The 922,746-nt window shown below is 50.6% G+C and carries 733 protein-coding genes, 12 tRNA genes, 3 rRNA genes, 1 other RNA gene, 10 pseudogenes, 2 riboswitches and 2 other annotated features (2 of these 763 only partly in view); of the genes and pseudogenes, 576 read left to right on the top strand and 183 right to left on the bottom strand.

Annotated elements, in window-relative coordinates; all coding sequences use genetic code 11:
* A protein-coding gene (locus MKX70_RS12200; RefSeq protein WP_340841649.1) for an arginine--tRNA ligase crosses the window boundary here: on the bottom strand, window positions 1–1,030 show its 5' portion. The gene continues 977 nt to the left of window position 1, outside the view; the window shows 1,030 of its 2,007 coding nt (coding positions 1–1,030); its start codon is at window positions 1,028–1,030; its stop codon lies beyond the left edge, outside the window.
* Between the two features lie 115 nt (window positions 1,031–1,145).
* Window positions 1,146–1,366: a binding site (T-box leader), on the bottom strand.
* A gap of 194 nt (window positions 1,367–1,560) precedes the next feature.
* On the opposite strand from MKX70_RS12200, the gene MKX70_RS12205 reads away from it, so the two are divergent.
* Window positions 1,561–2,283: a hypothetical protein gene (locus MKX70_RS12205; RefSeq protein WP_340840083.1), complete on the top strand. Its 723-nt coding sequence runs from the start codon at window positions 1,561–1,563 to the stop codon at window positions 2,281–2,283.
* A 512-nt stretch (window positions 2,284–2,795) separates the two neighbouring features.
* Here MKX70_RS12205 and MKX70_RS12210 read toward each other — a convergent pair.
* Complete coding sequence (locus MKX70_RS12210; RefSeq protein ID WP_042239034.1) at window positions 2,796–3,101, bottom strand: hypothetical protein; 306 nt, start codon at window positions 3,099–3,101, stop codon at window positions 2,796–2,798.
* 220 nt (window positions 3,102–3,321) lie between these two features.
* Between MKX70_RS12210 and MKX70_RS12215 the strand changes: the two genes are divergently transcribed.
* Window positions 3,322–3,456, top strand: a complete 135-nt coding sequence (locus MKX70_RS12215; protein ID WP_269322081.1) for a hypothetical protein — start codon at window positions 3,322–3,324, stop codon at window positions 3,454–3,456.
* 316 nt (window positions 3,457–3,772) lie between these two features.
* On the opposite strand, the pseudogene MKX70_RS12220 reads toward MKX70_RS12215, so the two are convergent.
* The 4 genes and pseudogenes from MKX70_RS12220 to MKX70_RS12235 all read right to left on the bottom strand — a co-directional run bounded on the left by MKX70_RS12220 (window position 3,773) and on the right by MKX70_RS12235 (window position 9,820).
* Window positions 3,773–7,109, bottom strand: a pseudogene (locus MKX70_RS12220) (DEAD/DEAH box helicase).
* A 198-nt stretch (window positions 7,110–7,307) separates the two neighbouring features.
* The gene (locus MKX70_RS12225) at window positions 7,308–7,988 is read right to left on the bottom strand and encodes a TetR/AcrR family transcriptional regulator (RefSeq protein ID WP_042239030.1); all 681 of its coding nucleotides are present in this window, start codon (window positions 7,986–7,988) and stop codon (window positions 7,308–7,310) included.
* 66 nt (window positions 7,989–8,054) lie between these two features.
* Complete coding sequence (locus MKX70_RS12230; RefSeq protein WP_340840085.1) at window positions 8,055–9,092, bottom strand: ABC transporter permease; 1,038 nt, start codon at window positions 9,090–9,092, stop codon at window positions 8,055–8,057.
* Complete coding sequence (locus MKX70_RS12235) at window positions 9,089–9,820, bottom strand: ABC transporter ATP-binding protein (RefSeq protein WP_340840086.1); 732 nt, start codon at window positions 9,818–9,820, stop codon at window positions 9,089–9,091. Before MKX70_RS12235 ends, MKX70_RS12230 begins: the two co-directional genes overlap by 4 nt.
* A 422-nt stretch (window positions 9,821–10,242) precedes the next feature.
* Between MKX70_RS12235 and MKX70_RS12240 the strand changes: the two genes are divergently transcribed.
* The 9 genes and pseudogenes from MKX70_RS12240 to MKX70_RS12280 all read left to right on the top strand — a co-directional run bounded on the left by MKX70_RS12240 (window position 10,243) and on the right by MKX70_RS12280 (window position 19,800).
* Window positions 10,243–10,689 (top strand): hypothetical protein, encoded by a 447-nt coding sequence (locus MKX70_RS12240; RefSeq protein ID WP_042239022.1) that lies wholly within the window; start codon window positions 10,243–10,245, stop codon window positions 10,687–10,689.
* Window positions 10,690–11,107: 418 nt separating this feature from the next.
* On the top strand, window positions 11,108–12,526 hold the full coding sequence (locus tag MKX70_RS12245; RefSeq protein ID WP_340840087.1) for a stalk domain-containing protein: 1,419 nt from the start codon (window positions 11,108–11,110) through the stop codon (window positions 12,524–12,526).
* Between the two features lie 71 nt (window positions 12,527–12,597).
* Window positions 12,598–13,461 (top strand): phosphate ABC transporter substrate-binding protein, encoded by an 864-nt coding sequence (locus MKX70_RS12250; protein WP_340783027.1) that lies wholly within the window; start codon window positions 12,598–12,600, stop codon window positions 13,459–13,461.
* Between the two features lie 91 nt (window positions 13,462–13,552).
* Complete coding sequence (pstC, locus tag MKX70_RS12255; protein ID WP_340783031.1) at window positions 13,553–14,497, top strand: phosphate ABC transporter permease subunit PstC; 945 nt, start codon at window positions 13,553–13,555, stop codon at window positions 14,495–14,497.
* On the top strand, window positions 14,497–15,378 hold the full coding sequence (pstA, locus tag MKX70_RS12260) for a phosphate ABC transporter permease PstA (RefSeq protein WP_340783034.1): 882 nt from the start codon (window positions 14,497–14,499) through the stop codon (window positions 15,376–15,378). The genes pstC and pstA overlap by 1 nt, the downstream gene beginning before the upstream one ends.
* Before the next feature lie 206 nt (window positions 15,379–15,584).
* Window positions 15,585–17,468 (top strand): FapA family protein, encoded by a 1,884-nt coding sequence (locus MKX70_RS12265; RefSeq protein ID WP_340783036.1) that lies wholly within the window; start codon window positions 15,585–15,587, stop codon window positions 17,466–17,468.
* A gap of 530 nt (window positions 17,469–17,998) precedes the next feature.
* Window positions 17,999–18,391 (top strand): annotated as a pseudogene (locus tag MKX70_RS12270) (RQC-minor-1 family DNA-binding protein); the annotation flags it as partial.
* Window positions 18,384–18,506, top strand: coding sequence for a hypothetical protein (locus MKX70_RS12275; RefSeq protein WP_269322080.1), 123 nt, complete (start codon window positions 18,384–18,386; stop codon window positions 18,504–18,506). The pseudogene MKX70_RS12270 and the gene MKX70_RS12275, both read left to right, overlap by 8 nt.
* 67 nt (window positions 18,507–18,573) lie before the next feature.
* Window positions 18,574–19,800: an SEC-C metal-binding domain-containing protein gene (locus MKX70_RS12280; RefSeq protein ID WP_340840088.1), complete on the top strand. Its 1,227-nt coding sequence runs from the start codon at window positions 18,574–18,576 to the stop codon at window positions 19,798–19,800.
* A gap of 499 nt (window positions 19,801–20,299) precedes the next feature.
* Here the strand turns inward: MKX70_RS12280 and MKX70_RS12285 are convergent.
* Window positions 20,300–20,373, bottom strand: a tRNA-Arg gene (locus MKX70_RS12285).
* A 150-nt stretch (window positions 20,374–20,523) separates the two neighbouring features.
* Between MKX70_RS12285 and MKX70_RS12290 the strand changes: the two genes are divergently transcribed.
* From MKX70_RS12290 to ispG, 5 genes are all read left to right on the top strand, one after another.
* Complete coding sequence (locus MKX70_RS12290) at window positions 20,524–21,453, top strand: hypothetical protein (RefSeq protein ID WP_042239009.1); 930 nt, start codon at window positions 20,524–20,526, stop codon at window positions 21,451–21,453.
* Window positions 21,454–21,549: 96 nt separating this feature from the next.
* Window positions 21,550–22,905, top strand: a complete 1,356-nt coding sequence (gene tig / locus MKX70_RS12295; RefSeq protein WP_340840089.1) for a trigger factor — start codon at window positions 21,550–21,552, stop codon at window positions 22,903–22,905.
* Between the two features lie 303 nt (window positions 22,906–23,208).
* Window positions 23,209–23,799 carry an ATP-dependent Clp endopeptidase proteolytic subunit ClpP gene (clpP, locus tag MKX70_RS12300; RefSeq protein WP_042139667.1) on the top strand — a complete coding sequence of 197 codons (591 nt, stop codon included), beginning with the start codon at window positions 23,209–23,211 and terminating at the stop codon, window positions 23,797–23,799.
* Window positions 23,800–23,811: 12 nt separating this feature from the next.
* The gene (gene clpX, locus MKX70_RS12305; protein WP_042217131.1) at window positions 23,812–25,068 is read left to right on the top strand and encodes an ATP-dependent protease ATP-binding subunit ClpX; all 1,257 of its coding nucleotides are present in this window, start codon (window positions 23,812–23,814) and stop codon (window positions 25,066–25,068) included.
* 128 nt (window positions 25,069–25,196) lie between these two features.
* On the top strand, window positions 25,197–26,342 hold the full coding sequence (ispG, locus tag MKX70_RS12310) for a flavodoxin-dependent (E)-4-hydroxy-3-methylbut-2-enyl-diphosphate synthase (RefSeq protein ID WP_042243347.1): 1,146 nt from the start codon (window positions 25,197–25,199) through the stop codon (window positions 26,340–26,342).
* Window positions 26,343–26,449: 107 nt separating this feature from the next.
* Here ispG and MKX70_RS12315 read toward each other — a convergent pair whose 3' ends face one another.
* From MKX70_RS12315 to MKX70_RS12330, 4 genes are read right to left on the bottom strand one after another with little or no spacing between them, the layout of a single operon-like run.
* Window positions 26,450–27,547, bottom strand: a complete 1,098-nt coding sequence (locus tag MKX70_RS12315; RefSeq protein ID WP_340840090.1) for a GerAB/ArcD/ProY family transporter — start codon at window positions 27,545–27,547, stop codon at window positions 26,450–26,452.
* A 32-nt stretch (window positions 27,548–27,579) separates the two neighbouring features.
* The gene (locus tag MKX70_RS12320; RefSeq protein ID WP_042239004.1) at window positions 27,580–27,789 is read right to left on the bottom strand and encodes a hypothetical protein; all 210 of its coding nucleotides are present in this window, start codon (window positions 27,787–27,789) and stop codon (window positions 27,580–27,582) included.
* Entirely contained in the window at window positions 27,786–28,994 is a 1,209-nt protein-coding gene (locus MKX70_RS12325) for a Ger(x)C family spore germination protein (RefSeq protein ID WP_340840091.1), read from the bottom strand. The genes MKX70_RS12320 and MKX70_RS12325 overlap by 4 nt, the downstream gene beginning before the upstream one ends.
* Before the next feature lie 42 nt (window positions 28,995–29,036).
* Window positions 29,037–30,500 carry a spore germination protein gene (locus MKX70_RS12330; RefSeq protein WP_340840092.1) on the bottom strand — a complete coding sequence of 488 codons (1,464 nt, stop codon included), beginning with the start codon at window positions 30,498–30,500 and terminating at the stop codon, window positions 29,037–29,039.
* Between the two features lie 174 nt (window positions 30,501–30,674).
* Here MKX70_RS12330 and lonB point away from each other — a divergent pair, with 174 nt between their 5' ends.
* From lonB to MKX70_RS12495, 33 genes are all read left to right on the top strand, one after another.
* Window positions 30,675–32,384, top strand: coding sequence for an ATP-dependent protease LonB (gene lonB, locus MKX70_RS12335; RefSeq protein WP_340783062.1), 1,710 nt, complete (start codon window positions 30,675–30,677; stop codon window positions 32,382–32,384).
* Between the two features lie 595 nt (window positions 32,385–32,979).
* Window positions 32,980–34,101 carry an IS200/IS605 family element RNA-guided endonuclease TnpB gene (tnpB, locus tag MKX70_RS12340; protein WP_340784307.1) on the top strand — a complete coding sequence of 374 codons (1,122 nt, stop codon included), beginning with the start codon at window positions 32,980–32,982 and terminating at the stop codon, window positions 34,099–34,101.
* A 169-nt stretch (window positions 34,102–34,270) separates the two neighbouring features.
* A complete protein-coding gene (locus MKX70_RS12345) occupies window positions 34,271–34,411 on the top strand; it encodes a hypothetical protein (protein ID WP_340783068.1) in 141 nt (46 codons plus the stop codon).
* 251 nt (window positions 34,412–34,662) lie between these two features.
* Window positions 34,663–37,056: an endopeptidase La gene (gene lon / locus MKX70_RS12350; protein ID WP_042238996.1), complete on the top strand. Its 2,394-nt coding sequence runs from the start codon at window positions 34,663–34,665 to the stop codon at window positions 37,054–37,056.
* A gap of 12 nt (window positions 37,057–37,068) precedes the next feature.
* On the top strand, window positions 37,069–37,734 hold the full coding sequence (gene yihA / locus MKX70_RS12355; protein ID WP_039296666.1) for a ribosome biogenesis GTP-binding protein YihA/YsxC: 666 nt from the start codon (window positions 37,069–37,071) through the stop codon (window positions 37,732–37,734).
* A 28-nt stretch (window positions 37,735–37,762) separates the two neighbouring features.
* Window positions 37,763–38,350 (top strand): hypothetical protein, encoded by a 588-nt coding sequence (locus tag MKX70_RS12360; protein WP_042238991.1) that lies wholly within the window; start codon window positions 37,763–37,765, stop codon window positions 38,348–38,350.
* Window positions 38,351–38,450: 100 nt separating this feature from the next.
* A complete protein-coding gene (locus MKX70_RS12365) occupies window positions 38,451–39,233 on the top strand; it encodes a tyrosine-protein phosphatase (RefSeq protein ID WP_340840093.1) in 783 nt (260 codons plus the stop codon).
* An 86-nt stretch (window positions 39,234–39,319) separates the two neighbouring features.
* Entirely contained in the window at window positions 39,320–41,320 is a 2,001-nt protein-coding gene (locus MKX70_RS12370; protein WP_340783079.1) for an S-layer homology domain-containing protein, read from the top strand.
* Window positions 41,321–41,420: 100 nt separating this feature from the next.
* Window positions 41,421–42,197 carry a YveK family protein gene (locus MKX70_RS12375; RefSeq protein WP_340840094.1) on the top strand — a complete coding sequence of 259 codons (777 nt, stop codon included), beginning with the start codon at window positions 41,421–41,423 and terminating at the stop codon, window positions 42,195–42,197.
* Window positions 42,178–42,864, top strand: coding sequence for a CpsD/CapB family tyrosine-protein kinase (locus MKX70_RS12380; RefSeq protein ID WP_340840095.1), 687 nt, complete (start codon window positions 42,178–42,180; stop codon window positions 42,862–42,864). Before MKX70_RS12375 ends, MKX70_RS12380 begins: the two co-directional genes overlap by 20 nt.
* Window positions 42,865–42,906: 42 nt before the next feature.
* A complete protein-coding gene (locus tag MKX70_RS12385; RefSeq protein ID WP_340840096.1) occupies window positions 42,907–44,739 on the top strand; it encodes a polysaccharide biosynthesis protein in 1,833 nt (610 codons plus the stop codon).
* 22 nt (window positions 44,740–44,761) lie between these two features.
* Window positions 44,762–45,469, top strand: coding sequence for a hypothetical protein (locus MKX70_RS12390; RefSeq protein WP_340783086.1), 708 nt, complete (start codon window positions 44,762–44,764; stop codon window positions 45,467–45,469).
* A 2-nt stretch (window positions 45,470–45,471) separates the two neighbouring features.
* A complete protein-coding gene (locus MKX70_RS12395) occupies window positions 45,472–46,470 on the top strand; it encodes a copper amine oxidase N-terminal domain-containing protein (protein WP_340783088.1) in 999 nt (332 codons plus the stop codon).
* A 41-nt stretch (window positions 46,471–46,511) separates the two neighbouring features.
* Window positions 46,512–47,132, top strand: coding sequence for a sugar transferase (locus tag MKX70_RS12400; RefSeq protein WP_340840097.1), 621 nt, complete (start codon window positions 46,512–46,514; stop codon window positions 47,130–47,132).
* 30 nt (window positions 47,133–47,162) lie between these two features.
* On the top strand, window positions 47,163–48,464 hold the full coding sequence (locus MKX70_RS12405) for a 3-hydroxyacyl-CoA dehydrogenase family protein (protein WP_340840098.1): 1,302 nt from the start codon (window positions 47,163–47,165) through the stop codon (window positions 48,462–48,464).
* Window positions 48,465–48,484: 20 nt separating this feature from the next.
* A complete protein-coding gene (locus MKX70_RS12410; protein WP_340840099.1) occupies window positions 48,485–49,750 on the top strand; it encodes an acetyl-CoA acetyltransferase in 1,266 nt (421 codons plus the stop codon).
* Window positions 49,751–49,764: 14 nt separating this feature from the next.
* Window positions 49,765–50,409, top strand: coding sequence for an acetyltransferase (locus tag MKX70_RS12415; RefSeq protein WP_340840100.1), 645 nt, complete (start codon window positions 49,765–49,767; stop codon window positions 50,407–50,409).
* A gap of 19 nt (window positions 50,410–50,428) precedes the next feature.
* The gene (locus MKX70_RS12420) at window positions 50,429–51,565 is read left to right on the top strand and encodes a DegT/DnrJ/EryC1/StrS family aminotransferase (RefSeq protein ID WP_340840101.1); all 1,137 of its coding nucleotides are present in this window, start codon (window positions 50,429–50,431) and stop codon (window positions 51,563–51,565) included.
* A gap of 106 nt (window positions 51,566–51,671) precedes the next feature.
* Window positions 51,672–52,811, top strand: a complete 1,140-nt coding sequence (locus MKX70_RS12425; protein WP_340840102.1) for a glycosyltransferase family 4 protein — start codon at window positions 51,672–51,674, stop codon at window positions 52,809–52,811.
* A 60-nt stretch (window positions 52,812–52,871) separates the two neighbouring features.
* Entirely contained in the window at window positions 52,872–53,975 is a 1,104-nt protein-coding gene (locus MKX70_RS12430; RefSeq protein ID WP_340840104.1) for a glycosyltransferase family 1 protein, read from the top strand.
* Window positions 53,976–53,999: 24 nt separating this feature from the next.
* Complete coding sequence (locus MKX70_RS12435) at window positions 54,000–54,944, top strand: hypothetical protein (RefSeq protein WP_340840105.1); 945 nt, start codon at window positions 54,000–54,002, stop codon at window positions 54,942–54,944.
* Between the two features lie 6 nt (window positions 54,945–54,950).
* Window positions 54,951–56,258, top strand: coding sequence for an O-antigen polymerase (locus MKX70_RS12440; protein ID WP_340840106.1), 1,308 nt, complete (start codon window positions 54,951–54,953; stop codon window positions 56,256–56,258).
* Window positions 56,259–56,332: 74 nt separating this feature from the next.
* A complete protein-coding gene (locus tag MKX70_RS12445; protein ID WP_340840107.1) occupies window positions 56,333–57,787 on the top strand; it encodes a hypothetical protein in 1,455 nt (484 codons plus the stop codon).
* A gap of 206 nt (window positions 57,788–57,993) precedes the next feature.
* Complete coding sequence (gene rfbA / locus MKX70_RS12450) at window positions 57,994–58,872, top strand: glucose-1-phosphate thymidylyltransferase RfbA (RefSeq protein ID WP_340840108.1); 879 nt, start codon at window positions 57,994–57,996, stop codon at window positions 58,870–58,872.
* Between the two features lie 20 nt (window positions 58,873–58,892).
* Window positions 58,893–59,453, top strand: coding sequence for a dTDP-4-dehydrorhamnose 3,5-epimerase (rfbC, locus tag MKX70_RS12455; RefSeq protein WP_340840109.1), 561 nt, complete (start codon window positions 58,893–58,895; stop codon window positions 59,451–59,453).
* Window positions 59,454–59,495: 42 nt separating this feature from the next.
* Window positions 59,496–60,491 carry a dTDP-glucose 4,6-dehydratase gene (gene rfbB, locus MKX70_RS12460; protein ID WP_340840110.1) on the top strand — a complete coding sequence of 332 codons (996 nt, stop codon included), beginning with the start codon at window positions 59,496–59,498 and terminating at the stop codon, window positions 60,489–60,491.
* A gap of 3 nt (window positions 60,492–60,494) precedes the next feature.
* Window positions 60,495–61,142, top strand: coding sequence for a YdcF family protein (locus MKX70_RS12465; protein ID WP_340840111.1), 648 nt, complete (start codon window positions 60,495–60,497; stop codon window positions 61,140–61,142).
* Window positions 61,143–61,263: 121 nt separating this feature from the next.
* The gene (locus MKX70_RS12470) at window positions 61,264–61,428 is read left to right on the top strand and encodes a hypothetical protein (protein WP_340840112.1); all 165 of its coding nucleotides are present in this window, start codon (window positions 61,264–61,266) and stop codon (window positions 61,426–61,428) included.
* 199 nt (window positions 61,429–61,627) lie between these two features.
* Complete coding sequence (locus MKX70_RS12475) at window positions 61,628–63,028, top strand: helix-turn-helix domain-containing protein (protein WP_340840113.1); 1,401 nt, start codon at window positions 61,628–61,630, stop codon at window positions 63,026–63,028.
* 536 nt (window positions 63,029–63,564) lie between these two features.
* A complete protein-coding gene (locus MKX70_RS12480; RefSeq protein ID WP_340840114.1) occupies window positions 63,565–63,924 on the top strand; it encodes a hypothetical protein in 360 nt (119 codons plus the stop codon).
* 8 nt (window positions 63,925–63,932) lie between these two features.
* A complete protein-coding gene (locus tag MKX70_RS12485; protein WP_340840116.1) occupies window positions 63,933–64,493 on the top strand; it encodes a hypothetical protein in 561 nt (186 codons plus the stop codon).
* A gap of 296 nt (window positions 64,494–64,789) precedes the next feature.
* Complete coding sequence (locus tag MKX70_RS12490) at window positions 64,790–70,072, top strand: S-layer homology domain-containing protein (RefSeq protein ID WP_340840117.1); 5,283 nt, start codon at window positions 64,790–64,792, stop codon at window positions 70,070–70,072.
* Window positions 70,073–70,381: 309 nt separating this feature from the next.
* The gene (locus MKX70_RS12495) at window positions 70,382–70,936 is read left to right on the top strand and encodes a hypothetical protein (RefSeq protein ID WP_340840118.1); all 555 of its coding nucleotides are present in this window, start codon (window positions 70,382–70,384) and stop codon (window positions 70,934–70,936) included.
* A gap of 92 nt (window positions 70,937–71,028) precedes the next feature.
* On the opposite strand, the gene MKX70_RS12500 is transcribed toward MKX70_RS12495, so the two are convergent.
* The gene (locus MKX70_RS12500) at window positions 71,029–72,147 is read right to left on the bottom strand and encodes an acyltransferase family protein (RefSeq protein WP_340840119.1); all 1,119 of its coding nucleotides are present in this window, start codon (window positions 72,145–72,147) and stop codon (window positions 71,029–71,031) included.
* Between the two features lie 299 nt (window positions 72,148–72,446).
* Here MKX70_RS12500 and MKX70_RS12505 point away from each other — a divergent pair, with 299 nt between their 5' ends.
* A complete protein-coding gene (locus MKX70_RS12505) occupies window positions 72,447–73,727 on the top strand; it encodes a J domain-containing protein (RefSeq protein ID WP_340840120.1) in 1,281 nt (426 codons plus the stop codon).
* A gap of 64 nt (window positions 73,728–73,791) precedes the next feature.
* Here MKX70_RS12505 and MKX70_RS12510 read toward each other — a convergent pair whose 3' ends face one another.
* Genes MKX70_RS12510 through MKX70_RS12520 form a run of 3 tightly spaced genes read right to left on the bottom strand, consistent with a single transcriptional unit; the run spans window position 73,792 to window position 78,945 of the window.
* Entirely contained in the window at window positions 73,792–77,016 is a 3,225-nt protein-coding gene (locus MKX70_RS12510; protein ID WP_340840121.1) for an ATP-binding protein, read from the bottom strand.
* A gap of 40 nt (window positions 77,017–77,056) precedes the next feature.
* The gene (locus tag MKX70_RS12515; protein WP_042238937.1) at window positions 77,057–77,950 is read right to left on the bottom strand and encodes a DMT family transporter; all 894 of its coding nucleotides are present in this window, start codon (window positions 77,948–77,950) and stop codon (window positions 77,057–77,059) included.
* A 26-nt stretch (window positions 77,951–77,976) separates the two neighbouring features.
* Window positions 77,977–78,945: a metallophosphoesterase family protein gene (locus tag MKX70_RS12520; RefSeq protein ID WP_340840122.1), complete on the bottom strand. Its 969-nt coding sequence runs from the start codon at window positions 78,943–78,945 to the stop codon at window positions 77,977–77,979.
* Between the two features lie 918 nt (window positions 78,946–79,863).
* Here MKX70_RS12520 and MKX70_RS12525 point away from each other — a divergent pair.
* Window positions 79,864–80,634: a DeoR/GlpR family DNA-binding transcription regulator gene (locus MKX70_RS12525; RefSeq protein ID WP_340840123.1), complete on the top strand. Its 771-nt coding sequence runs from the start codon at window positions 79,864–79,866 to the stop codon at window positions 80,632–80,634.
* Window positions 80,635–80,845: 211 nt separating this feature from the next.
* Here the strand turns inward: MKX70_RS12525 and bglX are convergent, their stop codons facing one another.
* Window positions 80,846–83,011 carry a beta-glucosidase BglX gene (gene bglX, locus MKX70_RS12530; RefSeq protein ID WP_340840124.1) on the bottom strand — a complete coding sequence of 722 codons (2,166 nt, stop codon included), beginning with the start codon at window positions 83,009–83,011 and terminating at the stop codon, window positions 80,846–80,848.
* 46 nt (window positions 83,012–83,057) lie between these two features.
* A complete protein-coding gene (locus MKX70_RS12535) occupies window positions 83,058–86,408 on the bottom strand; it encodes a GH36-type glycosyl hydrolase domain-containing protein (RefSeq protein ID WP_340840125.1) in 3,351 nt (1,116 codons plus the stop codon).
* Between the two features lie 429 nt (window positions 86,409–86,837).
* Between MKX70_RS12535 and MKX70_RS12540 the strand changes: the two genes are divergently transcribed.
* The 16 genes from MKX70_RS12540 to MKX70_RS12615 all read left to right on the top strand — a co-directional run bounded on the left by MKX70_RS12540 (window position 86,838) and on the right by MKX70_RS12615 (window position 109,929).
* Window positions 86,838–87,773: an ABC transporter permease gene (locus tag MKX70_RS12540; protein WP_231637716.1), complete on the top strand. Its 936-nt coding sequence runs from the start codon at window positions 86,838–86,840 to the stop codon at window positions 87,771–87,773.
* Window positions 87,774–87,816: 43 nt separating this feature from the next.
* The gene (locus tag MKX70_RS12545; protein WP_042243324.1) at window positions 87,817–88,704 is read left to right on the top strand and encodes a carbohydrate ABC transporter permease; all 888 of its coding nucleotides are present in this window, start codon (window positions 87,817–87,819) and stop codon (window positions 88,702–88,704) included.
* A gap of 79 nt (window positions 88,705–88,783) precedes the next feature.
* Window positions 88,784–90,358: a DUF3502 domain-containing protein gene (locus MKX70_RS12550; protein WP_340783139.1), complete on the top strand. Its 1,575-nt coding sequence runs from the start codon at window positions 88,784–88,786 to the stop codon at window positions 90,356–90,358.
* A 64-nt stretch (window positions 90,359–90,422) separates the two neighbouring features.
* On the top strand, window positions 90,423–91,445 hold the full coding sequence (locus MKX70_RS12555) for a LacI family DNA-binding transcriptional regulator (protein ID WP_042238927.1): 1,023 nt from the start codon (window positions 90,423–90,425) through the stop codon (window positions 91,443–91,445).
* 43 nt (window positions 91,446–91,488) lie between these two features.
* Window positions 91,489–92,379, top strand: a complete 891-nt coding sequence (locus MKX70_RS12560; RefSeq protein WP_340840126.1) for a sugar phosphate isomerase/epimerase family protein — start codon at window positions 91,489–91,491, stop codon at window positions 92,377–92,379.
* Between the two features lie 821 nt (window positions 92,380–93,200).
* Window positions 93,201–94,391, top strand: coding sequence for a hypothetical protein (locus tag MKX70_RS12565; protein WP_340783145.1), 1,191 nt, complete (start codon window positions 93,201–93,203; stop codon window positions 94,389–94,391).
* 195 nt (window positions 94,392–94,586) lie between these two features.
* Window positions 94,587–95,366, top strand: a complete 780-nt coding sequence (locus MKX70_RS12570) for a tetratricopeptide repeat protein (RefSeq protein ID WP_340783146.1) — start codon at window positions 94,587–94,589, stop codon at window positions 95,364–95,366.
* 188 nt (window positions 95,367–95,554) lie between these two features.
* Window positions 95,555–96,334: an SDR family NAD(P)-dependent oxidoreductase gene (locus tag MKX70_RS12575; RefSeq protein ID WP_340783148.1), complete on the top strand. Its 780-nt coding sequence runs from the start codon at window positions 95,555–95,557 to the stop codon at window positions 96,332–96,334.
* Between the two features lie 95 nt (window positions 96,335–96,429).
* Window positions 96,430–96,813: a DUF3139 domain-containing protein gene (locus tag MKX70_RS12580; RefSeq protein ID WP_081956659.1), complete on the top strand. Its 384-nt coding sequence runs from the start codon at window positions 96,430–96,432 to the stop codon at window positions 96,811–96,813.
* Between the two features lie 139 nt (window positions 96,814–96,952).
* Window positions 96,953–97,219, top strand: coding sequence for a hypothetical protein (locus MKX70_RS12585; protein ID WP_042238919.1), 267 nt, complete (start codon window positions 96,953–96,955; stop codon window positions 97,217–97,219).
* Between the two features lie 322 nt (window positions 97,220–97,541).
* Entirely contained in the window at window positions 97,542–101,975 is a 4,434-nt protein-coding gene (locus MKX70_RS12590) for a beta-galactosidase (protein ID WP_340840127.1), read from the top strand.
* Window positions 101,976–102,236: 261 nt separating this feature from the next.
* The gene (locus MKX70_RS12595; RefSeq protein WP_231637715.1) at window positions 102,237–103,208 is read left to right on the top strand and encodes an ABC transporter permease; all 972 of its coding nucleotides are present in this window, start codon (window positions 102,237–102,239) and stop codon (window positions 103,206–103,208) included.
* 37 nt (window positions 103,209–103,245) lie between these two features.
* Window positions 103,246–104,124 (top strand): carbohydrate ABC transporter permease, encoded by an 879-nt coding sequence (locus tag MKX70_RS12600; RefSeq protein WP_042238915.1) that lies wholly within the window; start codon window positions 103,246–103,248, stop codon window positions 104,122–104,124.
* 60 nt (window positions 104,125–104,184) lie between these two features.
* A complete protein-coding gene (locus MKX70_RS12605; protein ID WP_340840128.1) occupies window positions 104,185–105,786 on the top strand; it encodes an extracellular solute-binding protein in 1,602 nt (533 codons plus the stop codon).
* A gap of 37 nt (window positions 105,787–105,823) precedes the next feature.
* Complete coding sequence (locus MKX70_RS12610; RefSeq protein WP_042238914.1) at window positions 105,824–108,130, top strand: helix-turn-helix domain-containing protein; 2,307 nt, start codon at window positions 105,824–105,826, stop codon at window positions 108,128–108,130.
* Window positions 108,131–108,192: 62 nt separating this feature from the next.
* Window positions 108,193–109,929, top strand: a complete 1,737-nt coding sequence (locus MKX70_RS12615) for a hypothetical protein (protein WP_340840129.1) — start codon at window positions 108,193–108,195, stop codon at window positions 109,927–109,929.
* A 158-nt stretch (window positions 109,930–110,087) separates the two neighbouring features.
* Here MKX70_RS12615 and MKX70_RS12620 read toward each other — a convergent pair whose 3' ends face one another.
* A complete protein-coding gene (locus MKX70_RS12620; protein WP_340840130.1) occupies window positions 110,088–111,134 on the bottom strand; it encodes a glycoside hydrolase family 88/105 protein in 1,047 nt (348 codons plus the stop codon).
* A gap of 139 nt (window positions 111,135–111,273) precedes the next feature.
* Here MKX70_RS12620 and MKX70_RS12625 point away from each other — a divergent pair, with 139 nt between their 5' ends.
* A complete protein-coding gene (locus MKX70_RS12625; RefSeq protein WP_042238907.1) occupies window positions 111,274–112,212 on the top strand; it encodes a helix-turn-helix transcriptional regulator in 939 nt (312 codons plus the stop codon).
* A gap of 4 nt (window positions 112,213–112,216) precedes the next feature.
* On the opposite strand, the gene MKX70_RS12630 is transcribed toward MKX70_RS12625, so the two are convergent.
* Window positions 112,217–113,542, bottom strand: coding sequence for an FAD-dependent oxidoreductase (locus tag MKX70_RS12630; RefSeq protein WP_340840131.1), 1,326 nt, complete (start codon window positions 113,540–113,542; stop codon window positions 112,217–112,219).
* 150 nt (window positions 113,543–113,692) lie between these two features.
* Here MKX70_RS12630 and MKX70_RS12635 point away from each other — a divergent pair, with 150 nt between their 5' ends.
* Complete coding sequence (locus MKX70_RS12635; RefSeq protein ID WP_340783164.1) at window positions 113,693–114,727, top strand: LacI family DNA-binding transcriptional regulator; 1,035 nt, start codon at window positions 113,693–113,695, stop codon at window positions 114,725–114,727.
* A gap of 57 nt (window positions 114,728–114,784) precedes the next feature.
* Here the strand turns inward: MKX70_RS12635 and hpt are convergent, their stop codons facing one another.
* Genes hpt through MKX70_RS12650 form a run of 3 tightly spaced genes read right to left on the bottom strand, consistent with a single transcriptional unit; the run spans window position 114,785 to window position 117,475 of the window.
* Entirely contained in the window at window positions 114,785–115,312 is a 528-nt protein-coding gene (hpt, locus tag MKX70_RS12640) for a hypoxanthine phosphoribosyltransferase (RefSeq protein WP_340840132.1), read from the bottom strand.
* A gap of 30 nt (window positions 115,313–115,342) precedes the next feature.
* On the bottom strand, window positions 115,343–116,857 hold the full coding sequence (locus MKX70_RS12645) for an IMP dehydrogenase (protein WP_340840133.1): 1,515 nt from the start codon (window positions 116,855–116,857) through the stop codon (window positions 115,343–115,345).
* Window positions 116,858–116,914: 57 nt separating this feature from the next.
* A complete protein-coding gene (locus MKX70_RS12650) occupies window positions 116,915–117,475 on the bottom strand; it encodes a phosphoribosyltransferase (RefSeq protein WP_042238901.1) in 561 nt (186 codons plus the stop codon).
* A 131-nt stretch (window positions 117,476–117,606) separates the two neighbouring features.
* A riboswitch (purine riboswitch) is annotated at window positions 117,607–117,709 on the bottom strand.
* A gap of 412 nt (window positions 117,710–118,121) precedes the next feature.
* Between MKX70_RS12650 and hemA the strand changes: the two genes are divergently transcribed.
* The 12 genes and pseudogenes from hemA to ypfJ all read left to right on the top strand — a co-directional run bounded on the left by hemA (window position 118,122) and on the right by ypfJ (window position 131,469).
* Window positions 118,122–119,513 (top strand): glutamyl-tRNA reductase, encoded by a 1,392-nt coding sequence (gene hemA / locus MKX70_RS12655; RefSeq protein ID WP_340783172.1) that lies wholly within the window; start codon window positions 118,122–118,124, stop codon window positions 119,511–119,513.
* A gap of 5 nt (window positions 119,514–119,518) precedes the next feature.
* Entirely contained in the window at window positions 119,519–120,343 is an 825-nt protein-coding gene (gene ccsA, locus MKX70_RS12660) for a cytochrome c biogenesis protein CcsA (RefSeq protein ID WP_340783174.1), read from the top strand.
* A gap of 663 nt (window positions 120,344–121,006) precedes the next feature.
* Window positions 121,007–121,654 (top strand): precorrin-2 dehydrogenase/sirohydrochlorin ferrochelatase family protein, encoded by a 648-nt coding sequence (locus tag MKX70_RS12665; protein ID WP_042238897.1) that lies wholly within the window; start codon window positions 121,007–121,009, stop codon window positions 121,652–121,654.
* Window positions 121,655–122,284: 630 nt separating this feature from the next.
* Window positions 122,285–122,605 carry a hypothetical protein gene (locus MKX70_RS12670; protein WP_340840134.1) on the top strand — a complete coding sequence of 107 codons (321 nt, stop codon included), beginning with the start codon at window positions 122,285–122,287 and terminating at the stop codon, window positions 122,603–122,605.
* Window positions 122,560–123,567 carry a hydroxymethylbilane synthase gene (gene hemC, locus MKX70_RS12675; protein ID WP_042238893.1) on the top strand — a complete coding sequence of 336 codons (1,008 nt, stop codon included), beginning with the start codon at window positions 122,560–122,562 and terminating at the stop codon, window positions 123,565–123,567. The genes MKX70_RS12670 and hemC overlap by 46 nt, the downstream gene beginning before the upstream one ends.
* 21 nt (window positions 123,568–123,588) lie before the next feature.
* On the top strand, window positions 123,589–125,136 hold the full coding sequence (gene cobA, locus MKX70_RS12680; protein ID WP_340841651.1) for a uroporphyrinogen-III C-methyltransferase: 1,548 nt from the start codon (window positions 123,589–123,591) through the stop codon (window positions 125,134–125,136).
* 151 nt (window positions 125,137–125,287) lie between these two features.
* On the top strand, window positions 125,288–126,286 hold the full coding sequence (gene hemB / locus MKX70_RS12685) for a porphobilinogen synthase (RefSeq protein ID WP_340840135.1): 999 nt from the start codon (window positions 125,288–125,290) through the stop codon (window positions 126,284–126,286).
* A gap of 45 nt (window positions 126,287–126,331) precedes the next feature.
* Entirely contained in the window at window positions 126,332–127,633 is a 1,302-nt protein-coding gene (gene hemL, locus MKX70_RS12690) for a glutamate-1-semialdehyde 2,1-aminomutase (RefSeq protein ID WP_042238888.1), read from the top strand.
* An 86-nt stretch (window positions 127,634–127,719) separates the two neighbouring features.
* Window positions 127,720–128,481 (top strand): annotated as a pseudogene (locus tag MKX70_RS12695) (RluA family pseudouridine synthase); the annotation flags it as partial.
* Window positions 128,482–129,251: 770 nt separating this feature from the next.
* A complete protein-coding gene (locus tag MKX70_RS12700; RefSeq protein WP_340783189.1) occupies window positions 129,252–129,689 on the top strand; it encodes a hypothetical protein in 438 nt (145 codons plus the stop codon).
* Between the two features lie 195 nt (window positions 129,690–129,884).
* On the top strand, window positions 129,885–130,439 hold the full coding sequence (locus tag MKX70_RS12705) for a hypothetical protein (protein WP_042238882.1): 555 nt from the start codon (window positions 129,885–129,887) through the stop codon (window positions 130,437–130,439).
* Window positions 130,440–130,611: 172 nt separating this feature from the next.
* On the top strand, window positions 130,612–131,469 hold the full coding sequence (ypfJ, locus tag MKX70_RS12710) for a KPN_02809 family neutral zinc metallopeptidase (RefSeq protein ID WP_042238879.1): 858 nt from the start codon (window positions 130,612–130,614) through the stop codon (window positions 131,467–131,469).
* Between the two features lie 187 nt (window positions 131,470–131,656).
* Here the strand turns inward: ypfJ and MKX70_RS12715 are convergent, their stop codons facing one another.
* On the bottom strand, window positions 131,657–132,898 hold the full coding sequence (locus tag MKX70_RS12715) for a GGDEF domain-containing protein (RefSeq protein WP_340783194.1): 1,242 nt from the start codon (window positions 132,896–132,898) through the stop codon (window positions 131,657–131,659).
* Window positions 132,899–133,095: 197 nt separating this feature from the next.
* On the opposite strand from MKX70_RS12715, the gene MKX70_RS12720 reads away from it, so the two are divergent.
* The 47 genes from MKX70_RS12720 (at window position 133,096) to MKX70_RS12950 (ending at window position 178,758) form a co-directional block, all read left to right on the top strand.
* The gene (locus tag MKX70_RS12720; RefSeq protein WP_340783196.1) at window positions 133,096–134,517 is read left to right on the top strand and encodes a glycosyltransferase family 4 protein; all 1,422 of its coding nucleotides are present in this window, start codon (window positions 133,096–133,098) and stop codon (window positions 134,515–134,517) included.
* Window positions 134,518–134,655: 138 nt separating this feature from the next.
* Complete coding sequence (locus MKX70_RS12725; RefSeq protein ID WP_042238871.1) at window positions 134,656–136,056, top strand: LysM peptidoglycan-binding domain-containing protein; 1,401 nt, start codon at window positions 134,656–134,658, stop codon at window positions 136,054–136,056.
* A 906-nt stretch (window positions 136,057–136,962) separates the two neighbouring features.
* On the top strand, window positions 136,963–139,599 hold the full coding sequence (locus MKX70_RS12730; protein WP_042243305.1) for a valine--tRNA ligase: 2,637 nt from the start codon (window positions 136,963–136,965) through the stop codon (window positions 139,597–139,599).
* Between the two features lie 5 nt (window positions 139,600–139,604).
* Window positions 139,605–140,981: a bifunctional folylpolyglutamate synthase/dihydrofolate synthase gene (locus tag MKX70_RS12735; RefSeq protein ID WP_042238870.1), complete on the top strand. Its 1,377-nt coding sequence runs from the start codon at window positions 139,605–139,607 to the stop codon at window positions 140,979–140,981.
* Between the two features lie 7 nt (window positions 140,982–140,988).
* Window positions 140,989–142,365 (top strand): UDP-N-acetylmuramate--L-alanine ligase, encoded by a 1,377-nt coding sequence (gene murC, locus MKX70_RS12740; RefSeq protein ID WP_042238869.1) that lies wholly within the window; start codon window positions 140,989–140,991, stop codon window positions 142,363–142,365.
* Between the two features lie 204 nt (window positions 142,366–142,569).
* On the top strand, window positions 142,570–143,727 hold the full coding sequence (locus MKX70_RS12745) for a GGDEF domain-containing protein (protein ID WP_042238867.1): 1,158 nt from the start codon (window positions 142,570–142,572) through the stop codon (window positions 143,725–143,727).
* Window positions 143,728–143,785: 58 nt separating this feature from the next.
* Window positions 143,786–144,973 (top strand): GGDEF domain-containing protein, encoded by a 1,188-nt coding sequence (locus MKX70_RS12750; RefSeq protein WP_052416698.1) that lies wholly within the window; start codon window positions 143,786–143,788, stop codon window positions 144,971–144,973.
* A 283-nt stretch (window positions 144,974–145,256) separates the two neighbouring features.
* A complete protein-coding gene (locus MKX70_RS12755) occupies window positions 145,257–146,429 on the top strand; it encodes a glycosyltransferase family 4 protein (RefSeq protein ID WP_340783205.1) in 1,173 nt (390 codons plus the stop codon).
* A gap of 177 nt (window positions 146,430–146,606) precedes the next feature.
* Window positions 146,607–147,794, top strand: coding sequence for a glycosyltransferase (locus MKX70_RS12760; protein WP_340783207.1), 1,188 nt, complete (start codon window positions 146,607–146,609; stop codon window positions 147,792–147,794).
* 76 nt (window positions 147,795–147,870) lie between these two features.
* Window positions 147,871–149,193 (top strand): hypothetical protein, encoded by a 1,323-nt coding sequence (locus MKX70_RS12765; protein ID WP_197072983.1) that lies wholly within the window; start codon window positions 147,871–147,873, stop codon window positions 149,191–149,193.
* Window positions 149,194–149,477: 284 nt separating this feature from the next.
* Window positions 149,478–149,723 carry a DUF4321 domain-containing protein gene (locus MKX70_RS12770; protein WP_042238860.1) on the top strand — a complete coding sequence of 82 codons (246 nt, stop codon included), beginning with the start codon at window positions 149,478–149,480 and terminating at the stop codon, window positions 149,721–149,723.
* A 37-nt stretch (window positions 149,724–149,760) separates the two neighbouring features.
* The gene (locus MKX70_RS12775; RefSeq protein ID WP_340783210.1) at window positions 149,761–150,369 is read left to right on the top strand and encodes a Maf family protein; all 609 of its coding nucleotides are present in this window, start codon (window positions 149,761–149,763) and stop codon (window positions 150,367–150,369) included.
* Between the two features lie 20 nt (window positions 150,370–150,389).
* On the top strand, window positions 150,390–151,079 hold the full coding sequence (radC, locus tag MKX70_RS12780; protein WP_042238855.1) for a RadC family protein: 690 nt from the start codon (window positions 150,390–150,392) through the stop codon (window positions 151,077–151,079).
* A gap of 39 nt (window positions 151,080–151,118) precedes the next feature.
* A complete protein-coding gene (locus tag MKX70_RS12785) occupies window positions 151,119–152,153 on the top strand; it encodes a rod shape-determining protein (RefSeq protein WP_039300524.1) in 1,035 nt (344 codons plus the stop codon).
* A gap of 58 nt (window positions 152,154–152,211) precedes the next feature.
* On the top strand, window positions 152,212–153,090 hold the full coding sequence (mreC, locus tag MKX70_RS12790) for a rod shape-determining protein MreC (protein WP_042238852.1): 879 nt from the start codon (window positions 152,212–152,214) through the stop codon (window positions 153,088–153,090).
* Window positions 153,090–153,620 carry a rod shape-determining protein MreD gene (gene mreD / locus MKX70_RS12795; protein WP_081956655.1) on the top strand — a complete coding sequence of 177 codons (531 nt, stop codon included), beginning with the start codon at window positions 153,090–153,092 and terminating at the stop codon, window positions 153,618–153,620. Before mreC ends, mreD begins: the two co-directional genes overlap by 1 nt.
* 81 nt (window positions 153,621–153,701) lie before the next feature.
* Window positions 153,702–154,361: a septum site-determining protein MinC gene (minC, locus tag MKX70_RS12800; protein WP_039300519.1), complete on the top strand. Its 660-nt coding sequence runs from the start codon at window positions 153,702–153,704 to the stop codon at window positions 154,359–154,361.
* Window positions 154,362–154,366: 5 nt separating this feature from the next.
* Complete coding sequence (minD, locus tag MKX70_RS12805) at window positions 154,367–155,161, top strand: septum site-determining protein MinD (RefSeq protein WP_042139584.1); 795 nt, start codon at window positions 154,367–154,369, stop codon at window positions 155,159–155,161.
* A 204-nt stretch (window positions 155,162–155,365) separates the two neighbouring features.
* Entirely contained in the window at window positions 155,366–156,220 is an 855-nt protein-coding gene (locus MKX70_RS12810; protein WP_340840136.1) for a M23 family metallopeptidase, read from the top strand.
* Window positions 156,213–157,055 (top strand): M50 family metallopeptidase, encoded by an 843-nt coding sequence (locus MKX70_RS12815; protein WP_042238848.1) that lies wholly within the window; start codon window positions 156,213–156,215, stop codon window positions 157,053–157,055. The genes MKX70_RS12810 and MKX70_RS12815 overlap by 8 nt, the downstream gene beginning before the upstream one ends.
* 31 nt (window positions 157,056–157,086) lie before the next feature.
* A complete protein-coding gene (locus tag MKX70_RS12820) occupies window positions 157,087–158,328 on the top strand; it encodes an Rne/Rng family ribonuclease (protein ID WP_340783224.1) in 1,242 nt (413 codons plus the stop codon).
* 121 nt (window positions 158,329–158,449) lie between these two features.
* Window positions 158,450–158,535, top strand: a sequence feature (ribosomal protein L21 leader region).
* Between the two features lie 14 nt (window positions 158,536–158,549).
* On the top strand, window positions 158,550–158,861 hold the full coding sequence (gene rplU, locus MKX70_RS12825) for a 50S ribosomal protein L21 (RefSeq protein WP_036698983.1): 312 nt from the start codon (window positions 158,550–158,552) through the stop codon (window positions 158,859–158,861).
* Between the two features lie 12 nt (window positions 158,862–158,873).
* Window positions 158,874–159,209 (top strand): ribosomal-processing cysteine protease Prp, encoded by a 336-nt coding sequence (locus tag MKX70_RS12830; RefSeq protein ID WP_042139581.1) that lies wholly within the window; start codon window positions 158,874–158,876, stop codon window positions 159,207–159,209.
* Window positions 159,210–159,226: 17 nt separating this feature from the next.
* The gene (gene rpmA / locus MKX70_RS12835; protein WP_020429282.1) at window positions 159,227–159,538 is read left to right on the top strand and encodes a 50S ribosomal protein L27; all 312 of its coding nucleotides are present in this window, start codon (window positions 159,227–159,229) and stop codon (window positions 159,536–159,538) included.
* Window positions 159,539–159,754: 216 nt separating this feature from the next.
* Window positions 159,755–160,495 (top strand): Spo0B domain-containing protein, encoded by a 741-nt coding sequence (locus MKX70_RS12840; RefSeq protein WP_042238843.1) that lies wholly within the window; start codon window positions 159,755–159,757, stop codon window positions 160,493–160,495.
* Window positions 160,496–160,510: 15 nt separating this feature from the next.
* Window positions 160,511–161,821: a GTPase ObgE gene (obgE, locus tag MKX70_RS12845; RefSeq protein WP_042139579.1), complete on the top strand. Its 1,311-nt coding sequence runs from the start codon at window positions 160,511–160,513 to the stop codon at window positions 161,819–161,821.
* A 232-nt stretch (window positions 161,822–162,053) separates the two neighbouring features.
* Entirely contained in the window at window positions 162,054–163,226 is a 1,173-nt protein-coding gene (locus tag MKX70_RS12850; protein ID WP_340840137.1) for an SPFH domain-containing protein, read from the top strand.
* 5 nt (window positions 163,227–163,231) lie between these two features.
* Window positions 163,232–163,777 carry a hypothetical protein gene (locus MKX70_RS12855; RefSeq protein WP_340840138.1) on the top strand — a complete coding sequence of 182 codons (546 nt, stop codon included), beginning with the start codon at window positions 163,232–163,234 and terminating at the stop codon, window positions 163,775–163,777.
* A 42-nt stretch (window positions 163,778–163,819) separates the two neighbouring features.
* Window positions 163,820–163,978 carry a hypothetical protein gene (locus tag MKX70_RS12860; protein WP_340840139.1) on the top strand — a complete coding sequence of 53 codons (159 nt, stop codon included), beginning with the start codon at window positions 163,820–163,822 and terminating at the stop codon, window positions 163,976–163,978.
* 15 nt (window positions 163,979–163,993) lie between these two features.
* Entirely contained in the window at window positions 163,994–164,749 is a 756-nt protein-coding gene (locus MKX70_RS12865) for a hypothetical protein (protein WP_042238837.1), read from the top strand.
* A 153-nt stretch (window positions 164,750–164,902) separates the two neighbouring features.
* A complete protein-coding gene (locus MKX70_RS12870; protein WP_039300484.1) occupies window positions 164,903–165,340 on the top strand; it encodes an ACT domain-containing protein in 438 nt (145 codons plus the stop codon).
* A gap of 97 nt (window positions 165,341–165,437) precedes the next feature.
* On the top strand, window positions 165,438–166,724 hold the full coding sequence (locus MKX70_RS12875) for a homoserine dehydrogenase (protein WP_042238834.1): 1,287 nt from the start codon (window positions 165,438–165,440) through the stop codon (window positions 166,722–166,724).
* Between the two features lie 60 nt (window positions 166,725–166,784).
* Window positions 166,785–167,765, top strand: a complete 981-nt coding sequence (gene thrB / locus MKX70_RS12880) for a homoserine kinase (protein WP_042238832.1) — start codon at window positions 166,785–166,787, stop codon at window positions 167,763–167,765.
* Window positions 167,762–168,649, top strand: a complete 888-nt coding sequence (gene pheA, locus MKX70_RS12885; RefSeq protein WP_042139574.1) for a prephenate dehydratase — start codon at window positions 167,762–167,764, stop codon at window positions 168,647–168,649. The genes thrB and pheA overlap by 4 nt, the downstream gene beginning before the upstream one ends.
* Window positions 168,650–168,653: 4 nt before the next feature.
* Window positions 168,654–169,535 (top strand): branched-chain-amino-acid transaminase, encoded by an 882-nt coding sequence (gene ilvE / locus MKX70_RS12890; protein WP_340783242.1) that lies wholly within the window; start codon window positions 168,654–168,656, stop codon window positions 169,533–169,535.
* A 223-nt stretch (window positions 169,536–169,758) separates the two neighbouring features.
* Complete coding sequence (locus MKX70_RS12895; RefSeq protein WP_340840140.1) at window positions 169,759–171,294, top strand: LysM peptidoglycan-binding domain-containing protein; 1,536 nt, start codon at window positions 169,759–169,761, stop codon at window positions 171,292–171,294.
* 453 nt (window positions 171,295–171,747) lie between these two features.
* A 16S ribosomal RNA gene (locus MKX70_RS12900) occupies window positions 171,748–173,305 on the top strand.
* A gap of 386 nt (window positions 173,306–173,691) precedes the next feature.
* Window positions 173,692–176,620: ribosomal RNA gene (locus tag MKX70_RS12905) — 23S ribosomal RNA — on the top strand.
* 148 nt (window positions 176,621–176,768) lie between these two features.
* Window positions 176,769–176,885, top strand: a 5S ribosomal RNA gene (gene rrf, locus MKX70_RS12910).
* The 16S, 23S and 5S rRNA genes sit together here, the layout of an rRNA operon.
* Window positions 176,886–177,334: 449 nt before the next feature.
* On the top strand, window positions 177,335–177,853 hold the full coding sequence (locus tag MKX70_RS12915; protein WP_340840141.1) for an AAA family ATPase: 519 nt from the start codon (window positions 177,335–177,337) through the stop codon (window positions 177,851–177,853).
* Window positions 177,854–177,995: 142 nt separating this feature from the next.
* Window positions 177,996–178,070: transfer RNA gene (locus MKX70_RS12920), tRNA-Glu, on the top strand.
* A gap of 87 nt (window positions 178,071–178,157) precedes the next feature.
* Window positions 178,158–178,233, top strand: a tRNA-Val gene (locus MKX70_RS12925).
* A 40-nt stretch (window positions 178,234–178,273) separates the two neighbouring features.
* A tRNA-Met gene (locus MKX70_RS12930) sits at window positions 178,274–178,347 on the top strand.
* Window positions 178,348–178,354: 7 nt separating this feature from the next.
* A tRNA-Asp gene (locus MKX70_RS12935) sits at window positions 178,355–178,432 on the top strand.
* A 36-nt stretch (window positions 178,433–178,468) separates the two neighbouring features.
* A tRNA-Gly gene (locus MKX70_RS12940) sits at window positions 178,469–178,543 on the top strand.
* Window positions 178,544–178,549: 6 nt separating this feature from the next.
* Window positions 178,550–178,626, top strand: a tRNA-Arg gene (locus tag MKX70_RS12945).
* 53 nt (window positions 178,627–178,679) lie between these two features.
* Window positions 178,680–178,758 (top strand) — tRNA-Leu (locus MKX70_RS12950).
* 553 nt (window positions 178,759–179,311) lie between these two features.
* Here the strand turns inward: MKX70_RS12950 and MKX70_RS12955 are convergent.
* Window positions 179,312–181,300, bottom strand: coding sequence for an alpha-amylase family protein (locus MKX70_RS12955; protein ID WP_340840142.1), 1,989 nt, complete (start codon window positions 181,298–181,300; stop codon window positions 179,312–179,314).
* Window positions 181,301–181,432: 132 nt separating this feature from the next.
* Between MKX70_RS12955 and MKX70_RS12960 the strand changes: the two genes are divergently transcribed.
* The 7 genes from MKX70_RS12960 to MKX70_RS12990 all read left to right on the top strand — a co-directional run bounded on the left by MKX70_RS12960 (window position 181,433) and on the right by MKX70_RS12990 (window position 193,358).
* Window positions 181,433–182,341 carry an AraC family transcriptional regulator gene (locus tag MKX70_RS12960; RefSeq protein ID WP_340840143.1) on the top strand — a complete coding sequence of 303 codons (909 nt, stop codon included), beginning with the start codon at window positions 181,433–181,435 and terminating at the stop codon, window positions 182,339–182,341.
* Window positions 182,342–182,574: 233 nt separating this feature from the next.
* A complete protein-coding gene (locus MKX70_RS12965) occupies window positions 182,575–183,351 on the top strand; it encodes an SGNH/GDSL hydrolase family protein (RefSeq protein WP_340840144.1) in 777 nt (258 codons plus the stop codon).
* A 58-nt stretch (window positions 183,352–183,409) separates the two neighbouring features.
* Complete coding sequence (locus MKX70_RS12970) at window positions 183,410–185,719, top strand: AraC family transcriptional regulator (protein ID WP_340840145.1); 2,310 nt, start codon at window positions 183,410–183,412, stop codon at window positions 185,717–185,719.
* A 259-nt stretch (window positions 185,720–185,978) separates the two neighbouring features.
* Window positions 185,979–186,965, top strand: coding sequence for an ABC transporter permease (locus MKX70_RS12975; protein ID WP_340840146.1), 987 nt, complete (start codon window positions 185,979–185,981; stop codon window positions 186,963–186,965).
* A 15-nt stretch (window positions 186,966–186,980) separates the two neighbouring features.
* The gene (locus MKX70_RS12980; RefSeq protein WP_042238760.1) at window positions 186,981–187,865 is read left to right on the top strand and encodes a carbohydrate ABC transporter permease; all 885 of its coding nucleotides are present in this window, start codon (window positions 186,981–186,983) and stop codon (window positions 187,863–187,865) included.
* Between the two features lie 38 nt (window positions 187,866–187,903).
* Window positions 187,904–189,457, top strand: a complete 1,554-nt coding sequence (locus MKX70_RS12985; RefSeq protein WP_340840147.1) for an ABC transporter substrate-binding protein — start codon at window positions 187,904–187,906, stop codon at window positions 189,455–189,457.
* 127 nt (window positions 189,458–189,584) lie between these two features.
* Window positions 189,585–193,358 carry an Ig-like domain-containing protein gene (locus tag MKX70_RS12990; protein WP_340840148.1) on the top strand — a complete coding sequence of 1,258 codons (3,774 nt, stop codon included), beginning with the start codon at window positions 189,585–189,587 and terminating at the stop codon, window positions 193,356–193,358.
* Between the two features lie 146 nt (window positions 193,359–193,504).
* Here the strand turns inward: MKX70_RS12990 and yidC are convergent, their stop codons facing one another.
* The 3 genes from yidC to MKX70_RS13005 form a co-directional block, all read right to left on the bottom strand.
* Window positions 193,505–194,350, bottom strand: a complete 846-nt coding sequence (gene yidC / locus MKX70_RS12995) for a membrane protein insertase YidC (protein ID WP_042238754.1) — start codon at window positions 194,348–194,350, stop codon at window positions 193,505–193,507.
* 412 nt (window positions 194,351–194,762) lie between these two features.
* The gene (locus MKX70_RS13000) at window positions 194,763–195,629 is read right to left on the bottom strand and encodes an AraC family transcriptional regulator (RefSeq protein ID WP_340840149.1); all 867 of its coding nucleotides are present in this window, start codon (window positions 195,627–195,629) and stop codon (window positions 194,763–194,765) included.
* A 525-nt stretch (window positions 195,630–196,154) separates the two neighbouring features.
* A complete protein-coding gene (locus tag MKX70_RS13005; RefSeq protein ID WP_445323664.1) occupies window positions 196,155–197,288 on the bottom strand; it encodes a glycoside hydrolase family 88 protein in 1,134 nt (377 codons plus the stop codon).
* Window positions 197,289–197,584: 296 nt separating this feature from the next.
* Between MKX70_RS13005 and MKX70_RS13010 the strand changes: the two genes are divergently transcribed.
* Window positions 197,585–198,343: an SDR family oxidoreductase gene (locus MKX70_RS13010; RefSeq protein WP_340840150.1), complete on the top strand. Its 759-nt coding sequence runs from the start codon at window positions 197,585–197,587 to the stop codon at window positions 198,341–198,343.
* 120 nt (window positions 198,344–198,463) lie between these two features.
* Here MKX70_RS13010 and MKX70_RS13015 read toward each other — a convergent pair whose 3' ends face one another.
* The 4 genes from MKX70_RS13015 to fabV all read right to left on the bottom strand — a co-directional run bounded on the left by MKX70_RS13015 (window position 198,464) and on the right by fabV (window position 201,685).
* Window positions 198,464–198,922, bottom strand: coding sequence for a hypothetical protein (locus tag MKX70_RS13015; RefSeq protein ID WP_340840151.1), 459 nt, complete (start codon window positions 198,920–198,922; stop codon window positions 198,464–198,466).
* Window positions 198,923–198,936: 14 nt separating this feature from the next.
* Window positions 198,937–199,713, bottom strand: a complete 777-nt coding sequence (locus MKX70_RS13020; protein ID WP_340840152.1) for an EFR1 family ferrodoxin — start codon at window positions 199,711–199,713, stop codon at window positions 198,937–198,939.
* Window positions 199,706–200,296 (bottom strand): PadR family transcriptional regulator, encoded by a 591-nt coding sequence (locus MKX70_RS13025; RefSeq protein ID WP_042238746.1) that lies wholly within the window; start codon window positions 200,294–200,296, stop codon window positions 199,706–199,708. The genes MKX70_RS13020 and MKX70_RS13025 overlap by 8 nt, the downstream gene beginning before the upstream one ends.
* A 198-nt stretch (window positions 200,297–200,494) precedes the next feature.
* On the bottom strand, window positions 200,495–201,685 hold the full coding sequence (fabV, locus tag MKX70_RS13030) for an enoyl-ACP reductase FabV (RefSeq protein WP_042238745.1): 1,191 nt from the start codon (window positions 201,683–201,685) through the stop codon (window positions 200,495–200,497).
* 150 nt (window positions 201,686–201,835) lie between these two features.
* Here fabV and MKX70_RS13035 point away from each other — a divergent pair, with 150 nt between their 5' ends.
* From MKX70_RS13035 to yajC, 12 genes are all read left to right on the top strand, one after another.
* Window positions 201,836–202,804 (top strand): ornithine cyclodeaminase family protein, encoded by a 969-nt coding sequence (locus MKX70_RS13035; RefSeq protein WP_340841657.1) that lies wholly within the window; start codon window positions 201,836–201,838, stop codon window positions 202,802–202,804.
* A 647-nt stretch (window positions 202,805–203,451) separates the two neighbouring features.
* Window positions 203,452–204,618: a dipeptidase gene (locus tag MKX70_RS13040; protein WP_340783284.1), complete on the top strand. Its 1,167-nt coding sequence runs from the start codon at window positions 203,452–203,454 to the stop codon at window positions 204,616–204,618.
* A gap of 13 nt (window positions 204,619–204,631) precedes the next feature.
* Entirely contained in the window at window positions 204,632–206,761 is a 2,130-nt protein-coding gene (locus MKX70_RS13045) for a CocE/NonD family hydrolase (protein ID WP_340783286.1), read from the top strand.
* Window positions 206,762–206,784: 23 nt separating this feature from the next.
* Window positions 206,785–206,928 carry a serpin family protein gene (locus tag MKX70_RS13050; RefSeq protein WP_340783289.1) on the top strand — a complete coding sequence of 48 codons (144 nt, stop codon included), beginning with the start codon at window positions 206,785–206,787 and terminating at the stop codon, window positions 206,926–206,928.
* 102 nt (window positions 206,929–207,030) lie between these two features.
* Window positions 207,031–207,777: a BofC C-terminal domain-containing protein gene (locus tag MKX70_RS13055; RefSeq protein WP_197072978.1), complete on the top strand. Its 747-nt coding sequence runs from the start codon at window positions 207,031–207,033 to the stop codon at window positions 207,775–207,777.
* 224 nt (window positions 207,778–208,001) lie between these two features.
* Window positions 208,002–208,505 carry a crossover junction endodeoxyribonuclease RuvC gene (gene ruvC / locus MKX70_RS13060; RefSeq protein ID WP_039294456.1) on the top strand — a complete coding sequence of 168 codons (504 nt, stop codon included), beginning with the start codon at window positions 208,002–208,004 and terminating at the stop codon, window positions 208,503–208,505.
* Window positions 208,502–209,125 (top strand): Holliday junction branch migration protein RuvA, encoded by a 624-nt coding sequence (gene ruvA, locus MKX70_RS13065; protein WP_340840153.1) that lies wholly within the window; start codon window positions 208,502–208,504, stop codon window positions 209,123–209,125. Before ruvC ends, ruvA begins: the two co-directional genes overlap by 4 nt.
* Window positions 209,126–209,151: 26 nt before the next feature.
* A complete protein-coding gene (gene ruvB, locus MKX70_RS13070; RefSeq protein WP_039294462.1) occupies window positions 209,152–210,159 on the top strand; it encodes a Holliday junction branch migration DNA helicase RuvB in 1,008 nt (335 codons plus the stop codon).
* 378 nt (window positions 210,160–210,537) lie between these two features.
* The gene (locus MKX70_RS13075; protein WP_042238735.1) at window positions 210,538–212,640 is read left to right on the top strand and encodes a SpoIID/LytB domain-containing protein; all 2,103 of its coding nucleotides are present in this window, start codon (window positions 210,538–210,540) and stop codon (window positions 212,638–212,640) included.
* Between the two features lie 10 nt (window positions 212,641–212,650).
* On the top strand, window positions 212,651–213,679 hold the full coding sequence (queA, locus tag MKX70_RS13080; RefSeq protein WP_042238733.1) for a tRNA preQ1(34) S-adenosylmethionine ribosyltransferase-isomerase QueA: 1,029 nt from the start codon (window positions 212,651–212,653) through the stop codon (window positions 213,677–213,679).
* 21 nt (window positions 213,680–213,700) lie between these two features.
* Window positions 213,701–214,837 (top strand): tRNA guanosine(34) transglycosylase Tgt, encoded by a 1,137-nt coding sequence (gene tgt / locus MKX70_RS13085; protein WP_042139546.1) that lies wholly within the window; start codon window positions 213,701–213,703, stop codon window positions 214,835–214,837.
* A gap of 45 nt (window positions 214,838–214,882) precedes the next feature.
* Window positions 214,883–215,197 carry a preprotein translocase subunit YajC gene (yajC, locus tag MKX70_RS13090; protein ID WP_042238731.1) on the top strand — a complete coding sequence of 105 codons (315 nt, stop codon included), beginning with the start codon at window positions 214,883–214,885 and terminating at the stop codon, window positions 215,195–215,197.
* Window positions 215,198–215,283: 86 nt separating this feature from the next.
* On the opposite strand, the gene MKX70_RS13095 is transcribed toward yajC, so the two are convergent.
* Window positions 215,284–216,132, bottom strand: coding sequence for a phosphatase PAP2 family protein (locus MKX70_RS13095; protein WP_340840154.1), 849 nt, complete (start codon window positions 216,130–216,132; stop codon window positions 215,284–215,286).
* A 91-nt stretch (window positions 216,133–216,223) separates the two neighbouring features.
* A complete protein-coding gene (locus MKX70_RS13100; protein ID WP_340840155.1) occupies window positions 216,224–216,616 on the bottom strand; it encodes a TIGR04086 family membrane protein in 393 nt (130 codons plus the stop codon).
* Between the two features lie 317 nt (window positions 216,617–216,933).
* On the opposite strand from MKX70_RS13100, the gene MKX70_RS13105 reads away from it, so the two are divergent.
* Window positions 216,934–217,725, top strand: coding sequence for a DUF421 domain-containing protein (locus MKX70_RS13105; protein WP_042238725.1), 792 nt, complete (start codon window positions 216,934–216,936; stop codon window positions 217,723–217,725).
* A gap of 11 nt (window positions 217,726–217,736) precedes the next feature.
* Here MKX70_RS13105 and spoVB read toward each other — a convergent pair whose 3' ends face one another.
* Entirely contained in the window at window positions 217,737–219,338 is a 1,602-nt protein-coding gene (gene spoVB / locus MKX70_RS13110; protein WP_042238723.1) for a stage V sporulation protein B, read from the bottom strand.
* Between the two features lie 211 nt (window positions 219,339–219,549).
* Here spoVB and MKX70_RS13115 point away from each other — a divergent pair, with 211 nt between their 5' ends.
* The 6 genes from MKX70_RS13115 (at window position 219,550) to MKX70_RS13140 (ending at window position 226,301) form a co-directional block, all read left to right on the top strand.
* Window positions 219,550–219,801 carry a post-transcriptional regulator gene (locus MKX70_RS13115; RefSeq protein WP_042238721.1) on the top strand — a complete coding sequence of 84 codons (252 nt, stop codon included), beginning with the start codon at window positions 219,550–219,552 and terminating at the stop codon, window positions 219,799–219,801.
* Window positions 219,802–220,033: 232 nt separating this feature from the next.
* Complete coding sequence (gene secD / locus MKX70_RS13120; protein ID WP_340840156.1) at window positions 220,034–221,287, top strand: protein translocase subunit SecD; 1,254 nt, start codon at window positions 220,034–220,036, stop codon at window positions 221,285–221,287.
* The gene (secF, locus tag MKX70_RS13125; protein ID WP_340783319.1) at window positions 221,277–222,179 is read left to right on the top strand and encodes a protein translocase subunit SecF; all 903 of its coding nucleotides are present in this window, start codon (window positions 221,277–221,279) and stop codon (window positions 222,177–222,179) included. The genes secD and secF overlap by 11 nt, the downstream gene beginning before the upstream one ends.
* A 120-nt stretch (window positions 222,180–222,299) precedes the next feature.
* Window positions 222,300–223,262, top strand: a complete 963-nt coding sequence (locus MKX70_RS13130) for a cation diffusion facilitator family transporter (protein ID WP_340783321.1) — start codon at window positions 222,300–222,302, stop codon at window positions 223,260–223,262.
* A gap of 29 nt (window positions 223,263–223,291) precedes the next feature.
* Window positions 223,292–225,694: a single-stranded-DNA-specific exonuclease RecJ gene (gene recJ, locus MKX70_RS13135; protein ID WP_340840157.1), complete on the top strand. Its 2,403-nt coding sequence runs from the start codon at window positions 223,292–223,294 to the stop codon at window positions 225,692–225,694.
* A gap of 88 nt (window positions 225,695–225,782) precedes the next feature.
* Complete coding sequence (locus MKX70_RS13140) at window positions 225,783–226,301, top strand: adenine phosphoribosyltransferase (protein WP_039294499.1); 519 nt, start codon at window positions 225,783–225,785, stop codon at window positions 226,299–226,301.
* Between the two features lie 163 nt (window positions 226,302–226,464).
* Here MKX70_RS13140 and uraA read toward each other — a convergent pair whose 3' ends face one another.
* Window positions 226,465–227,775 (bottom strand): uracil permease, encoded by a 1,311-nt coding sequence (gene uraA / locus MKX70_RS13145; RefSeq protein ID WP_042238712.1) that lies wholly within the window; start codon window positions 227,773–227,775, stop codon window positions 226,465–226,467.
* A gap of 308 nt (window positions 227,776–228,083) precedes the next feature.
* Here uraA and MKX70_RS13150 point away from each other — a divergent pair, with 308 nt between their 5' ends.
* The 10 genes from MKX70_RS13150 to MKX70_RS13195 all read left to right on the top strand — a co-directional run bounded on the left by MKX70_RS13150 (window position 228,084) and on the right by MKX70_RS13195 (window position 241,085).
* Window positions 228,084–230,264 carry a RelA/SpoT family protein gene (locus MKX70_RS13150; RefSeq protein ID WP_039294505.1) on the top strand — a complete coding sequence of 727 codons (2,181 nt, stop codon included), beginning with the start codon at window positions 228,084–228,086 and terminating at the stop codon, window positions 230,262–230,264.
* 43 nt (window positions 230,265–230,307) lie between these two features.
* Window positions 230,308–230,751 (top strand): D-aminoacyl-tRNA deacylase, encoded by a 444-nt coding sequence (gene dtd, locus MKX70_RS13155; RefSeq protein ID WP_042238708.1) that lies wholly within the window; start codon window positions 230,308–230,310, stop codon window positions 230,749–230,751.
* Between the two features lie 169 nt (window positions 230,752–230,920).
* Window positions 230,921–231,076 carry a hypothetical protein gene (locus MKX70_RS13160; RefSeq protein ID WP_340840158.1) on the top strand — a complete coding sequence of 52 codons (156 nt, stop codon included), beginning with the start codon at window positions 230,921–230,923 and terminating at the stop codon, window positions 231,074–231,076.
* Window positions 231,077–231,238: 162 nt separating this feature from the next.
* Entirely contained in the window at window positions 231,239–231,745 is a 507-nt protein-coding gene (locus tag MKX70_RS13165; RefSeq protein ID WP_042238705.1) for a type 1 glutamine amidotransferase domain-containing protein, read from the top strand.
* 33 nt (window positions 231,746–231,778) lie between these two features.
* The gene (locus MKX70_RS13170) at window positions 231,779–232,225 is read left to right on the top strand and encodes a hypothetical protein (RefSeq protein WP_042238703.1); all 447 of its coding nucleotides are present in this window, start codon (window positions 231,779–231,781) and stop codon (window positions 232,223–232,225) included.
* Window positions 232,226–233,265: 1,040 nt separating this feature from the next.
* Window positions 233,266–234,519, top strand: a complete 1,254-nt coding sequence (hisS, locus tag MKX70_RS13175; RefSeq protein WP_042238702.1) for a histidine--tRNA ligase — start codon at window positions 233,266–233,268, stop codon at window positions 234,517–234,519.
* 78 nt (window positions 234,520–234,597) lie between these two features.
* Window positions 234,598–236,376 (top strand): aspartate--tRNA ligase, encoded by a 1,779-nt coding sequence (aspS, locus tag MKX70_RS13180; protein ID WP_042238700.1) that lies wholly within the window; start codon window positions 234,598–234,600, stop codon window positions 236,374–236,376.
* 76 nt (window positions 236,377–236,452) lie between these two features.
* Window positions 236,453–237,211, top strand: a complete 759-nt coding sequence (locus MKX70_RS13185; RefSeq protein ID WP_042238698.1) for a tRNA threonylcarbamoyladenosine dehydratase — start codon at window positions 236,453–236,455, stop codon at window positions 237,209–237,211.
* Window positions 237,212–237,465: 254 nt separating this feature from the next.
* Window positions 237,466–238,767 carry an NCS2 family permease gene (locus tag MKX70_RS13190; RefSeq protein ID WP_340840159.1) on the top strand — a complete coding sequence of 434 codons (1,302 nt, stop codon included), beginning with the start codon at window positions 237,466–237,468 and terminating at the stop codon, window positions 238,765–238,767.
* 116 nt (window positions 238,768–238,883) lie between these two features.
* Window positions 238,884–241,085, top strand: coding sequence for a HelD family protein (locus tag MKX70_RS13195; RefSeq protein WP_340840160.1), 2,202 nt, complete (start codon window positions 238,884–238,886; stop codon window positions 241,083–241,085).
* Window positions 241,086–242,099: 1,014 nt separating this feature from the next.
* On the opposite strand, the gene MKX70_RS13200 is transcribed toward MKX70_RS13195, so the two are convergent.
* The gene (locus MKX70_RS13200) at window positions 242,100–244,115 is read right to left on the bottom strand and encodes a methyl-accepting chemotaxis protein (protein ID WP_340840161.1); all 2,016 of its coding nucleotides are present in this window, start codon (window positions 244,113–244,115) and stop codon (window positions 242,100–242,102) included.
* Between the two features lie 601 nt (window positions 244,116–244,716).
* Here MKX70_RS13200 and MKX70_RS13205 point away from each other — a divergent pair.
* From MKX70_RS13205 to MKX70_RS13220, 4 genes are all read left to right on the top strand, one after another.
* Window positions 244,717–244,998, top strand: a complete 282-nt coding sequence (locus MKX70_RS13205; RefSeq protein WP_039294537.1) for a CD3324 family protein — start codon at window positions 244,717–244,719, stop codon at window positions 244,996–244,998.
* Window positions 244,999–245,185: 187 nt separating this feature from the next.
* Window positions 245,186–246,496 carry a replication-associated recombination protein A gene (locus MKX70_RS13210; protein WP_042238687.1) on the top strand — a complete coding sequence of 437 codons (1,311 nt, stop codon included), beginning with the start codon at window positions 245,186–245,188 and terminating at the stop codon, window positions 246,494–246,496.
* 455 nt (window positions 246,497–246,951) lie between these two features.
* Window positions 246,952–249,642, top strand: coding sequence for a glycoside hydrolase family 9 protein (locus tag MKX70_RS13215; protein WP_340841659.1), 2,691 nt, complete (start codon window positions 246,952–246,954; stop codon window positions 249,640–249,642).
* Between the two features lie 30 nt (window positions 249,643–249,672).
* On the top strand, window positions 249,673–252,666 hold the full coding sequence (locus MKX70_RS13220; RefSeq protein ID WP_340841660.1) for a glycoside hydrolase family 48 protein: 2,994 nt from the start codon (window positions 249,673–249,675) through the stop codon (window positions 252,664–252,666).
* 147 nt (window positions 252,667–252,813) lie between these two features.
* Here the strand turns inward: MKX70_RS13220 and mnmA are convergent, their stop codons facing one another.
* Complete coding sequence (gene mnmA, locus MKX70_RS13225; RefSeq protein ID WP_042238684.1) at window positions 252,814–253,935, bottom strand: tRNA 2-thiouridine(34) synthase MnmA; 1,122 nt, start codon at window positions 253,933–253,935, stop codon at window positions 252,814–252,816.
* 319 nt (window positions 253,936–254,254) lie between these two features.
* Between mnmA and cymR the strand changes: the two genes are divergently transcribed.
* On the top strand, window positions 254,255–254,674 hold the full coding sequence (gene cymR / locus MKX70_RS13230; RefSeq protein ID WP_042238682.1) for a cysteine metabolism transcriptional regulator CymR: 420 nt from the start codon (window positions 254,255–254,257) through the stop codon (window positions 254,672–254,674).
* Between the two features lie 492 nt (window positions 254,675–255,166).
* Here cymR and MKX70_RS13235 read toward each other — a convergent pair whose 3' ends face one another.
* Entirely contained in the window at window positions 255,167–256,168 is a 1,002-nt protein-coding gene (locus MKX70_RS13235) for a VanZ family protein (RefSeq protein WP_340840162.1), read from the bottom strand.
* A 335-nt stretch (window positions 256,169–256,503) separates the two neighbouring features.
* Here MKX70_RS13235 and MKX70_RS13240 point away from each other — a divergent pair, with 335 nt between their 5' ends.
* From MKX70_RS13240 to MKX70_RS13320, 18 genes and pseudogenes are all read left to right on the top strand, one after another.
* Window positions 256,504–256,701, top strand: coding sequence for a hypothetical protein (locus tag MKX70_RS13240; protein ID WP_340840163.1), 198 nt, complete (start codon window positions 256,504–256,506; stop codon window positions 256,699–256,701).
* A complete protein-coding gene (locus tag MKX70_RS13245) occupies window positions 256,694–257,953 on the top strand; it encodes a DNA polymerase IV (RefSeq protein ID WP_340783356.1) in 1,260 nt (419 codons plus the stop codon). Before MKX70_RS13240 ends, MKX70_RS13245 begins: the two co-directional genes overlap by 8 nt.
* Window positions 257,950–258,426, top strand: a complete 477-nt coding sequence (locus tag MKX70_RS13250) for a hypothetical protein (RefSeq protein ID WP_340783357.1) — start codon at window positions 257,950–257,952, stop codon at window positions 258,424–258,426. The genes MKX70_RS13245 and MKX70_RS13250 overlap by 4 nt, the downstream gene beginning before the upstream one ends.
* A 445-nt stretch (window positions 258,427–258,871) precedes the next feature.
* The gene (locus MKX70_RS13255; protein ID WP_340783361.1) at window positions 258,872–260,332 is read left to right on the top strand and encodes a glycoside hydrolase family 32 protein; all 1,461 of its coding nucleotides are present in this window, start codon (window positions 258,872–258,874) and stop codon (window positions 260,330–260,332) included.
* Window positions 260,333–260,347: 15 nt separating this feature from the next.
* Window positions 260,348–261,697, top strand: coding sequence for an ABC transporter substrate-binding protein (locus tag MKX70_RS13260; RefSeq protein WP_042139513.1), 1,350 nt, complete (start codon window positions 260,348–260,350; stop codon window positions 261,695–261,697).
* An 85-nt stretch (window positions 261,698–261,782) separates the two neighbouring features.
* Window positions 261,783–262,664 carry a carbohydrate ABC transporter permease gene (locus MKX70_RS13265; protein WP_042238672.1) on the top strand — a complete coding sequence of 294 codons (882 nt, stop codon included), beginning with the start codon at window positions 261,783–261,785 and terminating at the stop codon, window positions 262,662–262,664.
* Window positions 262,664–263,500 carry a carbohydrate ABC transporter permease gene (locus tag MKX70_RS13270; RefSeq protein WP_081956643.1) on the top strand — a complete coding sequence of 279 codons (837 nt, stop codon included), beginning with the start codon at window positions 262,664–262,666 and terminating at the stop codon, window positions 263,498–263,500. The genes MKX70_RS13265 and MKX70_RS13270 overlap by 1 nt, the downstream gene beginning before the upstream one ends.
* Window positions 263,501–263,572: 72 nt before the next feature.
* Window positions 263,573–265,312, top strand: a complete 1,740-nt coding sequence (locus MKX70_RS13275) for a cache domain-containing sensor histidine kinase (RefSeq protein ID WP_340840164.1) — start codon at window positions 263,573–263,575, stop codon at window positions 265,310–265,312.
* 30 nt (window positions 265,313–265,342) lie between these two features.
* The gene (locus MKX70_RS13280) at window positions 265,343–266,911 is read left to right on the top strand and encodes a response regulator (protein ID WP_340840166.1); all 1,569 of its coding nucleotides are present in this window, start codon (window positions 265,343–265,345) and stop codon (window positions 266,909–266,911) included.
* Between the two features lie 269 nt (window positions 266,912–267,180).
* On the top strand, window positions 267,181–268,509 hold the full coding sequence (locus MKX70_RS13285) for an ABC transporter substrate-binding protein (RefSeq protein WP_042238665.1): 1,329 nt from the start codon (window positions 267,181–267,183) through the stop codon (window positions 268,507–268,509).
* Window positions 268,510–268,668: 159 nt separating this feature from the next.
* Window positions 268,669–270,450: a cache domain-containing sensor histidine kinase gene (locus MKX70_RS13290; RefSeq protein ID WP_340840167.1), complete on the top strand. Its 1,782-nt coding sequence runs from the start codon at window positions 268,669–268,671 to the stop codon at window positions 270,448–270,450.
* A 5-nt stretch (window positions 270,451–270,455) separates the two neighbouring features.
* On the top strand, window positions 270,456–272,075 hold the full coding sequence (locus MKX70_RS13295) for a response regulator transcription factor (protein ID WP_340840168.1): 1,620 nt from the start codon (window positions 270,456–270,458) through the stop codon (window positions 272,073–272,075).
* A 95-nt stretch (window positions 272,076–272,170) separates the two neighbouring features.
* On the top strand, window positions 272,171–274,084 hold the full coding sequence (locus tag MKX70_RS13300) for a glycoside hydrolase family 32 protein (protein ID WP_340840169.1): 1,914 nt from the start codon (window positions 272,171–272,173) through the stop codon (window positions 274,082–274,084).
* A gap of 17 nt (window positions 274,085–274,101) precedes the next feature.
* Window positions 274,102–275,037 (top strand): carbohydrate ABC transporter permease, encoded by a 936-nt coding sequence (locus MKX70_RS13305; protein WP_081956642.1) that lies wholly within the window; start codon window positions 274,102–274,104, stop codon window positions 275,035–275,037.
* Between the two features lie 81 nt (window positions 275,038–275,118).
* A complete protein-coding gene (locus MKX70_RS13310; protein WP_042238663.1) occupies window positions 275,119–275,958 on the top strand; it encodes a carbohydrate ABC transporter permease in 840 nt (279 codons plus the stop codon).
* Window positions 275,959–276,158: 200 nt separating this feature from the next.
* A pseudogene (locus MKX70_RS33415) lies at window positions 276,159–276,254 on the top strand (hypothetical protein); the annotation flags it as partial.
* 121 nt (window positions 276,255–276,375) lie between these two features.
* The gene (locus MKX70_RS13315; protein ID WP_042238662.1) at window positions 276,376–276,555 is read left to right on the top strand and encodes a hypothetical protein; all 180 of its coding nucleotides are present in this window, start codon (window positions 276,376–276,378) and stop codon (window positions 276,553–276,555) included.
* 309 nt (window positions 276,556–276,864) lie between these two features.
* Window positions 276,865–277,140 (top strand): GNAT family N-acetyltransferase, encoded by a 276-nt coding sequence (locus MKX70_RS13320; protein WP_052416679.1) that lies wholly within the window; start codon window positions 276,865–276,867, stop codon window positions 277,138–277,140.
* Between the two features lie 488 nt (window positions 277,141–277,628).
* Here MKX70_RS13320 and MKX70_RS13325 read toward each other — a convergent pair whose 3' ends face one another.
* Complete coding sequence (locus MKX70_RS13325) at window positions 277,629–279,455, bottom strand: alpha-glycosidase (RefSeq protein ID WP_081956640.1); 1,827 nt, start codon at window positions 279,453–279,455, stop codon at window positions 277,629–277,631.
* A gap of 551 nt (window positions 279,456–280,006) precedes the next feature.
* Between MKX70_RS13325 and MKX70_RS13330 the strand changes: the two genes are divergently transcribed.
* A complete protein-coding gene (locus tag MKX70_RS13330) occupies window positions 280,007–280,876 on the top strand; it encodes a hypothetical protein (protein WP_042238659.1) in 870 nt (289 codons plus the stop codon).
* A gap of 7 nt (window positions 280,877–280,883) precedes the next feature.
* Here MKX70_RS13330 and MKX70_RS13335 read toward each other — a convergent pair whose 3' ends face one another.
* A complete protein-coding gene (locus tag MKX70_RS13335) occupies window positions 280,884–281,567 on the bottom strand; it encodes an SOS response-associated peptidase (RefSeq protein WP_042238657.1) in 684 nt (227 codons plus the stop codon).
* Window positions 281,568–281,715: 148 nt separating this feature from the next.
* Here MKX70_RS13335 and MKX70_RS13340 point away from each other — a divergent pair, with 148 nt between their 5' ends.
* The gene (locus MKX70_RS13340; protein WP_042238656.1) at window positions 281,716–282,195 is read left to right on the top strand and encodes a DUF523 domain-containing protein; all 480 of its coding nucleotides are present in this window, start codon (window positions 281,716–281,718) and stop codon (window positions 282,193–282,195) included.
* 104 nt (window positions 282,196–282,299) lie between these two features.
* Here MKX70_RS13340 and MKX70_RS13345 read toward each other — a convergent pair whose 3' ends face one another.
* Window positions 282,300–283,157 (bottom strand): hypothetical protein, encoded by an 858-nt coding sequence (locus MKX70_RS13345; protein WP_340840170.1) that lies wholly within the window; start codon window positions 283,155–283,157, stop codon window positions 282,300–282,302.
* Between the two features lie 239 nt (window positions 283,158–283,396).
* On the opposite strand from MKX70_RS13345, the gene MKX70_RS13350 reads away from it, so the two are divergent.
* The 8 genes from MKX70_RS13350 (at window position 283,397) to MKX70_RS13385 (ending at window position 296,747) form a co-directional block, all read left to right on the top strand.
* A complete protein-coding gene (locus tag MKX70_RS13350) occupies window positions 283,397–284,548 on the top strand; it encodes a cysteine desulfurase family protein (RefSeq protein WP_042238654.1) in 1,152 nt (383 codons plus the stop codon).
* Between the two features lie 88 nt (window positions 284,549–284,636).
* Entirely contained in the window at window positions 284,637–285,158 is a 522-nt protein-coding gene (locus tag MKX70_RS13355; RefSeq protein ID WP_042238653.1) for a PRC-barrel domain-containing protein, read from the top strand.
* Between the two features lie 14 nt (window positions 285,159–285,172).
* The gene (locus MKX70_RS13360) at window positions 285,173–285,382 is read left to right on the top strand and encodes a hypothetical protein (RefSeq protein WP_039300906.1); all 210 of its coding nucleotides are present in this window, start codon (window positions 285,173–285,175) and stop codon (window positions 285,380–285,382) included.
* Between the two features lie 385 nt (window positions 285,383–285,767).
* Window positions 285,768–290,306, top strand: a complete 4,539-nt coding sequence (locus MKX70_RS13365; protein ID WP_052416678.1) for a carbohydrate binding domain-containing protein — start codon at window positions 285,768–285,770, stop codon at window positions 290,304–290,306.
* Window positions 290,307–290,438: 132 nt separating this feature from the next.
* A complete protein-coding gene (locus MKX70_RS13370; protein ID WP_052416677.1) occupies window positions 290,439–291,836 on the top strand; it encodes a sugar ABC transporter substrate-binding protein in 1,398 nt (465 codons plus the stop codon).
* A 74-nt stretch (window positions 291,837–291,910) separates the two neighbouring features.
* Window positions 291,911–292,891, top strand: a complete 981-nt coding sequence (locus MKX70_RS13375; RefSeq protein ID WP_081956639.1) for a carbohydrate ABC transporter permease — start codon at window positions 291,911–291,913, stop codon at window positions 292,889–292,891.
* Window positions 292,888–293,745 carry a carbohydrate ABC transporter permease gene (locus MKX70_RS13380; RefSeq protein WP_042238649.1) on the top strand — a complete coding sequence of 286 codons (858 nt, stop codon included), beginning with the start codon at window positions 292,888–292,890 and terminating at the stop codon, window positions 293,743–293,745. The genes MKX70_RS13375 and MKX70_RS13380 overlap by 4 nt, the downstream gene beginning before the upstream one ends.
* A 32-nt stretch (window positions 293,746–293,777) precedes the next feature.
* Window positions 293,778–296,747 (top strand): GH36-type glycosyl hydrolase domain-containing protein, encoded by a 2,970-nt coding sequence (locus MKX70_RS13385; protein WP_340783395.1) that lies wholly within the window; start codon window positions 293,778–293,780, stop codon window positions 296,745–296,747.
* Between the two features lie 5 nt (window positions 296,748–296,752).
* Here the strand turns inward: MKX70_RS13385 and MKX70_RS13390 are convergent, their stop codons facing one another.
* Entirely contained in the window at window positions 296,753–298,360 is a 1,608-nt protein-coding gene (locus MKX70_RS13390) for a response regulator (protein ID WP_340783397.1), read from the bottom strand.
* The gene (locus MKX70_RS13395; RefSeq protein WP_052416676.1) at window positions 298,338–300,083 is read right to left on the bottom strand and encodes a sensor histidine kinase; all 1,746 of its coding nucleotides are present in this window, start codon (window positions 300,081–300,083) and stop codon (window positions 298,338–298,340) included. The genes MKX70_RS13390 and MKX70_RS13395 overlap by 23 nt, the downstream gene beginning before the upstream one ends.
* Before the next feature lie 125 nt (window positions 300,084–300,208).
* Between MKX70_RS13395 and MKX70_RS13400 the strand changes: the two genes are divergently transcribed.
* Window positions 300,209–301,789, top strand: a complete 1,581-nt coding sequence (locus MKX70_RS13400) for an extracellular solute-binding protein (RefSeq protein ID WP_042238646.1) — start codon at window positions 300,209–300,211, stop codon at window positions 301,787–301,789.
* A 64-nt stretch (window positions 301,790–301,853) separates the two neighbouring features.
* On the opposite strand, the gene bglS (MKX70_RS13405) is transcribed toward MKX70_RS13400, so the two are convergent.
* Window positions 301,854–302,582 (bottom strand): beta-glucanase, encoded by a 729-nt coding sequence (gene bglS, locus MKX70_RS13405; protein ID WP_042243232.1) that lies wholly within the window; start codon window positions 302,580–302,582, stop codon window positions 301,854–301,856.
* A gap of 191 nt (window positions 302,583–302,773) precedes the next feature.
* Window positions 302,774–303,463: a beta-glucanase gene (gene bglS / locus MKX70_RS13410; RefSeq protein WP_156123496.1), complete on the bottom strand. Its 690-nt coding sequence runs from the start codon at window positions 303,461–303,463 to the stop codon at window positions 302,774–302,776.
* A gap of 229 nt (window positions 303,464–303,692) precedes the next feature.
* Here bglS (MKX70_RS13410) and MKX70_RS13415 point away from each other — a divergent pair, with 229 nt between their 5' ends.
* Both MKX70_RS13415 and leuS read left to right on the top strand, forming a co-directional pair.
* Complete coding sequence (locus MKX70_RS13415) at window positions 303,693–304,760, top strand: AI-2E family transporter (protein WP_042238644.1); 1,068 nt, start codon at window positions 303,693–303,695, stop codon at window positions 304,758–304,760.
* An 802-nt stretch (window positions 304,761–305,562) separates the two neighbouring features.
* A complete protein-coding gene (leuS, locus tag MKX70_RS13420; RefSeq protein ID WP_340840171.1) occupies window positions 305,563–308,010 on the top strand; it encodes a leucine--tRNA ligase in 2,448 nt (815 codons plus the stop codon).
* A 209-nt stretch (window positions 308,011–308,219) separates the two neighbouring features.
* Here leuS and comER read toward each other — a convergent pair whose 3' ends face one another.
* Window positions 308,220–309,071 (bottom strand): late competence protein ComER, encoded by an 852-nt coding sequence (gene comER, locus MKX70_RS13425; protein ID WP_340840172.1) that lies wholly within the window; start codon window positions 309,069–309,071, stop codon window positions 308,220–308,222.
* Window positions 309,072–309,218: 147 nt separating this feature from the next.
* On the opposite strand from comER, the gene MKX70_RS13430 reads away from it, so the two are divergent.
* From MKX70_RS13430 to MKX70_RS13440, 3 genes are all read left to right on the top strand, one after another.
* The gene (locus tag MKX70_RS13430) at window positions 309,219–309,926 is read left to right on the top strand and encodes a helix-hairpin-helix domain-containing protein (RefSeq protein ID WP_340840173.1); all 708 of its coding nucleotides are present in this window, start codon (window positions 309,219–309,221) and stop codon (window positions 309,924–309,926) included.
* A 573-nt stretch (window positions 309,927–310,499) separates the two neighbouring features.
* Window positions 310,500–311,018, top strand: coding sequence for a deoxycytidylate deaminase (locus MKX70_RS13435; protein ID WP_039300969.1), 519 nt, complete (start codon window positions 310,500–310,502; stop codon window positions 311,016–311,018).
* Between the two features lie 175 nt (window positions 311,019–311,193).
* On the top strand, window positions 311,194–314,028 hold the full coding sequence (locus tag MKX70_RS13440; RefSeq protein WP_340840174.1) for a ComEC/Rec2 family competence protein: 2,835 nt from the start codon (window positions 311,194–311,196) through the stop codon (window positions 314,026–314,028).
* Between the two features lie 28 nt (window positions 314,029–314,056).
* Here the strand turns inward: MKX70_RS13440 and MKX70_RS13445 are convergent, their stop codons facing one another.
* The 7 genes from MKX70_RS13445 to MKX70_RS13475 form a co-directional block, all read right to left on the bottom strand.
* On the bottom strand, window positions 314,057–314,836 hold the full coding sequence (locus MKX70_RS13445) for an alpha/beta fold hydrolase (protein WP_340783410.1): 780 nt from the start codon (window positions 314,834–314,836) through the stop codon (window positions 314,057–314,059).
* 366 nt (window positions 314,837–315,202) lie between these two features.
* Complete coding sequence (nrdF, locus tag MKX70_RS13450; protein WP_340840175.1) at window positions 315,203–316,162, bottom strand: class 1b ribonucleoside-diphosphate reductase subunit beta; 960 nt, start codon at window positions 316,160–316,162, stop codon at window positions 315,203–315,205.
* 35 nt (window positions 316,163–316,197) lie between these two features.
* Window positions 316,198–318,282 carry a class 1b ribonucleoside-diphosphate reductase subunit alpha gene (gene nrdE, locus MKX70_RS13455; protein ID WP_042238635.1) on the bottom strand — a complete coding sequence of 695 codons (2,085 nt, stop codon included), beginning with the start codon at window positions 318,280–318,282 and terminating at the stop codon, window positions 316,198–316,200.
* Window positions 318,269–318,628 carry a class Ib ribonucleoside-diphosphate reductase assembly flavoprotein NrdI gene (gene nrdI, locus MKX70_RS13460; RefSeq protein WP_039309577.1) on the bottom strand — a complete coding sequence of 120 codons (360 nt, stop codon included), beginning with the start codon at window positions 318,626–318,628 and terminating at the stop codon, window positions 318,269–318,271. Before nrdI ends, nrdE begins: the two co-directional genes overlap by 14 nt.
* Window positions 318,629–319,290: 662 nt before the next feature.
* Window positions 319,291–321,093 (bottom strand): ABC transporter ATP-binding protein, encoded by a 1,803-nt coding sequence (locus tag MKX70_RS13465; RefSeq protein ID WP_340840176.1) that lies wholly within the window; start codon window positions 321,091–321,093, stop codon window positions 319,291–319,293.
* Window positions 321,050–322,786 (bottom strand): ABC transporter ATP-binding protein, encoded by a 1,737-nt coding sequence (locus tag MKX70_RS13470; protein WP_340840177.1) that lies wholly within the window; start codon window positions 322,784–322,786, stop codon window positions 321,050–321,052. Before MKX70_RS13470 ends, MKX70_RS13465 begins: the two co-directional genes overlap by 44 nt.
* Before the next feature lie 72 nt (window positions 322,787–322,858).
* A complete protein-coding gene (locus tag MKX70_RS13475; RefSeq protein WP_340840178.1) occupies window positions 322,859–323,848 on the bottom strand; it encodes a LacI family DNA-binding transcriptional regulator in 990 nt (329 codons plus the stop codon).
* A gap of 249 nt (window positions 323,849–324,097) precedes the next feature.
* Here MKX70_RS13475 and MKX70_RS13480 point away from each other — a divergent pair, with 249 nt between their 5' ends.
* From MKX70_RS13480 to MKX70_RS13495, 4 genes are all read left to right on the top strand, one after another.
* A complete protein-coding gene (locus MKX70_RS13480) occupies window positions 324,098–324,637 on the top strand; it encodes an RNA polymerase sigma factor (protein ID WP_340840179.1) in 540 nt (179 codons plus the stop codon).
* On the top strand, window positions 324,634–325,749 hold the full coding sequence (locus MKX70_RS13485; protein WP_042238630.1) for a hypothetical protein: 1,116 nt from the start codon (window positions 324,634–324,636) through the stop codon (window positions 325,747–325,749). Before MKX70_RS13480 ends, MKX70_RS13485 begins: the two co-directional genes overlap by 4 nt.
* Before the next feature lie 907 nt (window positions 325,750–326,656).
* Entirely contained in the window at window positions 326,657–327,682 is a 1,026-nt protein-coding gene (locus MKX70_RS13490) for a LacI family DNA-binding transcriptional regulator (RefSeq protein ID WP_340783440.1), read from the top strand.
* 348 nt (window positions 327,683–328,030) lie between these two features.
* Window positions 328,031–328,552, top strand: coding sequence for a phosphotransferase-like protein (locus MKX70_RS13495; protein ID WP_042238627.1), 522 nt, complete (start codon window positions 328,031–328,033; stop codon window positions 328,550–328,552).
* A 655-nt stretch (window positions 328,553–329,207) separates the two neighbouring features.
* Here the strand turns inward: MKX70_RS13495 and MKX70_RS13500 are convergent.
* The 5 genes from MKX70_RS13500 to MKX70_RS13520 all read right to left on the bottom strand — a co-directional run bounded on the left by MKX70_RS13500 (window position 329,208) and on the right by MKX70_RS13520 (window position 332,676).
* The gene (locus MKX70_RS13500; protein WP_340840180.1) at window positions 329,208–330,479 is read right to left on the bottom strand and encodes an IS110 family transposase; all 1,272 of its coding nucleotides are present in this window, start codon (window positions 330,477–330,479) and stop codon (window positions 329,208–329,210) included.
* A gap of 128 nt (window positions 330,480–330,607) precedes the next feature.
* Entirely contained in the window at window positions 330,608–330,832 is a 225-nt protein-coding gene (locus tag MKX70_RS13505) for a hypothetical protein (protein ID WP_156123315.1), read from the bottom strand.
* Between the two features lie 127 nt (window positions 330,833–330,959).
* Complete coding sequence (locus MKX70_RS13510; RefSeq protein WP_340840181.1) at window positions 330,960–331,388, bottom strand: hypothetical protein; 429 nt, start codon at window positions 331,386–331,388, stop codon at window positions 330,960–330,962.
* 109 nt (window positions 331,389–331,497) lie between these two features.
* The gene (locus tag MKX70_RS13515; RefSeq protein WP_269322077.1) at window positions 331,498–331,620 is read right to left on the bottom strand and encodes a hypothetical protein; all 123 of its coding nucleotides are present in this window, start codon (window positions 331,618–331,620) and stop codon (window positions 331,498–331,500) included.
* Between the two features lie 102 nt (window positions 331,621–331,722).
* Window positions 331,723–332,676 carry a sugar kinase gene (locus MKX70_RS13520; protein ID WP_042238622.1) on the bottom strand — a complete coding sequence of 318 codons (954 nt, stop codon included), beginning with the start codon at window positions 332,674–332,676 and terminating at the stop codon, window positions 331,723–331,725.
* Window positions 332,677–333,018: 342 nt separating this feature from the next.
* Here MKX70_RS13520 and MKX70_RS13525 point away from each other — a divergent pair, with 342 nt between their 5' ends.
* From MKX70_RS13525 to holA, 5 genes are all read left to right on the top strand, one after another.
* Window positions 333,019–333,660 carry a bifunctional 2-keto-4-hydroxyglutarate aldolase/2-keto-3-deoxy-6-phosphogluconate aldolase gene (locus MKX70_RS13525; RefSeq protein WP_042238620.1) on the top strand — a complete coding sequence of 214 codons (642 nt, stop codon included), beginning with the start codon at window positions 333,019–333,021 and terminating at the stop codon, window positions 333,658–333,660.
* A 200-nt stretch (window positions 333,661–333,860) separates the two neighbouring features.
* On the top strand, window positions 333,861–334,103 hold the full coding sequence (locus MKX70_RS13530) for a hypothetical protein (RefSeq protein ID WP_042238617.1): 243 nt from the start codon (window positions 333,861–333,863) through the stop codon (window positions 334,101–334,103).
* Window positions 334,104–334,381: 278 nt separating this feature from the next.
* Complete coding sequence (locus tag MKX70_RS13535; protein ID WP_039309588.1) at window positions 334,382–334,933, top strand: RNA polymerase sigma factor; 552 nt, start codon at window positions 334,382–334,384, stop codon at window positions 334,931–334,933.
* Window positions 334,930–336,189 carry a zf-HC2 domain-containing protein gene (locus MKX70_RS13540; RefSeq protein ID WP_340840183.1) on the top strand — a complete coding sequence of 420 codons (1,260 nt, stop codon included), beginning with the start codon at window positions 334,930–334,932 and terminating at the stop codon, window positions 336,187–336,189. The genes MKX70_RS13535 and MKX70_RS13540 overlap by 4 nt, the downstream gene beginning before the upstream one ends.
* 287 nt (window positions 336,190–336,476) lie before the next feature.
* Window positions 336,477–337,496, top strand: a complete 1,020-nt coding sequence (gene holA, locus MKX70_RS13545) for a DNA polymerase III subunit delta (RefSeq protein WP_340783456.1) — start codon at window positions 336,477–336,479, stop codon at window positions 337,494–337,496.
* Window positions 337,497–337,662: 166 nt separating this feature from the next.
* Here the strand turns inward: holA and rpsT are convergent, their stop codons facing one another.
* Complete coding sequence (gene rpsT, locus MKX70_RS13550; protein ID WP_039309591.1) at window positions 337,663–337,935, bottom strand: 30S ribosomal protein S20; 273 nt, start codon at window positions 337,933–337,935, stop codon at window positions 337,663–337,665.
* 180 nt (window positions 337,936–338,115) lie between these two features.
* Here rpsT and gpr point away from each other — a divergent pair, with 180 nt between their 5' ends.
* From gpr to MKX70_RS13580, 6 genes are all read left to right on the top strand, one after another.
* Window positions 338,116–339,126 carry a GPR endopeptidase gene (gpr, locus tag MKX70_RS13555; protein ID WP_340783460.1) on the top strand — a complete coding sequence of 337 codons (1,011 nt, stop codon included), beginning with the start codon at window positions 338,116–338,118 and terminating at the stop codon, window positions 339,124–339,126.
* A 159-nt stretch (window positions 339,127–339,285) separates the two neighbouring features.
* The gene (locus MKX70_RS13560) at window positions 339,286–340,698 is read left to right on the top strand and encodes a stage II sporulation protein P (RefSeq protein WP_340783462.1); all 1,413 of its coding nucleotides are present in this window, start codon (window positions 339,286–339,288) and stop codon (window positions 340,696–340,698) included.
* A gap of 30 nt (window positions 340,699–340,728) precedes the next feature.
* Window positions 340,729–341,247 (top strand): hypothetical protein, encoded by a 519-nt coding sequence (locus MKX70_RS13565; protein ID WP_340783464.1) that lies wholly within the window; start codon window positions 340,729–340,731, stop codon window positions 341,245–341,247.
* Between the two features lie 222 nt (window positions 341,248–341,469).
* Window positions 341,470–343,281, top strand: coding sequence for a translation elongation factor 4 (gene lepA / locus MKX70_RS13570; RefSeq protein ID WP_340783466.1), 1,812 nt, complete (start codon window positions 341,470–341,472; stop codon window positions 343,279–343,281).
* Between the two features lie 239 nt (window positions 343,282–343,520).
* Window positions 343,521–344,693, top strand: coding sequence for a radical SAM family heme chaperone HemW (hemW, locus tag MKX70_RS13575; RefSeq protein ID WP_340783468.1), 1,173 nt, complete (start codon window positions 343,521–343,523; stop codon window positions 344,691–344,693).
* Window positions 344,694–344,767: 74 nt separating this feature from the next.
* Window positions 344,768–345,277 carry an N-acetyltransferase gene (locus MKX70_RS13580; RefSeq protein ID WP_340840184.1) on the top strand — a complete coding sequence of 170 codons (510 nt, stop codon included), beginning with the start codon at window positions 344,768–344,770 and terminating at the stop codon, window positions 345,275–345,277.
* A 378-nt stretch (window positions 345,278–345,655) separates the two neighbouring features.
* On the opposite strand, the gene MKX70_RS13585 is transcribed toward MKX70_RS13580, so the two are convergent.
* Complete coding sequence (locus MKX70_RS13585; protein ID WP_340840185.1) at window positions 345,656–346,369, bottom strand: hypothetical protein; 714 nt, start codon at window positions 346,367–346,369, stop codon at window positions 345,656–345,658.
* A gap of 224 nt (window positions 346,370–346,593) precedes the next feature.
* Here MKX70_RS13585 and hrcA point away from each other — a divergent pair, with 224 nt between their 5' ends.
* The 4 genes from hrcA to dnaJ all read left to right on the top strand — a co-directional run bounded on the left by hrcA (window position 346,594) and on the right by dnaJ (window position 351,567).
* On the top strand, window positions 346,594–347,625 hold the full coding sequence (hrcA, locus tag MKX70_RS13590) for a heat-inducible transcriptional repressor HrcA (protein ID WP_039309603.1): 1,032 nt from the start codon (window positions 346,594–346,596) through the stop codon (window positions 347,623–347,625).
* A gap of 49 nt (window positions 347,626–347,674) precedes the next feature.
* On the top strand, window positions 347,675–348,265 hold the full coding sequence (grpE, locus tag MKX70_RS13595; protein WP_042238606.1) for a nucleotide exchange factor GrpE: 591 nt from the start codon (window positions 347,675–347,677) through the stop codon (window positions 348,263–348,265).
* 111 nt (window positions 348,266–348,376) lie between these two features.
* Window positions 348,377–350,224: a molecular chaperone DnaK gene (dnaK, locus tag MKX70_RS13600; RefSeq protein WP_042238604.1), complete on the top strand. Its 1,848-nt coding sequence runs from the start codon at window positions 348,377–348,379 to the stop codon at window positions 350,222–350,224.
* 218 nt (window positions 350,225–350,442) lie between these two features.
* A complete protein-coding gene (dnaJ, locus tag MKX70_RS13605) occupies window positions 350,443–351,567 on the top strand; it encodes a molecular chaperone DnaJ (RefSeq protein ID WP_340840186.1) in 1,125 nt (374 codons plus the stop codon).
* Window positions 351,568–351,662: 95 nt separating this feature from the next.
* Here dnaJ and MKX70_RS13610 read toward each other — a convergent pair whose 3' ends face one another.
* On the bottom strand, window positions 351,663–352,142 hold the full coding sequence (locus MKX70_RS13610; RefSeq protein WP_081956636.1) for a GNAT family N-acetyltransferase: 480 nt from the start codon (window positions 352,140–352,142) through the stop codon (window positions 351,663–351,665).
* Window positions 352,143–352,480: 338 nt separating this feature from the next.
* The gene (locus MKX70_RS13615; protein WP_340783479.1) at window positions 352,481–357,019 is read right to left on the bottom strand and encodes a S8 family serine peptidase; all 4,539 of its coding nucleotides are present in this window, start codon (window positions 357,017–357,019) and stop codon (window positions 352,481–352,483) included.
* A gap of 302 nt (window positions 357,020–357,321) precedes the next feature.
* On the opposite strand from MKX70_RS13615, the gene MKX70_RS13620 reads away from it, so the two are divergent.
* The 16 genes from MKX70_RS13620 (at window position 357,322) to MKX70_RS13695 (ending at window position 376,324) form a co-directional block, all read left to right on the top strand.
* Entirely contained in the window at window positions 357,322–357,678 is a 357-nt protein-coding gene (locus MKX70_RS13620; RefSeq protein ID WP_042238600.1) for a hypothetical protein, read from the top strand.
* 35 nt (window positions 357,679–357,713) lie between these two features.
* On the top strand, window positions 357,714–357,893 hold the full coding sequence (locus MKX70_RS13625; RefSeq protein ID WP_042238599.1) for a YfhD family protein: 180 nt from the start codon (window positions 357,714–357,716) through the stop codon (window positions 357,891–357,893).
* Between the two features lie 175 nt (window positions 357,894–358,068).
* Entirely contained in the window at window positions 358,069–358,443 is a 375-nt protein-coding gene (locus tag MKX70_RS13630) for a hypothetical protein (protein WP_042238598.1), read from the top strand.
* Window positions 358,444–358,747: 304 nt separating this feature from the next.
* Window positions 358,748–359,659, top strand: coding sequence for a methyl-accepting chemotaxis protein (locus MKX70_RS13635; RefSeq protein WP_042238597.1), 912 nt, complete (start codon window positions 358,748–358,750; stop codon window positions 359,657–359,659).
* A 169-nt stretch (window positions 359,660–359,828) separates the two neighbouring features.
* Window positions 359,829–360,011, top strand: a complete 183-nt coding sequence (locus MKX70_RS13640) for a hypothetical protein (RefSeq protein WP_156123311.1) — start codon at window positions 359,829–359,831, stop codon at window positions 360,009–360,011.
* A gap of 19 nt (window positions 360,012–360,030) precedes the next feature.
* Entirely contained in the window at window positions 360,031–360,417 is a 387-nt protein-coding gene (locus tag MKX70_RS13645; RefSeq protein ID WP_042238593.1) for a hypothetical protein, read from the top strand.
* A 213-nt stretch (window positions 360,418–360,630) separates the two neighbouring features.
* Window positions 360,631–365,169 carry an S-layer homology domain-containing protein gene (locus MKX70_RS13650; protein ID WP_340840187.1) on the top strand — a complete coding sequence of 1,513 codons (4,539 nt, stop codon included), beginning with the start codon at window positions 360,631–360,633 and terminating at the stop codon, window positions 365,167–365,169.
* A 408-nt stretch (window positions 365,170–365,577) separates the two neighbouring features.
* Window positions 365,578–366,141: a DNA-3-methyladenine glycosylase I gene (locus MKX70_RS13655; RefSeq protein WP_442950532.1), complete on the top strand. Its 564-nt coding sequence runs from the start codon at window positions 365,578–365,580 to the stop codon at window positions 366,139–366,141.
* 215 nt (window positions 366,142–366,356) lie between these two features.
* Window positions 366,357–367,433, top strand: coding sequence for a 50S ribosomal protein L11 methyltransferase (gene prmA, locus MKX70_RS13660; protein ID WP_042238590.1), 1,077 nt, complete (start codon window positions 366,357–366,359; stop codon window positions 367,431–367,433).
* 2 nt (window positions 367,434–367,435) lie between these two features.
* Window positions 367,436–368,119 (top strand): site-2 protease family protein, encoded by a 684-nt coding sequence (locus MKX70_RS13665; RefSeq protein WP_042139450.1) that lies wholly within the window; start codon window positions 367,436–367,438, stop codon window positions 368,117–368,119.
* Window positions 368,120–368,276: 157 nt separating this feature from the next.
* The gene (locus MKX70_RS13670) at window positions 368,277–369,041 is read left to right on the top strand and encodes an RsmE family RNA methyltransferase (protein WP_042238589.1); all 765 of its coding nucleotides are present in this window, start codon (window positions 368,277–368,279) and stop codon (window positions 369,039–369,041) included.
* 3 nt (window positions 369,042–369,044) lie between these two features.
* Window positions 369,045–370,388: a tRNA (N(6)-L-threonylcarbamoyladenosine(37)-C(2))-methylthiotransferase MtaB gene (gene mtaB / locus MKX70_RS13675; protein WP_042238588.1), complete on the top strand. Its 1,344-nt coding sequence runs from the start codon at window positions 369,045–369,047 to the stop codon at window positions 370,386–370,388.
* Between the two features lie 311 nt (window positions 370,389–370,699).
* Window positions 370,700–372,952 carry an Ig-like domain-containing protein gene (locus MKX70_RS13680; RefSeq protein WP_042238586.1) on the top strand — a complete coding sequence of 751 codons (2,253 nt, stop codon included), beginning with the start codon at window positions 370,700–370,702 and terminating at the stop codon, window positions 372,950–372,952.
* 183 nt (window positions 372,953–373,135) lie between these two features.
* Window positions 373,136–373,696: an ECF-type riboflavin transporter substrate-binding protein gene (locus MKX70_RS13685; protein WP_042238584.1), complete on the top strand. Its 561-nt coding sequence runs from the start codon at window positions 373,136–373,138 to the stop codon at window positions 373,694–373,696.
* Window positions 373,697–373,793: 97 nt separating this feature from the next.
* On the top strand, window positions 373,794–375,500 hold the full coding sequence (locus MKX70_RS13690; RefSeq protein WP_340840188.1) for an ABC transporter ATP-binding protein: 1,707 nt from the start codon (window positions 373,794–373,796) through the stop codon (window positions 375,498–375,500).
* Entirely contained in the window at window positions 375,497–376,324 is an 828-nt protein-coding gene (locus MKX70_RS13695) for an energy-coupling factor transporter transmembrane component T family protein (protein WP_042238580.1), read from the top strand. Before MKX70_RS13690 ends, MKX70_RS13695 begins: the two co-directional genes overlap by 4 nt.
* A gap of 88 nt (window positions 376,325–376,412) precedes the next feature.
* Here MKX70_RS13695 and MKX70_RS13700 read toward each other — a convergent pair whose 3' ends face one another.
* A complete protein-coding gene (locus tag MKX70_RS13700) occupies window positions 376,413–377,402 on the bottom strand; it encodes a Na/Pi cotransporter family protein (protein WP_340840189.1) in 990 nt (329 codons plus the stop codon).
* Window positions 377,403–377,504: 102 nt separating this feature from the next.
* Here MKX70_RS13700 and MKX70_RS13705 point away from each other — a divergent pair, with 102 nt between their 5' ends.
* From MKX70_RS13705 to rnpB, 30 genes are all read left to right on the top strand, one after another.
* Entirely contained in the window at window positions 377,505–378,905 is a 1,401-nt protein-coding gene (locus MKX70_RS13705) for a class I SAM-dependent rRNA methyltransferase (protein WP_042238578.1), read from the top strand.
* A gap of 745 nt (window positions 378,906–379,650) precedes the next feature.
* Window positions 379,651–383,187 carry a helicase-exonuclease AddAB subunit AddB gene (addB, locus tag MKX70_RS13710; RefSeq protein WP_340840190.1) on the top strand — a complete coding sequence of 1,179 codons (3,537 nt, stop codon included), beginning with the start codon at window positions 379,651–379,653 and terminating at the stop codon, window positions 383,185–383,187.
* The gene (locus MKX70_RS13715) at window positions 383,184–387,374 is read left to right on the top strand and encodes a UvrD-helicase domain-containing protein (protein WP_042238575.1); all 4,191 of its coding nucleotides are present in this window, start codon (window positions 383,184–383,186) and stop codon (window positions 387,372–387,374) included. Before addB ends, MKX70_RS13715 begins: the two co-directional genes overlap by 4 nt.
* Before the next feature lie 734 nt (window positions 387,375–388,108).
* Window positions 388,109–389,296, top strand: a complete 1,188-nt coding sequence (locus MKX70_RS13720; RefSeq protein ID WP_042238573.1) for an exonuclease SbcCD subunit D — start codon at window positions 388,109–388,111, stop codon at window positions 389,294–389,296.
* The gene (locus MKX70_RS13725) at window positions 389,293–392,802 is read left to right on the top strand and encodes an AAA family ATPase (protein ID WP_042238572.1); all 3,510 of its coding nucleotides are present in this window, start codon (window positions 389,293–389,295) and stop codon (window positions 392,800–392,802) included. Before MKX70_RS13720 ends, MKX70_RS13725 begins: the two co-directional genes overlap by 4 nt.
* Before the next feature lie 607 nt (window positions 392,803–393,409).
* Complete coding sequence (locus tag MKX70_RS13730) at window positions 393,410–393,769, top strand: histidine triad nucleotide-binding protein (protein ID WP_042139435.1); 360 nt, start codon at window positions 393,410–393,412, stop codon at window positions 393,767–393,769.
* Between the two features lie 138 nt (window positions 393,770–393,907).
* Entirely contained in the window at window positions 393,908–394,081 is a 174-nt protein-coding gene (gene rpsU, locus MKX70_RS13735; protein ID WP_005547957.1) for a 30S ribosomal protein S21, read from the top strand.
* Window positions 394,082–394,096: 15 nt separating this feature from the next.
* Window positions 394,097–394,540, top strand: coding sequence for a GatB/YqeY domain-containing protein (locus tag MKX70_RS13740; protein ID WP_039310385.1), 444 nt, complete (start codon window positions 394,097–394,099; stop codon window positions 394,538–394,540).
* A gap of 374 nt (window positions 394,541–394,914) precedes the next feature.
* Entirely contained in the window at window positions 394,915–396,255 is a 1,341-nt protein-coding gene (locus MKX70_RS13745) for an NfeD family protein (protein WP_063840119.1), read from the top strand.
* An 85-nt stretch (window positions 396,256–396,340) separates the two neighbouring features.
* Entirely contained in the window at window positions 396,341–397,342 is a 1,002-nt protein-coding gene (gene floA, locus MKX70_RS13750; protein ID WP_042238570.1) for a flotillin-like protein FloA, read from the top strand.
* A gap of 16 nt (window positions 397,343–397,358) precedes the next feature.
* Entirely contained in the window at window positions 397,359–397,973 is a 615-nt protein-coding gene (locus MKX70_RS13755; RefSeq protein ID WP_340840193.1) for a hypothetical protein, read from the top strand.
* A gap of 262 nt (window positions 397,974–398,235) precedes the next feature.
* Window positions 398,236–398,529 (top strand): sporulation protein YqfC, encoded by a 294-nt coding sequence (gene yqfC, locus MKX70_RS13760; RefSeq protein ID WP_039304110.1) that lies wholly within the window; start codon window positions 398,236–398,238, stop codon window positions 398,527–398,529.
* Window positions 398,526–399,707 (top strand): sporulation protein YqfD, encoded by a 1,182-nt coding sequence (gene yqfD, locus MKX70_RS13765; protein WP_340840195.1) that lies wholly within the window; start codon window positions 398,526–398,528, stop codon window positions 399,705–399,707. Before yqfC ends, yqfD begins: the two co-directional genes overlap by 4 nt.
* Window positions 399,708–399,722: 15 nt before the next feature.
* Entirely contained in the window at window positions 399,723–400,694 is a 972-nt protein-coding gene (locus MKX70_RS13770; protein ID WP_042216800.1) for a PhoH family protein, read from the top strand.
* Window positions 400,695–400,711: 17 nt separating this feature from the next.
* Complete coding sequence (locus tag MKX70_RS13775) at window positions 400,712–402,991, top strand: HD family phosphohydrolase (protein ID WP_340840196.1); 2,280 nt, start codon at window positions 400,712–400,714, stop codon at window positions 402,989–402,991.
* The gene (gene ybeY / locus MKX70_RS13780) at window positions 402,963–403,466 is read left to right on the top strand and encodes an rRNA maturation RNase YbeY (RefSeq protein WP_042238565.1); all 504 of its coding nucleotides are present in this window, start codon (window positions 402,963–402,965) and stop codon (window positions 403,464–403,466) included. The genes MKX70_RS13775 and ybeY overlap by 29 nt, the downstream gene beginning before the upstream one ends.
* Window positions 403,466–403,861 carry a diacylglycerol kinase family protein gene (locus MKX70_RS13785; RefSeq protein ID WP_042238564.1) on the top strand — a complete coding sequence of 132 codons (396 nt, stop codon included), beginning with the start codon at window positions 403,466–403,468 and terminating at the stop codon, window positions 403,859–403,861. Before ybeY ends, MKX70_RS13785 begins: the two co-directional genes overlap by 1 nt.
* Before the next feature lie 331 nt (window positions 403,862–404,192).
* Complete coding sequence (locus MKX70_RS13790; protein ID WP_039304130.1) at window positions 404,193–404,612, top strand: cytidine deaminase; 420 nt, start codon at window positions 404,193–404,195, stop codon at window positions 404,610–404,612.
* Window positions 404,613–405,003: 391 nt separating this feature from the next.
* Complete coding sequence (era, locus tag MKX70_RS13795; RefSeq protein ID WP_039304132.1) at window positions 405,004–405,897, top strand: GTPase Era; 894 nt, start codon at window positions 405,004–405,006, stop codon at window positions 405,895–405,897.
* Window positions 405,898–406,102: 205 nt separating this feature from the next.
* Window positions 406,103–406,246 carry a YqzL family protein gene (locus MKX70_RS13800; protein ID WP_076244089.1) on the top strand — a complete coding sequence of 48 codons (144 nt, stop codon included), beginning with the start codon at window positions 406,103–406,105 and terminating at the stop codon, window positions 406,244–406,246.
* Window positions 406,247–406,282: 36 nt separating this feature from the next.
* Window positions 406,283–407,038, top strand: coding sequence for a DNA repair protein RecO (recO, locus tag MKX70_RS13805; protein ID WP_042238563.1), 756 nt, complete (start codon window positions 406,283–406,285; stop codon window positions 407,036–407,038).
* 458 nt (window positions 407,039–407,496) lie between these two features.
* Window positions 407,497–408,384, top strand: coding sequence for a glycine--tRNA ligase subunit alpha (glyQ, locus tag MKX70_RS13810; protein WP_042238562.1), 888 nt, complete (start codon window positions 407,497–407,499; stop codon window positions 408,382–408,384).
* Entirely contained in the window at window positions 408,377–410,458 is a 2,082-nt protein-coding gene (glyS, locus tag MKX70_RS13815) for a glycine--tRNA ligase subunit beta (protein ID WP_042238561.1), read from the top strand. The genes glyQ and glyS overlap by 8 nt, the downstream gene beginning before the upstream one ends.
* Window positions 410,459–410,636: 178 nt before the next feature.
* Complete coding sequence (locus MKX70_RS13820; RefSeq protein WP_039304144.1) at window positions 410,637–411,110, top strand: YaiI/YqxD family protein; 474 nt, start codon at window positions 410,637–410,639, stop codon at window positions 411,108–411,110.
* A gap of 24 nt (window positions 411,111–411,134) precedes the next feature.
* Entirely contained in the window at window positions 411,135–412,970 is a 1,836-nt protein-coding gene (dnaG, locus tag MKX70_RS13825; protein ID WP_231637709.1) for a DNA primase, read from the top strand.
* A gap of 40 nt (window positions 412,971–413,010) precedes the next feature.
* Window positions 413,011–414,144, top strand: a complete 1,134-nt coding sequence (rpoD, locus tag MKX70_RS13830; protein WP_039304147.1) for an RNA polymerase sigma factor RpoD — start codon at window positions 413,011–413,013, stop codon at window positions 414,142–414,144.
* Window positions 414,145–414,303: 159 nt separating this feature from the next.
* The gene (locus MKX70_RS13835; protein ID WP_042238560.1) at window positions 414,304–415,128 is read left to right on the top strand and encodes a hypothetical protein; all 825 of its coding nucleotides are present in this window, start codon (window positions 414,304–414,306) and stop codon (window positions 415,126–415,128) included.
* 5 nt (window positions 415,129–415,133) lie between these two features.
* On the top strand, window positions 415,134–415,904 hold the full coding sequence (locus MKX70_RS13840) for a tRNA (adenine(22)-N(1))-methyltransferase (RefSeq protein ID WP_042243205.1): 771 nt from the start codon (window positions 415,134–415,136) through the stop codon (window positions 415,902–415,904).
* Window positions 415,880–416,995, top strand: coding sequence for a Nif3-like dinuclear metal center hexameric protein (locus MKX70_RS13845; RefSeq protein WP_042238559.1), 1,116 nt, complete (start codon window positions 415,880–415,882; stop codon window positions 416,993–416,995). The genes MKX70_RS13840 and MKX70_RS13845 overlap by 25 nt, the downstream gene beginning before the upstream one ends.
* Window positions 416,996–417,067: 72 nt before the next feature.
* Window positions 417,068–417,484, top strand: an RNA gene (gene rnpB / locus MKX70_RS13850) — RNase P RNA component class A.
* Window positions 417,485–417,599: 115 nt separating this feature from the next.
* On the opposite strand, the gene MKX70_RS13855 is transcribed toward rnpB, so the two are convergent.
* Window positions 417,600–418,814, bottom strand: coding sequence for an aminotransferase-like domain-containing protein (locus MKX70_RS13855; protein ID WP_042238558.1), 1,215 nt, complete (start codon window positions 418,812–418,814; stop codon window positions 417,600–417,602).
* Window positions 418,815–418,910: 96 nt separating this feature from the next.
* Here MKX70_RS13855 and pdxR point away from each other — a divergent pair, with 96 nt between their 5' ends.
* Window positions 418,911–420,353, top strand: a complete 1,443-nt coding sequence (gene pdxR, locus MKX70_RS13860) for a MocR-like pyridoxine biosynthesis transcription factor PdxR (RefSeq protein WP_042238557.1) — start codon at window positions 418,911–418,913, stop codon at window positions 420,351–420,353.
* A 36-nt stretch (window positions 420,354–420,389) separates the two neighbouring features.
* On the opposite strand, the gene MKX70_RS13865 is transcribed toward pdxR, so the two are convergent.
* Entirely contained in the window at window positions 420,390–422,267 is a 1,878-nt protein-coding gene (locus MKX70_RS13865; RefSeq protein WP_340783560.1) for a S8 family peptidase, read from the bottom strand.
* 281 nt (window positions 422,268–422,548) lie between these two features.
* On the opposite strand from MKX70_RS13865, the gene MKX70_RS13870 reads away from it, so the two are divergent.
* The 6 genes from MKX70_RS13870 to thiI all read left to right on the top strand — a co-directional run bounded on the left by MKX70_RS13870 (window position 422,549) and on the right by thiI (window position 427,421).
* Window positions 422,549–423,046: a YpuI family protein gene (locus MKX70_RS13870; RefSeq protein ID WP_042238555.1), complete on the top strand. Its 498-nt coding sequence runs from the start codon at window positions 422,549–422,551 to the stop codon at window positions 423,044–423,046.
* Between the two features lie 180 nt (window positions 423,047–423,226).
* Window positions 423,227–423,448: a DUF1540 domain-containing protein gene (locus MKX70_RS13875; protein ID WP_042216770.1), complete on the top strand. Its 222-nt coding sequence runs from the start codon at window positions 423,227–423,229 to the stop codon at window positions 423,446–423,448.
* Window positions 423,449–423,459: 11 nt separating this feature from the next.
* Entirely contained in the window at window positions 423,460–423,861 is a 402-nt protein-coding gene (locus MKX70_RS13880; RefSeq protein WP_042238554.1) for a hypothetical protein, read from the top strand.
* A 191-nt stretch (window positions 423,862–424,052) separates the two neighbouring features.
* On the top strand, window positions 424,053–424,766 hold the full coding sequence (locus MKX70_RS13885) for a lytic transglycosylase domain-containing protein (protein ID WP_042238553.1): 714 nt from the start codon (window positions 424,053–424,055) through the stop codon (window positions 424,764–424,766).
* 204 nt (window positions 424,767–424,970) lie between these two features.
* Window positions 424,971–426,122: a cysteine desulfurase family protein gene (locus MKX70_RS13890; protein WP_340783568.1), complete on the top strand. Its 1,152-nt coding sequence runs from the start codon at window positions 424,971–424,973 to the stop codon at window positions 426,120–426,122.
* A gap of 72 nt (window positions 426,123–426,194) precedes the next feature.
* Entirely contained in the window at window positions 426,195–427,421 is a 1,227-nt protein-coding gene (thiI, locus tag MKX70_RS13895; RefSeq protein WP_445323704.1) for a tRNA uracil 4-sulfurtransferase ThiI, read from the top strand.
* Window positions 427,422–427,507: 86 nt separating this feature from the next.
* Here the strand turns inward: thiI and MKX70_RS13900 are convergent, their stop codons facing one another.
* Window positions 427,508–428,209, bottom strand: coding sequence for a TerC family protein (locus MKX70_RS13900; RefSeq protein WP_039304177.1), 702 nt, complete (start codon window positions 428,207–428,209; stop codon window positions 427,508–427,510).
* Between the two features lie 189 nt (window positions 428,210–428,398).
* Between MKX70_RS13900 and MKX70_RS13905 the strand changes: the two genes are divergently transcribed.
* From MKX70_RS13905 to MKX70_RS13930, 6 genes are all read left to right on the top strand, one after another.
* The gene (locus tag MKX70_RS13905) at window positions 428,399–429,058 is read left to right on the top strand and encodes a TerC family protein (protein ID WP_042238550.1); all 660 of its coding nucleotides are present in this window, start codon (window positions 428,399–428,401) and stop codon (window positions 429,056–429,058) included.
* A gap of 171 nt (window positions 429,059–429,229) precedes the next feature.
* A complete protein-coding gene (locus MKX70_RS13910; RefSeq protein ID WP_340840197.1) occupies window positions 429,230–429,742 on the top strand; it encodes a hypothetical protein in 513 nt (170 codons plus the stop codon).
* A gap of 255 nt (window positions 429,743–429,997) precedes the next feature.
* On the top strand, window positions 429,998–431,842 hold the full coding sequence (typA, locus tag MKX70_RS13915; RefSeq protein ID WP_039304185.1) for a translational GTPase TypA: 1,845 nt from the start codon (window positions 429,998–430,000) through the stop codon (window positions 431,840–431,842).
* Between the two features lie 160 nt (window positions 431,843–432,002).
* Window positions 432,003–432,299 carry a YlaH-like family protein gene (locus tag MKX70_RS13920; protein WP_042139406.1) on the top strand — a complete coding sequence of 99 codons (297 nt, stop codon included), beginning with the start codon at window positions 432,003–432,005 and terminating at the stop codon, window positions 432,297–432,299.
* An 82-nt stretch (window positions 432,300–432,381) separates the two neighbouring features.
* On the top strand, window positions 432,382–433,503 hold the full coding sequence (locus tag MKX70_RS13925; RefSeq protein WP_042238547.1) for an LCP family protein: 1,122 nt from the start codon (window positions 432,382–432,384) through the stop codon (window positions 433,501–433,503).
* Between the two features lie 100 nt (window positions 433,504–433,603).
* On the top strand, window positions 433,604–434,056 hold the full coding sequence (locus MKX70_RS13930; protein ID WP_042139404.1) for a pyridoxamine 5'-phosphate oxidase family protein: 453 nt from the start codon (window positions 433,604–433,606) through the stop codon (window positions 434,054–434,056).
* Window positions 434,057–434,117: 61 nt separating this feature from the next.
* Here the strand turns inward: MKX70_RS13930 and MKX70_RS13935 are convergent, their stop codons facing one another.
* Window positions 434,118–434,690, bottom strand: coding sequence for a YhcN/YlaJ family sporulation lipoprotein (locus tag MKX70_RS13935; RefSeq protein ID WP_042238546.1), 573 nt, complete (start codon window positions 434,688–434,690; stop codon window positions 434,118–434,120).
* A 105-nt stretch (window positions 434,691–434,795) separates the two neighbouring features.
* On the opposite strand from MKX70_RS13935, the gene MKX70_RS13940 reads away from it, so the two are divergent.
* Both MKX70_RS13940 and MKX70_RS13945 read left to right on the top strand, forming a co-directional pair.
* Window positions 434,796–436,127, top strand: coding sequence for a PhoH family protein (locus tag MKX70_RS13940; RefSeq protein ID WP_039304201.1), 1,332 nt, complete (start codon window positions 434,796–434,798; stop codon window positions 436,125–436,127).
* Between the two features lie 477 nt (window positions 436,128–436,604).
* Window positions 436,605–437,837 carry an extracellular solute-binding protein gene (locus tag MKX70_RS13945; protein ID WP_042238544.1) on the top strand — a complete coding sequence of 411 codons (1,233 nt, stop codon included), beginning with the start codon at window positions 436,605–436,607 and terminating at the stop codon, window positions 437,835–437,837.
* On the opposite strand, the gene MKX70_RS13950 is transcribed toward MKX70_RS13945, so the two are convergent.
* Window positions 437,829–438,959, bottom strand: a complete 1,131-nt coding sequence (locus tag MKX70_RS13950) for a coiled-coil domain-containing protein (protein ID WP_052416666.1) — start codon at window positions 438,957–438,959, stop codon at window positions 437,829–437,831. The genes MKX70_RS13945 and MKX70_RS13950 overlap by 9 nt on opposite strands.
* Before the next feature lie 247 nt (window positions 438,960–439,206).
* Window positions 439,207–439,443 carry a DUF2626 domain-containing protein gene (locus MKX70_RS13955; RefSeq protein WP_042238543.1) on the bottom strand — a complete coding sequence of 79 codons (237 nt, stop codon included), beginning with the start codon at window positions 439,441–439,443 and terminating at the stop codon, window positions 439,207–439,209.
* A 345-nt stretch (window positions 439,444–439,788) separates the two neighbouring features.
* Here MKX70_RS13955 and MKX70_RS13960 point away from each other — a divergent pair, with 345 nt between their 5' ends.
* The 36 genes from MKX70_RS13960 to MKX70_RS14135 all read left to right on the top strand — a co-directional run bounded on the left by MKX70_RS13960 (window position 439,789) and on the right by MKX70_RS14135 (window position 478,175).
* On the top strand, window positions 439,789–440,436 hold the full coding sequence (locus MKX70_RS13960; RefSeq protein WP_039304213.1) for an RsfA family transcriptional regulator: 648 nt from the start codon (window positions 439,789–439,791) through the stop codon (window positions 440,434–440,436).
* Between the two features lie 131 nt (window positions 440,437–440,567).
* Window positions 440,568–441,548 (top strand): ketopantoate reductase family protein, encoded by a 981-nt coding sequence (locus MKX70_RS13965; RefSeq protein WP_042238542.1) that lies wholly within the window; start codon window positions 440,568–440,570, stop codon window positions 441,546–441,548.
* Between the two features lie 15 nt (window positions 441,549–441,563).
* Window positions 441,564–441,941, top strand: a complete 378-nt coding sequence (locus MKX70_RS13970) for a DUF3397 domain-containing protein (RefSeq protein ID WP_339843014.1) — start codon at window positions 441,564–441,566, stop codon at window positions 441,939–441,941.
* Between the two features lie 150 nt (window positions 441,942–442,091).
* Window positions 442,092–443,816, top strand: coding sequence for a peptide ABC transporter substrate-binding protein (locus tag MKX70_RS13975; protein WP_042238540.1), 1,725 nt, complete (start codon window positions 442,092–442,094; stop codon window positions 443,814–443,816).
* Between the two features lie 228 nt (window positions 443,817–444,044).
* The gene (locus MKX70_RS13980) at window positions 444,045–444,977 is read left to right on the top strand and encodes an ABC transporter permease (RefSeq protein WP_039304450.1); all 933 of its coding nucleotides are present in this window, start codon (window positions 444,045–444,047) and stop codon (window positions 444,975–444,977) included.
* 2 nt (window positions 444,978–444,979) lie between these two features.
* Window positions 444,980–445,927 carry an ABC transporter permease gene (locus MKX70_RS13985; RefSeq protein WP_039304225.1) on the top strand — a complete coding sequence of 316 codons (948 nt, stop codon included), beginning with the start codon at window positions 444,980–444,982 and terminating at the stop codon, window positions 445,925–445,927.
* 13 nt (window positions 445,928–445,940) lie between these two features.
* Entirely contained in the window at window positions 445,941–446,936 is a 996-nt protein-coding gene (locus tag MKX70_RS13990; RefSeq protein ID WP_042243196.1) for an ABC transporter ATP-binding protein, read from the top strand.
* Window positions 446,933–447,853, top strand: a complete 921-nt coding sequence (locus MKX70_RS13995) for an ABC transporter ATP-binding protein (protein WP_042238539.1) — start codon at window positions 446,933–446,935, stop codon at window positions 447,851–447,853. Before MKX70_RS13990 ends, MKX70_RS13995 begins: the two co-directional genes overlap by 4 nt.
* A gap of 187 nt (window positions 447,854–448,040) precedes the next feature.
* Window positions 448,041–449,672 (top strand): bacillithiol biosynthesis cysteine-adding enzyme BshC, encoded by a 1,632-nt coding sequence (gene bshC, locus MKX70_RS14000; protein WP_042238538.1) that lies wholly within the window; start codon window positions 448,041–448,043, stop codon window positions 449,670–449,672.
* Between the two features lie 24 nt (window positions 449,673–449,696).
* The gene (locus tag MKX70_RS14005) at window positions 449,697–450,968 is read left to right on the top strand and encodes an adenosylhomocysteinase (RefSeq protein ID WP_042238537.1); all 1,272 of its coding nucleotides are present in this window, start codon (window positions 449,697–449,699) and stop codon (window positions 450,966–450,968) included.
* 203 nt (window positions 450,969–451,171) lie between these two features.
* On the top strand, window positions 451,172–451,609 hold the full coding sequence (gene mraZ, locus MKX70_RS14010) for a division/cell wall cluster transcriptional repressor MraZ (protein ID WP_039304237.1): 438 nt from the start codon (window positions 451,172–451,174) through the stop codon (window positions 451,607–451,609).
* Between the two features lie 38 nt (window positions 451,610–451,647).
* Window positions 451,648–452,601 carry a 16S rRNA (cytosine(1402)-N(4))-methyltransferase RsmH gene (gene rsmH, locus MKX70_RS14015; protein ID WP_042238536.1) on the top strand — a complete coding sequence of 318 codons (954 nt, stop codon included), beginning with the start codon at window positions 451,648–451,650 and terminating at the stop codon, window positions 452,599–452,601.
* A 23-nt stretch (window positions 452,602–452,624) separates the two neighbouring features.
* Window positions 452,625–453,020 (top strand): hypothetical protein, encoded by a 396-nt coding sequence (locus MKX70_RS14020; RefSeq protein WP_042238535.1) that lies wholly within the window; start codon window positions 452,625–452,627, stop codon window positions 453,018–453,020.
* A 142-nt stretch (window positions 453,021–453,162) separates the two neighbouring features.
* Window positions 453,163–455,307, top strand: coding sequence for a PASTA domain-containing penicillin-binding protein (locus MKX70_RS14025; protein ID WP_231637708.1), 2,145 nt, complete (start codon window positions 453,163–453,165; stop codon window positions 455,305–455,307).
* A gap of 92 nt (window positions 455,308–455,399) precedes the next feature.
* Window positions 455,400–457,325: a stage V sporulation protein D gene (locus MKX70_RS14030; RefSeq protein WP_039304248.1), complete on the top strand. Its 1,926-nt coding sequence runs from the start codon at window positions 455,400–455,402 to the stop codon at window positions 457,323–457,325.
* Window positions 457,326–457,361: 36 nt separating this feature from the next.
* Window positions 457,362–458,849, top strand: a complete 1,488-nt coding sequence (locus tag MKX70_RS14035) for a UDP-N-acetylmuramoyl-L-alanyl-D-glutamate--2,6-diaminopimelate ligase (protein WP_042238533.1) — start codon at window positions 457,362–457,364, stop codon at window positions 458,847–458,849.
* Entirely contained in the window at window positions 458,846–460,258 is a 1,413-nt protein-coding gene (locus MKX70_RS14040) for a UDP-N-acetylmuramoyl-tripeptide--D-alanyl-D-alanine ligase (protein WP_340783605.1), read from the top strand. Before MKX70_RS14035 ends, MKX70_RS14040 begins: the two co-directional genes overlap by 4 nt.
* Window positions 460,259–460,274: 16 nt before the next feature.
* Window positions 460,275–461,240 (top strand): phospho-N-acetylmuramoyl-pentapeptide-transferase, encoded by a 966-nt coding sequence (gene mraY, locus MKX70_RS14045; protein ID WP_039304257.1) that lies wholly within the window; start codon window positions 460,275–460,277, stop codon window positions 461,238–461,240.
* A 3-nt stretch (window positions 461,241–461,243) separates the two neighbouring features.
* Window positions 461,244–462,665, top strand: coding sequence for a UDP-N-acetylmuramoyl-L-alanine--D-glutamate ligase (gene murD, locus MKX70_RS14050; protein WP_340783610.1), 1,422 nt, complete (start codon window positions 461,244–461,246; stop codon window positions 462,663–462,665).
* Between the two features lie 49 nt (window positions 462,666–462,714).
* Window positions 462,715–463,812 (top strand): stage V sporulation protein E, encoded by a 1,098-nt coding sequence (gene spoVE, locus MKX70_RS14055; RefSeq protein ID WP_042238529.1) that lies wholly within the window; start codon window positions 462,715–462,717, stop codon window positions 463,810–463,812.
* Window positions 463,813–463,817: 5 nt separating this feature from the next.
* Entirely contained in the window at window positions 463,818–464,933 is a 1,116-nt protein-coding gene (gene murG / locus MKX70_RS14060) for an undecaprenyldiphospho-muramoylpentapeptide beta-N-acetylglucosaminyltransferase (RefSeq protein WP_340783614.1), read from the top strand.
* A gap of 184 nt (window positions 464,934–465,117) precedes the next feature.
* Window positions 465,118–466,401 (top strand): UDP-N-acetylglucosamine 1-carboxyvinyltransferase, encoded by a 1,284-nt coding sequence (murA, locus tag MKX70_RS14065; protein ID WP_042238527.1) that lies wholly within the window; start codon window positions 465,118–465,120, stop codon window positions 466,399–466,401.
* Between the two features lie 66 nt (window positions 466,402–466,467).
* Window positions 466,468–467,232, top strand: coding sequence for a cell division protein FtsQ/DivIB (locus MKX70_RS14070; protein WP_042238526.1), 765 nt, complete (start codon window positions 466,468–466,470; stop codon window positions 467,230–467,232).
* 340 nt (window positions 467,233–467,572) lie between these two features.
* The gene (ftsA, locus tag MKX70_RS14075) at window positions 467,573–468,835 is read left to right on the top strand and encodes a cell division protein FtsA (protein WP_042238525.1); all 1,263 of its coding nucleotides are present in this window, start codon (window positions 467,573–467,575) and stop codon (window positions 468,833–468,835) included.
* Between the two features lie 64 nt (window positions 468,836–468,899).
* Window positions 468,900–470,015 carry a cell division protein FtsZ gene (ftsZ, locus tag MKX70_RS14080; protein ID WP_042139382.1) on the top strand — a complete coding sequence of 372 codons (1,116 nt, stop codon included), beginning with the start codon at window positions 468,900–468,902 and terminating at the stop codon, window positions 470,013–470,015.
* A 127-nt stretch (window positions 470,016–470,142) separates the two neighbouring features.
* Window positions 470,143–471,027, top strand: a complete 885-nt coding sequence (locus MKX70_RS14085) for an Rpn family recombination-promoting nuclease/putative transposase (protein ID WP_340840198.1) — start codon at window positions 470,143–470,145, stop codon at window positions 471,025–471,027.
* Between the two features lie 210 nt (window positions 471,028–471,237).
* Window positions 471,238–472,203 (top strand): sigma-E processing peptidase SpoIIGA, encoded by a 966-nt coding sequence (gene spoIIGA / locus MKX70_RS14090; protein WP_197072976.1) that lies wholly within the window; start codon window positions 471,238–471,240, stop codon window positions 472,201–472,203.
* 23 nt (window positions 472,204–472,226) lie between these two features.
* Entirely contained in the window at window positions 472,227–472,946 is a 720-nt protein-coding gene (gene sigE / locus MKX70_RS14095) for an RNA polymerase sporulation sigma factor SigE (protein ID WP_039304286.1), read from the top strand.
* A gap of 78 nt (window positions 472,947–473,024) precedes the next feature.
* A complete protein-coding gene (sigG, locus tag MKX70_RS14100) occupies window positions 473,025–473,807 on the top strand; it encodes an RNA polymerase sporulation sigma factor SigG (RefSeq protein ID WP_039304289.1) in 783 nt (260 codons plus the stop codon).
* Window positions 473,808–473,972: 165 nt separating this feature from the next.
* Window positions 473,973–474,317 (top strand): YlmC/YmxH family sporulation protein, encoded by a 345-nt coding sequence (locus MKX70_RS14105; RefSeq protein ID WP_039304293.1) that lies wholly within the window; start codon window positions 473,973–473,975, stop codon window positions 474,315–474,317.
* A 145-nt stretch (window positions 474,318–474,462) separates the two neighbouring features.
* Window positions 474,463–475,320, top strand: a complete 858-nt coding sequence (gene pgeF / locus MKX70_RS14110; protein WP_042238523.1) for a peptidoglycan editing factor PgeF — start codon at window positions 474,463–474,465, stop codon at window positions 475,318–475,320.
* Window positions 475,321–476,007: a YggS family pyridoxal phosphate-dependent enzyme gene (locus tag MKX70_RS14115; protein ID WP_042238522.1), complete on the top strand. Its 687-nt coding sequence runs from the start codon at window positions 475,321–475,323 to the stop codon at window positions 476,005–476,007. It begins immediately after the preceding gene.
* A gap of 11 nt (window positions 476,008–476,018) precedes the next feature.
* Window positions 476,019–476,462, top strand: coding sequence for a cell division protein SepF (locus MKX70_RS14120; RefSeq protein ID WP_039304302.1), 444 nt, complete (start codon window positions 476,019–476,021; stop codon window positions 476,460–476,462).
* A gap of 34 nt (window positions 476,463–476,496) precedes the next feature.
* Window positions 476,497–476,739, top strand: coding sequence for a YggT family protein (locus tag MKX70_RS14125; protein WP_042243191.1), 243 nt, complete (start codon window positions 476,497–476,499; stop codon window positions 476,737–476,739).
* A 4-nt stretch (window positions 476,740–476,743) separates the two neighbouring features.
* Window positions 476,744–477,526: a YlmH family RNA-binding protein gene (locus MKX70_RS14130; RefSeq protein WP_042238520.1), complete on the top strand. Its 783-nt coding sequence runs from the start codon at window positions 476,744–476,746 to the stop codon at window positions 477,524–477,526.
* A gap of 163 nt (window positions 477,527–477,689) precedes the next feature.
* Window positions 477,690–478,175, top strand: a complete 486-nt coding sequence (locus MKX70_RS14135) for a DivIVA domain-containing protein (RefSeq protein WP_039304308.1) — start codon at window positions 477,690–477,692, stop codon at window positions 478,173–478,175.
* A gap of 136 nt (window positions 478,176–478,311) precedes the next feature.
* On the opposite strand, the gene MKX70_RS14140 is transcribed toward MKX70_RS14135, so the two are convergent.
* Window positions 478,312–478,749: a hypothetical protein gene (locus MKX70_RS14140; protein WP_042238517.1), complete on the bottom strand. Its 438-nt coding sequence runs from the start codon at window positions 478,747–478,749 to the stop codon at window positions 478,312–478,314.
* Between the two features lie 112 nt (window positions 478,750–478,861).
* Here MKX70_RS14140 and MKX70_RS14145 point away from each other — a divergent pair, with 112 nt between their 5' ends.
* Window positions 478,862–479,833, top strand: a complete 972-nt coding sequence (locus MKX70_RS14145) for a CgeB family protein (protein ID WP_340783631.1) — start codon at window positions 478,862–478,864, stop codon at window positions 479,831–479,833.
* A gap of 234 nt (window positions 479,834–480,067) precedes the next feature.
* Here the strand turns inward: MKX70_RS14145 and MKX70_RS14150 are convergent, their stop codons facing one another.
* Entirely contained in the window at window positions 480,068–480,367 is a 300-nt protein-coding gene (locus MKX70_RS14150; RefSeq protein ID WP_445323705.1) for a transposase, read from the bottom strand.
* Window positions 480,368–480,645: 278 nt separating this feature from the next.
* Between MKX70_RS14150 and MKX70_RS14155 the strand changes: the two genes are divergently transcribed.
* The 3 genes from MKX70_RS14155 (at window position 480,646) to MKX70_RS14165 (ending at window position 485,557) form a co-directional block, all read left to right on the top strand.
* The gene (locus MKX70_RS14155; protein WP_340783633.1) at window positions 480,646–481,986 is read left to right on the top strand and encodes a nucleotide sugar dehydrogenase; all 1,341 of its coding nucleotides are present in this window, start codon (window positions 480,646–480,648) and stop codon (window positions 481,984–481,986) included.
* A gap of 103 nt (window positions 481,987–482,089) precedes the next feature.
* Window positions 482,090–482,833 carry a glycosyltransferase domain-containing protein gene (locus tag MKX70_RS14160; RefSeq protein WP_340783635.1) on the top strand — a complete coding sequence of 248 codons (744 nt, stop codon included), beginning with the start codon at window positions 482,090–482,092 and terminating at the stop codon, window positions 482,831–482,833.
* A 171-nt stretch (window positions 482,834–483,004) separates the two neighbouring features.
* The gene (locus tag MKX70_RS14165) at window positions 483,005–485,557 is read left to right on the top strand and encodes a glycosyltransferase (protein ID WP_340783640.1); all 2,553 of its coding nucleotides are present in this window, start codon (window positions 483,005–483,007) and stop codon (window positions 485,555–485,557) included.
* Window positions 485,558–485,580: 23 nt separating this feature from the next.
* Here MKX70_RS14165 and MKX70_RS14170 read toward each other — a convergent pair whose 3' ends face one another.
* The 10 genes from MKX70_RS14170 to MKX70_RS14215 form a co-directional block, all read right to left on the bottom strand.
* Window positions 485,581–486,594: a GDP-mannose 4,6-dehydratase gene (locus MKX70_RS14170; protein WP_042238511.1), complete on the bottom strand. Its 1,014-nt coding sequence runs from the start codon at window positions 486,592–486,594 to the stop codon at window positions 485,581–485,583.
* Window position 486,595: 1 nt separating this feature from the next.
* Window positions 486,596–487,918 carry a UDP-glucose dehydrogenase family protein gene (locus MKX70_RS14175; RefSeq protein WP_340783658.1) on the bottom strand — a complete coding sequence of 441 codons (1,323 nt, stop codon included), beginning with the start codon at window positions 487,916–487,918 and terminating at the stop codon, window positions 486,596–486,598.
* Between the two features lie 12 nt (window positions 487,919–487,930).
* Window positions 487,931–488,878 (bottom strand): glycosyltransferase, encoded by a 948-nt coding sequence (locus tag MKX70_RS14180; RefSeq protein ID WP_042238507.1) that lies wholly within the window; start codon window positions 488,876–488,878, stop codon window positions 487,931–487,933.
* A 121-nt stretch (window positions 488,879–488,999) separates the two neighbouring features.
* Window positions 489,000–489,662 (bottom strand): glycosyltransferase domain-containing protein, encoded by a 663-nt coding sequence (locus MKX70_RS14185; RefSeq protein WP_042238505.1) that lies wholly within the window; start codon window positions 489,660–489,662, stop codon window positions 489,000–489,002.
* A gap of 206 nt (window positions 489,663–489,868) precedes the next feature.
* Window positions 489,869–490,963, bottom strand: a complete 1,095-nt coding sequence (locus tag MKX70_RS14190) for a DegT/DnrJ/EryC1/StrS family aminotransferase (protein ID WP_042238502.1) — start codon at window positions 490,961–490,963, stop codon at window positions 489,869–489,871.
* The gene (locus tag MKX70_RS14195) at window positions 490,960–491,937 is read right to left on the bottom strand and encodes an NAD-dependent epimerase/dehydratase family protein (RefSeq protein WP_042238500.1); all 978 of its coding nucleotides are present in this window, start codon (window positions 491,935–491,937) and stop codon (window positions 490,960–490,962) included. Before MKX70_RS14195 ends, MKX70_RS14190 begins: the two co-directional genes overlap by 4 nt.
* 16 nt (window positions 491,938–491,953) lie before the next feature.
* On the bottom strand, window positions 491,954–492,910 hold the full coding sequence (locus MKX70_RS14200; RefSeq protein ID WP_042238498.1) for a Gfo/Idh/MocA family protein: 957 nt from the start codon (window positions 492,908–492,910) through the stop codon (window positions 491,954–491,956).
* Complete coding sequence (locus MKX70_RS14205; protein WP_042238496.1) at window positions 492,897–494,009, bottom strand: DegT/DnrJ/EryC1/StrS family aminotransferase; 1,113 nt, start codon at window positions 494,007–494,009, stop codon at window positions 492,897–492,899. The genes MKX70_RS14200 and MKX70_RS14205 overlap by 14 nt, the downstream gene beginning before the upstream one ends.
* Before the next feature lie 14 nt (window positions 494,010–494,023).
* Window positions 494,024–494,719 (bottom strand): acyltransferase, encoded by a 696-nt coding sequence (locus tag MKX70_RS14210; protein ID WP_042238493.1) that lies wholly within the window; start codon window positions 494,717–494,719, stop codon window positions 494,024–494,026.
* Window positions 494,720–494,773: 54 nt separating this feature from the next.
* Window positions 494,774–495,703 (bottom strand): glycosyltransferase family protein, encoded by a 930-nt coding sequence (locus MKX70_RS14215; RefSeq protein ID WP_340840199.1) that lies wholly within the window; start codon window positions 495,701–495,703, stop codon window positions 494,774–494,776.
* 182 nt (window positions 495,704–495,885) lie between these two features.
* On the opposite strand from MKX70_RS14215, the gene MKX70_RS14220 reads away from it, so the two are divergent.
* The 7 genes from MKX70_RS14220 (at window position 495,886) to MKX70_RS14255 (ending at window position 506,513) form a co-directional block, all read left to right on the top strand.
* Window positions 495,886–496,545, top strand: coding sequence for an acetyltransferase (locus MKX70_RS14220; protein WP_042238490.1), 660 nt, complete (start codon window positions 495,886–495,888; stop codon window positions 496,543–496,545).
* 165 nt (window positions 496,546–496,710) lie between these two features.
* Window positions 496,711–498,261 (top strand): glycosyltransferase, encoded by a 1,551-nt coding sequence (locus tag MKX70_RS14225; protein ID WP_340840200.1) that lies wholly within the window; start codon window positions 496,711–496,713, stop codon window positions 498,259–498,261.
* A gap of 40 nt (window positions 498,262–498,301) precedes the next feature.
* Window positions 498,302–499,516 (top strand): glycosyltransferase family 2 protein, encoded by a 1,215-nt coding sequence (locus MKX70_RS14230; RefSeq protein ID WP_340840201.1) that lies wholly within the window; start codon window positions 498,302–498,304, stop codon window positions 499,514–499,516.
* A gap of 358 nt (window positions 499,517–499,874) precedes the next feature.
* Entirely contained in the window at window positions 499,875–500,888 is a 1,014-nt protein-coding gene (locus tag MKX70_RS14235; protein ID WP_042238486.1) for a sugar phosphate nucleotidyltransferase, read from the top strand.
* 344 nt (window positions 500,889–501,232) lie between these two features.
* Window positions 501,233–501,556, top strand: a complete 324-nt coding sequence (locus MKX70_RS14240) for a glycosyltransferase (protein ID WP_340840202.1) — start codon at window positions 501,233–501,235, stop codon at window positions 501,554–501,556.
* A 1,168-nt stretch (window positions 501,557–502,724) separates the two neighbouring features.
* Window positions 502,725–505,817, top strand: a complete 3,093-nt coding sequence (ileS, locus tag MKX70_RS14250) for an isoleucine--tRNA ligase (protein ID WP_340840203.1) — start codon at window positions 502,725–502,727, stop codon at window positions 505,815–505,817.
* A gap of 393 nt (window positions 505,818–506,210) precedes the next feature.
* On the top strand, window positions 506,211–506,513 hold the full coding sequence (locus MKX70_RS14255) for a DUF5665 domain-containing protein (protein WP_156123494.1): 303 nt from the start codon (window positions 506,211–506,213) through the stop codon (window positions 506,511–506,513).
* A gap of 33 nt (window positions 506,514–506,546) precedes the next feature.
* On the opposite strand, the gene MKX70_RS14260 is transcribed toward MKX70_RS14255, so the two are convergent.
* Window positions 506,547–507,275 carry a TraR/DksA C4-type zinc finger protein gene (locus tag MKX70_RS14260; protein ID WP_042238479.1) on the bottom strand — a complete coding sequence of 243 codons (729 nt, stop codon included), beginning with the start codon at window positions 507,273–507,275 and terminating at the stop codon, window positions 506,547–506,549.
* A 256-nt stretch (window positions 507,276–507,531) separates the two neighbouring features.
* Here MKX70_RS14260 and lspA point away from each other — a divergent pair, with 256 nt between their 5' ends.
* The 3 genes from lspA (at window position 507,532) to MKX70_RS14275 (ending at window position 510,357) form a co-directional block, all read left to right on the top strand.
* Window positions 507,532–508,035 carry a signal peptidase II gene (gene lspA, locus MKX70_RS14265; protein ID WP_042243176.1) on the top strand — a complete coding sequence of 168 codons (504 nt, stop codon included), beginning with the start codon at window positions 507,532–507,534 and terminating at the stop codon, window positions 508,033–508,035.
* Window positions 508,032–509,003 (top strand): RluA family pseudouridine synthase, encoded by a 972-nt coding sequence (locus tag MKX70_RS14270; RefSeq protein ID WP_340840204.1) that lies wholly within the window; start codon window positions 508,032–508,034, stop codon window positions 509,001–509,003. Before lspA ends, MKX70_RS14270 begins: the two co-directional genes overlap by 4 nt.
* 100 nt (window positions 509,004–509,103) lie before the next feature.
* On the top strand, window positions 509,104–510,357 hold the full coding sequence (locus MKX70_RS14275; RefSeq protein WP_042238477.1) for an LL-diaminopimelate aminotransferase: 1,254 nt from the start codon (window positions 509,104–509,106) through the stop codon (window positions 510,355–510,357).
* Between the two features lie 397 nt (window positions 510,358–510,754).
* Here MKX70_RS14275 and MKX70_RS14280 read toward each other — a convergent pair whose 3' ends face one another.
* The gene (locus MKX70_RS14280) at window positions 510,755–511,318 is read right to left on the bottom strand and encodes a GNAT family N-acetyltransferase (protein WP_340840205.1); all 564 of its coding nucleotides are present in this window, start codon (window positions 511,316–511,318) and stop codon (window positions 510,755–510,757) included.
* 280 nt (window positions 511,319–511,598) lie between these two features.
* Between MKX70_RS14280 and MKX70_RS14285 the strand changes: the two genes are divergently transcribed.
* Complete coding sequence (locus MKX70_RS14285; RefSeq protein WP_340841662.1) at window positions 511,599–512,411, top strand: inositol monophosphatase family protein; 813 nt, start codon at window positions 511,599–511,601, stop codon at window positions 512,409–512,411.
* Between the two features lie 173 nt (window positions 512,412–512,584).
* Here MKX70_RS14285 and MKX70_RS14290 read toward each other — a convergent pair whose 3' ends face one another.
* Window positions 512,585–512,728, bottom strand: a complete 144-nt coding sequence (locus MKX70_RS14290) for a hypothetical protein (protein ID WP_340840206.1) — start codon at window positions 512,726–512,728, stop codon at window positions 512,585–512,587.
* Between the two features lie 236 nt (window positions 512,729–512,964).
* Between MKX70_RS14290 and pyrR the strand changes: the two genes are divergently transcribed.
* The 9 genes from pyrR (at window position 512,965) to MKX70_RS14335 (ending at window position 524,031) form a co-directional block, all read left to right on the top strand.
* The gene (gene pyrR / locus MKX70_RS14295; RefSeq protein WP_042243170.1) at window positions 512,965–513,543 is read left to right on the top strand and encodes a bifunctional pyr operon transcriptional regulator/uracil phosphoribosyltransferase PyrR; all 579 of its coding nucleotides are present in this window, start codon (window positions 512,965–512,967) and stop codon (window positions 513,541–513,543) included.
* Between the two features lie 2 nt (window positions 513,544–513,545).
* On the top strand, window positions 513,546–514,454 hold the full coding sequence (locus tag MKX70_RS14300; protein ID WP_340840207.1) for an aspartate carbamoyltransferase catalytic subunit: 909 nt from the start codon (window positions 513,546–513,548) through the stop codon (window positions 514,452–514,454).
* A 116-nt stretch (window positions 514,455–514,570) separates the two neighbouring features.
* Entirely contained in the window at window positions 514,571–515,851 is a 1,281-nt protein-coding gene (locus MKX70_RS14305; RefSeq protein WP_042238474.1) for a dihydroorotase, read from the top strand.
* A gap of 76 nt (window positions 515,852–515,927) precedes the next feature.
* Window positions 515,928–517,106 (top strand): glutamine-hydrolyzing carbamoyl-phosphate synthase small subunit, encoded by a 1,179-nt coding sequence (gene carA, locus MKX70_RS14310; RefSeq protein WP_042139367.1) that lies wholly within the window; start codon window positions 515,928–515,930, stop codon window positions 517,104–517,106.
* A 1-nt stretch (window position 517,107) separates the two neighbouring features.
* The gene (carB, locus tag MKX70_RS14315) at window positions 517,108–520,329 is read left to right on the top strand and encodes a carbamoyl-phosphate synthase large subunit (protein ID WP_042238473.1); all 3,222 of its coding nucleotides are present in this window, start codon (window positions 517,108–517,110) and stop codon (window positions 520,327–520,329) included.
* A gap of 194 nt (window positions 520,330–520,523) precedes the next feature.
* Window positions 520,524–521,240, top strand: a complete 717-nt coding sequence (gene pyrF / locus MKX70_RS14320) for an orotidine-5'-phosphate decarboxylase (RefSeq protein ID WP_042243167.1) — start codon at window positions 520,524–520,526, stop codon at window positions 521,238–521,240.
* Window positions 521,237–521,878 (top strand): orotate phosphoribosyltransferase, encoded by a 642-nt coding sequence (gene pyrE, locus MKX70_RS14325; RefSeq protein WP_042238472.1) that lies wholly within the window; start codon window positions 521,237–521,239, stop codon window positions 521,876–521,878. Before pyrF ends, pyrE begins: the two co-directional genes overlap by 4 nt.
* Window positions 521,879–522,047: 169 nt before the next feature.
* Complete coding sequence (locus MKX70_RS14330) at window positions 522,048–522,173, top strand: hypothetical protein (RefSeq protein WP_269322075.1); 126 nt, start codon at window positions 522,048–522,050, stop codon at window positions 522,171–522,173.
* A gap of 289 nt (window positions 522,174–522,462) precedes the next feature.
* Window positions 522,463–524,031, top strand: a complete 1,569-nt coding sequence (locus tag MKX70_RS14335; RefSeq protein WP_052416660.1) for an extracellular solute-binding protein — start codon at window positions 522,463–522,465, stop codon at window positions 524,029–524,031.
* 207 nt (window positions 524,032–524,238) lie between these two features.
* Here the strand turns inward: MKX70_RS14335 and MKX70_RS14340 are convergent, their stop codons facing one another.
* Together MKX70_RS14340 and MKX70_RS14345 are read right to left on the bottom strand one after the other, a co-directional pair.
* Complete coding sequence (locus tag MKX70_RS14340; protein WP_052416376.1) at window positions 524,239–525,138, bottom strand: IS3 family transposase; 900 nt, start codon at window positions 525,136–525,138, stop codon at window positions 524,239–524,241.
* Window positions 525,139–525,173: 35 nt separating this feature from the next.
* Entirely contained in the window at window positions 525,174–525,497 is a 324-nt protein-coding gene (locus MKX70_RS14345; protein WP_042236251.1) for a transposase, read from the bottom strand.
* A gap of 296 nt (window positions 525,498–525,793) precedes the next feature.
* On the opposite strand from MKX70_RS14345, the gene MKX70_RS14350 reads away from it, so the two are divergent.
* The 4 genes from MKX70_RS14350 to MKX70_RS14365 all read left to right on the top strand — a co-directional run bounded on the left by MKX70_RS14350 (window position 525,794) and on the right by MKX70_RS14365 (window position 527,557).
* A complete protein-coding gene (locus tag MKX70_RS14350) occupies window positions 525,794–526,924 on the top strand; it encodes an IS4 family transposase (protein WP_340840208.1) in 1,131 nt (376 codons plus the stop codon).
* Between the two features lie 187 nt (window positions 526,925–527,111).
* Entirely contained in the window at window positions 527,112–527,276 is a 165-nt protein-coding gene (locus tag MKX70_RS14355) for a hypothetical protein (protein ID WP_019909365.1), read from the top strand.
* Window positions 527,277–527,359: 83 nt separating this feature from the next.
* Window positions 527,360–527,436 (top strand) — tRNA-Met (locus tag MKX70_RS14360).
* 47 nt (window positions 527,437–527,483) lie between these two features.
* Window positions 527,484–527,557: transfer RNA gene (locus MKX70_RS14365), tRNA-Ile, on the top strand.
* Between the two features lie 379 nt (window positions 527,558–527,936).
* Here MKX70_RS14365 and MKX70_RS14370 read toward each other — a convergent pair.
* Window positions 527,937–528,290: a hypothetical protein gene (locus tag MKX70_RS14370; RefSeq protein WP_042238470.1), complete on the bottom strand. Its 354-nt coding sequence runs from the start codon at window positions 528,288–528,290 to the stop codon at window positions 527,937–527,939.
* Between the two features lie 537 nt (window positions 528,291–528,827).
* Here MKX70_RS14370 and MKX70_RS14375 point away from each other — a divergent pair.
* The 11 genes and pseudogenes from MKX70_RS14375 (at window position 528,828) to MKX70_RS14420 (ending at window position 541,786) form a co-directional block, all read left to right on the top strand.
* Entirely contained in the window at window positions 528,828–529,427 is a 600-nt protein-coding gene (locus MKX70_RS14375; protein ID WP_340840209.1) for a ketopantoate reductase family protein, read from the top strand.
* 396 nt (window positions 529,428–529,823) lie between these two features.
* Window positions 529,824–530,321: pseudogene (locus MKX70_RS33420) on the top strand (transposase); the annotation flags it as partial.
* A 149-nt stretch (window positions 530,322–530,470) separates the two neighbouring features.
* A complete protein-coding gene (locus MKX70_RS14385; protein WP_340783729.1) occupies window positions 530,471–533,104 on the top strand; it encodes a sensor histidine kinase KdpD in 2,634 nt (877 codons plus the stop codon).
* A 312-nt stretch (window positions 533,105–533,416) separates the two neighbouring features.
* Window positions 533,417–533,815 (top strand): hypothetical protein, encoded by a 399-nt coding sequence (locus MKX70_RS14390; RefSeq protein ID WP_042238468.1) that lies wholly within the window; start codon window positions 533,417–533,419, stop codon window positions 533,813–533,815.
* Window positions 533,816–533,947: 132 nt separating this feature from the next.
* The gene (gene kdpF / locus MKX70_RS33425) at window positions 533,948–534,025 is read left to right on the top strand and encodes a K(+)-transporting ATPase subunit F (RefSeq protein ID WP_445253833.1); all 78 of its coding nucleotides are present in this window, start codon (window positions 533,948–533,950) and stop codon (window positions 534,023–534,025) included.
* Window positions 534,026–534,055: 30 nt separating this feature from the next.
* On the top strand, window positions 534,056–535,723 hold the full coding sequence (kdpA, locus tag MKX70_RS14395) for a potassium-transporting ATPase subunit KdpA (RefSeq protein WP_340790162.1): 1,668 nt from the start codon (window positions 534,056–534,058) through the stop codon (window positions 535,721–535,723).
* Between the two features lie 25 nt (window positions 535,724–535,748).
* The gene (kdpB, locus tag MKX70_RS14400; protein ID WP_042243157.1) at window positions 535,749–537,776 is read left to right on the top strand and encodes a potassium-transporting ATPase subunit KdpB; all 2,028 of its coding nucleotides are present in this window, start codon (window positions 535,749–535,751) and stop codon (window positions 537,774–537,776) included.
* A 15-nt stretch (window positions 537,777–537,791) separates the two neighbouring features.
* Entirely contained in the window at window positions 537,792–538,364 is a 573-nt protein-coding gene (gene kdpC / locus MKX70_RS14405) for a potassium-transporting ATPase subunit KdpC (RefSeq protein WP_042238467.1), read from the top strand.
* A gap of 90 nt (window positions 538,365–538,454) precedes the next feature.
* On the top strand, window positions 538,455–540,803 hold the full coding sequence (locus tag MKX70_RS14410; RefSeq protein WP_340840211.1) for a histidine kinase: 2,349 nt from the start codon (window positions 538,455–538,457) through the stop codon (window positions 540,801–540,803).
* Window positions 540,804–541,088: 285 nt separating this feature from the next.
* On the top strand, window positions 541,089–541,340 hold the full coding sequence (locus tag MKX70_RS14415) for an undecaprenyl-diphosphate phosphatase (protein WP_340840212.1): 252 nt from the start codon (window positions 541,089–541,091) through the stop codon (window positions 541,338–541,340).
* A gap of 56 nt (window positions 541,341–541,396) precedes the next feature.
* The gene (locus tag MKX70_RS14420; protein ID WP_340840213.1) at window positions 541,397–541,786 is read left to right on the top strand and encodes a hypothetical protein; all 390 of its coding nucleotides are present in this window, start codon (window positions 541,397–541,399) and stop codon (window positions 541,784–541,786) included.
* Between the two features lie 50 nt (window positions 541,787–541,836).
* Here the strand turns inward: MKX70_RS14420 and MKX70_RS14425 are convergent, their stop codons facing one another.
* Window positions 541,837–542,100: a hypothetical protein gene (locus MKX70_RS14425; RefSeq protein WP_340840214.1), complete on the bottom strand. Its 264-nt coding sequence runs from the start codon at window positions 542,098–542,100 to the stop codon at window positions 541,837–541,839.
* Window positions 542,101–542,150: 50 nt separating this feature from the next.
* On the opposite strand from MKX70_RS14425, the gene MKX70_RS14430 reads away from it, so the two are divergent.
* On the top strand, window positions 542,151–542,420 hold the full coding sequence (locus MKX70_RS14430) for a hypothetical protein (protein ID WP_340840215.1): 270 nt from the start codon (window positions 542,151–542,153) through the stop codon (window positions 542,418–542,420).
* 11 nt (window positions 542,421–542,431) lie between these two features.
* Here the strand turns inward: MKX70_RS14430 and MKX70_RS14435 are convergent, their stop codons facing one another.
* Complete coding sequence (locus MKX70_RS14435) at window positions 542,432–543,124, bottom strand: WD40/YVTN/BNR-like repeat-containing protein (protein WP_340840217.1); 693 nt, start codon at window positions 543,122–543,124, stop codon at window positions 542,432–542,434.
* Window positions 543,125–543,306: 182 nt separating this feature from the next.
* Between MKX70_RS14435 and MKX70_RS14440 the strand changes: the two genes are divergently transcribed.
* Complete coding sequence (locus tag MKX70_RS14440) at window positions 543,307–543,504, top strand: hypothetical protein (RefSeq protein ID WP_340840218.1); 198 nt, start codon at window positions 543,307–543,309, stop codon at window positions 543,502–543,504.
* 496 nt (window positions 543,505–544,000) lie between these two features.
* On the opposite strand, the gene MKX70_RS14445 is transcribed toward MKX70_RS14440, so the two are convergent.
* The 3 genes from MKX70_RS14445 to MKX70_RS14455 form a co-directional block, all read right to left on the bottom strand.
* Window positions 544,001–544,165 carry a hypothetical protein gene (locus tag MKX70_RS14445; protein ID WP_156123296.1) on the bottom strand — a complete coding sequence of 55 codons (165 nt, stop codon included), beginning with the start codon at window positions 544,163–544,165 and terminating at the stop codon, window positions 544,001–544,003.
* 87 nt (window positions 544,166–544,252) lie between these two features.
* On the bottom strand, window positions 544,253–544,795 hold the full coding sequence (locus tag MKX70_RS14450; protein WP_340783748.1) for an ImmA/IrrE family metallo-endopeptidase: 543 nt from the start codon (window positions 544,793–544,795) through the stop codon (window positions 544,253–544,255).
* Between the two features lie 143 nt (window positions 544,796–544,938).
* A complete protein-coding gene (locus MKX70_RS14455; RefSeq protein WP_076243860.1) occupies window positions 544,939–545,115 on the bottom strand; it encodes a YjfB family protein in 177 nt (58 codons plus the stop codon).
* Between the two features lie 169 nt (window positions 545,116–545,284).
* On the opposite strand from MKX70_RS14455, the gene MKX70_RS33430 reads away from it, so the two are divergent.
* On the top strand, window positions 545,285–545,440 hold the full coding sequence (locus MKX70_RS33430) for a hypothetical protein (RefSeq protein ID WP_155991357.1): 156 nt from the start codon (window positions 545,285–545,287) through the stop codon (window positions 545,438–545,440).
* Between the two features lie 48 nt (window positions 545,441–545,488).
* On the opposite strand, the gene MKX70_RS14460 is transcribed toward MKX70_RS33430, so the two are convergent.
* Together MKX70_RS14460 and MKX70_RS14465 are read right to left on the bottom strand one after the other, a co-directional pair.
* Window positions 545,489–545,626 (bottom strand): hypothetical protein, encoded by a 138-nt coding sequence (locus tag MKX70_RS14460; protein WP_156118708.1) that lies wholly within the window; start codon window positions 545,624–545,626, stop codon window positions 545,489–545,491.
* 242 nt (window positions 545,627–545,868) lie between these two features.
* Entirely contained in the window at window positions 545,869–546,309 is a 441-nt protein-coding gene (locus MKX70_RS14465) for a NucA/NucB deoxyribonuclease domain-containing protein (RefSeq protein ID WP_340783753.1), read from the bottom strand.
* A gap of 185 nt (window positions 546,310–546,494) precedes the next feature.
* Between MKX70_RS14465 and MKX70_RS14470 the strand changes: the two genes are divergently transcribed.
* Window positions 546,495–547,982, top strand: a complete 1,488-nt coding sequence (locus MKX70_RS14470; RefSeq protein ID WP_340840219.1) for a glycosyl hydrolase — start codon at window positions 546,495–546,497, stop codon at window positions 547,980–547,982.
* Between the two features lie 17 nt (window positions 547,983–547,999).
* Here MKX70_RS14470 and MKX70_RS14475 read toward each other — a convergent pair whose 3' ends face one another.
* Window positions 548,000–548,497 (bottom strand): zinc ribbon domain-containing protein, encoded by a 498-nt coding sequence (locus MKX70_RS14475; protein WP_340840220.1) that lies wholly within the window; start codon window positions 548,495–548,497, stop codon window positions 548,000–548,002.
* Between the two features lie 199 nt (window positions 548,498–548,696).
* Here MKX70_RS14475 and MKX70_RS14480 point away from each other — a divergent pair, with 199 nt between their 5' ends.
* Together MKX70_RS14480 and MKX70_RS14485 are read left to right on the top strand one after the other, a co-directional pair.
* Window positions 548,697–549,317: a hypothetical protein gene (locus MKX70_RS14480; RefSeq protein ID WP_042238454.1), complete on the top strand. Its 621-nt coding sequence runs from the start codon at window positions 548,697–548,699 to the stop codon at window positions 549,315–549,317.
* A gap of 245 nt (window positions 549,318–549,562) precedes the next feature.
* Window positions 549,563–549,898 carry a YolD-like family protein gene (locus tag MKX70_RS14485; RefSeq protein ID WP_042238452.1) on the top strand — a complete coding sequence of 112 codons (336 nt, stop codon included), beginning with the start codon at window positions 549,563–549,565 and terminating at the stop codon, window positions 549,896–549,898.
* A 36-nt stretch (window positions 549,899–549,934) separates the two neighbouring features.
* On the opposite strand, the gene MKX70_RS14490 is transcribed toward MKX70_RS14485, so the two are convergent.
* Window positions 549,935–550,096 (bottom strand): hypothetical protein, encoded by a 162-nt coding sequence (locus tag MKX70_RS14490; protein ID WP_197072972.1) that lies wholly within the window; start codon window positions 550,094–550,096, stop codon window positions 549,935–549,937.
* A 252-nt stretch (window positions 550,097–550,348) separates the two neighbouring features.
* Here MKX70_RS14490 and MKX70_RS14495 point away from each other — a divergent pair, with 252 nt between their 5' ends.
* The 11 genes from MKX70_RS14495 to MKX70_RS14550 all read left to right on the top strand — a co-directional run bounded on the left by MKX70_RS14495 (window position 550,349) and on the right by MKX70_RS14550 (window position 563,552).
* Window positions 550,349–551,035, top strand: coding sequence for a M15 family metallopeptidase (locus MKX70_RS14495; protein ID WP_042238451.1), 687 nt, complete (start codon window positions 550,349–550,351; stop codon window positions 551,033–551,035).
* A 76-nt stretch (window positions 551,036–551,111) separates the two neighbouring features.
* Window positions 551,112–551,570 carry a WGxxGxxG family protein gene (locus MKX70_RS14500; RefSeq protein ID WP_340783759.1) on the top strand — a complete coding sequence of 153 codons (459 nt, stop codon included), beginning with the start codon at window positions 551,112–551,114 and terminating at the stop codon, window positions 551,568–551,570.
* 149 nt (window positions 551,571–551,719) lie between these two features.
* Window positions 551,720–551,805 (top strand) — tRNA-Leu (locus MKX70_RS14505).
* A gap of 108 nt (window positions 551,806–551,913) precedes the next feature.
* Window positions 551,914–552,738, top strand: a complete 825-nt coding sequence (locus tag MKX70_RS14510; protein ID WP_231637917.1) for a DEAD/DEAH box helicase family protein — start codon at window positions 551,914–551,916, stop codon at window positions 552,736–552,738.
* Window positions 552,710–554,092 carry a type I restriction endonuclease subunit R, EcoR124 family gene (locus MKX70_RS14515; RefSeq protein ID WP_340840221.1) on the top strand — a complete coding sequence of 461 codons (1,383 nt, stop codon included), beginning with the start codon at window positions 552,710–552,712 and terminating at the stop codon, window positions 554,090–554,092. The genes MKX70_RS14510 and MKX70_RS14515 overlap by 29 nt, the downstream gene beginning before the upstream one ends.
* A gap of 148 nt (window positions 554,093–554,240) precedes the next feature.
* Window positions 554,241–554,351, top strand: a complete 111-nt coding sequence (locus MKX70_RS14520) for a hypothetical protein (protein WP_339843021.1) — start codon at window positions 554,241–554,243, stop codon at window positions 554,349–554,351.
* A gap of 477 nt (window positions 554,352–554,828) precedes the next feature.
* The gene (locus tag MKX70_RS14525) at window positions 554,829–556,580 is read left to right on the top strand and encodes a GTPase (protein WP_042238450.1); all 1,752 of its coding nucleotides are present in this window, start codon (window positions 554,829–554,831) and stop codon (window positions 556,578–556,580) included.
* 409 nt (window positions 556,581–556,989) lie between these two features.
* Window positions 556,990–557,787 carry a hypothetical protein gene (locus tag MKX70_RS14530; protein WP_340840223.1) on the top strand — a complete coding sequence of 266 codons (798 nt, stop codon included), beginning with the start codon at window positions 556,990–556,992 and terminating at the stop codon, window positions 557,785–557,787.
* Window positions 557,788–557,944: 157 nt separating this feature from the next.
* Window positions 557,945–558,018, top strand: a tRNA-Lys gene (locus MKX70_RS14535).
* Between the two features lie 1,423 nt (window positions 558,019–559,441).
* Window positions 559,442–562,654, top strand: a complete 3,213-nt coding sequence (locus tag MKX70_RS14545; protein WP_197072971.1) for a reverse transcriptase domain-containing protein — start codon at window positions 559,442–559,444, stop codon at window positions 562,652–562,654.
* Window positions 562,655–562,658: 4 nt separating this feature from the next.
* A complete protein-coding gene (locus MKX70_RS14550; protein ID WP_042238448.1) occupies window positions 562,659–563,552 on the top strand; it encodes a hypothetical protein in 894 nt (297 codons plus the stop codon).
* A 462-nt stretch (window positions 563,553–564,014) separates the two neighbouring features.
* On the opposite strand, the gene MKX70_RS14555 is transcribed toward MKX70_RS14550, so the two are convergent.
* A complete protein-coding gene (locus tag MKX70_RS14555) occupies window positions 564,015–565,052 on the bottom strand; it encodes a LacI family DNA-binding transcriptional regulator (RefSeq protein WP_042238447.1) in 1,038 nt (345 codons plus the stop codon).
* 466 nt (window positions 565,053–565,518) lie between these two features.
* Here MKX70_RS14555 and MKX70_RS14560 point away from each other — a divergent pair, with 466 nt between their 5' ends.
* The 3 genes from MKX70_RS14560 (at window position 565,519) to MKX70_RS14570 (ending at window position 569,149) form a co-directional block, all read left to right on the top strand.
* The gene (locus MKX70_RS14560) at window positions 565,519–567,069 is read left to right on the top strand and encodes a glycoside hydrolase family 32 protein (RefSeq protein ID WP_340840224.1); all 1,551 of its coding nucleotides are present in this window, start codon (window positions 565,519–565,521) and stop codon (window positions 567,067–567,069) included.
* On the top strand, window positions 567,050–567,955 hold the full coding sequence (locus MKX70_RS14565) for an ROK family protein (RefSeq protein WP_340840225.1): 906 nt from the start codon (window positions 567,050–567,052) through the stop codon (window positions 567,953–567,955). Before MKX70_RS14560 ends, MKX70_RS14565 begins: the two co-directional genes overlap by 20 nt.
* Window positions 567,956–568,303: 348 nt before the next feature.
* On the top strand, window positions 568,304–569,149 hold the full coding sequence (locus MKX70_RS14570) for a glycoside hydrolase family 130 protein (protein WP_340840226.1): 846 nt from the start codon (window positions 568,304–568,306) through the stop codon (window positions 569,147–569,149).
* Window positions 569,150–569,531: 382 nt separating this feature from the next.
* On the opposite strand, the gene MKX70_RS14575 is transcribed toward MKX70_RS14570, so the two are convergent.
* Window positions 569,532–570,788 (bottom strand): MFS transporter, encoded by a 1,257-nt coding sequence (locus MKX70_RS14575; protein WP_042238442.1) that lies wholly within the window; start codon window positions 570,786–570,788, stop codon window positions 569,532–569,534.
* A 229-nt stretch (window positions 570,789–571,017) separates the two neighbouring features.
* On the opposite strand from MKX70_RS14575, the gene MKX70_RS14580 reads away from it, so the two are divergent.
* A complete protein-coding gene (locus MKX70_RS14580; protein WP_042238440.1) occupies window positions 571,018–571,557 on the top strand; it encodes a PadR family transcriptional regulator in 540 nt (179 codons plus the stop codon).
* 63 nt (window positions 571,558–571,620) lie between these two features.
* Here MKX70_RS14580 and MKX70_RS14585 read toward each other — a convergent pair whose 3' ends face one another.
* A complete protein-coding gene (locus tag MKX70_RS14585) occupies window positions 571,621–572,403 on the bottom strand; it encodes an AraC family transcriptional regulator (RefSeq protein ID WP_042238439.1) in 783 nt (260 codons plus the stop codon).
* Window positions 572,404–572,591: 188 nt separating this feature from the next.
* Between MKX70_RS14585 and MKX70_RS14590 the strand changes: the two genes are divergently transcribed.
* The 34 genes from MKX70_RS14590 to MKX70_RS14755 all read left to right on the top strand — a co-directional run bounded on the left by MKX70_RS14590 (window position 572,592) and on the right by MKX70_RS14755 (window position 621,825).
* A complete protein-coding gene (locus MKX70_RS14590; RefSeq protein WP_340840227.1) occupies window positions 572,592–573,605 on the top strand; it encodes a glycoside hydrolase family 5 protein in 1,014 nt (337 codons plus the stop codon).
* Window positions 573,606–573,653: 48 nt separating this feature from the next.
* Complete coding sequence (locus tag MKX70_RS14595; protein ID WP_340840228.1) at window positions 573,654–575,597, top strand: alpha-L-arabinofuranosidase C-terminal domain-containing protein; 1,944 nt, start codon at window positions 573,654–573,656, stop codon at window positions 575,595–575,597.
* A gap of 181 nt (window positions 575,598–575,778) precedes the next feature.
* Complete coding sequence (locus tag MKX70_RS14600; protein ID WP_042238437.1) at window positions 575,779–576,351, top strand: TetR/AcrR family transcriptional regulator; 573 nt, start codon at window positions 575,779–575,781, stop codon at window positions 576,349–576,351.
* A gap of 22 nt (window positions 576,352–576,373) precedes the next feature.
* The gene (locus tag MKX70_RS14605; RefSeq protein WP_042238435.1) at window positions 576,374–576,985 is read left to right on the top strand and encodes a GNAT family N-acetyltransferase; all 612 of its coding nucleotides are present in this window, start codon (window positions 576,374–576,376) and stop codon (window positions 576,983–576,985) included.
* 336 nt (window positions 576,986–577,321) lie between these two features.
* Window positions 577,322–578,515, top strand: coding sequence for an ROK family transcriptional regulator (locus tag MKX70_RS14610; RefSeq protein ID WP_042238434.1), 1,194 nt, complete (start codon window positions 577,322–577,324; stop codon window positions 578,513–578,515).
* A gap of 27 nt (window positions 578,516–578,542) precedes the next feature.
* Window positions 578,543–579,526 carry an ROK family protein gene (locus MKX70_RS14615; protein ID WP_340840229.1) on the top strand — a complete coding sequence of 328 codons (984 nt, stop codon included), beginning with the start codon at window positions 578,543–578,545 and terminating at the stop codon, window positions 579,524–579,526.
* Window positions 579,527–579,729: 203 nt separating this feature from the next.
* A complete protein-coding gene (locus tag MKX70_RS14620) occupies window positions 579,730–580,224 on the top strand; it encodes an MFS transporter (RefSeq protein WP_340840230.1) in 495 nt (164 codons plus the stop codon).
* Window positions 580,225–580,253: 29 nt separating this feature from the next.
* Window positions 580,254–582,506 carry a helix-turn-helix domain-containing protein gene (locus tag MKX70_RS14625; protein WP_340840231.1) on the top strand — a complete coding sequence of 751 codons (2,253 nt, stop codon included), beginning with the start codon at window positions 580,254–580,256 and terminating at the stop codon, window positions 582,504–582,506.
* 322 nt (window positions 582,507–582,828) lie between these two features.
* A complete protein-coding gene (locus tag MKX70_RS14630) occupies window positions 582,829–584,418 on the top strand; it encodes an extracellular solute-binding protein (RefSeq protein WP_042238431.1) in 1,590 nt (529 codons plus the stop codon).
* A gap of 123 nt (window positions 584,419–584,541) precedes the next feature.
* Window positions 584,542–585,408, top strand: coding sequence for an ABC transporter permease (locus tag MKX70_RS14635; protein ID WP_445323706.1), 867 nt, complete (start codon window positions 584,542–584,544; stop codon window positions 585,406–585,408).
* Between the two features lie 27 nt (window positions 585,409–585,435).
* Entirely contained in the window at window positions 585,436–586,308 is an 873-nt protein-coding gene (locus MKX70_RS14640) for a carbohydrate ABC transporter permease (protein ID WP_340783791.1), read from the top strand.
* A gap of 70 nt (window positions 586,309–586,378) precedes the next feature.
* Window positions 586,379–588,112 carry a hypothetical protein gene (locus tag MKX70_RS14645; protein WP_340840234.1) on the top strand — a complete coding sequence of 578 codons (1,734 nt, stop codon included), beginning with the start codon at window positions 586,379–586,381 and terminating at the stop codon, window positions 588,110–588,112.
* A gap of 83 nt (window positions 588,113–588,195) precedes the next feature.
* The gene (locus MKX70_RS14650; protein ID WP_340840235.1) at window positions 588,196–590,586 is read left to right on the top strand and encodes a glycoside hydrolase family 95 protein; all 2,391 of its coding nucleotides are present in this window, start codon (window positions 588,196–588,198) and stop codon (window positions 590,584–590,586) included.
* Between the two features lie 830 nt (window positions 590,587–591,416).
* Window positions 591,417–595,745 (top strand): endo-1,4-beta-xylanase, encoded by a 4,329-nt coding sequence (locus tag MKX70_RS14655; protein ID WP_340840236.1) that lies wholly within the window; start codon window positions 591,417–591,419, stop codon window positions 595,743–595,745.
* 760 nt (window positions 595,746–596,505) lie between these two features.
* Entirely contained in the window at window positions 596,506–597,474 is a 969-nt protein-coding gene (locus MKX70_RS14660) for an ABC transporter permease subunit (protein ID WP_081956627.1), read from the top strand.
* Between the two features lie 18 nt (window positions 597,475–597,492).
* A complete protein-coding gene (locus tag MKX70_RS14665; protein WP_042238424.1) occupies window positions 597,493–598,371 on the top strand; it encodes a carbohydrate ABC transporter permease in 879 nt (292 codons plus the stop codon).
* 93 nt (window positions 598,372–598,464) lie between these two features.
* The gene (locus MKX70_RS14670; protein WP_340840237.1) at window positions 598,465–600,171 is read left to right on the top strand and encodes an extracellular solute-binding protein; all 1,707 of its coding nucleotides are present in this window, start codon (window positions 598,465–598,467) and stop codon (window positions 600,169–600,171) included.
* Window positions 600,172–600,227: 56 nt separating this feature from the next.
* Window positions 600,228–601,940, top strand: a complete 1,713-nt coding sequence (locus MKX70_RS14675; RefSeq protein WP_197072969.1) for a sensor histidine kinase — start codon at window positions 600,228–600,230, stop codon at window positions 601,938–601,940.
* Entirely contained in the window at window positions 601,894–603,522 is a 1,629-nt protein-coding gene (locus MKX70_RS14680; protein ID WP_052416653.1) for a response regulator, read from the top strand. The genes MKX70_RS14675 and MKX70_RS14680 overlap by 47 nt, the downstream gene beginning before the upstream one ends.
* A gap of 397 nt (window positions 603,523–603,919) precedes the next feature.
* Window positions 603,920–605,278 carry an ABC transporter substrate-binding protein gene (locus MKX70_RS14685; protein ID WP_231637703.1) on the top strand — a complete coding sequence of 453 codons (1,359 nt, stop codon included), beginning with the start codon at window positions 603,920–603,922 and terminating at the stop codon, window positions 605,276–605,278.
* Between the two features lie 85 nt (window positions 605,279–605,363).
* Complete coding sequence (locus MKX70_RS14690) at window positions 605,364–606,245, top strand: carbohydrate ABC transporter permease (RefSeq protein ID WP_042238420.1); 882 nt, start codon at window positions 605,364–605,366, stop codon at window positions 606,243–606,245.
* Entirely contained in the window at window positions 606,245–607,072 is an 828-nt protein-coding gene (locus tag MKX70_RS14695) for a carbohydrate ABC transporter permease (RefSeq protein WP_340783809.1), read from the top strand. Before MKX70_RS14690 ends, MKX70_RS14695 begins: the two co-directional genes overlap by 1 nt.
* A gap of 71 nt (window positions 607,073–607,143) precedes the next feature.
* Entirely contained in the window at window positions 607,144–608,133 is a 990-nt protein-coding gene (locus tag MKX70_RS14700) for a LacI family DNA-binding transcriptional regulator (RefSeq protein ID WP_340783811.1), read from the top strand.
* 140 nt (window positions 608,134–608,273) lie between these two features.
* The gene (locus MKX70_RS14705) at window positions 608,274–609,248 is read left to right on the top strand and encodes a LacI family DNA-binding transcriptional regulator (protein ID WP_042238417.1); all 975 of its coding nucleotides are present in this window, start codon (window positions 608,274–608,276) and stop codon (window positions 609,246–609,248) included.
* 53 nt (window positions 609,249–609,301) lie between these two features.
* Complete coding sequence (locus tag MKX70_RS14710; RefSeq protein ID WP_340840238.1) at window positions 609,302–610,240, top strand: alpha/beta hydrolase; 939 nt, start codon at window positions 609,302–609,304, stop codon at window positions 610,238–610,240.
* 176 nt (window positions 610,241–610,416) lie between these two features.
* The gene (locus tag MKX70_RS14715) at window positions 610,417–611,373 is read left to right on the top strand and encodes a carbohydrate kinase family protein (protein ID WP_042238413.1); all 957 of its coding nucleotides are present in this window, start codon (window positions 610,417–610,419) and stop codon (window positions 611,371–611,373) included.
* A 10-nt stretch (window positions 611,374–611,383) separates the two neighbouring features.
* The gene (gtfA, locus tag MKX70_RS14720; RefSeq protein WP_042238411.1) at window positions 611,384–612,850 is read left to right on the top strand and encodes a sucrose phosphorylase; all 1,467 of its coding nucleotides are present in this window, start codon (window positions 611,384–611,386) and stop codon (window positions 612,848–612,850) included.
* 27 nt (window positions 612,851–612,877) lie between these two features.
* Entirely contained in the window at window positions 612,878–613,669 is a 792-nt protein-coding gene (locus tag MKX70_RS14725; protein WP_340840239.1) for an alpha/beta hydrolase, read from the top strand.
* 209 nt (window positions 613,670–613,878) lie between these two features.
* On the top strand, window positions 613,879–615,591 hold the full coding sequence (locus MKX70_RS14730; RefSeq protein WP_042238408.1) for a sensor histidine kinase: 1,713 nt from the start codon (window positions 613,879–613,881) through the stop codon (window positions 615,589–615,591).
* A gap of 2 nt (window positions 615,592–615,593) precedes the next feature.
* Window positions 615,594–617,189 carry a helix-turn-helix domain-containing protein gene (locus tag MKX70_RS14735; protein ID WP_042238405.1) on the top strand — a complete coding sequence of 532 codons (1,596 nt, stop codon included), beginning with the start codon at window positions 615,594–615,596 and terminating at the stop codon, window positions 617,187–617,189.
* 357 nt (window positions 617,190–617,546) lie between these two features.
* Window positions 617,547–619,091 carry an ABC transporter substrate-binding protein gene (locus MKX70_RS14740; RefSeq protein WP_042238403.1) on the top strand — a complete coding sequence of 515 codons (1,545 nt, stop codon included), beginning with the start codon at window positions 617,547–617,549 and terminating at the stop codon, window positions 619,089–619,091.
* A 70-nt stretch (window positions 619,092–619,161) separates the two neighbouring features.
* Window positions 619,162–620,085, top strand: a complete 924-nt coding sequence (locus tag MKX70_RS14745; RefSeq protein WP_042238401.1) for an ABC transporter permease — start codon at window positions 619,162–619,164, stop codon at window positions 620,083–620,085.
* A gap of 12 nt (window positions 620,086–620,097) precedes the next feature.
* Window positions 620,098–620,991, top strand: a complete 894-nt coding sequence (locus tag MKX70_RS14750) for a carbohydrate ABC transporter permease (RefSeq protein ID WP_340840240.1) — start codon at window positions 620,098–620,100, stop codon at window positions 620,989–620,991.
* Between the two features lie 27 nt (window positions 620,992–621,018).
* Window positions 621,019–621,825, top strand: a complete 807-nt coding sequence (locus MKX70_RS14755; protein WP_042238397.1) for a Nif3-like dinuclear metal center hexameric protein — start codon at window positions 621,019–621,021, stop codon at window positions 621,823–621,825.
* A gap of 82 nt (window positions 621,826–621,907) precedes the next feature.
* On the opposite strand, the gene MKX70_RS14760 is transcribed toward MKX70_RS14755, so the two are convergent.
* Window positions 621,908–622,102 carry a hypothetical protein gene (locus tag MKX70_RS14760; RefSeq protein WP_042238395.1) on the bottom strand — a complete coding sequence of 65 codons (195 nt, stop codon included), beginning with the start codon at window positions 622,100–622,102 and terminating at the stop codon, window positions 621,908–621,910.
* Between the two features lie 642 nt (window positions 622,103–622,744).
* On the opposite strand from MKX70_RS14760, the gene MKX70_RS14765 reads away from it, so the two are divergent.
* The 4 genes from MKX70_RS14765 (at window position 622,745) to MKX70_RS14780 (ending at window position 628,145) form a co-directional block, all read left to right on the top strand.
* Entirely contained in the window at window positions 622,745–624,331 is a 1,587-nt protein-coding gene (locus MKX70_RS14765; RefSeq protein ID WP_042238393.1) for an acyl CoA:acetate/3-ketoacid CoA transferase, read from the top strand.
* Between the two features lie 40 nt (window positions 624,332–624,371).
* A complete protein-coding gene (locus MKX70_RS14770) occupies window positions 624,372–625,610 on the top strand; it encodes an L-lactate MFS transporter (protein WP_042238392.1) in 1,239 nt (412 codons plus the stop codon).
* 66 nt (window positions 625,611–625,676) lie between these two features.
* The gene (locus tag MKX70_RS14775) at window positions 625,677–626,636 is read left to right on the top strand and encodes a DUF561 domain-containing protein (protein ID WP_042139058.1); all 960 of its coding nucleotides are present in this window, start codon (window positions 625,677–625,679) and stop codon (window positions 626,634–626,636) included.
* 156 nt (window positions 626,637–626,792) lie between these two features.
* Complete coding sequence (locus MKX70_RS14780; RefSeq protein WP_042243123.1) at window positions 626,793–628,145, top strand: sigma-54 interaction domain-containing protein; 1,353 nt, start codon at window positions 626,793–626,795, stop codon at window positions 628,143–628,145.
* Here MKX70_RS14780 and MKX70_RS14785 read toward each other — a convergent pair.
* Window positions 628,126–629,391, bottom strand: a complete 1,266-nt coding sequence (locus MKX70_RS14785; protein WP_042238391.1) for an MFS transporter — start codon at window positions 629,389–629,391, stop codon at window positions 628,126–628,128. The genes MKX70_RS14780 and MKX70_RS14785 overlap by 20 nt on opposite strands.
* A 47-nt stretch (window positions 629,392–629,438) precedes the next feature.
* Window positions 629,439–630,350, bottom strand: a complete 912-nt coding sequence (locus MKX70_RS14790) for a LacI family DNA-binding transcriptional regulator (protein ID WP_340840241.1) — start codon at window positions 630,348–630,350, stop codon at window positions 629,439–629,441.
* A gap of 199 nt (window positions 630,351–630,549) precedes the next feature.
* On the opposite strand from MKX70_RS14790, the gene MKX70_RS14795 reads away from it, so the two are divergent.
* The 8 genes from MKX70_RS14795 to MKX70_RS14830 all read left to right on the top strand — a co-directional run bounded on the left by MKX70_RS14795 (window position 630,550) and on the right by MKX70_RS14830 (window position 641,323).
* On the top strand, window positions 630,550–631,692 hold the full coding sequence (locus MKX70_RS14795) for a DUF1611 domain-containing protein (protein WP_340783844.1): 1,143 nt from the start codon (window positions 630,550–630,552) through the stop codon (window positions 631,690–631,692).
* Window positions 631,693–631,712: 20 nt separating this feature from the next.
* Complete coding sequence (locus tag MKX70_RS14800) at window positions 631,713–632,852, top strand: DUF1611 domain-containing protein (protein ID WP_340783847.1); 1,140 nt, start codon at window positions 631,713–631,715, stop codon at window positions 632,850–632,852.
* 2 nt (window positions 632,853–632,854) lie between these two features.
* On the top strand, window positions 632,855–634,915 hold the full coding sequence (locus tag MKX70_RS14805; protein ID WP_340840242.1) for an alpha-amylase family glycosyl hydrolase: 2,061 nt from the start codon (window positions 632,855–632,857) through the stop codon (window positions 634,913–634,915).
* Window positions 634,908–635,342 carry a hypothetical protein gene (locus MKX70_RS14810; RefSeq protein ID WP_042238382.1) on the top strand — a complete coding sequence of 145 codons (435 nt, stop codon included), beginning with the start codon at window positions 634,908–634,910 and terminating at the stop codon, window positions 635,340–635,342. The genes MKX70_RS14805 and MKX70_RS14810 overlap by 8 nt, the downstream gene beginning before the upstream one ends.
* A 21-nt stretch (window positions 635,343–635,363) precedes the next feature.
* Complete coding sequence (locus MKX70_RS14815) at window positions 635,364–636,542, top strand: glycosyltransferase family 4 protein (protein ID WP_340840243.1); 1,179 nt, start codon at window positions 635,364–635,366, stop codon at window positions 636,540–636,542.
* A gap of 18 nt (window positions 636,543–636,560) precedes the next feature.
* Window positions 636,561–637,799, top strand: a complete 1,239-nt coding sequence (locus MKX70_RS14820; protein ID WP_042238379.1) for a Coenzyme F420 hydrogenase/dehydrogenase, beta subunit C-terminal domain — start codon at window positions 636,561–636,563, stop codon at window positions 637,797–637,799.
* Entirely contained in the window at window positions 637,756–639,126 is a 1,371-nt protein-coding gene (gene aroA, locus MKX70_RS14825; RefSeq protein WP_081956625.1) for a 3-phosphoshikimate 1-carboxyvinyltransferase, read from the top strand. The genes MKX70_RS14820 and aroA overlap by 44 nt, the downstream gene beginning before the upstream one ends.
* A gap of 79 nt (window positions 639,127–639,205) precedes the next feature.
* A complete protein-coding gene (locus tag MKX70_RS14830) occupies window positions 639,206–641,323 on the top strand; it encodes a serine hydrolase (protein WP_340783858.1) in 2,118 nt (705 codons plus the stop codon).
* 78 nt (window positions 641,324–641,401) lie between these two features.
* Here MKX70_RS14830 and MKX70_RS14835 read toward each other — a convergent pair whose 3' ends face one another.
* The gene (locus MKX70_RS14835; protein ID WP_445323665.1) at window positions 641,402–641,935 is read right to left on the bottom strand and encodes a cupin domain-containing protein; all 534 of its coding nucleotides are present in this window, start codon (window positions 641,933–641,935) and stop codon (window positions 641,402–641,404) included.
* 194 nt (window positions 641,936–642,129) lie between these two features.
* Between MKX70_RS14835 and MKX70_RS14840 the strand changes: the two genes are divergently transcribed.
* Window positions 642,130–643,320 carry a hypothetical protein gene (locus MKX70_RS14840; RefSeq protein ID WP_340840244.1) on the top strand — a complete coding sequence of 397 codons (1,191 nt, stop codon included), beginning with the start codon at window positions 642,130–642,132 and terminating at the stop codon, window positions 643,318–643,320.
* A gap of 78 nt (window positions 643,321–643,398) precedes the next feature.
* Here MKX70_RS14840 and MKX70_RS14845 read toward each other — a convergent pair whose 3' ends face one another.
* From MKX70_RS14845 to MKX70_RS14855, 3 genes are all read right to left on the bottom strand, one after another.
* A complete protein-coding gene (locus MKX70_RS14845; protein ID WP_340840245.1) occupies window positions 643,399–645,438 on the bottom strand; it encodes a serine hydrolase domain-containing protein in 2,040 nt (679 codons plus the stop codon).
* 123 nt (window positions 645,439–645,561) lie between these two features.
* Window positions 645,562–646,860 (bottom strand): ATP-binding protein, encoded by a 1,299-nt coding sequence (locus tag MKX70_RS14850; RefSeq protein ID WP_042238372.1) that lies wholly within the window; start codon window positions 646,858–646,860, stop codon window positions 645,562–645,564.
* Window positions 646,847–647,602: a LytR/AlgR family response regulator transcription factor gene (locus MKX70_RS14855; protein WP_340840247.1), complete on the bottom strand. Its 756-nt coding sequence runs from the start codon at window positions 647,600–647,602 to the stop codon at window positions 646,847–646,849. Before MKX70_RS14855 ends, MKX70_RS14850 begins: the two co-directional genes overlap by 14 nt.
* Before the next feature lie 193 nt (window positions 647,603–647,795).
* Between MKX70_RS14855 and MKX70_RS14860 the strand changes: the two genes are divergently transcribed.
* Complete coding sequence (locus MKX70_RS14860) at window positions 647,796–648,479, top strand: hypothetical protein (protein WP_340840248.1); 684 nt, start codon at window positions 647,796–647,798, stop codon at window positions 648,477–648,479.
* 269 nt (window positions 648,480–648,748) lie between these two features.
* Here MKX70_RS14860 and MKX70_RS14865 read toward each other — a convergent pair whose 3' ends face one another.
* The 4 genes from MKX70_RS14865 to MKX70_RS14880 all read right to left on the bottom strand — a co-directional run bounded on the left by MKX70_RS14865 (window position 648,749) and on the right by MKX70_RS14880 (window position 651,842).
* Window positions 648,749–648,985 carry an aldo/keto reductase gene (locus MKX70_RS14865; protein ID WP_081956624.1) on the bottom strand — a complete coding sequence of 79 codons (237 nt, stop codon included), beginning with the start codon at window positions 648,983–648,985 and terminating at the stop codon, window positions 648,749–648,751.
* 124 nt (window positions 648,986–649,109) lie between these two features.
* Window positions 649,110–650,060, bottom strand: a complete 951-nt coding sequence (locus MKX70_RS14870) for a hypothetical protein (protein ID WP_340840249.1) — start codon at window positions 650,058–650,060, stop codon at window positions 649,110–649,112.
* Window positions 650,061–650,354: 294 nt separating this feature from the next.
* Window positions 650,355–650,834 carry a cupin domain-containing protein gene (locus MKX70_RS14875; protein WP_042238363.1) on the bottom strand — a complete coding sequence of 160 codons (480 nt, stop codon included), beginning with the start codon at window positions 650,832–650,834 and terminating at the stop codon, window positions 650,355–650,357.
* 138 nt (window positions 650,835–650,972) lie between these two features.
* Entirely contained in the window at window positions 650,973–651,842 is an 870-nt protein-coding gene (locus MKX70_RS14880; protein ID WP_445323707.1) for an alpha/beta fold hydrolase, read from the bottom strand.
* A 498-nt stretch (window positions 651,843–652,340) separates the two neighbouring features.
* Here MKX70_RS14880 and MKX70_RS14885 point away from each other — a divergent pair, with 498 nt between their 5' ends.
* From MKX70_RS14885 to MKX70_RS14925, 9 genes are all read left to right on the top strand, one after another.
* Window positions 652,341–652,973, top strand: a complete 633-nt coding sequence (locus tag MKX70_RS14885) for a universal stress protein (RefSeq protein ID WP_340783875.1) — start codon at window positions 652,341–652,343, stop codon at window positions 652,971–652,973.
* A gap of 45 nt (window positions 652,974–653,018) precedes the next feature.
* The gene (locus tag MKX70_RS14890) at window positions 653,019–655,871 is read left to right on the top strand and encodes a Na+/H+ antiporter subunit A (protein ID WP_042243101.1); all 2,853 of its coding nucleotides are present in this window, start codon (window positions 653,019–653,021) and stop codon (window positions 655,869–655,871) included.
* On the top strand, window positions 655,859–656,191 hold the full coding sequence (locus MKX70_RS14895) for a Na(+)/H(+) antiporter subunit C (protein ID WP_042238359.1): 333 nt from the start codon (window positions 655,859–655,861) through the stop codon (window positions 656,189–656,191). Before MKX70_RS14890 ends, MKX70_RS14895 begins: the two co-directional genes overlap by 13 nt.
* Window positions 656,188–657,663, top strand: coding sequence for a Na+/H+ antiporter subunit D (locus MKX70_RS14900; RefSeq protein ID WP_042238356.1), 1,476 nt, complete (start codon window positions 656,188–656,190; stop codon window positions 657,661–657,663). Before MKX70_RS14895 ends, MKX70_RS14900 begins: the two co-directional genes overlap by 4 nt.
* Before the next feature lie 5 nt (window positions 657,664–657,668).
* Window positions 657,669–658,151, top strand: a complete 483-nt coding sequence (locus MKX70_RS14905) for a Na+/H+ antiporter subunit E (RefSeq protein WP_042238352.1) — start codon at window positions 657,669–657,671, stop codon at window positions 658,149–658,151.
* On the top strand, window positions 658,151–658,444 hold the full coding sequence (locus MKX70_RS14910) for a Na(+)/H(+) antiporter subunit F1 (protein WP_042238350.1): 294 nt from the start codon (window positions 658,151–658,153) through the stop codon (window positions 658,442–658,444). Before MKX70_RS14905 ends, MKX70_RS14910 begins: the two co-directional genes overlap by 1 nt.
* Window positions 658,434–658,793, top strand: coding sequence for a monovalent cation/H(+) antiporter subunit G (gene mnhG, locus MKX70_RS14915; protein ID WP_081956623.1), 360 nt, complete (start codon window positions 658,434–658,436; stop codon window positions 658,791–658,793). The genes MKX70_RS14910 and mnhG overlap by 11 nt, the downstream gene beginning before the upstream one ends.
* Window positions 658,792–658,925: riboswitch (cyclic di-AMP (ydaO/yuaA leader) on the top strand. Its footprint overlaps the gene before it by 2 nt.
* A 7-nt stretch (window positions 658,926–658,932) precedes the next feature.
* Complete coding sequence (locus MKX70_RS14920; protein ID WP_052416650.1) at window positions 658,933–659,748, top strand: alpha/beta fold hydrolase; 816 nt, start codon at window positions 658,933–658,935, stop codon at window positions 659,746–659,748.
* A gap of 108 nt (window positions 659,749–659,856) precedes the next feature.
* Window positions 659,857–661,089 (top strand): cation:proton antiporter, encoded by a 1,233-nt coding sequence (locus MKX70_RS14925; protein ID WP_042238345.1) that lies wholly within the window; start codon window positions 659,857–659,859, stop codon window positions 661,087–661,089.
* Between the two features lie 78 nt (window positions 661,090–661,167).
* On the opposite strand, the gene MKX70_RS14930 is transcribed toward MKX70_RS14925, so the two are convergent.
* From MKX70_RS14930 to MKX70_RS14940, 3 genes are read right to left on the bottom strand one after another with little or no spacing between them, the layout of a single operon-like run.
* Complete coding sequence (locus MKX70_RS14930; protein WP_340790165.1) at window positions 661,168–661,662, bottom strand: arsinothricin resistance N-acetyltransferase ArsN1 family A; 495 nt, start codon at window positions 661,660–661,662, stop codon at window positions 661,168–661,170.
* 22 nt (window positions 661,663–661,684) lie between these two features.
* The gene (locus tag MKX70_RS14935) at window positions 661,685–662,491 is read right to left on the bottom strand and encodes an arsenite methyltransferase (RefSeq protein WP_340783890.1); all 807 of its coding nucleotides are present in this window, start codon (window positions 662,489–662,491) and stop codon (window positions 661,685–661,687) included.
* A 60-nt stretch (window positions 662,492–662,551) separates the two neighbouring features.
* Window positions 662,552–663,001 carry a MarR family winged helix-turn-helix transcriptional regulator gene (locus tag MKX70_RS14940; protein WP_042238337.1) on the bottom strand — a complete coding sequence of 150 codons (450 nt, stop codon included), beginning with the start codon at window positions 662,999–663,001 and terminating at the stop codon, window positions 662,552–662,554.
* 157 nt (window positions 663,002–663,158) lie between these two features.
* On the opposite strand from MKX70_RS14940, the gene MKX70_RS14945 reads away from it, so the two are divergent.
* The 8 genes from MKX70_RS14945 to MKX70_RS14980 all read left to right on the top strand — a co-directional run bounded on the left by MKX70_RS14945 (window position 663,159) and on the right by MKX70_RS14980 (window position 668,873).
* A complete protein-coding gene (locus MKX70_RS14945) occupies window positions 663,159–663,584 on the top strand; it encodes an arsenate reductase ArsC (RefSeq protein WP_042238335.1) in 426 nt (141 codons plus the stop codon).
* A gap of 112 nt (window positions 663,585–663,696) precedes the next feature.
* The gene (locus MKX70_RS14950; protein ID WP_445323666.1) at window positions 663,697–664,020 is read left to right on the top strand and encodes an ArsR/SmtB family transcription factor; all 324 of its coding nucleotides are present in this window, start codon (window positions 663,697–663,699) and stop codon (window positions 664,018–664,020) included.
* 83 nt (window positions 664,021–664,103) lie between these two features.
* A complete protein-coding gene (locus MKX70_RS14955; protein WP_042238330.1) occupies window positions 664,104–664,448 on the top strand; it encodes an ArsR/SmtB family transcription factor in 345 nt (114 codons plus the stop codon).
* Complete coding sequence (locus tag MKX70_RS14960) at window positions 664,449–665,759, top strand: arsenical efflux pump membrane protein ArsB (protein WP_042238328.1); 1,311 nt, start codon at window positions 664,449–664,451, stop codon at window positions 665,757–665,759. It begins immediately after the preceding gene.
* A 21-nt stretch (window positions 665,760–665,780) separates the two neighbouring features.
* Entirely contained in the window at window positions 665,781–666,200 is a 420-nt protein-coding gene (arsC, locus tag MKX70_RS14965; protein WP_042238326.1) for an arsenate reductase (thioredoxin), read from the top strand.
* 55 nt (window positions 666,201–666,255) lie between these two features.
* Window positions 666,256–666,615, top strand: a complete 360-nt coding sequence (gene arsD, locus MKX70_RS14970) for an arsenite efflux transporter metallochaperone ArsD (protein ID WP_042238324.1) — start codon at window positions 666,256–666,258, stop codon at window positions 666,613–666,615.
* Window positions 666,616–666,635: 20 nt separating this feature from the next.
* Window positions 666,636–668,423, top strand: coding sequence for an arsenical pump-driving ATPase (gene arsA, locus MKX70_RS14975; RefSeq protein ID WP_042238322.1), 1,788 nt, complete (start codon window positions 666,636–666,638; stop codon window positions 668,421–668,423).
* Window positions 668,424–668,441: 18 nt separating this feature from the next.
* Entirely contained in the window at window positions 668,442–668,873 is a 432-nt protein-coding gene (locus tag MKX70_RS14980) for a protein-tyrosine phosphatase family protein (protein ID WP_042238320.1), read from the top strand.
* A gap of 74 nt (window positions 668,874–668,947) precedes the next feature.
* Here the strand turns inward: MKX70_RS14980 and MKX70_RS14985 are convergent, their stop codons facing one another.
* Window positions 668,948–669,175 (bottom strand): thioredoxin family protein, encoded by a 228-nt coding sequence (locus MKX70_RS14985; RefSeq protein ID WP_042238317.1) that lies wholly within the window; start codon window positions 669,173–669,175, stop codon window positions 668,948–668,950.
* A 55-nt stretch (window positions 669,176–669,230) separates the two neighbouring features.
* Window positions 669,231–669,572 (bottom strand): permease, encoded by a 342-nt coding sequence (locus MKX70_RS14990; RefSeq protein ID WP_042238315.1) that lies wholly within the window; start codon window positions 669,570–669,572, stop codon window positions 669,231–669,233.
* A 122-nt stretch (window positions 669,573–669,694) separates the two neighbouring features.
* Between MKX70_RS14990 and MKX70_RS14995 the strand changes: the two genes are divergently transcribed.
* From MKX70_RS14995 to MKX70_RS15065, 15 genes are all read left to right on the top strand, one after another.
* Window positions 669,695–670,963 (top strand): anaerobic sulfatase maturase, encoded by a 1,269-nt coding sequence (locus MKX70_RS14995; protein ID WP_340840251.1) that lies wholly within the window; start codon window positions 669,695–669,697, stop codon window positions 670,961–670,963.
* A 186-nt stretch (window positions 670,964–671,149) separates the two neighbouring features.
* Entirely contained in the window at window positions 671,150–671,395 is a 246-nt protein-coding gene (locus tag MKX70_RS15000) for an acyl carrier protein (RefSeq protein WP_042238312.1), read from the top strand.
* A 13-nt stretch (window positions 671,396–671,408) separates the two neighbouring features.
* Window positions 671,409–672,737, top strand: a complete 1,329-nt coding sequence (locus tag MKX70_RS15005) for a hypothetical protein (RefSeq protein ID WP_052416649.1) — start codon at window positions 671,409–671,411, stop codon at window positions 672,735–672,737.
* A 33-nt stretch (window positions 672,738–672,770) separates the two neighbouring features.
* The gene (locus MKX70_RS15010; RefSeq protein WP_042238311.1) at window positions 672,771–673,880 is read left to right on the top strand and encodes a hypothetical protein; all 1,110 of its coding nucleotides are present in this window, start codon (window positions 672,771–672,773) and stop codon (window positions 673,878–673,880) included.
* Entirely contained in the window at window positions 673,834–675,012 is a 1,179-nt protein-coding gene (locus MKX70_RS15015) for a radical SAM protein (RefSeq protein ID WP_042238309.1), read from the top strand. Before MKX70_RS15010 ends, MKX70_RS15015 begins: the two co-directional genes overlap by 47 nt.
* Window positions 675,013–675,014: 2 nt before the next feature.
* Window positions 675,015–675,902, top strand: a complete 888-nt coding sequence (locus MKX70_RS15020; RefSeq protein WP_340840252.1) for a hypothetical protein — start codon at window positions 675,015–675,017, stop codon at window positions 675,900–675,902.
* On the top strand, window positions 675,899–676,813 hold the full coding sequence (locus MKX70_RS15025) for an FkbM family methyltransferase (RefSeq protein ID WP_081956621.1): 915 nt from the start codon (window positions 675,899–675,901) through the stop codon (window positions 676,811–676,813). The genes MKX70_RS15020 and MKX70_RS15025 overlap by 4 nt, the downstream gene beginning before the upstream one ends.
* 10 nt (window positions 676,814–676,823) lie before the next feature.
* Window positions 676,824–677,807: an ABC transporter ATP-binding protein gene (locus MKX70_RS15030; protein WP_042238304.1), complete on the top strand. Its 984-nt coding sequence runs from the start codon at window positions 676,824–676,826 to the stop codon at window positions 677,805–677,807.
* Window positions 677,804–678,607 carry an ABC transporter permease gene (locus MKX70_RS15035; protein ID WP_340840253.1) on the top strand — a complete coding sequence of 268 codons (804 nt, stop codon included), beginning with the start codon at window positions 677,804–677,806 and terminating at the stop codon, window positions 678,605–678,607. The genes MKX70_RS15030 and MKX70_RS15035 overlap by 4 nt, the downstream gene beginning before the upstream one ends.
* A 9-nt stretch (window positions 678,608–678,616) precedes the next feature.
* Complete coding sequence (locus MKX70_RS15040; protein ID WP_340783929.1) at window positions 678,617–679,420, top strand: ABC transporter permease; 804 nt, start codon at window positions 678,617–678,619, stop codon at window positions 679,418–679,420.
* 27 nt (window positions 679,421–679,447) lie between these two features.
* On the top strand, window positions 679,448–680,506 hold the full coding sequence (locus tag MKX70_RS15045; RefSeq protein ID WP_340840254.1) for a Gfo/Idh/MocA family protein: 1,059 nt from the start codon (window positions 679,448–679,450) through the stop codon (window positions 680,504–680,506).
* The gene (locus tag MKX70_RS15050; RefSeq protein ID WP_042238301.1) at window positions 680,499–680,750 is read left to right on the top strand and encodes an acyl carrier protein; all 252 of its coding nucleotides are present in this window, start codon (window positions 680,499–680,501) and stop codon (window positions 680,748–680,750) included. Before MKX70_RS15045 ends, MKX70_RS15050 begins: the two co-directional genes overlap by 8 nt.
* Window positions 680,744–682,261 carry a discoidin domain-containing protein gene (locus MKX70_RS15055; RefSeq protein WP_340840255.1) on the top strand — a complete coding sequence of 506 codons (1,518 nt, stop codon included), beginning with the start codon at window positions 680,744–680,746 and terminating at the stop codon, window positions 682,259–682,261. The genes MKX70_RS15050 and MKX70_RS15055 overlap by 7 nt, the downstream gene beginning before the upstream one ends.
* Before the next feature lie 95 nt (window positions 682,262–682,356).
* Window positions 682,357–684,801, top strand: a complete 2,445-nt coding sequence (locus MKX70_RS15060) for a glycoside hydrolase family 38 N-terminal domain-containing protein (protein ID WP_042238299.1) — start codon at window positions 682,357–682,359, stop codon at window positions 684,799–684,801.
* A 327-nt stretch (window positions 684,802–685,128) separates the two neighbouring features.
* Window positions 685,129–686,682, top strand: a complete 1,554-nt coding sequence (locus MKX70_RS15065; protein WP_340783933.1) for a response regulator transcription factor — start codon at window positions 685,129–685,131, stop codon at window positions 686,680–686,682.
* A 363-nt stretch (window positions 686,683–687,045) separates the two neighbouring features.
* On the opposite strand, the gene MKX70_RS15070 is transcribed toward MKX70_RS15065, so the two are convergent.
* The 3 genes from MKX70_RS15070 to MKX70_RS15080 all read right to left on the bottom strand — a co-directional run bounded on the left by MKX70_RS15070 (window position 687,046) and on the right by MKX70_RS15080 (window position 690,808).
* Window positions 687,046–687,984 carry an ROK family protein gene (locus MKX70_RS15070; protein WP_340840256.1) on the bottom strand — a complete coding sequence of 313 codons (939 nt, stop codon included), beginning with the start codon at window positions 687,982–687,984 and terminating at the stop codon, window positions 687,046–687,048.
* Complete coding sequence (locus tag MKX70_RS15075; RefSeq protein ID WP_042238297.1) at window positions 687,974–689,800, bottom strand: class I mannose-6-phosphate isomerase; 1,827 nt, start codon at window positions 689,798–689,800, stop codon at window positions 687,974–687,976. Before MKX70_RS15075 ends, MKX70_RS15070 begins: the two co-directional genes overlap by 11 nt.
* Before the next feature lie 111 nt (window positions 689,801–689,911).
* Window positions 689,912–690,808, bottom strand: coding sequence for an AraC family transcriptional regulator (locus tag MKX70_RS15080; RefSeq protein WP_042238296.1), 897 nt, complete (start codon window positions 690,806–690,808; stop codon window positions 689,912–689,914).
* A gap of 82 nt (window positions 690,809–690,890) precedes the next feature.
* On the opposite strand from MKX70_RS15080, the gene MKX70_RS15085 reads away from it, so the two are divergent.
* The 19 genes from MKX70_RS15085 (at window position 690,891) to MKX70_RS15175 (ending at window position 713,787) form a co-directional block, all read left to right on the top strand.
* A complete protein-coding gene (locus MKX70_RS15085; RefSeq protein ID WP_042238294.1) occupies window positions 690,891–692,423 on the top strand; it encodes a response regulator transcription factor in 1,533 nt (510 codons plus the stop codon).
* Between the two features lie 211 nt (window positions 692,424–692,634).
* Window positions 692,635–694,332: an extracellular solute-binding protein gene (locus tag MKX70_RS15090; RefSeq protein ID WP_340840257.1), complete on the top strand. Its 1,698-nt coding sequence runs from the start codon at window positions 692,635–692,637 to the stop codon at window positions 694,330–694,332.
* Entirely contained in the window at window positions 694,329–695,219 is an 891-nt protein-coding gene (locus MKX70_RS15095) for an ABC transporter permease (protein WP_042238291.1), read from the top strand. Before MKX70_RS15090 ends, MKX70_RS15095 begins: the two co-directional genes overlap by 4 nt.
* A 15-nt stretch (window positions 695,220–695,234) precedes the next feature.
* Window positions 695,235–696,116, top strand: coding sequence for a carbohydrate ABC transporter permease (locus tag MKX70_RS15100; protein ID WP_042238289.1), 882 nt, complete (start codon window positions 695,235–695,237; stop codon window positions 696,114–696,116).
* A gap of 149 nt (window positions 696,117–696,265) precedes the next feature.
* Entirely contained in the window at window positions 696,266–697,936 is a 1,671-nt protein-coding gene (locus MKX70_RS15105) for a sensor histidine kinase (protein WP_340840258.1), read from the top strand.
* A gap of 241 nt (window positions 697,937–698,177) precedes the next feature.
* Entirely contained in the window at window positions 698,178–699,044 is an 867-nt protein-coding gene (locus MKX70_RS15110) for a carbohydrate ABC transporter permease (protein WP_340840260.1), read from the top strand.
* Window positions 699,045–699,099: 55 nt separating this feature from the next.
* A complete protein-coding gene (locus tag MKX70_RS15115) occupies window positions 699,100–699,933 on the top strand; it encodes a carbohydrate ABC transporter permease (RefSeq protein ID WP_042243084.1) in 834 nt (277 codons plus the stop codon).
* A 47-nt stretch (window positions 699,934–699,980) separates the two neighbouring features.
* Window positions 699,981–701,141: an efflux RND transporter periplasmic adaptor subunit gene (locus tag MKX70_RS15120; protein WP_340840261.1), complete on the top strand. Its 1,161-nt coding sequence runs from the start codon at window positions 699,981–699,983 to the stop codon at window positions 701,139–701,141.
* 50 nt (window positions 701,142–701,191) lie between these two features.
* Complete coding sequence (locus tag MKX70_RS15125; RefSeq protein WP_340840262.1) at window positions 701,192–702,511, top strand: ABC transporter substrate-binding protein; 1,320 nt, start codon at window positions 701,192–701,194, stop codon at window positions 702,509–702,511.
* 24 nt (window positions 702,512–702,535) lie between these two features.
* Window positions 702,536–703,234 carry a response regulator transcription factor gene (locus MKX70_RS15130; RefSeq protein ID WP_340840263.1) on the top strand — a complete coding sequence of 233 codons (699 nt, stop codon included), beginning with the start codon at window positions 702,536–702,538 and terminating at the stop codon, window positions 703,232–703,234.
* The gene (locus MKX70_RS15135) at window positions 703,227–704,315 is read left to right on the top strand and encodes a sensor histidine kinase (RefSeq protein WP_042238280.1); all 1,089 of its coding nucleotides are present in this window, start codon (window positions 703,227–703,229) and stop codon (window positions 704,313–704,315) included. The genes MKX70_RS15130 and MKX70_RS15135 overlap by 8 nt, the downstream gene beginning before the upstream one ends.
* A 24-nt stretch (window positions 704,316–704,339) precedes the next feature.
* A complete protein-coding gene (locus MKX70_RS15140; RefSeq protein WP_340840264.1) occupies window positions 704,340–706,871 on the top strand; it encodes a hypothetical protein in 2,532 nt (843 codons plus the stop codon).
* Window positions 706,872–707,111: 240 nt separating this feature from the next.
* Complete coding sequence (gene nikB, locus MKX70_RS15145; RefSeq protein ID WP_231637699.1) at window positions 707,112–708,050, top strand: nickel ABC transporter permease; 939 nt, start codon at window positions 707,112–707,114, stop codon at window positions 708,048–708,050.
* A gap of 17 nt (window positions 708,051–708,067) precedes the next feature.
* Window positions 708,068–708,919, top strand: coding sequence for a nickel transporter permease (nikC, locus tag MKX70_RS15150; RefSeq protein WP_340840265.1), 852 nt, complete (start codon window positions 708,068–708,070; stop codon window positions 708,917–708,919).
* The gene (locus MKX70_RS15155) at window positions 708,916–709,701 is read left to right on the top strand and encodes an ABC transporter ATP-binding protein (protein WP_340840266.1); all 786 of its coding nucleotides are present in this window, start codon (window positions 708,916–708,918) and stop codon (window positions 709,699–709,701) included. Before nikC ends, MKX70_RS15155 begins: the two co-directional genes overlap by 4 nt.
* Before the next feature lie 57 nt (window positions 709,702–709,758).
* Window positions 709,759–710,589 carry an ATP-binding cassette domain-containing protein gene (locus MKX70_RS15160; RefSeq protein WP_340841665.1) on the top strand — a complete coding sequence of 277 codons (831 nt, stop codon included), beginning with the start codon at window positions 709,759–709,761 and terminating at the stop codon, window positions 710,587–710,589.
* Window positions 710,590–710,607: 18 nt separating this feature from the next.
* Window positions 710,608–712,278 (top strand): nickel ABC transporter substrate-binding protein, encoded by a 1,671-nt coding sequence (locus MKX70_RS15165; protein ID WP_340840267.1) that lies wholly within the window; start codon window positions 710,608–710,610, stop codon window positions 712,276–712,278.
* Window positions 712,275–713,030, top strand: coding sequence for a class I SAM-dependent methyltransferase (locus MKX70_RS15170; protein WP_340840268.1), 756 nt, complete (start codon window positions 712,275–712,277; stop codon window positions 713,028–713,030). The genes MKX70_RS15165 and MKX70_RS15170 overlap by 4 nt, the downstream gene beginning before the upstream one ends.
* Before the next feature lie 7 nt (window positions 713,031–713,037).
* Window positions 713,038–713,787: a class I SAM-dependent methyltransferase gene (locus MKX70_RS15175; RefSeq protein ID WP_042238269.1), complete on the top strand. Its 750-nt coding sequence runs from the start codon at window positions 713,038–713,040 to the stop codon at window positions 713,785–713,787.
* A gap of 515 nt (window positions 713,788–714,302) precedes the next feature.
* Here MKX70_RS15175 and MKX70_RS15180 read toward each other — a convergent pair.
* The 7 genes from MKX70_RS15180 to MKX70_RS15210 all read right to left on the bottom strand — a co-directional run bounded on the left by MKX70_RS15180 (window position 714,303) and on the right by MKX70_RS15210 (window position 720,591).
* A complete protein-coding gene (locus MKX70_RS15180; protein ID WP_042243072.1) occupies window positions 714,303–714,932 on the bottom strand; it encodes a LysE family transporter in 630 nt (209 codons plus the stop codon).
* A gap of 241 nt (window positions 714,933–715,173) precedes the next feature.
* Window positions 715,174–716,835, bottom strand: a complete 1,662-nt coding sequence (locus MKX70_RS15185; RefSeq protein WP_231637698.1) for a ribonuclease J — start codon at window positions 716,833–716,835, stop codon at window positions 715,174–715,176.
* A gap of 134 nt (window positions 716,836–716,969) precedes the next feature.
* The gene (locus MKX70_RS15190; RefSeq protein ID WP_340840270.1) at window positions 716,970–718,859 is read right to left on the bottom strand and encodes a PAS domain S-box protein; all 1,890 of its coding nucleotides are present in this window, start codon (window positions 718,857–718,859) and stop codon (window positions 716,970–716,972) included.
* A gap of 188 nt (window positions 718,860–719,047) precedes the next feature.
* Window positions 719,048–719,557, bottom strand: coding sequence for a response regulator (locus MKX70_RS15195; RefSeq protein WP_042238263.1), 510 nt, complete (start codon window positions 719,555–719,557; stop codon window positions 719,048–719,050).
* A gap of 1 nt (window position 719,558) precedes the next feature.
* Entirely contained in the window at window positions 719,559–719,729 is a 171-nt protein-coding gene (locus MKX70_RS15200) for a hypothetical protein (protein WP_156123281.1), read from the bottom strand.
* The gene (locus tag MKX70_RS15205; RefSeq protein WP_340783977.1) at window positions 719,726–720,163 is read right to left on the bottom strand and encodes a hypothetical protein; all 438 of its coding nucleotides are present in this window, start codon (window positions 720,161–720,163) and stop codon (window positions 719,726–719,728) included. Before MKX70_RS15205 ends, MKX70_RS15200 begins: the two co-directional genes overlap by 4 nt.
* A 32-nt stretch (window positions 720,164–720,195) precedes the next feature.
* Entirely contained in the window at window positions 720,196–720,591 is a 396-nt protein-coding gene (locus MKX70_RS15210; RefSeq protein ID WP_197072967.1) for a cache domain-containing protein, read from the bottom strand.
* Window positions 720,592–720,637: 46 nt separating this feature from the next.
* Here MKX70_RS15210 and MKX70_RS15215 point away from each other — a divergent pair, with 46 nt between their 5' ends.
* From MKX70_RS15215 to MKX70_RS15230, 4 genes and pseudogenes are all read left to right on the top strand, one after another.
* Window positions 720,638–721,000, top strand: coding sequence for a carbohydrate ABC transporter permease (locus MKX70_RS15215; RefSeq protein ID WP_231637939.1), 363 nt, complete (start codon window positions 720,638–720,640; stop codon window positions 720,998–721,000).
* Window positions 720,901–721,347, top strand: a pseudogene (locus tag MKX70_RS15220) (carbohydrate ABC transporter permease); the annotation flags it as partial. The gene MKX70_RS15215 and the pseudogene MKX70_RS15220, both read left to right, overlap by 100 nt.
* A gap of 165 nt (window positions 721,348–721,512) precedes the next feature.
* Entirely contained in the window at window positions 721,513–721,659 is a 147-nt protein-coding gene (locus MKX70_RS15225) for a lmo0937 family membrane protein (RefSeq protein WP_144026097.1), read from the top strand.
* Window positions 721,660–721,868: 209 nt separating this feature from the next.
* Complete coding sequence (locus tag MKX70_RS15230) at window positions 721,869–722,432, top strand: 5' nucleotidase, NT5C type (protein WP_042238258.1); 564 nt, start codon at window positions 721,869–721,871, stop codon at window positions 722,430–722,432.
* A gap of 142 nt (window positions 722,433–722,574) precedes the next feature.
* On the opposite strand, the gene MKX70_RS15235 is transcribed toward MKX70_RS15230, so the two are convergent.
* Both MKX70_RS15235 and MKX70_RS15240 read right to left on the bottom strand, forming a co-directional pair.
* Window positions 722,575–724,341 (bottom strand): ABC transporter ATP-binding protein, encoded by a 1,767-nt coding sequence (locus MKX70_RS15235; RefSeq protein WP_197072966.1) that lies wholly within the window; start codon window positions 724,339–724,341, stop codon window positions 722,575–722,577.
* Window positions 724,341–726,098 (bottom strand): ABC transporter ATP-binding protein, encoded by a 1,758-nt coding sequence (locus MKX70_RS15240; RefSeq protein WP_340840271.1) that lies wholly within the window; start codon window positions 726,096–726,098, stop codon window positions 724,341–724,343. The genes MKX70_RS15235 and MKX70_RS15240 overlap by 1 nt, the downstream gene beginning before the upstream one ends.
* Before the next feature lie 540 nt (window positions 726,099–726,638).
* On the opposite strand from MKX70_RS15240, the gene MKX70_RS15245 reads away from it, so the two are divergent.
* On the top strand, window positions 726,639–727,652 hold the full coding sequence (locus MKX70_RS15245; protein WP_340841667.1) for a suppressor of fused domain protein: 1,014 nt from the start codon (window positions 726,639–726,641) through the stop codon (window positions 727,650–727,652).
* A gap of 73 nt (window positions 727,653–727,725) precedes the next feature.
* On the opposite strand, the gene MKX70_RS15250 is transcribed toward MKX70_RS15245, so the two are convergent.
* Window positions 727,726–728,796 carry a sensor histidine kinase gene (locus tag MKX70_RS15250; RefSeq protein WP_340840272.1) on the bottom strand — a complete coding sequence of 357 codons (1,071 nt, stop codon included), beginning with the start codon at window positions 728,794–728,796 and terminating at the stop codon, window positions 727,726–727,728.
* On the bottom strand, window positions 728,793–729,464 hold the full coding sequence (locus MKX70_RS15255; RefSeq protein WP_042238251.1) for a response regulator transcription factor: 672 nt from the start codon (window positions 729,462–729,464) through the stop codon (window positions 728,793–728,795). The genes MKX70_RS15250 and MKX70_RS15255 overlap by 4 nt, the downstream gene beginning before the upstream one ends.
* A gap of 177 nt (window positions 729,465–729,641) precedes the next feature.
* Between MKX70_RS15255 and MKX70_RS15260 the strand changes: the two genes are divergently transcribed.
* A complete protein-coding gene (locus tag MKX70_RS15260) occupies window positions 729,642–730,748 on the top strand; it encodes an AI-2E family transporter (RefSeq protein ID WP_340783992.1) in 1,107 nt (368 codons plus the stop codon).
* Between the two features lie 1,154 nt (window positions 730,749–731,902).
* On the opposite strand, the gene MKX70_RS15265 is transcribed toward MKX70_RS15260, so the two are convergent.
* From MKX70_RS15265 to MKX70_RS15275, 3 genes are read right to left on the bottom strand one after another with little or no spacing between them, the layout of a single operon-like run.
* Window positions 731,903–732,646, bottom strand: coding sequence for an amino acid ABC transporter ATP-binding protein (locus MKX70_RS15265; RefSeq protein ID WP_340783998.1), 744 nt, complete (start codon window positions 732,644–732,646; stop codon window positions 731,903–731,905).
* 15 nt (window positions 732,647–732,661) lie between these two features.
* Window positions 732,662–733,321, bottom strand: coding sequence for an amino acid ABC transporter permease (locus MKX70_RS15270; protein ID WP_042138968.1), 660 nt, complete (start codon window positions 733,319–733,321; stop codon window positions 732,662–732,664).
* Window positions 733,322–733,350: 29 nt separating this feature from the next.
* Window positions 733,351–734,121 (bottom strand): amino acid ABC transporter substrate-binding protein, encoded by a 771-nt coding sequence (locus MKX70_RS15275; protein ID WP_340840273.1) that lies wholly within the window; start codon window positions 734,119–734,121, stop codon window positions 733,351–733,353.
* A gap of 367 nt (window positions 734,122–734,488) precedes the next feature.
* Here MKX70_RS15275 and MKX70_RS15280 point away from each other — a divergent pair, with 367 nt between their 5' ends.
* Complete coding sequence (locus MKX70_RS15280) at window positions 734,489–734,728, top strand: hypothetical protein (protein WP_340784005.1); 240 nt, start codon at window positions 734,489–734,491, stop codon at window positions 734,726–734,728.
* Between the two features lie 25 nt (window positions 734,729–734,753).
* Here the strand turns inward: MKX70_RS15280 and MKX70_RS15285 are convergent, their stop codons facing one another.
* The gene (locus MKX70_RS15285) at window positions 734,754–736,376 is read right to left on the bottom strand and encodes a response regulator (protein WP_042238238.1); all 1,623 of its coding nucleotides are present in this window, start codon (window positions 736,374–736,376) and stop codon (window positions 734,754–734,756) included.
* On the bottom strand, window positions 736,369–738,201 hold the full coding sequence (locus MKX70_RS15290; RefSeq protein WP_081956616.1) for a sensor histidine kinase: 1,833 nt from the start codon (window positions 738,199–738,201) through the stop codon (window positions 736,369–736,371). The genes MKX70_RS15285 and MKX70_RS15290 overlap by 8 nt, the downstream gene beginning before the upstream one ends.
* 315 nt (window positions 738,202–738,516) lie before the next feature.
* Here MKX70_RS15290 and MKX70_RS15295 point away from each other — a divergent pair, with 315 nt between their 5' ends.
* Genes MKX70_RS15295 through MKX70_RS15320 form a run of 6 tightly spaced genes read left to right on the top strand, consistent with a single transcriptional unit; the run spans window position 738,517 to window position 745,796 of the window.
* Window positions 738,517–739,866: an ABC transporter substrate-binding protein gene (locus MKX70_RS15295; protein ID WP_340784008.1), complete on the top strand. Its 1,350-nt coding sequence runs from the start codon at window positions 738,517–738,519 to the stop codon at window positions 739,864–739,866.
* 38 nt (window positions 739,867–739,904) lie between these two features.
* Entirely contained in the window at window positions 739,905–740,780 is an 876-nt protein-coding gene (locus tag MKX70_RS15300; protein WP_340784010.1) for a carbohydrate ABC transporter permease, read from the top strand.
* Window positions 740,781–740,800: 20 nt separating this feature from the next.
* A complete protein-coding gene (locus MKX70_RS15305; protein ID WP_039308352.1) occupies window positions 740,801–741,625 on the top strand; it encodes a carbohydrate ABC transporter permease in 825 nt (274 codons plus the stop codon).
* A 52-nt stretch (window positions 741,626–741,677) separates the two neighbouring features.
* Window positions 741,678–743,936: a glycoside hydrolase family 65 protein gene (locus MKX70_RS15310; protein ID WP_340840274.1), complete on the top strand. Its 2,259-nt coding sequence runs from the start codon at window positions 741,678–741,680 to the stop codon at window positions 743,934–743,936.
* Window positions 743,914–744,618, top strand: a complete 705-nt coding sequence (pgmB, locus tag MKX70_RS15315; RefSeq protein ID WP_340840275.1) for a beta-phosphoglucomutase — start codon at window positions 743,914–743,916, stop codon at window positions 744,616–744,618. Before MKX70_RS15310 ends, pgmB begins: the two co-directional genes overlap by 23 nt.
* A complete protein-coding gene (locus MKX70_RS15320) occupies window positions 744,615–745,796 on the top strand; it encodes a DUF4432 family protein (RefSeq protein WP_340840276.1) in 1,182 nt (393 codons plus the stop codon). Before pgmB ends, MKX70_RS15320 begins: the two co-directional genes overlap by 4 nt.
* Before the next feature lie 423 nt (window positions 745,797–746,219).
* Here the strand turns inward: MKX70_RS15320 and MKX70_RS15325 are convergent, their stop codons facing one another.
* The gene (locus MKX70_RS15325) at window positions 746,220–747,245 is read right to left on the bottom strand and encodes a hypothetical protein (RefSeq protein ID WP_340840277.1); all 1,026 of its coding nucleotides are present in this window, start codon (window positions 747,243–747,245) and stop codon (window positions 746,220–746,222) included.
* A 600-nt stretch (window positions 747,246–747,845) separates the two neighbouring features.
* Entirely contained in the window at window positions 747,846–753,332 is a 5,487-nt protein-coding gene (locus tag MKX70_RS15330; RefSeq protein ID WP_340840278.1) for a CBM35 domain-containing protein, read from the bottom strand.
* A gap of 272 nt (window positions 753,333–753,604) precedes the next feature.
* Here MKX70_RS15330 and MKX70_RS33435 point away from each other — a divergent pair, with 272 nt between their 5' ends.
* Together MKX70_RS33435 and MKX70_RS15335 are read left to right on the top strand one after the other, a co-directional pair.
* A complete protein-coding gene (locus MKX70_RS33435) occupies window positions 753,605–753,733 on the top strand; it encodes a DUF6442 family protein (protein ID WP_445253834.1) in 129 nt (42 codons plus the stop codon).
* A gap of 81 nt (window positions 753,734–753,814) precedes the next feature.
* Window positions 753,815–754,591, top strand: coding sequence for an NAD-dependent epimerase/dehydratase family protein (locus tag MKX70_RS15335; RefSeq protein ID WP_042238232.1), 777 nt, complete (start codon window positions 753,815–753,817; stop codon window positions 754,589–754,591).
* 235 nt (window positions 754,592–754,826) lie between these two features.
* Here MKX70_RS15335 and MKX70_RS15340 read toward each other — a convergent pair whose 3' ends face one another.
* Window positions 754,827–755,498 (bottom strand): SOS response-associated peptidase, encoded by a 672-nt coding sequence (locus tag MKX70_RS15340; protein WP_340840279.1) that lies wholly within the window; start codon window positions 755,496–755,498, stop codon window positions 754,827–754,829.
* A gap of 102 nt (window positions 755,499–755,600) precedes the next feature.
* On the bottom strand, window positions 755,601–756,242 hold the full coding sequence (locus MKX70_RS15345; protein ID WP_179093533.1) for a pectate lyase: 642 nt from the start codon (window positions 756,240–756,242) through the stop codon (window positions 755,601–755,603).
* Window positions 756,243–756,507: 265 nt separating this feature from the next.
* Between MKX70_RS15345 and MKX70_RS15350 the strand changes: the two genes are divergently transcribed.
* Window positions 756,508–757,191: a GDSL-type esterase/lipase family protein gene (locus tag MKX70_RS15350; protein WP_042238227.1), complete on the top strand. Its 684-nt coding sequence runs from the start codon at window positions 756,508–756,510 to the stop codon at window positions 757,189–757,191.
* Between the two features lie 69 nt (window positions 757,192–757,260).
* Here the strand turns inward: MKX70_RS15350 and MKX70_RS15355 are convergent, their stop codons facing one another.
* The 3 genes from MKX70_RS15355 to MKX70_RS15365 form a co-directional block, all read right to left on the bottom strand.
* The gene (locus tag MKX70_RS15355; protein WP_042243046.1) at window positions 757,261–758,460 is read right to left on the bottom strand and encodes an MFS transporter; all 1,200 of its coding nucleotides are present in this window, start codon (window positions 758,458–758,460) and stop codon (window positions 757,261–757,263) included.
* Window positions 758,461–758,549: 89 nt separating this feature from the next.
* Window positions 758,550–759,581 carry an ROK family protein gene (locus MKX70_RS15360; RefSeq protein WP_042238225.1) on the bottom strand — a complete coding sequence of 344 codons (1,032 nt, stop codon included), beginning with the start codon at window positions 759,579–759,581 and terminating at the stop codon, window positions 758,550–758,552.
* A 123-nt stretch (window positions 759,582–759,704) separates the two neighbouring features.
* Entirely contained in the window at window positions 759,705–760,538 is an 834-nt protein-coding gene (locus MKX70_RS15365; RefSeq protein WP_042238224.1) for a helix-turn-helix transcriptional regulator, read from the bottom strand.
* A gap of 176 nt (window positions 760,539–760,714) precedes the next feature.
* On the opposite strand from MKX70_RS15365, the gene MKX70_RS15370 reads away from it, so the two are divergent.
* Entirely contained in the window at window positions 760,715–761,374 is a 660-nt protein-coding gene (locus MKX70_RS15370; protein WP_042238223.1) for a ThuA domain-containing protein, read from the top strand.
* A 23-nt stretch (window positions 761,375–761,397) separates the two neighbouring features.
* Entirely contained in the window at window positions 761,398–762,501 is a 1,104-nt protein-coding gene (locus tag MKX70_RS15375) for a Gfo/Idh/MocA family protein (protein WP_197072961.1), read from the top strand.
* Between the two features lie 72 nt (window positions 762,502–762,573).
* On the opposite strand, the gene MKX70_RS15380 is transcribed toward MKX70_RS15375, so the two are convergent.
* The gene (locus tag MKX70_RS15380; protein ID WP_042238222.1) at window positions 762,574–762,768 is read right to left on the bottom strand and encodes a hypothetical protein; all 195 of its coding nucleotides are present in this window, start codon (window positions 762,766–762,768) and stop codon (window positions 762,574–762,576) included.
* Window positions 762,769–762,906: 138 nt separating this feature from the next.
* On the opposite strand from MKX70_RS15380, the gene MKX70_RS15385 reads away from it, so the two are divergent.
* From MKX70_RS15385 to treR, 6 genes are all read left to right on the top strand, one after another.
* Window positions 762,907–763,230 carry a transposase gene (locus MKX70_RS15385; RefSeq protein WP_042236251.1) on the top strand — a complete coding sequence of 108 codons (324 nt, stop codon included), beginning with the start codon at window positions 762,907–762,909 and terminating at the stop codon, window positions 763,228–763,230.
* A gap of 35 nt (window positions 763,231–763,265) precedes the next feature.
* Entirely contained in the window at window positions 763,266–764,165 is a 900-nt protein-coding gene (locus tag MKX70_RS15390; RefSeq protein ID WP_052416376.1) for an IS3 family transposase, read from the top strand.
* Between the two features lie 207 nt (window positions 764,166–764,372).
* A protein-coding gene (locus tag MKX70_RS15395; RefSeq protein ID WP_269322090.1) for an IS630 family transposase occupies window positions 764,373–765,409 on the top strand; the annotation gives its coding sequence in 2 pieces (ribosomal slippage) (window positions 764,373–764,870 and window positions 764,873–765,409; 1,035 coding nt in all).
* A gap of 616 nt (window positions 765,410–766,025) precedes the next feature.
* Window positions 766,026–767,738, top strand: a complete 1,713-nt coding sequence (treC, locus tag MKX70_RS15400; RefSeq protein ID WP_445323667.1) for an alpha,alpha-phosphotrehalase — start codon at window positions 766,026–766,028, stop codon at window positions 767,736–767,738.
* An 11-nt stretch (window positions 767,739–767,749) separates the two neighbouring features.
* Window positions 767,750–769,738: a PTS system trehalose-specific EIIBC component gene (gene treP, locus MKX70_RS15405; protein WP_340840281.1), complete on the top strand. Its 1,989-nt coding sequence runs from the start codon at window positions 767,750–767,752 to the stop codon at window positions 769,736–769,738.
* Window positions 769,739–769,810: 72 nt separating this feature from the next.
* Window positions 769,811–770,530, top strand: a complete 720-nt coding sequence (gene treR / locus MKX70_RS15410; protein ID WP_039302521.1) for a trehalose operon repressor — start codon at window positions 769,811–769,813, stop codon at window positions 770,528–770,530.
* A gap of 2 nt (window positions 770,531–770,532) precedes the next feature.
* Here the strand turns inward: treR and MKX70_RS15415 are convergent, their stop codons facing one another.
* From MKX70_RS15415 to MKX70_RS15430, 4 genes are all read right to left on the bottom strand, one after another.
* The gene (locus tag MKX70_RS15415; protein ID WP_042238217.1) at window positions 770,533–771,600 is read right to left on the bottom strand and encodes a sensor histidine kinase; all 1,068 of its coding nucleotides are present in this window, start codon (window positions 771,598–771,600) and stop codon (window positions 770,533–770,535) included.
* Window positions 771,601–771,602: 2 nt separating this feature from the next.
* Window positions 771,603–772,301: a response regulator transcription factor gene (locus MKX70_RS15420; protein WP_340840282.1), complete on the bottom strand. Its 699-nt coding sequence runs from the start codon at window positions 772,299–772,301 to the stop codon at window positions 771,603–771,605.
* A gap of 190 nt (window positions 772,302–772,491) precedes the next feature.
* Window positions 772,492–773,247 (bottom strand): ABC transporter permease, encoded by a 756-nt coding sequence (locus tag MKX70_RS15425; RefSeq protein ID WP_340840283.1) that lies wholly within the window; start codon window positions 773,245–773,247, stop codon window positions 772,492–772,494.
* Window positions 773,225–774,163, bottom strand: coding sequence for an ATP-binding cassette domain-containing protein (locus MKX70_RS15430; RefSeq protein ID WP_042238214.1), 939 nt, complete (start codon window positions 774,161–774,163; stop codon window positions 773,225–773,227). The genes MKX70_RS15425 and MKX70_RS15430 overlap by 23 nt, the downstream gene beginning before the upstream one ends.
* Window positions 774,164–774,495: 332 nt before the next feature.
* On the opposite strand from MKX70_RS15430, the gene MKX70_RS15435 reads away from it, so the two are divergent.
* The 15 genes from MKX70_RS15435 (at window position 774,496) to MKX70_RS15505 (ending at window position 803,063) form a co-directional block, all read left to right on the top strand.
* Window positions 774,496–776,016, top strand: coding sequence for a glycoside hydrolase family 43 protein (locus MKX70_RS15435; protein WP_340784057.1), 1,521 nt, complete (start codon window positions 774,496–774,498; stop codon window positions 776,014–776,016).
* The gene (locus tag MKX70_RS15440) at window positions 776,013–777,014 is read left to right on the top strand and encodes a glycoside hydrolase family 43 protein (protein ID WP_340840284.1); all 1,002 of its coding nucleotides are present in this window, start codon (window positions 776,013–776,015) and stop codon (window positions 777,012–777,014) included. The genes MKX70_RS15435 and MKX70_RS15440 overlap by 4 nt, the downstream gene beginning before the upstream one ends.
* Before the next feature lie 354 nt (window positions 777,015–777,368).
* A complete protein-coding gene (locus MKX70_RS15445; RefSeq protein WP_340840285.1) occupies window positions 777,369–782,408 on the top strand; it encodes an endo-beta-N-acetylglucosaminidase in 5,040 nt (1,679 codons plus the stop codon).
* Between the two features lie 137 nt (window positions 782,409–782,545).
* The gene (locus MKX70_RS15450; RefSeq protein WP_340840286.1) at window positions 782,546–784,372 is read left to right on the top strand and encodes a sensor histidine kinase; all 1,827 of its coding nucleotides are present in this window, start codon (window positions 782,546–782,548) and stop codon (window positions 784,370–784,372) included.
* On the top strand, window positions 784,365–785,882 hold the full coding sequence (locus MKX70_RS15455; RefSeq protein WP_042238207.1) for a response regulator transcription factor: 1,518 nt from the start codon (window positions 784,365–784,367) through the stop codon (window positions 785,880–785,882). Before MKX70_RS15450 ends, MKX70_RS15455 begins: the two co-directional genes overlap by 8 nt.
* A 195-nt stretch (window positions 785,883–786,077) precedes the next feature.
* Window positions 786,078–787,583 (top strand): ABC transporter substrate-binding protein, encoded by a 1,506-nt coding sequence (locus MKX70_RS15460; protein WP_042238205.1) that lies wholly within the window; start codon window positions 786,078–786,080, stop codon window positions 787,581–787,583.
* 91 nt (window positions 787,584–787,674) lie between these two features.
* Window positions 787,675–788,601: an ABC transporter permease gene (locus MKX70_RS15465; protein WP_042238204.1), complete on the top strand. Its 927-nt coding sequence runs from the start codon at window positions 787,675–787,677 to the stop codon at window positions 788,599–788,601.
* A 29-nt stretch (window positions 788,602–788,630) separates the two neighbouring features.
* Window positions 788,631–789,548 carry a carbohydrate ABC transporter permease gene (locus MKX70_RS15470; protein ID WP_042238202.1) on the top strand — a complete coding sequence of 306 codons (918 nt, stop codon included), beginning with the start codon at window positions 788,631–788,633 and terminating at the stop codon, window positions 789,546–789,548.
* A gap of 43 nt (window positions 789,549–789,591) precedes the next feature.
* On the top strand, window positions 789,592–791,886 hold the full coding sequence (locus tag MKX70_RS15475) for a glycoside hydrolase family 3 N-terminal domain-containing protein (RefSeq protein WP_340790171.1): 2,295 nt from the start codon (window positions 789,592–789,594) through the stop codon (window positions 791,884–791,886).
* A gap of 2 nt (window positions 791,887–791,888) precedes the next feature.
* Window positions 791,889–795,212 carry an alpha-mannosidase gene (locus MKX70_RS15480; RefSeq protein ID WP_340840287.1) on the top strand — a complete coding sequence of 1,108 codons (3,324 nt, stop codon included), beginning with the start codon at window positions 791,889–791,891 and terminating at the stop codon, window positions 795,210–795,212.
* A gap of 234 nt (window positions 795,213–795,446) precedes the next feature.
* A complete protein-coding gene (locus tag MKX70_RS15485) occupies window positions 795,447–796,766 on the top strand; it encodes a glycoside hydrolase family 125 protein (RefSeq protein ID WP_340784073.1) in 1,320 nt (439 codons plus the stop codon).
* An 82-nt stretch (window positions 796,767–796,848) separates the two neighbouring features.
* Complete coding sequence (locus MKX70_RS15490; RefSeq protein ID WP_340840288.1) at window positions 796,849–797,847, top strand: glycoside hydrolase family 130 protein; 999 nt, start codon at window positions 796,849–796,851, stop codon at window positions 797,845–797,847.
* 6 nt (window positions 797,848–797,853) lie between these two features.
* A complete protein-coding gene (locus MKX70_RS15495) occupies window positions 797,854–800,625 on the top strand; it encodes an alpha-mannosidase (protein ID WP_340784075.1) in 2,772 nt (923 codons plus the stop codon).
* Between the two features lie 55 nt (window positions 800,626–800,680).
* The gene (locus MKX70_RS15500) at window positions 800,681–802,180 is read left to right on the top strand and encodes a beta-N-acetylhexosaminidase (RefSeq protein ID WP_340784078.1); all 1,500 of its coding nucleotides are present in this window, start codon (window positions 800,681–800,683) and stop codon (window positions 802,178–802,180) included.
* A gap of 487 nt (window positions 802,181–802,667) precedes the next feature.
* Window positions 802,668–803,063: a hypothetical protein gene (locus tag MKX70_RS15505; RefSeq protein WP_042238189.1), complete on the top strand. Its 396-nt coding sequence runs from the start codon at window positions 802,668–802,670 to the stop codon at window positions 803,061–803,063.
* 105 nt (window positions 803,064–803,168) lie between these two features.
* On the opposite strand, the gene MKX70_RS15510 is transcribed toward MKX70_RS15505, so the two are convergent.
* Window positions 803,169–803,765, bottom strand: coding sequence for an NAD(P)H oxidoreductase (locus tag MKX70_RS15510; RefSeq protein ID WP_042238187.1), 597 nt, complete (start codon window positions 803,763–803,765; stop codon window positions 803,169–803,171).
* A gap of 202 nt (window positions 803,766–803,967) precedes the next feature.
* On the opposite strand from MKX70_RS15510, the gene MKX70_RS15515 reads away from it, so the two are divergent.
* The 4 genes from MKX70_RS15515 to MKX70_RS15530 all read left to right on the top strand — a co-directional run bounded on the left by MKX70_RS15515 (window position 803,968) and on the right by MKX70_RS15530 (window position 806,500).
* Entirely contained in the window at window positions 803,968–804,366 is a 399-nt protein-coding gene (locus tag MKX70_RS15515; RefSeq protein ID WP_340784082.1) for a winged helix-turn-helix transcriptional regulator, read from the top strand.
* 35 nt (window positions 804,367–804,401) lie between these two features.
* The gene (gene cls / locus MKX70_RS15520) at window positions 804,402–805,844 is read left to right on the top strand and encodes a cardiolipin synthase (RefSeq protein WP_340784084.1); all 1,443 of its coding nucleotides are present in this window, start codon (window positions 804,402–804,404) and stop codon (window positions 805,842–805,844) included.
* Between the two features lie 48 nt (window positions 805,845–805,892).
* Window positions 805,893–806,030 carry a hypothetical protein gene (locus MKX70_RS15525; RefSeq protein WP_156123271.1) on the top strand — a complete coding sequence of 46 codons (138 nt, stop codon included), beginning with the start codon at window positions 805,893–805,895 and terminating at the stop codon, window positions 806,028–806,030.
* Between the two features lie 260 nt (window positions 806,031–806,290).
* Entirely contained in the window at window positions 806,291–806,500 is a 210-nt protein-coding gene (locus MKX70_RS15530) for a hypothetical protein (protein ID WP_042238181.1), read from the top strand.
* 206 nt (window positions 806,501–806,706) lie between these two features.
* On the opposite strand, the gene MKX70_RS15535 is transcribed toward MKX70_RS15530, so the two are convergent.
* The 6 genes from MKX70_RS15535 to MKX70_RS15560 form a co-directional block, all read right to left on the bottom strand.
* Window positions 806,707–809,073, bottom strand: a complete 2,367-nt coding sequence (locus MKX70_RS15535; RefSeq protein ID WP_042238179.1) for an MMPL family transporter — start codon at window positions 809,071–809,073, stop codon at window positions 806,707–806,709.
* A gap of 33 nt (window positions 809,074–809,106) precedes the next feature.
* Window positions 809,107–809,724, bottom strand: coding sequence for a TetR/AcrR family transcriptional regulator (locus tag MKX70_RS15540; RefSeq protein ID WP_042238177.1), 618 nt, complete (start codon window positions 809,722–809,724; stop codon window positions 809,107–809,109).
* A gap of 333 nt (window positions 809,725–810,057) precedes the next feature.
* Window positions 810,058–812,358, bottom strand: a complete 2,301-nt coding sequence (locus MKX70_RS15545) for an alpha-galactosidase (protein WP_042238175.1) — start codon at window positions 812,356–812,358, stop codon at window positions 810,058–810,060.
* A 109-nt stretch (window positions 812,359–812,467) separates the two neighbouring features.
* Window positions 812,468–813,457 carry a LacI family DNA-binding transcriptional regulator gene (locus MKX70_RS15550; protein WP_042238172.1) on the bottom strand — a complete coding sequence of 330 codons (990 nt, stop codon included), beginning with the start codon at window positions 813,455–813,457 and terminating at the stop codon, window positions 812,468–812,470.
* Between the two features lie 433 nt (window positions 813,458–813,890).
* On the bottom strand, window positions 813,891–815,522 hold the full coding sequence (locus MKX70_RS15555) for a helix-turn-helix domain-containing protein (protein WP_042238169.1): 1,632 nt from the start codon (window positions 815,520–815,522) through the stop codon (window positions 813,891–813,893).
* A gap of 473 nt (window positions 815,523–815,995) precedes the next feature.
* Window positions 815,996–817,723: a sensor histidine kinase gene (locus MKX70_RS15560; RefSeq protein WP_340784094.1), complete on the bottom strand. Its 1,728-nt coding sequence runs from the start codon at window positions 817,721–817,723 to the stop codon at window positions 815,996–815,998.
* 325 nt (window positions 817,724–818,048) lie between these two features.
* On the opposite strand from MKX70_RS15560, the gene MKX70_RS15565 reads away from it, so the two are divergent.
* From MKX70_RS15565 to tnpB (MKX70_RS15585), 5 genes are all read left to right on the top strand, one after another.
* Window positions 818,049–819,392: an ABC transporter substrate-binding protein gene (locus MKX70_RS15565; RefSeq protein WP_042238165.1), complete on the top strand. Its 1,344-nt coding sequence runs from the start codon at window positions 818,049–818,051 to the stop codon at window positions 819,390–819,392.
* A gap of 201 nt (window positions 819,393–819,593) precedes the next feature.
* The gene (locus tag MKX70_RS15570) at window positions 819,594–820,484 is read left to right on the top strand and encodes a carbohydrate ABC transporter permease (protein ID WP_231637695.1); all 891 of its coding nucleotides are present in this window, start codon (window positions 819,594–819,596) and stop codon (window positions 820,482–820,484) included.
* Window positions 820,485–820,499: 15 nt separating this feature from the next.
* Window positions 820,500–821,339 carry a carbohydrate ABC transporter permease gene (locus tag MKX70_RS15575; RefSeq protein WP_340784098.1) on the top strand — a complete coding sequence of 280 codons (840 nt, stop codon included), beginning with the start codon at window positions 820,500–820,502 and terminating at the stop codon, window positions 821,337–821,339.
* A 150-nt stretch (window positions 821,340–821,489) separates the two neighbouring features.
* On the top strand, window positions 821,490–828,167 hold the full coding sequence (locus MKX70_RS15580) for an S-layer homology domain-containing protein (protein ID WP_340840289.1): 6,678 nt from the start codon (window positions 821,490–821,492) through the stop codon (window positions 828,165–828,167).
* 207 nt (window positions 828,168–828,374) lie between these two features.
* On the top strand, window positions 828,375–829,496 hold the full coding sequence (gene tnpB / locus MKX70_RS15585) for an IS200/IS605 family element RNA-guided endonuclease TnpB (RefSeq protein WP_340784104.1): 1,122 nt from the start codon (window positions 828,375–828,377) through the stop codon (window positions 829,494–829,496).
* A gap of 469 nt (window positions 829,497–829,965) precedes the next feature.
* Here tnpB (MKX70_RS15585) and MKX70_RS15590 read toward each other — a convergent pair whose 3' ends face one another.
* From MKX70_RS15590 to MKX70_RS15600, 3 genes are all read right to left on the bottom strand, one after another.
* Entirely contained in the window at window positions 829,966–830,796 is an 831-nt protein-coding gene (locus tag MKX70_RS15590; RefSeq protein WP_042238158.1) for a carbohydrate ABC transporter permease, read from the bottom strand.
* Complete coding sequence (locus tag MKX70_RS15595; protein ID WP_340784107.1) at window positions 830,796–831,668, bottom strand: carbohydrate ABC transporter permease; 873 nt, start codon at window positions 831,666–831,668, stop codon at window positions 830,796–830,798. The genes MKX70_RS15590 and MKX70_RS15595 overlap by 1 nt, the downstream gene beginning before the upstream one ends.
* Before the next feature lie 85 nt (window positions 831,669–831,753).
* The gene (locus tag MKX70_RS15600; protein ID WP_042238155.1) at window positions 831,754–833,097 is read right to left on the bottom strand and encodes an ABC transporter substrate-binding protein; all 1,344 of its coding nucleotides are present in this window, start codon (window positions 833,095–833,097) and stop codon (window positions 831,754–831,756) included.
* A 194-nt stretch (window positions 833,098–833,291) separates the two neighbouring features.
* Here MKX70_RS15600 and MKX70_RS15605 point away from each other — a divergent pair, with 194 nt between their 5' ends.
* The gene (locus MKX70_RS15605) at window positions 833,292–835,076 is read left to right on the top strand and encodes a cache domain-containing sensor histidine kinase (RefSeq protein ID WP_340840290.1); all 1,785 of its coding nucleotides are present in this window, start codon (window positions 833,292–833,294) and stop codon (window positions 835,074–835,076) included.
* 16 nt (window positions 835,077–835,092) lie between these two features.
* Window positions 835,093–836,607: a response regulator transcription factor gene (locus MKX70_RS15610; RefSeq protein ID WP_340784112.1), complete on the top strand. Its 1,515-nt coding sequence runs from the start codon at window positions 835,093–835,095 to the stop codon at window positions 836,605–836,607.
* A gap of 92 nt (window positions 836,608–836,699) precedes the next feature.
* Here MKX70_RS15610 and MKX70_RS15615 read toward each other — a convergent pair whose 3' ends face one another.
* Window positions 836,700–837,530 carry a helix-turn-helix domain-containing protein gene (locus tag MKX70_RS15615; RefSeq protein WP_052416642.1) on the bottom strand — a complete coding sequence of 277 codons (831 nt, stop codon included), beginning with the start codon at window positions 837,528–837,530 and terminating at the stop codon, window positions 836,700–836,702.
* Between the two features lie 121 nt (window positions 837,531–837,651).
* Here MKX70_RS15615 and MKX70_RS15620 point away from each other — a divergent pair, with 121 nt between their 5' ends.
* The 4 genes from MKX70_RS15620 (at window position 837,652) to MKX70_RS15635 (ending at window position 844,296) form a co-directional block, all read left to right on the top strand.
* Window positions 837,652–838,794: a DUF2264 domain-containing protein gene (locus tag MKX70_RS15620; protein ID WP_042238149.1), complete on the top strand. Its 1,143-nt coding sequence runs from the start codon at window positions 837,652–837,654 to the stop codon at window positions 838,792–838,794.
* 86 nt (window positions 838,795–838,880) lie between these two features.
* Window positions 838,881–840,695, top strand: coding sequence for a heparinase II/III family protein (locus tag MKX70_RS15625; protein WP_042238147.1), 1,815 nt, complete (start codon window positions 838,881–838,883; stop codon window positions 840,693–840,695).
* 558 nt (window positions 840,696–841,253) lie between these two features.
* Window positions 841,254–842,390, top strand: coding sequence for a glycoside hydrolase family 88 protein (locus MKX70_RS15630; RefSeq protein WP_042238145.1), 1,137 nt, complete (start codon window positions 841,254–841,256; stop codon window positions 842,388–842,390).
* Between the two features lie 7 nt (window positions 842,391–842,397).
* Window positions 842,398–844,296 carry a DUF2264 domain-containing protein gene (locus MKX70_RS15635; protein WP_231637694.1) on the top strand — a complete coding sequence of 633 codons (1,899 nt, stop codon included), beginning with the start codon at window positions 842,398–842,400 and terminating at the stop codon, window positions 844,294–844,296.
* A gap of 68 nt (window positions 844,297–844,364) precedes the next feature.
* Here the strand turns inward: MKX70_RS15635 and MKX70_RS15640 are convergent, their stop codons facing one another.
* A complete protein-coding gene (locus MKX70_RS15640) occupies window positions 844,365–844,787 on the bottom strand; it encodes a VOC family protein (RefSeq protein ID WP_042238143.1) in 423 nt (140 codons plus the stop codon).
* A 165-nt stretch (window positions 844,788–844,952) separates the two neighbouring features.
* The gene (locus MKX70_RS15645) at window positions 844,953–845,834 is read right to left on the bottom strand and encodes an SDR family NAD(P)-dependent oxidoreductase (RefSeq protein WP_042238141.1); all 882 of its coding nucleotides are present in this window, start codon (window positions 845,832–845,834) and stop codon (window positions 844,953–844,955) included.
* A gap of 116 nt (window positions 845,835–845,950) precedes the next feature.
* Here MKX70_RS15645 and MKX70_RS15650 point away from each other — a divergent pair, with 116 nt between their 5' ends.
* Both MKX70_RS15650 and MKX70_RS15655 read left to right on the top strand, forming a co-directional pair.
* Window positions 845,951–846,448 (top strand): MarR family transcriptional regulator, encoded by a 498-nt coding sequence (locus tag MKX70_RS15650; protein ID WP_042238138.1) that lies wholly within the window; start codon window positions 845,951–845,953, stop codon window positions 846,446–846,448.
* A 252-nt stretch (window positions 846,449–846,700) separates the two neighbouring features.
* Window positions 846,701–847,447: pseudogene (locus MKX70_RS15655) on the top strand (glycoside hydrolase family 30 protein); the annotation flags it as partial.
* Window positions 847,448–847,531: 84 nt separating this feature from the next.
* Here the strand turns inward: MKX70_RS15655 and MKX70_RS15660 are convergent.
* A complete protein-coding gene (locus tag MKX70_RS15660; RefSeq protein WP_340840291.1) occupies window positions 847,532–847,753 on the bottom strand; it encodes a helix-turn-helix domain-containing protein in 222 nt (73 codons plus the stop codon).
* Between the two features lie 236 nt (window positions 847,754–847,989).
* On the opposite strand from MKX70_RS15660, the gene MKX70_RS15665 reads away from it, so the two are divergent.
* Window positions 847,990–848,637, top strand: a complete 648-nt coding sequence (locus MKX70_RS15665; RefSeq protein ID WP_340840292.1) for a FusB/FusC family EF-G-binding protein — start codon at window positions 847,990–847,992, stop codon at window positions 848,635–848,637.
* An 83-nt stretch (window positions 848,638–848,720) separates the two neighbouring features.
* Here the strand turns inward: MKX70_RS15665 and MKX70_RS15670 are convergent, their stop codons facing one another.
* The 3 genes from MKX70_RS15670 to MKX70_RS15680 all read right to left on the bottom strand — a co-directional run bounded on the left by MKX70_RS15670 (window position 848,721) and on the right by MKX70_RS15680 (window position 851,218).
* Window positions 848,721–849,143: a DUF4362 domain-containing protein gene (locus tag MKX70_RS15670; protein WP_340784130.1), complete on the bottom strand. Its 423-nt coding sequence runs from the start codon at window positions 849,141–849,143 to the stop codon at window positions 848,721–848,723.
* Between the two features lie 92 nt (window positions 849,144–849,235).
* Window positions 849,236–849,643 carry a hypothetical protein gene (locus MKX70_RS15675; RefSeq protein WP_340840294.1) on the bottom strand — a complete coding sequence of 136 codons (408 nt, stop codon included), beginning with the start codon at window positions 849,641–849,643 and terminating at the stop codon, window positions 849,236–849,238.
* Window positions 849,644–849,871: 228 nt separating this feature from the next.
* A complete protein-coding gene (locus MKX70_RS15680; protein ID WP_340840295.1) occupies window positions 849,872–851,218 on the bottom strand; it encodes an MFS transporter in 1,347 nt (448 codons plus the stop codon).
* Window positions 851,219–851,395: 177 nt separating this feature from the next.
* On the opposite strand from MKX70_RS15680, the gene MKX70_RS15685 reads away from it, so the two are divergent.
* Window positions 851,396–852,610, top strand: a complete 1,215-nt coding sequence (locus tag MKX70_RS15685; RefSeq protein ID WP_340840296.1) for a helix-turn-helix domain-containing protein — start codon at window positions 851,396–851,398, stop codon at window positions 852,608–852,610.
* Window positions 852,611–852,952: 342 nt separating this feature from the next.
* Here MKX70_RS15685 and MKX70_RS15690 read toward each other — a convergent pair whose 3' ends face one another.
* The 6 genes from MKX70_RS15690 to MKX70_RS15715 all read right to left on the bottom strand — a co-directional run bounded on the left by MKX70_RS15690 (window position 852,953) and on the right by MKX70_RS15715 (window position 860,120).
* On the bottom strand, window positions 852,953–854,704 hold the full coding sequence (locus MKX70_RS15690) for an ABC transporter substrate-binding protein (protein WP_340840297.1): 1,752 nt from the start codon (window positions 854,702–854,704) through the stop codon (window positions 852,953–852,955).
* A gap of 75 nt (window positions 854,705–854,779) precedes the next feature.
* The gene (locus MKX70_RS15695) at window positions 854,780–855,682 is read right to left on the bottom strand and encodes a carbohydrate ABC transporter permease (protein WP_340840298.1); all 903 of its coding nucleotides are present in this window, start codon (window positions 855,680–855,682) and stop codon (window positions 854,780–854,782) included.
* 9 nt (window positions 855,683–855,691) lie between these two features.
* Window positions 855,692–856,648 (bottom strand): ABC transporter permease, encoded by a 957-nt coding sequence (locus MKX70_RS15700; RefSeq protein ID WP_340784141.1) that lies wholly within the window; start codon window positions 856,646–856,648, stop codon window positions 855,692–855,694.
* Window positions 856,649–856,735: 87 nt separating this feature from the next.
* The gene (locus MKX70_RS15705; RefSeq protein WP_340840299.1) at window positions 856,736–858,337 is read right to left on the bottom strand and encodes a response regulator transcription factor; all 1,602 of its coding nucleotides are present in this window, start codon (window positions 858,335–858,337) and stop codon (window positions 856,736–856,738) included.
* Window positions 858,330–859,553 carry a sensor histidine kinase gene (locus tag MKX70_RS15710; protein WP_340840300.1) on the bottom strand — a complete coding sequence of 408 codons (1,224 nt, stop codon included), beginning with the start codon at window positions 859,551–859,553 and terminating at the stop codon, window positions 858,330–858,332. The genes MKX70_RS15705 and MKX70_RS15710 overlap by 8 nt, the downstream gene beginning before the upstream one ends.
* Before the next feature lie 153 nt (window positions 859,554–859,706).
* Entirely contained in the window at window positions 859,707–860,120 is a 414-nt protein-coding gene (locus tag MKX70_RS15715) for a hypothetical protein (protein WP_340840301.1), read from the bottom strand.
* A gap of 369 nt (window positions 860,121–860,489) precedes the next feature.
* On the opposite strand from MKX70_RS15715, the gene MKX70_RS15720 reads away from it, so the two are divergent.
* The 14 genes and pseudogenes from MKX70_RS15720 to MKX70_RS15785 all read left to right on the top strand — a co-directional run bounded on the left by MKX70_RS15720 (window position 860,490) and on the right by MKX70_RS15785 (window position 873,798).
* On the top strand, window positions 860,490–860,828 hold the full coding sequence (locus MKX70_RS15720; RefSeq protein WP_340840302.1) for a hypothetical protein: 339 nt from the start codon (window positions 860,490–860,492) through the stop codon (window positions 860,826–860,828).
* A gap of 208 nt (window positions 860,829–861,036) precedes the next feature.
* A complete protein-coding gene (locus MKX70_RS15725; RefSeq protein WP_340840303.1) occupies window positions 861,037–862,947 on the top strand; it encodes a sensor histidine kinase in 1,911 nt (636 codons plus the stop codon).
* Complete coding sequence (locus MKX70_RS15730; protein ID WP_340840304.1) at window positions 862,944–864,521, top strand: response regulator transcription factor; 1,578 nt, start codon at window positions 862,944–862,946, stop codon at window positions 864,519–864,521. The genes MKX70_RS15725 and MKX70_RS15730 overlap by 4 nt, the downstream gene beginning before the upstream one ends.
* Before the next feature lie 174 nt (window positions 864,522–864,695).
* Window positions 864,696–865,838 (top strand): IS200/IS605 family element RNA-guided endonuclease TnpB, encoded by a 1,143-nt coding sequence (tnpB, locus tag MKX70_RS15735; RefSeq protein WP_340840305.1) that lies wholly within the window; start codon window positions 864,696–864,698, stop codon window positions 865,836–865,838.
* A 208-nt stretch (window positions 865,839–866,046) separates the two neighbouring features.
* Window positions 866,047–866,898 carry a hypothetical protein gene (locus MKX70_RS15740; RefSeq protein WP_340840306.1) on the top strand — a complete coding sequence of 284 codons (852 nt, stop codon included), beginning with the start codon at window positions 866,047–866,049 and terminating at the stop codon, window positions 866,896–866,898.
* A complete protein-coding gene (locus MKX70_RS15745; RefSeq protein ID WP_340840308.1) occupies window positions 866,895–868,148 on the top strand; it encodes a DNA/RNA non-specific endonuclease in 1,254 nt (417 codons plus the stop codon). The genes MKX70_RS15740 and MKX70_RS15745 overlap by 4 nt, the downstream gene beginning before the upstream one ends.
* A gap of 15 nt (window positions 868,149–868,163) precedes the next feature.
* A complete protein-coding gene (locus MKX70_RS15750) occupies window positions 868,164–868,640 on the top strand; it encodes a hypothetical protein (protein WP_042238127.1) in 477 nt (158 codons plus the stop codon).
* A 340-nt stretch (window positions 868,641–868,980) separates the two neighbouring features.
* A pseudogene (locus MKX70_RS33440) lies at window positions 868,981–869,187 on the top strand (DUF6985 domain-containing protein); the annotation flags it as partial.
* A 29-nt stretch (window positions 869,188–869,216) separates the two neighbouring features.
* A pseudogene (locus MKX70_RS15760) lies at window positions 869,217–869,365 on the top strand (HNH endonuclease); the annotation flags it as partial.
* Window positions 869,362–869,502 carry a DUF6985 domain-containing protein gene (locus MKX70_RS15765; protein ID WP_445323708.1) on the top strand — a complete coding sequence of 47 codons (141 nt, stop codon included), beginning with the start codon at window positions 869,362–869,364 and terminating at the stop codon, window positions 869,500–869,502. The pseudogene MKX70_RS15760 and the gene MKX70_RS15765, both read left to right, overlap by 4 nt.
* Before the next feature lie 104 nt (window positions 869,503–869,606).
* Window positions 869,607–870,035, top strand: a complete 429-nt coding sequence (locus MKX70_RS15770) for a MarR family winged helix-turn-helix transcriptional regulator (RefSeq protein ID WP_042238125.1) — start codon at window positions 869,607–869,609, stop codon at window positions 870,033–870,035.
* Between the two features lie 124 nt (window positions 870,036–870,159).
* Entirely contained in the window at window positions 870,160–871,638 is a 1,479-nt protein-coding gene (locus MKX70_RS15775) for an MDR family MFS transporter (protein ID WP_340840309.1), read from the top strand.
* 187 nt (window positions 871,639–871,825) lie between these two features.
* Window positions 871,826–872,628: pseudogene (locus tag MKX70_RS15780) on the top strand (GntT/GntP/DsdX family permease).
* A 27-nt stretch (window positions 872,629–872,655) separates the two neighbouring features.
* A complete protein-coding gene (locus MKX70_RS15785) occupies window positions 872,656–873,798 on the top strand; it encodes a glycerate kinase family protein (protein ID WP_042238123.1) in 1,143 nt (380 codons plus the stop codon).
* A gap of 529 nt (window positions 873,799–874,327) precedes the next feature.
* On the opposite strand, the gene MKX70_RS15790 is transcribed toward MKX70_RS15785, so the two are convergent.
* From MKX70_RS15790 to MKX70_RS15805, 4 genes are all read right to left on the bottom strand, one after another.
* Window positions 874,328–874,537, bottom strand: a complete 210-nt coding sequence (locus tag MKX70_RS15790) for a hypothetical protein (RefSeq protein WP_052416635.1) — start codon at window positions 874,535–874,537, stop codon at window positions 874,328–874,330.
* A 69-nt stretch (window positions 874,538–874,606) separates the two neighbouring features.
* On the bottom strand, window positions 874,607–874,810 hold the full coding sequence (locus MKX70_RS15795; protein ID WP_340784159.1) for a sugar diacid recognition domain-containing protein: 204 nt from the start codon (window positions 874,808–874,810) through the stop codon (window positions 874,607–874,609).
* Entirely contained in the window at window positions 874,807–875,016 is a 210-nt protein-coding gene (locus MKX70_RS15800) for a sugar diacid recognition domain-containing protein (RefSeq protein WP_340784162.1), read from the bottom strand. The genes MKX70_RS15795 and MKX70_RS15800 overlap by 4 nt, the downstream gene beginning before the upstream one ends.
* A 235-nt stretch (window positions 875,017–875,251) precedes the next feature.
* A complete protein-coding gene (locus tag MKX70_RS15805; RefSeq protein ID WP_340840310.1) occupies window positions 875,252–876,187 on the bottom strand; it encodes a dihydrodipicolinate synthase family protein in 936 nt (311 codons plus the stop codon).
* 95 nt (window positions 876,188–876,282) lie between these two features.
* On the opposite strand from MKX70_RS15805, the gene MKX70_RS15810 reads away from it, so the two are divergent.
* The 6 genes from MKX70_RS15810 (at window position 876,283) to MKX70_RS15835 (ending at window position 883,295) form a co-directional block, all read left to right on the top strand.
* On the top strand, window positions 876,283–877,041 hold the full coding sequence (locus tag MKX70_RS15810; RefSeq protein ID WP_042238121.1) for an IclR family transcriptional regulator: 759 nt from the start codon (window positions 876,283–876,285) through the stop codon (window positions 877,039–877,041).
* Window positions 877,042–877,106: 65 nt separating this feature from the next.
* Window positions 877,107–879,074: a YjhG/YagF family D-xylonate dehydratase gene (locus MKX70_RS15815; protein WP_042243002.1), complete on the top strand. Its 1,968-nt coding sequence runs from the start codon at window positions 877,107–877,109 to the stop codon at window positions 879,072–879,074.
* Window positions 879,071–880,657, top strand: a complete 1,587-nt coding sequence (locus tag MKX70_RS15820) for a glycoside hydrolase family 43 protein (RefSeq protein WP_340840312.1) — start codon at window positions 879,071–879,073, stop codon at window positions 880,655–880,657. Before MKX70_RS15815 ends, MKX70_RS15820 begins: the two co-directional genes overlap by 4 nt.
* A gap of 175 nt (window positions 880,658–880,832) precedes the next feature.
* Window positions 880,833–881,630 carry a MerR family transcriptional regulator gene (locus MKX70_RS15825; protein WP_331281879.1) on the top strand — a complete coding sequence of 266 codons (798 nt, stop codon included), beginning with the start codon at window positions 880,833–880,835 and terminating at the stop codon, window positions 881,628–881,630.
* Window positions 881,627–882,310 carry a GNAT family N-acetyltransferase gene (locus MKX70_RS15830; RefSeq protein ID WP_042238118.1) on the top strand — a complete coding sequence of 228 codons (684 nt, stop codon included), beginning with the start codon at window positions 881,627–881,629 and terminating at the stop codon, window positions 882,308–882,310. The genes MKX70_RS15825 and MKX70_RS15830 overlap by 4 nt, the downstream gene beginning before the upstream one ends.
* A complete protein-coding gene (locus MKX70_RS15835; RefSeq protein WP_340784173.1) occupies window positions 882,288–883,295 on the top strand; it encodes an alpha/beta hydrolase family protein in 1,008 nt (335 codons plus the stop codon). The genes MKX70_RS15830 and MKX70_RS15835 overlap by 23 nt, the downstream gene beginning before the upstream one ends.
* A gap of 96 nt (window positions 883,296–883,391) precedes the next feature.
* On the opposite strand, the gene MKX70_RS15840 is transcribed toward MKX70_RS15835, so the two are convergent.
* Both MKX70_RS15840 and uxuA read right to left on the bottom strand, forming a co-directional pair.
* Complete coding sequence (locus MKX70_RS15840) at window positions 883,392–885,008, bottom strand: mannitol dehydrogenase family protein (protein WP_340840314.1); 1,617 nt, start codon at window positions 885,006–885,008, stop codon at window positions 883,392–883,394.
* Window positions 885,009–886,085, bottom strand: coding sequence for a mannonate dehydratase (uxuA, locus tag MKX70_RS15845; RefSeq protein WP_042238111.1), 1,077 nt, complete (start codon window positions 886,083–886,085; stop codon window positions 885,009–885,011).
* Between the two features lie 244 nt (window positions 886,086–886,329).
* Between uxuA and MKX70_RS15850 the strand changes: the two genes are divergently transcribed.
* Window positions 886,330–886,962, top strand: coding sequence for a GntR family transcriptional regulator (locus tag MKX70_RS15850; protein WP_340784179.1), 633 nt, complete (start codon window positions 886,330–886,332; stop codon window positions 886,960–886,962).
* A gap of 82 nt (window positions 886,963–887,044) precedes the next feature.
* Here MKX70_RS15850 and MKX70_RS15855 read toward each other — a convergent pair whose 3' ends face one another.
* A complete protein-coding gene (locus MKX70_RS15855; protein WP_042238106.1) occupies window positions 887,045–887,950 on the bottom strand; it encodes an AraC family transcriptional regulator in 906 nt (301 codons plus the stop codon).
* Window positions 887,951–888,241: 291 nt separating this feature from the next.
* On the opposite strand from MKX70_RS15855, the gene MKX70_RS15860 reads away from it, so the two are divergent.
* The 7 genes from MKX70_RS15860 to MKX70_RS15890 all read left to right on the top strand — a co-directional run bounded on the left by MKX70_RS15860 (window position 888,242) and on the right by MKX70_RS15890 (window position 901,291).
* On the top strand, window positions 888,242–890,326 hold the full coding sequence (locus MKX70_RS15860) for an alpha-glucuronidase family glycosyl hydrolase (protein ID WP_042238104.1): 2,085 nt from the start codon (window positions 888,242–888,244) through the stop codon (window positions 890,324–890,326).
* A gap of 34 nt (window positions 890,327–890,360) precedes the next feature.
* The gene (locus tag MKX70_RS15865) at window positions 890,361–891,155 is read left to right on the top strand and encodes a Nif3-like dinuclear metal center hexameric protein (RefSeq protein ID WP_340784182.1); all 795 of its coding nucleotides are present in this window, start codon (window positions 890,361–890,363) and stop codon (window positions 891,153–891,155) included.
* Window positions 891,156–891,549: 394 nt separating this feature from the next.
* The gene (locus tag MKX70_RS15870; RefSeq protein WP_340840315.1) at window positions 891,550–893,838 is read left to right on the top strand and encodes an AraC family transcriptional regulator; all 2,289 of its coding nucleotides are present in this window, start codon (window positions 891,550–891,552) and stop codon (window positions 893,836–893,838) included.
* 174 nt (window positions 893,839–894,012) lie between these two features.
* Entirely contained in the window at window positions 894,013–895,623 is a 1,611-nt protein-coding gene (locus MKX70_RS15875) for an extracellular solute-binding protein (RefSeq protein WP_340840316.1), read from the top strand.
* Window positions 895,624–895,707: 84 nt separating this feature from the next.
* Entirely contained in the window at window positions 895,708–896,616 is a 909-nt protein-coding gene (locus tag MKX70_RS15880; protein WP_042238096.1) for an ABC transporter permease, read from the top strand.
* Window positions 896,617–896,629: 13 nt separating this feature from the next.
* Window positions 896,630–897,508: a carbohydrate ABC transporter permease gene (locus tag MKX70_RS15885; RefSeq protein WP_042238094.1), complete on the top strand. Its 879-nt coding sequence runs from the start codon at window positions 896,630–896,632 to the stop codon at window positions 897,506–897,508.
* A 297-nt stretch (window positions 897,509–897,805) separates the two neighbouring features.
* The gene (locus MKX70_RS15890; RefSeq protein WP_340840317.1) at window positions 897,806–901,291 is read left to right on the top strand and encodes a glycoside hydrolase family 2 TIM barrel-domain containing protein; all 3,486 of its coding nucleotides are present in this window, start codon (window positions 897,806–897,808) and stop codon (window positions 901,289–901,291) included.
* A 96-nt stretch (window positions 901,292–901,387) separates the two neighbouring features.
* Here the strand turns inward: MKX70_RS15890 and MKX70_RS15895 are convergent, their stop codons facing one another.
* A complete protein-coding gene (locus MKX70_RS15895) occupies window positions 901,388–902,713 on the bottom strand; it encodes a sugar phosphate nucleotidyltransferase (RefSeq protein WP_052416624.1) in 1,326 nt (441 codons plus the stop codon).
* A gap of 14 nt (window positions 902,714–902,727) precedes the next feature.
* Window positions 902,728–903,543, bottom strand: coding sequence for a DUF6492 family protein (locus MKX70_RS15900; protein WP_340840318.1), 816 nt, complete (start codon window positions 903,541–903,543; stop codon window positions 902,728–902,730).
* A 212-nt stretch (window positions 903,544–903,755) separates the two neighbouring features.
* On the opposite strand from MKX70_RS15900, the gene MKX70_RS15905 reads away from it, so the two are divergent.
* The 3 genes from MKX70_RS15905 to MKX70_RS15915 all read left to right on the top strand — a co-directional run bounded on the left by MKX70_RS15905 (window position 903,756) and on the right by MKX70_RS15915 (window position 906,679).
* Window positions 903,756–904,511, top strand: a complete 756-nt coding sequence (locus MKX70_RS15905; protein ID WP_340840319.1) for a YheC/YheD family protein — start codon at window positions 903,756–903,758, stop codon at window positions 904,509–904,511.
* Between the two features lie 303 nt (window positions 904,512–904,814).
* On the top strand, window positions 904,815–905,246 hold the full coding sequence (locus MKX70_RS15910) for a MarR family winged helix-turn-helix transcriptional regulator (protein WP_197072959.1): 432 nt from the start codon (window positions 904,815–904,817) through the stop codon (window positions 905,244–905,246).
* A 44-nt stretch (window positions 905,247–905,290) separates the two neighbouring features.
* On the top strand, window positions 905,291–906,679 hold the full coding sequence (locus MKX70_RS15915) for an MATE family efflux transporter (protein WP_340840320.1): 1,389 nt from the start codon (window positions 905,291–905,293) through the stop codon (window positions 906,677–906,679).
* A 1,036-nt stretch (window positions 906,680–907,715) separates the two neighbouring features.
* Here the strand turns inward: MKX70_RS15915 and MKX70_RS15920 are convergent.
* Together MKX70_RS15920 and MKX70_RS15925 are read right to left on the bottom strand one after the other, a co-directional pair.
* Window positions 907,716–908,162, bottom strand: coding sequence for a hypothetical protein (locus MKX70_RS15920; RefSeq protein WP_340840321.1), 447 nt, complete (start codon window positions 908,160–908,162; stop codon window positions 907,716–907,718).
* Window positions 908,163–908,241: 79 nt separating this feature from the next.
* Window positions 908,242–908,418, bottom strand: coding sequence for a hypothetical protein (locus MKX70_RS15925; protein ID WP_340840322.1), 177 nt, complete (start codon window positions 908,416–908,418; stop codon window positions 908,242–908,244).
* Between the two features lie 14 nt (window positions 908,419–908,432).
* Here MKX70_RS15925 and fabZ point away from each other — a divergent pair, with 14 nt between their 5' ends.
* The 7 genes from fabZ (at window position 908,433) to MKX70_RS15960 (ending at window position 916,315) form a co-directional block, all read left to right on the top strand.
* Complete coding sequence (gene fabZ, locus MKX70_RS15930) at window positions 908,433–908,861, top strand: 3-hydroxyacyl-ACP dehydratase FabZ (protein ID WP_340840323.1); 429 nt, start codon at window positions 908,433–908,435, stop codon at window positions 908,859–908,861.
* 111 nt (window positions 908,862–908,972) lie between these two features.
* Entirely contained in the window at window positions 908,973–909,992 is a 1,020-nt protein-coding gene (locus MKX70_RS15935; protein WP_340784191.1) for a LacI family DNA-binding transcriptional regulator, read from the top strand.
* A gap of 183 nt (window positions 909,993–910,175) precedes the next feature.
* Window positions 910,176–911,156, top strand: coding sequence for an ABC transporter permease (locus MKX70_RS15940; protein WP_340840324.1), 981 nt, complete (start codon window positions 910,176–910,178; stop codon window positions 911,154–911,156).
* A 15-nt stretch (window positions 911,157–911,171) separates the two neighbouring features.
* The gene (locus MKX70_RS15945; RefSeq protein WP_340784194.1) at window positions 911,172–912,059 is read left to right on the top strand and encodes a carbohydrate ABC transporter permease; all 888 of its coding nucleotides are present in this window, start codon (window positions 911,172–911,174) and stop codon (window positions 912,057–912,059) included.
* Between the two features lie 66 nt (window positions 912,060–912,125).
* Window positions 912,126–913,766: a sugar ABC transporter substrate-binding protein gene (locus MKX70_RS15950; RefSeq protein ID WP_340840325.1), complete on the top strand. Its 1,641-nt coding sequence runs from the start codon at window positions 912,126–912,128 to the stop codon at window positions 913,764–913,766.
* 61 nt (window positions 913,767–913,827) lie between these two features.
* Window positions 913,828–915,183: a glycoside hydrolase family 30 protein gene (locus tag MKX70_RS15955; protein ID WP_340840326.1), complete on the top strand. Its 1,356-nt coding sequence runs from the start codon at window positions 913,828–913,830 to the stop codon at window positions 915,181–915,183.
* Between the two features lie 139 nt (window positions 915,184–915,322).
* Window positions 915,323–916,315 carry a Gfo/Idh/MocA family protein gene (locus tag MKX70_RS15960; protein WP_340840327.1) on the top strand — a complete coding sequence of 331 codons (993 nt, stop codon included), beginning with the start codon at window positions 915,323–915,325 and terminating at the stop codon, window positions 916,313–916,315.
* Between the two features lie 126 nt (window positions 916,316–916,441).
* On the opposite strand, the gene MKX70_RS15965 is transcribed toward MKX70_RS15960, so the two are convergent.
* From MKX70_RS15965 to MKX70_RS15975, 3 genes are all read right to left on the bottom strand, one after another.
* Entirely contained in the window at window positions 916,442–917,458 is a 1,017-nt protein-coding gene (locus tag MKX70_RS15965) for an ABC transporter substrate-binding protein (protein WP_340840328.1), read from the bottom strand.
* A 553-nt stretch (window positions 917,459–918,011) separates the two neighbouring features.
* Window positions 918,012–919,622 carry a helix-turn-helix domain-containing protein gene (locus MKX70_RS15970; protein ID WP_340840329.1) on the bottom strand — a complete coding sequence of 537 codons (1,611 nt, stop codon included), beginning with the start codon at window positions 919,620–919,622 and terminating at the stop codon, window positions 918,012–918,014.
* A complete protein-coding gene (locus tag MKX70_RS15975) occupies window positions 919,619–921,358 on the bottom strand; it encodes a sensor histidine kinase (RefSeq protein ID WP_340840330.1) in 1,740 nt (579 codons plus the stop codon). The genes MKX70_RS15970 and MKX70_RS15975 overlap by 4 nt, the downstream gene beginning before the upstream one ends.
* A 318-nt stretch (window positions 921,359–921,676) precedes the next feature.
* Here MKX70_RS15975 and MKX70_RS15980 point away from each other — a divergent pair, with 318 nt between their 5' ends.
* Window positions 921,677–922,746: the 5' portion of an extracellular solute-binding protein gene (locus MKX70_RS15980; RefSeq protein ID WP_042238065.1), read on the top strand. Its footprint extends 538 nt past the window's final position; 1,070 of the gene's 1,608 nt are visible here — the first part of the coding sequence; the start codon lies at window positions 921,677–921,679; its stop codon lies beyond the right edge, outside the window.

Genomic DNA, 922,746 nt, shown 5'->3' on the forward strand with positions numbered 1-922,746 from the left:
AGAGGCCGAATTTCCACAGATGATAAGCGATATCCTTGGCCGTATAGGTCAAAATCCCGTTCGAGCGCACCAGCACCTTATCCTTCTGATGCTCCTCTTCTGTCTCCGGTGTCTCCAGTGCATCCTGTGCGCCAGTGCCAGCGGATTGCTTCAGAATCCAGCACCCGGCCAGCTTGCCTTCACTCTCCTGAACGAACACATCTGTCTGCGACAAAAGACCGAAGGCGGAAGACCAAAAGCCTCCTTTCAGAATACTGCTCTCCCAGACCAGCAGGTCATAGTTAATCCCGAAGTTGCGCATTTCCTCCACATGCTCTTTCACAATTTGACCGGCGACAAGGTTGCCGATCCATGCGGTGTTGCCGTCACCTTGTTCCAGCGCGTGAAGTATTTCAGTCCGCTTATGTACAGACTCCGGATGCTCCGCGTACTCCTTGTTGATCTCAGCGTAAATATCCCAGCAGTAATCTCCGAAACGGACATGCTCTCCGGCCAGCGGGACATTCAAGAGGCCGACTACAGTATCTGCAAGCTGATTGCCCAGATCATCCACGTAGTTATGTACCTCGACCGTGTAGCCGGTTTTTCTCAGAATTCTAACCAGCGCATCCCCGATACAGGAGTTTCTCAGGTGCCCGATATGCATGGATTTGTTCGGGTTCACCGAAGTATGCTCCACAATAACCTTCTCGCCAGCCGCCAGTGGCGGCTTGAACTCAGTCGTGGCCCATACCTGCCAATCGATGTACATATTAATGAACCCCGGTGCGGCAACCTCGATTCTCTGCAGCAGGCCGTTTACAGAACCAGACTGTTTAAGCTCAGCGATAATTAGTTCAGCGATAGCAATCGGGGCTTTGCGCAGAGTACGGGCCAACTGCATGGCAATATTGCTGGAATAATCACCATGCTCCGCATTGGCCGGCTGCTCCAGAGCCGCCTTTACCGGAGTGCTGCCGGGAACTCCCAGGTCTTCAGATACTTTGTGAATACATTGTTCCAGACTATTCTTGATAAGCTGGCTTAGCATTAACATGAGTAAATACCTCCTATAGTTGTGAAAAGTGTAAGCGGCGGCTAAAGCCCGTAGGTTAGTGCAGAATTCTAATGAACAAAGAATAGACGACAAAAAAAGCCTTCGTCTCAAAAGAGACGAGGCTTATGCGCTCGCGGTACCACTCTCGTTGCCGAACCTGCAGTTCAGCCACCTTACAGGTTAACGGTCCTTGGCCGGGGCTTCCTACTCTTAGTTCAGAAGTCCATCTCACGGGTGCGCTTCATAATCCTGATCTGTACCGGCTTACACTCTCCCGGCTCGCTGGGGACTAGGGTTCAGGGCCATTACTCTCCCGGTCATTGATTCAATATGATTTTTATCAGTATAGCGAATTTCTGGAAGAAAGCAATAGCGGAATGTCAAGCTGAACCTTGTTTCCGTAAAATGCTACCCATAACATCCGGTATTTGCAATAGATATCCGGCTTTGTCCACACCTCCAGTGATGGCTCGAATATAGTAAGTTGTTGTCACAATTAAAATATTCGGAGAGGAGAACTCAAGATGAGCTTTTTATCTACAGGACCGATTGAAAATAATGCGGTAGGCGGGCTTAGACCTACCCAGCAGGTCACGGTCAAAATCGATAACCGAAGTGATACCATGTCTTCCTTGGTGACGGTAGAGGGTTACTATCTGGATGGAACCCGCACGCTATATGTCAGTGAAACGTTGAATGTACTGCCCAATCAGGTAGTGACAACCACGTATTATGCGGATTTGGATGCATTTGAGTTTATTTTTGTCACTTCGGGAACCATTGATGAACAGGTGCAAGTCTCAGTCTGGGGAAAAAATAGCTCAGGCGGCTTAGTAACGCCACACCGACTGGTTTCTGCTGAACTTCTGGGAACTACCACAGGCGAAGGAGGCGCGACTGGGGTTACGGGAGCGACGGGAGCGACAGGGACCAGTCCGGCTGGTCTTTCCGAGTATGCGTATATTTATAATTCGGCTGCCCAAACGGTTCCTTTGGAGGCCGATGTTACTTTTAGTAATAATGCTCCTATAATTGGGGCAATTACATACACGGCAGGAAGTTCTGTGATTCCTATAGGTACTGCTGGAGATTATGCAGTTTGGTTCAACGCAACGGGAGTTGAGCCCAATCAATTTTCACTTTTTCAAAATGGTACTTCTGTTGCAGGCGGCATATATGGTTCTTGCGCCGGAACTCAGGCCAATCCCGGAATGGTGATTGTTGTAGCGGCGCGGGAGATTCCCTGACTCTGCGCAATCATTCCAGTTCAGCGGCAATTTCGCTGCAGACGCTGTCAGGCGGAACACAAGTCAATGCCAATGCCTCAATCCTGATTCAAAAAATAAACTAAGCTTGGCAGAGTAGAATTCAGATAAATTCGGATTCCAGTGAAGCTAAATAGCCCGTCACCGATGGATTTTCGGTGACGGGCTGCTTAAACTTGCCAGGCATTTTGATCCCTGCCTCACAAACAGGGTGCTGTCCCCAGTATAGTTAGGGCAGCTTTATTTATCATAAGTAATCACATAGATGCCGCCTGGCAATGGACTACAAAGCCAGCTCGGCAAGCAGACCTCTTCAGAATCTCTGACAGAGGAAATGCCTAGTCCGCAGTAGGCGCACCGGTCAGATTCTTGATGTCCGTAGAACCATAAATCAGCAGGGCAATTACAATTACCAGCAGCAGACCGCCAGCGAAACCCTCTCCGTCAAAACTGTCCATATCCCCGCGCCTCACTTTCACTTTCTAATTAGGTGGTCAGGAGTTTTCAGCTTTCTTTTTCAAAGCGGTCATAATCTCGTTCAGGGTGAGACTGCTGTTGTCATCAAGGAAGCTGACCAGCTTATCGACGTTGTCGTTGCTAAGATCACTTAAGGTTTTATATTTGCCTACCAGACTGACGAACATCGATGCGTCCGTGTACATCTGGATGGAGTCTACTTTCAGCTTGCCGGTCAAAAGAAGAGCAGCTACCGCGAACTCAAGCCCTTTTGGAGTTTGTGTTTTGGAGCTGGCCGGTGGTTTTTTGGCGGCAGGTCTTTTTCCTCTTCCAGGAGGGGGCATAGGACTCCCTTCTTCCGTTGGGCATTCTTCGGGAAAGCGGCAGCAAGTGCGGTCTCTCCTTAATAAAAAGATATGCGTCCCAACAGATATTGGTGAATGGAACCTGTCTTATGTACACACTGACTAGAGGACGCACGAATATTATTATATTGTGCGATTAATGATCAACCGTCGCTAGTAACTGAGTTTCACGCCGTAAATGCTAGATATGGAAGGAGGAATGAGACGGGATGCCGATTTTATCAACAGGACCTATCGAGGTCTGCTGCTGGTCTTCTCGGCAACGGTATCAGCCGGAATTGATGTAGCGACAACGGTTGACCGTTATGCCAGCGGCGGAATTACAATTGTCTAAACCCAGCACTGCAAGCCAATAGAAATAAATAAAACAGGGACCTCCCAAGCCTATAGGCTCAGGAGCATCCCTGTTTTATTTATGGCGTAGAGGATAGGATCTTCAGCATATTTTCACTGAAAACCACCAGTTTCACTGAATTCTGCTGTATCAAGTGCAATTAGAACGGAGGCTCTAAGAACGTAGACGCTTGGCATACCTTGCTCGCAGCTTGCCCGCAGTTTAAAACGCCTAACCCGTACCTGCCCGCGGCAAAACGTCCTACCCCGCAGTCAGCCTCCGCTCCATTCGCCCACAACTCACGCTTCGCCTCCGGTCATATCGCAAGTATCTCGCGGATATCCTGCTCGCTCAGGCTGGACAGGGCTTCCTGTCCCGGCTGTATCACTTCATCAATCAGATTCTTCTTCTTCTGCTGCAGCTCGTACATCTTGTCTTCTACGGTTCCCTGCGCAACCAGGCGGATGACCTGCACGACCTTCTTCTGTCCGATCCGGTGGCACGGTCGGCGCCTGCTGCTCGACAGCCGGATTCCACCACAGATCATAGAGAATGACCGTGTCGGCACCGGTCAGATTAAGACCGGTGCCGCCCGCCTTCAGCGAGATCAGAAAAAGATCGCGTTCCCCTTCATTGAAACGGGTGCATAGCTGAGTACGCTGGGAAGCCGGTGTTTGTCCGTCCAGATAGAAGTGCGGGATACCCAGCAGGGCCAATTCGCGCCCGATCATCCCCAACATTTGCGTGAACTGTGAGAAGATCAGCATCCGTTTGCCGGAGCTGCGGCATTCATCGATAATCTCCAGCAGCTGCTCGAATTTGCCCGATCCACCAGTGTACCCTTCCACGAACAGGGAAGGGTGGCAGCACAGCTGGCGCAGCCGGGTGAGACCGGCGAGGACTTTGATCCGGCCGTTGCCGAAGCTGTCGCTGTCCAGATGCTTGAGCGCTTCCTTGCGCAGTCTGGCCAAATAAGCGACGTAGAGCCTTTTCTGCTCCGGCAGCAGCTCAGAGGCCTGCAGTGATTCGATTTTGTCCGGCAGTTCCTTCAGGACATCGCTTTTGAGGCGGCGCAGCAGGAAGGGGCGGGTACGCTTGGCCACAGTCTCCCGGGGAAGGTCATGGAAGGCCTTCTTGCCGGGGAACAGCCCGGGAAATACCACGCCGAAGATTGACCACAGGTCCTCCAGCGCGTTCTCCACCGGCGTTCCCGTAAGCGCGAAGCGGTACCGGGCTTGCAGGAGCTTAACGGCCTGGGCAGTCTGCGTCTCATGGTTCTTAATCATCTGCGCTTCATCCAGGATGAGGGTATGGAAAGACCGCTTGGCGTATTCCACGGCATCTCTGCGCAGCAGCGGATAAGAGGTAATGATGACATCATGGCCGGCTGAATTCCGCAGCGTCCGGTTGCGTTCGTCCGCACTGCCGTCGGCAATGGCTGCCTTGATATCCGGCGCGAAACGCTTCAGCTCATTATGCCAGTTGTAGAGCAGCGAAGCCGGGCTGACAATGAGCGCAGGGACTCCGCCCTGACGGATATCCGCAAGCTCGGAGAGCAGGAAGGTGATACTCTGCAGCGTTTTGCCGAGACCCATGTCATCGGCCAGAATGCCGCCGAAGCGGTAGTGGGCCAGCGTCTTCATCCATTGGAAGCCGTACTGCTGATAGTCGCGGAGTACAGGGGCCAGACTCTCCGGCACAGGGAAGTCCAGGTTCTCGGGACTTGCCAGATTGGCCAGCAGCCGCCGGAACGACCGGCCGATCTGGACGGAATCGCCTTTGCCGGTATCCGCATGCAGGCGAAGACCCCGGACCAGCGGCAGGGAGAACTCTGCGTGATTGAACTCTCCGTTCTGAACGCCAAGCTCATTCATCAGGGCGATAATTTCCAGGAATTCTGCAGTTTCCAGCGGCAGCAGCGCACCATCCGGCAGCCGGTAATATTTACGCTTTTCCTGCAGGGATTTCAGCACCAGCACAATATCCTTCTCCGGAATACCATCCATGCTGAACTTGAAGTCCAGCCAGTCGGTCTTCTCATTCCAGCTCAGGCTGACCTTGGGCATGGCATGCTCCGTAAGCACTCTTTCCTTGACGGCAGTAGTGGCATAGACCTGAAGCAGCGGCTCCAGCAGCGGAATGGTATGGTGGAGGAAATCGAATTCCCCGTCCTCATCCCGCATGATATATCCGCTCTCCGTCCGCGCGAATGACTCATGGGCCATCAGGTCGAGAATCCGCCGTTCGGCCTCCCCGTCCCGCATCAGAATCACCTCATTGCTCCGCTCATGCGCCTTCTCCTCCAGCGGATTGATGACAATCCCGCCATATTGGAATTCAAGTCCGGCGAGCAGCCGGTCTCTGACCCGGTCGAGATAGAGTCTGGCGTGAAGCTGGGCCTGAACGATTCTGTCCGCGATGGCATCGGCAATAAACACCTGGCCCAATTTTTTGAGTCCGGGAATGACGCCCTCCATGAATGGCTCCATCTGCTCCGGGGCAATGGCAATTCCATCCTGCCGCGAGGGGTTCAGCAGCTTTTTCAGCTCAGCGAGACGCCCGCATTCCTGCACCGGCAGCTTCAGTAGCTTGCCTTCTGACAATACCAGCCCGTAATCTTCCAGAATCGTAAGCTGCTGAAGCCCCTGGACATCCAGCCGGTACCCCTCTCCTTGCGCCTGATCGAACTGGAAGCTCAGCGGAAGAGCCTCGGCGGAGAGAGACAAGCGTTCGTGCAGGATCTGGCCGTGCTGCAGACGGGCTGCAGGGGCGGCCGTGAGTGCTGGCAGCAGGCCCTCCCAGAAGAAGGGGGGAATAGCCAGAAGCCGCTCATTTCCCGAAGTGCCGGTATGCGGAGTGTAAGGGCTGATGCTGCTGCGGTATATTTTTTCATTCAGCATGATTTCAATCAGCTTCATGAGCACCTCATTATCTTCCTTCGAGAAGCTGTGCAGGGCGGGATCATAACTGAAATGTCTGGAGAATTCAAAAGGTTCACCCCGGTGAACACGTTCCAGAAACCCCCGGATTTTGGGCACGATATAGAGGCGCTTAGGACCAACCTTCAGTTCTATGCCCAGCATTGTGCTGCCGAAGCTGTAAGAGAAAGGTTTGCAGATGAACTCTACCTGAAGCGGTGTCCGCAGATCCATATAAGTTCCGGCTCCACTCGGCCGCTGCCGCACTCCGGTGAACATCCCGAGCATGCTGCTCACCAACTGCCGGTCACCGCTGCGTCCGGTGTATCCGTCTCCGGCAGAGCCGGAATGGCGGGGCGTAAGTATACCGGTCTCTCCCGTGAACGCCTCCGGCACTTGCCCATCCGAATCGGGAGTCTGGTCCATGTCCCTATCTTTGCCGAGATAAAGGACACTAACCAGTGCAGCTGCAATATGTTTGCAGAAAGGTCCGCCGCGGTAGTAAGCCGGGCAGGTACACTCCCCGTTAATATCACCGTCACTATCTATGGTTAGCACTACTTCATGGCTCTCCAGTCCATGAACCGCAGCGCGGTATTTCGAATATTCCCCGTCATCGTTGTGCTCAGAATAGATAAGATCAACCTTATGAGCGTGATAATAAGCTACCCCCTGATCAAAAGCGGCTCTGCCGCACAGCAGCTTGATTACCCGTTCCGGTACCTGGAAACCCAATGTAATCCTCACTTCCTTCTATTCCTGATGGCTAACTTGCTCTCAAGCTAAGACCTGGTTTGTCCCGTTGGACAATCGTTATAGTACCCATAATAACAGAACAGGCGTACGCCTTCAAAAGGGGAATGGGTAAAAAACAAAGCAAAAACCCGGCGGGGATTGTATATTGCCCCGCCGGGTTACATATGGCCTGCGCTTTTACCTTGCCCCGCCAATTCCGTGCATGATGAAGCTGACGGTCTGCTCAATCTCTTCCTCGTCATTCCAGTCATGGTCCGGCATCAGCAGCAGGCGGGCCAGCAGATAGCCGATGACCGAGGAAATGGTGAAGCGGATGATCGCAGGAGTGGGAGCATCCGTAAGCTGGCCCTGCTCCTTGAAATGATCCGTGATTACAGTGACACGCTCCAGCACCTGGCTCAGAATATTCTCGACTAGCTGTTCTCTGAGCGCGGGCTGGAAGGGGATCTCCTGGATAAGGATTCTGATAATTTTGAGATTCTTACGGGCGAAATCGAGCCGGTTCACCATGAATGCCTTAAGGAAGGCATCATAGCTCTCAAAGGGTACATCCAGCACACCGCTGAAATTACGCATCACAAACGGAGCGATCATCCGGCTCATGGTGGGGACTACGATGGCCAGCAGCAGATCTTTTTTGGTTTTGTAGTAGCGGAAGATCGTTCCTTCAGCCACACCCGCCTTCTGGGCGATCTCACTGGTGGCGGCTGCTGAGAACCCCTTCTCCGAGAATGTATCAATGGCCGCCTGCAGAATGGACCTCTGCTTGGGGGTCATTTGTTCCTTTTCACTGAGGGCCAGCAGCTCTTGAATCCACTGCTCCTGCCCCTGCTGCTCTGCAGCCTTGTCTTTCTCCATAATGGACCCTCCAACTCTCTTGCTCTTACCTTCAAGTGTACCACAGCCCATACTGCGAATTCGAAGTTACATTCTGCGGTGCTTACGCAAGGCCAGCACATTCAGCAGCATGAACAGCAGGGAGAAGCCGATCAGCACGAATACATCAAGAGCGATATCATTCCATCCCTTGCCGCGGATCATGATATCCATCAGTGCCTGGGCGCCGTAGTAGATGGGGGTTGCCAATCCTACGCGCTGCAGCCAGAGCGGAAGGGTATCCATCGGAAATAATCCGCTCAGGAAAATCTGCGGCACAATGACCAGGGGAATGAACTGGATCATCTGGAGCTCATTAGCGGCAAATGCCGAGAGCAGGGTGCCGAGTGTCAGTGCCGACATCGAGAGCAGCAAGGTTATCAGCAGAACGTAGCCGAAGCTTCCGGCCATCATAATGCCAAGCACCTGGATCGAGAACCAGGAGATCAGCAGCGCCTGAAAGACGGTGAAGATACCGAAGCCGCAGACATATCCTAGCACGATTTCCCAGCGTTTCAGCGGAGTGGAGAGCAGGCGTTCCAGTGTTCCTGTGGTCCGCTCGCGCAGGAAGGAGACGCCCGCGATCAGGAAGACGAAAAAGAATACAAATACCCCGATCATAATCGGGCCGAAACGGTCGATCGTCTTCATATCCTCGGCGCCGTACAGATAGCTGATCTGCGGCTGATGCTGTACGCTGCCTGCCGCTGACGGCTGCAGACTCTGCATAGCTTCCTGCAGGGCCATCATGACGGCGCGGTTAGCGGTCGGGTCACTGCCTTCCAGCATGATCTCAGGAGTGGTTCCCTTCATTGTAATATAAGCATCAATGTCCCCGGACTGAAGGGTGGCGTTGCCGGATTCATCATTATCATAGCTGGTAACTTCAGCCTTCTGGGCTTCCAGCGCGGTACTGAACACTGCAGCACCGGAGGCTACGCCAATCTTCGGCTTATAAACGTCGCTGTTAAAGACTAGGCTCATCAAGCTGAGCACCAGCAGGGGGGCGATGAACATCAGCGCCATGGTTCTTTTATCATGGATGAATTGCTGCAGAATTCTCAGGGTAATCGCACGGATTCTCATGAGCGCACACCTCCATAGTACAGGAAGGCTTCTTCAATGGTAGCGGAGCCGGTTGCCTGCAGCAGTCCGGCGGGCGTGTCTACAGCGAGCAGAACGCCATCCCGGATCATAGCCAGCCGGCCGCATTTCTCCGCTTCATCCATAACATGTGTGGTGAGTACAATCGTGGTGCCTTTACGGTTCAACGCCTTAAGTTCCTTCCAGATCGACTGGCGCAGCACTGGATCAATCCCGACTGTGGGTTCATCCAGCAGCAGCAGCGGCGGCTCATGCAGCAGCGCGATAGCCAGGGACAGCCGGCGTTTCATGCCTCCGGAGTATTGGTCTACTCTTTTGCGCAAATGCTCCTGCAGGTTCACCAGCTCCATTACATCTCTGATCCGCCGTGTCCGGTTGCCGCCCTTCAGACCGTAGAGGGAAGCGAAGAACTCCAGATTCTCCTTGGCGCTCAGTTCAGTGTATAGTGCATCGGACTGGGCCATATAGCCGATCTGCTGCAGCATGGCAAGCTTCGGCATCCGTACCCCAAGGACGTTAATCTCGCCGGAGGTAACTTCGTCTATGCCCGTGAGCAGCTTGACCAGCGTGGTTTTGCCGGAGCCGGACGGGCCCAGAATTCCGAAGGTTTCCGCCTGCTCCACCTGCAGCGTAATATCCTTCAATACCTTCTTGCTGCCGAAAGCCCGGTCAACATGGGTTACTGTAATCACTGGGAGGGCTTGCTTCATTGTGATCTCCTCAATTCTTAGCATTATGAGTGAGTACTCACTCATTATCATAATGATTCTCTTGGTAAAAGTAAATCTCTTTTCCAAGTACACAAAAATATAAATCTGAAGTGCGAATGATATCCTCTATTGCGGACAAGACTGCGGTTAGCCTGGGAATCTGATGTTGTGCCCGCAATAGCTGATTGTCAGTCCGCCTGACCGGCGGACAGATTATGAAAAAGCTGTGTCAGGCTCCCGCAGGGCACATGCACCACATGCACAATGTCTTAAGGACGCGGACCCGTCTCCGCCTGCCGCCGCATAAATCATATTAAATTTTAGGTATTCCCCGTTTCCACCTGCCGGTTATCAGGGTAATAAGGAGAATACTGGAGATTACCGGCAACTTGAACCCATTCCATTAGAAGGTGGTGCGAATCATGGCAGGACATAAGCTGCTCCTTACTCTGGGAGTGCTTCTCGCAGCGGCCGGACTTAGCGGCTGCAGCAGTTCAGACGGTGCAGAAGCGGACAGCGGAGCTTTTCATACCCTGGCGGAAGAGAATGCGGACGCGCAGCAGTATTTGCCTGACGATCTGCCAATACCGGAAGGCGCGGGCATCACTTTTACTCAAGGTGAGGTGGCAGAAGGGAAGAAATCCTCTATGCTGATCTACGAGACAGAGGAAAGTATGACCGCTCTTGGAAGTACATATCAGAAATATGTAAGGGACAAGGATCTGGAACGCGGAACAGAGATTGTCGACAGCAACAACATTCTAATTAATGGCAAGGTAAGCGGTTCTTATTCATATTCTATTATTGGCAGCAGCTCGGACTCTAAGTCCGGCGGTAATGAGATTATCGTGACGTGGATACTGAATTAACATAACTTTTACAAACGGCGGGTCCTGGAGTTATTCCGGGGTCCGCCGTTGTATTTTCCTCCCCATAAACATTTTTGCTTTTTTTAATAGATTGGATGGACAAGTTGAGAAAGAAAAGGAGTGACGGAGGGGAATTTTGGAACTGTAGGAGCGGGAGCGACCGCCTTTGTCCCCGGATTTCCACCGCGTATAGCGGTAACAATCAAGAAATCAGGGGACAACAGCGGCTGGAAGTCCAAATATTCACCGCAGTGGCGACTGGTTTTTTCTCGAAAAGGTTAAAGTTCAATCCATTTAGGAGAGCGAAAATGTGATTACTTTTACAATTAATATTTCCATAACATTCCTCTGCAACAGAATTGACATTCGTAGATGAAAATAACATTAGCAGTTACCTATAGGAAAAGGGTGAATCTAATTGACAAACAGTAAATGGATCGGTGCAGCATTGGCTTCAGCACTTCTCGTAACAGGGGGATCAGTAAGTGTTTTGGCTACAAGCAGCAGTGTGAGCGCCGCCGCCGTCAAGACAGCCGCAGTTCAAGAGGGAAGTACTACATGGAGTATCAATGGTACGCCGGTTGCGCTCAGCACAATCAACAGCGGTGGATATAAACTCTATTCGTTAAGCCAGGTGGCAGGGGAGCTTGGAGCAGGACTTGTGCTCGGCAGCAGTGGATTTCTATTAAATGACAGCAAGGGCCTACATAATGTACAGATTCAGGCGGGTGTAAAAAGCTATCAGGTTGATGGTCAAGCACAGGAATTTACAGTAGCACCTGTCGTTCATAACAACAAAACCTATGTAGAACTCACGAAGCTGGTTACCGCACTTGGCGGTGAGCTGCAGGCGGATACCAGCAGCATCCTGAGCTTCGCCCGGCCGACAGGTCAATTTGACACCCTTCATTGGAATGCCGACGGCGCACTGATCGCGAACCAAGGCGATGCTGAATCGACAATGATCTACAAATTTAGCCTGGTGCCAGGCAATTATGACTTGTTCTCTTCCAACAGCAGTGTAATGGATTATGCAGTTTCTCCTGATCAGAAGTGGGGCGCGTTCAGCAATGAGACAGGCATTATGCAACTGATCAACCTGTCCAGCGGAGTGATCACTACCCTTGGCAAAGACACCAGCGTGAAGACGGACCTCGTATGGTCCAGCGACGGCAAGACGATCTATTTCATTCAAGGCGACAAGCAGGAGAAGCTGGCGCAGATTTCTGTAGAGACCGGAGAGGTCAAAGCGCTGCTTGAGGATAAAGTGGAGAATAAATCGGAGCTTCGCGTATCGGCGGACGGCAAAACTGCTGTGTACATTGTCAATGTAACAGGCACAGCCAAGAATGATGCCGACAGTACTGAAGATTCACTGACTGTAGACTTCAGCAAAGCCGGAGAACAGCTGTACAAGCTGGATCTGGCCACCAAAGGCGCGAAGCCGGCAGCCCTGACTACAGCGCTCGACAACAAGCTGTATCCGGAGATTCTTGCGGGCGGCAGCGTAGTGTACCTGAGTGCAGATCCGGAGGGCACTGCCGCCAATACCCTGAAGTCGATTACAGCAGACGGTACCAGCACAGATATCACCTTGAGTGCTGAAGCCAACTGGGCTGCTGGAGTGAGTACAGGCTTGGTGGTTGCAGGCTTGGCAGCGGACGGCAGCACAGTAATCTACTCTATTGCGGGCGGAGCGGCTCCGGTTGAAGTATTCCGTACGGCAGAGGATGTGTCCGAGGTGTCTGTATCGAATGACGGCAGCAAAGTGGCAATTGTGAGCGACGGCAAAATCCTTGTCATTCAGAACGGCAAAGCAGTACAGCTGTCCAACTAATAACTAATACTGAGTAACAATGATTCATAACAACATTTATCGGCGCTGGCCGCCGGGAGGAGATTTTAGACATGAAGGTTTTCAGAAAATTAACAGTAACAGCGCTCACCGCGGTTATCGCGGTTACCGCAGCTTTTGCAGGGGTTGCCGCTGCTGCGGACAGTCTCAAGGGTAAAATCACCGTTAACGGTTCGACCGCACTGCTTCCATTGACGCTGCAAGCCGCCAAAGAATTCCAGAAGCTTCACCCTAAAGTGAAAATCGCAGCTTCAGGCAAAGGCTCCGTAACCGGCCCCCAAGCCGTGAAGAAAGGCATTGCGGACATCGGCGCCTGCGACTGGGATGCCAGTATGGATGTTCCGGGCTTCAAAGCCTTTGAAGGACAGGTAGCGAACAAGGTGGCGGTCATTCCTTTTGCAACCATCGTGAACAAAAACGTAGGTGTAGACAACTTGACTACAGAACAGCTTAAAGGAATCTACTCCGGCAAAATCACGAACTGGAAGGAAGTCGGCGGTGAAGATGCCAATATCGTGGTTATCACCCGTGCCTTCGGTTCCGGTACCCGGGTCAACTATCAGGCGAAGGCACTTGCCGGCGGAGATATTGTGAAGAAAGAGAAGAATTACAAGGAAGCCGGCTCCAGTGGCGATATGAAAACAGCTGTGGGCACTACTCCGAACGCTATCGGATACATCGACCTTGTCTACGTGACCGGCAGTGACATCAAAGCCGTGAAGTTCAACGGAGTGGAAGCGACTACGGACAATGTTATCAACGGTTCGTACAAGATTTGGGCTTACGGCTACTACATGACCAAAGGCCAGCCTACCGGCGCTACTAAAGAATTCATCGAGTACGTGCAGAGCAAGAAGTTCCAGCAGGGTTCACTTAAAAAGCTTAAATTCATTCCGATTGCCGCCATGCAATCCTAGGATCAATCCTAGTACAAGGTAACAGACTGATAGGTAACAGCGGCCAGCTCCGGAGCTTCATGCGGGGTTGGCCTCTTACAGGAGGGAAAGTATGGGGGCACCGGTTCATAGACTGACAGCACAGACACAGAAGAGCCTTGAGGAAGTTAAAGTAAATACCAGAAGACATAAGAGACATCTGCTAGGCAATACGATATCCCGTTATTATTTCTTATTCAGTATCCTTGCGCTGTGTCTGGTGCTTGGACTAGTTATTGTATTCATCGGCAAAACGGCACTGCTGCTCTTCGGGAGCATCTCGCCGCTCGATTTCTTCTTCTCGTTCAACTGGACACCGGAAGAGGAGGCCTTCGGCGCCGCTGCCTTTATTGTAAATACATTATCGCTGACGGCACTGACCCTGGTCATTGCTGTACCGATCTCGGTAGGCATGGCCGTGCTTTGTGCGGAGATCGCCCCCAAATGGATGACAAGCTTCATCCGTCCGGTACTGGATCTGCTGGTCGGCATACCTTCTATTGTATACGGCTATCTGGGCTTGACCGTACTGCTTCCCTTCCTGCGTAGAGTGAGCGGAGAAGGGCTGGGGGACGGACTGCTCGCTTCAGCCCTCGTGCTGGCGCTGATGGTCCTGCCGACCATTTGCCGGATCAGCGATGATGCGATTGTGTCCGTTCCGCGCAAATACCGTGACGCCGCGTATGCGCTGGGCTCGACCCGTCTTCAGGTCATTATGCGTGTTGTGCTGCCGGCAGCGAGCCGGGGGATTATCTCGGCTGTTATTCTCGGTATGACCCGTGCGATCGGCGAGACCATGGCGGTGGTTATGGTGATCGGCAATACGCCGCAGCTGGCGAAGACCCTGTTCACGCCGACCTCTGTGCTGACCAGCAACATCGTAATGCAGATCTCCAATGTTGAGTTTGAGTCTACCTGGAACTACTCCCTGCATATGATGGCCTTCCTGCTGCTGCTGATTTCCTTTGTGCTGATACTAATTATCCGCGTGCTGGGCCGCAAACGGAGGGATGCCTGATGAACGGATTTACCCGTACCCGCCATTCGGCAAGGTCGCAACGCAATAACAAGATAGCTACTATCGCTTTCTATACGCTGGGAGTTCTGGTGATGCTGCTGATTTTCTGGCTGCTGTTCACCATTCTTGGCAAGGGACTGCCCGCGCTGCGGCCGGAGTTCCTGATCAAGCAGCCGGAAGAGATGGATGCCGGCGGGGGGATTGGCCCCGTGCTCTTCAACTCCTTCTATATTCTGATCATCTCGCTGCTGATCTCCGTTCCGATCGGGATCGGGGCAGGCATCTATATGGCGGAATATGCGCCGGATAATGCCTTCACAGGCGCATTGCGCATCTGTGTAGAATCCCTGGCCTCCGTTCCGTCCATCGTGTTCGGCCTCCTGGGCCTGGCGATCTTCGCCGAGTACTTCGGTGTCGGCCTGACGATTCTCGGCGGAGGCGTCAGCCTGGCGCTGCTGAATCTTCCGACACTGGCCCGCGTTACCGAAGAGTCCATCCGTGCGGTACCCGGCGAGATCCGTGAAGCCGGCTATGCCCTCGGCATGACGAAGTTCCATGTCATCCGCAAGGTCGTCCTGCCGGTAGCCCTTCCGGCAATTGTTACCGGCGTCTGCCTTGTGGCCGGACGCGCCTTCGGGGAATCGGCGGTTATTATCCTGACCGCCGGACTCAGCACCTCCGGTGAGATGTGGGATTTCAATCTGTTCTCGCCGGGTGAGACGCTGGCGGTACATCTGTGGTACGTGCAGTCCGAGGCGATTGTCGAGGATGCGCAGCAGATCGCGGACAAATCCGCTGCGGTGCTGGTGTTCATAGTCCTGCTAATTAACTTTATTTTCCGCTTTCCGCTGTGGCTGGGGAACCGCCGCCGGGGGCGCTGAGACTTAGACTTGAAGCCTGAATATCTGAATAACAGGCTGCCTTGCTGTGGAGGGTCCACGGCAGGGCAGTTTGTTTGACGTGACAAGCAGCGGAGAGAATCGCAGCCGCCGGGGGCTTTTTTCACGGCGGAGCCTATCTATTTCCATTGCTTAAAATTATAATAATACTAGAATGAAAGCGGTTATAGGAACAGGGGGTATGCCGAATGCCTGACCGTATGTCCGAGCAGGAACTGAATAAGCTGATTAATATGCTGGAGCTGTCACAAGGTGACGGTGATATAGAGTTTGATATTTCATTTATGGTATCCGATGACCCGGATCATGACCACGGGGGGCGGTTGCTGGTCCGGGCTGACAAAATCTTCGTACAGGACCCGCTGCCCGGCGGTTCGCCCGCAGTGATTATGGGAGTTCTTCCGGTTAAACTATATATCAACGGCGAGCCGCTTTCCGGCCCGGCCGAGGTGACTTCGGAGGATACTATAGAGTGGGAAATCTCGGAGCCGCCGCTGTACTCGATTACCGTGTCGGAGGATCGTCTGCTGGCTTTTTTCACCCTTCATTCCACGAAGAAATTCTCCTGGAAGCTGAATGATCATTACTCCGCCGGCATGGTGGAAGTAGACGCCGTGATGAATACGGAGAATGTTGTCGGAATTCTGGGCCTGAACCAGATTATTTCCGACTTTGAGCGTCGGGGAATCATTCAGAACCTGAATATCTCCGGAATTCATGCTGAACTGCAGAATCCGACTTATCAGCCAATTCCCGCTGCCCGGGGCAGAGCGGCTGTGCCGGGGGAGAATGCGCATCTGGAACTGTTTTTCTCCGAGACGATTGAGAATGAATTCAGCGAGATTGAAGGCCAGGTGGATTACCGCAGCCATCTGCGTATTCCTTCCGCGATCCGCGGTGAAGTGCTGGCGCGCAAAATTCCGGTTATCGAGGGGATTCCCGGCTATGACGTGTATGGAGAGATTCTATATCCGCCGCCACCTGCAGACCTTTCGATTCTCGCCAAAAATAATACAGTCCTGCTGATCGGCAATGAAATCCGCGCCCTGCGTGAAGGCCGGCCCCGGGTGACCGGTGACCGGATCAAATATTTCGACATCTGCACGTCCTACATTGTTCCCGGCAATGTGAACATTAAATCCGGCAATATTGTATTCTCGGGCGATGTCATTATACGGGGCGATGTCGAGGACAATATGATCATTGAATCGCTGGGCAATGTCTATATTGCCGGCAGCATCTATAACTCCACCATCACAGCCACCGGCGGCATTCTAGTCAAAGGCAATGTGGTCAACAGCAATCTGTACTCGGGGTATTTCGGCGTGATGTATAACCGGATCTACAACTGCTCCAAGCTTCTAATTGAAGAGACCAAGATCCTCCAGACAGCGGTCCGGATGCTGGTCCAGGCCGTTCAAGGCCGGAAGCAGAGCGTGAAGTACGGACAGGCTGTGCTGCTGCTGCTGGAGAGCAAGTTCCAGAAGATCCCGCAGCTGATCAAAGAGCTGCTCTCGGTGCTGGCAACCGTTCAGGCCTCTTACCATCAGGATCTGGAACAGACGCTGCATTTCCTGAATCTGTTCCTGAAGCCGGCCCAGCTGGTGGATTATATGAGTGAAGCATCGCTCAGCGGAGTGATCAGTATGCTGGAAGAGCTGCATAGGGGGGTGGCCCGGATGCAGGAGACCAAGGTCGAGGTTAACATTGGCAAATGCCAGAACAGCACGCTGAAATCCAACGGCGACATCATCATCCACCGGGACGGGATCGTGCAGAGTGAGCTGTTCTCTTCGGGCAATATTACGTTTCTCCAAACATTCTCCGTCTGCCGCGGCTCCAAGCTTGAGGCCGGGGGCAGCATTGCTGCCTTTTATGTCGGCGGGGAGAGCGGCGCACAATCCTACCTCAAGGCCAAACAAAGTATCTCTGTGCGCAAAATGTACCTGGGTAAAGTCACCATTGACCGCTATACCGCAGACATCACCGAGCCGGTGGAGAACCTGGTCTTCGACGCCGAGAGCCTGCGTAGCATGAAGCTGTCGGCGGAGTCCGGGAGAGGGTTAGTATAATAAAGGGAGCGTCCCGTATGCCTTGTGGCTGCGTGGGCGCTCTTTGTTGTGGAGCAGTGTGCGCAAGGTGCCACGTGAAGGAGAACGTCAGAGTGCGGGGATGCGGGTGCGGGTGGCAGGGATGAAGGTAAGTGAGGGGATGTGGCGGGAAGTGAGGGTAAGCGGCAGGATGATAGATATAGGTTGCAGGGAGTAACAGGCAAGATAGAAGAAGCGGTGAGGGGGTGAGGTGGAAGCAGTGAGGAGTGAGCGAGAGGAATGAGGAGGGGACTGATAGCAATGAGAAGTGCTCTGTGATAGAACAGAGGGTTCCGCGGACCTATGCGGACTCAGGAGCGCTTATATTGTCTTTTGGAGCTCAAAATGCGGGGGAACGGGTTACTTAACGGAATCTGAGTCCGCATGACCTGCGAAATGGCGTGATCCGCCCCACATAAGGGCCTTCCAGTTCGCAAGGAGGCATCCGGATCGTGACGATTCACTTGTCTGGATATGCTATAATCTTATGTGAAAATTGATTTTACCGTGATAGCACGCATGAGCAGATTGTGGAGAAAGTAGATGAACTGATTGCTGCCGATTATCTGCGAACCGAGTACTCCGGCAAGTTCCCGATGATCGTGTTCACTCCGCGCGGGTGGGCGGTTGAGCGGGAACGGCGGGCGGAAGAATTTCTGCGGGAATGGGATCAATGGCTAGATAACGGGATTACGCCGGTCAGCATGGAATATTTGAAGGAACGAAACCGTGGCATGATCTTCATACTCTTGTTTAAAATTTTATGTTCAGGTGATAAGAAGTACATACCGTATTTGCAGCAGTGGGAACCCATTGACTTCAACGCTGTTACAAGGAGGATGGGCTTCATTTTCCGGAGAAATGTTCTTATTGCAGGCAGGAGGAGAGGGAATCGGTGTGAATAGGCTAGAGCTGCGCAAGAAAGTACACGGAATAGTCAATGGTCTCATTTCGGAGAAGGGCGTTGTCAGTCCGCTGGATGTATTCTTAAGGCTCGGGTTCCGGGGATTACAATATTGAAACAAGCTACGCTACCCATTATGTGCTGAAGAAGCCGGAAGAATCATAATAAGAGAGGGACATGCTGATGTTTACAACTGAACAAGTAAAAGGTTTCATCCTCCATCCGGAGCCAATTGTAAGTAATACTGCCCTGCAATACTTTGCTGACAGCTTTTTATATGAGAACGATACTACTCTAATGCCGCTTGTGCTAGAAAGGATGAAGCAATCCGGGGATGCCGGGACGGTTCACCTGCCCCATACCTATAAATTCCCGCTAACTGAAGAAGTGATCCGCGAGCTGCTGGCTTTATACCAGTCGCCTACTATCGATAAGAATACGAAATTTCATTTGCAGATCATCTTGCGTCATTGCAGTCCTGAGCAGTCCATCCCCTTTATGGAGTTAGTCGAGCAAGATCCGAGCTGGCAAAAGCTGCTGGTTCAAAAGAGTAATCTTGCGAACCTGGATGACCAGGAACTGTTGGATGTCTTCAAAGTGTTTATTGAACAAAGCACAGGGAAAAGTTGGGGTGAGTTTGATACGGCTTACGGGGACGAAATCGTAAATGAGCTGTCCCGCCGCAGATGTATGGATACCGAAGCTGTGCTGCAGAGGCTGCGCGACAATGATCCTCACGACCCAAGCTATGAAGTGCCTTATCTTATCCAGCTGGCAGGCCTAATGAAGCTGGAGGCGGCTATTCTTGTGCTGTGCGGTTTTTTCGGTTCTCAGGATGACTTGCTTCTGGAGAATGCCAAAGAGGCGCTCGTTCGTATCGGGACAGCCGGGGTGGTTACGACGCTCACTGAGCAATATTCTATTGCTGAAGGGGAGAGCTACCGGCTGTATGCCTCTGGTGTGTTCGGTAAAATCAAGCTGCCCGATTCAGAAGAGGCAGTGCTCAGATTGTTGCCGGGAGAACGAGATCTCACCAACGCGACTATATTGGCTGAAGGTCTTTGTGAACTTGGTTCAAATAAGGGGCTTCCTATAGTCCAGGCTATGCTGGAAGGAGACTACGACCGCGGATTATTGAATCTCACGGAGTCGATATATGCTTACTGCGTAATCTCAGACACACTACATCCTTCATTACAGGATTGGAAGAAGCAGCTTGATCAGGAGGAGGCTAGGCTGGCCAAGCGTAAGGCAGAAGCGGACCGGATGTTTAGAACTAAAGCCCCCATAGGAACTTATAACAGATTAAACGGAACTGAAAAAACATATATAAGCCCGGAAAAAGTAGGCCGCAACGATCCTTGTCCTTGCGGAAGCGGGAAGAAGCATAAGAAATGCTGCGGTGCTTAGTGGGAACATAATCGTGCCGGGAGCGGGAAATATTATTGTGAGTTCCACGGTGGGATACGAGTAGTGAGAGTTTGTTAGGATCTGCGCGGAGTATTGCTGTGAGTGATATAGAAGCAGGGTGGGAGAAGTGGGGGGAGGCGGCAGAACTATGCGGACACAGATGACCTTATTTGGCGAAAAAGGCTGCTTATCTGTCCGATGCGGACTCAGGAGCGCTTATATTGTAATTTGGAGCTCATAATGAGGTGGAATTGGTTACTTAACGGAATCTGAGTCCGCATGGCCTGCGGAATGGCGTGATCCGCCCAAATAAGGGCCCTCCAGTCCGCAAGGGTTACGCTATGTGCTGGCACAGACGTCCCCGAAGGGATACAGCCCATTCGGGCTGATTGCGGAGCAGGTGCTAACGAAGTGTATGCTCCAACGACCCCGGCTGTCGCCAAGGGTTCTCATCCCCCGGACGCACAAACAGCCTCCCCGAAGGGAGGCTGTTCTATGACGTCCCGGAAGGGATTCGAACCCCCGACCGTGCGCTTAGAAGGCGCATGCTCTATCCGGCTGAGCTACCGGGACATGGTGCCTGACTGAAAAGCAAGCAAAAATTATGTTATCATACATAGAATATTTTTTCAACTTGTTTTTTTGAAACCGTACGGGGATATGCTATAATCTACAATTGATTAGGGTTCGGATGAAGAGGAACGGAGAAAAGGAGGTGCCCTCATGAATCAATTCAATTCCCCTGCCAAAGAGAATATCGTGCTGTTCCCGAAGACGCTGGATTATTACCAGATCCAGCTTACGGTAATGCTGGAAAGTGAACGTTACGGGGAAGCGATGGAACTGCTGCGTTTTCTGCTGCAGTGCCAAGGACAGGAAGAGCGGCACTACGAGGAGTGGCAGTCGCTGCTGGATTGGCTGGAAGCGGCTTTTCCCTACGCCGCACAGGGCGGGGATGCGGATGGTGCCCCCTCTGCAGAAGAGAAGGATCTGAAGGAAGAGGATATGGCCCGGATTCTGGCCAAATCCAAGCTGGAGGAGGATGCGGATTATCCCGATAAGCTGCTGAAGCGGATCATGAATGAGCCGCTGTCCGAAGCGACCGTGCTAGCGCTGGAGCAGCTCTCCTACCTGGAGGGAAGCCATGTAGATGAAGCGCTGACCGGCTGGCTGCAGCAGGCTGAGGTGCATCCGCTGCTGCAGTTTCGCACGCTGCAGACGCTCCGCCGCCGTGGGGCCCAGGGGGCGGTCAGGCTGAGCCGCGGCTACGAAGCTGCAGAGGTGGAGATCGAGGCAGTGCCGCTGCACAATGACGAGTTCCCGCCGCAGGTAAGCCAGGTGCTGGAGCGGGTGGCGGAGCAGGCCGAGGTGCATGAGCCGACGCTGTACTATTTTGCCCAGGAGCTATGGGGGCAGTTCATCATGTCGATTTATGGAACGAAGGAATACCGCGAGCTGCTGGACGGAGAGTATTCGCTGCTGGATATTTGGGCCGGAGCCTTGCACCAGATGGTGTCGGAGAGCCTGAACGGAAACCGGAATGAAGAGGAAACACGGAGTATGTACGGGATCACGGACAGCATGCGCTTTCAATTCGAAGGGGCCTACCGTTCGCTCAAAGGATTTGTAAAGAGTTCTCTACTTGATAAATAAAGTAATGTTGTATATAATATAATGGTTATTCTGTGCGTGAATTGTATGACTTTTTTTAAGTAAACATGTAATCAATTTTGGAGGGAAAAGTATATTATGAAAGCAACCTGGGAAAAAATAGAGAAGAACCTTGGAGTTCTTGAAGTCGAAGTAGAAGCAGACCGTGTAGCTGCAGCACTCGACAAAGCTTTTAATAAAGTGGTTAAGAAAGCAAACGTACCTGGATTCCGTAAAGGTAAAGTGCCGCGGCCGATTTTCGAATCCCGTTTTGGCGTGGAAAGCCTGTACCAGGATGCCATCGACATTCTTCTTCCTGAAGCTTATGGCGAAGCCGTTGAACAAACCGACATCTTCCCTGTAGACCGTCCTGAAGTAGACATCGAGCAATTCGCCAAAGGCCAGCCGTTCATCTTCAAAGCGAAGATCACTGTTAAACCAGAAGTGAAGCTGGGCGAGTACAAAGGTCTGGAAGTTCCTGTACAGAAGGCTGAAGTAACTGATGAAGAGCTGGACGCTGAACTGACACGTCTGCAAGAGCGTCATGCTGAGCTTGTTGTTGTTGAAGATGAAGCAGCAGTTAACGGCGACATCACTGTAATTGATTTCGACGGTTCCGTTGACGGCGTTCCTTTTGAAGGCGGACAGGCTGAGCGTCATTCCCTTGAACTGGGAAGCAACTCCTTCATTCCAGGCTTCGAAGAGCAAGTAGTTGGCATGTCCACCGGAGACTTCAAAGATGTTGAAGTTACTTTCCCTGAGGCTTACCATGCTGCTGAGCTTGCCGGCAAAGTAGCTGTATTCAAAGTGAAGCTGCACGAAATCAAACGCAAACAGCTTCCTGCACTGGATGATGAATTCGCTAAGGATGTAAGTGAATTCGACACTCTGGAAGAATACAAGGCAGATCTGAAGGCACAGCTGGAGTCCCGCAAGCAGGAAGAACTCAAAGGCGTTCGCGAAACTGCAGTAGTTGATGCAGCTGCTGCTAATGCTGAAGTTGAAATTCCTCAAGCTATGATCGCCAGTGAAGTAGAGAACATGGTTCGTGATTTCGACACCCGTCTTCGCCAGCAGGGCATGAACATGGATATGTTCCTCAGCTTCTCCGGCCAGACACGTGAAGACCTGCAGGAACAAATGAAGGGCGATGCCGAGAAGCGCGTTCGCAACAACCTTGTTCTGGAAGTCATCGCTAAGGAAGAGAAGATCGAAGTTTCCGAAGAGGAAGTTACGCAAGAGCTTGCTACTATGGCAGAAGCTTACAAACGTACTCCTGATGAAATCCGCAGCATTCTGGCGGCCAATGGTTCCCTGAGCAGCCTGAATGACGAAATTTCACTGCGCAAGACTATTGATTTCCTCGTTAGCAATAGCGTAGAAGTTGATGCTCCGGCTCCTGCTGTAGAAGCACCTCTTGAAGAAGCGGCTGCAGAAGAAGCAAGCGCTGAGTAGTTTTCTGCTGAGTAGTCTTCTTTAGAAATTTTACCTAGTACGGCCATTTCCAATAGGCCTCCATAAGAGCAGATAAGGCACGTAAGTTTTTGTTACGTGCCTTATTTTTATCGGGGCGGACGTTATGTGAGTACATACCACGAATCAGGAATTGGCATTGCCCGCGGAATTGCGATATAATGGCATGCACATGAGCAGTGCGGCTGTGAGAGCAGCAGTGAATAAATGACATCCCGCTTTGAACGTGTTAAAATATTTCTGAAACGGAAAGACTAATCTGTATAGAGAAAAGAGGTTGGTGGCATGAGTCTGGTACCAATGGTTGTGGAAACGACAAGTCGGGGAGAACGCTCATACGATATCTATTCCAGATTGCTCAAGGATCGCATCATCTTCCTAAGCAGTGCGATTGACGATGATGTCGCCAATCTGGTTATTGCACAGTTGTTGTTCCTGGCAGCAGATGACCCCGAAAAAGACATTCACTTGTACCTCAACTCGCCCGGTGGTTCTGTCACAGCCGGCATGGGTATATATGATACGATGCAATATATCAAACCGGATGTTTCAACGATTTGTGTAGGGATGGCTGCCAGTATGGGATCATTGCTCCTTACAGCTGGAGCGCCTGGCAAGAGATTTGCGCTGACCAACAGCGAAGTTATGATTCATCAACCGCTTGGCGGCGTTCAGGGGCAGGCATCCGATATCTGGATCCATACCGACTGGATTCTGAAGACGAAGGCGAAGCTGAATCAGATTTATGTAGAGCGCACAGGTCAGCCCCTTGACAAAATCGAACGGGATACGGACCGCGATAACTTCATGAGCGCGGAAGAAGCGAAGGAATACGGGCTCATTGACCAGGTACTCTCTTCACCGATCATATCTTAAAGGGGTGGTAAGATGTTTAAATTTAATGATGAAAAAGGGCAATTGAAATGTTCTTTTTGCGGCAAATCGCAAGAGCAGGTTCGTAAGCTGGTAGCGGGACCTGGCGTTTATATATGTGACGAATGCATCGAGCTGTGCACTGAAATCGTGGAAGAGGAGCTCGGTCACGAAGAAGAATTGGATATGAAGGATATTCCGAAACCGAAGGAAATCCGCGATATTCTGGATCAATACGTAATCGGCCAGGAGCAAGCGAAGAAATCGCTCTCCGTTGCCGTATACAATCACTACAAGCGTGTGAACAGCCAGAGCAAGATTGAAGATGTGGAGCTGACGAAGAGCAACATTCTGCTGCTCGGACCTACAGGCTCCGGTAAGACCCTCTTGGCGCAGACGATGGCGAAGATCATCAACGTGCCTTTTGCCATTGCAGATGCCACTTCCCTTACGGAAGCAGGTTATGTCGGTGAAGACGTTGAGAACATCCTCCTGAAGCTGATTCAAGCGGCTGATTATGATGTGGAGAAGGCCGAACGCGGCATTATCTATATAGACGAAATTGACAAGGTAGCACGTAAATCCGAGAACCCGTCCATTACACGCGACGTTTCCGGTGAAGGTGTACAGCAGGCTCTGCTGAAGATCCTGGAAGGTACAGTGGCTTCTGTTCCACCGCAAGGCGGACGTAAGCATCCTCATCAGGAATTCATCCAGATCGATACTACGAACATTCTGTTCATCGTAGGCGGTGCTTTTGACGGCCTGGAGCAAATGATCAAACGCCGTATCGGCAAAAAAGTCATCGGCTTCAACGCAGCGGTTGAAGGCCAGAAGGATCTCAAAGCCGGCGAATACCTCTCCATGGTATTGCCTGAGGATCTGCTCAAGTTTGGCCTCATTCCTGAGTTTGTCGGCCGTCTGCCGGTCATCTCGACCTTGGAGCCGCTTGATGAGAACACCCTGGTACGTATCCTCTCCGAGCCGAAGAACGCGCTCGTGAAGCAGTACGTTAAGTTGCTCGAGATGGATAATGTGGCGCTGAAGTTTGAACCGCTTGCCCTGGAAGCTATTGCCAAGGAAGCGATCAAACGGAACACCGGTGCCCGCGGACTGCGTGCAATCATCGAGAGCATTATGCTCGACGTGATGTATGAGGTGCCTTCGCGTGATGACATCAAGGATTGTGTCATTACCGAGAAGGTAGTCCAGGAGAAGTCCCTGCCGGAGCTTAGTCTCAAGAAAGACAAGAAAAAAGAAGAAAGTGCCTAAGCAATGAGTAATCATCTGCTCAGTGCAGCTTAACAATACAATTCAGGGTCTCCACTTTCTCCCGCACACCCCGCAGTACCTGCGGGAGCGGAGAGGGTGGAGCTTTGATCGTTATGGGGGAGAAAACCATGTTCTTGAGACACCAGACCCGTCCCGTCAATGTCGGCGGGGTTATTATTGGGGGAAACAACGAGGTTGCTATCCAAAGCATGTGCACGACCAAAACCGCCGATGTGGAAGCGACCGTAGCCGAAATTCTGCGGCTGGAGGAAGCGGGATGCCAGCTCGTGCGCGTGACGGTCAATAATGAAGAAGCGGCGGCGGCAATTAAGGAGATCAAGGCGCGGATTCATATCCCGCTGGTAGCGGATATTCATTTCAACTATAAGCTGGCCCTGCTGGCGATTGAGAACGGCATCGACAAGGTGCGGATCAATCCCGGCAATATTGGACGCCGCGATAAGGTGGAAGCAGTAGTTAAGGCCTGCAAGGACAAAGGGATTCCAATCCGTATCGGAGTCAACGCCGGTTCCCTGGAGACGCATTTGCTGGAGAAATACGGCTATCCTACACCGGAAGCTATGGTCGAGAGTGCCCTGTACCATATCGGCATTCTGGAGGAGCTGGACTTCCACGATATCATCGTGTCGCTGAAGGCTTCGGATGTGCCGATGGCTATTGAGGCTTACCGTAAGGCGGCGGAGGTTATTCCTTACCCGCTGCATCTGGGCATCACCGAATCCGGCACGCTGTTCGCCGGAACAGTGAAGAGCTCGGCCGGGATCGGCGCGCTGCTCTCTATGGGGATTGGCAGCACGGTACGTATCTCCCTGAGTGCTGATCCGGTAGAAGAGGTGAAGGTGGCACGTGAGCTGCTCAAGACCTTCGGTCTGATCTCGAACGCCCCTACGCTGATCTCCTGCCCGACCTGCGGACGCCTGGACATTGATCTCTTCTCTATTGCCAATGAAGTAGAAGAGTACATCTCCAAGCTGAAGGTGCCGATTAAGGTATCTGTACTGGGCTGCGCAGTGAACGGACCGGGTGAAGCCAGGGAAGCCGATATCGGCATCGCCGGCGCACGCGGGGAAGGTCTGCTGTTCCGTTACGGTAAGATGATCCGTAAGGTTCCTGAGGCGGAGCTGGTCTCCGAGCTGAAGAAGGAAATTGACATCATTGTAGCCCATTTTGAAGAAACGGGCGAGATTCCCGGCCGCAAGCATGCGGGACTGGCTCCTGCGGTAGTTGTTGGTAATCCTGAGGGTAGCAAGTAACTGAACTGATTCTATCGTATCCTATTCAATTAGCAACAATGTTTATATACATGAAGCGCCCCGCTGCAGCGGTCTGTTCAATCAGACATTCTGCAGCGGGGCGCTTTTTAAGTGCGTCCCTGGCGGAGAGCCCTTTTCAGCAGGGTTATCGAAAAGATCAGGAACGGAATCAATACCTGGAAGATAAAGGAGAATTTCCCCCATACCTTGGCAATAATCTCGTTGACATAGACGGTGTTGATATATGTATTCCAGGCGATGAGAATGAACAATACGGCCAGCGGATAGATCAGGTAATTCGGTGCTTTGAGCTTGAAGACGATTTGGATACCTCTCAGGATGGAAAGGTAGAGCAGTGAGATTTTGATGAAAAAGGTTAATATCCAGAGGGTGATCAGTATTCCCTCGACGCGCTGCAGAGTGTTCCCGATATTAATCGTTTTGGCCAGTGCGTATGCCGGGAAGGTATTGTTCTCCGTCTGTTCAATGCCCAGGACAAGGATGCTGAGCAGCACGATAAGAGAAAGCACGATACCGCCTGTGACCGCTCCCCACAGTAATGCTTTTTCCCCGCCTTTTCGCTTGCCCACCAAGGGCAGGAAGGTCATGAGTACAATGAGCTCCTGGTACATGGCGGAATGAAGGCCGGCTCGAAGGACAGGACCGAAGCCGTCCTCCAGTATAGGCTTGATATGATTCCATTCAATTTGCGGGCTCAGCGTCAGAACCAGAAGCAGAAACAGGAACAGCACCCAGGGAAACATCAGCTCCCCCACTCTCGCGAGTGCGATAATTCCCATACTGGCACTCATGACGGCGGCAATCAGGAATATAATCTGGATCGCCTCAATCGGCGTTTCCGGCATGATCTCACTGGACATGAAGAAACCAAGGTCACCCAGCAAAGTACCAGTGAGAATCATGAAGTAGAACAGATACAGCAGCGAGATTATTTTACCCGGCCATTTGCCGCAGGCAGCTTCATGAATCTCGAAGATATTCTTGCCGGGATGAAGCCGGGCGATGAAGATATACAGCAACGCCATAACCAGATTGACCGACAGGCTGAATAACGAGGCAATCCAGGCATCCTCCCTGGCTGTACTCGCAAGTCCGCTCGGGATGACCAGAATCGAGGTTCCGATGGTTAAACCAAATGTCATAATATAGAACTGCCTTGGAGCAATGCCAGTGCGGCTCTTCACCTTTGTCTCACTTCCTTTCCCGGGTAAAATGTTCAGGACATCAGCTCCATAACGCTGCGCACCCAGTCTAGCGGCCTAAGCTGAGGCCAATCTGCCCAATCCGCGAGAGTAACCATGACGGATAGCGTCCAGGTTCCATAGAATGCAGCGGCATCGCGCACAGAGTGCAGCTTAAGAATGCCGGGTGTCTTCAGGAATAGTACAAACAGCAGGAAGAAGAGTAACAGCAGATTCCAGTTCATTTCTCATCAAGCTCCCCTTTGAGTGGCTGTATGATAGAGCCGATACGCTGGACTGTAACCTTGGAGTGAACATCGATTTTGACGGTTTTGAAGCTGTCCTCCCAATGCCTGCGGTATTCCTTCCAGAGATGGGGATACTGCCGGTGCAGCGCTTCCCCGAAGCCGAAGATATCCGTATTATATTGCTGCTGGATTGTCCGGATATCACTGGACATCTTTATGTTATATTTGTTCACCAGAGCCTCCTCGATGGCCTGGATACTGGACGGCTTATTGAGATCAAGCGTACCCTCCACCGTTGTCAGATCGGCTTCGATTTTGAGCTTAATGAGGAATTCAGGTCTGCCCTGATCATCAAGCCTGATGTCCACTGAGCTATCTGCCCGTGACACGGTGAAGCCTACGGTACCTCCGCCGGGGATGGTTACACTTCCGGCGGTTGTATTCACGTCAGCCAGCACATAATTTACACTCTTGCTAAGCGTTTCATCCAGCCACCCGACAAGCTTGTCCTTTTTGAACATGGCGATCCCGGCATGCTGAATCAAGGTCTTCGGACGGATGCCCTGCACATTCCCTGGCGTACCCCCATCCTTCACATCTCCTAGCAGCTGGACCCCTGACATTATGGGATTCGATCCGCCGCGCTCAAGCTCGGTAATGAATTGCTGGAGTGTGACTTTTCCGGTAGCTGCCCAGTTCTTATGGGAGACCAGAATTGAAGAATACAAGGAATTCGCCGGAATATGCTCGAAGGGTGTGATGATCTCCAGGATATCCGAAGCTTTCATATTCTTGGCTACCAGCAGATAGAAATCGTTGCGCAGCTGATGATCCCGTGAGATGAAGTCCAGTGCATCGCTGACCCCTTCACGGGCCAGCGCTTCCCCGAACACAAGTATGCGAATATGGGCCAGATACGGCATACGGGGAGTCATGCTCAGCATCCGCTGCAGCGCGTCGGGGATCGTTCGGCCCACCGATTTGTAGGTGACGACGGGAAGACTTCCGGAGGAGGCACCCTTCTGGGTGCCAGTCTCGCTGGGATTCATAATCTGGACAGATACCTCATACCCTTCCGGGTGCAGATCAACGCCGAGCGCCATGACGAGCGCCAGATCATTTAACTCTTTGCGGCTCCAGCATCCGGTAAGAGAGGTAAGACATAGAATTAGGAGGAGGGTTAAGGCGCGTCTTCCCCGCATCAGGCAGCATTCCTTTCGTTATAGATTCACGGGCGGCAAATCCTAGTTTCGTCCGAAATACTTCTTCATGCTGCGCCGCGAGAAGCGGATGAAGGTATCCTTCTGGCTCTGCCAGCGGAAAGGCGCAAACGAGGTCATGTAAGGAACGCCCATAGATTCCAGGCTGCATAAATGCAGCCCCAGGATAATCAACGCAATAATCATCCCGTATAAGCCGAAGGAAGCGGCGATTGCCATCAGCACAAACCGCAGCATCCGTACAGAGATTCCGACATTGAAGGCAGGCAGTGCGAAATTGGCAATCGCTGTTATGGACACTACAATAACCATGGCAGCCGAGACCAGTCCGGCATCAACCGCAGCTTGACCGATAACCAGGGTTCCGACGATGGATACGGACTGGCCGATGGATTTGGGCAGCCGGATGCCGGCCTCGCGCAGAATCTCGAAGGTAATCTCCATAATGAACGCTTCAAGGAATGCCGGAAAAGGAATCCCCTCACGCTGGCCGATCAGACTGATCAGAAGTGTAGTAGGGATCATCTCCTGATGAAAAGTAGTGATGGCGATGTAGAAGGAAGGGGTCAGCAGAGCAATAGCGAAACAACAGAACCGGAGCAGCCGCACCAGACTGGCGAAGTCGCTCCGCTGATAATAATCTTCGCTGGACTGGAAGAATTGCACCAGCAGCGCGGGAACCACGAGCACGAACGGGGTCCCTTCCACCAGAATGGCGATCCGCCCTTCCAGCAGTGCCGATGCGGTGACATCCGGACGCTCTGTATTATAGACGGTAGGGAAAGGACTATACCGCTTGTCTTGAATTATCTCCTCGATGTAATTGCTCTCCAGTACGCTATCCAGCTTGGCATCATCCAGCCGTTTGCGCAGCTCCTGCAGCACTACGGGGTCAGCATTGCCTTCAATGTACATTACTGCGACATTCGTCTGAGTCTGCTTCCCCAGCTTACGTGATTCGATCCGCAGCTTCGGGTTCTGAATGCGCCTGCGGACCAGAGCGGTATTGTCCCGTAAGGATTCGGTGAATCCTTCTCGGGGCCCGCGGACTACCGACTGGGAGACCGCATCCTCCACCGCACGCTGCTTGAGGGCCTCTGTACCGGCAGACAGCGCCGTAACGCTGCCTTCAATGAAGAGAATCGTGTTGCCCGCCAGAATTTCCGTTTCAACCTCTGTATAGTTGCTGATCTCTCCAACCTTGCTCAAGGTAAGCGTCCGTTCCTGTAGCAGCTTGAGGCATGTCAACGGCGTAAACTCCTTCAATTCATGGAACAGGCTGGCATCCTCGTGAATCCCTTGGATGAGATTCTGCGGATCAGCCATTCCTTCAATATATACAAGCACAGCAGACAAAGGTCCGAGCGTGATGAACCGGTAGATGATATCTGTACTTTTGCCCAGGCGGACTTGTAACCCTTCCTGGAAGAGAGACAACGATTCCGGCAGCTTCTCCTGTGGTGCTCCTGCATGCTCCAGCTGTGTCATATGGGCCAGCCTCCTTTCATCCGGTATAGTGTTTCCCTTAATGGAAATCGTATGCAATCTGCGGACCTCTTCTGTTTTTTTGGCACAGGCGTTTACGAATGATTGAAACGGCTATACTACCTAGTAGTAGTTAAATACTGGACAGGCAGACGGAAGGAAATAGGAGGGTGTGCTATGCAACTAAGTATATTGCTGATGATCGTGCAGCTCTTTTTCGCGCTGGTCATCGGCGTTTATTTTTGGAATCTGCTGCGGGGACAGAAGACCAACAAGACGGCGGTAGACCGGGAATCACGCAAGGAGCTGGATAAGCTGCGCAAGATGCGGATGATCTCACTGACCAAGCCGCTCTCAGAAAAAACACGTCCGGCCTCCATCGATGATATCGTCGGACAGAAGGACGGGCTGCGCGCGCTCAAGGCCGCGCTCTGCAGTGCCAATCCGCAGCATGTCATTATCTACGGCCCGCCCGGTGTGGGCAAGACAGCCGCTGCGCGTGTGGTTATGGAGGAAGCGAAGAAGAACGCGCTGTCCCCGTTCAAGCGTGAGGCCAAATTCACCGAGATCGATGCCACTACCGCACGCTTCGATGAGCGCGGAATTGCCGATCCGCTCATCGGCTCGGTGCATGATCCAATCTATCAGGGTGCGGGGGCCATGGGGGTGGCCGGAGTTCCGCAGCCTAAGCCCGGAGCGGTAACCAAGGCGCATGGCGGGATTCTGTTCCTGGATGAGATCGGAGAGCTGCATCCGATTCAGATGAACAAGCTGCTGAAGGTGCTGGAGGACCGCAAGGTGCTGCTGGAGAGTGCCTACTATAATTCAGAGGACAGCAACACGCCTGCGTATATCCATGATATCTTCCAGAATGGCCTGCCCGCCGATTTCCGGCTGGTGGGCGCAACGACACGTTCGCCGGACGAAATCTCGCCTGCGCTGCGTTCGCGCTGTATGGAGATCTATTTCCGGCCCCTGCTGCCGGAGGAGATAGCGGTGATCGGAAGGGATGCCGTCCAGAAGATCGGGCTGAAGCCGAGTCCCGAAGCTGTAGAAGTAGTGCAGCAATACGCCACGAACGGCCGTGAGGCCGTGAATATGATCCAGCTGGCCGCCGGACTGGCCTTGACGGAAGGGCGGGATACCCTCAGCGCAGCAGAGGTCGAATGGGTAGCCAGCAGCAGCCAGCTGCCGCTGCGGACGGAGCGGAAGATTCCAACGTCTCCGCAGATCGGGCTGGTTAACGGCCTTGCCGTCTACGGGCCGGGCATGGGTACGCTGCTGGAGATCGAGGTCTCCGCTGCCCCTGCTGCCCATGGACAAGGCAGACTGAATATAACCGGTGTGGTTGATGAAGAGGAGCTGCGCGGCGGCTCACGGACAACCCGGCGCAAGAGTATGGCCAGAGGCTCCATCGAGAATGTGCTGACCGTACTGCGTACGATGAAGCTGGAGCCGGACCACTACGACCTGCACATTAACTTCCCCGGCGGCACGCCGATTGACGGCCCGTCCGCCGGAGTGGCCATGGCGGTCGCTATCGTCTCCGCCATCCGGCAGCTGCCGGTGGATAACACGGTAGCGATTACCGGGGAGATCGGCATCCATGGCCGTGTGAAGCCGGTTGGCGGCGTGGTCGCCAAGGTCGAGGCCGCGTTCCAGGCCGGGGCAACCACCGTGCTGATTCCTAAGGAGAACTGGCAGTCGCTGTTCGCCGACCTCGGCCCCCTGCGGGTCATCCCGATGGACACCGTCGAAGAAGTCTTCCGCCACCTGTTCGGTGCGGAGACGGCAGACGTGCGAATGCCTGCCGTGTCGGGCGAGACCTTCTCTTCGGCGCCTTCGCTGCTGAAGGCGGATGCTTCGGGGGAGAGTATGCCGGGATAGCAGCATTCTATTATGAAGGAGGTCCCTCAGATCATATACTGGGGGACCTTTTTTTGCGAAACTTGCTGGAACGGTGCCGTCCTTTGGAGAATGGCGGAGCTGTTTCAGCTTGTTCGTTATGTATTACGGAAATAGATGGATTTTCTACACTTGCTAAGGAACGAATGAACCCGGCGAGAACAGCAGTTGGATAAACAGCACTTAAATCATCGCATTTCACCCAAGTAGCAGAAATCATCCGAATTAAATGTTGTTTTTCCACTTGCTTGCTCCCGATCCGCCGAAATCAACAAATTAAGATACCTTTATCCACTTGCTTGTGGCATCAGCTGGTATCCCTGCGGCATCTCCCCTTTTGTCCGCAGAATGTAGCTCTTGGGGGCCCCCCCGTAAAGTACTTGATTCACCGTCCAAGCAAAGATCCTTCCATTCATGTGGCCGACGGATTTAATGCCAGGGTTCTCCTGAATATTTTATCTAAAAAAGCTGAGAATACTCCACCCTCGATAGGGTGGGGATGAATCAGTAGTTTTCGATTTCAAGACGAACGTATGTGCTATAATATGGATGAGATCACTAAAAGGAGGTGTTGCACATGCTCGTGTCTGCGCAGGAGGTTTCTTCGAAACACCTGGTTCATCAAGCCTATAAATATCGGATCTACCCCAATACAGAGCAACAGCAACTCATTCGTCGAATGTTTGGCTGCTGCCGTTTTGTGTTCAATTACTTCTTGGGAGCTTGGAATCAAAGCTATGCGGAAACGGGAAAAGGCTTGTCTTATCACGCTTGTGCAACACAACTCCCCGGTTTAAAAGCACAATACGACTGGCTGAAAGAAGTCGATAGCATCGCTTTGCAGTCGGCTGCCCGTCATGTGGCGGATAGCTTTGATCGTTTTTTCAAGAAGCAAAATCAAGCGCCACGCTTCAAGAGCCGAAAGCATCCGATTCAAAGTTACACGACCAAATTCACCAACGGGAATATCGCCATGGAGGGCAGTCGCTTGAAGCTCCCCAAACTCGGCTGGATACGTTTTGCAAACTCCCGGAAGCTGGAAGGCCGGATATTGTCCGCTACCGTTCGTAAAAACGCCAGCGGGAAATTTTTCGTCTCGCTCGTTTGCGAAGTTCAAAAGAACCCTCTGCCCCAAGTGGATACACCTATTGGCATCGACTTAGGCTTGAAAGAATATGCAGTATGCTCAAACGGCGAACATATCGCCAATCCTCGCTTTTACCGTCAATACGAGAACAAGCTGGCGCTTTGGCAGCGGCGGATGGCTCGGCGTACTCCGGGCGGCTCCAACTGGAAGAAAGCAAGGCAGCATATCGCTCGTATTCACGAACGCATTGCCAATAAACGAAATGACTTCCTCCACAAGCTGACCACGAGACTGATTCGTGAAAACCAAACGATTAGTATCGAACATCTGCGTGTGGCGAATATGATTCAGAACCCCAAGCTTTCAAAATCCATTGCTGATGCGTCTTGGGGCGAGTGGGTGCGACAGCTGACGTATAAAGCGAAATGGTATGGACGAAATCTTCGGATCGCCGACACGTTTGAGCCGACCAGTCAGCGTTGCCATGTGTGCGGCACAATCCACCCCGAGGTGAAGAACCTGTCCATTCGGGAATGGACGTGTACGGCCTGCGGGACGATCCATGACCGTGACGAAAACGCCGCTCACAATATTGAACAAGTAGCGGTTTAACCCCCACCTAACCAAACGATAGAATTCAAGATTTCACTAGCGTCAAAAATGTAAAACTGCGGGAACGCAGGGATCGCTTGCTCCATAAGAAGAGGGTACTCTTCTGTTCGCAAGAATCCGCCACTTCAAGCGTTAGCTAAGTGGGGGAGAATTCAATGAATGCTACCGTATGATCGGTTTCACTGTCGGTTATTGGATAGCCTTCTGGATTGAACAGCTGATTGCGCAGCCGATCGCAAGATTGGCAATGAAGACATTGAAGACATTGCATGCAAGGCAGGACCGTAAGGCACAAAGTGTAAATGCGTAATTAGGGCTAATCGTGCAAAATAACAATACATTCGGGGAACGTCCATGCCGGGCGTTCTTTTCTTTTCTTTTAATTAACCAGGCACCCTTTAAGTAAGGGCAACGGCATAGTACACTTAAGTTTAGCGAATACTAAAAGACGACTGCGCCACAGCATTTGCCGCGGCACAAGGCTTGTTGGTGTTTTCATGCCGCTTTTGTTAGAATGAATGCATATGACACTACTTATGAACCATGGGAGGTGCGAAAGCGATGATACAAAGCAAATCCAAAGGTCGTCGTTTTCCTTTATTACCGCTCCGAGGTCTTCTTGTATATCCCAGCATGGTTCTGCATTTAGATGTAGGCCGCGAGAAGTCCGTCCGGGCACTGGAAAAAGCTATGGTTGAAGATAACCTGATTCTTCTCTGCTCCCAGTCGGAAGTGAATATAGAGGAGCCGGGTCGGGAAGATATTTACCGGGTGGGTACAGTTGCGAATGTACGGCAGATGCTGAAGCTTCCCAACGGCACGATCCGTGTGCTGGTCGAAGGCGTGGAGCGGGCAGAGATTATTCATTATACAGACAACGAGGAGTACTACGAGGTGATGGCGCGTGAGCTGCCGGAGCAGGAGGATGTCGATCAAGAGAGCGATGCTCTGATGCGTTCCGTGCTGAGCCAGTTCGAGCATTATATCACCTTGTCCAAAAAGGTGACCCCCGAGACGCTGGCCGCTGTCTCCGATATTGAGGAGCCGGGCCGGCTGGCCGATGTGATCACCAGTCATTTGGCGCTTAAGATTAAGGAGAAGCAGGAGATTCTGGAGACCATTGACGTCAGCAAACGTCTGGAGAAGCTGCTCGATATCCTCAATAATGAGCGTGAAGTACTGGAGCTGGAACGCAAGATCAGCCAGCGCGTGAAGAAGCAGATGGAGAAGACCCAGAAGGAGTATTACCTCCGCGAACAGATGAAAGCGATCCAGAAGGAGCTTGGCGAGAAGGAAGGCCGGGCAGGCGAAGCAGATGAGCTGCGCGCCCAGATGGAAGAGAAGAAGCTGCCGGAGCGTGTGCAGGAGAAGATCGAGAAAGAAATCGACCGCCTGGAGAAGATGCCGGCAAGCTCGGCTGAAGGCAGCGTCATCCGCAACTATGTGGATTGGCTGCTGGGTCTGCCGTGGAGCGAATCGACCGAAGACGATCTGGATATCAAGAAGGCGGAGCAGGTGCTGGATGCAGACCACTACGGTCTGGAGAAGCCGAAGGAACGCGTACTGGAATACCTGGCTGTACAGAAGCTGGTCAAGAGTCTGAAGGGGCCGATTCTGTGTCTGGTAGGTCCTCCGGGCGTTGGTAAAACATCGCTCGCCCGCTCCATCGCCCGCTCGCTGAACCGTAAGTTCGTCCGTATCTCGCTGGGCGGCGTTCGGGATGAAGCGGAGATCCGGGGTCACCGCCGTACCTATGTCGGGGCGATGCCGGGGCGCATTATCCAGGGGATGAAGACTGCGGGCAGCATCAACCCGGTCTTCCTGCTGGATGAGATCGACAAGATGGCAGCGGACTTCCGCGGCGATCCGTCGGCGGCTCTGCTGGAGGTGCTTGACCCTGAACAGAACAATACGTTCAGCGATCACTTCGTAGAGCTGCCGTTCGATCTCTCGAATGTCATGTTCGTAACGACAGCGAATGCCGTGCATAATATTCCGCGTCCATTGCTGGACCGGATGGAGATGCTGTTCATTCCGGGCTATACGGAGCTGGAGAAGCTGCAGATTGCCAGCCGCTATCTGCTGCCGAAGCAGCGCAAGAATCATGGGCTGGAAGAGGAACAGCTGTCCATTGAGGACGATACGCTGCTGAAGATTGTGCGCGAGTACACCCGGGAATCTGGGGTGCGGAACCTGGAACAGCAGATTGCTGCCCTATGCCGCAAAGCCGCTAAGCAGATTGTCTCGGAAGAGAAGGAACGCGTAAGCATTCTTCCGGAAGAGATCAAGGATTATCTGGGCGCCTCCAAGTATCGCTATGGAATGGCGGAGCTGGAGGATCAGATTGGTACCGTGACCGGGCTGGCCTGGACCGAGGTTGGCGGCGATACGCTGCTGATCGAAGTAACGGTTGTGCAAGGTACGGGCAAGCTGACGCTGACCGGACAGCTGGGCGATGTCATGAAGGAGTCGGCGCAGGCCGCCTTCAGCTATACCCGCTCTAAGGCGGAGGAGCTGGGACTGGCACCGGATTTCCATGAGAAGAACGATATTCATATCCATATTCCCGAAGGTGCGATCCCCAAAGACGGTCCGTCCGCAGGGATTACGATTGCAACAGCCCTGATCTCCGCCCTGACGAAACGTTATGTCTCGAAAACTGTGGCGATGACCGGCGAGATTACGCTGCGCGGGCGTGTGCTGCCGATCGGGGGCCTCAAGGAGAAGTCGCTGGCTGCCCACCGTGCAGGCTATAAGAAGATCCTCATCCCTAAGGACAACGAGCGTGACCTTAAGGATATTCCCGAGAGTGTCCTGAACGATGTGGAGTTTGTGCCGGTATCCCATATGGATCAGGTGCTGAAGCATGCACTTGTGGATCACGGCGCCGTCAGCGGCAGAGACACAGATAAGGATACAGAAATAAGTATTGAAGCGCCTAGTAGTGTGCATTAGAAAGGAAGTCCTATGAAAGTTAACAATGCCGAATTTGTGATCAGTGCCGTGGGCCCTGATCAGTACCCTGAGGATGCCTTGCCAGAGATTGCTCTGGCAGGGCGCTCCAATGTAGGGAAGTCCTCTCTGATTAACCGTATGATTAACCGCAAGAATCTCGCCCGCACCAGTTCTACACCGGGTAAGACGCAGCATATGAACTATTATCGTATTAATGAAAGTATGTATTTCGTCGACTTTCCGGGTTACGGCTACGCCAAGGTCTCCAAGACACAGCGCGCCTCCTGGGGCAAAATGGTTGAGAAATATATGTCCGAGCGCGAAACGCTGAAGATGGTCCTGCTCGTTGTAGACCTTCGTCATCCGCCAACCGGTAATGACAAGATGATGTTCGACTGGCTGAAGCATTATGATCTGCCGCTCTGTGTAGTGGCAACCAAGGCGGATAAGATTCCGAAGACCCGCTGGCCGAAGCATATCAAAGTGATGAAGCAGGAGCTTGGTGTGCTGCCGGGTGATAACTTCATTGCCTATTCTTCAGAGATTGGACTTGGCAAAGACGAACTATGGGAACTTATCGATAGACATACTCTTCCTACCGAAGAAGAACCTCCTGCAGAACCGGACGATCAGGATTCCGGGGATGAACCACAGCACGAAGACTCTTCTGAGACTTAAGGGTTTGTCATAGAATTGAGGGATGGTTATGGCTCAGCGTCTGGCTATGGAATATGTGAATGCAACAATGCAAATGACCGAATTTCAGCTGAACCAGTTTCTGCTTACTGCCGATACCAGCTATATCAGTCACCGCGTGAAGATCCTTGGCGCAGGTGAACAGGAGATTGTACTGGAAGAGGCCGGGGGCGAGGAGGTACATCTGTCTTTTGAACGCAAAGGCGGCATCTATATTGGTTCCTTGTCCTGCAGGGTAGTGAATCCTCATCTGATCAATGCGGTCCGCAAGCTCTTCTTCATGTATAAGGGCACGGGAACCGTGAACCGGATTTATAAGGAATTAACAATGATGTATTACTATGAGGGTGGCTCGGTGCGCCGGATCTCGGAAGTGAGACCCGGCGGCACCAAGCTGATCTATCAGCATAAATATTCATTGGTAGAGATGATGTCTATTTACAAGCTGCAGACGGTAGAGCAGGAGATAGAGCAGGAGCGCCGGAAGATTAATAGGTTGCTGGATCTCCGCAATACTTATCAGCAGGTAGCGGACATCCGTGAAGTAGATGAACAGCTTAAGAGGGCAACTTATCGGCTGTTTCAGTTAGAAGCTTAGTGATAACTAGTATTAAATTAGCAATCATTTCCTAGTGAAATGGTTGTATTTTTTTGCGAAAACTATACATATCCTTTACGAAAGGACCGATAAACTACATATGATAGATATCCATAGCCACATTCTACCCTTCATAGATGACGGAGCCGCTGATGTTGACGCCGCTCTCGCCATGGCGCAAGACGCCCATAACAATGGTATTACAACTGTAGTTGCTACGCCGCATCATGCGAACGGAGTCTATATGAATCCGGCTCCGGATATTGAAGCAGCCGTGCGGCTGCTGAACATGAAGCTCCAGGAGGCTGGCAATCCGCTTCAGGTACTGCCCGGACAGGAGATTCGTATCTACGGGGATCTGCTGGATGATCTCGAGAAGGGACAACTGCTGACGCTTGCCGGTTCCAGATACATTCTGCTGGAGATGCCCTCTTCGCGGGTGCCGCGTAATATGGAAGAGACCTGCCATGAGCTGATTATCCAAGGTTATGTACCGGTGATTGCCCATCCGGAGCGTAATGCCGAGGTTGCCGAGAATCCGTCCAAGCTGGAGCGGTTAACCGAACTGGGAGCACTGGGACAGCTGACGGCGCAGAGTCTTGCCGGGACCTTCGGGAGTAAGCTGCAGAAGCTGTCGCTAGACTTGTGCCGGCGGGGGACTATACATGTGATTGCATCAGATGCGCATGATTCTAGTAATCGTCCGTTTGGTTTAAGCGAGGCTTACGAAGTCGTGAAGAAACATTTGGGAAATGAGACATTCGACTTTTTTCTACAAAATGCGCGTAGAATTGTTGCTAATGAGGAGATCATTCGAGTTAATCCTGTTCAATCCAACAGCAAACTTCATAGATTGTTCGGATTTTTTTCTCGTAAGGGATGACCTTCCTAGTTTTTAATGGTAGAATGGGTATTACTGGATTAAAGCTATAAATTTTATAAAACTACATACAAAGAGGTGGATGACAAGTGACTTTGAAGAAAAAATTAGCAGTATCTACATTAGCAGTAAGCATGGCGGCGGCATCCGTTGCCGGATTCCCGTTCAGCAGTAAAGGCCTGGCCCAGCATCTGGGGATCGTAGGAACGGCTTCTGCGGCAGCGGTTACCCACGCAGACGCGAAGACAAAAGTGGAGAAGATTTATGCTCAACTCACTCCAGCAGACAAGCAAAAGCTTCTGGCTTATGAATTAGAAGCAGGAAATATTAGTCTTTCGACTTTCGGAGATATCTTTAAGCCAGTACTGGACAAGCTTGCTTTGAATGAAGCTGATGTTGCAACTGCCCATAAAGCATTCAAGAGCGTATCCAGTGTAGTTTATGATGTATATGCTAACGATTTTGCTGAGATCAAGGCTATCCGCTATGATGTAGACAATGTGGACCTGCTCAACAGAATCGCAGCCAAAGCTGGCGTGGCTGAGCTTACATTTGACGATCTGATTGAATTCCTGCTGGGTGACAATGGTGTGGAAGCAGAACTCCGCAAACTGGTCAGCAGCAAGACAAGTGCCCAATTGCTGGAGATTATCGCTAATTCTACAAGCCAGGACGCTTTGCTGGACGATGCTATTACAACTGTGCTTAACCACAGAACAGGTGCAGGAGCCCTTACAGTTAGCCAAGTAGTATACAATCTTAATATTACTCCTGCTGATGTGAAGCTCAGTCTGAAGAACCTGAATGCTACACTCCCAACAGCGAAGCCTGCAGTGAAAGCCCTTGCTACTGCTTATATCAAAGCTTACGGCTTCAGTGGCAGTGATGGTGGAAGCGGCGGGAGTGGTGGCGGTGGAACTGTAGTAACAACTCCGGTTACCAACCCTACAGCGACACCAGGCCTGTATGATGTATCCAAGCTGGTCACTATTGTTGGAGATAAAGCTACTTTGAAGCTGGCTGATGCAGATGTATTGAAGGCATTTGATGCCTTAGTTGCTGCTAATGCCGGTAAGACAGGTCTTACACTCACCCTGAACCTGGGTACAGTGAATGCTGCAACAGTGGAAGTTCCATTGTCCAAAGCAATCATCGAAGCTGCCAAGGCTAAAGGTATTGCTAATATCGCAATTACTTTCAACGGCTTGACCGTAACGATTCCAGTAGGTCAATTCAGTGAAGCTATTACACTTACAGCATCCACAATTGCTGATTCTACAGTGACTTCGATTTCCAGCCTGAAGCTGGCATCCAGCGTATATGAATTTGATCTGACGGTAGGCGGCGTTGCAACAACAACCTTCCAGCAGCCAATCACTATTAAGCTGCCACTGAAGAATGCAACTGGCCTTGACAAAGAATTGCTCTCCGTGGCTAAGGTTGTATACGGCGCGCTGCAGTTCCAGGGCGGTGTTGTAGACGGTGACTATATCGTAGAACCACGCGACACTTTCTCTTCCTACGCAGTAGTTGAGAACAAAGTAAGCTTCAAAGACATTGCAAGTGTACAGGCTTGGGCTGGACGACAAATTGCCGTTGTAGCTGCCAAGGGCGCAATCGAAGGTGTGGGTAACGGCAACTTTGCTCCGAAGAGCAATGTGACCCGTGCTGAATTCGCCAAGATGCTGATTCGTGCACTGAACCTGGAGAACAACTCCGCTAAGCAGAGCTTCGGCGATGTGAGCTCCACTTCCTGGTATGCTCCATACGTAGCTGTAGCTGCTGAGAAGGGGATCATTACCGGACGCAGCGCGGCTAAGTTCGATCCTAATGCAACGATTACCCGTGCAGAAATGGCGACTATGATCTCCCGTGCGATTAAGTCGGTTAACCCTGCTGCAACTACAAGCGCAAGTGCACTTAGCAAATTCTCTGATGCTGCTAAGATCAGTGCATCGCTGAGAGATGGAGTTGCCTTCGCTGCCAGCAACAACCTAGTTATCGGTAACGCCGGTAAGTTCAATCCTAACAACACTGCTACACGTGCAGAAGCAGCAGTTATTATCTACCGTACAATCAACTTCAAGTAAGTAAATAGTAAGTGTGGAGAGCCTCCTCTCGTCTATTAGAGAGGGGGCGCTTTTTTAAGTGGAACGAAATATTACAGAAACAGCTTGGAGGGAAATTCACTTGTCAGCACAAGAATTGGATCTGCGCGATTATTTCCAGATTGTCAGGAAGAGACTGTGGATGATTGTTAGTATTGTTATCGTGGCATGTGTACTTGCCGGGGTCTACAGCTTATACATCAAGAATCCGGTGTATGAGGCTTCAACGAAGATTATCGTTAATCAGACACCTACTCAATCTACAGTAGGGCAGCTGGATCTGAACCAGATTAATACGAATATTCAGCTGATTAATACGTACAAGGAAATTATTAAGACACCGGCAATCCTCGATGTTGTGGCCAAGGACTATCCGCAATTCGCTATTACTGCAGAGGAGATGCTGAAGAAAGTTAATGTGAGTTCCGTAAATAATACGCAGGTGATGACACTTGTCGTTCGAGATAATTCATACCAGAGAGCCGCAGAAATCGTGAATGCCATATCACTTGTGTTCAAGCAGGAGATTCCTTCCCTGTTCAATGTGCAGAATGTGTCCATCCTCAATGAAGCTAAGCTTAATCCCTCGGTTGCTCCAGGACCGGTAGAACCGAATGTGGTGATGAACCTCGCGATTGCCTTCATTGTATCCTTGATGATCGGTCTGGGAATTGCCTTCTTGCTGGAATACTTAGATGATACGCTGAAGACAGAAGATGACATTAAGAAATACCTTGGACTTCCAACGATCGCAATGATTACGCGGCTTGGACAAGAAGAAACGAAGACTACGGAACAGCAAGTACAGACGCAGACCAGAAAGGCGGGGGAACTCGAACATGTCACAGCAGCCAAATAAACAACGCCATCTGATTACCGTGACCAACCCGCGCTCACCTGTATCTGAAGCTTTCCGGGCACTGCGTACGAATATTGATTTCTCTTCGGTAGATGAACGGATACAGATCATTATGGTCACTTCCTCCGGGCCTGAGGAAGGAAAGTCTACAGTGACAGCTAACCTTGCCGCTGCCTATGCTCAAGCGGATAAGAAGGTGCTGCTCATTGACGGTGACTTGCGTAAGCCAACAGCACATAAGACTTTTTCGCTCAGTAACCGTTACGGATTGTCTTCACTATTATCCCAGCAGGCGGATTTGTCTGAAGTCATTCAAGAATCCGGTATAAATAACCTTTCGCTGATGACATCTGGGCCGATTCCTCCAAATCCGGCAGAGATGATGGCTTCCAACCGCATGAGTGCGGTTCTGCAGGAGCTGCGCCAGCTGTTCGATGTTATTCTAATTGACACACCGCCACTATTGGCAGTTACAGATGCGCAGATTGTGGCCTCCAAGAGCGATGGTGTGATTATGGTTGTGAGTTACGGCAAGGTGAAGCGGGATATTGCCGTTAAGGCGAAGGCAGGTCTGGACCGGGTTGGAGCAAGAATGCTAGGCGTAGTACTGAACAATGTTAAGCGTAAGGCTAGTGAAGGCTACTACTATTACTATTATGGCAATTAAGTTTCCTATTGAAGAAAATTGTTATTTTTGGAGGCACTAAAAATGACAGCGAAAACTAGAGTCTTAATGTTATTTATGATTGATATTGCGATAATTTGGTTCAGTGTAGTTACTTCCTACATGTTTCGTTTCTTCGATGGCATTCCTCATGAGTATGTTGTCCAAATGCTGCAGTTTGGATCGATTTCTACGGTTGCTATCGGAGGGACTTTAATTTATTTTGGGCTGTATCGCCGGATGTGGCAATATGCCAGTATCGGAGAAATAGTATCTATTCTTAAAGCTATTGTCTTTGGGGCTATCATTGCTTATGGTATATCTTTGATAATTCTACCGGCACGGGTACCTTTTGGAGTCGAAGTCCGGGTTATGGAGACAACACTGGTTCTTGTTGGCGGTATTCGTTTTCTCTGGAGATTTCTTCGTAAGGAACGAATGAATGATAAGCATACTGAGACCCACGCCGTAATTGTTGGGGCAGGGGATTGTGGAATGCTAATCGCCAAGGAAATGATGGGACCTTCGTTTGCGCATACGAAGTTAGTAGGCTTCATTGATGACAGCCCGAATAAACATCATATGTCTATCCTGGGCCTGCCTGTTCTAGGGAACAGATATGATCTGCCTCGTCTGGTGAAAGAGAAGGATATTCATGAGATTATTATTGCGATGCCTTCAGTCTCCAGAACTGAAATATCGGAGATAATCAACTTAGCTAAGACAACCGGTGCTAAGCTGAAGATTATCCCTGCCTTGAATGATCTGATCGCTGGCAAGATTTCTGTTAAGAAGCTCCGCGATGTTAGTGTGGAAGATTTACTAGGCCGTGAGCCGATAGTAGCTGATATGAACAGTATTCTGGGTTATGTTCATAATAAGACAGTACTCGTTACAGGAGCTGGTGGTTCAATCGGGTCAGAGCTATGCCGTCAGATTTCTCCATTTGCCCCTGATAAGCTGTTAATCCTCGGACATGGAGAGAATAGCATTTATACCATAGAGATGGAATTGCGTAAGAACTTCCCTTATCTGAACATTGTTACGATTATTGCTGATGTTCAGGATCGTATAAGATTGATGGACGTATTCCAGAGTTACAAACCGCATGTCGTCTTTCATGCGGCAGCGCATAAGCACGTTCCCTTAATGGAGCGTAATCCATCGGAAGCAATAAAAAATAATGTGTTCGGTACCCGGAATGTGGCGGATTGTGCTGACAAATATGGAACAGAACGCTTTGTAATGATATCTTCGGATAAAGCGGTTAACCCAACCAGTGTTATGGGAGCAACAAAACGGATAGCAGAAATGTATGTACAGAGTTTAAATGCATCAAGCCATACGAAGTTCTCGGCCGTTCGATTCGGTAACGTACTTGGTAGTCGCGGTAGTGTAATTCCGGCTTTTAAGAAGCAGATCGCAGCTGGAGGTCCAGTCACCGTTACACATCCCGAGATGGTCCGCTATTTCATGACAATACCGGAAGCAGTTCAGCTGGTAATTCAATCGGGTTCTTTTGCCAAGGGTGGCGAAGTGTTTGTACTGGATATGGGTGAACCGGTAAAAATATTGAATTTAGCAGAGGACTTGATTACTTTATCCGGTTATGAGCCTTATACAGATATTGATATTACCTTCTCAGGTATTCGTGAAGGTGAGAAACTGTACGAGGAGCTACTTACGGACGAAGAGAATCTTGGCTCCACTCAGCATGATCGTATATTCATTGGCAGACCTAACGTTATAAGTCAGAATCAATTGGAACTAGAATTCAAACGATTGGAACGAGTTCTGACTGAAGAGCCAAGTGCAATTCGCGAGGTAATTAATCAGATTGTTCCGATGCAGCCTGTTGCCCAAGCCGCCATTAGTTAACTAACATTAACGGAGGATAACGATGTTCAACAAGAGATGGAAGAAAGTGCTAGTGTGGTCTCTGTCCGTAGTTTTAGTAATAGTGATTGGTGGATTGTTCGCTGCAAACTATGCGGTTGATAAATTAATGACCTCAATGGCTGGTGGATTGGATTTAGAACAGGATAACACTTCCGATAGCGAGAGTGTAGTTATTGAACCTATTGTGGAACCTACTACTGAACCGGCAAATACAGCTACTATTGGGAAGAATGATATTGAAAAGATTGTACCCTCAGCATCATCGGTTACAAATGAGGAGAATATGCCTATAAGTTCTCCTAATACTTCAGGGGGGAGTGTGAAAACGGCTACTCCCGCTTCAACTACTCAACCTGCTAGTACTCCATCTTCTGAGAAAGTGACAGAAACCGGAGGATACTCTGCGCAGGTCTCAACTGATAAAGCTAAGCAGATTCAAGAAAATGTTACTGTGAAAGAAAAAGCGGATGTTGCTTCGATTGTAATGGGTCAATTAAGTGTATCGGATATCAAACGATTACAGGAATTGGCCTCTGGTGGATTAACCATTGAAGAGAAACGCGAAGCACGCAAGATCATTCTTGATAATGTCTCGGCGGATCAATATAATGAACTTTCGTCAATTGCAAAGAAGTACGGAGTGAGTGAAGGAAAGACACAAGAACAGGTTATAGCAGAAGAAAAAGCTGTGGAAGAAGGAAGTGAATAGCAATGAACAAAATTAAAATCCCGGCAACAGTTTTGCTGTTGCTTTTATTAATAGGGGCCGCTCCATTAACAGCATCAGCGCCTTTATCTGCCTCAGCTGCATCAGTAGCGGCAGTAACAACTCCATCTGTGAAAACTGACTTAATTAAAGTTCGAAATATGGATGTTAAGATGATATTTGATGGTGTAGGTATGGTTCCGCCGTCAGGACAATTAGTATTTATCCATAAGAATACAACCTATGTACCCGTAAGATTCATGTCTTACGCTCTTCAAAAGAGCGTAACATGGGATGCTAATAATCTTAAGGTCTCAGTAAACGAACCAAACAGTACGGAGTTAGTCATAATTAAAGAGTATTTAATGAATGCAGCGAATATCCAAAGAACTTTGGATACATCCAAGAGTGTTACATTATCTGAGGTGAAGGCTAGCTATGTTTTTAATGGAGCTGCCAAAACAATTCCTAACAGCCAGTCCAGTTATATAATAAATGGAACTCTATATGTGCCACTTCGATTCCTTTCAGAGTCGGCAGGGAATTCGATTAAGTGGGATCAGAAGGCAAAAGTCATTACGGCTACCTCTAAGGCATATCAAGCACAAATTGGAGAAGGTAATAAAGAAACAGTACCTTCAGCTACTTCCACGCCATCACAGACGGATACTTCAAAAGAAAAACCTGAGAAAGTTTCTTATGAATCTATAACCAGTGCAACAGAAGCCAGACTTAATACCCTGAAATCGCAAAGTGAGTCAACGTTATTTGGTACCGCTATGGAATATCTTGCTGCTCAGGACGATGCTAGTAAGCAGAACATTATTGCAAAAGGGAAGCAGCAATTGGCATCCTTCACAGCAAGTTTTAATAGTATCGTTGCAGATGCCGAAGTACAACTCAAAGCAAATGGATACAGTACAGATATAATTGCTCAATATAGAAGTGTTTTTGAGTCAGAGCTTCAGAATGGCTTACAGGCAGTTGCAGGTATGGCGGACTAATCTCCGCCTCTTATTCTTACATAGAAGAGGTTGAGGGTAAAATGAAGCCGTATTTAATTGTAAAAAGAATACTCGATTGTTTGTTTGCTTGCATACTACTCATCATTACTTCTCCTATTATGCTAATAGCGGCAATAGCTATTAAAGTCAGTTCTAATGGTCCTATTCTCTTTAGTCAAAAGCGTCCCGGAAAACATGCCAATATTTTTACGGTGCTAAAGTTTAGAACGATGTCATTAGAAAGAGATTTGCATGGTGATTTATTACCTGACATAGAGAGAATGACACGGATAGGATCTTTTTTGAGAAAAAGTAGTATTGACGAGTTGCCCCAATTAATAAATGTCATGAAGGGTGATATGAGTTTTATTGGACCAAGACCTCTCCTTGTTGAATATTTAGATTACTATTCTAAAGAAGAACTACGCAGACATGATGTAACTCCAGGGATATCGGGATGGGCCCAAGTAAATGGGCGGAATGCAATATCATGGGATGAAAAGTTTAAATTAGATCTTTGGTATGTTGATCATATTAGTTTATTTCTTGACTTGAAAATAGTTATCAAAACATTATTAAATGTTATTCGGAAGACAAACATTAATAGTTCAGAAGTCGTTACTATGTCTTCTTTATCCTCTTTAAGAAAGCACAACTTATAATTCTTTGAATATTCTCGTATGGAGGATTCTATGCTAAACATTAATATAGTGACAGTTATAGGGGCTAATGGTGCTATGGGAGCAGCGGTAGCTGGTATTTTTGCTTCTTTTGGAAATGTTAAAGTAAATATGGTAAGCAGAACGCTTAATAAGTCTCTGGAAGGAATTGAAAAAGCGGTTAAATCTGTTAGGGCAGATTCCATCAGGAGTAATTTGGTTGCCCGTACATATGAAGACCTAGCGGCATGTATCCATGAGTCCGATTGGGTATTTGAATCAGTAGCTGAAGATTATGAGATTAAAGATGAAATTAATACTGTTATTGCAAGATATAGAAAGCCAGGAACGATTGTTAGTACAGGTACATCAGGGCTTTCGATAGAAAAATTAAAGAATGTGTTTGATGAAGAGGCTAAATCTTTGTATTTTGTGACTCATTTTTTCAATCCTCCGTATAGTTTGCCATTATGTGAATTAATACCTAATGAGTCTGCCGATGCGGATACTATCGAATCACTTAAACTATATCTAGAGCAAGTTCTAATCAGAAAAGTAGTTGTACTGAAGGATGCTCCAGCCTTTCTAGCGAATCGTATAGGGTTCCAATTCATGAATGAAGCACTTCAATTTGCCGAACTCTATGAAGATAGAGGTGGTATTGATTATATCGATGCTATTTTAGGCCCTTTCACAGGCAGAGGAATGGCTCCATTAGTAACAGTTGATTTTATAGGTCTTGATGTTTATAAAGCAATTACAGATAATCTCTATCATAGTATTTCAGATTTATATAGTAACTCCTTTATCTTGCCTCGATTTGTAGATAGTCTTATTAACGAGGGTAAGCTGGGAAGGAAATGTGGACAGGGATTATATAAACTTGATAGAGACAGTACTGGTAAAAAGCATATATTCGTTTACGATATTAAATCTCAGACTTATCGAGCTAAGATTAAATATTCATTCTATTTCGTCGAGAAGATGGTTGCTGCAATTAAAGAGTCTAAATACGAGGAAGCTATTAGAATACTCCTTAATAATGACTCCGAAGAAGCGAAAATATCTACTTACTTCTTGATAAAATATGTTGTCTATTCTGTATTTGTCACAAAAGAAATTGCGGATAGTATTCATGATGCGGATACCGTAATGTCATATGGGTTCAACTGGGTTCCACCGCTTGGCCTACTTGAGTTGTTTGGTGGTAAAGAAGCAATAATTGAATCTATGAAAACGGATAATAGGCTACTCCCGTTCATATCAGCATTCAGTGAAACGGAAATTTATCCTTCAAAGCTAAATTACAGAAGGTACTTGAGGGCCAAATTCTAGATATATCATGGAGGATAAGAATGAGCAGAGTATACGTACTTGGTGGAGAACAAAGTGATTATGAAAGAAACTGGAGTAAGGAAGGCAAGTCTCTTACTGGGATGTTTAGAGAAATAATAGAAGATGGATTACGATCTACCAATATATCAGTAGAAGAGATAGGGAAATTAAATATTCAGAATAAAGTCGGCGCTTTTGTAGGGAATTTTGCAGCAGAAAACTACTTGTCGCAAGGCCATTTAGGTGCATTCTTGACTGAAGTTGATGATGTGTTTTATGGTCTTCCATCTGCCCGATACGAAGCAGCTTGTGCATCGGGTTCAGTTGCCATTGATGCTGCAGTAGCAAAAATTAAGAGTCAAGAATATGACTTGGCACTTGTTGTGGGTATCGAGATGATGAAAACGGTCGACAGTAAGCTTAGTGGAGCTTTTCTTGGGAGTGCATCATACTACGAGAAGGAAGCGCAGGGTATCGACTTTCCATTTCCTAATTTGTTTAGTAAGCTGGCCGATGCTACTATTGAAAAATATAAGCTTGAAACTGAGCGTTATATGAACAATTTGGCGGAAATTTCTTATATTAACTATTCTAATGCTAAAAGGAACCCTAAAGCTCAAACTAGAAACTGGTTTATGAGTAAAGCGCAGGCTAAAATGAGAAAGACAGAATCTAACCAACTTGTGGGCGGACGATTAGCTGTTAGTGATTGTTCTCAAACGACAGATGGGGCAGCAATGGTATTCCTTGCTTCAGAAGAGTATGCTCATAATTATTGTAAAAGGAATAACCTGCAAATTAGTGAGCTTCCATATATTAAAGGATGGGGACATAGAAATGCTCCACTAACTTTTGACTCGAAAATAAAGGAAAGTATAAACGATCCATATCTTCTTAAATGGACTCGGGTTGCAGTTAAAGATGCATATACAAAATCCGGTTTGACAGTTGAGGATATGGATTTATTTGAAGTGCATGACTGCTTTACATCTAGTGAATATGCTTCATTATCATGTCTGGGTCTAACGGAACCTGGAAAGGAATACGAAGCAATTGAATCTGGATTAATCACTTTTGAAGGTGATAAGCCAGTAAATCCAAGTGGGGGATTAATAGGAGGAGGTCATCCGGTCGGAGCCTCTGGTGTAAGGATGTTGTTGGACTTGTATAAACAACTTGCCAATAAAGCTGGAGATTATCAAGTTGAGAATGCCAAAAATGCGATGATGTTAAACATTGGGGGATCAGCAACTACAAACTATACATTTGTATTAGGTAAAGACTAGGAGGAAAAGTATCCATGCAGGACCTTGTACTTATAGGAGCAGGTGGATTCGGAAGAGAAGTTGCCTGGTTAGTGAGTAATATTAATCGAGTTAAGGAAACTTGGAACCTTATTGGATTTATAGATAACAATTCAGCCCTTAAAGGTGAAACTATCAATGGTATTCCGGTTTTGGGGGGCGTGGAATGGTTCGGTACAAGAGAAGCAAATATTTCAGTAGTTTCCACTATAGGCAATGCTAAGACCAGAAGGAAATCAATTTCTGAATTATCAAGATTCTCAAATATCAATTACGTGACATTAATAGATCCTTCTGTAGTAATGTCGGAATGGGTAGAAATTGGTGAAGGCAGTATTATATGTGCAGGCTCTATACTAACAGTAAATATCACACTAGGTACCCATGTTATTGTTAACTTAGATTGCACTATTGGACACGATGCTGTAATCGGCGATTATTCTACGTTGTATCCAAGTGTTAATCTCTCTGGAAATACTTTGGTTAACAATAATGTAGAATTAGGAACAGGCTCTCAAGTGATACAAGGTATAACCATCGAAGAAGGAACTATTGTTGGAGCTGGTGCTGTGGTAGTTAGAGATCTACCAGCGAATTGTACGGCGGTAGGTTCGCCAGCTAAACCTATAAAGTTTAATTAATATAAAAGGTGACGATAAAATGACTAGAGAACGTATATTCCTATCTCCTCCTCACATGAGCGGGAATGAAATGAAATATATCCAAGAAGCATTTGATACGAATTGGATAGCACCCTTAGGAACAAATGTAGACAAGTTTGAAGAGGAAATGTGTGAATATGTTGGGGTGGATCATGCATTAGCCCTTTCTTCAGGCACTGCTGGGATTCATCTGGCATTAAAATACTACGGAGTCGGCCCGGGGGATTATGTATTCTGCTCAGATTTAACTTTTGCAGGCAGTTGTAACCCGATCTTATACCAATATGCTAATCCAGTATTTATTGACTCTGAACCAGAAACATGGAATATGTCTCCGATTGCACTCGAAAAAGCTTTTGAGTGGGCAAAAACAGAAAATAAAATGCCTAAAGCTGTTATTATCGTAGATCTTTATGGACAAAGTGCTGATTATGATCAACTTCTTCCTATTTGCAAAAAATACGGTGTACCAGTAATTGAGGATGCTGCAGAAGCGTTAGGTGCAACCTATAAAGGGAAAAAGTGTGGCACGTTTGGTGATATTAGTATTTTCTCGTTTAATGGAAACAAAATCATTACTACCTCTGGTGGAGGGATGGTTGTATCCAATGACGAGCAGGCCATAAAGAAAATGCGTTTTTGGGCAACACAATCAAGAGAATCTGCAAAACACTATGAACATAAGGAAATAGGTTATAATTATAGAATGTCCAATATTTGTGCTGGAATTGGGAGAGGACAATTAGAGGCGTTAGATAGTTTCGTAAATAAACGAAAAGCCATTAATACTAAATATAAGTCGTTACTAAGTAAACTGCCTATTGAGTTTATGCCTGTTCATAGTAATGGTGAGTCGAACTATTGGTTGTCTGTGATTGTAGTGCCGAATAATGGAATTCAAGACCTTGTCTTGAAAGAACTTGAAAAAGAAAATATTGAGGCTCGACCAGTATGGAAGCCAATGCATATGCAGCCTCTTTTTGCGAAGTGTACATTTTTTAGCCATTATAATATATTATCAGAAACTTTGTTTGAAGAAGGTATCTGTCTTCCGTGCGGGACTGGAATGTCCACAAAGGATGTAGAGCGAGTAGTCTCAAACATACAAGAGTCTTTTAAAGCAGTAATGATTTAAATGTGAAAATTATACTTAGTGCATAATATATTTCGCAATTTTTATATGGAAATATATTTAAATATTATTATAAGGAAGAAAAGAGAATGAAGGGTTAGGTATTTAAATGAAAAAAGTATTAATGTTAGCTTCAGTGGCTTCAATGATTGAAAAATTTAATATGTCAAATATCCGAATACTTATGGATTTGGGTTATGAAGTGCATATTGCTGCGAATTTTGAGTATAGTAATACTAGTTCGGAGAATCGTATTATTGAGTTTAAAAAAGAGCTTGAGGGTTTGGGGATTCGACACTATCATATTGATTTCTCAAGAAAAGTAACTAGTATTTCTTCTCATATACTAGCTTACAGACAAATAGCTGAATTAATGTCCCAGAACCAATATGAGTTTGTTCACTGTCACTCTCCTATAGGAGGGGTTTGTGGGCGTATAGCTGCAAAAAGAACTCGTACTAAAGTGATTTATACTGCTCATGGATTTCATTTCTTTAAAGGAGCTCCATTGAAGAATTGGCTGTTATACTATCCAATCGAGAGAGCTTTGGCGAATTATACTGATGTATTAATTACTATAAATCATGAGGATTATAATAGGGCTTCAAAATCATTTAAGGCAAAAAAAGTAAAATATATACCGAGTGTAGGTTTAAACACCGAGGAGTTTAACAGTATAGTTGTAGATAAAGAAGCAAAGCGACGTGAAATAGCAGTTCCAGAAGATGCGATCATGTTCTTATCAGTAGGTGAATTAGATAGTAGGAAAAATCATGAAACTCCAATACGAGCACTAGCAAATATTAATAATAAAAATTTGTATTATGTCATATGTGGTACAGGGCATCTATTGGAATATCTTAAGAATTTGTGTAAGGAACTTGGGGTAGAGAAGAATGTTCTGCTACTGGGATATCGTACCGATATTGCGGAATTATGTAAATCATCAGATATTTATATATTCCCTTCTCAAAGGGAAGGTCTGGGTATGGCAGCTCTTGAGGGAATGTCTGTTGGTTTGCCCTTGATATCCTCTTATATTAATGGAATTAGAGATTATACTGAAGATGGTAAAACAGGATTCTGTTTACATCCTTTTGATATTAATGGCTTCGGAATAGCAATGGAACAGTTAGCTGGTGATGCAGATTTAAGAAGGAAAATGGGGATTTATAATCAGAGTGTTGTTGAAAATTTCGAGATTCAGAAAGTCAATAAAATAATGAGTGGGATCTATCAAGATAAATAATATGGTTCGACTATTATAATTAATTTCAAGGACATTGCTATTAAGGAGTAAGATTAAACAATGACGATTAGAGTACTGCATATTCTAAATTCTTTGGGCAATGGTGGGGCAGAATCTTTTATTTTTAATATGTATAGAAATATAAATAGGGATATTATTCAATTTGATTTTCTATTGAGGTCAAAAGACAATAATCCCTTTTTAATTGATGAAGTAAGTAGACTGGGGGGGGAGATTTATATAACACCAGAATTCCCCAGATATCCTCTTGCTAATTATAAAGCAACGGACCATTTTTTCGAACAACATCATGATAAATATAAAGTTATTCATGTTCATGCAAATGCTTTATTATATATAACTCCTTTTCTATTAGCAAAAAAGTATAAAATTCAAAGTAGAATATTACATAGCCACAACACAGCAACGGAAAAACATTTGTTGTATAAGGAAATTCATCGTTTTAATAGATTGTTTGTTAGTAAATTAGCTACACATTATTTCTCATGTGGTTATGAAGCTGGAGAATGGATGTTTAAAAAGAAGGAATTTGAAATAATTAATAATGCCATTGATACAAAAAAATATATTTTTAATGAAGAAATAAAGAAGAAAATTAGGCATGATATGAAGTTAGAAAATGGATTTGTTATTGGTCACGTGGGAAGATTTGTTGAACAAAAAAACCATGCCTTTCTAATCGATATTTTCAATGGGATTTATAATCAAAATCCCAAAGCATATCTGATATTAATTGGAGATGGCGAATTATTACCTTCTATAAAAGAGAAGGTAAATCAGCTGAACCTTAGTGAAAATGTCTTCTTTTTAGGACTGAGACAAGATGTTACAGATCTATTACAAGCATTTGATGTTTTTGTTTTTCCTTCCTTATTTGAAGGTCTACCAATCGCATTAATAGAAGCTCAGGCAGCTGGATTACCATGTTTTGTTTCAAATAATATTTCTAGTAAAGCTAAAATAACGGATTTAGTGAATTTTTTATCAATTGAGGAAACAAGTTCTCTTTGGGCTGATACCATTCTAAAAAAGTCAGCAGATTATTTAAGAACGGATATGACAAAGGAAATTGAATCTAATGATTTTGATATAGTTGAAAATGTGGAAAAGATACAACAAATATATATGAAGATGGCTAACTGAATATGTTTGATGGAAAGGTAGGACATGGTGAGAAAAATAATATCACAACATCAAAGTAACAATAGAATTCTGATGCTTTGTCCAGATCAAAATGATTCTTGGGCAACAGAAACAGCAAAACAAAATAAAGACATTGATATTTTAACATTATATAAGCCGTGTAATAAAATGTTTAGAATATTAAGACGACTGTTTGTGGAAATAAACGTGTCAATCCGTCCATTTTTATCTTCTTGGTATAAAAAAATGAATGATTATAGCGTTATCATTATTGATGCAAATATAATTAATAGTACATTACCACAATGGTTACGTAAAAAAAAATATAAAGGGCGAATTATATATTGGTATTGGAATCCAGTTAGTTCATGTGTGCATCCGAAAAAAATAAGAAATGATTTGTGTGAAATTTGGTCTTTTGACCCTTTAGACTGTGAAAACTATAAAATGCATTTTAATTCTCAATATTATTTTTCAACATTTAAGTTGGAAGAAGAAATAGATATTAAATACGATGTTTTCTTTATTGGAAGGGAAAAAGGCAGGCTCGATTATCTTAATGAGCTTGAAACCGTTATGAATTCAATGGGAATAACAACGTATTTTCATATAGTTAATGGTAATAAATTGCTTGAACAAAAGCATGAATATAAACCGCTGATTTCATATGACAAGGTATTAAGATTAATTGGAGAGAGTAGGGTGATTTTAGATATTGTTCAAGTGGGGCAAAGTGGACAAACATTGAGATCAATGGAAGCTTTATTCTTTTCAAAGAAAATGATTACCAATAACAAAAGTATAATTGATTGTGATTTCTACTGTAAGGAAAATATTTTTGTTTTAGATGTAGACGATATTACAAGACTGAAAGAATTTATTAACACTCCATTTAAGCTGATTGAGAAGAATATAATTGATAAATATGAATTTAGTGAATGGATTAAAAGGTTTCAAGATGAGGAGTAGTACATCATGTTATTTATATTGTTTGTTAGTTTATTAATATTGACTTGCATATTATTATACCTTAATGATGGTGATCCATTAGCTCCTAGTAGTTTGTCTAGTGAAATGTTTACATTGAGCACTTTGGTTGCTCTGTTAAATCAGAAAAAATGGGGTGTTGAATACTCTGCTTACACAATTATTGTCATATTAACTGGGTTAATTGCTTTTAGTATAGGTGCATTTTTTGTGAAAAATATAATAGGCAAAAAGAAGATTGTCCATCAATTTAAACAAGAAAATATTTATGCTTTAAATAAAAAACTAATTTACATAAAACCTAATGTTGTGATATTGATCTTGTTTTTTATGATTATTATTACCTTTTTTCATGTGAAAAAAACTTATGAAATTAGCTTAATCATGGGGAATACTGGTGGATTCATGACGATGCTACAGTATGCTAGAATCGCATATATATATACCGATATTTCTGTTGGAAATATTTTAGCTATTCTTGGATTTATGGTTGGTGGTTTAGGGTATATTTTTGTTTTCATCCTTATTTATAATTTCATATATTTTGGTAAAAAATCACTAAAAATGATATATTTCCTTCCAGTCATAGTATATATTATCCTTGCTACTATGGGAACAGGTCGAACAGTTTTCATAAGATTTATGGTAGCGATTTTGACAATAGCAGTACTATTATGGTTTGAAAAGAAAAACATAAAAAAATTGAAAATGTCCTATGTTATAAGAATATTAATGATAGCGATATTCGCAGTAATCGCCTTTTTTATAGCATTTCAATTATTAGGAACTTTAACTGGTAAAACAGGTGAAGCTTCGACATTAGATATGCTATCTATTTATTCAGGCAGCTCAATTCCAGCTTTAAATATATTTTTAGATAATAATAGTGTAAATGGAAATATATTTGGAAGTGAAAGTTTTCATAGTTTGTACTCAACCTTAAATAAATTGGGGTTAAATTTTCCAGACGATACAATTCATCTTAGTTTTGTTGATTTCATTAATGGATACAGAACGAATATATATACTGCATTAAGAACTTATATTTTTGACTTCGGATATACTGGAATGATCTTGATACAATTTATTATGGGTGTACTTTTTTCCCTTTACTATACGAATATAAAAAATGGTGGATTGAACTATATATTTATAATAATTTATGGTTATTTAAATTATGGCTTGGCTATACAAGCTATAGAAGATGAACTACTCAGATCATTTATGTCTGTTACTCAAATTTTTGAATTATTATTTATTGTTGTTTTTTATCGAATCTTAATTAAAAAAAATTGAATCTCTTACTTTATTAAGTGAATTGCTTTATTAATTTCTTTTAACTAACTGGTTAAGAATGTTGAGGTACAAAAATGAAGAGTTTTATTAAAAACTTCTCCTATACTTTAGTCTCTAACTTTGTATCTTTATTGGTATCGACTTTAGTGATACTAATAGTACCAAAATTAATCGGACTTGGAGAGTACGGTTATTGGCAGTTATTTATATTTTATTCTGCTTATGTGGGGTTTTTGCACTTTGGATGGAATGATGGAATTTATCTGAGATATGGCGGTAAAGAATATAAGGACCTTGACAAAAGAAAATTTTTCTCTCAGTTTTATATGTTAATAATTCTACAACTACTAATTGCTACAGTAGTACTTATTTTCACCAAGTACTTTATAAGTGATTCCAATAGGATATTTATAATATGTATGACTGTTTTATGCATGATAATTGTAAATGTTAGATATATGCTACTGTATATATTACAAAGTACAAATAGAATTAAGGAATATGCAAAAATAACGATAGCAGATCGTATCTTATACTCTATTCTGATCCTTTCTTTTTTATTAGTTGGAATCAGAGAATATCAGTTATTGGTGATAGCTGATCTAATTGGTAAAGGATTATCATTGGTATATGCTATGTATATTTGTAAAGATATTGTTTTTCGAAAAATATCCAGCTTTTATTTCGATTTTAAAGAAGTTCTGGAAAATACCAGTGTTGGAATAAAACTAATGTTCGCAAATATTGCAAGTATGTTAATTATTGGTATAATTAGAGTTGGGATAGAACGAACTTGGGACGTATCCACATTTGGAAAGATATCACTTACATTAAATGTATGTAACCTTATAATGATTTTTATAAATGCTGTGGGAATAATTATGTTTCCATTATTAAGAAGGACAGACGAAGAAAAGTTAGCGAATATATACATTACAATTAAGGATATCCTGATAATCGTATTGTGGGGGACGCTCATTGCGTATTATCCACTTAAATTCATACTCTCCGCTTGGCTACCAAAATATTCTGATAGTTTAGTTTATATGGCATTGGTTTTCCCTATGTGTGTTTACGAAGGGAAAATGGCATTGTTGATTAATACATTTTTAAAAACAATGAGAAAAGAAAAATTAATTCTGAAAATCAATTTAATATCATTTGGATTAAGTTTGATTTTCACATTAATAACTACTTCTATACTTAATAATTTGAACTTGGCTATATTATCTATTGTTATTATTTTGGCATTTAGATGTATATTGTCTGAAATATATATATCTAGGATTTTAATGGTACCTGTATATAAAGATGTCATCTTAGAATTAATAATGGTATCAGTATTCATGGTAGTAGGCTGGTTCATAAACTCTTTCTTTGGAGTACTAATATATTTAAGTGCCTACTTAATATATCTATTTATAAAGCGTAAAGATATCTTTGAAACTTTTAGAAATGTGAGATTAATAATTAGTTCAAAGGATATAACCCAAATGGAGAATGTTCGAATTACCAGATCGATTTTATAGAGTTGGATTATATGTGAATTAATATTGATTATTAAAGTGCCACTTTAGATTGGCTTTGTAAAGGAAACTTTAAAAATTTAAAATTACAAATAGTTTAAGGTCCTAACTCACAGAATAAAAGGATATGCTTTTTCGGTTTGAGGGATTTTGAACATCTTTTTAATTTCCACCAAATAATTCACATTATTTTGAAGGAGTGAATTTAATTGAAAGGCATTATCCTAGCCGGTGGCTCCGGAACCCGCCTCTACCCATTAACCATGGTAACCAGTAAACAACTTCTACCCGTTTACGACAAACCCATGATCTATTACCCATTATCTACCTTAATGCTTGCCGGAATTAATGAGATCCTTATCATCTCCACGCCAGAAGATACTCCGAGATTCCAAAGTCTATTTGGCGACGGGTCTCAGTTCGGTATTTCCCTACAATACATAGTTCAACCAAGTCCTGACGGTTTAGCTCAGGCTTTTATTTTGGGCGAATCGTTCATTGGAGATGACTCTGTGGCTATGATTCTTGGAGATAATATTTACTACGGGAATGGAATCCGTAAAATGCTCCAGCGTGCTTCGGACAAAGCACAAGGTGCGACTGTGTTCGGTTATCACGTACAAGATCCGGAGCGTTTCGGTGTGGTTGAATTCAACGAGGAAGGCAAAGTGTTAAGCGTGGAAGAAAAGCCGACACAGCCTAAGTCTAATTATGCGATCACGGGTCTCTACTTCTATGATAACCGTGTTGTGGAGATTGCCAAGAATGTACAGCCTTCCTCCAGAGGTGAACTTGAGATTACTTCGATTAATGAAGCCTATCTCAAAATGGGTGAGCTGGATGTTGAACTCCTGGGGCGTGGTTTCACTTGGCTGGATACCGGAACTCATCAGAGTCTTGTGGATGCTACGAACTTTGTCCGGACGATCGAAGACCATCAAGGGATTAAGATTGCCGCTCTTGAAGAGATTGCATATATTAATGGATGGATTACGAAAGAACACCTGTTAAGCTGCGGGCAGAAGCTAAGCAAGACGGGCTACGGCCAATATCTGATCAAGGTAGCTACCGGGAAGATTCAATATTAAGCAGTAAAGGTGTGGAGGATATGAAATTGACGGAAACGGCGCTCCCTGGCGTATTTATCGTGGAACCTGCGGTGTTTGGTGATCATCGGGGATGGTTTATGGAAACGTTCAGTGATGCGAAATTTAGAGAGCAGGGTATTGATATAGCTTTTGTGCAGGATAATCAATCGTACTCAGCTACCAAAGGAACCTTGCGTGGACTACATTATCAGCTGAATCCTAAAGCTCAGACGAAGCTTGTCCGTTGCACTCGTGGAGTCATATTCGATGTGGCGGTGGATATCAGACAAGGCAGTCCTACGTACAGCAAGTGGTTTGGAATTGAGCTGAGTGCCGAGAATAAGAAGCAGCTGCTGATCCCCAAAGGGTTCGCCCATGGGTTCATGACGCTGACCGAGGACGTTGAAGTTCAGTATAAATGTGATGAGCTGTATGCTCCGGAATGTGATGGCGGCATTCTGTGGAATGATCCTGCTATTGGGATAGAGTGGCCGTTACATGTTACTCCGGTTCTATCCGGCAAAGACGAGCAGGCTCCTGTGTTGAAAGATGCTGTTCTGAACTTTACCTATAATAACTGAAGCAGAGTAGATACTAAATCGAATAATTCTGAGGTGTAATTCATGAGTCGGAAGAAATTGCTGATTACCGGAGGTGCCGGTTTCATTGGCGGGAATTTTGTGCAATATATAGTGGATAAATACTCCGATTATGATGTCTATAATCTGGATCTGTTAACCTATGCCGGTGATCTAACCAAGCACAAGCAGATTGAAGATAGAGATAACTATCATTTCATCCGGGCGGATATTGCTGACCGTGATGCGATCATGTCGATTTTTGAACAAGAGCGCTTCGACTATGTGGTACATTTCGCCGCAGAGAGTCATGTGGACCGCTCGATTACAGATCCGGCTATATTTGTCCTCACGAATGTAATGGGAACCCAGGTGCTGCTGGATGCTTCACGGACTATTGGGGTGGCGAAATTTGTTCATGTGTCCACGGATGAAGTGTACGGCGAACTGGATTTCGATCCTACGGTATTCTTCACAGAGGAGACACCGCTGCAACCTAACAGCCCTTATAGTGCCAGCAAGGCATCGTCTGATTTGTTGGTTCGCGCGTACCATGAAACCTTTGGCCTGCCAATGAACATTACACGCTGCTCTAACAATTACGGCCCTTACCACTTCCCTGAGAAGCTGATCCCGCTTACGATCTCGAAGGTCTTGAATGAACAGAAGGTTCCTGTCTACGGGGATGGTGCTAACATCCGGGATTGGCTGCATGTCTGGGATCATTGTGCTGCCATTGATCTCGTATTGCACGAAGGGGTAAGTGGTGAAGTATACAATGTAGGCGGCCATAATGAACGTACGAATCTCGAAGTAGTGAAGACTATTATTCATACCTTAAGGAAATCTGAGGAATTGATCGAATTCGTTGCAGACCGGCTGGGGCATGATAAACGTTATGCTATTGATCCGACCAAGCTGGAGAAGCTAGGTTGGAAGCCCACCTATACTTTTGAGACCGGAATTGCTCAGACGATTCAGTGGTATACAGAGAATGCTGAGTGGTGGGAGCAAATTCTTAGCGGCGAGTACCGGAAGTAGCTTATGAGCAGAAAATTAACCAGTAAAAAGATGGGCAAGCGTAGAAAGAGAATCCTCTTTCTGTACTTGCCTGTTCTGTTAATAGTCATGTTATTCCTTTATGCGGGGCGCTTCCTTCCACTGTCTGAAGCTCCCAAGCAGACCGATGTTATTATCGTACTCAGCGGCGGTGGTGGGCGGGTTGAGCAAGCGGTCGAGCTTTTCAAGGAGGGCATCGCACCGTATATGCTGTTATCGGCAGTTTCAGAAAATGCTGGCCCCTCCGGCGACATGCACCAAACCGCCCTCGCCTTGGGCATCCCGGAAGAGGCCATTTTGACTGAAGACGCTGCTCAAAGCACCTATCAGAACGCCCAGTTCACGCTTCCTATTATGAAGCAGCACGGCTTCAAGTCTGCCATTGTTGTGTCCTCTGACTTCCATATGCGCCGGGTGAAATTTATCTTCGATCATGTCTATAAGAAGTCAGGGATTGAACTGACCTATATAGGTGCTGATTCAGGCTATAAGGCTAAGACATGGTGGAGTGACCGGAACAGCCGGGAGACTACTTTTAACGAATATACTAAGATGATTGGCAATGCCTTCGGCTATAATGGCCCGGAAGCGAAGAGTGCGCTTGAACAGATTAAACGCTGGTTTCGCCGGTGAGGGAAGTCCGACAAAACCCCTCATAATCTTCTAGCCTCTGCATCCATAAAATGACAAACAAATAGTGCATCCCGGTCTATACTTAGAAGCAAATCTATTTATAGTCTGGGAGAGATGGACCATGCCTAATTATCATTTTAGGGAAATATGGACACCTTTGCGATGGATACAGATCCGGTTCTACCGGGATGATGCGGATCGGCTGTGGGTGAAGCGGGGTAAGCAGCGGAGGCAACCGCTTCGCAAACGGGATATCGACACGACAGAGACCTTACGAGACCATTAGGGTCTCTATTTTTTTGCCATAACCGGGAATCGCAATCTATTCACAGTAAAACCAGTGAGAATGGCAAGTGGGTGGCCCGCAGTTCACGGATTCGACTAATCTGCAATATTCTAGACTATTGACCATTGGAATAATGTGACATATTATTACATCTATAAACAAATATATAATATTTGGATTCCAGTTAGGTGGTGTCTGCGTGGTCCCTACTAGAACTATGATTCGCGATGCACTAGCAATGTATCTGTCACAGAAGGGAATGTCCATTAATCAATTCTCCAGACAATCCGGAATTAATTCAGGAACGCTCAGCCGGATACTTAGTGGTCAGCAGCCCATTGCTATGGACCATCTGGAGCGAATTACCAAGGCGATGGATCTGCCGGAGGACTATTTCTACAGCTTATACGTGGATGAATGTTTCTATTACTCGTCACCAACCTGGCGGCGTCTGCGGCCCTTTCTTGTGCGGTCGGCTGCACTAGGCCGTCTGGATTGTATTGAACAGGTGGTTCAGAATCTGCTAGAGAATCTGGTCTATGCTCCCATGCTGTTCGAAGTAGCTGAAGGACTGTTTCAAGAGGGGCTGTGGCAAGCTGCCGAATTGTTGTATAAGAATGTGAGTGCCAGTGAGAAGTACCAGAATTCCGAGAGACTCGCGGTATGCCAATATCGTCTATTCCGAATCGCCATTGGTGACGACCAGACGCGGAATTTGCAGGCGGCACATCTCTTCGAATGTTACCTGGACCGGCTGAATGAAGCGGATCAATTGGATGGGTTGAAGCATCTCGCTCATGTATATGTTTCTATGCATAAGTGGCATAAGGTAGATGAGCTGGCGAAGGAGATGTTGCAATTAGCGACTCTTCGTTATAATCTCCAGCGTCAGTCGGACCGCAGAGAGGACAACGAGAGAAAAACTGAGAAACCCCTGTACTTCTACATCCTGTACGCACAGCTTATCCTTTCAAATGTGTGTGAGGAAATAGGAGACTACCCATCGGCATTAGATTGGGTGTCCCTCTATATGGATGGAAGCTGGATACAGGAGGACAATGAAGAAGTGAAGCGGACTGTGGCTCAGTTCCAGGATTGGGGTACGGCGAACAAACTGCTCTATCGGGTGATGGCAGGACAGTATGAGGCGCTCTCAGCATATGTCGAATATATCTCAGAGCGACCAGATGAGATATTCATTGCGTTATACAATATTATCTCATCGGCTAACCGCTATGATTGGAATGTTGATTCTATTCTGGAGCGGTTTGCTTCCTATATTCCTTACCGGACAAATCTTGCAGAGTATGGCATTCTTCATAACAAACAAGTCATAGCCAACCAATACGCCAGATTTCTTGCTGAAATGGCATTCTATTATTTACATGATAAGCGCAAAGAAGGAATTAGATTCATCCTGCAAAGTTTGGAATCATCTGCTAGAATCAATAACGAGAGCAATATCCTCAAATGTGTTGATCTATTCGAACAGCATCGGCAGCTGGCAGATGAAGAAGAGAAAGAGCAATACAAACTCCTAATTAGAGAGGTGCAGGACTCACATGAAAAGAAAATTGTTCAAGCTTCTAGCTTCCTGTAGTCTGGCTATTGTAATTATTATAGCTGTTGGTACTACTGAGCCCGTAGCAAACATCAGCACTCAAGCTCTGATTCAAACTATGGGACACGGTTTAGGTGATGGTTGATGCTTACCGGGCAGCAAAAATTAATCCGCAGACTAAGCAACGTTCCCGGAATACCGGGAACGTTGTTCTTTTATAGCGAACATAATATTCTAGCCTCACCATCCACAAACCGACAAACAAACTAGGTATCCCGGTCTATAATTAGAAGCAAATCTATTTATAGTCTGGGAGAGATGGACCATGCCTAATTATCATTTTAGGGAAATATGGACACCTTTGCGATGGATACAGATCCGGTTTTACCGCGATGATGCGAATCGGATGTGGATTAAACGGGGTAAACAGCGGAGGCAGCTGCTTCGCAAACGGGATATCGAAACGACAGAGACCTAACGAGACCTGAGGGGTCTCTATTTTTTTGGCTTCAAGTGCCCTTTCATTCTCTGTACCTTACACATATACGCAAAAATGTTATGGAAGGCTTGAACGGGTGTTCCAGATTGTTGCGGGTGTAGCCCCGGTCCTCTTCTTCGCGGTCTCAGGTGTGACTACTACGTTGCAGGTGAAGCGGCGCAGTTTCAGTTCCCTGCTCGGCTTCTATGTGCTGTTCGCGGTCATCGGGTTCGCCAACAATCTGATGTGGAGACCGGATGTACAGGCTTTTCGCATCATGGATGTTCCCCAGATCATCGCGCTTGGCGTCCTCAGTGTCTATTTGCTGGAAAAATATCTTAAGCCCCCGCTCTATCTGTATCTGCTGCTGTCGCTGGCTGTGTTTGCTTTACGTATTTTCCTTGGCTGTTTGCTTTCTTGGCGGGAGTCTTTGCGTACCGGGCCAGTAACCGGGTGAACCTCATCATGGCTTTGGTTGCCGCCGCACTGCTGGGGATTGTTAGTTACGGTGGCGTGAGTGAGGCGGATTACGTCAAATATAATATGTCCATGCCCTACCTGCTGTTGTCTATGACTGTGCTGTTCGGGGCGTTCTCTCTCTTCCGAAGCATCAAAAGCTATGCTCCCGCAAGTCCGCTATTGTATGTCGGCAGGCATTCGCTGCTGTTTCTGTTTATCCATCTGTTCCTAATCCTCGCGTTTGACCGGCTGGGTCTGGGCCGTCTGCACATTGTGCTGATATGGGGGCTGGTGCTGATCTGCACCTACGTTGGCATGCATATTCTGCTGTGGCTTAACCGCTTCATCGCGCCGTATTTGGAACACCTCCTGCCTTGGGGGATCATCGTCATTGGTGTGATTGCCATTCCGCTCGTGATCCCGAACAGGGACCTCATCATCCTGATGGAGGCGGCGCTGGGTATGCTGTTCGCCATGAATTATAAGCAGCTCTCCAGCCTGATGTCGGCAAGTACATCGGCGCGGCGGGAGTCAGCATTGAAGGAGGTTGTGCGGGAGCGGGCTTGATTGCTTTTTGCTAAGTTTAAGCGGAATTGCTCTGTTATAGTATAGAAACGATGGGGACTTGAGAGGTCTTCGTCGTTTTTTTGCGTACTCATGGTGTGAATTGCAGACAAAATGTGACAAAACCGTAGTAGTAAGGATGTTTTTCGACACCTTATTAAGGAATTAATAGACATATTCGTTAGAAAAATGTAACATCTTTGTTATGAAACTTTTTAATAGAATTACTTGGGAATGGAGGGATATTGTAGTTCCGATTAAAGGTTATGATGAATGAACTGGGGAGAAGGAGACAACGTATGATCTCGAAAAAATTAAGAACTACGGTTTCGCTGATGTTAGTACTATTGTTATCATTTATGAGTGTGCTTGAGGTATCTGCAGCCTCGTTTAAAGCGGGGGTAGTCTCAAATGAACGGTTGCCGGACGGCAAACAAAAGATTACGGTCAACAGTGTGGTAGACGTGACTTATAGCGATCTTAAGGTTCTAACGGGGGTTAAGTTCGTACTTAAGAAGGACGACATCGAGATAGCAAGTCTGGCGAAGGCGAGGAATGTAGCCCAGCTTACTGTGCTGGATTCAGTTTATACATCTATGACGTACAACAATCTTTCTTTTGAAGGTCTGGCAGCCGGTGAGGAATACTTCCTGCATGCAGAATATGCAGGCGAGAAAGGGACGATTGTGACACCATCCCAGAGCATCCGTGTACCTTCTGCTACAGGAATTGATATTTCGCTGGAACGAATGACCAAAGATTCTAATACATATGAAGGTTCCTCTACTTCGGAAATCCGCAGTGATGATAAGAATGTAAGACTTACCATCCTGAATAATGGTGTTCCGCTTGCGGGTGAATCTGTTGCAGTGTGGAGTAATTATAGTTCGTACTATTATACTACGGATGCGAGCGGGCAGATCCAGCTTAAGGATAATACGAAACTGGTGCTCAATAAATCGGTTATGTTTGTATTACTGAAGCAGGGAAGCGAGCAGTACGAAGCTAAGCCTATCTATATAACCGATCTTCAAAAAGCAGGTACTTATACTGTAGCTATTCGTTATCTTGATGCCAAGGGAAGATTGTTCCGCGATCAGAGCAGAAATATCTACGGGTTAAGCGGACTCGACGATCAGAGTGCTGTCCCGGGGTATGCTATGCTGGTACTCAGAACTGGAGAGGTATCAGGGAATTACAGCTCTTATGTACTTAATAATAATGAAACGTATTTGTTCCAGACACCTGTTTCTTCATTGTACTCGTCAGTAGACGGGGTTCATAAAGAAGTTATTGAGGATGCGAGCGAGTTCAGCCGTGTGAATCTCCAGTACACCTGGGATGATAAACCTGTGATTGTGGACTATTACTCCTTAATTGATAACAGTCTGTACAAACAGATTAATAGTACAAGTGGTGCTCCAACTTTCTATGGAAACACAGTCTACCTGAAGAAGAACAAAGAATATGAATTTACAACGCTTGGAAGAGTCGCCGGTGTGGAAGGTAAGATTGTGTTCCGGAACAAATTCAAGCCGGTGGAAGCCAGCCATGAGGTAGCGCTTGCTGCGAAATCCAGTGATTTCAGTAAGCTGAATATTCAAGCACCTGTTATGGATGGAACTCAGGCAAAAGTTCAAGTATCTTATCTGAATGGAAGATTCAACTACAACCAGATCAGTATGTATGCTCCTGCGGCTGGCAGCGATGTATACGTACCTAAAGGTGAACAAATTCACCGCCTGACCACAAACATTGCTTCGGGAAGTTCTTATGCCAGCGACACTAATACGAATGCCGTTGCACTGGATTCGTATTTCACTCCGACTGCTGATGCTTATGCCTTCCATGGCGGCAGCACTTATAAGACTCAGATTAGCTTCAGGGTGCAGGATACTAGTTATTATTACAGCGAAGCCGAAATGCGGAGTCAGATTGTCCTGGGCGAGAGTGTAGAAGCTTTGGTTAAAGTGACAGATGAGCATGGCAATAGTCTTGATGTGAGCAGTAATTATAGGCTGGTAATTACGGATGAGAGTGGCACTGTCATTTCGAACGAATACCTGAGCTGGACTAGTGAAGAACAGGAAGGTAATCTGCAGCGCATAAACAAGCGGGATTGGAAGCCTGCTAAATCGGGAACTTATAAGGTTCAATTATTCCCGTATGTATACAAAGATGGCGGATATGTATTTGGGGCGCTGTTGGGCGAGGCTGAACTGAAGGTTCTGCCGAAGAACGAGCTTGATATCGAAATTAGAGGCGCAGACGGCAAACTGGTTGACCTGGTAGACAAGCCATACCTGACCGTTGACCAGGCGCAGAAGGTAACGATTACAGTACGCCAGCATGATACTGGTGCACAGGGACAACCGGTGGCTGGAGTAAAGATCAGCCGTTATGATGAAGTGCTCGGTACCACCGATGAGCAGGGAACGTTCACGATTCCTGATGACAAGGCTTATTATATTGGTGAACTGTACTTCAACAAGATTGATTATTTAACTAAAAAGGTATATGTAGCGATCATTAATCCGGAATCTCAAGCTGTAATCCGTGTGCGGGGCTTGGATAAAGCTGAAGGTACTGGCTATGAGGGCGGGGTTCCACTGGATTATGCCAACATCCAGGCTACAGTTAGAAGAAGTGACGGATCTTATTCAGTTACATCTGATTACCTTAGCACTTCTGAATCACAGGGGTTTCTGGTGGTGGATTCTCCTTCAGTGGTAGGCGTTGACTTCATGCGCTACGACAGAAGCTATACCGGAGTAGAGGCCAAATATGGTTACTACATGTATGGTTCCATTAGCACAGAACCCGGCAAGGATTATTCGCTGGTGCTGGACGCAAGACAAGAACTTCAGGAAGTCAGCAAGGTTATTCTGGATAAGCCGACAGAAGAACTGTATGTGGTGCGGAGGGATTTAGCCGGGGCTAGTTATGTTCCCCATGTTATCGACAGCAACGCTGTAGATGAGAATTATTTCTACGCTACGCAAGGAACTTACAGTATGATGGCACAGACCCAATCGGGCACTTTTGTATACCGTGATAACGTTGTAATCAATGCAGGAGACAATAGCTTAACCATGGATGATTCTGCTTCCGGGCTGGCTTCCTTGGTGTCACCAGAATCCGGAACCATCTATGCTGTTGAATATACCACAGCCAACAAATCGAAACTTCAAGGCTATGCGTACAATGCCAATCAGGTACAAGTGACACCAGGAGATGTAACGGTGTATGTAGACCAAATCATGGGTGCTATAGAATACCAGTATAATATTCATTTCGCACCTGGAACTTTGCAGGCAGGTACGCTCACTCAGCTTGCACCACAAGCCTTGCAAGGAATAGATATTGTAGGACTGCAGAACGGCAAATTGATACGCCCGGCCGGTGCGACCTCGCTGGAGATTGGACTGGTCGATGCGGCAGGCAATCAGATTGCACAAATTAAGAAGCCGCAAATTCTGGTTGCCAATGGGGGCTGGAGCAGTGGCAGCAAGAGTCTGTATCCTGAACATGCTTCTTATGAACTCCAGAACGAAGCGGGGGAAGTGCTGTCCTCACAGATCTCACTAAGCTACCCGCTAACGGCAATTACTTATAATTATGCAGATGGCAGATATTTGACTGACGGTACGTACTTGATCAAAGCTTCCCTGACCATTGACGGACAAATCTATACACTGGACAAAAAAGTAACTCTGGAGACGGCTACAGGCACTGTGGTTGATCCAGGTCAGAATCCGCCGGGAACAGATATTGGAGGTGGTGGAAACGCCGGTACTACTCCAACGCCAACGCCAACGCCGACACCAGCTCCAGGGGGATCCGGGTCAGGAACTTCCGGTTCTGCTGCCACTCCGGCTGCTTCCTCTCCTGCAGCAACAGCAGGGGGTAATGGGAATGTACAGCAGCAGAATGACAAGCTGCAAGACCTGTTGAAGAATACTTCAGGTTCAGCAGCCGAGAAGGCTTCGGCAGCACAGAATGCGCTGTCGAGCATTGCGGAGTCACTCAAATCGGTTAACACTCCTGCACAAGCTGAACAGAACAGTAAGAGTCTGTCTCTGGCTATGGATACGGCAGCACAACTCCTGGAAACCATTCAGGATCCTGCAGAGAAACAGAAGATTGTAAGTTCTATTACAGAGTTGGTAGGCAGTGCTCCGTATTTACTGAACAAACTGGACAGCTCTGACAAGGCAGTTGAAGTCGCCCATGCACTTATTGAGAATGCGGCTGCAGTGCTGAATCATGCACAGGGCATCACGGCGGAAGAAGTTCAGAAGTTAAAAGACGCTGTCATTTCTTCCAGTCAGGCTGCACTTAACAAAGCTGGTGAGGTCACGATCGCCAAAGAAAATGTAACCGTGGAAGGGAACGCCGTCTCTTCACAGCTGGATTCGGGATTAATCAGTGCACAGATTGAAACGGCGAAGCTGGCGTTGGTCTCTGTCTCTGGAGATTTGACAAGCAAGCTTGGAGCCGGGACCGCTGCTGATCTGAAGCTGAGCCTAACGGTTAAAGTACCTCCGGTGAGTGAAGGGATTCATAAGCTGAATACCACACTTCCATCAGAGATTCTTACACTGGTGAAGGAGAATGATATTGCCGGATTGAAGATCCAAATGGACCAAACGGCATTCACCATCGAGCCTGATACCTTCGGTAAAATTGAGGCAGGCCAGAAGATTAATCTGGCAGCAGAAGTTGTAGAGAATGCTGTTATTAACAAACCTCGTCAGGCAGAACCGCTGGCAAACATCCCTGTGATGGAATTCAGTGCATCTGTTGGAGGTCAACCGGTTAAAAGTTTCGCCAAGCCGATAGACGTGACTTTTGATGTATCCTCTATTGATACTTCGAAATACTCAGAGGCTAATCTTGAGAATCTGACCGTGTATGTCCTTAATGAGGAGAGTCTTACTTGGGAAGCCGTTGGAGGTAAATATGATCCTGTTACTCAAACTGTAACTGCTCCGAGAGGACATTTCAGTAAGTACACAGTGATGCTCGGATCCGCTGCCTTCTCGGATGTTCCTGCTACTCACTGGGCAGTTAAAGAGATCAATTATTTGTTGACCAAGGGCGTCCTGGATGAGGGCGGAGTGTTTGCTCCATCCGACAAGATTACCCGCCAGCAGTTTGCGGCAATGATATCCAGAGCCTATGGATTGAATGGGGAAGGCGTAGCCTTGCCTTTCAAGGATATTAAGCCAACGAATCCATATGCGGATGAGATTGCGGCTGCTTATGCAGCGGGGATCATTAACGGCAAATCGGCGGTTGCTTTTGACCCTGAGGCAACCATCACGCGTGAAGAGATTGCAACGATGCTTGCACGGGCAATTACAACGAATAACGGTAAATCGGCTGTTGCCCAGCCGGCAGCAGTGAATGCAGCCTTTAAGGATGCAGCCAAGATATCGAAATGGGCTGCTTCAAGCGTGGCGTTGACTAAGAGCATTCATTTATTCGAAGGCTTCGAGGATCAGAGCTTCCGTCCTGCTCAAACCGCCAGCAAAGCAGAAGCCGCGGCCTTAATCTATCGTTTGTATCAGCTGAAATAGTAACTTGCAAGTCGAATTATAAGTAGAGCCCGAAGAAACTGACCGCCGTTGAGGTGAAGTCGGTTTCTTTGGGCTTATTGTCAAATCGAACGTTTGTTCTTTTTATCGTATACGAATCCAGTAAAATGGAATATAATCGCATGGAATAAGCTGGATTTCTCGAAACGGGAGGCGACAGAAATATCCATACCGCATGATGAAGCTTTTAAGAAGCTGCTGGAGCCGCAATCGTATAGAGACACACAGTTTCACGAACGGATGTTTATTTACTTCAGCCGTCTATTCGAGCGCTACCGGAAAGAGCATAAGTTGATTATTCCAATTGCGATTTTTACTTCAGACGAGATCAGGGAGGAGCAGGACATTTTGGAAATGAGTATTCCGGAGCACCAAATCCTGCGCTTCCAGTTTCTAAAGGTGGAGCTCCGTAAGCAGAACTGGCGCCAATTTATTAATTCGGATAATGCAGTGGCTGCTGCGTTGCTAGCCAAAATGGGTTATACTACAAGAGAAGCGAGAGAAGTACGCGGGGAGTTCCTGCGAATGTTCATGCAGCTAAAAGCACGATTGGATCAGGGACGGCTGGCGCTCATTATGTCCGTGGCAGATTTGTATTTCAAGCAGGATCGTGCACAGGATGAAGAGATTCTAAGAGAATTAATGAAACAATACCCGGAGGAGGGTGAAGCAATAATGGAGTTGATGCCACACTGGAAACGTTGGGGATACGAAGAAGGAAAAGCTGAAGGAAAAGAAGAAGCCCAAGCGGAGATTATCCGTAAATTGTTGCTTCATGGATTTACTCCGGAAGCTGTATCCAAAGCCGTTGAGTTACCACTGGATGAAATTAAGAAGCTGATGTAATTCTGGATATTTATATAACTAAAATAATCTAAAGAAGACCTTGGTGAGAGTACCCAAGGTCTTCTTTTCGTTGTATAGGAAAATCATTACTTTTATCCACCCGTTAGTGTAATAGCATTTCTGCCATCAGGCTCAGAGGATGATGGTCTACTACCCTTCTCCCTCCTCCCGCTAATCAGCAAGCTAAGCACCGGGACCTTCTGAATCACCAGGTTCAAGGCGAGCGACCCGGCTACCGCAATTATAGTGGTCGGCAACCAGCCCAGATAGGTCCCCAGAACATAATGTTCGAGGAAGTTCAGCAGCAGGATGAAGACGCCGTAATGGAAGATCAGGATGACCAGGGACTCTTGGCCGATGTAGGTCAGGAGGGCCGCGAATAATTTGGACTTGGACAGCAATTGGGTGCCTTTGATGGCCAGCAGGCTTCCGGCGATACCGGCGAGGTAGAAGAGGAGCAGGTTGCCGTACACCCGGTTGTTCATGTCGACATAGGAGTTGAAGTAAGCGGCAGCCAGGAAGATGAACAGCAGGATTAGGGTATTGAGGTTGAAAATGCGGATATTGCTCAGTACCTGATGCTGCTTCAGCTTATAGCCAATGAACACATAGAGCTGGGCCACTAGGGCCACATCGATGTTCCAGGGCAGGAAGATGACCCGTCCCAGGCCATAGCCGGTCAGGCTTAAGGTAAGCATGATCCCGAGCTGGAGCTGCCAGGAGCGTGTGTGTATGTAGCGCATGGTGATGCAGAAGACGATCTGTGTAACGAACAGGCAGGTCAGGAACCAGATGGGGATGTTCAGCAGCAGTCCGTTGGAATAGTTGCCGTAGAGGAGGGCGGCCAGCGGCTGGACCCATCCAATATCCGGACTATGGTCGCTGGCGAGCATCCGCAGGAGTGCCCAGAGGCAGTAAGTCAGCAGCCCGGCTGTGAAGTAGGGGAGGACGAGAGTCAGGAGCTTGGTCCGCAGTAATAGCTTAAGATTGTCAAAATACCTGGAGGCGCTGAATAAGTAACCGGAGACGATGAAGAATAGCGGAAGACGGAAGTCTCTGAACATATCGTTCAGTACAGCTGGAGTCAGGCCGGCATGTCCAACGACGACCAGCAGGATGGTGATGCCGCGGACCATATCGATAACCTTCAACCGTGTGGCCTTCGGCGTACTGCTATTTCCTGCGGATAATGATGGTTGTGATGCTTGCATGGGGTGACATCTGCCCCTTCCATAGGTGTGTTATAGCCTACGATATCGGATATGAGTGGCAGGGACAATGGTACAAAATAGTTATTTCAATATACTACTTCAGCTGGTTGTATATTCTTTATTGATGGATATCCGTCCTGCTCGGGGCAGTGAGGAACAGGATTTGCAGCCGTTGTCCCCCCTAAATAGCTCGAGCCCCCAGCCAATTTTGTATATAATAAAGTTAACATAGTGTTGGTGAGGTTCTGATTATAAGAATTCTATTATGGATTAATGCTGAACTATAGGGAGGCTGGAAGATGAAAGCAACAGCAAATCAGCAACCATCCGGTACCCGGACGAGCAGCAAGCCGGTTGTGGTTGAGACAGTGAATTACTACAAGCAGCTGGGTGTACGGGTGAATGCTACGCCGAAATCGATTGAAGCGGGTTATGAGGCCAAGATTAAGGAATTTCCTCAAGAGCAGTATCCGGAGGAGTTCCGTAAGATCCGCGAGGCTTATGATAACTTGAGTGATCCAATCCGGCGTGACGAATATGATTTCACCCGCAAGAACGGCAGCACACAGAAACTGGATACCCTCATTGATAAAGGCACGGATGCCTTCGCTGAAGGGGACTTCCGGCTGGCGGAGGAGCTGTACCGCAAGGTACTGGAACTCAAGCCGGATCACTCCGGGGCAAGCATTGCATTATCCTCAGTGTATCTTGCCGAGGATAAGCTGAGCATGTTCGATGAAGTATGGAAGAAGGTAGAGGCGCTCAGTCCCAGCACGCGGTCAAGTGTTATTGGTACGATGCTGCAAATCCGTGTTCTGCTGCAGTACGAGCGATATGAGAAGGCTCTAAGTGTTGCGCGTGCGCTGGATAAGAAGCACCGTGCCTGGCGGAGAGTCTATCTGACGGACTATACCGATGTGCTGATGATGAATCAGCTGGGAGATGAAGCCTGGGGAATATATGAAGAGATGGCTGGAGAACTGAAGGAGGGCCTGAATGAGGACCTGAATGAGAATAATGATGTTGAACTGAAGGGAGATACTTTACAGTTCTATTTTTATTGGATCAAAATCATGGTCTACACGAATAAAATGCAGTTCTGGCATAAGGTTAAGCAGGAAATAAGGGCTTATCTACGCTCCTTGCCTGAGGGGGCAGAGAGAGAATCAGCGGTGGAACGTCTGCTGGAAGAGAGCCGTGAGCTGGCAGAGAACAGAGCCTACAAAGAAGCGCTGCTCTTCGCCGAGCTTGCCCACTATATAGATCCCGGCAATCCGGCTGTGCAGCAGCAACGCACGCTGGCTCAAGGGGGAAATAAGCTGCTCCTGGAAACCGACCGGCTCATCAAAGACAAAAGCATGTATCCGGGCGTACAGGCCAAAGCCAATGATTTCTTCACCTCGGAAGGGTATAGGCATCCGGCAGAGAGGCTGGATCAGGCTCCTCCAGATGGGATGTGGCCGTCCGGCGGGGCAGAACACGGTGACTATTTCATGACTGAAGGCATCCGGATCATGAAGCGTAAGTACCCGCACGTGTATAAGTCTCATCAGGAGCTATGGGACAAGCTGATGTCCTAAAAGCATAAAAGGGCCGCGGATCAATGCTGATCCACGGCCCTTATACGTTCTGGTGAATTGAATTCTAAGAATTCAGATTCACCCGCTCCGGAATTACAAAAGAAACGGTGGTGCCGGCTCCAAGCTGGCTGCGAATGACCAGTCCCTGGCCATACAGCTGTGTCAGCCGCCAGTTGGTATTCAGCAGTCCGATGCCGCGGGAAGGCAAGCCGAGTCCGCTGTCGTCCAGCAGATGACGAACCTGCTCATCAGGCATCCCTTTGCCGTTATCCTCTACTTCAAACGATGTGTACCCCTGCCGGCGGTGAATGCGGATATGCAGCCTCCCACCGGCCTTCCGGCTCAGCAGGCCGTGTCTGACCGCATTCTCGACCAGCGGCTGGAGGGTAAGCGGCGGGAGGAGCAGCTCAATCCCTGGTTCGACCTCCCATTCGATCTGCAGGCGTTCGTCAAACCTGGCCTTCTCAATAAACAGATAGGACTCTACCAGCTCCAGCTCATGGGACAGTCCGACCCGCTGCTGTGAGTTCATATAGTCGAAGCTGATTCGCAGATAGGAGGAGAACGCCTCTCCGAGATCACGCATCTTCGGGAGGTCGAATTCACTTAAGGCCAGCAGTGCGTTCAGCGTGTTGAATAGAAAGTGCGGCTGAATTTGCGCCTGCAGGTAAGCGGCCTCCAGCCGCAGGCTCTGATTAATGGACTGCTTCAGTCCGGTCAGGGAGCGGACCCGGTATTTCAGCTCCAGGGCGTCCACAGGCTTCGCGACATAATCATTGGCTCCGGATAAGAATCCCGTATAGATATCCACCGGCTGATTGCGGGCAGTGAGCAGCAGGATCGGCAGCTCTGAGACAGAGAAGCGCTGACGGGCGATCCGCGTTAGCTCGTAGCCGGACATGTGGGGCATCATGACATCGGCGATCAGCAGGTCCCAGGGTTCGGTGCCCAGCAGATCCAGAGCTTCCTGGGCGCTGGTGACAGTGACCAGCTGATGCTGTTCATCCGAGAGTATGCTGGCGAGTACCTTGAGATTGACCGGATCATCATCCACGGCGAGAATTAGAGTCTTGGCCGTCATGGAGGTCTCCTGCAGCTGCATCTGAGGGAGAGAAGGGATCTTCTGTGATGCAGCTGCAGAGATACCGCTGGTATCAGGCTGCGGGAATAACAGTCCCCCCTGTTCAAGCAGCAGGTCTTCCATGTTCAGGCTGCTATTCATCCTTGCAGCAGCCGCCTCTTCCGGCATATGCCGGACCTCAGAAGCAGATGCAAGGGGGATTGTGAAGGTGAACACGGACCCCTTCCCGGGTTCGGATTCCACAGTAAGGTCTCCGCCGTGAAGCTCTGCCAGCTGCTTGCTGATGCTTAAGCCGAGCCCGATTCCGCCTCCGTCATTGATGCCCTTACTGCCTCGCTCATAAGGCGAGAAGATCCTCGCTTGTGTCTCCGTGTCGATCCCTATACCGGTATCGGACACGCTAATCCTTGCAGTCTTGCCGGTAATCCCGGCAGAGACGGTGACTGTTCCGGCCTGCGTGTATTTGATGGCATTGCGCAGCAGGTTATAGAGAATCTGCACAATCCGCTTCTCATCGCCCCAGACGGGCGGCAGGGAAGCGGGTAATTCGTTACGCAGCTGCAGCTGTTTGCTGTCTGTCATGAATTCAAACATATTCAGAATTCCGGTTACCAGCGGCCCGATGGCCAGCGGTTCACGCTGTAATACAATCCGCTTCTCCTGCAGACGGGTCACATCGAGCAGATCATTCAGCATATGGGACATCCGGCGGCTGATGGTAATGAGCAGCTCCAGATCCTGGTAGCTTTGATGATCCTGGAGGGATTTCTCCTTCGCTGTTACAGTTTGGGCGATGCTGATGATGCCATGCAGCGGCGTTCTGAGTTCATGTGCCGTATTCGCCAGGAACTGATCCTTCAGATGATCGCTTTCTTTCAGCTGCTGGTTAAGCAGCCGGTTCTCCTCTGCATTGCGGAAATACCGCTTGAACCAGTATGCGGAGAAACAGATGATGGCTGCGATGACATCTACCGGATAATACAGAATACTTGCTTGGCTTCTCGATTCGAAGGATCCGCCAATGACACTGGAGCCGATAGCTGAGGCAGCAAACAGCAGAAATACGGAGTCCTGCTCCTGCCGGACAACCATGCGGCCAATGGAGTATACGACGCCTGCGATCGGAAGCAGGTAGAGCACTGTGAAGAAGGGCCTTGCATACAGGGCGTACTGCGCAGGCATCACCAGGATATAGACGGTATAGAGGGACAGGAGAAGCAGGTACCCTCTGAGTAAGCGGACAGGCCGCTTCTGCGCGGAGAAGCTTCGGGTCAGCAGCAGCATGAACAGGGAGACCGCAAGATAAGCCAGCATTTTGAGCTTCAGCGCCCAGGTATAATTGATCGGCAGCCAGAGCAGCAGCAGGGTATCGTTATCGGTCACTACAGAAGCGGCTACCGCCAGCAGCAGCAGGCAGAACACCAGAAACGCTTTTTGGCGATTGAAAAAGAATAGAATTCCCGCATACATCGCATGCAGCAGCATGATCACAAAAGTGACCAGCTGGAAGCCGATAGAATACATCCTTTCCGTATCCACCGCTGCCTGGGAGCCGAAACGGATAGATCGGACAATCCCGCCTTCAATCGGGTGGTCGTAATTGGCCGCACGGACCAGCAGCGTGATCTCCTGCTGCCCTGAAGCATTATAGGCTGCTGTGTAGGAGACTGCCTTAGGTGTATAGTCCTGACGGTTTGCGGCCAGCTGCCCGAAGCTGCCTTCGGTCTGCCCGTTAACCTCAATGCTGGAGGCCGCCTGGATACGCTGAATCCAGAAGCCGTAAGGCTCCTGCAGCCCCGGGTCTACCAGTATACGTAGCCTGTAAGTACCGTAGCCGAAGGAGGAGTGCCCCTCCTCAGGGAAGCCGCTGCTCCAGTCGCCGGGAACCTGCACAACCTGCTGCGCAGCCGGGGGCTGCCCCGCGAAGCTCTCATAGGTGAGGAACTGGCCGGGATAGAATTCCCATTCACCATCCAGCCGCACAGACCGGGAGTTCTCGAAGTCCCAGCCCCTCATATCGAGGACGCCCTGCTTCGCTTCCTGATGCTCAGGCGCCTCATACGCGTTGAACCACAGATAACGTATGCTAATCAGGAGGGTCAGATATAACAGCAGCAACAGAGCGTGCTTGAGATTCAATATGCTTGTGGTATTGATCATGGTTTGCTTCGGTAAGTTAGTCTTCATCATACGTTCTCTATTCGACATGTTTCGATGTTATCCTGCCGGGAAATGGCGGGTTCCTGCTCTACCCCCATACCCCGACAAGCAGAATGCCTCCAAAGATGACTACAGAGCACAGAATCCGCCGCAAGCCCTGCTGTTCTTTGAGCAGGAGGATGCCCAGGAACGTAGCGAATATGGTCCCAATTTCCCGCAACGGGCTGATATGGGCGAGCGGCGCCTGCTGCAGTGCGAAGAGGAACAGCAGATACGAGCCCGGATTCAGCACACTTCCCAGCAGGATGGTGAACTTGTTGCTCTTCCACTCCTCCAGCAGCTTGCGCGATTTCAGAACCGCCGGAGTCAGACCGGCGACAAAACCGATATTGGTGACCTCAAGCAGCGCCAGCGGAGACATGTGCTGGAGATTCAGCTTATCGACGAATACATAGCAGGTTGTGCAGAGTCCCACGCAGAGCGCCATAAGAATCGGTGTATACCCGGACTTCCGGGAGGCGGTGGATGCGGAAGCAGATAGGGATGCAGATAGGGATGTGGTTGAGCTTCTGGAGCCCAGTCCGCTGAGCACTGCGAATCCGCCGAGCATGAAGGCAATACCGGCCCATCCATAGACAGACAGCGATTCGCCCAGAAAAAGAACACCGATCAGCGGGATAAGCAGCGTGCTCGTCCCCCGCATCACCGGATATATCTGTGATAAGTCACCCATCTCATAGGTTCTGGATAAAAGCCAGGAATATAAGGCCTGCAGCGCCACAGACAGCAACAGCAGGGCATAAGCTCCGGCTGCAAGCGGTTGAGTCCACAGCTCGGTTATTAGGATAGGGAGCAGCAGAATAGTAGAGATCATCATGATCGACCACAGGAAGATGCTTTTGTCCCGGCTTCTTTTGGTGAACATGCTCCACACCGCGTGACACATCCCGGAAGCCAGAACCAAAAGAATTGGCAGCAGCATTAAATTTCAACCCCTCAAGGAAATCATTAGTGTTCTGAATCAGCGGCAGGTACAGGGGGATGGGAGGGTTGTTCCAGCAGAGCCGAGCCATCCTCAAGCCGGAGCCAAGTCTCGAACTGCTTATCGCCCTCAGTCAGCCGGATGACACGCGCTCCCCGCATGAAGCCTTCCCGCCCGTATGTATTGTAGCCGGTGGCCCGGCCATAGCTGAGCCGGATGCCATGCAGGCTGCCGGTGAAGTCGTTCACATGATCATGTCCGCAAAAAGTACCTGCCACATCGCCCATTTCCACCATAGCTGTGAAGAGTCCCGAATTAAGCACCGGAGCACAGACCTGCTCGAATTTATGGCCGTAGCAGGTCTGCGTGGACCACATCTCGGCATATTCCGGCAACGGGATATGGAAGAATGCCAGCGCAGGCAGCTTGGCTTCACCTGCCAGGGGATTCAGCCGGGCCGATTGCTCTGTCAGCCAGCGGATCTGGCTCTGCCGGACCCAGTTATAGCCGGGAATCTGCGCAAGCCCGGAATAGGCACCAGTGTCCAGCATATAGAGAACGGCGCCCGCCCTGGTGCCGGTGCCCGCAATCTCAAGCGTATAATTACCAGAACCGGCCAGCTCTGCCGGACCTGCTTCAGCCAGGCAGTGGGGATGCTCCAGTGCAATGTCCATCAGCTCACTGTAGGAGACACCTTGCTCGGTATCATGATTGCCGAAGACGAAGGCCCAGGGAGTACCGCTCTTCTCTACAGCGGCCACGGCCTCCCGGAACGCCTGCTTGGGCTGCTCGCATGCCTGTTCTCCTTCCGGGACAGGTCCAGTATAGATCAGATCTCCTGTGAAAATAACGAGGTCCGGCTGCTCCGCTTCCATCACGCGTTCCATAAGCTCCCGCGTCCGCTGATCCTCAGCCCTTCCATCCATCCAGTGAAGATCGGTGAACTGTACGATGGTAAAGGTTCCATCCTGGCGGAATGATAAATTGTGCTTCATGTGAAAATCCCCTCTCTGCCTGAATAAAGTTATGAATGTAGTTCATTGGGTATTCAAGTGCATTCATGTTGTTTTATATTTCTTTATGTTGTTTCATGTTGATTTTAGGATCATAATCCGTTTCTGTCAATCTATAATTGGATGGATTGCACTTTCTGCAATAGAATTCGCTCAAAGCGGCATGAAATCTCATTCTGCTGTATTTCATACAACTGATTCCTCCAATTTCACCCTAAAAGACTCCTTTTACAAAATTCTAGTGTACAGAGTGCAATAGATTCTATTTTTCGGCGGATTTAGGGGTTATCTGCTGCAGAAAGTGCATTTGAACTATAATTGGAACTGCAACCGGTGCGAAACCTTACTCCTGCTTGAAGCAGAGTGTTTTCTCGCTCCGCAGGCTTTAACTGTATTTTGTACCACTAAAGTTGCCGGATACGGTGCGCCAGATCATTTTAACTGCACTCTATACAATTAAATAGACCGCCATTCCCTGAATGGTTGCTATACGCTATGTTTAGTTGTACAGAATACAGTTATCGCAATAAATTCACGCTTTAGCTAACGTTTAATTGTACGAAATACAACTATTCAATTATTCGCCAGCTTCGATACGCACGCAAACCGCAGGCATATGTGTGAACAGAAGATAATGATGCTAAGTACAAGGGAGCGGTGGTGGAGCAAGACAATTAAGGAATTAAGGAATTAAGGTTGTGGTACGTAAGCGTAAGGAGATACACTTGTCCACTAGAGCAATCTTTTGATAGAAACAGCTGCATTGACAAGTGGAATTCGGCTCCATATACTGAGGAAATCAACATCAATACACTCAAAACAACATTACATATACATAGACACCTGTATTAAATGATGCAATTTGCATTGACGAGCAGACTATAACTGGAGGAATCATACATGTCCCTGACCTATGAAGAACGCAGGCATACCATCCTCTCCCAGCTGGATCTGGAGGGGAAAGTGCAGGTGCATTTTTTGGCTGAGCGGTTCGCTGTAACCACAGAGACAATCCGGCGTGATCTCGACCGTCTGGAGAAGGAAGGGCGTCTGCGTAAGGTGTACGGCGGGGCCGTGCGGATTCGTTCCGGGAATAATGAACCCACCTTCATGAAGCGTTCCCAGATGAATCTGTTGGACAAGCAGGCCATTGGCAGGCTAGCGGCTTCGCTTATTCAGGATGGCGAGACGGTAATCCTCGACAACGGGACGACCACGCTTGAGATTATGCGGCAGCTCAAAGACCGCGCCCATGTGACGGTCATTACCAACGCAGTCCCGGTCCTGAACTGCGCGCTGGAACAGTTTCAGGGGAAGATTATTTTTGCCGGGGGCGAGGTGAATGCCGTTTATCAGGCGGCTGTAGGCATCACCGCTCATGAGCTGCTGGACCAGTTCAAGGTGAACAAGGCTTTTATCTCTGCCGGGGGTCTGTCACTCTCGGAAGGAATTACCGATTATCATCTTGAAGAAGTGCTCATCTCCCGTAAAATGATGGAACGGGCCGAGGAATCGATTCTGGTTGCGGACCATTCCAAATTCGGAGTGACCACCTTTGCCCAGATTGCTCCGCTGGAACATATCTCCATGGTCCTGACCGACAGCGGCTGCTCAAGTGAATGGAAGGATACCTTTGCCCGGCTGGATATAGAGCTGCTGACAGGGTCATAACATACAGGAGCATAACTTACAGAAGCCGCATAGAAAAATCAAAAAAGCGCCAATCCTCGTACACCCTAAGGTGAGGAAGATTGGCGCTTTCTGGTGTGCCGCTAGCTGGCTATAGGCAGCTGCCTGAAGCAGTGCTCACCTGTCTGAAGCATACGCATCTGATGCATCTAGACGCAACTCAATGCAGCTATACACAGCCCAAATCAGCACCTCAGCCGATCCAGATCCGCTGCGTAGCGTGATCGCCGGAGTTACGGCCGATCATTATATCGAACTCTCCAGGCTCGAACACAAGCTCATCGTTCTGGCCGTAGAATGTCAGCATCTCGCGGGTGATCTCGAAGGTTACAACCTGCTTCTCATGCGCGGCGAGGGTAACCTGCTTGAAGCCCTTCAGTTCCTTCACCGGACGGACCACACTTGCTGTAACATCGCGGATATAGAGCTGGACGGTCTCCTTGCCTGTAACCTCCGAAGTGTTCTCTACCTCAATGGAGGCGAGCACCGGGACATCAGCATCAGCTTCAACGTTGAAGCTGCTGTAAGCAAAGCTGGAGTAGCTCAGCCCATAGCCGAAGCAGAACAGCGGATCATTCGGGATATCCAGATACCGGGTTACGTAACGTACATTCGGATACTGGGGATCATAAGGGCGTCCCGTCTGATAAGCATTATAATACACAGGAATCTGTCCTACAGAGTAGGGGAAGCTCATGGACAGGCGTCCGGACGGATTATAATCGCCGAACAGTACATCTGCAATGGAATTCCCCGACTCGCTGCCCAGGAACCAGGCTTGTACAAGCGCGTCGCTGGCATCAAGTACAGGGGCAAGCTCCAGCGGACGGCCGCTGAATATGATAGTGATAACAGGCTTGCCGGTATCCTTCAGACGCCGGATCAGCTTCTCCTGGTTCGCGGACAGCCGCAGGCTGGCTTTGCTGCCGCCTTCCCCGGTATCCTGCTGATTCTCGCCGACAGCGGCAAGAATGACATCGCAATCCTTCAGCTGTTCGAAGGCTTCCTCAGCGTGGTCTTCCACATCGAAGACACCCTCCAGCATGCTTCCCAGCTCGCCGGTCATTGCAGTAATAATATCTGCTGCCGGGATTTTGCCGGTGATGCCGGTGTAGAGGGAGACTGCCGGATCTTTCTCAGTTCCGGCCCAGCCGCCCAGTACATGTATGGAGGTGGCGAAAGGACCGGCCAGACCGAGCTTCATTCCCCGCTTCAGCGGCAGCACTTCATTCTCGTTCTTCAGCAGTACTACCGAGCTTGCACCGAGTTCCCGTGCAGCCTGCAGATGCTCAGCGCTGGGCTTATCCGCTTCGTCTGCCACCGGATCGGCATCCTTGAACGGGTTGTCGAACAACCCGAGGGCATCCTTCAGCTCCAGTACCCGGGTGACCGCTTCGTCGATCAGACTGATATCGAGCAGCCCTTCTTCAACCAGTGCGGCCCCGTGGTTCAGATAGTGGGTGGACATCATCTCGATATCCAGGCCTGCGGCCAGGCTTTTGTGGGCTGCTTCGCGGCCATCCTGCGCAGCGCCATGGGGCACCAGCTCATTGACAGAGTTGAAGTCGGCGATGGTGACGCCGCCGAAGCCCCATTCCTCCCGCAGAATACCGCGGAGCAGCTTGCTGTTGCCGCTGGCCGGAATACGGTCAATGGTATTGAACGCGGCCATGACCATTGCGACACCGGCATCTACTGCAGCTTTATAAGCTGGCAGATAGAATTCGCGGAGTACACCGGTGGACATATCCACCGTGTTGTATTCACGGCCGCCTTCAGGCGCGCCGTAGCCGGCAAAATGCTTCACGCAGGCTGCGATCCGCCCCGGCTCCTTCAGGTCTGTCCCCTGATAGCCCCGGACCATGCTCTCGGTCACGCGGGCGTTCAGGTAAGGGTCCTCACCGGAGGTCTCCATCACCCGGCCCCAGCGCGGATCGCGCACGAGGTCAGTCATGGGGGAGAAGGTGACATGAATACCGGCAGCGGCGCTCTCTCTGGCTGCAATTTCAGCGAAGCGTTCGATGGCTTCAAGGTCGAAGCTGCTGCCCATCGCCAGCGGAATCGGCAGGATAGTCCGGTAGCCGTGAATGACATCCGCCATGAAGAGCAGGGGAATCTTCTGGCGGCTGGATTCCAGATGCCGGGTCTGCAGCTCAATAACATTCCGTGCGCCAATGCCGTTCAGAACGCTTCCGATGTTCTCCATTACCTGCGGCTTGATATTCAATTCTTTGAATGGACCCGTTAAATCCACGGTATCATCCAGACCCCAATAGTAAGGACCGAGCTGGGTTAGCTGGGCCATCTTTTCGTCTAGTGTCATATCGTTCACGAGATCTTGGATAAACGGTTTAGTCATAGCTAACTCCTTCGTTAAGCGTACTGAAAGTTATCGTCTGTATATATTATTGTGCCAAATAGATATGCAGTTCATTGCCGGGCAGCGTAAGCAGGTTGTTCTTGGCAATGCTTACGGCACCCGGGCGGTACGGATTGGACAGGACCTGGCCGGTAACCGCAACTCCTGCTGCATGCAGCTCCGGAGTACGGGCCGGGCCTGAGCCGATGTGATAGACAAAGGTTAACGGCCGGCCGAAGCACTCATAAGTGAAGCGCAGTCCGTCAAGGCTGGCGGGCAGCACCGGATCAATGATCAGCTCTTCATCGCTGAAGCGGATACCCAGAATAGCTGAGATGAGCTGATTGAGATAGATTCCGGGGCCGCTGGAATACAGCCGCCAGCCGCCTTTAACCTCTACGCTGCCATCGCGCAGCTGATCGAAGTTCTGCTGATAGCTGTAACGGTCAGGGAAATTCCCGTCCGAGCTGCTGAAGTACATATTGCTCTGGCGCAGCTGGGCATTCGGGACGCTCTGCCGGATGTTGATCGGATTGATCTGGAACAGGCCTTCCCAGGCGCGGTCAGCTTCGCCAAGCTTGGCGGAAGCTTCGAGATAGCGGATATGGGCATGCACATACTGCAGGCTGATCTCGCGGCCGACACTGGCGGCTTGCTCGGCACGGCGGAAGATCGTACTTACGCCGCCTTCATAGCGGGCGGGACGATCCATCAGACGGACGCCATCCGGGTGATTCAGATGCTCGTCAATCAGGCGGAAATTGGCAATCGCCTGTTCCGGGGTCACCAGCTCAGCAATAATGCTGCGTGTCATTGGCAGCAGGCGGTAATGGATGCCGGTCTGCTGATCCAGCGGGTGAAGCATATAATCAATGCTGCCGTCCTCCTGGAAGTAGGCGAAGCCGGCGATGACGCCATCCTTGATCAGCAGCGTCCGGAAGGATTCCTTCATCTCTTCGGCCATTACAGCAAGGCTGGCGGAGAATTCGGCATCGGCTGTAGTGACCTGCGACAGGTTGCGGATGACCTGGAAGGCCAAAGCGACGGTCCAGGCACTCACGAGCTTGGTCTTCAAGGCTTCATCAGCAGGCTGCAGGGTATCATCCCAGTCGCCCCCGGCATAATTGATCAGGGACGTGCCCGGTACGAAGCGTTCACGGATCGTCTCTACAGCAGCTTTGACATGCTCAAGCACGGTTTCAGTCCGCTGGCTTGGCAGAGCATCTGCCAGGTGATGATAGCCAACCTGTTCCTCAAGAATCGAATAGTCTCCGGTAGCCGTAATATAATCGCTGATGCATTTCAGCGGCCAGAGTACGACATCGCCATGCCATTCATGGGCTTGTACCGGATGCTGGTCGAACATGAACCATTGCGGCCATTCCTTGCTCTCCCACAGCTGATGGGAGTAGATCTTCAGCATTACATTTCTGGCCAGCTCATAATGCTGGGTCATCAGGAAATACTCCATCGGTCCCTGGCATACATCGCGTGTGCCCCATGCGGCTCCGCCCGGCTGTTCAAGGCCATGCGGCATAATGAAATGGGTCATCGCATTATGGGTGTACCACCATACCGTTTCGTTCAGAATATCAATCCGTGACTGCTCTTCTCCTTCAAGCTGGAGGTGGAAGCCCGAAGTAAATGCTTCATAGAAGCCTTTAAACAGCGCTTCCTCGGTTTCCGGAGTGTAAGGAGAGACCAGGGGAAGACTGTCGGCCTGTGTGAGCCGGCCTTGGATTACAAGCTGGAAGCTTGCCGACTGCGTGACGGAAATCGTCAGCAGCGTTCCGTTGCGCGGCTGTCTGTCCGTATAGAACATCCGGTCATCGCTGTACGTATAGGCAGTTCCCGGAAGCTGGATATCGAAATGCAGACCCGGATAAGGAAGCTGCTGCACGGACGCTTCGTCAGGAAGAACCTGCAGAATACCGTCCCTGGCTTCAACTCTCACCGGATGCTGGAATTCATGCTCACCCATAACAAGCTGGTTCGTGATCAGATAATCATAGGATTTGCCGAGCTTAGACTGAACCTGCAGGGCAACATCCGGCTGGGCTGCTGCCGCAAAGACGGTAACCGTGAGCAGATCATCATCAACCTGGTAATGCCATCTGGCAAAGTTAACGCCCATTTCGTAAGCTGCCGGCAGCGTAAGAATCCGGTAGACCCCATCCAGGCGGATATAGATCCGCTGTCCGCTGTTCCGCTGAATATTCAGCAGGCCGCGTGGTGTGGAGAGCAGTTTATGGAAAGAGGTATTGCCGACAACCGTCTGGCCGTTGAAGATTCCGTACATATAGTTAGTGGAAGAAATTAGGTTGTTATCGACTTGGCTTTTATCAAGCAGCGTAGTGATGATATGGCCGTGCGGACGCTCGACCAACAGCTCTTTGGGCTGCAGTACAACATGGACATGCTCATCCGTGAAGAAGGAGAGCAGTTCCCCGTTCTCGATTTCTTCAAGCTTCCGGTTAGGGTAAGCCGCATCAATCTCAGCCTGGGTCCACTGTGCAGAGACATAAGGTGCGCCAATATCAGTACTTAGCACAGGCACATCTCTGCTCGGCACAGCCTCACCCGCGCTCCAGTCGATTTCATCGTAAGCTGCCTGCAGCTCGGCTTGGAACTCAAGCTCTGTAACAGCAGCCGGATGAGTAGGGCGGAAGAGCCCGTAGAAGGCGAATTCAGCTGGAGCGGACAGCGTCATAAGCTCTGTCTGCAGCGCGGTATAGGCCAGCTCGTATTGATAATTGCTATTCTGCAGATTGCCGCTAAGCACCTCGGGCACATAGCTGCCTTTGTAGGACACGCCGAAGAACTGCATACCGTCAGTAGAATAGCCTACTGCACGGGTACCCACTACACCCTGCTGCAGATAAGGGAAGGCCATTCCCTGCGGCTGGTTCTGGCGGGAGCACACGGCGTAGCCGTTCGTGCCTTCCCAGATGCTGTGATCTAGATATTGGCTCATGTACAGCTCATTGGCCAGCACGCCGCCTTTGCCTGCGACACCGATATCCTGTCCGTAGACCACATCCACGGTCTCACCGCTGCCGGAGAGCTGAATATGCCAGAACCAGATTCCATCCCGGGCCGGCGCGAAGGTGACACGGTAGCTAATTGCTTCTATAGAACCTTCAAAAATCAGTTGGTCTTGACTATGGGACAGCTTGGAGCCCGAGCGGATTCCGAGTAAAGGATAGCTGCTGATTCCTTGCTCCGTATGCACGCGCAGATAGATATTATTAGCTGAACCATCTACAGGATTGCCTTGGAACTGATTAATGAGAGTAGACTCATGGGTGAACTCGAAGATGTCTCCTGTTGGCAGGAACGTATAACTAAGGTCATCCCGGGTTAAGGTAATCATGTTTGATTGTTGTTTGAAAATCATAATAACCCTCTCTTTCCAGTACGTGATTGGGACATGAATTAGGTTAGGGGGAATTCATCATTAGATGGTGACATGTCCGTGTAAAGAATAAATAGAAACGTTTCCATAAGTGATACATCTCGATATTAGTCTGAAGACGAAAAAAAGTCAATTATCTACGAAAAAACGACCTAATTATCATCTTTGCGATGAAGAATGTAATTTTTTTACTTGTAATTCGAAAATAAAAAATGTTTGACAGCGTATACAACTTGGGAGTATGCTCTGAGCAAGGGGAAACACAAAGAAATAATGGAAACGTTTCTATACTGTCCAATACGGTTAAATATTAAAGGTATGCACGCAGTTGTCATTCAGCTGCAGGGACAAGAAGTGAAACAAAGATATGCATGCGGTAAGAATGCATCGTTCAATTTGGAGGTGGGCTCATTGGCAAGATTTGTACATGCGGGCGGAAATATCGTCCGGGAACTATTTAAGAACAAAGTGCTGTATCTCATGCTGCTGCCTGTCATTGTGTATTTCGCGGTCTTTCACTATGCGGTAATGCCCGGCGCTTATGTTGCATTCGTGGATTACAAGCTCAACAAAGGCATCTTTGGAAGTGATTTCATCGGTCTGAAGAACTTTGAATTCCTGGTGCAGACCGGAGAACTCTGGAATATCACCAAGAATACGCTGCTCTACAATCTGGTATTCCTTGCTTTAGGCAATATTATTCAGATTGTGTTTGCCATCATGTTGTCGGAGATTACCGGAAAATGGTTCAAGAAGATCTCCCAGTCCGTTATTCTCCTGCCAAACTTCATTTCGATGGTTATCGTTGGTGTGTTTGCTTACAATCTCTTCAACTTCAACTCCGGATTCATCAATACGATGATCTCGGGGGCAGGGCTGGACCGTTATGAGTTCTATAATGATCCGGGCATCTGGAAATACATTATTGTGGCCTTCAAGATCTGGGCTGGTACCGGCTACGGTATGATTGTCTATCTGGCTGCGATCACAGGGATCAACCATGATCTGTACGAGGCTGCCTACATGGATGGTGCTACTACCTGGCAGCGGATCCGCTACATGACCCTACCTATTCTGAAGCCGACCTTTATACTGCTCCTGCTGTTCGGTATGGGCGGGATTCTCAAAGGCTCCTTCGACCTGTTCTACAATCTCATTGGCACAAACTCCGTGCTGTATCCGCAGACGGATATCATAGATACGTATGTCTTCCGCTCCCTGGTGGGACAATTTAACTTCTCGATGGGTGCTGCAGTAGGATTCTACCAATCCTTATTCGGCCTGGTCCTGGTGCTTGTGGTTAACTTTATTGTACGCAAGGTTGAACCGGACAGCGCGTTGTTCTAAGACATGACACGAAACAGGGGTGATGAAAATGGCAAGTACATCTATTAAAATCAAACAGGATTCCGGCAGTGTTTTCATAAAAGTGATCAGTTACATCTGCATCTCGATCTTTGCACTGTTCTGTGTGTTTCCTTTTGCGCTGATGATCTCCTCCTCCTTCATGAATGAGCAGGAGATTGTCCGCGAGGGATATAAGCTGATTCCGAATGAAGTTTCCTTCAAGGCCTACGAATTGTTGCTCAGTAACTCCTCCAAGCTGGTGGATGCTTATCAGGTTACGATTTTTATCACAGTCGTAGGTACGGTGCTCGGGCTGTTCATGATGTCCATGGCCGGATTTGTCCTGAACCGCAAGGATTTCAAATACCGTAACTTCTTCTCCTTCCTGATCTATTTCACAACCTTGTTCAGCGGAGGATTGATTCCGACTTATATTCTGATGGTCAAGCATCTGCATATGAAGGACAACCTGTTCGCCATGATTCTGCCGGCTGTGGTAGGGGCGTGGTCGATCTTCCTGATGCGTAACTTCATGAAGGCGATCCCGGATTCCCTGTATGAATCAGCCACGATTGACGGCGCGGGCGATTTCCGCATCTACTGGCGGATCTTCATGCCGCTGGCGGTTCCTTCACTGGCGACTATCGGGCTGTTCTCGGCGCTGGGCTTCTGGAATGAGTGGTACAACGGGATGCTGTACATGGACTCTCCGACCAAGTTCCCGCTCCAGTACTTCCTGCAGCGCATGATCAACCAGGCGAATATGGGCAGTCTCATCAACTCGGGAGCGGTCATTAATACAGCCGATCTGCCTACCCAATCCATTAAAATGGCTACAGCCGTACTGGCCACAGGCCCGATCATTCTCCTGTATCCATTCATTCAGCGTTACTTCGTAACCGGTCTTACCGTCGGTGCTGTTAAAGGTTAATGGACGCCTGCTTCAATAGAAGGGTGTTTGTTATAGATGCAATATCCATAATATAGAAAAGAAAAGGGAGGCTTACCGAATGAAAGGTAAAAAGATTGCTTCTTCTCTAGCTGCTGTCCTCATGCTTACTGGAGTGCTATCCGCTTGTTCGTCAAGCAATAATGCAAATGGAAATAATTCAGGTTCGTCGAACACTCCATCCACTTCCACCAATGCTGGAGGAGTAGACACCTCTAAGGAAGCAAAGCTGGTGTACTACCTGTGGGGCAGTGAAGGAGTTACCAATAAAGAAATTCTGGCTGAGATCAATAAGAAGCTTAAGGCTGATCTGAATACTACACTTGAAATCAAGTATATTGACTGGCCGGACGTAGCTACCAAGTATCCTCTGCTGTTCGCTTCCGGCGAATCGTTCGATCTGTCGCATGCTTCTCCGGGTGCCGCTGTGTCTTACTACACCCTGGCTACTGAAGGGGCGCTGACTGACATTACCGACATGCTGGACAAGGTGGCGCCTAAGCTGAAGGCGGAGATTCCTGAAGCCTCCTGGCAGAACACCAAGGTCAATGGCAAAATCTACGGCGTACCGAGTCTGTTCAGTGAATACACGCCTGCCGGTTATGCATACCGTACGGATCTGCTGAAGAAATACGGCATGACCGAAATTAAGACAATCGATGATATGGTTAAATACATGGATAATGTGGTTGCCAACGAATCCTTCCCGCCAATTAACGGTAAGGCTGAGGATGCACAGAACATGTACAGAATGCTCGTAGATACTACAGACATGTGGCTGAACGCACCTGGTATCTCGTTGAATGAATTGAATCTGGTCACCAAGAGCCCGGAGGATTACAAGACCGTATTGCATCCAGCCTTCACCCAGGAATTCGAGGATTGGGCTGTGAAAATGCGTGAGTGGGGCGACAAGGGCTATTGGGGCAAAGACGTTCTGTCCGCTTCCCTCGGCAGCAAGGACAACTTCAGAGCAGCGAACTCTGCGGGTTATCTGACTCATGCCCAGGACTGGATCGGGCAGTACGGCGGAGATATCAAGGCACTGCCTGACTCTCCTACAAGCTTCTATACTTTTGCTGAAGCGAATAAGAAAATCAAGCGTAAAATGGGTGTAGACAACTCGACAGTAATCAGCGCGAATTCCTCTAATCCGGAGCGCTCTCTGATGGTAATTGAGAAATTCATGACCGATGAAAGCTACTACAACCTGATGCAATACGGTATCGAAGGCAAGCACTACGTCATTGAAGATGGCGTGAAGAAGCAGCCGGAAGGCTTCAATGAAAAAACAGATGGCGGAGGCTTCTCGGCCTGGTCCCTCAGAAACGACAAGTTCGTGATTCCGAGTGATACTGAGAACCCGATCCGTAAAGACCTGTTTGCTGAATGGGATAAAGAAGCAATCGATGATCCTTACAACGGCTTCAGCTTCGATCCTTCGAATGTAACAACTGAAATTGCTTCGATCTCGAACGTCAATGCACAGCTCGGTATTCAGCTGATGCTGGGTAAAACAAGCAAAGATCCAAAAGCAGCCGTTGCAGAATACCGTGACCAGCTGACAAAAGCAGGAATTGACAAGGTCATTGCCGAAGTAGAGAAACAATTGGCAGAATTTGTACCCGTCAACTAAAGGAATGTAGAGGTACCTGGGAGCTATAGTCTATAGCTCCCTTACCTATAAATGGGGGAGTAGTGTGGACGTTAATATTAAGGATATCGCGCGGATATCCGGAGTCGGCATCTCGACTGTATCCAGGGTTATTAATAATAAGGGACTGGTGAGTGATGCGACCCGCGAGAAGGTTCTGAGTGTCGTGAAGGAATACAATTATATTCCGAATTCCAACGCACGGAATTTAAAAACCACGCAATCCAAGAACATTGCACTCATGGTCAAGGGAATTACCAATCCGTTCTTCGCCATCATGATCAAGGAAATTGAACGGCAGGTCAATCTGCGCGGCTATCCGTTTCTCATCCATCAGGTAGAGGATGGAACCGATGAGATCAATGCGGCGATTCAATTGGTGAAGGAGAAGAACTTAAGCGGGATTATTTTCATGGGCGGTACGTATAATCATTCCGAAGAGAAGTTTAAGCAGCTGACGGTTCCGTTTGTACTGACGACGATTACTACATCCCAGGAAGTGGACCCGGCCATATTCTCCAGCGTAACCATCAATGAATCGAAAGAGGCCTATAAGGCGACCAGTTATTTAATCTCACTTGGACACAAGAACATTGGCTTCCTGGCCAAATCACCTTTATTGGATGAAACTACGGGCAGCCGGCGGCTTCTGGGATATAAGCTGGCATTAGAAGAAAATAATCTGCCTTACAATGCCGGACTTGTAGAGGATTGTGAATACAGTCCGAGCTCGGGCTTCAACGCTGCACGCAGACTGCTTAACCGGGACAGAGCGGTGACCGCAATATTTGCTGCTTCCGATACCATTGCCATCGGTGCGGCCAAGGCTGTGCTTACCGCCGGCTTGTCCATCCCTGATGATATTTCGATTATCGGCTTTGACGGCATTGAGATGGCAGAATATTATCATCCTGCGCTGGATACGATCAGCCAGCCGGGTACGGAAATGGCTCTATCCAGTGTAGGGGTATTATTTGACCTTATTTCGAATCGCACGAACCATCAGCATATTGTCTATGATGCGGTATTGCTCAAACGGGGCTCTTGCAAAATGATCAAGAGCCGATAACAGCAGGGCGCTGACTATAAACGTATTGGAGTTGATATCCAGGATGCAAGAATCTTTGAGAATAGGCACTTTGGTCCGGGGCGGTGAAGCCGTCCAGGTCATTCCGCAGATGGTGAAGCATGGCTTCGAATCCTTCCAACTGAATTTCTGGCAGACGATTGGTGATACCGATCTGGCGGAGACAGCGGCCCGGATTCAGGAGCTGGCGCTTAAGCATCACTTCGTGATCTCTGCTGTCGGGATCTATGGTAATCCGCTTGGCGGCAACCCCGAGAGTGGGGATACCCTTGCCGGCTGGGAGCAGTTGATTGAACATGCCCACTTGTTCGGCACGGACATTATAGGCGGATTTACCGGGCGGCTGCCGGGCTCCTCGATTGACGAGTCTCTTCCTAGATTCGCAGAGGTATTCGGAGGATTGTCGAAGCGGGCCGCGGACAAGGGTCTGCGGATTGCTTTTGAGAACTGTGCGATGGGCGGCAGCTGGCAGAAGGGCGACTGGAATATCGCGCATAACCCTACAGCTTGGGAGAAGATGTTCAATGCAGTAAATGCGGACAATCTGGGACTGGAATGGGAGCCTGCCCACCAGTTGACCGCGCTGATTGATCCGGTTCCGCAGCTGCGCAAATGGGTGGATAAGGTATTCCATGTGCACGGCAAGGATGCCACAATTGCCTGGGATATCGTTAAGGAATACGGGATTCATGGTCCGAAGCCTTATGTATGGGACCGCACGCCAGGCTTCGGCGATACCAACTGGACGGATATTATCACTATTCTCCGCCAGGGCGGCTACAAGGGCACGATCGACATCGAAGGCTGGCATGATCCGGTCTACCGTGATGAGCTGGAGATGACCGGCCAGGTGCATGCCCTGAATTATTTGAAGAATTGCCGCGGAGGCAGCTTTGTGCCGAATCCGGTGATTTGACTTTGACGACAACAAGACCTCGTTATCCACGCATGTGGAGGATGGGGTCTTTGTTGTATTTGGAACTACTCCCCCTGTAGGGGAGTGAAAGCGGGCTGGCCGGGAGCAGGACACGCCAGCGCGGGAGTGAGGCGGGAATGACGAGGGAAGGAGGGGAGTATAGGTCACCGCCAGGAATCTTGCAGAAAATACAACAATACAGGACTTCAAGCTGCCCAACCGTCAGAAATTTCGGCGTACGGAGGGAACATGGACATCGGATTCGGCTCATAATGAGTCCGGCGCGGCAATCAGAAGCGTAAATACCCCTGATTCATCCGCCAAAACCAAAAGTGTGTCCGGCGAAGGAAACAGAGGCAGATCCTTTATTATGATGACAGTTCCCGGAAGCTGGTCCTTAAACGAAACGCTTGATTGTCCAGTAAGGAACAGTGAAGGTGCCTTTGTTCGTTGCGATGTGCAGTGCGTCTGATGAGTGATCTATTTTACATACTCCGGTGTAAGTTTCTCCGCTGATCAAGTGAACGCGTTGGCACAGATTGGAGAGGAGCGCATGTTGAATGTCCTTTTTTATCATACTCGTTCACTTCCCTTAGTTGCTACTAGTTGCTGTATGTTAGAAAGCTTCTGTACTTATTATTTAAACCATAGAGGAATAACGTAACAGTTCAATTGGTTACAGTTTTGTACCATTTATTATATTACATTGAATTGTCAGGAGTTCTACGCTTAATATACTCATAAAAGTGGCGGACAAGCAATTACATAGCGCGAAGTAGCAGTCCGCATACAGGGTATATATATTCTAGGAGGTGTCACCAATGAATGGGACAACCAGATTGCAGAAGATCACATTAACTCTCCTTACCGCTAGTCTAATTACTCTACTGGGCTGGGGGACCTCGGCTTCTCCGGTGCAGGCAGCGGCACCGGCACCAACCCCGGCTTCGTCCTGCGGCACGGGAGATCATGGACTGCTTCAGGAATTGCAGGCAGCACACAGCGGAGCAGATGCGATCCCGCTTAGCTTCTCTGATGTAGAGTTTCTGAGTGCTGATACAGGGCGGGCAGCCGGGAACGGATTCCTGATTGGAACCTCGGACAGCGGATGCCATTTCCAGAAGATTTATGAAGGGCAGTGGAGCTTTCAGCAGATCGACTTCCCTGATAATGTTCATGGCTGGGCGCTTGCCGCGGTCAATGACGGTCAGGCTAAATATCTGATCCGGACCACGGATGGAGGCTCTACCTGGACAAGGCTGTCGAATAAAGCCGTGACCTTTGAAAGGGTAGAGTTCCTGGACAGCAGCAAGGGATTCGGCTACAACCGTGCGTCCACCTATTATACGAATGACGGCGGAGAGAGCTGGAGCCTGATTAAGACACCAGCGAATACACGCGGAGCTTATTTCACCAGCCTGAGCAGCGGATGGGCCGTGGTCGTTGTACCGGGCAGCGGGTACCGGGTGATGCGGACGGCAGACGGCGGAACGAACTGGAAGCTGATGCTGAAATCTTCCTACGCAGAACCCTCATACGGACAAGTCTATGCGAACGGCAGTCAGGTGTATGCCGTACTGTACGGCGGTTACGGAATGTCGCAGACTTCGTATTCGCTCTACGGCAGCGCTAACTCCGGCGGCAGCTGGACCCGGGTGATTGCTCAAGAGACGGCCGGAGGCGGTCCGGCTCCGGGAAGCGGTGCGGCCAAGGTGAAGAAGGGGCCGGCTTCGGGCAGCCCCGGCAATCTGGTGGTGATCGGTACAACAACCGCTTTCCTGGTGGGATTCCAGCCTGCAGCGGAACAAGTGGGGATCGGGGTCACCAAGAATAACGGGCAGGCCTGGAGTAACCGGATGACGGTTCACGGTTTCGAAGGGACGATCTCCTTCACCGATCATAATCAAGGCTGGCTAGCGGTGAGAGACCTGAACAGCTCGGCACTTTATGTGACGAAGGATGCAGGTGCCACCTGGACGTCCAAGTTTTCCTTTGAGACTACGGGGCGGTAAGGTTTCTAATAAATGAAGGAACGGGTGTCGTCCTGGCGAGGGGCGGACCCGTTTTTTAACTGGAAACCGGCCAGCTGGGTGGGGTACATAGGGCCTTAATTATTATTGCTGCGTTGCTGTGGATCGCGGGCTATCTGTTCTTTATTGCACGGCTGGCTATATAGAGGGGCTGGATACAGGGGAGGGGGTATGGAAGTGGATAGTCTTTACGATCAGGGTGAAGAAGCGTATGCCAGCGGGGATTTCGTTCGCGCGCTTGCGCTGTTCACGGAGGAGTGGGAGTTAGGGCATTCCGGTGACTGTCTGAATTATATGGGTTGCTGCCACTTGTCACTGGGAGAGTATCGGGCGGCGGTTTCCTGTTTTGAACGTCTTCAGCAGAAGAGTCCGGAGTGGGAAAGACCTGTGTTTAATCTCGGCCGGGTGTATTTCAGACTGGGGGAGCTGGACAAAGCCTTCCGTTACTATGAGACAGCTCTGAGAATGAATCCGGCCAGTGAGGATGCTCTTTATTATATGGGTACCTATTATTATGAGATGGAGGACTATGCACAGGCGCGGCAATGTTATGAGCAATCCTTGAAGCTCAATGAAGCGCAGTCTGAAGCCCATCTGAACCTGGGAATGTGTTACGCAAGGGTGTCTGATTCTAAGTCAGCCCTCAAGGAGTTTGAGAGAGCCTATGAACTGGATCCGTCCTGTTATGATGCTGTGCGTAATAAAGGTCTTGTTCTTCTTGAAATGCGTGAATTTAAGGCGGCGCTGGATGCATTCGGGCTGGCGGCCAAAATTCAGCCGGATGAAACGGAGTGCATGACCAGCATCATCTATTGCCATGCTAAACTGAAAGACTACGAGACGGCATTAAGGATAGCCCGTAAACTGCGGGAGCTTGAACCCGGCAACAATCAGGCTTTGCGCTTTATTGAGAAGCTGGAAGTCTCAGTGGCCAGGCAAATTCATAGAGAGAGTTAACCAAGGGGAATTATTGAGAACGACCGGTAAAAATAATACTTTACCGTTCGTTCTCAATATGCTAAGATTGCAAATGTGAGACGGATAAATTTTTTTGATAATAATAGAACGTTCGGTCTCAAAACATCAGCCAGAAGCTTGATTACACAGTAACAACAAATAAACTTATAACTTAAGGAGTGTTCAGAATGGGAAAGCTTGAGGGTAAGGTTGCTTTGATTACAGGAGGGAATAGCGGAATCGGGTTGTCTGCCGCCAAACTGTTTGTTGCTGAAGGTGCCAAAGTCGTTATTACCGGCCGCAATCCGGGATCTTTGCAGGCGGCGGTAGAAGAACTGGGTGCGGAGCATGCCATTGCGGTTCAGGCGGATGCGACAGATCCGCAGAGCGCTGTGTCGGCTGTGAACGCAGCGATTGAGGCCTTCGGCAGATTGGATGTTGTCTATGCCAATGCAGGCATAGCGGCTTCAACACCGCTCGGCAGCACAGACTTGGCGACTTTCGAGGAAGTGCTCAAGATTAATGTGACCGGTGTCTTCTTCACTGTTCAGGCCGCACTGCCTCATCTGAAGGCCGGTGCATCAGTCATTCTGACCGGCTCCGTGCTGGCTAAGGCTGGCAGACCCGGCAACTCTGCATATGCCGCCAGTAAAGGGGCGGTCAGCAGCATGACCAAAGTGCTGGCTTCGGAGCTCTCCCCGCTGGGCATCCGGGTTAACAACATTGCCCCTGGCGTGACGCGCACACCTATCTGGGGACAATCCGCGATGGATAACTGGAGCCAGGTGGAGGCAGGCATGTCGCGTTCGATTCCGCTGGGCCGTGCGGGTGATCCGGAAGAGATTGCCAAGGTGGCGCTGTTCCTGGCCTCGGATGATTCCTCGTATATCCAAGGTGCCGATATCGCTGTAGACGGCGGAGCGGGCAGCTCTCCCCTGGGTGCACCGGTTTACCAGCAGAACGCATAAGCGCGTTGTAATGTGAGAAGCACCTTAACCGGTGCTTTTTTTTGATGTTAGCCTCACAAGAGCCATTATGCTAAAATGAAAGTGGATGTAAAAATATGTTATTCTATCGCATATTTGAAATTCCAGTGTGGAACGGAGGCTCTCCTTTGGGGTTTAAAAACAGGACTTCAATTATTGTGTTAGTGGTAATGACTATATTGGCCGGAGGGATATATATATCGCTTACCGGATTTCCTCATAAAAAAAGTCAGATGGCTAGTGAAGTGAAAAAATATCTGGTTCATACAAGATTGTACCCGGTTGCCAATATTCAGGAAATCCGGGGAGGTTACAGCTTCAAATCGGGCGACTATGATGCGGACGTACTGTTCAAAGATGAGCCAGATGTGAACTATACGTATGCCAAAGTAAATGGGGAATTCAGACTTGTCGGAACCTCCAGCCTGTACGGCAAACATATGGACGAAACATTCTATTGAACAACCTTTTTCGCTTTTCCAATAAGAGGGAATGGGTATACATTGTCGAATAAGACATACATATACAAAAGTATTCACTTTGTGTACGCGGCTGAAAGAAATGTAAACGCTCACAATAGACCCGGGAGGCGAATGGAAGATGGACGGAAGCAAGTCGTTGATCTATCAGATTCTCAAGACGATTGAAGAGGGCAAAGAACCGGTGCTGGAGAACCTGGAGGGAGTGACAATCGGGGGCTTTCACAGCGCATTGGAGCAGATCGCAGAGAACAAGCTGGCGAGTAATATCAGTTTCTCCCTCAGCGGTAAAGGCAAGAAGGCGGTCCGAGTCGCAAATATAAGCGGCTCTAAACTGACTGCGCAAGGCGTTAATTATATTCATGTTCAGGACAGCCGCAGCTACTAGCTATAAGCAAGATATACGATAACACCCGCAGAATGGAGATGCGATAGATCTCCTGCTGCGGGTGTTATTTTCTATGGATTAATGGGGCTCAGTTGAATAGTCATCCCGCATCTTTAGCATTAGATAGAGAGAAGCACAAAAATAGAAACCTCAAAATCACAAATAAAGCAGACCGTCACAAAAGGTGCAGATAACACAAAACGATGCCAGATGGTAGGTTATAGGTGCTTTAGACCCTGAAAGAAAGGAGGAGCATCCGGAGCTCCGGACGGAGAGCGAGAATAAGCGAAGCCAATAATAGCTACAAAGGAGGCATTCGATTTTGAGAACCCAAAGGTACTCCGCAAGAGTTGCTGCCGTACTGCTCAGTGTGCTGCTGATCGTGGGCAGCGGGATTAACATCCCTCCTGCATATGCCGCATCTGCGCCGATCGCCAATATTCCAGACTGGCCAACAAGCTACAATAACAATGGGGTGGACGGGGAAGTCTACATCGACCAAACCGTATTCAGTGCGGGTCAGGCCTCGTTAAAAATAGTCAACCGGACGCCCAAGGCCAGCAATGTGTTTCTGGCGATCCGGCAGCATGTTCCGGTGAAGCCCAATACCACCTATCAGGTGAGCCTGAAGGTCAAGGGGACTCAAGCCTCGTACTCAAGTATCGCACTAAATGCCGGCTGGTCGCTAAAAAAGGCTCTGCCGACGGGAACCTTCGATTGGCAGTCTATGGTGTTTAATATTACAACAGATGCCTCCGCCACCTCTTACCCGTTCACCGTTCTCTCCGAGGGCGTAACAGGGGCGCTTTGGCTTGATGATTTGACGATGGTGGAGGCAGGAACGGATACCAATCTGCTGCAGAACGGGGACTTTGAGACTGTGCCGCAAGCTGCGGCCGTCAGCGCCGATCCTCCTTCTGGACCCGTGGAATCAGGCACAACTGTCAGCTTGGCTACAGCAACCGTCTCTGCTGCCGTTTATTACACAACAGATAGCACGGACCCTGTTTTGTCTCCGACAAAGCAATGGTACACCGGGCCGGTCGCCATCGATCGTTCATTAGTTTTGAAAGCGTATGCAAAAAGCCTAGGATATGCAGACAGTTCTGTCTCAACCTTCAGCTATAGCGTAAACGGAGCCGGGGCATGCACGGTGATGGATGAACAGACTTTCCTTGGAAGTCTGGCGGAAGGAAAGGCGGTGCCTGTCTATTATGCGGACGGGATCATCCTGGACGGTGATTTAAGTGAATGGGACGAAGCCTCCTACATCGAATTGCCGCTGCCCGGAAGCGGCCAGGCCAATTTGGCCAGCTGGCAGGGACCAGACGATTTATTAGGCAGAGTATATTTTGCTTATAATCAGAATCACCTCTATTTTGCCGCGAAGGTGCGTGATGATGTGCAATCCGGTGTGGCCGGAGCAGCGATGTGGTCAGGGGACAGTATCCAGTTCGCTTCGGGAACAAGTGTGTTGTATGGTCCGGAGTATGGATTCGCCCAGGTGAACGGAGCGCCTGAGGTATGGACATGGAATCAGGGAGATACGCCCGCCGATAAGCAGCCTATCCGGTTGCAGACCAAACGGGTTGGCTCCGAAACCATCTATGAGGCTGAAATTCCCTGGAGTGCGCTCCATGCGGATGAACCGGGGGCATCCATGCCTTTCAATTTTGTGCTGAATGACAATGACGGAGCCGGACGGAAGAATTGGGTGGAATGGACGCCGGGCATAGGGAAACTGAAGGACCAGTACAGCTTCGGGAATCTGTTCTTCATCCCGCAAAACAGTACGTGGGCGGCATGGCTGGACCGTGATTATATACAGCCTGAAGAGAACCGCTACACAGCGGAGCAGAATGAGCCGCTGGACTTTCAGCTGAAGCTGGTGAATTCCACAGATCAGGCGAAGCAATTCCAGACAAAGATAGCTCAAGTGGACCCGGCATGGAGGAATATTACAGTACCTGCGCATTCCGTATTGCAGTATCCGATTACGGCCTCCTTTGCCGGAACCGGAGAGCAATCGCTCACGGCAGAGGTTAGGGAAACGGGAACGGGCGAGGAGAGGACACTGGAGTGGGAGCTCGACATTCTTCCTTCCGGCACTCAGATTGAACAGGATATAGAGCAGCTTGAAGAAAATATGGGTGAATTGAAAGCGCTGCTGGAGCAGGTGGAGGCGCAGGGGATCGCAGTGGATTATGAAAAGCTGGATATCGCGGTCATCGATAAATTTATTCCTTACGGCAAGGAAGATATTTCCCAAAATAAACTGGAACGGGCGCAATATGTCAGGGACCAGCTGTTGCTGTTGTACCAGCAGACCGAGGACCGCCTTGAGGCTTATTTGGCTGGGACACAGACCAGTTTCCCGGTTCCGCATTATGTTACCGGCAATGTGACTATCGACCAGCAATCTTTCATTGGCAACACGATCAATTCGCAGACAGGGGCAGAGGAGTCAAGACCGGTCTTCTTTACCGGTTACGGGCATTTTGCCCAGGTGAAAAAGGATATTCCTGTTCTGTCCCAGCTTGGGTCGAACATGATCCAGATGGAGACCGGGCCTAACCGTATCCTCCAATCGCCCAATACGATACTTGGGTGGAGCACGGAGCTCAGGGGGGGAGCCAAGGCGAGCTTTTCTTACGGGACAGAAGTGGTTCACGAAGGAAGCCGGGCCTTGAAGATAGTCAACCTTACGCCCAAGGCTGCAAATGTGTACGGAACGGTATGGCAGAAAATAGCCGTCAAGCCAAACACCAATTATGAATTCAGCATGTGGGTCAAAGGAGCCAATGTAAACAACGTCTGGTTCGGGACCTTCGCAACCCGGCTGGGTATCCCGGCAGGAACCTATGATTGGCAGAAAATTACCAAAACCTATCGCACGGGCAGTGCCGAGACCTCGCTCGATTTCCGCATCGTGTCCGAGAATATAACCGATTCTCTGCTGATCGACAGTATTGGCATTGTGGAAAGCGGGACCACCGCCAATCTGGCGGCGTATCCCGGATTTGAGGATGACGGTACTGTAGTGAAAGAGGATTATCTCATCTCTACGGCCACCATCCGCAATGATATCCAGCAGGCGCTGCAAAGTGCCGGTGAACATAATCAGGCGGTGAGCCTGCTGCTGTCACCGCATTATTTCCCGGAATTCCTGCTGCAAAAGTACCCTGAAATCCGTTCTACTAACAGCGGCTTCATCAAATTCAACTTTAATCATCCGAAAGCAAGGGAGGCGATTGAGGATTATCTGCGCACCCTGATTCCCATGGTCAAGGATTATCCTGCTCTCCAGAATATCGTATTGTCCAATGAGCCGGTGTTCATCTCTTATAAAGATCCTGCGCAAAAGCCCGCATGGCAGTTTTATCTGAAGCAGATGTATTCGGATATTGGACAGCTGAATGCCGTGTACAATACCGCCTATGAATCCTTTGAGCAGGTTGCGATGCCGCAGGCGGAGGAACGGACAGCACTTTATTATGACTGGATCAGCTTTAATGACCAGCTGTTTGCTGAGTGGCATGAATGGATGGCAGATATTATCCATGAAATGGCGCCGGATATTCCTGTAAGTGTAAAAATCATGGGTGGAGTGCTGGCCAAGTCCCAGTTGGCCAAGTCCCCGTTATCTTGGGGGATAGATCCGGAGCAGATATCCGGCCTCAGTGATCTGAATGGTCTGGATGCCTGGAATTATCTGCATGACGAGGGAGCGACGATTATAGAGAAGCTTAAATATTATGATCTGCTGTCCTCCTTTAAAACGGCACCTGTGTTCAATTCGGAAGACCACATCATTCCCGACCGCGACAGCCGCTATGTGCCTGAACAGGCGTCCCATGTGCGCAACGATATATGGCAGGGAGCTATCCATGGACGAAGCGCTTCCACCATTTGGGTATGGGAAAGAACCACTGATCCCGCCAGCGATTTCGAGGGCAGTGTATTGTACCGTCCGGATGTCGTTTCGGCTATCGGCACAACAGGCATGGACCTGAACCGTCTGGCCCGTGAGGTGACCTCCTTCCAGAACGCTCCCGCAGAAACGGCCGTTCTGTATTCTAAGGCGTCCAACCTGTACCGTCCGGCTTATCTGGAGGCGGTGGACCGGGCCTATTCCGCTCTGTCCCTCTCCGGGCAGAAGGTCGGCTTTGTCAGTGAGAAGCAGATCGGGGAAGGCAAGCTGTCTTCCGTCAAGCTGCTGATTATTCCGGATGCCCGGAATGTGGACGCAGAGACTATAGAAGCCGTCAAAGCCTATATTGAGCAAGGGGGCCAGGCGGTTGTGCTGGGCCAGGATTCCTTTATCCGGGATGTTCATAACCAGACGCATCCGGAAGCGGCCAGAAGCTACATTATGGCGCATGCTGCAGTTATTCCTGTAACAGGAACTGCAACCGCGTTAACTTCGCCGACTCTCCCGGCATTGCAAGCGCAGCTTGTTCCGTTGCTCAGACAGCAAAATTTGCTTCAGGTGGAATTGACGGATGCTCAAACCGGAGAAACAGTCTCCAATGTGGAGTGGAGAACCAGTGTATACGAAGGCAGACTGCTGCTGAATATCGCCAATTACAGCTGGCAGGCCAAACAGGTAAATATACTTCTCAATGGACAGGCGCCGGAAAGCATACAGGAATTGATCCAGGGCAAGAGTCTTGGAGCATCGGCCGTAACACTTGATGCCTTCTCACCGCTGCTGCTTGACTTGGGAACCGTAGAGGGCGGCGAATCTTTACAATGATTGCATGGGCGGCATTCCTTCGGGAATGCCGCTATTTGTGCTATATAAACTTCCAAAAAAGGAACCCAATGTACTGCCCGGCTTAAAAAATGAAGGTTGGAACAAATGATGAAGGGTGCCGGATCGGGAAATGGTGTAGAAAACGGGAAAGTGAAGGTTTCGAAAGCTCCTCCTTTCATGCTAATTTGAGGGCAGCCGTTCAGATAGGGGATGCGCTTACTGAGCGAGCCTTTAGCAAGAAACAAGAAAGGAGAGATTAACTTGTCACAATCCGCAGAGCCCTATATTCCACCGGCGATGCAGAAAGGCTCCGGAGCCGCAGTATCCAAAAGCCGATTCCGGAAACAGCTGAAGCGGGATAAATATTTGTATTTCATGCTTATTCCGGTTGCTGTATTTTTTGTGCTGTTCAAATACGCCCCATTATTCGGAGAAATTATTGCATTTAAAAATTACAGGCTGGCGGATGGAATATGGGGGAGCGAATGGGTAGGTCTGGAGCAGTTCAGGAAGCTGTTTGCCAGCCCGGAATTTTATACAGTACTGCGCAATACGCTGCTGCTTAATTTGTACAGTCTCGTATTTGCTTTCCCGGTGCCGATTATTCTGGCTATACTGCTCAACGAGGTGACCCGGAGCAGCTACAAGCGTGTGTTGCAAAATCTGCTGTACATCCCGCATTTCATCTCCTGGGTGGTTCTGGGGAGCATCGTCATCGCCATCCTGTCCCCATCCACCGGGATCGTGAATCAGCTGCTGCAAATGGTTGGTCTGGAGCCGATTTATTTCATGGCAGACACCTTCTGGTGGCCGGTATCCTTCATTGCTTCAAGCATATGGAAAGAGGCGGGATTCGGAACGATTCTGTATCTGGCGGCTATAAGCGGCATTGACCCTACCCTGTACGAGGCGGCCAAAATCGACGGAGCCAGTAAATTCAGACAAATCTGGCATGTCACCTTGCCGGGTATCCGCGGTACCGCCGCAATTCTGCTGATTCTCCGGGTAGGCCAAATGATGGACGTCGGCTTTGAGCAGGTCTACGCCATGAAGAACAGCGCCGTCAGCCAGGTTGCCGAGGTTATCAGCACTTATGTCTATACCCGCGGGATCGAAAATCTTCAATACAGCTATACAACGGCCCTGGGGCTGTTCCAGTCACTTATCGCCTTTATCTTGGTCATTTCGGTCAACCGGTTAATCAAGACTATGGGAGAGCGGGGCCTGTGGTAGGAGGAATCATGCTTACAGAAAGAGGTCGATTACATTTATGAAAGCCAAAGCCGAGTTCTCATCCGTATTTTTCCGGTGGCTGAATTATATCGCGCTTGCCTTGTTTGCCGCGGCGACAGTGTTTCCCTTTATCAATATTATCGCCACATCCTTCAGCGGCAGCCGGGCGATCAGCGGCGGGGAGGTTTTCCTCTGGCCGGTTGATTTTAATCTGGACGCCTACCGCAATCTGTTTGACGACGGGCAACTGGTAGTAGCCATGAAAAATACGGTGTTCATCACCGTTGCGGGGACTGCTTTTAACATGCTGTTCACCGTGCTGTGCGCCTATCCCTTGTCCAAAAGCAGGCTGCGGGGAAGAAACGCTATTCTGATGGCTGTATTGTTCACCATGCTGTTTGGCGGCGGGATGATTCCCCATTTTCTGTTAATTAACGCTCTGGGGCTGGTCAACACGTATTGGGCGCTCTGGCTGCCTGCATTAATCAGCGTCTATAACATGTTTGTCATGAAATCCTTTTTCGAGGGACTCCCGGAAGAGGTGGAAGAATCCGCCGCTATCGATGGAGCCAATGAGTTGACCATACTCTGGAGAATTATCCTTCCCTTGTCCATGCCGGTCATTGCGGCTCTGACCCTGTTCTATGCAGTGGGCTGGTGGAACTCTTATATGAATGTGCTGATTTATATCCAGAGCACCGACAAAATGTCCCTGATGGTCAGATTGTATCAGATGATCGAAATGGTCAGTCCCGAACTGCTGAAGAGCGGGGAAGGCGTAGGGCAGATTTCCATTACACCGGAGGGAATACGCGCGGCATCTATTGTTTTCTCAATCACGCCGATTCTCTGTGTCTACCCGTTCCTGCAAAAGCATTTTGTCAAAGGCGTTATGCTGGGTTCGGTCAAAGGCTGATATCACGAGCTTACCACAAGCTTGAAGATATGCTAGATTAATAAGGGAGGTTATTTAAAAATGAAAATGCACAAAACCAAATGGCTGTCCTCAGCGTTGACGCTGGGGATAGCGGCGGCCACGCTGCTGAGCGGGTGCGCGAACAACACGGACACGGCGAATACCAAGACAGATTCGCCGGCAACCACCAGCCCCGAGGCGACAAACAGCAAGCCCAAGGCTGTAAGCGTTTCAATGTTCGACCGCGGCGGCGTTTCCAGTGATGAGGGTACGTATGAGGACAACCGCTGGGTGAAATGGATCAAGGAGCAGAGCGGGATAGACGTGAAGATTATTCCGGTTCCCCGGGCACAGGCCCAGGATAAATTAAATGTGCTGATCGCTTCCAACCAGGCGCCGGACCTGATTTGGGAATATGACCGCAGTTATATCGGAAAGCTGGTTACTCAAGGGGCGATCCAGCCGATTGATGAATATATCGAGAAGTACAGCACCTCTTACAAAGCCTATCTGGAAGCGCATCCAGAACTTAAGCCGTACCTGACGTTCGACGGAAAAATGTATGCAGTCGCCACGGAGCGGACCATGAATTCTGTTGCCAATCACGGCGCCTGGATTCGCCAGGACTGGCTGGATAAGCTTGGACTGGCCATGCCGACCACCATTGACGAATTGCTTCAGGTCGCCCAGGCCTTCAAGGATGGAGACCCGGACGGCAACGGCGCCGCGGATACGACGCCGATCGTAGGCTCAACCACCTTTGACTTCTATTCGGCCATTTATGCGGATATGAACAACCAGTGGTATCTGGAAGACGGCAAGATGGCGTATGGTGCCCTGCTTGACCGGTTCGGCGATGTCATGTCCCTAGAGAAGCAGCTATACGAGCAGGGGCTGGTCGATAAGGAATATTTGACCGACAAGAACAATCAGCGGGCCATCCAGCTCTGGACCACCGGCAAGGCAGGCATCTATATCGCCAACTGGGGCGGCGGAACAATGGAATCTCAACTGAAGGATATGCTGGCCAATGTGCCGGATGCGCAGCCTGTGCCGCTGGAGCCGGTATCCACGAAATACGGGAAATTCGGCCTGTATCAGGAGACTTCCCCGTTCATTTATGTTGCCTTCAACAAGGATATGGCCGATCCCGAAGCGGCTGTGAATTATCTGGACTGGATGGTGGATGAAGGCTGGAAGGCACTTAACAACGGCATTGAGGGCGAGCACTACACCGATGTGAACGGAGTCGCCAAGGTGATCGACGCTGACAAATTCAAGAAAGAAGTAGGATACGCCGCAGAATACGCCATCCTGCGCAACAATACGTTCAAACCGGAAGATTTGCTGGTAAAGGCCGCTTCGGACGAAGTTTCCCAGCGCCTCGCCGCGCTCAGCCAGCAGGGGCTTGAGCTGGCGATGAAGAATGAATTCAGACGGGATATTCCATATCAGCCAAGCTTTGTGGAATTCAATGAAATCCAGACATCTATGACGCCTTATATCAATGAGATCCGCGCCAAGGTTACCACACAGGGAAGCAAGTATACCGGTGTCTGGGCGCTTGAGGAAATCCGCAAGGAATGGAAACGGCTCGGCGGAGAGCAGGTAGAGATCCAGGCGCAGGAATGGTACGAGCAGAACAAGGCCAGTTTTAAGTAACGGCTGAGATCAGTCGGGAACTAAAGGATGGGGAGCTTTGCAGAATAAATGGGCAAAAAAACTGATGGCGGGCTTGCTGATTCTTTTGTTCCTGATTGTGTGCATATCGGGGCTGTTGTTTTATTTCATCTTCACCGGCGATCTTAAGGACCGCCTGACGCGGACGAATATGGAGCTGCTTGAGCATATGAACCAGAAGCTGGAGCTGGTGCTGAAAAGTGTGGACAATGAGTCCGTGCAGCTCGTTCAGTATGATGAGGTCCGGAAGTTTTTTGATGAAAAGCTTCCCAGTGAGGAAGCGGCGGGCAATGATTTCCGGCTGGGCGGACAGATCGACAGGCTCATTCGCAGCGACGATTACATCTTCTCCATCGATATGTATTCTTACAGCCAGAGCAGGCTGGTTTCCGGAGATGTGCTGACTGAGGAGCGCAAGCTGGACGATTACGGCTGGATCAATACGTTCGAGACGTTCGATGGCTATTTTGAGTGGCTGCCGAGCCGCCAGCTGGTCATTAACCGGTCCACCTCGCCGATCTACAGAAATGTGGTCACGCTGGTCCGCACCTATCCGCTGCTTCATTCCGTGGGTGCCCGCAAAGGGGCGATGGCACTGAATCTGAAGACGGAAATGCTGCTTTCGCTGATTCACAATGAGGATGAGGATCTTGGGGAGACCTTTATTGTGGATGCGACAGGGCAGATCGTGCTTCATCCCGCCGAGAACAAGCTGGGGCAGAACATCGGCCAGTCCTCATACATTCATGAGGCGCTGAGCCGCAAGAGCAGAACGGGGAATTTTCACTCACAGGTGGATCAGAAGCCGTCGATGGTCTTCTATACGGACTCTCCCTACACCGGATGGACGCTGATCCGCACCGTTTCCGATCTTAAGCTCAACCAGCCGCTTATTGCACTCCGCAATACGTTGGCCGTGATTTCGGCGATGATCCTCATTGCCGCTGCCGCCATGGGCCTGGCGCTCGGCAAGTGGACCTTTAGACCGCTGAACCGGTTTTTGCACACACTCTCCGTCAAATTGAACGAATATTCTCCGCAGGTGAAGGAGACAGACCGGGCAGATGATCTGCAATTTCTGGAGTCCGCTTTTGAAGGGATTCTGGTCCAGAGCGACCAGCTGCACAAGCAGATGCAGGAGACCCGCCCCATGCTGAAGTGGCAGCTGCTGATGGAGCTGCTCTCCAACTATAAGATCAATATCTCCAACGTTGTGCAGTATATGGAAATGCTCGGAATCCAGTTTCATCCGAACCGTTTTGTCGTGCTAAATGCGGAGCTGGACCGGCGGGAGGAGATTGCCGCGATCCGGGATGTGCACCTGTACAATTATGCGCTCTGCAATTTGGCCGAGGAGCTGATTCTGGCTGAGGGAAAGGGCGCTGCCATTGAGCTGGAGAATGGCACCTGTGCGATCATCATCAGCTTTGCCGACGATGATGCCGATGCCGAGCTGCGGGCGGTGGCTGTGGCGGAACTGATCAAATCGTATGTGGAAGAGAATTTCCGGCGCACCATCTCCATTGGGGTGGGGGGGCTGGTGGAGTCCATGACAGAGCTTCACAAGTCCTTTAAGCAGTCCAAAGAGGCCTTGTCCTACCGCCTTGTCTTCGGCGCGAACTCGATCATTACCCGTGAGGATATTCACAGCGATCTTTCTCCCCGCTTCTACCGTTTGGTGGCGATGACGGAGGATATGATGGATTCGCTGAAGCTGCTGGACGGCACGAAGCTGCGCGAGCAGGTGGAACGATGGTTCGAAGCCTTCGCCGAATATGGCGTGCCGCCCCAGATCATCCGGCAGCTCAGCCTTCAATGCCTGATGAAGGCGGCGGAGATCGCCGAGGATGTTGGCATCGGCCACAAGAATATCCAAATGCCCCAGGAGCTGCAGGAGTCGCTGAATCTGCACAAAAGCCTGGAAGAGATCAAGGAATTTCTAATGAAGACCCTGCAGGGGCATATGGAAGCCATCAAAGAGAAACGGAGCAGCAGGGAGAAAAACGGCCTGATTCTTAAGGTGCTGGATTATATTCATGACAATTACAGCCGAACCGAACTGTCGCTGAACTTGCTGGCTGAGGAATTCCGGGTCAGCGTGTCCCATCTGAGCAAGCTGTTCAAGGAGCAGACCGAGGGCAACTTCATCGACTATCTGATGGCGCTGCGCATGGCTGAGGCCAAACGGCTGCTGGAGGAGACGGACGGCAAAATTATGGATATTGCCGAAGCGGTCGGCTACGGCAATGTCAACAGCTTCGTCCGCATTTTCAAAAAGTTCACCGCGCTGACGCCTTCCGAATACCGGGAGCAGCGGCGCAAGTAACAGGGAGCGGGAGGAGCTGGGCATTGACGGCTTCTCCTTCCTATATGAAGGGTAGGATCACAATGAACAATATGCTTGAAGAACAGGCTCTCCTGCGGTGGAGGCTTGAACAATTGGAGAATCAATTCAGCCCGTTGCATTCGATGATCAAAGAGAAATATACAACCAACGGCTATCACACCGCACTTCAGAATGTGGAACAGGTGCATTCCATACGTTCTTCCATTGAATATGCCCAAGGGCTTTTGGATACCGGGCTTACGGATGCTGAGGATAGGGCTTTTGCCGTGATCCGGCAAATCGTTTCACTTCAGGACCATGATCCGGCCAGCGTGACTTATGGCATCTGGTCGTATTATCTGGAAGAGCCCTTGTCCAGCATGAGGCCCCCGGATTGGAACTGGGCGGATTTTATCGGAAAAGCACTTCTAACAACAGTAATCCGGCATAAACACCGGATGCCTGCGGAGCTGCTGGAGAAGGTGCGGGAATCGGTATTTCACGCCTGCGAATCCATCATCCGGCGCAACATGGGTCCGCATTATACGAATATTTCCATTATGGGATCGTTTGTGACGCTGCTCGCGGGAGAAGTCTTTCAGAATCCGCGCTATCTGGATTATGGCTTGCAGAAATTCGAGGCCTTCCATCAATATGCCAGCCGAACCCGGACGTTTCAGGAATACAACAGTCCGACGTACACCAAGGTGGCGATTATTGAATTATCACGCATCCGCTCCGCGACCAAGGTTAGCCGGGCGCTGGAAATATGCGAGGATATGCTGAATTTGGCCTGGGAGGGGGTGGCACGGCATTTTCACGCATCCACAGGGCAATGGGCGGGACCACATAGCCGCTGTTATTCCACCTTGCTGCCAGATGCAGCCAGGGCGTTCCTGCAGCTGGCGCTGGAGGGAGAACTGGATTTTTGTGCTCCAGCGGATATGTTCTACGATCTGGAATGGTACAACCTTGGTATTTCCTGTCCCGAACCCTACCGCGCCTTGTTCAGGGAAGCCGCTGAAAGGGAAGTACGCGAGGTGTATTACCGCAGTAAAGACGGCTATGAAAAAACCGCTGTTACTTACATGACTACGCGCTATGCGCTTGGTTCGGCCAGCAAGGAAGTCATGTGGAATCAGCGGCGCAATCTGCTGGCCTATGTAGACGGTCCTGGCGGAACGGTCTATGCGGCGCTGCGGATGCTGCATGACGGCTATGATTTTTCCGCCCCCGTCTTTTCCGCCGAGCAGCGCAAGGGGAACGTGCTGTGCGGTCTTCAGCTCTCGCTGAACGGCGGGGATACGCATATCGGTCTGGACCGGATCGACGGCGGCATCCAGGCAGAGGATCTGCGCCTGCGACTGGAAATCGGCGGCAGTCTTGACGGTGTAACCGCCAATGCCGTGGACGGAGGGGCGGTGGTATCCATAGGCGGGGTGAAGCTTTCCCTTCGCGGTTTGTATACCCGGTTTGCCGGAGGGGCAACTTCGCTGGTCCAGAATCCGGAATGGGAAGTTGTCCACAGCGGCGATACCCTCTGCCTTGATCTGGTGCTGTACAGCGGTGAACGCCGGAGAATTGATTTTACGGCTCTGGACGAGGCAATGGTCGTCTTTACCTTGTCGGTACGCGAGGATGAGGGACGGGACAGCAGCCCGGACTCCTTCTGCGTAACCATGTCGGCCGCAGGCAACGGGGAAGAAGTTGCTGCAAGCTGGAGTACGGAGGATGGGGAACTGGTGCTTAACCTGCGGCTGAAGCCGGACATGGTGGAAGCACTCAGAGGACAGGACTAAGGGGTAGGCTCAAGGAGGCCCGGAGACTGATCTTCGGTATCTGAACATTTAGTGCTGCGGTATACAAGCCCGGCACAGACCAAAGGCACCGCAGGATTGCGGTGCCTTTGGTCTGGCTTCCCCCCGCATAGGCAGGGTCTTGTGAACGGAGTCAGCCTTCACTTCATGGCTTCGGCCAGAAGAATGAGCACCAGTCCTTGACCGTAGAGAGTGGGTATGCAGGAGATTTCATTATAGTCCTCCACAGTGGGCATCACCGGAGTGCCGCCGGAGACGCCGCTGACCTCTCCATCGGCCTTGATCGTGCCCAGCACCGCTTCAAGTGCAGCTCTGGCAGGTCCCATAGCTGCTTCGCCGAGCAGGCCCATCCGTACAGCCTTGAATATCCCGGCTGCGATGCCGGCGCTCCCGGAGGTTTCAAGATAGAAGTCTGTCCGGTCCATGACTGTATGCCAGAGTCCGGATGGACTCTGATAACCGATTAAGGCCGCCATCAAGCGGCGGTATCTCTCCGGAATGGAGGCAGGCACAGGCAGCAGGCCATCCACCTCCTGCAGAATCATGGGCGCTGCAAGGGCAATCCAGGCGTTGGCTCTTGTCCATCTGGCTGCAGACATATGGTCACCGGTGATACAGTTCCAGCCGTGAAACAGCACGCCGCTCTGTTTATCCTCAAGCAGTCTCAGGTGAAGCTCCAGCTGGCTGAGGGCTTCCCGGGCATACCCGGTTTCTCCGGTCAGCCGGGCCAGCCGGGCCAGGAACAGCACAGCCATAAACACGGTATCCGCCCAGACCTGCTCCGGAAAGCTTGCCTGTTCGGTCACCGTATGCTCGAAAGCGCCTTCCCGGGTTCTTGGCGCTTCATGCAGCATGTATTGACCGGTACGGACCGCGCTCTCCTTGAAGACAGGATTCCCTGTGACGCTGTACAGTGCGGGAAAGATGGCAAACGGAGCCATGGAGTTAATAACCTTTGCATGCCCGGATTGGTGCAAATGCGCAAGGGCCCATTCTGACAGCCGGCTTATAATCTCATCGCCGCCGTCCTGCTGATAATATTCCAGGATAGAGGCAGCACCTACGCCGGGAACCCAATCCCAATGCGCCATGTCCATTCCCCAATTGCCGGAATGTTCCAGGAGCATATATGAATATACCTTGCTTGCTGCATGCTCAAGTGTTTGTGATGAAGGTAAGGTTGTCATAATCTACTAGTCCTCCTGTGATCTAGAGTTGAACTTATATTAAGCAGTATAAGTGGCTTGCCTGTATGAATTCTTGGGTGATCCTGCCCAATGTATTGGAGGATTGTACACTTATACTGATGAGGAAAGGAAGCTTGGCATGTCTGGAATGAGATCTGTAAATGAGTTGAATTCTGCTTCTTCAGCGGGATTGAAGAAGCAGAATTCCTATATGATCGATGATATGACGAACAGGGCGCTTGTAGATTACCCGGTTCAATGTGTACAGCGCATTAATGGCATTCAGCAGGCGGAACTGCACTCGCATCACGGTTATGAATGGTACTTCTGCCTGGCAGGAAGCGGGGAATTCATTGCAGGCGATCAAGCCTACAGGATCTTCGCGGGCAGCCTGATTATTGTGAGGCCGTCCGTGCTGCATATGCCCAGACCGGCCAATGGCCAGCTGCTGCACCGGCAGATTCTTTCAGTAGACGAGAGATATCTGGACAGGCTTTGCGGCGTAGACCGTTTCACGGCGGAGCAGGTCTGCGAATGGCTGCCCGATGGAGCGTCTGCTTCTGTGCTCTGGCAGCTAAACACCGGACAGCTGGAGAGCGTCCGGGCTATTTTGCTCGAGCTGGAGAGCGAGCTTACAGGCAAGAGGGAAGCGTATACCCTAGAAGTGCAAAGCCTTCTGCTCCGGCTGTTCGCTGTGTTGACACGGGAGAAGGCTGGTCCGCCTTCCCGGCAAGCGGAGGAGCGCAGGAAGCTGCTCGCGGTGCAGATGACCGGCTACATTGCCGACCACTACAAGCTCCCCTTCCGGATAGAAGAGATGGTCCGTTATTTTCATTTCTCCCGCTCCTATTTGCACCGGATCTTTAAGCAGGAGACCGGCATTACGATTCTGGAATATTTAACACATTACCGGATCAACCGTGCCAAGGAGCTGCTGGAAGCTGAGAGTATACCGCTGATCGAGGTTGCGGTGACAGCCGGATTTCAAGATCTGTCTTATTTTTGCCGCAGCTTCAAACGCCTGACAGGTGTACCGCCGGGCCGTTACCGTAAGCTGCTCCGGCAGGGCGGTGGTTAAAGTCTTATAATTTCCCGGAACATTCAGGGGCAACCCGCTGGCCGTTGTTCCCGGCAGACAGCACAGTTCCATGAAACTGTACGCCCTGCTCAGCCAGCAGCTGATGCAGCCGCGGAATTGAAATATCCGCCATATGGACGGTGCCCTCTTCCTTGGCGACAGCTGCTGCGATTCCGGCCGCCTGACCCAGTGCATAGCAGGTAGCCTGCACGCGCATGGAGGACATGGCTACATGAGTTGCCGAAATGCTTCGTCCCGCTACCAATAGCCCCTGCACACCGGCAGGTACCATACAGCGGTACGGAATATCGTAGCTTCCCAGCTGGCGCTCCTCCGTCGTTCTTTGCCCGTCAGGGCTGTGAATATCGATTTCATAATTGGTCTGCGCCACGACATCCCCGAACCTGCGGGCTTCAAGCAAATCCTGTTCGGTCAAGGTGTACAGACCAACGATTTGCCCGGTTTCCCTCACACCGGTCTGGCCGGGAATATGGGCAATAATGTAATTCTCAAAGCCGTTGCGCTGTAAATAATGGGCCGTTGAGAAAACCTGGCGCAGAGCCTCGCGCTCCGCGAAGTTGACGTCTTCAATACGGGCACCGTTGCCCTTAACGCGGGTCATATTGACCAGAAGCGTGCCGTCATCATTTTTTTCCCAGTACAGGTGGCGTCCCTGCGGCAGATCGTCTACGGACTCATATATCTCACAGTCCTCAGGAAGATAAGGGACAACTGGCTTGCCGGTATTCTGCATGGTGAACATAAGGGTCATAGGCTGTGTTAATCCGTCCTTTTCCCGGCCGTAGCGCATAGGCACTCCGGCATCCCTGGCCACAGCGGCGTCCCCTGAGCAGTCCAGCACAATCCCGCCCATGAAGGCCTTCAGCCCTTCGCGGGTCCGGGCTAGTACTCCGCGTACCCGCTGCCCCTCCATGACGGGCTGGACATAGACGGTGTGGTAGAAGACCTTAACCTTCTCCCGGTGCAGTTTTCCGTTCAGATAATGGCGCACTGCAAAGGGGGAATACTGGTCCTTCCGGGAGTGCAGCGATATCAGGTGGGAGCCGGGAACGGCTTCGGGAGTTGTCTCTTCAAGCATTTCACGGTAGATGCCGGTCACGTTGCCGACACTCATATAGATGCTGACATTAGCCAGTGTTCCCATCCCTCCAAGCTGCCCTGATTGCTCCAGCAGTATTACCTTCTGTCCGCAGCGGGCGGCGGAGATCGCCGCCGCTGTCCCGGCCGGACCGCCCCCGATCACTATGACATCGGCCTCCTCATATATCTCTGCGGCCACCTGCAGATTTATCTGTTCTTTTTTCACCATATTCATCCTTTCTATATAGAGCTTACCTTTATAATAGATATATGGAACAAGGGATTATAGCTTGATTTTAGTTGTACTTAGGGGATTGTGGGGTTGCATTGCAGGAGAGCTATGGAAGAATGGAATGGCCAAGTAAAAGGGGGAAGTCGTGTGTCAAAGAGAAAAACGGTCACGCTGCGGGATCTGGCGGACCGCCTGGGGCTGAGCGTGTACACAGTATCCAAAGCGCTGCGCGGGCTGCCGGGCATGTCGGAACCGACCCGCAGGCTGGTATTCGCTACTGCCCGGGCAATGAATTATGCGACCAAAGCGCAGGAAGCGGGGCTTGCCGCTGAATCCATTGCCTATGCGGCGGGCAAGCCCCGCCGGTTCGTCATGCTGATGCCTGCAGACCACTCTCTTCTGAATCTGCAGTTCCATGGTCTGCATCAGCGCATGGATGAGCTGGGCCATCAGGTACAATCCGTATTGCTGCCGTTTGAGGGACACCAGCCGGACAAGCTGGCGGACTGGCTGGAGGAGAGCGGCATTCTATACTGCGACGGACTGTTTCTATCGCCGCTGCTGCCCGTCTGGGCGGAGACCATTCTGCTGCAGCTTGGTCTTCCGAAGGTAATGATCAATTTCCCGCCCGAAGGGGCCGAGGTGGACAGTGTAATCTGGGATGTCCAGCATGCGATCATTCTTGCGGTAAATGCGCTCTGCCGCAGCGGTCATCGCCGAATTCTGTACGTGGGTGAGCCGGACGGACAGAGGGGATTCCGCTTGCGCTATCAGAGCTTCAGGGCCGCCTGCGCAAGCCGGGGAATTTCCGCTGCTGAACAGATGTATCATGTGAACCCCGCTGATCCTCAATGGCTTGCTGACTTATCGGCCATTCTTCAGACAGGAAGCCCTACGGCTATTCTCTCGGCGAATCATGGACAAGCCTGGCCCATTCTGCGGAAGGTGCAGGAATGGGGACTTAATATTCCGGAGCAGATATCAATTGTTGCGATGGAGCATGGGGAACTGGAGGCTTGTCCCGGCTTGTCGCGCCCGGCGCTGCTGGTCCAGGAGGCAGGGGAGCGGGCGGCAGAGCTGATGCTGCGGCGGATTGCCAATCCGCTGGCACCTTATGAGCAAATCCGGCTGCTGGGACCGTTTCTGACAGGGGAGACAGTTGCGGAACCATCTCTCTGCTGAACAAAGAAACCGTCAATTCTCCAGCTATAGGAGAATTGACGGTTTCTTAATCCTAGTCTAATCGCCCGTCTCCACAATCCATACCTCAGGAAGATTGCGGAACTGCTCGGCGTAATCCAGACCATAGCCGACAACGAATTCATCGGGAATGTCAATGCCGCAGTATTCGACCGGAACTTCGACCAGGCGGCGGGAAGGTTTGCTTAGAATAGTACAGATACGGACGCTTGCAGCTTCGCGCAGGGCGAACAGCTGCCTCAGATGCTGCAGAGTCAGGCCGGTGTCGATCAGATCCTCGACGAGCAGGACATGCTTGCCGCGGATATCCATGTCGATATCCTTCTTGATCGTGATGACACCGGAGGAGGTGGAGCTTGCACCGTAGCTGGACACTGACATATAGTCGATGCCGACCGGGAAAGTGATTTCGCGCATCAGGTCGGACATGAATACAGCGCCGCCCTTGAGAATGCCGATAAGTACAAGCTCTTTGCCTTCATAGTCACGCGATATTTCAGCGCCCAGTTCTTGAACTCTTTGCTGCAGCTGGTGCTTGCTGACCAGAACTTTGGTAATTTGTGTCATGGTTGACGCTCCTTATGGATTAGGATGTGATCAGGAGGATGATCTGTCCTTTTCCTTCAGCATAACATCATGTGCGCCTCCTTCAAAGATGGTTGTGGAGGAAACCAGTGTTATCTTCGCCTGCTTCTGCAGTGCCGGGATGGTCAGCGAGCCGCAGTTGCACATGGTTGATTTGATTTTGCTGATACTGAGATCCAGATTATCCTTGAGCCGTCCGGCGTAAGGAATGAAGGAATCCACACCTTCCTCGAACTCAAGCTTGCTCTCTTTGTCAGCATTGCCGAAGTCATAACGCTGCCAGTTGCGGGCGCGGCTCGACCCCTCACCCCAATATTCCTTGACGAAGTTCCCGCCGACCAGCAGCTTGCGTCCGGGGCTTTCATCGAATCTGGCAAAATAGCGGCCCAGCATCACGAAGTCAGCTCCCATCGCCAGCGCCAGCACAATATGGTAATCATGGACAATCCCGCCATCGGAACAGATCGGGACATAGATGCCGGTCTGCTCGTAATATTCCTGGCGGGCGGCTGCGACTTCAATGACGGAGGAGGCCTGGCCGCGTCCGATCCCTTTTTGCTCCCGGGTAATACAGATGGAACCGCCGCCGATGCCGACTTTGACGAAATCCGCCCCGGCTTCCACGAGGTATAGGAAACCTTCCTTATCGACGACATTGCCCGCCCCGACCTTCACTTTCTCCCCGAAAGTATCCTTAATATAATGGATGGTTTCGGCCTGCCATTCGGAATAACCGTCAGAGGAATCAATGCACAGGACATCTGCTCCGGCTTCCACCAGCGCCGGTACGCGCTCTTTGTAATCCCGGGAGTTGATACCTGCGCCGACAATGAGCTGTTTGTTGTCATCATGCAGCTCCAGCGGGTACTCCTGATGGCTGTCATAATCCTTGCGGAACACAAGGTGAACGAGATGACCGCTGGCATTAACAATCGGCAGGCAGTTCAGCTTATGATCCCAGATCATATCGTTGGCTTCAGTTAAGGTGATGCCTTCTTCGGCATAGATTAGTGAAGATAACGGCGTCATAAATTCAGTAATCAGGCACTCCGGCGGCAGACGGTTCTCGCGGTAATCGCGGCTTGTGACAATGCCCATCAGCTTGCCTGTCGGTTCCCCGTTGTCCGTAATGGCAATGGTGGAGTGGCCGCTGCGCGCTTTCAGCGCCAGTACATCCTGCAGTGTATCCTCCGGCTTCAGATTGGAGTCGCTGAGGACGAAGCCGGCTTTGAACTTTTTGACCCGGCGGACCATCTCAACCTGCTGCTCGATAGACTGCGAGCCATAGATGAAGGAGATGCCGCCGCTTTTGGCCAGGGCAATCGCCATGTTATGGTCGGATACCGCCTGCATTACCGCAGAGGTAACAGGCAGATTCATCGTCAGCGCCGGAGTCTCACCCTTGCGGAATTTGGTTACTGGCGTCCGGAGATCGACATTCCCCGGGATGCATTCTTTGGTGGTCAGGCTGGGCACCAGCAGGAACTCACTGAAGGTTCTTGAAGGCTGCTCATAATAATAAGCCATGGCTTGTCACTCCCCTGTTATAATTTCATCAATTCTGCGATTGCAGTTCTATAGACTTCATACCTGGGATAGAAACCTTACCGGCACTCCAATGTCCGTTTCCAGCTGCTTGTAGTGTTCACCTTTAGCCAGAATCGCCTGCACACCTACAAGCTCAACGCCCATAACGGACATTTGCTCAGCGATGCAGCGGATGGTAGCGCCTGAACTAATGACATCATCCAGCAGCAGCACCCGGTCACCGGAAGAGAAGCCGTCAAAATAAATATAATTCTCATTATACGCCGTCTCGCGTTTGATGCTGACCTCGTAATTCTCATACAGCTCTGTACTGAGGCGCAGAATGTTCATCGGCTTCATCAGCTTGTAGGCCGCAAGCATGCCCCAGGTATGCCCGCCCGGTTCAGGCGATACGATGTAATCGAAATCCGGGAATTGTTCCGTAACGGCCTCTGCCAGACTATCGGTAATCTCACTGATCAGCTCAGGGGCAATGTAGGTTCCTCGTTCTCCGAAAGGGTACAGCTTAAAGTCATAGGCGGTATCTTTATTCTTGTAGATCCTCACATTCTTGGCTTGACTGATCGATTCACTTAACCGTGCGTAGGATGCACTCATTGCCCTCACTCCTTCTATTATAAATGCCAAATATAAATGCCAAAAACCCCAGGACCAAGAGGCGCAGGACAAGACAGGTACGTCAGGAGGAGAAGACCGGCTTAGCCGTGTTCCCTTCACTGGTTGCTCCAGTGTCTTATCTGGCCTCTTGTAGCCTGGGGCAATTTACGGTTGCCTGTAGATACGCTCATTCCAAATTAACGAGCTTATACAAGAGATGTTTAATTAGAGAATCTGACATATTAGTGACTCGGATGGTTTCTGAATGATTGTTTTCAATGTTTGTGTTATATAATATTACGCATGTGATTTGTTATATGCTATCATTCGCAATAATGTGTGTCAATATTTTGTTTAGATGTTATATAAGGTGACATTAAAGTGTTTGAGTTATACAGATAAACCAGCGGATTCATAAAAAAACTCTAAATAACCCATTCTAAAGCATGGTGCTTTGGCGGATTTTTATTTATAATAATTATTATCTGCAATTCATAAATAGTTCAAAGGTTTTGCAAAAAGCCGTATTTTGATGTGATATACTTAACACAGCGATTTGAGATCTTGTGAAATTGATACTAATACATGCTAATAAGCAGTAACAGTGCCTACACCAATGAATAGAGATTAGGATGGTGAACAAGCGATGCATATTGTCGTCGTTGGCCTGAATTACCGTACGGCTCCCGTAGAGGTGAGAGAACAGTTCGCTTTTGCCGAGAAGGATCTGCCTGCTGCGCTTCATCAGCTGATGCAGACGAAGAGCGTTCTGGAAGGGGTCGTAGTCGCCACCTGTAACCGGACGGAAATTTATGTGGTCGTGGACCGCCTTCATATGTGCGGATATTTCATCCGCAGCTACATGGAGCAGTGGTTCGGTGTAAAAAGTGATGTATTTGCGCAGCATATGTATATATATGAAGACGAGCAGGCGATTGCACACCTGCTTCGTGTAACCTGCGGCCTGGATTCCATGGTGATCGGCGAGACGCAGATCCTGGGACAGGTACGCAGTGCTTTTTTGACTGCCCAGGCGGAGGGCGTAACCGGAACGTGGTTCAACCGGCTGTTCAAACAGGCGGTGACGCTCGGCAAACGTGCGCATAGCGAGACTTCTATCGGTGAAAGCGCGGTTTCGGTCAGCTACGCGGCGGTGGAGCTTGGCAAGCGGATTTTTGGCATGTTTACCGGCAAAAGAGTGCTTATTCTCGGCGCCGGCAAAATGAGCGAGCTGACGGTCAAGCATCTGTACAGCAGCGGCGCGGCGGAAGTGATTGTCGCCAACCGTACGTTGTCACGGGCCGTAGAGCTGGCCGAGAAGTTCCTCGGCAAGCCAACCACGATTGAAGAGGCACTGAAGCGTCTGGATGAAGTGGATATAGTCATCAGCTCCACGGGAGCGGACGGTTATGTGCTGACGGCTGCCCAAGTAGCTGAGGGGATGAAGCGCCGCCCGTCCCGGCCGCTGTTCATGATCGACATTGCCGTGCCCCGCGATATTGATCCGGCTGCGGCAAGTGTGCCAGATGTCTTCCTCTATGATATAGATGATCTGGAAGGCATTGTGGAGAGTAATCTGGAAATGCGCCGCAGTGAAGCGGCCAAGATTGAAGTGATGATTAGTGAGGCAATGGATGAATTCCAGCTGTGGCTGAAGACGCTCGGTGTCAGACCGGTGATCCGTGCGCTGCAGGACAAGTCGAACGGGATATATGAAGAAACGATGGACAGCCTGTTCAACAAGCTGCCTGAACTGGATGAGCATCAGCGCAAGGTTATCCGCCGCTTGACCAAAAGTATTGTGAACCAGATGATGCATGATCCGATTAATGTCATTAAGGAGTTGTCCGGCGGGAAGCAGGGGAATGAAGCTCTGGAGTACTTCACCCAGATTTTTGCACTGCAGGAGCAGCTGGACCCGAGTCCGGATGACCGTAGTGCTGTACCGGTTGAGGAGGCGCCTGCTGAAGTATCCTCCGGCGGAAAGTTCGCGGTGCCGGGGAACGTGTTTGCTCCGGCCGGCCTGCTGGGCGGGTGAGCGACATGCAACTGCTGAACGGAATATATGATGCCGCTCTGCTGCTATATGCCCTGAGCCTGCTGTTTGTTTTCTCGGATTGCCTTCGGCGCAATCCGGGCGGAAAGCGGCTGGGCACAGGGCTTCTTGCTGTTGTGGGCCTGCTGCAGCTCACGGGGCTGGCGATCCGCTTCTCCCAGGAGGGCGGTCTGCCGATCTTCACACCGTATGACTTTCTGTTCTGGTTCTCCTTCAGTATGGTGGTGATCTCGCTTGCCGTTGCGTACACGCGGGGCGGCGAGTTTACGATTCTGCTGCTCAGCATGGCAGGGTTCAGCGTGTTTCTGCTGAACCGGGTATGGCTGACCGCAGAGGATCATGCCTTGCAGAGCTGGAGTGCGGTGCACGGCTGGCTGGCGATGCATGTGATTTTGGCCAATTTGAGCTTTGCCGCACTGACACTGGGGACCGTATTTGCGATAATGTATTTGTTTCTGCATACCAAGCTTAAGAATAAGAAGTGGGATGACCGTGTCCGCAGGTTCCCCAGTCTGGAGACAATGGACAAATATTCGTATACCGCTATCCTTGCCGGTGTGCCGCTGCTGCTGGCCTCGCTTATTCTGGCTGGCTTATCGATTATTGCAGAAGGGCGGACGCCGCTGTTTCAGGATCTGAAAGTGCTGACTACGCTTACCGGCCTCGGAGTCTACATACTCTATATAGTACTGAAGGTTTCCGGCCGCAGAAGCGGCACTGCGATGGCACGCTGGGCCATCACCGGCTATGGCTTTATTATTCTTAATTTCCTGCTGAATTCATGGTCTGAGTTCCATGGCTGGGGCGGGTAGTAAAGTTGGCGAGCCGGGTGCTGGAGTGCGGAGGCGCCCGGTGTGCTGAAGTGCGGAGACGGCTGGTGTGCTGACGTGCAGAGGCGGCTGGTGTGCTGACGTGCAGAGGCGGCTGGTGTGCTGGAGTGTAGAGGCGGCTGGTGTGCTGGAGTGTAGAGGCGGCTGGTGTGCTGGAGTGTAGAGGCGGCTGGTGTGCTGGAGTGTAGAGGCGGCTGGTGTACTGACGTGCAGAGGCGGCTGGTGTGCTGAAGTGCTGGAGGCGGCTGGTATGCTGGAGTGTAGAGGCGGCTGGTGTGCTGACGTGCAGAGGCGGCTGAATTGTGCTCGAGAGCACAGGTGGATGAGAAGCAAGAGGTTATGCTGGAATGTACAGGCAAGAAACGGGAAGTTATGCGGGCATGTTGTGGCGGCTAAGGAGCGCAGGCGATTGCATGGAGTACTATAGTGGCTATGGAGCCAGTGATTGAACTAAAGTGTTATGGTGGATAACGAAGCGAGCGACTGTACTGAAGTGATAATGGGCGGTTAATGAGTAAGTTAATCTAATGCGCGCCGGACTGCTGTCCTGCATTAGTGGCAACCTGGGACGGATTTCTTAGTTGAGCAAGCTGGATTATTGTGGTGTGGAGTATAGTTGATATTCAGATGCTGGAGTGAGGCGGGATGAGCAGATATTTGCCCATTATGCTGGATGTTCAGGGCAGAATGGTGGTAATGATCGGCGGCGGAGCTGTGGCTGAACGTAAAGCGGCTCCGCTGCTGGAGGCAGGAGCGGAGCTCGTGATTGTCAGTCCTGCGCTTAGCGGGACGTTGTCCGCAGCGGCTGCGGAGGGGCGGCTGCAATGGGTCAGCCGCCCCTATGCTCCCGGAGATCTCTCGGGAGCTGTCTTGGTCTATGCCGCCAGCAGCGACAGGGCGGTGAATGAAGCGGTGGCCGGGGAGGCCCGGGTGCTGGGCTTGCCGGTCAATGTGGCCAGCCACGCCGAGGCGGGCAGCTTCATCACGCCCGGTATCCTTCGGCGGGGGCGGTTGACGGTTGCGGTCTCGACCTCCGGGGCGGGACCGTCCGCTACTGCGCAGATCACGGCGCAGATCGCTGGACTGCTGGGCGAGGAATACGAGCCTTATCTGGATTTCCTGCACGAGCTGCGCACCGAAATCAAGCGGCTGGAGCCTGTAGCTGAGATTCGCGCCCGGCTGCTGCGGAGGCTGGGGAAGCTTGATGTGTTGGATGAGATGCGGCAGGGCACCTTTATACCATGGACAGCTGGAGAGGTCGAAGCCTGGATTGAGTGTAACCGGGAGAAGTAGGCGGAATGATCAGGTGGAGTCGGCCATTGGGAAGTGTAGATGGAGTGAGTGGGTGGAGCAGCTCATCGGGAGGCGTAGATGGAACGAGCGGATGGAGTAGGTAAACGGCGTAGATCAAACCAGCAGATGGAGCAGGCAACAAGTATAACTGCTGCGATTTCGGATTAGTTTGCATCTGCTCTGGCTGCTTTAAAACGAATTCGGCAATCATTAAGACTGCTTCAAACTAAGTCTGCAAAGACATAAGCAGCGGCAGAAATTGACTCAAGTTGTCGATTGAATCGTGCTACTGAAGTGTTCCCTAACGAAATGTCGATGCTGACAGCCCACATATCGAATCGACGATTGAATGGACGAACGGCCGAATGATAAAACTTATGGACGAATAAGTGGACTAATTGAATGTGTTTATAACGTTGAACAGGACGGATTCGCTGGAATGTGACTGGAATGGCAAAAGCCTACTGTTGTGCAGTGAATTAAAGGTATATATCCCTTTAATTCGGGCAAAATCGGCCGAAATGAACAAATTAGTGGTATAAATCCCTTTGATTCGGTCAAATCCGCCGAAATGAGCAAATTAATGGTATAAATCCCCTTGATTTCAGCAAAATTGGCGCGAATGAGCAAATGAAGGGCAAAAGTGCCCTTGATTTCAGCAATAGTGGCTCAGATGAGCAAATGAAGGGCAAAAGTGCCCTTGATTTCAGCAAAATTAGCGCGAATGAGCAAATGAAGGGCAAAAGTGCCCTTGATTCCAGAAAAATTGGCTCAGATGAGCAAATGAAGGGCAAAAGTGCCCTTGATTTCGGCAAAATTGGCGTGGATGAGCGAATGAGAGGTATGGTGCAGGAAACAGGGCGGGCAGGTGCAGATGCAGGTAACTTGAACAGGGGGAATGGTTCATGCGGAAGATTATTGTGGGCAGCAGACAGAGTGCGCTGGCGCTGACGCAGACAGGGCATGTAATTGCCGATCTGGAGCGGCTTAGCGGGGAGCATGGCTTTGATTTTACTTTTGAGGTGCATAAGATTGTTACCAAAGGCGACCGGATTCTTGATGTCACCCTGTCCAAGGTGGGCGGTAAGGGTCTTTTTGTGAAGGAAATTGAGCAGGCCATGCTGGTCAAAGAAATCGATATGGCAGTACATAGTATGAAGGATATGCCTTCCGAATTGCCGGAAGGCTTGATTAACGGTGCAGTGCCGAAGCGTGTCGATCCACGTGACTGCCTGATCTCAAGCAGCGGAGCCGGCCTTGAGGATCTGCCGCAGGGCGCACGGGTAGGCACAAGCAGCCTGCGGCGCTCCAGCCAGCTGGCGGCGCTCCGGCCGGATCTGGTTATTGAGCCGGTACGCGGCAATATTGACTCGCGGCTGAAGAAGCTGGAGAGCGGCGAATACGACGCGATTCTGCTGGCAGCGGCTGGCTTGTCGCGGATGGGCTGGCAGGACCGGGCAACGGCGTATCTGCCGCCGGAAATCTGTCTGCCCGCTGTGGGCCAGGGAGCTCTCGGCATCGAATGCCGTGAGGACGATGAGGAGCTGCGCAAGCTGCTCGCGCTCTACAATGATGAGCGCACCGCTCTTACGGTGACGGCGGAGCGCACATTCCTCGGCGCCCTGAACGGCGGCTGTCAGGTGCCGATCGGCGCCTACGCTGTGCTGGAGACGGAGAAGGCCGGGACAACGGGAACAATCGGGACTATTCATTCCGGCGGGACTTCTGAAGACCGCGGCCTGTTAATCACTTTAACCGGAATGGTGGGAACACCGGACGGGTCGGTAATCCTTAAAGAAACCTGTACCGGGAAGGATCCGGTGCAGCTCGGTGCGGAGGTTGCACGCAAGCTGATTGCCAGGGGCGCAGAGAAGATTTTGGCGGATGTAAAGGGACAGGATGTTCAGGGATAAGGGGATAAGGGGATGACGGAGATGGCGGGGAAGGTTTATCTTGTAGGTGCAGGTCCGGGGGATGCCAAGCTGATTACGGTCAAAGGTCTGGAGTGTATCCAGAAGGCAGATGTGGTGGTCTATGACCGGCTGGCGAGTCCAAGGCTGTTGAAGTGGATGAAGCCGGGCGGGGAGAAAATATACGTAGGCAAGCTGCCGGACCGCCATACGATGAAGCAGGAGGACATTAATCAGCTGCTGGTTGATCTCGCTCTGGAGGGCAAAACGGTAGTGCGTCTGAAGGGCGGGGACCCGGTGATTTTTGGCCGGGTAGGTGAAGAAGCGGAGCTGCTGCGCCGGCATGGCGTCTACTACGAGATTGTGCCGGGTATTACCTCGGCTATCAGCGTCCCGGCGTACGCCGGTATTCCGGTAACCCACCGGGAGGCTGCGTCTTCCCTGTCGATCATTACCGGACATGAGAGCCCGGATAAGCTGGATCATTCCATTCATTGGGATAAGGTGACGAACGCCACAGGAACCCTGGTGTTCCTGATGGGCGTCGCCAAAATCGGATATATCAGCGCCCAGCTGATGAAGCACGGGCGTCCGCCGGAAACGCCGGTGGCGCTGGTGCGCTGGGGGACACGTGCCGATCAGGAGACACTGACCGGCACGCTTGCCGACATTGAAGCGAAGGTCAAGGCGGCCGATTTCCAGCCGCCGGCCGTTATCGTTGTCGGCGATGTAGTGCTCCAGCGTGAGCATCTCATGTGGGTTGAAGCGATGCCGCTGTTCGGCAAGCGGATTGTAGTGACGCGGGCCCGCAGCCAGGCCAGCGAACTGGTAGACCGGATCGAGGAGCTTGGCGGCGAACCGTATGAGTTCCCTGTCATTGAGACGGTTATGCAGCGTGATGCGGACAAGCAGGCAGAGATTGCTTCAGCGCTTGGCCGGCTTCCAGAGTACGACTGGGTGTTCTTCACCAGTCCGAACGGCGTGGACTACTTCATGCGGCATCTGACGCAGCTGAAGACGGATCTGCGCGGTCTGCACCGCGCGCGGATCTGCGCGGTGGGACCGGCTACGGCTGAGGCGCTTGCCGCGCGCGGGCTGCTCGCCGAAGAGCTGCCTGGACGGTTCCAGGCAGAAGGGCTGATTGAAGCCTTCGGCGATCAGCTGCAGCCGGGGCAGAAGGTGCTGCTGCCGCGCGGCGATCTGGCGCGCGAGTGGCTGCCCGGCAAGCTGAGGGAGCTGGAGCTGGAAGTGACTGAAGTGGATACGTATGAGACTGTGGTCACTGGTGAAGATGATATGGAACTGGTGAAGCTGCTCGAAGAGAAACGGATTCATGCAGTCACCTTCACCAGCTCATCCACGGTGCGCAACTTCATCTCTATCCTGAAACGGATGGGTCTGGAAGATCCGCTGACGCTGCTGGCGGGGGTCAAAATCGCCTGCATAGGTCCGGTAACCGAACAGACTGCTGTGGAGGCCGGGTTGACTCCAGGATTGCTCCCGGACGAAGCGACGATCGAAGGGCTGGTGCAGGAGCTCTGCCGCTGGAATGAAACAACGAGGCTCAGATAACCTGCAGCCTGGTTTCCGCTATTCCGTTAATGCAATCTGAGCACTGCGATTGAGCGCATCATTTTAACGCTGCATTTTGTGACTTCATATTCGAATAATGCTTGAGACAGATAGATGTGTTTAAATACTTACTGTACAGGAGGAAACAGCAATGAGCTTTCCAATGACTAGACACCGCCGCTTGCGCGGTACAGCCGGAATCCGCGGAATGGTGCGGGAGACCGTCCTGAACGTGCTGGACTTTATCCAGCCGATATTTGTGACCTACGGTACCGGTGTGAAGAATGAGATTGGCTCCATGCCCGGCGTGTACCACTTCTCGCTGGATACTCTGAAGGCGGAAGTGGATGAGATTGTCTCCCTGGGAATTCCGGCCGTCTTGCTGTTCGGCATTCCCGAAACGAAGGACGCCATCGGCTCCTCCGGTTTCGCTGAGGATGGCATTGTGCAGGAGGCTACCCGGCTGATTAAGCAGTGGTACCCCGAGCTGCTGGTTGTCGCCGACACCTGTCTGTGTGAATTCACCGACCACGGCCACTGCGGTATGGTACATACCCATACAGTTGACGGCGTAGTACATGGCGATGTGATCAACGATGCTTCGCTGGAGCTGCTGACCCGCACGGCGGTATCCCAGGCCCGGGCCGGTGCGGATATTATCGCGCCTTCCAATATGATGGACGGGTTCGTGCAGGCGATCCGCAGCGGCCTTGACGAGAATGGATTTGAGCATGTGCCGATTATGTCCTATTCGGTAAAATACGCATCCGCCTTCTACGGCCCCTTCCGGGAAGCAGCGGATTCTGCGCCGCAGTTCGGTAACCGCAAGACATACCAGATGGACCCGGCCAATCTGCGTGAAGCGATCCGTGAGGCCGATTCAGATGTGCTGGAAGGCGCTGATATGCTGATGGTTAAGCCGGCGCTGGCTTATCTGGATGTCATCCGGACGATCCGCGACCAGTTCGATCTGCCGCTGGTGGCGTACAACGTGAGTGGTGAATATTCAATGGTAAAAGCGGCCGCACAGCAGGGCTGGATCGATGAGCAGGCAGTTGTCCTGGAAATGCTGACCGGCATGAAGCGCGCCGGAGCAGATATTATTATTACGTATTTCGCCAAGGATGCAGCGCGCTGGCTGCGCGGCTAGACTATATTCAGCTGTATAAATTCAGCAGAGCAGGAGTGAAGAAGTATGGGCAATGTGCCGCTTACACGCAGGGAAGAGGCTTCCCGCATAGCTTTTGAAGAAGCAAAACAGTATATCCCGGGAGGAGTGAACAGCCCGGTCCGGGCATTCAAATCCGTAGGATTGACCCCGGTTTATGTAGACAGAGGCGAAGGCTCACGCATCTACGATATCGACGGCAACAGCTTCATCGACTACGTCTGCTCGTGGGGACCGCTGATTATGGGCCATGCCCATCCGGAAGTGGTGAAGGCGCTGCAGGAGACTGCGGTTAAAGGGACAAGCTTCGGCGCACCCACACTGCTGGAGACGGAAATGGCCAAAACCGTGGTGGAACGTGTAGCATCGGTGGACATTGTGCGCATGGTGAACTCGGGAACGGAAGCTACGATGAGCGCCATCAGGCTGGCCCGCGGATATACAGGACGCAGCAAAATCCTCAAGTTCGAGGGCTCCTACCATGGCCACGCCGACAGCCTGCTGATCAAAGCCGGTTCCGGGGTAGCTACTTTGGGTCTGCCGGATAGCCCCGGTGTGCCGGAGGGCGTAGCCATTAACACCATTACGGTGCCATACAATGATCTGGAAGGGGTCAAAATCGCGTTCGAACGTTACGGCAATGAGATTGCCGCTGTGATTGTTGAGCCGATTGCCGGGAATATGGGTGTAGTGCCTCCGCTTCCGGGCTTTCTGGAGGGTCTGCGCAAGGTGACGACGGGGTACGGCGCGCTGCTGATTTTTGATGAAGTGATGACCGGTTTCCGGGTGGACCGCGGCTGTGCGCAAGGGCTCTTCGGGCTGGACCCTGATCTGACCTGCTTCGGCAAGGTTATCGGCGGCGGTCTCCCGGTGGGTGCTTATGGCGGTAAAAGAGAGATTATGGAGCAAATCGCCCCCTCTGGTCCGATCTACCAGGCAGGCACACTCAGCGGGAATCCGCTGGCCATGGCGGCGGGTTACAGCACGCTGAAGCTGCTGACACCTGAAGTGTATACCCGTCTGGAGGTGCTGGGTGCACGTCTGGAAGCCGGCCTTAAGCGTAACGCGCAGGAAACTGGCATCCCTCTCACCATTAACCGTGTGGGCTCTATGGTCTGCCCGTTCTTCACTGAAGGACCGGTGGTCAACTTCGAGACGGCCAAGACCAGCAACCTGGATCTGTTCAAGCGTTATTTCGGCAAAATGCTTGATCAGGGCATCAGCGTTCCGCCATCCCAGTTTGAAGGCATGTTCGTATCCGCTGTGCACAGCGAGCAGGATATTGATGATACGATTGAGGGCCATTATAATGCCCTGAAGTCGCTATGACAGGCGGGCCGGAGGAGTTGTCCGGCACAAATATCCCTGGTGGAGCGGCTGCAGGTACAGGGAATACTGGCGCGGTCATCAGGAACATCACCGGCGGCGGCAAATGGATCCGGCGCGGAGAGTGGCTTCAAGTCATGCCAGGCCGGGTGATTACGGCTGCGGCCGACAGGCAGGCAGCCATTGACGCCTGGCTGCTCGGCACGGCCGGGATGCCGGAGAAGCTGCATGCGCGGCTGCGCCGCGAAGGCGGCATCCAGTGGAAGGGCGACCGGCTGATGCTATCCCTGTTCCCTTACCGGGAAGCGGGTATTGAGCCGGTATGGCAGGAGCTTGTAGTACTGTACGAAGATGACTTCTGCCTCGTGGTCCATAAACCGGCGGGCATGGCGGTTCATCCGGATGGCAGCGGAGCAGGCGTAACGCTGGATCATATCGTCGCAGCGCATTATGCCGCTTCCGGTGGAGGGGTAGCCGTCCGCCATATTCACCGGCTGGATAAGGATACAACAGGACCTGTGCTCTATGCGAAGAACGAATACGCCCAGCTTGTACTGGACGAGGATATGCGCGACAAAACCGTATCCCGCCTTTACGCGGCGATTGTGGAAGGCAGTGTGCCGCCTGAGCTTACCGTGATTGATGCCCCGATCGGCCGTGACCGCCATCATGCGGCGCGCCGGCGGGTCTCGCCGGGAGGACAGGCGGCGGTCACGCGAATCATAGGGCGGGAAGCGCTGCCTGGCGGAACTGTGCTGAAGGTGCAGCTGGAGACGGGGCGCACGCACCAGATCCGTGTCCACCTCAGTCATGCGGGCCATCCGCTGTACGGGGATGACCTCTACGGCGGACCCGGCTGGCATACGGCCAGTGTCCGTGCGGGTGGCAGCAAGAACGATAAGCTGCCGCTGCGTACAGAGCCGGGTAAGGTGAAGTCGGCCATTACAGCCTGGTTCGAAGAGCAGGAGAAGGCGGGCATTACACCGGGACTGTTGGAGCCAGGTAAGCTGGCTGGTCCGGGCAGGCCGGAGGTTAAGCTTAAGGCTAAGGCGAAGCCGGAAGGTGCAGACCGGCAGGCGCTGCATGGCGAGAAGCTTATTTTTGCTCACCCCTGGACCCGGAGCAGGGTCGAAGTATCTGATCCGTGGCCGGAGGATATGCGGAAGCTTCGCGTGCAATTAGGCGGGGAGCCGCTGAACTAGTATAATGCCTAAGGTACGCAGTATGGCTTAATTGTACTTTGTACAACTAAATCGTCTGATTAGCAACTGGTTACCCTTTTTGTTGTATTTCGTGCAATTAAACTGCCGGTTATAGAAGGTTTCCGAGTTTCCATTTGAAATGGAATTTCATATAGCAGCTAATCTCCATCCGCGAAGCTATGTAAATTAAGCAAAGCAGCGATTCTCTCATAGGAGGGGCGCTGCTTTTTTTTGCTTTCTGCAGAACAGTTTGATAGAAGCGACAGAGATTGGCTGAATAAGGCCAACGCTGCTATTTCTTTTCAAGCTCTTGCTGTTCTGTTACCCAGGCCTATCCGGCTGTAAATATTCTTGCGGAGCGCAGGGCGGCTGATACATTTCCGCGATGCAGTTCGTCTTACTGTAAAGGAGATGAGTTTATGAGAAGCAATCGCAGAGTAGTCCTGGCAACAGCACTGGGTACAGCGGTTATTGCCGCCGTATTTATACTGGCCGCACAGGTGAACAGCAAATACGGCATTTTGAGTATGGCTGCCCAGTTCCAGAGCTTCAGGGTGACAGTAAACAATGAGTCCGATTTTGATCTGAGCATCCTTGAGACTGGTGTGGTTACGGGCGCAGCTGCCGGCGCTTCCACAGATGAACTCGGGAAAACGCTCAGCAGCGGAAAAACAATCAAAATTAGACCCCGGCTTAGCTTAAGCGGTGAAGGGGGCATTTATCTGAAATATACAGATCCCAGAGCGCCGGATGTCCTTCAGACCATAGGGGTATGCTCCTACACCGAATCTTTATCCGGATATTCCAAGGTTACGATAACAAATAATAAAGTGACTGTGAAAGAGAATTGCAGCTGACATTGTTGCTGATTTGATGGAGGGGAATTTGTCTTTTATTGCGTTTCACCTCCATTTATCCCTTCATTTCCCTGTTAAAAATACATATCCCAATTATTTGCAGTTAACTAGTAACATTTGTAATAGACGTGTATCCAATATATTGATAAATATAGTATGTAAGCGTATCTCATAACATTAACTGGGGGAATATTTGTGAAAAAAGTAACAAAACTAATGCTCGTAGCTGGCATCTCTTTGGCACTTGTAGGGGTAGGCAACAGCGGCGCCCTGAACAGTGTAACATCTGCAGCGAGCGCACCACTTAAGGTAGGCCGGGTGGAAGCGGCTGCCCATGGTACCAAATGCTTCACAGTAGCTGTTGCTGTAGTACAGAACGGCGTAATCGTTGCAGCTTCGCTGGATGATTATCAATTCCTGGGTACAGATGTAGCAACTGGCGTTCCTAACTCGGATAAAGAATTTGGTCTGAACGGCTACAAAGACCCTAACGTGGTTCTGGCTTCCAAGAAAGCTAACACTAAATACTACAGCGAGCATATGGCTGAAGCCGCAGGCTCCACAGTTTCTTATGACAAGAACCTGGCTGCCGTTGAGAAATTCGCTACAGGCAAAACTATCAAGTCTCTTGAAATGACTCTTACACACAAGACCGCTGAGCAAGTAGTTGATGCTGTAAGCGGTGCTACTCTGGTGGATACCCAAGGTTACCTGAAAGCCATTTTGGAAGCTGCTAAAGCTGCGAAATAGGCTGCCTTTTTAATAATCCGATTAGAAGACTTCTTCACGGCTGCGGCTGCGGAGGGGTCTTTTTTTTCAAGCAATTTATACCCCGGCGAGTGGGACCCCTGCGTTTATGGGTATAACAGTATTAAGATGAAATACATCCTGTAAACCGGAATTCATAACTGGGGGTTGGGCCATGAAATGGCAGGGCAGAAGAGGCAGCTCGAATGTAGAAGACCGCAGAGGAAGCAGAGGCGGAGGCGGCAAGCTGATTGGCGGCGGAATTAGCGGGATTATTATTGTGGTGATTGTTACGCTGCTGAGCGGCGGGAATATCGGTGACATTATGGGCAATCTGACTTCCACAGGCTCCAGTACCAGCTCTAATGTTCCTTACGAGCAGACCGCACAGGAGAAGGAGTTGTCGGAATTTGTCTCCGTAGTATTGGCCGATACCGAGGATGTCTGGTCTGAGGTCTTCCAGGAGCAGGGAAAAACGTACCAGGATCCTACGCTGGTACTCTATAGCGGCAGTGTGGACTCTGCCTGCGGAACCGCCAGTTCGGCAGTCGGGCCGTTCTATTGCCCCGGGGACGCCAAGCTGTATATCGATCTCAGCTTCTACGACGAGCTGCAGCAGCAATTCAATGCGCCGGGCGATTTCGCCATGGCTTATGTAATTGCCCATGAGGTGGGTCATCATGTGCAGACACTGCTGGGGGCTTCCGAGCAGCTAAATTCGCTGCGCCAGAGCCTGAGCGAGACCGAATTTAACAAATATCAGGTCCGATTTGAGCTGCAGGCCGATTATTATGCCGGGGTATGGGCGAAGCATGCCCAAGGAATGAACCTGCTGGAGGAAGGGGATCTGGAGGAAGCCTTAACCGCGGCGAGCGCGGTGGGTGACGACACGATCCAGAAGCGGGCACAAGGCTATGTGGTGCCCGACAGCTTCACTCACGGTACCTCCGAGCAGCGCAAACGCTGGTTCTACAAAGGGTTCAACTCCGGCACTATTGAAGGCGGAGATACCTTTAATGCCACTGAGCTGTAGAGGCAAGCGGTATCCGTCCCGATGTTGGTTTATACTGGCGAAGACAGGCCCTTTATCCTCTCAAAAGCTTTAAATGTCAATAAAGCAGCGATTCTCTTATTATTGGAGGATCGCTGCTTTGCGTTTTTGTTCTTTTGTTGCAATGCACAGCGCTCCCGTACCTGATCTTCACCGTTCTAAAGTCCGGCTACGGACGAAGGTCATTGCGGTACGAGAGCCGGTTCCGGCCGAGTTTTTTGGATTCAAGCAGAAGCTGATCGGCGTAGACATACCCTTTTTCCATAGAAGTCTTCTGGCCGGGGTCTGCCTTGTAATAATATAGTCCGAACGAGGCGGAATATGGCACGCGGATCATCTGTTCCTCGAATTCTGCGGTTACGCAGTGTCCGTGAAGGCTGTCCAGGATTGCCTGAATCTGTAACTGGCAATCCTCAAAGGTTCGGTTCCTGAGAAACACAGTGAATTCTTCCCCGCCGCTGCGGAACAGGATGTCTTCCTCCTGCAGAAATTGCTTCAGTGTATCGGCAAAATCAATAATGACGCGGTCACCGACGGCGTGGTTGAAGGAGTCATTGATTTTTTTGAAACGGTCGATATCCGCCACTACAATTCCGATATATTCCCCGCTCTGGTTCAGCTCCTTCATCATCTTATCCATGTGAGCCCGGTTATAAGTTCCTGTCAGGAAGTCACGGTAAGCCATCTGCTCGAACTTGTCGCGTTCATATTTGTGCTGGGCGCTCTGCGATTTGGAATAGAAGGAGAGGCTGACGATGTAATTGAGCAGGAAGAGGGCAATCAGCATTTCCCATTTCTCCATTTGCAGCAGGCGCAGGAGCAGTGCATTGGTCAGAGCTACCTTGCTGAAATCAAGCAGGTTACGGCTCCGGAACAGCAGGTGACGGGCTTCCTTACGTGTCTTGATGTCTCCTGAGAGCGCGAAGGTTATGATCAGGAAAGTGGAGGACAGCAATGTGGTGACACAGACGACCAGGAGAAACAGGAGCCAGTATCCGAGCGGAAATCTCTCCGCAAAAGGGTGAAGCACAGTGTACAGATAATACGCGGCCGAACCGCCCAGTGTAAAGGACCCAATGTTGTAGAACGTATCCAGAAATTCGCCCGGATCGGCGGTTTTTGTCAACTTTTTATAGAAAAATACAATGAAGCGGTATACGGTTTCGAACAGAAGGGTGCCTAGCGGTCCGGCAAAAATTCCGAACGAAGAGGTATAGCTTATAGCATAATCTATCGTAGAATTCCCGCTCCGGGTCACGATGCGCAGTTGAAAGTAGAAGCTGGAGAAGATCGTATAGAGCACCAGCGCCTTGATATATGTATCGTCCAGAACTATAGCATGTTTGGGAATGAAAGCTATAGCAACGGAAGCGGCAAACAGGGAAAGGTCAAATACCCGTGCTTTAGACATGACAGAAGTTTTCCTTTCAGGATGTATACCGATTATAACCGAAAAGACGTTTTTTGATTATAAAGTTATTTTGAAATTATTATAGATTGAACCATACACCCATGTCCTATATCCGGCAGCGCTCATATAATACTTTGTTAAAGTGGAGCCGTCTGCTCTCGTGCAGAAGTGAATCTATTAGTCGGGGAGAGGAAGTTATGAGAATATTGCTGGTTACCTACTGGGGCCTTACCAATATGGGCGGGATCTGGACGTATATGAGACAGCTTGCCGATAAGCTGAGCGAACAGGGACACTCCGTTACACTCATGGGAAGCCATGTGGAGAACAACACCTTGTACTTGCTGGGGCAGAATGCTTCTTTTGATAAAAAAGCCTTCTACACCCTGCTGCTCCCGCACCTCGATATTACTTTATTCCCGCATCTGCATCTGGAGCATGGCATATTCAGCTTTGAGCTGGGGCGTTATGTATTTGAGGGTGGAGCGGCGGTTCTGGGGCTGGAGAATTACGATGTCATTCATGCCCAGGACCCCATTGCCTCCTATGCGCTGCGGCGGATTATGCGCCGTCCGGTTCCGCTCGTCTCCAGTGTGCACGGGGCACTGTCCCGGGAGGCTTATTATGAATACAAAGGGCTTGTGCCTGGACTTACCCGCGAGGAATATGAGCAGCGGCCGATCTGGCGGTATTTCCGGCGGATGGAGGCGCTCGCGGCCCGGTCGGCCGACTTGATTATGGTCTCTTCGAATTGGATGGGTCAGCTGACCCAGGAGCTCGGTGTAAGCAGGGAACGGATTCATACTTTGCCGTATGGAGTGAATCTGGAGCAGTATGCGGCCAGGGCGGCGAAGCCTTCACCGCTTAAGATCGGAGGGGGAACCAAAGTAATCATGTATGCCGGACGCCTCGAATATATCAAAGGCGTGCATGTGCTGATCGAGGCTCTAGGAATGCTGCAGAAGCACCGTACAGACTGGACCTGTGTAGTGGCCGGCATAGGCAGCCTGCTGGAAGAACTCAGGGAACAGGCGCGCCAGCTTGGGATTCTGGAGCATATCCGCTTTGCCGGTAAGCTGGATAATATTCCGACAACCTTAAGCGAGGCTGATATTTATGTGCAGCCTTCGCTGCAGGATACACAGCCGTTCTCGGTCACCGAGGCTCAGCTTGCCGGCATTGCCCCAATTGTTGCCGGCACTTCAGGTATGCCGGAAATGGTCCGCCACGGGGAGACCGGCTGGATCGTTCCTCCCGGTGATGCCACCCTGCTGGCCCGGCTGCTGGAGCAGCTGCTGGATAATGAGGAGCTGAGAGTACGTACCGGCTTCCAGGCAAGGGAGTGGGCGCAGCGTAGCCGTTCACTGGATGTCATGGCGGCCGGAACGCTGAATGTATACCGTAAAGCCATAAGTATGCGTGAGAGCGTACAAAGCCCGGCTGTCCGTTCAATCTTGGGAGCAGAGCCGGCGGCCGGACCGGTTCCCGGAGCCTTCCATCCAGCCGATGTGCTGAATGCGATGTATCCCGGCATTCCGCTGGCAGCGAGCATGCGGGCTAGGCTCCCGCACGATTATTCCATTCCGGACCCTCTTACAGTACTCACCGATCCGAAATAATCTCCTGTCCGCCGAAGTAGGCGGCAAAGTTTGTCATGCCTTCCTGATTGAAGCATATACATGAGTGGAGTAACATTTTGGGCTTATGCTCTGGGCTTGTCTCAGGGATAGATTATGCCAAGAAGGAGGACATTTCCCGTGTTTGACCAGTCACACGGCTTGCGGTTTGATATTTATGAACGCATTCACCTTTCGGAAGAGCTTCCGGGAATAGCTGAACTGGAGGAAGTCGAGCTGATTCCCGACATCCAGGTAATCCAGCGGGAGGACCGGGCGGAATTGCACGGGCAACTGCTGCTCACCGGACTCTACCGGGGGGAAGATGATCGTACACAGCGTCTGGAGCACGCGATTCCTGTTGAAATTACAGTCCCGCTGACCCGGGTCAGCTCACTTGAAGACATAGGGGTTGAGATCGAGAATTTCGATATTGACCTGCTTACGATGCGAACCGTCAACATAACAGGGGTGCTCTCGCTGCGCGGAATCGGAAACGCGGATACCCAGCCGGCCTGGCAGCAGGAGGAGTATACAGTAGCCTATTCCCCTGAGGCTGAAGACCACAAGGCGGAAGAGGGTAACCGCGGGCCGGAGAATGATGCGCTATATGAAAATTCGCTCTGGACCTACGGGGAAGGTGTAGCGGAGGTTTCTGTGGAGGATCAGGAATATGCGGAATCCGTGGAAGCTGCAGGTAATCCGCTATTCCTGGAAGGCTCTTTGTACACTCAGCCTTCGGCCTCAGTATCCGCCCAGTTGAAGGACAAGGAAGCCAAGGTAAGGACGCATAGCCTGGATTCCTCGCCCGCAACCGCTCTATCCGGAATAGCGGATTCCGGGGAGAATCACAGCAAATCTGCGGCTGAACCGGTCTCCAGTCACTTTCTTCCTACCCGCGAGAAGACAGAAGAGCCTGCTGCGGTGAATGATTCGTTCAAGGCAGGTACGGAGGAGGCAGGGCTCCCGGCAGGGACAACCGCCTTGAATACCGTTGATCATTGGGGTACTGCCAATCTTCATGCAGCCAATCAGGCAGAGCCGGTATTCACATCCGCAGCCAGTGACGATGCTGCGGTGCTGGCCGAGAATGAAGAAGTGCCTGAAGAGGTTCAGGCTATAGACAATGAGAGCTTCGTGTCCGAGGAATTCTTACCTCCACAGGAGGAGAAGCAGGATCTCAAGATTGCGCTGGGCAGCAAAAAAGATCCGGCAATTGCCGAACAGGAGCCATTGACCTTCTCTTCGCTGCTCAGCTCCAGCCGCGCGCGCAAAGAGCAGGAGATTCTCCATTCCGAGGAGGTGGCCTCCAAAGCGGCGGTTATTCCTGAGGCAGGGAATGATACCGAATGGAAAAGCCGGTTCATCGGCGGCCTTGGCGGTACAGAGCTGTTCCGCAAAGTTCGGCTCTGTATCGTTCAGCGGGAAGAAACACTGGATACGATTGCCGAGAAATATCAGCTTAGTACCAGAGAGCTGTCCATGTACAACCGGCTCTCCGGACAGAATGTAGAAGAAGGCCAGGTTTTGTATATTCCCTAAGATGGACCGGGGGATGCTAGCAGGAAGTTGCGGGGGGCTGTCCCACAAGCCATGTACATGGCTGTTTGGGGCAGCCTTATTTTTACATAGGGTATTATCGATGCCAAGAAAGCACATTCTCCGTTAAGCTGGAAGCCTACAACTCCTTTAGACAGTTTTTTGAACCGGGTGGTATAAACTCTGCCCTTTGTGTGTATGCTGGTTGACTAGGATTAGGACTGAATGTATTATTGAAATAAGTAATAACTAGCATAAAGACTGGGAACGGGAAGAGTAGGCGGTCAGCCCTTCAGAGAGCGGAATTGTAGTTGCTGTGAATTTCCGCAGGATGCAGCCCCCGAAGTCGCCCCGGAGTCGCCCTTCTGAGCTTGCCTCCACATTTATGGAGACCAGGTTAGGATGTGGCCGGACGCAGCCGTTATCTGCATGAGTGTCGCGCTAAGCTTCCGGACCTGTAAAAGGGCCCTGAGGCAGGGGGTTATTTTTGAAATACAAGAAAGTATAGGTTTTACATTATACATTATCCTTGTATTTCCTCTGAAACGGATACCGTCCCATGAAGGACGGCGCAGCCGTTTACACCTGATTAGCGCGAAACAAAGGTGGTACCGCGAAAGAATGGCCTTTCGTCCTTTGAGACGAAGGGTCTTTTTGTATTTAAATATAAGGATTTGTATGTTTCACTCGATCAATCATCCTTATATTTCTCGCTGAAACGGTACCGTCTGTAGTAAGGACGGCAAAGCCGTTTCCTCTTGTCAGATCGTTACAGAATACAAAAAGCTTCTCATCATTTTCTCTAATGGAGGGTTCACAATGGCTGATAACAACAATACAGCAGCAGAGCTGACGAACCAGCTGGAAGCGGCAGAAGACACCGCTACTGCGCATCACAAGCAAAGCGATATGCCGACTACCTATGATCCGGGGTCAGCGGAGAAGAAATGGTATGCTTACTGGATGGAGAACGGCTTCTTCGAAGCAGGCAAACGTCCGGATGCGCAGCCTTACAGCATTGTTATTCCTCCGCCGAATGTAACAGGAATGCTGCATATCGGTCATGCGCTGGATTTCACACTGCAGGATGTTCTGATCCGTACCAAACGGATGCAGGGCTTTGACACGCTGTGGCTGCCGGGAACGGACCATGCGGGTATCGCCACGCAGACCAAGGTAGAGCAGAAGCTGCGCCAGCAGGGCATCTCCCGCCATGATCTGGGACGCGAGAAGTTCCTGGAGCAGGTATGGGCCTGGAAGGAGCAATATGCGGAGACGATTCACGGGCAATGGGCCAAGATGGGCTTGTCGCTGGACTACTCGCGTGAACGGTTCACCCTGGATGAGGGAATGTCCAGCGGCGTCCGCCAGGTATTCATTCAGCTGTATAAGAAAGGTTTGATCTACCGCGGCAAACGCATCATTAACTGGGATCCGGCTGCACGCACGGCTCTGTCGGACATCGAGGTTGAATATAAAGAAGTGAACGGTCATCTGTATCATCTGCGCTATCCGCTTAAGGACGGCAGCGGTTACCTTACGGTAGCTACAACCCGCCCGGAAACGATGCTGGGCGATACAGCGGTTGCAGTACATCCGGAGGATGACCGTTACAAGGATCTTATCGGCAAAACGCTGATCCTGCCGATTACCTTGCGGGAAATTCCGGTTATCGCTGATGACTATGTAGATAAGGACTTCGGCAGCGGCGCGGTGAAGATTACCCCGGCACATGATCCGAACGACTTTGAGATGGGCGTGCGCCATAATCTTCCGCAGATTAATGTGATGGATGAAGGCGGAATTATGAATGCGGAAGCAGGCAAATACCAGGGACTGGACCGCAGCGACTGCCGCAAGGCGATCATTGCTGACCTGAAAGAGCAGGGCGTACTTGTATCCATTGAGGACCACGTACATCAGGTTGGACACAGCGAGCGTTCGGGAGCCGTAGTTGAGCCTTACCTGTCCACCCAGTGGTTCGTAAAGATGCAGCCGCTGGCAGAAGCGGCCATCGCAGCGCAGAAGGATGGCAGCGGTGTTAACTTCGTACCGGACCGCTTTGAGAAGACTTACCTGAACTGGATCGAGAACGTACGCGACTGGTGTATTTCCCGCCAATTGTGGTGGGGCCACCGCATCCCGGCCTGGTACTCCGAATCTACCGGTGAGATCGTTGTTGCGAATGATGAAGAAGAAGCGCGCAGAATCAGCGGTCTAACGGACCTGAAGCAGGATGAGGATGTTCTGGATACCTGGTTCAGCTCGAACCTCTGGCCGTTCGCCACGCTGGGCTGGCCTGATGAGAGCAGCAGCGACTATCAGCGTTACTATCCGAACAATGTGCTGGTTACCGGCTACGATATCATCTACTTCTGGGTAGCCCGCATGATCTTCTCGGCGCTGGAATTCACCGGGGAGAAGCCATTCTCTGATGTGCTGATGCATGGTCTCGTACGCGATGCGGAAGGACGCAAAATGTCCAAATCGCTCGGCAACGGGATCGACCCGCTGGATGTTATTGAACAGTATGGTGCGGACGCCATGCGCTACATGATTTCTACAGGCAGCACGGCCGGCCAGGATCTGCGGTTCCGGATGGAAAAGGTAGAGCAGGCGCGCAATTTTGCCAACAAGATCTGGAATGCTTCACGGTTTGCACTGATGAATCTCGAAGGTGTTTCTTTTGAGGATATCGACATTACCGGTGAGCTCAGCACGGCAGATCACTGGATTCTACACCGCCTGAACGAAACTTCCCGCGATATTACGCGTCTAATTGACTCGTACGAGTTCGGCGAGACCGGCCGGCTGCTGTACAACTTCATCTGGGATGATCTGTGCGACTGGTATATCGAATTCGCCAAGCTCTCGCTGTACGGAGCGGATGCGGCTGCCAAGGCCAAGACACAATCGGTTCTGGCCTATGTACTGGACCGCACGCTGCGCCTGATTCATCCGTTCATGCCGTTCATTACGGAAGAGATCTGGCAGCATCTGCCGCATCAGGGCGACACAATCACGCTGGCCGAATGGCCGAAGTATGAACCTGCGCTTGAGAATCCGCAGGCAGTGGCAGAGATGAATCTCCTGATGGATGTTATCCGTGCCGTTCGTAATATCCGTGCGGAAGTGAACGTGCCAATGAGCAAGAAGGTAGAACTGATTATCAAAGCCGGGGGTCAAGAAACCCTGGACATTATTTCCCGCAACGACAATTACATCGGGCGCTTCTGCAACACCTCTTCCTTCGAAGCAGGCCTTGCGCCGCAGACACCGGATAAAGTGATGTCCGCTGTGGTTGCAGGAGCCGAGCTGCTTCTGCCGTTGTCAGGACTGATCGACATTGAACAGGAAATTGCCCGTCTGGAAAAAGAAGTCCAGACACTGAACAGCGAAGTTGAACGCGTGGAGAAAAAGCTCGGCAATCAGGGCTTTGTAGCCAAGGCGCCAGCGAAAGTCATCGAAGAGGAGCGGGCGAAGCAGGCGGACTATTCGGATAGACGCGAGAAAGTGCTCGCCCGTATCGCAGAGCTGAGAGGATAAGGGATATGGAAGAGATCACCCGGAGCGGCAGTACCGCTCCCTTAAGTTCTTATACAGAAGCGGTAGACTGGATCAACAGCCTGATTCCTTTCGGTATCCGGCCAGGGCTGGAGCGGATAGAGCTTCTGATGGAGAAGCTGGGTCATCCGCACCGCAAGCTCAAGTTCATTCACGTGGCGGGGACGAACGGCAAAGGCTCTACCTGTGCATTTCTGACCCGTGTACTGATTCAGAGCGGGTACACGGTGGGGACCTTTACGTCTCCTTATATCACGAAATTCACCAACCGTTTCCAGTACAACGGGATCGATATACCTGAAGAGACTTTGCTGGAACTCGTTAATAAACTTCGTCCGCTGGTTCAGGAGATCGCAGGCGGCGAACTGGGTTCGCCGACCATGTTCGAGGTGTCGACGGCACTGGCCATTCTCTATTATGGCGAAGTCTGTTATCCGGATGTAGTCGTATGGGAGACAGGTCTTGGGGGAAGGCTGGATGTAACGAATATTGTTACTCCGGTAGTGTCTGTAATCACGAATGTCGGACATGATCATACCGATGTACTCGGGGATACACTGGAGCTGATCGCCGGTGAGAAGGCCGGAATCATTAAGCCGGGCGTTCCTGCAGTCAGCTGCGTGAGCCAGCCGGAAGCCATTGCTGTATTGAAGGCTAAAGCGGCGTCTACCCGTTCTACTCTATATTTGGCTGGAGAAGATTTCAGCTATAGTGGCGTAGAGCTCAGGGACGGCCACCAGCATTTCACCTTCGTGGGTCCATTCCGCTCGCTTGAACTGGAAATCGCTATGAAAGGCGAACATCAGCTGGAGAATGCAGCGGGAGCTATGATGGTCCTTGAGGTGCTGCGGCAGTATATGGCCTTCATGCTGGAGGACGAGGATGTGCTGGAGGGATTCCGCGGTACATTCTGGGCCGGCAGGCTGGAGGAAGTAGGCACTTCGCCCAGAATTATTCTGGACGGAGCGCATAATCCGGAAGGTGCAGAGAGCCTGGCCAAGAGTCTTCCGCAGTTTGGGCCATACGGTAAATTAAATTTGCTCATGGGGATGCTGGCAAATAAGCATCACGAGTCGTATCTCAAGCATATACTGCCTATAGTGGATACGCTCATCCTGACCGAACCGGATTTCCGGAAGAAAATGGACGCGGAAGATCTGCAGGCCATCGCAGAAAGTCTGCGGAATAAATATGCCAAGGAAAACTTGGAAATCATAGTAGAACGTAATTGGGGCCAAGCGCTGCATCTGCTGCAGACGATCACAGCGGACGATGACCTTGCGGTCGTGTCCGGAACGCTGTATTTGATTTCTGATGTACGCAGTACGCTTTTACGGCAACCCGATTCTGAAAAAGGCTGGTGACGAACTGTTGGATACTACTGAACGTGTGCATTTTATAGGGATCGGCGGCTACGGTATGAGCGCGATTGCCCGGGTGATGCTGGAGATGGGATATACAGTTACGGGTTCTGACGTAGCTGCCCAAGAGTTAACGGAGAAATTGATTGCTAAGGGTGCCAAGGTCTACATCGGACATACGGCCGAACAGGTCAAAGGCGCGGATCTGGTCGTATATTCTACGGCGCTTGCGTCGGATAACGTAGAATGGGTAGAAGCGGAGCGTCTCAAAATACCGATTCTTCACCGTTCGCAGATGCTTGCCCGCCTGCTGAATGAGCGCAAGGGTGTAGCTGTTGCGGGTGCGCACGGCAAGACGACTACCTCGTCGATGATTGCTCTGGTTATGGAAGACTGTGGAGTGGACCCTACGTATATTATTGGCGGGGAGATCATGAACGTCGGTACGAATGCCAAGGCAGGACAAGGGGAATTCGTTGTAGCCGAAGCGGATGAGAGTGATGGCTCATTCCTGCAGTATCATCCTTGGCTGGGGATTGTAACGAATATTGAAGCCGACCATTTGGAGAACTACGGCGGTGATTTCGGCCAACTGAAGAAAGCTTATGTGCAGTTTATGAACCAGCTGCGTGAGGACGGAACGGCTATTGTGTGTGCGGATGATGAGAATGTGAAATCTCTGCTGCCTCAAGTAAAAGGTACGGTTATCACCTACGGAATTCATTCGGAGACTGCAGATTACACGGCGACCGACATCGTTCTGGGCGACCGCCAGGTGTCGTACACGATGAATCGCGGTACAGAGGTTTTGGGCCGTATTGAGCTTTCTATTCCGGGGCAGTACAATCTGTATAATTCAATGGCGGCGGTAATTTCCTGTCTGAAATCCGGCATTGCCTTTGAAGCGATCGCTGCAGCAATCGTGAAATTCCACGGTGCCAAGCGGCGCTTCCAGGTGCTGGGAGAGATCAACGAGATTCTCGTCATTGATGATTATGCGCATCATCCAACGGAGATTCAGGCTACCATTAGTGCTGCCAAGGCTACAGGCAAACGGATTATCGCCGTGTTCCAGCCGCAGCGCTACACGCGTACCTTCTTCCTGCTGGATGCGTTCAGCCGTGCGTTCAGCGAAGCGGATGAAGTGATTATTACCGATATCTACTCGCCTGCCGGAGAGAAACAGATCGAGGGAGTCACCTCTGCGAAGCTGGTAGAGCTGATTGTGCAGAACAGCAACGCCGGTGCACGGCATCTGCCGACGAAGGAAGCTGTGCTGGCTGACCTGCAGAACCGCATTGCTCCCGGTGATCTGGTGATTACAATGGGTGCGGGTGATATCTGGAAGGTCGGGTATGCTCTGGCGGATGATCTGAAGAATCGTTAATAGGATAGGTAGGTATTTTAACAGAAACGGTTTCCGTTCCTTGAATAAGGACAGCGAAGCCGTTTCTTCTTTTTATGTCTGGAGGCATCTGGCCCGTCTGGAAAATTAGAAGTGAAAATTAACCGCCATTTTGCCGATATAGCTTGTGAATGATATGTTCCTCCATAAAAGAGAAGGTATTCCCGTATATTTGGTGGTGTACTCATGAGCTTTCAGCTTGATATTAATACACTGTTGTACTTGTTCATCTTGGGAAACTTGTTTTCCGGTCTGCTGATTACCTTTTACCGCTACCATTTCGCCAAGGATACCGCCTCGGTCCTGTTTATTACTGCAAAGTGGCTTCAGGTCGTGTTCTGGGGCTCTATTCTGCTATGGGATTATATTCCCCATTGGATCGTCATACCTGTGAGCAATGCACTCATTCTGGCTGGAGGAGGTCTGGAAATTTCGGCCCTGCTGATGATGATGGGGATGATGGACCGTAAGGCGAAGCTCTATTATTGGGGGCTGGTTGTGGGCAGTGTTCTGAGCTTTTCTATCGTCGCGCTATTCTTCAACCATGCGAACCTGAGGGTGGCCACGACCTCGCTATGGGTAATGCTGTTTGTGATCTACCCTGGTTACCGTTTGACAGCGGGTAAAGAACGTTCTCCGCTCCAGCGAATAATGGGAAGCGTATTTTATACCATTGCTGCCGTGATGCTGTTGCGGTCCTTTGTCGCGCTGATTCTGGAGCCGGAGATGGGACCGCTGACAGGTAATCCGGCACAGTACTTGTATTACCTGGGGATGTTTTTGATGCTGATCGTGGGAATTGCAGCGTTCATCCTGCTCTCCAATGAGCATTCTTATGAGAAGCTGAAGCGCATAGCCGCTTATGACAGCCTTACCGGAATCCTTGGCCGCAGGGCTTTCCTGATAGAAGCTGAGCTGAAGCTGGCAATGGCAGCAAGAAAGCGTGAATACTGCTCAATGCTGCTGCTGGATCTGGACCATTTCAAAATAGTGAATGATACATATGGACATGACAAGGGCGATGTAGTACTCCAGGATTTCGCGCTTACCATTGAGAGCCAGCTGGGAATCGGTGACTTGTTCGGCCGGGTTGGCGGCGAAGAATTTGCCATTATGCTCTATGGGCAGGATGTGGAGAACAGCAGCCGCAAGGCGGAAGAACTGCGCCAAGCCGTCAAGGCAGCTTCGGGAGACAGTCTTGCCGGCGGGTATACCGTAAGCATCGGAATGATTACAATACTTCCTGAACAGCAGACCGCCTTGAATACTCTGTACAAGCTTAGTGACAGAGCCCTGTATCAGGCGAAGCAGGACGGACGGGACCGTGTGGTCAGAGCCGGGTAAAAGAATGGGATTATACACATCATACATATGACATCGATGAGCATGGGGGTGCGACGCTATGGTTGCCAGTTTGGATTTCAAGACACTGCTGGCGTGTCTCTTTTTTGGTAATTTCTTTACGGTTATGCTTACTCTGGCTTACCGGTCGCATTCTCCGAAAGATGGTACATCCCTGCTGTTCCTGACCGCCAAAATTCTGCAGCTGGTGATTATGATCCTTCTGTTGTTAAGGGAATATCGTGTATTTATGACTGTGCTCCCCTGCATTCTTCTCTTGAATCTGGCCGGAGGAACCGCAGAAATCTTCGCGCTGCTCAAGATGCTGGAGGACTATTCCGAACGGATAAAACGGATTTATTATACACTAACCGGATGTGCCGCGCTTGGTCTGCTTCTACAGTATCTGCTGTCTCCGGACGAGCCGCGGCTAATTGCGTCTGCCTCGCTTGCTGGGGCACTGCTGCTGAGTTATCCTGCGTATATACTATGCTGGAAAATGAAAAAAACACCGCTTCAGGAAATTATGGGCCTGCTATACGGAATTGTTATTCTCTCGATGCTCTGCTATGCAAGCAGACTGGTATATCTTCCGCCTGAGGGCTCACCCGTTGGTGAGTGGATTCAAGTCTTTTTCTATATTGGAATATACCTGCTGATGTTTCTCGGAACTGCCGGCTTCATGCTGCTCTCCAGGGAGCAGTCCTATGCGGAACTGGAGCGTGCAGCCACATACGATGAACTCACCGGCATCCTTAACCGCAGAGCATTCGTGCTGCGTGTCCGGCCTCTGATTGCTGCGGCTGCCAAGGAGATGGCGCCCTTCTCTTTCCTGCTGCTGGATGTGGACCATTTCAAACAGGTGAATGATACTTATGGCCATGATACAGGCGACAAGGTGCTGCGCGACTTTGCCCGCAGAATTGAGCGTCAGCTCGGCAACGGGGACCTGTTCGGACGGTTCGGCGGCGAAGAATTCGCTGTGCTGCTGCACCGGTCGGATGAGGAAGCCAGTGAGGAGGTGGCTGAGCGGCTGCGCCGGTCCGTGCTGGACGCCACCATTGATGGCATAACACTCTCTTATACCGTGAGCATCGGTCTGATTACGATTGTCTCGGGCGAGCGCGTCCCGCTCAATACTTTGTACAAGCTGAGCGATACCGCCCTGTACCAGGCGAAGCAGCGCGGACGCAATTGTGTGGTCCGTAGCCATGGCTATGCAGCGAGGGAGTTTGAAGCACATTCCTGAATGTGCAAGGGTTTCACGGGTTCAACCCGCTGTTACAACATTTTTGATTAGTTGTCATCTAAAATGCGTTTTATATAGAACAACATATCTAAGCAGCGCAGCGCTTCTCCTGTTATTGGAGCAGCGCTGTTTTGCGTCCGGGCTTCGTAAAATTACAGTTTTTTGAAATTATTTTTGCATTAGCCAAGAAACGACAAAACTTCTTAGAACTTTGGGGTAATATATGCTAGATACCTGGCATTGCCAGAGACAGATAGATAAATGGAGAGTAGGAGAAGAAGCCATGAGGGAAAAATTGCTGTTCATATCTGCAGAGAATCCATTTCCGCAGGATAGCGGTGGCAAGCTGAGAACGGGCAATATTCTGAATATTTTACTCGCCAAATACGATGTGGATCTCTTAACGTATTCAGGTTCCAAAGATACGGAGGCCATACCGTCCCTTACCGTGCATGAGGTGAAGCGCACAATGAATTACCGCAAGGCGATGCTTCGCTCCTTGTACAAATGGCGCAATTGCTCTTATATGAGCCATGTAGATGTGGATATGAAAGAGAAGATTACAGAGCTCTGCGGACAGCATGCATACAGCCATGTCTTTATTTCCCATAGTCTGCTCGGCTGCTGCATTGACATTGTGCGCCGTTCCCTGCCTGGCACAGTTATTATTACAGACGCGCATAACTTTGAGAGCGGATTATCTGCACAGCTTGCCCGCAGGAAGAGGGGGATCGCCAAACTCTTTTATTCCCTTAATGCGGTATGGACGCGCAGAGATGAGCTTAAGCTGATGGACAAGACCAATCTGCTGCTTACAACATCCGAACAGGATGGGCTGAGCTTTAAGGCACTTTCTTTTACAAATTCTATCAAGGTCCACGTAATCCCTAACTTCATCCGGATGGGCGATTATCGGACAAATACGCTTTTTCCGAAAGAGCCGTGGATTATCCTCCCGGGCAATATGAACTACTTCCCGAACATTAATGCAGCTACCTATTTCTACCGTCAGATCTATCCGCTCATCAAAGCCAAGATTCCGGGCATCAAATGGTATATCGTCGGCCGGGATGTGCATCCGGAAGTTGCTGCTCTGGCGGACCAGGACCCTTCCATCATCATCACCGGATATGTCGACAGTGTGGCGGACTATATACGGAAGGCGCAGGTTGTGATCGCCCCTCTGCAGGAGGGCAGCGGAACACGCCTGAAGATACTGGAGGCCTGGGCGCTCAAGACTCCTGTCGTTTCAACCACCAAAGGAGCAGAAGGGCTGCTGTATGAGCATTCCGCGAATATTATGATTGCCGATGATCCGGTTACGTTTGCCGAAAGCGTGACTCAATTACTTCAGGATCACGAAAAGGGAGTAGTGCTTGCGGACCGTGCCTACCAGACCCTGCTGGCTAACTATGAGGCGGAAAGTGTCCGGGAAAAGCTGCTAAGTCTTGTCTAATTGTAAGGGGAATACAAAAAAAAATTATTTCATCCCATAAATCGACAATCTTTTTCCGGGAACTGCGTTACTATTGATCTACATCTAAAGATTCATAAATGAAGGCTGGATGTAATCCGGCCTATTTTTCTTTGTATACAACAATAACCATTTACATAGAACCAAGGAGCTATAGCCATGAGAGAGAAAATGCTGTTCCTATCAGCCCAGAGTCGTTATCCCGAAGATTTAGAAGGAGAAATAAGAACAGAGAATTTTCTTGATATTCTGCTGGAGCGGTTTGATATTGATCTGCTCGAATATTGTCATTGCCGCCGTGAGCTGGCGGTAGAGCCTGGGCCTGCACTTACGGTGCACCAGGTGAAGAGGTCTTCTGCTTCACAGAGGTCACTGCTGCACCCGCTGAGCAAGCTGCGCTCACACTCTCCGCTGATCGGTAATGATAAGTCTTTGCGGTCTGAAATCACGGAGATGTGCCGCTTGAATACATACAGTCATGTGTTTATTTCCTATTATATGCTGAGTAATTGCCTGGATATTGTATCCTCATTGCTTCCGGAGGCAGTCATTATTACAGATGCCCACCGTTTCGGGAGCGGAATGCTGGAGAATAGGGCGGCCGGCAAACGCGGAATTAGCAAAAGCTATCATAAGCTGAATGCTGCACTGATCCGCCGGGAAGAGCGGAGATTAATGAACAAGACCAGTCTGCTGCTGACCGCTACAGAATGGGATGCCCTTTCCTTTAAGGCGTTATCCTTTGCGGATGCAGGCAAGGTTCATGTAATTCCGCCTTATATTGACCTGAAGGAGCCTGCTTATGCCTCCGGTGAGACAGTAAACAAAGAGAAATCCATTGTCCTTCATTGGAATATGAATACCAGCCAGGGCAAGAATGTGGCCTTATTGTTCTTAAAGAAGATATACCCTCTGGTCAAAGCCGAGGTGCCGGATTTCCGGTGTTATCTGATCAGTGAGGAAGTCCATCCGGAGGTTGCCGCCTTAGCCCTTAATGATGCTTCTATGGAAATTGTCAGGGAATATGAACATACAGCCGATTACATCCGGCGGGCCAGCGCTGTGGCAGCTTTTTTGCGCGAAGGCTGCGGGGGGCAGATTAAGATCCTGGAAGCCTGGGCGCTGCGGACGCCGGTCGTCTGCAGCCTGAGCGGTTCGGAGGAATTAATCTGTGAGACGGGACGGGATATTCTGCTCGCAGGCACGAGTGCAGTCTTTGCGGGCCAGCTGGTGAAGCTGCTGACAACGCCGGAGCTCGGCTACATTATTGCGGATCAGGCTTACCGGACACTGCTCAAGCACTACGCGGCGGAAGGGGTTAGGGAGAAAGTACTTAGTCTGGTATAAATATATTAATATAGCATATCTATCTCACCTCTATCATATGTTTCAGTATAGAACTGAAGATAGCGAGGTGTGAGCATTGAATAGCGGAAGAATGACATTCCGGTTTGATGAGGAGACGGCAGAACGTAAGGCAGAAATGGCAGACCGCCGTATAGTAAGAGAACCTGTTAGAACTCTGGAAGTTGAGGACAGGGAACAGCGTGAGGAGATCAGAGCGGCCCTCGATCTCCGTGCAGCTGAATACATCGTTGATCTGGAGCGGGTGGAAATCCCCCGTGCAGCTGAAGTATCTTATATGAAATCCTCTGGTCCGCGCCGCCGGAACTGGGATGATTCAGATGGAGAGTATGATACTGGACAGTATCCATATCTTCCAGACTCAAGAACACGCACAATTCCAGTTTATGCGGAGGTTTACAGGGACGATGATAATGCACCGCCAGGTGAGAACTACCCGCTGTTTGAGGATGAGCGGGGCGCTGAGCAGGAGCGGTTTGGGCAGTTCAGCACGCACGGGAATCTGTATGGAGGCTCCTACCATACCCGCCGCCCATCTTATTGGTGGAAGTTTGCTTTGTCAGTAGCGGGAGCATTAGGCACGGGAATCCTGCTCGGCTATGCAGCGCTGTCCTTCATCAGTGGCGGAGGGACGGGCACCGGGAATGGAAGCGGCAGTTCTGCTGTTCAGACGGGGGCCGTTCAGAGCCAGAATGATACTGGCGGTGGAGTGGAAGCAGATATCACCGGCGTGCCGGTTGAAGGAACCAGTGAGGCGGTCGCAGCGCATGTTCCGGTACAGATTGCGGCGCAAAGCTATTATCTGCTCCAATACGGCGTATTCAGCACACCGGCTGGTGCTGCGCAGGCTCAGCAGGAGCTGCTGGCCGCAGGGCTTGCCGCAGGTCTGGACCCGGCGGACGGCAACCGGGTGTACGCCGGGATGTCGCCTGAGCGTGAGCAGGCCAAGCTGCTCAGCAGCGGTCTGAAGAATCAGGGGATCGAGCTGTATGTAAGGGAAGTGGCCTTACCCGCTGTAGATCAGGTCAGCTTTAACGGAACGGCGGAAGTGGTGGACAGCTATTTTGCGGTCAGCAGCCAGTTGTTGAGTGAGCTGAGCGGCCTGTCTGCTTCGCTGCTGAGCGGTGCGGCCAGCAGTACCGACAGCTCAGCGGTAAGTGATCTTCATATGCAGTGGACCCAAGCCGTCAAGCAGCTGGAGTCGGGGCTGTCGACGGAAGGGAAGAATTTTGCCGCCGGGCTGGAGAAATCCATGAGCCGGGGAATATCCGCACTGAACGAGTACGGCAAGAATAAGGCAGAGGGCTTGCTCTGGGAAGTGCAGGAGGCTATGATGAGCTTTTTGACCGGCCAGAAAAGTCTGCTGTCTGCGATAAGCTGAACATCCACCCAATTGTATAAGGTGTTGCCCATCCCCCGTACCGGCTGTTTGCCGGACGGGGGATTGCTGTGTGGCTCGCCAGTATAGCTGCTTCATGATAAATCAGTTGCCTATTGTGCCGGAGTCGGATAATGTTAGTGGACCACACCCGGCGGAGACGGTGAAATCGGGCTTTATGCGGCAAGGCTGTGGTAAACATTCCCTGAACGGATTTTGCGTTTGTATTGAACTCCGTTTCACCGTATAATAATTAGGGTGTCAAAAAATGGCGAGGGAAGACCAAAATGAAGAAGAAAAATGTAGGAACACTGCTGTTATTTCTAATTCTGGGCTGGCTGGCCGGAGCCTGGATTGCCAAGCTGCTGGAACCTGTGCAAGCTCTGTCTTTTCTTACAACCTCGACTGTACTCAAGTGGTCGCCGCAAGCTGATTTGGACATCATAACCTATGACATCACTATCCATTTGAAATTGTGCCTGCTCAGTCTTGCCGGAATGATAACAGCTGTATGGCTGTACCGCAGACTGTAGCGTTCGCTGCCGGCATCTAGAAGGGACGTTTATTACAGTGGAGCATGACAACACGCGATACATTATTCTTGCTTCGGGTTCGCCGCGGCGGCGTGAACTGTTAGCCTCGCTTGGCCTGCCTTTCGAGGTTCTGGTCAGTGAAGCTGATGAGACTACGCCGCCGGAATGGACGCCTGAGACCATCGTGCGTAATCTGGCCGTGCGCAAAGCGGAGGCAGTAATCCCTGCAGCCGGAGACCGGGATGCTGTTATTGTCGGCAGCGACACGATTGTCGTGCTTGATGATAAGGTGCTCGGCAAGCCGGTGGACGAGCAGGACAGCGCTAAGATGCTGGCCATGCTGCAAGGAAGAACACATCAGGTATATACCGGGGTGGCCTGTATCGGTCTTGCAGAGGGTCGGACCCTGGTAGATCACAGGGTAACCTCTGTAACTATGAGAGCAATGAGCGAAGATGAAATCTGCGCCTACATCGCGACCGGGGAGCCTGCCGACAAAGCCGGCTCTTATGCAATACAAGGGCTTGGTGCCACCCTGGTGGACGAAATTGAAGGCTGTTATTTTAACGTGGTTGGTCTGCCGTTGTCGCTGCTAAGCGGCATGTTGTCCGGGTTCGGCATTTCTGTACTGAACCGGCAAGGATAGCGGAAGAAAGAGGGTTAGGGATGGAGTCGCAATCATTTATGCTGCGTGACCTCCCCCATGAAGAACGACCACGAGAGCGCATGATGCATTATGGGGCGGAATCATTAAGTCAGGCGGAGCTGCTGGCTATTCTGCTGCGCACAGGTGCGCAGAATGAATCGGCTATTCATATCGCCCAGCGGTTGCTGGGGATTACAGGCGGCCTCCGCGGGCTGGCGGACCTGAGCATTGAAGAACTGACAACAATCAAAGGCATTGGCCCTGCCAAGGCCGTGCAACTGAAAGCAGGCATAGAGCTGGGAAGACGCATGGCGAACTCCCGGCTTACAGAACCGGTTATCATCCGCAGTCCCCAGGACGCGGCGGAGATTCTGACCGAGCAGCTGCGTTATTTGCAGAAGGAGCATTTTATCTGCTTGTTTCTGAATACGAAGAATCATGTTATTGCGCAGGAAACATTGTCCATGGGCAGCCTTAACGCCTCCATTGTGCATCCCCGCGAGGTGTTCCGGGCAGCCATGAAATGCAGCAGCGCAGCTATTATATGCGCACATAATCATCCGAGCGGTGATCCGACACCGAGTCCTGAAGACATCTCCTTGACCTCAAGGCTGATGCAGGCAGGTGAAATCGTCGGCATCGACGTGCTGGATCACCTGGTTATTGGTGACAGCAGCTTTGTAAGTTTGAAAGAAAAAGGTTATATGTAATACAATTGTCTAGATCCACAAGGAAAAGGAGCATACAAGATGTTAGGTGGTTTTACGAAAGATTTAGGAATTGACTTGGGGACAGCGAATACGCTTGTCTACGTGCGCGGTAAAGGGATTGTTGTAAGAGAGCCTTCCGTGGTAGCCATTAACACTGATACTAAGACGATTGAAGCTGTAGGGGAGTCCGCCAAAAAAATGATCGGACGCACACCGGGCAACATTCGTGCCATTCGTCCGATGAAGGACGGGGTCATTGCCGATTTTGATACTACGGCAACAATGATTAAATATTTTATCCGCCAGGCACAGAAGCAGCGCTCGATGTTCCAGCGCCACCCGAATGTCATGGTCTGTGTACCATCCGGAATTACGGCTGTTGAACAACGCGCCGTTGAAGATGCAACGAAGCAGGCGGGAGCGCGTGAGGCCTATATCATTGAAGAGCCTTTTGCCGCTGCCATCGGAGCGGATCTCCCGGTATGGGAACCTACAGGAAGCATGGTTGTGGATATCGGCGGCGGAACTACCGAAGTGGCGGTCATCTCACTCGGCGGTATCGTAACAAGCCGTTCTGTCCGTGTAGCCGGCGATGAAGCGGATGAGTCCATCATCCAATATATCAAACGCCAGTATAATCTCATGATCGGGGAACGCACTTCGGAGCAGCTGAAGATGGATGTGGGTTCTGCTCTGCCGCTCGAGAAAGCCGAAACGATGGAAATCCGCGGCCGCGATCTGGTAACGGGACTTCCGAAGACGCTGACTATTACCTCTGATGAGATCTGTGAAGCGTTGTCGGATACAGTGAACGCTATTGTTGAAGCTGTAAAAGTAACGCTGGAGAAATGTCCGCCTGAGCTTGCTGCCGATATTATGGACCGCGGTATTGTGCTTACAGGCGGCGGTGCGCTTTTGCGTAACCTGGACAAGCTGCTGGCCCGTGAGACCGGAATGCCGGTTATCGTTGCCGAGAATCCGCTGGACTGTGTAGCTATTGGTACCGGCAAGGCACTCGAGAATATTCATTTGTTCAAGAGCCGCAGCAGTTCGAGTCTCCGTTCCAAACGCTAAGACAATTCTGACCTGTGAACGTCAACCCCTGATGTGGGAGAAATTCGGTTGTTAGAGGGTGTTGAAACTGTTTAAGCTGTTTAATAATAAACGTTTATTTATATTGCTGATTACACTGGTTATGTTTATCGTGGTGATGGGCTTCAGCCTGGGACAAAGGAAAAACTTGTCCTGGCCGGAGAACTTCCTCAGAGATACGACCGGTTTCGTGCAGAATTTGTTCTACAAGCCCGCTGGATACGTAGCGGGCTTGTTCCAAGATATCGGGAACCTGCATGATTTGGCTGAAGAGAATAAGCAGCTCAAAATTCTGGCAGCGCAATACGCCCGGGATAAGGCGCAGTATAATTTTATCAAGTCCGAGAATGAAGGCTATAAAAAAGATCTTGAATTTACTAAGGCACAAACGAATCTATATAACTATGAATATCATATCGCTAATGTAGTCAGTCTGACGACAGAGCCGGGTAACAACACGCTTGTTATTGATCTCGGAGCGAAGGATGGAATTAAGCTGAACATGTCTGTAACTTCTGTCGAAGGGCTCGTCGGGGTAATTAGTAATGTGAGTAATTTCACCTCTACCGTTAAGCTGATGACGATGATGGATATCAATGATCCCAACTCCCAGCCGCCGATTTCGGCTACTGCCTTCAATAAGGAAGGCGAGACCTTTGGGATGATAGAGAGTTACGACCAGCAGACCGGAATGCTCATGATGAATAAAATTCCCGCGGGTAATCCGATTGCCAAGGAAGATCTCATCATCTCGTCCGGCATTGGAGGACTGTATCCGCGTGGAATGACTATCGGTACGGTTGAAGAAGTGAAGACCGGGGAGTTTGGGTTGACTTCTACAGCGATCATCAAGCCGGCGGCAGGATTCCAGGACTGGAAGGAACTCTTCGTTGTCTTTACGGAGGAGCGTGGAGAATAGTGAATATGCGCAGATCCGTGCTTGTTTTATTGCTGCTACTCTTATTTATCCTTGAAGACACTATTCTCCCCTGGCTGATTCCGAATGCCTGGGAGATGCGGATTATCCCTGATCTCGTGTTCATCGTAATCCTGTTTGTGACGGTATACCATCACCGGCATACGGCACTTATTCTTGGTTTATCCTTCGGAATGCTGCATGATGTGGTGTTCTATGGCCGCATTCTTGGGGCACATTCTTTTGCAATGGGATTATCCGCATATCTGATTGGTCTGATATTCCAGATTCCGCGTGCACCGCTGCCGCTGATGATGACGGTGGTACTGCTGGGCAGTCTGCTGGAGGACAGCATGCTTTTTGCCATCTACAGCGTCTTTAATCTGAGTAAAGAACCCTATAACTGGGCGCTTCTGCACCATATGCTGCCTACTATGCTGTTTCATTTTGCTATCGGCTTGCTTCTCTACATCCCGCTCCGGCGCCAGCTGGAGCTGCTGAAGAAAGAGACCCGCAAAGAAGAAGCTGCTTAAGCCGCTGCTGCATTTTCTTATCCTATAAAGAAGGAATTTGCCCGGCCCGGCACGAATGAATGAGGATGGGGGGACAGGCATATGACAGTTAAATCCAAGCATGTAAGGATTAAGGGCATCAAGGATGGCCTGGTATTCCTGCTAGACGACAAGTGTCCCTTTGAAGATCTCTTAAGCGAGCTTCGCTATAAGCTGGAGCACAGCCATCAAAATATCCTGACCGGACCGATTGTGCATGTGGACATCAAGCTGGGCAACCGTCCTGTTACCGAAGAAGATAAAGAGGCAGTTCTGGAGATTCTCAAAAGCCAGGGGAACTTATTAATCCGTTCCGTTGAAGCCTTGGAGGACCCTGAAGAGAAGGATACGGAAGCGTTATTTATGATGAGCGGAATGCTCCGTTCCGGCCAGGTGCTGCATCATGAGGGCAATCTGCTGTTTCTCGGCGATGTGAATCCGGGAGGAACCATTACCTGCTCGGGGGATATCTATATTCTTGGAGCGCTTAAAGGGATGGCACACGCCGGAATCAACGGCAATCAGGAAGCGATTATTGCGGCTTCGCTGCTGGCTCCTACCCAGCTCCGGATTGCTGATATTATCAGCAGGCCGCCGGATGAATGGGGAACGCGGGAGAGCAGCATGGAATTTGCCTATTTATCAGGTGGTGCTATGCAAATCGACAAAATTCATAATATAGTCAAATTACGTCAGGATTTAAATGTGTTTAAAGGGGTGTAGCCTCCATGGGAGAAGCGATTGTCGTAACCTCGGGCAAAGGCGGAGTTGGCAAAACAACCACAACAGCCAACATTGGGACCGCACTTGCATTGCAGGGCAAAAAAGTATGTCTAGTAGATACTGACATTGGACTGCGGAATTTGGATGTAGTCATGGGGCTGGAGAACCGGATCATTTACGATCTTGTGGATGTGGCGGAAGGCCGCTGCCGTCTGAATCAGGCGCTGGTCAAAGACAAGCGTTTTGAAGAGCTGTATATGCTGCCTGCAGCCCAGACCAAAGACAAAACCTCAGTCACACCGGAGCAGGTCAAGGATATTATTCTTGAACTCAAGAAGGAATACGAATATATTCTGATCGATTGTCCGGCCGGGATTGAACACGGCTTCCGCAATGCCATTGCAGGGGCCGACAAAGCTATTGTGGTCACTACTCCGGAGCATGCTGCGGTGCGGGATGCGGACCGGATCATCGGTCTGCTGGAGCAGTCACATGTGGAATCACCGAAGCTGGTGGTCAACCGTATCCGTCCGGGAATGGTGAGATCCGGCGATATGCTGGATATCGAGGATATTCTGCAGGTGCTCAATATTGATCTGATCGGGATTGTACCTGATGATGAGCTGGTCATCAAGGCGGCGAACAGCGGTGAACCTACCGTGATGAATCCGAATTCTTCAGCAGCAATTGCTTACCGCAATATTGCCCGGCGTATTCTTGGCGATGCGGTGCCGCTCATGCAGCTGGACCAGAAACCGGGTGCTTTTAAGAAGTTCAAGAAATTTTTTGGAATGGGCTGAACCGTGGCCAGGCACTTATTTATAGCGATCTTTCGTTTTGACCCGCCTGCTGAGAAATGCTTGGCGGGTTTTTTTGTGCGAATATACGAAATAAGGCCGGTACACCACTTCTGCTTGATAGCTATCTCCCCACAGGGCTTGTTCTAAAGCACCTTCCGCTACTCATAAAATGGAAGTAAAACAAGCCCGCCCGGAGGGATCAATATGGAATACGAGAGAGATATCAAAAATCGCCGTAAGAAACGTATACAGAGCTTATTAGAGGATCAGACCGAAGCGGGATCAGCGCCAGCGCTTTTCACTCTGCCTGACAAAACTATTCCATTCAGGGAATGGGGGGCTAGTTCCCGAAATGAATTCACTGCTTCAACGGAACCTGACCCTGAGGTAATGTGGAAGAAGCAGCGCAGCAGCTGGGAGGACGAAGGCGGGGATGGGCCGCGCTTTGGCGCAGGCTTCATGCGGCGGACCGTAGCCAGCCTGCTTGTCTTTGGAGCGGTGTGGGGAATCTTCGCAGTGAGTGAGCCATGGGCAGTGAAGTCGCAGTATTTCATTACTGGCGCCCTTAGTAATGATATGGATTTCGCCGCAGTGCAGGTATGGTATGAGGAGCATTTCAATGGAGCCCCTTCGTTCATTCCGATCTTCGGAGATAAAGAGGTGCCGGCAGAGAAAGTGACAGCCGTTCATGAACTGAGCGCCCCCTTGGAGGGAAGCATTGCGCGTCCCTTTGCCGAATCCCTTAAGGGGGTAGAAATAATACCGGCAGATGATTCAGGCTCAAGTGTCACGGTGGATAGTGTAGATACGGGCCGGGTATTGTCCGTGTCCAAAGAAGCCCAGGGAGGCATCCGGATCACCGTCCGCCATACCGGAAATATAACGGCGGAATACGGTCATTTGAGCGGGACGCGGCTCGCGGTGGATGACTGGGTACAGAGCGGAGAGACGGTGGGCTGGATTCAGGGGACAGAGGATGCACAGATTCCGATGCTTTTTTTTGCGATTATGAAAGACAAGTCTTATATTGATCCTGCTGAAGTGGTATCGTTTGATTAGGATCTTCGGTGTTGAACTGTCACTGCATCCGCTCTTCGTGCTGATTCTTTTTCTCTCCGTGCTTACCGGACAGTTCCTTGAAATTATTACTCTGTTTTCGATTGTATTTATCCATGAACTCGGACATGTATGTGCGGCACTATTGACCGGGGTTACCGTCAAGTCCGTGCAACTGCTGCCGTTCGGGGGAGTTGCGGTCATTGAGGATCATGGGCGGCTGACAGCCGGACGTGAAATGGGGATTGCCTTGGCCGGACCGCTTCAGAACGGAATTATGATCCTGATGGCGCTGGCCCTCAAGCAAGCGGAGTATGGCAGCAGCGCTTATCTGGATTATTTCATCGGGGCCAATGCCATGATCGCGCTGTTCAATCTGCTGCCGGTGCTTCCGCTCGACGGAGGCAAAATCCTGCAGGCCGCTCTAAGCCTGCTGCTTCCGTATTATTACACCCTGCTGTGGATCGGCAGAGTCAGTATTGCAGCCAGTCTGCTTGTTGTGGTGTTCGCCCTGCTTCCGCTGGGAACCGGCGGCGGACTCCGTCTTAACCTGCTGATGATTGGTGCCTTTCTGCTCTATTCCAATATAACGGACCAGCGCAACCTGCCTTACCGGTTTGTTGCTTTTTTGATGAACAGGGAACAGATCTATGAGCGGTATCTGCATTCAGAGGGCGCTGCCCGGCCAATAGTTGCGTTCTCTGCGAAACCTTTGGATGATATATTGCGTCTATTTAAACGTAACCATTATCATTTTATCTATGTAATGAACGATGACAGGGATATAGTGGCTGTTCTCCCTGAGCAGCGTCTGATTTCTTCTTATTTCGGAATATAAAGCTAGAATGATTCAAACCAGAGGTGAAGCCATGAAACAAATGATCGTTCACTGCACACAACATATTACTCGTATGGCACTTCTGGAGAACGGGAGGCTGGTGGAATATGCGGCTGAACGCGATCAGCAGCAAGGTCTGGTCGGGAGTTATTATAAAGGTCGGGTTATGAATGTGCTGCCGGGTATGCAGGCGGCTTTTGTAGATATCGGACAGAAAAAGAATGCCTTTCTATATGTAGACGATGTACTGCATCCCCATCTGGAGAAGCAGCCGGAGGTGAAGCCCTCTATTGAGACGCTGCTGCAGCCCGGCCAGGAGATCGTTGTCCAGGTGAGAAAAGAGCCGCGTGGCGGCAAGGGAGCGCGGGTGACTACTCATTATACCTTGCCCGGACGCTGGATGGTGTATATGCCTTTTGCCGAGTATGTCGGGGTTTCCAAAAAAATTAGCCGCGAATCCGAGCGCAGCCGGCTTAAAGGAATCGGCGAACGGTTGCGTCAGGGTGAAGAAGGAATCATTATGCGTACAGTCTCCGAGGACGAGCCTGTGGAGGCTGTTGAAGGGGATCTGGCCTTTTTGCGGGCCCAGTGGGAAGTAATTACCCGGCGGGCCAAGGAACTGGAAGCGCCGGCGTTGCTGCATTGTGATCTGAGCATCGTTCAGCGGTTTATCCGGGATGCCTTCAACCCGCAGCGTGATGAGCTGATGATTGATTCGGGCAAGGCGGTTAAAGAGGCGGAAGCATTCCTTACAGATATGGCTCCCGAAGGGTACAAGCCTGTAGGATTCTACCGTGGACAAGAGTCCATCTTCTCGGCATATGGTGTAGGGGATCAGCTCCATAAGAGCTTCAGCCGCAAAATCATCCTTGAAGGCGGGGCTACGCTCATTTGGGATGAGACAGAGGCGCTCACCGTTATTGATGTGAATACGGCTCAGTACACCGGCGGGACAAACCTCGAGGATACGGTAACACGGACCAATCTGCTGGCGGCGGAAGAGATCGGGCGGCTTGTCCGTCTGCGGGATACGGGCGGCATTATTATCGTTGATTTCATTGACATGGAGCGGGAGGAACACCGGAAGCAGGTCATCGCGAAGCTGGAGAGCATCATCAGCCGTGACCGCACCAAGACGCATATTCTCGGCTGGACCCATCTGGGCCTGCTGGAAATGACCCGCAAGAAGGCAAGGCATGATTCGGCCGGATTTGCTCCGGTGATCTGTCAATGCTGCGGCGGGACTGGCAAAGTAGGGACATGGCTGGAGTAGGCCAGTTTTTCACGCTAAGAGGGTACCGTCTGTTAAAAGGATGATAAAGCCGCTTTCTACTTGACTTGGACTAATAAGTATGATAATATCTTCAAGTATGTGTTTGGTTATTATATTCCTGCACATGCTGTAACCGCTCCGATCGGGTATATCAAGTGTAATTCCTCCGGGGGTTGCCACCTAGACTAGGCGAGTCTGAGACATGAGGAGGTGCAAGTACAATGTATGCAATTATCGAAACTGGCGGTAAACAATACAAAGTCCAAGAGGGCGACGTGTTGTTCATTGAGAAGCTGGAAGCTGAAGACGGCGCAAGCGTAACGTTTGACCGTGTCTTGGCTGTTTCTAACGAAGGTGGTTTGACTGCAGGAACTCCGCTGGTAAGCGGCGCGTCTGTAACAGCCAAAGTCGAGAAACATGGTAAAGGTCATAAGGTTGTAGTTTACAAATACAAACCTAAGAAGAACTACCACAAGAAACAAGGCCATCGTCAACCGTACACCAAAGTAACTATCGAGAAGATTCAGGCGTAAGAAGGTGCGTTAATGATTAACGTGCGGATTACACGGGCTTCTGCTCAAGGTGTCATTGTCGGTTTTGCCGTCAAAGGGCATGCGGAATACGCAAGGAATGGTAAAGACATCGTCTGCGCGGGCGTTTCGACCGTTACGGTTGGAACAGTGAATGCGATTGAAAGCCTGACCGGTGTAGTCCTGGATACTTCGATGAAGGATGGATTTCTGAGTGGAACCCTGGTTCCCGTGAATGATCCTGAAGTCTCCGCCAAGGTGCAGCTTCTGCTGGAATCCATGGTGCTGATGCTCAAAGATATCGCTAAATCTTACAGAAAATTTGTTCAGATACAGGAAGTCATTATTTGAAGAAGGAGGTTGACAACATGTTGAAATTGGATCTTCAATTATTCGCATCGAAAAAAGGTGTAGGTTCCACAAAGAACGGACGTGATTCCCACTCTAAACGTCTTGGCGTGAAACGTGCTGACGGTCAAGCAGTAACCGGCGGCAACATCTTGGTTCGTCAACGCGGAACAAAAATCCACCCGGGCACTAACGTGGGCATCGGTAAGGATGATACACTGTTCGCACTTGTGGACGGCGTAGTGAAGTTCGAACGTTGGGGCCGCGATCGCAAAAAAGTGAGCGTGTACCCGGTTGATGTCGCTCCGGTAGCAGCGGCACTGGAAGCGTAAGCTTTCGGAACCTATTTAGATGAGAAGCCTCCGGCATGAGTGCCGGGGGCTTTTTTTGAAAATATTCGCACCTATAGAATTCAAGTCAAACGCCCGGCAGGAATGCTGGTGATTGCAGAGAAAGCCTGTGTTATACTGGAAAATGGAAAATATCGAGCAAGATGAGCAATAGCGACATTGGAATCAATTTTGCGAACCGAGGGACGGGGAGAAAGAATGAAATCCTGGAAAAGTATCGTCTGGGCTGTCATGTTATCCGCAGTGCTTCCTTTAGGTCTCGTGTATTGGCAACCCTCCCTTTTCACATGCCTGCTGCTCGGTGTATGGGTAGCGGCAGTGCTTGCATTCAGCTTTCTTTACAACCGGCGTCATTATGAAGAGGAACTGCGTATACAGGAGAAGACTCTGCAGCAGGCGGCAAACCGGACACTGAATCACCATCGTCATGATTGGATGAACGATCTGCAAGTACTTTACGGATATATCCAGCTGGGCAAGCCTGATAAATCCGTGTTATGTGTGGAAAGAATAAAGGAGCGTATCGCGCTGGACAGCCGTATCGCCAAGCTGGGGGTTCCTTCACTGGTATTCTACCTGCAATCCTTCCGTACCTACAGAAGCAGCCTGGAGCTGGAGATCGAAGTGGAGGAAGGGCTGCAGCTGGAGGACAAGCTGACTCCCGAAACAGGTGATGAGCTGACATCTGTGATTATGCAGACCATAAGGGCGTATCAGTACAGCGGACTTGTTCCGCAAGGAGAAGCGCGGAAGCTTCGGCTCGGATTTTCACAGGAGGGAAGAGACATTCTTATCTCTTTCGAAGGTGAGGGAGATCATGGCAATCCTGAACTGCTGCAGGGGCAAATTTATAATATAGTACAAGGAAAAATCATGAAGGCGGAGCAGTTTCAGCCGAGCACAAGCTCTGTAGAACTGCGTTTACCGCTGGAGATGTAAGGAAGGTGAACATTAATGTTCGTAGATAAAGCTAAGATTTATGTTAAGGGCGGCGACGGCGGAGATGGTCTCGTGGCGTTTCGCCGTGAGAAGTATGTGCCGGAGGGCGGTCCTGCCGGCGGCGATGGCGGCCGCGGCGGAGATGTGATTTTCCGGGTAGATGAAGGCTTGCGTACACTGATGGATTTCCGTTATCAGCGACATTTCAAGGCCGATAAGGGAATTAAGGGACGCAATAAGAGCCAGCACGGGGCTAACGCCGATCACATGATCGTGCGCATTCCTCCGGGAACTGTGCTGATCGATGATGATACCCAGGAGATCATTGCCGATATGACCCGTCATGGACAACAGGTCGTTGTGGCACGCGGCGGTCGTGGCGGCCGGGGGAATACCCGGTTTGCGACGGCAAACAACACTGCGCCAGAGCTAGCCGAGAACGGCGAAGAAGGCCAGGAGCGTTATATCGTAATGGAACTGAAGGTAATGGCAGACGTAGGTCTGGTAGGATTCCCGAGTGTGGGTAAATCTACATTGCTGTCGGTAGTATCTGCTGCCCAGCCGAAGATTGGTGCCTATCACTTCACAACAATTACACCAAACCTTGGTGTAGTTGACGTTGGGGATGGCCGCAGCTTTGTTATGGCGGATCTGCCGGGCCTGATTGAAGGTGCGAGTGAAGGTGTGGGGCTTGGACATGAGTTCCTGCGCCACGTTGAACGTACACGTATCATCATTCATGTCGTGGATATGTCCGGTTCTGAAGGCCGTGATCCCTTCGAGGATTGGGTGATGATTAATGACGAGCTGAGGCAATATAACGCTGCCCTGATTGACCGTCCGCAGATTGTTGCGGCGAACAAGATGGATATGCCTGATTCCGAAGAGAATCTTGCGGCCTTCCGTGAGCGTGTGGCGGAGCTTCGTCCGGATCTTGAAATCATGCCGATCTCCTCGCTTACCCGTCAGGGAGTGCAGGAACTGCTCTACCGGGCAACGGACGTACTGGATAGTATTCCTGTCGCACCGGTCGTTGAAGAAGTGGCTGAAACTACTGAGCGCAAGGTGTATAAGCTGGAAGCGGAAGAAGATAATTCCTTCACCATTACCCGCGACAATGAAGCATTTGTGGTCACCAGTCCGCGTATTGAGCGGATGCTGAAGCGGATGCAGCTCAGTACACATGATGCTATCCTCAAGCTGGCCCGTACCTTGCGTCACATGGGTGTGGATGCCGAACTGCGCAAGCGCGGTGCTGTAGAAGGCACCATTGTGCGCATTGCTGATTTTGAATTCGAGTTTGTTGAGAACAGCAGCTACTATTAAATATCTGCGCTTGCTGCTGAGCGTTGTCAAGCAGCTTCGAATATGCCGGCTGTGTTTCCCGTGAGGGGACACAGCCGGCTTTTTTAATAGACAGGGCATAAAAGAACGGCTTTGTATAAAGTCTGCTTTAAATATTTGGCTAAATTTACTACAATCATATGTGGGCACTAATTTCCAGCTGAACCAACCGATAATATAAATACATACCTGTCATGAAAGAGGGAATAGGCAGATGGCAATTATTGAAGTAGTCAAATATGACGGGCCTGCAGGCGTCTTCGCCTGGAAATATCCTAATCAGGAGCTGGGGACATGGACACAGCTGATTGTGAATGAATCCCAGGAGGCGATTCTGTTCAAAGGCGGTGAGGCACTCGATTCCTTCACAGCAGGACGTCATACGCTCAGCACGGCGAACATCCCGATTCTGTCGAATGTAGTGAATCTGCCGTTCGGCGGCAAATCACCGTTTACAGCGGAAGTATGGTTCGTGAACAAGATGAACTCTATGAACGTCAAGTGGGGGACAAGTTCGCCGCTGCAGCTACAGGATCCCAAATACCAAATCATGATCTCTGTCCGCGCCTTCGGCCAATTCGGAGTCAAGATTGAGGATCCCCGCAAATTCCTGCTGAAGCTGGTAGGGACGCTGCCGCTATTTGATCAGGACACTATGGTGAGTTATTTCCGCGGGCTGCTGATGTCAAATATTAATGAACTGATCTCTTCTTATCTGGTGCACAAAAAAATCAGCATTCTGGAGATCAATGCCTATGTCGTAGAAATTTCGAAGCATATCCAAGGCCGTCTGGCGTCGTCCTTCCTGGATAGCGGGATCGAGCTGAATAACTTCTTTATTGATTCCATTAACATACCTGATAATGATCCGGCCATACTCCGCTTGAAAGAGGCTTTAGCCAAAAAAGCAGAGATGGACATCATCGGCTTCACTTATCAGCAGGAACGCAGCTTCAATACCATGGAGGAAGCCGCAGGAAATCCGGGTAATTTAGGCGCCGGGATGATGAATACCGGCCTGGGGCTCGGTATGGGCTTTGGCCTTGCCGGACCTGCGACTGATATGATGAACAGGATGACACGCGGCATGTCACTGGACGGCGGTACGGCGGCAGCACCGGGAGCAAGTTCCAAATCCTGTGCAGGCTGTGGAACGCTTAACCCGGCAGATGCGCGGTTCTGTATCGGCTGTGGTCAGAGCCTGCAGCCGGTGCCGGCGGCAGCTAGCAGTACTTGCCACAGCTGCGGCAAGCCGGTAATTCCCGGCGCCAAATTCTGTCCGCATTGCGGGGGGAGTCTGATCATCAAATGCACGGGTTGCGGGCATGAACTGCAGCCCGGCCAGAAATTCTGCGCGGAATGCGGAACAAGGGCGGCTAATGGGTGAGCCGGATGAATAAACAGAGGTCTTACACAGGGCTTATCACTGTCATTTATGTTGCTGTTCTGGCGGTCACTGTTTTCTCCTTCTTCATGCTTGGATTCTCTGAGTCGCTGGTGCGTTTCATAGTGACCCTGCTTGCCGTATGCATTGCTGAGACTGCCGTATATGGCTATTGCGTATTTTGGCTGCGTTCCGCTCCTGATGTCAGCAGGACTTCACCGCTACTCCTGAGCGGGGCTTGGATTATTGCCCTATATGTATCTGTGGTAATTGCGTTAGCTGTGCTGCTTGACTGGATTCTGGAACTGAGCCCGCTCTGGTATGCGGGAGTGCAGCTAATCATGTTAGTTACTGCTGTGGCTGTTCTTGAAGCGATAAGGTTATATGGCCGGAATGCAGCGTCGCAGGAACAGAGGGATGCCGATGCCTCAAGGAATCTGCGGAGTTACCGGCAGGAGCTGCGTGAGATTAGAGCGCTTGCGGGGAGCTGGAAGCATCCGGAATCCATTCGTTTGACTGAACTGGTGGGTTCCCTGGAGGATAAGTTCCAGTAGTGTGATCCGGTTTCGAATCCGGAATTGGCAGCAACCGAGGATATGATAAGCCAGCAGATTTCTCTGCTTCATGATCATGTTGCCTTATTGCTTGTACTGAAGGAGCTGCCAGCCGGCTGGGAAGCGGAAACACAGGAATTGGCGGATAGTATTGCCGGCACGCTCCAGCGGCGTAACCGGGAGCTGGCGGCACTTAAATAGGAGGAAAATTACGGAATGGGTATCGTGAATGAGCTAGAGGGACTGCTGCCGGGCCGGGAAGGCCAGCCGTCTGACGGTCTGCCCAAATATGAGCGGACAACATTTGACTATGTAACTATCGGAGTGGGCTACCTTGTGATGCCGCTCGGGCTTGTGCTGGCTTTGATCCGCTTCTTTGGAACACATTACAAAAATTACCGCAAACCCGTCAACTACAGCCTGCTGTATCATGTTTTTGTAGGGGGATTTGTGCAGATGATGGGCTTTATCCTTTATTCGATATATAGTGACGACGGGATCGATGTCATGACGCTAATTATACTGTTAATCCTCTTTGCTGTTGTTCTGCTCCTGCCCGCGTCAGCTTTTGCCAAAAGGGCGGCCAAAGCCAGATTCCGTTTCTCCCAGCTCGCCAATCAATATGTGCAGCTAATCACTGCCGGCAGAGTGCGTTATATTGGAAATCTGGCTGACCGTACCGGGCAAAGTGAGGGGGATGTGACTAGGGATCTGATCTACCTCAAGAAGTATGGGGTGCTGGACTCCGGGCTGCTCTTCAGTGAGGGCGCGGATACTGAGCCTGATGCTCCGGTTAATCAAGCGGACTCATCGCCCTTTTCTTCCCCGGGCGGACAAACGGTGTATCAGCCGCCAAGACCGCAGCAGCAGCCGAAGGCCATACGCTGCCCTGGCTGTGGTGCGCAGAATACCGTCTCCCCTCTCCAGTCCAAGAGCTGTGACTACTGCGGTACGACCGTCTCTTACAGTTAAGATAAGGCTGTTCCTCCTGATTAACGGGCGGAATAGCCTTTTTTGAAAATTGAAGGTCACTTGCCTTCAGAGGAAAAAGTGTTGCAATTTAAGTCTTCAATCCCGTATAATGTCCACTATGTACATACAAAAGTCTTTGGGGTGAGGACGTTCGTGAAAGAACGCTATTATTTGGTCCGGGAGGACATATTGCCCGATGCTGTACTGAAGACCATGCAGGTCAAGCAGCTGCTGGAAGCAGGAGATGCCAAAACGGTACACGAGGGCGTGGAGCAGGTTGGGCTTAGCCGCAGCGCTTTTTATAAATACAAAGATGGAATTCATTTAATTCATCAGCTGGAACGTGAGCGTATAGTAACCATCTCGATAGATCTGGAGCACGAATCAGGTATGCTCTCTAAAGTGCTGGGTTCTGTAGCTGTCCACGGGGCCAACGTGCTGACGATTCACCAGAGTATTCCGCTGCAGGGGCGGGCCAACGTGGTCATCTCTGTCGAAATTTCTCATTTAAATGAAGAATTAGGCGATTTACTGGATAGTCTAAAGGCAATCTCGGGTGTGAAACGGGCGTTAATTATCGGACAGGGCTAGTATTGCTTCATAAAACTTAAGCCTATGCTTACGAAGTGAGTTTTGCTTGAAGTGAATATAAGGAGCAGACGCTCGCAAAACTTTTAGGAGGATGCAAATGAAGCCGGTTAAAGTGGGATTACTGGGTTTAGGTACAGTAGGTACGGGTGTAGTCCGTATCGTTGAAGGGAATCAGGAGGATTTGAGCAGCCAGGTAGGCTCGCCGATCCTGATTGAACGTATAGCCGTGAAGAATACGGAGAAGCCGCGGGAAATTGAAGTCGATCCATCCAAGATCACCGATGACCCTTGGGAGGTTATCCGCGACCCGGAAATTGATGTCATTGTTGAGGTCATGGGCGGTATTGCGGGAACGAAAGAGTACATTCTAGAGGCGCTGGAGCGCGGCAAACATATCGTTACAGCCAACAAGGACCTGATGGCCCTGCATGGCTCGGAGATTCTCGCCAAAGCTCAGGAGAAGCAGTGCGATGTGTTCTATGAGGCCAGCGTGGCGGGAGGCATTCCGATTATCCGTACACTGATTGAAGGATTCTCCTCCGACAAGATTATGAAGATTATGGGTATCGTTAACGGGACAACTAACTACATACTTAGCAAAATGAGCCAGGAAGGCGCGTCTTATCTGGATGTGCTGAAGGAAGCGCAGGAACTCGGGTATGCTGAATCGGATCCTACTTCAGACGTGGAGGGGCTGGATGCAGCACGTAAGATGGCTATCCTGGGTACCCTTGGCTTCCGGACCAACGTTGAACTGAGCGATGTCAGTGTGAGTGGCATTTCCGGCGTGAGCAAAGAAGATATTGCTTTTGCCAAACGGCTGGGATACGAGATGAAGCTGCTCGGCATTGCCGAACGGCAGGATGAAGAATTCAGCATCAGTGTGCAGCCTACGATGATCCGTGCGAGCCATCCGATTGCATCCGTGAACGGAGTGTATAATGCGGTATATGTGTATGGTCAAGCCGTAGGGGAAACGATGTTTTATGGTGCCGGAGCAGGCGCGATGCCTACCGCAACCTCGATTGTGGCAGATCTTGTAGCTGTGATCAAGAATCTGAAGCTGGGTGTGAACGGACTCAAGCAGATTGTCCCCTATAAGCAGAAGAAGCTGAAGAGCGATGAAGATATCTTCTACAAGAACTTCCTCCTCCTGCACGTAGATGACAAAGCGGGTGTGCTGGCGAAGATTACTCAAGTGTTTGCCGAATATGATGTCAGTCTGGATTCCGTTGTACAGCAGGCTAATGCCAATAACCCGGATGCAGAAATCATTATTGTAACGCACAATGCCAGCAAGGCGAGTATGAATAAAGTATTGCGGCATTTAGAGCAATTGAATGTCATTCACCGCATCAAAAGCCATTATCGTGTAGAAGGCTGAGTACCGCATTCCGAGATTCATCGGCTGCGCGCAAATATAACGAAGGAGATTTCCCACGCCATGAGTATTTACGGAAGGTCTAGAGTAAAAGTCCCTGCCAGCACCGCCAATCTCGGTCCGGGATTCGATACACTGGGCATGGCACTGTCACTGTATGCCTGGATTGAGATGGAAGAGGCGGCAGAAACGGTTTTTCACCTTTATGGTGATGAGATGAAGGGTATCGCCTGTGACAAAAGCAATCTGCTGTACAAGGTAGCCCAGATGGTGTTTGCAGAAGCCGGGGTTTCGGTCCCCGAACTATCCATCTCGATGTATTCAGAAATTCCGCTTACCCGGGGTCTCGGCAGCAGTGCTTCCGCGATTGTTGGCGCATTGGCCGCAGCGAATGCTATGATTGGTTCACCGCTTGGGTCTGCGAAGCTGTTTGATATGGCTACAGCGCTTGAGAAGCATCCAGATAATGTTGGAGCCTCCATCTTCGGAGGGATTATCACAGCAGCATGGGATGGGCAGCATGCCGATTATATCCGGATAGAGCCTCCACAGGCGCTGGAAGTGCTGGTGGTTATTCCTGAATTTGAGCTGGAGACAGTCAAAGCAAGGGGACTACTGCCTGCCGAAGTTACAATGGGCGATGCAGTCCATAATATCAGCCGTACCTCGCTGTTAACTGCAGCACTATCCGCCGGCCGGCTCGATATGATTGGCAGAGCGATGCAGGACCGCCTGCATCAGCCGTACCGTGCACCCATGGTGCCTGGGATGGAGAAGCTGCTTGCTGAGGCGCCCGGGCGTGGTGCTCTGGGGATTGCGCTAAGCGGCGCAGGCCCTACATTGTTATGTATGGTGGACCGTAGCAGCGATAAGAAGCAGGAGCTGGAGCATTTCCTGACAGAGACGATGCAGGAGAATGGGATTCCTTCCCGGACTGTATGGCTGTCGCCATGTACTTCAGGTGTTACTACGGAGCTGCTTGAAAGAAACGGGATGCAAAACGGATCATTTTTGGATATGATAAAAGGAGAATTACAGTCATGAAATCAATAGCGGTATTGCCGCAGGGCTCGGTGTCACATGAAGCGCTGCTGCATTTATTTGGGGGTAACCCGGTAAATATTGAGCATCATAAGCTGATATCCGATGTCTTTCTGTCTACGGCGAACGGAGTTACGGATTACAGTGTGATTCCGATTGAGAATACGATTGAAGGCTCGGTCAGCCTGCATATTGACTGGCTCATTAATGAGGTGAATCTGCCGATGCAGGCGGAGTGGATTTTTCCGTCGGTGCAGAACCTGATCGGTAATCCGCAGGAATTCACGGATGGGAGCGGGCATAAGGATTATACGAAGATTGTCAAAATCCTGTCCCATCCGGTTGCTATGGCACAATGTCTGCAGTTCATCCGCAAAGCCGCACCGTGGGCGGAGCTGGAATCGGTGGGCAGTACTTCCGAAGCTGTTGAAATTGTAAAGAATAATCCCGGCAAGGGCTGGGCCGCCATCGGTACGTCACTGGGGGCAGCAACGCACGGGCTGGAGATTGTGGAGCGGCAGGTTACAGACCATAACAACAATTACACGCGTTTTGTACTTGTTGGCCAGGAGAAGCTGGAGCTCCCGCTAGAGAGCAGTGGAGACAAGACGAGTATTCTTGTGACGCTGCCTGAGGATTTCCCTGGTGCGCTGCATCAGGTGCTGGCTGCATTTTCCTGGCGGAAGCTGAATCTGTCGCGGATTGAATCACGGCCGACCAAGAAGAAACTGGGTACTTATTATTTCTATATTGATGTGCTGGAACCGATAGAGTCGGTACTGCTCCCGGGGGCAATTGAAGAGATCAAGGCCTTGGGCTGTCAGGTACGGATTCTGGGGTCCTATCCCACATACACCTATGAGGAAGAGAAAGCGGAGGTGCAGTAAGTTCATGGCTGAACAATGGATCTATCTGGATGGACAACATGTAACGAAGGACAATGCTAAGGTATCGGTATTTGATCACGGCTTTTTATATGGAGACGGTATTTTCGAAGGAATCCGTATATATAACGGCAACATTTTCAAATGCAAAGAGCATCTGGACAGGCTGTATGATTCGGCCAAATCGATTATGCTGGAGATTCCGCTGACCTATGATGAGATGCTGGCGGCTATGGCTGAGACAATCCGTCTTAATGAAATGCGCAACGGGTATATCCGTCTGATCGTTTCGCGCGGTCCTGGTAACCTGGGGCTTGATCCGCGCCGCTGTCCCAAAGCGAGTGTCATTATTATTGTAGAGCAGCTGGCGATCTACCCGGAACAGGCTTATCTGAACGGACTCCGTGCCGTATCGGTATCCCAGCGCCGTAACATCCCGGATGCGCTGAATCCGAAGATCAAATCGCTGAACTATCTCAACAACATTCTGGTGAAGATCCAGTCTAATCTGGCGGAAGCCGATGAAGCGATTATGATGAATGCGCAAGGATATGTAACCGAAGGATCAGGCGACAACATCTTCATTATCAAAAGAGGAGTAGTCTACACACCTCCCTGCTATTTGGGCGCGCTTGAAGGAATTACCCGTCTGGCGATTATTGAGCTATGTGAGAAATTGGGCTTGCCGCTGAAGGAAGAGCCGTTCACAATGCATGATGTATATATTGCCGATGAAGTTTTCTTCACCGGTACTGCAGCCGAAGTTATTGCAGCCCGTGAAATCGACGGACGGATTATCGGTTCTGGTCATGCCGGTCCGATTACCCTGCAGCTGCTTGAAGAATTCCGCAATGTTGTGGATAAAGACGGTTATAAGGTGTGGGAATAGTTCCTTAATAGTTATTACGCAAACCAATGAATGAACATAGCAGCAATCCTCCCATGGAGTCATGGGAGGATTTTTTTTGTATTAGGGATGTCATTCGCCCATGGGCTGCATAAGATGTAGTAACGAAGGAGGCGGCTGTACCGCATATACCATGCTGGAGTGCAGTAATCCCTGAACTAGGGGCAACGTCGATAACAGATAATTATTAGGAGGTAAATGCTGCGTGAAAATACACATTGTTAAGCAAGGCGATTCGCTGTTTGCGTTATCGCAGAAGTATGGAGTGCCGCTGCAAAAAATAATCGAGGCCAATCCGCAAATCACGAATCCAGATGTGCTTGCTGTCGGAGATAAAGTCAAAATACCGGCAGCCCCGATACCTGTACCAGATAACAGTGAGGTCTACTACAAGCATACCGTCAAGCAAGGCGACACCTTGTGGAAGCTCTCCAAAGCATGGGGAATTACGCTGAAGGACATGATTGATGCCAACCCCCAGCTTAAGAATCCCAATGTTCTGATGACTGGGGAAGTTGTAAATATCCCTAAGAAAGCTAATGCTGCTTCTCCTATTCAGGCTCAGTCTGTCTCTCCGGCAAAAGCTAATACTACTCCCATTCAGGCACAATCTACAGCACCTGCAGTCGTAGACAAAACAGCTATTGGCGGAAAAACCTATACTGGGCCCATAGAAAAGCCGGCTCCTGTCGTGTCCCCTGCCGCAGAAGCAGTCCCGGTTCCCATTGCTGCTCATGTACCGGCACCTAATCCTGCACCCAATAAAGCCCCCGAAGTGATGCCGATTCAGGAAATCGTTCATGAGAAACAAAGCTTATATGTACAGATCTCAGTTCCGGCACAAGAAGCCATCACATATGAGATGCCCAAAGAAGCACATAAAACTGAGGTTCAGCCAGCGGCATGGAACGATGGTAAAGTCTCTCCCTGCGACCAGACCGAAGGTTATCCCGGTCTGAATGAGAACCCGTATTTCGTGAATTGTCCGCCAGTGTATCCTGTGTATGAGCCAATGGGGATGATGGATATAAACGCTGCACCTAACTACATTCAGCCTGCGGCTTTTATGCCGGATTGCCCGCCGTCCTATGCTTATCCTGCCAGTATCTATCCTGCGAATGAATATCCCGGAGGCTGGTACCCTAATGCTGCGCCAGACTATAATAACGCCGTTATGTCCGCAGTGAGTCCGGCCAGTGATAATGCCACTTTTGTTTCTCCGCAGTATAGCGGCCAGCCGGTCAATCTTCCTTGGCCTTCCTGCGGCTGCGGCGGAATGTCCATTCAGCCATATTCGTATGAACAGGCGATGCAGCCAATGTACAATATGTATCCGATGTATGGCATGCCGCAGCCGGGAATGATGGGTTCACCGTATTCAGCGGGAATGAATTCAATGCCTAATGCAGTGTCGCCGATGTACGATCAGCCGATGGTATCGAATATCCCACCTTATCCGTCCTACCCTGGTATGGAGAACTATGCCCATAATCGTGTGCCGGAAATCCAGGTGCCGGAGCTTGCAGGACAGGAAGCGGCAGAGGCTCCTGAAGCAGGACGCGCCGAAGCACAGTCGGTTAAGAATTCCAAGGGCGGAGCTTCCAAAGCGGCAGGGGGAAAAGTGAAAACTTCCAGCCAGACAACCACAGCCAAAGCTAAGACTTCTTCCAAAACAGGTTCAAGCTCAAATGAACGTTCAAGTACAGCCAAAAAGAAAAAGAATCCATGGATATCTAACTAAGTCTGAAACGATCGATTATGGAGTGCATGCAGGTCACGCATAGGATGCGGGCTTGCTGCACTTTTTTAGAGTTTTGCAGGTACAAAGACTCGTATAGTATAACTATGGAGTTCTATAGAACCATCATCAAAATGGTAAATATTGAGGGTTGTCTTTAGTAATGAATGCGTGGTATATTATAAATCCAGTCACAGGGCGAAAGCCTTTTCACAAGATTGGACATATTTCTCTCAAGAGTATGCAAACAGCTTCTGAAAAATAAGTGTTGCATCCAGATGATGAATATGATATATTATAAGAGTTGCTGGTGACGCGGTAGTCGTCGCTGACAACGAGCTTGATCTTTGAAAACTGAACAACGAGTGAGTGGGAGATCGCTTCGGCGAGATCCAAAAAAGAGAATGAAAATTCTCGTCAGATGTTTCAAAATGAGCAATCGCTCTTTCTAAAACCAATTTGGAGAGTTTGATCCTGGCTCAGGACGAACGCTGGCGGCATGCCTAATACATGCAAGTCGAGCGGAGTTCATTTGAAAGCTTGCTTTCAAATGAATTTAGCGGCGGACGGGTGAGTAACACGTAGGCAACCTGCCCTCAAGACTGGGATAACTACCGGAAACGGTAGCTAATACCGGATAATTTCTTTCCTCTCCTGAAGAGAGAATGAAAGGCGGAGCAATCTGCCACTTGGGGATGGGCCTGCGGCGCATTAGCTAGTTGGTGGGGTAATGGCTCACCAAGGCGACGATGCGTAGCCGACCTGAGAGGGTGAACGGCCACACTGGGACTGAGACACGGCCCAGACTCCTACGGGAGGCAGCAGTAGGGAATCTTCCGCAATGGGCGAAAGCCTGACGGAGCAATGCCGCGTGAGTGATGAAGGTTTTCGGATCGTAAAGCTCTGTTGCCAGGGAAGAACGTCCGGTAGAGTAACTGCTACCGGAGTGACGGTACCTGAGAAGAAAGCCCCGGCTAACTACGTGCCAGCAGCCGCGGTAATACGTAGGGGGCAAGCGTTGTCCGGAATTATTGGGCGTAAAGCGCGCGCAGGCGGTCATTTAAGTCTGGTGTTTAAACCTTGGGCTCAACCTGGGGTCGCACTGGAAACTGGGTGACTTGAGTACAGAAGAGGAAAGTGGAATTCCACGTGTAGCGGTGAAATGCGTAGATATGTGGAGGAACACCAGTGGCGAAGGCGACTTTCTGGGCTGTAACTGACGCTGAGGCGCGAAAGCGTGGGGAGCAAACAGGATTAGATACCCTGGTAGTCCACGCCGTAAACGATGAGTGCTAGGTGTTAGGGGTTTCGATACCCTTGGTGCCGAAGTTAACACAGTAAGCACTCCGCCTGGGGAGTACGGTCGCAAGACTGAAACTCAAAGGAATTGACGGGGACCCGCACAAGCAGTGGAGTATGTGGTTTAATTCGAAGCAACGCGAAGAACCTTACCAGGTCTTGACATCCCGATGAAAGCATTAGAGATAGTGCCCCTCTTCGGAGCATCGGAGACAGGTGGTGCATGGTTGTCGTCAGCTCGTGTCGTGAGATGTTGGGTTAAGTCCCGCAACGAGCGCAACCCTTGACTTTAGTTGCCAGCAGGTAAGGCTGGGCACTCTAGAGTGACTGCCGGTGACAAACCGGAGGAAGGTGGGGATGACGTCAAATCATCATGCCCCTTATGACCTGGGCTACACACGTACTACAATGGCCGGTACAACGGGAAGCGAAACCGCGAGGTGGAGCCAATCCCAGCAAAGCCGGTCTCAGTTCGGATTGCAGGCTGCAACTCGCCTGCATGAAGTCGGAATTGCTAGTAATCGCGGATCAGCATGCCGCGGTGAATACGTTCCCGGGTCTTGTACACACCGCCCGTCACACCACGAGAGTTTACAACACCCGAAGTCGGTGGGGTAACCCGCAAGGGAGCCAGCCGCCGAAGGTGGGGTAGATGATTGGGGTGAAGTCGTAACAAGGTAGCCGTATCGGAAGGTGCGGCTGGATCACCTCCTTTCTATGGAGAATCGTTTCCTGCAACGGAAACATTCAAATCGGAAGCTAAAGCTTCCACAATGAACCTTAGGGTTCAAACACTCACTCGTTGGTCAGTTTTGAGAGTTTAAGCTCTCATCTTTAAACTGTCTGAATTTTCGAACATCACAGTCGTGATTGTCCCGAAATTTCAGCACCTTGATCCTTGAAAACTGGATACCGAAACGAATTTGCGTTTTAGAACATCTTTTAGCTGAAACTTGTGTAAGCAAGTTGAAATAGTTATTAGTGCAGAACGAAGGTTTTCGATTGTGCAGCGACCTTTGGCTTTGAATGTGTTGGTGAATGGAGCAATCCATGAGCAGTATTCAAAACAAGATGAGCAAGCAAGCGAAACACCGGAGTGACGGTTAAGCTAATAAGAGCACACGGAGGATGCCTAGGCGCCAGGAGCCGACGAAGGACGTGGCGAACAACGAAACTGCCTCGGGGAGCTGTAAGCAAGCTTTGATCCGGGGGTGTCCGAATGGGGAAACCCAGCTGTGGTAATTCGCAGTTACTCGTATCTGAATACATAGGATACGCAGAGGCAGACCAGGGGAACTGAAACATCTAAGTACCCTGAGGAAGAGAAAACAATAGTGATTCCGTCAGTAGCGGCGAGCGAACGCGGAACAGCCTAAACCAAGGGGCTTGCCCCTTGGGGTTGTGGGACGTCTCACATGGAGTTACAAAGGAATATGGTAGGTGAAGAGGTCTGGAAAGGCCCGCGATAGAGGTAAAAGCCCTGTAGCCTAAACTGTGTTCTCTCCGAGACGGATCCCGAGTAGTGCGGGGCACGTGAAACCCCGTATGAATCCAGCAGGACCATCTGCTAAGGCTAAATACTACCTGGCGACCGATAGTGAAACAGTACCGTGAGGGAAAGGTGAAAAGCACCCCGGAAGGGGAGTGAAATAGAACCTGAAACCGTGTGCTTACAAAAAGTCAGAGCCCTATTACTGGGTGATGGCGTGCCTTTTGTAGAATGAACCGGCGAGTTACGTTTAACATGCAAGGTTAAGTCGAGAAGACGGAGCCGCAGCGAAAGCGAGTCTGAATAGGGCGAATGAGTATGTGGACGTAGACCCGAAACCGTGTGATCTACCCCTGTCCAGGGTGAAGGTGCGGTAACACGCACTGGAGGCCCGAACCCACGCATGTTGAAAAATGCGGGGATGAGGTGGGGGTAGCGGAGAAATTCCAATCGAACTCGGAGATAGCTGGTTCTCCCCGAAATAGCTTTAGGGCTAGCCTCGGTGAATGGAGTGGTGGAGGTAGAGCACTGATTGGGTGCGGGGCCCGCAAGGGTTACCAAGCTCAGTCAAACTCCGAATGCCATTAACTTCTTGCCGGGAGTCAGACAGTGAGTGCTAAGATCCATTGTCAAAAGGGAAACAGCCCAGACCATCAGCTAAGGTCCCCAAGTGTGTGTTAAGTGGGAAAGGATGTGGAGTTGCACAGACAACCAGGATGTTGGCTTAGAAGCAGCCACCATTGAAAGAGTGCGTAATAGCTCACTGGTCGAGTGACTCTGCGCCGAAAATGTAACGGGGCTAAACACACCACCGAAGCTATGGCTAGATACTTTGTATCTGGGGTAGGGGAGCGTTGTATGTGGGTTGAAGGTGTACCGTAAGGAGCGCTGGACAGCATACAAGTGAGAATGCCGGTATGAGTAACGAAAAGATCAGTGAGAATCTGATCCGCCGAAAGCCCAAGGTTTCCTGAGGAAGGCTCGTCCGCTCAGGGTAAGTCGGGACCTAAGGCGAGGCCGAAAGGCGTAGTCGAAGGACAACAGTTTGAAATTACTGTACCACCGTAATCCGCTATGAGCGATGGGGTGACGCAGGAGGGTAGTGACGCGGACTGATGGATGTGTCCGTCTAAGCAGTGAGGCTGATGTGTAGGCAAATCCGCACATCAATAAGGCTGGGCTGTGATGGGGAGCGAAAATTGTAGTAGCGAAGGTCATGATCTCACACTGCCAAGAAAAGCCTCTAGCCAGGAGAAGGTGCCCGTACCGCAAACCGACACAGGTAGGCGAGAAGAGAATTCTAAGGCGCGCGGAAGAACTCTCGTTAAGGAACTCGGCAAAATGACCTCGTAACTTCGGGAGAAGAGGTGCCTCGGTAGGGTGAATAGCCCGAGGGGGCCGCAGTGAAAAGGCCCAAGCGACTGTTTAGCAAAAACACAGGTCTGTGCGAAGCCGCAAGGCGAAGTATACGGGCTGACGCCTGCCCGGTGCTGGAAGGTTAAGGGGAGTGGTTAGGGGCAACCCGAAGCTGTGAACCGAAGCCCCAGTAAACGGCGGCCGTAACTATAACGGTCCTAAGGTAGCGAAATTCCTTGTCAGGTAAATTCTGACCCGCACGAATGGCGTAACGACTTGGGCGCTGTCTCAACGAGAGATCCGGTGAAATTTTAATACCTGTGAAGATGCAGGTTACCCGCGACAAGACGGAAAGACCCCATGGAGCTTTACTGCAGCTTGATATTGAATTTGGGTACGATCTGTACAGGATAGGTGGGAGCCGTTGAGGCAGGAGCGCAAGCTTCTGCGGAGGCGCCGTTGGGATACCACCCTGATCGTATCTAGGTTCTAACCTAGTACCCTAAGCGGGTACGGGGACCGTGTCAGGCGGGCAGTTTGACTGGGGCGGTCGCCTCCTAAAGAGTAACGGAGGCGTTCAAAGGTTCCCTCAGAATGGTTGGAAATCATTCGCAGAGTGCAAAGGCATAAGGGAGCTTGACTGCGAGACCTACAAGTCGAGCAGGGACGAAAGTCGGACTTAGTGATCCGGTGGTACCGCATGGAAGGGCCATCGCTCAACGGATAAAAGCTACCCTGGGGATAACAGGCTTATCTCCCCCAAGAGTCCACATCGACGGGGAGGTTTGGCACCTCGATGTCGGCTCATCGCATCCTGGGGCTGAAGTAGGTCCCAAGGGTTGGGCTGTTCGCCCATTAAAGCGGTACGCGAGCTGGGTTCAGAACGTCGTGAGACAGTTCGGTCCCTATCTGTCGTGGGCGCAGGAAATTTGAGAGGAGCTGTCCTTAGTACGAGAGGACCGGGATGGACGTACCGCTGGTGCATCAGTTGTTCCGCCAGGAGCATGGCTGAGTAGCTACGTACGGACGGGATAAGCGCTGAAAGCATCTAAGCGTGAAGCCCCCCTCAAGATGAGATTTCCCAACTAGTAAGACCCCTTGAAGACGACGAGGTAGATAGGTTGGAGGTGGAAGTGCAGCAATGCACGGAGCTGACCAATACTAATCGGTCGAGGGCTTATCCAAATTTCGAACAACGCAGATTCGTTTCGGATTCAGTTTTCAGGAATCAAATTGTAATTTATAGAGCTCAAGCAGTTCTATAGAGAAAATTTGTTTTCAGCATTTGGCGATGCTGATACCTGAATCATAGCATTTGTATATCAAATGCCCGTTTGGTGGCGATAGCGGAGGGGTTCCACACGTACCCATCCCGAACACGACCGTTAAGCCCTCCAGCGCCGATGGTACTTGGACCGAAGGGTCCTGGGAGAGTAGGACGCCGCCAAGCACTTAAGACCACTGTTGATTAGCAACGGTGGTTTTTTGTTTTAGATATGCCGAACAAAAAGATTCACATAAAACTTAACGTTCATCACGGTAAAGAGTGGACTTTTTTCTGTTGAGAATGCAAGAAGCTCACGATTTTAGCTTGCGTCTTAAGGTGAAAATCTGATTGCCTTTCAATAATCCTGCACATAATACAACATTCTCCTTATGATTTCAGCTATAATCCAAAATTGTTGTATGAAAAACAGCATATTCCCTCCTCTAAGCACCTTCAACGTAACAATTGTTGTATTTCATACAACAATCTGTACGATCTCCTATGAATCCAAGAAGTGAAGTTGTAATATGTACAACAGTTTAGCCTAAACAAAAACGAAACTTATGAGCTCAGGGTTATATAGTTTTTTGTGTATAGACTATAGTTGGGATATATAACAGGGAGGTATCTATGTGATTATCTGGCTGAATGGAGCCTTTGGTTCAGGAAAAACGCAAACGGCAATTGAGCTCCACCAGAGTATTCCACATTCGTATATTTTCGATCCGGAGAATGCAGGCTTTTATATCCGTGAGAACCTTCCAGCAGGCATGTCAAAAAACGATTTTCAGAGCCATCCGCTCTGGCGTGAGCTCACGTATTCAATGCTTAGATACATAGATTCAGAGTATAATGGAACGATTATTGTACCTATGACCCTAGTAGATCCAGACTACTTTATGCAGATTGTGGGCAGATTAAGAAACGAAGGGATAGTAGTTCGTCATTTCACGTTGACTGCTTCCCCTGAGGCCCTGCATAGCAGACTGAAGGGCCGTGGTGAAGGCAGGGAATCCTGGGCTGCTGTACAGATGGAGAGATGTCTTACAGGGCTGGAGAACAAGGTCTTTGAGTGTTATGTGGACACTGAGCAGATATCCATTCCAGGGGTAGCTGGAATTATTATGTCTCTGTTGGAGACCGGGGAATAGAAAAGGGGGATCTGCAATGGCGGTTCAGATTAGTGTTGAAGTGGAAGGATAATAGATTTTAATAATTATTGTGTTTTCTATTGCACTATACTAATATATTTGATATAATATTTTTTGTTGTCGAAAGATTGTTTGTTGATATGGCTCGTTGGTCAAGGGGTTAAGACACCTCCCTTTCACGGAGGTAACATGGGTTCGAATCCCATACGAGTCACCATATTCTTCTTCAATCTCTAAGGTTGAAATAAATAATGATTGTATATCTCATGAGAATGTGTTATGATCATTAAGTTGCTTCTTCGATGGAGGCTTAGCTCAGCTGGGAGAGCATCTGCCTTACAAGCAGAGGGTCGGGGGTTCGAACCCCTCAGCCTCCACCATGGAGACTTGCAAGATAGAAGAGAATACATTTATTACTGACGCGGGGTGGAGCAGCCCGGTAGCTCGTCGGGCTCATAACCCGAAGGCCGCAGGTTCAAATCCTGCCCCCGCAATTAATTTGGAACCGTGGTGTAGTTGGCCTAACATGCCTGCCTGTCACGCAGGAGATCGCGGGTTCGAATCCCGTCGGTTCCGCCATTATTACTTAAGTAACATATTGAATACATACCGTGTGCGGACGTGGCTCAGCGGTAGAGCATCGCCTTGCCAAGGCGAGGGTCGCGGGTTCGATTCCCGTCGTCCGCTCCATATTTTGCGCCCTTAGCTCAGCTGGATAGAGCGTTTGACTACGAATCAAAAGGTCGGGAGTTCGAATCTCTCAGGGCGCGCCATATTTACTTATTGAATAATCAAAGTGTCCGTAATGGATTTATACTTATAATTTGCCGGCGTGGCGGAATGGCAGACGCGCTCGACTCAAAATCGAGAGGGAAACCGTGGAGGTTCGAGTCCTCTCGCCGGTATCATCATAAATAGGCTTACAGATTTGCTTTCGGGCAAATTTGTAAGCCTATTTTTTCTTTAAGGTAATTGTACAGGTTGAACTATTATCAATAACCATTTAACTTGGCTCCAAATAAGCCAGTTATTCCAAGCGGTACAATCCTCGGATTCTTCCGGCATCCGCCGCCGGTTTTCTTCATTGTTATGACTACTCGGTTATGACGACCCTCAGTAACTAATAAGAGCCCGGTGACTGTGACTACTTATGCAACCCACGGAATTCCTTGCTGAAGCGGACTGGGAAGTCGTTATTTTGCCGAAAACTTGCCTCCTAAGGTGAAAGAGGACTGAGAATCCGCAATGTTGTTCATTTGGGCTTAAAATGTGGCATATCAGAACACTTAACGGAATCTCAGTCCGGATACTCCGCGATTTCGCCAGATCTGCTCAAGTAACGGAATCTCAGTCCGCATGATGAGCGGATAATTCATCTAGAGCCCGGTAAAATTCAGGGGAGGCGATACACACTCAATAAGTATGATCTGGATTCACCTGTAGGGTGAATTTTGTTTTTTAACGGGCCAGCTCTATCACTGCCATCTGGTGATTCTCCAAGTAAGGAATTGTGTATGAGATTTCACCCTCCGGACTTACCGTAAACGGCAATTCAGACATAGAAGGGGCCAGATAGACCCGCTGGACCAAGGCGGAAGACGGAAGATTCAGGCTGACAGAAATGTCCCGCAGCGGCACGATGTCCTCGATGACTTCGATACGGCCTTTCAGTGCAGGGGCGGTATAGAGCAGATGGTGCACATAGCGCTTCTCCGCCGGCTGGTACTGCAGGGTCGTTATTCCCCGGGCCGGCAGACAAGTGCGCAGGGTGGGACGCGGCAGCAGCCGGGACAGTGCATGCAGCACCATTTCTTTGAGGATAAGGTGGCCGCCTTCCGCATAGTCACTGAACACATCCCAGGCGATGTAGATTCCGCTACTGCTCTCAACCATGGCCGGTCCATTATCTTCTCTGGTACCTGGTGTATGCTGGTGCGAACAGAAAGTAAAGACATCGCGGTTGAAATACGGGTTCTCCAGGTGACCCAGCGATTGTCCTTCCTGCAATTCTACCAGCTGACCTTCACCATACATTACATAGGAAGCAGGCAGCAGGGCGCCTGGAGTGAAATACGGATTAAAGTAAGAAGGCCGGTAGGTATTGGTTCCCAGCCAGCTGATTCCCAGATTCAGCGCAAAAGCATCACCTGCCGTATTGAGTCCTGAACGGCCGGTGGCCAACAATTTGCCGCCTTCAGCGGTAAAGGCTTCGATAGCGGAAGCCAGTTCCGGCCATACGGGCACTTCATCCGGCAGAATCAGCACTTTGTACGCGGCGAAATCACTGAGCGTATCCACGATATCATACAGGTAGTGTCCTTCACTCAGTATACGCACTGCTCCTGCATCAGCCAGATTCCGCTGTCCCTTCAGCGCTTGTCCGTCAGGGCAGGCTTCACGGGCCGCCTCCAGGGACAGGACAGCGATGTCCGCAACGGACTCAACTCCGCTGCACCACTGCTCCTTCGCCTCTACCTCGGCGTAGGCAGCGCCGATTAGGGCATAGGTGGCTACATCCATGAAGCCCGAAGGGTGAAGCTGATCACCGATGGAGCATTTTGCACCGTGGGCAAGGCTGAGCGCGGCCTCATACCGCAGCGCGTTCGGATGCTTGTAGCCGCCGAATTCGCCCCAAGAGGTATGGAATTTGCCGGTCATGCCGAGAAATTCCATGTCCAGGGTCTGGGCGTACCGTGCTGACAGCGGGAAGTGATCATAGCCCCAGCCTCCGGTCGGAAGTGATTCCAGCTCGAGGTGGCTGTTAACCTGGACAAGATCACGGCGGCCCCGCTGCTGATGACCGTTGTTATGATAGACCGGAAGGCCTGGCTTTACCGCGTCAATCGTCTCCCGGACACGGCGTGCATAATTCAGGTAAGTCTGTTCACCGAGGGCCATGACGGCTGCTTCATCGCGGGGATCTTGGCCGGCTGCCCGCAGTGCTGAGACGCAATACTGGCAGCGGCATTTACGGACGCCGACGATATCGAGAAAGATACCGTCAGCATCATAACGGGAAACTACTTCATGGATTTGGGCCAGCAAAACGTCCAGATAAGGTGTATTCATGCAAAACTCATGATAACCCGGCGTCATGAAGTCCTTCACCCAGCGTGTGCGGTCCTCTGCATCACGGATCAGCCACTCGGGATGGCGGCGGGCCAGCTTCTCATCAAGGCCAGCGGACAGATACACCGGTGTCTTGACTCCAATTTCGTGAGCTGCACCCATCATCTCCCCCAGAAGGTCGAAGGAGAGATGCGGATGGATTTCATTGGCTTCACTGGGATGATAGGCCCAGCCGTGATGGCATTTGGAGAATACCGTAATAGAGTCAACATGACCGGCATGCAGCATGGATTGAAATTGGGATTTGGAGAAATCTTTGCCGATGCCGGGAATGAATTCAGAAGTATGGAAGTCCAGGTGAACCTGACGAAAACGCATGGATACACAGCCCCTTATACGATTTGGATGAAAAGCGGATTCCCAGTCAATGTAACTCTTTTATGCCGGGGCAGCCAGTGATATTATAGACTTTGAATAGCACAAAATCGACTTGGACAGGAGAGATAGCCAGTGCTGTGTCTGGAATTAGCGATTCCGCCGCTGCCGCAATTCGTCACGGTGGGACATGCCGTCTGGGCGCCGGGGGACCGGCATTTCGCCCGCACCTTCGGTGTGTATGATCTGTTGCTGGTGAAGCGCGGAACGCTCTATATGAGAGAAGAGGACCAGGAGTATGCGGTAGGTCCGGGTAAGCTGCTGGTGCTGGAGGCGGGACTGCCGCATGAAGGTTACCAGGTGTGTGAGGAGGATACAGAAATTTATTGGGTGCACTTTATCCATGAATCTAAGCCGGCGTATATCCGGCGGGAGGATATTCCCTGGTCATCCCTGCTGGACAAGGGAACGGTGGATGATGAGGAGCCTTCTGCACAGCAGCGTCTGTATATGCCCAAATACGCCACAGTTGATGTAGAAGCGTTGGAGCCGATTCTGCATGAGATGAACGAGATTCACAACCGGCTGAGTGCAGAAAATGCGCTGCGTCTCCATCTGCTGCTGGCCGGGCTGCTGGAGGCACTTCAGGCAGAATGCATACGGACTGCACAGCCGGAGCCGGCGGTCCGGCTGGCCCGGGCAGCGGCAGGCTACCTGGATGTCCACTGGAGACAGCCGTTCAATCTTGCAGGACTTGAAGAGGAGCTGCATTTCCAGGCGGATTATATTACGAGGTGCATGAAACAGCATATCGGCACCACGCCGCTGCAGTATGTACTCCGTCTGCGTCTGGAAGAAGCCAAAAAGCTGCTGGGCGGTACGGTGTTGGGTATTTCGGAAATTGCCGAACGGGTAGGCATTCAAGATCCTAACTATCTGACGCGCCTGTTCAGTTCGAGGTTTGGACTGACTCCCGGAGCGTACCGACGACGGTTGCGTCAGAGGCAAGATACGGCTGCCTCTACCGAAACGGAGGAAATCTAAGGGCCACTTCGGGTGCTGCCAAGAGCGCTGCATTTTATAGCGGTACTAGATTGGAGCAAATAGGCTCAAGTCGAATGCCTGCGTTATTATTAACACGGTCATGTCGATATCATGCTAAAGAAAGTCGGGATCGTTAAGGCAGAAATGGGCAGGTGGCGCTACCATTAGATAGAAGAAGAACCGCTTGGCATAGGCTAAGCCGGGGAAATAGCGCAATGATCAGGAGGGAAGATATGCTGCCTTTAAATATTAATACGATTATCGATAGCGTGACAAAAAAATCTGCGAATCTCAAGATTCTGTTCCTCGGGGACAGCATTACGGCGGATGGCCTGTATATCCGCTTAATCCGGGAATGGCTGAAGCAGCACCGTCCGGATCTGGCGGTGGAGCTCATCCCATGCGGTGTCCCCAGCGAGACGGCCTCGGGCCTGAGTGAAGCGGCGCATCCGTTTCCGCGTCCCTGCATCCATGAACGGCTGGCAAGAGAGCTTGCGGCAGCGTCACCGGGTGTGGTCGTAGCCTGCTACGGGATGAATGACGGGATTTATCATCCCTTGTCGGAAGAGCGTTTCGCAGCCTATCAGGCGGGGATGCAGCAGCTGAGCACACAAATCCGTGAAGCCGGCGCCGCAGTTGTGCTGATGACACCGCCGCCATTTGATGCCCCGTCAATGAACGGCCAGCTGCAGCCGGCGGATGCGGCTGATTTCAGCTATCTGGCTCCTTACCAGAATTACGATGATGTACTGGAACGTTATGCGTGCTGGCTTCTGTCCGGTGAATGTCCTGCGGTGGGCATCATCGATTTGCGCACACCGCTGCTGGAGCATATCCGGCAGGAGCGGTCACTCCATGCCTCGTATAGATATGGCGACGGAATCCATCCGGACGCAGCGGGACACGGGGTAATCGCACAGACACTTCTTCGGAATGTATTCGCAGCAGAGCTGGATACGCTGCTGGGTGCGGAGGAATTCGGGGAGGCGGCCCCCAGACAAGCGGATTGACAATCAAAATGGCGCGGGATTATATTAAGGTCACCCTATGAGCCGGGAGAGATCACCCATGAATGTATTGCAGACGATCCGCTCGCGGAAATATTTACAGCGGATTATACTCAGCTTTATGCTTGTTGTCGCCACGCTGGCTGTGGCTTCGCTATTTGTGAATTCGAATGCGCGCGGCAAGGTGCTCAGCCTGCAGAACGAAGCCGACCGCAAGCTGCTGACCCAAATCAATTACAATATAGAGAACATGAATGGTATCGTGAAGGATTTGGCCGTTTCCCTGTACAATGACGAAGAGCTGCTCGCGCTGAAGTCCGGTGCGGATTACAGGCAGAGCATTCTCAAGATTGAGCGCCTCAACCATACGGTGGCAGCTTCCCCGTATCTGCATGCTGCCGTTTTTTACAACGGGGCCCAGCATCGGTTCTTCTCGTCGCTCAATCATGAAATTAATAATAGTCTGCTTTACGATTCCCTTAAGGACTACATGGCCTCCCGGGCGGATCTGCCGAAGCTGCAGCTGATTCCGCTGGACCTTGACGGAAAGGATGAGGGGATAGATGTATTTGCGATCTTTATATATGACGGGGACACCCTCGGTTCTATTAATGGCAATGTGCTGATTCTGACAGTGAAGCCGGGATGGATGCTGGACAACATGAAAGCGCTTAATCATGTGGCGGAGCGGGAAGAGGATGTACTCTTCATTACGGACAGTGACGGTGAGGTGCTTATTTCAACCGACGGGCTGCTTCCTGCGGGTCTTAATATCAAGGCGGACCTGCTGCCGCGGATTGCTACTTCGTCTGCGCCGCTTAATTCTTTTAACGAAACGTTTGGAGACAGGAAATACAAGGTCACTTATCTGAGCAAAGCGCTGAATAACTGGCAGATTGTCAGCATGCAGGATTATGATGTTGTGCTGGGCAGCGTCCGGCAGATGAAATGGACGGAGATAGCGGTCACGCTGTCTGTTGCTTTGCTCGCTATCCTGCTATCCGTGTTCTTTGCCTTGCGGCTGTATAAGCCGGTGGGCCAGCTGCTGACGCTGGTGCCGCAGGATGTACGCGGTGCTCCGCAGGCGAAGGATGAGCTGTCGCTGATTGCGGCGAATGTAACCGAGATGATCAGCAAGCTGAAGGGGCTGGAGCTGGAACGGGCCTCGCAGTCCAATATTGCGAAGCTCTACCAGCTGCGCAGCCTGATCGGGTCAAGCCAGAGCCTCGATGAACAGGCATTCCTGCAGATCAGGGAGCAGCACGGAATAGACATCGCTTATCCGTCGCCGCTGCGGCTGGCGCTGGTGCAGATCGACAATCTGCAGGGGCTTGCGGCAGATCCGGGGCTGCCGATGGAATCCCTGCTGTACTTTGCCATTGCCAATATCGGCCAGGAGCAGCTGCGGCTGGAAGGCACTTGTGAAGCGGCAGATATGAAAAGCGGCCATCTGGTCTTCATCACCGGCAGCGGAGCCGGGACACTTGCGAAGCTGGAAGAGCGCTTCCGGGAGCTTCAGCAGACGATTTTTGACTACTACCATATTACCTTTACGGTTACACTGAGCGAAGTGTTCACGGATTACCGCTGTATCTCCCGGCATTACAATCTGGCCATGCGTCACTCGAACTACCGGATGGTCTTCGGCAAGGGAGCAGTGATTGAGCCTGAAATGCTGCGGGAGAATGAGCGGAATGAATCGCTGCGTATCCCGCAGGAGCTGGAACGGCAACTGACAGAAGGACTGAAGGGCGGGGATCTGGCAGAAACGGAGCAGACGATCCGCAAATGGAGGGAATTGCTCGGCAGCTTCAGCTACGAGAATATGTTCTCGGCGGTTCTTCATCTTGCGGTTACCTTAAGCAATACGCTTGGCGAGATGAATAACCGCAACGTCAACCCGGTATCGGTCAACCTGCAGGCCGTTAACCGGCGTATTCTGGAAAAAGAGACGCTGGATGAGATTGAGGCCGTACTTCTGGAGGTTGTACGCGAGGTGGCAGAGCAGCGGCGCAGCGGGCGGGAGGATAAGAACCGGCTGCTGGCCGAAACAGTGAAGGAAATTATTGATAAGCATTACGCCGATCCGGATCTGAATGTACAGCGGATTGCTGATATGCTCAAGATGAACCCGGTCTATCTGGGCCAGGTGTTCAAAGCGCAGGAAGGCACGACAGTGGTGGATCAGATCAACTCAGCCCGCCTGGCCTATGCCAAAGAGTACCTGGAGCAGAAGGAGCTGACCGTTACAGAGATTATGGAAAAGGTCGGCTTCGGCAACGAAAGCTATTTCTACCGTCTGTTCAAACGCCGCTACGGAACGACACCGAAGGAATACCGCCTGAAGTCTGCCATTGACCGCAGCAAATAAAAAAAGAAAATAAACAAGTTTTTTCAGCCTTAAGCCGGGCCCGCTAATGGACATTGTTCCTATAGCGGGCTTTTTGCTGCGCCACGTATGGCTTCGCCCGGCCGGAACAGGAAAATGGCAACTATACAGCCCCTCTTTACAGCAATCTTGCAATTGTACAGTAACGCCGAAGCCTGATTCTACGCTATGGTTAGTCATGCAAAGCCTGATACACAGGCAAACAGCTGCAGCTAAGGAAGGAAAGGAAGGGGCTTTGGTTATGTTGAATAAGGTTCCACTAGCGGAACAAAGAGCAAGTTCAAGTGCGCCGCCGGGAACGCGCAGAAGAACGTGGATTGGAAGAGAGCTTCACCATTTCCGGAACAACCGGGAGCTGTTTCTGCTCTCACTGCCGGGACTCTTGTACAAATTGATTTTTGCCTATATTCCAATGATCGGCCTGATTATCGCCTTCAAAAATTACCGGTACGATCTCGGCATCTTCGGCAGTAAGTGGGTGGGACTGGATAATTTCCGTTATTTATTCACTACGGATACGGCGTGGCGGATCACCCGTAATACGGTTCTATATAATACCGCCTACATTGTGGTAGGTACCTCGGCAGCGCTGCTGCTGGCGATTCTGATGAACGAAATCAAGGCCAAGTGGAGCAAGTTCTACCAGACAGCCTTGTTTCTGCCACACTTCCTTTCCTGGGTACTTGTAGGTTATGTGGCCTATGCCTTCTTGAACCATTCGGATGGTTTTATCAACCGCACCCTGGAATCCTTCGGGCTGAATCCGGTGAGCTGGTACCAGAATGCGGGGCCATGGCCGGTGATTCTTATTCTGGTTCAATTATGGAAGGTGGTGGGGTTCAACACGCTGATTTATTTTGCCGGCATTATTGGCATTAACAGCGACTATTACGAGGCAGCGCGGATCGACGGGGCGACCAAACGGCAGATGGCGTTCAAAATCACAATCCCCCTGATGGCCCCGATCATCATCATTATGCTGATCCTGTCTATCGGCAACATGTTCCGCGGCGACTTCGGCCTGCATTATTTTATCCCGAACAACTCAGGTTTTCTCTACGGCTCTACGGATATCATCGATACCTATGTGTACCGTGCGCTGCGTGAAGTCGGTAATGTAAGCATGTCTGCGGCTACAGGCTTTTACCAGTCGGTTGTGGGTCTGGTGCTGGTGCTGACGGCAAACGGAATCGTGCGCAAAATTGATTCTGATAATTCCCTGTGGTAAGGAGGTGCCCTGACAGTGGGCAAGAAATTCGAATTTTCCAAGCTGTTCATTAATCTGCTGTTTACGGTGCTGTCGATTGTGGTCGTCCTGCCGTTTCTGCTGGTCATCGCCGTGTCGCTGACAGATGAGAAGTCGCTGACCGAAAACGGGTATCAGTTTATCCCCAAAAATTTCAGTCTGGATGCCTACCGCTATCTGCTGGATGCTCCTGACATTCTGCTCCGCGCCTATGGAGTGACCTTCACGGTGACCATTATTGGTGCGCTGGCCGGCTTGCTGCTGACCGCGATGACTGCATACGTGATCTCTCGGCAGGATTACCGGTATAACCGGGCGACGACGTTCTATGTATTTTTCACCATGCTGTTCAGCGGGGGACTCGTTCCTTCCTACATTCTCATTACGCAATATCTGCATCTGAAAGACAGCCTGTTGGCGCTGATTCTGCCCATTCTGCTGTCGCCGTTCAACATCATGGTCATGAAAGGCTTCATGTCCAAAATTCCGCTGGAGATCATTGAATCGGCGAAAATTGACGGGGCGCGGGAATTCCGCATTTTCTTCAAGATTATCCTGCCGCTGTCGACGCCTGCGCTGGCTACTCTGGGTCTTCTGATTTCCTTTACGTATTGGAACGAATGGTTCAATGCGATGCTCTACATCGACGATCCGAACAAAGTGCCGCTGCAGCTGCTGCTGGTGCGTACGCTTAACAGCATCGAATTTCTAACTACGAACTCTGAATTTACCGGACAGCTGGGCATCGATCTATCGAGTTTCCCCAACAGCTCGGCGCGGATGGCGATTGCCGTACTGGCAGGCGGACCGATGCTGGTGATCTTCCCGTTTTTTCAGCGGTTTTTCGTCAAAGGGCTTACGGTTGGCTCCCTAAAGGGTTAACATACAATTACATGTACAAAGTACAGGAGGTCACTTACATGAAAAAGAAGCTGTTTGGAGTTCTGGCATCTGTATTGCTTGTTGGATCGGTGCTATCCGGCTGCGGAGGCAACAATAACGGCGGCAATAGTAATGCCGGGAAAGGTACCGAAGGAAGCGGCGGAGCGGAAAGCACGCAAAGCGCGGCTCCGGAATCAGGAAACGCAGGTGAGCTGAAGCCGGTCGAACTGACCTGGTATTATCCGCTGTCGCAACTGCAGGCCGATCAGGAGAAGGTGCAGGAGGAAGTCAACAAGCTTGTGAAGGCAAAGATTAATGCTACAGTGAAGCTGATGCCTGTTGCGATTGGGGATTATGTGCAGAAGATGAACACGGTGCTTGCGGCGGGCGAGAAGTTCGACATTCTCTGGACCGGCTACATGCTGAAGCCCGAAGAGCTGGTGCGCAAAGGAGCCATCCAGCCGATGGATGCCCTGCTGGATGAATACGCACCGGAGCTGAAGGCGGATGTGCCGCAGGTGATGTGGGACGGTCTGTCGGTCGACGGGGAAATTTACGGTATCCCGAACCAGCAGATTAACGGCTCCCGTTACGGATTTATTATCCAGAAACGTTTCGCTGACAAGTACAATCTTGATACCGCTTCCATCAAGAAGATAGCGGATATCGAACCGTTCCTGGCTCAAATCAAGCAAAATGAACCGGACATCATTCCGTTTGGCGTATTCGGCACTTCCTTCATCAATCCGCAGTCCCATGACGACAAATATTGGGTAGTTCCGGGGCTGGATGACCATTTCTATATCAAAACGGATGATCCTACGTATACGCTGCAGCGTTATCCGGAAGAAGAGCTGGACAATTTCCGGCTGGCCAGCAAATGGTATAAGGAAGGCTATATTTACAAGGATGCCGCTACCGAAAAAGCGAATGATTACCTGGCCAAAGGCCAAATTGCAGTCGATTTCAACGTTACTCTCAAGCCGGGTGTGGAGGCTGAGGTGAAGGCCAAAAACGGCGGCAACGATGTTATTACTGTACCGCTTAGCGACTGGTTCTCCAACGGCTATTCGGCTACGACTAACCAGTCGATCAGCCGTACGGCCCCTAATCCGGAACGTGCGATGATGTTCCTCAATCTGGTGAATACCGACAAAGAGCTGTACAATCTGCTCTGTAGTGGCATTGCCGGTGAACACTATGACACAACCAATGGGGATTACATCAAGGCAAAGGCGGATTCCCGTTATCTGCCGAATATGGACTGGGTTTTTGGCAGCGTATTCAACTCCTATCTGAAAGAAGGTCAGCCGGAGAATGTCTGGGAAGAGACCAAAAAGATCAATTCCAATTCAGAGGTCAATCCTGTAGGTGCCTTCAAGTTCAATTCCGAGCCGGTGAATACGGAGATCGCCAACCTGAATGCGGTCTGGGGTGAATATAAACGGGGACTGGTTACCGGAACACTTGACTTCGAAGAAACTTGGCCTGCATTATACGGCAAGCTGAAGGAAGCGGGCGAAGAGAAATATGTAGCAGAGGTAACCAAACAATTCGAGCAATTCCTTAAGGATAAAGGCCTGAAGAAATAAGCCTCATAGAGAATATACCTGCACCTTTGGAGGAGATCACAGGAACCTGCTGCTCATGGACGGCTTCGCCAAGATATAATACCGGCGGAGCCGTTATCATTCCAACCGGAAAGGAAGAGGAGCCTTGGTGAAAAAACGTTTGCTTGCCGCCCTTGCCGCCAGTATGTTGTTCACGATCAATCCTGCCCCGCCGATTGCGGGTACTGTATCGGCGGAGGGAGGGTCTCCGGGGGCGGTTATTTATGTCGCCACAAATGGAAGCGATTCCAATAGTGGGACGCAGAATGCCCCGTTTCTGACTTTGGAAAAAGCCCGTGATACCATCCGGACGCTGAAAGCGGAGGATGGCTTGCCGGAGGGCGGCGTCACTGTGTATTTGCGCGAAGGAAGGTATGAACGGACGTCCAGCTTCGAGCTGCGGCAGCAGGATTCAGGCGAAGCCGGCAAGCCGGTCACTTACACGGCTTATCCGGGTGAGTCCGTGACTTTGTCAGGGTCGGAGCAGCTGGCCAAGTCAGCGTTCGTCCCGGTTACGGACACGTCGGTGCTCAGCCGTATTATAAGTACAGAGGCTAGAACGAAAGTGCTGGAGGCGGATCTGGCAGCGCTCGGGATCACCGATTACGGTCAGCTCAGCCGTCATGGCTATTATCTGGCCAATGATCTGAGCGAGGTGCCGCCAATGGAGCTGTATGTGGCCGGACAGGGCATGACGCTGGCCCGCTGGCCCAATGAGAGCACCGTTCAGATGGATGAAATCCTTGATCCCGGTCCGACAAGGAAGGACCCGAACGGGGAGGTGCATACGCGCGGCGGCACCTTCACCTATACGTATGACCGGCCCCAGTACTGGACGCAGGCAGACGATATCTGGCTGGACGGGATCTTCGGCTACAGCTGGGAATGGTCGTATAACAAGATTGCTTCCATTGACACGGCTGCCCGAAGCATCACCCTCCGTTACGGGGAAATGAGCGGCATCTTCAAAAACTGGTACCCTGATTTCCATTTTGCGCAAAATCTGCTGGAGGAAATCGATATGCCGGGCGAATATTACATCGACCGCCAGGCGGGCAAGCTGTATTTCCTGCCGAACGCTGAGTTTGCAGCGGATAACCCGGATATTGAAGTGACGATGCTGAAGAGTCCGATGATTAACGCGCTCAATGCTTCGTACATTGACTTCTCCGAGCTTGTGCTTGAGAATGGCCGCGATTCTGCTGCAGTGTTCATGGGCGGCAGCCATATGCGTATTCTGAACAGCGAGATCCGCAATTTCACCAACAGCGGGGTGCTGGTTAACACACAGAGCCGGTTCTATTACAGCAACTTTGAAGGGGCACCGGGAACGGACCACGCCATCATCAGCACCCATATTCACCATATCGGCGGCACTGCCGTCACGTTGACAGGCGGCAACAAAACGACGCTTGCGCCAGGGAACAATGTGGTGGAGAATTCGCATATTCACGATTTTGCCTACTATCACAAAGCCTACAATCCCGGGGTGCTGCTGTCCGGCGTCGGCAACCGCATGTCGCACAATAAGCTGCATGATGCGCCCCATCCGGGCGTGCTGATCTTCGGCAATGATCATACCGTGGAGTATAACGAGATCTATGATGTATGCACCACCTTCTCGGATCTCGGCGCGATCTACATGAATGCCGGCGAGCAGCCCCATGAGCGCGGAACGTTCATCAGGCGCAATTACTTTCATAACATCGGCGAGAGCAAAGCCGGAGTGGAGGGCATATATCCCGACAATTTCACGATGGGATTGACTATCGACGAGAATATTTTTTACAAGATGGGCAATTCGGCCATTAAAAACAATGGCGGTGCACATATCCTGACCCGCAACAATATTTTTATCGACAGCAAAATTCCTTATGATTATGCGGATATGTTCCTGGGCGATGAGCCAGATGATCAGGTACCGCTGAACTACATGCCGAAGTGGCAGGCGCTGTTCACGGCGAACAATAATTTCACCGGAACCCCTTATCTGACGAAGTACCCCGAGCTGGCGGATTTCTTCACGGAGAACCGGTATTATCCCGACACGAATACGTTCCAGGGGAATGTGGTCTACAATCCGTCGGTTCCGCGCAGCGTAACGACCAATGTGTACGGGGCATACGACAAATTTGGGCTTGTGCAGTACGCCAATAACTGGGTGAGCGCAGCAGATCCCGGCTTCACCGACCTAGCGGGAGGCGATCTGTCGCTGCGGCCGGATGCGGATGTCTTCGATATCATTCCCGGGTTTCCTGACATCCCGTTTGCAGAGATCGGTATAGCAGGGAAAGCCGGTACAACGGCAGGAACAGACAGCTATCCTGTGCAGGGGGTAGCCGTCTATGACAGCGAAGTTACCGTGGACCGCTGGAAAACGCTGAAGCTGCGCACGGCGGTGCTTCCGTGGAATGCGGATCATCCCGTCCTGACCTTCACTTCAGCCGATCCCGGCATCGCGTCTGTGGATGTTGCTGGCGTAGTTACCGGTCAGGCGGTCGGCAGCACAGTCATTACGGTGGCTTCGGCGGAGAATCCGCTGCTGACTGCCACGGTTACGGTGAACGTGGAGGCAGGGGACGGCGTGATGGACTTCACGGATTTCGAATCCGGAGCGAACGGCTGGCTGCAGGATGCGAACCGCAGCATTGAGAAGATTGGGCCAAACCGCTGGTACAAGATTCTGAACGGAGCCTCAGCGCTCAGTCCCAAGACCTTCTCCGATTACGAGCTGAGCTTCAAGCTGAAGACACCGGAGGTTATAGGGGATAATGCGACCCTGTATATCTTCGACCGCCAGGCCGGCAGCGGCTCCAGCCGGATTGGCTACAAAACCCGGGCGGATGGAAGCTCCGCCTGGCTGCTGTACAATTCAGCCTGGACGGTGCTGAAGGAGGTGAAGCTGCCGGGACATGACCTGCAGCCGAATACGGAGTATGCAGTCAAAATGCTTGTTAAAGGCGGCGACATCAGCGTCTACCTGGATGGAGCCTTCCGCCTGAAGGGCAATGATCCGGGGCATAACACAGAGGGCAAGGTCGGCTTCTATGTCAGCAATGTCAGCCAGATGCATTTCGATGACATTCAGTTCAAGGCACTTACGACTACACTGGCCGGAATCATTCCGGCGGAGAGCAAGGTGCGTCTAGCCGCCGGGGAACAGCGGCAATTGCAGGTGGCCTTCGACCCTGCGGATACGCCGGATACAGGCGTATCCTGGCAGTCGGCCAACCCGGCGGTGGCTACGGTGGATAGCGCGGGAGTGGTCCACGCCGTATACGAAGGCGAGACCCTCATCTCTGCCGTGTCTACGGTAAATCCGCTCATTAAGGCGGACATTACAGTAATCGTCTCAAGTATCATGCATGAGACGGACTTCGAGAACGGGGGCAACGGCTGGCCGGTGGACCCTAACCGCAGCATCGCCGCTGATCCGGACGGCAACCGCCGCTATAAGCTGCTGAACGGTGCTACCGGCCTGCTCGACCGCAGCTTCACTTCTTATCAGCTGGAGTTCAAGCTGAAGACGCCATCCGTGATGCCCGATAACGGCATCCTGTACATCTTCGACCGCCAGGACAGCACTGGCTCCACCCGGATCGGCTACCGTACCCGGGCAGACGGATCTTCCGGCTGGATACTGTACGACACAGCCTGGCAGAAGCTGACCGAGACGGTCCTGCCTGGACATGACCTGCTGCCGGATACGGAGTATGACGTGAAGGTGACGGCCCGGGACGGAGATATTGCCGTATCTGTTGACGGCTCGCCAAGGCTCTCCGGCAGTGATCCGGGTCACCGCCCGTCCGGCAAGGTCGGCTTCTATACCAGCGGCTTCGCTTATATGCTGTTCGACGATATTATCTTCTCGGTATTGCCGTAAATGGTAAAAGGCGCTCTTCCTGCGGGAAGGGCGCTTTTACAGTTGAGCAGGCTGGGAATCTAAGAGGAGCGTTTATGTTAACGAGCCACCAAGGTAAAAAAGAGCATCTGAGGCTGCGCCTCAGATGCCTTGTATTTAGTATTGTTCTATGACTGGTCTTCTACACCGGAGGGTATGTTTTTACCCGCTACATTTGGCTTTGTGTACATTTTATTGAGTATGATCGTTTGCACGATAATGAATATACCGCCCACCACCCAATATAACGGCAATGCGGCGGGCATCTGAAATGAAAATACACCCATCATGACCGGTGATAACAACCCGATAAAAGCCATTTGGTTATTTTGATTGTTCTGAACCTGCGCTGAAACGGATTGAGATACGCGGAACTGAACGTAATACACCGCAGCGGCAATCAGCGGCAAAATCAGATCTGTTGTCCCCAAGTTAAACCACAGAAAATCATGAGCGGCAATCTCCGGGGTACGGCGAATGGCATAGTAAAATGCGAGGGTGATCGGCCATTGGAGAAGCATCGGTAAACAACCCATGTTTAAGGGATTGAATTGATGCTTCTGGTAGAGCTGCATCATCTCGGTTTGCTCTTGTTTTTTGGCATCCGCACCGACGTCGTTCTTATACTTCTCCTTAAGCGCAGTTAATTCCGGCTGGAGGACGGCCATCTTTTCTTTCATAACTATTTGTTTCTTGGTTTGATTCATCATGAGCGGCAGGATCGCAAGTCTGATGATGAAGGTCATGAGCACGATCGCTAACCCGTAGTCTCCATGAAAGGTATCCGCAAAGAATTTGATTAAGAGCGAAAATGGATAAATAAAAAAATGGTTAAATATCCCTGGTGAACCGGCATTAATCGGGTTGGATTGGGATGCTGCCGAACACCCGCTGAGCATAATGACCGGAATAACTCCAATCAAGATGACGAGAATGGGCTTGGCCCATTTTTGTAGCAACATAATCTTTTTCATCGTTGTCCTCCCTAATTGAAAGTATGGAATTCAATGTGGGGAAGGACTATGGTCTTCATCATCAGGTGCTTCTCTTCGTCTGACGGTACGAACTATCCACTTCTGAATGCTGTTCGGTTGAGACAGTCTGACAGCCACATACCAGGTTGAACCGGCTGCAGCAAGTGTTTCATGACCCCAGTGTACCTCTTGTAAAGAAAAATGGGCGAATGGAATTAACACTAAGGAAGAGATGAGAGCAATTGAGAAAGCCAATTGAACCAAGTCATAAAAATGCTCCAGTCAAGTTCACCTCCGTATGAGCCGTATTGGGAAAATTTGAATAATGGTTATACGATTCGAAGAACGGTGAGGTTTCATTAACCTGCCTGTTAGCTTAAAACCCCTTAAAGCGGTTCACCGCGTTATAGATTCAATGGATGCTGTTCCTGTATTTCTCCGGGGAGATTCCTTTATTCTTCTTGAACATCTGGCTGAAATAAGACGGGGACAGATTGCCTACTTCTACCGCAATTTCTCCGATGGATTGGCTGGTGTTGGCGAGCAGGATACAGGCTTCTCTGACACGCCGCTGCATCAGATATTCGGACAGTGTGATGCCGGCATATTGTTTGAATACATGCGAAATATGGTAGGGAGACAGATGCAGGCTGGCAGCCAGCGCCTCAAGGCTGAAGGGCTCCTTGTAATGTTCATCCAGCCATTCGGTAATCCGCTGGACATGTGAGCTGCCGCGTGAATGAAGGAGATTGTCTTCGGACAGGACACCAGGCAGCCGGGTCTGAAACAGCCGGATAAGCTGGAGGATGAGCAGTCCTGTGTTCTCTTCCTGTCCGGCAGCAGCGTGCTCGGTACACTGATGCAGCTCTTTCAGCACCTCGGGAATCCGGGTGTCATTCATGCCATAGAATACCGGCTGCCGCAGACTGCCCCTCCACAGGTTCCGGAAGAATTGCCCCAGGATAGGAAACGCGGAAAGATAATGGTCCATGAAACCAGGATCAAAGGTCAGATTGGTCCGGATATAGGAACGGCCTTCTGCCGGAGGAACCATTACACGGTGCAGCTGATAGGGCTGAAATAAGACCAGTGTATGATCCTCAATAGGGTAGGTCTGATTCTCCACCATGATCTCACCGCAGCCGCTATAAATGTACAGGATTTCAATTCCCCTATGCGCATGAAAATAGAGGGATTCGCCGTCAATATATTTATATTTGTACATAAACAATCCGGGTTCCATTCCCTGGGTCGGATGATTGTTCCTATTTCTGTCCATGCTCATGCGACGCTCCCTTATCAACCATAGTTCACTGCTATTAATTCCATTACTGCTAACTTCAGTATAAATAGAAGGCTGCTAAAAATAAAACTGCGACTTCGGCCACACTTATAAGACTACAATCGCCAACCAAGCAACGAACGAATACCAACGAACCAACCAAGCAACAAACCAACAACTAACGAACCAAGCAAGTATGCAACTAACTAAACAACGAACGAACCAACAAAGCAAACATCCAGCTGATCCGATCAATGGCTCTGACACCAGGGCAATTGTGGAAATCCCATCCTCTATTCCAAAATGTTGTAAGTAATACAGCTTTGCTTCCCAGATACCTGGGTGTTCGGGAGAATTGTTGTATGATGGGACGATTTGATGAGGAAAATGTTGTATTTCGTGCAGCAAAAACCGGCAGGACTCTGTAATAGAGCCTGCCGGTATAAAGGGTATCAACCGGGTGCCACAGTTGATGCTGTGCACCAGTAGATCAGAATCTAGTCAATGAAGATGCAGTACCTGCTATCCTCGTTCGTACCAATACCCCGGAACACCCTGCTGCAGACGCAGCAGCGCCTCCAGGAAGAAGTAATCCCCCCAGATCATGAAATCATCCGGAGATGAATTCCCTCTGACTGAATAGGAGCCATGGCGCAGAAAGCCTTCTTCCGACGGGCTGCCGGCGGTAAAGTAGCGGTTCAGCAGGGAATCCATCGACTTGTTGATGGATTCTTCAAACCATGCCCGGTCCGGATCTCCCTCGGGCAGGTGCTCCAGCAGCTCAAGAAGACCGCATACAACGATGGCGGAAGCTGAACTGTCGCGTGGAGTGGACTCCTCCTGCGGGGCATCGAAATCCCAATACGCGACATGGTCGGCGGGAAGATGCTCCAGGAAATAGCGGGCCATTCTTCGGGAGACTTCCAGATAATGAGGCTCTTTAAAATAGCGGTATGCTAAGGCAAAACCGTAGACCCCCCAAGCCTGTCCCCGCGTCCAGGTGGAGCCGTCCTGATAACCTTGTGCGGTTCCTCCGCGCAGGGCATTTCCCGTCTGCTGGTCAAAATAAAAAGTATGGTAGGAGGAGTCATCTCCCCTCACCAGGAAGCGGCGGCTTTTCTCGGCGTGAATCCGGGCATGCTCGGCGTAGCTGGGATCTCCGGTCTGTTCGGTGGCCCAGCAGAGCAGCGGAAGATTCATCAGGCAGTCGATAATAATCCGGCCCCCGTTGTCTGCATCACCTTCCGGTCCCCAGGCCTGAAAGAGCTGGGGGGCAGAGCGCCAGCGCTTCATCAGTACATCGGCTGCCTGCAAGGCCAGCAGACGCGAAGCCTCATCCTTATCGGTGATCCAGCGTGCTTTGGCAGACAGTGAATATAGGAAGCCGATATCATGATGATCGAGCTCTTTCCCGGCAATCATGCGATTGTTGAAGGACTCAACCGTCCGGATGGCTGCGGCGTGAATCTCAGGATCTTGGCTGTATTCATAGCTCAGCCACAGGATACCGGACCAGAAGCCTTCCGTCCAGCTGGTATGGTCCGTCAGATGATATTTGCCGTCGCCCAGGCTGACAATTGGAGAACTGTCACCAAAGCGCTTGATGTTAAGGCGGGTGGTTGAGAGCGTGTGCTCAATCGCATTTTTCCAGTTCATAATAACCTCCATAATATCGCTATATTGTTCTTATGTTCATTATAATCCTACTGATATGTTGGTTTGTTGCGCAAATTCATAGGTGAATTGCGGTTTAGAAAGAATGGGGTCCGGAGCCTGTTACGCGGGGAGAGTGGAGTTTGTCACAGAACTTCGTCCCAGTTTGTCTACAGGATGTACAGCAAAGAAAATAGGACGGAGGCAGAGCGCCCGTGGCAGGGCGGTTTGTGTCTGTTGCAAAGCGTTTACCAAATACCGGCCTATGGATATAGGCTATAAACCAGGAGGAAATAGACATGAAAATTGTAGTGGTTGGCGGGAGCGGACTTATTGGAAAGCAATTGGTGAGCCGGCTGCAGGGGCTGGGTCATGAGACTGTGGCCGCATCCCCTTCTCTGGGCATCAATGCTAGGACTGGTGAGGGTCTGGCAGAAGCGCTTAAAGGCGCTGATGCCGTTGTTGATGTAGCAAATTCACCTTCGTTCGCAGACGATGCTGTGCTGGAATTCTTCGCGACAACGACCCGCAATCTGTTAGCAGCTGAAATTGAGGCAGGAGTGAAGCATCATGTGGCATTATCTGTTGTGGGTACTGACGGCTTGCTGCAGAGCGGTTATTTCCGCGGAAAAATGGCTCAGGAGGAGCTGATCCAGGCTTCCCCCATTCCTTACACCATCGTGCGTGCGACTCAGTTCTTCGACTTCGCCGAGGGCATTGCCTATACCGCTACAGAAGGGGATGTCGTCCGCCTGCCTTCAGCCTGGGTACAGCCCATAGCCTCTGAGGATGTAGCAGCTGCGCTGGTTGATTATACCCTTGAAGCCCCAGTGAAAGGGATAGCCGAGCTGGCCGGACCGGATAAGCTGCCTCTGGATGCATTCGTCCGGCAAGCGCTGAAGGCTAAGGGGGATGTGCGTCAGGTGGTCGGCGATTCGGAGGCACGTTATTTCGGAACAGCCTTGCAGGATCACTCGCTTGTTCCGGCCGGAGACCATCCGCGAATTGCGCCGACACGGTTAACGGACTGGCTTGCAGCTTCTGTATCAGAAGCTTAATAGATCTACAAAGAAACCGCCATCCTCCGGGCAAGTTTGCAAAAACTTCAGCCTGATGGGAATGGCGGTTTTTTATGAAAGACAGGATCGATATGTTATGAGGCGGGTACCAGCGGGCTTCTAGCGGACCTGAGTATAAACATTCCAGCTGTTCACCAAATGACCCACGGCAAACAGGAATGCAGGGATCAGGAGCAGCCAGGACTCAAGCCAGAATCCAAGCATCATGAAATAGATTGCCGGAAAGACGGCCATAGGAATAGGAATTCCAAGCCAAGGCGTGAATAACACGGCAAATTCTCTCGCATTCCAGTAGAAGCGGGCCCAGCATACATAATAAATCAGCAGGCAGACAGCCATCAGCACAGCAGACGGGCCAATGGGTTGCTCTGCAAGCTTACGGCCCAGTAGAATAGGCATCATGAAGCATGTGATCTGGCCTGCCCGCTCTAACAGGGTGAAGATCAGCGGTGTAGAGGCCAAAGAATCAGGAGTATTCCGGGGCGGGAAGAAAATGAAGATCAGATTCGGCAGCAATACTAATAAGGGTATGATCAATCCTTTAATGTGCAGACCCATGTGAACTCTCCATCCTATAGTTCCAAAGTAGATTTATGCATCCTGGCATTGCGGAAGTGAAGCTTGTCTTTGCCTGATACTATGATTGCATTCCGCGGACAGTTCGCCGCACACTTCATACAGAAATCACATTTGTACCTATGGTATGGCAGATCATCGACCACTACTATATTACCAGTGGGACATTGCAGAACGCATAGTTCACAACTGATGCACTTGGAGGGGACCGTCCGCAATCTGAGCATCAGCCGCATCGACATCCAGGGCAGCACGGTTCTTCTGGAGAGAACGGAGACGGCCTTCGACCCGGGATACTCTGACTTCCAGGCGGATTCACCGGCAAGTGCCTGATGGACAAAAGTCTCAGCTTTCTGATAGGCTGCACTCAGCCGGGCCTGATCATCCTCCGGTCTTGCTTCGGCATCCAGCATATTATTAGGCATACTGATCTCGCAGGCGGAGACAGGGATGTAGCCCTTATTCTTCAGCAGGGTATAGAGCGGATCCAAAATATGGGCTGAGTTATTGAGCGTAGCGATCACATATACGTTGGTGCCTTGGCTCTTCGGGAGCCGCCGGAGGAATCTCCAGATGAACGGGGACACGGACTGCGAATTGACCGGGAAGGCCAACCACAGGTCATTAACCGGACTGCTTGGCATAGATCCGCTGCCGATCAGATTCAGGGATGTGCGGATGTTATGGGTCTTAAGGGTTCTAACCACAAAGTCTACAATCGCTTTCGTATTGCCCGTGCCTGAAAAGTAATACAAATCCACGGTCTTATTCATTCTGCGGAGTCCCCTGTTCTGAAACTTCCTGTTCCAGCAAAGCTATGGTCTGCCCGCACCAGTCTGCATAAGACTCCCACAGCTTCTGGCCAAAGGACAGGACCATCAGAATTCGGCTGTGATTACTATGGACATCCAGATTCTGCTTCAGCTGCGCCTCGAATTTGTCGAACAGCTGCTGCTGCCGCCGGTGGTTGATTTCAAACTCCCGGACATGCTCCAGCATGGTGGCGGAAGAGGAGGAATTGGAGAAGTACAGCTTGAGCAGCAGCTCGTAGCGTACGGTTTCTTTTTCCACCGGTGTCTTGAGCCATTCCTGTAATTCGTACCTACCGGATGCGGTTATCTGATACTTGATGCTTGGTTTGCTGTTCTTGCCCTCTGCAGAAACAGGTTCTTCACACACAGCGATCAAGCCCCCCACAGCCAGCCGCTTCAGTTCCGGATAGATCTGGCCAAAGCTCTCACTCCAAAAAAAGGAAAGCCGGGTATCTACAATCTTTTTGATCTCATACCCCGTTAAGTTCTCTTCGTTTAATAGTCCCAGTAACACATATCCTGTCTTGCTCCTGTTAGCAGCCATATGCACGCATCCAATCTGTAAGATATATCTTTTAGATATAAAATACTGCAAGGATCACATAAAGTCAAAGCTTATTTAATGAAATGAACTGTTGGGGGAGCTTATGCGCTTATGCCCGAATTGGAGCGATAACCTGGAATCTGCACGCCAAAAAGCCGCTCCCGGTGAGGGAACGGCTTCATGTATTAGACGGAACGCTTATACCATATTGGGAATAGCGACAGCAGGATCAGTCTCTGCTTCGTAATCCACGCCTTCGGTACGGAAGCCGAACAGATGGAAGAAGTCATCCTGGTAGCCCTTAAGGTCTGCAAGTTCAGGAACATTATCCGTTTCAAGCTCGTTCCAGCGTCTCATGACCTCGATCTGCACATCCTCGCGCATCTCCCAATCATCAATCCGGATCAGGTGGCTGCCATCTGCTGCCGCTTCGCCGCCGTTATACAGGTGGTCTGCGAACAGGCGGTACATCTGCTGAATGCAGTTCTCGTGCAGTTCTTTTTCCTTCATTACTCTATAGAGTGCGGAAATATACAGCGGCACCACAGGGATGGCGGAGCTGGACTGGGTAACCAGAGCCTTGTTCACGGATACGTAGGCCCGTCCGCCTGTAGCAGAGAGCTGCTCGTTCAGCGCGATCGCCGTCTGTTCCAGATGGTTCTTCGCCTGGCCGATGGTTCCGTCCCGGTAGATGGGGTGGGTGATCTTAGGTCCGATATAGGAATAGGCCACGGTTGTTGCACCAACTGCAAGCACGCCTGCTTCCAGCAGCTGATTGATCCACATGCCCCAATCTTCTCCACCCATAACAGCGATTGTCTGGCGGACTTCGTCATCCGTTGCCGGCTCAATAGTAACCGTGGATACTTCCCCGGTGTGGAAGTTCATCGTCTTGTTCGTATAAGCATCCCCCACTGGCTTAATAACCGAGGAGAAGACTTCTCCTGTAACGGGATGGGTGCGGCGCGGGGAAGCTACGCTGTACACAACCAGGTCAACGGTGCCGAGTTCAGCCTTGATCAAGTCGATGGTCTTAGTCTTAATGGCATCCGAGAAGGCATCGCCAACGATGCTGAACGATTTCAGCCCCTGCTTGGCCGCTTCCTGCTCAAAAGCAGCGGAATTGTACCAGCCTGCGGATGCTGTGCGGGCACCTTCAGCAGCTTTGTCGAAGAATACACCGATGGTATTGGCACCTGCGCCAAATGCAGCCGCAATTCGGGAAGCCAGTCCGTAGCCGGTAGAAGCGCCGATAACCAGCACGTTGGCCGGGCCGGTAAGTTTCTTTTGTGCCCGTACATAGTCAATCTGTTCCTGTATTTGTCCGGCACATCCCTCCGGGTGAGCAGTCGTGCAGATAAAGCCGCGTGTTTTTGGCTGAATAATCATCAAGGATATCCCCTTTGTTTTAGTTTTTAACTTTTTTCGCTAATATAGAGTATAGCAAATGATGGCATAGAAAGATAAGCTAGAATCTTTTTTTGAAAAGATAAGAATGTACATGCGTTATCAAGAATCTGGGAGGTTCTAAATGTGCTGATGATAAACGGGAAGGAAGTTGCGGAGATTCTAACCATGGAGTCCTGCATCGCTGTGATGGAGACCGTCCTCGCTGACCTGTCGGAGGGGGAGGCCGTGCAGAGTCTCCGCCAGGTCCTGCCGCTGGAGGAGCGGAATGTGCTGGGGCTGATGCCCGGGTATCTGCGGCGTGAAGGGGTCGCTGGTGCTAAGATCATCAGTGTATTCCCTGGCAATCACGGGAGCGGCCTGCCGTCGCATCAGGGGATGGTATCTTTGTTCGACGCCGCCAACGGCGTGCCGCTGGCCATGGTAGACGGCCAGTCGATTACAGCCATCCGCACGGCGGCGGTCAGTGCGGCAGCGACGAAGCTGCTCGCCAGGGAAGAGGCGGAGTCCCTGGCGGTTCTTGGCACCGGGGAGCAGGCCCGGAGCCATCTGGAGGCCATGCTGCAGGTGCGCGGGATCAAGCGCGCCAAAGTCTGGAGCCGAACGCCGGGCAAGGCCCAGGCGTTCGCCGATGCCATGAGCAGCCGGTGGAACGCGGAGATCACGGCAGCGCTGTCTGTAGCGGACGCGGTGGTGGACGCGGACATTATCTGTACGGCAACGGCTGCGGGGGAGCCGGTGCTGCACGGCGCCTGGGTGAAGCCAGGCGCGCATATCAATGCGATCGGCGCATGCAGGGCGCATGAACGGGAGCTGGACACGGCGCTTGTAGCCGGGGCGAGGCTCTATGTGGACCGGCTGGAGTCGGCGGTCCATGAAGCGGGGGATTATCTGATCCCGCTCAGCGAAGGGGCGATCACTGCGGACCATATCATTGGCGAAATTGGCGGTCTGCTGAAGGGGCATGTTCCGGGCAGGGGAAGCAGCAGTGAAATTACGCTTTTTAAGGGACTGGGGCTTGCCGTTCAGGATCTTGCCGCAGCCTTCTATATTTATAAACAGGCGGTTGCTCTGCATAAGGGTGTGGAAGTTGCATTGTAACCAGACCGAACCTGACGCTGACCGGCTCCGCAGAGCACGGCGTGTACAAGTCATATTAGGAGTAACGTTAAGAGTAACTAGTCCAGCATCAGAAATAAAGAAGTGAGTTGATTCAATAATGCAGCAAGTGGCAATGGATGTATTCAGCTCCAAGTGAAACTTCAGTGATAGTTGTAGAATGTACAATTAAAAACAGCGAAAAGGGCTGCTTGCCGCTTATAACTGTAGTCTGTACAACTAAATCTGCCCGAATGGGTGAGGAACCTTCTACAATAAGTCAGTTTAATTGCACGGAATACAACTAAACAAATAATCGGTTGAAAATCATACGGTTTAGTTGTACAAAGTGCAGTTAAGCTTACAGTAATCGGGTCACTGCGAACTTTCAGCAAGCGACAGCGTCCGACTTTGTCTGCGGATTTCCACCGCGAATAACGGTACAAATCAAGAAATCTGTAGACAACAGCGGCCGGAGGGCCAAACATTCTTTGGAGTTACGGCAATCCCAGAATAGAAAAAATACAAGTTCAATCTATCTAGTTTAAATCTGACAATATATTAACTATGGAATATATGAACATTGCAAAAACGATAACGGACAGATATCAAGTTGATATCTATTGTTAATAGAGGAGGGGCTGGATCAAGTGAGCTTACAGGAACGGGAAGGCTGGTATGAGTTCGGACTGAGTGCTGAACAGGAGGAGCGGGCGAAACGCCTGCATGAGGAGAATATCAATATTGATCTGCTGTTCCAGGGGCCGCTGTCCCCAAGCGCTATCCCGGAGAGCGTCTCGCTTAAGGTGAAGGAGTTGTGCGAGCCGTACAAGGATGAACCGATGGTCTACAGCGCCTTGCCGGCGCAGATCATTACCCGGCTGTCGGCCGGCGGTGAGATTGCGGAGTACAAAGAGGAATGGTACAAGTCAGGCATTACGGCGGGCAACCGCGAACTGCACCTGAATGATATAGAGAGTATGATTACCAGCATGGGCGAGGTTCAGCTGCAGTTCGATTCCGCGGACTGGCTGGTGAAGGCACTGACGGCAGAGGATATCCGCAGGGCTAAGCGTGAGGGCAGGAAGGCCGGTATTGTAACGGCACAGGAAACGGATGCGCTTGGGAAGAATCTGGAGCTGCTTGACGCGCTGCATGGCTTTGGTCTAAGGATTCTGCAGTTAACGTACAACAACCAGAATCTGATAGGTTCCGGCTGTGCGGAGCCGGGCAATGGCGGGCTGTCCAAATACGGTCTGCGGTTTGTGGAGCGGTTGAATGCGCTGGGAATTATCGTCGATACCGGACATTGCGGCAGACAGACCACCCTGGATGCCTGTGCAGCCTCGAAAGCACCGGTTATCGCCTCGCATACCGGTGTGGAAGCCCTCTACCCGCATATGCGCTGCAAAAGTGACGAGGAGATCCGTGCAATTGCTGCCACCGGCGGGGTGATTGGTATTTTTGCGATGCCGTGGTTTGTGCATGAAGATCCGGACCATACCACGATTGAGCATGTATTGGATCATATTGAATATGTGATCAGGCTGGTAGGCGTAGAGCATGTGGGCATCGGAACGGACTGGCCTATGAGTGACCTGGAGTGGTCACTGGTCTTTTTTAAGGAGCAGATTGCACCTAAGCTGGGGTTCGTCAAAGGGGATGGTCCCTCCACGGAAACCGTAGCAGGGCTTGAGAAATACAGTTATTTCAGCAATTTCACGCGGGGACTGGTGGCGCGCGGGTACAGCGATGAAGAGATCGCTAAGATTATGGGCGGCAACTGGCTGCGTGTGTTCGAACAAATTTGCGGATAGGGGACTCATATTGATGAATACGTACTTACAGCAGACAAGCTTCAACTTCTATTGCTCGGGAATATATAGCGGAACAATCCGTTTCACGGACAAGGAGGTTATGCATGCCAAGGTTGACACCCGCAGACGCACACAGATGCAGGAGAATGTGCTGGATGCTGGCGCGAAATATGTTCTTCCTCTGGCGCGGATCGCGGGGCAGCTTCATGTGTACACCGATGCGGAATGGGCCGGGGACGAGGTTATCCTGAGGAACGGGGACAAATATCAGAAGCATATTACCTATCAGGCGGAGATTGCCGGTATCATGCGGACCTCACAGGTATGGGCTTACCGCGGGGGCACGGCGCTGGATATTGTAACGCTGGACGGGGAGGTAGTCGCTTTTCTGACCCCTAACCGCTATGGCATTGAGCTGATCGTTAAGGCAGGATATGAGGAGCTGACCCCGCTCGCCCTCTATGCTGAACCGCTGCTGTCGCAGCCGGAATACGGGGTGAATGATCTGGGTACGTACCTAGTGCCGATGCGGGAGGGCGTGAAGCTGGCTACGGATGTGTTTCTTCCTGAAGGGCTTGAGCCGGGAACGAAGGTGCCGACTATTCTGGTACGAACCTGTTACGACCGGAATGGTAAAAAAGAAATCTTCATGCGCTGGGCGAACAAAGGCTACGCCGTGGTCTCCCAGGATGTACGCGGCCGTGCGGACTCGGAAGGGGAGCTGATTCCCTTCTATAATGAACGCGATGACGGCTACGATACCATTGACTGGATTATCGCCCAGGAATGGTCTGACGGCAAAGTTGGGATGTGGGGCGCCTCCTATCTCGGCTATGTCGTTGTAGCAGCAGCTACCAGCGGCCACCCGAACCTGCTGGCGGTTGTGGATGAGGTTAATGTAGGATCGCCGTTCGTGGACACCGCGCGCAAAGGCGGGACGCTCTGCTCCTGGCCGCTGCTGTCCTGGACGCTTGCGCAGTCGGTGGGGACGCGGACGGACTTTGATATTTTTGGCGGCATTACAGTGGACCCTGAAGCGGCGGTCGATGCCAGACCGATCAGGGATATTCCGCAGCAGATGATCGGCTGCACTTCCGGGCCGTGGGAGCTGTGGAGCCAGCATCCTGAGTATGATGATTTCTGGAGAAACTGCACCTTCACTGAGCGCGGGGATCAGGTCAAGGTTCCAATGTATGTGATCTCCGGCTGGTATGACGGTGACAGTCCAGGGGTATCGGAGACCTGGCGGATGCTGACGGAGCATGATGTAAAGAGCCGCAAAATCCGTCTCGGCGCCTGGGAGCACGGACCGAACCGGGCGCGGGATCTGCTTGGCGTATCCTTCGGCAATGATGCAGTGGTGTACGATTATGATATATCTGTGCTGCGCTGGTTCGACCGGTTCCTGAAGGATATTCCGAACGGCATCGACCAGGAGCCGCGGGCTTCCTATTATGTGGTGGGCGAGAACCGCTGGAGAACCTCGGAGGACTGGACACCGGCAGAAGCAAAGGTAACTCCGTTCTATCTGGGTGGAGACGGCCGGGCGAATTCATCCCTGGGCGATGGACGGCTGGTTATGGAGCCGGAGGAACATTCAGCAGCAGACACTTACATCTATAATCCGGCTGACCCGGTTGCCGACAGCGGAGAGCGGGAGCCGGAGAACATGCGGAAGCATGAGCTGCGCAGCGACATTGTCGTCTATACCAGTGAGCCGCTGGCAGAGCGGCTGACCATTGCCGGAGAGCTGTCTGCGGTCATCTATGCGGCAAGCTCGGGGCTGGATACGGACTGGGTCGTGACGCTGAGTGATGTGAATGAACAAGGCGATTCCATCCGCCTGTCCAATTACATCGTGCGGGCGAAATACCGGCATGGGCTGGAGCAGCCTCAGCTGCTGGTGCCAGGCCAGGTGGAGCGGTATGATATTTTCCTGCAGAACATTGCCCACTCGTTTGCCGCAGGACACCGGGTCCGCTTCACAGTCACTTCTTCCAGCAAATTCGTGGCCTTTCCTAACACAAACACCGGAAACAATCCGTATGAAGATACGGAAGCGGTCATTGTGCAGCAGACGATCTACCATAACCAGGAGTATCCGAGCCATATTAAGCTGCCGGTGATTCCTAATTTCTATTAGAGGGGACTTAATCAGCTGGTAATTTGCAACTTTTCCCAATTGGGGCTCCTGCTGATACGCCTTTTCAAATGACGGTCAACCGGGCGTTTTTGTTCATGATCAAGGAGGTGCAGACTCAGGTGGTCCTGTTCCTCGGAGCCATTGAGAATCCGCTGGACACAGATTAATTCCGCTTGGAATGAATTTCAAGCAAATACGCATAAATGCTCCCTTCACAGGTCACAATAGGGAAAAACCAGAATGAAGGGATTAACGTGAATGCTTTTCGCTTGAAAAAACAACTGTGGCGGCGGTGGAGACGTTGGAAAAAGGCTCCCTGGGTGGGGGCTGCATGCATTGCGCTTACGCTGTTGGCCTGGCGTGGCATGAAGGTTCCGGAAGAGATCAGTCTGCTGTTGGAGCATACGGCCTGGACATTGCCTGGAACATTAAGCGGAACAGAGGAGCAGAACCGGGAACCCGGCAGCAGTATTCCGGCTGTGGCAGCCGTTTATAACCATACAGGGATTGAAGCAGAAGATGAAGCTGCTGTGATGGACAGCAAAGAGCTGCTTGAAGCAGTCAGCCGGGATGCGGTCAGCAGAACGGTGCACCTGAAGATAATTTATGTAGCCGGTGAAGAGGTTCAGACATTGCCCGGCAAGCAGACACCGGCCCAGCTGAAGATGATGATCGGACAGCATTCCGATTGGAACGGCTGGCTCAGCAGGGAAGGCGACTTGTGGCTGGAGCAGAGAGTCAATGATCTGTCGCCGCTCACCAAAAAAGAGGCCTACTTCGGAGTGGATGAGCAGGGGAATCTGACGCTGTTCAAAGGACCGCCGACGTCGGAAAAGGTGATGAAGACCTTCTTTCAGCTGGATATGGGCTCAATGAAATCCTCTTTACCGGAGGGGATCTGGGAGCAGCTTCATCAGGGCATCCGGGTACAAGACATGGAGGAGTACAACAGTGTACTGTCTACCTTCAGCGACTATGCGCGGGACTCAGCGGAACAGGTGATGCATGCGGAATGAAGTGAAGGACATAACTGTTTGAAGACTCGTGGGCAGGAGGCTCACGGGTTTTTTTGTTTGAAATAGCCGCTTGATTTTAATTTCCCCTGGACAAAGATTTTGTCTCCCCGGGGATTTTTTTTTGCTATAATGGGTAGAAGGAATACATATGTTCGCTTTAGGGCGGATTCATGGATGAACCAGCAGGGGGTATTCTACCCTGGCATAGAGGAGAGAGAAGGATCTTGCGCATCTTAGGGATTGATCCGGGTCTGGCGATTGTCGGCTTTGGTTTTGTAGATAAGGTTGGAAACAAATTGACTCCGGTCCAGTACGGCTGCATCCAGACTGAGGCACATACTCCGGAAGAAGAACGTCTGCTGCATGTCTATGAAGGCATGGTGCAGCTGATTGACAAATATAAACCGGATGCGGTTGCGGTAGAGAAGCTATTCTTCAGCCGCAATGTGACAACGGCCCTGCCGGTGGCGCAGGCGCGCGGAGTGCTGATTCTGGCGGCCGTGCAGCGCGGGCTGCCGGTGGCGGAGTACACCCCTATGATGGTGAAGCAGGCAGTAGTAGGGTACGGCAAGGCGGAGAAGAAACAGGTTCAGGAGATGGTCAAGCTGCTTCTTAAGCTGTCGGCTGTACCGAAGCCCGATGATGTGGCGGATGCACTGGCGGTGGCGGTATGCCACGCCCATTCCGTGAGTCTTAATTCCAAATTAAATGAGGTATTGCGAAAATGATAGATTTCCTAAGAGGACCGGTTGTACATTTGGAGTCAGAATATGTAGTACTGGATGTTCAAGGCGTAGGATACCGGGTCTTCTGCCCGAATCCGTATGCTTTTGCCAAGGTGGAGGGTCCGGTGACCATCTTCATTCATTATCAGACCCGTGAGGATGCGACGCTGCTGTTCGGATTCCCGACCCGTGAGGAGCAGAAGCTGTTCCGCAAGCTGATCGAGGTGTCAGGCATCGGCCCGCGTGTGGCGCTGGGCATTCTGACCGGCGGAACGCCGGATCAGCTGATCTCGGCGATCTATCAGGAGAACATCACCTTCCTGACGAAGCTGCCGGGCATCGGCAAGAAGACGGCGCAGCGGATGATTCTGGATCTGAAGGACAAGCTGGACGGCTTCGGCGGAGCTGCCCTGCAGACAGGACTGTTCGCAGTGGCGGCTGAGGCCCAGGCTAAGGTGGAGGCCCTTCCATGGGAAGAAGCTCGTGACGGCCTGAAGGCACTGGGTTATACCGATGCAGAGCTGGACCGCGTGTGGCTGAAGATGAAGCAAGAGGGAACGGATACCGGACCGGTTGATGTGCTGATGAAGAAGGCGCTGGGGCTGCTTTTTATAGCCAAATAGGTCCCTGAAGAACGGAGTGAGGAATAATGGATGACCGGATTATATCAGCAAATCTGATGATGGACGAGCAGGCGGTTGAATTAAGTCTGCGGCCCCGTTATCTGGGTGAATATATCGGCCAGAACCAGGTGAAAGAAAACCTGAAAATATATATTGAAGCAGCCAAGATGCGCAGCGAAGCGCTGGATCATGTCTTGCTGTACGGGCCTCCGGGTCTCGGCAAAACAACGTTGGCGAATATTATTGCCAATGAGCTGGGTGTGAATCTGCGGACCACTTCCGGCCCGGCAATTGAGCGGCCGGGCGATCTGGCCGCGCTGCTGACCAACCTCCAGGAAGGCGATGTGCTGTTTATTGATGAGATCCACCGTCTGCACCGCACGGTGGAAGAGGTCATGTATCCGGCGATGGAGGATTTCGCGCTGGATATTATGATCGGCAAAGGCCCGAGTGCCCGTTCAGTGCGGCTGGACCTGCCGCCCTTCACGCTCATTGGAGCGACGACACGCGCGGGGCTGCTATCCGCTCCGCTGCGCGACCGCTTCGGCGTAGTCAGCCGGCTGGAGTACTACACGATCGATGAGCTGAGCTTCATAGTAGCCCGTAACGCCGAGCTGCTCAGCATCGAGATTCTGGGCGATGCTGCGGAAGAGATTGCCCTGCGGGCCCGTGGGACTCCGCGGATTGCCAACCGTCTCCTGAAGCGGGTGCGCGATTATGCGCAGGTCCGCGGCGACGGTATTATTACGCCGGAGATTGCCGCTGAATCGCTGAAGATGCTTCAGGTAGATCCGCGCGGACTGGACAGCATCGACCACAAGATGCTGCAGTCGATGATCAGCTCCTTCCGCGGCGGACCGGTCGGGCTCGATACCATCGCTGCTACGATAGGAGAAGAGAGCCAGACTATTGAGGACGTATACGAACCCTATCTGCTGCAGATCGGTTTCCTGCAGCGCACGCCGCGCGGGCGCATAGTGACCCCGGCCGCCTATCATCATCTGGGACTCCCGCTCCCTCCGCAGCAGAACTGATGCTGCCCATAATACAACATTTTTCGTATGTTCCCGGCTATATTCCCGAATTGTTGTATAAAAGGCAGCATTCCTTCTCCTCCAAGCGGTTTGGCGGGACAAATCTTGTATTTCATACAACAATCTGTCCCAACCGCCAGATATCTAGGGGATCAAGTTGCAATACGTACAACAATTAAGCCTATACAGGTGAGAAACTTAAGAATTTGAATGCTCTTTGCAATGGATTAGATGCGAGAAGTTGAATAAACCACTCGTCACATAAGTGCATTCTAAAGTTCGTTTTATATAACACAATTAAGAGTATGCTTCCCAAGCGGGTTTGGAACGAAGCCTAGTCAGGCAGCAGATACTCTCAAAATTTTTAGGAGGCCTACAATGAATCTTGCCAGGTGGAAAGAAACAGGGTTAGGGCTGCTGGGCCGCGGAGTATTGGCCGCATCACTGGTAGCAGGCAGCCTTCTGACCTTTGCGGGTACCACTCACGCCGATACCGGCGGGGCGATCCGGGTTGCACTGTATGCCGATATTGGCAGCAAATATAAATCTACCGTACCGCTGGTCACACTGCAGTCCGATTTGGGCTTCAGCCTGCTCTCGCAGGCCGGAACACCTCTGCTGTCGGTTCCTCCCCAGAACAAAGTACGTGTCAGTCTGGACGGCTACCGGGTGAAGGTGCTGGAAACGCCAACCTGGCAGGTGGCAGCGGATGCAGCCAAGAAGCTGCAGGCTACCTCCGATAAACCCCAGCTGTTTATGGCATCACGGGGCGGAGCCAAGGTGTATCAGCTCTACACTGGAAGCTATGCCAGTGTAGCTGCCGCCCAATCGGGGCTGACCTCCGTGATGAAAGCCGGAGTAAGCCTTCCGGAAGGACAGACACCGGCGGTTGCCGGGACCAAACATCTGTCCGCAGGTTCCTACGCGACGCTGGAGGAAGCGCAGGCGGTTGTCGGCAGCCTTACTGCTGCCGGGTTCGATGCCTGGCCGGTATTCGTGTCCGGAGAAGGCGGCAGTGCACGGACTGAAGTTTGGGTAGGCGAAGCGGCGAACGACAGCGATCTTGCAACAGTCTCTGCTGCGGCAGCTGGATTGCTCCCGCAGCTTGTTCTGTCGCCGGTGGCGGCAGGTACAGCGGGACTAATTATCCGGATGGACGCAGGACTTGATTTCAGCAGTGAAGTGCAGGCCTTTCATTATCTGTTATCCGGAAGCGACGCGAAGTTCACAGCCGCCGGCAATGAGAAGGGGATTCTTCTTACGGAGAGATCCAAGCGTACTTACCGCGGCAATCTGGAGCTGGGCAATCTGAACGGTTCATTGTCTGTAATCAACGTAGTGCCGCTGGAGCAATATCTGTATGCGGTTGTCGGCGGAGAAGTTTCATCCGGCTGGCCGCAAGAGGCGCTCAAAGCCCAGGCCGTTGCGGCGCGCAGCTATGCGCTGGCCCAGGGCAACCGCTTCGATGTAGCCAATGTTGTCGATACCACGCTGAGCCAGGTGTATAACGGCATAGGCGCTGAGGCTCCAGTCATTACCAAGGCAGTGGATGCTACCGCAGGCGAAGTGCTGATGAGCGGCGGCAAAATAGTAGAAGCCGTGTTCTCCTCCAACGGCGGCGGCGTTACCGCAGACCCGTCTGAGGTGTGGAACAACGGCGGCGATACCTTCGTCAGTGTAGTCAGCAGCGAGGATGCTGCGGCAGTTGCTTCATCTAAAAAGTGGTATTATGTGCTGCTGAACAGCGGTATTTCCGGATATGCCCGTGAAGACAATATCAAATTAACCGGGAACACAACGGCAGCCGGACTTCCGCTGGCTACGGCAACCACCAAGGATGTGAATATCCGGCCTTTGCCTATTATTGATAACAGTGCCAATCCGGCAGGCAAGCTGAATCCCGGCGATACCGCAGTAGTGCTGGGCCAGGTCTACGAATCCGGCAGCTACAGCTGGATCAAAGGGCCGTATACCTCGGCAGAGCTGCTCAAAAGCCTGTCCGGCAAAACAAGCAACGCTCTTCCGTCTTCCATAACCAGTCTCCAGGTGACTAAGCGCGGCCCTTCGGGGAGAGCGGTGGAAGTCAAGGCTAACGGCCAAATTCTGCAGGTGAAATACCCGGATCTGTTCCGTTCTTCCTTTGGCGGATTGCCCAGTACTTTGTTTGATATTGTCCCGGCAGGCAGTTATACTGTACTAGGCGCTGACGGCACTACAGCCACTATAGGCAGTGTGGCAAGCGCCGGAGTGCTCTCTGCAACCGGCAAAGTAACTGCAAATGGCAGCGGAACCGTAGTCATGGGTGCTGATCAATCTTCCAGAGTGGTCACCAGCAGTCCAGGATTCTATTTCATCGGCTGGGGCAACGGGCACGGCCTGGGCATGTCCCAATGGGGCGTAAAAGGCATGGCGGATAGCGGGTATGATTATCGTCAAATATTGCAACACTATTTTAATAACGTTACTATAGTTAAGGAATGAAGATCCCATCATGAATGTAGATAATTATGATTTTAATTTGCCGGAGGAACTGATTGCCCAGACTCCGCTTGCTGACCGCAGCTCTTCCAGACTGCTGCTCGTAAACAAGGAGAATGGTCAACTGGAACACGGGCATTTCACAGATATACTGCAGCAATTCCGTCCGGGAGATACATTGGTGTTGAATGATACGAGAGTTATTCCGGCCAGACTGTTCGGTGTCAAGGAAGATACCGGGGCGAAGGCAGAGGTTCTGCTGCTGAAGAATCTCGGTGAAGACCGCTGGGAAGCGCTGGTTAAGCCCGGCAAAAAGCTGAAGACCGGAGCGGTGATTATCTTCAGCGAAGAGCTTAGCGCCGTAATAGAGGACCAAGCGGATATGGGCGGCCGGACGCTGCGCTTTATCTATCAGGGAATCTTCCAGGAAATACTGGACAGGCTCGGATCGATGCCGCTTCCTCCGTACATTAAGGAAACTCTGGATGACCGCGAACGTTATCAGACCGTCTACGCGCGGCACGAAGGGTCGGCGGCTGCGCCGACGGCGGGGCTGCACTTCACCCAAGAGCTGCTGGAGCAGATTGCAGCGGCCGGCGTGAATATCGCTTATATTACCCTGCATGTAGGTCTTGGCACATTCCGTCCGATGTCGGTAGAAACCGTGGAAGAACATGTGATGCATGCCGAATATTACGAATTATCCCAAGAGACGGCAGAGATGCTGAACTCCGCGAGAGCCAGAGGCGGAAGAATTATAGCTGTCGGCACAACCTCCTGCCGGACCCTTGAGACGGCCGGGAGACAAGCGGCGGGCGGACCGCTGAAGGCATCAAGCGGCTGGACGGATATTTTCATCTATCCCGGCTACGAATTCACTGTCGTCAATGCATTGATTACCAATTTCCATCTGCCAAAGTCAACTTTGGTCATGCTGGTGAGCGCTTTGGCCGGTCGGGAGCATATTCTCGCCGCCTACGAAGAAGCGATTAAGCAGCAGTACCGGTTCTTCAGCTTTGGCGATGCAATGTTCATTTATTAAGCAAGAGGAAGGGTTAAACCTATGGCAGCAATCACTTATGAACACATTAAGACCTGCAAGCAGTCCGGAGCACGGCTTGGAAGAGTGCATACTCCACACGGAATTATTGAAACACCGACCTTCATGCCGGTAGGCACACAAGCCACCGTCAAAACAATGAGCCCCGAAGAGCTTAAGCAAATGAATGCGCAGATTATTCTGAGTAATACCTACCATTTGTTCCTTCGCCCGGGCCATGAGATCATCGGCGAAGCCGGCGGTCTGCACAAATTCATGAACTGGGACCGGCCCATCCTGACTGACAGCGGCGGCTTCCAGGTATTCTCTCTGAGCGACATGCGTAAGATTACCGAAGAAGGCGTTCATTTCCGCTCCCATTTAAACGGGGACAAGAAGTTTCTCTCGCCGGAAGTAGCGATGGAAGTTCAGAATGCACTCGGTTCCGATATTATGATGGCCTTCGATGAATGCCCGCCTTATCCGGCAGAATATGAATACGTCAAAAAGTCACTTGAACGCACCACCCGCTGGGCAGAAAGATGCCTCAAGAGCCATGCACGTCCTAATGATCAGGGGCTGTTCGCAATCGTACAGGGGGGCATGCATGAGGATCTGCGCCGTCAGAGCGCGGCAGATTTGACTTCCATGGATTTCCCGGGGTATGCTATTGGAGGGCTCAGCGTCGGAGAGTCCAAGCAGCTAATGTATGAAGTGCTGGATTATACAGTTCCACTGCTGCCGCAAGGGAAACCGCGCTATTTAATGGGCGTAGGTTCACCGGATGCGCTGCTGGAAGGGTCAATCCGCGGAATAGACATGTTCGATTGTGTTCTGCCTACCCGTATTGCCCGCAATGGAACGACGATGACCAGTCAGGGAAGACTCGTTGTACGCAACGCGCAGTATGCCCGTGATTTCGGGCCGCTTGATCCGGAGTGTGATTGCTACACCTGCCGGAATTATTCCCGCGCTTATTTGCGCCATCTGATCAAAGCCGACGAAACCTTCGGCTTGCGGTTAACGACATACCATAATTTACACTTCCTGCTGGAATTGATGCGTAAAGTGCGTGAAGCCATCATGGAAGATCGGCTGCTTGATTTTCGCGATGAGTTTTTTGCACAATACGGATTATATGATAATCTAAAAGGCTTCTAAAAGTACTGAGTGATATGTTAAATTTTTTGGAAAGGGGGGAATGATATGTCACATTTTCAACTGGCAGCAGCTTCAGGCGGCGGAGGCAATATTCTTGGCCTGGTAGGTCCATTTGTACTTATGTTTGTTGTCTTCTACTTCCTGCTGATTCGTCCGCAGCAGAAGAAAACCAAAGCACGTAACGGAATGCTCAAGTCTTTGAAAAAAGGCGATAAGGTAGTTACTATCGGCGGTCTTCACGGAACAATTATGGAGATTTCTGATGACATCGTTGTATTGCGGGTTAATGACGTGACCCGATTGACCTTTGACCGGGGTTCGATCAGTCACTCTGTCGTGGAAGTAGAAGACAAAGATTGATTTGTCTGCATTAAATTACATAAAAACCGGCGTCTCTCGTGAGAGAAACGCCGGTTTTTTTACATTATACAGTTCAAAGGTTGATATTATCGCACATCCGTTGCCCGGCTTCGTACTCTCAGCCGTTCTTCCCCGCTACGAAGGGTAAATTTGGCAAGCTGCACTGCGACAGTTGTGGACAGAACGGCTAGCAAAGTGCCGCCGAGCATATCGGTCAGCCAGTGGATACCGAGATAGAATATTCCGAAGACGATAGCAACGGCCGAGATTGTACTAATCACCATCCAGCGGCGGTTGCCGGAACGGTAGGCCAGCAGCGCCATGGATACGGAAATGGCAGTATGCAGGCTAGGGAAGCAGTTGTTAAGGCCCGATAGCGGCCGGTACTCCTCTTCAAACTTCGGAAAAACATCCAGCATGGTAAATCGCACCCCTGCGGGCAGATAGGACCACACTTCATTTACCGGGAAATACAGATAGAATGGAATAGCAACGGCATAGGTTATCATGATCGTGTAGCAGGTCGCATAGAGCATCACGCGGTTCTTAGCCAGCAGATAGATACCGAGCGAGGCGGCAAGCACTGCTTGCAGCATGAAGATATAGAAGAAGACGATAATTGGGGTCAGCCAAGGCGTATAGAACAGCTCTTGCACATGTCTGACAAAGTAGCCTTCAAGACCAAAGACAAAGGCAGTGTAATCCGAAGTCAGGTGCATCTTCTGCTCGATCTGCAGCTCATATTTATTCACAGCAAGCACGCTGAACATTCCTATAATAATCAGAGTGAATTTATAGGACCGCAGGAGCTCTCTACCGATTTCAACTAGGGCCATTAGCGGATTGCGCCGGGCGCCGATCCAAATCAAAACCACTACAATGGCAACGGTGTATACAACTACAAGATTCATGGACTGGTAAAGCAAAGCATTCAAAGCCTCCTTGATAAATCCCTCATATGAAGTCAGATGCATTTAGTGTAACATATTTTCAAGGATAGGTTTCAAATTTCGAAAATTATATTAATTAGGATTTTTGTAAATTAACCCCAAATATTCCCCCGAGTGCACCAATGCCTGCTGCAGCCAGTACCCAAAGGAAATCAAACCCTGCCGGTGCGCTGTCCAGAGCCAGGAATCCGATCAGCAGAACAATCAATCCATAGAATGCGCCGGTCAGTGCTCCTTGATACCAGCCTTTGCTTGTAGCTCTGCCGCCTGCGGTCAAGCCTCCGAAAGCGGCAGCTATGCCGTGTACAATATAGGTATACATGGTAAGATCCTGTTCCTGCAGTCCGCTGCCCCAGAGCAGCAGGGAGAGAACGAATGCGCCCAGCAGCATCCACAGGAACGACCGGCATAAACCCGACAATACAGGACTAGATATTTTCCATGAGAATAGACGCCTAATTAACGACATGGTAAAACCTCCTAAAAGTTTGTTTGCGTTACTTCCTGGACGGACTGCTTACAAACGGGCTTGGAAAGCATACGCTAAGTTTGTTTGCGATACTTTCGGGCTGGGCTTTGAAAAAGTGTCCCGCCTGAGCTGGTACTAATCATTGTATGGGAAGGCTTGCCCCAATAGTACAAGAATGGCAGACTGGACTTTTACCAGTAATTAATCAGCAGGCCTCCGAATGTTCCCTTGGCAGGCAGGTCAGAATAGGGGTACATTAATCCACCCGTTACGGCTCTCAGCTGCCGGGTGAGAAGCGGAAGGGGAGCGAAGAGAATATGTTCCAGCATATTACTACCCACATCTTTCTGACCGTGCTGATGTATATCTTCATTTTCCTAAGTATGCGGATCATGGGCAAACGGGAAATCGGTAAGCTGTCGGTTTTTGATCTCACGATTTCCATTATGATTGCCGAGATCGCTGTTTTTGTGATTGAAGATATCGAGCGTCCCATCTATGACGGGTTCGTGCCCATGGCGACCCTGGTGCTGATTCAGGTATTGGTTGCACAGCTCAGTCTGAAGAGCCGGAAGCTGCGCCTGCTGGTGGACGGCAAGCCGAGTATTCTAATCTCGGATGGTAAGCTGCACCGGGGCGAGATGCGTAAACAGAGATATAATATAGATGATCTTCTGCTGCAGCTCCGGGGGCAGAACATCGACAGTCCGGCAGATGTGGAGTTCGCCATTCTTGAAACCAGCGGGCAGCTTACTGTAATTGAGAAGAACAAAGGAGTATCCTCGTCCAACCAAACAGGCAACAGCAGCTCAAGCGCTGAGCAGAAAGAACAGAACAGCGGAGACCCGCAAAGCTCCCGCAGTTCAGATAAATCTGACAGCTCCAGTACGGTTAAGCTTCCTAAGCATAAAATCCGCTACGAAGGTCTCCCGATTCCGTTGATTATGGACGGAAAGGTGCAGGACGACAATTTGGAGATGATCGGCAAGAACCGCTTCTGGCTTAGAACCCAGATCCGCCAGAAGGGTGTCTCCGATTTCCGTGATGTCTTTCTATGCTCGATTGATCATAAAGGGCAGATTTATATTGACCCGATCAGCCCCCGATAAGGAAGTGAGGTCTAGTTCCGCCAGCGTCTGAAGAAGGGCACACGCTCCAGATCACGCCTGGAAATCAGGCCCGATAACAGGCAAATGCTAAAGTATACGCCCATCCCGCAGGCAGCGGCAGCCAGAAACTGTATCCACTGTGAGTAGGAGATTTGAACTGAGGTATAGACGTAAGACATTCCGGCAGCCATGATGATCGTAGCCGCTATAATTTTGACCGGATCCGACCATCTTAAGGACATGGCTGTCAGCCGGATAACACTGTATCCATGCAGTATAGTCACGAGGAGGCTATTGACAATAATGGCGATGATGGCTCCTTGAATCCCGTATTCCGGCCTGGAGGCGAGCAGCAGAATCAGCAAAATTTTGACGACCGCACCAATCAGTGTATTAATCAGTGCCTTGCCGGGGCGGTCCATTGCCTGAAGTGCAGCCTGCAGCGGGGCCTGGACATAGAGGAATAATGCGAACGGTGCCATCATCCTCAGCATAGGTGCCGTATCCGCTGCATTGCCGTACATCAGTGTACATAAAGGTACGGCAAGAACGTACATAACAGCAGCAAACGGAGCGCCTGTTACCATAGCCAGCCGCAGAGCCTGATGCATTCTTTTATGAATCGTGGGCAGGTCATTTCGGGCAGCTGCCTCGGATAAGGAAGGGACGAGGGAAACGGCCAGCGAGGAGCTGAGCACACCCGGCAGCAGCAGCAGCGGGATAACCATTCCCTGCAGAGAACCGTATTGTGCAGTTGCGGCTGCGGCGGCTATTCCGGCAAGCGCCAGGCTGCGCACGGTAATAATGGATTCCAGCAGATACGAGAAGGAGCCGATCAGGCGTCCGGCGGTTACAGGTACAGAGATGGCGACCAGCCGCTTAAACACACCCCCGGGTGGTCTCTGCGGTTCATCTCCGGACTCTGCAGAACTACCCGGAACAGCCGTGCCGGCAGGAGGCGGAGCCTCATTCTTGTCCTTTTTGACGATATAATAATATTGCAGCAGCAGGGCCAGCATTCCGCCTATTTCACCTACAGTAACGCCCAGCATCGCACCTGCCGCCGCAAAAGCAATTCCTTTTGGGAGCAGCAACCAGGAAAACCAAAGCATGAAGAAGATCCGGATGACTGATTCCAGCACAGAGGAGAACGCCGAGGGAAGCATATTCTGCCTGCCCTGGAAATATCCGCGGTAGATGGACGAAACGGCCACGATTGCAATCATTGGAGTCATGCTGACAAAGGTGTAATATACCCGCTGGTCGGTCAGAATAACGCTTGATACCCAAGAGGCGCTGAGCAGAGCTACAATGGTGAAAAAAATTCCTAGTGTCAGACTGATTGCCAGGCCCGTATGCAGGATTTTGCGGGACTGCTCCGGCCGGTTCTCTCCTTCTGCTTCAGCAACCATTTTGGCAATTGCCAGCGGCAGCCCGCCGGTAATGACGGTTACCAATACGATAAAGAACGGATATCCAAGCTGATATAGTCCTACTCCTTCGGCGCCGATGATTCGCGGCAAAGCAATCCGGGGAATAAAACCAAGCATCCGGTTAATGATGCCTGCAAATAACAGGATTAATGTTCCTTGTATAAAGGTCTGTTTCCTCAAAGGGCACTCCTTCTTCCCAAATTAGATGAAAACTTCCGGTGAATTTGTTCCTCTCCCAAGCAGGCTTGTATAAGGATATGCTGCTACAGGTCAACTCCATGACAAGCTTTCCATATGACAAGTTTTTGGCCGAAAGAAGGAAAGAGTGGCAGAGGGAGCGAATATTAATCTCTGAGCATACGTAACGGGGAATCTTTGGAGGTGTCAACACGTGGAATCGGAACAATGGAGATATGACGAGCTTAGTGAAGAAATCGAAGCCATGTGCATCAGCAAAGCGGAGGAATTCCGGCTCCTCGGCTATGAATATGTAACCGGTAAGGATATTTGGGATTGCGTCAGCCGTAATTATGTTAAGGAAGGAAGACCTCCTCTGCATAAACTGGTCAATGATATTTATTCGCTGAAATCGGGCAGTTACATGAATTATCTGACCATTGCAGCCTACCGGGGGTTGAACTGACGGCCTAATTTGCCCAAAAGGAACGATTTTCTTTTGCAAACGGCTACAGGAAGCAGTAAAGTAAGAGAAGAGTAATTCAACAGTTCCTATTCAAACGGATGGTTTGCGCCCAGAAGCAGAACCGGCCGTTTCTTTGTGTGGATCCGGCACCGTCATTCCTCTTGAATTGACGGTGATTTCGCACGTAGCTATAATAGGAATATTGAGTAATGAAAGGGGAACTAGCTAGAGCATGAAGAGAATGTTGAGCTTTATCATCACCGTGGTCGTTCTAACCGGCGTCATGGGATTTACAACTCCCGGGCTGCTGGACAAGGTCCGTCTAGGTCTTGACCTGAAGGGCGGATTTGAGATTCTGTACCACGCCGAGCCCATGGATACGGGAGGAACCCTGACCCGTGCTTCGCTGCAAAAAACAGCGGAGAGCCTGGAGAAACGGGCGAATGCACTCGGAACAAGCGAGCCTGAGGTTACAACCGAAGGTACGGACCGCATCCGTCTGAAGATTGCGGGCGTTACTGACGAAGCCGAGGTCCGCAAAAAAATGAAAGAACCTGCAGTTCTAACCTTCCGCAGTGTCGCTGATGGTGATGCACCCGGAGTCTTCAGCAAGATTGAACTGGTAGGCAGTGATTTTGTTGAAGGCGCGGCAGACGTGCAACGCGATAACCTCAACCGTCCGGAGATCAGCATCTCTATTAAGGACAAGGATAAATTTGCGGAAATTACCGAGCGTCTGCTGGGTAAGCAGCTCGCCATTTATCTGGATGAGACATTGTTGTCCGATCCTCCTTATGTTAGGGCAGTCCTGACCGATGGTAAAGCTTCTATTTCCGGAGGATATACACTAGATGAAGCCCGAGAGATTGCAGATACGATCAATCTCGGTGCATTGCCGCTGAAGCTAACGGAGAAATATTCCCAGAGCGTAGGGGCAACACTTGGTAAACAGTCTCTTGACCAAACGGTTAAAGCAGGTATTGTAGGTTCCCTGATCATTCTGGTCTTCATGATGTTCATGTATCGTCTTCCGGGTGTACTGGCCAGCTTCGCGCTGATTCTTCATACCTGGCTGCTGATTCTGGTGTTCGTTATAGCTGATTTCACCTTGACCCTTCCCGGTATTGCCGCGTTCATTCTCGGTATAGGGATGGCAGTCGATGCCAATATCATTACCAATGAACGGATTAGAGAAGAAATGCGCAGCGGTAAGAGTATTTTATCTTCCGTCAAAGCAGGTAACAAGACTTCATTCCGTACCGTTATGGACGCGAATGTCACTACGATCATTGTAGCGGCTGTCATGTTCGCCTTCGGTACAGGTGCCGTTAAAGGCTTCGCGCTGATTCTGATCGTGGAAATTGTACTTAGTATTGTAACAAACCTTTATTTTGCCCACTGGCTGCTGACAGTGCTGGTTAAAGCCGGCGCACTCAAAAAGCCGAAGCAATTTGGGGTAAAGGAGAGTGACATCAGTGCGCTTTAAGAAAGAGCTTGATTTCGTACATTTAAGCAAGTTTTTCTATATCTTCTCAATCGCCATTACAGTGGCGGGTCTGGTCTTTCTGGCAACCTTCGGCCTGAATTACAGCGTTGATTTCAAGGCCGGGTCCAACGTGGACGTTGCCCTCTCCAAGAGCATCACCCTGGCTCAGCTACAGCCTGTATTGGATGAAGCTGGGATTGGGCATGATCCGACAATTACCATCGGGGATCAGCGTGTCAACATCCGCTACGATGAAGAACTGGATGATGTACAAAGTGAAACCCTTAAGAAGTCAATCAACAAGATTGATGATAAGGCATCCTTTGAGATCAACACAGTAGATACAGAAATGGCTAAGGAACTGGCCCGCAATGCAATCTATTCAGTGCTTCTGGCCAGTATCGGGATTATTATTTATGTGAGTATCCGTTTTGAATGGCGGTTCGCAATGGCATCCATCGTGGCGCTGCTCCATGATGCATTTATGGTTGTAGCGATCTTCTCCATCTTCCGTCTGGAGGTAGACATAACCTTCATTGTCGCGGTGCTGACCATAATCGGTTATTCCATTAATGATACGATCGTTATCTTCGACCGGATCCGCGAGAACTTGCGGTTCGGTAAACAGAAGTCGTATGAGGATCTTAAGTCCCTGGTCAATAAGAGTGTGACCCAGACCCTTATGCGCTCCCTGTATACAGCCTTTACGGTATTTATTGCCGCATTCTTCCTGCTGATTATGGGCGGAGAGTCGATCAAAATGTTCTCGCTTGCCATGGTAATCGGCTTGCTCTTCGGAGCCTATTCCTCGATCTTTATTGCAAGTCCGCTCTGGCTGCTGCTCAAAAAACGCCAGAAGACGCCGGTAAAGAGCAATCCGGCCAAAGCCTAAAACTTAAGTTTCAGGAAAGCCGCGTCACAAGCGACGCGGCTTTTCGGAATCTTTGGATCAGCATCTTAAGCCGGTTTCATCATCATGAGATTACTTGCTAGTGGTAAGGAGGGCCTCGTTATGAATGACAAACAATTAGCTGCAAGAGACACCGTTGCCTGGACCGGAATACTCAGTGATATTATGCTGGCTCTGGCCAAAGGCGCCTTCGGCTATCTTTCAGGCAGCAAAGCATTGATGGGGGACGCCATCTATTCCGGAGCAGATGCCGCCGCCAAACTGGCAGGGGTTATTCCGTGGAATTCGAAGCAGAGTCACAAGTATGCAGGATCATCGGGCAGCCGGGCCGGTCAACGAAATAAAGAGCCGATGGCGGCCATTCTTTTTTCTGTGCTTATTCTTATGGGCGGGCTGCAGATTGCTTTCTCGGCCATTCGTGATTTAACCCGAGGACATTTATCGGCACCTGGGCAGTCGGCACTTGTAACCGTCTTGATTTGCATTGTGTTCAAAGAGGCTATCTTTCAATATCAATACCGTTATTATAAAAAAAAGAACGATGGCAGTCATGCCGCGTATGCGGATACCCACCGTTTCAGTCTATATACTTCCATAACCGTATTTATTGGTATTGCTCTGGCCATGACGGGCGGGTATTTCAATTGGCATCCAATGCTTTATATGGACCCGATTGCCGCACTGCTGACCGGATGTCTGGTTATCCGCAAAGGCTATTCTCTAATTACTTCCTCTGTCTACAGCAAAAAGATTCAGGAGCTTCCTTCCGAGGAAGCCGCCAGCTTCATTGAGACCGTCCAGCGTGTGCATGGAGTCATCCGGGTGGAGCAGCTTAAGGCAATGGAGGAAGGCAGTTATGTGAATCTTCATGTCACGATCAGCGTAAATCCGCGGATTAGCGTGCTGGAAGCTCAGGATATCTCGGAATGCGCCCGGAAGCTGCTGCAGCACCGGTTCGTTCATGTTGGCGAGGTTCAAATGGATGTTGTGCCGTATGACCCGGGTTATCCCTATAAAAGCAACCATGAGCTCGTGGATAATGATATTCCCACGCTGCTTCAGTAGTCTGCAAGGTGAGAGAAAGGTGAGCTGTATTGCTTCATTCAAAAACAAGATGGCAATCTCCGGCAGCCGATCCCGAGAAAAACCGGGAACTGGCCCGGAGCCTTTCTATTTCTCCGCTTCTGTCCTCACTGCTCGTGCAAAGAGGCATGGATACTGCCGATAAGGCGCTGGTATTCATGGATGGCGGAGTGGAGGATAGTCATGATCCATTCCTGCTCAAAGGAATGGCCGAGGCTGTGCCGCGGATTCGAAAGGCATTGCAAGATGAAGAACATATTCTGGTATATGGCGATTATGATGCAGACGGGGTGTCCAGTACTGCGCTGATGATCTTTCTTCTGCGTCATCTGGGTGCTTCTTTTGACATTTATATCCCGCATCGTTCCAATGAAGGCTACGGTCTGCATAATCATGCGCTCGATTGGGCGCTGCAGCAGGGAGTATCTCTCGTTATTACTGTGGATACTGGTATTAGTGCCTACCATCAGATTGCTTACGCTTCAGAGCTGGGCATTGATGTCATAGTCACGGATCATCATGAGCCGCCGGAGCTGTTGCCTGAGGCTTATGCACTCATTAATCCGAAACTGCCGGACTGCCCGTATCCTTTCAAGGGGCTGGCCGGAGTGGGTGTAGCTTACAAGCTGGCGGAGGCCCTTCTGGGCAGCGGAGTTCCTGAAGAATGGTGTGAGATTGCCGCTATCGGTACCGTTGCGGATCTGATGCCGCTGCTTGGGGAGAACCGGAGTCTAGTACGCCGGGGGCTAACCAGCATGCGGAATTCGCCGTTTCCGGGAATTCGGGCGCTGCTCTCCGTCAGCGGAATTACGATGAGTACGGTGAGTGCTGTTAATATTGCCTTCGGCATGGCTCCGCGCATTAATGCCAGCGGAAGGCTGGACCATGCCGGGCGGGCGGTTACACTGCTCACTACCGCAGATGCTGAAGAGGCAGAACAATTTGCCGGAGAGCTTGACCTCCTGAATAAGGAACGTCAACTGGTCGTCGAGAGAATTGTAGGGGAAGCTACGGAGAAGCTGGAGCAGAGAATCAGTCAAACCGGGCTTCCAGATATTATTGTGCTGGCTGAGCAGGGCTGGAATGTCGGCGTTGTTGGGATTGTGGCTTCTAAGCTGCTGGAAAAATATTATCGTCCGGTTATTATTCTGGACATTTACCCGGATACAGGGATGTGCAAAGGCTCTGCCCGCTCGATCCCCGGACTGGATATCTATGCGGCGTTATCCTCATGCGCCGGATTAATGGACCATTTCGGCGGGCATCCGGCTGCGGCCGGAATGAGCCTGCCGCAGGACAAGCTGGAAGATTTTGATGCAGCGCTTAATGCATATGCTGCATCTATCCTGACACCAGAGGACTTTGTAGCCGTGACGGCTGCAGACGGTGAGGTCTCGATTGCTGATTTGTCACTGCAGGCTGCGCTTGAACTGGAGCGGCTTGCCCCCTTCGGGATGGCTAACCCGCTGCCGAGATTCATTCTGCGCGGAGCTGCAGTGAAGGAGACCCGCAAGATGGGCCAGGACGGCAAGCATCTGAAGCTTGTCCTGCAGCAGGATAAGGTGACGATCGAAGCGGTGGCCTTCGGTAAGGGTTCCCTGGCTGATCTGCTGCCTGATGGTACAGTCATTGATGTACTGGCTGAGCTGTCGGTCAATGAATGGAACGGCTCACGCAAGCCTCAGCTGATGCTGCAGGATCTTGCAGTGCCTGCCGCGCAGTTGTTCGACCTGCGCGGTGCTGCTGACGCGGTTAAGCAGGCGGCGCATATTCAGGAGCTGCTCCGTTCGTACAGCGGCAGCAGCCCGGTTAAGACAGCAGCGGTCTTTCAGAACAGCCGCAGGTCTCCACTGCGCGAGCTGAAGGGCATGTCGCTGTGGGTCTACGATGAGGATGCCGGAATTTCACAGGTGCATCAGGGTGAGCCGGGGAATGACGAAGCAGAGATAACACTGCTCTGTCTGCTGGATATGCCGGAAACGCCGGAGCAGCTGGAAGCACTGTTCACTGCGTTTCCCCGCACAGAGAATATTGCCTTGCTGCATTCGATCCGCGACGGCCGTGACCGGCTGCAGGTTCCTACGCGGGATCATTTCAAGTCGTTATATAAATTGATCGCCTCGATCGCAATAACCGCAACCCCCGAGCATGAAGTGCTGCTGCGGCTCAGCCGCCAGTCTGCACTGGGTGTGCGTATGCTGGGCAGGATGCTGGATGTGTTCGCTGAGCTTGATTTCATTGAACGCAGCGGAGGAAGCATTACCTTTGTCAAGCAGCCTGCCGCCAAGAGCCTGACGGCGTCAGAGCACTTCGTCAGGCTGGGCAAGACTGCTGAAATGGAGCAGTATTTCATGGAAGGCAGCCGCGGCGAACTTCAGGAATTCATGCTGTCACGCCGGCTAGGCGCCTCGTAAAGGGTGTAGCGTGCTTTCGGAGTAAGAGCTTTTACAGAGAATTCAGGTGAGGATATCCTATCCTCATAACTTTTAGGAGATGATACTTTTGGATTTCAAAGACAGTATTCGTGTGATTCCGGATTTCCCGCAGCCGGGGATCAGCTTTAAGGATATTACTACCCTGCTTAAAGACGGCGCCAAGTACCGTGCGGCTATTGATGAGCTTAAGGCTCTCGTTGCCCATCTGGAGATTGATGTCATTGCCGGACCGGAAGCGCGCGGCTTTGTAGTAGGCGCACCGCTGGCGTATGCACTGGGTGTTGGCTTCGTGCCGATCCGCAAAAGCGGCAAGCTTCCTTACGAGACGATTGAAGTGGGATACGATTTGGAATACGGCAAAGATACCCTTGCTGTACACACGGATGCTATCCAGCCGGGACAGAAGGTTCTGATTGCGGATGATCTGCTCGCTACCGGCGGTACTATCGCTACTTCAGTAAGCCTCGTGGAACAGCTTGGCGGACAAGTTGTCGGCGCTGCCTTCCTGATTGAACTAACCGCTCTGGCCGGACGCAATAAGCTGTCGGATATTGAAGTGGTTACCCTGTTGACTTACGAGGATTAATTCACCCGGATAACTTTTCCCGGGAAATAAAAAGCGGACTGCTGTCGATTTAAGGACAGCAGTCCGCTTTTTAGATTAAATATGAGAAGCCATTTATATTGCATTTGCAGAGCTGCAAAAGTACTGTATAATCAAGTTTCTTCTATATATAAGTATTCAGGGCTTAATGAGCGGATTTATCTGCTTCCTGTTCATTGGACAAGCCGAGAACTTCAAACAGCTTGAAGAGCAGGGAGAGGAGCATACCGACGATAGTTGCCAATGCCATACCTTTCAGCTGTACACCGCCAACCGTTAATGTGATGCCGCTGATACCCACCACCAGTACCAGAGTAGCCAGAATCATGTTGGTGGCTTTGGAGAAATCGACCTTCTGCTCTACGAAAATACGCAGACCCGATGCGGCAATTACACCGAACAGCAGTAGGGATACACCGCCCATGACCGGCTGCGGGATATTGGCAATGACGGACGAGAACGTACCGGAGAACGAGAGCAGGATGGCAATCACTGCAGCGCCGCCGATTACATATACCGAGTACACCTTGGTCAGCGCCATAACGCCGATATTTTCACCATAAGTGGTATTCGGGGTGGACCCCAGGAATCCGGAGAGTACCGTGGAAATCCCGTTACCCATCAGTGAGCGGTCCAGTCCGGGATCTTTGGTCAGGTCTTTACCGACAATGTTGCTGGTAACCAGCAGGTGGCCGATATGCTCAACGATAACAACAAGCGATACAGGGATGATCGTCAAGATAACCTGCCAGTCGAAGGATGGGGTGATAATCGTTGGGTGGGACAGGAAATGGGCTTCAGAGATAGCACCAGTATTTACCTGACCCAGGATATAAGCGAGTACATAACCGGTAACGATACCGATGAGGATGTGAATGATTTTGGGGAAGCCGCGGAATAACACGGAGCCGAGTACGGTAACGCCAAGCGTGACCATTGACAAGGTAATAGCTTTGCCATCCGGAATCCAGTCTGTGACGGCCACACCTTCAGGAGCAATCAGTCCGGCCATGCGTGCTGCAACAGGAACGAGCTCCAGTCCGATGGTGGCTACGATAGCGCCCATAACTGCCGGAGGAAATACGACATTAATCCAGCCGGTGCCCGCATAACGCACGATCAAAGCGACTAGAATAAAAATAACACCGGTAACAATAAATGCGCCAAGTGCAAGCGAATATCCATGCTCATGATCGTCTGTGTGTTTAGCCAGGACCATAAGTACCGGCGAAATAAAAGCAAAGCTTGAGCCAAGATATGCGGGGATTTTGCCGCGGCAGATCCAAATGTAAAGCAATGTGCCGATACCATTCATCAGCAGGATCATGCCGGGATCTACCCCGAACAGGTTGGGAACAAGCACTGTGCTGCCGAACATGGCGAACAAATGCTGAAGACTCAGGAGGAAACCCGGGCCCCAAGGGAGTCTTTCGTTAACTTGAATTTCGCGTTGCAATGGAGTTCACTTCTCTTTCTGATCTAATTTGATGTAAGCCTGGCGCTAAAAAACCGCCTTTACTAGATTAAATAGATCGGCGCCTTTTTACAACAACATTTTTGCGCGCGCCACAAAATTGTCTTTTCTTGTCCCTTTCCCTTACAGGAATACCACGCTATGGCAAGTGTTGACGTAATCCTCCGTAAGCGTCATAATTATAGACAACTTTAATCTGTGCGTAGTGCAGTTTGGAACATATGGAACCTGCAAATTCTGCACGGCTTGCGGGTTCATTTTATTATAGAAGGGAAACGGATACGACGAGAATGGGCATAGAGCAATTAACCGAAAAGGCCGGCGCCTATATAAAAGAAAAAGATCTTCTCCGCATCCGGGAAGCTTATGAGTTTGCCGATCAGGCTCATCACGGGCAGGTTCGGAAATCGGGGGAGCCATACATTCTGCATCCGCTGGCGGTCGCAGATATTGTCGTCAATATGCAAATGGATGTTATATCTATTATTGCAGCGCTGTTACATGATGTTGTAGAAGATACGACGGTGTCACTGGACCAGATCCGCGCGAAATTTGGCGATACCTGCGCAATGCTGGTGGATGGTCTGACCAAGCTGGAACGCATCCGGTTCCGCTCCAAGGAAGAGCAGCAGAACGAGAATTACCGCAAAATGTTCATCGCTATGGCTCAGGATATCCGGGTCATTGTGATCAAGCTGGCGGACCGTCTGCATAATATGCGCACGCTCAAGTACCAGTCGGAAGAGAGCCAGCGCCGTATTTCCTATGAGACTCTGGAGATTTTTTGTCCCATTGCAGACCGCTTGGGGATCTCTGCGATTAAATGGGAGATGGAGGATATTGCCCTCCGTTATCTGAATCCGCAGCAGTACTACCGGATTGCCAATCTTGTACACAAGAAACGGGCAGAACGTGAGCAGTTTATCGACAGCGTTATCGGGCGAATCCGCGCCAAGCTGGATGAAATGGGCATCGAAGGCGATCTTTCGGGACGCCCGAAGCATATTTACAGTGTCTATAACAAGATGAGCACCAAGAACAAGCAGTTCAACGAAATCTATGATCTGCTGGCCATCCGCATTATCGTCGACAATATTAAGGATTGTTATGCTACGTTAGGAATTATCCATACTCTTTGGAAGCCGATGCCTGGCCGGTTCAAGGATTATATTGCCATGCCCAAGGCGAATATGTATCAGTCTTTGCATACAACGGTAGTGGGTCCGGGCGGGGAGCCTACAGAAGTGCAGATCCGCACCTGGGAGATGCACCGTACTGCTGAATTCGGGATTGCCGCGCATTGGGCGTATAAGGAAGGCAGCAGCAACAATGTGAATCCGGAGAACCGGATGCCATTCTTCCGCGAGATTCTGGAGCTGCAGCATGAAGCCAAGGATGCCGAAGAATTCGTGGAATCGCTCAAAATGGACTTTTTCTCCGACCTCGTCTTCGTGTTCACGCCTAAGGGTGAGGTTGTAGAGCTGCCTGCAGGCTCTGTGCCGCTTGATTTCGCGTTCCGTATCCATACAGAGGTCGGCAACCGGACGATCGGCTCCAAGGTCAACGGGCGCATCGTACCGCTTGACCATAAGCTGAAGACCGGGGATATCGTGGAGATTCTGACCTCGAAGAACTCGTACGGGCCGAGCCGGGACTGGCTGAAGATTGCCCAGTCTTCACATGCACGCAGCAAGATCAAGCAATGGTTCAAGAAGGAGAAGCGGGAAGAGAACGTTGAAAAAGGCCGCGAAGCGATCGAACGCGAGCTGAAGCGCCTCAACGTGGAGATCTCTGACTGGCTGACGGAAGATAAATTGTCAGAAGCGGCGAAGAAATTTGCCTTTAATGATGTAGAGGATATGCTGTCCGCAGTAGGTTTTGGCGGGATTACAGCCGCGCAGATTGCCTCCAAGCTGACCGAGAAGCTGCGTAAGGACCAGGAAGAAGCTGCCGGTCATCTGGAGCTTACTTCAGAGATGAAGGAGATCAAATCCAGCGGAGAGAAGCGCAATCAGCCGACCAACGGCGTGCGCGTTAAGGGGATAGATAATCTGCTTGTACGCTTCGCGCGATGTTGTAATCCCGTGCCGGGCGACGATATTATCGGTTATGTAACCCGCGGACGCGGTGTATCCGTACACCGTGAGGATTGTCCGAACATTCCGGGTGAAGGGGACGGGGAGGAATCAGCCCGCGTCATCGAAGTGGAGTGGGAAGGCAGCATGGAGGCTAACTATAGCGTCGATATTGAGATTACGGGTCATGACCGCAACGGACTGCTGAATGAAGTGCTGCAGGCCGTATCGGAGAGCAAGACCAATATCTCGGCGGTTACCGGACGCTCCGACAAGAACAAGATGGCAATGATTCATATGACGATTCTGATCCGCAACACCGATCATCTGCAGTCTGTGGTGGATAAGGTCAAGCGCGTGAAGGATGTATATACGGTTAACCGCATTATGCAATAAGGCTAAGGCATGAAGGTAACCAGGCAAGGAGCTGAAGGATGTTATGAGAGTGGTTGTGCAGCGCTGCAAGAATTCCAGTGTGACGGTAGACGGAACAGTGACCGGAGCGATTGGAGAGGGCCTGATGCTGCTGGTCGGCGTAACCCATGGAGATACGGAGAAGGATGCCAAGTATTTGGCTGACAAGGTAGCCGGACTGCGGATTTTTGAGGATGACGCCGGTAAAATGAACTTCAGCGTAACGGATGCCGGAGGCAGTGTCCTGTCCGTGTCCCAGTTCACCCTGTACGGGGACTGCCGCAAAGGCCGGCGGCCCAACTTCATGGCTGCGGCGGCTCCGGCGGAGGCAGAGCGGCTCTATGACTACTTCAACCAGGAGCTGCGCAGAGGCGGGCTTCAGGTGGAGACCGGTATTTTTGGAGCGATGATGGACGTCTCCCTGACGAACTGGGGACCGGTTACCCTGCTGCTGGACAGCCGGGGCTAGGCATTGAAAGAGGCGGCAGCAGAACGGACATGATATGCCGGTCTAATTTTACAGCTAGATGTGAGGACTCCACGTTGTGGGGTCTTTTTTGATATAGGATAACGGTCTCCCCTGCTGGATAAACTAGTGATGAACCAATAATATTCACAAGTTGCGGGGAGTCAGTAGCATGAGACAATCACAGAAAGCATGGATATGGAACAGTATACAGGGCCATACGGCGGGGTCGATGACGGAAGCTTCTGCAACGGCAAGAGGAGCCGGGGATCAGAGGGATCTGCCGGTGCTTAAGGGAACAAGCCGCAATCTTCTGCCGCGAACGTAATGAGTGCAGGGAAGGCGGCTTATTTATCTGTTTTTTGGAGCGTACAAATGGTGTTTAGCCGGCGGGAATTTGCGAAACCTGTGAGGGCTCGTTAGAAAGCCGGGGAATGCGGGTAATAGAATGACGAGAACAGAATAGCGTAGAGAGGAGAAATTAATCTCAATGAGTAAAGTAGCATTTCTGCTCGCTAATGGTTTTGAAGATTCCGAAATGAAGGTGCCTTATGAAGAAGTGCTGCAGGCAGGACATCAGGCAGAGATTATTGGTCTGAAGAAAAATGAGACTCTGCTCGGTAAAAAAGGCAGCGTGTCTTATGCCGCCGATAAAGCGGTCAGCGAGGTGAAAGCCGGAGATTATGATGCTGTAGTCATCCCGGGCGGATCTTCGCCGGAGAACCTTCGTCTTGACCAGGATATCCTGCAATTTGTAAAAGATGCGGACAATGCCGGCAAGCCTATAGCTGCTATCTGTCACGGGCCGCAGATTCTGATCAGTGCCGGTCTGGTACAAGGCCGTACGCTTACCTCCTACCCTCCGCTGAAGGATGATCTCATCAATGCTGGTGCGGAATTCAAGGATGAAGAGGTCGTCGTGGACGGCAATTATATTACTTCACGCACACCCAAGGATGAGCCCGCATTTGTGCGTGAGCTGCTTAAGGTGTTGTAATACATTTAAACAAACCACTGGGAGGGATTTACAATGACTAAAAGAATCCAAGCCTATTTCAGCACGGAAGATGCAGCGGAAGGTGCCAAGACTGCACTGATTCCATACGGTGTGGAAGGAATTGAAGTGTCGGCACTGACGGATCCTCTGGATACCGGCGGAAACAACCGCCGCAATATTCTGATGCCGCTGGCTCCCTATAATACTTCGGCTACAGCTGCCGGAGGGGTCTACGCAGCAGGGGGCGCGACAGGGCCGCTTACAGGAGCAGCCATTGTGCCTGGAGTTACTGTTGATGATGATCTGGGCCGGACAGATGATGAACGAACGGCGGGTGAGGTTCACAGGGACTCTGATTTGACAAACAGTGATCTGGAGAACCTGCATTACGTCATGGATCTCAAAGTGGCTGAGAATCATTACAATGAGGTTGTGGAGGTTCTGCGCGGCAAGCAGGCCTATGTGGAGATTTTTGATTAAGCAGAAGGCTCTGCTTAATCCGGGTAACCAATTCAGCTCCAGTCCTCCCCTAAGGAGGGGCTGGAGCTATTTATTTGCCCGCAGGGAAGCGGGAAGGGCATGAATTCTCTAGACAGGGAATAGGGTTGTAGTGTAACCTAATTTGTAGAGTTCAGGCACAGGCATGTACGACTCAATAAAACGCTTTCTTTTCTGTAATGCAACTGTAATATTACATTCATGATTCCTTAATATAGCGTGTTTATAATAGAAGCATGACCCCCTTTTTTATAATATATGATGATGGACCTGCAGCAATCGGCTGCAGGTCATTTTTTTTGAAATCTAAGAATTTACATGCTTCGCGCTATAAATAGCTCGAAATGAGGCATCTCTGGACGCATAACGGAATCTGAGTCCGCTTGCCCCGCGAATTCGCCGGATTTGTTCAAATAGCGGAATCTCATTCCTCCTGTCGGGCAGTAACCTGAGGAGCTGCGCCCAGTACTTGCGCAGGCCATGTGCGCTTGCGCTGCTCCAGCTGACTCACCCTGGCTGCGAGCCGGGATACAAACTGAACTCAATTCATTCCTTGACTTTAGCGCAGTGGTTCAGTAGAATCTAACAATATACGGTATGTTATATTGTTTTGATGACGGGACCAAGTAATCCGTAACCCACAACCCCAGAGAGGAATCCCGCTGATCCGGCGGCTGTCCAAGTGATGGACGGCAACACCTGATCCGCACGGCTGTAAGGATTCTGTTGATGAACGGATGAATGACCTCCCCGAGAACGCACGGCGAAAGCAGGCAGCAGCAGGTTGCCTAGAGTCAGTAGCCGATTGCGCGTAGGCGGGCGTTAACCGCTTAGAGCGGATTTGGAGCAGCATAGCTGCTTAAGTCCGGAATGTGGGTGGTACCACGGGTGAATTATTGGTTATGATAATCCCTCGTCCCTGTTTGTAATTAAACAGGGCGGGGGATTTTTTGTTGTTTTTAGAAGCAGAGACAATGGGTTCCATGAGGAACAAGAGGGGTTATTTTCAGGAGGGATAGGCTGTGGCTAAAGAAAGATTCGAGAAACCAACCGGTACGCAGGATGTGCTTCCGGGTGCAGTAGAGAAATGGCAGTACGTTGAGGGCAAAGCAAGAGATCTCTGCCGCCGCTTCAACTACCGGGAGATCCGCACACCGCTGTTCGAGCACACCGGGCTGTTTGAGCGTGGTGTAGGCGAGACAACGGATATTGTAGAAGGGGAAATGTATACCTTCAAGGACAAAGGCGACCGCGATCTGGCACTGCGTCCCGAAGGGACAGCAGGTGTCGTACGGGCGTACGTGCAGAACAAGCTCTATGGTGAGCCGGATGTCAGCAAGCTGTATTATATCGGCCCGATGTTCCGCTACGAACGTCCGCAGGCAGGCAGATACCGCCAGTTCCACCAATTCGGCATCGAAGCCTTCGGTGCAGTGGACCCGGCAATCGATGCGGAAGTGATTTCGCTCGGGTACCAGTTCTATCTTGATCTGGGGCTGAAGGATGTGAGAGTGGAGCTGAATTCCGTGGGCAACGCGCCTAGCCGCGCGGCGTACCGGGAGAAGCTGCTGGATTTCCTGAGACCGATGAGAGAGAGCCTGTGCAGCGACTGCCAGCGCCGGATGGAGCGTAATCCGCTGCGCGTGCTGGACTGCAAGGTCGATCAGGATAAATTCGGCGGTGCCCCGTCAATTCTGGACAGTCTGGATGAGGAGTGCACAGAGCATTTTGCCAAGGTGAAAGGCCATTTGGACGTGATGGGCGTGGAGTACAGCATTAACCCCCGTCTGGTACGCGGCCTGGATTATTACACGCATACAGCGTTTGAGTATAAAGCGGCAGGCATCGGCTCCATCGACACGGTGGGCGGCGGCGGCCGGTATAACGGCCTAGTGGAAGAGATCGGCGGACCGGATCAGCCGGGTATCGGTTTCGGGATCGGCCTTGAGCGTATTCTGCTGATTCTGGAGAATCAGGGGGTTGAGCTGGAAGCAGTGAAGCCGCTGGATGTGTACTTTGTCGCACTTGGTGAAGCCGCAGATCTGGAGATCACGAAGCAGCTGTTCCATCTGCGCAGCCTGGGCTTCTCCGCAGAACGCGATTATCTGGGGCGGAAGATGAAGGCACAGATGAAGTCGGCGGACCGCATGTCGGCCCGGTATACGGCGATTCTTGGCGAAGACGAGCTGAACAGCGGCGTGATCGCCCTGAAGTCGATGGAAACCGGCGAGCAGCGGACCGTCAAGCTGGAAGAGCTGGCGCAGGCGCTGAAATAGAATTTAAGTATGGATATATCCGCGAGCAAGCGGCAGTCAATTACATGTAATTTTAACCATGAAGGGGTAGGATAAAAGATGACCAGAAGCCATAACTGTGGACAATTAACAACGGCGAGCATCGGCGAGACAGTAACACTGAACGGTTGGGTGCAGACCCGCCGTGACCTTGGGGGCGTGCTGTTTATTGACCTGCGCGACCGCACAGGGATTGTACAGATTGTATTCAACCCCGACTATTCCGGAGAAGCGCTGCAGATTGCCGATAAGGTGCGCAGTGAATACGTGCTTGCCGTAACGGGTAAAGTGGTTAAACGGGATGATGAAACCATCAACCGCAACCTGCCGACCGGCGAGATTGAAGTGCAGATTACAGATATTGAAGTATTGAATGCTGCCAAGACGCCTCCGTTCTTCATCGAAGACGGTGTGGAAGTGGATGAATCGCTGCGGATGAAATACCGTTACCTGGATCTGCGCCGTCCGGAAATGCACAAGACGCTGCTGCTCCGTTCAAAAGCGGCCAAGATCTTCCGCGACTTCCTGGACAGCGAAGGCTTCATCGATGTGGAAACGCCGATTCTGACCAAAAGCTCACCGGAAGGCGCACGTGATTATCTCGTGCCAAGCCGTGTGCATGAAGGGGAATTCTTCGCGCTTCCGCAGTCTCCGCAGATCTATAAGCAGCTGCTGATGGTCGGCGGCATCGAGCGTTATTACCAGATGGCCCGCTGTTTCCGCGATGAGGATCTGCGCGCAGACCGCCAGCCTGAATTCACCCAGTTCGACATCGAGACCTCCTTCATGCCGCAGGATGAATTGCTGTCCATGATGGAAACCCTGATGCAGCGACTGCTGAAGGAAACCATTGGTGTCGAGGTTGCTACTCCGTTCCAGCGGCTGACCTATGCTGAAGCTATCGGCAAATACGGCTCGGACAAGCCTGACCTGCGGTTTGGCCTGGAACTGGTAGAGATGAACGATATCGTTGCTGCCAGCGGTGTGAAGGTGTTCGCTTCCGTGATCGAAAAAGGCGGAGAAGTGAAATGCCTTAACGCCAAGGGCTGCGGCACTTGGACCCGTAAGGAAATTGATGATCTCGGACCTTACGCTGCACGTTACGGCGCCAAAGGCCTGGCCTGGATTCAAGTGAAAGACGGCGAGTTCAAAGGACCGATTGTGAAGTTCTTCTCCGAAGAAGAAATTGCCGCCGTGAAGGAACGCACGGGTGCTGAAGAAGGCGACCTGCTGCTCTTCTCCGCCGACACTAAGAAGGTCGTTGCCGATGTACTCGGCGCACTCCGCCTGAAGATCGGCCGTCAGCTTGGCCTGATCGACGACAGTGTGTTCAAATTCGCCTGGGTTACAGAGTTCCCGCTGCTCAGCTATGACGAAGACCAGAAGCGCTACATGGCGGAGCATCATCCGTTCACACGCCCGATGGATGAAGACCTCCATCTCTTCGATACGGATCCGGGCGCGATCCGCGCACAGGCTTATGACATCGTGCTTAACGGCTACGAGGTGGGCGGCGGCTCCCAGCGTATCTACAAACGTGAGGTTCAGGAGAAAATGTTCGAAGCTCTCGGCTTCACACAGGAACTCGCGTATGAGAAATTCGGCTACCTCATGGATGCCTTCGAATACGGCACGCCTCCGCACGGCGGGATTGCCTTCGGCTTCGACCGTCTGATCATGCTGCTGGCCGGACGCACGAACCTGCGTGAAACCATTGCCTTCCCTAAGACCGCAAGTGCAACCGACCTGCTGATGGACGCTCCGTCCCCGGTAGATGCTATACAGCTCGAGCAGCTGCATATCAAATTGGCGCCAAAACCGGAAAAAGAAAAGAAATAAAACATAAATGGCTGACGGGGCATAGAGCGGACTTAAGCGACTATGCCCCGCAGGCTTGTTAAAGGAGGCTGACATCATGCTGAATCAGTTCTCGCGTACGGAACTGGCGATCGGACCGGAAGGTCTCGAGATCATGAAGAACAGCACAGTGGCTGTGCTGGGGATTGGCGGAGTGGGAGCGATGGCTGTAGAGGCCCTCGCCCGTACTGGTATCGGACGTATCATCCTGATTGATAAGGATTCGGTCGATATCACCAATATTAACCGCCAGATCCATGCGCTGACGACGACGATCGGCCAGAACAAAACCGATCTGATGGTGGACCGCGTCAAGCTGATCAACCCGGACTGCGAAGCGATTGCCCTAAACATGTTCTATACCGAAGAGACCTATGAGGAGCTGTTCAAATACAAGCTGGATTATGTCATTGATGCTTCGGATACGATTATCTACAAAATACATCTGATCAAGGAATGTCTGACCCGGAAGATCCCGTTGATCTCCAGCATGGGAGCGGCGAATAAGATGGACCCTACCCGTTTCCAGGTAGCCGATATTTCCAAGACGAGTATGGACCCGATTGCGCGGGTGATCCGCACAAAGCTGCGCAAGGAAGGGATCAAGAAAGGCGTTAAGGTTGTATTCTCGACCGAAAAGCCTGTGAAGCCGCGCGAGGATGTCACCGAGCAGATTGTTCCTGCCAATGCGCCGGACCGGCGCAAAGCGAAGCAGCCTCCGGCCAGTACGTCCTTCGTGCCTCCGGTAGTCGGTCTGATTATGGTTAGTGTTACGGTACGTGATTTGCTGGAAACCGGCGGTATCACGTTTGAATAAGGGTTTGACAGGATTCAAGGGCGTGCAGCTGATTCCCCGCTGCATGCCCTTTTATTGCTGCCTGGAGCAGCATACTCGTGAGATGGCTGATTACAGATCAGACAAACGGGGTAATAGCCAGCGGAACTTAACATCATAATATAAGAAAACTTAAGAATGGAGCAGTGGGGCTGCAATTAATACCTGATCTTAAGGCATTATTGAAGCATCTGTATAACATTCTTAAGTTCAGGTTCTATAGTGGAGGTTTTTAGATGAAATCGAATTTTTGGCGGAATAGCGTGGGACTTACGCCGGGCGACAACTGGAAACGGGAGTGGGCGGCAGGCATCCTATCGTATTTCGCTTCGGTATATATTGTTATGGTCAATGCGGCGATTCTGCATGATGCAGGCATGCCGCTGCGGGCGGGGATGGTGGCCACACTGCTGACAGCGATTACAGGCTGTCTGCTGATGGCTTTTGGCGGGAAAACGCCGATTGTCGTCGTCCCGGGCATGGGCATCAATGCCTTTTTCACCTATACATTGGTGCATTCCATGAAGCTGCATTGGCGTGAGGCGCTTGCCGTTGTTGTGGTGACGGGTGTGCTGTTCGCTATTGTAGCGTTCACTTCGCTCTACCGCATACTGAGTGATGCCATACCCCATAATCTGCAGCATGCGATAACTGTCGGAATCGGTCTGTTTCTGACGTTTATCGGCCTGCAAAAAAGCGGGATTGTCATTGCCCATGCCACGACATTTGTCGCCATCGGGCATTTCAGCGATCCTGCGGTCATTACCTCGGTGGTGACGCTGCTGCTCGCCCTGGTCCTGTTCATCCGCGGCACACGCGGCGGCCTGCTGATCAGCATGCTGGCGGGGACAGGCCTGGCCTACCTGCTGGGAGCGGCTCATGCGCCTGAGAATACCGAATCCGGACATGTGTTCAGCGGATATGGCGATGTGTTCGCCAGTATGCAATGGAGCGGATTCATCAGCCTGGTCTTCTGGATCGCCGTATTCCTGCTGCTGCTGATCGTTGTCTTCGAGAACATCGGCCTGATCTCCTCGCAGACGCTGATGATAGGCCGTCCGGAACGCTTCAAAAGCAGTCTGCGGGCGCTATCCATCGCTAACATCGCGGCAGGCCTGTTCGGCAGCAGTCCCGTAGTAGCCGCTGCCGAATCTACAGCCGGCATCGCTGCCGGCGGACGCACCGGCTTAACCTCGCTCGTCACCGGTCTCTTGTTCGGGGCGACATTCCTGTTCATTCCGCTGCTGGCTTATGTGCCGGACAGCGCAATTGCGCCGATTCTGATCGTGATCGGCGGACTTATGGTCCAGAGTGTGCGCGAGATGGATCTCAGCGACATGACGGAGCTGTTCCCCGCATTTCTGATTATGGTGATGATTCCATTCACCTACAGCATCGTGGACGGGATGGCGTTTGGGTTCATCACTTACCCGGTTGTGAAGCTGGCTACAGGCAAAGGCAAGGACGTCCCGCCGGCGCTGTACGGGATTGCCGGGCTGTTCGTAGCGAACTTTGTGCTCCATGCGCTGATGGGCTAAATGCGCCTCATATAGGGCAGGTGAGCCGTTCTATACGGCAGTTTGAAATATATGGCTTTCCCTGTCCTGTTGTGATATGATGTACTGCTCACATCACTTTTAGGAGGTAACTGAAATTGGAAGACAACTTTCAAAGTGCCTATCAAGAGGAAGAAGACAGGCTGAACCACGCGCTTATAGAGATTGACTCTACCCTTGAGCGGTTGCGCAGCACTCCGGTGTACACGGGACACGAGTATACGGAACAAGTGCTGGAGGACTCCAGGGAACAGAGGCGCAAAGATCTTGCCAAGCTTAGGCAGGAGCCTTATTTCGGACGGCTTGATTTTCAGGGCAATGACGAGGAAGAACGCAAGGCACTTTATATTGGTAAAATCGGCGTAGACCGTGAGCAGGTAAGCGACCGTCCGCTGGTCATTGACTGGCGGGCACCGGTGGCAAGCCTGTTCTATTCGTTTACAGGAGGGACAGAAGCGGCCTCCTATGAAGCACCGGAAGGGCTGATTGAAGGGCTCGTCTACCTCAAACGCAACGTGGTCATCCGCAAGCAGATTCTGGAGCGGGTTGCGGATACGTATAACCGCGACAGTGATGCGCCGGCGGTGTCGGATGAATTCCTGGTGTACCGGCTCGGTGAGAACAAGGACAACCGGCTGCGTGATATCGTCTCGACGATCCAGGAGGAGCAGGACAAGATTATCCGGGCAGCGAAGAACACGGCGCTGATTATTCAAGGGGTAGCGGGAAGCGGTAAAACCACCGTCGCGCTGCACCGGCTGGCTTTTTTATTGTACCAATACAAGGATCAGGTCTCGGCGGAGAAAATGATTATTTTCGCTCCGAACCGGATGTTCCTGGATTATATTTCAGATGTGCTGCCGGAGCTCGGTGTCGGCAATATTGCCCAGAGCACCTTCCCGGACTGGGCTGCGGATGTTCTGGGTGTGACCTTGCCGGAGCAGGATGCTTCGGAAACGATGAACCGCTGGTTTGAAACGGCTGGAGCGATGCCCGTTATTACAGAAGAGACCCCGGGACGCTTCAAAGGCTCCACGGTGCTGATGAGTGTCATTGAATCCAGCATTAAGCTGCTGGAGACCAGCGCCGTGCCTGAAGGGGATTTCAGCCCGTGGGACGGGGCTGTGCTGCGCCGCTCGATGATTCTGCGCTGGCATAATGAAGAATACGCTCCGTATCCGCCGGCCAAACGCAAGGAACGCGTGATGGCGCGGATTCACCGCTGGATCGAGATGGAGCTGAAGAAGAGCCCGTCGGCCGCTGCGCTGAAGGACCGTAAGAAAAAAGGCGCAGCCCGCGAGAAGGCTTACAGCGCCAAGTGGCCGAAATATGATCCGCTGGCTATCTACAAGCAGATATTCCGCGCGGCGAAGACTCCGGAGGACTGGCCGGCTGAGGCGCCGGAAGAAATTCCGCAGGCTGTATTGAAGGAAACGGTGAAAGAGCTGAAGAAAGGCATTTTGCGCGAAGAGGATCTTCCGCCGCTGCTCTATATCCATTATCTTTTGAACGGCAATGAGGGAACCGAACGCTTCGATCATATTGTTATTGACGAAGCGCAGGATTTCTCCCCGTTCCAGATTGCCGTGCTGGATTTGTATGTGAAGGGCCATTCCTTCACGATTCTGGGTGACTTGTCCCAGGGGATTCATGCCTATAAAGGGGTACATGAGTGGAAAGAAATGCAGACGCTGTTTGCCGAGGAGTATACCGCGTATCACGCGCTTACCCGCAGCTACCGTTCAACGATGGAGATTATTGAATTCGCCAACGGCATTCTGTCCGCTGGCGTCGGCAGCGAGCTGCTGGCCGTGCCGGTCTTCCGCAGCGGTAATCCTGTGCGGCTGATTTCCTATGAGGATGCGCAGCCGGAACCGGCTGCAGGCGGCAGCCAGCGGCTCAGCGCTGTCAGAAGCGCCCTGTCATCGCTCTCCGGGCGCGAATACCGCACTGTGGCTGTATTGACCCGTAGCCTGCGGGAAGCCGCTGAGCTGTACGCTGAGCTTGCCGGACAGTTCGAGGATATTCATCTCATTGACGGCAGCATCACCGAATACCGCGGCGGCTTGTCCATACTGCCTGTATATTTGTCCAAGGGACTGGAGTTCGATGCCGTCATCCTGGCGGACGCGGATAGCGCGCATTATGGAGGGGCGGCCTGGGACGCCAAGCTGATGTATGTAGGCTGTACACGTGCCCTGCATGAGCTGTGGCTGCTGCATAATGGCGGGCTTCCGGCTTACGTGCAGCTGCTTGGAGACGAGACGGTCTCCGGCTGGCCGGTACCCGAAGGGAATTAAGGTTTACATTATCTTGGGTAAGGGCAGCCCCTGTTTTGGAATGGGATAGAGGGTTGCGCTTGGTGAGAACACTCGGCAAACGGAACGTTATTCCAGTCGATCCCTGGTCCAGATTTTTTAAATTCCCTTAGCGGTGAAAATCCATACACAAGGCGACCGCTAACGCTTTTCCGAGGGTCGTCCTGTCCGATCCACTGTTTAAGCGGGAAACGTGTGCAATCTTAATAAACGCAAAAAAGAAACCTCTCTTTGGTGAAATGTGTTCAACCATTTCAAAGGAGAGGTTTTTTTGTACATATATAAGGATTTATTTGTTTCACTCCATCAATTATTCGGAAGCCGCCGGGAGTCGGCACACGGTAAGATCAAAGGGATCAATCCTTCTGATTTTGCCGAGTGTGGCTGAAGGAGAGTAATGAAGAGCATTAATGCCCCTGAATTCACTGGACGGGTGCCGAATGAGCAAATGAGGGGCATAAGTGCCCCTGAATTCACTGGACGGGTGCCAAATGAGCAAATGAGGAGCATTAGTGCCCCTGAATTCACTGGAAGCGGGCCGAATGAGCAAATGAGGGGCATAAGTGCCCCTGAATTCACTGGAAGCGGGCCAAATGAGCAAATGGGGGGCATAAGTGCCCCTGAAATCACTGGATGCGGGCAAAATGAGCAAATGAGGGGCATAAGTGCCCCTGAATTCACTGGACTGGTGCCAAATGAGCAAATGAGGAGCATTAGTGCCCCTGAATTCATTGGAAGCAGGCCAAATGAGCAAATGGGGGGCATAAGTGCCCCAGAAATCACTGGATGCGGGCAAAATGAGCAAATGAGGGGCATAAGTGCCCCAGAAATCACTGGATGCGGGCAAAATGAGCAAATGAGGGGCATAAGTGCCCCTGAATTCATTGGAAGCAGGCCAAATGAGCAAATGAGGAGCATTAGTGCCCCTGAATTCACTGGAAGCGGGCCGAATGAGCAAATGAGGGGCATAAGTGCTCCTCATTACGCCGTATGCCCTTAAGCCTTGCCCTTCGGCTCGAAGTGAAACCGTTCCACCTGTCCCTGCATATCCGATGCCATGGCGGAGAGCGCAGCGGAAGATGAAGTGATCTCCTCCATGGAAGCAAGCTGCTCTTCCGTCGCTGCTGTGACACTTTGGAAGGATTCGAGCGCCGCCTGGGCGATCTTGGCCATCTCCTGAACAGACGCTGCTACTTCTGCGCTGCTGGCTGACATTTGCTCGGTGATCGCGGATACTTCATGAATTTGCTCGCCTACATGCCGGGTGGACTGCTCGATCTGGCGGAAGGCCTCGCTGGCTTCCTGTGTAAGCTCCATTCCTTGCTCCACATCTCCAACCACTTTATGCCGCATCACATCATAGGCACTGGCAATCAGGTCCACCATCTCAGAGATCGTCTCATGGATTTGTCCTGCACTGACATTGGAAGCTTCGGACAGCTTGCGCACTTCACCGGCGACTACAGCGAAGCCTCTGCCGTGTTCTCCGGCCCGTGCAGCTTCAATGCCCGCATTCAGCGACAAGAGATTGGTCTGCTTGGCAATGGCAGAGATGGCCGTGCTGGTCTCCGCCACCTTGGCACTTAATCCGTTAAGCTCAGCAATCAGCGTACCGGACTGGTGTACGGATTCGCGGATCGTCTTCATTTGTTCTCCGACATGCTGCATCTTGGCACTGCCGGTGGAGACATCCTGTTCCGTCTGTACTGCGGCGCTGACAATCATCTCTGAGGCGGAGGCGATTTTTTGAATGCCGGTTGACATTTCATCCATCGTTATGGCCACCTCGGCGGAAGCATAAGCCTGGGTTTCCACACCACGGGTGGATTCCTCGACCAGCTCGGTCACGTATTCGACCGCTTTGCTGTTCTCGCCGGTGCTGGCTGTCAGCTGTTCACTGGCTGCCGCCAGGTGGCCAGACGTTTCAGCGACCTCCTGAACCATTTTGCGGAGCGAAGACACCATTTCATTATAATTGCCGGCCAGCTGACCGATCTCATCTTTGCGGTTTGTCTCCACAGACTCATCCAGATAACCTTCGCTTACCCGTTTGGCTGAACGGTTCAAGCGTTCCACAGCGCCGGTAATGCGGCGGATGATAAGGAACGTTACGATCGAAGCAAGCAGCAGAGAGACGACAAGGACGATACCTGATTTGTACAGAATCGGATATACAGCCTTGGTGTATTCATTCTCCGGCAGCACGCCGGCCATTTTGAATCCGGTCAGCTCGTTCGTAATGTAGAAGCCGTCCATTTGTGTATTGGCTGTATCGTCCTTGTAGGAGATTTTTCCTGCTGGGCCTTTGCCCATTTCAGCCAGCATCTGGCTTGTTGCTTCAGAGGCCACCTCCATGGTGGGGTGATAGATTACCTTGTTATTGCCGTCTAGAATATATACATAGCCGCTGTCACCCAGACTGACGTTCTTGGTCAGCTCCATGAGCTCGTTCATGCTGATGCTGATTGTAACGGCCCCCTTACCGTCCGGCAAAGCCCGGGAAACCGGCAGGATATAGCTGTTTGTCACTTTGGAGAAAATAGGGTCAATAACCGATGTGCTCTCCGGTGTCTTTAGTGCATCTATGTACCAGTCGCGCGTACGGGGATCATAATCCTCCGGCTGTGAATCCGGAGCGAACATGTATTTACCCTGGTCGTTGCCCAGAGCTATGATATCCACTTCCGGATGCTCCAGCTTGAATTTGTCGAGCAAACTGCGTGCTTTTGCAGGGTTGCCCGTGAGATCAGTGCTGCTAATCTGGTAGGCGAGCTCGTTGACGCCTGCACTCTCCAGCTGGATTAATTGCGAGAGGGTTTTATTGAGAATATGAATGCTTGAGTTTGTGGTTTCTTCCATTTTGGAGCGCAAGGCCGACTCTGAGGTTTCCGTGGATATGACAACCAGGGCAAGGGAGGGAAGCACAATAGCTATGATGATTAGCAGCATCAATTCAGTTCTCAGCTTGGTGATGTGAAATACACGCTTTAAGGGATTCCGTGGGGTTGTCATAGAAGGTTCCTCCTGAATTTCTGAATGGATGGGGTTAAATTAAGTTCCATATCTCGAAGTAAATAGATAATTTAATATATATTTCGACATTAATCGACTAAAAATTAGTTTTTCGTCAAAATTTTTTTGACTGAAATTAACGCTATGCCTTCCTCCTGAAAGTTATGATTAACGTGAGCTCAAGGTGGAGAACGATTATAACTATTCTTGAACTTGTAACCTGCGGATACCTGTGGCTTAATAATAAGTGTCCGGCCGGGCAAGATTACTTCTGGAAGGAGGCTGATGGCAATGTTTTCAGAATACGAGGTGGTTTCCGTCTAAGACGGAAGCCTGTTTAAGGGGAGGCCGCGAGGCCTCCTTATGTATAGATAGCGGCTATATATTTCAGGCTTAGCTAAAATATATAGAAGTACACTGACAAACCACTGATAGGGTACTGATAAACAATGAATGTAGACGCTAACCGCAGGGTTTAATATAATGAATTTAGGTTATTTACCAAATTTGAGGAGAAGAAAGGAGGCAGGTGGCATGATTATCAAGAACAGCGCAGTGATCGGACTTAACGGAACACACCTGTTGAAGGAGGAACCAGAACGTGAGTTACGTAAATGGAAAGGATGTGCTCCCCCCGGGATTGCTCGAAGAGCTACAGGGCTACATCCAGGGTGAATTGCTATACATCCCGAAGAAGACGGAAGAGCGGGTACGATGGGGCGAGAACAGCGGCTCCCGGCAAGAAATTGCGAACCGCAATGAAGAGATCTTCTGTAGTCACAGCAGTGGCTGCTCGGTGAACGAGCTGCAGAAGAGATATCATTTATCCGAAGAAAGCATCCGCAAAATCATTTCAAAAATGCGGCTGGCGCTGAACAGCTAGCCTGAATATTTGAAACAACCCCACAACATATAAGTTCTAAGAATAGAACAAAGAGCATGCTCCCGCCGGTGATGGCGAGGTCATGCTCTTTTTAATGAAAGCTGCGGGTATGGTATGATAGAAGGCAGCCAGTTATTTCTATCGAAGAAATAGCAAAATACCAGATTACTAGCAAGGAAGTGGAGTTATGGATTTATTCTCGCTGGGTGAAGATAACGGGAATGGGAGCGGAAGGCTGCTTGCAGACCGGATGCGGCCCGTGAATCTCGATGAATATATTGGACAGGAGCATATTGTAGGCCGCGGCAAGCTGCTGCGCAGAGCCATAGAGGCCGATCAGGTCTCTTCTATATTGCTGTATGGGCCTCCGGGCTGCGGCAAAACAACCTTGGCTCATATCATATCGCATCATACCCAAGGTGAATTTGTCCGGCTGAACGCGGTGGAAGCCTCGGTGAAGGATGTCCGCGAGGTTATTGAACGCGCCCAGAGCAACAAGGCGCTGTATGGATCGAAGACGATTCTGTTTCTGGACGAGGTACACCGTTTCAACAGCTCCCGGCAGGATGCGCTGCTGCCGGCGGTGGAGAAGGGAACGATTACCTTCATAGGCGCAACGACGGAGAATCCGTTCCATTATGTGAACGGGGCGCTTATGAGCCGCTCCACGCTGTTCCAGCTGGAGTCTCTGACCAGCGAGCACAGCCTGATTGCCATGAAGCGGGCGCTCGCCGATGAGCAGCGGGGCCTGGGGTTCATGGATCTGAAGGCGGATGAGGACGCGCTGCAGCATATTGCCACGATGGCTAACGGCGATATCCGGCGCGCCTTGAACGCGCTGGAGCTGGCAGCGATGACCACTGCCCCGGAGAGCAACGGCAGCGTGCATATCACACTGGAGGTGGCGGAGGAGTCCATCCGCCGGCCAATTGTCAAAGCGGACGAGTCTACGCAGTATGATGTGGTGTCCGCTTTTCACAAAAGCATCCGCGGCTCCAGCGACGCCGCCCTGTTCTGGTTCCTCTACGCGGTGGAGAAGCTCGGCATGGACCCGATGACCTTCATCCGCCGTCTGATCGCCGCGAGCAGCGAGGATATTGGCCTGGCTAACCCGCAGGCGATGGTCCAGGCCGTCAGTGCGCTGGATGCCTACCGCAATAACGGCTGGCCGGAGGCCAAGCTGAATATCGCCCAGGCGATCCTGTTTGCGGTGGAGAGCCCGAAATCAAACGGCGTGGTGATGGCAATCGCGAACGTCATGGATAGCCTGGAGGATCTGAAGTCGGCTGAGGTGCCGCTGCATTTGCGGGATACACATTATAAAGGCGCAGCCCAGCTGGGGCATGAGGGATACCAGTATCCCCATAATTTCCCCGGTCACTATGTGAAGCAGGACTATCTTCCGAAGGCGATCTCCCGGAGGGTGTTCTATCAGGCGACCGAGCAGGGCAACGAGGCGAAGATCCGCCATAACCAGCAGCTGCGGCGCGGGCAATAGTGCCTCACTCAGATGCATGGGAAGACCAATAAATGATGAGAAGTAAAGGGAGACCACCGCATTGCACTCCATGGCGGTGGTCTTTTATTTGCGTATCCGCTTGTGCATCTGAAATACATTAGCGTATTTTTCGGATGAGGGCACGGTAAATATGATAAAAATGGAAATTATTTGACAAAATGAGTTTGTTTTCGGTGAAATTAATTGTAAATATATAGAATTAAATTACTATATGTGGTATATGTGTAGATAGGAAGATTATTTCCTTAATTTGTAAGTGGGGGTGGGGGATGGAACGTACTGAATAGAATGTCTTATGAAATGTCTTCAATGGACGCTGGGGAGGTATCTGCGCGTGAGTCACCCGATCGGGCTGAAATGTAAAAATCGAAGGGAGATGAGTTAAGGTGAAGCAAACGAGACGGAAGACAGGCTGTATCGCAGCACTGAGCTTAATGCTAACCTGCACTGTTGCTTCAGGGACTGTTATTCATCCGCAAGTCAGCAAAGCCGCAACCGCCGGGATTAATTATGCAGAGGCACTGCAGAAATCTATTTATTTCTATGAGACCCAGCGGTCGGGTGATCTGCCGGCGAACAATCGTGTGGAATGGCGGGGAGATTCGGGGCTGCAGGACGGTGCGGATGTCGGCCACGATCTGACGGGAGGCTGGTATGACGCAGGGGATCATGTTAAATTCGGTTTTCCTATGGCGTACACCTCCACTATGCTGGCATGGTCGGTCTATGAATACAAGGATGGCTACGTGCAATCGGGGCAGCTGGATGAGATTCTGGACAATATCCGCTGGGCAACAGACTATTTTGTGAAAGCGCATACCGCTCCTAATGAGCTATGGGGACAGGTCGGCAACGGCACGGCGGATCATAACTGGTGGGGACCGGCGGAGGTCATGCAGATGGCACGTCCTTCCTATAAGATTGATGCCGCGCATCCAGGCTCTGATCTGGCTGCGGAGACCGCTGCCGCACTTGCCTCAGCTTCCATTATTTTCAGGGATTCGGATGCCGCATATGCGGACAAGCTGCTGCTCCATGCCAAGCAATTATACAATTTTGCCGATACGTACCGCGGAGCTTACTCCGATACAATCACTGACGCCAAGCAGTATTACAATTCGTGGAGCAGCTACGCCGATGAATTAAGCTGGGGCGGTATCTGGCTATACTTAGCGACCGACGAGCAGACCTATCTGGACAAGGCGATTGCCGCAAGTGATCTGTGGGGCACCAACCAAGCCGGAGACTGGGGTTACCAATGGACCCAATCCTGGGATGACAAGCATTACGGTGCGCAGCTCCTGCTGTCCCGCATTACGGGTGATCCCAAATTCATTCAATCCACTGAACGGAATATGCAGTTTTGGACTACCGGGGTGAACGGTACCTCTGACCGGGTAGCTTACACTCCCGGGGGGCTGGCCCATCTGGACCAATGGGGGGCGCTGCGGTATGCGGCCAACCAGGCATTTATGGCTTTTGTCTATGCGGACTGGGTTACTGACCCGGTGAAGAAGAGCACAGCCCAGACCTTTGCGGAGCGGCAGATTACCTATATGCTGGGTGATAATCCGCGCAATAGCAGCTATGTGATCGGCTTCGGCGCAAATTCGCCTGAGCATCCTCATCACCGCACCTCGCACGGCTCCTGGAGTGACAGCCAGACCACTCCTGCGAACCACCGGCATGTGCTGTACGGCGCACTGGTCGGAGGACCTTCCAAGACAGACAGCTACACCGATACGATCAGCGATTATGTCTCCAATGAGGTTGCGACTGATTACAATTCAGCCTTTACCGGCGCGTTGGCCAAAATGATGCTGCTCCACGGACAGGGCCAGCAGCCGCTTGCGAGCTTCCCTCCCGCCGAAACGCGTGAGGATGAAATGTTCACTGAGACTTCTGTGAACGCCAGCGGCAGCAATTTTGTGGAAATCCGGGCCATACTTAATAACCGCTCGGGATGGCCTGCCCGCTCCAGCAGTCAAATGTCCTTCAACTACTATATGGACATAAGTGAGGCTGTGGCTGCAGGGTATGGGCCAGCAGATATCACCGTCAAGGCGGGAGGCTACAACCAGGGTGCAACCGTCTCGCAGCTGCTGCCTTACGATGAAGCCAATCATATCTATTACACCAAAGTAGATTTCTCCGGCACACCGATTTATCCAGGCGGACAATCCGCTTACCGCAAGGAGGTCCAGTTCCGGATTGCCGGGCCGCTGAACACCACCTTCTGGGATAACAGCAACGACTTCTCGTTCAAGGGAGTGGCACCAGGTGCTTCCTCGGCGACAAAGAATCCGTATATACCTGTATTTGATGCGGGTGTCAAAGTATACGGGGAGCTGCCCACTGGCGGCGGAACACCCGGCGAACCCCAGGTTCCGGGCCGTCCGTCCGGCTTGCAGGCGGTACCCGGCAATGCCAGCGTGGCCTTGAGCTGGAATGCGGTCAGCGGCGCCTCACAATATACGATTAAGCGCTCTCTGGTGAGCGGCGGACCGTACACGGTGATTGGCACGGCAAACGGAGCAGTCTACAGCGACAGCGGGCTGACGAACGGAGTGGACTACTATTACGTGGTGACCGCATCGAACAGTGTGGGGGAGAGTATGGCGTCTGCACAGGCCACGGCCCGGCCGCGCGAGGCCACCACGCCGACGACAGGAGCCTTGCGTGTGCAGTATCGCACCAATGACACAAGTCCTGGCGATTCGCAGGTCCGCAGCCAGTTCCGGATTGTCAATACAGGAACCGAGAGCATTGCGCTCAGCGGTCTGAAGCTGCGCTATTATTACACCGTGGACGGGGACAAGCCGCAGGAATTCCACTGTGACTATGCTGCCATCGGCAGCGGGAACCTGAGCGGAAGCTTTGTGAAGCTGGACGCGCCGGTGTCCCTGGCTGATTCTTATGTTGAGATTTCCTTTGCCGCAGGAGCAGGAAGCCTGGCTCCGGGGGCGGATAGCGGGGAGATCCAGGTGCGGTTCAACAAGGCAGACTGGACGGCCTACAATGAGAGCAACGACTATTCCTATGGAGGAACCCAGCAGACCTTCGCGGATTGGGAGAAAGTTACACTTTACCGTGCAGGAACGCTCGTATGGGGCTTGGAACCCTAAATCATTCCAGAGAGGAAGTATGCCGAAATGATGAAGTTAAGTTCATTCAAGAAACCGGCCTCCATAGTTATGACGGCCATTCTGACCCTTTCCCTCACCAGCGGGATCTTCAATTTCAACCCCGGGACAGCCAAGGCGGCATCGGTGGAGAAGACAAGATTTCTGCAATTATATGACCAGCTGAAAAACCCGGCAAGCGGCTATTTCTCGGCTGAAGGTATCCCGTATCACGCGGTGGAGACCCTGCTTAGCGAGGCGCCCAACTATGGGCATATGACCACCTCCGAGGCCTACAGCTACTGGATGTGGCTTGAAGTGCTGTATGGCTATAATACCGGAGACTGGAGCAAGCTCGAAGCGGCCTGGGACAATATGGAGAAATACATCATCCCGGTTAATGAAGGCGACGGTGTGCAGGAGCAGCCGACAATGAGCAGCTACAACCCGAACAGTCCGGCAACCTACGCCTCGGAGCATGCCCAGCCGGATCTGTATCCAAGTGCGCTGAACGGCAAGTACACCCCGGGCAAGGACCCGCTGGATGCGGAGCTGAAGTCCACCTACGGCAATAACCAGACCTATCTGATGCACTGGCTGGTGGATGTGGACAACTGGTATGGCTTCGGTAATCTGCTGAATCCTGCGCATACCGCTGCCTATGTGAATACCTTCCAGCGCGGAGTGCAGGAATCCGTCTGGGAAGCGGTGGCGCATCCTTCACAGGATGACAAATCGTTCGGCAAGACGAATGAAGGCTTCATGAGCCTGTTCACCAAGGAAAATAGTACACCTTCCGCCCAGTGGCGTTATACGAATGCTACAGACGCGGATGCACGCGCTGTGCAAGCGATGTACTGGGCCAAGGACCTTGGATACACCAATACGGTCTATTTGAACAAAGCTAAGAAAATGGGCGACTTCCTGCGTTACGGCATGTACGATAAGTACTTCCAGAAGGTCGGCAGTGCTGCTGACGGCACACCTGAAGCGGGAACGGGCAAGGATTCCAGCCAGTATTTGCTGGCCTGGTATACGGCCTGGGGCGGCGGCCTGGGAACCGGAGGAGACTGGGCCTGGAGAATCGGCGCCAGCCATGCGCACCAGGGGTATCAGAATGTAGTTGCAGCCTATGCGCTGTCGACCGCAGCCGGAGGGCTGATTCCGTCTTCGGCAACAGCCGGAACGGACTGGGGCAAATCGCTGACCCGCCAGCTGGAATTCTACAACTGGCTGCAATCCTCTGAAGGGGCCATTGCGGGCGGAGCGACCAATAGCTATGGCGGCTCCTACAGCGCTTATCCAGCCGGCACAAGCACCTTCTACGGCATGGCCTACGACGAGGCTCCTGTCTATCATGACCCGCCATCCAACAACTGGTTCGGGATGCAGTCCTGGAGCATGGAACGGGTAGCAGAGCTGTATTATATCCTGGCTTCCAGCGGGGATACCACCTCGGCTAATTTCTCAATGGCCAAACGGGCCATTGAGAACTGGATTGACTGGTCTACAGATTATGCCTTCGTGGACAGCCGTCCGGTATCCGATGCCGCCGGTTATTATCTGGATCAGCAGGGAAACCGGATTCTGGGCGGAGATGATCCGCAGGTTGCCACCGTATCCGCACCCGGCGAGTTCTGGATTCCGGGCAATGTGGAGTGGCACGGACAACCCGATACCTGGAGCGGATTCAGCTCGTTTAACGGCAACAGCGGCCTGAAGGCAGTGACCAAAGATCCGGGACAGGATAGCGGCGTGCTGGGCAGTTACATTAAAGCGCTCACCTTCTTTGCCGCAGGGAATAAAGCGGAGCATGGCAGCAATACTGCGCTCGGCGGAACCGCTTCACAATTAGCCAAGTCCTTGCTGGATACGGCCTGGGGCTACAATGACGGAGTGGGCATTACCACACTGGAGAAGCGTGCAGATTATTTCCGGTTCTTCACCAAAGAGGTCTATTTCCCTGCGGGCTGGACGGGGACCTTCGGCCAAGGAAACACTATACCGGGCAGTGCGACAGTACCTTCTGATCCGGCCAAAGGCGGAAACGGAGTTTATGCGAGCTATACCGATGTGCTTCCCGATATTACAAATGATCCCAAGTGGAGTTACCTGGAAGGCAAGTACAATAGCTCGTACAACAAAACAACCAAAACATGGGATAATGGCGCACCTGAGTTCACCTACCACCGCTTCTGGTCACAGGTGGACATCGCTACAGCCTATGCGGAATACGACCGGCTAATCAATAACGGCAGCGGTCCAATACCGACAGCTACACCGACTACAACGCCAACGGCCACGCCAACAGCAACGCCAACGGCCACACCGGCAGCAACGCCAACGGCTACACCGACAGCTACACCAACGGTCACGCCGACAGTTGCACCAACGGCCACACCAACATCTACGCCGACGCCAACGGCTACGCCGACGACAATGCCAACGGCTACGCCGACGACTACGCCGACGACTACGCCGACGACTACGCCGACGACAATGCCAACGGCTACGCCGACGACAATGCCAACGGCTACACCGACGGTCACGCCAACGGCTACGCCTGCTGCGGCGGACCTGGTGGTTCAATACCGTACAACGGATACGAACGCCACTGATTCGCAGTTCCGCCCGCAGCTGCGGATTGTCAACAACGGGACGACAGCGGTAGATCTCAGCAAGGTCAAGCTCCGTTACTATTACACGATTGACGGAGAGAAACCTCAGCAGTTCAATGTCGATTATGCAACACTCGGCGGCAGCAATGTGCTCGGCAGCTTCGTGAAGCTCGATCCTGCGGCTACAGGAGCGGACTATTACGTGGAGATTGCCTTCAGTGCCGGCGCAGGCAGCCTGGCACCCGGCGCGAACACCGGTGAGATTCAGCTGCGCATCAACAAATCCGATTGGAGCAATTACAATGAGGCTGAAGATTATTCCTATGATTCAACCAAAACGGCTTATACAGACTGGAACCGGGTACCGCTGTACTTGAATGGCGTAAGGGTATGGGGGGTTCAGCCGTAATAAGCTGAAATCCGGTAAAGTTAAGGTAATTCTGTCTGAGCATTATTCCGTACAATAACGAACTAAAAGAACCTTCAGCTCCACGATCCAGTGGTGTTGAAGGTTCTTCTGTATGCATTAGGGGCTCGTCTCCGGCAGGTGATGCAGTTACGCCTGCGGCAGCGGCACGACCTTCTCGGCAGCCTCAATGGTTCCGCCGCCGAGACATGTTTCACCAAGGTAGAACACCACAGCCTGTCCCGGCGTGATCGCCTTTTGCTGAACATCAAAAGCAACATGCACGGTTCCATCTGCCTGCTTCGTCAGCGTAACGCCCTGATCCGGCTGGCGGTAACGGAACTTGGCGGTACACTTCAGCGGCGTATCACCAAGTGTAGCTGCATCGATCCAGTTCACGCCTGAAGCCGTGAGGCTGGTGGAGTACAGGCTGACATGCTTCTCGCCCTGCACAACATACAGGGTATTGCTTGCCAGATCCTTCTCGGCCACGAACCAGGGTTCGCCTGTGCCGGAGCCCCCGATACCAAGGCCCTGACGCTGGCCCAGCGTGTAATACATGAGTCCGTCGTGACGGCCCTTAACTTCGCCGGTGGCGATATCGACCATATTGCCAGGCAGTGCAGGCAGGTATTGGCTTAGGAATTCACGGAAATTGCGTTCTCCGATGAAGCAGACGCCAGTGCTGTCTTTTTTCTTGGCGGTGTAGAGTCCGGCTTCCTCGGCAATTCTCCGCACCTCCGGCTTCGGCAGATGCCCGATCGGGAACATGGCCTTGGAGAGCTGATACTGGTTCAGTGCGTTGAGGAAATAAGTCTGGTCTTTGTTGTTGTCCACACCGCGCAGCAGCTTGAACATGCCGTCCTCTTCTATGACCCGGGCGTAATGTCCGGTAGCCACGTAATCTGCGCCAAGCTGCAGCGCTTTGTTCAGGAATTCCCCGAACTTGATCTCGCGGTTGCACATCACATCCGGATTCGGTGTCCGGCCGGCCTTATATTCTTCGAGGAAATAGGAAAAGACTTTATCAAAGTATTCCTTCTCGAAATTAACGGTATAGTAAGGAATATCGATCTGCTCGCACACGCGGCGCACATCCTCGGCATCGGTCTCTGCCGTACATACGCCGAACTCGTCGGTATCATCCCAATTCTTCATGAAGATGCCGATGACGTCATAACCCTGCTGCTTCAGCAGAAGCGCTGTAACAGAGGAATCGACCCCACCCGACATACCGACGACGACACGGATATCCTGATTAGCTTTTGTCATCGTGATCACCATTTTCTATGCACAAAATACCGGCGTTCTGACTGAACACCCGGCTCATTGTGTATTATAACATACCTGTCTACCCCAAACAGGAGAAGGCTGTTATAAAATATAGCGAAAAACGGTTCAAAATTGACAATTTGTCCACCACTGGTGAACAAAATCGCGAATTATTCCCGTTGGGTGTTCCAAATGTGTCCAAAGATATGATAACATAAGCTGAGAGCAAACATCGGAATACGTTGATATGACATATCTCATGTCTAACCAGCGAAACAGGAACCACAGAACCAGCAACTAAACCGAAAGAGGTGCCCCTTTGAAAATATCAACCAAAGGACGTTACGGATTAACCATTATGATGGAGCTTGCCCTGAGATTTGGCGAAGGGCCAACATCACTTAAGAGCATTGCCGAGAAAAACGGACTCTCCGAGCATTACCTGGAGCAGCTGATCGCCCCGCTGCGTAATGCCGGACTTGTAAAAAGTATCCGCGGCGCATACGGCGGGTATATTCTGTCCCGCGAGACCAGCACCATTACTGCCGGAGACATTATCCGCGTACTCGAAGGCCCGATTTCTCCTGTGGACTTCACAGAAGAAGATGACCCGGCCAAGCGCGACCTGTGGCTGCGCATCCGCGACAGCATCGCCGATGTGCTGGACTCCACCACTTTATCCGACCTGATCAACTTCAAGGAAGAGAGTCAAGCGGATAATTATATGTTTTATATTTAACAGGGGCTTGCAACCTGTTGATTTCAAAGGGATTGTTGAAAAACTTAATCGCTCACTCAACTGGATAAAAGCTTCTGACAAGTCTTTTCAAGAAATTTGGAGAGACTTGTTTTTTATTGTTGGCGTGCCCAGAGGCACGCATTATCTAGTTGGTGAAAGTCCAACCAAAGGAGGGACCAAGCCACCTTTGTAGCTAGGAGGCTTGCGCATGGCGAAATCTGTGTGTAAAAGCGCATCGACAAGAAGGTGGATGGGTTCATTCATTATCCGAGGTAAAGTATATTGCCAGACAATATGGACTATAAACGCTATTGTAATCTGCATGCCCATGAATGACAGACATCGGAAAGCCGTATGAGGGAAAACCTCACGTACGGTTTGATGAGGAGGGGCTGGTTGAATCCAGCCCTTTACTCTAGTTTAGGAAATTATAGTTTTCGTCTGCTATGGATAAGGTGATTTTGTTCTTTTTTCGAACATGCTTGACATGCGTTATCTCCCGCCCAGCAACCGATGAAGCCGCGCTGCCAGCTTTTGGCCTGCATTGGCTTCCATGAGTGTAAGGTCCCACAATACCGCATGGGTTCGGGGGTCGGCAGCATCGGTGATGACTGCAATGGTCAGCTCCTGTCTGCCTTCAAGCGGCACCTGAAAAGACAGCGGCTGATTCTCGCCCGGTGCGATATTCACATTCAGGGAGTAAAGCTCTTCTCCGTCGGCACTGATAATGACGCTGCTGCCGCCGTTGCTCTTAGCAAATATAGCATCGTCAGGGACGCCGAAATTCCCGGCAAGCTCCTTATACTGTCCGTCAAGGCGCAGTGAGAATTCGTGGCGTTCCGGATTATCCGGGCTATACAGGTTGATCGCCGGTTCGATCTGCTCCTGCGCTACAGTGAAACTGTTTAGCTTCTTTTCCCACCGTACTTCACCACGCTCAAGGGAAAGCCGGTCCATTGCCCTGATCTCTCCGCGGCCATGATCCAGATAATAATTGAGACCGCTCACGGCGGAGTAGACGATCAACGTCAAGACCGCGCCGGAGGACAGGAGCTTGAGTAAACCTCTTGGCGTTGTCCGATCGCGGCGGATCAGCCGCTGGGCGCCGTAGCCGACAGTCGCACCGAGCGTATTAATGACGATATCGTTGATATCGAACGCACCCAAATGCGTTACCATCTGAATCAGCTCAACCCCGGTAATGGCAGCTAAGAAGACTAAGAGGAACGGCAGGAAGCGGCAGCGGATCAGTAGCGGAACCACCAGGCCGAACGGTACGAACGCCAGATAGTTACCCAGATTGAAGACCCAAAGATTCGAATAACCCCCGCCCGGAAATTGCAACGGAATCCCGTCAAAGACCAGGTGATACCGTAAGTCCGTCTTTGGCAGAGCCGAAGAACGGTTGAAACCGGCAAACAAGAAAAATAGGGTGAGGCCCGTGTACAGGCCCAAGCCGATCCAGGCGGCAGACCTTTTTTTGCCTTGAAGCATGATGGTTGACCTCTCTTTATCACACAGTTTAGTGTCCCTTGCAGGATAACATAGTATAAGCGATCCTCGCCGGTCCAGCAAGGCGGGCAGCGGCCGTGCAGGTCAACATACTTGTAATTCATCCATTAGCCGAGACTGGAATAGCTGCCGTTGCAAACAGGGTTGACCCTCTCCGGCTTTTTTTACCTCTAAATTCCCTTCCCGGTTCTACCGATTCCCCTTAGCTGCATATACTGTTCCAATAAGAACAAATGTTCTATTTTACCATTGCTTAAAAATCTCAATCCTGGTTATAATACAAACAAATGTTCTTATTCTACCGGAGGCGATCAGTCATGAAAATGAGCATCGGCCAAACGATTGAAATGATATACCTGGACAAAGCGGGCAAGATTACGCAGCGGAAGATTGAAGTGCACGGGATTCGTGACGGCCGCATACGGGCTACCTGTCTGAGCACCGGCCTGCCCCGTGTTTTCCTGACAGACAGCTTCTTGTCCTGGCACCCGGTACGGGGGCAGAAGTATGCCTAAAGACCGGATCATTCTGCTCTCGGATTGCCAATCCTTCTATGCAAGTGTCGAAAAGGCTGCGCATCCCGAGTATAAAGATAAGCCTGTCGCAGTCGGCGATCCCACGCGGATGAACGGTATTGTCCTGGCTGCCTGCCCCATCGCCAAATCTCATGGTGTAACCACCGCTTCACGCGTGGGTGAGGCCATGACCAAATGCCGGGATCTCATAGTGATCCGCCCGCGGATGAGTACGTATATCAAGATCTCGCTGATGATTTCAGAAATCTACAAGGGGTATACCGACCAGGTTGAGGCCTTTAGCATTGATGAGCAGTTTTTGGATGTGACCGGTTCCTTGAGTGTTTTTGGAGGAGATCTGCCAGATATGATTCACTCCATCCAGCATCATGTCCTGTTGTCAACGGGGGTGTGGACCCGGGTGGGAGTCGGACCGACCAAAATTCTGGCCAAGATGGCTAACAACTTTGCCAAGAAGAAGGAAGGAGGGGTCTTCAGGCTCGATTACAGCAATATAGACACAGAGCTCTGGCCGCTGCCGGTGCATGAAATGTTTATGGTGGCTGGACGGATGACCAAGAATTTTTACCGTATGGGGATTACTACGATTGGAGATATTGCGCGGATGGAGCTGGGGGAATTCAAGCGGAGAATGCGCACAACCATGGGTAAGCAGAGCGATATTCAAGCGGAATATTATTGGCAGACGGCGCGCGGGATCGATCCCAGCCCGGTTGTTACCGGGATTCGGCACCAGATCAAGTCGGTTGGACACGGGAAGGCGCTGCGCTGGAACCTCTATACCCGGCTGCCGGAGATTGAAGTTGTGTTGCTGGAACTGGTGATCGAGGTGTGTCAGCGGGCGCGGAAATACCGGTATATGGGGTCGGTGGTGTCTATCGTGGTGGCAGAGACGGACGGTAACAAATCTAACTCCTACAGCAGACAAATGACACTGCCGGAGCCGTCGTCTTTAACGCATGAGGTGGCAGCGGCTGCCTACCGCTTATTTGTGGATCATTGGACGGGGATGCCGTTAAGCCGGTTAGCGATCTCTATCTCCCAGCTGACCGATGACAGTGTCATACAGCTCACCTTATTCGATGACCGCATCCGCACATTGAGCAGAGAACGGGCAGTGGATCAGATCAAAACCAGATACGGCAGCCGGGCGCTTATCCGCGCATCCTCGTTGCTGGAATCCGGGGTTGCACTGGAACGGGCGCAGCAGATTGGGGGCCATTATAAATGAGCAAATTAAACGGAAATGAGCGGTGGAAAACTAAGATGTTGATGAGTGAGCATGTGGATCAGTTTGAGGAGAAGCAGGAGGATACGGTCAGAAAAATGATCACTGTCGAGGAGCGGACGATGGTGCGTGACCTCATTTTGCTCCCCTACATAGATACTATGGTCAGCCGGAGCCTGAAGGAGATCGAGCTGTCCGGCAGCATCCTTAAGCGCGCCTTTGTGATAGCGGGGCAAGCGATACAGCGCCGGATCATGCAGGATACCTACCAGCTGCAAAAAGAGCTGAAGCAGCGCAATATCAAAGTGCTGCCCGACGAGCAGGAGGAGTTCCTGGTGTATCACAAAATCTTTTGCCGGGGATATCAGGAACGGTTCGGACTTACGCGTGATGTGATGCGCACTGAGATCAGCTTACGGCTGACCAAATATACAGCGGAGCTCGGGGCAGCACTGAAGGATCATCAGAAATTATAACAGCAGCTTAGCCGGTGCTGTGGTGCTCCAACGTTTTTAGGTCCCAAGGAGTCAGAACAGTCTTTTTGCCACTTCATTGCATGTTGAAACTCTTGTATACTGAAGCCCTGCCTCCTTCGAGTATAGTAATCTCATGTTATATTACAGGTCTCTAAGGAGGCCTTTTTTTCTTGCCCATTAATTTTGTCGTCAGACCCTTTGAAGGCATCGTGGGCAATCTGGAGCAGCGCTTCCATGAGAACAGTATTGGTTGTCACACTATTTTCGTCTGAGGTAATACTTTAAAATAATAATTCAAAAGAACCTCCGGTTGCCACTTTGTGATGGCAGACGGAGGTTTTTTTTAAAACCAAAAATATTGAACACAGGATAAAGAACTTGGAATATAAAGCGCTTTCTTAATGTTATATACTCAAGGCACGTTAAAAGAAAGGGGTTGCAAACATTGTCGAATTTGTTTTACAGGCCGGCAGGAGCCTGGGTGGGAGATCTCATTCCCTACTATAAAGACGGTACATTCCGTTTGTTCTATCTTCATGACTGGAGGGAGAATAGGAGTATTCATGGGGAGGGAACTTCCTGGTTTGAGCTCCGCACAAGCGATTTTGTACACTATGAAGAAATGGGCGAAATGCTGAAGCATGGAAGTGTGAGCGAGCAGGATCTCAACTGTTACACCGGCTCGATCATCGAAGCCCAGGGAGAATATCATCTGTTCTACACCGGCCTCAATCCGAATCCGGAATTCGTAGAGAACGGGGTGCCGCTCCAATGCGTCATGCACGCCGTGAGCACAGATATGGAGCAGTGGCGGAAAATCCCCGAGGATACCTTCTATTCCGACGGAATTCAATATGAAAGGCATGACTGGCGCGATCCCTTTGTATTCTGGAACGAAGAGGCGGGGGAGTACTGGATGCTTCTCGCCGCAAGGAACAAAGAAGGTCCTTCCCGGCGCCGGGGAAGCATCGGGCTCTGTGCTTCGAAGGATCTGAGGCAATGGGAAATCCGCGAACCGTTCTGGAATCCGAAAATGTACGTGACGCACGAATGCCCGGACTTATTTCAAATCGGGGAATGGTGGTATCTGGTTTACTCCACGTTCTCGGAGCGGTTTGTCACCCATTACCGCATGAGTAAATCTTTAAGCGGTCCTTGGACGGCACCGAGAAACGATGCGTTTGACGCCAGGGCGTTCTATGCCGCCAAAACATGGAGTGACGGGAACAAGCGATATGCTTTTGGCTGGGACCCCAGCAAGGAAAACGAGGATGACTACGGTGATTGGCAATGGGCGGGGAATTTGGTCGTGCACGAACTTGTTCAGGAACAGGATGGAACATTAACGGTTCGTATCCCGGAGACAGTCTCCCATCATTTTTCAAATGAACAGGCTGCCGTGTGGGGCTCCCGGCTTGGGGATTGGAAGGAGTCAGAGGGAGGCATAGCGGCGGTGGCTGACGAGACCTTCTCTTGCGTATCTGCGGGTTCCATGCCGGAAATCTGCAAAATTTCGGCCCGGTTATCCTTCTCCGAAGGAACCAGAAGCTGCGGTATTATGCTTCGTGTTAGCGAGGACAACGACGATGCCTATTATGTTCGCCTTGAACCCATTCATAACCGCCTGGTGTTCGATATGTGGCCTCGCCGGATAGAGGGTGAGATGCAGTGGCATATCAAAGGAGACCACCCGCATGCGGTAGAGCTGGAAGTACCCATAGAGTTGCATGCCGATACGGATTATAATATCGAGATCGTTGTGGAGAATTCGGTTTGCGTCGTATACTTGGCCGACCAGGTCGCCTTGACTACACGTTTGTATAATTTAAAAACCGGCAACTGGGGCTGTTTTGTTCAGGAAGGCCGGGCGAATTTTGAACAGGCATCCATTTCGGTTCCCAACTAACAGGAGGTCTTATAAATGAAACGTTATGTCAAATGGCTGACTCTCTCGTTATCACTGGTTGTCCTGGCGGCGATGGTGAGCGCATGCGGAGGCAAAAATACTAATAACGGCGCTTCAGAAACCGGATCGGCGAATCCGCAGAAGGTGGACAAGAAAACATACAAGTGGTTCGTGGCCCGCGGCGTAGACAGCCCTCCGGCTGTTACTGTAAAGGAGATTGCAGATGAGTTCTCAAGGACGCATCCGGAATTCGAGCTGGTTCTGGAGGGCACGGGTGATCGCCCGTCCTATCTGCAGAAGCTGCGGACATTGATTGCGAGCAATGAGATGCCCGCCATGTTTGATACAGATCCGGATGCCTATGCTTCCAAGCTCGTGGAGCAAGGCAAACTGGTCGATATGAAAAAACTGCTGGAGGAGCTGGGGAAATATGAAGATTTCCGTCCGGTGGCCCTGCAATATCAGCAGTTCGCAGACGGCAGCATGTATACTTTCCCGCTAGAATATGGAATCGAGGTATTCTGGTACAACATCAAGATGTTCAAGGATCTTGGCCTGGAGCCGCCGAAGACGTTCGATGAGTTCATGGAGGTTGCCGAGAAGCTGAAGCAAAGCGGGGTTACGCCGATTGCCGTCGACGGCAAGGATAAATGGCCGGTTCTCCGGTACCTGGCGTACAAACCGTTCCGCATGACAGGCAATGATTTTATCGAAAATGTAAAGCAAGGCAAAGCATCCTTCAAGGACCCGGCCGGCATGGAAGGGATTAAGTTCGTTCACGATCTGGGCACCAAAGGGTACTTTCAGCAAGGATTCACTGCAACGGATTACACCGCAGCGCGCGATTTGTACCTGAGCGGCAAAGCCGGGATGTATTACATGGGTTCATGGGAAACTATGAACTTTGTAAATGATAAAGTAAGCGCAGAAATGAAGGACAATATCGGGTTTTTCCGGCTTCCCATGATGGAAGGTGCCACAACGGCTGACAATGATTATTTTATCAACTCGGGTATCGGCGTTGCCTTCAACCAGGAGACCTTCGATGATACGATGAAGGAATTCGTCAAATTCCTTCTGGAGCAATACCCGAAGGCCTATACGGAAAAAGGCCAATTCTCGCCTTTCAATTATTCACTGGATCAAGAGCAGGGGATGCCGGAGCTCTTCTATAAAATTCAGGACGAAATCGCGAAATCCGGCAACGTCTTTGCGGTCCCGTGGGATACGCGCCTTGATCCGGCCACGAATGAGCTGCTCGGCAATGAATTGAATGCCCTGGCTCTGGGAGCCCATACTCCGGAAGAGTTTGCCGAGCTAATGGATCAGGCGATTAAAGAAAACGCGCCGAAATACTTCAAATAGCGATTCTAAACATGGCGGCCAGCCGCAAGCCGGTTGGCTGCTGTAAGTACAATAAAAAAACTAAAATTAGGGAATGAGCAAGCATATGGATAAAGTCCTGCGCAACCGCAAAGCCGCTCTCGTCTTTCTGCTGCCTGCATTATTGGTGTATTTGCTCACCGTGCTGGCGCCTATCCTTTGGTCGATGTATTTCAGTTTCTTCTCCTGGGACGGAGTTTCAGATATGCTCTATATCGGCTTTGACAATTACACGAAGATGTTCGGCGGCGACAAGACATTCTGGAAGGCGTTCAGCAACAATCTGATCTATGTTTCCATTATTGTAGCCATGCAGGTGTTGCTCGGTTTGTTGGTTGCCATCTTGCTGACCAATATCACCAAAGGGAGAGAATTGTTCAAAACCTTATATTTTGCCCCTGCCATCATCACCTCAGTAGCGATAGCACAGTTGTTCCAAAATGTGTACTCGTTTGAGCCGGTCGGAATTCTGAACTTTTGTCTGCAGCAGATCGGTCTTGGAGACTGGAGCAAGCCTTGGCTGTCCGACCTGAATTGGGCTCTGAGTGCGGTATCGGTACCTGAAGGCTGGCGTTATATCGGTCTTTATATGATTATCCTGTATAGTGCGTTAATTTCCATTCCTGCCGATATCGAGGAGGCGGCCAGAATTGACGGAGCTTCTTCGTGGAATCTGTTTCGTTCGATCAAAATGCCGCTAATCAAGCCGGTTCTGATGGTGTCGATCATTATGGCTACTACGGGGGCGCTGAAAGGGTTCGACATCCCGTATATCATGACGAACGGGGGTCCTGGCCGCGTAACAGAATTGTTGCCAACCTATATGTATAAAACCGCATTCTCCAGTCTGGACTTCGGCTATGGCAGCGCGATGGCTGTATTTATCGTCATTGAAAGCCTCATTGCAGTTGCCTTTATCAGACGGATGATGGACAGTAAGGAGACCTGATGATGAAAATTTCTGGCTATTCCAAGGCGGTTCTTCTAGTTGTTTCCTTTGCTCTGCTTGTCATTCAAGTGTATCCGCTGGTCTGGGTGTTCATCTCCAGTTTTAAAGGGCCTAATGATTTTTCAGGGGATAATCCGCTCAGTCTGCCAAGCCAATACACTTTCGATAATTATTTCAATGTGTGGAGCAAAGGGAACCTGGGGACTTATTTTTCCAATAGTTTCATAGTCGCTGTGACGACCATCGTGCTTGTGATCTTATTCAGTGCCATGGCCGCTTTTGTGATCGAGAAGATGTCTTTTAAATGGAGCCAAAGTGTGTTGTTCTTATTTCTGTGCGGCATTATGATTCCGATTCAGGTCGTGCTCATCCCGCTGTTCATTCTTTATAACAAAATAGGAATTATCAATACGCTCGCTTCTCTTATTTTGCCACAAGTAGGTTTTGCCCTGCCGATCTCGATTTATCTGTTCGTAAGCTTCTATAAATACATTTCGAATGAGATCATGGAGGCCGCTGTAATGGATGGCTGCGGTGTGTACCAGGTGTTCTGGCGGATGATTTTCCCTCTATCCCGGAATACGATAGTTACAGTTGTCGTTATGAATCTGATATTCGTCTGGAATGAATTTATATTCGCCAATACGTTTATTCATGATCTGAAATCACGGACCATTCCAGTTGGCTTAATGGATTATATTGGACAGTACGGTTTGACGGATTGGGGAGCGACCTTTGCTGCCATCAGCATCACGACCATTCCGACGATGGTGGTCTATTTCATGTTCAACAAGAGCGTTATTTCCGGCATGACCGCAGGAGCAACGAAAGGTTGATCTCCCGCATCCCTTGGCCAGAGGGTATACTGAAAGTACCAGGCTGCAACTTTGCTGGGTCAGGGGGATCTCATGAAAATACACCGGCTGTTCCTGTCGATCAGCATCCGAAGCAAAATCATTATACTGTCCATCGCCTGTTCCTTGCTGCCGCTTGTCCTGATTGCTTCCTTAACCTTCGTCTATTTAAGCAAAGTGATCGAAAACAAGATGTCCGATACTACCTCCAATTTGCTGGGCTCCATCAATTGGAATATCCAGACGTTCGTGAATGATGTGGAGGCGATCTCGAAGCTGATGTTGTCCTCCCGTGACGTTCAGAATTTCCTTTCCTATACTAAAAATGATTTCAAGGAGATCTATGACCTTCAAAATGCGACCCGCAGTCTGATCGTCAATATTACCAACAACAAATCCTATATACGTTACGTTTACGTAGGCAGCGGGCAAAGGGAACTGATTACCACGAACCAATGGGACAGGTTAACGTACGACAATATCTACCAGGCGGTCTCACGGACGAAATGGTATCAACAGGTGGGAGGTATGGGCGGGCGGGGATTGTGGCTGAACAGCGATGAAGTCCGGCTGGTCAAGGACAGTCCGAACCTGCTGCTGTACGGTAAACAGTTAAACAACCTGGAGACGCTCGAACCGATCGGCATGTTAATTATTTCAATCGACAGGCGGGTCTTCGATGAAATGTTTCGAAATATTTCCAATGCGGAAAACGGGAATTTGATGATCCTGGAGCAAAATAAAGTCATTTATTATAATTCCCGCACTGCCGGCCTGAAACAGCTTCCTCCCAAAGAAATGAATCTGCTCTATGGCTTGCCTGAACGGGGCACCCGCATCGAAACGATGGGCGGAGAACGGTATGTCATCACCTTCGATACCAATCCGGTAACCCAGTGGAAAGTGGTCAGCATGATCCCTTATTCTAACATCAATTCGGAGATTGTCTGGATACGTAATGTTACGCTCACGCTGACAATGGTGGCTTTCCTGCTGGCCGCTTATGGTTCGTATTTGATCTCGAAGCGTATCACGAAGCAATTGACTTTACTGTCCTCCGTCGCCAGAAAAGCGGCCAAACGGGAGATGATCGAAGGAATCCTCTTTCAGGAGGAAGATGAAATTGGGAAAATAGGCAATCAGTTCTTGAGGACCTTCCGCACCAACTCCGAATTATCAGACAAATTAATAGAAGCCAGGCTGAAGGAGAGGGAAGCAGAGCTGCACGCGCTGCAAGGTCAAATCAACCCTCACTTCCTGTACAATACGCTGAATTCCATATATCTAATGGCTGAACGAATCGGTGCCAAAAACATTTCGAAAATGGTTATGTCGCTGTCTAACATGTTTAAGTTAAGCTTGAATAATGGGGACTATATTACCACTATCCGCAATGAGATCGACCAGGTGAAAAATTATTTGGAGATTCAAAATATCCGCTATAACGGAAAATTCGAGGTGACCATTGAGCTCGAACCGGAAATTGAACATATCCGCATGCTTAAGCTCCTGATACAGCCGCTGGTGGAGAATGCGATTTTTCATGGAATTGAGCTGAAGGAGAGCCAAGGGAATATTTACATTCGGGGACGAATCGAAGGAGATACGCTTGTATTCGAAGTCGAGGATGATGGAGTAGGCTTTGATCCTGCGGTTACGAAGCCTAAGGGCTATGCATTAAGGAATATCCAGGAAAGAATTCAATTGCATTATGGCCAGAACCACGGGCTGCGCATAGACAGCATTCCAGGCATCGGAACCAAAGTTACTCTAAGGATCGGAATAATGGATTAAGACCGGGCTATATGAAGGTGGGATTACATCATGTATAAACTTTTTATAGCGGATGATGAGCAGCTGGTGGTGGAGACATTGTCGGCCGTGATCGACTGGAATGCTTATGGGATAGGGATCGTGGGGACGGCAACTAACGGCAAGCAAGCCCTGGAACGGATTCTTCAGTCCGATCCGGACATTGTGCTGACAGATATTCGGATGCCCGGCCTGAATGGGCTGGAGCTGATCCGTGCCTTGAAGGAGAAAGGCCGTAAGGCGGAATGTATCATCATTAGCGGGTATTCCGAGTTCGAATACGCCAAAGAAGCCATTGAGCTGGAGGCGGTGGATTATCTGATCAAGCCGGCAGAGCTGGAGGAAGTAGCCAAGACTGTCTCGAGAGCGCTCAAGCGTCTGGAGCGTAAAGCGGATCCAACGGAGAATCGCCCTGAGCTTCGGAATGTGGCAGCCTTGGACCGGGCGGCGTTTACAGATCTAATCGTCCATGCCAAACGCCCATCGTTTGATCAGACCCCCTACGAACGATATAACCAGTTTGCGGTCCTCGTGATTGGAAGCACGGAGACGCTGTGGCTCGAACGAATGAAGAACAATGGCGCTACGGATGCTCTCCTTAGCTTTTTGACGAATCGCGGAATCGTTGTGGAGCTGCTGTACGAGCAGCAGAAAGTCATCTTATTATGCATGGCGGCCATGGAGGACAATGAGCCATTAACAGAAATTTTGCTGGCTGCAGCCGAAGCCTTCTCGAATGACAGCTCAGCGGACGATATTTCATTGTCGTTTGGACTGGGGCCGGTGGTAACAGGAATCATACAGGCAAACCTCTCTTTTGCGGCAGCCGATAAGGCATGTGAAATGGGGGTATTCTTTGGGGTTCCGGTTATGGAGGGGAGCGGCTTAGAGGAGATTACCCGCGTATCTGAGCAGTGGCTGACCCATTGGTCTGACTACATCCAATCCTTCATCCGTTACGAACAGAAAGAGTTCGAGGAGATGCTTGAACGTTGGACGGAATGGGGGACGGGACGGCTGATGGCTCCTGTTCTGCTGAAGAAGGCAGGCATAGAGTGGGGAAACCGGATGCTCGATCTGATCGAACAGGACTTTGGAATCAAGATTGAGAAAGTGATCGGAGCCCGCACGCAGCTGATGGACAGGATACTGGAAACGCCGGATTGGGCGTCTTTGCAGCAACAGTTGCAGGATTTAGCGAAGAGTGTGCAATTTTATTTGAGTGTAACCAAGACTACCATGAAGGAAAAAGTGGTTCAAGAAATCAAAGCGTACCTTGAATCCCATTACCATGAAAATATTGGGCTGGATCAATTGGCAGAACGATTCGGGCTCAATTCTTCCTATGTAAGCAACTTGTATTCCAAGTCGACTGGACAGACCATTCTGGAATATGTTACATTGCTGCGCATTCAGACAGCGAAAAAGATGCTGAGAGAAAGCAGCTTCAAAATCTTCAAAATATCCCAAAATGTCGGATATGATAACCAGCGGTATTTCTGCCAGGTGTTCAAGAAGGTTGTGGGCGTAAGTCCCGGCCAGTATAGAGAAGAACATATGATGAAAAGTGAAGAGTCGTAGCAAACCTTCATTGTTAAACGGTAAATCTCAGCAAAGCAGCGATTCTCCTGGTATTTAGAGGATCGCTGCTTTGCGTTTTTATAAATATTGTCCATTTCCCGTTTAAACAGCGATTGGAACAACGGTCCGTTCGCGCAGCGTCCACTCAGGTGCTAGAAATACCGAACATTTTGAAAGTTTAGTGCAGAGGATAATGAATTTTATCATCGGGCATGTCTGATAATATTCAGATGTAAGCGCAGACAGTAGATTGAAAGGGGAGGGCATTATTGAACAGTAAGAGTAAAGTGGTACTAAGCGCGATGTTGGCATGCGGACTGCTCGCCGGATGTGGAAGCAAAGGGGATAACGCGAAGCCGGAGGCGGGAGCTTCGTCAGCACCCAAAGAAGAGAAGGTGTCTCTGACGTTCTGGAGAAACTCGGGCAATGACACCGAAAATTCAGCCTATGACAAGCTGGTGGCCTCGTTTAATGAAGCGCATCCTAATATCAAGGTTGAGATGAGTCCGATTCCGTATGCCGATTACGACACCAAGCTGAGAACATCTATTGCTTCGGGCAATCCGCCTGATATTATGGCCATCGACGGCCCGAATATGGCTTCTTACGCCCAGGCGGGTGCCTTACAGCCGCTGACCACCTATTTCAAGAAGGACGGTAACCTGGAGGATATTCCGGAATCGACCATTGCCACGTACACCTATAATAATGAAATTTACATGGCTCCGCTCACCGAATCCTCCATTGCTCTTTTCTATAATAAAAAAATGTTTGAAGCGAAGGGAATTCCTCTTCCCTCCAAGAACCCGGAAGAGCCTTGGACTTGGGATCAGGTGCTGGATGCAGCTAAAAAGCTTAACGATCCGGCCAAAGGCGTGTACGGCATTGATCCGGCACAAGGCTTCGGTAATGCTGGAGCAACAGCATACTTTAAATATCCGATTATTTGGCAGTTTGGCGGCGATATCATGAGCCCGGATGGAACAACCTCCAAAGGCTACCTGGATAAGCCAGAGACCAAAAAGGCGCTGCAATTCTTCTCCGACCTGTATAATAAAGATAAAGTGTCCTCTCTGGAATACCCGCCAGATCCGTTCCCGAACAACCAGCTGGCGATGACGGTTGACGGCTCCTGGTCACTGGGCAATTATGCCGACAAGTTTCCTAATTTCAAATTAGGCGAAGATTATGATATCGCGCCACTTCCGAAGGAAACCCAGCAGGCTGTCGCGAATGGAAGCTGGTCGCTGGCCATTTCCTCGAAGAGTAAAAATGCCGAAGCTGCCTGGCAGTTTGTAAACTGGGTGACTGGTTCTGAAGGGGCTAAGACCTATTGCTCTATCACAAAAGATATTCCGGCCCGCTATTCAGTAGCCAAGGAGTTCCCTGAGCTAGGTCAATATCCGAAGAATATCTTTGTCGTACAGAATCAGAAATTCGGCAGACCGCGTCCAATTACACCGATCTTCCCGCAAATGTCCGAAGCGGTAAACAAGATGATTGAGGAAGTGACCATCGCCGGACGCAACGTGGATGCATCCGTTGCCGACGCCATCAAAAAGATTGACAAGGCGTATGCAGATCTACCGCAAAAATAATTTAAATTACCAAACATTGTAGAAACGGCAGCCGCCCTTTATAAAAAGGGCGGTAAAGCTGTTTCTTCTTTCAGCTTAAAGAAGCTTCAAGATTTAGCTCCACGTTGTGGGGTACTTTTGAATTTTTGGACCATAATGATAGCAAGGGGCGCGGTTGTCATGTTCTACTCGTTACGCAGCAGATTGATGCTGGCTTTTTCGATCCTGCTGATCCTTCCGATTACGGCGGTTGTCTTTATTCTCAGCAAGGAATCGGCGGAGCAGATCCGAAAGTCTACCCAGACTTCCACTCTGCAGACCATAGACCAATTTGCCTCCCATGTCAGCACGCTGCTGACGCAAATTGAGGATATGGGCAACCAGGTGCTGAGCAGCGGCATCACACAAGAATGGATAACCGCCGATCTGAACAATGAGAGCACTAAGGGTGAAAAGTATCTGGCCAAGCAAAAGCTGCGCGAGCTGTTATCCTCCTATGCGATCAATAATTCGAATGTGATTTCCATTTCCACCTTTGCGAAGGGAAAGGGCGGGTTATGGACACAGGACCTGAGCTATTTGAAGAGCAGCTGGTACAGTCAGTTTAAGGAGCAGGACGTGCGCTGGACACAGGCTCACCAGGACAGGGATCAGGCCGACGACAGCATGCGTTCGCGGGAGATCAATAGCCTTGTGCTCCCTTTGGTGCAGCTCCAGTCCCTTAAGGATGTCGGAGTGATCAAAATCAATTATCCTACGGAACTGCTGCGCCAGGATATGGATAAAATCAGCTTCGGCAAAAGCGGCAAAGCCTTTTTACTGACGGCTGAAGGCCTAAGTGTACTCCATCAGGATCTGACAGGAGCTGAGCAGGTGCTTAGCGGCGGACTTGCTGCTTTGCAGAAACATAGCGGAGGTGAGACCAGCGGCATTTTTCCGCTTCGCCAAGGGGGGACCGACTATCTGTTCTTTTACCGCAGGTTACCTGCACAGAACTGGCTGATCGTCGGCGAGGTGCCGGAGGCGGAGCTGTATGCCACCATCACCAAGCTCAAAGAAACGCTGCTCCTTGCCAGCTTTGTTCTACTGATCCTTGTGATTATTGTCGCGCTGTGGCTCTCCACCGACATAACGAAGCCACTAAGTGCCATGGCCCGGGCCATGCGGCATGTCAAAAACGGGCAGTTCGAGCTGGCGATGAAGGATATGCCAAAGGTTAGATCACGGCAGAGCGAAGTGGACTATGTGGCCGGTGTATTTGAGCAGATGACCCATCAGCTGAAGTATCTGATTGAGACAGAATTCGAGACCAATCTGCGCCGGAAAAATGCCGAATACAAAGCACTCCTGCTGCAGATCAATCCACATTTTTACAACAATACACTGGAGATCATAAGCGGTCTGGCGGCGATGAAACGAGAGGATCTGGTCATGGACGCCACGGAAGCACTGGGTAAAATGATGCGTTATTCGCTGAGTCTCGATACGGATCTGGTACAAGTCAGCGAGGAATTGGGCTACATCCGTGACTACCTGTTCCTCCTAAAGCTGCGGCATGAGGATCATCTGATGGTGACGGTCCGGCAGGATTCCGCCGCGGATCAGCTGCTGATCGCCAAGTTTATTCTGCAGCCGCTGGTAGAGAATGCGGTGAAGTACAGCCTGGAAAAGGGGGGGGTCGCCGAGGTGGCGATCACCTCCAGTGTGTGTGGAGAGCGCCTGCACCTGCAGATACAGGATAACGGTCCAGGAATGACACCGGAACTGATCGCCAGCATTCTTGCCGATACGGAGCTTAGGAACAGTGTGGGAATCTTAAATCATAAAGGGGACAGCATCGGATTGCGCAATGTGCTCTCCCGCTGCCGCCTGTATTACGGCGAGCAGTTTGAAGCAGTGCTTGATTCGAAGCTATATACAGGAACAACCATTACACTGAAGCTGCCGCTGATAGAGAGGTGATAATCATGTATGAGATTATGCTGGTGGATGACGAGAAGGGGGTCCGCAACAGTATCAAAGCCAAAATCGATTGGGAAGCCGCCGGCTTCCGGGTTGTCTCGGAGGCCTCAAGCGCCAATGAAGCGCTGCAGCTGCTGGAGCAGGGACCGTTGCCGCAGCTGGTCATCTCCGATATCCGTATGCCGCAGATGGACGGCATTGAATTTATCCGCATCTGCAAAAAGAAGTATCCGCTCCTGAGGACGGTTGTGCTGTCGGGATACTCCGACTTTGATTATCTGAAATCGGCCATACAGCTTGGCGTGAAGGATTATTTGCTGAAGCCGGTAGCCCGCGCAGAACTGAATGAGCTGCTTGGCAAGCTGGGTGAAGAAATTGAACAGGAGCAAAAAAACCTGCGGGCCTCACGGCAGGATCTGCTGCAGAAAAATGAGCAGCTGCGGCTGCTGCAGGAGAATTTTTTGCTGCAAATGGTCAAAGACGAGTGGTACAGCCTGGCGGCTATCAAGGAACGGCTGCAGCAGCTCCAGCTGACCCCGCTGACGGCGGATGATTTGAAGCTGCAGTTTGTCGCTGTGGAGATGAGAGTGCCGGCGGGGCGGATGGCGGACCGGCAGGAGCGCCGGGATCTGCTCAATTTGGCTTTTCAGATGTTATGCCGGGAGACGGCTGCTAAGCGGAAAGGAATCTATCCATTCAGCGATGTCACCAATTCAGCGATGATGTATTTTCTGGTTATTATGAAGTCGGGGCCGGAGCATGCGGGTCGAACGGACCGGTTCGTAGAAGAACTGAAACGGAACATCGCCAGTTACCTGAAGCTGGAATGTGTAACGGGGATTGGCGAGGAAGTGAAGGGACTCAAGCGGCTGAAGAACGGTTATGCTTCGTGCATGCTGTCCTGGAGCCAAAGCACCGTGTATAAAGATGGAGAGGGCGAACGGAGCCGGGTGATGGAGCTTACGCAGGCTTTTACCCCGGAGATGGAGCGGAAGCTGGTGCAGGCGATTGAAAATTTGGACATGAGCACCTTCCGCCAGCAGCTTGACACCATTTTCAGCAGCGAAAGAGATACGCCGATGTTTGCGTTCACCTTTCTGGCCCTGCGGATGCTGCTGATGTTCAGCTCCATCGCCAAAAAGTTCGAGCTCGGCGGCTCCGCCCTGCAGAAGTATTTGTGGAACTGTCAGATGACCATTGCCGATTACCAGTCGCGTGAAGGCGTACGGGGGCAGATCGATGAGCTGGCGCAGCTTGTCATGGATGAAGTGAAGAAGCTCCGCTTCTCCAGCGGACAGCATATGGTCGAAGCGGTCAGAAAATATGTGGAGGAGAATTTCTCCTACGAGTTGACGCTTTCTTCCCTCGCCGAAATGTTTCATCTGAATGAGACCTATTTATCCGGGCTGTTCAAGCAGCATGTGGGCATTACGTTCAGCGACTATGTCACCAGGCTGAGAATGGCCAAGGCGGAACTGCTTTTGCAAGAGAACGAACTGAAGCTGACCGATATCGCTATGCTTGTCGGCTATTCCAGCTCCAGCTATTTCAGCACCTCTTTCAAGAAAAACAGCGGCAAAAGTCCCAAAGATTACCGTGAATGGTATTTGAAGAATCACCCCTGAAAACATCACAACTTCTGAGCCGATCATATTGAAATGATTTCTCTAGCCGTTCAGCTACAATAGGGTCAACTAAACAAGGAATAGGAGTATGCAGTATGAATGTTTCTGGAGAGAAGCAAGCACATAAAGAGATCAAAACTACAAGCAAACTGGCAGGTGTGGCTGTTGTACTGCTGGTTATCGCTGGGTGCAATATTGGCGGCAACAGCAATCATACCAGCAATACTTCTGATTCTAAAACTCCGTCCAATGCTATCTCTAATACTGCACCTGCGGCCTTTCAGTTTTCTGCGATTCCCAATTACTACACGGAGCTATACCGTCCGCAGTATCATCTGTCGCCGGAAAGCGGGAATATGAGCGATCCGAATGGAATGGTTTATTTCGAAGGTGAATATCACCAGTTCTACCAGAACAGCGGCCAGTGGGGTCACGCCGTCAGCACGGATCTGATCCATTGGCAGCATCTGCCGGTAGCGCTCCTGCGCGATTCGCTCGGGGAGATTTGGTCGGGCAGTGCCGTGGTGGACTGGAAGGATACGAGCGGTTTTTTTGGCGGAAAAGCGGGAATGGTTGCGATCTTCACCCATTTCAAAGGAGGAATGCAGTCGCAGAGCCTGGCGTACAGTTCTGATAAAGGACGCACCTGGATCAAATATGAGGGCAATCCCGTGATTCCTAATTCAGGACTCAAGGATTTCAGAGATCCCAAGGTGTTCTGGCATGAGCCTTCACACGCTTGGGTGATGGTTGTCTCGGTGGACAACCGTGTGAGATTCTATACCTCTCCAGACCTGAAGACCTGGCAGCTGGCCAGCGAATTCGGCGCCGATCAGGGCTCACATGCCGCCGTCTGGGAATGTCCGGATCTATTTGAGCTTCCCGTGGAAGGCAGCAAGGAGACCCGGTGGGTGCTGGCGCTCAGCATCGGCAATAACAGCTCAACCCGTGGCTCGGCGGCGCAATATTTTATTGGTAGCTTTGACGGACAGACATTCAAGAACGAGAATGAGCCCTCCAAAGTGCTGTGGACCGATTACGGAAAAGACTTCTACGCCGCAGTGTCCTACTCTGATATTCCGCAGACGGACGGGCGCCGGATCTATGTCGGCTGGATGTCCAATTGGCGCTATCCGTTCTCTATGCCAAGCGCTCCGTGGAAAGGGAATATGTCGCTGCCACGGGAGCTGAAGCTGCGCGACATTCCCGGTGAGGGATTACGCCTCGTCCAGCAGCCGGTGCAAGAGCTGGGAGCTTTGCGTGGCCAAGCGGTCAAGGTGGGAACCCAGCGGCTCGAGCCAGGCAACAATCCCCTGGCCAGTCTGCACGGGACTTCCTATGAAATCGATACCGAGTTCACCGTGAAGGGAGAGGCGGAATTCGGATTCAAATTGAGAAAAGGCGGAGATCAGGCGACAATTATATCTTATAACAACGTTAATTCAACACTGACGGTGGATCGAACTAAGTCCGGCGACAGTTCATTTGAAGCCGGGTTTGCCGAAACGGTTCAGGCACCCTTAAGAGCGGTAAACGGTAAAATCAGGCTGCATATCTATGTAGATGAATCGACGCTGGAGGTGTTCGGCGCAGACGGCGAGACTGTGGTTTCCAGTATTCTTTTCCCGGGGGCTACCAGCAATGGATTGGAGCTGTATGTGAAAAAGGGGGACGTGACGCTGGACAAGGCCGTCTTTTATCCGATGGACAGTGTATGGCGGAATGAGGATCCGGATAGCTCGGAACCGCTTCGCGTCCTGCTTAGCCAATCTAGTGTGGATGTTCCGCTTGGCGGCACTATGGAAGCGGCAGCGGCGGTCGTTCCGCTAGCAGCTCCCCAGGATCTTACTTGGGTGTCGAGTGATGAGGCCGTTGCACAGGTGGAGAGCCGTTCCGGAACAACCGCGGTCGTAAAGGGGCTGAAGGAAGGCCAGACGGAGATTAAAGCTCTTGCCCCGGGTGGGCAAATATATGCCGTAATGAACGTGTACGTCTATAAACCGGATTGAAATGGAGTGAAAAGATCATGACAAGCGTTACAGCGGCAGCTAAGCCTGCCTCCAAAACTGCCCCATCAAGCAAAAAGCCCCGCCGGTTTCTGCGGGGAGAAGAAATAACCGCCTGGTGGTTCGTGCTGCCTTCTTTTGCTTTGCTGCTCATCTTTGTGTTCTATCCGATGCTGCAAGCCTTTGTGATCAGCTTTCAGAATTATAACCTGGTAGGATCGACCCGCAGCTTCATCGGGCTGGACAATTACAGGTCTCTGGTGACGGACAGGGATTTCCTGGCCAGTCTTAGGCATTCGTTTCATTTTGCCATCATTGTTATTCCGATTCAGACCGCGATTTCACTGGGCCTAGCACTGTTAATCCAGAAAAAGTTCAAGCTTACCGGTCTGTTCCGCACACTCTATTTCATTCCGGTTGTCATTTCTACGGCAGTGGCCGCAACGGTGTTCAAACTGATCTACAACAAGGAATTTGGGATTCTGAACAATGTGCTGAAGACGCTTCATCTGCCCACTACCAATTTCCTGTCCAACCCGGATACGGCGATGAACGGCGTGATCATGCTGGGAATATGGAAAGGCGTAGGCTTTTTCATGATTATCTTCCTGGCCGGACTGAACAACATTCCGCAAGACTTATACGAGGCGGCCCGGGTAGACGGTGCTACAAAAATACAGCAGTTCTTCCGCATTACGCTTCCTTTGCTGAATCGTACCACGGCCTTTGTTGTGATTATGACGACAATTGATGCCATTAAGCTGTCCGGCCTTGTGTTTGTATTGACCAGTGGAGGACCCAACGGGGCTACCGAAACCGCAGTCTATTATATTTATAAAATGGCCTTCCAGCAGATGCAGATGGGCTACGGCACCGCTGCCGCCTTTATTCTGTTCGCGATTGTTCTAGCCATCTCGCTCGTGCAAATGAGACTGTTCCGGAACGCAGAACATTAATGGAGACGCTTCTGTAGTCAATTTTGCTGCAGGGGAATTTTAAGGAAGCGGCTGTTCGTAAAACTACTAGGAGGAATCCACATGAACCGCTTTGCAAGCATTGCCAAGTATACGGTTATGACCGTCCTGGCTGTCATTTCAATTATCCCGATCCTCTGGATGATTTCGGGTTCACTACGCCCTTATGAGGAATTGTTCAAGTACTCCTCCAGCCTGAATATTCATTTGTTCGTTCCTGTCCAGCCGACGCTGGCTAACTTCAAAGAGGTTATCTTCAGTGAGGGCAACCCTTTTCTCCGCTATATCGCTAATACACTGTTTGTTGCTGGGATTGTAACCCTGCTGGTGCTGCTAGTGAATTCGATGTCGGCGTTTGCTTTTGCCAAGCTGCGTTTCCGTGGAAAAGCGGTTGTCTTCGCACTATTCATGTCGGCGATGATTATTCCCGGTGAAGTAACGCTGGTCCCAAACTATCTGCTGATGAATTATTTCGGCTGGCTTAACTCCTATAAGGCGCTGGTGATTCCTTCGATGCTGTCTGTGTTCGGAATCTTTCTGCTGCGGCAGTTCTTCGCGGAAATTCCAGATGAGATTCTGGAGGCGGCCAAAATCGACGGGGCCTCGATGTCCCGGACCTTTTCCAGTATTGTCTTGCCTGCGGCTGTCCCGCCGATGATCACCCTGGCGCTGATGACCTTTCTTGGCAACTGGGATTCATATCTGTGGCCTCTAATCGTTATCAATGACGAAAAGAAACAGATGATCCAGGTAGCCATTGCCACGTTCTCCTCGGTGGAAGGAACAGATTGGTCTAAGATTCTTGCCGCAAGTACCATTTCCACGGTTCCGATTCTGATCCTGTTTCTGTTCCTGCAGCGCTATTACATTCAGGGCATTACGATGTCCGGTGTGAAAGGGTAATGAAAGGAATGGGAATAACGATGAAATACGGTACAGTGGCGCTCGGTTAATGGGTTTGGTATTGCTCATATTTCAGCAGTCTCGGCCAAAGTTGGTCCATTAGTATATTGAACGTACAAAAGAAACCTCTCCTTTGAAATGGTTGTGGTCCCCAACTCCATTTTCCAAAGGACGGTTTCTTTTTGTGATTTTAGCCAGTTGAGTGCGTGAAACGCGTGAAACAAGAAACTGAAAGGGCGGCTTGTTTAAAGGCCGTCTTCGCGAATAGTTCTCTAAGAGGAGACGCACACTATTAGGGTGATTTGCCATCCAGCCTCATTGCAAGCAGTTACAGATAAGCTCCGGCTACCCGGAAACTCGGTGAGCGGCTTTGAATTGCACAATCATTAGAGAATAAGATGAGGAGGCCCTAAGTTAATGTCCAATAAAAAAAGCTACTATGCATTTGCGGATCCGCTTGGCACTACAATTGAATTTCAAGCTACAAGCTTACAACAAGCCATGGTGATTAAAAAGAAGAAGGCTCATGAATTGGGAATTCCTAAAGAGGCATTTGAACTCACAAGCATACGTAAGAAACCCACTCAGAGCACATAGCCTTTCTTCGGGTAGCTTCCTCATACCTTAGATTTAGCGTGCATAAAGCTATGACAATTTCATCGTAAAGATCAACCTGTAATTACAATTCACTAGGCATAAGCCGAAAATCAAAAGCCGCTTATTTGCGGCTTTTTCATTTAACAATATAGGACAAGAATATAGTTACCCGCAATTGAGGGGCTTGTGCTTGTATCTGCTGCATGCGGGAGAACGTCCCCGCCTGGAATCTCCAATTCGTTAAATTCGCCTATAGGAAAACGAAAGAAATGCTCCGCATCCCCCGGCATTGGCGGAAGGATGACAGTCATGGACGATCTTGGCGTATTTCCAATGGTTCAGATTAATCCGGGCGGTGGCGACAGCGTGCTCATTCTCCTCCGGCACCAAGGCTATGGCCGGAAGCTGATCGGGGCCGCCGAGCAATGGATCAGGAAGCTAGGCATTCAGCGGAGCGTAATTACCAGCCAAAAGCAGGTCGTAGGCTTCTATGAGAGCCTGGGTTATACCGCGAGACCGGAGATCAATAGCGCGGATGGGGTTTATATAAGTAGCGCTATCTGCGCCGGGGAAATAAGTGGATAAACGACATCTAAAGTTGGGGGATTTGCTGTTTGCGCAGGATTAGTTGGATAAACGACACTTATATTCACTGGCGCTGCCTAATAACAGGGAATGGGATGGAAATAAGTGGAATTAATCCACTTGTTACCCGTAAAGTGAGTTCCAAGAGATGAATAGATGCTGAAAATCCACTTATTTCGGGCAGTGTGGCAAAACTGGCGACCAACAAGTGTCTACGGTGCGTACGGCGAACTTGAGTCGCGAAACGGTATACGAAGTGCAAGGCGACTATATGATTGTCCAGGCAGTAAGGAGAATCGACAAAGTGAGCAACCGAATAGTGTGCGCGAGTAGGGAGACGAAGGCGTGAGCGGTCGGAAGGTCCCTGCGATTACAGTGCGGAGGCGTTCATAGCCGCATACTTACCTGTAATCACGCAAAGGAGGTGTCCCGGACAGCCAGTAATGGCTTCAGGAGCACCTCCTTTTTGGGCAGGCTGCCCAGATCAATTAATTCTCAGGCTTCGCACTGTCATCCGCAGCCTCAACCACGCTCTGCAGTATCCTGAACCCCAGCGGCTCCAGCGTAAGTCTGATTCCTTCACCATCCATCGCCACTGGTTCACCGCTGAAGGCATCCTGCCAGTTGCCCCCGGTGAATGACTGCTGAAGGGTTAACGGTTCGCTACAATTGTTCATCCAGACGGTAAAGCGGCTGTTGTCATTGAAACGTTCGTACACGAGGCCCCGGCTATCTGCATCACTCTGCAGGAAACGGAAGTGGCCGGTACGCAGTACCTCATGGTTCTTGCGCAGGGCAATCATGCGCTGATAGAAGCTGAATAGCTCACGGTCCTGACGCTCCTCCTCCCAGATCATACATTTACGGCAATCCGGGTCATCTTCTCCCGTAAGTCCGATTTCATCTCCATAGAAGATACACGGCGTTCCGGTAAAGGTAAGCAGGAAGGTGACTGTCAGTTTCAGTCTCCGGGTATCCCCGCCGAGCCGGGTAAGGACTCTGGGGGTATCGTGGCTGGCGAGAAGATTGAACAGTACTTCATTTGCCTGCCGCGGGTAACGCATCAGCAATCCGTAGATGTGGGAGGCGAAGGCCTCCGGCTCCATCTCATCTCCCTGGAAGAACTCCAGCAGCCGGTCAGAGAAAGGATAGTTCATTACGGAATCGAACTGATCCCCCTGGAGCCAGCTAAGGGAATCGCTCCATACCTCACCGATGATGAACGCCTCCGGGTTAATCTCTTTGACCGCCTGGCGGAATTCGCGCCAGAATACATGGTCTACCTCATTGGCCACATCCAGCCGCCAGCCGTCGATATGTACCTCACTGAGCCAGAAGCGGGTAATGTCCAGCAGATATTCTTTGGTTTCCGGGTTGGCCGTATTCAGCTTGGGCATCCCGCCGAAGAAGCCAAACGTATCATAATTGGGGGTGTTACCTTCCGCCTTAACCGGATAATCATAGATATGAAACCAATTGGCGTATTTGGAGTCTGCCCCATGTTCAATTACATCTTTGAATGGCGGGAACTCCGCGCTTGTATGGTTAAAGACGGCATCCAGCACTACCTTAAGCCCTTTGGAATGAGCCAGGCTGACCAGTTGCTTCAGCAGCTCCACATCTCCGAAGCTGGAGTCGATCGTTCCGTAGTCTACCGTATCGTATTTATGGTTGCTGGGTGCCTCAAAGATCGGAGTAAGATACAGCGCGGTCACTCCAAGCTCCAGAATATAATCCAGATGATCAATGATCCCCTGCAGATCCCCGCCAAAATAACTGTCGGTCGTCGGTGTGCCGCCCCATTCAAGCGTTCCTTCCGGATCGTTCCCCGGATCTCCGTTGGCGAACCGGTCCGGCATGATCTGATAGAATACAGCCGATTCAGCCCACCCGGGAACATGCAGCAGATCAACCTCATGGATATAAGGCATTTCATAATAGCCTCCGGGAGGTGCAGGCTGCTCTTTCGTATGGAAGCCGGATTCTACCATCCATACCGTTTCTTTCCCCGACTCGAACCTGAAGCCGTAAGAGAAACGTTTACGCTCAGGTACGATCTCAGCCTCCCAATAATCAAAATACGCATCTGTTGCCACCTTGAGCATTTCCAGCTCCTGATGATGATGCTCCCAGTCGTATTTGTCTCCCGTCAGCGCAAAAACCCGTTCCACATTGTTCTTTTTACTGCGGACTCTTAAATGGAAGATCTTCTCGCTATACGGATACGCCCATTTGCCCTGCGGAGAATGGTAGAGACACTCCAGCTCAATGGATGTGCCTGGTGTTGTGGTCAGTGCTTGTCTGCTAAGAGCCATGTCTATTCCTCCTGGGATTAATGTGGTGGATACTGAATTATGAACAAATGAATGAGCTTTAGTTAATACCCGGGGTACATAGGACTTAAACACCAGATGAACGGTTATAGAGACGGGGTTCAGGCTGGTGGGTGGATTACCCAGAAAAGGGATTCTAAACAGTGATGTAGAATATTTTACCAGCAGGGATCCCTTACTTCCTGCATACTGAGAAATTTGAGGTGGCTAGTTCTGAATACCAAGCTATGGAAACTTGCTTCATTATTCTTCTTAAGTTTGTTATTGGCGGCATGTTCTGCGGACAAGTTGATTCCAGCAGGAACTTCTGCAGGGGCGGAATCTTCCGTTGCTGCGGTCTCACCGGCTGCTCCGGAAGCGCCAGACTTAAGTGAATCTTCTGAACCGCCGGTGTCCGCGGCTTCTGGGCAGCCCGTGCTATCGCCGGCGCGAGCTCCCGCTCCCGGACAGACCGGGCAGCCAGCTTCCAGTCCGGCGGCTGCGTTCTTTCCAGCCCCTGGTTCCCAGGAAAAGCACAGCCGCTCCAGAAATACATGGATGCTGTTCATGGGGACATGAGGGGAGAGCTGCTGTTCTCCGCCAAACAAGATCTGGATCTCGATGGAAATGATGAAATTGTACTTGGATACGGGGAGCTTGATAAGGCGGATCCGCAATATTCCATCGTTTCGGAGCTGCATGTTTTGAGAGACAGGGATGGACAGATCGAGGAGCTGACACACGATTTAGAGGGCGGATATCAGAAGCTGGGATTCAGGCTGATCCGGCTGCAGGATCTGCCGCAGACCTTCATTTATTGCGGCCTTACCAATGGTGGCGGAATGTCAGGCTTCGCGGTGCTGGAGATTTCCGGAGATCAGGTGGTGCGGAAGGTGTACAGTGCTGCGGCGACCGGGCAGGGCGAGGATTATATATCAGACAATGACCGGGACGGTCAATATGACGGTTATAAGCAGTACAGAAATGACTATAGCACTTTTTATTATTCCCTGGACCGTACTTACATACTGGAGAAGGGAGAAGCGGTACTGAGAGCGACGAAAGTCGTTATTCCAGAGTACCCGCAGGAAATTCAGGATGTGATCCTGCAGTATTTGAGTCTGAGTGTACTTAAGATTGAGCAGTCACCGGAAACGGAGGAGCGTCTGGCCCGGCTTCGCATCGATAACGCCGGGGCTAAGATTAACGGAGAGGATCTTGCCGGCTGGAGGGAAGCCTTAGAGGGGTATCATTCAGAGATCCAATTTGATATTAAACAGGATGGACTGGAGGCGGAAGCCTCGCTGACGTATACAGAAGGCGATAAGCAAAAGAAGGAGCATGCCATGCATCTTCATCTGGTCAAAACGGATGCCGGGTGGCAGATTGAGGAACTGGAGACTATCCCAGACAGAGTGCTGTAAGCCACGCTTATACAGCATCTGCCCCGGCTCTGTTAATCAGCTCCCGGTAGTCATTGCGTACGTTGCCTACGGCTGATGAGACCGGATAAGCAAGCATCTGCCTTGCGTCATAAGGCTGCAGCAGCTTCATTAGTGCGGGAATGTCCTGATTGCTGCGGTCCAGCCACTGTGCTTCTGTTTCCCTGCTCAGAATGACCGGCATCCGGTCATGAATCTCCTCCATCAGGCTGTTCGATGCGGTGGTGATGATGGTGCAGGTAGCGATTCTTTTGCCGCTGGGGTCGACCCAAATATCATACAGGCCGGCCATAGAGAAAAGCTGCCCGTCCCGCAGGGTGATTCTCATCGGCTGCTTGCCGCCCTCATAGACCTTCCAGTCATAGAAGCCGTCTGCCGGAATGATGCAGCGGCGGGACGCGACCAGCCCTTTGAAGGAGGCTTTCTCCAGCAGCGATTCACTGCGGGCATTGATCAGCCTGGCGGCGTTCTTGTCCTCCTTGGACCAGGAAGGCAGAAGTCCCCAGCGCAGTTGACCAAGCTTATTCTGTTTGCCGTCATGAATGACCGCCGGAATATACTGCATTGGAGCCGCATTGAACTTCGGTGAATACTGGTCGAAGGAAGTATCGCCGATAAAGTACCTTGTCATCAGTTCATCCAGTGTTACGGTAATGGTATATCTTCCGCACATATTGCCCGTGCCCCCCTGAGTAATCAATGATTACAGCATTTACAGTATTGCAGCTTCGTGCTATGCTCCCCTATATTTCTCATGTTAGAACATCTTGTATAGCATTATATAGGATGAAGCTGAGGATTGCGAAGGAGAGGCGGCTGCTATGATTATCGTAAGTTCCTGTCTGGCCGGGATGAAGGTCAGATATAACGGCACGGATTGTCTGGATCAGAGCATCCGGCATCTGCTGGACAGTCATCAGGCGGTTGCTGTATGCCCCGAGCTGATGGGAGGCTTCTCTACCCCGCGGGAGCCTGCCGAGATCGTAGGCGGCAGCGGCAGGGATGTGCTGGAGGGCCGGGCCCGGGTGGTCGGCAGAACAGGTAATGATGTAACTGCCATGTATATAGAGGGAGCCTATGCGGCACTGGAGCAGGCAAGGAGCTTAGCGGCGACTCTTGTGGTGCTTAAGGAAAATAGCCCGTCCTGCGGCAGTTCCATGATCTATAACGGAGCATTTGCCGGTGTGAAAATACCCGGTGAGGGTGTGACTTCCGCTCTATTGCGGCTGCACGGGATTGAAGTGATATCGGAGGACCAGCTCGCTTCCAGATTGAAGCAACCGGATTCTCCGGTGCAATAGCTGCTGAGCGGCTTGCACAAAAAGGCTGTTACAGGGGTTTCGAACCTCTGCAACAGCTTTTTCTGTGAGTTGTGGGCTTCCTATGAAATGCAAACCGGTTCTGTTTAGGCGAGCGTCCCGAGGACCTTGCCGAACAAGCTGGACAGCTCAATGTTGGTCATCGTAGAGAAGTTCTTCGCGGATAGCATGGTTTGAACTGCAGCGAGCGGATTGTTGCTGCTGTCAGCTGTGCTTGAACTGCTTGCAGATGCTCCAAGACTTCTCTGCAGCTGGGCCAGCACGGACATCATATCCTCCGAAGTGAGACCCGCTTCAAGAGAGGTTAGTCCGTTGAGCGTGTTAGCGCGGTCTGTACTATCCGTGCTAACAGAGCTGTCTGAGTTGTCCTGGCTATCCAAACTCCAGCCCAAAGGAGGGGGGAATCCGCCCATGGCTTGCAGCATTGCAGGAAGTCCCGTAGTCTCATTAGCTGTATCCAAAGAGTTAATTCCGGCATATCCAGCCGCGGAAGAATCAGATGTAACGGACTGAACCAAGGAGAAGAGCCCGTCCCCGCTTAAAGAGGAGAGGCCGTTGCTGCCGAGCAGACTCTGTAAAGAGCCCAGACTGCTGCCGGATTCACCGGTAACCCCTGTTGCTGAATCCGTCTCGGTAAGCCCAAGGCCCAACTGAATTTGGGCCAGCAGAGACTTCATATCCCCGCCGTATTGAGAGCCCGCTGCGGAGCCCAGCGAGGCTGGCGAATATAGCTCCGTGTATTCGTCTTCTCCGGCATCATCTGTTCCCTCCAGATTGAAGAACAGCTTGGCGATTTCACTGAAATCCGCAGCATCTGTAAGGCTTGAGCTGCTTGCTTCTTGGTTGGAGGCGGCGCTTTTGCGGGCAGCGCTTGTGCTGCCACTGGTGAGATCGTAGTTGTCATAGTACTTTTTATTGTAATAATTGTTAATCGATAGCGACATTTGGCGTCTCCTCTCAATATATGTTTCTTTATTTTCTCAAAAGCCCACGTTACATCATCGGAAAGAAAGCTGAGTGCAGGCTGAAAATACGCTGAATCCCAGCTGAAAATGAAGATCCGGTCCATGGACAAATGTTACAATATTGTGTTTATTAACAGGTGGTAAAAGAAACCGTTCAGCAGTATAATCGAGTAGTCCTGTAAGAAAATCCTGAATTTCAAGAAGCGGAGAATCTCGTCATGAAACCCATCTATTTGGACCACGCCGCCTCAACACCGGTTCATCCGGAGGTGGCAACGGTTATGTACAATATGTTATTGAACCAGTATGGCAATGCGTCCAGTGTGCACCAGTTCGGACGGTCGGCCAAAAGAATCGTAAATGGAGCGCGCGACAGGATCGCGGGCTTTTTGGGCTGTTCCCCTGATGAGTGGGTGTTCACCAGCGGCGGTACAGAGAGCGATAACCTCGCTCTGTTCGGCGCAGCCTATGCTTCTATTCATAAGGGTAAACATATCATTACCACAGCAGTAGAACATCATGCGGTATTGCATACGTGCGGACAACTGGAGCAACAGGGCTTCGAGGTTACTTATCTTCCCGTAGATTCCACAGGACTTGTCTCTCTCAAGGATGTGCAGTCTGCCCTGCGTGAGGATACAGTATTGATTAGCGTAATGTTTGTGAATAATGAAGTGGGAACTGTACAGCCTATAGAAGAGATTGGCAGATTAGCGGGCGGGCGGGGCATTCTTTTTCACGTGGATGCTGTACAAGCCCTGGGCACGCTGCCTATGGTGCTCCGCGAGCTGCCTGTCGACTATATGAGCTTCTCGGCCCACAAGATTGGCGGTCCGCAGGGGATTGGCGGATTGTATGTCCGGCGGGGAGCGCCGCTGCAGCCAAGACAACATGGCGGACTTCAAGAGCGCGGCAGACGCGCGGGTACGGAGAGCCTGGCAAGTACAGCCGGCTTCGCCACAGCAGTAGAGCTGGCGGTAGACGGACTTGCGGAGCATCATGAGCAGGCTGTCAGACTGCGGAGTACACTGCTGCAGGAGCTGGACAAGCATGCCGGAGCCGGCGGATATGTAATTAACGGGAATGAACAGCAGACGGTGCCCGGAATTCTGAATGTAAGCTTCCCGGGTGCGAAGACAGATGTGCTGCTGATGAATCTCGATATGGAGCGGATTGCGGCCGCCAGTGGTTCAGCCTGCACCTCGGGCTCTCTGGAAATCTCGCATGTCCTGCAGGCGATGAAGCTTCCGGAAGAACTTTTGAACTCGGCGATTCGCTTTAGTACAGGTTTGGGTAATACTAATGAAGAAATGCAGGTTGTTGCCCAAAAAGTTGGAACCATCTTAAACCGGCTGCGTACTAAAGACTAGGCATTTTTGCGGTCTGGCATCCGCTTGGAAGGTTTCTAGCTTCAGGGAACTCGTAAGCACTATTTAAGGTGAGGGGACTTTGAACGCCATGAAACTTCAAGATATGATTGGCCTCACCGTATATGAAGTTGAAGAAGGTACTGAAGTCGGTGAAATAATCGATATTGGACTGGATTCAAACTGGAACATTACGGGTATTGAACTGGAAAGCAAAACTTTTTTCTCCAGTCATGTGAAAGTTGTGGCATGGGATGATATTGTCGCTTATGGCGAAGATGCTGTCATGATCCGCAACAAAGAGTCGATTGTTAAGACCGACGCTGACCATATACCGTATACTTTCCTCTTGGGAAAGAACAAGTTGAAGGATTTGCAGGTGCTTACAGCATCCGGAACGATACTTGGACGAATATCCGATGTTTATTTTGACCAAAAGATGGGAAACACAATAGTAGCGCTGGAAATCAGTGACGGGCTTGTAACTGATTTGATCGAAGGCCGCAAATGGCTGCCTTGTTCTGAAGGAATGTCTATCGGGGAGAATTCGGTACTGGTTCCTGCGATGAGCGAAGAACGGCTTCAAAAAGCCATTAATATTGTTAACGGATAGGTGGAATGTATTATATGAAGTGTCCAAACTGCAACTCCAAGGATATCGGCAAGATCGGTTCCCACCAGTTCTATTGCTGGGGCTGTTTCATCGAACTTACGGTCAACGGCGAGAAAATGTCGGTTTATCAGGTTGAAGAAGATGGCACGCTCAGTTCGCTTGACGATCTGTTCTCGGGTGAAGATGTTGCACAGGATTTCCCGCAGATCCATGCATCCTCCTGATCATTAGCCTGATTCATTCCCGGATAAAGTTACATAGATTCGCCGTGGGGCTGACCTCAAAGCATCGAATGGATGCTTGGGTCAGCCTTGTTTGCTCTTAAGCAGTTCATCCGCAAGCCTGCGGTGGATGTTCCACGAAACGGGTCTTCAATCTTCTACAACACAAAAACCAGCCAATCCTGGTCCAGGATGAGCTGGTTTTTGTTGTGTGTGGACCCTGGACAGCGTCTGTTTACAGGATAACTTCTCCTATAAATGAGGAAGTTGCATCTTTGTTATATGTGCTAACGAATTGGTATGTCGCCTCCGGGATACGGGCTCTATACTGAAATCGACTGGCGGCAACGCCGGATTCTGCAAGGTTCTGCATAAGGGGGATTATTGAATGTACCGTAAAGGAATATCCAAGCTGCTGATTGCCGGTATGCTGCTGTCAGGGATTCAGCTTCCGGGAAACACGGGAGTGGCAGGAGCAGAGAGACTGGAAAAGCTTCCCGTATCAGCCGCAGGCACAAGCACAAGCGGCGCTATTGTAGCCGGAAAGGCAGCATTTGCCGATATGAATCAGCACTGGGCTTCGCCAGCGGTGGACAGGCTGGCAGCCGCCGGAATCCTGCAGGGGAATGGGCAGGGAAGATTTGGACCAAGCCGTGCAATCTCGCGCGCAGAGATAGCGGTTATCCTGGGCCGTGTGTTTCGTTACTCAGCTCCGGGAACGGCTGTGTTCAGTGATGTAAGCGCTTCTTCCTGGTATGGCAAGGATGTGGGCGGGATTAGTGCAGCCGGCATAATCCAAGGTTACGCGGACGGACGGTTTCAGCCGGGAGCGGCTGTAACCCGGCAGGAGGCCATGACGATGCTGAGCCGGGCTTTCGGCCTGGAGGCGGCTTCGCCAACTACGCTGGCCGCGCAGCCTGACGGATCAGCGGTCAGCGGCTATGCCCGGGAAGCAGTGAGTGCCATGCTTGACGCAGGCTACCTGCACGGCGGGCCGGATGGCAAGCTGAATCCGCAGACGCAGATGACCCGGGCTGAACTGGCGGAGCTCCTGGGCCGGATGATCGGGTGGATCAGTTCAGGCGAAGGAAGCTATTCGATTGGCGGGGTGTCCGGCAATGTAATTGTGAACCGGGCGAATGTACAGATCGAAGGCGGACCGGTTAGCGGGAATCTCTATGTGACTGCCGGAGTAGGAGAGGGAGAGGTATCGTTCTCGGGAATCAAGGTGCAGGGAACCACTCATATCTCGGGAGGTGGTGACCATTCGGTAGTTTTCCGTAAATCTTCACTGGGACAGATCAAGCTGAACAAGCCCAAAGCCCCGGTACGGCTCGTGCTGGAGGATAGCAGCTCCGTAGCCCGGATTGAATTGCTCCAGCCGGCCAAGGTTGAGATTGGGGCCGGCACAAGGGTGGAAGCACTGATTATCGGTCCCGGCGCTGCCGGATCAGAGATTATGAACCGGGGGGACATCGGCCTGCTGGAGACCCAAGCGGATCGTGTGCTGCTCAACGGCCTAGCACTCAAGGCTGGTGAGACGCTTCGGGGCTTGTCCGGTAATGGAGCTTTGCCGCAGGCAAGCGCAGCCGCCACCTTTACGGGGAGCGGAGGGGATTCAGGCGGAGCGATGCCAACGCCTGCACTTATGACACCTGCCCCAACAGCGACAGCTGGGGCAACGCCGACTGCAACACCGGTGGTTACTCCGCCAACCCCTGACAATCCATGGGAGCTGGTCTGGAACGACGAATTCGACGGTAGCTCCATAGATAAGACCAAATGGAATGTGCAGGATACCGGAACGGTATACAACAATGAACTCGAATATTATCATCCGGACAACGCTTCGCTCGAAACCGAGAGCGGACAGGGTGTGCTGGCACTGGAAGCACGGAAGGAAGCATACGGCGGGAAGTCGTATACTTCCGGCAAGCTGACCTCCAAGCTGAAGGGCGACTGGACTTACGGCAAATTCACGGTGCGCGCCAAGCTGCCGATTCAGCAGGGCATGTGGCCGGCCATCTGGATGATGCCAACCGACGAAGAGAAGCAGTACGGACCTTGGCCGGGAAGCGGCGAGATGGACATTATGGAATTAACGGGACCGGTGGCCGGTGATGCAGAGAAGGCTGATCTGTACCCGAGAACGGTTCATGGTTCGCTTCATTACGACATCCCGCATACGTCACAGTCCAAGACCTACATTCTGCCGGAGGGCACGACGTTCGCTGATGCTTATCATGACTTCACACTGGAATGGCTCCCGGGACTGATCCGGTATTATGTGGACGGTAAAATGTATTTTGAAACAAGCGATTGGGGAACGAAGGCTGAAGGCCAGCCGGATTATTATACCTATCCCGCACCGTTTGACCGGCCGTTCTATATGATTCTTAATCTGGCAGTGGGCGGCGATTGGCCGGGTAACCCGGCAGCTGACTTCCAGTCGGACAAAATGTATGTCGATTATGTCCGGGTCTACAAGTACAACAAGCTCGATCAATGGCCGGACGTAACAGGACAACGGCCGACAAAGCCGGAGCTGTCGACTCCGCAGCGCCCTGCCCTTGCCGACGGGAACCAGATTTATAACGGTGACTTTACGGGTGCAGAAGCGGTTCAAGGCCCGCCGGAATATTGGGAATTGATCGAGAATGCGGGGGGTGAGGGAACAGCTTCCGTCGTTGACGATATAGAAAAGGGTAAGGCGGTGAAGGTGGCTGTCAGCAAAGCTGGAACCCAGAACTATTCCATTCAGCTCGCTCAGAAGCCGCTTCTGCTGGAGAAGGGCAAGTCCTACAAAGTCACATTCGATGCCAAGGCGGATGCGGCCCGACCGCTGATGAGCAAGCTGACCGAATTCGGCGGCGGATGGACGGCTTATTCCATGGAACGCAATTTCCAGCTTACGCCGAACTGGCAATCGTATGAATATACCTTCAACATGTCGAAGAGTTCCGATAACAATGTCCGTTTCGAGTTCAATCTTGGTCTGAACGACATTGCAGCCTATTTCGACAATGTCAGGGTGGTAGAGACGGAGCCCCTGCCAGTGGTACGTACTCCGTTGCCTGACGGCAACCTGATCTATAATGGCGGATTCGAGCTGGGAGAAGGGCGGCTGGGCTACTGGACCTTCGCCGTTAAGCCGGAATCGGGCGCTGCTGCGAAAGCCAGTGTAACCAATGCTCTGGAACTGCCGCTGATGAAGCGTGAATTCAAGGCAGATGTCCAGACAGCCGGAGGCTCGGCTGAGGATGTGACGCTGATCCAGACAGGAATCCCTGTGACAGCCGGGGGAGTCTATCAGCTTACGTTCGAGGCGAGATCGGAGCAGGAGCAGCCGGTCGGCATCAAGCTGGACGGCGGCGATGGGAAGACCGTCTATCCTGACGGGGCAACATTCACTCTGACGCCGGAGTGGAAGAGCTATACAGCGGAAATAGAGCTGTCCGGCGCGTCCGGAACTGAAGGTACATTATCGTTCCTTCTGGGCCAGGCTCCGGGGCAGACCGAGATTGACAATGTACGTCTGGTAAGGATGATTGATCCGCCTGTATTCACTAACTACCTGCATCTGCGGGGGGACCAGAACTGGAGATCATCGGGTACCGGCCTGATTCCGAGCGGCGAAGGCGGCAAGGACATCACGGATATGGACCAGGGCGACTATGTAGAATACAAAGTGGTGCTGCCTCAGGCTGCCAGCATTGTTCCCGTGGCCCGGGTATCCAGTATACAGGCAGACTCCGGGCTGGAGCTGTCGGTTCTGGATGCCGGCAAACAGAGTGTAGTGACGACCTCTGTCTATAGTACGGCAATCGGAGATACCGGAGGACTTCATTCCTACCGCGCAATCATCGGGGCACCGCTTGAGCTGCCTGCCGGAATCTATTACTTCCGTCTTGGCGGCAGCGGCTATAATCTGGCCTGGCTGGATCTGACCCGCGAGCTGGTGGTGAACGGCCGCTTCAAGGGCGATTCTACCGAAGGCTGGACGCTGTACAAGAGGGATTGGGACAGTAATCCGGTGAAGAACACCGTAATGAACGCTGTGTATGGTGCACTGCGGGTTGACCTTGGCGGCACCGGTGATGAAGACTGGAACGTACAGGTGAAGCAAGGGGGAGTACCGGTAGAATTGGGCAAGAAGTACCTGCTTCGCTTCGATGGGGAGGCATCAATAGCCAGAGATATCCGGGTGCTTGTTCAGCATGACGGTACTTCGGACAATAATTGGACCCCGTATACGAACGAGACAGTAAGTCTGAGCGAAGCGGGCGGACATTATGAATATCTGTTCACTGCTCCGGCAAGCGATCCCGCTGCTGTGCTGCAGTTCAGTCTGGGCAAGGTTAACGGGCTGCTGGGAGAGCATACGGTTAGACTGAGCAATATTTCCCTGCTGCAGGTGAGCCCGGTCATGGCGGGTGAGGCGTATGGGGAGAATCTGATTCCAAACGGAGACTTCTCGGCTCCGCTTAAGGGCTGGAGCAGCTATTCCTCCGACAGCGGCGAGCTGTCCATTGACAATGTGAATGGGGCGCTGCAGATCCAGGTCGGTTCCACAGGGACGAACAGCTGGGACCGGCAGGTCTATTACGAGGGAGTAGCCTACAACGATGGCAATCATTATACACTTACCTTCAAAGCTAAGGCAGAAGCAGCGCGCAAAATGAACATCAGCATCGGCTGGCTGGATGTCGCGAACAATTACACCTGGAACGGGTATACGAGCAAGGTGGTAGATCTTGATACGGAATACGCGGAATATACCCTGGAATTCGATGTTGCCGGAGGCAGCACCTCCATCGGCCGGATTTCTTTTGAGCTGGGGAATATAACGGATGGCGGTACAGGCCATCTTGCGGTGGACGTCGATGACATTGTGCTGACGAACAACGGAACCGTAGCTGCACCTTGAACAAGCTTTAGAATTTGTTATCCAGGCTTGCGATTTGGTATTTAGACCGGCAAGAAACACTTTTATAATCAGTACATGGAGGACGGGCAGCCGTTCTCCATGATTTTCAGACGACAATGGGGGAGATTTATTGTGAAAAAGACAGCAGTATCCATCACCGCACTACTCATGGCATTTTCAGTAGTGGTCAGCGGATGTGGAGGCAATAACAACCAATCAAGTTCGGCTAACAACGGAGGAAAGAAAGAAGATTCCAGTGCAACTGCCGCTCCTGCTACGCCAAGCACAGACCCTGTTACCCTAAACGCCTGGGTGATGCCGAACAGTCCCAAGCCGGATGCAGACTTCCTGAAGACGCTTGAACCTTACCTGAAAGAGCATCCGAATGTCACCATGAAGGTAACGGTACTTGACTGGGGCTCTGCCTGGACCAAGATTACGACAGCGGCTACAAGCGGGGAAGGTCCGGACCTGCTGCAGCTTGGATCAACCTGGGTACCGGCAATCGCCAGCATGGGCGGTATTGACAAAGTGACGGACAAAGTAGCCGATGTAGGCGGTGCTGAGGCTTTCCTGCCGGCCATCTGGACGACTACCTCTATCGCGGGCGACAGCGAGGTATACGGGGTGCCGTGGTTCGTGGATGCGCGGGCAATATACTACCGGACAGATGTATTCAAGCAAGCCGGTGTGGACACAGCAACAGCCTTTAAAGATTGGGATTCCTTCAAAAGCGCATTGCAAGCGGTCAACGGACAGACCGTTGACGGCAAAAAGATCGCTGCACTCGGACTTCCAGGTAAAAACGACTGGAACGTAGTGCATAATATCTTCCCTTGGATCTGGGCTGCAGGCGGCGATGTTCTCTCGGAAGATAACAAAAATGTTGCCTTCAACGAAGAGAAGGGGCTTGACGGCGTGATGTTCTACACCGGACTTGCCGCTGAAGGCCTTGTGGATAAATCTTCGCTTGAGAAGAATTCGTCGCAGATTGAGAGCGACTTCGGCGACGGTAAATCGGCGGTCATTATCTCCGGCCCTTGGCTCGCCAAGAACTTTGCGACACCGAAAGCAAACGGCGGTATGGATGACAAGAAAGCGGCCAAGAACTTCGCGGTGGCTCCGCTTCCTGCAGGTCCGGGCGGACAAGCTACCTTCGTCGGCGGCAGCGAGCTGACCGTATTCAGCGGCTCGAAGAACAAGGAAGCGACTTGGGATTTGATTAAGTACCTGACCGGCGATGAAGCGCAGAAGGCTTATGCTGCCGTATCCGGCCAGCTCCCGGCTCGACTGTCACTTCTGGAATCGCCTGATCTGGATGCCAGCATGAAAGCATTCTCGGAAGCCACGAAATACGGAAGAACCTATCCATCCATTCCCCAATGGGGACCTACGGAAACGGCGCTGCAAAAGCATTTTGCCAACATTTGGGATATTGTTGCCGGTGTGAAGGGCAAATATAGTGAAGAAACCGTCAAGCAAGAGCTGGATTCTGCAGCGGCCGAAGTCAAAGCAATTATTAACCAATAATGATGAGGATTAGGGGGATGCCGCCGCGCGATAGGGTGCGGCGGTTCTTCCATTAGTAAAGTGAGGGATAAGAGATGGGGCTCCATACTGAAAAAAATCTGCCTGCGAAGGCTGCTTCCGACAAGCGCGGACTATGGCGCAAACGGGTCAGAGAGAATAAATTTGCTTACATGCTGATGGTGCCGACCATCATTTTCATGCTGTTGGTGCATTTGCTCCCTATGATTCAGGGATTCTGGATGTCATTCCTGAAGCTGAACCAATTTACACTGGGCAAATATCTCAAGGCGCCGTTTGTGGGGATCGACAATTATATTGGCCTGTTGTTCAACACCGATAACCCGGTCCGCCAGGGGCTCAATTTTGCCATCCGCAACACCGCGATTTATTCGGTCATTGTGACGATCGGTGTAATGATCATGGGCCTGATGATGGCCTTGCTGCTGAACCGTGATTTTCCCGGACGCAGCATTGCCCGCACAGCCATGCTGCTCCCATGGGTCGTTCCGTCTTATGTGGTCGGTGTGCTCTGGGGTTTCATGTGGCAGAAGGAAGGCATTATCAACTATTTCCTGGTCGATGTCTTGCATCTCTTCAATGAGAAGCCTTTCTGGCTGCTGGGGCCGAATACGATCTGGGCGATCATTATCCCAACCATCTGGCGCGGCTGGCCGTTCCTGATGGTCATTTTCCTGGCTGGACTCCAGACCATTCCCGAAGATATCTATGAAGCTGCAACCATTGACGGTGCGGGCAAATTCCGCCAGTTCTGGAACATGACGCTGCCGATGCTTAAGCCGGTTATTGCGGTACAGCTTTTATTCCAGATTATTAACAATGTCTACTCCTACAACATCGTCTCCACGATGTTCGGCAACGGTGCCGGATATCCGGGGGAATGGGGAGACCTCCTGATGACAGCCTTGACCCGCCAATCCTTCGGTTATTGGTCCTTCGGTTCGGGCTCTGCCGCTTCAATCATGCTGATGTTTGCCATGCTGATGGTCGTCGGTGTCTGGTACCGCGTCTTTAGATCGGAGTTGAATGCCCAATGAGTACACACCGTAAACGTTCCGTCAGTTCGTTCCTGCTGACTTCACTGACCTGGGTTATCGTTGTATTGACGGTATTTCCCATTCTGTGGATGATCTTCACCTCTTTGCACTCCAATGACCAAATTCTGAACGGGATCACTACCTTCAGCCTGCCGAAGCCGCAGTGGGTCAATTATATCAATATGTGGGATACGGTGAATTTTGCCACCTATTTCCGCAACAGCCTTCTGATCTGCGGTGCGACAACCCTGCTTGCCGGCTCCTTTGCCGTTCTGGCCGGATATGCGCTGGCCCGGTTTGATTTTCCCGGATCGAAGCTGTTCAGCATGAGTATCATATCCACCCAGCTGATCCCGGGGATTATGTTCCTGTTCCCGATTTACCTGATGTTCCTGTGGATCAAGAATACGTTCGGTTTGCCGATGATCAATACGTACTGGGGAATGATTCTCGTCTATACGGCGTTCTACACCCCAATCAGTATCTGGATTATGCGAAGTTTCTTTGTCTCAATTCCAAGAGACCTGGAAGAGTCGGCCACGATTGACGGCTGTACGAAATTTCAGGCTTTTTACAAAATCATTCTGCCGTTGTCTCTGCCCGGCATTATTGCGACAGGCATATTCATCTTCCTTACGGCGTGGGATGAGCTCCTCTTCGCCTGGGTTTTGACAACCAGCGCTGATGTACAGACGATTCCGGTCGGTATCCGCTTGTTTGTCGGGCAATATAATACCCGCTACGACCTGCTGATGGCAGCCTCCACGGTGGTAACCGTGCCAGTCATGGTCATATTCTTCATGACCCAAAAATACTTTATCAGCGGTATGACCGCGGGGGCCGTCAAGGGCTGACCCGTAGCATGCCAGGAAAGGTGAGAGCAATCATGCTGAAATTTACTACCGCAAGAGAAGCGATGGCTTCGGCTGAAGAGATCCTGAGACAAGCCTTCGCAGACCGGATTGGCCCCGGGGCGCACATCAGTGCCCTCTTTACGGATTCGGAACGACGGGGGGCCGTAGGCATAGCCGGTCTGCCGTTTCGGCTGCCTGCCATTCAGGAGCTGCTCAAGCTCCCCGCTGTGGCAGCGCTGCTGCCGGGTGAAGCGGGTGCCTCCGCGTTGTTCGCCGTAAACGAAGAAGCCACGGAATTGTCACTGTATATCCGGCACGCCGGAAGACAGGAGCAGACTGTTGACGTACCGGAGGCTACCGCAAGCCTGGCTTTGGCGCAATTGCAGGCCGCTCCGGGCTGGGCAGGGGCGCTTAACGCTGAGGGCGAGCACGTAATTGATCTGCGTTCACCTGTGCCGGGTCCGCATTTCGCGGTCAATTTGCTTATGGGCAACCGTCTGAGCTTTCCCCATCCGCTTCAGACTACCCCGAAGAGCGTTGTTGACCGGCTGGGCGGCGGCAGCTTCCGTTCACATGCGGCCACCCAGGTGCTGGCCACCCGCTGGGATATGCGTCAGGAGGAGAACGGGTTCCCGGCTAACCGGCAATTCTATCTGTTCGAGGACGGGAAGCAGATCTTCTATTCCGCGGACCCCGGAGATGAAGGGATAGAGTCGGCGGTCTGCCGGCATTCGCAGAATGTAACCCGAATCACCTGCCGGACGCGCTGCGGACTGGAGATTACACGAATCATCTCTATTCTGCCTCAATACGAGGGCCTGCCTCTGGCTACCGAATTACAGCGGATTGAGATTGAGAACCATGGAGAAGCCGACCGAGTTCTGCGGATCGTCTACACGGGAATGTTCGGCTCAGCGGCTCCGGGGGCGCTGTTCGAGGATGTGCTGTACAGCAACGTCATTATGCAGGGCGGCGTGCTCCAGGATAATACGGGAGCCGTGGCAGCCATCAGTCCGGATTATTATCCCGAAGGCGGCCGTCATGATCTGCGCTTCCACACAATGATCGTTCACGGGGCAGAAGGACCGGTGCTGCCGCGTGAATACTGCGTCAGCTACAATGAATTTGTCGGTACAGGTTCGCTTCACCGTCCGTCCGGCGCGCTCAGACTGAGTAACATTCTGCACCGTAAGGGGCCAGGGTTCTTCGCAGTAGCCGGGGAAATTCAAGTGGCTGCGGGAGCTAAGACAGCTGTTGACCAGTTGACCGGCCTAGTCTCCGACAAGAGCGGGGCGCCTTGGAATGACACGGTGCTGGCGGATGAAGTGGGGGCGTTGGTCACCCGTTTCTCCGACCCATGCGCGGCGGAATCAGCGCTGGCGGAATCAGCCGGGTTCGTGCGGGATTACAGCAAGTTCCTGCAGGTATTCTCCGATGACAAGAATTTCGATGTATTTATCAACCGCAATCTGCCGTTTCAGGTGCTCTATCAAAGCTTTGTCTCCCGTTCCTTTTGCCAGACACAGAAGGGCTACAGGGAGATTGGCTTCCGCGAAATCCAGGATTTATACGCATCGATGTATTATTTTGTCGGTATGGGACAAAGCGCTCTGGTGAAAAGTCTGCTTAAAGAATGGACCGGTATGGTGTTTGAACTGGGCTATGCCTATCATAACTTCTTCTGGGCCGGCAAGGAGCCGGGCAAATGGTCCGACGATGCGTTATGGCTTGTTCAAGCCGTCTACCGCTATGTAATGCTTACCGGCGATCTCGAGTTCCTGGACGAGTCTTGTCCGGTAGCGGGACAAGAAGCCAGCCGGCCGGTCTTCGAGACACTCAAGGCGATTATTGTCTATTCAGGGAAGATTTCAATCGGCCGCCACGCTCTGCCCTTACTGGACTTCGCAGACTGGAACGACTGTCTTAAGCTGGATGACACGTATCTGAACGGTCCAGCTAAGGAAAAGCTCTACCGGGAGCAATTGCAGGCAGGCGGGGTCTTCGGGGATTCATTGGACAGCGATTATTCCGAGAGCGTTATGAACGCCTTCCTGCTGAAGGTAGCAGTAGATGAACTGTCCGCTCTGGCTGCCCGCAAAGGGGAGCAGGATGATGCCGATGAGCTGAACCGCTTCGGATCCAAGCTGCGCGAGCGTATCCAGGAGCATGCCTGGAAGGGCGATTTCTTCGCCCGCGTGCTCTTCAACCGGTACCAGAATGGCGAATATACTTATTTGGGAGCTGCCGGAGACGGTCTGTCAGCAGATCCGGCATCCGAGGGTTCTTACTTCTTAAATTCCTTCAGCTGGAGCATCCTGTCGGGCTGTGCCGATGAGTCGCAGATCTCGGTGATGCTGGACACTATGAAGTCGCATCTTATGACTCCTTTCGGATTGAAGCTGGTTTCCCCGGTTGCTTTGGGCCGGGTCTCTACCCACACAGCTTCGGACGAATACTTCCCGGGTGACCGGGAGAACGGCGGCGTATTCAAGCATGCCTGCATGATGGCCGCAGCTGCGATGTTCAAGGGTGCCAAGGAAGTCTCGGATTCAGGGCTTGCTGCCGAGCTGGGCCGCCTCGGCTATTGGCTGCTGGACCGGATCATGCCGTTCAAGACGATGGAAGATCCGTTTGCAGTCTGCGGAAATCCGCGATTCTGCACTCAATATAATAACAGCGAGACCGGTGAGAATATCGGTCCGATGCTAAGCGGCACCTCGACCTGGCTCACCCTCTCGCTGATGGAAGCGCTAGGCATTGAATATACGGCGCAGGGCATCGCACTGAGTCCGATCCTGCGGGAAGAGCAGACAGAATTCTCTTACACTCTGAAGCTTGGCAAATCTTCGTACTGTATCCGGATCAGTAAACCGGAAGGCTTCCGCCGGATGAACGGCGGTGATGCCCGTCTGACACTGGATGGCCGGGCGCTAGAGGATGGGTTTATTCCGACTCCGGATGACGGGCTCACCCACGAGGTGGAGCTGCGATTTGAAGAGTAAAGATGTTATAATGCCCGGTCACGGAACTCATGCGGGGTCATCCCCGTGTACTCCTTAAAGAGCTTGATAAAGTAATGGGCATTGGAATAGCCCAGCTCGGCGGAAACCTCATAAATTTTCAGCGGCGTATGAATGAGCAGATACGCCGCTTTTTCCATCTTAACCTGACTGATGTAGTCGCTGATCCGCTTGCCTGTCTCAAGCTTGTACATTTTGGACAGATATACCGGATGCATCTGGACATGATCGGCGATGGCCTGGAGTGAGACATAATGTATATTGCGGTCGATATATTCATGTACGTTCCGAATCAGGACTGTCCGGCTGTCCCGCCGCTCAGACTCAAAATGCTCCTTCAGCAGCGTAACCATCTCCAGCGCCCATTCCCGCAGCTTGTCAGCCGTCTGGAAGGGGGCCTGCTTCATCAGCGGATTGCCCACGATCTCGCCCAGCATCTTCTTATTCTTATGGGCGAAATAATAGAAAGCCGTTTCCAGATGCAGACGGGCTTCATGGATATGCTCCAGAGAGTGGTCCGGATTCCGGGCCAGCTCCGAAGCGATGGCATTCAGCTTGTCTTCGATCCCCTGCCAGTTGTTCGCCTCAAATAAATGAAAGAAAAGCGGAGGCTCGTAGAGCGGCTGGAGAATTTCTACAGGGTTAAAGCTGCTGTTGTCCGTGGCATCCAGATAGATGCCTGTTTCGCTGCCGATATGCTGGCGGATAGCGGAGATGCCGGATTGATAGAGAGTGTACACCTGATCCGGGAATCCGCCCCAACCCGTAGTGACCACAGAAAGGCCGCCTCCAATCAGCGTGCTGACATGATTCTGCAGCTGATAGGCGGCCTGGGTGATATCATCTGCGAGATTCAGGCGGGGTTCAATGTCTTCCCTGGGCTGCAGCAGAAATACAAGATAATCATGGACATCCTTGCTTGACCAGATGTGGAACCGGTCTTGAAACAGCTCTTGCGCGATATTAATAATGGCGTATTCGAACAGCAGCATGCTGCCCATGTCCTGACGCCGGAAGAATTCCTCCGGTCTGACGATTACAAGACATACCGGCAGATTGGTGGAGAACGGCAGATCGAATTGGGAGAGCCGCTCGTGCAGCTGCGGCCTGGACATCTTCCGCCCCTGCAGGAGCTCGCCGAGCAGCCGGTCCCGCAGGAGCGGAAGATGCTCGCGGAAGGTCTGCATTGTCCGCTGATAGGAGGACCGAGTCTCCCATTCGCCGCGCAGCTCTTCCTGGAGCTTGCCAATAACGGCAATCAACTGGTCATTGGCAATTGGCTTGAGCAGATAGGCACTGGCTTGCTCTTCTATCGCCTTGCGGGCGTACTCGAACTCGGCATAACCGGTCAGCATAACGACCCGGATGTGCTTCCAGCGGCTACGGATGGAGGCGATCAGTTCGATGCCTGAAATTTCAGGCATGTTGATGTCAGTGACAACAATGTCGATAGGATAACGCTGAAGCAGTTCCAGTGCCTCGTATCCGGAATAAGCCGTGTGAACTTGTTCAAATCCCATTTCCGTCCAAGGAAGCGAAATGGATAGGTCGTCAACGACATAAGGTTCGTCGTCAATCAGAAGAATTTGATGCATAGGGTTCCTCTTTCTTCTCCATGCGAAGAGTGATTTTTAAGCCGCCTTCAGGTGAAGGGGCGATCAGAAGGCCGGATGAATCACCATAATGGGACCTGAGGCGCTGCTGGATGTTCCATAGCCCGCAGCCTCCGTCCTCACGCGCCGTTTCGGAAATTCGGGCCTGCAAAGCGTTAACTGCCTCATCCGTCATGCCAGCTCCGTTGTCTGCAACAGTGACTATGACACTCTCTTGCGTATGGGAGGCGGTGATCCGAATGGAGCCTGGGCCGATCTTTTTCTCAATACCGTGAATGATGCTGTTCTCCACCAAGGGCTGGATCAGCAGCCGGGGAATCTGCAGACCCAGCAGATCTTCCGCGATATCCATCTCATAGCTGATGCGCTGTTTCCGCAAATTCTGAATCTCCAGGTAATTCTCCAGCAGCTTCAGCTCGTCCTGCAGCGTAGTGAGGGAATGGTCTGTCTTGGTGATGTAGCGGTAATATTCTCCGAGGTTAAGCGCCATAGCCTCCACCGAATCGGTGTCGCCGACAACGGCCTTACTCTTAATAAAGAACAGGCAGTTGTAGAGGAAGTGCGGATTAATCTGCGATTGAAGCTGTTTCAAGTGGGCATCCTTGGCCCGGAGCTGCTCCAGGTAGACCTGTTCAATCAGCAATTGAATTTTTTCTGCCATTTCATTGAATTCTTCGTTGAGCATTGTGAACTCAGGATTGGACTTGGTATGAATACGGGTAGACCATCGTCCTTCCTTCATCCTGTTGAGCGAACGCAATAAAAGGCTAACCGGACGCTGCACTTGACGATATAGCTGCAAAGAGAACAACAGGCTCATGACCAGGAGAAAAGCCGATCCGGTCAGGAAGAAATAACGGCTGCTGCGGATCGGCTGAAGAATCTGCTTCAGCGGCGAATAATGCACGACCCGCCAGTTAATGGCCGATGAAGGAACCGAACTGATAAGAAAGCTGCCCTTCTTAAGGTTGAGGATCTCCGATATGCCCTGTCCGTCTGCGGAATCAAGCGTTGCGGTGATCCGTTCAGCCATTTCCCGGTCGGTATTGCGGGAGAGGATCATCCCGAAAACCGGATGGAACAGGAAGGTATCGCCCTTGTTCTGCGACTGGTAGGCATCGAACATTCGTTCAATGTTGGATACTGGAAAATACATCGATAACAGCAGTTCCGCCTCTCTTGGAGGGCTGCTTTCTGTAGCGGGATCTGACAGCAGCAGGCGGAAGCCCGCTTCAGTGCTGCCCCTGTCCTCTGAAATATACTCCCAGCCGGCCGGGAGCGGTTTCTCCAGTACGGAGGAATCAAAGGAGAGTGAGGAATCAGACCCCAACGTCTCACCGCTGTGCGGCTTGTACAGGACAATCCGGTTCTCCCACGTACTGGAGCTGGTCTGAAGGGAGAGCTTCTCCAGCACGGTCATAATGGTCTGGGCGGGGTCAATAAGATGGCCCAATTGCCGGATCTGCTCGTAGTCACGGATGGTCGGGTCTCTCTGAAGAGCATACATGCTGCCCGCCAATTGATTGATATTGTTGTCCATCTGCTGGGTCAGGAACTCCAGGTGATTCAAATCAGTTGTTTTGATCTGACTCGTGATGACTCCGATATCCTTGCGGTAGGATAATCCGTAGAATAAGAGTGTGGTTGATATAAGGGATAGCAGGATAGCAACCATTTTAATAAACAAACTCGGACGCCAGGCCATAAAATCATCCTTTTCAGAAGCTTTCACTGTTAGCCGTAATAAAAGAAGTGTACCATGGGATGCGGAAGAAGTTTATGATACAAGTTGTCCGGCCCTCCAGAACATTACGAAAAGCAGGTGGTTCCATGAAATTCAGATTGCCGTTGTTCGCGCTGGTCCTGATCTTATCGGGCTGCACCTTCCGCAGTTCCGGGGCCACTCTCCCGGCAGCTTCCCCGGAGAGCACGGCGCCTCACTTTGAAGTCAAAGCAGGTAAATATAATCCGCCCATAGACCTGTACACAGTGGGCTCCGTGAACCCCAATTTGACTTTTAAAAAAGGCGAGAGCCTTGAGCATAATGTGCATACGGCCTGGGCGGAGGAACGGTTGGGAATCCGTATCCGTTATCTCTGGACTATCTCCGGAACCTCCGAGAACTATGCCAACAAGCTGAGGCTTGAGCTGGCCAAAGGCAATATGCCCGATGTTGTCACTACACGGGATGCAGCCATCATTCAGGAGCTGATTGACTCCGGGCAATTCATGGAAGTCGGCAGTTTATTTGAACAATATGCCTCCCGGGTGTGGAAGAAGGCTGTTGCCGAGGACACTTCGGCATGGAATGCCTTCGTGCGGGACGGTCATAAGTATGCAATTCCCATCATGGATTACGAATACAACTCCGATCCGCTGCTCTGGATTCGCCAGGATTGGCTTACCAAGCTGAAATTGGAAACACCGCGGACGCTGGATGAGCTGGAACAGGTCATGGACGCTTTTGTCAACCAGGACCCGGACGGCAACGGATTAAAGGACACTTACGGCCTTGCTTTAGGTTTCCGTAACGGTCCCAGTACCTGGATGGGGGACAGCAGCTGGATATTTGGAGCGTTCGGCACGGTTCCCGAGCAATGGAACCGCCGGAGTGACGGAACCCTGGAATATGGCTCCGTGCAGCCCGGCGCCCGGAAGGCTGTCGCGCTTATGAAGCATTGGGTTCAGCAGGGGTACTTGTCGACCGACAGTGCCTGGCTTGATGAAGAGGGCGCCGCCAACCGTTTCGTCTCCGGCAAGGCCGGCATGATTGCCGGCCCGTATTGGATGCGCGGCTGGCCCTTGTCTTCCCTGACTGCCGCAGATCCGCAGGCGTCTGTCAAGGCTGTTGCGATACCCTCCGGACCGGAAGGTACCGCTATGAGAAGAGGCACCTTACCTGTTAACGGAGCCATACTGATTAACAAGAAAATGAAGCACCCCGAAATCTTTTTTACCTATCAGAATTATATGTTTGATTACTATGCTACCTCCACCGGCGAGTTCATTAATGGTCTTGCAGAGGGCTATGACTGGGCAATGGCGGGCGGCAAGGCGACCATTGAGCCCTCTGCGCTGCCGATGGGCGTGATCCGGGTGGCCTCCTACACACTGACCTTCGACGGGGCGAGAATTCCTTCCGAAGTCATTAAGGAGATTCCGGAGGATATTGCCCCGGTGCTGCTGGGCCAGAAGGAGGCTTCCCGTAAGGAACAGTTCACGGGACCTCCCACCAAGACGATGAAGAGCGACGGTGAGCTGCTGAAGAAGCTGGAACAAAAAAGCTTTCAAAACATAATCTTTGCGGACAGCGGTATCGAGGAATTTGACGAGTTTGTCGGCAAATGGAAGGCGTACGGGGGATTGTCCGAAACCTCGGAGGTCAATGCCTGGGACCGCAGCCGCCGATGAGTCCACAGGGACAAGAAACCGCCTTGCTGAAGGCGGTTTCTTGTCGGAGAGGCGCTGGAGCTTCTTACTCGCCCCGGGCTGGCGTATAGCGGAATTCGTCATAATAAGCATGTAGCGGAGCCTTGCCGTCATAAGCCTCCAGCCAGGAATCCACGCCTGTTCCGTTCCAGAGATTCATCATAATACGGCCCGGAGTAAGGGGGATACTCTCGGTCGCAGTATGAACAGGGCGGCCGTCTACATACCAGGTAATGGAATCCCTCTTCCATTCGAAACCATACCAGTGAAATTCTGCTGACGCGTCAAAGCCGAGGTCAATCACCTTTTCATGTCCTCCGATGCCGTCTGTGAAGTAGTTCAACTGCATCTGGCGGGTGTTTTTACCCAAAAATTCAATATCGATTTCGTCCCAGGGCTCACCTTCCGAAGGGCCGGTATACGTGAAGAAAGAAGAGACTACACCGGGATTGGCCGCCGGCTTCATACGGATTTCATACTTGCCATAGCTGTACTTTTGCAGCGAACGGTATTCTGCGCCGTCGAACTCGCCGGGGGACCGGCTGGTAAGAGACAGGGTCATAAGATCATCCCCGGCAAATGAGATGTTATCTTCTCGCCAGGTGCAGTTGAACATGTCTCCGTTGGAATAGCCATCCGTTTTCTTCCAGAACTCCGAATTGAATTCTGTAAAATTGTCCTTCGCACCTCCTGCTTCGGATCGGGGTGCTGAAGTGAAGGCCCATAGGCCCCATACTGCTGCTGACAGAGCAGCTACGGCTACGGATGCTTTGATTAACCTGTTGCGTATCAATTCTGTTCCTCCTGTGATGATGTTTCTTGCTTTTATCGTACAGAACCCAGGCTCTAGCCGCTATACCAATGTGTCAATCCGGATAACAAATTCTGAAGATAACGGCTTCCGGGCAGATGTAAAAGGACTCCGGCAGGTGCGCTCTGTGCGCCGCCGGAGTCCAAATTTCGTTTTTAGTTGCCTGTAAATTTCAGCCAGTCGTAGTAAGCGTAGAGCGGATTGGCTCCGTTATAGGAACCGAGCCAGGAGTCCACTCCCGTTCCGTTCCAGAGGTTCATCATAATTTTACCGGGATGGGACGGAATATTGCTGGTGGCCGTATGCTTCAGAACGCCGTCCACATACCACTTAATGTAGCCCTGCTGCCAATCGAAGGCATACGTATGATAACCTTGGGAGGCGTCGAATCCCAGATTCACGATCTTTTCATGACCGCCAACCCCGTTTGTATAATAATTGAATTGAACTTTAGTGGTGTCCTTGCCCAGAAACTCGATATCAATTTCATCCCAGGGCGTGCCGTCGGAGGGTCCGGTATAGGTGAAGAAGGAAGAGACGATTCCGCTGTTCTTGGCAGGCTTCATGCTGACTTCATATTTACCGTAGCCGTACTTGTAGACTGAACGCATTTCTGCACCGTCAAATTTATTATTGCTGGGGCTGGTCAGTGCCAGACGAAGCTGTCCGCCACTTGTAAATGAGATATTGTTAGCGCGCCAGGTGCAGTTGAACATCCCGCCATTAGAATAGCCGTCGGCTTTTTGCCAGGTGGCGGAATTGAAGTAGGTCAGAGGCTCATCAAAGATGGTGGCTGCCGAAACAGACGGAGCTCCAGCGAGCAATCCGGCAAGCAGCAACGTCATACCTGCACCGCATAATCGTTTTAACCTTTTCATAATAAAAGTACCCCTCCTCGAAATGAAAGCGTTTTACAATATGATTTTAGCGGACCTTGATGCCGGCCACTATACCAACTTTCCAACTCAAATAACAAAAAACCAATTTTTTGCAGGCAAGAGTATTTCATTACCCTCTCACACATACTAATATTGCATGACTGTTAGAGGGCTGTACATGTTCAGGAGGGGTATTATGGAGCAATGGTCCCAAAATAAATGGTTCCGCTGGATGATCGGCGTGCTGCTCTCCCTGATCATTCTGTATTTCGTCTGGCTGCTCCGCCCCATGCTGGAGGGAATCTTCCTGTTTCTAAAAGCGATCCTCGCCCCGTTCCTGGCGGCAATGATCATCTCATATGTGCTGAATCCCGTGGTTTCCATGCTCTCCAGGAGAAAAATGCCGCGCAGCGTGGCCGTCCTGCTGATCTATGCCGTATTTCTCACCTCACTGGCGGTCATTCTGATCAACCTGATTCCAATGTTCATCGAGCAGCTGGAGGAGCTTAACGAGCATCTGCCGGAGATGACATTGCATGCGCAGGGCCTGATGCGGGGCATGAATTCCAGACTGATTCCGCCCGGTGTGGAGACGGGAATGAATAACTGGTTCTATCAGCTGGAAAACCGCCTGGCCGAAGGCATCTCCCACTTCCTTGATAATATTGCTTCAACCATTGGCATCCTGTTCAATGCGTTCATTGTGCCATTTCTGGTGTTCTACATCCTGAAGGACTTCGATGTGTTCGAACGGACCGTTGTGTCGTGCCTTCCCCGGTCCCGCCGTAAGTCGATTGTCACCCTGCTCAAGGATATTGATGAGGCACTTGGCAATTATATCCGCGGGCAATTTCTTGTCTGTATTATCATTGGTGTGCTGGCCTATATCGGTTATGCCATTATCGGCATGCCCTATGCGCTGCTCTTCGCCTGTGTAGTAGCGGTATTCAACATAGTTCCTTATATGGGTCCGTTTCTGGGCGCAGCTCCGGCCATCGTGATGGCCTCGACCCTCTCATGGCGCCTTGTCCTGATGGTAGCAGTAGTAAATACGCTATGCCAAATGCTGGAGAGCAACGTCATTTCTCCGCAGGTCGTTGGGCGGAAGCTGCATCTGCATCCGCTGCTGATTATCTTCGCGCTGCTGGTCGGCGGGGAGATCGCCGGAATGATCGGGCTGATTCTAGCGGTGCCGTTTTTCGCAGCCGGCAAAGTGGTCATTCAGCATATCGTCGCCTATTATATCCGCAGAAGGCCGGCATAAAGGGATATATATCGTTAAATCATTGACTGTACATGTATCTTTTGGTTATAATGTGGTGAATATTACGAGTAAAGAGCAGTGCACATAGCAGTACGATGAAGAGGAGTATTAATTCGTGAGACCGTTATTGCAGAGAGCCGGCACCCCAGGTGCGAGCCGGTTAACGGACCGCAGTGAACTCACCTCGGAGTAATGGCGCGAGCCGCAGGGTTCCTTAAGCTTCATTAATAAGGGGACCGGCGTGTGAACCGTCGTCGCCTCACCCCCGCTAAAGGGTGTCAAAGTGAGTGCCGGACAAAGAATGTCCGCCGCTAACTAGGGTGGTACCACGGGAATTCAAACCTCTCGTCCCTAGCGATAATACGCTAGGGATGGGAGGTTTTTTTGCGGTTAGCTTGGCGGACGGCGGGATCAAGGATGTTCCAGCAGACCGGCGAATCGGAAGCGGGTTATGGGTCTTGCGGATTCTGCCGTCCCGGCGAATTAACCGCGTATTTAGGCTTTGCAGGCCCTAACGGCCCAGCTAATCATTGTGGGTTCTTGGACTTTGCTGGTCCGCCAGGAGAACAGATGGGGTTTATAAAAGTTACAGAGAACGGAACGGAGAAAATTTTGGAGCTGGAGCAACGTAGTGGCCGCCTTTATACTCGGATTTCTACCGCGATAAGCGGTTCCAATCAGGAAATCCGAGTATAACAGCGGGTGGAAGCCCAAAACTTTTTGCAGTGGAGACTATCTCTTAACTCTTTTTTAAAGACAATAGTACGATCTAAGACAGCAACACTCCAAGGAGGAGCATAAGATGAGCGACAACATTGGCACACCGGCCCAAGCCGGCTACCGCGCCCAGACCATCGAGCCGAAATGGCAGAAATTCTGGGACGAGAACAAGACATTCAAGACAAGTGAAGAAGCAGGCAAACCGAAGTTCTACGCACTGGATATGTTCCCGTATCCTTCCGGCGCAGGGCTGCACGTAGGCCATCCGGAAGGGTATACCGCTACAGACATCGTCTCCCGTTTCAAACGGATGCGCGGCTACAATGTACTGCACCCGATGGGCTGGGACGCTTTCGGACTTCCGGCTGAGCAGTATGCGATGGATACCGGACAGCATCCGCGTGACATTACCTTCAAGAACATTGATAATTTCCGCCGCCAGATCAAGTCGCTGGGCTTCTCCTACGACTGGGACCGCGAGATCAGCACGACTGATCCGGGTTACTACAAATGGACGCAGTGGATTTTCATCCAGCTGTACAACCGCGGTCTGGCTTATGTAGCTGAGGTTTCCGTGAACTGGTGTGAAGCGCTGGGGACCGTCCTGGCGAATGAAGAAGTGATCGACGGCAAAAGCGAGCGCGGCGGCCATCCCGTGGTCCGCAGACCGATGCGCCAGTGGATTCTGAGAATTACCGAATACGCAGACCGTCTGCTCGAGGATCTGGATGAGCTGGACTGGGAAGAGAGCATTAAGGATATGCAGCGCAACTGGATCGGCAAATCGACCGGCGCTGAGGTGACTTTTGCCATTGAAGGGCATGAGGCTACGCTTGAAGTGTTCACCACCCGTCCGGACACCCTGTTCGGAGCAAGCTACTGCGTTGTGGCACCGGAGCATAAGCTGGTTGATGTAATTACAACAGAAGAGCAGAAGGCTGCCGTTGCGGACTACCGCGACAAGGCTTCCCGCAAGAGTGATCTGGAACGTACGGATCTGGCCAAAGAGAAAAGCGGTGTCTTCACCGGTGCTTACGCAATCAATCCGGTGAACGGCGCACAGGTGCCGATCTGGATTGCCGACTACGTGCTGGCCGGCTACGGAACCGGAGCGATTATGGCTGTTCCGGGTCATGATAGCCGTGACTGGGAGTTCGCCAAGCAGTTCGGCCTGAACATTGTGGAAGTCGTACAGGGCGGCAACATTGAAGAGGAAGCGTATTCCGGCGACGGCCTGCATGTGAATTCCGGATTCCTCGATGGCCTGTCCAATACTGAAGCCATTGCGAAAATGATTGCCTGGCTGGAAGAGAAGGGCAGCGGCAAGGGCAAAGTAACCTACCGCCTGCGCGACTGGCTGTTCAGCCGCCAGCGTTACTGGGGGGAGCCAATTCCAATTCTGCATCTGGAAGACGGCACCATGAAGACCGTTCCTGTGGACCAGCTGCCGCTGGTACTGCCGGATGTGGATGCGATCAAGCCTTCGGGCACAGGTGAATCCCCGCTGGCGAATGTAACCGAATGGGTCGAAACGATTGATCCGGAGACTGGCATGAAAGCCCGCCGCGAGACCAACACCATGCCGCAATGGGCCGGCAGCTGCTGGTACTACCTGCGTTATATTGATCCGCACAATGATCAGGAGCTGTGTTCACCGGAGAAGCAGAAGGAATGGCTGCCGGTTGACCTGTACATCGGCGGAGCCGAGCATGCGGTGCTCCACCTGCTGTATGCCCGCTTCTGGCACAAGGTTCTCTATGATATCGGCGTAGTCGATACGAAGGAACCGTTCCACAAGCTGGTGAACCAGGGGATGATCCTGGGGAACAACAATGAGAAGATGAGTAAATCCCGCGGCAACGTCATCAACCCGGATGAGATCGTGGAAGCGTACGGCGCAGATACACTGCGTGTCTACGAAATGTTCATGGGGCCGCTGGAAGCTACCAAGCCTTGGAACGAAAAAGGCGTGGAAGGCATCCACCGCTTCCTCTCCCGCGTATGGCGCCTGTTCGTGAACGAAGACGGCAGCATCAGCGCGAAGATCTCGGCAGATGGCGGAACCGATGAATTCAAGCGGACCTGGCACAAGACACTGAAGAAGGTAACCGAAGACTTTGAACATCTGCGGTTCAATACGGCGATCAGCCAGCTGATGATTTTCATCAACGATGCCTACAAGCAGGAGAGCCTGTCCACGGAAGCAGCAGAACAGTTCGTCCAGATGCTGTCGCCGCTGGCACCGCATATTGCCGAAGAGCTGTGGCAGCTGCTGGGTCACGAAGGAAGCATCAGCTATGTCGCCTGGCCTGCTTATGATGAAGCCTGGACCGTAGACGCGGAAGTGGAAATCGTCGTGCAGGTTAACGGTAAAATCGTTCAGCGCGCCCTGATTCCGCTGGATATGGCTCAGCAGGAAATGCAGGATCATGCACTGGCTCTGCCGAACGTGAAGGCGGCCGTCGAAGGCAAAACCGTACGTAAAATTATTGCCGTTCCCGGCAAGCTGGTAAATATTGTAGTGGGTTAAGCGAAGAACGCAACAGTGCCCGCAGCAACGGATGACTCCGTGCTGCGGGTTTTATTGGTTTCCGGCAGTGCTCCGGAAGCGGAGAATGGAGCGGCAGAGCGTAGCTTAAGGCGGGAATGGCAAGAGGGGAAGGACGATGGCAAGGCATACGGCCCTTGCAATAAGCTATGGTCAATGGACGTTGGCAGCAGGCTATAGCCGCAGCTGCCTTAGCGGTCAAGAGGGCTCTTGACGATGCTGCTGCGCCCGAACAGCTCGTCGAGCTTTTCCACATCTTCATCGTATTTGTCATGCGTAGTGGTGATCAGGCGTTCGAACACCCCTTCCAGGCTCGTGCGCAGGTGGTTCAGCGCTTCCGCTGTAATGCCTCCCCGGACGGCAACCCGTTCCTGCAGCCCCTGCGGGGTGAAGGAGCCTTCCGTTAGCAGCTTGCCTGTACCAAGCAGCATTTCACCGGCCAGACGGCTGACCAGGGCCTCATCAATGCCGGTTGCTTCTACAGCCGCTTCGATCCACCGTTCCAGGAAATAGCTGATGAACGCCGGGCCGCAGCTGGAGAAATCAGAGGCAATCCGCGTATGGTTCTCTGGGATTTCCGCAGGAACACCAATACATGAGAATAGCCGGAGCAGGACCAGCCTGTCTTTTTTATTTAATCTGCTTCCGAAAATGCACAGAGAAGTCCCGCTTTTGACGGAATGGGTGATGCTGGGAATAATCTTGGCAATTTTGGAGGGCAGTACGGATTCAAGATGGTACAGCTGAACTGGACTAGTAATGGATACGACAATCTGCTCGCTGCGCAGGTAAGGGGCAATCTCATCGCTTAACATTTTGAACTGCAAAGGTTTGACACACAGAAACACGATATCGCTCTCGGACGCGGCTTCGATGTTGCCCGAGCATACAGTGATTCCGGGATGAAGCTTCTTCAGCTCCCTCAGCTTGCCCGGGCTGCGGTTGCTGGCCAGCACATCACACGGATCAAGGGCTCCCGAACGAAGAAAGGCGTCGATGAGCAGACCGCCCATGCTGCCTGTTCCGATAAATCCCACTTTCATCCTGTGGTTGCCTCCTTTCTAATGTTGCTGGGTTCTGGGCTTACAGGAATACTCTTCGTTCAATGTATGCACGGCAGTCTTGGACAAATGACAGGTTTTAAGCTTGTTTTTGAATAAAATTCCAGTTTACTGAAGGAGGACAGCTTCATGGGCAAAAGAATGATCGGCTGCGCTATTGCCGCTGCCCTGCTGGGCGGCGCTCTAGTCTGGGCTGCAGACCACAGGGCGGAGGACGGCATCGCCGGGTGGGAGACCCTGAACGCCGGGATGGCACAGGCGCTGGGGGTGGCGGATGGCGGGGCGGGAACGGCAGGGGAGAGTGGTGAAGCTGGTGCTATGACTGGGGAAGCCGGGGTGAAGGCAAAGGGGGAAGGCGGCAATGTGAATGGAGCGGCTGTTGGTAAGGCTGGTGCTGTAAGTGATAAGGCCGGTGCTGCAAGTGATAACGCCGGAGTGGTTAATGGCGCCGGGATTACTGCTCCGGCGGGGACATCCGGGGCAGTGGCAGGTAGGAATGACGGAAATGCGGATGGTAAGGAAGGAACGGCGGTTGGTGGCGGGATCGCAGGAGTAGCTGAGAATGGAACCGCTAATGGAGGGACTGTTGGTGCAATAGGGGGCGCGGGACCAGCAGGTGCCGCAGGTGCAGCAGTGGCTGCTGACGGCAGGGTCAACGTGAACATTGCCGATACCGTAGCCCTGATGGACTTGCCGGGTATCGGAGAGAAGAAGGCGCAGGCGATTATCGACTACCGCAGCAGCAAGGGAGCGTTCCGCAGCCTGACCGATCTGGGCAAGGTGAAGGGGATCGGGCCGAAGCTGCTGGAGCAGCTGAAGCCGCTGGTGGCATTTTGAGTCCAGGGACCCGCTGGATGATTCGAGCGGGCGGCAGCATTCATACTGAAGCTTGTATACACTACAATTGACAGGGAATTGCCGGGGGGGGTTGTTTTGTTACACAAGGTTGTCTGATTGAGCCGAGTCTACCCTGCCCTGCCCAACCGTATGCTCCGCCAGTCAGATAAGTGTATTGGGTACAACTAAAAACAGTAAAACTACTAATTTCTTAAATTTAGTTGCACTTCGACCCATTAAAATACGTTGTGGCGATTTTAGCTCAGCAGATCGAGATATAAGTGTACGAAGTGCAATTAAACTGCTTTTTATCAGAATTTCGGTCTTTTTAGTTGTACAGAATACAGTTAAGGCCAGAAACCGAAAAGGACTAGTAACAGGCCTAGCTTGAGGCTGCCGGAGAACTGAGCTTAACGCCAGAATCGACGTTTGTATCAGCAATTGCGGTTTAGGCAGCATGATGCTGTAATGAAAACGGTTGGCAGGCTAGTGTTAGGACAAGCTGTATAGTGAAAGAATGCTGCATTATGTTACAATAATGAACAACTATCTAAGAGGAAGTGGAGATTGCTGATGACTGTGGCTTACCGCAAGAACTGGGATACATACTTCATGGATATTGCCTGCATGGTCTCCACCCGTTCGCGCTGCCCCCGCCGTCATGTCGGTGCTGTGCTGGTGCAGGGCAAGAAGCTGCTGGGCACCGCCTATAACGGCGCACCGATGGGTGTTCCGGACTGCTCGGAAGCAGGCTGTATGGTCTCCGAGCAATATGAGCGTGAGATTATTGACGGCGTAGAGACCATGGTGAAAAAGCAGCGCTGTATCCGCACGATCCATGCCGAGCAGAATCTGCTGCTGTTCACAGACCGGAGTGACCGGGAAGGCAGTACCGTCTACGTCACGGATGAACCTTGCTGGACCTGTGCCAATATGCTGGCCAACAGCGGGATTGTAGAGATTGTCTATCTGCGTCCGTACCGCAAGGATATGGAGAAGGTGGAGGCCATGCTGTCCTCCAAAGGAATTGTGTTCCGCCAATTGGAGAACTATGAGCCGCCGAAGGAAACGATGATCTCGGTATCGGAATAACCGGCTGAGCATCTGCAGCTGGAATAAGATAAGAATAGGTTTAGACTTCAGGGGAAGGACCTCTGCACACGCTGTATTTGCGTAGGCAGGGGTTCTTTTTGTTATGGTTGTTGTGGTTGTAGTTGAGCGGAGAGCGATAAGGGAGTAGAAGCAATTATGGAGGGAGGGGATGTATATGAACAGAAGGCCGCTCTTAAGCTTCACGATCTGCTGGATTGCCGGAAGTGCGGCAGGCTGTCTGTTCTCCGGACGTAGTCTGCTGATCTACCTCGCAGGCTTGCTGTTATTGCCTGCAATCTGGGCGGTCAGCGGCGGCATACGCTGGAGAACGGCTGCTGTGTTCGGACTGGCAATTGCTGCAGCAGGTCTGTATTGGGAGTGGGGTGAGGCGCGTAATGTGAGCCTGCTGCCGAAGGTATTGGGACAACAGATAAGCGAACTGAATGAGGCTTATATAACAGCCGCAGGCGTTATTGCGTCTCCGGTGCAGCGGGACGGGGACCGGGTTGATTTTACGATGAAGCTGTCACGGATCGGACTGGATCGGCAGGGAGGTCAGGAGGCGGAAACAGCTGCGAATGTAGAAACGGGAGCTAATGTAGATACAAAAGAAAAATCAGCTGTCGTGGTAGAGGCAGGAACAGAAGCAGAATCAGAAATAGGAGGAAGCGCAGAAGCAGATGCTGAAACAGGAGTAGGGGCAGACGCAACAGGAGCAGAAGAGGAAGCAAAAGGGGAACTGGTTGCCGTTCAAATCAAGCTTCAGGAAGAAAGCGAAATCGCTGTAGCTGCCCTATGGCAGCGGGGAGACCGGGTAGTCATTGAAGGAGAGCTGGCCCAGCCGCAGATAGCGCGTAACTTCGGCGGATTCGACTACCAGGCCTATCTGCTCACGAAAAAGACTCACTGGCTGCTGAAAGGGGCCGGAACTGCGAGTGTAACGGCTAAACCTCCGGCATCGTGGCAGCTATCCGGCATTCTGCGCTGGAATGATAGGATGCGCGCCACCCTCGGTGCAGAGATGGAGCGCTTATTCCAGGAGCCGCATGCCGGATATATGAAGGGACTCGTCATCGGCATCCAGGAGGATCTGGACCCGGAGACCTTCAAGCAGTTCTCACAGCTGGGGCTGACTCATATTCTGGCGATCTCGGGAATGCATGTTGCGGTTTATGTCGGGGTGATCTTGTTTCTTCTGCGCCGCTGCCGCTTCACGAGAGAAACAGCACTCACGGTAACATTACTGCTTGTACCAGCCTATGTACTGCTGTCCGGTGCCGGACCGTCAGTGGTTCGCGCCGGGCTGATGAGCATGATTGCTCTGTTTGCCGCAAGGCTCGGTATCCTTAAGGATGGAATGAACATTCTGGCCGCTTCAGCGCTGATGATGCTGGTCTGGAACCCGTATCTGCTGCTCAGCGTCAGCTTTCAGCTGTCCTTTCTGGTGACAGCAGGTCTCATGGTATATACGCCGCTGGCCGCGCCATTATTCAGACATTTACCTAACTGGCTGGGCAGCACCCTCTCGGTAACCTTCATTGCACAATTGGTCTCTTTCCCGTTGACGATTTATTACTTTAACCAATTTTCGCTGCTGTCCTTTGCCGCCAATCTGCTGCTCGTTCCATTCATCACGTTCCTGGTGCTGCCGCTTGGTACGCTGGCGCTGCTGCTTGGACGGTTCTGGAATACTGCCGCCCTCTTAACTGTGCAGCTTGCAGAGCTGCTGAATAATGCTACGTTTGAGGCAGTGGAGTGGGTAAACGGGTTTACGGCAGGTGTGCTGATCTGGGCTTCACCTTCATTACTGTGGATTTGCCTATACTACGGGCTACTTTACGGCTTGTTGTATGCGATGAAGAGACGGACAGAGAGTATGCTTGTTCCCCAGTATATGGAGGATGAGACCCGGCCGCTGGAAGAGTTGGAGCTGCCGGGAAACAGCCGCGGTAAGGCCGGCAATACCAGCAGCAGCAAGGCGGCGCCAGCGGCAGCTGCGAGCAGCAGAAGAGCCGTGCTAGCCTTCCAGGCCTTTCCGCAGCCAGACGCTACGCGCTGGAGCAGCCTTGCCGCTGTGCAGTTCGCTGCCGGTCTGACGCTTCTGCTGTACAGAGGCTACAATGCGGGAGACCTGAACGGTGCGGGAGCCATCAGCTACCTGGATGTGGGGCAGGGGGACAGCATCCTGATTACCACGCCGGGCGGAGCCCATATTCTGGTGGACGGCGGTGGAACGGTGAGCTTCGGGAAGAAGGAGGCCTGGCGAATCCGCCGCAGTCCGTTCGAGGTCGGGGCCAAGACGCTGCTGCCGCTGCTGAAGCAGCGGGGCATCCACCGGCTGGATGCGGTGATCCTGACACATGGCGATCAGGATCATGCCGGAGGGCTGCAGGCGGTGCTGGAGGGAATGCCGGTGTCGGCGCTGCTGTTCAACGGCTCGCTGGCGGATACGGAACCATACACTAAGCTGATGACTACAGCGCTTGCCGCAGGAGTTCGGCTGTATCCGGTACAGCAGGGCATGGCGCTGGCTCCGGATGAGGCTACGCAGCTGAACTTCCTGTGGCCGGAGCCGCCGGCGAAGGGGCAACATTTTCCGGATGAAGTGGAGAATCAGAACCACGAATCGGTCGTGTTCCGGCTGGAGATGAACGGCCGCAGCTTTCTTTTCACAGGCGATATGGACCAGGCGGCGGAGGAAGCGATATTGCAATCCGCACAGCAGGCTGGAATACAGTCAGGTAAGCCCACCGACATCCTCAAGGTCGCCCACCACGGCAGCAAAACCGCCACCAGTGCGGACTGGCTCACCTTCTGGAATCCGGCAGCGGCTGTAATCTCAGCAGGGGTGAACAACCTGTACGGGCATCCGAACGGCGATGTACTAGCCCGGCTGGAGGACGCAAATACAGAGGTATACCGGACCGATCAGCAGGGGGAGATTCAGCTTATGGTGGGTAAGGAAGCGATAATAATGAGACATAAGCTTAATATGAAGGATACGGAATAAACTATTTACGATGAACAAAACAAATACATCAAACCCTTTTACATTCCTTGGGTACGTCATCTTTATGCACCCATATGTCGACCATTTGATTAAAGAAGTCAGGCATCGCCAGAGAGACCCCGTGTCCAAGGCCAGGGATGATCACGCCATTACAATTGGAGCTCGCAGCAACAAGATCCTTAGCAGATTGCTTCATCACAGCTTTTTCTTTCTCACCTACTGTAACCAGTATCTTGCCTGTGGCCTCACTGAAACCGGATGGAATAGTGAACGTCATATTCTCTTCCAGCACTGCGATCAAGGCGACAGGCTGTATCCGGCAGCTCTCGGCATAATATCGTTCAAAGTATTCATCGCCTAGATATAGTGTCTTAGCCTGAAGCCTGGAGAACCATCTCTGTTTAATTAAAGGGAAGGTTAGTCTGACTGCCGGTCGAATCCACTTTTTAGCATACGACATGGGTCTGACCAGAGCACTGTTTATTATGGCAAAATCAATGAGCTCAGGTCTCAGGCTAACCATCTGGACAGCAACCTGTGCACCTAAAGAGAATCCGATCAGGACGACTTTCTTTCCGCCTGCTTGTTCTCCGATTATTTGGTTCAATTGTTCTGCACTGCTTTGAATTGAAAATATAACGTCATCATTACTTAACCCGTGTCCGGGCAAGTCTGGAACCATGCAATGATAATGGGCGAAATATTCCACTTGTCTATCCCACATCCAGCCGCTCACTCCGCCACCGTGTAAGAATACCATCAGATAAGATGCGCTTTGATCTCCATACTCCTGAACATGCAAGGCCACACCGGCACACTCCTCTTCCACAAAATCAAATTCACTTCTACTTGTACGTTCCTGCATGGATTTAGACTCAAAAAAAAGCACCCGACAGCTTGTCTCTCAGCTGACGGGTGCTTTTCTTACATACAACATAATAGATTGAACTTGGAAAATAAAAAATTAAGGGATGAATGGCGAAAGAGAAGTTTGGAACTGTAGGAGCGGTAGCGTCCGCCTGAAAGCTCGCATCGGAAGCATATGCTCGGTTTGGATTTCCACCGCGGGCAGCGGTATTAATCAAGAAATCTGGGGACGGGCAGCGGCCGGAAGTCCAAACATTCTCTGTAGCCATGACTATCCTAGGATAGAAAAATTACAAGTTCGATCTATTTAAAACCGGAAATCCTCATCCCGCAAAGGCTCCACGTTCATCGCGCGGACGTAGCCGTTGCCTTTTTTGGAGAAGAAGTCATGCTGCTTGGTGTGGGTGCTGATGCCGTTCTGGACGATCGGGTTGATCTCTTCCTCTTCGAACAGCGGGTCCAGCCCCAGGTTCATCATTGCCTTATTAGCGTTGTAGCGCAGGAAGGCCTTCACTTCATCTACGAGGCCGATCTGGGCGTAGATTTGCTCGGTATACTGCTCCTCGTTGGCATGCAGCAGACGCAGCAGTCCGACCATAGTCTGATAGACATCACGCTGATCGTCTTCGGACAGCTCCTCGAAGATCTCCTGGGCGAGTACGCCGACATAGACGCCGTGGATGCTCTCATCGCGCAGGATCAGATCGATGATCTCGCCGCTGCAGGTCATTTTGCCTTGGCCGGCCAGATAGAGCGGGTAGAAGAAGCCGCTGTAGAACAGGTAGCTCTCCAGTAGAACAGAGGCAGCCATCGCGAGATAGAGGTCTTTGGGCGACTCAATCTTCTTGTAATATTCAGAGATGGTCTCTGCCTTGAATTGCAGGAACGTATTGTCCTCCACCCAGCGGAAGATGCCGTCAATCTCCTCAGTAGAAGCCAGTGTCGTAAAAATACTGCTGTAAGACTTGGCATGGATCTGCTCCATCATCCCCATGAAGCCGAGGACCGCCTTGCGCTGCAAGCCGTTCACATGCTCCATAATCTGCGGCATGCCTACGCCGCCCTGGATGGTATCGAGCAGGGTCAGCCCGCCCAGCACCTTCATATAAGAGTCCTTTTCGATCTCGCTCAGCGTGAGCCAGGACATTTTGTCATCGGATAATGGAATTTCGTCGTCGGTCCAGAACTGCATAATATTCTGATTCCAGAACATCAGCGAGTAGTCGTCGTCCGGACGGTTCCAGTTCACGGCTTTGATAGCACTCATTCGTATATTCTCCCTTTCTGTACCTGCGCTCGCTCTTAGATGGAGCAGGACAGGCATTCCTCGACAGACAGTTTATTGGTCCGGGTGTAGTACAGGGATTTCAGCCCTTTGTGTGCCGCATACAGGTAAGAGCGGGCCAGCTCGCGGGTCGTTACATCACTGTTCACATGCAGTACCGTTGAGATACCCTGGTCGATATGAGGCTGAATTTCCGCAATCAGGTCAATGACCTTGAACTGGTCCATCTGGTACGCGGATTTATAGAAGAACACATTGTCCGGACGCAGGTAAGGCATCGGATAGTAGGTCGTCGAGTTGGCATAGGTGCGGGTCTCGATCTGTTCTACAATCGGCATGACGCTGGACGTGGCATTCTGGATATAAGAGATACTCGCAGTCGGTGCAATCGCCAGACGGTAGGCATGGTACAGGCCGTTCTTCATAACGTCATCACGCAGCTGCTTCCAGTCCTCGGTTGTAGGAATGTAGATGCCCTGGAACAGCTCCTGCGCTCTTGCAGTAACCGGACGGTAGTCCGTGGTCAGGTAGCGGTCGAAATACACGCCGGACGCATAATCGGATGCTGCGAAGCCGTGGAAGGTCTCACCCGTCTCAGCAGCGATCTGCATACTCTTTTCAATCGAATGGAAGTTCATCGTCATGAAGAAGGTGCGCGCGAAATCGCGGGCCTGCTCACTCTCATAAGCAATCTTGTTCTTGGCAAAGTAACCGTGCAGATTCATCACACCCAGGCCGACGGAGTGCATCTCTTTGTTCGCTTTAGCCACGCCAGGAGCATTAGATACCGTAGTCATATCGCTGACTGCAGTAAGAGCGAGCATGCCTTCATGAACGGATTCACGGATCTTGCCGTGCTCCATCACATTCACAATGTTGAGGGAAGCCAGGTTGCAGCTGATATCACGGCGGATCGCGTCCTGCTCTCCGTAGTTGTTAATCTCGGAAGTCTCCTGCAATTGGAAAATCTCGGTGCACAGGTTCGACATTTTGATCTGACCCACATTACGCAGGGCATGGGCGTTATTGGCATTGCTCTTGTTCATAATATATGGATAGCCCGATTCGAGCTGGATCATGGCAATTTTGGTCAGCATGTCGCGTGCGCTCATGGCAACCTTCTTCTTCACGCGTGAATCTGCTAGCAAGGTATCGTACATCACGTCCAGATCCATGTCATCCAGATGCGTTCCATATGCCTGGAATACAGTATAAGGAGCGAATACATGCAGCGGCTGATTATCCTGCGCCAGCTTGTAGAAGCGGTTAGGCACGATCAGGCCGATGGACAACGTCTTCAGGCGTGTCCGTTCGTCGGCGTTGATCTTCTTGCTGTCCAGGAATTCTAGTACGTCCCAGCCAAAAATATTATAATAAGCCGCGCCCGAACCCTTGCGCTGACCCATCTGGTCCGCGTAGGAGAAGCCGTCTTCCATGAGCTTCAGGACAGGCATGATGCCTTTGGCCGCATCCTCTACGCCCTTAATCGTCTCGCCGCGCGAGCGCAGCTTGGACAGATTGACGGCCACACCGCCGCCGATCTTCGACAGCTGCATGCAGGTGTTCAGTACATAGTTGATCGAATTGAGTGAGTCGTCCATCTCCAGCAGGAAGCAGGAGACCATCTCACCGCGGCGGCTCTTGCCGGCATTGAGGAAGGTCGGCGTAGCCGGCTGCAGGCGCTGCTCCATCATCGAGCGGACCAGCGTGCGGGCCGTCTCCACGTTGCCGCGTCCCAGATGCAGGGCCACTACAGCTACGCGGTCCGGGTAATGCTCAAGGTATTGCTTACGGTCATTGCTTTTGACGGCATAGTCTGTGTAGAACTTGGAAGCCGCCATATAGGAAGGGAACTGGAAGTTATATTCGTGGGCAATCCGGTAGACGTCCTCCATCTCAGCTGCGGAATAACGGTCATACAGGTCCTCGTAGTAATCATTGGCAATCATATAATCCACTTTGGATTTCGTATCCTTAAAAGTCAGGCTGCGCCGCTCCACATCCCGCATGAACTCGGCTACTGCCTCCTGGTCCTTATCCAATTGGAAAAAGCCGCTTTCGTCTCTCTTCATCAACATGTTGTTCAGTTCAATATGCCGCAACCCGGTCCACCTCCTGTTTTATGCGCTGTACATCACCAAATGTTCCCGACAACTCAAACTTGCCGACCACCGGTACGTTGTAACGCTGTGCAATTAAATCTGCGCTATGCGCATATAGCTCACCCCAGTTTTTGTTGCCGCTCGCGGCGATGCCTTTGAGCCTGGAATGGTTCTTCTCTAAGAATGAGGATACCTTCTCTGGAATCTGTCCAAATCCCGTGGTGTATGTAACAAGCACGTAAGGCTCGTCGATCGTCATATGCTCTTCGATTTGAACAGCGGGAAGCTTCAGCTTATTGATGAACCTTCTAACGTTGCCGGTCTTGGAATCGTAAGCAATCAACATGGTCCCTAACCTCCTATAACATTAGCTCTTTCTACTTGACAAATGATGATGGGCCATTTCACTAGATTTATTGGCTTTTCTATTATATACACTATATTTAGTAACGTTTAATCATTTTACTACCATATATTGAAAAGTCAATAGACCCACAGGTCCTTCTAACCCCCTGATTAGCTGGTTAAAAAGGGATAAAACCAAGCCCCGCCTGCATTCTATTCTCTTATAATTTATTAGTATTTTTTTTAAGTATTTTGTTGCGCCTGTATCCGGCGGAAATTGTACCTGAAGGAGGGGGAGCTGCCCGTGACAGCCGCTGATTTTTGGCTGCCCCGGCAGCGGACAAGTGGGCAGACCAGTCCCCCGGGCGGTAAGCCGCCCGGGGGACTGGTGGCGTGGAGTTTTTCAAATGCTGATGTTGGCTAATGGAGTTCGGACAAGGCTGGATTCTGATTCTGTTGCACTTCATACATTAGATGAACCCGGAATCCGCAGGAAAATCGAATCTGTAGCATTTTGTACATAAGAATTCAGTAAATGAGGGACTCCTGGGCAGAATTCCAGAATTCAGTTGTACGAAATACAGCAGAATGAGATCTAGCTTAGCAAATTGCGGATTCTATTGCAGAAAGTGCAATTAGCAGACTCCGAAGGTTACGAATGTCTCACGAACTCATAATATGATTTCGGCTCTCCTCCAGCAGCTCGGCATAATAGCCGCCCCGCTGCCGCAGCTCGCGCGGATGGCCGGATTCGGCGATCCGGCCTTCCTTCATCGCAATGATAAGATCCGCACCGGCAATCGTAGACAATCGGTGGGCGATGATCAGCGTCGTTCTGCCGCTGGCGACGTTGTCGATCGCCTTCTGGATCAACTTCTCTGTATGCGAGTCGATGTTGGCGGTGGCTTCATCGAGCACGAAGATCGCCGGATCATGGGCAATGGCCCGGGCGAAGGAGATGAGCTGCCGCTGGCCTGCGGACAAGGTGCCTCCACGCTCGGTGACCGGCCCCTCGATGCCTCCGGGAGAGCTCAGCACGAACTCTTCCGCGCAGGACGCCTGTAGCGCTTCCAGCACGTTCTCCTCCGCGATGTCATCTCCAAGGGTGATGTTGTCGCGGATCGTGCCGGAGAACAGGAACACATCCTGGAGCACAACGGAAATATTCCGCCGCAGATCATCCAGCCGGATGTCGTTCACATTGACCCCGTCAATCAGAATCTCGCCTTTCTGCACGCGGTAGAAGCCGTTAATCAGACTGATGATCGTCGTTTTGCCTGCACCGGTCTCGCCGATGAAGGCGGCGGTCTGTCCTTTATCGATCACGAAGCTGACATCCTTCAGCACCCAGTCGTCATCGTTATAAGAGAACCATACGTGGCGGAACTCTATCGTCCCATGCAGCCGGTCCATCGATATGCCGCGATCCGGCTGCTCCAGGCGGTCCTCCTCACGGATCAGCTCATAGATACGCTCTGTGGATACAAGTGCGGATTGTATGGAGGTGTATTTGTCTGCCAGATCGGAGACCGGGCTGAAGAACTGCTTGATATACGTCGTGAACGCAAACAGTACACCAATCTGCAGGGTGCCGCCGGAGATCCGGCTGATGCTGAACCAGACCAGGATGGCCACAGCAAGACTCTGGAACATATCCGAGGCCGGCTTCAGCACGCTGTTGAGGCGGACCTGAATCAGGGTGGTTTTGAAATATTCCCCGTTCAGCTTCAGGAATTGATCCTCTTTTTCCCGCTCGGCGCGGAAGCTCTGAATGACCCGCATCCCGGAGAGGCTCTCGGCAATGAACCCGTTAATCTGTCCAATAAAGTGCTTCATATGGAAGAAGTTCTTTTTGATCCGGTTCTTAATGAAGAAGACCAGGAAGACCATCACCGGAATGACGGTAAAAGAAACCAGCGTTAAGGACGGGCTGAGCAGCAGCATGGCGTAGATGATCCCCAGCAGCAGCAGCACATCCTTGACCAGCGAGATGACCACATCCGTGTATAGCTCGCTGATCTCAGCTGTATCGTTGGTGGCCCGGGTAATCAGCCGCCCGGAGGAGGTCCGGTCCAGATAAGGTAGGGGGAGCCGTTCAATGATGGAGAACACTCTGACCCGCAGCTCATGGATCAGGCTCTGTCCCGCTTTGCCGGCAATCAGCGCCTGAAGATACGAGAAGATCCCGCCAGCCGCAGCTACGGTCACATACAGCAGGGCTAAGCCTCCAATCGAATTCAGTCCGCTCTGAGCGGCGCCTCCGATCAAGAAGTGGTCGATCACGCGCTGCAGAATCAGCGGCTGGATCAGAAATGCGCCATTTACAATCACCACGCACAGACAGGCAAGCAGGAGCTGGAACTTGTAAGGGGCAGATAACCGCAGCAGCAGCCTCACTGCACCAGCTTCGGATTTGTCCCGTCTAGCAGACCTCTCCTTCTTCAAGCTGTTCGGTATAGATGTCATAATACATGCCTCCTTTCTTCAGCAGCAACTCGTGGGTGCCCCGTTCGGCAATACGACCTTTATCCAGCACGATGATCTCGTCGGCTTCCATGATGCCCGATACCCGGTGAGAGATCAGGATATTACTCTTCCCCTTGCGGGTCTGCCGCAGGCTGTTCAGAATCTGTCCTTCCGTTACCGCATCCACCGCTGACAGCGCATCGTCCAGAATCAGGATGGCCGGTTTCCGGATCAGTGCCCGCGCGATTGCGAGCCGCTGCTTCTGTCCGCCGGACAGGTTCACACCGCGTTCACCCAGCAGAGTATCATAGCCCTCCGGGAACGCCTCGATACTTCCGGCAATTTGGCTGAGCGCTGCGGCATGCTGCACATCTGTGTCTGTGTAGCCGTCTTTGAACAGGACAATATTGTCCTTCACGGAGGCGGCGAATACGAAGGTATCCTGCGGCACAACCCCAAGCCCCTCCCGCAGCGGGTCCAGGGCATAATCGTTGATATCCCGCCCATCGAGCAGAATGTGACCAGGCTCCACGCCAAAGAAGCGGAAGAGGAGGGAGGCCAGGGTGCTTTTGCCGGAGCCGGTCTTGCCGATGATTCCCAGCGTGTGTCCTTTTGGCAGAACGAGTGAAATATCCCGCAATGCCGGAACATCGGAACCTTCGTAACAGAAAGTCAGCTGGCGCAGCTCCATAGATCCTTCCGGCTGAATAGGGAGAGCGTGCGGGAGATCCATGATTTCAGGCTGAACCCGCAGAATATCATTTAATCTTCCGAGGGAAGCCAACCCGCGCTGGAATATCGTCACGATCCGTCCGATCGACACAATGGGACTTACAATCAGACTGAGGTAGCCGTTAAAAGCGACAAAGTCACCAATACTGATCTCCCCCCGCAGCACCATTCGGCCGCCAAACATCAGATTCATGACGAAACAGACGGCGAAGCCGAATTCAATCATCGCAGGAAGTGCGGCGGAGACTTTGATCAGATCCAGGTTGGCCTGCTTCATACGGCTGCTCAACTCACTGAATTTCTCCATTTCCGAGCGTTCCTGTACATAAGCCTTAATGACGCGGATGCCCGAAATGTTCTCCTGAACCCTGTCCGAGACGGCGCCGAACTGATTCTGTACGATTCTGAACCGGGTCTGAACCTTGCGGCCGCTGAAGAGCATCAGGAGGATGATGAAGGGGAGCGGGGACAATGTGAGTAGAGTGAGGCTGGGGCTGACTGACGCGAACATGAAATAGACCGAGGAGATACAGATAACAATTCCGTTAAAAGACATCGCCGTAGCCGGACCGAAGGTCATGCGCACCGCTGAAATGTCGTTGATGGCATAAGCGATCAGGTCACCGGTCTTGCGGCTGCTGAAGAATCCGGGAGAGAGCTTCAGGAAATGCCGGTACAGCTCCTCCCGGATGTAGCATTCGAGGTTCCGCCCGTTCGCGATAATAATGTTTCTCCAGAGGAAGGTGCAGAGGAAGACAACAGCGGCAATCAGCACCATCCAGAAGACCTGGGTTAGCACCTGCCCCGGCTCAAAACCGTTATCCTTCATCAGATCGACCGCACTGCCAAGCACCTTGGGGAACAGCGTTTGAATGAAGGAGGCGGCGAACATGAAGGCGAAGCCTATAATGTAGCTTAGCTTGCGGGACTTGAAGAACCGCAGTAATACAGATGAATTCATCGGTTTCCCACCTTTACAATACCCTTGTTATAGATAGTGCGCATGTTAAATAAAGAGCCCGGGTTTACAAAATCACAGCTCATGCACGGAGTCCCGCTCCACCAGTGTGCTGAGAATGGCGATGTTCTCGGCAGGCTTGCCGGGCTCAGCGATCCGTTTCAGCAGCGTGCTGACAACTGTGCGGCATGAATATTCGATATTGAGATCCATCGTGGTCAAAGCGGGCAGCGAGAAGGCCGAGACCTCGGTATTGCCGCTGCTGAGCACCGACACCTCTCCCGGCACCTTGATGCCATGCTCCTGCAGCTCGCGAAGCAGTTCAACCGCAGTGAAATCATGATCGCAGATGAATGCGCTGGGCAGCTGGCCGTCTGCAATAAGGCCGGACAGTCTCAGGTGAAGAGTCTCATCCCGCCCCAGAAAAAGCCTGTCATCCACCGGCACCCCATGCTCTTCCAATGCAGAGGTGATGCCTGTTTTCTTTTCCTTATTGCGGTAGGCACTGGGATCTCCAATGAAACCAATCCGGCGGTGCCCGCGGTCCAGCAGATATTTACACTGCTTATAGCCGGCGCCCAGAAAACTGAACCATACACTGTCGTAGTCATAGGCCGGCGAATAACCGGTATAGAAAATGAGATTCGGAATCTGCTCATGGATAAATGAGGCGTATTCCAGATTAAACCGGCCGATCAGGATAACCCCGTCGAACTTGAAACCCCGGCTCAGGCGGTAAGGCAGAATTAGCTTATTCTGATTCTCCTTATCCAGAAACTCGATGCTGTAATCGGTCTCCGCCTTCTGCAAAGCGAGCTCAATCCCTTGTACCATATAGCTGAAATTGCTGTTATCATGCGAATAGGGCTTCTGGTGCAGCACCAGAATTCGGGCAGGCGTATGCTTTTTGGGCTTAATATAGCCCATTTCCGCTGCTTTCCGTACAATGGCTGCCTTCAGCTCGTCGCTGATTCCGGCTTGATTGCTGAGTGCCCGGCTGATTGATACAGGTGAGAGGCCCATGGCCTGGGCGATATGTGTGATCGTTACTTTTTTAGTCTTCAAAAGAATCCCCCGCTTTATCGTGCTGCCGCAGTATATCGCTTCCGGCACTGTTATTATAATCATCCATTCCATAGGAATCTACGATAAAAAACGTAAAAAACAACGTAAAAAATAAATTTTTTTAACGTAAATTTGAGGACAATCGTAAGCATCTCTTATGTGCAAATAATTTTTTTGCATGAATATGGGGTTTACTGGGAACCGTTTCTGATCTGCTGAGTCTAATTGGGCGAGAGGGGAGAGAGAAGCATGCAAAGTAGAGAGATGCCTTATAGCGTGACCATCGCTCCGTCCATGACCCTGCGGGAAATGATGGAGACTTACGGCCCGGATGTGTGGAACTATGCTTTTTTCTTGACCCGCAGCCGGGAGCAGGCGAGTGACATCAGTCAGGAGGTATTCCTTAAGGCATATAAGAGTGTCGGCAAGTACCGGGGCCAGGCCACTTTGAAAACCTGGCTGCTGACCATCACGCGCAACACCGCGTTCAGCTGGAGGCGGAACAGCTTCTGGCGGAAATTTGCTCCGCTTGGCGACCGGCAGGATACCGGAGAAGCAGCCTTGTCCGCTGAGAAGGAAGCCATCGGCAATCAATACGCCAACCGTATCTGGGAGATCATTATGGAGCTGCCGGATAAGTACAGAGAGGTGCTTGTGCTGGATATTCAGCAGGACTTATCAGTAGCGGAAATGTCCGCTCTGCTCGGTATCGCGCAGGGGACCGTCAAATCCCGGCTGGGCCGGGCCAGAAATAAAGTGAGAACGGCGATAAAGGAGGAAGACCTGTGAAGAGAGAGTACGGGGACGAACAAGTACATGTGATGAGCGGGACGAAGGACTGGTATGACAAAGCTGGACGCAACCCGCTGGCCGAGCCGGGCTTTACACCACAGCTAATGGCGCGGATCGAACAGGCTGCCGAGAAGCGTTCTTCGGGAAAAAGCGGGCAGCGCCAACGGTTCGGGCGTATAGCAGGCTTGGGAGGACTGGCAGCGGTCCTGCTGTTCGGCGTGCTGCTCTGGCCGTTCGGACAATGGGGGGACAGCAATCCGATGGGGCAGCTGGCGGCGATCTTCAACCAAAGTTCTGGTGCAGCGGCAGTTCAGCCTTCGGCATCTCCTGCAGCCACTTCTTCCGCATCGCCGCAATCTTACAATCCGCCGATTGGCTCTGTGGAATTTGAGTTTGGCGGGATGAAGTATTACATGCCGCTGCCTTCGAACAGAGATAAGACAAAAGCGCATGCCATCGAGACATCAGCCGGAATTGTCTGGTCGCCTCCGCCGCCAATGGTAAATTACAGTAAGCCCAAATACACACATCCTACTGAGCCTTACACATTATATCTGTCTCCAAAGGGTCAGCCTGAGCTATCAGAAGCTACGGCAAAGCGGATCTATACCCTTCCGCTCTATGCGGGAGGTTCGCAGAGCTATTATGAATTAGGCGTAATCTTTGCCGGCGGCGATCATGTGGTTATGACCAGCAGCACATATACGTTAGGCAAGGGCGGAATCAGAACCCCGGTAAAACTCTCAGCCGTTAACGTAACTGCGGCCGCAGCCGGTGAGACCGTTACGCCGGTTGATCTGTTTACTTTGAAGAATGAACACTTCGAATACAGATCTTATCTTGCAATCGATAAAGTGAATGATAATATGTTGCTCGTCTATTATAGCGACAATAGTCATAACGGTTACGACGTCCATGGCCGGCTATACGACATGGCAACAGGCGGAATTCAGGACGTGGACAGCAAGATCGGCATGGACATTCAGGGGCAGCAGCAGACGGCTACTTATGAAGTGAACGGGACAAAACGTAAAGCGGAAGTAGCGATCCTCCTCGGCCGGAAGTGGTATTCCGACTCCGATTGGCAGAGCATGGTGTACGGACATTGAGTTGCACCAGCCCAAAAAGGAAATTGAGCATTTATGAATTGCGCGAGTTGGAGCTTGGTGCTGCCTTAGATGTCGACTGATGCTGCCCGAGGCTCCGGAGCTGACGCATGCGAGGAGATGCAGGAGGAAGCCCGGTGAGATTACGGGGGACCTCTTCTTTTTGCTCCCAAACCCCTAATTTCCTAAATTATCCAAATTTTCAAGCCCCAACTCCTGATATCCGGATTTTCAGATTTCTAGCCCCCAGCACTTCAGCACCCCAGCTTCTCACATTCTGCGGTTTGCTCCCAAACTCCTATCCCTTACGGACTGTAAAGCGCTTATTATCTCTATTTGGCACATTTGACCACTCTTGCGGACTGGAGTGCGCTTATTGTTTCCCAATTGCGCAGTTTTTGGGTGACTTACAGTGAATAAGAGCCATGGAGTCCGCAAGCACGGCGAAATGATGATTTTTGAGAATATAAGCGCATCTCAGTCCGATCCTATCATGCTGGCTGCGCTTTTTAGTAAGTTCGCCCTTTGTCTTCTACCTCAAGCCTATCATCAATATCACGCCACTGGCCCATACCGGCCGCCGACCCCAATATCACACCATCTGCTACCCGCAATCACAATCGTAATGTTTCACTGCTAGCCCACTCTCTTTAGCCAATCGCCATCGCCTGCCCGCCGCTAATGCCCCGGCACTATCCACCCAATCCCGAATCGCCTTTCCCTAGCCTTCGACACCGCATAGTTCCAATTTTCGCGCCCTCAGCTCAATTCCTCTAGATAATTTACTAAAAAAAAGCTATACTTTTTGGTAATATCAGAAAGTAAAGTTTTTCTCCGTTTATCACTAGGTAATCTTAGTGGTAATGTAACAACTAGATCTGGTTCTATATAGAAGAGTGGGGCGGGGTAAATGAAAAAGCTGACCATAGAAGATGTGGCCCAGAAAGCGGGCGTATCGAAAAGCACAGTTTCGCAATTTTTGAATAAACGGTTCAAATATATGAGTGAAGCGACCAGACAGCGTATCGCTGAGGTTATTGATGAGCTTAACTACCAGCCGAATGGACTGGCCCGCAGCCTGAAGCAGAACCGTACGCATATGGTGGGTATTATTGTGGCCAATATTGATTACTCGCTGTCCATCCAGTGTATCCGGGCGATTGAGAATGAGCTGCAGCGCCACGGAATTCAGGTCATTATCTGCAACGCTGACGAGAATGCGGATAAGGAGAATACTTATGTGGAGACCCTGGTCGCCCGCCAGGTGGACGGTCTGATTATTTTCCCGACCGGAGATCAGCCTGCGCCATACATTAAGCTGATTGAAGCGGAATACCCGCTGGTCTTCATGGACCGGCTGGTAGACGGGATCTCGACCCAGAGCCTGCTGCTCGATAACGAGATGGCGGTGAAGACAGCGGTCAGGGAGCTGACCAAGCACGGGCATGAAGCAGTCGCCATTTTGTCATTGCCGCTTGGCCTGAACGCTATTACCCCGCGCAAAGAGCGGATGAGCGGATACAAAAAGGCTATGGAGGAAGCAGGCCTGCCGCTGCAGGATACCTATATGCGCAGTGTGCCGCGGGAAGAAATCGCCACCGCACTTGATGAGCTGCTGCGGCTTCCCCAGCCGCCGACAGCGCTGATTGCCGCCAATGATCTTGTACTGGGCGAGATCCTTAAGTACGCGAACCGTAATGCCATTGCCATTCCCGGCCAGCTGTCCGTCATCGGGATTGACGATGCTGAGTTCGCCCGGATCTATAATCCGGACATCACTACGATCCGCCAGCCGGCTTATGAGATGGGCATGCAGGCTGCGAAGATTATGCTCTCCCTGATCAACGATGCGGACGGCTCTGTGCCGATTACCTACCGTTTTCCGCCTTCGCTGCAGCAGGGCCAGTCGGTCCGCCCGCCAGTGCTGAAGAAATAAAACGGTTTATAAACGATTGTACCAAAAGGAGCGTCCTTTAAGCCCTGTGGCTTCATGGGGCGCTTCTTTTTTATTGGCTATGTTAAATTCTAATGTTGATATTTAACCATAAGAAAACCGCCTTCGTTGAAAGGCGGTTTATTGCTATCGTTCCCCGTTGAATAAGCACGCTTTCTTTTATTACAGAATATCTTCGTACTGTGCAACGATCACTATGACTCTCGAGTCGATGAAAGATCTTCTTTAGCGAACGGGGAGTATAGTTATATTCTATTTGTTTTTTATTTCCAAACTTTTGATTTCAATGTTAAAATGGAATTAATTTAACTACTAAGGAGTATTGAAAGAATGGACAGAGGTAAAATCGTATTTTTAAACGGTGTTACAAGTGCTGGAAAAACATCAATAGTAGATGCTTTACAGTTAAAATCGAACGAATTTTTTTATGTTGTTGCTAATGACCTTTTTGAAGAAATGATAGGTGAACGTTATCTCCGTGAAGATTATTGGAAGTATTTAAGTGAAGCAATTATCATGATGTATCATACAGCTAAATTATTTTCTGACCATGGGAAAAATGTTCTTATTGATGGCATTATGGTAGAAAGACCTGAGTTGAAACCACATTATGAAAAAGTGAAGAATATATTTTCTGAGCACCCACTATTCATTGTTGAAGTATTTTGCCCTTTAGATATTTGCCGTCAGAGAAATATTGTAAGAGAAAATAGAACTGAAGATCAATCTGAGTGGCAACATAAAATCATGGCAAAAGATATCCAATATAATTGTACTGTCAACACTCATTTAAACACCTCCGAAGAATGTGCAGATTTGATATTAAAAAGTATATTTGCAGAAAAAATATGAATTTCTTTACTCAGAGCCGCACATTCCACTAAAGGGAAACGTTATTTCAATAAACCAACAGTTGTCTAAACTTTATGTATCAGTTTAAGACAGCTGTTGGTTATTATATTGGGTCCCTCAAAACGAGCTCTCTTTTGGAAATCACTAGTGAGCAATATGCGTCAAATGCGACATAAAACCTCCACTTCTCTTGTTCAACTAAATGTCCTGCCCTTTAATTGAACAAAAGCAGCCGATCACATGAATCAGCTGCTTTCTTGGTATTATTGAGCTCCCTCAGTACGATTCAGTTTTCTCACGAATGCTCACTTATTCGCAGGATTTCACCCTTTTCGGATTTACCGAAAGATTGTTAGAGCAACCCGGTTGAGAACCAGGACAACATGAAGGCGTGAGGAAATAGAGGGGGATGCTGAAACCCCATATCCTTCCATATACTGCACGCTTCTCCACGCCGCCCCTGGAGGTTTTCACTCCCATGTCTCAACGGGTCATTGCCCTCTCATTCCTTCGTTACGCCTTTCCAAGGGTGGAGGCCGGTCATGCTAACGTTACGGGTCGGTGCCCTTTGGTTCAATATATCCGGTACTCCGTGCTTTCTTTTGAAATCCCGCGAATAAGCCAAAATTCGTACGACGAAACGGTGAGAAATCGCTTAAGCTGCTAGCTGAAGTGGCATCGTTTTATGTGGATTGTAGGCTTCACTGCTGCGAGCCATCCCCACGAGAATGCGAGCTAGTTTACCGCACAGTTTCATTAGTGACCTCATTTTCTTCATCTTTTTTACCTGAACATTGTACGCATGTATCGCCTTGAATTCCGGATTATTCGCGGTTAAGCTCAGGGTCATCATGAAGATGAAACGTCGGAGGCGAGATCGTCCGCGTTTACTAATCTTCATCTGTCCGGTCCATTTGCCCGAGCTTGCTTCCGCAAGGTTGAGGCCAGCATGACGCAGCAAAGCATTGCCATGTACAAAGCCGCTTAAATCCCCAGCCTCTCCAAGAATACCAGCTAGTGAGATTGCATTAATCCCTTTTACAGCAAGCATCGACTTAGCAAAAGGTATACGGTCTAAAACTGCTATAATCTCTGCCTCCACGACTCGCAGTTGCTCACAAGCGAGATCATATTCTGCGAGAAGCTGCATTAAATGGAGCTTGTACGCATGCGTTGCCTGCTTAGAGCCAACAGAATGGCTAGCAAGAGCGATTAGGGCTTGAGCCTTTTTGTCCCCAGGTTGCCGTTGCATAATGGATTTCCAGCCCCTTACCACGTCTTGAGGTGTTAACTTACTCAGTTCATCAGGCGTCGAGAAAAGACGTAGTGTCGCCAATGAGCCTTTGCACATCAGATTCTTAAATACTTGCCTCAGCTCGGGGAACACGACGTCAACCCAACGATGAATCTGGTTCTTTGCACTAACGAGTCTCGTTACGACGGAGTCTCGATTGGAGAGAAAGACACGAAGCTCTTCAAAGGCTTCAGGTGTGTTGCGAATGAATGAGTAGTAGCCGTTCTTCACCATGTCTGCGATGACGAGAGCATCCTTTTTGTCGCTCTTCGATGGCGTATTGTCGCGGTTTTCCTTGTTCTTTTTCACGAGATGAGGATTAACAAGAACAACTTCAAACTGCTTCTCAGATAGCCATTTGGAGACGCTTAACCAGTAATGCCCCGTTGGTTCCATACCGATGATTGCGGAGTCTAGGTTATGGGTTGATTGCAACGATTGGATCCAGCGATGAAGGATCTGAAACCCTTCTTCGTCATTTGAGAAAGATAGTGGATTGCCAACGACGATCCCGCGGAAATTCACCGCACGAGCGACGTGAGTTAGCTGTGCGATGTCGATTCCGACGACGAGATGCTGAGGGGTGATTTTTTCAATGAGTTGATTTTGTTTGTCCTGGGCTTTAAACTTCATAGTAGAGCGTCCTCCTGGATGATGGGATTTTAAGGGCTATGACCCGTTGCGTACTCCCATCGTACCGAGGCGCTTTTCTTTTTGCAAAGCTCGTAATTAACGCTCTACAGGAATGCTATCGTTCTCCGTTAGCGCAACTTTTTATAGGGTCGTGGAGTTAATTCAGGTTTCTCTTTTCTCCACCATTGTGACTCATGTCCAAAATAAATAATACACGCCCAGTCTTTCGGATGCTCATGATATCTTAAATCATAATTTTCGGATTCGATATCATCATTCCAGTTGACTCCTTCCCACATATCATTTATCCTGTCGACAGCCTCTTCCTCCGAGATACCAAACTCCTCAATCATGTAGCAGACTATTTCCAAACAGAAACTTTCTGATTCTTGGGTTGTCTTAAAATGAAATCGAACCAACGCATATCTCTCCCCAAAGTGACGTTGCCATCATGTCGTGGTGCTCTCGTTTCCCTTTAGGTTAATGCACCTTTAGAAGAAGTATTGCTTCATGGTTATAATTCTCGAGATCATTTTCTTCATTCAACCAGGTAACTTCCTCCGGTCTTAGCTGATAAAAACGAGCAACAGCTTCTTTACCATCAGGTTCACAAGTAACTACAATATTAAGTTCTTCCCCTGCGAAGTTACGACGGAGTATCTTTTCCCATACGTCAATTAATTCTAATGCTATAGAGAGGTTCTCCAAGTGCAAGTGGTTTATCGATGTCTCGCAGTCTGTACGGTCTGAGTAAGTTGTTTTATCGAAACTACTCGGTAAATCTCTTGCAAAACAACTAATTAAAATACAGCCATCCCATTCAACAAAATGGGCGTATTCATGGTTATTACTAGCCCCTGAAGGTTTGGTTTTAAGCAATAGTGTAGACATCGCTTCATTAGTTATCATGGTAACCTCCAAGGTAATTGAATGAATAAATGTATTGAACAAACGTTTCCTGTTAGTTGATTAATAAAACGGTACCTTGACATATTTTATTCTAACTGCACTGAGTCCGTTAGGTAAGCGGAATGGCCGGAATCGCCGGAATCGCCGGAATAACGTCTCTCCAGTCCGCAACGATACTGCTTGGGCGTGATGCCGCCATTTCATAGCAGCTGCCGCAATCCCGCTCTGCCAAACAAGGGTGCCCCAAGCCATTAGCCTGGCTCCTGGGCACCCTTGTTTGCTGTATCACACTTCTCTGGGGGAGGCTGTTCTGGCAGCTTCAGATAACTGCCTATTATACGCCAGCGTTCATGAATTTCTCCAGCCCGTCACGGGTTGGAAGCCCATCCATATCACCAGGCGACATTACGGCGAGCGCGCCGATCGCATTGCCGCGCTTCACAGCTTGGGCTACGCTCAGCTTCTCCAGCATGGCGCTGATTACGCCAACGGCGAAGCCGTCTCCGGCGCCGACTGTATCCACAACCTGCTCCACCTTGAAGCCGTCCACATAACCTTCTTCACCGGTGGACGTTTTGTAATAAGCGCCTTCAGGACCGAGCTTGATGACAACCAGGGATACGCCGCGTTCCAGATAATAACCGGCAATCTCTTCCGGAGTATCAAGGCCGGTCAGGATTCTGCCTTCACCGTGTCCCGGCAGGAACCAGTCGCAGCGGGTCGCCAGGTCATTGATGGTATTGACCATGGTTTCTTTGTCCGGCCAGAGGGTCGGGCGCAGATTCGGGTCGAGCGAGACGGTTTTGCCGCGCTGCTTCATGAATTCCATGGCATGCAGCGAGAACTCATGGCAGGAAGCCGAGAGGGCGGAAGAGATACTGGTCACATGCAAATGACCTGCAGAAGCGAAATAATCCTCGTTGAAGTCAGCCAGGCTCAGCTTGGAGGCGGCGGAATTTTTGCGGAAATATTCAACCTTGGGATCTCCGGTCAGCACTTTGGATTTGATCAGCATGCCGGTGGAGAACTCCTTGGTTGTTGTAATGCTGTCCGTATCAATTTTCTCTTTATTCAGCGCCAAGGCGATGAATTGGCCGAAGTTGTCTTCGCCAAGCTTGGTCACATAACCGGTCAGGTGCTCCAGGCGTGACAATCCGATGGCCACATTGCTCTCCGCGCCTGCCAGCGCTTTCGAGAAAGAAGTAACCTCATGCAAGGGGCCGGCTTCATTAGCGTAGAACATGGCCATAGGCTCCCCGAATGTGACTGCATCCAGCTGTTTACTCATTAATAGTTCCTCCTAAAAGAATGAACCCCGTATAAAGGTTTGGGATAGAATATAAATTGAAATTATCACATAAAACGGTTTTGTACAATATGGCATTACTCATTCAGCGGTCCTATTTTATTAGGAAGTTGCGTACCTTAAGCCATAATTCCTTGATATATAAGCTTTTTATACGTTTCCTTAGAGTGTAATTCCGTTGTTCACATAAATATATATTGACTGATGGCAACAATATTATTACTATTTTCTTAGAAGGATAAAGCCTGTTGTTAGTAAATTAGATAAATTAGTTTATCTAAATAAATATTCTTATCAGAATGTACCCAGAGAGGAAGTTTCTAAATGAAGAAAATCAAAGTATTGCAGAACATCACGTCTGTTGGCGTTGTGGCCGTTATCCGCGCGGATAATGCCGATGATGCTTATAAAATGTCGGCAGCCTGTATTGAAGGCGGACTGAACAACATTGAAGTAACTTTCACGACTCCGGATGCGGATGTGGCGATCAAGCGCCTCGTTGCCGAATATGGAAGCCGCGCTGTGATCGGTGCAGGTACAGTACTCGACCCGCTTACCGCAAGAATCGCTATTCTGGCCGGTTCGGAATTTGTAGTCAGCCCTTCTTTTGAAGAAGATACCGCCAAGATGTGTAATCTTTACGGCATTCCTTATATGCCGGGCTGCATGACGCTGAATGAAATGAAGGAAGCCCTGAAGCTGGGCGTGGATGTACTGAAGCTGTTCCCTGGCAGTGCGTTCGGACCGGATTATGTCAAGGCAGTTAAGGGCCCGATGCCGCATGTGAACATTATGCCTACCGGCGGCGTGGATCTGAACAATATGGAGAAGTGGATCAAGAACGGCTGTATCGCTGTCGGCATCGGGGGTAACCTGACTGCACCGGCCAAAGAAGGCCGTTATGACCAAATCACAGAACTGGCTGCGCAGTATGTGGCGAAATTCAAAGAGATCCAGGGTCTGTAAGCTGGCAGAGCCGTTCGCGTATCTGAAGCTTTATACCATGTGAAATGCCTTGCCTCTATTGGGTGGGGCATTTTTTTGGTTTACTTGATTTCCCGGATGTGTAAATGATGGAAAAAGGCTGATCAGGGCAATACTTACATCTAGGACTGGGGTGCTGAAGCACCTGCCGAAATTGATGAGCTTTCCTGAAAGGTGATGCCATGCCGGGCGACGATATTCGTAGCAAGCTGTATCCCACTTTGAATATGGAAGAGGCGGAGTATATAGAAATCCGCTCCGCTGTACACGGCTGCAGGGTGACTGCAGGGGCTTTTTATAAGCTGCACCGGAACTATAATCATCCGCAACTTTTTACGCAGGGCGAAGTATATGTGCTTGATGATGATTCCAGAGAGAATTATGCCGTCCTCCTGCTGTGCGCAGCTACACTTTATAAATTATAGGGCAGTCTTCATTCGCGGGGGGTTATCGCGCGGGTCTGCCTGTTTTCCATGTCATTTTTGTAACAAACTTCTATAAAAGAGTATTTGAATGATTGAAGCATCCCCTGTATGCTTAGTAAGGATTATGGACCGGTCTGCGGCAGCCGCAGGAAACGGAAACCAGGTCTTCCTTATGGCGTTATTATCCAAGTTTGGTATTCCAAAAATATTGATTACAGGCTTGCAACAAATTCGCAGTCTTGCGCGTCAGTAAGATTGCATAGAGAGGGGGAACCTTCGTGGTGGAGCAGGGACTCATCAGAGCCGCTCAAGCGGGCGATCGCGACGCTCTAATCACCCTATTGCGAGAAATTGAAGGACATGTGTATAAGACGGCCTTCTACATTCTGCATAATGAACAGGATGCTCTGGATGCATCCCAGGAGGCATTAATCCGGGTGTATACCAAGATCGGCTCCTATGAGGAGAAGGCCCAGTTCAAAACATGGGTTCAGCGGATTGTGACGAACATCTGTATTGACAAGTTCCGGAGAACGAAGCCTACTGTTTCTATCGATGAGCACGAAATGGTGTTCCAGGATAATAAGCATAACGTAGAGCGCGAAGTGATGTCGGGGTACCTGGCGGAGGATATCCGCGAGGCAATCGATCAGCTTCCTGAGCATCACCGGACGGTGATTGTACTCCGGTATTTACAGGATTTTTCTTACAACGAGATTGCAGACTGTCTGGATCTGCCTTTAAACACGGTGAAATCCTACCTGTTCAGGGCCCGGGCACAGCTGCAGAATAGACTTCAGGAGTATCAGAAAGGTGGTGTGTCAGGATGAAGTGCGCGGAGGTGATGGAATGGATGCACCGCTATTTAGATCATGATCTCAGTCAGGAAGAAATGATTGAAATGTTCCGTCATATCGACGATTGTCCTTCCTGCGCGGAAGTCTTTGACCGGCTGACGATGCTCTCCCGGCAACTGGAGGAGCTACCGGATGTGAAGCCGCCCTTCAGTCTGGTCGACTCTATCCTGCCGCAGCTTGAACAGCTGGACCGCGGCGTCCGGGAGGAGCCTGTTATGGTGGGATCTGAAGATCCCAAGATTGTTCCCTTTACACGCCAAAGCACCCGCGGCAAGAAGCCCAAGGGCGCTTCAATAGCAACACGGACAGGCATCGGCGCTGCTGCGGCAGCGGTGATTCTGTTATTCGCTATCTTCAACCTGCCGGAGAGCATGCCGGGTGCGGATATGGATCAGGCGTATAATGCAGCAGGAAGTGAAGCTTCCTCTAAGATGATAACGGGAGCCGCAGACAATGCAGCTCCGGCAGATGCAGGACAGAACAACAGCACTGACGGCGGCGCTGAGATCTTCTTCTCAGAACAAGCCACGGCGGAGCCGAATGCTGAAGAAGGTGCTCCTCTGAACAGTACAGGGCCTGCTGCCGGGGATAGTGCGGATGTTGCAGACAATGCTGACGGAGCAGACGCAGGTCCGGCTCCGGCCAAGGAGCCTCCGGCAACGCAAGCTCCTTCCGCCAAACGCAATGCCACAGCACCGCCGGCAGAGAATTCCCGGAAGGCCAGCAGCGGGAATAATAACCGTGCTGCTGATCCGGCCGCCCAGAGCCAGATATTCATGGGCATGGTCCAGGAGGATGCAGCAGCTGATACCGCAGCGCCGGAGGAAGGTGCTCCGCAGGACCCGAACGCAGCGGAGCCTGGAGCAATGGGTCTGCTGCCTGCGCTGGTAGCTTCCCAGCCTTCATGGTCTTCTCCGGATGGACGTTATACGGCAGAGCTGGCAGGACAGCAGGTTGTGATCTACAGCGCTCCGGCAGGCAGTGCAGAGGGAGGACGGGTTGCGCTGAATTCTCTGCCCATAGAAGGGACGTGGGTCTCCGGCGTGTGGTCGGAGGATAGCAGCCAGTTCACCTATGTAACACAGCTGCAGGATGGTACGCAGGCAACGAAGACATATACGGTTCCGGCAGAGACATCAGCACCGGTTCCTTCCGTTGCTCCATCAGCTTCCGTTTCCCCCCAGTCCAGCCCCGTGATTACTCCGGACGCGGCAACGTCCAATAAATAATCGCGAACTGGAACTTTTTAAGCACCTGCGGAATATGCTAGGGTATGAGGATAGGAATTACTGGATTTGCGAGTATCATCGGTATGACCGGCGGATGGTAAGTTTCTAGAGCTTCCCTCTCCGTCGTTTATATAGATGCGCCGCTGAAACGGAGCAACTTTGGCCCTGGCTGCCGAGGTTGCTCCGTTTTTGTCTATGTTTGCAGGCGTTTTTTTGTTAAAATGTATGAATGTATGTGTTGTACGTTGTACACAACCAGGCAATGAAATGGAAAAGGAAGTGGCGGGATGGATGCCAAAACGGCGGCCAAAGACATCAAACAGGGGAAAATTTCACCGCTGTATGTACTGTATGGCAGCGAGAAATTCCGGATGAATGAATTCACGGCCATGCTGGAGGAACACCTGATAGCCAAAGAGGACCGTGACTTCGCGGTGATTCCCTTCGATCTCTCCGAAACGCCGGTGCAGGCCGTGATAGAAGAAGCAGAGACGGTTCCGTTTATGGTAGAGCGCAAGCTGCTACTGGTAAGGGATGCCGCCCTATTCACGGCAGGTAAGGAGAACACCAAGATTGAACACCGTGTAGAGCTGCTGAGCGATTATATGCAGCACCCTGCCGAATTCAGCGTAATTGTATTTATGGTGAATAATGACAAGCTGGATGAACGCAAAAAAATCGTCAAAACCGCCAAGGCCTCCGGCACCGTCTTAGCCTTCAATCCGCTGGGTGCGGAAGAGCTGCTGCGCTGGGTGGAAAAGGGCTTCCGCGACCGGGGCTGTACGGCTGCTCCGGGCACAGCTGAGGTGCTCATTGCAAGTGCCGGAACCAGCCTGCAGGGCCTGTCGGCTGAGATGGACAAGCTGTGTCTGTTCGCGGGTACTGGCGGTAAGGTAGATGCTGCAGCAGTAGAGAGTCTGGTCCACCGCGGCACGGAGCAGAACATATTTACGCTGGTGGAGGATATTGCGAATCTGCGCCTCGATAAGGCACTCAATACACTCTATGAGCTGCTGAAGCAGCGGGAGGAGCCGATCAAGATCGCGGCACTGATTGCGCGGCAGTTCAGGATCATCCTGCAGGTCAAGGATCTGTCCGGTCTGAGCTATTCGCAAGGGCAGATTGCCTCCCAGCTCGGGCTGCACCCGTATGCAGTCAAGCTTGCGGGAGAGCAGGCCCATAAGTTCGGCAGTCAGCGTCTACGGCAGATTCTCAGCATACTGGCCGATCTTGATTATCAGATGAAGACAGGCGCAATTGATAAAGTGCTGGGGCTGGAGATGTTTATGCTTCGTCTTGGCGTGTAATCAGGTACAGGTTAGGGTAGCCCAAGAGCCTGTCCGCTCCGTATGAATGCGGGTGGACAGGCTCTTGGGGTGTTCCGGTATATGAAAAAAGAGCACAAAAAAACCTAACCGTATGCAGCATAGCGGTCAGGTTCTTCAAGTGCTCGTTATGATTGTCGCCCGTGGCTTAAGCTTGAGCCTTCAGAGCGTTCAATTTCTTAGCCAAGCGGGATTTTTTGCGGGCAGCCGCATTTTTATGAACCAGGCCTTTAGTTACAGCCTTGTCCAGCTTTTTGGAAGCAGCTTGGAAAGCAGCGTGAGCAGTTTCCACTTCCGTACCTGTCAGTGCTACATCAGCAGTTTTCACAGCTGTACGAAGCGCGGACTTCTGGGAAGCGTTCAGTGCACGGCGTTTCTCGATCGTCTTGACGCGTTTAACCGCGGATTTGATATTTGGCATTGCATTCACCTCCTGGAAGACATTCGAAATCATCATATGATTCACAACTTAAAATAGTTTAGCATGAAGGGTAGCAAAAAGCAACACTAAAAGCTTTTGAATTATAGCACCGGGGATTGTATAAACAGCGGCTTTCTCTCGCACACTATCGGCAATATGCTTAAGGAGGCTGAACTAATAATGGAACTGGATCTTCAGCTGTATTCGGTACGAACGGATTTGGCAGTGGAAGCAAAGGAAATGGCTCAGGCGCGGTCCAATGTGCCCATTCCCGGCGTCAATGAAGAAGTGCAAGAAGCAGATGGCATCAAGGTTACCCGGCTTGCTGTAGCAGACAATGCCGGTTCCCAGGCGATCGGACGGGCCATCGGCAACTACGTGACGCTGGAGGTTCCTGCACTGCGCGGAGGCGATACCGGCCTGCAGCAGAAGGTTTCCACTGTGTTTGCCCGTGAATTTGAGCATTTTCTGGACAGGATCGGCATTAACCGGAACTCCTCCGTACTTATTGTGGGGCTTGGCAACTGGAATGTAACTCCGGACTCTCTTGGGCCGCTGGTCGTAGAGAATTCGCTGATTACCCGGCAGTTCTATGAACTGGTTCCTGATCAGGTCTCCCCCGGCTACCGGAATGTGAGTGCGATTGCCCCTGGTGTGCTCGGCCTGACCGGCATTGAGTCCAGTGAGGTTGTACAAGGGATTGTAGACCGTACGAAGCCGGATGTGATTATAGCCATTGATGCCCTGGCCTCCCGTTCGCTGGAAAGAATCAATACAACGATCCAGATTGCCGATATCGGCATCCATCCGGGTTCAGGCATCGGCAACAAACGGCGGGGTCTGACCAAGGAGGTGCTAGGTGTTCCCTGCATCGCCATCGGTGTCCCTACTGTCTGCTACGCCTCTACCATCGTCAACAACGTGCTGGAGATGATGAGCAATCATTTCGGGAATATGGAAGGCGGCGGTGCCCATACCAAAGAGATTATGGGCTTGCTGGATGATATCTCCGAGCAGGAGCGGCTGGCGCTGGTTAAGGAAGTGCTTGAACCGCTGGGGCATGACCTGATCGTCACCCCCAAGGAGATCGACGAGTTCATTGAAGAGATCGCCAATATTGTCGCCAGTGGACTCAACGCTGCACTGCATGAAGCGGTAGATCCGGGCAATGTTGGAGCCTATACTCACTAATCTGCACCGTTCTTCATAGGCCCGCACAGTCTGCCGCAAGGCAGCACTGCCTGCGGGTCTTCTCTATGTCCTCTCATTCTAAGGTTCTAGCATTACTCTTTCGCTCATAGATTTGGAGTATGAGAGATTACAGAGGGCTTAGAGGAGGACATAACAATCATGAACAGAAAATGGTTTCAGCTATGGAATATTGGCCGGCTGCGGGGAAGGCTGCTAGATGTTCTGTCGCTGGGGAGAACGATGCTGCTGCTGGCCGGAGGTTCACTTGTATTTTTCATGCTGCTTGGAGCCGGCGGATTGGCCGGACAGAAGCTGAACTCTTCACCCATTCCCTCTATGAAGGGCTTGGCTGCATCACTCTCCAGCGGCTTCTTCATGGAGCTGCTGGGCATGGAGGTTCCGCATTTGCCGCAGGGTGAGGAGCCTTCAGCATTCTCGGGCGACAAGGTCACCTCCTTCGTATTCCGGCTGCTTACCAGTGTGGACCCGGGCGATCCCAAGAGTCTGGTATCGCGTGAGATGCCCGGCCTTGCAGCAGATGATCCCTTCCTGCTCCGGGAAGGCTCCGGGGGGACAGGTACCGCGGGGGCGCCTGCGGATTATCATCCCGGTGTCGATGAGTTAGCGGCTGGTGGGGAATCGGGAACCAGTGCTGATCCGGGAACGGACCTGGGCCCAGGCACAGAGGCGGGGACCAATGATCCGCCTGCCGGAGGCGAAACGGACAACCCGGGCCGAGAAGTTGTGCAGCCGGAGGCTACGCCTGCACCGGATTCAGGCGGTACGGTTACAGACCCTGGTGAGAGTGAAGGTTATTCCGGGAGCGGAGATGCGGAGAACGGTACCGGGGATACCTCGATCAAACGTATCCTAATCTATCATTCCCATCCCCGTGAGGCCTATAATCCTCTGCTTGGCGCAGTAAGCGATAATCCAAGCTCTGCGGTTCCTTCCAAGAATGTAATGCTGGTAGGATCATATATTGCCAAGCGGCTGGAAGCCCGTGGGATAGGAACTGTCCATGCACAGGAGGATTACGCCACGGAGGTGCCGGATTATAACTGGAACTTCTCCTATAAATATTCACGAATGACTGTTAAATCGGCGATGGCCGCCAATCAGGAAATGAGCGAGCTGATCGATATCCACCGCGACTCGCAGCGGCATGGCAAAACCACTGCAGAAATTAACGGTAAAAATTATGCGCAGGTGTATTTCATCCTCGGGCATGCGAATAAGAATTGGAAGCAAAATGAGGCCTTCGCCAATCAGATTCATCAGCTGCTGGAGAAAAATTATCCGGGAGTATCCCGTGGCATATGGGGGAAATCCTCAGGAAACGGGAATAATGGGGAGTATAACCAGACACTATCCCCGAACAGCGTGCTGATTGAGGTAGGCGGAATCGATAATTCTGCCGAAGAGCTGAAGCGGACAGCAGATATTCTGGCAGATGCCATCGCTGATGTGTACTGGGCCAGCCGGGATGCAGAGAAAGCGGCGGCGCCTGAACAGGGCGATGTCAAACTGGAGGGCACGAGCGCGAAGACATCCGCAGGCGGTGCTTCCTAAGCTAATTCACTTGAAAAAGGAGCGGAGAATATGACGCGGTTCGGTAAAAAGCTGGTCATGGTCGGGATATGGGCGGGAGTCGGGCTTCTGGTGGGTCTGCAATTCGGCGGGGGCAGCGGTTCAGGAGTCTCCGGCGTGCTGCCGGGCTGGAACACTATGGCCGGGAATACTTCTTCGGCCGGTGGACAGCTCCAGGCTGGGCAGAGCAGTACAGCGGGAGCCGCGTCTCTTCCGGCCGCGGGTAGGGCTCAGGGCGGGCAAGCCTATGTGTATGTGCCGGTTGTCATTGATCCGGCTACCGGGGCCTACAAGGTACTGCCTGTGCAGCAGCCAGTTGCAGCTGGTACGGATACAGCAGCCGGCACGGGGAGCCTTCCGCAGCAGGAAGTGAAGGACTACACTACCCTCAGTCCTGAGCAGATTCTGATTCCTGAGGAACAGAAGCCGACCGTAGATGTGCTCGCGGACAAGACGGCCGGCCTGCTGCAGCAGGCTTCGCAGAAAAGCATCCGCTGGGTAGTCTCCCTCTTCGATTCATCGGAGGAGTGAAGGGGGCCCGTGTGCAGCCGGACAGACTTTGGAGGTTAATATATCATTATGCAACGGTTGCCGCTGAATTGGAGCGTGCAGCCGTTCTTTTTTACGGATTCTCCTGTGATTTTTGGCTGCCCCGGGTGTTTCTTTATTTTCCCGCAGCTGGCGGGATTGATGGGTGAAGCCCGTACTGTTATAATAAGAGGATTAACATTAGGCTGTCTGTGGGGGTAAGGAATGACTGACGTTCAGAAACGACAACAACAAATTCGCAATTTCTCGATTATTGCACATATAGACCATGGCAAATCGACACTGGCTGACCGCATTCTGGAGTATACAGGTGCGCTCACTTCGCGTGAAATGCAGGAGCAGGTACTCGACCAAATGGATCTGGAGCGCGAACGCGGCATCACCATTAAGCTGCAGGCTGTACGCCTGACCTATCGTGCCGACGATGGACAGGATTATTATCTGAATCTGATTGATACACCGGGGCATGTCGATTTCACCTATGAGGTATCCCGAAGTCTTGCCGCCTGCGAAGGCGCACTGCTGGTAGTGGATGCAGCGCAGGGGATTGAAGCCCAGACCCTGGCTAACGTGTATCTGGCACTCGATAACAATCTGGAGATTCTTCCGGTGCTCAACAAGATTGACCTTCCGAATGCCGACCCTGACCGGGTGAAGCAGGAGATTGAGGATGTAATCGGGCTGGATACGAGCGAAGCGGTTCTGGCTTCCGCCAAAGCCGGCATCGGCATTAAGGAGATTCTGGAGCAGGTCGTTAAGCAGGTTCCGGCGCCGACAGGCAACTCCGAAGAACCGCTCAAGGCTCTGATCTTCGATTCCCACTATGACCCGTACAAAGGCGTTATCGTCTATGTCCGCGTTATGGACGGAAGTATCCGTGCCGGTTCCAAGATTAAGATGATGGCAACCGACAAGACCTTTGAAGTTATCGAAGTCGGGGCATTCATGCCGCGTATGACCATTGTGCCTGAGCTGAACATCGGCGATGTCGGGTTCATTGTGGCCGGGATTAAGCATGTTGGCGACACGCGTGTCGGTGACACGGTAACGGATGCCAAGAATCCGACGCTTGAACCGCTGCCGGGCTACCGCAAGATCAATCCGATGGTCTATTGTGGTCTGTATCCGATTGAGACCTCTGATTATAATGATCTGCGTGAAGCGCTGGAGAAGCTGCAGCTGAACGATGCTTCCCTTAGCTTCGAGCCGGAAAGCTCCAGTGCTCTGGGCTTTGGCTTCCGTTGCGGCTTCCTTGGACTGCTGCACATGGAGATCATTCAGGAGCGGATTGAGCGCGAGTTCAATCTGCCGCTGATTACTACAGCGCCAAGCGTTATTTACCGCATCAAGCTGACTAACGGTGAGACCATTCAGATCGACAATCCGTCGCATTATCCGGAGATCGGGACGATTGACTTCATTGAAGAGCCATATGTGAAGGCAGGAATTATTGTACCGAACGACTTCGTGGGTACAGTTATGGAGCTATGCCAGAACAAACGCGGGGAATTCGTTAACATGGAGTATCTGGATACGAACCGTGTAACCATTACGTATGAGATTCCGCTGTCCGAGATTGTCTATGACTTCTTCGATCAGCTGAAATCGGGAACAAAGGGTTATGCTTCCTACGATTATGAGATTTCCGGGTACCGCCAGTCGAATCTGGTGAAGATGGATATCCTGCTCAACAATGAGCAGGTCGATGCGTTGTCCTTCATCGTTCACCGCGACCGCGCTTATAACCGCGGCCGGGTCATCTGCGAGAAGCTGCGCGGCATTATCCCGCGCCAGATGTTCGAGGTGCCGATCCAGGCATCCGTCGGCACGAAGGTGGTTGCGCGCGAGACCGTTAAGGCGATGCGCAAGAACGTACTGGCCAAATGCTACGGCGGTGACATTTCGCGTAAGCGGAAGCTGCTGGAGAAGCAGAAGGAAGGTAAGAAGCGCATGAAGCAAGTCGGCAGCGTAGAGGTGCCGCAGGAAGCGTTCATGGCTGTGCTTCAGATTGAGTAGCAGTGTGCAAGCTCCTTGGAGCTGACAGCTGGGTTATAGACCTGCAAGGGAAGCCGTAGGGCTTCCCTTTTCTGGGAATATTATATTTCCCGGAGGAACAGGATTAAGATAATAATCATCGCTTATTTCTCGCAGAAACGGGTGCCGTCCTAAGCAGGGCGGCGCAGCCGTTTCTTCTTACTTTTCAGCAGCAGAGGCTGCAAACAGCTTTTACATTAAATAGAACAAAGGAGACAGCTATGAACACAGCACACAATGGCCGTCCCCCTGAGGCCGTATATATTCATATCCCCTTTTGCACCAATAAGTGCTTCTACTGTGATTTCAATTCCTATGTCCTGAAGGATCAGCCGGTCATGGAGTATCTGTATGCCCTTGACCGTGAGATGGAGTTGACCGTGAAGAACACGCCTCCCGGTGTAATCAAGACCATTTTTGTCGGCGGCGGTACGCCTACAGTGCTTAAACCGGATGAGATGGCCTATTTCCTGCAATCGGTCCGCAGACACTTCCCGCAATGGGATGAGAATATCGAGTTCTCTATGGAAGCTAATCCCGGCACTACCGATATAGATAAGCTCAGAGTAATGAAGGAAGGCGGCGTCAACCGGGTCAGCTTCGGCGTTCAGGCGTTCCAGAACGAGCTGCTGAGCGGAATCGGCCGCATTCATGATGTGGATGATGTCTACCGCAGTCTGGAGAATGCCCGCGCGGCCGGGCTGGATAATCTTTCGCTGGATCTGATGTTCGGCCTGCCGAACCAGACGGTGGATATGCTGAGAGAGAGCATCGACAAGGCGCTGGCGCTGGATCTTCCCCACTATTCTATCTATAGTCTTAAGGTTGAGGAGAACACGCTGTTCCACACCCTATTTAATAAGAACAAACTTCCCCTGCCGAATGAAGAGGATGAGCTGGCGATGTATCTGCTGCTTATGTCCACCATGGAGGCTGCGGGTTATACGCAATATGAGATCAGTAATTTTGCCAAGCCGGGGCTGGAGAGCCGCCACAATATTACCTACTGGCGCAACGAGGATTATTATGGCCTCGGTGCCGGGGCGCACGGATATGTGGGCCGCCAGCGGCATATGAATATCAAGGGCGTTAATCCGTATAATGAAGCTACGCGTAGCGGGCTACCCCGTCTGGACAGCTTCCCTATCTCTGAGCAGGAGGCGATGGAGGATTTCATGATGGTCGGCCTGCGGATGCGCGAAGGGGTGTCGGATACGGCATTCCGCTCACAATTCGGGAAGTCGCTGGAGGATATTTTTGCAGGATCGCTGCATAAAATGCTTAAGGCCGGGCTGCTGGAGCAGGCCGGGGACACCTATCGTCTGAGCAAGCAGGGAATCCTGTTCGGCAACGATGTATTTGGAGAATTTGTCGGTGCTTTGACAGAAGTTTAATTTTAAAATACCCCTTGAATTGTAATTCACTCTGTTGTATATTTATTCATATTAACAACGAGGGGTGAGTCAAAGTGCTTGTCAAAACGGATGTGTTCCGCCAGTCTTCTCCTGCGGGAGATGAGCAAGTGATATGCAGAAATGCTACAGTGGAGGATGTAGAGCCGCTGTATCTGATGATAGAGGAATACGCTCAGCGCGGAATTATGCTGCCCCGTTCCAGGCAAGCACTGGCCCGCCAGATCGATCAGTTCGTGATTGCCGAAATCGGCGGCAGATTTGTCGGCTGCGGATCCTTGTTCAGACTCGGAAACGACCTCGTAGAGGTACGTTCGATCGGTCTGCGCGATGAAGGCAAGGGCAAAGGCGTAGGCTCGATGATTCTGGAGAAGCTGACCGAAGAAGCCAGACGCCAGAAAATTCCGAAGATTATGGCGCTGACCTATGCTGTGGATTTCTTCCTCAGAAACGGCTTCGATGTGGTGGAGAAGGAGATTTTCCCCGAGAAGGTTTGGACAGATTGCGTGAACTGCAAGAAGCAGCATGCCTGCGATGAAATCGCTGTGCTGAAGAGATTGGATTAACCCGGGGGCCACAGGTTCTGCGGCAACCTATATAATAAGAAACCACTGCCTACGGATCGGAAGCTCCGGGGGGAGTGGTTTTTTTGCGCGGATATGTGGATGTTACACTTCACTCTATATAGTGAATATTTGGATCTGTGCTGCTGTTGTCGCAAGAACTTCTCGATGAGAAATCCTGCACATTATACAACATTTACCTCATAATCTTACCCATAATCCGAAATTGTTGTACGAAAGGCACAATCCTCCGCCTTCAAGCGCTTCAGCGGGACAATTCCTGTATTTCGTACAACAATCCGCCTAAACACCTGCCTATCTAAGAGTCCAAGTTGTAAAACATACAACAATTCCGCTTCGCGCACACATGCTGTTGACCGGTTACCTGGCATAAATAAGCTTGCGCTGCTGCTCTATCAGCTCGGCCAGCTCCGGAGTGGCATAGGCAGAGTGAAATGAAGGGAACATTGTATTATAGGTAATCCTTCTGGTGGACCCGTCTTTCATTTCGATTTCCATCCAGTACAGATTGCCTACCCAGCTCTTGGTCTGTTTGGACAGCTCCTCATGCGGGATGTACTCCAGCTTGGGGAATTCACGGATAAATATGGCGTTGGCCTCCGGAGTAAAGTTCATCAGGTCTGAACCGTCATTCCCGCTGATGAAACGGACGGTTTGTATTTTGCCGGTGACATCCAGCAGATCGTTAAGGGTTCTGGCTGCAGGGTTGCTGTACGCCTCATAGAGCTGGTCACCCGCCCAGATTCTCGCCGAAGGTTCATATCCATTCACTTCATAGAGCGGTGTACCTGTCTTCAGATTCGTGGCATCTCCATCCTGCATCTTCTTACGGGGACACCTATGCTCGATTTTGCTGTAGGTAACCTTGCCGATAGCCTTCCCTTTGCTCAGTCCGCTGAGATCACTATCCGTATCACCGCCATAGAGGACACCATTCCATTGCAGGACGGATGCATAATCCACTTCGCCAAAGTAACACTTGTTCTGAGTAGTTTTCACTGTATAGGCCGTAAGCAACAGCACACATAGGATCACTGCGGATATGGCAAATAACCATGATTTCATCAAGCGCATTTCATCACCCCCTGTTCTATCTGACGATGAAGCGGATGAATGGTTGCGGGGGCATATCCGAAATAATGGTTTTATCTTGAAAAAAATGCATCCGGCAGTGCTTTGTGATTTGTGAAACTGACTTGACAATGCCAAGGTCAGTTTGGTATTTTTGTAATAGTGGTTAGCACTCATCTGACTAGAGTGCTAACGAATCGGAGCCACAGCCGATAGGAGGGAATAACATGTTAACTGAACGCCAGAGAATGATACTGAATGCAATCGTAGATGATTATATTCTTTCCGCTGAGCCGGTAGGCTCGCGCAGTATCTCGAAACGCGGCGATGTAGGCTACAGTCCTGCAACGATCCGCAACGAAATGGCTGATCTTGAGGACCTGGGATACCTGGAACAACCTCATACTTCGGCAGGGAGAATCCCTTCTCATAAGGGCTACCGCTATTATGTGGACCATCTGGTACCGTGGAATTCCGCCGAAACGGCCGAACTGGGCACGATCCGCGCTTTTTTCGCCGAGAAGCTGAATGCGACAGAGCAGGTTATCCAACATGCGGCAATGATTCTTTCCAATATGACGAATTATACTTCCATCCTGCTGGGACCGGAGGTTTTTCATACTTCATTGCGCCACTTTCAGCTGCTTCCGCTCGATGACAACACTGCGGTGGCGATTATCGTTACCAGCACGGGGCAGGTGGAGAACAAGATCGTCAACCTTCCTCCGGATATTTCTGTATCCGAGATGGAGAAGGTTGTCAATCTGCTGAACAGCAAGCTGGTGAATGTACCGCTCTATAAGCTGAAGAGCCAGCTCTATTCCGAGCTGGGTGAGGAAATGCAGCGTCACATCTCCCACTATGAAGAATTAATGCAGGTGCTGGACACGGCGCTCGAAAGTGACCATGAACAGCGCATCTATCTCAGCGGAGCAACGAATATGCTGACCCAGCCGGAGTTCAAGGACGTCGACAAGGTGAAGAATATTCTGGACCTGCTGGAAGAGACGCCAACCCTGCTCAAAATGCTGACCCCGGCAAGCGGCGGAACAGGGATGCAAGTGCGCATTGGTACAGAGAATAAGCATGATGCTTTTGCGAACTGCAGTCTGATTACCGCTACCTATTCGCTGGATGGCAAGGCGCTGGGGAGCATCGGTATCCTGGGTCCGACCCGGATGGAGTATGCGCGCGTAATGGGCATTCTGGGGATTCTGTCCCGGGATTTGACAGCGATGCTGGCACACTGGTATAAGTGAACAGAGCGTAATTGATTACGGTGAATGATGATAAGGAGGTGAAGACAACTTGAAAGAGGAAGAGGTTCAGGAAATGAAAGAACAGAATGATCCCTCCATAAATGAGAACCAGGCTGCTGATGAGGCGGAAGCTGCAGAAGGCACTGGCACATTTACGGCTGAAGAGGCCGGCGAGGCGGCTTCAGGCAGTGGAGAGGATTTCGGACGGCTGCAGGAGCTTGCGAATGAACATCAGGCGCGCGCACTGCGTGTACAGGCTGATTTCGATAACTTCCGCCGCCGCACACAGAAGGAAAAGGAAGAGCTGGCGCAATATGCGACTTCCAAGCTCGTAACTGAATTGCTTCCGGTACTCGACAATTTCGAGCGTGCATTGGCTACATCTCCGGCAGGCGCAGATTCCGAGGCGTTCACCAAAGGCATCAATATGATTTTCCGTCAGCTGGACGGGGTACTTAAGTCTGAAGGACTTACAGCTATGGAAACGGTGGGACAGCCTTTTAACCCTGAATATCATCAGGCGATCATGCAGGTGGAGAGCGAGGAGCACGAGGAAGGCATCGTGACAGAAGAAGTCCAGAAGGGCTATCTCCTGAAAGATAAAGTTCTTCGTCCGGCCATGGTCAAAGTCAGCATGTAGTTCTGTCTATATAAGTGAGCATTATTTTATGAAAACAACGTTACACCACAATAACAATATGAATGGTTGAAGCCCCGGGGCTTCACCTTATGTCTGAGGAGGCAAATTACAGTGAGTAAAGTTATCGGTATTGACCTTGGAACCACCAACTCTTGCGTTGCCGTTATGGAAGGCGGCGAAGCCGTCGTTATCCCGAATCCGGAAGGCGCGCGTACAACCCCGTCGGTGGTAGGCTTCAAGAAAGACGGCGAGCGTATCGTCGGTGAAACAGCGAAACGCCAGGCCATTACGAACCCGGACCGTACCATCGCTTCCATTAAGCGCCACATGGGTACGAACCACAAAGAAAGCATTGACGGCAAAGACTACTCCGCACAGGAAATTTCGGCGATGATTCTCCAGAAGCTGAAATCCGATGCCGAAGCCTATCTGGGCCAGACAGTAACCCAGGCGGTTATTACGGTTCCTGCATATTTTAATGACAGCCAGCGTCAAGCTACGAAGGATGCGGGCAAGATTGCCGGTCTCGAAGTTCTGCGTATTGTCAACGAGCCAACGGCAGCAGCACTTGCATACGGTCTGGAGAAATCCGAAGACCAGACGATCCTTGTCTATGACCTTGGCGGCGGTACATTCGACGTATCGATCCTCGAACTGGGCGACGGCTTCTTCGAAGTCAAAGCTACCAGCGGTGACAACCGTCTGGGCGGGGATGATTTTGACCAGCTGGTTATGGATTATCTCGTGGCTGAATTCAAGAAAGAGCAAGGCATTGACCTGAGCAAGGACAAAGCGGCTGTACAACGTCTGAAAGACGCTGCAGAAAAAGCGAAAAAAGAGCTGTCTGGCGTACTGACAACTACTGTATCGCTGCCGTTCATCACGGTTGTTGACGGAGTACCTCAGCATTTGGAGGTCAACCTGACCCGTGCCAAGTTCGACGAACTGACTGCAAGCCTGGTAGAGCGTACGCTGGGACCAACCCGTCAAGCGCTTAGCGATGCCGGTATGACGCCTGCTGATCTGAACAGAATCGTGCTGGTCGGCGGTTCCACTCGTATTCCTGCCGTACAGGATGCAATCAAGAAGCTTACAGGCAAAGAGCCTCACAAAGGCGTTAACCCGGATGAAGTAGTAGCCCTTGGTGCTGCTGTTCAAGCGGGTGTGCTGACTGGTGATGTTAAAGACGTAGTCTTGCTTGACGTAACTCCGCTGTCCCTCGGTATTGAAACTGCAGGCGGCGTATTCACGAAGATGATCGAGCGCAACACTACGATCCCTACAAGCAAATCGCAGGTGTTCTCGACCTTCGCTGACAGCCAGCCAAGCGTGGAAATCCACGTGCTGCAGGGTGAGCGCCAGATGGCGAACGGCAACAAGACACTGGGACGCTTCATGCTGAACGAGATTCCACCGGCACCGCGCGGTGTACCGCAGATCGAAGTAACCTTCGACATCGATGCCAACGGTATCGTTAACGTATCTGCTACGGATAAAGGCACCAACAAGAGCCAGAAGATCACTATCACTTCTTCCAGCGGCCTGAGCGATGCTGAAGTAGAACAGATGATGAAGGATGCCGAGCTGCATGCTGAGGAAGACCGTAAGCGTAAAGAACTGGTAGAAGCAAAGAACAACGCTGACCAGCTCGTATACTCCACGGACAAAGTCATCAAGGACCTGGCTGACAAAGTCGATGCTTCCGAAATCGAGAAAGCCAATGAAGCCAAAGACAAAGTGAAGGCTTCCCTTGAAACCGACAACCTGGAAGAAATCACTGCCGCTACAGAGGCGCTGAATGAGATCGTACAGCAGTTGTCTGTGAAGCTGTATGAACAGGCTGCACAAGCTGAGCAAGGCGCTGAAGGCGGCCAGGGAGCTTCTGAAGGCAATGCCAAGAAAGACAACGTGGTAGACGCTGATTATGAAGTGGTTGACGATGAGAAGAATCAAGGTTAACCTTAAACGATAAGTTTCTATTTGGTGAGAGGGGAAGGTCAAAACCGGGGCATCCCGTGTTTTGGCTTTCCCTTTAAAATGTAAGGATTTATGGGTTTCCCGTCATAAATTTCTTCTTACATTTCTCGAAGAAACGGTGCCGTCCCCGCGGGACGGTGTAGCCGTTTCTACTTGCCATGTTAAGGGCAGAAGAATAACGATGTACGGAGGTGAAAGCAGTGGCAGATAAACGCGATTATTATGAGGTACTGGGCCTCGGAAGAGATGCTTCAGACGAAGATGTAAAGAAAGCGTACCGTAAGCTGGCGCGCCAGTATCATCCGGATGTGAATAAAGCGGGCGATGCAGAAGCCAAGTTCAAAGAGGTTAAGGAAGCTTACGACGTCCTCAGTGACGGGCAGCAGCGGGCTCGTTATAACCAATATGGACATATTGATCCTAACCAGGGCATGGGCGGCGGCTTTGGCGGCGGCGGCGGAGATTTCGGCGGTCTTGGCGATATCTTCGACATGTTCTTCGGCGGCGGCGGACGGCGTGATCCGAATGCACCGCAGCGCGGCGGCGATTTGCAGTATACGATGACCATTGAATTCAAGGAAGCGGTATTCGGTAAAGAAACCGATATTACCATTCCGCGCACGGAGACCTGTGATACCTGCTTTGGCTCCGGTGCCAAACCCGGAACGAAGCCGGAGACCTGTTCCGTATGTCACGGCAGCGGCCAGCAGGAATTCGTGCAGAATACACCGCTTGGACAAATGCGTAACCGCCGTCCCTGCTCTCATTGCAGCGGCACCGGCAAGATCATCAAAGAAAAATGTACAACATGTGCAGGCCAGGGCAAGGTTAAGAAACAGCGCAAGATTCATGTGCGCATTCCTGCCGGTGTCGATGACGGCGCACAGCTGCGCATGACCGGTGAAGGCGAAGGCGGCACACGCGGCGGCCCGGCCGGAGATCTGTACATTGTCTTCCGCGTCAAGAATCACGATTTCTTCGAGCGCGAGAACGATGATATTATGTGCGAGGTTCCGTTGACGTTCGCTCAGGCGGCGCTTGGTGACGAGATCGAAATCCCTACACTTACCGAAAAAGTGAAGCTCAAGATTCCGGCAGGCACACAGACCGGCACGTTCTTCCGCCTCAAAGGCAAAGGTGTTCCGCATCTGCGCGGCAGCGGAGTCGGCGATCAGCATGTCCGTGTCATCGTGGTCACGCCGAGCAAGCTCAGCGATGAGCAGAAAGACCTGCTCCGCCAGTTCGCCTCCCACAACGGGGAGAACACTCATGAGCAGGAGCAATCGTTCTTTGACCGCGTGAAGCGTGCGTTCCGCGGGGACTGATCTTCATAATTGTATCAATCCTGCGGCCCTACGGAGCCGCATAGCAGCGCCCGCCTCCAGGGAATTGGAGGCGGGCGTTTTTTTTCTCCTTTAATTCAACGATGCCGGTTATTTGTTATTTCCCAATGAATCATTCCATCCTTTATTCTAACTCTGGTCATTTCCAATTTCTCCAGAACTTTAATGGAAGGAAGGTTATCTATAAGGCATTCTGCCACAATTTTCTTCACTTGTCCTGAAGAGAATGCCCATTCCATTATTGCTTTCACCGACTCTGTAGCTATCCCCTTATTATGCATGTCCGGAATTATTCCATATCCGATTTCTACAATTCCTTGAATATCCGGTCTCCCTTTATATCCAATGTCTCCGATAATTTGGTTATTATCAGCTAATGTTACAAACCACACTCCCCAGCCCAGCAGTTCAGGGTCTTCCTCAAGATGAGCTAAATATCCGGCGGTATGCTTCCCGATAGGGTACGTTTCAGATACCTTCTTGTAATTTTGTTGGTCAAATGCAGTAATGATTAGCCGTTCAGTTATGATTTGCAGAGTTATTTCCTCCTCATAAATTAACTATTGTTCCGTTAGCTTAGCTTTCTGGTAAGCAGTATTTTCAATGGTGTGATTTAGGCCGTTTTTTTTCAATTAAGTATCCCGGCTGCTCCAAAACATCCTGATATTATTCTAATTGGATCCTATCCTATAGGGTCGATATAATTTGTCTATAATTAAAAATTACTGCCTGTTGGCTGAATTTATTGTCTAAGTCACCTGGCAAAGAGGCAGGCAAACTCGGGTTTGTTTACCTTAACGATTTGAAATCAGCACAAAGACGACGGCAGCATCCACAAATCAGGATGCTGCCGCCGCTTTAATAGGGCATATTAGTTACGATACAGATTACTTGCTTACTGATTACGTAGATCCTCGAGCACACGCTCCAGGATGACAGCAGCCTGGGCACGGGTCAGGGTACCTTTCGGGTTGAAGGTGTTGTTACCCACTCCCTGTAGGTAGCCTTTGCTTACTGCATAAGCGATTGCGTTCTTGGCGTTAGCCGAGATAGAACCTGCATCCTTAAAGGTCAGCGTTGAGGAAGTAACATCGGCACCGAGTGCCTCAGCCAGAATTACCGCTGCTTCTTCGCGGGTCAGGACATCGCGGGAGCCGCTTTCCTTGATGTGTGTTGTCCAGGTGTCACCTTTGCCGAGCAAACGGTCGAACAGAGTCAACAGCTCAGCCTGATTTAGGCTGTCAGCAGGCTTGAAGCTAGCGGTAGTTCCTTTACCGGCTACGATACCGTGAGCGGCAAGAACTTCGACGGCATCCTTGGCCCAGTGTATCCCTATATCGGAGAAGCTGGTATTACGGGCGGCAGCAATGTAGGTACCGTCACCGGTAATGCTGAACTGCAGCAGGCCGTCTGCCGGAATAGTTCCGGACTGCAGATAACTCCAAGAGTTTTCAGCAGACTCTTTATAAGCCCCTGTCTTGCGGGCATCCTTCAAGCCGTCAGGGTTCAGGGCAAGCTGTACAAATACAGGCTTGCTTGTGGTCCAGCCGTTCTTGAGGGTCAGTGAGGAGGAGCCGATATCAATACTTCCGGTAATGCCGCTTAGCGGAGCGGTATCCGCTTCCTCATGCAAACCGAGTGTGACGGTTAGGCCAGTGGCGGTAATGAAGTCCGGAAGTGTGCCAGCCGGAATGGTTAAGGAGAATCCCTTACCGTTCAGACTGAGTGCACTTGCGGAACTCTTCAGCTTGTCCGCCTGGGCAGATGTGAGCACAATGCTTACTTGTCCGTATTTGGAGAAGTCTACATCAGTGATGCTCAGTACGACATTGTTATTCACCGCACTCTTCAATGACGCATCCAGAATGGAGTCGGAAACAGCCAGGCTCGCTGTAGGCTTACCACCTGCAGGATCAGCTGTTACAGTAAGCTGTCCGGAAGTCGCAGTTGTGCCTGAAGCTGCTGCTATTGTACTTGGAGATGGTGATGGATTACTTGAGCTTGATAATGGTTCTTTCACGACAACACTCACAGTCGATGAACCTGCCGGAATTGTCGCCGAGTAATTGTCGCTCCAAAGCTTGATATCCGATAATTCAAAGGTGTAAGTTCCGGCTTTAGTCGGAGTAAATGTGAACTGTCCTAATGATCCGGTACCAATTCCATCATAAGCTCCGTCTGTTACATGAACGCCATACTGCTGGACATCGCGTCCATCCTCCAAATGAATCAGGTTCGTATACTCAAGCAATGGTACACCAGGAAAATGAGTTTCCTGATATGTTGCTAATTGTACGCTTGATTTGATATTTGGCTGAGCCAGGCTATTACTGTAGAGCAAATTGAAAGTGGCTCCGTAGATACCGTACACATTCTCAGTTACGGAGAAGCCAGCGTCGATGGTGATTGAAGTGCCCAACTCTACAGTTGCACTGGAAGCTGTAGGTGAGACCGTAGCAACTGTCTGATCTGTGTTGTAGCGCAGAAGCTGGTTATAATCGATCCAACCGTTTGAAGCGTAATCGTAAGCGTACAGATAGAACTGATTCAAGCCCTCGGTCAAAGGAACCTCAATTTCAAAATAACCGTTGGAATCAATATAGCCATCCGCTTCTTTTACAGTGCCATCCGGTTCTTCATAGGCTGCAGATACTGCAAGCAGTTCATTCGGATCCGTCTCTTCATCGATCAGCTCGAACATCAGATCGTAAACAATGACGCCACTAATGGTTGCACCTCGTGGTTCCTGCTCATTCGTCCGGGCGTGCTCCGTTATTGTTGTACCGCTGACTTCCGGTGCTTCCCGGTCAATAATAACAATAGCAGATAGATCATCGAACCGGGTCGTTCCGCCGTCCAGGACAGGGGTTATGGAATATATGCCGTCAGGCAATACATAAGACTCACCCTGAACATCAACGATGCCAGTCCATTCAGGTTCTTCATAGAGGCCGGGGTAGAATTTCTGCCCTGTGGCGTATACGTCTCCGACAACGGTTGTAGAACCATCCAATGAAACAACTTCTAACGCTAGGTTTTCTACGGTTTCATTTACAGAGAAGGTCAGGTAGGTGCTCTCCAGAAGTCCGTCACCGTTAGGTGAGATGAACTCGAAATTCTCTGCACCGACTTCGAAATTCGTGATTGTATCAGGTTTGTACTGCACACCTACTACCACGCTGAACGGCAGAGTCAGAGTCTCTGTACCTGAAGTTAGCGTCAGTACACCTTCGTACTTTCCGCTTACAGCTTCCGCAGCTACCGTTAGCGGTACCTGGAAGTAATCATCTGCTTCAACAGAGGTTTCAAGATTGGCAAACTCAATACCTTTATGGGTTGGAGTACGCCATTCCACACCAATAGTGAAAGTGTTGGGTTCCTTAGCCAGGGAGTCTACATACACGGTCTTAGTCACAGTGGACGCCGCAGTCACCAGTCCGAAGGACAAGGAACCTGTGTCGTATTTAACCTTAGGTATTTCTGTTTCCGGACGCTTAGTGTCAAGCACCTCAGGGACACGTGCGATGGCTGAAGCTTTCAGCACCTTAGGCAGGTTAATCAGCCCGGCACCCTGCTCGTATACACTGTAATATTTATTATTACGGTCTGTAAGCGAAGTGGCATTATTGGCTAACAGGATTTTTACCTGATCCGGGGTTAACGCCTGTCCATTAGCCTCTTTACCTGAGCTCAGCAGCAGCGCAGCTGCCCCGGCCACATGGGGGCTGGCCATACTGGTTCCGTTGAACTTGGCGTAGCCGGTTTCGCTTTCCCATACCGGTACTGATGAATTCACGGCTACACCAGGAGCCGATACATCCGGCTTGATGGTGAAGTCCGGAAGTGCAGGTCCGCGCGAACTGAACCCGGCGATGAGGTTGTCTTTATCTGGACCCACAGAGAATGAGAGCGTATTATGGCCCGCTGCCAGTTCAGCCCTGATCGCCTTGCCTTCGTCCTGGGTAATGCCGTAAGTAGGGACTCCGGTAGCATCAGTAGCGGCATTGAGCTCACCTGCTCTGTTGTTAGCGATCAGCAAGCCGACAGCCCCTGCTGAGCGGGCATTTGCTGATTTGTTCACGAAGGTGTTGCTTCCGCGGTCAACGATAGCAATCTTACCTTCTACATCTGCATTCATATAATCATCTACAGTAAGTCCAAGTCCGGCATAGACAACTTCCAAGCCGTTGGCTTCTTCGGGAAATCCAGCTTCGGACGCCTGGATACCATAGACAATGTCGGTAACACCCACCTTAATAAAAGTAACATCAGCAGGTGTCGTAGAAGCGGCGACTGATATGGTGCGGTGTGCACTACCAGGTGTTCCGACAGTTTCAGCCTCGGGACCGGCGTTCCCTGCGGCCAGTACAACGGTGACACCGGCGTCAGCGGCGTTATCCACTGCAATGGCATCAGGCGAATACTGCTGGTTCACATCTGAACCGAGCGAGAGGTTGATAACGTCAGCACCGTCAGCAACGGCTCTTTCAATGCCGTCAATAACGTCGTCCGTACTGCCGTTTCCATATGGGCCGAGTACGCGGTACACATAAAGCTCAACATCCGGCGCTACGCTCTTGATAATACCAGATACGTGTGAGCCGTGAGCCGTCTCATAAGGATTGCCGTTGATTGGCTTGTAAGCAGGGTCAGGTTCTGTTTCGTATGGCTGAGAATCACCATCGACGACATCATAACCGTGACCATCCTCATAAAAATCCTCAAGGTAAGGATGAGTGGGATCGATACCGGTATCGATTACGGCAACCTGAATTCCTTCACCAGTGATGCCATCCTCATTCAGTTCATCAGAACCGAAGATATCCCCGTTGCCGACCTTAGTGGCATCCACGGTATCCTTGAGAGTCTCAGTAAGAGTGGAGGAATCTGTTGCAGTCTCCAGCGCATGAACCTTCTGGTTCGGGAAGACCGCCTTCACGCCCGGCAAGGTGAGCAGCTTGTCCACTTGATTACCTGGCAGAGTTACGGAGTAGCCGTTGAACACTTCCGTATATTCATGGCCGGTGTTTGCACCAATCGCAGCGGCAGCGGCAGCGAAGCTGTTATGCTCCGTACGGAGAATATTACGCTGCAAAGCAGGTGTCTTACTCTTGGCGCCCTGATTCTCAGCTACTTTGACCGGGTCATTCTGCAATTGGACAATGAAAGTTACAGGCGCTGAAGTAGTGATGTTGCCCGCATAATTCTGCGGTTTGGAGTTTAATACTGAAGTGTAATTCTGGATGGATGATTTTAAGGAGTCCGGGGTGTTGCCTAGCCTGGAGTTAAGCAGAGAGATATGATTCTTGAGATCCGGTGCTGCCGGTAAAAACGAAGTGCTGCTTGCGAAAGATGCGGAAGGAAGCAGAAGGGAAACCGCTAGACTAAAACTTGCAGTGGCTATGCCAAATTTGCGAATGGAGCGTCTGAACATTTAATATCCTCCCCAGTAGTATTTGATTTTCATTTCAGCAACCGTATAAACCGGTTCTCTCCCTTCCGAGTGGCTTAACTGCTTTGAAGAAAAATAATAGTGAAAATTACATTTATTTTACAGTCAATTTACAGATTGGAATATACTACTTTAGTACCATATTACGGTAAAGTGCTGAATAAATTGTCGAAATCCGATTCATATACTCGGCTATTGAAATAAAAGCATAAAAATGGCGTTGCCAAGACAACATAAACATGTACAACTAAGAGCTTGAATCTCAAGAGAGCGGGGATACGGTCTTGGAAAGATATATACTGGCGTACTTTAGGGCTCCGGAAGAAGCGGAAGGGGTCTCCCGCAAGCTTCAGGCGCTGCGGGTAGAAGAGGTCTCCATTGACAGGTTCAGCAGATTTGGCGGAAGCGGGCTGCAGTCCGGAGTGAATCCGGTTACCGGCAATTTGGCAAGTATGGATTCCATGACCGCAGCCAGTGAGCATACGGGCATCCTCTCTGCATCGCATACGAGCGGCAGCGGGATGAGTCACGGCGGGGATGGCGGACCGACAGGCAGAAATATTTTGCTGACTGTAATTGTAGATTCGACCATTTATGATCAGGCGCTGTCACTCATTGAGGAAGCCGGCGGGATGATTTGATTGTCAGATAACACTACTTGGGAGGCTGATTAATAGTGGACAGAGAAAACTCGAAAATTTTCTCCAAGACGGAAAAGTTGAAGATGCTCTATGAGGCAAAGGCAGAGGATGTTGAATTCTCAGCGGCTGAAGCGGATCACGATGATATAGAGGCAATGGATCGCTCCCGGGAGGCTGATAAAAGACAGATGGAGGAGATTCTGAAGAAGGAATAGCGGAAATCTTCCTTAAAATGTGAACTTGGCGCGAGTTTAAACAGGAGCTTTTTCCAGCATATAATTTGGTCAGGCCATGATGTAAATGTTGTAGCGGGTGCCCCACAGAAGTGGGGTATTTTTGTGCTCAGCCGTGTATAATGAAGAGATATGCCAAACCGGGAGGGTTACTTACGTGGATACTGTTATTTTATGGGTTGGACTGGCGTTACTGGTTGCGCTGCTAACCTTCCTGAACCAGAAGCAAGTCTATTCTTCCAAAGTAAAAAAGGCTTACCGGGAGCTTCGGGAGCTTACTGCGAAAGTCCGCACCGGGCAATCGGAGGCTGCTGATCTGGAAGCTTGGGAGACTTCACTTGCCGAAATGGAGAAGCACCCTAATGAGTTCAATAAGCTGGAGAATGAGATCGGTCTGCGCCGGGCTTTCGTCCAGTATCTGGAGCGCCATTATCCCCAGGATGCCAGACTCCCGGATCTGCAGGAAGCGGCTGCGTACCACAAGGATAGTGTATGGGGAATTAAGATCGGGGATTACGGACCCAGGAAATAGTGCGGAATCTGTACATATATGCGGATGGCCACATCGGTTAATGTCTCAATAGACTCATAAGCCCATTCTAAGAAAGATAGTCCCATTCTCCGCCAGCCGGGGGGCGGGGCTTTCTGTGTAGCTGGACCGTGACTGGCATCGGGAGGCTTTCCTTGTGCAGCTGCTTCATTTACGCTGATTTTTTTAATTCATTAGTATAATCCAAACTGCCCGGATATCCGTTAATATAAGTAAAGTGAATAATACCAAAACCAATAAAAAAGCCGGATAAAATAAAAATTGAGATTTATAGGGAGTAGTCATAATGGAGAATCTATCAGCCCAATTAGTTACAGACGAATTGGTTGTCAAAGCATTGGAAAAGAATCTCGCTATGATCCGATTTGATCTGGACCGCCGTGTCGCCTATGTAAATGAGGTCTTTGCCAGCTCGGTGAAATATAGGGTGGAGGATATGTACGGAATGCAGCACAAGCAGCTGTGTTTCCCCTCGTTCGTGAACAGCCCTGATTATGAGATATTCTGGCAGAATCTGTTTGCCGGCCGGAGCTTTCAGGATAAAATCGAACGGATGGACGCGGACGGGGAATCAGTCTGGCTCGAAGCCACGTATATGCCGGTGTTTGATGAGACAGATACGCATGTCATTGGCGTGTCGAAGGTGGCGACCAATATCACTGGCAGACAGAATAATATGAACCGTGTAGTGGAACAATTGCAGGAAATGGCTGACAGCCTGAATCAGCGTGCAGAAAAAGGAATTGAGCGGAGTCAGGAGCTGCTGGTGAGTATTGATAAAATCGCTGAAGTATCGAGCGAAAATACGGATACGCTGCTGAATTTGCAGACGCAGGCAGCGGCCATTCACGGCGTGGTGCAGACGATCCGTAATATTGCGTCACAGACCCACCTGCTTGCGCTTAATGCGGCAATTGAGGCTGCCCATGCCGGTGAGTTCGGCCGGGGATTCGACGTAGTGGCCAAAGAAGTAAGAAAGCTGTCCGCAATGGTTCAGGATCAGATCACAGAGGTTCGCGACAGTGTCCAGGCCATTACAGAGGAAGTAGGAAAAATATCTAACGGACTTAATCTGGTTCAGGAGAATGTGGCTGTGAGCCAGCAGCAGATTCAGGTAGCCTTGAATGAATTCACTTTGATTGCATCCTCCGCACAGGAACTGGACAATCAGGCGCGTGAAGTAATGAACATCGTCTGACGGTGGCTTTCTCCGAATGCTGTTCCAGTTCAACATAGAATTTCCTTTTACAGCATGTATCCCGGGTATTTACGTGGAGACATGCTTTTTTTGCTTATTGTTAGTAGAAAATGAACCTTTTGAAGCCCACGGTTGTTATAAAGGTATTCCAAACAATAAGGCGTGGATTATGAAAGTCACGGTTAATACCTGCCTGAATCACTTGAAACGCAGGAACAGTCTGCAGCAGAAGCTGATGGCTAATCTGCATTTGTTCAAGGGGAGTCCGGAACCCCCGGTAGAGAAGCTGGTATTCGACAACCGGGGACAGAGATCTGACAACCCTGCGGTTCGAACGACCGGCAGATCTTGAGATTTCAAAGACGACGCCAATGACGCTTGTAGGGAAATATAAGGTTACCCGGCATGAGGATGATAAGACACCACTCCAATTGACCAACATCTCCAGCGACAAGCAGACGCTGATCCGGGAAACCGGCGGTTATCCGGTACAGTGGACCTACTATATGCAGGGGGCGGATCTCTATGTGGAGACGAAGAGCGTTGATCCCCATTTTGGCGGCGTGAATCAGACTCATATCGGCATAGGGAAAGACCGGATTTTAGGTAAAATAGTGACAGTGAACTTCCGGGGAGAAGGAAAAAACCACAGCATTGATGTGTATAAGGACTTCAAAGGAACAGAAGCTTCTATATACATGTTCTTCTACTCCACCAACGAGCCGGACAAAGAGACGCGGGTGCAATTGCAGCCTTAAAAGGCAGTCCAAACCTGAAAAGGGGCGGACGCCTTTTTTTTCATAGGAGAAGCCCGGAGAATAATATAGCTGAAATATTTATTGTGCTTACATTGCGATGATCTCACGAATACGTTGCCGCGTTATGCTGGAATAACTTCTCCTTTAAAATTTAAATTTTAAAATTGCGATTTAGAGGTGAACAAGAACAGACAACGAGGAGCGTGGCAGGCAGTGAGTAAGCAGCATCCGCTTGTAAAGAGAGTATTAACCGGGATATTGGCAATGTCGGTGTTGATTCCGTTCATTCCACCTTCCTTCTCTTCATCGACCGTGTATGGGGATCCAGTTGAGCCTGGCGGTGTTGTTATGCTGGAGGATTTTGAAAATGTGAGTCTGGCAGACTTGAAGTTTGACAGTGCGCGCATCTACAGCGGCAATATGGCGCTTGAAAGTGATCCGAAATACGTCCGTGACGGGGCAAAATCCTTGCGGATTGATTATGACTTTATCGGCATAACCGATAATCCCTCCCAGGTTGCAGTCGGGCCTGCAACGCAGTTAGCCTTAACAGGCAGAACGCCCCACAAAATCGGCATGTGGATTTACGCCAATAACGAAGGGCATGGTCTAACCTCCAAGTTCTATATTTCAGCCACCGGGAAGTCCAAGACGTATGAAATGAGGAGCGAAGAGACAGGGATAGACTGGAGCGGCTGGAAGTATGTTGAGGCCGAAATAGGAAGTGATCTGACGCTGCCCGGTACCGTGGCGTTCTACTTCCAGATGAAAGAACGGCAAATGAGCAAAAAGAACAAAGGCTCGATTTGGATCGACGATGTCAGACTTATTTATGATGAGCCAGCGGATGAGGATATGGATGTTCCCGTGCTGGCTCCGGTTTCACCCGCACCAGATCAAACCTTGACTGCTCCCGTATCCGATATCATCCTGTCGGCGGATGATGCGAAGTCGGGTATTGATCCAGATTCGATCCAATTAACTGTGGATGGCCAGTCCGTTGCACCGGCCGCTTACGCTTACGATCTGGACACTAAGGCAATTACTTATCACCCGGAGGTGCCGCTGGATGGCGGTTATCATCAAGTGGTTGCCGAAGTGAAGGATCTGGCCGGCAATCCGGCTTCAGCAGAGTATGCTTTTACTATTGAGCATGGGGCGATGCTCACCTTGGATGGGCCGGAGGAAGCGGTCAGCAACGAGCCTTACCGGTTGAAGCTGGCGGCGAAGGGTGTCGGTGAAGCAACCAGCGTGCTGACCCAGATTAAGTTCGACCCGCACACGCTTCAGGCTGACAATGTGCATGCACGTGACGGTCTAAGCAACGTCAAGAGCACCATCGACAATATAGGCGGCTACGTTGAATTTAGCGCAGAAGGACTGCAGGGAGATTCTGCGGATGCATTGGCCAGCATCGATTTCGCCGTGAGCCGGTCCGCAAAAATGGAACGTGGCGAAATCTACAAGCATATCACTATGGCGGAAGGCAGCTTTGGGTATGGCAACGGGACTGCCGTAAGCTCTTTTGCCTCTCCGGTTAATTATAAGATTGGTTTCCCGTATGCCTTAACCGTCAAGGGATCGGGCCTGCAAACGAAGAATATCATTACCGTTACTACCCATGCAGGAGCTCCGGTAGAAGGGGCGGAGATCGATTTTACCGATGCAAGCGGCCCTCAGACCTATGTGACGGTAACAGCCGCCAATTCGAGTATATATACAAGCGCTGATCATTCGTCCGCTGTGCTGCTTACAGCAGAGAACAACGGGCAATTCTTCGCTACAGCAGGAAGCAACGCCGGATTCGTCAAGGTATATCTTCCGGATGGAACAGGGACAGGCTACATCGCCTCTGCTGATGTACAGCAGAAGAGTCTTACCGAAGGATTGGGACTGACGGATGCCAAGGGCGAAATTCATACTTCGCTGGCCAATCTCGCGATCGGCACCTGGAAAGTGCAGGCGGTCAAGGATGGCGGTACCAGTGAGAGCTTCAGCATGAACGTTGTAACCCAATTCGGCGGAGATGATCCGAAATATGTCCAGACCTTTGTTACCGAAGATATGAGTACGATGCTGAGCGTGGGCTGGCAGACAGCCCCCAGAGTTCAAGCAACTTCGATTCAATATGTGAAGGACAGCGGCCTGGTAGACCAAGGATTGGGCAATGCTGAGCAACAGGCGGTAGAGCAGTCTGCGCTTACTGAAGTGGAGGTCATCCATGAAGTGGAGGGCGGACCGCTGGGTGAAATTAAGTTCCACAAGTCATTGGTTACCGGCCTGGAGCCGGGTACGGCTTATCATTACCGGGTGGGCTATGAAGGTCATTGGAGTGCCTGGTATGAATACAAAACTTTGGCTGCAGCTCCGGACACCCCTGTTTCTTTTGTATTCGTAACCGATTCGCATACCAAGGGAGATAACGGGCTTGAAATCTATCAGCAGCTGATCAGTGATTCCTTAACCCGTTATCCGGACACCCAGTTTATTATGCATGGCGGCGATATGGTTGACGACGGAGGAATCCTGAATGAGTGGAACCAGTTCTGGGAAGCTTCTTCAGTCTATGCCTCCTCCCTTCCTTCAGGCTACACGATGGGGAATCATGATGTGAAGGGTGAAGGCAAGGAGATTTTTGCCAAGGGACTTGATCTGCCGGAGAACGGCCCGGACGTTCAGAAGGAGTACGCCTATTCCTTCGATTCGGGTGAGGTACATTTCATTGTGCTGAACTCTGAGGCGGACGAAGTAACCATGGCTAAGCAAGCCGAATGGCTGCGTGCGGATCTTCAGGCAAGTGATAAGAAATGGAAGATTGTGATGTTCCATAAGCCTGCTTATCATACCGAAGATGGACGCGGGAATGTAATTGAATACACGCAAACGTATTTTGCACCTGTTCTGGAGGAACTGCAAGTAGATCTGGTGCTGGAAGGCCATGACCATGTGTATGCGCGCACCTATCCGATGAATGGAGGAAAGCCGCTACTAAACGGCGAGCGCGGGACGGTCTATCTGGACGGGGGCGCCTCCGGCTGGAAATTCTACGATGGTAAGCAGTATGAGTATCTTAATTTCATGTTTGACGAGGACGTTCCGGTGTATTCTGCCATTCAAGTCAGCCATGACCAAATCACCATCCAGGCCCGTACTACAGAAAGCGATGCATTAATAGATAATTATATTATTGAGAAGAAGGATGAGCTTACGGTGACTTCCGTGGCGGTATCGCCTACGGAGCTGACATTGCAGGCCGGGGAGAAACGCGCGACAGTTCTCACCGCTACGTATAGCGATAAGTCCACGGCAGAGGTCACGAATGAAGCGATTTGGACATCTTCCAATGACAATGTGGCTACGGTAGATGCCACAGGCGTGATTCACGCGGTAGCAGCAGGCGGTACTACAATCGAGGCACAATATGGAAATTTGCCGGCAGTCAGCATTGCTGTAACAGTTCAGGCGGAAAGCACGGTTCCTGTTCTGCTGAAACTGACAGCTGATCCAGGCACTCATAGGCTCCAAGTGGGCCAGTCTGCAGCTTCTGTAATAACGGCAGTATATGATCATGCAGAGAATCTGGTAGTTACGGATCAAGTCATTTGGGTATCTTCTGACCCTGCGATTGCTTCTGTATCGGACAAGGGGCTTATTACAGGCGTTGCGGCAGGCGAAGCAGCGGTCACGGCTTCGTTCGGAGGCAAGTCCGTAGCGGTTCCGATTGTGATTACGGAGGTTTCCGCTCCGGCAGTGGTAGACTTGGAGGTGACTCCAGCTTCGCTCTCCCTGACGGCAGGTCAAACGCAGAGCTTAGCGGTAACGGCAAAGTATTCTGACCTTTCTAGCACCCTCAAGACCCTGGAAGCGAAATATGCCACTGGCAATCCTTCGGTTGCAGCTGTGAGCGAAGCGGGGGTAGTCACAGCAGTGGGTACAGGAACGGCAAAGATCACAGTTTCATACGGAGGAGTAAGCAAGGAGATTCAGGTCTCCGTAACGGCGGCTACAGGCAACAATGAAGGAGGAACGGTACCTGAAGCAACTCCAAGGCCAACGTCAACGCCAACTCCGGCGGCAACGGTAACGCCGACACCAGTTGCAACAGCAACGCCTACACCGGCTGTAACTACGGGGCCAACATTGCCAACCGTGACGAAGCCTGTGTTCAACGACAGAGTAGATCTTGATAAGGTAAAAGCGATCATGGCAAAAGGGCAAACCGCTCCTGCAGTTACATTCCCGGATACCCCTGTGGCTCTGTGGAGTGCCGCATTCATCGAACGTGCGGCCCGGATGGGGATTATAACCGGCTATGCGGATGGTTCCTTCCGCTCTGACGCCAAAGTAACCCGCGCTGAGTTTGCAGCGATGTTGTTCAAGGCCTTTGGTCTGAGCGCTGCGGGCGGCACCGGCTTCTCCGATACGCAGGGGCATTGGGCTTCGGAAGCTATTATTGCCCTTCAAGGCAATGGAGTGATCACCGGGTACGCTGATGGCTCCTTCCATCCCAAGCAGGAGATCACCCGGGCGGAGATGGTGACGATGCTGTCCCGTCTGACGAATTATGTGAGCAGCGTTAGTGCTCCATTCTCCGATGTCACAGCGGGCTGGGCGGCAGGACCAATCAATGCCTTTGCTGGAGCAGGTATCGTAACAGGAAAAGGCAATGGACAGTTCAAGCCGGCGGAACCGGCTTCCCGCGCCGAATCGGTAGTGATGATCCTCCGCCTTATGGATAAGCTCATGGAATAATCGGCGCATTTTATAGCGAGTATAGGAATAGACAAGTCCAAGTCCAACAGGAAGAGCAGCCCGGCCGGGGCTGCTCTTTTTATGCTGAAGGCTCTCAGGCGTCATCTAGTGGATGGATTTCGCAGTAGATATATATAGTGGGTTGGCAGTGACCCGATTACGGGAAATGCGGTATACTGAATTGCACTTTGTACAACTAGAACGTCTGATTTACAACCGATTATCCGTTTAGTTGTATTTCATACAATTAAACGGCTCTATGTGGCGGGTTCTCGGCCATTGGGCATATTTAGTTGTACAGACTACACTTATAAGTGGCAAGTATCCCTTTTCGCTGTTTTTAATTGTACATAATACAACTATCCTGAATTTCCATTTCAATGCATAAGGAGAGAACAATACTTGACGATAACACGCTGCGCCTGGGTGAATGAGGACCCTGTTTATATTGCTTATCATGACGAGGAATGGGGCAAGCCGCTATATGATGATCTGAAGCTGTTCGAGCTGCTGATGCTGGAGGGCATGCAGGCCGGACTGAGCTGGTATACGGTACTGAAGAAGCGGGAGAATTTCCGCGAAGCCTTCGACGGTTTTGATCCGCAGAAGATTGTGCTGTACGGGGAGGACAAGATAGCCGAGCTGATGCAGAATGAGGGGATTATCCGCAACCGGCTGAAGATTAATGCGGTCATCCGCAATGCGGAGACCTATATGCAGATTGGCCGGGACGAAGGCAGCTTCGGAGAATATCTCTGGAGCTTCATAGGCGGAACGCCGGTGGTGAATCAATGGAAGAGCAGATCGGAGGTTCCCGCTACCACTCCGCAGTCTGACAACATGAGCAAGGCGCTGAAGCGCAAGGGGATGAAGTTTGTCGGTTCAACCATTTGTTATGCATTCATGCAGTCCTCGGGGATGGTGGACGACCATGTCCTGGATTGCTTTTGCCGCAGCGGTGTGACGGATTAAAGGATCTGACCCGCAGTTTGGCGCTGCACGGGTAAGAAATGCTATACTATCCTAGATATGCTTCACACAACTAGGCCCGCGCTTTCGAATCCAGTTACGCGGAGTGATTTCAGGGAGACTGGGCTCTCATAACTAAGCTTATGCTTTCGAAGCAAGTTTTGCGAAGCAGAACCAACGGAGCATATGCTACAAAACTTTCAGGAGGATTTACTAACATGCTATGGCACGAATTGACGGTACATACAACGGAGGAAGCACAGGAGATGATATCCAATCTGCTGTATGAGGCCGGTGCGGGCGGTGTTTCCATTGAGGAATCCGGGACGCTGAATAAAATACGGGATACCCGTTATGGTGAATTATACGATGAGCCGCTGAATGACATCCCCGAGGGGGAAGCGGTAATTAAGGGCTATTATGCCGAAACCGTGGCAATGGACGAGATTGTGGCGGAGGTAACGCCAAGGGTGGAAGAGCTGAGAGGGTTCGGGATCGATCCCGGCAAAGCGCTGATCTCCTGGAAGACGGTGGATGAGGATGAATGGGCCCATGCCTGGAAGCAGTACTTCAAGCCGCTGCGCGTATCGGAACGGCTGACCATTAAGCCTACATGGGAAGAGTATACCCCGGCCTCCCCGGATGAAAAGATTATCGAGCTCGACCCCGGTATGGCCTTCGGAACGGGGACGCACCCTACGACGGCGCTGTGCCTGCGCGCACTTGAGAAGCATGTCGCCAGCGGCGATGAAGTAATTGATGTCGGCACTGGCTCCGGTATCCTTGCCGTAGGCGCGGTGCTGCTGGGCGCGAAATCCGTCCTGGCCCTGGATCTGGACCCGGTGGCGGTGGAGAGCGCCCGTGAGAATGTGGCACTGAACCGGCTTGAAGCTGCCATCACGGTTAAGGAGAGCGATCTGCTCTCCCTGCTCGGCGGTGAACGGGCGGCAGATACCACAGCCGGAGATATGTGGCCTTCGGCCAGACCAGGCTATACTGCTGAACAGGCTGGACAGGCTGGACAGGAAGCTGTTCCTGCCGCTGCTCCGGCTGCCGGCGGACTGGGAGTTACCCTGCCGGTGAGGGTTGTCGTAGCGAATATTTTGGCCGAGATTATTGTGCTGTTCACGGATGATGTGTACCGTGCACTCCAGCCGGAAGGAATCTACATCACCTCCGGTATTTACAAGGATAAGGAAGGACTTGTGGCGGAAGCGCTGAAGTCTTCCGGTTTCGAGATTATAGAAGTAACCCGTGAAGAAGATTGGGTGGCGTTCACAGCCGGAAAGAGGTAGAGATGGAATTTCTGCAGAGCTTTATACGAATGCCGCTGGAACAGCTTCCGTTCCTGCTTATTACCCTGCTGATCGCCTTTACAGTACATGAGTTTAGCCATGCTTACTTTGCGAATAAGTTCGGTGACCCGACAGCACGCCTGCTCGGCCGTATGACCCTGAACCCGGCGGTACATTTCGATTTCTTCGGAATTATCCTGCTTGTGGTCGCCGGATTCGGCTGGGCGCGGCCGGTTCCGGTCAACCGTGACAATTTCAGCCGCCCCCGTCTGATGGGCGTTATCGTATCTGCTGTCGGTCCGATCAGCAATCTGCTGCTGGGGTTCCTCGGAGCAATGATTTATTCGGCTCTGGCGGCGACCGGAGTGCTGGAATCTATCAGCAATGACCGCGTGCTTCAGGCTATTTACTGGTTCTTCGGCATTTTCATTCAACTTAATTTCTTCCTGTTCCTGTTCAACCTGATTCCACTGCCGCCGCTGGATGGTTACCGGATCGTGGAGGATCTGGCTCCTCGTCCGATCCGCGGGAGACTGCAACAGTATGAGCAGTGGGCAGTCTTCATCTTCTTGCTGATTCTGTTTATCCCGGGTCTGCGTGCCTACACGATTACACCGCTGGATAACTGGGCCAATCAAATGAGCGCCGGAGCCGTGCAATTCTTTTACGGATTATTCGGCGGCTAGAATTCAGATTGAGGGATGTTCATGCAGCTCTAAACGTTGTACAATATAACGTGGTATTTTCGAGGTTTAATCATGTGAGTGAAGCGGCGGCCGGGACCTGATTTGACGGGAACGCCGCCGCTTTTACGCTGAATAAGAGACAGGATGATGATAAAAGATGCAGCGTTATTTCGTAACACCGGCGCAGTTCGGCCAAGACAAGGTAAGCATTGACGGCGAAGATGCCCGGCATATCGCCAAGGTAATGCGCGGCAAGGCAGGGGATAAGCTGATTGTCAGCGACGGCGTTTCCCGCGAGGCATTGGCTGAGATCGCTGAAATAGAGATTGGCCTCGTAACCGTGAGCATACTGGAGAATCTGGCCATGACCCACGAGCCGCGGATTAAGATTACTGTAGCCCAGAGCCTGCCGAAGGGGGACAAGCTGGAGACGGTGATCCAGAAATGTACCGAGATCGGTGCGGTTGCCTTCACCCCGTTCCTCTCCGAGCGGACAATTGTGCAGTATGATGAACGCAAGGAGAGCAAGCGGGTAGAGCGCTGGCGCAAAATCTGCAAGGAGGCCGCTGAACAGGCCCACCGGAATATCGTTCCGGAAGTGCATTCGCCGCTGAGCTGGAAGCTGCTGCTGAAGAGCTTCAGTGAGTATGACGCGGTGTATTTCTGTTATGAAAAAGAAGAAGGGCTGCAGCTCCGCAGCGCAGCCGCGCCTTGGCTGTTCTCGCTGCCGCAGGATTCTACTGCCAAGGTAATGATTGTTGTCGGACCGGAAGGCGGCTTCAGTCCGGAGGAATGCCGCGCGGCCGAAGAGGCCGGTGCGGTCTCCGTAGGTCTGGGAGCACGCATTCTGCGCTGTGAAACCGCAGGTATGGTCGCCGCCGCCTGCATTCTATATGAATCCGGAGAAATGGGGGGAGCTTAAACAATGCCATCCGTAGCTTTTTATACATTAGGCTGTAAAGTCAATTTCTACGACACCGAAGCCATCTGGCAGCTGTTCAAAAATGAAGGGTACGAGCAGGTGGATTTCGAAGGTTCCGCCGATGTCTACCTGATCAATACATGTACTGTTACCAATACGGGTGACAAAAAAAGCCGACAGATGATCCGCCGCGCGGTGCGCCGCAATCCTGAAGCCATCGTTGCGGTAACCGGCTGCTACGCGCAGACCTCGCCCGGAGAGATACTCGATATCCCCGGCGTCGATCTGGTCATCGGTAACCAGGACCGCGAGCATATCATGACCCATGTGAAGAATATTCAGGAATCGCGCCAGCCTGTGAATGCGGTCCGCAACATTATGAAGACCCGGGAGTTCGAGGAGCTGGACGTTCCCGGATTCGCTGACCGGACGCGTGCATTCATGAAGATTCAGGACGGCTGCAATAACTTCTGCACCTTCTGTATCATTCCCTGGTCGCGCGGGCTATCGCGCAGCCGTGATCCGAAATCGATTGTCGCCCAAGCACATCAGCTTGTGGAGGCGGGATATAAGGAGTTTGTCCTGACCGGGATTCATACCGGGGGCTACGGCGATGATCTGGAGAATTACCGTCTGGCCGATCTCTTGTGGGAGCTGGATCAGGTGGATGGCCTGGAGCGGGTCCGCATCAGCTCGATTGAAGCCAGCCAGATTGATGAGAAGCTGCTTGAGGTGCTGAACCGCAGCTCCAAGATGTGCCGCCATCTGCATATTCCGCTGCAGGCCGGACATAACGACGTGCTGAAGGCGATGCGCCGTAAATATACGACTGAAGAGTATTATGCCAAAATGCAGCTGATCCGCCAGGCGATGCCGGATGTAGGCATTACAACCGATGTTATCGTCGGCTTCCCGGGCGAGACCGAGGAGATGTTCCGCGCCGGTTATGACTTCATGAAGGCGGTCAACTATTCTGAGATGCATGTGTTCCCGTATTCCAAGCGGACCGGTACGCCTGCAGCACGGATGCTGAACCAAGTGGATGAAGAGATCAAGAATGCGCGTGTCCAGCAGCTGATTGATCTTTCTGAGGAGATGCAGCTGGCTTATGCGCAGAAATTCGTCGGCAAGACCTTGTCCGTCATTCCGGAACGTGCAGCCAAGGGATCACCGGGACGCAGCATTCAGCACGGCTTCAGCGACAACTATCTGCAGATTCTGTTCAGCGGGGATGATTCGCTTCAGGGCGAGCTCTGCGAGGTGAAGGTGACAGAAGCTGGCGTGAATGAATGCCGCGGTGAGCTTGTCAGCGTAAGCAGAGCTGCAGCAGAACCGCGCCGCGCGTAAGCGTACACAAGGATAAACAACACCAAGGGGGATGCCTTTAGGAGCCGGTAACGGCTCTATGGGTTCCCTTTTTGGCTTCCTGATCTATAGCGGATAAGTCTACAGGCTTACCGCCCGCCGGCAGAGGCTCATCAGTTCAGTTCTGCCTGCTGGAACTAAATGTATAGATATAGAGCGCAATTTATATAGTTATAAAGACCTGAATTCGGCTGAAACTGAAAATAGGGTAAAGACTTGGGCTCTATTTGTCGATATAGTGGAAGAGTGTGGTAAAAGGCCACCGATAATAAGACCGTCTAAGGAGAGAACAGATGACCGTGTACAGGAAAATGACAAAAACGCTCCTCATTATGATATTGCTCGTTGCTGCAGCTTTTCCGGTAAACGTCTTTGCCGCTGCTGGAGACATCAACTCTATTGAAATCGACAGCTCTGACAAAATAGAGCTAACCGTGGGCCAGACACCGAAGCAGCTTAAGGTATATGCCAGTGTTGAAGGTTCTTCTTCCAAGAGGGATGTGACGGCAGCCGCCACATGGACCTCCTCCAAGAATGAAGTTGTCAGCGTAATTAACGGTCAGATCAAGCCGCTTGCTTACGGGACGGCAATGATTACAGCTACTTACAGTAATAATGCGGTTGATACTGTTGAGGTATCTGTTACGTATCCGTATAAAGATCTGAAACTGAAACGCAGCACGGAGGGCAGCTACAAACTGGGAGACAAAGAAGCCTCACTCCTAGTTACCGCAACGGCCAAGGGCGGCGAATCCGCCACTGAAGAGAAAGATGTGACGAAGGATGCCGACTGGAGCAGCTCGAATTCAGGCGTACTGACGATTACAGCGGGTAAGATTACGCTGGTTGGCGAAGGGACGGCGACAGTTACTGCCAAGTACAAGGGATTAACTGAGACTTTCAAGGCGGATGTGGAGCTTCCGTATTCGGCAATCATGCTTAAAGACAAAGTGAGCGGTGTGGAAGTCAAAGAGCTTGAAATGCTGGTTGGAGACAACCCGGTGCAGCTGAAAGCAGTAACCAAAGCTACAGCGGTGAGTGATGAGCTCCCTATCGAGAAAGAGGCAGATTGGAGCAGCTCAAGCGAGAGCGTAGCTACAGTAAAAGACGGCATGATTACTATTCTTGGCGTGGGTAAGGCTGTCATTACAGCAAGCTACCTGGGTGTGGACCAGTCCGTTGACGTCTATGTGCGGGCGCCTTATGAAGCGCTTCTACTGACACCATCCGGCGACCAGTCCATTTTCCTGGGAGAAAGCCTCAATGTAACAGCAACGATGCGCAATGCGGTCAATTCGACCACGAACCAGACGGCATCGGCTATCTGGACCTCTGATAACCTGATGACAGCTTCGGTGACTCCAAATGTTGCGGATGCCAGCAAAGCCTTTGCTACAGTGACAGGCAAAGCGGTAGGATCTTCTGTCATCAAAGCAGATCACCTCGGAATCAGCAAAACCTTCAAGGTAACGGTCTATCCAACCCTGACAGAGCTGACCCTTGAGAAGACGGAACAGGAAATATACACAGCAGACTCTGCCGGCTTGCCGAAGGTAAACGGAACCAAATATGACGGAACCAAGCTGGATATCAGCGATGAAATCGTGTGGACCTCGGCCAATGAAGAGATTGTCTCGATTAAGGACGGGAAGCTTACCGGCGGCAAGGCAGGCACAGCTACCCTGACGGGCAAGATCAAGGAAGGTGCAGTAACTGCAGGTTCTGCGACTGCGATCCGCTCCAAGACCGTTGAATACAAAGTAACCGTTCAGAATAAAGTGCTTGTGCTGATTGGACCGGAGGATGCGCTGGGTCTGGTCATCGGTGAAGAAACGCCGCTCCCTGCGGTTCAGGCCGTACTGGAGAACGGTGATGAGCTCGATGTGACAGACACCATTGTCTGGGAACTGGGCGGAAGTAACGCGGTTCTCAAGCAATCGGCAGCTGCCAAGACCATTAAAGGTCTGGTCAAAGGCTCGGCAACACTCAAAGGTACGTATTCCAATAAGACAATCAGTGTTCCGGTAACGATTGAGCAGAAGGTTGTGAAGCTCGTTGTGGAACCGGCTGTACTTGAGATGAATATCAAAGGCTCCAAGACGATTAAGGTCACCGGATATTTCTCAAATGGCAAAACTGCGAACTTCTCGGGTGGAATGAACTGGGTATCGTCTAATCCGGATGTGGCTTCAGTGAAGGGGACGTCGGTCAAAGCGATCGCTGAAGGCACAGCAACCTTGAGTGGTACCTACCAGGGAATTCCTGCTACTGTCAAAATTTCAGTGGTGCCGAAGCTGATGAAGATTACGGTCAGTGAGAATAAGCTGATTCTTGCACCGGGTGCAGGTAAAAACGTAGTTGTAACCGCGCTGTATGATACAGGCAAGAGCGCTGTTGTCACAGGAAGCGTAGTCTGGACCAGTTCCAAACCTTCTGTGGCTAAAGTGAATTCCTCCGGGCAGATTACAGCGGTAAGCAAGGGAACCACTTCGGTTAAAGGTAAGCTGGGCACCAAGACAGTTACGGTATCTGTTTCAGTGAAATAGTATTGTACTGGCTGCTGCTATAAGTAAGATCATTAGACCTGGACATGGCCTCTGCGGCGGTGTTCAGGTTTTTTAACGTATTGGTGGATCAGATAATTTCTTCTCCACTATAGTAATCCCGAGTAAACCAATGTATAATTCGGAAAAAGCGTACAATAAAGTCCATTAAGGGAGATGAAGCAGATGACTAAGCGCAAGGCATTATCCATTCAAACGATTGTGGCAATCGGCATCGGTTCGCCGTTGTTCGTAATATTGGGGAGGTTCGGTTCCATTCCTTCAGGTATTCCGAATACCAACATTGAGACTACATACGCACTTCTGGCGCTGTTTGCGCTACTATACGGACCGGTTGCGGGGCTCTTCATCGGACTGATCGGGCATACACTGAAGGATGCAATCTTCTATGGCTCGCCTTGGTTCAGCTGGGTCATCTCCTCGGGACTAGTCGGGCTGATTATCGGGCTGCTGGTGGCCAGAATCCTGATCAGGGACGGTCAATTCGGCCGGAAAGAGATCATAGCCTTCAATCTTGCGCAGATTGCAGCTAACGCCATTGCCTGGTTCGTGGTAGCGCCGCTGCTGGATATTCTTATCTACGCGGAACCGGCTAACAAGGTCTTCACCCAGGGGCTGATCGCCGGAGCGTCCAACATTGTAACGGTGGCGGTCATCGGAACACTGCTCGCTATAGCCTACTCCAAGACGAGAACGAAACAGGGTAGCCTGAAAAGACTACAATAATATATAATTCAAACAGAAAGGCCGGTGCCCGTCACCGGCCTTTCTGTTTGAGCGGGTCAGTTATGATACGTAAATCAGCATATGAGGAAGGTTACCCATGAGCAAAACGGTTATAGAATTCACCGATTTCACTTTTAAATACCGGGCCCAGCAGGAACCTACACTGCATAAAATTAACCTGAAGATTCATGAAGGTGAGAAGATTCTGATTGTCGGGCCCTCCGGCTCCGGCAAAAGCACCTTGGCCCATTGTATCAATGGCCTGATTCCTTTTGCGTATCCCGGTGAAATAAGCGGTACCCTGACCGTTAAAGGCAGAGACACGAAGGAGCTGGGGATTGCCGGCCTGTCGGAGGTGGTGGGGACTGTGCTGCAGGACCCGGACGGGCAGTTTGTCGGCCTGACCGTAGGCGAGGATATTGCCTTCAGTCTGGAGAACGCAGCGGTTCCGGTGCGGGAGATGCATGAGCGGGTGGAAGCTGCGGCAAGAGCGGTCGATATTCAGGACCTGCTGACAGCCTCTCCGCAGGAGCTGTCCGGCGGACAGAAGCAGAAGACTATGCTGGCCGGCGTGCTGGTCAGCAATGTGGATGTCCTGCTGTTCGATGAGCCGCTGGCCAGCCTGGACCCCTATACGGGAACCGGGGCGATTGAGCTGATCGACCGGGTGCAGCGTGAGACCGGCAATACGGTCATTATCATTGAGCACCGGCTGGAGGAAGTGCTGCACCGGCCGGTGGACCGGATCATTGTCATGAATGAAGGAATGATTGCGGCGGACCTGCCGGCTGCGCAGCTGCTGAGTTCACCGCTGCTTGCAGAGTCAGGCCTCCGGGAGCCGCTCTATCTTACCGCGCTCAAATATGCCGGCTGCGAAATTACGCCGGAGATGAACCCGCAGCATCTGGACGGGATTAAGCTGGAGACAGGAGCTGCCAAGCTCCTTGCCTGGTATGAGGCCAGCGAAGTGCCGCAGGAGGAGGAAGCAGCACCTGTGCTGCTAGAGCTGCGGAATATTACCTTTGGCTATGACAAGCAGGCTCCGGTGCTGCAGGGACTGTCCTTCAGCGTCCGCCGCGGCGAGATGCTCTGCATTGCCGGGAGGAACGGAGCGGGCAAATCAACGGTGTCGAAGCTGATTTGCGGGTTCTACCGGCCGTCAGCGGGAAGTATTCTGCTGAACGGGCGGGATCTGGCAGCGGATACGATCAAGGAGCGGGCAGAGCATATCGGCTTCGTAATGCAGAATCCGAATCATATGATCTCCATGACGCTGCTGTATGACGAGGTTGCCCTCGGACTTAAGCTGCGGGGCTTCGCGGAAGAAGAAATCCGCGAGCGGGTACATAAGGTGCTCCAAGTTTGCGGACTGTATGAGTTCCGCGAATGGCCGGTTTCAGCGCTCAGCTACGGGCAGAAGAAACGGGTGACCATTGCCTCCATCCTGGTGCTGGAGCCGGAGGTGCTCCTTCTGGATGAACCGACCGCCGGGCAGGATTACCGGCACTATAACGAGATTATGGAGTTTCTGCGCGGACTCTGCAGCTCCGGGATCACGGTGATTATGATTACCCATGATATGCACCTGATGCTGGAGTACGCGGAACGGACGATTGTGCTGGCGGAGGGCAGGAAGCTGGCGGATGCCCGGCCGGAGGTGATTCTGACGGACAGGAATATTGTGAGCAGCGCTAACTTGAAGGAGACTTCACTGTTCAAGCTGGCGGTGAAGGCCGGAATTGACCAGCCGGTAGAATTTGTCCGGCGGTTTATAGAATTTGACAGGGGGAACCGCCGCAGATGAAAGCTAAGATGCTAACCTATACCAGGCAGGATTCACCGGTGCACCGGCTGACGGGGGCAACGAAGCTGATTATTTTTGCCGTATGGTCGGTCTCTGCCATGATTACCTACGATACCCGCTGCCTGCTGCTGATGCTGCTCTTCAGCCTGGCCGTATTCCGCATTTCACGGGTCCGGTTTCAGGACTATGCCTTTGTGCTCTACTTCATTCTGCTCTTCTTCCTGCTGAATCACATCGCGATCTTTGCCTTCTCACCGTTGGAAGGAACACGCATCTACGGCACCCGGCATGATCTGCTGCATCTCGCGGGACGTTATACACTGACTGCGGAGCAGCTTTTCTACCAATTCAATATCGCTCTGAAGTATGCCGTGGTCATTCCGATGGCCCTGCTGTTCCTGCTGACGACAGATCCGAGTGAATTCGCCGCCTCGCTGAACCGGGTCGGGGTCAATTACAAGATCGCTTATTCCGTTTCGCTGGCCTTGCGCTATATTCCCGACATCCAGCAGGATTATGAGAACATCTCATTCTCGGCACAGGCGCGGGGCATTGATATCTCCCGTAAGGAGAAGCTGCCAAAGCGGCTGAAAAACATCGTATCCATTCTGCTGCCGCTGATTCTGACCAGTATCGAGCGGATTGAGAAGATCAGCACTGCAATGGAGCTGCGCGGCTTCGGAACAGGCCGCAGCCGGACCTGGTACCAGGCCCGGCTGTTTACCCGCAGCGATTATACTGCGCTGTGTCTGATGGTGGGGATAGCCGCAGCCGCGACGATTATTACTTTTTATGACGGCTCGCGGTTTTATAGTATTTTCTGAGGGGGATGCTGGAAGTGGAGCTTCCGTAGAACTGCGGAGCGGATTGAAGTATAATAAGACAGTTGTAATCCTGGCCGGACGTTGTGGATTACCGCTGAAGCCGCTGCTCCAGCCTGGTCCATACGGGCAGGTAGCATAGCGGCAGTACCCCAAGCGAGCACACGACATTGAAAATGGTCTGGGCATGCGCAAGCTGCGCTGCAGGCCCGCCGCCGATCCAGGAGGACAGGCTTTGCAGCGGCCCGATGAAGGGCAGGAACAGCAGGGCGCCGCCGACATTGAGCGCCACATGCGACCAGGCAACGAATACGCCAGACGGCGTGCTGCCGATGGCGGCGATTACGGCCGTGACGCAGGTGCCGATATTCGCGCCGAGCACGATGGCGATCCCCAGCTCCGGCGGCATGACGCCGCTGGTGGCGAGGCCCATCGCCATGCCGATCACCGCCGCGCTGCTGTGCACCATCGCGGTCAGCACGGCACCTGCTGCCAGTCCCCACAGTGCGCTGGTGGCGGCATGCCCGAGGAACCAGCGGAACAATTCGCTGCCTTCAAGGGAGGGGCCGATCGACTGCATGACCGCGATGCCCCACAGGACCAGGGCGAAGCCGGCTACCGCGAGGCAGATGAATTGAAGCGGCCCCGAGATCCGGCGGCAGGCTTCAACCAGCCGCCATGCCTGCGGGGATAGCTCGCCGGCCATCACTGCGGCCGCCCAGAGGCATAATGCAGCGGCCAGCAGCGGCGCTGCCAGTGTGCTGATCTGCAGGCTGATCAGCTCTGTAGTCAGGCAGGTGCCGATGTTGCTGCCGAGGATAATGCCAAGCGTCCGGGCATACGTCAGCAGCCCGGCATTAACCATGCCGATGGTCAGCACGGTTACGGCCGTGCTGCTCTGCAGCAGTGCGGACAGCAGGCTGCTGGCAATCAGGCCTTTTGCCGGTGTAGAGGTTGCCTTATGCAGACTCCGGGTTAGCAGCGGGCCGGCGAGCCTCGACAAGGAGGCTTCCATCACCTTCATGCCGGCGAGAAATATGACAAGGCCATAAATGACAGGGAACAGCAGGTCACGGATCATAAGGACAGGCTCCTTTTTGGACGGGGGTTGTACACCAATATATGAAGGCATTGCATAGGACATGTATACAAATCCAGCAACAAGAACAGGGAGTTGAAGTCATTGGCATCGGTAATTCTGGAACGAAACCGTAAGAAAAGACTGGAACAGGGACATCCGTGGGTCTACGCCAGCGAAGTGGCCTCGGTAGACGGAGAGCCGCTGGCAGGGGGAATTGTGGATGTGCTGAATCACCAGGGCCGTTATCTGGCCACGGGTTATTACAATCCGGCCTCGCAGATCCGGGTAAGAATTCTGTCGCAGAGTAAGCTTGCAGCGATGGATACTGCATTTTTTGCCGGCCGGTTCGCAACCGCCCTGCAGCACAGGGAGCGTTTCCTGCCGGGTGCGGATGCTTACCGCCTGGTGTATGGGGAAGCGGATTTCCTGCCGGGGCTGATCATCGACCGCTTCGGGGAGGTTCTCGTCGTGCAGCTCCTGACCCTGGCCATGGATCAGCACCGCTCCGAGATCGTGGAAGCGCTGGTGCAGGTAATGGCTCCGCGCGGCATTTATGAGCGCAGTGATGTCAGCGTCCGCGAACTGGAAGGCCTTGAACAGACCACAGGCGTACTCTACGGGGAATGCCCGCGCCACATCACGGTGAGCGAGAATGGACTGAAGGTCATTGTCGATATTGAAGAAGGCCAGAAGACAGGCTATTTCTTCGATCAGCGGGAGAATCGAGCTTCCATCGCTCCGCTCATGAAGGGCTGGGGCGGGCGCAGCGGAATTACGCTGCAGGAGGTAGCGGCACAGGACGGTACGCTCCAGATGCTGCCGGTCAATAAAAGCGGCAAGCCGGTCACCTTCCCATTCTGGGACGGCGCAACCGTGCTGGAATGCTTCGCGCATACCGGCAGCTTCACCCTGCATGCCTGCAAATACGGCGCCAAGAAGGTAACCTGCCTCGATGTGTCCGCGCATGCGATTGAAAGTGCAAAAGCCAATGTGGAGATCAACGGATTCAGCGACCGGGTGGAATTTGTAGTGGATGATGCGTTTGCGTTCCTGCGCAATCAGGTTAAGGGGCTGGAAGAACGCTCCGAGCGGGCGACAGGCCCGGCGGCAGAGAGCAAACCCGGCGCTAAACCGGCTGCCAAGGCGGATACCGCGAAGCCGATGACGGCAGGCGGCGGACGCACGTGGGATGTGGTTATTCTTGATCCGCCCGCTTTTGCCAAAACCAAAAGTGCTGTAGCAGGCGCCGTCCGCGGCTACAAGGATATCAATCTGCACGGCATGAAGCTGGTTAACGAAGGCGGATATCTGGTTACGGCCAGCTGCTCGTACCATATGCAGCCGCAGCTGTTCCTGGAGACCATTCAGGAAGCGGCCAAGGATGCCGGCAAAGTGCTCCGGCTGATCGAGTGGCGGGCCGCAGGCAAGGATCACCCGCAGATCCTCGGCGTGGACGAAGGGCATTATCTGAAGTTTGCCATCTTCGAAGTGCGCAGCAAATAATGATGTTAGTTCAAGCCGGAGGGCTTGTCCGGGAGAGTCTCAGCTACTGAGGCTCTCTTTTTCTTACAGAGAAGTTGCTGGTACTGTAGCAGGGAGCCGTCAGCAGAGAGAAGCGGACTGAGGGGCCTCTATTTCTCCAAAAAACCTCAGAATGGGGTCTAGGCGGACTGGAATTCCGTTATGTTGCTTGCTGGATTCCATTAGGAGCTCTGACTTGTCCTTTAGCGGAATCTGAGTCCGTCTGCCCGGCGAATCCGCCTGATCTGCTCATATAACGGAATTTCAGTCCGCTTCCCGGGGTGGGGATCATGAACAAAGCAGAGGAACCGCGCGGAGTGCTGCAAGAATGGCCGAATAAGACGGTACGAAGTGCTGCTGAGTTGCTGGCTGCTAAAGGGCTGTACGCCCGGTTATGGAATCAGCGGAGGAGTGACTCTGCTGATTTTATTGGATTTTCTCCATTTAATGATCCGGTTTATCCTTCATCCAGGCTCTCCCAACCAGCCGATCCATGGCTTCGGGAGAGTCTTCTTTGCTGTTGCCAGGTAGCCGTGGCCTGAAAAAAAGCGGCAGGTATTTGCAAACAATGGCAAACGTACGTTCTGGAGCGCGCGGTGGAGGTATGCTATACTATTGGGACGAGATTATTCATAGATTCTGATATTCATCAGGCAATCCGCTTCTGTGTGTGCAGCAGCAGGGCGGCCTGCATTCTAATTCTCCGCCACGGAAGGAGTCTGCTGATATGACGGTTAACTTTTTGATCGGACGCTCGGGCAGCGGCAAGACAACTACAATATGGGAGACTGTATCTACGCGGCTGAAGACAGAGCCGCTTGGAGCGCCGATAATTATACTTGTCCCTGAACAGGGATCATTCGGTGCGGAGCGCGGGCTGCTGGCTGCGGGCAACGTCAAGGGCAGCATCCGCGCTCAGACACTCAGCTTCTCCCGGCTGGCCTACAGGGTGAAGCAGGAGACCGGCGGCAGTGCGAGTCTGCCGATCAGCGAGGAAGGCAAGAAGATGCTGATCTATAAGATCGTCAACCGGCGCAAGGAGGAACTGAAGCTGTTCGGCGCCTCCTCGGACCGGCCCGGATTCGTGGAACGGCTCAGCAGCCTGCACACGGAGCTCAAGCGCTGCTGCCTTGGAGCGGGTGACCTAGAAGAACAGCTCGGCAGAATGCGGGATGCGCTGGGAGGAAGTCCGATTCTGGCCGGCAAGCTGGAAGATCTGCACTTGGTCTTCAGTGAGCTGGAGCAGGAAATGTCACAGCTGTACATGGATCAGGAGGACAGGCTTGCGGAGCTGGCCGAGCATATTCAAGATTCGGGCTATATCCGGGGAGCCGAGATTTGGGTAGACGGGTTCCACGGGTTTACCAATCAGGAATTCATCGTATTGCGTGAGCTTATGCAATATGCCTCGGGGGTCAACATTGCCCTGACGCTGGACCGGATCTATCCTTCGGGCCAGGCACCGCATGAGCTGGAGCTGTTTCACCCGGCTGCGGTTACGTATATCAAGCTGCGGGGAATGGCTGAGGAGATGGGCCTTACAGTCTGGGACCAGCTTCTGGCCCCGCCTGTACTTCCAAGGTTCAAGGACAGTCCGGCTCTCGCCCATCTGGAGCGCGGATTCCAGCGCCGGCTGCGCTGGAACGGAGCAGCCGGGCAAGTGGAGGAGGCAGTCAGTATCCGGGCTGCGGCCTCCCGCCGGACCGAGGTTGAAGGCGTGCTGCGCGAGATGCTGAGCCTGGCCAGAGATTCAGGGGCCAAGTATGGTGAGATGGCTGTATTCATGCGGAATATGACGGATTATGAGCCGCTGATTGCTCCGCTGTTCCAGGACTTCGGCATTCCCTTCTTCCTGGACCAGAAGCTGAATGAGCTGCATCATCCGCTGGTGGAATTCATCCGTTCCGCTCTGGATGTAGTCCGCCGCCGCTGGCGCTATGAGGATGTGTTCCGCTGCGTGAAGACCGAGCTGCTGCTTCCGCTGGACGGAAGTATTACGCGCGCCAATATGGATGAACTGGAGAATTATGTGCTGGCCTGCGGTATTCACGGGTACCGGTGGACTGACGGCCGTTCCTGGAAAGGCATTCCCCGTCTCTCGCTGGAGGGCAGTGAGGCCGTAGATGAAGCCATGCTGGCCAGAATGGAAGCCTGCCGGAGCGCGATCACAGGACCGCTGCAGGCTTTTGAGCAGAGGGTCAAATCAAGCCGCAGCGGCCTGGAGCTGTGCAGAGCAGTATATCTGCTGCTTGAGGACACAGAGGCAGCGCGTAAGCTGGAACGGATGGGGGCGGAGTCTCTGGAACAGGGACGCCCGGAAGCTGCCCGTGAGCATAACCAGCTGTGGGGTGCTGTGCTGGACCTGCTCGATCAGATTGCCGAGATGATGGGCAGGGAAAAAATGGAATTTGAACTGTTCTCCGGCGTGCTGGAAACAGGGCTGGCTGAGCTCAAGATGGGGCTAGTCCCGCCTGCCCTTGATCAGGTGCTGGTGGGAACGATGGACCGTACGCGGGTGTCTGGAGTGAAGTATGCCTTCCTGCTGGGCTTCAATGAAGGTGTGGTTCCGGCACAGTTCAAGGAAGACGGGATCTTGTCCGAGGGAGAGCGTCTGCTGCTGGAGAATGCCGGTATGGAGCTCGCCCCCGGTTCATCCCGCAAGCTGCTGGATGAGCGCTTCCTGATCTACAATGCGCTTACAACTGCCAGCAGGAAACTGTGGATTAGTTACGCAACGGCTGATGATGAAGGCAAAGCGCTGCTGCCCTCGGAGATTATCCGCCAGCTGCAGGGCATGTTCCCTGAAGGGCTGGATGAGAAGTATCTGTCAGGGTTCCCCCAGGGAGGGGAGGCAGCTGATGAATGCGCGTCTGCGGAAGCGGTCCACATGAAATTTATCGGCCATCCTGAGCAAACCCTCCGCATGCTGATGCTTCAGCTCCGGCAGTGGCGCCAGGGGGTGGAGATTCCCCGCCTGTGGTGGGATGTCTATAACTGGTTTGCGGCCGATGAGCAGGAGGAAGTCTCAATGAAGCTGCAGCTTGAACGGCTGCTGGGCTCGCTGTTCTACCGCAACGAAGGGATCAGGCTGAAGCGGGAGACCAGTCTGCGGCTGTATGGCGGCTCCACACTGCGCGGCAGCGTGTCGCGCATGGAGAAATTTGTCGCCTGCTCCTTCTCTCATTTCGCTTCTTACGGGCTAAGGCTGAAGGAACGCCAGCTCTATAAGCTCCAGGCCCCGGATATCGGGCAGCTGTTCCATGCGGCTCTAAGCCAAATGGCGCAGCGGCTGCAGAAGGAGGGCCGCAGCTGGGGCAGTATGACGGCCGAAGAATGCCGCCGTGAGGCGGGCGAGACGGTAGACCGTCTGTCCCCGCTGCTGCAGGGCGAAATTCTGATGAGCAGCAAGCGTTACAGCTATATCTCACGCAAGCTGAAGAATATTGTCGGCCGCGCTTCAGTGATCCTCGGCGAGCATTCGCGCAGGGGGAGCTTCGAGCCAATCGGGCTGGAGCTGGATTTTGGCCCGGGAAAGGATCTGCCTCCACTGAGAATTACACTGCCGAATGGCTGCGTAATGGAGGTGGTCGGCCGGATTGACCGTGTGGATATGGCTGAAGGCGAGCAGGGTATACTTCTGCGGGTCATCGACTACAAATCAAGCCAGAAGGATCTCAAGCTGCATGAGGTCTACTATGGATTGTCGCTGCAAATGCTGACCTATCTTGATGTGCTGCTCACCTATTCCGAGCAATGGCTTGGTCAGGCTGCACTCCCGGCAGGCGCGCTCTATTTCCATGTTCATGATCCGCTGCTGACCTCGGCCAACGGGATGAACCGGGAGCAGGCGGAGCAGGAACTGATGAAGCGCTTCAAGATGAAGGGTCTGCTGACGGCAGACCGTGAAGTGGTCTCACTGATGGATACCACACTCGACAAAGGGTATTCCTCAATTGTTCCGGTAGCGCTAAAGAGCGACGGCAGCTTTTACAGCAGCGCGTCTGTAGCTACCCCCGAGCAATGGGGTCAGCTGCTGTCTTCAGTGCGCAGCACGATTTCGGATATCGGTACGCGTATTACGGAAGGCGATGTGGCCATTCAGCCTTACCGCATCCAGCAGGAGACCGCCTGTACCTTCTGCTCCTTCCGCCCGGTCTGCCAGTTCGACGAGGCTGTGGAGGGCAATGGCTACAATAATCTGAGTAAGCCTGGCAAAGAAGTAATCTGGGATCTGCTGTCCCGCAAAGGAGGAGAGAAATTGTGAGCATACATCCTGTAACGGAAGCGAAGCCGGAAGGGAGTCTGTGGAGTGACGACCAGTGGCGCGCCATTGCCGAGAGCGGCAGCGATATTCTCGTCGCGGCAGCAGCAGGTTCCGGTAAAACAGCTGTACTCGTAGAGCGCATTATCCGCAAAATCAGCAATGAGGAAGCAGGCTTCAGCGTGGACCGGCTGCTGGTAGCGACCTTCACCAAGGCTGCAGCCTCCGAGATGCGGCAGCGGATCCGGGAGGCGCTGGAGCGCAAGCTGGAAGAGGACACAAGCGGTGAGAACGAATATCTGCGCCGCCAGCTTGCTCTGCTGGGCAGAGCCTCTATTACTACGCTGCATTCCTTCTGTCTTGAAGTGATCCGCCGGTATTATCAGCTGATTCCGATTGATCCGGGCTTCCGTATACTCAATGAGCATGAGGCGGAAATGATGCGCCAGGAGCTGCTGGAAGAGCTGATGGAGGAGAAATACGGTGAGGTCACTGAAGACGGGGACGATAGCGTATTTGTCCGGCTTGTGGACTGGTTCAGCGGTGAGCGCAGTGATGATGCGGTGCATTCGCTGATTCAGCGGCTGCATGATTTCGCGCGCAGCCATCCCTGGCCGGCGCAGTGGCTGCGGGATACCGCTGCCGACTTCTCTTTGCCGGATGCGGAGGCCTTGAGCCATACGCCATGGGTGCAGAGCATTCTTGCCGAAGCCAGGCTGACGCTGGATGGTGCCATTAGCCAGCTGCTGCAGGCCCGCGAGATCGCGCTTCAACCCGGCGGACCGGCTCCTTATGCGGATAACCTGACGGCCGATCTGGATATGGCACAGGGGTTACGGGATGCGGTAGAATCGCAGCCATGGGCTGATCTCTATGATATTTTCATGGAAATCTCTTTCGGCAAGCTGAAGCCCTGCAAGAAGGATTCCACTGATCCCGGCCTGCAGGAGAGTGTTAAGGCAACCCGTGATCAAGTGAAGAAGAGCTTGCTGGAGTTGCAGAAATCCTTATTCGGGCGCCCGGCGGAATCTTTCCTGGGTGAACTCCATGAAGCGGCACCGCTGATGCACGAGCTGGCGGAGACGGTTATCGGGTTCGGTGAACGTTACCGGCTGGAGAAGGCGGGCCGGGGGCTGGTGGATTTCAGTGATCTGGAGCATTACTGCCTGCAGATCCTGCGCCATCCGGACTCGCATCCGGGACATTCCCTGCCCTCGGATGCGGCGATGGAATACCGCAGCCAGTTCGATGAGGTGCTGCTGGATGAATATCAGGATACCAACAGCGTACAGGAGGAGATCGTCCGGCTGATCTCCCGTGAGTTCCCCGGCAACCGCTTCATGGTCGGGGATATGAAGCAGAGTATCTACCGCTTCCGCCTGGCTGAACCGGGGTTGTTCCTGGACAAATACCGCAGGTTCAACGCTGGGCCGTCTGCTGAAGGTAACGGCAGTAGCCTGCTTGCCGGTGAAGCGGATGCCCGGACTGAAGCAAGTCCCGGGCAGAGCTATAATGCCGGCGGCTCAGTCATCGATCTGGCCCGCAATTTCCGCAGCCGGCTGGAAGTCGTGAATGCCGTAAATATGATTTTCCGGCAGATCATGGACAGCAATGTTGCGGAGATAAGCTATGACGAGCGTGCAGAGCTGGTCTATGGAGCCAACTTCCCGGGAACGGCGGAGAAAGGGCCGGATACTTATTTTGCGCCGGAGCTGCTGCTGATCGATAAGGGGACCTCTGCATCCGGACAGCCCGAGGAAGCCGGGGAGGACGATGAGCTGCCCCAGCAGGAGAATGAGGCAGTAGAGAGTGAGACTGCACAGCTGGAAGCACGGGCCATTGCCCGGCGCATCTCGCAGATGACAGGAATGACCGGTGGGGAACCGCTGATGATCTATGATAAGGCGCTGCGCATCATGCGTCCGGTAGTATACGGCGATATCGTTATTCTGCTGCGTTCCGCCCGTGTGTGGACGCCGCTGATGATTGAAGAGCTGCGGAATGAAGGCATTCCAGCATACGGCGACCAGAACAAGGGGTACTTCCAGGCTACCGAGGTGGAGATCGCCCTTTCGCTGCTGCAGATTGTCGATAATCCCCGCCAGGATATTCCGCTGGCCGGTGTACTGCGCTCGCCGGTGGTGAATCTGCGCGAGGAGGAACTGGCTAAGGTGCGCCTATGCAGCACCGGAACGTTCTATGATGCGCTGGTTGCGGCATCAGAAGCTGCGGATATACCGGGGGACAATCCTCCGGCGATGGGTTCAGCGGGTGCTGCCCTGCGGGTGGAGCAAGCAGGCGATGCAGGCGGTGATTTAACGGCAGAGACTGCTGCAGCGTATGATCTTGTCACAACATCAGAGCAAGAGACTCTGCTTGAAGACAGGGCTGCCGAGACAGAAGCCTCTGCAGCGCTGACGGCTATTCATCCGCAGCTACGGATGAAGCTGAAGACCTTCCGGGACATGCTGGAGGACTGGAGAAACGCCGCCCGGCAGGGAAGCTTAAGCGAACTAATCTGGCGTATTTATCGGGAAAGCGGATATCTGGAATGGGTTGGCGGACTTCCCGGCGGATTTCAGCGCCAGAACAATTTGAAGGCATTGTATGACCGGGCTGTTCAGTTCGAGAATGAGACCTCAGCCAGAGGATTGTTCCGCTTCCTTGTGTTTATCTCACGGCTGAGAGAGAACGGCGGGGATCTGGGCGTTGCCGGGGGCAGCAGCGAGGAGGCTGGCGGCGTCCGGATTATGACGATCCACAAGTCCAAGGGTCTGGAGTTCCCGGTTGTATTCCTGGCAGGCATGGCCAAAATGTTCAACCGGCAGGATCTGCATTCCCCGTTCCTGATGCATAAGGAACTCGGCTTCGGCCCCCGCTTCGTGGAGAGGGAGACACGGGTCAGCTACCCGACGCTGCCATACCTGGCCATTAACCGCCGTTCACGGCTGGAGCTGCTGGCTGAGGAGATGCGCGTGCTCTATGTCGGACTGACCCGTCCGCGCGACAAAATGATCCTGGTAGGCACGGTCCGCGATTTGCCGCGCACAGTATCTGGCTGGACTGCTATGCAAGGCCGGGAGGAGCTGCTCCTGGCAGACCATCTGCTGGCCCGGGGCCGCAGCTATCTGGACTGGGTGGGACCGGCGCTGATCCGCCATCCCGCAGCAGCTATTCTGCGCAAGGTTGCGGGAAGTGAGGGCACGGTGTCTACGGTACTTCACGGCGATGAGTCCAACTGGAGCATTTCGGTGCTCGGCGCTGCGGAGCTTGGCTCCGGAGCTTTTCTGGCAGCAGACGGTGACAGTGACAAGAATGAAGAACGCCGTATGGCGCTTGAGGCGCTCCGCCGGGGCAGGACTGTGCCTTCGCTGGGAACTGCCTCAGCAGGGGAGATTGCAGACAGGCTGCAGTGGACCTATCCGTATGCGGCTGCTTCAGGTATTCCCGCCAAAACATCAGTGACCGAGCTGAAGGCACTGCTGTCCATGCAGGAACAGCCCTCCCTTGATCTGCTGGAAGATACCTATATTCATGGGGAGCAGAACGCAAGAAGCGGCGGTGTCGGATATGGTGACAGCCTGCATCTGCAGCGCCCGAAATTTATGGAAAAGCGGGGACTTACCTCTGCTGAGCGCGGAACCGCGTATCATACCGTTATGCAGCATATTCCGCTGGATGAGCCGGTGGACCGGTCTGTTCTCGAGGCCACGCTTGCACGACTTGAACGGCTTGCCATACTCAGCAAGGAGCAGGCAGACGCGGTTGAACTGGGCGAAGTAGAGGATTTCTGTACTAGTGAACTGGGCCGCAGACTCTTTAAGTCTTCCTGGAAGACCAGAGAGCAGCCTTTCAGTTATAGCGTTCCTGCAGACGAGGCTTACCAGGGACTTGCATACCTGGACGAAGCGGCAGCGGGACTCCCGGCTGACGGCGCCAGCGGAGCCTTCAATGAGACCGTTCTGATTCAAGGGGTAATCGACTGTCTGTTCCGTGAGGAAGGGCGCCTGATTCTGCTTGATTACAAAACAGATTTCGTCCCGGTGCAAGAGGGAGGGCTCGAAACGCTGACTGAGAAATACCGCTTCCAGCTGGAGCTGTACAGCAAGGCGCTGCTTGATATTCTGGGCGAGCCGGTCAGCGAGGTCTGGTTGTACTTTTTCGATGGCGGACATGCTGTGAGGCTGTGAGAATATGGATTAGAGGCTAAGAGGCTAAGAATGAAATTAGACTAAGAGACTAAGAAATTAAGAGATTAAGAGATTAAGAACCTATATAGTTTGAACCTGAAAATATATAGATAGAGGCAAACGTGGCAGGGACAATTTTGAGAACATAGAAGTGTCAGCGTATGGCTTGTCTGCGGATTTCCACCGTGAAAAGCGGTTTAATTCAAGAAATCTGCAGACGGGTAACGGCCGGAGAGCCAAGGGTTCTCTGGAGTCACGATATAGACTGACCTGATAGACTGACAAAGAGTATCTATATAACCAACGCTTAGTCTGTAAACAAACAAGTAACCGGCCACCGATGATCTGTCACCCCGAATCTTTCAATTCTTATACTTGATTTGCAGGTGGCAGCAATGAGATCTTTATATTTACGCTACACACAAGCAAATGTTGTACGTTATACAACTTGAATTCTTATATTCACAACTATTCGAAAGATTGTTGTACGTAATACAAGAATTGTCCTGCTGATCCGCTTGGAGAAGCAGAATTGTCTTTAATACAACAATTCCGGATTAGGATCGATATTATGAGGAAAATGTTGTATTTCGTGCAGGATTTCAACAAAATACGCGGATGGTCAACACAAACGGCAGATTATCCGAAATTGCTCTGGCTACAGCAGCAGGCAATCCAAACATCTATATCTAAATCTATGATTGCCGCGGATAGGCGGGGAAAAGAGGGCGGAAATGCGCATATTGCACACGGGGGACTGGCATCTGGGGCGGACGCTGGAGGGCAGAAGTCGGCAGAAGGAGCAGGAGCAGTTCGTGGATGAACTGGTGGAGATTGCAGATTCCTCCGGGGCGGATCTGATTCTGATGGCGGGAGATGTCTATGATTCGGTCAATCCTCCAGCTGCGGCGGAGCAGCTGTTCTACGAGGCTGCGGCCAGACTGACGGCAGGCGGCAGGCCGCTGGTTGTCATTTCGGGCAATCATGATCAGCCGGAGCGTGTAGCTTCCGTGTCTCCGCTTGTCCGCAGCCAGGGGATTACACTTGTAGGGATGCCGACCTCAGAGCCGGTGACGGTGCATGCTGCAAGGACTGGTGAGATTGCCAAAATCGCTGCGCTCCCTTACCCCTCCGAAGCCCGGCTTGGCGAGCTGCTCGCCGGTGACGGAGGAGAGGCTGAACTGCGGCTGGCTTACAGCGCACGAGTCGGCAGGCTGATGAATCTGCTCGGCCGGGAGTTTACGCCGCAGACCGTCAATCTGGCGATGAGCCATATTTATGTGCTGGGCGGGGTGGAGAGCGACTCTGAACGCCCGATCCAGGTAGGCGGTGCCTATACCGTAGATCCTTCGGCGCTCTCCTGCGGTGCACAGTATACGGCACTCGGGCATCTTCACCGGGCCCAGCGGGTCAAGGGCGACGGAATGATCCGCTACAGCGGATCGCCGCTCGCCTACAGCTTCTCTGAGGCAGGGCAGGCAAAGTCTGTTGCCCTGATAGATGTTGCGCCCGGCGGGGAGCCGGTCTTCGAAGAAATCTATCTGAGCTGCGGCCGTCCGCTGGTTAATTGGAAGTCAACCGGCGGATTGCAGGAGGTCTACAGCTGGCTGGATGAAGGCAGGGATGCGGGGGCCTTCATCGATCTGGAGCTACGTCTGACGGAAGCGATGTCGATGAACGATATCCAGCGGCTGCGCAAGTCACGGGAAGGCATCGTACATATCCGTCCGGTTTATCCGCAGATGGAGCAGGAGCTGGAAGAGATGGCACGTTCACGCATGCCTGTGCAGGAATTGTTCCGCAAGTTCTACCAGCGCCAGACGGGCGGTGCGGAACCGGACGACAGCCTGATTGAGCTGTTCCTGGAGCTCGCTGAAGAAGAACAGCAGGAATCTGCGGAAGGGGAGGAGATGCTGAAGTGAAGCCGATACTACTGAAACTATCTGGACTGCAAAGCTATAGAGAGCAGCAGGAAATAGATTTTACCAGTCTTACCGAGACCGGGCTGTTCGGGATCTTTGGTCCGACCGGCAGCGGCAAATCCAGTCTGCTGGATGCGATCACGCTGGCAATGTACGGGAAAGTGGAGCGCGCAGTAAACGGGACTCAAGGCATTATGAACCATTCTGAGGACCAGCTCAGTGTAGCCTTCACCTTCGAGCTGACCTCTTCTTCCGGAGTGCGGCGTTACCGGGTGGAACGCAAATTTAAGCGGACCGGAGAGCAATCGGTCAGTAATACCATCAGCCGGTTCATCGAGGTTAAGGATGATGGCTATGTTGTGATGGCCGATAAGCTTGCGGATGTTACCCGCTGTGTGGAGGAGCATATCGGGCTGAAGATGGATGACTTCACCCGGGCGGTGGTGCTGCCGCAGGGCAAATTCGCCGAGTTCCTGTCCCTGCGCGGTGTAGATCGCAGGCAGATGCTTCAGCGGCTGTTCCATCTGGAGCAATACGGGGACGGGCTGGCCCTTAAGCTCAGCCGCCGCGTCAAAGAGAACGAGGCGGCACTGCGCGCGCTGGAGGCCGAGCAGCAGGGACTGGGCAGCGCGGGCCAGGCAGACGTGGAAGCGGCAGCTGTCCGGGTGCAGGAGGCAGTCCGGCATGCGGAGGAATGCCGCAAGCGGCTCACGGAAGCGGCGGCGCGCGCAGAGCGCTTCGCCCGCATCCGTGAGCTGCAGGAGGAGCAAGCCCGCCGGGGCCAGCAGCGGCAGGCTCTACAGGCCCAGGAGGAGCAGATTCTCCTCCTGGAGCAGAAGCTCGGCAAGGCTGACGATGCCGAGAAAAGACTGCCCGCGCTGAAGGCCTGGCGAAGCGCGGAAGAGGCCTGGAAGAGCCGTCATGCCCGCGCGGAGGGCCTGGAGGCTCTGGCATCCGCCGCCGGACAGGAGGCGGCGGTAAAGGCGGAGGCGGAAGCAGCGGCACAGGCCGCGCTTACCGCCGGGGAGCCGGCCCTCCGTCAGGAGGAGGGCCTGTTCCGCCGCGCGCTCGAGCTGGAAGCCGAGCTCGGCGGGCTGCGCCGGGAGCGCGCGGCGCTGCAGGCGCGGGGGGACGAAGCCGCCCGGGGCCTTGCCGCCGGGCGGGAGAGCCTGGCCCGGGAGCGTGAGCTTTTGGCCCGTGGCCAAAAGAAACAGCACGAGCTGCAGCAGAGCCTGCAGCCGCTCGCGGTCCGCTCCCAGGAGCGGCAGTCTCTGCAGGAAGCCATGCAGAGACTTCAGGGACTGCGTTCTGCCGAGCTCCAGCGGGAGTCGGCAGCTCGCGAGCACCGCGAGCGCGCAGCGGTGCTCGCTGCGGCGCAGGCTCGGCTGGCCGCTGCTTCTTCGCAGCGGCAGGCGCTTGGGGCAGGGCGCGGGGAGCTGCTGGCCGCCGCTGCCCTGCACCAGGAAGAGCTGCGGGCGGCCGAAGGTGCAGCGGGAGCCGCTGCCGGCCGCCTGGAGCAGCACACCAGCGCGCTTGAAGCTGCGCTGAAGGAGCAGGAGGTTCACAGGCTCTCGCTGGCGCTCGCCCGTGAACTCCAGGAGGGTGTGCCTTGCCCGGTGTGCGGCAGCCAGCACCATCCCTCCCCTGCGCTTAAGCAGGAGCAGGGGGAACATGAGGAGCTGGACCAACGGCTCCGCCATGTCCGCGTTCTGGCCCGACAGGCGCTGGAGACGCGCCATCTGTTCCGCAGCCTGCTGGAGCAGGACGGATCATGGCTTGCCCAGTTGGGCGGAGCAGCGTCTGAAGAGGCGATGAACCAGTCTGCTGCCACTGCTGCCCGCGACTCTCTTGCACCGCTCGAGTCCACAGCTGCCCGCGACTCTCTTGCATCTCTCGAGTCCTCAGCCGTGTGTGACTCTCTTGCACCGCTCGAGTCACCTGGAGCCCATCAGTCTCTTGCAGCCGCAGACATTCCGGATGAGGCAGCATTATCCGGACTGAATGCCCGGCTGTCCTCGCTGAAGGCGCGCTCCGGAGAATTGCGGCGTGCGGCCGCAGACTGGCAGCGCTCCATGCAGGAGCTGGAGCAGCTGTATCACAAGGAAGCGGCCGGTGCCGAAGCCGAGCAGACCTGGGTGCAGGGACTGGCCGCCAAGGCGGAGGAACTTGCTGCCTCGGCGAATAAGCTTAGGAAAGAATGGAACGGGCTCTTTCCGGAGCTTGCGTCTGAGGAGGCGGAGAAAGCCTATCAGGAGCTGCTCGCCAAGGATGAGCGGGCCGAGGAGATCCGAAGCCGGCTGGAGATCAGCGTCAAGTTCCTGGACGAGAAGAGTTTAGCTGTACAGACGCTGCAGGAGCAACTGGCCGGACTCGACAAGGAACTCGCGCAGTGGGACGCCCAGCTTGAAGGCAAAGAAGCGCTCGCACGTGACAAAGAGCAGCTGCTCCGGGAATGGACCGGCGGACGTCCGCCGGCGGCGCTGCTGGCGGACTGCGAGCGCAGGCTGCTGGAGCTTCAGACTGCGCTTGAACGCAGCCGGCAGGAGCACCGCCAGGCGGCGGACAACGCCCAGCAGCAGACCCGGGAAGCGGCGGTTGCCCGTCAGGCTGCAGAGTCTGCCCATGAGCATTATACGGCAGCCGATTCCCAGTGGAAGGAGGCGCTGCAGACTTCGGCGTTTACTTCAGCCGCTGAGGTTGAAGCTGCGTCGCTGGAGACCTCTGAGCGGGCTCAGGCGGCTGAACGGGTGCGGGCTCACCGCGAGGAGGAAGCGGAGTGTGCATTGCAGCTGAGGAGCATAGAGGAGAAGCTGGGTGGTGCTGTGCTTAGCGGTGAGGCGTGGCAGGAGAGCCAGGAGTCACTGCAGAAGTGCAGGGAAGAGGATGAGAGTTCACTTCAGGCCCGCGCACGTGCGGAGCGTGATCTGGAGGATCTGCAGCAGCGGCACATCCGCTGGATGGAGCTTGAAGGCCAGCGGGCAGGACATGCTGCTATGCAGGATCGCTTGTCCAAGCTGCAGACGGTGCTGCGCGGCAACGCCTTTGTGGAATATATAGCGGAAGAACAGCTGATGCAGGTATGTCAGGCTGCCTCACAGCGCCTGCGTTTCCTGAGCAAGCAGCGTTATGCGCTGGAAGTGGACTCCGGCGGAGGTTTTGTCATCCGTGATGATGGGAATGGGGGGATGAAACGGCCGGTATCCACGCTTTCCGGAGGAGAGACTTTCCTGACCTCTCTTGCGCTGGCGTTAGCTCTGTCAGCCCAGATTCAGCTGCGCGGACAATACCCGCTGCAATTCTTTTTCCTGGATGAGGGCTTCGGTACCTTGGACCCGGATCTGCTCGATACCGTGATAACCTCACTGGAAAGATTGCACAATGACCAGCTGTCCGTAGGCATCATCAGCCATGTTCCGGAGCTTCGTGCCCGTCTGCCGCGCAAGCTGATTGTAGTACCGGCAGAGCAGGGCGGCGGGGGTTCAACCATTCTTTTGGAAAAAATGTGAAAGTCGGGGTTGAATGTGACAACGATCACAGATACACTTTCAACCCCCTGTTATAATACAGCTAAGCCGACATCATTTGAAACACCTCGGCGGACGTATGACAGGGAATTTGTTCCTTCTCATACGTCCGCCGCCGAAGCAGCTCATATGAGCTGTGAAGGGTGTTTCTTTTTTTTTGTCTTTTTTTGAATGAAAATTCCTATGCGTTACACCCTCACTCCACCGCACCAGAATTATGCTGCCTGTTATAATACAGACTTGTCCTCCTTGTCCTTATTTCATTTTCTTCTCCCTGGAGCAGCCTGTATGCTTGGACTCCGCCTTTCGTTATCGTTCAATTTCCTGTATGATTAGAGTCATAAACAATATTTGTCGCGAAGCGGATCAGGCCGGAATAACCAACAGATTCAGGCTAATGTGCCCCGCCGGCCAAAAGCTGAGCTAATGATTACAGGGTATGCCCCTGTGAGCGGTGGATTTTTATGGAGGGAAATGGCCGTGAATACGCCTGTTTTTACAACATAAGAACTGTCGGTGCTACAGGTTTTACCGCGGAAAGTGCCGGATGCAAGCTTCTGCATTACAAATTTTGGGGAGGAAGCGTTGTATGGAAACTGTGTTCAGCAAAATTATCGAAGGTTCTATCCCGGCGAGCAAAGTATTCGAGAATGAACGGATTCTGGCGTTTTACGATATTGAGCCTGCAGCCCCTGTGCATGTGCTGATCATCCCGAAGAAGTTCATTGCTTCGATGAATGATGTCACGCCCGAAGATCTGCCGCTGATCGGCGAAATCCATGCTGTAGCACAGCAAATTGCGGTAGAACTGGGAATCGCTGATTCCGGATACCGGCTGATTAACAACTGCGGACCGGACAGCGGACAAGCGGTGCCTCATCTGCATTATCATCTGCTGGGCGGAGCCAAACTCGGTGCCCTCGTCGGGAATTCTGCTTCCCACGCATAATCAGGAATTCAATATAACAGACCTGCTAAAAAATAATAGCACGAAGGTTGACACCTTATTTAGGTTTGACCTATAATGAAATTTGATGAACCGTGTTGTTATGCTCTTGGACGGTCTGGTCGGAGGGAGGGAAAACTGGTGTCTGAAACGAAAGTTCGCAAAAACGAGACAATTGATGCTGCACTTCGTCGCTTTAAACGTTCCATTGCTAAAGATGGTGTCTTGGCTGAGGTGAAGAAACGCAAGCATTATGAGAAGCCAAGCGTAAAGCGCAAGAAGAAGTCTGAGGCTGCTCGTAAGAGAAAGTTTTAGGAGGATTACCCACGCATGAATCTTAGCGAACGATTAAACGAAGATATGAAGCAAGCGATGAAGAGTAAGGACAAGTTCAGACTCTCCACCATTCGAATGGTTCGTTCTACAATAAAGTATCTTGAAATAGATTTGAAGAGAACATTAGACGACAACGAAGTGCTTGATATCCTTAGTCGTGAAATCAAACAGCGCAAAGATGCCCTCCAAGAATTTGAAGCAGCGGGTCGCGAAGAGCTTGCCGCGAGTACTAAGGCAGAAATCGAGATTATCATTCAATATCTTCCCGAACAGCTTTCCGAAGAAGAAATTAAAGTAATTGTACAGCAGACCATCCAGGAAACCGGTGCTTCTTCGAAAAGTGAAATGGGTAAGGTGATGAGCGCACTGATGCCTAAGGTCAAAGGTCGCGCCGATGGTAAACTCGTGAACCAGGCGGTTCAGCAATTTCTGCAATAATATAACGCTAGCACCCCTTTAATTAGGGGTGTTTTTCGTTATGTGGAGAGTTGCCGACTCCACGTAGTAATAGCTTCGAAAATATCAGCCTCTCAATATCTATCACCCCTCCTATCTTCCCTCATCAAAGCAAAATACATTTAATTCTTCGCTTTTTGCCATCGCTATTTATCATCCTAAATTACCTGTACGGTTTGCCGGCAGAATATAGTTGTACAACAGGCTGTTGAAACGCCTGTGCAGAAACTGGCGTACTAAGGATTATATGCTGCGTTTTATTATATGATAAGGATGCAGGTGGTTTTAATTCGTGCAGAAGGGAGGCAGCAAGCTTGAAAAAGTTACGCATAGGGGTCTTGTCCTGCATTGCCGCGATGATGATTCTGCTGGTTCTGCCGTTAGCGGGCAGGGTCCATGCAGATAATGAAGCGGTCCGCGCGCCGGCTGCGGCTGCGGGTACGGTTGTGGGCGGGCCTGTGTTCATCATTCCGGTGGATCAGGAGATTGAGCGCGGGTTGCAGAGCTTTCTGGAACGCGGGTTTCAGGAGGCTGCCAATTACGGCGCGGTTCTGATTGTGCTGGAGATTGACACACCGGGCGGCCGGGTGGATTCTGCTGAACAAATCGGCAATATGGTCAGGGACAGCAAAATTCCTACCGCGGCCTATATCAAAGGCGACGCCGCTTCCGCCGGCAGTTACATAGCGCTTAATGCTGGCGCCATTATCATGAAGCCGGGCAGTATGATCGGTGCCGCTTCACTGGTAGACAGGAATGGCAAGAGCGTAGATGACGCAAAAATGGTATCCTACTGGAAATCCAAGATGGTAGGAGCCGCATCGCTGAACGGGCGTGATCCGGAAGTGGCTGCAGGGATGATGGACATCAACCTGGTGGTGAACAAGCCCGAGCTTGGCGTGTCCAAGGAGCAGGGGGAGATCATCGCTCTGAGCAGTGAGGAAGCGCTCCAGGCAGGTTATGCCGACCGTATTGCGGGTACAGCCAATGAGGCCATTACTTGGCTGGGTTATTCCACAGATGACATTTTTCGCGTAGAGCATACCGGTGCGGAGAAAATGTCGCATTTTCTGACGAATCCGGTTATTATGACGATTCTGCTCTTCGTCGGCATCGCCGGGGTGTTCATTGAACTGCTGGTACCCGGCTTTGGGGTGCCCGGAATTATTGGGACGCTGGCGTTCGCTCTCTATTTCTTCGGGAACTATGTGGCTGGCTTTGCTGGGGCGGAGACGTTGCTGCTGTTCATTCTGGGACTCGTAATGCTGGTGCTCGAGCTGTTTGTGCCCAGCTTTGGTATTCTGGGGCTGTTGGGCTCCGTCAGCCTTGTGGCTGGTGTTGTAAGAGCTGCTTACAGCTTTACACATGCGATGTTCAGTCTGGGGATTGCTTTTTCAGCAGCGGCAGTGGTGATTGTGATTGTGGCGGTGGCCTTCAAGGAGCGGGGGATCTGGAACAGGTTCATTCTCCAGGATAGCCTCACCAAGGAGCAGGGGTTTGTGCCTGTGGCAGAGAAGCTGAGTTTGATCGGAGCTTCCGGAATCAGCGTAACTCCGCTGCGCCCGGCCGGAACTGCCGCCATTGGCGGCGAGCGGATTGATGTGGTGACAGAGGGCGGATTCATCGACGCGCAAACCGCTATTTCGGTGGTAAAGGTCGAAGGCGGCCGGGTGGTCGTGAAGGAATCCGTGAAATAGCTGTACCTCTGTTATGAGCTGGCAGCAACGTGTAATACTGTATGGAATAAGGTTAATCCCAAAAATAACGGAGGTTGTAAAGCGTATGATGGAAGCATCTATGATTACTTTTTTGCTGATCGCGGTTGTCGTGATCATTGTACTAAGCGTCTTCTTCAGCTTCTTCCCGGTCATGCTGTGGGTATCGGCCTGGGCATCGGGCGTTCGAATCAGCATTATTACACTGGTAGCGATGCGGCTGCGCCGGGTAACGCCAAGCCGGATTGTCAATCCGCTGATTAAGGCTACCAAGGCAGGGCTGGGGCTGAATATCAACCAGTTGGAGAGCCACTACCTTGCCGGAGGGAACGTAGACCGGGTAGTTAATGCGCTGATAGCGGCACAGAGAGCGGATATTCCGCTGGAATTCACCCGTGCTGCAGCCATCGATCTGGCGGGACGCGATGTGCTGCTGGCGGTTCAGATGAGCGTTAACCCAAGGGTGATCGAAACTCCGATTGTTGCGGCTGTGGCTAAGAACGGGATTGAGGTCAAGGTCAAAGCGCGGGTAACCGTCCGGGCCAATATCGACCGTCTCGTCGGCGGTGCCGGTGAAGAAACGATTATTGCCCGAGTCGGCGAGGGGATCGTAACTACAGTGGGCTCCAGTGATTCACATAAGGATGTGCTGGAGAATCCCGACTCTATCTCGCGGACGGTATTGTCCAAAGGTCTGGACTCCGGTACGGCTTTTGAGATTCTGTCTATAGATATTGCGGATATTGATGTTGGGAAGAATATTGGCGCGTACCTCCAAACCGAGCAGGCAGAGGCGGATAAACGCATCGCCCAGGCCAAAGCGGAGGAACGCAGAGCCATGGCTGTCGCCCATGAGCAGGAAATGAAGGCCCGGGTGGTGGAGATGAAGGCGCTGGTGGTTGAATCCGAATCCCAGGTTCCGCTGGCTATGGCGGAGGCGCTGCGCTCCGGGAAGCTTGGTGTAATGGACTACATGAACCTCAAAAATATTGAGGCCGATACGCAGATGCGCGGCTCCCTCGGTAAATTAAACGACGGGGACGACAACAGCCGTCCGCCCCACAAATAAAGGGATGTGATTCCCCATGAGCAGCATAATCTACATTGTGGTCATTGCGGTAATTGCGATATTCACCAACTGGAACAAAAATAAAGGCAAGTCCTCCACGCGCGGCGGCATGCCTACCTTTGGCGGCGGGGGCGAAGGCAATCCGCTGCGCCGCCCCCGTGTTCCCGCCGAGGCAGCGGATAGCGGACGCCCTGAACGCCCGGGCAGCGGATTTCCGGAGCCCGGCGGGCGCCGGGGGGCTTCGGGTCGGCCTGACTCCGCGTCGGAAGAGCGGGAGTACGACGCTTCGCCGGCTTGGCCGGAGCCGGCAGAGCTGCCTTCGCCTGACTATGAGACAGGCGAAGGGGTGTCTCTGGAGCAGACCGGCAGTATGGACGGTGTGCAGGCGCGGACAGAACGCATGCAGCGGGAGCTGGAGCGGCTGCAGACGGCTTTTGACGGCGTGGCGGCTGCAGTGCCGTCCACAGGCGCAATGAGTGACGCAAAGGGTGCCAGCCCGTCTCAGACGGGTATAGGACAGCATCCGCTGGCGCAGGACCGTGAAGCGCTGCGTAGCGGCTTGATATGGGCGGAGATTCTGGGACCGCCCCGTTCCCGGCAGCCGCATGTCTCTGTCCGCAAGGAAGGCTGAACATCCGGAAGATGAGCGGCTACTCTGCACTGCGGTTATATCTATGCTCAGCCTGAAAGCCCGGCTTTGCTCCTCTTAGGGGCAAATTCGGGCTTTTTGCCGTGTGGTTCCGTGGACTTATCCTGCAGAATCTGCTGCATCTACCGCTGCCGGGCGGTTGGAGCCGCAGGTGTGTCCCGGCACAAATGATGTGAGTTCTTCTCATAAAAAAACGCCCTTCCGCATAAGGTGTACAGAAGGCAGGAAGGGGGAGCGTCTATATATGACCCGTATTGGCCGCAGGCTGCGGGGATGGACAAACGGGGTACTGGATCTTCCGCAGGATGTATTGCAGGAGATGCCCCGGATCACCCTGATCGGCAATAAGGAACTGTATATTGAGAACCACCGCGGCGTGCTGCATTTCTCATCGGAGCAGCTCAGGCTGGCGTTGGCCAAAGGATATTTAGAGATTTCCGGTGAAGGGCTGGTCATCCGCAATATTCTGGGCCAGGAGCTTGCCGTTGAAGGTATTATCGGTGAAATCAGGTATAAGGAAAGTGGGGAGAATCCATGAAAGAGCCGCCTCTGTCATCGCTGCGGGGGTTCGTTACACTGCATGTGACGGGACCGCAGGTGGAGATCTTTATCAACGCTGTAACCGGAGCAGGCATCGTCATCTGGGATGTGAGGCCTGCCGGGGACGGCGCTTCGCTGAACCTGCTACTGGATGATTTTTTCAGACTCCGTCCGCTCCTTAAGAAGACAGGCTGCCGCATGCATGTTACGGCCCGTAACGGAATTCCTTTCCGGGCGGCCCGCTTATGGAAGCGGAAGTTTTTTGCCGCAGGACTGCTGGTCTTTGGTGTCGGGCTGCTGCTGCTGTCCTCTATGGTGTGGAGCATCAAGGTTGAAGGGAATACCCGCATTCCCACCGAGGACATTCTCGAAGCCGCACGCAAGGAGGGGGTGTACCCTTTTCAGTGGATTTGGCGGATGGAAGAGTCGGACAAGCTCTCCAGGGAGCTGACCACCCTTGTTCCGGGGCTGACGTGGGCAGGGTTTCACCGGACGGGGACGAGCATTACGATCCAGGTTGTCGAAGCCGACCGCCCGGAGACTAAGCCGCTACTCAGCAAGCGCCATCTGATCAGCAGGACGGATGCGGTTGTCACCGAAATCTATGCGGAGCAGGGCAGACCTGTGGTGAGCCGAAACTCCCGCGTCAAAAAAGGGGACATCCTCATCTCCGGAGCACTGGGGGACGAGGAGAATATAGAGTTTGTAGTAGCAAAAGGCGATGTTAAAGGCCTGGTATGGCATGAATATAATCTTGAGGTGCCCCTCAAAAGAACGGGCAGTTCCTATACAGGAGAACGCAAAGACCGCACGTATCTCGTTCTCGGCAAATGGGCGGTGCAGCTATGGGGGTACGGGGATTCCGGCTTTGAGAAGTCACGCACGCTTACGGAGCCCGATATGCTGTCCTGGCGGTCCTTTAAGCTGCCGCTGGGCCTGATGACCGAGAAGGAAATGGAAATTAAATATACCACTGAAATGCTGACTCCGGAGGCCGCGCGGGAGGAAGGACTGAAGCGGGCCAAGGGTGATATATTCGCACGTTACGGCACTGACAGCGTCATCAAAAGTCAAAAAATTTTGCATGAGAAGAAAGAGAATGGTAAAGTTTATATGAAAGTGCTGTTTGAAGTGGAAGAGAGAATCGCGGAAGAACTTCCGATAGTAAACAATTGAGGAGAATGAGGCTACTTGTCAGAACAGACTGCAAGCATTCGTATATCTTTGCAAAATGCGGGAGAAGCTCAATCCCTGTTCGGCCCGCAGGACGGATTCCTGAAAATTATCGAGAAAGAAATTCCGGCGGTGATCGACTCGCGTGAAGCTGAGGTTACTATACGCGGAGCAGAGCGTGAAGTGGACATGCTGGGCCAGTTGTTCAATGTGCTGCTGTCCCTGGTACGGGGCGGTTACATACTAAGTGAACGCGATGTGCAGTATGCTGTAGAGCTGGCGAAGGATTTCCGTGCCGATCAGCTGCTTGATCTGTTCAAAGGTGAGATTACAACAACTTTCCGCGGTAAACCGATCCGCGTCAAAACCATTGGCCAGAAACATTATGTGACAACGATCAAAAAGCGTGATATCGTCTTTGGCATCGGGCCGGCAGGAACGGGTAAGACTTATCTCGCTGTTGTGCTTGCTGTCACGGCGCTCAAGGAAGGCTCTGTCAAACGAATTGTGCTGACACGTCCGGCAGTGGAGGCAGGCGAGAACCTGGGCTTCCTTCCCGGAGATTTGCAGGAGAAGGTAGATCCTTATCTGCGGCCGCTCTATGACGCCCTGTACGACGTTATGGGGCCTGATCAGGTAGCCAAGGCGCTGGAGCGCGGACTGATCGAGATCGCGCCGCTTGCCTATATGCGCGGGCGTACGCTGGAGGATGCTTTTATTATCCTCGACGAAGCCCAGAATACGACACCAGAACAAATGAAAATGTTCCTCACCCGGCTGGGCTTCGGCTCCAAGATGGTCATTACGGGCGATGTTACCCAGATCGATCTGCCGCGCGGCAAGAAGTCAGGGCTGATTGAAGCCAAAACGATATTATCCGGTATTGAGGAGCTCGGCTTTGTCTATTTTGCAGAACAGGACGTAGTCCGGCATTCCCTGGTGCAGAAAATTATCGTTGCCTATGACCGCTCTGCCGAAAACCTCCAATAAAAAAGGGGATTGTCTTCATGGCCTCAAAGCAACCATCGAAATTAAGCGGATTTGTATATAGCTCCAGCGGATGGAAGTATAGCGCGGTTTCGCGCTATGCTCTTTTCCTGTTATTGGGGCTTGTTTTCTACTTCAGCCTGTCTTCTGATCTGCTGCCCAAAAAGTATGATATCAAAGAGGGAACACGCAGTGCCAAGGAAATCACAGCACCCAAGCAAATCATGGACACCAATGCCAAGCTGAAAGCCCAGGAAGAAGCGGCTGAGAACGTAGCCAACCGGTATGCAATTATTCCTATGCGGGCTGAGAATCTCGTAACCCTGCTGCTCGACCGGATCGACCGGCTGAATCAGGATGATACGATATCCCAAAGCGATAAGACGGAGATATACCGCGAGGAGATTCCACGGCGTGCCAATGATTTTATACTTAATTTTGTTGCTGCCAGCAGTAAAGCGGGAACGTATTCAGAGCATTTGCTGACTGAAATGCAGTCGGTCATCAAGGATCAGACGTATGTGATTCCGGAAGAGACGTATATTAAGATTCCGCGGCTGACCTCTCAGGATATCATTGAAATGAAGCCGGTTGCCCGGGATATTGTCACCAAGCTGATGAATGATCAGATAACCGATGCCCAGACCGCCCGCGCCAAGGTGGCTGAGCAGGTCAGCGTCAGTTCGCTGAGCCAGCGGACCGCCCGTGAGGTGGTGCAGGAGCTGGTGCGGCTGGTCATTACCGCCAACAAATTCTATGACGAGGATGCGACCAAAGAAGCGAAGGTGCAGGCCCGCCAGAATACACCGGATGTGTTCATTGAGCAGGGGGACGTGCTGGTTGCCAAGAATCAGGAGATTACCCCGGAGCTGTATGCCCTGCTGGACGAGAACGGTCTGTTGAGCAAAGAAGTCAACTACTGGCCGCAATTCGGACTGCTGCTGCTCTCAGTGCTGCTGTCTTTTGGTCTGATGACATTCATCCGCTATAACGGCGGGACATCCGGTTTCAAGTATAATAACTCCCAGCTGCTCATGCTGGTGCTGGTGTTTATAATTACCATACTTACAATGAAGTTGGCGGCGTTTCTGCAGACGGATGTCCGTTCATATATCGGTTATCTGGCCCCGGTAGCTATAGGTGCGATGCTGATCACCATGCTCCTGGATATGACTTTGGCCTATTTCTGTTCTATTTTATTCAGTGTTCTTGCCAGTATTATTCTGAATGTGCAGCAGAATACCCTATTTGATTTCACCTTCGGGTTCTTTGCACTGATCGTATGTTATGTTGCTATATTCGCCACCCACCGTGCTGGTCAGCGCTCTACGCTCCTCAAAGGCGGAATTATGGTTTCCCTGTTTGGCACTCTCACGGTAGCTATACTGACCATGCTGGGAGGGGGAGTCTGGAATGAGACCCAGACGTTGTACGCTCTTGGCTTCTCGTTTGCAAGCGGTCTGCTGACCGCTGTATTGGTCATTGGGCTGATGCCTTTCTTCGAGGCTACCTTCGGCATCCTGTCTGCGCTGAAGCTCGTCGAGTTATCTAACCCGAACCATCCGCTGCTGCGCAAGCTGCTTACGGAGACACCGGGAACATACCATCACAGTGTTATGGTCGGGAATCTGTCTGAGGCTGCGGCTGAAGCGATCGGGGCGGACGGCCTGCTGTGCCGGGTGGGTTCGTATTATCATGATATCGGCAAGACAAAACGGCCGTTCTATTTCATTGAGAACCAGAACAATATGGAGAACCCTCATGATTCGATTGAGCCGAAGCTGAGCAAATCCATCATTGTGGCCCACGCCCGAGACGGGGTGGAGATGCAGAAGGAGTACAAGCTGCCGAAGCCGATCCGGGATATCGCGGAGCAGCATCACGGTACGACATTCCTGCATTATTTTTATCATAAAGCACTGAAGATTGCGGAGGAGAAGGGTGTAGAGCCTGACTTCACGGAGGAGGATTTCCGTTATCCGGGGCCGAAGGCACAGTCGAAGGAATCTGCAGTGGTCGGTATCGCCGACAGTGTGGAGGCCGCGGTCCGCTCCCTCCGCAAGCCTACCGTTGTGCAGGTAGAAACGATGATCGAGAAGATTATCAAAAGCCGGCTGGATGACCATCAGTTCGATGAATGCGACCTGACCATCAAAGAGCTGGACATTATTGCACGGACACTTAAAGAGACTGTAATGGGTATTTTCCATTCCCGGATTGAGTATCCCGAGGATGTGCGCAAGCCCAAAAAAGAGGAAGGGGCCATCAAAAATGAGCCTGAGCGTCGTTTGGAGCAATGAACAGGAAGAGCATGAGATTAACAGCGATCTGATCGCCCTGCTGGAGATTATTCTGCAGAAAGCGGGTGAAGCTGAAGGGATCGATGAGGGGGAAGTGGATCTTACCTTCGTTAATAACGAACGCATCCATGAGCTGAATCTGGAGTACCGGGGAATCGACCGTCCAACGGACGTGCTGTCCTTCGCGATGAATGAGACCGGAGAAGATGAGCCGGAAATTATATATGCTGTGCCCGATGGTGAGGGGGAGGAACTGGAGGAAGTACCTAACGTGCTCGGAGATATTATAATCTCCGTAACGCGTGCGCAAGAGCAGGCGCTGGAGTACGGTCATTCGCTGGAGCGCGAGCTGGGCTTCCTGTTCGTTCACGGATTCCTGCATTTGCTGGGATATGACCATCAGGATCCGGAATCTGAGGCCGAGATGATGTCTAAGCAGGAGAATGTTCTGGCTCAGGTCGGGTTGACACGCTAATGGTCAAGAACACGGCGGTCGGCCACAAAAAATTCTGGCATTCCTTTCGCTTTGCGGCTCATGGCATTGCTGCGGCTTTCCGGTCGGAGCTGAATATGAAGGTGCACAGCGGCCTTGCTGTTATAGTGCTGGCCGCCGCCGCTGCATTCAGGCTCCCTGTGTCAAGCTGGATGCTGCTGCTTCTGGCGATTACGCTGGTGCTGACCGCCGAGCTGCTGAATACGGCGATTGAAGCGACGATTGATCTGGTGTCGCCGGAGATTCATCCCTTGGCCAAGAAGGCCAAAGATACCGCCGCAGGAGCTGTACTGCTTACGGCGGTGTTTGCTGTTATTACGGGAATCTATGTTTTTTATCATCCCGTGATGGACTGGATCACAAGTCTTATGTCATAATCAGTTTACAACTTCAGCTTAGGGAGAGGCGGATCCGCTTTGTGCGCTCCGTCATCTTTACTTAGAACCACAATACCAGGCCATGCTTAAGCGCCGGTAGTGTACGAAGAATAATGGATGCGGTGCATGCTTATAAAGCGGGTTTTATACGAAGAATAACCGAAGCGGTGTATGCTCACAAAACTAAGGTTATGCTTACGAAGCAAGTTTTGTACGGAGGACAATCGAAGCAGTGTATACTCACAAAACTAAGGTTATGCTTACGAAGCAAGTTTTGTACGGAGAATAATCGAAGCAGTATATGCTCACAAAACTTTTTAGGAGGACAACTATGGATTCAGCCCTACTTCTTCAGGAAGCGATCAAGGCAAGAGCCAATGCATATATACCTTATTCCCGTTTCGGGGTCGGCGCTGCACTGCTGGACCAGGACGGGAATGTTCACCACGGCTGTAATATTGAGAATGCTGCCTACGGCCCGACCAATTGCGGGGAACGGACTGCTATGTTCCGCGCGATTGCCGACGGGCATAAGCCGGGTACCTTCCGGGCTATCGCTGTAGTCGCGGATACGGACGGGCCTGTATCGCCTTGCGGCGTCTGCCGCCAGGTAATGGTTGAGCTGTGCGGCCCTGATATGCCGGTCATTCTCGGCAACCTGAAGGGCGACATCGTGGAGACTACCGTGCGTGACCTGCTGCCCGGCGCTTTCGGTCCCGCGGACCTGGAGCAGGGCCAGGCTCCGGAGTAGGCAGCAAGACAGGTGAAGTATTTAGTTGGGGTTAATTATGCCTGTATTCATAGTTTAATTGTATTTTGTACAATTAAACCTGTAATGGTTCTGAGTCTAAACAGAATAAGTGCACAAAATACAATTAAGTTTGTTTTCGAGGTTTAGGTGTCCAAGTAACCAGTCTTTCCAGCGCCGCAGTCAAGCGTGTTCCCGCAGGGAACGTAAGCGCTCATGCTCCAACCCCGCTTTCTCCGTGCCAACACTGTGCCCACGCCAGTTCCGGGTGTCCAGAGGGCCGGGGCCCTTGGGGTCCCCCTTGGCGAAGGGGGAATTAGGGGGATCGAAGCGCTTTTGACCTAGTATCAAGGTTTCCAGCTTGACCAAGTTGTAAGATAAATAGGAGGATTATATGAAATTCAAATCAGGGTTTGTCGCCATTATCGGCAGACCGAACGTAGGCAAATCGACACTGATGAACCAGGTGATTGGCCAAAAGATCGCCATTATGTCGGACAAGCCGCAGACCACCAGAAACAAAATTCACGGGGTATATACCGCTAATAATTCACAGATCGTATTCCTGGACACACCGGGCATCCATAAAAGACAGTCGAAGCTGGGCGATTACATGAACCAGACGGCGATGAGCACCCTGCATGAAGTGGAGGCTGTGTTGTTCCTGGTGGATGCTTCTGAGGGCATGGGCGGCGGTGACCGTTATATCGCGGAACAGCTGAACTCCATCAAGACACCGGTCATTCTCGTGATGAACAAGATTGACAAGATCGAGCCGGAAGCGCTGCTTCCGATGATTACCGAATACAACAAGCTGCATGAGTTCGCCGAGATCGTGCCGATTTCTGCCAAAATGGGCAGCAATGTCAATACGCTGCTGGAGCAGGTGCAGAAGTATCTGCCGGAAGGCCCGCAGTATTATCCGGACGACCAGATTACCGATCACCCGGAGCAGTTCGTCTGTGCGGAGCTGATCCGCGAGAAGATTCTGCATCTGACCCGCGAAGAGGTGCCGCATTCCATTGCGGTGGCGATTGAGGACATGAGCGTTGAACCGAATGGCGTAGTGCATATTTCAGCGGTTATTTTTGTGGAGCGCGATTCCCAGAAGGGGATCATTATCGGCAAGCAGGGTGCCCTGCTGAAGGAAGTCGGACGGCGTGCGCGGACGGATATTGAGAACCTGCTGGGTTCGAAGATTTTCCTGGAACTATGGGTAAAAGTGAAAAAAGACTGGCGCAATCAGGACCGCGTACTGCGGGATTTGGGCTTCCATAAAGACCAATAAACCTTCCCTCCGCTGCTGCATTGAAATATAAGAAAGTATATGTTTTACTATACGTTAACCTTATATTTCTCGCTGAAACGGTACTGTCCTTGAACTGGACAGCAAAGCCTCTTGTACTTGGCAGGAATTGCAAGGATAGATCCCTGAGCTTCGTACATCCTACTTCTGAAGAGACATCGTGTTTCCGAAGAAAGGATGAATACGAATGCGGAACTTTTCGTGGAAGTATTTTGCAATGACTGGAGATGTCGATGCTTATTTGCTGTACAGAGAAGCTGGGGATTCGCCGGAGAGCAGCGGACCGCTGCCGGCGGAGGAAGAGATGGTCACTGATGAAGAAGCACAATAAGGACTGGTTGCTTGCCGAGTGGTTGGGAGAAGAGGCATGCTATACAGGGTGGAAGGGATCGTCATCCGCAGCATGGACTACGGCGAAGGGAACGCAATTGTTACGCTTTGCACCGAGAACGCCGGTAAAGTAGGGGTTCTGGTACGGGGCGCCAAGAAGGTGAAAAGCCGCCATGCTGCCCTGATCCAGTTGTTCACAACAGGAGAGTTTGTGTTTTTCCGCAACAACGGCGGACTGGGAACACTGAATGCCGGGGAGATTACGAAGTCCCATCATCCGCTGCGTGAGGATCTTGTCAAAGCGGCGTATGCATCCTATGCCTGCGAGCTGCTTGACCGGGTACTGCATGATGAAGAAACGGGAAGCTTTTGGTTCCGTCAACTAAATGCCTGCCTGAATGCACTTGAAGAAGACAAAGAGCCCGGCATCATCATAAATGTTTTTGAAATGAAAGTGCTGCAGGCGGCAGGCTATGGCCCGCAGCTTGATACCTGTGTAGTCTGCGATATGGACAAGCCGGATGAGGAGCTTAGAATCAGTCCGCGTCTTGGCGGTGTAATCTGCCGCAGCTGCCGGCATAATGATCCTCCCGCGATGGAGATTTCTCCGCGTGCACTGAAGCTGCTGCGTCTATTCGCGCTACTTGATCTGACCAGACTTGGCAATGTGGATGTGAAGCCAGAGACACGCGCAGAGCTCAAGGCCATTATGCGGGCATTTATGGATATGCAGTTGGGGCTCCGGCTGAAATCGCAGAGTTTCCTCGATCAGCTTGATAAATACAATATTTGACGAAATGCGAATTATCCGTTACTATAAGTTCAGTTTCTTTTTACATCAATTTATAGGAATGCCGTGATTGCTCCAGACATGGAGAGAGTGCAGTGATCGGGAAAGTAATGAATCGAGTTGTCGCTTCAGCGAGCCGGGGGTAGTGGAAGCCTGGCAGGACAACGTTCATGAACATGGCGCCCGGGAGTACGGAAGCGGCAGTATGAAAAGTGGATTTCGCGTAGCGTAATCAAGTAGGGTGGAACCGCGGGAGAAGAATTATAGGCTCTCGTCCCTATGTCTGTTAATCAGGCATGGGGGCGGGAGCTTTTTTGACTTGCGGCGGACTTATGAAGGATATACTCTCCATAATCTGCTACAGGGATACATAAAGCTGATGCCGCCTCCATCGCGCAGCAGCAAGAGCCAGTCATAAGTAAAGAGGCAGTACACACTTGTAAAGCGAAGGAGTCGGTAGTATGAACTTTCAGCAGATGATTCTGACCCTGCAGCAGTTCTGGGCAGCCCAGAACTGTATTCTCGTCCAACCGTACGATACGGAAAAAGGGGCGGGCACGATGAATCCCATGACCTTTTTGCGGTCACTCGGTCCGGAGCCCTGGAAGGTCGCTTATGTCGAGCCTTCACGCCGTCCGTCAGACGGCCGTTACGGGGAGAACCCGAACCGCTTGTACCAGCATCACCAGTTCCAGGTCATCATCAAGCCGTCCCCGGACAATATTCAGGAGCTGTATCTGGATAGCTTGAAGGCACTGGGCGTAGATCCCCTGCTGCATGACGTGCGGTTTGTCGAAGACAACTGGGAGAATCCTTCTCTGGGCTGTGCGGGCCTCGGCTGGGAAGTGTGGCTGGACGGAATGGAAATCACGCAATTTACCTACTTCCAGCAGGTAGGCGGAATTGAAGCCAGCCCGGTAGCGGTTGAGATTACTTACGGTATGGAGCGTCTTGCCTCCTACATTCAGGATAAGGAAAATGTATTCGACCTGGAATGGGTAGACGGAATGACTTACGGTGATGTGTTCCATCAGCCGGAGGTGGAGCATTCCACGTATACTTTTGAAGTTTCGGATGTCAAAATGCTGTTCACCCTGTTCAACACCTACGAAGAGGAAGCGCGCAGAGCGATGGACAACCATTTGGTTTTCCCCGCCTATGACTATGTGCTGAAATGCTCGCATACCTTCAACCTTCTGGATGCGCGCGGAGCGATCAGTGTAACCGAACGTACGGGTTTCATCACAAGAGTGCGCAATCTTGCCCGCACCGTAGCGGCAACATATCTGGAGGAACGCGAGAAGCTCGGCTTCCCGCTGCTGAAGAAAGAAGGTGCTGACCTTGTCTAAAGACATTTTGTTCGAGATCGGTCTCGAGGAAATACCGGCCCGCTTCATCCGCGCCGCCATGGAACAGTTGAAGGATAGAACAGCCAAGTGGCTCGAAGCCTCGCGGATTAGCCACAATGGCGTTACCGCATATGCAACACCGCGCCGTCTTGCTGTACTGGTGAAGGATGCTGCTGAGCGGCAGGAAGATGTGAGTGAAGAAGTCAAAGGCCCGTCCCGCAAAATCGCAGTGGACGCAAGCGGTGAGTGGAGCAAGGCGGCACTTGGTTTTGCCCGCAGCCAAGGCGTAGCACCGGAGCAATTTACGTTCAAGGAACTGGCCGGCGTAGAATATATCTATGTAACCAAGAGCAGTACCGGAATCGAAACGGCCTCCCTGCTCTCTGAAGGGCTAACAGGTATTGTCAGTGCAATGACTTTCCCGAAAAATATGCGCTGGGGTGCTTATGATTTCAAATTTGTCCGTCCGATCCGCTGGATGGTCGCGCTCTTCGGCCAGGAGATTATTGACCTTACGATTACCGGAGTCAAAGCCGGCAACGTGAGCCGCGGCCACCGTTTCCTGGGCGAGGAAGCTATGATTGCTGAGCCTGCCGGGTACGTGGAAGCTCTGCGCAGCCAGCATGTGCTGGTAGATGTGAAGGAACGCGAAGAGCTGATTCTGAGCGGAATCAATAAGCTCGCAGAAGAGAACAGCTGGAAGATTGCGATCAAGGAAGATCTGCTCGAAGAGGTATTGTTCCTGGTAGAAACACCGACCGTCCTGTTCGGAACATTCGACCCAGCTTTCCTGAATATTCCACAGGATGTACTGATCACTTCCATGCGCGAGCATCAGCGTTACTTCCCGGTGTTCGGGGAGGGCGGCAAGCTTCTTCCGTTCTTCGTAACTGTCCGTAACGGGAATGCCGTATCGCTGGATGTAATCGCCAAGGGTAACGAGAAGGTGCTGCGTGCCCGGCTTCAGGATGCCAAGTTCTTTTATGAAGAGGATCAGAAGCTGCAGATTAACGATGCGCTGGCCAAGCTCGAGAATATCGTGTATCACGAAGAACTGGGCAGCGTAGGGGATAAAGTACGCCGTATCCGCGCGATTGCCGACCGCCTGGCAGTGAAGCTTGCGCTGCCGGCAAGTGCTGCCGCTGAAGTCAGCCGGACAGCGGATATCTGCAAATTCGACCTGGTAACGCAAATGGTGGGTGAATTCCCTGAGTTGCAAGGTACAATGGGTGAAGATTATGCCCGCAAGGCCGGTGAAGCTGATAATGTATCTAAAGGGATCTTCGAGCACTATCAGCCGCGTTTTGCAGGGGATGCCGTTCCTTCAACGGAGGCAGGTCTGGTAGTCAGCCTTGCCGATAAAATCGATACAATTGTAGGCTGTTTCTCGATCGGGATCATCCCGACCGGTTCCCAGGACCCTTATGCGCTGCGCCGGCAGGCGGCAGGAATTGTACAGATGGTGCTGGAGCATCAGCTCAGCCTCAGTTTGCAGGAAATTTTTGCTGCAGCGCTGGAAGTTCATGAAAGTTTACGTTCAGAGAAACATTTCACCCCTGAGCTGCGTATAAACCTTTACGAGTTCTTTGGTCTGCGCGTCAAACGCCTATTATCCGACAACAATGTCCGCTATGATGTTGTGGATGCAGCTACTGCTGCCGGTTTCGATGATATCGTTGATGTGGTAGGCAGAAGTCTTGCGCTTATGAATGCAGTAACAGACGTAGCTGATTTCAAAATCACTGTGGATTCCCTGACCCGCGTCAGCAATCTGGCGGCCAAAGCAGCCGAGGGAACGGTAATCGCCCCTTCTCTGCTCAAAGAAGAAGCCGAACAGAAGCTGTATCAGACTTGGCAGAGTATTCATGATCCTTACCGCGAAGCTCTGGCTGCCTTGCATGCCGCAGAAGCACTGCAGATTCTGTCGGGGCTGAAGGATGCCGTTACCGGATTCTTCGATTCCGTTATGGTTATGGCTGAAGACGAGGCGGTTCGCGCTAACCGTCTGGCACTCTTGTCTGCGATTAACGTAGATTCCAGATTATTTGCCGATTTCGGCAAGCTGGTGTGGTAATCAAGGGTTGAAATTCAATTATTGTTTGTAACTTATGGTATAGATCGAGGGTTTAGGGTATAAATATACGGAACGGTGCCAATGTGTAAGTTGACACTCGTTCCGTATTTATGCTTTACAAAGAAGGATTTCTGCCAAGCGGAGCGTATATATATTACACGGGAATTTGGTGAGAATCATGGTAAGGTCCCAGGAAAGAAAGATCGTCGTTGATGGGGATGCTTGTCCGGTCAAACAGGAGATTAATACCGTGGCCCGCAGCTTTGGCATACCGGTGCTGATGGTTTCTTCTTACGACCATGTGCTCAAAGCTGAAGAAGGTGTCACGGTTGTCCAGGTGGACCGCGGAGCTGACAGTGCCGATTTGTATATCGCCAATCATATTTCTGCGGGAGATGTCGTAATTACGCAGGATTATGGACTTGCGGCGCTGGCGCTGGGCAAACGCTGCAGGGTGCTCTCGAACCGGGGGCAGGAGTATGAGGATTCCAAAATGGATTTTATGCTGGAGGGCAGGCATGCCCGGGCGGTAGAGCGCAGGCGCGGCCACTATTCCAAGGGTCCAAAAGCGATTACCGCAGAGGAAAAAATTTATTTTCAACATAAACTGACAAAACTTTTAACTTTTTTGCAGGAGAATGTACAGCTATAGCGAATTATATTTATTTGTTAAGAGATGAAGGTGGCTAATGTGGCTAGCGGACACGGTAATATTCCGGAAGAGGTTATCGAAAGCGTGCTGGCGCGGCATGATATTGTCGATACAGTCGGTAAGGTTGTCCATTTGTCCAAGCAGGGGAAATATTTATGGGGCCTCTGCCCGTTCCATTCGGAGAAATCCCCTTCCTTCACCGTCACCCCTGACCGGGGAGTATTTCATTGCTTTGGCTGCGGTATGGGTGGAAATGCCATCAAGTTCAGGATGGAGATCGAAGGATTATCCTTTCCCGAAGCAGTCAGAATAATGGCGGAAGAAAGTGATATACCCGTGCCCGAGGGCAGAGGTGGAGCGCTCGCTCCACCCGATCCAGAGCGGGATCGGCTGATTCAGGCGTATGATTTATCGGCGAAGTATTATCATTATCTGCTGAAGAACACGGAATACGGCACAGCCGCCATGGATTATTTAAGAACCCGGGGGTTCAGCGATAAAATGATTGACCAGTTTCAAATTGGCTATGCGCCGGACCGTTGGGATACACTGCTGCAGTTTCTGGAGAAACGGAGCTTTGATCTCGCCGAAATGGAGAAGGGCGGACTGCTGTCTGCCCGGGGGGAAGGCAAGGGTTATCTGGACCGTTTCCGCGGCCGGGTCATTTTTCCGATTGCTAACCGCATGGGCAAGACCATCGCCTTTGCCGGAAGAATATTCGGTGAAGGGCAGCCGAAATATCTGAATTCCCCAGAGAGCCGGTTATTCAACAAAAGCCGGATCCTGTACAATTTGCACCAGGCCAAAGCATCCATCCGCAAAACGCGGCAAATCGTCCTGTTCGAGGGATACGGTGATGTCATTTCGGCTTGGGATGCAGGTGTGCATAACGGGGTGGCAACCATGGGTACATCGCTCACCGAGGGCCATGTGGCGCTGATGAAAAGCCTGGGGGATGAGATAGTTCTCTCCTATGACGGAGATAAGGCGGGACAAGCTGCCGCACTCAAGGCCATTCCGCTGCTCGAAGAAAGCGGGCTGAGAGTTAAGGTTGCGCTGCTCCCGAGCGGCCTGGACCCCGATGAATTCATCAACCGGCATGGCGGGGACAGATTCAGGGAGCAGGTGATTGACTCCGCCGTATCCTCCATAAAATTTAAGCTTATATATCTGAAAAAAAACCATATACTCCTAGAGGAAGACGGCAAAATTGCCTATGTCAAGGAGGCTCTGGAGATTATTGCCGGACTCCATTCTTCGACGGAGCGTGAGGTATATCTGAGGGAAATCGCCTCCGAGCTGGAGCTGTCCTATGACAGCTTGAAGCAGGATTGCAATTTACTTCGGGCGTCCATGCAAAAAAACATTCCCGAAGGGGATAATAACGACAAAAGGTGGAATAATGGTAGGCATAAAAAAGGGCAGGTGCAGACACCTACGCTGCTGCCTGCTTACCATGTTGCGGAACGGCGCCTTTTATCACTGATGATTCAAGATCCGGAGGCGGCGGCCTATGTGGGCGAACGCCTCGGGGAAGAGTTCAATATTGATGATCATGCGGCAATTGCTGCTTATCTATATGCCTATTATGCGCAAGGCAAACCACCCGGCATCAGCCGGTTTCTATCATCGCTTCAGGATGACCGTCTGGAGAAGACTGCTACGGCGATCTCCATGATGGATACCCCTCCGGACTGGAATACCCAGGTTCTGGACGATTGCATTCGTGAAGTGCAGAAGTATCCTCTGCAGCGCAAAATCGAACCCAAGCGTGAAGAGATGATTCAGGCGGAAAAATCCGGTGACTTTTTGCGTGCAGCACAAATAGCAAGTGAAATTTTAGCCCTAGAGAGACAATGAGACATTGACAGGATGTACCTAGGGAGGAGGGAGTCGAATTATGGCGAACGATCAGCATACTGAACTGGAAGCGGAATTTACTCTGGATCAGGTTAAGGATCAGCTTATTGATCATGGTAAGAAAAGATCATCACTCAACTACAAAGATATTATGGAGAAATTATCGCCGTTTGATCAAGACCCCGAGCAGATGGAGGAATTCTACGAGCAGCTGAGCGATCTGGGGATCGAAGTTGTCAATGAGAATGATGAAGAGGTCAACAGCCTCCGGCCCAGTGAGGATAATGAGGACAAAGACAGTGATGATTTCAGCTTCGACGACGATCTGTCGCTGCCTCCGGGCATCAAGATCAACGACCCCGTCCGGATGTATCTGAAGGAAATCGGGCGTGTTCCGCTGTTATCGGCTGACGATGAAGTGGAACTGGCAATGAGAATCAAGAATGGTGACGAGGAAGCGAAGCGGAGACTTGCAGAAGCAAACCTGCGTCTCGTAGTCAGTATCGCCAAACGTTATGTCGGACGCGGCATGCTGTTCCTGGATTTGATTCAGGAAGGCAACATGGGTCTGATCAAGGCCGTTGAGAAATTTGACCACAATAAAGGCTTCAAATTCAGTACCTATGCAACCTGGTGGATTCGTCAGGCGATTACCCGCGCGATTGCCGACCAGGCACGGACGATCCGTATTCCCGTGCACATGGTGGAGACCATCAACAAATTAATCCGGGTTTCCCGCCAATTGCTGCAGGAACTGGGACGTGAGCCTTCGCCGGAAGAGATTGCGGCTGAGATGGAACTGACCGTAGAGAAGGTTCGGGAAATCATGAAGATTGCCCAGGAGCCGGTATCACTGGAAACACCAATCGGTGAGGAAGATGATTCGCATCTGGGAGATTTCATTGAGGATCAGGAGGCGCTTGCGCCTGCGGATGCAGCGGCATATGAGCTGCTGAAGGAACAGCTGGAGGATGTGCTGGACACGCTCACCGAGCGTGAAGAGAATGTACTTCGCCTGCGCTTCGGACTGGATGACGGACGGACGAGAACGCTTGAAGAAGTGGGTAAGGTGTTCGGCGTTACCCGCGAGCGTATCCGCCAGATTGAAGCCAAAGCACTGCGCAAGCTGCGTCACCCGAGCCGCAGTAAGCGGTTGAAGGATTTCCTCGAATAGACGTATAGGGCCGGACCTTCTGCTGCACGGTGGCAGGAGGTCCTTTGTGTATATTCTGGGTCCCCGCAAAGTACCTGAGTCATCATCGAAGCTAAAGCCCCACTTTGCGGGGAGTTTTGTAACAGGCCGGAGGCAAGATCTGGAAAGAGGGATGAGCCGTTGAATTTGGAGAAACGTGACACTATTTTAAGAGAAATTCAGTACTGGAGAAGAAGCAAGCTGCTGCCGGAGCAATATTGTGATTTCCTGACCAACCTGTATGATGATCAAGCAGAAATTAAGGATAGCAATCCGGTGTCGCTGCGGAATCTCCAGCAGGGAAGCATCAAAATATGGCTGTTTGGTTTTGGAATAATTTCCTTGATTTTCTTGATTAGTCTTTATTTTAGCGTTTTTCCCTGGCCTTTGCAACTTGCCACGGCGCTCTGTGTATTAATTGTTTGTTATGGCTATTCGGCTATTTATCTGGACCGTAACAAGATGATTAGTCTGGTACTGGCGGGAATCGGCAGCGTGTTAACCCTTGGGTTCGGGTTGTGGCTAATTGCACTGCATGATCTGGATCCCGATTTTTGGAGACCTTTGCTGATTGCAGCCTGCGGTCTCCTATGGTGTGTACTTGGATTCTTTCTGCGTATCGGACTCCTTCATTTTTGCGGTTTTGCTTTTTGGGCGCTGCTGTATGCCGGATTCTTTGGCCAGGCGAGGCCGGATGCTTCCATTCTCATGCTGGAGCTGCTCTGGCTTCCGCTCTGTGTGCTGATGATCTGGCTAAGCTGGCTTTTGTATCATCGGGTTAGCGGGGTCTCAGGTGTATACCTGGGCGTCGGCGCTTCACTCTGGCTGATGCCGGAAATCGATGCGCTATGGCTCAGATCGGGATTCCCGGAATGGACTTCGCTTGTATTAATACTGAAGATCGCTGTTGGCTTAGCGCTGCTGTTCATCTTCAGAAAAAAATGGATAACGTGGGTGGCCTCATGAACAATATAAAATTATCAGACCGGCTTCAGCTTCTGCTGGAGCAGGTACCGGAAGGAAGCAGGCTTGCCGATATCGGTTCGGATCATGCCTTGCTCCCTGTAGCCGCAGTGGAGAGCGGGCGTGTGCCTTCGGCAATTGCGGGGGAAGTAAACCTGGGACCGTATGAAGCAGCAGGCAGAGGCGTAGCTGAAGCTGGCCTCAGCCGGAAGATTGCCGTGCGGCGCGGGGACGGGTTGGAGGTGCTGGAGCCGGGAGAAGCAGACTGCATCACGATTGCCGGTATGGGCGGATCGCTAATCGCCGCTATTCTTGATCGCGGTCAGAAGCAGGGGAAGCTGGCCGGGGTGAAGACACTTGCGCTGCAGCCGAATGTGGGCGAGGATATTCTGCGCCGCTGGTTGCTTGGTAACGGCTGGGTGCTGATCTCGGAGCATATTTTGGAGGAAGACGGCAAAACTTATGAGATCCTGACAGCGGTCCCTGAAGGCAGTGAAGCTGGCCGGACGAATGAACAGCTATACCGGGAACAAGCGCTCGCCGGCGGCGGGGTGGTCCTTGATCAGTCCCTGCTCCTGCAGATGGGGCCTTGGCTGCTGCAAGCGCCGAATGAAGTGTTCACGGCGAAGTGGCGGGGGGAAATCTCCAAGCTGGAAGGAATTCTGGCCTCACTGTCGCGTTCTGAGCAGGAGGCGGCAGAAGAGAAGCGCAGCAAGATCAATGCACAAATCAAGCGGATAGCGGAGGTGCTGGAATGTTTGCCAAAGGACAGACTGTAATTGGATATATGGAGCAGCTTGCCCCGAAGCATCTGGCGGAGGAATGGGATAATGTCGGGCTTCAGCTGGGCAGCCTGCAGAAGGAGATTATCGGCGTACTGGTGGCACTGGATGTCAATGACAGTGTCGTGGACGAAGCGATTGCCCAAGGCTGTAATCTGATTATCGCCCATCACGCGATTATTTTCCGGCCGGTCAAAGGCATTCTCACAGACACTCCCATGGGCCGGCTGTATGAGAAGCTGATCAAAAACGACATTGCCGTCTATATCAGCCATACCAATCTGGATGTGGCGGAAGGCGGAATGAACGACTGGATGGCGGAAGCGCTGGGTATTGAGAACGGTGCACCGATCAAGGATATTCATACGGAGCAATTGTCCAAGCTCGTTGTTTTTGTGCCGAAGGATCACCATCAGAAGGTGCTGGATGCGATTCTGAATGCCGGTGCGGGCTGGATCGGCAATTATAGCCATTGCAGCTTCAACATCGAAGGTTATGGCACCTTCATTCCTCAGGAGGGAACAGACCCTTATATCGGCAAGCAAGGCAAGCTGGAACGGGCTGAAGAGATCCGCATTGAGACCATTGTGCCGCATCCGATCCGCAATAAGGTTGTGCAGGCTATGCTGAAGGCTCATCCGTATGAAGAGGTGGCTTATGATCTCTATTCCATGGACCTCAAGGGACGCAGCCTCGGCCTTGGAAGAGTGGGTAAGCTTAAGGAGCCAACTACGCTGGGAGAGTTCGTGGAGACCGTGAAGAGCGGTCTGGATGTTGACCATGTGCGTGTCGTTGGTGATTTGAACCGGCCTATCCGCAAGGCAGCTGTTATGGGCGGGTCCGGTGCCAAGTATTACAGCAGTGCCATCTTCAAAGGAGCGGATGTGCTGGTGACTGGTGATATCGATTACCATACGGCGCAGGATGCACACCTGGCAGGCATCGCACTGATTGACCCGGGGCATAATGCAGAGAAGATCATGAAGGAGAAAGTTGCGGAGTTTCTTACCGGCAAGCTGACAGAGCATAAGTGCAGTACTGTGGTGTATGCCTCCAAGCTGGACACCGAGCCTTTCAATTTCCTCTAAGCGGCTGTAATTGAAATTATTAACACTTGTGTCCGCTGGTGCAAGTCTGTATAATATACAATGTTGTTCCGGAAAGTTTGACAGACAATCGCCGGTGTGCGTGAGAACGCCGCGGGAGGAAAGTCCGGGCTCCATAAGGCAGGATGCTGGATAACGTCCAGTCGGCGCGAGCCGAAGGATAGTGCCACAGAAATGGACCGCCGATGGCTGCTTTCGGGCAGCACAGGCAAGGATGGAACCGAGGTGTAAGAGACCCCGAGGAACGCTGGTGACTTCGTTCCTGGTAAACCCCATCTGGAGCAAGACCTAATGAGACGCAGCATCTTCCCTAACCGGGAGAAGCAGCCTTCGCCTGAGGCGTGTCTAGGTTGGTCGCTGGAGCTGTGCAGTAATGTATGGCCTAGATAGATGATTGTCGCTTATGGTGGGAGGGTAGTTCCCGTTTGAACCACAACGAGCACAGAACCCGGCTTACGGCAAACTTTCCTAACTGACAACGAATAAGCACTGTGCGGTAACTCAATACACTTACAGACATTAAGACGGCGGCCTCCTCAGGGGGCCGCCTTTTGTATATAGTTATAGGTAACTTTCGGAGCAATGGCTACATAGGAAGCAGACGTTCCTCATACCGGGACATGGCTACTTCCAGCCGCTGCACCGCAAGGGGCAGCAGCTCCGGCCGCGTATGGGTGAAGTTGAGGCGCATCGCATTCTTCAGCGGCCCGGCGGAGTAGAATACCTCGCCGGGAACGAAGGCGACGCCCTGCTCTACGGCAAGCGGCAGCAGCTCAGCAGTATTAATGCGGCCGGACAGGGTCAGCCATAGGAACATGCCGCCGCGCGGCTCAAGGAAGCTGGCCCCCTCCCAGTTCCGTGAGGAGAGCTCGGCCGAGAGCAGCTTCATCCGTGACTGATATTCACGGGAGATCAGGCGGATATGTTCTTCTAGGTCAAACCTCTGCAGAAGTTCATGCAGGGCGCGCTGATCAATGGCGCTGGAATGCAGATCAGCAGCCTGCTTGGCTTTAGCGATGATGCGGATCAGCTCTGAAGGGCCGATGATCCAGCCTGTGCGCAGCCCTGGTGCCACGATTTTGGAGAAGGTGCCTGTATAGACCACACAGGAACTACCATCCAGATTTCTGTCGATGGAGGCAAGTGTGGGCGGATAAGCTCCAGGAATTTCATCGAAGGTAATCTCCCCGTACGGATTGTCTTCCAATATCAGCACGCCGTATTTCCGGCATAGCCCTACAACCTGTTCGCGGCGTTCTTTGCTCCAGGTCGCACCTGAAGGATTGTTGAACGTAGGGACGGCATACAGGAGCTTAGGCCGGTGCTTACGGAGCTGTTCTTCGAGATGCTCAGGCAGCATACCTTGTTCATCGCTGTCCACCACGCGGATGTCTGCGCGGTAAGTTCCCAGCACCTGCAGGGCAGCCAGATAAGTAGGAGCTTCCACCAGTACGGCATCACCCGGATCAATAAGTATTCTGCAGAGCAGATCTATAGCCTGCTGGGAACCGGTGGTGAGGAGCATTTCCTGTGCGGACACCGGAATGCCCTGCTGTCCCAATCTTGCAGCGACCGCTTCACGCAGCGGAAGGTATCCCTCGGTTAAGCCGTATTGCAGCGCTGAAACATCACTGGCGAGTACACGGTTATAGGCATCGCGGACAGCCTCTACAGGGAACAGCTCCTCAGCAGGCAAGCCGCCCGCCAGCGAGATAATATCTTTGCCCTGCGTAATTTTGAGAATGTCACGGACAGCTGAGGACCCCAGGTGATTCGTCATCTCAGCATAATTAATCTTCATGGTTCATGCTCCCCGCTAATCTGAATTTTGTTGTATCATAACGGTATAGCAGTATAACAGTAAAGCGCTAAATATAACAGTCAAGGGGGAAACGGGATGCGTATTGATTTACTCCGCAGCGGCACTAAATCTCTGCCACAGCAGATCAGTGAGACCATAGCCCAGCGGATCACTTCCGGACTGCTCCAGCCGGGGAGTAAGCTGCCCTCCGTAAGAGGTCTGGCCTCCTCCTTGAAGGTAAGCCAGGTAACCGTCAGCAAGGCTTATGCTGATCTGGAAACCCGCGGTCATATTATCTGCAGCCAGGGCAAAGGCTGTTATGTAGCGGAGCGGCAGCGGAATGTGCCCGATACTTCAGCCGGATGGCAGGACGCTTATGACGACTACCTGCCGCGGGCACAGCTGTGGCGCAACTTCAATTATTCGGAAGTGCAGTATCCCTTCCATCTGGCAGCGATACACAGCAGCCTCCTTCCGCTTGAACCGATTGGTGCCACTATGGCGGCTCTGGTACAAGAAGAGCCAGAGCTGATGGCCTCCTACGGGAATTTCCAGGGCGATCAGGAGCTGCGGGAGGTGATGCGCAGGCATCTGCAGAGCCGGGGCATAGCGATTGGGTCCAATGACTTAATGATTACCAGCGGTTCACAGCAGGGAATCGATCTGGTGGCCCGGACCTTCGTCGGTCCCGGGGATACCGTATATCTGGAGGCGCCTAGCTATACGGGTGCCATTGATGTTTTTGCCGGACGGGGGGCAGAGATGATCTTCGTTCCGATGGATGAGCAAGGGATGCGGGTGGACCGGCTTACTGCAATGTGTGACCGCAGACCGCCGAAGCTCATCTATACGAACCCTACCTTTCAGAATCCCAGCGGCGCTACGATGAGCATAACAAGAAGACAGCGGCTGCTGGAGCTTGCCCGCAGTTACCGCTGTCTCATTGTGGAGGATGATCCGTTCAGTGATCTGTATTTCCATCAGCCGCCTCCGCCGTCGATCAAATCGATGGATGGCGCCGGGCATGTAGTCTATATGAAGAGCTTCAGCAAAGTGCTCGCGCCCGGATGCCGGATCGCCTGCGTTGCCGCTGAAGGCAATATCCTGTCCAGGCTGATTGCCGCCAAGTCGTCGAGTGACCTGGGCAGTCCGCTGCTGACCCAGCGGGCAGTATTGCCGTTCATCGACCGCAGGTATGAGGCCTACGCGGCGAAGCTGCGGACCGCCCTGCGCCTTCGCAAGGAAGCGGCGGCGATGCTTCTGAAGCAGTATGCCCCGGCCGGAGTCAGCTGGACGCTGCCTGAGGGCGGCCTGAACTTATGGCTGCAGCTGCCCGAATCCCCCGGGATAGACAAGCTGCATGCGCTGGCTGATCAGGAAGGGATATCCTTCCTGCCCGGAGATGTCTGCTATGCCGGAGACACGCCTTCCCGCCATATCCGGCTCTGTTATTCGCAGCTTACGCAAGAAGACATGGAGCGCGGGCTCAGACAGTTCCTGCGCCTGCTGGACCGGCATCTGCGTTCAATCCGCCAATAAGCCTCACGCGTCTGGCCGGGCGGACAAGCGTGTAACTCATTGCATAGATTTCAGCTGTTTACCGACATTCTGAGGGAATAACTGCAGGGGAACTTGGCCTCCGCCGGCAGCCTGAAGGGTCTGGTAGATATCTACCTGACCCCAGCCAAAGTATTTATCATGTCCGGCATCACCCAGATCCACCGCATTTGAGGTCAGTAGCTCGGTTACTTCCTTATTGGTCAGCCCGGGGTTCAGCGAGCGTACCAGCCCGGCGAGCGCTGCCACATGGGGGCTGGCCATCGAGGTACCGGATAATGCCGCATACTGATTATCAGGATAGGTGCTGGCGATACTTTCCCCGGGGGCGGCCACATCGATATAATCCCCGTAATTGGAGAAAGACGCTCTCTCTCCGGTGGAATTGGTTGCGGCCACGGCAATTACCTCCTCATAGGCCGCCGGGTAGCCCGGCCGCTCGGTATTGTCATTGCCGGAAGCGGAGACAATGACAACGTCGCGGTCATAGGCATATTTAATGGCATCATGCAGGAACTGGGAGTCGGCATAATTGCCCAGGCTGAGATTAATCACTTTGGCGCCATGGTCGGCAGCCCAGATAATGCCTTCGGCAACAGAATAAGTGGTGCCAGCCCCGGAGTTGTCGAGCGCTTTTACCGGAAGGATCTTGTTATACCAGCTGATGCCGGCCACACCTTCCTCATTATTGGTCAACGCTCCGATGATGCCTGAGACATGCGTGCCGTGCCCGACATCATCATCCGGCGCTCCACCGTTAGTTATCGCATTATATCCGGCCAGCAGCTGGCCCTGCAGATCGGGATGGTCCGCCTGAACTCCGGTATCCACCACGGCTACAACGACTTCCTTGCTGCCTTTGGACAGATTCCAGCCCAATTCTGTTTCAATGGCCGGCAGATTCCACTGATAGGTGGAGAAGAGCAGATCATTAGGCGTTATAACATTGGCACCTGTATTTTCGCTCACTGTATCATTGGTTAAATACATATAGTGAGGCTCGGAGTATTGCGGGTGCCATTTATAAGCGAAGTAGGTTTTGAGCTGGGAATAGTTCATCTTCTCTGAGCGGAAAATATAGGCATACCCCAGCTTACGCGGCTCCTTGCACTGAATATCTGCGGCAATGGTCTGAAGCTGGCCTGCTGTAGGATGCCCGTTAGGGAAGCGGACGACGATCTCGTTCTCGTAGTAATGGCTGGCATTCTCATTGTCATGGCCTGTCTTGACAGTGAGATCCTGCAGCGTATCGGCATGAACGGATTCTACGCGGTACTTGCCTTCCTTAGGGTAAGGGATCAGACGGAGATTCTTCAGCTGGTGCTGGGCTACCCGGTCAAGAATCTTCTGATTGATCAGGGCAATGACGCCGAGCTGGCCCTCCTGGTCACGCTGTGCCACGAAATAATATTTCTTGCTGCCGATTACAAAAGACGGGGACTCATAGGCTTGATGCCCCTTGATGGCCGACTTGGCTGTGTTCAGGTATTTGAGCAGCTGCTTGTTCTCCTGGTCCGTTCCTTCCGGAAGAGAGGATTTATAGGTAGTTGTCTTCTGCGTGCGGAAATCAATCAGCATCAGCATGGTGATATGACCGTGTCCCTGCTGTAAGTTCCTGGCATATGCTGAGATATCCTCAGGCGAAGCGCCGTGGGTATCCGATAGCATAGTTCTAAGATGTTTGCTTACATCCACGCGGTTCAGGCGGTCAGTAGCACTCACATCCTGTACCAGGGCTGTTTTCTTGATGATTTTCTCCTGAGAGGGATTCGGCACAGAGGCTTGTCTGAGGGTACTGCTTATGGCGCTGTCTTCCGGCCGCAGGGCAAAAGTAAGCAGCACCACCGTCAGCGCAGCAGTGACCAGACCGGCGACGGTTAAGTTTTTTCGTGACATGGTTTCCGCTCCTTCCTGGCATTGTAATACCTGTTAGGTTTAGAAGAGAGGGCTGGTTTTATGCATCGGAGAAAAGGATACCGCCGTACAGGGTTTTATGTTAATATCAGAAAATAAGCGCTTTCCGGGGCTTGTATCCGGTCTGCTGGACCGGGATGACTCTCCTCACCTGCGGTGGGTGGAGACCGGTGAAGTTTTGTGATACTATCAAGATAGAACTATTCGAAATGATTATGTCGTAACGACTACAAAGCAAGGACTAATAAGGGGGAGCAATCGCCATGTCAGCAGCTAATGTGCAGAAATTGTGTGTATCGACGAGAGAAAAACTTAAATCCGTAATCGGAAAAATGGAACTGTTCCTGAACGAGCATGCGCTGCCGCAACTGGTTGCCGAAGAGGGTGAAGAAACACTGCATTTCTATCAAGGGTTCTTGTCCGATCTCCGCCATCTGCTGGTGTTCTCGGAGATGTCTTATGAGAAGCTTGGGGTTGCTCTGCGCCGCGCCACTTTTGATGAAGCCTTCGCGCAAAAAGCGCTATATAATGTATATCATTTTGGAGTGAACAACTTCTTCTATCCTAAGAATGAAAGCTACTCCGAAGATGGACGCTATGCCTACACAGGTCAGGATGCGATCCGTTTCCGCAAGAAGCCGGTTCGTCCGGCGCGCGATATTATTATGGAGATTACTAAGGTCTATGAAGAGCTGCGCGATGATCTGGCTTATTATGAGAACGATTATTTAACGGAGAAACGGATGCAGAATCAGGTGTAGTACCGGATCTGCCAGTTTCGGGTAAAGGACCGGGTTTGTCATGAGCAACATGACATCCTGGTCTTTTTTTGCGTGCACATTTGCGTGTGCCTATATGAACGGCGCCGTTTCATCAGCTGGAAACCATTCAGCCGCATAGCAGTAAAGCGGAGAGGACATAATGAAGCCGAGGTGATCATTATGACAAACGCAAAACCGCTTGTGAAATGCAGTGTGAGCAACTGTCATTATTGGGGAGAACAGAACCTGTGCCGTGCCGAGGAAATTGTAATTGAAATTGACAAGCATGCAGGCAGCCACTTCAAAGAAGAATATGCTGAAGAGCTTACGGCGAACAATCATCATGATCATGCCGGAACTTCGTCTGCAACCTGTTGTCTGACGTTCAAGCCGAACGCTTAGAGGAGGCCCTTATGGACAATCAGAATGATGAACCCAAAGTGGACCGTTCGGAACGCAGGAAAATTATTTTGCGTCCGCGCAGAGTGGATTACCCCCGGCGGGACAGAAGTCACAACGAGGAATATGCTGCTGAAATCAGTCCGCTTCCCGTGCAGGTCCACAGTACCGCCAACAGGGAAACAGAACGTACAACCGGCAGTGTAAAGGAAAGTGATGAACGGACAATCGGTTATATTGGCCTCGGTTTTGGTGTGGTTTCCTTATTTATCTGGTCAATAATTATGGGGCCTATTGCTGCAGTGCTCGGGTATTATGCCTATGCCAGGGGACAAAAAACTGCTGGCGCCTGGTCCATGGGACTGGGAATTGTCTCTACCTTAAGTTATTTTGTCTTAATTCCTTTTGCCCGTTAGAGTAAAATGCATGCAGAAATTTGGTTTCAAAACAGGCTTTCAGACCTAACTATGCGGGTCTGAGGTCTGTTTTTTCTGTTTGGCATATAGTAATTACTGCAAATAAATTGTAAAATAAAGCCGTATTTCAAATTTAAATAGAATGCTTTATTTTATTTATATAGATTTATTATGGAAGAGGGAATGGGAGCATGGCAATCGACCCCGCTGCAGCAAGCGGAACCGGGCAACTGAAATGGGTTGATCTGAGGAGTTCAAGCATGAAAGGCGGAAGCGGCAAGGTTTCATCCGGGGTAACAGGTTCTTCGGCAGCGGAATTCGCCGCTTTACTACAGCAGGCGGCCCTGCAATCCGCAACCGGCGGCGGCAGCGGAAGCACTTTAACCTCACTCACGGATACTTCTTCACTAAGTAATCTGCTCTGGCAGCAGCTCGGTGGAACAGCTGAAACGTACGACAGCATTTCCGGGGAAATAACGCACACAGTGCCGACGGATTACGAAGAGCTGATCCAGACGGCCAGTGCGAAATATGGCGTTCCTGTTGATTTGATCAAGGCTGTAATTGATACGGAATCCTCGTTTAATCCTAATGTTGTTTCTTCTGCTGGGGCCAAAGGGCTGATGCAATTAATGGATGGAACGGCGAACGGGCTGGGGGTCTCCGATCCGTTTGATCCCGCCCAGAATATTGACGGAGGCGTGCGTTACCTCTCATATCAGCTCAAACGTTACAATGGTGAGGAGAATATGGCACTGGCCGCTTATAATGCCGGACCGGGCCGGGTTAACAAGCTGGGCGTCAATAACGACGCAGAGCTTATGGCGAATCTCTCAGGGCTTCCGAAGGAAACTCAGGCCTATATTGCCAAAATAGAACGCGCCCGTGCGCAATACGCGGTATAATATAAAGGATCAAACGGAATCTGCATCAAGCCGCTCCGGCGGCAGCAGCCCGTTTGATCCTTTTTGCAACATATAAATAAAGTATGAATTTTGCTATACTTATTCTTTCTCGCTGAAAGGCTACCGTCCACCAAGAACGGCGTAGCCGTATATGCCTGGCAGAATGGGAATGCTGAAACGATAAGCAAAGGAGAACGCCGATATATGCTGTATTGGGATTATGCCGCTGCTGCTCCGCCGTATGAGGAGGTAGTTCAGACTATGGAACAAGTCATGAGGCAGCACTTTGCCAATCCCTCCTCTCTGCACCGTGCAGGGGCGGAGGCGGATAAGCTGATCAAGCGTGCGCGGGAAGTGTGTGCGGCAGCGCTTGGCGTGCAGCCGCAGGAGATTGTGTTCACTTCGGGAGCTACGGAGAGCAATAATCTGGCCATCAAAGGAGCTGCGCTGCAATATCAGGGCAGAGGGCGCCATATAATAACTACCGAGCTGGAGCATCCTTCAGTCTATGAGAGCTGTCTTCAGCTGCAGCAGTTGGGCTGGGAGATTACCTTTATTGCACCGGACAGCTCCGGAGTCCTCGAACCCTCGCGGGTTGCCGCTGCGGTCCGGCCGGATACTGTGCTGGTCAGTGTAATGCATGTGAATAATGAGATTGGCACGGTGCAGCCGCTGCAAGAGATCGGACGGCAGGTCAAGGCTGTGAACCGCCGGACACTGTTTCATGTCGATGGGGTGCAGGGCTATGGCAAGCTGGAGACCCGGCTGAAGGAATGGCAGGCGGATCTGTACAGCTTGTCAGCGCACAAAATCCGCGGCCCGCGCGGAACAGGAATCCTGTATGTACGGGAAGGCGTAACCTTGTTCCCTCTGCTTACCGGGGGCTCTCAGGAAATGGGCAACCGCGCCGGAACAGAGAATGTGCCGAATATTGTAGCCACAGCCAAGGCGGTGCGCATGAGCGGCGAACGGCGGCAGGAATTCACCCGCTGTATTACGCCGCTAAAAAAACAGCTGGAGGATTATATATCAGGAATTCCGGAGCTTGTGCTGAACAGCAGCGGAGACGGGGCGCCTCATATTGTCCATTTCTCTTACCCCGGAATGAAGGGGGAGGTTATGGCCCGGAAGCTGGAGGAACTGGGAATGGCCGTTGCCACCCGCTCCGCCTGTTCGTCACGGCTGGCCGAACCGAGCCGGGTTCTGCTGTCCATCGGGAGGGACAGGGCTGCTGCGCTTGGCGGCATCCGTATCAGTCTGGGTGACAGCCATACGAAGCAGGAGGTGCAGCAGCTGGAGCAGGCGCTGCTTGCCGCTGTCCAGTCTTTGAAGATTGCTGAAGGAGGCGTGAAATAATAAATGACAATTATAGAGTCTGACAACGGAGCTAAGGCTGCGGGAATTGGAAGCAGCATTGAATATGCGGATATGCTTCTGCTGCGCTTTGGAGAATTTATCTTAAAAGGAAAAAACCGCAGCCGGTTCGAAAAAACAGTGCTCCGTCATGTGAAGGAGATGGTTAAACCCTATCCCGGCGTGGTGCTGAGCAAAGAATTCGGGCGGATATATGTCGAACTGAACGGTGAGCCGGCGGGAGAGTTAACGGATGCACTGAAGAATGTATTCGGCATCGCTTCAATTAGCCCGGTGAAGGTATCCAGGTCGGAATTTGAAGAGATTCTTGCAGCCAGCAGAATATTCCTGAATATTATTGCCCCGGCGGCAGGAACAACCTTCAAGGTTAGTGCCCGCCGGGTATGGAAGGACTTTCCGTATGGCTCCATTGAGATGGGCAAGCTGATTGCCACTCCTCTGCTGCAGGGGTATCCCGGGCTGCTTGTGGATGTGAAATCTCCGCAGATGGAGCTGAGAATTGAGATTCGTGAAGGGCATACCTATATTTTCTGCGAGAATATTGCCGGTGTCGGCGGGTTCCCGCTCGGTACGAACGGCAAAGCAATGCTGCTGCTGTCCGGCGGCATTGACAGCCCGGTTGCGGGCTGGTCATCCATGCGCAGAGGACTTGAAGTGGAATGTGTGCATTTCTACAGCTACCCGTATACCAGCGAGCTTGCCCGGCAGAAGGTTGTAGATCTGACGCGGGTACTGTCGCGTTATGCCGGAGTGATTAAGCTCCACCTGGTTCCGTTCACGGAGGTCCAGACGTCTTTTACCGGAATTGGTCAGGATAATCTGATTATTACACTAATGCGCCGGGCCATGCTGCGGATTGCTACCGCTCTTGCTGAACGCGAAGGGGCGCTGGCCCTGATCACCGGTGATAGTCTGGGGCAAGTCGCCAGTCAGACGCTGCCAAGCATGAATGTCATTGGCCGGGCCACTGAGTTGCCGCTGCTGCGTCCGCTGGTGATGATGGATAAGAGTGAGATTGTCGGAATCTCACAGAGCATCGGCACCTATGACCTGTCCATCCTTCCTTATGAAGATTGCTGCACGCTGTTCGTGCCCAAGTCGCCGACGACGAATCCGAACATGCGGATTGTGGATAAGATTGAAGCTACACTGCCCGGGTATCAGGCACTCCTGGAAGCGGCGGTTGCCGGAACAGAGACGGTATCGATTACACCATACGGTGATGAGAAGCCGAGTGATGTGATCCCTGCACAGGCAGGTTTACAGGAAGAATGGTTCTAGAATAGCTATAGATGAGGTGCCCTGCAGCCAGTAATAATGGTTGGCCGGGGCACCTCTTTCTAATATATGGGGATATATGCATTGCATTACCGGGTAGAGTTGCCGCTATGCGGAATTCTGCCCTGAGCGCGGTGGCGCTGCCAGAGGCCGGCGGCAAGGATGCCTGCAATCACCAGAGCAATAAACAGATAGTGGAGCAGCGGCTGCTGTTCGAAGAAGGGGGCAATCCGCTTCTCACTGGTAATCATACTTGCTGCGGTGAAACCGAGCACGGCTGAGCCGATATAGATAATCCAGGAATATCTGTTGATCAGCTTGATGAACAGCGTGCTGCCCCAGACCACAATCGGCACGCTGATCAGCAGCCCGAGCACCACAAGCGTAATATTGTGCTTGGCTGCCCCGGCGATCGCGATTACATTATCCAGCCCCATCGCCGCGTCTGCGACAATGATCGTCCGTACGGCCGACCACAGTGTTCCTCCTGCCTGTATGTCCGTGTCCTCCGTATTTCCCCCCGTCAGCAGCCTATAGGCGATCATAATAAGCAGCAATCCGCCGAATAGCAGCAGCCAGGGCACTTTGAGCAGCCACACGACAAGAATCGTTGCGATAATCCGCAACACCACGGCGCCGCCAGTGCCCAGCAGGATCGCCTTCTTCTGTGAACTTCCCTGCAGGTTCCGCGCGGCCAGGCCGATCACAATGGCATTATCACCGGCCAGAATCAGATCGAGGAAGACAATATTCAGCAGGGATAATATGAAATCCGTAACGGATGGATTCAATAGGGGTCACTCCTCGAATTTGTTGGAAAGATATACGGGCTTTGTTGACATGCGGCAGGCAGGCTATAATTTTGTATACGCTGGAACAGCCCCGCTCATGCGTAGTTTCTGAAAAAGCCGGACAGAATGCATAGCTTGTCACCCTGAGGCATACATGTATTTACATGGAGTTCAGGGAGGTTGAAGAGAATGGATTCTTTATTGCTGCTGGGTGAAATACTGATGATCAATCTGGTGCTGAGCGGAGACAACGCGATGGTCATTGCGATGGCCAGCAAGAATCTCCCGGAGAAGCACCGCAGGCAAGCGGTATGGTGGGGAGCTGCCGGGGCAGTGGGTCTGCGCTGCATCCTGACTTTTGCCGCAGTGCTGCTGCTCAAAATTCCTTATATTGAAGCCGGAGGCGCGATACTGCTGCTCTGGATCTCCTTTAAGCTGCTGCTGGAGGAGGAGGAGGAACTTAGGATTGAGGGGAGCTCCAGCGTATGGAAGTCGGTGCGCACCATTCTGCTCGCGGACTTCATCATGAGTCTGGACAATGTGCTGGCGATTGCAGGCTTGGCCAAAGGAGATCTGGCACTTATCGTAATCGGGATTGCCATCAGCATTCCTATTGTAGTCTGGGGAAGCGGCATCATCGTGGGCTGGCTGCACCGCTTCCCTGTGCTGGTCTTCATTGGAGCCTATATTCTGGCGTATACGGCCGGTAATATGCTGCTGCAGGATGCCAAGTTTGGTGCGGTCATTTCCTTCATGCTGCCTACATTCCACTCCATGCTTCCGATGGTGCTGGGGATTATTGTCGTAGCAACAGGTATGCTTAAGCGGAGGATGGTATCTGCGGGATAAGAAGCGGCAATACTAGAGGCTGTGCCAAAAGCTGGAAAGCTTTGGTTCAGCTTTTTTTGTGCAGTTCCCCCGAATGCACGAAGAATGATGGTGTTTTAATTATTTTTCAGATAAAATATAAAATGACGAGGGCCAGAGAAAAGACGCGAATTTTGAAGGGATGGGTGAAAGATGTCTTCCAAAAACGACATGAAACTGGGTATGTTCATCGCCGCCGCCGGCATTGTGATTCTGCTCGGGAAGCTGGGGGTGTTCGGATTTCTTGGACATGCCTTGTGGCCGCTCGTAATTCTGGTTCCGGGCCTGTTCCTGCATGTGCTATTCTTCACCCGCCGTGCTTCTGCATCTGTATTAATACCTGCGGGCATATTAACGGTATACGGTCTGCTCTTTGGATTATGTAATACATGGGGCTGGGACCTGATGAGGCATTTATGGCCTATCCTGCTGCTGGGCATTGCGGTTGGACTTTATGAATATTCGCTGTATTCTTCAGCCAGAACCAGAGGACTAACAACAACCGCTGTTATCCTGGGGCTGCTAAGCATTGTGTTGTTCATCTTCACCCTGCTCGGGACCGGTGCCTTGTATCTGCTGGGTGCCGTTCTGGTTGCCGCAGGCCTATGGCTGATGCTGGGCCGGGGCAGACCGGGCGGCCGCAAGAAGTGGAACGGCGGCTGGTAAGACAGCCGGGCATACGGCACCGATTGAGGGAATGGACACCGCAGAATTTGACTTAAGGCAAAATTAGAAAAATTAAACGAAGTTGGTAACGTTTTTTTCAGAAAAAGACTTGCTTTTCATGGTGCTTTCACGATACTATTAAGGATATGTTGGAGCGTCGGGTTTCTGCCTGGCGCTTCTTTTGTGAGACTGCCGTGACATGCTATAAATTTAAACATTTTTAATTTGATAAATGAGAGGATTTGGATACAAATCATGCATTCAAGAAAAGATATTCGCAATATTGCGATCATTGCCCACGTTGACCATGGTAAAACAACACTCGTCGATCAGCTTCTGCAGCAATCAGGAATTTTCAGCGCTCACGAGCACCTGCAAGAACGGGCCATGGACTCGAACGACCTGGAGCGGGAACGCGGAATCACTATCCTAGCCAAAAATACAGCAATTACCTATAAAGAGTTCCTGATCAACATCGTAGATACCCCTGGACACGCCGACTTCGGCGGTGAAGTAGAACGTATCATGAAGATGGTTGACGGCGTACTGCTGGTTGTGGATGCTTATGAAGGCTGCATGCCGCAGACTAAGTTCGTTCTGCGCAAAGCACTGGAGCAGCACCTTACACCTATCGTTGTCGTGAACAAAATTGACCGTCCGGCTGCACGTCCAAAGGAAGTTATTGATGAAGTTCTGGATCTGTTCATTGAGCTTGAAGCCAGTGACGATCAGCTTGAATTCCCGGTTGTTTATGCTTCAGCGCTTAACGGCACATCGAGCATGGACCCTGAGAAGCAGGATGAAACGATGCTTGCCCTTTACGAAACCATTGTTGAACATATCCCGGCTCCAACTGAAAAAGTTGAAGAGCCCCTGCAGTTCCTGGTAACTCTGATGGATTACAATGAATACCTTGGCCGTATTGCCATTGGCCGTGTTAACCGCGGTGTAATCAAGCAGGGACAGTCCGTAACTGTTATTATGCGTGACGGCAAGAGCAAAACAGCGCGTATCGAGAAGCTGTTTGGTTTCCAGGGCCTGAAGCGTGTTGAGACTGAAGAAGCGGGTGCAGGCGACATCGTAGCGATTGCCGGTATCAAGGACATCAACATCGGTGAGACCATTGCCGATCCGCAGCATCCAGAAGCGCTGCCTGTTCTGAAGATCGACGAGCCTACAATGCAAATGACGTTCCTCGTGAACAACAGTCCGTTTGCCGGTAAAGAAGGCAAGTGGGTAACTTCCCGTAAGCTGCGCGAACGTCTGTTCAAAGAGCTGGAAACGGATGTCAGCTTGCGTGTAGATGAAACGGATTCCCCTGATGCATTTGTCGTATCCGGCCGTGGTGAGCTTCACCTGGGTATCCTGATCGAGAACATGCGCCGCGAAGGTTACGAAATGCAGGTTTCCAAGCCTGAAGTTATCGTCAAGGAAATCGACGGAGCCAAAATGGAGCCGCTTGAACGCCTGATGATTGATGTTCCGGAAGAAAGCATGGGCGCTGTTATGGAAAGTCTGGGAACACGCAAAGCAGAAATGGTCAACATGATTAATCATGGTACGGGCCAGGTTCGACTGGAGTTCCTGATTCCTGCACGTGGTCTGATTGGTTACAACACCTACTTCCTGACCCTGACCCGCGGTTATGGCGTTATGAACCATGCGTTTGACAGCTATGCTCCACTGATTGGCGGACAGGTTGGCGGACGTCACCAAGGCGTACTCGTATCCAGTGAAACCGGCAATACGACTCTATATGGCATGATGGGCGTAGAAGACCGCGGTATTCTCTTCCTGGAACCGGGAACTGAAATTTATGAAGGCATGATCGTAGGTGAGCACACCCGCGATAATGACATCATTGTAAATATCTGCAAAGAAAAACAGCTGACCAACGTTCGTTCTGCAACGAAGGATGAGACTGTTAAAATGAAGACTCCGCGTATGTTCTCTCTGGAAGGCGCGCTTGAATACCTGAATGATGATGAATATTGCGAAATTACACCTAAATCCGTTCGTCTGCGCAAAAAGATCCTGAACAAGGGTGAGCGCGAACGTGTAGAGAAGCAGCGTAAAGCGGCGCAAGCCAGCCAAGCGTAAGCTGTAACCCATTCAAGCCGCCGGATGAACAATCCGGCGGCTTTTCTTGTTTATTTTCCCGGACAGAAGATCGTTCAAATTGCAGGGATTAAAAGAAGTATAAAACTGCTGAGGATGATATAATGTAAACGATACTTATATCCGGGAGGAGTGACGAGCTGTGCAGAGCTGGTTCGCTGAGCATCCAATTGTCGCTTACATTGTCATCTTTATTCTACTGACCTATGTGTATAACCGTGTATTTCGCGTCAACCAGAAGCTGCCCATCGGCAAAGAGATCGTACTATATATTATGATGGCTATAGGCTCGGGGATGCTGCTCATCTTCCAGCATGATAAACTTCCGATCATCCAGTGCCTGCTGGTGGCGGTAGGGTTAATGCTGCTCGTGCGGGTCCGCTACCTGGTAGAGGCCCGGCAGAAGCGGAAAGCTGCAGCTGCTGCGAAACGGCACTAGGCGCAACTTTTAGTGCTCCGGATCGTCTAAGTTATTATAAAGTTATCTAATTCTACCTGAATGAAAAGGACCTAATTCAATTATGAATACAAGCAAGGGCAGTCTGCCACCCAGATCGAATGGCCAGCAAGGAACCAACAGACAGCAGTCTAGACCCGCTGCCTTAACCAAATCAACGAAATCAACCAAATCTACGAAATCTAGTAAGAAGAAGCCTAAGAAACGCGGGTTTTTCGCCCGGCTGATGAGACTGCTGCTGATCCTCCTCCTGGTTGCCGTAATTGCGGCGCTGGGCTACGCAGGGTACTTGTACTGGAAGTTTGATCAGGGAGGGTTCGGCGTGGACCAGCCGGTTCAGGCCGGGCAGTCTGCTTCAGAGAAGCCGCTGACAATGCTGCTGCTAGGCACTGACAACCGTCCGAAGCACCCGTCCAATCTGACGGATGTCATCATGGTTGCGGCGCTGAACCCGGAGACCCAATCGGCAACCGTAGTTTCACTGCCGCGCGATACTTACGTAGAGCTTAGTGGCTATAAGAAAACCAAAATCAATGCGTTCTACTCCCGCTTCAAGAGCAAGGAGAAGACCTCAGGGATTCTGGCCGGGGATGAAATGAAGACCATGATGAGCAAATATCTCGATATTCAGGTCGATTATGTCACTGTGCTTGATTTCCAGGGCTTCCGGGATATCGTGGATGAATTCGGCGGTGTAGATGTCAATATCAGCGAGAATATGTGCTACACGGACAGTGTGGACGGAACCGATATTAATCTCAAGAAAGGCCAAGCCCAGCTAAACGGGGATAAGGCGCTTGATTATGTACGTTACCGTAAATCCAATTGCAGTCCGGCAACGAAGCCTTCTGACGATTTTGACCGCAATAAACGCCAGAATGAAGTGCTTAATTCGCTGATCGCACAGATGCAATCACTCGGAGGGGTGCTCAAAATCGGCAAGGTGCTGGATGCCGTGGACGATAATCTGGCAAGCGATATTGAGAATGCCCAGATCAAAAGCATGATAGCTACTTACTGGAATATATCTAAGGAGAATGTAGAATTTGTGCCGGTGACAGGAACCTGGCGCAGTCCCTATGTATATATTGACGATAAAGAGCTGGACGCAGCCAAGAAAAGCCTTCAGGACCAGATATCCGGCCTCTCTGGCACCGCTGCTTCTGCAGCCGCAGACAGTCCATAAGCAGCAGCAGGAAAGAATCTACAAATTGAATGCAAGTTTCATCCTGTGCTATAATATAATAAATTGAATGCACTCACGCTGCGATTGGGGGTCTGTACTTATGTCCGAAGCCGTTGCTCAGCTGGGCGAAACACTGCTAGCTATGCTGCAGTCGGAAACCTTTGTTCTTCTAAACACTGTGGATGCTGAATCCGGTGGCCCTACCTCTACTGCGATTTCCTGGATCTATGCAGTGAGCCCTTCTATTGTGCGCTTATCGGTAGATCACCGTTCCAGACTTGTGAACAACATGAAGGTCAATCCGCTGGTAACCATTACTGTGTTTGGTGAGGGAACGGTTCATGCCATCAACGGGCGTGCTTCTGTGAAGCAGGACCCTCTGCCGGATGTTCCTTTTAAGATGTGCTGTTTTGATGTTGAGATTGAAGCGGTCCGCAATGCGCTGTTCTACGGCGCTCATCTGGAATCTGCTCCGAAATATGCGAAGGTATACGATGCGCGTGCGGCTGAGAAGCTGGACGGACAAGTATTTGCCGCCATGCAAAAAGCCTAGTGTGCCGTCACTAGGCTTTTTTTGTCTCCAGATCCAGTGCTTTGTACAGGAATGTTCAAGCTTATTGTCCGTTACCTTGCGGTTTGATATCCTCTGGCAGTTGCGGGATGATCCGGCCGATAATGTCGGCCATTTCTGAGGCGAAGCCGGATACCGGGTTTCCCTTAGTAATATGCTTTCCCATCTCGGCTAACCTGCTGGTGAGGTCCATATCGGCAGTAACGAGCGTTCTTACACCCCTCGGGTCTTTGCGGATAGCTTCCGCTACCGTGTATTTCACGCTTCCGACCCGTGAGCGGGTAAGCGATCCGTCGACATCAATGCCGACAACGGCAATGTTGTTCATTACGACACAGTGGGCTCCGTTTACACCGGGAACTCTTTTGGCTAACTGTTCAAAATAATCCTTAAGTGCAACATTGCTTTCGCCCTTAACGTTAGAAGGCTGTCCGTTCTCTGCTGTAGGTTCAAGTGCTGTACCATCTTCGGACAATGTCCGTACTCCGCGATTCCCCTGGCTGCTCAAGGCCTTTGACGATTGTTTATCCTGAGGAGAGGGTGATGTCTCTTTATTAGCGATACCGCAGCTTGTCAGCAGCAGCAGTACCAGCAACAGACACATTGATTTTCTCATATGTGCTTACTCCTTTCAGCCATAGTTCAGTGGTTTACTTTATCTTGCCCTTGCTGAATAGAGTTATGTATGATCAATCAAACCAGGCGCTGTGGAGGGGATACCATGAAAAAGATATTCGTACTAGACACTAACGTGCTACTGCACGACCCCAATTCGATTTTTGCTTTCAAGGCGAATGAAGTTGTCATTCCCGCTGTAGTCCTGGAAGAAATCGACTCCAAGAAGCGTAATGCCGATGAAATCGGCCGCAACGCCCGCACCGTGTCACGTTTGTTAGACGGACTCCGGGAACTGGGCCACCTGCACAGTGGTGTGGTACTGGAACATGGAGGCACGCTGAAGGTAGAGCTTAACCACCGCAGCTTCGTAAAGGTACAGGAGATGTTCGGGGAGGTCTCGAACGATAACCGCATATTGGCTGTTGCCCTCAATTATCTCCATGAGGAGAATGAAAAGGCTGACCCCAGCCCTGTGGTACTCGTAAGTAAAGATGTACTCGTCCGCATCAAAGCGGATGTGCTTGGCATAACACCGGAGGATTATTTATCCGACCGAACCGGAGATTTGAATGAGCTGTATTCCGGCTGCCAGTCGCTGATGGTGCATCCTTCGCTGATCGATGAATATTATAGTCACCGTTTCTTGTCTATCAAGCAGCTGTCGTTGTCCTACCCGCTCTACCCTCATGAATTTGTCATTCTGAAGGATGAGATTGGCAGCGGCAAATCGGCACTGCTCAAGGTGAACAGTGATGCCAGCCGGCTCGAACCGCTGTACCTCGGCAATGATGCGGTGTGGGGCATCAGCGCCCGGAATGCCCAGCAGCGGATGGCGCTTGAGCTCCTGCTGAATGATGATATTCCGCTGGTGACCATTACCGGTAAAGCGGGTACAGGGAAGACGCTGCTGGCGCTTGCCGCCGGACTGTTCAAGGTGGAGGACGAACATAAATACAAGAAGCTCCTGATCGCGCGTCCTGTAGTCCCGATGGGTAAGGATATCGGATATTTGCCGGGGGAGAAGGACGAGAAGCTCCGTCCCTGGATGCAGCCGATCTATGATAACCTCGAGTTCCTGTTTGATACCAAAAAAGCCGGAGATATCGATAAAATATTGATGGGCCTGGGCAGCATCCAGGTAGAGGCGCTCACTTATATCCGCGGACGTTCGATTCCGTCGCAGTTCATCATCATTGATGAGGCGCAGAACCTGTCCCGGCATGAAGTGAAGACGATCGTCTCCCGCGCCGGTGAAGGCAGCAAGGTGATTCTGATGGGAGATCCGGAGCAAATCGACCATCCTTATCTGGATGCCGCGAGCAACGGGCTCAGCTATATCGTTGAGAAATTTAAGCAGCAGGGCATTAGCGGCCATATCACGCTTGAGAAGGGTGAGCGTTCGCATCTGGCTCAGCTGGCTGCGGATTTGCTGTAGCTGCTTAGTTTTAACTCTTTATGCACTATGGTTTTATGCACTACAGCTCTATCAGCTTCATTAGCCGGCAGTCCGCCGGTTGATAAGCACAATCACGGCCGGGAGATGACCACTCCCGGCTTTTGTCTGCCCCGCCCCCGGAACGGTGGGGGGTCAGGCTGTAAGAGCTGAGCCGATATGGCGGGAGCACCGGAGGGGGATTTTGGAACTGTAGGAGCGGGAGCGTCCGCCTTTGTCTCCGGATTTCAACCGCGCACAGCGGACTAATCGAAGAAATCTGGAGACAACAGCGGCCGGAAGTCCAAATATTCACCGCAGGTGCGAATACCGCCCAACCGGCGACCGGTTCATCAGACTCACCCCCTCACGCCGTTCACACCTATATAATAGAAAGAGAACGTTTTCACAAACGCAGACAAGCACGTATATGTCTGCTAAAATGAGGAAGACGAGGATCGCGGGAGGAGAGAGAAGCACGTGCTGAGACGCAAAAACTATTGGCTGCTGTTTGCTGTTCTGCTGCTGTCGCTGACAAGCCTGTCACCCGGCATGGAGCTGGACACGGATGAGGGAAGCTATCCGCCCAGACAGCCGCTGGACCAATCGAAGCGCCCCCCTTCAGGTGAACTTGGGGACGAGCAGAGCTTGACCATCCGCGTATCACTCAGCAGTTTGGAATTTAGTGTACTGCAGCGGATCAGCCAAAATTACAGCCTTTCGAGCGGGGTCAGCGTACAGCTGACCAATGTGGATGCTGAAGAAGACGGGGCAGCTCAGGTACGCGAGGAACTGACGGTCGGGGATAGTCCGGATATTGTGATGCTGGACGGCCACAGTATTTTTGATCTGGCTTCCCGCGGATATTTGCTGCCTGTAGATATATACCAGAGTGTTCCCGGGAGCACCCCTCTTACCATGCTGATCCAGCAAATGCAGTGGAACGGATACGACTGGGGCGTTCCGCTCGATATTGATCCCTATGTATTGGTATATTCTCCGCAGCGGCTTGCGGAGTGGGGTCTTTCCGGGGCACCTTCAAGTCTGGAAGAATGGAATGGACTGCTAGGCCGGCTGAACGGGGAAGAGACGAAGGAACATTATCTGCTGGCAATGGATACGCGGAATCCTTATGGTTATGCTGCTGTACTGCATAGCATGGGAGGGAGACTGCTGTCTATGAGTGAAGCGCAAGCGGCGTGGACCGAAGCTGCCCGAGGATATTTTTTTCTGACCAGCCGGTTTAATCAGAATATCTGGGATATGCTGCAGGATGGTAAGCTTGCGGTGGCCGTAGTGCCGCTCTCCGAATGGAAAAAATATGGAAACTCCACACTGGCGGTCCAAGCGCCGCTGGAACAGACGGGCTACAACATCTACGAGGCAATCCATAGCCGCTTTTTTGCGCTCCCGGCACAATCCGGCAGCCCTGAAGCAGCGGTCAAATGGCTGGCTTATGTGACTTCAAGCTCGGCTCAGCTGGAATGGCTGGAGAATACCGACCATCTGCCTGCACTGGATGAGTTGTACCGCTCCGGATTGCCTGAAATCTCCCGGCTTCCGTTCGACTCCAAATTATTCCTCACCGATGACAATGCCCCCGAGTCAGACTCTGAGGGCGAGTGGAGCCGCAAGGCGGAAGCGGCAATCCTGCTCTTGACCGGCAAGCTGGATGCGGCGGGATACCAAGCCGCGGCCGCAGCCTCAGAATGAGAGGGACAGCTTGACATGGAGCACGCCGTCCGAGCTGAATACTTCCGTGGCATGCAGGAATGAGACGATTTTTGACGGATAGAATCCCAGATCGAACTCTTCCTCCAGCGCCTGACGGGTGGTATCCGGCAGCTCCAGTCCATTGAAGACCACATGGTCCACATGGAACATTAATCCGTTGACCGGTTCCTCCTGAATGGTGTAATGACCGGTCAATGTCAGTGACAGCCCGCCGCTCTTGCCCGTGGCTGTAATCTCGTTATCCTTGAAATGAAAAGCGAAATCCTTGAACAGCGTATTCTGCGTGACCAGGAATTCGTTCAAATCCTTTTCCTTCAGCGCAAGATTATAAGTCATCCCCTTACGTACCAGCACACCGTCCCGGTCCTGGACGAACTGCGGCAGATGCTTCATCGCCGAGGATAACGCCTTGAAATAAGTCTTAACCTCATGTATTCCGATATTCTCCCAATATTTACTGAATTCCTCCAGCAGTACCCCCATGCGCTCAGGATCTGTACTGGCCTGAATACCGCCCTCAATTTCTTCATTCAAAGCAAGCACACGCTTTTGCTGCTCCTGGAGTGCTGTTTTGAGCCCGGCAAGCTCTTCAGAGCTGCGCTGTACGGCCGCAATTGTTTTTTTCAAATCCTTGTATTGTGTTTCATACTGCGACAGCGTGTCCCGGTCCTGCCCCATAATAATCTCATAATAATCATAAAGAGCGAGTACTCTGCTGATGCTTTTGGCGGACAGTAAGGCTGCAAGCAATCCATCGCGTTCCCCCATATAATAAGCCCGCACAACTGCGCCTGCGCGTTCCTGCTGATCTGCAATGGCCGTTTGTTTGGCGGCCGACTGCCGGGTCAGCGTGGCGACTTCACTTTCAAGTGCTTGTTGTTCTGCCGTAATCCGGACAATCTCCCGTTCAATTTCCCCTGAGGACAGAGTCTGTTCGAGCAGCTTGCGGGTTTCTTCATTATCCGGAACGGCAGGTGCTGAAGCACTGAGGCCGGAACCTGGGTCGGCGGACAGATATACCGGTGAAGCCAGCGGCAGAAGTGTGCAGGTGAGAAGGAGTAGAGCTGCAAATAACCGGCGTAAGGAACTGCGGAATAACACCACATCACCACCTTGAACAGAGTTGAGTAATAGGTATGTACTAATAATATGTTTCTGCCTGTTAAAATATCATACCCTGTTTCGGCATCCGGGAACTACATTCGGACAAACAAAATTACCCCACAAAGTGGGGCCTAGCTTCGGGGATTACTCAGGTACTTTGCGGGGACCCCAATTCTCAAAATAAAAAAACGGAGTATGCTCCTTGAGATAAAGGAACACTATCCGTTTCAGTACTGTATATTCGTTACAGCGGCAGACCCATCTGAAAGACTGTCCAATAGCTGAAGCCCGAGAAGGTCAGGATCATATAACCCCAGAAAAGCAGAATGTAGGTCTTTTCCGTGAATTTCATGTAGCCAAGGATCACAAAAAAAGCGGTTTGTAAAAAGAATAGCAGGGCCATTTCTGTAAGATCACCGGCGAAAGCCATAAGTCCGATAACGAGTGTGAAAAATCCCAATACGCGAAACATGCGGTCCAAGAGAGAGTCCCCCTTCCAGTATGAATCCGGCTACTGCTGCTTACCTTTCATTATAACGGCTCGGCAAAACACTGTAAACGAATTCATTGAAAAAAAAGCAGGAAATCATAATATTTATGATTTTTATAATTGACACAAGCTTTTCTCGTGGAATTAAAGAATTTATAGCATTGTAAGTATGATGTTCAGCCAAAATGGCAATACAATTTAGTATCAAATAGATTCTATGAACTCTAATAGAGGCATAGAAATGGAGTAAGCAGCTTTTATCCCTATTCACTACCCGGCGGAGCTGCCGGTTCTGAAGATGGTTATTTCATGATGTTGTTAGGAGGGTTAGGCTTTATGACAGCCGTTAGACAGGATGCTTGGAGTGCGGAAGATGATCTGATATTGGCAGAAATAACGCTGCGTCATATCCGTGAGGGCAGCACACAGCTTGCTGCTTTTGAAGAGGTGGGTGAAAAAATCGGCAGAACCTCGGCTGCCTGCGGTTTCCGCTGGAACAGCTGCGTACGCAAAAGTTACGAGGATGCTATCGGGATTGCAAAAGGCCAGCGTCAGAAACGAAGTTATTTGAAGAAACAGCCGGCTTCCAGAGGTGCGCAGGTAGCAGGACTGATTCTCGGAGACATTGAAGAGGATTACGGACGAAGCGAAGGGTTAAGCGAGAACAGCTTATCGATTGATGCGGTAATCCGGTTTCTGAGACAATGGAAAGGCACGTTCCAGGAGGCTGGGCGGCAGCTGAAGATGCTGGAGCGGGATTTGCGAGAGAAGGAAGATGAACTGACGGAGCTGAGAGCAGAGAATGAACGCTTATCCAAGGAAGTTAATCTAGCCCAGAGCGATTACCGTGTAGTCAATGATGATTACAAAGCGCTGATCCAGATTATGGACCGGGCCCGCAGACTCGCATTTCTAAATGAAGAAGAAGAGGAAAAAACCCGCTTCAAAATGGACGCGAATGGAAACCTGGAACGGATCGAATAGAACATGAATCCCGCAAATCCTGCATCCCAGTGCCTCACGGCACCGGCATTGCAGGATTTTTTGTGTTTTGCTTTGAGCGGAGGTGCAGGATATAATTAGGAAAATTACCGGCGGCAGGAGGAGGCGTATGCATGAAGATTGATATCATAGGGGCGGGGGCGCTCGGCCTCCTGCTTGCCGGCAAGCTCATCAGTGCGGGGAGCGAAGTCAGACTGTGGTGCCGGAGTGAGCAGCAGTGCAGAGAATTAGCAAGCAGTGGTCTAACAGTCAGCTATGAGGACGGCGGAGAGGCAATATTCGTTAAGGGTGACCGCTTCTCGGCTGAACCAGTGAGTAAGTATACGCAACGGCAGCTGGCTGATCCGGGAGAGGTTACGCTGATAACGGTCAAACAAACGGTGCTGCATCATGAGCTTCCGGAGATTCTGCGGCCGCTTCAAGAACGGAATCTTACAATGATATGTTTCCAGAACGGCTGTGGACACTTAGAGCTGCTGCAGGAGCTTCTGCCGGAATCCTCCCTCTGGGTGGCGGTAACCACTGAGGCTGCCAAGAGGAAAACATTAACAGAGGTTATTCATGCAGGTAGAGGGGAAATCTGTATAGGGAAAAGCAATCAATCTCTACATCACAATGAATCAAACGCACAGGATTGGGGTAATGGCGGCACAATAAGTTTTGCTAAGGCCCTTGCAACAGCAGGATTCAACGCCTCTCTGTCGAAAGAAGTGGATACCATCATTTACCGGAAGCTCTTGATCAATGCTGTAATTAATCCTCTAACCGCAATATGGCGGGTCCCAAACGGCGGGCTGTTGGCTTCACCTGAGCGTGTACAGATCATGAAGGAACTGTACACAGAGGCTGTACAGACCTATGATGCCTGCGGGATTACCTATGAGAAGCATGTCTGGGAGGCCATTCTTGAAGTTTGCCGGGCTACATCGGGCAATATTTCATCCATGCTGGCCGATGTGCTTGCTTCAAGGGAAACGGAAATCCGCTGGATTAACGGAAGCATTGTGAATATGGGGCTGCAGCACGGGGTGGAGGTTCCGCTGCACCGCTGGATCTGCGGACTGGTAGAGGGCATGACTGTGAGGGAGAGGTGAGGCTGTTTGGAATTTTTGCGGAATTCGTTCGGCGTATTAAGCGTTATTCCGATTGTTCCTTTTTTAATCGTATATTTCGCGGGCATCGGTCTTAAGCAAGAGAAGAGGAAAACTTTTCTGCTGGCGATGGACGTGACTACTTTATTTTTACTGCTGTCAGTTTCAGGATTATTTAATACGATCTTTCATTCGAATTTCGGGTTCTTTCTTATACTACTTATTGTATTAATATCCGCTGGACTGATTGGAGGCGCGCAAAACCGGCTTAAGGGATCGGTCGACGGAAAACGGTTATTACGGGCAGTTTGGCGGCTTTCGTTCTTTTTTATGGGGACCAGTTACGTAATATTTATGATTGTAGGCCTCATACGATACATATCACAAGCGATGTAATGTTCCACTGCTCCGGTGAAGCGTCAACGTCACAAAATTTTAAAGAATTAAAAAAAAGTCGTTTTCAGAAAATATTGCTCTAGATTTTTTTGACCACTGGTTGTATAATCATAAACCATATACCACATTCTATTTAGGGGGAACTGCTAGATGAAGAAGAGTAAAAGTCTATTGCTCATGTTCGCATTAGTTTTGGTTATCGGCACAGTGCTTGCTGGCTGCGGCGGAAACAATAACAATGCTAACAGCGGCACCAATGCTGCAGCAACAAATGCAGCCGGTAATGAAGGTAGCACGAACACAGGAACAACCGGTGACGAGAAACTGGCTGCTGACCAGACACTTAGAGTCAACCTGACTGCAGAACCACCTACTTTTGACCCTGCTCAAGCTCAGGACAGCCAAGCGAATACCGTCCTGAAAACTATGTATGAAGGTTTGACCCGCATGAATGACGAAACTGGCCAAGCTGAGCCGGGAATTGCCGAATCTTGGGAAATTTCCCCTGACGGTCTGGTATATACATTCAAACTGCGTGATGCACAATGGAGCAACGGCGACCCTGTAGAAGCTGCTGACTTCGTTCGCGCCTGGAAAATCGTGCTGGATCCTAACACAGATCCAACTGCACCTTATGCTTACCAATTGTACTACCTGAAGAACGCTGAAGAATATTATGGAAAGAAAGTTACAGATTTCAACGAAGTGGGCGTAAAAGCTGTTGATGCGAAAACTCTTGAAGTTACGCTGAAAGCACCAACTCCATACTTCCTTGGCCTTCTGTCCTTCTATACTTATTACCCTGTACACAAATCCGTTGAGGGTAATACTAAATGGGCAACAAACAAAGATACTATGATCACTAACGGTGCGTTCACATTGACTGAGTGGACTACCGGCCAATCCCTGCAAGTAAGCAAGAACGATAAATATTGGGATGCTGCTAACATCAAGCTTGCTAAAATTGACTTCTCCCTGGTAAACAGCGGCGCAACTGAACTGCTCAGCTACAAGAACGGTGAGCTTGACCGTGCTGGTGCACCACACGGTGAAATCCCGCAAGAACAGATTCCAATTGTACAAAAAGAGCTTCCTAACGAATTCCAGAGAAAAGGTATCGCAAGTACCTACTACTATGAATTCAACATCACTGAAAAACCTTTCGACAACGTTAAAATCCGTAAAGCCCTGGCGATGACTGTTAACCGTCAAGCGCTGATCGACAACGTAACACTGGGTGGACAACTTCCAGCATTCGGCTTTGTACCTCCGGGTATCGCTGGCGCTGACGGTGAATTCCGTACAGCAGTTAAAGACAGCTACTTCACAGAAGATACAGAAGCCGCTAAGAAATTGCTGGCTGAAGGTCTGGCTGAAGAAGGTCTGACTGAACTGCCACCGGTTGAATTGTCTTACAACACAAGTGAAGGCCACAAGAAAATCGCTTTGGCTGTAGCTGATATGTGGAAACAAGCTCTGGGTATCACTGTAAACACTGTTAACCAGGAATGGGCAGTATTCATCGACAACCGTCAAAACCTGAACTACCAGATCGCACGTGCTGGCTGGACTGCGGATTACAATGATCCAATGACCTTCCTGGATATGTGGGTAACAGGCGGCGGTAACAATGATACTGGTTACGCTAACCCTGAATACGACAAGCTGATCAATGACGCTAAAGCAAGCTCCGACCTGGCAGCACGCCAAGAAATGTTTGCTAAAGCTGAAAAAATGATCATTGAAGATGATATGATTCTGATTCCGTTCTACTACTACACAAACAACTCCCTGACTAAAGAGTACCTCAAAGGTGTAACTCTTGACTTCAGCGGTGCAATCGACTTCACTCGTGCTTACCTGCTTGAGCACTAAGAATTGTAGAACCTTCGGTTAGCTTAACTGAATAGTGGTTGTCTGAAGGTAGCAATATACTTCGGGATATATATGTGGAATTCCATATATATCCCTTTTTTTTGCATTTCAGGCTTTTTGTTAAAGATTTCACGAACTTACAAAATAAGAAATTAGACAAATGGCCATTTTTTTCATAAAATCTAATTATGTGTCTCAAAAAAAATGTCGAAGGAGGTGTTGATGGGGATGGTTCGTTATGTTGCCAATAAGTTCTTCTATATGCTTGTCTCGCTGTTTGTGCTAATTTCAGCGACCTTTTTTCTGATGAAAGCCATTCCGGGGGACCCGTTTACTTCTGAAAAGAAAGTTCCGCCGGAAATAAAAGCGCGTTTATACGAGCAATATGGATTGGACAAGCCGCTCTATCATCAGTATTTCAAGTATTTGGGTGAAATTGTCCAGGGTGATCTGGGTGTATCTATGAAGCGTCTGAATCAGGATGTAACTCACTTGATCGGACAAACGTTCTCGGCGTCTCTAAAGCTGGGGGTTATCGCAATTATAGTGTCGGTTATTGTCGGAGTCTTTCTCGGCATGATGGCGGCACTCTATCACCGCAAGTTTATTGACAGCGCGGCCATGGTGCTGGCGGTGCTGGGGATTGCAGTTCCGAGCTTTGTAGTCGCCTCGCTGCTTCAATATGTGTTCGCCTATAAGTTCCACATGTTCCCGGTTTCCGGATTTAAGGGTCCCCTGTATTATGTCTTACCTGTAACCGCACTCTCGGCACAGCCGATAGCCTTTATAGCGAGGCTAACGCGCTCAAGTATGCTGGAAGTGCTGCATGCAGATTACATCAAGACGGCTAAGGCCAAAGGCCTAAGCTGGGCAGCAATCCTAAGCCGTCACGTACTGCGGAACGGAATTCTGCCGGTTGTAACCTACATGGGACCTATGACGGCTAACATCGTAACCGGTTCTGTAGTTATCGAGCAGATCTTCGGAGTCGGCGGTATCGGTAAGCAATTCGTCGAAGCGATTGGCGTGCGTGATTATACCGTTATTATGGGGATTACGATCTTCTATGGCGTATTGCTCATGCTAGCACGCTTTATCACGGATATAGCTTATGTGTTTGTAGATCCGCGTATCAAACTAAGTGGTGGAAAGGAGGGCTAAAATTGGCTTCTGACAAAAATGTGGTATCGCAGGATGCGAACCTGAAACCGGAAGATTTCCGTAAAATCGGAATTGATGAACGGCAAGCTGAAGTCATTCAGCGCGAAAGTCTGTCTGCCTGGCGGGATTCCTGGGAACGTCTGCGCCAGAACAAAATGGCAATGACAGCACTGGGTATTCTCGGACTAATTATCCTTGCGGCGCTTATCGCTCCGTTGTTCTCAAAGTACAATTACTACTCCAATGATTTGCTCAGTACCAACAAGCCTCCTTCATCCGAGCACTGGTTTGGTACAGATGATCTGGGTCGCGATATCTTTGTCCGTACCTGGTACGGTGCACGTATCTCACTGATTGTCGGCCTGGCTGCCGCTGCCATTGACCTTTTGATCGGGGTTATCTACGGCGGAATCATGGGTTATTTCGGTGGACGTGTAGACAATATCATGAACAAAGTATCTGAAATTCTCTACTCCATTCCTTACCTGCTGGTTGTTATCCTTCTCCTGGTTGTGCTTGAACCAAGCCTTGGGACGATCATCCTGGCGCTGACGATAACGGGCTGGATTACGATGTCCTGGATTGTCCGCGGAGAGATTATGCAGCTGAAGAACCGTGAGTTCGTTCTGGCTTCGCGTTCGATGGGTGCAGGGTCAAAAAGACTGTTGTTCAAACACCTTTTGCCGAATGCGGTTGGTCCGATTATCGTAACCATTACACTGTCTGTACCAAATGCCATCTTTGCTGAAGCGTTCCTGAGTTTCCTCGGACTTGGTGTACAGGCTCCTGTAGCTTCCCTCGGATCGATGATTAATGATTCACTGACTGGCTGGCTTTATTATCCGTGGCGTTTCCTGTTCCCGGCTATCCTGATCAGCTTAACGATGCTTTCCTTTAATATTTTTGGTGACGGTCTCCGTGATGCACTGGATCCCAAGCTGAAGAAATAGGAGGTGAACAATGATGGAACCCATTCTGCAAGTCAAGGATTTGCAAGTTTCCTTTTTTGTAAAAGGCGGAGAAGTTCAGGCTGTACGCGGGTTGAACTTTGAAGTAGGCAAAGGCGAGACCGTTGCTATTGTCGGTGAATCCGGCAGCGGCAAAAGTGTCACTGCACAGTCGATTATGCGGCTGCTTCCTGCCCCGCTCTCCAAAGTGAAGCAAGGCGAGATTGTTTTTCAAGGAAAGAATCTGCTGGACCTAAGCATGAAACAAATGGAATCGATTCGCGGCAAAGATATTGGCATGATATTTCAAGACCCGATGACTTCTTTGAACCCAACTATCAAAGTGGGCAAACAGATAACCGAAGTTTTGATCAAACATCAGAATATGTCAGCGGCCGAAGCGAAACAGCAAGGTATTGAAATGCTGCAATTAGTAGGCATTAAAAATGCGGAGGCTCGCTTTAACCAATATCCCCACGAATTCTCCGGCGGGATGCGCCAACGCGTAATGATTGCCATTGCTCTGGCCTGCCGCCCGGCTCTCCTGATTGCGGATGAGCCGACAACGGCGCTTGACGTAACCATTCAGGCGCAAATCATGGAAGTTATGAAAGAGATGCAGCAAAGACTAGGGACCTCCATCATCCTGATTACACATGATCTCGGCGTGGTTGCCGGCATGTGTGACCGGGTCATCGTAATGTATGCTGGTGAAGTGGTCGAAACAGGGACACGCTGGGAGATTTTCAAGAATCCCCAGCACCCTTACACCAAAGGTCTTTTGCGGTCGATGCCGCGTCTTGACCAAAAGAAGGGTGAGCCGCTGATTCCGATCATCGGTACTCCCCCGGATCTGATTAAGCCGCCGGTCGGTTGCCCGTTCACAGCGCGTTGCAGCGAAGCAATGCATGTTTGCGAACAGATCGATCCCGGCGCCACAGAGTTCAGCGAAACGCATATGGCGCGCTGCTGGAATCTGCATTCGATGGCCAAGGAGGTGCAGTTCGTTTGAGTAAGAATCTGATTGAAGTAGAAGGTCTTAAGAAGTATTTCAATGTAGGTAAAGGAAGAGTTCTTAAGGCTGTTGATAATATTAATTTCTCGATTCGCGAAGGCGAAACCCTGGGTATGGTAGGGGAGTCCGGTTGCGGTAAGACTACTGCAGGCCGTACGGTTCTCCGCTTGTACGAGCCGACTGCAGGAAGCGTGAAATACAATGGTGTAGATATCTACAAATTGTCCGGCAGCAAAATGAAGGCGATGCGCCGTGATATGCAAATGATCTTCCAGGATCCGTATGCATCGCTTAACCCGCGGTTCACGGTATCGGACATTATCGGTGAAGCCCTGGACATTCATGGTCTGGCCGGAAGCCGGCAGGAACGCAAGAAGCGGATTGAAGAGCTGCTGGATATGGTTGGACTTAACCATGATCATGCCACCCGCTATCCGCATGAGTTCTCCGGCGGACAACGCCAGCGTATCGGTATTGCCCGTTCCCTTGCGGTTAACCCTAAGTTCATCGTCTGCGATGAGCCGATCTCGGCACTGGACGTGTCCATTCAGGCACAGGTAGTCAACCTGCTCAAAGAACTTCAGGATCGTCTCGGACTTACTTATCTCTTCATTGCGCATGACCTGTCCATGGTTAAGCATATCAGTGACCGTGTAGCTGTTATGTACCTGGGTAAAATGGTTGAACTTGCGGAAAGCGAAGAATTGTACGCTAACCCGATCCATCCGTACACCAAGTCGCTGCTCTCGGCGATTCCGGTTCCGGATCCGGAAGTGGAAGCGAACAAGAAACGCATTCATCTGCATGATGAGCTGGGCAGCCCAATTTATAGTGCAAATGAAAAAACCAATGATAGCGATTATGAGCTGGTCGAAGTGTCCAAGGGACATTTTGTTGCTAAACAGTTCGCTTAAAATTTAACAGCATTATCACCGTAGGCGGGAGCGTTTAGCTCTCGTCTATTCTTTCAATATATGCTTGTATAGTTCCATGCCGGCGCTTCTTCTTTGACGCCGCACCTAACTTTGGATACAATCATAAAGGGTTTACCGATTTATGATTACATACAGCAGGTTATAGTAGAACAGGAGGCAAATGCATATGAATGTTGTACCGGAACCACTTCCGGGCGGATCTGCGCTCGCCAGTGACTATATACATCAATATGAAACTGTAGGACATTTGTACGGCGGGGATTTCCGCAACCTGGAGAGCCGGGTTAAGCGCGCGGAATGGCTTGATGGAACGGCAAGCCTCCGTGCAGACCGTACCGCGGTTGTTTCATACTTACGCAGTTATAACGCAGAGCATAATGCCCATGGAGCGGTAATGCGCTCCCTTGACTTATTGGAGCAGCCGGATACGCTGGTGGTCACAGGCGGCCAGCAGAGCGGTTTGTTCACAGGTCCGCTCTTTGTAGTATATAAGGCAATTACTACAATTCAGGCTGCGCGGGAAGCAGCAGCCCAGCTTGGGCGCCACGTTGTTCCGCTGTTCTGGATTGCCGGTGAAGATCATGACTGGGATGAAGTCAATCATACGTATGTACTGAACCGGACGGGCGAAATTACGCGGATTAAGCTGGATAAAGGCGAAGGTCCGCGTTCTTCTGTCAGTGAAATCAAGGTGGAAGCAGAGAGCTGGCTTCAGGCTGTAGGGCAGCTGGACGGACTGCTGCAGGATAGCGAATTCAAGCCGCAGGTGATGGAGTTTGTCACAGCAGCTTCGCTGGGTGCGGACAATATGACTGCCGCTTTTGCCAAGCTGATGGGTTCTCTATTTGGTCAATACGGGCTGATTCTGCTGGATTCTGCCGATTCCGCGCTGCGCAGACTTGAAATGCCAATGTTTGCTGCAATGATCGAGCGTAATGACGAGCTCGAGGCTGCCTACACCGCAGCGGCTGATCGTATTGCTGCGGGCGGTTACGTGCTGCAGGCGGATGTGACACCCGGGAATGCTAACCTCTTTTATATACATGAAGGCGCACGGCTTCTGCTTCATAAGGAGGGGGACAGATTCGCAGACCGGAAATCCGTGGTATCTTTTTCCCGTACAGAGCTGCTGGAGCTGCTGGAGAGCCATCCTGAGCGGTTCAGCAACAACGTGCTGACGCGTCCCTTGATGCAGGACTATATACTGCCTGTGCTGGCTACGGTGCTGGGACAAGGAGAAATGGCTTACTGGGCGATTCCGCATCAGGCCTTTAAGGTAATGGGCGGACAAATGCCGCTGATTATTCCGCGCATGTCTTTTACAGTCATAGAGGGAACGCTTAACAAGCATATGGATAAATACGGACTGTCCTTCACGGATGTGCGTCTTGGTCTGGATGATAAACGCAAAGAGTGGTTAACTGCACAGGATGAGCTGAAGATTGAAGAACGGTTTGAACAGACCAAAGCCGCATTCTCCGCGATGTACGAGCCGCTGATTGAGCAGCTTGGCGGAATTCAGGCAGGTCTGCTGAAGCTGGGGAACAGCAATAAGGACAAGATTATAGATCAGATTTCCTTCCTGCAGGGCAAAGCACTGGATGCGATGGAGAAGCAGAATGAGGCGGCGCTGCGTCAGTGGGAACGGATTGAGCTGTCCGTTATGCCTCTGGGTAAACTGCAGGAGAGAGTATATAATATGATGTATTATCTGAACCGTTACGGCCTTGGCTGGCTGGAGGAACTAATGGCTGTACCAGCCGATTACAGCGGAACACACCGCATTATTTATATGTAGGAATATATTATAGGAGGTTATAACATGAGTTCATTGTCCAAGGAAAATAGTATCGTAACCGATATGTCTCTCGCGCCCGAGGGGCATCTCAAAATCGACTGGGTTCGCCAGCACATGCCGGTACTGAACCGTATCCGCGAGCAGTTCGAAGCGCAGCAGCCGTTCAAGGGCCTTAAGGTATCGATCACGCTTCACCTGGAAGCCAAGACCGCTTATCTGGCCAAGGTAGTACAGGCGGGCGGGGCCGAAGTTACGATAACCGGCTCGAACCCTCTGTCTACACAGGACGATGTGTGTGCCGCGTTAGTTGAGGACGGCATCACCGTGTTCGCCAAATATAATCCGTCTCCTGAAGAATTCAAGGCGCTTAACATCAAGGCGCTGGAGAGCAAGCCGGATCTGATTATCGATGACGGAGGAGATTTCGCCACCCTGCTGCATTCCGAGCGTCCTGACCTGATGGAGAATATCCGCGGCGGTGCTGAAGAAACAACTACAGGAATTATCCGGCTGAAGGCGCTGCAGAAGCAAGGCATGCTGAAGTTCCCGATGGTGGCTGTAAATGACGCCTATTGTAAATATTTGTTCGATAACCGCTATGGCACAGGCCAATCGGCATGGGACGGCATTGTTCGCACAACCAACCTGATTGTAGCCGGCAAGACAGTGGTTGTGGTGGGCTACGGCTGGTGCGGTAAAGGTGTAGCGATGCGGGCCAAGGGTCTCGGAGCGAACGTGATTGTTACTGAAGTGGATGCGATTAAGGCTGTAGAAGCCCACATGGACGGATTCCATGTGATGCCAATGCTGGAAGCAGCGAAGCGCGGCGACTTCTTCGTAACCGTAACCGGAAATCGGTATGTTATCCGCGGCGAGCATTATGATGTCATGAAGGATGGTGCGATCCTCTGCAATGCCGGACACTTCGATGTTGAAGTGAACAAGCCGGAACTGGCTGAACGCTCCACCTCCCAGCGGACGGTGCGGAAGAATATTGAAGAGTATCTGCTGAAGGATGGCCGCAAGCTGTACCTGCTGGCGGAAGGACGTCTGGTGAACCTGGGGGCAGCCGATGGCCATCCGGCAGAAATTATGGATACCACCTTTGCGCTGCAGGCCTTATCCCTCAAATATGTGAATGACAATTATAAAGATATCGGCGTCAAGGTGGAGAATGTTCCGTATGAGCTTGATGAGCAGGTTGCGCGTTATAAGCTGGAGAGTCTGGGAATCGCCATTGACAGCCTGACGCAGGCACAGGTGGACTACCTGGACAGCTGGAATCTGAACGACTAAGGAATGGATCTGCAATAGCCCGGAGCCAATCAACTGGCCCGGGTTTTTATTTTTTACGGAATATTGCAGAGACACTTGACAAACAAGAAAAAATTACCTTGCTTAGGAAAAAGGTTTTTGATTTTTAATGGCGAATCTATTATGCTTAAGTGGTGAAAAGTGGGGCAAAGTGGGGAATCGGTACTTAGGGGTGGGGAAAGATCATGTTTATGGGGGAATACCAGCATAGCATTGACGACAAAGGCCGGATCATTATCCCGGCTAAATTCCGTGAATTGCTCGGAACCTCCTTCGTGGCGACCCGTGGCCTCGACTCCTGCCTGTTTGTTTATCCCATGGAAGAATGGGGAATCATGGAGCAAAAGCTTAAAAGCCTATCACTGATGAAATCGGATGCCCGTGCCTTCAGCCGCTTTTTTTTCTCGGGAGCGACCGAATGTGTATGGGACAAGCAAGGCAGGGTGAATCTGCCGGGGAATCTGCGGCAATATGCCAAGCTGGACAAGGACTGTGTTATTCTGGGCGTTTCGAACCGGGTGGAGATCTGGAACAAGGAGCTATGGGAGCAGTACTTCGAACAGTCAGAGGAATCGTTCAACGAGATTGCCGAGAAATTGGTTGATTTCAATTTTGATCTATAAAACATACAATTCGAATTACTGCCTTGGAGGGATGCAGCTTGTTTCACCACATCACGGTGCTTAAGGAAGAAGCGACAGAAGGGCTGCACATCAAGAAGGATGGTATATATGTGGACTGTACGCTCGGAGGAGCCGGGCACAGTTCGCTTATTGCATCCAAGCTTAGCGGCGAAGGCCGGCTGATCTGTCTGGACCAGGATGACTGGGCATTGAACAATGCCAAAGAGAGAATGGCCGAGTACGGAGACAAAGTGGTTACGGTTAAGACCAACTTCCGTGACCTCGAGCAAGTACTGAAGGAACTGCCTTTTGTTCCGCAAAAGGACGGAGTTCCCCAAGTGGACGGGATTCTGTTCGATCTGGGGGTATCTTCTCCGCAGTTTGACGAAGGGGAGCGGGGGTTCAGCTACAATCACGATGCTCCGCTGGATATGCGGATGGACCAGTCGGCACAGCTGACTGCGGCCGATATCGTCAATACCTGGAGCGAACAGGAAATAGCCCGTGTGCTTTTTCAGTATGGAGAAGAGAAGTTCTCACGGCGGATTGCCCGCAAAATTGTGGAGCGCCGGGAAGAACGCCCGGTGGAAGGTACCGGAGAACTGGCTGAGCTGATTAAAGAGGGCATTCCAGCGGCTGCGCGGAGGACAGGAGGACATCCTGCCAAACGCAGTTTCCAGGGTCTGCGGATTGCTGTCAATGATGAGCTGGGAGCTTTTGAGGATGGACTGCATGCTGCAGTACGCTGCCTTGCACCTGAGGGAAGAGTATCCGTAATTACCTTCCATTCGCTGGAGGACCGGATTTGCAAACAGATTTTCAGCAGCTATTTAAGCAGATGTACCTGTCCGCCTGATCTGCCCTACTGCGTGTGCGGCGCCAAAGGAACCCTGAAACTGATTAACCGCAAGCCCATCGTACCCGGAGAAGAAGAACTGGAGCTGAATTCACGTGCCCGTTCAGCCAAACTGCGCATTGCAGAGAAATTGTAAATGACGATAAAGGAGAGTCAGAGATGGCCTATACCCGCGGCAATTTAGCAGTTCAACCCAAGAGAAAAGAAGAGGTAAACCCGCTTTACCGTGAGAAGACAAAAGTCGTCACCAGGCGGAGAGTGCTTCCGCTGAAGGAGAAGCTTTTGTATATGATGACGCTGGGAGCCTTTATCCTGGTATCTGCCGCCCTGATCTGGCGTTACGTCCATATTTATGATTTGAACTTGCAGGCACAGAAGCTGGACAGCGAGATCGCGAAGAGCAAGAAGCAAATTGCAATTTATCAGATGGAGAAGCAGACGCTTGAACAGACGGTGGTCAAGCGGGCAGAAGAGATGGGATATAAGACTCCTCCTGTAGATTCAACAATCCATGTACTGCTTAGCAACCAGGTCACTGACAAAGCTGGAAAATAATCAGCGATTGACTTCAATCGCAATAATAGAATCTGTGAGGTTTGCTATGGTAAAAAGAATAAAACTTCGCACGCTGTTTATAGGAGGGTGTATTACCCTCTTTTTTCTTGTTTTAGTCGGCAGAGTTTTCTGGATTCAGGTAATGCAGAGTGAGAAGTGGCAGAAGGAAGCAGCTACGCAGTGGGCACATACTTCAACCATCAAGGCGGTCCGCGGCGTGATTGAAGACCGTAACGGCAGTGTTCTGGCCAGTGACGTTCCTGCCTATACCGTTGTGGTTGACCCCGAGGTCATTGCGGAGAAGGGGATCGGCCAAGAGGTCATCCAGGGACTGCATGAACTGCTTGGCAAGCCTGTAGATCAGTTGAAGAAGCTGGTAGAGGCCAAAGACGATAAGGGCAATTACTACAAGAACCGGGAGATCCGCAACGAAGGCTGGAAGATTAATCAGGAGCTGGCCGATAAGGTTACGGCTTTTGTGGACAAACTCAAGAAAGAGCATGATACCCTGGAAACGGGCGTAGGCCTCGTGAGAGAGCAGAAGCGTTATTATCCGAAGGATTCGCTGGCTGCGCATATTCTGGGCTACACCGACAGGGACGGCAATGCGGTCATGGGTCTGGAAAAGTACTTCGACAAACAGCTCTCCGGTACGGATGGCAAGCTGAATTATCAGAGTGACGGCAAGGGAATCAAGCTGCCCGATTCACAGGATAGCTACCAGCCTGTAGTGAACGGAAGCAATTACAAGCTGACCATCGACAGCACCATTCAGCATTATATCGAAGAGGCGATGAAGAAGGCTTATGCCGAGTACAAACCGAAGTCGATAAGCGTCATTGCTGCCGATCCGAATACGATGGAAATTCTGGGACTGGCAAATATGCCGACCTTCAATCCAAATGAATATTATGACCTTAATCAGGATGCGGCTGGCTTCTATAACCACGCGATCATGTCGAGGTTTGAGCCGGGCTCCACGTTCAAGATTGTACCGCTGGCCGGAGCCGTTCAGGAGAAGCTGTTTAATCCGGAAGAGACCGTCCATTCGGGCTCTATCCGGATCAAAGGGTACAGCAAACCGATCTATGATATGAATAGAGCCGGTTATGGAGATATCACCCTGCTTCAAGGGGTTAAACGTTCAAGTAACGTAGCCTTTGTCAAGATTGGTTATGAGCTGCTGGGCCAGGAAAAGCTGCTGAAATATATCAAGGATTTCGGCTTTACGGAAAAGACGGGTATTGACCTCCCGGGCGAAACCACCGGTATTGTCAACCCGAATCCGAACAGGCCGATAGAGAATGCTACCTTGGCCTATGGCCATGGCAAGCTGCTGGTTACACCGATTCAGCAGCTCACGGCGATGGCTGCGATTGCGAACGGCGGCAAGCTGATGGTACCGCATGTAGTGAAGGAAGTTACCGATCCTAATACAGGCAAGACTACGGTGACTCAGCCGGAGGTTGTACGGCAGGTGATTTCAGAGGAAAGCGCCCGCGAAACCGGCAGCTACCTCGAGCAGGTCGTGGCAGACCAGGTAATCGGAACCGGACGGCATGCCTATATCGAAGGGTACCGCGTAGCCGGCAAGACCGGGACGGCGATTAAGCCTGACGGCAAGGGCGGGTATGACCGGGATAAAGTACTAGCATCCTTCCTCGGTTACGCTCCGGCCAATAATCCGAAGATCGCGGTATTCGTCGTAATTGATGAGCCTGCGGATGCTGCCGGCGGGGGAGCCGCAGCGGGACCTATTTTCAAAGAGATTGTCTCGCAGTCCCTGCAATATATGGGCGTACCCAAAACAGTTGAATCAGATAACGCAGTGGGAAGCAAAACGTCAGTCAAGCTGGCGGCAGACTCCTCAGAGCTGCGCAGTACACCTGATCTCGTGAACAAAACGGTTAAGGAATCCAGACAGCTGCTCCTTAATCAAGGCTTTGACTTCGAGATTGTCGGTACAGGGGCAAAGGTAATCAGCCAATATCCGGATAAGAGCACAAAACTTGCCGCCGGACAGCGGATTTATCTGCTTACCCAACAGGATGAAGCAATGACCATTCCCGATTTGAAGGGAGAATCTTTGCGCGATGCTCTGGAAATTCTCAATCTGCTCAAAGTAGGGATTACGGTTGAGGGCGAAGGTTATGTCACAGAGCAGACGCAGACCAAGAATAACAGCAAAACGCATATTTCTCTGAAGCTCAGTCCCCTGAATGAATACGGGGAGAATATCCCTGTGGCCGTCAACGTTGACCCCGATGCAGAGGAGACTGCGGAGTAGCGCGTATACAGGCTTGTTCTAACCCCTGTTTGTCCCGAATAGTCATGAAGATAAGAGATCATGTCTATACGAGCGAAAGCGGGGAGAACGGAATGAAGGTTTCGAAAGTCGTAACTCGGCGGAGAATGCTGTGGACGCTGCTGGGACTGGCCGTGTTGTTCGGTTCGCTGGCCGTGCGTCTTGCCTATGTACAGCTATCACAAGGGGAGAAGCTGAGCGCCAAGGCTGAGGAATCCTGGCGGCGGAATATTCCCTTCACCGCCAAACGCGGCGAGATTCTGGACAGAGAGGGCGTTGCCCTGGCATATAATATCAGCTCGCCAACGATCTATGCCATTCCTGTGCAGGTGAAGGAAAAGGAACAGACCGCGAAGCAGCTGGCTCCGCTGCTCGGTATGACCGAGGAGAAGCTGGTCACTCTGCTGACCCAAAAGAAAGCCTCGGTGAAACTGCAGCCCGGCGGCCGCAAAATTACGATGGAGCTTGCCGCGAGCATCCGTGATTTGCAGCTGCCGGGCATCGTTGTGGCTGAGGATAACAAACGGTATTATCCCTTTGGTGATTTAGCCGCACATATTCTCGGCTTCACGGGCATCGACAATCAGGGAATCACCGGGATAGAGAGCATCTACGATAAGCTGCTTCAGGGCAGCGCAGGCAATATATCGTATCTGTCCGATGCCGGAGGACGGCTGATGCCGGGCTCCTCGGAGAAGTATACAGAGCCGCAGGACGGGCTGAGTCTGCAGCTGACGATTGATAAGCAGATTCAGTCAATCATGGAACGCGAGCTCGATCAGGCCATGGTGAAGTATCAGGCGCAAGGTGCCTGGTCGATTGCGATGGACCCCCGCAATGGTGAGATACTGGCCATGGCGAGCCGGCCGGGTTATGAGCCGGGCTCCTATAAGGAATACGATGCCGAAGTATATAACCGGAATCTTCCGATCTGGATGACGTATGAACCGGGCTCCACCTTCAAGATCATCACTTTGGCTGCTGCGCTGCAGGAGGGGAAGGTTGATCTGCAGCATGAGCATTTTTTCGATCCGGGATATATTGAAGTGGGCGGAGCCAAGCTGCGCTGCTGGAAAAAAGGCGGACACGGAAGCCAGACGTTCCTTGAAGTGGTGGAGAATTCCTGCAACCCCGGGTTTGTTGCCCTGGGCCAGCGTCTTGGCAAGGATACCCTTTTTAAGTATATCCGTGATTTCGGGTTTGGCACGAAGACAGGGATCGACCTCAACGGTGAAGCGAACGGAATTCTGTTTAAGCCGGCGCAGGTAGGGCCGGTCGAACTTGCCACCACGGCCTTTGGCCAAGGGGTATCCGTAACACCGATCCAGCAGATTGCTGCGGTGTCTGCAGCGATTAATGGCGGCAAGCTGTATACTCCGCATGTTGCCAAAGCCTGGATTAATCCGGATACCGGTAATGTCGTATCCGAGGTAGAGCCGGAAGAAGTGCGGCAGGTGATTTCTGAGGAGACTTCGAAGAAGGTGCGGGCCGCCCTTGAGAGCGTAGTTGCCAAAGGCACAGGCCGGCCGGCGTTTATTGACGGCTACCGTGTGGGCGGCAAGACTGGGACGGCACAGAAGGTTATTAACGGCCGATATTCTCCTACGGAGCATATCGTCTCTTTTATCGGATTTGCACCAGCGGATGATCCGCAGATCGTGGTCTACACCGCAGTTGACAATCCCAAGGGAATTCAGTTTGGGGGTGTGGTAGCGGCTCCGATCGTCCAGAATATTCTTGAGGATTCGCTTCATTATCTGAAGGTTCCGCAGCGCAAGGATCAGCTGCCGAAGACCTATAAATATGGGGAGACTCCGATTGTGACAGTTCCCGATTTAACAGGAGCTACTGTTCAGGATATCTATGAGGATTTGAACATGAATTTCATGCTGGCCCGCTCCGGATCAGGCAATACAGTGATTAATCAGGCACCCAAAGCGGGGGCAAGAGTGGAGCAGGGTTCAACCATCCGGATTTATATGGGAACTTCCAGTGAATAATAGGGTAGTCTGACAAATGTAGAGTGAGGGATTACTATGAAAATTAATGAATTGTCATCCTGTCTTGCCGCTTCGCGTCTATACGGGGAGGGTGGGACCGAGATTATGGATTTGCAGGTGGATTCCCGCAAGGTTAAGCCGGGCGATTTGTTCATTTGCCTGCCCGGTCATACAGTGGACGGACATGATTATGCACCGCAGGCAGCCGCAGGCGGTGCGGCTGCCCTAGTCTGTGAGCGGAAGCTGGAGATCGATCTGCCGCAGATCGTGGTAGATGACTGCCGGTTTGCGATGTCCGTGCTGTCGAATGCGTTCTTCGGCTCACCCAGCAGCCGGATGAAGATGATTGGGATTACCGGGACCAACGGCAAAACCACGACTACGTATCTGATTGAGAAAATCATGCAGGACCATGGCGTGAAAACGGGGCTGATCGGGACGATTCAGATGCGTTATGACGGACAAAGCTATCCGATGTCCGGTACTACGCAGGAATCGCTTGAGCTTCAGCGTACTTTGAACGATATGGCGTCCAAAGGCGTGCAGTGCTGTGTGATGGAGGTATCCTCCCATGCACTTCAGCAGGGACGGGTGAAGGGAACGGATTACCGCACGGCAATATTTACTAACCTGACTCAGGATCATCTGGATTATCACCATACGATGGAGGAGTACCGCGCGGCTAAGGCACTATTCTTCTCGCGGCTTGGCAATGTGATCTCTCCGTGGAAGGAAGAACGTAAATATGCAGTTCTCAACACGGATGATGCAGCAAGCAGCTATTTTGCTGACCAGACCGCTGCGGAAGTGATTACATATGGTATCGACACCCCTGCAAATGTCCGGGCCACTCAAATTTCGATCACGTCCAAAGGAACTTTTTTCCATGTGGATACGTTTAAGGGGAAGACAGATATTTCGCTCCGGATGGTCGGTAAGTTCAATGTCTATAATGCACTAGCGGCCATTACTGCTGCGCTGCTGGAGGATGTGCCGCTGGAAGAAATCAAAGCCAGTCTGGAGTCCGTAGCCGGTGTGGACGGACGTGTCGAGTCTGTGGATGCCGGACAGGATTTCGCGGTCATCGTAGACTACGCGCATACGCCGGATGGTCTGGAGAATGTGCTGAAGGCTGTCTGTGAATTCGCTGCCGGCAAGGTCATTACCGTCTTTGGCTGTGGGGGAGACCGGGATACGACCAAACGGCCGCTGATGGGCAAGATAGCTGCCAAATACAGTGATCATGTCATGGTTACTTCCGACAATCCCCGGACAGAGGATCCGCTGCTGATTCTGCGCGATATTGAAGCGGGCCTTCTTGAGGACGGCGTGTCACAGGAACGGTATGAGATGATTCCCGACCGGCGGGAAGCGATCAGAAAAGCTATTGAAATGGCAAGCCCCGGCGATGTAGTATTGATTGCGGGGAAAGGTCATGAGACCTATCAGCTAATCGGCGGAGTCGTTCATGATTTTGATGACCGCATTGTAGCCAAAGAAGTGATAAGGGGCCGAAGCTATTGATTACAAGAACGCTGTATACTATCGCGCAAATGTGCGGAGGAAAGCTGTCCTCTGCTGAAGATAACAATATCGAAATTGCGGGGGTCGTAACCGATTCCCGCAAAATTACGCCTGCCTGCCTGTTCGTTCCTCTGGTCGGAGATAACTTTGACGGCCATGATTACGCTGCTGCTTCTCTGGCGGCAGGAGCGGCCGCTACGCTCTGGCAGCGGGATAAGGGGCCTGCGCCTGAAGGCGGTCCTGTCATTCTGGTGGAGGATACACTGGCCGCTTTGCAGAGACTGTCCTCGGCATATCTGGGCGAGCTCGCACCGCGTGTAGTCGCCGTGACAGGCAGCAACGGCAAGACAACGACCAAAGATATGGTTACCGCTCTTCTTGAAGTGCAGTACAAGGTACACAAAACACAGGGGAATTTCAATAACCACATCGGTCTGCCGCTTACGATTCTCTCCATGGACAGTGATGTTGAGATTGCTGTGCTGGAGATGGGCATGAGCTCGCGCGGGGAGATATCCCTGCTGTCAAGGATAGCTGCCCCTGATGTGGCTATGATTACCAACGTGGGTGAATCCCATCTGCTGCAGCTCGGGTCCCGCAAGGAAATTGCCCGGGCGAAGCTTGAGATTGTGGACGGACTTAAGCCGGGCGGCCTGCTCATCTATAACGGGGATGAACCGCTGCTCGCAGAAGTTATGGCAGAGCCGGGGTTTAATCCGCCGGAAGGGATGCTCAGCTTCCGTTTCGGGCAGTCCGGAGACAATGATGACTATCCTACAGGTCTCATGACTCATGGAGCAGGAATGTCCTTCACTTCGCATCTTCATGCCGAGCGTGCCTTCACGCTGCCTCTGCCGGGGCGTCACAATGTCATTAACGCACTCGCCGCACTGGCGGTTGCGCGCCACTTCCTTGTGACTGATGAGAATATTGAGACCGGATTAGCCGGGCTTAAGCTGACCGGAATGCGGATTGAAGTGATACAGGCGGCGAACGGGCTGACGCTGCTGAACGATGCTTACAATGCCAGCCCTACGTCCATGAGAGCAGCGATAGATGTGCTGCAGTCCATGAAGTGCAGCGGGAGCAGAATCGCGGTGCTGGGGGACATGCTGGAACTTGGGCCTGATGAAGTTCAGTTCCACCAGCAGATCGGCAGCTATCTCGATCCTGCACTGACGGATGCGGTATACACTTACGGACCGCTCGCTGCTCATATTGCTGCGGCTGCGGCGGAGAGATTCGGGGCCGGACATGTATTTGCTTTTGAAGACAAAGAAGCATTGATCACGTCCTTGAACACCAAATGTGGTTCCAGGGATGTAGTACTCTTCAAAGCGTCCCGGGGGATGCGTCTGGAGGAAGTGCTTCACCGCCTGAAAGAATATTCTGAAGCTGACTTAAACTAATGGAGGGGGTGTACCCATGGATTATCAATTACTTCTACTGACTATTGCTGTGTCCTTTATCCTTGCGGTCATTGCCGCTCCGCTGATTATCCCGCTACTGCGCCGGATGAAGTTCGGACAACAGGTTCGCGATGACGGGCCTCAGACGCACCTGAAGAAGGCGGGAACGCCTACGATGGGCGGAATTATCATCATGGTGGCGTTCACATTGTCTTTTCTGAAATTTTCAGTGATTAATTCGGATTTCTACGTCCTTCTGGTAGCTACGCTGGGTTACGGTCTGATCGGTTTCCTGGATGACTATATTAAGATTGCCTTCAAACGTTCCCTAGGACTGACTGCACGCCAGAAGCTTGCCGGCCAGTTGCTGGTCGGTATCGTTCTCTGCGCCCTGCTCATTTCCGGCGGACATCATACAAACATCAGCATTCCGGGAACATCGGTGAGCTTTGACTGGGGCGGCTGGTTCTACTATCCGTTTATTGTCCTGATGATGATGGCGGTAACCAATGCGGTTAACTTCACGGATGGTGTGGACGGACTGCTGTCCGGTGTCAGTGCGATCGCGCTCGCTGCTTTTGCTGTAGTTGCCATGCAGGCAACCTCCATTGCTGCCGGTGTCTGCGCTGCGGCGATGATTGGTGCAGTACTTGGCTTTCTGGTATTCAATGCCCATCCGGCCAAAGTGTTCATGGGTGATTTCGGCTCCTTCGGGATCGGCGGTGCCATTGGCGCGATTGCCATTGTAACGAAGACCGAGCTGCTCTTCGTGGTGATCGGCGGTGTCTTCGTAGTCGAAATGCTGTCCGTAATTATTCAGGTCGCTTCGTTCAAAACACGCGGCAAACGGGTGTTCCGAATGAGTCCGATCCATCATCACTTTGAGCTGGGCGGCTGGTCGGAGTGGCGTGTGGTTGTCTCCTTCTGGGCGGTGAGCCTGGTGCTTGCGGCTGTTGGACTATATCTCATCAAGGGGTTGTAACATATGAAGCATCCGGATTTGTACCGTGGTGAAGAAGTGGTCGTCCTGGGGCTCGCCAAAAGCGGCGTCCAGGTGGCCAAGGTGCTGCATGAGCGCGGCGCGGTTGTGACGGTCAATGATAAAAAGGAAAGAGATCAAAGTCCCGAAGCTTCCGAACTGGAATCTTTGGGAATTTATGTTATATGCGGCGGGCATCCGGAGGGGCTGATTCATGAGGGTGTTGCACTTGTTGTCAAGAATCCGGGGATTCCCTATTCCGTGGCTCCGGTGCAGCAGGCTCTTGAGCTTGGCATCGAAGTCGTAACGGAGGTAGAGGTGGCTTACCATCTCTGCGCCGCACCTATGATCGGTATTACGGGCTCCAACGGGAAGACGACTACAACGACCTGGGTTGGCCGTATGCTGGAGGCAGCGGGGATGAGGCCTATAGTTGCCGGGAACATCGGTACGCCGCTCTGTCAGGCCGCTCAGGAGGCTGACGTGGACAACTGGATGGTTGTCGAGCTCAGCAGCTTCCAGCTCAAGGGGACGGAAGCCTTCCGGCCTAAGGTCGCTGCCCTGTTGAATGTTGCCGAGACCCATCTGGATTATCATGGGGGGATGGAGGATTATGTGGCCTCCAAATCCAAGCTGTTCGCGAATCAGGGGCCGGGCGACACTGCTGTACTGAATTGGGATGATCCGGTCTGCCGCGAGCTGGTTCCTTATATCAAAGCAGGCATCCTGCCCTTCTGCATGACCGAAGAGCTGGTTCAGGGCATCTTTGTCCGTCCATCCTATCTGCCGGAGACAGAAGATGATCTTAAGCGGGTCATCATCTACCGGGATTATACGGAGAGCGAGACTGAAATAGCCGATGTGGATTCGATTGGCCTTCCGGGCCGCTTCAATGTGGAGAATGCGCTGGCCGCCTGCGGCATTGCCATTGCCGCAGGCGCGGACCCGGCTGTGCTTGGCGGAGTGCTGGCTTCCTTCCGCGGTGTGGAGCACCGGCTGGAATATGTGACAGACAAGGCGGGGGCCGCCTACTATAACAATTCTAAGGCTACCAATTCCAAAGCTACAGCCATGGCGCTGGGGTCCTTCAAGAAGCCGGTCATCCTCGTTGCCGGAGGTCTGGACCGCGGTTCTGATTATATGGAGCTGCTGCCTGTCCTCGGAGGGAACGTCAAGGCCCTGGTGGCCCTTGGGGAGACGAAGGACAAGCTGGCCGTGGTTGCGCAGCTGGCAGGAGTAAAGACAATCATCTCCGTCGATAATGGGGAGAGCGCCGCCGCCGTGCTGCAAGAGGCCGTGCGGGAGGCTTCCGCTCTTGCGGAAGCAGGAGATGTAGTTCTCCTCTCTCCTGCCTGTGCCAGCTGGGATATGTTTACATCCTATGAAGAGCGCGGGCGTATTTTTAAAGAGGCGGTGCATAACCTTTAAGTAGGGGGGTGGATAAGCCCCTACTACGGATGCAAGAGGTGTGCTCCTGATGAACAAATCCCGTCATGCGCCCGATATCTGGCTGCTGCTTCCGATATTGGCTTTGCTGGCCATCGGTATGGTAATGGTATACAGCGCCGGGTCCGTTTTAGGCTTCCGCAATTATGGCGACTCGTTTTATTTTGTCAAAAGACAGCTGCTGTTCGCAGGCCTGGGTCTTATCGCCATGTTCATCACCGCGAATACGGATTATGTGGTGCTGAAGAAGTTCGCCAGGCCGGTCTTGCTTGTCTGCTTCGTACTGCTGGTGTTGGTGCTGGTTCCCGGCATAGGGGTCGTGCGCGGCGGTGCGCGCAGCTGGCTGGGGATCAGCTCCTTCGGCATCCAGCCCTCGGAGTTCATGAAGATGGGGATGATCCTCTTTCTGGCCAAATGGCTCGGAACAGAGGATTACGATATTTCCAGCTTCACCCGTGGACTGCTTCCGCCGCTTGCGCTGATCGGTTCCGCTTTTGCGCTGATCATGCTCCAGCCGGATCTCGGTACAGGCACTGTCATGTTCGGGGCTGCCTTGATGATGGTCTTCACGGCAGGGGCCCGGATGAAGCATCTGCTCTCCCTGGGCGCGCTGGGTATCGCAGGGTTCGTGGGGCTTATTGCCGCCGCACCCTACCGTCTGCAGCGGATTACGGCCTTCCTGGACCCCTGGTCCGATCCGCTCGGGGCCGGATATCAGATCATACAGTCACTGTACGCGATTGGACCCGGCGGACTGGGGGGCTTGGGTCTCGGCATGAGCCGGCAGAAGTACAGCTATGTGCCGGAGCCGCAGACCGATTTTATTTTCTCCATACTGGCTGAGGAGCTTGGGTTTATCGGGGGGCTGGCAGTGCTGCTGCTCTTCCTGATTCTGATTTGGCGCGGAATGAAGGTAGCAATGAGTCTGCCGGACCGTTTCGGCAGCTATCTGGCCGTAGGCATCGTATGTATGGTCGCTATTCAGGTGATCATCAACATCGGTGTGGTTATCGGCCTCATGCCGGTTACCGGCATTACGCTTCCGCTGATCAGCTACGGAGGCTCATCGCTGACCCTGATGCTTACAGCCCTTGGCATTCTACTTAATTTATCCCGTTATGCGAGGTGAAAGACATGCGTATTGTATTAAGCGGCGGCGGTACGGGCGGACATATCTATCCGGCCGTAGCCGTAGCCAGACAGCTGGAATGCGAAGAAGAGAAATCCGTCTTCCTGTATATCGGGGGTAAACGCGGTCTGGAGAGCAAGCTTGTTCCGCAAGAGAATCTGCCCTTTAAAGCGATAGATATTACCGGCTTCCGCCGTAAGCTCTCGATGGACAATGTGAAGACGGTAATGCGTTTTCTGAAGGGGGTGAAGGCCTCCAAAGCCATGCTGCGGGAGTTCAAGCCGGATGTCGTCATCGGCACCGGCGGATATGTCTGCGGGCCGGTAGTGTACGCTGCATCCCGGCTAGGCATCCCGACCCTTATCCATGAACAGAACGCGATTCCGGGCCTGACCAACCGTTTCCTAAGCCGGTATGCCGATACGGTCGCCGTAAGCTTTGAAGGCACGGAGCCCGCTTTTCCAGGGGCTAAGAACGTAATCTACACGGGCAACCCCCGGGCAACTACGGTAATGACTGCCAACCCGCAGCGGGGATTCGCTTCACTTGGGATTCCTGAAGGCAGTACGGTTGTGCTGGTAGTCGGAGGAAGCGGAGGCGCCAAGGCAATTAACCAGGCGATGATTGAAATGGCTCCGTTTGTGGGTAAGGGTAATGGTGTTCACTATGTGTATGTTACCGGAGAGGCTTATTTCGAGGAAACCCGTAAAGCTGTGCGCGAGAAGCTCGGAAGCTTGCCGAACTCCCTGCATATTCTTCCGTATATTCATAATATGCCCGAGGTGCTGGCCTGTACTTCACTCATCGTGAACCGGGCGGGGGCATCGTTTCTTGCAGAGATTACTGCGCTTGGCATTCCTTCTGTGCTTATCCCTTCTCCCAATGTGACGAATAATCACCAGGAAGCGAATGCCAGACAGCTTGAACGTGAAGGGGCAGCCGTTGTGCTGCTGGAGAAGGATCTGAGCGGCGAGGCACTATTCGCAGCGGTGCATAAGATTATCGGAGCGGACGCTGCACGCCGCAGTATGTCTGATGCCTCAAGGCGGCTGGGTAAAAGAGATTCCGCCTCGCTGGTTGTCGCCGAGCTCCGCAGACTGGCTGCAGGCCGGAAACGCTAGAATCCGGGCTTACATTGTCACACACGAGAGGTCACGAACATAGGATGATCCTATAATCGTGACAATCACCCAGAGCACTTCCAGTTCATGAAATGTGGAGCGGGCAGCTTCCCGGCCTATTTCTGTTGATCTGTGTACAGGAAGTGCCCAACGGTGGGTGAGCGGTAATCTCGGAGGTGATACATTGGACAAATTGGTGATTGAGGGTGGAAATCCCCTGTCAGGCACCATACGTATCCATGGAGCGAAAAATGCGGCCCTGCCGATTCTGGCGGCAAGCCTGCTGGCCGAAGGAGTTCACTCACTGCATAATGTGCCGAAGCTGCTGGACATCGAAACTATGCTGGATATTCTGGAAAGGCTGGGCTGCAGGGCCGTGCATGAAGACGAAACGGTTACGGTCGATACAACCTACGTCGCAACCTCGCATGTTCCGGAGGATTTAATGCGGCAGATGAGATCCTCCATTTTTCTAATGGGACCGCTTCTGTCCAGGTTTGGTGAAGTGACGATTTATCAGCCGGGCGGCTGTGCCATCGGGGAACGCAAAATTGATCTTCACCTGCAGGGTCTGAAGCTGCTCGGGGCGGAGATTGAGGAAACCAGCGGGATGATCTGCTGCCGGGCTGCCAAACTGACGGGCTGTGATATTCATCTGGATTATCCAAGCGTTGGAGCCACGGAGAATATCATGATGGCAGCCGCTATGGCGGAAGGGACAACGACGGTGTCTGGGGCGGCCAGAGAGCCGGAAATCCAGGATCTGCAGAATTTCCTGAATGCGATGGGTGCGCAAATCATCGGTGCAGGAACAGATACGATCACCATCCAGGGCGTCTCCAAGCTGTATCCGTGCAATTATGAGGTCATTCCCGACCGGATTGTCGCCGGGACCGTAATGATCGCTGCGGCAGCTACAAGGGGGAATGTGACGCTGACCCACACCAACGCAGGACATTTGACTTCTCTGATCCATGTTCTGAGGCGTGCCGGTGTTCAAATTACAGTTTGCAATGATATAATTAATATCAGCTGTATGGGGCGTCCGCGTGCAGTAGAAAGAATTGTAACCTCTCCTTATCCTTCGTTCCCTACAGATCTGCAATCCCAGGTGATGGTCCTTTTATCCCTGGCTGACGGATTCAGCGTGATTAAAGAAACTGTATTTGAAGGGCGCTTTAAGCATGTAGAGGAGATGGCGCGGATGGGAGCCGACATTTCCATTGACCTGAACCGGGCTTTTATACGCGGAGTGCAGAGATTGTACGGAGCTACGGTAGAAGCTACCGACCTGCGTGCCGGAGCTGCCCTGGTTATCGCCGGACTTGCCGCTCAAGGGACTACCGTTGTTGAGCAGGCGCATCATATTGACCGCGGATATGATGGCATTGAGGTACTGTTTCAGAAGCTGGGTGCACGGATTAGTCGCAAGGTACCTGTGCCGGACCCTCTGGATTTGGCCAATTAAAGCTCCCTGTCTCCTTCGGCCCGAGTGCGCGGGAAGGAGACAGGGCCTTATTACGGAGATATGAGAATGCCTAAAACCCGAATGCCTCTTCTTAAAGAGGACAAGCCCAGTAAGAGAATGAGCCGTAAAATTACCATTATCCTGCTACTGTTGTTTATTGCGCTGCTGGCCGTGATATTTTTCCGTTCGTCCGTCAGTAAGATTACAGCTATCCATTTCCAGGGGGATAAATATACATCCCGGGAGGAATTGCTTGCCGCAAGCGGTCTTACGATCGGCGGACAGTTCTTCGCAGTCTCCGGAGATTCCGTGGAAAGTGCATTGACAGAACTGAAGACGGTTCAGGAAGCGGCTGTGGACAAGAGTTTCCCCGGTGTGATTAACATCAGCATTAAGGAATTCCCCGCAGTGGCATACGAGCTGGATGAGGCTGGATCGCTTGAGGCGATTCTGTCCAGCGGAGCTGCAGTATCTGTCAAGGATACAGGGATTGCCGTTGAAAAGCCGATATTAACCAACTGGAAGGCTGATGATCCGTACAAGACGAAGCTGTGCCAGGCGCTGGCTGATATTCCGAATGAACTGACCAGTGATATATCCGAGATCGTCCCCTCCCCGACTTTGTCTTTTCCGGACCGTATTAAGCTGTATACACGTTCACGGTTTGAGGTCATTACGGCAATTTCACTGCTTAAGGACAAAGTGGAATACCTAAATCAAGTAATTGAAAATGAGCAGCCGGGATTGATCAAGATGCTTGAGGCCGATTCTTATGTCCCATTTCATACGGAAGCGGAGGATTCCGGGGAGGATGCAGACACACAAGAGTAAATAGTCCCTACTAATAGAGCGGAAAAAATGCTACAATCGGTTTTACGGGCAATAAGCAACCTCCCTCTTTTTTCTGCGGATTTTTTGAAATACATTCATGGATATAGCTGTCATTTCTTAAAAGGTAGAACTTATATGCTTTAGAAAAAATTAAAAGCAGTTGTTTGCATGCCAAAAGGCTGTTATATTATTCCATTCAAAAAATTTGTAGAAAAAAGAGGGAAAGGATTAGGGATGTTGAATATGTACAGAGAAGTTTCCCGGGACCGGGATCAAAGCGCATTTTCTATTTATTTGGCTTCACAATTCATTATGATTATAACAGGAGGTGCCATAGGGCTTGAGCAACAATGACATCATTGTTAGTTTGGACATCGGTACATCCAAAGTTCGGGCAATAATTGGGGAAGTTACCAATGGAACCTTTAATATTATTGGCGTTGGATCTGCTGATTCGGAAGGAATACGCAAGGGTGCGATTGTAGACATCGATCAGACTGTGCAATCGATCAAGAGTGCCGTAGAGCATGCGGAGCAAATGGTCGGTATTCAAATATCCGAGGTGTATGTCGGTATATCCGGTAATCATATCGGCCTGCAATCCAGTCACGGTGTAGTTGCCGTGCAGAATGAAGACCGTGAGATCGGCGAAGAAGATATCGACCGCGTAATCAAGGCTGCTGAGGTCATAGCACTGCCTCCTGAGCGCGAAGTCATTGATGTTGTCGCCAAGCAATATATCGTCGACGGGCTTGAAGGAATTCAAGATCCGCGCGGAATGATCGGAGTTCGCCTCGAGGTTGAAGCAACGATCATTACCGGGGCTAAGACACCAATACATAATCTGCTGCGCTGCGTGGAGAAATCAGGTCTGAAGGTTAAAGATCTTGTGCTTATGTCTCTCGGGGCAGGCGGATTAGCGCTTTCCAAGGATGAGAAATCAATGGGAGCAGTACTGGTGGATATCGGTGCCGGCCAGGCGACGATAGCCGTATATGAAGAAGGTTCCTTGTGCGCAACCTCTACGATTCCGATCGGAGGAGAATTTATAACCAATGATATTGCATACGGTCTGCGAACGCTTACCGATCAGGCTGAGAAGGTCAAGCTGAAATATGGCTGTGCCTGGATTGATGACGCCGCCTCGGATGTCGTGTTCAAGGTTCTGCGGATCGGCAGCAATGTTGAGAAGGAATTCAACCAGGAGGATCTGGCGGCGATTATTGAGCCCAGAGTTCAAGAAATCTTCCATCTGATCCGCCAGGAAGTGAAGCGGCTTGGTTACAATGAGCTTCCGGGAGGTTATATACTAACGGGTGGCACCGTTTCGATGCCGGGTGTCCTGAAGGTCGCCCAGACTGAGCTGGCAGCCTCCGTACGTATTGCCGTACCTGATTATATTGGAGTACGTGACCCCGGGTTCACCGGCGGTGTAGGTATACTCCATACCGTTGTGCGCAGATTCCGCGGACGAAGCAGCGGCGGAAGCGCCAATAAGAAGACGGTTAACCGCAGCAAGCAAAGTGCTGCACCTAGCCAGGATTCTTCCAAGAAGCCGGGGCTGGTAGAACGTCTAAAGAATATGTTCAGCGAGTTCATATAAGTGTAAGTCCAGATATACTTGGACTGGCCATCCAAGCACTACTCAAGGGGGAGATGGAAACAATATGTTGGAATTTGATTTTGAAATGGAGAGCTTAGCCCAAATAAAGGTCATCGGCGTAGGCGGCGGCGGAAGCAATGCTGTAAACCGGATGATTGAAAATGGCGTTCAGGGTGTTGAATTCATTACGGTTAATACAGATGCCCAAGCGCTGCATATGGCCAAATCGGAGCATAAACTGCAAATCGGGGATAAACTGACCCGCGGACTTGGCGCTGGAGCCAATCCTGAGGTGGGGAAGAAAGCGGCTGAAGAATCCCGCGATCTGATTTCAAATACGCTTAAAGGTGCAGATATGGTATTCGTAACCGCAGGTATGGGCGGGGGTACCGGAACAGGCGCAGCGCCTGTAATTGCTGAGATTGCCAGAGAGTGCGGAGCATTGACGGTTGGCGTCGTGACCCGTCCGTTTACTTTTGAAGGCAGAAAACGTTCCAATCAGGCAGAACTGGGAATCGAAGCGTTGAAAGAAAAAGTGGATACGCTGATCGTGATTCCGAATGACCGCCTGCTGGAAATTGTGGATAAGAAAACACCAATGCTGGAGGCTTTCCGTGAAGCGGATAATGTACTCCGCCAGGCTGTGCAAGGGATATCTGATCTCATTGCCGTTCCCGGCCTGATCAACCTTGACTTTGCCGATGTGAAGACCATCATGACAGAACGCGGTTCGGCGCTTATGGGCATCGGAATTGCCACCGGCGAGAACCGTGCGTCAGAGGCGGCCCGCAAAGCCATTATGAGCCCGCTCCTCGAAACCTCGATTGAAGGTGCGCGCGGTGTAATCATGAACATCACAGGGGGCTCTAACCTCTCCCTGTACGAGGTTAATGAAGCGGCTGAGATTGTTACTTCTGCTTCGGACCCCGAAGTGAATATGATCTTCGGTGCCATTATCGAAGAGAGCATGAAGGACGAAATCAAGGTTACGGTAATTGCTACCGGCTTTGAACATAAGCCTTCCCCTGTAGCGCCTGCTCGCCGTCCTGCATCCAGCAGTGAGCCGGCAGCGGACAAGGATAAGAATGCGAATCTGCGTCCGTTCGGCAATCAGACAACCTCTGATCAGCTGGATATTCCAACCTTCCTGCGCAACCGGACACGCGGCAACAATGATTAAGAACTAAGAGCAATGAACTGCATAGCTTTTTACGGAAGCACCGTATTCAACCCGCCTTGAGCCGGGACGAATACGGTGTTTTTTTGTTTTTCAGGCTGTTATAATAACGATAACGGGAGACGATGGAATGGAGCTGCTGGACCCCCGGGTGGATTTTGTATTTAAACGGATATTTGCAAGCGAGAGTAACAAGGATGTGCTGCTGGCTTTTCTGAACCGGATATTCATGGATGCGGGAGATCCGCCGCTGGAGGAAGTAGTGCTGCTCAATCCTTATACAGATAAGGATGATCCGCTGGATAAGCTATCAATATTTGATATTTGGGCGAAGTCTGCAGACGGCAAGCTGATCAATATTGAAATGCAGCTGTTCAACAAATATGATATTGAGAAAAGGACCTTATATTACTGGAGCAAACGTTACGCGGGCCAGCTTCAGGTAAGCGGCAAATACACAGACCTCAAGAAACGCGTAACAATCAACATTCTGAATTATAAGGTGCTGCCTAACGAACATCCGCATAGTGTGTTTCACTTACGGGAGGATGCAACCGGAATGCCGCTCACGGATGATATTGAAATTCATTTTCTGGAATTACCCAAGCTGAATCAGCCAGCGGTTCCCGGCCAAGGCGGCCTGGTGAACTGGCTGCTGTTCTTGAAGGGAATAAACCACTCGGATTGGGAGGTGCTGTTGATGAACGAGCCTGCTTTGAGGAAGGCGATGGAAACCCTGGAGTTTCTGAGTCAGGATTCGGAAGCCCGGCGTAAATATGAGGACCGCCAGAAGTTTCTGCTTGACGAAGCCTCGCAGAGAGACGGTGCACAAAGAGAAGGGTTTGCTAAAGGCATAGCGGAAGGCAGAGAAGTAGGCAGAACAGAAGGCAGAGCAGAAGGTGAGCTCGAGGCAAAGCTGGAAATAGCCAAGAATCTCTTGGCTATGGGGATGGATCTTCCTTCTGTAATGAAGGCAACCGGACTGACTGAAGAAGAATTGAAATCTATTAGTTAAATAAATATTCGAACTTGAAGTCAGCCTCTACAGGCTGGCTTTTTGTTTTATCCTCTTAATATCTCTGCTGACCTATAACTCGACAAAAAAAACGTAAGTACGCCCCCCAAGTTTAGACAGACTTTGAATGCGAGAGTTCCTATACTAATCTTATCGTCTAAAAAGAGAGCCTTCACCCTGGCCTCCGGCTAGATATCCGTTACCAGGCAGGTGAAAACACTGGTTGTTTATATTGACTTGATCTTCGCCGCCAATCTGCTGATCGACGGAATTCTATTGTGGCTGACCAGCTGGCTGGTCAAGCTGAAGGTGTCCTGGTGGCGCCTGTCTCTCTCTGCGCTGGTTGGCGCGCTCTATGTCGTGATGATGTTTGTACCGGAGCTGTCCTTCATGTACACCTTCCTCATCAAGTTTGGGTTGTCGGTAGTGATGCTGTGGATCGCGTTTGGATTTAGAAGTCTGCAAAGCTATCTTCGTGCATTGGGGGCATTTTATATCATTAATTTTGCGGCGGCAGGAGGTATAGTAGGGATTCATTATTTGCTGCAAAGCTCAGGCGACATCTGGAACGGCATTATCTTTACTTCTTCAGGCGGCCAAGCTTACCGGCTGAAGATTGGATTCTGGTTCGTACTTGCGATGCTTCCGCTGGTGCTACTTCTCTTCAAGCTGATTCAAGCCTCACGCAGGCGCAGGGAGCAGCTGGAGACATATATCGGTGAAGTGACTGTGGAGATTGACGGTGTTATTGTTACTTGCCCCGGGCTGCTGGATACCGGAAACCGGCTGAATGATCCGCTTACGCGAATTCCGGTCATGGTTATGGAATCCTCATTATGGGAAGGCCATCTGCCGGCCTCATGGAAAGGGAGGCTGACACAGACGGGGGCAGATACACTTGTGCTGGAAGCGGACGGGCAGTCGTTCGCCTGGCAGGACAGAATACGGCTGGTGCCGTACAGAGGCGTTAACCGCGGGGCATCCTTCATGCTCGCGTTGAAGCCGGATTCAGTGATGATAAAGCTTGGCGGCGAAACCTTCTACAGCAAGAGGGTTCTCATCGGGCTGGATGGCGGGACACTGTCGGGAGACGGGGCGTACCGGGCGGTCATACATCCTGACCTGACCCACAATGAGAGCGCTGTAGAGGCGCCGGCAGACAAGGCTATGAGTTAAGGAACATATAGGAGGAACAATAAATGGTCAAATTCAAACTTGTGCTGCAACTGCAGTATTATCGCATGCTGTTTCTGCTGGGACTGAAGAGCCAGGAAATATATTATATCGGGGGCAGTGAAGCGCTGCCTCCTCCGCTTACTCGGGAAGAGGAAGAATTCCTGCTGCAGCGGCTCTCGAGCGGTGATGCAGCGGTCCGGGCCATGCTGATTGAACGCAACCTGCGGCTGGTGGTGTATATCGCCCGCAAATTTGAGAACACAGGGATCAATATCGAGGATCTTGTTTCCATCGGGGCGATAGGACTGATTAAAGCCGTCAACACCTTCGATCCGGAGAAAAAAATAAAACTGGCCACCTATGCCTCACGCTGTATTGAGAATGAAATTCTGATGTATCTGCGGCGCAACAGCAAAACTAGAAGCGAGGTTTCGTTTGATGAACCTCTGAATATTGACTGGGACGGCAACGAGCTGTTGCTATCGGATGTGCTGGGAACGGAGAATGACACGATTTACCGGAATATCGAAGAACAGGTGGACCGCAAGCTGCTGCAGAAGGCGCTGGAGAAGCTCAGTGAACGGGAAAGATTAATTATGGAGCTGCGGTTCGGACTGCGCGGCGGTGAGGAAAAAACCCAAAAGGATGTCGCTGATTTGCTTGGCATTTCCCAATCCTACATCTCGCGGCTGGAGAAAAGAATTATCAAGCGGCTGCGCAAGGAGTTCAACAAGATGGTGTAAGCTGAGGGAACCGAGGAATAAAATGCCGGACCGGGGAGATAATGTACAGTAATGTTTCTCCTTGGGAGGTAAATCATCATGACCCGAAATAAAGTCGAGATTTGCGGTGTGGACACCGCTAAGCTGCCCGTTCTTACGAACGTGGAAATGCGGGCATTGTTCACTTCGCTGCAGCAGCAGGGCGAGCGATCCGCCAGAGAGAAATTGGTAAATGGTAACCTTAGACTTGTTCTTAGCGTAATTCAAAGGTTCAATAATCGTGGGGAGTTCGTGGATGATCTGTTTCAGGTAGGCTGCATCGGACTCATGAAAGCCATCGATAATTTTGATTTATCGCAGAATGTCAAGTTCTCTACCTATGCGGTGCCGATGATCATCGGAGAGATCCGCCGCTACTTGCGTGACAACAACCCGATCCGGGTATCGCGCTCGCTGCGGGATATTGCCTATAAGGCCCTTCAGGTCCGTGACAGCCTGACCAATCAGAATTCGCGGGAACCGACGATCCTCGAGATTTCAGAAGCGCTCGGTGTACCTAAAGAGGATGTCGTCTTTGCCCTTGATGCTATTCAGGACCCGGTATCCCTGTTCGAGCCGATCTATCATGACGGCGGTGATCCGATCTATGTGATGGATCAGATCAGCGATGATAAGAACAAGGATGTATCCTGGATTGAAGAGATTGCTCTTCGTGAAGCGATGCAGCGGCTGGGACAGCGCGAGAAACGTATTTTGTCCATGCGGTTCTTTGAAGGTAAAACCCAGATGGAGGTAGCGGATGAGATTGGGATCTCACAGGCGCAGGTATCGCGGCTTGAGAAGTCGGCTATCCAGCAAATGCAAAAGCATGTGAAGTCTTAAACAGCAGGCTATAGATAAGCGGGGGATATTCCGGAAGGCGCGTAAGCGGCTGCCCGGGGTATCCTTTTGTATGTAACAACGAATGCCGGAAATGAATTAAGACATGTTGCCAAGCCTTAAGGACATATACTGGAGCTATAGGTCTGAATGTACAGGGGTGGCAGGATGAATGAAGATTCCGTAGGGTCAGGCAAAAAGATGAAAATCTCTGATTTTCAAACCAAGGATGTTATTAATATTGTGGACGGCAAGCGGCTCGGACAGATTAGTGATCTGGAGCTGGATCTGCGCCGGGGGGTTATTGATGCCATCATCGTACCGGGATATACAAGGTTCATGGGACTGTTCGGAGGCGGTGCCGATCTGATTATCCCGTGGCGGAATATCGTCAAGATCGGTGCCGATGTCGTCCTGGTAAAGATTGAGGAATCCCGGATGCCTCAGGGCCAGGAAGAGCGGGAGATGATGTATTTGGAGCGGCCGGAACGCAGCGAGCGGCGCACTTATTGAACAGGTGCGTCTTTTTTCTGCGTATATGGGTAAAGGCATAGGGTGGGCTCAGGAGAGTGCAGCGTTACATCACTTTGTGGGGTAGAGTTTGTGGGGTAGAGTTTATGGGGCTGAGTTTATGTTACACTTAAGCGGAGGTGAAGATATGGAACCGTTTATGCGGATTGACGGAACGCCTAGGCTGCTTCATCTGGAGCCGTGGCGTGAGAAGTATAATGCAATCACAGCAGGATTCACAGGCAGAGAGGGCGGCAGCGGTACGAAGCCGTATGACAGCTTCAACTGTGCGCTTCATGTCGGTGATGATCCGGCTATTGTGCTTAGCAACAGGAAGCTGCTGGCCGAAAGTCTTGGTTTCGGGCTCCAGTCCTGGACCTGCGGAGAACAAACCCATGGTAAAGATATAGCTGTAATTACAGAACAGGACCGCGGAAGAGGCAGCCTGGACCGGTCTACAGCTTTTCAGGCTACCGACGGGCTTCTGACTAATATGCCGGGTGTGCTGCTGACTTCCTTTTATGCGGATTGTGTGCCGCTATACTTCTATGACCCCGTGTACAGTGTTGTGGGGCTGGCACATGCAGGCTGGAAGGGGACTGTGGCAGAGATCGCAGCAGCGATGGCGGACAGAATGGAACAGGAGTATGGAAGCCGTCCGGAGGATATCCAGGCTGCTATAGGCCCTTCGATTGGCGAATGCTGCTACGAGGTAGATGATTATGTAATGGACCATGTCCGCCGGCTGGAGGCCGGGCTGAACCCGCTGATGATGGTGGAAGGGGCGCCGGACTTATATAGAAGCTCGGATAAGGACAGCAGCAAAAGTATGCTGAACTTGAAAGAAATGAATCAACGCATTATGATAAAAGCAGGAATATTGCCGACTCATATCGAATGTACATCTTGGTGTACAAGCTGTAACAGTGATCTGTTCTTTTCGTACCGCAAGGAAAATGGGGTTACAGGGAGAATGACGAGCTGGATCGGAATAAAGGAGAGTTGAATGTTGGCCTCATTACAGGAAAGAATCGCCATCACCATGGAACGTGTCGCACAGGCCTGCGCGGTCAGCGGCCGTGAGGTGAGTGACGTCAAGGTTATCGCGGTGACGAAATATGTACCTCTGGACACGGTAGCTGCTGTACTGGAAGCAGGGCTCACGGAGATTGCGGAGAGCCGCTGGCAGGATGCAGAGCCTAAATGGAATGCGCTTGGACACAAGGGAATCTGGCACTTTATCGGGCATTTGCAGACCAATAAGGTAAAAGACGTTATCGGTAAATTTGAATATATACACTCGCTCGACCGGCTATCGCTGGCACGGGAACTCCACAAGAAGGCGGACGCCGCCGGACTGGATGTTAAGGTGTTCCTGCAGGTGAATATTTCCGGAGAAGATACAAAGTTCGGTTTACCGCCCGAAGCGGTGGAGGGGTTCCTGAAGGACATCGCCCCGCTAAACCGTGTGAAGGTAATCGGACTAATGACCATGGCCCCGCATGAGGAAGATCCGGAGCTTACCCGTCCCGTATTCCGGGGGCTGCGTGAGCTGCGTGATTCACTTAATCAGCTTGCTTTGACACCTGAGCCTATACAAGAGCTGTCGATGGGAATGTCGAATGATTTTGAAGTGGCGATACAGGAAGGAGCCACCCGGGTGCGCCTGGGTACGGTACTAGTAGGTCATTAGGAGGGAGATTGATGGGCGTGATGAACCGGTTTATGAGTTTCTTGGGTTTGCAGGAGGAAGAGGAAATAGTGGAGCGGGAGCAAATCTCCCGTGATGAGGATGAATACGAACCCGCCCCTGTAGAAACACGCAAAAATCAGCGGGCTAACGTCGTCAGTATCCATTCGCAAAAAAATGTGAAGGTTGTGCTCTACGAGCCGCGTTCATATGACGAGGCCCAGGAGATTGCCGACCATCTGCGTGCTCACCGCACGGTAGTTATTAATTTGCAGCGGGTGCGTAACGACCAGGCAATGAGGATTATTGATTTTTTAAGCGGAACAGTTTATGCCCTGGGTGGAGGAATATCCAAAATTGGGGGCAATATATTTATGTGCACTCCAGATACAGTGGAAATCCAAGGCTCCATAACAGAAATTCTTGGTGACGATCAAGACTACAACAGAATGAGGTGAGCAGGTTTTGGATCAAATATCTTCGATTATAGACATGCTATTTACAATTTACTATTACATGATTATCGTATACATTCTCATGTCCTGGCTGCCTAATCTGCGTGAGAACTTTATCGGTGAACTGCTCGGCAAGCTTGTCGAGCCGTATCTGACGCCATTCCGGAAGATTATTCCTCCGCTATTCGGAACGATCGACATCTCCCCGATTATTGCGATTGTCGTGCTCCGGTTTGCGGTAGGCGGGCTTCATTCCATTGTGGCCCTGGTGTTCGGCTAATCACATGAAGAATGAAATTTACGGCCACTTCCACCCGGATGAACGGCAATTTGTGGACAAGGCCTGGGAATGGGTTACGAATGCAGGAGAGTACCATGAGACCAAGCTGACCGAATTTCTCGATCCCCGTCAGGGATATATACTGCAGAGCCTGGTGAACCGCCATCCCGATGTCATTGTACGCTGGGAGGGCGGTTCTGACGATGCCGAGCGGAAGCGGGCTATGGTTGCGCCGGATTACCGTGATCTCACGGGTGAGGACATGGAGCTGAAAGTGCTGGCCATTACCTCGGGGGAGCAGAAATTCCTTGCGCTGGAGCATGGTGATTATATGGGCGCCATCCTGGGACTCGGCATCAAAAGAGGCAAGATCGGTGATATTCATGTGCTGGAGGACGGCTGTCACGTTGTGGTAGCTGAGGATATTGCCGATTATCTGTCCATGAATCTGACCGGTGTGCACCGGATCAGCGTTAGTACAGAGATATTGACGCTATCCGGCTTACGCAGCAGCCAGGTTAAGCTCGAAACGATGGATTTCACTGTGGCTTCTCTGAGACTTGACGGAATTGCAGCAGATGTGACCCGGCTAAGCCGGAGCAAAATTCTGGCTCCTATCAAAGCCGGACGTGTGCGGGTGAACTGGAAAGTGGAGGAAGATCCGTCCTGCAGTCTGAAAGACGGTGATGTAGTTTCTATCCAGGGTTTCGGACGGTTCAAGGTGCTGGAGATCGGCAGCTTGACGAAGAAAGGCCGTTACCGGATTCTGGTAGGCAAATTTGTCTGAGTTCTTTGCAGGATTACAGGCGTGCTTGTCGAAATTGATATTCTCAGGGAAACACCCCCCTTACACTTGGGGATATCCAAGCAAGCAGTCTTTCATCTTTGTCTTCCGGACGGAATATCGTTCAGGGACAATGGATGTCCGAAATTTCTAGGAGGTGCACAGCATGCCATTAACACCGCTCGATATACATAACAAGGAATTCTCTCGGAGAATCCGCGGTTATGACGAAGATGAGGTCAACGAATTTCTGGATCAGGTCATTAAGGATTACGAAAGCGTTATTCGAGAGAACAAAGAGCTGCACAACCAGCTTTTATCCATTCAGGAGCGACTTGATCATTTTGTCAATATTGAAGAAAGCCTGTCCAAGACCATTATCGTGGCTCAGGAGGCAGCAGATGATGTGAAGAACAACTCCAAGAAAGAGTCACAGCTGATCCTCAAGGAAGCGGAGAAAAATGCGGACCGGATCATCAACGAAGCGTTGTCCAAATCCCGCAAGGTAGCGATCGAGACAGAGGAGCTGCGCAAGCAGGCTTCCATCTACCGCACCCGTTTCCGGACCCTGCTGGAAGCCCAGCTGGAGCTGCTGTCGCAGGATGACTGGAATGCGCTTGAGAGCCGCGAGGTAAGCGAGAACGCGCTTTGAGCGCGGATACAGTCTTATGATCCGAACCTCCGGGACGATTCGGAACGCATGTGAGTAAAAAACTCCTTAGTAGAAGTGATCTTGTTTGTTTTAGAATAAACAAGACTTCTACAAAGGAGTTTTTTTGTTTGGATTTTTAAGCAGGTGCATATACTTTACCAGTGATACTCACTGGGCCTGTTATAGTGATGTCTCCCTGAAGGTCCTCCTCGTTTGTGGCAAACACTTGAAATGCATGGAATCCAACGGAGACATTCGTAAGAATAGTCTGGAACGTTGTGGTCATTTCAAGTGGTCCATCTTCATCGTTTGAAATGGACTCATGTTCAGTACTACCAACTGCCACTCCATCCATAAGGACTTGAAGTAATAGTATCGGCTGATCTGGTGGTGTAGCAAAAACGTTTGTCACCTGCCAACCTACTATAGTAGTGAGTTCTACAAAATTGGTTGCAGTAGGAACATTCATACCAAATGCTAATATCAAGGTTGGTGTTGCATCAATTGGGACAATTACTCCGTTGTGTAAATTGGTCTGTAGACTTCTAGCAAATTCAACTAAAGTATGTGCCATAAGTTCACCTCCACATATTTCATAGAAGCATTATATGGTGATTATTATTTTATGCTTGTGGCAATATCCTATAAATTAAAAAAAATCTTATATTTTCAAGGGAGGAAGATAAATGAAAATTCTTTTTATTACTTCGGGTTTTCGAGCAGTGTATTCCTTTTTTGAGCAAACTATAGTAGAAGCATTACATAATGCAGGTCACTATTGTGAATCTTTTACATTAAATAATGGCTTAAATGCATTAAAGCTTAAGAAGCAATCCTTGCAGCCAGAGCTAATATTGGTCATGGCCGGCTTGAAAATCTCCAAACCTATGCTGGAATTCATAAAACAAACAAAAGTAAAGTCAGCCATCTGGATGACGGAGGATCCATATTATATGGATTGGACCGTTCCGTTAATCCCTTATTTTGACTACATTTTCACCATTGATCAAGCTGCATTAGAACAATATACACAACTTGGGCATCCACAGGTGTATCATCTGCCACTGGGAACAGATCCGGAAATATTTCATCACGTACTAGTCTCTGATGAGTTCACAAGTGATATTTGTTTAGTGGGAGTGCCTTACAGTAACCGGATTGAGCTTATTGATTTCTTGCTGGAGAGAACAGATTATCAAATACAAATCGTTGGGAGAGGGTGGGGGAAGTATTATAATGAATGGGTTAAAAAAAACCGGGATTTAGATTTGGTGAATGCATGGGTAAAGCCTGAAACAGTTGTTAATTACTATAATGGTTCCAAGATCGTTTTAAATTGTCACCGTCTTTCTAATGAGAAATACAATAAAAATCGTATAGGTATTATTGCTAAAAGTATCAACAACCGTACCTTTGACGCTGCCAGTTGTGAAGCATTCCAGCTTACAGATTTCAAAGAAGAGCTGGCAAATCATTTTGAGGAAGGGAAAGAAGTTGTTTCTTACCAGGATAAGCATGATTTACTTGAGAAGACTCATTATTATATTGCACATGACGAAGAACGCAAACAAATTGCTGAAGAAGCTAGAAAACGTGTTCTGATTTCACATACTTTTCAGCATCGGATTCATCACTTGTTGCTGAAAGTTCAATCTTAAAGATCATAATTTCCCGGGATAAAAGAACGTTTGACAGGAAAACTGTTAAGCGTTTTTTTACTATGCGACTGTATATGCAAAAAAACATTATGTAAATCGTTGAAAATTTAGTCTTCTAACCTATTACGTTTTTGTTCTCTAGTCATATTATAGGGAGTAAACAGCAAGGGAGGTTATATGTTGGGTACCTATAATCATGACTAGTAGAACGCTCATAAAATAACGTTCGTAGGCTTAATGCTCTAACCCGTATTTCCAATGATGCGGGACAGGATTATTGTTGACCTCTTCAAGATACAACTCAATTCTTTGTTTGAGCTCTTCCTTCGATTTGACACGAAGATGCCTTAAAACTTGTTTTGTCATTTTTGCAAAGAAGCTTTCAATTACGTTTAGCCATGAACCATGTTTTGGTGTGAACGTAAATTCAAACCGTTCAGGTAAGGTTGCTAGATAGGCATTGGTCTCTTTGGAAATATGGGCAGAGTGGTTATCCAGTATGATTTGGATGCGTAATTCATGGCTATAAACAATTCACAACTCCGGTGACGCTCCTGCATTCATACCCTTCAGCCACTGCATGTTCTCGAACGTACTTAGCCAGAAGACGCTGCGTCCAAACCTCATACGAATAGCCAATCTTCCTAGGCCTTTGACAAACCAGTGAGATAACCCATGCCTTGGCTTATGGGGCTTGTGGAACGTTATGCTAGTTACAATATGCTTGTTATATCACGCAATCCATTCAATCCATTTTAACTAAAAAATAATGTAATTATAAGTGAAAAGTAGAAAGAAGGAAGGTTTTAGAATTGGAGAAGAACTCACCATATTCTAATTTAAAAGAAAAATTAATTTCTCTAAAGGCTAAAGTTGGCGTAATTGGACTTGGCTATGTAGGGATGCCTTTAGCAATTGAATTATCAAAAAAAGGTTACCAAGTTTATGGAATTGATATTAATGTAGAAAAAATCAGTAGATTAAAGAACATGGATTTCTATATGTCAGGAGTAAATAAAGAAGATTTACACGAAGTGATAAACAGTAAAAAATTTATTCCTACAAATGATTTTTCAGTAATTTCATCTTTAGATTCTATTAACATTTGTGTTCCTACTCCTTTAACAAAGGATAACATCCCGGATATGTCGTATATAAAATCAGTAGTTGAAGAAGTAAAACAATATATGCATAAAGAATTACTCATTATTTTAGAAAGTACTACTTATCCGGGTACAACAGAGGAATTGATCGAATATGAATTGACCCAAAAAGGATATAAAGCTGGCGAGGATTATTTTCTTTGTTTTTCCCCAGAAAGAGTAGATCCTGGTAATGGAAAATATAATACAAAAAACATACCAAAAGTAATTGGAGGAAAAACAAAATTCTGTACTGAAATAGCAACCTTGTTATATAAGGATGCCATTCAATCACTTGTGACTGTTTCTTCCCCTAAGATAGCCGAAATGAGTAAGCTTTTAGAAAATACATTTCGCAGTGTGAATATTGCATTCATTAATGAAATGGCCATGTTATGCGAAAAATTAGAAATAAATATATGGGAAGTAATTAAAGCGGCGAGTACAAAACCCTTTGGTTTTATGCCCTTTTCTCCTGGCCCTGGTGTTGGAGGACACTGCATTCCTCTTGACCCTATGTACTTATCATGGAAAGCAAGAGAATTAAACTTTTATAGCCGTTTCATTGAATTAGCACATGAAATAAATCATTATATGCCGGAGTATGTGTTAAATAAGGTTGAAATAGCGCTTAATAAGGTTAATAAATCTGTCAGAAACTCTAAAATATTATTACTAGGCATGGCGTATAAGCCGAATATTGATGATTTACGGGAATCTCCTAGTCTTTCGATCTATCATACATTAAAAGAAATGGGCGCTATAGTTGAATACAATGATCCTTATGCAACCCAGTTTACAGATAATGAAGGAAATATTGTACATTCCATTGAATTGGATCATCAAAATCTTCGTAATTTTGATTGTACTATCTTATTAACAAACCATAATGTTTATAACTACCACGAGATTTCGGAAAATTCCAACTTAATTATGGATACAAGAAATGCCTTTAAAAATATAGATAAACCTAACATTGTAAGGATCGGAGATTCTCATCCAGGTTGCTGAGCTTCATTCAGCATAACAGGTACCTGGCTCAGACTTTTGCGTTAGCAGACGCTGTGTAAGTGGTACACGTTTAGATTAGCAAACATACTGGAGGTATTTACTAATGGAGCAAAACAAAATAATATATCAATCTGAAGTAGGTACTTCAGTCGGTCAAATTAATAAAAATAAAGTTGTCGTTTATACTGCTATCACAGCTAATTATGACAATCTTTATGAACCCCAGTATAAATCCGATAAATTTGATTATGTATGCTTCACTGATAATCCGGATATAAAATCAAATTTTTGGAAGATAATACCCTTCCCGCGTGAGAATCTTGATTCGACAAGAAAGGCAAGATATGTAAAAATACAACCTCACTTGTTTTTTCAAGACTATAACTACAGTGTATGGGTAGATGCAAATATTACTATCGTTGGAGATCTACACGAGTTGCTGCAAAATTATTTGAAGGAATCTTCACTTGTCTTTTTTAGGCACTCTGATGGAAGAAACTGCATATATAAAGAGGCAGAAGTTTGCATACGGAGAAACAAAGATGACAAAAATGTCATTCTTGCCCAAGCTGAAAAATATGAAAAAGAGAGATATCCAGAAAATAATGGCCTTATTTCTACTGGAGTAATTCTAAGGAGACACAATGATCCAAAAATTATAGAAACAATGGACGCTTGGTGGAATGAAGTTGAAAACTTCAGTAAAAGAGATCAGATGAGCTTTAATTATATCGCTTGGAAGTATAATACCCCTTTTTCTATTCTCGATGATTACATTAGGGATAATAAATACTTCAAATGGAGAATTCACGACCATGAGACAAATCGAAAAAAATCTTTGATCTAATGTCAATACGAAGTATTAAAGTCACGAAGAATGAATATTTCGGTGGGATAGAGCCATTGAGTTAATAAGTGAGAGCCAGCCGGGGAGGGGGCTCTCTAAGCGAAAGTGACAGTTACTTGCATGGACAGCTCGATGCAATGCTAATGGTCAAAGAAAAAGGGTGATAATAAAATGAGGTTCGGTGGTAGCGATACATTAACCATTCAATCCATATTTAAGGAAGTAATGAATAACTTCACATATGAATTCTGGGTTAAGCCTGAAGCAACTCATCAAATTAGAAAAGAGTCAGTTATAGGTGCTTCAGGTATTTCAGATCAAAGGTATGTTATTGCAGCTGGTTATGGGGGCGATAATGAGTCTGCTGGAACAGGAGTGTCAGTAGGGACGAATGGTATTTCAGTTTTTGAACATACAGCAAATCATCTGCCAGCTACTTTAGTATATGAAACAAGGATTACTGACTGGACTCACATTGCAATTGTTTATCGTGATAAAACCCCATATCTTTTTATTAATGGTGAGATTAGAAAAATGGGTTTGAAAAGCCTGAAAACAAATGTTTTTGCTTCAGGGATAATCGGGGGTCTGAGTAATTACGGTTTTTTTATTGGTGAAATTACTAATGTTAGAATTTGGGATTATGCTAGAACAAAGAGACAAATTTACGAAAATATGAATAATGGAATGACTGAAAAAAAACCGGGCTTAATAAGTTTGATTTTAGAAGAAGACAGACTGAATAAGCAAAATCTAATAAGTAATGATGAACGTAATGAAACTAATATTGAAGAAATTGATGTAATCATTTGTGTGCATAATGCTTTAGAGGAAGTAAAAGTATGTCTCGAGTCATTAATTGCTAAGAGAACATTAAGCTTTAATATTATTATAGTTGATGATGGCAGTAACAAGGAAACAAGTAGATTTTTAAGGGCATATGCTGAAGTCTATAATTGTAAGCTTATTAGAAATGATTATGCACAAGGATATACAATTGCCGCTAATATAGGGTTGCTGGCATCCTCTTCTAAATATTGTGTGTTACTTAATAGTGATACAATCGTTACACTTCGCTGGTTAGAAAAGCTAATTGCATGTATGGAATCTGAGAAGGCTGTAGGTATAGCAGGTCCTCTTTCCAATGCAGCTTCTTGGCAATCCGTACCAAAATTGTTTGATCAAAATGATTGGGCAATAAATTCACTCCCAGAAAAAATGAACTTGGAACAAATGTCAAATGTAGTGGAAAACCAGTCCGATAAATGTTATCCAGAAGTTCCACTTTTAAATGGATTTTGTTTAATGGTTAAAAGAGAGGTTATAGATAAAATTGGTTATTTTGATCAGGAGACTTTTTCAGAAGGATATGGCGAAGAAAATGATTATTGTATCCGAGCAAAAAATGCTGGCTTCAAACTAAAAGTAGCCGATGATTGTTACTTGTATCATTATAAATCTAGTAGTTACACGAGTGACCAAAAAAAATTGTTGAAAAAACAAGCAGATAAGCTAATTTGCAGAAAGTATTCCAGTAAAAAAATAAGAGATTGTATGACAGTTTTAAAAGAAAATAAGGAACTAAACACTTTGAGGGAAAAAGTTGAAAATGCGATAGAAAACGGTGAAAAGTTTAAAAGAAGTAATATCTCGATTTTATTTATTTTGCCAACAAAAGGAGGAGATGGGGGATCACACTCAGTTGTACAGGAAACAATGGGACTTCGTACATTGAATATAAATGCAAAAATAGCCAACAATCTTAACCATAAGATTCCATTTTCCGAAAAATACTTAAATGTTGATGAATTTTGTGTTTATTATAAAAATAAAGATGAATTAATTCGCCTTTCTCAACACTTTGACATCGTAGTAGCTACCGTATTTACAACGGTGAAAATGTTAAAAAACATCATCGAATGTCACCCCTATATAAAACCCTCCTACTATATACAAGATTATGAACCATTGATGTTTGATAAAGATCATCATTGGTATAAAGAAGCGATAGAATCTTATACATTAATTCTAAATAATAATGCTTTTGCCAAAACGAATTGGATCCGTAATATAATAAAAGAAAATCATGGAATTGAGGTTTATAAAATTGCTCCGAGTTTAGACAACATGCTTTTTAAACCTGCAGTGACAATAAATAATAGTAAAAAAGATGTTGTTCATATTGTGGCAATGGTCAGGCCAAAAACTCCTCGAAGATCGCCTAAAGAAACAATGAATGTGTTGAAAGCGATAAAAGAAAAATATAATTCAAAAATAGAAATTTCTATATTTGGTTGCTCTGATAATGAATTGAACTCTTTAAATGTTCCTTTGAATTTTGATTTTAAAAATCAGGGGATACTCCATAGGGAACAAGTTGCAGAGCTTTTACAAGACTCCAATATTTTTATTGATTTATCAACTTATCAAGCTTTTGGACGTTCAGGATTAGAGGCAATGGCAATGGGGTGCTCTACTATCCTTCCAAAGATAGGAGGAATATATGAATATGCGGTACATGGATACAACAGTTTTTTAGTGGATACTGCTAATAATGAAGAGGTTATTCATTTTATAAGTTATTTAGTAGAAAATAAAAGCATAAGAAATAAATTTTTCTTCAATGGAATAGAAACTGCTAAAAATTATTCGATAGAAAAAGCAAGTCTTTCGCTGTATCAGTTTTTCGATCATATGTTAAATAATAAAGAAAAAGGGAATTGACAGAATACACATAAGTCAATTCCCTAATTCATGTCCACTTGATTGTAATATTGATTATACCAGGTTATAAATTTGTTGATACCGTCGTCAATGGATGTATTTGGTTTAAAGCCTACATCTTCAAATAAATTTTTTATGTCAGCATAGGTTTGGTACACATCCCCAGCTTGCATTGGATAATATTCTTTAATCGCTTTTTTACCAGTTGAATATTCAATCGCTTGAATTAAATCTATTAGTCTTTCAGGTTTATTATTCCCAATATTATAAACCTTGTAGGGTAAGGTTTTATTAACTATTGCAGGAGAGTTTTCTATAAGTCTAGTGACACCTTCAATAATATCATCAATATAAGTAAAATCCCGGTACATATCTCCATTATTAAATACTTTTATCATTTTATCTTCAATAATAGCCTTTGTAAAAGAGTAATATGCCATATCAGGTCTTCCATACGGACCATAAACTGTGAAGAAACGCAATCCGGTTGCAGGTATTTTATAAAGGTGACTATAAGCATGTGCCATTAGTTCATTAGACTTTTTTGTAGCTGCATATAAACTAACGGGTTGATCAACCATGTCTTCTGTTGAAAATGGTATCTTTTGATTAGAACCATACACAGAACTTGAGGAAGCATAAAGCAGGTGGCTTACTTTGTGGTGTCTACACATCTCGAGAACATTGAAGAATCCCACAATATTGGATTGTATATAAACATGTGGGTTCTCAATGCTATATCTTACACCTGCTTGTGCCGCCAGGTTGATTACTATATCAATATTGTTTTTTGAAAACAAGTTTTCAAGATAGTCCCTGTCAATTAAATCTGCTTTATGGAAAGTGAAATGATCAAATTTCTTCAATATGTTTAAACGGCTAAGTTTAAGGTTCACGTCATAATAATCGTTCATGTTGTCGTATCCTATTACTTTGCAACCCATGCTCAATAACTTTTGGGAAAGGTGCATACCAATAAAGCCGGCTGCACCTGTAACAAGATATGTTTTTGTGCTATCCACAGGTTTTAAATTCATTTTACACACCTACACCATAGTATTTAAATCCTTTTCCGGTTAATTCTTGTTTATCGTAAATATTTCTAAAATCAAAGAAATACTTTCCACTATTCAGTTCATCATATTTATCAAAATCCAGGTTTCTGAATTCATTCCATTCAGTGAGAATCAAAGTAGCATCCGTATTTGTAATAGCCTCGTAAGTTTCTTCACACCAAATCAGGTTATCTTTTATATCATGAAGACGCCATGTACCTTCTTCACGTCCTTTTGGATCATATACCTTTAGCTTTATGCCATACTTCACTAATTCTGGTAAGATGACTAATGAAGGTGCTTCCCTCATATCATCTGTATTAGGTTTAAAAGTAATCCCTAGAACCGCTATAGTTTTCCCCTCAACTTCACCCAGAGCATCCACGATCTTATCTACCATTCTAAGTTTTTGTCTTTCATTAGCTTTTATAGTAGCTTCTATTAAAGAGAGAGGTTCACCGCTATCTTGGGCAATTTTGACGAGAGATCTGGTATCCTTTGGAAAACAGCTTCCTCCATAACCAGGACCTGCATGTAAAAATTTGGGGGAGATGCGTCCGTCCTTTCCCATTGCTTTAGCTACTTTTTGAACGTCAGCCCCCACCTTTTCACAAAGATTAGCTACTTCATTAATAAAGGTGATTTTCATGGCAAGAAAGGCATTTGATGCGTACTTAATGATTTCTGCCGTTTCAATGTTCGTGATGACAAAAGGAGTTTCATTGATATATAGGACTCGATATACGTCTTTCATTAGATTGATAGCTTTTTCATTCTCAGCACCGATAACTACTCTATCGGGATGAGTAAAGTCTCTAACTGCAGAGCCCTCTCTTAAAAATTCAGGGTTTGAAACCACGTCGAAAGTATAGTCTACCCCTCTTTCGTTTAGAGCATCTTGCACCAGTGACTTGACTTTTTGTCCTGTTCCTACGGGTACAGTCGACTTATTGACAATCACCTTATATCCATTCATGTAAGTCGCTATACTCTCGGCAACAGTAAGAACATATTGAAGATCAGCACTTCCGTCATCTGCTGGCGGTGTTCCAACCGCAATGATGATAATGTCATTTTTTTCTACAGCATCCTGGATATTAGTTGTAAAATATAGTCGTTTATAATAATAATTTTTTTCGACCATTGTTTCTAATTCTGGCTCATATATGGGCATAATCCCTTGTTTTAAACGAGCAATTTTGTTTTGATCAATATCAACACATGTAACTTTATGGCCAAAGTCTGACAGGATTGCTCCCGACACTAAACCAACATAACCTGTACCTACTACGGCAATTCTGGACATTAATTACACCTCTTATATACCTTTTAAGTAGTAGAGATTTAATATCTGATCAAACCTTTTTGCTACAGCATTATAATTGTAGTTCTCTAAAATATAAGGCTGTATCTCACTTAAATACTTTTGTCTTTGTTCCTCATCACTAAGGATGGAAAGAGCCTTTTGTAATTCATTTTCATTATTGACAATGGCATAATCTAACTTGAACTTACGAAGTAACTCAGAATAAGCAGCAGAATTTGATACAATTGTGGGAATACCATTTGCAATCGTCACTAGCAATCTGTTATTGCTCTTTTGTTTTTCCAAACTATCGTGAGACAAAAAGCATAGACTATAGCGTTTTAGATTATTAATAAATCCTTCATATTTCCATTCTATTAACTCAACATTGTCTAATTTAATGTCTTTATTGCCTATAACACCTATTGAATATTTAGGTTGCGCGGATATATAATCAATTGCCCACATGGCTGATTCTAAATTACCTAGTTGGTGATTACCAAACCAAACTACTTTTCCGTTAAACGGTGAAAGGGAAGGGTTCAATTGTTCAACATAATCGATACCATCATTCAAAATGCAACAAGGTTTACCTAGCTTCAATTCCTCTATCCGCGCTTTTTGAGTTTCATTTGCAACAGTAATTAAATCAGCTTGCTGCGCAACTTGGTTAAATGATTCTCTGGCATCATCGTACTGCCGCCCTACCACATCATAGATGAGAAAAACCTTTCGTTTCTTTTTTTGATCTAGAATTTTTATTAAATTTTCTTGTGAAGCGGTTTGATTCACAACAATAATGTCAGCATTCTCCGGATCATCAAGATTAGCTATATACTTGTTGGGAAATAACTTTTGAAGATGATCTATTAGATATAAAGCCCGAAGTCTTGATGTGGCATTTTTTATAAAAGGCCTTCTTTTTGGGATGAATGTTATCTTAATCGGATTTATTCCCACTTTTACTCCCCTCCCAAAATAGTCTTATATAATAATATGCGTTAAATTTTGTTATGCTTAATTAAAATGCCTAAACGGTCTGCAAAATATATTCAAGAATTTTTTGAAACAAAAGGTTTTTTTATGAATTATTTTTATGTTTATACCCAATGATATAGGGATTTATACGAATTTGTTGGCCAATTTTGATTTCATTTGCAGTGATTCCCAATTTCCACAGACAATACACTAGAGAACACTGATCTCGTTCGCTTCCAGTAGCGATTTCGTTCCACCAAAGTTCATTCAACTGGTTTATTTTTTCCGTGTTTTTTCTAATAATAAATCCACTCTCAAATAATCCATAATCACGAGGAAATCCTTCATTTAGATACTTTATTTTTACACGGTCCGCAATTTCGGTGCTTACTTTGTTGACTTTTAAACAGTGTTCTAATTCTTGATAGGTGCAGCTTCGTCTTGGATGCTTGTATAAGGCAATATCTTGGCCCTCTAGACATTCCACTATCATCTCATAAATATCTTTTGCTTTTAATTTGAAATTTGCATCCAAATAAATGCTTAGGTCATGTTCTGGTAGAAATTTATGAGATAACAATTTGATTAAACGAGCCATTTTTCTTGGGCTTTCAAATTGGTTTTCCAATACTTTAATCGTCCATTTTTCAGACTTTATGCTCGGGTCATCCGTAAACAGAATATAATCCACACTTTTATCTATACATAAGGGTTCTTTAACGGAATCATGATCACCAAATAATGAAGTATAAACAACTACCTTCATAGTATGCCCTCCTCAAGTCTATTAGCGAATGATCGCTTAAGATAACTTACGTATCACATAATGTCCAAAAGAGGATGGGGCGGGTTGTCCGAAAATAGCTGGAGTAGTTGTCCGGGACCGTAAACCCGTCAAGGCCACGAAGCGTTCATTTAGCCTTGACGGGTGTTTTCAAATAGAAGAAATCGGCAGCCATCCCATTGGACTGCTTAATCCTCGAGAGTCCTCACATATTTTTCTATTATGTTGCTAATATATTTGTGATCCACGTTATCATAACAAGGAAGAGTTACGGTATTTTTTTCAAGATATTTTGCAATTGGCTGAACACTATTATACTTGTTCTTATAATAAGTTGTGTTGCTCAGGCAATACGTTCCTATTGTGGATTCAATTCCATTTTCCGTTAAATAAGCGATTAAATGATCTCTATTCATCCCTTCGGGAACCCTAAAAACGAGGGATTGAATATTATGAATCACATTGTCCAGTGAATTTTGCCTTTTAAAACCTAAAAGATGGAGTCTCTTTTTATACTCGTCAGCTATACAGTTCCTACTTTTCACAATTGATTCTAATTTAATTAATTGTTGTATTCCCATTGCTGCCTGAAGCTCCGATAGTCTGTAATTATATCCATAATTAATGAAGTCAGCCATTCCATCTCGGACAATCGCTCCATGGTTTAATTTAACACTCATAATTTCCGCGATTTCTTTCTTATTGGTTGTAATCACTCCTCCTTCGCCAGTCGTAAGCAATTTCCGGGGATGAAAACTAAAACAGGTAAGATCTGCGATTGTACCTACTTTGACTCCATTTTCACTGCTCCCGATGGCACAAGCAGCATCTTCAATCAACGGTATTTGATGTTTTTCACATATCCCTTTTATTTTAGATATTCCGCTTGGGTTTCCGAACGCATCCACGAATATGACTGCTTTTGTTTTTTTGGTTATTTTCCTTTCTAGTTCTTCCGGTTTCATATTGAAAGTATCCTGATCCACATCCGCAAAAATTGGCATCGCTCCGATATCCTCTACAACATTTACGGTTGCCGGAAAAGAAAAGTCGGATACGATCACCTCGTCTCCCAATCCTATTCCGAGTGATTTTAAGCACATTGTCAATGCTGTAGTCGCAGAGGTGGTCAGGAAGGCATGATCGACTCCTATATAAGTTTTTATTTCCTGTAAGAATTTGTTTGCATATTCTCCTTTGGTAAAAGTTCCAGATTCAAATATTCTTTTGAAATCTTCTTCAACTTCTTGAAAGGTAATATAAGGTTTTATTAATTTTATCATTTAAGAACATTCCTCTTGTTATATATTTCTTTATACCATCGCACCGTTTTTAATAACCCTTCATCAAAATCCACTACATTAAAATCAATCATCGACTTGATCTTTTGATTGCCTGCATGATGACAGGCTACATCTGCCGCTCGACAATCTTTATATAATATAGGACCTTTATAATTGAGGATTTTTGATATTTTTAAGATAATGTCTTTAATGGAAATGTGATTACCGGCTGCAATATTTACACAATCTCCACGTTTAATCACATCATAAACCTTGATTATAGAATCGATTGTATCTACTACATAAATATAGTCTCTACTTTGTAGACCGGTTCCATGGATTTCCGGAGCATCACCATTTAACAATTTCATAATCGTTGCAGGAATCACTCCTGATAGAGGGCCTTCATAATTTTGCCTAGGACCATAATTATTAAAGGGTCTGACGATAAACGCATCCAGACCGAACATGTTAACATAACTGTGTAACATGGTGTCAGCAGCGGCCTTGCCTGCAGCATAGGCCGTAGTTGGAAGTATCGGATGCTGTTCATCCATCGGCTCATATTGTGCGCTGCCATAAACCTCAGATGATGAAAAGTGACAGAGTGTTTTAAATGCTCCTTTTCTCTGTAACTCAAGCAGATTATTTAAAACGATCACATTTGTCATATAGGCATTCGATGGATTGATAAAGGAATAATTCAATGCCTTGGTGGCACAGTTGAAAACAATATCAATCTTATGTTTTTCAATTATATATTCCAGAGAGCCTTTTAATTCAGCATCATCTACATATAAGACCATTCCCTTGGACAATGCGTCTGATAAGTTTTCTCTGTTTCCTAAAAACATATTGTCAACAACTATGACTTGTTTCGCTTCATTCATCATTAATTGTTCTACCAAGTGACTCCCTATAAATCCCGCACCGCCGGTAACTAATATCGTGCTATTTTTTATTTTAGGCCTCATAGTCCACCTCCACTTGTTACTTGTTCCCCTCGATGTATGCTCTAATCATCTGTGCGACTTCCAAGGCTTTGGATGCTTCTTCAGGTCCTACAATGGAACAATGCTTCATTCGAATGGATTGTACAAAATGATCGATTTCAGCCAAAAGGGGTTCAGTGTTGGGAACGATGATCTTTTCAACTATACTTTCTTGTCGGTAGGATAGATTTTTTTCTATAACAGAATCCACTTTTTGATAGATAAATAACTCTTTGGTCATATAGTCAGATTTGATCAACCGATCTCTTTCGGTGATTGTCAACGTCCTTACTTTTTCCTGGGATAAGCGGTTGGCTACCAGATTTGCTATGACCCCATTTTTGAAAGTAAGCACAGCATTAGCCACATCCATCTGCCCAGATTCCGTCAGGCTATAACCTACCGCAGAAAGGCTTTGAATCGGACTTCCGACCAAACTTAAGACAATATCAATGTCATGGATCATAAGGTCGAAAATAACATCTATGTCTATCACTCGGTTGAGGGACCCTAATCGCCTCGTTTCAATGGAAATCATTTTGGGGCGATTGATAATTTTGTTTAGCTGTTGAATTACCGGATTGAATCTTTCCACATGTCCTACCTGAACAATGACATTCTTAGCCTTGATTAATGGTTTGATTTGTTCCACCTCTTTCATCGAACTGACGAATGGTTTCTCAACCAAAACATGTTTTCCTTCCTGCAATGCCTGTTGGATGAAAGTGAAATGTAAACTGGTTGGAACAGAAATGATGACTGCATCCACTTTTTTTAATAATTCACTAAATGACGCAAAAGGAAAAACATCGTACTCATTAGCTATTTTCAGGCACCGTTTCATATCGTTATCATAAACACCAACAAAATGGACATTTTTCATCTTATCCAGGGTCCGGCAATGATTCATGCCCATAATTCCGACTCCGGCTACCCCAATATTAATTAATTCCATTACTATCACCCTTAAATTCTTTAATTGAGGATATTACATCATCTTGTTCGTATTCTTTTAACGTTGGATAAATCGGCAGGGCCAGGATTTTTTCCGAAACCTTTTCTGCTATTGGAAAGTCTCCTTTTTGATAATCGAGTTCCTGGAAGACAGGTTGAAGATGAAGGGGTAGGGGATAATAGATGCCTGTAGCAATTTTTCTATGGTTTAGGTATGAGGCTAATTCGTCGCGATTGTCTGTTTCAATGCTGTATTGGTGAAAGACGTGTTCCCGATTCTTAACCGTAATAGGGGTTTTAACCAAACCTATCAACTTTTCTGAGTAGCGGTTCGCAATTTCTCTCCTTTTTTGATTCCAATCATCTAGTCTCTTCAATTTCACTTCTAATATGGCTGCTTGGATTTCATCTAACCGGCTGTTTAAACCGATATCAGAATGTATATATTTTTTTTCGCTTCCATGATTTCTCAATACTTTAATTTTTTCATATAAATCCTTATCACTCGTTACTACCATACCTCCATCTCCATATGTTCCGAGATTTTTGGAAGGGAAAAACGAAAAACAACCTGTATCACCAAATGATCCTACTTTTTTTCCATTAAAAGTGGCTCCGATGGATTGGCATGCATCCTCAATAACCTTTAAACGATATTTTTTGGCTATTTCCATAATCTTTTCCATATCTGCCGATTGTCCGAAAAGGTGTACAACCATAATTGCTTTCGTTTTTTTTGTTATCGCTTGTTCAATCAAAGCGGGGTTCATATTATACGTTATGGGATCAATATCGACGAAAACAGGCTTTGCCCCGACACGAGCAATAACCTCTGCTGTGGCAAAGAAGGTAAAGGGGGGAGTAATGACTTCATCTCCATCCCCAATAGACATGGCTTCCAATGAAAGAAGGAGTGCATCTGTCCCATTCGCAACCCCAATGCCATAAGAGGTCCCTACGTATTCGGATAACAATTTTTCAATTTGCTTTCCTTTATTCCCTAGAATATAGGATCCACTTTCCAGAACTTCATGCACTGACTTCTGTATCTCATCCTTTACACTCTCGTATTCCGCCTTCAAATCCAATTGAGGTATCATTTGTTTTCATTCCTTTACAAGGTAGTTTCATCCGGTACTTTTCTTGCCGGGTTTCCTACAACTGTCTCAAAATCCGGCACATTTTTTGTCACAACGGCCCCTGCACCAACTACAGTATTCTTACCTATAATGATGGCAGGTAACAATGATGCATTATTGCCTATTTTTGCTCCTTCCTTAATATAAGGACCTCTCAATGTATATTCTTTTGCTCCCATATATTTATCATTGGACATGGAAACGCAGGGACCAATGAAGACGTGATCTTCAATCGTAGTATCTGCCGTAACATAAGCTAAGGTTTGGATGGTGCAATGCGAACCAATGGATGTATTTAATTCAACCATGGCACCTCGACCTATGACAGTATTCGCTCCAATCCGTACTTTTTCACGGATACTTGCTTGATCCCCGATGAATGCTTCTTCAGAGATTATAGTTCCCGTGTAAATCGAAACATGATTTCCTATTTTGACATTAGATTTGATCTCAAGTGGAGGTAAAGTAGTCTCCGTTTTTCGCATATTTGCATTTCCACCGGGATAAACCCCGATAATACAGTGAGATCCTATCGTTACGTTATCCCCAATTCGGGTATTTCCCAAAATAGCCGTATGATGCCCGATAGAAACGTTTTTCCCTAATACGACATCCTCCTGAATTACGACCATTTCACCTATATTTGCATTCTCTCTAAATCTATCAATCATTTGTATCCCTCTTTTTGGTATCAAATTAAAAAAATGTAACTCCACTTTCTTATATCAATTGTGAGTACCTAAGATACCCTTAATCATATTTACTAACTCTAAGGCGCGTACCGTCGCTGAATGTTTTGTATGAACCATTCTATAACCCTCATTTGCCATCTTTGCCCGTTCTTGATCATGGGTTAAATAGAACTCAATCTTCTCCATGAAATTCTTTTCATTAATAGAGGCAAAGTGTACATCCGGTATAAATCCTATATCCTCTAGCTCTTTTAAGGGGGGCGCAAGCAAAAGAGTGTTGCAAGCCGGAACTTCAAAATACTTTGCTAATGGATAATGGAAGGTTGAATCACATGTTAAAAATAATTTTGCTCGATTAATTTCCTTAGCATATTTTTCTCCTATAATAATATTTTTTCTGGTTTCATCCTGGTTTTCGTAACCAGGGTGTGGATGATAAACAAAAAAAGGCTTATCGATTAAAGCATCATACATGACTTTTCTTAACGGATAATACCGCCTTGCTACCCCCATCATTAAACAATCGATGTCTTTAGGTAACCCATAATCTTTAAAGACCTCTTCATTGGCAAAGTGAGGCAGCCACCTCATTCTTTGTAGATATTTGGGATACCTATTTATAAAGTAATCTCGACAAAGTGTAAAAATATATGGAACATGATTCTGCTCAATAAAAAGGATACGTTCTTGCACGAGTCGATGAAGATCATACATGAAAACACCGAATGGGATATTAAGAGAGGAGAGTCCGGTGATGACGGGAGAACGATTGTCAACCGGATCATTGATCAATATAAAATCCGGCCTAAACCTGATATGCTTCAGGATATTTTGAATATCCCCTGGCTCACTCCATAGCACTAAATCGCTTACCTTAGACAATGCCTGAGAGAGATAATATGGATGTTTTTCTGTCTTTTTGGAAAAATCACGGCTAATATATAATATCTTGAGTTTTTCCATAAGCTACTCCTTTCAAATTAGTCAATACAATCCACTCATGAAAAATCTATCTACAAGTTTCAAAATTATAGTATGCATTGGATGTTTAACATTCCATAGACATGAATGGAATTTCCGATAAAACACATTTTTAATGCCTCATACATTAATATAACTAATCGACTTTCAAGGAGGGTGTAATAATGACAATCAGACCCATTGTTATCTTAGGTACAGGTGGAAACTGTATTGATATTTTGGATACAATAAATGACATTAATGCTATTCAATTAAAATATGAATGTGTCGGATTTCTTGATGATAACCCCGATCATTGGGGACAAAGGATTGCGGGGTTACCCATTCTTGGCCCGCTTCCCACTGCCATAGATCTTCCTTCATCGCATTTTTTTGTGAACGGTATAGGAAGTCCCCGGAATTTTTGGGAAAAAGAATCTATTATAGCCAAGACGAAAGTCGGTATCGAAAAATTCGAAACTATTATTCATCCTACTGCCCATATATCAAACATGTCTGATATTGGTCGGGGGACGGTTATTTTCCAGAATGTCACGATCACATCAAATGTTAAAATTGGTGATCATGTAATCATCCTTCCAAATACAGTGATAAGTCACGATGATGTTATCGGCGATTACTCCTGTATTGCAGGTGGAGTTTGTATTTCCGGGGTTGTTGCAATTGGTAAATCATGCTATATAGGAACAAATAGCTCAATAAAACAAAATGTATCCATAGGTGATTTTTCACTTGTTGGGATGAATAGTGCCGTTTTGCGTGATGTTCCGAAAAATAATGTAGTTGTTGGTAACCCGGCAAAATTTTTAAGATATACCCGCTGATGTGGCCGGGGGGGATACAATCAGTAGCCTTTTTTTTCAAATGAAGTGACAATGATTAAATTTGAGACATAAGTTAATTGAGGATGTGAGTGGAAAATCTAAGAACGAGTGAGTAAACAAGAGTATTTATTATTTTATAGCGGGAGGAAAGGAGGGGATATAATTTTGTTGAAAATAGTTAGCGTAATTGACCAGATCGGTTCAGATATAGATTATCTAGCTAATGGTTTATTGCCCTATATGGATCGCTATGATTACCAAGTTTTCGATGTACATCCTACAACCCCAAGTACTTCTCAACTTATGCGATTCGAAAAATACGGTAAGGATGCAGACATTATTGATTTTCAACATCCTCATATTGCGCTTTTGCTATTAAACAGGTATTCCTGGCTTTCAGAAAAGAAAAAAATATTAACCAACCATATTCCTGATGATCTAAATAACAGTCAATATAGCGTGTTTGATAAAGTAGTCTATTCAAATAAAACGATGCAAAGAAGAATACGTGGCAGCGTGTTTATTTCTTTAACAGTGGATACTAATTTCTGGACTTTTAATGACAAGTGGACGAAGAATAAAAATTTGATTATGGTTACCGATGAAATAAAGCAAGAAAAGGGAGTTTTTGAAGTAGCAGTTGCATGCCGTAACCTTGGGCTAAACCTTTTATTGGTTGGTCGAAAATCGGATGAAAGCTATTTAACTAAAGTGTTAGAAACTGGAAGTGTTACTTACCGACAAGAGATGAGTAAGGAAGAACTTCAACAATTGTATTATCAATCTACCTTATTCGTTTGTAATTCGGATGAAAGTGAGATTGGACCTGTTTCAATATTAGAGGCCATGATCACTGGGGTGCCCATTCTTTCCCGTTTAGTCGGACATGTGCCAGAACTTAACAAAAAGAATTGTATGCGATTATTAGAGTCTCCATTAAATGATGTCGCTTCATTGACAAATGCTATTGAGAATCTTCTGAGCAATGAGCAAGAGCTCTTAATTATGCGCGAGAGAGCTTGGCAAATTGGCTCAAAACAAGCAGATGAACGCAGAGCATACAATTATCAAAAGCTTTACCGTTCCCTTTTTCCTGGAACCCCAGTCTCTGTAATTGTAACAATTTATGAATATAATCATACAATACTTAATTGTTTACAATCTATTGCTGCCCAAGATTATGTTAATAAAGAGTTAATTATCTGTGATGACAATCCGAATAGTGATAATCAGTCAGTAATAGAGGAATTTGCACGTTCAGTCTCTTTTCCAGTTGTATATCGAAACACATCCCGACAGGAAAATGATTATGGGCTAGCTAGAGCTCGTAATGTAGGGATCATAGAGGCAAGTGGTGATATTTTAGTATTTTGCGATCAGCGTATAAGTATGCATTCCAATGCTATTAGTGAATTTGTCAAAAATCTTATGCCTAAAAAATGGCTATTTGGTACAAAAGGAACAATAAAAGGATTTGTTGAGAACTTCTCCTGTGTTTACCGAAATGATCTAATAAAAGCTGGCATGTTCTGTGAGCGTGTTGATGAATATGGTGGGGCAACACAAGAAATATTTAAACGCACTTATTCACAGGGGTTTAAGCATGAACTAATTCCAACTGCTAATTCAACTTTTATTGTTGATTCATTAAGTCTTTCAAAAAGACGTCCAGATATTATTAAAATGCGAAATCGCTTATATAGAATGAACTTTTAGTCTTTAAAAGGGAGAAAAAATAGAGGTAGAGGTGAGATTATTGGAAAGTGGTAATTTAAACAGATCTCATACTATAGATGTAATAGTCTGCGTATATAACGCGTTGGAGTATGTCAAATTGTGCTTAGAATCCTTGATAGCCAAAAAAACCATTCCATTCAATTTAATTATTGTGGATAGTGGGAGTGAAAAAGAAACAAAAGACTATTTAGCTTCTTTCGCAAGGAAATATGATTGTAAATTAAAAACTAATCACTCAAAGACTGATTACACAATTGCATCAAATCAAGGACTGAAATTGTCTACATCAAAATATTGTGTGTTATTAAATAGTGACACAATTGTATCTATTCATTGGTTAGAAAAACTGATGGATTGTATGGAATCTGAAAGCAGTACAGGGATTGTTGGACCTTTATCCAATTCGGCCAGCTATCAGTCAGTACCTAAGGATGTTAATGGAAATGGAGGCACGGTAAACGAATTAGAGAAATTAGGCGGTAAAGAGCTAACCATTGAACAAATGGCATATTTTATAGAACAACAATCAAAAAAAATATTTCCGGTTGTTAATCAAGTGAATGGGTTTTGTTATATGATTAACCGTTCCGTCATTGAAAAAATAGGTGATCAGGATGAAATAAACTTTCCTTGCTATGGGGGAGAGGATGATTATTGTATTCGGGCAGTCAATGCAGGGTTTAAACTAAAGGTTGCCGATGATTGCTATATTTATCATTATAAATCCAAAAGTTATATTACTGAAGAAAAAAACGAGAAAAGGAAAAATGCAGGGAGACTTCTACGGGAAAAACATACACCAACAATTGTTAAACATCATTACACTGAAATAAAAAATAACATTGAACTTGCAAGAATAAGGGAAGAAATTGATCTAGCGCTAACTAATAGCAGTTGTATGTATGATTACAATAGGGCTATTTTGCTTTTCTGCTCTGATCCGGAAAAAAATAGCGACCTTGAAACGATGATAAAAGAAACCAAAAGAATGTATAAAGATAATATACTTCTAAAATTGGCTGTACCTTTTCATTTTAAAGAATATCTTACAAAAATATATCCACATCAAGCAGTTCATTTTATATTTTACGAAAATAAAAGTGAATTGATTCGAATTAGTCAGCATTTTGATACCGTAATTGCCGCTGATTTAAAAGCTAATGATACTTTACGGCAAATTGCAGCAAATTATGACCATATTAAAGATGTTTATTATACCGTAGAAAAACATTGAATTTTTAGAAACCCTTCGAAAATAATGATATCCCTTTATTAAGAAAGGTCACATCAAAAGGAAAGCCGATGATTATTTCAACAGGGATGGTATTGGATCCGAAAGAAAGCAAAGTACGAAGAAGCCCCTTGGTATGCCCTCAATATCCATGTACATATGGATGTTGGGGCTTTTTTCTGCTTGCAGCCCGATTGTTCCCCTGATTTGCATAAGGCATATGCCTTCCGGATCAAAGTTTAATAGGTTATTGCTGCTTAATATGTACCCAAGCTCTTTCATAGTTTGTGCATAAAATATATATATATATCATTTGCACCAAGTCTCGCAGTTTGCTAATTTAATGAGTAGGGGGACGTTTATGAAAGGACTAATCTTGTGCGCCGGCCGGGGGACGAGACTGCAGCCTTCGACTTATACCAAACCAAAGTGCATGCTGCCTGTTAACGGGGAGTATATTCTTGTCTCAATTATAAAAAAACTTGTTGCGGCCGGAATTTCCGATATTGGAGTCGTAGTGAACCCTTCTCAAGGAGAGATCCGGGAAATGATTGGGGATGGGGAGCGGTGGAACGCCTCTTTAACCTTTCTGCTGCAAAAAGAAGCTAAGGGACTGGCGGATGCGGTCAAAAGCGCGCGGCCTTTTGTGGAGGATTCCATTTTTTTATTGATGCTTGGCGATAATTTGTATGAGGGTGATATAAAGCCATTAATCCGATCACTGGACGCAGATAAGGCTGCGGCGTCGATACTGCTTCAGCAGGTTAAGGAACCTGGTCAATTTGGAGTTGCCGTCATTAATGATGGGCAAATTGTCAATCTGGAAGAGAAGCCCCGCTATCCCAAATCCAATTTGGCTATTGTCGGCGTGTATGCTCTTACTGCAGCTATCTGGGCGGTAATAGACAGGCTAGTGCCTTCCCCGCGAGGAGAATACGAGATGACGGATGCCATCCAAATGTTAATTTCAGAGGGCGGGCATGTTGCGTACAGCATAACGACCGCAGCGTTTTTTGATATCGGGACCCACGAACGCTGGCTTGAAGCGAACCGCTACAAGATGGATCGAGATACACAGAACTTTGCGGATCCATCCTGCATTCACAGGTCTGTTCTATGGATTCCTCCAGTTAGGGTTGATCCGACCGCAAGCGTAACGAACAGTGTAATTGGGCCTTATGTGTATATTGGTCCGAATTGCGTGGTTGAAGATAGCATTCTGACCAATAGCATTTTGACCGATCAGGTTAAATTGTCCCATATTCATGCGGAGGGAAGTGTTTTTGGATCATATGTTCATCTGGCTGAACAAGAAATTCAGGAGCAGCCAGCCCGTCATATCCTAGGCGATCATGCGACGGTCACAAGAATCTAAGCTGACTTGCAGAACGATTCAAAATAAATAGAATACGTACTAGGAAATAGTCCACTCCAGTCACCAGGGTAAACATACCTTTTAAGGGTAGGTGGTCCTTGAGAAATAATTGAGCTGGTTTTGACGATTAAGAATAAAGGAAGGAGTTATACGGAACATGCGGGTGTTGTTCTTGCATCAGTCTTTTACAATACCCAGCAATCGATCAATGTGCACATTGTGCATGATGATTCCCTAAGTGAAGAGAACAAGTTAAAGCTCACTCAGTTGGTTGATGTATTTCATCACAACATCTTTTTTATCATGTTACAATTCCTGGGGATATGCAGGAAATTTCAGCTGGCGTGCATAAAATCGACTATTGGACAATGGCTAGTATGTACCGATTGTTGCTTCCGATATTTATTCAGGCTGACAGGGTTATCTATATGGACTGCGACATTTTGGTCAATATGGATATTAACGAATTGTGGAGCATCGACCTGCGAGAACGTTATTTGGGCGCAGTGCTGGACCAGGGCGAAAAGTTGCTTGAGTACTTCGTCTCACTGGGGCTGAATGGGGAGCTGTATTTTAACTCAGGGGTCATTCTGTTTCAGCTGAACAATATCCGCAATAATCAAACCTGTATGAAGAAATGCTTAATTTCTTGCGCAATTTCCCAATGACGACCATGCCGGATCAGGATGTTCTGAATGCCGTTTATAGCTCTAACTATTTCGCAAGAGTCAGCTGCTCCGGGTTTTGTACTAAACAACCTGAGTCCATATGAAGTCAGTTACTTATTGTTGGATATCATATATCTTGTACAGCTCATCAAGCATAAGGTTAGCAGCAATTACGCCGCGAAGGACAATATTAAAGTCATACGTCCGGAATATGGCTTAGCTCCGAAATACTATGACCTGCTTTTGGGAAAACCAATGAAAAAAGATTTGAAAAGCTGGGAGCAGTTATTATAGTGAATCTTGACAATTTGTTCGAAAAAGTCTATAACTATAGCATATATCCCATTGAACAGAACTTCGATGACGGGACAAGTACGATAAGGTAACGTTCTCCAGAGAGTCGGTGTTTGCTGCGAGCCGATCGTTCACGCCTTGCCGGAAGATCCTCCCCTAGAAGCTAAGCTGAAGCGTATATGCATACGTGTGTAAGCTATGCCGTCTGCCGGACGTTATCCCGGACCCGTGTGGCATTTCTGCATGCGGAACTGAGATTGTACTGAATACACTCCCCTTAAGGATGTGCGTGAGGTGCAGAATTAGGGTGGTATCGCGAGCGCTGTCTCGCCCCTGTGGGGGCGGGATGGCGCTCATTTGTGTTTACATCCCCCTAAATCCCCCTTTCCAAGGGGGACCCCAAGGGCTGGCCGCCCTCTAGACACCTGCAACAAGTGCTCCGAATGGGGAGTGACGATGGCGGAAGGGGAAGGATTACTGCGGCGGAGGGCGCGGCCCTTCTTAGGCTGCCCTGACGGGTACGCCTGCGGGGCCTCAACTACACCGACAGACCCCGGGCGAAGCCCGGCAATAGCGGCCCCCGGCCTGGCGCTGCCCTAACGGGATCGCGGGCCGGTAGCTTGAGGTAGAGCGTGCCGCTTGCGGCGTAAGCGGGCATTACAACAAAATTAACTTACCAAACCCCTTTCCCCTGGAGATCGACAAACTTTCCGGGTGTCCAGAGGGCGGAGCCCTTGGGGCCCTCCCTTGGCGAAGGGAGGGTTTGGGAGGGATCGAAAAGCTTTGAAAGGTTTTGATAGGTTTGAAAGCTTTTAAAGAAGGCTCGGATGAAATCCGAATAAGGTTTAAAGACTAAACGGAAGGATTGACCATCATGCATAAAGTAGATGTCAAAGAAAAAGCACGGGCCAGAGATGTCCGGATATTGAAGAAATGGAGCGACGAGAATACGTTCCGCAGATCCATGGAGAACCGCGAGGGACGCCCGAACTATGTGTTCTATGAAGGACCTCCGACGGCGAACGGCGTGCCGCATATCGGGCATGTGCTGGGCCGGGTCATCAAGGACTTCGTTGGACGTTACCAGACGATGAAAGGCTTCCGTGTGATCCGCAAAGCGGGCTGGGATACCCACGGCCTGCCGGTTGAACTCGGTGTGCAGAAGAAGCTTGGAATCTCCGGCAAACAGGATATTGAAGAATACGGCGTGGAGAAGTTCATCAAGGAATGTAAGGAAAGTGTATTCGGCTATGAGAAGCAGTGGCGTGAGTTCACCGAAGCGATCGGCTACTGGACGGACCTGGATAACCCTTACGTTACGCTGGATAACACCTACATCGAGAGTGTGTGGAATATCCTCGCTACAGTACATGACAAAGGCTTAATGTACCGCGGACACCGCGTCAGCCCGTACTGCCCGAGCTGTCAGACGACACTGAGCTCCCATGAAGTGGCGCAGGGCTACAAGACAGTCAAGGATCTGAGTGCTACAGCTAAGTTCAAGCTGGACGGCAGCGGCGATTATGTGCTGGCCTGGACGACCACGCCTTGGACACTACCGGCGCATATGGCGCTGGCAATGAACCCGAATATGGAATATGTGCGTGCCCAGCAGGAAGACGGCGTATATGTACTGGCCAAGAATCTCGTGGATGAGGTGCTCAAAGGCAAGTATACGATCCTGTCCACCCATACGGGTGCGGACTTTATCGGCCAGAGCTACACTCCGCCGTTCGATTATATTAAGGCAGAGAAGCATAATGTGATCGTAGGCGCATCGTTTGTTACAGATTCCAGCGGTACCGGGATCGTGCATATGGCTCCGGCACATGGTGAAGATGACTACAAGAGCTGCCGCGAGAATGGCATCAGCTTCGTCAACGTGGTGGATACCTCCGGTAAATATACCGGTGTGGTGAGCGATTTTGCCGGACGGTTCGTCAAAGACGTCGACCTCGATATCGTGAAGGTATTGTCCGAACGTGGACTGCTCTACAGTAAAGAAAAATACGAGCACAGCTATCCGTTCTGCTGGCGCTGCGATACTCCGCTGCTCTATTATGCAACAGACAGCTGGTTCATCCAGACGACAGCGATCAAGGATCAGCTGATCGCCAACAATAACAGTGTGAACTGGTATCCGGACCATGTGCGTGAAGGCCGCTTCGGCAAGTTCCTGGAGGAGCTGGTGGACTGGAATATCAGCCGTAACCGCTACTGGGGCACGCCGCTGAATGTCTGGGTCTGCCAGGACACCGGCAAGGAATTCGCACCGCATAGTATCGCTGAACTAAGATCGATGGCGATCGGCGAAGTAGCAGAGGATATCGAGCTGCATAAGCCGTATGTGGACAACATCAAGCTGCGGAGTCCCTTCAGTGAAGGCGGCGTAATGGTGCGCACACCGGAAGTCATCGACGTATGGTTCGACAGCGGCTCGATGCCGTTCGCCCAGAGTCACTATCCGTTTGAGAATGAGGACAGATTCGCAGACCAGTATCCGGCAGATATGATCTGTGAAGGGATTGACCAGACACGCGGCTGGTTCTACAGCCTGCTTGCCGTATCGACGCTGTTCACGGGCAAAGCGCCTTACAAAGCGGTAATCGCCCACGGTCATATTTTCGATGAGAACGGCCAGAAGATGTCCAAATCCAAAGGCAATGTCATCGACCCTTGGGAGATCATGAACGAATACGGCACCGACGGGTTCCGCTGGGCCATTCTGTCCGACAGTGCGCCATGGAACAACAAACGGTTCTCGCGCGGTCTGGTGGGAGAGACGAAGTCCAAGGTTGTGGATACGCTGGTTAACACGCATGCCTTCCTGACGTTGTATGCTGGTATCGACGGCTACGATCCTGCGGATCACCCGTTCAAGCTGCCTCGGCATAAGCTCGACCGCTGGATTCTGTCCCGATTGAACAGCCTGATCCTGCTGGTGGATAAAGGTCTTGCCGTTAACGATTTCGTGAATACGTCCAAAGCAATTGAGAATTTCGTGGATGAGCTGAGCAACTGGTACATCCGCCGTTCCCGTGACCGGTTCTGGGGCAGCGGGCTGGGCGAAGAGAAGCTGGATGCATACCGCACACTTACGCATGTACTGCTGACCACAGCTACGCTGATGGCACCTTTCACACCGATGCTGTCCGAGGATATCTTTACGAACCTGGGCGGAGGAGAAAGTGTGCATCTCGCAGATTATCCGGAAGCGGATGAAAGCCTGATCGATCTTGCACTGGAAAAGGATATGGAGAGCGCCAGAGGGATCGTGGAGCTGGCACGCAACGTGCGAAACGAGAGCGGCATCAAGACCCGCCAGCCTTTGTCTGAGCTGATCGCCTCGATTGACGATAACTTCAATGTGGCAGATTATGAAGAGCTGATCAAAGACGAAATCAATGTGAAGCATATTGTGATCGAGCACAGCGACAGCGGCTTTGTAGACTTCACCCTGAAGCTGAATCTGAAGGTCGCAGGCAAGAAATACGGCAAGAACGTTGGCTTCCTGCAGGGCTTCCTCAAAGCCATGGACAGTGACGCTACCCGCAAAACCGTACAGGACGGCGGACTCGCCATTGTATCGCCGGACGGGGAAGAGCTGCAGATCACATCCGAGGAGCTGCTGGTCGAGAAGCAGGCCAAACCGGGTTTTGCCTCGGCTTCCGGTTATGGACTGACGGTGGCGCTGAACACCGAAATCACACCGGAGCTGGTGCAGGAAGGCTGGGTACGCGAGGTGGTCCGTGCCGTGCAGGATTACCGTAAACGTCTGGATCTGCCGATCGACAAACGGATTGCTCTTACGCTGCATGTGGATGACGAGCTGAAGGCTGCGGTTACCGCATTCGAGCATATACTGCGCGAGAATGTACTGGTGACTACGGTTGATTTTGACGGAGACTATACCTATGAAACTGTGGATGCCGGCGGCAAGAGCATCGGAATTCATATCGGCGCTTAAGTAAAACCTGCACCCTGCATCACTTGTCCCTATATGGCATATACTAGCTGCAAAGAAAAGATTCTATGGGTTAGAATGCAAAATGACGAGCCCCGTGCTTAAAGAGAGAAGTCTCTTTAACCGGGCTCGTTTGCTTTGCGGGTCATAGAGATTCGAGGGAGGTGCCGAGGCATGGGCGGATGGAAAGATGGAGATACGGAGGGCGGGAAGCCGGAGAGGCCGGAAGGGCCGGGCAGAATTTCAATTCAGACCTCGGGAGTAGACAGCAGCATGGATACCGGTAAAGTACCGGAGGAGAAGCGCCAATTCCTGCATTCCGGGGAGCGTATACAGACACCATTTTCTTCTCAAAAGCCTGCAGCCGCGCTCGCAGCAGCCGGTGATCCGGCGGATCTGCCGCAGGAGGAAAAGCTGAACGCGCTGTACCGGATGACCACCCAGCTGGCCCAGCAGATGGAGAAATCGCGGATTGCAGAATATACGGAGCTGCTGCATTCGCCGTTCCGGCTGATATGGCTGAATATTTTTTCCGGAGTAGCCCGGGGGCTGGGGATTGCGCTCGGGTTTACTTTTTTTGCGGCGACGATTATTTATGTGCTTCAGGTGCTTGGGGCATTGAATCTGCCGATTATCGGGGACTATATTGCGGACATTGTGCGGATCGTGCAGCATCAGCTGGAGCTGAAGACCTTCTGACCCGGGTCCAAATTAAAAAAGAGCAGCACGGGGCTACTCCCTTTCTTTTTTGAGCGGGTCCAGCAGGTAGTCACCTTCCCCGTCGTCCATGTAATGGCGGTAGCTGTTGCCTTTGATGATGGTTAGATGATTTCCCGTAATGTCGGTAGCGACGAAATTCTCCCACGGCTCCACGAAGCCTTCGGTTTCGTCCGCTTCGATCTCCATATCATTGTAGGAGCTGATGTTGTTGCCTTCGGCCATGGCAGGGGAATCGGAATTGCCCCAGCTCTCTACAATCTGCCAGGCATCCTCCCCGTCGAAGCCGTTCTGGTCCTCCCGCTCATCCAGGCTGGTCCGTCCAAAAGGTGGTGACAACAGCTCCTCCTCCACCGGGCGTGTAAACGGAGCGCTCTGGCGTGGTGCATGCTCTTTGGTGTAGCGGGTGGATGGAATCGCGGCCAGACGTTCATAAGGAATCGGTTCGCCGCTGGCTATACAAATGCCATAGGTGCCTTCATCCATCGCCCGCAGCGCCGCTTCGATATCGTCCAGCTCATGCTCGTCCCGCTCCAGCAGGGAAATATCCATGGAACGGTTATATAGCTCGGTGGCGGCATCGCCGGGATGGTTGTCGATCTCGGACAGCTCTCCGGTAGTATCGCGCATAGCTTCCTGCAGTCCGTAATGCTCATTATTTTGCAGCCTGTGCTTGATGTCCTCCTGCTGCTGTAGCAGTAATGCGCGCAGCCCGGAGAGCTGGGTTGATGTCAGATGGCTCATTGCTGTGAGCTCCTTTCGGTGGCTTAATCCTCGCTGAAACGGTTCCGTCTTTATTAAGGAGGGCAAAGCCGTTTCCGCTTGTATAGCTTGGCCGCAGGGGCCCTTTTTTAGCGATGGAAAATAGTACCCGTACTTTGGAGGGTAAAGAGTGCCATGCAATGGACTGTATCTTGAGGCCTGTGCTACAATATACAAGTCTTTATACAGTATTCGTACCGCGGACCGCGGGAAAAATAAGAACGGAGTGACAACTTCTGTGGTGTACTTTCTGATTGCGCTAATTGTATTTTTGATTGACCAGGGTACCAAATATCTGATTGCTACCCGGCTGGAGATCGCAGAGCAGATTCCGGTTATAAAGGATTTCTTCATTATCACGTCCCACCGCAATCGTGGAGCCGCTTTCGGAATTCTTGAAGGACAACAGTGGTTCTTCATTGTAATTACGGTTATAGTTGTTGCCGGTATCGTCTGGTATCTGAACAAGGCCCGGAAGACCCGCAAATTGCTGCCTACGGCGTTGTCTCTGGTGCTTGGAGGAGCCATCGGAAACTTCATCGACCGGATTCTGAACGGTGAAGTTGTGGATTTCCTGATGTTCAATTTCGGCAGCTATACCTTCCCGATCTTCAACGTAGCCGATTCCTGCATCGTGGTAGGGGTAGCCCTGATCATTCTTGATACACTGCTGGATGTGAAAGGCGAGCAGGAAGTCACCGAAGTTAAGGAATCACAGGAAGTCAAAGAAGGGAATGAATGATTTTGAATAAAGACGTCAATGAGCAGGCGGTGTCTGGCGCCCTCGAAGAAGAAAGAGACGTCACCGAATGGATGGTTGCCGCGGAGAATGCCCGGGAACGGATTGATAAGTACATTACGGAGTCTTGGGAAGAAGAGGTTTCCCGCTCGCAGGTTCAGCTGTGGATCAGCGGCGGACATGTGACGGTGAACGGCGCGCCTGTCAAAGCAAACTACAAGCTGTATGAAGGCGATAAGGTGGCTGTTACGGTGCCGGAAGCCGAAGTTACGGATTTAATTGCGGAGAATATCCCGCTTGAGGTTGTATATGAAGACAGCGATGTTATCGTGGTGAATAAGCCGCGCGGTATGGTGGTGCATCCGGCAGTAGGACATCCCTCAGGCACCCTGGTCAATGCGCTGATGTATCATTGCAAGGACCTGTCAGGTATTAACGGCGAGATTCGTCCGGGCATTGTGCACCGTATCGACAAGGATACCTCCGGTCTGATTATGGCTGCTAAGAATGACGCCAGTCATGCTTCACTTGCCGCCCAACTGAAGGAGCACAGTGTAACCCGCCGCTACATCGCAGTGGTGCATGGCAATCTGTCTCATGATAAAGGCACAGTAGATGCCCCAATCGGCCGTGATCCGCATGACCGTAAGCTGTATATGGTCACTGAGAAGAACAGCAAACGTTCTCTGACGCATTTTACGGTGCTTGAGCGGTTCGGCGACTGTACGCTGCTTGAGCTGCAGCTGGAGACCGGACGGACGCATCAGATCCGTGTGCATATGAAGTTCATCGGCCATCCGCTGGTCGGCGATCCAATCTATGGACGCAGCAAAGGTACGACGATGACTGGACAGGCTCTGCATGCTGCTGTACTGGGATTTGTGCATCCTGCCACAGGAGAGTATAAGGAGTTCAGCGCGCCGCTTCCGGCAGATATGGAAGAAGTGCTGTACACACTGCGCAGCAGATAAGTACAAATGAATAGATTATAAGTCCATGGCTTCTAAGGCAGCTTTGCTTCATATTTAGATCATGGATTCACAACAAAAGCCAGGAGATGAGACGAAGATTATGAGTATTGAACACTATCAGGATACATTCATTCAGACTAATTTTGCGGACCGCATCGGCGGCGCCGGATATGGCAAGGACACTTCCATCTACAAATTCGAGAAAATCAAACGCGCCAAAGCATCGGCGAAGCAGGATTTTCCTAACATTGAATTGATCGACATGGGCGTCGGTGAGCCGGACGAAATGGCGGATGAAGGCATTGTGGCAAGACTTGCCCTTGAAGCTGCCAAAGAAGAAAACCGCGGATATTCTGACAACGGGATTCCTGAATTCAAAGCGGCTGCTGCTGTTTATCTGAAGGAAGTGTTCCAGGTAGACGGCATCGACCCGGTAAATGAAATCGTACATTCCATCGGTTCGAAGCCTGCGCTGGCGATGATGCCGTCCGTCTTCATTAATCCGGGCGACATCACGATCATGACCGTTCCGGGTTATCCGGTGCTGGGCACCCACACCAAGTATTTGGGCGGACAAGTATTCTCCGTTGAGCTTAAGAAGGAGAATAACTTCCTGCCTGACCTGAACTCCATTCCGGAGGATGTAGCACACAAGGCGAAGCTGCTCTACCTGAACTATCCGAACAATCCTACAGGCGCAAGCGCAACTCCTGAATTTTTCAGCGAAGTAGTAGCCTGGGCGAAGAAATACGATGTAGTTGTTATCCATGACGCTCCTTATGCAGCACTGACGTATGATGGCGTGAAGCCGCTGAGCTTCCTGTCCGTACCTGGGGCCAAGGATGTCGGCGTGGAGCTGCACTCCCTGTCCAAGTCCTACAATATGACCGGCTGGAGAATCGGTTTCGTTGCCGGCAACCCGCTGATCGTTAAGGCTTTCAGTGATGTGAAGGACAACAATGACTCCGGCCAATTCATCGCGATTCAAAAAGCTGCCGCATACGGTCTGTCTCATCCAGAGATTACCGAAGCGATTGCTGCCAAATACTCCCGCCGCCACAACATGCTGGTGGATGCACTGAACAGCCTGGGCTTCAAGGCAGAGAAACCGAAGGGGTCCTTCTTCCTGTATGTAGCTGCTCCAAAAGGTGTCAAAGGCGGACGCCGCTTCGAATCCGGCGAGGACTTCTCGCAGTTCCTGATCCGCGAGAAGCTGATCTCCACCGTGCCTTGGGATGATGCCGGCGCGTTCGTGCGTTTCTCCGTGACTTTCGTCGCCAAAGGTGAAGAAGATGAGAAGCGTGTAATTTCTGAAATTCAAAGACGCCTTAGCGACGTTGAATTCGAATTTTAAGTTTGGTTGATGAGACCGCTGCAGAGGAATCTGCGGCGGCTTTTTATTATGACAGCCGATCGCTCCCGAGCCTCACTATCCACTTCGGTCTGGTCAAATGTTACAAACTGCAACTTTACTCAGACGAAACAGGCACTGAAAGCGCAAATCCTGCACTTTTTACAACAATCCGCTTCAGAGGTAAGTGCATATTCATACTAAATGCTGTAAAAAATACAACATTAAACCCAATGATGCATTTACGGAGCAAAAATCCTGTAAAATGTGCAACATTACTTGGACAGGCCGGTAACAGGGGGGGACAGTATGCATGTGACGGTGAGAGTAAGGTGGAGTTAGCAGCCTCGAATATAAAGATAAGCCAGCCGGAAACTCCCGGCTGACCTGGAACAGCAGCCTAACCTTTCCGGTAGGCCTTGCTGTGAAAGGAATTAATATAACGGAATAGCGCTTCGCCATCGTCCGGTACATTTCCGCTACCATCCAGCGGCAGCAGCATCGCCTGATAAGGCTCGGGCACCCAGATATACTGGTGGACATAGGAGGTCAGGACGAATCCGTTCCGCTCCCAGAAATGAATGCGCTCCTTGTGTGTATCCGAGGTTCCGGATTCAGCTTCGATGATGATTCCCCGTACGTTGTGTTCTTGAACAGCCCAGTCCCTGATCTGTACGAGGAACCAGGTTCCCATACCCGCCCCGCGCAGCTCCTTATCGACCGCCAAGTAATCTATGATCAGTACCTTATCGTCAGTCTTTCCCACGACCCCAGTAACGGCCATAGCGACAACCTGCCCCTGCTGATCAAGTCCCGCATGTAGATAAGCAATCTTCCGCTCCAGCATACTGCGGAGAATCCCTTTTGACTTAGCGCAGCTCGGGAAAGCCTCCCGGTACATCGGCTCCATCTGCTTCCAGAGCTGTTCATCCCATTTATCTACTGTAATAAACTCCAGGTCCATGATCTGTTCGCCTCCATTTTTATCATAGCAGAGGCGGGGCGGGAACGAAAATATGCCAGCGGGCAGGATAGTTCAATCATTTCACGAATTTTTTATAAGCTGGATAATTCTGCGAATTTACGCAATGATTATTTTTTGAAGGTATGATTAAATTGAAGCAACCGAGTCATCAAGTTGTCTCTCAAATAGTTGATGATTCCATATTAAGCAGATACCTAATCAACACTGTATTTAAGAAATTACATAAAAGAAACGCACTATAAGGAGGAATGTGAACGAAATGAAGTTCGACCTTCGTGAATTAGCGTTGTTTGCAGAGCAGGCTGTAACAAAAGCGGGTGACAGAATTTCCAAATTGCGCATCCGGGAAAAAATTGAAGTGAATTACAAGGATTATGGTGAACTTGTGACATCCGCTGATTGGTTATCGGAAAAAATCATTCAAGGAGCCATAATGGATGAATTTCAAGGTCATCGAATTCTTTCTGAGGAAAATGGAGTACATAATTGGGATAATTTCAAGTTTGACGGTCCGGTTTGGGTAATTGATCCCTTAGATGGAACAGTTAATTTTGCTCGCAACCTGCCGCATTACGGCGTTTCATTGGCTTTTGCCCTTGATGGCATAGTGCTGGCAGGAGCAGTATATGCGCCAGATTTGCACTGTACTTATGTTGGGATTAAAGGAGAAGGCTCTTATTGCAATGGTGAGCGTTTACAAATTCGTACATGTACTTCGCTGCTAGATGCTGTCATAGGCACAGGTTTTCCGCATGATCCAGCAAAAGTGGAGCCAGCAATCGAAAGAGTGAACCGACTCAGAAGGAACTGCCGCGACATTAGGCGTTTTGCCGCACCAACAGTAGACATTTGTTATGTGGCGTCCGGTAAATTAGATGCGCATACGGAAAGTCTTTCACCGTGGGACGTAGCCGCCGCAGGCTTGATTGCACGGGAGGCGGGAGCATTAAGTTGCAATGTACATATGGTGCCTGATCACATCCCTAATGAACTCAATGGTGAAGAGGCCGTATTCGCTACACCCGGAATCTTCGATAATCTCTTGACATTATTGCGGAAGGAATCTGAATAAAAGGTTCATTCGCTTTTCAGCATAGCTTTAGTTCCGAGTATGCACTATCAGCGCAGCGCTATAGTACCGCCTTTCCTGCCCCACCCAACTCGGGGTGGGGTGGAATCTTTCACCCTGTTTAGGTGGAAGCGGCGGAGGGGATTTTGGAACTGGAAGGAGCGGAGCGTCCGCCTTTATGTTTGGATTTCTACCGCGGCGGCGGTAATAATCAGGAAATCCAAACATAACAGCGGCCGGAAGTCCAAAATCACCGCAGCCGCGCCATTCATCAAAACAAATCTTGCAGAAAGTTTGACACCACCCTTTTCTTCTGTCATAATTCCCTTTAGTTGAATATGCGCCTTTAAATCAGTCCCGTGAGGCTGGCAAGGTAACGTGAATCGAGGTTCGCGACATTTTGAAGGAATCCGTATAAGTACGGAGGGCCTTTTTATGCGCGCGGACACGCCATCTTTTTGAATCTGCGGATTTCACTCCTTGCCTGTTTCGGGCAAGGAGTTTTTTGTTTATCCGGGAACTTGAACAGGCGATCAAGCAGGAGGATGGCACGATGATGGTTACTGAAAAAAATGTCATTATGGACGAAACGGCGATTCGCCGGGCACTGTCACGCATTGCACATGAGATTTTGGAGAAGAACAAGGGTATTGAGAATTGTCTGCTGGTCGGCATCCGTACGAGAGGGATTTATCTGGCCCAGAGGATTGCGGAGCGCATCAAGGAGATTGAAGGCGTGGATATACCTTACGGTGAGCTGGATATCACGCATTACCGCGATGACCGCGAAGGCGGCGACAACAGGGAGTCGATGGACAAGGCTGTGGTCAACAGCAATCTGATCCTGCCCCCGGGCAGCAGCGGCATCCAGGACAAGAAAGTGATTCTGTTCGACGATGTGCTGTACACCGGCAGAACGATCCGGGCAGCGATGGATGCGCTGATGGATTGCGGACGGCCGCGGATGATCCAGCTTGCTGTACTGGCTGACCGCGGACACCGGGAACTTCCGATCCGCCCTGACTATATTGGCAAGAACGTACCTACCTCCAGGCATGAGCAGATTGAAGTGTCACTGACCGAATTCGACGGCAAGGACGAAGTGTACATTATTTCAAACCGGGAGGAACGATAACAATGATGACGGCAACCAAAGTGAAGGAACGCAGTCTGCTGGGGATTAAGGAACTGGACGCTTCGGAAATCAGCCAGCTTTTGAACAGAACGGCTTACTGGGACAATCAGAGCGAGAAGCTCACGCCGGTGCTGAGATCGCATTTTGTTGCCAACATGTTTTTTGAGAATAGCACACGGACCCGCTTCTCCTTCGAAATGGCCGAGAAACGGCTGGGCGTTCAGGTCCTGAACTTCACGGCGGCAGCTTCCAGTGTAGAAAAAGGCGAGTCGATCTACGATACCGTACGCACCTTAGAATCGATGGGGATCGATGCCGGAGTTGTGCGTTTGAAGCCTGCAGGCGTGCTGCAGCAGCTGGCCGAGAAGGTAAGCATCCCGCTGATCAATGCCGGAGACGGCAACAATGAGCACCCGACACAGGCGCTGCTGGATCTGTACACGATGCGCAAGTATTTCGGAGAACTGAAGGGCCTGAAAGTGTCGATTATCGGAGATATTATGCATAGCCGGGTGGCACGCTCCAACCTGTGGGCATTGACCAAGATGGGCGCAAGCGTCCAGTTCTGCGCACCGGCGAATATGCAGGCTCCTGAGCTTGCCGCGTACGCTCCATACGTTTCAATGGAAGAAGCGCTGAAAGCGGATGTGGTTATGATGCTGAGAGTGCAGCTGGAGCGCCATGCATCCGGGATCATTTTGTCGGCGGGGGAATACCGCGAACACTTTGGACTTACTGAAGAACGCGCTGCGAAGCTGGACAAGGGGACGATCATCATGCACCCGGCGCCGGTCAACCGCAATGTGGAGATCGATGATGCAGTGGTGGAGAGCAGCCAGTCACGGATTTTCCCGCAGATGGCGAATGGAGTTCCGGTACGGATGGCAGTGATGGAGAGAGCACTTCAGTAGCAAGATTCCGTAAAAAAACCTCACATAACTTTACTAATAAATATACACAAAGATGAATTTTTATTATATAATAACTAAAGAGCTTACGGCTGCGGCCTGAGGCACAAAGGAGAATCATAACCGTGATCATTAAAAACGCCAGTGTACTGGGCCAAGAAGGCGTGCTGGAGCGCAAGCATATTGTCGTGTTGAACGGGGTAATCTCTAAGATTCTGGATGCCGCTGAAGCGGTAGATGAAGCAGGAGAGATCATCGAAGCGGAAGGCAAGCTGCTGATCCCGGGACTGATCGATATGCATGTGCACTTACGTGAACCGGGGTTTGAACATAAGGAAACGATTGAGACCGGCGCACGTTCGGCGGCCAAAGGCGGATTCACGACTATCGCCTGCATGCCGAATACACGCCCGGTAACAGACAGTGCAGAGATCGTCCAACTGGTAAAAGATAAGGCGCGTGAAGCCGGACTCGTGAAGGTGCTGCCTTATGCGGCCATTACGAAGAATGAGCTGGGACTTGAGCTGACTGACTTTGCGGCACTGAAAGCGGCTGGAGCGATTGGCTTCACCGACGACGGTGTAGGCGTACAGAGCGCACAAATGATGAAGGATGCCATGAAGCTGGCGGCAGGAATGGATATGCCGGTCATTGCCCACTGCGAGGACAACTCGCTGGTTGAGGGCTGCGCGGTAGCGGAAGGTACGTTTGCCGACAAGCATGGACTTAAGGGAATTCCGAATGAGTCGGAAGCCATCCATGTAGGGCGCGACATACTGCTGTCTGAAGCTACGGGCGTTCACTACCATGTGTGCCACGTCAGCACCGAGCAATCGGTACGGCTGATCCGTCAGGCTAAGCAGATCGGCATCAAGGTGACCGCTGAGGTGTGCCCGCATCATCTGCTGCTCTCGGAGGAAGACATTCCGGGCATGGACGCGAACTGGAAAATGAACCCGCCGCTTCGCTCGCGCCGCGATGTGGAAGCCTGCATCGAAGGCCTGCTGGACGGCACGCTGGATATCATCGTTACCGATCATGCACCGCACAGTGCGGAAGAGAAAGCAAAAGGCATGCAGCTTGCACCGTTTGGCATCGTCGGTTTTGAGACAGCCTTCCCGCTGCTGTATACCGCTTTTGTGGCCACTGGCAAATGGGATCTGTCCCTGCTGGTCCAGCGGATGACCGCTGATCCGGCCCGGGTGTTCAGATTGAACACTGGCAGCCTTGCAGTAGGCGCGCCTGCCGATCTGACACTGATTGATATGAATGAAGAGAAGGAAGTGGACCCGGCAACGTTTGCCAGCAAAGGGCGGAATACTCCTTTTGGCGGATGGAAGCTTAAGGGCTGGCCGGTGAAGACTTGGGTAGACGGCAGAGCCGTATGGAGTGAAGTATAACTGACGGTTACTGGCAGCCAGGCTGCCGGCCGTGACATAAGCATCAGACTACAGAAACAAGAAGGAGTGGAAGGGAATGCAGGCGAGATTGCTGCTTCAGGACGGAACGCTGTTTACAGGCACCGCATTTGGCGCGGAAGGCGAAAAGACGGGCGAGGTTGTATTTAACACAGGAATTACGGGATATCAGGAGGTGCTGTCGGACCCTTCGTACTGCGGCCAGATCGTCACCATGACGTATCCGCTGATCGGAAATTACGGCATTACCCGTGATGATTTCGAATCTGTGCGCCCTTTTGTGCACGGCTTTGTGGTGCGTCGTCACGAGACTGTGCCCAGCAACTGGCGTGCTGAATACAGTGTAGACGATCTGCTGAAGGAATACGGCATTCCCGGAATCAGCGAGATTGACACCCGGATGCTGACCCGCATTATCCGCCACCACGGCACGATGAAGGCGATCCTCACCACTTCGAATAAACGTGTGGAAGAACTGATGGAAATGATGGGCGATACTACAATTGAAGAATTGCGCAATCAGGTAGCACGTACCTCCACAACCAAGACATATAGCAGTCCCGGTAATAAGGAACGTATCGTGCTGGTAGATTACGGCGCGAAGACAGGCATTCTGCGCGAGCTGAACAGCCGCGGCTGTGATGTGGTTGTCGTGCCTCACGATGTGACTGCAGATGAGATCCGCCGCCTGAATCCCGACGGAATCCAGCTGTCGAACGGCCCTGGGGACCCTAAGGATGTGCCATATGCAGTTAAGACCATATCCGAACTGCTCGGCGAATATCCGATCTTCGGCATCTGCCTGGGTCATCAGCTGTTCGCGCTGGCATGCGGCGCTGACACCGAGAAGCTCAAATTCGGACATCGCGGCGGTAACCATCCGGTCAAAGAGCTGGAGAGCGGACGCTGCTTCATCACCTCGCAGAACCATGGCTATACGGTTAATGAAGAATCCGTAGTGAACACGGATCTGGAAGTTACGCATATTAACAACAATGATAAGACCGTCGAAGGACTGAAGCATACCCGTTACCCCGCTTTTTCGGTGCAGTACCATCCGGAAGCGGCGCCGGGACCGCATGACAGCAGCTACTTGTTCGACCGTTTCCTGCAGATGATCGCAGACCACAAGGCGAAACTGCCGGCAGGCTCGCGCCAGGCGCAGCTTGCGGCCAATGCCAGAATCACGGCACCGAAACCTGCAGCACAGCTTGAAGCCGTGAAAGGAGCACTATAACATGCCTAAGAACGATAAACTCAAAAAAATTCTGGTTATCGGCTCCGGTCCGATTGTCATCGGCCAAGCCGCCGAGTTTGACTATGCGGGCACACAAGCCTGCCAGGCGCTCAAAGAAGAAGGCGTAGAGGTTGTGCTGATTAACAGCAACCCGGCTACGATCATGACCGATACCAATATGGCTGACAAAGTATATATTGAACCGATCACACTGGAATTCGTAACGGCGATTATCCGTCAGGAGCGTCCGGACGGACTGCTGCCGACACTGGGCGGACAGACTGGCCTCAACATGGCAGTGGAGCTGGCCCGTGCAGGCGTACTGAAATCCGAGAATGTGAAGCTTCTGGGTACACAGCTGGAATCCATCGAGAAAGCAGAAGACCGCGACTTGTTCCGCGAGCTGATGCGTGAGCTGGATCAGCCTGTTCCTGAGAGTGCCATCATCACAAGTGTGGAAGAAGCGATGGGCTTCGCCGCCGGCATCGGCTATCCGCTGATCGTCCGTCCGGCCTACACGCTAGGCGGAACAGGCGGCGGGATCTGTGACAATGAGGAAGAGCTGCGCGAAACCGTCAAAGCAGGTATCCGTTACAGCCCGATCGGCCAATGTCTGGTGGAGAAGAGCATCGCCGGCATGAAGGAAGTCGAATATGAAGTGATGCGTGATAAGAACGACAACTGTATTGTAGTCTGCAACATGGAGAACTTTGATCCGGTTGGCGTACATACAGGCGACAGTATCGTAGTGGCGCCAAGCCAGACGTTGTCTGACCGTGAGTACCAGATGCTGCGCAGCGCTTCACTGAAGATTATCCGCGCGCTGAATATCGAAGGCGGCTGTAACGTGCAGTTCGCACTGGACCCGCAGAGCTATCAATACTATGTCATTGAAGTGAATCCGCGCGTAAGCCGCTCGTCGGCGCTGGCGTCGAAGGCGACCGGGTATCCGATTGCCAAGATGGCTGCCAAAATCGCCCTCGGCTACACGCTCGATGAAATCGTCAATCCGGTTACCGGACAGACCTATGCCTGCTTCGAGCCGACACTGGATTATATCGTCAGCAAAATCCCGCGCTGGCCGTTCGATAAGTTCATCTCTGCGAACCGTAAGCTGGGTACCCAGATGAAGGCAACCGGAGAAGTGATGGCCATCGGGCGTACCTTCGAAGAGTCGATTCACAAGGCGATCCGGTCGCTGGAGATCGGTGTGCACCGTTTCCGTCTGCCTGGCGCAGAGCTGCTTGAAGACAGTGTACTGCGTAATAGACTCGCCAAAGCGGATGATGAGCGCCTGTTCCTGATCGCAGAAGCGTTCCGCCGCGGCTACGGGCTGCAGGATATTCAGGATATGACGAATATTGACTGGTGGTTCCTGTCCAAGATCGAAGGCCTCGTGAGCTTCGAGGACGAGATCCGCGCGGAAGAAACCTTGTCCGCAGAAATTCTCTATCAGGCCAAGCGCAAGGGCTTCACCGACCGGGCGATTGCCGAGATCCGTGCCGAAGGGCGTCCGGGCGGGGCATTCACCAAGGAATCCGAAGTACGCGTGCTGCGTCTGCAGCAGGGTCTGGTTCCGGTATTCAAAATGGTCGATACCTGCGCCGCCGAATTCGAAGCTTCAACGCCATACTACTACTCGACCTATGAGACCGAGAATGAAGTGATTCATTCCGATAAACAGAAGGTTATCGTGCTCGGCTCCGGTCCTATCCGTATCGGCCAGGGTATCGAGTTCGACTACTCTACCGTGCATGCAGTATGGGCGATCCAGAAAGCCGGCTATGAAGCCGTCATTATCAATAATAATCCAGAGACGGTGTCGACGGATTTCAATACATCAGACCGCCTGTACTTTGAACCGCTATTCTTCGAGGATGTGATGAACGTGATCGCCCAGGAGAATCCGATCGGGGTTATCGTACAGTTCGGTGGACAGACAGCCATCAACCTGGCTGCGCCACTCGCCGCAGCTGGTGTGAACATTCTGGGCACCAGCCTGGAGAGTATCGATGAAGCGGAGAACCGCAAGAAATTCGAAGCGCTTCTGGCCCGTCTGGATATCGCACAGCCAAAAGGCAAAACGGTTATCAACATTGACGAAGCCGTTGAAACAGCCCAGGCGCTGGGCTATCCGGTGCTGGTTCGTCCATCTTATGTCCTCGGCGGCCGTGCGATGGAGATTGTCTACAACGATACAGAGCTGCTGAGCTACATGGTTGAAGCGGTGAAGGTTAATCCGGAGCATCCGGTGCTGATCGACCGTTACATGCTGGGCAAAGAGGTTGAAGTCGACGCGATCTGCGATGGCGAGACCGTAGTGATTCCGGGAATTATGGAGCATGTAGAACGCGCAGGGGTTCACTCCGGTGACTCCATCGCCGTCTATCCGCCGCAATACCTGGATGAAGGCCTGAAGCAGAAGATCTCTGAGATCACGATCAAGATCGCTAAGGAACTGAAGACGATCGGACTGGTTAACATCCAGTTTGTCATCTATCAGAACGAAGTGTATGTGATCGAGGTTAACCCGCGCTCTTCGCGTACGGTTCCTTTCCTGAGCAAGGTGACAGGCATTCCAATGGCTAATCTGGCAACCAAAATCATCCTCGGCGGCAAGCTGAAGGAAGACGGGTATACAGAAGGGCTGTGGCCGGAAAGCGACTACGTTTCTGTAAAAGTACCTGTGTTCTCTTTTGCCAAGCTGCGCAGAGTGGAACCGACTCTTGGACCGGAAATGAAATCGACCGGCGAAGTTATGGGCCGCGACAAGCTGTATGCCAAAGCGCTGTACAAAGGGCTGATCGGCGCAGGAATGAAGATTCCAGCTACCGGAGCAATCATCGTTACCGTTGCAGACAAAGACAAGGCTGAAGCGGTTGAGCTGATGAAGGGCTTCCATGCCATGGGCTACAAAATCATCGCTACCGGCGGTACAGCAGCGGCACTTGAGCAGGCCGGGCTGAACGTGATGAACGTTAACAAGCTGGATGAAGGTGAGCCGACCATTCTGGATCTGATCCGCGGCGGTCAGGCGAACTTCGTCTTCAATACACTGACCAAAGGCAAGACGCCTGAGCGTGACGGGTTCCGTATCCGCCGGGAAGCAGTAGAGAACGGCGTTGTATGTATGACTTCGCTGGATACCGTAACCGCACTGCTGAGAATGCTGCAGACGATTAACTTCTCTTCACAGTCGATGCCTGCTTTTGTCGGACAATAACATATAGGGTGAGGGCAGCCGCTACAGGCTGCTATAGGAACGGTTTGCGTTAGCGCAAGCCGTTCACCTATGCCCGGGACCTTGCAGAGCTTGTTATCACTTGAACAAAGAAAGAAGGCTGGCAAATGGATGGGACCGCAGCACAGCAGCAACATGAACATGAGAACATCGGACAAGTAGAAAAGCGTAATGAAATGGCCGGACGGCTGATGGTTGCCCTGGACTATCCGGACGCAGCACAGGCTAGGGTTCTAATGGAACAGCTCACAGGTATCCCCTGCTATATGAAGGTCGGCATGCAGCTGTTCTATGCTGCCGGGCCGGACTTCATCCGGGAGCTGAAGGAACGCGGCTATTCGGTCTTCCTGGACGTCAAAATGCATGATATCCCGAACACCGTACGGGGGGGGGCTGAGAGCCTAACCATGCTGGGCGTTGATATGTTCAACGTGCATGCCGCCGGAGGAGCTGCCATGATGTCTGCTGCACTGGAAGGTGCCGCCAAGGCCGTCAGCCTGCATCCGTCGCTGCATATTCCGCTCATTATTGCGGTGACCCAGCTGACCAGCACCAGCCAGGAGGTTATGAACAGCGAAATCGGCATCAACGGTACGGTGACGGACACCGTAGTACGTTACGCCATGCTTGCGGCAGAAGCCGGGCTGCATGGCGTGGTGGCATCGCCGCAGGAATCAGCGGTGATCGCAGCAGCCTGCGGACCGGATTTCCGCACAGTGACCCCGGGTATCCGGCCTGCCGGTGCCTCGCTGGACGATCAGTCCCGGGTTATGACGCCGGGACAAGCTATACGGCAGGGCAGCCACTACCTGGTAGTGGGCCGGCCGATTACAGCGGCGGCAGATCCGCGCGCCGCAGCACTTACCATTATTGAGGAGATGAGCGAAGTATGAGCCCATTAGAGAATAAAAGTGAACAAGTTGCACGTTATCTGCTGGAGATTGGAGCGGTAGCCCTGCGTCCGCAGGAGCCGTTCACCTGGACGTCCGGCATCAAATCGCCGATCTATTGCGATAACCGCCTGACCCTGTCTTTCCCGGTTGTCCGGAGCTACATTGCCAACGCCTTCGCAGAGCTGATCAGAGGCAGCTATCCGGATGCTGAAGTGATTGCCGGAACTGCAACCGCCGGAATTCCGCACGCGGCCTGGGTCGCCGATAAGCTCGGTCTGCCGATGGCTTATATCCGTGATAAGGCCAAAGGCCACGGCAAGCAGAACCAGATCGAAGGACTGATCGCTCCCGGCCAGAAGGTGATCGTGATCGAGGATCTGATCTCCACCGGCGGCAGCTCGATCAAGGCCGCGCAGGCTGTGCAGGAAGCGGGCGGCGTACCGCTGGCCGTACTGGCCATCTTCAGCTACGAGCTGGACCGCGCCGTAGATGCCTTCGCCGCTGCGGATATCCCGCTGCAAAGCCTGTCCAACTACAGCACACTCATTGATGTGGCGCTAGCTCAAGGCACGATCGCCGATTCGGATGTAGCGCTGCTGCAATCGTGGCGCAAAGATCCTGCAGCGTTCGGCGTATAAGCGGGATTCGTGGGCTGTCAGCAGGTTCAGGACGGCTGAATACTGTTATTCCTCACACTTGATTTGTTACTTGCCCATTGGAGTTTTCTTATTGAGCGGTGTGGACACAAATATTGTACGTTTTACAACTTTGACTCATGGATAGCCAGGTGTTCAGGAGGATTGTTGTATGAAATACAAGAATATTCCCGTTAAGCTGCTTGGTGAAGAGGAAATGCTGCATTTTCTACAACAATCTTCGATTTGGGCCGATAGGATGAGGGAAATGTTGTATTTTGGGCAGGATTTTGTGTAATGATAACGGATCTCTACCATAGAAGGCGGATGAATCGGGAAATTCATGCGACAACAGCCGCCGCCCGGAAGCAGGCCAGAAATACAGCAAGAAGCCCCGTGCCTTCACAGGTACAGCAGGGCTTCTTTTTTGCGTTAGTCAAAAGCAGTCTGTGCCAAGGTGAACAAACTGTCTTTTTAGTTTAAACGGGATGTCACTTCCGATATTCGAATTAGGCTATATAATGCTAAATAAAGGAATGCTCTGCCGGTTGTCCAGGTGTATGATATTTCATTAGGGGGCTATAAATATGGCTAAATCAACGATTCATCTTCTGCTCAGGCGCGGGCTTCCGCTGGCACTCTGTACGGCGGTACTGCTGCCTGTTATTTCGGCTGAAGCGGCGGCAGCCCCTGTCAGCTCTGCCACTTCGGCCAAACCCTTGACGGCATCCGTGGTGACGCAGCCATCGGACGGACAGCGGGTCCTGCGGATCGGCAGTCTGTGGAGTAGCAGCGATGATACCTATCTGCGCCAAAATCTGACTGACCTCTATGAGTTCACGCATCCGGACGTGAAGCTGGAGTTTGTTCCGGCGGTGGATCAGGAGCAGTTCCGCTTCACCAACACGTACATGGTGGAAGGACCGGAAGCATTGGGGCATATGCGTGACATCATGCTTGGCAGTAATCCGGTAGATGTGGTCATAGGAGACAGCAGCCTGATCAGGAGTCTGGCAGCCCAGAACATGCTTGAGCCTCTGCAGCCGCTGATTGACCGTGACGGCTATGATATCAGCAATATGGCACCGACGATGCTGTATGGTGTACGTCAGCTTGGCCGGGGCCACCTGTTTGCGCTGGCACCTACTTTCAACGCAAGTGTAGTTTTCTATAATAAAGGGATATTCGATGCTGCCGGAGTGAATTATCCAACGGACGGGATGACCTGGGATGAATTCTTCAAGCTTGCAGGTATGGTGACGAAGACCTCCAAGCAGATGGATGAGCGGATATATGGCTTCTCAAGGAGCCGTTATGCCGGCGATCCGTTCGCGGATATGCAGGCGTATCTCTCTCCTCTGCAAGCTGCTATGTACGATAACCAAGGCAGGGCAATGACAGTGAACAATGCGCTGTGGAGTAAAGGCTGGACTACCTTCAGCAATCTGATTCAGAAGAAGATTATCCCCGGCCCGGATGATATTGAAGCCGCAGCCGCAGCTGTTGCCGAACCTGCAGAGACCGGATTTAACCCGTTTCTGGGTGACTGGTTTCTGACGGGCAAAGCGGCAATGGTCATCGGAGAATATGGTTATATCAACGAGCTGGCTTCCGCGGACCGCAATGCGCTCCTGATTAAGAACATTAATTTCAGACATGTGGATTGGGGAATCGCCGCCGTACCTACGTTTGCCGAGAAGCCGGGCGTGGCCGTCGGTGCTGGACTGGATCAGCTGCTGGCCATCAGCAGTACCGCGCAGAATGAAGAGGATGCCTGGGAGTTGATCAAGTTTGTGAACAGCAACGAAGTAGCCAGAATCAAGGCGGCCAATCCTTATCAGCTTACCTCCCGTATGGATTTCAACCGTTCACAGAAGGCTGGAGTAAGCCTTGAACCTTTTTACAATTTGAAGCCTGTGCCGCTGACGGACGCTAATGTGGAGAGTCTGGCTTACAAGATGCCTAATATTTATCAGATTAATCTGGCCGGACAAATGCTGTTCAGCGAAGTCATTCAAGGCAAACGGACGGTAGCGAATGCCCTCAAGGCCTGGGAGCAGCAGGGCAACCATATGCTTAACGCGATGCGCAAGGATCCCACAGTCTTGTTCAATCTGGACAACGGCTGGCTGGAGCGAAGTGTGAAGGGCAAGTAGGATAGCATCAGATTTAAACAAGTGAGAACCACTTTGGAGAATCGTTTGCCAATGGTTTGTAGTAACCCAATTATGGTATATCCGATCCGGTATGATTAAGTGTACTTTGTACAACTAAATCGTCTGATTTATAACCAATTAATTGTTTACGGTTCGGCCCCTTAATTATGGAGTCATTCTCTTGAAATCTCTGGTTCTTGCAGTTTCTTAAAGTGAGATGTTTACCTCTGCCACTTGGCCTGCTCTCCATGCCGCATGGTATTGGTTAGGACTCAATCGGTTTAAACTGCCGTGAAAGCGGCGTTCGTTGTAAAATTCAATGTACTCCGTGACAGTCTCGTAGGCTTCTTCAAAGGTTTCAAAGTACATTTTGCTGTAGAGATCTCGTTCTAAAATGCTGTGGAAGGACTCAATATATGCATTCATATTCGGCGTTTTAGGCGGAATCCGTTCATGAATCAAAGGTTCATCCGGGTCCATACACATCTCTGCAAAAGCATGACTGAGAAATTGAGGACCATTGTCTGAGCGAAGAATAGGCCTAGCCCCTCCAGGCTGTATACGGGCCTTCAACGCCTGCTTAATGGTCGTGCAGATCTCCTTTGCACTGCAACTTGCACCCAAGTGGTAGCCGACAATACAGCGGTCAAACACATCAATCATGTCAAAGATAAAAAAGAAGCGGTCGTAGCCATGAATGTATCCGTACTTAATATCTATTTGCCAAAGTTGGTTGGCTCCGGTAACCACGCGGTTTTGGGCAAGCCGTCTTGGATATCTCACTTTCTTGTCAGGTTTCTTTTGGAGCAGCCCTAGCTTTTTACAAAGCCGGTAGGCCTTCTTGTGGTTCAGAATTAAGTCATGCTGGATGTAGAGGGCATGCGCTAAGTTACGGTAACCGTAGCCGTGTTCCTCGCCTGCAACGAGTTCGCTAAGCCATTCTTCGATCTGCTCGTCGCTGACCTTCTGGCCGTCTTTCGTCAACGAATACGCTGGGATCGGTCTTCCGGCTGTCCCTAAGCTTACCGTAGATTTGGTGTTCTCCTTTTGACGCTGTTTGCGGGCATAGTAGGTCGATTCCAGCACACCCACCAGCCGAAGTACCACCGATACCGCATAGCCCCGCTTAATGCTTTCATCGGCTATTTCAAGTCTGTCTTGTAAGCGGGGTTGGTCTTTTTTAGCAGTTCACGCAGGAGTTCGATCTCCAAATCCTTTTCGCCCAGCAGTTTAATCGCAGTGTCCATTTTGGTCTCTAACTCTTGGACACGTTTGGCATCTTCAATACGTTCGTTAACTGAAGGTGTCGCTTGCTCACCAAATCGTTCTTTGTAGAACTTCACCCAGTTCGTAATCGTGCTGGGAGAAACTGAATATTTACGGGCGAGGAAAGAGAGCTTCGTCCCATTAATCGCTTCCTGGGCAACTTTAATCCGTTGTTCATCGTACAACTTGTTACTTTTCATGTCCTCATCCCCTTCTCTATTAGTGTACCTTATGCATCTTTAGGACTCCAATTCGATTAGGGGGCTTAAGAGTTTAGTTGTATTTCGTGCAATTAAACTTCCTGTTTCAGACGGTTTTCCCTGATTCGGACAGAATTAGTTGTACAGACTACAGTTATAAGAGGCAAGCATCCCTTTTCGCTGTTTTTAATTGTACATTATATAGGCGTGTTGATTTCCCAAAAAAAGGGACGAAAAAGGCCGCCATTTCGGGTAATGGTAAGTACGACCAAACCAAACCGAAATGAGGCGACCTCATGAATAAATATACCCCATTTTTAGCCGTTTTCAAACAAGTGTTAACACCGGAAGAAGTCCAAATGGTGACCGGACAAACCGAGGACTACGTGGATAGAGGAACCAAAATGACCGTCGGGTTGCTGCTCGATTACTTTGTCCAAGCCTGCTACCACAAATGGGACGGATTCCGGCAGAGTGCCCGCTTAGGCCCAAGCTTTGACTTGCCAGAAATTCATTACTCCACCCTTTCCGGCAAGGCCGGTGAAGTCCCTTACGAAATCTTCAAACGTATCTTTCAACTGCTCGTCACGAAATGTAACCGCCAAACCCGGCGGCATTTGAATCTTCCTAAAGATCTTTTGCTGATTGACTCGACTACGGTCACGGCAGCGAACTCTCGAATGCCTTGGGCCTCGTACAAAAAATTCAGAGGGGGTATTAAGCTGCATGTTGCTCTTTCGCATGGCCAGCGTTCACCCCTGAACGTGAAGGAATCGATCGCGAAGCGCAATGACGCTCCGTTTGGAGAAGTCTTGGCAGATACGGACTACATTTTGGTACAGGATCGGGCGTATGGAAAAATCAGCAGATTGGATCAATATGTGCTCCAGGGCCAGTCGTTTGTGATTCGGCTCAAAGACAATCTCCATTTGGTGAAGCCAAGAGAACTCCAGCGACCCGCAGAGGGAGAAACGAAAATTGTTCGTGATATTACTTGTTATATCGGTCAAGGGAAGTGCCAATCTGCTCAGCGCCACCGGGTCGTAGAATTTGAAAATGACCGGGGTGAAGTCGTACGGGTCGTGACCGATTTGAGAAAAGAGTCCGCTCATGTGATCGCTGAAATCTACAAGGCACGCTGGGAAATTGAAGTCTTTTTCCGCTGGATTAAACAGCATCTGAACGTGCCATGTCTATTTGGAACCACCGAAAATGCGGTATACAGCCAATTGTTTGTGGCCCTTGCTGTCTATGTGCTTCTGAAACGCGTTTATGATGAAATCCACCCCAACGTGCCTGCCTTTGCTCAACTGACCCTTTGGGAATTTATGCAGCATTGGCGTATATTTAGTCTTCCGCTGGAGTGGCAGGTTCAACTTAGTCTGCTCAGGAACAAAGGGGTTTTGGAAATTATATCCATCCCATAATATGGGGAATCAACAGGCCTGTACATTATACAACTATCCTCTGAATTGTTGGGTGGAAAATAATCACAGAATTGCGTTGCAGAATTTGCCAACCGTTCCGCAGGACTTTTTTCCTGTTATTAATGAAAAAATGGGCATGATAATGATCAGAGTAGCATACATGAATACGAAAAAGGAGAAGGGCATCATGAATTGGATATACTTCGCAAAATTGTTCAGGACAAGATTTCAAGCGGGTTGTCTGGCCAAAAGACTCGAGCAGGACGGCTGGATCTACGGCTATCATGATCCGCGTTTTGTGGAAATTTACCGTTCGCGTAAGGGCCGCTACGGTGTGCGTTTTCTGCCATAAATAAATTAACCAAATTCATCCTTGACTTTATCCATGCTTATATTGTATATTATCTATTGTCGCTGTTTGAATATGATTACTGACGCGGGGTGGAGCAGCCCGGTAGCTCGTCGGGCTCATAACCCGAAGGCCGCAGGTTCAAATCCTGCCCCCGCAACCAATTTTATTTCATCAGACAGCACTTGTAAAATACGGATATCCTAGTCCGGGCCCTTAGCTCAGTTGGTTAGAGCGGTCGGCTCATAACCGATTGGTCACAGGTTCGAGTCCTGTAGGGCCCACTTCAACGAAACCCTTACCCTGTAAGGGTTTTTTGCTTTTTATGGGCTCGCGAGCAAAATAAGATCAAGTTTATCTGAAGGGGCACTAGAGTGCGAAAACTTAACTGGTTAGGAGGTGAATTGTTTTTTTCATACAGATATCGGCCTGGTCGCTGTAGATCGAGAAACGGGGAAATTCGATTCCAAGGATTATAAACAGATTTTTCTATAAACTGTGTGTGATTCATGGTTGACGCAAACTGCGCAGTGAGGGAGAGGAATCGTTAGCCCAAAATTTTTATCGATGGTTGCTCAGAACTAGAAATTAGAGTCATACACTGTCGCTGTATTGTTGAACTAAAGTTTCTGTTAGTTGAAAGAACAGTTCATCAACAAATTATCACTTCACTCTTTCGGAAATATTTTTACTTATTTCTTCAGGATTTTCAACACCAATGATCAACTTTGATATTTTGAACTTACCAACTTTAAAGCTATTCAAATCTAAATGAAGAGTTTCGAGCTCATTTTCAAAAAAGTGCAGTTGATAACCACCATTTGATCTAAATAACCCATTTCTCATTCCTCCTAATAAAGCACCATATAGTTTAAAAGCATTTGGTATCGGTCTACCTGTTGTTATTCCTATGATTGAAGAGTATGGAATTTGCAACCCTTTATCTAATTTTAAAAAGGGTGAGTTTCCAAGGTCGATATTTACGTAGGTTTCCATTAGTTGAATTTTACGTTCCATATTTTGATTCCCCCATTTTGAAAAAATCCATTTATTTCATAACCCATAATTACAAATAATACCACAAACACCGCTTTTCTTCATAAAAATCTAAACTGCCCATTAGCTTAATAAATCTTTTTCATCGAGAGTCTTAACGATTGTTGCACAGTACGAAGAGATAACACAGCGGAGGATGGCGAACATACCGGCAGAGTAATTAGTAGGGTTTGTTATAGCTCCTACTAATTACTCTGCTTTTTAAGACCAACTAATCCACCAATAACAATAATAACTGAAACTATAAAAATCCAATAAGCAATGCCCATTAAAATTAACTCCCTTACCAGTTTTACGCTAATAAGGGCATGTACAATTGATCATCAATTCAAAATAAAGAGAGATAAATAGTGGCTTTAGTATATAACCAGGCCTAATTCTTTTTCTTTATTCTGATACTTAATCCACTGATTGAACCAAACGCCCAGAAGTATCAAGTGTGGTTGAGTACCTTGCTCCACGAGTTGGAAATGCAACAGTTCTGTTTTTCAATAACTGTTGGCAAGATCCTCAATCCGCTATTCAGCCGATTCCGGTCAATCAAATTGTTTTTGGCTTCCCCGGTGGTGGGGCGGATTTGAAGGAAATACTCTTTACGGTGGTGTTTACAAGACGGTTCAGTTTGGAACATTTGAATCCGAGCCTACCCAAAGAGATTTAGAGGTTCGCAAGCTTTTTGTTGAGGCAGGCTTCAAGATAAGGGTTCAAAAGGATCCGCATAGTTGGCTCTGGAATCACTTCGCATTAAACGTTGCAATGGAAATCGAAGTATTAAAAAGTGGCAGTTTTAAAAAAGTCATTTCTTCACCCGAAGCCCTCGCTGGAATAGGTCGTAATATGAAAGAATTGATCCCTATTTTGAAAGCAAAAGGATCAAAACTTGATATTTTGACAAGGGTGGTGAGCACCCTACCACCGAGTGTTGTTGGATTTCTTATGAGTAACATTATTTATTCACCTAAAAGCATGCCCTATGCACTTGTGGAGCATAACCACTTTAAGGTTGGTTATGCCGTACAGGAAGTTATATCAGAGGCCAGAAAGCACGGCATAAAGGCACCACGGCTTTACGCTGTAGATAGCCTAATTACGGAATGATGACTTAGATTTGTTTATTCGATTTAATAAGGAACCATTACAGTGTCTACATTATTGTACAAAGTGGGCAAATCAGCCTATAACAAACCATGGCCGTTTATTATCAGTTAGATCGCAATTCTTGGAGTTGTAGTAGCCTTGCTCATTACGAACGGAATGCATGTAAATTCCACGATGAAAATTGAGGGTTTTTCATTTCCCTTAGCGGTGAAAATCCGGAGACCAAGGCGAACGCTTCCGCTTTTCCGCGGGTCGTTCCGTCCTCTCCGCTGTTTAAGCGGGGTACGAATACACCAACTTCAACAAAAATACAAAAAAAGGAATCGCCTTTTTAATAAAATGGAAGTACCACCAACCATCCCAAAAGGAGCGATTTCCTTGTACATTCAATAGTCCATGGACCCACTTTGCTTGCCAATGGACTTGGAAGAAGACGTTCCAGAAAACCACCTCGATCGCGCTCGTTAACGCAACCGTTAATTGGCTTGACGATACCATCTTTGACGCTGCCTACCCCGGCGGTGGCCGTGACAGCTACCACCCTAAAATGCTCACCAAGTTATCATTTATGCCTACACTCAGCGTATCTATTCCTCCGAGCGGATGAAAGATGTTCTCGAAACCGTATTCACTGCGGTTATTCAGTTCCTGGCCGATGAAAAGTACATCTCTCTTGAGCATTTTTTTGTGAACGGTACCAAGATAGAGGCCAACGCGAATCGTTATACCTTCGTGTGCGGCAAAGCGGTTAGTAAGCATAAGGCCAAATTCCAAGAAAAGGTACATGCTTTGTTTGAGGGCATTGAGGCCGCAGAGAAACAAGAAGAACATGAACACCGTGGCCAGGATCTGAGTGAACTTGGCGAGTCCACCGAGATGAGCAGCGAGAAACTCCATATTGTTAGAGTATTTGCTGAATAGTATGGATAAGTTATCTTAATGCAATCTTAATGCAATGGGTGAAGTCATAACACGATCATGATATGGCCCATGATATACTTCAAATAAATCTCGAAAAAATGAAAGTGGAAAGCGGGCTTACAATGGCGGTCATGGGAAAATTGAAAATTTTTATTGGCTACGCTCCCGGCGTCGGCAAGACATATACTATGCTGAGTGCGGCTCATGAAGATCAAAAAGAGGGGATGGATGTTATTGTTGGATATATTGATTACCATGCCCGTAAGGATACCCTGAATCTATTGAAGGGATTGGAAGTTTTGCCTTCCATGGATAGTACAAGCAATAATTCAACCATCACAGAATTTGATTTGGATCGTGCCCTTCAGAGAAACCCTGAACTTGTTTTATTGGACAATCTGGCACATGTAAATGAGGCGGGAGGCCGTCACAAAAAAAGGTATCAGGATGTGGAGGAGCTTCTTCGCGCTGGAATCCATGTATATACCACCATTAACGTCCAGCAGATTGAAAGCCTGGCAGACATTGTGTACTCCATTACAGGTATTCCGGTTGAGGAGCGAATACCGGATAGTGTGTTTGACAGTGCAGATCAGGTGGAACTGGTTGATATAGAACCTGATGATTTAATTGAGCGCTTGAATAAGGCAAGCATGTATCGTCAGGACGATCCTAGGATTGCCGGCTTATTTACCAAAGAGAAGCTCACCGCCCTTCGTGAAATAGCTTTGCGTAATACAGCAAGCCAGTTAACCCGAATCGCGATGCAGATCAGTGAGCAGACGAAAACAAGCGAGCTTGATATTAAAGATCATATTTTGGTCTGCTTGTCTTCTGCTGCTTCGAATAAAAAAGTGATCCGGGCAGCAGCAAGAATGGCTGAGGCGTTTCACGGTCATTTTACAGCGCTGTTTGTTGAAACACCGGAAACCCAAAAATTGACTCAAAAGAATAAAACAGAACTGAGAGAAAACATTAGACTTGCCGAACAAATGGGGGCACACATCGCCACTGTATACGGTGAGGATATTCCAGGGCAAATTGCGGAGTATGCCAAAACAAGTTATGTGTCAAAAATTGTCTTAGGTCGTTCTCCGAATAAAAAGAGGGGATTTGCAAAATCCAATGTTGTGGATAAATTAACCGCCTTCCTCCCCAATATTGAGATTTTTATTATTCCGTATACCGATTCCACTTTTTATAAAAAACGTCCTTTATACAACCAATATCCGAAGCTCTCCTTGGTCGACACCGCCAAAGTTCTTACCATACTGACTGTCTGTACGATCATTGGTATCTGGTTCAAAAATTTGGGGTTTCGGGAAGCGAATATTATTACGGTGTACATTCTTGGTGTTTTATTAAGCGCTTTAGTCACTAAGGACAGAGTATACAGTGTTATTTCCTCTGTCATGAGTGTTCTTGTATTTAATTACTTTTTTACAGAGCCCTATTACTCTCTACTTGCGTATGATTCCGGATACCCTATTACATTTCTAGTCATGCTGTCCGCCTCCTTAATCATGAGTACTTTGACCATGCGTGTTAGAGAACAGGCACGCCAATCCGCGCAAAAAGCCTATCGTACTGAGGTGCTTTTGGAAACAAGCCGGAAATTGCAGCAGACGAAGGATTCACAGGAGATTATTGATGCTATGGCGCAACAGATGGTGAAGCTCCTGGACAGAACGATTATCTTCTATCCGGTTCAGCGGGAGGGGCTGTCCGCACCTCAGGTATTTCCAAAGAGAGGAGCTGCATTCGATTCGGCGGCTTATACAGGAAGCAATGAACGTGCAGTTGCAGAATGGGTATTTAAGAACAACAAACGTGCGGGAGCTACCACGGATACTTTTTTTGGTGCCAGTTGTCTATACCATGCCGTGCGTGGAGGAGATACTGTTTTTGCAGTAGCAGCCATCGTCATGGAAGAGGAGGAGCCACTGGAGGTCTTTGAAAAAAGCCTGATGATTGCCATGCTTGGAGAGTGCGCGTTCGCGCTGGAGAAAGAAAGACTGAATGAGATACAAAAAGAGATCTCGCTGCAAATCCAGCAGGAGCATCTCCGGGCCAATCTGCTTCGTTCAATCTCCCATGATCTCCGCACTCCACTTACCAGCATCTCGGGCAATGCAGGAATTCTTGTTGCAAACGCAGGGGTGCTGGACGAAGAACAGAAAAAAGGGTTGTACTCCGATATTTATGACGATTCCATTTGGTTGATCAATCTGGTGGAAAACTTGCTGTCCATTAGCCGGATGGAGAATGATAAGCTGAACATGAATTTCCAGGCGGAATTAATGGAAGAGGTCATTTCGGAGGCTCTGCTTCATGTGAACCGGAACAGTGAGAAGCATATCATTCGAACCCTATTGGATGATGAACTGATGATGGCCCGGATGGACTCCCGGCTTATTGTCCAGGTGCTGATTAATCTTGTGGATAACGCAATCAAGTACACCCAGGAGGGATCCCAGATCTCTATACATGTAAGGAGGAGCCAGCTGTGGGTTGTGGTGGAGGTTTCTGACGATGGTCCCGGTATTTCAGATGAAGATAAATCAAGGTTATTTGAGATGTTCTACACGGCAAATAATATACGCGGAGATGGCCGCCGCGGACTCGGTCTGGGTCTTTCCCTATGCAAATCGATTGTAAATGCCCATGGGGGTAATATTAGTGTCAAGGATAATGTTCCGAATGGTACAGTTTTTTCCTTCACCCTGAAAGCTGAGGAGGTAGATGTTCATGAATAAGCCTTTTATTGAGAAGGTGGATATCATAAAAAAAGCTATGCTCTTTTTGGGAGCATAGCTTTTTTTATTCAACGTGAAATATCCTTCTTAAGGTGATCTTAATACATTCATTTAAACCCTAATCCTAAACTAATGCTGGAAATGTTACGCTGAAACAGGAATGAAAACGAAGCATTTTGCGAATAAACAGTCGCTGAAAGAGAGGAAAGAAGGTATGGGGGATGGACTGTGGTGAAACTCGTGAAAAAAATGATTGACTATGCGGATATGCTATCAGTGCAGTGCTGCTAATCTCAGAAAGAAGGGAATGGTATGGGTCGCAGTGATGCCATGATGTTAGTGTACTCTCCTAATGTGGCAGAGAATCAATTTATACAGGCGCTAGGAACAAGTGAATGCTTTGCTGCGGTGTCCTGTAGCCCTGTACAAAAACAACATCTGCTTGAATTGGGAGTAAAAAATGTTGTTGAAGTGGATATTAAAGAAAAGTGCTTGATCAGCATTCCGGAGAATGAGTTCAGCAAGGTATATATTTTTGAAGAAGATCTGGGTCAATGCTGCGGGCTTATTGAAACTCTCCGGAAATGGACGTTAGGTACGATTTTCGTCATTACCAAGAACCGGTACCCGCAAATGATCTATAAGGCACTGGGTGCGAATTACGTTATACGAACGACCAGCGATAATCTTTCTTTTCTGCTGGATAAGTGAAAATGAATTAAAGGGGGCCATTCACATGCTGGATATATATATGATTGCTGCTCTAGTAATCCTTACCCTACTGATGATAGGGCTGGGCCAATGGGCGTCTGGAACTGTTGACAAAGGAAGTGACCAAGGATGATGTGGGTACTTGCAATCCTTATAGCCGCTCTTTTTGTGTACCTGACCTACGCGCTTCTTAATCCGGAACAATTCTAGACGATTTCAGGAGGGATTCAAGTGACAACGATGTCTTTTATCGCTATTGCAATAACCTTATTACTCTCTCTGCTGCTTGCGCGTCCTGCGGGGCTGTATATCGCGCAAGCCTTCAATTATGAGAAAACAGGGCTTGACCGCTGGTTCGGCTGGATCGAAAAACCTATCTATGCTATCGGGGGAATACGTAAGGAGAATTATAGCTGGAAGCAATACGCTTTGGCTGTGGTGCTCAGCAACTCAGTGATGATTCTACTGGTATATCTGATTTTCAGATTTCAGGGAGCCCTGCCGTTAAATCCAAGCGGAGTGGCTTCGATGGAGCCGACACTTGCCTTTAATACAGCTATCAGCTTCATGACGAACACCAATCTTCAGCATTACAGCGGCGAAAGCGGACTTTCATATTTGTCGCAAATGCTAGGAATCCTGTTTATGATGTTTGCCGCTCCGGCTTCAGCGCTTGCGGTAGCGATTGCCTTTATCCGCGGTTTAGCCGGGAAACCACTCGGGAATTTCTTCGTGGATATGATTCGAGGAATTACACGCATTCTGCTGCCGGTATCCTTTGTCCTGGCCTTTGTTTTTGTAGCTCTCGGTGTACCGCAAACTCTGGAGCCCACAGCTGTGGCCAATACGCTTGAAGGTGTCAAACAAGAGATTGCACGCGGGCCGGTTGCCTCGTTCCTGTCTATCAAGGAACTGGGCAACAACGGGGGCGGATTCTTCGGTGTCAACTCTGCCCATCCTTTCGAGAATCCGGGTGCAATCAGCAATCTGCTGCAAATTTTACTTATGATGCTGCTGGGTACGGCACTGCCGTTCACTTATGGGAAAATGGTCGGCAATAAAAAACAGGGCCGGGTACTATTCGTATCCATGGCAATGATGTTCATTGTCTTCCTGGGAATTTCGCTAGCCAGTGAAAATGCCGGAAACCCGGTAATGAATGCTCTGGGCATTCAGCATCAGCAGGGCTCCATGGAAGGCAAGGAAATGCGGTTCGGTGTGGCGCAGTCTGCCCTTTACTCTGTGGTCACGACGGCAACGGAGACCGGAGCAGTCAACACGATGCATGATACGTTAACGCCTATAGGTGGTCTAATAACGATTGGGAATATGATGCTGAATACCGTCTTTGGCGGTGTCGGAGCAGGTTTTGTCAATGTGCTCATGTATGCGATGATTGCTGTATTTCTATCCGGGCTAATGGTAGGGCGAACACCGGAGTTTCTCGGCAAAAAAATTGAAGGTAAAGAAATGAAGTTGATTGCGATTACCTTGATAATCAATCCTCTGCTTATTCTATTGCCTACGGCCCTGGCTCTTATGACTCAGTCGGATACCCTCTCAAATCCCGGATTTCACGGACTGACACAGGCGCTGTATGAATTCACTTCATCTGCCGCCAACAATGGCTCTGGCTTTGAGGGACTTGGAGATGCAACGCCGTTCTGGAATATATCCACTGGGATTGTAATGTTTATAGGCCGGTATTTCTCAATCATTACAATGCTTGCCGTAGCCGGTTCGCTGGCCGTCAAGAAATCTGTACCGGAGACCTCTGGGACATTCCGTACAGACAATGCATTGTTCGGCACTGTTTTTCTTGGTGCAGTGCTAATTGTCGGAGCCTTAACATTCTTTCCGGCGCTTGCCCTGGGACCTATTGCTGAATTCTTGACGCTGAAACCTTAAGAGGCTATGGATGGAGGAATATGAAATGAGTACAAAAAAAAGTGCATTAACTAGAGATATCGTCATGCAGGCTACCAAACAGTCCTTTATCAAGCTGGACCCGCGCATTATGATGCGTAATCCAATCATGTTTGTGGTGGAAATGGGGTTTATCATTACCTTACTTCTTGTTTTTGTACCTGGGGCATTTGGCGGAGATGTATCCTCTGGATTTAATCTGGCTGTTGCGTTCATACTGCTGTTCACCGTGCTTTTTGCCAACTTTGCAGAAGCACTGGCAGAAGGCCGTGGTAAAGCGCAGGCAGATTCGCTCAAGAAATCCAAAAAAGAGATCACGGCAAACAAGGTCAGTGGAAACTCGGTCAAGCAAGTGCCATCCACAGAATTGCGTAAAGGTGATGTTGTAATTGTAGCCCAGGGTGAAATGATCCCCGGGGATGGGGAAGTGATTGAAGGCTTGGCCTCGGTCGATGAATCGGCCATTACGGGTGAATCTGCTCCGGTCATTAAAGAAGCCGGCGGAGACTTCAGTTCAGTAACCGGAGGAACCAAGGTAGTCAGCGACCGGATTAAGGTCCGCATTACCAGTGATCCCGGCGAGTCATTTTTGGATCGGATGATTTCATTGGTAGAAGGGGCCAAACGTCAAAAAACGCCAAACGAGATTGCTTTAAATACGGTACTGGTCAGTTTGACGATTATTTTCCTGATTGTAGTGATTACCCTTCCTTTCTTTGCGGATTATTTGGATATCCGTCTGGAGGTTCCAGTACTGATTGCACTGCTGGTCTGTCTGATTCCAACCACTATTGGTGGATTGCTGTCAGCGATCGGTATTGCGGGAATGGACCGGGTCACTCAATTCAATGTATTGGCTATGTCCGGTAAGGCGGTAGAAGCCTCCGGGGACATCAACACGATTATTCTGGATAAGACAGGAACGATCACGTACGGTAACCGTATGGCCAGCGAATTTATTCCGGTCGGTAAGCATTCTATTCAAGATGTGGCCGCCTGGGCAGCCTTAAGTTCGGTCCGGGATGAGACGCCAGAGGGGCGGTCTGTGCTGGAGTTGATTAAGAATCAGAATCTCTCTTTTGAGGAGTCCATAGCTGAAGGTGCGGAGTTCGTTGAATTCAAGGCAGAGACCCGTATGAGTGGTATTGACCTCCCGGATGGACGCCATATCCGCAAAGGAGCGGTAGACGCAGTAAGACAATGGGTTACCGGTCAGGGAGGGATGATCCCGGATGATTTGCTGGCAAACAGCAATGCTATTGCATCGGCGGGGGGGACACCGCTTGCTGTAGCTGTCGATCAGACGATGTACGGCCTCATTTACTTGAAGGATACGGTAAAACCAGGGATGAAGGAACGTTTTGAGCAGATGCGGAGAATGGGAATCAAAACGATTATGTGTACGGGTGACAATCCGCTGACTGCCGCGACTATAGCGGCTGAGGCCGGGGTCGATGATTTCATCGCTGAGAGTAAACCGGAGGACAAAATTGCCGTGATCCGTCGTGAACAAGCGGAAGGCAAACTGGTAGCCATGACCGGTGATGGCACCAATGATGCTCCAGCATTGGCTCAGGCAGATGTAGGGATTGCCATGAACAGCGGAACAGTTGCTGCCAAAGAGGCCGCCAACATGGTGGACCTTGATTCCGATCCATCCAAAATCATTGAAGTGGTCTCGATCGGCAAGCAGTTGTTGATGACCCGCGGAGCCTTAACCACATTCAGTATTGCAAATGATATCGCCAAATATTTTGCGATTATCCCGGCAATGTTCATGGTGGCCATTCCTGAAATGGAAGTATTAAATGTGATGAGACTGCATTCCCCTCTCTCTGCTATCCTCTCGGCCTTGATTTTCAACGCAGTCATTATCCCGCTGCTGATTCCTCTGGCTATGAAGGGGGTTGCTTACAAGCCGATGAGCTCATCGCAGCTCCTGAGCCGCAACCTGATTGTATATGGCTTGGGCGGCGTAGTTGTTCCATTCCTTGGAATCAAACTGATTGACTTGATTGTCCAATTTTGGGTATAGAAGGGTGAATGAGAAATGAAGAGCATAGCTGTTACAATAAGAACAAGTATCATACTCATGGTCATCGTTCTGGCCTATCAGCTGGTTGTGACCGGGATCGCCCAGGCAGTGATGCCGAAGAAAGCGGATGGCAGCTTAATCTATAATGATAACCATGAAATCATCGGCTCTAAGCTGATCGGACAGAATTTCACTTCTCCCGGTTACTTTCATGGCCGGGTATCCAGTATTGAATACAATGCCGCATCTTCCGGTACACCAAACTATGCGCCTTCCAATCCCGACATGCTGGACCGTACGAAGGCAGCCGTAGACGCCTGGAAGATGGAGAACCCTAGTGTGCCTGTATCCAAGCTGCCGGTTGACCTGATCACCAATTCAGCATCCGGGTTAGATCCGGATATCAGTGTGGAGGCTGCTCAGGTTCAAATCCCGCGTATCAGTAAAAGTACGGGTATACCGGAAGCTGAGTTGAATGCGCTGGTCGCACAACATACCAAAGAAAGAGAGCTTGGAATCTTTGGTGAACTGACCGTCAATGTTCTTATGCTCAATATCGATGTGCAGAAGACGGTTAGTGGAAAATGAAATTAATAAGGGATTAATCAAGTTATACACGAAGACGCCGGCAAGTATTTCTTGCCGGATCTTTGCGTATATTGTGGGGGGAAAGGCCAAGTGGAGAACTTCAAACGGAAAAGTCCAGAGGAAATATTGTTGTCCATCTCCAAGCTGCATCGTGGACGGCTCAAAATATTCATTGGTGCTGTAAGCGGATCGGGTAAAACGTATCATATGCTGCGGGAAGGTACGACGCTTCAACAGCAGGGAATAGACGTGGTAATCTGTGCGGTCTCTACCCTGCAGCGCCCGGAAACTATTGAACAGGTGGGTGAACTGGAACGGATCCCAAGTATTCATTGGACGAAAGCAGGCATGGAAAAAAAGGATTTGAATATAGAGGCTATCCTTAGCAGGAATCCTGAGGTCGTGCTGGTAGATGGTCTGGCTCACCGGAACCGGCAAGGTGCAGAGCGGCCGACAAGATTAGAGGATATCCATTTCTTGCTGAGTCATGGAATCAGCGTCATGACGACTGTCAATGTGTATGAGCTGGAAGACGTCAGGGAGCTTGTTCAGAAATTCATGGACATTCGGGTAGAAGAAACCGTGTCTGCGCACACGCTGGAGATTGCAGATGAGATCAGACTGATCGATGTTACCCCGGAAACGCTGCTTCAGCGTGTATCGGAAGGACATGTGCGAAACAGCAAGGCCTCTCCCCTGTTTCAGCGGGGAACGCTGGGCGTGCTGCGGGAGCTTGCCCTCCGGCTGGTAGCCGAAGGGGTGAATGACTCCCTGGAGAAGCACCGGGAGCAGATGGGTATGCTTGGACCTTCAGGAGCGGCGGAGCGCATCCTGGTATCTACCCAATATCACTGGAATGGCTCCATTTATGTGCGGCGGGGTCAGCAGGTCGCCAAGCGGCTGAACGGAGAGCTGATTGTGGTTACCTTTGTGAGCAGGAAGCATCCGCTGACGAAGGAACAGGCTGCCTTTAAGGATTCGCTCGTTAAGCTTGCTAAGAAGGTTGGGGCAGACTTCGAGGAGCTATCCTTCCATTCAAGGAGACGATTGCCGGACCGTCTGATCCGCTACGCTCTTGAGCACAATGTGACCCGGATTGTATTGGGACATTCCCGTCAATCCAGGTGGCAGGAGTTCTGGCAGGGCTCAGTCGTCAATGATATCCTCCGCAAGTCCACAAATATGGATATCTTTATGGTTGCCGACCGGGCAGAACATCAGGGGGAGAGGATCATGCCGGCCAAGCTGGCAGCTCCGGTGGATAATTCGAGGTATCACCGGCTCAGCTCGCGGGAAGTAGATGAGAAGATTGGGCGAATCAAGCGGGGGCGGTTCAAGGTTTTGATTGGCGCAGCTCCTGGTGTCGGCAAGACGTATACCATGCTGCGGGAAGGCAATCACCTGCTGAAGAAGGGCGTAGATGTGGTAATCGGACTTCTGGAAACCCATGGCCGGTTGGAGACTGGACAGCAAGTAGCTGGACTGCCTTTAATTGAGAGAGCCCAAATTAAATACTCAGATACGGTGCTGGAGGAAATGGATACAGAGGCCATTATCCGGCGAAACCCAGAACTGGTTCTCGTGGATGAGCTGGCCCACAACAATGTCCCAGGGAGCGCCAACAGAAAGCGTTATGAAGATGTCATTAAAATTCTAGATGCCGGGATCTCTGTGATTTCCACCGTCAATGTTCAGCATCTGGAGAGCCTCAATGATGCTGTAGCACAAATTACAGGAGTTCGGGTAAGAGAGACGGTGCCGGATTCCATTCTGCGTCTGGCGGATGAGGTCGAGCTCATCGATGTGGCGCCTCAGGCGCTGCAAGCCCGAATGAAGGAGGGGAAGATCTATGCCCGGGAAAAAATAGATCAGGCGTTGGGCAACTTTTTCAAAATCGGAAATTTAATTGCCTTAAGGGAACTCGCACTTCGGGAGATCGCAGATGATGTAGATGAGCGTCTGGAATCATGGGAGCGTAAAAATTCATTGCGTGGACCATGGAATAAGCAGGAGGTGATCTTTGTCTGTGTCAAGCTGAGTCCGAATGCAGAAAAACTTATCCGCCGGGGGTTCAGATCCGCCTTTCGCATGAAAGCTGAATGGATCGTGTTGTACGTACATGCAGGCAAAGAGATGACAGAAGAGGAACGAAAGAAAAAGGATTCGATTGAGAACCTGACCCTACGGCTGGGAGGAAACTTCGAAATGATCCTCTCGGCTCCTTCCGCCAAGCTGGCTGAAGTGATTCAGGAGAAAGCTGATAAGCACCGGGCCACCCAACTAATTATTGGTCAATGTGACCGCCCAGTGTGGAGAAGAATATGGGAAGGAACGGTTATTCAAAAGCTGCTCCGTACGGCAAGACATATGGATATTCTGATCGTGGCTAACTACGATCCTTATATCAAGCGTGAAGATCTGTCTGCTCATGATTTATAACAAGCAGGGTGCTTATCACTCCATGAATACAAGAATGATCAATGTGACAAATATGTCATGCTGAATGGAAGAATGTAAGGTCAATCGATTTGGAAATAATGATGTCCCCCGTATACTGGTAAATTAAACATCATTCATATGATATTAGCCGTGTTGCCTGCATTAATCCTGTATCTCCTCTTCAAGGACACGATAAAAAGCCGTTTATTCAGCCCTACTCCTGTCGTGATCGGTTATGATGGATGGGATTAGCTATAAACAAGCCTTCGGAATCGGACTGTTCCAATGCCTGATTTGTTGAGTTCTGACGATATTCTTCTAATGTTAATTGGCTTTGCGGCATCCTTCATAGTAGCAATGATTGCAGTAGTGAATTTTATCAAACTGATTAAACGTCTTCGCTTGGAATGGTTCGCTCTCTATCGGTTTGTTTTAGCATCTAATGTGAGTTTCTGGAGAAGGTTCAAATTTTCACAATATATTTTTGTTTCAAAATGCGATACACTGGAATTACATAAGATTGTGATTGCTAACTGATGGAATTTTACAGCAGCGGAAAATCACATCTTCTTATCTATTTGGGAGGTGTCTTTTTGGAAGACGTAATTGATTTTGTCCAAACTTTCAAAGGTTTAGAGGCGCGGATTAATGAATTCATTAACGACGATTCGTCTCTGGAATATGTGGAGGGATCTGAAGAAGTAGTGGCTGGAGGAGCTTACGCCTGGTCTAAATTAAAACCCGCTGAAATATATAAGCAAGATCACATTGACTCTGATTATATAGAATTAGCAGATAAGATCAGAAAAGTTTTGAAAAATGAGCACAGCCCCCATATTGAAAAATTTGAACGGAGTTGCGCCTTAGTTTTAAACTATATTCGGCAAGATACATTGCTCTGGGTTCCTGGTTTGAAAAATGTGATTGAAAATATAAAATCCGAATTGGATTTACAGCAGTTTTTCATGGAAGTGACACGCTAGTCTATTATATTGTGGCCCGTCAACCGTAATCCGTTGGCGGGCGTTTTTCATTACCAGACATAAACCCCATTTACATCGAGAAACTCACCGTTATGCCGTTTACCATCCGTTGCGTAGCCGACAATAATAGCTGCACCGTCAGCTTTGGATTTGCCGCCTTCGGCATTGCCGTTCAAATCCGTCTTGGTGAAACCAGGTGTGACGGCGAATACTTGAGTATCGCTGTCCTTGCATTCAATCGCCATGGCCACGGTCATTGCATGGTTGGAGGTTTTGGAGGCGTTATAGTCAAAAGCATTAAGATTTATAGTCATGGGCCCCGCCTATCATTATATGGTAGTATTTAGTAAATGGAGGGGCTTAAATGAAATTAATGAAGAGATTGGGTTTGTGGTTGCCGGTCCTGTCTGTAGCGGTAAGTATGATTAATCTGTCAGGACAAGATGATAAAAACCTGCTGCTTTTTTTGACAAGTCCTTTGCTGTTATGGCTTAATCCTCAGCTGACAGATCTGCATTACAACATGGATAATGAACTTCTGTTCCAGTGTATACTATACGGCATTCACTTCTTCTTCTGGTTAGGGTTTGGTTTATTGTTCGATTGGCTATTAGCGCGCAGAAGAGCAAAATAGAGTTTCGGTTGTCATTTATGGAACGAAGATCTTTGATGTGCTGTTTCCGTGGAGGTAGCCCATTGCTTGCCGTCCGGTGAAGTCCAAAGGGCATGGCCAATACGGATTTCCCAAGAATAATGCTCCTTATCCTGAATTTCAGCAGCATCCCAGGACAAACTGTTCCATGTACCCGCGGTAGGGTCAGTTATAGCATTCCAGTGCTGCCCGTAATCTTGGGTTACGAAAAAAAGGAAGAACGAAGTGTTTCCGCCCTGTGCATTCTGTATCTCCGGGTGATCCGGAATCATGATTCCATAGGATGTTGAGCTGAAGAAAACAGGCGGTGCAGGATCAAACATGGAAGAGGCGCACTGATCAGGCACTTCAAGCTTCTCTTGGGTCCAGTGCGCTCCGCTATCTCCGGTTGTGTACAGCCGCTGCGTCCCTGGCTGCGGAGTGTTGATGGTTAGCCAGCCGTTATCCGCACTACTGAATGTAAATGCTCCAACCGGTCCGGACGGTAAGGTTCCGTTCTCCGAATCACTGAGCTTATCCCAGGTCTTGCCGCTATCGGCCGTCTGGTAGATCGCATTATCAGCTCTGAACATCCCGGAACCGGCAGAAGTGACCTTCCAACCGTGCATCTCATCCAAATTATATTGATAAGTCTGAATGTTCTCTGTAGACACAGAAGCACCTGTATCAGCGGCTGGTGCGGGCATAGAATTAAATGTGACCCCCCAAAGACCAGCTACAAGTTGCAGCATTAACCAAACACTTCTTAAAATTTCCACTACAAACACCTCCCTTGTCCATAGTAAGGGAAGGCAACTGGATATAAGTTACAGAATCATGATGAAACAATTAAAAATATATAACCAAAGGAAAGGAGGAGAGAGTGGCAATGAGCGAAGCAGAGGATAACAAAACTGAACTGGAGAAGCGGGTTGCTGCGCTGGAGAAACGGATTGCTGTGATGGAGAACTATAACCCGCCCCCGCAGTCCTCCAAAAAGGTAGTCTGGATCATGCTTGCGGTAATACTCGGAATCTTCCTGGCAATGGCGGGTATCGGGATTATCCAGTTTGTCAGCAGCGGCTAGTCGTTATTCTTGTCATTAATCAGCAGAGAAGTGCAGACCAGCGCTACAATAAGCATGATGCCCATTGCGATCATTTGAAAGATATTATTATAGGGATCTGAGAACGTTATGTATTCGAATACGACCTTGGATAGTAAATAGTAAAGAATACGCAATAGGCTTAGAAAGACTAGAGCGGCTACGATCCATTTCTTGATTGTGCTGATAGTGATAGAATCACTCCGTCCGCGGGGATAATAAATTGCAGTTACTCCCATTATTGTACAATATGGTAGCACAAGAGAAAACTGAAAATTGCAGTCCCCTGACCCTTTGCCCATAATCAGAACCTGCTCAGCCTAATTTAAGTTTGGTTTAAGCAACGGTGAGTATATTGTATACATACCCCTGATAGAAACCTTGGACCCTGCCGGACGTTGGCGGGGTCACTTTTATAGGGTGAAAGGTTACAGACTGAGCGGTGCTGGCTATATGCTGATTATTCTGCTTCAGAGGATTAATCGTACTCCTTGGGTTCCTGCAGTAAGATGGAGAAGGTCTGCGTTTCGTGGTCCACTTCAATGGTCTCGATGCCGACAAAATCCGGAATTTCGGGATGTACTGCATCTACGCTGTATTCCGGATGGGTCAGCAATAATTGAATGACTTTTATGGCTTCCATGTCGCTCCCCTTTACGGTTGAAATGTCACCATGCATAGAGGTACATCTGTTGTTCTTAGGTCTATGCCGGTATTATCCCCGCAGCGCTTAGCGAATATGTCTATGGATTAATTTTCTGTCTTCGTTTCTTTCCATTACGGCCATTAATTGCCCCTGGAAAATACGCCGTTGGATCTGGTCAATCCGCTGCAAAGCCAGCTCCACAGGTACCTGAAAGGTGCTGGAAAGCTCAGCCACGGCATCCTCACGCAATTCAGGCAGTGTCCGTGCAGAGATCATGGAATAGGGCATGGCGGCATACAGAATAAACCTCTCTGATTCATCCTCCTGCGACTGTGTGAACTGTTCAGGCATAAGAGTATGCTTGCCGGCATGGCGGAGCAGATGACACAGCTCATGGAGGAACTCCAGCCGCTGCAGTTCGGGAGGGAGCCTGTTGTCGATGAACATGCTGTACATTCCGGCGCTGGCCTCAATGCTCTTGCTTCGGACATCCAGATAATGAATCCAGATATTCAGCCGTTCGGCTATGTATTCAATAGATATGTCTGACGGCTGGCGGACACCGATACGCTGATATAAATCCTCTGTCCATTTCTCCAAGGCAGTCATCTGATAATAGGATTGCATAATCAATCACCTCAATATAAGATCGTATGTTCGTATTGATGGTCAAAAGAAAAGCCCTGAAGGGCTTAGCAATCAGCACACTCAATAGTCAGCAGCTGAATGAATATGGAACGGGTGTTCCTATGTATGTAAGCATAAAGCAATCAGGCGCGAATATCAAGTGTTTTTCCCAAGGTGGGGTGTGCGCCCTGACTCAGCATCTGGACCATATTCTGGGCATCGGTCTGTGCCTGATCTTTGGCAATACTCATGACCTGTAATCCCGCAGCCTGCAGTAAAGAGGACTGGTTCATGACAACCGATAGTGCAGCAATATCCATTTTTGTTCCTCCTCCAAAATTTTTTGAAGCAACGCATCCACCTTTTATATCGACCGGTTAGGGCTTGGCCGTTAGGTGGATGGCATTTCTTTGCCGATTGGCCCATGCCAGGGGTTAGATTTCCACATATTCTGTGCTGTATTCAATATTCAAGAGGAGGAATTAAATTATGGGAGCAGAGTATGGTTGCGGTTGTGGAAATAACGTCGGTGGAGTTAATCAGGGTCCTCCGATTGTTCCGGTTGTAAGCCCTTGGACTTCGACTGGTGCAATTCTGGTTCTGTTCATTCTGCTGGTTATTATCACTAAAGCTTGTTTGTTCTAGAACCGCATTGAAGAAGTGCTGCCCTGTCTGGCCTGAGGCCGGATGGGGCTATTTCTTTTTTTTGCGTGCCGCCGGACCGATCTGGCGTTTGATTCTGCCTGTATGCTCATCCGTTTCAATGATATACAACTCCTTGACTGTACCTGCAAGTGCAAACCATTCCTGTAAGGCTTCAGCCTCGGACATAGGGCCGTACAGCCTTTTACCCCGATAACAGATATAGAACACTCCCGGCTCTCCGTCTATGGAATAATATCCCACCCTATTTTACGCTTTATCCGGATGAAATTGCATAAAGAACTTTCGTTCGCATAACAGGCATGCCAAATGTCCTTATATGACGGAGAGGAGAGCGGCTAATATGAGATCTGTTACTTATCAGCAATCATTTGCGGTAGCGGTAGTGCGGGAGTAGTCAGGCACTCTGCCTATTTAAACATGAACTCTACGCGGGTACCGTCTGCGAAGTCCTCCAGCTGATTGCCGACCCAGCTTCCAGCCCCGCGGTTATCGCTGGGGGTTATGTATTCAATATCTGCGCCGGCTCCGCCTTCTGCACACATCGCCATCGGCCATTCGTCGCGGTCATAACCTTTTTTGGTGGGTACGCCCTTCAGGGATTCCTTACGGTTCTCTTCGGCTTCATTCCGGTCAATTGTGCAGATGGAGGACTCGCCGTTCCTGATCGCTTCCTGAATATGTCTGGCGGTCTCCGGATAACGGTCAGACGGGAATTCCAGCCGGACAACCTCCGAATTGTCAGAAGACGGTGTCTGGGACGGGAGCTGACCGTTCTCCTCGAAGTAATAAGCAGCGAGGCTGAGCAGAACAACAATAATGAGACTGGTGATGAATTTTTTGGCTTTCATATCTGCTCCTTAAAAGTTTTGTTAGCATAGCTTCCAAGTGATAAGCTCCGGCAATACTCGCTTCGGAAGCCTAGCTCACAATAGTATAGCGTATGACTGCGGAATTGGAACAGACCGGATTCTTGTCTATCCGCCGTGCTGATGTTACATAATTCGCCATAAAATGTACAAACAGGTGGAAAAGGATGGTGGGAAAAGTGGAACAGCGTGTACTCAGAGATCTGCTGGATTCCGCGTCACGGCTGGTAGGGGATGTACAATGGCAGGCTGCCTTCCGCAGTGTGCTGATGAGTCCTGCGGATGCGGAGCTGGCCCTGCCGGCGCGTAAATTGCTGAACACCTTATACTGGCTGCAGGGGCAAGGCGTGATCAGCGGACAGCATGATTATCTGGAGAGCCCGGATGAATTCAGCGTGAAGCTGAAGAATACTGGCGGGAGCTATGCGGGCCTTCACGGCTATGAGATGGGTGCCATCAGCAACCAGACGGAGCAGCAAATCAGCAGCCAGCGGCAGGCCGTCACGGACAGTGCAATCCGCTGGCATCAGGCCGGGGGGATCGTAACGATGAGCTATCATGCCAATCTGCCGGGAACCGCTCCGGTCTGGGCGAATGTCTCAATGAGTCTCAGCGAAGCAGATTTCAGCAGCTATATTACTCCGGGAACGGCCCAATACACAGCGATGATTGCAGAGCTGGACAAAGTAGCCGTCTATCTCAAAAAACTGAAGGATGCCGGTGTACCTGTGCTCTGGAGACCTTACCATGAGATGAACGGCGGCTGGTTCTGGTGGGGGCAGAAGTCCTCCTTCAGCACGCTCTGGGAGATTATGTTCGAGCGGTATACTGTATATCACAAGCTGCATAATCTGCTGTGGGTGTGGTGTCCAAATGCGAAGAACCAGTGGTGTGATGAACCAGCAAAATATTACCCGGGCAGCGGAAGAGTAGATGTGCTGGCACTGGATATCTATGACGCGGACTTCAAGGGGAGCCATCATGACAGCCTCTGGGATCTGGGGCGCGGCAAGCTGATCGCCATTGGCGAGAATGGGGAGCTTCCTCCGGCAGCCCTGCTGGCGGGTTCCCAGAACAAATGGAGCTACCAGATGACCTGGGGCAAGCTGCTGTATGAGAAGAACAGTGATGCGCTGATCAAGGCCTTCATGAAGGATCATTTCGTGCTCACCAGAGATGAATATGCAGCGAAGGCGGCAGCAATAGATCCATCAACAGGCGTCATGCCAAAGCCGGGTTTGTATGGGCAATACTACAATAACCTTACGCTTAGCGGTACGCCCGCTCTTACCCGGACGGATGCCAGCATCAACTTCATCTGGAGACAGGCAGCACCTGATCCGGCTATTCGCGCAGATTTGTTCTCGGTACGCTGGAGCGGCAGGCTGAGTGCGGTGTACAGTGAGACTTACAGCATTTATACTTCTTCGGATGATGGCATCCGGGTCTGGATCGACGGCAAGCTGATTATTGACAGCTGGATGAAGCAGAGCGGGCAGGAGCGGCAAGGCAGTGTGAAGCTGATTGCGGGTAAGCTGCATGAGCTGAAGGTGGAGTATTACGAGAACCAGGGGGATGCGCGGGCCGTGCTGATGTGGGAGAGCCCCAGCCAGGTCAAAAGCGTAATTCCGGCAGGGGCGCTGTATCTTCCTTAACAGGGGAAGGTATTAGGTCAAATTTGTTCGCGGTAGCTGATGTTGTTGGCGACTTTTTCGTTGCGGACGGCTTGGCGCAGCACGTCTTTTACGGTCTGAACCTTGCGGATTTTGCGGAAAGGAAGCTGCGGCGACGAAGCGTCATCCGAGAGGATCGTAAGGGTTCCAATGCCTAGAATACGGTCCGGAATCGACTGCGTGACGGAAAAATCATTGACCCGCAGCAGCTCGATTTCTTCGACATCCTTGCCGATCAGTCCGCTCTTCACCATAATCCGCTGTGTTGTAATAGTGTATCTGGTATTATTGAGTCCAATAAGCCCCTTGAGCCGGTCGGATATGCCCGCGGGCTTACCCTGCCACAGCTCGGTTTCTGTGCTTGTTCCGGAGACCCGGCCTGCCGCTGGACGGCGTGCTGCTGCCGGAGCATTATTGTCCTCTGTACCTGCTCCGCATTCTCCGCAGAATTTGGCACCTTGCTTGTATTCCGCACCACAGGCTGTGCAATAAGGCATAGGATATCTTCCTCTCGTATAACGGATAATTTGATTATAGTATAACAAGAATTCCCAGTCACTACCGGGTTCTTCTTGTGTTACTTTCTGTGAATACGCTTTATCGCAGAAAAATGTTTCATCCCAGGCCATTTTACATTAATTTCATTTGCACTTAACAAAAATCGATATTATTCTGTTAAGTGGAGGGATATAAAATATGAGACGATTCTTATTTGCAGGATTACTTATGATCGTAGTAGTGCTAAGTGCCTGCAGCAATGACAGCGCAGAACCTGCTTCGCAGGAAGTAGTGCAGGATACAGTTCAGAGCTTTTACAATGAAATGACAAAATTCGATGAAATGGGTAAATCCTCGCTGGAAAATTTCAACACCACCCTAACTTCTTATTCAACCGGAGATGCGACCGACAAGGAGCTGCAGAAGGCCGTGGACGAGTTCCAGGATACAGCCTCTGATATTGCCAACCAGGTTAGTGACGTGAAGATTTCCAAGAGCCTGCCGGACACGATCCAGACGCTGCTCAGAGATTCTATTATTGCTTTTAAAAGTGCGTATTCCATTAAAGAGCAGGCCTCCAAAAGCGCTGTTTCTCCCGATGTAACTGCCGAGGAATTCAATGAGATGAACCAGCAGGCGGATGTAGCGATGCTGTACGGCATCTCCAAGCTGAATGAAGCCAGAGCGGCCGCAGGACTGATTGACCCGGAAGAGAGCACAGAAGGCCTGATTGTCAACCCGTCAGAGGCGGACACCGCTGCGAAGACGGGTACGGGAGCTGCAACGACAGAGAGCACGTCAGGAAACACGGCCAATTAAAAAGTATTCATCCCCGTTTAGTGCCTAAGTAATTATCAGATCGAATTCAAAGCTAGCCCCACTGCTGTGGGGTTATTTTGCTGTGCGGGCGGAGTCCGGTATGGTTCCTCCCAGGTCTTGGTGCTTACATATATTTCTGCTTGCTTAAAAAGTAAGATCACGGATATAATACAAACATACGTTCGGTACATGAGCGGACAACGTATTGCGGTATTGAATATAGACCATAGATTGGGGGAGCGGCAATGGGCAAAAAGCTGGAGGGCAATAACCTGTGGGACAGTAACCGGACCGTACTGCCGGAGCAGATGCGTATAATCAGCAGAGGTGAACGGGAGACGTGGCAGAGTGTCAGGCCGGTTCCGGATGAGCACAAGCTGGAGGAGATTGAGCATACGCTGGCTTTGTCGCTGCGGAGTCATGTGCGGGTTACTATAGTGTTGTTTGACCCTCTTGAGCACAAGCTGCTTAGCGGATTTGTGACCTCCATTCACACCCACTCGCGCGAATTCAAGCTGCAGTGGGCGGAGGAATGGAAGTGGCTGAACGTGGATGATATTATAGACGCCTATATCGTCTGAGTGTGCAGGCGAAGCTGGCTAGAGCGGACTGAGCGGTTAATCTCTCCCGGCAGGTTCCGTCTTTTCATAAGCAATCAGCGTGACTCCGGGGTTCCCGGTCATCCGAGCAATGGCCGACTCGGCCTCGCGGATCACTTCGACAACAGCCTCCTGATCGCTAAGCGCGGCCACCTTATAGCTGTCACTGTGAATATCCATGGTTGTCCACCTTTCCTTGCAGGATTAAGGATTAAACGGTACTCAATGTTATTCTGGCCTGTTGTGCAGCAATTCATGCTTGCTGGCTCTCTTGTTTACGCTAAGCAAGATCATGCCTTATTCAGGCCCTCAGGACTCCCTGGGGGCTTATTTCGTATGCTTCAGGGAAACGGCGAACTTGGGCGGATGCAGGGGGGAAGTGTACAGGCAACATAGTACAAGGGGGCATTTACTATACCAGGGGGTGAGTATATGCTGACTTTGGATCAAGTAAAGAGTAAATCGGCAGGGGAGCTTGGCAATCTGCATCCGGTACTGCTGGCGGGTGCTACTGAACTCATCCGGCGGAGTTATGCCAGAGGGATTCCGATCCTTATTACCCAGGGAATGCGTACCATTGCCGAACAGAATGCACTATACGCACAAGGGAGAACCAAGAAAGGCGCTATTGTCACCAATGCCAGGGGCGGCAGCAGCTATCATAATTACGGACTGGCGATTGACTTCGCACTGCTGCTGCCGGATGGCAAAAGCGTATCCTGGGATATGAAGCGTGACGGAGACGGGGATAAGGTAGCGGACTGGCTGGAGGTTGCACAGGAGGCGAAGAAGCTTGGTTTCGAGTGGGGCGGGGACTGGAGTTCCTTCAAGGATTACTCTCATCTGCAGATGACCTTCGGACTAACCACAGCTGAGCTTCGGGCCGGTAAGCACCCCACCGATCAGCAGGTGAAGGACGCATTAAGCCGGATGAACGGAGGTGACCCAGAGGTGAATACCGAGGTTAAAGTAAATATCACATTGAACGGACAGAAGCTCACGACCGGCGTGTTGGATAGCGTCACCACGTATGCTCCGGTACGCGCCATTGCCGAAGCGCTTGGAGCCAAAGTGACCTATGATGCGCTCAGCAAGACCGTGAACATCATAAAGAAATAATCTGCGTTGCATAGATGATGTGCCGTGTGGGGAAATTATCAGCGATAAACCACAACTACAGAGGAGGCATACCATCTTGAACAAGCTGATTACAAGCCTTGCATGCGGCACAGTATTATCCATGAGTCTGCTCGGGGCCGGTTACACATCTGCTGCGGCTGGCACGACAGGAATGGGCGGAACAGCACCCGTTACCAACAGCACAACATCGGATACCCGAATGGGCACTATGGGCAACAACATGGGCAACATGGATGGCCGGAGCACACCAATGATGAACGGCCGGGGCAATACCATGATGAACCAGACCACAGGCACCATGCACAGGAACGAGACGATCATGAGGGATAAAATCCGTACCGGAGACAACAGCTCCGTCTCCCCTCTGAACAATACTACACCAACCGGCATCTACCGGGCACAGAGCACCACAGACGATAACGATAACGGCTCTAACTGGGGCTGGCTCGGCCTGCTCGGACTTCTGGGGCTGGTCGGTATGCGGAGCAGAAGCGGCGAGCGCGAACGCCACTAATCGGGTTAATGACTGCAAAGGGCCCGTATCAGTTTCGGCTGATCGGGCTGTTTGTCTATATGCAGGAATAATTAATGGCAATTATTTGTTGCGTATCCCCATAATACGTGATATTATATTTCTTGTCGCGTTAACCACGCACATACCATGCCGGGGTGGCGGAACAGGCAGACGCACAGGACTTAAAATCCTGCGGTACGTGAGTACCGTACGGGTTCGACCCCCGTCCTCGGCACTACAACAACAAGGGTTTCAGCTCATTAGAGCTGGAACCCTTGTTTCTTTTTAAGCAGGTTTGCTAACATTTTGCTAACGGCGTCTCATTTTTGAAAGTGGCGGATATATTTGGCATACAACAGGCTCGGGAAAAACGCTTACGAGTTTTAAAGCAGCTCGTTCGGCTACTGAACTTGATTTTATAGATAAAGTATTTTTTGTTGTAGATAGGAAAGACCTGGATTTTCAGACGATGAAAGAGTATCAGCGTTTTTCTCCTGATAGTGTTAATGGTTCAGAAAGTACCGCAGGATTAAAGCGTAACATTGAAAAAGATGATAATAAAATTATTGTGACGACGATTCAAAAACTGAATAACCTAATTAAAAGCGAAACAGAGTTACCTATATATAATAAGCAAGTGGTATTTATATTTGATGAAGCCCACCGTTCACAATTTGGTGAAGCTCAAAAAAATATTAATAAAAAGTTTAAGAAGTTCTATCAATTTGGATTTACAGGTACGCCTATCTTCCTAGAAAATGCATTAGGTTCTGAAACGACTGCTTCTGTCTTTGGTCGAGAGTTACACACTTATGTAATTACGGATGCCATTAGAGATGAAAAAGTTTTAAAGTTCAAAGTAGATTATATCGATGTACGTCCCAAGTTTAAAACGATTGAAAAAGAACAGGATGAGAAAAAGCTATCGGCAGCAGAAAATAAAGAAGCATTACTACATCCTGAACGGATTAAAGAAATATCTCAATATATTCTTAATAATTTTAAAATAAAAACCCATCGTTTAAATGCGAATGGAAAAGGATTTAATGCTATGTTTGCTGTGAGCCATGTTGACGCAGCCAAACTTTACTATGAATCATTAAATAACTTACAAAAGGGAAGCAGTAAACCCCTTAAGATTGCGACAATCTTCTCCCTTTACTGCTAAGGAAGAGCAAAATGCTATAGGTGAAATTCTTGATGAAACTTTTGAACCTTCAGCAATGGATAGTAGCGCAAAAGAGTTTTTAAGTTTAGCCATTAAAGACTATAATGCCATGTTTAAAACCAAATATGGCGTAGAAAGTAAGGAATTTCAAAATTATTATTGTGACCTTGCTAAACGAGTAAAAAACAAAGAGATTGATTTATTGATTGTTGTAGGAATGTTTTTAACTGGTTTTGATGCACCTACACTAAATACTTTATTTGTTGATAAAAATCTTAGGTATAATGGTTTAATGCAAGCTTTTTCGAGAACAAATCGTATCTATGATTCGACTAAAACCTTTGGAAATATTGTTACTTTCCGGGATTTAGAACAAGCCACTATTGATGCGATTAAATGTTTTGGGGATGACAACACTAAAAATGTGGTGCTGGAAAAAAGTTATAGAGAGTATATGGAAGGATTCACTGATGTGGCAACGGGTGAAGCTCGTCGTGGTTATGTAGACATTGTAAAAGAGCTACAAGAGCGGTTTCCTAATGTTGAAGATATTGCTACTGAAAAGGATAAAAAAGAGTTTGCGAAACTCTTTGGTGAATATTTACGTATTGACAATATTTTGCGGAATTATGATGAATTTTCAGGTCTAAAAGCTTTACAAACAGTAGATATTAATGACCCTGAGGCTTTGGGGGATTTTAAATCTAATCACTATGTAAGTGATGAGGATATAGTTGCAATGAAAGAGATTAAAGTACTAGAAATACAGGATTATCGTTCATCATATAATGATATTCGTGATTGGCTTCGTCGTGAAAAAAATGGAAAGGAAAAAGATAATTCCTCTATCGATGGGGATGATGTTGTCTTTGAAGTAGATCTTTTAAAATCCCAAGAGATCAATTTAGATTACATTCTTGAACTTATTTTTGAAAATAACAAAAAAGTAAAAGATAAGGTTTTATTGGTTGAAGAGGTACGTCGTTTAATTCGTTCTAGTGTGGGGAACCGTGCGAAAGAAAGTTTAGTAGTCGATTTTATCAATCAAACGGATTTAGACAATATTCAAGATAAAGCGAGTATTATTGATGCCTTCTTCTCATTTGCTCAAACTGAGCAAAGGCCTGAAGCAGAAGAATTGATTAATACTGAAAAACTTAATGAAGAGGCTGCAAAAAGATATATTTTAACTTCATTAAAAAGAGAATATGCCAGTGAAAATGGAACGGAGCTTAATGAAATTCTTCCTAAAATGAGTCCTCTTAATCCTCTGTACTTAACAAAAAAGCAGAGCGTTTTTCAGAAAATCTCTGCCTTTGTAGATAAGTTTAAGGGAGTAGGTGGAAAGATTTAATAGATCTAAAATAGAAAGTACAATGTGGAGAAATGGCAGAATTCAAATATAAAGCAACTCAAATAGACGGCAGATTGTCGGAATCTTCAAGGGTTGGACAAAGGAACTAAGAAGGATAAGCTGGAATGATAAAGAAGCTAAGTATGATATCCGTGAATTGTCGCCAGATCATGAGAAAATGGGCAAAGGTATCTCGTGGACTAAGGAAGAGATTGTTACGCAGCGGGTTTTGTTAATGGTTTGGGATTGTAGCTATTGAATCAGGAATATAACAATATCAAAAAAAATGAAGCTTATATAGGCGGATACTTTGGATCGAGTTACGAGTTTGAAGCTGACTTAGTGAATGGTTACATTTCTTGGAACACTGAAGGCGAGTATTTTGAACCTCTGATCATCTTGATATGGATGCTTCGGACGATCATTGGCGGTTCGAGATCCGTAGAGATGGAATCAAGGTACACTTCAAACTGCGAATCAGTCAGTTTATTGGTACGATGGGTGTCGAGGCTGGCGGTCTAGTGGATTCGGATAAAGTGCTAGAATAGGGTATATAAAACTAGATTGAGATGAGGCTCCTGGCGGCTTGCAGGGGTCTTTTTGTTTGTCGATTTTGGGAATATTTTCTGGAATTTTGATGGAAGATAGGATATGATTAACACTGACTTATAGGATGTTCATTTATTCACATTTATATATCCTAAGTTAGGTTCGTATTAAAAATGGAGGAGATAATATGGGTAAAGCCATCGAATTAGCTGTTTTGGGAAGATCGAATGCTGGTAAATCAACACTCATATCAGTTCTATTAGCTGATATAGACTTAGGAAATAGTTTACATCAAAATAATGATAAAGGAAAAACTAAATTAAACGCTAAATATTGTTTATATAAAGAATGTGATAATACCACATTTGAAATTAAAAAAAATGAAAAGTTGTTAGACTATTATTTGAAATCCGAGTTAAATGTTGATGAAGTTGAAGAAATGGGAGTAGCTTTAAAAAAAATCGAAAAAAATTTTGCTGATATAATACCAGAAGTGAAAAACTTACATGAAAGTAGTCTAATTGATTTGCCAAATAATTTTAATGAAATTGTAAAAAAATATATAGATGAACTGAGTCAACGAAAACTAGTAGAGGTTCTAGCCTTATCTGAACAATCTCCTCATTTGCGAGACTTAATAGAACTAATTGTTGTACATACACAAGCATCTGATATTGCAAAGCGAATCATTGATAAAAATAAGCTGGACTATTTTTCTATTATTGATACTAAAGGATTTGGTGATGCAACCTCATTAATTCATTATGAAGTCCCAAAAGCAGATGCGACTATATTTATGATATCAGACAAGTACATTGATTCTGATTATAAAGATATGGAATCTACAATTACTGATCAAGTAAAGAAAATACCAACTATATTATGTGCAAGAGGACAAAAATTAAGAGAAAATGAAATAAATGAAATAAATGAAAGCAATAATGTAGTTAGTTTCTTTAATGAAAATTATGCTGATGCTTTTTCAGAGGAAACAACTCCAGCGGCAAAACTCAAAAAATATTTAAAAGAAACAGGAATTATTCAAACTAAAACAAATTCAGATAAGTCTATGATGGAACTATACCTTTTAGATGACGACATTTTCAGGACATTACCTCATATTTTGGGCAAAAACGAAAAAACAGGTAAAACCATTGTTACTGAACATATGTGCAATAATTCCAAAGATATTTATTGCAAAATCGTTGAAGATATATTACAACGGGCTGTTTATGCAAAAATTAAAGAGGATGAGTCCGTTCAAGGTTTAATCGAGAAAATGACTAATGAAAAGACAAGTACGGAAATTAGAAATTATATATTGTCAAAATGTAATAAGTATATTATGCAAGCAAGTATTTCACCAGTAGTTAATGATAAGGACTTGCAAAGAGTATATTTCGACAAGACTGTTCAAAGTGTTTCAAAGTTCATTGAGACTGTTCATCGATATATACATGGTCCACAAGGTGGTACAACGGGGCACTATGCATACAACTATGATAGATTAGCAATTTCCAGCTATGTGTGTCTCGAAAAATGTTTTGAAGAACTACAGCGTGATGGAATTCCCAATTTGGACTTCGCTCAAATTGAGCTTATTATAAGGAAAGTTCGTAGAGATATTTGTAGGTATGGTAAATTAGCAGGATATCAAGAAGGTTATACAGCGTATATTGACTATGATAAACTGTGTTTGGCCTATGATAAAGAATCAGATAAAGCTGGCCCTTGGAAAGGTAATTTTTACGCATGGGAGTATTCTTATGAAAATGTTAGAAATGAAATAAATAATAACGCCATTTTCGGTGTAGATTTAGGTAAGGCTCAACATGCTGCATCCATATATTACGGCGTTATAAATCGAACAGTGTCAAATGCAGTTAATGGTCTGCTTAGTACGATGCCTCAAGAAATTGATGAATTTATAATTAAATAATAAGGTTCTAACCAGAAATCAGTAATTGACTTCAACCAAGGTGAGACGCGGCGGGACAAAGAGTTCTTCTGACCGCCGTTAAAGTCCGATTCCTTCTATTTTATGGGGTCTATGGTTGGAATCGGTCTTTAAAGCAAACACTGAAGTTTCTTCAGAATCTCTCTGCCCCTTCACTAAGCTCTGTTTTCTGTCAAATAATGAATATTAGGTTGAGCCCTATTTTTACATGGTTGTTTGCTGAAATTTGTTTTATGGTAATATGAAATTAATTCTGGAAGCATCTTTTTTTTGCTTAAGCCTAACCAGTACTTTGCAGCTCGTATGTATCACACCGAGAGACATAATGTGTTCAGCTTATTTACTATTAAATCGAAGCTACCTCACATTTAATAGAAAAGGTTGGTGTAATATGAGTCAAGAAAATATTTTATCTGTTACTATTCCACCTTTGATTCCATCTGAACTAATGGAGGAATATAGGGATTTTATTAATCCTGCATTAAGAGAAGTAGTTCAAGCTACTTGTTTGCGTCGATATTTAGAGGGCGCTATTGATTTACTTCTGAAAGATAGACTTTTAAGTTTGGCTGACATCTCAGAGAGCGAATGGAGAAAGAGTGACCTTGATGACAAAATTGTTTTGGTTAAGGAACATATTGATAAAGATCTAGCTAATAAGTATTTTAAAATTAAAAATATTGGAAACAAAGGCGCTCATTATACTGCTAAAAGAATTACTCCTAATGAAATTAGTAACGCCGTTCATCATGCGGTAACCATATTTGAAGATTTGCTTGTCGTCTATTTTAAGAAACATAGAATAGGTACTGAAGGCCCAGTACTTACAATACTCAGTTCACTACCTCCAATAAAACGTGTCTACATTCTTGAAAAGATTTGGAAGCAAGATAGGAGCAATGTATGGATTATTGATAAATTGTCTATGGCCTATTTAAAAAGCGGAGACTTTCAAAAAAGCATGAATTTCCTAGAGTCTGTAAAGGACAAAATAGATGAGGCTTGTTATGAAGATTTTGTGTGGAAATTAGAGAATTTACAGAAAAATTTACATATACTTGACATTTCAGGAAATGTTGATGACGCAGCAAGAATATTTAACATACTGATTAAAGATGAGTACTTCACTAAATATCCAGAGTTCACTAATTTATTTTGTGTATTAGTTTCAGGGTACAACTATAAGTAAGTGTTGCTAAAAGGTATGGCTTGTTTTCATACTATAGTCTTTCTTGTTCTAAGAGCATAGCCATATGCTTTATGGGTGTGTAAATGACCATCCGTGGGAGAGCGCATCGCTGAGGTCAGGGGTTCGATCCCCCTAGGCTCCACCAAATTTCATATTATGGACTCTTAGCTCAGTTGGTAGGACAGTAGACTTTTAATCTATTTGTCCAGGGTTCGAGCCCCTGAGAGTCATCCTAAAAAACGGCAGAAATGCCGGGTTTTTTCTGTTTATGAATTTGCAATGAGAGGGCGGAGCGTAGGAGAAATAGCAAACTTAGAAGTCAAAGGCTATCTGAATTATTAACGTAGCTGCTAATGTAATCACATATTTTGTAAGGCATTACTGAAGCTGAACAGAGTCTGTCAGACTGGCGTTGAAGATTTTTCTGCACCCAATTCCGATCCGTATCGTGTATTTGGCTTAATCACTAGGAGTGTGGGGAATTTAAATTCCTGAATTGTCCTGTATTGCTCTGACTTGCTCAATATGAACACTACGGACTGTACAGGTACAGCGCTTATTTTAGGTATTTGGCTCATTTAGCAATGCATGCGGACTGTAGAGCTCTTATTGGTTCTTCACCAGGTATAATCGGGGTGGAATTGAGCAAATAGTTGCATAGGGTCCGTTCCAAACTTATCTGACTCATCATCAACAGTGAGTATACAGTTAATTCACCTGATTTACTGTATGCTTTATCCACTGTATATTTTGCTATATTCTAAGCTGTTATGTTTGGTTAAGATTTGCCCTCCTACGATATTCAATAAATGTTGATTAACAAACTCATGCAAAATACGTCTGGCGTGTTATATCGGTAGCGGCCCAAAGAAATTAAACCTAAACCTTTTCCAGAAATCACCTTCGTCTTGAGTTATCCTCTATGTTACTTTTCAACCTCGTACTACTGCTCAAACCGCGGCATCGTCCAAACTCTGTCTCATCAAAAAGATAATCAAGTCTAGTCTTAGAAACTTATACTAAAATCTGTAGTAAAATCTGTAGTTAACTAAATATAAGTAGATATTGATAGGCCCTCAGGATCACTAGAGGGCTTTTTATCATACCAAGAATACCCATTATTATGATATAGTAGAGAGGATAATGCATGATTTTAGAAGTTATAGAAGAATGATCAAATATATTGTCAATAAGTTTTAGGTACATAGTCCTCTAGGGTTCGGTGGCTCGATATATATTAAGCATGGTGTAAGTGGTAATAGCTAGAACTTATTATGCAGAACCGGTAGAGATTTCGAGTGATTAATGGAGCTATATTACATAGATCAAGGATATATCTTACAACGAGTCGGCGGTTCCGGCGATCACGAAGTCGATTTAACCCTGAAAAGGTAAATAGGGGTATAAAATAGCTGTGCAGTATAAGCGCTGGAAGTAGGATGTTGGAAATGACATTGTACTAAGATTTTAGGCAGGTAAGCAGGTGCATGGTTGTTATGATACTTGGATTGTTACAACGAGTAATTTTACGAAGGCGGCGAAAGAGGCTGCGGATAGACTAAATATTAAGTTGATTAATGGGTTGTCGTTGGTTGATAGGTTAAAGAGATGGAGAAGCGAATATCACAAATATGAACCAATGGAGAGGCACAATTTGAGCGAAATATTATTTTCTCCTAATGAAATACCACTGCACTATTATTATTTTGGTTGGAAAAAGGCTAAGAGTTTTGTTAAGCAGCAAGGTTTTTACGATCCAATCGAAATTAAAGAGTTTGAGCTTGAGTTGGAGATGAATCTTCTAAGTATTAAGGATGAACTTAGTTCTTTTTCCTACAGCATGACACCTCCGATTATTTATGGTTTTCCTAAGGGAGCTAAGGGTGACGATCTTAAGTTGCGCCCTATGTCAAAAATTTCTTTTCGTGACCAAGTGGCGTGGGCCACGGTTGTTTTAACGTTAGGTGAATGGTTTGATACTAACGAATATTCATTAAATTCAGATGAGAATAATTCAAATATTAATAATTTGCAATGGATGGTTAATTGGAGTTGTAATAATCGGTTGCGACGGAAATATTATCCTCTTGTTGACAATGGTTCCAACACCTTTCAAAGACTTATGATTAATTACACGCATAATGATTTATATGAGAGTTTCCAAAGAAGTCTTCGTTTACAACGGAAAAAGCAAGAAGACTATTTTAAACATGTGCTTGATGTCTTTCCGATTGCATATTATGGACAAGCTGATATTACAAAGTTTTATCCTAGTTTAAAAATGAGGGTAGTTGAGAAAGTTCTAAAAGTTCGATTAACTGAATTATGTAAGTATGGCGTGATAACACTCGATACAAAGAAAAATTGGTTTAAAGTTCTGAAGCGAATCTGTCATATTCAATCTGATCTTACTTATCTAGAAGATGATGAGATTAAGGGTATAGGGTTAGATATGAGTAATAAAGATTCTATATGTGATACATTACCAACAGGGCTGGTCGCCGCTGGATTCCTCGCAAACTGTGTATTAACTGAGATTTTAGATCATCCAATGGAAGAGTTTATGAATGAACAGACTGAAAAAGGTCATGTTACTTATTTAACTCGTTATACTGACGATATCATGATTATATCTTCTGATGAAACAGTTATTCGTGAAGTTATAGACAAAATTCAAGAGCTAATTCAACCTATCGACTTAAAAATTTCTGAAGACAAAACAAAACCAAGGTTGAAGGGCGATCTAATAAAAAGAATAAAAGAAAGTGTAGAAGGTATATCCAATAAGCAAGCCAATGAACTGATAAATAGCATTTTTCAGGATGAGATTTATTGTCCTAGAGTGGGCCGTTTTGATACCTTGCCGAGTTCTACAGCATTGATTGACAAGCTATCGCAATTAGGTGACCAACAAGTTAGAGCTATGAGAGGAGAAGAACTTGAAGGATATTTGTCTGAGCTAATGGACTTAGTTAACACTGAGTTTGCTGATGCGGAAATTAGGGGTGATACAAAGTCATCGTTTGCAGCTTGGAAAATTCGAAAAGTGGCAAAAGATACACAATACCGAGAGTTGGACGCTAATGAAAATGTAACGCAAACCTTAAGAAGATCTTTCATGAAGTTTCCGTACAAAATATCATTACTCAATTGTTATGTACTTCATTTGATGGAGATACCCTTTGTCAAAACTACTGAGGCGCTAATTATTGAAATGTTCAAATCAGCAAAAAAAACTAATGATATAACTCAGCCAGGTTTTTATGGTGCATACATCCGCACACGAATTTTATTTGCTATTGCTGAAAATTGGAATAATGTTTCAGAAGAGAACCGTAACCGGATGAGAGATATTATATTTGAACAAGTATCAGGATGGTATCAAACAAATATTCCAACATGGCACGAACAATATGCTGTCTATTGGCTATTTGCAAACACTAAAATAGTTACTGATTTAAAATTGGTTACAAAAAGCTCAATGAAAAGTGTTAGACGTGCCCATAGTCTGTTTAGAATTATGAATAAAAAAGCCGGACATGGTAAGGATGCTGTGTTAATTGCCACTATGAGTGAGATATGGAGACGTAATCGTCCAAGAGGAATAAGAGTGGGAGAGTATCTAGACGAAGAAAGCTGGATCGGATGGGTCTGGGAGAGGCTGGACTCGACTAATACTCAGGCTTGGGATTGGAAACAAAAAAGGCATGGACGTGTCTGGATTGAAATTGCTGGTGGACGTGAAGGGAAAATTACAACTTACGGTTATCACAAATTAATTGAAATGGCTGAACAATACTTATACACTTTCTATCAGGATAATCATCTACTAAAAGAGAGTTCAATTGACGTTATACCTATTTATAACGGAGTTATGGAAATACTTAATCAAGCAATCACTTTATTAGCCAGTCAATCGGATGTCTTAACAGCCAATCGTTTATCAAGTGCCTTGGGAAAAGTATCAACAGAACATCGTGTTAGAAAATACTTAAATTCACGTATTGAAAATATTAACAAAATAAAAAAGGCTTTTTCATTAGATAGAGAAACTCATGATGATATTCCTTCATCTGCAGTGGACCTAGATGTGGAGGATATCCCGCTTCAGGATTGGTTGGAAATCATTAATATTCTCCCGCAATGGTTAGAAGTAAAAGATATACCTCCAGTGTTGTTACCACTAACCGAAGGAGAAATCACCTCTTTGTTAATCTCTATTGGTGGAGTGTTATCTATTGAATTAGAAGAACGTAACAGTGAACAGAATGAGTTGCTGGTGTCTATCTTTAATATTCAGAATCCTCTGATTTCTAAAGTGAGTTTAAACCGTATTGCATTTAATATAAATGACTGGAAAAATTGGAGAGCAGATAAAAATTTATGTAAATTTAAATTTTCTGAAGATTTCGTGATTTTTTCAGAGTATTACTTAAGTGCATGGGCATACACAGAAGTATCTTTTGCAAAGAATGACGAGTATTTACTTTGCTATTCTTTTTCTATGTTATTACTGAGACTTATATCAAACAGACACTTCAAGTCCTGGTCTGCTGGTATAAGCCAACTGAAGGGGTGGAAAAGAATTTCAGATATTATTGCTCAAGCGGAATTCCCTTCTACCGAACTGGCTGAAATAATCGCAGGGTCTTTGAACTATCAGAAGTCATTTTATAAAAACACTTTTTTGGAACTCGGAGAAGAACTCCCTTTACTCCCCCTTGAAAAAGAGCCAATAGAAAAATTTTCAGACTATCTTACGCGTTTAAAAATACATCTTTCTATTTTAGAAAATAGATTTTTTATTGGTGATACAGGATTACGTGAAATTCGCTTCATTGATATTGATAAGTTGACAAGGGAGTAAGTTGATGGAGAATGAATTATTAAAAGAGATAATTGTCACTATTGGACAGTCCATACACGAACACCATATACTTTATTATCTTGATCATAATGATGGATTCAAATTTTCAGAACCACATTTACAGTTGGACTCACTTGATTCTATACTAAAAGTATCAGAACAGGACGGCGCTCATTTTGTGATGCTACCTGAACTCTTTCTTCCCCGTAGGTTCTTATTTAGCCATATTAAAGAAAGGGCCGTACGATATGGTAGTATTATTATGGGCGGATTAGAATATAGAGCAGAGCCTTATCCATCTCCAACAGGGAAAATCCGCTTGCACAATGAGGCTTTTGTTGTTATACCTGATAATCTCTACCAAAAAAGAAAAATTAAAAATGGGAATGCGACCGTAATTACTATTCCCAAATTACATCCTGCTCCAGACGAAAAAAATCTTCTATCGGGACATGGTTTTGAATTTATCAACGGTAATCGAATATATCAGTTCAATAGTAGTAAATTAGGGAATTTTGCAGTGCTCATATGTTTTGACTTTCTTAATCTCCCAGTTCAAGCTATTTTACAAAGTCAGATTCAAACACTTTTCGTATTAACATATAATACAGACGTTGCAGGGTTTATATCGATAGCTGATACTATGCAACGAATGTTGTTATGTAATGTAGTAATTTGTAATACAGGATATTATGGTGGATCTGTGGCTTTCACTCCGCTGCGAGATCGCAATAAACGGCAGGTGTTTCAAATAAACGGCAATCACATTCAGGCTGCAGTATCTGTACATTTGCCTCTGAGTGAAGTTGAAAAGGTTCAAGAAACTGGTGTTACTAAACAAGGAGATAATAAGTATTTTCATAGACCTCCTGATTTTGGAAGGTTGGCTTCTAAATAGTCTCTATTTAAGATTTTTCGGGCAGTGCCCCTGACCACCACGCCAGAGCGCATCGCTGGCAGCGATGATGTCAATTGTCATATAAAGGGCAGAAATACAAAGTTTCTACCCTTCATATTGCTAACATTTTTGCTAACATAAATCTGTCCGACATATCTTGGACTTAGAAGATGAGGAACACAAAAAAGTGCCTTTAACCCGCATGGATAAAGGATTTTTATTCGAGAGTTCTATGGTTTTAAGAAATGGTTAAAAAGCCTGTTTCAGGACTTAAAATCCTGCGGTACGTGAGTACCGTACGGGTTCGACCCCCGTCCTCGGCACTACAACAACAAGGGTTTCAGCTCATTAGAGCTGGAACCCTTGTTTGTTTTACAAATCGCCGGAATTAGAAAGAATATGTCCCGACACGTTTAATACTCCTCTTCTGCCAACGCGTAGTCCACGGCATTCTTCTACTGTCTACTCCTCATGACCCGTCGATTGACGGAAAACCGGCATCGTCTTAACATGCGTAACCAGTGGAGGTCTACCGGGATTTTCGATTTTGGAAAGAAGCATCTCGGCCGCAAGAAAGCCCATTTCGGATCGGTGGATATGAACGGTGGTCAAGTGGGGTTCCACGATTCGCGACTCGGGGGAATTATCGAATCCGCAGACCCTAACCTCACCAGGAATTTGAATATTTAGGTCCTTTAAGATACGAATGACATTAATAGCGATGTAGTCATTGGCGCATACGAACGCGGGTGGAAGGTTAGTCATGCTTGCTAGTCGCTGCTTAAGCCACTTATAGTCAGCGATATGCCGGTCGTCTTCGAGAATGCAGAAGGATTCATCAAGATCAATCCGGGCGGCATACATGGCTTTGGTGAACCCGTCCCAACGCTCGTTGAAGCTCATGCAATGGCGGGAATCGCCGATAAACCCGATCTCCGTAATTCCTTCATCAATGAGCTTCTTCGTTAGACTGAAAGTACTGTGAATGTTCTCCATCAGCAGTAGATCTGCCTTCATCTCAGAAAATGTCAGTTCTGCTGAAGCGTCAATGAATAATGTCGGGATCCCGAATGACGTAATAAACTCCGAGTAGCTCTTGTCGAACAATTCGATACAGACAATGCCATCTACTTTACTTTTGTCGAAATTCACAGGAAGAGCCGACGAATCGAGTTCATTCTCTCGAACGATATGTATTGACAAATTGAAGCCTTCGGAGCTGATTTTTTGTTCGAGGCCGCTTAGCAGTGATGTGCCAAAATGTGAATTGTTCGGCATATTTGCAGTAAGCAGGGCGATATTACCGGTTTTTTTGGCAGGAGTGCCTTCTTGTTCGAACAAGGCGAACTGCTTGTAATTCATATCGATAGCTTTCCTAACCACTTTGCTGCGTGTCTCATCCGGTATAGAGGGATTATTATTTAATGCTTTGGATACAGTATTCCTAGAAAGTCCAAGCGAATCGGCTATATCTTGAATGGTTACTTTTTCTTTGTTCAAAGATAATGGCTCCTTTAGCAGAAGTAATGCGTTCTCAACCAAAATAATCGTAGTATAAAATAATGTAATTGTCAACTTAATTGTTACAAATGAACAATTAGATAAAAAGTAAAAAGAGAGATTAATAAGGTTTACATTTTGTTCAAAAGTAAACAAATGCACAATAAAAATGGACGGTGTGCATTCACCTCGTTATGGCTTTTTCATAATAAAAAACTAATATTTCGTTGTTTTAAGCATAAAAACCAATGAATTTTACGTTGTTGAAATGAAATGGTGTTTTTGTTGTGTTCATATGTTTACTTTTATAGTCATAAAAAGTCTTGACGAAGGAATCGTGATGTTGTAAATTGAATTTGCTAAGCCGTTGACAGTGACTTATGGAAGCACTTACTTTCGCGAGAGAAGTATCCAAAATCACATTTATGTTTTGCAAATGAGTATTATGGGGAGGAGTGGGAGAAACATGAATTATACAGAGAAGTTCCGTCCGCAGTATCATTATTCGCCACAAAAAAACTGGATGAACGATCCGAACGGAATGGTTTATTACGAGAATGAGTACCACCTCTTTTATCAGCACACTCCGTTCGCAAGCCAACCCGATTTCGGGAGAATGCATTGGGGGCATGCGGTAAGCTCCGATCTGGTCCATTGGGAGGAGCTTGAACCTTCCTTGCCGCCAGGTGAGGACGGTGCGATTTTCTCTGGAAGCGCGGTCGTCGATACACATAACACAAGTGGTTTTTTTGATGAGGATGGGTCAGGGCTTGTGGCAATCTATACGAATAACGACAACAAGGTGCAACCAGGTAAGCCGCAGGTTCAAAGCATCGCCTACAGCAGAGACAAGGGACGGACTTGGACGAAATATGAAGGGAACCCGGTCTTGTTTCCGGAGACGACGCTTGATTTCCGCGATCCGAAGGTATTCTGGCATGAGGATACATCTAGTTGGATTATGACTCTGGCAGTTCAAGACCGTGTGGAATTCTACACCTCTCCAAATTTGAAGGAATGGGCATTTGCTAGTGCATTTGGCGCCGATGTCATCGGAACGCATCGTGGCGTTTATGAATGTCCGGATCTATTCTCGATGAATGTCGATGGTGATCCAAATCAGAAGAAGTGGGTGCTCATTCTAAGTGTGGGCGATTGTAATGGAGTGAACCCGAGTGAGCCTGAACCACCGGCAGGAGGCTCCGGTATGATGTACTTCGTCGGCAGCTTCAATGGTAAGACATTTACACTGGATGAGCCTATTCTTTCGATTCATGATGTGAAATGGATTGATTTCGGGTCTGATTTCTATGCAGCCGTCACCTGGAGCGATATACCGGAAGGAGACGGACGTAAGCTATGGATCGGCTGGATGAACAACTGGCGGTATGCCGGGACGCTTCCGACTGACAAGTGGCGGGGAAATGCATCCATTCCACGAGAGTTGAAGTTGAGAACCTATCGGGAAGGCCTTCGTCTGGTGCAAGAACCGGTTGAAGAATTGAGAAGGATAAGTTCACCGCTTATGGCTCTGGAGGATGTGACCTTGGTTCCGGATACGAATCCGCTGGCCGACATCACCATTAATAAAGCGGAATTGATCGCGGAATTCGAAATTGGAACCGCAACGGAGTTCGGAATGAAGGTTAGAAAGTCTGCAGATGAAGAAACGGTGGTCGGGTACGATACCCTAAAGATGGAGTTGTTTGTCGATCGCACGAAATCAGGCACTACGAATTTCCATCCGGACTTCGCAGCTAAGCACCAGGCACCGCTGCCGCCTGTGAATAACCGTATACGCATGTCCATCTTCATGGATTGGTCTTCAATAGAAGTGTTCGGTGGTGAGGGTACAGCGGTCATCTCGGACATGATTTTCCCCGCTTCCGAAAGCAACGGACTTGAGCTCTACGCGGTAGGCGGAAACGTAAAGCTGGTATCGCTCCAGATCAATGAGCTGGGAAGCATATGGAGAGATGAGGTCAAGGAGGTAGCTCATGCGTATCGGGGCAATTGAAGCAGGCGGAACAAAGTTTGTCTGTGGTGTCGGGAATGAATTAGGGGAGATTGAGGATCGGATTCACTTTCCAACGCGTCGACCTGAAGAGACGATGGAGAATGTCTTCGCCTACTTCCGGGATAAGAGAGTCGATAGTATAGGGATCGGATCGTTTGGTCCGGTCGACCTCGAACCCTCCAGTCCGACTTACGGTTATGTGACGACAACGCCAAAATCTGGCTGGTCCGGATATAATTTCGTGGGTACGCTGAAATCGGTCTTCGATGTTTCAGTCGGTTGGGATACGGACGTTAATGCTGCCGCGCTGGGCGAAGCCAAATGGGGTGCAGCACAAGGATTGAATAGCTGTGTCTACTATACGATCGGGACTGGCGTAGGAGTCGGCGTATATACCGAAGGTAACCTGGTACATGGACTTGTTCATCCAGAGGGTGGACATATCCTCACAAGGCGGCATCCGAACGATGATTTTGGCGGCAATTGTCCCTATCATGGTGATTGTCTGGAAGGAATGGCCGCCGGCCCGGCGCTGGAAGCAAGGTGGAAGGCTAAGGGCGATACACTGCCGGAAGACCACCCGGCATGGGAGATGGAGGCGTTCTACATCGCGCAGGCCATATCGAATGTCATCCTGACGTTATCCCCTAAGAAAGTCATTCTAGGCGGGGGCGTGATGAAGCAAGTCCAGTTATTCCCGATAATCCGAGAGCAGGTAGGCAGCATTCTCAATGGATACGTGAGTGCCAAGCCTATTGTATCGGAGATCGAACATTACATTGTCGCACCTACGCTCGGCGATAATGCCGGCTTGTGTGGGGCCTTAGCACTTGGGATAAGAGCGTTAGGATCACACACAACGGTACAAAAATTATCGGGAGTTTAGAGTCTTTAAAGGCTCAATCCCAAAGTCAGTACATTCGATCAAACCAAGCAATAATTAGAATTCCATTATCAAAGGTCATTTCAAACAACGTGTGCACAGATAGTAGTGCGCACGTTGTTTTCACAGGACAGCATTGTAGGAATCTAGGATTATAACCTCTCAGGAAGTGACGCTTAGGCCTGCAAGGTTTGACAAGGTAGGTCAATGAACGGCTGCTCTGGATGCCGGAGAATGGAACTCCTCTCCAACATGCATTCACACCCAATTGGCGACAAGAGATTATGTAAAGAAGAAATTTGATGTTTTTGATGAAATCTAGGTATGTAATATTGGGATTGGAACTGGAGATTGGGACGACTACCTTGGATATTCAATCCTGTGCTGGATGCGGCCCGCGTGCCGTATTCCGCCGCGCTTGTCTTCAACGCGGGCGTCGCCAAGTTGGGCGGCCGCTACGTCATGGTATTCCGCAACGACTACGGCTCGCTGGAAAAGCAGACCCTCGAGCCGTCTCATACAACGGATCTCAGCATCGCCTTCAGTGATGACGGCATTCACTGGACGGCGGGGCCGAAGCCGGTCTTCAAGCTGCGCGACGAATCCTTTGAAATCTTGAGCTTGTCGACGCCGGACTTGCGCAATATGGTGCTGTTCCCGGAGCGGATTCACGGCAACTATGTCCGGCTGGAACGGCCGTTCACCGTCTACAGCCGAGGAGGAAGGGACCCGTTCGACGCCTGGATCTCGGAGTCGCCGGATCTGATCTATTGGGGCCGTTCCGAGCTGCTGCTGGCGGTGGAGCAGGTGCCGTTTGCCAATGACAAGATCGGCCCTGCCGCACCGCCCGTGAAGACGGACATGGGGTGGCTCACTACGTTCCATGCGGTGGATATCGATCCTGCAAGAGGGAAAAACAGCTGGGAGCCATCTTGGAAGAAGCGTTATACTGCCGGCATTATGCTGCTTGATCTTGACAATCCGAAGAAAATCCTTGGCATGAGCGCATCGCCGCTGCTTGCGCCTGAAGCGCCCTACGAGATGGAAGGGGGCTTCCGCAATGACGTCATTTTCCCCGGCGGTATGGTGCTGGAGGAGGACGGTGAAGTGGAAATCTATTACGGAGCCGCCGACACGGTGGTATGCCTGGCTACCGCCCATGTGGACGATCTAATCAAGCTTTGTTTGGGGGAGTGAGTTCTTTATTCAAAGATCAGCACGTTGCTTGAGATTGATGACTTTCTATTCACATATAAAAAACTAAGACGATTTATTTCAAAAGTAAACTTCATTCAAAAAGGACAAAGCAGCTACCTTTACCAAGGTGCGGTTTTGTCCTTTTTAATAAGGTGAAGTAATCGGATGGTACAGAAATATTCTATCCCTGCTTTTTCCTACGGAGGGCGCTCTGCTCTACACGTTCCAGTACCTGGATCAGCATGCATCCTTCTATGCCGCCGCACTCGCCAACCAAGGGGTTCCTGCGTTCAGAAACCGTCTGCAGGCCGCACTGCTGCGGGGGGTCGACAAACAGATGGATATGAGCGGGATTAACCGGAAGATGAATAAGGGGACGATACTAAAGTGATCTTCGACCCTTCGTTCTAGCTCTGGCGTTGTAACAACCTGATTGGTCATGTTGAACATTGCTGGTTAACCGAGTAGCTTCAGTTCTTCGGACACTTGGAAGCATGATAAACATATAAAGAAGTGCAACACAACCAATAGAGAGATATGAAAGTTTGAGCCCTATGGCATCGGTCAGAATGCTGCTGCTCACGGGCCCTAAAATCATTCCGAACGAATAAGCTGTGTTATAGATGGCAAAGGTGATCCCGTAAGAAGGAAGACCACTTTTCTCCGAAATGTCCGCAAGTGCGGGAAGACAAGGTGCAAGGACCATGCCCATACTGAGGCCTAGTAGGACTAAAGAAGCTGCCTGCATCCACATGGAGTTGGGCAGAGCTGAGAGCGGCAAACTTATCGCAACCACTACAAGTCCAATTAGTACTGCTTTCTTATATCCTATTTTGCTGGATAACTTACCGATCCAAGGGGTGGCGAGCCCGTAAGATAATGTAGGAATAGCGAATAACATTCCGATAAAACCAGGCTCGGCGTTGAATTTCTCTTGCAAATGCAGTGGGAGGGTTGGTTCCAATACACTAGGAATAGCCGCACCAATAATAACAACACCACTAATTAGCAAAAGACTTCGATTTCGAAGTAAGCCGAAAGATGAGAGAAACGCACCGGACTTTTTCTCCGGTAGATCACGTAACAGAAAGATCCTAAGCATTCCGTCGGCTATAGCCAGAGCTGCTGCAAACAGGAAAGGAAGTTTGTAACCGCCTAACTGGTACATCCAACCGCCTATAGTTGGCCCAAGAAGGATTCCAGCGGCCTGTCCTGACAATGCAAGTCCCATGGCTTTGCCGCGTTCTTTGGAAGGGTAAAGATCAGCAAGTATGGCTAATCCCGATGTCCAGGTCACGGCTGCGGCAAGCCCTTGCAAGGTTCTTGCTACTATCAGCATCCAATATTCTTCTGCAAATGCAAACAATAGTGTAGCTGCAGCCAATCCAAGTAATCCCCAAAGCATAGGGGCACGTCGGCCAATTCGGTCCGATAAAGCGCCAAATATAGGTGTTGCTATAAACAATGCGATTGCGTAGCTACCAAAAAGCAATCCGATCTCAGTTTGGGATGCCCCCAGAGAGCTGGCATATTTAGGGAGAATAGGTACCACAAGTCCATAAATCAACATATCCAAAAAAATGGCTATCCCGACAACTAACAGAGCTGCTTTTTGTTTTGACTTGGTAATCGTGTTCATTAGACCCTCCTTGAGTTTTAGTGATTAGGATAATAAATATTTAATACTAAATATTTAGTATGTGCTTTCTGAATGGATTATAACAACTAACTCTTACTGTGTAAAGGGAGATGCAAATTTGTAATGAATTATCTTTACAGATGATAAGTTCAAATGTTGTATTAAACAGTATCAATAAGTATTATAATTTAAATACTATAAATTTACTGTCTGAATGGGAGTGAAGATTATGACAAATGAAATGGTTCTTGGACTATTATTAAAATTTGGTCCGATGTCTGGCTATGAAATTCAACAAAAGATGATATCTGCGAAAACAGATAAATGGGCATACGTGCAACCTGCATCTATTTACCATGCTCTGAGGAAGCTTGACAAAGATGGATTAGTTTGTTTGGAAAGGCTTGAGCAAACGGGGAACCGCTCAAAGGCCATTTATTCGATCACATCTAAGGGGAAATTTGAATTTGACAGGATGTTGATTAGCTCATTTAAGAAAGCTTCCGTTGTTTTTCCAACCGCTTTGTATACAGTTCTTACATTCATGGATGAAGCGCCGAAAGAAGACATCATAGGAGCAGTGGAGGTTCAGCAACAGGCGATCCAAAATATTTATGATGAAATGAAAGCGGGGCAAAAAGAAAAGGAAAAGTATTCCGAAATTTCGAATAATGTGCTATTAATTTTTGAAAATATGTATAAACAGTGCGAAGTACAATTACAATTTTTAGAGAAGATAAAGCAGGACTTACTAAGTGATTTGTTTTAGTCGGCATTGTCCGAATCTCTGGATGCGAAATAATGTAACCAAGCAATGCCCCACGTTGTGGGGTTATTTTTGGTGCGCCCTGTACTGGGTCGGAGTCAACCCCAGCTGTTGCTTGAACTGCCGCATGAAGTGGATCTCGCTTGCGTAGCCGCTCATTTCTGCAATTTTTTTGATAGAGATATCGGTAGCGGTAAGCAGGTATTTCGCATGTTCTATCCGGCTGGCAATGACGTCCGCCATCGGGCTCACCCCGAAGAAGTCCTTATACAAATGCTGAAAACACGATCGGCTCATGGTCAGCTCATGGGATAGTCCTTCAATCGTCCAGTTCAGGAACGGCTGATTATAGATTTTGGTGCGGATTAGGGACATCTTGTTGTAATGTGTATTGCCGACTTCCTTCTGGGCGGAGTGAATTCGGTTGCTGAGCTTGATGAAGAATAATTGCAGATATAATTCCATCGTCTCCTCCTTATGCGGGCTCAAGGAATAAGCCTCATAGCACAAATTGTTAATGATGATCGACAGCTCATTCAAATCGCCAACCGGGATCACCTCATTCTTGGGAATAGCCAGCCTGTCCAGCAGTGCAGCGTCGCCCGGCTTGTCCAGCCGGAAATGGAACCAGTCATTGGTGAACTGCGGCCCGTAAGCCCGGTAGAACTGAGGGGTGTAGTCACTGTACAGAATGAAAGAACCCGGTTCTGTTACCTGGTTCACCCCTGCGAAGGTGAAGATTGCCGGGGTCTTCAGCAGCAGCAGCATGTAGTCTCCGGATCCTTGGGGCCGGTTGATGATGAAATCCGCGTCATGGCTATGGTTGTAGCCGATATTCTGTATATTCATATGAGCCTCCAGTGCAGCAGATAGGTCTATTGTAGAAGCCGGCAGGCCGGCTTGTAAAGAAGGATTGCACAATAAGTTAGTATATACGCACGATGTGTAATTGTACTGCCAGCGGGGTTTATCTATGCTTAATAGAAGCAGCACCGGAAGCAAATGATGAAGGCGGAAGCCGGAAAGGATGATAGGTTATGAATGAATGGATCGGTTATTCAAGAGGGGTTAATCTCGGAGGCTGGCTGTCCCAGTGTCCGTATCAGCAGGCACATTATGACACCTTCATTACGGAAAAGGATATCGAAACGATTGCCTCCTGGGGCCTGGACCATGTCCGGCTGCCGGTGGATTATGAAGTCATTGAAGAGTCCTCGAACGCTGAGGCCTATGCAGGATTCAAGCATATTGACAATTGTATTCGCTGGTGCGCTGCCAACGGGCTGAATCTCATTATTGATTTGCATAAGACGCCCGGGTTCTCCTTCGACAGTGTGGCCGCAAATTCCCTGTTCGACGATCCGGCGCTCCAGCTCCGGTTCCTGAATTTGTGGAAGGCGATCTCTATCCGTTACGCAGCTTATAAGGATACTGTGGCTTTTGAATTGCTGAATGAGATTGTGGAGCAGGACAGCAGCCGCTGGAATGCACTGGCCCGCCGGACGATTACCGAGATTCGCCAGTATGCGCCGGAGACCAAAATCATTGTCGGCGGCATTCAATGGAACAGCGTACATACCCTTAAGCTACTGGATCATCCCTACGATGACAATATCGTATATACCTTCCATTTCTATGAGCCGTTCCTGTTCACTCACCAGCGTGCAGAATGGGTGGAGCAGATGCCAGAGAGCAGCATGGATTATCTGGGTGAACTGGCGGTGTACCGCAGCACTTCGGCCGCCATCGGCGCTTTCGGATCGGGGCTTCAGGGAGACGGCGTCAGCCAGATGGGGCCTGAGTACATCACCAGCCTGATCCAGACGGCCATCGACGTTGCAATGGAGCGTAACGTGTATCTGTACTGCGGGGAATACGGAGTCATTGAACATGCCCCCTCGCCTAGCGTGGTGAACTGGTATAAGGATGTCCATGCTATTTTTGAAGAATATCATATCGGCCGGGCAGCGTGGACCTATAAATCCATGTCCTTCGGCATCTCGGACCGTTACGACAGCAGCATTACGACGGAGATTATCTCTTATTTGTAAATGGCTAATAGAAAGTATAATTACTTTTTTCTAAGCGAGGTCCTATAGATGAGAATTCAAATTACTGATAAACCCGGAATATCTATTCACAAGGGGATGATTGGCCTCTTCTTCGAAGATATCAACTACGGCCTGGACGGCGGGCTGCATGCGGAGATGATCGAGAACCGTTCCTTCGAGTTCATGGAAGCGAAGGGGGACAAGGGGCGCTTCAGCGAGAGCTATGACGGCCTCTATGGCTGGACGGCTTATCCCGCAGAGTCAAGCGGGGCAACGCTGCAGATTCAAACGGAGCATCCCCGGAATGAGGTGAATCCCCATTATCTGGAGTTTACGGCCACCGATCGTCAGAATGCTTGTAACAATAAAGCCTATGATGGAGTCTCTCTGAAGCCGGGGATTCAGTATCAGGTATCCTTCTATGCCAGAGCAGAGGGGTATGCAGGCGGAATTGAAGTTTCGGTTGAGAAAAATAGCACGGTTATGGCACAGGCTGTCATTGCCTCAACGGTAAGAGGGGAATGGACACGCTATACGGCGCAGCTTAGCTGTAGTGAACCTGTGTCTTATGGGGATTTCGTCATCCGGCTGGATACTCCGGGTACGGTATGCTTTGATTTCGTATCCATGATTCCCTCCGATGCGGTGCTGGGCTTATTCCGCCGGGATCTGGTTGAGCTGCTGCAAGAGATGAAGCCCGGCTTCCTGCGGTTTCCGGGAGGGTGTATTATAGAGGGCTATTCGCTGGATAACCGGTACCAATGGAAGCAGAGTGTGGGTGCCGCCGAGCAGCGCAGGAATAATAGCAGCCGCTGGGCGATGCATGGAAACAATGAAGAGAATCACTACACCAGCGAGTATAGCCATTATAATCAGAGCCTGGGGATTGGGTTCTTTGAGTATTTTCTGCTCTGCGAATACTTGGGTGCGCGGCCGATTCCGGTGCTGAACGTCGGGCTGGCCTGCCAGTTCCAGTCTACTGAGCATGTGGGCGTGCATGATGAGGATTTTCAGGAGTATATTCAGGATGCCCTGGATCTGCTGGAATTCGCCAATGGGCCGGTGGATTCGCAGTGGGGCGCTCTCCGCTTGCAGATGGGCCATCCTGCGCCGTTCGGGCTGGAGCTGATTGGGCTAGGCAATGAACAGTGGGAGACGGAGCATGCGGATTTCTTCACCCGGTACGACCTGTTCGAGCAGGCAATTCATGCGCAGTACCCGTCCGTACAGCTCATCGGCTCCGCAGGGCCGGATGTCAACTCGGAACACTACACCCGGGCGTGGGACTATTACCGTAAGCGGGCCAAGGCTAACCCTAATTTCGTCTATGCTGTCGATGAGCATTATTATGTGAAGCCGGAATGGCTGTGCGACAATGTACATTTCTATGATCAGTATCCGAGAGACATCAAGGTGTTCGCCGGGGAATATGCGGGTCACTATGGCAACGGGATGAATGCGCCGCACTTCAACAGCTGGGGAGCGGCGCTGGCAGAGGCCGCATTCCTGACAGGCCTTGAGCGTAACGCCGATATTGTGGTGCTTGCTTCCTATGCACCGTTGTTCGCCAGACTCGGCTACGCCCAGTGGTCGCCTGACATGATCTGGTTCGATGGGGAGAACAGCTATGGCACGCCAAGCTATTATGTGCAGCAGATGTACAGTACACTAATGGGAACGAAGCTACTGCAGACTGTGAATGAGCAGGAAGAGATCCCGTTCACTGTCTCTTACGATGAAGAGGCGCAAGTAATCTACGTGAAACTGGTGAATACCTTGGAGCGCAGTGTAACTGTGGAACTGGAGACCGGGATGCCCTTGACCGGATTCGGTGAGGCGTATGTCATGCAGGGGCAGGAGGAGGATGTGAACTCTATCGGGACTCCCCGCAGCATCGCTCCGCATTCCTATCCGCTGGAGACCGCGGGCTCCATGGTCTATGAGATCGGGCCTAAGTCCTTTCATGTGCTGAAAATGTATTGCAGGGCATAATAGCCCCTGACCTAACCCCCTTGAGGAAGCGTTATGACGCTTCCTCAAGGGGGTTTTTAATGTACATCAACAATTTGACACCAGCTGCCCACCAGTATAAAATAATAATAAATGATAGATAAGTATATCATTGTATTCATAAAGATATCACTTAATCCACCGCAAAGGCAGGTCTATGTTCATGAAACCCAGTGTTAAGGACAATAAACGAAAAGCTATTCTGGACGCAGCAACAGAGCTGCTGGCGTTGAAGCCGACGGCTACGCTACAGGAGATTGCAGATCATGCACAAATCGGGATTGCCACGTTGCATCGTTATTTCTCCACAAGGGAGCTACTGCTGGATGCACTGGCGCTGAATGCCATCGGGCTGGTGGATGAAGCGCTCGAAGGAATCATGAATGATGACAGCGATATGCTCCGCTTCCTGACGGAGGTGTTCGAGGTGCTGATTCCTTTGGGCAGCAAGATGTCTTTTCTAAGTTTCGCGGCATCGGTTGACGAGAATCCTAATATTCTTGCCGAGGAAGCCCGCATCAAGCAACCGCTGCGGGAAGCGGTGGAAGGGTGGCAGACTCGCGGTCTGCTGAATGCCGCGATGCCCGCCCACTGGATGATCACCGTCATGTATAATCTGCTGTTCGTCGCCTGGCAGGAGATCCAGAATGGCAACCTTGCGAAGAATGATGCTCCGCAATTGTTGGTATCCACCGTCATTCAAGGCTTCGGTGCCCCGGGACGAAGCGGGAGCTGAAGCACATTAAGGAGGAAGCTGTATGTCAATGTTAGACGTAGAGATTGTCAACCGCCTGGACGAAGTGCAGAAACGCGAGGTTGCCAGACTGTTTTATCAGGCGTTTGCCTTGAAGTTCAATGCCCTGTGGATTTTTACCCGCAATGAGAAGCAAGTCGTGGAGGTGCTGTGCCGGAGCCTGCGTTATGACAACGGTCTGTATGCGGTACGCGAGGGAAGGGTAATTGGATTCATTGGTCTGGAAAAAGGAGAAGGATTCTTCGCAAAACTGGGTTATGGGGCTCTACGACATTCGTTTGGCTTAGCGGGCGGTGCGTGGCGTTATGCAGCTTACGGTCTATATCGTATGTTTCATGGCGGCGTTCCGAAGGACTCCATTCATATTGATCCGCTTGTCGTCTCCAGTGAGGCAAGAGGGCTGGGAATCGGAACCCGGCTGCTGGAAGCGGCCTTTGCCATAACCCGTCAGGCGAACCGCAGCAAGATGCTGCTGGAGGTCGTTGATACCAATCCGCAAGCCAAGAAGCTCTATGAGCGGCTCGGCTTCCGAACCTTCAAGGTGCAGAATACCCGGCTGTTTACGGCAAAAGCGGGCTTTGCCAAAGTGCTGCATATGGAGAAGCTGCTGGACTAGTGCGCCGCCTTCCCGATCCGCTTGAGGATCGGGAATTTTTGGTTTCTACCGCAAATGATGATAGCAAGCCGGGAGGTTAGGGGCGGAGTTATAGTCGGGTTGTAAGTGCTGTTTATCCACTTGCTTGCCCATTCTCTTCGGAAATGGGAGAATTAAGCTACATATTTCCATTTGCTTAGTACAAGAGGGGCGCGGGTGCTCCTGCACTTCGTGTGGACGAACGAATCCAGGCAGAACAGCAGAATTGGAAGGAAGCCGGGGACTGGATAAATCGTCTAGATTTATGTATATTAAGTTAGTAAACTTAATTAACTATATATAGAACGGAGATGAATCATGAAAATTCAAACTGCAGGGACTCCCAAGGTCATGCGCAATCTGAATGAATTTCTGATTCTGGACCGGATGATCGCCGGTGGACCGCAATCAAGAGCGGATCTTAGCCGGTACACCGGCTTAAGCAAGCCTACTGTATCTTCGGCTATTGCCCATCTGCTCGAACGTGGACTGGTCAGAGAGACTGGCAGAGCCGGGAACGTCCAGGGCCGCAAAGCCATACTGGTTGAATTCAACCCGAAATGCTTCTATATCATAGGAGCTGAGCTGGGGGGGAGCAGACTGCGGATGGCGCTCGCAGATATGAGCGGACAGATCTGCCATTACAAGCAGCTCTCAATGCCGAAGGACTCTTTGACCGAGCAGGCATTTCAGGATTTTCTGGTACAGGGTATCGAAGGGCTTCTTGCAGACTCCGGGCTCTCCTGGGAGAAGATCCAGTCAGCGGCTTTCGGGATTCCTGGCGTTGTGGACCCGGCAGACGGTGGAGTGTCTGATCTTGTTGCACCGCTGCGGGGGATCGAAGCAGCTCTGAGGCTGGCTAATCTGGCGCAGCTCTTCCCTGTGCCTGTCGTGACGGAGAATGATGTCAATCTTGCCGCCCTGGCGGAATATACCTCATCCGGTATGGCAGCAAGCGGTTCTCTTCTGTACTTCTCCATCGGCGAGGGAACCGGAGGCGGGCTCATTATCCATGGGGAGATATACCGGGGCCTGGGCGGCGGTGCAGGAGAATTGGCTAACCTGATGCTGAGCGCAGGCAGACTGGAGGATGTGCTGTCCGCAGACGGATTCCTGAAGTTGGCCGCACGGTTGGTAAGGGAGCATCACGGAGACGCGGAACATGTGCTGACCGCTCCCGGGGTCACGGCGGAGCGGATATTGGATGAAGTACGCAGAGGCCAGTCTCTGGCTCTGATGATCATTGAGACTTATTGCAGTCTGCTTGCAGAGGCGCTTGGCAGTATTTGCACGGTGATGGCTCCCGATACTGTTGTTCTCGGTGGCGGGCTTGGCAGTCACGGGGATGTACTGCTGCACAGGCTGGAAGTCAAGCTGGACGGGCTTCACCGCATGCCGCGGTTGTCTGCTTCCGGCCACGGGGACAAGGATGTTGTCCTTGGAGCCGTTCAAGTCGCAGTCCAGTCCGCGTTCCGGCATATGCGTGATAATAGAAACAACATAAGCTTATAAACTACAGAACTGCTGGAGGGATCCTAAATGAATAGGTGTACGGCTGGAATTGATGTGGGCGGAACCAAAACGCTCCTGTGTCTAACGGATGAGGATGGAACTGTTCTTGAACAGTATAAGCTGGAGACACAGCTTAGCCGGGAGCCGGAGGTGTTCTTCCGCTGGTTATTCGGTGAACTGGAGCAGCTCTGCAGACGCAATGGAACTACGCTCTCCTCCTTGCAGGGAGTGGGCATCGGGTTCCCGGGAGTCATGAATGAGCGTACAGGCACGCTGACCAGCGCACCGGCCTTGAATTGGCCTGCAATGACCGATATCCGTCCGGTTATAGCGGCGCATTATCCGGGACTGGTGGCGCTTGACAATGATGTGAACATGGCTGCAATGGGAGAATATGCTGCCGGATCGGCTACCGGTTCGGAGCATTTCATAATGATCACGGTAGGGACGGGAGTAGGAAGTGCACTGTTCCTGAATGGGCAGCTGTACCGGGGGGCCAGCTTCGCCGCAGGCGAGATCGGCTATCTGATCGTTGAGCCTGGGGTGGTCTCTAACGCTACTGATCCTGAATACAGCGAATTTGGCCCCTTTGAAATGGAGGTATCCGGCACGGGAATTGGGGCTAAGGCTGCTGCCGAGCTGTACAAGAACAGCAGTAACTCGCTAATCCGGGAGCTGGCGCAAGGCGGCAGGATCCGGGCGGAGCATGTATTTGCTGCAGCGCAGCGCAAGGACGAGACGGCAATGAAGCTGCTGGATCAGGCGTATGAGCAGATGGCGGCGGCTGTGAAAAATATAGCCCTCACCCTGGATCTGGAGCTTGTCATTCTGGGCGGCGGAGTCGTGGAGAAGAACCCGGGCTATGTGCAGGAGATTGCGGCAAGAGTTAGCCGTTACACTCCTCAGCAATCCCTAATACTCCGGCAGGCTGTGCTAGGCAACCAGGCGGGAGCGATAGGAGCCGCAGCTGCGGCAAGAAGCAGACTGGCTGCGGGCACAGGAAAGAACTGAGGGTATGAATATGAAACCTGGAACAAGTATAATGAGATTCTCTGTTAGCAGCAGGGAGGGCGAAGTGCTCCTGAAGATGTAGTACACAGACGCCCATTGCCGACTCGTATGCAGTAAATGCTGCTTCTGCGGCAGGAACCTCCTTTGGGACCATCCGGCTGTTCGGCAGTATCGGCACTGCACTGGGAGGGTATTTTGGCGGGATGTATCTGAACTGGATGGGAGTTACAGATCTTTGGGGTCCGTTTCTTCTCTTTAATCTGATTGCCCTGTTGATTGCTTCCATTACCAGTGTCCCTGCTATGCTGGTTGCATCCAGAGTCTTGAAGAGATACGGTTATGAAAAAACGCTGATGCTGGCTTCCGCGGTCTACATGCTCCGGTGGGCGATCCAATGGCTCATTCCCATTCCTGGTGTTATGATGGGAGTCCAAACGCTGCATGGATTGTCCTTTGGTTTCTTCTATATTGCTGCCGTGGAGTATGTAGCCTCCATAACGGGCAAGGAACTGCAGGCCACAGGGCAAAGCCTGTTCAATATGGTGTTCGTCGGACTCGGAGGCATTGCCGGAAACTTGCCCAATGGCTATTTGCTTGAGACCGGTGGTGCGGGGCTAATGTACTTCTCCTGCACGGTCAGTGCCGCGCTTGGTGCGCTGCTGCTGTACAGGGTCAAATCCATGTCACAGAAGCAGTAATATCATAAATAAAAGGAAGGGGAAGATCTATGAAGCGCAGTTGGTATAGTCGGATGCTATTTTCATACTTCCCTGTCTTTCTGCTTGTAGTTACCGTACTTATATTTCTGGCCTTTATGATTGTTACAGAGTTGTCCCGCAGCGAGACTGCAAAAGCCAATTATATCTCCACCAGCTATATTGTCGATACAGTGGAGCGGACTTTAAGCGATGTAGAGCTTGGGGTACTGCAGGAGATCGGGAATAATTATTCCTATAATGACTTCCTGGATGATTCCTCCGGTAATGCCCCGCCGGTCAATGGCTCCTATGAAGTGGTTCAGAGTATGAACCGTCTCGCGGAACGCTTCAGTCTCATTGATTCCATCTATGTCTACCGCAACAAGGACAAGCTGATGCTGGGCCAAAGCGGGTATATGAATTCGGAGCAGACGCTTGAGGATACTTACCTGGATGAACTATCCGCGCACAAGGAGCAGCAGGGCTGGAGTGCTGTACGGATGTACCAGCCTAGGAACTCCCAGGATCTGCGACCGGTCATCAGTCTGGCCAGCAGGCTTCCGATACCTTGGGGCTCCGATGGTTATATCGTGATTAATGTCAGCGTACACCGCATGGAGCGTCTGGTGGACAGCTTAACAAATGGAGAATTGTCATTCTTACGGATCAAGGATGCGGCAGGTACTCCGATCTATGATTCCTCTCCAGCCGCAGACGGTGAGAATAACAGAACACTCTCGAAGGTCCAGGCGAAGAATCTGGGCTGGACCTTCGAGAGCGGACTCCAGGCTGGCCGCTTATTCGATTGGATCTCTGTTATTTCTTATGTCTGGTTCATCCTAGGGCTGCTGACCATTGCACTGGGCGTGTTCTATATCATCTATATCACAAGGCGTAATTACCGGCCGATCCATCAACTGATGGTGCGGATTCAGGCATTACAGCCGCAAGTCCAGCATACTGCTGCTGCCGTTGATTCGGATGAGCTGGTCCTGATGCATAATGCGCTGGACAGGCTGGTGCAAATGACTACGGATTATGAACGGGAGCGCTATGAGAATCTGGTTATTCAGCGCCGGGAGCTGTTCCTGGATTTCCTCGGGGGTGAACGGCCGAAGGAGGCAGCGGAGCGGCTGGCAGCACTGGACCCTTTCGAGGGCAACTACGAGTTCGAGGGCTTTGTTGTATTTGTGGCAGAGCTGAACCGGGAGAAGGAATGGCATGCCTTATCGCTGCAGGATCAGAATCTGCTGAAATTTGCATTGACCAACGTACTCAGGGATCTGCTGGCGGATAAGCAGCTACAGGCATGGTCTGAATGGATAAGCGGGCAGCGGCTGGGGATCATTATTGGTCTCCGGTACCGATCTGCAGAGGATAACCAGGATACCATGCTTGAGCTGGCAAAAGGCTGCCATAGCTGGATTCTCGATAATCTGCGGATGCCCCTTACCTTCGGGATTGGTTCGGTGGTGGAGTCCTGGCAGGATATCCAGTACTCTTATGCAGCGGCTGCTGAAGTGCTGAGTCACCGGCTCGCGATGGGCACAGATATAGCGGCGGTCCCTATGGACCGGCAGAATGACGACTCTGCACTACAGAGCTACAAGTATTTTGGGAGCTTTACACAGCTTGTCCGGGAATTCCGGCTGTCAGGCGAGAACTGGAGAATCCGGCTGGACGAAATTTTCGATTCCTTCCGTAAGGATCATATGAAGGATGAAGAGATCTACATGCTTCTGGAGGTTATGCTGCAGGCACTGGAGCAGGAGCTTAAGGGAATTTCGGACACGCTGGACCGGCAACTCGCGGCAGAATGGACTGGAGGACTGCGGGAACGCATCCGGGGATGCACTGATCTGGAGGAGATCAGGCTGCTGCTGACCGGATGGCTGAATGAAACCTATCATGTCTATGTGTCGGTCAATGAGCTTAAGAGCCACCGCGTCATGATCATGGAGGTTAAACATTATATTGAGGAGCACTATGCCAACCCGGATCTTTCTTTGAGCCATTTGAGCGAGCGGTTCCAGATCTCCGCGAAATACGCCAGCTATCTGTTCAAGGGAGAATTTAATATGAAGTTTGTGGACTTTCTGGCGGAGCTGCGGTTGAAGAAGGCTAAGGAGCTGCTGGATACGACCTCGGACAGTATTCAGGATATCGCGCTGCAGATTGGATATGCTAATTCCATCAGCTTCGGAAGAGTCTTCAAGCGCATTACTGGAATGACGCCGGGAGATTACCGTAAATTGAAGCTCTATAAAGATGAAGATCAATAGTGATTGCGCAAACCCAATTCTGATTATCCCGGGTTTGCGCTTTTTGATTTCTAACTGTATATATAACTTAATGTGTTATGTATAAGTTATGTATTTCTGATGTTTCTGTTTTTTTAGAGCTGAACATTCACGATAATTGTATATTTGAAATGAAAAATGCTGTATTTTGATTGATTTTTCATGAAAAAACAACTAGAAACATGTTTATTGTACATTTCAGAACAAAATGTAATAATTCATCCCATGATCAAGCCTGAAACATAACATAATAGAGCTAAAGGCTGATCAAACAAGATTTCGAAAGGGATAGGTGATAGGAAATATGACAATTGATAGCGTTAAAGGAAAAGTGGCTCTGGGTCTCGGAGCGGTTATGATGTCATCCCTCTTATTATCGGCATGCTCGTCAGAGAATTCCGCTGCAAACAGCGGCGGGTCAGAGCAAGCGGGCAGCTTGAAGATCGAAATTTTTGACCGTGGCAATGCTCCTGCGGGTCTGACAGCTTCTGACAACTTTTTAACCAATTACGTTAAAGAGAATTTCGGTAAAACTAACAATATCAATGTGGAATTTATTCCTATCCCCCGCTCGGAGGAAGTGACGAAGCTTAACGTCCTGATGGCCAGCGGAACTGATGTCCCTGATATCGTCTTTACTTATGATTCCGGGACTTTCAATAAATATGCTGAACAAGGCGGACTGACAGATCTGACACCGCTGCTGAAGGAGTATGGTCAGAATCTGACAAAGTTCCTTGGCGAGGATACACTCCGCTACGGCCAATATGATGGTGTCCAATACAGTATTCCGGCCAAACGGTCTACAGTGGGCAAGTATGCATCCTTTGTCCGCCAGGACTGGCTGGATAAGCTGGGGCTTCCGGTTCCGGCAACCACGGAGGAGCTATACAATACACTGACGGCATTCAAGGAGAAGGACCCGGGCGAAACCGGCGGCAAGGTGATTCCGCTGGGCATGACGATTGCTGTGGCACAATACGACTCTCTGGTCTGGTCCTTCATCAAGCCGGTCAGCGAGCAGGAACGCTTCGAGCTTACGCAGAACCTGAGCTCCCGTGATTTCCCGATTCTGCTGCCCGGATTCAAGGAAGCCGTCCAATATATGAACAAGCTGTATAATGAAGGGCTGATCAGCAAGGATTTTGCCTTGGATGAGAATAAGGAGACCCTTACACAGAACATCGGCAACGGCCTAGTGGGTGCATTCAGTGACGATAACGACGCGATCTTTTACCCAGACGGTACTTATGATGTGCTCTCGAAGAACAATCCTAACGCTGTGCTGACGGCCATAGATCCGTTTACGAACAGTGAAGGCAAGAAGGCGAAGCCGGTGTCTGCTCCGAACGGGATGTATATCATGATTCCAAAATCCAGTAAACATGCCGTAGAAGCGGTCAAATATCTGAATTGGATGGCTTCGGATGACCATCTGAAGTACATTCAGAACGGGATTGAAGGAGAGCATTATAAGCTGGAAGATGGAGTGCCTGTCTCCATACCGGATCTGTCTGTAGAATCTGCCAACAAGCTGATGGGCGGCGGGGATATCGGAATTATTGCCAACGGCCGGATCTTCGAGAGTCAGGAGAAGAACAATGAAGCGTTTGTGAAGAGCTTCAGAACTCAATATCAGGACATTATTGCGAAATCACTGGCCATTTCAACTACCGATGTAGTTGAGCCTGTGTTCACAAGCCGCCCGATTGAAGCTGAGAGCAAATACGGTACTACGCTTAGCGATAAGGCGAAGCAGTTGATGGTGAAGTCGATTATGGTGTCACCGGGTGAGTTCGAAGTCACCTATGAGAGTATGCTGAAGGACTATATGTCAAGCGGCGGACAAGCTATTCTGGATGAACGCAAGGCTGCCTACAGCGAGCAGAAATAATGAATTAGGGTTCGGGAGGGAGAACGGCGGGGCAGCAGGTCTTGCCGCTCCCTTTACAGCCCAAGGCACAGTGAAGGAGGAATCGTTGTGGAACACACCCGTTATTTCCGCAGAAATTGGCAGATGTACGCATTGCTGGTGCTGCCCATTATGTTCTTTATCATTTTCAAATACGGTCCAATGTATGGTGTGCAAATTGCGTTTAAGGATTTCAACTTTTTCAAAGGCATCGGCGGAAGTGAATGGATTGGTTTGGATGGATTCCGTGAGGTATTTGCGAATCAGGATTTTTATGTAACCTTGCGTAATACATTGATGCTGAATTTTCTTGATCTGATCGTCTCTTTTCCCGCACCCTTGATTATTGCCATTATGCTGTTTGAGCTTAAGGTGGTCTGGTTCAAGAAGCTGTCCCAGACGATTCTGTATGTTCCGCACTTTATTTCCTGGGTAATCATCGGCGGCATCGTATACCAGTTGTTCGGGGTTCAGTCCGGGATGATTAACAATCTGTTAATGAGCCTGGGGCTGGATGCGATTCCTTTTCTCTCCGACAAAAATTACTGGTTGATTACGTACCTGCTGACCGGTGTCTGGCAGAGCGCAGGCTGGGGGACGATTCTCTATCTGGCGGCACTCACCGGGATTAATAAGGAGCTGTTTGAGGCTGCTGAGGTAGACGGGGCGGGAAGGCTGAAGCGTATTCTGCATATTACGATTCCGGGCATCAAGCCGACGATCGTTACCTTGCTGATTATTAATCTGGGCAATATGATCTCCATCGGCTTCGAACGGCCGTTTGTCATCGGTAACCTTGCTGTTATGGAATACTCGGATGTGCTAAGTACCTTTGTCTATCGGATCGGCCTGGAATCCGGGCAGTATACTCTGGCTACGGTAGTCGGATTGTTCCAGGCGGTGGTCGGATTGATATTCCTGCTGGTGGCGAACTATATCTCCAAGAAGCTTACGGACGAGAGCATCCTATAATCAACCTTTGGATATGGAGTGAACATTATGAGTGGAAGAGCAGCTAACAAGGCGTTTGATACATGGATTGTGATCTGTCTAACCCTATCGGTGCTGGCATGTCTGATTCCGTTTCTTCATATTCTGGCTGTATCCTTCAGCGGAACGGTGCCGATCACTTCGGGAAAAGTAACTTTATTCCCTTTGGACTTCAATGTTGAGGCGTACAAAAAAGTGTTCAGTGATGCCGCTATGATCCGCTCGCTGGCCTTTACTATATTTCTGACCGTGCTGTTTACGGTTCTGTGCATGGTGATGACGGTTGCGGCCGGTTATGCGCTGTCGAAGAGAGATTTGAAGGGCCGCAAGGTCTTCATGTTTGTGATTGTGGTTACGATGTTCTTCAGCGGCGGGATTATTCCTGAATATATTCTGACGCGTGAGCTGCATTTGCTCAATACAATCTGGGCGCTCATTCTGCCCGGGCTGATCAGCCCCTTTTATATGATTATCCTGATCTCATTTCTGGCTGGTATTCCTGATGCGTTGAAGGAGTCCGCAGAGATCGACGGCAGCAGCCAGTTCGGTACACTGATCCGCATTATTCTGCCCCTGTCCATGCCGGTGCTTGCCACCTTGAGCCTGTTCTACGCTGTGGGCAGATGGAATGGTTTCCAGGACACGCTGATGTATATTACGAAACCGGAGCTGTACCCGCTGCAGCTTAAGCTCTATCATATGATTCAGAACAGCCAGGTGTCCGACCTGATGAGGATGGAGGGGAACGCGATCAGCACGGTTGTACCTGAGAGCCTGAAGGCAGCAACGGTGATGTTCGCAACCGTTCCTATTCTGCTAGTCTATCCTTGGCTGCAGAGATATTTCGTCTCGGGTGTAATGACCGGAGCCGTGAAAGGCTGAGGCTCTCGCCTGGAGCAGGTGTTGTAGTATTCATACCCAAAAATGGCTGACGGATAGGGGGAACAGGCAGATGTTCAAGAAGGTAACTGCCATTAATGACAAATGGACACAGGAATCCATGGAGCAGCAAATTGGTGACCGGGAGAGCCGGTATTTCGGGGGCGTGCGTGATCCGCTAAGCGGTGTTGCCTGGCCGAATCACACAGGTACGGCCCAGTACCTTGCGGCATGGGCTGCTGCGCTGGTGAATCCTCTGTCGCGATATTACCGGGATCTGGTGCTGCTGGAGCAGTTGCATGTGGCAATGGATTTCATGCTGCGGTTTCAGCATGACGATGGTACGATATCACCGGGCTGGACGAATTATCATTCCCCGCCGGATACGGCGTTTGTTGTAGTCGGATTAACCAATATCCTCACGCTGCTGGAGCGGCAGACCTGGCAACCGCTGATGCCGGTGGCTGGGCAGATTAGAACCTTCCTGGAGCGGACGATTCCGGCGATGCTGAGCGGCGGCGTACATACACCTAATCACCGCTGGGTGCTGACAGCGGCATTGGGTTCTTTATACCGGATATTCGCGCTGGAATCACTGCAATCCAGGGCCGGAGAATGGCTTCAGGAGGGGATGGATATCACCCCGGATGGAGAGTGGACAGAACGGAGTAATGGAATCTATAACACGGTCAGTGACATAATGCTCTATTATGCTGCGCAGGATTTGAGCCGGCCTGAGCTGCTGGAGCCGGTCCGCCAGAACCTTGGTATGATGAAATATCTGGTTCATCCGGATGGGGAGGTAGTAACCGATTATTCGGGGCGGCAGGATTTCGGCAGTGTCTACTCACTGGCAGATTATTACCTGTGCTATAAGCTGATGGCTGAGCATGACGGCGACCCTGAATTCGCTGCCCTCGCCGACCTGGCGGGCGGCTCGATTACACATCCGGGTTCGCTGCCCAATCAGATTATGCTGGGCTTCCTGCTGTATCCGCAGATGCAGGCCTCTTCTGTTCAACCGGGACAATTGCCTGAGCGGTACCGCAAGGTAATCAATGGCATGTGGGGCCGTCAGGAGTTGTTGGGCAGAATCGGGCAGGACGGTTACGGTGGCCCTGTCCGCCACAGCAAGCAGCATACGGAATTCGGCGCACCGGTCGCCCGGGTCCGCAGCGGAGCGACAAGCGTAAGTGTGATGACCGAAGCCTCCTCTCTGTTCTCTCTGCGGCATGGCCGGGCAAAGCTGCTTGGGGTTCAGCTGGCTTCGAGCTTCGAGCCGGGACTGATTACCATGGACTCGCTTGCGGAGATGGAGACCGGCTTCCGACTTGAGTCAGTCGCTGAGAAGGGCTACTACGGTACGATTCCGGCGGACAAGCTGCCTTCCCGATCCGGTTTTCCCTGCAGTCCCTGGTATCTGCTGCCTCATGGAGAGAGAGCGCTCACCCATTCTCAGGTAAGCGGAGTCTCCGTCCAGGTAAGTGAGAACGATGCCGGTTGGGATCTGCACTTCATTGCACCATCCCCTGTGGATGTGCTGACCCAGATCGTCCTGCTCTTTGGGAGCGAGGGCAGACTTGAAGGTTCTGCGCTGACGCCGGTGCCGGGAATGAACGGGGCAGCATTCTGGACAAACGGCACGCTGCGCTACAGCTCCGGTGAGGACTGGATGGAGCTCGACCAGGGCTGCCATGAGCATCACTTGGCGGACATCCGTGGCATGAGCTATCCGGACGGCTGTCAGAAGGTCATTGTGACACTGATAACACCGCTGGATTATACACTGCGGATTCGTCTTTCCTGATAGAAGCTTATATAATGATAGTGTTGTCAGGATTGAAGGGTTCAGCAGTATAGAAATTAAGGTGTATGGAGGTAGTCTGCGCAATGAATATTTCATTTAATACGCCTGCCACTTATTGGGTGGAGGCGCTTCCAGTCGGGAACGGAAGACTGGGAGCGATGATTTTTGGCGGTATCGAGAAGGAACGACTGGCTCTGAATGAGGATACCCTGTGGTCAGGATATAAGACAGACTGGAATAACCCCGGGGCCAAGGAGATTCTCCCTAAAGTAAGGGCACTGATTGCAGAAGGCAAAAATGAAGAAGCAGATGAGCTGTGCAAGCAAATGATGGGTCCGTATGTACAGTCGTATCTGCCGTTCGGGGATCTGCTCCTTACGATGGAGCATGGACAGGTCATTCAAGGAGACTACAGCCGGAATCTGGATCTGTCAACGGGTATCGGCACCGTCTCCTATGAGATCGGCGGTATCCGGTATAGCCGTGAGGTCTTTGCCTCTCATCCCGATCAGGTAATTGTTGTCCGTCTCTCGGCAAGCAAGGACCATGCGATCAGCTTCCGGGCGAAGCTGGACAGTCCGCTCCGCTTCCGCTCGGAAGCAGAGGGGGAGCATTACACGATCACGGGACATGCCCCGGAATATGTGGCACCGAATTACTACGATGTGGATGAACCGGTCCGCTATGGCGGGGAGTCTCCGCGAAGTCTGGAGTTCCACGGCCGCCTGGCCGCTGTGCAGACCGGGGGAACCCTTGAAGCCACAGCAGAGGGTATCCGTGTAACGGGAGCGACGGAAGCCGTTCTCTATTTCAGCGCAGCGACCTCCTTCGATGCGGAATCGGGAACCGTGCAGACGGATTACGATGTGCAGCAGCACACTGCGCAAGTTGTGCAGCGCATTATTTATGAGCCTTATGCCGGGCTGCTGGGCCGTCATGTTGCCGACCACCGTGAGCTGTTTGACCGGGTAGAGCTGCACCTTGGAGAGAGCCTGGCCCCGGAGGGTATGCCGATGGATCAGAGAATTGCCGCCTACGGAAGCAATGATCCGGGTCTGGTAGAGCTCCTGTTCCATTATGGCCGCTACCTGCTGATTGCAAGCTCCCGTCCGGGAACGCAGCCGGCGAATCTGCAGGGCATCTGGAATCAGGATACCCGGGCGCCTTGGAGCAGCAACTATACGCTGAATATCAATGCGGAAATGAATTATTGGCCGGCAGAGGTCTGCAATATGGCGGAGCTGCATCAGCCTCTGATTGACTATACCCGGAGGCTGGCAGTCAACGGCAGGGAGACCGCCCGCACGAACTATGGCGCCCGCGGCTGGGTAGCCCATCATAATGCGGATCTCTGGGCGCAGACGGCTCCCGTTGGCGGCTTCGGCGATGGCGATCCGGTATGGGCATCCTGGGCGATGGGCGGAGTATGGCTAACCCAGCATTTGTGGGAGCACTACGCATTCAGCGGTGATCTGTCCTATCTCCGGGAGAGCGCATACCCTGTGATGAAGGAATCGGCTATGTTCTGCCTGGACTGGCTGATTGAGAACAAGGACGGGTATCTCATTACTTCCCCATCCACTTCCCCTGAACACAAAATCGTAGACGGGGACAAGCGGTACGCGGTCAGTGAAGCGGCGACGATGGATTTGACGCTGATTGCGGAGCTGTTCACAAACTGTATCCAGGCTGCGGAATTGCTCCAGCTTGATGGAGAATTCACTCGGACTCTGCAAGCTGCCAAGGCGCGGCTGCTGCCGCTGCAGATCGGTGCGCAAGGCCAGCTTCAGGAGTGGTCGGTTGATCTGCAGGGCGAGGATGTGCATCACCGCCATGTCTCCCATCTGGTCGGGGTCTATCCCGGAAGATCGATTACAGAGAAGCTGGTTCCCGGGCTGTATGAAGCGGCCAGAACCTCACTTGAGAATCGCGGGGACGGAGGAACAGGCTGGAGTCTGGGCTGGAAAATCGGACTGTGGGCCAGATTCAAACAGGGTGACCGGGCCAAGCAGCTGATCTCCAATCTGTTAACACTGGTCAAGCCGGAGGCCATTAACAATGAACGCGGCGGTGTCTATCCGAACCTGTTCGACGCCCACCCGCCGTTCCAGATTGACGGGAACTTTGCAGCTACGGCAGGGATTGCCGAGATGCTGCTGCAATCGCACCAGGGGTATCTGGAGTTCCTGCCCGCCTTGCCGGCAAGCTGGGGTGAGGGAAGGGTGAAGGGACTGCGGGCACGCGGCGGCTTTGAAGTAAGCCTGACCTGGACTGCGGGAGCCCTAGGGCAAGTTGAAATTACGTCTCATCACGGGGGAATATGCTCTATTCTGGCAGAACGCCCTGTGAAGGTTATGAGCGGGGAACACCAACAGCGCCTGGAGCCTTCTCCGGACGGGCTGATTAGTCTACAGACACAGCCGGGGGACCGTATAGTCGTACAGTATGGCGAGCAAATAATGCAGAGTAAATAAGGCAGAGTAAATAATGCAGAGTAAATAATAGTCCATACAGATTGCAGTACACTTCAGGTGGATGGGGTGTGCTGCTTTTGTGTTGTAGCGGACACTGCCCGGATTCCACCAGACAGGCCAAACGATAAACGAGGAGCCCAGGATGTACGCGAAAAACCGAATACAATGTGCAGGCATGCAGGCAAGTGGGCCGAATGTACGCGAAAAACCGAATACAGTGGGCAGCGTGTAGGCAAGTGGGCCGAATGTATGCGAAAAACCGAATACAACGGGCAGCGTGTAGGCAAGTGGGCCGAATGTACGCGAAAAACCGAATACAGTGGGCAGCATGCAGGCAAGTGGGCCGAATGTATGCGAAAAACCGAATACAATTGGACTGGGTGCGCCGCGTAGGCCAAATGTAATCGAAAAACCGAACACAATTGGACTGGGTGCACCGCGTAGGCCAAATGTAATCGAAAAACCGAACACAATTGGACTGGGTGCGCCGCGTAGGCCGTGCGTTTATCGCAGTGCCAGACGTATTTTCACAGAAAAACCGAATACAATGAGCTGCTGTGAGGGTAACCAGACCAAATGTATGCGAAAAACCGAATACAATCGCAATGTGCTGGAGTGCGTGGGCCGGGCCGGTTTTCGTTCTACAAAACACACTTATAATGCAGAACAGGTCTCCCCGTCGCCCGCTTTTCCCCCTCGCAGGTTAATTTCCTCTCTCCGCTCATCATTTTGTTATCTATCCATCCATATTGTTATTTGTAAACGTTTTCCAAACGGCTATAATTCAATCAGGAATCCGCTGGATAGGGATGAACCGAAGGAGGATACGAATGTTTGGTCGTAAACAAATCATGATAGGGGCTCTTGCGCTGATGGTCTTCGCTGCTTCAGTGCTGCCCATGCGGACTCCGGTCCATGCTGCGGCTGAGGGAGGCCCGGCCGTTATTCTTGCTTCTGATTATGAGGACGGCACCGTACAGGGCTGGACCAAGAAAGGCGACGAACAGCTTACAGTAACGAAGGCGGTCTATCATGGGGGCGCCTACAGCCTGTATGTGGATGGACGTACCAAGGATTGGGAAGGGCCCAATCAGGTTCTGACGGATCACATGGCTCCGAATACAGCCTACACCGTGGGAGCTTGGGTGAAATCTCCGGCGCCGGTCAAATTTACGGTGCATACCAAAATCGGTGAAACCGAGGACTGGAAGCCAGTAGCGGAATTTAACGGAGCGAAGTGGTCGGAGGAATGGACTTATCTTGAAGGTGCTTTTATTACAGGTAGTAATGTAGGCTTCACGGAGATTTATGCAGAAGCCGCAGCAGGAAACGCATTCTACGTGGACGATGTCAAGATCTCTGCCGCAGCGGTTGACATTCCGGACGGGGAGGAAGGGCTACGCACGGACTTTGAAGATGGGACGCTGCAGGGCTGGAAGAACCGGATTGGACCGGAATCGCTTACGGTGAGCCAGGAAGCCGCTAACACCGGGACTCACAGTATGCTGGTAGAGGAGAGACAGCGCAGCTTTTATGGCCCAAGCCTGAGTGTGAAGGAGCATCTGCGGCCGGGCAAAAGCTACCAGATCTCTATGGCTGTGCGCCTTAAGGAGAAGCCGGAGGTAGACCAAAGCCTGCAGATGACCGTGTATAAGAAAGCCGGCTCCGAGAGCTGGAATGCGATTGATAAGGTTAGTATTAAGGCGGATCAATGGGAGCAATGGCATCTGCTCAAGGGCAAATTCCAGTACAGCGACCAGCCGTCTGAAATGAACCTTTTCGTGGAGACTCCCTACATTACGGAGGATACCGTAGATACCTTATCCTTCTATGTCGATGATGTATTGATTGAGCCTGCCCCGGAGATGAGTATTGAACAGGATATTCCCGGGTTAAAAGAGGTCTTCGCTGACGACTTCGCGATCGGAGCCGCTGCGTATTCCTGGCAAATGGAAGGGATCTACGGGGAGCTGCTGAAGAAGCACTTCAACAGTATCACGGCAACCTATGAAATGAAGCCTAAATTTATTGCGCCTGAAGAGGGTACCTATGTCTTTGACGGGGCTGATAAATATGTGAATTTTGCCCAAGCGAACGGAATGGGGCTCCGGGGACACGCGCTGCTATGGCACACTGATGCCGCAGAATGGATGTTCACCGATGCCGGGAAGCCGGCAAGCAGAGAGCTGTTGCTGGAGCGTCTGCAGAGCTATATTGAGACCGTCATGCAGCGCTATAAAGGCAAGATCTATGCTTGGGATGTAGTGAACGAAGCGATTGCCGACAATGGCGGCGGTCCCAATGGAATGAGACTGACAACTTGGTATAACCTGATTGGTCCGGACTATATCGAGAAGGCCTTTGAATTTGCCCGGGCGGCCGATCCGGAAGCGAAACTCTATTATAACGACTATTACACCGAGGTACCGGAAAAGCGTGAGCATATCTATCAGTTGCTGAAGCGGCTTAAGGCGAAGAATCTGATTGACGGTGTGGGCCTCCAGTCACATCATGGTTTGTACTCCCCGAGCACTCAGGAGATAGAAAAAACCATTCAAATGTATTCGCAGCTGGGACTGGATATTCAGATCACCGAGCTGGATGTGGATACAGGCATAAGCCCTGACTCGCCGCTACCGGCCGGTATCGCTGCGCAGCAAGGGAAACGGTATAAGGATCTGTTTGAACTTTACAAGAAGTATAAGGACAACATCTCCTCGGTCTCCATCTGGGGAGTGCAGGATGAGAAAAGCTACAATAACCATGCCATGTTATTCGACGAGCAGTTAAAAGCGAAGCCGGCCTACTGGGGCGCAGTTGATCCTTCCAAGCTCCCGGCCTTGCATAATGTAGCTTTGGCTCTGGAAGGCACGCCAAAGTTCGGCGAAGCCGGGAAATCGCTGTGGAACAAGACAGCGGCGGTTCCGCTTGAACAGGGGAGTACTGTAACTGCCAAGGTTCATACCCTGTGGGACCCGCAGAACCTATATGTGAAGGTAGACGTTACCGACCCAAGTCTGAACGGAGAAGATAAGGTTGAAATCTTCCTGGATGAGAATAACAGCAAGACCTCTGCCTATGAGCCGGATGACCGGAAGATTACACTCCAGCGTTCAGGCACCGGGACAGAAGGGATCAGCTTCGTAAGCACCGGGCAGGGGGGTGGCTATACGATCGAAGCGAAGATTCCGCTCGTATCGGTCAGCGGCTCCGCAGGCTTGGAGATGGGTCTGGATATCCGGGTGAGCGATGCCGGTGTTCCGGAGGCCGTACCCGCTTACTGGAATGACAGAAGCAGATCCCAGGATACGGATACGAGTCATTACGGGGTCATCCGTTACACCGCGATGCCTAATGCTGCGGAATCGGTGAAAGGTCAGGTGAAGATCGACGGACAGATGGATGCGGAATGGGAGAAAGCGAAGCCTTTTCAGGTAAAAATGTCTGCCGCTCCTTACAGCACCACCGCAGAAGCGAGATCGTTGTGGACGGAGGACAGCCTATATCTGATCTTAGATGTGAAGGATGCCTTGCTCAAGGCAGATGCCGTGAATCCATGGGACCAGGATTCCGTTGAAATCTTCATTGATGAGAATTTCAACAGAACTCCGTACTATGAGGGGGACGACGGTCAATACCGGATTAATATCAATAATGTGGCTTCCTTTGGAGGAGGGGCCTCGGTGAGCAGATTAACCAGCGCGGTCGTTCACACGGACACCGGGTATCGTGTAGAAGCCAAAATTGATTTCGGAACGGTCAAGGCAACACCGGGCAGTTCTATCGGGCTTGATATCCAGGTCAATGATGATCAAGGTGCTGGGAAGCGCAGTACAAGCAAATGGAATGATAAGGGAGAGGATACGTGGCGGGATACCTCCCATTTCGGGATTCTAAGCTTTGTGTCGCCTACGGCGGCACCGGAGGCTCCGCCTGAAGGGACGTCCCCGTCCCCATCTTCAGGCTCTGCTCCAACGTCCCGGGCCCCTGCTCCGGCCGAGACCTTCACCGAAGGACGGATTGTTGTTCAGCCCGTAGCGGATAAGGATGGCATCCTTCATGTGAAGCTGTCGCCTGAGGGTGTGCAGCAGGCAGTGCTCCAGTCGCTCGGAGGCGGCATCCTGAAGATTGCGGTCAAGCCGGCTGCAGAAGCCGGAGAGCTGCAGCTCCAGCTTCCGCTGCAGAGCCTGAGCACACAGCCGAATATTACAGAAATTCAGATTGAAACCGGATTGGGGGCTGTCCTAAGCCTGAACCGGCAACTGCTGAAATTGCAGGATATACAGGCCGGAGATTTCCTTCTGCTGCAGGTGAAGCGTGCGGGGCAGGACGGATGGCCTGCGGCAGTTAAGGACCGCTTGAATGGAGCCGATGTGCTAGACTTCGCACTCACTATCCATGGAGTCAAGACGACTAAGGTTGACGCTGCTACCCTCACCGTGAGGCTCCCTTATGAGCTTAAGGCAGGAGAACGGGCACATCAGATTGGGGTGTATCAGGTTCTGGAGAACGGCAAGCTTGTGATGGTGAAGGACCGTAAATATGATTCGGCCACAGGCTATGTCTCCTTCCAGGCGAAAGTACTGGGCCAATATGCAGTCGCTACAGTGAAGCTGACAGATCAGAAGGGCAGCAAGTGGGCCGCCGAGAGCATTGAAGCTCTGGCTGCAAGAGGAATACTTCCTCTGGGAGCAGAGGCTTCCTACGAGGCAGGTGCGCTGATGAACCGGGCAGAATTTGCCCAGCTGCTGGTCAATGCCTTTGACCTTCAGACTGCTGCTGACGCTCCAGGCTTCAAAGATGTCAGCATGGATTCCCCTTATGCCAAGGCCATCGGCATTGCCGGAGCTTTGGATATTGTCAAAGGGAGAGCAGACGGGCTCTACGGTCCGAGCGATACGCTCAGCCGTCAGGAAATGGCGCTGATGATGTATCGGGTTGTCCAGTTGCAGCAGATCGGGCTGAAGGGTGACTCCGCTGCTGTTCAAGGCTTCAAGGATCTAAACTTGCTGACCGGGGAGGCTTCGGCCGCAATAGAGAAGCTGCGGACTGCCGGAGTGATTCAAGGCGCGCAGAACGGCTACTTCCTGCCAAAGGCCCGGATGACCAAGGAACAGGCTGCTGTGGTGGTGTACCGGATAATTGCCTTGAATCCGTAGATTAGTGTCAGCGAGCCTATAGGATCTTTTGAGCAGAGCAGCGGTCTCCCGATAGGGGCCGCTGCTCTTTGTGATGGGGTGAGTGTGACACTTGAAGTAGAGGGTGTCACCTGAAGCTGAGAGAGACACCTGAAGTAGAGTATAGCACCTGAGGCATGCGGGTACCGATGGCGTGAGCAGCGTGAGCTTATGGCGGCTGCACCGGCATTGGAGTTGGCATTGGAGTTGGTGTCGCGTTGGCGTCGGTGTTGGCGTCAGGAAATAGTTGGATGTTCAACACTTGTTGACGGGCAGAATGGCCATGGCCAGACAGTAGTTGGAAAAACAGCACTTACTATACCTGTATTGGCACAAAAAAGAAGATTTCCACGAAAATAAGATACATATCTCCAACTAAATTCCTCTAATACACCAATTCAGACAAATTAAGATATGTTTTTCCAACTAATGCTGCCAGAGGGGAGTGTAACTCTTGTTCCAGGCTCAAGTTGCTCGAAACAGCCCAAGCATCTCGAAGCAACCCGGAGCGTCCACCCAAGTGCCAGCATTTATACTTCCTCCAAACACAGCGCCGCCCCGATTCGCTGTGTCATGGCTGTAGGGTAATCTCGCTCTGCCTCATGTACCCACAATTATCATGGTTATCAAATTGTTATCTATGCTCTGGATTTATTATATATCTGAAAGTCTCTACTAGTTATGATAAATCTATAAACCACAGTAAAGAGATACATGTTGACCAGCAAAGGGGAGCAGAAGCATGAAAAACTTGGTTACGCCTGCCAGCGTGAAAGGCGAGAAACTGGATGTGAGTGCGGGGAGTCCCCGGAAGAAATCAAAATGGAGAACAAGCCTTAGTCTTGATCTGATGGTCATGCCGGCGTTGATCTTAACCCTGATCTTTGCTTATATTCCTATGACCGGCCTTGCCATTGCCTTCAAGAATTACAAGCCGGGATTAGGATTCAATGCCTCCAAATGGGTGGGGCTGGAGCATTTCGAGTATCTGTTCAGCATTCCCGAGAACGTTCAGGTGATCTGGAACACGCTGATTATTGCCGGTCTGAAGATGATTGCCGGCCTGATCGTTCCGTTCCTGTTCGCGCTGCTGCTTAATGAAGTTAGGAAAATGGCATTTAAGAAAATGGTGCAGACCATAGTCTATATGCCTCACTTTCTATCATGGGTCATACTGGGCGGTATCCTGTCCGACCTGCTGGCGAGAGACGGAGGCCTCATCAATCAGGTGCTGGTGAGTGTCTTCGGAATCAAACCGATATTTTTCCTGGGCGACGGGAATTGGTTCAGATTTGTCGTTGTCGTAAGTGATGTATGGAAAGAGTTCGGCTTCAATACCATCGTATTCCTGGCCTCCTTGGCCGGAATCAATCCGGCTCTGTATGAAGCCGCTGAAGTGGACGGAGCGGGGCGTTGGCAGCAGACGCGTGCGATTACGATGCCGGCCATGCTGCCGATCACGATCGTTGTTGGAACGCTCGCACTTGGAAACGTTCTCAACGGAGGGTTTGATCAGATCTTCAACCTGTATAATGCGCTTGTGTTTGACAAAGGCGATATCATTGATACGTTTGTCTACAGACTGGGAATTGTCGACGGTAAGTTCAGCTTCTCCACAGCGGTCGGACTGTTCAAATCGGTTGTCAGCTTTGTCCTGATCGTGTCAGCTTACCGCATTTCGTATAAATTTGCTAACTACCGTATTTTCTAGAATGGAGGCCAACGTGGCATGTATCATAAGACAAAACCATACCGTATCTTCACCGTGTTCAACTATATCCTGATGATTGCGATTTCGGTCTTGTGTGTTATTCCGCTCATTCATGTCCTTGCTGTATCCTTCAGCGGAAAGGCTGCAGCCAATGCCAATCTGGTAGGTCTGTGGCCGATAGATTTCACCGTGGATGCCTATACCAAGACCATAGCCAATGAGAATTTCACCCGTTCCATCTGGGTGACGCTGCAGCGGACGGTGCTGGGAACCGCATTCAGCATGGGAGTAGTTATTCTGGCCGCCTATGCGCTATCCAAAGAGAATGCCCGGTTCAGACGCCGGAATCTGTATATCTGGCTGCTGGTGTTCACCATGCTGTTCAGCGGCGGTCTGGTTCCGATGTACATTCTGATTCAGAAGCTGCATTTGATGAATACGTTATGGGTGCTGATTCTGCCCGGAGCCGTCTCGGTATGGAACATCATCCTGCTGCTTAACTTCTTCAGAGCGGTCCCCAAAGAGATGGAGGAAGCAGCCTTTATTGACGGAGCCGGTCATTTCAGAACATTGTTCAGCGTGTATCTCCCGGTCTCCATGCCGGCGATTGCGACCTTATCCCTGTTTACGATTGTGGGGCATTGGAATTCCTGGTTCGACGGTTTGCTCTATATGACCAATCACCGGAACTATCCGCTGGCCACCTTCCTGCAGACGGTCATTGTCCAGCAGGACTTCAGTAAGGTGACGGTACGTCCGGAGGATCTTGAGAATATCTCGCAAAGAACAGTCAAAGCAGCCCAAATCTTCATCGGAATGGCACCGATCCTCATCGTCTACCCATTCCTGCAGCGTTTTTTTGTGAAAGGAATTGTCCTCGGGGCGGTTAAGGAATAGCTGCCTTTCCTATAAAGGGGGTGATGCAAACGCTAAAAAAGATGTACTCATCCATAACTTTTGCTAAAATTTGATTAAAGGGGTGCAAGATTAATGATAAAGAAAATGAAATTCTCTGCTATGGCGGTGTTATCTACAGCCATGCTCGCGAGTCTGCTAGCGGGATGCGGCGGCAACACCAATAAGGAGAAGGCAGAAGGAGACAACAAGCCGGCAGCTAGTGAAGACTCCATGTATTCAGCTCCCTTTGAGAATGGTAAATATACAACGCCCGTGACCATCACGACTGTATTTCCCATTGCGAGCAGCCTGAAATTCAAAAATGGCGAAAATATTGAAAATAACGTGCACACCAAATGGGCAAAGGATACAATGGGAATCGACATCAAGTATCTCTGGACCGTCAGTGACCAGAACAACGCCTATGAAACCAAGCTGCGTCTGATGCTTACATCTGGGGAGAAAATGCCGGACATTATCTCTTTCCGGGGTAGTCCATCGCTTATATCCGATCTGATTGACAGCGGCCAGTTCACGGATGCCGGCGAATTATTCGACAAATATGCCTCCGATATCTACAAACAAGCGATGGCAGAGGAGCCAAGCGTATGGAATCCGTACATGAGAGACGGTAAACGTATGGGGATTCCGATTCTGGAGAATGCCTATAATAATGATCCTGTTATGTATATCAGAGAGGATTGGCTGAAGAAGCTGAATCTCAAGGCGCCGTCTACCCTCGCGGAGCTGGAGACTGTGCTGGATGCCTTCACGAATCAAGATCCGGACGGCAACGGAAAGAAGGATACTACAGGGCTATCTGTAGGATTTAAGAATAACCTGAATACCTGGATGTCTGAAGCCGGCTGGGTCTTTGGAATGTTCGGCGCCATGCCTAACCAGTGGAACAAGACGGCTGATAACCAGCTCGCTTACGGTTCTGTCCAGCCGGAGATGAAGCAAGGGCTGGCGACGATGCAGAAGTGGATGAAGGAAGGATATATCTCCTCCGAATCCGGCCTGTATGATGAAGCCAAAGCAACTGAAGCCTTCACAGCTGGCAAGTCCGGCATTATTGTCGGCCCTTACTGGATGACCGGCTGGCCGCTCCCGGATCTGCAGAAGAACGTTCCGGATGCCGAGTTCAAGGCTTATCCGCTTCCGGCAGGACCTGATGGCAAGGTAGGCAGACACGGCACGAAGATTGCCTCCGGGGCCGTTCTCATCAACAAGGATATGGAGCATAAGGATGCCTTCTTCGTCTATCAGAATTATCTGTTTGACAACTGGGCGAATCCGGACAGCACGACCTTCGTCAATGGCTTCGCCAAAGGCTATGACTATGATATTGCTCCAGACGGAACCATTCTAAAAGAGCAGGACAGCGATAAGATTCCAGGCGGCTGGGTGGATGCGATCCGCTATACCTTAACCTACGACGGAGCCATTATTCCGAACCTGATGATGAATACGCTGGCTAAGCTGGCAGAAGGTGCAGAGCCGTCGAACCAATATGAGAAGAATCTGTCTGAGCGGATTCCTGAACAGATCAAAGCGGCCAAAATCATCATCGACCAAAAAGACAGCGTAATGCCGGAGATGTTCACGGGTACGCCTACTGAAACCCAGCTGTCCCGTGGCGATATGCTGGAGAAGCTGGAGAAAGAAATTCTGAACAAGATTATTTATGACAAAGCGCCGGTGGATGAATTCGATACCTTTGTAGAGAAATGGACAACAACGGGCGGCGATAAAGTGACCAAAGAGGTCAATGAATGGTATCAATCCATTCAGAAATAAAGAAACAGGAGACAAGGGCGGCCCCTAAGGCCGTCCTTTCATTCGGAGGAGCCAAGGTGAAATATCGTCTGTCTATCTTTCAGTGGCTGTCGTTTGTCCTGATGTTGATGCTTCTGATCATCGTTGGGGCTTTTTGGATCATATACAGATTGAACGTTAAGGACATTCAGAGTGAGCTGAGGAAGAATAAAATGTATGAGGTTGAATTCATGACCTCCCAGCTATCCACGCAGTTTGAACAGGTGCTGGCCAACACAATTACGTTGTCGCAGGATCAGTCCGTGCGGGGTTATCCGTATATTCTGAAGTTCGGGGATCAGTATTCCAAATATGAGATGAAGCTGACCATCATTGATAAGCTGGCTTTGAACACGGCTTCCACCACCTGGAAGAACACGGTTATCCTGTATTATGAAGATGAGAAGGAGACGGTATCCTCGGACTCGTCGTTCTCCTTCAGCTCCTTTGCCCCTCCGGAGCAAACCTACAACCGCTGGACTCTGCATATGGATAAGGAGGGTAAGGGGTATTACTCCAATATCATGCGCAGTCATATCAGCTCGCTGTTAATTGAAGTGCGGATTTCTCTGGATAATCTTGTGAAAATGATGGAGCAATATGTGTCGGGGATGCCGATCCTATATGATGCCTCTCAGCAGGCGTTCATTCAGACCGGTGCAGTGTTTCCCGAGGAGTTACTGCAGTCTATGATCCCCCGGATCACCGGGAATAGCGGCACGATTTCAGCGGATGAGCATCATGCAGAGTACTTGATCAATTACATGAAGTCGGACATGCTGGATCTATATTTCATTGACGCCTATCCCAAACGACAGTATATTGAGCCGATCAACCGCAACAACAGGCTGTTCCTCTATGCGGTGCTGATTGTGCTTGTGGGTATTATGTTCTACACGCTCCTGCTTCGCAGGCAGGTGCAGAAGCCCGTGATTACGCTGCGCAAGGCCATTGACAGATTCGACAGGGGCGACTTCTCCAGCCGCGCCGTTGATCTGCAGGTCAATGAGTTCAGGGTGCTGGGCAATTCCTTCAACCGGATGGCGGAGAATACCCAAATTCTGATAGAGCAGGTCTTGGTAGGGGAGATTGAAGTCAAGGAAGCGAAGCTGAAGCAGTATCAGGCGCAGATCAACCCGCATTTTCTCTATAACTGCCTGAATTTCATACAGAGCAAAGCCAGCATTGAAGACCATCAGGCGGTTACTGCGATGACGCTTCATCTGGCCTCGTACTGCCGGTATATTCACAAGATTGAACAGCTGGACTCAACCCTTCAGGATGAGCTGGAATTTGTAGAGCATTACCTTCATATGGTCCATCTGCGCAAAAAAGAGATTGCCTTTGAGTTCAGTGTCACGGCAGAGGCGGGGAAATACCGTCTGCCCCGGATGATTCTGCAGCCGCTTGTTGAGAATTGTATTAAGCATGGAATTGAACCGAATTTAAGTCCCGGAATTATCTCGATTACTGCGGAAGAAGTGGATTCGTATCTTCTGATTACCGTGAAGGATAACGGAATCGGCATGAGCGAGGACAGGCTCGGCACAGTCCGCCGCCATATCGACGACAATCTAATGAACAATAAAATGCTGGGAACCGGACTGAGGAACGTGAATCAGCGGCTGCGCTTATATTTTGGCAAGGACTCCGGGTTATCCGTGGACTCTGCGCTGTCCGAAGGCACCAGTTACCGGATACGGATTGATAAGGAGGGAGAAGCGCATTCTGCAAATTCTGCTGGTAGATGATGAACAATATGTCGTAGATGACCTGGAGCTTGCTTTTCCATGGCAGGATTTCGGGATTGAAAAAGTATACAAAGCCTACTCAGGCGCCCAAGCCATGCAGATCGCTCTGCAATACCCGATTGATATTGTCATTACCGACATTGCGATGCCCGGAATGAACGGGCTTGAGCTGGTGAAGCAGATGCGGTGGACCCACCGGAGAGTCAAGTGTATTCTGCTTACCGGCTATGCCGAGTTTGAATATGCCCGGGAAGCCCTTCAATACGGGGTGGTGGAGTACCTGGTCAAGCCGCTCGATCATCATAAGCTGCGTGCTGCACTGGAGAGCACGATTAAGATCATTCAGAAGGAGATTGACACAACGGCGTCCTATGAGCAGGCGATGCTGGCCTTCCGGGAGCATCTTCCGGCACTACGGGACAAGCTGCTGGCCGAGCTGATTCAGGGCAAAGCTTATCCAGAGCAACGGCTGAAGGAGAAGCTGAGCGGATATCAATTGAATTTTCAGGAGAAAGACCGGATCTTCCTGATCCTGATTCGCCTGGAGGAGCATTTCACGAACTTCGGGCTGGATAGCCAGCTGCTCTTTGAATATGCGGTTACCAATATCGCTTGTGAACTGCTGGGTGCAGGCTTTGAGGTGTGGCACTGCCGGGATACATACGAGAATCTGGTGCTTCTTGTGAAGAGCAATGATGAGGAAGCTATGGACGCGGACAAAATATTGAAGCAGCTAACCCATAACACCCATCAGCTGCATAGCAGTGTGAACGAATATCTGAATGGCGGGATCTCGGTCATTCTGTCTTACCCGGGGGGATTTCCGCTGGATATACGCTCCATGTACGAGGATTCCCAGTCGGCGCTGAGACAGCAGGTGGGGAATGACAAGGGATATTTCATCTCCTTGACGGATAAGCAGAGGAGCTCGCCGGTACAGCCGCTTAAGGACTTATATGCTTCTCCGACGCTGATGCATCTGCTGGAGACCGGCCAGTGGCAAGGCTACAAAGAAAGACTGCAGCAGATGAAGGAGCTCAGCAATAATCTGCCGGCCTATAATGAAGAGTATATTGAGGAGATCCGCAGTATGATCTTGGGCTCTTTTCATTATATTGCCCATAAGAATCATTCCCTGCTGTCAGACCTGGTTGGACGGGAGCTTCTGGATAAAACACTCTTCCGCTCCGTATCCCAGCTGATCAGCTGGGGCGAAACGCTGGTGGATACCCTGCAGGTCAAGCTGGAACGGGATACCCAGAATAACCGGCTGGGCATTATCAAAGAGATGCAGAGCTGCATTGCCGCCAATCTGGCAGAAGCCAGCCAGCAGTTCGTAGCGGACGCCGTCTCGCTTCATCCGGCTTATGTCTCCAGACTGTTCAAGCAGGTCAGCGGAATCAGCATCAGCGAGTATATTCTGAACATGAAGATGGAGCAGGCCGTAGCATGTCTCCGCAATTCCGATATGAAAATCTATGAAATCTCCGAGCAGCTCGGCTATGCCAACAGCCAATATTTCATTAAAGTGTTCAAAGAACAATTCGGCATGACGCCCCAGGATTACCGGGGGAAGCTGTGATTGTATGGATGAAAGAAGCCGGCAAAAGCTGAAGCACTTGAATTCACCGGGTGCCGTTTCTACTTGCAGAGGGATGGGTCAAAATTTGGCGACCCAAGTTGTCCATAGCCAGCTAGAGAACAATGTGAATAAATGAAATACAAAGTAATCGTAAACAGCAGATGGATAAATGCACTTCGTCTTATAAGCTGCACGCGCCGCATAAGTCCTTACCTCAATCACCCCGCAGGGTGATTTTTTCTTTTAAAAACAACAGCCCACACCATATTTGTAATCCTTTGTAATAGATTAAATTTAAATATGATAACCGATTGACATAAATATGTTAACCGGTTATCATAAAGTTGCATCCGAAATGAATGCGCATTCAAACCATTATTGGTAAGGGGGAATTCATTTGAAATTGAGAAAGCTTGCAAGCTGCGTTATGGGTCTAACGGTGGCTATGGGGCTATTGGCCGGTTGCTCCAAGGGTAATTCAGGAACCAGCGCTGTCAAAGGGGAAGAAGGCGCAGCACAGACACAGCCAGCCGCCAAAGACGTTAAGCTCACATTCTTCAATACCTCTGCAGAAGTCAATACAGTGTTTGAGGAGATGTTTAAGAAGTATCACGAGCTGAATCCGAAGGTAACCATTGAACTGATTCCTACGCCGATCGGAGGGGCACAGCTTGAAAAGTTCCAATCCCTGCTGGCTTCCGGTAATCCGGCAACGATTGTTAACCTTGATGCAGGAACGATACTTCAATATAAGGACGATTTTCTGAACTTGGAGCCGGATAAGGCGAAGTATGAAGCGCTGACAAATCCGGGAGCCATTGATGGAGCGTTGCTGGACGGACAATTCCTGGGTATTCCATGGACGGCCCAGGGCTACGGCCTGCTGTACAACAAACGTGCGGTAGAGGAGGGCATTGGCGGTACCTTTGATCCTGCATCCGTGAAGACCCGCGACGATCTGGAAGCGGTCTTTAAGAAAATCGAAGCGGCAGGCAAGGCACCGGTGATGGTCCACGGAGCAGATTGGTCGCTGGGTGCCCACTATCTGGGACTGACCTATTCCTTACAATCGCAGAAGGTGGAGGACAACCGTAAATTCGTGGAAGAGCTGAAGAACGGGCAGGTCAATCTAACCGAGAATCCGCAATTTACCGGTCTGATGGATACCTTCGACTTGCTGAAGACGTACAACGCCCGTAAGAGCGACCCGCTTGTATCCGATTATAACCGGGACAGCGCGGATTTTGCCAAAGGGGACGCGGCCTTCTACTTCATGGGAGACTGGAGCTGGGCGGTCATTGGACCGCTTGAAGGCCGCGACGAGGAATTCGGCATCCTTCCGTTGCCAATCAGCAATAACCCTGAAGACTTCGGCAACGCTCAAGTGGCTTACAGCGAACCTAAGCTATTCGCCATAGATGACTCGAAGTCCACACCTGAGCAGCAGGAAGCCGCCAAAGCGTTCATCGAATGGATGGTAACCAGCGAGGACGGGCAAAAGGCCATTATTACCGATATGGGGCTGTCCATGCCGTATAAGGATCTTAAGGCACAGAGCACCAACATCATGTCCAATGCCGTCAGCAAATACGTAGAGCAAGGGAACATCATCAATATCGGTGTGATTAATTACTTGCCGCAGGATTACTGGGCCAAGACCGGCGCTGCGATGCAGAAGTATCTGGTAGGAAATACTGACCGCCAGGGACTGGCGCAGGAAGTTCAGGATTATTGGAAATCTTATGCGGGGAAATAAAGAGGCCGCTGGTTTATGATAAAAGATTGGATGGGACTGGGGCGGCGCCCCAGCCCATCTTTTATGGAGGAAAGGGGGCAGCACTATGAACAAAAAGTTATCATTGAAGAACACGGGGACCTTCTTAGTCTTCGGAGGTCCCTCCATCTTTGCCTTTACCGCCGTTGTGATCATACCGTTCATCGTCGGCTTATATTTGACCTTTACGAATTGGGATGTCCGTACAGGGGACAGCAGCCTAATCGGCTTCGGGAACTATCTGGAAGTGTTCCGGGATAAAGTCTTCCTCAGCCAATTGTGGTTCACGCTTAAGTATGTATTCTTTACCGTGGTGATTGCCAATGTGTTTGCCTTCTTCATTGCGCTGGCACTGACCCGGGGAGGGAAGGGGGAGCAATGGCTGCGCACCGGCTTCTTCACCCCCAATCTGGTCGGCGGGATCGTCCTCGGATATCTATGGCAGACCTTGTTCTCACAGGTGTTGCCTTACCTGGGCAATAAGTACGGTTGGGATCTGTTCCAGACCTCCTGGCTTACAGACACAGGGACCGCCTTCTGGGCACTGATCATTGCGACAGCCTGGCAGCTCGTCGGATATCTGATGATCATTTACATTGCCGGCTTCACAGGCGTGCCGGGTGATGTTCTGGAGGCCGCCAGTATCGACGGAGCAGGGCGGTATGCGGTAATCCGCAGAATCATTCTGCCACTTACGGTTCCTGCGATCGTCATCTGTATCTTCATCTCACTGTCCCGCTCCTTCCTTACGTATGATATCAACCTTGCCTTGACCAAAGGCGGGCCGTTCAATTCGACGGAGCTTGCCACCTACCATATCGTTCAAAAAGCCTTTCTGTCCAATCAATACGGTGTCGGCCAGGCAGAAGCCGTGGTCTTGTTTGCCGTCGTAGCGATTATAGCCTTGACTCAGTCCTATCTGCTCAAGAAACTGGAGGTGGAATCTTAATGAATGGTAACCAGCGCATCCTCTCCGGACTCAAAACAGGATTATTATACCTGTTGCTGTTCGCCTTTTTAACGCCGTTCCTGCTGATTATTATGAACTCATTCAAGACCACCCAGCAATTCTTCGAGAGTCCTTTGTCCCTACCGACAACGATAGATTTCAAGAACTATGCAAGCGCCTTTGAGAATATGGACTTTATGCAGGGCTTCATGAATTCCTTGATCATTACAGGGATTTCGGTATTTGTCATTATTATCTTCTCGGCCATGACCGGGTATTTATTCGTACGTTACAAATGGAAGGTGAACTCCATCCTGTTCTTCCTCATGCTGGCCTCGATGGCGCTTCCTTTTCAGGTACTCATGATTCCAATGGTTATGCTATACGGGAATATGGGGCTGCTCAATACCAAGCTGACGCTGCTGTTTATGTATTTGGGCTTCGGGGTTCCGTTTGGCGTCTTCACCTTCCACGGATTTATCAAAGGGATACCTTATGAGCTGGAAGAATCGGCCTTTATCGAAGGCAGCAGCACACTGCGGACCTTTTTCAGTATTGTGCTCCCCTTGCTGAGGCCGGTATTCGTAACGCTGCTGGTGCTCGATGTGCTCTGGATTTGGAACGACTATCTTCTGCCCAGCCTCGTGCTGCTGTCGCCGGACCAGAAGACGCTTCCGCTCTCGACTTACACGTTCTTCTCCTCCTATTCGGTAGACTATGCCCCGCTGATGGCCGGGCTGATCATGACGATTATCCCCGTGCTGGTCATCTATCTGTTCCTGCAGAAGCAGATCATCAAGGGGATTACGGAAGGTGCTTTGAAATAAGAGGTAGAACGATGTAGCTGTAATGCAGGCAGAATTCATCTATAATTGAAACTAAAAACAAGGTGGTTTCTATGCCGAATCTAAGAGACGTAGCCAAGCAAGCGGGCCTGTCTGTCAATACCGTCTCCAGAGTGCTTAATAATAGAGGGTATATCAGTGAGAAGACGAAGGAGAAGGTCTACCGGGTGATGAAGGAAATGAACTATCAGCCGAATGAAATGGCCCGGGCCCTGTTCCGCAAAAAATCCAATATGATCGGGCTGATCATACCGACGATCTCGCATCCTTTTTTTGCCGAGCTAACCTCCTATCTGGAATATTATGCTGATCTTAAGGGCTACAAGCTACTGCTGTGCAATTCCAACCGCAACGTAGCCAAGGAAGTGGAATACATCGAGATGCTCAAAAAAAATCAGGTCGATGCCATCATCATGGGCAGTGCGGTGCTGGATGTCCAGCATTATCTGAACCTGGATCTGCCGATTGTCTCCTTCGACCGTATAATCTCGGTGGAGATTCCTGTGGTCACCTCCAATAATCTGGAGGGCGGCAGACTTGCTGCCCGGTTATTAATCGGCAAGGGCTGTCTTCATCCGGTCTATATTTACCGGGGAATTGACGGTCCCCAGCATCATCTGATGCTGGCGGGCCAGAGAAGGGAAGGGTATGAAGCGGAGATGGAGCGCGCAGGACTGCAGCCGCTGCATTTGCAGCTCGATGCTGAAGGGGGCAATTACGCCGGAAGCAACACCGACATTACCGCCTATTTGCAGGAGCATCCTGAGATCGACGGTGTTTTTGCCAGCAGTGATGTGATTGCCGCCGATGTGATTCATGCCTGCAACCTGCTGAACAAGAATATTCCCTCGCAGGTCCGAATCGTAGGTTACGATGATGTACAGATCGCCTCGCTGATCTCACCGCGCCTAAGCACGGTCCGGCAGCCGGTTCAGGAGATGAGCGAAGCTATCATTAAGCTGGCTGTTCAGCAGATTGAAGGCGAAGCCGTTACGATGGTGAACACGTTCCCGGTGACAGTGGTGGAACGAGGTACGACATAGAAACAAGCTCCCGCTGAAACGGATACCGTCCTTTTAAGGACGGCGAACCCGTTTTACACTTATATATTAACCGGTTAATATAGGATCTCTCCCGTTCCCTTAACGAAGGAGGAGAGCTGATTCCGGGGAGGAGGGTACGGATGGCTGTAACGATCAAAGATATTGCAGAGAAGGCGGGCGTCTCCGTCACAACCGTTTCCCGTGTGCTCAATAACCGTGGATATCTGAGTGACAGCCTGAAGCAAAAAGTGAACGATGTCATGGAGGAGATGAACTACCATCCGAGTGAGGTAGCACGCTCCCTGCTGCGCAAGAAATCCAATATTATAGGTCTTATCCTCCCGGATATTTCCCATCCGTTCTTCGGAGAGGTCACCAAGCATATTGAGGCTTATGCCTACGAACACGGGTATAAGCTCATGCTGTGCAATTCCCTGCACCATAAGAAGAAAGAGAAAGAATATATTGATCTGCTGAGAGCCAGCCGGGTCGATGGGATCATCATGGGCAGCCATACAATGAGCGTGAACGATTATAAGTCGATTAACCTGCCGCTGGTCTCCTTGGACCGGCAGATCTCCAGGTCTATTCCGTTTATTGCCTCTGATAATTATCAGGGAGGCGTACTGGCTACCCGGTTACTGCTGCGGAAAAAATGCCGGAATATAGCCTACCTCAGCGGGAATTTGCGGCTCAGTCTCCTGGCTAAACAGAGACATGAGGCCTTCCTGGAGCAGGTCAGCGGACAAGATGTCCAGTTCATCGTGAAACAAACGGATCTGAACGGTTTCAAGTATAAGGAGTATGAGAAGCTGGTAAGCAGCCTATTTCAGGAATGTCCTGAGCTCGACGGTGTATTTGCGAGCAGTGATATGCTGGCGCTGCAGGTGCTCAAGCAATGCCGGAGGCTCGGCAGAACGGTGCCTGAGCAAGTGAAGGTGATAGGCTATGATGGGATTGCGGCAGGAGATGCTGAGGATCTGACGACCATCGTCCAGCCGATCAAGAAGATGGGCGAATTAGCGGTGCATTATCTGCTTCAGCAGATTGCCGGTGAGCAGGTCCCGCTGGAGACGATTCTTCCGGTCCGATTAGCGGAGAAGAGAACCACTTAAGCTTGAGGAACCTAAGATTCATTCACATACGAACAATAATGGAGGAAACATAGATGGAATTCATTCACCGGGCAGCCCCGGAATTACAACAGGGGATTGCCGAATTACCGCCGTTTCATTTGCCGGAGGATCTGGCTGCCGCCAGAAATAACATTCCACTGCCTGCCGTGAAGTCGGAGCGCGTCCGCATTACAGAACAGGTTCTGACCGTTGCCGGTGGCCATCAGATGCAGGTCAGAATCTACGAACCGGCGCAGAGAAAGGAACAACATGCGCTGCCCGCTCTGCTCTGGACCCATGGCGGAGGCTACATTCTGGGTCATCCCGGCGGGGATGATGGGTTATGTGAGAGCTTCGTAGAGACGGCCAACTGTGTCGTTGTATCGCCCGACTACCGTCTCGCTCCTGAGCATCCGTTCCCGGCAGCCATAGAAGACAGCTACGCGGCGTTAGTGTGGCTGGCGGGTGCCGCAAATGGTCTTCATATTGATGCTTCCCGGATAGCAGTCGGCGGAGCGAGTGCAGGTGGGGGACTGGCTGCTGCCCTGGCACTGATGGCAAGGGATAAGGGCGGTCCATCTCTCTGCTTCCAGCTTCCGCTGTACCCGATGCTTGACGACCGCAATCTTACACCCTCCAGTCATGAGATTACGCATCCGGCAGTGTGGAACCGGGCCAACAACCTGATCGCCTGGGAGATGTATCTGGGCGGACCTGCCGGAGGCGAAGCTACCTCCCCATATGCTGCGCCCGGCCGTGCGCAGCATCTGGCGGGGTTGCCGCCCGCCTATACTTGCGTCGGACAGCTGGACCCGTTCCGCGATGAGACGATTGAGTATGTCACCCGGCTGGCACAGGCCGGTGTAGAAGTGGAATTCCATCTCTATCCCGGGGGCTATCACGGCTTCGAGCATGTCGTTCCGACAGCCGGAATTAGCCGCAGAGCCAGGGAAGAATATATTCATGCCCTGGCAAGGGCCTTGAATTCGTGAGGGATGGCCGGACATCTGGAATCATTTTTCGCTGAAACGGTACCGTCCTATAGAAGGACGGCAAAGCCGTTTCCACTTAAATTGAAAAAAGAGAACGGTTTTTTGAAAGTAAACCAGCTACAGAAACCATAGAATGGATATGAAGAAGGGATATTGTAGGGCAAGGGGGAGTACGGGTGTTTAATCTCGGTGAGGCAATACCGTTTGAAGATCAAACGAACGATGTGTTAACGGTGGGGGAACTGCTCGTTGATATGATTGCCAATGAGTATGGCGAGGACACAGCATGTAATGGATATACCAGATATTCCGGCGGATCGCCATCCAATATTGCCATTAATGTCCATAGGCTCGGCATCCGGTCTCATGTCGCTTCGGCGGTGGGGAAGGATGGTCTGGGCGGGTTTCTGATCAGGGGCTTGCAAAGTGCGGAGATGGATACCAGCGGAATCCAGCAGGTAGACGCGTCTACCAGTATGGTGGTGATTACGAAGAGTCAGAGCACGCCGACTCCGATCTTTTACCGCGGGGCGGATTACGGGCTGGAATATAATAATGAGCTTGAGCAGGCGGTCATTCATTCTAAAATCATTCATTTCTCCTGCTGGCCGATCTCAAGAATCCCGTCGCGTGATACGGTTGAACGGGTGATTGAGGTGGCCAGGAAGCATAACCTGCTCATCGGCTTCGATCCCAATTATCATCCCCTGATCTGGCAGCAGGGTGAGGACGGGGTGGCCTATGTCAAAAGCATGATCCCGAAGGTGGATATCATCAAGCCTTCGGAGGATGATGCCGAGCGTCTGTTCGGACCCGGAACTCCGGCAGAGCAAGTCGGGAGATTCCTGGCGCTTGGAGCCAAGCTGGTAATTATGACGCTGGGCAAAGACGGCGCTCTGGTATCCAATGGAAGGGAAACGCTGGCGTTCGCTACCAGAGCTACCCGGATCGAAGATACGACAGGAGCGGGAGATGCCTTCTGGTCCGGCTTCTATGCGGCAGTCGTTAAAGGGTATACGCTCAGAGAATCGCTGGAGCTGGGGTTTGCCGTCAGCGCGTACAAATTGAAATTTACAGGGGCCGTAGTGAATCTGCCTGCCCTGGAAGTCATACAACAAGAATATAACCTGTAGGAGGAAGAAGATGACACTGAAGAATCAAGTCCAATTGATTACCTATCCCGATTCGCTGGGCGGCGACCTGAAGCAGCTTCATCAGGTGCTGCGCGGGCCGTTCGCTGATCTGTTTGCAGGCGGAATTCATATTCTGCCGCCCTTTCCTTCCTCCGGGGACCGCGGGTTCGCTCCGCTGACTTATCTGGAGATTGAGCCGGAGTTCGGCACGTGGGAGGATATCCGCAGCATAGGGGAAGAATTCGATGTGCTGGTAGACCTGATGGTGAATCACATCTCCAGGCAATCGCCTTATTTCCAGGACTTCCTGGAGAAGGGGCGGGCTTCCGCATATGCCGATTTATTCATTACCCTGGACAAAATATGGGCGGACGGCCAGCCTGTCCAGGCGGATATTGAGAAGATGTTCCTGCGGCGGCCTCTGCCCTATTCCACCTACTCCACCCCGGGGAGCGGGGAAGAGAAGGTCTGGACAACCTTTGGCAAAACCGATCCCTCCGAGCAAATTGATCTCGATATCCATTCACCGCTCACCCGGGAGCTGCTGCAGCGGTTCTTTGAGAATTTCAAAGCGCAGAATGTCAAGATCGTCCGGCTTGATGCGGTGGGATATGTGATCAAGAAGCTGGGCACCAGCTGTTTTTTTGTGGAGCCGGAGATTTATGAATTTCTGGACTGGATCAAAGCGATGGCGGATTCGCTGGATATAGAGCTGCTGCCCGAGGTACATGCACATTACAGTATACAGAACAAGCTATCGGAATACGGCTGCTGGATCTACGACTTCATCCTTCCCTACCGGGTGCTTGAGGCACTGACCGGCAGATCCAATAAGGAGCTGTACTCCTATCTGCAGACCCGCCCGCATAAGCAGTTCACGATGCTGGATTGTCACGACGGCGTTCCGGTGAAGCCGGATATGGATGATCTGATTGATACGAAGGAAGCACAGAAGCTGGTGGATCTCTGCGTGGAGCGGGGGGCGAACCTGAGCCTGATTCTGTCGGAGGAGCATAAGGCTCCGGACGGCTTCGATGTCCATCAGATCCGCTGCACGTATTACAGCGCGCTGAATGAAGATGACGATGCTTATCTGGCGGCCCGGGCGATTCAATTCTTCGCACCGGGTATCCCGCAGGTCTATTATGTGGGCCTGCTGGCCGGCAGTAATGATCTGGAGCAGGTAGCCTTGACGGGTGAAGGGCGGGAGATCAACCGCCATAACTATACGCTGGAGGAGATTGAAGCAGAAACTCAGCGGGAGGTGGTGCAGCGGCTGATGAAGCTGATTCGTTTCCGCAATACCTACAGTGCCTTCGGAGGAACGTTCCGGGTGCTGGAGGCGGCAGACCATGAGATCCGGCTGATGTGGGAGCATGGCGGAGACTACTGCCGACTGTTCATTGACCTGCAGAATTACCAGACTGTGATTGAATATGTGGATGAGCAAGGACAGGAAGCGGTTTACCGGGTCTAATCCTAATCATGTTAAGGGGGAATGATTATGGCTACACTGCAAATAAGCCTGCAATCGAAATGTCTGAAGCGGGAAGTGACGTTCAATGCGTTATTGCCGGTGGATCTGCCTGAGGGTCTGGGGCTGCCGGTATGGGCGGGCCAGCCCTTAAGATCCCTCTATCTGCTGCACGGCTTCTCCGGGAGCCATAATGATTGGATGAGCTTCTCACGGATCAGGGAGCTGTCGGACAGATATCAGATTGCGGTATTTATGCCTGCCGGTGAGAATGGCTTCTATGTGGATGATGAGAACAGAGACGCATTCTACGGTGAATATGTCGGCAGGGAACTGGTAGAGTTCACGCGCCGGATGTTCCCGCTGTCTGCGGCGAGCGAGGATACATGGATCGGCGGTTTATCCATGGGCGGCTACGGAGCGATCCGCAACGGCCTGAAGTATGCGGAGCAATTCGGCAGGATTATAGCTTTGTCCTCGGCGCTGATCCCTTACCGGATTGCGGGCATTCCCCCGGACTATAAGGATGGCATCGCCAGCTATTCCTATTACGCAAGTGTGTTCGGTGATTTGAGCCGGCTGCTGGGCAGTGATAAAGACCCGGAGCAGCTTGTGCTGGATGTGAAGGCGAAGGGGCTTGCGCTGCCGAAGCTGTACATGGCCTGTGGAACAGAGGATATGCTGCTGGATGTGAACCGCCGGTTCCATCAGTTCCTTGAGGGTGAAGGGGCCGGACACTACTATGTGGAAGGCCCGGGAGACCACAACTGGGAGTACTGGGATAAGCACATTGAAGCTGCGCTGGAGTGGGCGGATAATTAAACAATATAGATAACGGTTAAAATTAAATAAATCTGGAGACAACAGCGGCCGGAGGGCCAAACATTCACCGTAGTGACGACAGAGCTTCAAGTTTGGATCTTAAGTTCAGTTTATCTAACAGCAAATTGCATACTTGCACGCCCCTGGGCCCATCGAGTTCGTATCGGCTTCAGGGGCTTGCTGAATTCCGGGGGAAGGAGGAGGTGGGGATGATCCGAACGAACAGTATCATTTTCAAATTTTCGTTGCAGATGACCGTGATTCTTGTGATCCTGCTGTCCATCCTTGTGCTGAGCAATATATACTCCCTGGAGGTGGTGCGAAGTAATGCGCTGACCAGCTCGCGGAATACACTTGCCCTCTATCAGGCGAATATTCATAACAACTTCAACAATTTCTCCAAGGATCTGATTGAGGTGTTCGACCATAACATAGATACCGCTGTCAATACAGCGGGTATGGATGAGAGCAGCCGGTATTTCAAGGTCCAGCAGCTCAAAACCAACCTGCAGGCGAAAATGGCGGGCGGCTATTCCAGTGACGGCATGTTCATCAGACTCTCCGGAGAACTGGTGCTGGAGCAGTTCAATAGCCGGATGGAGTCCGGGGATAAGCTGGCTCTGGTTGATTTTCTGAATATGCACAAGTTCGATACGGCTCCGGTAGCGCAAAGCGGGGAATGGAAGGTGTTCCAGATCCGGGACGAATATTATTTGTTCAAATACATTACCTATTCAGACGTCAGCTTCGGAACCCTGGTGAAGGCGGACAACCTGTTGTCTATGGTAGACAGAGGGGCCAATGATCAGAACCGGTATGTACTGAGTGATGCAGGGGGGATAATACTGGCTGCCAATAATATCTCCCTGAATGAGGCGGACACAACCCTGGAGAGCTTAACGGAGCAATATCAGAGCAGCTTCCTGATTGTGTCTGAACCGATCGGCGAGTTTGGCCAGATGACCAATATGGTCCCCAAGGGCGGATTGTTCTCGGGCCTTCAGCTTATTCAGTGGGGGATCGCCTTGCTGGCGGTGCTCTCGGCGATTGTTGTACCGCTAGTGCTGAGATTCTTGACCAGGGATGTGCTGAGGCCGATTCTGGAGCTGGTGAAGGCGGCCAAGGCCGTCGAGCAGGGTCAGCTGGAATACCAGATTCCCCAGAATACACCGTACTCCCTGGAATTCATGAAGCTGTTCCATGCGCTGGAATCCATGGTCAGTGAAATTAAGGATCTGAAGATTCAATCTTATGAAGAACAGATCGAGATCAGCCGCGCAGAGATCAAATATCTGCAGATGCAGATCAGGCCCCATTTCTTCCTGAATGCGATCTCGACGATCACCAGCTTAACCTATCAGAATAAGAATGAAGAAATCCGGCGCCTGATCCACTGCCTGTCGGAACATCTCCGGTATATGTTCAGAGGCGGGCTGATGGAAGTTACGATGGAGGAAGAGATCCGGCACACTGAGAATTACATCCGGATGCAGGAGATCCGTTACCCGGATCAAATTTTCTTCATGATCGAGATCCAGGAGGAAGCCCGGCAGGTACCGATACCGCAATTCATGATTCAGACCTTTGTGGAGAATACCTTCAAGCACGCCATGTTCTATCAGGAGATGCTGTCCATCTTCATCAGGGTGCGGATAGAGACCAGGGACGGGCGTCCGTTTGTCAGTATTGTGATTGAGGATAACGGAGCAGGCTTCACTGCCGAATGGCTGAATTCGCCGGAGTCCGTACAGGTGACGGAGGATGGAGGCCGGGTCGGAATCGCCAATATCCGCAAAACCCTCAAGCTGCTCTACAAACGCGATGATCTGCTGAAGCTGTCCAATGCAGAGTCTACAGGCGCAAGAGTAGAGCTCTGGATACCTGTGAACCGGGTGGACCAGCCCATATCAGAGGGGGGATAAATATGCGTTGTATGTTGATTGATGATGATATTCCAACCGTAGAAGCCCTGCGCAGGATTGTCAATTGGGATGAATTCGGGATTACGGAAGTGCAGGCCGCCCATAATATACAGGATGCGAAGCAGTTATTCGGGCAAGCCGAGCCGGATCTGATCATTTGCGATATCGAAATGCCGCGCGGCTCAGGGATTGATATGATCCAGTGGGCGAGAGACCGCCAATATGAAGGCGGGTTCATCTTCCTGACCTGTCATGAGAGCTTCAGCTTCGCCTCTAAGGCCATCTCGTATGATGCCGACTCTTATCTGGTTAAGCCGCTGGACAAGCAGGAGCTGGAGGCGGCCCTGCGCAAGTCCATGGATACGCTGAAGAACAAAATCATGATGGGTGAATACAGCAAAATGGGTCAGGCATGGCTCAAGAATCAGGATCTGATGGAACGGAGCTTCTGGAGTGAGGTCCTGACAGCGACGATATCTCCCCGAATCCGGCTTATTCAGAGTGAAGTGCAGAAGCGGGAGCTGCCTGTCTCCGTACTGGCGGATTATAGGCTGCTGCTGATTAGTGTTCCCCGCTCCCAGATTGAACGGGAGTGGGACGAAAGTATCTTCCATTACGCGCTCTCGAACCTCGTCTCTGAAATTCTCAGCAGCCAGGTGAGCGGCGGGCGGATCATCGCCTACCAGGTCGATAAGGTGTTCTATAATGCAGTTCTTGCCGAGAGCCAGGTGGATAAGAAGTGGCTGGAGGCGAGTGCCGGAGAGATCATTCGGCTCAGCAGACATTATCTGAAGTGTACCGCCACCTGTTATTTCAGTGAGCCATCGGCCATCTCCGGTCTCTCGCAGCTCAAGGCGGAGCTGGAGCAGGCGGATGAGTCGAATCTTATTTTCAGGGGAAGGGTCCATCTGCCGAACGAACCCTTCTATGTTGATCTAACCGAGCGCTATACCCTGGATACCGAGTTGTTCACCCTGCTGTTCGTCCAGAAGGAGAAGGCGCAGATTGTGAACCGGCTGAAGAAGGAGCTGGAGCTGCTGACCAGCCGGAACAAGCTGGATTCGGCAACCCTCCATGCCATCCGGGAAGATCTGCTTCAGGTGGTCTATTCGCTGCTCTCCCGGCATCATATTCAGGCACACCGGTTGTTTGCCGATGAACTCAGCCAGCAATTGGCCCAGGATGCCGAGAGCAGTGTGTTCGACTTCATGAAGTGGGCGCAGGTGCTTACGGAGAAGACGGTGGATTCCATCAGGGAAGTGCTGCAGTCGGAAGGCGTAGTCGAGCGGGCCAAACGGTTCATCCAGGACCATTATACTCAAGACCTCAGCCGTGAGGATGTTGCCGCAAGCGTCTATCTGACAGCGGACTATTTGGCGAAGGTCTTCAAGAACGGGACCGGGCAGACGGTCAAGGAATATTTGAACGATTGCCGCATCCGGGCGGCGAAGCAGATGCTCCTGGAGAGTGCGGCCAGCATAGGGGAGATCGCCATGGATACCGGGTTTGATACGATTTCCTATTTCTCGACAGTATTCAAAAAATGGACCGGCGAAACACCGGCAGCTTATCGTGCCAAGCACAAGGCTGTTCTATAGCAGGAAGCTCCGTATCTCCCCGTGAGAAGCGGAGCTTCTTGCTATAGAGATTTTAGTTGGATTGTATACAGTTGTTGCTGAATAAACAACACTTAATTCGCGGCATTTCCTGTAAAGTTGAAAAATTTCAAATAATAGATGCTGTTTGTCCACTTGCTTGGGCATCATTCGTAGAAATGGAGAAACGAAGCTGCCTTTTTCCACTTGTTTGCTTGGCCGAAGCAGGGCGGTCACGCCGCCCGCCAGAGAATCACGCTCCAGTACGTTTTTTTATAAAAACAGCCCGTCTTTTTGAAAGCCTGCCCCCCTCCAGGACCAGTACAATGAGAATGTAAATATAGAACAGGAGGCATGATCATGAATAATAAAAAGGGGTTAGGTTCACTGCTGTTGTCTATGGTAATCTGCGGTTCCCTGCTCTCCGCCTGCGGCGGCAATTCCAATACAACGTCCGAGGGTTCCGGGAATACAGAAGCTAAGGCCAAGGCTGCTGAGATTGTGTTTGCCTTGCCGTCCTTCAACCGGATTCCTGATGATCTGAGCAAGGTGACGAATGCGATCAATGCCATTACAACCGAGAAGATCGGTGTCAAAGTAGATTTCCGGCTCTTCGGTCCGGCGGATTATGCCCAGAAGGTCAATCTGGCGCTCCAGAGCGGAGAGAAAATGGATATCTTCACCACGCTAGGACAATTCTCCAACTATGTGTCCAAGAGTCAGGTAGCTCCGCTCGAAGAGCTGCTTCCCGAACATGGTAAGGAGCTATCCGCCATTCTGGACAAGGATTTCGGTCCGGATATCCTAAAGAGCACTACAATGGATGGGCATATCTATGGAATTCCAGTAAATAAAGGGATGGCTTTACCTACGAATATCATCTACAACGCAGATATGCTGAAAGACGCAGGAGTCTCGGCTGACACGATCCAATCGGTGGAGGATCTGCCCGCTGTCTTCGCTGCCGTGAAGAAGAAGCTGCCCGATGTGGTTCCGTTTGGCCCGATTAATGTGAACCCGACAGATACGGGACTTGTGAATTGGATGAAGGGTGCCAGCAAGGTGGATTACCTGACCGATACCACCGGAGTCGGTGTGGTCATCGGCGACAACGGCAAGGTCGTAAACTTCTACGAATCCGATGTATTCAAGAATGGGATACAGATGATGCGGGAGTGGTTCAATGCGGGATACTTGCAGAAGGATACTGCGACTACGACGATTACAGCGATGGAGATGGTCTCCTCCGGGCGCGGATTCTCCTTCCTGGGAGGGTACAGCGGTATGGAGGTTGGCAAGCAGCTGAGTGCGCAAGTCGGGAAAAACATTGAGACCAAGCGGATCGCCCCGTTCTACTTCGATACAAGTGCCGTGAACTCCGTAACCTGGATGGTCTCCAGTACCTCCAAGGAGACGGAAGCTGCCGTCAAGTTCCTGAACCTGCTGTACACCGACAAAGAGCTGATCAACACCATTCTCTTCGGAATCGAAGGGGAGGATTACCTCAAGGTGGATGAGCATCATGTGAAATTCCCTGAGGGCATGGACGCCAATACAGTCCCTTACACAGCTATGCTTAGCTCCGGGATCGTAGGCTCCGAGTCCCTCCAGTATCAGATGGAGGGAATCAACTGGTCGGATGTGGAACTGAAGCTCCAGGAGAACAAGGATACCACCAGATCCCCGTATTTCGGATTTATCTTTGACCAAGGCCAAGTGAAGACGCAGATGAGTGCTGTGAACAACGTAGTGAATCAATTCCTGCCGGCGCTTGTCAGCGGATCGGTAGACCCTGAGAGCATTATTGCGAAATTCAACAGTGCGCTGAAGGATGCGGGTGCACAGGACATTATAGACAGCAAGCAGCAACAACTGGATCAATGGCTTGCCGCGCAAAAACAGTAATTTAATTAAGCCTGCTGAAGGTTGAGCCGCTAACGGAGGCTCAGCCTTCGGCAATGGAGGTGAATCCGGCATGATAGCCAAACCTAAATCCAAACCACTCAAAAAAACACTTCCTTTATTAATTCTGGCGGGCCCGGGCCTGCTGTACTTTCTAATCAACAGCTACTTCCCCATGTTCGGGGTATTCATCGCGTTCAAGGATGTCAACTATGCGAAGGGCATCTTCGGCAGTGACTGGATCGGCTTCAAGAATTTCACCTTTCTGTTCCAGACCAGCGATGCCTGGATTATGACCCGGAATACACTCTTGTATAATCTGGCCTTTATCGCGCTTGGAACCATAGTTTCAATTCTCATCGCCATTCTGATGTCGGAGCTGCTGAACAAGCTCTATTCGAAGCTGTTCATGACCGGACTGATTCTTCCGAATCTGATCTCGATGGTCGTCCTTTCGTTACTCGTCTTCGCCTTTCTGAACGCCGACAGCGGATTCGTGAATCATTCGATTCTCCGGCCGCTGGGGATTCCGGAGATTAACTGGTATTCGGAGGCGAAATATTGGCCTTATCTGCTGGTGCTTATTCAGATCTGGAAGACGGCAGGCTACGGTTCCATTATCTATTTCGCATCTATCGCAGGCATCGACAAGAGCATCTACGAGTCTGCCAAAATTGACGGGGCCGGGAAGCTGAAGCAGATCCGCATGATTACCTTGCCGCTGCTGAAGCCGACCATTATCGTGCTGGTGCTGATGTCTATGGGACGGATTTTCAACTCCGACTTCGGCCTGTTCTATCAGGTGCCTATGAACTCCGGTGCGCTGTACAGCACAACCCAGACGATTGATACGTATGTCTACCGCGCCTTGATGCAGCTGAATGATATTGGAATGTCGGCGGCAGCCGGTCTGTATCAGTCGCTGGTCGGCTTTGCCCTGGTGCTTACGGTCAATGCCATCGTCAAGAAGGTTAATCCAGAAAATGCATTGTTCTAGGAGGAAATACAGATGATCCAAACAAGAGGAGAACGGACGTTTACTGTGTTTTCTGCGGTCGTGATGTTCCTGCTGACGGTTTTTGCTTTTTTACCTTTCCTTCTGATTGTCATTGCCTCGTTCACCGATGAGACGACCCTGATCCGCAACGGGTACAGCTTCTTCCCTGAGCATACCAGTCTTGAAGCGTACCGGTATATTAAGTCCTCGGCGTACATCTTCATCAGAGCCTATGGCGTTTCCTTTCTGGTTACGATCCTGGGAACTGCCATTGGACTGCTTATAACAAGTATGCTTGCTTATCCGATGTCGCGGTCCGATTTCAAATATCATAATGTGCTGGCGTTTGTCGTCTTCTTCACTATGCTGTTCAGCGGGGGAATCGTGCCTTCGTATATCATGTGGACCCAATATTTCCATATCAAAAATACCCTGTGGGCGCTGATTCTGCCCAATCTGCTGGCGAACGGTTTCAACGTGCTGTTGGTCCGTAACTATTTCAAGAATAATGTTCCGCTGGAGATTATCGAAGCTGCCCAGATCGACGGGGCTTCAGAACTGCGGACCTTCTTCCGCATTATGCTTCCCCTGTCCATGCCGGTGATGGCTACCGTGGGGATGTTCATGGGCCTGGCCTATTGGAATGACTGGATCAATGCGTTATATTTTGTATCGAAGCCGCAATTATACGGCATTCAGAATCTGCTGATGCAACTCATGAGCAACATTCAATTCCTCAATTCCGGTCAGGCCGGCAACGTGCTGGGTGCGGAGTCCGTATCGCTTCCAAGCACAGCCGTGCGGATGGCAATGGCGGTGCTGGGCATTGTGCCCGTGCTGTTCGTCCTGCCGTTCATGCAGAAATACCTGACCCGCGGCGTGATTATTGGTGCTGTCAAAGGCTGACAACTGAAATGAAAAGGAGAATGAGCGATGAATGTCCAGGAGGTTATTGACCGGATTCTACTCGATTGCTGCGGAGGACGCAAGCTGGAACAGACCTGTGATGTGCTTGCCAGCGGCAAGGAAGACATGGAGGTCACAGGGATTGTCACAACGTTCATGGCGACTGTGGATGTGATCAAGGAAGCCATTGCAATCGGAGCGAACCTGATTATTACCCATGAGCCCACCTATTTTACCGGAATGGATTCGCTGGACTGGCTTCAGCAGGACCCGGTATATCTGGCCAAGAAGAAGCTGATTGATGAACACGGAATGACGATCTGGCGGTTCCATGACCACATGCACCTGGCCGATACGGACCGGATTTATGACGGTCTGCTCAAGGAGCTGGATTGGGAGGACAAGAAGCTGGACGATAAGGATGCCTGGGGGTATCAGATTGAAGGGACCACCGTCGGTGCGCTGGCCGGCTTCCTGAAGCAGCGGCTGGGCATGAAGGTCATTCAGATTGTCGGTAACCCGGAAGCAGCCTGTGCCCGTATCGGCATCCTGGTGGGAGGCGGCAGCCTCGGGCTAGGCAGGGAGCAAATGCCGATGGAGCTGATGCAGGAGAAGAACCTGGATGTGATGATCTGCGGCGATATTACGGAGTGGACCTTATGCGCTTATGTGAATGATGCCGCCATGCTGGGCATGAACAAAGCGATGATCGTAATCGGCCATGAGCGGTCCGAGGAGTGGGGCATGAAGTATATGGCGGAGTGGCTGACGCCGCTGGTAGACGGGCTTCCGGTCACGTTCGTGGATGCGAAGGAGCCGTTTGTGTATTTGTGAGGTAAGGGGAACAGCTTCATATGCCCCAAATAAAAAGCAGCCATTGCCCATTGACGGGAAGATGGCTGCTCTTTTGCATTTTTCACTTCTTCCAATTCTCCACAAAATGATCTACTGCTGCCCGCTCAATGGCCAGTCCTTCCGTGTAACGCTCCATAAACAAGGCGAAGCCATCCACCTCAACGCTGCCCGGAGCTACCACCTGCCCTTCTTCTGCATGGAACACTTTGGTCGACAGGTAATCAGCCAAGCTCTCCTGCGGGTTCTTATGAATCATGTAGGCCTAGGGGCATTCTCAGCGGCCGTTCATTTTTAGGACATGCGCATGGCAATGCCCTTTCTTTGACTAAGGTCTAGTGCACCAGTGAAAAGGAAAGTTACGTCTACAAAATATGGATTTGAATTATTTTTTGAGTACTTCCGCTTCAATCTGCTGTTGCAAAAATGCAATTTACGCAATATCGGAAAAATATTTTATTTTTTTTGGACAGATACGGAATAACTTAATTTCGGTTCTGCATCAATTTGTATTATCCGCCGGATAGGAAAGGCCGCCTCCGCGTTGTTGTCACTAACGGCCAGACTAAGAGGGATGAAATAGTGTGGTTATTTTGCGACTCATACCTCTAGACCGGGTGGGGGAAATTCAACCGTGTATTTCAGCTGTTTAGTCAGGCCTGCATATCAGGCATTGAAGAAAAAACCTGCTTGAAAAGGGTGTGTTCAACAGAGCCAGTCGCAAAAAAACAACAGAAAAAAACCTTTAATTAAAGCCGTTTTGGGACGGTTGACCGGTCCTTTTTTCTGTAATACGATGACATTGCGAAATATTTCACAATACATTCAAGGCGTATGAAGCAACCGTTTTATTTTTTTAATCACCGAAGTGAAATTATTCACATACAAGGGAGCAGATGAAATGACCAAAGTAATTTCAGCCGCCAAAGCAGCGGAACTCATCAAAGACGGAGATACAGTGGCAGCCAGCGGATTTGGATTATCCTGCTGGGCAGAAGAGATGGGGATAGCCATTGAAGACCGCTTCATGCAAACGGGGCTGCCGAGAAATCTGACGGTCATGCACGCCAGTGCAGTCGGCAACCGCCGCGACAAAGGGATGAGCCATTTAGGCCATGAAGGATTGATTAAACGCTGGATTGGCGGAATTGCCATTGCTTCCCCCGGGATGGCGAAGCTGATCGAAGAAGACAAATGTGAAGCGTACAATTTGCCCCAAGGTGTAATTACTCAGCTCTACCGGGAAATTGCAGCCAAGCGTCCGGGTGTGATTACCAAAGTAGGCATGGAGACGTTCGTTGATCCCCGGGTCGAAGGCGGCAAAATGTCCCCGTCCACGAAGGAAGACATTGTAAAGGTTATCGAACTTGATGGCGAAGAGTGGTTATTCTATAAGTGTTTTCCCATTCATGTCGGCTTGATCCGCGGAACCGTGGCTGATGAGAATGGCAATCTGACGCTGGAAAAAGAAGGCCTGCATATGGAGGTCCTGCCCATCGCCCAGGCAGTCCGAAACTCGGGAGGTATCGTGATCGCCCAGGTAGAGACGGTTGCCAAGCGCGGCACCCTTAACCCTAAGGATGTTAAAGTTCCGGGGATTCTAGTAGATTATATTGTCGTGTCCAAGCCGGAGAATCATTACCAGACAGAGAACACCCAATATAATCCGGCATTCTCCGGTCATGTTAAGGTACCTACCGAATCTATTGAATCACTGCCGCTGGATGAACGCAAAATCATCTCCCGCCGCACAGCAATTGAGCTTCAGCCGAATGCGATCCTGAATCTTGGGGTTGGAATTCCGGTAAATGTTGCCAACATAGCAGAAGAGGAGGGAGTAAGTGACCAGCTGATTCTAACCACGGAAGCCGGTTCTATCGGGGGTGTTCCCGCAGGTCTGAAGGACTTCGGTCATGCTTATAACTCTGAGGCCATCGTAGATCATGACGCACAGTTCGACTTCTATGATGGAGGCGGTATCGATTTATCTGTCCTTGGCCTCGCTCAAATGGATGAATCCGGGAACGTAAATGTCAGCAAATTCGGTACCCGGGTAGCCGGATGCGGCGGATTCATTAATATCTCTCAAGCAGCCAAAAAGCTGGTATTCGCAGGTACATTTACCGCCGGCGGTCTCGAGATCAAGGTTGAAGACGGGAAATTGCACATCCTTCAAGAGGGAAAAGTGAAAAAGTTCATTAAGAAGGTGCAGCAGATCACGTTCAGCGGTTCTTATGCGGCCAAAGTAGAGCAACCGGTTGTATATGTTACGGAGCGCGCAGTATTTGAACTGCTGGATGGAAAAGTAACCTTAACTGAAATCGCACCGGGTGTTGACCTGCAGACACATATTCTGGATCAGATGGACTTTGTACCGGTGATCTCACCCGCACTCAAGCAAATGGATCAAGCCATGTTCCACGAACACTGGGGGAAGCTGAAATCTATTATTGCCGAGAAAAACCGGGTCTTATTGGAAGTATATTAATCTATCAATGCTTCAATACACTATGAAAAGGGATGATCTCATGAATATTCAGTTAAACCGCTGGAGGATACTGATCGCATCGGCCATTATTAATATCTGTGTAGGTGCAATATACGCATTCAGTATTTTCGCCCTTCCATTAACCAAAGTGTTTGATGTTTCGATGCCGGATATTATGATGGCTTTTACGATCAATGCAGCAATCTCTCCAATTCCAATGATTCTGGGAGGGAAGCTGGTCGATAAAGGGGGAGCGAGGAAGGCTATCTTTATTGGCGGAGCCATGTTCGGGATCGGCTTCATTCTATCGGGACTCGCAACCGCGCCCTGGATGCTGTATATCACTTACGGTGTTATTACCGGGATCGGCCAGGGGATCGTATATTCCTCGACCATCGGCAACAGTGTGAAGCTCTTTCCGGATAAAAGAGGCCTGGCTGCAGGAATTGTTACAGCGGGCTACGGCGGCGGAACCATTGTTATCGCACCTATAGCCAACGCGTTAATCAGCGGTCAGGGTGTCCAGCCGGCATTGATCATGCTCGGTGCCGTCTTCCTGGTAATTATTCTGAGCCTGGGTCTGCTCGTTAGACCTGCACCGGCCGGTTATGCCCCTGAGGGCTGGACGCCTCCGGCTGCCGGAGCTGCCAAGGGCGGCGTGAATGTACAGTGGCATGAAATGATCAAGAAGCCGCTTTTCTATGTCATCGCCTGCCTGTTCCTAATCGGTGCCCTGTCAGGCATGATGGTAACCGCCAATGCGTCTGTCATCGGACAGAAGATGTTTGGCCTCTCCGCCGCAGCCGCAGCACTATATGTAAGTCTGTACTCACTCAGTAACTGCATCGGCCGTGTATTCTGGGGCGCTGTATCCGACAAAATCGGCCGGGTAAAATGTCTGCTCATGATCTATCTGGTCATTGCGGCCATGATGCTGACAATAGCATTATCGACATCCATCGCCGGATTTGCGGTAGCCATCGCAGGCATTGGCTTGTGCTTCGGCGGAACCATGGGCATCTTCCCTTCGATTGTCGGCGAGAAATTCGGGATGAAATATTACGGTGTCAACTATGGTGTAACCTTTATCGGTTATTCAGGAGCTGCCTTCTTCGGACCGAGAATTGCCGGTAAAGTGGCAGCAGCCAATGACGGAATGTTCACGAATGCTTTTTACATCGCGCTGGTGATCTCTTTGGTGGGCTTTGCCCTAACCTTTGTGTACAAAGCAATGGATAAACAACAGCCGCCGCAGCCTGAAGTTACCCAAGCCGCTTAAGAAACTGAGTTACATTAATGAATAACTAAGTTACATTAACGAACAATATAAATGGAGGTTAACACAATGTCGATTACACAATTATTAGGGATTAAATATCCGATTTTTCAGGGGGGCATGGCTCAAATCGCAGTTTCTCCTCTGGTAGGTGCTGTGTCCAATGCGGGAGGGCTGGGCATTATCGGTTCAGGCGGATTTACCGCGGACCGTCTTCGTGATGAGATCCGTAAGGTGAAAGCAAGCACCGATAAACCCTTCGCTGTAAATTTGATGCTGATGATGAACAATATCCCTGAGCTTATTGAGGTCATTATCGAAGAAGGCGTGAAGATTGTGACCACAGGTGCAGGCACGCCTGCTCCATACATGAAGACGCTCAAAGAGCATGGCATTATCGTTATTCCGGTAGTTCCTTCGGTCAAAATCGCCAAGAAAATGGAAGCCTTAGGTGTGGATGCAATTGTTGCCGAGGGAACCGAAGCAGGCGGACATGTGGGTGAAACCACGACGATGGCTCTTCTGCCTCAAGTCGCCAGTGCAGTGTCGATTCCGGTAATCGGAGCCGGCGGGATTGCGGATGGCCGTGGCATCGCGGCTGCATTTGCACTCGGAGCACAGGGTGTTCAGGTTGGAACCCGGTTCCTGGCTACAGTGGAATGCCCTACTCACGAGAACTTCAAACAAGCCGTCATTGCTGCAGATGACACTAGCACAACGGTGACTGGCCGCAGCCTGGGCGGTCCTGTAAGAAGCATCAAGAATAGTATGATTGCTGAATTCCTGAGACTTGAGAATGAGAAGGCTTCGCGCGAAGAGCTGGAGAAATTAAGCCTCGGATCTTTGCGCCGGGCCGTATTTGAAGGAGATACAGATACGGGCTCCGTAATGGCTGGACAGATTTGCGGGATGGTGAATAAGATTACTACGGTTGAAGAGATGATTACCACTATGTTCGAAGAGGCGCAGGAAACCCTCGGGAAGCTGGGACATTTACAGCTGGGGCCATTATCAGTTGTAGGCGCATAATAAAGTGTCATATCATAAGCCAAGTGGTATCATTTACGTAATGATATCGTTTGGCTTTTTTCTATATAAGGATGTAAGCGTTACTATAATAGTATAGGACTGATAAATTTGACCAAAAGAAATAAAAAATCAGGTAAACGTACGATAGACGAAATTATGGAAGAGCTGCCGTCCACTTTATTTGTTACCGATCCACACGGAAATATATTAATCTCCAATGAATTTACCGCTTTAACCATCGGAGTTCAATTGGAGGAGCTGCTGAAGGCGAATGTCCAGGACTTGGTGAAGGCCGGCTATTATCCTCATTCAATTACGATGGAGGCCATTCAAAGTAAACAAAAGGTTTCGAAGAATGTCATCACCTCAAGAGGATTTCATATCTTCTCAACAGCGATTCCTATTCTGGATAAGGATGGGGAGGTGCAGCTGGTAGTCACCACTTCTAATGAATTCAAGCAGGAGCACGCCTATTATGAAGCAAATGTACCTGTAACCCAGCAGATCAACAAGCAGCTCGGTGAAGCAGCAGCGGGGGAAGGCAAAGGGATTGTAGCTGAAAGCCTGGCCATGAAACAGATCATTAAAGTCTGCAACCAGATCGCGTCCTACGACAGTAAAGTGTTAATCTATGGTGAATCCGGGACCGGTAAAGAGGTAATAGCCAAATATATTCATCTAAGAAGTGAAAAGTGGAAGGGGCCCTTCATTGCGATTAATTGCGCAGCTATTGCTCCGGCTCTATTCGAATATGAATTGTTTGGATACGAAAAAGGAGTCATGGAAGGACAGACGGAAGTGAAGGCGGGCATGATTGAAATTGCGAGTGGCGGGGTTCTTTTTCTGGATGAAATAGCGGATTTGCCGCTTGAGATGCAAGCCAAGCTACTGCGGGTTCTGGAGAATAATGAAGTAAGACGCGTCGGCGGCATCGTGAATATACCGGTCCATTGCCGTGTGATCTCAGCTACGAACCGGGATCTGTGGAGTATGGTGAAGAAAGGGCTATTCCGCGAAGATCTGTATTACAGGATTAATGTGATCCCGATTCATATTCCTCCGCTCCGTAACCGCAAGCTGGACCTTGTAGGACTAATCTCCAGTTATATCGCCAGCTTCAATCAAATGTACGGGAAGAAATATGTCTTAAGTGCGGAAGAGTTTGAGAAGATGCTGAGTCAGCCCTGGCACGGGAATGCGAGAGAGCTGAGGAATTATATCGAACGGCTTGTGGTTACGGAATACATGGGAATTAGCCAGGAGGAAGAGGATCAGGTAGCGGACTGGTTTGCAATCGACCACTTCATAGCCAAGAACAAACATCACCTGTCTGCGCTGAAGGATTTCACTGCAGTAGCAGAGGGACGTTATATTGTAAAAGTGCTGAAGGATTGTTATGGAAACGGTACAGAAGCGGCAAAGAAATTAAATGTGGACCGCTCGGTTATTTACAGAAAACTGAAGAAAATGGAAGAAGTGCTGCGGAATTTTATTTATAATCCCGAATGATCTTGAGCTTGGTGGAAGCATATAAGGCGAACAGGAACAGCAGCAGACCAATGGAACCCATGACAGGACCCGGGCTGAAATAATCCGAGAGGTAGGAGACAAGAGTTAGACCGATCGACGGAGCGACACTCATAATCGACCCAAGTACTCCGAAGACCCGGCCCTGAATCTCTTCCGATATTTCCAGCCTGAGGATGATATTGATCAGCAGCGTGCAGAACGAGAACATGAATCCAATCAGGAGAATGATAGGAATGGCTGTGGCCGCAGAAGGGATGAATGATAACAGGATGTACATCGGGCCCAGACAGAACAGGCCGCTCATAATAAATAATCCTCTCCGTCTGATTCTGGAGCCCAGGATCATAATTATGCCTGAGCCGATCATATAGCCGAGCGGGATACAAGCTTCCATGAGTCCGAACTGGAACGGGCTTGCCTTCCAGACGTTGACGGCCATAACCTGGGTCAGCATCAGCGAGGGCATGAAGAATAGAGTGAGCGTCGGAAGCATAATGATGACGGCCTTGGCAAAAGGGAATTTCCAGATATACCGTATGCCCTCCCCAAGGTCCTGAATAAAATTCCTCTTCTGCCCGGGCTCGGAATTCACGCGTGTCGGCACGGGAAGGGAACGGACAGCAAGAACCAGCAGGAAGGAGACCAGAAACGTGACTCCATCGAATAAAATGGCATCCGCCGCACCGAAGCTCGCTACAAAGATTCCGCCCATGGAAAAGCCAACTGTCCGGCAAATATTCTCTGACAGGTTAAGCATGCCTACGGCTTGCTGGACATGCTCTTTGCCAACCACGGTGATAATGGAGGACTGGTAGGCGGGGGACTGGAACAGGGCAGATACAGTAGTCAACGCAGTAAGCAGGGCTACGATAATGAAGGAAGCGGAAGAGAGAGAGAGGACCAGGGCGAGCGTTACTACCAGTATGCAGCTGATCAGATCCGTGACCAGCATGATTGTTCTGCGGTTGATCCGATCTGCAAACGTTCCTCCAATGGATCCGAGCAGCGAGCTGAGCAACAGATTAATGACCGTCAGTACAGCCACCAGCTTGGCACTGCCGGTGGTCTGAAGCACCCAGAGACTGAGAGCGATACTGTGAAAGGTATTGCCGAACAGGGAAATGGAAAAGGAGCAGAGCAGCAGCATGAATTTTTTGTTGGCCCACAGTTTTGGATAGGAGTGTACCGCAGGGGCCGCCTGGCTGGCTATAACGGGTTCTGGCATAGTTACTCTCCTTTCAACTTAAACGCTTAAGTTAACCCTCAAAAAAATTAGTCGACATAATAACAGTTATTCACTTGCTCGGAGTAGTCCGGATGGTGCAATAGCTCTTGCATGAGTTCATAGGCAACCTCCGCTTTATCTCCTTGAAAAACAATCTTCTTCACATCTTCACCCAGCATTTCCGGGGAATTACTTGTGCAGATGACCGTAAGATGCTCGAACTTTCCAGACTTCTCCACGTAGCTGCCAATGAATTCATTGATCACAATTGCCTGCTTGAAGCGGTGGTGCTCCATGGCCGGAAGCAAATCCTGAAGTTCATGGATCTCAAATACGGCATCCTCAGCCAGAGGAACACTGCTGCGGATATAGCGGGTGAGGAGCGAATTATTAAAGCCCTCCAAAATCAAGCAGACCTGCGACAGATCTTCGGGAAGAGCTTTTTCAAGCGCTGATCGGAAATTAAACACCACCTGCTTGAAAAGCTTATCCTCTATCATGCTGTCGATCAGAATCAGGGGGATGCCTTCGACAAAGTGTCTGGAGATCGAGTAGAAGGAATTATCTTGTGTATCAATGAGGAACACGGCTTCCAGCTTGCGTTCAACGATAATATCCAGCGAAGGGGTGTCGGTATCCAGAGAATAGAGGAGCGTATGATAACCGGCCGCTGTAAGCCGCTGCTCCAAAGCATGAATGAAGGCGAGCTGGGCATGCAGCTTCCAGTAGGGCAATGACTTGGATTTGTGGACCAATACACCTATCAGACCGGTTTTTTGATTTGCCAGTGAGCGGGCTGCTAAGTTTGGAATATAGCGGAGCTCTTTAGCCAGTTCCATAATCTGGCGGCGCGTCTTCTCAGGAATGGTCTGATTATCCACACGATTCAGCACATAGCTTACGGTGGCAACGGATACGTTAGCACGGATGGCGATGTCCTTCATAGTCGTTTTTTTCAACGCACCAATCTCCTGTCTGTTGATTTCCTAAAGATTAACATTAGCTGGATCAGTCGTCAATCCTGGATGTGATGTGTCATAATAAACCTTTTATTTCTTGTTGTTGATATAATATGTAAAATATTGTAGTATCAGCTTAATCGGTTAAGTCTACCGATTGTTGTCTATTCTTTACTCTATTATTGGGAGGCGGTTATGTATGGACAATGTAGTGTTGTATCCCTTCAATAAGATTACGCAAGGGATCATCAGGTTCAGGGATCTAACGGATTTTACAGTAAGAGCGGTTGTTGATTTTGTCCTGCATAAGGGCAAAGATGCAGCAGAGCTGGTGGAAGGGCGTGCGGCGGGAATTCCGGTCACGGACAATTTTGAAGAGGTATTTGGCTTAGCGGATACTCTTATTCTGAATGATCCAGGAACTTCCTTCGGAAATAACGAGGGTGTGTACGGTGAGCATAAGCTCAGCCAGCTGTGGAGAATGCTCGTTGTCTCTGCCCATGAGCACAAGCTGCGGATCATCAGTGTGCACGAAATCATTGACCGTCCGACCCTGGAATGGCTGCTCGAGAATGGAATCATGATTGAAATTCTGCCTCAAATCCCCGCAAGTCTGCAGCGCCGGCTTCATACAGAATATGTTTTTCCTTCCCCTGGAGATGAAATAGCCACTTACTTATCTTATTTTGATATGGACGTACAAATAACCGCTTATAACCGCAATATATGCAAGGTAGGTATATTCGCAACAAGAGGATGCCTCGGGAAATTCACTGCCCAAATGTCATTATTCCGGGCGCTTAAGCAGGCAGGAGAGAAGGTCCAGGCGATTATAACCGAGCCCACAGCCGCACTCTTCAATCAACCGGGCGGCGATATAATGAAATTTATTGCCAATAAGCCGCTGAGCCAATATCCGTATTACATTCACGCGGCAGTCCGGGAAGCAGAGAGGGAAGGCTGTGATTACGTCCTGCTGTCAGGTCAAGGCTCCTTGCTTCCGAATGAGAATTTCGTGATTGCAGCGACCAAGGTCTCCTATTTGCGCGCTTTACAGCCCGATTTGACGATCCTGATCGCAGGCTACGATGATGATGAGCAGATTAGAGACAGCCTCGATATTCTTCGCGTTTACGGCAATAGCAGCCGGCCGTTTGCCATTCTGATTCCGGATAAATACGAAGTTGATTTCGGAGAATACATCTCGAAGACCCCGGAAGAAATAGAACAGCGCAAGGAAGAGATCCGCAGCCGGTTTGCAGCCGAGAATGTTGAATCGGTGCTGGACATTGGCAGATTGGCTGCCAAGCTGGCTGGCTATAAGAAGACTGTCAAATTATGATCCGGGCGGAGGCGGTGAACATGGAAAGGGTTGTCCTGTATCCCTTCAATAAAATCACGCAGGGTCTGCTTCGCTTTCGTGACCTGTTGAGCGTGGACATTGTGTCGGTGATCGACTTCGTGCAGGAAGACGGACAAGATGCCGGAGAGCAGGTGGACGGGAAGCATTCGGGAATTCTTATTCATTCGTCTATGGAAGCTGGTCTGAAGGATGCGGACACTCTGATTCTCAATGATCCCGGCACTACTTTTGGGGGGAACAAAGGTGTATTCGCTGAGCATGATCTGGCGGAATTATGGCGGAAATTGGTCTTGTATGCTTCTGGCCGGGGCTTAAGGGTAGTCAGTGTTCATGAAATTTATGACAGGGATACCCTGAACTGGATGGCAGAGCAGCAATTAAAAATCGATGTGGTTCACAGTCCTCAGGAGCAGCTCTTTCAGGAGATGGATGAGCGTTACAGCACGGGCGGAACAGATATTGAGTGCTATCTGGGACAGTTTGAGAAGGAAGCCTTGATGTTCGCCCGCCCCAGAACGATTAAGAGAGTGGGTATTTTTGCTACACGGGGGTGCATTGGCAAGTTTACCGTGCAGATGAATCTCTATCGGCAGTTCGGAGCGCTGGGCATTCCGGCTACAGCCTTTATCACAGAGCCAACCGGATTCCTGTTCGGGCAGCCTGAAGGGGATATCTTCAAATTCCTGGCGCACCGTCCGTTGGAGCAGTACCCGTATTATATCGATACTGTTATTCATCAAGCCCAGCAGAGTGGCAGCGATTGGATCGTTATGGCGGGGCAAAGCTCCATTCTCCCCACAATGAATATTGCTTTCAATTCTCTGCGATACGCGATGCTGCGGACATTTGATCCGGAGTATGTTCTGCTGATTGCCGGTTATGATGATGACAGCGCTATACTTGATGCGATTGAAATCTTAAGAATCTACTCCAGGCGGCCGATTGCCCTGCTGCTGCCGGATAAGCTTGAAACCTCTTATGGGCATTATGAGATCTATCCCCTTGAACAACGATTGGCCCGCAAGCTTGAACTGGAACAGAAATTTCATATTCATGTCCTCTTTACCGAACAAGCAGAAGCAGCGGTGAATCTTATCTTGGAGGAAGCGAATGCTATTCCGGCCGCTTCTGGTAAGTAACCATGCTGAATCCGGGCGAATGCATCTATCAGATTGTCACCGACCGGTTCTGCGAAGGCAACCCTGCCAGCCGGCCGCGAGCGGAGCTCTTCAGCTCTGGAGCAGGCAATCTGCGAAAATATCTCGGCGGCGACTGGGCAGGAATTATTGCCAGGATTCAGGACGGATATCTTACCGGTATGGGGGTCAGCGCGATCCTGATTTCCCAGCCGGCAGAGAACATTCATGTGTGCACGGACGATGAAGAAGGCACGGCTTCCTATCATGGATATTGGCCCAGAGACTTCCTGAAGCCCAATCCTTATTTTGGTTCTATGGATACATTCAGCGCCCTGCTGAGCACAGCGCATGAGCACGGACTTAAGGTAATTATTGATTTTACACCGAATCATACGTCCCCTGCACTGGAACTGCGGCCGGATTATATGGAGAATGGCGCAATATACCGCGCGGGCCAGCTGGTAGCTACTTATTCGGGAGACCTGGAGCGTGTATTTCTGCATAATGGCGGCACTGCTTTTCGGGATGCCGAAGATTCGCAGTACCGGAATTTGTATGACCTTGCCGGATTGGATCAGATGAACCCGCAAGTGGATGAGCTTTTGCGGGAAGGGATTGCCTTCTGGCTGGATCTGGGGGTGGACGGTGTGAGGATCGATGCGGCCAAACATATTCCCCCAGGCTGGCTAACCTCCTTGAGCGGCTTCATCCATGCCAGGAAACCGGCCTATCTGTTCGGGGAGTGGTTTCTTGAAGCACATGGCCACACACAGGACAATGCAGCCTTTGCCAATGGGAGCGGGATGAGTCTGCTGCATTTTATGTTCACCCATGCGATCCGCGAGGCCTTTCATGGGCGGCAGGGCTTCGGTGCTTTCGCTGAAATGCTATGCGAATCCTCCGGCAGCTATAAGCATTTGAATGACCAGCTTATTTTTCTGGATAATCATGATATGAGCCGGTTTACCCGGGATTCTGATCCTTTGCTTACGGATTTGGCGCTTGTGCTGCTGTTGACTTCCGCAGGCCTGCCTGTGGTGTACTATGGAACCGAGCAGTACATGAGCGGCGGGGATGATCCCGGCAATCGTGCTATGATGAGCTCCTTCAGCAGGGAGACTACGGCCTACCGGTTAGTGGCTCAGCTTAATCGTTTAAGAGCATGTAATCTTGCGATTGGTTACGGTAATACGAAGCTGCTGTATTTGAATTCGGGAGTGCTCGTATTCGAGCGCAGCTACAAGAAGGATGTTGCACTTATTCTAATTAATCAGGGTGAAAGCGGACATACACTGCCTCCGCTGGTTACTTCCCTGCCGCAAGGCGCTTACTCCAGCCTGCTTAAGGACATTTATCCAGACCGTCAGGCAGTTGCCGGAGCCGAAGGGGACATACAAAATGTGATACTGGAACCTCAGTCTGCTTATATCTATGTTCATGAGTCAGATCTGGAGGAGCTGGATGCGTTGCACTTCTATCCCAAAGCAGCGGCGCCGGGAAGCGAGCTTATTATCCGGGGCAGACATTTAGGGGACAACGGCCGTCTGAGGGTTGGCGGTTATGAGGCTGATGTAATCTCATGGCAACCGGAGAAGATCGTAGCCAAGATTCCGGCGGTCCCGGCGGGAACACATTATGTACAAGGTCTGACAGGCGGGGAGAGCGAGTTCCAGCTGGCGGAAGAACTGACGGTGTGGACAGGAACGCTGGTCACGGTAAGGCTGGTAGTCAAGAATCTGCATACCGAATATGATACTCGGGTCTATGTGACGGGAAACGTGTATGAGCTTGGAGAATGGCAAGCAGAGAGGGCCGCAGGGCCGTTTTACAATCATATTGTCTACCGGTATCCAAGCTGGTATTGCGATATCAGTCTGCCCGCAGACTGCCGGATCGAGTTCAACTTTCTGCTAAGGGGTGACTCTGGTATTGTGCGCATGGAGCAAGGGGAGGCTCATTACATTCATACGCCTGCGGAGGGTGTATCGGAAATGATAGTGGAGTGGCAGGGATGTCACCAGGAAGCTAATCTGTTATCCGAAGGAGATGCTGCGTATGGATGAGAGATTGCAGTTTGACGGGACGCGTCTGATCTTCCGAACGGTACTGGACGAAGAGACAAGGCGGCTGATTGCCTGGCATTTTAAAAGCGGCTGGCTTGAGCTGCAGCAGGCTGTCCGGCTAACCACCCTCTCATCCGATAACAAATTTGCCCAGTTCCTGTTCCCAGTGTACAGGCCGCTCGGGCAAACGCTGGAGATGCGGATTCCCAGGCCGCTAGACCGTTACTATTATGCTGATTTAGGGATTATTAAAAAAGTGCAAACGTTTGTACCAATTTTAAGATCTAATGTGTTATTTGTTTGTGATGACGGCAGCCTTGAGTATTCCGACTGGCTTTCCTTCCAGAGAGACCATTCTTCACCTCCGCTGCTGGAGCAAAATACATGGTGGGAATTCTTCACAGGATATTCACTATCTACACATTGAGAGATTAGGAGGGGACAACCTATGAAGTCCAGCGCATCTGTCTTAATCCTGTCCTGGGAGTATCCGCCTATGGTGATCGGAGGGATGGCCCCGCATGTCTATGAATTGTCCAGGCATTTGGCAAGCGGGCAGACCGAGGTTCATGTAATCACCAACAGCGCTCCCGGGCGGACCGTTCTGGAAGTGGAGAACGGCGTATACGTGCACCGTGTGAATTCTTATGAGAACTTGACCGATTTCGAGGATTGGGTGCTTGAGTTCAATCTGGCGATTGTAGATTACGTTGTATCCCGGCTAATCGGGAACGTAAGCCTCGATCTTATTCACGCGCATGATTGGCTGGTCGGCTACGCAGCCCTTATTCTCCGTCAACGTCTGTCGTTACCGCTTGTTACAACAATCCATGCTACGGAGTTTGGACGGAACCAGGGAGTATTCACGCCTCAGCAGCACACGATTCATGCCCTTGAGAATGAACTGGTCTCAACATCGGACAAGGTTATTGTATGCAGCCTGCATATGCAGCGGGAGGTCTGCACTGTGCATGGTCTTGAGGAGTCAAGGACGGTGATTATTCCGAACGGCATTGATCTCCGTTCACTGGAGCTGATTCCCGCACATTCCTTCAGACGAGAGCAGTATGCGCAGAACGGCGGAAAGATTATTTTGTTCATTGGAAGACTAGTGAAGGAAAAAGGAGTACAGGTGCTGCTGCAAAGCATGCATGAGGTAGTGCGGGAATTCCCGCACTGCACCTGTATTATCGCAGGCCGGGGACCGATGTTCGCCGAGCTTGAGGCCAGTGCGGCTGAGCTGGGTACAAGCATTCACTTCACCGGCTTCGTGGACAGCCTGGAGAAAAGCTATCTGTTCCAAATTGCCGATGTCTGTGTCTTTCCCAGCTTATATGAGCCCTTCGGCATTGTGGCACTGGAAGCGATGGGCAGCGGTACACCGGTAATTGTGTCTGAAGAAGGGGGACTGGCCGAGATTGTCGAGCATGGGCGTACCGGACTCACCAGCATATCCGGGGATTCTGGCATGCTTGCAGGCCGGATTCTACAGTTGCTCCGTGAGCCTGATGAGGGGAGCCTGCTTGCAGAAGCAGCCCGGCGGGAGGTGCTGCTCCGGTATGACTGGACCCCCATTGCTGACAGAACCAGAGAAGTCTATTCCGCGCTGAGCGGCGTGAGATTATAAGGAAGGGAAGATGCCGGTATGACATCTTTTATAACGCTCAAGGAAGAGATTCTAGATCTATCGCTATGCGCCTCTTGCGGATTGTGCGCTGCAGTGTGTCCCCAAGGTCTGCTTGCGATGAACGGAGATTCCATCTCGCTCCCGGTCTTTCAGGGTCTGGAGAGCCAGGCGGCCGACACCTGCGGAAGCTGCAATCTCTGCTCGGAGGTGTGCCCGGGCTATGATACAGGCGTTATGGAATCCGAGCGGCGCATCTTCGGCCGCAACCGTTCAGAGCTTGAACGCTGGACCGGCATCTACTTGTCTACCTGTCAATTGTCGGCGGCAGACCCGGAGATTCTCGGGCGGGCGGCAGCCGGCGGGGCAGGGACAATCCTGGCGGTTACCGCGCTGGAGGAGAAGCTTGCTGACGCGGTGATTGTTGTGGGAAGAGATAAGGAGCGTCCCTGGGTGCCGAAGGCCTACCTTGCCGATTCAGTGGACCGGATTATCGAATGTGCCCAGACCAGCTACTGTATCACCCCCAATCTGGATCTGCTGCAGGATCGCAGATATGACAAGATCGGCATTATAGGCGTACCTTGCCAGATTCAAGGCATCCATAAGCTGCTAAATCTGCCGGAACACTCGCCGTCCACTGTACTGGCAGACAAAGTGGCGTTCACGATTGAGCTTGGATGCGCCTCCAACACTTCACTGGGGGGGACCGAGCATCTGATTACGGAGATCTTGGGGATCGAATTGGCTGACGTAGTTTTGATGCGATACCGGGAAGGGGAATATCCGGGACAGTTCATGGTCAGGACCCGTCAGGGGCAGGAGCATTATCTGCCCTTTTACCGGCTGGTGGAGGAATTCAAAAAGTTTAAAACCTTTCGCTGTCTTGCTTGTCCGGACTGGTGGTCAGGCATTGCTGATATTTCGATTTCGGATGGAGATCCTAATATTTTTGATTCCAGCAGGGAAGGGATATCTGCCAAAGCCTCTTCCACGGTAATGGTGCGAACGAAGACAGGAGCTGACCTGCTTGAGCTTGCGGTGCGCCGGAACGCGGTCAAGCTGTACGATTACACCTTTGAGAATAACCTTGGACTGGAGCGGAAACGGCAGCGGTACCGCAGCTATGCAGCAATGGGCGACCGGAGGATTCCGCTGGCTCCCGGAAGAGATATGGATTACTCGCAAATACTCTCGGATGACGAGGTGATCAGAATTGGAATTGGGACGAAGCAGGGTCGGGCTACCGGCCAAATGTGATTTGCGGATTAAGGCGAAGCAGGAGTTGGGTTCCTTCCAATTCGATTCGGTTCCCGGAGACAAATCAATTTCCCAGCGGGCGATCGTCCTGAATGCTATCGCTGAAGGCCAAGCCACGGTGTATAATGTGCTGCGTTCCCGTGACACTCAGAGCTGTATCGCGATTCTCCGCCAATTAGGTGTAACGTTTGCATGGAATGGGGATGATCTGTCTGTGAATGGAAGAGGGCTGCGGGGCTTGCAGGCACCGGCGGGCAGACTTGAGGTCGGGAATACGGCCACATCGGCCCGGTTGATGTTGTCCGTCCTGGCAGGACAGTCCTTTGCAGCGGAACTCGGGGGAAACTCACTGCTCTCGGCAAGACCGATGGACTGGGTTGTTCAGCCGCTTACAGACATGGGGGCTGTGATTGAATATCTTGGGGTGAAGGGCTGTCTGCCTCTGCGGATTCAGGGGGCATCACCCTTGTCCCCCATAGAAATGGAAGCCACCGTATTCAGTGCACAGGAAAAGTCCGCCCTGCTGTTCGCGGGATTATATGCGGACGGAATCACATGTTACCGGCAAAACTGTCAAAGTCGGGATCACACCGAACGCCTGATGCAGTATTTCGGCATAGATATTCATTCTGATAATGATGTTACCTTCCTGAAGGGAGGAAGTGCCTTTTCCGCCAAAGATGTAAGGGTTCCGGGGGATCTGTCCTCAGCGGCTTTTCTGCTGGCTGCCTATGCTATCCGGGGAATGGAGCGCAAGGGCAGCCTGTTGATTAAGGGGGTGGGTGTTAATCCAACCCGGAGCGGATTCATCCGTCTGCTCACAGAGATGGGGCTTCCTTTGACGCTGCAAGCGGAACAGGAGCTGATATCCGGGGAGCCCATCGCAGATATCTGTTGCACGCCGGGAACCCGTTTGTCCCCTGTCTGTGCTGAAGGCAACGGGCAAATACAGAGCTTGATAGACGAGGTTCCTCTGCTCGCTGCGGTATCGGTATTCGCTGAAGGGGATTCTGTGATCAGGAACTGCCGGGAATTGAGAGACAAGGATACGAACCGGATTCAGACCACTGCAGGGGTGCTAAGAGCATTCGGCGTGGAAACTACCTGCAGTGAGGACGAAATGGTCATTCATGGCGGACAGCGTCTATCGCCTGCCATTGTAGACAGCTGCGGCGATCACCGGATCGCCATGACCGCCGCTGTATTGGCCAGCAGCCTGGAGGAGCCTTCGATCATCCGTAACTGCGGCTGTATCAATATTTCTTATCCAGGCTTCGTAGAGGATCTCTCACAGTTTGCGCATATTGATATTTTGCATCCATTGTAGGGAATTAATTGAACCCATTTCCATGAAATGGCGTAGAAACAACTATGCCTGTTAATTCAATGGAAATGGAGTGATGTTAGTGAAGTTGTCTATATTGCGTAACCGTTCGGCCTTTTGGACGAGGACAGTGCTTGCTGCTGCCCTGATTCTAACGTTGGCGGCCCCGGCGGTACAAGCGTCTGCCGCTCCTGCGGTATCTGCACCTCCGGCGTCTGTAGCCGGACAAGCCAAGCCGCTAACAAAGGAGAATGCCGCAGCATTCCTCAAGCAATTCTTCAGCTCGGATGAGGTGAAAGCGCAGCTTGCCGGCGCGGTTGTCATTGTGGTCAAGGATGGCAAGACGGTGATTGAAGAAGGCTTCGGCTACGCAGACAAGGCTGCCAAAACAGCGGTAGACCCAGATGAAACGGTCTTCCGCATGGCCTCGGTATCCAAAACCTTCACTGCCGCTGCTGCCATGCAGCTGGTAGAGCAAGGCAAAATCGATTTGAAAGCGGATTTTCAAGTCTATACCGGACCTATTGTCTTCGACAATCCCTTCGGCGTTCCGGTAACGGTGGAGGATCTGCTGACCCATACCACCGGCTTCCGGATTCAGGACCCGCAGCCGGAAGATATCAACGATGATTTCGAAACCAAGGTGTCGATCGAGGATTATGTGCTGCGGAATATGCCGCCGGTTGTCCGAGAGCCGGGGACTTCCTACATGTATGACAACTTCGCTTCAATGCTGCTCGGTCTGGTGGTGGAGAAAGCCAGCGGCGAGCCCTATGAGGATTACTTGGAGAAGCATGTGTTTGCCCCGCTGAATATGGATTCAAGCGGCTTCCTGCTGGAAGGCAAGCTGAAAGATGAGCTTGCTACCGCCTATGATGCCACCGGCAAGGCGCTTGATCTGTATACAGTAACTCCGACTGTTATGCCGCAAGGAGGGATGCTCTCTACTGCGGATGATATCGGCAAGTTCATGACGGCTTTTCTGAATGGGGGCGTTTCCGGGAATAACCGCATTCTGGCTGCAAGTACCGTAGATGCCATGGAGGAATACCGTTCCTCCATCCACCCGTTGCTGCCGAATACCACCTACGGCTTCGAAGCACCGATTCAGCTTCCCGGTGCCGGCAGCAGCTCCAAGATTATCACCAAAGCAGGCGATTTAATCGGCTTCAGCACTTATATGTTCCTGATCCCGGAGCAGAACACCGGGGTGTTCATTGCCTATAATCAGCAGAGCGCACTGCGGGAGCTGTTCTACCCGGCGTTCATTCAGGCATTCTTCCCGCAATATGCCGCACCGGCGAAGCTGGACGCCTTCCAGCCGCTGAGCGCTGAAGCTCTGGATGCGTTCACCGGATACTATGCGGATCTCCGGCTCAAGAGCCTGGTCTCTACAGTTGCTATGCAAGAGGGTGCACTTACCATTAGTGACGCCTTCCTTGGCACCCGCCAGCTGCGCCAGGTAGATGATAATCTGTTCATCGATGAGCTTACCAAGAAATTTACCGGCTTTGAATTGACGCCGGGCGGACAAGGAGCTTATCTGAAAGAGCCGTACCTTAATCCTTACGGCTATGAGCAGAAAGGGCCGGACGGCGTTGGTTATTCCGATGTCACAGCAAGCCATCCTTATGCGACCCCGGTTATGATGCTGCAGTCGCTGGGCTATCTGCCGAATGATGCGGCGCTCAGCTTTCAGCCTGAGGCGGGAATCACGCGTGCCGAGTATGTGCGGCTGATGCTGGAGAGCAGCGGTGTCAAAGAAAGCAAGACTACCAAGCTGGCGTTCCCTGATCTGCAGGGACATCCGGATGCCGGCTATATACAAATGGCTGTAGAACTCGGAATGGTGGAGGGAACAGCGGGCGGAGAATTCCAGCCTGACCGGGTCATCTCCCGCCAGGAGGCGGCGGTCATGGTATGGAGACTGCTAAGTGCACAATACCCGGATAAACTGTTCCAGGATGTGAAGCTGGCGGGGAATACGGATAAATGGGCAGTTCCGGCAGTGAAGATGGCTGTGGCTCTGGGATTATACGGACCGGACATCAAGGCGGATGCCAAAGGCGCTGTTGACTTCAAGTCCAGAGAAGCCCTAAGTAAACAGGAGAATGCTGCCATTCTGTATGCCCTGTTCACGAATCCGATGAATCAGATCGTAGCCGGACTGGCGGAGAAATCCGGCGAAGCGGGTAAATAATCTTGACTCAAAGAAGAGCACATTCTAAGGGATGTGCTCTTTCTTTGGGTTCGCAAAGTCTTTCAACTATCCGGAAGCTCAACTCTTTCCCCATACCTTCAACAGCGGACCTGCCTCACCATAAACAGGATCACTATCCGGCAGCGGCACTTGGCCGATTTCAGGGAGCGCCGCTTCGAAGTCGTCCGGCGTGGCCCGGCGGGTGTTGTAATCTGCTCCGCCGGGATAAGCACCGGCGATGCGGAAGTCCTGCGAGGAGGTGAGCCGCTTATGCGCCGTACCGGCAGGCAGCACCAGTACGTCTCCGGCCGATACCTCAACCCTGCGGCCGGCATCGCCGCCCAGCTGCAGGCTGGCGCTGCCGGACATTACGCCGAGCACCTCATGCGCATTGCTATGGTAATGGTGATAGCTGAATACCCCGTTCACCCAGCTGTTCAGCCAGCCGTTGTCATTGAAGATCTGTTCTGCGCTTTCCGGATTCTCCTGAAATGCACCTTTATACAGAACTGCCGGAAGCTCCGGATTATTCGGCAGCAGCTTGTCGGCTTTGAAGGCGAAGGTTTCTATGGAGCCATCCTGCTTCGGTCTGTCATGATGAGATTCTGGCAACCCTAATCATCTCCTTGTCCTTGTCTTTAGTTGTCATTACCCAAACTCTTTCCTGGCCTATCCTATAGTTCCCTCTTGCTGATAATTTTCTCCCGGGTCTTGATAATCTGAGGGTCTATCTGACAACTATAGGGTAATTCATGGCATACAGTGTAATATATCTGTTGTAGATGGCGTGAAAGGGAGGGTTCATTATGATACGTAAAATAGGTACACTGCTGGCTGCCGCGCTGCTGCTGCCCGCACTCTTCATTATCCCGGCTGCTGCTGCTGCTCCGGTACAAGACAAGGCTGCTCCGGTACAAGACAAGGCTGCTCCGGTTCAGGTCGCAGCGGCGACAACCCAGAGTCCGGCCACGAACGGACTGGTGCCGCTGACCGGCGCAATTAACGGGAATCTGCCGATTCATATGTCGGTCAAGATTGAGAGCAGCGGGAAGCTGACAGGCAGTTATTATTACGACAAATACAAAAAGACGATCAAGCTCTCAGGTGATGTCAGCGGCAAAATAGTCAATATGTATGAATATGATGCCAAGGGCAAGGAAACGGGCCGCTTCGAGGGCTGGTGGATTGCCGGCACCGGTTTTGCCGGGGTATGGAGCAATCCGGACGGTACCCGCCAGCTGCCGGTAGAGGCGTTGACGGCAACAGCTTCCAAGAGTGTCAAGGTTCCGGCAGCTGCTGAGTGGAACGGCGAATGGTATATGGCGAGCAAATCGCCTTTCTATGGGGGTTATGCAACATTCAGCAACGTCAAGAGCGATAAGCTGACCTTTTCCATCGATGCGTTCGATGGCGGCCATTCCGGCCAGCTGTATGAGGAGTCGGCCGTGGTCCGCAAACGGATGGCTGTATATAAGGAAGAGGACGGTTCTGTTGTCTTTTTCTACCTGCTGAACGGCCAGCTGTATGTAACCAGCCCTTCGCCAGTGTACTCTGCGGGAGCGAATGTAACCTACACCGGCGAATATGCCCGAGGTCCCTACAAAGAGGGTGTCTACACGCTTAAGGATACAGGTGTCTTCAAGACAGCTGCAGCAGACAAGGCCTTCCGCACAGTGGTAGGCGATGATTATGATCTGTTCTTGTACAGCATGCAGCTGCTGGATAAGCCGAAGGATCTGGATGGTCTGGGTGCAAGCGTAATCTCAGGCGGCGTGCGCGGACTGTTTACACTGACAGAAGCGATTATTATGTATGACAAACAGGGCCACTATTGGGCAGCGGTGCTCGACACGGATGAGGAGAACAGCCTGGAGGAATTCGATATTGCCATTGTCCGGTTCTACACCAACGTGCCGAATACAACTGAGCTGCCGAAGACGATTGCCAAATGGACGGAAGACTTTCCCGATTACGAGGTTGTCTTTATGAATCCTTAGTATGAAACAGTCGCAGAGTACCGTCATCATGCCGGTGCCCTGCGACTGTTTTGATATTGCTCGCTTAGAGTGGAACTGTCATTTCATATTAATCTTAAATACATCTCCTGCTTGACCGCCAAAGACAACCATACCGCCTTGCGGCAAGACTGCCGAAGGGTTCTTGGTCACCACAGAGAAGTTTACGATCATTCCATCGGCATCGTAGACAGCGAAGCCGCCGCTTGCCGGAGCCGTCACAGTCATTGTTTTCCCGGCTGATTTCTCACCGATCTTGAACCATATCCCTTGACCATTAGCGGATACCGTACTGATTGATGACCGGCCCCCATAGATAGGCTGAACCGCATCTTCGCTGATATAAGCATTGCCATCAATGCTTAAATACTCCGCTTCATTCTTCGTATAGAAGTTCAAATCAAACGCATCTCTTCCGTTCATGACCGGTATTTCAGCCGCATTGACAGCTTGGTGCTCATCCACAATCCGGGTGCCCGAGGCATATCCCTCATCCACAGCGATATTCTTCGTTAGGATCGCAGGGGACAGATAAAATAATGAATTGATTTTCTCATCCAAAGCATAGTAATTTTTCCCGTTTCTCTTTTCCCAGGCCTGCTTCGTCACGGGGGTTAGAGGATTGGACTCCAGCTTCTGATATTCGTAGGTTACCATCACCATCTGGCCGGCTCCGGGGAAATCCAACTCGGCATTAAGCTTTAGGTAGGTTTTGCCGTTCTTCTGCGGATCGAAGCTTACGGCGGAACGGCCATCGCTGCTCTTAAATTGCCCGTTGCCTGTATAAATATATTTCTGTGCGGGGATCAGTCCGCCTTCCAGAGCAGGCAGGTCAAGCTCTCCATCCTTAACTGCTATAGCAGTTGTTGCGCCCACTGTACCGTATAATCCGGAATAGGATTGTAGCTCAGCGGGCATGGCCGCTTTTACCGGGGGCACGAAGGTTGGGGCCGGCAGGAGCTTGTCAATCTTCCCGGTATCCTTCAAGTACTCCAGCAGGACATTCGAGGCGAAAATCGTATTGAAGATCGAGCTCCCGCCGGAGGAGAGTACAGCAATCGAAATATCGGATTCGGGTATTGCAGTTAGCGCAGCATGATACATAATGGTATCCCCGCCTTTGGTTAGTGCGGTGATTCCGTAATCGCTGAACGGGGCCAGGCTCACAGCATCCCAGCCCAGACCATAGCTGAAGGTATTTCGTTCATCCGGTACCCAGATTCCATTCTTATATTCAGGCGCCTGCATAGCCTTGGCCGAGGCTTCGGATAAAATATCCGTACGGTTTCCGATCAGCACTTCAGCAAACTCGGTCAATTCTTCTGCCGTGGAATAGATTTCACCTGCTCCAATGACGTTGGCATTCTCAACGGGCAGAGCCTGCTCCAGCCCCGGGAAATAGGTTCTGGCCAGTTGCTGTCTGTCAAACGTATCGAGCGGCGTTTGGGTCGAGCTTAACAGCAGCGGACTGCTTAGGTACCGGTCCAGGAATTCGGAATAGCTTAATCCGCTCACCTGCTCAATCATGAGCTCGAGCAGCTGGAAGCCATCGTTGCAATAGACCGAATATTCTCCGGGATTGGATTTCAGATGTTCGGACTCCAGCCTTGACAGTAATTCATCATGATTCTGTGTGTCGTTGTCATCCAGCAGCATGCTGTTGCCATAGTGGCTGCCGTAAAGACCTGACGAATGATTCATTAGCATCCGCGGTGTAATGTCCTTATATCTGGCATCGGCCATCTTAAACTGCGGTAAATACGTAGTGAGGGGCTTGTCGATATTAATAGCCTTGGAATCCGCCAGGATCATCGCCCCGGCAGAGACATGCATTTTGCTGACCGAGCCAATCCCAAACATCGTATCCTTCGTTACCGGTGCCTGAGTGGCTTTATCGTACACACCGGCACCCCCGGACAGGGTGATAGAACCTTTATCCCTGATGGCATACTGTAGTCCGCTTACCCCATAATTGGAGATGATCTCCGAAGCCAGCGCGCGGGCCTTGTCTTCCACGGTGGTCCCCTTCTCCTGTGCCGAGGCCTGAGCCATGGGGATTACTAACACCGAAGCCAATACGGCTGCAATCAACTTCTTCATCCTTATTTCCTCCTCCTGTTGCTGCTCGAAATTTAAATCTGAATTCATCATACAAGCAAGAAGGAGGGAGAAGATCCGAAGTACCCTGAAACGAAAAAAACAATCCCTAAACAATAGTATTGTCTAAGGATTGTCCGTGTGAAAGGGGAGGACGACCATATTGTTAAAGACTTTATGTCCGGACTCGATGGTCATGTTGCCGCCGTACTTATCACATATTCTGGCTATATTGGTTAAGCCGATGCCATGATACTCCGGGTCCGGCTTCTGGCTGTGCAAGGGGGCGGTCTCTTTGTCCATATGATTAAGGATGTGGATGAACAGCGCCGATTCATTCGAATGAATCTGGATGAGCATGTACCGGTCCTCTGCCACCCTAACCTTCTTAGAGGCTTCTATCGCATTATCCAGCATATTTCCAAGAACGACACATAGGTCATAACGGTCAATATTCACTTCCAGCGAATAGAGCTGAAGCCTGGTATCCATTCTGATCCCGTTGGCCTGTCCAATATTAAGGGTATTCGTGACAAGCGCATCTATAACGAGATGTCCGGTGTTCACCCGCTGGTAGGCGTCCTCGACTTTATTTAAGGTAACGCTGATATGCTCCAGTGCCGCCGCTGAATCATTACGTTTAATACATTCTTCAATGTAGAGAAACTGCTGGTGGGTGTCGTGAATAATCCGCTTAATGGATTTGAAGCTGTGCACCGTTTTCTCATAATTCGCATCCTGATAATTCATCTGGTGCTGCAATTGCGTATTCTCATGCATGAATTGAAATTTATCAATAATCGTATCGAAAATATAGACGACCATCACATTCAGGAACAGGAATCCGATAATTGCCATGAAATAATAGATGTTTTTCTCACTGGTGACAGTAAGTACATTGATCTGATAGATACTGATCAGGGGGACGATCAAGAAGAAAATGTAGTAGCGGTAAGGCAAAGAGAAGCTTCTGCGTTTGGAAATGAATCTGATCACCTGAATCACAGCAAACATAATCACACAGCTAAGGCTTAACGCCTTCGTAAAGGTCAGCCGGTCCTGCCCGTTACCCGAATCCAGGGTAGTGAAATCTATGGCATCCAAGGTTGAGAAAATATAAAGCGAGATAAAACTGACCATCGTCATCAAAACCGCATACAGGATAGAAAAAATGACCTTGGTCTTAATCTCCACCTCATAGGATTGCGCCAAACCAAAGATCATCAGCAATGCGACACAAGAGGCTGCATAGGAATTCATCGGAATGACTAAATAGATGAAACAAAGCAAACCGTAAATGATGAAGTAAACGATCCGGTTAGTCTTCCTGGCGGACTTGTCAAAGACGGAAGTGAAGAAAAAGTTGGTTTGAAAGCACATCACCAGCAGCACACAGAGGACTATAGGCAGGTTATATAGAATCATACGAATTACCCTTCATGATCATAAATTTGGTGTAGTAATCTTTAACCTCTTTGATCTTGGACCGGCCTATAGGAAGCTCCATCCCATTCGACATGAGAACGGAGCCGCTGGCGAACTTCTTCACATGCAGCAGGTTGATAATAATCGAACGGTGGATGTGCAGGAAGTTACTGTCTTTTAGAGCTGCGGCATAATCTGCAATAATACCCTTGCTCTCATAGATTTGGGCTTCGGTGATCACATGCAGCTTGCTTTTTATCGTTAGGCTTTTGGCAGCCTCAATCGCAAGGATATCATCATATCTTAATACAACTTCATCATAACCGGATTTAATGACCATGAATTTCTTATCTTGGGCCTGAAAATATTGGCATAGCTTGGTGATCTTCTCTTCCAGGAGGAGAGGCGCTACCGGTTTGATTAAATACTGGAATGTGATGACATCGAAGCTCTCCACCATATATTGAGGGTAGCTGGTAAGGAAAATAATCTGTTCATCAAAGTGCTTCAGCTCCCTGATTCTCCGTGCCGTCTGAATCCCATTCATTCCACCCATCTCCACGTCAAGAATTAGAATATGGAAGGGCGCTTCGCCACGCTCAAAATGAGCAGCCAGTTGCTCGCCCGAGTGAAACAACTCTATCTCGAATTCAATATTTGTCTTGATGGATAAGCCTATCAGAGTCCTCTTAACAAGCTCTCGCTGCTTCTCCTCATCATCACATATCGCTACTCTATACATGAATGCCACCCCTTTCGTTCCGGCGCAATGTCCTATAAATAGATTCACAACAGTATATAGCATTTTTAAAGAGAACAAACAACCATGGGGATCAAATGCAAAATGGAATCCTTGGAATGCAGACGGATGCGGGCTCTGGGGGGAGATTGTAGATATTGGGTAATAACTATTATCCAGATGGAGGAGGTATACAATGAACAAACAATTAGTTACGGCAGCTGCCACTATTATTCTATCCGCCTCAATTCTAGGCGCGTGCAGCAACAATGAAGCTACAAATGAGACAGAGCCAACAGCAACAAGTGCAGCGACTATGCCTGTGGCCGAAGCTACAGCCACTCCTGTACCATCGGCCACTCCTTCAGCCACGGAGGCGGCGTCTGCTGCTCCTGACCCTACTGATCCTCAGACCTCTGAACGGCCAGAGACCCGGGAATTCAGTGAACAGGAGGGCGGGGTTAGCGGGCAAACGGCTACACTGGAGCAAGGTGATGGATACTCCCTATATATCACTGGGGATTTCACATTGAATGTACAGACTAACCGTTTATCACTTAAGGAGGATCCGGCCTACTATGCGGAAATTGAAAGCTTGGCTTCTGAATACGATCTCACTGCGCTGAAGCAACAAGGTGAAACTGAGCTTTCCGCTACAGGCAGTGCTAAAGATTATAGCGGGGAATTGGTTGAACATCCGCTCGGGTTTGCAGAATTGTATTTGCAGGCTACAGGTGATAAAGGAGTTGTGGATTACATGGTATGGAAGAATCAGGCGGGGGAAGCTTTTCTTTTCCGGATATACAATCCTAAGGGCGAAATGTCCAATAAGTTTTCTCCCTGGGTAATGGTTTCCTTGGCGACACTTGAAAGAAATTAAAAGGTTGCTCGGATAGACAGGGTTCTTCCATGAGGAAGAATCCGAGGGGCCTGCAGGCAAAGTCCAGCCCGGAATGCAGTGAACCAGAGGTGGCGGCGATGTCGGGCGACCCGCCCGAAAAACGGAGCCTATACAAGAACGTATATCTTACAGGAAAACAATCAAAGGGAAATTACCTGTAGGGCTCATCGACGTGATTAGGGTCAGGATGGATGGAATAGAAGGTGCAGATAACTGAGAGAAGCCTCGTAGTCTCCTTGACGATTACATTAATAACGACCACCAAATGCATTTGGACTAACAGCATCAATACGGTCAAGTGCCTTGATATTATCCTCCAAATAATTACGGCGTTTCGTACCAGGAATCGGCAATGTGCCTCTTTCTACTGTCCATGCAATTGTTAGTTGAGGTACCGTACAGTTCTTTTCTTTGGCGATTTCCGCTAGTTTATCAACGATTTTAATATTCTTTTGGAAGTTCTCACCTTTGTTGATGCCGAAAATAGAACATTTAACTCAAAAAGTGACCAAAAGCCTTTTTTAACATTTACCATACCCATGCTGAAATATATGAATGAAGTCAGGCTGCAGAAGATCATTCCTGCAGCGTCACTTTGAAGCTTCGATCCTAGGAGGTAACCGATTTCCGCCTGAAAATATAAACAGCATTATCAGGCGAAGGGGGTAACAGGAGGGAGGACAATCGTTCGCTGAGCTCCATGGTGAACTTATCCGCGCTGTAATAAGCGTCGAAATCTCCAGTCACCGCAGGATCTTTTGTGCCAAGAACGATATATAAGTCAACCGAATCGGTTTTAAATACATGTTTTTCATACGGGTTTTTGGGTACAGGCCAAGAGCAGAGTACTACTACCGGGCTGTATTTATGAAGGGCAGCTTTGGCATCTGCCTGTTCCACGAAGCTGGGGTAATCGATATAGTGCTTCCAGCTATAGTCGTCTGTTGCTGTGCAGTTGATGTTTTTTTGGTTCAAAAACTTGGTTAACGTACCATCGCCTGCAGCTATTTCAAGACATTTTTTATCGCCTATCAAGCTTGAGAGTTCGTTAATTAAAGGTTTTGAATAGAAACAATAGATGCCTTTTTTATTGACAAGTGGCATTAATATCTTTTTATTTAGGAGAATCCTCCAACACATCCTGAACAGGCCCAGAGAAACCGGCTTTCGTTCAAGCCCCTTTTTGAATAAAAGCTTTTGTAAGATCACGCCGTCCCAGAGGTTGAACTTTACATTTCCGGCAGGAGTTTTTGAAGACGCCGTTATATTTAGCTGCTCCAGCAGATGGATGGCAAACCGGGCCTTAATCACATTAGGCAGAAAGGCATTTACGGTTTTTTCATTGAAGCCGCTTTTGGAAATTTTATGATTGGCCATCTTTGCACTTGCCGTATATTTATCAAGAATGGCAGGGATAAGATTAGAATTCCTGGTGCTTTTCAGTATACTTAGTTCTTGTAGTACCTCCGCCTGATACTCCGGATACTGTTGTAATAACGTTTCTACGCTAATTTCGTTGGCTAATATTTTGTGGGCGGTATCATTCGTGAAATTTCTCATTCTATTCTCCATTCTCATTGCATTTCGTGCAGCGCATCATTAATAATGTATCATAAAATCCCGGCGAATACGTTCTGCATTGCCAATATGGATAGCCTGTCTACCAAGGTGCTCAAGTTATTTAACCGTTATCGATCATGCTGACCTCTGTGAATGCTTCAGATGGATATTACCAGATTTAGCTAACCCTATCGTTAGCGGTGTGGTTTTATATGTGAGCACTGTAATAAGATGAAAAAAATCGCCCACAGCTCTGGCTGGGACGAAATAAGATTGTTTTTGCATGAACATATACTACCCTTCAGCACTCATGGCAATTGCCTTTGTTTCATGAACTGTACCATATGGATGCTCAGGTGGGGCATAGATAACGTAAATTTTAAGGGGTTTGTTTCCTGTATTCGTTAAATTGTGCCATTTTCCAGCAGGTATCATTATTGCATAGTCATCATTGGCCATCACTTTAAAATCTAAATGGTCTTTCCTATCACCCATCTGAACAAGTCCCTGGCCTTCTTCAATACGTATGAATTGATCTGTTGTCGGATGGACTTCTAAACCGATGTCATCGCCAACATTGATGCTCATTAGAGTAACTTGGAAATATTTCCCTGTCCATAAGGCCGTACGGTAATTTTGGTTTTGACGTGCTGCCTGGTCAATATTCACTACAAGTGGACATTGTCCATAATCTCTTAATTTTATTTTTTCATCAGGGTAACAATTATTATAGTATTGAGGCTGATAACTTTGATTGCATGAATTAGGGTACATACTCAATTCTCCTCTTACGATTTAGTGTGTACTTTAATCATATGCATCTGCCTATATAAAAGATTGCAAAGCTTGCAAAAATGGGCTAGAGCCTAAAAACTGGAAGCAGATATTGATTGAAAGTAATCATTATAAGACTCAGACAGTAGGTAATGAGCTCAAAAACTTATTCATTTCCGTGTCAACGCTCCGGGCTCCACTGCCCAGCCATATCAAATGTCCCCATGAGTCAAGAAGGCATAGTGTGGATTGGGGGATATGGTGATGAGCAGACAATGCATGCTCCGGTAAAACAGCCTTATCATTTTTACTGTGCATGATCAGGGCCGGACACAGAATTTTCTGTAGTTTGGAGGGGGTAAAGGCTGCACTCTGTTCAAGATCAAGTATAAACCCATGGCCGGAGCGCTGGCGCTGATTCATGGCGATAAATTGTTCGATATCCTCTTGGCTGAACTGTTGCAAGACCTCAGGTACAGGAAGGATACTGAATGAAGGTACCATCTGTTTTAGAATGAAATTTGGAAATGTACGGCTGAAGAAGGAGACAAGTTTCCAGGTATATTTTTCTGTGGCCGGATGGAACAATAGTTTGGCCATTCTATAAATAGTGTCTTTAGGAGTATGCCATTCTTTGGATACGGCAGATTGAAGGACAAGACTGCTGACGCGGTGGGGGTAGAGGGATGCGAAGGTTAGGCCGCTGGGTCCGCCAGCGGATACAGCAACGACATGAACTGTACATACATCAAGGTGATTGATCAATTGCAGATAAGCCTCACAAGCCGTATTTAACGAAAGCCCTAGTTCTTTGCTTGTTGTGCCGTAACCAGCCCGCGAAGGAGTAATAATCGAATAGCCCTGCTCTAACAGATTCTTGTATCCAAACTCTTCATGACAATTGGAGTGCCCACCGTGAAGAAGCAAAATGGGCTTCCCTGATCCGGCTATTGTATATTCAAGGATTGTCCCATTTTCTAGCTCTAATATCCGGGTACTTCTTCTCAACATATCTCTCTGCTCCCATTCTATTCAAGGGTTAACCCCTATCTTACCCGAAATAAGTGAACAGAGGGAAGCATAATCACTTTATCTTAGCGTACGTCTAATTCTCACATATTCCCTGGGGAGATAGGGTACGCTGATTGGGGGCGGATCAGTAAAGCTTTCGGTATGGAAACTAAATTCTTCAACGGAAAAGCTGCTTATTTGTGATACTGCCGTATGAGAAATTAATAAATTTTCCATTTTCCAGCCAAGTATCAACATGGCGGCGAACAGGGAAATGCAGCATATTATTTTACGTATTAACATGAGGGATTCCTCCTTTTCACACAAGCTCCCCTGATGCTTCCCGGATTATTCACTGCAAATTCCTTTACATTCTCCTCCGGTGACTATATAATTGCAATAATTGTATACGGAGTTAACCGGAGGAGCCTGCCAACAGCGGGCTCTTTTTGTGCTTTTTTTCTGGGATAAATTTACTGTCACGGAGGTTTTGAAATGGAAATGAACAATGAGAGCATCATGGTGTGTGTGCATTATGGCCCCCACGGGCAGCGGTTAATACAGCGTGGAGGACAATTGGCTAAATTGCTCAATGCTCCGCTGATTGTGCTTACAGTAGATGCATCCGGAGACAATGAATATAACCGGGAGAAGCAGCAGTACCTGTCTGGCTGGGAGAAACAGACCCAGGAGGCCGGCGGACAATTTGTGATCCGCAAATGTAATGGCAAGAAAACGGCTGATGTGATTGTGGAGACTGCAAAGGATAACAAAATAACGCAAATTGTACTCGGACAGTCAAGCCAAACGCTATGGCAGGAGATTACGAGGGGAAGCTTCATCAATGAGCTGCTGGAGCGGATGGGACCGATTGATCTTCATATCGTTGCGGTGCAGCGTTATCCGGAGCTGCTCGAAAAGTCCCATGAGCAAGGATTCTCTGCTTATCTGGTCAAAGAGGGCGACCGTCATATCCTTATGGATGAACCGGATGGAGATGAAGCCATGAAGGGGGTCTTCTTCCGTGAGCTCGATACGGATTTCAATACCGGCCTGTTTAAAATCGTCAAAAACGGTGAAGCGCAATATTTGAGAATTGTTCAGAACGAATGGGTTAAGCCCCGTTAAGCGGATTATACCAAAACTAGAAAGGGGGATTAAGCCTTGCTGCATATGATTATTCTACTTCCGTTTTTGCTGGCTGCGCTTATGCTGCTGCTGAAGCGAAATAAACGCTTTCACCTGGGCTGGATCGCTCTGCCCCTTCCCGCGGCTCTCTTCATTTATTTCCTGACGAGAATTCCAGCCATCCGGGCTGGAGATCCTATTGTAAACAATATCACCTGGATGCCGTCCTTTGGGGTGAATATATCTCTGGTGCTGGATGGACTCAGCTTGCTCTTTGTCCTGCTGATCACCGGAATGGGTGCCCTGGTTGTGCTCTATTCCATTTATTATCTTGATAAGCTGATGGAGGGAATCCGCCAGTTTTATATGTACCTGCTCATGTTTATGGGAGCAATGCTGGGCGTTGTCCTGTCAGATAATCTGATGGTGCTGTACGGATTCTGGGAATTGACGAGTGTTTCTTCGTTCCTGCTTATTGCCTTCTGGCACCGCCGGGAAAGATCCTCTTATGGGGCAATGAAGTCCATGCTGATTACTGTGTTTGGCGGTCTGGCGATGCTTGCCGGATTTAATCTGCTCTATGTAATGACCGGCACTTATAGTATCCGCGAGATTGTTGCACAGGCAGGAGCCTTGACAGAAAGTGCCATGTTTATCCCGTCCATGCTGCTTATTCTCCTGGGTGCCTTTACGAAATCCGCCCAGTTTCCATTTCATATCTGGCTGCCTGATGCCATGGAAGCGCCGACTCCGGTCAGTGCGTATCTTCACTCGGCTACCATGGTTAAGGCGGGGATCTATCTGGTAGCACGGCTCACCCCTCTATATGCCGGACAATCCGAGTGGTTCTGGCTCGTTTCTGTCACAGGGCTAGTAACTCTAATCTATGGGTCGTTCAAAGCCATCCGGCAAACGGATCTCAAGGCCTTACTGGCGTACTCCACGATCAGCCAACTCGGCTTGATCATGTCTTTGCTGGGACTCGGGTCGGCGGCAGCCTTCTTTACCGGCACGGGGGATGCAGTGTTTTATACGATGGCTACTACTGCAGCGCTCTTTCATCTCATTAATCATGCTGTATTTAAAGGCAGTCTGTTTATGGTTGTGGGCATTATTGACCACGAGACGGGTACCCGCGATCTGCGCAAGCTTGGAGGGCTCATGTCTCTCATGCCGGTCACCTTCTCTGTCGCATTGATCGGGGCGTTCTCCATGGCTGGATTGCCGCCATTCAGCGGATTCCTAAGTAAAGAAATGTTCTTCACCTCTGTGCTCAATATCCGGGAGTTTGACATCCTGAGCTCAGGATACTGGATGCAGCTCTTTCCGGTAATTGCCTGGATTGCCAGTGTGTTTACCTTTGTATATAGCATGATCTTTGTCTTCAAGACCTTCCGCGGCAAGCTGAGGGAAGACAAACTGGATAAAGTTCCGCATGAAGCTCCACTGGGTCTCTTGCTGTCACCGGTGATTCTAATTTCACTTGCTGTAGTGTTTGCTTTCTTCCCTGACCTGGTCTCTGCTACGCTGATTGAACCGGCAATGTCTTCCATCCATACGGGATTACTCGCACCGGAAGAAGCCTTTGAGGTATCTATTCATTTCTGGCATGGCTGGACACCGGAAATCTTCATGACCCTCGGCGTTATAGCAGCAGGTACGCTGTTATTTAGAATCTATACCCGGCTGCGGGTACTGGACCGCGAAGCAAGCGGACGCAATACGCTGAACCGTATCTATGACTTCTCGCTAAGACTGCTCGAGAATGGTTCAAGACGTTTGACCGATGCTTATATGACAGGTTCCAATCGCCATTACCTGCTCTATATATTCAGCTTTTTCATCATTTCTTTACTCACAGTTCTGCTGCGGCAGCCAGGCATAAGCTTCGGCATGGAGCAGTATGCCTCATTGTCTTTTTATGAAACGGCTGTTGTAGCAGCAATGCTGCTGGCTGCCTTTGCGGTTCCATTTGCCAAGTCACGTGTCAACGCGATTCTATTCACCGGTGGTGTAGGGTATATGGTGACGCTGCTTTTCGTTCTTTTCCGGGCACCGGATCTTGCACTCACCCAAATGATTATAGAGACCGTATCGGTCATTCTGTTCCTTCTTTGTTTCCGGTATTTACCGAAGCTGAAGAAGCAGAGGGAGCCGCTGCGCTTTAAGCTGCCTAATCTGATCATTGCGCTTGGAGCCGGTATTACAATGACGTTGATCGCTCTGGCGGCTATGGGTACCAGTCCTTTTGAACCTATCTCCGAGTTTTTCCTGAAAGAAAGCTACAACCTGGCTGGCGGCAAGAATGTTGTCAACGTCATCCTGGTAGATTTCCGCGGGTTTGATACCTTGTTTGAAATCATGGTGCTTGGCATCGCCTCACTGGCCATTTATGGTCTGATTCATTTGAGAATGGAGGAGGAGTTGCCGCCGCTCCAGCCCGCCAAGAAGGGGACGTTACCGCTGCGCAGCAATGACGTGATTCTGCAGACGATGTCTAAGGGGATTGTCCTCATTATTCTGATATTCTCCCTGTATTTGTTCTTTGCCGGACATAATCATCCGGGGGGAGGCTTTATCGGGGCATTGATGACTTCTGCTGCGCTGATCCTCATTACAATCGCATTTGGAATGGATCAGGTACGCAAGGTACTCCCTGTGAATTACCGGCTGCTTACAGCTTCCGGACTCCTGCTGGCGATTCTAACAGCGTCAGGCTCATTCCTGTTTGATGCTCCTTTTCTAAGTCATGCTTTCGGCCATTTTCATCTGCCTGTGCTTGGTGATACGGAGCTGGCGACTGCCGTCCTGTTTGACCTTGGCGTATACCTGGCCGTAGTCGGTGTGACGATGAACATCATTTTATCGATCGGAGGGGAAAAGAAATGGAACTCCTAATGGCGGTGGCGGTCGGCATTCTCTTCACGATCGGTGTATACCTGATTCTGTCCAAAAGCCTGCTGCGCATTGTGCTGGGAACCTCCCTGCTGACGCATGGTGTCCATCTGCTGCTGCTCACAATGGCCGGGCTCAAAAAGGGTGCGGCCCCTGTGCTGGGCAAAGCGGATACTTATGTTGATCCGCTGCCGCAGGCATTGATTCTAACCTCCATAGTAATCAGCTTTGGGGTTACCGCCTTCTACTTCGTACTCGCGTACCGGTCTTACCAGACGCTGGGTACTGACGAAATGGACAGCATTAAGGAGGACAACGAATGAGCAATCTATTGGTACTCCCGATTCTCATTCCGCTGACTACGGCTGTCATCCTGATTTTTCTCAAAGAGAAGATCCGGCTTCAGCGCGTGATTAGTGCGCTCAGCGGTCTGCTGAACATTCTGGTTGCAGTGCTGCTGGTTTCACGTGTCCACTCTGAGGGCATACAGACCTTGCAGATGGGGGGCTGGGCTCCTCCGTACGGCATTGTATTTGTAGGTGATATGTTTGCTGTGTTGCTGGTAATGATGGCTTCGATCGTCAGTTTTGCGATTCTGTTGTATTCTTTCGGCAGCATCGGAGAGAAGCGGGAGAGGTTCTATTATTATACGTTCTTTCAGTTTTTGCTGGTCGGGGTATACGGCTCGTTTCTTACCGGGGATATTTTCAACCTGTTTGTCTTCTTTGAGGTTATGCTGATTTCTTCTTATGCGCTTATCTCACTCGGAGGGACCAAACTTCAGCTAAGAGAAACGTCGAAATATCTGCTCATTAATATCGTATCCTCGACACTGTTTGTAGCAGCGGTAGCTTATCTCTATGCAGCAGTAGGAACACTCAACATGGCACACCTGTCCCAGCGTATCGCTGAAGCGGGACAAGGCGGTGTGCTTAATGTGATTGCTGTTTTGTTCTTGATTGTATTTTCCCTAAAGGCAGGGCTGTTCCTGTTCTTCTGGCTTCCAGGGTCATACAGTGCGCCTCCGCCGGCTGTCAGAGCATTATTCGGTGCTCTACTGACCAAAGTTGGACTCTATGCAATCATCCGCACCTTCACGCTACTGTTTGTTAACGATCCCGGCTTCACCCATGCCTGGATTGCCTGGATGGCTGCTGCTACCATGATCCTCGGTAGCCTGGGGGCAGTCGCGTATAAGGATATCCCGCGGATTCTGAATTATAACGTCATTATCAGCGTTGGGTTTGTAGCCTTTGGACTTGCTGTTGGGACAGCAGATTCATTGAATGGGGCGGTCTTCTATCTGCTGCACGATATGCTGGCCAAGGGACTCATGTTTATTCTGGGCGGGATAATTATATCCGCAGCTGGAACTGACCGGCTAGGCAGTATGGGCGGGATGATTAAAAAGTATCCGTTCATCGGCTGGATGTTCTTTACTCTTGCGCTTGCCCTGACAGGTATTCCGCCGCTGAGCGGGTTTGCCGGCAAAATCCTGATCATCCGCGGAGCTCTGGCTGAGGGAATGCTGACGTTGTCCTTAATTGGACTAGGATCGAGCTTACTGGTGCTGTATTCCCTGATGAAGGTGTTCAGGCTGGCATTCTGGGGAAATGAACCTGTGAAAGAGCTGCCTAAAGTGAGCTTGAAGGCTGCATCGGCTGTTGCAGCCGGACTCCTGCTGCTTGTGATTGCAATGGGGGTTGGTGCCGAGTCCGTGTATACTTATGTATCGCAGGCTGGAGAGGTATTGGCTTCACCTGCGCTATACATTGAAGCCATAATGAAGGAGTAGAGAAGATGGCCCTACAATTCCTGTTAAATCTGTTGATTGCCTTTCTGTGGATGGCGATAAATAACAATGGCTCTGGTTCAAGCTTCATCGTAGGCTATGTGCTCGGTATTATATTATTGCTGATTTTGACGAAATCCCTGGCCCGGACCCGGCCATTCTATCTCATACGTATATGGGCTATACTGAAGCTTCTGCTGATCTTTGCCCGTGAACTTACGGTCTCGAATTTCGTGGTCATCGGCCATATCATCCGTCCGAAGCTGGCTATACGTCCCGGCATCTTTGCTTATGAGACTGCCTTGACCTCGGCTTGGGAGGTTACGCTGTTATCGTGCCTGATCTGTCTGACACCGGGAACCCTGACCCTTGATGTTTCGAAGGATGGCAAGACGCTGTACATTCATGCTATTGATATTAAAGATGCAGAGCTGTTGGTCACGCAGATTAGAGGCACTTTCGAACAGGCAATTATGGAGGTGACCCGGTAATGATCCAAGTTATACTAACTGTGGCCATGATCATTCTGGCGCTGGCGATGCTGGCATGCCTGTTCCGTCTCCTGAAAGGGCCAACCCGTTCAGACAGGGTTACCGCACTCGATACGATAGGCATTCATATACTCGCTATGATCACCGTTTTCTGTATGCTGCTGGATACCCAGGATTTTCTAGAAGTCATTCTGGTTATCGGTATTCTTACGTTTATTGGAACAACGGCACTGGCCAGATATATTGAACGGGGAGCCGTTATAGAAGATGGAGGGAACCCGAATGACAGGTGAACTGATTAGCTCCATTATTGTGGTAATTGGTGCAGTCTTCTGCGGTTTAAGTGCCTTCGGCTTAGTCCGGCTGCCTGATGTGTACCTGCGTTCACATGCGGCTACCAAAAGTGCAACCTTCGGGGTACTGTGCTTGCTGACAGGAGGCTTCCTGTACTTTTGGTTTAAAGACGGAACGGTTAATGTCAAGCTGCTGCTGGCGATTGTTTTTGTATTCATCACTTCACCGGTGGCAGGCCATTTAAATGGCCGGGCAGCCTACCGTTCCGGAGTCCCCTTGTGGAAGGGGAGCATACAGGATGATCTGAAGGTCCTGGGGGAAGAAAGTCAGGAAACGTCTGCAAAATAATACTTAATCGCTGAATTCCTTATAGGAAGCGGGGGAACCAGGTTATATGGGGTGAATCTCGGATAAACGAGTAGGGCTACTTTCAGGGCCCGAATCCGGCAGCTAACCCCGCAAGCGTTCATGAGAGGATGCATTGGTTATGCCGCATATTGAAGTGAATGGAACGTCGCTGTATTACGAGATGTCGGGCAGCGGTCTGCCCATTGTTTTTATTCATGATTATTCGACCTCCCATCATCTGTTTGACCCGCAAGCGGATTATTTCAGCAAGCGTGCGAAAGTGGTCGTATTCGATTTAAGAGGGAACGGACAATCGGGGAAAATGGATGTGGAGATTAGCCGGATCGTAGACACACAATGTGAAGATTTGAAGCTGTTGTTGGACGCTTTGGCTGTAGAGAGGGCTGTTATCGTAGCTTGTTCCAGTGGTGCTGTGCTCGCCCAGAAATTCGCCTATCTGTACCCTGAGCGGGTGATTAATATGGTATTGGTGGACAGCTATTTCCAGGGAGAATACACAGCTAGAGGCGGGAAAGTGAAAGGAATCTTCGAGGTCTGCGCATGGGCCGCCCATTATCTTCCTGCCGAAATGTTTATCCGTTCTTTACGCATCACCTACAATAAATGGCTCTCAGCTTATCATATTCTCAGGAAAGAGCTTGTGCATGAACGGACCACTGAATTAATTATGCAGCGGCTGGCACTTAGACAAACGGACAGCTACGGATTCGCGTTACGGCTGCAGGTTCCTGTTCTTGTTGTATCCGGGAATCAGAATGAATGGGCATTGGAGCAGGTGAAAAGAACAGCCGGCAAGTATCCGTCTGCCCGCCTAGCGATCCTTGAAGATGCCATGTATCCGAGTCACTTGTGTCAACCCCAGCTCTTCAACCGTATATTGCTGGATTATCTTAGGGAACAGCATAGTTTTCAGCGGGCGGCGGCCGGCAAGTAGGAGGGAGATAGATGATTATTGCCAGCTGATTTGCTAATAATAGAATAGATGTGGATACTGATTCGCTGAAGAAATCTTTCCTCTAAAAAACAATATATGGGGTGTTATATGAATCAGTTTGATGATGTATTTATTCAGATATTAATTCTGCTTGCCATATCCATGGGAGTCATTGCAGTTGCCAAAAAAATGAATCAGCCCTATTCCATCGCGCTTGTAGTGGTGGGGCTGCTGCTGGGGTTTGTGCATATTCCTATTTTGGTGGAAGCAGAGGCTTTCATCACCCAGTCGCATGTCTTTCAGGCGATCATCATCTCATTATTCTTACCGATTCTCTTGGGGGATGCCACCTTAAAGCTTCCTTTCTCCCATCTTCGGGAGCAACATAAGCCGGTGCTGGCTTTGGCTTTTGGAGGAACCTTGTTGTCATTTCTCATCATCGGCTTGGCTGTGTATTGGGGGCTGGGCCTTCCGCTTATTGTTTCCTTCACCTTTGCTGCGCTGATGAGTGCGACAGACCCCATTAGTGTGATTTCGATTTTTAAATCTTTGGGTGTCCCGAAGAATATTGTTACTATTATAGAAGGAGAATCTCTTTTTAATGATGGGATTGCTGTAGTGCTGTTTCAAATCTCTTCGGTGTACCTGCTGTCTTATATGGAAATGGGCTGGGTAGGGGTTGGCAGCGGAATTCTGCTGTTCCTAAAATTTTCTTTAGGCGGTATCCTTATCGGAGCGATAATGGGATATTTGTTCTCGCAATTAATTCGTCTTTATGATGATTTCCCATTGGAGATCGGATTCTCCATGCTGCTGTTTTTTGGAAGCTATTTTATCGCGGAGCACTTTCATGTATCCGGAGTTATTGCTGTCGCGGTAAGCGGGCTGATCTTTGGAAATTACGGTTCGCGGATAGGTATGTCAGAGACCACGAAGGTAAATATCAATTCATTTTGGGATGTCATCACCCTGGTGGCTAACTCATTGATCTTCCTGATGATTGGACTTGAGATTAGAAATATTGATTTTACCGATAAATGGCTGCTTATTGTCGCTTCGATTCTTATCGTACTGGCAGGACGGACCATTGCGTTGTATGCCAGTCTCAGGTTTCTGAAGAATTTTCCGGCCTCCTGGAAGATTGTTTTGAATTGGGGCGGATTAAAGGGAAGTCTCTCCATTGCACTCGCATTGAGTCTGCCGGCATCATTTGAAGGCAGGGAGAATATCCTGGTCTTAACCTTCAGTATTGTCTTGTTCTCCCTGCTGGTTCAAGGGTTGACCATCAAGCCGCTGGTAAAGAAACTGGATTTGACCCAGGATAATGTAATGGAGAAGTGAAAAATGCTCATATCTATTATGTTTCTGCCATTGGCGTGATCGATAAGTTGGTTATTAAACACCGGGAGAACGGTACAATTAAAGCAGTTTCTCCATAATCATCACGTCAATAAACTCTCCATTCAGAATCCCCTGCTTCTCAAATACACCAACCTGCCGATAACCCGTTTTCTTGTATAGCCCTTGACCGCTTTGGTTGAACGGAAAAGTAAAGAGAACAATTTTATAAAAGCTGTTTTCCTTGGCTATCTTGTGTAAGGACTCTAAGAGAAAACTACCCACACCCTGCCCACGAAAGCTGCGGTCAATGTAAACGGAGAGGTCAGCGACTCCATGATAGGCACAGCGGTGCGAATAAGGATTTAGGGAGGCCCAGCCAATGACTTCACCCTCTAGTTCAGCGACCACAACACTAAAGCGGCCTTGGTGATCGTTGAACCATGCCTTCATATAGGAGGAGTCTTTCGTCTCCGTTTCGAGCGTAGCGATCCGGTCCTCGATCCCCTGGTTGTAGATACGAAGGATGCTTTCCGTATCCTTTGAAGTGGCCTGACGAACAGTTAATGTAGTGATCATATGAACAGCCTCCAAATGCTTACTTTCTCGCTTTAATTACAGCAGATACAATGAATTGGTCAACGTTCGCACCGGGAACCCAATCTTTGATGAATGCTCTGGATTCATCTTTGGGCTCAATGCTAATCTCAGAGAAGCCGCTTTCCCGAAGCATCTGCTCTACATCAGCGATGGAAGAGGCTCCGGAGATACAACCAGAATATAGTTCGCCCAGGTCATTTTTGATCTCAGGGGGAAGCTCAGCTGTAGTTACAATATCAGAGATCGCCAGACGCCCGCCAGGCTGAAGGGCACGATAGGCCTCACGGAATACTTGCTGTTTGTCTGGTGAGAGGTTAATCACGCAGTTAGAGATAATCACGTTTATTGAATTGTCAGCGACGGGGAGATGTTCAATTTCGCCCAATCTGAATTCCGTGTTGTTGAATTTTCCTTTAATGGCATTATCTCTTGCACGGCTGATCATTTCAGGTGTCATATCCACACCGATAACATGGCCTTGCTCACCTACCTGCCGGGAAGCGAGGAAACAATCGAATCCACCACCGCTCCCAAGGTCCAGAACATGTTCACCCGCCTGCAGTTCAGCAATAGCCTGAGGGTTACCGCATCCAAGGCCTAAATTTGCGCCTTCAGGAGCTGCAGACAGATCCTCGCTGGAATAACCCAGCTTAGCGGATATGGCATCAAAATCAGATGGGGAGTCACAGCAGCTGCTGTCAGCAGGTCCGCAGCAGGAAGAGGCAGCTTCGACCTTTTTTACAGCGATTGTCTGATAGCGCGCCCGTACATTCTGGCGGATCTGGTCATTAGTAAGTTTGTTCATGATTAAACACTCCTTGTATAGTGGAATAACTTGCAAATTGCAAATATAAGACTAGAGAAATCACCCTTTTACAGGTGCGCAGCAATTGCTGGATTTCCCCATGGCTTCATTGAAAAGCTTAATGGATCGTAGTAATGTTTCTACTTCAAATTCGCTCATGTGTGAGAAGGCTTCATTCAGGTATTCATTCATTTGTTGATCAATCGTTGTAGCCACCATTTTCCCTTCGGGAGTAAGCGACAGGTTATAGACTCTTCGATCCGCAGGGTCAGGTGTCTTCTTAACTAAATTCATTTTCACCAAAGACTGGACTTGTCTGCTAAAGGTAGTAATATCTGTCCCGAGTGTTTCGGCGACCTGTTGCATGGAGGGATTGTGGCTTCGATCAATTTCATACAATAGATGGCTTTGGGTCGCAGAGAGATCACATCCGCCTACGCTGCAGCAATCCTTATTGAGTAGTCCCAAACGCCTGCTCATGATTTGGAGTAATTCTCGTGGAGTTTCCATTGTTTTCACCTCATGTATTAGTTATAACTCAGATACTTGCAAATTGCAAGTTAAATATCATCTGATTGGAAGTTTTACATTACGGAAACAAAAAGAATGACTTGAATATAAACATTCAATTATATAATGAACTATAAATAGAAAGGGGCCTGAGAAAATGGAACAACCCATTCGTCTGTATTTCCTCTGTATCCAGAATCGTTGCCGCAGTCAAATTGCCGAGGCTTTTGCCAGACATTATGGCGGTGAGCATGTGATCGCTGAAAGTGCAGGACTTGAATCCGGAGAGATTCATCCCTATACGGTCAAAGTCATGAAAGAAGTAGGGATTGATATTTCAGGCAACAGCTCCAAAACGATTGATATGACAACATTTATGCAATCGAAAGTCATTATTAAATTATGTGAACAAGTTAATGAAAAATGCCCGATTGTTCCTTTTGCCATCAAGAATGTACAATGGGATATTACGGATCCATTAACCCATGAGGGCCGTCTGGAAGATGTGAGGGCTGCACGTGACCACATCCAGCTGCGGGTGCTTCAGTTACTAAAGGAAATGAATGTCCCTGTTAACGAATAAGGCTTTCTTGCCAAACTACTTTCGCCTTTCTTGATTTTAAACGAAATGAACTTTAATATATGATTATATATTTATGTATCATTTGGTTTGTACTCTGGAGAGGACAGTGCATATGTACAACATGGAAATGGCTGAGAAGCTGAAATTATTGGGTGACAAAACCAGGCTTACGATACTTGGATTGCTTAAAGATAAAGAATGGTGTGTATGTGATTTAGTCGAAATCTTAAATATGTCTCAACCTGGTGTGAGCCAGCACTTGAGGAAATTAAAGGCACAGGGGCTAGTGAAGGAGACGAAACGAGCTCAATGGGTATACTATTCCTTGAATATTGAAGAGGGTTCCTTTATTCAACCCGTTCTAAGTGCATTGCCTGACACCCAAACGCTACTGTCCTTGTTAAAAGGGGAGTACACGGAATGTGCTTGTGATTAAGGATTGAACAGAAGGGAATCATATTCTCACTTGATTATATAAGCGTATAGTTATATAATGATGTGGTGAAAGGGGGGCTGAAGATGAGTTTTGATCTGGATGAGCTGGATGAAGTATCACAGACGTTGAAGCTACTGGGGGATAAAACTAGGCTGACGATGATGAAGCTTCTGGAGAAGCAGGAGTGCTGTGTATGCGAGCTTGTTGATATTTTCAAGACTAGTCAGCCATCTGTGAGCCAGCACTTGCGGAAGCTCAAGGATGCGGGGCTGGTCAAGGAGAACCGGAAAGGCCAGTGGATTTTTTACTCGGTGAATCCAAACAGCATCCAGCATGAATTAATTCAGAATCTGATTGCCTTCGTTCCTTCACAAGATCATGAATTAGAAGAGCTCGATAAGAAAGGCTTAAGAATTTCATGTGACTAAATGGAGGTTAGCGGATTGGTTTCTGTATTCTTAGCGGGTTTCATTTTCATTGTTACCTTAGTATTTGTCATTTGGCAGCCTAAAAACTTGTCCATTGGCTGGTCTGCCTGCGGCGGAGCGGTACTCGCTTTACTTGCCGGAGTAGTCAGCTTTAGTGATGTTAAGGACGTTACCTTGATTGTATGGAATGCCACATTGGCCTTTGTTGCGATCATTCTGATCTCGCTCATCCTCGATAAAATCGGATTCTTCGAATGGGCTGCCCTACATATGGCCAGAGCTGCCCGGGGGAATGGAACCCGGATGTTCATCTATGTCACCATTCTTGGTGCGATTGTAGCCGCGTTCTTTGCCAACGACGGAGCGGCGCTCATTCTGACTCCAATTGTGCTGGCTATGGTCCGTGCGCTGAATTTTGATGAGAAGAAGGTCTTTCCGTTTATCATTGCCAGCGGGTTCATTGCGGATACTACGTCTTTGCCGCTGGTTGTAAGTAATCTGGTGAACATCGTATCGGCGGACTTTTTCGGGATTACCTTTATGGAATACGCTGGACGGATGCTGATGCCTACTCTGTTTTCCTTGGGGGCAAGTATTCTGGTTCTGTACTTCTTTTTCCGTAAAAGCATCCCTAAGAAATTCGACAGCTCCCAGCTGAAAAATCCGCAGGAAGCGATCAAAGATAAGAAGATGTTCAAACTGTCCTGGTGGGTATTAGCGGTTCTGCTGGTAGGATACTTTGTGAGTGAGTTCCTTAACATTCCGGTGTCTGTGGTAGCCGGGGTTATCGCAATTTTCTTCCTTCTCATGGCAAGAAGAAGCCCGAATGTTCCCACGATGGAAGTCGTGAAGGGTGCGCCCTGGGCGATTGTATTCTTTTCCATCGGGATGTATGTCGTCGTATATGGCCTGCGCAATGCGGGGCTGACGGACGTCCTTGCCGATGTCATCCAGGCTGTGGCCGATCAGGGGCTGTTCGCCGCAACGATGGGGATGGGCTTTATTGCTGCAATCATCTCTTCCATAATGAATAACATGCCTACGGTGATGATTGATGCGCTGGCCATTGATGCTACGCATACCTCGGGACTGATTAAGGAAGCCTTGATATATGCGAATGTCATCGGCTCTGACTTGGGACCGAAGATTACACCGATTGGTTCACTGGCTACCTTGCTGTGGCTGCATGTGCTTTCGACCAAAGGGGTGAAGATATCCTGGGGAACGTATTTCAAAACAGGTATTATCCTGACGATCCCTACACTGTTTATCACACTGCTTGGCCTCTATATAACGTTAAATCTATTTTAAAATCAAAGGAGATTACGACTCATGGATAAGAAAACCATTTACTTTTTGTGTACAGGAAACTCCTGCCGGAGCCAGATGGCCGAAGGCTGGGCTAAGAAATACTTGAGCGAGGAATGGAATGTGTACAGTGCAGGTATAGAGGCTCACGGTCTGAATCCGAAAGCTGTTCAAGCGATGAACGAAGTAGGAATTGACATCTCAGCTCAAACGTCTGATATTATTGATCCGCAGCTGCTTAATAATGCTGACCTTGTGATTACATTGTGCGGAGACGCTGCAGATAAATGTCCAATTACTCCGCCCCAAGTGAAACGTGAGCACTGGGGATTTGATGACCCTGCGAAAGCGCAAGGAACAGATGAAGAGAAGTGGGCAGTCTTCCAGCGGGTTCGTGATCAAGTGGGCGAGCGCATCAAGCAATTCGCTGAAACAGGAAAATAAGACAGAGTAACAGCCGGGGCTTCCCGGCTGTATTTCTAAGGAGGAGATGGAGTTCATGAAAAGAATTGAAATCTATGATCCGGCGATGTGCTGCTCCACCGGTGTATGTGGGCCTGTAGCTGATCCTGAATTAATTCGTATATCTGCTGTAGTTCATAACTTGAAGAAGCAGGCTGTAGATGTATCCAGATATAATCTGACCAGTGAACCGGATGCCTTTGTTACGAATGGTGAAGTCAGACAATTGCTGGCTGATGAAGGTCCTGAAGTATTGCCTGTTACTTTTGTAGACGGGAAAGTGGTTAAGAAACAGGGCTACCCCACGAATGAAGAGTTAGAGCAGTGGACAGGGATTGCCGCAGCTGAATTGACAGCCAAGCCCCGCATCCGTCTTGAAATCAAGACGAAGTCATAATGAAAGAAAGAAGGCATACCATGTCTAAACTCTTTGATCCACTGACTATGCTGCCGACACCTTACCTGTTCTTTACAGGGAAAGGCGGGGTGGGTAAGACCTCAACAGCCTGTGCGGCAGCAGTTGCGCTGGCAGACTCCGGCAAACGGGTTCTGCTGGTGAGCACAGACCCCGCCTCCAATCTACAGGATGTTTTCGGTGTAGAGCTGTTTAACCATCCCACTCCCATTGAAGAGGTTCCCAATCTTTTTGCGGCTAATTTAGATCCGGAGACTGCCGCCGAAGAATATAAGGCAAAAGTGGTTGCTCCTTACCGGGGAGTATTGCCTGATTCGGTCGTCGCGTCGATGGAAGAACAGTTATCAGGAGCATGTACGGTGGAAATTGCTGCTTTTGATGAGTTTACAACCCTGTTGACGGATGAGAAATTGAAGGCACAGTTCGATCATATTCTGTTTGACACTGCGCCAACAGGACACACGCTGCGGCTGTTGCAGCTGCCTTCAGCCTGGAGCGGATTCCTGGATGAAAGTACGCATGGTGCCTCATGTCTGGGTCCACTGGCGGGTCTGGAAGGTAAAAAAGTTCTATATCATGAAGCGGTTAAATCCTTATCGGACAAGGATCTGACTACCCTAATCCTGGTTACCCGTCCGGAGCTTTCTCCCTTAAGGGAAGCCGCACGTGCATCATCTGAACTAAAAGAAACCGGGATAAAAAATCAGCTGCTTGTGGTTAATGGGGTACTTACTTCATCTATCAACGAAGATGAAGTTGGGAAGAGCTTTGTAGAGCGGCAACAGAAGGCGCTGTCACATATGCCTGCTGAACTACAGGCTCTAGCAAGCTACACAATCCCCTTAGCTCCCTTTAATGTTACAGGCATCGCAAGCTTGCGTGCATTCTTCGCTCCAGTCCAAGGGAATCCAGATCATGTACAACAGGTAGAGGTAAACGCTGACATCCCCTCACTTGAAGCCTTGATCTCCGATTTGGAGGGTAGCGGGATTCGGGTGATTTTTACGATGGGTAAAGGCGGTGTGGGGAAAACAACTGTAGCCTCTGCTATAGCTGTCGGCCTGGCCGAACGGGGACACCGGGTTCATCTCAGTACAACAGATCCGGCGGCTCATCTGGAATATGTATTCGGTGATCATTCCGATCAGATTTCCGTAAGCCGGGTGGATCCGAAGGTGGAACTAGAGAAATATCAGCAAGAGGTGATCCGCCAGAATGCAGATTCCCTGGATGAAGAGGGGCTTGCCTTCCTGGAAGAGGATTTAAGATCGCCATGTACCGAAGAGATCGCCGTGTTTCGTGCATTTGCTGACTTGGTAGAGCGCTCTGAGGAAGAGATTGTAGTTATAGATACAGCACCAACCGGACATACGCTGTTATTGCTGGATGCGACTCAGGAATACCATAAGGAAATCGCCCGTTCTTCCGGCGTCATTCCGGATTCCGTGCAGCATTTACTGCCGAGACTTCGTGATCCGAAGGAGACAAGCGTCGTTATTGTCACGCTGGCGGAGGCAACGCCGGTCTATGAAGCCTCCCGCCTGGAACAGGATCTGAAGCGTGCGGGTATACCAACGAAATGGTGGGCGATTAATCAAAGCTTTGCTGCTGCAGGGACAACAGATCCAGTGCTTAGCGGGCGGGCTCATGCCGAACTGAATTGGATTCAGAAGGTAGAACAAAATGCTGAGGGGCATGTGGTAATCATCCCTTGGAAGTCTAATGAAGTAACCGGGTATGAGCAGCTTAAAGAACTCTCGTGGCGGAAAGCAACTGCTGCTAGAGAATAGAGATAGGGGAGAACTATAATGGCGAATTATCATGAATTGATCGAAGGTAAAGTATACATCGGCGGGGAGAATGCGCTACTAGAAGCCCTGCAGGAGCAAGAGATTACCGATGTGTTTGACTTAAGGGATACCGGCACGAAGGCAGAAGGCTTCCCTGAGCATGTAACCCGTCATCATTTTCCGATCGTGGAGGATGAGGGCGGACAGGAAGATTCTGTTCAAGCGGCAATCCAGGCAGTTACGGCAGCAGTAAATGATGGGAAAACTGTGTATTTCCATTGTGCCGGCGGACGGAACCGTACAGGAACTGTGGCCACAGGAGTCCTGCTTGAACTTGGCCATGCTGCGAATGTAGAAGAGGCGGAAGCCTTGGCCAAAGAAAAGCGTCCGGATATCAACATCAAGCAGGATATGCGTGATATACTGAAGGGCTTTTATTCATCCAAGTAAAGTGAAATTCATATTCAAAAGAGCTATTTCCTAAGGGGGATGGCTTTTTTGTTATAGAGTTGAAATACATGCACTTACAGCAGCTTCTTAATTTCCTCAACCGATGCCACTCTGCCCATAATTTTCACTTGATTGTCAACAACCAGTGCTGGTGTTTTCATGACTCCGTATGACACAATCTCCTTATAATTCTGAACCTTTTCGAAAGTCACATCCAATCCAAGTTGTTTAACTGCTTCTCTAGCATGCCCCTCCAGTTTCTTGCAGTTTGCGCATCCAGACCCTAGAATCTTGATAATCATTAATAAATTCCTCCCATGTTAGATAATAATATTACTTGTTCTTGTTTCTACTGTTCTAAACAATAAGATTGAACAAATAACCGACCAGAATAATACCAATACCAGTTATCAGTACAAAAGCGGCGATTAGTTTCGGTTTGATCACCTTTCGCAGCAAAATCATCTCAGGTAATGACAGCGCAGTGACCGCCATCATAAAGGCGAGTGCGGTTCCCATTCCCACCCCTTTATGAATTAAAGCTTCTGCAATTGGGATTGTACCTAAAGCGTTGGAATAAAGGGGGATTCCTAGAACGACGGCAATAAATACCGCAAAGGGATTATCAGGTCCGGCGTATTTGGCAAGCATCTCCGCAGGCACTATGATGGCTCCTATTTTTTTCGTATGTTTAAGCAACTGACCTCCATGTCGCCAAGTGAATTTATCGCTATAGGCCAGCCGCTGGACATGGAGGATTTTTTTGGATAATGGCACCTGAAATACCGAAGATTATTTCCAAATGAGTATAGGAGGGTATTATGACCGGTACATGTTCAACAACCGATTACGGAAATAACGGGAACGTTGGCGTATTGTGGAAGACCGTTTCAGAGGATTGTAATTTGGCCTGCGATTATTGTTATTACAGCACCTGTGGAGGGAAGCCCGGTCCACGGATCAACCGGATTGATTCCGCTGTCCTGAATACATTTATCCAAGAATATATGGAAATGAGCAAGGGAAGTGCCTCCTTTGCTTGGCAGGGAGGAGAACCTCTGCTCGCCGGACTGGATTTTTTTGAAGAGGTCGTGATGCTTCAAGCGGCGTATGCCCCTGCACATACAGCAATCAGTAATGCCCTGCAAACGAACGGCACGCTGATCACAGATAAATGGGCTGCTTTTTTCCGGGAATACCAGTTTTTGATTGGCATTAGCGTGGACGGACCTAGAGATATTCATGATGAGCGGAGGGAGGATTCCCGAGGGCAAGGGAGCTTTGATCGGGTTATGAAGGGTATTGATTGCCTGCGTCGGCATCAAGTGGATTTTAATATTCTTACAGTGCTTCACCGGGGGAATATCAATAAGGCCAGAGAGCTGATTGAATTCTATGAGCGTGAAGAATTTACATATGTACAATTTATTCCTTGTATGGACTTCCGTTCTCAGGAAACAGGCATGCCTGGCAGCTATGATATCACACCCGAGGAGTATGGACAATTCCTGTGTGAAGCTTTTGATTACTGGTATAATGACGGGCAGCCGCGGACATCAATTCGAATCTTCGACAATATGCTTAGTGTCTATACGGGCCGAGAGGCTGAGTTATGTGTTCACCGCTCCGGATGCAGCACCATGCTGGTACTGGAACAGAACGGGGACGCCTATCCCTGCGACTTCTATATTCACGATGACTGGAGGCTCGGCAATGTGGCCGAGGACAGCTTGAACGAATTGCTGTCGCATCCCGCACGGAAGTTATTTCTTGGAATGAAGCAGACGCTGCCTGAAGCTTGCCGCAGCTGTGAATACAAGCCGCTGTGCCACGGAGGCTGTCCGCGCAACCGCAAATGGGCAGATGATCTGAGTGTATCGGACCCGGATTATTTCTGCGCCGGCTACAAGCGCATTTATGCTTATGCCGATGAGCATATGAAGACGCTGGGAGCATCGCTACGGCGGCAGCTGTTCGCGGAGAATGTACAGCGATACTTTAAAGGTCGTCTTCCGGGCCGCAATGATCCTTGTGCATGCGGCAGCGGCCGGAAATTCAAGAATTGCTGTGCAGACATTGCCGTGTCCTAGCCGGGAGTTCATTGATCTGCCTAATTTGATTTATATGAAGTGTGCCTATTAAGGCACGCTTTTTTTAATCCAATAAAAAACCTATACATTTCATAAAAATGTGAGTTAGAAGCTGGAGCCGTAGGATTGTATGATTATTGGTAAGGAATTCCTTATTAAAATTCATCATGCGAGGGGAATTGTGATATGCAGGATACCATTGTGCGGATCTTGAGTGAAATTAAGAACAATCCGGAGCTGTTGCTCACAGCCACTGAAGCCACCGATATTGTGAATGATGTAGGTCTGGATTCCTTGCAAATGATTAATTTCATTCTCCGAATCGAAGACGAATTCGAAATTGAGTTTGATTTTGATCATTTTGCCTATGAGGATTTCCAGTCTATCGGGGATTTCATGGGGTTCATCACAGCCACGCAAACCGCTTCTTAAGGGGGCTTCATGGATGAAGTCAACCGTGGTTCTAGGCACCTTTGATTCAGAGGCGTGGTGGCGGAGTCCGCATGGATCTATGCTTCCTTCTATGAACAGCAGCCAAGCTGTGACGATGGGTATGGATGAATTGTTGTTTCCGTTATGCAAGGAGCAGGACATTCTGTTCACCCGGCAGCCCATGGACGAGCTTCTTAGAAGCTATTTATCGCTGCTCGGCTATACCTTCACCAATGTTCATTGCAGAAATCCCGTTCATGCGGATGACTACAGGCTGCATGTGTTTGATCTTCTAATGGCTGATGCAAGCTACTACCAGCAGCTACTCCCGCAAGATGCTCTGATCTCTCCCTATTCTATTCTTTCTGATACCAGTGAGTTAGTGCGCAGGTTCAATTTCGGTAATCAGTTTCCCTCCTTAGATACAGTTCGAGCTGTGAATTCAAAGATTTATTCTCATGAACTAAGACAAAGATTGGGCATTCGCAATAGTTCCTCGATAGCTGAAAGTTCTGAGGAACTGCTGACCTACGGGCTTCAGCTGCTACGGACCGGACAAGTGCTGGTGAAGGACCCGCTGGGTGTCTCAGGCAAAGGCAATATGTTAATTTCAAGCGAGAGAATGCTGAGAAGAATTGCGGCCTATCTGCAAGAGCAAGAGAATAGAGGCAAACAAACACAGTTCATTATCGAACCCCTGCTTGATAAAACGGAGGATTTCTCCTGTCAGCTGTTCCTAACAGAGCAGGGGGAAGTGGAATTGTTGTCTGTTCAACGAATGGTGAATGAAGCCTTCTCTTATGTAGGCTCCTATCCTGCCGGTTCCGGGTTTACCCGGATGCTCCGGGACAAGGGTTATTTCAGCATTATGGAAGATGCCTGCAAGGACTTGTTCGAGACAGGCTATCACGGCGAGGTGTGTATAGATTCCATGCTGCTGGCAAGCGGTGAGCTGGTGCCCATCGTTGAGATTAATGCCAGAAAGTCCATGGGGCTGATTAATCATCATCTCAATAACTATTTACAGCAGTATTCCTTGTCCAGCTTTTTGACCTTTATCTCGGCAGGCTGCTCCACGGAAGTGACCATGCTGCAGATTCTAGAGGTTCTGAGAGCAGGCGGATTGTTGTTTACGGAAGAGAACAGGCAAGGAATTATACCACTGGGTGCAAACACGCTTTTCGGCTCCGGCAATACAGCATTTCCTGACGCGGAGTCTGAATGGCGGAAGGGGAAGTTTTATGTAGCTGCTCCCTATGCCTCTAATGTGAGTGAAGCATTAACTCTAATCCACCGGGTAAAGGATGTCTTGAAGTCTCTGGCGATTAAGATTTATAACTGACCAGTCTTTATTGTAAAACGAGGGAGCTGACAAATGATTACCATTTTATGCTCATCTGTCGCTTTGGGAGTCTACACGCCTGCGGTCCTGTTACGTGACGAGCTAAGCAGGTCATATGAGGCCGATCTGGAAGTGCTGGAAAGCCTGTATCCGCCCGAAACAAGACTGAAATTAACCGAAAACAAGAAGGTTTTCTCTACGAGGTTTGAAGTAGCCAAGCTGGGTCACAGAATGATCAGGGATATCACACCGAATCTGGACCCGCATCTGGTAACCCGGCTTTTAGGCAAGTGGGCTGAAGAGAACCGGAGGGTGTTTATGGTTTTCTCAGGATTCTGGATGCCCGTCGTAGAGGAGTATGCGAGGAATTACCGCAAGGATGTCCATGCAGAGCTGATTCATATGGATGCGTTTATATCTCCTTCGTGGAAGCTGTATTCCAACAATATCCGTAATGATCTGTTTACGGTGAACGATGTCTGGTTTTTTGACGGGGCGGCTGGGCGGGTGAATTACAGTATTTCGATGGGTCATGCTGCCCCTAAGGACTATAAGGAACGTGACAACCGGTTCGTTATCCATGGCGGCGGCTGGGGAATGGGGACCTACAAGGAGACGGCAGCAGAGCTGAAGCACTCCCTGGAATTGAACATCGTCATTCACGAGCTCACGGATGATCAGGCTTATGGAGAAGAGCACCGTTATTACATGGTGAAGCCGGGCTGGTCGCCCTGGATGAAGAACGAAGAGCATGAATATACACTGCCGCCGTTCGGTGAAGTTATCAATCATTGTTTTTGCGAGGATACCGGGGTGAAGCATAGCTTCTATCAGCTGATCTGTAACTCGAAGGCTATTATCAGCAAGCCGGGGGGAGGAACCCTGCTGGATTCGCTGGAATCCTTCACGCCGGTTATTTTCCTGGAGCCGCTGGGTGAGCATGAAGCCTGCAACGCGGAGCTATGGGAGCGGCTGGGTTTTGGAATAAGGTATGAGCGCTGGATGAGTATGGGTTGTCCGCTTGAGATGTTGGAGTTATGTAGTGAGAACTTAAGAAGCTATAAGACTCAGGTGTTACATTACGGGAGGTGCTTTCATGAGACAGCCGCAAACATCCGTAGTTCTGGACCGGGATTCCTTTGAGCGCTTGAAGAAAACCATTAAACATATGTCGGTAACGCACAAGCAGGTTCATCTTGACCCAACGTATTCTACGAATCTTCCGGTCGAGGTCGGGCTTAAATTAACCAATGGCTGCAATCTGCGCTGCAAGCATTGCTTTGAATGGAACTCTGAGGGGTATCACCGGGATTTAGGCAGAGCCGAGCAGAGAGAAGAACTGGATTTTGCAGTGATTGAAAAAGTGTTCCGGCAAACAAGGGAAACGAACGCCAATATGTTCCTTTGGGGAGGCGAGCCTCTATACTACAGCCGGTTCAATGAACTGGCCGACCTGCTGGAGCAGGACCCCAGATGGACGGTGTTATGCACCAACGGAATTCAAATCATAGAGAAGCTGGATTCCATCCTCAAAATGTCCAAAAGTCTGGTCTGTCTGATCAGCCTGGAAGGCTTCGAAGCGGAGAATGATGCGATCCGGGGAAAAGGCACCTTCAAGAAGGTTATGGCGGGCATTGATAAGCTGCTGGAGCTGGAGAAGGAGGGTATCTATCAAGGAAAAATCTCCATCCATCTGACCATTAGCGATGTCATGATCGATAAGCTGTATGATTTTGTTGAGTTTTTTGAACAAAAGGGGATTGACTCGGTGTATATTACCTTCCCGTGGTATTTGCCGGACGAAGTGTCCAGTAATATGGACCGCTATTTCAACGAGCATTTCAAGTGGCTGGCAGATGATCTGGAGGAAGGGCACCGCAACAGCTGGCATTCGTTCAAGTATCGCATCTCCCCTGACAGGATTGATCCGCTGCTTGCGCAGATGGAGAGGATTAACCAGCGAACCTGGAACTTAAGAACACGGTATCAGCCTGCGCTTGAAATGGATGAAGTACGGGACTTTGTATTGGGTTCAGAGAAGCCCGCCCAGAATAAAACGCAATGCTTGTCGATCCGCACCAGACTGGATGTGCTGGCTGACGGTGAAGTCAGTGCCTGCAAATTATTTCCAGAGTTCTCCTTGGGGAATCTGGCGGATCAGGATCTTAAAGAGATATGGGATGGCGAGAATTTCGAAAGAGTCCGGGAAACCCTGCAATGCGGCCTGATGCCGGTATGCTCCAAATGCATTCTGCTGTATCTTCACGGGAAGTAAGGATGGAGGCTACAACGAAGAATTCTGCTGTAAGCCGCGAGCTGATGGATTGGGTGGTTCCCCTGGGTCCTTATGATTGTTTATTGAATACGGTTACATTCTGTCTGTCTAGGCATCATGCCGATCCGAATCCGCTGTACAGGTATAATTTCTCCATTAATTATTATGCAGGCTATGACTGGTTCGACAGTACGGTGCCGGTGAATGAACTGTTTAGCTTTATCCGGCGTGCTTATGGAGTTAGATTGGAGCCTTGCCGTTTAGACTCGATGGTTAGTGGACGTATGTATTTGCTGCCGGTGGACGCCTATTATGTGCCTTACATGAAGGAATTCTACGGGAAGGGCCATATGCTGCATTATGTGCTGGCTGAAGCGGAAGACGATCAGAGCCTGAGAGTTACAGATCCCTATTTCGCAACAAGCCTATTGGCAGACCGAACTTGCGTGGAGCAGGCATGGCGCACCTTCAGCGAACCGGTTATAGAAATCAGCCCGCCCCTCAGCCTGAATCCTGACCTGAACTCTATCCGGCCTTACTTAACTACACAGCCCTATGAAGAGTTGGTCACCCGCACCTATGCCCAAATTTCGGAACGGATCATGGATGTTGGAGCTTATAGGGGGGCGGAGAATTTAATGGATAATCCTGTGTTCAAACAACAGTTTGGCTGCATCCGCACGATTGCTCTATCGCGGTTAAGGCATTTCGGCACCTGCAGCACCATGGATTACGCTCATCTCGGCTCAGCCTGGAGGAAGCTTGAAGTGAGCTTCATGAAGATGACGATAAGCTTGGACAGAGGGGTAACGGCTACCGTGAATCATCTGAAGCAGATTGCGGAGGATGAGCTAGCTTATTTACATTCCTATGCAACAGGAGGCCGATGATGCCGGAAGAAACCAGGTACGAGCAGATCCAGCGGATGTTTTGGGAGAAGAGGGTCGAGGCTGTCCAATTGCTTAGACGGGTGCTTAAAGAGCAGGTGGAGCAGATTGAAATTCATCAAGCGGAGACCCGGATCAGGCTGACGGACGGGAGACGGTTTCTTTGGGATACCGGGCACTTGAACAGTCTTGGTTTTCTCATGCGGGATGGATTTGTGGAGCGCGAAGAGAGCCGGTTATTGTCCATTCTGATCCGTGAAGGATTTGAAGTATTGGATATCGGGGCGAATTATGGATGGTATTCCACGTTATTCGCACAAGCGGTAGGGCAGGGGGGCAGAGTTCATAGCTTTGAGCCGGTAAGCCCCACCTTCGCTGAACTGGCAAGAAACATCCAATTAAATAACCTGCAGAATGTAGTTCTCAATCAGCTTGCGCTGTCTGACTATAACGGGGAAGCGGAGATCTACCTGCCTGTACGAAGCGGATCGGAGGATGCTGCGTTGGTGATTGACCGGGCCTTGCAGCATGAAACCTACCGTTGCCGGGTGCAAACTCTGGATACGTACATTGAGCAGCAGCATATCAGTCACATTGACCTGATGAAAATCGATATTGAAGGCGGCGAATTAAAAGCATTAAAGGGATTTGAACAGTATTTGCAGCAGCATCATGAGAAGCCCATGCTCATGCTGGAAGCGACGGAGGCTCTGGCAATGCGGTTCGGAAATTCGATAAGTGATCTGTTCCGGTTTTTGCAGCAGTATCAGTATCAGCTCTTTCAACTGGCCGCAGAGGAGCTTGTGGAGCTGGACAGTGCTGCGGAGCTTACGGCACAGAATATATTTGGTCTTCAGCCGGAGCATATCCGGATATACAGCCCGTTCATCAGATTGATAACCATTGCAAAGTAGGGATGCCGGTATGGTCATTCATGTGGATCAATTAAGCAAGTCCTTTGACTACTACAAAAAAGAAACGGGAATCCGAAACTCCATCAAGAATCTGTTCCACAGGGAGAAATTAACCAAGGATGCCGTGAACAAGGTCTCGTTCGATATTCATGAAGGCGAGATGGTTGCGTTTCTGGGGCCGAACGGAGCAGGCAAAACCACCACTTTGAAAATGCTCTCCGGCATCCTGTATCCGAGTGGCGGCAGTGCTGAGGTACTGGGCTACACGCCTTGGGATCGGGAAAATGACTTCAAGAAGCAATTTTCCATTGTCATGGGCCAAAAAAACCAGCTGTGGCTGGATCTGCCGGCAAGTGATTCCCTGTATCTGAACAAATGTATTTATGAAATCAGCGATCAGAAGTATAAGGATACCCTTGACGAATTAGTGACGCTGATGGATGTCAGGCACCTGCTGCATGTACAGGTCCGAAGACTGTCCTTGGGTGAACGGATGAAGATGGAGCTGATCGCTGCTTTGCTGCACCGGCCCAGGATTATATTTCTGGATGAGCCGACGATTGGCCTGGATCTGGTGTCACAGAAGAACATCCGCGAGTTCCTCAAGGCTTACAATCATGAATTCCGCACAACGCTGCTGCTGACGAGCCACTATATGAAGGATATTGAAGATCTGTGTAAGCGGACCATCGTGATCAATCAGGGCAAGCTGGTGTATGACGGGGAGATTCGCAAAATCAACGAGGTCATGAATGAGAAAAAACGAATGAAGCTGACCTTCTCGGCCATCGTCGACCGGAAGGATCTGGCCGTTATGGGTTCTATTAAAGAATATAGCGGCTATGACGTCATTCTCGAAGTGGAGCGCGCGAAGTTCAAAGAGTATTCCAGAATGGCCATGGATCACTTTCCCGTCATTGATCTGAATCTGGAGGACATTCCCCTGGAGGAAGCCATTGCACGTTTATATGAACAGCCGGAGCCGCGCGGATGAACAATAAATTTGCCGTCAGCTTTTCGCTGGGAATCCAGAACTCCATGGAATACCGCTTTAACTTTTTTATGGGTTTTGCCAGTCTCTTTTTCCCTATCTTCATCCAGCTCTTCCTGTGGAAGGCGGTCTATAGCCATGCCTCCAATATGAACTTGTATGGCTATACTTACCACCAGATGATCGTCTATACCATCGTAGCTGCCCTGATCTCGCGGCTGGTGGCTACGGGTCTGGAATATGACATTAACCATGATATCAAGAGCGGGGGGCTCAATAAATATCTGGTGCGGCCGGTCGGTTATTTTCCTTATAAAATATGTGTCTACCTTGGGGGGAAGGTCCTCTCGTTTGCCATTACGTTAATCATGCTGCTGGGCGTGGTGCTGTTCATGGTTTATTACTTCAAGGCGCCAATCAGCGTATCGCGTATACTGGTTTTTGGTGTCGTGCTTTTGCTGGCGGTTGTGCTTAATTTCATGATCTCATTCGCGGTCAGCGCGATTGCCTTCTGGTTAACCGATGTCTCTTACTTTTTTCATGTTACAGCGTTATTGATTCAGATATTTAGCGGCGGGATTTTCCCGCTCGATATTTTTGGGGCGACATGGCTGGCTGTCTTCGATTACCTGCCGTTCAAGTATACGATCTACATGCCGGTGAATGTAATCAACGGCAAGCTGACCCTGCTTCAGGCGCTGCATGTGATAGAGCTGCAACTGCTATGGATTGGACTCATTATGTTGCTTACGCGCTATATTTGGAAAGTGGCGATCAAGAAATATATTGCCGTAGGGGGTTAAGTGAACCCGATGCTCAGATCACTTCGGAAGTACGGTTTCATATATACCTTGTTCATCAAAAATTCCCTGATGTCCCAAATGGAGTATAGAGTTAATTTCCTGATGGGCCTGCTGGTGGAGACCTCCTATCTGTTCGCCAAATTCCTGTATGTGATTATTGTCTATGAGGCGGGATTAACGCTGGATGGAGTGCCCATTGATGCGATATTGCTGTTTATTGGCACTTACACCTTGATGACGGGGTTATATTGGGGACTGTTTGCCATCAACTTCGTGCAGATCCCGGAGCATGTAAGAACCGGGTCACTTGATATTTTGTTAACGAAGCCGATTTCCCTGCAATTTATGATGACGTTACGGAATGTGGACTTTGGTCTGGCGATTCCGAATGTGCTGGGCGGCATGACCATGGTTGTGGTGGGCTGGAGAAGACTGGGGCTTCCGGCTGATGCCGCTTCAATAGGCGGGTTCATCTGCTTCCTTGTACTGGGGCTGCTCATGACCTACACCTTGTTCCTGATCCCGCAATTATTATCGTTCTGGTTTATTCAGATTGGTGCTGTCAATGACATCTCAAATGGCCTGTTCGAGCTGAATAACATGCCAATGATGATTTACTCCAAATGGATACAGCGAATAGGGATATTTGTTGTCCCTGTTCTATTGATTACTAACTTCTCACCCTTATTCGTGCTGGACCGGTTACATCCGGGCCTCTTCCTCTGGGCTATTCTGTCTCCCATCCTGTTGCTGGGAATCACGAGATGGATCTGGTCCAAAGCGATTCGTAATTACAACAGCTCTGGCGGCTAGATATCCGGAATCACAGGAGGTAAGGATATGAATACTCAGAAGCCATATCGGATTGGTATTTTGGGCTGCTCCACAATCGCTCCGTTCTCGATCATTAACCCGGTCAGGGAGCTTGATCAATTTGTAACGTATGGTGTAGCGTCGCGTGATTTGGACCGGTCTGCAGCCTATGCGCTGAAGCATCAGATTCCGCATGTTTTTGAAAGCTACGATAAGCTGCTGGCGTCGGCGGACATTGATGTGGTCTATATTCCGTTATCCAATTTCCTGCATAAGGAATGGACGCTGAGGGCGATTGAGGCTTGCAAGCATGTCTTGATTGAAAAACCGATAGCCTTGCTTGCCGATGAGGTTCTGTTCATCAATGAACGGGCCAGGGAACAGGGTGTGCATGTCCTTGAAGCGCTAATGGTGCAGCATCATTCGTGGCAGCAGGATATAACGGACATGATTACAGCTGAAACCTACGGCAAATTGAAAAAAATCAAAACCCGGATCTCCTTTGAAATTCTGCAAAGCAACTACAGCGCGGATAATTACCGGTTCAAGCCTGAGTACGGCGGTGGCTGCTTCATCGACGAATGCTCGTACTGGCTGCAGTTTATCCAAAAGATTATCGGCTTGAAGCCGCAGACACTGGACGGATTCTCGACATTCTCCGGCATCAATCAATGCGACTGGACCTTTCACGCGGCGCTGCAATATGAGGGGGGCGTCGAGGCAGAGTTCCTGGGTTCCTTTGAAATGCCGAACAATGCCACCCACTGGCTGGAGTTTGAGCGGGCTAGGGTAAGGATCAGCGGCTTTTTTAAGCCTTGCTATGGGGATTACAAGATCATCATTCAGGTTGAACATACGGAAGAAGGAACAACAGACAAGCTTGTATACTCTCCGCAGAATTACTATGTGAACCAGCTCCGGTTCTTGGCAGAGGTTCTTGGGGGCACCAGAGAGAATATCCCCTTATCCGAATCCTATGAACGGGTGGCAACTATGAACGCCATCTATGAGATTGCCAGGAAAAAGCATGCTGGGCAGCCTACCCTGGAAGATAGACCGGACGGGGAGGCTGTGAATTATGGATGACAGAGAACAGGAGATTCGTAAGCTACTCGCTCAATTGCCCGGCGGTTCTCCCCACCTGAAGAATGCAGGTATGGACGCGGATTTGCGAGGTTATGGCATGGATTCTTTGTTGTTTATTCATTTTGCGGTGGTCCTGGAAGAGCATTTCTCAATAGAGGTGAGCCCGGAATTTCTCGATATAGATAAACTATACAGTCTTCAGAAGTGGAGAGAATATATTGATTCACAGGATCTTGTATGTTAGTAGCCCTGGAGATGGACTATTTCAGCGAGGGCTACCGGACCATGCACTCCAATTGTGTGGATTTGCCCATGGCAGGTGCCGCAGGCTTTCATCAGTATGAGAACTATTTCTACTATACCTTCCTGTATGCCGTCATGATGAATTGGGGAGAGGCAGCGGGCGGGGACTGGGTGGCCTCCAGACGCAGCATTCTTAACAAGCTGGGCTTGACCCTTAAGGTAACTGAGGTTCTGGATGCTGCTGGGCTGCTGTCTGTGATTCACATGAACATTGATCAGCAGTGCCCGGTCGTGATGATTGCCAACTACAACTATCTGTTTTTTTTGAGCCAATACGGGACGGTCATTGATGATCATGCCGTGTTAATCACGGAATATGATTCAGCCAGAAGGCTGATCGTGATCCGGGAGAATCAGCTGAACAAAGAGGTAACCTTGAATGTGATGAAGGGGGAGCCTTTTTTCAAGCTGCAGCTGACCGAGGAGATGATAGCGGATATCTGGAATAAATCCAATGCTTCTTTCAAGGAAATCAGGAATTATTGTTATAACAAGCTGTTTAGCGTAGCGAAAATAGGCGAATCGGAGGTTCACAGCTATCTGGAGCTGGTTGAGGATTTCGCACAGTGCTATAAGAACCGTTCCAGCCATTTAATAGAATCTGTGGAACGGTTCAATGACAATGTCTCTCTTATGGAGGGGCTTAATGATGCAAATGCCATTGCGGTTGAATTTGAAGGCATGCGCAGGAGTTATCACGGCTCGGTGATCATTATGTTTGATATCTTCGAGAAGGCGCTGCCCTGGGTATCCGCTCATGAAGAATGGGGGCAGATATTCGGCGGGTTCCGGGATCAATATATCAAATTCAGATACCATCTGATCTCCAGTCTCCATGCGGATACGCTGAGACGGAAGCTGATGCCGCCGGATAGAATTCTTCAGCTTACAGAGGAGATTAGACAACTGGATACGGAGTTGTTCTCTCTATTGGAGGAACTGATCCTACATCACTCACAGCACCATAATCAGCAGGTTCTTGGCAATGCCGCACAGGCTTTAATTAACTATGCGGCTTGCGCCGAGGTATCGGCAGATAGTGAGTATAGCCCTGATCCGGAAACCGTATGTAGAGCAAGCCAAGCCGTAAATGGCAGGCGGGAGAATTGGATCACGGATTCCTGGCATTCAGACAAATCCCAGCCAGTCCATTGGCTGATGCTGGATCTGCTGAAGCAGAGAGAACTTCTGAGATTTGTGATCAGGCATTCGCCTGCCCCCGGCTATATCACGATGGATTATGAGCTTCAGGGCAGCAACGACAAGGAGCAATGGGAGCAAATAGCGGCTGTACGGAATAATGAGTCTGTCTTAACCGCGCATGAGGCTGACGGCTGTTCGTTCAGATACATCAGGCTATATATCACTTATCCGGCCCAGAATGATTTTCAGGCTCGGATTTTTGAGCTTGAGGTATGGGGGCCAGCTGTAACCCACGCCACAAAAAACTGACATGATTCAAAAGAATGTAATATATCTTTGGATTTAGCCTGGTAGCTATAATAAAAATGTAAAAAATACATGCCATATTGAATGGAGAATCTACAATGAACAACAAGAAAAAATGGAAAATATTTGTTATTCATCATTCCCATACGGATATTGGTTACACCGAGCGGCAGGAGAAGATAGAGCAGTATCACGTAGATTTTATCCGGCAGGCTGTTGCTATATGCGAGGCTTCTCATACGGAGGCCCGCAAAGAATGGGCGGGCTTTAAGTGGACCTGCGAAACCTTCTGGGCCGTGGAGAAGTTTCTGGAGGAAGCCACGGAAGCAGAGAAGGAACAATTTGCAGCCGCGCTCAGACGCGGGGATATCGAGTTATCGGGCACCTACTTGAATATGACGGAACTGATCAATTTTGAGCTGCTGGGCAGTATGCTTGCACGGGCAGGGCAATTCGCCCGGCCGCTGGGGCTTCAGGTGAAGTCGGCCATGACCGCAGATATTAATGGATACAGCTGGGGTTATGCACAGGCTTTGGCAGACGCAGGAGTCGAGAATTTGCTGTCCAGTATCCACACACATCACGGGATGTTTGCCATCGGGCGCAAGCAATTCCCCTTTTATTGGGAGACACCCAAAGGCAACCGCCTGCTGGTATGGAGCGGCGAGCATTACATGATGGGGAATGATCTGGGGATCAATCCGGATGGGGCATTATCTTATACCATCAAAGACGAAGACCCGGTATGGGGGATCTCTAAAGATCACTGGAAGCTGGCCGAGACCCGGATTGCCCGCTATCTGGATCAGCTGGAGAAGGAGCAGTATCCATACGATTTTGTATTGGTGAATGTCATGGGGCTGCTGCGGGATAACTCGGCGCCAAATCCAAGAATCATGACCTTCATCAAGGAATGGAATCAGAAGCACGGGGACCATGTAGAGCTTGAAATGACAACGCTTAACCGGTACTTCGAGCGGTTGCGGCAGCAGGAGGCCGAGATTCCTGTCTATAGCGGTGACTGGCCGGACTGGTGGTCCGATGGCGTGGCTTCGACCGCGATGCACACCCAGATCTTCAGGAATGCCCAGCGAACCCTGGACGTAGTTAAGCGGCTGGACCCGGAGCGCAAGATGGCGGCATCAAGCGATATTGCCCAGGCAGAGCAGCAGTTAATGATGTATGCCGAGCATACCTGGGGATATCACTCCTCCATCTCGGAGCCCTGGCACATCATGGTGCAGGAGCTGGCAGTCCGCAAAGAGGCGTATGCCGCCAATGCCAGCAGACTGGTTCATGCCTCGCTGGATGCGGTTCTGAAGGCGCGGGGCGATGTGCTGCTACGGGCAGACCGGGCATTCACCTATAAAGTAATCAATTCCTTCGATTACCCCGTAGAGGATCTGGCTCATTTCTATCTGGAGGAGCAGTGGGAAGCGGATTATTTCCGGCAGGGGCTCGAGGTGGTCGATGAGCAGAGCGGAGAAGTGGTCAGCCATCAGCAGGAGAAGGTAAGCAGAGGATACCAGATTGCGGTCATGGTCAAGCTTGGCGCGAAGGAAGAGAAGCGGTTCCGTATCCGGGAAGCCTCGAAGACCGTCCCGGTGACGACAAGCAGCACCCGCTTGCGGGGAGCCGACCGGATTCATGATATACGGGATATCTACCCTCCTGTGCAAGAGGAGACCCCACGGCTGTTCATCACGGAGAATCATATTGAATCGCCTTGCGTACGTATTGCGTGGAGAGCCGGTGAAGGCATCGTCTCCTGGATAGATAAGCAAACCGGCCAGGAATTCATTGATCCCCGTCAGACGCACGGAGCCTTCACACCGGTGTATGAAGTGACCCCCGGCGGCGGAGACGACCAGATGACCGTGCGGAGAATCATGGGCAGGAACCGTAAAGGCATGAATGTTCAGCGTTCGGAGGGTGTCCTCTCAGGTGTGAAGGAAATAACGAATGGACCGGTATATGGCATCATTGAATTGAAATATCAGGTTCAAGGAATGAGCCACTATTCATTATTCCTGAAGGTGTTCAAGGACCGGAAGAGAGTCGATGTCTCCGTCCGCATCCATAAGGATAGTGTGTGGGACCCGGAGAATGTGTACGTCGCCCTCCCCTTTAGTGCAGGCGGCAGCAGTGAACTGTGGTTCGAGAAGGCCGGGGCTGTCCTAAGGCCGGGAGTGGATCAGATCCCGGGCACCTGTACAGATTTCTATTGTATTCAGGAAGGGCTTGCGGTTATATCCCCTCATGGCGGGCTGTCCATTGCGACCCCGGATACGCCGCTGATGCAGACCGGACCTTTGGAATATGGCCCAAGACTCGTGCAGGGCCAACAAGAAGAGAACGCCCATACCTCATTGTATGCCTGGGTGCTGACCAATTATTGGGAGACGAACTTCAAGGCGACCCTCGGGGGATTCTACGAATTCCGGTATATGCTGCAATGGGGAAGCGAAGCAGATACGGCAGAACAAGCTATTCAGTTGTGCCACAGTGCCAATGCAGGCACGGTTGCATTCAGAACCACATAAATTCCGGCGGGCATAAGAAGGGCTGAATCTTTAATAGAGAAGCCCTTTTTTTGTCTAGTTAATAGGCTTCAAGCAATATAGATTGAACTTGGAAAAAATACAGACAGGGAAAAGTGACGGAGGAGAATTTTGGAACTGTAGGAGCGACAGCGTCCGCCTTTGTCACCGGATTTCCACCGCGAAGAGCAGTTTAAAATCGAGAAATCTGGGGACAACAGCGGCCGGAGGGCCAAACATTCTCTGGAGTCACGGCAATCCCGGATCAGAAGAAATACAAGTTCACTCTATATAGAAGAGAGCCTTGTGTAAAAAAGGGAGGTGTGCGCTGTGTACCGTATTCTGATTGTGGATGACGAACGCATTGAGAGAGAGGGCATTCAGCAATTAATACAGGAACACCATCTGGAGCTGGAGACACTCCTTGCGGCGAATGGCGAGATTGCGCTGGAGATCCTTGGGAAGCACAAGATCGATATTCTGATTACAGATATCAAGATGCCCTTTATGGACGGGCTGGAATTGTCGGAGAAGGTCAGCAGCCTGGGCCAGGATATTGAAATGATCATCTTCAGCGCTTACCATGAGTTTGAATATGCGAGAAGAGCCTTGCGGACCAACATATCGAATTATTTGCTCAAGCCGGTTCATATCCCGGAGTTTCTCAGTGTGGTAAGCGAGGCGATCCAGGCCTGTGAAGACAAAGCGGCAGAGAAATTGCGGAACGAACAGCTGGTGGAGGGGTATAACCGGGGACTTCTGTATGAGAAGGAAAAAATGCTGCTGGACTCTCTAAACGGAGTGAAAATAAATGCGGAGGCATGGATGTCTCCGGAACTGCTGGAATATGTCCATCACAAGCATTGGCTGCATATGATTCTGGTGGATTGCCGCCGGAAGTTTTTTGATATTCACAATGATGAATTCATTAGGCTGTTACACGATAACCTCAGCTACGCCTTCGATTATGTGAACTTGAGCGAGCATCAAAGTATGCTGTTCGTCAAGCACCCCCGCCCCATCCCCAAAGAGACGCTGCGCATGCTTGGAGATCAGATCATCCGCAGCACCGCCGGGAGCCTGGATCTGAATGTGGGTCTGGTGATCGGGAGAGCGGTGAATCAGCCGGAACAGTTGTATGAGGCCTATACCGAGATGGAGCAGATGCTGGAATTCAAATTTTTCATGGATGAGTATACTCTTCTATTTGCCGATGAACCCTTTGAGCAAGCGGGCTTCAATGAGATCGAATTGAAGCCGATTCTGGATAAGGTCTACCAGTGTCTGGAGTATAACGATTTTACCGGTGCGAAATACAGTATAGAGCTGCTGTTTACCTACCTGAGAACCAAAGGGCAATTCTCGTCCCTGTACACCAAGTTCATCTGTTCGGAAATTATGAAAAAGGTGGTGACGAGAGAGAAAAACCATGAGCCTGCGGAAATGAATCATTACTTGGAGCAAATTCATAAGACCGTTTCCCTTCAGGATCTGAAGGATCATATGTTTGCGATCCTGTCCCTCATGGAAACCGGCAGCGGAGCGAGCCCCAAGAAGGCCGCCAATCTCAAGCTGATCCGGACCATTACAGATGTAATCGACAAGGAATACGATCAGGACCTCTCTTTGGAGGGCATCGCGGAGAGGGTCTATTTGACCCCCAGTTATCTGAGCTATTTGTTCAAGAAGGAGACGGGCCAGAGTCTCATTCGGTACATCACGCAGGTGAGAATGGACAAAGCCGTCGAGCTGCTGAATACAACGAATATGAAGATCGTCGATATCTATAAGAAGCTGGGCTACAGAAGCTCGACCTACTTTATCCAGACCTTTCGTAATTATCATGGAGTCACTCCGGCCAAGTTCAGGGAAGGCTCTCCGTAGGTTAGCGCCCTCACCATGATCCAACTATTTCTCGCTGTAACGGATACCGGAAATAGTTGGATTTTGTACACTTGCTGATGGACGATGGAGCCCTGCGGCGGCAGTAGTTGGATAAACAGCACTTAAATTCTCCGATTTCACCCCAAGCAGCGAAAACGCACAATAGCAGATGTAGTTTATCCACTTGCTTCCGTACATTCCCTGGAAATGGACAAATTAAGATACGTTTTTCCACTTGTGATCCTGAGCTGGACGGGTGCAACGACGAAGGGCATGGCGAAAGCGCACAGCGAAAGCACATGGCGAATGCACATGGCGAAACGCCCGGCGAAGCACATGACGAAGCAATGGCGAAGCCCTCGCCTATACCTCGCTGAACATCCGGGCAATGCCGCGGAAGGTATAGGCAAGCACATGCTCTGCCGTGCGGACCGTCAAGGCAGGGGAAGAAGAGCTCTGCAAGCGGTTCAGCAAGGCAGGGCCGAACAGGTCATGGCTTTTGGAGATTTGCCCGCCCAGCATGATGAAGTCAGGACGGTAGCCGCCCACATAAGGCTGGAGCAGCTCTCCGAGCCGGGCTCCGAATTCGGCGAATACCCCGCGCGCGGAAGCGTTCCCCTGCCTGGCTTCATGAGCAAGCTCCTTCACATCCATAGCCGTCTCCAGAATGCCCGCTTCACGGGCCAGCTTCAGGATGCCTCTCCTGGAGAACAGGTCATCCGCCCTGCCGTCAAGATAGGGCTGGTCATACAACCAGCCGTTCGGCGGGATACCCGGTCCGGATTCCATGATCCGGGAGCTGTCGATGAAGGCGGAGCCCAGGCCGGTTCCGAGCGTCAAGGCAATGAACCGCGCCCGGGGGAACTCGGCGCTGACACCAAGCGCAAACAGGCGGGCGTCATTCTCGAAGCGGATATCCATGTCCGGCAGCGGGCCGGCCTTCCCGGAGCTGCCTGCGGGCCAGCGTTCACGGAAGGCATGGAGCAGATTCAGCCCGTAAATCGCCTCGAATTTGCCGAGCCCCTGAATAAGGCAAATACCCTGCCTGTAATCGAAGGGGCCGGGAAAGGCCATCCCGATATGATAGAGGCAGTCCGTTACCGCGTCCCGGCGCTGGTGCTGATACAGGTCGTACTGGGCCTGAAAGATAGATATAAAATGGTCAAGGATCGTTTCCCGGTCCCGGTCAGCCAGGGCGGGAAACTCCATTTCACTGCCTTGCAGTGGAAGGCCGTCCTCCAGCACGCAGGTCTTAATAAAGGTTCCGCCCACATCCAGCGCAAGTACAATATTACGGCTCAAGGAAACTCACATCCCATGCTTTGGAGACACCAGCTTTGATCAGTCTGCAGGGGGCTGAGCCCAGATTGATGATCGTATATCCGCCAAGCACAGCCGGGAGAATATAAGATTCGGCGTAGTGCAGTTCAACAAACACCGCTTCGTCCGCAGCAGAGACAATCCGCACGGCCTCTCCTTCAACCAGATTATACATGGTCATTTCGCCATGTGTATGATCGCGCCACCGGTCCCGCAGGTGGAGCCGGTGAACATAGAACAGCAAATCGGCGCGTTGGCCCAGGACATATTCTTCATTCTCACCCTGCTGGTGGAGAAGTACCGGTGAGGGCATGAGCTGATCTTCAACCCAGGCGGTCTTCTTGGTGAAGTCAATATTATCGAAGGCGTAGTCCATATTGATCGGGCGGGGTTTGCCATCCAGGTCCTTGCGCAGAAAGTCATAGATTTTAAAGGTAAACCACCAGGTGGTCGAAGAAACCTCCAGCACCAGATTGTCTTTTCCAGCGGAATGAACCGTTCCGGGAGGGATCAGGAACAGATCTCCCTTCCGTGATTCGTAACGGTTCACATAATCGGTCAGCGGCAGCGGGATACCCGTCTGCTGGGCCTTAAGCACATCATGGCGGAACTGCTCCGGTGAGCAGGCCTCCGTAAGTCCCAGATATACTCCGGAATCTCCCTGCTGCTCCATGATGTAATAGGATTCCTGCTGGGCCATGAATTCATTGAACCGGCTGCGGATATAGTCCTGGGTGGGGTGGACCTGGCAGGATAAGTTGTCCCCGTCCATCGTGTCCAGATAGTTGAAGCGGATCGGGAAATAATCTCCGAACAAGCCGGTCAGCCGTTCCCCCAGGATCGTTGTATGTTCATTCTGCATGACCAGCAGAAAGGGAATCTCTATCTGCTTGCCTTCATAATCCAAAAGGATTGAATTCTCCGGGGCAATCGGCTCAAAGCTCCAGGCACAATTCACCCATTCTTCCGGCAGATCAGCCAGTTGTTTGAGGAATTGCCCGCCCCATACTCCCGGTGCATAAAAGGGCTTCACCCGCAGCGGCGACTTAGCGATCTCCGAAATCATATGGCGCAAGGCCGGCACTGGTGTCATGACCGGATTTTTCGGCTGATTCAGGTCAATATAATAGTCCATTTGCTCCAAGATTTGTTTACGGTACGTTTCCAGAATGGGCCATTCTACGAAAAGGGCGATTTTATATTTCTCCACGGCATCCCGGTTCCAGTTGAGTCCGAAATTGAGCAGCTCCTGCCGGTGGCCGGCCTGCTGGTATTCACGCGAGACATCCAGATAATAGGAAAGATCGAACCGGCCCTCTCCAAGCCAGTAAGCCCCCGGGCCAAAAACAATGCAGAATGAAGCCCGATCCGTACCCGGCGCCGCTTCATCCAGCCTGCGGGCGGCTTCTTCCCTGGCCCCGGCCCGGAAATAGTCCTCCAGGCTACCCTCTGTAAAATAACCAAAGGCGCGGTTATCCGTAATATTGGCGGCAAAATGTGTCCGCAGCTCTTCGCTCGTCTTGAGATAGCTGCCCGAGCCAATGAGGGTCACCGAATGGCCCCCTTGCTCCAGGGCATCGACGGCTTTTTGCAGAACAGCCTGAAACGGGGCGCCATGTGTTCCGTCAAAAGCAACATACCGCCTGCCGCTTCCCTTCTCACCGGCGAGTTGAAGCAGGGAGGCGGCAATTGCGGAATAACCTTCCCGGAGCACCGCAGGGGGTTCAGGCAAGTGTAAGCCATCCTGCGGAACAGGGAGGGGACTGCGTACAAGGTTGACCGGTCGTTTCTCAAACATTTTGGCACTCACTCCTTCTAAAGGTTTACAACCATTGTAAGGAGTAAGGCTGGGTTTTTCTTTGGAAAGGGCGTCTGATTTTTTGTACAATCCGGACATTTGGCGGTTTGGCTACAGGTTTTGCCTTCCGTCCGCAAACTGCAGTCTGCGGAACCGGGCGGGGGAGACACCCAGCTGTTTGGTGAACACGCGTGTAAAATAGTGCACAGATTCGAAGCCGCAGCGCTCGGCGATGTCTTTGATGGGGAGATCGGTGTGCAGCAGCAAATCCTTGGCTTGTTGGATTCTCCGTTCCTGAATATAATGGACAAAAGTCTGGCCCAGCCGAACCTGGAAGATTCTCGACAGATGGCGCGGGGAAATATCCAGTTCCCGGGCAACCTGGGCCATCTGCAGTGGGGAGGACAAATTGTCGCGGATATAAAGCTTGGCCCGCTCAAAATGGCGGTGCTCCCCGCTGACTTCCTCCATGGCTCCGGCCTGCGGATTAGATTCGGGAGAGAACGCCTGCGTGAAAGAATGCAGCAGGGCAAGCGCCAGATGGTTCATCGGCAGCCTGGACACTGCAGCCTCGCTTTCGGCAAGACTGAAGAGGGTAAGCCAGATTCGGGCAGAAAGCGCGGCATTCTCATGCGAGGCTATGGCTTGTCCACTGGCGGTGATATCCTGAAACAGCTTGCGGCAAGCCGCAGGGGTCCGGGATTCGTCAATTTCAAAGGCGATGAAGAACAGAACGAGCCCCTGCTCGCTGCGGATCTGGTGCCAGATACCTGGGCGCGAGCAGAACAGGGCTCCCGGCTCCAGGGGGTAGAGGACATCGTCATCCAGGTAAGAGCCCGTGCCTTGCTGGACATAGCAGATTTCAAAAAAAGAATGGCGGTGGAGGGAATTATTATAATGATTCGGCATGAAGCCCCAGTAGTGGATATGAAATGAGGTTTGTCCGTCACTGAGATTTGAGATATGCTGATTGAGAAGTGCATTGGCTTTCCGGTACGCCTGACGCATGGCGGGACCTCCTCATCATGAAAGGCTTCAACGAATAGAAAACGTTTGCTTTTGATTCTATCAGAGATCAGGAGGGAACTCTATGTATACCATATTGATTGTGGATGATGAGAAAATTGAACGGGACGGTATCAGAGGGCTGATAGCCGAAATGAAGTATGAGCTTCACGTCATCGAAGCAGAGAACGGGGAGAAGGCGCTGGAGTATCTTCGCCTGAACCCGGTGGACATTCTGCTCACAGATATCAAAATGCCATTTATGGGCGGACTGGAGCTGGCAGAGCAGGCAAGCCTGGCGCAGCCATCCCTGGAAATAATTATATACAGTGCTTACGGGGAATTTGACTATGCAAGGCGGGCTTTGTACACCAATGCTTCCAGTTATCTGCTGAAGCCGATTGATATGGATGAGTTCGCCGGGGTCATGTCCGGTGTGATGCAGAAATGTGCCGATAAGGCAACGCAGCAGCTGCGCACTGCCGAAATTATGCAGGGGTATCAAAAGGGTCTGGAATATGAGAAGGAGAAGTGGCTGACAGATTTGCTGAACGGGGTTAATGTCATCAGCGATGCTGGCACGCTGCCCTTTGGAGGGGGGACGGCTGCGCTAATGCTGATTGATTTCAAAGAGCGTTATTTTGACCGCAATTACGAGGCTTTTGAGGAAACGGTGCAACAGCTCACAGCCGGTGAATATGAACTGCTGAATTTGAATGAATATCAAAGTGTGCTGATTGTCCCTTGCCCGCCCAGTGGCGGCCGGGAGAAGATCAGGGGCATGAGCGAACGGATGGCAGAGCGGATCGCGGAACGGTTTTACCGGCATTGCTGCATCGTATTCAGTCCGGTGATCTCCGATTGGCAGGAGATTTCAGCCTGCTACGAGCAGATGGAGCAAACCTTGGACTATAAATTCTTTTTTGAGGATACGGTGGTACTGTTTGCCGGGGATGACTTTGCAGGCCGTATCCCGGATATTGTCAGCGCCGAGACGCTGATTGCGGACATCAACCAGTTTATTAATCTCGGAGAGCATGCGGGCGCTTCCAGAAGCATTGAGCTTCTGTTCAATCACTTGAGCAGAAATGGAAGCTCCTCCGCGATATACGTCAAGTATCTATGTTCCGACCTGGTGAGAAATGCGTTTGAACAATCGGGCCGCAGGCAGAAAACCGATTTTCAGCAAACGGTGGAGCGTATTTTCAAAAGCGATTCCATTCTCGATGTGAAGGAAGTGCTGCTGCAGGCACTCTCTGAGATTGAACCGGAGGGCGGCGCTCAAGGTGAAAGCAAACGCCATCTTGTACAGCAAGTCATCAGAATTGTGGAGAAGGATTTCAGGGATGATCTCAGTCTGGAGGCCATCGCCGGACGGGTATCGCTCAATCCGACCTATCTGAGCCATGTGTTCAAGAAAGAAACCGGGCAAAGCCTGATCAAATTCATCACCCTGCAGCGTCTGGAACGTGCACAGCATCTACTGGGCAGCACCAATATGAAGATCGTCGATATCGCTGAGAATGTCGGCTATTGGAGCTCCTCCTACTTCTGCCTGACCTTTAAGAAATATTACGGAATCAGTCCGCAGAAATACCGTGAAATGCTGGACGAATAGGATCATTTCAGGAGTAATCACCGAAGCTGCAGCCCTAGTTTGTAGGGCTGTTTGGTGTGAATTTTGCTTATGGATCTAACCGGTCTGCTTGTTGTTCCAAATTATTTGACGCAAATCCAAAAAAATTATGATATCACTCCATCCCGCGCTAATTTACAATTTAACTGTAAGCATGAAAGCGTTTTATAATAAAGATTCGGGAGGGGCATCTATGAGATTGAAGAAAATTCGTGTTATGGCTTTGCTGCTGTCCATGGTGATGATGCTTGGATTGCTGGCAGCTTGCGGCAGCAGTCCAAAGGAGGAGAAGGCTGCTGCGCCCGCCGGCAGTGAATCCACGAATGCCGGAGGCAATGAACCATCCGCCACCGCCAAGGAGAACGATGGACCCTTCAGCAAATATGAAGAACCCGTTACCGTGTCTCTGGGGAGACAGGGGGTATCAGGGAACAATCTGCCGGCAGGAGATACGCTTGAGAATAACAAGTATCTGAAATATGTTGAGGACCGCCTGAACGTAAAAGTGAAATACGATTTCTCGGTGGAGGACCTGGACGCCTACAACCAGAAGGTTACCCTGGCAATCTCAAGCAATTCCCTGCCTGACATTCTGGTGGTGGATGAGCAGCAGTTCAAGAGAATGGCCAAAGCGGGTATGCTGGCTGATCTGACCGAATTATACGATCAATATGCCTCTCCGCTGATCAAAGATTATTACAGCTCCTATACGGGAGACCGGGTGCTGAATACGGGAAGAATTGACGGCAAGCTGATGGCACTGCCCAATACCAATATCGACGGTAATTACCAGCTCCTGTGGATACGCCAGGATTGGCTGACCAAGCTGAAGCTTGAGGCGCCTCGTACGATGGATGAGGTTAAGACTGTTATTAAAGCGTTCAAGGAGCAGGACCCTGACGGAAACGGGAAAGCGGATACCGTTGGTCTTCTTGGCGATAAAACGGTGGTCGCAGACGGTGGCTTCTTCACCTTCGATCCGATCTTTAATGCCAATCATGCCTATCCAAAGAATTGGTTCAAGGATGAGGGCGGAAACATCATTTACGGTTCCACGACTCCAGAGACCAAGCAGGCGCTCTCCGAGCTGAGAGAGATGTATGCGGACGGGTTGATCGACAAAGAGTTTTTGACCCGGAAATACGAGGATAATGCCGGGCTGGTGTCCGGCGGCCGGGCAGGCATCCTGTTTGCCCCCTGGTTCGGAGGCTGGGCGTTGTCTGATGCAGTGAAAGCCAATCCGGAAGCGGACTGGGTTCCGCTGGCAGTACCGCTGGACGGGGACGGCAAACGGAATATCGTGCCTTCCACACCGTCCGGAACCTTCCTTGTGGTGAACAAAAAGGCAGAGCATCCGGAAGCCGCCTTGAAAATGCTCAGTGTGGAGTATGAAGGTATCCGCCTGATTGATCCGGTGGCGCAGGAGCTGTATAAGGATTTGGGTGTGGGCTGGCTCAATTACCCGATCAATGTGCAGCTGGATTATCAGGATTCCCTGGCACGCGATGTTCCGATTTATGAGAAGGCGATTCAGGATAAGAAGCTGGACGATCTGCCGGCCCGTATCCTGCCCAGAGTCAAGGCCGTATTGAAGAATAATGAAAATCCGAAACAGGACATTCCCGCTTATGCGGATTCACTCGCCTTCTATACAGCGGCCTCCATCACCGGAGCGAAAGAAATTGTGAAGGTGGAGCCTATTTTCTACGGCAAGACGGATGCCATGCTCAAAAAGGGAGCCAATCTGGAAAAACTCGAAAACGAAACCTTTTTGAAAATCATCACCGGTACTTCTCCGCTTGAAGAGTTCGACAAGTTCGTCGAGACCTGGAAAAGCATCGGAGGAGAAGAAATCACCAAAGAAGTTGCTGAGGCAGTTGAGACACCATGAGAAACAGAGCTTCTATCTGGAATTACCACATCATGCTGCTGCCCGGCATATTGTTGCTTGTAGCGTTTAGTGTAATTCCTATGTTCGGGATTGTGATTGCCTTTCAGGATTTCCAGCCTACGCTTGGCATATTCCACTCTGAATGGGTGGGATGGGAGAATTTCGCTTACATGTTCAGCCTGCCTGACAGCAGGCTGATTCTCGGAAACACCTTAACCATTGCTTTGCTGAAAATTATTGCCGGATTGGCTGTTCCCTTTGTATTTGCGCTCATGTTCCATGAAGTGGCTAATGTGAAATTCAAACGGACCATCCAAACGATTGTGTACCTCCCCCATTTTATGTCCTGGGTCATCCTCTCGGGTGTTTTGATTAACCTGTTAAGCCTAGACGGCATTGTCAATCAGATGATCGGGTGGTTCGGCGGCGATCCGATTATGTTCCTTCAGAGCAATCATTGGTTCCGCGTTGTTGTCGTGTCAAGCGATGTATGGAAGGAATTCGGATTCAATACGATTATCTATATTGCTGCCCTGACTTCAATCAACACCAATCTGTACGAAGCAGCCGCCATCGATGGAGCGAACAGATTTCAGCGGTTAACCAATATTACGATTCCGGGTTTAATGACAACGGTTATTCTGCTGGCGACCTTAAGCCTCGGTAATGTGCTTAATGCAGGCTTTGAGCAAATTCTCAACTTATATAATCCGATTGTCTATGAGTCGGGAGATATCATTGATACTTATGTATACCGTTCAGGATTGCTTGAAATCCAGTACGGCCTGGCAACAGCGGTAGGTCTGCTCAAATCGGTAGTAAGCTTTATATTGATTGCTGCGTCCTATGGTCTGGCCGCCCGGTTTGCTAACTACCGTATTTTCTGACAGAGGTGATTTGCTGTGATCCGAGGAACCAGCCGGACTGTTGATATTGTGATTTATTGTATTCTAACCGTGATTGCTTTTCTTTCATTGGCCCCGGTACTGAATACCTTGGCTATTTCGTTCAGCGGCAAAGTGGCGGCCATGTCGGGGGAGGTCTTCTTCTGGCCGGTTGATTTCAATCTGGCCGCCTATGAATCCGTAATCAGGGACCGGAACTTTTTTATATCGTTTGGTGTATCCGTACAAAGAGTGCTGCTGGGCGGGGTCATCAACCTGCTGGTTACGGTGCTGATGGCCTATCCGTTATCCAAATCGAACAAACATTTTCCCGGCAGAAATATCTATATGTGGTTCGTAATCTTCTGTATGCTGTTCAACGGCGGGCTGATCCCATGGTATATGACGATCAATACTTACGGGCTGCTCGATTCCATCTGGGCGCTTGTGCTGCCTACCGCCGTTCCTGTATTTAATGTGATTCTGCTGATGAATTTCTTCAAGGGCGTTCCGAAGGAGCTGGAGGAGGCTGCCGGAATGGACGGGGCGGGGGCATGGAGAACGCTGGTGACGATTTTTATCCCCATTTCCCTTCCCTCACTTGCAACAGTCACCCTGTTCTCGGTCGTCGGACACTGGAATTCATTCTTTGACGGGATGATCCTGATGAACCACAAGGAGAATTGGCCGCTGCAAACCTATATCCAGCAATTGATCATCAGCATGAATTCGATCATGAACACCACCGATCCGGAAGAGATCAAGCGTCTGTCCAATATGTCCAGCCAACTGCTGAATGCCGCCAAGGTCATGGTCTCGATGATACCGATTATGCTCATTTATCCGTTTCTGCAGCGGTATTTCGTCAGCGGAATCGTACTTGGTGCCGTCAAAGAGTAAGCGGAAATTGCATGTAAACGGGTGTCCCTTAAGCCGGAAATGGCTGGGGACACCCCTTTGTTGTTTCGGCCTGTGGATTGTTATTTGACGGGGGCAATGCTACTTTATAAGGAAAAGAGCTTAAGACAGGAGGGGTAGATCTGGAGCGCTTGGGCCGGTTCATCAGGGATCTAAGAATTAAGCATAAGCTGTTTGTCTCTTATTTACTCGTTATCATTGTTCCGCTCAGTGTGCTTGGCTGGTATTCGTATGATCAATCCAGGAATCTGCTTGTTCAGCAGGCCCGGCTGACCTTAACCGACAATGTGTCGGAAATCGCCGCCAATCTGGATTATAAGTTCGGCAAGCTAAGTGCCGCGCTGGACTCGTTCACTTTTAACTCCAGTGTGGTGTCCGTCTTCAACAATGATTACTCCGATAATTATTATTATATGTACAATGATCTGAATACCATCGTGGAGCCGTTGTTCAATACGCTTATGTTTCTGAACGAAGAAATCAGGCAGCTGACGGTTTATACAGGAAATAATATTACGGAACGCAAAAATACAATTTTGCCGATTGGCAACATATCCGGGGAGCCTTGGTTTGAAGCAGCGATGGCAAGCGGGCAGACACAATGGATCAAGGAAGGTCCGGCGTTGTCCGCCGTGCGGAGAATGGTGGGTGGTTCGGGAACGCAGTATGACAACCTGATTTATTTAAGATTTGACAGCCAGGATATTTTTGCGGGCCTGACCAATGTAGTCTCCGGTGATTACGGCGTTCTGGTGGAGAATGGAGCGGAGGAGCCTGTTTTTGCTTATCAGAATGGGCTGCCGCCCTTTGAATCGGCCCAGGCGGCGGAAGGCAGAGCGAATGATTTCATCGTGATCTCCCAAGAGCTTAGCGCAACGGGCTGGAAGCTTGTCTTTTATATGCCCAAGGACTCGATCGGCGTCGACGCCAAGACAATTCTCCGCGCCACCATACTCACGGTCGGGATATGCCTGCTGATTCTGGTGCCGGCGGTCTGGCTGTTATCGAATGCTTTTGTGCGAAGGATCTACCGCTTGAACCGCACGATGAAAAGGGTGACCCGCGGGGATCTGCATGTAGACATTATTGTGGATTCGAATGACGAAATCGGTGAGCTGACGTCGCGTTTCAAGGATATGCTGCAAAGCCTGAATGAGCTGTTCAATGAAGTCTACCGCAGCAAGGTTGTGCAGAAGGACGCGGAGCTGAAAGCGCTGCAGGCCCAGATTAATCCTCATTTTCTCTATAACTCCCTGTCGCTGATCAACTGGAAAGCTATAGCTATCAAAGCCTATGACATCAGTAAAATCACCACGACCCTCTCCAAATTTTACCGGACGACCCTGAACAGAGGGCAAGATGTAATCAGCGTTCATGATGAACTGGAAAATACGAAATCTTATATTGATCTGCTGCTGATTATGCATGACCACAGCTTTGATGTGGTGTACGAGGTGGATCCGGAAGTTCTGGGCTGTCAAATGATTAAGCTGATTATGCAGCCTATTGTGGAGAATGCGATTGAACACGGTGTAGATAACAAACGGGAAGGACGCGGCAGGATAAGCCTGCGGGCTTGCTTTGAGGAAGACACCATTGTATTCGGCATTGAAGACAACGGTCCGGGAATGACCCGGGAAACCATGGATACGGTATTAAACAGGCAATCCAAATCGTACGGACTGTTCAACGCCCAGGAGAGAATCCGTATTTATTTTGGCGAAACCTACGGGATTACGATCAAAAGTGAAATCGGCCAGGGTACAACAGTTGAGGTGAGAATCCCCAGGAGGGAAAAGTAAAGAATAGGAAAAGTATGTCATTTGAGAATTCCTGATTCGTTTTGCGGAAAGGCATCTACCGCCAAAGAATTTGTGCACAAATAGCTGCGAATGGATGAGGCATCCGTTTGCGGCTTTTTTGCTATGTGGCGGGCTGCGGTAGTTTGCTTTGGGAATATCAGAGAATTTAAGAAAGTTTTAATCTTTACCCGACTTCTTCTTAAACAGTTTTTCCTATTCTTGAGGACAGGGAGGGAGTAGCTTGAAGAATTGGGCCCGTAAGGATTCATCGATTGCATGGTTATTTCTGGCACCCAGTGTGGCAGGGTTTGCACTGTTCTACCTGATTCCGTTTGGGATGGGCGTGTTCTACTCCTTCATGGACCGCACGGTGGGCGGGCAGTATGTGGGACTGCAGAATTACCGGGAGCTGATTGCGGGCGATTCCTTTCGCAAGGCAGCCTCGGGTACTTTCTACTTCAGCCTGGTGAGTGTTCCGCTGCTGATTGTACTGTCGCTTGGGTTGGCGCTGCTGCTCAATAGAAGCTTGTATGGTCAAAAATGGCTGAGAACTGCCTATGTACTCCCTCTTGTCGTTCCTGTCGCCTCCATTATCCTGGTCTGGCAGATCCTGTTTGACTGGAACGGGGCGCTGAATGCCTGGCTGAGCGGCTTCGGTCTGGCGCGGGTGGATTGGATGAAGACAGAGGCAGCGCGGAATGTAATCATAACGATGTATATATGGAAAAACATCGGGTATAACGTGATCCTGTTCTTGGCCGGACTGCAGCAGATCCCGAAGGATTACTACGAAACCGCCCAGATTGAAGGGGCTGGCCGACTAAGGCAGTTCCGGAGCATTACGCTGGTCTATTTAACATCCACGATGTTTTTTGTCGTCATTATGTCGATCATTAATTCCTTCAAGGTATTTCGGGAGACATATCTGATTGCCGGACCCTATCCGTATGACAGCATCTATATGCTGCAGCACTTTATGAACAATATGTTCCTGTCGCTCGACCTCCCGAAGATGACGGCTGCGTCCACCTTAATGGTTGGCGGCATTCTTATCATCGTACTCGGGTTGTTCGCCATGGAACGCCGCTACCGGCGATATATGGAATAGAGGTGGAGAGGTCTTGCCAGTTGGTAAAGTCATACACAAGCTAGCGTTAACCGTCATGATGGGGGCGATTGCTCTCGTAATGTTGTTCCCGATTGGGGTGACCCTCATTAATTCATTCATGAGTACCCGTGAAATAGGGATCAATTACGGTCCTGTCGGACAAATGAACAAGGTTATGGAGGGGAGAAATGATCTCTTTGCAAATTTGAAATGGCTGCCGGATCAGGTATCCCTGGAGCAATACGGCAAGGTGTTGATGGACAGCCCGTTGTACCTGTCGTTGTTCTGGAATTCGGTATTCCTGGTGGTGCCCATCATTGCCGGACAGACGCTTATAGCTGCGCTTGCTGCCTATGCGTTCTCCAAGCTGAGATTCCGGGGTCGGGAATTCATGTTTCTTATCTATGTCCTGACGATGCTCATGCCCTTTCAGGTGACTCTTGTGCCCAATTACATCATGGCGGAACGGCTGGGGCTGCTGAATAGCTCAGTTGCCATTATCCTGCCCGGTATTTTTGCGGCCTTCGGTGTATTCATGCTCAGGCAGTTCATGCTGGACATTCCGTATGCCTATATCGAAGCGGCCAAGATGGATGGCGCCGGACATTTACGGATTTTCTATACCATTATTATTCCAATGGTTCAGCCGGGCCTGGCCGCACTCACGATTCTGTTATTCGTCGATTACTGGAATATGGTGGAGCAGCCGCTGATCTTCCTGGACGACCCGTTAAGGCAGCCCCTCTCGGTCTATCTGTCCAATGTCAGCAGCGAGAAGGGGCTTGCCTTTGCCGCTTCTGCCATCTATATGGCTCCGATGGTCCTTCTCTTTCTGTATGCGGAGACGTATTTCATTGAAGGTGTCCAATTGTCTGGGATTAAGGGGTAATGCCCGCGTGTGAGGGAACTTTTAAGGAAGGAGGAGAAAGACGGGATATGGAGATTACAGGGGTGCCGGCAGACCGCAGGCGCAAAAAAATAATCAGAAAGGCCTTCCTTCTGCTCTTGGGCGTGCTGCTCTTCTTCACCTTTTTCAGCAATACGCTGCAGTCCTTGACCTTGCCCAAAGTGACGACGGTCAAACCGGAGAGCCGTAGCCTTGAATTCACGCTGGAGGGCAGCGGGATGCTGCGGCCTGTGAGCGAAGCGCGGCTTCTGAATTCCAGCGGATGGAAGGTCCGGCAGATTCTTGTGAAGGAGGGGGACAAGGTCAAGAAGGGGCAGAAGCTGATTCTCTATGACAGCCAGACTGCTGAATCAGAGCTGCAGGATGAAATCACGCTCCTGGACAAGCAGAAGATCGAACAGCAAACTCTGCAGGATCAGTTCATTCAGACGTACCTGGAGGGGGATGAGCTTCAGATTCGCAGGGCCAGACGAGAGATTGAGGCGGGCAAGATTGACCAGGCCATGCAGACGCGTAAAATTGCTGATCTGAGAGAAAAGTTAACCAGTGAGCAGCAACTGAAGGCTCCATTCGACGGGATTGTAACCACGGTGAATGCCATTCCGGAGATGCTGTCTGCGGGGGAGCCGGATCTGGTCATCTCCAATAGCAGCAAGGGGTATCAATTTGATTTTACGGCGGATGCGGAGCTGTTATCCAGTCTCGGGGTCTCCTTAGGAGAGAAGCTAGAGGTGGAGGTTCAGAGTTCGGAGGGGCCACAGGTCCGCTCCGAACAGGGGAAGGTTACGGAGATCAAGGATGTTCAGGCGCGTATCGGCAGCTCACCTGCTGAGGAGAACGGCAAGACGGAGGAAATCCCTCAAAAGAATGTTTTTATGGTGCTGGAGGATGATTCGCTTAAGGGGGGGGAGCAGGTTCAGATCAAGCTGAAGAAGCCGTCTCTTCAAGAGGGGCTGGTGGTCCCGAGTAAGGCTATCCACCAGACAGGGGAGCGCAGCTATGTGTACAAGATCGAGGAGCAGAGGGGGGCATTAGGCAATGTGTTTGTTGCCCGCGAAGTTCAGATCCGGTCCAGTACCACCAATGGTATAGACAGCGTCATCCAAACGGATAGCCTGTATGAAGATGAAATGATTATTCTGGAGAGCAGTGAGCCCTTACAGGACGGGAATCGCGTACGTCTCCAGTAAGCAGCAGTTGTACGACATACAATACGAAGAATCTTAGGAGGTATTTATAAATGAAGATGAAGAAGAGTTGGCTGGGCATGAGCCTTGCTTTTACCACCCTAATGACTGCATGCAGCCCTGGGAGCAGCGGGGAAGCTTCGAGCACAGGCGGGAAGACGGTCGTTACGTTATCCGTTGAGCTGGACACTGAATTCTACCGTGCTGTAGAGCAGAAGTTTGAAAAGGTCTATCCTGAGATTGATTTGCAGATTCAGGCTTACAAGGGGATCGGCGAGACTATGGAAGGGCCGGATTATGAGAAATATTTGAAAAGCACCGCTACGGCCCTGCTCTCGGGAAAAGGAGCCGACATTTATGAAACCGGCAGCCTGCCTGTCAGTGAATATGTGAACAAGCAGCTATTTCTTAATATGGAGGATTACTTGAAGCAGTCGCAAACCCTGAAGCAGGATAATCTTGCAATGAATGTATTGAATGCCCTGAAGCTGAATGGCGGCACCTATATCATTCCTTCGGGGTACAATCTGAGAGCGTTCATTGGAGATGGGGAAGCGCTCAAGCACACGAACGTAGACGATAAGAGCTGGACTTGGCAGGAATTCAATGCGATTGTCAAATCAATGATTGAAGCCGAGGAGAAGGCAGGCTCCGGTCATCGCTATGCGATCTCGGAGAATCCGCCGGAGGTCCTTCTTCAGGAGATGGTGGTGGACGGCTATAACCAGTTTGTAGATTCTGCTGCGCGGACAGCCAAGTTTGATTCCCCTGCATTCATATTTATGATGAGGCAAATTAAAGAGATGTATGACGATAAAGTGATGACCTCGAAGCCGGCGGAAGCCGGGAATCAATTGTTCTATTCCGCCGTTCTGCAAACCCCGGCCGATTTCGTCAATGTTCCGTATACTTATTTTGCCAATCCAAAGCTGCTGCATAAGCCACATAGCGGAAGCTCCGGCGCCATGCGGATTATTCCGACCTCTACATTTGCGATACAGGCCAAATCGCCGGTTGCAGATCATGCCTGGAAGTTCATAGAGTTCCTGCTCTCTGAGGAAGCGCAGTCCCTCCAGAGCAGAGAAGGCTTCTCCCTGCTCCAATCGGTGAATGACAAGCAGCTCAGTGAGCTTCAGCAGCAGGTGAAGAGCGGAACGTATAAGCTCCCAAGCGGCATGCCTGTAAGTGTGCCTGACGGGCAGTTCAAGGAGTTTCAAGAGCTGATGAATACTGCGGATAACTTCGCCATGCTGGATTTCAAGATTCTCTCCATTCTCGGAGAAGAGATGGGCGCCTTCTTCAGCGGACAGAAGACAGCGGAGGAAGTGGCGAAGCTGATTCAGAATAAGGCGACCACATACCTGAACGAATAGATCTAGGCCTAGGAGGGTTCCGGTATGAAGAGAATCACTATTCTGATCGCAGAGGACGAGAAAGAGATTGCCGACCTGGTGGCCCTGCATTTGCAGAAGGAAGGGTATCACTGTATCAAAGTATCTGATGGCCAAGCGGCGGTGCAGGCAATTCAATCCCAGTCCATCGATCTGGCGATCCTGGATATTATGATGCCGGAGCTGGACGGGTACGAGGTCACCCGCCAGGTGCGGGTGAAGCATAATCTGCCGATTATTTTTTTGAGTGCCAAGACCTCTGATTTCGATAAGATTACCGGTCTAGTGATGGGAGCTGACGATTATATGATTAAGCCCTTCAATCCTATGGAGCTGTTGGCCCGTGTCAATTCTCAATTGCGGCGTTCCCTGCAGTTCAGCCAGCCTCCGGCTGCCCATCTGACTTCAGTTCTGGAGCTGGGCGGGCTCATCATCTCCCCTGACCGGCACACCGTTACGCTGTATGGAGAAGAGATTGACCTCACACCCAAGGAATTCGACATCCTCTATTTGCTGGCGAGCCACTCCAAGCAGGTGTTTAGTGCAGAGAGCATATTTCAGCGGGTATGGGGCGAAGCGTACTATGAAAGCGGCAATACCGTGATGGTACATATCCGCACCCTGCGCAGGAAGCTGGGAGAAGATCGGAATAAGGACCGGTTCATCAAAACCATCTGGGGTGTCGGGTACACATTCAATGCCTAAGAGACTCCGGGGCTTCAGAGCCAGATTGGTCCAGTTACTGGGTGTAAGCATGCTCTTGTCAGGCAGTATGATCTATGGACTGTTCAAGCTGCTCCAGCTCTATTACGCCGGGGTCCGGTGGGAGGACCCGGAGGCAGAATTACGCCGGATGATCTTCAGGATCGGAGATTTCAATGTGTTCCTGATGCTGTTTATCCCCTTGATGCTGATATTCTTCTTCAAGTTCACCCAGCCGTACATCCGCTATCTTGACGAGATATCCAAGGGCATTCATCATCTGGCTAACGGAGAATTTCAGAATCAGGTGCAGATCGCCTCCAGGGATGAGTTCAGCGCAATCGCCGAGGATCTGAATGTGGCAGGGGCTAAACTGCAGGAGGCGGTCAAGAGGGGCGATTTCGCCGAGAGCAGCAAGGACCAGCTTGTCGTCAATCTGGCGCATGATCTGCGTACACCGCTCACCTCCGTGCTCGGGTATCTGGATCTGATTCTTAAGGATAAGCAATTGCCTATTGAGACGATCAGACATTTCGCTACCATTGCCTTCACCAAGTCCCAGCGGCTGGAGAAGCTGATTGACGGGCTGTTCGAGATCACCAGGATGAACTATGGCACGCTGCCTATGGTGAAGACACACCTGGATCTCAGCGAGCTGCTGAGACAATTGAACGAGGAGCTGTACCCGGTATTCGAGCGGAATGGCCTGACCTCCCGGCTGAATGTTACTCCGGGCTTAAGCGTCTATGGAGATGGGGATCTGCTGGTACGTGTATTAGGGAATCTGCTGACCAATGCCGCCCGTTATGGACAAGAAGGCGTGTATGTGGATATTAAAGGCCGTCTCGATTCAGGCGTAGTAGTGGTTGAGGTGATCAATTATGGAAATCCCATTCCGCCGGAAGAGCAGCCGCATATCTTCGAGATGTATTATTCGGGGGACCGGGCGCGGACACATCAGGAGGGCGGCACCGGTCTCGGTCTGTTCATTGCACGCAATATCGTAGAGCAGCATGAGGGGAGTTTGTCTGTAGAGAGTAATGAAATATGGACAAGGTTCGAGATGCGGCTGCCGCAAGCTTAAGCGAAGTTAAGGGAGGAGAGAATCATGTATCATTCCACGAGAAAATATGCTGTCGCCATGCTAAGCCTGGCGGTTCTTAGCCAATCCATCGCCTTCGGAGCCTATACGGCAGCGGCCGGACCTTCAGCGGGAACCGCGGCTTCAGCCGCCGTGTCCACGCTGGAGGGACTGGGGGCGGTCTCATTGAAGAGTGGCGTGAGTGTGAAGCTGCTGGACGCATCTCTTCAGCCCCAGGCGAGCGGGAATATTCTTACGTACACCTTGAATTACCACAACGGGAGCAGCAGCAACGTAAGCTTAATCGATTATTTCTCCAAGGTCACCACTTCAGGCGGCGCTGTTATTCAGGGCAAACCGGTGACAAGCAGTGCTGCAATCAAGTCCATTCCGGCGAATAGCAGCCAGCCGGTGACGTATTACGTCAATGCGGGTCAGGCTGCCAAAATAAACGGAGTCCGCATCTCCCTATTCGGCTGGGACTTCAGTCAGGCGAATTACCAGAAGAAGCTGGGGATGTTTACAATTCCGGGCACCTACTCCACGGTAATCGTCAGAGGCCAGAGCAAGAAGCTGGTCCTGGGAGAGATGCCGGTTATCAGCAAGGCGGAAAGCCTGCAGATTGTTAAAACGAACGGAAAAGTGTACGCCAGGGTTGGGGTGACCTTGTCCAATTTGGGTGCCAAGGTTCTTAAGGATACAGGCCTCAAGGGATATCTGGTATCCTCGGGCGGTTCCAGGTTTGAGCTGAACGCTGACCATGCTGATTACCCGATTCAGCCCAAGGAGAAAAGAACCCTGTACTATCTGGCAGACCTCCCTTCCTATACGAAGCTGGATAATATGTCCCTGCAATTTGTCCAGGAAGACAGCACGCTGCAAGTGAAACTTCCAGTTGCTCAATATAAGCTGCCCGCAGCGGAATTGCCTAACTTCACCGTACCCGTTAACGCAGTCGCCAAGCTCAAGGTGGGTAACCATACGATTGAGACCGGACTGGCAAGCGCGGCGGTGTATGCAGAGGACAATTTGGCAAAATGGAGCCTGAAGTTCCGTGTGCGGAACACAGGCAACCAGGCGGTGACCCTGCCGGATTACCCGTTCAGCCTAATCGCTTCCGAGGGATATAGCTATCCTGTGAGTAATGAAGCGCTTACGGGTCTGACGCTTAAGCCACTGGAAGAGCAGACGGTAGAACTCAGCGCAGAGTTGCCTCTGAAGCTGAATCAGGGCGTTCTCCAGCTACAGATGACTGAGCCGGCTGAAGCGAACCGGATCGCCTTCCCGGCGGCCTATTTTCAGATTCCGTATTCCTTGCAGCCGGATCACCTGCTGGCGACTGAATATCCTGTGCAGAATAGTCTGGGTAGCTTCGTAGTGAAGCTCGAATCGGTAGAACGCCTGCCGTGGTCGGACCAGGATCAGATAGTGACCAAGGTCAGCCTCCGGAACACAGGTGTGGCGAGTGTACAACTCCCGGCGCTTACAGCTCTTCTAAAGGCGGGAGATATGGATATCAGCGGCACTTCGCAGATGGTGATCGACGGTTCAAAGAGCCAGTTGGCTCCGCAGGAAACAGCGGTGCTGTATATCGCAGGGAACCTTCCTTATTCCTATAATCTCACGAAGCTGAAGATTATCCTCCAGTATGCTTCGGGAGAGGCCAAGGCGAATTTCCTTACACTTTTCACCAGCCAGTTGGGTAATACCTTAAGAACCGTTGCGGCCGGAGAGCCGTTCCAGTTTGAGCTGACCGGGAAGAAAGCAGAGGTTCTGGAGAGACAGACACGGATATATCCCGGCGCGGATTCCAAGCTGGTCTATACCGAGCTGGTGATGACAAACGAGGAATTACGGAGAACCCAGCCCGCGCAATTGGTGGGCTATTACCGGACCCCGGATCATCAGTATTTCGAAGCGGTAATCTCGCAGTCCGCCGCGGCCTTGAATGCCAAGGAGAAAAGTCTCGTGACTGTCTGGAGCAAGCTTCCGCCGGAGATCAATGCTTCGGAGCTAACCCTCTATCTCGGGGAAGGAATCTCTGGAGGCAAGCTGACCGCACCCGGGGGAGCGCCGACCGCCTACATTCATACCGTGGGCCTTGAGCTTAACCCGGCGAATCCCGCACCGCAGCCGTCCCTTCAGAAGCTGGAGCTGTTCCCGTACTCCCTGTCCGTGACCCAGGCTACAGCCACGATGCCCGAAGACCGGGAGTCCATAGAGGCACAGATGAACTACCGCGTAACCCGCAGTGAGCAGTATGTTACTGCAGCGAACGAACATAAGCTTGTGGTCCAGCTGATCGATCCGTTCGGACAGCCCTCGGAGAAGCTTCTCTCTCTGGGCGAAGAACCGGCCGGAGCCTTAGGCAGCTTGTCCTTCTCGCTGAACAACAAAGCGTATAAGACCCTTACCGGCGGAACGGTGCGGGTGAATATCTATGATGAGTTCCAAGGGAAGCGGATTCTGCTGGGAAGCCAGAGCTATCCTGTTACTTATGAGCGGACTGCTCCCCGGAGGACAGAGGTGGTTCCGGAACCCTCTTTCCCCGTTAACTGATGAATCGTTCGAAAATAAGGGATGTCGGGTATAGAAAGATGGAGTATCTGGAACTGAATCAATAGCATAGATGACAACAGCGGCAGTCTAAGACTTTATTTATTAAGTCTTGGTCTGCCGCTGTTTTTTATTAGAAGATATACACAATTTATCATATGCGAATTGAATTAAATAATTTTAAGACTATTAATTTAAAACATTTATGATATAATCGTAAATATTACGATTAAGGCTTTGGAGTTGAACGCCATTAAACAATATCTCTTACAACGCGTATTGCAGCTCATTCCCGTGCTGCTGGGCATCTCTGCCATTACCTTTGCGCTGATGCACTTAACACCCGGGGATCCGGCGGAGATCATGCTGCGTGCTGACGGCATTAAGCCTACACATGAAGCTATTGAGGCAACCAGACATGCTCTGGGTCTGGATGGGCCTATACATATGCAATATTTTCAGTGGTTGAACCGGGTGCTCCATCTCGATTTAGGTATATCTTACAGCAGCAGCCGTCCAGTGTTCACAGAGCTGATAAGCAGATTTCCGGCTACGGTACTGCTAAGTAGCTGTTCTGTATTGTCTGCTATTCTTATTGCCCTGCCTCTTGGAGTGGGATCTGCACTTTATCCCGGTAGAATGTTTGACCGGCTGGGAAGAGGTTGTGCACTGCTCAGTGTCTCCATGCCGGGATATTGGCTTAGTCTGCTCCTGATTTATTATGGTGCGGTGAAGTTTAAGCTGTTTCCTGTGATGGGAATGGATGGGGCAGCCAGTGTCATTCTGCCTGCATTTACATTGGGGTTTGGAATGGCAGGCGTCTACATCCGCTTGATCCGTTCTAGTCTCCTGGACGTTATGGGCAAGCGTTACATCACAGCAGCCAGGGCTAAGGGACTCCAGGAATGGAGAATCATCCTTCGGCATGCACTGCGTAATGCGCTTCTTCCGAGTCTTACCCTCCTTGGGGTTAATATAGCGGGATTATTGGGCGGTTCTGTTATTGTTGAAACTATTTTTTCCTGGCCGGGAATGGGCAAGTATGCCATCGAGGCGATTTTTGCCAAAGACTATATTGTCATTCAGGGTTACGTATTATGGATGGCTGTTGTCGTTGTCCTGATTAACCTGACAGTAGATTTGTTACATCTCCTGCTGGATCCGCGAATCAGGCTGCGGTGACGCTGTAGAAGGAGCGGATGATCATATTTCGTATTCCCTTATTTAAGAATAACGGAGCAAAGGTAGGAGCGGGTATCGTACTTGTGTTCATATGTGCCGGGCTCTTTGCCCCGTGGCTGTCTCCCTCTGATCCGCTGCAGATACATATGGAACATAAACTGGGTATGCCTTCCTGGCAATACCCGCTCGGTACCGATCATCTGGGACGCTGTGTGTTATCCCGGTTAATCTATGGGACCCGAACGTCCCTGTATTATTCGTTCATGGTGTTGATCGTTGTTTTTGCAATTAGCATCCCTGTCGGGCTCCTGGCAGGCTACGCCGGCGGCCGGATCGATCATTTGATTATGCGTATCATAGATATATTGCTTGCCTTTCCCAGCTTAATTCTATCCCTTGCCATTACTGCCATGCTGGGTCCCAGTATGAAGAATCTGTTAATCGCATTCGCTGCAGTCTGGTGGACCGGGTATGCCAGAGTGATACGCAGCATGGTGCTTCAAATCAAGGAAAGTGAATATATTACCGCCGCCAAAGCGTCAGGCACTTCTCATTCACAAATTATTCTCAGGCATATTCTGCTGAACGCTGCCCGGCCTATTCTGGTTCTTGCTTCTATGGAAGTGGGTACGATTATGCTCTCCATTGCAGGTTTGTCCTTTCTGGGTTTGGGAGCTCAGCCGCCTGCACCGGAATGGGGAGTTATGCTGAACGACAGCCGTGCCTATATTCAGACAGAGCCGCGGCTGATGCTCTTCCCGGGTGTGATGATCATGCTGGCGGTTCTGGGCTTTAATCTGTTGGGAGAAGGCTTGCAGAGGTCAGAGCATAATATCAATTCTGCAGGGAAGCGGGGGTCCAGAACATGAGTGCAGAGACTGCGCTGCTGAAGGTCAGTCATCTACGCACCTGCTTCCACACAGGGAGTCATACCATTAAGGCGGTAGATGATGTCAGTATTGAGGTGAGATCCCGGCAGATTGTCGCGCTGGTAGGCGAGAGCGGGAGCGGTAAAAGTGTTACGGCAATGTCCATCCTAGGCTTAGTAGATCCTCCTGGCATCGTTGAGAGCGGGGAAATCTGGCTTAAGGGCAACAATCTTCGGGAGTACTCCAGCCGTCAGTTAAGGAAGCTCCGGGGAACCGGGATGGCTGCTATCTTTCAAGATCCTATGAATGCACTGAATCCGGTGCTTACCATCGGCAGGCAGATCATGGAGACGATTAAACTGCATAAGCGGGTATCGGGAAAAGAGGCGAAGCGGCTTGCCATGAGGCAGATGCAGCAGGCGGGTATTGGCGATCCGGAGCAGCTTTTCAATCAGTATCCTTTTCAAATTAGCGGGGGGATGTGTCAAAGGGTAATGATCGCCATCGCACTGGTTACCGGTGCACACTTGCTTATTGCCGATGAGCCTACAACGGCCCTGGATGTAACCATTCAAGCCCAGATTCTCGAAGAACTGGACAGAATCAGATGTATGAACGAGGTCGGCATTCTATTAATTACGCATGATCTCGGCGTGGTTGCAGAGCTTGCGGATTATGTGTATGTGATGAAGTCCGGGAAGATTGTTGAATCGGGCAATGTGTTTGACATTTTCTCAAATCCGGTGAATCCCTATACTAAATACTTAATGGATTGCAGATAACAACGATAATATTACATTAATGAATTGGATGTGGTGAACTTGAGGCTGTTGGAGGCGGTGAATTTGAATAAAAAATACGGCACGGAAAGGGGGTGGTTCACACGTAATGCCAGGAATGTCCATGCCGTCAACAACTTGTCCCTCCGTCTAGAGAGCGGTGAGACCCTTGGACTAGTAGGGGAAAGCGGCTGCGGTAAGAGCACTTTGGCCAGACTCCTGCTGGGACTGGAGAAACCGTCCTCCGGAAGAGTTCTATACAAGAACGAGGATTATACGGACTGGAGCTTCAGCGGGATGCGCATGATCCGCAGGAAGATGCAGATGGTATTTCAGAATAGCCTGGCTTCATTTAATCCAATGTTTACAGTGGAGCAGATTATCGGGGAGCCGCTTCGGAATTACGGAGAGCGTAAGGCCGGAGCCCGCAGGGCCACGATAGCAGACACACTTGAGCTGGTTGGACTTGAACGGCAGCATATTCACCGTTATCCGCATGAACTCAGCGGCGGACAGCAGCAGAGGGTTGGAATTGCGCGGGCGATTGCGCTGCGGCCGGAGCTGATCATCTGTGATGAACCGTTCTCGAGTCTTGACGTTACCTTACGAAAGCAGATGATGGATCTGCTGCTGGCGTTGAAGCACGAGCTGGGATTATCCTATGTATTCATTACGCATGACTTGTCAGTTGTAAACCGGTTTTGCGACAGTGTGGCTGTGATGCATCAAGGGGCAATTGTGGAGAAGCAATCGGGCGCACAAATGTTGCGTCAAGCAGACCACCCGTATACAAGAACATTGCTCTCTTCGGTACCTGTGCAGGACCCCCGTTTAAGGAAGAAGAGACCAGGGACAGAGTGGCATACCAGCCATGACTTTGATGTTAAGTAAAGAAAGGGTGTACCATGAATGAGAAAGAATCCTAAGACAACAAGCCTATTATCCAAATCATTATTCTTCCTGCTTCTTGTAATAATTATGGTGATATCCGGGTGTAGCAGTAATAACAGCCCGTCTACAGCTGATGCCAATCAGCCTGCGAATAACGAGGCCGCACAAGATCTTGCTATTCAGGAGAAGGTTGTCACTGTTGCCATATCCTCTGATCCTGGTATAGACCGCTTGGATGCCGGGGCCTATGATGGTTCGATGAATGTGCACGCGATGATCTATGACGGATTAGTGGAGTATGGTGAAAGGGGCGAAATTCTGCCAGCGCTTGCGGAGTCTTGGGATATTTCTGAAGACGGAAAAGTATATACGTTCCATCTCCGAAAGGACGTCAAGTTCTCTGACGGTACGGCGTTTAATGCCGCTGCGGTTAAATTCTCCTTCGAACGCTGGATCAAGGATCCGGCCAATTCATTAAATGTGGCTACGGCAATGGAGTCCCTTGACGTTGTGGACGAACATACGATTACAATGACATTCAACAAAGCCTATTATCCGTTCTTAACGGAGTTATCCTTTGCCAGACCGGTACGGATGATCAGCCCTTCTGCTGTGGAGCCTGCCGGGGATATTACGGGTACATTTATCAAAGCGATCGGAACTGGCGCCTGGATGGCAGAGAGCTACACAACAGATCAGGAAGCCGTACTTGTCCGGAATCCGAATTATTGGGGAGAAATGCCGAAGCTCTCCAAAATTATCCTGAAGGTCGTCCCTGACCCGCAGTCCAGAGTACTGGCACTGCAAAGCGGGGATGTTGACATTGCTGGAGGCCAATTGGGTAAAATCCCGGTGGAAAGTGTGCCGGTAATCGAAGCAGCTCCCTCATTAAGTCTGCAAAAAGCACCAGGAACTAACTCTCATTTCATGATCTTTAATTATAATACGCCTGCTCTTCAGGATCTGAATGTGCGCAAAGCGATCAATCTGGCAATCAATAAAAAAAGCATAGTCGAAGATCTCATGGACGGCATCGGCAGTGAAGCCCAAGGCTTGTTCCCGCTGACGGTCCCTTATGTAACGGAGTCCAATAATACCTGGTACGGCTTCGATCAGCAGGAAGCGGAGCAGCTGCTGGCAGCAGCCGGCTACACGGATACGGACGGAGACGGGATTGCCGAGAAGGACGGAATACCGCTTGAGCTCAATTTCGTGCTGCAGCAGGCTGAATATCCGGAATGGAAATCCATCAGTGAGCTGATTCAGTCTGAGCTAAGGGAGATTGGCATTGCCGTCAATCTTCAGGTGCTTGAGCCGAATGCCTACTACGATGCGTTGTGGACAAGCAAAGCCTATGATCTGATCATGTACCGGACTTATGATGATGCCTATAATCCGCATGCGTTCCTGTTGTCCCTGTTCCATGCAACAGCTGAAGCCCCTGCAGTGGTATGGTCTGATGCTGCATTGGAATCACAAATTGACACCGCAGTAGAAGCAACCGGCCTTCAGGAACGTCAGAGCGCATATGACTCTATTTTCTCCAAAATGTATCAGGAGGCTATGTTTGCAGCTATATATTTCCCTGATGATATATTGGCAGTAAATAATAGAGTAACCGGATTCCGGCCGGGGTACACCACCTTTACGCCAATCTTCTGGAACCAGCTGGACATAGGTGAAGAATGATGCTGAAAGAGATCTCGAAATACTGGACTTCAAGCTCGGAGAGTTATGACAAAGTCATACAGACGCAATTCCGCAGCCCAAAAACCATCAGCCTCTGGAAGCAGCTGCTTATGAAAGGGCTGGGGACAAAACCCGGGCAAAAGGTGCTGGATGTAGGAACAGGCCCCGGATTTTTCTCCATCCTCTTATCACAGATGGGTCATCTGCCTACAGCCTTGGATGCTTCTCCGGGAATGATTGAAAGAGCTTCACGGAATTTCAAAAGTTACGGATACCAGGTTCCGGCTTATGTCGGTGATGCTGCCGGCTTGGATATGGAGCTAGAAGATAGCTTCGATGCAGTGGTCTGCAGGGATGTGGTATGGACGCTGCCTGATCCGCAGCGGGCTTATGCCGAATGGTACCGGGTGCTGAAACCGGGCGGGACCTTGATTATTTTTGACGGCAACTATTTATATAAAGAGAGCAAGACTGTATTCCGCAGACTTTGGTATGCCTTATCCTGGACACTGATCCTGCTTACAGAACAAAGAATCCGCCAGCGGAGCAGTCAAGATAAGGAGCTGTTAAGCGGGCTGCCCTTTGTTAATGTACTGCGGCCTGAAGCTGATGAGGCCGCACTAAGACTGGCCGGGTTCCGCAGTATTGATGTTCAGCGGAACTTTATCCCTGCCCGTGCGATGCCGCTGAATTATTTGAAATACGGCTATCAGAATGTAAACCGGTTCATGATACTTGCCAAGAAGGAGTGAATGATAGATGAGTATACAACAAGAGGTGGAAATGTATTGGGAAGGCGAAGCGGGGCTGTATAGTGAAGGTATTCAAAAGGAGCTTAACGGATTCCAGCGGGAAGCCTGGCTGAAGCTTATCCTCGCCCATGCACCACAGAAGGAAAGATTGCATGTTCTTGATATAGGCTGTGGCCCCGGCTTCTTCTCGGTGATTCTCTCAAGTGCCGGGCATCTGGTTACTGCGATTGATTGCACCGACAATATGCTGGAAGAAGCGCGGGCCCACACCAGCCGGGAGGGTGTGACGGTTACTTTCCGCAAGATGGATTCGCACAGGCTTGACTTTGCTGCGGAGAGCTTCGATCTGATCGTGTGCCGCAATGTCACCTGGAGCCTCACCCATCCGCAGTCAGCCTACAAAGAGTGGAGAAGAGTCCTTAAGCCGGGAGGACGGCTGCTGGTCTTTGATGCCAACTGGAATCGTCATCTTTGGGACGAAGAGATGAAGCGGAAGCACGCAGAGGATCAGCAAGCCTATGTGGATAAGGGTTTCGGTGAGCTTCCGCATCATAAGGATATAGAGGAAACTGACCGTCTGAGCCTTGTTTTGCCCCTGACCAGAGAGTGGCGTCCAGAATGGGATATACTGACTCTCAAGGAAGAAGGGTACTCCGTTATCTATGCTGAAGAGAATCTGAACGCCAAAGTACTGGACGAGAAACAGCAGGTCCTGAACCGGTCAACGCCGATGTTCATGATCTGTGCTGAGAAATGACAAAGCACTCTTCAAACACCGATATGAAAGGCACCTCAGGGTGCCTTTTTGAATACCCAAAAAACCTTTCTCGAATGTTAGACTCAGCCACTGCCCCCCGCGTGATCTCTTCCAACAGCCTGGAGGTAGTATTGTTCAATTGAATGAAGCATCTTCTGGTATCAAGTGCATCTGCTGCTGTGATGAAGGGACTATTCCACCTTCAACAGTTTGTTGCCCCTGTTCATTCGGATTGAATATTCGGGCCGTGGTTTCATCATCCCTTCCTACTCCTGTATCCGTAATACTGACCTTAACCCGGTCACCAACAGTAGAGGCTTCAATAATAATCTCTCCTTGCTCCGTATACTTAATTGGGATAATCTTTTCTCATCTGCATATACGTGTGAGAGTATTGAAACAGTGTAAACGTCTTAACTGAACAAAAAATGAACAAATTTTGATTGTTGAAAAATGTGATAAAAGTCCAGAAACGCATTCCGGGAAGTCCGCTCACTTCGCGGATGCTGAATGCTCTAGAGAAAGAGCAGCTGAACAGCCTGTACACCAAAATAGAAACCAAATCCGACCAGTGACAGACCGGAGCATACAGAGATTGCTTTTAGCACCCGGACGGTCAGGAATTTGCGGAAAATGCTGGAGGCCGCTGCCATGGTGACATCCCAGAGCAGTATCCCCAGCACGATGGCTCCGCTGTACAGCAGCAGCTGGTGCATCGGGTACTGGCTTGCCGCTTCGGCCAATATTGATCCGTAAATGCCTAGCCAGAACAGAATAGAGAGGGGATTGAACAGTGACATCAGAAACCCGGATAGAAAGGATTTGAACAGTGAGGCTTCACTTCCTCTCAGTTCTGCTACCGAAACTTCACCCGAACTCTTGATGCTCTCCACCCCTGTGTAGACAAGGACAAAGAATCCGAACAGCCACAGAAAAGCCTTGACAAACGGAGCATCCAGCAAATGAATCATGCCGAAATAGACGAGCAGCATGTAAATAATATCTGCGCTGACTGCACCAAGGCCAACCGCCCAGGCGTGCAGAAATCCTCCGCGGAGACCCTTGTCCAGCTGTGCTGCGTTAATGGGACCGATGGGCGCCGAAAGGGATAACCCCAGAAAGATATAACCTACAAAAATGTTAATATTGTCCACCCCCGTTATACCGTTAGTTTATTCTGATAAAGTAGTTTGTAGGACAACCAAAATGAAAGGCCTGCGGAATCCGCAGGCCTTAAATTTGTAAAATCAGTTTTGGAGAATCCAATCCATTGAGAGGGGTAACAAGAAGTTATAAGTAAGCTCCTTTATCTTTGAAATGGAAACAGGGTTAGCATTCCCGATAATCTGCAAAAATTACAGAAATATTACCCCTTTGAAATTCCGTTTACACTTCAATAATGATAGGGAGAATCATGGGACGGCGTTTCGTCTTCTCATAAAGAAATTTGCTTAATGTGACCTTTAGGGTCTGCTTAATAATATTCCACTGACCTAAGTCAGCCTCGCTCATCTTCTGAAGAGTTGCCTTGACCAACTGATTGATCTCATCCATCAGATTGTCTGAATTGCGGACATAAATGAATCCCCGCGAAATCGTATCCGGCTCGTTCAACAGCCGCCCATCCGATTGACTAAGAGTAATAACCGTGATCAGTACCCCGTCAGCAGATAATTGGCGCCGGTCCCGCAAGACTACATTGCCAATGTCGCCAATTCCAAGGCCATCCACAAAAATCTGCCCGGCAGTCACCCTTCCTGATTGGCGGACAACTCCTTCTGCCGACTCCACCAGCTCGCCATTTTTGAGCAGGAAGATATGATCTCCCTGTACCCCGACAGCTTCGGCCAATAAGCGGTGGTGATGCAGCATCCGGTATTCCCCATGAATCGGAATGAAGTACTCCGGCTTCATTAAGGTCAGCATCAGCTTTAATTCCTCCTGGCTGCCGTGGCCGGACACGTGAAGCTCGCTGCGCGATCCATAAATCACCCGTGCGCCGAGGAGATACAGATTGTCTACAATCCTGGATACATTGCGTTCATTGCCCGGAATCGGATTGGCTGCAAGGAGCACGGTATCTCCGGCACCGATTTCCATCTGCCGGTTGCTTGAATTCGCCAAGCGGGATAATGCCGCCATAGGCTCGCCTTGACTTCCCGTACACAGGACAGCTATTTCATGCAGCGGCAGCTTGGCAGCCTCCGCAGGTTCGACCAGCATTCCCTCAGGAATGGTCAAGTAACCCAGCTCCCTAGACACAGCAACAACGTTCACCATACTCCGTCCAAGCAAGGCAAGCTTCCGCCCCGTGAGGATAGCGGCATCAACGATTTGCTGCAGCCTGTGTACATTGGAGGCGAAGGTGGAGACAAAGATTCTGCGCTCTGCTTTCTTGAAGGCCTCTTCCAAATGGGCGCCCACCAGCTGCTCGGATGGAGTAAATCCGGGACGTTCAGCATTCGTGCTCTCCGAAAGCAGAAACCGGACACCTTTTTTTCCAATGTCCGCCATTTTATGTATATCCGGATATTGTTTGTTCACCGGGGTCATATCGAATTTGAAATCGCCCGTGTGGACAACAGTTCCTTCGGGGGTATCAAAGACAATACCCAGGCAGTCCGGAATACTGTGATTGGTATTAAAGAAGCTAGTGGTGATTTGGCCGAACGTGAGGATGGAGTCCGAATTGATGCAATTCAGGCTGGCTTGACGTAGAAGCCCGTGTTCTTTGAGCTTATTCTCGATTAATCCCAGGGTCAGGCGGGAGGCGTAGAGAGGAATATTTAATTGTTTCAGCAGGTAAGGGATGCCTCCGATATGATCCTCATGTCCGTGAGTTACAACCAGGGCCCGTACCTTATCGATATTTTCTAATAAAAAAGCTACATCCGGAATAATTAAGTCGATCCCAAGCAGGCTCTCGTCAGGAAATTTGGACCCGCAATCAATAGCCACGATATCATCCCCATATTGCAGGAAATACATATTTTTGCCTATCTCGTGTACACCGCCTAATGCAGCAATCCGTAGCCGTTCTTTTGACATTGTGAGCACCCCTTCCATATATAAATCATCTTTATTATGTTTGGGTGTGCAGGATATTATCCAGATATCTATTCATATACTAGACGCATTAGCAGACCTCCGGTATATTCTGTGAAGGTCTGCGCATCCATATCCTATTTTTGCACAAACTGGTTTATAAGCTTCAGAATGACTTCACGCTTTACAGGCTTACTGACATACTCGTCCATCCCTGCAGCCAGGCACTTTTCCCGGTCCCCCTTCAGCGCATTGGCTGTAACCGCGATGATAGGCGGACTCTTCTCCTTAAGCTCCTCTCTGATCCTCTTTACCGCCTCGAAGCCGTTCATAATCGGCATATGCAGATCCATTAATATGAGATCAAACGGCTGTTTACATGCTGCTTCGACTGCATCTATCCCGTTTGTTACGGTAGTAATCCTGTGACCTACTTTTTCAAGTGTCTTGGTCATCACCAGCTGGTTAATATAATTGTCTTCGGCAAGGAGGATGCTCACCTCGCGTGTGGCAGGAAGTTTGTTCAAGGGAGTCTCTTGGCTGTAACTGTCTTCAGCTTTCTTGGGCTTGATCGTGAAGGTGAAGGAGGAGCCTCTTTTGCCGTCACTCTCTGCATAGATCTCGCCGCCCATCATGCCGATAATTCTGCGGCTGATAGCAAGGCCAAGGCCGGTGCCTTCATGTTGGCGTGACATAAAACTGTCAATCTGCGCGAAGGGCTCAAAGATCTCGTTAAGCCGGGAGGGATTAATTCCAATGCCTGTATCTGTCACTGTGAAGGCCAACATGAACGGAGCTTCCCGGACAAGCTTCACTTTTACCGATATACTGCCGCTCTGCGTGAATTTCACAGCATTGCCGAGCAGGTTCAGAAGTACCTGCTTTAGACGTTCGCTGTCGCCGTATATATGGTCGGGAACATCATGATTTATGGTGCTGGAGAGTTCCAGGTTCTTTTGGGCAGCACTCATGGAAATGACAGCAAAGCTGTCCTTGAGGCATTTGCGCAGATCAAATGTATGCTCCTGAAGTTCTGTCCGGCCTGCCTCGATTTTGGACAAATCAAGGATGTCATTGATAATATTGAGCAGGGTTTCTCCACTTTTACGGATAATTTGCACATAGCTCTGCTGCTCTCCGGTAAGCTCCGTGGTGTCGAGCAGGATATCCGTCATGCCTACAACCCCGTTCATCGGAGTACGGATTTCATGGCTCATCATAGCCAGAAACTCGCTTTTCGCCCTGTTTGTGGATTCGGCGGCTTCCTTGGCAAGCAGCAGCTGTCTCTGCTCGGAAATGTCTTTGCATATAAGGTAGAATCCGATATTTTGATTATTCACGTATATTGGTGCGATGCTGGTAAGCACTTCTACGACTTCTCCATTTTTGGTGTAAAGCGTGTTGATATGCTGATCAACCGATTCATCATATAGAGATCTGTCCAGAATGTTCTGGACACTCTCCTGTCCAATCAGAAGGGCCAGCTCCATACCGATCAGATCAGACTCGATGGAGTAGCCGGTTATTTTTTCAGCCATACGGTTGGCGTTAATAATCCGGCCGTCCAGGCCAAAGGAAATGACGGAGTCATGGTTGTATTTTTTTAGCGATGTGTACCGCTCTACGGACTCCTGAAGGCGCTGCTCGGATTCCTTTTGCTTAGTGATGTCAACGATTTGACAAATGTAATACGATGGATGATCCGCCTCTCCGCTGAAAAACTTGAGAGTGAGCATTCCCCACATCTGATCCCTTTTTTTTGAAAGAAACCGCGTTTCAAGCTGTATATCCGTTCGGTCACCCAAGAGCTCCCTAAGATCATGTATATTTCCGAATTCATCATCGGGATTGAAAAGTTCATGCAGCTTCATTCCGTCAAACTCAGCCTTGGAATAGCCAAAGATCCGTTCCATGGCGGGGTTAACAGTCAATATCACACCTTCTGATCCAACCAGTGCGATTCCAAAGGAGGCATTATCTATGACCTGCTGGTTGAACCGTTCCTGATTCAGGTTTACTCGATGCATGGCGTCCTCCTTAAGTAAGTTTTTATTGTCGTGAAAAATAGACCTTCCGCTTTGAAGGTCTTTTCGATACTTAAAATTTAATGGATATAACTTCGGATTAAATTTACCCCTTTGGTTTCTTATTGAATCACAATGGTTGGCTTTGCCAAAAAGAGGGGCTTAGATCAATTTCCGGTATTCTACCGGAGTCATACCCATTCAGCCTCATCCCAGACTGGCTGCTCGAGGAACATACGGATAAATCTCGTCCGGATTGCAGAGTGGTTCTGCGAGACCAGCTTCTGCATCTGGAGGTAATTATTCTGGGAGATCATTCTGATCTCCAGCCGGGAAACCGCCTCAGTCAATACTGAAATGACCTGATCAATTTGCAGGCTTTCTTTCAATATATATTCGGCAACATTCAATTTCACTGCCTGTTGGGCATATTCGAATTCCCCGTGGCAGGACAGGATAATCGCCTGGAGCTGGGGATTTACTTCCCGGGCCTTCCGGATTAATTCCAGTCCGTCCATCGCCGGCATGCCGATATCTGTGAGCAGAATATCAGGCTGATGCAGCTGGCAGGCTTCCCAGGCTTGTTTGCCGTCAGAGCAAGAAGCTGACAGCTCCAGGCCTAAGGTATCCCAGGGAATACTGGCGCTCAGATATTCCAGTACGGGATAGTGATCATCGGCTAATACTACTTTGTATAACACGTTAATCCACTCCAATCCGCTTCACAGGCAGTACTAATTGTACGATTGTACGGTGTCCGTGAAGGCTCTCAATATTGCCCCCGCCTTGTACGAATCCGTGCTTATAAGCATTCTCAATAATCGGCTGGAGAATAAACCGCGGAACGGTCTCCAGCAGCAAGTCTTTATTCACATGACAAGTACAGGCTTGGTAAATCTTCGCAGTAAATACGTTAACGCGAACAAAAAACTGACCGCAAATACGGTTTGAAAGATCAGGCCGGTCCGGTTGATCACGTTCAATCTTTCCGTCAGCTGTTCATAGGGGGCTACGCTGACTAACCTCCATTTGGCATATTTAAGCGGCAGCGAGAGGAGAAGCTGGTTCTCGTTCTTAAATTCTACGATATCCGGGAACGCCAGCTCATCGATCGGCAAAAGGGTATTGAAATCAGATCCTATCAGGGCCTGGTTCCGGTTGGACAGAATCGTATCCTTATCATTCAGCAGATAAACATCTTCCTCTAATGAAGCAAACCTCTCACGAATGGAGGCTTCACTGCGGCTGACAATAAGGTATGCATAGGGCGGAGCGGCAATCCCTTCTCTTAATGCCCGGGCTCTCATGAATACAAACGGCTTCTCAGGCTCAAGGGAGTTCAGATAATTAGCTTCTGCCCCATGAATAAAGTGTCATACGGGGAGAGCTTCTCCAGGGTTGGGAACCAGCCTTGTCCAATAAATTGACGCGGATCATAGTCGTAGAAGGAATAATCAGAATAGGCATGTCCTTCCTTGTCCAGAAGCGTGATGCGTAAGTCGAGGGTATCGCCAGCCACCTGCTCCAGCCGGCTGGTCAAGGTTCTTGCGGCGACCGGATTGGTCTTGGCATCCTCAAGCAGGGTCTTGATCTCCGGATCAAAGTGGACAAAATTCGAGACCGAGACCATCTCTTCGAAGATCACATCAATCTGTGACTGCACAATCGTTAAGGATTGCGTGGCTTTTTCCAGAGAGTGCTCCCGGATAATTCTGACCATAACCCTGGTGATCATTCCGATTCTCTTATCCGGTGTGATTAGCTTCTCGGATGGGGATTTTGTGTCCGGGCTGGAAGGGTTTCATTTTGTCGGCCTGGACAACTACACCAGGCTGGTGCAGGATGAATCCTTTCACCGTTCGCTGATTAACAACCTTATTATGATTGCCGTGGTCCCAGTAGCGATGTTTCTGGCGTTGGTGCTGGCAGCATTAATTAACAAAGCAACGTATTTCAAAACCTTTTTCAAAGTGATTTATTTCATGCCCTTCATTTCGAGCTTTGTTGCTATAGCCCTATTATGGAGAGTACTGTACCATCCCAACAATGGCTTCCAACGAAATGGAATATGGTGGAGAATTACAGGCAGGTATGGGCTGGAGCCGTACCGTTCTCACTTTATTACTGGAATAGTACGAAGGTAACGTTGATGTCGACAGCGCTGTCATTGATTATTTCCGCCATGGCAGCCTATGGATTCTCGAAGGTTATTTTTAAGGGACGGGATATGCTGTTCCTGGTTGTCTTAGCCACCTTTATGATTCCAACCCAAGCCATTCTCGTTCCGCAATTTATTATGTACCGCTGGCTTGGACTGTTTGACAGTCATATCGGGCATGTGCTGCTTGCCGCTTCAGGTGTGCTGGGAACCTTTTTGCTGAGACAGTTTTTCCTCGGCATTCATGATGAGATTATTGAATCCGCCCGTATTGATGCTGCCGGCCACTGGACGATCTTTAGCCGGATCGCCCTGCCGCTTGTGCAGCCGGCCCGCTATTCTAGTAAGCTCCGAAGCCATGGGCATTGTACCAGCCGGAACGGCAGCTGCCGGTTGGGCACAGGATCACGGCCTCCAGTCTGCTGAACAGCCGTTTGAACCTCCTTCCAGAAGGGTAAAAAGAGAGAAACACCCCTCGAGGAGAAAGGCGGTAAGCTTATGCTGTGGGGATTAATCGGACTTGTTGTCGTAGTATGGCTGTTCGGCTTTATCTTTGATGTTATGGGCAATCTGATTCACCTTCTGCTATTTGTCGCTGCGGTACTGTTTGTGATTAACCTGTTCCGGGGACGATCCCGGAGTTAACAGGACATAAACAAGAGCGGGTTCAAATACTTAATTAAACAGTTAACACACAAGCACGCGGCACCCTCATAGGGACGCGTGCTTTCGTGCGTAATCCTTGAATTCTCCCGCAAGGGAGACTTTAAGGATTAGTCCTGCTTCCGGCAAGTCTGGACACGTTCCCTCCGGATGCCTATAATGTAATCACTATGCAACCTGGAGGAGAATCAATGAATAAACCGATCATCGCCGTCGATATGGATGATACCATCTGTCATCTCGTCAAACGTGCGATATACCACAACAACATTGAGTTTCCTACGCATCCGCTCCGCTACGAGGATATGATGGACTGGAATACAGACCACCTTCGCCATCCGGACAGCACGATGGACCTTTTCTTCGGCAGACCCGGCCTGTACGAAGAGCTGGAGCTGTTCGATGAATATGTGGTCGAAGAGATGGAGAAGCTTCACAACGCTTATGATGTCATTATTGTTACAGCCGCTGTTCCCAAAACAGTGCTTGAGAAATGGAACTGGATGCAAAAGCACATGCCGTATATCCCGGCCGAGAACTTCTTCACCTGCAAGCGCAAGCATCTGATCGGCTTCGATCTGCTGATTGATGACGGTCCGCATAATTTGCTGCCCGCTGTACAGGCAGGGAGGAAGGTGCTCTGTATCCCGCATCCCTGGAACCTGCGGGCCCGGGAGGAATATGCCTTTCCGCTGATGACCTCCTGGCAGGGGGCGAAGGAGCGGGTGGATGAAATTTTGCAGGCACGGCAATAGCCGTTGACTGCATCTGCTATAAGGGGCTAACCCAGAAAGCCAAGAATGGCTGCTTGGGATAGCCCTTTTTAAATTTAGGATGACCTTGAGTGTAATTCTGCTAACCTCGGGTATTCATCTGGGCCTGCCTTTGTTCGTACGATTAGGAAGCCTGCTCAAACTGGCTGTTGTACAGCTCCGCGTAGAATCCGTTCTTCGCCAGCAATTCTGTATGACTGCCGCTTTCCAGGATATCGCCGTCCTTCAGGACGAGAATCACATCGGCATTCTTGATTGTGGACAGCCGGTGGGCGATGACGAAGGAAGTTCTGCCCTCCATCAGCTGATCCATCGCCTGCTGGATCAGCAGCTCAGTCCGGGTATCCACGGAGCTTGTAGCTTCGTCAAGAATGAGCATCGGCGCATCCTTCAGCATCGCACGGGCAATGGTCAGCTGCTGCTTTTGTCCGGCGGACAGGTTGACCTTATCGTTCAGGACGGTATCATATCCGTCGCTAAGGCTCTGAATGAAGCGGTGCAGCCCAACAGCCTTGCAGGCTTCTACGAGCTTCTCGTCCGTGATATTCTGCTGATTGTAGATCAGGTTCTCCCTGATTGTGCCTTCAAACAGCCAGGTTTCCTGCAGCACCATGCAGAACAAATCGTGGATGTTCTCCCTCGTCAGACTACTGATCGGTGTGTCATCGATGTAGATTTCTCCGCCGGTCAGCTCGTTGAAGCGGATGAGCAGATTGACGAGCGTGGTTTTGCCTGCGCCGGTCGGTCCGACAATGGCCACCTTTTGCCCTGGCTTCACATCGGCCGAGAAGTTCTTGATCACCAGGTTCCCGGAATTCTCATAAGCGAATTTCACCTGGTCAAAGCTTACTTTACCTGCCGCAGTTGCCAGTGTGTTCTCTTTGCGGCTCTCGTCTTCCAATTCTGCTTCTTCGAGGAATTCAAACACACGTCCGCCTGCGGCCGATGCCGATTGCAGGTTCTGCGCGGCCTGGGCGATCTGGGATAACGGCTGGGTGAAGTAACGTACATACATAATGAAGGCGACGATAACCCCGAAGGAAATAGTTCCATCTAAGGCCAGTACAGCACCAACGACACAGACGGCAACGAAACCAAGATTACCGATAAAGCCCATTAGCGGCGGCATCAGTCCGGAGAGGAATTGCGCTTTGAAGGCGCTGTTCTTCAGCCCCTGATTCAGTTCCTGGAAGGTGCTGCGCATCTGCGCTTCACCGTTATAGGCTTTTACAACATTATGTCCGGTATAGACTTCCTCAACATGACCGTTGATTTTGCCCAAGAATTCCTGCTGGCTGGCAAAATACTTCTGCGATTTCTTCATAATAACCGCCATCAGGCCGAAGCCGATGATTGTTGCCACGATAGCGGTAAGGGTCATAATTACATTGGTCCGGAGCATCATGAGGATTGAACCGATGAACATGGCTATGGCGGTTACCACTGTACCTATGCTCTGATTCATCGCCTGGCCGATGGTATCCACATCATTCGTTACCCGGGAGAGGATATCCCCTGTGGCTGACTTATTATAGTAGGAGATTGGAAGCCGGTTCATCTTATGAGCCAGATCGGTTCTTAATTTCTTGGAGACCTTCTGGGTAATATTCGACATGATCAGGCCCTGGGAGAGCGATAATACCGCACTGATGGCGTAAATCACGACGAGGGTGATGCCGATGGCAGCAATGCCGTCCATATCGATCCCGCCTGCGAGACCGGCAGTGATTTTGTCCGTAATCTCGGAGAGCATATCCGGACCGAGCAGGGTGAGCACGGTTCCCGCCGCCGCGCAGATCAGCGCAATGATGATCACCGGAACGTATTTCCGGCAGTAACGGAGCAGCTTGCTCCAGGTATTCTGTCCTTTGGTCTTGGTTTTCATCTTCATTAGGCAAGCTCCTCCTTGGTCAGCTGTGAGTAAGCAATTTCCTGATAGACGCTGCAGGTGTGCATTAATTCGTCATGCGTGCCCATTCCGGCAATTTGTCCGGCTTCCAGTACGATGATTTTGTCGGCGTCTTTAATCGTACCAATGCGCTGGGCAACGATCAGCATCGTGGATGCAGAAGCAACCTTCTTCAACTCGCTGCGCAGCTTGCGGTCCGTCTTATAGTCAAGCGCCGAGAACGAATCATCGAAGATTAAGATTTCCGGACGCCGGGCAATCGCTCTGGCAATCGACAGCCGCTGCTTCTGACCGCCGGACAGATTGGAACCGCCTTGGGCGATGTGGGCCTCATAGTTGCCCTCCAGCTTTTCCACAAATTCAGAGGATTGGGATGTGTACACCGCATCTACAATATCGGAGCTGAGCACCTGGCCGGCGCCATTCTCGCCAAAAGCAATATTAGAAGCCACCGTTCCGCCGAAGAGCACCGCCTTCTGGGAGACATAGCCCATTTTATTCCGCAGCGCCTGCTGGTCGTATTCTTTGACATTGATGCCATTCACGAGCACTTCGCCTTCGGTAGCATCATAGAAACGGGGAATGAGATTAACAAGCGTACTCTTGCCGCAGCCTGTTGAGCCGATAAAAGCAACCGTCTCCCCCTGCTTCGCCGTGAAGCTGATGTTCTCCAGCACATAATCCTCTGCGTCCGGATATTTGAAGCTGACCCCTCTGAATTCAAGCTCATCTTCACGCTTCACAGGGAAATGAGTGACTGATCCGTTCTTCAGGCTAGGCACGGTTTCCAGTACCTCATTAATACGTTTGGCCGATACCTGGGCGCGGGGCAGCAGAATGAAGATCATGATCAGCATCATGAAGGCCATAACCACCTGTATCGCGTACGATGAGAAGACAATCATATCTGAGAACAAGCCCATCTTGGCGGTGCCGTCAGCCGCTTGAATAATTACAGCACCAATCCAATAGATGGAGAGGCTGAGTCCGCTCATAATCAGGGAAATACTCGGCATCAGCGTTGTCATTACATTGTTGGCAAACAAATTGGTGCGGGTTAGCTCGTTGTTGGCGGAGGCGAATTTCCCTTCCTGGTATTTCTCGGCATTGTAAGCCCGGATGACCCGCAGACCGTTCAGATTCTCTCTGGAGACACGGTTCAGATTGTCGGTTAACTGCTGCAGTTTCTTGAATTTAGGAAGAACGAGAGTGATGCAGACGGCGACAATCAGCACCAGCAGCCCAACAGAGGCGCCGGTCGCCAGCGTCCACTGCCAGCTTTTCCCCGTAATCTTGAGGATCGCCCATACGGCAAGGATGGGTGCCTTGACCAGCAGCTGCAAGCCGATAACAATCAGCATCTGGACCTGGGTGATATCATTCGTGGAGCGGGTAATCAGGCTGGCGGTGGAGAAGTTGCTGATCTCCTCCATCGAGAAAGACTGCACCTTATCAAACAAATTAGCGCGTAATCTGGCTGACAGGTCGGCCGCGATTCTGGCGGCAATCCCTGCCACGACAATCGAGGTGGCCAGACTGCCGAGTGCACAGAGCAGCATCCAGGCTCCGGCGGTCAGGATCTCACTCATTTGGCTGCCCGGGGTCTGGATCAGCCGGGTAATATCACTCATGTAGTCAGGCAGCTCCAGATCCAGCCAGACCTGCGCGATAATGAACATGAGGCTGATGCCGAATAAGAACCATTCTTTGGGCTCCAGGTTCTTCAGTAATTTCAACATAAGAATGACTCCTTTGCGTGTTTGTTGCTATGATCGTACCGGAGAATGATAAACTGAAAATTAACTTTTGCTGAAACAAGCTGAAAATACTATGAAAAAGAGACCGTCCCGGGAGCAGCCATGAGACTTGCTATGAAAAAGAGGCCAACCCGGGAGCAGCCATGAGATGGCCGTTCAGCTTGGGATAGCCTCAGTTTAGTAAGAGTCATCAAAATCCTGTACAAAATACAACAATTCCCTCATTTAAATCGGCCATAATTCGAAATTGTTGCAGCGATTCTACATTCATCTTCTGGTAGCCCCCTTAAGTCTCGTACATTTAGTGTAACATGAATAAGAGGGGTGGGTTAATCAGAGCAATCACCTGGAGGCAGATAAATCTTGTACTGGTCATAGCTGGTTATGATCAAGAAATTCCGGGTAATGAACGGGAGATTAAGGGCTTGAATGGGCCAAAAATACATAAAGTCGAATACGGAGGGAACCAAAGTGAGCGAAGAAGAAGTGGAAGCAACCGGCTGGGATGCTATTGAGGAACAGATGTCAGGATTGTATGGAAGACAGGAGCCGAAGCATTATGCTGCCTTGTTGCCTTACATGCTGGGTGGGAAGGACCCGCTGAACGGAATCAGTGCCTATAAGGCGGAGCTGCCTTATCCCCATTGGCACTTTGTAACTTTCGGATTCTCTGAGCTATATGACAAGGAATCAGAGGACCCGGAATACAGCGGCTACGGATTTGAGCTGACCTTCCGTCTGGCACGTACTGCAGGAGAAGAGGAGCCTCCGGCCTGGGCGATGAATCTGCTGCAGAATATGGCCAGATATGTGTTCAGCAGCGGCAATATTTTTGCTTCCGGACATTATCTGGATGCGAACGGTCCTATCTGCCTGGGTGCAGACACGAGGCTGACTGCTCTGGCTTTTACCGGTGATCCGGAGCTTCCGGCTATTGATACCCCGAATGGGCGGGTAGAGTTTCTGCAAATGGTGGGGATTACAGCCGATGAGCTGGAAGCCATGATGTCTTGGAATACCAACGCATTCCTGCAGGCCAGCCATGAGGTGCTTCCCGCTTACATCACCGATCTTGGACGGGATTCACTGCTGCAGCTTCCGGTTATAGAGGATGCAGTGCGGCAGGGGATTGAACGTGACGGGTCTCAGACAGGTATCCTGTATGTGGATCAATTGGACTGGGAGCCTGGGAAGAACCGTCTGCTCAGCAAAGCGCCGGCCGTCCTGGCCATGGGGGCGCAGCAGGCAGCAACGGTAGCCAGACTGCTGCGCGGCCGCCTGCTGAAGGGCAAGAAGCTGACGCTCACCAGCCCTAAACTGCAGGTTGTGCTGGAACTGGCACAAGAGACCGGCTGCAAGAAAGACGGCGGGATCATCCGCATCAGCCTAAGTGAAGCTGCTGTTCTGGAGCTGGAATCGAAGCTTAGGCCTAAGGAGAGTGAGCTCAAGCTGTCCACGGCCAAGGAACTGATGATACGGGTGAGAAAAACGTATATCAAAGACCAGGAAGGCAATGTTGTGGATACCATCGGCTAATAGGGGGGCGGTCATGTGGACCGCCCTTTGTTGAGTAATCACCGAAGATAAGGCCCCACTTTGTGGGGATCTTTTATTTGGTGGACGGAAGCTTCTTTACGGCAGGGAGCAGCAGCGTAAAGGTGGTCCCTTGCAGCGGAACACTATCACAAGTGACGGTTCCGCCGTGTAGCTCAGTGATTTTACGGACAATGGTAAGCCCCAGCCCATTACCGGCAGTGGAGTGGGAGGTATCCTGCTGATAGAACTTGTCGAACACCCTGGGAAGTGCAGCCGCACTGATGCCGGCACCGTTATCCCGGAAGGTGATTTCGATCTTGTCTTCGGCCTGCCTCATCGAAACTTCGATTTCGCCATGCTCCGGAGTGAACTTAATGGCATTGTCGAGCAGATTCAGCCAGACCTGATTCAGCATCTCTTTATTTCCCGGCACCTCATAGTCCTGCACGTTGGCTGTAATGGATATATGCTTTTTCTCCATTTTTGTGTGCAGAAGCAGTACACACTGGCGGATCTGTTCGCCGACATTGAAGGGTTCGCGGCCCGTTAATATCGTCTGGGCCTCCACTTTGGACAGGCTCAGGACGTTGGAGGCGAGGGCGGCCAGACGGGTCGATTCCTCGATCACAATATCCAGATATTCATTCCGTTCTTCCTTGCTCAGCTCATCATCCTTGAGGATTTCGGCGAACCCTTTGATCGACACAATCGGGGTGCGGAACTCATGCGAGAAATTGTTGATGAAATCCGTGCGCAGAATCTCAATGCCGCCCAGCTCATCCGCCATCCGGTTGAAATTGGCAGAGAGAATCTTGAATTCGGGCGGGTTATTGAGCCGCAGTCGGGTGGTGAAATCCCCTCCTGCCAGCTGGTTGGTGGCATCGATGAAGGTGCGGATGGATTTCAGCATCCTCCGGCTGGCCAGACCCGAGGTGACGGTGCCGATCATGATGCAGGCAATTAATGTGATAAAGGTGAGGACTTTGAAATCCTGAATGATGCGTTCATTGAGTACACCGAAGACCATCAGCAGATAGACCAGTATACCGGTAATCAGAACGGTAATGAGGAAGATGATAAATACAGCAAGCGAGAAGTAGAGCGACAGGCCGATTTTACCCGTCAGCCTCTTGATCATGTTCATGTTCTCACCGCCTTATATCCGAGCCCGCGGACAGAGACCAGCTCGAACTCCGGATAGGCTTCAAAACGTTTGCGCAGGCGGTTGATATGCACATTCACCGTAGTATCCGTGCTTTCGCTGTCCATGCCCCAAATCTCGTCCATCAGCTGGATGCGGGTGAAGATGCGCTCCGGATAGGATAAAAGCTTATAGAGCAGATAGAATTCCTTCTGCGGAAGCGTCTGCTTGTCCTCGTCCCGGGTCACGGTTAATGTGTCATAGTCCAGATGAACCCTGCCGATCACCAGCTTGCGGGCACTCGCAATCTGCGAGCGGCGGAGAAGGGCCTGGATTCTCAGCAGCATTTCTTCTGTATCTACAGGCTTGGTCATATAATCATCGGTTCCGAGCCGGAACCCTTTTTTCTTATCCTCAGGTAGCTGTTTGGCTGTGGCCATAAGGATGGGAATTCGATTGTCCGCTTCCTTGAGCTCTTCGGCAAATTCATACCCGTCCATCTCCGGCATCATAATATCCAGAATAATCAGATCGATATGTTGGACTTCAAGAACCTCCAGAGCTTCTCTTCCATTCTCAGCCGTTACCACGTCATAACCTTCCCGTTTCAGCACAGCGTTCATCAGCTTGCGTACATGCTTATCGTCTTCTACAACAAGGATCTTTATCATGGTTTCACTCCATAGGTTGTCGGATTTGACCGCGTTTCCCCATCATTCTAATGTAAAAAAAGGCTAAAGACAAAATCTTTAGCTTTTCTTTAGGCTTTGTTTAGTCTGAATTAAGAATGACGCTCTATATTATAGGGAAAAGAACCACCGGTTCAAATATGAAAACAGGAGTCACTCATGGCCAAACTGAATTTGTTTATCCGCATTTGTATTGCAGTGCTGCTGGTGCTGGGAATTATCTATGTAAGCTCACTGGTGGACTTTATTTTCACACCTATTATCTCGCTGTTCAGTGTGGTCATTGTGCCGTTAATGCTGGCCGTCTTCTTCTATTATCTGCTGCGTCCCTTAATTGATTACCTGGCCTCCCGCAAGCTGAACCGGACAGTCGCTATCTTGCTGGTCTATCTGGTTATCGCGGTGCTGCTGCTGGGATTCACGGTAGGTGTCTGGCCGTCGCTGCAGACTCAGCTGCTGAATCTGGCTAATAATATGCCTGGCGTGTTCAATGCCGTGGGAGAGCAGTTGACAAAGCTGGAGGACAGCGATCTGTTGTCGAAGCTGATTCCTGCGGACATGAATCCGGCCAGCCAGCTGATGGATTATTTGAATAAAGGCTTTTCGCTAATGACGGTCTATGTGTCGGGGTTATTCTCCTTTGTCTCTAATTTCGCCATTGTGCTCTTTACCTTTCCGATCCTGCTGTTCTACATGCTCAAGGAGGGCGGGAAGTTCGGCGATAAGCTCGTGAGCTTCTTTCCGAAGCGGTATCATGAGGAAGGTGCTGCAGTTATTGCTGAAATCGACGGGGTGATGAGCAGCTTCATCGTCGGGAGGGTGCTGGTCAATCTGGCGCTGGGGGTGCTGATGTATTTTGGTTTCCTGCTGATTGGGCTACCGTATGCGCTGCTGCTGACACTGATGGCTGTGCTGATGAACTTCATCCCGTTTATCGGGGCCATTCTATCCACTGTACCGATCTTCATCTTCGGTCTGATCGAGTCGCCGTCCACGGCCATCTGGTCGATCGTGGTTGTGCTGGTCGCGCAGCAAATTCAGGATAACCTGGTGGCGCCTTATATCTTCGGGAAAAGCATGGATATCCATCCGCTGACCACGATCATTCTGGTCCTGGCCGGAGGTGATTTCGGCGGTATTATCGGCATCCTGCTGATTATTCCCGTCTACATGATGCTGAAGATTATAACGGTCAAGCTCTATCAGCTGTTTGTCCGGCAGCGCTGGGATAAGGAAGCGGAAGTCCCTGCGGAAGCGGGGGATTAAATGGAATACGGGAAGGACCGGGAGGCCGTCATTAGGCTTTCCGGTCCTTTTGGATTTGATGATGCTTATTAACCGAGCCGGAAATGAATGGCCCAAATGGTGAAAATAGAGGGCTCCCTCTGAATCCATCGAAAGTGGCTCATAGCACCAATTTAAGGTGTAAACCCCTCTGATTTGTCCCGAGGGAATAAATGAAAAATAGGGGCGAAATGCTGTCTCTCCGGGTCCAAATATACAAGCCAAATCTGACTCTGAATCGGCCGGAAGTGGGAAATATGCGGAGGTAAACGAGCAAAATGTATGCGAAAAACCGAATACAATGTGCCACTGCGGAGTGAAACGACCCAGATGTATGCGGAAAACCGAATACAATGTGCCACTGCGGAGTGAAACGACCCAGATGTATGCGAAAACAAACATGTCTTTCAAGGCACAACTCCAGCATGAAAATGAGCAGCGTGGCTAAAAAACAGAACGTCGTCTGTTCATCTATTTAACAAATTTTAACGGAAAACCGAACACAATTAGACCGGGTGGGTAGCGTAGGCCGAATGTAATCGAAAAACCGAACACAATTGGACTGGACGTGCCACGTAGGCCAAATGTAATCGAAAAACCGAACACAATTGGACTGGGTGCACCGCGTAGGCCAAATGTAATCGAAAAACCGAACACAATTGGACTGGGTACGCCGCTTAAGCCGAATGTAATCGAAAAACCGAACACAATTGGACTGGGTACGCCGCTTAAGCCGAATGTAATCGAAAAACCGAACACAATTGGACTGGGTACGCCGCTTAAGCCGAATGTAATCGAAAAACCGAACACAATTGGACTGGGTACGCCGCTTAAGCCGAATGTAATCGAAAAACCGAACACAATTGGACTGGGTGCGCCGCGTAGGCCAAATGTAATCGAAAAACCGAACACAATTGGACTGGGTGCGCCGCGTAGGCCGTGCGTTTATCGCAGTGCCAGACGTATTTTCACAGAAAAACCGAATACAATATGCCACTGCGAAGGCAAACGACCCAGATGTATGCGAAAAACCGAATACAATATGCCACTGCGAAGGCAAACGATAAGAAAAAAGGGACCGCCCCAAGTAGCCATTGTATGGCTAGTGGGCAGTCCCTTTCCTGAATCCACTCCCGTTACTCCCGGTTCAGAAATGTCCGGGTCCGCTCCAGCTGCGGGTTGCCGAAGATCTGCTCCGGTGTGCCGGATTCGGCGATTTCGCCGTTATCCATGAAGAAGACGCGGTCGGCCACATCGCGGGCAAAATTCATCTCATGCGTGACGATAATCATCGTCATGTGCTCGTCCGCAAGCTGGCGGATGACCCGCAGCACCTCGCCGGTGAGCTCGGGATCGAGCGCCGAGGTCGGCTCGTCGAACAGGAGAATGTCCGGACTGAGCATCATCGCCCGGGCGATGGCAACCCGCTGCTTCTGCCCGCCTGACAGCATGGAGGGGTAGACGTCTGCTTTATCGGCAAGACCTACTTTGGAGAGCAGCGCCTCGCTTTTGGCCGTGATATCCTGAATACTCTCCCGCTTCAGCGTTCTTGGGGCAAGCTCCAGGTTTCCCCTTACGGTGAGATGCGGAAACAGATTAAAGTGCTGAAATACCATCCCCATGGTCGAGGTAATTTCCCTAATGTCCGCATTACTGGCATATTTGCCATTGTTCACGAGCGCTTTGCCGCAGATCAGGATACTTCCTCCGGTAACCTCCTCCAGATGCACAAGACTGCGCAGCATGGTGCTTTTGCCGGAGCCGGAAGGTCCGATCACCGCAACGACTTCCCCGGGGTTAACGTCAAAGGTAATCTGCTTCAGCACATCGAGGCTGCCGAAGGATTTCTGCAATTGCGATACTTCAATCATACAACTCATAGCCAAACAGCCCTTCTACTCAAATTTGAAACGTTTCTCCAGTGTCTTGAAGAACAGCGTAAGCACCAGTGTCATCAGCAAATAAATTACGCCCGCTACGACAAAAGGGGTCACCGTGAAATCACGGTTTACCGCCGTTTTGGCGAAATTGAGCAGCTCCGGTACAGCTACGGCATACAGCAAGGCAGTGTCCTTGACCAGGGTTATGGACTCATTGGCTACCGCAGGCAATGCCACCCGGAACATCTGGGCCAGAATGACCTTGCGCAGCGTCTGCCATTTGCTAAGCCCGAGTACCTTGGCGGCCTCATGCTGGCCTTTATCGATGGAGAGCATTCCCCCGCGGAAGATCTCTGCGAAATAAGCCCCATAATTCAGAATAAATCCAAGGCTGGCCGCAACGAAACGGTCCATGACCAGATATTGCCCAATCACGGGGATCTGCGGCAGGCCGAAGCAGAAGAACAACAGCTGCAAGAGCAACGGAGTGCCGCGCATCACATAAATATAAGTATGTGCGATCCAGGCCAGCGGCTTGACCGAGCTTTTGGCCATTAGTGTGACCACCATCCCGAGCGGAATGGACAATACGATTACGATCAGGAACAGCAATACCGTTGTCCGTGCCCCCTCCAGCATCGGTCCGGAAATTTTAATAATATAGTCAATATTCATGTCTTCACCCGACTCCTAAAGGAAACCATCTAGTTAAGTACTTTATTCTCTCCGAACCATTTCGTGGAGATCTCGGCCGCCGTTCCGTCACTGCTCAGCGCGTCCAATGCCTTCTGCAGCTCCGTCAGCAGGTCCTCATTGCCCTTTTTAATCCCTATACCATACTGCTCTGGGGCCAGCGATTCATCCATCAGCTTGTAAGTCTCCGGCTCCTTGGCTATGTAGTATCTGGCCACCACTTCATCAATGACCACTCCATCCAGACGTCCCGATTTCAGGTCTGTCAGGGCAAGCACATTATCGGTGAATTCGGAGACACCTTTAAGCTCTGCCTTAATCGGATTAGCATCCAGAGCATCGGCAGCGGAGGAGAGACTTTGCAGTCCGACCTCTTTGCCGGCCAGATCCTTAAGCGTAGACAGCGCTGAATCCGCAAGCACGACTACAACCTGGCTGTTCTCCAGATAAGGCTTGGTGAATAATACTTTATCCTTACGTTCGTCCGTGATGGTGTAGCCGTTCCAGATCATATCAATGCGTCCGCTATTCAGCTCCGATTCCTTGGCAGACCAGTCAATCGGCAGGAAGGTAACCTCTTTGCCCATTTTCTCAGCAGCCGCTTTCGCATAGTCAATATCGAACCCGACAATTTCATTGTTATCATCCCGGAAGCCCATCGGGGCAAACTTATCATCTATACCGATCACCAGCTTACCGTCATTGCCTCCAGAACTGGAGCAGCCTGCTATTATAGCAATCGCCAAAATTACCAATAAACTCAATATTCCTTGTCTCTTCATCTCTCTATTCCCCCTAGTAGATTACACGCAGCAGCCTGCGCTTTAGTTCGTTAATACGTTATCAGTTTATCATAATAACATATGATGTGAGTTACTGTCGATAGAGTAGGGGAATACATTTGTGTCCAAAATAAATCAAATCCTGCCGCTACGCAGACTCTTATTTTATTTAATTTTTCCATTAGATCTCAATTCGTAATCTGATACGATTCCTGTAACAGGTACACAGGCGGCCTGAAATAAGGAGGAATGTGATAGGTGATAGAATTAAATAATGAGCAATGCGGTAAGGCAGAGGAGCTGGTAACCAGTCACAATGAGCTGTCAGTGTTCACGGCTCTGGAAGGGCTGATGGAGGGCGAGGTTCATGTGGATTCGGCAGAAGGGGGCTTATCTGCAGCAGGCTTCACAGAAAGAGCCCCGGCTGTACCTGGAGTGCCTGCACTGTTATGTCAAGGCGAATGCCGTGGAGAAGGCACAAGAAATCGTGCGGGAAATGACTAAGGCAGAGATCGAATGCGATCTGGAAGAATTGAACGGAGCCATTGCGTACTACCGGAGCGAAGGATTATGTTCGGCCTTCAAGGCTCCGGAGCGGACGATATGATCAACGTCTGGTGTACTTCTTCCGTTTATCCCAATTCGCTCTGTGAATAATTCAGCTTATATTCCTTGGGGCTCATCCCTGTGTATTTGGAGAACACATGAGTGAAATAGGCGGGTGTCTCAATGCCAACGGCTTCCGCGACTTCGAATACTTTACTCGCCGGATTCCGGAGCAGCTTCTTGGCCATGTCAATCCGGTACTTGTTGATCACATCGATGATGGACTCACCGGTGACCTTCTTATACAGGCGGCTGAGGTAGCTGCTGTTGATATGGATATGGTCGGCAATAATCTGCAGGCTCAGATTCTGATTGTAGTGCTCTCTGATATATTTCTGGCATTCAATTACGATGTAATTAGGCTGTCTGTCACTCATTGCCACTGCCCTGGAGCAGCTCAGAATCAGGCGCCCCAGGATATCTGCCAGCAGCTGGATGCTTTTGCTCTCCTGAATCTGCTTATACACGGCGGATTGGCTCTCCTCCATCTCCGGTGCGAAGGGCTGGCTTGTGCTCAGCAAGCGGAAGCAATAGGAGCTGATCAGCAGACAGGCTACCTTCACATTCTCAATCGGCTCTTTAATGCTTCTGTAGTTCTCCAGCAGCTGGTCCAACTGCCGGATGGCCGACTCGCTGTCTCCCTGCTGCAGATGTCCGGCAATCTGCTCGGCGGCATGATGGGGAGGGGCTGCAGGCGTAAGGGCTTGGTTCGCATGAGGGATATATACAGCCACATAATTATCATTATAAAAGCTGCCCTGCAGCGCCTCTCTCGCTTCAAAATAGGCCGTTGACAGCGTCGATATATCCCGGTGCAGCAGGCTGATGCCGATATTGACATGATACTGCCTGAAGTTCTCCGCCATGGCGAGAATTTCATTGCTGATCGTGAGCAGGGCCTGGGTGGAGACCGCGGTATTGCCGCCGGTCATGGAGACAAGCGCCAGCAGGGTGTTTTTCTCCATGGCCATAATATAAGAGGGATGCTCCCCGAAGGCCAGGGCAAGGAATTGGCGGATGGAGGCCAGGAAGCGGTAATGGTCATTCGCCGGGTTCACGGCAGAGCCATGGGGTCCAGGTATATCTTTTACCTCCATATAGATAGCGAAATAGTCCTCCAGCTGCAGCCCCAGCTCGCTTGAGCGGCTGAATAGACCGGCTTCATCGCTAATCAGGCCATAGACGGCTTCCCGTAGGAATTTTTCGCTGATTTCGGACAGATTATCGTTGATTTTACTCTCCAGCTGCCGGACCTTCTGCTTCTGCTCCCGTTCTTTTTCCAGCAGCAGCGTGGCTTTCTCAATCGCCCGGGGAATCTGCTCTGTGGGATTGGTCTTGACTACAAAGTCTACAACTTCATATTGAATAGCCGTTTGGGCATAGGAGAAGTCTGCGAAGGCCGTAAGAATAATAACCTTCGTCTGCGGAAAGTGCTGGTGCAGATAATCCGATAAGGCAAGGCCATCCATTCCCGGCATGCGAATATCCGTAACAACGATATCGACATCGTAATAGCCCAGCAGCTCGACCGCCTCCAGGCCGTTCGACGCCTCACAAACAACCTCGCACTCAAGAATACTCCAATCGATGAAGCACTGCAGCCCTTTTTTGATCACAGGCTCATCGTCTACAATCATAACCTTATACATGTGTTAGTTCCCCCTGATCTTCCGGTATATGTAGAGTGACTCTCGCGCCTGCCCCAGGCTCGCTCTCGACCTCAATTCCATAAGGCTCGCCGTAGAGCAACTTAACCCGTTTATGCGTGTTGATCAGGCCGATATTGTTGTGGCCCTGCTTGCGCATCGTGTCGCTCTCGAAATGACTCCAATTCTTGGGCATATGCTCAAACCCGTTGCCATTATCGGTGATCTCGAAATAGACCGAATCGTTCTCGCGGTATATGCGGATGTTGATGTTTCCTTTGCCGAGCTTCCGCTCCACCCCGTGCACGACAGCATTCTCGACCAGCGGTTCGACACTCAGCTTGGGTAGCAGCAGATCCAGTATGGCCTCATCCTCGATCTGGATCGTGTATTCCATTTTGTCCTCGAACCTTTCCTTCTGCAGATACAGATAGAATCGGATGAAATCCAGCTCCTGCCGGATCGGGATTTTGGCCAGACTGCTCGAATAGATGCTTGCCTGCAGCAGCTCGGTAAGGGACGTTACCATCTTGTAAACGGTCTCATCTTTGGACAGTTTTGCCTTGTAGCCGATGGTAATCAGCGTATTGAACAGAAAGTGAGGATTCATCTGAGCCTGCAGAAATTTGAACTCTGACTCTTTGACCAGCAGATGCTTCTCATAGACTTCCTTGATCAGATAGTTGATCTCGTCAGTCATGTTGTTGAAGGTGGAACTGAGCTGGTTGAGCTCTGCATCCTTGAAAGCGGGCATTCTGGTGTTGTAATCCCCTTTCTTGACCTTACGGATACTCCGCAGCAGATCGCGGATAATCCGGGTGAAGCGAAGCGATAGCAACACACCTGCTGCAAGCGAGACGAACGCGATCAGCGCGATAAACCAAATATAATTGTGCATGCTGCCGGATAATTTGGCGAGTACCTGCTTCCTCGGAATACCGGCAATGAAGGTGAGCCCGGTCGTACCGATGCTGCGGGAAGCGGCTAGATAAGTCTCCTGATTAAGCTTGACCTCACTTACTTCCGTATGATCCCTCAGCGCAAGAACATCGGGAGGAGCAGTTGAACCTAATTCCTGCTTACCCGCACTAGAATAGATGACTCCCTGGTTATCAATGATGTAGGCCATGGCGCCCGGGTATTCGAGCAGTCCGGAATATTTCTCCGCTAAATCAGCTTCATTCGTGCCGAAGATCAGCACCAGGCGTTGCTCGGGAAGATTAATATTGGACATCACCCGGGTGAAATAGAGCGTGGGATCGCCGGGACTTGGTGTCAATATTTCTTTGCCGCGGACCATTCTGCCGTTAACCGACTGATAGACTGCGAGATTATTCCGGTTAATCTGCTCAATGTTTGGCGGGGACTTCAGAACGGATACATAGTTGTCGTTATCAAAAAATACATAGGCCGTTGACAGCAGGCTGATATTCCAAGCATTGTTGAACATAAGGCTGTACTTCAAATCCTCTTCCATTTCACTTTTATTGACGAATTTCTTGTAGAAGTCATCGCTTAGCGACATATCGTCGATTAACCAGCTTCTTAACATTTTAGTAGAGAGGAAATGCAGGGAGGTATTATCAATAATCTGAAAGGACTTCTCGATATTGTCGTTGGTCTGGCGGATCAGCAGGGACAGATTATCATTGGCATTCCTCGTTAGAATCTGGGAGATGCTCCAATAGAAGTAGCAGCCGGCGAACGTCATCGGAAGCAGAATTAGCAGGAAGATAATAATGACCATTTTATTTCGTACCGGAATTAGGGAGAAACGTCCGAGTAGGGGACGAAGGCTGATCCGCTTCAGGATATGCTGATTGGACATGTTGGTTGCTCCTTGCTGATGAGTCTGTAGTACAGCCATTATATATTCATTTCTTGACAGCGAATAGCAGAGCCGGGTGAAATCGTGCCGTTTCCGGCCAGATGGTAAAGATAACGATACAGAGTTAAAGAAATCTGAAAACCCTTACACCAACCTCGCTGCCAAATCACATTTGCTCAAGATATTATAAAAGATCATGCAGAAAAACGAATTCTATCCTTTTTTTCTTTGGTCTACAATGAGAGCTGTAAACAACTGTAATTGGCTGCAGGGGGATGCCCTGGCTTAAGCCATCATTCTAAAGGGGGATTTATTGTGCGAAAGTCTTTGTACAAAGCCGGCTGTACCTTAGCAGGCATGCTGATGCTGACCATGTCCATTACGGCATGCGGATCAGGAAATTCAGCAGAGAATAATGGAGCAGCCGCAACGGCAGGCTCAGGAAATGCAGCAGCGCCTGCGGCTAAAGCTCCGGTCAAAATTTCTTATCTTACCTTCCGGGTCGGCACGCATGCGTCAGCCAAAATGGAGGAAGAGCAGATCAAGCAGTTCAATGCCAAGTATGGCAATGAAGTGGAGGTTGTGGTTGAAGAAATTCCAAGTGATGCCGCATACGTGGATAAGATTAAGATTCTGGCAGCCTCCGGGGATGTGCCGGATGTCGTTATGGGCAAGGACGGAATTAATGATGTCCTGATCAAAGGGAATCTTGCAACCCCTTTCAATGATTATTTAGACAAGGACGCGGAATGGAAGGCAGCTATCGGAGAAGATGCACTTGCTTCCAATACCCGGGACGGGAAGATCTGGTCGATCAGTGATCAGAAGCAGAATATCGGCTACTTCTACAATAAAGAAATGTTTGACAAGGCAGGTATTAAACCGGCGGAGACTTGGGATGAATTCATGAGCAACAACGAGAAGCTGAAGGCGGCAGGCTTCGTTCCGCTCGCCCTGATGACCGGGGAGAACGCCTGGACATCCAATCTGATTCTTGCTGCGATGATCGGCACTAACGGGGAGAACGGCAAGGCGTTCATGAACACCCTGCACCCTACCGACTTCAATACGCCCGAAATGATTCAGGCGCTTAATATGATGAAGGAGCTGCTGGAGAAGTATACGACGAAGGATGCGCTTGGAGCGGGCTATGCCAATGCAGCGAACGCATTCAGCCAGGGCAAGGCAGCGATGATTGCCAACGGTCCCTGGATGATTGGAGACTTCAGCGATCCGACCAAATCCAGTGAAGGCTTCGATGCAAAGGTGGGCGTTGCCGCGTATCCGAATAACAGCCTGATTTCCACTTATGAGGTTGGATATATGATCGGAGCCAAAACGCCGGAAACCCGCGATGCGGCGGAGAAATTCATCAAGTTCAAAACAGGGCTTGAAGGACAGACCCTCGCGCTTGAATACGGCAATGTCATGCCGGTATCGAGTGAAGTTCAGCCATCAGATGCACTTAAAGAGAAGTATCCGATCATGGTCGAATCGATCACAGTCGCTCAAAAGACACAGCTGCATTACCGGACCCTGGACTCCATCGTCTATCCGAACGTAACGGATGCCTGGAAGAACCTGTATCCGAAGCTGGCGGCGGGCCGGGCAACGGCTGAAGAGATTGCCAAGGAACTGACTGAGATTGCTGCTAAGAATAAATAAAGAGTAATGTAAGCTGAGGATTGGGGAGGACCATATGGATGGTTAGGAAAAATAGAGGGTATATCACGCTTTTCCTGTTGCCGACTGTAGCATTGTTTATTATTGTCTATGCCGTCTCACTTGTCATTTTGTTCGGCACATCCTTTACGGAATGGTCGGCCGGACGCAGCCCGGTGTTTACCGGTCTCGCTAACTATATCAAGCTGTTTACGGACGATGCCGATTTTCGCCAAAGCGCTCTGAATACGGGGATCTGGGTCGTTCTGCAATCTACGATCCACGTTGCCATCGGCACCCTGTTCGCGGTTATTCTTAGTATGAAGGAATTCTACTGGAAGTTTGCCCGCACGGTGTACATGTTTCCGAATATTATCTCAGGGGCAGCTGTAGGTATGCTGTTCCTGTGTATGCTCAATCCTGAATTCGGTGCGGTGAACAGTATCGTCCGTTTATTCGGCAATGCGGATTACTCCCAGAACTGGTTCATGGATTATGCCACGGCTTTTCTATCCGTCACGATGACCTGGCTGCCTTATGCGGCAGTTGTCACGATTCTTATTCTGGCCGAGATTGCGGCCATTCCGGAAAGTCTGTTCGAATCGGCACGTATCGACGGGGCCAGCAATTTCAAGATCAACCTGTACATCATCATTCCTATGCTGCGCAATATTATCGGGACCTGCGTGATTCTGTCGGGAACAAGCATGCTGCAGAAGATGGATATTATTCTAATGACAACAGGCGGCGGACCCGGCAATCAAACGATGAATTTGCCCATTTACATTTACAAAACCGCTCTCATGGACAATAACTTCGGTTATTCCAACTCCGTGGGCGTTTTCCTAATCGGCTTTGGCTTGATCTTTGTCCTGCTATGCCGAAATCTGTTCAGAATAGGCAGCTCCCAAAACTGAATGGAGCGGATGGGGTGAGAATGTTGAAAAAAAGTTTGGGTGTACTTAAGTATGGATTTGTAATCCTGATTGTCCTGTTGTCGCTGGGTCCGTTCCTGTGGGTGCTGCTGGCTTCGTTTAAGACGAATGCCGAGATTCTGAGCAATTCCCTCGGCTGGCCAAGCAGCTTCCGCTTCTCCAATTATACGAAGGCCTTCCAGATCGCGCCGATATCCCGATTCTACATCAACAGTGTAATTGTGGGGATTTTTGGAACACTGCTCAATCTGCTTTTGCTCGGAATGGCAGCCTATGTCCTGGCGCGCTTTCAATTCCGCGGTAAAAAGCTGCTGATGGGAGCCTTCTCCCTCTCGCTGCTGATTCCCGGCGCTGCGATGCTGCAGCCGCTGTACTTGACGGTTAACGCGCTTGGGCTGTATGACAAGCTGATCGGACTTATTATTGTGTATACCGGCTTCGGATTGCCGGTCTCGCTCTACATTCTATCCAGCTACTTCCTGACGATTCCCAAGGAGATGGAGGAATCGGCTTACCTGGATGGGGCCAGCTTCATTCAGACCTTCTTCCGGATAATACTGCCGATCTCGAAGCCGGGCTTCGGCACGGCGGGAGTCATGCAGTTCCTGCTCTGCTGGAATGAATTTCAATTCGCGATCATTCTGACGACAGGCAATCAGAGCCGGACCCTGCCGCTGGCGCTCTATTATTTCAAAAGCCAGTTTGCCAGTGATTACGGCGTTATGTTTGCCGCTACGATGGTCGTCATCATCCCGAGTATTGTAGTCTATATCCTGCTGCAGGAGCAGGTAGTATCCGGACTTGCTGCGGGAGCGGTCAAGGGATGACGGAGCGGACAGGAATTCCATGGAAAGATACAAGAGAATTGAGGGGTTGCAGATGAATGAGGAACACCTGTGGTGCCTGAAAGAAAACGGGTATGAGGCCGGACTGCATAAGCATTATGAGGGGTTGTTTACCCAGGGGAACGGCTATATGCATGTCCGTGGAAGCTTTGAGGAGGGATGCAGCGATGCCCCTCAGGATGAGGAGTATCTGCGCTTTCCGGATAACGTCACGCTGGAGAAGCCGCGGCATCCGAAGTCCAAGCAGGGAACGTTCATCCCGGGTATTGTCGCAGAGCATCCGCTGCTGAAGGAGGAGATTGTTAATCTTCCTTATATGCTGGGGCTTGAATTGCGATCTGCAGGCGAGAGCCTGGATATGGACCGCTCCCGGATCAGCGGCTACAGCCGCTGGCTGGATCTGAGGGATGGATGTCTTCACCGTTCATTGATCTGGGAGACAGCAGAGGGCATGCAGCTTCAGTGCACCTTCGAGCGCTACATCAGTATGGCGGACACCCATCTGTGTATCCAGCGCATACAGGTTGAGGTGCTGGCAGGGGAAGGCACACTGGAGGTTGCTGCTTCCCTTCGGGGAGATGTACGCACCAATGGGATGAATCATTTTGATAGTGTGGTTCCCACTGCGGAAGTTGGGGGCAGCCTGTCGCTTGAAACGCTGACGGAGCAGGGTAACCGGATCTTCATGCACTCTGCGCTGGACGCCTCTGAAGCGGTGATCTGGCAGGAGGAGAATAGCCTGGCGGCGGCTGCTCTCCGGGGTGAGTTCGCTGTGCAGACCGGGGACCGGCTGACTGTCAGCAAGCTGACAGCGGTGACCACGGACCGGGATATGGAGGAAGGCGGAGCCGGCAGCAGAGTGCTTGCGCAGCTCAGCCATGCACGTGAGATAGGCTGGGACCAGCTGTATGAACGGCATGCAGCTTGCTGGAAGAGTAAGTGGCAGGAGGCCGATATCATCATCAAGGGAGATGATCTGGCGCAATTAAATGTCCGGGCTTCACTCTATCATCTGCTTCGTGCCAATGCACCGGAGGATGCCCGGGTGGCGATTTGTGCTAAGGGGTATGCCGGTGAGGCCTATTTCGGCAGGTATTTCTGGGACACGGAGATCAACCTGCTGCCCTTCTACCTGCATACCAACCCGCAGGCGGCCCGCAATCTGCTTCTGTTCCGCTACAATACGCTGGACGGAGCCAGACGCAATGCGCAGAATTATGGCTACCGGGGAGCAAGATATGCCTGGGAGTCCTCGTTAAGCGGGGATGAACAATGTGCCAACTGGCAGTACGCCGACCATGAAATTCATATAACAGCGGATATAGTGTATGCTCTCTACCATTATGTGCGGGCAACAGGCGATGAAGATTTCCTGGAGCACTACGGCATTGATATTCTGGTGGAGACGGCACGGTACTGGTGTGACCGGGTAGACTGGAACCGGGAAGGAGTGGGCGAGCTGCTCGGCGTGATGGGACCGGACGAATATCTGCCCTTTACCCGCAACAATGCCTTCACCAACCGCATGGTCAAGTTCAGTCTGGAGCAGACGATTGCCTGCCTGGACAGCCTGCAAGGCAGCAAACCGGACAGCTATGCGGCTGCGGCAGAGCGCCTGAACATTCTTCCGGAGGAACGGGAGCTGTTCCGGCACACGGCGGAGAAGCTGCGGCTGCCCTATGACAGCAGAACGGATATTGTTCCGCAGTCTGACGATTTTGCTTCTTACGCGGATTTAGATTTCGATAGCATCTGGACCGACAGATCCAGACCCTTCGGCCATTTCATCTCCCAGGAGCGCAATTACCGGTCCAAGGCGCTTAAGCAGGCGGATGTGCTGGAACTGATGCTGCTGTTCCCGCATGAATTCTCCCGGGAGCAGCTGAAAGCGGCCTATGACTATTATGAGCCGATTACAACCCATGATTCCTCCTTGTCCGTGGCAGTTCACGGCATTGTGGCCTCCTGGCTGAATCAGCCGAAAGCGGCGGCAAATTTCCTGCAGCGGGTGATGGATATCGACCTTTCGCTGGAGAAGAAGGGTGCTGCCGAGGGAATACATATCGCGAATTGCGGCGGCTTGTGGCAGCTGATCGTATACGGGTTAGCCGGACTGAAGAGTGCGATGTGGAGCAAGGACATTAAGCTGGAGCCGCGGCTGCCTAAGGGCTGGACGAAGCTGAGCTTCCAGCTTGCCTGGCAGGGGGAGCGCTACCGGATCACGATTCATCCGGATGCTCATGCAGTGCACAAGCTGGAAGGGAGGGGCTATGTTGCGGGCACAACCCTTTGAGGCAGCTATCTTTGATCTGGACGGTGTCATTGTCGATACCGCGAAATTTCACTATCAGGCCTGGAAGCGTCTTGCCGGTGAGCTCGGCTTCGATTTCAGCGAGAGCACCAATGAGCAGCTGAAGGGCGTTAGCCGTATGGAATCGCTTGAACTTCTGCTGCGGTCCGGCGGAATAACAGATCTGACAGCGGAACGTAAGGAGGAGCTGGCCTCCCGCAAAAATGAGTGGTACAAGGAGCTACTGGAGACACTTACTCCGGACGATGTATTACCCGGTGTAAGCAGCTTTCTTGGGCTGTTGCGCTCACACGGAGTCAGAACAGCGATTGCCTCGGCCAGCAAAAATGCTCCGCTGATTCTGGAGAAGGTGAACATCAGACCGCTGTTTGACGCAGTGGCGGACGGGAACACCATCGGCAGGGCGAAGCCAGACCCGGAGGTGTTCCTGCAAGCAGCCAGGCTGCTTGGAGTAGCGCCGGCCGCTTGTTTTGTGTTTGAAGATGCGGCCGCCGGTGTAGAAGGGGCGATCCGGGCGGGCATGCGCGTGGTTGGCATCGGAGACGGGGCACTGCTTGCCCGTGCTCATCTAACCATCGCCAGCTTCGAACAGCTGGAACCCGTGTTTCTGCTTAGCCACATTGGTTTAAACGGTCCCTCCGGAAGTGGGGGGCTGTTCGAATGAGCAATGGGCGAGTAAGCAATGGGCAAGTAAGCGATGAACGACTAAGTAATGAGCCAAACAGCAATCAGCGAAGAAGCGAATTGACGCTGGCGCAGCTGCAGCCGGACACTCCCCAGGTGCTGCCTGGAGGAGGCTTTGTCACCCTGACGCTTGTTACAGACTCCTTCGGCTCGCACATACACCTGTTGACTATATCCAATGGCCGGCTGGTCTTTACGGTGATACTGGAGCGGGGGATGGACATTGGGGAAATCTGGCTGGAAGCGGAGAAAATCAGCTGGGAGCGTGACGAACGGTATCTGCTCCATCCGGATCACGTGGATTTGTCCGACAATGAACATGCAGGCTGGGATTCAGGCTTCTATGCAGCGGTGGCTGCCATAGGGCCAGAAATTTTCGGTACCCCGGACGAGGTGAGGACCGTCCACGGGACGGGGTCCTATTCCCCGGCGCTGCCGGAATCGGTACGGCTGACCTGGGATGAGCAGCAGATCTGCCTGGAAGGTAATGTTCCGGTGAGAGGATACGGGCCCTTGCCTGTATATGCCAAAACAGTCCGGATCGTAATCCGTTACGGGGCAGCTACGCTGTTCCGGGAGGATACGGTGCTGAATTTAACGGATGTCGCCCAGCCAGTGGATGACGGGTATCATATTCAGCTGGCAGGAGCTTATATGTCGGGTGGGGGGAGTTATATCCTGCCGGTCTCCACCGCAAAAATGCTGCTCCGCGACTCTGCCCCGCCTGAGGTGGACCCGTTAATCATCTACGATGCCGAAACGAGGCTGGACCCGATCCGCTGTTATCAATACGTTCCTGAGCCGGTAGAGGGGCTTGCGGATCTACCGCAGGTCCGCGACTATTGCGCAGACGGGGGCGGTGAGCAGCTGACAGCCGAGATGCTGGTGAACGCCGGGCAGGATACGGCAGCCTATGTCATTCGTTCGCTGCAATGTTATCCCCGGTCACTAATCGCCAAGCGGGCGGTCAGTGACCGGATGTATGCGCTGGAGCCTTGCAAGACCAGACCCAATTCACTGGAGCAAAAAACGATCGATGGTGAAGTGGTCTATATCGGCCCCCACGGCCAGAGCACCGGCTGGATCATCATAGGGGCAACACGTGATCCGCAGGAGATTACAACCCTAGCGCACATGATCCGAAGTGCAGCAAAGTGATTGATGGATGCCATGAGGATGCAGCGCAGATTTCAGCAACTATAGAAAGAAATAAATCATACCCAGCCGCCGGCAATCTGCCGGCAACTGGGTATTTGATGTACAGACATTATACCTGAACGGATTTCCTTACTCACGTAGGTGATTGTATAATGTGCAATTAAAAACAGCGAAAAGGCAAGCTTGCATCGTATAATTGTAGTCTGTATAACTAAATCTGCCCGAATGGGTGAGAACCAGCTACAGCTGGAAGATATTTTAAGAACTTTCAAAGAGATTCAGAATAGATATTTCGTGGATGAGTGTATATGAATTGTTAGAAAACAGAAAAATTGATCCCGAGAACTCAAATTATACCTAAGGCTTTGTTTTTTGGTTCAAACATACTTATATTACTTGCGAAAATGACATGTTACACAATCGTCACCGAATCAATTGTGAACTTAGCAACTCAATGATCTTCTCATTAAAAGTTATCCCCACTCCTAAATACTCTTTATCCTCTTTAGTTATTCCGAAATTTGATAATAAATCGATCTCTTGTTTGAGAAGGAAGTTTTGGAATTCGAATGTATGAATTGCTAATTCATTAAAGAATTCAACAGCATCATATATTTTTGAAGGCCGTATATTGATTAGTTCTTCTGGTGAATTATGAACTGAAATAAAGTGGCCAGTTTTAGTAAAAATTGCTCCCTTTCCTTCTTCCCAATTCAACATATGATTCCGTACAAATTCATTATCATATAAGTCATTTTCATTTGGATCAGAAGCAAATAATTCCCGATTTATTATTGGTTGATATATTTCAAATCCACCATCAATAAATCGTTTTTCTATAAATGGAGGTACAATGAGACTTTTACCTTTTCTTATTTTCATTGCTTGATAATTATTTACGTTTTCTAAGTATCTTATTGGATATGGAAATCCAATATTTTTTGCAAACAGAAACTCCTTGGATATATTTAGAAAAAATGTGTTATTAATACGTAATAAAAAACAGGAAGGTAAGTTCTGGAACAGAGGAAATTGTACCCCACAAAAGTTTATACCGTCAGTTATGTTTTCTCCTTTGTAAATAACTAATAATCTATCACGGGCTCCAATTCTATCTTTTATGAAAAATTTCGGAGCAATTTCAGCGAAGTTATTATTTAAATTATAAAAAGCCAGCCATAATCCAATACGAATTTTATCAAACCAATCCAACATCAAATTTATTTCGATTGACATTAATGGTTGATTATTTAAGACTTTTTCAATAACAGGTTTTACTTCATTCTCTAATTTTGAAAAATCATTATTGCAAATAGTACACGCAGGGAAAACAAATGAATTGAAACGGAATTTAATTTCTCGGATTTCTTTAAGATGTATACCAAAAAATGCTTCTCTAATTGGAGTTCCAGTCATTTTTAACAACCATTGAGGAATTATATGTTCCATACTCTTTCCTTCTGGTTTTTTTCCACAAAAAACACATTCTCGCAATATGAAACCTCCAATAATATCAATATCCTTAATAAAAACCAACAAACCTTGACACACCAAAAGTCGCAGTTACAATTGTGAAAAAATTTAGTTTAGCATTTATTATTTCAAATTATACAATGTAATATTTTGTTAGACAATTTTTTCCGATTTAGCTTATATAAAAAAGTAAATACAGAATCGAATGTTCAATTTAATGCCTTCAGTAACCCAACGGTCATTTTAGTTCCTATATCCACGTAGTCCTCGGGTTGTCCGTACTTACCACTACCAGATATGGCGCGCCTTTTTGCCCCCTTTTTACGGGGAATCAACGCGCCTGAAAATCGTACAACTTTAGGGGGGAGTAGGTTAGGCTACTAACCAAGTCCTCTTAAGCCAATATCCAGTTAATGGTATGATTCCATAAAGGTTGACAGCAGTAAGTCTCGCATAATAACGGCTGCGGGAGCTTGTAATCCAAGCATAAACAAAGAGGCGCTCCACCGGATACTGTTCCAGGGGGAGCGCCTTGTTTATGTCTTGCAGAGCCGGTACAATCCGCTCTACATTTCCCTATTTCAAATAATTCATCAGGATCTGCGCAGCTTCTGCACGGGTGGCAGGAGCCTTCGGTGCGAAGGTGCCGTCAGCCCTCCCTTTCACGAGGCCAAGTGAAGCAGCTTCAGCCACACCATCCGCCGCCCAGCCCGAAATATCTGCAGCATCCTTCATGGACAGGCTGTCCGGAGCTTCCGGAGCTGCACCATGCTGAAGCTTGTAAGCCCGCATCAGAATAACAGTCATCTCTTCGCGGCTGATCTCTGCATTCGGCTGGAAGGACACCGGACTCCGTCCGGTGATCAGTCCGGCCTGCACCATGCCGGAGAGAGCGTCCCTGTACCAGGCATCTTGCGGAACATCAGCGAATGCGGTGTTGCCACTGCTGGCGCCGTTCCCGCTGACGTTCCCGCTGGTGCCGCTGCCATCGTTCCCGCTGTTGTTCACGCTGCCGTTGCCATTATTGCTACCGCTGCTACCCAGCTGCAGCGCGCCGGCCATCAACTGCACGAATTCAGCCCGGGTAATATTCCGGCCCGGCTGATAAGCCTGCTCTGAGATGCCCTTGATCAAATGTTTCGCAGACAGCTCACGCAAGGCTTCGAAGGCCCAGTGTGTAAGCGGAACATCGCTGAATTGCTTAGAATACTCCAGCAGCGCATACGTGCCGCTGCCCTCGAGAAGTCCCTTTAACCCGCCGGCTTCAGCTGCTCCGCCCAGATAGGAGAGTGTACCGTCACTGCCTACACGGTACAGGCCAAGCAGCCTCGAATTAAGTCCGTCCGCCGGCCAGCTAAGGCTTACCGGAACCGGATAATCCGCAAGACGGTGAACCTTTCCATCCGACCCGGCCAGACTCAGGTCATAATCCATCAGCTTGCCTTTCAGCGCTACGCCGGCTTCTGTCTTCAGCTTCACGGCTTCCAGTGCCTTAGGCTGCGCCTTCAGCACAATCTTGGCACCGCTGCTCCCGGCAGCAGGCACGGCTTCGGCCAGCTGCTTCAGCAGCTCCGGCGCCAGCACAAGCTCTATTCCGTCTCCCTGTACACGGAGGGAATGGGTTCCCAGCAGCGTCCCGGCATTCACCGGAAGCTCAACCGCAGCCGCTTGCCCTACCTGGACAGTAACCACACCGTTCACCGCAGAACTGCTCAGCTGAGCGGCAGTAATGACTGCAGCCGAAGGACCTGGCGTTGCGGTAGGCTGTGGTGTTGCCGCAGGCTTCGCCGTAGATGACGGCGGACTGGTTGTCACCGGAGGATCTGTTGGTGTTACCTGCTGACGGTTGACAGTCAGCTCAATCTTCTCTGTATCGACCGCATCCACATAAGCATACTCCGCGATCATACGGGTGTTCGTAACCTCAACCTTGTATGCCCCTGCATCAGTTATTGCAGCCTTATCCAGTGTCAGACTGCTCCCGGCCGCACCGTCCAGCACAAGGTCGTCCTTCAGCCAGCGGTAGCTCAGCTCTCCATACACAGAATGGGCTACAACGTTAAAGGTAACGGAATCCCCTTCCTTTACCGGATTTACACTTGCCGTGAACGACTGGATCACCGGAATTTCATGTGCCGGATAGACCTTGAGCACCAGCTCTGTTCCGGTGATACGTTCCGGATTCACCTCCGCTTTGCCGGTCAGCACAACTCGGTAAGCTGTACCGTTCTCTTCCATTCCCGGCTTGAAACGGTATACTGCACCGGTAACACTCGTTAGCGGCCGCCAATCGCCGCTGTCTGGCCGCTTCATTTCCCAGCCGATAGACTCCACGTCACCTGTTGCATCAACAAGCAGCGTCAAGGGTTCGCCCTCAACGGCGTCCATCGCAGAAGGTAAATCTACCGCGAAGGCAGGGGTAATCCACTCTACTGCAGCCGGGAGCACTTGCAATATATATTCCTGCTCGCCGGTTAAGCCGCTATCGTCTGCCACAACCGCCTTATAGCGGTAGCCGCTCATTGCTTCCGTCAACGCCGCCAGCGTCAGGCTATCACCCGAACCGACCGGCTCGCCATAACCATAGCCATCGCCCTTGTCGAGGTACCAGGTGAAGGAGAGTGTTCCTTCACCTTTACCAGCGGCGCGGAGCATACCGTCCTGCCCCGCCCGCATCAAGCCCTCACTGACAATCTGTACCTCCGGCGCCTTTTGGGTCCATTTCGCCGTCAGCGTCATTACACCCGGCACGGTCTGATTGGCAAAATCCCATTTTTCTGAATCGTTGTACCAGCCCTCCAGCACATAGCCTTTATTCATTACGGCCGGAGCCGTTAACTGTTCGCCGTATGCAGCCTGAACGACTGTCTGCGCCGGACTTCCGCCATTCGCGTCAAAAGTAATATCATAGCGCCCGTTTAACTCGGTCAGAGCACTGATTTCGCTATTGCTGAGGTTGCGGATTTCAATTTTCATGCGCTGATTATCCTTCGCCTGGTCATCGGCTACTCTCACTACTGCACCGTCACTCTTGGACGCTCCTTCTACAGTAATTACTTTATTATTGCTTTTGTTAACGATCTTGTAGTAATCTCCGTCCTTCTCCAGCTTCCACTGCTGCGTATCCGGTATCGTTCCGGACGCTTTGATATTCTGACACAGCTGCTGGATCGCTGAACCGGGAAGAATATCGAGCACATGGCCGCTTTGGACCGATTGGATCTGATAATATCCTGTACCGAGATCCAGGAATCTCCACAGCTGATTATTGCCGTCGCCGTTGGACCACTGGTTAATCACCGCCAGCGGATCACTGGAGACTCTGTCCACATCCAATGCTTTTCCGCTGTGCTTGGGCTGGATTTTGACCATTTTCTCCGGAATGATCTTCCCCGCAATCGAGCTCATGAACCCGCCGCTCGTCTTATCAATTGTGAGACTGTCGACATTGAATCTGCCGGTATCTCCTTGTTCGCGGATGAATTCAATCGTATTCTTACCGGCTTTGAGATTCACGGACTCCGTACTGTTAGCCCAGATATCCCAATTCGCTGTCGGAGTTAAGGACACTTGCTTGATTCTCTGTCCGTTAACCATCATCGACAGGGTAATATTCGAGCTTTGTACACCGGAATACCGCAATGTCGACGTATAGTCAGCCGTATTAGGGACGTTCACTTCAAACTTCAGCGTGTCCCCGGTCTGCTCAAATCCGCCTACGAACCCGTTGCCCTCATACCATAAATGATCCCTGACAACCTTGAGGCTTCCTTGCCGGGTGGCATCTTCGGCCTGATACCTCCACGGAGTACGCTTGTTAAGATGAATACTGTCCATATTTAGAATGCCGGAGTTTCCTGTTTCATTTTTATAAGTAATTGTGTTTTTACCCGCCTTCAGGCTTAACGTGTCAAGCTGCTCCTTCCAGACGGTAAGTCCTCCGGTAGAAGGGAGGGTGATATTTTTAATCTTCGTGCCGTTCAAATACAGGCCATAGGTTGTGCCTGCAGCTTTTTTGGCATATCTCAGCTTCACATCATAGGATGCCGCATTCTCAACATTTACCGCGAACTCTACGGACGAACCCGCTTTGGACAGCCCGGTAACATAACCGGTTCCCAGATTTCCGTCTTTGGCGTAAACAACTGCAGCATCGTTCCCGCCAGCCAGCTTGGCATCTTCAGCTCCATAATGCCAGGTAGTTGCTTCCGTTACGGTTATAAAGTCCAGATTGACGTTGCCGGTGTCGCCTTCGTCATATTTATATGTGATCGTATTTTCCCCTTCTTGAAGGAAAACATTGTCATAGCGGTCGGCCCAGCGGTCCCAGCTTTTTAGGCTGAAGAAATCGACCTGCTTAAGCTTTTGCCCGTTCACATACATAGTCAGCGTCCGGTCATCGTTGAATCCCAGGCTGTAGCCCAGCTTAACCGAATAGCTGCCGGCAGCAGCGGCATTTACCTTGAAGGTAACTGCAGAGCTAGAGGTCCAGAGCCCTCCGGCAAATCCCGTTCCGCTGTAACCCGGATGATCTGCATCAGCCTTTGCATTTCCGGACAGTATGGCATTTTCTGCTTCATACAAGGTGCTGCGCTTGATAATCATGGCATCCAGAGCCAAAGCACTCTTGCCGGACAGGCGGATTGTGTTGCTTCCGGCGTTAAGCGGAAGGTTATAAACGGATTTCAGATCGAAATTCGCCTCAAATCCGGCATTCGAAGGGAAGGATAGATCGCGGGTTGCTCCCCCGTTAACGCCTAATTTCATAGTAACCGGATTCGCCGTATTATTGTTGTATCGGAAATCCAGCGAGTAGGTCCCGCCAGCGGTAGTGTTAACTGTAAATTCTATATAGTCATTAGTGCTGCTGTTATTGTATTTTTCGTATACGCCGCCCGAAGCATAAGCGGTTGCTCCGGGGATTCTTGCTACTCCCGACAGCTTTGCCTCCTCGGCTTCATAGATTTCGCTTCTCTCTTCTCCGGAAGGTCTGTTCAGGACTGTGCCGGGATTGGAAGGAATGCCAAGATTGATGAAATCATTATCATCCCAATGGATCCGCTGCGCTCTGATTCCTCTGTTCCCGCCGCCTTGCCCGTGGGTCGGTATCCCGTGATACAGAATCCAATCCTCGCTGTCGTCTTCGGACTTCAGGAACAGGGGAGAGCCGGGGCCATACGAGCTGTTTTCGTCCGATCTTTTCATCGCAGGCTCAGGATATTTGACCCATGAATCCGCATTCATCACATCCGAGGATGCATCCGCAACGGATACGCCTACCGCATAGTTATCATTCATGAAGCTGCTGGCCGAGTAGGCAAAATAGATTTTACCGTTTCTTTCGACTACCGCAGCGCCTTCGTTGATATTATCGTTTTTCTTTTCCCAATCATATTCCGGTTTGGCCACCGTGCCTTCCGGCCCCTCCAGGGTCCACGGGTTCTTCATTTTGACAATCGTCGGACTCTCATCGAATTTCGTATTATCCGGATTCTGCGGGTCCTTGAAATAATAGTATTTGGTATAGGTGAAGTAGGGTTCCCCTTTAATGGAGACTACGCCGCAGGCCAAACCATATCCCTGCGTGTTCAGCAGCCCCTGCTTGACCGTAACCTGCCCGTTGCTGTCTTCATTGGCGGATTCGCCCTTCAGCTCCCAGGTTCCTTCAAAAGGATCGGGTGATGCGTTCTCCAGAACATAGGAGCTTGGATGCCCATATCCGAAGCTGTTCTCCGGGCCGGAAGAGAAATACAGATACCACTTGCCGTCCAGCCGGTAGATATAAGGACCCCACACATAGCCGAAGTTATCGGGTTTCTTCCAGACCACTTTGCTTTTGGCCGTAGATACGCCGAGAATGGTTTCATGCCTCTTCAAGGTGATGTTATTATCGCCTGAAGATGCAGAATAGTAATAACCGTCAGCAGCCCTAGCCACGGTAGGATCAGCACCGCCCATCAGCGGGTTAACGTAATTAGAGGTTACATCCGCGTAAGAGATGCCTGACAGCAGTAATGAAAGTATCAACACCAGGGGGAGCAGCTTTAAGCTTTTTTTCCTCATATGAATCTCCTTTTCTAAGCAATTTCTGATCATTTTGACAATAAATATGTTCACTTGCCCTCCTCCGCAAAGATATGAACCCCGCTTTTCTTGAAACCGCTTACCATTAATTGCAGCGCTACGCATCCATTATAAAATAAGAGTGGAACTGTTTTTCCGCATCATGTTTTGCGATATTTTGAGGGATTGGCTGAGCCGGAGAGGGGGCGGGGACCGGAACACGGTTTTCTTGCTATATTTTTGGCTTTCTTATGTTATTTTGACTGGTCTTTATTGTAAAATTTGTTCTTAATAGAGGCAGGAAATTTGGAGTCCTGGGTATGCTGATTATTTTTAGCATCCTGGCTGTTTATAATTTATACGATAATCATCAAGTGACGAATACTGCATTAGTACTGTAAAATTCAAGCTGTTTGTAATCTTTTCCCCTCCAGCGGTTAATAATGCTTAGGACTAGCAGGCTGGAAAGGGGCATGGGATGAATGAAACGCAAACTTTTACTGACCGGAGCGGCTGGAAGAATCGGCAATGCACTCTTCAAAGGGCTGAACGAGGACAGCAGATACGAGGTTACCGGAGCGGATATAGAAGCGGATGAAGAGCAAGGAATCGTTCAACTGGACATTAATGATGAAGCACGGCTGGCGGAGCTTACTAAGGATGTCGATACGGTGCTCCACTTTGCCTGGATTAAGGATGAAGACGATTTCCTCGGTAAAGTGCTTCAGGGGAATGTAGCGGGTGCATATAAGTTATTTGAGGCAGCTGTGCAGAATGGGGTACGGCGCATTATATTCGCCAGCTCCAATCATGCGACCGGCTATTATAAGTCGGATGAGACAACGGGACCTTCAGACCCTTACCGGCCGGACAGCTTCTATGGATTAAGCAAATGTTATATCGAGCTGCTCGGCCGTCTGTACTCGGATCAAGGCAAGATTTCTTCACTGAATATCCGGATTGGCAACTTCCCCGGGGATGACCGGCCCCATTCGGAGCGGGCAGGGCATATCTGGATCTCGGAGCGTGATTTGCTGCAGCTGGTCAACTGCTGTATCCAGGCGGATGAGGAACTGCAATATTTGAATCTGTACGGGACCTCGGCGAATAGTGACAACTATTATACCATCGGTTACCTGGAGGAGCTGATCGGATACAAGCCTCAGGATGATGCGGCGGAGCTACTCGAACAGGCGAAGGCGGAGGGCCGGGAAATACGCAAGGATGAAACCGAATATCAGGGCGGGCAGCAGGAGTAGGAAGCAGCGCAACCCGCAATTTCTGTTACCTGTATATAAAGAAGGCATGGGAAGATTATCTTTCGTGTGCTTTTTTTGTGCAAGCCATATAAATACCGATGTATATAAATAAAAAGCTGAAACCCATCCCGAGTAAAGGTTCTTGCTTTTAAATAAAGGATCTAAATCTTCAATGGTTTCTTTTCGTTACAAAACGTAAACAAACCCGTCAGGTATGATCCGACAGGTTTGCTTTTCATCCAATATCCTCAAGCAGATCCTTAGAGTTATTCCGTACATTTCCAACAGCCGAAGGGACTTTATAAGCCCGCATTTTCGCTGCATCGTAAGGCTTCAGCAGTTTTAAAAAGGACTCGACATCGTCATTGTCTCTCCCCAGCCAATCGGCCTCATCTTCAGGTCTCAATATAACCGGCATTCGGTCATGAATACCCTCCATCAAACTGTTCGGAGTAGTGGTGATGATAGTGCAGGTGCTTAGTTTCTTTCCTTCTGGATCTTCCCAAGTGTCATACAATCCGGCGAAGGAGAAGAGGCTGCCATCACTCATGAGGATCCGATATGGCTGCTTGCTGGTCCCGTCCTTTTTCCACTCATAAAATCCATCAGCAGGAATGATACAGCGCTTAGATTTAAGCAGCCGTTTAAAGGCAGGTTTTTCGGCTACCGTCTCCGCGCGTGCATTGATCATCTTACTGCCGATCTTCTCATCCTTGGCCCAAAACGGTACCAGCCCCCAACGCAGTTCCCCCAAGCGTGTTCCCGCGTCACTGGCAATTACCGCCGGAACATTATGCATAGGAGCTACATTATAATTGGGTTTCAGCGTAGCTAATTTGCTGTCATCGATTAAGTAATGCGTAATTAGTTCTTCCAGGGTGACTGTAATGGTAAAGCGTCCACACATATAATCAACCTCCTCATCCAATTATAGCGCTTGGCTTCTATGGATAGAGGAGGTAAGTGTTGGATTGATTATTCGGTTGTACTTATGCCAGCTTACTTCACCTTAATATTGGGTGTTGCCCGACTGGCTGGTTTTACCTGAGGCGAAGCCCTTAAACAGGGTGGGTACATTGTGATAGCGGGTGTTGGTGATTTTTGCGGCGCTGCTGCTGCTGTCGGTACGGAAGATGGAATCCTTGACATTCGAGATGTCAGAGCTGTCCAGTGTGAAGTTCACGGCGTAGGAGGTTCCGCCGTTCTGGCGGGCCAGCTTGCCGATGTCGTCGGCTCTGAAGTTCTTAATGTTGATTGTGCCCGCAGCGTTTGCCTGGAACACTTTATCGTAAGCTTTATATGCACCTCCACCAGTAATATTGACTGTACCGGAGGCTTTCAGTGTCAATGCATCCTCGCCCACATCCTGCCAGGTCACATTAGAGATTGTAGCGTTTCCATAACAGTGCACCCCGTCTGCGCCGGGAGCACCGATAATTACATTTTTGAGTGTAGCATTCTTCTCCAGCCGGAAGATTGGCTTCTGGTTCTCTGCCTGGCTGCCATCTCCAAGTGTACTGGCATTGGCGACATAAGTCTGGCCATTGCCGTTAAAGGTCTCTCCTGCTGGAACTACAATCGTTGTACTGACAACAATTGGCGTTGCAGCGGATACCTTGGCCGGACTGGCAACATAGAACGAAGACAACATAACAACCGACAGGAGTAAGCCCACAACCTTTTTCAATAATATTCCGCCCTTCAACTGTAGAGTATAGATCCGGTGAACCGGTATCTTGCAGGTGTCCTGACCAGATGTGCACCTCTGCCCGCACCCGATATATAGGATATTCGGAACACGTGTGCATAGAACAAATTAGTTTTACTGAGATCAATTACCATATTTCCGACACAATTTGGAGGGAGCTGTAAGCTCAGTTATAGTGTATAACAATAGTAGAATGGAGGAGATTACATTGACGCAGGAAGACCTTATCCACGAGATTATGAACAATAATATGAGAAAAGAGAAAGAAGAGAAAGTCAAAAAGGTTAAGATTCTGAATACATATGCCAAGAAAGGACAGACCGTAATGGCCGGCTCCTCACTGATGGAGTACTTTCCGGTGAATGAATTACAGCAGACGCTGGAGAAGCAGACGATTATTTACAACCGCGGAATTGCAGGGTATGTAACCAGTGAGCTGTTACATTCCCTGGAGGAATGTATTGTTGAGTTGGAGCCTTCTAAGCTGTTCATTAATATTGGCACCAATGACATCAGCTCAGCAGACGGCGAATATCAAGTCGGGCATCTGCTTGCGAACTATAATGAGATTCTGACGCAGATCGGAGCAAGGCTGCCGGCATGCAAGGTGTATGTCATGGCGTACTATCCGGTGAATGCTAAGGCTGATTTCAGCGGAGTGGATCAAGAGATGAAGGCAGGAATGTTCAGCACCAGAACAAATGCCGCGTTACTCGAAGCCAATGCCGAAGTGGAGAAATTAGCAGCGCAGCATGGATATACGTTCATTAATGTGAATGAAGGGTTGACGGATGAGGAAGGGAATCTGAAGGAAGAGTACACGATGGACGGGATTCATATGTATGCGAATGGGTACATGGTGGTACTTAATAATCTAAAAGAATATCTATAAGCGCATGACACAATGCAGAGCAGCGGTCCTCCGGAGCAGGAGAACCGCTGCTTAGTTATACAACTGCCCTCAGATCAGTTCCCCTCTCCGCTTCAAATACACATACAGCACAATTCCCGACACGGAGCAGACCGCAGCACATAACCCGATGAAGCCATAGCCCGCCTGCAGGCCGCGCAGCAGACCAAGCTCGCTTGAACGGCCGTAGACCGTCTTAACGAGTTCAATCACCCAGCCGATAATATAGTTCCCGATAACACTGCCGAGACCCATTAGCGTCACTACAAAAGTAATGGCGGTGTCACTCCCGTTAGGATAGCGGCGGGCAATAAAGGCCATGACGGTAGGGTAGATGATCGCGATCCCTGCCCCGGACAAGGCGAACAGAAAAGCCAGGCTTTCCCCGCCGGCCAGCGCTACAAAGGTACAGCCTGCCGAGAACATTGAGAAGATAATCAGCGAGAGCACGAAGCCGATCCGGTCGGTCAGCGGTCCGATTACGAGTCTTCCCAGCGAGAATAGCAGGAAGAAGGCGGATAGCATGCCGGAGGCCTTGACGGTATCCCAGGCGTAGGCTTTTTCCAGAAAATTAACCAGCCAGCCGCCCACGGCGAGCTCGGAGACAACCCCGAAGGACAGGATCATCACCATCATCCAGAGCGCAGGATCGCGCATTAAGGTCTTGAAGGAGGTACGGTCCTCGTGCGGCAGATCATCTCCGGGAAACGTACTGCGCAGCGCCGACACAATCGGCAACAGGCAGAGCGACAGCATCACCAGATACATTCCGCGCCAGTCCAGCATATGTCCAAACACACTTAGTGACATAACCCCGGTGGCCAGTAGCGGCGCTACAGTCGAACTCAGTCCATAGAAGAAGTGGGATAAATTCATCATCATCCCCGTGTTTTTTACAAAAATACGTGCTCCCAGAATCGCCAGGCCAATCTCCAGCATCCCGTTGCCGATGTACATCAGGAAGTAGGAGGAAGCGAATAAAGGGTAGGTATGCGACAGGAAAATCAGTACTCCGGAGAGAACCATAGAACCGAATGAAATAATGCTGACCGCCTTGATGCCCCATTTGCGGACGAGAATAGCAGTGAACGAACAGGCGATCAGGTAGCCCAGCGCATTCAGCGAGAGCAGTGTACCCAGCTGTCCTTCATCCAGATTGAAAGCGAGCTGAATCCGCGGGATTGCAGGTCCTTTAATATTCTCCGAGATCCCGAAGACGACAAAGCCCAGAAAGATCGTTACGAGCTGCATGATATAGATCGTGTTGCGCTTGCCTGTAGAATTGCGTGCTTGAGCCTTCAAAGGGATGCCTCCTGAATGATGATAAAATAATGTTTGGCTTACTTCCGTTCCACCAGCTGGAACCGGTAGGTCAGGCTTTCCATGGTTGTTGTAATCAGTCCTGCCATGTATTCCCGGCGGGTGTCATTCTGGATGATCAGCTCAGGCATATGCTCGGTCGGAATAATCTCCCGGCACCCGCTGCGCAGATCCTCCAGCATCTCTGGGGATATATTGTCACCGGTGACAACGATCGCAGCAGGGTTAATGATGCTGATAATGGATACCAGTGCATGTATAGCCAGCTTGCCGGGATCTCCGCCCTTCTGCAGGAGCTGCAGCTGTTGCTCCCTCGGAATGCCATAAGGCAGGTAAGACACTTCTCCGCTGAAAAAGCTGTTCCCGTTAAGCAATCGTCCATTCACCATAAAGCCGGCCCCCGGGAAATGGTTCTTGGGGAAGGTCAGCACGGCAAAATGTCTCTCCTCATCCGGAAACAGCCGCTGATACAAGCCGTAAACCGTCAGATTCATATCGTTCTCGATAATAATCTCAACCTCTTCATAGCGCTCCTTCAGCAGAATGCCAAGAGGCTGATCTGCGAGCGCCGGAACATCACAGATCCCAATCCGGTCCTGCTGGACTACACCGGGAATGCCGATGCCGACCGCCTGAACATTCGGGTGAACCTCAATAATCTGATCCAGCCAGTCCGTGAGGGTGTCTACGGTAATTTGCTCATGTACCTTATCCGTTTGCTCCAGGATCTCACCATTCAGATTCGCCAGCGCATAGCTAATGGATTGAATCCCGCCCTCCGAACGCACGATCATACAGATCATAAGGGAATAATTGGCGTTGAACTGATATTTCCGTGCCGGTCTGCCTCCGCTGGATTCCTCCCACCCAAGCTCCAGAATCTCCCCGGTCTGAACCAGTTCATTGAGAATGGTGCCGCAGGTGGCTACACTCAGCCGGGTCTGCCCGGCGATGGATGCTTTGGTGCCTGTGCCGGATGTGCGGAGTATATTTTTAACCAGTTCCACGTTTATTTTCTTGACCAGCTGTGTGTTATGAGACGGATTTACCATATCGTAACCTTCCTCCCGGATGATTATAATTCTATTATTAAAAGAGTTGTAATAAGTGTATTGTAGTGACTTCCCGGTAAATAAGCAAGCGATGATTAGCAGAACCGCAGCATTCACTCATGATCAACGCAGTTCACTCGGTGTCCGCTGCTTGACCTGTTTAAATACACGGTTGAAGGTGCGGATGTTGGAGAAACCGCATTCCAGCGCGATATCGAGTATGCTTTTGCCGGTATTCAGCAGCAGCCGCTCGGCCTGGTTGACCCTGATACTATTGAGATAGGCGACGTAGCTCATGCCCGAGATGCTTTTGAAGAAGCGGGAGAAATAGAACAGGCTCATGTTGGCGTGATTGGCTGCGTCGGCCAGGGTGATGGGATGCATGTAATTGACGTCAAGATATTCCAGAACCTCCTGCATGATCTTCATATTCGTAATGCGCCGTTTATCCTTATGAGGATTGACTACTCCCAGCGGCATATGCCGCAGAATCAATGCGCACAGCTCGTGCAAAAGGCCGGTCATCAGCTGCTCGTGATGCGGAGGCTTCAGAAGATGCTCCTGCAGCAGCTCCTGCATAATCGCGGACAGACGCCGGTTAATGACCTCATCCTCCGGTGTAGACGGCCGGTTCTCCCGGAAAGGGGAGGTGAGCTGCAGATTCAGGGGCCAGCCTGCAGGGAAGCCGATCAGCGCCGGGTTAAAGATGACAAGAATAAGCTTCGATGTGTTGTCCTTGCTGTCATAGTAGTGAATATCTCCGCTGCTGCATACGGCCAGATCGCCTGCATGCAGTACCCGTGTCTCCGAGTTGATCCCCATCCGGATTGAGCCTTCCAGTACATAGATGATCTCCAGATCATTATGCCAGTGGGCCAGGAAATCTATATTTTGACACACAAATGCAGTGAAGGGAAAAGCTGTTCCATACGTTCTGTTCTCGTGAAAAGCTCTCATGATATCTCCTGTTCTGATCTTCCGCTATTTAGATTTAAACATAGCAAAAAATGACCATTCATACAAGCAAATTGGCGAGCATCCGCCACCGGTTTGGATTACAATTTCTTCAGGGTATAGACGTGCTATTCATTCCAAAACCAAATTTGATTTCAGGATAAAAAGGAGAACTTGATATGGCGAAGAAGGCATTGATTGTAAAAGGCGGATGGGATGGTCATGAACCGAATGAGGTTGCAGCTATTTTTGCCGGTATTCTGGAGGCTGAAGGGTTCGAGGTAGAGGTGTCGGATACGCTGGACAGCTTCAACAACGCCGAGGCGCTTAAGGAATTGAGCCTGATTGTGCCGGTATGGACAATGGGTGAAATTGCGGGTGAACAGGTGGCATCGGTGCTTGCAGCAGTGGCTTCCGGGGTAGGCATTGCCGGTTGTCACGGCGGGATGTGCGACTCCTTCCGTAACAATACAGAATGGCAATTTTTGACCGGGTCACAGTGGGTGGCTCATCCCTTCAACGACGGAGTGGATTATGAAGTGAATATCGTAAGATCCGGCTCCAGCCCGATTGTGGAAGGCATCCCTGATTTCAAGGTGAAGTCCGAGCAGTATTACCTGCATGTGGATCCGGCGGTTGATGTACTGGCGACAACTACATTTGTGCTGAGTGAAGGCGACCATTCGGCGAACGGTGTGATCACTATGCCTGTGGTTTATACGAAACGCTGGGGCCAGGGCAAGGTATTCTATAATTCGCTTGGACATCATGCGGATATCTTCGATATTCCTGAAGCCAAGGAACTGATGCGTAAAGGCTTCATCTGGGCAGCAAAATAAACCGGGATAAGGTGGGACTCATTGTGCGTAAAGTGAAGGTAGGCATCGTCGGCTGCGGGAATATCAGCGGCATTTATTTTGAGAATTTGACCGGAACCTTTGTGAATACAGAGGTCTACGCCTGTGCTGATCTGGACCCTGAGCGGGCCGCGCAGGCAGCGGAGAAATATGGAGTTCCTCATGTATGGACGACAGAGGAATTGCTGGCTTCGGAAGAGATAGAGATTGTCGTGAATCTGACGACGCCTAATTTCCACTTCGATGTCTGTAAGCAGGCTCTGCTGGCCGGAAAGCATGTGTACGTGGAGAAGCCGCTATCACTGACGCTAGAGAATGGAACCGAGCTTGTTAAGCTGGCAAAAGAAAAGAATCTGTTCGTCGGCTGCGCACCGGACACCTTCCTCGGAGGCGGCCTGCAAACCTGCGCCAAGCTGATAGCGGACGGCTATATCGGAGAGCCGGTTGCTGCAACCGCCTTCATGCTCTGTCATGGTCACGAGAGCTGGCATCCGGACCCTGAGTTCTACTATCAGGCGGGCGGTGGCCCGATGTTTGATATGGGGCCGTATTATCTTACGGCGCTGGTATCCTTGCTTGGCCCGGCGAAGACGGTATGCGGGATCACCAAAACCTCATTCGCATCGCGGACGATCACCAGTGAGAAGAAGTTCGGCAAGGTAGTTGACGTTGAAGTCCCTACACATGTGGCCGGAACCATCGAATTCGCCAGCGGTGCCGTGGCTACGATGATTACGAGCTTCGATGTCTGGCACAGTACGCTGCCACGGATCGAAATCTACGGATCACTAGGCACCTTGATCGTGCCTGATCCGAACACCTTCGGCGGTCCGGTCTTGCTGCGTCCGGCGCACAGCACGGAATTCCAGGAGATTCCGCTGATCTACAATTATGCCGGGAACAGCCGCGGCATTGGCGTAGCGGATATGGCCCGCTGCATCGGGACAGGAGACACCCCGCGCGCTAACGGCGAGCTGGCGAATCATGTCCTAGAGATCATGCATGCGTTCCATACCAGCTCGGACACTAAGCGTTACGCGGAGCTGTCCACCAGCTGCGAGCAGCCGAAGCTGCTGCCGCTGGGTTTGGTTAAGGGGTATTTGGAGTAGTTAATATACGGGTTTGAAAGCAGCGGTCTGTTCCCGGGTTACCAGGGATAGGCCGCTGTTTTTGTGCGTGGTTCATCTACCCCGCTCGCCGCCGCCGCGCCAGCAGTCTGGCCAATCCGCCCCGTACCTCGTCGCTCCAGCAATCCGATTAATCTGCTCCGTACCTCTCCGCGCCAGCAATCTGACTAATCCGCCCCGCAGCTCATCCCGAGCGATCCCGCGCGCCGACCCGATGCTGGCCAATCGAAATAAGTGGAAAAAGAACATTTAATATCTCATCCAATACTAAAAAGAGGATAATAAGTGGAAAAACAACAACTAATTCTGCCGAATCTCTTAAGCCCCCTAATCGAATTGGAGTCCTAAAGATGCATAAGGTACACTAATAGAGAAGGGGATGAGGACATGAAAAGTAACAAGTTGTACGATGAACAACGGATTAAAGTTGCCCAGGAAGCGATTAATGGGACGAAGCTCTCTTTCCTCGCCCGTAAATATTCAGTTTCTCCCAGCACGATTACGAACTGGGTGAAGTTCTACAAAGAACGATTTGGTGAGCAAGCGACACCTTCAGTTAACGAACGTATTGAAGATGCCAAACGTGTCCAAGAGTTAGAGACCAAAATGGACACTGCGATTAAACTGCTGGGCGAAAAGGATTTGGAGATCGAACTCCTGCGTGAACTGCTAAAAAAGACCAACCCCGCTTACAAGACAGACTTGAAATAGCCGATGAAAGCATTAAGCGGGGCTATGCGGTATCGGTGGTACTTCGGCTGGTGGGTGTGCTGGAATCGACCTACTATGCCCGCAAACAGCGTCAAAAGGAGAACACCAAATCTACGGTAAGCTTAGGGACAGCCGGAAGACCGATCCCAGCGTATTCGTTGACGAAAGACGGCCAGAAGGTCAGCGACGAGCAGATCGAAGAATGGCTTAGCGAACTCGTTGCAGGCGAGGAACACGGCTACGGTTACCGTAACTTAGCGCATGCCCTCTACATCCAGCATGACTTAATTCTGAACCACAAGAAGGCCTACCGGCTTTGTAAAAAGCTAGGGCTGCTCCAAAAGAAACCTGACAAGAAAGTGAGATATCCAAGACGGCTTGCCCAAAACCGCGTGGTTACCGGAGCCAACCAACTTTGGCAAATAGATATTAAGTACGGATACATTCATGGCTACGACCGCTTCTTTTTTATCTTTGACATGATTGATGTGTTTGACCGCTGTATTGTCGGCTACCACTTGGGTGCAAGTTGCAGTGCAAAGGAGATCTGCACGACCATTAAGCAGGCGTTGAAGGCCCGTATACAGCCTGGAGGGGCTAGGCCTATTCTTCGCTCAGACAATGGTCCTCAATTTCTCAGTCATGCTTTTGCAGAGATGTGTATGGACCCGGATGAACCTTTGATTCATGAACGGATTCCGCCTAAAACGCCGAATATGAATGCATATATTGAGTCCTTCCACAGCATTTTAGAACGAGATCTCTACAGCAAAATGTACTTTGAAACCTTTGAAGAAGCCTACGAGACTGTCACGGAGTACATTGAATTTTACAACGAACGCCGCTTTCACGGCAGTTTAAACCGATTGAGTCCTAACCAATACCATGCGGCATGGAGAGCAGGCCAAGTGGCAGAGGTAAACATCTCACTTTAAGAAACTGCAAGAACCAGAGATTTCAAGAGAATGACTCCATAATTAAGGGGCCGAACCGGAATATACCTTCCGCAGAGAATGGAGTGAATTAGATGCCCTTTATCCACTTATTGTTATATAAAATGATCTAAAGAAATACCCAAATTAACCTTCATGTCCAAAATCGGGTAATAAAAAGTAAGACGATTTGAAAAGGACGTGAAGGAAATGCAAGTTCAGACAGAAATTGAAGCAGTGGAACAAGCGATGAAACAGACAACAGATAAGCGAATGTACGAGCGTTTTCTTGCAGTTCGCCTTCGATTGGAAGGACAGACCCTTGAACAAATATCAAAGACTCTTCATCGTACGCGAAAAACTATAGGTGGCTATCTGCATAAATATCGGGATGGTGGACTGGATGCATTGGCGATGGAGCATTCACCGGGTAAACCTCCAAAACTGACGAAAACACAGACGGACCAACTCACCAAAGTGCTTACCAACAAACGTCCGGCTGACGTTGGATTTGATGCGAAATACACATGGACCTTGAAACTTGTTATTGGCTATATTGAGCGTGAATTCGATCAAACTTTTAGCGAGCGTGGTCTATCTTTGCTTTTGCATCGACTTGGATTCAGTTACACGAAAGCAACGTATACCTTGACGGCTGCGAATCCAGAAGAGCAACAAAGGTTTCGGGAGAAGACCGCAATCACTTTAAAAAAAAGCTCATGGACGGACAAATCGCCCATTTGCTCTTTGAAGATGAATCCATGATTCGAGCCTACCAATCCCTGCAGTACAATTGGTTTCCTCGGGGGCAACAACGAAAGATTAAAACCTATGGCAAGCATGAGGGCGCGAAGCTCTTTGGAACACTGGATTATGCAACGGGTAAAGTGTTTTACCAAGAAAGCGAATCATACGATGCAAAGGCGTTCGAACACTTCTTGAACTCACTTCTCACCGAATATCCTACCGGGCAAATCGTTATGGTACTGGACAATGGTCGTATTCATAAAGCAGCTTCCATTGAACGTTTTCTACAGGATGAACCCCGGCTAGAGTTTGTGTTTTTGCCCAAATATTCTCCTAATCTCAATCCCATTGAGGGACTCTGGAAATGGTTAAAAAGTGATGTCATCCACAACGTTTTTTACGATAAAACATACAAAATTCGAACCGCTGTCAGCAGTTTTATGAAACGCATAAACCAGAATCCAATGGAAGTGATTGATCGATTGTGTATAAATGTGTAATTCTTTAATTCAATTTATATAATAATCAGTTTGGTTATTGAAATTTAATTGTACATTTTCCACTTAATTAATACTGGGCTAGAGACAAACCTATCAAAACGGGCCATTACTGCGATAAATGTCCAATTCCCCGCTGCAGATTGCTCACGCACCCTTGATTTAACCAAATATTACTGTTATTTATGCATAACGAGGGACTTTCCAGCGCAATGCGGTCAATCAGTGGCTAAAGCTACTATTACAGTAACTAACACCGCTATTAATGCAGTTACCGCAGTTACCGCTACGCTTCTGTTAACGCAGTTACCGCTACGCTTCTGTTAACGCAGTTACCGCAATCATGGCGTTGCTGCTGCCCCCCCCATACACATTATCGCCTGTCTTAATATCATTTATCTGTACTGCGCAAACACCAATACTGCACAAACAGCTGAACTTCGCTTACATCCGTACTTCGCTTACATCCGTGCTACGCAAACATTTGTCCTACACAAGCTATTGGAGGATTACCCCTATTGACAACCTGTATATACAGGTTTAAACTGTGTGGAGTGTTTGAGCTTGTATATACAAGTTTAATGATTGAATGACAGCAATTCTTTTGGAGGTGCTTAATTTGACCCAGTCCCGGTATTCAGAATGGTGGCGCCGGTCCACAGTGTATCAGGTGTATCCGAAGAGCTTCAAGGACACGACAGGCAATGGAACAGGCGATATAAGAGGCCTTACTGAGAAATTGGATTATTTGCAGGAGCTTGGGATTGATATCGTCTGGCTGCAGCCGGTCTATGTCTCGCCCCAATATGATAACGGTTACGATGTTGCGGATTATGAGAATATTAACCCTGATTATGGCACGATGGAGGATTTCGATGAGCTGATAGAGGAGCTGCACCGGCGCGGCATGAAGCTGATGACCGATATCGTGGTCAATCATACCTCGACGGAGCATGAATGGTTCAAACAGTCGATTTCAGGCAAGGACAACCCGTATCGTAATTATTATATCTGGAAAGACCCGGCACCAGGCGGCGGCCTGCCGAATAACTGGCAATCGAAGTTCGGGGGGCCTGCCTGGCAGTTCGATGAAGCTTCAGGACAATATTATCTTACCTTGTTCGACAAGACTCAGGCCGATCTGAATTGGGAGAATGCAGAGGTCCGCAGAGCGGTTAATGATATGCTGCTGTTCTGGGCACGCAAGGGTGTGGACGGCTTCCGGATGGACGTTATTAATCTAATCTCCAAGGACCAGCAGTTCCCTAATGATGACGGAAGTGTGCCGCCGGGGGATGGACGGAAGTTCTATACAGACGGACCGCGCGTTCATGAATATATCAAAGACATGTATGATGAGGTGTTCGGCCCGTTTGAGCTGGTGACGGTCGGGGAGATGTCCTCCACTACCCTTGCGCATTGTATACGCTACTCGAACCCTGCAGAGCGGGAGTTCTCCATGACCTTCAATTTCCACCATCTGAAGGTGGATTATCCGGACGGCCGGAAGTGGGAGCTGATGCCCTATGATTTCGAGGCATTGAAACGGCTGTTCAGTGAGTGGCAGACCGGGATGCAGCAGGGCGGTGGCTGGAATGCTCTATTCTTCAACAATCATGATCAGCCGCGGGCTCTCTCCAGATTCACCGATGATGATGTTTACCGTGAAGCTAGCGCGAAACTCTTGGCTACAACGCTGCATGGTCTTCAAGGAACGCCTTATGTCTATCAGGGCGAGGAGATCGGCATGCCGAATCCGAAGTGGAAGGGCATCGAAGAATTCCGCGATATTGAGTCCCTGAACATGTACCGCATTCTGCAGGAACAGGGCAAGAGCCCGGAAGTGGCCCTCAGCATCCTGCAGGAACGTTCGCGCGACAATTCACGTACGCCGATGCAGTGGGATGACAGCCCAAATGCCGGATTCACCAGCGGTACACCATGGCTGAAGGTCGACGAGCGGTACCGGGACATTAATGTACAGAAGGAGCTGGAGCGGCCGGATTCGATCCTCCATCATTACCGCAAGCTGATTGCGCTGCGCAAAGAGCATGCTGTATTCACCCGAGGCGTATTCCGCAGATTGGATGAAGGTCATCCCGAGGTGTTCGCTTATGCCCGGACAGGGACCGGGGAGACACTTGTGGTGGTCTCGAACTTCAGCAGTAAGGAAATTAGCTTCCGGTTCGAGGACAAGTATTGGGCAGACTTAAGCCAAGCTGGCACGGACAAGCCTCTAATCGGTAATACAGCCGATGCCCCTGCATTAACACAAGAGCTTCAGCTCAGTCCATATGCTTCCTATATGTGGTTAACAACATCTAATACTTAAGGAGTGATGATATGGCTATTGACCGCAAGAATGTAGAGGATATTGTACGGGCGGTTGGGGGCAAGGAGAATATTGAGGTCGCGACGCATTGCGTAACCAGGCTAAGATTCTCGCTCTATGACGAGAGCAAGGTCGATTCAGCAGCACTGGACGCCAATGACCTTGTCAAAGGACAATTTTCCAGCCAAGGCCAGTTCCAGATCGTCATCGGTCCGGGAACCGTTGATAAAGTGTATGAGGAAATGATTCAGCTGACCGGCGGTGCCCGTTCTTCTAAGGATGAGGTGAAATCGGCAGCGGCCCGTAAGCAGAATCCTCTGCAGCGGGCGATCAAGACGCTCGCCGATATTTTTATTCCGATCCTTCCGGCCATCGTGACCGCAGGTTTGCTGCTCGGGATCAATAATATACTGACCGGCCCGGGTATCTTCTTCAGCCAGTCGCTGGTCGATGTCTATCCGCAGTGGAAAGATATTGCGGCGATAATCAATACGATTGCCAGTACGGCCTTCACGTTCTTACCGGCCCTGATCGGCTGGGCGGCAGTGACCCGGTTCGGCGGCAGTCCGCTGCTCGGGATTGTGCTCGGACTCATTCTCGTTCATCCGGATTTATTAAGTGCCTACGGTTATGCCAGTGCTTCCACGGAAGGAACAGTTCCGACCTGGAATTTGTTCGGCTGGCATCTGGAGAAAATCGGTTATCAGGGTCAGGTATTGCCGGTGCTGGTCTCGGCCTATATTCTGGCCGGCATTGAGAAGTTCCTGAACAAGAGGGTACATGACTCGATGAAGCTGCTGGTTGTTGCGCCAGTGACTCTGCTGATTACAGGTTTTCTGGCGTTCACAATCATTGGACCGGTTACCTTCGGCATAGCCAATGCGATCACTTCCGGACTGGTCTACGTGTTCGATCATTTCGCGATTCTAGGCGGCTTAATCTATGGCGGATTCTATGCGCTGCTGGTCATCACGGGGATGCATCATACCTTCCTGGCCGTTGACGTTCAGCTTATCGGCAGTGAAGGCGGCACATTCCTCTGGCCGATGCTCGCTCTCTCCAACATTGCACAGGGGGCTGCGGCACTGGCGATGATGTTCGTCATCAAAGAACAGAAGACGAAGGGACTTGCGGTGACGTCATCGATCTCTGCCTTCCTCGGAGTTACGGAACCTGCGATCTTCGGGGTCAATATCCGCTACCGCTATCCGTTCATCTTCGGGATGATCGGCTCTGCACTGGGTGGGGTTCTGCTCACGATTAACCAGGTCCGCGCCTCTTCCATTGGCGTTGGCGGGGTTCCCGGCTTCCTGTCCATCTTCCCGAACCAGTGGGGTGTATTCTTCGTGGGTATGGCGATTGTGCTGATCGTACCGTTTGTGGCTACTGTGCTATATGGCCGTGCCGTCGTCGGCCGTGCCGAGAAGAGTTCAGGGGCAGCAGCAGCTGCAACCGGACCAACAACGCTCAGCCCCCCGGCTGGAAAAGATGAACTCAGCAGCCGCCGGTCCGTTCAAGGCTCACAGGAGCCGGTGAACATATTGGAGCTGGCTGCACCGCTCAACGGGACGGCAGTACCGCTTGCGCAGGTACCCGATCCTGCTTTTGCCGAGGGGCAGATGGGTCAGGGGGTTGCGATTGAACCCTCCGAAGGGAAAGTATATGCACCGTTTGATGCGACAGTCGCCCATGTAATCAAGAGCAAACATGCGCTTATACTGGAGCATGCCAGCGGCGTGCAGGTACTTATCCACGTAGGGATTAATACGGTGTCGCTCAAGGGCAGCGGGTTCACCCAGCTTAAGAATATTGGCGATAAGGTGAAGGCCGGCGAGCTTCTGCTGGAATTCGATATGGATGCTATCCGTGCAGCCGGTTACCCGGTGATTACCCCTATCATCATTCCTGCGGGGCAGGAGATGGTGGAGAAGATTGAGGAGAAGATAGGACCAGCGGCGGCGAAGCAGACCAGTATTCTGACTATTCATCTTAAGGGTTGACCGGACCCGCCCCCGAATTGAATCCATGCGTCCAGAGCCATGGCGTGATACAATATAGGGCGGTGATCTATAATGAGAGAAAATATATATTTGCAAATCTACAATGAATACAGTAACCAGATCCATTCCGGCCAGCTGCTGCCGGGGACCAAGCTGCCTTCTGAAAGTGAGCTGGCCGAGGCGTACTGCACTTCGCGGGAAACGGTGCGCAAAGCGCTGAATCTGCTGTTCCGTGAGGGCTATATTCACAAAATCAAGGGCAGGGGCTCGTTTGTGCTGGATATGACCCGGATGGATTTTCCCGTTACCGGTCTGATCTCGTTCAAGGAAATGGCAGGTACACTCGGTGCTCCCTCACGGACACTGGTAGAGGAAACGGTGATGGAGCCGGCCGGCTCTGCGCTGGCCAGACAGCTGCAGGTTCCGGAGGATACTCCGGTATGGAAGGTGATCCGCGCCAGAGAGATAGAAGAAGAACGAATCATTCTGGACAAGGATTATTTCCGGGCAGATATTGTGCCGTTCTTAAGCGCAGAGATCGCGGCAGGCTCGATCTATGAATATCTGGAAGTGGAGCTGGGGCTGAAAATCAGTTATGCGAAGAAGCTGATATCCGTTGAGCCTGCGACGGAGGAGGATCACCGCCTGCTTGATCTGAAGAAATATACGCATATTGTCGTAGTGCGGAACTATGTGTATCTGGAGAATACGGTGCTGTTCCAATATACCGAATCCAGACACCGGCTGGATAAGTTTCAGTTCGTGGATTTTGCCAGACGGGTGCGGCGGTAATACTATGAGGTAAGCGGCAACGAAAAGAAAAAAACATTGCCGGCACCCGGCAGGGTGTGAACTCCGATGTCCCCGCCATGTGCTTCAATAATGTATTTGCAGATGGCAAGCCCCAGGCCGGCTCCCCCCCATTGGCTGGAGCGTGATTTATCCCCGCGGTAGAACCGCTCAAAGAGATGGGGCAAGTGCTCGGGTGCGATTTCTGTACCGTTATCACTCACACTCACATTCAGCCGCTTCCCGGTACGGGAAGCGGCTATGGTTATATGTGCCTCTTCACCTGCATATTTGGTGGCATTGCCGACTAAGTTGTTAAATACCTGTGTGAGGCGGACCGCGTCTGCCCGCACCCTTCCAGACGGAAAGGGACGGACCACACTTAATCTGGCCCTGCCCTCAGCAAATTCATATTCCAGCGGCCGCACGATGGACTCCAGCAGAAGATCGCATTCGATCTCTTCGTAGTTCATTTGCAGCTGCCCCGACTCCAGCTCCGAGAAGCGGAACAAATCCTCAATCAGATCGTTTAGCTTGTCTGTCTTGTCCCGGATGATCGATAAATAACGCTCGAATTTGACTCTATCCTGTGCGACGCCATCCTGCAGACCTTCCACATATCCCCTGATGGAGGAAAGAGGGGTTCGGAGATCATGGGAGATGCTCGCTATGAGTTCATTGCGTGCTTGTTCATAAGCGTCCTGGTTCACCTTGGATTCCAGCAGACGGGTTCTCATTAGCTCGAACACAGTGCTGAACTGGCCCATTTCGTCGTTGGCCCGGTAAGTGATCGGGCAATCCATGTTGCCCTGCACAATCTGTTCAGCCGCGAGCGTAAGCTCCCGGAGAGGCAGTAGAATTTTGCGGGTTATCGTTCGGGTCATCCAAATTGTACAGCAGATCAGCGGGAGAGACACCAGGATGACCACAGGGATCATTCCAGTGTAAGCTTTATCTGCAGGTGCGTTATTACTGTAACTGGTACCGATAAATATAGAAAAGAGAAGCAGCGGAAGCAGGATAATGATAAACATCGAAGTAACCATTTGAAAGCGGAGGCCCGGTTTCTTCATATTTATATCCCCCCGTAAAATTTATAGCCTATGCCTCGAACAGTAAGAATGTACCGGGGATTGGCCGGATCTATTTCGATTTTTTCCCGTATCTTTTTGACATGCACTGTTACCGTATTCAGATCTCCGTATTCGTGTATTCCCCAGGCACTTCCGAAGATCTGTTCACGGGTAAACACCTGATTGGGATGGATCGCAAGAAAGCGGAGCACCTCGAATTCCCGCGCTGAGAAATGAACGGTCTCCTTGCGTACCCGGACCTCATAGGCTTTGAGATCAAGCTCCAGGCCGGGATATACGACTGTGCTTTGTTGCTTTGAAGGTAGGGTTAACCCGTTGAAACGCCTCAGCTGAGCTTTAACTCTGGCTACAATCTCACCTGGACTGAAAGGCTTCACCACATAATCATCCGCTCCCAGACCTAGGCCCAGAATTTTATCGGAATCCCGTTTTTTTGCGCTGAGCATAATGATGGGAACATCGGACTCCGTACGTATCCTGCGGCATACCTCCATTCCATCAAGCAGCGGCAGCATAATATCAAGGACTACCAGCTGCGGATGAAACTGTCCGAAAGCCCGGAGCGCTTCTTCACCGTCAGGACAGATGATCACCTCATACCGCTCGATCTCCAAATAATCCTTGATCAGCTCGGCGATCTCCAGCTCATCTTCGACAATCATAATCCGTTCACTTGCCATAGTAAGGACACACCCGTTTTCATAGGATTGTTGTTCTAGTGACCATCATATATGATTTGGATATTTCCGTAAATCAGGACGTTTCAAAACCGATCATGGATAATAAGATTAAAACTGCGCCAGCAACAATGATCAACAGATAGAGAATGCGTTTTTTCATAGTCAGGTCTCCTAGGATTTAATGTATTGATTATTTGATTTCCATGTTCCGGAAGCTCATGATCCCAAGCCAGGCAAATACGAGAATAGTCGCAATGGGAATCAGGATTAAGAGAGTAAGCTCATACGTTGTCGGCGTTGGGGTTGCGATATCCATACTAAGCTTAAATACGGAATGCTCATAAAATTCTCTGTACACAGCCCATTTGCCGCTCAGCCACTCTGAGAGGGTGTCGAAGAAAAGCATTACCAGCAGCACCGCGCCAATCGTTATGCCGCTTATTGTTGTTGTGACAGCGAAGACGGCAACCATGGAGGCAAAGGCAGCTGCATACAGTATCGTGAAGGCAAGTGTACGAAATAAATATAGGGCGGCAGGAATTTCCGGGAGGCTGCCGAAGCCATTCAGCAAACTGCCGGCTATCACACATATGACAGGGACGATTAAGGACAAAATGATGATTCCGATAGAGTAGGCCGTCAGCTTGGCAGTATAAATCTGTCTGCGGCTGTACCCTGAAGCAACCGAGATTTTCATAATCCCAAGGCCATGCTCACCTGAGAGAAAGAAGCCTCCTACTACGGCTAATGAGATTTTAAGCACAATCACATTCACTTGTACACCTTGGCCTAGCCCGGATATCCCGCTGAAAACCTTCTGATCTGAGCCCATATAATGGATAACTCCGGATAAGATGACCGCCACGAAGATAAAAGTGAAACAGAGAATCCGGAACGAGGGCTCTTTGTATAATTTGTACAGCTCAGACCGTAACAGATTTGCCATTTGCCGCCCCTCCAATCAGCTTGGTATAATACCGTTCCAGCATTTCGCCCTTCGGCATGAGCTGCTGGACTTCCAGACCTGCTGCAAACAGCTTAGCCGAGAGTGCGCCGGGAGGGCCGAACGGTTCATACAAGCGGATGATACCGTCAGCATCTACTTCATATTCCGTTGTCTGCCATTCTTCTTGTATAATTCCTATGGCCTTCTCTGGTGAGTCTACCTTAATGTGCAGGTATTGCCTGCACTTGGCCTGAAGCTCGCTTACAGACAACTGCTCCAGCATTCGCCCGTTATGAATAATCCCGTAATCCGTTGCCAGCAAATGAAGCTCGCTCAGAATATGGCTGGATATCAGAATACTAATGCCCTTGTCCCTGTTTAAATGAAGCAATAGTTCCCTTAATTCAACAACTCCCACAGGATCGAGTCCATTGGTAGGTTCGTCAAGAATAAGCAGCTCAGGGTGGCCGAGCAGTGAAACCGCTAGTCCCAGCCGCTGCTTCATACCCAAGGAGAAGTTGGCAGCGATTTTGCTGCCGGCCTGCTCCAGTCCTACCAGTGATAAGGTTTGGCGGATCTGCGCCTTGTCGCGGATTCCCTTTTGCAGCCGGAATACCTCCAGGTTCTCTGCGGCTGATAGATGAGGGAAAAGGGCGGGTGTCTCAATAGTCGTGCCCATCCTTTTTCTTGCCTGTACAAGCTGTGCGCCTTCCTTATATCCGAATAATTCGATTTGACCTGAGGTTGGCCTGGAAAGTCCCGCCGCTATCCGCATAAGGGTTGATTTCCCGGCACCGTTCTGGCCTATGAACCCATAGATGCTGCCCCGGCGTATCGACAGATCGACACGGTCCAGTGCAGGGTGATGCTTGTAATGCTTGGATAATTGGCGTGCCTGAAGCACATATTCGCTCATGCGTTCTCCCACCTCATTTGATTTCTACGTACTTAAATTATCTGCCGGCTTTCTCTCATTCTAGCGGCGCGTTATAAACGTTCACCGCAGCTAATCTGAACAGTCCATAAAGATTTCATTAACATTTGATAAACATTCAGCAAAAAATGACCAATCCTGCAAATAAAATGGCGAGCAGTGGTCCCCAGTTTGAATTACAATTTCAATAGGATGGCAATTCTCATAATTTTCGGGGGAAGTCCTTTATTCTGCGTATGGGATAAAATAATTTCGGCTTGTAGAATGGTACTGAGGATTTGTAAACGCTTGCGCACCATTTCAGGGAGGCTATTATGTACTCAACAAATGTCAGGAACCCCGTGATCTCCGGCTACTATCCAGATCCGAGTGTAGTCCGTGTAAATGATGATTTCTATTTGATTAACAGCTCTTTTGAGTATTTTCCCGGCGTCCCTATCTTCCATAGCAAGGATCTGATCCACTGGACGCCCATAGGACATGTATTGACCCGGAATTCCCAGGTGAACCTGCGGACATGCCGTAGCTCTAGCGGTATATATGCCGCTACGATACGCCATCATGCGGGCCGTTATTATATGATTACTACGGATGTGAGGGGGATCGGTAATTTCTTCGTGACCGCGGACAAACCGGAAGGTCCCTGGTCGGAGCCGGTCCTGCTGCCTTATGGGGGGATCGATCCGTCCCTGTTCTTCGATGAGGATGGGCGCGCTTACGTGACTGTGCAGAATGGAGCCGGCTATGAATCCCATATTATCCAGTACGAGATTCATCCGGAGTCCGGTGAAGTGCTGTCTGAGCCTGTGGAGATCTGGCGTGGGGATGAGGGTCCATGGGTAGAAGGGCCGCATCTGTATAAAATCAAGGGCGTCTACTACCTGATGACGGCATCGGGCGGCACCGCCCGGGATCACCGGGAGATCATTGCCCGCAGCAGCAACCCTTACGGGCCGTTTGAGGATAAGCCTGAACCTATACTGACCCACCGCGGGCTGAAGGAGCATCCGGTTCAATGCCTGGGCCATGCGGATCTGGTAGAGGATACGTCCGGGAAGTGGTGGGCCGTCTTTCTGGGCATGCGTCCGGTGGACGGCAAATACTCTCCGCTGGGCAGAGAGACCTTCCTGGCTCCGGTGACCTGGACCGAAGAAGGCTGGCCGGTGATTGACAACAATGAAGGAACCGTTGTCTCCGCTGAAAATTCCAGTCCGGATGACATTGTTCAGCGTTTGGAGCTGAGCGGCAGCTTCGGCCCGGAATGGGCTTTTCTGCGCAGCTATGAGGAGGAACGGTATTCCTGGACGGAGCATGAAGGTAAACTCGCTATCCTGGGGAATGCCTATACGCTGGATGACGAGGCGCCGGCAGTGTTGGCCTGTATCCGCCAGAAGCATCACCGGATGGAGATGGGCGTAAGTCTGGAATTTGATCCGGCGAAGGATGGGGAATATGCCGGACTGGCCGCCCGCCTGAACAACCGGGGCTATCTCTTCTGGGGACTCTCGGGCCGGAGTGGCAGACGGGTTATGGAGCTTACCGTCAAGGACGGGGATCAGAAGCAGATATATCATTACCCGGTTGGGAGCTCGGGAGAGATTCGGCTCCGCCTCCGTTCGGACGGTGAGGTCTATACCTGCTCGTATTCTGAGGATGGCCTCTCCTGGCATGACGCAGAGCAGAAGGTACATGTATCTGTCCTGTCACCTGAGGTGAACGGCGGATTCACCGGTGTCTGCCTGGGACTTCACGCCTCGGGAGAGGGTGCGGATGCTGCGGCTCCAGGTTATTTTGCCGAATTCTATTACACAAATACAAAAGGAGATGTCTTATGACACATTTGCCGAAACCTAATGAAGCGCTCGTTACCCACATCTATACTGCGGACCCGTCCGCCCATGTCTATGAAGGAAAAATCTATATTTATCCTTCCCATGACCTGGATCACGATGGACCGGATAATGATAACGGGGACCAGTATGCGATGGAAGACTATCATATTCTGTCACTGGATAATTTTGAGTCACCGGTAGTGGATCACGGCCAGGCGCTCCATCTGGATCAGATCCCCTGGGCCTCGAAGCAGCTCTGGGCTCCGGACGCAGCCTATAAGAATAATACCTATTATCTGTTCTTCCCGGCTCGTGATCACGACGGAATATTCCGGATGGGTGTGGCAACCTCTGCTTCACCGGCAGGCCCGTTTGAGCCGCAGCCCGATTACATCGCCGGCAGCTATAGTATTGATCCGGCTGTATTGGTGGATGACGATAACCAGGCTTATATCTATTTCGGCGGTCTTTGGGGAGGGCAGCTGGAGAAATGGCAGACAGGCACATTCGTGGCGGATGCGGAAGGGCCTGCGCTGGATGCGCCGGCGATTGGGCCGCGTGTGGCGCTGCTGAGTGAGGATATGCTGTCTTTTCAGGAGCAGCCTTCTGAGATCTCAATTGTAGATGAAGAGGGGAACCCGATTCTTGCCGGTGACGAGCAGCGGAGATATTTCGAAGGACCGTGGGTTCACAAATACAATGATTATTACTATCTCTCTTACTCGACTGGAACTCAGCACACGCTGGTATATGCCGTCAGCCGGAATCCACAGGGGCCATTTACCTTTAAGGGAGAAATTCTCTCCCCGGTCATTGGCTGGACCACTCATCACTCCATCGTTCAATTCGAGGACAAGTGGTATCTGTTCTATCACGACAGCTCGTTATCGGGTGGCGTGAACCATAAGCGCAGCGTGAAATATACCGAGCTTAAGTATAATGAAGACGGAACAATTCAGAAGATTGATCCATACCCGGCCTCTACTGAATCAGCGGAGTAATCCGCAAGCCCAGCAGCATCCAGTACAGCAGCCTGTATGACAGCAGAACAAACAGCAGCTTCCCCGCGGAGGCTGCTTTTTTGCTGTATGTAGAGTGAATAATTTATCAGAGCATGCCTCAGGACTATTGGAGATGTGCTCTATTTGGTTATGGGCTGTTGCAGACTTTCCTTTAATTTGACCAGTTTATCTTTAATTTCGCTTCTACTTGGACTGGTAGTTCCTGCTATATATTAAATTTGGACAGAGAATAGAAGGGGGGTACAGCAGGGTTTTTATGAATGCGTTTCCAATATTGCGCCGTTTGAGCAAGCAGAATCCAAGAACATCCCCATTACATGAGGAGAGTGGACCATGATATCTCATACCCAAACACGAAAACTTCGCAGGCTGACTTCAACCGTAATAAGTGCGGCGCTACTTGCAGGCTTGCTGCCGCAGACTGTCCTGGCCGGAGATACCTGGCCGTTCAAAGGGGGCAGCGCGCATGGAGCTAACCAGCCGAGTGTACATGGCTATACCAGCAATCAAATTGCGGGTTGGAGTCCTGAGACCGATCCGGATGCGGAACTGCTTCGTTCCCGCGTGCCTTTACAGAAGCGGATTGCATCTTTCACGGCTACACAGGCTAATCCAAAGCTGAGTCCGGATGTCAAAATGATGAATGTCGCAGGCGATTATGGAAATGCTTTCATTGAAAATGCTCCTTATACCAACAAGTTTGCCCAATATCACTTCAATTTCTGGCAGTATGTTGATTATTATTCGTATTGGCATGGTACGGCAACGGCATATACACCGCCGGAATATTACGATGATCTGGCCCAGTCCGACTGGCAGCAGAAGTGGTTTGAGTTCGGCATGCTGAATATTCCGAATCCAACCTATACGGATGCCGCGCACAAGAATGGGGTCATGTCGCTGGCCGGTGTGTTTTTCTCCAACAATGACCGCGGACAGCAATCGTACAAACAAATGATTGTGAAGGATGAGAACGGTGACTTCCCGGTGGCCAGGAAAATGATTGAAATGGCCAATTACTTCGGCTTCGACGGCTATTTCCTTAATCAGGAAGAGCTGAATCCGAACGTTGCTCCAGCCGATATTCCCGATTACATTGCTTTCATGAAGGTGCTGCAAAAAGGTGGGTTATACGTCCAGTGGTACGATTCTTTAACTACGAACAACGGTTCCAATACCTTTACAAGGACCTTTAGTAATAACAATATTTCGATGCTGTATGATAAAACGGCAAAAGAGCCGGTTTCAAACTCCTTTTTCTTCGATTACGGAGTGAATAGTACCCATATTAATACAGCGATAGGCTATTTGACTGGAATGAATGAGGATGAAGGGACAAATTACAATCTGTATGATATTGGCTTTGCAGGACTTGAAGCAGGCCGTGACCGTTTCAAGAGCGTACAGGGAACAGCTCTGAAAGACAAGTTGACAGCAGGCGGAGCTCCGCGTTTAAGCATCGCTACGCTCGGAGCCGATTTCGTCCATGCCGGTCTTGACGAGGATATGGGACAAGCGTGGCCTGTCTCGAGGCGTACAGACAATGATTACCAGTGGATGGCCAATCTGCGGGAGCAGCTCTGGTGGTCAGGTCCGAATGTGAATCCCGGCAATACAACTGTTTCGCCCGCGAATACGGTGGCGGATGTCTATGCGGATAACCGCTACTGGCCGGGAATTTCTTCGGTCATTGCGGAACGCTCAGTGGTACAGAATTCCAACTTCTATACGAATTTCAATACCGGACATGGTATCTCCTATTATGTTAACGGGGAGAAGTCAAATCAGGAAGAATGGTCCAACATGAGCCTTCAGGATATTCCTGTAACGTGGCAGTGGTGGCAGGATACCCTGGGCAACCGCTTGACGGTTGATTATGACTACGGTCCGGAATATACAATGACAGACAATTCACATATGAGCTATAAGCAGATTGGCGGCTTCAACGGAGGCAGTTCACTGGTTGTGAACGGGGCGCTGGACAAGGAGAATTTTCTCCGTTTGTACAAGAGCGACCTGTCTGTACAGGCAACGTCCCAACTGTCGATTGCTTATAATAAGACTTCAGCCGACGATGCTTCTGTCTTTAGTGCAGGCCTGATCTTCAAGGACAATCCGTCCAAGGTAGTCAAGGTTCCTGTGGAGAACAGCGGTAAACAAACCATGGGCTGGGTAACGGCAGAGGTAGATCTGGGGGCTTACGCAGGTAAAGAAATTGCGGCCTTTGGCCTGGTGTTTACACCGGGGGCAAGCACAATCGCCGATTATCAGGTAAACATCGGTCAAATCCGCATCTCGGACGGTTCAGCCGTGAAGCCGGCCGCGCCAACCCATCTGGTGGTTGCGCAGGCCTTGCCGAATACGAATGAAATGATTTTGAAGTGGGATCTAAACAGCGATTATTCCAAGGTGAAGCAATACAATGTATATGTGAACGACATCTTTATGGGCGGCAAATATGACGAAACGTTCTACATCAAACAGCTGCCAGCCAAATCCGGTATAATTAAAGTCATTCCTGTAGGAGCGGACGGAGTAGAAGGGGAAGCGGCTACAGTGTCCTTTAATTTGGACTCGGCGGTATCGGGTATTGAAGCCGAATCAAGCGAGAACGGGGATCTCCTGGTCAAGTGGTCCGGTTCAGACGCTGCCGGGAACGTTAAGGTGACGGTGAAATCGGTAAACTGGATTACAACCGCAGAACCTGTCTCCAGACAATTGATCCTGCCGCAAGGGACAACCTCGGCATTGTTCAGCGATATGCCAATTAATGGGGACGAGTACACTGTAACCATCCAGGCAGGCAACTCCGACATTGTAACCTATAATGGTACGTTCATTGACAAGCTGTCGGAGCCTTATGCCGAAGCATGGTCCTGGAATGGAAATACACTGAGCCTGCCAATGCCGAACACACGGGACTGGAGGTACATGTACGTCTATGAAGACGGAGTTCCTAAATCTTTTGCGGTAACCTATTTCTCAGGGGCAGCAGCGCAAAAGCCGATGATTATCCGCGGCCGCACCACGAAGGCGAGTCTTAGCTTTACGTCGACCAAAGCAGTAACAGTGGTGATGGAGGATTACAGCGGGAACAAATCCCAGCCGCTGCAGCTGGATAAGCGGTACAATGTAACCTTTAACAGTAACGGCGGCCAGCCGAAAGCGAAGGTTGTTCAGGTTATGAACGGTGCGCTTGTGACTGCACCGAATGTGGCGAGAGAAGGTTATGTGCTGGAAGGCTGGTATAACGGTAATGCGAGATGGCACTTTGCCTCTGACACGGTGAATGGTCCGCTTACGCTGCAGGCGAAATGGACCGCGCTGCCGCCGGATGTACAGGTGGTCAGTGAAGGCTCGTTCCGGGCAGGACAGGATGGGGTGCTTCGCGCTGTTGGTAAAGGTTCCGGCACATTAGTCTATGCCTGGTATGTCGATCAGGGAGAAGGATACGGTGAAGTTATTGCCGCTGGCGACACGCTGACACTTACAGATCTGACAGAAGATATGAGCGGTTACCGCTATAAGGTCATTGTGACCGGCGAAGGCGGCTTGACCGCAGAGAAGGAATATAACCTGCAGGTGCTTCCGGCGGAAATCCAATGGATGACCCCGGCCTTTGTGATGGACTTGCCATCGGTACTTGAGACTGTTGGCGGGGAGCCGATCGCGCTTGCCGTCGATACATCAGGAGATATTGCCTCGATTGAGTGGGAAAGAAAGCGTGCTGCCGATGAGGAATGGCAGACGGTTCCGGGCGTTACCGGTGCGGTATACCGGTTCAATCCATTATTTGAAGAGGATGGAACGAATTATCGTGTTGTGCTGACCGGCAAAGAGGCCACAGACCCGGCGCGTATCGTTGGCTCACCGCTGGCACTGAAGGTCCATCCGCAGCATGAAGCTCCAGCGATTGCTTCATTTACGGCGACAAGCCAGTCGGTAATGGAAGGTAACGATGTGACCTTTACAGTTGTTGCCGATTCCGTTTATGGTGAACTGGGCTACAGCTGGTTCAAAGATGATCTGGTTATAGAGGGTGCTCTTGGCAGCAGCCTGACCCTTGCCAAGGCACAACTTTCTGATACGGGCGTTTATAAGGCGCGTGTAGAGAATACCCGCATCGTTGGCGGCCGCCCTTATGTGGACGCGGCGGATACAGAGGTTATTACTCTGACTGTAAACCGTCAGCCGGTGACGCCGACGAATCCCCCGTTGACGGCAACCCATCCTCCGGTGGCTTCTCTGCCAACAGCAACACCTGTACCGGCTGTAACACCGGCGCCTGCGACTGCAGCTGCAGTGATATCAGGCGCACAGTTGGGCAGTCCGGCCGTGAACGGTGTAGTTACCGTGCAGATACAGCAAGCGGTTAGAGTTGAGCTTCCGGTTAACGCCGGTGAGCTGCTGGGAACGAATTCCCTGCGTGTGCAAGGAGACAGAATCGGGCTGATGCTGACACCGGACCTGCTGAAGCAGCTGGCCGAAGCCGTGCCTGCTGCCCAGGGCAACGGTGCAAAGATCGTGCTGCAAGCAGAATTCAAGGCACTTGCACAAGCTTCGCTGAAGACGGAAGCCGGTGTATCGCTTAAGGGACAACTCCTGGACTATGATCTGAGCCTGTCCCTGGCAGATGGAACCGTTAAGCGTCCCGGCAGTTACGCTTCTCCTGTTAGGATAAGCTGGCCAGCCGGTGAAGGACTTCATCCGAAGCTGCTTGGCCTGTACCGTGTAGGAGGTGACGGCACACTCGCCTATCTGGGCGGAGCGGCTGAAGACGGCGGATTTACGGGACTTCTTGACGGCAGCGGCAGGTACGCACTGCTGGAGTATACGAAGCAGTTCAACGATGTTCCGGTTACGCACTGGGCCTTTGAAGCCCTGCGTGAGCTGTCTGCGAAGCATCTGATCAAGGGGATATCGGAGCAGGCTTATCAGCCGGGCCGGAATATTACCCGGGCTGAATTCGTGCAGCTGATGGCCGGTACGCTGCAGCTAAGCGGTAACGGCACCACTTCCTTCGCTGATGTTCCGGCAGGCGCCTGGTATCAGCAGGCACTCTCTGGCATGGTCCAGGCCAGTCTGATTACCGGCCGTACGCCGGAGTCCTTCCAGCCGGATGCAGCAATCAGCCGGGAAGAGATGACCGTCATTCTGATGCGCGCTTACCGGCTGCAGCAGGGTTCAATCCCGGCCGCAGCGGGCAGCCTGTCTATTAAGGATGCTGGAGACATCTCCGGCTGGGCAGCGGATCAGGTGGCTGAAGCCGCTGCGCTTGGCCTCGTGAAAGGGCGGGCTGATGGAACTTTTGCACCCAAAGCTCCCGCCACCCGGGCAGAAGCTGCGCAGATGCTGCTGAATTATTTGAATTAAGCCTGGCGGGCGGTAAGGAAATACCGCCGGCTCAAGCCATAAACAAGGCGCTCACCCCCTGAACAGCATTTAGGGGGGAGCGCTTCTTGTGTATCATAATGATAAGCGTAAGCTGACATACTTTAAGGAGGTGGACTATGCGGAGTAATTCCCTGTACCGCAAGTATTTTAAAGATAATATGTTTATGCGCTTCACTCTTATTGTCTCCTGTATCTTCATTGCAACGATTATTGCCTTCTCGTATCTGGTGCTGATGCTGATCTCGGATTCTGCGGTGCAGCGGCAGATGGATATCCAGCGCAAGACGATGGAGAGTATCAGCAACTATGTGGAGAACAAATACCAGTCCGTCCAGGATATGATCCGTGATGTGTACCGGGACGGCAGCCTGGCGAGCAATACCACATTTCTGCTGGAGCACCCCTTCGGCGAATATGTCGAGCACAGGCTGGACCGCTACCTGCTCGGGGATCAGACGACCTCTAACGCCGTACAGTATTTCCAGAACAAGATCGACGATGATCCGGATATCCGCAGCCTGATGCTGTACAGCGCCAATCAGCAGGTGATGTACTATTACGACAACCGCAGGCAATTTGACCGGGTATCCACCAATGCGGCTCATTCCTTTGTCCCGGATTCGATGGTTCTGGATGAAGAGAGCCTGGTTTCCGTGCCGAATATATGGGTGCTGAAGAGCATCGGCATGCCGAGAGCCCCTATGTTCTCGGTGAAGATTCCCATTAACAATAAGTCGTCGCTGCTCAATATCGGCCAGATGCTGGTCTACTTCGACTCCGAATCCATCTGGCAGGCCATGCATAACTATAAGCAGGATTTCAAAGGCGAGATTCTTGTGCTCTCCGCCCAGAATGAAGTCATCTTTGACACTTCGGGTCAAGGGTACGGCCGGAAATATATGAAGCTGCAGGGGGCGAACTCCGGGGAGGAAATCTCTATGGACGGAATGGTGGTCACCAGCCTGACCCAGAGCCAGGCCGGCTACACGGTGGTCAGTCTGATCTCCAAGAAGGAGCTTGCCGAAACCTATAGCAGCGCACGCAATACTATTGTTACGATTGCCCTCGTCTGTATCCTGTTCGCCGTGCTGCTGCCGGCGATGTTTATTTCGAATTTTGCCAAACGGACGCACCGTATTATCCGCTTCACCCGGAAAGTGAAAAACGGGGATTTGAACACCCGGATTATAGACAACCGTGAGGATGAACTGGGCCAGATTGCCAAGAGCTTCAACAGCATGCTGGATGAACTGAACCAGTACATTGATCAGGTGTACAAAGCTGAAATCAAGCAGAAGCATACGGAAATCGCTACGTTGGAGGCAAGGGTGAATCCGCATTTTCTCTACAATACGCTGGAGGTTATACGGATGCGGGCGATTTCAAGCGGGGCGAAGGATGTGGGCGAGATGATCTACAGCCTGTCTGTGCTGTTCAAATCGTATGTTCGTCCGAAGGCGAAATATACGTTCAAGGATGAACTCGAAGCCTGCCGTATGTATCTGGAGTTGTTCCGGATCCGTTACAAGGACCGGTTCTCCTATACCATTGAATGCAGTAAAGAGCTGGAGCCTATTCCTGTACTCAAAATGTCCCTTCAGCCCGTGATTGAAAACTATATTCTGCACGGCATGCGCACCGGACAAACCGGTAATGTGATCAGCATCAGGGTCCATCCGAATGATCACAACAATATAAGGGTTGTTGTCTCGGACAACGGCCTGGGGATTGCCGGGGAGAAGCTGAACCAGCTCCGGCTGGGCCTGGAGGATAACCGTGAATTGTCCGGATCAGAGTCATTCGGGCTGCGGAGCATTCATGAGCGGTTAAGGCTGATGTACGGCAAGCCGTACGGGGTTGAGCTGGCCAGTGAAGCAGGAGCCGGAACCGAGGTCACTATAACTTTTCCATATCCCGTCAAGGAGGAGACAGATCATGTATAAGGTGTTTATTGTTGATGATGAGCCGTTCATTCTTAGCGGCCTGCAGGATATATTGGACTGGGAGCAGCTGGGCCTTGCGATTGTGGGACAAGCCGAGAACGGGCAGGAGGCGCTGGAGCAGCTGCGGGAGGTGCCTGCCGATATTCTCATTACCGACATTTCAATGCCCGTGATGACCGGCCTAGAGCTGATCCGTGCGGTCCGGGAATTCCGTCCGGAGCTGAAGGTGGTTGTGCTGAGCGGATATGATGAATTCATATATGTCAAAGAAGGCCTGTCACTGGGGATTGAGAATTATCTGCTCAAGCCGATCAATCTGGAGGAATTCCGGAGCACGCTGGAAACGATTGTGGAGAAGCTTGATGTCTCCAGGCTGGGTACGCAGTGGTGGGAATATACGAACTCTGTGCTGAAGGATAATGTGCTGCTGCGCTGGATGCGGGGGCAGATTGATCCTGAAGAGCGGTCCGAACGGCTGAATCTGATCGGCCTGCCGCTCGGCGGGCGTTATGTTCAAGTTGCCCTGGTGCAGGCAGAACCGGCTACGGAAGCCTTCAGGAAGAACGTGGAGGAGCTGGTCGGCGCACAGACCTCATTCTTCATGTTCTGGGATTCCGACAATGATCTGGTGCTCATACATAATTATGAAGAAGCCTCCAAGGGAGCGGAGCAGATGGCAGTCATGCTCCAGGAGATCACCGGCCTATGCGCTACAGGCCAAGGTGTGCGGGCGGCCGTAGGCTCGGCTGTGGAGGGAGTGGATGCTGCACCCTTCAGCTATGAGCAGGCGAAGCAGACCCAGGAATTCATGGAGATCCATCCGGCACGGAGCCTCATTTATTATGAGCAGCTGAAGGACCGGAAGGAGGATCTGGGGGCGGTTTTGCCGGAGGACTGGAGCGAATATTCCAAGCTGATTATGGGCAAGAATCTTCCAGCATTGACAGAGAGAATTGAATTGTATTTCTCCGGGAAAGCTATGGAGTCCCTAACACCCGAGCTACTCCGGGAGATTTCCCTGGAATGGATTCTGTATTTCCGCATGCTGATTAAGGAAATCCGCAGTGAAATGGAACGGGAGCTTATTGCACAGGGGCTGACCGCGATCCACAGGACGAATTCGCTGCCCGGGCTGTCCGCCGCAGTCATGCAGACGGCCGGAAGCATCATCGAGCTGCTGGACCGTGAGCTGAAGAGTCCAGTTGTGAACCAGGTGCTGAATTACATAGAGAAATCCTACAGTGAGGATCTGTCACTGAAGAAGCTGGGCTTCATGTTCAATATTCACCCGGTGTACCTGGGCCAGCTATTTCACAAAATGACCGGTGAATCGTTTGCGGAATATATGAACCGTTACCGGATTGAGAAAGCAAAGGAGCAGCTCCGCTCGACAAACAACAAGGTACATGAGATCGCACGAAGTGTCGGCTACTGGGAAATGGGCTATTTTTATAAACAATTTAAGAAATACGTTGGCATCTCACCGACAGAATTCAAGGGGCTGCTCTAAGCAGCTCCTTATTGATAGATATATGTTATGTTTGGGGTTTAATTTCTTTATTTCATACCTGAATATATATAGTTTCTCTTCTATTTGAAAATGCTTTCATCTTATAAAGTAAAGGTATAGCTCATGGAAACCTGCAGCCGGGAATGCCCGGCAGGCCTGAATTTCCGGACGGCTAATTAAAAGGGGGTACGGCAAATGAGTAAGAAAAAGAAACACTTCTCCTTGTTGTTGACAACGCTTTTAACCGTTTCACTTGCGCTTAGCGCATGTGGGGGGAACACTAAGAACAATGCAGGCGGGGAAACGGCTTCAGGAGGCAACAAAGCTACGGAGTCTACGGAGAAGCCTGTAGAGCTGATCTGGTACACTATCGGGCCGCCGCAGAAGGATATGGATAAGGTGCTTGCAGAAGTCAATAAATACACGCTTGAAAAAATCAACGCAACACTCGATATCAAAATGCTCGACTTCGGGGACTATACGCAAAAAATGCAGGTCATGGCTGCTTCGGGCGAGCCTATGGATATCCTGTTCACCTCTTCCTGGGCCTTCGATTATGTGCAGAATGCACGTAAGGGCGCCTTCCTGCAGCTCGATGATCTGCTGAAGAACCAGGGCAAGGGCATTGTAGATACGATTGATCCGGCATTCATGGAAGGCTCCAAGGTTGACGGCCATAACTATGCCATTCCGGCCAATAAAGAGCTTCCGGCTCAAGAAGTCTTCCGCTTCAATAAAGAGCTGCTGGACAAATACAAGCTTGATCTGACCAGCGTGAAAACGATGGCCGATCTGGAGCCGCTGCTCAAAACCATCAAGGAAAACGAGCCTGGAGTGACCCCGTACGCTATGGTCAAAGACTTCATGCCGATTATGCCATTTGACTATGTGATCGAGAAGATGCCGATGGCAGTATATATGGACACCAAGGACTACAAAGTGGTCAACATCCTTGAAACTCCTGAGATCAAGGAAGCGCTTAAGACGGTCCGCAAATTCTATCAGGCGGGTTACATCTCTCCTGAAGTAGCCACTACATCATCGGTGGATGACTTGTACAAAGCCGGCAAATGGTTCACTGACCGCGCATCTACCCAGCCGATGGCCGACAATCTGTGGTCAGTAAGCTACGGGTATCCGGTTGTGTCAACACCAGCCAGTCAGCCTTATATCTACAACTGGTCCGTCATGGGCTCCATGCAGGCGATCTCCGCCAACTCCGAGTATCCTGAGAAAGCCATGGAATTCCTGAACCTGCTGAATACAGACCCTAAGCTGCGCAACATGATTGACTCAGGCATCGAAGGCGTACATTACGAGAAAATCAGCGACAACATGATCAAGAACCTCCCGGATGCGAAGAACTACGATATGCCGACGTTCTCCCTGGGTAACATTATGATCAACTATCTGAATGAAGGCGACCCTGAGAACAAATGGGAAGAATTCAAGAAGTTCAATGATGCCGGTATCAATGCACCGCTACTCGGCTTCAACTTCGATACTTCCAAGGTGACGAATGAAATCGCCGCCGTTCAGAACGTGAAGGAAGAATTCTGGGCACCGCTGATGACCGGATCTGTAGATTCGGAAGAATACCTGACCAAGGCCAATGAGAAACTAAAAGCCGCCGGTCTGGATAAAATCATTGCCGAAGCCCAATCACAGATCGACGCCTGGAAAGCAGCGAACAATAAGTAGCATTCTATTCAAGGATCGGGCGGGTGATTAGACTTTGCCCGGTCTTTTTGTATCAACGGAAGAATTTTCCGGTATAGGAGGAACTAGGAGTATGGGGAAAATAGGAAAGTCCGCCAAAGATGTGTTGAGAAATAAAGTGCTGCTGTTTATGGTTCTGCCGGGCACGCTGTGGTTTTTATTCTTCTCCTACCTGCCGATGGTGGGTACGGTCATTGCCTTTAAGGAGTACCGCTTCAGCCGGGATGGCTTCTGGGCCAGCATCATCAATAGCAAATGGGTCGGCTGGGATAATTTCAAGTTTCTGTTCAGCACCAATGATGCCTATCTGATCACACGTAATACTCTTTTGTATAATTTAGCCTTCATCATCCTTGGCCTGATCCTGTCGGTGGTGATGGCGGTGGTGCTGTCCGAGATTGCCAACAAGAAGCTTGCCAAGTTCTATCAAACAGGCATGTTCCTGCCATACTTTCTGTCCTGGGTCGTTGTGGGATACTTCGCATTCAGCTTCCTTAGCTCGGAGCGGGGGCTGCTCAACGCCATGTTCGGCAGCAATATCTCCTGGTACTCTGAATCGAAATACTGGCCGTTCATTATTATATTCGTGTTTCTATGGAAAGCCGTCGGCTATAACAGCGTGGTCTATCTCGCCGCAATTATGGGTATAGACAAGTCCCTCTACGAAGCGGCCATGATCGACGGGGCCAGCAAATTCCAGCAGATCCGCGGGATTACGCTGCCGATGCTGAAGCCGATCATCACCATTATGACCTTGCTTGCTATAGGGAAGATATTTTATGCCGACTTCGGACTGTTCTATCAGGTGCCGAGAGATTCGGGGACGCTCTACAGCGTGACCAACGTAATTGATACGTATGTGTACCGTGGACTCAAGACTACCGGCGAGATCGGAATGAGTACGGCTGCGGGCTTATATCAATCCGTTGTAGGGTTCGTGCTGGTCATTACCTCTAATTACATCGTGCGTAAATTCGATAAGGACAGTGCATTATTCTAGGGAAAAAGAAGGAAAGTGAGGTCATCCAAATGTCTGCTAATCCAGTGAAATCGCGCGATTTCCACAAGCTGTCGCCGGTGTGGAATATTATCTTCAATTGTATCGCCGGGGGCTTTGCCATCCTGTGTATCTTCCCGTTCCTGTTCGTCGTACTCATCTCGTTCACGGACGAAGGGGCGCTTGCGCGGGACGGCTATCAATTAATCCCGGCCAAATGGAGTCTGGAAGCCTACAAATATGTATTCGGCTCTGGGGACACGCTGCTCCGTTCCTATGGGGTGACCATTGCCGTAACCGTCATTGGCACGCTTGTCAGCCTGATCATTATTTCACTTTATGCCTATGCCATTTCACGTAAAAGCTTCAAATACCGCAATTTCTTCGCGTTTTTCGCGTTTTTCACCATGCTGTTTAACGGAGGGCTGGTTCCTACCTATATTGTAGTGACACAGATGCTCGGTTTGAAGGACACCATCTGGGCACTGGTGCTGCCGCTGGCCGTCAATGCTTTTTACATTATGATCCTGCGTACCTTCTACATCACCAGCGTGCCGGATGCCCTGATTGAGTCGGCCAAAATCGACGGCGCCGGAGAGTTCCGCACCTTCCTGGGAATCGTGCTGCCGCTGTCCTTGCCGGGCCTCGCTACAATCGGGCTGTTCAGCACCCTGGGGTACTGGAATGACTGGTTCAATGCCCTGCTCTATATTGATAATCCGAATCTGGTGCCGCTGCAGTCGATGCTGATGCGGATTGAGACCAGTATGCAGTTCATTATGCAGAACTCGCAGAACAGCTCGCTCAGCCTGGAGGCACTCCGCAATATGCCGCAGGATACCTCGCGTATGGCGATGGTGGTACTGGCTACCGGGCCGATTATTTTTGCGTATCCGTTCTTCCAGCGTTACTTCATCCAGGGTCTTACCGTGGGTGCGGTTAAAGAGTAGGGGTCTAGAGGAGTACAACAGGAGAAAGGGTGTGGGAGCCGTAATGTTATATAAAGACTCTGCGAAGCCCGTCAAGGAACGGACTGAACATCTGCTTGGGCTGATGACGCCGGAAGAGAAGGTAGGCCAGCTCGTTCAGCTGTTCGGGTGGCAGACCTATGATCATACAGAAGGAACGATAGAACTTACAGAAGACTTCAAACGCCAGATCCGCGAAGGCGGCATCGGTGCATTATACGGCACATTGCGGGCAGATCCCTGGACAGGGGTCACCCTGGAGAGCGGACTTGGAGCGCGGGCCGGAGCCGAAGCGGTGAATACCATCCAGCGTTATGTGCTGGAGCATTCCAGGCTGGGTATCCCCCTGCTGATCGGCGAGGAATGCTCGCATGGGCATATGGCGATCGGGGCGACAGTATTTCCGGTTCCCCTGCTGATCGGCAGCACATGGAATGTAGACCTCTATCGGGAGATGTCCCGCGCGGTAGCGCTGGAGACCCGGGCACAGGGGGGAGCGGTAACGTATTCCCCTGTGCTTGATGTGGTGCGTGATCCGCGCTGGGGCCGAACCGAGGAGTGCTTCGGCGAAGATCCGTATCTCATCGGTGAATTCGCTGTAGCTTCTGTGGAAGGACTGCAGGGCGACCGGCTTGACAGCGGGTCCAGTGTGGGGGCGACACTGAAGCATTTTGTCGCTTACGGCAGCTCGGAAGGCGGCAGGAATGCCGGTCCGGCGCATATCGGCAAACGGGAGCTGCTGGAGGTCGATATGTACCCGTTCCGCAAAGCGGTGGAAGCCGGTGCGGTATCCATCATGCCGGCTTATAACGAGATTGACGGAGTGCCTTGCACAACCAATCAGGAGCTGCTAGAGGATATCCTGCGCGGCGAATGGGGCTTCAAGGGCATGGTCATTACCGATTGCGGCGCTATTGATATGCTGGCCTCGGGCCATGATACAGCGGACGGCGGAGAAGATGCGGCAGTGCAGGCGCTCACCGCCGGGATTGATATGGAGATGTCCGGCGTCATGTTCGGAGGATATCTGCTGGAGGCGCTCCGTTCCGGGCGGCTGGATGAGAAGCTGGTGGATCAAGCGGCTGCACGTGTGCTGGAGCTGAAGTTCCGGCTGGGCCTGTTTGAACAGCCGTTTGCCGATCCGGGCCGGGCAGAGCAGGTGATCGGCAATCCGGAACATGCGGAGCTGGCACGGAGCATTGCGGCAGAAGGAATTGTACTGCTGAAGAATAACGGTATCCTTCCATTATCGAAAAACAAAGGCACGGTTGCCGTGATCGGCCCCAACGCAGATATCGGCTACAATCAGCTTGGGGATTACACCTCGCCGCAGCCGCGTGACCGGGTAGCAACGGTACTGGCCGGAATACGGGCCAAGCTCGCCGCTGAACCGGAACGGGTACGTTATGCGCCGGGCTGCCGGATCAAAGACAGCTCCACCGAGGGCTTCGAGCTGGCGCGCCAGGCGGCAGCCGAAGCGGATACGATTGTGCTGGCGCTGGGCGGGTCGAGCGCCAGAGACTTCGGCGAGGGCAGCATTGATCTGCGGACCGGAGCCTCGAAGGTAACGGAGAATGGCCTTAGCGATATGGACTGCGGTGAAGGCATTGACCGGATGTCGCTACATCTGTCCGGCGTTCAGCTGGAGCTGCTGAAGGAGCTGAAGACGCTCGGCAAGCCGGTAGTTGTCGTGTATATCAACGGCCGTCCTATTGCTGAGCCTTGGATTGACGAACAGGCGGATGCCATTCTGGAAGCCTGGTATCCCGGGCAGGAGGGCGGTCATGCCATTGCGGACATCCTGTTCGGCGATGTGAATCCGTCCGGCAGATTAACGCTCTCCCTTCCTGCGGATGTAGGACAACTACCCGTATATTATCTGGGCAAACGTTCACGCGGCGCACGTTATCTTGAAAGAGATTCGGAGCCGCTGTATCCCTTCGGCTTCGGACTCAGCTATACCGAATTCAGCTATAGCGGACTGAAGGTAGAGCCTGCTGAAATCCAGGCGGACGGGACGGCTGAGGTTACGGTTGAAGTAGAGAACACAGGCACCCGCAGCGGTGCAGAGGTCGTGCAGCTCTATATATCTGACCGGGTCAGCAAGGTCACCCGGCCGGCCAAGGAACTCAAGGGCTTCCGCAAGATTGTTCTGGAGCCGGGTGAGAAGCAGACCGTTACGTTCAAGCTGAGTGCAGAGCACCTGAGCTATATCGGACCGGAGTACAAGCTGGTGGTTGAGCCGGGGATCTTCCGGATCGGAGTCGGCCGGAATGTGACCGATACGCTGGGTACAGATCTTGCGGTGATGGAGGGTTAGATATGGAACGATTGAATACGGAACGAATAGATAGATTTATCCGCGAATGTTCGCAAGCGCAATGGCTGGAATACCGGGCGATTGAAGACTGGAAGGTCTTCTCCACAACCTACCGCCAGCCGGGGCATTATGACGAATTACAGCCTTATGCGGGCAGCGAATCCTTCGGATTGTTTCCCAGTGTGCAAGGAACGACTTATTTCTTCCGCACCACGCTTGATATTCCGGCGGACTGGACCGGTGCGGATACAGGGATCATCTTCCACTCCGGCGGAGAAGGGCTGCTGCGTGTAGGCGGAGCTTCCCGCCAGGGGCTGGACCGCAATCATACCTTCGTTTCACTTGACCCTGCCTCCGACGGAAGAAGCCCGGAGCTTGAGATCGAGCTCTACGATCCGGTTCCCGAGCCGGATGATCCGCTGAACAAGCAGGCGGTTATTCAGCCGCCAATCCGGTTCATCACTGCTGCGCTCGTCAGGGTTAACCAGCCGGTACAGTCGCTGATGTATACAGTGACCGTCATCCGGGATTCGGCGCTGCTGCTGCCGGAGCAGGACTTCCGGCGTGTCCGTATCCTTGAAGCGCTACACCAGGCGATGGATGCGTATGTGTCTTTGGGACGACCTGAAGATGGGGGCAGCAGCGGCAGGATCAGAGACATTGAGCAGGCGCTGACCGCAAGTGTGCGGGCCATCGGCGGTAACAGCGAGGGCTTCATTCATATGATCGGGCAGTCACATATTGATATTGCCTGGTTATGGCCCACGAGGGAAACGGTGCGGAAGACCAGTCGTACCTTCTCGACGGTTCATGCCTTGATGGAGGAATATCCCGATTACCGTTATGCCCAGAGCCAGCCGCAGCTATTCGCTTATCTGAAAGACAATGATCCTGAATTGTACGGGAAGGTGAAGGCGCGGATTCTCGAAGGGCGCTGGGAGCTGGTTGGCGGTATGTGGGTGGAGCCGGATCTGAATATTCCAAGCGGCGAATCCCTGATGCGGCAGATGCTGTACGGGCAGCGGTTCTACCAGGAGGAGTTCGGACGGCAGTCCGAGATTGAATGGCTGCCGGATACCTTCGGGTATTGCGCTTCCCTGCCGCAGATCCTGAAGCACGGCAAGGTCCGTTATTTCATGACGACCAAGCTGGGCTGGAATGATACGAATCTGTTCCCTTATGATTTGTTCCACTGGGTAGGCATCGACGGAACCGAACTTCTGTCTTATATGAACCACGGAGTGAATGAGAGTACGCTGCCGAAGGATATTCATGAGCACTGGCAATCTTACCGTGAAAAAGCCGTGCACAGCGAACAAATGCTGCTCTATGGACACGGCGACGGAGGCGGCGGAGTGACCCGGGAGATGCTCGAATATCTCTCACGCTCCGAGCTGATGGTGGGCCAGCCAGCCTCCGGCTACAGCACGGCGGCTGATTTCTTCGCAGGCATTGAGCAAGCGAAGCCTGAGCTGCCGGTCTGGCAGGGCGACCTCTATCTGGAGCTGCACCGGGGAACCTATACCACACATGCCCGGAACAAGCGCAATAACCGCAAGGCCGAGATTCTTTATAGGGAGGCGGAACTATGGCAGACGCTGGCCGGACACCATCTGCAGCCGCAGCGGCGGGAAGAGATCGGGCAGGCCTTGCATGAAGGCTGGAAGCTGATTCTGCTCAACCAGTTCCATGATATTATTCCCGGCTCGTCGATCCCCGAGGTCTATCAGACCTCGGATAAGGAGTACCAGAGCATCTTCGCCCTTGGAGGGGGCAGCCTGAAGTCGGTCATGGAGGCTGCCGTAACGGATATTGATACCCGTGGAGAGGGACAGCCTTATGTCATTCTGAATGGTCTGGGCTGGACCCGGGATATGGTGGTAGAGCTGGAGCAGACCGGAGTGGAGCATACCGCTTCAGCCGTATATGACAAGAGCGGAATACGGCTGGAATCAGAGCAGGTTACTGCTGGAGAGCAAGCCGTTCTCCGTGTCCGGGTGCCGGCGGTTCCGGCCTTCGGGTATGTTACGGTGTGGCTGAGACCAGAGGAGCAGACGGAACCGGCGGGGAACGGTGGAGTTCGCGGTAACAGTGAAAACAGCGGAGTTCACGGTAACGGTGGAAACAGCGGAGTTCACGGTAACGGTGGAAACAGCGGAAACAGCGGAAACAGCGGAGCTGTCGCTAATTCCCGAAATGGTGGAGATAGCGGAGTTGTCGGAGAGGGCACGCATGACGACAATGGCGGAGATGAGCCAATATCGGCAGCCGCAGCATCGTTCGATCTGGAATGGGAGACCGGTTATTACCGTCTCCGGTTCAATGCTCTGGGCGAGATCATCAGCCTGTACGACAAGGAAGCCGGGCGTGAGATTGTCAAGTCCGGAGAGCGCCTGAACCGGCTGCATTTCTTCCATGACCGCCCTATCCTATGGGATGCCTGGGATATAGACAGCCGTTATGAAGAGCAGCCTGCCGGAGAAGCAGTACTGCTGGAGAAGAAGCTGTTGTCCTCAGGCCCCGTCAGCGATGTGCTGTACTTCCGCTGGAGCATCGGTCAATCCGAAATAGAGCAGGAGCTGATCCTGTATCACAGTGACCGGCGGATCGACTTCAAGACGAAGGTGGAGTGGCATGAAGCCCATAAGCTGCTCAAGGTCGGCTTCCCGGTAGATGTAGTGACCAGCAAGGCGACCTATGAGATTCCGTTCGGCGCGCTGGAACGGTCAACGCACCGCAACACAAGCTGGGAGCAGGCGCAATATGAAGTCTGCGGGCACCGCTATGCCGATGTGTCGGAGTATGATTACGGCGTAAGTCTGCTGAACGACTGCAAATACGGCTATGACACGCAAGGCAGCACGATCCGTCTGTCGCTGCTACGCGCGCCGCGCTGGCCGGATCATTCGGCGGATCAGGGCGCACATGAATTCACGTATTCACTGTATCCGCATACCGGCGACTGGCGCGGGGCGCATACCCTCCGCAAAGCCACTGAGTTGAATCACAATTCCTATGCGGTCGCCTGTGATTCAAGTACGGGCCAGCGCCCGCCGGTCGGCACCTTCCTTCCCTATGAAGGGAAGCAGGTTGTGCTGGATACGGTCAAGCTTGCGGAAGACGGAAGCGGCAGTATTCTGCGGCTGTATGAATCCGCTGGCGGACGCGAGACCGTCAAGCTCGGCTGGCCGCTGCCGCATTCGGCGATCTATCTGTCCAACGCACTGGAAGAAGAGACAGAGCTGCTGCCGGGTGAGGCTGGAGAGCTGACGCTAGACTTCCAACCTTTTGAAATCAAGACCCTGAAAGTTATTCATTCTAAATAAGCTGAATAATTGAAGATAACAAAAGCTAGAAGGAACGGAGGGGGATTTTGGAACTGTAGGAGCGATAGCGACCGCCTTTGTCGCCGGATTTCAACTGCGAAAAGCAGGTTAAATCAAGAAATCTGGGGACAACAGCGGCCGAAAGTCCAAATATTCATCGCAGTGACGAGCGAGCTTTAAGTTAATAGCTTCAGTTCAGCTACACTATAGATTAAACCGAAGGAGACTATCATCTTGGAACAATTCAGACTTCCCCGCATTCAGATGCCGGAGCTGCCGCTCCCGTCATCCATTCAGGCCGTATTGGCCGAAGCCGAACAGAAGCTGGCCCACCGGCCCAAGCTGCAACGTCTGTTCCGGAACTGTTTTCCGAACACGCTGGAGACTACCACCAAGCTGCTTGACGATGGAACTACATTTGTCATTACGGGCGATATTCCGGCCTGCTGGCTGCGCGATTCCGTGGAGCAGGTCATTCATTATGTGCCTTTTGCCGCAGAGGACCCGGACCTACAGCGTATTATCGGCGGGCTGATTAAGCGTCACACGCAGTATGTGCTGATTGATCCTTACGCCAACGCATTCAACGAAACGGCTAACGACTGGCACTGGAATGCCGGGGATGTGACGGAGATGTCGCCCTGGGTGTGGGAGCGCAAGTTCGAGATTGACTCGCTGTGCTTCGTGATCCGGCTGGCCCATGCGTACTGGGAAGAGACGAAGCAGACCGACTTCTTCACCGCGGATTTCAAAAAAATGCTGCGTGTCATCACCGATCTGTTCAAGCGGGAGCAGCATCACGCCGAGCAGTCCCCTTACCGCTTCACGCGGAACAACGGGATTATGGAGGATTCAATCCGAAATGGCGGCCTTGGGATGCCGGTGAATTACACCGGAATGATCTGGTCCGGCTTCCGCTCCAGCGACGATGCCTGCGATTTCCACTACAACATTCCAGGGAATATGTTCGCCGTTGTGGCACTGCGCCAGATGCAGGATTTCGCCGAGTGGGTATTCCGGGACCTGGATTTCTTGGCCGAGCTGAAGGAACTGGAGCAGGAGGTGGACCACGGCATCAAGCTGTACGGCACCTACCGCCACCCGGAATTCGGGCCGATCTACGCATACGAGACAGACGGCTATGGCAACTACAGCCTGATGGATGATGCCGGAACACCGGGCCTCATGTCCATTCCGTATCTGGGCTACGTGACGAATGACGATCCGGTCTACCAGAATACAAGACGTTTTGCGCTGAGCAGCGAGAATCCGTTCTACTTCGAGGGCAAAGCCGCCAAGGGAATTGGCAGCCCGCATACCCCTCCGGGCTATATCTGGCATATGGCGTTGTCCATGCAGGGAATCACGGCGGACAACAAGGAAGAACGGCTTGCACTTATCGCTATGCTTGAAGCAACCGACGCCGATACCGGATATATGCACGAAGGCTTCCTCGCCGACGATCCGTCGGTCTTCACCCGCAAGTGGTTCGCCTGGTCGAACAGCCTGTTCTCCCAGCTGGTCTGGCGGGCGCTGCAGGAAGGGATTCTCTAGGTCCGGCCTGCATGAATACAGAATACAGGAAGCTAATTATGATTGTGTAAAGCACTTTTTCATATACAAAGGAGACCTGAGCATGAGTACAATTATTGGAGAACCCTTAGCAAACATCCCTTGGCAGGAGAAACCGGCGGGCAGCCATTCGCCTGTATGGAGATATTCTGCTAACCCGATCATTAACCGCGATGCCATCCCGAACTCGAACAGTGTGTTCAATTCGGCGGTTATCCCTTTTGAAGGCGGCTTCGCAGGTGTGTTCCGCTGTGATTCCAGGTCGGTCAGCATGGATATCTTTGCCGGCTTCAGCGAAGACGGTGTGAACTGGAAGATCAACCATGAGCCTATCGTATTCGAGGGCGATGAAGAGATCATCAAGCGGGAATACCGCTATGATCCGCGCGTATGCAAGATTGACGACCGTTATTATATCTCCTGGTGCAACGGCTATCACGGGCCTACAATTGGACTTGCATATACATTTGATTTCAAGACCTTTCATCAGCTGGAGAATGCCTTCCTGCCGTATAACCGTAACGGCGTACTGTTACCCCGCAAGATTGGCGGGAATTATGCCATGCTCAGCCGTCCAAGTGATACTGGACATACGCCGTTTGGCGATATCTTTTACAGCGAAAGTCCTGACCTTACCTTCTGGGGTAAACATCGTTATGTAATGGGCACAGTGAACGGCGATGCCTCCGCCTGGCAGTCCAAGAAGATTGGCCCCGGTCCGATTCCGATTGAAACCGACAAAGGCTGGCTGCTCATCTACCATGGCGTAATTAACACCTGTAACGGGTTCGTCTACCGCATGGGCTGTGCGCTGCTGGATCTGGATCAGCCTTGGAAGGTGAAGGCCCGCTCGCGCAACTATATTCTCGGCCCGGAGACGTTGTACGAATGTGTAGGCGATGTGCCGAACGTAACTTTCCCTTGCGCGGCATTGACAGATGCGGCTACTGGACGTATTGCCATCTATTATGGCTGTGCAGATACAGTTACAGGTCTGGCCTTCACCACTGTGGATGAGCTGATTAGCTATATGGAGGAATATCCGCTGGAGATTGAGGGGTAAACAGCTATGACAAAACAACAGACAGCGCATATTATCTCGCATACGCACTGGGACCGGGAATGGTACCTCCCGTATGAACGCCATCACCTCCGGCTTATCCGGCTGGTGGACAGCCTGCTGGACACACTGGAGCAGAACCCGGATTTCCGGAGCTTCTTCTTCGACGGACAGACCATTATCATCGAGGATTACCTCCAGGTCCGCCCGGAGAACCGGGAACGGCTGGAGCGCCATATCCGTGAAGGCCGGATCTATATCGGGCCATGGTACATCCTGCAGGATGCGTTCCTGACCAGTCCGGAAGCCAATGTGCGCAATCTGCAGATCGGCCATAAGGATGCCGGTGTGTACGGGGAAGTCTCCAAGATCGGTTATTTCCCTGACACCTTCGGCCTGACCGGACAGATTCCGCAGCTCATGGTGCAGGCGGGAATTACCAATGCCTTCTTCGGGCGCGGGGTGAAGCCGACAGGCTTCAACAATACGGTCTCCAGCGACGGCTATGAATCCTCCTTCTCGGAGCTGGTCTGGGAAGGACCGGACGGGTCGCAGGTGCTGGGTATCCTGTTCGCCAATTGGTATTCTAACGGGAATGAGATTCCGGCAGGCTTAGAGGAGGCGAAGAGCTTCTGGGAGCGCAAGCTGGCAGATGCGAAGCAGTATGCGGCCACGGATCAGCTGCTGTTCATGAACGGCTGCGATCATCAGCCGCTGCAGACCGATCTGCCGGAAGCGATCCGTACTGCGGAGCAGCTGCACCCGGAGATATCCTTCGTTCATTCGAACTTTGCCGATTATATTAAGGCTGTGCAGAACTCTCTTGCCGGCCGTAGCCTCTCCACCGTTAAGGGCGAGCTGAGAAGCCAGCGCACTGACGGCTGGGGCACACTGGTCAATACCGCCTCCGCCCGGGTGTACCTGAAGCAGCTGAACCAGCGGGGCCAGGCGCTGCTGGAGAAGGTGGCTGAGCCTCTGGCTGTTATCGCCAAGCTGCAAGGCGGGGAGTATCCGCATCATCTGTTTACCTATGCGTGGAAGACGCTGATGCAGAACCATCCGCATGATTCCATCTGCGGCTGCAGTGTGGATGAGGTGCACCGGGAGATGGTTACCCGGTTCGACAAGAGCTACCACACCGCCGAGGGCATTGTGGCGGACAGCATGCAGGCCATCACCGCAGCGGTGGACACCTCGGGCTTCGCCGCCTATGATGAAGCTGCAATTCCGCTCGTTGTGACCAATACAAGCGGCTGGAGCCGCACGGGGACAGTGACCGTGGAGCTTGATGCGGTCCGGTTGTATCTGCGCGAAGGGCACACGCTTGAAGAGACCGCCCGCCGGATGAAGGCGGTGGACCTCGGCGGACGGATTCTAATCGATGAACAAGGCAATGAGATTCCTTGTACGGTTCAGGATCTGGGCCTGTCGTTCGGCTATGATCTGCCGGATGACCGGTTCCGGCAGCCTTACAGCTGCCGCAAGGTGCAGCTGACCTTCGAAGCGGCGGCAGTGCCTGCGCTGGGCCTCCGCACCTATGCCTGGGTTCACCCGCTGGCAGAGGCTGCTGCCGGGCGGTCCGGCCAAGACCCGGCAGTGGCCGGAGCCTCAGCGACGCTTGTCCACGGCGGGCGTATTCTGGAGAATGCCACGCTGCGGGTTGAGGTGATGGCAGACGGTTCCTTCACACTGGAGCATAAGCCAAGCGGCAGAGTCTACCGCGATCTCGGCGTCTATGAGAACACCGGTGACATCGGCAATGAGTATATGTACAGACAGCCTGCGGGTGAAGTTCCGCTGACTACCCGGGGGCTGACGGCTGCGGTCAGCGTCATTGAAGATACACCATACCGGGCCTCCGTAGAGATAGTCCATGAATGGGAGATTCCCGCTTCCGCTGACGCCATGCTGGAAGAAGAGCAGCGTGCGCTGGTCTATTATCCGGAGCGGCAGGCGCAGCGCTCCTCGGAAACAGTGCTGCTTAAGCTGCGGACGGTATTAAGGCTGGAGCGCAGCGGCCAAGGCCTGGAAGTGAAGAGCTACATCGACAATACAGCGAAGGACCACCGTCTGCGGATGCTGTTCCCTACCGACCTTGAAGCGGCATCCCACCGTGTGGACTCGATGTTCGAGCTGGCCGAGCGTCCGAATGAACCGGCGCCGGAGTGGCTGAACCCGAGCAATGCGCAGCATCAGCAGTGCTTCGTAGATGTGTCCGGGGAGCAGGCGGGACTTACGGCCGCCAATCTCGGACTCCATGAATACGAGATCCTGCGCGACGGCCGCAATACCATCGCCGTGACTCTGCTCCGCAGTGTCGGCGAGATGGGCGACTGGGGCTGGTTCCCTACGCCGGAAGCCCAGTGCCTGGGTGAACAGACTGCCGAGATGCTGCTTATTCCGCATCATGGAGATGTTGTGGCCTCTGGTGCGGCGGCTATGGCCTACCAGTTCCAGATTCCATGGACCTGCTCGCAGGCGGAGCTTCACGCTGGAACCATTCCTGCCGTGTACTCGGCTGTCCGCTGGAGCGGCAAGACGGCAGCGTTCTCCTCACTCAAGCTGAACGAGGACAGCGGAGATCTGCTGCTCCGCTGGTTCAATATGACCGGCGAGTCCAGTATACTGAAGCTGGATACCCCGCTGCCGGTTGCCGCCTTCTATACATCGAATGTGCTGGAAGCCGAGGGTGAATTGCTGGAGACTGACCGGGACGCTGCCGCGCTCAAGCTTCAGCTTGGCGGACATGAGATTACAACGGTCGGCATCCGGCTTGGCTGATCCATGGATAACGAAGATGCAGAAGATAAAGCTGTAGTAGAGAGGTGAACCGCAGATGGAGAAGCTAACCGGTGATCCAAGCCCGTTCCCGGGTGTGCAGCAGTATATCAGGGCCTCTCAGGGGCAATGGAGACTGTCGGCACAATCCCGGGTTAGGATCGCAGACAATGCCAGTTCGGATGGAAACAAGGTTCTGTATGACACAATTTTTATTGTTCTCTCGGAATATGCGGGCAGTCTGACGCAATCTGAGCGGCTCATGCCTGTAGTATATGGAGAAGGTGAGACACCGGATTCAGGAGACATTGTCATTGACCTGAACAGCAGCGGACAGAGCAGAGGTATGGACAGCCTGGAAGGTTATGTCATTGACATCGGGAGCTATGCGAGGATTACCGCGCCAAGTGAACGTGCAGTGATGTATGGACTGCGGACGCTGCTGCAGATACTGGAGGCTGACGGCTTCGTGCCCTGCGGAACCATTACCGATTATCCTGCGGTGGCGGAGCGGTCGCTGCATATTGACATCGGGCGGAAGTTCTATACCGAAGAATGGATCATGGACCGGGTCAGGGAGATGTCCCGGCTCCGGCTGAATACGCTGCAGCTGCATTTCTCCGAGAACGAAGGCTTCCGGCTGATGAGTGAGAGCCATCCTGAGGTGATGTCGGATCAAGCTTTAACCAAGACAGAGATGAAGGCTATTATCCTTGCGGCCCAGCGATATCATGTGGATATCATTCCTTCACTGGATTCACCGGGGCATCTGGCCCAAGCGCTGCTTACACATCCGGACTGGCTGCTCAAGGACTCGGCAGGTAATGCTGCTCGGGGGGCGCTGGATATTACGAGCCCGGCAGCCCGCAGGTTCGTTCTGGACCTGATGGACGAATATGCGGAATTGTTTGCGGGCAGCCGCTATTTTCATATCGGCGGGGATGAATTCATCGACTTTGCGGAGTTCGACAAGTATCCGCAGCTCGCCGAATATGCGCGGAATGTACTGAACATCAGCGGCGGAACAGGCGTGGATGCCTACATTGACTACCTCAACGGAGTTGCTGAGCATCTGGAGTCCAAGGGGTGGATTGTCCGCGCCTGGAATGACGGGTTGTACCGCGGCGACCAGACCCAGAGAGTGGCACCCAAACCCTCCATTCAAATTACGTATTGGACGAAGTGGCACCCTATGATGGCCCCGCTGGACGCGATTGTGGCCAAAGGCCATCAGGTGATTAACTTCAACGACGGTTATTTGTATTACGTGCTGGGCGAGCATGCGGGCTACACGTACCCGACGGCAGAGAAAATCCGCGCTTCCTGGCATCCGGGATTATTCTCGGCCCGTACCGGGGAAGCCAAGCAGGAATACACCGGAGATTATCCGCGTGAATTCATTGGCTGCACGTTCTCTATCTGGAGCGATAAGCCGGAAGCGCAGAGCGAAGCCGAAGTGGCGCAAGGCATCCGCGGGCCGCTTGGCGCGATGGCGGAGTTAGCGTGGCTGGGGAAGCAGAAGCCGCACGGTGACGCGGAGGTTAGCGAACGAAGTTAATAGTTTGAAGCTAAGTGCTGTCCCACAAGCCACCAAGGCTTGTCGGGGCAGCTTTTTTAATGGAGGGAGGCAGAGATGGTGAAAACAGAGTATTCCCATCTTGGATTTTCAATAATAGTAAAAAAATGGTTGTAAAAAGCGATGAAATGTTATAATTTGGAAAAATGATCGGCAAATGTAATTGAGGTGATTTGTTTTATTAATTACGAGGTTTATAAATGAAAAAGAATAAAAGGTTTATAATTAGCCTTTCATTGGTTTGTTTAGCTGTCTTTATGTAAGTACTACTGTTTTTGCCCAAATGGAACCGTATAAATGGAAGTGTTCATTCTGGTTCAGAAGCTCAGGCTCTTCAAGAATTTAAGAGTTTGGATGCGGAAGCTTTTATTGATAATATAAAAAAGGAATTAACGGATTAATTATAATTAACAAAAAGTATATCCAGTGTTACATGGATATACTTTTTGATCTTTAAGGTGGTGATCCTATGAACTATAAAATTTTGTTAATTAGCATACTTACATTTTGTATATTAATTGTTATGGGGAATTTCAGGTGGGAATACCGCGAATCAGATGAGATATTCACCTATAAATATGATAGATGGACCAAACAATTATGGGTTGAATTCACTCCTGAAATTGGTACAAATGACATTACTGACATTCCGTTAGTATACGTTGATAAACTTACAACAAAAGAACTAGAACCATATCTAATGAAATTAGGAGTAACCGGACAAGGAGTTAAAAAATGGGTGTTTCGAACTAGAGCATCAGATGTCTATATTGGGATGCTAATAGCAAACGTAACTACTATTTTGTTTAGTTGTTTTAAAGCATATGTCCAATATATTCGTCGGAGACATAATAAAGTCAGCTAATTTTAGGCAGTTAATTATAACCCATACAACGAATCATCCTTTTAGAGTGAATCTTGAGGATACCTTAATTCGCTTGATTGGGTTGTTTTTCTATGTGACAATTTTTCACAAGAACTTCTGACTGTGCTCTCCCTTACCGTAATTCAACCCCGCCTGATAAGCCTGCTCCAGCAGCACCCCATAATGCGACGGGTCGGAACTCGTAGTCTCGTAGAGGAACTCCACCCTGGAGTCTGTGATTCCGCAATAATCGGCAATGCCCACGTTAAGCAGCTGCATGATGGCTTCATCATAATTACGCTTCTTCATCTGCTCCTGCGTTACGCCTGCCAGAGCCAGCCACAGGGCATGCTGATGGGGAAGCTGGCTTGTGCCGTAAGCGAATCCGTTATTGAGCACACGGTCCACATATCCCTTCAGCATTGCAGGCAGATGCCACCACCACACCGGAAACACAAACGCCAGGGCATCATGCTCCTTCATCCGCTGCATTTCCCGTTCTACCTCAGGTGAGAAGGATTGCTCCGCAAGGGACAAGTCAGGTTCGTCTCTTTCTCTTAAAATAGGGTCAAACCCGATTTCGTGCAAATCCAATATCTCATAGCCGTGTCCGGCTGCGGTCAGACCTTGTGCAAAGCGGCGGGCAACCTGGAAGGTCAGGGAATCCTGCCTCGGGTGCGAAACAACAATTAATACGTTCATCTCTATCTTCACTACCTTTCTTAAGCTGCAGGTTTGTAGCCATGTTCAGTGGCTGATGCTATTATAGACAGGAATCTAATAATCCGGAAGTACGCACTTTCATGTGCTATAGGAAGCTCGAAGTGCCACAGGAACATTGAAGTTCCCTACATAGGCTAATCTTGTCCCGGCATTAACAACCGCGGTAACGGAGGAATCGGAAATGACTGAACAGAATGGAAATCGTGAACTGAGCGGGGAAAAGATAACTAATGCGCCGAAGAAATATAAGGTGGGCGTTGAGGCGGCATTGGAAGTGATGGGCGGCAAATGGAAGCCGCTGATTATCTACCATCTTATGACCGGACACAAACGCACCTCCGAGCTGATGCGGCTGATCCCCGGTATTACGCAAAAAATGCTCACCACCCAGCTAAGAGGCCTGGAGAAGGATGAGATTATCTCGCGGAAGATGTATCAGGAAATCCCGCCCCGGGTGGAATATGAGCTGACGGCCTACGGCTGGGGACTGAAGCCTGCCCTGGATCTGCTCTGCTATTGGGGTGAGGAGCATCTGGACAAGGTGTATGGCGACAAATCCAGAGTGCTGGAGGAGTTCTAGGCCGGACTTCACGGACGTACGAAAGGGGACAAGTCATGGAATTTGCAAATATAACGACAGTGGTTACATTGATCAATATCATTCTGGCATTGGGCTTTCTGTTCATTGAACGCAGGGAGGCGGGATATACCTGGGCCTGGCTGATGGTTCTATTCTTCATTCCTATTTTGGGATTTATCCTGTATATCTTTTTCGGGCGTAATCTGAAGAAGAAGAATTTCTATAATCTGTTTATCGAAGAGCAGGAATATGTCCAGGCGGAAGCGGACAAGCAGCTGGCGGTCCTGAACCAGGAGGCTGACGATGCGCCGCCGCTGCTGCAGAAATATGCAGAGCTGATCACCATGAACATCAGATCGTCGCATGGCCTTTTGTCCAGTGATAATGAGCTGGTCATCTACAGTGACGGCCATCAGAAATTCGCCGCTTTATTCGAGGATATCCGCTCGGCCAGGACAGAGATCAATATTCAGTATTACATCATTCAGCCGGATGCGCTGGGGACGAGGCTTAGGGATGAATTAACGGCAAAAGCACTGGAAGGCGTGAAGGTACGTCTGCTCTACGATGAGGTTGGATCCAAGCGGATCTCCAGGCATTTTCTTCAGGAATTGCGTGCAGCCGGAGGAGAGGTTGAGGTGTTCTTCCCGTCTGTGCTGAAGCCGCTGAATTTCCGGATCAACAACAGAAATCACCGTAAGCTGTGCATTATCGACGGAAGAATTGCGTATATCGGGGGGTTCAATGTAGGGGATGAATACCTTGGGCTGGACAAGAAATTCGGCTATTGGCGGGACACCCACCTCAGGATCACCGGGAATGCAGTCAATCATATTCAAGGCAGATTTGTTCTGGACTGGCATCAGGCCGGGAAGCATACGCGGGGGGATTACGAGGAATTCGCCTTTTACACTGAGCAGCATTCCGGGATAAGCCCGGTCCAGATCATTACAAGCGGCCCCAATTCAGAAACTGAGCATCTGAAGAACATGTACATCAAGCTCATTCTGTCGGCCAAACAAAGCATATTTATCCAGACCCCCTACTTCATTCCGGACACGAGCTTCATGGATGCCTGCAAAATCGCCCTGCTCTCCGGTGTGGATCTGCGGATCATGATTCCTGACAAGCCTGACCACCCGTTCGTGTATTGGGCGACCTGGGCGTATGCCGGGGATTTGCTTAATTATGGAGCCACGATCCTGCTCTATGAGAACGGCTTCCTGCATGCCAAGACCATTGTGGCAGACGGGGAGGTGGCTTCCGTAGGGACGATGAATATCGATTCGCGCAGCTTCAGATTGAACTTCGAGGTCAATGCCATTGTGTATGACCGGAAGATTGCTGCACAGCTCCAGGATATGTTCCTGAGCGACAGCAAGCTAAGCTCTGAGCTTACGCTTGAGCGCTACAGGGAGCGGTCGCTGATGATTAAGCTGAAGGAGGGAATCTCCCGGCTGCTGTCGCCGATTCTGTAAAGAGAGTGAAGAGTAAGCAACTGCACTTCGTAGAAGGAGGAATAGCTAATGGGGATGCTGGGCCAATATGTCATGGTAGATGAGGACACCCTGGAGCGTATGATGGAGATGGATGGAGCCAGGCTACTGGACTTCTACAGGAAGGCGCTGGCCGCCGGGAAGCATGTCATCTTCAGTATAGTCTGAAATCCGATCGCGTGAAGCGCCGGGCCGTCTCAGGAAGGAGAGGACCCGGTCTTCAGGCTTTTCTGGAGACAATATTTCGTGTGGCCTTCCTGCGGACAATCTTTAATTTCCCCGAAGATCTCATAACCCTTAAGAGAGCTGGCCAGCAAGTATGGCGAAGTATTGGGTTATCCTGATCTGGAGGCGCCGGAGCGTAAGGCGGTTATGTACGTAAGCCAGAGCAGCGGGGGCTGGGTCAGTGTGCTTCACGAATATTTGGTATGGGGTACGGTGAAGAAGGTTGGCAGAATGTCATCCGGGCCGAGCGAATCTTCTGTGAGCCCTGGACCCGTGAGGAAGTTGAACAGCTCCGGGAAGAGCGTATAGCTGACGGTTATCTGCAGCAGGTGCTCGGGATGCAGGCATGGCTGACGGAAGCGGCAGAACAAGGCTGGCAGTGTCCAAATTTTGCACGAAACCGGAGGGAATAATGTATGTATATCGTGTCTGAGCCGGTAAGTCTGTCTGAGCGTCACAAGCACAGGCTTGAAGCGGAGAACGCGGTCAGCTTACGTTTAGCAAGTGAAACAGAGCCTGCGGACAATCCCGCAGGCTCTGTGTATTTCGGGGCGGACGGCGGGGATGCCGCCCTTCCCGCTGAAACGGTACCGTCCTGGAAAGGACGGTCAAGCCGTTTCTACTTGTTCTGTCCGCTCTCGGCATTCAGCCTGGCGATCAGCTTATCGCCTTCAACATCGAGATTCGGCAGCAGGCGGTCCAGCCATTTCGGCAGCCACCAGGCCTTGTCGCCGAAGACGGCCATGACAGCAGGAACGAGCGTCATGCGGATGATGAAGGCATCGATCAGGATGCCGAAGGCAAGTGCGAAGCCGATCTGCTTAATCATCGCATCAGGGGCGAAGATGAAGCCGAAGAAGACGGAAACCATGATTACGCCTGCGGCAAGTACAACGCGGCTGGCGAGATCGTAGCCGTGAACGACGCTGTCATTGCCGCGGCGGCCGTGGACATAAGCTTCACGCATGGAGCTGACCAGGAACACCTGATAATCCATGGCCAGACCGTACAGAATGCCGGTGACCAGAATCGGCATGAAGCTGAGCAGTGGTCCTCCTGTATCGAAGCCGAACAGGGAATGCAGCCATCCCCATTGATAGACAGCAGTGGTCACACCGAAGGTGGCAAGGATACTGAGAACAAAACCGATGGTTGCCTTAATCGGTACAATAATCGACCGGAAGACCAGCAGCAGGATGATCAGCGAGAGAATAACAATGATGCCGATGTAGACAGGGAAGGCATCAGACAGCTTGGAGGACATATCAATATTGATGGCGGTGAAGCCGGTCACGCCCAGGTTAATATTGTTGCCCGAGGTCAGGCTGGAAGACGGATCGCGCAGCTCCTGCACGAGATCTCTTGTTGCTGTATCGGTCGGACCTGTCTTCGGGATCAGGCTGATAATGGCGAGTTCACCGGTGGCATTTACCCCCAACGGAGACACCTGTGTTACGTTATCATGCATTTGCAGCTCCTGGGTCAGCTTGCCCAGCAGTTCCATTGAGATTTTGTCAGACGGGTTCTTCGGCTCCGCTACCAGCAGCAGCGGTCCATTGAAGCCTTCGCCGAACCCTTTGGAGATCACATCATAGCTCTGGCGTGCCGGAGTGTCCAGGTTCGCCGAGGCGCCGGACGGAATGCCCAGCTCCATCTTGGTTACCGGAATCGCTGCTGTTCCAAGCACCAGTATCACAAGAATAATGATGGCCCAGCGGTATTTCACGGTAGCATTGGCCCAGCGGTGAGAGAAGCTGTGCTTTGCTTTTTTGCCTGCTGTGGTATTCTTCGTGCGGGCTTTGGCGGTGACAATCCGCTCGCCGACCAGTCCCAGCAGCGCAGGCAGCAGAGTCAGCGCCAGCAGAACGTTGATCAGCACGCTGGCTGCGGCGACAAGGGCCATGGTCGACAAGAAGCCGATGCCGATAACGAGCATGCCGCATAGGGCAATAATGACGGTCAGACCGGCGAAGAATACGGCGCTGCCGGCAGTACCCAGTGCCCGGCTGGCGGATTCACCGGCGCTTAATTTCTCATCGAGAATCAGGCGACGCTGACGGTTGACAATAAACAGCGAGTAGTCGATACCTACGGCCAGGCCGATCATCACGGCAAGAACCGGTGTAATGTCATTCATCTGGATCAGGCTGCCGAGGGCAAACGCGCCTCCGACACTGATTCCGACACCGAGGAGGGCGGTAATCAGCGGCAAGCCGGCGGCAACGACCGAGCCCAGCGTCATGAACAGTACAACGGCCGCAACGACAACACCGACAGCTTCAGTGGAGCCGATGGCCGGCATACTCTTCAGCGAATCGCTCGGAATCGCAGTGATGCCGGAGCCAGACTGTTCGACTTCAGTCACGGTATCGATGATGTTATCCGGTACATCCGACGGCAGAGAGGTCTGCTGCACGGTGAACTGGAACTGGAACAGCGCAATATTCCCGTCCGCAGACAGCATCACGCCGGGAACAGGAGCGCCGTCTGCCATCAGCGGGCCGTAAGGAGCGGACTGTGCAGCGGCAGCTTGGCCCGCGGCGGCGGCAGCAGAAGGATCGGCAGCGGCGGAAGGATCAGCAGCGGCGGCTTGGCCGGCAGCAGCGGAAGGATCAGCAGCAGCGGCTTGAGCGGCGGCGGCAGCCTGTGCTGCCAGTTCCATAGGATTGATGACGTATTCCATATTGTAGACGTCATTGATAGCTTTCTGGAGCAGAGCTGCACGCTCCGGCGTATCCAAACGTTCTCCGTCTGGTGCGGTGAAGGCGACGCTCGCCTGGCCGCCGGCAGCAGCAGGGAGCTCCTGGGTGAGCTTATCCAGCACTTTTTGCGATTCGGTGCCTTCAATTTTCATTTCGGAGCTGGACTGGATGCCATTGACACCAAGCAGGGCTCCTATAACACCGAGCACGACGATCCACGCCGCGATGAAATACCAGGGCTTGGAATAGGCCGACTTTCCTAGGCGGTACAGAAATGTTGACATGTAATGGTTTCTCCTCTTTATCTGTGAATTTAATTAGAAGCCGTTGCGTAAGTAAGCAAACATGGAATTCAAATATTGATCAAACGGCATGGCACTGGAGGGCTCATCCTGTGTTTCGCCCGGCAGCATGACGTTGAGGCGTCCGTCCAGAATAGGGACGAATGCCCCGTAGACAGCACCGGCGAGAAGGTGGGTATATCCGTCATCGTAACGGCCCCGGGAGAACAGCTCCAGCACTTCCTCGGCTGCGATCTGCAGGCGGCGGAATACGCTCAGGATGTAAGGCTCCAGTGAAGGGTACTGATTCGCCAGGGATACGAACTGCCGCAGCTTATGCAGAAACTCGGAGGTGAACTGCAGCTTGAGCAGATTGTACATGGCTTCCAGAGGTGTAGCATCCTGAGGCAGAATGTCGAACAGCTGGTTGTCATGCTCATGGGCAGCGCTGCTGATGAAATAGGCCGCCACTGCCTCCTCTTTACAGGAGAAGTAATTCGCAAAGGTCCGCCGGGAATAACCAGCTTTATGGACAATGTCATCAACGATGAAGCCGTCCATGCCTTGCTCAACCGCAAGCTCGAAGGCGGCAATAGCTAAAGCGTAGGCGGTGGCTTCTTTTTTTTTGTCCCGCAGTGTCAGTTTGGGATTCAAGTTCTATGCTTCCTCCTTATCTTTCCCGCTGAAACGGTGCTGCCCCTATGGAAGGCAGCCATGCCATTTCCACTTGGCTATTGATATCATCTATAGTCTATATTATTGCCCAAAGAGAAAGATTGCACAATGAGCAATTAGTGTCTGAATAGTGAATATTTAAAATTTTACAAAAAAATCGCTTTCCCTCACCTGGTTAGTTACTACTGAGGGAGCAGAAATGCTGCATTTCGTACAACAATTTCAGTTGATGGATGAGATATTGCGGGAGCCTCGCCGACCCATATAACCAAAAGGCTTCAGTCCCCGGGGAGACTGAAGCCTTTTCAAAGTTTAGGATTGGCGCTGTACCGCTCTTAATCGATAGGTGCAGCTGGCGTAATCCCCGCGCAGGTCGGAGACCACAAGACCTATTTGCATCAGACGGTCGCCGCCGAGCGGTGTGCCGTCGAAGGCGGTCTGGAATGGAGCGGAGCTGTCGCCTTCTGCAGGTGCAGAGGCTTCTGCGCCGCCGTGGACATGCGCGATACTGCCTTTTGCACCCGTCTCAATGACATAATCCAGCTCCGGATGGAGTCCTTTGAGCGTAAGGCGGGAGATCGGTGCGTTAGGTATGGCAAGCACCCGGAAATAGGCTACGAAAGCTTCTGTCTTATCTTCACTGACGAACATCCAGGCGGTATCACCGCTGCCCTCAAACGGACTCAGCAGACGGTACATATCACCCTGCTGCACTAGCGTGCGGATCTCCTTGTACTGGGCAATCTGCCGGGCAGCCAGATCCTTCTCGGCTTCCGTGAACTTGGTAAGATCCATCTCATAGCCGAAGTTGCCGCTCATCGCTACATCCCCGCGGGTGGCAAGGGAAGTGATGCGGTCCACCTGATGGTTCGGTACCGCTGACACGTGAGCTCCCATGCTGCTGGCCGGATAGACCATACTTGTACCATATTGAATAGCCAGGCGTTCAATCGCATCGGTGTTGTCACTGGTCCAGGTCTGCGGCATATAGAACAGGATTCCCGGATCGAACCGGCCGCCGCCGCCGGAGCAGCTCTCGAACAGAATGTGAGGGAAGCGGGAGGTCAGGCGCTCCAGCAAATGATACAGACCGAGCATATAGCGGTGCGCGGTTTCTTTTTGCCGCTCAGGGCTGGCTTTGGCGGAGGCGATCTCCGTCATGTTGCGGTTCATATCCCATTTGACATAGGTGATGGGTGCGCTGGAAAAGACTGCGCTGAGTGTCTCATACAGATAATCGCATACTTCCGGGCGGGAGAGATCCAGGATCAGCTGGTTGCGGCCTTCCGTGCGGCGGCGTCCTGCGGCATGCAGGCACCAGTCCGGATGCTTCCGGTACAGATCGCTGTCCGGTGAGACCATCTCCGGTTCGACCCACAGTCCGAACTGAAGGCCTTCGCTGTTAACACGGCTGGCGAGATCGGCCAGACCTTCAGGCAGCTTGCGGCGGTCCTCGAACCAGTCGCCGAGCGAGCTGTTGTCCCGGTCACGTGTGCCGAACCAGCCGTCGTCGAGTACGAACAGTTCAATCCCGAGCGGGCCTGCTTCTTTGGCGATCGCCGCGATTTTGTCAGCGTCGAAATCGAAATAGGTCGCTTCCCAGTTATTGACGAGAATCGGACGGGCTTGGTCGCGGTGAACGCCGCGGCACAGCCGGGTCCGGTACAGACGGTGATAGGTGCGTGACATGCCGCCGAGTCCTTCACTGGAATAGACGAGCACAGCCTCCGGGGTCTGGAACGATTGGCCCGGTTCCAGCAGCCAGGAGAAGTCGAACGGGTTAATCCCGATGCTTACCCGGGTTTGTCCGAACTGTTCAACCTCTGCAGTTGCGGCGAAGCTGCCGCTGTAGACCAGATTGAAGCCGAACACATCACCCTGATCTTCATCCGCACCCGGTCGGAGCAGGGCGAGAAACGGGTTGGTCTGGTGACTGCTTGAGCCGCGGCGGCTCTCCAGCGACAAGGCTGCGCCCGGGGTAAGCGGACGGCGCTGAACATGGCGTTCTCTCGCCCATGCACCGCTCAGGTGCAGGGTATCGTAGGAGGAATCGGCGAAATCAACGGATGCGCTAAGCGCCTGTTCCAGCCGTAGCGGTGCCTCACCGTTATGCTCAAAGCGGACAGAACGGGTAATCGCGCTATGGTCAGCGAAGACGGTATACATCAGCTTAACGCTCAGACCCGCGTAATCATCCTTCAGTGTAAGCTCCAGAGACTGTGCTTCTGCTTCATTCTCGACATAGACGGCAGGCAGTCCTTCGAGTACAGGCTTGCCCGGTGTAATGGCATAGCCGGCATATTGGAGTTCAGAGATCCGCGTGCCGTCAGCCAGCTGAACCTGATAGGCAGGGCGGCGGAAGTCGCTTGTTCCATACTGCGGATATTCCTGGGGCAGAGCATCCAGAGAAAGGGTGGGCTTCTGCAGCAGCGGGGTTGGGGAGAAGGATGCGCGCTCGCGCAGCTCTAGCGCCCCGGTCAGGCTGTTGTCATGGCGGAGCTGTGGACCCCAGTATACATGGGCGGGATAGCCTTCCACCAGTTGGATAATATAGCTGGTATCTTTGGATTGAAGGTGGAACAATCCCAGTGTTTCGTCTGCATAAATGTTCATATTCATATACTCTCCTTGTGAAGTGAGATACGGTCCGGATGTCTGAACCGTCAGAACCTTCTGTACTGGTGATATGCATTACATGATTTCTGTGTGTACCGGGCTACTGTTACTCTGGTGTCCCGCCGCTGGTCTCCCTGACGATCAGCTTCGTGCCGATAATCGTATGCGATGGCACTTCGCGTCCTTCGAACCGCTCGGCGAGCAGCTGGACAGCCGCTTTGCCCATCTGTTCGGGATAGGCGCGCACCGTTGTCAGCGGGGGCTGGACGTAGGCGGCCATCTCGATATCATCGAAGCCGACAATGGCCATCTCTGCAGGCACCTGCACGCCGTGGTCGTGCAGGGCGCGGAGGGCGCCGACCGCCAGCGGGTCACTGGCCGCGAAGCAGGCGGTTGGCCGCTTGCCACCTGCCAGCAGCTCGTCCATCATCCGGTAACCGTCAGCACTGCTCCAGCTGCCCTTGCGGACCAGTTCCGGATCGTAGCAGCCCTGGCTCTGCATCATACGGCTGAAGTGATGCGCCCGGCGCTCGCCTTCACTGCCGCCGCCGATGAAGGCAATATCCCGGTGGCCAAGGTCCAGCAGATGAGTAAGCGCCTGACCGACAGCCTGACGGAAATGCGTCTGCACGGAGTCGTACTCCAGGTGTTCCTCGTACTGGTCGACCAGTACGGTCGTGCTTTTGTCGGCATGCAGCCTCTCGAATTCCTTGGGGTCGAAGCCGCCTACGACGATAAGTCCATCATCGGCCCGGAGCGGGGGCAGGAGGTTACGTCCGCGCAGCGTCTGGCCGAGCACAATCCCCAGCTCCTCACAGCGCAGCTCAACCCCGCGGCGGATTGAGCCGTAATACGGATCTTCCCGTTCTTCTTCCGCCGAGCACCAGAGCAGAAGCGTAATAGCTTTGCTGCTCAGCTCAGTCTCCCGCTTCAGCTGCCTTAACCGTGAGGGCTTGTAGCCAAGCTGCTCTGCGACTGCAAACACACGGCTCCGCGTGTCGTCACTGACAGCCAGGGACAGGTCATTATTTAGCACTCTCGATACGGTTGCGGCTGATACACCCGCCTCACGGGCGATGTCTTTAATCGTTGCCAAGCTGCTTCACGCCTTTTTAGTTAATATATTTACTAAAACTTCGCTTTTATCCTACCACTACTTTCATGTTCTTTCAAGTGGATTTTTGAGGCGCTTACATTAGGAGGGCGTCGATGAGAGCTCCTCCTGCCTCAACTGTGCAATGGCCGTAGTTTGTGCCTTAACCGGGTAAAAGTTTCGTTAACTATAAAATAAGAGATTGCCCCAAGGCGCCATTACATGGCTTTTGGGCAATCTCTTTCAGGAGCAGGCTCGTTATGAGACATGATGGACATGAGCCCTCATGAAGCAGTTTTATGTTATGTCACGCTACACAGCAGATTCCTGGCGGATTGGAGAGCCGTTATTTGCATGAATATCGCCATTCGGCAGGCATACGGACTCAGATCGCTTCATGTACTTCAACTCCGTCATCCGCCTAACCAAGTTCAGCTCAATGACTCCGCACATCCTCCGTACCTGATTCAATCTGCTGCATGTAATCCCGGGGGGAGAGACCGGTGACCTTCTTGAATACCTTGCTGAAGTAAAAGGCGCTCTCGTAGCCGAGCTTCTGCGAGATCTCGTAGATCCGGCCTTCCCCGCGGACCATCATTTCCTTGGCGGTGGTGATTTTGATCTCTGTGATATACTCTACATAGTTTACCTTGGCGACCTTGGAGAACAGATGGCTCAGATAGTTAGGACTGAAATTGAACACATCCGCCACCTGATTGAGCGACAGCTTACTGCCAAGATTTCTTTTGATATATTCCTGGACATTCTTCACGACCTGCTCCTTGTAGCTCTGTCTGCGGGTGGAGAGGATACCTTCGCATCCGTCCCGGAACTGGATCAGCCAGCCGGCGATTTCTTCTATAGTATGCATCTGATAAATGGCCCGGTAGCCCTCCGGCTCATTCTCAAATATCTGCTCCACAATGTTCTCCCCGTCCGCAAGCAGGGAAGTGGCCATATACAGGATATTGCAGGCGGCATCGGTGGCGGGAACCAGCAGGTCGGACCGGCCGTCGAAGATTTCGATCATTCTGGAGATAATGGTGTACAAGGCCCGGGTATCCATCTCTTCAAAAGCACGGCGGATCTCCGAACGTGATTCGGAGAAATCGAACATCAGATGCTCCTGCAGAAGTGTCTCGCCCTCTGTGAAGAAGACGAAGGAGCGCTCTTTAACCGCGGCCGGAAGTGCCTTCCGGGCGGCAAGATAACTCTCCCGCAGCAGATAAGGATCTTCGACGGCAAAGCCGATGGCACCGATGATCGTCACATTGAAGTAGTTGTGCAGCACAGAGGCCATGTCTCCAAGCAGCTTCTGGATGTCAGGCATCCAGAGCTGTGGATCGGTGCCCGGGAGAGGCAGTGCTACGGCGAAATTGCGTAGATCCAGACTGGTTACATAACACGGGCTGACGGAAGAGAGTGTATCCTTAGCCATTTGTACGGTACTGGAGCATAAGGCAACCAGCTTATCGCCGCGCGGTGGAACCGTATCTGGACCCAGAATGCGGCAGGTGCAGACGAGATAGGCGGCCCCTGGCAAATCCAGGTCCAGATCCTCTTTCTGCAGGAGATACTGGTTCTTGTTCTCGAACAGGTTGTTGAACAGGCGGATGAAGAATTTATCGCGCTGGCCCTGGATATTCCCGCGGTGGACCAGCTTCGGGTAGCTCTCCATCGTCTGGTAAGTCTCAAGCATGCCGATCGCTCTGCGGATGGATTCGGACAGCGCCTCCGGGGTCAGCTCCAGCTTAACCAGATAATCCGTGGCCTGCACTTCAATCGCTCCGCGGGCGTATTGAAATTCTTCATAGCTGGTCAGCATTATGAAGAGCGGCAGCCGGCCATACTTTTTGCGTACCGAGCCGGCAACCTCGAGACCGCTTTTAATCGGCATTTTGATATCGCTGATGACGATGTCAGGGCGGAGTGTATCGATCATCTCCTCTTCCTGGGCGCCGTTGTGGGCAATGCCTACAATCTCAATATTGTACTGGTCCCACTTCAGCATGGACTGCAGGCCGATACAGACCAGGGCCTCGTCATCTGCGATTAATAATTTGATCAAGCTCATCACATCCTTGCTCAGTCTGCTGAAATATAAGAGTTTATATGGTTCATACGTATGATAGCAGTTGGATTTTCTCCACTTGCTGAGGAGCGAGGGAGCCTTGCAATTACAGCAGTTGGATAAAAAGCACTTAAATGATCTCATTTCTTTCAAAGTAGCTGAAACCTCAAGTCGTAGATGTCATTTTTCCACTTAATTGCCCCTAATCCTGCGAAACCGAACAATTAAGATACATTTTTCCACTTGCTTGAGGGAACCGCTGGTTTCTAGCTCTTCAGCCAGCCGCCAGCTCTTCAGTCAGCAGTCAGCTCCAGCCGCCAGCCCCCGAATCTACAGCAGCTCCCCAGCTTCACAGCCAGGGCGGTTCTGCTTAAGCATAGCGGCACTTTTATATACAGTTACTGTTACTGGGCAACGTCGGGCGGATGAGGTATAGTCCTAAAAGGGACGGTAACGCAGTCTGTACTTAGCTACTCTCTCTGCAGGAAGGGCAGGAGCAGCTTCATGATGGTATATTGTCCAAGCTCACTCTCAATAGATAGGCCGTAATTCCCGCCAAAAGCCAGCTGCAAACGTTCATTCACGCTGCGCAGTCCGACATTCTCCAGCATTCCCTTGGATTCGTCCTCAGGAACGGATAGAATTGTGGAGATTTGCTCTTCTTTCATGCCGACACCATTGTCTTCGATCGTGACCAGGATATCGGCGAATCCGCTTTTGGAGACCGTGATGATAATATCGCCACGGCCCTTGGGCTCAATGCCATGGAAGATCGCATTCTCTACCAGCGGCTGAAGCGTGAAGCGGGGAATCAGGCCGGTGAGCAGCTCTTCATTCTCAATGTCTTTGACCATGGTGACCGTGCTGCCATAGCGGTATTTCTGGATCAGGAAATAGTCATCGAGCAGGCTCAGCTCATCCTTCAGCGGCATCAGCCGCCGGTTATCCTTGGCGATGCTGCGGAGCAGTCTGGACAGTGAAGTCGTCATCTCTGCAATGCCTGTAGCATTCTGGATCGTGGCCATCCATTTGATTGAATTCAGTGTGTTGTAGAGAAAATGCGGATTGATCTGGCTCTGCAGCATCCGGTATTCCAGCTCCTGCTTCTGCTTCTCGTCCGCGAGCCGGCTGTCCATGAGGGCCACGATATCCTGAGACAGGCGGTTAATGCCGCGTCCGACGTCGCCGAGCTCGCTTTTCCACTCAATATTGCGGTCAATCAGGAAATTACCCTGGGCAATCTTATCGATGCGCTTCTTGAGCTTCTCTACTGGAAGACTGATCGTACGGGTCAAATACAGCGTAATGATAGCGCTTAAGACAATAACCAGAAGGACAACGCCAAGCATCACCAGAATCCATATGTTTGCCTTGGGCGCGAACTGGTCGTTCGATAAAGTCTGTGACAGAATGACTCCGCTGCGTACGGGATAAGATACCACAATATGTCTTTCTTCATCATCCGTAAGCTTGACCATGGACAGCTCGGTTTGCGGGCCGACAGGTTTGTCATTGGTATAGGCTACCGGTACATAAGGTTCTGTAATGGCTGTGACCTGATCGCCGGTAAGCTGATAATGATGATTGCCGAGCGTGAGCAGCAGCCGGGAATTCTTCGGCAGGGAGTATCCCTTCAGCTTGTCGGTGATAACAGAGGTATTGGCTAACATATATACCGTTCCAACCCGTATAGCTCCTTTGCCGTAAATCGGAAACACAAACGGGATTCCATTCGTGTTGGAGAGCGGGTCCTTGATCACCTGATCCCATTGCTCCTCGGCATCTGCATTAAGACCGGCGATATGACCGATATTGTGTATGGTAAGCGGAACGGAGGTGCCGGTGTTATCCACCTGCAGAAACTTTCCGTTGTTATCCGTAACAATCAGGCGGCGGGCATAGCTGTTCGAGCGGTTATTCAGGAATTCCTGTTGCATCGAGTTGAAGACGTTAATGGCTTCCTTGGAGCTGGGGTTCTTGGACGCGAAATAATTCGTGATCAGGGTATTGGTGGACGAGTTGGTGCTGCAGGTCATTGCCAGGCCAGACAGGTTAATCAAATCCTGTTCAATAATATGGGAAACCAGCTGCAGATTGAACTCGGTCGCCTGAATGGTTGTTTTACGCTGATAATACGTAATCAATTCATAACTGAAAAAAGACAGCAGCGACGCAATCAGCAGTGCGAATACGGCCATGAGCAGAATGATGCGGCTTTTAATAGTAGATTTTCTTACCGTTGAGAACACTCCTTTGTAAATGTTGAAAACATATTAAGCGTTTTCATCTACCTTATCATATTCCTGCCGTTCAATACAGACCAAGGAGAAGAAGCTAAGAATTTTACATGTTTCGGATAGGATATTACAGGTTTAGGCCGGACGAGGGGAAGAAGAGCACAGAAAAGTGAATGTTCTGTGTTTGATATTGCATCCCAATCCCGTCTGAAAAGGCTTACACTTTGAACTAAGGCCGGTTGAGCCGGTCGCGGATTGACCATAAGAAGGAAAAGGGGATATTTAAATGAACTTAAAAAGATTCTATGGCATGACCCTTAGCGCAGCGCTCTCCGTGAGCATGTTGGCCGGATGTTCCGGGAACAACGCCAATAATGAAGCTGCTGCAACTACCGCACCTGCGGCGGGTAACGCTGCAAACGCTTCCGCTGAACCAAGTCAGGAGCCTGTGACTTTGAAATGGGCGCTGTGGGACTGGGAAGCAACCGCTTACTACAAGCCGCTGATCGATGCTTATAAAGCTGCACATCCGAATGTAACGATTGAATATGTAGATCTTGGCTCCACGGACTATATGACCATGCTCAGCACACAGCTCTCCGGCGGTGCAGACCTGGACGTTCTTACCATTAAAGATATTCCCGGTTATTCGAACCTGGTGAAGCAGAATCATCTGGAGCCGCTTAAGAGCTACATGAGCACAAATTCCATTGATCCTTCCTTGTATGGCGGTACTGTGGAGCAGATTGAAGTGGGCGGCGAGGTGTATGCGCTTCCTTTCCGCAGTGACTTCTGGGTGGTTTATTACAACAAAGCTTTGTTCGACAAAGCAGGCGTGGAATACCCGAGTAATGATATGACCTTCGACCAATATGATGAGCTCGCCCGCAAAATGACCTCCGGCAGCGGTTCCGAAAAAGTATACGGTGCCCACTACCACACTTGGCGGAGCGCGGTTCAACTGTTCGGTATTCTTGACGGCAAGAATACGGTGGTCGGCGGCAACTATGACTTCCTGAAGCCTACCTATGAACGGATTCTGAAAGAGCAGGAAGACGGTATCGTGATGGATTACGCTACATTGAAGACTTCCAGCACGCATTATTCCGGCGTATTCTACAACAACTCCGTTGCCATGATGAACATGGGCAGCTGGTTCATTGCTACCCAGATCGAGAAAGTGAAGAGCGGCGAATCCCAATCAACAGAATGGGGCATTGTGAAATACCCTCACCCTGACGGTGTGGAAGCCGGTACAACTCTGGGTACGATTACTTCCCTGGCTGTAAACCAGAAATCCAAGCACAAAGAAGCCGCACTGGAGTTCATGAACTTCGTAACTGGTGAAGAAGGCGCGAAGGTTATTGCTTCTACCGGAACCATTCCGGCCATCAAGAACGATGAAGTTATCAATTCCATTACTTCCATCGACGGTTTCCCTGCAGACGAGAACAGTAAGGCTGCACTAAATACTGTTCAGACTTATCTGGAAATGCCTATACATGAAAAGAGTGCAGACATCGAGGTTATCCTGAATGAAGCACACGATAACATCATGACGAAGAACGCTTCGATTGATGAAGGCCTGAAGGATATGAACAAACGTGTAGGAGAGCTCTTGAACAATTAACCGTTCTGAGTAGGGCGGTCGCTAGTAAGGGCGGGCGAAGGCCCGCCCTCTATATGACAAAGGACAGCTTTGGGGTTCCCGCAAAGTACCTGAACAGGCATCACAGTAATTCATACTTTGCGGGGATGTTATATAAGGTTTGGAGGAGAAACAATGCAGAACGAAACCATATTGCATACAAATAAGAGCCCAAAAAGACGTATGTCAAGAGGGGTTAAAGATAACCTGATTGCCTACAGCTTCATTGCGCCGAACTTTATCGGATTTGCCCTGTTTACACTGGTACCCATGATATTTGCCTTTGTCCTTGCGTTTGTGAAATGGGACGGGGCCAATCCGATGAAGTTCATCGGGCTGGACAATTTCACCCGGCTGCTCAAAGATTCAACCTTCCACAAAGCCTTGTGGAACACCATTGTCTACACCATCGGAGTCGTACCGCTGACCATGATTGTGGCGCTGGCGCTGGCCATTCTGCTGAACCAGAAGATTATGGGCCGTAATTTCATGAGAACCGTGTTCTTCTTCCCTTATGTAGCCTCCCTGGTAGCCGTTGCGGCGGTATGGAACTTCATCTTCAGCCCTACCATGGGTCCGATCAACAACATTCTGCATACCCTTACCGGTATCCCGCTGGAGGATCTTCCCCGCTGGGCGGCGGATAAGCAGTGGGCCATGTTTACCGTAGTTCTTTTCACAGTGTGGAAAAATATGGGATATTATATGGTCATCTATCTGGCAGGACTCCAGGGAATTAACCCTGAGCTCTACGAGGCTGCTGAGCTGGACGGCGCAGGCCCGTGGAGAAGATTCCGCAATGTCACCGTGCCACAGCTGGCACCTACAACCTTCTTTGTTCTGATGATTCTGGTCATTAACTCGTTCAAGGTCTACGATATCTTTATCAACCTATTTGCCGGCGCCGATAACCAGCTCAACGACTCTACGAGGGTTATGGTCTATCAAATCTACAATACGGCATTCCGTTCACTTGATTACGGATATGCCAGTGCCATGGCGATTGTACTCTTTCTGCTGGTACTTGGCATCACCATCGTCCAGTTCCGCGGCGAGAAGAAATACGGACAATAGGAGGATTCAAAAGATATGGTTGGAAAAAGTAAAGGACTTAGAATCAGCCTCATGGTTCTTGTGTATATGTTGTTGTTTGCGACCGTGCTGGCGATGCTGGTTCCGTATATATGGATGCTGTCCTCATCGCTCAAGCTGAACAAGGATGTCTTCTCCTTCCCGATGCAGTGGATTCCGGCGAACCCCCGCTGGGAGAATTTCACGGATATCTGGACGCGGATTCCGCTCGGACGGTTTATTTTTAACACTGCGAAATTATCGATTATCGTAACGATTCTGCAATTGCTGACTTCAAGCTTTGCGGCCTATGCGTTCTCGAAGCTGCATTTCCGGGGCAAGAACTTTATCTTCCTGGGGTATATCGCAACGATTGCGATCCCTTGGCAGGCCTACATGGTGCCGCAGTTTATCCTGATGCGTTACATGGGACTGAATAATACCCACCTGGCGATCATTCTGCTGCAGGCGTTCTCGGCATTCGGTGTGTTCATGATGCGCCAGTTCTATCAGGGAGTACCTGATGAATTATGTGAAGCAGCCCGGATCGACGGACTCAGTGAATACGGCATCTGGGCAAGAATCATGCTGCCGCTGTCCAAGCCGGCATTGTCTACACTCACAATCTTCACCTTCGTCGCCACCTGGAATGACTTCCTGGGGCCGATGATTTATCTGACAGATACGAAGCTCAAGACCATTCAGATCGGTCTGCGGATGTTCATCTCGCAGTATTCTGCGGAGTACGGTCTGATCATGGCAGCAAGTGTGGTTTCCATTATTCCGGTAGTGATTGTATTCCTGGCCCTGCAGAAGTACTTCGTGCAAGGTGTTGCAGCATCGGGGATTAAAGGCTAGAACAAGTAACGCGCCTGGCAGTTGCATCTTTTCGTGGCTGCCGGGTTTTTTATAACCACTATGGAGGTAAGGCAAAGGTCTGTCCAAGTAAATATTCTTCTAACAACGCAATGTATACGATTATTTGTTGAATAAGAGGAGGATGAATGAATGAACAGCACAACCCGTGTCAAGAAAAGGCTATTCTCTGTGTTGATGTCAGGGGCACTTGTAGCCGGAATGTTTCCGGCACTAGGTATGCCGGCCGTATCTGCGGCCACTGTAAATACGGTCTATGCAGCGGCCTATATGGGGGCAAAGACAACGGCAGGTACGACTCTGCCTGCAAGCGTCGATGTTGGCGGCCAGAGTGCACTTGTGAACTGGAGCATTGGCGAAGATACCTTTGATGTGCCGTATGACACCGTAACCGTGAACGGAACCGCGAACGGCGGGCCGGTGGTGGCGAATGTGGAAGTAATTCCGCCGGCCGATAGTCCGCTCGTCTACTTCGTGGACAGCGGCAGAGGCGGCGATTCCTTGGGGAATCCTCCTGGAGACTCGCCCCTGTACGAGGCGGTCAAAACCTTGTCCGGCAGCAGCCTGCTTAACGGGTTACCGGATCAGAAATACGTCAGCGGAACGACAGACTGGGGCTTCGATGATACGGGCAATATGGTGAAGAACTCCAAGGCCGGAGAGCTGGCCGACCCTGCCACTGAGCCATCGGTATGGAAGGTCGGCCTGCGGGCAGATCCGTCCGGCGCTAATATCGTTTATAAATTGAAAGCGCTTAATGCGGGCACGTATACACTCAGCAGCGGTTTCTATGAATGGTACTCCGGCACGCGCAACCGCGGGATAGAGCCACGCCTGGAGTATAAGAATACCGCCGGGGACAGCAAGACGATCACGTTCACGCAATTGGACACCTATACGACCAAGTTTATTTCCGGTGAATTCACCATTCCCGGAGATGTTGATGTCAGCAGTCCTATGACCTTGACCTATGCTTCAGTATCCGGGGAGAAGCCGATCCTGAGCTGGTTCGCTGTTGCCGAAGGTGCGATCAAGCAAGAGCTTGAGGATGCCCGGCAGACCGCAGCCTCTACGGTCAAAGTTCTGCTCGACGGCAACGATATTAAGGAAGACAATGTTAACGGCCTGACGTTCAAAGGCTTCGGCGTGCTGAGCGGAAACAGTACCAGCGCCTTGCTGATGGACTATAAGTCTGAGCAGCCAGAAGCTTATGCGCAGCTGCTGCAGATCCTGTTCGGCGGCGACCGTCCGCTGATCGACCATGTCAAGATTGAGATGGGGAATGACCGCAACAACTCTACAGGTCCCGACCCTTCGACGATGCGTACGGAGAATGAAGAGGCCAATGTTACCCGGCATCCCGGCTTCCAGCTTGCGGCTGATGCCAAGGCCATCAATCCTGCGGTTAAGGTAAGCTTCCTGCGCTGGAATGCTCCGGCCTGGGCCAATAACAACAACGATAAAATTTATACATGGTACAAAAATACGATTCTGGCCGCTTACCGCGAATACGGTTATATGGTGGATTATGTCAATCCTGATGTCAATGAGCATGCATCCGATTTGAACTGGATCAAGCAATACAGCGCCAAGGTTAAAGCGGATACTGAAGGCTTCGAGAGCACTGAGGAGGAGGCGCTGTATCACGACATCAAGCTGATTATTTCCGACGAGGTCGGAATCGGCACCTTCGGCGATGCTATGGTGAGCGATCTTTCGCTGCGGGAGGCGGTAACGGCCGCAGGCTATCATTACAACACCGATGATGACAGCAAAGGCAACTTCAAACGGCTGGCCGAAGAATTCGACAAGGAAATCTGGAACAGTGAGGCGCAGGCGACCTTCAGCAACTCGGCCTTCCGCCCGAACAACAATATGAATGACCCGTCAGCGGCCGGAACGGGCATCGGCGGCACCGGCGGTCCGCTGGAGATGGGCAATACCATCATTAAGGGCTTCGTGAATTCCCGCCGGACACACTTCATCTACCAGCCGGCGATCGGCTCTTTCTATGAAGGCGGACAGTATTCCTTCAAGGAGCTGGTCAGCGCGCGGGACCCGTGGTCGGGCTTCATACACTATGACGCAGGGCTGGTTATTCTCCAGCATTTCAACGGGTTTGCCAAGACGGGCTGGGAGAATGGGGATAATACAGCAGGAGTCTGGAGAGCGGTTCCCAAGGCCAGCTACACCGGTGCATCCGGCACGAACCCGGTCAGCGGACGGAACGGAACTCCGAGCTACATGACACTTGCTGCTCCGGGCAAGCAGGAATTCTCGACAGTCATCATCAATGACAGCGAGTATGAGAAGATCTACAAGCTTCAGGCGGTGAACATGGGCTATACAGGAAACCCTTCCCTGGAAGTATGGGAGACCCGTGCGGCTGATGAGGGTCAGGCTTTTAACAGCAATTATATGAAATATCTAGGCGATGCGGCTGCAGACGGCAGCGGTGTATACACGGTGAGAGTGAAGCCGTTCTCGATTGTAACTGTAAGCACATTGGATAATCACGCTACAGCAGAGTCGCCGGCACCGCTTCCGGTTGAGGGAGAACGTACGGTGCTGGATACCGATGCAACAGGTTCCGTACAGAATACGGAAGACGGAATTCTGTATGCGGATGACTTCAATTACGGCAGCAAAACCGTTCCCGTCATCGGCAAAGACGGAGGGATTGCCGGCGAGCAGAGTTATGTCAGCTCCCGCGGCGGTGAGCAGAGCGTCATTCCGCGTTATACCCAGGACCTTAACGGAGCCTTCGAGGGGTATCGTATCGGCGATACGGATAATTATGTCCTGCGCCAGCAGCTGGATCAGATTACAACAGGAGTTGGCGGTGCCTGGAACGGCGGAGACCCGGTCACAGCGATCGGTGATAACCGCTGGACCAACTATAAGGTCAGTGCCGATGTGTCTTTTGAGCAGAACAGTACTTATAGCGGCAACAATTACGCAGCAGTCGGAGCCCGCTATCAGGGCGGGTCACAGACGCTAAGCGGAACGCCATATGCGCTGAAGTTCTGGTTCGATGGCGGCTGGCAGCTGCTGTCCAGCGGTACTGTTGTCGCCAGCGGCAATGCCGCCACTGGCACCGGCGGTGTGAAGCTTGAGGGTTACGATACCGCACACGACGCATGGCATAACATTGCTCTTCAGGTTGCAGGTGATAGAATCACTGCCTATCTGGATCATGTTGAGCTTACAACTTATACCGACCCGAATCCGAAGCTGTCCGGACGCGTGCAGCTCGCGAGCGGCTTCTATCATGTCCGCTTCGATAATCTAAAGGTGGAGAAGGTAGACGGCTATACTCCTTATTATTCAGAGCTGCTGGATAATCTGGAGATGCACGATCTGGCTGCGGTTCCGCAATCCAAGCTGGTGTACGAGGGGGCATGGGCCCATGAGAATGGCAAAGGGATGTATGTGTACCAGCGTTCCCTTTCGACCAGTCAGGCTGCTGGTGCGGTGCTAAAGTATACTTTTACCGGCACCGGATTGGATATTCTCGGGCCTAATGACGGCTCCGCCAAGCTGGAGGCGAGTGTGGACGGCCGGACTGTAGTGCTCTCTGGCGCTGCTGCGGCATCGAAGGAGCTGTATCAGACCTTCATGCTGCGCGGGCTGGAATACGGAGAGCACACGGTCCAGATCAAGGTGCTGAGCGGGACACTGGCAGTGGATTCCGTGGGAACTATCTCCGGCGGAGCTGCAGGAAACGTGAATACTGCTGCGCTTCAGCAGGCGGTGAAGGACGCGCAGGAAATTACCCGGCAGGATGAATTTCCGGAGAGTGACTGGAAGTTGTTCGCAGATGCGCTAGGTGCAGCTGAGGCAGCACTGAATAATCCTGTGCTGTACAGATTGGATCAGGAAGGAGCAACGCACCTTGAAGCGCGCTTGACCTCGGCCTATATCGGACTGGTTGTAGGCGATGTGAGGGAGCTTGCCGCTCCTCAGGATACGGCCACTTATGCCGGGAAGAAGCCTAACCTGCCGGCCATGCTGGAAGCAACGCGTGCTGACGGCTCCAAGGTGCAGGTGGCTGTGAAATGGAATGTAGACGCAGTCAGCTTCGACACTCCATATGAGCGGGTAGCTGTAGCCGGTACTTTCGGAAATTTGAAGACAACAGCGTATGTGGAAGTGGTACCTGCTGGCCTCGTATATTTCCTGGACCCTGGTGTCTCCGCTGACGGGATAACACCGCCATATACAACCATCAAGAATTTCGTCGGCGACAGCCTGCTGAATGACAAGGCGGATCAGTTGTCGACAGGGGATACGGTCTTGGGACATACCAACATCACCGCTAACTACAGTCCAAAGGGACTTGGCGGAGCAGTAGTTGCTACAGATAAAGCCCAGACTGGAGTATACAGCTCGAATACGAAGAATACACCTTTGATTTACAAGCTGCCTTTAAGCGCAGGGAAATATACGATTACGTCCTATCATCTGGACTGGTGGAATAACAGCAGCCGGACGATGGATGTTACACTAAGCTATTCTGAGGCTGAGGGGAAAGCCGTATCTGAGAAGGTTCGTACCGGCCTGGTTGCAGGTTCTGCGGGTACAGCGGTCAATCATGACTTCACGCTGCCGGTGAGCGGTACCGTGACCTATGCAGTGTACAATACGTTCAGTCAGGCTGCAGTAATCAGCTATGTAGCTGTAGCCAGAGATAAGGTCAGCGTTGCCAATGAGCAGGCTGTACATGAGGCGAAGAGCATCATTGAAGGTGCGGCCTACAATGTGAAGAAGGAGACAGCGAATAGTGAGGAGGCTGTCCAGACCTGGCTGCAGCAAACCATAAACGCACTGCCCGGCTTCAGTGCTACCGGAGTTGCCATGGGTGACATCATTTTGTCGCCATTCCAGGAAGCAACGAAGGATACGGATGGCAGCTTCACCTTCTCTGTTACGCTGAGCAAGGGAGAGGCGAAGGCGGATAGCTCGGCCAGCGGAGCAATTACGCTGCCGGTACCGGATACGGTTCTGCCGGTAATTACCCTGAGTGGCGAGGCGACCGTTAATCTGCCGGTTGGTTCGGAATATACGGATGCCGGAGCCACGGCTGTTGATGATCAGGACGGCGATATAACTGGCCGTATCGTTACAACAGTGACCAGTGAAGTATATGGCCTGACAGAGCTGGATACGGCGGTAGAGGATATTTATACCTTCCATTATAACGTCAGCGATACCGCAGGGAATGCAGCGGAGGAAGTAACAAGAACCGTAGTGGTTGCCATTGATCCGGATGTAACGAAGCCGGTGATAACCCTGCTTGGGGAAGCATCCGTGCAACTTGAGAATGGCGCAAGCTATACCGATGCCGGAGCTACTGCGGCAGATGACCGTGACGGCGACATTACGGAGCGCATCGTGGAGACGATTACGAAGGATGGGGAGTCAGTATTGACGCTGGATACATCGGCTGCAGGCACCTATTTGTACCATTATAATGTGACGGATACAGCGGGCAACGCCGCTGCTGAGGTGACCCGGACGGTGACTGTAGGCGAAGCAGAACAGCCGCCGGTGACACCAACACCTACGCCGACGCCGGAACCGGAGCCGACAACAGCACCAACGGCAACACCGGCCCCTACAGATGCGCCAGTGTCTACGGTAGCACCAACACCAGCGGCTACGCCATCACCGGCTCCGCAGCCGCAGACCGAGAAGGTTCTTGCCCCTGGTGATTTCGCGGCCCCGGCTGGCGGGACAATAACGGTTCAGCTCACGGATGCTACAGAATCCGTGCTGCTTCCGGCAGGATTATCGGGAATTACAGGAGAGAATACCCTGCGTCTCGCCTGGAGTACGGTTGCGGTCGACCTGACACCGGAAGTGCTGAAGAGCATTCAGCAGAAGGCTGCGGGTGCCGGAGGACAACCGGAGGGGGCGAGAATTAAGCTTTCAGCCGTGAAGACTGCGAAGGCTGCTGCGGAGCAGCTGATGAAGAATCCGGCTGTCAACGGTTCCGTTCAGCTATCGGCGGCAAGTGATGTAATCAGCTTCAGCCTGGAGGTACTTGCTGCGGACGGCACGGCCATGCCGGTAACCGCTTTTGACAAGCCGCTTACCCTTACATTCACTGTAGATCCTAATGCGAACCGCAGCTTGCTCGGTGTCTACTATATTGCTGCCAGCGGTGCCCTTGAATACATGGGCGGAACATTGACAGATGGTAAATTCACCGCCGAAATCAATCATTTCAGCCAGTATGCAGTGCTGGAGTATGACAAGACATTCTCGGATGTCAGCAGCACCAGCTGGGCCAGCGGTGTCATTAAGTCTATGGCTGCGAAGCATATTCTCGAAGGCATTTCGGCTACAGAATTCAATCCGCAAAGTGAAGTAACCAGGGCGCAATTCGCCGCTATAATTACACGGGCACTTGGCCTTAAGGCGGGAAGTACACCGTCATTTGCTGATGTGGATTCCAAGTCCTGGTATGCCGGAGCTGTTGCGGCTGTAAATGAAGCGGGGATCGTGCTCGGACGCAGCAAGGATGCCTTCGCTCCGAATGAGCGTATTACCCGGGAGGAAATGGCGGTCATGATCGTCCGCGCTTATGAGTACTTACAGGGAAGCCGGGTAAGCCAGGCAAGTGATACAGCTGCAGGCGCGTTCAGTGATTACTCCCAGATTCATAGCTGGGCGAAGAACGCAGCCGGCATCGCCCTACAGGCGGGGCTGATCAAGGGCCGCGGCAATCAGCAATTCGCGCCGCAGGGGAGCATGACCCGCGCCGAGAGTGCCCAAGTCATCGCTAATTTAATGGGGCAGCTGTAACACCAGCGAGGCGGTTCATGCCCCACACCATATCGTTCAAACAGAGCAGCGGATCTCCAGTTAATGGAGATCCGCTGCTCTACGTTTATCTAAAAAAGCTGAGAATACCCCACCCTCGATAGGGTGGGGATGAATCAGTAGTTTTCGATTTCAATACGAACATATGTGCTATAATATGGATGAGATCACTAAAAGGAGGTGTTGCACATGCTCGTGTCTGCGCAGGAGGTTTCTTCGAAACACCTGGTTCATCAAGCCTATAAATATCGGATCTACCCCAATACAGAGCAACAGCAACTCATTCGTCGAATGTTTGGCTGCTGCCGTTTTGTGTTCAATTACTTCTTGGGAGCTTGGAATCAAAGCTATGCGGAAACGGGAAAAGGCTTGTCTTATCACGCTTGTGCAACACAACTCCCCGGTTTAAAAGCACAATACGACTGGCTGAAAGAAGTCGATAGCATCGCTTTGCAGTCGGCTGCTCGTCATGTGGCGGATAGCTTTGATCGTTTTTTCAAGAAGCAAAATCAAGCGCCACGCTTCAAGAGCCGAAAGCATCCGATTCAAAGTTACACGACCAAATTCACCAACGGGAATATCGCCATGGAGGGCAGTCGCTTGAAGCTCCCCAAACTCGGCTGGATACGTTTTGCAAACTCCCGGAAGCTGGAAGGCCGGATATTGTCCGCTACCGTTCGTAAAAACGCCAGCGGGAAATTTTTCGTCTCGCTCGTTTGCGAAGTTCAAAAGAACCCTCTGCCCCAAGTGGATACACCTATTGGCATCGACTTAGGCTTGAAAGAATATGCAGTATGCTCAAACGGCGAACATATCGCCAATCCTCGCTTTTACCGTCAATACGAGAACAAGCTGGCGCTTTGGCAGCGGCGGATGGCTCGGCGTACTCCGGGCGGCTCCAACTGGAAGAAAGCAAGGCAGCATATCGCTCGTATTCACGAACGCATTGCCAATAAACGAAATGACTTCCTCCACAAGCTGACCACGAGACTGATTCGTGAAAACCAAACGATTAGTATCGAACATCTGCGTGTGGCGAATATGATTCAGAACCCCAAGTTTTCAAAATCCATTGCTGATGCGTCTTGGGGCGAGTGGGTGCGACAGCTGACGTATAAAGCGAAATGGTATGGACGAAATCTTCGGATCGCCGACACGTTTGAGCCGACCAGTCAGCGTTGCCATGTGTGTGGCACAATCCACCCCGAGGTGAAGAACCTGTCCATTCGGGAATGGACGTGTACGGCCTGCGGGACGATCCATGACCGTGACGAAAACGCCGCTCACAATATTGAACAAGTAGCGGTTTAACCCCCACCTAACCAAACGATAGAATTCAAGATTTCACTAGCGTCAAAAATGTAAAACTGCGGGAACGCAGGGATCGCTTGCTCCATAAGAAGAGGGTACTCTTCTGTTCGCAAGAATCCGCCACTTCAAGCGTTAGCTAAGTGGGGGAGAATTCAAAGTCGTTGCCTTAGATAATGATGATAGTCGTTTGTTGGATTATATCTGTCTTTTGTTGTTTAAATATGTTGCTACATCAGGAATTGTGCGGAGTCCATTGGCTGTGGACGGCAGGCGGTTGGCTTTGCGTGGAAATCAAACGGGTAAATCCCTCAGAGTCCGCCAAAAGCAGGCCCTTTGGTCTGTTCGCAGAGTGCCTCTAACCTAAATCCTGCATCAAAAAAAACAAGAGCTGCCCCAAGCCATCTCATGGCTAAGGGGCAGCTCTTGCTGCACAATGGGTTGCCGGAACCGCTAGGTATTCTGCCACGGGTTACCCCTTGACCGCTCCTGCGGTAAGGCCGCTTACAATATACTTCTGGCAGAATACGTACAGGATGAGTACGGGCAGCGAGGTCAGCACCAGATCCGCAAAGATCAGATTCCAATCCCGGCTATACTTGCCGTAGAAATTGTATACTGACAGAGGCATGGTCCAGTCCGAGCTGTCGGTCAGGAAGTAGAGCGGAATGGTAATATCGTTCCAGACGGACATGAAGACCATAATTGCTACGGTCGCGTTGACCGGAACGATCAGCGGGGTGACGATTCGGAAGAACACATCGAACGTATTCGCACCCTCCAGGAAAGCCACCTCATCCAGAGCTTTGGGAATGGAGCGGATAAATCCGCTGTAGAGAAACACGCTGAACGCGGTGTTGAGCGAAGCATAGATCAGGATTACGCTGGTGATGCTGCCATAGAAGCCCATCCACTGGACCACACGGATTGTGGTGATGGTGGACATCGGGGCAATCAGGCCCATGAAGAAGAACATGTACAGAAAATTAGACCACTTGGTCTCCCTGCGGACCAGAATGAAGGAGGCCGCCGACGAGGTGAAAATATTCAGAATCGAAGACACGCCGGTAATCAGCAGCCCGTTCAGGAACGCGCGCCCCAGACCGCCCTCACGGAAGACCGTGGAATAGTTGGAGAATACCCATTTGTCCGGGAGACGAAGGGAGAACTTCAGCACCTCCGTGCTGGTCATGAAGCTGCCAAAAATCATGATCAGCAGCGGCAGGATAATCAGCAGGGAGGCAAGGATCAGGAAGCCCTCTACCAGATAGTTGCGCCAGGCCATTTTGCGTGAAAAGCTCATTATTCCGATACCTCCTTACGCCGCATGAAGATGAGCAGTGGAATCGCGATGATGGTTACAGCGGCGAACAGCAGGGTGTTGACTGCCGTGCCAAGTCCCCAGCTGCCTTCCCCGAACGAGCGCAGGATGATGGTACCGACCACCTGGGAGGCATTGCCCGGTCCCCCGCCGGTCAGCACGAATACCTCGGAGAACACCTTGAGTCCGCCGATCAGGGTGAGCATCAGATTAATGTTGATCGCAGGAAGCAGAAGCGGAATCGTGATGCTGCGGAAGCTCCGCCATGATCCGGCCCCGTCAATCGTAGCGGCTTCATAATATTCTTTGGATATGGACTGGAGTCCGGCCAGGTAGATCGCCATCTGGAAGCCGGTATGCTGCCAGATGGACACAAAGGCAACGGTCCAGATGACAATGGCCGGGTTGGTCAGCCAGGCCTGGCTCAGCGAAGGCAGACCCACAGCCTCGAAGATACGGTTAATCGTACCGTCAGAGCGCAGCATAGGCGTAAAGACAATGCTGATGACCAGAACGCTTAAGATCGACGGGGAGTAGAAAATAGCCCGCAGCAGATTTTTGGATTTCAGCTTCATATTTAAGCCGACCGCCAGCGCGATCCCGAGCAGGTTTTTGCCGATGACGGTGACTACTGCGAAGATCGCTGTATTCTTGATGGCCAGCAGCAGGGTTCTGTCGGTGAAAATACGTTCAAAGTTGTCCCAGCCGACAAACTTGATCGCTTCCCGGTCCAGGCGCCAATCCGTGAAGGAATAGAAGAGACCCGTTAGCGCCGGGAGCACGAAAAAAATGGAATAGATCAGCAGCGCAGGCCAGATGAGGTAATACGAGTATAGTTTCTTTGATATTTTCATCTCTTCACACTCCTATATAGCCCAGGACAGAATAAAGCCCTGGCCGGACTTTATTCTGCCTGTTGTAATGGTTATTTGCTGTACATTAAAAGCCCTCGACGCCTTTGTCCTTCATCAGCTGGCTGAATTTCTCATCCCAGGCCTTGAGTACGCCCGCAGCGTCCAGACCGCCGGCGAACTCATCCTGAAGCAGACGGTACAGCTCGCTGCGGTCTACGATCATGTAAGCATCGGTAGTCAGTGTAGTCTTCTTCGGTGTGATATATTGATCGACAATCTCCTGCTTGTATTCCGGAAGCTTCGGCGTAGTGACATCGCTGAAGTTGGAGACGGAGCCTTGGCTGTCAACCATTTTCTGTGCGACTTCTTTGGTGGCGAGGAACTCCAGGAATTTCTTCGCTTCATCCATATGCTTGGCTTTCTTCGGAATGAACAACTGGCCGCCCAGCGGGCTTGCGCCCAGACTTGCATCTTCAGAGGAAGGGATGGCGAACAGGCCCAGATGCACATTCGGATCTTTTTCGGCCACGTTCACAATCAGCCAGTCTCCCATGAACATCATCGCGGTTTCCTTGTTCAGGAATTTGCCCACGGCCATATCGTAGCTGTCGCTGAGGATGTCAGCGTTGGTGTAGCCTTTCTTGTAGACCTCGTATTGCTGCTCCAGGAAGGTAGCGAATTCCGGAACATCGGACCACTTCTTGCGGCCGGCATTGATGTCCTCGAACAGGGAAGGTTCGTTCTTGGCAGCCCAGTCGGCAAAAGCGGCAGCCGGCCAAATATTCGCCGCCCAGTTATCCTTGAACGGCATGAAGACCGGTGTAATCCCGCTGGCCTTGATCTTCTCGCATACGGCCAGGAATTCCTCGTAGGTATTCGGAATACTCAGCCCCAGCTCCTTGAAGATATCCTTGTTGTAGACCACTCCCTGCATGCCTGTATCCTGGCTATAGTGGAAGCTGTATACATGACCATAGGCGGAGAGAACGTCCTTATTCAGCAGCCGGCTCACCCAAGGCTCATTGTCCAGAATTTCGAAGTTACGCTCCAGATTGAGATCCGTGGTGGCACTGGCCAGATTGTACTGAATAAGGTCGGGAACCTCGTCAACCGCCAGCTTGGTCTGCAGCACGGTGGCGGTCTGTTCTGCCGGAAGCAGCTGGAGATTGATTTTGATATTGGTTTTTTGTTCGAACTCATCCAGTACATCCTGGGCCACAAACGCCGAATCCTGCGAGCTTTTGGAGATGGCCAGCTCAATGGTTACCTTTTTGCCGCCACCGCTGCCACTGCCGCTGTTCCCATTTCCACCGCTGTTGGTAGCCGCAGCATTGCCGGAGCCTGAATTGTCAGAGCCGCATGCCGCCAGGGATAGGGTCATTACACCCGCCAACACGCCTGTTGCGATTTTTTTCATTTTGCCATTCATGTGATCGCCCCCGTAGTGATTTTTTTCTGGTGCCTTTGAATCCGTTTACATTTCTGATTATAGATTGATGCCTGTGCAAGGTACATGTTTGTACGTGACTCTTTCTGTGTAATATTCTGAACTCGTGGGCCGCTTGTCCAATTGCCGGTTTGGTTGTAAAGTAGGGACATCAAACGGTTCAGGGAGGATTCAACTTGGCTAACCTTCTCAACAAATTCGGCAGAGGCAGGGTTCAGGCCAGTCTGCAAACGAAGTTTTTCTTAACCTTCATGCTGCTCCTGCTGATTGTGCTGGGCTGCTTCCTGGTCTATGTCAACATCATGGTCATCAAGCCGCTGAAGGACAAGACCGAGAATGAAATGAAGATGGCCGCCGCCAAAGTCAGCGATCAGCTCAATCTCTATATCAATAACCAGAACCAGCTGTCCCAGCGGATTCTGTCGAACAAAGACGTCTTCACGCTGCTGTCCGCCGGTGATTACTCGCAGCTTACCCTTGAGGGACTGACCCGCAGCCGCAGGCTCAAGGATATCATGTTCCAGGCACTTGGCCCGAGTCTGAACATTGAAGATATGATTATCTATGACCTGAAGGGGGCAGAGGTAGCCTCCTATATCGGATATGCCGGCAACCAGACCTCACTTGTCCCATTCCTGGAGGAGAGCGGGAGGCTGGCGACTTGGAATGCAAGCGGTTACGCCGTGTACCGTCAGGGGGCGGATGTTATCTCCTTTGTGCGGGCAATCAGGAACCAGAACGGTCAGGTGTTCGGCTATCTGGCGATTCAGCTGGATCAGGAATATCTGACAAGATCGGCGGCCGGCATTGCAGGCGGCAAGGTATACATTGTTGATCCGGACGATCAGCTGATCTCAAGCTCCCCGGTGCTTCAGGAAGGGGAAGCGGCTCCGGAATTTGCCCCGGCTTCAGCGGCGAGCGGAATCTATTTAAGCAGCAGCCAGAGCTATGTGGCCTATCATAGATCTGCCGAGACGGGCTGGACCACCTATGTTGTGACCTCGAAGCATGTGGTGCTGGGTTCTGTCAATTCGGTGAAATACATCTCTATTCTGCTGATTACAGCGCTGATTCTATTCTCGTTCATCTTCATCTACTTCTCTACGAAGAACCTGCTGCTCCCCATCCGTAAGCTGCGCAGCCAGATTCTGCGGATTAATTACAGCAATCTGAATGTAAAGGCGGATACGCGCACCCACAACAATGAGCTGATTCAATTGAACGGGGCTTTTCAGGAGCTGCTAGAACGGCTGCAGGAATCCATCGAACGGGAGAAGCTTGCGCTGCACGAAGAGGTGAAGTCGCGGAATTCTGCCCTTCAAGCGCAGATTGCCCCTCATTTCATCCACAATGTTCTGTATCTCATCAGTATCGCCGCACAGGAGGGGAAGAATGTGGTCGTAACCGATATGTGCAAGCATCTGTCGGACAGCCTGCGCTATATTGTGTCCTCCCCCTATCAGCATGTCACGTTAACGGAGGAGCTGAAGCATACCCAGCATTATTTGTCTCTGATTCAGCACAATTTCGAGGACGACCTTGAATGGGAGATCGACGAGGATGAGGTGTTTGACCGGATCGAGCTACCCCGTCTTGTCATACAGCCGTTCGTGGAGAATTGCATTGAACATGCTTTCAGGAACACGGATCCGCCATGGAATATCAAGGTAAGGGTGAAGGTGTACAACGGCCTGTGGGCCATCGAAATCCGGGATAACGGAGAGGGCTTCGAGCCAGGCAGAATCAAGGAAATTCTGGATAAAATCGACGGCTCGGATTTAGGGGTGTACGAGCTTCAGCATAATACTTCGGGGATCGGCAATATGGGCATTGTGAATACAGTGAACCGGTTGAAGCTGATGTACAAGAACCGGCTGTTCTTCAACATCTACAACCATTCAGAGGAGGGCCGGGGAGCCACGGTTCAGATTATTGCATCCATGAGTAAAGACTTCTACTAAACCGGGAGGGACCGCAATGTATACCGCTATTATTGCAGAAGACAGCAAGCCGATCCTGCGGAATATCAGGGCTCTGATGCAGTCAATGGAGCTGCCCATCGTCATCACCGCCACGGCGTCGAACGGGCTGGAGGCATTGGAATATATCAAGGCTCATTCTGTCGATATCCTGCTGACCGATATCCGTATGCCCAAGCTGGACGGGCTTGCGCTGATCGAACAGTGCAAGCTGGTGAATCCGAATTTGAAGGCAGTACTTATCAGCGGGTACAGTGATTTCGAATATACGCGCAAAGCCCTGAACCTGCAGGTATTCGATTACCTGCTGAAGCCTGTCGAGCGCCATCAGCTGGCCGAGGTTATGCAGCGGCTGATTGCCCATCTGCAGGAGCAGCAGGGCAGTATCAAGGAGCTTCTGGAAGGAATCGCCGAGCCGAGGTTCCTCATGGCGCTAGCGCCTGAGACCTGCTTCGCTGCCGGGGACAAAATTATGCTGATCCTCCGCAGACAGCCGTTCACACCCTGGCCGGGACCGGACCGCTGGAATCCGCAGGTCATTCGGTCTTCTCTGAACGAGGCCTGTGCACCCTATGAATGCCTGGTATTTCCTGCCCTGAAGCCCGCTCAGTATCTCGTTGTTTTAAGCAGCCAGGTGCTGGAAGCACACCCGCCTGTTCATGAATGGATGAAGAGAATCTATACGCTGCTGCAGCTTCAGGGCATAGAGGTGTCCATAGCGGTGGAGCCACAGCCTGCAGTGAACCGGGCGCTGGGCAAGGTCTATGAGAGGCTGGATCAGCTGATGAATGAGCAACTGTCTGTGTCCAGCCGCCTTATGGACACGGCGTACACATTGCCAAAGGGAATACTGCCCGGTGGTGACTTTGTGCGCTTGACGGCGCAATTCACAGACATGATTGCACAGCGGCAGAAGGAGCGCTGTATGCTGCTGCTGGAACAGCAGCTGATGCATTTTAGAACGGCCAATATCCGGATTGCCGAGCTGGAAAGGTTCATCTGGTCGCTGGCAGAAGCCTTTGGCAGCATAAGCTCCGATCAGGATTCAGAGGACGGGCTGAAGCTGGAGGAGGATGTCTGGCAGATGCTGGAGAGTGAGGACTATGATGCTTTCACGGAAGCGGTGCTGGACTGGACGGAGCAATGCTTTGACTGGCTGAACCAGCAGAGGAAGAAAAGTGGCGAGGAGCTGTTCCGGCAGCTGGATCAATACCTGCAGGAGCATATCTACTCCCAGATTTCCATTGCCGAGGTGGCGCTCAAATTTCATGTGAGTCCATCTTATATCAGCAGGGTCATTAAAAAATATTCGAATAGGACCTTCGTGCATTACTATATGCAGCTGAAGATTGCCGAAGCCTGCCGGCTCCTTACAGTGAGGCCGGAGATGAAGGTGAAGGAGCTGTCGGAGGTGCTGTCGTTCGGAGACCAGCACTATTTCTCCAAAGTATTCAAGGAATACACGGGCGCAAGTCCCACAGAGTACAAGGAAGGACAGACGGGCGGGAGCTAGGAGGGCGTGGCTGTCCTGATGGGTCGGTGATTTTGATAAGAATATGTTCCAAACCCCAAAGGTACTGATTCTCTAAAAGAACGGTACCTTTGCTATTGGCTGTATTTGCCGGGCGGGGTGCCCGTGATGTTCTTGAAGGTGCGGATAAAGTTGGCGTAGTCATTGAAGCCGGACAGGTAGCAGGTATCAGATACGGAGTTTCCGGCAGCCAGCAGCTGCTTGGATAACGCTATCTTTTTGAGCAGGACGTAACGGTAGATGGTTCCTCCGGTCTGCTGCTTGAACAAGTGGCTCAGATAATATTTATTGACGTTCAGTTCTCCGGCTATATGCTCCAGGGACAGATTCAGATGCAGGTGGTTGTCGATGTAGCTCATGGCCGATTGAATATGTGAGGAAATAATGCTGGGTACGGCAGAGCGGGTCCGGCTGTATAGCTCATTAACGATTACCAGAATCTGAATCAGGTAAGTCAGAGCCAGCACCTCGCTGCCGTATTGCTCACTCTCCAGTGCCGCAATAAGAAGTGAAGCTAGTGTCATATATTCGGTTAGCAGCGGTTCCTCCATCTGTGCCAGATTATTCTCTCCGGGCTGACGGTTCTGGAAACAGGCGAGCAGATTGGTCGTTGCCGTGCAGAAGGGATAGATCAGCGGAGCTTTGAAATGAATCGTGAGCCGTTCATAAGGCTCTGGGGATAGATTGATGATCTTATGAATCTCGTGATTGTTGAACAAGAGAACATTGCCCCGCTGCAACGGATAGCTGTATTGGTCGACGAATCCGTTCACACTGCCGCCGAGAAACAGGAAGATTTCATAGTGGTCATGGATATGGAAGTCCCTGGTCGGGGAGATCGGGGAATTGCCGATTCCGGCCAGAATATCGCCGTTGAATGTTTGATGATACCGGGCATGCTTCATAGTCATTGCCCCTTTCAGATTAATCGCAACAAACGCAATAAAACATCATTATTCGCAAAGACATTGCAATAATACCACACTACACTAGAGAAGAAGAATACCTGAAAGGGTGGAATTGTGAATGAAGGGTAAGGAACAGCGAAAATACTGGCTGGACACGATGCTGCTGATCGGAGGGCCTGTGCTGGAGGCTTTGGCCAAGCGGCAGCTGAAAGAACAGCTGCCTACGGAGTTTCACAGTGACCGGAGCCAGTTTGCCCATCTGGAAGCCTTTGCGAGACTGGCCTGCGGGATGGCCCCATGGCTGGAGCTTGAGGGCCTGGAGGGAGAAGAAGAACAGCTTAGAGCCCGTTATACCGCGCTGATGCTGGAAGCCCTCGATGCGGCTGTAGATCCGCAGTCGCCTGACTATATGGAGTTCAGGACCGAAGGCCAGCCGCTGGTCGATGCGGCCTTCCTGGCCCATGCATTGGTGCGCGCACCGAAAGCGATTACAGGCCGGCTGGATGAGCGTGTCAAAGGCAATCTGATACTGGCGCTGAAGCAGACGCGCCGGACTGCTCCAAGCGGCAGCAACTGGCTGCTGTTCAGTGCAATGGTGGAAGCGGCTTTGTATATATTGGGTGATGCCGACTATGACCGGATGCGTGTCGGTTATGCGGTTCATATGTTCATGGACTGGTACAAGGGTGATGGGGTTTACGGGGACGGCAAGGATTTTCACTGGGATTATTACAACAGCTTCGTGATTCAGCCGATGCTGGTTGATGTCGTGGCTGTCTTTGAACAGGAATCGGCGCAATATGCTGCACTTCAGCCGGTGATTATGGAACGGGCGCAGAGATATGCCTCCGTGCTTGAACGCAGCATTGCCCCGGACGGCACCTATCCGTTCCTCGGGCGCTCGATCGTGTATCGCTTCGGCGCCTTTCAGCTGCTGTCGCAGGCGGCGCTGCAGCATTTCCTGGAGGAGGCACTGCCTCCGGCACAGGTGCGCAGTGCTTTGACCGCCGTGATAGAGCGGATCATGAATGCTCCGGGTACACTGAATGAGAACGGCTGGCTGCGGCCGGGGATCTACGGCTATCAGCCGGAGCTTGCGGAGAGCTACATCAATACAGGCAGCCTCTATTTATGCGCTGCTGTATTCCTTCCGCTGGGGCTGCTTCCGGCAGATCCCTTCTGGTCGGGTGAAGCGCTGAAATGGACTGCGCTGAGAATAGCAGACGGTGAGAATGTCATGCGGGATCATGCGCTGGAATAATGGATATTCACCCGCTTTAGGTGCTTTAGCGAGAATGAGGTGCGGCTCTGATCAGAAGGTGCACCCATAAGGAGGAGATAACGGGCATGAACAGACAGGAGCTTGCCGGAATTGTGCAGGACATGAAGCCGGCGGATTGGAGCTTATATTATCCGCAGGGCGATTCGTCTGCTTTTTGGACCAGGGCGATATCATCCGGAGGATTACAGGCAGACATTAGCGAGATTCGCGCAGAAGCGCAAAGGCTGGACGGTCAGCCTATATCCGCGCTGACGTATACGTTATTTTCTATTTTTGCGCGTACAGGCTCGAGACTGGAATATGAACGGGTCTATTTCGAACGGAGAAGAAGACTGAATACCTATGCATTCCTAAGCCTGCTGGAGCCGGATAATACGGGGGCTCTGGAGAAGCTGGAGGATATCCTCTGGGTCATTTGCGATGAGTACACCTGGTGTCTTCCGGCCCATCTTCCCGCAGACCCTGACGCTGCTGAGATCAGCCGGCATATTGACCTGTTCTCCTCCGAGACGGGATTCACTTTAAGTGAAGTATTATTGCTGCTGGGGGACCGGCTTTCGCTGCTGCTCCAGTCCCGGATACGGCATGAGGTAGAGCGCAGAATCTTCCGGCCTTTTCTTGAGCAGGGGCCATATTTCTGGGAGACATCACGCCATAACTGGGCGGCAGTCTGTGCGGGCTCCATCGGGGCAGCTGCGCTGCTGCTGGTGAAGGAACCGGCCATGCTGACGGATATTCTGCTGAAGACAGAGAGCAGCATGAGTTATTATCTGGAAGGCTTCGGGGACGACGGCGCTTGTCTGGAAGGGCTGGGCTATTGGAATTATGGTTTTGGCTATTTCACTTATTATAGCGATCTGCTCCGGGCAAGAACCGGAGGCAGGCTGGACTGGTTCAAGCAGGAGAAGGTATCGCAGATTGCCCGTTTCCAGCAAAAATGCTTCATTGACGAAAGTCATGTCGCCAATTTCTCGGATTCGGTGCCTCAGGTACGTGTGCATATGGGCTTGTCCCATTATCTGGCTGAGGCCTGCACGAATGTCCTGCGTCCCCCGTCTGGGCTCCGCGCTCCGTTCACTGAAGATCATTGCAGCCGCTTCGCACCGGCTCTGCGGAATCTGATCTGGACCAGAGCGGGACGGGAGAACGAAGCCTGGGAGGCTGCCAGTTATTATCTTCCGGATGCCGCATGGATTGTCTCGCGTCATGTGCCGGCAGCAGGCTCCTTTGGGTTCGCAGCCAAAGCCGGCCACAATGATGAGCCGCACAATCACAATGATCTGGGCCACTTCATTCTAAGCGGCCGGGGAGAGATCTTCGCTTCTGACCTGGGCAGTGGAGAATATACCGCTGATTATTTCGGTGCCGGACGCTACAGCTATGACTGCAATGGATCACAGGGACATTCGGTGCCAATCGTAGGCGGCCAGTACCAGGGTGCAGGCCGGGAGTTCAGCACCGCAGTGCTGCATGCATCTGCGGCGGCGGAGAAGGATGAGCTGACACTGGAGATGGCACAGGCTTATCCGGTGTCAGGCTTGCAGTCCTTAGTGCGTTCGCTGGTCTGGCATAAAGAGGACCTGCCCCGTCTGGAATTGACAGACACCTACCGGTATGAGGGAGCTCCGGCGGGTTGGACAGAGCGGTTTGTAACCTCGCGTAGACCCAAGCTTCTTCACCCGGGCAGCGTACTGCTGCCGGGCACTGCGGCGGGTCACGGTGTTGAGGTCACTTATGAACCGGAGGCAGTCCGGCCGGAGATTACCGCGCATGTGTACCGGGATCACTATGGCCAGGAGACGCTGTGGCATAGTCTGGACTTCCATGTTCTACAGCCCGGGGCGGAGGGCACATTAGCATTCACTTTTCAATTTCTGTGAAGATTGAATCAGGCGGCCCGAATTCCAGGTACCCGCATCCGCCGCAGTTACCGCTTCTCTGGTGGGGCATATAACCCGCATAGTAGACGATTCCAACAAAGCGGCCGGTCCATCGCTGGTGTTCAGACGGACTAGGGCAAAAAATACAACTTAGGTGCTGCTATACCGGGATTTGCAGGGGGATTGTTGTATGAAATACAACAATTTCTTCATTAAACGGCCTGGATGAGAAGAAATGTTGCCTTTTGTACAACAATTTTGGATTTGGGCCCGTTTATGGAGGGGAATGTTGTATTTTATGCAGGATTGTACAATGGGGCGGGGAACCGGGTGATTTTTGCGGCAACAGCAGCGCCGGAAAGCTGCCGCGTACGCCGCCGGGAAGCAGCAGCGCACGCCGCCGGAAAGCTGCGGCGCACGCCGCCGGAGCTCCTGCGCCCCCATCGGAAAGCGCCGAAAGCCCCCTGATTTGCCCTGGTGAAAGCTAATTCTTTGGCAGATGTGTTTCGTTTAGCTTATATAGATATGCAATTCAATTCAAACAAAGGCGGGATTCAGATGAGTGGAACAATACAGCAGGCATGGGTAGATGAGGCTTGGAGCAAGGCACTGGAGAAAACGCGAGCAAACAGCTTGAGAATCGGCGCGGAATTCCCCCATGCCAGCCAAGGCGGCAAGTATGTACTGGAGACACCGAGCTGGTGGACCGCCGGCTTCTGGCCGGGCATGCTCTGGCAGCTCTACGCCGGGAGCGGAGACGAGAGCCTGAAGGAGATTGCCGAACGCTGCGAGGAGCGGCTGGACGAGGTACTGGATGGATATGGGAAGCTGGATCATGACTTAGGGTTCATGTGGCTATTGACCAGTGTAGCCAACTACAAGCTCACGGGCACCGAGGAATCACGGGTCCGGGCGCTTAAGGCTGCCAACTATCTGGCTGCCCGCTTCAACCTCAAAGGCCGCTATATCCGCGCGTGGAATCCATGGAGAGAAGGAGAGGACAACAGCGGGGTCGCTATTATCGACTGCAGCATGAATACCAGCCTGCTCTTCTGGGCTTCTGAAGTAACCGGAGACCCGCGCTACCGGCATATCGCCGAGGCCCATATGGACACGGTGCTGGAACATTTCATCCGGCCGGACGGCTCTGTCTATCACATTGTCAATTTCAACCCGGAAACAGGCGAAGTGGTAGAGAAGCGCGGCGGTCAGGGTTACGCACCGGAGTCGGCCTGGTCGCGCGGCGCGGCTTGGGCACTTTACGGGTTGTCGCTGGCCTATCATCATACCGGCAAGCAGAGCTACCTTGATGCATCCAAGCAGGTTGCCCATTTCTTCCTGACGCATCTCCCCGAGGATCAGGTTCCGCATTGGGATTTCCGGGCTCCTGGTGAGATCGGAGAGATTCGTGACAGCTCCGCCGGTTCCTGCGCGGCGAGCGGCTTGCTGCTGCTGGCAAGCCAGGTGGATGAATCGGAGGCGCATGTGTACCGGAACGGCGCGCTAAGAATTACGGAATCCCTCTACCGGAATTATGGGACCTGGGATAATTCGGAGGAAGAGGGGCTGCTGCTTCATGGTACAAGCAACTACCCGGAGAACCGGAATATCGATGTTCCGCTGATCTACGGTGATTTCTTCTATGTCGAAGCGCTGGCACGGATCAAAGAAGCCGGCCCGTTCTACTGGGAGTAGGGAGATTATGATGACTAACGGCAAAGCAGCATCCGAAATATTATCCTCGCGGATTGCAGACAATCCGCTGAAGACGCGGGCGGACCTGGTGACTGCACTTGAACAGCTTACGGGTCCGCTGTGTCCGCTCTACAGCAAAGGCGGCGCAAGACTTGAGATCGGCAGAACCGGAGCGAGCTATCCGGCAGCAACTGCCGGGATGGAAGGTTTTTCCCGGGTGTTATGGGGGCTGGTTCCCTTGCTCGCTGGAGGCGGAAGCAGCGAAATCCGGGACATCGTGCTGGAGGGTATCCGGCATGGCACCGACCCTGCCCATGAAGAATATTGGGGAGATGTACGGGATTACGACCAGCGTCTGGTCGAGATGGCGGCCTTCGGCTTCGCGCTTGCAGCGGTTCCGGAGCAGATCTGGTCACCGCTTGCTCCTCAGGAGCAGCATCACCTGTACAACTGGCTGAATCAGATTAACTCCCATCCCTGTTATGACTGCAACTGGCTGTTCTTCAATGTACTTGTTAATGTTGGATTCCGCACCATCGGCCGCCCGTATGATGCGGTGCAGCTGGAGAACAATCTGCAGCGGATGGATGCTTTCTACCTGGGCGAGGGCTGGTACAGTGACGGTGTTGACGGGCACTGCGATTATTACGGGCCGTTTGCGATCCATTACTATTCGCTGCTCTATGCGAAGCTGATGGAGCAGGAGGATCCAGAGCGTTCCCGATTGTTCAAAGAACGGGCCCGGTTGTTCGCCGCCGGTTTCCTAGGCTGGTTCGCCCCGGACGGCTCCGCGCTTCCTTACGGGCGCAGCCTGGCATACCGCTTCGCCCAATCGGCGTTCTGGAGTGCCTTGGCTTATGCGGATGTTGAAGGCTTCCCTGCCGGTGTGGTGAAAGGCGTTGTTCTGCGCAATCTGCGCTGGTGGTTCAGCCAGCCGATCTTTGATGCGGCAGGCGTATTGACCATCGGATACACGTATCCGAATCTGGTCATGGCGGAGAATTATAATGCTCCCGGCTCACCCTACTGGGCCCTGAAGACCTTCCTGCCGCTCGCACTTGGTGAAGAGCATCCGTTCTGGAACGAAGAGGAGCTTCCCCTGCCGGAAATCCCGGCAGTTATGGTTCAGAAGCCTGCACATCTTGTCCTAGTCCGCGAGCCGGCCTCCGGTCATGTGGCGGCGTTCAACAGCGGCCACCAGTACACGAATGAGCATACCCATACCTCGGCCAAATACGAGAAATTCGTCTATTCCACAGGCTTCGGGTTCAGCGTGCCCCGTTCCGAGTGGGGACTGTCACAGGGAGCATTCGATTCCATGCTTGCGCTTAGCGAAGGCGGGGACAATCTGTATCGCGTGCGGCGCCGGAATGTGGAATCTGAGATTACGGACAATGTTCTGCGGTCTGTCTGGAAACCTTGGGCCAATGTGGAGGTCAGAACCTGGGTTGTAGCGGGACTGCCGTGGCATATCCGGATTCACCGGATCGAGACAGGCCGGGCACTAGACGCCGCAGAAGGCGGGTTCGCCCTGGGCCAGGAAACGGAGCTTGCGCAGCAGATTAGCCGATCTGGTGCAGTTGCGTCTACAGCTTGGGGAACCAGCGGAATCAAGGGGTTGAAGGGTTACGGGAAGGCAGAGCTGATCTGGCCCAATGCCAACACGAATGTACTTCGTCCCCGGACGGTACTGCCCACATTGACGGCTACACTTGAGCCCGGAATTCACTGGCTGGCTTCGGCCGTCTACGGTGATCCGTCAGCGGATCCTTCAGATCGGCAGGCGAACGGAGTCAGTAATATTCTGGAGCAATCTCCCGAGTCCTTGCTGACGGTTACTTTTGCTGAGGATGGCATCACGGTTCAAACTACGGGCGAAGCAGAAATTTTTATCCCGATACAATAGAAAAGGGCTGCATCTTCAAGTGATTGTGAGGGTGCAGCCTTATTTGATTATATGCATCTCATATGACCTCATCTAACGCGTTTGGAAATCGAGTGAGCTTCATTCATCTGCAGCAAGTCCCACAAATTACCATATAAGTCCTTGAACACAGCAACCATTCCGTAGGATTGTTCTTTGGGCTCTCTAACAAATTCGATGCCTTCAGAGACCATTTCCTTATAATCTCTCCAAAAGTCGTCGGTGTTCAGAAATAGAAATACACGACCGCCTGTCTGATTGCCTATAAACTGTTCTTGTTCAGTTTTCGACGCTCTGGCAAGTAAAATTGTCGTACCGGAAGAGCCGGGGGGTGCAACCACTACCCACCGTTTATCTTGCTCTGGCTGATATGTATCCTCAATCAATGTGAAGCGCAGCTTTTTTGTATAAAAATCTATTGCTTCATCGTAATCTTTTACAACCAAAGCGATGTGTATAATAGACTGAATCATTTCTTAGCACCCTCCAATTCAAGTAATAGATCATCTTGTGTGTACCTGTATTATTCTATATTACTGATATTAACTGGTGAAAACCACTTTGGCCAAATGTTTGCTGAGGGTTTGCAGTGACCACATTACGGTATGAGATAGGCTTAAATGCACTAACTCACTTCTTTAGTTCTGATGCTGTACCAGTATCTCCCCCAGCAGCTCCCGTGTATCTGCCCACAACCTGCGCTGCATCGCTTCATCGCCGCCAGGGGATACCGGTACAATGGACTTTCCTGTGCCCACGTTAAAATAACCTCCGGTTACTGTCCCATAAAACGGGTCCACGATTAACCGGGTGATAATCTCTGCTCCTCTTCGCGGGTCTCCGAGCCGGATGAGCTTCAGGATCCGCTCGATCACAGAAGCGAACCGCAGCTCGCGTCCCAGTCCGGTTACATTGAAGCCCGGATTCAGGGCATTGACGGTTATTCCGCTGCCTGCCCATTGCCGGGCCACTTCTGCCGTGAACATGATGTTTAGCAGTTTGGTTTTGCCGTAGACAGGAGAGGAGCCCCGGGCAGTAAAAGCAGCAGTATCCGTTAAGTCCCCGGGCAGGCGGAGTATACCATGACGGCGCGAAGCCTCTGAGGCTACGTTGACTACTCTGGCCTTGCCTGCATTGCGCAGTGAAGTCTCCAGTCTATGAGTCAGCAGCCACGGTGCCAGATAGTTCACAGCCATCATCTCTGGCAAACCTTCGGTAGTGGTGCGGGGCTCGAAGGCGTGGATTCCTGCATTGTTCAAAAGTACGTCGATGGAAGGGCAGGCGGCAGTAATTTCAGCGCTAACCCGGTTCACATCCTGCATCAGCGACAGATCCCCATAGACAAAACGGATATTTGCAGCAGGCTGACGGGCCTCAATGATGGTTCTGGTAGCCGCGGCACGTTCTTCACTGCGGGCAGTCAGGACAAGCGCATAGCCTCTTTCCGCCAATTGGATGGCAACAAGCTGTCCCAGTCCGCTAGTGGCTCCGGTGATGACAACGGTTGGTTGTTTAGGCATGGTTATTCTCCTTTAAGTGACGTATAATTGATATATGTCCACTATAATTATATGATGGATATATGTCAACTATATCAGTAACTGTTATCTTTGAAGATAAGGACAGGTGAATGAATATGAAGCAGGGCCCCATAAACGATAACCAAGTAAACAATGACCCGATAAACATTAATCAATCAAAGCTTGACTCAAGAGAACAGCTGGAGCTGGCGCTGGGAGAGCAGCTTAACGCACTGATCAGCGCAGCGCATGCGCTGAATGTCAAAGCCGCCGCGCGCTTCGATTCCTCGTTGCAGCCGGCTGCCTTCCATATTGTCCGCTGGCTCTATTCCTATGGGCCGGCAAGTGCTGCCGCCATTGCGGAAGCAACGGCTATGGACCGCAGCGCGGTCAGCCGTCTGATCAAACAGCTGGAGTCTCTGGGCTATGTGAGCCGGGAAGCCTCACCCGATGACGGCCGGGCCATCCTCCTCTCGCTGACGGAGCAGGGACAGCAGCAGACAATATCAGCCCTGAACGAGAAAGGTTCCGTGTTCTTCGGGCGGACTGCGGTATGGAATGACGACGAGCTGCATCAGTTCATTTACATGCTCAAGCAGTTCAACGGGTTATAAGCTGGTGAGCGGGATAGCACCGGTAATGCTTGCAGCTGGAGCAGTTGGCGGAAACAGCAGTCATCGCCGGCCCCATAGGCGGAAATGAACTGATCGACAAGCTGATTGCAGAAGGCGTCCTCAACGTCACATCGATTTAAGGCAAGCGGGAATGCTACCGGCTGTAGCTGGTTGAAGCTCCAATGCCTGTCGTGGACCGGGCGCTTGTCATTGCCGGCAGCGATAAACGCGGGACAATTTATGGCATCTACCGTAGCAGATCAGAAATTTCCTTCGTGCGTATGGACGGGCGAGCAGCTGCGTGAATTTATCCGTGATTATCTGGGACCGGCTTTTGAACAGCATGGCCTGGATACAGAGATTTGGCTGGGTACGATTAATGCGCCGGAGCCTTGGGATGAGTGGATGAAGCAGAAGGACAGCGGATTCGATGCCTATGCGCACACGGTGTTAAGCGATCCTGAAGCATACAAATATGTGCAAGGCGTTGGCTACCAATGGGCGGGCAAATATGGCATTCAGCGTACGGTGCAGGCTTATCCTGAACTGCGCTACATGCAGACGGAGAATGAGTGCGGGGATGGGGTGAACACCTGGTTTTATGCCAAATATGTGTTTAACCTGTATCAACATTACTTCACCAATGGCGTGAACGCCTATATCTACTGGAACATGGTGCTTCAGCCGAAAGGCCGCAGTATTTGGGGATGGGAGCAGAACTCCATGATTACTGTAGATCCGGATGAACCGAAGGCCGTGCATAATCCCGAGTTCTACGTCATGAAGCATTTCGCTCATTTCATTGGCCCCGGCTCCCGCAGAATCGGACTGAAGCGCAGATGGACAGGCAACGCGCTGGCATTCGGGACGCCGGAAGGCAGGCGGGTGCTGGTGATCGCGAATCCGTTCACGGAAGCAAGAACGATTCTTTTGGCTAACGATGAAACGCAATATAAGCTCAATTTGGATGCAGAATCTTTTAATACCATTGTTCTGTAAAATAGACTAATATGACTCCATTCGCCGTCATTTCAAAGCAGCTGACGGCGGATACCCCTTCATGCTTTTGAACACATTGCTGAATTACGCCACATCATGATATCCGCAGTGCTCCGCCACCTCAGACACATTGAACCCGCCCGCAGACAGAATCATCTCGGCATTATTGACCCTGACCCTGTTCAGGAATTCTTTGCGGGTGGAGCCGGTATTCTGTTTGAACAGCTTACCCAGGTAGACGGGATTCAGTCCGATCCACTCCGCCAGATCTTTAATTAAGGGGAATGATAGATTTGAGATTATCAATTGTAGGCTCCGCAATTTCCTGCTATACTTTTGGCATGTTATTGGATAGGGGGTTACACTGATGGCAACGAATTGCTCATTAGCTAGGAAGTCCTCATGCAGAGCCTGATCTGGGGCGATACTTTGCGTGGGGTGCGGCAGGAAGATCTTGATCGCCCAAACTGATTTTATCGTTTCTAATTAGCAGGCTCTGCACCTTATTGGATTGACCAATATGAATAAGGGGCTGAAGAGCTGTGACTACAACATTTATTAGAAACCATCAATATAATTATATTAAGAAACAATCGGATTTCGTGCTGAAAACACTACGGTCTGTAGCAGATCGCCGTGTCCTGGAGACCGTACGGTACAGTGCTGAGGTGAATGTGAATGAGGCATTTTCTTCGCTGACCACCGAGCAGGAGCAGATGCTGAAGCCTATCTCCACCCTGGAGAAAGCCGAGGATTTCCAGCAGTATATCAGCGGCTTCGAGCCTTATCTGGAGCCATTTCCGCCGATTACACTGAAGCAGATTCAGAAGCTGTTTCCTAAGAATAAGAAGATGAAACTACCTGATTTACAATCATTTGATTTTCGTTATGTGACGTATCTGGCCTGGGCAGACATTGCCACGAATAAGCTGTTCATCGTCTATCCATACGAAGGACAATTCATCGGCGTAGAGGGTAGAATAATACCGACCCACAAGAAAGGCTATTGCCTGTTCTGCAACCGCCAGCAGGAGCTTGCCTTCCTTACAGTCAAGACCAAGCCTGAGCTTGCTTCAGCCGATAACATTGCTTCTGTGGGGCAATACGTATGTATAGATAATCATGGATGTAATCAGAGTATCACCAATATAAGCTCGCTGGAGAGGTTCGTGCTCTCGGTGCAGAAATAGCATGATATAGCTGCAAAGGGACTGCCCATAGGAATACGGGTCAGTCCCTTTGTCTTAGTCCATGCCTCCAGCACTTGCATGGCTTACTTAGATGGCTGCTTTGCACTAAACCACTTACCCGTTTCATCGTCAGCGCAATCGGCTAAGTGATAGACACCATCGTCATTTGTGATACTGCTGCACAGAGTATTTGCCTGCAATTTATCTCCATTTTCATCCTCGCTGTTATCATAGGTATAACTGATTTTTTTCTGATCCCGTTTATATTCAAGCGTGTGGAAGATAGGATCTCCTTCATCTGTATATTTTGCGATTTTAACAGTGGCATCCTGACCATTGTTGTAATTTTCCACGAATTGTTCGAAATACGTATAGTTAATAATCTCACCTTGAACATATACAACATAACCTTTCTTTGCAGCCGCTTCATAATGCATTGAATTTGAGCAAGCTACTATAATTAACGACATCAGCAACATATATATACATACTCTTAACATCTTCATTCTGTAGCCCTCCATTAAACCGTTTAACAAAAAGACGATAGAACGTCAAAGAATGTTTCTGACGTTCTACCGTAAAATTGTACTAATTTATCCTATTCCAAATTCAAATCTGTTAGTGCTCTGACTTCTTTTAGTTCCTCTTGATCTACGGCAGCAGGAATCAATGAACCATTAGCTTCATCAATTTCAAATTTCCCTTGATAGGCACCTGTAACTACATATGTTCCTTGTGCTTCGGGGATGGGTCCTTCATATTTCTCCGAATAAACTATAGCTTTATCTCCAATTTTCAAAACACTTGAATCCTCGAACACATATTCCGTATTGTTGTAATTACCACCAGTTTCCAGAATATTCACTGTGTCAATGGAACCGCCTTTATAATGTTCATTTACAATGGCATTTGATACGGTAAATATTACACCCTCATATTCAAAAGATTTAGAATCATTCACCTCAACTTCATAAATAGCATCTGAACCATAAGTGAGTTTAGACACTGTATTGAAATTTTCGGCCAGGTCTCCATGATATTCTACAACCTCTTTTGGGGAAGCTGTAGAAGTTACTTTATCCGTTACATTATCTGTTAATTTCTAAAATTATAAATATTTTTAACGATAAAATGAAAATTTAGTATTTTATTGTCTAAAAATGTTTCTTTATCTCTGGAAAGGTAGCATCATTGATGGTACAAGTTACTATACCTGCTATGTCTCCTCAAGGAGTTACGCCCCGGCCTGCTCCACCTCTGCATGAATTCCTTGCTGCTCATCAGCATTACTGCTGATTAAGCCTCTCCGCCCGATCAGAGTTACCGCCAGAATAGCCGCTCCGGAGGCCAGCAGAATAATGGAGCCCGGAATCCAGTCGAGGAGCACTCCGTAGAGCAGCATGCCCAGCGGAGCGATGGAACCGGCGATACCTTCAACCAGCCCGAATACCCGCCCGCGATACTCTTCTTCTATACTCTGCTGTAAGTACACTTGAATCGGAATATTGATGATCATAATGACGACACCGACCAGAATCAATAGCGGCAGGAAGAAAAAAAAGGTAACGGCGGCGGTGAAATGAAGCAGCAGCGGAAGCGCCATCGCTAGGAACAGCAGCCCCAGTGCACTTAGACCTCCGATAATTGTATTTACCGGATTGTTGCTTTGGCGGAGAACGGTGAGGAGCAGGGACATCAGCAGCATGCCCGCTGCCAGCATGGCTTCAAGTATACCGTATTGCTTCGAAGACAGCCCCAGGGTCTGTACGGCCACAAAGGGCAGCACGACATTCAGCGCGACTACAAAGAAATTAATCCAGAATACGATAATTAGGAGGGAGCGGATAACGGGACGGCGTATTACATAGGAGAAGCCTTCTTTCAGATTCGTGCGGACCTCAGCAGCAACGCTGCCCAGGCGTTCGCGAAAGGGCGGATTTCCGGTTTCGGCAGCCCCATCTGCAAGCCCAGCTTCAGATAAGGCTTCTGGAACCGGTCTAAACTTCAGCATGCAGCCCATCACGGTCGAGATGGTAAGCCCTGCCGCGTTCAGCAGCATGAATTCTTCAAGCGGGAGGAAGGCGTAGAGCATACCGGCAAGAATGGGAGCCAGCAGGTGGCCGACAGAACTGGCAATTTGATTCAGGGAGCCGGTACGTTGGATGGAATCACGGTCAACGAGCATCATCATGGAAGAGGAGGCGGAGATACTGTAGAAGGTAGCGCATATTGACAGAAGGATCAGTGAGATATAAATCGGTAAGAGGGACATTCCCTCAATGGAGACGGCGGCAAAGGAAAGCAGCATAATTAAGACACTTGCAGCATCTGAGCCGATCAGCAGCTTGCGGCGGTTCACCATATCGGCCACCACGCCGGCGAAAGGCGACAGAATAATACTGGGCAGCATACCGCACAGCAACGTAACCGCAAAGCTGCTTCCTGAACCGGTGAGCTGCAGAATATACAGGCCGACAACAAAGGTGTACATACTGGAGCCGAGAACAGAAGCGAATTTTCCGCTGAAGAAAAGAATGATATTGCGGTTGGATGCTGCTGACACCGGTGTTGGTTCAGACATTACAAACACTCCTTTTTCCGAAAAAGTTAAATTATATTAAACTTATTGTAGCGGTTGAATCTGATTATTGCAATGAAAAGTTTAATTATATTTAACTTTTGCCTTGATGCGGCTTTTTCTCGCTTGAATATTAGGCTATACTGGAAGAAAAGCAACCAAAGAAAGTTGGCACAGCAGATGACGACTAAACTGACAATCGGCGACAAAGTCAAACAGCTGCGTAAAGCCAAGGGCCTTACGCAGACTGACCTGGCCGGAGAACATATGACCAAAAGCATGCTTAGCCAAATCGAGAACGGACGGGCGTTGCCTTCAATGAATACACTGCAATTCCTTGCCGGGCGTCTGGGCACAGATGCGGGTTATTTCCTGGAGGGAGAGCACGAAGCGGAGCTGGGCCCGCTGGTCCGTAAGATCGAGCAGCAGTACAAGGCGAAGGAGTATAAGGAGATTGTCACGGAAATCCAGCCGCTGATGAAGGATACGCTTCCGATGGCAGTGGATGCCGCACGGCTGATGGAGTTTTATGTGGGCTCCTGCTACCATACCGGAATAGAGGGCGGAGAAGAAGGAATCGAACGGGCTGTTGAAATCTATGAGCGTTTCGGTTTATTTGTAGAGCGTGCCAAGATTCAGTATTTGGCTTATGCTTTATTGTTCGCCAAAAGCAGATACCAGGATGGCCTGGAGCTGATTCGCCGTGTCCGTAAGGAATATGTGAACAATAAGGTAGGCAACGATTTTTTATTTGAAATCGATCTTTATTATGCGGAAAGTGTTACGTTGTCTGCACTGGCAGAGTACTCCGGCAGCCGGGAAGCTGCCTTGGCGGCACTTAAGCTGTCGCACGAAGAAGGGGTCTACTCATTGTCGGATCATCTGTACCGTCTACTCTCCCATCTGGCCCTGCTTCACAATGACCTTGAGCAGGCAGAGGCGTACCTAAGCAAGGCAAAGCTGTTCGCACAGTTCACGGAAGCTGCGGAGTCACTGGAGCTGGTGCATCTTGGCGAAATTAGACTGGCTCTTGCGAAGCGGAATTACGGGGAAGTGCTGATACTGGCGGAGCATTATCCGGCGAAAGACAGCCAGTTCATGCCTTTTGTCCATATGATGACGGGGACCGCTCTCTACCATCTGGAGAGGGATGAAGAGGCACTGGCGGACTTGTCCAAAGTAGTCTTGAACGACCAGGTCTATCATCCGCTTGACCGGGTCGACCTGCTCACAGCCTATGCCTACAAAGCGAAGATCTTCGATATGCAAGGCCGGATGGAGGAAGCCCGCCATGAGGTGGAGTTTGCCTATGATCAGGTAAAGGATTATCCGCCTTCAGAATATGCGGAACTAATTAGACAGACTTACCACGAACTCCACGATCACCAAAACTAAACAATCACAAACAAAAACCAACCGTGCAGCTTCCCGCACGGTTGGTTCTGCATGTGAACTATTGGTTGAACTCTAAATCTTTAGAGAAAGGAAAAAGTACTATAGAGATTAACAAAAAGCGAGAAGGAGCGAAGGGGAAATTTGGAACTGTAGGAGCGATAGCGTATGCCTTTGTCCCCGGATATCAACCGCTAACAGCGGTGGAAATTGAAGATATCTGGGGACAACAGCGGCCGGAAGTCCAAATGTTCACCGCAGTAACGAATAAGCTTTAAGTCCATCTCTTAAATAGTACAGGCTCCATATCTCTAATCATTTGAGGCTCAAGCAATAACGAACACCCTATTTTGAGCTCCACAGCTCCACGCGGTCCTGCACGTATTTGGTGTAGCCTGCTTCCATCTTCTTAACACCGGCTTTCTCGAGGTCGGCCATGTAGTCATCCCAGATTTTATCGAATTCAGCCGGTTTGGCCAGAATAGCCTGCGGGATGCGTTTCCACGTAATATCCTTCATTTTATTGCCCAGAATGGAGACTTCATCCTCGCCGGGAATCGCAATGTTCCAGGCTGCCCCATATGCTTTTTCTTTAAATTCTTCTTCTTTTGGGAACAGATCCTTCCAGGTAGTCGCTTTGTAAGCGGCCAGCGTCTCATTCTCAACATCGCTGTAACCGAGTACCAGCTGCTCAGGGAAATTCTTGGTGTAATAATTGCCGGTAGAATCCTTAGCTCCGTCACCGTAGTGGACCATCATATTCCAGTAGAAGCCGATGCCGGTCTCCTTGGTGAAGGCCGTGTTGTCATTGTTAATGCGGTCCTGCACTTCGGCAGGGACAACGCGCTTGCCGTTCTCAAGCACATAATGTTTGCCTTCAATGCCCCAGTTGTTGAGGATCTGTCCTTCATCGGAAGCCAGATAATCCAGGAACTTAATCGTCCGGACCGGATCAGGGTTAGTGGTCGAGATCGAGATCCCGTAGCCGCCCATGAAGCCTGTAGGCCAGAAGCTGGTTTCCTTATATTCACTGGTCAAGGTCACAGGATAATGGCCGTAGGTTTGATCAAATTTACCGGCAGTTTTCAAAGCCTGCTGTGCGTCATTGTAGTCCCAGTCCTGGTCAATCAGGCCAAGAACGCGTCCAGTTGCCACTTTGGCTTTGTATTGGTCGTATTTCTGAACGAAGCTTTCTTTGTCGAGCAGGCCAACATCATTCATGTGATTCAGCCAGCGGAAATATTCCTTCTCTTCCGGACGGCGGAAGTGGTAGATCGCTTCATGCGTCTCCTGATCGACATAATATTCCCCGTCATCGGAACCGCCGGTAGTTGCAACCGCTGGATTCGTTACGGAAATGTACATATGCCAGTCATCTGCATTCAGGGATACGCCGATATTCTTATTGCCGTTCTCGTCAGTCGGATGCTTCTCCAGGTAGGCCTTGATTACATTCTCATAATCCTGGACCGTCTTGATCTCCGGATATCCGGCTTCCTTCACTACCCGGTGCTGCAGCTCGAAGCCGCCGCCGGCTACGAATTTCTTCTCATCTACAGCTGCCCAGGTAGGAATCGAATAGATGGATTGGTCTTCATTTGTGTATTTCGCCCGGGCCAGATTGTCGCCGAGCACCCGTTTGATGTTGGGAGTATATTTATCAATCAGTTCAGTCAAGTCAATGACAGCACCGGCATCGACCAGCTTGCCGATATCTCCTTTGGCCGAGATGATGTCGGGATATTCCCCGCCGGCAGCAATCAGTGCGATCTTCTGCTGCGGATCGCCTACGGCGAACTCGGCATCGAGAGTGACACCTGTCTTCTCCGTAAGGACCATGCTGACTTCGTCCTTCATGTTATTCCAGTTCGGATTAGGATCTTCCGCGAAGAAGGAAAGTGTCAATGGACTCAAATCCTCGGCTTCTGCCGTAGCCTCAGCAGTGGCGGCCGCATTCCCGCTATTGGTAGCCTTGGCACCGGTATTCTCCGCTGTATTCTTGTTGTTGTTATTATTCCCGCTGCAGCCTGCCAGCACAGTAAGCAGTAAGGTCAAGATCATCAGCAGCACATACGGTTTCGCTGTCTTTCTTGTCATGAATAGAAACCCTCCCTTTATCTGGTGAGAATATATTGTATACACAGGCTTTGCCTGGCGATACCAGTGAACGAACTAGCTTTTGACCGAACCGAGCGTCATACCTTTGACGAAGTAGCGCTGCAGGAACGGATAAACAATTAGAATAGGTACGGTGACAACAATCGTGATTGCCATTTTGACCGATTCCGGGGAGATCTGGGCCATAACCTCAACCATATTCCGGCCACGGAAATTATCCGCATTGGTCGTGGTACTCTGGATGACCTTCATCAGCTCGAACTGAAGTGTCGTCAGCGCGTCATTTGAGCCGTTGTAGAGATAGGTATCAACCCACGCGTTCCATTGGCCGACGACCAGGAATAAGGCGATGGTAGCGAGTGCAGGTTTGGTCAGCGGCAGAATTACCCGCCAGAAGATGGTGAAGTCATTGGCCCCGTCCAGCTTGGCAGATTCCTGCAGGGCGTATGGCAGGCCGTCAATGAAAGAGCGGATGATGAATACATTGAATGCGCTTACTAGACCCGGAAGGACGTAGACGCCGAAGGTGCCCATCATATGCAGATTCTTGATCAGAATGTAGAAAGGAATGAGTCCGCCCGAGACGTACATGGTCAGCGCCAGGAAGGTGGAGACGAATTTGCGGGCTTGAAAGTCTACCCGGCTCAGGGTAAAGGCCAGCATAGAGGCGCTGATCAGGCCGAGCAGGGTCCCGATGATGGTGCGCAGCACAGAGATTTTGAATCCGGTAATGAGACCGGAGAAGGCGAAGATCGTCTCATAGTTCTGGAAGGTGAACACCCGGGGGTAGACCGTAATACCGCCCTTGATGCTATCCGTGGAGTCATTGAATGAAATCGCCAGCACATTGAGAAAAGGGTACAGTGTAGCCACAGTCACCACCGTAATTGCAATATAGACAACCAAATCGAAGATGCGGTCCGACCAGGACGCGGCGGCCAGTTTTTTGATCAGCATAAGGGCCTCCTAAATGATGCTTTCCTTGGTTATTTTTTTGAAGATACCATTGGCCGTAAACAGCAGAATCACACTAACCACCGAGTTGAAAATATTAATGGCGGTCCCGAAGGAGAACCGTCCCATTCCGAGCCCGTAGTTCAGCGCATATAGATCCAGCGTCTGCGAGTAGTCGCGCACCAGATTGTTGCCGAGCAGGAATTGCTTCTCGAACCCAATGCTGATGAGATGGCCGATGGAAATGATCAGCAGAATGACGATCGTCGCCCGGATGCCCGGCAGTGTAATGTTCCGCACCTGCTGCAGCCGGCTTGCCCCGTCGACTCTGGCGGCTTCATACAGCTCTGGACCGATCCCCGAGATCGCGGCGAGATAGATGATTGTGTTCCAGCCCGTTTCCTTCCAGACATCAGACGCGGTCACGATTCCCCAGAACAGATTGCCTTTGGCCATGAACTGGACCGGTTCACTAATAATATGGAGACTCAGCAGCAGGTCATTGACTGCGCCGTTGTCGGTGGAGAGCATCTTGGTAATGATCCCGGCGGCAACCACCCAGGACACAAAGTGGGGCAGATAAGATACTGTCTGGACGAACCGTTTCAGCACCTGCAGTCTGACCTCATTCAGAAGAATGGCGAATAGGATAGGAATGATGAATCCGGCCAGCAGGCCCATGAGGCTCATCGCCAGAGTATTGCGCAGGGCATTGAAGAATTGTTCATCCTGGAAGAGCTCCCTGAAATACTGCAGGCCGACCCATTTCTGCTCCAAAAAAGATTTGCCCGGCTTATACTTCTGGAAGGCCATCATCCATCCCCATAACGGCAGATAGCTGAAGACAAAGGCCCACAGGACAAAGGGAACCGCCATCATATAGAGATATTTCTGCTGCCGGAATTTGGCCCAGAAGCGTGAAGCTGGTTTCTTGAGCTCCGGCTTCATTGCGGGAGTAATCGCTTTCATTTATGTCCCTCCTTCGATATGGCTTTATCATAATCTTCCGGGAAACGGGGAAACACCCGAAGATTTACGCGGAAAAACAGGGGGAAATCAGTCCTTTTCGTAAGCGCTTTCTGAAAAATCATCCTCCTGCAGTGAATCTTTCCGCCGGTAGACAGAGGGGGAGAGGCCTGTGATTTTTTTGAACTTCTCACGGAAATAATCCACATCGCTGAACCCGACTTCGCTAGCGGCCTGATGGATTTTGCAGCCCTGGTCCAGCAGTTCTTTGGCTCTCCCGATGCGAACATTGTCCAGATAGCTGTTGAAGGAGCTGCCCGTACTGTTCTTTAACAGCTTGCCGAGGTACGCACTGCTGTAAGAGAACACATCAGCCAGGGTTTCCAGCTTCAGATTCTCGTCATAATGCCGGTGAATGAGGTCCAGCATCCGCTTCATTAAGACATTCATCTCATCACGGATAATTCCGCCAGCATATTGCTCCAGCAGATCCGTGATATAGCGCTGCAATTGGGGAAGCGAGGTATGCCTGTAGATTTGCTGGATTTGCCCGTCCACCCGGCTCTGCGCCTGGACCAGCTCCTTGAATTCCAGGGAGAGCTTGTTGAAAAGGCCCGTAACCGTCCGGACGTAATAGGATTTCACAGCCATCTCCGATAAGCTTGCGGCAGTCATGATATCCCCGGCTTCCTGGATCAGGGAAGGAATCACTGTGAGGTTCCCGGTATCCATGGCAAAATACAGCCGATCCATCACAGGTGCGAGGCTGCTCTCCGCATCCGGGAGGTTAACGGGAAGTCCCGATTTCATCTTCAGCGAGTCTGGACCGATCATCCCCGGCTCATCATAGAAGAAATGATCCTTCATCCGGGCCAGCGCCGATTGATGGGAGACGGAGAGTTCATCCAGGCTGTCCACCATGTCTCCGGCGGTAATAATACATTCCAGTCCCTCGGCGGCGGATGCTTCGCGGATATTCTGCACGATTAATTTGCGGACCAGCTCCTTTTGGTAAGAGGGCTGCAGCAGCACGCCCAGATAAGAATCCAGCGAGAAGACGATGCCCCAGCTGTTGTTCTCAAAGCTTGCCGTAAGTCTGGCCTTGACGGCGGTGGAAGGTCCGTTATCCGCATGATCCTGGAGCAGCAGCCGGATCAGGACTACCTGATAGGAATCCCAGAGCAGGCCGGATTCCAGTACCGGGTCCATCATTACGGGCGCTGCTGGGTGCAATCGGCTCTTCATCAGCAGGGACTGGACGAGCATCTCCCGGCTCCATACCTTGACGGCGGCATGATTCCTGCGGTCTATAGTCCGTGCATTCAGCACGTCAGACAGGCTGGTCAGATACTGCTGCAGTTCATCTTCATCGACAGGCTTAAGCAGATAATTATCGATGCCGTAAGACAGCGCACGCTTGGCGTAGCTGAAGTCGGCATAGCCGCTCAGGATGATAATATGCATATCCGCCTCTTCCTCCCGCAGCTCCCGGATCAGCTCCAGTCCGTCCTTCCCGGGCATGCGGATATCGATAATCATCAGATCCGGGGTATACAGCTCATATTTATGCCGGGCTTCAACCGCGTTGGCCGCGGTATCCACCACCTGGTAGCCAAGGCTCTCCCAGTCCAGCAGGGTGACAAGTCCTTCACGGATAGACAATTCATCATCAACAATTAATACACTATACATAGGAATCACTCCTTAGGGGGATGTCGAAGCTGATCTGCGTGCCGTATCCGCTCTGACTGGCCAGGTTCAGGCCGCATTCCGGGCCATAGGTCAGCTGAAGACGCAGGTGGATATTGCGCATTCCGATATTATTGGTGTCATAATCATCCTTGTTGTCCAGCATCTGCCGGATTTCAGCGATCCGGTCAGCTGAGATCCCTACTCCGTTATCCGATACCTCCACCTTGAGCAGGGCATTCTCGACCCTGATGTCTACTCTGACCATTCCGCCGTCCATCCGGTTTTCCAGTCCGTGTATGACACAGTTCTCTACCAGCGGCTGAATAATCAGCGGCGGTATCTGCACTGCATTCGCTGCCGGATCAACATACAGCTCATAGGCGAGCCGGTCATTATAGCGGAACTTCTGGATGATCAGATAGGAGCTTACGGTCTCCAGCTCACTATGCAGCGCTATTCTTCCATTACCGACCTCCAGATTCTTGCGCATCATCTTACCGAGCAGCCTTACCACCTGGGAGATGTCGGTCTGGCCCCGGGAGTGGGCTTTCATCCGGATCGATTCCAGGGCATTGAACAGGAAATGAGGGTTGATCTGGCTGGCCATCATCTTGAATTTAATCTCATTCTGCTTCAGCAGGGTGGCGTTCTTCTGGCGGTTCGATTCCTGCACCTCGCTCATCAGATCGTTAATATTCCTTACCATATGGTTGAACTGCCTTGCCAGCTGGCCGATCTCATCCTTGCCGTCTATCACCAGCCTCGCCTCCAGATTCCCGGACGCGACCTTGGAGATATGCTTGCTTAAGTGCAGCATGCGTCCGGTGAGCAGCCGTGAGAAGTAGTAGATCAGGATAATTGCCAGAATCAGAGCTGAGATAATGACCATAGACGCCAGTGAGATAATCCGGTTGGGCTCACCCACAATGCTCTCTACCGAGAAGATGGAGATAATCCGCAGGCTGTTCAAGCTGCCCCCGGGATGCCAGTCATCGAGCAGCATTTTGGAGGGCATGCCGCCAATCATTACATCGGCCGGTCCTTGTCCGGCAAGGGGAGACAGCGGTTTGAAGTCGATGTCCTCCAGCGTCTTGCCCAGCGAATCTGCACGGTTCGAGGCAACAATGTTGTCGTTCTCATCAACGATAATGGTCTCGAAGGTCTCCTGATCCAGAATGGCGTTGAGCCTCTCCGTATTCACATTCACAATCAGCACGCCGGTCGTCCGCTGCTTCAGGAAATCGATCTTGCGGATCAGGCTGAGATAATACTGGCCGTTACGGTTGTCACGGATATAATTCCAGCAGACCAGCCCTTTCTGGGCAAGGGCGGTCTGATACCAGGACTCCTGCGTTACTGCAGCATCTGCCTAGAGGAATTCCCAGTTGTCCAGCACCGTCGGGTTGTCAATATACAGCCGGATGCTCGAGATTTCTTTGTATAGCCTAACGAATTCCCGGAAGTCCGGATAATCCCGGTAAGCCTGCACCACATCATAGACCGATTCGTAACGGTGGTTGGCAGCCTCCTCCAGCCGGCTGTCATTGGACAGCCGGTAGGCGATATCGAGCGGGACATTCAGCATCTCGCCGGTTCTTTTTTTGACCCGGTCTACATTGGCTGTAATCTGCTCCAGTGCGTTATCCAGAGCCATATTCTGCAGTTCACTTGTCAGGAACACCCCCACAATCAGCACCGGAATCAGGACAACACAACCAAAGGATAGAAAGAGCTTGGTCCTGAGCTTCAGATTGTTCATCAGGGTGATGATACGGGTATACACGAATACAATCCCCTCCGTCAGTCCTTTATTGTTGACGCTTACATAAGAGTATATCTGCAAACTGCAAAGCAATATATGTAATTTATTTTTCCACGAAATAAGGTCATCTGAGTCCGGATAGCTCTGCGGGAGGACGTGTTCGTTTACACTCAGCCGGTAAATCTACTCCTCACACACATAAGCTTGTTGATGGAGCTTAACTTCCACTTGTTTTCTGACGTATCGTCTCGTTTATTCATAGGCATTAGCTTTGATTCAAATTTTGACGCCGATAAACCGATTCAGGAGAACTTTAGGCAGCAGCTAGAAGCTTTGGGGGGGCTGGCACGAAATTTCCTTCATTCTCAGCCAAGTTTGGCTATCTGGGATTTGCAGACAGACTTGCTGCTAATCAGCCGGACCTACCATGAAATTATGAACCGCAACCGCAAAATGATTATGATCAGCGTGAAGGAAGCGGATAATCTACCGGGGTTCAGGGAAAGAACATTGAAGCATCCCAGACAATTTATAAGTATTTTGACGAATTATTTCACTGTGATGGCCGGCAAGGGGGAGCTGACTGATGTCAATCCGGAGATTCGGGCTTATTCCTTCATCTCGATGAATTACGGGGTTTTCGCCAACAACCTGGATATTGGCACAATCTCACTTGAGGCATTCATTAAGGAGAGTGTACAGACCTTCACCAGGGGGTTAACCCCATAAAGAGAAGGCTATTCAATAAAAGAGGCTGGCTGCCTATAAAGGGAGCCGGCTTTTTTGCTATGGAATATAGTTCAATCCAATCAATCGGCAGCGATTGAGACAAATAACTAAAATTCTGCAACCCTGACTGAAATTTGCTGCCTTATGAATTCAAACATGATGAAATATAATTGTGATAACAGAAGCAGTTGAAGAAAAGGGGCGGGAGATGGCCAGGGTTAGGAGCACAGCAGAGCAGCTTAAGAGGTGGCTTGCGGATCTATCCATCCAAATCAAGCTGATTGGGGCTTATATCGTGATTATTCTGGTTCCGGTTATTGTAATTTCCAACTATTTGTTTACCGGGTTCTATCAGAATACGATCAAAGACATCATCAAGGAGAACCGATACCAGACCGATAATGAGAAACAAGAGATTATGAGCAGGATCGGAGTCATGGAGCAGTCAATCGGATTACTGGTTTCGGATCGGCAGCTGAGGGAGTATGTAACCGTTGAATCGGAGCCCAGGTTGAACGATATCAAGCGGTTTCAGGAATACTCCTTCACCTATTTACAAACCGTGTTGTTCAATAATTCGGATATCGCAAATATTCACTTTTTCGTGAACAATCCATGGATTAGTGAGCTCTGGCCGATCATTTATCATGAAGAAAGGATTAAGGACAAGCCATTTTATACTAAAATGTTGAATCAAACCGGAAACGTTCTATGGGAGATTCAATCTGAAGATGCAATATTACAGGACAGCAACGCTGCTGTGAACCAAAGCTTAAGCTCCATAGTCTCCTTGATGGCGGGAGTTAATCAAATGAACAGCCAGAATCTCTTCCAGCATCTTGGAATCGTCAAAGTCGATATGCCCATCGGGAATTTCTTCAAAAAGGCATATAACAACAGCAGTGACCGGGACTCCCGGTTCTACATACTTGATCAGCAGGGCAACCTGCATGCCAACAGCACAGACCCGCTAGCGGGATTGGATGAAGCTGATATTCAGCCGGCCGTCGCTAAGTACAAGGAAGCAGGCAAGTCATCATTGCTGCTCTCCCACAAGGGGGAGGATTTCCTATACCTCGTCGAACATATCGATAAAATAAATGCAGAGCTTATCAATGTGATTTCATTACACACTACATATTCCAAGATAGATCAAACCCGAAACACCGTCATTGTGGTTATTATAATCCTGCTGATACTTCTGGCAATTACAACCTTCTTCATGCAGTCCATCATACTGAACAAACTGAATATTCTGCGGGACTCCATGAAACAAGTGCGCGGCGGTGACTTTGGCGTAGATATTGATGTCAAAGGCGGCGATGAGATCGGAGAGCTGGCCCACCATTTCCGGCAGATGCTGAATACGATCAACGGAATGATCGCCGATGCGGTGAAGCGCAGCGCAGCCACGAAAGAAGCTGAGCTCCAGGCGTTGCACAATCAGATTGACGCCCATTTTTTATACAACACCCTGGAGAATTTGAAAATGCTTGCAGAGGTTGAGGGGCAGTATACCGTATCGGATGCGGTCACTTCCCTGGGCAGTATGATGCGTTACAATCTCCGATGGACAGGTGACCGGGTGCAGCTGAGAGATGAAATGGGGCATATTCAGCATTACATAGCTATTATGAGCATCCGGTATGATGAGAAGCTGAAACTGGAGATTGAGGTGGAGGACGAATTTTGGGATCACGAAATATTGAAGATGTCGCTGCAGCCTATTGTCGAGAATGCCTTGAAGCACGGAGTTTATTCCGCTCTGATGAAAAGTGACGGCCTGATTGTGGCTATCCATGCTTTTGAAGACGGGGGGTTCTTCTATATTGAGGTGACTGACAACGGTATCGGAATTGCAGAGGATAAGCTGCAGGAGCTGAATCGTAAGCAGATTATGAGTGAAGAGGAATTCAATGCATTGCCCCGGGAGAAGGCGGAAACAACGGAGCTGAATAAGGGCAGCGGCATCGGGCTGCGAAATGTGAATCAGCGGATTCAGATGGTGTATGGTAATGAACATGGACTCAGGATAGAGAGCAAGCGGGGGAGCTATACCCAAGTGACCGTTAAGCTACCTTTAATCATATCAAGTAGAGGAGGAACGCAGATTATATGAGAAAGCTCCTGATTGTGGATGATGAAAAGAATATCCGCCGCGGGCTCCAGGCCATGATTGAGCGGGAGTATAAAGATGTCTATGACATTCACTTGGCTTGCGATGCATTTGAAGCGCTGGACATACTGAAAGCTGTGAATATAGATCTTCTGATTACAGATATTCGTATGCCGGAGATGGATGGGATCGGATTAATAAAATCGATTCAAGACTTCCATCTGAAGCCTGTAATTGTAATAGTCAGCGGCTATGATGATTTCTCTTATGCCAGAGCGGCTATCCGTTATGAAGTGAAGGGATATCTGCTCAAACCGGTGATCCGCGAGGAATTGGCTGCTACGATCAAGCGTGCTGAAGATGAGCTTGGACGAAGAGAGGAAGTGATAGTTGCACAGTCCGCGCCCTCTGAGCAGCGGGAGGAGTACATGGAGAGCCAGCTGAATTACTACGCGGGCCATTCATCAGCGGAGCCGGAAGAGGTTAGAGAGCGGCTGGCCCAGCTGGAGCTGGTTTGGATGGATCACGGTTTTCATGCAGTAATGATTAAACATGCCGGGGATTTGCAGGCACTAGGGTCGATGACCTTTAAGGCGCAGTTTCAAGCGTTAATAGAACAGCTTCAGCCTGCATTTCATTTTCGCTTTGTGCGGTTTTTTGACCGGAATACGCAGGCTGTTATCCTGACGGAAGGGATGCATGCTGCTCGGATAGTAACAAGGCTGCTGATGCAGGCAGATTCTCACCTGAATATCTCCGTAAGCGGGCTGAATTATGGGATGGAGAAGCTGTACTCTGCTTATGAGGAGGCGGCTGTTTCTTTGAAGCATACTTTCATGCTGCCCGCACCCGGTATCGTAACATTCGAAGAGGTTTGCCTTAAGGATAACGCCTATCAGGTGCCGGCTGATACAATCAAAAGGGTTGCAAATATGCTGGGTTCAGGGCGGGAGAAGGAGCTGCTGGGCCTGCTGCGTGAAATATTGGACGCTGCGGATATCAGCCCGAAGAATATCGGGTATCTTGAGGGAATTAGCAGAGCCTTGAACGAACTTGTATTTGATCAAACCTTTCAATCGTATGGTAAAGAAGAATCAACGGAAATACTCCAACAGTACAGCAAGGTTAGCGATTTATATCAGTTCAGCTGTTTCCAAGACTATTCCTGTGAAGTAGAGAGCCTGTTCCTGCTGCTGGATGGCAACCTCCAAACCCTGAAATCCGTGCAGATCGATAATAAAGAAATGAAGAAGGCGATCCAATACATTCATGAGAACTATGCGCAGAATATTAATATGACCATCATTTCTAATCTAGTGTCCTTTAACTATTCTTATTTCAGCCAGACCTTCCGGGAATACACGGGAGAGAATTTTGTGAACTATTTGAAGAAAGTCCGGATCGGTAAGGCCAAGCAGCTGCTCCAAACAACAGATGATATGATTTACGAGATCGCCAAGAAATCCGGGTTTGAGAACACGAAGAACTTCAACCGGGTGTTTAAAGAAAGTGAAGGTGTGAGTCCGGTAGAATACCGTAATCAGCAAAAAGTACTGTCTGCGTCAATAGATCAATAGCCGAAGTGTTTACCATCCCTTACTCTTTCATCTCAATGGTTATCTCTTAAATTTATCTAAAAAAGCTGAGAATACCCCACCGTCGATAGGGTGGGGATGAATCTGTAGTTTTCGATTTCAAGACGAACGTATGTGCTATAATATGGATGAGATCACTAAAAGGAGGTGTTGCACATGCTCGTGTCTGCGCAGGAGGTTTCTTCGAAACACCTGGTTCATCAAGCCTATAAATATCGGATCTACCCCAATACAGAGCAACAGCAACTCATTCGTCGAATGTTTGGCTGCTGCCGTTTTGTGTTCAATTACTTCTTGGGAGCTTGGAATCAAAGCTATGCGGAAACGGGAAAAGGCTTGTCTTATCACGCTTGTGCAACACAACTCCCCGGTTTAAAAGCACAATACGACTGGCTGAAAGAAGTCGATAGCATCGCTTTGCAGTCGGCTGCTCGTCATGTGGCGGATAGCTTTGATCGTTTTTTCAAGAAGCAAAATCAAGCGCCACGCTTCAAGAGCCGAAAGCATCCGATTCAAAGTTACACGACCAAATTCACCAACGGGAATATCGCCATGGAGGGCAGTCGCTTGAAGCTCCCCAAACTCGGCTGGATACGTTTTGCAAACTCCCGGAAGCTGGAAGGCCGGATATTGTCCGCTACCGTTCGTAAAAACGCCAGCGGGAAATTTTTCGTCTCGCTCGTTTGCGAAGTTCAAAAGAACCCTCTGCCCCAAGTGGATACACCTATTGGCATCGACTTAGGCTTGAAAGAATATGCAGTATGCTCAAACGGCGAACATATCGCCAATCCTCGCTTTTACCGTCAATACGAGAACAAGCTGGCGCTTTGGCAGCGGCGGATGGCTCGGCGTACTCCGGGCGGCTCCAACTGGAAGAAAGCAAGGCAGCATATCGCTCGTATTCACGAACGCATTGCCAATAAACGAAATGACTTCCTCCACAAGCTGACCACGAGACTGATTCGTGAAAACCAAACGATTAGTATCGAACATCTGCGTGTGGCGAATATGATTCAGAACCCCAAGCTTTCAAAATCCATTGCTGATGCGTCTTGGGGCGAGTGGGTGCGACAGCTGACGTATAAAGCGAAATGGTATGGACGAAATCTTCGGATCGCCGACACGTTTGAGCCGACCAGTCAGCGTTGCCATGTGTGTGGCACGATCCACCCCGAGGTGAAGAACCTGTCCGTTCGGGAATGGACGTGTACGGCCTGCGGAACGATTCATGACCGTGACGAAAACGCCGCTCATAATATTAAACAAGTAGCGGTTAACCCCCACCTAACCAAACGATAGAATTCAAGATTTCACTTGCGTCAAAAATGTAAAACTGCGGGAACGCAGGGATCGCTTGCTCCATAAGAAGAGGGTACTCTTCTGTTCGCAAGAATCCGCCACTTCAAGCGTTAGCTAAGTGGGGGAGAATTCAAGGAAGATTAATCCGATAAAGAAGGAATCTGCATAACAATAATGGATATATATTGACAAGGAAGCAGGGATGATATTGTCTTCCAGGAAGCTTATATTTAATGAGAATGAAGTCCAGCGCCTGCAGACCAGAATAGGCCAGGTAAGCCAGGACACTAACCGGCTGTATTTGCAGCTGAAGGGCCAGTCCAGCGGCTGGGGCGGAATTCCCCTGGGAGACCACCTCGTGAAGTCCCAGGTCATGATCAATGAATTAACCGTAGAAGCAGAGAAATTGGAGGATATTATCCGGACCGCCCTGAAGGGGGTTGCAGGACTCCAGGAGGAGAATAAACGGCAGGCCGACAAGCTCACGCAGCAGTTTAGTCTTCTCGCGGGTGTATTCGGAAGCTTTGGGACACAAGGTCCTGCCGGGCGGGTTTCCATTCCAGCCTTTGTGCAGAAGAGTGTATCGCATCTGATCACTTCGGTTACCGTCCTGCTGGGAAAGGATGAGCTGAATAACGATCCGGCAGTGCAGAAGCTGCGGAATATCATCCAAACGTCCGGGCTTTTGACCGTAGAGGGTATTGCGGCCGTAAGCAAGCTGAAGGATATCTTCGCGGCGCGGGATGGGATCGCGAAGGCGCAGATGGCCTTCAAGGTCTATGAAGCGTTCGGGAACAAGACGCAGATGGAGGCTGTCCATGCGCAGGCCGAGGAAGCACGCCGGAAGCTGGTTTCGCTGGGTGTAGCCAAGGTCCAATATGAACCAGGGAAGGATCTAAGCGGCTATTTCAAGCAGCCGGCTGTCAAAGCCTGCGATTATGATCCGTCGATCACGGCGGAGAGTGTACCGCTCATACATAACGAAGAATATCTCCTGCTGCTGCGGCTGGCGATGGAGAAGAGTGCCGCTGGGAACTATGCGCGAAGCCAGCTGGAGTGAAGCGGGAGGAGATCAGGATCGCTGAGGCTGTGAGGCAGGTCCAGGAGCAGATCGAAGCTGCAAGACGGCTGAACGGTCCGCCGCTGGAACTGCCGGATGGCACTCCGATTACCGCTAGCAACAAACGAAATGAGACGACCTTAAACTATTATATGGAGCGGATTTCTGATCCCAAAGTAACCAATCAGGTGCTGGCCTATGAAATGTGGCTGGAAGACACGTACGGTATGACGGAATGGCGGAAAAAAGTCGTACAAGCGGACGCGGTAGTAAGGGCTTTTGGGGAAGGCTTGATCACAGAGGTCGTCATGGGTGTGGCGGATACGGCTACATTTGCCTTCAAGCTTGTGGTCCACCCGGTCAAAACAACAACGGAAATGAAGAATCAAGCGGTGTATATCATGGAGCATCCGGAAGTACTGGTGGAAGCGGCCAAGATGGCTTATCATAATTTTGACGAAGGAACCCCGGAAGAGAAGGCAGCGATGCTGGGCTCGGTAGCGTCCATACTGGTTCCGGGACTGCAGGTCACCAAAATTGGCAAAGCTGGGAAAGTGTTCAGCGGGGTGGAAGACGTCGTCAGCCAGGCGGCGAAGGATGCCCTGAAAGGAATCAAGTCGAAGCTCCCGGAGCTGGGTCCAGTCTTACAGACACCGGAGGGGTTTGCCTTCAAGGCAGGGGAAATACCCGATACCCCAGCGTTGCCGAAGACGCCGGTGCAGCAGCAATATATTGATGCGATGGATGAAATGGGTGGCAACGGCGGTAGGGTTGAGGGGCCGGGTGAAGTACCTGAAAAGACTTTTGCTGATAATCCTTTTGATGATACAGGGAAACTAATACCTAATGCGAAGTATAAGGCCGGTGAGCACCAATATAATTATGAAACAGATCAGTTGGGTAGAATTGAAAAGTTTAGTACGGATGAGCTAAAATTAACGGCAAGAGATGAAAGATTACCGCATGATGCAAATACACCAGGCAAAGTAACTGGAGACCATGCAGGTCATTTGGCAGGAGACAGATTTGGAGGGTCACCAGAGATTGATAACCTTGTATCTCAGTCAAGTAATGTGAATTTGAGTAAGTATAAAAAAATTGAAAATCAGTGGGCGGCAGCAATAAAGGAAGGAAAGCAAGTAAAAGTAAATGTTGAAGTGAAATATGAGGGAGATAACTTACGACCATCTAAGTTTATTATAGATTACGAGATAGATGGAGAATTTTTTTCTAAGGATTTATTGAATTGAAAGGATGATCAATCAATGAATAAGGTGTTTGAAGATTTTTTTAGTGAATTGCAAGCGGATATGGTCTCTATATGTTTGGAGTATGTTAGTAATAATGCTGATACAATATTTATCTATTGCTCATTTGAGGAAAAGGTCATTTCCAGTGATTTTTTCTTCTTGATTAATGGGAAAGTTGTTAGAAAAAATAAATTAAATGATGCTTTGGAAAAAAATGAAAATAAATTTCAATATAATACATCTGTAGACCGGCAAAGAGGAGTAATGAGAATAATAAATGGAGACATCGAAAAAATATATAAATTATGCAATGATTACAACAGAGAAATGCCCACTGAAATTAAACTAGTTTACAAAGTAGATAAGAATAGTCTTAATGCTGAATATAAATATGATTTGATACATACTAATGATCCTGTTAAAACTGCAGATGACATTTCTATGGAATGGTTTGAACAAATTAAAATGGGACTAACTAATAATAAAGTCTGAACCCAATGATTTTGTTTCTTTTTTGGAAGTGACTAACGTTGGTCACCAAACTGCCTAATTGCAAATGAAACAGAAATTATGTTCGTTCAATTAGGAGGAAGAGTCAAGTTATGACCTAAGTCAATTACTTGAAGTATTCTTTTATGATGAAGAAAGTGTCGCTATTCTATTACACAGGACAGGTCAATTGTGGTCAGATGCCCCCATGATTGACTTGTTTTTGTTGTTTTCGTTTCTCATAGGGGTTCGGCAGTACCGGTTAAGAAGAAAAGATAATATTCATTCTTAATGGTCTTATTAAAACCGTTGACAACAGATTTGTTAATCAAGCAAGGATACTACAATTGAGTTTTTCGGAGGAGAAGTCAATATTGCTTTGATGGTAGATGGTGAAGAAGATGGCGAATTTAGTGAAAAACAGTATGCTTCATATAATACTTTTAATACTTTGAAAGAAAATTGGGGGGGCTATTCAGCAAAGTATTCTTTGTCAAAATATTTCTATTTCATTTACAGACCGACTATAAGTGGATTCCACCAAAGTTGACCTGTTTTTTCGTCAGGCATCAGAACAAAAGAGATAAATACAAATTAACATGGCACGAATTAAATGATGTTAAAACAATGCAGCTTGTCCCAACAAAGATAAACAATACATTTGAACATCTTGGTGGTGTTGGTGGAACGCGGGTGCGTTTGAACCTGAAGGATTTGCGGATAAATAGTAGGGAGAGATTTAAAAAGGGAAGGACAAGATATTGGGATTCTATTTAAGAGTACATGGGATCAGGAAAATGGCCTGGGACTTCGTTTATTGGATGAAGCTGTAATTGATGCTGGATATCAGGATGCTGTAATTTAGCAGCAAAATAATCGGAATGGGGAGCATCTATATTTTTTGACGGCGCTTCTTCTCCTGCTTATAATGAACAAATATAATGCAGCAACAACGACGGGAGACGCGGAATGGATCAATATACGGAAGATATAGGTTATATCATGTGGAGAGTCACGAACAATTGGCAAAAGTTAATGAAAGCTGAGCTGCGGGAGGTGGATCTGACACATGTCCAATTTGCGCTGCTGCGTTCCTGCCATGCACTGAATGAGCGGGAAAGCGCGTCCGGTGTGACGCAGATTCAGATTGCCCACAATTCTGATATCGATCCGATGATGGCTTCAGAAGTGCTGAGAACATTGGAGAAAAAAGGGTATATCAGCCGTGTGCCGCATCCGCAGGATACCAGAGCCAAGCTGATCTCACTGACCGAATCCGGTGTAGCTGTTATGGAACGTGCCAGCCGGATTGTTATGAGCGCGGACCAGATGTTTTTCTCCAGACTGGGGCCGGATATGCATGATTTCATTGCCCGCCTAAAGACGCTGTCGACATAGCTCTGGAATGAATTTGCCAAAAGAAAGTTTAAAGAAAAACCTTGACTCCATTTAATAAGTGAACATATAATAATCGAACATATAGATAATATGGTTAGGCAATTCGAGAGGAGAACGTTAGTACATGAATGAGGCAACACAAATCAAGGTGAAATACAAGGTAATCCCTGTGCTCGTTGCGCTATTATTAGGGGGATTCATCGGGTTGTTAAGTGAGACCATGATGAACGTGGCCCTGCCCGTGCTTATGGCGGAGTGGAATCTTTCCGCTTCAACCGCACAATGGATCACCACAGGTTACATTCTGGTCATCAGCATCATTATGCCGGTCTCAGCCTTACTGCTGCAGTGGTTCACAACTAGAAAACTATTTGTGACAGCGATCAGCTTATTTATGCTCGGAACCTTGGCCGCAGGGCTTGCCCCGGGCTTTGGGATGCTGCTTATCGGGCGTTTGGTTCAAGCAGCGGGTACCGCAATCTTGATGCCGGTCATCTTCAATACGATCCTGACTATTATTCCACCCGCTAAACGCGGGGCGGCTATGGGTATGGTAGGTCTCGTGATGATGGTAGCTCCGGCGCTTGGACCTACCGTGTCCGGGCTGATCATCGACAAGCTGGATTGGCACTGGATGTTCTGGGTGCTGGTTCCTTTCCTGGTGATCGACTTTATTATCGGGCTGCTTAATATTGAGAACGTGGCAACGATCACCAAACCGAAGATTGATATTTTGTCGCTTGTCCTGTCCACCATCGCCTTTGGAGGTATCGTATACGGGCTTAGTGTTGTGGGCGAAGGAGACGGAGGCTGGGGCAGTCCGAAGGTTATTGCCTGCCTTGTTATCGGACTTGCAGCGCTCTTACTGTTTATCTTGCGCCAGCTCACGATGAAGCAGCCGATCATGAATCTGCGGGCGTTCAAATATCCTATGTTCACAGCAGGTACGTTGTTTATTGTGATCGGCTTCCTGACGATTTTCGCTACATCGTATTTGCTGCCGATCTTTATGCAGGGCTCACTGAGATTGTCAGCGCTGTATGCCGGACTGCTCATGCTTCCCGCAGGGCTGGTCAATGCCATACTGTCACCCATTATCGGACGGAGCTTTGATAAAGTCGGCCCTCGGGTACTGGTTATTCCGGGTATGATCATTCTGTCCGCTGCCATGTGGATGTTCACCAGCGTTGACGTAAATACTCCAGTCTACATGATCATTCTTATGCACTGCTGCATGACAGTGGGTCTGGCGCTTACCCTGATGCCGGCGCAGACGAACGGGCTGAATCAGCTGCCACGGGAACTGCATCCGCATGGTACAGCCATCATGAATACCCTGCAGCAGTTAGCCAGTGCAGTCGGGACAGCTCTGATTGTAAGTGTGATGACTGCCGGCCAAAGTACTTACATCAGTACTCATTCGGGTACCGCAGCAGCGGATATGGGATCACTAAGTCTGGCGGCAGGCGTGCATAATGCGTTCATTCTGGCGGCAGTCATCACGCTGATTGGTGTGATTGCCGGGTTCTTCGTGAGACGGAGTATCGTTCACAGCCATGCTGCACCACAGCCGGATACGGCAAGACGACAGACGGCTTCCTAATATTCGAGAGTTAATAAGGGGATTTCCGGCATTTGCCGGAGGTCCTCTTTTAACAATGGAGTACAAATATAGCGGGTTTCTATTGGTCACTTGCACAATGCATTTCGTCCGATCATCAATATTCTTTTACTGCCCCGAGACCGTATAATGAGAGCGTGTTCAACAAGTACTTAGGGGGATATTCGAAATGGAAGGATTAATCATTGGTTGGTACGGAGCACTGGCAGGACTGGCAATTGCCATTATTCTGATCCTTAGAAAATTGAATCCGGTATACGCACTGTTCCTGGGAGCCATTGTAGGGGCGCTTATTGGCGGAGCCAATCTGGAACAGACGGTAAGCGTTCTTGTAAGCGGTACACAAAGTGTAATGGGCACGGTTCTGCGGGTGCTGGCCGCCGGAGTCCTGGCTGGTGTCATGATGGAATCGGGGGCGGCTGAAGCCACTGGCCAGACTTAAAGTAGATGCGCTTTATATTCTGCCGCTGGCCGGAATTATCGGTATGCTGGCGATGGGGCAGGGGAACAAGGTTCTGCAGTATACTTCCTCCGGTCTCCATAAAATGACAGCCACCGTCCTGATCCTGATCGGGGCAGGCGGAATTGCCGGCTTGATCTCTGCTTCGGATTTATCGAATCAGGTGGTTCATCTCATTGAGCTGTCCGGAATCTCCGGCACGTTCCTGGCACCGATCTCCGGTATTCTGATAGCAGCGGCAACTGCGTCCACTTCGACTGGGGTTATTGTGGCGACCGGTTCCTTCGGACAGGCCATTCTGGATATGGACACGGCTCCGCTGGCGGCAGCCGTTATGGTCCATACCGGGGCGACGGTCATCGACTCGCTGCCGCAGGGCACTTACTTATCACGTTACTGCGGACAGTATGAAGATGACGATCAAACAGCGTATGGGGCTCATCCCTTACGAAGCGCTTGTCGGCGGAACGATGACGATTGTGGCTACGCTGGTTTACGGATTTTCATTCTAATATCAATATCATATACGGGGTGTGGAAATGAGAGAGAAAACCTTTGTACTGGCACCGGATTCCTTTAAGGAGAGTATGACTGCGAAGGAAGTCTGTCTTGCGATGGAGAGCGGACTGCGGAAGATTTATCCGGAAGCGGCTTATATCCATGTTCCCATGGCAGACGGCGGAGAGGGGACGGTACAGTCTCTTGTCGATGCTTCCGGCGGGGAGATTCATTATAAAAAAGTCGTGGGGCCGCTGGGACAGCCGGTTACGGCGAAATACGGGATTCTGGGCGACGGAGAGACTGCGGCGATCGAAATGGCTTCTGCCAGCGGCATTCAGCTGGTGGACAAGGCGGAACGGAATCCGCTGATCACAACGACTTACGGTACGGGTGAGCTGATTATGGAATGTCTGGAACGGGGAATCCGCAAGATTATCATCGGCATCGGCGGGAGTGCGACCAATGACGGCGGCGCAGGCATGGCCGAGGCGCTGGGTGCGAGATTCATCGATGAGGCGGGGAAGTTGCTGCCGCGCGGCGGCGGCAGTCTGGGCCGACTGAGCAGCGTCGACATCAGCTCACTTGATGCAAGACTGCAGCAGATTCAGCTGATTGTGGCTTGTGATGTGACGAATCCGCTCTGCGGTGATCACGGGGCATCGGCGGTATTCGGCCCGCAAAAAGGCGCTACACCTGAAATGGTGCAGCAGCTTGATGCCAATCTCGCTCATTATGCGGCGGTGGTGAAGCAGCAGCTTGGCAAGGATGTGCGGGATCTTCCCGGTGCCGGTGCGGCCGGCGGTCTGGGGGCAGGCCTTATGATCTTCACGCAGGCCACACTCCAGAAGGGGATCGAGATCGTGATTGAATACACGGGTCTAGGCCGGAAGCTGGCGGATGCGGATTTCGTATTAACCGGTGAAGGCGGAATCGATTTCCAGACGAAATTCGGCAAAACACCATATGGTGTAGCCCGTACCGCCAAGGCCAACGGCAAGAAGGTGATTGCCCTGGCCGGCTACATCGGCGAAGGAATTGAAACGCTGTATGCAGAAGGCATTGATGCCATCTTCGGCATAGTCCCGGGCGCTTCCAGCCTGGAGCAGTTATTGGCTGAAGGCCCGGCTAATGTTGAGCGGACCTGCGAGAATATTGCGAGGTTGCTGAAGCTTAGCGAATAGTGGAGCTGGACGGGTAGTGCAGCGAGGTGAATAGTGGAGCTGGGCGAATAGCTGAGTTGAATTGGATTGAGTTGAGTTGAATTGAGCCTGATTGAATAGCCCCTGGGATAATTCCCAGGGGCTATTGATTTTGTGCGGGAGATAAGACTATAAATAATCCCCGCAGAGGTGAAATCCTGCACGAAATACAACATTCTTCCCGTGATATCGGGTCTAATCACAGATTGTTGTATTTCATACAACAATCGTTACGAAACCGCCTGAATTTACGCTTCCGAGTTGTATTACGTACAACATTTGGAAACGCGGGGCAGTAATTCAACGCACGGGAGGCCCCGCAATCCGCACCCGCCCGCACCCGAGCCCGAGCACCCGCCTGCCTACACCCGCATCCGCCCCCTCGCACCCGCACCAGCACCCGTACCGGCACCGACACCCGCACGGGACGCCCGCGCAACCCGCACCCCCTCCCTCGCCCGCATCCTCGCCCGGGCATAACAACACGAGAAGCCGCTCTACTTATAGAGCGCTAGCAATTCATACGTAAGCTCGAAGAGCTGCAGTTATGGTTGATGAAGCTTCTAAGTGTCTCCAGCAGATCGGCGGTATCCTCCAGCTTGATCGCCCTGCCGGGTTTGTCCGACAGCTTCGCATGGCTGAGCTTCACCAGAAATTCAGCTTCTTCGAAGGTAATGGCTTGTGAAGCAGGCTTCAGCGCAAGCTGTATACCCAAGGCCAATTTGGCCTGAGGTATCCCTCGGCAATGCTGGGTTCCAGTCTGCCGGAGGCCAGCAGCAGGAGCGGCTGGTTATGCAGCAGCTTCTTTTCTTAATTTCTGGGAATACGCTCCCAGATGGGCGAGCAGCATTTCCAGCATAGCCTTCTTGCGGTATACCTCATTCGCGAGATTCTCCAGTGTGTTCCGCTGTTCGATGAGCAGGAGGGATACCGTTGTTCTTACGATGTTGCAAAAAGGCCGGACTTCCTCAGGGCTCCCGGAAATTCCGATCACACCAACGCGGGTGTTGACGATGACAATCGGTTCGTTGGTCCTTTTTTCTCATACAGACCATCCTCCAGCACCTCGACCATTTGCCCGGTGGACAATGCCTTGACTGCACCCTGGTGAACGGTGCCGACCCGTTCTTTCTTTCCGCTGCCGACAATAATCCCCTGATGATTAATGATGATGATGTTATAAGGAATATCCATCATCATTTTACAATTTCCTGTGCCTGCTTCTCGGATAGCTGAAACAACCGGAATTTCCCCCTTCGCCGTGCCCGGAGGGCTGCCTAGGCAGCCTCAGTCTCTTTCATTGTGCATCTGAACAAAAGTATAGAGCTTCTGCACGGAGAATAAAGGCTGAACCGGTGTACCGGAGCTAAGGGGGCGGCCAAACGGTCCAGGCAGAGTAGCGTAGCGGTGTTTTACGGGTTATGGGGACTATGGACTAGATAGAGATTTGGGAGATTCCCGCCCGGCTGAAAATCTCTTTCAATTTAACCTCCTTGTCAGCATTCCAGGGGGTTACGGGTGCAAGACAGAAGGTGGACACCGGCACACCAGCCAGACGAATGGCTTCTTTTATTGAAGGAATGAAAGGATCATCAATGCTATACAGCGCAGGGATCTCTATGATTCTCCGGTGCAGCTCATGCACCTCTGCCAGATCATTCTTCAGGAAGCTGCTGAGTAACCCGAGCATCAGCTGCGGTGCGAAGTTGGCACTGGCGGCAATCGCCCCGTCTCCACCGGCAGCAAGCGTAGGCAGCAGATATTCATCGAAACCGCAAAATACCGAGAAGTCCGGTTTGACCGCCTTCACCTGCATAATCATCTGCCGGATATGGCTGAGCTGGTCTACGGTTTCCTTAATTCCAGTTACATTTGTGTATTTGGCGGCAAGGCGGCTGACGAAGGCCGGACTCAGATCCTGGCCAGTCAGTGCCGGGAAGTTGTACAGCATCAGCGGCACATCAACGGCTTCCAGAATTGAGGCATAATGCGAGAACAAAGCCTCCTCGCTAAGCTTGTAATAATAAGGATTAATGACAACGACGCCTGTTGCTCCTTGCTCCGCAGCATGCTTGGTAAGGCGGAGGGTCTCTGCTGTCGTATTGCTGCCGGTACCAATCCATACGGGAAGACGGCCATTCGTGTATTTAACGCATACCTCAGCGATTTCCTCGCGCTGCTCGGTGCTGAACAAGCTGAATTCTCCGGCTGTCCCGAGGAAAAAGAGTCCCTGAACTCCTTGCCGGATCAGGCTGTCGATCAGCAGCTTCATTCCGCTAGGGTCGAATTTTCCGGATTGATCCAGAATCGTCGGAACCGGGGGGATGATGCCTGTATGATGCGGTCTCACGGTCATGTTAGAAATTTTCATTTTATTCCGCCTCCAAGTTTGTTATTATAAACATAAGATTATTATAGTGAACTAAGGCGGCTTAATCAATTGATTTATGAGAGGGGAATGAAGGTTTGGACCGGAAATATTGGGTTCCAGCTTTAGAACGGGCCGATCTGATTCTTACGGCAATCTCCAGGAAGCCCGGAGAACATAAGATGACCGACCTGTGCGATGAAACGGGCATTAACAAAAGCTCCATGTTCTCGCTGCTACGCACGATGGAAACCCTGCAATGGGTGGTGAAGGATGACAGGGAGGCTTACGCACTGGGGGCTGGGGTTTCCTACTATAATACGGTTTACAACGAATCCCTTAAGCAGAATACGAATCTGGTGGAGCGGTTCCTGGTAAGCTCTGCACAGAGTGTCAGGGTAATCGGGGAAACCTTTCAGTTATCGGTTCTTGACCGGGATGAGATTATCTATCTGGCCAAGCAGGAAGGGCCCTCACTTGTGAGGCTGGAGTCCAGCCCAGGGATGCGGTTCCCGGCACATGCGACCGCCATGGGCAAGATGATGCTGGCATTGCTGCCGGAAGCCGAGCTCCTAAGACGTTATTCCGGCAAAACCTTAACTGCGGTTACGTCTCACACGTTGACGAGTTGGGCGGAATTCACGGCTGCATTGTCTGAGATTCGTGAGGCCGGTTACGCCGTGGACCGGGAAGAAATTATTCAGGGCATCAGCTGTGTGGCTGCGCCGATTCTGGATGCTACGGGAAATGCCGTTGCCGCTGTAAGCACCACGATGCTGCAGCATGCTTTTGCCGATAAACAGGAGGCTGCGGTCCGGGAAGTGATAGAGCTGGCGAGGAAACTATCCTCGTGTTAATCGTCTGGGCAAGTTCATCCTGAAGGAAAGAAGGGTTAAGTGTGAAGCTGACATTGCATGAGATTATGAAGGAAGCCATAGATGATACTATTCCTGTACATACCGCTGCGGAGGGTCCCGCAGGCAAGCTGCCGATTACAGGAGAGCAGCTGCGAAGTGCACCAAGCGGAGAAATCTTCGGCATGACTCAGAATGCGGGCATGGGCTGGAATCCGCTGCTGCTGAACAGACCGCAATATCTGATTCTCGGCACAATGGGCGGAATCCGGCGGGAGGACGGCAGTCCGCTAGCGCTCGGTTACCATACCGGACACTGGGAAATCGGCGTGATGATGGAAGAAATTGCTGAGGAGCTCACCGCCAATCAGGGGATACCGTTTGCCGGTTATGTCAGTGATCCCTGTGACGGGCGTTCCCAGGGGACCACGGGCATGTTCGATTCTCTTCCTTACCGGAATGATGCTGCCGTGGTTCTACGGCGGCTGATTCGTTCCCTGCCTACCCGCAAAGGAGTTCTGGGCGTAGCCACCTGCGATAAAGGTCTGCCCGCCATGATGCTGGCGCTGGCCGGAATGCGGCATCAGCTTCCGGGGATTATCGTGCCTGGCGGCGTTACACTGCCGCCGGTTAACGGCGAGGATGCCGGCAAGGTGCAGAGCATCGGAGCGCGGTTCAGCAATGGTGAACTTTCGCTCGAGGATGCAGCAGATCTGGGCTGCCGGGCCTGCGCGACCCCGGGAGGCGGCTGTCAATTCCTCGGCACCGCCGCAACGGCCCAGGTGATTGCTGAAGCACTGGGCATGTCACTGCCACATTCGGCTCTGTCACCATCGGGGCAGCCGGTCTGGAAGAATATCGGCCGCCAGTCGGCCCGCGCACTTCAGCATATGGAGCATAGCGGGATAGTGATGAGTGATATTCTTACAGATCAGGCTATTAAGAACGCGATGGTACTGCATGCTGCGTTCGGAGGCTCCACGAATCTGTTGCTGCATCTGCCGGCCGTTGCCCATGCCGCCGGGTTGAAGATTCCCACAGTAGATGACTGGAACGAGGTGAACCGCCAGGTTCCCCGGCTGGTCAGTGTGCTTCCGAACGGTCCGGTGCCGCATCCGACGATCCGCGTGTTCCTGGCAGGCGGTGTCCCTGAAGTCATGCTGCATTTACGGCGCCTGGGACTGATTGATGAATCCGTACTGACGGTAACGGGGCGGACACTGGGCGAGAATCTCGACTGGTGGGAGACTTCGCAGAGACGGACGGACATGCGCAGGAGATTACAGGAGGCGGACGGTATTGACCCGGATTCTGTGATCATGAGCCCGGAAGAGGCCAAGCGGCAGGGTATGGCTTCCACGATGACGTTTCCCACCGGGAACCTCTGCCCTGAAGGGGCGGTGATCAAATCGGCAGCGATTGACCCTTCCGTCTTGGACAGCGAAGGAGTCTATAGGCATACGGGAAGAGTGAAGGTGTTCACTGCCGAGAAGGATGCGATCCGTAGCATTAAGGACGGCAAGGTGAAGGCTGGCGATATCCTAGCCATTATCGGCCGTGGGCCGAGCGGAACAGGAATGGAAGAGACCTACCAGCTGACATCCGCGCTCAAGCATCTGCCTTACGGCAAATATGTCACGCTGATCACGGATGCCCGTTTCTCCGGTGTGTCCACCGGTGCCTGCATCGGGCATATGGGACCGGAAGCGCTGGCGGGCGGCCCCCTCGGGAAGCTGCGGGATAATGACTGGGTAGAGGTGCTGATCGATACTGTGAAGCTGGATGGGAGCGTGAATCTGGTCGGGGAAGGCGGAGAAGGGGGACAGCCGCTGTCGAAGGAAGCAGGCACCTTGATTCTGGCTTCGCGGACTCCGCATCCGGGTCTTGCCGTTGATCCGGGACTGCCCGATGACACCCGGCTATGGGCCGCACTGCAGGCAGCAAGCGGAGGGACCTGGCAGGGCTGTGTCTACGATACCGACAAAATCATTGCCTTACTGGAAGCAGGACGGCAAGCATTGGGGGAGAAAGCATGAGCAGAAATCTGATTCATAATCCGATTCTCCGCGGGTTTCATCCGGACCCGTCGATCTGCCGGGCGGGGGAGGACTACTACATTGCCACCTCCACCTTCGAATGGTTTCCCGGCGTACGGATTCATCATTCACGCGATCTGTTGAACTGGCGCCCGCTTACGTATGCGCTGACCCGCAAATCGCAGTTGAATATGGAAGGTGATCCGGATTCCGGAGGCGTATGGGCGCCTTGTCTCACTTATGATGAGGGACTCTTTTATCTGATCTATACCGATGTCAAAAGCAGACAGGGGGCGTTCAAGGATACGCCTAACTATCTGGTAACTGCTAAGAATATCGAAGGTCCCTGGTCTGAGCCTGTGTATCTGAACAGCAGTGGCTTCGACCCTTCGCTGTTCCATGATGAAGACGGGCGCAAATGGCTGGTTAATATGCTGTGGGATCACCGCACCGGGAATAACAGCTTCGCCGGGATTGTGCTGCAGGAGTATTCGGCAACTGAGCAGCGGCTTACCGGTCCGGTCATTCCCATTTATAAGGGAACGGAGCTGAAGCTCACGGAAGGACCGCATCTGTACCGGAAGGATGGCTGGTATTATCTCATTACGGCTGAGGGCGGCACACAGTATAATCATGCGGTAACCGTGGCGCGGTCACGGCAAATCGAAGGGCCTTACGAAACGGCCCCTAATCATCCGCTGCTGACTTCTGCCGGAAATCGTGAATTGGAGCTGCAGAAGGCGGGACACGCCAGTCTTGTCCACACGCATACAGATGAATGGTATATGGTGCATTTATGTGGCCGTCCCGTGAAGGACAATTATTGTAATCTGGGCCGGGAGACGGCTATTCAGCGCTGCGAATTCACGGATGAAGGTTGGCTCACCCTGGCCGGCGGCGGGAACGCCCCGGCGCTTACTGTGCCCGGTCCGGCCATTCCGGAGCATCCATTCTCCGCTCCGGCTCCCCGTGATGATTTCGATGCCCCGCAGCTGGATGTCCGATGGAGCACCCTACGTGTGCCTGCTGAGGAAGCGTGGCTATCGCTACAGGAGCGCCCCGGGTATTTGCGCCTCCGGGGCAGAGAATCCATGAGCTCCATGCACCACCAGAGTCTGGTTGCCCTGCGCCAGCAGGCTTTCAGCTGCAGCGCCGAAACCGCCATTGAATTCGAGCCGCAGCACTTCCAGCAGATGGCCGGATTAATTGTCTATTATGATACGAAGGATTATCTCTACTTGCGGATTACTCATGATGAGACCCTCGGGAAATGCGTGGGCATCATCCGCTCGCGGGACGGGGTCTATGAGGATACCCTAACTGCGGATGTCCCGCTGCCGACGGGAGCAAGCGTAGCATTAAAGGTAGTGATCGACCGGGAATTCGCCCAATTCCACTATCAGTCGGGGGAATCCGCTTGGGAGAAAATCGGCGGGCCCATGGAAATCTATCATCTGTCCGATGATTTCCCGGCCTACATCCGCTTTACCGGGACTTTCATCGGAATGTGTGTGCAGGATTTGAGCGGAACGCTTCATGCGGCGGATTTTGATTATTTTGAGTACCAGGAGTTTGATGTGTAAGCGTAGTTAATATTGATTGAAATACGATAGGACCAGGCGTCACTGAAAGAGCGGTTGTATATCCATTACATCGTTCTTTCGTGCCGTCTTTTTTACATTTCTGACTAAGTCATTGACCTTAGGTCTGGCCTAAGGTATATCATTGAAGCATAGGCAGGGAAGTGAGGAGGGATGAGTGTTGGGGGCGGAAATTACAATTGGCGAATTGGCCGAGCTGATGCAGGTGTCGGTTCATCAGATCAGGTATTTTGAGGAAAAAGGGGTGCTTCTCCCTTCCTATACGGATACGAACCAGTATCGCAAGTATGGCATAGACCAGATCTATCAGCTCTCGCAAATTATGCTGCTGCGCAAGCTGGGGATGCCCGTGCAGGCGATAAAAGAAAGTATGGCGGAGGACGGAGAGCAGGTAATGGAAGAGAAGCTGCATCACTCGCTGGGGGAGGTAGGCAGAGAGATTGCCAGGCTCCAGCAGCTGGAGCAGCTCCTCTTGAAGGTTCTGCATGAGCAGCGTGATTTTCAGATGGACAAGCAGAGCTACAGCGTGAAAATGCGTGAAGCATTGCAGCTGCAAAAGTGGTTTGACATGGATTCGGCAGCCGCTCTTGATGCAAGAACACTGGTGGAACAGTCTGCAGGCGTAAACCATTTGTTCGAAACTGATATTCATTATGTTTATGACCGTAAGGATACTGTCTCATTGTATACGGCTCTGGAGCGGGGCAGAGGAATCGGACGGATTTTACCGGCGGGCAACTATCTCTCTCTTAAGTTACAGGTGAAAGATGAATCCGGGCTTGAGAAGGCTATTGAACAATTCAGCCGCCATGCTGAGCATGAATATAGTGAACTTCCGGGTCCGCTTATTCTTATCGAGAAATCCTACCTCTCTTTGTTCAGCCAGGGCATGCTCCATTATGAGATATTGCTCTGCATTGAAACCGAAGCCGCTTCGGGCATAGATCCTTTATGACCCATTCTTCTGTTCCCAAAACGATTACCACTGTAGACATACAGCCGGAACATAATCTTGAGGTCAGCCGGATCATTGTGCATGGATTCCAGAGTAAGTTTATGGCGCTAGCCAAGGTTGATCCAGGGGAGTTAGCCGTGTTTTTTGAGCAGCTGCTGGAGCATTCAGCGGAAGGTCTGTGCACGAAACGGGTGGTGGCGCTGCGAGGCGGGGTAGTGGCGGGTACCCTTAGCCTGAAGTGGCACAAGAACTCTGTAAGTATCACCGGAAAGGCGGCTGAATCCGCCAAGCTTTCTGCATGGAAGCAGATTACAGCGATTGGCACAAGAAATACACTGCTGCTGCTGGCCACACTCTATGGCTTGAACTATGACCCATTGCCGGGAGAATGCTATATCGCAGATCTTGCGGTTCATCCTGAACATCAGGGTAAAGGTGTAGGGCAACTGCTGATAGGCCGGGCACAACAATTTATGCAGGATCATCCGCGATTAACATATTTAAGCCTGCATGTCTCTGGAAACAACAGGGCTGCCAAGAGTTTGTATGAACGGCTTGGATTCAGCACCCAAGCGGAAGAGTATAGCCTGTTAAGCAAATTTCTGTCCGGTGAAGTGAAGTGGGAGTATATGATCAGCAGGCAATATGGAGGTTCATATGAACAAGAAAATCGTAATTAGCTTAATCATCGTGTTAGGTATACTGCTTGGTGCGGGTCTTTATATTGTGCGTCAGAATACGTTTGAAATGATAGAGCAGTCCGTTGAGATTCCCACCCCGCAGGGCAAATTAACGGGGATACTGACGCTCCCTAAGAACGCCGCAGGCGGACTGGGTTTAGTACTATTCATCCATGGCGACGGACCGGTCGATGCTTCACATCATGACGGATACAAACCACTCTGGGAACGGCTCGCCTCGCTGGGGTATGCCTCTCTGTCGCTTAATAAAAGAGGAATCAATGGATCCGCAGGCAGCTGGCTTGAGCAGAGTATCGGGGATCGGGTGGAGGAAGCCGGACAGGCACTGGCCTGGGCCAGAGCGCAGACGTTCGTGGATAGCGGGCGGGTTGGTGTATGGGGAGCCAGCCAAGCGGGTTGGGTGATTCCGAAGCTTGCGGCACAAGAAACGCTCGCATTCAGCATTCTGGTCTCACCGGCCATCAATTGGCTGCAGCAGGGGGCGTATAATACCCGGCAGCAGATGAAGAAGGACGGGTATACCGCCGAGGAAATTAAGCGTCAGATCACCTACGAGCAGCAAGTGGACGAGCTTTTGCTTCAGGGAGCAGACTATGAAGAATATACACAATTGACTCATCCGAAGGAGGCAATGTCCGCAGAACGCTGGTCATTTGTCCGCCGGAACTTTCTGTCAGACGCTACGAATGAGCTACAGAACTTCAAATCCCCGGTGCTCCTGCTGCTTGGCGAAGAGGACTTGAATGTAGATGTGGAGCAAACGGAGTCGGTGTACCGTGAGAACATCAGCCCTGCCTCACTGCTCACGGTTAGGCTGTTCCCGGACACCGAGCATTCTATGCTTCGGGTCCAAACGGCTGATTCTGCTCTGCGTGCATTGATGATCAGTCTCTTTGCCCCTCGGAAGATTACAGTTGATGGTTATATGGAGCAGATAGAACAGTTTCTTAGTAAACAAGGCTGAAGGGTGGAAGGAAGAACGGAGGGGTTGGATATAAAAGAAGACCGGGACCAACCGTCCCGGTCTTTCGGTAAGTACCTATCTCGTATCACCTGCCCATCAGGCGATATATTTCTCCAGCGTAGCCCGCACAGCACCGGGGCCCGCCAGCATCTCAGTGAACATCCCTTGGATGACTTCACCCAGTCCAATGGCGTACAGGTCAACGCCGAAGATGGCTTGATCCTCGAGAACCGCCCGCACCTTCGCTGCCTGCTCTGCATTCGCGCCTAGCGTAATTCCTTCCAGCCGCGCCTGTAAAGCTTCCAGTAGCGGGTCGGGACTCAGCGCGAACACGCCGCCTTCATCGTTCACGCCGAGCAAATACCGGCACCAAGCTGCAATTGCCAGCGGAATGGCCGTAAGCTGCGCCGGATCGAGCTCCTCACGGCGGATGTACGACTTGATCGTCTCGCCGAAGCGGATGCCGACCTTCTGCGAAGTATCGGTAGCAATCCGCTGGGGGGTATCCGGAATGAACGGATTGGCGAAGCGCTCCTGCAGCACTTCATCGAGGAACTGCTTCGGACTCAGAATGCCCGGGTCTACAACCACCGGCAGGCCTTCTTTGTAGCCAATAATCTCCACGAGCTTCCGCAAGGTATCATCCTTCATCTCATCGGCAATCAGCGTGTAACCGAGCAGACAGCCGGTTACTGCCAGCGCAGTATGCAGCGGATTGAGGCAGGTAGTTACCTTCATGGTTTCGACATTGTTGACCGTATCCCGGTCGGTGAAGATGACACCGGCTTCTTCCAGCGCCGGGCGGCCGTTGGTGAATTTATCTTCAATCACCAGGTACTCGCTGATCTCGGCGTTGACGAAGGGGGCGGTGTAAGTATCCTTGGAGGTGACGATCACATCCATGCCGCCGATTCCCTGCTCCAGCAGCGCCGCCTGCACCGATTCGGACGGGCGCGGCGTGATTTTGTCAATCATGGACAGCGGAAAGGTAATCTTCTGCTCATCCTCAAGATAAGCAACGAAGCCTTCTTCTACATGGCCTTTGGCCGCCCATTCTTTGGCGATTGTAACCATGCCGTTCTTCAGCTTATCGCCGTTATGCGAGCAGTTGTCCATGCTGACGAAGGTCATCGGATGCTGTCCCTTCAGATAACGCCGGTAAGCGAAGGAGCAGACGATGCTCATCGCATGGACCGGCTGCTCCGGACCGCCGGCGATATCCTTCTCGACGATACCCAGATACTGGCCGTTCGGTCCGGTGAGGGAATAGCCTTTTTCCGTAATCGTGAAGCTGGCCATCTGCAGGCTGGGATTCTCGAACACTGCGGTCAGGCGGCTGTAATCCGCTTCGCGGGTCTTATCCGCTGTGAGACCTTCCACGATGCTGCTGACGATTCTCTTCTGGAAGTCGCCGCGCGCATTCATCAATACCAACAGAGTCAGATTATCATAAGGCTTGTAGACCTTGTCGATCATCTCGAAGTCGAAGGTCTCGGCAGCAATGATACCGGTATCTGCCTTGCCGCTGTCGAGCAGCTTCTGGTGGGCATTGGCCACGAAGCCTCTGAAGATATTTCCGGCGCCAAAGTGAACCCACTCCGGCTTATCCAGTGTATTCTGTGCTACCGCTGCGAAATCGAACTGCGGCAGCTCTACACCTGCGGCTTCCCAGGCTTCACGGTCCGCAATGCTGCTTCTGGTGAGGCTCAGCATTTATTTCGCCCCCTTGGCATTCTCCAGGCTGTCCCATACGCCCAGCAGATACATAATGCCCATCGCTCTGTCGTACAGGCCATAACCCGGACGGCAGTTTTTCTCTTCGCCCCAGAGATGTCTGCCGTGGTCCGGACGCACATAGCCAGTGTATCCGTTCTCGTGGTAAGCTTTGACAACCTCAGCCACATCCACGCTGCCATCTTGCCCCCGGTGGGATACTTCAATGAAGTCGCCATTGTCGAATACCTTCACGTTGCGAATATGGGCGAAATAAATCCGGTCGTGGAATTCGCGGATCATCGCCGGAAGATCATTCTGCGGGTTGGTTCCAAGCGAACCTGTACAGAAGGTAAGGCCGTTATACGGACTGTCGACCATGTCCAGGAAACGGCGGATGGAATCGCGGCTGCGGATGATGCGCGGCAGTCCGAAGATCGGCCAGGCCGGATCGTCAGGGTGAATCGCCATACGGATATCCACTTCTTCACACACCGGAATAATGCGCTCCAGGAAATACTTCAGGTTGTCGAACAGGATATCCTCGGTGACATCGGCGTAAGCCGCGAACAGATCATCCAGCTTCTCCAGCCGCTCCGGCTCCCAGCCCGGCATTGTGAATTCTCCGGCACCCCTCAGAATCCGGTCCACCATTTCGCGCGGATTATCCGTAATGGCAGCCTTTTCATAAAAGAGTGCATTCGATCCGTCCGGCAGCTCCTTATACAGCTCAGTACGGGTCCAGTCGAACACCGGCATGAAGTTGTAGCAGATGACCTTAACGCCGACCTTGGCCAGCTTGCGGATGGTATCGATATAGATGTCAATGTATTTGTCGCGGGACGGCAGCCCGATCTTGATATCATCATGAACGTTAACGCTTTCTACAACCGCTGTGCTGAAGCCTTTGGCTGTAATCTGATCGGCAACCTTCTGGATTTCTTCCATTTCCCATACTTCACCCGCTACCTTGTGATGCAGCGACCAGACGATGCCCATTACTCCGGGAATTTGACGTACATGGTCAAGGGTAATATTGTCGTTGCCCTCGCCATACCATCTCCAAGTCATATTCATTGTCATTTCCTCCTTGGTATTAAACATAAATACAAATACAATCATTCTGAAGCCTTGTGACAATTGACCATACGGATAAAACGTTTTGTGATATGATTATCTTGTATACAAGCTAGGATTCGTATTGATCATAGAATAAGCTTTATGCTTTGTCAATGTAATTCCTATCTGTTTTCTATATAATGAGTGGAGAAGAATATCGTACAGAAAGTTGGTCCATTCCATGACTTCCAAGAAAGAAATAATGTCGTATCTGAAACAGGAAATTCTCTCGCTTGCGCTGAAGCCCGGGTCGATGATCAGTGAGACCGCGCTTTCCGAACGCTTCGAGCTGTCGCGGACGCCGATCCGGGATGTGCTGAAGCAATTGTCCCTGGAGCAGTACGTGGACATCTATCCCAAAAAAGGCAATCTGGTCTCGTACATAGATCTGGAGTCGGTGGAGCAGATAATCTATCTCCGCAATGTGCTGGAGAAGGAAATTATGAAGTCGCTGGCCGGTAATATTCCGCTGAAGGGGCTGCATGAGCTGAGGGGCAACCTTGCCCAGCAGCAGAAGTGTATTGAGCAGGCCGAGGGGGCCGAGGTTTTCCTGCAGCTGGATGATCAATTTCACCGCACCATGTTCGGCCTGGCCGGACGAGAATTCCTGTGGGGGGTGCTGCAGCAGTTCAATGTGCATTACATCCGCTACCGGAAGCTGCATATGCTGAAGGACGAGAAGCTGGCTACGATTCAGCAGGAGCATCAGCAGCTGCTGGATTATACCCTGCAGGGGGACACGGCGGGGATCGATGAGCTGCTGCATCATCATCTGCGGGCAGATATTGATTCGACGAACTTTCAGGAGCATTTTGCCACTTATATCAAGCAATAAATCCGTATTCTGGACCGTCTGGCAGATGCCAAATATCCCTGCACTCATGTGACATGAAGGCAGGGATATTTGGCATGGAGGCCTATAGTCCGGACTCGCGGTATTCGCGCGGTGAGGTGCCGTGCCAGCGCTTGAACTGCCGGCTGAAATGGGCAATATCGCGGTAGCCGAGAATGCCTGATATCCGGCTGACGGACAGGCTGGGATCATCCAGCAGGACCTTAGCTTCATGGAGCATCTGTTCGGACAGAAACTCCCGGGGCGAGATGCCGAACACCTGGCGGAACACCCGGTAGCAGTGCGAGGCGCTGATCCCGAGCTCCGAGGCAATATCATCAATTCCGTAATGGCTGTCATAGGGCAGCTCCAGCTTGAATTGCTGGTAGACCAGCCCCTGAAGGCGGCCGCGGATCTGGTGGGCCAGCTCAATCTTCTCATAGGTGGCAGGGGAAGACAGATCAGCTTCAATAGAGAAGGCTTCCCACAGCTGGGCGAACAGATCGAAGACGGCGGACTGCAGCCTCATGCGCTGTGACATGGTGATGTCTCCCGAGATAGAGCCTGAAATATCCACCAATTTGGAGAGGATGGGCCCTAGCTTATGGGCAATATTGCTTGCGGAAGGGAAGAGTACGTGATCCAGGCGGCTGAGCAAGGAGATCAGGAGCTTGTCATCGATATCAAAATGAATGCAGAAATACGTAAAAGCCTGGCCGTTTCCGCTGCGGCTGGCATGAGAATCTCCCGGCCGGAGCAGTACTAAGTCTCCGGCCCGCTGGATATAGCTGCGGTTATTAACGGTAAACAGTTGCTCCCCTTCGAGCACATAGTTGAATTCATATTGCGGATGGGCGTGCAGCGGATAATCCCATTCCCCGCTGACCTTGCGCAGATGCATACCAAACAGGTTAAGCGTGGTTTTCACATCCGGGATGATCGTTTCACTAAGGCATTGACCCAATACAGGCGGTAAAAAAGCGGAAACCAATAGATTCTCCCCCTGACACTTGCGTTAGAATTAACGAGTGTATTCGTTTTACGCGATCCATTATCTCGTTTTTAGTATAGCTGAAACCTGCTTGATTTGGGTAAATAATTGCTTGATTTGACAATGTTCCCGTCCGGCGGCAGCGTGGTAGGATGAACCTGAACAGGAACTAGTATACAAGATGGGCGAAGAAGCCTGAGCTTCACGGCTGTGTTAATAACCGTGGCTCAGCGATACCTGCCCGGTCATACGCCCGCTAAACATGATTAATACACTGGAGGAGATGTTGGCATGAGACAACAACCGGACAATCAGACTGCCGTAGTAGCCGGCAGCGGATACGACGCCTGGTTAAGCTACCCGAAGCTGCCGCAAGGCAATCTATATACGCAATATGTGAAATGGTGCGGAGCCGTAACCGTGACGGAAGAGCAGGAGACGGTGCAAGCGGCGCTGCGTGAATGGCAGAGAGGGATTGCCTCGATGCTGGATATTGAGGCAGGGGCTTCACCGGCTGCGGGCGGATTCACCATAGCATTCGGCACCTTCCATGGTGGCAATCCGCTGATTCAGGATGTATTTGATGTGAAGACGATTCAAGGGGTAGGACCGGAAGGATTCGCGATCCGCACCAGCCTGACCCAGAAGTGCATTGCCGTAGGGGCTTCCGCACCGGCAGGTGTGCTGTATGGTGTCTTCCACCTCCTGCGCCTGATTGGAGGTCTGAAAGACATTGAGCGTCTGGATGAAACCGTGAATCCGGTGAACGCGCTGCGCATGATCAACCATTGGGATAATTTCGACGGCAGTGTAGAGCGGGGATATTCGGGGAGATCCTTCCTCTATGAGAATAACCGCTTCACGGATGATTTTAACAGAATTACCGATTACGCTCGGCTGATGTCTACCGCAGGGATTAATGCCATTGCGATCAATAACGTGAACGTTCATGCGCTGGAAACATTGTTTATCTCCACCTACCTGCCCGATGTAGCGAGAATCGCTGATGTATTCAGAACCTATGGTATCCGGCTGTTCCTGAGCGTGAACTTCGCGGGCCCGATGCATGAAGGTGAAGTAGGAACTGCAGATCCGCTGGACACCGGAGTCCGAGAGTGGTGGAAGACGAAAGCGGCTGAAATCTATACGGTGATTCCTGATTTCGGCGGATTCGTGGTCAAGGCCGATTCGGAGAACCGGCCAGGCCCGTTCACGTACGGGCGGGATCATGCCGATGGCGCCAATATGCTGGCGGAGGCGCTGGAGCCGTTCGGCGGCATCGTTATCTGGCGCTGCTTCGTGTACAACTGCAAGCAGGACTGGCGTGACCGCAAGACGGACCGGGCGAGAGCAGCCTATGATCATTTCAAGCCGCTTGACGGTAAGTTCCATGATAACGTAATTCTGCAGATCAAGAACGGCCCGATGGATTTCCAGGTCAGAGAACCGGTATCTCCGCTGTTCGGGGCGCTTGAACAGACCAATCAGGTAATTGAATTTCAAATTGCCCAGGAGTATACCGGACAGCAGCGTCATGTCTGTTACCTGGTTCCGCAGTGGAAAGAGATTATGGAATTTGATACGCTGGCCCAAGGCGGAACGGCTCCGGTGAAGCATATCGTTGACGGCTCGTTATGGGGCAACCGTTACAGCGGTGTGGCCGCGGTATCCAATGTGGGCAATGACCGGAATTGGACCGGTCATCTGCTGGCTCAGGCGAATCTTTACGGATTCGGGCGGCTGGCCTGGAACCCGGAGCTTAGCGCGGAAGAAATAGCTGCGGAGTGGATCGCCCTGACGTTTGGTGCAGAGGCTGCGGTTGCCGGCGTAATCAGCCGGATTCTACTGGATTCCTGGGAGATTTACGAGTCCTATACAGCACCGCTTGGCGTGGGCTGGATGATTAACCCTGAGCATCACTATGGACCTAATGTTGACGGCTATGAATATTCACAATGGGGTACCTACCATTATGCCGATCATCAGGGAATCGGTGTAGACCGGACTGTGGCTACAGGCACCGGATACAGCGCCCAGTATATGGGCAACAATGCGCAGCGCTATGATTCGCTGGAAGAATGTCCGGATGAACTGCTGCTGTTCTTCCATCATGTGCCTTACACCCATGTGCTGCATTCCGGCAAAACTGTGATTCAGCATATCTACGACACCCATTTTGCAGGTGCGGAACGTGCTGACGGGCTGCTGGCTGCCTGGAACGGATTGAAGGGAAGGATCGCAGAGGGGTTGTATGTGCAGGTAGAGGAACGTCTGCGGGGACAGGCTGCGCATGCCAAGGAGTGGCGCGACCAGATCAATACTTACTTTTACCGCAAGAGCGGTATAGAAGATTCCGGAGCACGCAAGATTTATTGAGAGTTAATAGGGAACTATTAGGAGGGGCAGGTTCATGACGCTCACTTTCGGACAGGTTATCGGACATTTAACAGCAGGCATCCGCAAGCCGGATGGAACGGTAGACAGGCTGGAGCCGGGTGCTCCGGAGTCGGAAGTGCAGGGAATTGTGACCGCCTTCTCGGCTTCGCAGTATGTAATTGAACAGGCGGTCTTGCTTGGCGCGAATCTGATCATTACGCATGAAGGTGTTTTTTATAGCCATCAGGACAACCGGGAAGGATTGGAGAATGATCCTGTATACCGGCAGAAATCTGCATTGATCGCCAGCACCGGGGTAGGTATCTACCGCTTCCATGACTATGTGCACCGCTATACACCGGACGGGATCATAGAAGGGCTGCTGCGGGAGCTGGAATGGGAGCCGTATGTCGAACGGCATCTGCCCCATGTGTCTATTCTCTCGGTCCCTGCTGCGTCAGTTTCAGAGATTGCCGGATATTTGAAGCAGCAGCTGCATATCCCCTATGTCCGCGCAGCAGGCAATTTATCCGCTGTATGCAGCAGAGTGGGCGTGCTGGTTGGCTACAGAGGCGGTGGTGCAGCTACCATTCCCCTATTTGAGCAGGAGTCACTTGATCTGATTATCGCCGGTGAAGGCCCGGAGTGGGAGACCCCGGAATATATCCGGGATGCCGTCCGGCAGGGCCGAAGCCAGGCATTAATTATGCTGGGTCATGCGGAGAGTGAAGCGCCGGGGATGAAGCTGCTCGCGCAGCGGCTGGCCTTGCAGTTTCCGGATGTACCGGTGCATTACATTCAGGAACAGCCTGTGTATCAAATTGTATAACTGGAGAAGCCTCTTTGAAGGTGTGAAGATCAAGGGACAATGGCTGTCCCTTCAGGTCTTCTGCCGGCAAAGGGGTTTTTAATGTTCAGCTGGATGGTTCCGCCGGATTGCGCAGTACAACGGTCTTGTTTACAAATTGTCGATCGGGTTCATATTGTGGATTGCCCGCTGGACTCAATTATCATATAGTGGAATTCTATATGAGGTGAACTTGAAAACTTCACAAAAAAGGCAATGTAACGAAAGGGAAGTTTGGAACTGTAGGAGCGGTAGCGTCCGCCTTTGTATCCGGAAGTCCAAACATTCACCGTAGTTACCCTTCGCCTAAAACAAGTGGGATTTTCAGTCCGATCCATCCAGAATCCAGACAAGCAACAGTAAGGGAGCACAGCAGATGAAATATAAGCGCTTTAGGTTCAGCAAAAGTATTGCCTTTAAATGGATCGTCTCCTATTCTGTGATCATGCTTATCCCGCTTATTGTTAGCGCTATCATCTATCTGCAGACCAAACAGATTGTAGAGTATGAGATTGAACGAGCAGGCAACGCCATGCTTAAGCAGATGCAGAATACAGTAGACAGCGAGATTAATCAGGCTGAGAAGCTGGCCATGCAATTATCCATTCATAGCAGTGTGAACAAATACTTAACTCTCACACCTGACACAGAGGGAGCAGGGGCCTTTCAGATCTATCAAACCCGGCAGGAGCTGAGCAGGTACAAATCCGCCAATGATTTCATTGATGGAATCTATCTGTATTCTAGCAGTCTGGACAGGGTACTGACGGATGAGACGTATACGGACAGTGAAACCTTTTATGCGATGAACAGTACGATGATCGGCTTGTCCTATGAAGAATGGCTGTCACAGCTGAACGGTGGGAGTGACGATGGCGGGACCCCCATGCCGTTTATTGAATTCAAGCGCTGGGAGAATAAGGTTGTGATGATGAAGCCGTTCACCAGCAGCGTTGCTGACAATGGACTGAAGGGGATGCTGGTTCTGCCGCTGAACGGCAGCAAGATTCAGAGCATGCTGAAGAATGTGGATTGGGTGAATAACGGTGAGGTGTACATTGCCGATGATCATAATCAGATTTTATTTCAGAATAATGATGCTTCCCCGCAGCTGGCAGTGCCGGACGCCCAGGCTGGGGATGAGACTGCAGGCACTTCTTTCCAGGATATCGCCGGTACGGAGAATATGGTATCCTTCATCGATTCCGATACCACCAAATGGAAGTATATCAGTGTGTTTCCTTCAAGCGTATTCTGGGAAAAAGCGCGGCAAATCCGCAATTTGAACCTGCTGGGACTATTTATCAGCTTTTTGATCGGGACGGTGGTCATCTCCTACTTTGCCCGCAAGAATTATAATCCTGTCCGCGAGCTGGTTAATATGTTCACGCCCTCCACAGATGAGCAGACGCAGCGGGTGCTGGATGAATTCTCCTTCATCCGGGAGAGCGCCCTGGCTACCATCCGGGAGAGGGATGACATTAACAGTCGGCAATTCAGGCAGCTGCGTGTGTTGCAGACCTACTACTTATCAAGGCTGCTCAAAGGGCAGGTGGAAGACGGATTATCGCTGGAGGAAGCGGCGAGAGTCCATCACTTCCAGTGGGATTCGGAGGATTTTGCGGTACTCCTATTCTACATTCAGGCTGGCGGAGAAGGCAGTCCGTCGCCAAGCCTTTCCAATTTCATCGTGTCCAACATCATTATGGATTTCACAGGTCCGGATCACGGCCTGAGCTTCACCGAAATGGACGGTATGCTTGCGGCGGTTATGAATATTAACACCGGCCGCTCCGTCAGCTGGAAAGAGGATATTGAAGATGCGCTGGGCCAAACCCTGGATTTCATTCAGCGGAAATACGGTCTGCAGATTGCGATGGCCGGCAGCGAGCTGCTTCACGGAATGGGCAGTATGCATCAGGGATATCTGCAGGCGCTGGAGGCTCAGGAATACCGGCTGGTGCTGGAAGAGAATATATCAATCTGGTATGGGGATATTGAACCGCAGGAGACGGATTATTATCTGACAATCAATGATGAAGTGGTATTTATTAATCTGGTCAAAAGCGGTGAATTTGAGAAGGCTGCGGCGATGGCAGATGAGATTCTGGCCCGCTTCTTCGGTTCCCAGGTGTCCATTGAGCTTGTGAGATATGCCATGATTGATTTAACCAGCTCCATTATGAAGGCCGTCCCGCAGGAAACGAAGCGCTCGAAGCTATGGGAGGAATGGCGTCCGATGAAAAGGCTCTTGGCCTGCTCCACACGCGCAGATTTCCGTCATGAGCTGACAGAGCTGATCCAAATGGCCTGCAGCAAAGCCACGGAGAAGCTTGCGCTGGTGTCAAATTCGGGAATCGGAGACGAGGTATCTGCCTATGTGCAGAATCATTATGCGGACATCAATCTTAGTGTGTCCATGATTGGTGCCAATTTCGGCATCACTCCGCAATATGTGTCTCGGTTGTTCAAGGAACAGATGGGTCAGGGTCTGCATGATTACATCAGTCAGGTTCGTACAGCCGAGGCCAAAAAATTGCTTCAGGAAGGAGTCACCATTGAGGAGGTTTCTTCCCGTGTGGGCTTCTCCAGCAGCAGTGCGTTCATCCGGGTATTCAAAAAGTATGAAGGCATCACACCGGGGCGGTTCAAAACTCTGCAATAAACAAACCGGATATTCAATTTCTCTACAGGAGGATAGAAGCAGGCTGATTCTATCCTCCTTTTGCGTTTTTAATAATGGATTCCGCATTTTGAATATTGTTTGTATACAAGATTCAGCTTACATTGTAGAGGCATCAAGTCGTCATCTAAACATATAACGGAGGTCGAATTAGCGATGAAATTATTTGGAACGTACAAGCTTCACAAACCGGTTGTCGTTTTGTTAGGTCTCACATTGCTGGCTTCAGGCTGCAGCAGTTCCAAGAATGTGAACAATGAGAGCGCTCCAAACACATCTGCAGGGAACGCCCCTGCTTCAAATGAAGCCGCTGCAGATTTCACTTATCCGATGTCGGGCGGAATAGAGCTGACTTATATGAACGAACAGCTGGGAGGCACGCCGGAACGTCTGCCGGTCGATGACGAATACGAGAAACGTACAGGAATCGCCATCAAACAGCTGGGCGGAACACCCATGACTGATCAGAAGTTCAGTCTGCTGCTGGCATCAGGTGAACTGCCGGATATCTTCCTGAATACATGGCTGCAATATCCGGGCGGTCCTGACAAAGCTGTAGAGCAGGGATATATTCTGAAGCTTAATGATCTGATTGATCAATACGCGCCTAACCTGAAGAAGACCCTCCAGGAGCACCCGGAAATTGACAAAATGATCAAAACGGATGACGGCACCTACTATGCTTTTCCGTTCATCCGCTCGGAAGCCGGACGTGTCTATGGCGGGCCGATTATCCGTCAGGATTGGCTGGATGAGCTGGATCTCAGTATCCCGGAAACGATTGAGGAGTGGCATACCGTCCTGACTGCTTTTAAAGAGAAGAAGAATGCTGCCTCCCCTGTAACCTTCCGCACGATGTTCCTCGGTGAACGGACAGGCGGATTCGCCGGAGCCTTCGGCGTGATGGGGAACTTCTATGTCAATGATGGAAAAGTAGTGTACGGCTATTTAGAGCCGGGCTACAAGGATTACCTGACTACGATGAGCCAGTGGTACAAAGAAGGGCTGATCGACAAGGATTTCGCCTCTATTGATGCAGCTACAGTCGATAAGAAAATGACCTCTAATGTTAGCGGTGCAACGATTGGCTGGCAGTACTATATTGAGAAATATAATTCAGCCGTACAGGAAACCGATCCGAAGGCCGACTTCGTAGCCGCTCCTTATCCGTCTGCTGTCAAAGGCGAGCTTCCAGAATTTGGCCAGCTGGATAATGCTTATGCGGGGACAAGCTCTGCGGCAATCTCTGCCACCGCCAAGAATGTTGAAGCCGCTATGCGCTGGCTGGATTATGCCTTTACCATGGAAGGCAGCATGCTGAATACCTATGGTGTTGAAGGAATTACTTACAATCTGGAAGACGGCAAGCCCGTCTATACCGATCTTGTAGTTAAGAATCCGGAGGGCCTCGGCAGCGATCAGGTCATGTCCAAATATTCTCACGGCACCAACTTCCCGATGATTCAGCAGGACAACAATCTGCCGGCGAAATATCCGGCAACTACCGAATCCATCGGTATCTGGAAACAAACCAATCATGAGAGCCACCTGCTTCCTCCGGTAACCCCAACTGCCGAAGAAGCGGATGAAATGAGCAGTATTATGAACGATATCAACGCCTTTGTGAAAGAAACGGAGCTCAAGATCATCCTGGGAACCGAATCTGTTGATAAATATGATCAAGCTGTTCAGCAAATGAAGGATCTGGGCATTGAGCGCGCACTGGAAATTCAACAAGCGGCCTACGAACGTTATTTGAACCGCTAACTAAACTTATAACGGCAGGGGCTGCTACAAAGAACAGATACGGGCAGTCCCGGCCTTAAGCCTTGCAGCAAAGGAGAGGGAAATATGCTGAAAACCAGACTGGGAAAAGACTTCCTGCGCAATAAATGGCTGTATCTGATGATTCTGCCTGTCATCCTATATTATGTTTTGTTCCACTATGTTCCGCTTTACGGTACGATTATTGCCTTCAAGCAATTTGTCCCTTCCCAAGGAATATGGGGCAGTGAATGGGTGGGATTCAAGCACTTTGAAGCTTTTTTTTCGAGTATTTATTTTTTTCGCGTAATTAAGAACACCGTTCTGCTAAGCTTCTTCAATCTGCTCATCGGATTTCCGGCACCGATCATTCTGGCCTTACTGCTAAATGAATTGAAAAGCCCGATTTTCCGCCGGATCACACAGACTATTACCTACATGCCGCATTTTATTACACTTGTAGTTGTGGCGGGAATTGTGCGCTACTTCACCTTATCGGATGGTTTGATTAACGATGTCATTGCCTTTTTTGGCGGCGCCCGGATCTCATTTCTGCAACAGCCCGAGTCCTTCCGCCCCATTTATATCATCAGTGAGATCTGGCAGCAAATCGGCTGGGGAACAATCATCTATCTGGCCGCCATCACCGGTATTGACCAGCAGCAGTATGAGGCTGCCAAAATTGACGGAGCGACCAAGATTCAGCAGATCCGCCACGTTACCCTGCCCGGCATTCTGCCTACGATTATGATTATGCTGATCCTGGCACTCGGAAATATTATGAATGTCGGATTTGAGAAAATCATTCTGTTATACAGCGCCAGTATTTACGAGACGGCTGATGTCATATCCACTTTTGTTTACCGTAAAGGGATTCTGGAATTCAGCTACAGCTACAGTGCGGCGGTAGGTCTGTTCAACTCCGTCATCAACTTCACCATTCTGCTGCTCGCCAACTCTTTCAGTAAACGTGCAAGTAAAAACAGTCTTTGGTAAGGGGTGGACAACGATGATTAAAGCGTCGCTCGGCGAACGAATCTTTGATATCTGCAATTCCATTATTATGGTGCTTATGATTATTCTGACACTCTATCCTATGCTGTATATTTTGTTCTCCTCGTTAAGTGACGGGAACCGCCTGATCTCCTTCGATGGCATTCTGCTCTGGCCGCAAGGCTTCTCGCTGGCAGCTTACAAGGCGGTGCTTAACAACCCAGTCATTCTGAGCGGCTTCAAAAATACACTGTTCATTCTGGTGGTGGGACTTGTCATTAACATGACGCTTACCTCCCTTGGCGCTTATTTCCTGTCACGGGAAGGGGTCTTGCTGCAAAAGCCGATCATGTTCTTCATCGTATTCACCATGTTTTTCCAAGGGGGACTCGTGCCTTTCTATCTGATCGTGAAATCCTATGGCCTGCTCGACAGCCTCTGGGCGCTGATTCTGCCTACCGCGGTTAGTACGTTCAACTTAATCATCATGCGCACTTATTTCATGGCGATTCCGAGGGAGCTGGAGGAGTCCGCTTTTCTGGACGGTGCTGGCCACTTCACGATCCTGTTCCGCATCTTCCTTCCGTTGTCCATGCCGGTTGTCGCCGTGCTGATCCTGTATTATGGCGTAGGCCACTGGAACAGCTGGTTCAACGCGATGATCTTCCTGCGGGACCAGAGCCTGTTCCCGATCCAGCTTGTGGTCAGAAATATCATTCTTGAGAACGATAACGCCAGCATGCTGGGCACCACAACGCTGCTCCACAGCCGGGATGTGACTGAGACGCTGAAGTATGCGGCAATTATCGTGAGTACAGCGCCAATCCTGGTGCTGTATCCGTTCCTGCAGAAGTATTTTGTAAAAGGCGTGATGGTAGGGGCTCTAAAGGGGTGAGGTAGAGAGTTCGTACGCAAGTCCAAAATCGATTCCGGCTGCAACTGCGGTGAATGTTTGGACTTCCGGCCGCTGTTGTCCCCGGATTTCTTGATTTAAACCGCTCTACGCGGTAGAAATCCGGCGACAAAGGCGGACGCTTCCGCTCCTACAGTTCCAAACTTCACCTCCGTTGCTCTCATCTAATTGTTGTATTTACAGTTCAAACTCTTGTTAATTGGCGGATGCGTCCGCTGCAGTATGGTATGAAGTTATTCAGGAAGCTTAGCTATGGAGATCTAAGGGGGAAGTGCAGCAATGAGTCTAAAAAGGAAACTCAGCAAGGGCTGGCAATTCAGCAAGCAGCCGCTTCATTCCGAGCTCGCCAAGGTAGCCGCAGGTACGGACTGGATGCCGGTTACGCTGCCGCATGATTGGCTGATTTACGATACTTATAATCTCTATGAGAACGGAGAGGGCTGGTACCGCACCGGCCTTGAATTCGGTGAAGTGCCTGCCAAGGAGCTCGTTTCCCTGCGTTTTGAGGGAGTGTATATGAACTCTACGCTATACGTGAACGGCCAGGTCGCGGGGGAGTGGAAATACGGATATTCTACCTTTGAGTTTGATATTACCCCGTACCTGACAGCGGGGGAGAATGAAATATATATGCGTGTCATCCATGAATCGCCCAATTCCCGCTGGTACTCCGGCGCCGGAATCTATCGGCCTGTCTGGCTCAAGACTACGCCGAAGACGCATATGGCGGCAGACGGGATCTATATAGTGGCCAGAGCAGCGGAAGGTGAAGCCTGGACAGTGGATGTGGGTGTTGAGCTGCATATTGCTGAAGCTGCTGCAGAAGGCACGAAGCTGAAGCTGCGGCATAGCATTCTGGATGCGGAGGGTACCGTTGTTGCCGGGAAAATTACAGAGGTGCCTGTACAAGCCGGTTTAACAGTCCATAGCCACAGCCGTCTGACTGTTGATCAGCCCCTGCTATGGGATATTACGAGTCCCCAACTCTATAGCCTGCAATCCGAACTGCTGGCAGAGGATGAGGTAATTGAAGTGGAGAAGGAGAGCTTCGGCTTCCGGACCATGGTACTGGATAGTAACAAGGGCTTCTTCCTCAACGGCCGTCATGTCAAAATATACGGAGTCTGCCAGCATCACGACCTGGGTGCTCTGGGGGCTGCTGTGAACAAGGCGGCTCTACGCCGCCAGTTCGTGCTGCTGCAGGAAATGGGCGTGAATGCCATCCGTACAGCACATAATATGCCTGCTGTCGAACTCATGGAGCTGGCCGATGAAATGGGATTGCTGATCGTTTCAGAAGCCTTCGACATGTGGGAGCGCAGCAAGACAGCCTATGATTATGCCAGGTTCTATCCGGAGTGGTGGAAGCGCGATATTGCCAGCTGGGTGCGGCGTGACCGCAACCGCCCAAGTCTGCTGATGTGGAGCATCGGCAACGAGATTTACGACACTCATGCGGATAGCCGGGGTCAGGAGCTTACCCGGGAGCTGCAGGCTGAAGTGCTGGTTCATGATCCGGGAGGCAATGCGTTCGTTACCATCGGCTCGAACTTCATGCCGTGGGAGAATGCGCAGAAATGCGCTGATATCGTGAAGGTAGCCGGCTATAACTACGCAGAGAAATATTACGGGCAGCATCACCGGGAGCATCCGGATTGGATTATCTACGGCAGTGAGACCTGCTCTACCGTGCAGAGCCGGGGAGTCTATCATTTCCCGCTGGCCCAGTCCGTGCTGGCAGATGATGATCTTCAGTGTTCTTCCCTCGGGAACAGCTCTACCAGCTGGGGAGCCAAAAGCACAGAGGCCTGCATCACTGCAGACCGGGATGCTTCTTTCTCGCTGGGACAGTTTCTCTGGACCGGCTTTGACTATATAGGTGAGCCTACTCCATATCACACCAAGAATTCGTATTTCGGACAGCTGGATACCGCAGGTTTCCCTAAGGATTCCTATTATATTTATCAGGCGGAATGGACGGATTACCATACGAATCCTATGGTTCACATCTTCCCTTACTGGGATTTCTCGGAGGGGCAGCAGATTGATGTCCGTGTTTGCTCTAATGCTCCGCGGATTGAATTGTTCGTAAATGAAGTCTCGCAAGGAAGCGTGAATATCGACCATATCCATGGACATAAGCTGCTTGGAGAATGGCAGCTGCCCTATGCGGAGGGGGTTCTTCGCGCAGCTGCTTATGATGAGAAGGGGAATATAATTGCTACGGATCAGATCTCCTCCTTCGGAGATGCAGATTCGCTGGTCCTGACCCCTGACAAACAGGAAATCGCAGCGGATGGTACGGACCTTATATTTGTAACGATCAGTACACTGGATCTGTCGGGACGTCCGGTAGCGAATGCGAATAATCAGGTGCATCTGAGCATTGAAGGCCCGGGGCGGCTGATCGGTCTGGATAATGGGGACAGCACGGATTATGACTCCTATAAAGGTGTAAGCCGCAAGTTATTCAGCGGCAAACTGCTTGCTGTGATTGCCAGTACGCTGGAGCCTGGAACGATTACTTTGCGAGCGGCCTCGGCGAATTTAGCTTCCGCTGAGCTTACCCTCAGGTCAGCTCTTCCGGCACCGGGAACCTTCAATGAAGACGAGCTGTATCTCTACGCGCATAATCCGCTGGAAGCAGATGCGTCTTCTGCGGAGCCGGAGGTTGGCCATAATCGGGAAATTCCGGTCCGCAAGCTGGAGCTGATCTGTCCTGCGGGCAACGTTCTGACGCCGGAGCAACCGTCGCTTCCGGTTCGTGTGAAGCTTCATCCGCCGGATGCTGCCTGGCAGGATGTCGAGTGGCGGATTACCAATGCTGCTGGCATTGATGCGAATATCGCCACCATTGAGGCTAGTGGGCATGAAGCGGTGATATCTGCTCTGGGCGATGGAGATGTGTATATCCGCTGCGGTACAGCCAATGGTGCTGACGGCATACGGCTCTATTCACAAATGGAATTCAAGCTTACAGGCCTTGGCCAAGCCTATCTGAATCCGTATGAGTTTGTCTCTTCCGGGTTTAACAGCAGCCACAGCCGGAATTTGACTAACGGCAATGAACGGGGTGTCGCCACAGCCCGGGAAGGGGAGAGCCGGATCTGCTTCGAACGGATCGACTTCGGGGATTATGGCGCTGATGAGATCATCCTGCCCATCTTCTCGCTTGATGATCAGGAGCTCCCGATTGAAATTTGGGAAGGCGTTCCCGGGGAGAGTGGTGCCGAGCTGCTCATCACAGTCACTTATCAGAAGCCTTCCCTATGGAATGTATATCAGGAGGAACGTTACACACTGCCTAAGCGTTTGACGGGTATGACTTCGCTGACTTTTGTACTCCGCAAGAAGATTCATCTGAAGGGCTTCTCGTTTGTCCGCAAGCACAAGGCGTTTGAGCGTCTTGATGCCCTAACCAATAGCGCGGTTTACGGGGATACCTTCATAGTAACAGAGAACGCAATCGAGGGGATCGGCAACAATGTCTCGCTTATCTTTGCAGGGATGGACTTTGGAGGGGCGGAATGCTCCCGGATTGTAATCTGCGGCCGCTCCGCGCTTGCGAATAACACGCTGCAGATCCTGTTCAGCGGACCCGCTGGCGAAGGCAAGCAGCTGATTGAATTTGCTGGCAGCGACAGCTACACGGAGCGTGAATTCACACTGGAGCCGCCGGTAAGCGGAAGCCAGACGGTCACCTTCCTGTTCCTGCCGGGCAGCCAGTTTGACTTCAAATGGTTCCAGTTTCTGCCGTCCGTATAGCAATCAGGGATATCCCAAACAGCCACCATCTGGCGTTTGAGATATCCCTTTTTGTTTGTAGCGGCGGATGCGAAGAACAAGCCTTGAAACTTCTTATCAGCTGCCATATACCCGCCTCTCATCGCCTGGATCACTGATCCGTACCTCAATAAGCTTCAAGGTGCTGACAGCCCTGACCGCATGCCGGTCTCCACGGGCTATAGTGAATATTCCCCCTGCCGATGCTGCGGCTGCGGCTCCATTCACCGTGACCTCACCGTGGCCCGATACAATCATCCATGTCTTGGCAGAATGCTGACAGTCCATTTCCGGGATGTCATGCTCCGGCAGCAGTGTTAGCATCATCGTAAGTACAAGGCGGATGCCATTTGCTGCCTGGTCCAGAAGGGTATAGCTGCCCCAGCCGGTCTCACCGTACCTCGGTTCCTGAACAGAATGCTCTTGCAGGATGTCCTTGATCATGTTTGCTTCCTTCCTGGCTGCAACCAGGATGCCTTCGGGGCTCGCTATGGCGACTATGCCGGGTACACCGATTACATGCAGCGGAACCTTCAGCTCGTTGACGATATGGGTATCCCGGCATTCCCCCCATAAGCCTCCTTCGCCAGTCAACGGGGAGTCCAGCCGGGCAGTCAGCATATCCCAGCTTCCCAGATCAGACCACTCCCCCTTATGCCGCACAACGACTGCTTTGGTGCTGTGCTCCGCCACTTCCTTGTCAAAGCTGCGGACCGGAAGTCCGGCATATTGAGCAGCAAATGCCGCATGATCAGTGGGCAGCCCCATCCTCTGCAGATGCGACAGCAGGAAGCTTAGCCGAAACGCGAATACCCCGCAGTTCCATAAGGCATGCTCCTGCATCAGCTCCCGCGCTTTGGCGATATCCGGTTTCTCTGCAAAAGAGAGCACCTGAGCATACGCCTCCATGCCTCCTTGTGCCGGGACAATATAGCCGTATTGATCCGAAGGATGGGCAGGTTGAGTTCCAAGCAGGAGGAGCTCTGCCTGTGAGGCTGCCAGAATATCCGGAAACTTAGGAAACAGCCGGAAGAAGTCTTCGTCCGCATACATATCAGCCGGAGCGATGCAGATGATGTCCTCCAGTTTAGCCTTTCCTGCGGAGTACAAATGCAGGGCGCCATAGGCGGCTGCCGTAAATGTGCCGCGTTTGTAAGGCTCCCCGATCACCTGGAATTTTTTTCCGGTATAGCGCCGGGTGATGGCCAGCTGCTCCTGATGCGCAACGAACAGCACGGATCCGTCAAGTCCCGCTTGACCGAGCTGCCGGCATACGCGTCCGATCATGGACTCTGTGCCCCCGTCAGGTGCAGGAAGCAGCGGCAGGAACATCTTGGAACGGATGCTGCCGGAGAGGGGCCATAGCCGCATACCGGAGCCCCCGCTTAGAAGAATAGTATGCAAGGCGGTCTGCCTCCTTAAGGTTTGGGCGGAGTGGAATATCCCTTGCGCTGATGGAAGGACAGCGAACGGTACGTACGGGCATACTTCTGAAGCTGCGCTTTGCCCAGGGAGGCCGCCGGAGTCTTCAGAGCTTTATTGTTGGCGTTCCTGAGCAGCACAGCGGCGCTGTTCCTGCTGTACACATAGTTGGCATAGGTTTCGAATTCGGAGAAGCCGAACTGCTTCGTTTTGTCGATGGAGCGGAGGATAGCGGCATGCCAGGGCATCCCGTGCCGGGCTTCAATCATTCTTTTGAGACTGGCCAGCTTCGCGGACTCGAACAGCATATAGTGTGTAACAAAAGACTTAGGGGAAGGAGCGGCGGCGCCGAGCAGCTTCCGGTAGGTGCGGAAATATTCCGGCTGGCTCCAGCTGCGGCAGTAAAAGATGCTTTTCCCGCCGGAACGGAAACGATGGGGGCGAATCAGCACCGTATCCGCATCAACCACCAGGAAGAATTTCTCGCGGCAAATATGATCCCCGTTCATTTTAAGCAGCTGCTGGTACAGCCAGCCGGAACGGTTCCAGCGGGAAGAGGAGTAGCGGATAGCTTTCTTAGTGAACGGCAGAACGGTGGTTTCATCGACAAAAACACAATTTTTGCAGGAGCATAGCCTTCTGATCTTGCTGCTGTTCGGCGAGACAATATAAATATGGCTGATAGGGTGGCGGACGTAACGGCGGAGACTGTCGATTACATGGGGGAGGGTGGCAAGATCCTTTTCAATAGCCGGGATCAGGACATCGATTGGAGGACCATTTTTCGTTACATTTTCCGAAGCATCTGACATGGGTTCATCTCCGTACCTATATTGACACTTGAGCGCCTGCACTAGGGTATGCCTGCGGATTAACGGTTGACAGGGCAATGATCCTGCTGAAAGATAATCTTCCCGTAGGGGGCAGATGCTTTATTCAAATACGCCTTCTTCCGCATAGAATGCAGCGACTATGCAAATCAAGGGAGGATGGAAAGCTCCTTCCCGGACAGGAGAGTGTATGCGTGACAGCCAAGCAGGTTCAGTCAGGTCAGAGCAAATGGTACAAGACCCGATTATTGCTTAAGAACCAAACCATTTCCCCGTTCATTCCGGATACCCGGAGGTTTACCAGACGAAATCTGGAGCAGATGATTCACAGCTATGGAATGATTTATGTCAAGCCGGAACGGGGAACCTATGGCAATGGAGTGATCCGCGCTGAGCGGGGGGAACGGCAGGGGTATACGTACCAGTATGAGGAAACGCGGCGCCATTTCGATACGTTTGAAGCTTTTCATAAAAGTCTGGCGAAGAAGATCGGCAGAAAGAGCTATCTGGTTCAAAAAGGTATCCATCTGCTGAAGCAGGGCGGGCGCCGCTTTGACCTCCGGGTGATGGTGCAGCTCAGCCCCAAGGGCGTTTGGGAGGCTACCGGGATCATTGGCCGGCTGGGCCATCCGCGCAAAATAGTCACCAACTACCACAGCGGCGGCAAACCGACCGCAGTGGAGCAGTTGCTCTCTACCCATCTGTCGGCCCACCAGCTCGTACAGCTGAAGGGTGAACTGAACCGTCTGGGCACACGCATCGCGGTTCAAATGCAGAAGACCTATCCTCACCACCGGCAATTCGGTGTAGACATCGGTCTTGACCGGACGCTCAAGCCGTGGATTATTGAAGTGAACATGAATCCAGACCCGTATATTTTTAATCAGCTTAAGGATAAATCCATGTACCGCAGAGTGATGAGGTACCGGCGTTTTAGCCTGAAGCCATAGAGCATACGAAGAAGGCCTGCCAGCGTGCGAGGCCTTTCTTTTGTAATAATTATTTATATAGGCTTACGCTTAGCTAGCAGGAGTCAACCAGACGGCTTGGCCGATTCGTCATTGACGCTGTTTAAACTCAGTTTACATTCCCTAAGTACATTAGGTCTGCAGCGGATCATGGCTATGCCGAGAGGAGGAGAGGCCCGGGCTGCTTCGATATCCAGTTAATTAGAACCTTGACAGTTAGAATTCTATCTAATATGCTTACTGTATTACTTAGAATTCTATCTAAAATGACAAGGGGAAATGAAGATGGCCGAACCCATTTTGCATACACCGTATTCAGATTTGATCCGTGAGATTGGACTCAAGCTTAAGAGCTCTGCCGATGCCCGGCTGAACGAGCTGGGACTGAACTCCGCACAAGGCCGGATGATCGGATATATCTATGAGAATCAGGACAAAGGTGTGATCCAGAAGGATCTGGCGGAGCAGTTCAAGCGGCGAGGGGCCAGCATCACCAGCATGCTCCAGGGCCTGGAGAAAAAAGGCTACATCGCACGCGTCACCCATGAGAAGGATGAGCGTCAGAAGAAGCTGACCGTATTGGAGAAGGGAGTCATCCTGGTCGAGGAGTTCAACCTGATGTTCTCGGATGTCGAAGCCGGTATTACCCGGCAGCTCAGCAAGGAGGAGGCAGCAACCCTATTGTCGCTGCTGTCCAAAGTTAATCAAAGCTTGTAATGGAATGAATTTGATTATGAAGATACACGTTCGGAGGAATGAATATGAACAAGGAAGTATCCAACCAATATTACCTGGAATCCGCTCCAATGAAAAAGGCGATATTCCATTTGTCAGTTCCCATGATGATCGGCATGTCGGTCGGAACGGTCTACAATGTGATCAACGCGTATTTCATCGGCCTGCTGCATAATACGGGGATGCTGACGGCGATTACGCTGGGCTTGCCGATTTTTACCGTCCTGATGGCCTTCGGCAATGTGTTTGGAGTAGGCGGCGGAACCTTCGTCACCCGGCTGGCCGGAGAGAAGAATACGGAGAAGGGTAAGCGGATCGCCGGATATACCTTCTATGCAAGCATCATCGCCGGAATCGTTATCGCCCTGCTGGCGCTGCTGGCGATTAATCCGCTCACCCGCCTGCTCGGTGCGGATGCGGCAACCTTCGATTACACGAAGACCTATGCCCTGACGATGTTCGCCGGCGGCTTCGCGATTGTGCTTAACTTTGCGCTTGAACAGCTGGTCCGCGCGGAGGGGGCCTCGAAGGAGTCGATGTACGGCATTTTCATCAGCACGGCGCTCAGCCTGATCTTTGACCCGCTGTTTATCCTGATTCTGGGCTGGCATGTAGCCGGAGCGGCGCTGGCCATGTGTCTCGCTAACCTTGGTTCGGCACTCTATTATCTCTATTATCTGGAGAAACGGAGTCAGAATCTCAGGGGGTTCCTGAAGCATTTCAGAATATCCCTACAGGATAAGCTGGAGATCTATAAAGTCGGCATCACTGAGCTGCTGCAATGCGCTTTTCTGATTGTGACCACACTACTGCTTAATAACTATTCCATCCAGTATGGTGATAATGTCGTAGCCGGGTTTGGGGTGGCCCTGAGAATTGTGCAGATTCCCGAGTTCCTGTCGATGGGACTGTTCCTGGGCCTGATCCCGCTCTTTGCCTTTAACTATGCCAGCAGGAACAGAGCCAGACTTACCTCAAGTATTAAGTATGCTTTTGGCTATATCGCAAGCATCGCGGTGGTATTTGTCAGTCTGGTCTATGTGTTCCGGGGACCTATCCTGCATTTATTCTCCAGCGATAACTCAGTGATCAGCATGGGGATTTATATCCTGGCAGCCATGCTCATCTCCGCGCTGTTCAATGGTTTTACCGGTCTGTTCATGAGCATCTTCCAGGCCACGGGCCAAGCCGCCGAGGCGGGGATTATGGCTGTTACGCAAGGTGTGCTCTATATCCCGGTGATTATCGTGCTGCATTATTTCTTCGGACTGCATGGCGTGATCTGGTCCATGACCGTTACCGAGGTGACGACAAGCCTTCTGGGCGCGATCCTGTTCATCGGCTTCAAGCGGAAGCTGAGAAACATGGCTAGTGTAGATGATCTGGAGGCTGCTGCCCCGGCGTTGTCGGTGTGACGCCGCCTGAAGCTTGAAGCCCTGAAGTCCTAAGTGAATTACTTAGATTTCTTTAAAAACCTTGAATCTATATAGGGTAAACTTAGAATCTGAATTGCTGCATGGACGAACCCTTGCTCTGCAGGAGGGGCGTCCATCGGCTGATCAACATTCTTAAGTTAAACTATATACAAGGTTTTTTGGTCGTTTAGGAAATTATACGATGAATCCATCGGCCCCCCCCCGAGAGTAGGCAATGAGAGGGAATGAGGGGTAAGAGTGATTCCGCTGGAAGTCGGCTGTGAGAGAAAATGAGGGGTAAAAGTGCCCTGATTCCGGTGGAAGTCGGCTGTGAGAGAAAATGAGGGGTAAAAGTGCCCCTGATTCCGGTAGAAATGGGGCTGAAGAGGGAAATGAGGGGCAAAAGTGCCCCTGGTTCCGGTGGAAGTGGGCCTGAAGTGGGAAATGAGGGGCAAAAGTGCCCCTGGTTCCGGTGGAAGCGGGCGTAGAGACGTAAATGAGGGGCAACAGTGCCCCTGGTTCCGGTATAGGCGGGCCTGTAGTGGAAATGAGGGGCAAAAGTGCCCCTGGTTCCGGTGGAGGTGGGCCTGTAGAGGTAAATGAGGGGCAAAAGTGCCCCTGATTTCGGTATAGGCGGGCCTGTAGAGGTAAATGAGGGGCAATAGTGCCCCTGGTTCCGGTGCAGGTGGGCCTGTAGAGGTAAATGAGGGGCAAAAGTGCCCCTGGTTCCGGTGGAAGCGGGCGTGGAGAGGTAAATGAGGGGCAACAGTGCCCCTGGTTCCGGTGGAAGCGGGCGTGGAGAGGTAAATGAGGGGCAACAGTGCCCCTGGTTCCGGTGAAAAATAGAGGGATAAATCCCACTAATTACGCCGAAAGTAGGCAGAATGAGAGGAATAGAGGGATCCCACTAATTACGCCGAAAGTAGGCGGGACGAGTGGAATTAGAGGGATAAATCCCTTTAATTCTGCTGCAAGTGGGCTAGTGAGTGGAACGAAGGGGGACAGCGTCTCTCAATACGCCTCCATCGCCTGTACCCTATAACACTCCGTCCCCACTCACCTCCCAACTTGTGCTTGCCCCTGCATCCGCGCTGCATCCGCGCTGCATCCGCGCTGCATCCGCGCTGCATCCGCGCTGCATCCGCGCTGCATCCGCGCTGCATCCGCGCTGCATCCGCGCTGCATCCGCGCTGCATCCGCGCTGCATCCGCGCTGCATCCGCGCTGCATCCGCGCTGCATCCGCGCTGCATCCGCGCTGCATCCGCGCTGCATCCGCGCTGCATCCGCGCTGCATCCGCGCTGTATCCGCGCTGCATCCGCGCTGCATCCGCGCTTTATCCGCGCTGCATCCGCGCTGCATCCGCGCTGTATCCGCGCTGCATCCGCGCTGCATCCGCGCTGTATCCGCGCTGTATCCGCGCTGTATCCGCGCTGCATCCGCGCTGCATCCGCACCGGCACCCCCCGCCCCCGCCAGTAGCACCGTCAGTCACCGGCACCCCTCGCCCCCGCCCGCACCCCGCCAGTCACCGGCACACCCCTCGCCCACGCCAGTACCACCGTCAGTCACCGGCACCCACCGCCCTCGCCGCCGTGTGACCGTGCAACCGTGCTACTCCACCGGCCCGCTGTCCGCCGCCGCGCCCTCCCGCACTCACCGCCCCATCCGCCGCAGCCACTCCAACTCCTGCATAGCTAAAGCCCGCTGCTTTATAGTAAAATGAGATAAATTTAATCACAGAAGAGTTACCGTATGCTGGACGTTAATGAAATTCAGGCGCGGGTTCCCCACCGTTATCCGTTTCTGCTGGTAGACCGGATCACCGAGCTTGAAGAAGGCAAGCGGGCGGTAGGAATTAAGAATGTGAGTATAAACGAACCGATCTTCCAGGGGCATTTCACCGGATACCCGGTGATGCCGGGTGTATTGATTGTAGAGGCGCTGGCTCAGGTAGGCGGTATAGCCATGTCCAAGCAGGAAGAGAGCAGAAGCACCTTCGGACTGCTCACGGGAATAGACAACTGCCGGTTTAAACGTCAAGTGAAGCCGGGAGATCAGCTGCGCCTTGAATTTGAGGTCACCCGCGTCAAAGGGATGATTGTAAAAGGAACCGGGACCGCCACTGTAGAGGGTGAGCGGGTGTGCGAGGCAGAGATTATGTTTGCGTTCAGCGGGCAATAACTAGCGGAAAAGGTGGCTGGAGAAAGATCATGAGAAAAAGTGTTGTATTTAAAACGGTTTCATGCTATTTTATAAACTATAAAAACGTTTTTATTGCAGAGGAACATTGATATGGGAAAGATAACAATCAAAGACGTGGCCAGAGAAGCGGGCGTCTCCATCTCCACGGTCTCCAACGCCTTGAATGACGTGGATGTACTCAACCCGGAGACCAAATCCCATGTGCTGAAGGTAGCGCAGCGCCTGAATTATGTTCCGAACCTGAACGGTAAGCTGCTGAAGTCCGGTACGACCAAGATGCTGGGGTTCTTCACCACAAGTGTGTCAGGTCCATACTTCTACAAGCTGGTAGAATCCATGGCCCGTCAGTGCGACCGCCTAGGCTACGGGCTGAATGTATTTGTCACCAAGGACAAACAAGTGGTCATGAGCAATATTCTCGGGCGACGCGTGGATGGTGTCATTATCTACGAGGAGCTGGGCATCGATGAGAAGGACATTGCCGCGATGAAGAAAGACAAGATTAAGGCAGTGTTTCTGGACCGGGTGCTGGAGGACGAAGGGATGGGGAGCATCATTTTTGATTCTTTTGAATCAGGCTATGAGGCTACCAAATATTTAATCGGCCTGGGGCATAAGAAAATTGCCTATATCTCCGGCGTAGATACGATGTTCGACAGCGTACAGCGGCGGGAAGGTTATCTGGCAGCGCTCCGCCAATATCAGCTTCCGGAAGATGAGGATTATATTCTTCAGGGTTATTTTGAGGAAGACAGCACCTATAATGCCGTGAAGTCCTTTATCCGCGTGCATCCCGAGAAATTACCTGATGCCTTCCTGGCCGGTAATGATATCAGTGCGATCGGCTGTATCCAGGCGCTTAAGAGCTACGGGTATGAGGTGCCGGAGGATGTCAGCGTAATGGGCTTCGATGATATTGATATCGCTCCATACTACTCGCCGCCGCTCACGACAGTGCGGAATCAGATCGCAAGGCAGGGCATGCTGGCAATTGACCATCTGGTGCGCATGATTCAAGAGAAGGAGCAGGGCGCCGTACAGAAATTGCAGGGTGAACTTGTTGTAAGAGGCTCAAGCCATGTAAAGATGGACCGGAATGACCGCCCTTAGAGAGTAGAAGTGGTCGTTTCCAGATATAAGCATCCATATGTTTTCACACGATTAGGTTTCCTTCTGTTTCTACTTCATTGTTATATAAAAATATGCACAGCAGGGGGGCTTTTTTTTGCGCAGAAATAAAAACGTTTTTATTGATTTAAATATCTGATTTCTTGATTTGGAGGGGAGAAGAACGTGAATAAAACAGCTGTAGTACCGGCAACTTCAATGCCGCCGAACGCCAAGAAGCCTATGGGGCAGCGGATCAAAGAATTTGTAATCGATTACAAAAGGCAGTGGGAGATTCAATCCATGATTCTGCCGGGCATTATTTTTATGATTATTTTTTGCTACATACCGATTTACGGTCTGACAATTGCCTTCAAGAACTACACGGTCATAGACACACTGTCTACTGCACCCTGGGTGGGACTGGATAACTTCAAGATTATTCTGTCTGACGAATATTTCTGGGACGCGGTCGTGAACACGCTGGGCATCAGCTTCCTGAAGCTGGCGATCGGGTTCGTGATACCAATTATTTTGGCGATTATGATCTATGAGCTGAACATGGGCCGGTTCAAAAAATTCGTCCAGACGATCTCCTATCTGCCGCATTTCCTGTCATGGATCGTACTCGGCGGGATGCTGATCACCTGGTTCTCTACTTCCGGCTTGTTCAATGAGCTGCTGCTGAATCTGGGACTGATCTCGAAGCCGTCCAACATTCTACTGGATTCCGGAAAGTACTGGTGGATTGCCACGTTGTCCGATATCTGGAAAGAAGCCGGGTGGGGCACAATTCTGTATCTGGCCATTATGTCAAAAATCGATCCGACCTACTACGAGGCGGCCAAAATAGATGGAGCCAGCCGGCTCCGGCAAATCTGGAATATCACTCTTCCGAACATGAAGTCAATTATCAGCCTGAATCTGATTCTGACTGTAAGCGGTTTACTCGGCTCCAATCTGGATCAGACGCTGGTCCTCATGAACTCCCAGAACCGGGCGAGAGCCGAAGTTATCAACTCTTATGTATACCGTATGGGGATGACGCAAGGTGATTTCTCGTATGCGACCGCCGTTGGTTTGGGTGTCTCCATCGTATCGGTGATCCTGCTGGTTACGGCGAACAAAATCACCAGTAAATTGAATGATAATCAATCCGTGTTATAAAGGGAGGCATGTGCTGTGAACCGAAAGGTGGTTAAAGAAGATATCGACAGCCGGATCTTTGACGCGGTCAATATGGTTCTGCTGATAATCTTCATGGTTATTATTCTCGTTCCCTTATGGAACGTCATTATTTCATCCTTGAGCTCAGGCAAGGCGCTTGCCGAAGGCGGATTTATCTTCTGGTCCAAGGAATTCTCCCTGGAGAATTACCGCGCCGTATTCAATGACAGCAGCATCGGGCAGTCCTTCCTGGTCTCCATCTCCAAAACCTTTGTCGGGGTTTTCACCCATGTGTTCTTCTGCGCCATGATCGGCTACGGTCTCAGCAAAAGATACATCCGCGGCCGCAAGCTGTATGTGACGATGGGCGTGATTACGATGTTTTTCTCAGGCGGGATGATTCCGACCTACCTGCTCATTAAATCGCTTGGACTTCTGAACAGCTTCTGGGTGTATATCATACCCGCATTATTCAGCTATTACGACGTTGTCATTCTGATGAACTTTTTCCGGAATGTCCCGGATTCGCTGGAAGAATCGGCCAAGATTGACGGCGCAGGCGACTGGCATATTTTCCTCAAAATCTTCATTCCGCTCTCCATGCCTGCGATGGCTACGATCGCCCTGTTCAACGGGGTGGGGCAATGGAACGACTTCATGACAACGAAGCTATATATCACCAATCAGGCCCTTTATCCGCTGCAGATGAAGCTGTATGAGATTATCGTGCAGTCACAGACCCAGTCGATGCAGAACATCGGGGGCTCAGCCGTGATTGAAACCACCACCAAAGGGGTTCAGCTAGCAACAATTGTCATTACTACCCTGCCGATTGTTGCGATGTATCCAGTTCTTCAAAGGTACTTTATCTCCGGCATGATGATGGGGGCGGTCAAAGAGTAGAGAAGAAGAGGGGGCGTATTTTTCAAAAGAAATCGGTTTTTACATCATATTATAGGAGGTTTATCAATGATTAAAATGAATAAAGTCCTGGGGAATAAGGGTGTTAAGCTCGCGCTGCTGCTGATGGCGGCAATGCTGGCGGTGGCAGGCTGCAGCTCAAACGGCGGTTCGAAGAAGGGCAGCGATGTCTCAATAGAAGACCGCTACACGGTGGACCCGGAAACTCCGGCCTGGCAGCTGGATAAAAAGTCAGAGACTACGGAATTGACCTGGTATGTCAACGCGGACTGGTGGAATACGGACTTCGGCAAGGATGTGGTGACCAAGAAGATCAAAGAGGATCTGAACATCGACATCAAGTTCATTACGGGAGACGACACCAAGCTGAATACGTTCTTCGCGGGTGGCGATATGCCGGATCTGCTGACGATTTTCGACTCGAACTCTCCGGTCGTGCAGAAGGCCGCTACCTGGGCGCTCCCGCTGAATGATCTGGCCGAGAAATATGATCCTTACTTCAACAAGGTTGCTGCGGCCGACACGCTGAACTGGTTCCAACTGAAAGACGGCAAAACCTACGGCTATCCTAACTATTCCAATACACAGGCTGATTATGACAGCGGTAACATTCCGGCCAAAACGGCTTTTGTTATCCGCAAGGATGTCTATGAAGCACTGGGCAGCCCCTCCTTCGGGACCCCGGAAGAATTCAAGAATGTCATGAATCAGATCAAAACACAGTTCCCTGACATGATTCCTTTTGGATTCAACTCCATTGGGGAAGGCACAGGCTCGCTCGGGGATGTGCTGCAGGATTTCATCGGCGTTCCGCTGGAAACGGAAGACGGCAAGTTCTACAACCGCAATCTGGATGAGGATTATCTGACCTGGCTGCGGACGCTGAATGCTGTATACAGAGACGGGGCGATCAGTGATGACAGCTTCGCCGATGACGGTACAGGTTTTGAGGAAAAAGTGAAATCCGGTAAATATGCCACGATGCTGCTCGACGGTACTCCACAGCAGGGCGGGAATCTGCAGATCTTCATGAGTGCTAATCCGGGAAAAGAGTACATTGCCATCGATGGTCCGCAGAGCACAGTGGGACATCAGCCGACCCTCAATCAGTCCGGGATTACCGGCTGGATGATCAGCTACATCACCAAGGACTGCAAGGACCCGGCCAAAGCGATTCAAATCTTCACGTACCTGCTTAGCGAAGAAGGCCAGAAGCTGATGAACTATGGTATTGAAGGCGAGACCTACAAGGCAAATAGCGACGGTACGGTAGAACTGCTGCCGGAAGTGAAGGATCTGCAGCTGAATAATGCGGATAAGTTCAAGAAGGATTACCGGATGGGCGAATTCATGTTCTTCGGGCATGACCGCCACAAAGCGCTGAGCAAGGATGCCTTCCCTGAATCGATCAAGCAAATGCAGGAATGGGGCCACGGCAAGCTGAAACCGCATTTCATCCTGGAGAACATCAATCCCGATCAGGGTACAGCCGAAGCACGCGGCCTGACGGCGATTAACACCACCTGGAATACAACAATGGTAAGTATGATCCGTGCCAAGGATGATGCAGCCTTTGACAGTACCTTGGCTGATTATAAAGCCTTCCTGGACAAAAACAGCTGGGATAAGATCGTAGAAATCCGCAGCGGGAAGATGCAAGCCAACAAGGAAAAGCTGGGCATTAAATAAGCAAGGCACAGGAAGGGGCCCGCTTTGGGCCCTTTTGCATAAAAAGATGGAGGGATAACACATGCGGAAAATTATCATGTATCAGTCTAACGGAGAAGACGAGCTGTTTGTGGAGCAGTCAGTTGCACAACTGCCGCAAATTTCTGCTGATACGGTTACTGCCACAGTTGAGATAGATGCCAGTCATACGTATCAGGAGATGGATGGGTTCGGGGCCTCCTTCACGGACTCGGCCGCTTATCTGATTCATCAGGTGCTTGACGAGGAGCAAAGAACGGAAGTAATGAGCAAGCTGTTCCACCCGCAGGACGGGATAGGATTGTCCTTCCTGCGGAATCCGATGGGGGCATCGGATTATGCCAGAACGGTCTACAGTTATAATGATCTGCCTGAGAACGAGACAGATCCCGGATTGTCCGGGTTCTCCATAGCCCATGATGAAGCGGATATTATTCCTTTATTGCAGCAGGCGTTGAAGCTGAATCCGGAAATCAAGCTGATGGCTTCACCCTGGAGCGCACCGGGCTGGATGAAGACCAGCGGGTCGATGATTACCGGTCAGCTGAAGCCGGAGCACTATCAGGTGTATGCGGACTATTTCGTCTGCTATATTCAGGACTTCGCGGCTCATGGTCTGCCTACCTATGCCGTCACTGCGCAGAATGAGCCGCTCTATGAACCGCAGCATTATCCGGGCATGCTGATGCTGCCGGAGGAGCAGCTGGAGTTCATCCGCGACTATCTGAAGCCAAGCTTCAGGAAGAATGGAATTGAAGCCAAAATCCTCTGCTACGATCACAACTGGGACCGGCCGGATTATCCGCTGACCGTTCTTGAGCAGGCCGAAGCGGAAGTGGATGGTGTAGCCTGGCACTGGTATGGCGGTGCACCGGCTGCGCAGTCAGAAGTGCTGGCGGCTTATCCCGGCAAAGAAGTACACTTCACCGAAGGCTCGGGCGGGGAATGGATTCCGCCGTTTGAGCAGGCGTTCTCCAATGTGATGCGCACGGGAATTGAGATTTTGCGGAATCACAGCAAGTCGTTCGTGCTGTGGAATATGGCGCTGGATGAACAGAATGGTCCAACCGTTCCCGGCTTCGGCAAGAGTACCTGCCGCGGAGTAGTGACGGTCAACCAGCAGACCAGGGAGCTTACATATACCCTGGATTATTACGCGCTGGCGCATTTCAGCAAAGTCATCCGGCCCAAGGCGCTGCGCGTTGCTTCTGCCGCTAGCAATGAGCAAGTACGCTCCGTTGCCTTCCGCAACAGTGACGGATCGTTTGCGGCGGTTTTGTTCAACGATGGGGATACGCAAGAGAAGGTAGCTGTGAAGCTGCAGGGGGGAGAGGTGCTGACCTTCTCCATGGCACCAAAAAGCGCTGTTTCATTGAAGGTGGACGGCAATAGGGAGTAGGCAGGCGTTAAGCTCCGGTCACATGCGTATATTGAATGCAGAGAAAGGACAGGGACACCTGTCCTTTTTCTAATGGCACAGCCTGCGTTAAGATATAAGCAACTAAGAAGCCTCATACGAAGAAGGAGCGATTCATCCAGTGAGTACGATCAAGCTTTGTTTCATCGGGGCAGGCTTCCATGCCGCCACGAATATATATCCTGCGGCAGTGGAAGCGAAGGCGGACATTCAGGCTATTGCGACCCGCAGCCTGGAGCGTTCGGCAGCTGCGCTTCAGCGTTTCGGGAGCAGCGGGACACCATACGGGGATTATAGAGCGATGCTCCAGAATGAAGCCTGCGACGGCGTGGTTGTGGTAGCCCAGCCCGGGGATCAGCCTTCACTTGTGCTGGACTGCATCCGGGCAGGCAAAAATGTCTATGTAGACAAACCGCTGGGCTGGAATGCAGCGGAGGCGCTTGTGATGGCAGAGGCTGCGGAGAAAGCAGGGGTTGTTCTGATGGTCGGCTTTATGAAGCGGTATGCTCCTGTGTATCAGAAACTTAAAGCACTTATTGAGGATGGAAGTCTGGGTGCCGCCAGATCTTTTCAGGTGAAGTTTGCCGTGGACAGTACCCCCTTCTGTAAGGATGAGGAACAGTTCATTAAGCTGGCGGCCATTCATATGGTCGATCTGACCCGATATTTGTTCGGAGAGGCCGCTCAGGTGTCAGGCATGTCGGGCAGCAGCGGGGAGTGTATCTCGCAGAGTCTCTCCATAAAGTTTGCCAGCGGTGTAGTGGGCAGCCTGTCTTTCTCCGGCATGAGCGCATGGTCCAGGGAGAGCGAGAGTGTGCTGGTTACTTTCGACCAGGGGTTTGCCCTTGCCGATGAGCTCAACACGCTTAAGATCCACAGATCGTATTCCGGCAGCAGGCTGCCGTGGCAATCGCTGGAGGAGCAGGATACCGTCCTGACACCTTCGGCTTCGGCGATGTCCGGCGGTCTTAGAGATCTGTATCTCCGGGGTTTTGTCGGGGAAATGGAGCATTTCATGGACTGCTGCCGGAAGGGTCAGGCTCCGCTGTCCAGCGGAAGGGATAATGTACAGACGATGGAATTATGCGATCTGATCTTATCGGCACTGGCTTAAACTGGCGAAGAACCAGCAAGCTGATGAAGCTGAACCGGTTAGATGAATGAGCAAAGGGATGTCCCGGCCGTTAGTTGGCGGAGGACATCCCTTTCTTGATAGGCTGCATCTGGATGAAAAGTTGTGTTATTTGGTCCCCGAACTACTAAAGATACTGGTGATCTCATCCAGCAGCCTGTCCAGCGTAATCGGGTCGTCGAAGTTGTACTTGCTGTCGAAGGTGTAGACGCGGCCTTCTTTGACGGCAGGAATAGCTTTCCATAAGCCGCTATCTGTAAGTGCCGTCTGTCTCGCTACGGTTTCGCTGCTGTTGTCGGTCAGAATGAACATGTGTGTGCCGATATACTGCGTCAGCACCTCGTCGGAGATGTTCGCGAACCGTTCGTCGGCATCAATCAGCTTCTGGACACCTTCTGTCGGTTTGAATCCGAGCTGTCCGTACAGCGTTTCGTTCAGGCCTTTGTTGCCCATGATATACAGATCAGAGCCCAGGACAAGCAGGGACGTAGCGGTTTCGCCTTCTGTTAAGTTCAGCTGCTCCTTCACGGAGGAAACCTTTGCTTTATAAGCGTTGAACCAGGTATCCGCCTGTTCCGTGCGGCCGAACAATTCAGCAATCTGCCGTACACGCTCTTCCGTCGGGAAGGTGCCGTCAAGGCCGACTACTACGGTCGGTGCAATTTGGCTTAACGCCTCAATCCCGGTCTCATCCCAGTCGTCAAAAATGATCAGGTCCGGTGATAGGGCCAGGATCTTCTCAGGAGAGAAAGGGTATCCGATATCTTCAATGCCTTCGAGCAGATCGGGGTAGGCAACCTGCGTCCCGATGACGCTAAGCGAAGCCCCTATAGGCTTTATTCCAAGCGCCAGAAGGTCACCAGGATTGCTGCCGACATATACAATATGCTGCGGATCGGTCGGGATTTCTACCTCTCTCTTTTTATAATCCGTGTACAGCCGTGTTGCAGCCGTAGCGGGCTCAGTTGCCTCCGGAGTGGCAGCAGGTGCTTCAGTAGCAGCCGCCGTTGCAGCCGCAGAAGCTGGAGCTGCGTTGTTACTGTTGTTCGATTGTCCGCAGGAGGCCAGGATTAACATTAATAGAAGGAAGGTTAATGGAAGAAATATCTTTTTTGTGCTTAGCATGGGTGACGCTCCTTTATGATGGTTTGTTTTGGACTTGCGGGAGAGGATTCGATCCGTAACAGAATGAGCAGATCTTATTTCTTGCAACAACCTTGTTTGTTGCTAACTGGCCGTTTGGCAAAAAAAGTAGAAGCTCTCGCAGCGGTTTTGCTCCGTGTACTTGTAGTGAACTTAAAGGGATATATCTCTCTAACTACCACATCCCGCTATTTACAACGGATTTGAATGGTTCGCAGAGGCTGGAGGCGGTGGGAAAGGTTGGAGGTAAGCGCAGCCGGTCCTCAACTGTGAAAATGCCCTTGCACCTAAATGAAGATGATAATCATTATCACTAGATTATATTTTATTATAATAGAGAGGAACAAGAGAGTTGTCAATCCTCAACAGGTACTCTCTAAAGCTACTCATTAAGTTACTTATCCAAGCTACTCCCCAAAGGTACTCATTAAGTCACTCCTCGATACCCGCACTCTATCAGCAACAGCACAAAGATGCCGCTGCACCATCCAAGTGGTGCAGCGGCATCTTTGTGATAGAGTTGGAAATGTAGGGGCTACAGCACCGGTTGAGAATGCTGATCCTTCTTATATTCATTCGGCGGCAGGCCGACCTCCTGCTTGAACAGCTTGGAGAAATAAGAGTAGTTAGAGTAGCCTACCTTGTTCGCAATGGTATAGACGGAATGGTGGGTCGTTTCGAGCAGATGCTTGGCAGCGGCGATGCGGACCTGGATGACATAGCTGCCTAAGGAAATGCCGGTCTCCTTCTTGAACAGCCGGGCCAGATAATCCGGATTCAGGTAGACGATCTCCGCCAGATCGCCCCGGGTCAGATCATCGCCGTAATGGGTATGGATGTATTGCTTGATCTCTTCGGCTACCGACTGGGGCTGCGAGGTGAAGTCCCGGTATTTCATCGCCGTGCTGACCAGATAGTTCAGGTATTCCTCCATATCTTCAATGGAAGCCAGCGAGTGCAGCAGCAGCTGGTCATGGGTTTTGCCGGTATATAATTTGTGTACCTGAATGCCCTTCATTTTGAGGAAGGAGTAGACGAGCTGCACGATATCAAGCCGGAACAGGCTGAGGGCAGAGGTATCCAGCGCCTGGCCCCGGAGCATCCACCGCAGGTATCCGGTCACCTCGGCCAGAAAGGCGGGGAGGTTGTTCTGGTTTAAGAGCTCTTCCAGCTGAGTCAGATCCGGCGGAAGATAGGCGGCTTTGCTGTGCTGCAGATACGTCTCCACCAGGAAGGTATGGTTGCGGCTGCGGGTGATCTCCTCATCCATCGTCAGCGCAGCTTTGAAGATATTGCCGATATCGCCAAGTTCACCGGATAAGCCGATGGTACAGCAGGCATCGCATTTTAAATACGGGTTGGCTTTTTGAATAAACGAAGTACAAAGCCCTTCCAGCAGCTGAAGCTCAGGCGCCTGGTTCCATTTCAGAATGGCAATCCAGTTCGATTCCTTATATTCAAGAATACTCTCGATCGAGAAAAGCGGGCTCATGAACAGCTCATACAGCACGTTCAGCAGCGCGAAATCAAACAGATATTTCTCTTCCTTGCCCATGCTGCCGTTATGGGGGAACAGGTTGAAGAGCACGGGCTGAATGATCTCATTCATCTGATAGCTCAGATTCTGCTCCTCCATGGCCTGGAAGATGGCTGAGGTACGGATAGGGAAGGCCGTGCTGTCATTGACCAGCTTGCGCCAGAAGTGCTCGAGAATTTTCGCCTGATTCTTTTGCCAGAAATGCCCTTCCTGAATGGCTTTCTCGTTATGCTGCTGCTCTCTGGCACGGGCAATCGCTTTCTGGATAATCAGCATCAGCTTGTCGAATTCGATCGGCTTCAGGAAATACTCGAAGCTCTGCAGCTCAATCGCCTTCTGAGCATAGTTGAAATCGGCATAGTTGGTCAGCAGGATCGTCTGGATCCTGTATTGCCGCTCTCTGATCCAGGCCAGCAGCTCCAGCCCGCTCCCCTGCGGCATCTCGATATCGGAGATGAGAATCTGCACAGAATGGTTCTCCAGGATGTCCTGGGCCTGCGAGACATTATTCGCGGTGAATACGGTTTCGATCTGAAGAAGAGTCCAGTCCATTTTCTTTTGCAGTGCGGCGATTACATAGTAGTCATCATCAACCAGCAAAATATTCATAAGAGTTGCTCCGTTCCTGTTGAGAGTTCCGGCAGATCCGGTAGGCAAAGGGTGATGCATGCGCCGCCTTCTGCGGGATTGGAAAAGCTGACGGCTGCTTTGCTCAAATAGAGGTATTCCAGCCGTTTAAGCGTATTCATAATGCCAATCTGGTTGCCTTTGGACTGGTCCAGCGGCTTACCCTGCACAAGCTTATCCAGCACCTCTGCGGGGAATCCGGGACCGGTGTCGGAAATCTGGATCATGGTCATCTCTTCATTATCCATTCTGCGGCGTTTCACAGTAAGCCTGATCTGCACCTCGTTAGCTCTGGAGATCGCGTATTTGATTGAATTCTCGATAAAGGTCTGCAGCACCAGCGGAGGGATCTTCATGTCTGTAGTCTGCGCTTCCTGTTCAATCTGATAGATGAAAGCGTCCCGGTACCTGCTTTTCTGAATATCGAGATAGATCCGCACATGCTCAATCTCATCCTTAAGCAGGACAAAGTCCTCGCTGCCTTGAAAAATATATCTGAAATATTTCGAGGTGGACATCGCCATCTGCTCAATCTCCTCGTACATTTGAATCTGCGCCATGCTGTAGATGCTGGTCAGGCAATTCAGGAAGAAATGGGGCTTGATCTGCTGCTTCATGAAGTCCAGCTGGATACTCTGCTTCTCCAGTTCCTGCTCGTACATGGCGATTTTGTAATTGCGGATCTGCAGGGCCAAATCCTTGAACTGCGCGCTGGCCTCTTCGAGCTCGATGATTGTGCTGCTCTTGAACCCGGCGGGCTGGCCGTCTTCATTCAGGTGCGTCAGACTCTCCGAGAAGCTCTGGATCGGTCCAAGTACCCTGCGGTTGAAGAACAGGATGACGGCGCAGAGCGTAGAGGTGACCATGAAGAAGAGCAGCATGATGAGCAGCTGGGCGATCATAATTTTCTCAAAAGCCCCGAATTTGATCACCATCTTGGCACTGAAGGCCGTACCCGAGAATTCGCTCTTAATAATGGTGCGGGACTGGAACAGGTTCCGGATGCCCGCCTCTTCCTGCAGAGGCTTGCCGCTGTTCGAGACCAGAGTGGAGAGGTCTGTCCCGTTCTCATCAACAAGTGAAGCATAGCCGTTCGCACCCAAATTAATCTGGCGGAGCGGGGTAATGAGATTATCGGCCGAGATCATCCCGATGAAATAACGGTTGTGGTACGGAACAATGTTGATAATGTAATATTTACCGTTCACGAGTATAGGGGTCCAGCGGGAATAGAACTTCTCATACACCTCTTTATCATCAATAAAAGAAATAATCTGCTTCTTCAGCTCCCGGTAGACGGTATAATCGATGCTGATGGGGGCGCAATTCAGGAAGAAGGATTGGTTTTTTAAATAGTAGAAAAAGTTATATTCCTGCCCGTAATTCTTCTGGAGCTCTGTAAACCGTTTGTGCAAATCCTCGTTTGAATTAATAAACTCTTTGCTGGTCTTGTCGTGGGCATTCATCATATTCAGGCTCTCATCGTTCGCGAGCGTCCAGCCCATATAATGATTAATGTAGGCAAAATCATGATTAATCCGGTTGATATACAAATCGGCGGTATCCTGCAAATACCGGGTGGACTGCTGCTTGACGATGGAAATGGAAGCAACGCTGATGACAAGATCCAGAATAAGCACAATGAATGAGATCAGGATCGTGACTCTAACATAATGGCGTATCGGGTAGGGTTTGTTTCGTGCCGTTTTTTTGACCATAGTTGTCTGGTGAAGTCCTTTCCTGTATGTCCGTTTCCGGACGTACTACTTGCGAGTAGGTAACACAGTCATTATAAAACCCCGGGATCAAAAAAACATGGGGAAATCCCGGCTTTTCACCCCAAAGTCCGGATACCGCAAGTAAAAGTCTGAATAGCGTCATGAAAACTGCCTAAAACCGGGGGCTGGCTTCCCTAAATAATGTAAGCGGATGCATAGGTCCGAATAACAGGGCGTTATTGTCCGGAATGCGGAGAAGCAAGAAGGTATCATTAGGGATGTCAAAAGGATCTAATACATCGAAACGGGGGATTATGAATGGTTAAACAGAACAGGAAACCGGTGGCCAAGACGTGGGCGATCTCACTAATGGCGGCAGCGATGCTTGTCGGACTGGCCGGATGCGGCAGCGGCAACAAAGAGAATAACACGGCGGCTGTAGACACGGACAGCTTCAATAAAGAAGGCCTGCCGATCGTCAAGGAGCCGGTAACGCTTAAGGTACTGACGGTACGCTGGGGCAGCATGGGGGATACCTTCACCAAGAACCAGTGGCTGATCGATCTCGAGAAGAATACCAATGTCAAAATCGACTGGCAGGTCATGTCCTCCAATGACTGGGCCGAACAGAAATCCATTCTGCTGGCCAGCGGCACACTGCCGGATGTCGTGCTGGGCGATCAGACCTTCACCGACTCCGATATCGTGAACAATCTCAGCTATTTCCGTCCGCTGGACGATTATATTGATCAGTATATGCCTAATCTCAAGGCCGCGATGGAAGAAACACCAGATATGAAGAAGATCAGCACCTTCCCGGACGGTAAAATCTACTCCATGCCGACCCGGCTGCCTTCGCGTCCGAAGAGCTCACGCCAGCCGGTCATCAACAAAACCTGGCTCGACAAGCTGGGCCTGAAGGTTCCGGAAACGATTGACGAGCTCTACACTGTGCTCAAAGCCTTCAAGGAGCAGGACCCGAACGGAAACGGCAAAGCGGATGAAATTCCGTATATTGAAGTAAGCAATGATATGATCAGTCCGTTTGGAATTGCCGATCTGAATACCAACAACATGCTGGTTAAAGACGGCAAGGCTGTGTATTACCCGATAACGGAGGAGTACAAGGAAGGCATGAAATGGGAGAATAAGCTGTATTCCGAAGGTCTGCTCGACAAAGAGCTGTTCACCCAGGACGCTACGATGATCTCAGCCAAGTTCCAGAACCCGGATGCGCCGATCGTCGGCTTCACCTACCAGTGGACACCGGATGCCGTATTCGGCAAATGGAGTGACCAGTATGTAACGATTCCGCCGGTTGCCGGACCGGATGGTAACCGCTACACCATCGGCAATCCGATCGGGATGAGTCTGAACCGCAACGAGCT

Origin of the sequence: Paenibacillus sp. FSL R7-0312 (assembly GCF_038004445.1) — a bacterium.
GTDB lineage: Bacteria > Bacillota > Bacilli > Paenibacillales > Paenibacillaceae > Paenibacillus_AQ.

Excerpts from the sequence above, each read along its gene's own strand:
- MKX70_RS12205 (WP_340840083.1), top strand. The coding sequence starts at position 1,561 with ATGAGCTTTTTATCTACAGGACCGATTGAAAATAATGCGGTAGGCGGG.
- MKX70_RS12210 (WP_042239034.1), bottom strand. The coding sequence starts at position 3,101 with ATGCCCCCTCCTGGAAGAGGAAAAAGACCTGCCGCCAAAAAACCACCG.
- MKX70_RS12215 (WP_269322081.1), top strand. The coding sequence starts at position 3,322 with ATGAGACGGGATGCCGATTTTATCAACAGGACCTATCGAGGTCTGCTG.
- MKX70_RS12225 (WP_042239030.1), bottom strand. The coding sequence starts at position 7,988 with ATGGAGAAAGACAAGGCTGCAGAGCAGCAGGGGCAGGAGCAGTGGATT.
- MKX70_RS12230 (WP_340840085.1), bottom strand. The coding sequence starts at position 9,092 with ATGAGAATCCGTGCGATTACCCTGAGAATTCTGCAGCAATTCATCCAT.
- MKX70_RS12235 (WP_340840086.1), bottom strand. The coding sequence starts at position 9,820 with ATGAAGCAAGCCCTCCCAGTGATTACAGTAACCCATGTTGACCGGGCT.
- MKX70_RS12240 (WP_042239022.1), top strand. The coding sequence starts at position 10,243 with ATGGCAGGACATAAGCTGCTCCTTACTCTGGGAGTGCTTCTCGCAGCG.
- MKX70_RS12250 (WP_340783027.1), top strand. The coding sequence starts at position 12,598 with ATGAAGGTTTTCAGAAAATTAACAGTAACAGCGCTCACCGCGGTTATC.
- pstC (WP_340783031.1), top strand. The coding sequence starts at position 13,553 with ATGGGGGCACCGGTTCATAGACTGACAGCACAGACACAGAAGAGCCTT.
- pstA (WP_340783034.1), top strand. The coding sequence starts at position 14,497 with ATGAACGGATTTACCCGTACCCGCCATTCGGCAAGGTCGCAACGCAAT.
- MKX70_RS12265 (WP_340783036.1), top strand. The coding sequence starts at position 15,585 with ATGCCTGACCGTATGTCCGAGCAGGAACTGAATAAGCTGATTAATATG.
- MKX70_RS12280 (WP_340840088.1), top strand. The coding sequence starts at position 18,574 with ATGTTTACAACTGAACAAGTAAAAGGTTTCATCCTCCATCCGGAGCCA.
- MKX70_RS12290 (WP_042239009.1), top strand. The coding sequence starts at position 20,524 with ATGAATCAATTCAATTCCCCTGCCAAAGAGAATATCGTGCTGTTCCCG.
- tig (WP_340840089.1), top strand. The coding sequence starts at position 21,550 with ATGAAAGCAACCTGGGAAAAAATAGAGAAGAACCTTGGAGTTCTTGAA.
- clpP (WP_042139667.1), top strand. The coding sequence starts at position 23,209 with ATGAGTCTGGTACCAATGGTTGTGGAAACGACAAGTCGGGGAGAACGC.
- clpX (WP_042217131.1), top strand. The coding sequence starts at position 23,812 with ATGTTTAAATTTAATGATGAAAAAGGGCAATTGAAATGTTCTTTTTGC.
- ispG (WP_042243347.1), top strand. The coding sequence starts at position 25,197 with ATGTTCTTGAGACACCAGACCCGTCCCGTCAATGTCGGCGGGGTTATT.
- MKX70_RS12320 (WP_042239004.1), bottom strand. The coding sequence starts at position 27,789 with ATGAACTGGAATCTGCTGTTACTCTTCTTCCTGCTGTTTGTACTATTC.
- MKX70_RS12325 (WP_340840091.1), bottom strand. The coding sequence starts at position 28,994 with ATGCGGGGAAGACGCGCCTTAACCCTCCTCCTAATTCTATGTCTTACC.
- MKX70_RS12330 (WP_340840092.1), bottom strand. The coding sequence starts at position 30,500 with ATGACACAGCTGGAGCATGCAGGAGCACCACAGGAGAAGCTGCCGGAA.
- lonB (WP_340783062.1), top strand. The coding sequence starts at position 30,675 with ATGCAACTAAGTATATTGCTGATGATCGTGCAGCTCTTTTTCGCGCTG.
- tnpB (WP_340784307.1), top strand. The coding sequence starts at position 32,980 with ATGCTCGTGTCTGCGCAGGAGGTTTCTTCGAAACACCTGGTTCATCAA.
- MKX70_RS12345 (WP_340783068.1), top strand. The coding sequence starts at position 34,271 with ATGATCGGTTTCACTGTCGGTTATTGGATAGCCTTCTGGATTGAACAG.
- lon (WP_042238996.1), top strand. The coding sequence starts at position 34,663 with ATGATACAAAGCAAATCCAAAGGTCGTCGTTTTCCTTTATTACCGCTC.
- yihA (WP_039296666.1), top strand. The coding sequence starts at position 37,069 with ATGAAAGTTAACAATGCCGAATTTGTGATCAGTGCCGTGGGCCCTGAT.
- MKX70_RS12360 (WP_042238991.1), top strand. The coding sequence starts at position 37,763 with ATGGCTCAGCGTCTGGCTATGGAATATGTGAATGCAACAATGCAAATG.
- MKX70_RS12365 (WP_340840093.1), top strand. The coding sequence starts at position 38,451 with ATGATAGATATCCATAGCCACATTCTACCCTTCATAGATGACGGAGCC.
- MKX70_RS12380 (WP_340840095.1), top strand. The coding sequence starts at position 42,178 with ATGTCACAGCAGCCAAATAAACAACGCCATCTGATTACCGTGACCAAC.
- MKX70_RS12385 (WP_340840096.1), top strand. The coding sequence starts at position 42,907 with ATGACAGCGAAAACTAGAGTCTTAATGTTATTTATGATTGATATTGCG.
- MKX70_RS12390 (WP_340783086.1), top strand. The coding sequence starts at position 44,762 with ATGTTCAACAAGAGATGGAAGAAAGTGCTAGTGTGGTCTCTGTCCGTA.
- MKX70_RS12395 (WP_340783088.1), top strand. The coding sequence starts at position 45,472 with ATGAACAAAATTAAAATCCCGGCAACAGTTTTGCTGTTGCTTTTATTA.
- MKX70_RS12400 (WP_340840097.1), top strand. The coding sequence starts at position 46,512 with ATGAAGCCGTATTTAATTGTAAAAAGAATACTCGATTGTTTGTTTGCT.
- MKX70_RS12405 (WP_340840098.1), top strand. The coding sequence starts at position 47,163 with ATGCTAAACATTAATATAGTGACAGTTATAGGGGCTAATGGTGCTATG.
- MKX70_RS12410 (WP_340840099.1), top strand. The coding sequence starts at position 48,485 with ATGAGCAGAGTATACGTACTTGGTGGAGAACAAAGTGATTATGAAAGA.
- MKX70_RS12415 (WP_340840100.1), top strand. The coding sequence starts at position 49,765 with ATGCAGGACCTTGTACTTATAGGAGCAGGTGGATTCGGAAGAGAAGTT.
- MKX70_RS12420 (WP_340840101.1), top strand. The coding sequence starts at position 50,429 with ATGACTAGAGAACGTATATTCCTATCTCCTCCTCACATGAGCGGGAAT.
- MKX70_RS12425 (WP_340840102.1), top strand. The coding sequence starts at position 51,672 with ATGAAAAAAGTATTAATGTTAGCTTCAGTGGCTTCAATGATTGAAAAA.
- MKX70_RS12430 (WP_340840104.1), top strand. The coding sequence starts at position 52,872 with ATGACGATTAGAGTACTGCATATTCTAAATTCTTTGGGCAATGGTGGG.
- MKX70_RS12435 (WP_340840105.1), top strand. The coding sequence starts at position 54,000 with ATGGTGAGAAAAATAATATCACAACATCAAAGTAACAATAGAATTCTG.
- MKX70_RS12440 (WP_340840106.1), top strand. The coding sequence starts at position 54,951 with ATGTTATTTATATTGTTTGTTAGTTTATTAATATTGACTTGCATATTA.
- MKX70_RS12445 (WP_340840107.1), top strand. The coding sequence starts at position 56,333 with ATGAAGAGTTTTATTAAAAACTTCTCCTATACTTTAGTCTCTAACTTT.
- rfbC (WP_340840109.1), top strand. The coding sequence starts at position 58,893 with ATGAAATTGACGGAAACGGCGCTCCCTGGCGTATTTATCGTGGAACCT.
- rfbB (WP_340840110.1), top strand. The coding sequence starts at position 59,496 with ATGAGTCGGAAGAAATTGCTGATTACCGGAGGTGCCGGTTTCATTGGC.
- MKX70_RS12465 (WP_340840111.1), top strand. The coding sequence starts at position 60,495 with ATGAGCAGAAAATTAACCAGTAAAAAGATGGGCAAGCGTAGAAAGAGA.
- MKX70_RS12470 (WP_340840112.1), top strand. The coding sequence starts at position 61,264 with ATGCCTAATTATCATTTTAGGGAAATATGGACACCTTTGCGATGGATA.
- MKX70_RS12485 (WP_340840116.1), top strand. The coding sequence starts at position 63,933 with ATGGCTTTGGTTGCCGCCGCACTGCTGGGGATTGTTAGTTACGGTGGC.
- MKX70_RS12490 (WP_340840117.1), top strand. The coding sequence starts at position 64,790 with ATGATCTCGAAAAAATTAAGAACTACGGTTTCGCTGATGTTAGTACTA.
- MKX70_RS12500 (WP_340840119.1), bottom strand. The coding sequence starts at position 72,147 with ATGCAAGCATCACAACCATCATTATCCGCAGGAAATAGCAGTACGCCG.
- MKX70_RS12505 (WP_340840120.1), top strand. The coding sequence starts at position 72,447 with ATGAAAGCAACAGCAAATCAGCAACCATCCGGTACCCGGACGAGCAGC.
- MKX70_RS12510 (WP_340840121.1), bottom strand. The coding sequence starts at position 77,016 with ATGTCGAATAGAGAACGTATGATGAAGACTAACTTACCGAAGCAAACC.
- MKX70_RS12515 (WP_042238937.1), bottom strand. The coding sequence starts at position 77,950 with ATGCTGCTGCCAATTCTTTTGGTTCTGGCTTCCGGGATGTGTCACGCG.
- MKX70_RS12520 (WP_340840122.1), bottom strand. The coding sequence starts at position 78,945 with ATGAAGCACAATTTATCATTCCGCCAGGATGGAACCTTTACCATCGTA.
- MKX70_RS12525 (WP_340840123.1), top strand. The coding sequence starts at position 79,864 with ATGTCCCTGACCTATGAAGAACGCAGGCATACCATCCTCTCCCAGCTG.
- bglX (WP_340840124.1), bottom strand. The coding sequence starts at position 83,011 with ATGACTAAACCGTTTATCCAAGATCTCGTGAACGATATGACACTAGAC.
- MKX70_RS12535 (WP_340840125.1), bottom strand. The coding sequence starts at position 86,408 with ATGATTTTCAAACAACAATCAAACATGATTACCTTAACCCGGGATGAC.
- MKX70_RS12550 (WP_340783139.1), top strand. The coding sequence starts at position 88,784 with ATGAAAGGTAAAAAGATTGCTTCTTCTCTAGCTGCTGTCCTCATGCTT.
- MKX70_RS12560 (WP_340840126.1), top strand. The coding sequence starts at position 91,489 with ATGCAAGAATCTTTGAGAATAGGCACTTTGGTCCGGGGCGGTGAAGCC.
- MKX70_RS12565 (WP_340783145.1), top strand. The coding sequence starts at position 93,201 with ATGAATGGGACAACCAGATTGCAGAAGATCACATTAACTCTCCTTACC.
- MKX70_RS12575 (WP_340783148.1), top strand. The coding sequence starts at position 95,555 with ATGGGAAAGCTTGAGGGTAAGGTTGCTTTGATTACAGGAGGGAATAGC.
- MKX70_RS12580 (WP_081956659.1), top strand. The coding sequence starts at position 96,430 with ATGTTATTCTATCGCATATTTGAAATTCCAGTGTGGAACGGAGGCTCT.
- MKX70_RS12585 (WP_042238919.1), top strand. The coding sequence starts at position 96,953 with ATGGACGGAAGCAAGTCGTTGATCTATCAGATTCTCAAGACGATTGAA.
- MKX70_RS12600 (WP_042238915.1), top strand. The coding sequence starts at position 103,246 with ATGAAAGCCAAAGCCGAGTTCTCATCCGTATTTTTCCGGTGGCTGAAT.
- MKX70_RS12605 (WP_340840128.1), top strand. The coding sequence starts at position 104,185 with ATGAAAATGCACAAAACCAAATGGCTGTCCTCAGCGTTGACGCTGGGG.
- MKX70_RS12615 (WP_340840129.1), top strand. The coding sequence starts at position 108,193 with ATGAACAATATGCTTGAAGAACAGGCTCTCCTGCGGTGGAGGCTTGAA.
- MKX70_RS12620 (WP_340840130.1), bottom strand. The coding sequence starts at position 111,134 with ATGACAACCTTACCTTCATCACAAACACTTGAGCATGCAGCAAGCAAG.
- MKX70_RS12625 (WP_042238907.1), top strand. The coding sequence starts at position 111,274 with ATGTCTGGAATGAGATCTGTAAATGAGTTGAATTCTGCTTCTTCAGCG.
- MKX70_RS12630 (WP_340840131.1), bottom strand. The coding sequence starts at position 113,542 with ATGGTGAAAAAAGAACAGATAAATCTGCAGGTGGCCGCAGAGATATAT.
- hpt (WP_340840132.1), bottom strand. The coding sequence starts at position 115,312 with ATGACACAAATTACCAAAGTTCTGGTCAGCAAGCACCAGCTGCAGCAA.
- MKX70_RS12645 (WP_340840133.1), bottom strand. The coding sequence starts at position 116,857 with ATGGCTTATTATTATGAGCAGCCTTCAAGAACCTTCAGTGAGTTCCTG.
- MKX70_RS12650 (WP_042238901.1), bottom strand. The coding sequence starts at position 117,475 with ATGAGTGCATCCTACGCACGGTTAAGTGAATCGATCAGTCAAGCCAAG.
- hemA (WP_340783172.1), top strand. The coding sequence starts at position 118,122 with ATGCATATTGTCGTCGTTGGCCTGAATTACCGTACGGCTCCCGTAGAG.
- ccsA (WP_340783174.1), top strand. The coding sequence starts at position 119,519 with ATGCAACTGCTGAACGGAATATATGATGCCGCTCTGCTGCTATATGCC.
- MKX70_RS12665 (WP_042238897.1), top strand. The coding sequence starts at position 121,007 with ATGAGCAGATATTTGCCCATTATGCTGGATGTTCAGGGCAGAATGGTG.
- MKX70_RS12670 (WP_340840134.1), top strand. The coding sequence starts at position 122,285 with ATGAAGGGCAAAAGTGCCCTTGATTTCAGCAATAGTGGCTCAGATGAG.
- hemC (WP_042238893.1), top strand. The coding sequence starts at position 122,560 with ATGCGGAAGATTATTGTGGGCAGCAGACAGAGTGCGCTGGCGCTGACG.
- cobA (WP_340841651.1), top strand. The coding sequence starts at position 123,589 with ATGGCGGGGAAGGTTTATCTTGTAGGTGCAGGTCCGGGGGATGCCAAG.
- hemB (WP_340840135.1), top strand. The coding sequence starts at position 125,288 with ATGAGCTTTCCAATGACTAGACACCGCCGCTTGCGCGGTACAGCCGGA.
- hemL (WP_042238888.1), top strand. The coding sequence starts at position 126,332 with ATGGGCAATGTGCCGCTTACACGCAGGGAAGAGGCTTCCCGCATAGCT.
- MKX70_RS12700 (WP_340783189.1), top strand. The coding sequence starts at position 129,252 with ATGAGAAGCAATCGCAGAGTAGTCCTGGCAACAGCACTGGGTACAGCG.
- ypfJ (WP_042238879.1), top strand. The coding sequence starts at position 130,612 with ATGAAATGGCAGGGCAGAAGAGGCAGCTCGAATGTAGAAGACCGCAGA.
- MKX70_RS12715 (WP_340783194.1), bottom strand. The coding sequence starts at position 132,898 with ATGTCTAAAGCACGGGTATTTGACCTTTCCCTGTTTGCCGCTTCCGTT.
- MKX70_RS12720 (WP_340783196.1), top strand. The coding sequence starts at position 133,096 with ATGAGAATATTGCTGGTTACCTACTGGGGCCTTACCAATATGGGCGGG.
- MKX70_RS12730 (WP_042243305.1), top strand. The coding sequence starts at position 136,963 with ATGCCGACTACCTATGATCCGGGGTCAGCGGAGAAGAAATGGTATGCT.
- MKX70_RS12735 (WP_042238870.1), top strand. The coding sequence starts at position 139,605 with ATGGAAGAGATCACCCGGAGCGGCAGTACCGCTCCCTTAAGTTCTTAT.
- MKX70_RS12745 (WP_042238867.1), top strand. The coding sequence starts at position 142,570 with ATGAGCTTTCAGCTTGATATTAATACACTGTTGTACTTGTTCATCTTG.
- MKX70_RS12750 (WP_052416698.1), top strand. The coding sequence starts at position 143,786 with ATGGTTGCCAGTTTGGATTTCAAGACACTGCTGGCGTGTCTCTTTTTT.
- MKX70_RS12755 (WP_340783205.1), top strand. The coding sequence starts at position 145,257 with ATGAGGGAAAAATTGCTGTTCATATCTGCAGAGAATCCATTTCCGCAG.
- MKX70_RS12760 (WP_340783207.1), top strand. The coding sequence starts at position 146,607 with ATGAGAGAGAAAATGCTGTTCCTATCAGCCCAGAGTCGTTATCCCGAA.
- MKX70_RS12770 (WP_042238860.1), top strand. The coding sequence starts at position 149,478 with ATGAAGAAGAAAAATGTAGGAACACTGCTGTTATTTCTAATTCTGGGC.
- radC (WP_042238855.1), top strand. The coding sequence starts at position 150,390 with ATGGAGTCGCAATCATTTATGCTGCGTGACCTCCCCCATGAAGAACGA.
- MKX70_RS12785 (WP_039300524.1), top strand. The coding sequence starts at position 151,119 with ATGTTAGGTGGTTTTACGAAAGATTTAGGAATTGACTTGGGGACAGCG.
- minC (WP_039300519.1), top strand. The coding sequence starts at position 153,702 with ATGACAGTTAAATCCAAGCATGTAAGGATTAAGGGCATCAAGGATGGC.
- minD (WP_042139584.1), top strand. The coding sequence starts at position 154,367 with ATGGGAGAAGCGATTGTCGTAACCTCGGGCAAAGGCGGAGTTGGCAAA.
- MKX70_RS12810 (WP_340840136.1), top strand. The coding sequence starts at position 155,366 with ATGGAATACGAGAGAGATATCAAAAATCGCCGTAAGAAACGTATACAG.
- MKX70_RS12820 (WP_340783224.1), top strand. The coding sequence starts at position 157,087 with ATGAAACAAATGATCGTTCACTGCACACAACATATTACTCGTATGGCA.
- rplU (WP_036698983.1), top strand. The coding sequence starts at position 158,550 with ATGTATGCAATTATCGAAACTGGCGGTAAACAATACAAAGTCCAAGAG.
- MKX70_RS12830 (WP_042139581.1), top strand. The coding sequence starts at position 158,874 with ATGATTAACGTGCGGATTACACGGGCTTCTGCTCAAGGTGTCATTGTC.
- rpmA (WP_020429282.1), top strand. The coding sequence starts at position 159,227 with ATGTTGAAATTGGATCTTCAATTATTCGCATCGAAAAAAGGTGTAGGT.
- MKX70_RS12840 (WP_042238843.1), top strand. The coding sequence starts at position 159,755 with ATGAAATCCTGGAAAAGTATCGTCTGGGCTGTCATGTTATCCGCAGTG.
- obgE (WP_042139579.1), top strand. The coding sequence starts at position 160,511 with ATGTTCGTAGATAAAGCTAAGATTTATGTTAAGGGCGGCGACGGCGGA.
- MKX70_RS12850 (WP_340840137.1), top strand. The coding sequence starts at position 162,054 with ATGGCAATTATTGAAGTAGTCAAATATGACGGGCCTGCAGGCGTCTTC.
- MKX70_RS12855 (WP_340840138.1), top strand. The coding sequence starts at position 163,232 with ATGAATAAACAGAGGTCTTACACAGGGCTTATCACTGTCATTTATGTT.
- MKX70_RS12860 (WP_340840139.1), top strand. The coding sequence starts at position 163,820 with ATGATAAGCCAGCAGATTTCTCTGCTTCATGATCATGTTGCCTTATTG.
- MKX70_RS12865 (WP_042238837.1), top strand. The coding sequence starts at position 163,994 with ATGGGTATCGTGAATGAGCTAGAGGGACTGCTGCCGGGCCGGGAAGGC.
- MKX70_RS12875 (WP_042238834.1), top strand. The coding sequence starts at position 165,438 with ATGAAGCCGGTTAAAGTGGGATTACTGGGTTTAGGTACAGTAGGTACG.
- thrB (WP_042238832.1), top strand. The coding sequence starts at position 166,785 with ATGAGTATTTACGGAAGGTCTAGAGTAAAAGTCCCTGCCAGCACCGCC.
- pheA (WP_042139574.1), top strand. The coding sequence starts at position 167,762 with ATGAAATCAATAGCGGTATTGCCGCAGGGCTCGGTGTCACATGAAGCG.
- ilvE (WP_340783242.1), top strand. The coding sequence starts at position 168,654 with ATGGCTGAACAATGGATCTATCTGGATGGACAACATGTAACGAAGGAC.
- MKX70_RS12955 (WP_340840142.1), bottom strand. The coding sequence starts at position 181,300 with ATGCGTTTTCGTCAGGTTCACCTGGACTTCCATACTTCTGAATTCATT.
- MKX70_RS12965 (WP_340840144.1), top strand. The coding sequence starts at position 182,575 with ATGCTGCCTTTAAATATTAATACGATTATCGATAGCGTGACAAAAAAA.
- MKX70_RS12970 (WP_340840145.1), top strand. The coding sequence starts at position 183,410 with ATGAATGTATTGCAGACGATCCGCTCGCGGAAATATTTACAGCGGATT.
- MKX70_RS12975 (WP_340840146.1), top strand. The coding sequence starts at position 185,979 with ATGTTGAATAAGGTTCCACTAGCGGAACAAAGAGCAAGTTCAAGTGCG.
- MKX70_RS12985 (WP_340840147.1), top strand. The coding sequence starts at position 187,904 with ATGAAAAAGAAGCTGTTTGGAGTTCTGGCATCTGTATTGCTTGTTGGA.
- yidC (WP_042238754.1), bottom strand. The coding sequence starts at position 194,350 with ATGAAAAAGATTATGTTGCTACAAAAATGGGCCAAGCCCATTCTCGTC.
- MKX70_RS13000 (WP_340840149.1), bottom strand. The coding sequence starts at position 195,629 with ATGGACAGAAATAGGAACAATCATCCGACCCAGGGAATGGAACCCGGA.
- MKX70_RS13005 (WP_445323664.1), bottom strand. The coding sequence starts at position 197,288 with ATGAACTGGAAAAATGCGATTGAGCACACGCTCTCAACCACCCGCCTT.
- MKX70_RS13010 (WP_340840150.1), top strand. The coding sequence starts at position 197,585 with ATGAAAATTGTAGTGGTTGGCGGGAGCGGACTTATTGGAAAGCAATTG.
- MKX70_RS13015 (WP_340840151.1), bottom strand. The coding sequence starts at position 198,922 with ATGGGTCTGCACATTAAAGGATTGATCATACCCTTATTAGTATTGCTG.
- MKX70_RS13020 (WP_340840152.1), bottom strand. The coding sequence starts at position 199,713 with ATGAATAAGACCGTGGATTTGTATTACTTTTCAGGCACGGGCAATACG.
- MKX70_RS13025 (WP_042238746.1), bottom strand. The coding sequence starts at position 200,296 with ATGGCTGCTAACAGGAGCAAGACAGGATATGTGTTACTGGGACTATTA.
- fabV (WP_042238745.1), bottom strand. The coding sequence starts at position 201,685 with ATGATTATTCAGCCAAAAACACGCGGCTTTATCTGCACGACTGCTCAC.
- MKX70_RS13035 (WP_340841657.1), top strand. The coding sequence starts at position 201,836 with ATGATAAACGGGAAGGAAGTTGCGGAGATTCTAACCATGGAGTCCTGC.
- MKX70_RS13045 (WP_340783286.1), top strand. The coding sequence starts at position 204,632 with ATGAATACGTACTTACAGCAGACAAGCTTCAACTTCTATTGCTCGGGA.
- ruvA (WP_340840153.1), top strand. The coding sequence starts at position 208,502 with ATGATAGATTTCCTAAGAGGACCGGTTGTACATTTGGAGTCAGAATAT.
- ruvB (WP_039294462.1), top strand. The coding sequence starts at position 209,152 with ATGGATGACCGGATTATATCAGCAAATCTGATGATGGACGAGCAGGCG.
- MKX70_RS13075 (WP_042238735.1), top strand. The coding sequence starts at position 210,538 with ATGAATCTTGCCAGGTGGAAAGAAACAGGGTTAGGGCTGCTGGGCCGC.
- queA (WP_042238733.1), top strand. The coding sequence starts at position 212,651 with ATGAATGTAGATAATTATGATTTTAATTTGCCGGAGGAACTGATTGCC.
- tgt (WP_042139546.1), top strand. The coding sequence starts at position 213,701 with ATGGCAGCAATCACTTATGAACACATTAAGACCTGCAAGCAGTCCGGA.
- yajC (WP_042238731.1), top strand. The coding sequence starts at position 214,883 with ATGTCACATTTTCAACTGGCAGCAGCTTCAGGCGGCGGAGGCAATATT.
- MKX70_RS13100 (WP_340840155.1), bottom strand. The coding sequence starts at position 216,616 with ATGTCGTTAATTAGGCGTCTATTCTCATGGAAAATATCTAGTCCTGTA.
- MKX70_RS13105 (WP_042238725.1), top strand. The coding sequence starts at position 216,934 with ATGTTCCAGCATATTACTACCCACATCTTTCTGACCGTGCTGATGTAT.
- secD (WP_340840156.1), top strand. The coding sequence starts at position 220,034 with ATGAAGAGAATGTTGAGCTTTATCATCACCGTGGTCGTTCTAACCGGC.
- MKX70_RS13130 (WP_340783321.1), top strand. The coding sequence starts at position 222,300 with ATGAATGACAAACAATTAGCTGCAAGAGACACCGTTGCCTGGACCGGA.
- MKX70_RS13150 (WP_039294505.1), top strand. The coding sequence starts at position 228,084 with ATGGGCATAGAGCAATTAACCGAAAAGGCCGGCGCCTATATAAAAGAA.
- dtd (WP_042238708.1), top strand. The coding sequence starts at position 230,308 with ATGAGAGTGGTTGTGCAGCGCTGCAAGAATTCCAGTGTGACGGTAGAC.
- MKX70_RS13160 (WP_340840158.1), top strand. The coding sequence starts at position 230,921 with ATGAGACAATCACAGAAAGCATGGATATGGAACAGTATACAGGGCCAT.
- MKX70_RS13165 (WP_042238705.1), top strand. The coding sequence starts at position 231,239 with ATGAGTAAAGTAGCATTTCTGCTCGCTAATGGTTTTGAAGATTCCGAA.
- MKX70_RS13170 (WP_042238703.1), top strand. The coding sequence starts at position 231,779 with ATGACTAAAAGAATCCAAGCCTATTTCAGCACGGAAGATGCAGCGGAA.
- aspS (WP_042238700.1), top strand. The coding sequence starts at position 234,598 with ATGACCAGAAGCCATAACTGTGGACAATTAACAACGGCGAGCATCGGC.
- MKX70_RS13185 (WP_042238698.1), top strand. The coding sequence starts at position 236,453 with ATGCTGAATCAGTTCTCGCGTACGGAACTGGCGATCGGACCGGAAGGT.
- MKX70_RS13190 (WP_340840159.1), top strand. The coding sequence starts at position 237,466 with ATGAAATCGAATTTTTGGCGGAATAGCGTGGGACTTACGCCGGGCGAC.
- MKX70_RS13200 (WP_340840161.1), bottom strand. The coding sequence starts at position 244,115 with ATGACAACCCCACGGAATCCCTTAAAGCGTGTATTTCACATCACCAAG.
- MKX70_RS13210 (WP_042238687.1), top strand. The coding sequence starts at position 245,186 with ATGGATTTATTCTCGCTGGGTGAAGATAACGGGAATGGGAGCGGAAGG.
- MKX70_RS13215 (WP_340841659.1), top strand. The coding sequence starts at position 246,952 with ATGCTAACCTGCACTGTTGCTTCAGGGACTGTTATTCATCCGCAAGTC.
- MKX70_RS13220 (WP_340841660.1), top strand. The coding sequence starts at position 249,673 with ATGAAGTTAAGTTCATTCAAGAAACCGGCCTCCATAGTTATGACGGCC.
- mnmA (WP_042238684.1), bottom strand. The coding sequence starts at position 253,935 with ATGACAAAAGCTAATCAGGATATCCGTGTCGTCGTCGGTATGTCGGGT.
- MKX70_RS13235 (WP_340840162.1), bottom strand. The coding sequence starts at position 256,168 with ATGCTTCAAGGCAAAAAAAGGTCTGCCGCCTGGATCGGCTTGGGCCTG.
- MKX70_RS13240 (WP_340840163.1), top strand. The coding sequence starts at position 256,504 with ATGAAAATGAGCATCGGCCAAACGATTGAAATGATATACCTGGACAAA.
- MKX70_RS13245 (WP_340783356.1), top strand. The coding sequence starts at position 256,694 with ATGCCTAAAGACCGGATCATTCTGCTCTCGGATTGCCAATCCTTCTAT.
- MKX70_RS13250 (WP_340783357.1), top strand. The coding sequence starts at position 257,950 with ATGAGCAAATTAAACGGAAATGAGCGGTGGAAAACTAAGATGTTGATG.
- MKX70_RS13260 (WP_042139513.1), top strand. The coding sequence starts at position 260,348 with ATGAAACGTTATGTCAAATGGCTGACTCTCTCGTTATCACTGGTTGTC.
- MKX70_RS13265 (WP_042238672.1), top strand. The coding sequence starts at position 261,783 with ATGGATAAAGTCCTGCGCAACCGCAAAGCCGCTCTCGTCTTTCTGCTG.
- MKX70_RS13270 (WP_081956643.1), top strand. The coding sequence starts at position 262,664 with ATGATGAAAATTTCTGGCTATTCCAAGGCGGTTCTTCTAGTTGTTTCC.
- MKX70_RS13275 (WP_340840164.1), top strand. The coding sequence starts at position 263,573 with ATGAAAATACACCGGCTGTTCCTGTCGATCAGCATCCGAAGCAAAATC.
- MKX70_RS13280 (WP_340840166.1), top strand. The coding sequence starts at position 265,343 with ATGTATAAACTTTTTATAGCGGATGATGAGCAGCTGGTGGTGGAGACA.
- MKX70_RS13290 (WP_340840167.1), top strand. The coding sequence starts at position 268,669 with ATGTTCTACTCGTTACGCAGCAGATTGATGCTGGCTTTTTCGATCCTG.
- MKX70_RS13295 (WP_340840168.1), top strand. The coding sequence starts at position 270,456 with ATGTATGAGATTATGCTGGTGGATGACGAGAAGGGGGTCCGCAACAGT.
- MKX70_RS13300 (WP_340840169.1), top strand. The coding sequence starts at position 272,171 with ATGAATGTTTCTGGAGAGAAGCAAGCACATAAAGAGATCAAAACTACA.
- MKX70_RS13305 (WP_081956642.1), top strand. The coding sequence starts at position 274,102 with ATGACAAGCGTTACAGCGGCAGCTAAGCCTGCCTCCAAAACTGCCCCA.
- MKX70_RS13310 (WP_042238663.1), top strand. The coding sequence starts at position 275,119 with ATGAACCGCTTTGCAAGCATTGCCAAGTATACGGTTATGACCGTCCTG.
- MKX70_RS13315 (WP_042238662.1), top strand. The coding sequence starts at position 276,376 with ATGTCCAATAAAAAAAGCTACTATGCATTTGCGGATCCGCTTGGCACT.
- MKX70_RS13320 (WP_052416679.1), top strand. The coding sequence starts at position 276,865 with ATGGACGATCTTGGCGTATTTCCAATGGTTCAGATTAATCCGGGCGGT.
- MKX70_RS13325 (WP_081956640.1), bottom strand. The coding sequence starts at position 279,455 with ATGGCTCTTAGCAGACAAGCACTGACCACAACACCAGGCACATCCATT.
- MKX70_RS13330 (WP_042238659.1), top strand. The coding sequence starts at position 280,007 with ATGGATGCTGTTCATGGGGACATGAGGGGAGAGCTGCTGTTCTCCGCC.
- MKX70_RS13335 (WP_042238657.1), bottom strand. The coding sequence starts at position 281,567 with ATGTGCGGAAGATATACCATTACCGTAACACTGGATGAACTGATGACA.
- MKX70_RS13340 (WP_042238656.1), top strand. The coding sequence starts at position 281,716 with ATGATTATCGTAAGTTCCTGTCTGGCCGGGATGAAGGTCAGATATAAC.
- MKX70_RS13345 (WP_340840170.1), bottom strand. The coding sequence starts at position 283,157 with ATGTCGCTATCGATTAACAATTATTACAATAAAAAGTACTATGACAAC.
- MKX70_RS13350 (WP_042238654.1), top strand. The coding sequence starts at position 283,397 with ATGAAACCCATCTATTTGGACCACGCCGCCTCAACACCGGTTCATCCG.
- MKX70_RS13355 (WP_042238653.1), top strand. The coding sequence starts at position 284,637 with ATGAAACTTCAAGATATGATTGGCCTCACCGTATATGAAGTTGAAGAA.
- MKX70_RS13360 (WP_039300906.1), top strand. The coding sequence starts at position 285,173 with ATGAAGTGTCCAAACTGCAACTCCAAGGATATCGGCAAGATCGGTTCC.
- MKX70_RS13365 (WP_052416678.1), top strand. The coding sequence starts at position 285,768 with ATGTACCGTAAAGGAATATCCAAGCTGCTGATTGCCGGTATGCTGCTG.
- MKX70_RS13375 (WP_081956639.1), top strand. The coding sequence starts at position 291,911 with ATGGGGCTCCATACTGAAAAAAATCTGCCTGCGAAGGCTGCTTCCGAC.
- MKX70_RS13380 (WP_042238649.1), top strand. The coding sequence starts at position 292,888 with ATGAGTACACACCGTAAACGTTCCGTCAGTTCGTTCCTGCTGACTTCA.
- MKX70_RS13385 (WP_340783395.1), top strand. The coding sequence starts at position 293,778 with ATGCTGAAATTTACTACCGCAAGAGAAGCGATGGCTTCGGCTGAAGAG.
- MKX70_RS13390 (WP_340783397.1), bottom strand. The coding sequence starts at position 298,360 with ATGCATCAAATTCTTCTGATTGACGACGAACCTTATGTCGTTGACGAC.
- MKX70_RS13395 (WP_052416676.1), bottom strand. The coding sequence starts at position 300,083 with ATGGCCTGGCGTCCGAGTTTGTTTATTAAAATGGTTGCTATCCTGCTA.
- MKX70_RS13400 (WP_042238646.1), top strand. The coding sequence starts at position 300,209 with ATGAAATTCAGATTGCCGTTGTTCGCGCTGGTCCTGATCTTATCGGGC.
- bglS (WP_156123496.1), bottom strand. The coding sequence starts at position 303,463 with ATGACGTTGCTGCTTGCCGGATTGCTCGCTGGAGCTCCGTCTGTTTCG.
- MKX70_RS13415 (WP_042238644.1), top strand. The coding sequence starts at position 303,693 with ATGGAGCAATGGTCCCAAAATAAATGGTTCCGCTGGATGATCGGCGTG.
- leuS (WP_340840171.1), top strand. The coding sequence starts at position 305,563 with ATGAGCGACAACATTGGCACACCGGCCCAAGCCGGCTACCGCGCCCAG.
- comER (WP_340840172.1), bottom strand. The coding sequence starts at position 309,071 with ATGAAAGTGGGATTTATCGGAACAGGCAGCATGGGCGGTCTGCTCATC.
- MKX70_RS13430 (WP_340840173.1), top strand. The coding sequence starts at position 309,219 with ATGGGCAAAAGAATGATCGGCTGCGCTATTGCCGCTGCCCTGCTGGGC.
- MKX70_RS13435 (WP_039300969.1), top strand. The coding sequence starts at position 310,500 with ATGACTGTGGCTTACCGCAAGAACTGGGATACATACTTCATGGATATT.
- MKX70_RS13440 (WP_340840174.1), top strand. The coding sequence starts at position 311,194 with ATGAACAGAAGGCCGCTCTTAAGCTTCACGATCTGCTGGATTGCCGGA.
- nrdF (WP_340840175.1), bottom strand. The coding sequence starts at position 316,162 with ATGAGTGCTATCAAAGCCGTGAACTGGAACCGTCCGGACGACGACTAC.
- nrdI (WP_039309577.1), bottom strand. The coding sequence starts at position 318,628 with ATGTTGATTGCTTACGATTCCAAGACCGGCAACGTTAGAAGGTTCATC.
- MKX70_RS13465 (WP_340840176.1), bottom strand. The coding sequence starts at position 321,093 with ATGACATCTATACCGAACAGCTTGAAGAAGGAGAGGTCTGCTAGACGG.
- MKX70_RS13470 (WP_340840177.1), bottom strand. The coding sequence starts at position 322,786 with ATGAATTCATCTGTATTACTGCGGTTCTTCAAGTCCCGCAAGCTAAGC.
- MKX70_RS13480 (WP_340840179.1), top strand. The coding sequence starts at position 324,098 with ATGCAAAGTAGAGAGATGCCTTATAGCGTGACCATCGCTCCGTCCATG.
- MKX70_RS13490 (WP_340783440.1), top strand. The coding sequence starts at position 326,657 with ATGAAAAAGCTGACCATAGAAGATGTGGCCCAGAAAGCGGGCGTATCG.
- MKX70_RS13495 (WP_042238627.1), top strand. The coding sequence starts at position 328,031 with ATGGACAGAGGTAAAATCGTATTTTTAAACGGTGTTACAAGTGCTGGA.
- MKX70_RS13500 (WP_340840180.1), bottom strand. The coding sequence starts at position 330,479 with ATGAAGTTTAAAGCCCAGGACAAACAAAATCAACTCATTGAAAAAATC.
- MKX70_RS13505 (WP_156123315.1), bottom strand. The coding sequence starts at position 330,832 with ATGATTGAGGAGTTTGGTATCTCGGAGGAAGAGGCTGTCGACAGGATA.
- MKX70_RS13510 (WP_340840181.1), bottom strand. The coding sequence starts at position 331,388 with ATGATAACTAATGAAGCGATGTCTACACTATTGCTTAAAACCAAACCT.
- MKX70_RS13520 (WP_042238622.1), bottom strand. The coding sequence starts at position 332,676 with ATGAGTAAACAGCTGGATGCAGTCACATTCGGGGAGCCTATGGCCATG.
- MKX70_RS13525 (WP_042238620.1), top strand. The coding sequence starts at position 333,019 with ATGAAGAAAATCAAAGTATTGCAGAACATCACGTCTGTTGGCGTTGTG.
- MKX70_RS13530 (WP_042238617.1), top strand. The coding sequence starts at position 333,861 with ATGCCGGGCGACGATATTCGTAGCAAGCTGTATCCCACTTTGAATATG.
- MKX70_RS13540 (WP_340840183.1), top strand. The coding sequence starts at position 334,930 with ATGAAGTGCGCGGAGGTGATGGAATGGATGCACCGCTATTTAGATCAT.
- holA (WP_340783456.1), top strand. The coding sequence starts at position 336,477 with ATGGATGCCAAAACGGCGGCCAAAGACATCAAACAGGGGAAAATTTCA.
- rpsT (WP_039309591.1), bottom strand. The coding sequence starts at position 337,935 with ATGCCAAATATCAAATCCGCGGTTAAACGCGTCAAGACGATCGAGAAA.
- gpr (WP_340783460.1), top strand. The coding sequence starts at position 338,116 with ATGGAACTGGATCTTCAGCTGTATTCGGTACGAACGGATTTGGCAGTG.
- MKX70_RS13560 (WP_340783462.1), top strand. The coding sequence starts at position 339,286 with ATGAACAGAAAATGGTTTCAGCTATGGAATATTGGCCGGCTGCGGGGA.
- MKX70_RS13565 (WP_340783464.1), top strand. The coding sequence starts at position 340,729 with ATGACGCGGTTCGGTAAAAAGCTGGTCATGGTCGGGATATGGGCGGGA.
- lepA (WP_340783466.1), top strand. The coding sequence starts at position 341,470 with ATGACTGACGTTCAGAAACGACAACAACAAATTCGCAATTTCTCGATT.
- hemW (WP_340783468.1), top strand. The coding sequence starts at position 343,521 with ATGAACACAGCACACAATGGCCGTCCCCCTGAGGCCGTATATATTCAT.
- MKX70_RS13585 (WP_340840185.1), bottom strand. The coding sequence starts at position 346,369 with ATGCGCTTGATGAAATCATGGTTATTTGCCATATCCGCAGTGATCCTA.
- hrcA (WP_039309603.1), top strand. The coding sequence starts at position 346,594 with ATGTTAACTGAACGCCAGAGAATGATACTGAATGCAATCGTAGATGAT.
- MKX70_RS13615 (WP_340783479.1), bottom strand. The coding sequence starts at position 357,019 with ATGTTCAGACGCTCCATTCGCAAATTTGGCATAGCCACTGCAAGTTTT.
- MKX70_RS13635 (WP_042238597.1), top strand. The coding sequence starts at position 358,748 with ATGGAGAATCTATCAGCCCAATTAGTTACAGACGAATTGGTTGTCAAA.
- MKX70_RS13640 (WP_156123311.1), top strand. The coding sequence starts at position 359,829 with ATGAAAGTCACGGTTAATACCTGCCTGAATCACTTGAAACGCAGGAAC.
- MKX70_RS13645 (WP_042238593.1), top strand. The coding sequence starts at position 360,031 with ATGACGCTTGTAGGGAAATATAAGGTTACCCGGCATGAGGATGATAAG.
- prmA (WP_042238590.1), top strand. The coding sequence starts at position 366,357 with ATGCTATGGCACGAATTGACGGTACATACAACGGAGGAAGCACAGGAG.
- MKX70_RS13665 (WP_042139450.1), top strand. The coding sequence starts at position 367,436 with ATGGAATTTCTGCAGAGCTTTATACGAATGCCGCTGGAACAGCTTCCG.
- MKX70_RS13670 (WP_042238589.1), top strand. The coding sequence starts at position 368,277 with ATGCAGCGTTATTTCGTAACACCGGCGCAGTTCGGCCAAGACAAGGTA.
- mtaB (WP_042238588.1), top strand. The coding sequence starts at position 369,045 with ATGCCATCCGTAGCTTTTTATACATTAGGCTGTAAAGTCAATTTCTAC.
- MKX70_RS13680 (WP_042238586.1), top strand. The coding sequence starts at position 370,700 with ATGACCGTGTACAGGAAAATGACAAAAACGCTCCTCATTATGATATTG.
- MKX70_RS13685 (WP_042238584.1), top strand. The coding sequence starts at position 373,136 with ATGACTAAGCGCAAGGCATTATCCATTCAAACGATTGTGGCAATCGGC.
- MKX70_RS13690 (WP_340840188.1), top strand. The coding sequence starts at position 373,794 with ATGAGCAAAACGGTTATAGAATTCACCGATTTCACTTTTAAATACCGG.
- MKX70_RS13695 (WP_042238580.1), top strand. The coding sequence starts at position 375,497 with ATGAAAGCTAAGATGCTAACCTATACCAGGCAGGATTCACCGGTGCAC.
- MKX70_RS13700 (WP_340840189.1), bottom strand. The coding sequence starts at position 377,402 with ATGATCCGTGACCTGCTGTTCCCTGTCATTTATGGCCTTGTCATATTT.
- addB (WP_340840190.1), top strand. The coding sequence starts at position 379,651 with ATGACGGTTAACTTTTTGATCGGACGCTCGGGCAGCGGCAAGACAACT.
- MKX70_RS13720 (WP_042238573.1), top strand. The coding sequence starts at position 388,109 with ATGCGCATATTGCACACGGGGGACTGGCATCTGGGGCGGACGCTGGAG.
- MKX70_RS13730 (WP_042139435.1), top strand. The coding sequence starts at position 393,410 with ATGGAAACTGTGTTCAGCAAAATTATCGAAGGTTCTATCCCGGCGAGC.
- MKX70_RS13740 (WP_039310385.1), top strand. The coding sequence starts at position 394,097 with ATGAATCTTAGCGAACGATTAAACGAAGATATGAAGCAAGCGATGAAG.
- MKX70_RS13745 (WP_063840119.1), top strand. The coding sequence starts at position 394,915 with ATGATGATTCTGCTGGTTCTGCCGTTAGCGGGCAGGGTCCATGCAGAT.
- floA (WP_042238570.1), top strand. The coding sequence starts at position 396,341 with ATGATGGAAGCATCTATGATTACTTTTTTGCTGATCGCGGTTGTCGTG.
- MKX70_RS13755 (WP_340840193.1), top strand. The coding sequence starts at position 397,359 with ATGAGCAGCATAATCTACATTGTGGTCATTGCGGTAATTGCGATATTC.
- yqfC (WP_039304110.1), top strand. The coding sequence starts at position 398,236 with ATGACCCGTATTGGCCGCAGGCTGCGGGGATGGACAAACGGGGTACTG.
- yqfD (WP_340840195.1), top strand. The coding sequence starts at position 398,526 with ATGAAAGAGCCGCCTCTGTCATCGCTGCGGGGGTTCGTTACACTGCAT.
- MKX70_RS13775 (WP_340840196.1), top strand. The coding sequence starts at position 400,712 with ATGGCCTCAAAGCAACCATCGAAATTAAGCGGATTTGTATATAGCTCC.
- ybeY (WP_042238565.1), top strand. The coding sequence starts at position 402,963 with ATGAGCCTGAGCGTCGTTTGGAGCAATGAACAGGAAGAGCATGAGATT.
- MKX70_RS13785 (WP_042238564.1), top strand. The coding sequence starts at position 403,466 with ATGGTCAAGAACACGGCGGTCGGCCACAAAAAATTCTGGCATTCCTTT.
- MKX70_RS13790 (WP_039304130.1), top strand. The coding sequence starts at position 404,193 with ATGGATTCAGCCCTACTTCTTCAGGAAGCGATCAAGGCAAGAGCCAAT.
- era (WP_039304132.1), top strand. The coding sequence starts at position 405,004 with ATGAAATTCAAATCAGGGTTTGTCGCCATTATCGGCAGACCGAACGTA.
- MKX70_RS13800 (WP_076244089.1), top strand. The coding sequence starts at position 406,103 with ATGCGGAACTTTTCGTGGAAGTATTTTGCAATGACTGGAGATGTCGAT.
- recO (WP_042238563.1), top strand. The coding sequence starts at position 406,283 with ATGCTATACAGGGTGGAAGGGATCGTCATCCGCAGCATGGACTACGGC.
- glyQ (WP_042238562.1), top strand. The coding sequence starts at position 407,497 with ATGAACTTTCAGCAGATGATTCTGACCCTGCAGCAGTTCTGGGCAGCC.
- MKX70_RS13820 (WP_039304144.1), top strand. The coding sequence starts at position 410,637 with ATGGTAAGGTCCCAGGAAAGAAAGATCGTCGTTGATGGGGATGCTTGT.
- dnaG (WP_231637709.1), top strand. The coding sequence starts at position 411,135 with ATGAAGGTGGCTAATGTGGCTAGCGGACACGGTAATATTCCGGAAGAG.
- rpoD (WP_039304147.1), top strand. The coding sequence starts at position 413,011 with ATGGCGAACGATCAGCATACTGAACTGGAAGCGGAATTTACTCTGGAT.
- MKX70_RS13845 (WP_042238559.1), top strand. The coding sequence starts at position 415,880 with ATGTTTGCCAAAGGACAGACTGTAATTGGATATATGGAGCAGCTTGCC.
- MKX70_RS13855 (WP_042238558.1), bottom strand. The coding sequence starts at position 418,814 with ATGAAGATTAATTATGCTGAGATGACGAATCACCTGGGGTCCTCAGCT.
- pdxR (WP_042238557.1), top strand. The coding sequence starts at position 418,911 with ATGCGTATTGATTTACTCCGCAGCGGCACTAAATCTCTGCCACAGCAG.
- MKX70_RS13865 (WP_340783560.1), bottom strand. The coding sequence starts at position 422,267 with ATGTCACGAAAAAACTTAACCGTCGCCGGTCTGGTCACTGCTGCGCTG.
- MKX70_RS13870 (WP_042238555.1), top strand. The coding sequence starts at position 422,549 with ATGTCAGCAGCTAATGTGCAGAAATTGTGTGTATCGACGAGAGAAAAA.
- MKX70_RS13875 (WP_042216770.1), top strand. The coding sequence starts at position 423,227 with ATGACAAACGCAAAACCGCTTGTGAAATGCAGTGTGAGCAACTGTCAT.
- MKX70_RS13880 (WP_042238554.1), top strand. The coding sequence starts at position 423,460 with ATGGACAATCAGAATGATGAACCCAAAGTGGACCGTTCGGAACGCAGG.
- MKX70_RS13885 (WP_042238553.1), top strand. The coding sequence starts at position 424,053 with ATGGCAATCGACCCCGCTGCAGCAAGCGGAACCGGGCAACTGAAATGG.
- MKX70_RS13890 (WP_340783568.1), top strand. The coding sequence starts at position 424,971 with ATGCTGTATTGGGATTATGCCGCTGCTGCTCCGCCGTATGAGGAGGTA.
- thiI (WP_445323704.1), top strand. The coding sequence starts at position 426,195 with ATGCTTCTGCTGCGCTTTGGAGAATTTATCTTAAAAGGAAAAAACCGC.
- MKX70_RS13905 (WP_042238550.1), top strand. The coding sequence starts at position 428,399 with ATGGATTCTTTATTGCTGCTGGGTGAAATACTGATGATCAATCTGGTG.
- MKX70_RS13910 (WP_340840197.1), top strand. The coding sequence starts at position 429,230 with ATGTCTTCCAAAAACGACATGAAACTGGGTATGTTCATCGCCGCCGCC.
- typA (WP_039304185.1), top strand. The coding sequence starts at position 429,998 with ATGCATTCAAGAAAAGATATTCGCAATATTGCGATCATTGCCCACGTT.
- MKX70_RS13925 (WP_042238547.1), top strand. The coding sequence starts at position 432,382 with ATGAATACAAGCAAGGGCAGTCTGCCACCCAGATCGAATGGCCAGCAA.
- MKX70_RS13930 (WP_042139404.1), top strand. The coding sequence starts at position 433,604 with ATGTCCGAAGCCGTTGCTCAGCTGGGCGAAACACTGCTAGCTATGCTG.
- MKX70_RS13935 (WP_042238546.1), bottom strand. The coding sequence starts at position 434,690 with ATGAGAAAATCAATGTGTCTGTTGCTGGTACTGCTGCTGCTGACAAGC.
- MKX70_RS13940 (WP_039304201.1), top strand. The coding sequence starts at position 434,796 with ATGAAAAAGATATTCGTACTAGACACTAACGTGCTACTGCACGACCCC.
- MKX70_RS13960 (WP_039304213.1), top strand. The coding sequence starts at position 439,789 with ATGACAGCCGTTAGACAGGATGCTTGGAGTGCGGAAGATGATCTGATA.
- MKX70_RS13965 (WP_042238542.1), top strand. The coding sequence starts at position 440,568 with ATGAAGATTGATATCATAGGGGCGGGGGCGCTCGGCCTCCTGCTTGCC.
- MKX70_RS13975 (WP_042238540.1), top strand. The coding sequence starts at position 442,092 with ATGAAGAAGAGTAAAAGTCTATTGCTCATGTTCGCATTAGTTTTGGTT.
- MKX70_RS13980 (WP_039304450.1), top strand. The coding sequence starts at position 444,045 with ATGGTTCGTTATGTTGCCAATAAGTTCTTCTATATGCTTGTCTCGCTG.
- MKX70_RS13990 (WP_042243196.1), top strand. The coding sequence starts at position 445,941 with ATGGAACCCATTCTGCAAGTCAAGGATTTGCAAGTTTCCTTTTTTGTA.
- bshC (WP_042238538.1), top strand. The coding sequence starts at position 448,041 with ATGAATGTTGTACCGGAACCACTTCCGGGCGGATCTGCGCTCGCCAGT.
- MKX70_RS14005 (WP_042238537.1), top strand. The coding sequence starts at position 449,697 with ATGAGTTCATTGTCCAAGGAAAATAGTATCGTAACCGATATGTCTCTC.
- mraZ (WP_039304237.1), top strand. The coding sequence starts at position 451,172 with ATGTTTATGGGGGAATACCAGCATAGCATTGACGACAAAGGCCGGATC.
- MKX70_RS14020 (WP_042238535.1), top strand. The coding sequence starts at position 452,625 with ATGGCCTATACCCGCGGCAATTTAGCAGTTCAACCCAAGAGAAAAGAA.
- MKX70_RS14025 (WP_231637708.1), top strand. The coding sequence starts at position 453,163 with ATGCAGAGTGAGAAGTGGCAGAAGGAAGCAGCTACGCAGTGGGCACAT.
- MKX70_RS14030 (WP_039304248.1), top strand. The coding sequence starts at position 455,400 with ATGAAGGTTTCGAAAGTCGTAACTCGGCGGAGAATGCTGTGGACGCTG.
- MKX70_RS14035 (WP_042238533.1), top strand. The coding sequence starts at position 457,362 with ATGAAAATTAATGAATTGTCATCCTGTCTTGCCGCTTCGCGTCTATAC.
- mraY (WP_039304257.1), top strand. The coding sequence starts at position 460,275 with ATGGATTATCAATTACTTCTACTGACTATTGCTGTGTCCTTTATCCTT.
- murD (WP_340783610.1), top strand. The coding sequence starts at position 461,244 with ATGAAGCATCCGGATTTGTACCGTGGTGAAGAAGTGGTCGTCCTGGGG.
- spoVE (WP_042238529.1), top strand. The coding sequence starts at position 462,715 with ATGAACAAATCCCGTCATGCGCCCGATATCTGGCTGCTGCTTCCGATA.
- murG (WP_340783614.1), top strand. The coding sequence starts at position 463,818 with ATGCGTATTGTATTAAGCGGCGGCGGTACGGGCGGACATATCTATCCG.
- MKX70_RS14070 (WP_042238526.1), top strand. The coding sequence starts at position 466,468 with ATGCCTAAAACCCGAATGCCTCTTCTTAAAGAGGACAAGCCCAGTAAG.
- ftsZ (WP_042139382.1), top strand. The coding sequence starts at position 468,900 with ATGTTGGAATTTGATTTTGAAATGGAGAGCTTAGCCCAAATAAAGGTC.
- MKX70_RS14085 (WP_340840198.1), top strand. The coding sequence starts at position 470,143 with ATGGAGCTGCTGGACCCCCGGGTGGATTTTGTATTTAAACGGATATTT.
- sigE (WP_039304286.1), top strand. The coding sequence starts at position 472,227 with ATGGTCAAATTCAAACTTGTGCTGCAACTGCAGTATTATCGCATGCTG.
- sigG (WP_039304289.1), top strand. The coding sequence starts at position 473,025 with ATGACCCGAAATAAAGTCGAGATTTGCGGTGTGGACACCGCTAAGCTG.
- MKX70_RS14105 (WP_039304293.1), top strand. The coding sequence starts at position 473,973 with ATGAATGAAGATTCCGTAGGGTCAGGCAAAAAGATGAAAATCTCTGAT.
- pgeF (WP_042238523.1), top strand. The coding sequence starts at position 474,463 with ATGGAACCGTTTATGCGGATTGACGGAACGCCTAGGCTGCTTCATCTG.
- MKX70_RS14115 (WP_042238522.1), top strand. The coding sequence starts at position 475,321 with ATGTTGGCCTCATTACAGGAAAGAATCGCCATCACCATGGAACGTGTC.
- MKX70_RS14120 (WP_039304302.1), top strand. The coding sequence starts at position 476,019 with ATGGGCGTGATGAACCGGTTTATGAGTTTCTTGGGTTTGCAGGAGGAA.
- MKX70_RS14125 (WP_042243191.1), top strand. The coding sequence starts at position 476,497 with ATGCTATTTACAATTTACTATTACATGATTATCGTATACATTCTCATG.
- MKX70_RS14130 (WP_042238520.1), top strand. The coding sequence starts at position 476,744 with ATGAAGAATGAAATTTACGGCCACTTCCACCCGGATGAACGGCAATTT.
- MKX70_RS14135 (WP_039304308.1), top strand. The coding sequence starts at position 477,690 with ATGCCATTAACACCGCTCGATATACATAACAAGGAATTCTCTCGGAGA.
- MKX70_RS14140 (WP_042238517.1), bottom strand. The coding sequence starts at position 478,749 with ATGGCACATACTTTAGTTGAATTTGCTAGAAGTCTACAGACCAATTTA.
- MKX70_RS14145 (WP_340783631.1), top strand. The coding sequence starts at position 478,862 with ATGAAAATTCTTTTTATTACTTCGGGTTTTCGAGCAGTGTATTCCTTT.
- MKX70_RS14160 (WP_340783635.1), top strand. The coding sequence starts at position 482,090 with ATGGAGCAAAACAAAATAATATATCAATCTGAAGTAGGTACTTCAGTC.
- MKX70_RS14165 (WP_340783640.1), top strand. The coding sequence starts at position 483,005 with ATGAGGTTCGGTGGTAGCGATACATTAACCATTCAATCCATATTTAAG.
- MKX70_RS14170 (WP_042238511.1), bottom strand. The coding sequence starts at position 486,594 with ATGAATTTAAAACCTGTGGATAGCACAAAAACATATCTTGTTACAGGT.
- MKX70_RS14175 (WP_340783658.1), bottom strand. The coding sequence starts at position 487,918 with ATGTCCAGAATTGCCGTAGTAGGTACAGGTTATGTTGGTTTAGTGTCG.
- MKX70_RS14185 (WP_042238505.1), bottom strand. The coding sequence starts at position 489,662 with ATGAAGGTAGTTGTTTATACTTCATTATTTGGTGATCATGATTCCGTT.
- MKX70_RS14190 (WP_042238502.1), bottom strand. The coding sequence starts at position 490,963 with ATGATAAAATTAATAAAACCTTATATTACCTTTCAAGAAGTTGAAGAA.
- MKX70_RS14195 (WP_042238500.1), bottom strand. The coding sequence starts at position 491,937 with ATGAGGCCTAAAATAAAAAATAGCACGATATTAGTTACCGGCGGTGCG.
- MKX70_RS14200 (WP_042238498.1), bottom strand. The coding sequence starts at position 492,910 with ATGGAATTAATTAATATTGGGGTAGCCGGAGTCGGAATTATGGGCATG.
- MKX70_RS14205 (WP_042238496.1), bottom strand. The coding sequence starts at position 494,009 with ATGATACCTCAATTGGATTTGAAGGCGGAATACGAGAGTGTAAAGGAT.
- MKX70_RS14210 (WP_042238493.1), bottom strand. The coding sequence starts at position 494,719 with ATGATTGATAGATTTAGAGAGAATGCAAATATAGGTGAAATGGTCGTA.
- MKX70_RS14215 (WP_340840199.1), bottom strand. The coding sequence starts at position 495,703 with ATGGAAAAACTCAAGATATTATATATTAGCCGTGATTTTTCCAAAAAG.
- MKX70_RS14220 (WP_042238490.1), top strand. The coding sequence starts at position 495,886 with ATGACAATCAGACCCATTGTTATCTTAGGTACAGGTGGAAACTGTATT.
- MKX70_RS14235 (WP_042238486.1), top strand. The coding sequence starts at position 499,875 with ATGAAAGGACTAATCTTGTGCGCCGGCCGGGGGACGAGACTGCAGCCT.
- ileS (WP_340840203.1), top strand. The coding sequence starts at position 502,725 with ATGCATAAAGTAGATGTCAAAGAAAAAGCACGGGCCAGAGATGTCCGG.
- MKX70_RS14260 (WP_042238479.1), bottom strand. The coding sequence starts at position 507,275 with ATGAGCCATCTGACATCAACCCAGCTCTCCGGGCTGCGCGCATTACTG.
- MKX70_RS14270 (WP_340840204.1), top strand. The coding sequence starts at position 508,032 with ATGATTTTGAATAAAGACGTCAATGAGCAGGCGGTGTCTGGCGCCCTC.
- MKX70_RS14275 (WP_042238477.1), top strand. The coding sequence starts at position 509,104 with ATGAGTATTGAACACTATCAGGATACATTCATTCAGACTAATTTTGCG.
- MKX70_RS14280 (WP_340840205.1), bottom strand. The coding sequence starts at position 511,318 with ATGGACCTGGAGTTTATTACAGTAGATAAATGGGATGAACAGCTCTGG.
- MKX70_RS14285 (WP_340841662.1), top strand. The coding sequence starts at position 511,599 with ATGAAGTTCGACCTTCGTGAATTAGCGTTGTTTGCAGAGCAGGCTGTA.
- MKX70_RS14290 (WP_340840206.1), bottom strand. The coding sequence starts at position 512,728 with ATGACAGAAGAAAAGGGTGGTGTCAAACTTTCTGCAAGATTTGTTTTG.
- pyrR (WP_042243170.1), top strand. The coding sequence starts at position 512,965 with ATGGTTACTGAAAAAAATGTCATTATGGACGAAACGGCGATTCGCCGG.
- MKX70_RS14300 (WP_340840207.1), top strand. The coding sequence starts at position 513,546 with ATGATGACGGCAACCAAAGTGAAGGAACGCAGTCTGCTGGGGATTAAG.
- carA (WP_042139367.1), top strand. The coding sequence starts at position 515,928 with ATGCAGGCGAGATTGCTGCTTCAGGACGGAACGCTGTTTACAGGCACC.
- carB (WP_042238473.1), top strand. The coding sequence starts at position 517,108 with ATGCCTAAGAACGATAAACTCAAAAAAATTCTGGTTATCGGCTCCGGT.
- pyrF (WP_042243167.1), top strand. The coding sequence starts at position 520,524 with ATGGCCGGACGGCTGATGGTTGCCCTGGACTATCCGGACGCAGCACAG.
- pyrE (WP_042238472.1), top strand. The coding sequence starts at position 521,237 with ATGAGCCCATTAGAGAATAAAAGTGAACAAGTTGCACGTTATCTGCTG.
- MKX70_RS14330 (WP_269322075.1), top strand. The coding sequence starts at position 522,048 with ATGAAATACAAGAATATTCCCGTTAAGCTGCTTGGTGAAGAGGAAATG.
- MKX70_RS14335 (WP_052416660.1), top strand. The coding sequence starts at position 522,463 with ATGGCTAAATCAACGATTCATCTTCTGCTCAGGCGCGGGCTTCCGCTG.
- MKX70_RS14345 (WP_042236251.1), bottom strand. The coding sequence starts at position 525,497 with ATGAAAAGTAACAAGTTGTACGATGAACAACGGATTAAAGTTGCCCAG.
- MKX70_RS14350 (WP_340840208.1), top strand. The coding sequence starts at position 525,794 with ATGAATAAATATACCCCATTTTTAGCCGTTTTCAAACAAGTGTTAACA.
- MKX70_RS14355 (WP_019909365.1), top strand. The coding sequence starts at position 527,112 with ATGAATTGGATATACTTCGCAAAATTGTTCAGGACAAGATTTCAAGCG.
- MKX70_RS14370 (WP_042238470.1), bottom strand. The coding sequence starts at position 528,290 with ATGGAACGTAAAATTCAACTAATGGAAACCTACGTAAATATCGACCTT.
- MKX70_RS14385 (WP_340783729.1), top strand. The coding sequence starts at position 530,471 with ATGGCGGTCATGGGAAAATTGAAAATTTTTATTGGCTACGCTCCCGGC.
- MKX70_RS14390 (WP_042238468.1), top strand. The coding sequence starts at position 533,417 with ATGGGTCGCAGTGATGCCATGATGTTAGTGTACTCTCCTAATGTGGCA.
- kdpF (WP_445253833.1), top strand. The coding sequence starts at position 533,948 with ATGTGGGTACTTGCAATCCTTATAGCCGCTCTTTTTGTGTACCTGACC.
- kdpA (WP_340790162.1), top strand. The coding sequence starts at position 534,056 with ATGTCTTTTATCGCTATTGCAATAACCTTATTACTCTCTCTGCTGCTT.
- kdpB (WP_042243157.1), top strand. The coding sequence starts at position 535,749 with ATGAGTACAAAAAAAAGTGCATTAACTAGAGATATCGTCATGCAGGCT.
- kdpC (WP_042238467.1), top strand. The coding sequence starts at position 537,792 with ATGAAGAGCATAGCTGTTACAATAAGAACAAGTATCATACTCATGGTC.
- MKX70_RS14415 (WP_340840212.1), top strand. The coding sequence starts at position 541,089 with ATGCCTGATTTGTTGAGTTCTGACGATATTCTTCTAATGTTAATTGGC.
- MKX70_RS14425 (WP_340840214.1), bottom strand. The coding sequence starts at position 542,100 with ATGACTATAAATCTTAATGCTTTTGACTATAACGCCTCCAAAACCTCC.
- MKX70_RS14430 (WP_340840215.1), top strand. The coding sequence starts at position 542,151 with ATGAAATTAATGAAGAGATTGGGTTTGTGGTTGCCGGTCCTGTCTGTA.
- MKX70_RS14435 (WP_340840217.1), bottom strand. The coding sequence starts at position 543,124 with ATGCCCGCACCAGCCGCTGATACAGGTGCTTCTGTGTCTACAGAGAAC.
- MKX70_RS14440 (WP_340840218.1), top strand. The coding sequence starts at position 543,307 with ATGAGCGAAGCAGAGGATAACAAAACTGAACTGGAGAAGCGGGTTGCT.
- MKX70_RS14445 (WP_156123296.1), bottom strand. The coding sequence starts at position 544,165 with ATGGAAGCCATAAAAGTCATTCAATTATTGCTGACCCATCCGGAATAC.
- MKX70_RS14450 (WP_340783748.1), bottom strand. The coding sequence starts at position 544,795 with ATGCAATCCTATTATCAGATGACTGCCTTGGAGAAATGGACAGAGGAT.
- MKX70_RS14455 (WP_076243860.1), bottom strand. The coding sequence starts at position 545,115 with ATGGATATTGCTGCACTATCGGTTGTCATGAACCAGTCCTCTTTACTG.
- MKX70_RS33430 (WP_155991357.1), top strand. The coding sequence starts at position 545,285 with ATGGGAGCAGAGTATGGTTGCGGTTGTGGAAATAACGTCGGTGGAGTT.
- MKX70_RS14460 (WP_156118708.1), bottom strand. The coding sequence starts at position 545,626 with ATGTCCGAGGCTGAAGCCTTACAGGAATGGTTTGCACTTGCAGGTACA.
- MKX70_RS14465 (WP_340783753.1), bottom strand. The coding sequence starts at position 546,309 with ATGAAAGCCAAAAAATTCATCACCAGTCTCATTATTGTTGTTCTGCTC.
- MKX70_RS14470 (WP_340840219.1), top strand. The coding sequence starts at position 546,495 with ATGGTGGGAAAAGTGGAACAGCGTGTACTCAGAGATCTGCTGGATTCC.
- MKX70_RS14475 (WP_340840220.1), bottom strand. The coding sequence starts at position 548,497 with ATGCCTTATTGCACAGCCTGTGGTGCGGAATACAAGCAAGGTGCCAAA.
- MKX70_RS14480 (WP_042238454.1), top strand. The coding sequence starts at position 548,697 with ATGAGACGATTCTTATTTGCAGGATTACTTATGATCGTAGTAGTGCTA.
- MKX70_RS14485 (WP_042238452.1), top strand. The coding sequence starts at position 549,563 with ATGGGCAAAAAGCTGGAGGGCAATAACCTGTGGGACAGTAACCGGACC.
- MKX70_RS14490 (WP_197072972.1), bottom strand. The coding sequence starts at position 550,096 with ATGGATATTCACAGTGACAGCTATAAGGTGGCCGCGCTTAGCGATCAG.
- MKX70_RS14495 (WP_042238451.1), top strand. The coding sequence starts at position 550,349 with ATGCTGACTTTGGATCAAGTAAAGAGTAAATCGGCAGGGGAGCTTGGC.
- MKX70_RS14525 (WP_042238450.1), top strand. The coding sequence starts at position 554,829 with ATGGGTAAAGCCATCGAATTAGCTGTTTTGGGAAGATCGAATGCTGGT.
- MKX70_RS14530 (WP_340840223.1), top strand. The coding sequence starts at position 556,990 with ATGAGTCAAGAAAATATTTTATCTGTTACTATTCCACCTTTGATTCCA.
- MKX70_RS14550 (WP_042238448.1), top strand. The coding sequence starts at position 562,659 with ATGGAGAATGAATTATTAAAAGAGATAATTGTCACTATTGGACAGTCC.
- MKX70_RS14560 (WP_340840224.1), top strand. The coding sequence starts at position 565,519 with ATGAATTATACAGAGAAGTTCCGTCCGCAGTATCATTATTCGCCACAA.
- MKX70_RS14565 (WP_340840225.1), top strand. The coding sequence starts at position 567,050 with ATGCGTATCGGGGCAATTGAAGCAGGCGGAACAAAGTTTGTCTGTGGT.
- MKX70_RS14575 (WP_042238442.1), bottom strand. The coding sequence starts at position 570,788 with ATGAACACGATTACCAAGTCAAAACAAAAAGCAGCTCTGTTAGTTGTC.
- MKX70_RS14580 (WP_042238440.1), top strand. The coding sequence starts at position 571,018 with ATGACAAATGAAATGGTTCTTGGACTATTATTAAAATTTGGTCCGATG.
- MKX70_RS14585 (WP_042238439.1), bottom strand. The coding sequence starts at position 572,403 with ATGAATATACAGAATATCGGCTACAACCATAGCCATGACGCGGATTTC.
- MKX70_RS14590 (WP_340840227.1), top strand. The coding sequence starts at position 572,592 with ATGAATGAATGGATCGGTTATTCAAGAGGGGTTAATCTCGGAGGCTGG.
- MKX70_RS14595 (WP_340840228.1), top strand. The coding sequence starts at position 573,654 with ATGAGAATTCAAATTACTGATAAACCCGGAATATCTATTCACAAGGGG.
- MKX70_RS14600 (WP_042238437.1), top strand. The coding sequence starts at position 575,779 with ATGAAACCCAGTGTTAAGGACAATAAACGAAAAGCTATTCTGGACGCA.
- MKX70_RS14605 (WP_042238435.1), top strand. The coding sequence starts at position 576,374 with ATGTCAATGTTAGACGTAGAGATTGTCAACCGCCTGGACGAAGTGCAG.
- MKX70_RS14610 (WP_042238434.1), top strand. The coding sequence starts at position 577,322 with ATGAAAATTCAAACTGCAGGGACTCCCAAGGTCATGCGCAATCTGAAT.
- MKX70_RS14615 (WP_340840229.1), top strand. The coding sequence starts at position 578,543 with ATGAATAGGTGTACGGCTGGAATTGATGTGGGCGGAACCAAAACGCTC.
- MKX70_RS14620 (WP_340840230.1), top strand. The coding sequence starts at position 579,730 with ATGTATCTGAACTGGATGGGAGTTACAGATCTTTGGGGTCCGTTTCTT.
- MKX70_RS14625 (WP_340840231.1), top strand. The coding sequence starts at position 580,254 with ATGAAGCGCAGTTGGTATAGTCGGATGCTATTTTCATACTTCCCTGTC.
- MKX70_RS14630 (WP_042238431.1), top strand. The coding sequence starts at position 582,829 with ATGACAATTGATAGCGTTAAAGGAAAAGTGGCTCTGGGTCTCGGAGCG.
- MKX70_RS14635 (WP_445323706.1), top strand. The coding sequence starts at position 584,542 with ATGTACGCATTGCTGGTGCTGCCCATTATGTTCTTTATCATTTTCAAA.
- MKX70_RS14640 (WP_340783791.1), top strand. The coding sequence starts at position 585,436 with ATGAGTGGAAGAGCAGCTAACAAGGCGTTTGATACATGGATTGTGATC.
- MKX70_RS14645 (WP_340840234.1), top strand. The coding sequence starts at position 586,379 with ATGTTCAAGAAGGTAACTGCCATTAATGACAAATGGACACAGGAATCC.
- MKX70_RS14650 (WP_340840235.1), top strand. The coding sequence starts at position 588,196 with ATGAATATTTCATTTAATACGCCTGCCACTTATTGGGTGGAGGCGCTT.
- MKX70_RS14655 (WP_340840236.1), top strand. The coding sequence starts at position 591,417 with ATGTTTGGTCGTAAACAAATCATGATAGGGGCTCTTGCGCTGATGGTC.
- MKX70_RS14660 (WP_081956627.1), top strand. The coding sequence starts at position 596,506 with ATGAAAAACTTGGTTACGCCTGCCAGCGTGAAAGGCGAGAAACTGGAT.
- MKX70_RS14665 (WP_042238424.1), top strand. The coding sequence starts at position 597,493 with ATGTATCATAAGACAAAACCATACCGTATCTTCACCGTGTTCAACTAT.
- MKX70_RS14670 (WP_340840237.1), top strand. The coding sequence starts at position 598,465 with ATGATAAAGAAAATGAAATTCTCTGCTATGGCGGTGTTATCTACAGCC.
- MKX70_RS14690 (WP_042238420.1), top strand. The coding sequence starts at position 605,364 with ATGAACAAAAAGTTATCATTGAAGAACACGGGGACCTTCTTAGTCTTC.
- MKX70_RS14695 (WP_340783809.1), top strand. The coding sequence starts at position 606,245 with ATGAATGGTAACCAGCGCATCCTCTCCGGACTCAAAACAGGATTATTA.
- MKX70_RS14700 (WP_340783811.1), top strand. The coding sequence starts at position 607,144 with ATGCCGAATCTAAGAGACGTAGCCAAGCAAGCGGGCCTGTCTGTCAAT.
- MKX70_RS14705 (WP_042238417.1), top strand. The coding sequence starts at position 608,274 with ATGGCTGTAACGATCAAAGATATTGCAGAGAAGGCGGGCGTCTCCGTC.
- MKX70_RS14710 (WP_340840238.1), top strand. The coding sequence starts at position 609,302 with ATGGAATTCATTCACCGGGCAGCCCCGGAATTACAACAGGGGATTGCC.
- gtfA (WP_042238411.1), top strand. The coding sequence starts at position 611,384 with ATGACACTGAAGAATCAAGTCCAATTGATTACCTATCCCGATTCGCTG.
- MKX70_RS14725 (WP_340840239.1), top strand. The coding sequence starts at position 612,878 with ATGGCTACACTGCAAATAAGCCTGCAATCGAAATGTCTGAAGCGGGAA.
- MKX70_RS14730 (WP_042238408.1), top strand. The coding sequence starts at position 613,879 with ATGATCCGAACGAACAGTATCATTTTCAAATTTTCGTTGCAGATGACC.
- MKX70_RS14735 (WP_042238405.1), top strand. The coding sequence starts at position 615,594 with ATGCGTTGTATGTTGATTGATGATGATATTCCAACCGTAGAAGCCCTG.
- MKX70_RS14740 (WP_042238403.1), top strand. The coding sequence starts at position 617,547 with ATGAATAATAAAAAGGGGTTAGGTTCACTGCTGTTGTCTATGGTAATC.
- MKX70_RS14745 (WP_042238401.1), top strand. The coding sequence starts at position 619,162 with ATGATAGCCAAACCTAAATCCAAACCACTCAAAAAAACACTTCCTTTA.
- MKX70_RS14750 (WP_340840240.1), top strand. The coding sequence starts at position 620,098 with ATGATCCAAACAAGAGGAGAACGGACGTTTACTGTGTTTTCTGCGGTC.
- MKX70_RS14755 (WP_042238397.1), top strand. The coding sequence starts at position 621,019 with ATGAATGTCCAGGAGGTTATTGACCGGATTCTACTCGATTGCTGCGGA.
- MKX70_RS14760 (WP_042238395.1), bottom strand. The coding sequence starts at position 622,102 with ATGATTCATAAGAACCCGCAGGAGAGCTTGGCTGATTACCTGTCGACC.
- MKX70_RS14765 (WP_042238393.1), top strand. The coding sequence starts at position 622,745 with ATGACCAAAGTAATTTCAGCCGCCAAAGCAGCGGAACTCATCAAAGAC.
- MKX70_RS14770 (WP_042238392.1), top strand. The coding sequence starts at position 624,372 with ATGAATATTCAGTTAAACCGCTGGAGGATACTGATCGCATCGGCCATT.
- MKX70_RS14775 (WP_042139058.1), top strand. The coding sequence starts at position 625,677 with ATGTCGATTACACAATTATTAGGGATTAAATATCCGATTTTTCAGGGG.
- MKX70_RS14780 (WP_042243123.1), top strand. The coding sequence starts at position 626,793 with ATGGAAGAGCTGCCGTCCACTTTATTTGTTACCGATCCACACGGAAAT.
- MKX70_RS14785 (WP_042238391.1), bottom strand. The coding sequence starts at position 629,391 with ATGCCAGAACCCGTTATAGCCAGCCAGGCGGCCCCTGCGGTACACTCC.
- MKX70_RS14795 (WP_340783844.1), top strand. The coding sequence starts at position 630,550 with ATGGACAATGTAGTGTTGTATCCCTTCAATAAGATTACGCAAGGGATC.
- MKX70_RS14800 (WP_340783847.1), top strand. The coding sequence starts at position 631,713 with ATGGAAAGGGTTGTCCTGTATCCCTTCAATAAAATCACGCAGGGTCTG.
- MKX70_RS14805 (WP_340840242.1), top strand. The coding sequence starts at position 632,855 with ATGCTGAATCCGGGCGAATGCATCTATCAGATTGTCACCGACCGGTTC.
- MKX70_RS14810 (WP_042238382.1), top strand. The coding sequence starts at position 634,908 with ATGGATGAGAGATTGCAGTTTGACGGGACGCGTCTGATCTTCCGAACG.
- MKX70_RS14815 (WP_340840243.1), top strand. The coding sequence starts at position 635,364 with ATGAAGTCCAGCGCATCTGTCTTAATCCTGTCCTGGGAGTATCCGCCT.
- MKX70_RS14820 (WP_042238379.1), top strand. The coding sequence starts at position 636,561 with ATGACATCTTTTATAACGCTCAAGGAAGAGATTCTAGATCTATCGCTA.
- MKX70_RS14840 (WP_340840244.1), top strand. The coding sequence starts at position 642,130 with ATGATACGTAAAATAGGTACACTGCTGGCTGCCGCGCTGCTGCTGCCC.
- MKX70_RS14845 (WP_340840245.1), bottom strand. The coding sequence starts at position 645,438 with ATGAAGAAGTTGATTGCAGCCGTATTGGCTTCGGTGTTAGTAATCCCC.
- MKX70_RS14850 (WP_042238372.1), bottom strand. The coding sequence starts at position 646,860 with ATGATTCTATATAACCTGCCTATAGTCCTCTGTGTGCTGCTGGTGATG.
- MKX70_RS14855 (WP_340840247.1), bottom strand. The coding sequence starts at position 647,602 with ATGTATAGAGTAGCGATATGTGATGATGAGGAGAAGCAGCGAGAGCTT.
- MKX70_RS14860 (WP_340840248.1), top strand. The coding sequence starts at position 647,796 with ATGAACAAACAATTAGTTACGGCAGCTGCCACTATTATTCTATCCGCC.
- MKX70_RS14870 (WP_340840249.1), bottom strand. The coding sequence starts at position 650,060 with ATGAGAAATTTCACGAATGATACCGCCCACAAAATATTAGCCAACGAA.
- MKX70_RS14875 (WP_042238363.1), bottom strand. The coding sequence starts at position 650,834 with ATGTACCCTAATTCATGCAATCAAAGTTATCAGCCTCAATACTATAAT.
- MKX70_RS14885 (WP_340783875.1), top strand. The coding sequence starts at position 652,341 with ATGGAAATGAACAATGAGAGCATCATGGTGTGTGTGCATTATGGCCCC.
- MKX70_RS14890 (WP_042243101.1), top strand. The coding sequence starts at position 653,019 with ATGATTATTCTACTTCCGTTTTTGCTGGCTGCGCTTATGCTGCTGCTG.
- MKX70_RS14895 (WP_042238359.1), top strand. The coding sequence starts at position 655,859 with ATGGAACTCCTAATGGCGGTGGCGGTCGGCATTCTCTTCACGATCGGT.
- MKX70_RS14900 (WP_042238356.1), top strand. The coding sequence starts at position 656,188 with ATGAGCAATCTATTGGTACTCCCGATTCTCATTCCGCTGACTACGGCT.
- MKX70_RS14905 (WP_042238352.1), top strand. The coding sequence starts at position 657,669 with ATGGCCCTACAATTCCTGTTAAATCTGTTGATTGCCTTTCTGTGGATG.
- MKX70_RS14910 (WP_042238350.1), top strand. The coding sequence starts at position 658,151 with ATGATCCAAGTTATACTAACTGTGGCCATGATCATTCTGGCGCTGGCG.
- mnhG (WP_081956623.1), top strand. The coding sequence starts at position 658,434 with ATGACAGGTGAACTGATTAGCTCCATTATTGTGGTAATTGGTGCAGTC.
- MKX70_RS14920 (WP_052416650.1), top strand. The coding sequence starts at position 658,933 with ATGCCGCATATTGAAGTGAATGGAACGTCGCTGTATTACGAGATGTCG.
- MKX70_RS14925 (WP_042238345.1), top strand. The coding sequence starts at position 659,857 with ATGAATCAGTTTGATGATGTATTTATTCAGATATTAATTCTGCTTGCC.
- MKX70_RS14935 (WP_340783890.1), bottom strand. The coding sequence starts at position 662,491 with ATGAACAAACTTACTAATGACCAGATCCGCCAGAATGTACGGGCGCGC.
- MKX70_RS14940 (WP_042238337.1), bottom strand. The coding sequence starts at position 663,001 with ATGGAAACTCCACGAGAATTACTCCAAATCATGAGCAGGCGTTTGGGA.
- MKX70_RS14945 (WP_042238335.1), top strand. The coding sequence starts at position 663,159 with ATGGAACAACCCATTCGTCTGTATTTCCTCTGTATCCAGAATCGTTGC.
- MKX70_RS14950 (WP_445323666.1), top strand. The coding sequence starts at position 663,697 with ATGTACAACATGGAAATGGCTGAGAAGCTGAAATTATTGGGTGACAAA.
- MKX70_RS14955 (WP_042238330.1), top strand. The coding sequence starts at position 664,104 with ATGAGTTTTGATCTGGATGAGCTGGATGAAGTATCACAGACGTTGAAG.
- MKX70_RS14960 (WP_042238328.1), top strand. The coding sequence starts at position 664,449 with ATGGAGGTTAGCGGATTGGTTTCTGTATTCTTAGCGGGTTTCATTTTC.
- arsC (WP_042238326.1), top strand. The coding sequence starts at position 665,781 with ATGGATAAGAAAACCATTTACTTTTTGTGTACAGGAAACTCCTGCCGG.
- arsD (WP_042238324.1), top strand. The coding sequence starts at position 666,256 with ATGAAAAGAATTGAAATCTATGATCCGGCGATGTGCTGCTCCACCGGT.
- arsA (WP_042238322.1), top strand. The coding sequence starts at position 666,636 with ATGTCTAAACTCTTTGATCCACTGACTATGCTGCCGACACCTTACCTG.
- MKX70_RS14980 (WP_042238320.1), top strand. The coding sequence starts at position 668,442 with ATGGCGAATTATCATGAATTGATCGAAGGTAAAGTATACATCGGCGGG.
- MKX70_RS14985 (WP_042238317.1), bottom strand. The coding sequence starts at position 669,175 with ATGATTATCAAGATTCTAGGGTCTGGATGCGCAAACTGCAAGAAACTG.
- MKX70_RS14995 (WP_340840251.1), top strand. The coding sequence starts at position 669,695 with ATGACCGGTACATGTTCAACAACCGATTACGGAAATAACGGGAACGTT.
- MKX70_RS15000 (WP_042238312.1), top strand. The coding sequence starts at position 671,150 with ATGCAGGATACCATTGTGCGGATCTTGAGTGAAATTAAGAACAATCCG.
- MKX70_RS15005 (WP_052416649.1), top strand. The coding sequence starts at position 671,409 with ATGAAGTCAACCGTGGTTCTAGGCACCTTTGATTCAGAGGCGTGGTGG.
- MKX70_RS15010 (WP_042238311.1), top strand. The coding sequence starts at position 672,771 with ATGATTACCATTTTATGCTCATCTGTCGCTTTGGGAGTCTACACGCCT.
- MKX70_RS15015 (WP_042238309.1), top strand. The coding sequence starts at position 673,834 with ATGAGACAGCCGCAAACATCCGTAGTTCTGGACCGGGATTCCTTTGAG.
- MKX70_RS15020 (WP_340840252.1), top strand. The coding sequence starts at position 675,015 with ATGGAGGCTACAACGAAGAATTCTGCTGTAAGCCGCGAGCTGATGGAT.
- MKX70_RS15025 (WP_081956621.1), top strand. The coding sequence starts at position 675,899 with ATGATGCCGGAAGAAACCAGGTACGAGCAGATCCAGCGGATGTTTTGG.
- MKX70_RS15030 (WP_042238304.1), top strand. The coding sequence starts at position 676,824 with ATGGTCATTCATGTGGATCAATTAAGCAAGTCCTTTGACTACTACAAA.
- MKX70_RS15035 (WP_340840253.1), top strand. The coding sequence starts at position 677,804 with ATGAACAATAAATTTGCCGTCAGCTTTTCGCTGGGAATCCAGAACTCC.
- MKX70_RS15040 (WP_340783929.1), top strand. The coding sequence starts at position 678,617 with ATGCTCAGATCACTTCGGAAGTACGGTTTCATATATACCTTGTTCATC.
- MKX70_RS15045 (WP_340840254.1), top strand. The coding sequence starts at position 679,448 with ATGAATACTCAGAAGCCATATCGGATTGGTATTTTGGGCTGCTCCACA.
- MKX70_RS15050 (WP_042238301.1), top strand. The coding sequence starts at position 680,499 with ATGGATGACAGAGAACAGGAGATTCGTAAGCTACTCGCTCAATTGCCC.
- MKX70_RS15055 (WP_340840255.1), top strand. The coding sequence starts at position 680,744 with ATGTTAGTAGCCCTGGAGATGGACTATTTCAGCGAGGGCTACCGGACC.
- MKX70_RS15060 (WP_042238299.1), top strand. The coding sequence starts at position 682,357 with ATGAACAACAAGAAAAAATGGAAAATATTTGTTATTCATCATTCCCAT.
- MKX70_RS15075 (WP_042238297.1), bottom strand. The coding sequence starts at position 689,800 with ATGTTTGAGAAACGACCGGTCAACCTTGTACGCAGTCCCCTCCCTGTT.
- MKX70_RS15080 (WP_042238296.1), bottom strand. The coding sequence starts at position 690,808 with ATGCGTCAGGCGTACCGGAAAGCCAATGCACTTCTCAATCAGCATATC.
- MKX70_RS15085 (WP_042238294.1), top strand. The coding sequence starts at position 690,891 with ATGTATACCATATTGATTGTGGATGATGAGAAAATTGAACGGGACGGT.
- MKX70_RS15090 (WP_340840257.1), top strand. The coding sequence starts at position 692,635 with ATGAGATTGAAGAAAATTCGTGTTATGGCTTTGCTGCTGTCCATGGTG.
- MKX70_RS15095 (WP_042238291.1), top strand. The coding sequence starts at position 694,329 with ATGAGAAACAGAGCTTCTATCTGGAATTACCACATCATGCTGCTGCCC.
- MKX70_RS15115 (WP_042243084.1), top strand. The coding sequence starts at position 699,100 with ATGATGGGGGCGATTGCTCTCGTAATGTTGTTCCCGATTGGGGTGACC.
- MKX70_RS15120 (WP_340840261.1), top strand. The coding sequence starts at position 699,981 with ATGGAGATTACAGGGGTGCCGGCAGACCGCAGGCGCAAAAAAATAATC.
- MKX70_RS15125 (WP_340840262.1), top strand. The coding sequence starts at position 701,192 with ATGAAGATGAAGAAGAGTTGGCTGGGCATGAGCCTTGCTTTTACCACC.
- MKX70_RS15130 (WP_340840263.1), top strand. The coding sequence starts at position 702,536 with ATGAAGAGAATCACTATTCTGATCGCAGAGGACGAGAAAGAGATTGCC.
- MKX70_RS15135 (WP_042238280.1), top strand. The coding sequence starts at position 703,227 with ATGCCTAAGAGACTCCGGGGCTTCAGAGCCAGATTGGTCCAGTTACTG.
- MKX70_RS15140 (WP_340840264.1), top strand. The coding sequence starts at position 704,340 with ATGTATCATTCCACGAGAAAATATGCTGTCGCCATGCTAAGCCTGGCG.
- nikC (WP_340840265.1), top strand. The coding sequence starts at position 708,068 with ATGATCATATTTCGTATTCCCTTATTTAAGAATAACGGAGCAAAGGTA.
- MKX70_RS15155 (WP_340840266.1), top strand. The coding sequence starts at position 708,916 with ATGAGTGCAGAGACTGCGCTGCTGAAGGTCAGTCATCTACGCACCTGC.
- MKX70_RS15165 (WP_340840267.1), top strand. The coding sequence starts at position 710,608 with ATGAGAAAGAATCCTAAGACAACAAGCCTATTATCCAAATCATTATTC.
- MKX70_RS15170 (WP_340840268.1), top strand. The coding sequence starts at position 712,275 with ATGATGCTGAAAGAGATCTCGAAATACTGGACTTCAAGCTCGGAGAGT.
- MKX70_RS15175 (WP_042238269.1), top strand. The coding sequence starts at position 713,038 with ATGAGTATACAACAAGAGGTGGAAATGTATTGGGAAGGCGAAGCGGGG.
- MKX70_RS15185 (WP_231637698.1), bottom strand. The coding sequence starts at position 716,835 with ATGTCAAAAGAACGGCTACGGATTGCTGCATTAGGCGGTGTACACGAG.
- MKX70_RS15190 (WP_340840270.1), bottom strand. The coding sequence starts at position 718,859 with ATGCATCGAGTAAACCTGAATCAGGAACGGTTCAACCAGCAGGTCATA.
- MKX70_RS15205 (WP_340783977.1), bottom strand. The coding sequence starts at position 720,163 with ATGAGAGCCCGGGCATTAAGAGAAGGGATTGCCGCTCCGCCCTATGCA.
- MKX70_RS15210 (WP_197072967.1), bottom strand. The coding sequence starts at position 720,591 with ATGATCACCAGGGTTATGGTCAGAATTATCCGGGAGCACTCTCTGGAA.
- MKX70_RS15225 (WP_144026097.1), top strand. The coding sequence starts at position 721,513 with ATGCTGTGGGGATTAATCGGACTTGTTGTCGTAGTATGGCTGTTCGGC.
- MKX70_RS15230 (WP_042238258.1), top strand. The coding sequence starts at position 721,869 with ATGAATAAACCGATCATCGCCGTCGATATGGATGATACCATCTGTCAT.
- MKX70_RS15235 (WP_197072966.1), bottom strand. The coding sequence starts at position 724,341 with ATGAAGATGAAAACCAAGACCAAAGGACAGAATACCTGGAGCAAGCTG.
- MKX70_RS15240 (WP_340840271.1), bottom strand. The coding sequence starts at position 726,098 with ATGTTGAAATTACTGAAGAACCTGGAGCCCAAAGAATGGTTCTTATTC.
- MKX70_RS15245 (WP_340841667.1), top strand. The coding sequence starts at position 726,639 with ATGTCAGGATTGTATGGAAGACAGGAGCCGAAGCATTATGCTGCCTTG.
- MKX70_RS15250 (WP_340840272.1), bottom strand. The coding sequence starts at position 728,796 with ATGAACATGATCAAGAGGCTGACGGGTAAAATCGGCCTGTCGCTCTAC.
- MKX70_RS15255 (WP_042238251.1), bottom strand. The coding sequence starts at position 729,464 with ATGATAAAGATCCTTGTTGTAGAAGACGATAAGCATGTACGCAAGCTG.
- MKX70_RS15260 (WP_340783992.1), top strand. The coding sequence starts at position 729,642 with ATGGCCAAACTGAATTTGTTTATCCGCATTTGTATTGCAGTGCTGCTG.
- MKX70_RS15265 (WP_340783998.1), bottom strand. The coding sequence starts at position 732,646 with ATGAGTTGTATGATTGAAGTATCGCAATTGCAGAAATCCTTCGGCAGC.
- MKX70_RS15270 (WP_042138968.1), bottom strand. The coding sequence starts at position 733,321 with ATGAATATTGACTATATTATTAAAATTTCCGGACCGATGCTGGAGGGG.
- MKX70_RS15275 (WP_340840273.1), bottom strand. The coding sequence starts at position 734,121 with ATGAAGAGACAAGGAATATTGAGTTTATTGGTAATTTTGGCGATTGCT.
- MKX70_RS15280 (WP_340784005.1), top strand. The coding sequence starts at position 734,489 with ATGTGGATTCGGCAGAAGGGGGCTTATCTGCAGCAGGCTTCACAGAAA.
- MKX70_RS15285 (WP_042238238.1), bottom strand. The coding sequence starts at position 736,376 with ATGTATAAGGTTATGATTGTAGACGATGAGCCTGTGATCAAAAAAGGG.
- MKX70_RS15290 (WP_081956616.1), bottom strand. The coding sequence starts at position 738,201 with ATGTCCAATCAGCATATCCTGAAGCGGATCAGCCTTCGTCCCCTACTC.
- MKX70_RS15300 (WP_340784010.1), top strand. The coding sequence starts at position 739,905 with ATGGTTAGGAAAAATAGAGGGTATATCACGCTTTTCCTGTTGCCGACT.
- MKX70_RS15305 (WP_039308352.1), top strand. The coding sequence starts at position 740,801 with ATGTTGAAAAAAAGTTTGGGTGTACTTAAGTATGGATTTGTAATCCTG.
- MKX70_RS15310 (WP_340840274.1), top strand. The coding sequence starts at position 741,678 with ATGAATGAGGAACACCTGTGGTGCCTGAAAGAAAACGGGTATGAGGCC.
- pgmB (WP_340840275.1), top strand. The coding sequence starts at position 743,914 with ATGTTGCGGGCACAACCCTTTGAGGCAGCTATCTTTGATCTGGACGGT.
- MKX70_RS15320 (WP_340840276.1), top strand. The coding sequence starts at position 744,615 with ATGAGCAATGGGCGAGTAAGCAATGGGCAAGTAAGCGATGAACGACTA.
- MKX70_RS15325 (WP_340840277.1), bottom strand. The coding sequence starts at position 747,245 with ATGGAACATATAATTCCTCAATGGTTGTTAAAAATGACTGGAACTCCA.
- MKX70_RS15330 (WP_340840278.1), bottom strand. The coding sequence starts at position 753,332 with ATGAGGAAAAAAAGCTTAAAGCTGCTCCCCCTGGTGTTGATACTTTCA.
- MKX70_RS15335 (WP_042238232.1), top strand. The coding sequence starts at position 753,815 with ATGAAACGCAAACTTTTACTGACCGGAGCGGCTGGAAGAATCGGCAAT.
- MKX70_RS15340 (WP_340840279.1), bottom strand. The coding sequence starts at position 755,498 with ATGTGTGGACGCTTTACCATTACAGTCACCCTGGAAGAACTAATTACG.
- MKX70_RS15345 (WP_179093533.1), bottom strand. The coding sequence starts at position 756,242 with ATGTTGTCTTCGTTCTATGTTGCCAGTCCGGCCAAGGTATCCGCTGCA.
- MKX70_RS15355 (WP_042243046.1), bottom strand. The coding sequence starts at position 758,460 with ATGCAGCTCGTAACGATCTTTCTGGGCTTTGTCGTCTTCGGGATCTCG.
- MKX70_RS15360 (WP_042238225.1), bottom strand. The coding sequence starts at position 759,581 with ATGGTAAATCCGTCTCATAACACACAGCTGGTCAAGAAAATAAACGTG.
- MKX70_RS15365 (WP_042238224.1), bottom strand. The coding sequence starts at position 760,538 with ATGAGAGCTTTTCACGAGAACAGAACGTATGGAACAGCTTTTCCCTTC.
- MKX70_RS15370 (WP_042238223.1), top strand. The coding sequence starts at position 760,715 with ATGGCGAAGAAGGCATTGATTGTAAAAGGCGGATGGGATGGTCATGAA.
- MKX70_RS15380 (WP_042238222.1), bottom strand. The coding sequence starts at position 762,768 with ATGTTCTTTTTCCACTTATTTCGATTGGCCAGCATCGGGTCGGCGCGC.
- MKX70_RS15385 (WP_042236251.1), top strand. The coding sequence starts at position 762,907 with ATGAAAAGTAACAAGTTGTACGATGAACAACGGATTAAAGTTGCCCAG.
- treP (WP_340840281.1), top strand. The coding sequence starts at position 767,750 with ATGGCTATTGACCGCAAGAATGTAGAGGATATTGTACGGGCGGTTGGG.
- treR (WP_039302521.1), top strand. The coding sequence starts at position 769,811 with ATGAGAGAAAATATATATTTGCAAATCTACAATGAATACAGTAACCAG.
- MKX70_RS15415 (WP_042238217.1), bottom strand. The coding sequence starts at position 771,600 with ATGAAGAAACCGGGCCTCCGCTTTCAAATGGTTACTTCGATGTTTATC.
- MKX70_RS15420 (WP_340840282.1), bottom strand. The coding sequence starts at position 772,301 with ATGGCAAGTGAACGGATTATGATTGTCGAAGATGAGCTGGAGATCGCC.
- MKX70_RS15425 (WP_340840283.1), bottom strand. The coding sequence starts at position 773,247 with ATGGCAAATCTGTTACGGTCTGAGCTGTACAAATTATACAAAGAGCCC.
- MKX70_RS15430 (WP_042238214.1), bottom strand. The coding sequence starts at position 774,163 with ATGAGCGAATATGTGCTTCAGGCACGCCAATTATCCAAGCATTACAAG.
- MKX70_RS15435 (WP_340784057.1), top strand. The coding sequence starts at position 774,496 with ATGTACTCAACAAATGTCAGGAACCCCGTGATCTCCGGCTACTATCCA.
- MKX70_RS15440 (WP_340840284.1), top strand. The coding sequence starts at position 776,013 with ATGACACATTTGCCGAAACCTAATGAAGCGCTCGTTACCCACATCTAT.
- MKX70_RS15445 (WP_340840285.1), top strand. The coding sequence starts at position 777,369 with ATGATATCTCATACCCAAACACGAAAACTTCGCAGGCTGACTTCAACC.
- MKX70_RS15450 (WP_340840286.1), top strand. The coding sequence starts at position 782,546 with ATGCGGAGTAATTCCCTGTACCGCAAGTATTTTAAAGATAATATGTTT.
- MKX70_RS15455 (WP_042238207.1), top strand. The coding sequence starts at position 784,365 with ATGTATAAGGTGTTTATTGTTGATGATGAGCCGTTCATTCTTAGCGGC.
- MKX70_RS15460 (WP_042238205.1), top strand. The coding sequence starts at position 786,078 with ATGAGTAAGAAAAAGAAACACTTCTCCTTGTTGTTGACAACGCTTTTA.
- MKX70_RS15465 (WP_042238204.1), top strand. The coding sequence starts at position 787,675 with ATGGGGAAAATAGGAAAGTCCGCCAAAGATGTGTTGAGAAATAAAGTG.
- MKX70_RS15470 (WP_042238202.1), top strand. The coding sequence starts at position 788,631 with ATGTCTGCTAATCCAGTGAAATCGCGCGATTTCCACAAGCTGTCGCCG.
- MKX70_RS15475 (WP_340790171.1), top strand. The coding sequence starts at position 789,592 with ATGTTATATAAAGACTCTGCGAAGCCCGTCAAGGAACGGACTGAACAT.
- MKX70_RS15480 (WP_340840287.1), top strand. The coding sequence starts at position 791,889 with ATGGAACGATTGAATACGGAACGAATAGATAGATTTATCCGCGAATGT.
- MKX70_RS15490 (WP_340840288.1), top strand. The coding sequence starts at position 796,849 with ATGAGTACAATTATTGGAGAACCCTTAGCAAACATCCCTTGGCAGGAG.
- MKX70_RS15495 (WP_340784075.1), top strand. The coding sequence starts at position 797,854 with ATGACAAAACAACAGACAGCGCATATTATCTCGCATACGCACTGGGAC.
- MKX70_RS15500 (WP_340784078.1), top strand. The coding sequence starts at position 800,681 with ATGGAGAAGCTAACCGGTGATCCAAGCCCGTTCCCGGGTGTGCAGCAG.
- MKX70_RS15505 (WP_042238189.1), top strand. The coding sequence starts at position 802,668 with ATGAACTATAAAATTTTGTTAATTAGCATACTTACATTTTGTATATTA.
- MKX70_RS15510 (WP_042238187.1), bottom strand. The coding sequence starts at position 803,765 with ATGAACGTATTAATTGTTGTTTCGCACCCGAGGCAGGATTCCCTGACC.
- MKX70_RS15515 (WP_340784082.1), top strand. The coding sequence starts at position 803,968 with ATGACTGAACAGAATGGAAATCGTGAACTGAGCGGGGAAAAGATAACT.
- cls (WP_340784084.1), top strand. The coding sequence starts at position 804,402 with ATGGAATTTGCAAATATAACGACAGTGGTTACATTGATCAATATCATT.
- MKX70_RS15525 (WP_156123271.1), top strand. The coding sequence starts at position 805,893 with ATGGGGATGCTGGGCCAATATGTCATGGTAGATGAGGACACCCTGGAG.
- MKX70_RS15530 (WP_042238181.1), top strand. The coding sequence starts at position 806,291 with ATGGGGTACGGTGAAGAAGGTTGGCAGAATGTCATCCGGGCCGAGCGA.
- MKX70_RS15535 (WP_042238179.1), bottom strand. The coding sequence starts at position 809,073 with ATGTCAACATTTCTGTACCGCCTAGGAAAGTCGGCCTATTCCAAGCCC.
- MKX70_RS15545 (WP_042238175.1), bottom strand. The coding sequence starts at position 812,358 with ATGAACATTTATGCAGACGAAACACTGGGATTGTTCCACCTTCAATCC.
- MKX70_RS15560 (WP_340784094.1), bottom strand. The coding sequence starts at position 817,723 with ATGGCCGTATTCGCACTGCTGATTGCGTCGCTGCTGTCTTTTTTCAGT.
- MKX70_RS15565 (WP_042238165.1), top strand. The coding sequence starts at position 818,049 with ATGAACTTAAAAAGATTCTATGGCATGACCCTTAGCGCAGCGCTCTCC.
- MKX70_RS15570 (WP_231637695.1), top strand. The coding sequence starts at position 819,594 with ATGTCAAGAGGGGTTAAAGATAACCTGATTGCCTACAGCTTCATTGCG.
- MKX70_RS15575 (WP_340784098.1), top strand. The coding sequence starts at position 820,500 with ATGGTTGGAAAAAGTAAAGGACTTAGAATCAGCCTCATGGTTCTTGTG.
- MKX70_RS15580 (WP_340840289.1), top strand. The coding sequence starts at position 821,490 with ATGAACAGCACAACCCGTGTCAAGAAAAGGCTATTCTCTGTGTTGATG.
- tnpB (WP_340784104.1), top strand. The coding sequence starts at position 828,375 with ATGCTCGTGTCTGCGCAGGAGGTTTCTTCGAAACACCTGGTTCATCAA.
- MKX70_RS15590 (WP_042238158.1), bottom strand. The coding sequence starts at position 830,796 with ATGAGCTTTTCACGCAAAATGGCCTGGCGCAACTATCTGGTAGAGGGC.
- MKX70_RS15595 (WP_340784107.1), bottom strand. The coding sequence starts at position 831,668 with ATGAAAATATCAAAGAAACTATACTCGTATTACCTCATCTGGCCTGCG.
- MKX70_RS15600 (WP_042238155.1), bottom strand. The coding sequence starts at position 833,097 with ATGAATGGCAAAATGAAAAAAATCGCAACAGGCGTGTTGGCGGGTGTA.
- MKX70_RS15610 (WP_340784112.1), top strand. The coding sequence starts at position 835,093 with ATGTATACCGCTATTATTGCAGAAGACAGCAAGCCGATCCTGCGGAAT.
- MKX70_RS15615 (WP_052416642.1), bottom strand. The coding sequence starts at position 837,530 with ATGAAGCATGCCCGGTATCATCAAACATTCAACGGCGATATTCTGGCC.
- MKX70_RS15620 (WP_042238149.1), top strand. The coding sequence starts at position 837,652 with ATGAAGGGTAAGGAACAGCGAAAATACTGGCTGGACACGATGCTGCTG.
- MKX70_RS15625 (WP_042238147.1), top strand. The coding sequence starts at position 838,881 with ATGAACAGACAGGAGCTTGCCGGAATTGTGCAGGACATGAAGCCGGCG.
- MKX70_RS15630 (WP_042238145.1), top strand. The coding sequence starts at position 841,254 with ATGAGTGGAACAATACAGCAGGCATGGGTAGATGAGGCTTGGAGCAAG.
- MKX70_RS15635 (WP_231637694.1), top strand. The coding sequence starts at position 842,398 with ATGATGACTAACGGCAAAGCAGCATCCGAAATATTATCCTCGCGGATT.
- MKX70_RS15640 (WP_042238143.1), bottom strand. The coding sequence starts at position 844,787 with ATGATTCAGTCTATTATACACATCGCTTTGGTTGTAAAAGATTACGAT.
- MKX70_RS15645 (WP_042238141.1), bottom strand. The coding sequence starts at position 845,834 with ATGCCTAAACAACCAACCGTTGTCATCACCGGAGCCACTAGCGGACTG.
- MKX70_RS15650 (WP_042238138.1), top strand. The coding sequence starts at position 845,951 with ATGAAGCAGGGCCCCATAAACGATAACCAAGTAAACAATGACCCGATA.
- MKX70_RS15670 (WP_340784130.1), bottom strand. The coding sequence starts at position 849,143 with ATGAAGATGTTAAGAGTATGTATATATATGTTGCTGATGTCGTTAATT.
- MKX70_RS15680 (WP_340840295.1), bottom strand. The coding sequence starts at position 851,218 with ATGTCTGAACCAACACCGGTGTCAGCAGCATCCAACCGCAATATCATT.
- MKX70_RS15685 (WP_340840296.1), top strand. The coding sequence starts at position 851,396 with ATGACGACTAAACTGACAATCGGCGACAAAGTCAAACAGCTGCGTAAA.
- MKX70_RS15690 (WP_340840297.1), bottom strand. The coding sequence starts at position 854,704 with ATGACAAGAAAGACAGCGAAACCGTATGTGCTGCTGATGATCTTGACC.
- MKX70_RS15695 (WP_340840298.1), bottom strand. The coding sequence starts at position 855,682 with ATGCTGATCAAAAAACTGGCCGCCGCGTCCTGGTCGGACCGCATCTTC.
- MKX70_RS15700 (WP_340784141.1), bottom strand. The coding sequence starts at position 856,648 with ATGAAAGCGATTACTCCCGCAATGAAGCCGGAGCTCAAGAAACCAGCT.
- MKX70_RS15705 (WP_340840299.1), bottom strand. The coding sequence starts at position 858,337 with ATGTATAGTGTATTAATTGTTGATGATGAATTGTCTATCCGTGAAGGA.
- MKX70_RS15725 (WP_340840303.1), top strand. The coding sequence starts at position 861,037 with ATGGCCAGGGTTAGGAGCACAGCAGAGCAGCTTAAGAGGTGGCTTGCG.
- MKX70_RS15730 (WP_340840304.1), top strand. The coding sequence starts at position 862,944 with ATGAGAAAGCTCCTGATTGTGGATGATGAAAAGAATATCCGCCGCGGG.
- tnpB (WP_340840305.1), top strand. The coding sequence starts at position 864,696 with ATGCTCGTGTCTGCGCAGGAGGTTTCTTCGAAACACCTGGTTCATCAA.
- MKX70_RS15750 (WP_042238127.1), top strand. The coding sequence starts at position 868,164 with ATGAATAAGGTGTTTGAAGATTTTTTTAGTGAATTGCAAGCGGATATG.
- MKX70_RS15770 (WP_042238125.1), top strand. The coding sequence starts at position 869,607 with ATGGATCAATATACGGAAGATATAGGTTATATCATGTGGAGAGTCACG.
- MKX70_RS15775 (WP_340840309.1), top strand. The coding sequence starts at position 870,160 with ATGAATGAGGCAACACAAATCAAGGTGAAATACAAGGTAATCCCTGTG.
- MKX70_RS15785 (WP_042238123.1), top strand. The coding sequence starts at position 872,656 with ATGAGAGAGAAAACCTTTGTACTGGCACCGGATTCCTTTAAGGAGAGT.
- MKX70_RS15800 (WP_340784162.1), bottom strand. The coding sequence starts at position 875,016 with ATGATGATGGATATTCCTTATAACATCATCATCATTAATCATCAGGGG.
- MKX70_RS15805 (WP_340840310.1), bottom strand. The coding sequence starts at position 876,187 with ATGAAAATTTCTAACATGACCGTGAGACCGCATCATACAGGCATCATC.
- MKX70_RS15815 (WP_042243002.1), top strand. The coding sequence starts at position 877,107 with ATGAAGGAAGCCATAGATGATACTATTCCTGTACATACCGCTGCGGAG.
- MKX70_RS15820 (WP_340840312.1), top strand. The coding sequence starts at position 879,071 with ATGAGCAGAAATCTGATTCATAATCCGATTCTCCGCGGGTTTCATCCG.
- MKX70_RS15830 (WP_042238118.1), top strand. The coding sequence starts at position 881,627 with ATGACCCATTCTTCTGTTCCCAAAACGATTACCACTGTAGACATACAG.
- MKX70_RS15835 (WP_340784173.1), top strand. The coding sequence starts at position 882,288 with ATGAACAAGAAAATCGTAATTAGCTTAATCATCGTGTTAGGTATACTG.
- MKX70_RS15840 (WP_340840314.1), bottom strand. The coding sequence starts at position 885,008 with ATGCTGAGCCTCACCAGAAGCAGCATTGCGGACCGTGAAGCCTGGGAA.
- uxuA (WP_042238111.1), bottom strand. The coding sequence starts at position 886,085 with ATGAATATGACTTGGAGATGGTATGGCGAGGGCAACGACAATATTACC.
- MKX70_RS15850 (WP_340784179.1), top strand. The coding sequence starts at position 886,330 with ATGTCGTATCTGAAACAGGAAATTCTCTCGCTTGCGCTGAAGCCCGGG.
- MKX70_RS15860 (WP_042238104.1), top strand. The coding sequence starts at position 888,242 with ATGAGACAACAACCGGACAATCAGACTGCCGTAGTAGCCGGCAGCGGA.
- MKX70_RS15865 (WP_340784182.1), top strand. The coding sequence starts at position 890,361 with ATGACGCTCACTTTCGGACAGGTTATCGGACATTTAACAGCAGGCATC.
- MKX70_RS15870 (WP_340840315.1), top strand. The coding sequence starts at position 891,550 with ATGAAATATAAGCGCTTTAGGTTCAGCAAAAGTATTGCCTTTAAATGG.
- MKX70_RS15875 (WP_340840316.1), top strand. The coding sequence starts at position 894,013 with ATGAAATTATTTGGAACGTACAAGCTTCACAAACCGGTTGTCGTTTTG.
- MKX70_RS15880 (WP_042238096.1), top strand. The coding sequence starts at position 895,708 with ATGCTGAAAACCAGACTGGGAAAAGACTTCCTGCGCAATAAATGGCTG.
- MKX70_RS15885 (WP_042238094.1), top strand. The coding sequence starts at position 896,630 with ATGATTAAAGCGTCGCTCGGCGAACGAATCTTTGATATCTGCAATTCC.
- MKX70_RS15890 (WP_340840317.1), top strand. The coding sequence starts at position 897,806 with ATGAGTCTAAAAAGGAAACTCAGCAAGGGCTGGCAATTCAGCAAGCAG.
- MKX70_RS15900 (WP_340840318.1), bottom strand. The coding sequence starts at position 903,543 with ATGTCAGATGCTTCGGAAAATGTAACGAAAAATGGTCCTCCAATCGAT.
- MKX70_RS15910 (WP_197072959.1), top strand. The coding sequence starts at position 904,815 with ATGGCCGAACCCATTTTGCATACACCGTATTCAGATTTGATCCGTGAG.
- MKX70_RS15915 (WP_340840320.1), top strand. The coding sequence starts at position 905,291 with ATGAACAAGGAAGTATCCAACCAATATTACCTGGAATCCGCTCCAATG.
- fabZ (WP_340840323.1), top strand. The coding sequence starts at position 908,433 with ATGCTGGACGTTAATGAAATTCAGGCGCGGGTTCCCCACCGTTATCCG.
- MKX70_RS15935 (WP_340784191.1), top strand. The coding sequence starts at position 908,973 with ATGGGAAAGATAACAATCAAAGACGTGGCCAGAGAAGCGGGCGTCTCC.
- MKX70_RS15950 (WP_340840325.1), top strand. The coding sequence starts at position 912,126 with ATGATTAAAATGAATAAAGTCCTGGGGAATAAGGGTGTTAAGCTCGCG.
- MKX70_RS15955 (WP_340840326.1), top strand. The coding sequence starts at position 913,828 with ATGCGGAAAATTATCATGTATCAGTCTAACGGAGAAGACGAGCTGTTT.
- MKX70_RS15965 (WP_340840328.1), bottom strand. The coding sequence starts at position 917,458 with ATGCTAAGCACAAAAAAGATATTTCTTCCATTAACCTTCCTTCTATTA.
- MKX70_RS15970 (WP_340840329.1), bottom strand. The coding sequence starts at position 919,622 with ATGAATATTTTGCTGGTTGATGATGACTACTATGTAATCGCCGCACTG.
- MKX70_RS15975 (WP_340840330.1), bottom strand. The coding sequence starts at position 921,358 with ATGGTCAAAAAAACGGCACGAAACAAACCCTACCCGATACGCCATTAT.